Raw genomic sequence first — 922,746 nt, forward strand, 5'->3', positions numbered from 1 at the left:
GTGTCAGTGGAACTTTGGCAGCAGTGCGTGGAGCTTCTGCGTGATGAGCTGCCTGCCCAGCAATTCAACACTTGGATCCGTCCGCTACAGGTCGAAGCCGAAGGCGACGAGTTGCGTGTATACGCACCGAATCGTTTTGTTCTCGATTGGGTCAACGAAAAGTACCTGGGCCGCGTGCTCGAGCTGCTGGATGAGCATGGCAATGGCATGGCGCCGGCGCTTTCCTTATTAATAGGCAGCAAACGCAGTTCCGCTCCTCGTGCGGCACCCAATGCTCCGCTGGCCGCCGCGGTTGCTTCTCAGGTTCAGCAGGCAGCTGCCGCCCCGGTCGCTGCGCCGGCTCCGGCCGCACCGACCAAACCGGCGACCCAGAAAGCCGCCGAAGTCAGCGAAGAACCCTCTCGTGACAGCTTCGACCCGATGGCGGGGGCCAGCTCGCAGCAGGCTCCAGTACGCGCCGAACAGCGCACCGTTCAGGTGGAAGGTGCGCTCAAACACACCAGTTACCTGAACCGCACCTTTACCTTCGAAAACTTCGTGGAAGGCAAGTCCAACCAGCTGGCCCGCGCCGCGGCCTGGCAGGTAGCCGACAACCCCAAGCATGGTTACAACCCGCTCTTCCTTTATGGGGGCGTAGGTTTGGGTAAGACCCACTTGATGCACGCTGTGGGTAACCACCTATTAAAGAAGAACCCGAATGCCAAGGTCGTGTACCTGCATTCCGAGCGCTTCGTGGCGGACATGGTCAAGGCGTTGCAACTCAACGCGATCAACGAATTCAAGCGTTTCTACCGTTCGGTGGATGCGTTGCTGATCGACGATATCCAGTTCTTCGCCCGTAAGGAGCGTTCCCAGGAAGAGTTTTTCCACACCTTCAACGCCCTGCTCGAAGGCGGCCAACAGGTTATTCTCACCAGTGACCGCTATCCGAAGGAGATCGAAGGCCTGGAAGAACGCCTGAAATCGCGCTTCGGCTGGGGCCTGACGGTGGCGGTAGAGCCACCGGAACTGGAAACCCGCGTCGCGATCCTGATGAAGAAAGCCGACCAGGCCAAAGTCGAACTGCCTCACGATGCGGCGTTCTTCATTGCCCAGCGGATTCGCTCCAACGTGCGTGAGCTGGAGGGTGCGCTCAAGCGTGTCATCGCCCACTCGCACTTCATGGGGCGCGATATCACGATCGAGTTGATTCGCGAATCGCTGAAAGACTTGCTGGCCCTGCAGGACAAGCTGGTCTCTGTGGATAACATTCAGCGCACTGTCGCCGAGTACTACAAGATCAAGATCTCCGATCTGCTGTCCAAGCGTCGCTCGCGTTCTGTCGCGCGCCCGCGCCAGGTAGCCATGGCCTTGTCCAAGGAACTGACCAACCACAGCCTGCCGGAAATCGGCGATGTGTTTGGCGGCCGCGATCACACCACGGTCTTGCACGCATGCCGCAAGATCAATGAACTTAAGGAATCCGACGCGGACATCCGCGAGGACTACAAGAACCTGCTGCGTACTCTGACCACTTGATGACTCCAGCGCAGCTTATTAAGGCAAGGGACTAGACCATGCATTTCACCATTCAACGCGAAGCCCTGTTGAAACCCCTGCAACTGGTCGCCGGCGTCGTCGAACGTCGTCAGACCTTGCCGGTACTTTCCAACGTGCTGTTGGTTGTCGAAGGCCAGCAACTGTCGCTGACCGGTACCGACCTGGAAGTCGAGCTGGTCGGTCGCGTGCAGTTGGAAGAGCCGGCGGAGCCAGGCGAAATCACTGTCCCGGCGCGTAAGCTGATGGACATCTGCAAGAGCCTGCCGAACGATGCGCTGATCGACATCAAGGTCGACGAGCAGAAGCTGGTGGTCAAGGCTGGCCGTAGCCGCTTTACCCTGTCCACTTTGCCGGCCAACGACTTCCCGACCGTGGAAGAAGGCCCGGGCTCGCTGACCTGCCAGCTGGAGCAGAGCAAGCTGCGTCGCCTGATCGAGCGCACCAGCTTCGCCATGGCCCAGCAGGACGTGCGTTATTACCTCAACGGCATGTTGCTGGAGGTCTCCGCCGGCATCATCCGCGCCGTGGCCACCGACGGTCACCGCTTGGCCATGTGCTCGATGCAGGCCGATATCGGTCAGCCGGATCGCCACCAGGTGATCGTACCGCGCAAAGGTATCCTGGAACTGGCCCGCCTGCTCACCGAGCCGGATGGCATCGTCAGCATCGTGCTGGGTCAGCACCACATTCGTGCTACCACCGGCGAGTTCACCTTTACCTCCAAGCTGGTCGACGGCAAGTTCCCGGACTATGAGCGCGTGCTGCCGAAGGGCGGTGACAAGCTGGTACTGGGCGACCGTCAGGCGCTGCGTGAGGCCTTCAGCCGTACCGCGATTCTGTCCAACGAGAAGTACCGCGGTATCCGTCTGCAACTGGCCAACGGTCAGCTGAAAATCCAGGCGAACAACCCGGAGCAGGAAGAGGCGGAAGAAGAAGTAGGCGTGGAATACAACGGCGGCTCGCTGGAGATCGGCTTCAACGTGAGCTACCTGCTCGACGTGTTGGGCGTGATGACCACCGAACAGGTACGCCTGATCCTGTCCGATTCCAACAGCAGTGCGCTGGTGCAGGAATCCGACAACGATGACTCGGCCTACGTTGTCATGCCGATGCGCCTGTAATCATGCTCAGCAGAAGCTAGATGTCCCTCAGTCGCGTCTCGGTCACCGCGGTGCGCAATCTACACCCGGTGACCTTCTCCCCCTCCCCCCGCATCAACCTCCTCTACGGCGCCAACGGCAGTGGCAAAACCAGCGTGCTGGAAGCCATCCACTTGCTGGGGCTTGCTCGCTCGTTTCGCAGTGCCCGTTTATTGCCGGTGATCCAGTACGAACAACTCGCTTGTACGGTGTTCGGTCAGGTCGAGCTGGCAGAAGGCGGACATAGCAGCCTGGGGATATCTCGCGACCGGCAGGGCGAATTCCAGATCCGTATCGACGGGCAGAACGCCCGCAGCGCCGCGCAACTGGCGGAGATCCTACCCCTGCAGTTGATCAACCCGGACAGTTTCCGCCTGCTGGAAGGTGCTCCGAAAATCAGGCGCCAGTTCCTTGATTGGGGCGTGTTCCACGTGGAACCCCGCTTCATGTCAACCTGGCAGCGCTTGCAGAAGGCCCTGCGGCAGCGGAACTCATGGCTGCGGCATGGTACACTTGACGCCGCTTCGCAAGCAGCCTGGGACAGGGAGCTGTGTCAGGCCAGCGCTGAAATTGATGAATACCGCCGCGCTTATATCAAAGCCTTGAAACCAGTCTTTGAGCGGACCTTGAGCGAGCTGGTAGAGCTCGAGGGCTTAACGCTTAGCTATTACCGTGGTTGGGATAAAGAGCGAGAGCTCAGTGCAGTGCTCGCGACATCCCTCCATCGTGATCAGCAAATGGGTCATACCCAGGCCGGCCCCCAACGTGCTGATTTGCGTCTCAGATTGGGCGCACACAACGCTGCGGACATCTTGTCCCGCGGTCAGCAGAAGTTGGTAGTCTGTGCCTTGCGGATCGCCCAGGGGCATCTGGTCAGCCAGGCCCGGCGCGGTCAGTGTATTTATCTGGTGGATGACTTGCCGTCCGAACTGGATGAGCAGCATCGCCGCGCACTTTGTCGCTTGTTGGAAGACTTACGCTGCCAGGTGTTCATCACCTGTGTAGACCACGAATTATTGAGGGAAGGCTGGCAGACGGAAACGCCAGTTGCCCTGTTCCACGTGGAACAGGGCCGTATCACCCAGACCCACGACCATCGGGAGTGAAGGCATGAGCGAAGAAAACACGTACGACTCGAGCAGCATTAAAGTGCTGAAAGGTTTGGATGCCGTACGCAAACGTCCCGGTATGTACATTGGTGACACCGACGATGGCAGCGGTCTGCACCATATGGTGTTCGAGGTGGTCGATAACTCGATCGACGAAGCTCTGGCCGGCCATTGCGACGACATCAGCATCATCATCCACCCGGACGAATCCATTACCGTGCGCGACAACGGTCGCGGCATCCCGGTAGACGTGCATAAAGAAGAAGGCGTTTCCGCAGCCGAGGTCATCATGACCGTGCTGCACGCCGGCGGTAAGTTCGACGATAACTCCTACAAAGTATCCGGCGGTCTGCACGGTGTGGGTGTGTCGGTAGTGAACGCCCTGTCCGAAGAACTGGTCTTGACCGTTCGCCGCAGTGGCAAGATCTGGGAACAGACCTACGTTCACGGTGTGCCTCAGGCGCCTATGGCTATCGTCGGTGACAGCGAAACCACCGGTACCCAGATTCACTTCAAGGCTTCCAGCGAAACCTTCAAGAACATCCACTTCAGCTGGGACATCCTGGCCAAGCGGATTCGTGAACTGTCCTTCCTCAACTCCGGTGTTGGTATCGTTCTGAAGGACGAGCGCAGCGGCAAGGAAGAACTGTTCAAGTACGAAGGCGGCTTGCGTGCGTTCGTTGAATACCTGAATACCAACAAGACTGCGGTCAACCAGGTGTTCCACTTCAATGTGCAGCGTGAAGACGGCATTGGCGTGGAAATCGCACTGCAGTGGAACGACAGCTTCAACGAAAACCTGCAGTGCTTCACCAACAACATTCCGCAGCGCGACGGCGGCACCCACCTGGTGGGCTTCCGTTCGGCACTGACGCGTAACCTGAACAACTACATCGAACAGGAAGGCCTGGCGAAGAAGCACAAGGTCGCCACCACCGGTGACGATGCCCGCGAAGGCCTGACCGCGATCATTTCGGTCAAGGTGCCGGATCCGAAGTTCAGCTCCCAGACCAAAGACAAGCTGGTGTCTTCCGAAGTGAAGACCGCGGTCGAACAGGAAATGGGCAAGTACTTCTCCGACTTCCTGCTGGAAAACCCGAACGAAGCCAAGCTGGTGGTCGGCAAGATGCTCGACGCCGCCCGTGCCCGTGAAGCGGCGCGTAAAGCCCGTGAGATGACCCGTCGTAAAGGCGCGCTGGATATCGCCGGCCTGCCGGGCAAACTGGCGGACTGCCAGGAAAAAGACCCTGCTCTTTCCGAACTCTACCTGGTGGAAGGTGACTCTGCTGGCGGCTCCGCCAAGCAGGGACGCAACCGTAAGACCCAGGCGATCCTGCCGCTCAAGGGCAAGATCCTCAACGTCGAGAAAGCGCGCTTCGACAAGATGATTTCCTCGCAAGAGGTCGGCACCTTGATCACTGCACTCGGTTGCGGCATCGGCCGCGAAGAGTACAACATCGACAAGCTGCGTTATCACAACATCATCATCATGACCGACGCCGACGTCGACGGTTCGCACATCCGTACCCTCCTGCTGACCTTCTTTTTCCGTCAGTTGCCGGAGCTGATCGAGCGTGGCTACATCTACATCGCTCAACCGCCGCTGTACAAGGTCAAGAAAGGCAAGCAAGAGCAATACATCAAAGACGACGACGCCATGGAAGAGTACATGACGCAGTCGGCCCTGGAAGATGCGAGCCTGCACCTGAACGAAGAAGCACCGGGTATTTCCGGCGAGGCGCTGGAGCGCCTGGTGAACGACTTCCGCATGGTCATGAAGACCCTCAAGCGTCTGTCGCGCCTGTACCCTCAAGAGCTGACCGAGCACTTCATCTACCTGCCGGCCGTGAGCCTGGAGCAACTCTCCGATCACGCGGCGATGCAGGATTGGCTGGCCCAGTATGAAGTCCGCCTGCGCACCGTCGAGAAGTCCGGCCTGGTCTACAAGGCCAGTCTGCGTGAAGACCGTGAACGTAATGTCTGGCTGCCAGAGGTCGAACTGATCTCCCACGGCCTGTCGAACTACGTCACCTTCAACCGCGATTTCTTCGGCAGTAATGACTACAAGACCGTCGTCACCCTCGGGGCTCAACTGAGCTCCCTGCTGGACGAAGGCGCTTATATTCAGCGCGGCGAGCGCAAGAAGGCAGTGACCGAGTTCAAGGAAGCCCTGGACTGGCTGATGACCGAAAGCACCAAACGCCACACCATCCAGCGATATAAAGGTCTGGGTGAGATGAACCCGGACCAGCTGTGGGAAACCACCATGGACCCAAGCGTGCGCCGCATGCTCAAGGTCACCATCGAAGACGCCATCGGCGCCGACCAGATCTTCAACACCCTGATGGGTGATGCGGTCGAGCCTCGTCGCGACTTCATCGAAAGCAACGCCCTGGCGGTATCCAACCTGGACTTCTGACCCGGTGTCGATGGGCACATTAAGTGTCGCGAGTGGGCGGGTTATTGTCGCTCTCTAATGAAAGCCCCCGGCCTCGTGCCGGGGTTTTTCTATGTATTGATCTATAAATATGGCCCCATGGTCGATCAATTTATTGGTGGGCTGAATGGACAGTGCCGCGCTCAGTTTGCATATCTCTTCATCCGGCAGGTATCGACTAACTTCAAGGTTGCAATCGTCTGGCACAATCTCGCTAACGGCGATTTTGATCGCCATCGGATTGTTCACGGTGCTCAGTAACTGTGGAAGCTTGGTCAGTTCAGTGCGTTTTTCGGGGCCGCTAGCGGTGAACTCATCTGTCACCTTCACGAATCGAATGGAGTCGGATGGTTTCACCGTATTGAGAATCATCACTGAAGCAGCAGTCGAAGATCCGGAGAACAACCCGTCGGGTAGGCCGATGACGGTGTGGATCATCCGCTTGTGAAGCAAAACCTTGGTTTTTTGCCCCCGGCGCTGATACAGCTTGCTCAACTCGGAACTGTTGCATTTCACGCTCAGGCAATGGTGCTCATGCGTGGATTTTTTCGACCGTAATGTTTCTGCTTTTGATGCACGCCGCCTAGGTGCTTCGATCATCAGTCATGCCTCGGCGCGCGACCACGGCTGAGAGCGCGCATCTGGTACTTGATGCTGGCCATGTAGGCGCGGGCCGCCAGCAGCTTGTGCTTCCAGCGGATCATCGGCAGGCGGGCCTGCATGCCCTGATGGTCGCGCCAGACCTTGGGCAGTTGCGGATAGATGGCCAGGGCCGAGGCCATGCCCACCATGGCGACGCCGTCGGCAATCACACGCTGTGCCACCTCGCGCCGGCTGATTCCACCGGTGACCATCAGCGTCATTCGCGCGCAGGTCACCATATCGCGGGCGAATTCTAGGAAGTACGCCTCGCGGGCCAAGGTCCGGCCGTCGCGTGTGTCGCCCTGCATGGCCGGCGCCTCATAGCTGCCACCGGAGAGTTCCACCAGGTCCACCGGCCGCTCATTGAGCATCTCCAACATTCGTCGTGCGTCGTGGACATCGAAGCCGCCGCGCTGGAAATCCGCAGAGTTGAGCTTGACCGCCACGCAGAAGGTCGGCGCCACCTGCGCGCACACCGCGCGGATAATCTCCAGCAGCAGGCGGGCGCGGTTCTGCACCGAGCCGCCCCAGCGGTTGCTCAGCGGCGAGAGGAACTGGCTGAGCAGGTAGCCATGGGCGGCATGAATCTGCACGCCGGTAAAGCCGGCCTGCTCGGCGAGCACGGCGGTGTGGGTGAAGCGACGGACAACCTCAGCGATGTCCGCCTCGATCATCTCCCGCGGCACCTGGAACATCCGCGACAGGGCACCGAGCTTCAGCGCCACCGCCGACGGCGCCATGGTTGGCTGACCAAGGCTGGCGAGCATCTGCCGGCCGGGGTGGTTGATCTGCAACCAGAACTGCGCGCCCCGGCTGCGCCCAGCCTTGGCCCATTACGTGAAGTGCTGCAGTTGCCGGTCGCTTTCCAGCACCACGCCGCCCGGGCCGGTCAGCGCGTGGCGGTCGACTATGACGTTGCCGCTGAGGATCAACCCAGCGCCGCCGTCGGCCCAAGTCTGATACAGGCACAACAACGCTTCGGAGGGAGCATGTTCGGCATCGCTCATATTCTCCTCCATCGCCGCCTTGCACAGGCGGTTGGGAACAGTGGCACCGTTGGGCAGTTGCAGCGGGTCGAAGAGGTTCATGGGACAGAACTCGATCGGTGAAGTTCTCGCAAGCCTAGGTTTAAAGCCAGGTTTAAGATCAAGCGACATTTCGCCATCGGATCGGGTGGTATTCACGCGCTACGTCGGGGCTGTCGGCAGCCTATGCTGCACGCTCTCCATACGCGCCGAGGGCCTAGCATGAACCAAGAACGCCTTGAACACAGAACCCTGCCGACGGTGCTCGGGCAGTTGCGCGTGCGCGTCGGCGGGAACGGACCGGCGATCCTGTTTTGGCCCAGCCTGTTGATGGACGGTACGATGTGGCAGGGGGTGGCGGAGCGGTTGGCCGAGCGCTACCGGGTGGTGCTGATCGACCCACCCGGTCACGGCGGCAGCACGGCGCTCACACGCCATTTCGACTTTTCTACCTGCGCCGAATGCATCGTCCAGGTCATGGACGGGCTGGGCATCGATCGCGCCCATTACGTCGGCAATTCATGGGGCGCGATGATCGGCGGGACCTTCGCCGCGCGTTACCCGGGGCGGGTGGGCGTGGCCGTGCTGATGAACGGCACGGCCTCTCCTTGCGGCCCTGCCCAGCGCCTGCAATTCAGGCTGATGGTGTCGCTCGGACGCCTGCTGCGGGGCATCCGCGGGCCGCTGCGTACCAGCGCGACGGCGGCGTTCCTAGGACCCACCAGTCGCCGCGACCGGCCCCAGGTGGTGGCCCAGGTCCGCGCCGCGCTAGCGCGGGTCGACTTCCGCTCGGTGCGTTGGGCAGTGGAAAGTGTGGTGATCCGCCGCCCATCTCAGGACGCGCTGCTGCGCACGGTCCGCACGCCGGTGATGGTCGTGGCCGGCATTGAGGACGCGACCTTCCCCGTGGCCGAGACCCGTGCTATGGCGCAGGTGATTCCGGGGGCGTCATTCGTGCTAATGCAAGGCGCGGCGCACCTGGCGGGGCTCGAATGTCCTGGCGAGGTCAGCAAGTTGATCGAGGCATTTATTCGGCGGCAGGGATAAGGGGCTACTCGCCTGCTCTCTGTGTAGAAGCTATTGGAACCTGGGCAGTTTTCAGTCGGCAGAACAGCCTTTACTGGGTCAGTTTTCGGTCAGCGGCAACACTGGACACTTCCTGGTAATAAAAGGGTAGCTTTCAACGAACTTGTTACCGCATTGCAGCAGCATTGGCTGTTCCTCGCTCCCCGCTATCCCCACGTTGAGGATATACAGGTCATCGGTATTGACCTCACCAAGCGAGGAGCAGAAGTGCCCAAACCCAAGAAGGAAAGTTCGCCTCGCAAGAAGAAGGCGTCAACGGGGACGCTTTCGGAATGACGTAACTCTATCATCTGAATCGCCCCTGGTTTCTAGACATTCAAGCCATGGTTGGAGAGTGCCTTAATGCTAGCGAAGCCTGACCTGACGCTAGCTATTCAGGCTCTCTTGGGCACTAATCCCACGGTTTGGACAGGCAAAGCTCATGGTTTTTTTGATTGAAACCAAGCGGTGAGATAATTTGCACCAATAGCGCCGACAATCGCCGGAAACATAACGACCCAGAGGGCCAGATGCTTTTGGGCGTTCGATGCTACTTCTTCTGTCAGAGTGCCCTGGCTCTGCAAAGCTTTAAAAAGAGGCGCAAAATCCGTCATCATCCCTAGCATCAGTGTTGCGTTTGCGACCAAGGCAAGGCCGGCTATCAATGTCCAAATGCGCCAAGGCTGCATGCCTTTCACTGCACTTAGGATTATAAATGCTGGTGCCACGCCCAAAACGACGCCAAGCATGCTCGGTAGACTTTCCATTCTCACCTCATATCTATCGGATCGATTATCGCCCAAAGTACACACTGCCCTAAGCGGTGAAGCTCAGATAATGCTGGGCTTGCTCGTGAGCATACTACGCCTTAACTGTATATAAACACATACTGTATTAATATCCATTTGTGCAGACTGTCGTGCATGAAAGTAGGTATATCCGGGGCTGTCGTCATTTTCATTCCGGGAGCGAATCTCACATGATTTCCATCAATCACGATACCCCAAGGTTAAAGCCTCCAAGCCAAACAATGAGGCGCCTATAGGAGGTGCCACACGAACAGCTGCGCCAGCCCGAAGAACTAAAAAAGGCAGATGGTCAATAAGTGATCGAAAGTAGCTTCTGTCTCGGAGATGGCTGTGCAATCGGGTGTGTCCGTTCACAGCCTCTATGTCTGAATCAAGCGCTATCCATGCCCAAGGATCAGTACGTTCAGGAGGACGATTAGTGCGTTGAGCTTCGCTACTGCGTATTGAGCTAAAACGGGGGAACGGAGTTGTGTGACATCTTTAAAAAGCTGCCGCGTACCTTGCCTAGAGTGGCTGACATGAGCCTTTATTAAGCTACGGGGATTGGCCTATTGGCTGTAGCGTCTCCGCCCCCATGACGCGGTGTGCCCCATGTTCCACGTGGAACCAACTATTGTGTGAGACGAGTAGGCTGACTCACAAAAAAGGTGATTCTTCACCAGTGTTTGCTGGGGCTCCCGAACCATCTATTTTGTGAACCTACATCCGGGTTGCATCGCCGAAATAAAAAAGGCCAACGCTCAGCGTTGACCTTTTTTATTGCCTGGTTAAAAGGGGCGCCCTACTCGGCCGCCGAAACACTTTCCAGGCGATAGCCATAACCATAGATGGTCAGCAACTGCCAGCCACGATCCGCGGTCAACCCCAGCTTGTTGCGCAAGCGGTAGATGTGAGTGTCCAGGGGACGGGAGGAGACGATTTCCTCGTGGGTCCAGAAACGTTCGTAGAGGTATTCCCGGGATAACGGCCGACCCAGGTTGGCGAACAGGCAGCGGGCCAGGCGGTACTCGCGTTCGGTGAGGCTGATCGGGCTGCCGGCACGGGTTACGGTCAGCTCGGCGTCATCGAAGGCCAGGTCGTTGAAGGTTTGCACTTCGACGGCTGCCGATCGCTGCAAGCCGTGACGCCGCAGGACGGCGGTTACCCGTGCCTTGAGTTCGTTGGGGCGGAAAGGTTTGCTCACATAGTCGTCGGCACCGGTGTTCAGGGCCTGGACGATATCGCTCTCGGCATCGCGGCTGGTGAGCATGATGGCCGCCGGTGGCGCCTCCATGTGTTCACGGGTCCAGCGCAGCAACGACAGCCCGCTGAGGTCCGGCAGCTGCCAGTCGAGAATCAGCAGGTCGAAGGTTTCGCGCCGCAGCTGCCGCAGCAGATCCTCGCCACGCTCGAAGCTGTGCAGCGTCCATGGCTGTTCCCCGGGGCCGGGGATCTGTCGCAGTGTCTGTTCCACCCGCGCCAGTTCGGCGGGCTCGTCATCCAGTATTGCGACACGCATGCGGGGCAGTTCCTTTTATCGCGAGAGAATGCTGATTGCTTTATTTGAGGCCTTACCTGGCGCTGAGTTTAGGCTGATCAGACGAATCTGAACAATTGTGGCGAATTGCTCTGGTTCATACCTTTGCTCGGTACGCTGATGTCATATAGCCGGTAGCCGACAGGAGCACTGTCCATCCGGCCTGCATTCATTGCAGAACGATACCGGCTCGAACGTGCAAGGAAAAGGACTATGGGGAACATCCTGGGGAAGGGGCGGTTGCTCTACGCAGGCATTGCGCGGGCAGCGGACCTGGCTCGATTTATCGTACTGATGCTCGCGGCTTGCCTGAGCCTGGGTTCGACCGCGGAGCAGCCTGCGCTGCCGTCTTCGGACTACGCCTTGCCGGTGCAGCGCTATTTCAGCCCATCCGTAACCACTATCGGATTCAGCGATTCCCAGGGATTCGCCCCGATCAGCGCGCCACAGATGACCCAGCCTATGGTCTATCAGGAGCAGCAGCGTTGGGTGTTCTAGATCAGACAATTCTGAACAAATATTGCAAACCGGCCCGGCCTCCACACCATGCCGGTAAATTCGTAGTCGCTGAGTGGCACACAGGGGCATTCGGAAGTGCTCCGACACAGGGAGTGTCAACCGCCGGATTGGCGGGCGTCAGACCGAGGCTTGGCCTCGATTTGCAGTACAGGGGAATACAGGGAGTGCCTCCTCAGGACGTAATGCTTCGACACAGGGATGTGTCATCCCTCCTCTCCCGCGCGGCCCCACGGCGGCGCCAGCCAACAAACAACTCCTCATTTTTTATCTGTGAAGGCCTCTGATGAAGACATTCGGCGCTGAGTTTTTCGGTACGTTCTGGTTGGTCCTGGGCGGGTGCGGGAGCGCCGTTCTGGCGGCCGGCGTTCCGCAGTTCGGGATCGGTTATCTGGGGGTAGCCCTGGCCTTTGGCCTGAGCGTCCTGACCATGGCTTACGCACTGGGTCCGATTTCCGGGGCTCACCTCAACCCCGCGGTCTCGGTTGGCCTGTGGTTGAGTGGGCGTTTCCCGGGTAGCCGGCTGCTGCCTTATATCGTCGCCCAGGTTCTCGGTGGACTCGCCGCGGGTGGCGTGCTGTTCCTGATCGCTTCCGGCAAGGTCGGTTTCGACGCGTCGGCGGGCTTCGCGGCCAATGGCTATGGTGAGCACTCGCCTGGTGGTTACTCGATGTTTGCTGCGCTGTTGACCGAAGTTGTGCTCACGGCGATGTTCCTCCTGATCATCCTGGGTGCCACCGCCAAGCGTGCTCCAGCCGGTTTTGCTCCGATTGCCATTGGCTTGACGCTGACCCTGATCCACCTGATCAGCATTCCGGTCACCAATACCTCGGTCAACCCGGCCCGCAGCACTGCGGTAGCTTTCTTCGCCGGTGAGTGGGCAGTGTCCCAGCTGTGGCTGTTCTGGGTAGCACCTCTGTTGGGCGCAGGGCTGGGAGCCCTGGCCTATCGGTTGATCTCCATCGAGCGGGACTGACCTGTGCGGCCGGATGCGCCGATTCGCATCCGGCCGGCATGGAGCCAAACAGCGCAGCCGCTCTCCAGCGGTTGTGCTGTTTATCCCGTAAGGGAATGACCCTGGCCGGCCTTGGTTCGAGAGGTATGGTCAGAACGCTAACAATGCAGTTCTAATGGCACGGACTTCAGAAGAGCGCGACTACGGACCTATGAACCCATGACCTCCTTGCACATCCGCCACCGGGCCATGCTCGTGTCGTTTCTTCTCGGTAGCGCACTGGCCTTTTCCACGGTGCAGGCTGCCGTTGCAGCACCCAAGCGCCCTCCCTATATCGATGAAAACCAGCAATGCCGTGGCCAGCCGTTGCCGGCGACGGTCGAGCACCTCACGGGCGAAGCCTGGAAGCTGGATGCCAAGGGCAACCAGGTACCCCTGGAAGAAGGCATGAGCGTCGATGAACTCGAAGGGGTGAAGACCTCGCCTTCGGCATTCGTCAGCCTGTCCCTGGGCGATGGTTCGCTGGTGGTACTGCCCTCCAGTTCCCAAATCACCCTGCACCTGAACGAAGAACATGCGATCCCCCAGGTCGCGCTCGAGCAGGGGCAGATCGAATCCTATGTCATCAAGCGCCCGAGCGATTACGACCGTTTCCAGATCGTCACGCCGATCGGCGTGCTGGGCGTACGCGGCACGCACTTCCGGGTGCGTAACGACGATCAGCTGTCGCTGGTGGAAGTGCTCAACGGCCAGGTAGCGGTCAACCGCGAAGATGACGAAGCGCCGAAAAAGACCAAGGGCAAGAAACGCCCTGTGGATAAACCGGTCGGGCCGGTTCCCGGTGAAGTCCAGGTCATGGCTCGCCAAGGTTTGCGTATCCAGAAAGAAGGCCCGTTGAAACCAGTCGATCTGTTGCCTGCACCGCAACTGATGGGCCAGGCGGGCCAGACGGGCGATCTGCCGGTCTGGCAGCTGATCATGAAGCCCTTGCCGGGCGCCAAGCGTTACCGGGCCCAGGTGGCGACTGACAAAAGTTTCCTCAATATCAAGCAGGAACAGTTCTCCAGCACGCCGGAAGTCAACTTCAGCGGCCTGGAAGCGTTTTTTTATCATGTCCGCCTTTCTGCTTTCGATGAGCACGGACTCGAAGGAGAGACGGGCGTCTATGACATCTTCTATTACCCCAGGACCACGCGTGTTCAGTAAGTGCGCGGCGGTTTGTCGGTGAGGCGCTGGCGCCGACCCGAGGGCCGGGAGCCGACGCAAGCCCAGCGACTGTTTGGCGGTCTGGTGCGGGAATGGGCATGGGTCAGCCTGATCCTGCTGCCCTTGACCGCCCTGCTGTCGTTGAGCCACGGGCTGGCGCTGAATAACCTGCTGTATGACAACCTGCGGCGGCTCAGCCCGCTGCTGGTCGATTCGCGGCTGCTGCTGATCACCATCGACGACTACAGCCTGCAGCAGCTGGGCCAGTGGCCCTGGCCGCGCACCCTGCACGCCGACCTGCTGGATCGGCTGACGGCGGCCAAGGTCCAGGGTGTGTTGTTCGACGTGATCTTCAGCGAACCCGACAGCGTTCCCGAAAACGATCAACGACTGGCCCAGGCGGTCTGCCGCGAGGGCAAGGTATTCCTGCCCCTGCTGCGCGAGAGCGTGGCCCGCTACGGCCAGCCGCTGGGCGAGATCGAACCGGTGCCGCCGTTGAGTCAGTGCGCCAAGGCGGTCGGCCATATCAATGCCGAGGCCGACGCCGACGGCACGGTTCGCAGCGTCTATCTGCGCGAAGGCCCACCGCAGGCACCGAAGGCGCAACTGGCCTGGCTGCTTTATCAACAGGCATACCCGGGCACGGCCCTGTCGATGCCCGGTTCGGACACCGCGCAGATCGCCCAGGGCTGGCTGCGCAGCAACCCAGTACGCATCCCCTTCATCAGTCCCCATGCCGGTTTCCCCAGTGTTCCCTATGTCAGCGTATTGCGCGGCGAAGTCCCGCCGGAGCTGTTGCGCGACAAGCTGATCCTGATCGGCACCACCGCGCCCGGCCTGGGTGACCGCTATGTCACCCCGCAGTCGGCCAGTGTCGGCACCACCCCAGGTATCGAGATCCAGGCCAACCTGCTCAATGGCTTGTTGCAGCAGCGCACCATCGTCGCTCTCGGGCAATGGCCGGTCGCGGCGCTGTCGGTGCTGCTGGTGGCGGCCTTGCTGGGATTGCTGCTGGTGCGGCCGCGGCATGCGTTGTGGCTGACCCTGGCCTGCATGGCGGCTGCCCTGCTCGGTTCGGCCGGGCTGCTGCGTCTGGGGCTGTGGTGGCCACCGGTGGCCAGCCTGTTGGGGATGTTGCTGGCGTACCTGATCTGGAACTGGCGCCGCCTGAGCGTGATCCTGGCCTACTTCGGCTGGGAGCTGGCGCGCCTGGACAGCGAGCCTAAGGTGCTGCCCGAACGCCGACGCACCCAGGCTCCCGCAGGGGATGTGCTGCAGGGGCAGATCGTGGCGTTGGAACAGGCCTTGAGTCGCACCCGCGACACCCGCCGCTTCATTGCCGATGGCCTGGAATACCTGCCGGTGGCCACCCTGATCAGCGATCCGGACGGTCGCGTGCTGCTGGCCAACCGCAATGCTCGCGAAGTGTTCGGCAACGCGCTGATCGGCGAGGACCTGGTCCGGCAGTTGGCCGGCCTGGGTTATCCCGGTTTGCAGGACGAGCAACGCCCTGCCCTGTCGCAACTGCAGCCTGTGGAATTTCGCGATATCGAGCAGCGCAGCCTGCGCGTGGACCTGGCGCCCCTGCTGCCGATCGACAGCGATACGCCGATCGGCTGGCTGCTGAGCCTCACCGACCTGAGCCTGGAACGGGACGCCGAACAGCAGCGGGCAACCCTGTTGCGCTTCCTGTCCCATGACCTGCGCGCGCCTCATTCGGCGATCCTGGCCTTGCTCGATGTACAGCGGCACCAGGGCTCGGGCGACACGCGGATCTACAGTCAGATCGAACTCCAGGTGCGTCGCGCCCTGGGGCTCACCGAAGCCTTCGTGCAACTGGCGAAGGCCGAGTCCGAGGCCTATCAGTTCCAGCCGAGCATGTTCGCCATGCTGGTGCTGGACGCGTTCGACCAGGCCATGACCATCGCCCAGCTGAAAAACATCCAGCTGGTGCATGACCTCGACGATGATGCCGAAGGCATGGTGCTGGCCGATCAGTCCCTGCTGACCCGGGCCTTGTTCAACCTGCTGGAAAACGCCATCAAGTACAGCCCGTCGGGCTCGACTGTCCGGGTGCAAGTCGCGTGTACGGAAGGCTGGCTGACCTGCGATATCACCGACCAGGGCAAAGGCATTGCGGCCGATGAACTGCCGCAGCTGTTCGTGCAGTACCAGCGCTTCGCCTCGGCCCAAGGCAGCGAAGGCCTGGGGCTGGGGTTGTCGATGGTCAAGGCGGTGGTCGACCGGCATGAAGGGCGGATTGTCTGCCGTAGTGTGGTCGGCGAGGGGACGACCTTCAGCCTGCAATTACCTCTGCTCACGGACTGAATATCGACAGGCGAAAAAAAAACCGGCTCCAGGCCGGTTTTTTCGTATCCAGAAAACTTATGCACCTTTTCCGGTATTTTATGGGTTTATGAAATATGTATATAAATCATATAGTTATGGATTTTATATAGCGATTTCCAATAAAACGGTACACAGGTTATCCACAGAAACTCAAATGGCCATTTTGTCCGGCGCCGCGGCTACCGGAGGCAGCGAACCCATGTCCCGCTGCGCCTGCTCATTCCAGGCCGCGACCCGGTCGTTGAGCTCGGCGATGGCCCGTGGACCGGAGCCTTCGGCGTACATCGGCGCACCAATCACCACGGTGATAGTGCCGGGGTGCCTGAGCCAGCCGGTCTTCGGCCAGTATTTGCCGGCGTTGTGCGCTACCGGCAGCACCGGCAAGTCGGCATTGACCGCCAGGGCGCTGCCGCTGCGGGAGAACTTGCCCATCTGGCCGTAAGGCACCCGGGTGCCTTCCGGGAAGATCAGCACCCAGACATTGTCCTTGAGCAGCTCGTCGCCCTTGCTGGCGACCTGCTTGAGCGCGGCCTTGGGATTGTCGCGGTCGATGGCGATCGGACGCAGCATGGCCATGGCCCAACCGAAGAACGGCACATACAACAGTTCACGCTTGAGCACCTGGCTCAGCGGTTCGAAATAGGCCGAGAGAAAGAACGTCTCCCAGGTGCTCTGGTGGTTCGAGACAATCACGCAAGGACGCTCGGGGATATTTTCCGCGCCCTTCACTTCCACGTTGATCTTGAGAAACACCTTGGTCAGCCACAACGCGCAGCGGCACCAATAGACGTTGATAAAGCGATAGCGCGCCTTGAACGGCAGGAAGGGCGCGATAAAAAAGCTCAGGGAGCACCACAGCAACGAACTGGTGCCCAGCAGCAGGTAAAAGAAGAAGGTTCTGATTGCCTGCAGGATCGACATAGCGGCGTTTACCGTTGCGGGCATTGCCCGCCTCTAAAAAAGCGCACTCCCGAACAATCCTTGGTCAGGATCTCAGAAGGACTCTAATTGTGGATAAGTTCAGCGGCAACTGCCGCCAGGTCGTCAAAAATCAAGGTGCCTACCGGTAGGGTTTTCCCCAGGGTCTTTTCGCCTTTCCCGGTCTTTACCAAAACTGGCTGAGAGTCGACGGCTTTTGCGGCTTCCAGGTCACCGAGACTGTCGCCCACAAACCATAGACCAGCCAGATCCACTGCGTAGTGCCGGGCAATGGTCTGCAACATGCCGGGCTTGGGTTTGCGGCAGGCGCAACCTTCGTCCGGGCCATGGGGGCAGTACACGATGAGGCCGAGTTCGCCGCCCTGCTCGGCCACCAGAGCGCGCAGGCGCTCGTGCATGGCGTCGAGGGTGGCGACATCGTAGTAACCGCGAGCGATGCCCGACTGGTTGGTAGCGACTGCTACCGTCCAGCCGGCCTTGCTCAACTGCGCGATGGCTTCGACCGAGCCGGGGAGCGGAATCCACTCCTCCACCGATTTGATGTAAGCGTCGGAGTCGTAATTGATCACTCCGTCCCGATCGAGAATCAGCAGTTTCACGTACGCCTTACCCCAGCAACGAGATGTCGGCGACACCGAGGAACAGACCTCGCAGACGTGCCAGCAGCGCGTAGCGGTTGGCCCGCACGTTGGCGTCTTCGGCGTTGACCATCACCTTCTCGAAGAAGGCGTCGACCGGCTCGCGCAGGGCGGCCAGGCGGGCCAGGGTCTCGCTGTACTGACGCGCCGCGGCCATTGGTTGCACGGCCTGGTCCGCTTGCTGGATCGCCGAGTACAGGGAGAACTCGTTGGCGTTGTCGAAGTACTTGGCTTCCACGGTGGTCGGCACGCTGCCTTCGACCTTGCTCAGCAGGTTCGAGACGCGCTTGTTCACCGCAGCCAATGCGGCGGCTTCCGGCAGCTTGCGGAAGGCTTGCACGGCCTGCACGCGCTGGTCGAAGTCCAGGGCCGAACCCGGCTTCAGGGCACGGACCGACAGGTAGGTGGCGACATCCACGCCTTCGTCTTCGTAACGGGCACGCAGACGGTCGAAGATGAACTCCAGGACCTGATCGGCCAGGCCGGCGCTCTTGACCTTGCTGCCGAACGCGCTGACGGCGAACGCCACGGCTTCGGTCAGGTCCAGGTCGAGCTTCTTGTCGATCAGGATGCGCAGCACGCCCAGCGCGGCACGACGCAACGCGTACGGGTCCTTGCTGCCGGTTGGCAGCATGCCGATGCCGAAGATGCCGACCAGGGTGTCGAGCTTGTCGGCGATGGCCACGGCGGCACCGGTGACGGTGCTTGGCAGCTCGGCGCCGGCGCCACGCGGCATGTATTGCTCGTTCAGCGCCAGGGCGACGTCTTCCGGCTCGCCGTCATTGAGGGCGTAGTAGTAACCGGCGATGCCTTGCATTTCCGGGAACTCGCCGACCATTTCGGTGGCCAGGTCGCACTTCGACAGCAGGCCCGCACGCGCGGCACGCTGGGCGTCGCCGCCGATGCGCGGAGCGATGAACGCAGCCAGTTTCGAGACGCGCTCGGCCTTGTCGTAGACGCTGCCCAGCTTCTCCTGGAACACCACGTTCTGCAGGCGCTGGTTGAAGTCTTCGAGCTTCTGTTTCTTGTCCTGCTTGAAGAAGAACTCGGCGTCGGTCAGGCGTGGGCGAACGACTTTCTCGTTGCCCTCGATGATCTGGCGCGGGTCCTTGCTTTCGATGTTGGCCACGGTGATGAAACGCGGCAGCAGCTTGCCGTCGACGTCCAGCAGGCAGAAGTATTTCTGGTTGTCCTGCATGGTGGTGATCAGGGCTTCCTGCGGCACTTCGAGGAAACGCTCCTCGAACGAGCACACCAGCGGCACCGGCCATTCCACCAGGGCGGTCACTTCGTCCAGCAAATCGGCTGGAACGATGGCGGTGCCTTCCTGCAGGCGCGCCAGTTCTTCGGTGCGCTTGCTGATCAGCTCGCGACGCTCGTTGGCATCGGCCAGCACATAGGCGGCACGCAGGTCGTCCAGATAGTTGGCCGGCGAGGTGATGCGCACGCTTTGCGGATGATGGAAGCGGTGGCCACGGGAGTCGCGACCGGCTTTCTGGGCGAGGATGGTGCAGTCGATGACCTGGTCACCCAGCAGCATCACCAGCCATTGGGTCGGACGCACGAACTCTTCCTTGCGCGCGGCCCAACGCATGCGTTTCGGAATCGGCAGGTCGTTCAGCGAGTCTTCGACGATGGTCGGCAGCAGGCTGGCGGTCGGCTTGCCCTTGATGCTCTGGCTGTAGCGCAGCTTCGGCCCGCTCTGGTCGATTTCGCTCAGGTCCACGCCACATTTCTTGGCGAAGCCCAGGGCGGCCTGGGTCGGGTTGCCTTCGGCGTCGAAGGCGGCCTGGCGCGGCGGGCCGTCGAGGTTGATGCTGCGATCCGGCTGCTGGGTGGCCAGGCCGCTGATCAGCACTGCCAGGCGGCGTGGCGCGGCGTAGACATGTTTGGTTTCGAAGTTCAGGCCGGCGGCCTGCAGGCCTTTTTCGATACCGCCCAGGAAGGCTTCGGCCAGGGTGTTCAGGGCTTTGGGTGGCAGTTCTTCAGTGCCCAGTTCAACCAGAAAATCTTGCGCACTCATTGTGCCGCCTCCAACTTAGCCAACACTTCATCACGCAGGTCCGGGGTTGCCATCGGGAAGCCCAGCTTGGCGCGGGCCAGCAGGTAGGCTTGCGCGACGGAACGCGCCAGGGTGCGCACACGCAGGATGTACTGCTGGCGTGCGGTCACGGAGATCGCGCGACGGGCATCCAGCAGGTTGAAGGTGTGCGAGGCCTTGAGGACCATTTCATAGCTCGGCAACGGCAGCGGCTGATCCAGCTCGATCAGGCGCTTGGCTTCGCTTTCGTAGAAATCGAACAGTTCGAACAGCTTCTCGACGTTGGCGTGTTCGAAGTTGTAGGTCGACTGCTCCACTTCGTTCTGGTGGAACACGTCGCCGTAGGTCACCTTGCCGAACGGACCGTCGGCCCAGACCAGGTCGTAGACCGAATCCACGCCTTGCAGGTACATGGCCAGGCGTTCCAGGCCGTAGGTGATCTCGCCGGTCACCGGGTAGCACTCGATGCCACCGGCTTGCTGGAAGTAGGTGAATTGAGTCACTTCCATGCCGTTGAGCCAGACTTCCCAGCCTAGGCCCCAGGCGCCGAGGGTCGGCGATTCCCAGTTGTCTTCGACGAAACGGATGTCGTGCACCAGCGGGTCGAGGCCGACGTGCTTGAGCGAGCCCAGGTACAGCTCCTGGAAGTTTTCCGGGTTCGGCTTCAAGACCACCTGGAACTGGTAGTAGTGCTGCAGACGGTTCGGGTTCTCGCCGTAGCGGCCGTCAGTCGGGCGACGACTGGGCTGCACATAAGCGGCGTTCCAGGTTTCCGGGCCGATGGCGCGCAGGAACGTGGCGGTATGGAAAGTGCCGGCGCCTACTTCCATATCGTAGGGCTGAAGTACCACACAACCTTGCTCGGCCCAGTATTGCTGGAGGGCGAGGATCAAGTCTTGGAAGGTACGCACGGCTGGCGTAGGCTGGCTCACGAAATTCACCTGTTACTTGGGCTGCGATTTAAAGAGCGGGAGTATACCCGATTCAGTTGTGCGCACGCCCACTGGAGCCTTATGCCACGCTGCTTTTGGTGCAACGAAGATCCCCTGTACATGGCGTACCACGATCAGGAGTGGGGCGTGCCGCTACGCGACGCGCAGCGTTTGTTCGAGTTGTTATTGCTCGAAGGGTTCCAGGCCGGCCTGTCCTGGATCACCGTCCTGAAGAAGCGCGAGCGTTATCGCCAGGTGCTGTTCGGCTTCGATGTGCAGCGCGTGGCGCAGATGAGCGATGCACAAATCGATGAGTTGATGCTCGATCCCGGGATCATCCGCAACCGTCTCAAACTCGCTGCCGCCCGGCGCAACGCCCAGGCCTGGATGGCGCTGGAAGACCCGGTGGAATTCCTCTGGTCGTTCGTCGGCGGGGTGCCGAAAATCAATCATTTCAAGGATCGCAGCGAAGTCCCGGCGGTTACCCCAGAGGCCGAAGCGATGAGCCGCGGCTTGAAAAAGGCCGGCTTCACCTTTGTCGGGCCGACCATCTGTTATGCACTGATGCAGGCTTCGGGCATGGTCATGGACCACACCCGCGACTGCGATCGCTACGCCATCCTGACAAACGGCCGGTTAGAATAGCCCGCTTGCGACAAGGTTCATGACCCGGATATCAGGAGTCACCTGTGGATAAGTTTAAAGGCGCCCTGCTGGTAGGCGCTCTGCGATTGTTTGCCCTGCTGCCCTGGCGCGCGGTGCAGGCGGTCGGTTCGGCCATCGGCTGGATCATGTGGAAGACCCCCAACCGTTCCCGCGATGTGGTGCGGATCAACCTGGCCAAGTGCTTTCCGCAGATGGACGCCGCCGAACGCGAGCGTTTAGTGGGGCAGAGCCTGAAAGACATCGGCAAGTCCCTGACTGAAAGCGCCTGCGCCTGGATCTGGCCGGCCGAGCGCTCGATCGCCCTGGTGCGTGAAGTCGAGGGCCTCGAGGTGCTGCAAGAAGCGCTGGCGTCGGGCAAGGGCGTGGTCGGCATCACCAGCCACCTGGGCAACTGGGAAGTGCTCAACCACTTCTATTGCAGCCAGTGCAAACCGATCATTTTCTACCGCCCGCCGAAGCTCAAGGCGGTGGACGAACTGCTGCGCAAACAGCGGGTCCAGCTGGGCAACCGGGTGGCGGCTTCGACCAAGGAAGGCATCCTCAGCGTTATCAAGGAAGTGCGCAAAGGTGGTGCGGTGGGCATTCCCGCCGACCCGGAACCGGCCGAATCCGCCGGGATCTTCGTGCCCTTCTTCGCCACCCGGGCGCTGACCAGCAAGTTCGTGCCGAACATGCTCGCCGGCGGCAAGGCGGTCGGGGTGTTCCTGCACGCGCTGCGCCTGCCCGACGGTTCGGGTTACAAGGTGATCCTCGAAGCCGCGCCGGACGCGATGTACAGCACCGACACCGAAACCTCCTGCGCGGCGATGAGCCAGGTGGTCGAGCGCTATGTGCGGGCTTATCCGAGCCAGTACATGTGGAGCATGAAGCGTTTCAAGAAACGTCCGCCCGGCGAAGAACGCTGGTACTGACCGCCTGGCACGATCTGTGGATAACCTTTCGCCCAAGGTTATCCACAAAGGCTGAAGCAGAGCACAGCATATGCCCGATTCGCGCAAATCCCTGAGGATCAAGATCCAGCACGAAAGCTTCGGCGAGTGCCTGGGCCAGACGCGCAACCTGTCCGCCAGCGGGGTGTACGTCAAGCACCCGGCATTGGCGGCGCTGCCCAAGGGCGCGGTGGTCTACGGCCAGGTGCAAGGCCTGCCGATGAACGCGCCGCGGGTGAAGATGGAGGTGGTGCTGGTGGACGCCGAGGGCATCGGCCTGCGTTACCTGTGAAGCGTCCGGACATCGCCTCTGTAGCCGCTGCCGAGCTTGCGAGGCTGCGATCGGCCGCGAAGCGCTCGCAAGACCAGGCGCTGCGATTCTCCTGACAATCCCGGTGTTCAGGTTTAGCGAGGACTACGTCCTCGTATGCAGCCTTGCAAGCTCGGCAGCGGCTACAGTGCGCCTTTGCCCTGGCGCTCGAGCTTCTTGAGGAACACCGTCATTTCCTTTTCCGCCTGCTTGTCGCCATGCCCGCGGGCTGCTTCCAGGCCCTGCTCCCAGGCCTGGCGCGCCGCCGCATAGTCCTCCAGGCCTTGATAGGCCTTGCCCAGCAGCTTCCACGCCGCCGAATACTTGGGGTCGAAACCGACGCAGCGTTGCAGGTGCTCGGCGGCCTTGGCGTATTCGTGCAGATCCAGATAACCCTTGCCCAGGCCGAAGCGCAGCAGCGAGTTATCCATGCCCTTGGCGAGCATTTTTTCCAGGGATTCGAGCATCGTTGTCACTCCTGTGGACTCTTGTAGCCGCCGCAGGCTGCGATAGGTCCGGAGGACCTTCTGCGGGCCGGAGATCGCCGCGCCCCTGCGGGGCGTTCGCAACCTGCGGCAGCGGCTACAGGACGGCGTTGGATCAGAAAAAGCTCAAGCCCACGTGGAACAGCTTCTCCACATCGCGGATATGTTTTTTATCCACCAGGAACAGAATCACGTGGTCGCCGGCTTCGATCACCGTGTCGTCGTGGGCGATCAGCACTTCCTCGTCGCGGATGATCGCGCCGATGGTGGTGCCTGGCGGCAGCGCGATGTCCTCGATGGCGCGGCCGATCACCTTGCTCGACTTGGCATCGCCATGGGCGATCGCCTCGATGGCTTCTGCCGCGCCACGGCGCAGCGAGTGCACGCTGACGATATCGCCACGGCGCACGTGGGCCAGCAGGGTACCGATGGTGGCCAGCTGCGGGCTGATGGCGATGTCGATATCGCCGCCCTGGATCAGGTCGACATAGGCCGGGTTGTTGATGATGGTCATCACCTTCTTCGCCCCCAGGCGCTTGGCCAGGAGCGAGGACATGATGTTGGCCTCGTCATCGTTGGTCAGGGCCAGGAAGATATCGGCGTCGGCGATGTTCTCTTCCATCAGCAGGTCGCGGTCCGAGGCGCTGCCTTGCAGGACCACGGTGCTGTCGAGGTTGTCCGAGAGGTAGCGGCAACGCGCCGGATTCATCTCGATGATCTTCACCTGGTAACGGCTTTCGATGGCTTCGGCCAGGCGTTCGCCGATCTGCCCGCCGCCGGCGATGACGATGCGCTTGTAGGATTCGTCGAGGCGGCGCATCTCGCTCATCACCGCGCGGATGTTGGCCTTGGCGGCGATGAAGAACACTTCGTCGTCGGCCTCGATCACCGTATCGCCCTGGGGCAGGATCGGCCGGTCACGGCGGAAGATCGCCGCCACGCGGGTGTCGACGTTGGGCATGTGCTCGCGCAGCTGGCGCAGTTGCTGCCCCACCAGCGGCCCGCCGTAATAGGCCCTGACCGCCACCAGTTGGGCCTTGCCTTCGGCGAAGTCGATCACCTGCAGGGCGCCGGGGTGTTCGATCAGGCGCTTGATGTAGTTGGTCACCACCTGTTCCGGGCTGATCAGCACGTCGACCGGAATCGCCTCGTTGTCGAACAGGCCGGCGCGGGTCAGGTAGGCCGCTTCGCGGACCCGGGCGATCTTGGTCGGGGTGTGGAACAGGGTATGGGCGACCTGGCAGGCGACCATATTGGTTTCGTCGCTGTTGGTCACCGCGACCAGCATGTCGGCATCGTCGGCGCCGGCCTGGCGCAGTACCGTGGGGAACGAACCGCGGCCCTGTACGGTGCGGATGTCCAGGCGGTCGCCGAGATCGCGCAGGCGTTCGCCGTCGGTGTCGACCACCGTGATGTCGTTGGCTTCGCTGGCCAGATGCTCTGCCAGCGTGCCGCCCACCTGCCCTGCTCCGAGGATGATGATCTTCATCCAGTCACTCCCTTCGAACCTTTCTTAACCGCGCGCGGCGGCAATCTTGATCAGCTTGGCGTAGTAGAACCCGTCGTGGCCGCCCTCTTGCGCCAGCAGCTGGCGACCGTGGGGCTGCTTCAGGCCGGCCGGAGGCTGACCCAGTTGCCCGGCGATGTCCAGTTCGCGAGCACCCGGGGTACGGGCCAGGAAAGCCTCAATGACCTCGGTGTTTTCGGTCGGCAAGGTCGAGCAGGTGGCGTACAGCAGGATGCCGCCGACTTCCAGGGTCGACCACATGGCGTCCAGCAGTTCGCCTTGCAGACTGGCCAGGGCGGCGATGTCGTCGGCCTGACGGGTGAGCTTGATATCCGGGTGGCGGCGGATCACCCCGGTGGCCGAGCACGGCGCGTCCAGCAGGATGCGCTGGAACGGCTTGCCGTCCCACCAGGCGGCGGTATCGCGGCCGTCGGCGGCGATCAGCTCGGCGCGAAGGTTCAGGCGGTCGAGGTTCTCCTGGACACGCACCAGGCGCTTGGCTTCCAGGTCCACCGCGACCACGCCGGCCAGCGCGGGCTCGACTTCGAGGATGTGGCAGGTCTTGCCGCCGGGCGCGCAGCAGGCGTCCAGCACCCGCTGTCCCGGCGCCAGTTCCAGCAACTCGGCGGCCAGTTGCGCGGCTTCGTCCTGCACGCTGATCCAGCCTTCGGCGAAGCCCGGCAGGACGCGCACGTCGGCGGCTTCATCGAGCACGATGCCGTCCTGGCTATAGACGCAAGGCTTGGCGGCAACGCCGGCCTCGCTTAACAGCTGGAGATAGGCGGCGCGGGAATGATGGCGGCGGTTGACCCGCAGGATCATCGGCGGGTGGGCGTTGTTGGCGGCGCAGATCGCTTCCCACTGCTCGGGCCAGAATGCCTTGAGGGACTTTTGCAGCCAGCGCGGATGGGCGGTACGCACCACGGGGTCGCGTTCCAGCTCGGCGAACAGTGCTTCGCTCTCGCGTTGGGCGCGGCGCAGCACGGCATTGATCAGTGCCTTGGCCCAGGGCTTTTTCAGCTTGTCGGCGCAGCCCACGGTTTCGCCGATGGCGGCGTGCGCCGGGACGCGGGTGTAGAGCAATTGATAAAGGCCCACCAGCAGCAGCGCCTCGACGTCGGCATCGGCCGCCTTGAACGGCTTCTGCAACAGTTTGGCGGCCAGCGCCGCCAGCCGTGGCTGCCAGCGCGCGGTGCCGAAAGCCAGGTCCTGGGTGAAGCCGCGATCGCGCGCTTCGACCTTGTCCAGCAGGATTGGCAGCGAGCTGTTGAGCGAGGCTTTGCCGTTGAGGACCGAGGTCAGGGCCTTGGCGGCGGCCAGACGCGGGTTCATTGGGCGTCCGCCGCTTGTCCGAGCACGGTGCCGGTGGCGAATTTCTCGCGGCGGCTGTTGAACAGGTCGCTGAAGTTCAGCGCCTTGCCGCCGGGCAATTGCAGGCGGGTCAGGCACAGCGCCTGCTCACCGCAGGCGACGAGCAGGCCGTCCTTGCTGGCGCCGAGGATGGTGCCCGGCACGCCCTTGCCTTCGGCGAGGCTGGCGGCCAGCACCTTCAGCGCTTCGCCGTTCAGCGTGCTGTGGCAGATCGGCCAGGGGTTGAAGGCTCGCACCAGACGCTCCAGCTCCACCGCCGGGCGGCTCCAGTCGATCCGCGCTTCGTCCTTGTTCAGTTTGTGGGCGTAGGTGGCCAGGCTGTCGTCCTGCACTTCGCCTTGCAGGGTTGCGGCGGCGAGGCCGGCGATGGCCTGCACCACGGCGGGCGGGCCCATTTCGGCAAGACGGTCATGCAGGCTGCCGCCGGTGTCGGTGGCGCTGATCGGGGTGCTGACCTTGAGCAGCATCGGCCCGGTGTCCAGGCCGGCTTCCATGCGCATCACGGTCACGCCGCTCAGCGCGTCGCCGGCTTCCACGGCGCGCTGGATCGGCGCCGCCCCGCGCCAGCGTGGCAGCAGCGAAGCGTGGCTGTTGATGCAGCCCAGGCGCGGAATATCCAGCACCGCCTGCGGCAGGATCAGGCCGTAGGCGACCACCACCATCAGGTCCGGCGCGAGGGCCGCCAGTTCGGCCTGGGCCTGCGGGTCGCGCAGGGTCGGCGGTTGCAGCACGGGGATGTGGTGCTCCAGCGCCAGCTGCTTGACCGGGCTCGGCATCAGCTTTTGCCCGCGCCCGGCCGGGCGGTCCGGTTGGGTGTAGACCGCGACGATCTCGTAAGGGCTGTCGAGCAGGGCCTTGAGGTGTTCGGCGGCGAATTCCGGGGTGCCGGCAAAGACGATGCGCAGTGGCTCAGTCATGGGAGTTCTCGGTAATAAACACGCGGAAAAGAAAAAGGCTTGCCGCTGCAAGCCTTTGGAAGAAGGGAATCAAGCTTGCTGACGATGCTGCTTTTCCAGCTTCTTCTTGATCCGGTCGCGTTTGAGCGTGGACAGGTAATCGACGAACAATTTGCCGTTGAGGTGGTCGCATTCGTGCTGGATGCACACCGCGAGCAGGCCTTCGGCGATCAGTTCGTAAGGTTGGCCGTCACGGTCCAGGGCCTTGATTTTCACGCGTTGCGGACGATCGACGTTCTCGTAGAAGCCCGGTACCGACAGGCAGCCTTCCTGGTACTGGCCCATTTCGTCGGTGAGCGCTTCGAACTCGGGGTTGATGAACACCCGTGGCTCGCTGCGGTCTTCGGACAGGTCCATGACCACGATGCGCTTGTGCACGTTGACCTGGGTAGCGGCCAGGCCGATGCCGGGCGCCTCATACATTGTTTCAAACATGTCGTCGACCAACTGACGCACTTCGTCGTCCACTACGGCCACTGGTTTGGCGATAGTGCGCAGGCGCGAGTCGGGGAATTCGAGGATGTTTAAAATGGCCATAAGCGTAATTGCTACACGTGTGAAGTAAGTTCGGAGTCGGAGGCCTTGCGGGTTCTGGAAGGGCAACCGTTGTAAAACGTGCTCGGTCAGGAGCAGGGAGCGCACAGGCGCTGGCGTTTCACGCGAATACACATAATAAAGGGATTCACCGCATGAGGAAATCACTACTCGCCTTGCTGCTCGTGGGCTGGGCCGGTTTCGGCCAGGCGCAGGTGCCGCTCCGGGAGGGTTATCCACAGCGCTACACCGTAGTGGCGGGCGATACCTTGTGGAGCATCGCCAATCGCTTTCTGCGCGATCCCTGGCAATGGCCGGCGCTCTGGCAGGCCAATTCCAGCCTCGCCGACCCCGACCTGATCTACCCCGGCGACTCCCTGGCGCTGGTCCGGGTCGATGGCGAACCACGCCTGACCCTGGAGCGCGGCGTTTCTCGGGGCACCGTCAAGCTCTCGCCCCAGGTGCGTCGCACGCCACTGGTCGAGGCGATCCCGAGCATTCCACTGCAGGCCATCGACAGCTTTCTGCTGAGCAATCGCATCCTCGACCGGGCCGACGCCTTCGACAGCGCGCCCTACATAGTCGCCGGCGATGCCGAACGGGTACTCAGCGGCACCGGCGACCGGATCTTCGCGCGCGGCCGCTTCGACCCGGAGCAATCGGCCTACGGCATCTTCCGCCAGGGCAAGACCTACACCGATCCGCAGAGCGGCGAACTGCTGGGAATCAATGCCGACGAAATCGGCGGCGGCGAGGTGGTCGCGGTCGAGGGCGATATCGCCACCCTGCAATTGCAGCGCACCACCCAGGAAGTGCGCCTGGGCGACCGTTTGTTCAGCAGCGAGCCGCGGACCATCAACTCGACCTTTGTCCCCAGCGCGCCGAGCCGGGCGGTCGAGGGCCTGATCATCGACGTGCCACGGGGTGTCACCCAGATCGGTGCGCTGGATGTGGTGACGTTGGACAAGGGACGGCGCGATGGCCTGGCTGAAGGCAACGTGCTGGCGGTAATGAAAACCGGCGAAACCGTGCGCGACCGGGTGGCTGGTGGACAGGTGAAAATGCCGGATGAGCGGGCCGGTCTGCTGATGGTTTTCCGCACCTACGACAAGCTCAGTTACGGCCTGGTGCTCAACGCTTCCCGTTCCCTGTCGATCATGGACAAAGTCCGTAACCCGTAAAAACCCTCAACAAGTTACCAACAGAGTTATCCACAGCTTATTCCAGCTGCGACCGGGCTTATAACGATCAAGGATGATCCTATGTCACTGTCTGCCCAGGCTCCGGTTTCCCCCGCGGAACTGGAAGCCCGCCTACGTTTGCACCGCTTGCCGGACCTCGGCCCGAAGCGTTTTCAGCTGCTGCTCGAAGCCTTCGGTTCGGCCTCCAAGGCCATCAGCGCACCGGCCAGTGCCTGGCGCGCGCTGGGTCTGCCGGCGGGCGCGGCCGAGGCTCGGCGCAACGCCGAAGTGCGTGATAGCGCCAGCCATGCATTGGCCTGGCTGGAGCGTCCGGGCCAGCATTTACTGATGTGGGACCAGCCGGACTACCCGCCGCTGTTGAATGAAATCGCCGATGCGCCACCGCTGCTGTTTGTTGCCGGCGACCCACGCATCCTGGAAAAACCGCAGTTGGCGGTGGTCGGCAGCCGTCGCGCTTCGCGGCCCGGGATGGACACCGCCGCGGCCTTTTCCCGCAGCCTGGCCGCGGCCGGTTTTGTCATCACCAGCGGCCTGGCGCTGGGGATCGATGGCGCAGCGCACCAGGCCGCCCTGGAGGTCGGCGGGCAGACTGTCGGCGTGCTCGGCACCGGCCTGGAAAAATTTTATCCACAGCGCAACCGGCGCCTGGCCGACGCCATGATCGCCCAGGGCAGCGCGCTGGTTTCCGAGTTCCCTCTGGAGACCGGGCCCCACGCGAGCCACTTTCCCCGGCGCAACCGGATCATCAGCGGCCTGTCCCTTGGCGTGCTGGTGGTGGAGGCCAGCGTCGCCAGCGGTTCGCTGATCACCGCCCGGCTCGCCGCCGAGCAAGGCCGCGAGGTGTATGCGATACCCGGGTCGATCCATCACCCCGGGGCCCGGGGCTGTCATCAGCTGATTCGCGATGGCGCGGTGCTGGTGGAAACCATCGAACATATCCTCGAAGCCCTGCGTGGCTGGCAACGGCTGCCGTTATCCACGGCCCCGCCAACAGCTGCGCCCGCTCACCCGTTGCTGGCGCTGTTGCATGCCGCGCCGCAGACCAGCGAGGGCCTGGTGCAGGCCAGTGGCTGGAGCCTGCCCAGGGTGCTGGCGGCGCTCACCGAACTGGAGCTGGAGGGCCATGCGACGTGCGAAGGCGGCTGCTGGTTTGCCCGGGCAAAAGGCTAAGGCTCTGTACGAAAAGTGGCTGCGCTCGGCCATGCTGCGTTAAAAACAGGCTCGTGCGCGAGTCCGATCGGAATGCTCATTTAGGCCCCTAAAGTCGAACGCGACCCCGGCCGTTCCTCGCCTGTTTTGATTCGCTGCGCTCACCCTTCGGGCCAGCCCTTGGCTGTTACTCCCGCTGGTCGTTGCGCCTTGCCTGACCTTCGCTCGCCGACTTTTCGTACAGACCCTAGGCTTTATAGGCAGGATCGGTAAACTGCGCACAGCCTTAATCCGGAGAGTCAGCAATGGTCAGCAGTTGGCGTGTGCAACAAGCCGCACGAGAAATTCGCGCAGGGGCGGTGATTGCCTATCCAACCGAAGCAGTCTGGGGGTTGGGTTGCGACCCGTGGAACGAAGAGGCGGTGGACCGGTTGCTGGCCATCAAGTCGCGCTCCGTGGACAAGGGCCTGATCCTGATCGCCGACAACATCCGCCAGTTCGATTTTCTCTTCGAGGATTTTCCCCAGGAATGGCTCGATCGCATGGCCAGCACCTGGCCGGGCCCGAACACCTGGCTGGTCCCCCATCAGAATCTGTTGCCGGAATGGGTCACCGGGGTCCACGACACCGTGGCCCTGCGAGTCAGCGATCATCCACTGGTGCGTGAGTTGTGCGCCTTGGTGGGGCCGCTGATTTCCACCTCGGCCAACCCCCAGGGGCGCCCTGCGGCCCGCACGCGGATTCGCGTCGAGCAGTATTTCCGCGGGCAGCTGGACATGGTCCTGGGCGGCAGCCTGGGTGGGCGCAAGAACCCGAGCCTGATCCGCGACCTGGTGACTGGCAAGATCGTGCGTCCGGCCTGACACCGCATCGTCGTTTATCGCGGGCAAGCCTCGCTCCTACGACCCACATCCGTAGGAGCGAGGCTTGCCCGCGATGCATTTCAAGGCAACAGAATGGTCGAACCCGTGGTGCGTCGCGCCGACAGCTCGGTCTGCGCCTTCGCCGCTTCCGCCAGCGGATAACGCTGGCCGATCTCGATCTTCAGCTTGCCGCTGGCGATCATGGAGAACAGATCGTCGGCCATGGCCTGCAGGTTCTCGGCGTTGTTGGCGTAGGTGCCCAGGGTCGGACGGGTGACGTACAGCGAGCCCTTGGCCGCCAGGATGCCCAGGTTGACCCCCTCTACCGCGCCCGAGGCGTTGCCGAAGCTGACCATCAGGCCCCGTGGTTGCAGGCAGTCCAGCGAGGTCAGCCAGGTGTCCTTGCCCACGCCGTCGTAGACCACTGGGCATTTCTTGCCGTCGGTCAGCTCCAGCACGCGCTTGGCCACGTCTTCATGGCTGTAGTCGATGGTTTCCCAGGCACCGAGGGATTTGGCCAGCGCGGCTTTCTGCGGCGAACTGACGGTGCCGATCAGCTTCACGCCCAAGGCCTTGGCCCACTGGCAGGCGAGCAGCCCGACCCCGCCCGCGGCGGCGTGGAACAGCACGGTCTCGCCGCCTTTGAGCTCGTAAGTCTGGCGCAGCAGGTATTGCACGGTCAGGCCCTTGAGCATCACTCCGGCCGCCTGTTCGAAGCTGATGCTGTCCGGCAGGTGCACGAGATTGTCCGCGGGCAGCACATGCGCATAGCTGTAGGCGCCCAGCGGGCCGCTGCCATAGGCCACGCGATCGCCGACCTTGAAGCGGGTCACGGCGCTGCCCACGGCCTCGACCACCCCGGCCCCTTCGGCGCCCAGGCCCGATGGCAAGGCCGGTGGCGCGTAGAGACCGCTGCGGTAGTAGGTGTCGATGAAATTCAGGCCGATGGCCTTGTTGCTCACGCGGACCTGTTGCGGGCCCGGTTCGGCGGGTTGGTAATCCACATACTCGAGTACTTCCGGGCCGCCATGGGCGCGAAACTGGATACGTCTGGCCATCTGCAATGTTCTCCTCGGTCGTGTCGCGAAAGTGCCTTATCGGACTCCTACTGCTTGACCGCCGTCAACTGCGGCGGGCCCCTGTGCGGTGTTATGCTACGCGCCCATTTGCGCAGGCCCTCCGCTGTATCCCTGGCGCCGCGTAGCTTTGCCCGATTCAAGGTGATGCCATGACTACCCGCACCGAGGCCGTAAAAGCCTACCTGCTCGACCTGCAAGACCGTATTTGCGCCGCCCTGGAAGCCGAAGACGGCGGTACGCGCTTCGTCGAAGACGCCTGGACCCGACCGGCTGGCGGTGGCGGGCGCACCCGGGTGATTGCCGACGGCACAGTGATCGAGAAAGGCGGCGTCAACTTCTCTCACGTGTTTGGCAGCGGCTTGCCGCCGTCCGCCAGCGCCCACCGGCCGGAACTGGCCGGCCGTGGCTTCGAAGCGCTGGGCGTGTCGCTGGTGATCCACCCGCACAACCCGCATGTGCCGACTTCCCACGCCAACGTACGGTTCTTCATCGCCGAAAAAGCAGGCGAAGAGCCGGTCTGGTGGTTCGGCGGCGGTTTCGACCTGACCCCCTACTACGCCAACGAGGAAGACTGCGTGCACTGGCACCGCGTCGCACAAAAGGCCTGCGCGCCCTTCGGCCCGGACGTCTACCCGCGCTACAAGGCCTGGTGCGACAGCTACTTCCACATCAAGCATCGCAATGAACCGCGCGGCATCGGCGGCCTGTTCTTCGACGACCTCAACGAGTGGGACTTCGACACCAGCTTCGCCTTCATGCGCGCCATCGGCGACGCCTACCTCGAGGCCTACCTGCCGATCGTCCAGCGCCGCAAGGCCCTGGGCTATACCGAGAAGCAGCGCGAGTTCCAGGAATACCGTCGCGGTCGCTATGTCGAGTTCAACCTGGTCTATGACCGAGGCACCCTGTTCGGCCTGCAATCGGGCGGGCGTACCGAGTCGATCCTCATGTCCCTGCCGCCGCAGGTGCGCTGGGGCTACGACTGGAAAGCCGAGCCGGGCAGCGAAGAAGCGCGCCTGACCGAATATTTCCTGCAGGACCGCGACTGGCTGGCGGGCTCTGCGTAAAGCGTTGCAGCCGGCTGGCCGGCGCTGGACGATAATGCGATTGAACAGAACAGCGCAGCGTCCCTGTCGCCAGCAAGCTGGTTCCTTACAGGGATGTGCATGAGGGTTTTATTGGATGGATCAGTACGTCGTTTTTGGTAACCCGATCGGCCACAGCAAGTCGCCGCTGATTCATCGGCTGTTCGCCGAGCAGACGGCGCAGCGGCTGGTCTACACCACCCTGCTGGCGCCCCTCGACGATTTCGCCGGCTGTGCCCGCGGGTTCTTCGTGGACGGGCGTGGCGCCAATGTCACGGTGCCGTTCAAGGAGGATGCCTATCGCCTGGCCGACAGCCTGACCGCCCGCGCCCAGCGCGCCGGCGCGGTGAATACCTTGAGCAAGCTCGCCGATGGCAGCCTGTTGGGCGACAACACCGACGGCGCGGGCCTGGTGCGCGACCTGACGGTCAACGCCGGCTTCAGCCTCAAGGGCAAACGCATTCTGCTGCTGGGGGCCGGCGGCGCGGTGCGTGGCGCGCTGGAGCCGCTGCTGGCGGAGCAGCCGGCGTCGGTGATCATCGCCAACCGCACGGTGGAAAAGGCCGAGCTGCTGGCCGAGCTGTTCAGCGACCTGGGGCCGGTGTCGGCCAGTGGTTTCGACTGGTTGCGCGAGCCGGTGGACCTGATCATCAACGCCACCTCGGCCAGCCTCACCGGCGACGTGCCGCCGATTGCCGCCAGCCTGATCGAGCCGGGCCAGACGGTGTGCTACGACATGATGTATGGCAAGGAGCCGACCGCCTTCTGTCGCTGGGCCAGCCAATACGGCGCGGCGATTTCCATGGATGGCCTGGGCATGCTCGCCGAGCAGGCGGCGGAAGCCTTCTTCCTGTGGCGCGGCGTGCGCCCGGACACCGCGCCGGTGCTGGCGGAGCTGCGGCGCCAGCTGGCGCTCTGACAGATCGCGTCATTGTTGATCGCGGGCAAGCCTCGCTCCTACGGAAGCAAGCGTTTCTGTAGGAGCGAGGCTTGCCCGCGAACGCTTCGCCGCTATAACCGCGCTGCAACCGGCAATCAATCCTCAAACCGGATCGGGCATTTCTCCGCGCCTTCGAGCTTTCTCAACTCTTCGATCACCGAGGCCCGCGCGCGACGCAGGGTCAGGCTGCGGTTCTGCCGCAGCAGGCGGCGGGCTTCCTGGTGCAGCATGGCCACCCCGGAATAGTCGATGAAGTTGATCTGCCGGGCGTCGATCACCAGGCGCGGCGCATGGCAGCGTTGCATGCGCACTTGCAGGTAATGGCTGGCGCCGAAAAAGATCGAGCCGCCGACCCGCAGGATGTCCTCGTCGCCTTCGCGCCCATGCTGCACGCGCGGTTGTGAGGTGCGCTTGAGGTAGAAGAACAGCGACGCCAAGACCCCGGCGTAGATCGCCGTCTGCAACTCCAGGAGCAAGGTGGCGACACAGGTCAGGCCCATTACCACGAACTCGGCGCGGCTGACCCGGAACAGCGCGCGAATGCCGCGGTGGTCCACCAGGCCCCAGCAGATCAGCAGGATGCTCCCGGCCATGGCCGGGATCGGGATATGCGCGATCAGTGCCGCGCCGGCCACGGCGAACAGGGCCACCCACAATGCTGAGAACACTCCGGCCAGCGGCGAACAGGCGCCGGCCTCGTAGCTCAGGCCGGAGCGGGTAAAAGAGCCGGACGACAGATAGCCGGAGAAAAACGCGCCGACGATATTCGACAGGCCCTGGGCGCGGACTTCCTGGTTGGCATCGAGCAACTGTTCGGAGCGTGCCGACAGCGAGCGGGCGATCGACAGGCTGGTCACCAGCCCCAGCATGCCCACCGCCACGGCGCTGGGCAGCAGGCGCAGGATCATGTCCAGGTCCAGCGGCAGCGGGCTGAACGGCGGCAGCCGGCCGGTAAAGGCGCTGACCAGTTTTACCTGGCCGAACAGCGCCGGCCACAGCCACACCACCAGAGCGCTGAGGATCAGGCTGATCAGCAGTGAGGGCCAGCGCGGCACCAGCAGCTTCAGGGCCAGGCCGACGACCAGCGTGCCCAGGCCGAGGATCAGCGAGGGTTTATCCACGGCATCGAGATGGGCGAACAGCGAGGTCAGGCTGTTCAGCGCGGTGGCTTCGCTCGGCAAGTCCAGGCCCAGCAGGTTGGGCAATTGCCCCAGGGCGATCACCACCGCGGCGCCGAGGGTGAAGCCGAGCACCACCGAATGGGACACGAAGTTCACCAGCGCACCGAAGCGCAACAACCCCAGCAGCCACTGGAACAGGCCGGCGAGCAAGGTCAGCAGCAGGATCAGGGTGATGTAGTCCTGGGACGCCGGCACCGCCAGGGGGCTGACGCTGGCATAGAGGACGATGGAAATCGCCGCGGTCGGGCCACAGATCAGGTGCCAGGAAGAACCCCACAGGCAAGCGATCAGCACCGGGACGACGGCGGCATACAGGCCGTATTCCGGTGGCAGGCCGGCGATCAGCGCATAGGCGATCGATTGCGGCAGGGCGAGGATGGCGCCGCTCAGGCCCACCAGCAGGTCGCGCCCGACGCTGGCGCGGGTCTGCCGGGGCAGCCAGCTCAGGAAGGGCAAGAGTGAATGGCGATTGGGCCAGGCCATGGGTCCTCGCGGTCGGGATGGGGCGAAAGGCGTCAGGGTGGAGTGTCAGATCGGAGCGTGCAAGGCCCGTTAGTGACGGTTGTAGCCGCTGCCGCAGGCTGCGATAGGTCCACAGGACCTCAACGGGCTCGAAAACCCTGCGCCCCTTCGGGTCGATCGCAGCCTGCGGCAGCGGCTACAGGTGGATTACAGCTTGGCCTGCACCGCCGGCAGCGCATCCTTGCCGTCGAGGGTCTTCACCCCGTCCAGCCACTTGCCCAGCACTGCCGGGTTGGCCTTGATCCAGGCCTTGGCTGCGTCAAAGTTGCTGACCTTCTTGTTGGCCACCTCGGCCATGATGCTGTTCTCCATTTCCTGGGTGAAGCTCAGGTTGGCCAGCAGTTTGCCGACGTTCGGGCAGGCCTGTGCATACCCCTTGCGGGTCAGGGTGTAGACGCTGCCGGTGTCGCCGAAGTACTTCTCGCCGCCCTTGAGGTAATGCATTTTCAGCTGCACGTTCATCGGGTGCGGGGTCCAGCCGAGGAAGGTGACGAACTTCTGCCGTTTCACCGCCCGCGAGACTTCGGCGAGCATCGCCTGTTCGCTGGACTCGATCAGTTTCCACTGGCCGAGGTCGAAGTCGTTCTTCTTGATGATCTCCTGCAACGACAGGTTGGCCGGGGCCCCGGAGCCGATGCCGTAGAGCTTCTTGTCGAACTTGTCTGCGTACTTATTCAGGTCGTTGAAGTCATGCACGCCGGCGTCCCAGACGTAATCCGGCACCGCCAGGGTGAACTCGGTGCCGTCCAGGTTCTTCGCCAGCTGGGTGACATCGCCATTGGCCACGAACTTGTCGTAGAAGCCCTGCTGCGCCGGCATCCAGTTGCCCAGGAACACATCCACCTGGCCGTCCTTGAGCCCGCCGAAGGTGATCGGCACCGCCAGGGTGTCGATCTTGGCCTTGTAGCCCATGCCGTCCAGCAGGAAACCGGCGATGGCGTTGGTGGCGGCGATGTCGCTCCAGCCCGGGTCGGCCATCTTCACGGTCTCGCAACCTTGTTCGGCCCAGGCCAGGGCCGGGATCGAAACACTGCCCAGCGCCAGAAGCGCGGCCGTCACTGCTGTGGATAACCTTTGCATGCTCTTCCCCTTACGTTATTGGTTTTGGCAGGGTTGTGGATAACGAGCCTTGCGCTCCAGATCGTCGAGGTCGATGTGGTTGCGCATGTATTGCGCACTGGCGTCGACCAGTGGCTGGTGGTCCCAGCTCTTCAGCTTGCCCAGGCTCAAGGCGCCCGCGACGAAGCGACGGCGGCGCTGGCTGGCGAGTACCTGTTGATGGATGGCCGGGATATCCCACTTGGCCCGCGCCTCGCGGAGAAAATCCTCGAATAGCGGGCGATGTTGCGGCGATTGGCTGAGTTCTTCCTGCTCGCGCGGGTCGTTGGCCACATCGAACAGCAGGCACGGGTCGTCTTCGCTGTAGATGAACTTGTAGCGGCCGCGGCGAATCATCATCAGCGGGCTGATGGTGCCTTCGGCCATGTATTCGCCGAAGACTTCGTCATGCCCGCCCTGCCCTTGCAGGTGCGGCACCAGGGAGCGGCCATCCAGCGCCAGGCCCGGTTGCAACTGGCCTCCGGCCAGTTCCACCAGGGTCGGCAGCAGGTCGGCGGTCGAGACCGCCTGGCTTACCCGTCCGGCGTCGAACTGCCCCGGCGCGCTGACCAGCAGCGGCACCCGCGCGGCCATTTCGAACCAATGCATTTTGTACCAGAGGCCGCGCTCGCCGAGCATGTCGCCGTGGTCGCCGGAGAAGACAATGATGGTGTCGTCGCTCAGCCCGGTTTCCTCCAGGGTTTCCAGGAGTTTGCCGACGTTGCTGTCGATATAGCTGCACGCACCGAAATAGGCACGACGCGCATCGCGGATTTTATCCACAGGCAGCGGCTTGTCCCACAGGTCGTAGACCTTGAGCAGGCGCTGGGAATGCGGGTCGAGCGCGTCCTGGGCCGGGGTCTGTGGCAGCGGAATATCTTCGTCGCGGTACAGATCCCAGAAGGCCTTGGGAATGGTGTACGGGTCGTGCGGGTGGGTCATCGACACGGTCAGGCAGAACGGCTGGTCGCCGTCTTCGCGAACGTGATCGAACAGGTACTGGCGGGCCTTGAACACCACCTCTTCGTCGAAATCCAGCTGGTTGGTGCGCACGCATGGCCCGGCCTGCAGCACCGAGGACATGTTGTGGTACCAACTCGGGCGCACGTCCGGCTCGTCCCAGTTCACCGCCCAGCCATAGTCGGCCGGGTAGATATCGCTGGTCAGGCGTTCTTCGTAGCCGTGCAGTTGGTCCGGGCCGCAGAAATGCATCTTGCCTGACAGCGCCGTGCGGTAGCCCAGGCGGCGCAGGTAATGGGCGTAGGTCGGGACGTCGGCGGGGAAGTCGGCTGCGTTGTCATAGGCGCCGATCTTGCTCGGCAACTGGCCGCTGACCAGGGTGAAACGCGAGGGCGCGCACAACGGGCTGTTGCAGTAGGCGGCGTCGAATACCACGCCCTGGGCGGCGAGACGGCTCAGATGCGGCAGCTTGATGGGCGATTGACCGTAGAACGGCAACATTGGCGCGGCCATTTGATCGGCCATGATGAAAAGAATGTTCTTGCGCTTCATGTATTCGCGGCATTCCATAGTGGGCAGTTATGCGAAAGTGCTGCGATCGAGGATGTAACCCGTGGCTTTCGCGGTAAAGCCCCTGTACGGCAATGACTAGGATAAGCACAGCTTATGTATGAAGCGCTTGGCGATCTATCCCTGGACCTGTTCCGCGTCTTCGAGGCGGCGGCGCGCCAGCGCAGCTTTACCGCGGCGGCGGTGGAGTTGGGCACCACCCAACCGGCTATCAGCCAGCAGATCAAGCGGCTGGAGGAACAGCTCGGCACCCGGCTATTCGACCGCATCTACCGGGGCATCGAACTGACCGAGGCCGGCAGCCAGTTGTTCGAACAGGTGCAGGCTGGCTTGCAGAGCATCGACAGCGGCCTGAGCGCCATCACTGCCCAGCATCAGCACGAGGTGCTGCAGGTGGCCACCGATTTCGCCTTTGCCGCCTACTGGCTGATGCCGCGCCTGCATCGCTTCCACGCCGCCAATCCACAGGTGGATGTGAGCCTGGTCACCAGCGAGCGCAGCCACAACATGCTGCGCACCGATATCGACGTTGCCGTGCTGTTTGGCGATGGGCGTTTCAAGCAGGGTGAAAGCCACTGGCTGTTCAACGAGGAAGTGTTTCCGGTGTGCAGCCCGCTCTTGCTCAAGGAACGACCGTTGCCCCTCGGCGCCCATTCGCTGCTGGAGTTTCCGCTGCTGCATTTGAAGGGGGAAAACAGCAGCCACTGGTTCGACTGGAGCGGCGTGTTCCGCGAACTGGGGATCGCCACCCCGCCGGCGCCGGGGCAGCTGCGTTTCGACAACTACACCCTGCTGATCCAGGCGGCGATCGGTGGCCAGGGCGTGGGCATTGGCTGGCGCCACCTTGTGGATAACTTGCTGGCGCAAGGTCTGTTGTGCCGGCCGATCAGCGAAACGCTGATCTCCCGCTACGGCTATTACGTGGTCCTGCCCCAGCGCAAACGTCGCGGGGTGCTGATCCAGCGGTTTTTCGACTGGCTGATGGCCGAGCAGGCCGACAGTGCGCAATCCCTGGCCGGGCTGGCCTTGCCTTCGATTGCGGTCTGAGATCGAGGCTCAACACACGAAATTCACATGTTCGCCCACATGCAGGTTCAGTTGCTGTTCATCGGCGATGCCGGCAGCCACCCGCGCCAGTCGCTGCACCGGTTCGACCCGCTCGGGTGCAAGGCTGTCGGTGGAGTGGCTGAAGTGTTCCAAGGTCAGCCCGGGCGGGCTTTGTGGCGTATTCACCAGGGTCCAGCGCAAGGTGCTGCCTTGCAACGCATCGAGGATGGCTTCGGCCATCTGGCGGGGTGGGTAGCCTTCCATCTCCGGCTGCTCCAGCACCTCGAAATGCCCCACCAGGAACAGGCGCCGGACGCCCGCGGCCTGCATGCCAGCGATCAGCGCTTCGACCGCGCGAAGTTGCTCCCGGGGTTCGAGCAGCAGGTTTTCCTGCTGTTCAAGGCCCATGGGCAGCCCCGGAGCATCCAGCAGGCAGGCCACCACGTCGCCTCCGGCCACGCTTTGCCTGACCCGCTCGGCATCGAACAGGTCCCCGTATTTGGTGCGCAAACCGGGAAGGGGGGCTAGGGCCGTCAGGTCGTCGAGAATGGCGATGACTTCATGTTGGCGCCGCAGGAATTCCGCCATCAGCGCGCTACCCAGGCTGCTCATGGCACCGTAGAGCACCAGCTTGACCACCGGGGTTTCGGCATTTTTCATGGCGCGGCCCGTTTCTTTACACTGGTAAGGTTATGACCTGTGGGCTGTCGCCAGGGTTCGACTTTGTCATGAGAGGTTCCATGCAACGCATCAAGGGCTATCACGCCCATGTCTATTTTGACGCCAGCACCATCGACCAGGCGCGGGCCCTGTGCGAGCAGGCGGCGCAATTGTTTCCGTTGAAGATGGGGCGGGTGCATGAACGGCCGGTCGGCCCGCACCCGGACTGGAGCTGCCAGCTGGCGTTCGAGCCGCAATACCTGGGCGAGGTGTTGCCGTGGCTGGCGCTCAATCGCAACGGGCTGGTGGTATTCCTGCACCCCGATACCGGCGACGACCTGAAGGATCACACGGAGCATGCGGTCTGGATGGGGGCGATCCGGCCGTTGGACCTGTCAATTTTTTGAGGTTTTTCGCGAGCAAGTGCCATCAGCCCCCGGTCAATACAACACGCCATCGAGGATCTCGTAGACGATCCCCGTGCCTACCGCGATCAGCACGATATCGGCGCCCATGCGCCGCCATTCATAACCCGGGTAGTACGGCAGGTGCGCCAGGGCGCGGTTGTCCAGGCGTTCGCCGTAGTAGCCGCGGGGCAGCGGCTGGCCGCGCACCAGATGGATGCCGTGGGGCGGTGGCGCGCCGCGTACGAAGTAGGCGTGGTTGTCGCGAATGGTCTCGCGCACCGGGCCGAAATCCCGGGGCGGGCCACCACGGCGGTCGGCCTGCGGGCCGCGATGTTCATCGCCCCGATTATCCCCGCGATTGTCTCCTCGATTGTCGTAGCGACCCGGTTGCGGGCCGCCGCGGTCGTGGTCGTCACGTGGGTCCGCGACCGCGTGCAGCAGCGGGCTGGCGCTGAGCATCAGCACGCCGAGACCGGCAATCAGGCGTTTGGGCATTTTCATCGGGTCTTCCTCAGAGCACGAACAACAAAAAGGGGCTCAGAACCTGGTTCTGAACCCCTTGGTCTTGCTGGTTAGTCTGTGGACTCTGAGGCGAATTCCTCTGTATCAGGAACTTTACCCTTGGCTGACACGGGCTTGACGCACCCCTTCGGCGAGGGAGGCACACAGGCTCAGCACACCATCCACCGCCTGCTCGGAACTGCTGGCATTGGCGATCTGGTCGATCAGCGCCGACCCCACCACCACGCCGTCGGCGAGGCGGGCGATGGCCGCGGCCTGCTCCGGCGTACGGATGCCGAAACCGATGCTGATCGGCAGGTCGGTGTGGCGACGCAGGCGGGTCACCGCCTCTTCCACGTGCTCCAGGGTGGCGGAACCGGCACCGGTCACACCGGCCACGGAGACGTAGTAGACGAAGCCCGAGCTGCCGTTCAGCACCTTCGGCAGGCGCGCATCGTCGGTGGTCGGCGTGGTCAGGCGGATGAAGTCGATGCCGGCGGCCTGGGACGGGTCGCATAGCTCGGCGTTGTGCTCGGGCGGTATGTCGACCACGATCAGGCCGTCGACCCCGGCTTCCTTGGCTTCGGCGATGAAGCGCGGTACGCCGTAGTGGTGGATCGGGTTGAAGTACCCCATCAGCACCAGCGGCGTGTCGTTGTTGCCGGCGCGGAACTCGCGAACCATTTGCAGGGTTTTCGCCAGGTTCTGCTTGGCCTCCAGGGCGCGGATGTTGGCCAGCTGGATCGCCGGGCCGTCGGCCATCGGATCGGTGAAAGGCATGCCCAGTTCGATCACGTCGGCGCCGGCGGCCGGCAAGCCCTTGAGGATCGCCAGGGAAGCGTCGTAACCCGGGTCGCCGGCGGTGACGAAGGTCACCAGGGCGGCGCGGTTCTGTTGCTTAAGCTCGGCAAAGCGCGTTTGCAGGCGGCTCATCAGTGTTTCTCCTGCTGGGACTGTTGCATGTGGTGCATCACGGTTTGCATGTCTTTGTCGCCGCGGCCCGAGAGGTTGACCACCATCAGGTGATCCTTGGGCAGGTTCGGCGCGCGCTTGAACACTTCGGCCAGGGCGTGGGCGCTTTCCAGGGCCGGGATGATGCCTTCCAGGCGGCAGCACTGGTGGAACGCGGCCAGGGCTTCGTCGTCGGTCACCGAGGTGTATTCGACACGGCCGATATCGTGCAACCAGGCGTGTTCAGGGCCGATGCCCGGGTAGTCGAGGCCGGCGGAAATCGAGTGAGCGTCGATGATCTGGCCATCCTCGTCCTGCAGCAGGAAGGTCCGGTTGCCATGCAGCACGCCAGGCAGGCCGCCATTCAGACTGGCCGCGTGCTTGCCGGTCTCGATGCCGTAGCCGGCGGCTTCGACGCCGATGATCTGCACGCTCTTGTCGTCGAGGAACGGATGGAACAGGCCCATGGCGTTGGAACCGCCGCCGATGCACGCCACCAGGCTGTCCGGCAGGCGGCCTTCCTGGGCTTGCAGCTGTTCGCGGGTTTCCTTGCCGATCACCGCCTGGAAGTCGCGGACCATGGCGGGATAAGGGTGCGGACCGGCCACGGTGCCGATCAGGTAGAAGGTGCTGTCGACGTTGGTCACCCAGTCACGCAGGGCTTCGTTCATCGCGTCCTTCAGGGTGCCGGTGCCGGCGACCACCGGGATCACTTCGGCGCCCAGCAGCTTCATACGGAACACGTTGGCCTGTTGGCGCTCGATGTCGGTGGTGCCCATGTAGATCACGCAGTCCAGGCCGAAACGGGCCGCCACGGTGGCAGTGGCCACGCCGTGCATGCCGGCGCCGGTCTCGGCAATGATGCGTTTCTTGCCCATGCGCCGCGCCAGGAGGATCTGGCCGATGCAGTTGTTGATCTTATGCGCGCCGGTGTGGTTCAGCTCTTCGCGCTTGAGGTAGATCTTGGCGCCGCCGCAGTGCTCGGTCAGGCGCTCGGCGAAGTACAGCGGGCTGGGACGGCCGACGTAGTCGCGCTGGAAGTAGGCCAGTTCCTTGAGGAACTCCGGATCTTGCTTGGCCGCTTCGTATTCGCGGGCCAGGTCGAGGATCAGCGGCATCAGGGTTTCGGCGACGTAACGGCCGCCGAACGCGCCGAACAGGCCGTTGGCATCAGGACCGTTGCGCAGGTTGGTCTGGTTCATGGGGCGCTCCCGGTGATTGGTCAAAAGGGTGAATGCTGGAAAGACAATGGCGTTCACTCTACCCCTGACGTCCCAGGCTGAAAACCGATAAGATCGCCATAACCTGTCAGGAAAACTCACATATCCCATGAGCCACGACCTGCCTCCGCTGAACGCCCTCAGGGCCTTCGAAGCCACCGCCCGCTTGAACAGCGTCAGTCAGGCGGCCGAACAGCTGCACGTCACCCATGGTGCGGTCAGCCGCCAGTTGAAGGTGCTCGAAGAGCATCTTGGGGTGAGCCTGTTCGTCAAGGAAGGGCGCGGCCTTAAACTCACAGATGCCGGTGTGCGCCTGCGCGACGCCAGCAGCGATGCCTTCGAGCGCCTGCGCACGGTCTGCGCCGAGCTGAGCCAGAGCACCGCCGATGCGCCCTTCGTGCTCGGCTGTTCCGGCAGCCTGCTGGCGCGCTGGTTCATTCCGCGCCTGGGGCGGCTGAACGCCGACCTGCCGGACCTGCGCCTGCACCTGTCGGCCGGCGAAGGCGATCTCGACCCGCGCCGGCCGGGGCTGGACGCCTTGCTGGTATTCGCCGAGCCACCGTGGCCGGCGGACATGCAGGTCTTTGAGCTGGCCAGCGAGCGCATCGGCCCGGTGCTCAGCCCGCGCTACAGCCGTTACGAGCAACTGCGCGAGGCGCCGGCCAGTGCGCTACTCAACGAGACGTTGCTACAGACCACCTCGCGCCCGCAGGCCTGGCCCAGCTGGGCACGGCAGAACGGCATCGACGCCGGGGCGCTGAAGTTCGGCCAGGGTTTCGAGCATTTGTATTATTTGCTGGAGGCCGCGGTGGCCGGGCTGGGCGTGGCGATCGCGCCGCAGCCGCTGGTGGCCGAGGACCTGCGTGCCGGACGCCTGGTTGCCCCGTGGGGCTTCTGTGAAACCCCGGGGCAACTGGCGTTGTGGCTACCCAAGCGCGCCGCGGACGGGCGCGCCCGGCAACTGGCGCAGTGGCTCAGCAACGAACTGCGTCAGACGCCTTAATTGCCGCGCTTGCACAGCAGGTAAGCGGCCAGCAGGCCCAGCGCGCCCACAGCGACGCCGGCGGTGGTCCAGGGGTGCTGCTGGGCGTAGTCGCGGGTGGCGATCCCGGTTTCACGGGTTTTCACTTTGACTTCTTCATAGGCATCGCTGAGCAGGCTGCGCGAATGTCTCAGCGCGCTCTCGGCGTTGCTTTTCAGCGCCTTGAGGGTTTTGCGCGATTCGTCCGAAGCGTCGTCCTTGAGGCTCTCCAGGGACTTGAGCAGACTTTCGATCTCGGCTTCCATGCTTTCCAATGAGGCTTTGCGTAACGAAGTGTTGGCCATGGTGGCTCTCCTGCATTGTTGATTGAGGGTCTGTAGGGTCCGACTGCGCGGCCTGGCGAAAGTGCATTAAATCTGCATGACGATGGGCCGGGGCTTATTCCAGTGTTGCTGGTAATCGCTGCTAGGCTTTGATCTACCTCATAAGGAGAGCACGCCATGTCTGATCATCACACCTACAAGAAAGTCGAACTGGTCGGTTCGTCCCCTAGCAGCATCGAAGACGCCATCAACAATGCGCTGGCCGAAGCCAGCAAAAGCATCCAGCACCTGGAGTGGTTCGAGGTCACGGAAACCCGTGGGCATATCAAGGATGGCAAGGCCGCGCATTTCCAGGTCACGCTCAAAGTCGGTTTCCGCATTGCCAACAGCTGAACCTGGACTAGGCTGTTGAACTTGTGCGCTGGCCGATTGCCATAGGGAATGGCAAAGCGCTATATCTGCCTCGATGCCGAGCAGGCCGGGGCTTGACGCTTATTTGATTCGACCAGGGAATGTGACCGATGAAAAAACAGGTAATGGCTTTAGTGTTGTTGAGTGTCGCGGGAACAGCCCTTGCTGCCGGCAAGCCATGCGAAGAGCTGAAAAGCGAAATCGCCGCGAAGATCGACGCCAAAGGCGCGTCGGGTTATTCGCTGGAAATTGTCGAAAAAGGCAGCGCGACTGACGGCAAAGTGGTCGGTACCTGCGAAGGCGGTACCAAGGAAATCGTCTACAAGCGTGGCTGAGCCCTTGTAGCAATGAACAAAGCCGACGCGCTGCGTCGGCTTTTTTTTGCCCGGCGTTTAGCCAGGCCAGGCGTGCCCCTGTAGCCGCTGCCGCAGGCTGCGATCGCGACCGAAGGGCGCGCAAGGCCTCTGGATCACCCAGTCCTTCGGCCCGATTGCAGACTCAACCCTTCATCACTTGCGCCAGCAATTCATAGGAATGCAGGCGGTCGGCGTGCTCGTACAGGTCGCAGGTGAAGATCAGCTCGTCGGCGCCGGTCTGTTCGATCAGCACTTCGAGCTTGGCGCGGATCTTCGCCGGGCTGCCGATCATGGCCAGGCCGAGGAAGCTGCCCACCGCTTCCTTTTCATGGGGCAGCCACAGGCCGTCCATGCTCTTCACCGGTTTGCGCTGCACCAGGCTCTGGCCGCGCATCAACGCGAGGATCCGCTGGTACACCGAGGTCGCCAGATAGTCGGCCTGTTCGTCGGTGTCGGCCGCCACCAGCGGCACGCCGAGCATCACGTAAGGCTTGTCGAGCACGGCCGAAGGCTTGAAGTGATTGCGGTACACGCGAATCGCCTCGTGCATGTAGCGCGGTGCGAAATGCGAGGCGAAGGCGTAAGGCAAGCCGCGCTCGCCGGCCAGTTGCGCACTGAACAGGCTCGAGCCCAGCAACCACACCGGCACCTGGGTACCGGTTCCCGGCACCGCGATCACCCGTTGTTCCGGGGTGCGTGGGCCGAGGTAGGCCATCAGCTCGGCCACATCTTCAGGGAAGTCGTCGGCGCTGCCCGACCGTTCGCGGCGCAGGGCGCGGGCGGTCATCTGGTCCGAACCCGGCGCGCGGCCCAGGCCCAGGTCGATACGCCCCGGGTACAGGCTTTCCAGGGTGCCGAACTGCTCGGCGATCACCAGCGGCGCATGGTTGGGCAGCATCACGCCGCCGGAGCCGACGCGAATGCTCGAGGTGCCGCCGGCCAGGTAGCCCAGCAGCACCGAGGTCGCGGAGCTGGCGATACCGTCCATGTTGTGGTGTTCGGCGACCCAGAAGCGGGTGTAGCCGAATTTCTCTACATGGCGGGCCAGGTCCAGGGAATTACGCAGCGATTGCGCCGGGCTGCCGTCCTCGCGCACGGGGACCAGGTCGAGGGTGGAAAACTTAACGTCGGACAGTGGTTTCATGAACCTGCTTCTCCTTTGGTGTGCAGGCCTTTGTCATGAGCCAAAACCTGCCGAATGCTGTAAGCCTGTTTCATGCAATGTGGGCATATACCCGAGTTTCAATAGCCAGGCTGAATTTGCTGTCCGGACAAACGGCGGATTCAGACAGGATGAACTTCGCCGGGCCTTCTATCCTCTAGAACCCTGAGTAGCAGAAAACCACAAGGGCGCGGCCTTTCGCGCCCGTTCTCGAGGAGACAGACATGAGCATCATCAAGAAAGCATCGGCTCACTGGGAAGGCGACCTGAAAACTGGCATTGGCTCGATTTCCACGGAAACCGGGGTACTGCGCGATGCCCCTTACGGCTTCAAGGCGCGTTTCGAGGGCGGCAAGGGCACCAACCCGGAAGAACTGATCGGCGCCGCGCACGCGGGGTGTTTTTCCATGGCCTTCTCGATGATTCTCGGCGAGGCCGGGCTCAAGGCCGACAGTATCGACACTAATGCCGAAGTGACGCTGGACCAGGTCGATGGCGGTTTTGCGATCACCGCGGTGCACCTGATCCTCAAGGCGAAGATTCCCGGCGCCAGCCAGCAGCAGTTCGATGAGCTGAGCAAGAAGGCCAAGGAAGGTTGCCCGGTGTCCAAGGTGCTGAATGCCAGGATCAGCCTGGATGCGACGCTGCTCAGCTGACGGTGTTTTAACCTGCCCTATCGCTTCGCGAGCCAGCTCGCTCACGCCTTCGAACCCATAGGCGCGAACTGGCTCGCGATTGCACTCCTGCCGAAACTCCCGCACCCGATATGCGCGGCGTCAGAACTCGCTTCATGAAAATGTGGTCGAATGCACGACTGCAGGCTCAGCCCATGACCATGGGCGCTGCATCAAAGGGAGCTCCACATCATGAAACGTTTTGCCCTGGCAGTTGTTTGTTGCGCGCTGGCCACCTCGGCCCTGGCGGCTCCGAAGGATTGCGAAGAACTCAAGAAAGAGATTGAAATCAAGATCCAGGCCAACGCCGTGCCCTCCTACACCCTGGAGATTGTCAGCAAGGAGGAAGCCGAAAAGCACGACGTGGCCATGGTGGTCGGTACCTGTGAAAACGGCACCAAGGCGATCATCTATCAGCGCAACGACAGCTGATCGTTCAGATCACGCAGTTGACCCTATGGTCTTCGGCCAGCAGCTCACGCTTGGCGTTGTACAGCCGGGCACTGGGAGTGAAACCCAGCGAGCGGGCTTCCAGCAGGTAACGCTGGCCGGCTTCGAAATGGTCGTAGCGCACGCTCAGGTAGCACAGGCGCTCGGCCGGATCGTTCATCATGCCGAGGCGCCCGCTGAACACCTCGAAATCGAAACGCACCATCAACTCATGACTGCCCGGGGTGACCTGGAAATAGCGGCCGTCGGTCAGGCGCTGGTTGTCCAGGCGCTCGGCCATCAGCAGCTTGCCGCCCGGCGTCGGGGTGGCGAAATCGACCCAGGCCTGCTGCGGGTCCACCGCCGGCAGGGGGCTGGAGCAGGCAACGAGGCCGGTCAGGGCAAGCAGCAGCAAGGGTTGGCGCATGAGGTCGGGCCGTCCGGGGAAAGGCCTCAAGCATAGCGCCGATCAGGTGCGCTGGCAGCCCGCCGGTTGGCCGGTACCCACCAGATTGCGCTGCTGGTCATAGAGTTTGGCCCAGGGCCGGAAGCCGATATTGCCGGTCTGCAACTGATAGCGCTGGCCGGCGTTGAAGTCCTTGTATTTCACATTCAGCTGGCAGTCGCGCCACAGCGGTTCGCTGTCCGGGCCGATATTGGTGGGCTCCACGGCGAACTGGTAGCGCACCTTCAGCTCATGGTTGCCGGGCTGTACCTCGAAATATCGGCGGTCCACCCAGGCCTTTTCGTCGACCTCCAGCGCCTGCAGGGCGGTGTCCTGGTGGGTGTCGAGGTCGATCCAGGCTTGCGTCGGATCGGGGGCGGGCAATCCGGCACAGCCGCTCAAGGTCAAGAGTCCGGTGGTCAGCAGCAACACGCGCATAGCGAAACTCCAGGCAGGCGAGATAGTCTTGGGGGCAGACTCTCGAAGGATGATTCGATTTGATTAGGCCGCGTTCAAGCCATGGGTTACTTGATCATCTTTTGCGCTTTTTGTTTCCGGGCTTGCTGCTTTTGTCGCTCAACGGTTGTTCCAGCGTGGGTTACTACGGCCAGCTGGCCAGTGGCCAATGGCAGCTGTTGCAGGCCCGCACACCGGTCGAGCAGGTCATCGCCGACCCGACTCGCGACCCGTTATTGCGCGCCCATCTGGCGCAGTCGCAGAAAGCCCGGCTTTTTGCCAGCCAGCACCTGCACCTGCCGGACAACCAGAGCTATCGCCTCTACGCCGACATCGGCCGGCCCTACGTGGTGTGGAATGTATTCAGCACCCCTGAGTTTTCCCTGAGTCCCAAGACCCACTGCTTCCCGATTGCCGGCTGCGTGGCCTATCGCGGCTACTACAGCCAGGGCGCGGCCCGTGGCGAGGCGGCCTTGCAGAAACAGCAGGGCATGGATGTGGCCATCGGCGGGGTGGAGGCCTATTCGACCCTGGGCTGGTTCAACGACCCGATCCTCAGTTCGATGCTGCATTGGGGCGACGAGCGCCTGGCGACTCTGATCTTCCACGAGCTGGCCCATCAGCGCTTTTATGTGAAGGACGACACCGAGTTCAACGAATCCTTCGCCACCTTCGTCGAGCAGGAAGGCACCCGACAATGGCGCGTGGCCCGCGGCCTGGCGCCGGCCAGCGATGCCCTGGTGAAGCAGAAGGACCAGTTCATCCAGCTGATCCTCGATACCCGCCAGCGCCTGGAACGCCTGTATGCCCTGCCACTGCCAACCGAGCAGATGCGCCAGCGCAAGGCCGCCGAATTCGAACAGCTGCGCCGGGATTACCGGCAGCTGAAGGACAGCCAATGGCACGGCGACGCGCGCTACGACTTCTGGATCAACACCCCGCTGAACAATGCCAGGCTGCTGCCTTTTGGCCTGTACGACCAGTGGGTACCGGCATTCGCCGCCTTGTTCAGGCAGGTGAACGGGGATTGGCCGGCCTTTTACCAGGCCGTGGAGAAGCTCGGCGCGCTGCCGGCTGAAAAGCGCAAGGCGGCGTTGCAATCACTGATGAACGCCGCCTGAAAGGGACGCCATCGCGGGCAAGCGAGCGTCGATCAGGAGTCCGCGATGGCCGGTGGCTCAGCGCTGCAGGAACGCCTGATGCAGCTCATCCAGGGTCTGGAAGTGGTAGGCCGGCGCCTCGGCGCTCAGTTCTTCGTGGCTGCCGAAGCCATAACCCACCGCCGCCGCATCCAGCCCGTTACGGCGGGCGCCGATCAGGTCGTGCTTGCGGTCGCCGATCATCAGGGTATCGCTCGGGTCCAGGCCTTCCTCGCTGACCAGGTGGCGAATCAGCTCGACCTTGTCGGTGTGGGTGCCGTCCAGTTCGCTGCCGTAGATCACCTTGAAGTGCCGGGCGAAATCGAAGTGCCGGGCGATCTCGCGGGCGAACACCCATGGCTTGGACGTCGCGATGTACAGCTGGCGGCCTTGCCCACCGAGGGTTTCCAGCAGGGGCGTGACGCCGTCGAACACGCGGTTCTCATACAGGCCGGTAACCTTGAAACGCTCGCGGTAGAAATTCACCGCCTCCCAGGCCCTGGCTTCGTCGAAGCCGTAGAACTGCATGAACGCCTGCAACAGCGGCGGACCGATGAAGTGTTCCAGCTTGCTCAGGTCGGGTTCGTCGATGCCCAGCTTGCCGAGGGCGAACTGGATCGAGCGGGTGATGCCTTCGCGCGGGTCGGTCAGGGTGCCATCGAGGTCGAACAGAACGGTTTGGTAATGCATGGGGATTCCTGGGCAGTGGATCGGGGCTCAAGCCTGGTCGTAGCCTTCGGCCAGGTGCAGGTCCTTGAGCTTCACGTAGTTGGCGGCGCTGTAGGTGAAGAAGGCGCGTTCCTTGTCGGTCAGCGGGCGGGCCTGTTTCACCGGGCTGCCCACGTAGAGGAAGCCGCTTTCCAGGCGTTTGCCCGGCGGCACCAGGCTGCCGGCGCCGACGATCACATCGTCTTCCACCATCGCGCCGTCCATGACGATGCTGCCCATGCCGATCAGCACCCGGCTGCCGACGCTGCAACCGTGCAGCATCACCTTGTGGGCGATGGTCACGTCGTCGCCGATCAGCAGCGGGAAGCCGTCCGGGTTGAAGGGGCCGGCGTGGGTGATGTGCAGCACGCTGCCGTCCTGCACGCTGGTGCGGGCGCCGATGCGGATGCGGTGCATGTCGCCGCGGATCACCGTCAGTGGCCAGACCGAGCTGTCGGCGCCGATTTCGACGTCGCCGATCACCACCGCCGAGCGGTCGACGAAGGCCCGCGGGCCAAGGATGGGCGTGTGGTTCTGATAGTTGCGAATGGCCAAGTTGGATACCTGCTCTGACATTTATTAATGGGGTCGATAGCTGCGGTGGGCGTCGATTGTAATTAAGATGGCCCAATGTTTCTTCCAGCCAAGGTGCCAACCGTGAGTGTGAACAACCCTCTTCTGCAGCCCTACGACCTGCCGCCGTTTTCGGCGATCCGCGCCGAGCATGTACAGCCGGCCATCGAACAGATCCTGGCTGACAACCGCGCCGCCATCGCTGAAATCCTCAAGAACCAGGGCGCGCAACCGACCTGGGCCGGCCTGGTATTGGCCATGGACGAACTCAACGACCGCCTGGGCGCGGCCTGGAGTCCGGTCAGCCACCTCAATGCCGTGTGCAACAGCGCCGAACTGCGCGAGGCCTACGAGTCCTGCCTGCCGGCCCTGAGCGCCTATTCCACCGAGCTGGGGCAGAACCGTGAGCTGTTCCAGGCCTTCGAAGCCCTGGCGGGCAGCCCGCAAGCCGCCGGTTTCGACGTGGCGCAGAAAACCATCCTGGAACACTCCCTGCGTGACTTCCGCCTGTCGGGTATCGACCTGCCGCCAGAGCAGCAGAAGCGTTACGCCGAAGTGCAGAGCAAGCTTTCCGAGCTGGGCAGCCGCTTCTCCAACCAGCTGCTCGACGCCACCCAGGCCTGGACCAAGCACGTCACCGACGAAGCGGCCCTGGCCGGCTTGACCGCCTCGGCCAAGGCGCAGATGGCTGCCGCGGCCCAGGCCAAGGACCTGCAAGGCTGGCTGATCACCCTGGAATTCCCCAGCTACTACGCGGTAATGACCTACGCCGAAGACCGCGCGCTGCGCGAAGAAGTCTACGCTGCCTACTGCACCCGCGCCTCGGACCAGGGCCCGAACGCCGGCCAGAATGACAACGGCCCGGTCATGCAGGAAATCCTCGACCTGCGCCAGGAACTGGCCCAGCTGCTGGGCTACGCCAACTTCGCCGAGCTGAGCCTGGCTACCAAGATGGCCGAGTCCAGCGACCAGGTGCTGAGCTTCCTGCGGGACCTGGCCAAGCGCAGCAAACCGTTTGCTGCCCAGGACCTGCAACAGCTCAAGGCCTACGCCGCCGAGCAAGGCTGCCCGGACCTGCAAAGCTGGGACAGCGGTTTCTACGGCGAGAAGCTGCGCGAGCAGCGCTACAGCGTGGCCCAGGAAACCCTGCGCGCCTACTTCCCGATCGACAAGGTACTCGGCGGCCTGTTCGCCATCGTCCAGCGCCTGTACGGCATCGAGATCGCCGAACTGAAAGGCTTCGACAGCTGGCACCCGGACGTGCGCCTGTTCGAGATCAAGGAAAACGGCCAGCACGTGGGGCGTTTCTTCTTCGACCTGTATGCCCGCGCCAACAAGCGTGGCGGTGCCTGGATGGACGGCGCCCGCGACCGTCGCCGCACCATTGACGGTGTACTGCAAAGCCCGGTGGCTAACCTGGTGTGCAACTTCACCCCGGCCGACAGCGGCAAGCCTGCCCTGCTGACCCACGATGAAGTCACCACCCTGTTCCACGAATTCGGCCACGGCCTGCACCACCTGTTGACCCGCGTCGAACATGCCGGTGTTTCCGGCATCAACGGCGTGGCCTGGGACGCGGTGGAGCTGCCGAGCCAGTTCATGGAGAACTGGTGCTGGGAGCCGGAAGGCCTGGCGCTGATCTCCGGTCACTATGAGACCGGCGAGCCGCTGCCCCAGGACCTGCTGGAAAAAATGCTCGCGGCGAAGAACTTCCAGTCCGGCCTGATGATGGTGCGCCAGCTGGAGTTCTCGCTGTTCGACTTCGAACTGCATGCCACCCATGGCGACGGCCGTAGCGTGCTGCAGGTGCTCGAAAGCGTGCGCGACGAGGTCTCGGTGATGCGTCCGCCGGCCTACAACCGCTTCCCCAACAGCTTTGCGCACATCTTCGCCGGCGGTTACGCGGCGGGTTACTACAGCTACAAGTGGGCCGAAGTGCTGTCGGCCGATGCCTTCTCGAAGTTCGAGGAAGAAGGCGTGCTGAATGCCGAGACCGGTCGCGCGTTCCGCGAGGCGATCCTGGCCCGTGGCGGTTCCCAGGAGCCGATGGTGCTGTTCGTCGACTTCCGCGGACGCGCACCGTCGATTGACGCACTCTTGCGCCACAGCGGCCTGACCGAGGACGCAGCGGCATGAGCGAGGGGCCAGTGAAGACGAAAAAACGCTTTATCGCCGGGGCGGTCTGCCCGGCGTGCAGCGAGCAGGACAAGTTGATGATGTGGAGCGAAGACGACGTTCCCCATCGCGAGTGCGTGGCCTGCGGTTATTCCGACACCCTGAATGAACAGGGGCTGTCGGTGCCCAAGGAACTGGGCACGCGGGTCAACACCACGGCCCTCAAGGCGCCGGATGCCAAGGTCCAGTCGGTGCAGTTTTTCCCCAACCCCAAGTTGAAGAAAAAGACCGACGAGCCCAAGTAACTGCAAATCCCCTGTAGGAGCGCAGCTTGCGCGCGATAGCGGTGTATCAGATACACCGCGGTGCTTTGATCGCCAGCAAGCTTGGCTCCTACCGGGATGCGGTCGAAGCTCAATTCTGCAGCCCCACGCAGCCGGTCAATTCGCCGGCTTGCTGGCGCTCACCGTCTCGAACCAGCTTTTCACCGAACAGGTGGCGAACACGCTGGTGCTGCAATCGCCATTGGCCAGGGCAGTGCGCAATTTGTCGACATTGGCCTGCATCATGTAGCGAATGCCGTCCTTGAAGTGGGAACTGTCGCCAAACCCGCCTCCGGTCATTTCATTCAGCGCCTCCTCTTTGCTCCAGCCCTGAATCACCACCCGATACATCGCCGACATCAGGCCGGTGCGGTCCGAGCCGTGCTTGCAGTGCATCAGCACCGGGCCCTCGCTTTCCGCGTTCTGGATCGCGCGTAAGGCCGCTAGCACGTCGGCGTCGTCCACGTGATTGGTCCGGTAAGGCAATTGCACCTGCTTGATTGCCGGGGCCTGCAGCCAGCTGGCGTCGGACTCCGGCAGAAAGTTGATCACCGTGCCCACCTTGAGCTTTTCCAGCAAAGGCACGGCGCCGCCGTCCGGCAAGGCGCTGCGGTAGAGCGTCGGCGACATCTGGTACAGGTTGTATTGGGTTTCCACCGGCTGGGCCCACTGGGCCGGGCGGGTCGCGCCGGTTTCGGCGGCCTGGGCCTGGGGCCAGGCAAGCAGCGTCAGCAGGGACAGGCAGAGGGCGGGAAGGCTACGAAAGTTGTGCATGCGCAAGGCCGTGAGCGGAAATGGGGATGGAGGGAGCCTAGCTTCCATCCGGGCCGGTCAACGCCCTGTGAGGCGCTCGTCAAAGAAACGTGAAGCCGCTGCGATAGAGGTTTTTTCTCGGCAATCGCGACTTTTTTCCCGCGCAAACGATTTATTCGAATGCTTAGCCTGCTACCATTTGTAACCAAAGTTTGCTGAACTGTGTTTCCCGGCGCTCCCAATCGCCGCCAGAACGACAAGCCACGCCATGACGCGGCTGCCCAACCCGTGAATGCCTAGTGTGAGGTGCACCCCCCATGTCTGATCACGATCAAGACAACCCGCGGCGTGAGTTTCTGCGCAAATCCCTGACCTTGATCCCGGTGGTCACGGTCGCCAGTACCGGTCTTGGCAGCTCGATGCTGATGGCCGCCCCCGAAGCGCCCAAGCCAGTGGAGCCGGCCCGAACCCCGGCCAGCACCGAGGCTTACCAGCCGACCTATTTCACCGCCGAAGAGTGGGCCTTTGTCCAGGCCGCGGTAGAGCGCCTGATCCCGGCCGACGAACAAGGCCCGGGCGCCCTGGAAGCCGGCGTGCCGGAATACATCGACCGGCAGATGAACACCCCCTACGCCGCCGGCGCCCTGTGGTACATGCAAGGCCCGTTCAACGCCGACGCCGCGCCGGAGATGGGCTGGCAGAGCAAGCTGGTACCCAAGGAGATCTATCGCTTGGGCATTGCTGCGACGGATGCTTGGTCGAAAGCTTTCAACGGTAAAACATTTGCCGCGCAAGACAGCGCTACCCGAGACGATTTGCTCAAGCAGCTCGAAGCGGGAAAACCCCCATTCGACAGCGTTCCGCCGAAGATTTTCTTCAACCTTTTGCTGCAAAACACCAAGGAAGGGTTCTTCTGCGACCCGATCCACGGCGGCAATAAAGGCATGGTCGGCTGGACGTTGATCGGTTTCCCCGGCGCTCGCGCCGATTTCATGGACTGGGTGGAACGCAACGAGCAATACCCTTTCCCGGCAGTATCGATTCGCGGCGAGAGGGCTTGAGCATGGCAACGGTAATGAAGAAGGTCGACGCGGTGATCGTCGGGTTTGGCTGGACCGGCGCGATCATGGCCAAGGAGCTGACCGAGGCCGGGCTCAACGTGCTGGCGCTGGAGCGCGGGCCGATGCAGGACACCTACCCGGACGGCAACTACCCGCAGGTGATCGACGAACTCACCTACAGCGTGCGCAAGAAACTCTTCCAGGACATCTCCCGGGAGACGGTGACCATTCGCCACAGCGTCAACGACGTGGCCCTGCCGAACCGCCAGTTGGGCGCGTTCCTGCCGGGCAACGGCGTCGGCGGCGCTGGCCTGCACTGGTCCGGCGTGCATTTTCGCGCCGACCCGATCGAGCTGCGCATGCGCAGCCACTATGAAGAACGCTACGGCAAGAACTTCATCCCCAAGGACATGACCATCCAGGACTTCGGCGTCACCTACGAAGAACTGGAGCCGTTCTTCGACTACGCGGAAAAAGTCTTCGGCACCTCGGGCCAGGCCTGGACCGTGAAAGGCCAACTGGTCGGCGAAGGCAAGGGCGGCAACCCTTACGCGCCGGACCGTTCGGAGCATTTCCCGCTGGAGTCGCAGAAGAACACCTACTCCGCCCAGCTGTTCCAGAAAGCCGCCGGCGAAGTCGGCTACAAGCCGTACAACCTGCCGTCGGCCAACACCTCGGGGCCGTACACCAACCCCTATGGCGCGCAAATGGGGCCGTGCAACTTCTGCGGGTTCTGCAGCGGCTACGTCTGCTACATGTACTCCAAGGCTTCGCCGAACGTGAACATTCTGCCGGCCCTCAAGCCGCTGCCGAATTTCGAGCTGCGCCCCAACTCCCACGTGCTCAAGGTCAACCTCGACAGCACCAAGACCCGCGCGACCGGCGTCACTTACGTCGACGGCCAGGGCCGTGAGATCGAGCAGCCGGCGGACCTGGTGATCCTCGGTGCCTTCCAGTTCCATAACGTGCGCCTGATGCTGCTGTCCGGCATCGGCAAGCCCTACGACCCGATCACTGGCGAAGGCGTGGTGGGCAAGAACTTCGCCTACCAGAACATGGCCACCATCAAGGCCTACTTCGACAAGGACGTGCACACCAACAACTTCATCGGTGCCGGCGGCAATGGCGTGGCGGTGGACGACTTCAACGCCGACAACTTCGACCACGGCCCCCACGGCTTCGTTGGTGGTTCGCCGTTCTGGGTCAACCAGGCCGGCAGCCGGCCGATCGCCGGCACCTCCAACCCGCCGGGCACCCCGGCCTGGGGCAGCGCCTGGAAGAAGGCCACCGCCGACTACTACACCCACCAGGTGTCGATGGACGCCCACGGCGCTCACCAGTCCTATCGTGGCAACTACCTCGATCTTGACCCGGTGTACCGCGACGCCTACGGCCTGCCGCTGCTGCGCATGACCTTCGACTGGCAGGAAAACGACATCAAGATGAACCGCTTCATGGTCGAGAAGATGGGCAAGATCGCCGAGGCGATGAACCCCAAGGCCATCGCGGTGCTGGGCAAGAAGGTCGGCGAGCACTTCAACACCGCGTCCTACCAGACCACCCACCTCAACGGTGGCGCGATCATGGGCACCGATCCGAAAACCAGTGCCTTGAACCGTTACCTGCAGAGCTGGGACGTGCACAACGTGTTCGTCCCGGGCGCTTCGGCCTTCCCCCAGGGCCTGGGCTACAACCCAACCGGCCTGGTGGCCGCGTTGACCTACTGGTCGGCCCGCGCGATCCGCGAGCAGTACCTGAAGAACCCCGGCCCGCTGGTCCAGGCATAAGGAGCGATGACCATGAAAACCCTCGTTATCGCGACCCTGGCGCTGCTCGGCAGCGCTTCCCTCTGCGCCGCCGAAACCGATCGGCAAGCCTTGATCAAGCAGGGCGAATACCTGGCCCGTGCCGGTGACTGCGTGGCCTGCCATACCGCCAAGGACGGCAAGCCGTTCGCCGGCGGCCTGCCGATGGAAACCCCGATCGGCACGATCTATTCCACCAACATCACCCCGGACAAGACCGGCATCGGCGAGTACAGCTTCGACGACTTCGACAAGGCCGTGCGCCATGGCGTGGCCAAGAGCGGCAGCAGCCTGTACCCGGCCATGCCCTACCCGTCCTATGCGCGGGTCAGCGACGCCGACATGCAGGCGCTGTATGCCTACTTCATGCAAGGCGTGGCGCCGGTGGTCCAGGAGAACCGCGACAGTGACATCCCCTGGCCGCTGAGCATGCGCTGGCCGCTGGCCGGCTGGCGCTGGATGTTCGCGCCGAGCGTAGCGAGCGCGCAAGGCAGCGGCCAGGCGCAGGCTGCGCAAGACCCGGTGGTCAGCCGCGGTGCCTACCTGGTGGAAGGCCTCGGCCACTGTGGCGCCTGTCACACGCCGCGCGCCCTGACCATGCAGGAGAAAGCCCTGAGCGCCAGCGAAGGCAGCGACTTCCTGGCCGGCAGCGCGCCGCTGGAAGGCTGGATCGCCAAGAACCTGCGCGGTGACCACAAGGACGGCCTCGGCAGCTGGAGCGAAGAGCAGTTGGTGCAGTTCCTCAAGACCGGTCGCAGCGACCGCGGCGCGGTGTTCGGCGGCATGAGCGACGTGGTGGTGCACAGCATGCAGTACATGTCCGCGAACGACCTGACGGCCATCGCCCGTTACCTCAAGTCGCTGCCGGCGGTGGACGCCAACGACCAGCCGCACCAGTACGACAAGGCGGTGGCCGAGGCGTTGTGGAAAGGTGACGACAGCAAGCCGGGGGCGGCGGTGTACATCGACAACTGCGCGGCGTGCCACCGTACCGACGGCCATGGCTATACCCGGGTGTTCCCGGCGCTGGCGGGCAACCCGGTGCTGCAAAGCGCCGATGCCACGTCCTTGATCCACATCGTGCTCAAGGGCGGTACCTTGCCGGCGACCCATACCGCGCCATCGACCTTCACCATGCCGGCCTTCGCCTGGCGCCTGTCGGACCAGGAGGTGGCCGATGTGGTCAACTTCATCCGCACCAGTTGGGGCAACCAGGGTTCCGAGGTGAAGGCCGCGGATGTGGCGGGACTGCGCAAGGGCGACCTGCAAAGCACCTCGAACGATGACCTGGGGCAGGTGACCGCGCACAGCGGTGGCTGATATGCCGCTATCGCGGGCAAGCCTCGCTCCTACAGGGTTTCGCACCGCCTTGTAGAAGCGAGCAGGCGGCGATCCGACTTGCCCGCGATGCGCGCCGCCAGGCGCGTTTCCAAAAGCGTTTTCAGCCCAGTGGCGCTAGGCAGATACTTCATGCTCCATTACTGTATATAAATACAGTAATGGAGTGCCTCCCCATGTCCAGCCCCCTGCCCCCGCGCGGCCGTGGCACCGCGACCAACCCGCACAACCGTTTTGCGCCCCAGCGCTCAGTGGCCTTCGACGACGGCTGGTACCAGGAAGCCCCGCTGACCCAGGGCACCGAGGTGCGCCTTGAGACGGCGAAATCCATCATCACCCGCAACAGCTCGCCGGACCTGCCTTTCGACCGCTCCATCAACCCCTATCGCGGTTGTGAGCACGGCTGCATCTACTGTTATGCGCGGCCCAGCCACGCCTATTGGGACCTGTCGCCGGGGCTGGACTTCGAGACCAAGCTGATCGCCAAGACCAATGCCGCGGCGATGCTGGAACAGCAGCTGTCCAAGCCCGGTTATAAATGTGCGCCGATCAACCTGGGTTCCAACACCGACCCCTACCAGCCTATCGAGCGCGAACACCAACTGACCCGGCGGACCCTGGAGGTGCTGCTGCGCTACCGGCACCCGGTGACCATCGTCACCAAGGGCTCGCTGATCCTGCGCGACCTCGACCTGTTGGTCGAACTGGCCGAGCAGCGGCTGGTGGCGGTGATGATCAGCCTGACCACCCTGGACGACGAGCTCAAGCGCATCCTCGAACCCCGGGCGGCGGCGCCCAAGGCGCGGTTGCGGGCGATCCGGGTGATGCGCGAGGCGGGAATTCCCGTGGGCGTGCTGTGTTCGCCGATGATTCCGATGATCAACGACAGCGAGCTGGAAAGCCTGCTCGCCGAGGCCCATGCCGCGGGCGCGCAAAGCGCCGCCTACATGATGCTGCGTCTGCCTCTGGAAGTGGCGCCGCTGTTCGAGGAATGGCTCAACGCCCACTATCCGCAGCGGGCGGCCCATGTCCTGAGCCTGATCCGCCAGTGTCGCGGCGGCGAGCTGTACGACAGCCGTTTTGGTGCACGGATGCGCGGCGAAGGCCCCTTCGCGGCCCTGCTGGCGCAGCGTTTCGCCAAGGCCAGCAAACGCCTGGGGCTCGATCGGCGCGAAGGCTACAACCTCGATTGCACGGCGTTCTGTCCGCCGGGTGGGCAGATGTCGTTGCTCTAGGCTCTGTACGAAAAGTCGGCGAGCGAAGGTCAGGCAAGGCGCAACGACCAGCGGGAGTAACAGCCAAGGGCTGGCCCGAAGGGTGAGCGCAGCGAATCAAAACAGGCGAGGAACGGCCGGGGTCGCGTTCGACTTTAGGGACCTAAATGAGCATTCCGATCGGACTCGCGCACGAGCCTGTTTTTAACGCAGCATGGCCGAGCGCAGCCACTTTTCGTACAGAGCCTAGGAGGTATTGGCCTATGGTGGAGTAGAGCCGGTGCACCGTCGTCTATACGCTGGTCACCTTTTTGCATCGCCAATAGTGGCGTTTTAGAGCGGCCGGTTCAGTTTGAGTTAAGTTTGGAAGGCTACCTTGTTCACCAAGTGACCGATGGGTCGCTGTCAGCGGGTTGGTTGTTTTTTAATCAATCGCTGGCGTCGTGCCGGATAAAACTGGAAAATTCACCTAATCCGTCAAAAGAGGATGAATCATGAGTGACAAGGATAAACAGCCGTTGGCTGCGTCGGCTTCAGCGTCCCCGGAGGTCGCCGAAAGCGCCGATGCAGCGCTGCAGATAATCGTTGACGGCTTTTTGCATTTTCATCACGAGGTCTTCCCACAGCAGGAAGAACTGTTCAAGAAACTCGCCACGGCCCAGCGGCCGCGGGCGATGTTCATTGCCTGCGCGGATTCGCGCATCGTCCCCGAACTGATTACCCAGAGCGCCCCGGGCGACCTGTTCGTGACCCGCAACGTCGGTAATGTGGTACCGCCTTACGGGCAGATGAACGGCGGTGTGTCCACGGCCATCGAATACGCGGTCATGGCCCTGGGTGTGCACCACATCATCGTTTGCGGCCATTCCGACTGTGGCGCCATGCGCGCGGTGCTCAACCCGCAGAGCCTGGAAAAGATGCCGACGGTCAAAGCCTGGCTGCGCCACGCCGAAGTGGCCAAGACCATGGTCCAGGAGAACTGCGACTGCGCCGACGAGAACGCCAGCATGCATGTGCTGACCGAAGAGAACGTCATCGCCCAGTTGCAGCATTTGCGTACCCACCCTTCGGTGGCTTCGCGCATAGCCAACGGCCAGTTGTTCATCCATGGCTGGGTGTACAACATCGAAACCAGCGAAATCAAAGCCTACGACGCGGATCAAGGGTGTTTCCTGCCGTTGGACGGACGCCATCCGATCCCGGTTGCGACGCCTAAAGCGCGCTTCTAAATCCTCCTAAATCCCAGTGGGGTTCAGCCATGACTGCCGTCTGCGCGGTCAGGCTTTGCCACGCCTGAAGAAAGCTTCGGGAGAATCATCATGCGTGCAGCACAATTGAAAGCTGTTTTGCCACGGGAGCTGCTCGCTTCCGTGGTGGTGTTTCTGGTGGCCCTGCCCTTGTGCATGGGTATCGCCATCGCTTCCGGCATGCCGCCGGCCAAGGGGTTGATCACCGGAATCATCGGTGGCCTGGTGGTGGGCTGGCTGGCCGGTTCGCCCTTGCAGGTCAGCGGTCCGGCCGCGGGGCTGGCGGTCCTGGTGTTCGAGCTGGTACGCCAGCACGGTATCGCCATGCTCGGGCCGATCCTGCTGCTGGCGGGTTTCCTGCAACTGGTGGCCGGGCGCCTGCGCCTGGGTTGCTGGTTTCGGGTCACGGCGCCGGCGGTGGTCTACGGCATGCTTGCCGGGATCGGGGTGTTGATCGTGCTCTCCCAGGTGCACGTGATGCTCGACGCCCAGCCCCAGGCGTCCGGCCTGGATAACCTCGCGGGCTTCCCCGAGGCGGTGGCCCAGGCCTTGCCCAGCCTGGGCGGTGGCTTTGGCTGGCAGGCCGGGCTGCTCGGCCTGTCGACCATGGCGGTGATGTTCCTATGGGAAAAACTGCGCCCGCATTCGCTGCGTTTCATCCCCGGCGCCCTGCTGGGCGTCGGCCTGGCGACCTTTGCCAGCCTGGCCCTGGCGCTGCAGGTCAAGCGGGTCGAGGTGCCGGAAAACCTTGCCGAGGCGATCGACTGGCTGCGCCCGGCCGACCTGCTCAACCTGGCGGACCCGACGCTGCTGATCGCGGCCTTTGCCGTGGCCTTTATCGCCAGCGCCGAAACCCTGCTGTCCGCGGCCGCGGTGGATCGCATGCACAGCGGTACGCGCTCGGATTTCGACCGTGAACTGTCGGCGCAAGGGATCGGCAACATGCTCTGCGGGTTGCTCGGCGCCCTGCCGATGACCGGGGTGATCGTGCGCAGCTCGGCCAACGTCCAGGCGGGCGCGACCACGCGGTTGTCGGCGATCTTCCACGGCTTGTGGCTGCTGGCGTTCGTGCTATTGCTGTCCAGCGTGCTGCAAAGCATTCCGGTGGCCAGCCTGGCGGGTGTGCTGGTGTACACCGGATTCAAGCTGGTGGACCTCAAGTCGTTCCGCAAGCTGGGTCGTTATGGGCCGATGCCGATGCTGATCTACGGCGTGACCGCGCTGGCGATTGTCTTCACCGACCTGCTGACCGGTGTGCTGATCGGTTTCGGCCTGACCCTGGTGAAGCTGGCCTGGGGCGCTTCGCGGCTGAAGATCAGCCTGGTGGACCTGTCCGCCGAAGGCGAAATGGAACTACGCTTGGTGGGCGCCGCGACCTTCCTCAAGGTGCCGGCCCTGACCCAGGCGCTGGGCAGCATCCCACCGGGCACCACGGTGCATGTGCCGCTCAATAATCTGGGCTACATCGACCATGCCTGCCTGGAGCTGCTCGAGGAGTGGGGACGAGCCAATGCGGCCAAGGGCTCGAAGCTGGTGATCGAGTCGCGCGGGTTGAAGCGCCGGCTGGAGGGGCGCTTGCACACCAATGTGGGCGTGAGCCCGGCCTCGAAGCTGGGAGCCAAAGGCCTGAGCCGGGCGTAAGTCTGTAGCCCTGTAGCCGCCGCCGAAGGCTGCGATAAGGTCCGAAGGACCTTCAGCGTCGGTGATATCGCTGCGACCGTACCGGTCGATCGCAGCCTGCGGCAGCGGCTACAGGGCCGCTACCTGCAATCCTCAGGCAGCCGGCTGGTCGAGTTCCAGCTCCACGCCCAGTTGGCGCGACAGGCACGGCCAGCGTTTCCAGGCGGCATCGGTGTCGGGGCTGTTGAGCTTTTCCCGGTAGGCCTCGACCGACTCCAGGGCGAAGCTCTCTTCGTCGAGCATCGCGTCGACCGCATGGTGCACCGCTTGGTCCAGCTGGTTGGCGAAGGTTTCGCCGATCAACTGGTGGGCGATCAGGTTGGCCACCGTGGTGTCCAGGGGAATCAGCGGCTGGCCGAAGTGCGTGATGTACAGGTCGTTGACCTCTTCCACCAGGCGATGGGCCAGATAGGCTTCGTCCAGCAGGCTGTCCAGGCCTTCGTGGCCGGCCATGATGGCGGGCGGCTGGAGGAAGAACTGCTCGGCGATCTTCAGCACCGGCTTGATCTGCGACTCGATACCGGCTTCGCGCGCGACTTCGTTGGCGGCGTCCAGCAGGTCGGGAACCTGATCGATATAAGCGGCGACAAAACGGGTCATCACCCCCTGGGCGTCCACTTCGGGGAGCTGGATGGCGGGGTGCAGGTGTGGCAATTGGGTTTCCAGCTGGCGGCGCAATTGCCCGGTGCCGGACTCATGTTGATGGGCTCGTTGGATCTGCTCGCGCAATGCGGCGGTGTTCATGAATACTCCAGGAAACAAGGGCAATTAATTAGGGAAGACATAAGTTAGCCTGCTCACGAAATCGCTTAAGACGTATTTTTCATAATTATTTCATGGTTAGTCGTCTGGGTTATATCGCTTCGCCATCATTGATCCCCTATCCCTTTCCAACCGTGGCCTATAAGGCAGCGGCAAACTGTTTCAGTGGATTTACGGCACCGCATTGCGAGGTCGAAGTCGCTGTCTATACTCGGGTCTGAATGAAGTTAGCTGATGACGCCCGACTGCATGCGCAGCGAAGGCTCGGCGGTTTAAGTTCGTAGTCTAGGCAGCCGCTCCCTTGGCCGCAGGTGCAAGCCGGCGGGATAACAAGAACGATAAGGGGAACCCGCAATGATGCGACATCCACAAGTCTGGATGGGCCTCCTGTTGTGGTCGGTATTCAGCCAGGCGCATGGCGCCTGGACCGTGAATATGGCGCCTGGAGCGACTGATATAAGTCACGCGGTATTCGACCTGCACATGACCATCTTCTGGATCTGTGTGGTGATCGGCGTCATTGTCTTTGGCGCCATGTTCTGGTCGATGATCCTGCACCGCCGCTCCACCGGCCAGGTGGCCGCCAAGTTCCACGAAAGCACGACAGTGGAAATCCTCTGGACCGTGGTGCCGCTGCTGATCCTGGTGGCCATGGCCGTTCCCGCCACCGCGACCCTGATCAAGATGTACGACGCCAGCGAACCGGATGTGGACATCCAGATCACCGGTTATCAGTGGAAGTGGCATTACAAATACCTGGGTCAGGACGTCGAGTTCTTCAGCAACCTGACCACTCCCGCCGAACAGATTCATAACCAGAGCGCCAAGGGCGAGCATTATCTGCTGGAAGTCGATCAGCCGCTGGTGCTGCCGATCGGCGCCAAGGTGCGCTTTCTGGTGACCTCCGCCGACGTCATCCATTCCTGGTGGGTCCCGGCCTTCGCGGTCAAGCGCGATGCAATCCCCGGTTTCGTCAACGAAGCCTGGACCCGGGTCGACAAGCCCGGCCTGTATCGCGGCCAGTGCGCCGAACTGTGCGGCAAGGACCATGGCTTCATGCCGATCGTGGTCGACGTGAAGACCCAGGCCGACTACGACACCTGGCTGGGCGAACGCAAGGCCGAAGCCCTCAAGCTCAAGGAACTGACCAGCAAGGAATGGACCCTCGAAGAGCTGGTGGCCCGTGGCGACAAGGTCTACCACACCACCTGCGTGGCCTGTCACCAGGCCGAAGGCCAGGGCCTGCCGCCGATGTTCCCGGCGCTCAAGGGCTCGAAGATCGCCACCGGGCCGGTGGCGGATCACTTGAACATCGTCTTCCACGGCAAGCCCGGCACCGCCATGGCGGCCTTCGGCAAGCAGTTGTCGGAAGTCGACCTGGCAGCGGTGATCACCTACGAACGTAACGCCTGGGGCAACAACAAGGGCGACATGGTGACGCCCAAGGATGTCCTGGCTCTGAAACAGGCGCAAAGCAAATGACCCGGTCCATTGCGTGTTCCCGCAGCCGCTCGGGGCGTGTCGCCCTCGATCGTCCAGCCCAACCGTTTACAGGAGACAGGCCATGAACGCTGTGAGCGATGAGCACGGTCATGCAATCGTTGGCGATCATGACCACACCCACGGCCCCGCCAAGGGCCTGATGCGCTGGGTGCTGACCACCAACCACAAGGACATCGGCACCCTGTACCTGTGGTTCGCCTTCTCCATGTTCCTGCTCGGCGGCTCGTTCGCCATGGTGATCCGCGCCGAGCTGTTCCAGCCCGGCCTGCAGATCGTGCAGCCGGAATTCTTCAACCAGATGACCACCATGCATGGCCTGGTGATGGTCTTCGGCGCGGTGATGCCGGCCTTCGTCGGCCTGGCCAACTGGATGATCCCGCTGATGGTCGGCGCGCCGGACATGGCCCTGCCACGGATGAACAACTTCAGTTTCTGGTTGCTGCCGGCGGCGTTCCTGCTACTGGTCTCGACCCTGTTCATGCCCGGTGGCGGGCCCAACTTCGGCTGGACCTTCTACGCCCCGCTGTCCACCACCTACGCGCCGGAAAGCGTGACCTTCTTCATCTTCGCCATCCACCTGATGGGCATCAGCTCGATCATGGGCGCGATCAACGTGATTGCCACCATCCTCAACCTGCGTGCTCCCGGCATGACCCTGATGAAGATGCCGCTGTTCGTCTGGACCTGGCTGATCACCGCGTTCCTGCTGATCGCGGTGATGCCGGTGCTGGCTGGCTGCGTGACCATGATGCTGATGGACATCCACTTTGGCACCAGCTTCTTCAGCGCCGCCGGCGGCGGTGATCCGGTGCTGTTCCAGCATGTGTTCTGGTTCTTCGGCCACCCCGAGGTGTACATCATGATCCTGCCGGCCTTCGGTGCCGTCAGCGCGATCATCCCGGCCTTCTCGCGCAAGCCGTTGTTCGGCTACACCTCGATGGTCTACGCCACGGCGAGTATCGCCTTCCTGTCGTTCATCGTCTGGGCGCACCACATGTTCGTGGTCGGCATTCCGCTGGTGGGCGAGCTGTTCTTCATGTACGCCACGATGCTTATCGCGGTGCCGACCGGGGTCAAGGTCTTCAACTGGGTCAGCACCATGTGGCAGGGCTCGCTGACCTTCGAGACGCCGATGCTGTTCGCCGTGGCCTTCGTGATCCTGTTCACCATCGGCGGCTTCTCCGGGCTGATGCTGGCCATCGCCCCGGCGGACTTCCAGTACCAGGACACCTATTTCGTGGTCGCGCACTTTCACTATGTGCTGGTGCCGGGCGCGATCTTCGGCATCTTCGCCTCGGCCTATTACTGGCTGCCGAAGTGGACCGGGCACATGTACGACGAAACCCTGGGCAAGCTGCACTTCTGGCTGTCCTTCATCGGCATGAACCTGGCGTTCTTCCCGATGCATTTCGTTGGCCTGGCGGGGATGCCGCGGCGGATCCCGGACTACAACCTGCAGTTCGCCGATTTCAACATGGTGTCGTCCATCGGCGCGTTCACCTTCGGCGCGACGCAGATCTTCTTCCTGTTCATCGTCATCAAGTGCATCCGTGGCGGCCAACCCGCGGCGGCCAAGCCCTGGGACGGTGCCGAAGGGCTGGAGTGGAGCGTGCCGTCGCCGGCGCCTTACCACACCTTCACCACGCCGCCGGAAGTGAAATGAATAGCCTGCCGCGCTGCCCGCTCGCCTCTGAAACAGCAGGAGGTCGCTGATGGCCGAGGTTTCGATGAAGACGCTGGTCACCCGCCTGTTGCTGGTGGTGGCGGCGATGTTCGTCTTCGGTTTTGCCCTGGTGCCGATCTACGACGTGATGTGCAAGGCGCTGGGCATCAACGGCAAGACCGGCGGGCAGTACTCCGGCGAGCAGCAGGTGGATGTCTCGCGCCAGGTGCGGGTGCAGTTCCTGTCGACCAACGCGATCGACATGGTTTGGGACTTCTATCCCAAGGCCGACGACATCGTGGTTCATCCTGGCGCGGTGAACGAGATGATCTTCATCGCGCGCAACCCCAGCGACCGCCCGATGAGCGCCCAGGCGATCCCGAGCATTTCGCCGAGCAGCGCCGCGATGTATTTCCACAAGACCGAATGCTTCTGTTTCACCCAGCAAGTGCTGCAGCCCGGTCAGCAGATCGAGATGCCGGTACGTTTCATCGTTGACCGCGACATGCCCAAGGATGTGAAGCACCTGACGCTGGCTTACACGCTGTTCGATATCACCGCGCGTCATCCACCGGTGGCCGTGAGCACCAACACCGGCGGTTAAGACGGTGCCCGATAAGGAGAACAATAAATGGCAACTCATGAGCATTATTACGTTCCCGCCCAGAGCAAGTGGCCGATCATCGCCACGGTGGGCATGTTCGTTACGGTGTTCGGCCTGGCCACCTGGTTCAACGACCTCAAGGCCGCGCGCCCGGAATCCCATGGCCCGCTGATTTTCTTCGTCGGGAGCCTGCTGCTGGCCTACATGCTGTTCGGCTGGTTCGGCGCGGTGATCAAGGAAAGTCGCGCCGGCCTGTACAGCGCCCAGCTGGATCGCTCGTTCCGCTGGGGCATGAGCTGGTTTATCTTTTCCGAAGTGATGTTCTTCATCGCCTTCTTCGGTGCGCTGTTCTACGTGCGTCATATCGCCGGCCCGGCCCTGGGTGGCGAAGGCAGCAAGGGCATCGCGCACATGCTCTGGCCGAACTTCGAGTTCGTCTGGCCATTGCTCGAAAACCCCGATTCCAAGCTGTTCCCACCGCCCAAGGAAGTCATCAGCCCCTGGGGCCTGCCGCTGCTCAACACCGTGCTGCTGGTGAGTTCCAGCATCACCGTGACCATCGCCCACCACGCCCTGAAGAACGGCCACCGCGGCGCGCTGAAAATCTGGCTGGCGATCACCGTGCTGCTGGGCTGTGCGTTTCTCGGCTTCCAGGCCGAGGAATACCTGCACGCCTACCACGAGCTGGGGCTGACCCTGGGTTCGGGCATCTACGGCGCCACCTTCTTCATGCTCACCGGCTTTCACGGCGCCCACGTGACCATCGGCACGCTGATTTTGTTCGTGATGCTGATGCGCATCATGAAGGGGCACTTCGACGCCGAGCATCAGTTCGGTTTCGAGGCGGCCAGCTGGTATTGGCACTTCGTCGATGTGGTGTGGATCGGCTTGTTTGTCTTCGTCTACGTGCTCTGAGCGCGGCGTTACCAGGGCGCGTGGGACACCAGCTGGCCGCTGAAGAAACCCCAGGCGATCAAGCCGACGGTGAGCGCGGCCAGGCACACACGAACGGTCAGCGACCTGAGCAGGCGATGGGAGCTGCTGTCGTCCTTGACCAGAAAGAACAGGCCGCTGAACAGGCTGATGAGCGTGGCGATCAGCAACAGGACGATGGCCGCTTTAAGCATGGTGGGCTCCGGGAGAAACGCGATGCGCTTGAGTATAGCCAGTCGATCTCGCCACTTTCGGGCGCTGCCATGAACGGTTTTCGTCCGGGCGTGCTGCCGACCCTGGTGGTGTTGGCGTTGCTGCCGGTGCTGGTGACGCTCGGGTTCTGGCAACTGGGGCGGGGCGAACAGAAGCGCGAGCTGCTGGCCAGCTACGCCGAACGGCGGGTGGCCGAGCCTTTGACCGTGGATGAGCTGCTGGCTGCCCCTGATCCGGCTTTCCGCCGGGTGCAATTGCATGGCCGCTTCGATGCGGCCCACAGCCTGCTGCTGGATAACCGCATGCATGAAGGCAAGGTCGGGGTCGAGCTGCTGCAACCCTTTCTCGACCAGGCCAGCGGCCAATGGCTGCTGCTCAACCGTGGCTGGCTGCCCTGGCCGGACCGGCGCACGCCACCGGCGTTCAGCACCCCGGAACAGTCCCTGAGCCTCGATGCCTGGGTCTATGTCGCCCCCGGCGCGACCTTTCAACTGCATGCCGACCCACTGAATGCCCAGTGGCCGCGGCTGGTGACGACGATCGATCCGGCCAGGCTCTGGAGCGAACTGGGACGCAGCGGTTTTGCCTACGAGCTGCGCCAGGAGGCTGGTCCGGGCGCCTACATGACCGAATGGCCGGTGGTGGCCATGGGGCCGGAAAAACACCTGGGCTACGCCGTGCAGTGGTTCGCCATGGCGCTGGCCCTGTGCGCTTTGTACCTCTATCTCGGATGGCATAACGCAAGGGAGAAACACCATGGGAGCGGCCATGAATCCACCCAACATTTCTGAGGCCCAGGCGCCGCATAACCGGCGCCGCGGCCGCTGGCAGCTGCTGCTGATCGTGGCCATGGTGATCGGCCCGATGATCCTCGCCACGGGCATGTACAAGTTGCAGTTCTGGGTGCCGGAAAGCCGCAGCTACCACGGCGAGCTGATCGGCAATGGCCAGAGCCGCGCCGATATCGGGGTCCAGGCCGACGAGACGCGCTGGCAGATCCTGGTTACCGCGCCCAGGGACTGCGCCGTGGATTGCCAGCAACTGGTGTACCTGGCGCGGCAGATCCAGATCTCCCTCGGCCGCGACGCCTCCCGGGCCAGCCACGCCCTGGCCGCCGCCCAGCCGCTGGACGCCGACTACCAGGCCAAGCTGCAGCGCGAATACCCGCAATTGCAACGCTACCCACTGGACCTGCCGACCTTCACCAAGGGCGCCAGCGACCAGGGCGCGCCGCTGCTGTGGATCGTCGACCCGCACGGCAACCTGGTCCTGCGCTACGACGCCCGGGTCAAGGGCAAGGACCTGCTCAACGACCTGCGCCATCTGCTGAAACTGTCGAACATCGGATAAGGGCATCGTCATGGCCAAACCTGGATTTCGCCTCGCCTTGTTTGCCACCTTGCTGGCGCTGATCGTGGTGCTGCTCGGCGCCTACACCCGGCTGACCCACGCCGGCCTCGGCTGCCCGGACTGGCCGGGTTGCTACGGTTTCATCAGCGTGCCGAAAAGCGAAGCCCAGCTGGCCCATGCCGAACTGCATTTTCCCGACACCCCGGTGGAAGCCCACAAGGGCTGGAATGAGATGATCCACCGCTATTTCGCCGGCACCCTGGGCCTGTTGATCGTGCTGCTGGCGGCACGCTCCTGGACCCACCGGCATCATCCCGGGCAACCGCTGAAACTGCCGCTGTTCCTGCTCTCAGTGGTGTTCGCCCAGGCCTTGTTCGGTATGTGGACGGTGACCCTCAAGCTGTGGCCGCAAGTCGTCACCGCGCACCTGCTGGGCGGCTTCGCCACCCTGAGCCTGCTGTTTTTGCTGACGCTACGGCTGTCCGGGGTGCTGCCGGCGCTGATCGTGCCCAGGCGCCTGCAATACTGGGCCACGGCCGGGCTGGTGCTGGTGATCGGGCAGATCGCCCTGGGCGGCTGGGTCAGCTCCAACTACGCGGCGGTGGCCTGCATCGACTTGCCGACCTGTCACGGCCAGTGGTGGCCGGCGGCGGATTTCGCCAATGGCTTTCACCTGACCCAGCACATCGGCCCCAACTACCTGGGCGGGCAGCTCGACAGCGACGCGCGCACGGCCATCCACCTGACCCATCGCATCGGCGCGTTGCTGGTGACCCTGGTGTTGCTCGGCCTGGCCTGGCAACTCAAACATGTGGGCATGACCCGCCTCGCCGGGCTGGTGCTGGTGGCGCTGGCGGCGCAGATCGGCCTTGGCATCAGCAATGTGCTGTTCCACCTGCCGCTGCCGGTGGCCGTGGCGCATAACGCCGGCGGCGCGGCGCTGCTGCTGACCCTGGTGCTGGTCAATTATCACGCCCGCACCAGCCTGGTCCGCGCCCGCTCGCACCTGCCGCTGGGCTGGCGGCTGAGCCCGCGCAAACACGCTGCCGGGCCCATAACCATAAAAGGAGAGATGCCATGGCGACTCTGATCGGCGAGCGTCACAGCCAGGCGATCTGGCGTGACTACCTGGAGCTGACCAAGCCCAAGGTGGTGGTGCTGATGCTCATCACCTCGCTGGTGGGCATGTTCCTCGCCACTCGCGCTGGGGTGCCGTGGACGGTGCTGGTGTTCGGCAACCTGGGCATCGCCCTGTGCGCCGGCGCGGCGGCGGCGGTGAACCATGTGGTGGACCGGCGGATCGATGCAGTCATGGCGCGCACCCACAAACGGCCGCTGGCCGAAGGCCGGGTGTCGCCGGCGGCGGCGCTGGGTTTCGCCCTGCTGCTGGCCATCGCCGGGCAAGCCTTGCTGCTGGCGTTCACCAACCCGCTGACCGCCTGGCTGACCCTGGCGTCGTTGCTCGGTTATGCGGTGATCTACACCGGTTTCCTCAAGCGGGCGACCCCGCAGAACATCGTGATCGGCGGCCTGGCCGGGGCCGCGCCGCCGCTGTTGGGCTGGGTCGCGGCCACCGGCCATGTGACCGCCGAACCGCTGCTGCTGGTGCTGATCATCTTCGCCTGGACCCCGCCGCACTTCTGGGCGCTGGCCATTCACCGCAAGGAGGAATACGCCAAGGCCGATATCCCGATGCTGCCGGTGACCCACGGCGAGCACTACACCAAGGTGCATATCCTGCTCTACACCTGCGCCTTGCTGGCGGTCAGCCTGCTGCCTTATGCGATCCACATGAGCGGCATGCTTTACCTGATTTGTGCCCTGGGCCTGGGCGCGCGCTTTCTGCAATGGGCCTGGGTGCTGTACCGTGGCAGTCGGCCGCACGCGGCGATCAACACCTTCAAGTACTCTATTTATTACTTGTTCCTGCTGTTTATCGCCCTGCTCGTAGACCACTACCTATTGTTGAACCTATGACTCGAACTCAGAAAACCGTCTTTATTCTCGTGGCGCTGGTGGCCCTGGTGCTGGGGCTCACCGTCAACAAAGTGCTGACCGGCAAGAACCAGGGGGACCCGACCGCGTTGATCGACGCCGGGATCATCCTGCTGCCCCAGAGCCGCAACCTGCCGGATGTGAAGATGACCGACCAGGAAGGCCAGCCGGTGGTGCTCAATGAGCTCAAGGGCAAGTGGAGCCTGCTGTTCTTCGGCTACACCTTCTGCCCGGATATCTGCCCGACTACCCTGGCCCAACTGCGCCAGATCAAGAGCGAGCTGCCCAAGGAGGCGGTGGATAACCTGCAGGTGGTGCTGGTCAGCGTCGACCCGAACCGCGACACGCCGCAGCAGCTGAAACAGTACCTGGGCTACTTCGACAAGGACTTCAAGGGCCTGACCGCGACTTCGGTGGCGGACGTGCAGAAACTCGCCAACGCGGTGAGCATCCCGTTCATTCCGGCGGACACCAGCAAGCCCAACTACACCGTCGACCACAGCGGCAACCTGGCGGTGATCGGCCCGGACGGCACCCAGCGCGGCTTCATCCGCGCGCCGCTGAACAACCAGAAACTGGTGGCCCAGCTGCCGGTGATGTTGCAGCGCAAGTAACCCGGGGCGCCTGAATCCTGTAGCCGCTGCCGCAGGCTGCGATAAGGCGCGTAGCGCCTTCCGAGGGCCTCAAGAGCACGTCTCCTGCGGAGCCGATCGCAGCCTGCGGCAGCGGCTACAGGGAGCTCGGCAGGCAACTGAAACGAAACGGGGCGCCTCAAGGCGCCCCGTTTGTGTTTCTGCAACCGATCAGAACGCCGGTACCACGGCGCCTTTGTACTTCTCGAGAATGAATTGCTTCACCTCGGGGCTGTGCAGGGCGGCAACCAGTTTCTTCATGGCGTCCGAGTCCTTGTCGTCAGGACGGGCCACCAGGATGTTCACGTAAGGCGAGTCCTTGCCTTCGATCACCAGGGCGTCCTTGGACGGGTCCAGCTTGGCTTCCAGGGCGTAGTTGGTGTTGATCAGCGCCAGGTCGACCTGGGTCAGCACGCGCGGGATGGTCGCGGCTTCCAGCTCACGGAATTTCAGGTCCTTGCTGTTCTCGGTGATGTCTTTGACCGTGGACAGGATGTTGTTGGAATCCTTGAGCTTGATCAGGCCGGCCTTGGCCAGCAGCAGCAAGGCACGGCCGCCGTTGGTGGCGTCGTTGGGGATCACCACGTTGGCGCCGCCCGGCAGCTCTTCGAGCTTCTTGAACTTGTTGGAGTAGGCGCCCAGCGGCTCCAGGTGTACGCCGGCAACGCTTACCAGGTGGGTGCCCTTGGCCTTGTTGAACTCATCCAGGTACGGCTGGTGCTGGAAGAAGTTGGCGTCCAGGCGCTTTTCCGCGACCTGCACGTTCGGCTGGATGTAGTCGGTGAAGACCTTGACCTTCAGGTCCACGCCTTCCTTGGCCAGCGCCGGCTTCACGAATTCGAGGATCTCGGCGTGAGGCACCGGGGTGGCGGCCACGGTCAGGGTGTCAGCGGCGTGCGCGGAGAACGCGGCAACGGCGGCGAAAGCGACGAGTAGTTTTTTCATCCAGCTAGCTCCTTGTGAGGCGCCCGGTGCCGGACGCCTGCCGGCCAGGGCCGACTTATTTTCGGGAAAAGTGCACCACCAGCTTGTCGCCGACGGTTTGCAGAACTTGAACCAGCACCAGCAACAGCACCACGGTGACCACCATCACATCGGTCTGGAAGCGCTGGTAACCGAAGCGGATCGCCAGGTCGCCGAGACCGCCCGCGCCTACCACACCCGCCATGGCGGTGTAGGAAACAAGGGTAATCGCTGTCACGGTAATTGCCGCGAAAATACCCGGACGGGCTTCCGGCAGCAGGGCGTTGGTGATGATCTGCCGGGTGGTCGCGCCCATGGACTGGGTGGCTTCGATGATGCCGCGGTCCACTTCGCGCAGGGCGGTCTCCACCAGGCGAGCGAAGAACGGCGTGGCGCCGACCACCAGGGGCGGGATCGCGCCGGCGACACCCAGGGAAGTACCGGTGATCAGCACGGTGAACGGGATCATCACGATCAGCAGGATGATGAACGGCAGCGAGCGCAGGATGTTCACCAGCAGCGACAGCAGGGCGTAGAGGCTCTTCTGCTCCAGCAACTGGCGCGGGCTGCAGAGGAACAGCAGCACGCCCAGGGGCAGGCCCAGCAGCACGGTGAACAGCAGCGAGCCACCGAGCATCAGCAGGGTGTCGCCGGTGGCCAGCCAGATTTCGTACCAGTCGATATTGGCGAAGAAACTTGTCAGCAGTTCCATTAGCGCAGCACCTCCATATGGACATCCGCCGCGGTGAAGTGGGCGAAGGCCGCCTCCATGTCACCACCGGTGATAGCCAGGGTCAGTTGCCCGTAAGGGACGTCTTTGATGCGGTCGATGCGGCCGGCGAGGATGCTGTAGTCCACCCCGGTTTCGCGGGCCACGGTGCCCAGCAGCGGCGCGTAGGTGGCGTCGCCCTGGAAGGTCAGGCGCACGATGCGGCCCGGCACGTGGGCGAAGTCGTCGCGCTGTTCGCTTTCGTCGATCTGCTCGTCTTCCTGGACGAAACGCTTGGTGGTCGGGTGCTTGGGATGCAAGAACACCTCGGCCACCGAACCCTGCTCGACGATCACCCCGGCGTCCATTACCGCCACCTGGTCGCAGACGCGACGGATCACGTCCATTTCATGGGTGATCAGCACGATGGTTAGCTTCAGTTCACGGTTGATCTCGGCCAGCAGTTGCAGGACCGACGCGGTGGTCTGCGGGTCCAGGGCGCTGGTGGCTTCGTCGCACAGCAGGATCTTCGGCTTGGTCGCCAGGGCGCGGGCGATGCCGACACGCTGCTTCTGCCCGCCGGACAGCTGGGCTGGGTATTTCTTGGCGTGATCGGAAAGACCGACGCGGGCCAGCAACTCGGCCACGCGCTGGTCGATCGCGCTGCGCGACAGCTCGCCGGCCAGGGTCAGCGGCAGCGCGACGTTGTCGGCCACGGTCTTGGAGGCCAGCAGGTTGAAGTGCTGGAAGATCATCCCGACCTGCTGGCGGAAGCGGCGCAGGCCGTTGGCGTCCAGGGCGGTGACTTCCTCGTCGTCGACGACGATCTTGCCGCCGCTGGGGTTTTCCAGGCGGTTGATCAGGCGCAGCAGGGTACTTTTGCCCGCGCCGGAATGGCCGATCAGGCCGAATACCTGGCCGTTCTCGACCTTCAGGCTGGTCGGATGCAGGGCGGGAATATCCTTACCGGCGACCCGGTAGGTTTTATGGACGTTTTGAAACTCGATCACGTAGCGAACCTTGTGGGGCGCGTTAGAAAAGGATCAGCGGTTAGCCGGGCGCGCATTTTAGCCTGTCCGTATAGAGGTTCTTAGCATTTATTTTGTATTCATCCTTCGATTTGGCAATAACGCGATCAAAGGTCATAAAAAAGGAACGGCGCCAAACCTCATCAGTCACTCAATAAGCCACTCGAAAAAAGCCAGGTGCCGTGCCTGGCGATTTTGACCGATGAAGCCCCGCCCCGCTGGGACTTCGCCAACGAGGAGTTTTGCCTGATGAGCAGCAAGAAGCCAAGCGCACCGAAAAGCCAGCTGGCCGGGACCGATACCCTGGATCGCGGCAACACCAACAGCAAGCTGCACAGCCTGGAGACCTTCCGCTCCGACGCCACCGAACAGGCGTTGCGCACCAACCAGGGGGTCAAGGTCGCCGATAACCAGAACACCCTGAAGGCCGGCGCCCGCGGGCCCTCGCTGCTGGAAGACTTCATCATGCGGGAGAAGATCACGCACTTCGACCATGAGCGGATCCCGGAGCGTATCGTCCATGCCCGTGGTGTCGGCGCCCATGGTTACTTCCAGACCTACGAGAATCATTCGGCCCTGACCAAGGCCGGCTTCCTGCGCGATCCGGGGAAGAAGACCCCGGTGTTCGTGCGTTTCTCCACGGTGCAGGGGCCGCGCGGCTCTGGCGACACCATGCGCGACGTGCGCGGTTTTGCCGTGAAGTTCTTCACCGACGAAGGCAACTTCGACCTGGTGGGCAACAATATGCCGGTATTCTTCATCCAGGACGCGATCAAGTTTCCCGACTTCGTCCATGCGGTCAAACCCGAGCCGCACAATGAGATCCCTACCGGTGGCTCGGCTCACGACACCTTCTGGGACTTCGTGTCGTTGCAGCCGGAATCGGCGCATATGGTGATCTGGGCCATGTCCGACCGGGCGATTCCGAAAAGCCTGCGCAGCATGCAGGGCTTTGGCGTGCACACCTTTCGTTTCATCAATGCCGAAGGCACATCCAGCTTCGTCAAATTCCACTGGCGGCCGACAGTGGGCACCTGTTCCCTGGTCTGGGACGAGGCGCAAAAGCTGGCGGGCAAGGACACCGACTTCCATCGCCGCGATCTGTGGGAGTCGATCGAGAGCGGCGATTACCCGGAATGGGAACTGGGTGTGCAGGTGATAGTCGAGGAAAACGAGCACAAGTTCGATTTCGACATCCTCGACCCGACCAAGTTGATCCCCGAGGAGCTGGTGCCGATCACGCCCCTGGGCAAGATGGTGCTCAACCGCAACCCGGACAACTTCTTCGCCGAGACCGAGCAGGTTGCCTTCTGCCCGGGGCATATCGTGCCGGGCATCGACTTCTCCAACGACCCGCTGCTGCAGGGCCGGCTGTTCTCCTACACCGATACGCAGATCAGCCGCCTCGGCGGGCCGAACTTCCATGAACTGCCGATCAACCGCCCGCTGGCGCCCTTTCACAACGGCCAGCGCGATGCCATGCACCGCACCACCATCGATAAGGGGCGGGCCTCCTACGAGCCCAATTCCATCGATGGCGGCTGGCCGAAAGAGACGCCGCCCGCGGCCGAGGATGGCGGTTTCGAGAGCTACAGCGAACGCATCGACGCGCACAAGATCCGCCAGCGCAGCCCGTCCTTCAGCGACCACTTCTCCCAGGCGCGACTGTTCTTCAAGAGCATGAGCACGCATGAGCAGGAACACATCATCGCCGCCTATAGCTTCGAGCTGGGCAAGGTCGAGCGCGAGTGGATCCGCGCGCGGCAGGTCAACGAGATCCTGGCCAATATCGATCTCGAGCTGGCCAGGCGGGTCGCACAGAACCTGGGCTTGCCGGTGCCCAAGGCGGGCACTGTCGAGGTGCCTGAACTGACCCCCGATCACTCGCCGGCCCTGAGCCAGGCCAACCTGCTGTCGGGGGATATCAAGACCCGCAAAGTGGCGATCCTGGCGGCGAACGGGGTCGACGGCAAGGCGATCGACGCCTTGAAAAAGGCCCTGCAAGCCGAAGGCGCCCACGCCAGGTTGCTGGGCCCGACCTCGGCGCCCGTGACCACGGCGGATGGCAAGACCCTGCCGGTGGACGCTTCCATGGAAGGGCTGCCGTCAGTGGCGTTCGACGCGGTGTTCGTGCCGGGTGGCGCCAAGTCGATACAAGCCTTGAGCGGCGATGGCGTGGCCCTGCATTACCTGCTCGAAGCCTACAAGCACCTCAAGGCGATTGCCTTGCAGGGCGAGGCCAAGCAGTTGCTGGATGTACTCAAGCTGGAAGTGGATGCGGGGTTGATCGTCGGCGGGGATGCCAAGGCGTTGAAGGCGTTCTTCAACGCGATTGCCCATCACCGGGTCTGGGAGCGGGAGCCGAAGGCCAAGGCGATTCCCGCCTGATGCTGCTGACGCTTCTGTAGGAGCGCAGCTTGCGTGCGAAAGGGTTTGGCACCGCGTTAGCGTTGATCGCGGGCAAGTCGGATCGCCGCCCGCTCGCTCCTACAGAGGTGGCGTTATTGGGCTTTGCGTGGCGTCAGCACCATCTGTGCCGGGATGTGGCGCAGGATCTGCCGTTCGATCTGCAGGTCGAACTCGCCGTCGAGCTTTTTCACCCGCTTGCTCAGCAGGGTTTTCAGCCAGGGGTAATCTTCGGTGCGTGGCGCCTGGATGCTCACGTCGCACTGGTAATTCACCACATCGGCGGCGATCGCATCGAGTTGCCGACGCAGTTGTTTGATATCACTGAGGTTCAGTGCAATGGTGGTGCTCTCGGCGGCCGGGTCGATCAGCTTGGCTGGCGGCCGGGCTTCAGCTGCCTTGAGCGCGGCTTCGGCTTTTTCCAGCTCGGCTTTACGGGCCTGGGTGATGGCGCCATCGACGCCGCCGGTCAGGGCCGGTGCCTTGGGCATCAGCGCGCGGGCGCGGCTCAGGGCCGTAGCGGCGGCGTTGACATCACCCTTTTGCAACACGATCTGGCTGCGCTGCAGGTAGGCTTCGGCCAGCTGGCGCTGGTATTGCTCGAGCTGCGGGTCGTTGGGCGACTGGGCCTGCAAGGCGCTTAACTGGTCTTCGGCGGTGGCCAGTTCGCTGCTGGCGATATTTTGCTGCAGCTGTGCGATGGCCGTGGCGCGGGCGTCGGGCACTTCAGCCGGCGGCGTGCTCTGGCAGGCGCCCAGCAGCAGGGAAAATGCGACAAGGAGCAGATAACGGGAGGCGAACGGCTTCATTCCTGCGACTCTCTAATTGCGCAAAAAGCGAGCAAGTCTACACCCCTCGACGGGGCAGGACAAAACTCAGCAGAAACAATGCGGCCGCCGTGACCACGATCGATGGCCCCGCGGGGGTGTCCTTGAACCACGACAACGCCAGCCCGCCACAGACCGCGAGTATGCCCAGCAGGCTCGCGCCCAGCGCCATCTGCTCCGGGGAACGGGCGTGACGTTGGGCCGCAGCCGCCGGGATGATCAGCAGCGAAGTGATCAGCAGCACCCCGACTATCTTCATCGCTACCGCGATCACCACCGCGATCAACAGCATCAGCGCCAGGCGCAGCGACGCCACCGGCAAGCCTTCGACCCTGGCCAGCTCCTCGTGCACGGTGATCGCCAGCAACGGCCGCCACAGGGCTACCAATAGCAGCAGTACCGCGGCGCTGCCGCCAAGAATCCACGCCAGGTCGCCGGGGCTGATCGCCAGCAGATCGCCGAACAGATAGGCCATCAGGTCGATCCGCACGTCATGCATGAAGCTTAGTACCACCAGCCCGAGGGAGAGGGTGCTGGGGGCGAGAATCCCCAGCAACGTATCGGAAGCCAGCGGCTGGCGTTGTTGCAGGGTGACCAGCAGCACCGCCAGCAGCAGGCAGCCGACGGTCACCGCCACCGCCGGGCTGACATCCAGCAGAAAGCCCAGGGCCACGCCGAGCAAGGCGGCATGGGACAGGGTGTCGCCGAAATAGGCCATGCGCCGCCAGACCACGAACGATCCGAGGGGACCTGCCACCAGCGCCAGCGCCAGGCCTGCGAGCAGGGCGTACAACAGAAAATCAGCCATGCTTGCAGCTATCTCCGTGAACATGAACGTGGCCGGCCGCGGCCCCGGTGACCACCGAACCGTGCAGGTCGTGGGCGTGGTCGTGATGGTGGTGGTAGATCGCCAGGCTCGGCGCGTTCTGGCCGAACAGCTCGACGAAGGCCGGGTCGCCGCTGACCTGTTCCGGGTGGCCGGAGCAGCACACGTGGCGATTGAGGCAGACCACCTGGTCGGTGGTGCTCATCACCAGGTGCAGGTCGTGGGAGACCATCAGCACGCCGCAGCCGTGGCGGTCGCGCAAACGGGTGATCAGGCTGTACAGCTCGGCCTGGCCGGCGACATCCACGCCTTGTACCGGCTCGTCCAGTACCAGCAATTCCGGTTCGCGCAGCAGGGCGCGGGCCAGCAGCACACGCTGCATCTCGCCGCCGGAAATGCTCTGCACCGGGCTGTCGATCACCTGTTCGGCGCCAACTTCGTTCAGTGCGGCCAGGGCTGTCGCGCGGTCCACGCCGGGCACCAGGCGCAGGAAACGCAGCACCGACAGCGGCAATGTCGGGTCGACATGCAGCTTCTGCGGCATGTAGCCGACCCGCAGCTTCGGCTTGCGCCAGACGCTGCCGCTGTCGGGCTTGAGCAGGCCGAGCACGGCGCGCACCAGGGTGGTCTTGCCGGCGCCGTTGGGGCCGATCAGCGTGACGATCTGCCCAGGCTCGACACTGAGCTGGATGTTGTCCAGCACGGCCTGCCCGGCAAAGGTCACCGCGACCTGGTCGAGGCGAATCAAGGCATTGCTCATCAAGCCCCCTGGCAACCCGAGCAGAGGCCGACCACTTCGACGGTCTGGCCTTCGACGACGAAGCCGACATCGCGCGCGCTGCTGATGATCGCGTCGCTGATGGATTTCTGTTCAAGCTCGATGGCGGCGTGGCAGACGCGGCAGATCAGGAACTGGCCCTGGTGCGCGTGTTCCGGGTGATTGCAGCCGACGAAGGCGTTGAGCGAGGCGATGCGGTGCACCAAGCCGTTTTCCAGGAGGAAATCCAGGGCGCGGTACACGGTTGGCGGCGCGGCGCGGCGACCGTCCTGTTCGCTGAGCACGGCGAGGATGTCGTAGGCGCCCAGCGGCTTGTGGCTTTGCCAGACCAGCTCCAGCACCCGCCGACGCAGGGCGGTCAGGCGCAGGCCTTGGCGGGCGCACAGGGCATCGGCCTCGGACAGTGCGCTGTGTACGCAGTGAGAGTGGTCGTGGGGGCGACTGGCAAGGGGGGTTTTAGGCATGAGCGGCGACGATAATGGTGAGAGACGTTATTATGTTACCCGTTCTCGCCTCTTCGAGTGGTCATTGTGTCCCGACTTTTTGCCCTTTTTGTCGCTTTTACCGCCAGTTTGTTCGTGATCAGCTCGGCCCAGGCCGAAGTCCGGGTCCTGACCAGCATCAAACCCCTGCAATTGATCGCCGCCGCCGTCCAGGACGGCATCGCCGTGCCCGAGGTCCTGCTGCCGCCGGGGGCCTCGCCGCACAACTATGCGCTGCGTCCTTCCGATGTGCGCAAGGTGCAGTCGGTGGAGTTGCTGTACTGGATCGGCCCGGACATGGAGAGCTTTCTGCCGCGGGTCCTCAAGGGCCGCACGCTGCCAGCGTTGGCGGTGCAGGACCTGCCAGGCCTGAAACTCCGTCATTTCGCCGAAGATAACCACTCGCACGCTGAAGAAGCCGACGAACATGACCACGCTCATCGTCCAGGCAGCCTCGATGCGCACCTGTGGCTGTCGCCGGTCAACGCGCGGGTCATCGCCGACCGCATGGCGCTCGACCTGAGTGCCGCGGACCCGGCCAACGCCGCGCGTTACCAGAGCAACGCCAAGGCCTTCGACCAGCGCCTGGATGCCCTGGACGCCCGCTTGAAAGCCCGCCTGGCCCCGATCTCCGGCAAGCCTTATTTCGTCTTCCATGAAGCCTTCGATTACTTCGAAGACGCTTATGGGCTCAAGCATGCGGGTGTGTTCAGCGTGGCGGCCGAAGTGCAGCCGGGCGCGCAGCACGTAGCGGCAATGCGCGCGCGCTTGCAGCAGGTCGGCAAGACCTGTGTGTTCAGCGAGCCGCCATTGCGCCCGCGCTTGGCTGAAACCCTGGTGGCGGGTTTGCCGGTGAAGCTGGCGGAACTCGATGCGCTGGGCGGCTACACCCCGGCCACCGCGCGGGGTTATGAGCAGGTGCTGGAGAAGCTGGGCAACGATCTGGCGGGTTGCCTGGAATCGTTGTAAAGACGGCTGACGCTATCGCGGGCAAGCCTCGCTCCTACAAGAGAACGTAGGGGCGGGCTTGCCCGCGAGGCTTTCAGAGGGCGAACGGCAATGGCGCGCTGACCTGCTGACGCTGGGCCAGGCGCAGCTGGAACTCCATCGGATCGTGAATCAACACGTCCTGTCCGGCAAAGGACTCGGCGGCGATCAGGCGTGACAGCCAGAAGCGCACGCAGGCCACCCGCAGCATGGTTGGCCACAGCTCGGCCTCGGCGGCGGTGAACGGGCGCAGGGCCGCGTAGGCACCCAGCAGGGCCCGGGCGCGCGAGCCGTCGAGCAGGCCGTCGGCGTCGGAACACCAGTCGTTCAGGGCAATCGCCACGTCATACAGCATCGGCCCGGAGCAGGCGTTGTAGAAGTCGATCAGCCCGGTCAGGTGCGTGCCTTCGAACATCGCGTTGTCGCGGAACAGGTCGGCGTGGATGTTGGCCCGAGGCAGCGCGAGGATCTTCACCTTCTGCTCGTCGATTTCATCCAGGGCCCGCTGCAGCAAGTCCCGCGCCTGCGGGTCGAGATGGGACAGCATCTGCGAGCCTTCTTCCTGCATCCAGTCCAGGCCACGATCGGTCTTGCGCTTGATCATGTTGTCCTTGGTCGCCAGGTGCAGATGAGCCAGCAGCTCGCCGACCTGCGCGCAATGCTGGGCATTGGCTTCCTTGATGTGCTTGCCGGCCAGGCGCGGCTGCAGCAGCGCCGGCTTGCCGGCCAGCTCGCGCAGGGCCACGCCGTCGGTGGTGCGCAGGGCGTAAGGCACCGGCAGGTCGGCGTCGTGCAGCACGTCCAGCAGTTCGATGAAGAACGGCATTTCCTGGACCGGGCCGCGCTCGACCAGGGTCAGGACGAACTCGCCCTGTTCCAGGCTGATGAAGAAGTTGGTGTTTTCGCTACCAGCGGCAATCCCCTGGAAGTCAAGCAGGCGGCCGAGCCCGTAAGGGGCGAGAAAGGTTTCCAGCTCGGGCCGAGCCAGGGGAGTAAACACAGACATGGTTAAAAACTGCCAGTACGGGCGCCGCTGTCGAGCCAGCGCCGGTTGAAGTTAGGAGTGGTTTACCACTCGAAAATTTTCCACGCCGGAATCAGCATATCCGGCTGGTCAGAACGAATGAAATTGCCATCGGAACCGTCGGCGCGCACCAGAAAGTAGGGTTTGCCGACCTTCGGTGTGACCTTGATGGCGTACAGGAAACCGTTCTGGCGGTACTCCTGGATGGTCTTGTCGCCTTCCGTGCGAATGGTTACTTCCGGATCCGCCGATGGCGCATCCTCCGCCGCAATCACGGCCATCGGCGCGATTGCAATCAGGCTGGCCAGCAGCAAGCGATTTAGTGTGCGCATGATAACCTTGTCCCTTTGTCGTCAACGGTCCCGCTATTCTAGCGCCGGACCCGCCGAAAAGGTTGATCCTGCTCATGAGCCAAGCCCCCCTCGTCCTGGTGGACGGTTCGTCCTACCTGTACCGCGCCTTCCACGCGCTGCCCCCGCTGACCACTTCCAAAGGCATGCCGACCGGTGCGGTCAAGGGTGTGCTGAACATGCTCAAGAGTCTGCGCAAGCAGTACCCGGACAGCCCGTTCGCCGTGGTGTTCGACGCCAAGGGCGGGACCTTCCGCGATGACATGTACGCCGCCTACAAGGCCAATCGCCCGAGCATGCCCGACGACATGCGGGTGCAGATCGAACCGCTGCACGCCAGCGTGATCGCCCTGGGCTTTCCGCTGCTGTGCGTCGAGGGCGTCGAGGCGGACGACGTGATCGGCACCCTGGCCCGCAGCAGCGCGGCGGCCGACCGGCCGGTGGTGATCTCCACCGGCGACAAGGACATGGCGCAACTGGTGGACGGGCACATTACGCTGGTCAACACCATGTCCGGTAGCAGCATGGACGTGGAGGGCGTGAAGGAGAAATTCGGCGTCGCTCCCGAGCAGATCATCGATTACCTGGCGCTGATGGGCGACTCCTCCGACAACATCCCGGGTGTGCCGGGCATCGGCCCGAAGACTGCTTCCGGCCTGCTGGTGGGGGTCAACGGTGGCCTGAACGAGCTGTATGCCCAGCTCGATATCGTCCCGAGCCTGCCGATTCGCGGGGCCAAGACCCTGCCGGCCAAGCTCGAGGAGCACAAGGAGATGGCTTTCCTCTCCTATCAGCTGGCGACGATCAAGGTCGATGTGCCGCTGGATATCGGCCTGGACGACCTGCACCTGGGCGAACCGGATCGCGACAAACTGGTCGAGCTGTACAGCCTGCTGGAGTTCAAGAGCTGGCTCGACGAGCTGCAGCGCGATGCCAAGCGTCTGGAACTGAGTGTCGCCGCCTCTGAGCCGATGGCCGACTTGTTGACTCAGGCCGAGATCGAAGTGCCGGTGGTTGTCGAAGCCCAGTACGAAACCATCCTCGATCAGGCGCGTTTCGATGTCTGGCTGGAAAAACTGAAGAACGCCAAGCTGTTCGCCTTCGATACCGAAACCACCGGTATCGATGCCCAGCAGGCGCAGCTCGTGGGGCTGTCCTTCGCCGTGCAGGCCAACGAAGCGGCCTATATTCCGCTGACCCACTCTTACATCGATGTGCCGGAACAACTGGACCGCGACACCGTCCTGCGCGCCCTTAAGCCGATTCTCGAAGACCCGAACAAACTCAAGGTCGGCCAGCACGCCAAGTTCGACATGAATATCCTGGCCAACTGCGCCATCGGCGGCGATCAGGCCAACGGCATCACGGTGCGCGGGGTCGCCTTCGATACCATGCTCGAGTCCTACGTGCTCAACTCCACCGCCACCCGGCATGACATGGACAGCCTGGCGGAGAAATACCTGGGCCATACCACCGTGAGTTTCCAGGACATCGCCGGCAAGGGCGCCAAGCAGCTGACCTTCGACCAGATTGCTCTTGAGCAGGCCGGGCCTTACGCGGCGGAAGACGCCGATGTGACCCTGCGTCTGCATCAGGTCTTGCATGAAAAACTGGCCGCGATCCCGAGCCTGGCCAGCGTGCTCAGCGATATCGAAATGCCCGTGGTGCCGGTGCTGGCACGGATCGAGCGCCAGGGTGCCTTGGTGGACGCCGACCTGCTGGGCGTGCAGAGCATCGAACTGGGCGACAAGATGGTGGCGCTAGAGCGTGAAGCCTTCGAGATCGCTGGCGAAGAGTTCAACCTGGGTTCGCCCAAGCAACTGGGAGTCATCCTCTACGACAAGCTCGGCCTGCCGGTGCTGAAGAAGACTGCCAAAGGCCAGCCGTCCACCGCTGAAGAAGTGCTGGCCAAGCTGGCCGAGGATGACTACCCACTGCCCAAGGTGCTGATGCAGTATCGCTCCATGAGCAAGCTCAAGAGCACCTACACCGACCGTCTGCCGGAGCAGATCAACCCGCGTACCGGGCGGATCCACACCTCCTATCACCAGGCAGTCGCGTCTACCGGGCGTTTGTCTTCCAGCGATCCGAACCTGCAGAACATCCCGGTGCGTACCGCTGAAGGCCGGCGCATCCGCCAGGCCTTCATCGCGCCGCCTGGCTACAAGCTGCTGGCGGCGGACTATTCGCAGATCGAACTGCGGATCATGGCGCACCTGTCCCGCGACGAAGGGCTGCTGAATGCCTTCCGCAACAACCTCGACGTGCACGCGGCCACCGCGGCCGAAGTGTTCAAGGTCGAGCTCAAGGACGTCAGTTCCGATCAGCGCCGCAGCGCCAAGGCGATCAACTTCGGCCTGATCTATGGCATGGGCGCGCAGAAGCTCGGCAAGGACATCGGCGTCGATACCAAGACTGCCAAGGCCTATATCGACACCTACTTCGCCCGCTACCCCGGCGTGCGCGAATACATGGACCGCACCCGCGCCCAGGCCGCGGAACAGGGTTATGTGGAAACCCTGTTCGGCCGCCGCCTGTACCTGCCGGAGATCAACTCCAACAAGCCGCAGGAACGCGCCGGCGCCGAACGTACGGCGATCAACGCACCGATGCAGGGCACGGCGGCCGACATCATCAAGAAGGCCATGGTGGCGGTAGACAACTGGCTGACGGCCTCAGGCCTGGATGCCAAGGTCATCCTGCAAGTGCACGACGAACTGGTGCTGGAAGTGCGCGAAGACCTGGTGGACAAGGTGAGCGAGGAGATTCGCGGCTACATGAGCAATGCCGCGACCCTGGATGTGCCGCTGCTGGTCGAAGTCGGGGTGGGCAGTAACTGGGATGAGGCGCACTGAGGCGAGAAGGCAGTACTTTGGCCGCGGCATAGTGCCGCGGCGAAGGCTAGCGAAGAGCTATTAGTGCGGAAAATTTCATCGACTATTGCCAATAGTTTTTGAAACCTCCCGGAACTTAATCAGTGAAAGCCCACTCAGAGTAACTGAATGGCTGGTGAAGCCCTTCGATGCTCCTATGTTGTGTTAAGTGTTGGCAGATATCTGGACCCCGCCCTAGCGGTCCGGAACTTGGACCCCGAACTTCCCCTCCCCATACGAAGTCCGGGGTTTTTTTTGCCCCAAAACTGCCTGTGGCGCGATCATGCTGCGTTAAAAACTGGCGGGAAATGCTCATTTAGGCCCCTAAAGTCGAATGCGACCCCAGCCGTTTCCGCCAGTTTTTGCCTTGCCTGATCACACCACAGGCAGTTTTGCGTATGTCTTTCAGGTCTCGGTTTCGGCGCCTTTGTCCGCCAGTTCCATCCAGCCCGCCAGTACAGTGTAGGCCTCTTCCAGGCCCATGCGTTTTGGTGCCGAAAACAGCTGGATGGTGACGTTGTCGCCCCAGCCCTTACGGATTTGCGACTGCACCTTGAGCAGGGTGTTCTTGGCCGCGCCGTAGGTCAGTTTGTCGGCCTTGGTCAGCAGGATGTGCATCGGCATGCCGCTGGCGACGGCCCAGTCGAGCATCAGCAGGTCGAAGTCGGTCATCGGATGGCGGATGTCCATCATCAGAATCAACCCTTTCAGACTCTCGCGGCTGCCCAGGTAGGCTTCCAGGTGACGCTGCCAGTGTTGCTTGAGCGGGATCGGTACTTTCGCGTAACCGTAACCCGGCAGGTCGACCAGACGGCGATCGTCGTCTAGCTTGAAGAAGTTCAACAGCTGCGTACGGCCCGGAGTTTTCGAGGTGCGTGCCAGGCTGGCATGGGTCAGGGTATTCAGGGCGCTGGATTTGCCAGCGTTGGAACGCCCGGCGAAGGCCACTTCGAAGCCTTCGTCGTCGGGGCATTGATCGACTTTGGCGGCGCTGAGCATGAAAGTGGACTGTTGGCACAGACCAAGAATGGGATTTTTGAGTTGCATGGGATTTCCGATAGGGGCGGTGCCGAGAATGGACGCGGCGAGCGGTGTCGTTTCCGTTTCAGTAGCGCCAGTATATAATGCCGCAGATTTTGTGTGCGCTTTGTCCCAGCGTAGGATGAAGTTCACGAGAGCGATAGACCTTGATTGCGCATTAGAACGCAGCACGCTCTCAACCCTGAAAAGGTCGTTTTATGACGAAATGGCTGCTGGCTGCCGGCGTCCTGATACCGCTTTACAGCGCTCAGGCTACACAGGATCCGGAAGCTGTGTACAACCGTGTTTGTGGGGCTTGTCATTCCGGCCAACTACCAACGGCTCCCCGCAAGGGGGACCAGGGAGCTTGGGCGCCGAGGCTGGCGCAAGGTATGGAGACGCTGGTGCAACACGTGACCCAGGGTTTCAAGGCGATGCCGCCGCGTGGTTTGTGCATGGACTGCAGTGCCGAGGATTACCGAGCCATCATCCTTTGGATGAGCGAGTGATCCCGGTCCATAACTCTTAACCCTTAGCCGTAGTTGGATTAGCTGATGAACAAATTACTCGTGAGTCTGCTGTTGACCTTGGGCATCACAGGTGTCGCCCATGCTGCAGGCGACGCTGCTGCCGGTCAGGCGAAAGCCGCTGTATGTGGTGCTTGCCATGGTCCGGATGGGAACAGCATGGCGCCTAACTTTCCAAAGCTGGCGGGTCAGGGTGAGCGTTACCTGAACAAGCAGTTGCACGACATCAAGTCCGGCAAGCGCCAGGTGTTGGAAATGACCGGCCTGCTGACCAACCTGAGCGATCAGGACCTGGCCGACCTCTCCGCCTACTTCGCCAGCCAGAAAGGCAGCGTCGGCGCGGCAGACCCGAAAGTCGTGGCTCGCGGTGAAGAGTTGTTCCGTGGCGGCAAGCTGGATCAAGGCATGCCTTCCTGCACCGGTTGCCACTCGCCAAATGGCACGGGTAACGCCGCTGCCGGCTTCCCGCACCTGGGTGGCCAGCATGCTCAGTACGTAGCCAAGCAGTTGACCGACTTCCGCGAAGGCAACCGCACCAACGACGGCGACACCATGATCATGCGCAGCATCGCCGCCAAGCTGAGCAACAAGGACATCGAAGCGGTATCCAGCTACATTCAGGGCCTGCACTGAGGCCGGCGATCATGTTGCGAAAGGGTCTATCTTGCGCAACGTTAATGATCGATTAATCTGTCGATGAAAGCATAAAGGGTGGCTCAGGCCGCCCTTTTTTATGGCGTCTGCCGCTACACTAGCGAACTCAAGCCCTGCCATGACCTGTCTGCGAACAGGCCGCGCGAGGCGACCTTACTTGTTCAGGAGTAAAGCATGCGTAATCTGATTCTCAGCGCCGCTCTCGTCACCGCCAGCCTGTTTGGCATGACTGCTCAAGCCGCCGAGCCCCTTGAAGCCGGTAAACAATATGTAGAGCTGAGCAGCGCCGTTCCGGTTGCGGTGCCTGGCAAGATCGAAGTGGTCGAGCTGTTCTGGTATGGCTGCCCGCACTGCTACGCCTTCGAGCCGACCATCAACCCATGGGCTGAAAAACTGCCGGCCGACGTCAACTTCGTGCGCATCCCTGCCATGTTCGGCGGTATCTGGAACGTTCACGGTCAACTGTTCATCACCCTGGAAGCCATGGGTGTCGAGCACAAGGTCCACAAAGCGGTATTCGAAGCCATCCATGGCGGCAAGAAACTCGCATCCCCAGAGGAAATGGCCGAGTTCCTGGCTGGCGAAGGCGTCGACAAGGACAAGTTCCTGAGCACCTACAACTCGTTCGCCGTCAAAGGCAAGGTCGAGGATGCGAAGAAGAAGGCCCAGGCCTATCAGATCTCTGGCGTACCGACCATGGTCGTCAACGGCAAGTACCGCTTCGACCTGGGCACCGCCGGTGGTCCTGAAGGTGCCCTGAGCGTCGCCGACCAGCTGATCGCCAAAGAGCGGGCGGCCAAGTAAGCGAGCCCCTGCCATGCGACGTTGGGGTACGGAACGTATCGTTGGCCTGCATGATCCGCGGGTCAACGAGCACCATGTGGCGTCCTCCGGCCTGCCGGCAGACAGCCGTCTGCGGCTACTCAGTTTCAATATCCAGGTCGGTATCAGTACCGAACGTTATCGGCATTACCTGACCCGTGGCTGGCAGCACCTGCTGCCGCACAACGGGCGCGCCGACAACCTGCAAAAGATCGGCGATCTGCTGGGCGACTTCGATCTGGTCGCCCTGCAGGAAGCCGATGGCGGCAGCCTGCGTTCGGGCTACGTCAACCAGGTCGAGCACCTGGCCCAACTCGGCGCCTTCCCCTACTGGTACCAACAGCTCAATCGCAACCTTGGCCGCCTGGCCCAGCACAGCAATGGCGTGCTCAGCCGCCTGCGTCCCTGGGCGATCGAAGATCATCCGCTGCCCGGCCCCAAGGGGCGTGGTGCGATCCTCGTGCGCTTCGGCGATGGTCCCGAGGCGTTGGTGGTGGTGATGATGCACCTGGCCCTGGGCGCCCGTACGCGTACCCGGCAACTGGCCTATATCCGCGAGATGATCGGCGGCTACAAGCATCAGGTGCTGATGGGCGACATGAATACCCACGCCAGCGATCTGCTGGAACATTCGCCGTTGCGCGACCTCGGTCTGCTGGCGCCGCAACTGGAAGCGACGTTCCCCAGCTGGCGCCCACAACGCTGTCTTGATCATATTTTGCTCAGCCCCAGCCTGACGCTGGAGCGGGTCGAAGTCCTGGCCCAACCGATTTCCGATCACCTGCCGGTCGCGGTAGAGATTCGTCTGCCGGGTTCGCTCACGGCCGATGCATTGCCCGCGCTGAGTCCTGCCCCTCGCGGAACCCATGAATGAGCGACGACGCCCAGCGCTGGAAAGAGAAGTACCTCAAAAGTATCGAACAACAGGAAAAACTCGAGCGACGCTGGAATGCCCGCCTCGACCTGCTTCGCCGTGGCCTGGTGCGCAGCACGCTGGCGGCCGAAGGTACTGATCGCGCTGTCGATCAGTGCATGAAGGAAATGCGCGAGGTGGTGCGCACCGACGATATGGACGCGGCCTTGGCGGCCCTGTTGCCGCGCCTGGAAAAAGCCGTGCTGGACTCCGAGCAGCGCCGCGAGACCCGCATCGAGCAAATGAGCACGGCCCTGACCTCGCTGGTCAGCCAGTTGCAGAAGCTGCCGTTGCCTCGCGAGGTGAGTCGTCCGCTGAAAAACTTCGCCAAGCAACTGGATGGTCGTGTCGGCCAAGCCCGGGAAATTCCACTGTTGCTGGGTGAGCTGAGCGGCCTGCAAGGCAAGGCGCTGAGCCAGCTGGAGAACCCCGCGGAGCCGCCCCGCCCAGGTTTGCTGCAGCGTCTGTTTGGTGGCCGTGACGCTGACGAAGCGCCTGTCCTGTCCGCGGCCGAAATGCCTGCGGTGGTGGCGAGCCCGGTTGCGGTACAGCCACTGGCAACGGCTGAAAGCGCTGCGGTTGAAACGCCACCGTCTCGTGTCGAAGTCGCGCCCGCACGGCCGTCCGAAGCCCCTGCGCCTGTGGTCGAGGAGCTCGCTGCTGTCAGCCAGCCGCCCGAGCCACAACCGCAAGCACTGCCCGAGGTAACCACGGCTGCCCAGGTCGAAGCCTTTGTACCGCCGGTGCTGGAGTCGGAGAAACCCATCGCCGTCGAGTCGGCCCCGCCGATGCTGGATTCACAGGAATCGCCGTCGCCAGCCGCGCCTGAACCCATTGAAGTGCCGCCGGCCGTGCAGCCTTCGACTGTCGAAGCTGCGGTTGCTCCTTCCAACCCGGACGAGTTGATCGTTGCCGCACCCGCCGAGGCGGTCCCGGCGCCTGTGCTGCTCGATCGCTTGCCGTTGCCGGCGGCCATGGCCGAGGCGCTGGCGGCGATCGACCCGCAGCAGACCGAGCAGGATGTGCTGTATGCCCTGCCCGACACGCCGGAGCCCTCCTACAGTTCGGTGGCCAAGCACATCGAACATACCCTGCTTGGCCTTCTGGATGACCTGAGCTTGCCAGAACGTCATCAGCCGCAAGCCGAGTCCATGCGCGATCGCTTGCAACATGGGTTGAACTGGTACGAATTGCTGCCGATCCTCGACGATCTGGCAGTATTGATGCTGGCGATCACCGACAGCGGCCAGCATGAGTTCGAGGCGTATCTCAAGCGACTCAACGAGCGCTTGGAATCCTTCCAGAGCAACCTGCAGGCCGCCAGCGAGGGCCATGCCGACAGCAGTTCGGCGGCGCGGGAGATGGACACGCAGATTCGCGAGCAGGTCGATGGCCTGCAAAGCAGCGTTCAGGAAGCGGCGGATCTGGACGATCTCAAGCAGGTGCTGGAAAGCCATCTGGAAGGCCTGCTTGGCACCATGGACCATCACCAGAAGCAGCGTGACGAACGCGAAAAGGAAGTGGCTGCGCGCCTGCAAAGCCTGGCCGAGCGGGTGTCGAGCATGGAGCAGGAAGCCCAGGGCTACCGCGAGCACCTGGAAGAGCAGCGGCAGAAAGCGCTGATCGATCCCCTCACCGGCCTGCCCAATCGAGCGGCCTGGAGCGAGCGTCTGGAGCATGAAGTGGCGCAGTGGCAGCAGCACGGCAACACCTTGTTGCTGGCGATGCTCGACCTTGACCACTTCAAGCGGATCAACGACAACTACGGTCACCTGGCCGGCGACAAGGTGCTGAAGATCATCGCCGGCGTGCTGCGCAAGCGCCTGCGCGGCAATGATTTCATCGCCCGTTTCGGCGGTGAAGAGTTCGTCCTGCTGATACCCGATACCACCTGGCCGGTCGGGGCGCGTCTGGCGGAAACCTTGCGGGCGGCCATCGAAGCCTGTCCGTTTCACTTCAAGGGCGAGCGGGTGACCATCACCATGTCCATCGGTATGAGTGCCTTCAAGCCGGGAGAACGCAGCGATCTGGTGCTCAAGAGAGCCGATCAGGCGCTCTATCGGGCCAAGGAGGCGGGGCGCAACCGGGTGGAACTGGGCTGACGCATAATTTGTTCCATTTTGTATAAACCGGTGTTTTCGTCGGTTTTCCGCAAAGGCAGTACGTTACACTGTTGCATTATTTTCTCCAGCGTACTGCCTTCCGCCATGAAAGTTCTTGTCCTCGCTTTGTCCCTTCTGTTGCTGGCCGGTTGCGCCAGCGGTCCGCGTTTCGATACCAGCCACCCTTCGGTCAACTTCGATGAGCGGGTGCAATTCGTGGTGGTGCATTACACCTCGGCCTCGATGGAGCGTTCCCTGCAACTGCTGACCCATGGCCAGGTCAGCAGCCACTACCTGATCGGCGACGACAAGGCGGCGACCATCTACAAACTGGTGGACGAGCAATACCGCGCCTGGCACGCCGGCGAGAGCCAGTGGCAAGGCCGTACCTGGCTGAACTCCAGCTCCATCGGGATCGAGATCGTCAACCCGGGCTTTCGTGACCTGCCCACCGGGCGTGTCTGGTATCCCTACAGCGAAGCGCAGGTACAGAGCCTGATCGTGCTGCTCAAGGACATCAGCAAGCGCAACAACATCGCGCCACAGCACATCATTGGTCACAGTGATATCGCTCCCCTGCGCAAGCTCGACCCGGGTCCGCTGTTCCCCTGGAAGCGTCTGGCCGAAGCCGGGTTGGGCCGGTGGCCGAACGCCCAGGCGGTGGCGCGCCAGCAGGCGTTCTTTGCCGCGCAGTTGCCGAGCATCGCCTGGTTCCAGCAAGGCCTGGCGCGCCTGGGTTATGAGACGCCGCAGACTGGCGAGCTGGATGTGGCGACCCGTCACGTGCTGGCCGCGTTCCAGATGCATTACCGGCCGTCGCGTTTCGACGGCCAGCCGGATGCAGAAAGCGCTGCGATCCTGCAGGTGCTCAACCAGACAAAATAATGACGCCCGCCCGACGGTCAGGGTTTTTTCTCAATCAGTAGCTATAACTCATTGGTAACCCTCGGATATCCAATGATGCTGGCCGCTCGCGAACCCCTACGCAGTTGGTTCTATCGCCCCTGGCTGTTGGCGATGTGTGCGGCTGTGTTGAGTGCGGCCCTGCTGCTGGCGGCGAGCCTGGGCATTGCGATGCACGAGGCGCAACTGCGCGAAAGCGAGCAGATGAATGCCCAGGGCCAGCGTTTTCTCGAACGCCTGGAGCAACTGTTCGGTCAGTTGCGTGAAGGCCTGGACGTACTCGAGGCGCAGCCCCTGCGCGAATGCAGCCCCGAGATGGTCGTGACCCTGCAGCAGATCAGCTTCAGTTACCGCTTCATTTATGAAGCGGCCTATATCGATGCCGCCCAGGCCTGCACCAACTGGCCGCTTCAGGACAACCTGGCCGTGATGCGACCGCCGGATATCCGCGGCCCGACCTACAGCTATTGGCTGAACACTTCTACCGAACCCAATGAAAACCGCGCGGCGCTGATGCTCGGGCGCGGTAACTTTCGCGTGGCGACGTCTCGCGGGCACCTGACCGACATGGTCGACCTGCCCGCCAACAGCAGCCTGATGGTGGTTCTCGACCATGGCTCGCGGGCCATCCCGGTGCTGGGACCGGCGCTGGACTGGCCGCCGACCGAACCGTGGCCGCCCATTGGACGCAGCCCGTTGCTGGTGACCCAGGACCAGTTGATCTACCGGATGCCCACCAGCAATCCGGAGTATCAGATGGTGCTCGTCACCCCCCGCACCAACATGCAGCGAGAAATTTTCGAGGGGTGGTGGTGGCTGCTGCCCAGCAGCCTGGTGCTGGCGGTCTTTATTGGCGGCCTGGCCTTTCAACTGGCCGGGCAGCGCCAATCCCTGGGCGCCGAATTGCAGGGAGCGCTGCGCCGCGGCGAGCTGCAGGTGCTGTATCAACCTATCTTCGATCTGCGAACGCGGCAGTGTGTCGGCGCCGAGGCCCTGCTGCGCTGGCGTCGTCCGGACGGCACCCTGACCAGCCCGGACCTGTTCATTCCCATGGCGGAGAACACCGGGCAGATCCGCCCGATCACCGATTTTGTCCTGCAACGCCTGCTCGAACAGTTGGGGCATCTGTTGCGGGCCAACCCGCAGCTGTACATCTCGGTCAACCTGGCGGCCTGCGATGTCATGGTGCCGCGGATCGGCAAAGTGATGGCGCGTCTGTTGGCGCTGCATCGGGTGGCGGCGCGGCAGATCGCTTTCGAAGTCACCGAGCGCGGGCTGATCGATGTGGTGGTCGCCCGGCATAACCTGCAAGCCTTGCGGGACGTTGGTCATCAGGTGCTGATCGACGACTTCGGCACGGGTTATTGCAGCCTGGCATACCTGCAGACCCTGCCGGTGGATTACCTGAAGATCGACAAGGCATTCATCGATGCCCTGGGGCATGACGCCGCCAGCAGCGGCGTCGCCCCGCACATCATTCGCATGGCCCATGCCCTGCAGCTCAAGGTGATTGCCGAGGGCATCGAGTTCGAGGATCAGGCGTTGCTGCTGAGCAGCGAGGGCGTGCGTTTTGGCCAGGGCTGGCTGTTCGCCCATGCGCTGAGCGCGGTGCAGTTCATCGACCTGATTACCCGCGGGCGCCGCCTGGGGCCGCGGCGCCTGGATGACGGGGCCTAGCCCCTAGAGGGGTAAGGCCAGATAGAACTGGGTTCCCTGCCCTGGCCGTGAATAGACGCCCATGCGCCCGCCGTGCAGTTGCACGATTTCCTTGCACAGCGCCAGGCCCAGGCCGGCCCCGCCTTTCTTGCGTCCGACCTGGACGAAGGGTTCGAAAATCCGCCCCTGTTGCCCGTAGGCGATGCCTTCGCCGTTGTCTTCGACGCTGATGATGACCCGCTCGCCATGCCTACGGGCCTGCAAGCGGATCAAACCACCGTTGGCGGTATGCCGCAGGGCATTGTCGATCAGGTTGTCCAGCACCCGCTCCAGTTGCATGCGGTCAGCGTGCAGCCGCGGCAACGGCGCCTGGAGCTCCACCCGAAGCTCGATGCCCTGCGCCGTGGCTGCGCCGATGAAGCGGTTGCGCGCCTGCTCCAGCAGCTCTTCCAGGGTGCAAGGCGCCAGGGTGAGTTTCTGCAGGCCGTTTTGATAACGCGAGAAGTTCAGCAGATCGTTGATCAGTTGCATCAGGCGCTGCATTTCTTCGTTGACGGTGTTCAGCAGGTCGGCTTCGCGGGACTCTTCTGGGAAGCGCAGGCGTTCCTGCAACAGGCCGAACGCCATGTGCATACCGGTGACCGGGGTGCGCAATTCATGGGAGGCACGCAATACGAACTCGCTGCGCACACGCTCGAAGGCTCGCTGCTCGGTGACGTCGTGCAGCACCATCACCGCGCCGAGGATATGCCCCTGGGGATGGCTGACCGGGGTCAGGCTGTACGTCAGCAGGCGCGATTCGCCATCGACCTCGACGCTGAGGTCTTCCGGCGCCCGTTCCAGGGTGCCGCCGCGCAATACCAGTTGCAGTTGCTCGTCCAGTTCCGGTCGCTGCAGGGCACTGCCCAGCCCTTGTCCGAGGCGTTCCTCGTCCCAGCCCAGCTGACGTTGGGCTACCGGGTTGAGGTGTTCCAGGTGACCCTGGCGGTCGATCATCAGCAAACCGTCGTCGATGCTGTCGAGCACCGATTGCAGGCGCTGCTGGCCGGCGAGCAGTTCGTCGACATTGGTGGCCTGATGTTCGCGCAGGGCTTGGGCCATGATCCCGAAGCGCCGGGTCAGCAAGTTCATCTCGGCAGCCGCAGACAGGGGCAGGGTCACGTCGAAGTTGCCCTGGCCGATATTGTCGGCGGCCTTGGCCAGCGCTTCGATGGGGCCGCCAAAGCGCCGGGCGATGCCGTGGGCGGTGATGAAGCCGATGATCAGCACGGCCAGCCCGACCAGGCCAAGCAGGCCGGCGATCAGCAAGGCGCGATTGCGGGCCTGGTGTTCGATGTCATTGATGTTGTCCAGGGCCTGCTTGTGTTCGCCGATCAAGCCATTGCGCAGGGTATTGAAGCGGTGGGTCAGTTCGGTATTGCCATTGACCCCTGCCGAGCTCCCGTCGGCGCGCTCGAAGGCTTCGAAGAAACGCTGGTAGTCGTCGCGTGCCTGGGTGAAGCCGTTATGCACATTGTTTTGCCGTTCATGCTCGATGCCCTGCTCGAGCAGGGCCAGGTATTCCTGCCTGGAGTCGTCCAGCGCCGTCCGGTCAGGGTTGTGGTTGAGCATGATGAGCAGTTGGTCGCCCAGGGTCTGTCGCAGCTTGAGCCCCAGGTCCAGGGTAATGAAGTTGTCGCGGATCAGCGCTTCCTGCGTCTTGGCCATCTGCATCACGCTGACCAGCCCGAGCAGCAGGCCGAGCAGCGCCACGGTGATCAGCGCCGAGATGCTCAGAAACAGTCTCGTGCGCAGTTTCATCGCTAACTTCATGAGGGGCGGCTCACAGGTTGTACTGTTTGCGTTTGCGGTACAGCGTCGAGGCATCGATGCCGAGCGTCTTGGCGGCCTGGTCGAGGGTATCGCTGGTGGCCAGCACGGCGCCGATATGGGCTTTCTCCAGCTCGTCCAGGCTCAAGGCAGCGCCGATGCGCGGGGTGTTGTTGGTCGGTTGCTCGGCCATGCCCAGGTGGCTGATTTCCACCTTTTCCTGGGGACAGATGATGCTGGCGCGTTCCACCACGTTGCGCAGCTCGCGGATATTGCCCGGCCAGCGGTAGTTGAGCAGCGCTTCGCGGGCCTCGTCGCTGAAGCCGCGGGCGGGACGGGCGTATTCCTTGACGAAGCGCGCCAGGAATCGGTCGGCCAGGGTCAGGATGTCTTCGCTGCGTTCGCGCAGCGGCGGCAGGTGCAGGGTGATCACGTTCAGGCGGTACAGCAGGTCTTCACGGAAGCGTCCGTCGCGCACCATGTCCTCGAGGTTGAGGTTGGTCGCGGCGAGGATGCGCACGTCGGCGCGGCGGGTCACCGGGTCGCCGACCCGCTCATATTCCTTGTCCTGGATGAACCGCAGCAACTTGGGTTGCAGGGTCAGCGGGAAGTCGCCGATCTCGTCGAGGAACAGCGTGCCGCCGTCAGCCTGGTTGACCCGGCCAAGGGTGCTTTCGCTGGCGCCGGTGAAGGCTCCGCGGCTGTGACCGAACAGCTCGCTCTCCATCAGCTCGGCGTTCAGCGACGGGCAGTTGATGGTGACGCAGGATTTCCTGGCGCGCTTGCTCCAACCATGAATGGCCCGGGCCAGCTCGCCCTTGCCGGTACCGGACTCGCCGAGGATCAGGATGTTGGCGTCGGTGCCGGCGACCTGGCGGGCGGTTTCCAGCACCACTTTCATCGCCGGACTGTGCGAATCCAGGCCGTCCTTGGGTTTGCGCACTTCGCCTTCGAGGGCCTCCAGGCGCGCCGAGAGCTGGCGGACTTCCAGCTGCTTGGCGGTCGCCAGGCGCAGTTGATCGGGGCTGCAGGGTTTGACCAGATAGTCGGCGGCGCCGGCCTGGATGGCGTCCACCGCGGTGTCGACGGCCGAATGGGCGGTGACGATGACCACCCGCATCCAGGGGGCCTGGATGCGCATCTGGGCCAGTACGTCCAGGCCGTTGTCCTCGCCCAGGCGCAGGTCGAGGAAACACAGGTCGAACACCTGGCGTTGCAGCAAGGCATCGGCCTGAGCGGCGCTATTGGCCGTGGCGACGGTGTAGCCCTCGTCTTCCAGGCAGTAACGGAAGGTACGAAGGATCGCGGACTCATCATCTACCAGAAGAATGCGGCCTTGATTTTCCGGTGCTGATTCCATGTCCGAGGCTCCTGAAGTGAGTGATCTTATTTAGTCCCGGAAAAATCGGGCAAGTTGCATGGTTAATTCTGATCGATTCCCTGGCGTGCAGATTAGCTATCTCCGGGGTCTATTGCTAATTGCTTGAAAATAATAGGTTTTTTTGTTGATTTTAGGTCTTGCCCGCAGTCCTTTCCCGATTTCGCCACTGTACTCCATGCATTTTCAGCTGCGCTTTTTTCCTCAAGTACCGGGCCGATCGTGCAATTCGCACGGTATCCAGGGCGGCATCGTGCAGGATGGCGTATGGCAAACCTCCCAATATGATTGCAAGTAATTGTTTTTATTGAGTTTGTTCTAATCGTAAAAGCTGGCATGCAGGCTGCAACAACCTGATCAGGCTCGGTTGAACAAGCCGCAGGCACAGCAACAAGCGTTGAGAACAATGACCCCCATGGGAGGAGCTTCCGGATGAAACGCCAACGTCTCGCCCCATTGTCTGTTTCGTCCCTGCATTTGCAGCAGGGATTGTTCGCCAGCCTGGCATTGCTGGTGACCTTGATTGGCGGTCAGCAGTTTTCACGTTGGGAGCAAAGCCAGCAGCAAGAAGCTGTGAGGTTGCCGGTTTCTCATCCCACTCAAACCCACTTCAGTGCAGTCAGCACTCGGTTTGCCGATTCCGCCCCGATGCTTCTGATGGATGTCGACCAGGCTCAGCCTGCTACCGACACGGCTTATCAGGAGCGCTGGGTGTTCTAGGCAGGACAGTCGGTGCGCAACGGCGGGCCGGCTAGGCAGTACCTCTAAATAGAAGCGTAAGGAGAATGACCATGTTGAGCTGGGCAATCACATTCCTGATCATTGCCATCATCGCTGCGGTACTGGGCTTTGGTGGTATCGCGGGCACCGCCACGGGTATCGCCAAGATTCTCTTTGTCGTTTTCCTGGTGATGTTCATCGCTTCCTTCTTCTTTGGCCGTCGTGGTCGAGGTTGAACATGAGCGTTTCTTTGAAAACATTGGCCGCCGCCCTGTTGCTGGGCGGCGCGGCCATGGCGATGGCGGCCAACGACGGTCAGACCCGGGTCAACGAGTTGTTGAACAGTGACCCGCAATACCGTGAAACCTGGCAGGAAGTCGTCGAAAAGGAAGAGCGCCTGCCGGAATGGGTGATGAACCTGTCCGGTGACGCGCAGCAGATGAATGCGGTGGAAGAAGACGGCGACAAGTACCTGGTCGGTCCGCTTTGCGAAACCCGCGATACCTGTCGCAACCAGCGCCTGATCGTGGCGTTCAGTTTCGACAAGAAAGACGCCTACGCCATGTTGGTCGAAGTGCCGGCGGGCCTGCCCGCGGACAAGTCGCCGACCCGCCATGCCGAATACCGCTTTCTCGGCAAGCCGGATGCTGGCATGCAGGGCTTGCTCAAGGAACAGCTGAAAAAGGACCCGAACTGGTACTGAGTTGACTGTTCGAAGGTTCGACCATGGAAAGCAAGCGCCCACCCGGGCCTTGCTTTCTGTTGCACCGCCCCGAGGAGGGGCCGCGCATGACCAGGGGGCCGGGACGTTCTGATCGAAACCGGATCGGAGTGACCTAGGGGTACAGGGAGTACCTCCGCGAGGGCCGGGTCAGGAAAAACTGCGGCGCAAGTTCGCCAGCCGCTCAGGCTTGACGACTTGCGTCGTGTTTGAATGCCACAAACCTTTGTGGCAGAGCGGTGGCCTGCTTTTTCAGGCGGGGGACGCGGCAACCATTCCCAGATGTGTGGCCTAACCGTTTCACGGTGTTTCCTTGCGACCGTACATCGAGAAACTTTTGGCTTTTTCCAGATGAGATTTCTGGTTCTAACGTAAGAACTTTCCCTTCTTTCGAAGGTCATTTCGAACCCACTCAAAAACGCTGAATGCCGCCTGAAATGGCCGTTTCACGGCAGATGCTCAGGCCGAAATGTCGCATTCGAACCGGTTGGGACGCCCGTTTCGTTTAGAAAAACTCATGCCGATTCGGCATAGGGTAGGCGTTTACGGCATTAGACGCGCCCCCCTTGCGTCGGAATAGTTGCGCCTTTTTTCGCCTGCAGAGAGCCGTAAATGCTCGCTCGGGGTGACCTTATACGGGGGCCGATGCACAGACTTTTCCGCCATTGAGCGTTCCAGTTCGCGCATCAGCCCGAGTCCAACTGAAGTAAGGGTAATGATATGAAGAAGGCAAAACTAAGCCTCGCCTGGCAGATCCTCATCGGTCTGGTGCTGGGGATTGCAATTGGTGCGCTGCTCAACCATTTCAGTGCCGAAAAAGCCTGGTGGATCAGCAACGTCCTGCAACCTGCGGGCGATATCTTTATCCGCTTGATCAAGATGATCGTGATCCCGATCGTGATCTCCTCGCTGATCGTCGGTATCGCCGGCGTGGGTGACGCGAAGAAGCTCGGGCGTATCGGCCTGAAGACCATCATCTACTTCGAAATCGTCACCACCATCGCGATCCTGGTCGGCCTGGTGCTGGCCAACGTGTTCCACCCGGGCGCCGGCATCGACATGAGCACCCTGGGTACCGTGGATATTTCCAAGTACCAGGCGACCGCCGCCGAGGTACAGCATGAACACGCGTTCATCGAAACCATCCTCAACCTGATCCCATCGAACATCTTCGCGGCCATGGCCCGCGGCGAGATGCTGCCGATCATCTTCTTCTCGGTGCTGTTCGGCCTCGGTCTGTCGAGCCTGCAGGCCGACCTGCGCGAGCCGCTGGTGAAGATGTTCCAGGGCGTCTCGGAAAGCATGTTCAAAGTCACCCACATGATCATGAACTACGCGCCGATCGGCGTATTCGCCCTGATCGCGGTGACCGTGGCCAACTTCGGTTTCGCCTCCCTGCTGCCGCTGGCCAAGCTGGTGATCCTGGTTTATGTGGCCATCGCCTTCTTCGCTTTCGTGGTCCTGGGCCTGATCGCTCGCCTGTTCGGCTTCTCGGTGATCAAGCTGATGCGCATCTTCAAGGATGAGCTGGTGCTGGCCTACTCCACCGCCAGTTCGGAAACCGTGCTGCCGCGGGTGATCGAGAAGATGGAAGCCTACGGTGCGCCGAAAGCCATCTGCAGCTTCGTGGTACCGACCGGTTACTCGTTCAACCTCGACGGTTCGACCCTGTACCAGAGCATCGCGGCGATTTTCATTGCCCAGCTGTACGGCATCGACCTGTCGATCAGCCAGCAACTGCTGCTGGTCCTGACCCTGATGGTCACCTCCAAAGGTATCGCCGGCGTACCGGGCGTGTCCTTCGTGGTGCTGCTGGCGACCCTGGGCAGCGTGGGCATTCCGCTGGAAGGCCTGGCCTTCATCGCCGGTGTCGACCGCATCATGGACATGGCCCGTACCGCGCTGAACGTGATCGGCAACGCCCTGGCGGTCCTGGTCATCGCGCGTTGGGAAGGCATGTACGACGACGCCAAGGGCCAGCGCTACTGGAACTCCCTGCCGCACTGGCGCAGCAAGGAGCCGCTGCCGGCCGGTGAAGTCACCAAAGGCTGACAGCTGTAGCCGTCATCATCGACAAACCCCGGTCAATCCGGGGTTTGTCGTTTCTGTCTGCACCGCTATCATTCGCCGCATCTTCTGGGGGAATAACTGATGCTCAATGGCCTGTGGCTTGGCTTCTTCATCGTGGCGGCCGTTTCAGCGCTGGCGCAGTGGCTGGTCGGCGGTAACGCCGGGATCTTCGCGGCGATGGTGGAAAGCATCTTCGCCATGGCCAAGCTGTCGGTGGAAGTGATGGTGCTGCTGTTCGGCACCCTGACCTTGTGGCTGGGCTTTTTGCGGATCGCCGAAAAGGCCGGGATCGTCGACTGGCTGGCCAAGGCCCTGGGCCCGCTGTTCACCCGCCTGATGCCGGAAGTGCCTCCCGGGCACCCGGCCATCGGCCTGATCACCCTGAACTTCGCGGCCAATGGCCTGGGGCTGGACAACGCCGCCACGCCGATCGGCCTCAAGGCCATGCGCGCCTTGCAGGACCTCAACCCCAACGCGACCACGGCGAGCAACGCGCAGATCCTGTTCCTGGTGCTGAACGCCTCGTCCCTGACCCTGCTGCCAGTGACCATCTTCATGTACCGCGCCCAGCAAGGCGCCGCCGACCCGACCCTGGTGTTCCTGCCGATCCTGCTGGCCACCAGCGCCTCGACCCTGGTCGGCCTGCTGTCGGTCGCGGTGATGCAGCGCTTGCGCCTGTGGGACCCAGTGGTGCTGGCCTACCTGATTCCCGGCGCCCTGGCCCTGGGCGGCTTCATGGCCTTGCTCGCCACGCTGTCGGCCACCGCGCTGGCGTCGCTGTCGTCGATCCTGGGCAACCTGACCCTGTTCGGCCTGATCATGTTGTTCCTGGTGATTGGCGCGCTGCGCAAGGTCAAGGTCTACGAGGCCTTCGTCGAGGGCGCCAAGGAAGGTTTCGATGTCGCCAAGAACCTGCTGCCGTATCTGGTGGCCATGCTCTGCGCGGTGGGCGTGCTGCGCGCTTCCGGCGCCCTGGACTTCGGCCTGGACGGCATCCGGTATCTGGTGGAATGGGCTGGCTGGGACACACGCTTCGTCGATGCCCTGCCGACGGCCCTGGTCAAGCCCTTCTCCGGCAGCGCCGCGCGGGCCATGTTGATCGAAACCATGCAGACCCAGGGCGTGGACAGTTTCCCAGCGTTGGCCGCGGCGACGATCCAGGGCAGTACCGAGACCACTTTCTATGTGCTGGCGGTGTACTTCGGCTCGGTCGGCATCCAGCGGGCGCGCCATGCCGTCGGCTGCGCCTTGCTGGCCGAGCTGGCCGGCGTGGTGGCGGCGATTGCGGTGTGCTACTGGTTCTTCGGTTAAGGCTCGGAACGATTCGCGGATAAGCCTCGCGCCTACCAGGACCATCCTGTAGGCGCGAGGCTTGCCCGCGATGAGGCGATCAGCGCCTGACCAGCTGACTGCCCTGCTTCACCGTCCACTCCACCACCTGCCGGTTCAAGGCGTCCCCGGCCTGGCCAAACCCGGCGACCACCGCCGGCACCTTGGTATCGTTCAGCGGCTGGCGCACTTCGAAGCGCTGGCTGGCCAGGATCTTCTGGTCGTAGCCGCGCACCAGGCGCGCATCCAGGCGGATCACCACCGCCACCGCCTTGCCCTGGTATTCGCTCTGGAATGCCTGCAGGTTGCCGCCCAGTTCGAGATCGGTCTGCACATCGCTGTCGTCGGTGCCCAGCAACTGCACCCGGCCATCGGCGAGGAACCCATCCAGCAGCCGATTGCGCAGCAGCACCGGCGCCGGATCGCTCCAGCGCGCGTCCTTGTAGCTGCTGATCACATCGCCTTGGGGGATCACAGCGATTCTCGCGCTGTTCAAGGCGTCGCTCGCCAGGGGTTTGGTCAGGCGCAGGGACCAGGGCTGCGCGTGGCCCTGAGGCCGGGCTGTGGCGCTCTGGGCCGCGGGCAGGCGATAGATATCCACCGGGTCGGCCTGGGGCAGGATCGAGCAGGCGCCGCTCAAGGCGAATCCGGCGGCCAGGGCCAGCCGGCCGAATAGGCGATAGGCACGCTTCATGGCGTGAACTCCTTGTTCTTGTCACTGCCCAGCAAGTAGCCGCTGGGGTTGGCTTCCAGGCGCCGCGAAATGGCCCGCAGCGAGCTCAGGGTATCGCGCAGCTCGCGCACGGCCGGCGCCAGGCCATTGAGGCCCTGGATGCCGTTGTTCAGCGAGTCCTGATTGTCGGTCAGCAGTTTGTTGAGGGTGGCGCTGCTCTGTTCCAGCGATTGCATGGCCAGCTCGGCGCTGCCGAACATCTGCTTGCCCTGCTCGTTGAGCAGGCCGTTGGCGTTGCGCATCAGCGCGGTGGTCTGTTCCAGGGTGGCGCTGGCCTGCTTGCCGATGGACGCCAGTTGCTGCATGGCCAGGCGCACGTCGCCGCGCTGTTCGGCGATGGCTCCGGTGGTCTGCTCCAGGTGTTCGAGGGTGTTGCCGATGCGCTCGACGTTCTCTGGTGAGAACATGCTGTTGGCGTTGTGCAGCAGCAGGTTGACGCTGGTCATCAGGTCTTCGCTGTTGTTCAGCAGGCGGGCGATCGGCGATGGCGAAGCGACGATCACCGGCAGTTTGCCGTCCTTGCCCAGAAGCGGCTGGCTTTGTGGAGTACCGCCACTGAGCTGGATGATCGAGGTCCCGGTGATGCCGGTCAGGGTCAGCTTGGCCTGGGTGTCTTCCTTGATCGGGGTCTCGCCGCTCAGGCGGATCCGCGCCAGGACCCGGCGCGGGTCGTTCGGGTCCAGGCGCAGGCTGACCACATCGCCGACCTTGATCCCGCTGTACTGCACGGCGCTGCCTTTGGACAGGCCGCTGACGGCCTCGTTGAAGATGATCTCGTAGTCCTTGAACTCCGTGTCGACGCTGGACTTGGCCAGCCACAGGCCGAACAGCAGGGCGCCGACCACCACAATCACGGTGAACAGGCCGATCAGGACATGATGGGCTCGGGTTTCCATGTCATACCTCGTTGAGCTGTGTAGCGGCCTGATACGCCGCGCGGCCGCGAGGGCCATGGAAGTATTCGTGAATCCAGGCGTCGTCGGTCTCGGCGACCTGGTCGATGGCATCCGCCACCAGCACCTTTTTCTGTGCCAGCACCGCCACCCGGTCGGTGATGGTGTACAGCGTGTCCAGGTCGTGGGTGACCAGGAACACGCTCAGGCCCAGGGCGTCACGCAGGGTCAGGATCAATTGGTCGAAAGCCGCGGCGCCGATCGGGTCGAGGCCGGCGGTGGGTTCGTCGAGAAACAGGATGTCCGGGTCCAGGGCCAGCGCCCGGGCCAGGGCGGCACGCTTGATCATGCCGCCGGACAGCGAGGCCGGGTATTTGTCGGCCGCCGACAGCGGCAACCCGGCCAGCGCCAGTTTCACCGCCGCCAGGTGCTCGGCGTCGGCGCGGCTCAGGCCGGCATGCTCGATCAACGGCAGGGCGACGTTTTCGGTCACGGTCAGCGACGAGAACAGCGCGCCCTTCTGGAACAGCACGCCGAAGCGCCGTTCGATCAGCGAGCGCTCATGTTCCGCCAGGCTCGGCAGGTTCTGGCCGAATACCCGCACCGAACCTTCGCTGGGCTGGCGCAGGCCGATGATGCTGCGCAGCAGCACCGACTTGCCGCTGCCCGAACCGCCGACCACCGCGAGGATCTCGCCCTTGTACAGGTCCAGGTCGAGGTTTTCGTGCACACTCTGCGGGCCGAAGCGATTGCACAGGCCACGGACTTCGATCACCGCCTCGGCGGGCGGACGGGTTGAACGGTTCACCAGCCCATCTCCATGAAGAACAGCGCGGCGACGGCATCGAGGACGATCACCACGAAGATCGATTGCACCACGCTGGAGGTGGTGTGGGCGCCCACGGACTCGGCGCTGCCGCTGACCTTGAAGCCTTCCAGGCAGCCGATGGCGGCGATCAGGAAGGCGAAGATCGGCGCCTTGACCATGCCCACCAGGAAGTGCTGCACGCCGATGTCCGATTGCAGCAAGGCGAGGAACATCGCCGGCGAGATATCCAGCGACAGCGCACAGACCACCCCGCCACCGACAATCCCCGAGAGCATCGCCAGGAAGGTCAGCATCGGCAGCGCCACCAGCAGCGCCAGGACCCGGGGCAGCACCAGCAGCTCCATCGGGTCCAGGCCCAGGGTGCGGATGGCGTCGATTTCCTCGTTGGCCTTCATCGAGCCGATCTGCGCGGTGAAGGCGCTCGCGGTCCGGCCGGCCATGAGGATCGCGGTGAGCAGCACACCGAACTCACGCAGGAAGGAGAACGCCACCAGGTCCACGGTAAAGATGCTGGCGCCGAAACTCTGCAGCACCGTGGCGCCGAGGAAGGCCACCACGGCGCCCACCAGAAAGGTCAGCAAGGCGACGATGGGCGCGGCGTCGAGGCCGGTCTGCTCGATATGCGCGACCATCGGCGTGATGCGCCAGCGCTTGGGGCGCAGCAGGCCGCGGGCCAGGGTTTCGAGGATCAGGCCGACGAAACCCAGCAGTTTCAGGCTGTCCTGCCAGATGGCGTCGACCGCCTTGCCGATCCGGGTCAGCAACTGGATGCCGACCGATATTTCCGGCTCCTTGAGCGGTACGCAGAAGTCGGTCAGCGAGCAGTAGACGGTCTGCAGCAGTGCGCGGTCGGCCGAAGACAAGGTGCAATCGGGGTGTTCGGTGGACTGGCCGAGGCGCTCGGAGCCCAGCAGCTCGACCAACAGCGAGGCGCCCGCGGTATCCAGGGCGCCGAGGCCGTTGAGGTCGATGTGGGTGCTGGCGTCGTACTGTCCGGTGAGCTTTTCGCAGAGGTGCTTGAGCTCGGTGTAATGGACGAGCGTCCAGTCCCCCGCGACTCGCAACCGCGAGGGGGAACTCGACGTATCCAGTTGGGCACTGCCGGCCGTCGTGCTCTGAGTCATAAGCTCCGTGCTTGCATGGTTTTTACGCAGTGCTACGTAATACCACGATCGAGACGACTTTGCCTTGTACTAAGGTGCTGAGTCTTGCCCGTTGGTGCCGGTGATCTTGAAGCGCAGCACGCCGATCACCTGCCCGTCTTCGGTCAGCACCCGGACCTGCCAGCTGCCGGTCGGATCACCGGGGAAGTTCTGCTTGTGCGACCAGGCGCGGTAGCCCTCCTTGCGCCCGCCGTGGATGTCCAGGGCCACCCGGTCGACCTCTTTACCGTTGAATTGCCAGACGTGATAAATGCGCTCGTCCAGCCCGCGCGGCGCATTGATCGCGGTGTAGGCATACAGCCCGGTGCTGCGCACGTCGTTGGCGCTGACCTCCTTGAGGCTGGCGCCGGGGGTGCGGTCCTGCAACTGGGTGCTGATGGCTTCCTCGGCGATCCACAAGGTCGCCGGCGGAACCCAGGAGCGCAGCAGCCAGCCAGTGCCGCCGATGGCCAGGGTCATGCCCAGCAGCATCAGCGCGCCGCGCAGGTTGCGGATCGGGAAGATCGACGCAAGGCTGGGGAACGACAACAGCATGGCGATGCCCAGGGCCAGCTTGAAGCTCTGCGCGGTGGTCAGGTGCAGGATGATCGGCAGCGCGGTCAGCAATGCGGCGAACAGCGTCAGGGTATGCAGGGCGAGGAACAGCCAGCGCCGTGGGGCCAGCCATTTGTAGTACAGCGGGTCGATGATCGAGACCAGCGCCGAGGCGCCCAGCAGGCCGGTGAATACCAGCTGCCCGCTGTTCCAGGCGGTGGTGATGAAGAAGAACGGCAGGACGAAAAACAGGCTTTCCTGGTGAATCATCTGCGTTGCGTAACGCAGCAGCGGTTGGGGGATTTCCCGCTTGAATATCTTGGTGAACAGCTGGGTCAGGCTGTTTTCCAGCATCAGCCAGATCCAGCTCACCAGCATGATCACGGCGATCCAGGTGGCCAGGCCTTGTTGGCGGTCCACCAGGATGAAACTGCCGACACCGGAAATGAAACCGCCGAGCGCAATGACCCCTGGGTAGCGCTTCATCAGTTCCAGGATGCGCTGCATGTAATGAGTCAGGTTTGGCATTCGGCGATCACACTAGAAAAAATCCCCGACAGAATAACGGTTTAGCATGACAAAAGACGCATCAGGCACGGATTCGTTTGCGATAAGCCCGCCCGCCGAACAGCGCCAGAACAATCAATAGCAGTGCGCCGAGGATCAGCCCGCTCAAGGCCGCATAGCTCAGCAGCGGTTTTTCGATCCGCAGGTAGCCGGGCTGTTCCAGCAGTTGGCGCATGGCCTGGTTGGCCTGCTTCAGGCTGACGGCTTGCAGGCGCTTGGCCGGATCGCTGAAACGCCCGTCCGCATAGTCGCTCAAGGCGCCCCAGTAGTAGTCTGCCAGGGCGCTATTGCCCTGTACCGCCCAGGCCTGGCGAGCAATGGCGGCCTGTTGCAGACGGGCGAAGGTGGCCGGCTCCAGGCCGTCCTTGAGCAGCTGCGCCTTGAGCTCGTCGATCGCTTGCCGGGCCTCGGGGACGTCCGCGCGCTCCAGGTCGGCATTCAGGCTGAGAAAGCCGACGCCGCCGAACACCTCGCGTTCGCTGTTCGGCCCGTAGGACAGCTCATGCTGCAGGCGCAGCTTCTGGTACAGCGCCCAGTCCAGGTAATCCTTGAGCAGATCGAAGGTTTCATCGTGCTGCCGGTCGAGGATCGGCTCGGGGAACAGCCAGTGCAGCTTGGCGCTGTCGCCGACCCAGCCGTGGATCAGGCTGCGCTCGGCGGCGGCCGTTTGTTGAATGTCCGGCAGGCCCTGGTGCTCGCTGGGCTCCACCGGTTCCAGCGCCCCGTAGCTGCGTTCCAGGTAGGCCGGCAGCAGGCGGTCAAGGTCGCCGACGACGATCAGGGTCATATTGTTCGGCGCGTACCAGTTCTTGCGCAGCTGCTCCAGCTGTTCCAGGGTCAGTTGATCGACCTCGGCCCGTTCGGCGCACTTCAGGCCCAGCTCCACCGCCAGCTGGTTACTGGCGGTGTGGCCCAGGTCCTGGCGGTCCAGCCAGCGTTGCAAGTGCGAGTAGTGCCCGCCGTCCTCACGCTCGACCACCCGTTTCGCCGTTTGCAATGCGTTATCGTCGAGTTCGGTACGGGTCAAGAGGGCCAGCAGCAGGTCCAGCACCTTGCGCTGGTTTTTCGCCGGGGCCTCGATGACGAACGTGGTATCGGCATTGCTGGTGTAGGCGTTCCACTCGCCGCCCAGGGCTTGCATGCGTTCCTCCAGCCCGCCCTCGCCGCTGGCGTCGATGCCGCTGAACAGCAGGTGTTCGAGCACATGCGGCAGTTCCTTGTCGGCGCAGCCGAAGTCGTCCAGCCCTACCCCGACCACCAGGCGAATCGCCACGTGGCCGCGCACGTTGCCCGGCTTGAGCAGCAACTGCAGGCCGTTGGGCAGCATGTAGCCCTCGACCTGGAAGCGATCCAGGGCAAACGAGTGGGCTGATCCGAGCAGCAGACAGGCGAATAACAGGCAACGCATAACGGGCTTCCTTACGACGGGCGTAAGTTCTACAGACTTCGGGTAACTGTGGACGTTCAGGGTGAATGGGTGATGTCAGCCATATCGTCCACGGCGAGCGCGCCGGTTTCGGAGGAACCCAGCACCACATAGGCGCTGCCGCAGAACAGCGAATTCAGGCGCTTCATATCGGCGATCAGTTCCAGATGCAGCGAGCTGGTCTCGATGCTCTGGACGATTTTACGTTGCAGACGGCTGACATGGGCATGGGCCAGGCGACGTTCCTGAGCGCGAAAGCGGCGTTTTTCCCGCAGCAGCTGGCGCGCGCTTTCCGGATCGGCGCTGAGAAACACCGAGAGCCCCAGGCGCAGGTTGGCGATCAGCTGTTCATGCAGGCCGGCCAGTTCTTCCAGGCCGACTTCGGAAAAGGAGCGACGCTGCGCGGTCTTCTGCTGCTGGACCTTGCGCAACATGCGTTCGATCAGGTCGCTGGCCAGTTTCAGGTTGATCGCCAGTTCGATGATCTCGGCCCAGCGCCGGCTGTCCTGCTCGCCCAGGTCTTCCCGGGGCATCTGCGCCAGGTAGAGTTTGATCGCGTTATAGAGCACTTCGACATCGTCGTTGAGGTTGCGCATTTCCTGGGTGATCGCGGTCTGCTTGCCGTGCAGCACATCGCGCACGGCTTCGAGCATGGTTTCGACCAGGTCGCCGATGCGCAGGGTTTCCCGCGCCGCGTTGGCCAGGGCCAGGCTGGGGGTGGCCAGGGCGGTCGGATCGAGGTGGCGAGGCTTGGCCCGGCCATTGGTTTCCGGGCGTTCCGGCAGCAACCAGGTGCAGACCTTGGCCATCGGCCCGACCGTCGGCAGCAGTACCAGGCAACGCAGGGTGTTGTAGAGCAAGTGGAAACCAATCACCACTTCTTGCGGGCTGAAGTCCAGGCTGTCCATCCAGTGGGCGAGCGGGTCGAGCACCGGAATGATCAGCACCAGGCCGATCAGCTTGTACAGCAGGCTGCCCAGCGCCACCTGGCGGCCGGCGGCGTTCTGCATGTTGGTGCTGAGGAAAGCCAGCACCCCGCTGCCGATGTTGGCGCCGATCACCAGGCCGATGGCCACCGGCAGGCTGATCACGCCGGCGCCGGCCAGGGTCGCGGTGAGCAGCACGGCCGCGAGGCTGGAGTAGGAAATCATGGCGAACAGCGCGCCCATCAGGGCGTCGAGCAGGATGTCGCCGGTCAGCGAGGCGAACAGGACTTTCACGCCCTGGGCATGGGTGATGGGCGCGGCGGCTTCGACGATCAATTGCAGGGCCAGGATGATCAGCCCCAGGCCGATCCCTACCCGCCCGAGCTGGCCGGCGCGGGTCTGTTTGCGCGACAGGAAGAAGATCACCCCGAGAAAGATCAGCAGCGGCGACAGCCAGGACAGGTCGAAGGTCAGTACCCGGGCCATCAGCGCGGTGCCGACGTCGGCGCCGAGCATGGTCGCCAGGGCGGGTGTCAGGGCCATCAGCCCCTGGCCGACGAACGAGGTGACCAGCATCGCCGTGGCGTTGCTGCTCTGGACCATGGCGGTGACCAGGATCCCGGCGATGAAAGCCAACGGACGCTTGGCCATGTTCTGGCCGATCAGGTGGCGCAGGTTCGAGCCATAGACCCGCAGGATGCCGGTGCGGACGATATGCGTGCCCCAGATCAGCAAGGCCACGGCGGACAGCAAATTGAGCAGGGTGAGCATAACGGCCCCCTGTGGTGAATAGCGCCCCAGAGGGGCAAGTTAACGGTGCCGCGCGTTGTTCTACGTTCTGTACTTAAGCTGTAGTTGGCTAACGGTCTGTACGCCAGCATCGCATAGCTGATGCGGCGATTGAAACAAAACTGTCATGAAGAAAGCGGTTTTTCGCGGGCGTGAAAAAGGGGCTCGAAAGCCCCTTTTTCTGCTGCGCTCTCGGGTTATTGACCCGGGATGTCCTTGCGCAGTTTCACCGGGTCCTGCTGCTTTTTCTTTTTCGCGATGGCGGTGCGCATCTTGATGTTGATCGCCTCCACCGCCAGCGAGAAGGCCATGGCGAAGTAGACGTAGCCTTTTGGCACGTGCACTTCGAACGCCTCGGCGATCAGTACGGTACCGACCACCAGCAGGAACGACAGCGCCAGCATTTTCAGCGACGGGTGCTTGTCGATGAACTCGCTGATGGTGCCCGAAGCCAGCATCATCACCAGCACCGCGACGATGATCGCCGCGACCATGACCGGTACATGGGAGACCATGCCGACGGCAGTGATCACCGAGTCCAGGGAGAACACGATGTCGATGATTGCGATCTGGATGATGGTGTAGAGGAAGTTGCCGCCCTTGCCGCTTGGCTCTTCCGCGGTTTCGTCCTCGCCTTCCAGGGCGTGGTACATCTCCTGGGAGCTCTTCCAGAGCAGGAACAGGCCACCGAAGAACAGGATCAGGTCACGCCCGGAAATACCCTGGCCGAAGACCACGAACAGGTCGGCGGTCAGGCGCATGACCCAGGTGATCGACAGCAACAGGAGGATCCGCGTGATCATGGCCAGCGCCAGACCGAAAATCCGGGTCCGTGCCTGCATGTGCTTGGGCATGCGGCTGACCAGGATCGAGATCATGATGATGTTATCGATACCCAGGACGATTTCCAGGGCGGTCAGGGTAAAGAAGGCAACCCAGATTTCCGGGTTGGTCAGCCATTCCATGTGTATTCCTTTGAGCGAGTGTTGTACCGCGCCAGTCGAGATTTCCGAGAACGAAGTCTAGCGGCCGGCGCGGTGAGTCAATTGCTTTTTATAGAGTGCTGAACAGCGGAAAAATCCCCATCAGCAAGGCGGCGAACATTATGCACAGGCAAACCAGCACTGCCCACTTGAGGGTGAAGCGCTGGTGATCGCCGAACTCGATACCGGCCAGGGCTACCAGCAGGTAGGTGGATGGTACCAGCGGGCTCAGCAAGTGCACGGGTTGGCCGACGATCGAGGCACGTGCCATTTCCACCGCGGTGATGCCGTAGTGACTGGCGGCCTCGGCGAGGACTGGCAACACACCGTAATAGAAGGCGTCGTTGGACATGAAGAAGGTGAACGGCATGCTCACCAGCGCGGTGATCACCGCCAGGTACGGGCCCAGTGCATCCGGAATCACCGCCAGCAGGCTCTTGGACATGGCATCGACCATGCCGGTACCGGACAGGATGCCGGTGAAGATACCGGCGGCGAAGATCAGCCCGACCACCGCCAGCACGCTGCCGGCATGGGCCGCGACGCGATCCTTCTGCTGTTGCAGGCACGGGTAGTTGACGATCATCGCGATACTGAAGGCCACCATGAACAGCACAGGCAGCGGCAACAGGCCGGCGATCAGTGCGCACATCAGGGCGAAGGTCAGGGCGCCGTTGAACCAGATCAGCTTCGGACGACGAGCATCCGGAAACTGCGAAACGCTGATTTCGCTGTGGTCGATCTCGTCGCCCTGCAGGTGCAGTTCGCCCAGGCGCGCACGTTCGCGCTTACCGTACATGTAGGCGATCGCCAGGATTGCCACCACGCCGGCCAGCATCGCCGGGATCATCGGCACGAAGATGTCCGACGGGTCGACATGCAGCGCACTGGCGGCACGGGCGGTCGGGCCACCCCAGGGGGTCATGTTCATCACGCCGCCGGCCAGGATGATCAGGCCGGCCATGATCCGCGGGCTCATGCCGATGCGGCTGTACAGCGGCAGCATGGCCGCCACGCAGATCATGTAGGTGGTGGCGCCGTCGCCGTCCAGGGACACCACCAGCGCGAGCACGGCGGTACCGACCGAGACTTTGAGCGGGTCACCCTTGACCAGCTTGAGGATCTTGCGCACGGCCGGGTCGAACAGGCCGGAGTCGATCATCAAGGCGAAATACAGGATGGCGAACATCAGCATCACGCCGGTCGGTGCCAGCTTGGTGATGCCTTCGAGCATCATCGGGCCGATCTTCGGGGCGAAGCCGCCGAACAGCGCGAACAGGATAGGAACGATGATCAGGGCGATCAGCGCGGACAGGCGCTTGGTCATGATCAGGAACATGAAGGTGATGACCATGGCGAAGCCAAGGAAAGTCAGCATGGGAATACTCCAGGCGTAGCGCGGCTAGGGAATGGCGAACCGGATGGGGTCAGCGCAGAACGGGAAGCGCGGGACGGGCTGGAGGAAGCGGGACGAAAAGGCGGGTACGAACGGACATCAGAATCACCATTGTTGTTGTTAATTGGGCCTGGAGGCGCAAAAACGCCCATTGGCCAACCGGTCTGTTGCCGGCAGTGGAGGCGATCCTAATCGCGGAAGCTTTCAGCTACCTTTCGTTGTAGAAAGCAATGAGTGGATGCGTCGCGAGCCGACGTGCGGTCAAAAAACAACCAGATCGGCCCGTTGGCCGAGTTTTCCGGAACAGTCGCTGGGAGGTCTTTGTATGAGCCTGTTGCACACCGGCGGTTGCCACTGCGGCCAGCTGCGTTATCAGTTCAGCGGGCCATTGTGCGATATCGCCCATTGCCATTGTTCGATCTGCCGGCGGGTCAGCGGCGGCCTGGTGACTACCTGGATCACCCTGCCCCGCCAGGCTTTCCAGTGGCTGGCCGGGACGCCGGCCCGCTACGACTCTTCGCCCGGCTGTGCGCGGTATTTCTGCCCGAACTGCGGAGCGCATCTGGCGCTGGTCACCCAACTGAGCCCGGACAGCATCGATGTGACCATCGCCACCCTGGACCATCCGGAGCTGGCGCCGGCCGAGCGGCATATCTGGACCGACAGCCGCTTGCCCTGGTTGCACCTGGATGAGCAGTTGCCGGGAGAGGCCGAGGAGACGTTGTAAGGTTGTGGGATCGCTTCGCAGGCAAGCCTCGTTCCTGCGCATTCTCGTAGGAGCGAGGCTTGCCCGCGAAGCTTTTGACGTCAGGGCAGTTCCAGCCCGCCCGCGGCCTTGTGCAGGGTCCGCAGATGTTCGCCGACCTGTTTCAGGTTGGCCTCGTTGGCGGCGATTTCGGCAGCGCGGCTCGGCTCCAGCAACGCGCGCACTTCCTTGTCCAGATCGCCGGTCAGGGCTTGCAGCTGTCTCTGGCGCAGGCTGCTTTCCGCTTCCAGGCGTTGCCATTCGCTCGGCTGCGGCAAGCCATAACCGCTGCTACCGAGCAATTCGGCCGGGCGACTGAGGAAGCCACTGTTGGCGAGGATTTCCTGCAGGGTCTTGTTGGCCTTGTCCATGCCGCCGTTCTGCAGCTCGCGAGCCCCCAGATAACGCTGCTTGACCTCATCCTGGGCCAGCAGCAGCTGGCGCCGGAAGCTCGCCTGTTCGAGCAGCAGCAAGGCGGCGCTGGTGCGCAGGTCCGCCTGGTCGAACCACTGGCGACGCTGCGCGGCACTCAGGGACAGCCAGTCTTCCACGCTGTTCTGTTTGATCGGCAGGTGCTTTTTCAACACCTCGAACATCGCCTGGTAGCGGTCGCGGAAGGAGTCGAAGCGATACCCCAGGCGCAAGGCTTCGCGAGGATCGTCCAATACGCTGGTATCGGCCAGGCCGCGGCCCTTGAGCACTTCCAGCAGGCCGTTGGGCATGATGCTGTCGAGCCCGGTGAGCTGGGCATTGTTGCTGCCGCTGCGCAGCAGCTTCAGGCTTTCCACGGCGCAGTTGTTGGACAGGAAGTAATAGTTGCCGTCGTAGCTCCAGTGCATCTCGGCGGCACGCTCGACCACTTCTTCGATCTCGTTGCGCGACAGGTTCAGCGGCACCGAAGCCAGGCTGCGCAGCTCGGTCTTGGTGTATTCATCGATGACCTGGGCCAATGGCAGGATAAACAGGCGGGACGGGTATTTGCCGACCAGGCCGTCCCAGCTCGACAGCTGCACGTCACCGACAAAGGCGCGGTAGGACAGCACCAGGTGCTGCTCGAGGTCCAGTCGGCAATCCGGCCCGCGCGGCCGGCCAGGTGCGCAGATCACCAGGCGCAACATGCTGTGCCCCCAGCGGCTGACCCAGTTCTGGTTGGCTTCGGCCAGCAGGTAATCCACGGCATAGACCCGCTCCGGGTCGACCTTGCCTAGCGGCTGCTTGGCGAAGTCGTTGCCGGCGTTGAGGAAGGCGAAGGACTGGGCGCAGGTGTCCTTGGCCTTCGGCGCCCAGCCGAAGTGTTCCTGGTAATAACGGTACAGTGCCGGTCGGCGGCAGGCGTAGCTCGGGTCCAGGAGGAAGTACTCCATGTTCACCGCGACGAACTCTTTGGGGTTGGTCGTTTCGTAGATATCCGGGCTGCGAGCGACCTGGCGGTTGTACTGCTCGCGTTCGCCGCGGCGGCCGACGTATTGCGGCCAGCCGGCGAGGTCGAGCAGGCGCGGGTCGTCGCTGAGGGTGAAGCGGCGCGCGGTCTGGCCGCGGCACTGGTCCGGCAGCCCGATCAGGCCCGAGGCGCTGTTCTGGCGACTGCAGCGCTGGATCAGCGTGCGTTCGGCACCCGACCACAGGCGCGAACGGTCATAAATATGGGTGAGTTCATGCAGCACGGTGGCGAGCATTTCCCGGCGCACGGTGCCATGGGGACGATGGGTTTTCTGGGTGGCCGCGCTGCCGTCGGTGAGGCTGGCCAGCAGTTTGCGATTCAGGTCGAGTTCGTCGACCAACGATGCCTGGCCGTAGGCGTTGTGAGGCATGTCGTCGGTCCAGCCGACATCGATGCGACGGTCCAGTTGTTCGATGAAGCGCGGCGGCAGCGCTTGCATTGCTTCATCCAGCAGCGCCTGGCTGGCGTGCTGCTGCTCCGGGCTCAAGCCTTCGGTCTTGAGCCGCAGTTGCAGGCCGGCCTGAGCGCTGTTGCCCAAGAGTAACAGCGCTGCGCCCAGCAGCCAGGCGGCGAGCGGCCTCACAGTGCGAGGATGGCTTCGGCGAGTACCTGATCACTGGCGCCGCGGGCTTGCGGCACACGGTTACGCAAGGTATCGAAGGCGGCTTCCAGTTGGGCGCCACGAATATCGCCGTCGCTGGCGACGAAGCTGGCGGCGTCGTCATGGGCGGCACGTACGATTTTCGAGTCGCGGATGGAGGTGGTGGTGTCCGAGGTGAAATCGATGGTACGACCAAAGGCTCGAACGATGATGTTACTGGTGGCTACCAGGGTTTGTGCCTGGGCCACATCAGCCAACAGCAACAGGCCAAGGGTGGCAGCAATCAGCGGGCTACGCATGGAACGACTCCGGGATGACAGGGATAGTTATTGGACGAGAATTGCCTGCGCCAGTTCAAGGTCGCCGACATGAAGTTGTGGCTGGGTTTTACGCAGGTATTTCAGGGCTGATTCCAGCCGGGCTCCGCGCAGGTGGCCGTCAGTGGCAATGAACGCCGCGGCATCATCCTGGGCCGCCAGTACGCGTTTGTTGTCGAAAGGCGCGGAGGTCACTTTGCTGGTGGCGTAGCCCGTGATGACCAGGCCTTGCGTGCTCAGGTCGAAAGCAGCGGCCGAGCCAGTCCAACACAGGACAATCAACGAAGGGACGGTAAGCAAGGATCTGAAAAAACGCATGAGTCTCGACAGCTGAAAAACCAGCGGCAAGGCTAGCGCAATGCCCGGGCGAGAGCTAGCGCCCAGGGTTTCGGGTGCGTTGGCGCACCCGTCACCGGACCAGGGGTCAGATCGTCAGGATGGCCTGAGCGAGTTGGGCGTCAGTAGCGCTCAGTTGTGGCAACTGCTGGCGGATGTGGTCAAACGCGCTTTCCAGCTTCACACCGCGAATGGCGCCTTCGGTAGCGACAAAACTGGCGGCGTCGTCACGAGCGGCGCGCACGATTTTGTTGTCACGGAACGAGGATGTGACGTCGGAAGTCGCATCGGAAGTGGCCTTGAGTGCGCCAACTACCGCATCGGTGGTAACGATAAAGCTGGAGGCGTGGGCGTTGGAGGCCAAGGCCAGCAAGGCAGCAGCGCTGAGCAGGCGAAGACGGGACATAGGTAAAACTCCTTGATAACAGATAGGGTGGTGCTGAGTGGGCACCAGGTAGTCACTGTGGGGCAGATGAATCAGACACCCCTTCAGGAAAATCGCTACACGCTACTGGATATTAGGCCCACCCCATCTGTTCGAATAGCCCTCTTCTGCTGTCCTGGTGCGAACTAGCGCCAGAAGGGCTTATCCAGTTCGGCCATGCGATCGCTGTGGCTGATACCTACATCGGATAATTGCTGATCGTTGAGCCCCGCCAGCACCCGACGTGTTCGGGCGTTCTGCTGCATCTGGCACAAGGCGCGGTACAAGCGTTTCCACACGCTTATCTGAGGATGGGAAAAGCTGAGAGGTGCGATACGTCCTGGTATGTGGTTCATGGTGCGGTCCTTTCGGCAGGCCGAAGTCAGGGACTTGGGACACCATGTTGCTATTCATGCAGGCACGCATACAGATACACCGGTATGAAATTGTACTGGTTCAGTTTCATTTATATTTAAACTGTATCTGTCGGGCCATGCCCTTTCTGTACCGGCGGCTTCCGGCATTGTCAGGCCTTAAACGACAAAACCCGTCGCGGTTGCCCGCGACGGGTTTTGTTTTTTCAATTCGGGGTGCTGGCGGTGGACCCGATGGGTCAGAGCCAGCGACGCTAACTTAGCGCCAGAACGGCTTGCTCAGCTCTTCGTAGCGTTGAGCTTCGCTGATACCTGCGTCAGCCAGCAGACGCGAATCCAGGCGAGCCAGTTGGTGGCGGCTGGAGATGCGGCGCTGCCACAGCATCAGGTTGGCGAGAACGCGCAGAGGCATGGAAGCCTGGGTTTTTGCAGCTTTGTCTTCGAAGAACAGTTCGGAACTGAGTGTACGTTCCATGGTGTGCATCCTTCCGCTTGTGGCGGGATTAGGTAGTGGTTTAACTGGTGCCCATGATCCTCCTCTCGCGCCAGTCTCTCTAGATACAGTTCATCTGTATTGTGAGGGGCCAGTTAACTGTTTATAGGTGCTGTACTGTTCGGAAATGATGCAACTGTACCTGTCGGCACCATTTAGGTGCGTTTAAAGGTGTTTTCTCGAAAAATGCAGGGTTTTGAGGGGGTAAAGTACCGGTACAGCAGTACAGTTTTTGACAAGTGTTTAAGGGTTGTCGATGAGCTGACACAACTGTGCTTGCGTCAGCCATCGACTGTACCCATCACACAGCGAGCATGCGCCCGGTTTCTTCCAGGTTCATGTGCCAGCGCAGGGCATCGCGCAGGACGTGTGGTGTGTGACCGCCCAGGGCGCAGGCGGCGGTGAAGTAGTCATTCAGCGCCTGGCGATAGTCCGGGTGTACACAGTTGTCGATGATTACCCGTGCCCGCTCCCGTGGCGCCAGACCACGCAGGTCGGCCAGGCCGATCTCGGTCACCAGGATGTCGACGTCGTGCTCGGTGTGGTCGACGTGACTGACCATCGGTACCACGCTGGAAATCGCCCCGCCTTTGGCAATGGACTTGGTGACGAAGATCGCCAGGTGCGCGTTGCGCGCGAAGTCACCCGAACCACCGATGCCGTTCATCATCCGCGTGCCGCAGACGTGGGTGGAGTTGACGTTGCCGTAGATGTCGAACTCCAGGGCGGTGTTGATGCCGATGATGCCCAGGCGACGCACCACTTCCGGGTGGTTGGAGATCTCCTGCGGGCGCAGTACCAGCTTGTCCTTGTAGCGCTCCAGGTTGCCGAACACATCGGCGTTGCGGCGGCTCGACAGGGTGATCGAGCTGCCTGAGGCGAAGCTCAGCTTGCCGGCGTCGATCAGGTCGAAAGTCGAGTCCTGCAGCACTTCGGAGTACATGGTCAGATCTTCGAACGGCGACTCGATCAGGCCGCACATCACCGCGTTGGCGATATTGCCGATGCCTGCCTGCAGCGGGCCGAGCTTGTTGCTCATGCGGCCAGCGTCCACTTCCTGCTTGAAGAAGTTGATCAGGTGATTGGCGATGCCCTGGGTTTCGCTGTCAGGGGTCGAGACGGTGGATGGCGAGTCCGCCTGGTTGGTGATGACGATCGCGACGATCTTCTCCGCCGGGATCGGGATGGCGGTGCTGCCGATACGGTCGTCGACCTTCACCAGCGGGATGGGCGTGCGGGTCGGCCGGTAGGTCGGGATATAGATGTCGTGCAGGCCTTCCAGGTTCGGGTTGTGCGCCAGGTTGATCTCGACGATCACGTGCTTGGCGAAGATTGCGAAACTGGCGGAGTTGCCCACCGAGGTGGTCGGCACGATATGGCCCTGCTCGGTGATCGCCACGGCTTCGATGACGGCGATGTCCGGCAGCTTGAGTTGCTGGTTGCGCAACTGTTCCACGGTTTCCGACAGGTGCTGGTCGATGAACATCACCTCGCCGGCATTGATCGCCTTGCGCAGGGTGCTGTCGACCTGGAACGGCATGCGTCGGGCCAGGACACCGGCCTCGGTGAGTTGCTTGTCGAGGTCATTGCCCAGGCTGGCGCCGGTCATCAGGCTGATTTTCAGTGGGGTTACCTTGGCGCGCTCGGCCAACGCATGGGGCACGGCCTTGGCTTCGCCGGCGCGGGTGAAACCGCTCATGCCGACGGTCATGCCGTCCTGAATCAGAGCGGCGGCGTCGGCGGCGCTCATCACCTTATCCAACAACGAAGGCAAGCGGATACGATCACGGTACATGGATTGTTATCTCGGGCAGCGGAAGCAAGATGCGCAGTCTAGTGATTTCAAAAAAATTCGTCCCGCTACCAAGGTCGAATGAAAGGCCGCGATTTAGAGCCTTTTGTCGGGTTTGTGCGGGAAATAAAAAACCCCAGCCTACTAAAGGCTGAGGTCTTGGGTGTTGCGCTGGAGCAGGTTTTATTCGACGGCTTTGACCATGTCTTCGATGACTTTCTTGGCGTCGCCGAACACCATCATGGTCTTGTCCAGGTAGAACAGTTCGTTGTCCAGGCCGGCATAGCCGCTGGCCATCGAACGCTTGTTGACGATGACGGTCTTGGCCTTGAACGCTTCGAGAATCGGCATGCCGGCGATCGGCGATTTCGGATCGTTCTTCGCCGCCGGGTTGACCACGTCGTTGGCGCCGAGCACCAGCACCACGTCGGCCTGGCCGAACTCGGAGTTGATGTCTTCCATCTCGAACACCTGGTCGTACGGCACTTCGGCCTCGGCCAGCAGCACGTTCATGTGGCCGGGCATGCGCCCTGCTACCGGGTGGATCGCGTACTTCACGGTCACGCCGCGGTGTACCAGTTTCTCGGTCAGCTCCTTCAGTGCGTGCTGTGCCCGGGCGACTGCCAGGCCGTAACCCGGAACGATGATCACGGTGTCGGCGTTGGTCAGCAGGAAGGTGGCGTCGTCGGCCGAGCCGGACTTCACCGGGCGGGCCTCTTGCGCGCCCGCCGGGCCGCCGGCGTCGGCAGTGTTGCCGAAGCCGCCCAGCAGTACGTTGAAGAACGAACGGTTCATTGCCTTGCACATGATGTACGACAGGATCGCACCAGACGAACCCACCAGGGAGCCGGCGATGATCAGCATCGAGTTGTTCAGCGAGAAGCCGATCCCCGCCGCCGCCCAGCCCGAGTAGCTGTTGAGCATCGACACCACCACCGGCATGTCGGCACCGCCGATCGGGATGATGATCAGCACGCCCAGCACGAAGGCCAGGACCAGCATCAGGGCGAAGGCGCCGAGGTTGCCGGTGAGCATGAAGGTCACGCCCAGGCCCAGGGTCGCCAGGCCGAGAACCAGGTTCAGCTTGTGTTGGCCGCCGAACTGTACCGGTGCGCCCTGGAACAGGCGGAACTTGTACTTGCCCGACAGCTTGCCGAAGGCGATCACCGAACCGGAGAAGGTGATGGCACCGATGGCCGCACCGAGGAACAGCTCCAGGCGGTTACCGGCCGGAATCGCATCACCCAGTTGCTTGACGATGCCCAGGGACTGCGGCTCGACCACGGCGGCGATGGCAATGAATACCGCAGCCAGACCGATCATGCTGTGCATGAAGGCCACCAGCTCCGGCATCTTGGTCATTTCCACGCGCTTGGCCATGATCGAACCGGCGGTGCCGCCGATCAGCAGGCCGACGATCACGTAGCCGATGCCAACGGTCGCCAGCTCCGCGCCGAGCTTGAATACCAGGCCGACGGTGGTGACGATCGCCAGGGCCATGCCGAGCATGCCGAACAGGTTGCCGCGACGCGAGGAGGTCGGGTGCGACAGGCCTTTGAGGGCCTGGATAAAGCAGATCGACGCGATCAGGTAGAGCGTCGTTACCAGATTCATGCTCATTACTTGGGCGCCTCTTCTTTTACGGCTTTCGGGGCTTTTTTCTTGAACATCTCAAGCATGCGGCGGGTTACCAGGAAGCCGCCGAACACGTTGACCGCGGCCAGGGCCACGGCCAGCGTGCCCATGGTCTTGCCCAGCGGTGTCACGGTCAGGGCGGCGGCCAGCATGGCGCCGACGATCACGATCGCCGAAATGGCGTTGGTCACCGCCATCAGCGGCGTGTGCAGTGCGGGTGTAACGTTCCAGACCACGTGATAACCGACATAAATCGCCAGCACGAAGATGATCAGGTTGTAGATACCGGGGGAGATAAGCTCTTCCATCGTCTGAATCCCTGCTTAGGCGTTTTTACGGATGACTTGGCCGTCGCGGCACATCAGGCACGCGGCGACGATGTCGTCTTCTAGGTTGACCTCGAACTGACCTTCTTTGGTGAAGACGAGCTTCAGGAAGTCCAGCAGGTTGCGGGCGTACAGCGCCGAGGCGTCGGCAGCGACAGCGCCGGCCAGGTTGGTCGGGCCGACGATGGTCACGCCATTCTCGACCACCACCTGATCCGCCACGGTCAGCGGGCAGTTGCCGCCCTGGGCCGCGGCGAGGTCGACGACCACCGATCCCGGCTTCATCTGGGCCACGGTTTCGGCGCTCAGCAGTACTGGCGCCTTGCGGCCTGGAATCAGGGCGGTGGTGATCACGATGTCGGCCTGCTTGGCGCGTTCGTGCACGGCCTGGGCCTGGCGCTGCATCCAGCTGGCAGGCATCGGGCGTGCGTAGCCACCGACACCGACGGCGCATTCACGCTCCTCATCGGTCTCGTAAGGCACGTCGACGAACTTGGCCCCCAGGGATTCGATCTGTTCCTTGACCGCCGGACGGACGTCCGAGGCCTCGATCACGGCGCCCAGGCGCTTGGCGGTGGCGATGGCCTGCAGGCCGGCAACGCCGGCACCGAGAATCAGTACGCGAGCGGCTTTCACGGTGCCCGCGGCGGTCATCAGCATCGGCATGAAGCGCGGGTAATAGTGGGCAGCCAACAGCACCGCCTTGTAACCGGCGATGTTGGCTTGCGAGGACAGCACATCCAGGCTCTGAGCCCGCGAGGTACGCGGCGCTGCTTCCAGGGCGAAGGCGGTGATGCCGCGCTCGGCCATCTTGGCAATGGTTTCATTGCTGAACGGATTGAGCATGCCCACCAGGACGGTGCCACTCTTGATCAGGGCCAGTTCGCTGTCGCTGGGAGCCACGACCTTGAGAATCAGCTCCGCGCCGAATGCATCGTTGGCGCTGCCAATGGTTGCACCTGCCGCTTCATAGGCACTGTCGACAACACTGGCGTTGATGCCGGCGCCGCTCTGCACAGTGACTTTATGACCCTGGCCGATCAGTTTCTTGATGGTTTCCGGGGTTGCAGCAACCCGTGTTTCACCCGTTTGGGTCTCGAGAGGAACACCAATGTGCACGTCAAATCTCCTGCGTGATCTTATTGCTTTCGATCTTTTTTAGAAGGCCAGCGCACTACGGATGGTGCAGCTGGGGCGGCCGATCAGCACGATCCCGCCAGAATCAAGGCGGGGCGCGGCATTTTGCAGGCGAACATTACGCCCTTCAAGGGGTTATGAGGGGTGACGGAAAATTAACTACAAGTCACCCCGTGACCGAATGTCGCAAGGGTAGGGCTCAATCCCTTGTAAGCCGTGCCTTGTAAGGATTTCGACGGAAAATAAAACATTTTTCACATTGCTCATGTGAATGGGCGTTTATGGCCCTCAAAAAGCCCTACAAGCCGCGTGGTTAGGCACTTATAGGACGGTTGTTCCGCTTATCGATACAGTCTGCCTAAATGCGACATTTAGTTATATCTGTAGTGTTTTGTTTTTTCTGACTACGAAGTCAGCTTGTCGCCCTGCCCTGCTATTTCTCAAGGCTGTAGCCTTGTGCCTGTTCCACCAGCCAATCACGAAAAGCCCGTAAAGACGCTGATTCCACCTTGCGCTCGGGAATCATCAGGTAATACGCCTTGATGCTCGCCAGTGCTTCGGGGTTGGCGATCACCAGGCGCTTTTCCCTCAGCTCCCGTTGAATAAGGAATGGCGGGATCAGGGCGATACCCATGTCGTGCATGGCGGCTTGCGCCAGCATGGAGAATAGTTCGTAACGCGGGCCTGTCATGTCTCGCGGGATATTCAGGTGCTGTGAGTTGAACCATTGCCGCCAGGCATAGGGGCGCGTGGTCTGCTGCAGCAGCGGCAACTCGGCGATTTCTTCGGCGCTTAGCCGGGTGCGGTTGCCCAGGGTTGCGGGGCTGCATACCGGCATCGGGTTTTCTCCCATCAGGCGATGGGATTGGGTGCCCGACCAGTCGGCATCGCCAAAGTAAATCGCGGCGTCGAAGTCGGTATCGGCGAACAGGAAAGGCCGGGTGCGGTTGGTCAGGTTGACCGTGACTTCCGGGTGTCGCTGCTGAAAATCCTTGAGTCGGGGCAGCAGCCATTGGGTGCCAAAGGTCGGGACCACCGCCAGCTCGATGACGTTGGCGCCCTGCTGGCCCATGACGGACAGCGTGTCACGTTCCACTGCGTCCAGTTGAGTCGCCACGCGGCGGCTGTAGGAGAGCCCCGCCTCGGTCAGCTTGACGCCGCGTCGGGACCGGCGGAACAGTTCGACCCCGAGAAACTCTTCCAGGCTGGCGATCTGTCGGCAAATTGCACCTTGGGTCAGCGAAAGCTCCTGCGCCGCCTTGGTAAAGCTCTCGTGACGGGCGGCGGCTTCGAAGCTGATGAGGGCGGCAGTGCTGGGGATCTTTCTGCGCATGTACGGCAATCTCACTAATGGAATCGCTAAAAGCCGCTTTCGGCTGTTACGGAGTGAGAAATTAGCACAACAGTATGCGAAATCCTCGTTTGCCGCGCTCGCAAAGCCGGCCTAGGATCAGTCCACGAACGTTGACCTATTTCACGAGGACTCACTCATGGGCGGTAAAGCAAGCTTCAACTGGATCGATCCCCTTCTGCTGGATCAACAGCTCACTGAAGAGGAGCGCATGGTGCGTGACAGTGCCGAGCAATTCGCTCAAGGCAAGCTGGCGCCGCGTGTGCTCGAAGCTTTCCGTCATGAAAAGACCGACCCGGCGATCTTCCGTGAAATGGGCGAAGTTGGCCTGCTGGGTGCCACCATTCCCGAACAGTACGGCGGCAGCGGTCTGAATTATGTCTGCTACGGCCTGATTGCCCGCGAAGTGGAGCGTGTTGACTCCGGCTACCGCTCGATGATGAGCGTGCAGTCCTCCCTGGTGATGGTGCCGATCAATGAATTTGGTACCGAAGCCCAGAAGCAGAAGTATTTGCCGAAGCTGGCCTCTGGCGAGTGGATCGGCTGCTTTGGTCTGACCGAGCCTAACCATGGCTCCGACCCGGGCGCGATGATTTCCCGTGCCCGTAAGGTCGATGGCGGTTACAGCCTGACTGGTAGCAAGATGTGGATCACCAACAGCCCGATTGCTGATGTGTTCGTGGTCTGGGCCAAGGACGATGCTGGGGATATCCGCGGCTTCGTACTGGAGAAAGGTTGGAAAGGTCTGAGTGCTCCGGCGATTCACGGTAAGGTCGGCCTGCGCGCTTCCATCACCGGCGAAATCGTCATGGACAACGTCTTTGTGCCGGAAGAGAACATCTTCCCGGATGTACGGGGTCTGAAAGGTCCGTTCACCTGCCTGAACTCTGCCCGCTACGGTATTTCCTGGGGCGCCCTGGGTGCGGCTGAGTTCTGCTGGCACACCGCTCGCCAATACACGTTGGACCGTCAGCAATTCGGCCGCCCGCTGGCGGCTACTCAACTGATCCAGAAAAAACTGGCGGACATGCAGACCGAGATCACCCTCGCCCTTCAAGGCTGCCTGCGTCTGGGCCGGATGAAGGATGAAGGTACGGCAGCGGTGGAAATCACCTCGATCATGAAGCGCAACTCCTGCGGCAAGTCGCTGGACATCGCTCGCATGGCCCGTGACATGCTGGGCGGTAACGGCATCTCCGACGAGTTCGGCATCGCCCGTCACCTGGTCAACCTGGAGGTGGTGAACACCTACGAAGGGACTCATGACGTCCATGCGCTGATCCTGGGGCGCGCACAGACCGGCATCCAGGCGTTCTACTGATAGGAGAACGACCATGGGCGCGTTATCTCATTTGCGGGTGCTGGACTTGTCGCGAGTGCTGGCCGGGCCTTGGGCCGGTCAGATCCTGGCGGACCTGGGGGCCGAGGTGATCAAAGTCGAGCGTCCGGGTAATGGTGACGATACGCGCGCCTGGGGGCCGCCTTTCCTCAAGGACGCTTATGGCGAGAACACTACGGAGGCCGCCTATTACCTGTCGGCCAACCGCAACAAGCAATCGGTGACTATCGACTTCACTCGGCCGGAAGGTCAGCGCCTGGTGCGCGAGTTGGCGGCCAAGTCCGACATTCTGATCGAGAACTTCAAGGTTGGCGGTCTGGCGGCCTATGGGTTGGACTATCAGTCGCTGAAGGCGCTCAACCCTAATCTGATCTATTGCTCCATTACCGGCTTTGGCCAGACCGGGCCTTATGCCAAGCGTGCCGGCTACGACTTCATGATCCAGGGACTGGGCGGGCTGATGAGCCTGACCGGGCGTCCCGAGGGGGATGAGGGCGCCGGGCCGGTGAAGGTCGGCGTGGCATTGACGGATATCCTGACGGGGTTGTACTCGACTGTGGCGATTCTTGCCGCATTGGCGCACCGGCAGCATGACGGCGGTGGGCAGCACATTGATATGGCGTTGCTGGATGTACAGGTTGCGTGTCTGGCCAACCAGGCGATGAACTACCTGACCACCGGAGTTGCTCCCAAGCGCCTGGGTAATGCTCACCCGAATATCGTGCCTTATCAGGACTTTCCCTCGGCGGATGGCGATTTCATCCTTACCGTGGGGAATGACGGGCAGTTCCGCAAGTTTGCCGAGGTGGCGGGTCAGCCGCAGTGGGCGGACGATCCGCGCTTTGCGACTAATAAGCTGCGGGTTACCAATCGAGCTGTGCTGATTCCATTGATCCGTCAGGCCACGGTGTTCAAGACCACCGCTGAGTGGGTTGCCCAGTTGGAGCAGGCAGGAGTGCCTTGCGGCCCTATCAACGATCTGGCGCAGATGTTCGAGGACCCGCAGGTCAAAGCGCGCGGGTTGGCGATCGAGCTGCCTCATGCGTTGGCGGGGTTGGTGCCTCAGGTAGCGAGTCCGATCCGTCTCTCCGAGACGCCGGTCGAGTACCGTCATGCGCCTCCTCTATTAGGAGAGCATACCGCCCAGGTTCTGCAGCGAGTGCTGGGGCTTGAGCTTGAGTCTGTGGATGCCTTGCGAGTCTCGGGCGTGGTGTGAATGCGCTCTTCTATATAGAGAGCATCTGATCCCTTCTATATAAGAGGCCTGAAAACACCCCCTTTTGGGGTGTTTTCAGGTTTATTCATAGTAAAAGCAAATTAGGGGTTGACGGCAGATTCTGGAAGTCTATAATTCGCCCCACTTCCGGCGCAGTCGAAACGGAAAACTCCTTGAGATTCAACGAGTTACGCGGTTTTCGACAGCGGTTACGCTTCAGTTCATCGAAGCCCGAAGGAGTTGATTGGGCAGTCAGTTTTCGCCGAGTTAACGATTCGATCTTCTCGGTCGAAAGCGGAGAAAAAGAGGTGTTGACAGCAGCGTGTAACGCTGTAGAATTCGCCTCCCGCTGACGAGAGATCGGAAGCGCAAGTGGTTGAAGTTGCAAGGGAAACTTTGAAAACTTCTTAAAATAACCGCTTGACAGATACAGAGGCTGCTGTAGAATGCGCGCCTCGGTTGAGACGAAAGACTTAACCAACCGCTCTTTAACAACTGAATCAAGCAATTCGTGTGGGTGCTTGTGGAGTCAGACTGGTAGTCAGAAAGATTATCAGCATCACAAGTTACTCCGCGAGAAATCAAAGATGTAACCAACGATTGCTGAGCCAAGTTTAGGGTTTTCTCAAAACCCAAAGATGTTTGAACTGAAGAGTTTGATCATGGCTCAGATTGAACGCTGGCGGCAGGCCTAACACATGCAAGTCGAGCGGTAGAGAGGTGCTTGCACCTCTTGAGAGCGGCGGACGGGTGAGTAATGCCTAGGAATCTGCCTGGTAGTGGGGGATAACGTTCGGAAACGGACGCTAATACCGCATACGTCCTACGGGAGAAAGCAGGGGACCTTCGGGCCTTGCGCTATCAGATGAGCCTAGGTCGGATTAGCTAGTTGGTGAGGTAATGGCTCACCAAGGCGACGATCCGTAACTGGTCTGAGAGGATGATCAGTCACACTGGAACTGAGACACGGTCCAGACTCCTACGGGAGGCAGCAGTGGGGAATATTGGACAATGGGCGAAAGCCTGATCCAGCCATGCCGCGTGTGTGAAGAAGGTCTTCGGATTGTAAAGCACTTTAAGTTGGGAGGAAGGGTACTTACCTAATACGTGAGTATTTTGACGTTACCGACAGAATAAGCACCGGCTAACTCTGTGCCAGCAGCCGCGGTAATACAGAGGGTGCAAGCGTTAATCGGAATTACTGGGCGTAAAGCGCGCGTAGGTGGTTCGTTAAGTTGGATGTGAAATCCCCGGGCTCAACCTGGGAACTGCATCCAAAACTGGCGAGCTAGAGTATGGTAGAGGGTGGTGGAATTTCCTGTGTAGCGGTGAAATGCGTAGATATAGGAAGGAACACCAGTGGCGAAGGCGACCACCTGGACTGATACTGACACTGAGGTGCGAAAGCGTGGGGAGCAAACAGGATTAGATACCCTGGTAGTCCACGCCGTAAACGATGTCAACTAGCCGTTGGGAGCCTTGAGCTCTTAGTGGCGCAGCTAACGCATTAAGTTGACCGCCTGGGGAGTACGGCCGCAAGGTTAAAACTCAAATGAATTGACGGGGGCCCGCACAAGCGGTGGAGCATGTGGTTTAATTCGAAGCAACGCGAAGAACCTTACCAGGCCTTGACATCCAATGAACTTTCCAGAGATGGATTGGTGCCTTCGGGAACATTGAGACAGGTGCTGCATGGCTGTCGTCAGCTCGTGTCGTGAGATGTTGGGTTAAGTCCCGTAACGAGCGCAACCCTTGTCCTTAGTTACCAGCACGTAATGGTGGGCACTCTAAGGAGACTGCCGGTGACAAACCGGAGGAAGGTGGGGATGACGTCAAGTCATCATGGCCCTTACGGCCTGGGCTACACACGTGCTACAATGGTCGGTACAGAGGGTTGCCAAGCCGCGAGGTGGAGCTAATCCCACAAAACCGATCGTAGTCCGGATCGCAGTCTGCAACTCGACTGCGTGAAGTCGGAATCGCTAGTAATCGCGAATCAGAATGTCGCGGTGAATACGTTCCCGGGCCTTGTACACACCGCCCGTCACACCATGGGAGTGGGTTGCACCAGAAGTAGCTAGTCTAACCTTCGGGAGGACGGTTACCACGGTGTGATTCATGACTGGGGTGAAGTCGTAACAAGGTAGCCGTAGGGGAACCTGCGGCTGGATCACCTCCTTAATCGACGACATCAGCTGCTTCATAAGCTCCCACACGAATTGCTTGATTCATTGAAGAAGACGATTGGGTCTGTAGCTCAGTTGGTTAGAGCGCACCCCTGATAAGGGTGAGGTCGGCAGTTCGAATCTGCCCAGACCCACCAATTACTGGTGCACCCTGTAGCGATACGGGGCCATAGCTCAGCTGGGAGAGCGCCTGCCTTGCACGCAGGAGGTCAGCGGTTCGATCCCGCTTGGCTCCACCATTACAGATTGGTGTCCATCGTTTAAAGCTTAGAAATGAGCATTCCATCAAGTTGATGGTGAATGTTGATTTCTGATCTTTATCAGAATCGTTCTTTAAAAATTTGGGTATGTGATAGAAAGATAGACTGGATAGCACTTTCACTGGTGTTTATTCAGGCTAAGGTAAAATTTGTGAGTTTAATCGCGAATTTTCGGCGAATGTCGTCTTCACAGTATAACCAGATTGCTTGGGGTTATATGGTCAAGTGAAGAAGCGCATACGGTGGATGCCTTGGCAGTCAGAGGCGATGAAAGACGTGGTAGCCTGCGAAAAGCTTCGGGGAGTCGGCAAACAGACTTTGATCCGGAGATGTCTGAATGGGGGAACCCAGCCATCATAAGATGGTTATCTTGTACTGAATACATAGGTGCAAGAGGCGAACCAGGGGAACTGAAACATCTAAGTACCCTGAGGAAAAGAAATCAACCGAGATTCCCTTAGTAGTGGCGAGCGAACGGGGACTAGCCCTTAAGTGGCTTTGAGATTAGCGGAACGCTCTGGAAAGTGCGGCCATAGTGGGTGATAGCCCTGTACGCGAAAATCTCTTAGTCATGAAATCGAGTAGGACGGAGCACGAGAAACTTTGTCTGAATATGGGGGGACCATCCTCCAAGGCTAAATACTACTGACTGACCGATAGTGAACTAGTACCGTGAGGGAAAGGCGAAAAGAACCCCGGAGAGGGGAGTGAAATAGATCCTGAAACCGTATGCGTACAAGCAGTGGGAGCAGACTTTGTTCTGTGACTGCGTACCTTTTGTATAATGGGTCAGCGACTTATATTCAGTGGCGAGCTTAACCGAATAGGGGAGGCGTAGCGAAAGCGAGTCTTAATAGGGCGTTTAGTCGCTGGGTATAGACCCGAAACCGGGCGATCTATCCATGGGCAGGTTGAAGGTTAGGTAACACTGACTGGAGGACCGAACCGACTACCGTTGAAAAGTTAGCGGATGACCTGTGGATCGGAGTGAAAGGCTAATCAAGCTCGGAGATAGCTGGTTCTCCTCGAAAGCTATTTAGGTAGCGCCTCATGTATCACTGTAGGGGGTAGAGCACTGTTTCGGCTAGGGGGTCATCCCGACTTACCAAACCGATGCAAACTCCGAATACCTACAAGTGCCGAGCATGGGAGACACACGGCGGGTGCTAACGTCCGTCGTGAAAAGGGAAACAACCCAGACCGTCAGCTAAGGTCCCAAAGTTATGGTTAAGTGGGAAACGATGTGGGAAGGCTTAGACAGCTAGGAGGTTGGCTTAGAAGCAGCCACCCTTTAAAGAAAGCGTAATAGCTCACTAGTCGAGTCGGCCTGCGCGGAAGATGTAACGGGGCTCAAACCATACACCGAAGCTACGGGTATCACGTAAGTGATGCGGTAGAGGAGCGTTCTGTAAGCCTGTGAAGGTGAGTTGAGAAGCTTGCTGGAGGTATCAGAAGTGCGAATGCTGACATGAGTAACGACAATGGGTGTGAAAAACACCCACGCCGAAAGACCAAGGTTTCCTGCGCAACGTTAATCGACGCAGGGTTAGTCGGTCCCTAAGGCGAGGCTGAAAAGCGTAGTCGATGGAAAACAGGTTAATATTCCTGTACTTCTAGTTATTGCGATGGAGGGACGGAGAAGGCTAGGCCAGCTTGGCGTTGGTTGTCCAAGTTTAAGGTGGTAGGCTGGAATCTTAGGTAAATCCGGGATTCTAAGGCCGAGAGCTGATGACGAGTTACCTTTTAGGTGACGAAGTGGTTGATGCCATGCTTCCAAGAAAAGCTTCTAAGCTTCAGATAACTAGGAACCGTACCCCAAACCGACACAGGTGGTTGGGTAGAGAATACCAAGGCGCTTGAGAGAACTCGGGTGAAGGAACTAGGCAAAATGGCACCGTAACTTCGGGAGAAGGTGCGCCGGTGAGGGTGAAGGACTTGCTCCGTAAGCCCATGCCGGTCGAAGATACCAGGCCGCTGCGACTGTTTATTAAAAACACAGCACTCTGCAAACACGAAAGTGGACGTATAGGGTGTGACGCCTGCCCGGTGCCGGAAGGTTAATTGATGGGGTTAGCTAACGCGAAGCTCTTGATCGAAGCCCCGGTAAACGGCGGCCGTAACTATAACGGTCCTAAGGTAGCGAAATTCCTTGTCGGGTAAGTTCCGACCTGCACGAATGGCGTAACGATGGCGGCGCTGTCTCCACCCGAGACTCAGTGAAATTGAAATCGCTGTGAAGATGCAGTGTATCCGCGGCTAGACGGAAAGACCCCGTGAACCTTTACTATAGCTTTGCACTGGACTTTGAATTTGCTTGTGTAGGATAGGTGGGAGGCTTTGAAGCGTGGACGCCAGTTCGCGTGGAGCCATCCTTGAAATACCACCCTGGCAACTTTGAGGTTCTAACTCAGGTCCGTTATCCGGATCGAGGACAGTGTATGGTGGGTAGTTTGACTGGGGCGGTCTCCTCCTAAAGAGTAACGGAGGAGTACGAAGGTGCGCTCAGACCGGTCGGAAATCGGTCGTAGAGTATAAAGGCAAAAGCGCGCTTGACTGCGAGACAGACACGTCGAGCAGGTACGAAAGTAGGTCTTAGTGATCCGGTGGTTCTGTATGGAAGGGCCATCGCTCAACGGATAAAAGGTACTCCGGGGATAACAGGCTGATACCGCCCAAGAGTTCATATCGACGGCGGTGTTTGGCACCTCGATGTCGGCTCATCACATCCTGGGGCTGAAGCCGGTCCCAAGGGTATGGCTGTTCGCCATTTAAAGTGGTACGCGAGCTGGGTTTAGAACGTCGTGAGACAGTTCGGTCCCTATCTGCCGTGGACGTTTGAGATTTGAGAGGGGCTGCTCCTAGTACGAGAGGACCGGAGTGGACGAACCTCTGGTGTTCCGGTTGTCACGCCAGTGGCATTGCCGGGTAGCTATGTTCGGAAAAGATAACCGCTGAAAGCATCTAAGCGGGAAACTTGCCTCAAGATGAGATCTCACTGGAACCTTGAGTTCCCTAAAGGGCCGTCGAAGACTACGACGTTGATAGGTTGGGTGTGTAAGCGCTGTGAGGCGTTGAGCTAACCAATACTAATTGCCCGTGAGGCTTGACCATATAACACCCAAGCAATTTGCGCTTAACAGCCAGATTGCGGTGTGTGAAGACGAAACGAACCGAAAGTTCGAGAAAACACACAAACTATCGCATGCCCAATTTGCTGAAGCGTCGAAAGACGACTCGGCACACCGAATTTCTTGACGACCATAGAGCATTGGAACCACCTGATCCCATCCCGAACTCAGAAGTGAAACGATGCATCGCCGATGGTAGTGTGGGGTTTCCCCATGTGAGAGTAGGTCATCGTCAAGATTAAATTCCAAAACCCCAATTGCGAAAGCAATTGGGGTTTTGTTTTTGTAGAAGTTCCCGATTTTGCTGGTACGTTCGGCTATTGAGCCAACGGTCCGGCCACAGAATTTCTTGACGACCATAGAGCATTGGAACCACCTGATCCCATCCCGAACTCAGCAGTGAAACGATGCATCGCCGATGGTAGTGTGGGGTTTCCCCATGTGAGAGTAGGTCATCGTCAAGATTGAATTCCGAAACCCCTGTCTGCTGACGCAGACAGGGGTTTTGTTTTTATACGTCTGAAAGCCTTGTGGCTTACATCCGAGCCAGGTCACCTAGCAGGTGAGCTGAATCCCCCCTCCAGCCTCCAACCCATGCTCCACAGCATCAAAACAGAGCGAAGCACCTCCGCTCTATCCATCACCTCACCGCTGACGCATCTTGCTGCTTCTGCGGGCCAGCCATTTACGCCACCAGATATAGATCCCGGTGACGGACAACACCGCAATCACCAACCCCAACACTGCAATAAGCACTTGCCCGGTAAAGCCGATGATCCGGCCACCATGGATCGGCAGTTGCAGCCGATAAAAACGTTCGCCCAAGGTGCCTTGCCCGGCGATCTCCTGCCCCAGCAGGTGCCCATCGGTGCCATGAAAGAACAACCACGACTTACCATGGGCCTCGGTATCGTGCTGACCGAAACCGGCGCCATAGAAGTTGTATTCGAAGCTGTAATACAGCTCGCCGATCGCTGCTGTCAGGCCCAGCCGTTTGCCTTCTTCCTGGGCCCGTTCATAAGCCTGCTGATAGGTGAGCCGGGTAACCCCCAACTGATCGCTGGGCATGCGCCCACGAGCTTCATAGACACTCGGTTCGATCGGCGAGAGCAGGGAAACCACCGGCTTGAACACCTGGCTCGGCAGGTTCATCGCCACGCTGCTGATCGCTATCGGCAGCAGCAGTAACCACAGCCATAACCCGCCCGCCCGATGCAGATCCATGTTGAGACGATAGGCGTGCCCGCCCTTGATCTTCCAGGCGGTCGACCACTTCTTCCAGAACGGCCGGCCACGGGGCAGGGTGAGGAACAAGGCGATGAAGCAATCGACGACCCAGAAGATCGCCACCAGCCCCATCAACACCAGCCCCCAGTTACCCGGCAGCGTCAGGTTGTAGTGGAACTCGAGAATGAAGGGGATGAGGTTCTCCCGCTGAAAACAGCAGGCGCCCCAGAACCGCTTGCCGGTCTGCTCGCCACTGACCGGGTCCAGATAGAACACCTGGTTGGGGTCGTCGAAGGGTTTGCCCGTGGCCGGATCGTTCCGGGGAACCGCCGCGAGCAGCGCGGTATGTCCGGGCTCGTTGGGATACTCCATGTACCAGACCTGCAGGCGCGGATGCTGCGTCTGCACCCGGTCGACCAGGCTTCCAGGCGGCAGTGCCTGACCCTCGGCAGGGGCTTCGTAGAACCGCGGGTTGAGCCACTCGTCCAGCTCGTGATTGAAGGCCAGCAGGCTGCCGGTCAGCCCCGCCAGCAGCAGAAACACCGCGGTGGCCAGGCCGATATAACGATGCAGTAGAACCAGAATTGCGCGCATGGAATTTTCCCGTAGAGACGACAAAGCCAGCGCATGCGCTGGCTTCGGGGGAATGACAAATGATTAGAACTGGTAGCTGACCGTGGCCGCGACGTTTCGCTCCTCGCCCATGTAGCAGAAGCTCAGGCTGGCACAGGAGGCGATGTAGGATTCGTTGGTCAGGTTGTTGGCATTGAGCCGGACATCCACGCCCTTCAGGCCGACCTTGCCCAGGTCATAGCCGACGGAGGCATCGAACAGGGTGTAGGACGGCACCTTCATGGTGTTCTCCGCATCCGCCCAGCTGTAGCCCACATACCGCACGCCACCACCCAGGCGCAGGCCGTCGAGCGAGCCGCTGTCGAACTTGTAGTCGGCCCAGAGCGAAGCCATGTGTCGCGGCGCCTGGGTCGGTGAGTTGCCCTTGTTCTCGATGATGTCGGTGGCCGTGCTCAAGGTGCTGATCATCGACTTCGAGTACTCGATATCGGTGAAGGTGTAGCTGCCGAGCAGCTTGAGGTTGTCGTTCAACTGCAGGTGCGCTTCCAGTTCCAGGCCCTGGGAGCGTACGGCGCCGACCGCACGATAGAAGTTTTCCTGGGGCAGCTTGGTGGCCAGGTTTTCCTGGTCGATGCGGAACAGCGAGGCGGTGTACAGGTCATCCGTGCCCGGTGGCTGGTACTTCAGGCCCAGTTCCCATTGCGTGCCATCGGTAGGCGCCAGCGGGTTGCCGGCGCTGTCCGCGTAAGAGTTGGGGTTGAAGGATTCGGAATAGCTGATGTAAGGCGCCAACCCGTTATCGAACAGGTACAGCGCCCCAGCGCGGCCGGTCAGCTTGGTGCGCTTGTCATTGATCTCGGTGCCCACCGGGCGCGAGGCTTCGGCCAGGCGGTTCTCGTCCGAGGTCTCTACCCAGTCCTGGCGCAGGCCCAGGGAGAAGCGCCACTGGTCCATCTCGATCAGGTCTTGCAGGTAGACGCCAGTCTGCTCGAGGCGACGCAGATAGCTGACGGGGTCGTAGTAACTGATGGCCGAGTTGCCATAGACCGGATCGAACGCATTGATCGGTGCCACCGAGCCGCTGGTCCAGTCCACCACCGTCTTGCGCCGCTGGTAATCCGCGCCCATCAGCACGGTGTGCTTGGTCGCGCCGGTGAGAAATTCGGCCTGCAGCATGTTGTCGACAATGAACGCATGCAGCTTCTCGTCGCCGCCGGTGTAGTAGCGGTTCAGCTCGTTGCTGGTCGGTGTGGTCCAGCCGTAGCCGTAGACCTGGTCCAGCTTCACCTTGGAGTCCAGGTAGCGGAAATTCTGCCGCGCGGTGAAGACATCGTTGAAGCGATGTTCGAACTGATAGCCGAATGACTGCTGATCGCGCTCATAGCGATCGATGCCCGGTTCGCCTTCGAAGAAGTTCTCGGAAATCCGCCGGCCGTTGCGCGGGTGCAACGCGCCGTCGGCCGGCATGCCGCTGTGGTAGCCGCCGTCCGGATCGTGTTGCAGGTACGCCTGCAGGGTCAGCGAGGTGTCATCGGTGAAGTCGATGCTCAGGGTCGGTGCCAGGGCGTAGCGTTTTTCCTTGTTGTGGTCGAACTGGGTATCGGAGCGGTCCGCCAGCCCGGTCAGGCGATAGGCAATGCGCTTGTCGTCGTCCACCGGGCCGCTGAAGTCGAAGCCCATGCCGCGCTGGCCCTGGGTGCCGACCGTGGCCTGGATCTGATGGTAGGGCTCGAACAGCGGCTTCTTGCTGGTCAGTGCCACCAGGCCGCCCGGGGAGCTGCGGCCGTAAAGCACCGACGAAGGCCCCTTGAGGATGTCCACTCGCTCCAGGAAGTACGGATCGACCTGCATGGTGCTGTAGGTGCCGCTGTCGCCCATGGACTTGAGGCCGTCGAGGTAGATGTTGTCCACCGAGCCGTCGTTGAAGCCGCGCATGGCCACGTAGTCGTACCTGTGGGTCGCGCCGTAGGGGTTGGTCAGCACGCCGGGGGTGTAACGCATGGCCTGGGACACGGTTTGCGAACCCTGGTCGTCCATTTGTTCGCGGGTCACCACCGACACGCTTTGCGAGGTTTCCAGCAGCGCGGTACTGGTCTTGGTGGCGATCTGGCTATGGGTGGCGTTGTAGCCTTCCATGCTGCCCAAGGCATTGCCCAGGGCGAAACCCTTGATATCGGTGGTTGGCAACGCCAGGGCGCCGGTCTCGGGCAAGGCCCGCAGCACGTAGCTGCTGCCGTCCTGGCTCAGCGCTTCCAGGCCGGAGCCGTTGAGCAGTTGGCCCAGGGCCTGGTCGGTGGAGTACTCGCCCTTCAGGCCGGCGGACTGGCGCCCCTGGAGCTGCGCCGGGGTCATCGACAGGGTGATGCTGGCCTCGCGGGCGAAGCGGTTGAGTACCTCGCTCAGGGCGCCGCCGGGGATGTTGTAGCTGTGGCTGAGGCTGGCCGCGCCCGTCTCGGCCGCCTGTGCCAGGCAAGGCAAGGCGGCGATGCCCAGCGCCGAGGAAAGCAGGGCCACGCGCACGGCATGGCGCAGGCCGAGGGTGGGCCGTGCAGAAGAGGAGTGGTGGAAGTGCACAATCATGGAAGGGTTCCGTTGAGTCGCTGAAGGCAGATGGAAGTGCTTACTGTCTAAGCCGGACTCACGGGAAAAAGCCGCCAAAAAAATTTCAACGGGTTGAAGCGTCTCAGGCCAGACGTTCCAGGGTGACCCACCAGCGGGTGCGATAACGCAGGCGCACGGGCAGGGTTTGCGGGAGGATCGCCAGCAGTTTGTCGGTGTCCTCCAGGCGGAACACGCCGGACAGGCGCAGGTCGCCGATCTCGTCGGCACAGCCCAGGTAACCGTGGCGATAACGCCCGACCTCGTGGATGAAGTCCGCCAGCCGCATGTTGCGGGTGACAATCAGGCCATCGGCCCAGGCGCCCACGTCCATGTCCAGCGGCGGCACCGGCACTGCCTGGGACGCACTGACCCGATAGCTTTGCCCGGCCTGTACCCGGGCCGAGGTGCCATCGGTGGTGTGCGGCGAATGAATCGCAACGCTGCCGGCGGTCACGCTCAGGCGCGTGCAGTCGCCCTCCATGCGCACCACGAAACTGGCGTCGAACCCTTCGAACAGACCATGGCGGGTCCGTACCAGCAGCGGCCTGGAAGGGCTCGCCTGCGAGTCCAGGCCGCAGGTCAGCATGATTTCCCCACGGCTGAGCCGGATCAGCCGTTGCCGGGCATTGAAGTCCATGTCGGCGGCGCTGTCGGTGTTGAGCTCCAGGCGCGAGCCGTCCGGCAACTGGAAGCCGCGGCGTTCGCCGGTGGCGGTGGCGAAGTCGGCGTTCCATTGCTGCCAGGCCAGTTGCTCCTTGCCCAGCCACGCGGCGGAGCCCACCAGCATGACGCCGCCGAGCAGCTTCAGGGCCTGGCGTCGGCCGAGGCGCTGGGCGCTGTTTTCCAGGGTATCGAAGGCCACCTGGGCACCGGGTACCGCCCGCAGGTTGCTGTGCAGTTCCTGCTGCAGCGATTGCACCCGTTGCCAGGCCAGCTCGTGCTCGTGATGGGCCGCGCGCCAGGTATCGCATTGCTGCAGCAGCCGGGGATTACCGGCATTGTTGCGCAGGCGCAGCATCCAGTTGATGGCCTGCTTGACCACCAGGTGCCTGGGGTCCACGGGCCGGCGCAGATTGATCGAAGGGTTATCCACAGCGCTCATGCCTCATAGCGCAGCAGGTAGCAGTGGAACAGCGCGTCGGCCACGTAACGCTCCACCGAACGCAGGGACAGCCCCATCTGTTCGGCGATCTGCTTGTGGCTCAGGCCTTCGCACTGGGCCAGCAGGAACGCCTTGCGTACTTTCGGCTTCAGGCCTTCGAGCATGCGCGCGATGCTTTCCAGCAGCTCCAGCACCAGGGCGCGGGCTTCCTCGCTGGGGGCTTGGGCTTGCGGCAGATGGGCGATGGTTTCCAGGTAGGCGCGTTCGATTTCCTCGCGGCGCCAGTGGTCGATCACCAGGCCGCGGGCGATGGTACGCAGGAAGGCGCGCGGGGCCTTGAGTTCCAGGCGTTCGGTGCGCTGCAACAGGCGCACGAAGGTGTCCTGCGCTAGGTCGGCGGCATCGGCGGCGTTGCCCAGCCGGCTGCGCAACCATGTGTTGAGCCAGCCATGGTGATGGCTGTAAAGCGCCTGTACCGCGAACTCAGGTGATGACATGGATGCGACTGCCCAGGTGTCACAAATGATAATTAGTCGCATTGTCATCAAGGGTTTGGGATTTTGCAACAGCCGCAGGGCGACCGGCTACGGAAAAGTCCGACGCGACCGCTCTAGCCTGCCGTTCAGCGGGTTTTTGGCAGATAACAGGTACATTTCTGACAAATCGCTAAGATTTATCCGTCTCGTGCCGACAGACAGTGAGACCCATGCGTGCACCAAAGTAGAGCGGTCGTAGAACGCCGCCTGCGCTGTTACATGGAAAGTTGCATCCCGTACGCATCCCCACTTTCGGCATAAGAAGTCCCATGACATGAATCTCAAGTTCAGCCATAAAATCCTTTTGGCCGCCTCCGGTGTAGTGGTTCTGGCATTCGCGTTGTTCACTTTGTACAACGACTATCTGCAGCGAAACACCATTCGCCAGAACCTCGAATCGTCCATCGAGCAGGCGGGTGACCTCACTTCCAGCAGCGTCCAGAACTGGATGAGCGGACGCATCCTGGTGCTCGAGAACCTCTCGCAGAACGTCGCCCACCAGGGCGCCAACGCCGACTTCCCGGGGTTGGTGGACCAGCCGGCGTTCACCACGAACTTCCAGTTCACCTACGTGGGCCAGGCCAACGGTGTGTTCACCCAGCGGCCTGACGCGAAGATGCCCGACGGCTACGACCCGCGTCAGCGTCCCTGGTACAAGCAGGCCGTGGCGGCCGACAAGACCATGTTGACCCCGCCCTACATGGCGGCCGTTGGCGGGCTGGTGGTGACCATCGCCATGCCGGTGAAAAAGGACGGCCAGCTGCTGGGCGTGGTGGGGGGCGACCTGAGCCTGGAAACCCTGGTGAAGATCATCAACTCGGTGGACTTCGGCGGCCTGGGCCATGCCTTCCTGGTCAGCGCGGACGGGCAGGTGATCGTCAGCCCGGACAAGGACCAGGTGATGAAGAACCTCAAGGATGTCTACCCGGGCGCCAACGTGCGTATCCAGAAAGGCACCCAGGAAGTGTTGCTCAACGGCCAGGAACGCATCCTGTCGTTCACCCCGGTAACCGGCCTGCCGAATGCCGAGTGGTACATCGGCCTGTCCATCGACCGTGACAAGGCGTTCGCCCCGCTGAGCAAGTTCCGCACCTCGGCTCTGCTGGCGATGTTCATCGCCGTGGCCGCGATTGCCGTGCTGCTGAGCCTGCTGATCCAGGTGCTGATGCGTCCGCTGACCACCATGGGCCGCGCAATGCAGGACATTGCCCAGGGCGAGGGCGACCTGACCCGCCGCCTGGTGGTGGAGAGCAAGGACGAGTTCGGCGTACTGGGCGGCTCGTTCAACCAGTTCGTGGAACGTATCCATGCGTCGATTTCCGAAGTGTCCTCGGCCACCCGCCAGGTGCATGATCTGTCCCAGCGCGTGATGGCCTCGTCCAACGCCTCGATCATCGGTTCCGACGAGCAAAGCGCGCGCACCAACAGCGTGGCCGCGGCGATCAACCAGCTGGGCGCCGCCACCCAGGAAATCGCCCGCAACGCCGCCGATGCCTCGCAGCACGCCAGCGGCGCCAGCGAGCAGGCCGACGATGGTCGCCAGGTGGTGGAACAAACCATCCTGGCCATGACCGAGCTGTCGCAGAAGATCAGCCTGTCCTGCACCCAGATCGAAACCCTGAACGCCAGCACCGACAACATCGGCCACATCCTCGATGTGATCAAAGGCATCTCCCAGCAGACCAACCTGCTGGCGCTCAACGCGGCCATCGAAGCGGCGCGCGCCGGTGAAGCCGGTCGCGGTTTCGCGGTGGTGGCCGACGAGGTCCGCAACCTGGCCCATCGCACCCAGGAATCGGCCGAGGAGATCCACAAGATGATCACCTCGCTGCAGATCGGCTCCCGCGAAGCGGTATCGACCATGAACGCCAGCCAGGCGTCCAGCGAAGAGAGCGTCGAAGTGGCCAACCAGGCCGGTGCGCGGCTGGTCAGCGTGACCCAGCGCATCACCGAGATCGACGGCATGAACCAGTCGGTGGCCGCCGCCACCGAAGAGCAGACCGCCGTGGTGGAAACCCTCAACGTCGACATCAGTCAGATCAACCTGCTGAACCAGCAGGGCGTGGCCAACCTCAACGAAACCCTGAAGGATTGCGATGCCCTGTCGCTGCAGGCCAACCGCCTGAAGCAACTGGTGGACAGCTTCAAGATCTGACCCGCACTGCCCTGAAAAACGCGATGAGGCCGGTATGGCTCATCGCGTTTTTTTTCCTGCTCCACCGGCCCAGCGGCACCCCTTGCCGTTCTTCGGACTGCCTCCCTCTCCACCGGCCTCCGACCCCCTGTAGCCGCTGCCGCAGGCTGCGAAAAGGCCGAAGGCCTTCCAGCGATCCCCAAATCCTGCGCCGCCTTTGGCGTCGATCGCAGCCTGCGGCAGCGGCTACAGGGGCATTTTCAGCGTTACGCGAACATCCTTTGCACATTGCCCATTGCCTCATCGGCAAACCCTTGCAGGAACCCCTGGAAGGCCGCCACCTCGGCACCGCCTTCGGCCGGGTCGGCGACGATGCGCCAGGTGGCGCGTGCTCGTTCGCCGGGCAAGGCTTCGACGCTCATGGCCGCCCACAGGTTGCCGATGCCCAGGGTGTCGTAGATCAGGCTCCAGGTCATGTACCGCGCCTGGTCGTCCCGTGAGTTGAGTTGCTCGATCACGATGTTGCCGTCGTGGAAGAACTTCTTGCGCACCGAGCGCACGCCCTCGCCGGTCATTTCGATGTGCGACAACGCGGGAATGAAGGCTGGGAAGCCGGCGAAGTTACCGACGATATTCCAGACGCTTCGGGCATCGGCGCCGATGTCCACGGTGGACAGGACCTGGCAGGTGTTCGGGTTCTTGATCAGGGTGTCGGGTTGCAGGTTTTTCATGGTGTTCTCCAGCGTGGGTGGGTTCAGATAAAACGGATGTCTTTCAGGTACTGGCAGCCCTTGCGCAGCAGCGCCGGGTCCTTGGGCGGGTAGTCGGCGCCCATGCGCCGCACCCCGGCCTCGGCGTTGGCGTGGCCGATCAGCGAGATGTCGCCGATGTCTTCCTCGAAACCGTTGAGGTAGAAGCCGAGGACGCCGAACAGCGCGTTGTCGCGGTCGACCCGGCCCAGCTGGCGCTGCCAGTCGGCGACGCTGACCATGCGGAACTCGCGCCCGACCTCGCGGAACGAGGCGACATAGGCCTCCCAGCTCAAAGGCTGCGGGTTGTGCAGGTTGAACACCGCGTGGGCCGGCTGATAACGGCTGGCGTGGAAGGCGATGAAGCGGGCAAGGAAGTCCACCGGCATCAGGTCGAAGTTCATCGCCAACTGCGGCACCTGGCCCAGTTGCAGCGAGCCCTTGAGCATCAGCATCAGGCGGTTGCGGTGGGGCTGGCAGACTCCGGTCTGGCTGTTGAAACTGATGTTGCCCGGGCGATAGAGATTGACCCACACCCCCTGTTCGCGGGCCCGTTGCAGGATCCGCTCGCCGACCCACTTGGACAGGTTGTAGCCGTTGCGGATGTAGATCGGCGGGGTGGCCGCGGGCGGCTGTTCGAGCACCCGGCCCTGAGCGTCGATGCTGCTGGAGGCGGACAGGGTCGAGACGAAGTTGAAGACCTTCTTGCTGCGCCCTTCGCACAGGCGCAGGCACTCGAACAGCGGCTCGACGTTGTCGCGCGCCAGCGCCGGGTAATCGAGCACGTGATTGACGTTGGCGGCGTTGTGCACCAGCGCGCCGTATTCGCGGTCGATGCGTTCATACACATCCGCCGCCAGCCCTAGCCGCGGCTGGCTGATATCGGCGGCATGCACCCGCACCCGGCTCAGGTCCAGATGCTCCAGGCGGTTGTCGCGCAGGGCCTGGGCAAAACGTGCGGCGGCCGATTGCGTGGGCGTTTCCCGCACCAGGCAGGCCACCTCGCTGGCGCCCCATTCCAGCAGCGCCTGGACGATGTGCACGCCGAGGAAACTGTTGGCGCCGGTGACCAGCACCTTGTGCACATCGCCCAGTTGGCTGGTGGGCAGCACTTGCAGGTCGAGTTCGGCGTTGGCATCGGCGAACACCTGATCGAGGGACGCGTCCGGGCCGTCGTGGGCGGCGCCGTCGATCAGGGTCGCCAGGTTGCTCAGGGTCGGCGCCTCGATAAAGCGGTTGATCGACAGGCCGCGGCCGAACTGTTCGCGCATCGCCAGCAGCAGGCGCGATAGCAAAATCGAGTGGCCGCCGAGGTTGAAGAAGCTGTCATCGGTGCCGATGTCCTCGGCCGGCAGTTCCAGCAGTTCGGCCCACAGTTGCAGCAGGTGCTGTTCAGTGGCGTTCTGTGGCAGGCGTCGCTGGCGGTTGCTGCCGGATGTACGCGGCAGGGCCAGCAGGGCGCGGCGGTCGACCTTGCCGTTGGCGGTGCAGGGCATGCTCGGCAGCTCGATGTAGGCGCTGGGCTGCATGTAGTCCGGCAAGCGCTGGCGCACCTGCTCGCGCAGGGTTTGCAGCGCAGCGCCGGCGGCGTTCGGCTGGGCCAGGTAGGCGAGGATCCGCCGCTGTTCGTCGATCACCACCGCCACCTGGCGGAACAGCTGGCCGTCGCGCAGGCAATGCTCGATCTCCTCGGGTTCGACCCGGAACCCGCGGATCTTCACCTGGTTGTCCCGTCGCCCGCAGATCTCGATGCCGTTGTCGGTCCACTGGCCGATGTCCCCGGTGCGATAGACCCGCAGTCGGCGCCCGTCCGGCAGGTCCAGGGTCAGGTAGCGTTCGGCGCTCAGCGCCGGGTTGTTCAGGTAGCCGAGGCCGACACCCGGCCCGGCCAGGTACAGCTCGCCGGGGGTACGGTCGGGCAGCGGTTGCAGCTGTTCGTCGAGGATCAGCACCTGGCTGTTGGCGATCGGCAGGCCGAGGTTGCGCGGGTTGTCGTCGACGCGCAGGCGGCGGGTGGTGGCCAGCACCGTGGTTTCGGTCGGGCCGTAGATATTGTGCAGCGCGCACTGGTCGGCCAGGCGCTGGATGACGAAGGGTTCGCAGACGTCGCCGCCGGTCACCAGATGCCGCAGGCCCAGCGGCTGCTCCAGGGGCAGGATGCTCAGCAGCGCCGGCGGCAGGAAAGCGTGGCTGACCCGCTGGCGCTGGAGCAGGGCCAGCAGTTGCCGCGGGTCGCGCCGCTGGTCCTGGTCGGGGACCACCAGCAGCGCGCCACAGAGGAAGGTGGGCAGGATGTCCAGCAGCGAGGCGTCGAAGTTGATGGTGGAGAACTGCAGCACCCGGCTGTCTGGATCCAGCTCGACATGGCCGATGTACCAGGCGCAGAAGTGACTGAGATTGCCCTGGCTGAGCAACACGCCTTTGGGTTGGCCGGTGGTGCCCGAGGTGTAGATCGCCACGCAGGGCGCCTCTGGTGGCGGCGCCTGGCGCAGCAGCGGGAGGCAGTCCTCGGCGGCGTCGTGCAACAGGGGGCGTACATCGAGTTGCGCCATCTCGAGGTCGGCCAGGTCTTCGCAGCCGTCGTGCAACAGCAGGGCGGCGCCGGCGTTGTCGAGAATGTAGCGCCGCCGTTGCGCCGGGTGCTCCGGGTCCAGCGGCAGGTACACCGCGCCACAGTCGAAGGTCGCGAGAATCGCGGCATAGAGCACCGCCGACTTGGGCAGGCACAGGCCGATCACCGGTGGTCGGTCAGAGGCGGGAGGCAGGTGTCGCAGCATCTGCCGCTGCAAGTTGCGGCTCAGCCGATGCAGGGTCTGGTAGCTGTAGTCGACGCCCTGGATGTTCAAGGCCGGACGCTGGGCGAAGGCCAGCAGGCTCTGGTCGAGGCGCTGGGCGATCGGCACCTGCATCTCGCGCAGCAAGGTCGGTGCCGGCTGTGGATTGTGCCGGTGCTCGAAGGCCAGCGAGTCCAGGTGTTCCAGGCCCAGCAGCGGTTCGCTGGGTTCATCCAGGGCCGCGAGCTGCTGGAAAAACGCCGCGCCGCGGGAAAAACCACTGACCAGCCGCGTGGTGCTGGCGACCAGCCTGGCCACCGCGCTGCAGCGCAGGGCCTGGCCATTGCCGCTGGCCTCCGGCGGCAGGCTCGCCTGCTCGATCAGCCGGGTGCCGTGGTGGTGGAACAGGCGTACCTGCGGCAGCCCGGGCGCCGCTTGGGCGATCAGGGCGATGCGCAACTCCAGGCGCGTGGTGTCCGCCGCGAGGGGTGGTGAATCCCTCAGGCTGCCGTCGTCGATCAACAGATGGGGCCGCAGCCCCTCGGCGTTGGCGATGGCTTGCGGCGAGTCCAGCCACCGCACCAGATGGCCGTGGCGCTCCAGCTCCATGGCCAGTTCGTTCAGGGCCTGGCTGCGGCCTGTCAACACGATGTCGAGGCGTCTCATGCTCGGGTCCCTCCGTTAGGGCAGGTAGTCGGCCAGTGCGTCCTGGACGCAGGCCGAATCCAGCATCGAACTGCTGCGCAAGAAGCGCAGGATGTTGGCGATCAGTGGGTGATGGCGGTTGATCGGGTAGGCCAGGGCGGCGGCTTCCTCGCGCAGCGCCTGCTTGATCGGGGCGGCGACGGGCAGTTGCTCGATCAGCCGCAAGTCGAAGTCCTTCTGAATGTCGTTGGTCAGGTATTGCGTGATGAACACCGGCAGCACCTGGGCGATCTCCGCGCGGTCGGCATCGCTGGCGCCGTGCCAATAGATGCGCACCAGCCGCGACCAGAAACCCGAATGCCGGCCTTCGTCCTGCAGGTGGTCGGCCATCAGGCCCTTGATCGACTGCTTGACCGTGTCGTCCTTGGCGAAGGCGGCGACATCGTTGGTCACGGTGTTTTCGGCGATGGCCACGCAGACCAGCTCCATTGCGTCGCGCAGGTGTGCGGGGGCCAGCCGCAGGGCGGCGGGGATGGCCCGGCTGAGCTCGATTTCCCGGGGCAGCTCGATGGGCTCGATGCCGCTCATGACGATGGTCTGCTGCATGAAGTCCATCGCCACCAGCGCGTGGTAGTCCTCGTCCACCACCACGGTCATGGCGTCGTAGCGACAGGCGAAGGGGAAGGTAATGGCGAAGCGATTCTTGGCGATGTTGCGGGCAGTCTTGTCCACCAGCTCGGTCTCGAAGATCACCACGTCGTTGATGAACTTGTAGAGGCTTTGCACCAGCACGAAATCCCGCAGATGGGCACAGTGGTCGAGGAAGTGCTGGCTGTGCACCAGGGGCTGGCGACTCAGGGGATAGATCAGCTTGTCGTCGTCCTCGAGCATGCGCCGCGGCCGGGTGCGGATGGTCGCGCGCTCTTCCCAGGTGTCGGCGAAGGATTGGTAGTCGAGGGTGTTCATGCGCTCACCCCGATTGCCGATTCGGCCATGCTCAGGCGCAGCCCGTCCCACAGGGCGATGCGGCTGTCCACCGCGGCGATGGCCGCCGCGTACACCTCCTGCTGGCGTTGCGGGTCGCCAGCCACCAGCCGCTGCAGCAGCTGTTCCGCGGCCGGGCCGTGGTCGTCGGAGTCGACTTCGATATGGCGTTGCAGGTAGTAGCGAAAGGTCGGCGCCTGCTCGATACCGATGCCCCAGTCGTCGAGGATGCGCTGGAACATCCGCGGGATGACGCTTTCCCGGCCATGGAGAAAGGCCGCCGCCACGCAATGGGCCGGCGCCTGCACGGCGGTGTGCACGGTCTGGCGGACAAAGGCGCTGGCAGCCGGGTCGGCGTCGACGCTGTGCAGGGCGGTGTCGAAACTCACGCCCTCCTGTTGCAGCGCGACGAAGCGTTCCACGACCCCGGTGGTGGCGCCGACTTCACGCATGGCGTCCAGGTACAGCTCGAAATGGCTGTAATGGCCTTGCCCGGGGCGATCGTCGGACTCTTCGCCGAGCACGATCTCGTTGATCAGCCGCGCGGCGCGAGGATCCCGCGGCGGTAGCCAGGGCAGGCGCACGCAGGTCAGTTCCTGTTGCAGGCGCTTGGTCAGCGACATGAAGTCCCACACGGCGAAAACATGGGCCTGCATGAAGCGTTGAAGAACCGCGAGTGTGTTGATTTCGGCAAAAATGGGATGGGCGCTGAGTGTGGCCTTGCGGGCGTCGAGAAGTTCTTTGCTGGCGTTCATTTAGGCTACCTGTCTGAGATGTTCAAGTGTGTTTGATTGGCCGATTAGTTGCGGCTCGTATAGGTTTTTTAACCAGTGCTTATTTGTTGCGAGCGAACAGGGGCCTCAAACCTGAGTTGATAATCTTGAAAGTTTTATAGTGCTGGCCGGTCTATCCGTTAAAGAACCGTCGTCTTGGCGTTATGGGCTTGCGAGAGCCAATAAAGCCGAGGCTTGCCAGGTGCTCATGAACGGCTGCTCGACGTTGTTTAATGTCGGCGGAGAAAAAACTAATACAGGAGAAAGTGTCGGGCAAGTTGTTTTTATAATACTTTTCAAACTTGTATTTTTGTCGTGCGACAAGTTGCTGCAAAACTTCTGGTTGAAGTTTTGTTGAGGTGAAGTTGCCCCTTCCGACTTATATAAGTCAGAATTTTTAACGCTGAGTGAATGCCTCACTCGAAGCAAACTTCGAAGCGCTGAGTTGAAGTCGTTGAATATCTGGGAGAAGGCATGCGGGAGCCGATCCCGGTCATGCCCTCCAGTCGCTGGGCTCCTTGCGTGGGTCTGCAGATCGACGTGTGCGGGCAAGCCTGCGCGCCGCTCACGTCCCTTTTTCAGTCGGCGACAGCAAGAGTGGGCCCAAATCGCCGGCTGAGCCATCGTCGGCGGGCCTGTGAGGGCAGGAGCGGGGGAGGAAGACGGCGGATTATTCGCCGAGCAGGCCCAGGTGGATATTGATGATCTGCAGCAGGCGCTGGCGCTGGGACTTGATGAAGAAGTGATTGCCGGCCACCTCGATCAGCTCGAACTCACGGCGGGTGAACTCGCGCCAGTTGGCCATGTTGCTGGCGGGGGCCAGCGGGTCCTCGCTGCCATAGAAGGCGGTGAGGGGAATGTCGAGGTTGCCGCTCGACAGATCGCGCCAGGACTCGAACAGCTTCAGGTCGGCGCGCAGCAGCGTTTCGTACTGGTTCCGGCTGGCCTGGTCGCGGGGGATTTCGATCGGCGTGGCGCCCAGCGACAGCATGGCTTCCTGGAAGGGCGCCGCGGGCAGCATGTGCAGCAACGGCCGGGGCGATGGGTAGTCGGGGCTGCGGCAGGCGGAAATGAACAGGTGGCGGGTCTGGCCGGGGTAGTGCGCCTGGGCGTGCTTGGCGGTTTCGTAGGCCAGCATCCCGCCCAGGCCATGGCCGAACAGGGCGTGGGGCTTGGCCAGCAGAGGGCGCAGTGCAGGGAAAGTGTCGGCCAGCAGCCGCGGCCAGTCGTCGACCGGGGTTTCGGCCTGGCGGCTGCCGTGGCCGGGCAGTCGCACCAGCACCAGCTCGATGTGTCCGCCCAGCCCGGTGGACCAGTTGCGCAGCTGTTCCGGGTCCGCGCCGGTCTGCGGAAAGCAGATGAGCCGGGTTTTCGCCGGCTCGCCGGAGTTGAGCACCATCAGCCATTTGTCATTGCGCGCGTGCACTGCTTTTCCTTAAGCCGGTGTGCCGGTCATTGAGTGTTGCATCGTGGCTGCGTCATGCCGCCGTTATCGCTGTCAGCCCTCGGCGGTCCGTTCAAGGTAGTCGCGAATGGTCTTCGCGGCCTTTTCCAGATGGCCGCGCAGCACCTCCACCGCTCGCTCGACGTCCTTGGCCTCGGCGGCGTCGGTCATGGCGTTGTGGTCGTCCTGGGTCAACTTGCCCAGGCCCATGGAAGACAGATGGAAGCGCAGGAAGCGTTCTTCCTCGTTCAACTCGAGCTCGATCAGGCGCAGTAGCTTCTGGTTCGGCGCCCGGTGGTACAGCGACATGTGGAACAAGCGGTTGAGACGGCCGATTTCGGCGTGGTCGGTTTCGTTTTCCAGCTGCGCGATGTAGCCACGGGCCTGGGCGATATCCTCGGCGTCGAGCAGCGGGATCGACAGGCGCAGCGCCTCCAGTTCCAGCAGCAGGCGCAGGCCGTAGGTTTCCACCGCGTCATAGCCGATCAGTTCGGCGACCACCGCGCCTTTGTGCGGTACCACATGCAACAGCGATTGCGCTTCGAGCTGGCGCAAGGCCTCGCGCACCGGCATGCGGCTGACGCCGAAGAGGTCGGCCAGATCCTGCTGGCGCAGCGCCGTGCCGCTGGGCAGGCGGCCGTCGAGAATCGCCGCGCGCAGGGTTTCCTCGATCACCGAGCGCGCGAGGTGGGCGGGGATTGGCCCGCTGACTGCGATCTTGCTCAAGGGCCTCGGTTTTTCTGTCACGTTAACGCTATCCTGTTTTCTGAGGTTTGGATCCAATGGACGCTAGATAGCGCCCTGCAGCTTGTCAAACCAGCCGTCTGGGCCCTGTCGTGGATTTTGCCGGCGCTGATTCTCGTGGCAGCCCTCCTGAGGCTCAAGCACTGGCCGATAAACGAACAAGTCCCTGCTTTCAGCTTAGCGTCTCCAGAGGGGCTGTGATTGTAAGGTGCCATTGTCTTTTGGCGGACCAACCTGCACCATCCTTCGACCCACGACAGCTCCCATGGACTCTTCGCATTGGCGGCACGTTTAGCTCTTTCTCGGACCCTGCGCTGGCTGTTTTCGGCGCTGCTGCTGGCCGGCTTGCTGCTGGGTGGCCTGCAGGCCGATTGGGACTTTTCGCAGATCAGCCGCCGCGCCACCGCACTGTACGGGCCGCTGGGCGAAGGGCAGAAGCGCATCGACGCCTGGCAGCAGCTGCTGGCGACCCAGAACCAGGCCAGCGAGATGGAACAGCTCAAGGTGGTCAACCTGTTCTTCAACAAGAACATGCGCTACGTGGAAGACATCGACCTGTGGCATCAGGTGGATTATTGGGAAACCCCGGTCGAGGCCCTGTGGAAGGGCGCCGGCGATTGCGAGGACTATGCGATCGCCAAGTATTTCAGCCTGCGCCACCTCGGTGTTTCCAGTGACAAGCTGCGCATCACCTACGTCAAGGCCCTGCGCCAGAACCGCGCGCACATGGTGTTGACCTACTATTCAAGCCCGGAGGCCATGCCGTTGGTCCTCGACAGCCTGATCGACGCTATCCAGCCGGCCAGCCAGCGTACCGACCTGCTGCCGGTGTACGCCTTCAATGCCGAGGGCCTGTGGCTGCCCGGCAAGGGCAGCAAGAAAGTCGGTGACACCAAGCGCCTGTCCCGGTGGCAGGACGTGTTGAAGAAAATGCAGGCCGAAGGTTTTCCGGTCGAGACGACTCACTAGGAGCACGAGCTCAGATGTCTTTGTTCAAACAACTGTTGATCGCAATCTGTCTGTTCCTGGTGGTCGCCTTCAGCGGCAGCTTCATGGTCAGCCTGGAAAGTTCGCGCACCCAGTACGTCAACCAGCTGCGCTCCCATGCCCAGGACGCGGCCACGGCGCTGGCCTTGTCCCTGACCCCGAACATCGACGACCCGGCGATGGTCGAGCTGCTGGTCAGCTCGATTTTCGACAGCGGCTACTACTCAAGCATCCGCGTGATCAACCAGGTCACCGAAGAGGTCATGGTCGAGCGCAGCGGCACGCCCGAGGTCAGCGACGTACCGGACTGGTTCGTCAAGCTGATCGGCCTGGAGCCGGCCGGCGGCGACGCCCTGGTCAGCCGTGGCTGGCAACAGGCGGCGCGGGTCGAGGTGGTCAGCCATCCGATGTTCGCCGTCGCCAAGCTCTGGCAAAGCGCCCTGGGCAGCCTCGGCTGGCTGCTGCTGTGCGGTGCCGTGAGCGCGGTGCTGGGGGCCTTGCTGCTGCGCCGCCAGCTCAAGCCGCTGGACTACATGGTGCAGCAATCCCACGCCATTGCCCGCCGCGAATTCCTCAGCCTGCCCGAGTTGCCGCGCACGCCGGAACTGCGCCGCGTGGTGCAGGCGATGAACCAGATGGTCGAGAAACTCAAGGCGCTGTTCCAGGAACAGGCCGAGCGCAGCGAAAGGCTGCGGGTCGAGTCCTACCAGGACAACCTGACCGGCCTGGCCAACCGTCGTTACTTCGAGATGCAGCTCAATGCCCGGGTGAGCAACCCGGAACAGGCCAGCTCCGGCTACCTGCTGTTGCTGCGGGTCAAGGACCTGGCCGGCCTGAACCAGCGCCTGGGCGGGCAGCGCACCGACCAACTGCTGCAGGCGGTGGGCGAACAATTGCAGCGTGAGTGCGCGCGGTACCCGGAAACCCACAACCTGGTGACCCGCATCCGCGGTGGCGAATTTGCCGTGCTGGCGCCGGGGCTGGTGCGCGAAGAGGCGCTGCAGCTGGCGCAGAACCTGGAAAACGCCTTGGCCAGCCTGCACGCCACCGGCGCCACCGACGTGGTGTCCGTGGCCTCCATCGGCCTGGCGCCTTTCGTCCATGGCGACTCACCGCAGGCGGTGCTCGGCCTGGGCGACCAGGCCCTGGCCCAGGCCGAAGCCCAGGGCGATACGAGCTGGGCCTGCCTGGACCACGACGCGGCGGCCAGCGTCGGCGACGACCATCACGCCTGGCACACCCTGCTGGACGGGGCCTTGAGCCAGCAGCGGTTCGAGCTGTATTTCCAGCCGGTGGTCGCGACCCGCGATACCGCGCTGGTGCTGCATTACAAGGTGCTGTCGCGCTTGCTCGACGAGCAGGGCCAGACCATTGCCGCCGGGCGCTTCCTGCCGTGGCTGGAGCGCTTTGGCTGGACCTCGCGCCTGGACCTGCTGATGCTCGAACAGGTGCTCAAGCAGATGGCCGGGCATCAGGACTCGCTGGCATTGAACCTGTCGGCCGCGACCCTGGCCGACCCGCAGGCCTTGAACAAGGTGTTCGAGATCCTGCGCCAGCACTCCAGCCTGGGGCCGCGCCTGACCCTGGAGATCGGCGAAGAGCAGTTGCCTGAACAAGCGCTGCTGGAACAATTGACCCGCCGCCTGCGCGAGCTGGGTTTCTCCCTGAGCCTGCAGCGTTTCGGCGGGCGCTTCAGCATGATCGGCAACCTGGCGCGACTGGGCCTGGCCTACCTGAAGATCGACGGCAGCTACATCCGCGACATCGACCAGGAAAGCGACAAGCGCCTGTTTATCGAAGCCATCCAGCGCGCCGCCCACAGCATCGACCTGCCGCTGATCGCCGAGCGCGTGGAAACCGAAGGGGAGTTGCAGGTGATTCGCGAGATGGGCCTGTACGGCGTCCAGGGCCGCCTGGTCGGCGAGCCCGCGCCCTGGCGCTGAGGCGCTGAACGAAGATCGCCAGCCAGCGGCACCCGCGCAGGTGCGGGAACCGCTGGCCGGCGATTATCAGATCAGGCCGGTTTCATCGTCGTTGATCAGGTGGCTCAGGCCACCCAGCGCCTCACGCGCCTGGGTCCGGTCCATCAGCTTGGCCTGGGCCGCCGGTGGCAGGTCGGTGACGCGGATCACGCCCTTGCTGGTCAGCACTTGAATCAAGTCGTCGAGTACCCGGATCATTTCCAGGTCGCTCTGCTTGAGTTGTTTCAGGCTGACTTCCACCACCTCGTTGGCGAACCACTGCTGGATCTCATTGTGGTCGGCCGCCAGTGTTTCCGTGGCCTCGGCGTAAGGTGTGGCCTCCACGCGAACCAGTTGGCCCTGTGCATCGCGTTGCACGTAGAACATGGGGAATCCCTCTAGATATGGTCCGGCATCATGCTGTCAGCAGCATAGGCCAACGGCGCGCTTTGGTCGCGAGTATGCGACGTGGCGGCACAATCGTCACGGTGGGAAGAACCGGCCACCCAGGACGGGTGGCCGGTCGACCGTGGATCAGCTGTTGTTGTGATCGATCTTGATGGTCGGGTCGCTACCGGCGATCAGCGAGTTGATGTTGGTGTTGGACCAGTTGTTGCCCTCCAGCTTGATCGTCACGTCCGCGTTGGCAATGCCGCCGGCCGCGTTGAGCTTGCCTTCGGAACTGACCTGCAGGGTCGAGGTACCGTCCACCGTGGTGATCTTCAGGAAGTTGTCGATGGTGCTGGCGCTCTCGCCCTGCAACAGGTCCCGCAGGTCGATACGGTCGCCTTCGCTGGCCTTGAAGTCCTTGATCACATCATTGCCGGTGTCGCCGGCCTTCCAGACGAAGGTGTCGGCACCCGAGCCGCCGATCAGGATGTCATTGCCCGCGCCACCGATCAGCGTGTCGTTGCCGGTACCGCCCAACAGGATGTCGTTGCCTTTGCCACCGTCGAGCAGGTCGTTGCCGCCCTGGCCGAAGATGATGTCGTTGCCGGCACCGCCCAGCAGCGTGTCATTGCCGTCATGGGCCCCGGACACATCGAAATCGGTGTAGTGCTCGGTGATGTACTGGTGCACGTTGCTGGTGGTGACGCTGCTCGCGGCCACGCCGGTCTTCTGCGCCACGAAGGCCTGCATGGCCTGGTAGCCCTCGCCGGCGATGCCGTTGAAGCTCACCAGGTCGCCGAAGAGGATGTCGTTGCCGTTGCCGCCGCTGACCGTGTCGGCTCCCGGCATGGTCGCTTCGGTATGGCCGAGGATAGCGTCGGCCAGGTTCGACGGGTCGATATTGGTCTGTGGTGTGCTGTCGGTGTCGTACGGCCGCAGGTCGTTGAGGCTGACATCGTTGTTCAGGCCAATCGCTTCCACCTGCGACAGGTTGCTCAGCAGGGTGAAGCTGCTGCTGGAGTTGCTGGTGGTGGCGTTGTTGGTGTAGCTGCCCGCGCCGGCCAGGCTGGACAGCTCATAGGTGCCATCGCCCTGGGCATGCAGGGTGCCAGCGTTGTAACTGGACCAGCTGCCCCAGGCCTGCGTCCATACCGTGACGCTGCCGCTGCTGTTGATATCGATCAGGTGCGTGCTGTCCGGTTGCAGCCGGACGGTATCGCCCAGCTGATAGTTGCTGGTCGTGATCACGTTATCGAGCCTGACGCTGCCGTACAGGATCGGGTTGGTCTGCTCGCCGGACTGGTAGTACGTCGGTTTACCGTCGGTGATGAAGTACGTCAGGTTGGTGGCGTTGGTATTGCTGGTGGCTGCACTGCTCTGGAAGAAGTTGGCCGTGGTCTTGAACACGTCCTCGTAGTTGGTGCCGCCGCCGGACGCCATGCTGTCCAGAATCGCCTTGAGCTGGGTCAGGGCGTTCGGATCGTTGAGGTTTACCGAAACCTGCTTGTTGACCTGGGTATCGAAGTCCGCCAGGAAGATGTTCACGGTGCCTGAGGTGCTGCTGCCCAGGCTGTTCTTCAGGGTATTGAACACCGTAGTCAGCGAGTTCTTGGCGGCGGTGAGCGAGGCGTCGCTCATGCTGCCGGAGCTGTCGACCATGAACGCGATGTTGTAGTTCTTGCCTTGCACCACGTTCAGGCCGGCGACGTCGGCGACCATGATGTCGTTGCCCTCGGTGCCGACGAAGTTGTCGTCGCCCGCTGTGGCGACGCTGGCGCTGTAGGTCGCCGGGTACACCGTGACCGGGATCTGCGCGGTGCTGCTGGCCGAGCCGCCCAGGGACTCGGTGGAAGTCGAGGTCACGGTCAGGTTGAACGAGCCGTTGTAGTGCGACGGTGGGGTGATCGTCAGCGTACCCAGGTTCCAGCCGGTGACATTGACTTCGCTGACGCTGCCGCCCGCGGTGAAGGTATGACCGGCGCCATCGCTGAGCACCGAACCGGCCGGAATGCCGCCGATCTTCACGCTCAGGCTTTCCGAGCCGTCGGTATCGGTCAGGGCGGTGGTGATCTTCGACAGCTTGACGCTGCCACCTTCGGCACCCTCGTTGAGCTTGTAGCCGTCGTAGTAGCCCTCGCCGTTGCTGCCGTGCAGCTCGGAAAGGGTGACGCCGGCATTGTTCAGCGCGGTTTCGCTCGGGTACATCGGGATGTTGGCGTTGCTCAGGTCGACCGGTGTGCTGCCATTGACCGACAGGTTGACGTCATAGCTGCCCGGGCCGCTCTGGTTGGCGTGGTAGATGTCCAGGGTGTAGTAGCCGCTGGTGGTCGGGGTGAACGAACCGCTGATGCTGCCACCGGCCCCCCAGGTCGCGGTGGCCACGTTCTTGCCACCGATGGTGATCAGCAGGCTGTCGTCGCCGACACCGCTGAAGCTGTAGGTCTTGCCGGCTTCGAGGTAGATCAGGCCGGAGGTCTTCGAGCCGCTGCCGCCGGCCACGCTGGCGTCGGACTGGGCGTTGGTCACCGTCGTGCTGCTGGTCGGGTTGCCGGAGTTGTTGAACACGGTTTTCAGCGCATCGCCGGTGATGCCGCTGCCGTTGGTGCCCAGGCCGCTGAGGCTGGTCCAGGACTCCTTGAGCAGGCCGATGGAGTTCACGCTGTTGCTCGCCACGCCCAGGGTCGGCGCATCGGCCACCGGGGTGATGTCGATCTTCACGGTGCCGGTGGTACCCAGGGCCTGGCCGTCGGTTGGCTGGAACTTGATCTGCGCGTAGTCGGCCTGCTGGTTGCCCACGCCACTGCCGTTGTAGCCGTCGACACCCGACTCGTTGGCATCCGGGGTGAAGCGCAGCTTGCCGGCGTCGATATCGGCCTTGCTGAAGGTCTGGTTGCTGGCCACGTCCTTCCAGGTCGAGCCGTCGAGGTATTGCAGCTTGCCGTCGCCTGGCAGCTGGGTGATTTTCACCCCGAGGCTGGCCACAGGGCTGTCCACGTCGCTGACGCCGAAGGTGGCCCAGGTCAGGGTCAGGGCGGTGTCTTCGGTGCCGGTCACGGCGCCGCCGGTGGCCACTGGCGCGTCGTTCACCGCCACCACGTTGACCGTGGTGGTGGCGACGTTGGAGTAGTTGCTGCCATCGGTCACCGTCACGGTGATGGTCCGCGGCGTGGTGCTCGGGTCCTCACTGTTGTTGGTGAAGGTGATGTTCTTGATCTGCTGCATGTAGTCGGCCAGCGTCGCATTGCCGGACAGGGTCAGGGTGATGGTGCCCGCCTGGCTGTTGGCATTGATGGTGATGCCGTTGACGCTGTTGCCCAGGTTCAGCTCATCGCCCGGCTGACGGTTGGTCAGCACGATGGTGGCGCCGGTCAGCATCGTGCTGTCCGGGTCGGTGATCGACAGGTCGGTATCGCCAATGGACACGCCTGGGCCGCTGGTGCCTTCGGTGAAGGTCACCTTGTAGTCGGCCCCGGTGGCGCCGCTGGAGTTGTTGGCATCCAGGTCGAGGACCGGTGGCGCATCGTTGTCGATGATCGAAGTGGTGACGCTGCCATTGGTGTCGCTGACCACCAGGTTCTCGAAGTTGCCGCCGCTGGCCGAGTCGATCTTGACCACGAAGTTTTCCGTGCCCTCGGTGATCTTGTCGTCGATGGTGGCGACGTTGAAGCTGGCGCTGCTGGAGCCCGCCGGGATCTTCACGGTGTACACGCCGGTGAAGTCCGAGCCGTCGGCGGCGGTGCCGCTGTAGCTGATCTTCAGGGTGACCTCGGTTTGCGCCGGGCTGGTCAGGCTGACGGTGTAGGTCGCGGCCTGGCCTTCGGTGACCGAGGTGCTGCCGTTGATGCTCACAGTTGTGGTGTTGATGGTGTCGGTGACGCTGGTCACGGCCGGCGTGGTGCTTGGCACCAGGTTCTCGAAGTTGCCGCCGGTGGTGCTGGCGATACTGGCGCTGACGTTGCCGGCGTCGATGTACACATCGTCGCTCGGCGCGGCCACGGTCACGCTGCCGGTGGTGGCGCCGGCGGCGATGTTGATCACCGCGCCGTTGCTCAGGGTCACGGTCATGGCCGTGCCGGTGGCGTTGGTCAGGGTCGCGGTGTAGACGATCGAACCGCCTTCGGCCACGGTGCTGGTGGCGCTGAGCGACAGGTTGGTGGTGTCCGGAGTGTCGGTCACGGTGGTGCTGACCGGCGTCTTGTCGGCCACCAGGTTCTCGAAGTTGCCGCCGCTGACGGTGCTGATCGAGTTGCTCAGTGGCGTGTGGCCAACCAGGACATCGTTAGGCGCGGTGATGCTCACCGACCCGGTGGTCTGGCCGACCGCGATGGTGATCTTCTCGCCATTGGCCAGGGTCACCACGACCGGGCTGCCGGTGACCGGCGAGGTCACGGTGGCGGTGTAGGTCACGGCGCCGCCTTCGACCGCCGACGGCGTCGCCTTCAGGCTGACGGTCGAGGTGTCGATGGTGTCGGTGACGTTGGTCACAGCCGGTACAGTGCTGGGTACCAGATTCTCGAAGTTGCCGCCGGTGGCGGTCTGGATGGTGGCTTGCACGGTGCCGGCGTCCTTGTAGACGTCGTCACTCGGCGCGGCCACGGTCACGCTGCCGGTGGTGGCGCCGGCGGCGATGTTGATCACCGCGCCGTTGCTCAGGGTTACGGTCATGGCCGTGCCGGCGGCGTTGGTCAGGGTCGCGGTGTAGACGATCGAGCCACCCTCGGCCACGGTGTTGGTGGCGCTGAGGGTCAGGGACGTGGTGTCCGGCGTATCGGTGACTGTGGTGTTGGCCGGATTGCTGTCGACCGCCAGTTTTTCGTAGTTGCCGCCGGTGGCGTTGGTGATGGTGGTGCTCAGGGAGCTGCCACCCGCCAAGGCATCGTTAGGCGCCACGAAATTTACGGTACCGCTGCTGGCGCCGACCGGAATGGTGATGGTCTGGCCATTGGACAGAGTGACCACGACCGGCGAACCGGTTACTGGAGCGGTAACCGACGCGGTGTAAACCACGGTGCCGCCTTCGGCCACATTCGAAGTCGCGGTGAGACTGACGGTCGAGGTATCGATGGTGTCGGTGACGTTGGTGACCGCAGGCGTAGTGCTCGGTACCAGGTTCTCGAAGTTGCCACCGGTGGCGGTCTGGATCGTGGCTTGCACAGTGCCTGCGTCTTTGTAGACGTCATCGGTTGGAGCGGCCACGGTCACGGTGCCAGTGGTGGCGCCGGCGGCGATGTTGATCACCGCGCCGTTGCTCAGGGTCACGGTCACCGGAGTGCCGGCGGCGTTGGTCAGGGTGGCGGTGTAGACGATCGAGCCACCCTCGGCCACGGTGCTGGTGGCGCTGAGGGTCAGGGACGTGGTGTCCGGCGTATCGGTGACCGTGGTGTTGGCCGGATTGCTGTCGACCGCCAGTTTTTCGTAGTTGCCGCCCGTTGCGCCAGTGATGGCGGTGCTCAGGGAACTGCCGCCGACCAGTGCGTCGTTTGGCGCAGTGAAGTTCACGGTGCCGGACGACTCACCCACCGGGATGGTGATGGTCTGGCCGTTCGACAGGGTTACCACGACCGGCGAACCCGTCACTGGAGCGGTGACCGATGTGGTGTAGACCACGACGCCACCTTCGGCCACGGACGGCGTGGCCGTCAGCGAAACGGTGCTGGTGTCGATGGTGTCGGTCACATTGGTGACCGCAGGCGTGGTGTTTGGTACCAGGTTTTCGAAATTGCCACCGGTGGCGGTCTGGATGGTGGCTTGCACGGTGCCGGCGTCTTTGTAGACGTCATCGGCTGGAGCGGCCACGGTCACGGAACCCGTAGTTGCACCGGCGGCAATAGTAATCACTGCACCGTTCGACAAAGTCACGGTTACAGGCGTGCCCGCGGCATTGGTCAGGGTAGCGGTGTAAACGATCGATCCACCTTCAGCGACGGTGTCGGTCGCTGTCAGGCTGAGGGTAGTGGTATCCGGAGTATCGGTAACCGAGGTGTCCGCTGGCTTGCTATCAACATCCAGCTTCTCGTAGTTGCCGCCGGTAGCGTCGGTGATGGTGGTGCTCAGGGAGCTACCGCCCGCCAGGGCATCGTTTGGCGCGGTGAAGTTCACGGTGCCGGACGACTCACCCACCGGGATGGTGATGGTCTGGCCGTTGGACAGGGTCACTACAACCGGCGAACCGGTTACTGGAGCGGTCACGGACGCGGTGTAAACCACGGTGCCGCCTTCGGCCACAGATGGAGTGGCTGTCAGCGAAACAGTGCTGGTATCGATGGTGTCAGTGACATCGGTGACCGCTGGGATGGTGCTCGGAACCAGGTTCTCGAAGTTGCCGCCTGCAGCATCGTTGATGCTGACTTCGACTTTGCCGGCATCCTTGTACACATCATCAGCTGGAGCGGCCACGGTCACGGTGCCGGTGGTGGCGCCGGCGGCGATGGTGATTACCGCGCCATTGCTCAGAGTCACGGTCACAGGCGTGCCCGCGGCGTTGGTCAGGGTGGCGGTGTAAACGATCGATCCGCCTTCTGCCACGGTATCGGTCGCAGTCAGGCTGAGGGTAGTGGTATCCGGCGTATCGGTAACCGATGTGTCGGCAGGCTTGCTGTCGACATCGAGTTTTTCGTAGTTGCCGCCGGTGGCGCCAGTGATGGTGGTGCTCAGGGAGCTGCCACCCGCCAAGGCATCGTTTGGTGCGGTGAAGTTCACGGTGCCGGACGACTCACCCACCGGGATGGTGATGGTCTGACCGTTGGACAGAGTGACAACGACTGGCGAACCAGTCACTGGGGCTGTCACGGACGCGGTGTAAACCACGGTGCCGCCTTCTGCCACGGACGGCGTCGCGGTCAGCGAAACGGTGCTGGTGTCGATAGTGTCAGTGACATCAGTCACAGCCGGAGTGGTGCTTGGAACGAGATTCTCGAAATTACCGCCAGCGGTCTCTTTGATGCTGACTTCGACTTTGCCGGCATCTTTGTAAACGTCATCTGCGGGGGCTGCGACGGTCACGGAACCAGTAGTGGCACCTGCTGCGATAGTAATCACGGCGCCGTTGCTCAAGGTCACGGTCACTGGAGTGCCCGCGGCATTGGTCAGGGTAGCGGTGTAAACGATCGAACCGCCCTCGGCCACGGTTTCGGTGGCGCTCAAGGTCAGGTTGGTGGTGTCCGGGGTATCGGTCACCGAGGTGTCAGCAGGTTTGCTGTCGACATCGAGCTTCTCGTAGTTGCCACCCGTTGCAGCGGTGATCGTGGTGCTCAGGGAGCTACCACCCACCAAGGCATCATTCGGGGCTGTGAAATTCACAGTACCGGAGGACTCGCCCACTGGGATGGTGATGGTCTGGCCGTTCGACAGAGTGACGACTACCGGCGAACCGGTCACTGGAGCAGTGACGGACGCGGTGTAAACCACGGTACCGCCTTCAGCCACAGACGGAGTAGCGGTCAGCGACACAGTCGAAGTGTCGATGGTGTCGGTCACGTTGGTGACGGCTGGAGTCGTGCTCGGCACCAGATTCTCGAAGTTGCCGCCAGTAGCAGTTTTGATTGTGGCTTCTACGGTACTGGCATCTTTGTAGACGTCGTCGGCAGGAGCCGCCACGGTTACGGTGCCCGTGGTGGCGCCGGCGGCGATAGTGATGACCGCGCCGTTCGACAGAGTCACGGTGACCGGAGTCCCGGCTGCGTTGGTCAGAGTGGCGGTGTAAACAATCGAACCACCCTCAGCCACAGTATCGGTCGCGCTGAGGGTCAGGCTGGTGGTGTCCGGGGTATCGGTGACCGAGGTGTCGGCAGGTTTGCTGTCGACGTCGAGCTTCTCGTAGTTGCCGCCAGTCGCACCGGTAATGGTGGTGCTCAGGGAGCTACCACCCACCAAGGCATCATTCGGGGCTGTGAAGTTTACGGTGCCGGAGGATTCACCTACAGGGATGGTGATGGTCTGACCGTTGGACAGAGTGACGACTACCGGGGAGCCGGTTACTGGAGCGGTGACCGACGCGGTGTAAACCACGGTGCCACCCTCGGCGACGCTAGGAGTGGCGGTCAGGCTGACGGTCGAGGTGTCGATGGTATCGGTCACATCGGTGACGGCAGGCGTGGTGCTTGGCACCAGGTTTTCAAAGTTGCCGCCGGTAGCGTCCTTGATGGTCGCTTCGACCTTGCCGGCGTCCTTGTATACATCGTCAGCAGGCGCTGCGACGGTGACGGAGCCAGTGGTAGCGCCTGCTGCGATGGTAATCACTGCACCGTTCGACAACGTTACGGTTACAGGCGTGCCGGCCGCATTGGTCAGGGTGGCGGTGTAAACGATCGAGCCGCCCTCGGCGACAGTGTCAGTCGCCGTCAGGCTCAGAGTAGTAGTGTCCGGGGTGTCGGTAACCGAGGTTTCGGCCGGTTTGCTGTCGACGTCCAGCTTCTCGTAATTACCGCCGGTAGCTTCCTTGATGGTGGTGCTCAGAGAGCTGCCGCCCGCCAGTGCGTCGTTAGGCGCGACGAAATTCACGGTACCACTGCTGGCGCCGACTGGGATGGTAATGGTCTGGCCGTTGGACAGGGTCACCACAACTGGCGAGCCAGTCACTGGCGCAGTCACGGACGCGGTGTAAACGACAACACCACCTTCAGCAACACTAGGCGTCGCGGTTAGGCTGACGGTCGAAGTGTCGATGGTGTCGGTGACGTTGGTCACCGCCGGTGCAGTGTTTGGTACCAGGTTCTCGAAGTTGCCGCCGGTGGCGGTCTGGATGGTGGCTTGCACGGTGCCGGCGTCTTTGTAGACGTCGTCGGCAGGAGCCGCCACGGTTACGATGCCCGTGGTGGCGCCGGCGGCGATAGTGATGACCGCGCCGTTCGACAGAGTCACGGTGACCGGAGTCCCGGCTGCGTTGGTCAGGGTTGCGGTGTAAACGATCGAACCACCCTCAGCGACAGTATCGGTCGCGCTGAGGGTCAGGCTGGTGGTGTCCGGGGTATCGGTAACAGAGGTGTCAGCAGGCTTGCTGTCGACATCGAGTTTTTCGTAGTTGCCGCCAGTTGCACCGGTAATGGTGGTGCTCAGAGAACTGCCACCCGCCAATGCATCGTTCGGTGCGGTGAAGTTCACGGTGCCGGAGGATTCACCTACCGGAATGGTGATGGTCTGGCCGTTGGACAGAGTTACCACAACTGGCGAGCCAGTAACCGGCGCAGTCACGGAGGCGGTGTAAACGACAACGCCACCTTCAGCCACGGACGGAGTGGCCGTCAGCGAAACGGTACTGGTGTCGATGGTATCGGTGACATCAGTCACAGCCGGAATGGTGCTCGGAACGAGGTTCTCGAAGTTGCCGCCTGCAGCATCCTTGATGCTGACTTCGACTTTGCCGGCGTCCTTGTACACATCGTCAGCTGGCGCCGCGACGGTCACGGAACCCGCAGTTGCACCGGCTGCGATGGTGATGATCGCACCGTTCGACAGGGTCACGGTTACCGGAGTGCCAGCGGCATTGGTCAGGGTCGCGGTGTAAACGATCGAACCGCCTTCGGCGACAGTGTCAGTCGCTGTCAGGCTCAGAGTGGTGGTGTCCGGTGTATCGGTCACCGAGGTGTCGGCAGGCTTGCTGTCGACATCGAGTTTTTCGTAGTTGCCGCCGGTGGCACCGGTGATGGTGGTGCTCAGGGAGCTACCGCCCGCCAGGGCGTCGTTTGGTGCGGTGAAGTTCACGGTGCCCGATGACTCGCCGACCGGGATGGTGATGGTCTGGCCGTTGGACAGAGTTACCACAACTGGCGAGCCAGTAACCGGCGCAGTCACGGAGGCGGTGTAAACCACAACACCACCTTCAGCCACAGACGGAGTAGCGGTCAGCGAAACAGTCGAAGTGTCAATGGTATCGGTGACATCAGTAACAGCTGGTGTGGTGCTCGGCACCAGGTTTTCAAAGTTGCCGCCGGTAGCGTCCTTGATGGTCGCTTCGACCTTGCCGGCGTCCTTGTATACATCGTCAGCAGGCGCTGCGACGGTGACGGAGCCCGTGGTTGCGCCGGCGGCGATGGTAATCACCGCGCCGTTGCTCAAGGTCACGGTTACCGGAGTACCGGCCGCGTTGGTGAGGGTCGCGGTGTAAACAATTGACCCACCCTCGGCGACGGTATCGGTCGCAGTCAGGCTGAGGGTAGTGGTATCCGGAGTATCGGTAACCGAGGTCTCGGCAGGCTTACCGTCGACGTCCAGCTTCTCGTAGTTGCCCCCGGTGGCACCGGTGATGGTGGTGCTCAGGGAGCTACCGCCGGCCAGGGCGTCGTTTGGCGCGGTGAAGTTCACGGTAGCGGACGATTCACCCACCGGAATGGTGATGGTCTGGCCGTTGGACAGAGTGACAACGACAGGCGAACCAGTGACCGGAGCCGTTACGGAAGCGGTGTAAACGACAACTCCACCTTCAGCAACGCTAGGAGTCGCGGTCAGGCTGACGGTCGACGTATCGATGGTGTCGGTGACGTCAGTCACAGCCGGAGTAGTGCTTGGCACCAGGTTCTCGAAATTACCGCCAGCGGCGTCCTTGATGGTGACTTCAACCTTGCCAGCGTCTTTATAGACGTCATCGGCTGGGGCAGCCACGGTCACGGAGCCTGTGGTTGCACCCGCGGCGATGGTAATCACCGCGCCGTTCGACAATGTCACGGTTACCGGTGTGCCCGCGGCATTGGTCAGAGTGGCGGTGTAAACAATCGAACCACCCTCGGCCACGGTATCTGTGGCGCTGAGGGTCAGGTTGGTGGTGTCCGGGGTATCAGTAACCGATGTCTCGGCAGGCTTGCTATCAACATCCAGTTTTTCGTAGTTGCCGCCAGTCGCACCGGTGATGGTGGTGCTCAAGGAGTTGCCGCCCGCCAGGGCATCGTTTGGCGCCGTGAAGTTCACGGTGCCGGAAGACTCACCCACTGGAATAGTGATGGTTTGTCCGTTGGACAAGGTCACGACTACAGGCGAGCCAGTCACTGGAGCGGTGACCGACGCGGTGTAGATCACGGTTTCGCCTTCGGCGACGGTCGCGGTTGCGGTCAGGCTGACGGTCGAGGTGTCGATGGTATCGGTCACATCGGTGACGGCAGGCGTGGTGCTTGGCACCAGGTTTTCAAAGTTGCCGCCGGTAGCGTCCTTGATGGTCGCTTCGACCTTGCCGGCGTCCTTGTAGACGTCATCGGCCGGTGCGGCCACGGTCACGGAGCCCGTGTTTGAGCCGGCGGCGATGGTGATCACCGCGCCGTTGCTCAAGGTCACGGTTACAGGTGTGCCCGCAGCGTTGGTGAGGGTCGCGGTGTAAACAATGGACCCACCCTCGGCGACGGTATCGGTCGCAGTCAGGCTGAGGGTAGTGGTATCCGGAGTATCGGTAACCGAGGTCTCGGCAGGCTTACCGTCGACGTCCAGCTTCTCGTAGTTGCCACCGGTGGCACCGGTGATGGTAGTGCTCAGGGAGCTACCGCCCGCCAGGGCGTCGTTTGGTGCGGTGAAGTTCACGGTGCCCGACGATTCGCCGACCGGAATGGTGATGGTCTGGCCATTCGACAGGGTTACCACTACCGGCGAACCGGTCACTGGGGCGGTCACGGACGCGGTGTAAACCACGGTGCTGCCTTCTGCCACGGACGGAGTAGCAGTCAGCGAAACGGTACTGGTGTCGATGGTATCGGTGACATCAGTCACAGCTGGGGTAGTGCTTGGTACCAGGTTTTCGAAGTTACCGCCTGCAGCATCCTTGATGCTGACTTCGACTTTACCGGCATCTTTGTAGACGTCATCGGCTGGAGCCGCGACGGTCACAGAGCCCGTGGTCGCACCGGCTGCGATGGTGATGATCGCACCGTTCGACAGGGTCACGGTTACCGGAGTGCCAGCGGCATTGGCCAGGGTCGCGGTGTAAACGATCGAACCACCCTCGGCCACGGTGTCGGTGGCGCTGAGGGTCAGAGTGGTGGTGTCCGGTGTATCGGTCACCGATGTGTCGGCAGGCTTGCTGTCGACATCGAGTTTTTCGTAGTTGCCACCGGTAGCACCGGTAATGGTGGTGCTCAGAGAGCTGCCACCCGCCAGGGCATCGTTCGGTGCGGTGAAGTTCACAGTGCCGGAGGATTCACCTACAGGGATGGTGATGGTCTGACCGTTGGACAGAGTGACGACTACAGGCGAGCCAGTAACCGGCGCGGTTACGGAGGCGGTGTAAACCACAACACCACCTTCGGCAACGCTAGGCGTAGCAGTCAGGCTGACGGTCGAGGTGTCGATGGTGTCGGTCACGTCGGTAACGGCTGGCGTGGTGCTCGGCACCAGGTTCTCGAAGTTGCCGCCAGCGGTCTCTTTGATGCTGACTTCAACCTTACCAGCGTCTTTGTAGACGTCATCGGCTGGAGCCGCGACGGTCACGGAACCCGCAGTTGCGCCGGCGGCGATGGTGATCACCGCGCCATTGCTCAGGGTCACGGTTACCGGCGTGCCGGCGGCATTGGTCAGGGTCGCGGTGTAAACGATCGAACCACCCTCGGCCACGGTGTCGGTGGCGCTGAGGGTCAGGTTGGTAGTGTCCGGGGTATCGGTAACCGAGGTGTCGGCAGGCTTGCTATCAACATCCAGCTTCTCGTAGTTGCCGCCGGTAGCGCCGGTGATGGTGGTGCTCAGGGAGCTGCCGCCAGCCAGGGCATCGTTTGGTGCCGTGAAGTTCACGGTACCGGATGACTCGCCCACCGGAATGGTGATGGTTTGTCCGTTGGACAGGGTCACCACAACCGGCGAACCGGTCACTGGGGCGGTCACGGACGCGGTGTAAACCACGGTGCCGCCTTCGGCCACGGACGGAGTAGCGGTCAGCGAAACAGTGCTGGTGTCGATGGTGTCAGTGACATCGGTGACCGCTGGGGTAGTGCTCGGAATCAGGTTCTCGAAGTTGCCGCCCGTAGCATCCTTGATGCTGACTTCAACCTTGCCAGCGTCTTTGTAGACGTCATCGGCAGGGGCGGCGACGGTGACGGAGCCGGTGGTTGCGCCGGCGGCGATGGTGATCACCGCGCCGTTGCTCAAGGTGACCGTCACAGGCGTGCCGGCCGCATTGGTCAGGGTCGCGGTGTAAACGATCGAACCGCCTTCGGCCACGGTTTCGGTGGCGCTCAAGGTCAGGCTGGTGGTGTCTGGCGTATCAGTAACCGATGTCTCGGCAGGCTTGCCGTCAACGTCCAGCTTCTCGTAGTTACCGCCCGTTGCTCCGGTGATGGTCGCGCTCAGGGAGCTGCCGCCGGCCAGGGCATCGTTCGGTGCCGTGATATTGACGGTACCGGAGGATTCACCCACCGGAATGGTGATGGTCTGGCCGTTGGACAGGGTGACCACGACTGGTGAACCGGTCACCGGCGCGGTCACGGAGGCGGTGTAAACCACGGTGCCGCCTTCGGCTACAGACGGCGTCGCGGTCAGGCTGACGGTCGACGTATCGATGGTGTCAGTGACATCAGTCACGGCCGGGGTAGTGCTTGGTACCAGGTTCTCGAAGTTGCCGCCTGCAGCATCTTTGATGCTGACTTCGACTTTGCCGGCATCCTTGTACACATCGTCAGCCGGGGCTGCGACGGTCACAGAGCCGGTGGTCGCACCGGCAGCGATAGTGATCACCGCACCGTTGCTCAAGGTCACGGTCACAGGCGTGCCGGCCGCGTTGGTCAGAGTGGCGGTGTAAACAATCGAACCACCCTCGGCCACGGTATCTGTGGCGCTGAGGGTCAGGTTGGTGGTGTCCGGGGTATCGGTAACCGAGGTCTCGGCAGGCTTGCCGTCAACGTCCAGCTTCTCGTAGTTACCGCCCGTTGCACCGGTGATGGTCGCGCTCAGGGAGCTGCCGCCGGCCAGGGCATCGTTCGGTGCCGTGATATTGACGGTACCGGAGGATTCACCCACTGGAATGGTGATGGTCTGGCCGTTGGACAGGGTCACCACGACTGGCGAACCAGTCACTGGAGCGGTCACGGAGGCGGTGTAAACCACGGTGCCGCCTTCAGCCACGGACGGCGTCGCGGTCAGCGAAACAGTCGAGGTGTCGATGGTATCGGTGATGTCCGTCACCGCCGGGGTGGTGCTCGGCACCAGGTTTTCGAAGTTGCCGCCAGTGGCGTCCTGGATGGTGGCTTCGACCTTGCCGGCGTCCTTGTAGACGTCGTCGGCGGGCGCGGCAACGCTCACCGAACCGGTGGTCGCGCCAGCGGCAATGGTGATCACTGCGCCGTTGCTCAGGGTCACGGTGACCGGCGTGCCGGCCGGGTTGGTCAGGGTGGCGGTGTAGACGATCGAGCCGCCTTCGGCGACCGAACCACTGGCCGACAGGCTCAGGCCGGTGTCGTCCACGGAGTCGGTGATGGTGGTTTGCGCCGGCGTGGTGTCGGGCGTCAGTTGTTCGAAGTTGCCACCGGTGGCGCCGGTAATGCTGGTGCTGACCGTGCTGCCGTTGTTGTAGACGTCATTGGCGGGGGTATCGACCACGACGGTGCCGACGGTCTGGCCGGCGTCGATGGTGATGGTCGAGCCATTGGACAGGGTCACGGTGACCGGGGTCTGGGCCGGGTTGGTCAGGGTCGCGGTGTAGGTGATCTGGCCGCCTTCCACAACGCTGCCGGTAGCGGTCAGGCTCAGGCCGGTGTTGTCCACCGAATCGGTCACGGTGGTTTGTGCCGGCGTGGTGCTCGGCACCAGGTTCTCGAAGTTGCCGCCGGTGGCCCCGGTAATGCTGGTGCTGACCGTACTGCCGTTGTTGTAGACGTCGTTGGCCGGGGTATCGACCACCACGGTGCCGGTGGTTTTACCGGAGTCGATGGTGATGGTCGAACCGTTGGACAGGGTCACGGTGACCGGTGTCTGCGCCGGGTTGGTCAGGGTCGCGGTGTAGGTGATCTGGCCACCCTCCACCACGCTGCCGGTGGCCGACAGGGTCAGGCCGGTGGCATCCGGCGAGTCGGTGATGGTGGTCACCGCCGGCGTGGTGCTTGGCACCAGGTTCTCGAAGTTGCCGCCAGTGGTGCCGGTAATGCTGGTGCTGACCGTGCTGCCGTTGTTGTAGACGTCGTTGGCCGGGGTATCGACCACCACGGTGCCGACGGTCCGGCCGGCTTCGATGGTGATGATCGAGCCGTTGGACAGGGTCACGGTGACCGGCGTCTGGGCCGGGTTGGTCAGGGTTGCGGTGTAGGTGATTTGGCCGCCTTCGACGACGGTGCCGTTGGCGGTCAGGGTCAGGCCGGTAGTGTCCGGCGAGTCGGTGATGGTAGTCACCGCCGGCGTCGGGTTCGGCACCAGGTTCTCGAAGTTGCCGCCGGTGGCCCCGGTAATGCTGGTGCTGACGGTGCTGCCATTGTTGTAGACGTCGTTCGGCGGGGTGTCGACCACCACGGTGCCGACGGTCTGGCCGGCGTCGATGGTGATGGTCGAGCCATTGGACAGGGTCACGGTGACCGGGGTCTGGGCCGGGTTGGTCAGGGTCGCGGTGTAGGTGATCTGGCCACCCTCGGTCACGCTGGAGCCCGCGGTCAGGGTCACGGTGGTGGTGTCCACGGTGTCCGTGACCTGGGTGACGGCTGGCGTCGGGTCGACGGTCACGACCAGGCCACCGCCGCCGGTGATGCCAGTGACGCCCACGCTGATCTCTTTCGGGTCGTTGTAGACGGTGTCGTTCGGTGCCAGCGGCACATTGACGGTGCCGGTCAGTTGCCCGGCCGGAATCACGATCACCGAACCGTTGGACAGGGTGATGGTCAGGCCGGTCAGCGGCGCCTGGGTCAGCGTGGCGGTGTACACCAGTACGCCGCCGGCTTCGGTAATGGTCGGGGTTGCGCTCAGGCTCAGGGTTGAGTCGCGCAGGATCTCGGTGGTAGTGCTGTTGTCATTGGTAGTCAGCGCACCGGTGGTGTCTTGCGCCGCGGTGCCCGCCGCGCCGAGGCCCACGGTCGGGAAGCCGATGGTCGGGTCGACCCGGCCTGCCGTGGCGTCGAGCATCACGAAGCTGTGGCCGCCGCCCGCAGCGCCGCCGGTACCCGCGGCGGTCGGGCCGGCCGCGGTGGCTTCCAGCTCGGTAGTCGGGTCCGCACCGGCGACGATTGCCTGCTGCAGCTCAGCGACTGACGGCGCAGCTTGCTCGGCGGCTTCGGCCAGGTCGGTGCTGGAGTCCGGAGCACTGCCGCTCCATTGCGTTTCGCGACCCAGGTCCAGGGTCCGGCCATCGGCCAGTTCCAGGCTGACGGCGCCCGCCAGGCCGGTATCGACCTGGTCGCCTACATACAGGCGATCACCCTCAACGAGTACGCGGCGAACCCCTTCGGGGGATACGACGAAAACTTGGCCAACAATGCTTTTGACGGTAGCAACAACACTGCTCATTGAGGATTCTCCGGGGGGTACCGTTCAGTAGACTTCCATGTTCCTGACGGGCATACGCCGACGCAGTCTGGACGTTCTTCAGAGTGTAGAAACACGTGATTTTGACGCGAACACTTGTCAATAATTTGGCTATATTTTTTTGCTATTAACCATATGCCAAACTATTGACCTTCTGAGTGTCATCCTAAACAATCGTCAAGGTAATGTCACATTGATATTCATGCGGCGACCTGTCTAAAAGTGTGTGACCCAGTTCATGGTTTGAACTTTCCGATATACGGTCATTCCGGTTGCCATCATCCGATGCAGCGCCTCGTTTTGCTGTGATTTGGGACAAGAAGTCCTGGGAACCCCTCTATGCGTCCGCAGTTGTTCAAAGCCTTACCCTTCGTACTCGCCGCCAGTTTCGCCCAAGCACAAACCCTGCCCGAAGCCATGCAGAAAGCGCTGGATGTCCATCCGGAAATCCAGGCTGCGGTGAACAGCCGCCTGGCAGCCGATTACCAGCTCAAAGCGGCCAAGGGCGGCTATTTGCCGCGGGTCGATTTGCTGGGCGGTTATGGTCGTGAAGGCACCGACAGCCCGACCACCCGTGCAGGATCGAGCAATCACTGGGAGACGCTGAACCGCAGCGAGTCAAGTTTACGTCTCCAGCAAATGGTTTTTGACGGTTTTGCCACCTCCAGCGAGGTGGGGCGTCAACAAGCCACCGTCAATTCCCGGGCGTACTCGTTGCTGGGCACTTCCGAGCGCACCGCGCTGACCGTGGCCCAGGTGTACCTGGATGTGTTGACCCGGCGCGAGTTCGTGCGCCTGGCCGAAGACAACATGCGCAATCACGAGCGCATCTACGATCAGATCCAGCTGCGCACCCAGCGTGGCGTCGGCAGCCGCGCCGACCTCGACCAGGCGGAAGCGCGCATGGCCCAGGCGCGCAACAACCTGATCACCGAACAGACCAACCTGGCCGATGCCCAGACCAACTACCTCAGCGCCGTCGGCCAGATGCCGGACCAGCTGGAGCGCCCGGTCGGCTTCATGGCCCTGCTGCCGGCCAGCCTCGACGAAGCCCAGCGCCAGATGCTGGAAAACAGCCCGATCCTGCGTTCGGCCGAATCCGACATCGTCGCCGCCGAGAAGCAGTACGAAGCCGCCAAGTCGACCTTCTACCCGCGTTTCGATGCCGAGCTTGGGCGTACCGCCGACAACAACCTGGACGGCATCGACGGCCACAACAACGAATGGCAGGCCATGCTGCGCATGCGTTTCAACCTGTTCGCCGGTGGCAGCAACAAGGCCGACCTGGAATCCAAGGCCTATCAGTCCACCCAGGCGCTGGATATTCGTAACAACGCCCTGCGTGTTCTGAATGAAGAGCTAGGCTTGGCGTGGAACGCCTTGAACAACGCCAATGCGCAAGTGCCGATCGCCCAGCAATATGTCGATCGCAGCGCCAGCGTGCGTGAGGCGTATCAGAAGCAATTCAGTTTGGGCGAGCGCACTTTGCTCGACTTGCTCGATAGCGAGAATGAACTGTTCACCGCCTCGCGTCGTTTGGCGGAAATCAAGAACATTCAGTTATTTACTCAATATCGAATCAAGGCGACCATGGGCGAATTGCTCAAGAGCCAGGGAGTGGTCGCACCCATGGCTTCCGTCGTGCAGAACGATGTGAAGCCCAAGGTCCAACTGCCTGGGATGAATTGAGTACTTTTCATCCAATAGACAGTTAAAGAGTGCCGAGCGTGGAATCAGAAGTCAGTCGAGTGCAACTTAGCCATGATCCACGCGGCATGCATGACGACCCGCTGCTGGATGCCCTGCTAACCCTGTGCTCCTTGCACCAGAAGCCGGCCAGCGCGGCCATGCTGACCACCGGCCTGCCTTTACCCTCCCAGCGCCTGAGCGCCGAGCTGCTGCCGCGCGCCGCGGCTCGCGCCGGCCTGCAGGGGCGTTTGCTGCGGCGCAAGCTGGAGCAGATTCCTGCCATCGCCATGCCGGCCATGCTCTTGCTCAAGGACGGCCGCAGCGCCGTCCTGCTCGGCTGGCAGGGCGAAGACAAGGCCCGCCTGCTGCTCAGCGAGAGCGATGGCGGCGAGGTCAGCGTCAGCCGCCAGATGCTGGCCGACGATTACAGCGGGCAAGTGTTCTTCGCCCAGCCCCAACACAAATTCGACGTCAACCACGGCTCGCTGATTCCTCGCGCCCGCTCTTGGTTCCGCGACACCTTGAAGCGCTCGCGCTGGCTGTACGCCGACGCCATCGCCGCCAGCCTGCTGATCAACGTCATTGCCATGGCCGCGCCGCTGTTCGTGATGAACGTTTACGACCGCGTGGTCCCCAACCAGGCCGCCGCCACCCTGTGGGTGCTGGCCATCGGCATCACTGGCGCCTACCTGTTCGACCTGATTCTCAAGAGCCTGCGCAGCCTGTGCCTGGACCTGGCCGGCAAGAAGACCGACCTGATCATCTCGGCCACGCTGTTCGAGCGCATCGTCGGCATGGCCATGAAGTACCGGCCGGCGCGGGTCGGCAGCTTTGCCCAGAACATCCACGAGTTCCAGAGCCTGCGCGACTTCCTCGCCTCGCTGACCCTCACCAGCCTGATCGACCTGCCATTCACCCTGCTGATTTTCCTGGTGATCGCCATCCTCGGCGGGCACCTGGTGTGGATTCCGGTGCTGGCCTTCCCGATTGCCCTGGGCATCGGCTACGCCCTGCAGAAACCGCTGATCGCCACCATGGAAAAAACCATGGCCCTGGGCGCCGAGCGCCAGTCGAGCCTGATCGAGACCCTGGCCGGGCTGGACGCGGTGAAGGTCAACAACGCCGAAAGCGAACGCCAGTACCAGTGGGAACAGACCATCGGCACCCTGGGCCGCCTCGAGCTGCGGGTGAAGATGCTCTCCAGCCTGGCGATGAACATCACCCTGCTGATCCAGCAACTGGCCGGGGTGATCATGATCGTCTTCGGCGTGTACCAGATCATCGACGGCAACCTGAGCATGGGCGGGCTGATCGCCTGCTACATGCTCAGCGGCCGCGCCCTCAGCCCGCTGGCCTCGTTGTCCGGCCTGCTGACCCGCTACCAGCAGGCGCGGGTGACCATGACCTCGGTCGACCAGATGATGGAGCTGCCCCAGGAGCGCAACTTCGACGAGCGCCCCCTGAGCCGCAACGTGCTGCAGGGCGCCATCGAATGCCGGCAGCTGAATTTCACCTACCCGGGGCAGCAGAACCCGGCGCTGAAGAACATCAACCTGGTGGTCAAGCCGGGCGAGAAGATCGGCATCATCGGTCGCAGCGGCTCGGGCAAGAGCTCCCTGGCCAAGCTGCTGGTGGGCCTGTATGCCCCGGACTCCGGCGCCTTGCTGGTGGACGGCGTGGACATCCGGCAGATCGACGTCAGCGAATTGCGCCACAACATCGGTTATGTGGCCCAGGACATCCAGCTGCTGGCCGGCACCCTGCGTGACAACCTGACCTCCGGCGCCCGTTACGTCGAAGACGAGCTGGTGCTGCAGGCCGCCGAACTGGCCGGCGTCCACGAGTTCGCCCGCCTGCACCCGCAGGGCTACGAGCTGCAGGTCGGCGAGCGCGGGCAGAACCTCTCCGGCGGCCAGCGGCAGAACGTCGCCCTGGCCCGGGCCCTGCTGCTCAACCCGCCGATCCTGCTGCTCGACGAACCGACCAGCGCCATGGACAACACGGGTGAAGAACGCTTGAAACAACGCCTGCAAGCCGTGGTGGAAGCCAAGACCGTGGTGCTGGTCACCCACCGTGCCTCGCTGCTGTCGCTGGTGGATCGCCTGCTGGTGATCGACCGCGGGCAGATCCTCGCCGACGGGCCGAAAGCAGTCGTGATGGAAGCGTTGAAGAAGGGGCAGATCAGTGTTGCTTAAATCCGGTTTCAAAGACTCGATCCTGCGCTACTTCAAAGGCACCGAATCGCTGCACGACCAACCCCTGCCCGAGGTCAACAAGGCGCTGATCGAGGATGCGCCGCGGGTTATCCGCCTGACCATCTGGGGCATCATCGGCTTCTTCCTGTTCCTGCTGCTGTGGGCCAACTTCGCGGTGATCGACGAAGTGACCAAGGGCGAGGGCAAGGCGATCCCGTCGTCCAAGGTGCAGAAAATCCAGAACCTGGAAGGCGGCATCGTCTCCGAACTGTTCGTCAAGGAAGGGCAGATCGTCGAAGCCGGCGCCCCGCTGATCCGCCTGGACGACACGCGCTTCAAGTCCAACGTCGGCGAGACCGAGGCCGATCGCCTGTCGATGCTGCTGCGGGTCGAGCGCCTGAGCGCGGAGATCGACAACCGAGAACTGAATTTCCCGGCCGATGCCATGGCCGCCGTGCCTGGCCAGGCGGCCAGCGAAAAGTCGCTGTATGAAAGCCGTCGCCAGCAGTTGCACGACGAAGTCGGCGGCCTGCAGGAACAACTGATCCAGAAGCAGCAGGAACTGCGCGAGTTCACCTCCAAGCAGGCGCAGTACCGCCAGCAACTGAGCCTGCAGCGCCAGGAAATCGCCATGTCCGAGCCGCTGGTGGCCCAGGGCGCGGTGTCGCCGGTGGAAGTGCTGCGGCTCAAGCGCGCCGAAGTCGAGACCCGTGGGCAACTGGACGCCACCACCCTGGCGATTCCCCGTGCCGAATCGGCGATCAAGGAAGTCCAGCGCAAGGTCGACGAAACCCGCGGCAAGTTCCGCAGCGAAGCCCTGACCCAGCTCAACGAGGCGCGCACCGAACTGAACAAGGCCAGCGCCACCGGCAAGGCCCTGGAAGACCGGGTCAGCCGGACCCTGGTCACCTCGCCGGTGCGCGGCATCGTCAAGCAACTGATGGTCAACACCATCGGCGGCGTGATCCAGCCGGGCAGCGACATGGTGGAGATCGTGCCGCTGGACGACACCCTGCTGGTGGAAGCGAAGATCCGTCCGCAGGACATCGCCTTCCTGCACCCGGGGCAGGAAGCGGTGGTCAAGTTCACCGCCTATGACTACACCATCTACGGCGGCCTGAAGGCCAAGCTGGAACAGATCGGCGCCGACACCATCACCGACGAAGACAAGAAGACCACCTACTACGTGATCAAGCTGCGCACCGACCGCAGCCACCTGGGCACCGATGAAAAGCCGTTGCTGATCATCCCCGGCATGGTCGCCTCGGTGGACATCATCACCGGCAAGAAAAGCGTGCTCAGCTACCTGCTCAAGCCGATCATCCGCGCCCGTGCCGAGGCGCTGCACGAGCGTTAAGCCATCTGTAGCCGCTGCCGCCAAGCTGCGATAAGGCCCGAAGGGCCTTCAGCGATATTGAAATCGTCACGTCCCCTTTGGGGCCGATCGCAGCCTGGCGGCAGCGGCTACAGGCGCTCGTGCCGGCCTTGGGGGCTGCGGTCGAATCGCCATATCGTTATTCGTTAACGGTATTTAAAATTAAGTTCTTATATCTATAAAGTCGACTCCCTGCGTACCTGCCGACCAATCGGCGCGCCGCACGAAATGAACCCACACGGGACCTCCGTGAGTTTCTGATCGACGCGCGCGCCACCGGGCGTGCTCTGCGTGGGAGTGATTTATGTCCGTACCCTCTCCAAGTGCCGCGCCCATCGCCGCACAAGCTTTTGATATCCGCCCGTTCAGCGGCGCCGTCGGTGCCGAGATCGTCGGCCTGGACCTGGCCCGGCCGGTCAACGACCAGGACTTCGCGCGCATTCACCGCGCGCACCTGGATCATCACGTCGTGGTGTTCCGCGACCAGCGCATCACCCCCGAACAACAGATCGCCTTCAGCCGCCGTTTCGGCGTGCTGCAGATCCACGTGCTCAAACAGTTCCTGCTGGCCGGGCACCCGGAAATCCTCATCGTTTCCAACATCATCGAAAACGGCCAGTCCATCGGCCTGGGGGACGCCGGCAAGTTCTGGCATTCCGACCTCTCCTACAAGGAACTGCCGAGCCTGGGCTCGATGCTGCACGCCCAGGAGCTGCCAGCCGAGGGCGGCGACACCTTGTTCGCCGACATGCACAAAGCCTGGGACAGCCTGCCCGAAGCGTTGCGTAAGGCGGTCGATGGCCGCTCTGCCGCGCACTCCTACACCGCGCGCTACAGCGAGACCAAGTTCGAGGGCAACTGGCGCCCGACCCTGACCCCGGAGCAACTGGCCCAGGTCCGGGAAGTGGTGCACCCGGTCGTGCGCACCCATCCGGAAAACGGTCGCAAGGCGCTGTTCGTCAGCGAAGGCTTCACCACCCGCATCGTCGGCCTGCCGGAAGACGAGAGCCGCCAGCTGCTGGCCGAGCTCTACGCCCACAGCGTGCTGCCGGAAAACATCTACCGCCACCCATGGCAGCCCCATGACCTGGTGTTCTGGGACAACCGCTCGCTGATCCACCTGGCCGCCGGCTGCCCCAGCCATCTGCGCCGCAAGCTTTATCGCACCACCATCCAGGGCGACGCCCCTTACTGATCGACCACCCACGGCAGGAGAAACACCATGTCCCAACCTACTCAACGCCTCCCGCGCCTGGGCAAACTGGCGGCCGCCATCGGCCTGGGCTTCAGCCTGCTGGCCGCTGGCCTGGTCGCGCCGACGGCGGCCCATGCCGAAGGCGAGATCCGCATCGCCGAACAGTTCGGCATCGTCTATCTGCTGCTCAACGTGGTGCGCGACCAGAATCTGATCGAAAAACACGGCAAGGAAGAAGGCATCGACATCAAGGTCGACTGGACCCAGCTGTCCGGTGGCGCGGCGGTCAACGACGCCTTGCTCTCCGGCTCCATCGACATTGCCGGGGCCGGCGTCGGCCCGCTGCTGACCATCTGGGACCGCACCCACGGCAAGCAGAACGTCAAGGCGGTGGCGTCGCTGGGCAACTTCCCTTACTACCTGGTGAGCAACAATCCCAAGGTCAAGACCATCGCCGACTTCACCGAGAAGGACCGCATCGCGGTGCCGGCGGTGGGGGTTTCCGTGCAGTCGCGGTTCCTGCAGTACGCGGCGGCCAAGCAATGGGGCGACAAGGAATTCAATCGCCTGGACAAGTACACCATCGCCGTTCCGCACCCGGACGCCACGGCGGCACTGATCGCCGGCGGCACCGAGCTGACCGGGCACTTCTCCAACCCGCCGTTCCAGGACCAGGCGCTGGCCAACCCGAATGTGCACGTGGTGCTCAACACCTACGACCTGCTGGGCCCGAACTCACCGACCGTGCTGTTCGCCACCGAGAAATTTCGTACCGAAAACCCGAAAACCTACAAGGCCTTCGTCGAGGCGCTGGCCGAGGCCGCCGACTTCGCCCAGAAGGACAAGGGCGCGGCGGCGGATACCTACATCCGCGTGACCAAGGCCAAGATCGACCGCGAAGCCTTGCTGAAGATCATCGACAACCCGCAGTTCGAGTTCACCGTCACCCCGAAAAACACCTACCCGCTGGCTGAATTCCTCTACCGCGTGGGCGCGATCAAGAACAAGCCGCAATCGTGGAAGGACTACTTCTTCCAGGACACCACGCCGCTGCAAGGGAGCTGATCGCCATGAACGCCCCCTTGCAAGGCCACACGGCCAGCAACCCGACCACGGCAGCCCAGGCGCTGCTGGCGGTCGACCAGGTCAGCCTGGAATACCGCACCCCGCAGCGCGTGGTGCGGGCCACCCACCAGGTCAGTTTCGAAATTGATCCCGCCGACCGTTTCGTCCTGCTTGGGCCCTCGGGCTGCGGCAAGTCGACCCTGCTCAAGGCGGTCGCCGGCTTCATCCAGCCCTGCGAGGGCGAGATTCGCCTGCAAGGGCAACGGGTCAGCCAGCCGGGGCCGGACCGGATCGTGGTGTTCCAGGAGTTCGACCAACTGCCGCCGTGGAAAACCGTGAAGCAGAACGTGATGTTCCCGCTGCTGGCGTCGAACACCCTCAACCGTCGCGAGGCCGAGGAGCGGGCGCTGCACTACCTGGACAAGGTCGGCCTGGCGGCGTTTGCCGACGCTTACCCGCACACCCTGTCCGGCGGCATGAAGGCGCGGGTGGCCATCGCGCGCGCCCTGGCGATGCAGCCGAAGATCCTGCTGATGGACGAACCCTTCGCCGCCCTCGATGCCCTGACCCGGCGCAAGATGCAGGAGGAGTTGCTGCTGCTCTGGGAAGAGGTGCGCTTCACCCTGCTGTTCGTCACCCACTCCATCGAGGAGGCGCTGGTAGTGGGCAATCGCATCCTGCTGCTGTCGCCCCATCCGGGGCGGGTGCGGGCGGAAATCCACAGCCATCAGTACGACCTGCAAAGCCTCGGCGGCGTGGCATTCCAGCAGACGGCGCGGCGTATCCACCGGCTGCTGTTCGACGAAGGCCAGTCGCCGGAAACCGAGCGCGAGCTGGATTTCACCGATATCCGTATCGCTTATTGAGCCTTTAAGAGGAACGCCCGATGAGCCATTCATCACCTGTTCGCCAGGAATACAAAGTTGTCCTCGAACCCCTGCTGGCGGTGCCGCTGGAGCGTGAATTGCCGCTGGGTCAGCGCCTGTGGCAACAAGGCTGGCTGCGCAAGAGCCTGATCCTGATCGTGCTGGCGCTGCTCTGGGAGGCCGTGGCCCGCTACCAGAACAACGACCTGCTGCTACCGAGCTTTTTGCAGACCGCCAGCGCGCTGTACGACGGCCTGCTCAGCGGCGAGCTGCTGGGCAAGGTCGGCATCTCCCTGGTCGTGCTGCTCAAGGGCTACCTGATCGGCATCGTCCTGGCCTTTGCCCTGACCACCCTGGCGGTGTCGACCCAGGTGGGCCGCGACCTGCTGAGCACCCTGACCTCGATGTTCAACCCGCTGCCGGCCATCGCCCTGTTGCCGCTGGCCCTGCTGTGGTTCGGCCTGGGGGAGAACAGCTTGATCTTCGTGCTGGTGCATTCGGTGCTCTGGGCCCTGGCCCTGAATACCTACGCCGGCTTTCTCGGGGTCTCGGAAACCCTGCGCATGGCCGGGCGCAACTACGGGCTCAAGGGCATGCGCTTCGTGCTGTTCATCCTGATCCCGGCGGCGCTGCCGTCGATCCTCGCCGGCCTGAAAATCGGCTGGGCCTTCGCCTGGCGCACCCTGATCGCCGCCGAACTGGTGTTCGGCGCCACCAGCGGCAAGGGCGGCCTGGGCTGGTACATCTTCCAGAACCGCAACGAGCTGTACACCGACAAAGTCTTCGCCGGCCTGGCGGTGGTGATCCTGATCGGCCTGCTGGTGGAGAACCTGGTGTTCGACACCCTGGAGCGGGTCACCGTGAAACGCTGGGGCATGCAACGCTGAGCCCGTAGCGCCCGTAGCCGCTGCCGAGCCCGCGTGGCTGCGATCGACGGCGCAGCCGGCGCAAAACCTGACAGCGCGTTCTGCCTGGCACACCGCATGCGCAGGCCTGGCGAGGACTCTGTCCTCGATCGCAGCCTGCGGCAGCGGCTACACAGAGTGGTGTCCACGGTTGAACTGCCCTCCACGATCCTGTAGCCGCTGCCGAGCCTGTGAGGCTGCGATCGACGGCGCAGCCGGCGCAAAACCTGACAGCACATGTTGTCTGGCATACCGCGTGCGCAGATCTGGCGAGGACTTCGTCCTCGATCGCAGCCTGCGGCAGCGGCTACAGAAGAGTGGTGTCCATGACTGAAATGACCCTGCTAGCATTGCGCCTGACTCATTCCCGATCAGCCACGAGTGCTCGGCATGCAACTCCCGGACATGAACCTTTTGGTCGCCCTCGACGCCCTGCTCGACGAGGGCAGCGTGGTCGGCGCGGCGCGGCGCATGAACCTCAGCCCGGCGGCCATGAGCCGGACCCTCACGCGGATCCGCGAGGCACTGGGCGATCCGATCCTGGTGCGCGCCGGCCGCGGCCTGGTGCCCACGCCCAAGGCCCAAGAGCTGCGCGGCCAGGTACGTGACCTGGTGGAGCAGGCGGCGCTGGTGTTCCGTTCCGGCGATCAGGTCGACCTGAGCACCCTGCGTCGACGCTTCAATGTGCGCGCCAACGACTTTTTCGTCGGCGTCTATGGCGGCCGCCTGATCGACACCCTGGAGCGCCAGGCGCCCCATTGCGAACTGCGTTTCGTCCCGGAGGGCGATGGCGACGACGAGGCGCTGCGCGAAGGGCGGATCGACCTGCGCATCAGCAACACCCGGCCGCTGACCCCGGAAGTGAAGGTGCAGAACCTGTTCTCCACCACCTTTGTCGGCCTGGTGCGCGAGCATCATCCGTTGCTCGACGAGGAGATCACCGCCGAGCGTTTTGCCGCCTTCCCGCACATCAGCATGTCCCGGCGCGGCATCGCCCGCGGGCCGATCGATGTGGCGCTTGGCGACCTGGGCCTGCAGCGCCGGGTGCCGCTGATCGCGCCGAGCTTCCATGCCGCGATGTTCATGCTGCCGGACTCGGACCTGATCCTGCCGGTGCCCAAGGAAACCCTGCTCAGCGTGTCGCGCCTGGGCCTGCACCTGCGTTCCTTCGCCTTGCCGATTCCCCTGCCGACCCTGGTGCTGACCCAGGCCTGGCACCCGCGCTACGACAAGGACCCGGCGCACAAATGGTTCCGCGAAACCCTGCGCGCCTCCTGCAACGAAACCTGGCACGCCGCCCAGCCCTGAAAAACCATGTCTCTGTAGGAGCTAGGCTTGCCCGCGATCCGCGAAGCGGCCATTTATCGCGGTGCCAGGTCTGGCCCTATCGCGAGCAAGCTTCGCTCCTACAGGTTTCGGGAGGGCGCAATCATTGCGTTCGGTGCACTTATAAGCTGTCGATAAGTCAGTTTTCGTCAGCTGTCGGGCTTTTTACACTGCTTCGGTATTTCTATCGGAGTCGTTCCCTTCATGAGTTCCCTCGCCGTGGCTGTGCCGGCACCCGCTGAAGTGGCCAGCAAACCGGCAGCTGTCAGCCCCGCGGTCTTCGGCCCGCGAATCATCATCGGCCTGCTCGGCGTATTGCTGGCGGTGCTGGTGTCGGGCCTCAACGAAATGGTGACCAAGATCGCCCTGGCCGACATCCGTGGCGCCCTGGCCATCGGCTATGACGAAGGCACCTGGCTGGTGGCCAGTTACACCGCCACCTCGGTGGCGGCCATGGCCTTCGCGCCCTGGTGTTCGGTGACCTTTTCGCTGCGCCGTTTCACTCTTTGCGCCATCGCCCTGTTCACCGTGCTGGGCGTGCTCTGTCCGTTCGCCCCGAACTACCAGAGCCTGTTGCTGCTGCGCACCGTGCAGGGCCTGGCCGGCGGCGCGTTGCCGCCAATGCTGATGACCGTGGCGCTGCGGTTCCTGCCAGCCAACGTCAAGCTCTACGGCCTGGCCGGCTACGCCCTGACCGCCACCTTCGGCCCGAGCCTGGGCACGCCGCTGGCCGCCCTGTGGACCGAATACGTCGGCTGGCAATGGGCGTTCTGGCAGGTGGCGCCGCCGTGTCTGCTGGCGATGCTCGCGGTGGCCTACGGCCTGCCCCAGGACCCGCTGCGCCTGGAGCGCCTCAAGGCCTTCAACTGGCGCGGCCTGCTGCTGGGGTTCCCGGCGATCTGCATGCTGGTGATCGGCATCCTCCAGGGCAATCGCCTGGACTGGTTCGGCTCGCCGCTGATCTGCCTGCTGCTGGGCGGGGGCGCGTTGTTGCTGGTGCTGTTTCTGATCAACGAATGGTCGCAACCGATTCCGTTCTTCAAGTTGCAGATGCTCGGCATCCGCAACCTGTCGTTCGCCCTGCTGACCCTGGCCGGGGTGTTGGTGGTGCTGACCGCGGTGATCATCATTCCGTCCAGTTTCCTGGCCCAGGTCCAGGGCTACCGGCCGTTGCAGACCGCCCCGGTGATGCTGGTGATGGCCCTGCCGCAACTGATCGCGCTGCCCCTGGTGGCGGCCCTGTGCAACCTGCGCTGGGTCGATTGCCGCTGGGTGCTGGGCATCGGCCTGACGATGCTGGTGCTGTCGTGCCTGGGCGGCGCGCAGCTGACCTCGGCGTGGATTCGCGACGATTTCTACGTGCTGCAACTGCTGCAGATCTTCGGCCAGCCGATGGCGGTGCTGCCGTTGCTGATGCTTTCCACCGGCAGTATCCAGCCGATCGAGGGGCCGTTCGCGTCCTCCTGGTTCAACACCGTGAAAGGCCTGGCGGCGGTGATCGCCACCGGCGTGCTGGATGCTCTGACCACTCACCGCCTGCACTTTCACTCGACCATGCTGGTGGACAGCCTCGGCAACTCGCCGCTGAGCGCCGTCGACGCCAGCAACCTCGCCCAGCGCCTGCACCGACAGGCCGTGGTACTGACCTCCGCCGACCTCTACTACGTCATGGCTGGCGTGGCGGCGGCCTTGATCCTGCTGATTTTCTGGCTGCCGACGCGGATCTATCCGCCACGCGCGCCAACTTGAACGTTCACTGAGACAGAAGGTTTTTATGACGATCCATATCAAACACAAAATCGCCGTCAGCGTGGCGGCGGTCGCGGTCCTGGGCGTGCTGGTGTACCTGGTCACCGGCAAGGCCACCGAGCAAACCACCAACGACGCTTTCGTGAGCGCCGACTACACCCTGGTGGCGCCGCGCGTGGCGGGTTTCATCAAGGAAGTGCTGGTGGAAGACAACCAGCGGGTCAAGGCCGGTCAGTTGCTGGCGCTGATCGACGATCGCGACCTGCGCGCCGCGGCCCAGGCGGCGGACGCCGAAACCCTGGTGGCCAAGGCGCAGTTGCAGAACGCCCGCGCCACCCTCGACCGGCAAAGCTCGGTGATCGCCCAGGCCCAGGCCTCGGTGGTGGCCGCGCGGGCGGAAATGGCCTTCGCCGAACATGAACTGAACCGCTACAACCATCTGGCCGGGGTCGGCGCCGGCACGGTGCAGAATGCCCAGCAGGCCAGGACCCGCATCGACCAGGCCAGCGCGCGGCTGGCCACGGCCACCGCGGCGCTGGCGGCGGAACGCAAGCAGGTGGAGATCCTCACCGCCCAGCGTGACGCCGCCGAGGGCGGGCTGAAGCGCGCCCAGGCGTCCCTGGAAATGGCCAGCTATGAGCTGTCCTACACGCGCATCGTCGCGCCGGTGGACGGCATGGTCGGCGAACGCGCGGTGCGGGTCGGCGCCTACGTCACGCCGGGCAGCAAGATCCTCGCCGTGGTGCCGCTGGAGCAGGCCTATGTGGTGGCCAACTTCCAGGAAACCCAGCTGGCCCACATGCACCCCGGGCAACCAGTGCAGGTGCGGGTCGACAGCCTGGACGGCGAAACCCTGCGCGGCCGGGTCGAAAGCCTGGCGCCAGCCACCGGGGTGACCTTCGCCGCGGTCAAGCCGGACAACGCCACCGGCAACTTCACCAAGGTGGTGCAGCGCATTCCGGTGAAGATCCTGCTGGAGCCCGGCCAGCCGATGGCCGAGCGTCTGCGGGTCGGGATGTCGGTGGAAGCGAGCGTCGATACCCTGGGCAAGGCCAGCTCTGCACGTGAGGTGGTGAAGCGATGAGTCGTCTGCTCCAGCCGGTATTCGCCCTGAGCCTGTTGTCCCTGGCCGCCTGCAGTGTCGGCCCGGATTTCCAGCGCCCCGAAGGGCCGCGGGTCGAGGCCTGGGCTACCCCGCAAAAAGCCGCGCCGAGCCAGGTGGTGAGTAGTCCCCTGGACGAGCGCTGGTGGGAGGTCTTCAACGATCCGCAGCTGTCGGCGTTGAGCCGGCGCGTGCTGACCGACAACCTCGACCTGCAACTGGCCACCAGCCGCCTGCAACAGAGCCGCGCGGCGCGCCAGGTGATCACCGCCGAGCGTTATCCGACCAGCAGCGCCAGCGGCGGCTATGCGCGTAAACGCAACAGCGGCGAAGGCCTGAACGATCCGTCGGGTCATGAAGGTAAGTCCGCCTTCAACCTGTGGGACGCCGGCTTCTCGGCGTCCTGGGAGCTGGATTTCTGGGGCCGCGTGCGGCGCGAAACCGAGGCCGCCGACGCGACCCTGGAAGTCGCGGAGAACGACCGGCGCGGGGTGCTGTTGGCGGTGCTGGCCGAGACCGCCCAGGACTACATCCAGCTGCGCGGCGTGCAGAGTACCCGCGCGGTGACCGAGCAGAACCTTGACGTCGCCCGCCACAGCCTCAAGCTCTCGCAACTGCGCCTGGCCGACGGCGTGGCCACCGACCTGGACGTGGCCGAAGCCGCCGCGCAGGTGGCGACCATCGAGTCGCAACTGCCGGCCTTGCAGCAGCGCCAGGCGCAACTGATCAACGCCCTGAGCCTGCTGATGGGCGAGCCGCCCCAGGCCCTGCACGCCGAACTCGCGGCGGATGCGCCGGTGCCGCAAACCCCGCGCCAGGTCGCCATCGGCCTGCCGTCGCAACTGGCCGAACGCCGTCCGGACATCCGCCAGGCCGAAGCCCGCCTGCATGCCGCCACCGCCAGCATCGGCGTGGCCAAGGGCGACTTTTATCCGCGCATCACCCTGTCGGGCAACTTCGGCTCCCAGGCCATGCAGCTGTCGGACTTCGGCTCCTGGGGCTCGCGCCAGTTCGGCATCGGCCCGCAGTTCAGCCTGCCGCTGTTCGACGGCGGCCGCCTGCGCGGCATGCTGCATCTGCGCGAAGCCCAGCAGCAGGAAGCGGCCGTCGCCTACCAGCAGACCGTGCTGCGCGCCTGGCATGAAATCGACGACCAGCTGACCCGCTACAACAGCAGCCAGCTGCGCCGCGACAGCCTCGCCGAAGCCGTGCGGCAGAACCAGATCGCCCTGCGCACCGCGCAACAGCAGTACGTCGAAGGCGTGGTGGACTTCGTCAACGTCCTCACCGTCCAGGGCGCCTTGCTCGCCACCCAGGAACAACTGGTGGAAAGCTCGACTGGCGTTTCACTGGCCATGGTCGGCCTGTACAAGGCCCTGGGCGGAGGCTGGGAGTCGGTGTACCCGTTGGCGGCTGCACAGCCTTGAGCCGCCTCACCAGTACCCTGGCTTGATGGCCGGTTTTTTCACCCCAACGGCCAGCGAACTTAATCGCTGCGTACGGGGTCGAGTACGGCTGATCTATGCCGGGCTGATATCGACGTCAATGTCGGGCCGCAACAAAAGTGTTTCTGTGCCCTGGCTCGGCATTGCGCCATTTCCCGCACTGAACGTTTTGCACCGGCGTAGCGAAGGGGGCAAGGCGTGGCGGGGGGGAAGACTATGAGCGCTTGTTGCCGATTACGCTTGGGCGGGCACGATCCGCGCAAGTCCGCCGTCGCCCTCTGAAGATGCGCTTTGCCTGGAAGGCGGCAAAAGTGTAATGATAATTGCTCTCAATCACGTGCGGTTCCATTCATGGAAGCAACGACTGACGGCAAGGTGCAGCTTCATCGTCTCTATCGCGACCATCACGGCTGGCTGCAAGGCTGGTTGCGCAAGCGCCTGGGCGATCGCGAGCATGCGGCGGACGTGGCGCAGGATACGTTCCTGCGCTTGCTGGTATCGGGGCGTTTTCCAGGGCACCTGGAGAGCCGCAGTTACCTGGCGCAGATCGCCCGCAACCTGGTGATCGACCAGTGGCGGCGCCTGCGCATCGAGCGCGCTTACCTGGAAAGCATCGCCCATCTGCCCGAGCCGCAATCGCCTTCGCTGGAGACCCGGGCGTTGATTCTCGAAACCCTGATGCAGGTCGACGCCATGCTCGACCGCATGCCGGACAAGGTGCGCCAGGCCTTTGTGCTGTCGCAGTTCGAGGGCCTGACCTACGCGCAGATCGCCGAGCGCCTCGGGGTCACCGTCAGCTCGGTGCAGAAGTACATGATCCGCGCCATCCAGGCCTGTTATCAGGTGGTCTACGAAGAATGAGCCGGCACCGCGACGCACCCATCGCCCCGGCCATCGTCGAGCAGGCCAGCGAATGGCTGATGCTGCACTGGGGCGGTGAGCTGGATGCCGAACAGCGCCAGGCCTTTGCCCGCTGGCAAACCGCCGACCCTGAGCACCAGCGTGCCTGGCAGCGTTTGCAGCAGCTGCAACAGACCCTGGGCGGCGTGCCGGCCGACAGTGCGCGTGCGGTGTTGCGCGAGATCCCCGATCCACAACGACGTTCGGCGCTGAAGCTGCTGGGCCTGCTGCTGGTCGCCGGCGGCGGCGCCTACCTGGTGCAAGGCAGCCAGCCCTGGCGTAATGCGTGGGCCGGCCAGCGCACGGCAACCGGTGAGATCCGCCACCTGACCCTCAGCGATGGCACCCGGCTGGACCTCAACAGCGGCACGGCCGTCGATCTGCTGTACAGCGCCCGGGAGCGGCGCATCCGTCTGATCAGTGGGGAAATCCAGCTGAGCAGCGGCCGCGACCGCTCGCGGCCGTTGATCGTGGAAACCCCGGCCGGCGATATCCAGGCCCTGGGCACCCGTTTCACCGTGCGGGAAGTCGACGGCGGCACTCGGGTCAGCCTGTACGAGGGCGAGTTGCGGATCAGCCCGCGACAGGCACCGGCGCTGCACCTGCAGGCCGGCAACAGCCTGTGGTTCGACGCCGGCTCGGTGTCAGCGCTGCAGGTGGCTGAGCCAAATGCCAGCAGCTGGAGCCAGGGGCGATTGATCGCCGAGCGCCAGCCGCTGGGGCAGTTCATCAAAGAGCTGTCGCGCTATCGGACGGGCGTCCTGCGCTGTGACGCCGAGGTCGCCGACCTGCTGTTGACCGGGGTCTTCCCCCTCGATGACAGCGACGCGATTCTCGCCGCGCTGGAGCGCTCGCTGCCGGTACGGGCGCAGGCGGTCACCCGTTATTGGGTGACGCTCAAGCCAAGGGCCTGAAGGCTCGCGTTTGAAATAATCCGGATTTCCCCTTGTCGTTTTTTTCAGCCCGTTCGGGATACCTCTTGAAAGCCGATCAAGACGCATTCTCATGGGGAGTTCCGGAATGCCTTACCAACCGACACCAACCACTCAAACCCTGGCCAGCGCCGTGCGCCGTGGCCTGTTCGCCGGCCTGCTGGCCGTGGCACCGGTGCTGCCCGGCATGGCCCAGGCCGAAACCGCCAGCCAGAGCGAGTCGCGCCAGTACAACATCGCGGCCGGCAACCTCGACCAGGCCCTGAACCGCTTTGCCAGCGCGGCGGGCATTCTGTTGTCGGTGGATGCCCAGATGACCGCGGGCAAGCGCAGCCCTGGCTTGCAGGGACGTTATCCGGTAGCTGAAGGCTTGCAGCGCTTGCTGGCCGGCAGCGGGTTGCAGGCACAGCAGGCGGGTGGTGGCTGGCTGCTGGTGCCGGTGAGTCAGGACGGCCCGCTGCAACTGGGGGCGACCCAGGTCAGTGCCGCGCAGGTCGAGGAAAGTGCCTGGGGGCCGGTGCAGGGCATCGTCGCCAAGCGCAGCGCCACGGGGAGCAAGACTGACTCGGCGCTGGTGGAAATCCCCCAGACCATCAACGTGATCACCGCCGCGGAAGTCAGCGCTCGCGGGGCCCAGAGCGTCACCGAAGCCCTGCGCTACACGCCGGGCATGACCGGCGGCGGCTTCGCCGACCGGGTGAAGATTTTCGATGAGCCGACATCCCGTGGTTTCTCGCCCACCCCGCTGTACCTGGACGGCCTGCACCTGCCCTATGGCGGCGGCAGTACCGGCGGCGCCCTGCAGATCGAACCCTTTTCCCTGGAGCGCATCGAGGTGCTCAAGGGCCCGGCGTCGGTGTTGTACGGGCAGAATCAGCCGGGCGGCATCGTCAACATGGTCAGCAAGCGCCCGACCGAGACGCCGCTGCACAAAGTCGTCCTGCGGGCCGGCAACTACGACTACAAAAGCGCCGCCATCGACCTGGGCGGCCCGCTGGATGAGCAAGGCCAGTTTCTTTATCGCCTCACCGGGGTGGTCAACGACAGCCAGTCGGAGATCGACTATGTCGAGCAGAAGCGTCAGTTCATCGCCCCGAGCCTGACCTGGCGGCCCAGCGAAGACACCAGCCTGACGCTCTTCGCCCAATTCCAGAAAGACAACGATGTGCCCGAGGCCCAGGGCCTGCCGAGCGTGGGCACGGTGTTCGCCAACCCCAACGGCAAGATCGATCGCGACCTGTTCCTCGGCGAGCCGGGGGTCAACGCCTATGACCGTGAGCAGTTCGTGCTGGGCTATGAGTTTTCCCATCGCCTGAACGACACCTGGACCCTGAAGCAGAACACCCGCTACGCCGATGTCGACGACCGTTACCGCGCGCCGCTGCACGGCTATCGCTTCGTCACCAACCCCAAGACCGGGCTCAACGACCAGCGCTACAGCACCCGCTACGGCGTGGACTGGAAGCAGCACAACAAGGTGCTGGGCGTGGATAACATCGCCCAGGCCGAGTTCGACACCGGGGCCTTCAACCACACCCTGATCGTCGGGCTCGACTACTACCACTTCAACTCCAAGTTCGACGGCAAGTACGACTTCAACCCGCCGATCATCGACCTGTTCACCCCGACCTACGGCCAGTCGCTGAATTTCGGCAACCCTTATCGCTGGGACAACACCATCACCCAGACCGGCCTGTACCTGCAGGACCAGATCAAGCTCGATCAGTGGATCTTCGTGCTCGGCGGTCGCTACGACTGGGCCGAGGTCGACAACAAGACCCCGTTGAATGGCGGCCACACCAACAGCAAGGACCAGGCGTTCACCGGGCGCGCGGGCATCGTCTACCTGTTCGAAAACGGCCTGGCGCCTTTTGTCAGCTATTCGGAATCCTTCCTGCCGCAAAGCGGCACCAACGTCGGCGGCCAGCCCTTCGACCCTTCTACCGGCAAGCAATATGAAGTGGGGGTGAAATACCAGCCGCCGGGGCAGAGCAGTTTCGTGCAGATCTCGGCCTATGAGCTGGAGCAGGAAAACCTGCTGACGAGCGACCTGGGCAACCCGGGTTTCAGCACCCAGAGCGGCGCGCTGCGTTCCCGGGGCATCGAGCTGGAAGGCAAGGCCAGCCTCACTGAAGCGCTGGACGTGATTGCCTCGATGTCGCGCAACGACATCAAGTACACCAAGGACAACGATGGGCGCAAAGGCCGGCATCCGGCGGGCAACCCACCGCTGACCGCGGCGTTGTGGGTCAACTACAGGCTGCTGGGCGATACGCCTCTGGCCGGTCTTGGCGCGGGTGTGGGCGCGCGTTATGTGCGCGGCAGCTATGGCGACTATTACGCCGGGGCGTTCCAGATTCCTTCCTACACCGTGTACGACGCCGCTCTCACCTACGACTTGAGCATGTCGCCGCTGCAATGGAAGGGCGTGAAGCTGGCGCTCAACGTGAAGAACCTGGAGAACAAGACCTACGTCGACCGTTGCGCCGGCACATTCGACTGCTATTACGGCGAAGGCCGGACCATGGTTTCGAGCCTGAGCTACGACTGGTAAGGCGCCTCAGCGCGGATTCTGCAAAAACACCACATACCCCCTGAACCACGGGCTGTCTCGCAGATAGCCTGGTTCCTGCCATTCGCCGCCCTGGATCAACCCCACCTTGAACGGCAGGCCCATGCGGTCGAGGCGGGGCAGGTAGGCGGCGTAGTTGGGGATGCTGTGGCGGCCCTGGTAGGTCTGCACCACCACTTCGTCGATGACGCCCTTGAGCCCGGCGATGGCCTCGGGGTTGGCGTTGCTGCTCCAGTCCATCAGCCCGGTGATGCTCAGGCGGTACTGCGCAGGCAGGCGCTGGCGCAGGTCGCGCAGGAAGCTGGCGTACTCGTCGAGGTAGCGGGTGCGGGCGTCGAAATCGATCTGGATGCCGACCACCGGGTTGCCGGCCTGCTGCCAGCGCTGCACCTGGCCCAGCAGCTGGCGGTAGACCGGTTCCGGCCAGTGCAGGGTATGGGCGCGATAGACCACCCAGACCTCGCCCTGGCGCAGGCGCGGAACGGCCATGCCCTGGGCGATGAAGTGCACATTGCCGCTCGGGTCGCGACGCGAACGGCTGATCTGCCCTTGCAGGATGTACAGGGTCTTGGCCTGGTTCAGCACCGGCTGCGGAGCGACGCCGCTCCACAGCCAGAAGGCATCGTGATCGCGGGCGTCGACCGCCGCCTGGACACTGCCGGCCAGCAACAGCCAGACCGGCAGCAGGCATCGCCAGAAGCGGCTCATGCTTACCAGTAGTACTGCTGCGACTTGCCCCACTGGGTGTCGGCGAAGGTGCCTTTGAGCTGGCGGAACCAGGCCTTGCGCACCGCGGGCTCCACGTCTTTGCCGCCACAGCGGTTGTTGCCCGAGGATGCAAAGCAATTGATCGCGCGGTACAGGGCGTAGGCGCGGTCGTCGCGTGGCGCCTTGCTGTTGGCGATCACCTGTTTGTAGCCCTCGAGGCGGGAGAACGCTTCGCCCTTGAAGGCCGACGGCGTGCTGCCCAGGGACTGCTTGTCGGGCTGGCTGTCCAGCGGCATGCCGTCCAGGCCGTTGCGCAGGATGAACTCACCGAGGCAGTTCAGGCCTTGCGGGCTTTTCCCATCCTTCTCCAATGCCGCCGCGGTTTCTGCGATGCTCGGGCAGACGTAGCCGGACTCGGCCTCTTTGCCGTTCCACTGGAACAGCTTGAGCGACTGGCCGTTGCTGTAGACGTAACCCAGGCTGTAGCCAAGCTTGTCTTCAGGGGCGCTGGCGGGAAGCTGCCCAAGGTCGCTGGCAAAGGCCGCGTACTGGCCGCGCAGCAGGTCCTTGTAGAGCAGCACGAACTGCGCGGTATTACGTTCCACCGGGTCGGCGGCCTGGCTGATCTGCTGGCGCAGCAGCGTGGCATCGGCCACGTTGCGCAGCAGGGTGAAGCGCACCTGCGGGCTTTGGATCGGCGAGTCGGCGGCGAACACCTTGGCCAGTTGCTGGTTGCGCTCGTAGTTCATGGCCAGGGCCAGCTCCAGCTGTTCCCGTTGCAGCGGTTGCTTGGCCAGGGGCAGCAGTTGCAGCCACAGGGCTTGTGCGCCCGGGCCGTCGTTCTTCGCTTCCAGGGCCAGGCCGCGCAGGGTCTGCTGGCTGAAGGCGAGGTAGTCGAGGTTGGTCGCAGGCTCGGCGGGCAGAAGTTTCAGCGCGGCGTCCGGGTCGTTGTCGACGTACAGGGCGAAGGCCGCTTGCAGGTAGTCGTACAGCGCCGGTTGCCCGGCGAAGACCGCCTTCTGTTGCTGCAAGGCGGCGCGGGTCAGCCGGCCTTCGGCTTGCTCGCGCATCCACATCAGGTCGTTGACCGCCAGCAGCAGGGGCGTGCTGACCGGGTTGCGGTTGACCATCAGCAGCTTGGTGTCGACTTCTTCCACCAGATCGTCCAGCGACAGGTTGCGCTGCTCGTCCTTGGCCTGGGTCATTTGCCAGGCGTAGTCGGCGGCGAGTTTGTCGGGGTTGCCGTCCAGCCAGTGCACCCGGCGCAGCAGGCCCTTGGCCGACGCGACGTAGGCACCCTGTGGATAAGTTTGCAGGTAGGCGTCGAAGCCGGCTTCGGCCTGTTGCAGGGTGGACTTATCCACATGCTCGAGCGCCGGCATGCCGTATTCGTCGAAGGCGTTCTGCTGGGCGCCGTTGAGGAGCGTACGGGCGTTCATGTACAGCGCGGTTTCTTTCAGCCAGGTATTCGGACTGTCCTTGAGTGTGGCGAACGTCGTGCCGGCCTCGCTGAAGCGGCCGCTGTAGAAGTCGCCGGCAGCCTGTAGATAAGTGGCGAAACCCTTGCCCAGCGGTGTCTGCAGGTCGGCCGGCAACAGGCTGGCCAGTTGCGGGCTGTCCCAGTTGCAGGCGGCGAGCAGCTTGACCCGGCTCTGCGCCAGCGCCTGGCGTTCGCTGGCCGGCAGGTCGGCGGCGATCAGTTGGTCGACGAAGGCCTGGGCGCTGGCGTCCGAGTTGCTGCGGCAGCGGCTGCCTTCGCCGGACAGAAACGCATCGCCGGCCGCCTGAGGAGCTTCGCGCACCACCTGCAAGGCTTCCAGGCGGCCGTTGAGGTCAGTGTCGGCGCTGGCTGCCGGTGCATCCGCCGCTTCGGGGTCGGGCGCCGGGTTCAGGCGAGACACCGAAAACGGCACCGGCCCATACCCTTCGGCCAGGTCGTCGGCGTCCAGCGCTTTCGGCGCCAGGGGCAAGGCACCGCTGTCGGCCAGCAACAGGCGCAGGTTCACTCGGCTGTCGTTGCCCGGGTTGAGAAACGGCAGGCTGCTACAGCTTTCGAGGTTTTTTTTGACCAGGGTCCAGCGCGGGTAACAGGAATCGTCGGAGCTGGCCTGGGCCTGGTTGCAGAGGAGGGCGCCGAGCGCCAGTGTCAAAGACGACAAAAGACCGATACGCATGAATTGTCCTTAATCCGAAACGATGGGAGTCGAAGGTCCAAGTGTGGTGCAAATCATACAGAAGGCATTCGCTGGCATCTAAAATACCCACACGACCCGATACACGCCGCGCCGGACAAGGCATCTATGCTGTCAGGCGGGTGCTCGATGCCGTTGTCGGGATCGATAAAGATAGTGGCCACTTGCTTGACGCTTGCGCTTGCTGTCTTAGACTCCGCCCATCCGTCAGGGAGTTACGGTTATGCGGCGATTTCATGGATTGGGATTGGGATTCGGATTGACCTGTCTGGCGTGCCTTGCACAGGCGCAGACACCTGCGCCAGACGACCCGCTGCTCAGTGACAGCGCTGCCGGCGCCGCCGTGGCCAGCGGCAGCGAAGCGCGCGGCGTGCTGCGGGCCAAGGATCAGGCGGTACTGGCCGGCGAACTGTCCGGGCGCATCGTCGAGTTGCCCTACAGCGAAGGCGAGTCCTTCAAGAAAGGCGAGGTGCTGGCGCGCTTCGATTGCTCGGCCTACCAGGCCCAGCTCAATGCCGCCCAGGCCGCCAGCCGTGGCGCCAACGAAGAGCTGGCGCACAACCGCCAGCTGGCTTCGCTCAACTCGGTCGGCCGCTTCGAAGTGGCGCGAGCCGCAGCCAAGGTCTCCGAGACCCAGGCGCAATCCCAGGTCTACCAGGTGCAGGTCAAGCGTTGCAGCGTGATCGCGCCGTTCGACGGGCAGGTGGTGGCGCGCAAGGTACAGCGCTACGAAAGCGTGACGGCCGGCTCGCCCTTGCTGGAAATCGTCGACAACCGTTCCCTGGAAATCCACCTGCTGGTGCCGTCGAGCTGGATGGGCAAGCTCAAGGCCGGGCAGACCTTCAGCTTCGTCCCCGATGAAACCGGCAAGCCGCTGGCCGCCACGGTCAAGCGCCTCGGCGCGCGGATCGACGAAGGCAGCCAGACGCTGCTGCTGGTGGCGGCCGTACCCAACGCCGAGGGCCTGTTGGCGGGCATGAGCGGCACGGCGCGGTTCGCGGAGTTCAAATGAACGCGCCGGTAGCGGGCGCCGCCGAGCAGGTCTTCGCCCGGTTCCTCGACCTGGAGCGCCAGACCCGCGCCGCGCGCACGGTCGAGCAACTGGCCTACAGCCTGGTCAACGACAGCCAGGCACTGTTCGGCTATCGCCACGCGGCGCTGGTGATCGCCGGCAAGGTCCGCGCGGTGACTGGCGTCAGCGCGCTCGATCCGAATGCGCCCTTCGTGGCTTTCGTCGAACAGGCGGTGGCCCAACTGTTCAAGCTCGAACTCGCGCAGCAGGCGCGGGTGGTCGCGGCCGAGCAACTGAGCGCCCCGGTACGGGCCGACTGGCAGAGCCTGTCGGCGGCGCAAGTGTTCTGGTTGCCGCTGATCGATCGTCAGGGCGCGCTCTTTGGTGGCCTGTGGCTGGCCCGCGACAATCCGTGGAACCCTTCCGAACAAGTATTGCTGGCGCAACTGGGCGACACCTACAGCCACGCCTGGCTGGCGCTGCAACCGCGCAAGCCGTGGCGCCTGCGCTGGAACCGCAAACGCCGGCTGGCGCTGTTGGCGGTGGTGTTGCTGGGCTTGCTGATTCCGGTGCGGCAGTCGGTGCTGGCGCCGGCCGAAGTGGTGCCGCTGGGCGGGCGTGTGGTGGCGGCGCCGCTGGATGGGGTGATCGCCGAGTTTCTGGTCAAGCCCAACCAGACGGTGAAGACCGGCGACCTGCTGCTGCGTTTCGAAAACACCACCCTCAATGCCCAGGCCGATGTCGCCGCCCGCGCCTTGGGCGTGGCTGAGGCGGAACTGAAGGCCAATTCCCAGCGGGCCTTCGCCGATGCCGAATCCAGCTCGAAGATCGACCTGCTGGCGGCCCGGGTCGAACAGAAACGCGCCGAACGCGATTACGCCCGCGAATTGCTCAAGCGCAGCGAAGTACGGGCCGAACGCGACGGCATCGCGGTGTTCGCCGACGCCGAGCGCTGGACCGGCAAACCGGTTCAGACCGGCGAGCGCCTGATGGAAATCGCCGACCCCAACCAGGCCGAGTTGCGCATCGAACTGGCCGTGGGCGATGCCATTGCCCTGGAGCCCGGCGCGCAGGTGGCGCTGTTTCTCGACAGCGACCCGTTGCAGCGCCATCTGGCCAGCCTCGAACGGGCGGCCTACGAGGCGCAGCCGACGCCGGGCGGGCAATTGGCCTACCGCCTCGATGCGCGTTTTCGCGACGCGCCGCCGCGGATCGGCCTGCGCGGCACGGCCAAGCTCTTCGGTGAGCGCGCGCCGCTGGCGCTGTACCTGCTGCGCCGGCCGCTGGCCGGCCTGCGGCAGAGCGTGGGCCTGTAATGAACCTGCCGGGCCTGCGCGCGGACTTGCAGCTGTCGCCAGCGGCGCCGGCACTGGACGGTTCGCCGCGCTGGACCCTGGCCGACCCGGTGCGCGGCCGCTATTTCAAGCTCGGCGCGGCGGCGATGCGCTTGCTCAGGCATTGGTCCCTGGGGGATGCCGGGCAAGTGCTGCGCGCCGCCAATCGCGAGCCGGGGTTGCCCCTGGGCGGCGCGGAACTGGAAGAGCTGCTGGGTTTTTTGCGCAGCCATGACCTGATCACCGCCCTCGATCCGCAGCAGCGCGCCAGCTATGAGCTCAAGGCCGCCGCCCAGCACCAGAGCCTGTGGCAGGTGCTGCTGCACCAATACCTGTTCTTTCGTATCCCGCTGTGGCGCCCGGACTCCTTTCTCAATCGCGCCTGGCCGTGGCTGGCGCGGTTCGGCCCGGGGTTGCTGCGCTACGGCTTGCCCCTGACCCTGGGGCTGGGAGTGTTTCTGGTGTCGCGGGACTGGCAGCGCTTCCTGGCGACCTTTCCCCACCTGTTCAGCCTCGGCGGCGCCCTGGCGTTCGGCGTGGCGCTGTTCTTCGCCAAGCTGTGCCATGAGTTCGGCCACGCCTTCATGGCCAAGCGCGCCGGTTGCCGGGTGCAGAGCATGGGGGTGGCGTTCATGGTGCTGCTGCCGATGTTCTACACCGACGTCAGCGATGCCTGGCGGGTCAATGACCGCCGCGCGCGCTTGCTGATCGGCGCCGGCGGCGTGCTGGCCGAGCTGCTGCTGGCCAGCATCGCCCTGCTGGCCTGGTCGCTGCTGCCGGACGGCCCGGCGCGCACCGCGGCCTTCATGCTCGCCAGCGCCACCTGGATCACCACCCTGGTGATCAACCTGAACCCCTTCATGCGCTTCGACGGCTACTTTCTGCTGAGCGATTTCTGGGAGGTGGACAACCTGCAAGGGCGGGCCTTCGCCCTCTGTCGCTGGCGCCTGCGCGAGGCCTTGTTCGGCTACCGGGAGCCGGCGCCGGAGCCCTGGTCGCCGGCCATGCAGCGGCGTCTGCTGTGGTGGGGTTATGGCTCGTGGCTGTGGCGCGCGGTGCTGTTTTTCGGGATTGCGCTGGCGGTGTACCACCTGTTTTTCAAGCTGCTGGGCATCTTCCTGATGCTGGTGGAACTGGTCTGGTTCATCTTTTTGCCCATCGTGCGGGAATGGCGCGAATGGTGGACGCACCGCGAACAGGCCCACGCGCCACGGGTATTGCTCAGCGGCCTGGGGTTGTTGGCGGCGCTGCTGCTGGTGGCGGTGCCCTGGCGCGGCTCGGTGGAGGTGCCGGCGATGCTCGAAGCCGGGCGCGCCAGCGCCTTGCATGCGCCGGTGGCGGCGCGGGTCCGGCAGGTCAATGTCAGCGACGGCCAGGCGGTGAGCAAGGACCAGGTTTTGGTTGAGCTCGAATCCCCGGACCTGGCCTCGCGCCAGGCCATCGCCCGGCGGGAAATCGAGATCCAGCAATTGCAGATGCGCCGCCGGGCCGGGCGCAGCGAGACCGCCGCCGATGCCGGGATCGTCGAGCAGCGGCTGGCCGAGGCCGTGGCCGAATACCGCGGCCTGTCGGCGCAACGCGAGCGCCTGCTGCTGCGCGCGCCCGAGGCCGGCCAACTGCGCGACTTGCTGCCGCAACTGCAGGTGGGCCGCTGGGTTTCGCCCAAGGAGCCGCTGGCCCGGGTGGTCGAGCCGGGGGCGCGCTTGCGTGGTTTTCTCGCCGAGGCCGACCTGTGGCGGGTCGCGCCGGGCGCCACGGGCCGCTTTATCGCCGACGACCCGATGCACCCGGCGCTTGAGGTGCAATTGACCGAAGTCGATACCAACGGCGTGGCGTATATCGATCAGGAGGCGCTGACCTCCGATCACCATGGGCCGATTGCCGTGCGCCGCGATGAAAGCCGCCGCGCCGAACCGGTCCAGGCGCAGTACGGCGCGCGGCTCAAGGTGCTCGATGCCAGCGTCACGCCGAGCCAGCCGCTGCGCGGCGTGGTGGTGTTGCAGGGGCGTGGCGAGTCGCTGCTCGGTACGGCCTGGCGGCGCCTGGCGGCGCTGGGCGTGAGGGAAAGCGGGTTCTGAAACAAGGAATTTTCAGGGAGAACGCATATGTTGCATAAGGATTCGGCCATGTCCGATGGCCTGGTGGTACGTCCGTCGCGGCCCACCGACGGACCGTTCCTGCAGGGCCTTTACCGTTCGGCGCGCAGCGATCTGCAATGGATCGATGGCGAGCAGGAGCAGATCGAGCAGGTGATCGCCCAGCAATTCCAGGTCCAGGAGCAGGGGGCGGGGGAGAACTTCCCCGGCGCCATGCACTACGTGATCGAAAAGCTCGGCAGCGCCATCGGTGCCCTGACCACCGATTTCGGCGCCAATGAAATCCGTGTGCTGTACCTGGCGTTCATTCCCGCCGCCCGCGGTCGCGGTTATGGGCGCACGGTGCTGCAGGGCGTGCAGAAAGCCGCCGAGCAGGTGCGCTGCCCGGTGGCTACGGTGGTCTGGGCCAGCAACCCCCATGCGCGCCGGCATTACCTGGCGCTGGGGTTTCAGGTCGAGGAAGCCAACCCGGCGGCCGAGCGGCTGGTGTGGTACCCCGGCCCGCGCGGCTGAGCGACGCAATTCGGCGGGTTCGAGCCGGTGCCTGGGGCGCTGCCGTCAGGCACGCTCGGTTCAGTTGAAGGCGATATAGAAATAGCCCAGCGTCGGATCGCGGCCCAGGGCCGGCACCCGCGACACGAACATGCCCTGCAGGTGGCCGACGCCGGGCAGTTCCAGGTCGCACAGGCCGTCGACGAACGCTGTCGGCGCCAGGCTGTTGAGCTCGACGCAGAAGGGCATGCGCGGGCTGTTCGGCATGCGGGACTGGGGAGTGTCCTTGATGGACTCGATATGGACCGGCAACACGCTGCCGTCCGGTAGCAACAGATTGCAGGTTTGCCCCAGCAAAGGCTGGAAATGCTCACTTTGCAGCAGATGCAGCATGGCGCCACTCCTGGCCGGAAAAAGGGCCGGGGGAATGTCCCCCGGCGCGAACTTCAATTGCGCGATGGGAACAGGCCGTTCAAGGCCACGCTGAAGTTGATCACCAGGAACGGGTTCATGACTTCCAGCGGCAGGCCGTTGCCGGCGGGCGAGATGGTGCCGGAGATCGTGGTGCTGACCCCCTGGAGGGGCACCGGTGTGGCACCCAGCCCGTCGGAATAGATGGTCGCGGTGCCCGGCCCGCCGCCGGAGGTGCCGATGAACGAGTTGGTGGCCGTCGGCACGCTGACCGGGCTGCTGGCAGGGTTGGCCAATTGCAGTGTGGTGGCGGCGCTCACGCTGGCGAGGGTGTGGGTGTGGGACGGCAGGTTGTTGAGGGTCGGGGTGACGTTTTCGGTACCGGAAACCTCGCCGATCACCCGTGGCGTCAGGCCCAGCCCGTTACCCTGGCCGATGGGCAGCCGCCCTTGCAGGTTCGGCAGCTGGAAGTTGGTGGTGCCGTTGCCGCCGTAGTAGGTGCCCAGCAGCGAAAACAGCGCCTGGTATTGCGAGATTCCCAGGGTCTGGCCATAACACGAGGCCCAGCCGTTGGGAGGGAAGTTAAAGGAAAAAGCTTGAATGGTGCCCATGAACACTTCCATAGTTTTTTATCCTTCAGGTTAATCAGTGGAACTCCCTGAGCCGATCCCTGGTGTCTGGCCTGACAGCTTGACCGATACGGTCAGAACGCCAGGCGGGCTCGTTGACAGCAATGGTTAGCGTAGACGCTGTTCCGCCAGTCGCCTGGGGTGATGGGGTGCCTTATGTCTGGCCGGATAAACAGCGATGCTGTGGTGGTAAAACGTTGGTGCAGGGGACATTCATGGCGTTTCGCAGAGAGCCGCAATTGCTGGATACGGCCGGGCCGGGCATCGCCAATCGGCTGGCGAGCGACGCACAGCGCCTGGTCGCGGTGCTGCGGGCGTACTGGCTGCTGCCGATTTTGCTGCTGGCGGCGGCCAACCGTTTCTACGACCTGACCGCCGCGGCCATCTGGGGCGATGAAGGCTCCAGCCTGCTGCTCAGCCGCTACGGCCTGAGCGAACTCTGGGTGCATGCCGCCCACGATGTACATCCGCCGCTGTACTTCATGCTGCTGCGCGGCTGGATCGCGCTGTTTGGCGACGGCATCTTTGCCATTCGCAGTTTCAGCGCCTGGCCGGGGATCGTCTGTGTCGGCCTGGGGGTGTGGCTGGTGGCGCAGATCGCGAGCCGCCGCGCGGCGATCCTCGCCGGGTTCCTGCTGGCCCTGCTGCCCACCGCCGTGCGCTACAGCCAGGAAGTGCGCATGTATGCCTTGTTGGGGGTGTGGCTGCTCGGCGCCACCCTGGCCCTGGTGTACTGGCTCAGGCAGCCCGCACGCCAGCGCTATCTGGTGTATTACACGCTGCTGATGAGCGCGGCGTTCTACACCCACTATTTCACCGCGCTCTGTGTGCTTGCCCACTGGGCGTACCTGTTGCTGCTGCGCCTGCAAACGCCTGCGAGCCGGGCGATCAACCAGCCGGGCTGGTGGCTGGCCAATCTCGCCATCGTCATGCTGTTCGCCCCCTGGCTGCCGGGGCTGGTGGACCTGCTGCAGCATATCGACCAGCTGAAAGCCAGCGGCGACGTGGGCTGGGAGCCGTCGGTGGAGTTTCTTTCATTGCCCTCGATGGTCTGGCAATTGCTGACCCAGGACGATGGCGAAAGCCGTTCCCCGCTGCTGTTCGCGGGCCTGCCGCTGCTGGTGCTGAGCGTTGTCGCAATGCTCGCCTGGCGCGACCGCACGCCTTGGCGCTGGAGCTGGCTGCTGGCGATCTACAGCGTGCTGCCGCTGTTGCTGGTGTTTGCGGTGTCATTCGTTTCGCCGGTGTTCATCGAGCGCTACTTGACGGCCTATGCCCTGGGCCTGCCGCTGCTTTTCGCGATGGCGATCGACCGGCTGCTGGAGAATGCCCAGGTGCATGCTCGCGCGCTGGCGCTGGCGGTCCTGCTGTTGTTCGCCGGGGCCGAGGGGGTCGGCCTGAACAACAACGCCACGGTGGATAGCAACGATCAGATCAGCGTGCTGGTGGACTACGTGAACCAGCGCTACGTGGCCGGCGACCGGATCGTCACCAGCGACCTGCTGTGGTACCTGAGTTACGTCTACTACAACCGTACCGACACCCAGCCGCTGCTCTACACCCCGCCCACGCCCGCCGGCGTCTCCACTCGGCCCAACGCCTATGGTTTCGGCACCCTGGTCGAGCAGCAGGCTGACAGGCTTTACCTCGACCGGCTGTCGGCGTTGCCGGTGGGCAGTGGTCGCGTCTGGCTGATCGGCACGGCCGACCAACCCGACGAATTCGCCCCGCTGCCGGCGCAATGGCGAAAAGCCGGCGAATTCACCGCCGGCGGGGTCACGGCGCGGTTGCTGGTTATATGCGGCGTGGCGCAGGGCCAGGCGTCGGTGCAAGCACTGTGCGACCAGGCTGGGAAACCTGCTGGATAGCGGCCTTGGGCGGTTTTGCGCAAAAGATTGGCCTGTGAACCGGCCGATGGACGAAAGGCAGAGTTCAGGGCCAGCAGTGGCTTAATCGGTTCACGTTCGGTTCCAGAGCGGCGGGTGTTTTTAAAACACACGTTTTTATGGTTTTTGCTTCGAATTGATATCAAAGCACCACTAGTTGGTTTTCTGACCTTGCACTACGCTTTTTCCTACAAATGGACTTATGGCTAGGGTGAAGGGATTGCCGCAGTTCCACTTTATCTCCGGTTTACCGCGCTCAGGGTCGACCCTGCTGTCGGCCATCCTGCTGCAGAACCCGCGCTTTCACGCCGGCATGACCAGCCCGGTGGGGGCGCTGTTCAGCGGCATCCTCGAACAATGCAGCGCCGGCAGCGAATTCGGCGCGGTCATCGACATCGACATGCGCCGCCGCCTGCTGCGCGGGCTGTTCGACTCCTACTACGCCGACAAGGCCGATAAACCTGTTGTCTTCGACACCAATCGCCAATGGTGCGCGCGCCTGCCGGCCTTGAAGGACCTGTTTCCCAAGGCCAAGACCATCGCCTGTGTGCGCAATGTCGCCTGGGTCATGGACAGCCTGGAACGGCTGTACCGGGCCAACCCCTTCGAAAACACCAAGCTGTTCGGCGATGCGGTCGAGCGCAACTCGGTCTACAGCCGCTGCGAAACCCTGGCCCAGCACAACCGGCTGGTGGGGTATGCCTGGACCGCCTTGAAAGAGGCCTATTACGGCGAAAACGCCGATTCGTTGCTGATCGTCGACTACGACCTGCTGAGCCAGGCCCCGGAGCGGGTGATGCGGCTGATCTACGACTTTATCGACGAACCCTGGTTCGAACACGATTTCGACAGCCTGGCCTACGACGCGCCCGAGTTCGACCAGGCGCTGGGGGTCGCGGGCCTGCACAAGGTCAAGGCGCGGGTGGCGCTGCAGTCGCGGCGCACCATCCTGCCGCCGGACCTGTTCGAGAAGTATGCGGAGCTGTCCTTCTGGAAAGACGGGGCATCCAGCGCCGCCAATGTCATTCGCATGAAATCCGACGCCGCGGTCCGTTGACCGCGGTTTTCATTTGCACCTTTCAGCACGTTCGAGTCCGGGTGAGCATCATGTGGTGGAGCAAAGGCAAGTCGCGGGTCAATCAGCGGGCCACCGGGCGGGCGAATGCCCTGGCCTCTCCGATGATCATGCCGCTGGAGCCGCGCATGCTGTTCGACGGTGCGGTGGCGGCGACGGTGGCCGATGTCGCCCAGCCGGACAGCCACACCACCACGGACGTGGCCAAGACGCCGACCGCCGCCGATCAGCCGAGCGTCAGCCAGGACACCCATGGCCAGGCCGATGCCGCGCCTGCCGCGACCCCGACCGCGGTACCGGGGCTGACGGTGGTGTTCGTCGATTCGCGGGTCAAGGACGCCGACAGCCTGCTCCAGGGCCTGGCGCCCGGCACCCAGGTGGTGCAACTGGGGGCGAACCAGGATGGCCTGCAGCAGATCGCCGATTACCTGGACCAGCACCAGGGCGTCAGTTCGGTGCAGATCATCGCCCACGGCAATGCCGGCGACCTGTGGCTGGGCAACAGTTACCTCTCGGCTGACAACGTCCAGGCGCGCAGCGCGGTGCTGGCGGACATCGGCCAGGACATGAACGCCGGCGGCGATATCCTGATCTACGGCTGCTACACCGCCGAGGGTGAACGCGGCCTGAGTTTCGTCGACTCGCTGGCGCAACTCACCGGTCGCGACGTGGCCGCCTCCAGCGACCGCACCGGCCTGGGGGGCGACTGGGAACTGGAGATCGCCACCGGCACTATCGAAAGCGCCAACGTGCTGTCCACCCAGGCCATGCAGGATTATCAGTGGGGGCTGGCGACCTGGACCGCCACCAACAACGCCAACACCGGCGTGGGTTCGTTGCGGGCGGCGCTGGCGTCGGCGCAGAACGGCGACATCGTCACCTTCAGCAGCGGCATGACGGTGCAGCTGACCTCCGAACTGCTGGTCAACAAGAACGTGACCATCGACGGCGACCTGAACAACGACGGCGCGGCGGACGTGATCCTCGACGGCCAGTACCGCACTCGCGTCATCGAAGTGACCGCGGGCAGTACCGTGACCCTCGATGGCCTGGTAATCACCCGGGGCCTGGTCTCGGGCAACGGCGGCAACGGCGGGTATGGCGCGACCGGCGCCATGGCCGGGGGGATTTTCAACGCCGGCAACCTCACCCTCAACAACGTCACCGTGACCTCCAACGCGGCCTCGGGCGGCGGTGGCGGGGGCGGTGTCACCGGCGCGTTCTATGGCGGTGGCGGTGGTGGCGGCGGCGGGCTGGGCGGCCAGGGCGGTGGCCACGGCGGTTCCGCCGGCCCCGGCACCGGCACACTGGGCGGCCAGGCTGGCAGCGGTGGCGTGGGCGGTTATGGCGGTGGCTACGACGCCACCCACATGGGCGGTCGCGGTGGTACCAGCACCGGCGGCGCCGGCGGCGTGGGCGTGTCTTATTACAGCAACGGCGGCAACGGCGCCTCGGCCACCAACGGCACGATTTCCATCGGCGGCGGTGGTGGCGGCGCGGGTTGGGACAAGGTCGGCGGCGCGGGCGGCAATGCCGCCGGCGGGATCTACAACGCCTCCAGCGGCACCCTCACGGTGATCGGCACCTCGACCATCAGCAACAACATCGGCGCGGGCGGTGGCGGTGGCGGTGGTGGCGGCCAAGGCAGCAACGCCAGCAATGGCGGGATTGGCGGCCGCGGCGTCGGCGCGGTCTGGAACAAGGGCACCTTCCTGATCACCGCGGCCAACTTCGCCGCGCTGAGCGGCAACGCGGCGGCCAGTGGCGCCGGTGGCGTAGCGCTGGGCGGTGGCAGCACCGGTACTTCGCCGACGTCGGTGGCGACCATCTACAACGACGGCGGCATCCTCAATACCGCCTATGCACCACCGCCCACCGCGACCATCGTGGTTGCGGACAGCGCGCTGAAAATCGGCGAGACCTCGCTGGTGACCATCACCTTCAGCGAGGCGGTGACCGGCTTCACCAACGCCGACCTGACCATCGCCAACGGCACCCTCACCGCAGTGAGCAGCAGCGACGGCGGCATTACCTGGACCGCCACCTTCACCCCGACTTCGAGCATCACCGATACCAGCAACGTCATCACCCTGGATAACACTGGGGTCATCAATGGCCTGGGCACCGCCGGGGTCGGCACCACCGACTCCAATAACTATGCGATCGATACCGCCCGGCCGACCGCGACCATAGTGGTCGCGGACAACGCCTTGAGGGTCGGTGAAACCTCGCTGGTGACCATCACCTTCAGCGAGGCGGTCAGCGGCTTCACCAACGCCGACCTGAGCATCGCCAACGGCACCCTGAGCGCGGTGAGCAGCAGCGACGGCGGCATCACCTGGACCGGTACTTTCACCCCGAGCGCCAGCATCACCGATACGACCAACCTGATCACCCTGGACAACACCGGCATCGCCGACCTGGCCGGCAACGCCGGCAGCGGCACCACCGATTCCAACAACTATGCGATCGATACGGTGCGCCCGACCGCGACCATCGTGGTCGCCGACAGCACCCTCACGGCGGGCGAAACTTCCCTGGTGACCATCACCTTCAGTGAAGCGGTGAGCGGCTTCACCAACGCCGACCTGAGCATCGCCAACGGCACCTTGAGCACGGTGAGCAGCAGCGATGGCGGCATCACCTGGACCGCCACCTTTACCCCGACCGACGGCATCAGCGATAGCAGCAACCTGATCACCCTGAACAACACCGGCATCGCCGACCTGGCCGGCAACACCGGTAGCGGCACCACGGACTCGGGCAACTACGTGATCAACACCGCGCACCCGACGGCGACCATAGTGGTGGCCGACAATGCCCTGAGGATCGGTGAAACCTCACTGGTGACCATCACCTTCTCCGAGGCGGTGACCGGCTTCAGCAACGCCGACCTGACCGTCGCCAACGGCACCCTGAGCGCGGTGAGCAGCAGCGACGGCGGCATTACCTGGACCGCCACCTTCACCCCGAGCGCCAGCATCACCGATGCCACCAACCTGATCACCCTGGACAACACCGGCGTCCAGAACAGTGTGGGCAACCTGGGCCAGGGCAGCACCAACTCCAACAACTACGCGATCGACACGGTGCGGCCGACCGCGACCATCGTCGTTGCCGATACCGCACTGAGAATCGGCGAAACCTCGCTGGTGACCATCACCTTCAGCGAGGCGGTCAGCGGCTTCACCAACGCCGACCTGAGTATTGCCAACGGCACTTTGAGCGCGGTGAGCAGCAGCGATGGCGGCATCACCTGGACCGCGACCTTCACTCCGAGCGCCAGCATCAGCGACACCAGCAACCTGATCACCCTGGATAACACCGGCATCGCCGACCTGTCCGGCAACGCCGGCAGCGGCACCACCGATTCCAACAACTATGCGATCGATACGGTGCGGCCGACCGCGACCATCGTGGTCGCCGACAGTGCTCTCAGCGCCGGTGAAACCTCGCTGGTGACCATCACCTTCAGCGAAGCAGTCAGCGGCTTCACCAACGCCGACCTGAGCATCGCCAACGGCACCTTGAGCGCGGTGAGCAGTAGCGATGGCGGCATCACCTGGACCGCCACCTTCACCCCGACCGTTGGTATCAACGATGCCAGCAACCTGATCACCCTGAACAACACCGGTATCGCCGACCTGGCCGGCAACACCGGCAGCGGCACCACCAACTCCAACAACTACAGCATCGACACCGTCCTGCCGACCGCGACCATAGTGGTGGCGGACAACGCCCTGAAGATCGGTGAAACCTCACTGGTGACCATCACCTTCAGCGAGGCGGTGACCGGCTTCAGCAACGCCGACCTGACCGTCGCCAACGGCACCCTGAGCGCGGTGAGCAGCAGCGACGGCGGCATTACCTGGACCGCCACCTTCACTCCGAGCACCAGCATCACCGATGCCACCAACCTGATCACCCTGGACAACACCGGCGTCACCAACGCCTCCGGCAACGCCGGTAGCGGCACCACCGACTCCAACAACTACGCGATCGATACGGTGCGGCCGACCGCGACCATCGTGGTCGCCGATACCGCGCTGAGAATCGGTGAAACTTCGCTGGTGACCATCACCTTCAGCGAAGCGGTGAGCGGCTTCACCAACGCCGACCTGAGCATCGCCAACGGCACTTTGAGCGCGGTGAGCAGCAGCGATGGCGGCATCACCTGGACCGCGACCTTCACCCCGAGCGCCAGCATCAGCGACACCAGCAACCTGATCACCCTGGATAACACCGGCATCGCCGACCTGGCCGGCAACGCCGGCAGCGGCACCACCGATTCCAACAACTATGCGATCGATACGGTGCGGCCGACCGCGACGATCGTCCTTGCCGACCCAACCCTCAAGGCCGGCGAAACCTCGCTGGTGACCATCACTTTCAGTGAGGCCGTGAGCGGTTTCACCAACGCCGACCTGACCATCGCCAACGGCACCTTGAGCGCAGTCAGCAGCAGCGATGGCGGTCTCACCTGGACCGCGACTTTCACCCCAACGGCAGGCATCGCCGACGCGAGCAATGTCATCACCCTGAACAACACCGGCATCGCCGACCTGGCGGGCAACACCGGTAGCGGTACCACCAACTCCGGCAACTACAGCATCGACACCGTCCTGCCGACCGCGACCATCGTGGTGGCGGATAACAACCTGAAGATCGCTGAAACCTCGCTGGTGACCATCACCTTCAACGAGGCCGTGAGCGGCTTCAGCAACGCCGACCTGACCGTCGCCAACGGCACTTTGAGCGCGGTCAGCAGCAGCGATGGCGGCATCACCTGGACCGCCACCTTCACCCCGACGTCGAGCATCACTGACACCAGCAACGTCATCACCCTGGATAACAGCGGGGTGACCAACGCCTCGGGCAACGCCGGCAGCGGCACCACCGATTCCAACAACTACGCGATCGACACCGTCCGCCCGACGGCGACCATAGTGGTCGCCGACAGCGCCCTGGGCGTGGGCCAGACCAGTACCGTGACCATCACCTTCAGCGAGGCGGTGACCGGCTTCACCCTGGCTGACCTGACCGTGGCCAACGGTACGCTGAGCGGCTTGGGCACCAGCGACAACATCACCTACACGGCGACCCTCACCCCGACTGCCAGTATCAGCGACAGCAGCAACCTGATTACCCTGGATAACACCGGTATTACGGATGGGGCGGGCAACGCCGGCAGCGGCACCACCGACTCCAACAACTACGCCATCGACAGCCTGCGTCCGACCGCCACCATCGTCCTCTCCGACTCGACCCTCAAGGCCGGCGAAACCTCGCTGGTGACCATCACCTTCAGTGAAGCAGTGAGCGGTTTCGACAACAGCGACCTGACAGTGGCCAACGGTACCCTGAGCGCAGTGAGCAGCAGCAACGGCGGTATCACCTGGACTGCCACCTTCACCCCGACGGCGGGCATCACCGACCTGAGCAACCTGATCACCCTGAACAACACCGGTTTCACCGACGTGGCCGGCAACAGCGGTACCGGGACCACCAGCTCAGCCAACTACAGCATCGAAACCGTAGTGCCGACGGCCACCCTCGTGATCGCCGACACGGCCCTGAAGGCTGGCGAAACCTCGCTGGTGACCATCACCTTCAGTGAGGCGGTCAGTGGTTTCGACAACAGCGACCTGACGGTGGCCAACGGTACCTTGAGCGCGGTGAGCAGCAGTGATGGCGGGGTCACCTGGACCGCTACCTTCACGCCGACTGCGGGTGTCGGCGATACCAGCAACGTCATCACCCTGAACAACAGCGGCGTGATCAATGTCTCGGGTAATACGGGCAGCGGCACCACCGATTCGAACAACTATGTCATCGACACGGCTCGCCCAACCGCGACCATAGTGGTGGCCAACCCGATCCTGCCGATTGGCGAAACCAGCCTGGTGACCATCACCTTCAGCGAGGCGGTCAGCGGTTTTGACAACAGCGACCTGACGGTGAGCAACGGCACCCTGAGTGCGGTCAGCAGCAGCGACGGCGGCATCACCTGGACCGCGACCTTCACCCCGAACGTCAACGTCAGCGATGCGACCAACCTGATCAGCCTCAACAACAGCGGGGTCAGTGACGCGGCGGGCAACGCCGGCAGCGGCAGCACCGACTCGAACAATTTCATCATCGACACCGGGCGGCCGACCGCCACCATCGTGCTGGCCGACACGGCCCTGAAAGCGGGCGAAACCACCACGGTCACCATTACCTTCAGCGAGGCGATCAGCGGCTTCACCAACTCGGACCTGACAGTGGCCAACGGTACCCTGGGGGCCCTGAGCAGCAGCGATGGCGGGGTGACCTGGACCGCCACCTTTACCCCGGCCATCAACATCAGTGACAGCAGCAATCAGATCACCCTGAACAATGCCGGAGTGATAGACGCCGTCGGCAACACCGGCAGCGGTACCACCGACTCGGCCAACTACGTCATCGACACCGTGCGCCCCACCGCTACCGTGGTGGTCGCCAACCCGATGCTGGCCGTGGGCGACACGTCCCTGGTGACCATCACCTTCAGCAAGGCGGTGAGCGGCTTCGACAACAGCGACCTGATGGTGACCAACGGCACTTTGAGCGCGCTCAGCAGCAGCGATGGCGGCATCACCTGGACCGCGACCTTCACCCCGAACACCAACCTCAGCGATACGAGCAACCTGATCACCCTGAACAACAGCGGGGTCAGCGACGCCTCGGGCAATACCGGGCTGGGCAGCACGGATTCGAACAATTACCTGATCGATACCCAGCGGCCGACCGCGACCATCGTGGTCGCCAACAGCAGCCTCGGCGTGGGCCAGACCAGCAGCGTGACCATCACCTTCAGCGAAGCGGTGAGCGGCTTCACCAACTCGGACCTGACGGTGGCCAACGGCACCCTGAGCGCCCTGGGCAGCAGCGACGGCGGCCGGACCTGGACCGCGACCCTGACGCCAACCGCCAATATCAGCGACACCAGCAACCTGATCACCCTGAACAACAGCGGGGTGAGCGACTCCTTCGGCAATACCGGCGCTGGCAGCACCGACTCCAACAACTACGCGATCAACACCGTGCCGGCGGCCAACCCACCCACGGAGCTGCCGGTGGGCGATCCGGAATTCCGTTCGAGCGACCCGGTGGTTCCGCCGCTGCCGCCTTATGTGCCGTTGCAACCCACGGTCACCACGCCACCCGTTGGCGACCTGGGCTCGCCACTGGCCTTCGCGCCGTTGTTCGAGCAGCGGGTGCTGGGCGATGGCATCCGGCCGCTGGGGGATATTTTCATCAATCGCGGGGCCCTGGCGCCGAGTTTCATTGCCCAGGTGTTCGGCAGCAGCGATGCCGGGGGCGATGGCAATGGCCATGGCTTCCTCGGCTTCGGTGGCGGCGATGGCGGGGTGTTCAGCCAAAGCACGCTGTCGCTGCTGTTCGACCAGGACTCCGCCGAGGATGGCGGTTCGCTGAAGTCTTTCGGCGACAAGGCCAAGACTGGCGATCTTTCCCAGGGCGGGCGCGGGGTGTTCGGGGCACCGTCGCTGACCCAGCAATTGCAAGTGATGCAAGACACAGAACAACGGCCGATCCGCGATCTGGCCAAGGCGTTCGAACAGGCCGGCGTCAGCGCAATGCAGGCCTGAAAACAATACATAAATACGATGCGGCACCCAGGGGCGAGACAAGGATGAATAAAAGTCAGAAGTTGTTCGGGGTCAGCTTGTTGGCGCTGATGGTCAGCGGTTGTGCCGTCAGCAGTAAACCGATCGAACGCAGTGCCAGTGAGCAGCGCGCCAGGAGCGACCTGCAGAGCATGTACAAGGACCAGGAACCGCTGAGCGGCCCGCTGACCCTGCACCAGGCCATGGCCCGGGCGGTGAAGTACAACCTCGAGGGCCGCTTGAAAATCATGGAAGAGGCCCTGGCCAAGCGCCAGCTGGACCTCGCCAGTTTCGACATGCTGCCGCGCATGGCCCTCTCCGCCGGCTATGTGGGGCGCAACAACGTCAGCGCCTCCAGCAGCCAGAGCGTGGAGACCGGCACCCAGTCCCTGGAACCTTCGACCTCCCAGGACCGGGACCGCAGGGTGGCCGACCTGACCATGGTCTGGAATGTGCTGGACTTCGGCGTCAGCTACATCAACGCCAAGCAGCAGGGCGACCAGCGACTGATCGTCCAGGAGCGTCGGCGCAAGGTGATCAACACCATCGTCCAGGACGTGCGCTCGGCCTATTGGCGGGCGGTGGCGGCCGAACGCCTGCTCAAGCAGATCGACAGCCTGATGGGCCGGGTCGAGCAGGCCCGCAGCAACAGCCAGAGCATGAGCCAGCAACGCATCGGCGACCCGGTGCAGGCCCTGGCCTACCAGCGCTCGCTGATCGAGGCCACGCGCCAGCTGGAGGAGCAGCGCCGGGCGTTGTCCCTGGCCAAGACCGAGCTGGCGACCCTGATCAACCTGCCGATGACCACCCACCTGACCCTGGCGACCAGCGACGATTACCCGGTGCCGGAACTCAAGGTCGATATGGCCCGCCTCGAGCACGAGGCCCTGACCAGCCGCCCGGAACTGCGCGAGCAGGATTACCAGAGCCGCATCAGCGCCGCGGAAACCCGCAAGGCCATGCTGCGCCTGCTGCCGGGCCTGGAGTTCTCCGCCGGCGGGCATTACGACAGCAACTCGTTCCTGGTCAACGACAAGTGGGCCGACTACGGGGTGAAGGTCACCTGGAACCTGTTCAATGTGCTCTCCGCGCCGGCGGCCATCGACACCGCCAAGGCCGGTGAAGACGTCGCCGCGGCCCGTCGCCAGGCCATGTCGATTGCCGTGCTGGCCCAGGTCTACGTGGCCAACGCCAACTACCGCGACGCCTTGCGCCAGTTCAAGACCAGCCAGGAGCTGGCGGATATCGACGGGCAGATCGTCGGCCAGCTGCGCAACCGCTACCAGGCCAACGGCATCGGCGAACTGGACCTGATCCAGGGCGAGCTGAACACCTTGCAGGCGGACCTGCGGCGCGACCTGGCCTATGCCGACCTGCGCAACGCCTATGGGCAGATCTTCGCCAGCGCCGGCCTCGACCCGCTGCCCGACGAGGTGCAATCGACCCAGGTGCAGTCCATCGCCACGGCGCTGGCCAGCCGTGAGGCCGACTGGGCGGCGGGCAACATCAGTACGCCGGTGGCCCATGCCCAAAGACAATAACCTGCAGGCCCCCCAGGCCAGCGTCAGCCGCGCCCAGCGCGAGGCGCGAAACGGCCATCGCGGTGTGGCGATCCTGTTGACCGGCCTGCCGGCGGCGGGCAAGTCGACCCTGGCCCAGGCGCTGCAGGCCGGGCTGTTCCAGCACGGTCGGCAGAGCCTGGTGCTGGACGGCGATGCCTTGCGCGGCGGCCTGAACCGCGACCTGGGGTTCGCCGAGGCCGACCGCCGGGAAAATATCCGCCGCGCCAGCGAGCTGGCGGCCCTGCTGGTGGACAACGGGCAGATTGTGATCCTGGCGATGATTGCCCCGCTGATCGAGCAGCGTGAGCTGTTCGCCCGGCGCCTGGGCGAGGACTACCTGGAAGTCTGGTGCAGCGCCTCGCTGGCGGTCTGCGAGCAGCGCGATCCCAAGGGCCATTACGCCCGCGCCCGCAGCGGCGAGTTGCCGGGGTTCACCGGTATCTCGGCGCCCTACGAGCCGCCACGGGCGGCGTTGGAACTGGATACCGGGGCTCAGTCGGTCGAGGACTGCCTGGGGCAATTGCTCGGCTGGCTGGTCGAACGCCAGGTGCTGCCGGCCTCATGAGCCGTCCGGCGTTCGCCCGCCTGCCCGTCAGCGTGGACCTGCCACGGCTGTTGCGCGCCCTGGCGCGAATCGATGCGAGCGCCTGGCAGGGCCACTTCAACGGCGGCTATTACGAGGGCGACTGGAGCGGCGTGGCCTTGATCTCGGCGCTTGACGCGCCCTCCGAGCTGGCGCCGGGCAAGGGCCTGCCGGTGCAGCGCGAGCCCTGGCGGCAGGACCCGGACTGGCAACAGGCATTGCGGCACTTGCCGTTGCGGATCGTCTCGGCGCGCCTGCTGCGGCTGGGGCCGGGGGCGCGCATTCATGAACACCGCGACTACGACCTGGGCGGCCCGGACGCCGACCTGCGCCTGCATATCCCCCTGCTCAGCCCGCCGCGGGTGGATTTCCTGCTCGACGGGCAGCGCATGCCGATGCTGGCGGGAGAGTGCTGGTTTCTCGACCTGTCGCGCCCGCATCGGGTCGATAACTACGACACTCAGGCACGTATTCATCTGGTACTCGACTGTCGCCCCGACCCTTGGCTGGAACAGGCGATTGCCGAGGGCCTGCCGACCACCCCGGCGCCTGGCCTGGGCCGCGCGGCCTTGGACTTCGCGCGGTTTTGCCGGCTGCTTGAACAGGACACTGCGCTGTGCCAAGCCTTGCAGGTGCCGACCGACAGCGAAGTCTTTATCGAGCGCACCCTGGCCCTGGCGGCCGAGCGTGGCCTGGCGTTCACCCGTGAAGACCTGCGTTCGGCCATGCGCCAGGGGCGGTGTCTGTGGAATGAACAATGGATGGCCTGAACCTGCGCGGCTGGTTGCCGATCCGTCTCTGGCAGCCGGGTGACGAGTGGCGGGTCGACTGGTGCTGGTTCGGCGACAGGCCGCTGTCGCAGCCGTTTTTCCGCGAGGCGGTCGAAGAGGCCCTGCGCCTGCCGTTCAATCAGGCGTTCCGCCGCCAGACGCCTTTGTCTGCCCTGACCGAATGGCGTCAACGCAGCCCGGGCCTGGCTCCCAGCGCCTTTATCTTTCATGCCTCGCGCTGCGGCTCGACCCTGCTCAGCCAGATGCTGGCCTGCCTGGACGACCATATCGTGGTGTCCGAACCGCCGCCGCTGGATGCCCTGCTGCGCGGCTCGCTGGCGCCACAGGAGCGGGCTGCCGCGCTTGTGGGCCTGCTGTCGGCCTATGGGCAGGTACGCCGTGGTACTGAGCAGCGGCTGGTGATCAAGCTCGATGCCTGGAACATCGGCGAGCTGCCGCTGCTGCGCCAGTGCTTCGCCGATACGCCGTGGCTGTTTGTGTATCGCGACCCGCTGGAAATCGCCGTGTCGCATCTGCGCCGGGCTGGCATGCACATGACGCCGGGCCTGATCGGGCCCAGCGCGCTGGACGACGGCGAGCCTTTCCAGGACCGGGAAAGCTGGGTTGCCCGGCGCCTGGGGCGCTTGTTGCAGCTGGGGTTGGAACACTGCCGCGAACACCATGGCCTGGCGCTGAACTACAGCCAGCTGCCCGCCGCCATGGACGGCCACCTGGGCGATTTTCTCGGCCTGGGCGCCGAGCAACGCAGAGCGGCCTTCGCCCGTATCGGCCAGCATGCCAAGCAGCCGGCGCAGGCCTTTGTCGATGATCGCCAGGGCAAGCAGCAACAGGCTTCAGCGCGGCTGCGGGAACAGCTGGAGCAATGGGCGCAGGCGCCTTACGCGGCGCTGGAACAGTGGCGCAGCAGGGCGGCCAGCGCAGTCCCGCAAACGCGTCTCAGCTCTTCGGCGACAAGTCCGCCATGCCCTTGAGGAATTCGATGGGCAGCGGGAAAACGATGGTCGAGCTCTTGTCGCCGGCAATCGCGCCCAGGGTCTGCATGTAGCGCAGTTGCATGGCGCCGGGCTGGCGGCCGAGCATTTCGGCGGCCTGCATGAGTTTCTCCGAGGCCTGCAATTCGCCTTCGGCGTGGATCACCTTGGCCCGGCGTTCCCGCTCGGCTTCGGCCTGCTTGGCGATGGCGCGGATCATCGATTCGTTGAGGTCGACATGCTTGATCTCGACGTTCGCCACCTTGATGCCCCAGGCATCGGTCTGGGCGTCCAGCACCTGCTGGATGTCGGCGTTCAGGCGTTCGCGCTCGGCCAGCAGTTCGTCCAGCTCATGCTTGCCCAGCACCGCGCGCAGGGTGGTCTGGGCCAGTTGGCTGGTGGCCATGAGGAAATCCTCGACCTGGATGATCGCCTTCTGTGAGTCCAGCACGCGGAAATACAGCACGGCGTTGACCTTGACCGAGACGTTGTCGCGGGTGATCACATCCTGCGGCGGCACGTCGAGCACCACGGTGCGCAGGTCGACGCGGACCATCTGCTGGACGACCGGAATCAGCAGGACCAACCCCGGCCCCTTGACCCTCCAGAAGCGCCCGAGCTGGAACACCACCCCGCGCTCGTATTCGCGCAGGATGCGAAACGTCGAGACCGCCAGCGCCAACAGCAGCGCCAGCAGCGCGCCAAAACCCAATTCCAGACCCATTTCATCCTCCTCGCGGCGCGGCCTCGGCCGTCGTCACTTCCAGAAGCAGCCCCTTGCGCGCCACCACCCGTACCTGTTGTCCGGTTTGCAGCGGCGTTGCGCTCAGGACCTGCCAGTGTTCGCCCTGCAACAGCACCCAGCCGTTGTAAGGGTTGCCCGCTTGCACCGCGGTGATCGCCGTGACACTGCCCACCAGCCCCGCGTCGCCGGCCACCTGCTGGCGTTGTCGCGCGCGCAGCGCCATGCTCGCCAGCGTCGCCAGGAGCAGCGCGCTGACCACCGCCAGGCCGACGATGAGCGGCAGGGGAATGCCATAGCCCGGGACATCGGTGTCCATCAGGATCACCGCGCCGACGACAAAGGAAACGATTCCGCCGAAACCGATGACGCCGAAGGTCGGTAGAAAGGCTTCGGCGACCATGAAGGCGATGCCCAGCAGGATCAGGGCCACGCCGGCGTAGTTCACCGGCAGCAGTTGCAAGGCGTACAAACCGAGCAGCAGGCAGATGCCGCCGAGTACGCCGGGCACCGCGGTACCCGGGTTGACGAACTCGAAGAACAGCCCGTAGATGCCGATCATCATCAGGATCAGCGCCACGCTGGGGTGGGTAATGACCGACAGCAGCTGGGTGCGCCAGTCCGGGTCGTGATGGATCACCGCCGCCCCCAGGGTATGCAGCTGCACCGCCTGGCCGGCGGCGATGAGGAACTTGCCGTCGAGTTGCCTGAGCAGGCCGCTCAGGTCATCGGCGACATAGTCGACCACCTTCAGCTTCAAGGCTTCCTGGGCCGGCAGGCTGACGGCCTCGCGCACGGCCTGTTCCGCCCATTCGGCATTGCGTCCGCGCAATTGCGCCAGGCCACGGATATAGGCCGCGGCGTCGTTGATCTGTTTGTGGCTGAGGGTGTCGGTGTCCGGTTCCGGGTTCTTGTCCGAGCGTGGCGCGGCGGGTGGGTTGCCGCCCGGGTCGGGCTGCCCCGGCATGCCGACCCGCACCGGGGTGGCGGCCCCGAGGTTGGTGCCCGGGGCCATGGCGGCGATGTGGCTGGCATACAGGATGTAGGTGCCGGCGCTGGCGGCGCGGGCGCCGCTGGGGGCGACGTAGCTGGCCACCGGCACCGGGCTGGCGAGGATCGCCTTGATGATCGAGCGCATCGAGGTGTCGAGGCCGCCCGGGGTGTCGATGCCCAGCACCACCAGTTGGGCGTGCTCGTCGGCGGCCTTGTCCAGGCCGCGCACCACGTAGTCGGCGCTGGCGGGGCTGATCACATCGTTGACGGTGAGCACCACCACTGGCTTCACGGCCTGGGCGTGCCCGGTCGGCAGGCCGATCAGCACACCCAGCAGCAGCCCTTTCAGTGTCGCCCGCCACCCACGCTCGTTCATCCGACCCTCCTGGAGAGTCATGTGCCTCGGTTGCCAGCCGTTCGCTGGCCTTGTCCTTGAGTCTAGTAGAGCGTGGGATTGAGCAAATTTTGAGCAGCCTCTTGCTCGCGTGCCGTTCGGAAGTTCGTCAGTGGGCGAGGGCGGCGCGGCCTAGACTTTGTGAAGGGAGTGACAGTCGTTAACCCATAGTCCTGCAAAGCCGTTCAGGACACCGAGGTGCATCATGCGTATGGCAAGAACCGTGCAACGCAGCCTGGAACAGGCGCATTGCGATTTTGACGTGGTGGCTCATCCACATTCGTCGAGCAGCCTGGAGACCGCTCGGGTGGCGGGAGTTCCCGCCGAGCGCGTGGCCAAGTCGGTGATCCTCGACGACAGTCACGGCCACTACCTGATGGCCGTGCTGCCGGCCAGCCGCCACCTGGATCTGAGCAAGGTGCGCGGCAGCAACGAATGGCAGATCACCCGGGAAAGCACCCTGGCGCATCTGTTCAACGATTGCGAACGCGGCGCGGTACCGGCCCTGGGCGAATCCTATGGGCTGGACGTGGTGATCGATCCGATGCTGACCCGGCAGAAAGACATCTACCTGGAAGCCGGCAACCACAACAACCTGGTGCATCTGAGCATGGACGAGTACCTGAAAATGGTGCCTCATGCCGAGGTGTGCGAGGTCAGTTACTAGCGCCGTTGGCGTATGTACCCACTTTTCACGAACCAGCTCGCTCCTACAAAAATGCTTGTTTTCTGTAGGAGCGAGCTGGCTCGCGATCGACTGCGCAGCAGTGGTTCAACCAACACCCAACCCGTTCAGGAGCCCCCATGGAATCCCCATCCCACAGCCTGCCCGCCCTGTTCAAGCAACTCGGCCTGCCCGACGACCCCGAGGGCATCGACCGTTTCATCGCCACCCATTCGCCGCTCAAGCCAGAACTGCACCTGGCGGATGCCTTCTTCTGGACCAGCAGCCAGGCGGATTTCCTGCGCAACGAGATCCTCGACGACGCCGACTGGGCGGAAGTGGTGGATCAGCTGGATGTGTTGTTGAGGAAGGGGCGGGGTGTTTGAGGCGCGAATTGATGTTGCCATGGAAATAGACCAGAATTAAGACCAAATTAGAGGTCTTAATCATGCAAAGCGTATTGGCTGATAAAGCTGTCAGCGTGTCTGAACTGAAAAAAAATCCTTCGGCTGTCCTGAGCAGCGCACAGGGTGGTCCGGTTGCGGTGCTCAATCACAATCGGGTCATGGGCTATATGGTCCCGGCCGACGTGTTTGAAGCGATGATGGAGCGTCTTGACGATCTTGAACTGGCGGAGATTGTCCGTGCCCGTCGTCACGAGACCCCGGTCCCGGTAAATCTGGATGACTTATAAGCTCCAGTTTCTACCTTCGGCGCGCAAGGAATGGGACAAGCTCGGTCATACCCTACGCGAGCAATTCAAGAAGAAGCTGGCCGAGCGCCTGGAAATGCCACGGGTGCCCGCGGATGCCCTTCACGGCATGGCGGACTGCTACAAGATCAAGCTCAAAGCCTCTGGTTATCGCCTGGTTTACCAAGTGATCGAGGATCAGGTCGTGGTTTCGGTGGTGGCCGTGGGTAAACGTGAACGCAGTGCCGTGTATGAGCGGGCACGAAAGCGCTGAGCCGCTTTCAGTCGCTGGTCGCTAAATTGTTTCAAAACTTGACTGGGTTTAACCCCCTCATGCACCATTGATAGTTAGCAAACTAACAGTGTGCGAACCTTCTTTTGCCCGACTCTCTCGAATCACTCCAGATGAATATCAGCAGTGGCATGGTGGTCGCCGCCCGGCATTGGCGGCGGATCTGCCAGAGCACGCTGGTCAACTATGGAATCTCCGAAGCCTGCGCCGTGCCCCTGCTGATGATCGGGCGCCTGGGCGAGGGCGTGCGTCAGGTGACGGTGGCACAGGCGGCGGGGATGGAAAGCCCGTCCCTGGTGCGCCTGCTGGACCAGCTGTGCAGCGCCGGTTACGCATGCCGTACCGAGGACCCCCACGATCGCCGGGCCAAATGCCTGAGCCTGACCGACACCGGCCGCGAGCTGGTGCAGTCGGTGGAAGCCGAGCTGGTGCGCCTGCGTCGCGAGGTGCTGGAAGGCATCACACCCGCGGACCTTGAGGCGGCGCTGAAGGTGATCCGCGCCTTCGAGTCGGCTGCCCAGCCACCGGCGGTGCCTTCTTGAGCGGATTCTTTACCGGCGTGCCGCCGGCGCGCGACTGGTTCTACGGTGTGCGCACCTTTGCCGCGTCGATGATTGCGCTGTACATCGCCATGCTCATGCAGATGCCGCGTCCGTACTGGGCGATGGCCACGGTCTACATCGTCTCCAGCCCGTTCGTCGGGCCCACCAGTTCCAAGGCGCTGTACCGTGCGATCGGTACCTTGCTCGGTGCCTCGGCGGCGGTGCTGTTCGTGCCGATGTTCGTGCAGAGCCCCTACCTGTTGGTGGTGATCATCGCCCTGTGGACCGGGATCCTGCTGTTCCTCTCCCTGCACCTGCGCACCGCCAACAGCTACGCGCTGATGCTGGCCGGCTACAGCCTGCCGCTGATCGCCCTGCCGGTGGTGGATAACCCGCTGGGGGTGTGGGACGTGGCGGAGGCCCGCACCGAGGAGATCTTCCTCGGCATCGTCTGCGCGGCCGTGATCGGCAGTATGTTCTGGCCGCGGCGGCTGGCGCCGGTGTTCGTCGATTCGGCGGGCAAATGGTTCGCCGATGCCGCCACCTACAGCCAGCGCTTTCTCAGCCGCAACGTGCAGCCCGAAGAAGTCAGCGCCTTGCGCGCGTCCATGGTCGCCACCTTCAACAGCCTGGAGCTGATGATCGGCCAGTTGCCCCATGAGGGCGCGCGCCCGCAGACCGTGCGCAATACCAAGGAACTGCGCGGGCGCATGATCCACCTGCTGCCCGTGGTGGACGCCCTGGGCGATGCCCTGTACGCCCTGGAACGACGTACCCCGGAGCTGGTGGAGCAGTTCGCGCCGCTGCTGGCCCAGGCCGGGCAATGGCTGGAAAGCACCGCCCAGGGCGCCTCGGTCGAGCGCTGGCAGGCCCTGCGCGGCCAGCTCGAAGCGCTGCAACCGGACGCCGAAGCCCTCGACGACCGACGCCAGCTGCTGTTTTCCAACGCCCTGTACCGCCTCGGCGAATGGATCGATTTGTGGCAGGACTGCCGCAGCCTGCAACACGCCATTCAATGCGAAAGTCAGGACATCTGGCGCGCGGTCTATCGCCACTGGCGCCTGGGCCGCCTGACGCCGTTCCTCGACCGCGGGCTGATGCTGTATTCGGTGGCCTCCACTGTCCTGGCGATCATCGTCGCCTCGGTGCTGTGGATTCTCCTGGGCTGGACCGACGGCGGCAGCGCGGTGATCCTCGCGGCGGTGGCCTGCAGCTTCTTCGCCTCGATGGACGACCCGGCGCCGCAGATCTACCGGTTCTTCTTCTGGACCGCGATGTCGGTGCTGTTCGCCAGCCTCTACCTGTTCCTGATCCTGCCCAACCTGCACGATTTCCCGATGCTGGTGCTGGCCTTCGCCGTGCCGTTCATCTGCGTCGGCACCCTCACGGTGCAGCCGCGCTTTTACCTGGGCATGCTGCTGACCATCGTCAACACCTCGTCCTTCATCAGCATCCAGGGCGCCTACGACGCCGACTTCCTGAGCTTCGCCAACTCCAACCTGGCCGGGCCCATGGGTCTGCTGTTTGCCTTTGTCTGGACCCTGGTCGCCCGGCCGTTTGGCTCGGAACTGGCAGCCAAGCGCATGACCCGCTTCAGTTGGCAGGACATCGTCGGCATGACCGAGCCCGCCAACCTGGCCGAACACCGCCATCTGGGGGTGCAGATGCTCGACCGCCTGATGCAGCACCTGCCGCGGCTGGCCATGACCGGCCAGGACACCGGCGGCGCCCTGCGCGAAGTGCGCGTCGGCCTGAACCTGCTGGACCTGCTGGCCTATGCGCCGCGGGCCCAGGGCAACGCGCAGGTGCTGTTGCGCCAGGTGGTGGCCGAGGTCGGCACCTACTTCAAGGCTTGCCTCAAGGCCGGCGAACGCCTGCCGGCGCCGAGCGGCCTGCTGATGACCCTGGACCGCGCCCGTCGCACCCTGGATGCCCACAGCCAGGACGACCGTGAAACCCGTTTGCATCTGCTGCATGCCCTCAGCGGCCTGCGCCTGGCCCTGCTGCCCGGTGTGGAGTTCGTCGGCGGTGGCGAGCTTGAGGAACCGCTGCCCCATGGCATCGATGGAGCGCCTTTATGATCGGTGATCTGGATATCAGCGGGGTATTCCTGCCCACGCTGCTGGTGCTGATGGGCCTTACCTATGGCTTGTACCTGGTGGTCCACGGGCTGCTGACGCGCCTGCATTTTTATCGCCTGGTCTGGCACCGGGCTTTGTTCAACGTTGGTCTGTACGCTTTGCTGCTCGGCGCCGTGGACTCACTCAGTCGATACCTGATGACATGAAAAAACCTTTATTGACCATTGGCCGTGTGGTCCTGACGTTGCTGGTGGTGAGCTTCGCGGTCGTGGTGGTCTGGCGCATGGTGATGTACTACATGTTCGCGCCCTGGACCCGGGACGGGCATATCCGCGCCGACATCGTGCAGATCGCCCCGGACGTTTCCGGGCTGATCCAGCAGGTGCAGGTGCGCGACAACCAACTGGTCAAGCGCGGCCAGGTGCTGTTCAGCATCGACCAGGACCGCTTCAGCCTGGCCCTGCGCCAGGCCAAGGCGTCCCTGGCCGACCGCCAGGAAACCCTGGCCCAGGCCCAGCGCGAGGCCAGGCGCAACCTCGGCCTGGGCAACCTGGTGCCGCGCGAGCAGCTGGAAGAAAGCCAGTCCCGCGTGGCCCGTGCCCAGTCGGCCCTGGCCGAGGCCCAGGTGGCGGTGGACAGCGCCCAGCTGAACCTTGACCGTTCGGTGATCCGCAGCCCGGTGGACGGCTATGTCAACGACCGCGCGCCACGCACCCAGGAATTCGTCACCGCCGGGCGCCCGGTGTTGTCGGTGGTGGACAGCAATTCCTTCCATATCGACGGTTATTTCGAAGAAACCAAGCTCGACGGCATTCATATCGGCCAGAGCGTCGATATCCGCGTGGTCGGCGATCGCGCGCGGCTGCGCGGGCATGTCGAAAGCATCGTCGCCGGCATCGAGGACCGCGACCGCAGCAGCGGCTCCAACCTGCTGCCCAACGTCAACCCGGCCTTCAGCTGGGTGCGCCTGGCCCAGCGGATTCCGGTGCGCATTGCCTTCGATGAGGTGCCGGAAGACTTCCGCATGATCGCCGGGCGCACCGCTACCGTGTCGATCATCGACGATCAGGCGCAAAGCCGGTCGGAGCCGGGGCAATGAACAGCGGCCTGCGTTTAGCCACGGCCGGCCTGGGCCTGCTGCTATCGGCCTGCCAGATGGTCGGCCCGGACTACCACCTGCCGGACGACGCGGCGCTGCATCGCGGCGATTTACAGGGCGAGCTGGCCGGATCGAGCGACAAGGTGGTCTCGGCGCCGGTCCCGGCAGACTGGTGGCGCTTGTACCAGGACCCGCGCCTGGACCAGCTGGTGCAGCAGGCCATGGCCTCCAACACCGACCTGCGGGTCGCGGCGGCCAACCTGGCGCGGGCCCGCGCCCAGGTCGACGAGGCCCAGGCGGCCGGCGGCTGGAGCGGCGGGGTCAAGGCCGGGGTCGAGCGCTTGCAGGAGTCCGGCGAAGCCTTCCTGCTGCCGGAGAAAGTGCCGGTGGCCAACGTCGGTAACCTGTCCGTCAGCACCTCTTATCAGTTCGACCTGTTCGGCACCCTGCAGCGCGGCATTGAGGCCGCCCAGGCCAACGCCGATGCCACCCAGGCCGCGGCCGATACCGCGCGCATCACCCTGGTGGCCGACGTGGTGCGGGCTTACACCCAGGTTTGCGCGGCCAATGAAGAGCGCGAGATCGCCGAGCACTCCCTGGACCTGCAGGCCCAGAGCACCGCGCTGATCCAGCGCCTGCGCGACGCCGGGCGTGGCGACGAGACCCAGGTCACCCGGTCGCAGACCCAGTTCAAGTCCCTGCGCGCCGAACTGCCGCGCTATGAAGCGGCGCGCCAGGCCGGCCTGTTCCGCTTGTCGATGCTCCTGGCCAAGCCGCTGAACCAGTTGCCGGCCGGCACCGACAGCTGCGCCGAGCTGCCGCACATTGCGCAATTATTGCCGGTGGGTGACGGCGCGACCCTGCTCAAGCGCCGCCCCGACGTGCGCCAGGCCGAACGTCGCCTGGCCGCGGCCACCGCCGATATCGGCGTCGCCACCGGCGCGCTGTACCCGGACATCAGCATTGGTGCGACCGTCGGCACCGTGGGCATCGTCGACAACCTCGGCAAACCCTCCACCAACCGCTGGGGCTTCGGCCCGCTGATCAGCTGGACGGTACCGGCCAACGGCGCCCGCGAACGCATTCACCAGGCTGAAGCCGCCAGCCAGGGCGCCCTGGCGCATTTCGACGGGGTGGTGCTCAACGCCATCCGCGAAACCCAGACCGGCCTGGCCCAATACAGTGCCCAGTTGCAGCGTCGCGACGCCCTGGCCGAGGCCGAGCAGTCGGCGCGGCAGGCCGCCGACCAGACCCATCGCTTCTTCCAGGCTGGCCGCGAGTCGTTCCTCGCCGACCTGCAGGCGACCCGCACCTATACCGACGTACGGGCCCAGCTGGCCGCGGCCAACACCCAAGTGGCGATGAGTCAGATCGACCTGTTCCTGGCCCTGGGCGGTGGCTGGGAAAGCGGACGAACGCAAGCCTCGAACCCCGCCAAACCCTGAGGCCGTTGCTATGCTTTGAACAGTTGGCTGAGCACCTTGCGTCCAGTGCTCGGCCAGCGGTCAGGCACGTGATGGTCATGGGGATTCCAATAATGAAAAACCCTTATGCTCTCGGCTTCTGGTGCGCCATCGTCGCACTGGTGCTGCTTTCTGCGACTTATTTCTACGGTGTCATGCTGGCGCACCAGATCGACAAGGCCATGATCTTTCTCGACAGCGCCAGCGCGCTGATTGCGGTGAGCGCCATCGTCTTCGTGGCCTGGACGTCGTTCCAGACCCAGAAAATCAAGAAAAGGCAGCTGGAGCAGGGCAAGACCCTGGTCGCGATCTGGGACACCAAAGTCGCGCTGCGCCGGGTCGAGACGGTGTTCGACCGTTACTTCTGGGGCAGTTATTGGCAGCCGGGGCGGACCTTCCAGGAAGTCATGGGCGAGTTGACCGGCACCCCCCTGGAAAAAAGCCTCGAAGCCCTGAAAAAACAGTGCGTATTACTGGATAAACAGGCCGCCGACGGTCGCCACTGGCTGAACAATGCCCGCGAACTGTCCGATGTCGCCGCCGCCATGGCCCGCGAACGCTATCAACTGGACTTCTGCGACCCGCGTTCGGAAACCCCGGGCGGCGCGGTGATCAACCGCGATTTCGAAGTGCTGGTCTACACCTGGACCGCGCGCCTGAAAAGCTTCGATCACCAGCTCGACGCGCTGGAGGTCGAATACTCCGAACACGCCACGTAGCCATGTAGCCGCTGCCGAGCCCGCGAGGCTGCGACCGGTTGCGCAGCAATCGCAAAACCTGAATCCGCGATCTGCCTGGATAAACGCATTGGCTGGCTTGGCGACGGCTGCGCCGCCGATCGCAGGCTGCGCCAGCGGCTACAGGCTGTGTTTCCCGCTTCCCCTGTTCACGACTTTTCACATGGAAAGGTTGGGCCGCCTGGCTTGGCCGGTGCTAATCTTCGGCAGTTTTACGCACAGTCGAGCCACAACCCGTGCCGGGTTCAGGGAAGACGACCACACATTTCAACAACGGATCGATCGGGTCAAATAATGAATAAATCAGCAGGCGTACTGTTAGGAATCGTCGTCGCGGTGGGCGCTATCAGTGCCGGCGGCGCCTGGTATACCGGGACCAAGCTGGAAGGGGTGCTGCAAACCTCTATCGCCGACGCCAACAAGGAACTCCAGGCCGCCATGGTCGGTTCCAACGGTACCGCCAGCCTGGAGCTGGTATCGCTGGAGCGCAACCTGTTCAGCAGCACCGCGCGCTACCGCCTCAAGGGCCAGGGCGAGATGTTCGGCGACAGCGCCGAGGGCGTCGAGCTGGTGTTCGTCGACCGCATCGAACACGGCCCGCTGCCGTTCTCGCGCCTGATGACCCTGAAATGGCTGCCGGTCATGGCCACCAGTCACTACGAGCTGGAAAAGAACGCCCTGACCGAGAAATGGTTCGCCGCCACCAAGGATGTTTCCCCGCTCAAGGGCGTGGTCAACCTGGGTTACGACCGTTCCGCCACCGGCAACCTGGAGTTGCTGCCGCTGGAGACGGCCCTGGACGACAAGTCGACCCTCAAGTTCTCCGGCCTGAAGCTGGACCTCTCGACCAGCGCCCAAGCGCAGAAGGTCAAGGCTGAAGGCTACATGGACAGCCTCAAGCTCAACAGCGTCGCCGAAGACCAGACGCCGGTGCAGGTCGAGCTCAACGGCCTGACCCTGGCCAGCAACCTGACCAAGAGCAACTATGGCTTCTACGTCGGAGACAACACCCTGGAGCTGACCAGCACCAAGGCCACGTTCGGCGAGAAACAGTCGGTGCTCAGCTTCAAGAATTCGCAGATCAAGAGCGCCACCGACGAGAAGGGCGCCCACCTGGCCGGCCGTGCCGACTACAAGATTGGCGAAGTCGCCCTCAACGGCAAAGCCGTCGGTTCGGCGCAAATGGCCTGGAGCATGAAGAACCTCGACATCGCCTCTGGCATGTCGCTGATGCAGGTCTACCAGAACAAGCTGCAACCCTACGAAGACGCCGTCGCCGCGGCTGAAGCCGCCGGGGAGCCAGCGCCCGAGCTGAACCTGAGCGAAGCCGAGCAGGCCCAGGTCAAGGCTGACCTGGACAAGCTGCTGGCCGCCCAGCCGCATATCGCCCTGGAAAACCTCTCGTTCAAGACCACCAACGGCGAAAGCCGCCTGAGCCTGGTGGTGGACCTGAACAAGCCGCAATCCATGGAGCTGCCGCCGGCCGAACTGAGCAAGCAACTGCTCACCCAGCTGGACCTGAACCTGCTGCTGTCCAAGCCGATGATCGCCGACATGGCATCAGTGCAGGCGCAGCTGGACGGCGTGACCGACGCCAAGGCGATCGCCGACCAGGGCAGCATGGCCGCCGACATGGTCAGCGGCATGGCGCTGGGTACCCAGCTGGCCAAGCTGGAAGGCAACGACATCGTCTCCAAGGTGCGCTACGCCAATAACGAAGTGGACTTCAACGGCCAGAAAATGACGCCTGAGCAGTTCGTCGGTTTTGTCATGAGCAAACTGGGCCCTGTCACCATCCAGTAAGCCTCGAAAACCCCTCCACGGGGTTTTCAGCCAGAAACGCCCGGCCTCTGTACCACGGAGCTGCCGGGCGTTTTTTTGCCTGCATCCGGCTGGAGAATCCCCGCCCAGAGCCTCCTCGAACATGGCTACAGGCCACGTCGTTCGCGGATTCGCGCAGAAACGAATCTGAAGAAATATTGCATTTGCGCATCCGCATCAGCCTTGCGTGGAAGACTCCGCCCCAATCTGGCCGAGTCATCTGATTCGGCTTCCTGGCACGTATCAGGCGGGGGGACACAAGACCCCGGCTAGCCATGTAAGGATGCTGAAGAAATGCCGTTCATTGTTCATCCTGTTCGCCTTTATGGTTTGCGACCGCTGCTGCGCCTGACGTTATGCAGCCAATTGCTGTGGCCGACCCTGGCCCTCGCCGACCCGGCCTACGACCGCCTGATTCTCGACGCCCGCGCTGGCAGCTATGCACCAGCCCTGAGCCATTTGCGCCAGGTGCCGGCCGAACGGCTGAGCACCGGGCTGGTCAGCGATCACCTGCAGATCGCCAGCTGGGCCGGCCTCGACGCTGAAGTCGTGAATGTCTATGAAACCCAGGCCCATGGCCGGGTGCTGCCGATCCAGGCGCTGACGGCCACCGCCCGGGCCTACCGCAATCTGCAGCGCTGGGACTCGGCGATCCAGGTGTACCGCCTGGCCCTCGAACGCGACCCGCGTAACCCCGACCTGCAACTGGGACTGGCCCTGACCCAGGCCGACGCCGGCAAGCCGGAGGAGGCCGTGCGCCGTGCCCGCGAGCTGGTGGCGGCCAAGCCCGACGACGCCACCCGCCGCCTGGCCCTGGGCTACGCCCTGACCCGCGCCGGTTCGCCGTATGACGCGCTGTTCGAGTTCGACCAGGCGTTCGTCCGCGCCGGCACCCGGCCGGAAGTCGCCCGCGAATACGTGTTCGCCCTGCAACGGGCCCGCCTGCCGGAGCCGGCCCTGCGCCTGGCCCGCCAGCGCCCGGGGCTGATCGATCCCGTCATAGAACGTCGTCTGCAAGGCGACCTGGCCGCCGAGCGCGTGCGCCTGGCCGAACTGGCGACCCGCAGCGAGAAAGAGCGCTATGTCATCGCCGACCGTGCCCTGGCCGATTACGATCAACTGCTCGCCACCTGGACCCCGGACCCGGCGGCCAGGGACGACGTGACCCGCTGGCGCATCGACCGCATGGGCGCGCTCAAGGCCCGGGCGCGTACCGCCCAGGTGATTGACCAGTACCACACGCTGACCGCCGAAGACGTGGCCATCCCCACCTACGCCCGGCGTTGGGTGGCGGCCGCCTATCTGGACCAGCGCCAGCCGGAGATCGCCAGCGACCTCTATCGCCAGGTGCTGGCGGCGCCGGATGCCGATGTCAGCGACCGCGTCGAAGACAGCACCGCGCTGTATTACGCCTTGCTGGAAAGCGACCGCCCGCAGGAAGCGCAACAGGTCGCCGACGACCTGGCCAGGAACCAGAAGCCGCGGGTCGAGCTCAAGGGCTTGCCGGTGGGCAACCCCAACGATGAATGGATGGACGCCCAGCAGCTCGCCGCGCAGTCCGGCACCTACAGCGCCGACCTGCCGGGCAGCGAGCAGCGCCTGGCCAGCCTGGTGGACCAGGCGCCGGGCAATATCGGCCTGCGCGTGGCCCAGGCCAACCTGTACCAGGCCCGGGACTGGCCGCGGCGCGCCGAGGGCCTGCTCAAGGAAACCGAGAGCATGGCGCCGCGCGATGTCGGCCTCGAGGTTGCCCAGGGCCACACCGCCCAGGACCTGCAGGAATGGCGTCAGCTCGATGCCCTGACCGACGACGTGGTGCAGCGTTATCCCGACAACCGTCAGGTGCAGCGCCTGGCCCGCCAGCGCCAAGTGCACGACATGGCCGAGCTGCGGGTCGAGACCTATGGCGGCAAGAGCTACGGCGGTGGCAACAGCGGCGCCGGCGCGGTTTCCGGGAGCAAGGATTTCGGCATCGAGACGGTGCTCTACAGCCCGCCGATCAATGAAGACTGGCGCCTGTTCGGCGGCCTCGGCTATGCCACCGGCGACTTCCAGGAAGGCACCGGGCACCACCGCTGGCAGCGGATCGGCGTGGAGCGCCGGACCCGCGACATGACCCTGGAGGCGGAAGTCTCCAACCACTCCTACGGCTTCGACGACAAGCAGGGCGCGCGGCTGTCCCTGGCCCGCGACATCGACGATCACTGGCAGTACGGCGCCAGCCTGGAATACCTCTCGGCCAACACGCCGCTGCGGGCGCTCAACAGCAACATCTACGCCAATGGCGGCAGCGGCTTCGTGCGCTGGCGGGCCAACGAGAGCCGGGAATGGCGGCTGGCCCTGAGCCCCTCGCATTTCAGCGATGGCAACAACCGTTTCGAAGCGGTGCTCACCGGTCGCGAGGGCGTCTATGCCACGCCCCACGTACAGGTCGACCTGGGCCTGGAAGTCGGCGCCAGCCGCAACAGCAAGGAAGACACGCCCTACTTCAACCCCAAGTCGGACTTCACGGTCCTGCCGACGGTGAACGTCAACCACGTGCTCTATCACCGCTACGAAACCTCCTGGAGCCAGCAGTTCCAGGTGGGCGCCGGTACCTACAGCCAGCGCGATTACTCCACCGGGGCGATCGGCCTGCTCAGCTATGGCCAGCGCGTGACCTGGAACGACGTGTTCGAAGCCGGCGCCGCCCTGAGCGTGCTCAACCGGCCTTATGACGGCGACCGGGAAACCGACCTGCGCCTGCTCCTCGACCTTACCTACCGCTTCTAGAAGAGTCCGAAGATGCCTCCGATGACCCGTTGCATCCTCCTGCTGGGAGCCCTGATTCTCAGCGCCTGCGCCCAGCCCGCCGCGGATTTCCTGGCGCCGGCGCAACGCCCGGTGCCCGCCAGCGAAACCCCGTGGCCGAAAAACCACGTGCTGGGCATTGCCTACCACGACGTCGAAGACCGCGACCCCGACCAGGCGGTGGTGGCCGTGCGCACTGAACGCCTGATCGAACAGCTGGCCTGGCTGCGCGAGAACGGCTACCAGCCGGTCACCGTGGACCAGATCATGGCGGCGCGCAAAGGCGGCCCCGAGCTGCCGGCCAAGGCCGTGCTGCTGAGCTTCGACGACGGTTACGCGAGCTTCTACACCCGCGTGTTGCCGGTGCTGCGCAGCTACAACTGGCATGCCCTGCTGGCGCCGGTGGGGGCGTGGGTCGATACCCCGCTGAACCAGCCGGTGGATTTTGCCGGCACCCCGCGCAAGCGCTCGGACTTCCTGACCTGGGAGCAGGTCCGCGAGATCTCCCGTTCCGGCCTGGTGGAAATCGCCGCCCACACCGATGCCAACCACAAGGGCGTGCTGGCCAACCCCCAGGGCAACCTGCAACCGGCCGCCGCCACCCGGCGCTATGACGCCAACACCGGGCGCTATGAAAGCGAAGCCGAATTCGAGGCGCGCCTGCGCAGCGACGTGGCGGCGATCTCGAAAAAAATCCGCGCCGCCACCGGCTACAACCCACGGGTCTGGGTCTGGCCTTATGGCGCCGCCGATGGCACCGCGCTGCGGGTGGTGGGCGAGGAGGGCTACGACATGGCCCTGACCCTCGACGACGGCCTCGATGCCCTCGACAACCTGATGAGCAGCCCGCGCTTCCTGGTGTCCTCGGACCCGGACGCCATCCACTTCTCCAACAGCATCGTCGGCGTCGAGGCCAGCAACCCGATGCGCGTGGCCCATGTCGACCTGGACAACGTCTACGACCCGGACCCGCAGCAGCAGGAAATCAACCTCGGCAAGCTGGTCCAGCGCATGGCCGACCTGGGCGTCAACACCGTGTTCCTGCAAGCCTTCGCCGACCCCAAGGGCGATGGCCTGGTGCACTCGCTGTACTTCGCCAACCGCCACCTGCCGGTGCGCGCCGATATCTTCGACCGGGTCGCCTGGCAACTGCGCACCCGGGCCAACGTCAAGGTGTTCGCCTGGATGCCGGTGCTGAGTTTCGCCCTCGACCCGAGCCTGCCACGCGTGACCCGCTGGGACCCGGAAACCGGCCAGGTTGCGGTCGACCCCGACCAGTACCGGCGCCTGTCGCCGTTCGACCCGAAGGTGCGGCGCATCATCGGTGAGATCTACGAAGACGTGGCGCGCCTGACCTCGGTGGACGGCATCCTCTACCACGACGACGCGGTGTTCTCCGACTTCGAAGACGCCAGCCCCGCAGCCCTGCGCGCCTATGTCGCCAACGGCCTGCCCGGTTCGATCGCCGCCTTGCGCGCCGATCCGGCGACCCTGCAGCGCTGGACCCGCTTCAAGAGCCGCTACCTGATCGACTTCACCCATGAGCTGACCGCCAAGGTCAAGGCGATCCGCGGGCCGCAGGTGCTGACCGCGCGCAACCTGTTCGCCGAGCCGATGCTCAACCCGCAGAGCGAAGCCTGGTTCGCCCAGAACCTCGACGACTTCCTCGCCAATTACGACTGGACCGCGCCGATGGCCATGCCGTTGATGGAGGGCCAGCCGCGCAAGGCTTCCGGCGCCTGGCTGGAGCAACTGGTGGCCACGGTCAAGGCACGCCCCGGCGCGCTCAACCGTACCGTCTTCGAACTGCAGGCCCGGGACTGGGCGCAAAAACCGGCGAGCGATATCGACGCCGCGCAGATGGCCGACTGGATGGGCCGGCTCAAGCGCCAGGGCGCGACCAGCTTCGGCTACTACCCGGATAACTTTCTCGAGAACTCGCCGGACCTGAAGACCATCCGTCCCGCGCTCTCCACCAAGTGGAATCCCTAAATCATGTTGGATCGACTGCTAGCCCTGCTCGTCCTGGCGATTGTCCTCGGTGTGCCGCTGGGCCTGATCTTCCTGGTGACCGGCCAGTTCCTGATGGACTTCGTGTTCTTCTACCCGCTGTTCATGTCCGGCCTGTGGATCGCCGGCGGCCTGTACTTCTGGCTGCACTGGGAACGCCACTGGCCCTGGAAGGACGACACCCTGCCGCCGGCGCTGGCGGGCGAGCCGCTGATCAGCATCCTGATCCCTTGCTACAACGAGGGCGACAACGCGGCCGACACCATCCACGCGGCGCTGGCCCAGCACTACCCGAATATCGAAGTTATCGCGATCAACGACGGCTCCAAGGACAACACCGCGCAAGTGCTGGACGCCCTGGCGCTGGAGGATCCGCGGCTGCGGGTGGTGCACCTGGCACAAAACCAGGGCAAGGCCGTGGCCCTGCGCATGGGCGCCGTGGCGGCGCGCAGCGAATACCTGGTGTGTATCGACGGTGACGCGCTGCTGGCGCCGAACACCGCGGCCTACCTGGTGGCGCCGCTGCTGGAGAATGCGCGCCTGGGCGCGGTGACCGGCAACCCGCGCATTCGCACCCGCTCGACCCTGGTGGGCCGGGTCCAGGTAGGCGAGTTCTCCTCGATCATCGGCCTGATCAAGCGCACCCAGCGGGTGTTCGGGCGGATCTTCACGGTCTCCGGGGTGATTGTCGCCTTCCGCCGCTCGGCCCTGCACCGGGTCGGCTACTGGAGCCCGGACATGATCACCGAAGACATCGACATCAGCTGGAAGCTGCAGCTCGATCACTGGAGCATCTTCTACGAGCCACGGGCGCTGTGCTGGATCCTCATGCCGGAAACCCTGCGTGGCCTGTGGAAGCAGCGCCTGCGCTGGGCCCAGGGTGGCGCCGAGGTGCTGTTCAAGAACATCCGCGGGATCTGGCAATGGCGCCACCGCTACCTGTGGCCGCTGCTGTTCGAATACTGCCTGTCCACCGGCTGGGCCTTCACCTTCCTGCTGTCGGTGATCTTCTGGGGCGCCGGCCATTTCATCGTCATGCCCGAGGCCATCGCCGTCGACCGTCTGATGCCGCCGGCCTTCACCGGGCTGGTGCTGGCGATGGTCTGCCTGCTGCAGTTCGCGGTCAGCATCCTGATCGATCGCCGGTATGAAAAGGGTTTGGGCAAGACCATGTTCTGGGTGGTTTGGTACCCCCTGGTGTTCTGGCTCGTCAGCCTGTTCACCACGCTTGTCAGTTTCCCCAAGGTGCTGTTCAGCCAACACCGCAAGCGTGCGCGCTGGGTCAGCCCCGACCGTGGCATCAAGCCGATAGATGATGAAGAGGAGGCTCGCTGATGAAAATCATCAGAACCCGTCAACGCCCATTGCTGGTGATCGTCGATGCGGCGTTCACCGTGCTGGCCTGGATCGGCCTGCTGTACCTGCTGGTACGCGGCCTGTGGCCGCTGATCGACACCCACGACGGCCCCCGTATCGAGGTCGGCGTGCTGGAAGCGCTGGGCACCTTGCAGACCTACCTGTGGGTGGCCCTGCTCAACGCCGCCGTGCTGATCCTCTGGGCGCGCTACCAGCAGCGCAAGAGCAAGGGTTTTGCCCGGCGCCGCCTGCCGTCGCCGGCGCTGGACGACCAGCGCCTGAGCGAAAGCTTCAAGCTCAGTGCCGCCAACTTTGCGCGCATGCGCCAGCCCGGGACCATGACGGTGCACAACGACGAGGAGGGCGGCATCAGCCTTGTCACCACCGGCTTCTTGCGCCTGAGCCCCGAGCGCCAGCCACATCCGCCGTTGCTGGCGGATTCCGTGGAACGCTGATTCGGCTGCTGGTTGAAGGTGGCAGGGTCAGGGCGGCCGGGTAAAAATCCCGGCGGTCGTCGAAAAAAGCCCCGGAGCTGAAAAAAACCGGGGTTTTTTCGTTTACAAGCGGCGGCGGCTCAAGCTCAATCAGCGCCAATATTGCTCAAGCGCAACGCTGCGCCGCGCAGCTATAGTCTCCAGGCTCCTGTTTCCAGGCTCCGATAAACCCATTCGCAGAAGGTGCTCGCGTATGTCCCGTTTTGCCTCTCTCAATACCTGGCTGGCCGCCGGCGCCGTCCTGCTGTGCCTGCAGTTGCCGGCCCAGGCCCAGGAGCGTTTCACCCTGAACGTGCCCGGTGTCTCGGACAACCGCCTGTTCACCCCGGCCAGCGCCAGCGATGCCAAGGGCTGCGGCGGGCATAACCTGTCGCCGGCCCTGGCCTGGACCGCCGGCCCGGAAGGCACCCGCAGCTACGCCATCGTGATGCACGACCCGGACGGCGCCAAAGGCCAGGGTATCGACCACTGGGTGCATTACGGGATCAAGCCCACGACCCGGCAGATCGCCGCGGGCGCGGGGGCCAAGGGCACCCTGGAAGGGCTGGGCGGCACCAACAGCAAAGGCACCACCGGCTACGTCGGTCCTTGCCCGCCGGTGGGCGACAGTGCGCACCACTACATCATCCAGATCTACGCCCTGGAGCTGGCGCCCGACGCCTTGCCGGCCGGTCTGACCCGCGCCCAGCTGCTGGAAAAGATCAACGGCCACGTGCTGCGTAACAGCAGCGTGGTGCGGCGCTACCTGCGCTAAGAAAAAATTTTCCGGGGCTTAACCCGAATCGCCGAGGGGCTTCGTCTGAAGGGGGGAATGGATCAATTTCCCCCGAGGTCAGCCCCCATGTTCCTTCCTCCGTATTTCCTTCGCCCCGCCGTTCAGGGGTGCGCCGCCGGGTTGCTGTTGGCCATGGCCGGTTGCGGCCCGTCCTCGCCTGAGACCCGGGGCGCTGCCTTGCCCGCCCCGGAGGCGGTAGAGCCGCAGGCCGCCGTGCCCTCGCCGAGCGAGGCCCCGCGCGCCGATGTGATCCTGGCCGGATACAACAACGCCAAGGCGCTCGCCCCGGCACCCATGCACGCCTCGATGATGACGCGCGAATCGCTGCCCGCCGGTTATCGCGCCGAGCCGCGGGAGCAGTACCAGAACCTGCCGGACAACCCGATCCACAGCGTGGCGCAGGCTCCGGTCTCGACCTTCAGCGTCGACGTCGATACCGGTGCCTACGCCAATGTCCGACGCCTGCTCAACCAGGGCAGCCTGCCGCCGGAAGGCGCGGTGCGCCTGGAAGAACTGGTCAATTACTTCCCCTACGATTACGTCCTGCCCGACGACGGCTCGCCCTTTGGCGTGACCACCGAGATCGCGCCGTCGCCCTGGAACCCCCACACCCGCCTGTTGCGCATTGGCATCAAGGCTTCGGATCGCACCGTCGCCGAACTGGCGCCGGCCAACCTGGTGTTCCTGGTGGACGTATCCGGGTCCATGGATCGCCGCGAGGGCCTGCCGCTGGTGCAAAGCACCCTCAAGCTGCTGGTCGACCAGTTGCGCGAACAGGACCGGGTGTCGCTGGTGGTCTATGCCGGTGAATCGCGGGTGGTGCTGGAGCCCACTTCCGGGCGCGACAAGGCGAAGATCCGCAATGCCATCGAGCAACTGACGGCGGGCGGCTCCACTGCCGGTGCGTCGGGCATCCAGCTGGCGTATCAGATGGCCCGGCAAGGCTTCATCAAGGACGGCATCAACCGCATCCTGCTGGCCACCGATGGCGACTTCAACGTCGGCATCAGCGACTTCGACCGCCTCAAGCAGATGGCCGTCGAGCAGCGTAAAAGCGGTGTGTCGCTGACCACCCTCGGCTTTGGCGTGGACAACTACAACGAGCACCTGATGGAGCAACTGGCCGACGCCGGCGATGGCAACTATGCCTATATCGACAACCTGCGCGAGGCGCGCAAAGTCCTGGTGGACCAGCTCGGCTCGACCCTGGCGGTGGTGGCCAAGGACGTGAAGCTGCAGGTGGAATTCAACCCGGCCCAGGTCAGCGAATACCGCCTGCTGGGTTATGAGAACCGCGCGCTGAAACGCGAGGACTTCAGCAACGACAAGGTCGATGCCGGCGAGATCGGGGCCGGGCATACGGTCACCGCGCTGTATGAAATCGTGCCCAAGGGCGAGCAGGGCTGGCTGGAGCCGCTGCGTTATGGCCAGGCCCCCACGCAGCCGCAATCGAGCATCAAGAACGACGAACTGGCCATGCTGCGGGTACGCTACCAGGCACCGCAGGGCGGCGGCAGCCGGCTGATCGAGCGGCCGATCCTGGCGTCGCAACAGCACGGCAAACTCGTCCAGGCCAGCGATGATCTAAGATTTGCCGCAGCCGTGGCGGCGTTCGCTCAGCAGCTCAAGGACGCTCGTTACACCGGCGACTTCGGCCTCAAGGACACCGTCGCCCTGGCTCGCGGGGCCAAGGGCGAAGACCGTTTCGGCCTGCGTGGCGAGTTCGTGCAACTGGTGGAACTGGCGCAGAGCCTGCAGACTGCCGCTCCGGCGAATCAGCCGGGCCGTTCCGGGGAGGCGTTGAGCCGCCGTGAGTAACGTCATGACGAGCCACCAGAAGGAGTTCAGCACGACCATGCCTGCGGCGAATCGACCAGAGCCCGCCAGCAGCGACGAAACGCTGCTGGCGCGTTATCGCGCGGGCGACAGCGCTGCCTTCGAGGTCCTCTACCAGCGGCATCGCCAGGGGTTGTACCGGTTTCTGCTGAGCCTGTGCGACAAGGCCGAGCTGGCCGACGAGGTCTACCAGGACACCTGGCTCAGCCTGATCCGCACCACCAGTGCGCCACAGGGCCGGGCCAGCTTTCGTACCTGGCTGTACCAGATCGCCCGCAACCGCCTGATCGACCACTGGCGCAAGCACGGCATCCGCAACCCGCTGCACGACAGCTACGACGAGCAGTTGCACGACCTGGCCGATGACGCCAGCGGCCCGGAACAACACCTGAGCCTGAGCCGTGAACGGCAACGCATCGACGCCGCCTTGCAGGATCTGCCCGCCGACCAGCGCGAAGTGTTCCTGCTGCGTGCCCACGGCGAACTGGAGTTGCCGCAGATCGCCAGCCTTACCGATACGCCGCTGGAAACGGTGAAAAGCCGTTTCCGTTATGCGCTGAAAAAACTGCGTCGGCTCCTGGCCGAGGAGGTACTGACATGACTGACGCCCGACAGCTTCCCCCTACCGAAGAAGAGCGCATGCTCGAGCACATTCGCCAGCACAGCCATGGCGAGCCGCCGGCCAGCCTCGACGCCCTGATCATGGCCACGGCCCGCCGTGAAGCCCCGGCGCCCCGGCCTTCCCTGTGGCAACGCTGGTTCGATCTGTGCCGCCAGCCACGCTGGCAAGTGGCGTTCGCCGGTCTGTTCGGCGTGACCCTGCTGCTGGGCGTGTTGCAGCGCTCTCCAGAACCGACACCGAGCCAGGCATTCGCTCCCGCGCCGGCACCCATGGCAAAGGCCGCTGCCCCGCAGCTTGCACGGCGCCAGGCCGAGTCCGCGCCCGCCGGCGCTGCCCCTGCGGAATCCGCCCGTGCGGAATCAACCATGGAGGAGTCGAACCGCTTCGAACTGGCCGCGACGCCGGATGCGGCCGCTGGCGTCTTGTCGGCCCCCGCTCCCGCAGCACCCGGGGCGGGCCTGCCGCTGACCCATGACACGCAAGCTTTCACCGCCAAGCCTTATGAGTCCCTGGGGCACCTGGCGTCATTCCCGGGTAAGGAGCAGGGCAAGGAGCCGGTTGAACGCCATGCGTCGGAGTCGATCCTCGACGACGCCCTGCGCGAGGTATTGCGGTTGCGCAAGATCGGCCAGGACAAGGTCGCCGACCAGTACATCATCGCCCTGAAGCAGCGCTTCCCCGACGAGGAAATTGCCGAGCGGCTGGAGGCCTTGCAGCAACCCTGAGGGCAAAACGCGCGCAAGTAATGGCCTGGCACCACGAAAACGCGCACTATCGAGGCAGTTTCCTGAAAGTGAGAGGCTGGCCATGGCGCCACGCATCGACCGTATCGCTGCACTGCTGAATTGCCCGACCAAGGGCGCGGATATCCGCCAGGCCATCAAGGAGAGTCGCAAGGACTTTCTGCTCGAGGCCGGTGAAGAAGATGAAGACCCGCAACAGGCCCAATCTGCCGCGGATCAGGATGAAGCGGCGCCGCAGCGGCAGACGCCAGACTGAAACCCGGCGCGTTTACTTGCGGGCGGGCGCGCGTTTCACGTTCTGGCCCTTGGCCTCGATGGCCAGGGCAATCGCCTTGTAGCAGTCGTAGAACAGTTCCTGGTTCTTGAACATGTTCTCCACCAGTTCCATCTTGCCGTCGCTGTGCTGGACGCGGATGAAGCGCTGGTTGAAGACTTCCACCAGCTCGACGTCCGAGATATTGATCAGGCGAATCTCGCGGATCTTCGAACTGAAGTTACTGACCGGGGCCACCAGCTTCTTGTCCGTCAGCACCACATAACGATTGCCGGCACCGCGCAGGAAGATCAGCGCCCCCGCGGCGGCGACGGTCATGGCCACGCCCAGGACGCCGAGCAGTTGCATGACCAGATGACCATTGAGCCCCAGGGCCTCTATCAGCCGGATCACGCTGTTGTTCTCGCTGGGTGTGCCGAACACCGCGAACAGCGAAAGCCCGCCGAAGACCAGGCCCGCCAGGGTCATTTTCTTGTAGTTGGGCCCGTAGTAATAACGCGCCTGGTGAGAGGGCGCGGTGTTGCCGGAAAGGTTCGGGATATTCATCGTGTGGGGTCTTCCATGAGTCTGGCGAGAAACGGTATGCGCTCGGCAGTGGGCCGGGCGCGTGAATGGCATCAGGGGAGGCATCATCGCAAAAAAGATTGGAGACACCTAAAGGGCTTTCGGGGAGAAAAGGCTTCACCAAGAAGCGAAATACCTCACAACCAATGCAGCCAATCCGCCTTGTCCCTCCCAAACCTCCCTCCCTATAGTTCTTCCTGTCGCTGAAAAATCAGCGACCGGATTTGGCGATCCGTTTAAAGTTAGGCGCAGTCGTGTCATCGACTCCTTGCGTGTGCACTTTGTGTGCGGGCAATGGTGATCCATGGCGGCTGTGCGCGGGAGACCTCAGGGTCTGCCGGGTTTACTAACTTACCGGTTCGCCAACCCGCGTACGGCTGCCACCCACTCGTTTGGCGACGAGATCGGCAGTCTTCTTAACCAAGTTAGGGATGACATGTCATGTCGAAGTACATACCGCTGCAAACCAATTTTCCTGATTGTCCTGTTCTGCTGATCGATAGTGATGAGCCGATAGCGCATGTGTTGGATTGTGCTCATCAGCGGATCAAGGCCGGGACGGATCTTCTGGAAAGCCTCACTTCGGTGACGATCAAGGGCGTCGAGGATGCTGATCTTTATCGGCTGACCCACGCGGCTTATTTGCTGCTCAGGGAAGGGGTGGACTTATTGGAGGTTGCGCGGCGAGGGGTTGATTAGTTTAGGCGCGCCAATATCGACAAACTGCCCAAGGTTCTTTGACCCACTCAAATGCCAGAAACGAAAAAGCCCCAGGCTATGCGACCTGGGGCTTTTGCGTTTCTGGCTGGCGCACTCGGCGGGATTCGAACCCACGACCCCTGCCTTCGGAGGGCAGTACTCTATCCAGCTGAGCTACGAGTGCAGTGCGGGCGACATCATACCCATGTCGGCTTGGGGCGTCCATGCGGTTTTTTTTCGCGTGATGATTGGTCGTCGCCTCGCTGTTTATCTTGACCTTTGCGATACCCGCAAGCCCCCTCGCCCCATTCACAAGTCCTCCTCTCGGACGTCCCTTTGTTTGCTTTGCTCTATGGCTTCAAGCGCTCTAACCGCTGCGTGCTCGCGCAGCGATTTCCTACCAGTCAAGGCGAACGCATGCATTCAAAAGGCGCGGTAATGCTCGATTTTTCGTTGCGTCAGACTCTGCTGGCACGCTCCGACCTGTTCAGGGGGCTGCCGGACACATTGATCCGTTATGTGGCCACCCATGCCGTGGAGCGCTCGTTGAGTGACCGGGAGGTGCTCTACCTCAAGAGCGAGGCGCTGGACTTCATCGCGCTGGTCGCCGAAGGGCAGGTGTATTCGGTGATTCATGGCCCGGACGGGCGCGAGCAGATTGTCGGCAGCGCCGGCGTCGGCCAGGTGGTGGGCGAGTCGGCGCTGATCGAGGGCCACGCCCGGGAAACCTCGGCCTTCGCCTGCGGCCCGACCCGGGTGCTGCTGTTGGGGCGGCGGCATTTCCGGGCGCTGTATGACGAGCCGCTGTTCTGGCAGCGCGTGTTGATGCTGCTGATGACCCGCCTGATGAAGATCCTGGAGTTGCTCGAACTGGTTTGCCTGCATCGCCTGGAGTCGCGTTTGGCGCGGTTCCTGCTGGCCAATATCGATGACTTCGAGCTGGCCCCAGCGACCTGTGCGGCGGTGCCGCGCAACCAGGGCATCCTGGCTTCGATGCTCAATACCAGCCGGCCGAAGCTTAATGTGCAGTTGCAGCTGTGGCGGCGTTCGGGGGTGATCAGCTGCCAGAGCGGCCGCCTGGTGATCAACGATGTCGAGCATTTGCGGCGCAAGGCCTGCTCGCTGAATTAATTGTCCAACTGTTCCCCAGGTAACAGCGAACGCCTGCTGCGCGATCAGAGACTGTCGGCTCATCAAGGAATGCACAGGGAGTGCTGGCGATGGGATCTTCTCGTGAAGTGGCGGCGGTCGATCGGTTGTTCGAGGCAAGCTGGCGAGCGGTGTACCCCGAGCTGATGCGCCGGGCCAACCGGCGAGCCAGGGGCAACCTGGCCCTGGCCCAGGAGTGGCTGTCCAACACGGCCGTGAAAGCCCTGCTGTTCTTCAGGCGTTCCCCGGAACGCATACGAGAGCCGCAGGGTTTTCTGTTTCTGGTGCTGGACCATGTGTTTCTCGACAGCCTGCGGCGCAGTAAGCGTGAAGGGCAGCTGTTCGATCATTCGATCGACCTTGAGCACGATCACCAGGCCCTTCTCGCCGCGCCTTGCCTATCGGTGTTCGAGTACACCGAGCGGTTCGAACGACTGGTGCAGTTGGGCAATCGCGTGGAGCAACTGCCATTGCTCCAGCGGCGGTTGTTTGAAATGCGCTTTGTCGAGGAATTGCCGTACCCGCAGATCGCCGCCGAGCTGGGCATCGCCCAGCCCCTGGTGCGCAAGCGCGTGCAGTTGCTGCGGGCGGCGCTGCGTTGACAGCGCTTTTGCGTTCACAGCCGTGGATGCCGGGCGTTCTTGTGTCATGAGCACCTGAAACCGTCGACGAGTTCACCGTCAGCGCGCCTGCGCTGGCGCCTTCCATCAAGGAGAGATGTATGCCAGAGGTCAACAGCCAGATTACCGACGCTGTAACGCAAACCAACGTCAAGGTGGTGGCCGAGGCGCCGGCCCAGGCCATTGCCTCGCTGTACCAGGTGGCCAGTCATTCGGCGGGGCTGTCCCTGCAGAACGCGGTCAACAGCCAGCAGGCGTTGAATCAGATCTCCAATGCGGTGATCTCCAAGGCGGTGTCGCTGATCATGCAGATCGGCGAGAAGCCTTGACGCCTGGGGAGATGCCTCATGTTCTGGTTCAAGAAAAAACCCGCTGCCGCCGTCGAGCCGGAGACTGACGCCACGTCGGCGACCGACCCCGAGGCGGTCGATCCCAAGCCAAGCGATACCGAACCGCGCAATCCCAGGCCGAGCAATCCCGAAGCCGCCGAGCCTACGGCTGCGGGGCCCCAGGTTGCCGATCCCACCCCAGCGGGCGACTCCCCGCCACCGAGTACTCCCAGCAAGTCGCCGCGCACGGTGATGGACCGCATGAACGACTACATGATGGTCCAGGTCGCGGCGCCGCCGACCGGCAGCACCGATGCGCTGAACAGCCAGATCGTCGAGGCGGTGCAGTTCACCAACGCGCAGACCTTCAGCTATGCCCCGGCGCAGATCGCCATTGCCCCGGACATGATGATCAGCCAGGCCGCCGGCTTGGTCGCGCAATCGGCAGCGGGCTATTTCGACGGGGTCAGCAAGCTGGCGCTGGCGGCCCAGGCGGTATTGCTCGAGCAGATGACGAAAAACATCGTCGAAAACCATCCCGAAAAAGCCGCCGAGGACGCCTTGGGCGCCCTGGCCACCGACCTGCTGGTGGGGGCGGCCGCTGCCGTTGCCGCAGCGGCCGGCGCCCTGGAGGCGACAGCGGCGGGTGTTGCCATCGACAAGATCGACGAGAGCATCGCCAAGTACAGCAACACCCTGGCCAATCGCGGCGCGCCGCCGTCCTGATTCACGCCGTCCTGGCGTCATGAGCACCCGGTCCCGGAGCCCCACCGGGACTGGGCAGCAGCACGTTCTTTAATGAGCAAGGAGGAGGCCGAGATGCCCCAGGAAAATTCCGACTCGCTAGCGAGTCTTTATCAATTGGCCGATGCGCTCAACCTGAGCCTGTCCGCGGGCGAAAAGCAGATTCTCGAAGCCTGGATGCGCAGCGAGCCGCGCACGGGTGTCATGGATCGGGTGCTCAACCAGACCCAGCACCTGATCGAAAACGAGAGACAACGCACCCGCGACTTGATGGAGCAGGCCAGGGTCAGCGAAAGCAGCCTGCTGGGCAGTCCCCAGCAGCGCGAAGCGGTGATCCGCCAATGGCTGGCGGCCAAGCAACAGGCGACGGTTATCGATGCGCCGGAGGAGCCTGTGCGGATGCTCAGCAGCGCGCAGAACCAGCTGATCCGCCAGACCGTCGAGGAAGCCGTGCAAGCGCGGATGCTGGGGCTGGTGCAGCAGGTCGAGGCGGTGCTTTCCCGTATCGACCAGGCAGGCGACGCGCCGGAGGACCCTTGAGCATTTGCTCGTTCACAGCCTGTGTTTTGCCACGTTCATTGGTTAACACGGAACCCGCCGTGTACTAAACAAAGGAAGTTGAACCATGCCATTAGTCAACGAGCAAATTACCGACGCGGTCACCCAGACCAACGTCAAAGTGGTGGCCGAATCCCCAGCGATGGCGATGAGCACCATCTACCAGTCCATGGGCCAGGCGACGGCGATTCTGTTCCAGAACGCTGTTTCCGCCCAGCAGCAGCAAAATACCCTGGCCCAGGCCGCCACCAACCAGGGCGTGATGCAGATCTACAGCGTCGATACCACCGCCGGCGCGGCGGCGACCGAAAAAGTCGCCCAGGGCGGCGTGGCCGACAACCTGACCAGCCTGCTGACAGTCCTCAAATCGTTCAACCCTTGATCGGGCGAGCGCTAACGGAAGTTGTTCTTTCTTGAAATAAGGAGTTTCACCTATGAGTACAGTCAGTCCGCAAATCACCGACGCCGTGACCCAGACCAACGTCAAGGTCGTGGCCGAAGCGCCGGCCATGTCGATGGGCACCATCTACCAATCCCTGGGGCAATCCGTAGCGATCCTGTTCCAGAACTCGGTCTCGGCCCAGCAACAGCAAAACACCCTGGCCCAGGCGGCGACCAACCAGGGCGTGATGCAGATCTACAGCGTCAACACCACCGCAGGCGCGGCGGCCACCGAGAAAATGGCCCAGGGCGGTGTCGGCGACAACCTCGCCAGCCTGCTGACGATCCTCAAGTCGTTCACCTAAGGCCTGGCCCTGGAACAACCCCGCAGCCTTCCGGCTGCGGGGTTTTTTGCGTTTGGTACGCCCAACCCCCTGTAGGCGCGTCTGCTCCCAATCGCAGGGACGGTGTCGTTGATCCGAAAGATTCTGCCAAAGCGGCGTTTTCGTTCTTTTTTTCGAACAGCCTATTGCCCTGTCCCCTGGTTGACCCTAGGATTCGTTTGAGATTTCAAACGCTCTTGTCAAAGAGCCGATCCGCCCGTCTATTCTGACAGGCGCTATTTCTGTGCTTGAGCCCGGTAACAGTTTTTCCTGACGGCAGCCTGTCAAGGCGCCTTTCAACAATCACAATTCGCTCCGCCCCGCGCGGTGCTGTTAAGGAAACCGACATGCAGCTTAAAGACGCCCAGTTGTTCCGCCAGCAAGCCTTCATCGATGGGGCTTGGGTCGACGCGGATAACGGCCAGACCATCAAAGTGAACAACCCGGCCACGGGCGAAATCCTCGGCACCGTGCCGAAGATGGGCGCTGCCGAAACCCGTCGTGCCATCGAAGCCGCCGACAAGGCCCTGCCGGCCTGGCGCGCGCTGACCGCCAAGGAGCGGGCGACCAAGCTGCGTCGCTGGTATGAGCTGCTGATCGAAAACCAGGACGACCTCGGTCGCCTGATGACTCTGGAGCAGGGCAAGCCACTGGCCGAAGCCAAGGGCGAAATCGCCTACGCCGCCTCCTTCATCGAATGGTTCGCCGAAGAAGCCAAGCGCATCTACGGCGACGTGATTCCCGGCCACCAGCCGGACAAGCGCCTGATCGTGATCAAGCAGCCGATCGGCGTGACCGCGGCCATCACCCCGTGGAACTTCCCGGCGGCGATGATCACCCGTAAAGCCGGCCCGGCCCTGGCCGCTGGTTGCACCATGGTGATCAAGCCGGCCTCGCAGACCCCGTTCTCGGCCCTGGCCCTGGTCGAGCTGGCGCACCGCGCGGGCATTCCGAAAGGCGTGCTGAGCGTGGTCACCGGCAGCGCCGGCGACATCGGCGGTGAGCTGACCAGCAACCCGATCGTGCGCAAGCTGTCCTTCACCGGCTCGACCGAAATCGGTCGCCAGCTGATGGCCGAATGCGCCAAGGACATCAAGAAGGTTTCCCTGGAGCTGGGCGGTAACGCTCCGTTCATCGTGTTCGACGACGCGGACCTGGATAAGGCCGTCGAAGGCGCGATCATCTCCAAGTACCGCAACAACGGTCAGACCTGTGTCTGCGCCAACCGCCTGTACATCCAGGATTCGGTCTATGACGCCTTCGCCGAGAAGCTCAAGGCCGCGGTGGCCAAGCTGAAAATCGGCAACGGCCTGGAAGACGGCACCACCACAGGTCCTCTGATCGACGAAAAAGCCGTGGCCAAGGTCCAGGAACACATCGCCGACGCCCTGGGCAAAGGCGCGACCCTGCTGGCCGGCGGCAAGCCGATGGAAGGCAACTTCTTCGAGCCGACCATCCTGGTCAACGTGTCGAAAGACGCGGCCGTGGCCAAGGAAGAAACCTTCGGTCCGCTGGCGCCGTTGTTCCGTTTCAAGGACGAAGCCGAAGTGATCGCGATGTCCAACGACACCGAGTTCGGCCTGGCCTCGTACTTCTACGCTCGCGACCTGGGCCGTGTGTTCCGTGTGGCCGAAGCCCTGGAATACGGCATGGTCGGCGTCAACACCGGGTTGATCTCCAACGAAGTCGCGCCGTTCGGCGGTATCAAGGCCTCGGGCCTGGGCCGTGAAGGTTCCAAGTACGGTATCGAGGATTACCTGGAAATCAAATACCTCTGCCTGGGCATCTGATACCCGCGCCAAGGCATGGTTTTAAACGCCAGGGGCACGAGAGCGCTGTCCCCTGGCGTGCTGTAAACGATATTTCAGTAGTGGCCGGGATAGCCGGGGCAGTCGATCATCGCATGCTGCCGCGGTTGCCTCCCCGCCACGTCATCCTTGAACCACGCCGACCGATGAGCGGCGAATGAGGACACTATGAGCAAGACCAACGCATCCCTGATGAAACGCCGTGAAGCCGCCGTACCGCGCGGTGTTGGCCAGATTCACCCGATCTTCGCCGACTCCGCGAAGAACGCCACGGTAACCGACGTTGAAGGTCGCGAGTTCATCGACTTCGCCGGCGGTATCGCCGTACTCAACACCGGCCACCTGCACCCGAAAGTCGTCGCCGCGGTGACCGAGCAGCTGAACAAGCTGACCCACACCTGCTTCCAGGTCCTGGCCTACGAGCCTTACGTGGAACTGTGCGAAAAAGTGAACGCCAAGGTGCCGGGCGATTTCGCCAAGAAAACCCTGCTGGTGACCACCGGTTCCGAAGCCGTGGAAAACTCGGTGAAGATCGCCCGTGCCGCCACTGGCCGCGCCGGCGTGATCGCCTTCACCGGCGCCTACCACGGTCGCACCATGATGACCCTGGGCCTGACCGGCAAGGTCGTGCCTTACTCGGCCGGCATGGGCCTGATGCCAGGCGGCATCTTCCGCGCGCTGTACCCGAACGAGCTGCACGGTGTGAGCATCGACGATTCGATCGCCAGCATTGAGCGCATCTTCAAGAACGATGCCGAGCCACGTGACATCGCCGCGATCATCATCGAGCCGGTGCAGGGCGAAGGCGGTTTCTACGTCGCGCCTAAAGAGTTCATGAAGCGTCTGCGCGCCCTGTGCGACCAGCACGGCATCCTGCTGATCGCCGACGAAGTGCAGACCGGCGCTGGCCGTACCGGCACCTTCTTCGCCATGGAGCAGATGGGCGTTGCCGCCGACCTGACCACCTTCGCCAAGTCCATCGCTGGCGGCTTCCCGCTGGCCGGTGTCTGCGGCAAGGCCGAATACATGGACGCCATCGCGCCAGGCGGCCTGGGCGGCACCTACGCCGGTAGCCCGATCGCCTGCGCCGCGGCCCTGGCCGTGATGGAAGTGTTCGAGGAAGAGCACCTGCTGGACCGTTGCAAGGCGGTCGGCGAGCGTCTGGTGACCGGCCTCAAGGCCATCCAGGCCAAGTACCCGGTAATCGGCGACGTGCGTGCCCTGGGCGCGATGATCGCGGTCGAGCTGTTCGAGAACGGCGACAGCCACAAGCCGAACGCGGCCGCCGTGGCACAGGTTGTTGCCAAGGCGCGCGACAAGGGCCTGATCCTGCTGTCCTGCGGCACCTACGGCAACGTCCTGCGCGTGCTGGTTCCGCTGACCTCGCCGGACGAGCAGCTGGACAAGGGCCTGGCGATCATCGAAGAGTGCTTCTCCGAGCTCTGATCCCGCCTGTGACCCGATCGACAAAAAGACCCGCCTCGGCGGGTTTTTTTGTGCCGATCGAGGCTGCGCAGTGCATTTGCGTTGTATGCAAGCCTCGGCATTGACTAAGGTGCAAGGGATTGCCCAGGGAGCGTGCTGCATGACTGCTGTGGATTTACCCGCTGTACCGCGAGTGTTGATTGCCGAGGCGGACCCTTGGTCGCGCGATTTGCTCAAGCAGGTGTTGTTGAATGTACGTTGCGACGCGCGGCTGGACGTGTGCGCCGACGGTCAGGAAGCCCTGCAACTGCTGGCCGAAAACCCCTATGACCTGGTGATTGCCGACTGGGAGTTGCCCGGCATCGACGGCCTGGGCCTGCTGCGCAGCGTGCGCCAGCGCAAGCGCAACCCGGTGCTGCCGTTCATCCTCATGAGCAGCCGCAACGACAGCGCCAGCGTGCGCGAAGCCCTGCCGCTGGCGCCGACGGCCTACCTGACCAAGCCGCTGAACATGGAAGGCCTGACCCAGCGCCTGCAGGACCTGCTGCTGGACCCCGGCCAGGAAGTGTCGTGCGAGGTGCCGACCCTGGCGCCGGGCATGACCCTGTGGACCTTTCTCGAGCGCCGCCGCGAGCTGGCCGACGGCGCGCCGTTGCTCGCCGATGTGCAACTGGCGGTGAAGCGCAGCCTCAACCCCGACGGTCTCGACCTCAAGCTGCTGGAAGAAGAGGTACGCACCGACCCGCAGATCAACGCGGTGCTGATCGCCGCGGCCAATAGCGCCGCCCAGCACCATGGCAACGCGGTGCAGACCCTGGCCCAGGCCCTCCACCGGCTGGGTACCGGGCAGAGCATGAACTTGATTCTCGGCCTGGCGCTCAAGCGCAGCGCGCGCCTGAGCGACCCGGCCCTGGGCGATTACGCCGAGCGTTACTGGGAACTGTCGCTGCACACCGCGGAATACGGCCGGACCCTGGCCCGCTTGCTGGACCTGGACCAGGAGCGCTGCTATTGCGCCGGCATGCTGCATCGCCTGGGGGACCTGGCGCTGCTGCGTTGCCTGCAAGAGTGGAAGCAGGCCGGTGGCGCGCTGGACGATATGGAAGAGATCGGCGATGCCCTGGCACAGTTCGGCGCGGCCTATGGTTCGGCCTTGCGCACCCGCTGGCGCCTGCCGCTGGAGCTGCGCGAGCTGATTGCCTCGGCCTACCAGCTCGGTGGCGGGGTTTATTCCCGCGAGGCCCTGGTGATGAACCTCTCCGCCCAGCTCGCCCGCCTGCGGCCCTCCGAGGGCCTCGAAGAGCTGGCCGACAGCAAGACCGCGCGCCTGCTCAAGATCGGCCTGCCGGAGCTGGTTCGCCTGCGTAAAACCGATACGCGAGAAGCGTGAGGACGCCGCGCAATCCTGTAGCCGCTGCCGAGCCCGCGAGGCTGTGTTCGGCGGCGCAGCCGCCGCAAAACCAGCCCACGCGGTGTGCCTGATGCAACGCGGAGCCTGCTTTGCGATGGCTGCGCCATCGTTCGCAGCCTCGCGTTGCTCGGCAGCGGCTACAGGTGCGCAGCCGGCTGAGGTGCTGAGCTTTCGCAGTACCTCTTTTCGCAGCTCTTATTGCGTTTGGCCAATTCATGAACCCCCCGTACCTCGTAGCCGCTGCCGAGCCTGCGAGGCTGCGATCGGCGGCGCAGCCGCCGCAAAACTAGCGCACGCGGTGTACCTGATGTAACGCGGAGCCTGCTTGGCGATGGCTACGCCATCGATCGCAGCCTCGCGGGGCTCGGCAGCGGCTACGGTGGGTTGCAGTTGCGACCTACCCCGAAACGATCCGGTTCTTGCCTTGGCGCTTGGCTTCGTACATCGCCGCGTCGGCGCGGGCGAAGAGGCTGTCGAGGTTTTCGTCGTCGGCGGTGAGGCTGGTCAGGCCCTGGCTGACGGTGATGCTGAACTGCTCCTCGCCATGGCTGAAGGTCAGGCGCTGGATTTCCCGCTGCAGGCGTTCAGCAACCTGGCGCGCCATGTCCGGGGCGCAACCGGGGAATAGGGCGGCGAACTCCTCGCCACCGATACGCCCGAACAGGTCGCCACGGCGCAGGGTCGCGCGGCCGGTCTCGGCGATACGTTGCAGGACGTTATCGCCCTCGGGGTGGCCGTAGGTGTCGTTGACCACCTTGAAGTCATCGATATCCAGCAGCAGGAAGGCCAGCGGCGTGCCTTGCTGGCGCGCCTGCTCGAATTCGCGGTTGGCACATTCGAAGAAGTGCCGGCGGTTGCTGCTCTGGGTCAGCACGTCGGTGGTGGCCAGGCGTTGCAGCTCGGTTTCCAGGTGCTTTTTCTCGGTGATGTCCTCGGCCAGGCCGACGATGATCACCCGGTCCCCGGGGGCGGCATTGCGATTGATGAAGCACTTGTCGCTGAGCCAGCGGACCTGGCCCTGGGCATCGATGATGCGGTATTCGCGGTCTTCCACCGCGCCTTTTTCCAGCACCTGGGCCAGGGTCCGCTCGGCGTATTCGAGGTCGTCGGGGTAGACGCTGTCGCGCCATTCGTTGGCGTCGGCCAGCAGCAGGCCGGCGGAGCGGCCGAAGATGCGTTCATACGCCGGGCTGACATACAGCACTTGGCGGGCTTCCCAGTCGAAGGCCCAGAGCACGGCATTGACGCTGACCAGCAACGAGCTGAACAGCTGTTCTCGTTCTGTCAGCCGGGCGACCTCGCCCTGGGCATGCATCAGCGCCATCAGGGTTTGCGCGGCCTCGGGCCACTGGGGAAAAGCGGATGGGAGTTGTGGGTTCTTGTTGACCATCGGCACCGATCTCAAAGCGCTCGCCGCTCGGGAAACGAAGCGGCCACGGAAAGCCCGCCTGGATGGCGAAGTGTTGCTTGAGATAGGGGATTGGCGACGAAGTTCCCGTTTGCCGCGGTCTGGGAGCTGGCACCCGCTGGGCGGTCACGGTGGCGCGGAGGACGGGCTGGAGTTCATGGGGCGGGGAGGGCAGCGAAGCCCACCCGCCACGGCAGCCGGGCTCGCCATGGCAGGTGAACGGGCCAGCGTCAGAGGCTGGCGGGACGCAGCGAGTAGGTTTTCAACTGGCTGGCGAAGTCGCGCAGCGATTGGATCCCGCTGGCCTCGGCTTCGTGGACCCAGTCCTTGATCGCCGCCAGCATGTCGTGGCCGTTGGAGCTGGTCTTGGCCCAGATCTGCTGCAGCGCCAGGCGCTTTTCGTAGATCACTTTCAGGGCCTGGCTGTGCTCCAGCATGTTCTGGATACGCGCATGGTGGCGCTCTTCCAGCAGGCTGGTCTCCCGCGACAGCAGGCGCTTGGCGCGATGGAACTGGTGGCGCACCGAGTGATCGACCTTGTCCAGCTCCTGCTTGACCAGCGGCGCGATCACCAGCTTGCGGTACTGGGCCATGATCTGGAAACGGTTGTTGAGGATCGCCATCGCCGTGTCCATGTCCAGGTGGCCCTTGCCTTCGACCCGGTGGGCGATCGGCGCGACCCGCTGCACCTTGGCCAGGCGCAGGAAGCTGAACACCTTGATCCAGGCCCAGCCCAGGTCGAACTCCCACTTCTTCACCGACAGCTTGGCCGAGTTGGGGTAGGTGTGATGGTTGTTGTGCAGCTCTTCGCCGCCGACCAGGATGCCCCAGGGCACCAGGTTGGTGGCCGCGTCGCGGCATTCGAAGTTGCGATAGCCGACCGCATGGCCCAGGCCGTTGATCACCCCGGCGGCCCAGACTGGGATCCACATCATCTGGATCGCCCAGATGGTGATGCCGATGGTGCCGAACAGCAGCAGGTCGATCACCGCCATCAGCGCCACGCCGCCCAGCTTGTAGCGCGAGTAGAGGTTGCGCTCGATCCAGTCGTCCGGGCAGTTCTTGCCGTAGATGCGCAGGGTTTCCGGGTTTTTCGCCTCTTCGCGGTACAGCTCGGCGCCTTTGCGCAGCACCGTGGACAGGCCCTTGATCACCGGGCTGTGGGGGTCATCCTCGGTCTCGCATTTGGCGTGGTGCTTGCGGTGGATGGCGGTCCACTCGCGGGTGTTCTGCGCCGTGGTCAGCCACAGCCAGAAGCGGAAGAAATGTTTCAGGCCGGCATTGAGCTCCAGGGAGCGGTGGGCTGAATAGCGATGCAGGTAAACCGTGACGCCAACGATGGTCACGTGAGTCATTAACAGGGTGACTGCCACCAGTTGCCAGGCCGACAAGCCAAGAAAACCTTCGTACCACATAGGCTGTAGGGCCCTCGATAAAGAAAAAACAGCAGTCGCATTATCACCGAGCCCACAGAGAAAACCAGTCGCCCTTTCAGATAAGAGTGGCGAGATGTTTCTTCCTCTATAATCCCAAGCTTTCCGTAAGGACATTGACGACCTTATGTCGGTTTCTTCCCGCGACGCTTTGCGCGCAGCCTTGCTCTATCTCTTGTTGTCTGTGGTGTGGTTGCAGCTCAGTGGTCATTTATTGAGCAGTTTCTTCGATGAGTCGAACGATCTGGCGCGCTGGCAACTGATCAACGGGTATCTCTGGGCCCTGGTCAGCGCGGTCCTGATCTTCATCGCGCGGGGCCGCCTGCTGCGTTTGCTGGGTGCCGACTCCTGGCTGCATCACCAGCGCGAGGACCGCGAGCGTCTGCGCCAGGCGGCCGCCGTGTTCGATTGCACCCGCGAAGGGGTGCTGGTCAGCGACCGCCGGGGCCAGATCGTCCACGTGAACCGTGCGTTCATCGAGATCACCGGCTATCAGCGCGACGAGGTGCTGGGCCGCCAGCCGAGCCTGTTCAAGTCCGGGCATCACACGGCGGATTTCTACCAGGCCATGTTCGATTCGCTGAACGCCACGGGCGAGTGGAGCGGCGAGATCTGGAACCGGCGCAAGTGCGGCGAGATCTACCCGCAGTGGCAGACCATCCGCGCCATCCGCGATGACGACGGCCAGCTCAGCCACTATGTCGCGGTGTTTTCCGACATCAGCGCGATCAAGGATTCCGAGCACGAACTGGCCCACCTGGCGCACCACGATCCGCTGACCGACTTGCCCAATCGCCTGCTGTTCACCGACCGCGCCGAGCAGGCCCTGGCGTCGGCGCAGATCCACAAACGCGGCTGTGCGCTGCTGATGGTCGACCTGGATCACTTCAAGATGATCAACGACAGCCTCGGACACAATATCGGCGACCGCCTGCTCAAGGCCGTGGCCCAGCGCCTGCAAGGCATGTTCGGCCCGGGCATCACCCTGGCGCGGCTGGGCGGCGACGAGTTCGCGGTGCTGGTCGAGAGCTGCGCGCAGCCGGGGCAGGCCGCGGTGCTGGCGCAGCGCATCATCGACGGGGTGAAGCAGCCTTTCCTGATGGACGAGAACCAGCTGTTCATCAATGCCAGCATCGGCATCAGCCTGTTTCCCAGCGATGCCCTGAGCGCCGAGCAACTGTTGCGCAATGCCGATACGGCGCTGTTCAAGGCCAAGAGCGCCGGGCGCGACAGTTACGCGCTGTACACCGAGGAACTGACGGCCCACGCCCAGCAACGGGTGGAAATTGCCTTCGAATTGCGCCGCGCCCTGGAGCAGCAGGAGCTGCGGGTGTTCTACCAGCCGGTGCACGACCTTGCCAGCAGCCGCCTGGTCGGGGTCGAGGCGCTGGTGCGCTGGGAGCATCCGCAGCGTGGCCTGGTTCCGCCTGGGGAGTTCATTCCGATTGCCGAGCGCGCCGGGCTGATCGCCGAGATCGATGCCTGGGTCATGCAGCAGGCCTGCCGGCAGATGTGCCAATGGCAGGCGGAGGGCATGGCGTTGTCGTTCGTCGCGGTGAATGTCTCCAGCCGCCTGTTCGCCCGCCGCGAGCTGTACCAGCAGGTGGCCCAGGTGCTGCACGACACTGGCCTGGACCCGGCCTACCTGGAGCTGGAAGTCACCGAAAGCGCGGTGATGGAAGACCCGGAAGTCGCCCTGGAGCAGATGCACCGCCTGCGCGAACTGGGGCTGCGCCTGGCCATCGACGACTTCGGCACCGGTTATTCCTCGCTGCTGCGGCTCAAGCGCCTGCCGGTGCAGAAGCTGAAGATCGACCAGGGTTTTGTCGCCGGCCTGCCGGGGGACGAAGACGACGCGGCGATCTCCCGGGTGATCATCGCCCTGGCCCAGAGCATGGGCATGCAGGTGCACGCCGAAGGCATCGAACAGGTGGAACAGGCGCGCTTCCTCCTCGACCAGGGCTGCGACCTGGGCCAGGGCTACTGGTTCGGCCGCCCGGTGCCGGCGGCGCAACTGCAATGGAACCGGGCGCCGCAGATCCACTGATTGCCAGGCTTGCATCGATTCCACCCAATGTAGCCGCTGCCGCAGGCTGCGATCGGCCGGGACGGCCGTGGCGCGTGAGGACGTAGGAGGACCTGCGGTCCTATCGCAGCCTGCGGCAGCGGCTACAAGGTTTCCTGCCGCCTGAAGAGACGCAACCCCGCGTCAATTCAAATAATTTCTTCTGGTTATATAAACATTCTTAAATAGTATTTTTAAGAATATCTGCGCCTATCTACTATTGCCCTCACGCCGCAAGCAGTGCCGCCACTGCCAGGCACATCTCATTCAGGAGCAACACCATGAGCGCATCTCTTCGTAGCGTTGACGGCCAGGACGAACAAACCATCTTGCGCGAGATTCAAAGCGCATTGCGCGACCTGCGTTTCGGCGCGGTGGAAATCACCGTGCACAACGCCCAGGTCGTGCAGATCGAACGCAAGGAAAAGTTCCGCCTGCAACACCCTGGCAACAAACCAAGCTGAACGCCGCACCACCTCTCGCCACGAGAGGCCCGACTGGACAACCGGAGGGCGTCATTCATGACCCCCAATCTGAACCCCAGCGTTCGCCCACGAATGCGGGCCTGATTCGCCATAAGAAAAATGCCAGCACATTAAAAAATTTCGGGAGCTCCATCATGTCGTCGATTCGCCGTTATGCCCTGGCCGCCCTCGCCAGCGCCGTTTTTGCCGGTTCCGCCGTTGCCAAGGATTACGAGTTGCTCAACGTGTCGTACGACCCGACCCGCGAGCTGTACCAGGACTACAACAGCGAATTCACAAGCTTCTGGAAAAAGGAACACCCGGGCGACAACGTCAAGATCCAGCAATCCCACGGTGGCTCGGGCAAGCAGGGCCGCGCGGTGATCGACGGCCTGCGCGCCGACGTGGTGACCCTGGCCCTGGCCGGCGACATCGATGAAATCGCCAAGCTCGGCAAGACCCTGCCGGCCGACTGGCAAACACGCCTGCCGGATGCGAGCACGCCCTACACCTCGACCATCGTGTTCCTGGTGCGCAAGGGCAACCCCAAGGGCATCAAGGACTGGGGCGACCTGATCAAGAAAGATGTGTCGGTGATCACGCCGAACCCGAAAACCTCCGGCGGCGCCCGCTGGAACTTCCTCGCCGCCTGGGCCTATGGCCTGAAAGCCGGTGGCAGCGAAGCCCGTGCCCAGGAATACGTGAAGGAGCTGTTCAAGCACGTACCGGTGCTGGATACCGGCGCCCGCGGCTCGACCATCACCTTCGTCAACAACGGTCAGGGCGACGTGTTGCTGGCCTGGGAAAACGAAGCCTTCCTGGCATTGAAGGAAGACGGCGGCGCCGACAAGTTCGACATCGTGGTGCCTTCGCTGTCGATCCTCGCCGAGCCGCCCGTGGCGGTGGTGGACAAGAACGCCGAGAAAAAGGGCAACACCGAGATCGCCGAGGCCTACCTCAAGCACCTGTACAGCCCGGCTGGCCAGGAGATCGCGGCGAAGAACTTCTATCGCCCGCGGGACAAGGACGTCGCGGCCAAATACGCTCAGCAGTTCCCCAAACTGGACCTGGTGACCATCGACAAGGACTTCGGCGGCTGGAAAACTGCCCAACCGAAATTCTTCAACGATGGCGGGGTGTTCGACCAGATCTACCAGGCGCAGTAATCTTCAGTGGCGAGCCCCGGGCGGCAAGACATCCAGGGCTCGCCGAACCGCCAGAGCAATAGGCCCGGATTCGTTTCCGGGCTTTGCGTGTCAACCAAGGACTTTTATGTCGCGTCGTATCTCCCCCGTCATACCCGGCTTCGGGCTGACGCTGGGCTACACCTTGGTGTACCTCAGCCTGATTGTGCTCATACCCCTGGCGGCGATGTTCGTGCATGCCGCCCAACTCACCTGGGATCAGTTCTGGGCCATTGTCTCGGCGCCGCGGGTCCTCGCCGCGCTCAAACTGAGCTTCGGCACGGCGCTGTACGCGGCGATCATCAATGGCGTGATCGGCACGCTGCTGGCCTGGGTGCTGGTGCGCTACAGCTTTCCCGGACGCAAGATCATCGATGCGATGATCGACCTGCCGTTCGCCCTGCCCACTGCCGTGGCCGGTATCGCGCTGACCGCGCTGTACGCGCCGACCGGCCTGGTCGGCCAGTTCGCCACCGACCTGGGTTTCAAGATCGCCTACACCCCCCTGGGTATCACCCTGGCGCTGACCTTCGTCACCCTGCCGTTCGTGGTGCGCACCGTGCAGCCGGTGCTGGCCGACATTCCCCGTGAGGTCGAAGAAGCCGCCGCCTGTCTCGGCGCCAAGCCCTGGCAGGTGTTCCGCCACATCCTGGTACCGGCGCTGCTGCCGGCCTGGCTGACCGGTTTTGCCCTGGCCTTTGCCCGGGGTGTCGGCGAGTACGGCTCGGTGATCTTCATCGCCGGCAACATGCCGATGAAAACCGAAATCCTGCCGCTGCTGATCATGGTCAAGCTCGACCAGTACGATTACACCGGCGCGACCTCCATCGGCGTGTTGATGCTGGTGGTTTCCTTTGTCCTGTTGCTGCTGATCAACCTGTTGCAGCGGCGCATCGAACGACCTTAAGGAGGCGCGAACCATGTCCCAATCGTCTATTGCGGCCTCTTCCGTCAACGCTGCCCGTCGTGGCAGCGCCACCTCGCGGCGCATCCTGATCGGCCTTGGCTGGCTGATCTTCGCCCTGTTCCTGCTGCTGCCGCTGTTTATCGTGGTGTCCCAGGGGCTCAAGCTCGGCCTCGGCGCGTTCTTCGCCGCGATCTTCGAGCCGGACGCGCTGTCGGCCCTGAAGCTGACGGTGATCGCCGTGCTGATCTCGGTGCCGCTGAATCTGGTGTTCGGCGTCAGCGCCGCCTGGTGCGTGAGTAAATACACCTTCCGCGGCAAGAGCATCCTGGTGACCCTGATCGATTTGCCGTTCTCGGTCTCGCCGGTGATCGCCGGCCTGGTCTATGTGCTGATGTTCGGCGCCCAGGGCCTGTTCGGGCCGTGGCTGCAGGATCACGATATCCAGATCGTGTTCGCCCTGCCGGGCATCGTCCTGGCGACCATCTTCGTCACCGTGCCCTTCGTCGCCCGTGAGCTGATCCCGCTGATGCAGGAGCAGGGCACCCAGGAAGAGGAAGCCGCGCGGCTGCTGGGGGCCAACGGCTGGCAGATGTTCTGGCATGTGACCGTGCCGAACATCAAGTGGGGCCTGATCTACGGCGTGGTGCTCTGCACCGCGCGGGCCATGGGCGAGTTCGGCGCGGTGTCGGTGGTTTCCGGGCACATTCGCGGGGTGACCAACACCCTGCCGCTGCACGTCGAGATCCTCTACAACGAATACAACCACGTCGCCGCGTTCGCCGTCGCGAGCCTGTTGCTGATCCTGGCGCTCTTCATCCTGCTGCTCAAGCAGTGGAGCGAAAACCGAATCAACCGCCTGCGCGCCAGCGCCGCGGAGGAATGAATCATGTCGATCGAAGTCCGTAACGTCAGCAAGAACTTCAACGCCTTCAAGGCCCTGAACAGCATCAACCTGGACATCCAGAGCGGCGAGCTGGTGGCGCTGCTGGGCCCGTCCGGCTGCGGCAAGACCACCCTGCTGCGGATCATCGCCGGCCTGGAAACCCCGGACGCCGGCAGCATCGTGTTCCACGGCGAGGACGTCTCCGGCCACGACGTGCGCGATCGCAACGTCGGTTTCGTGTTCCAGCACTACGCGCTGTTCCGCCATATGAGCGTGTTCGACAACGTCGCCTTCGGCCTGCGCATGAAGCCGAAAAACCAGCGCCCGAGCGAAAGCAAGATCGCCGAGAAGGTCCATGAGCTGTTGAACATGGTGCAGCTGGACTGGCTCGCCGACCGCTACCCGGAGCAGCTGTCCGGTGGCCAGCGCCAGCGGATCGCCCTGGCCCGCGCCCTGGCGGTGGAGCCGAAAGTGCTGCTGCTGGACGAACCCTTCGGCGCCCTGGATGCCAAGGTGCGCAAGGAGCTGCGGCGCTGGTTGGCGCGGCTGCACGAAGACATCAACCTGACCTCGGTATTCGTCACCCACGACCAGGAAGAAGCCATGGAAGTGGCGGACCGTATCGTGGTGATGAACAAGGGCGTGATCGAGCAGATCGGCTCGCCGGGCGAGGTGTACGAGAACCCGGCCAGCGACTTCGTCTACCACTTCCTCGGCGACTCCAACCGCCTGCACCTGGGCGAGGATCACCATGTGCTGTTCCGCCCGCACGAAGTGTCGCTGTCACGCTCCGAACTGGCCGATCACCACGCCGCCGAAGTGCGCGATATCCGTCCGCTGGGCGCCACCACCCGGGTGACCTTGAAGGTCGAAGGGCAGAGCGAACTGATCGAGGCCGAAGTGGTGAAGGACCATGACAGCCTGGTCGGGCTGGCCAAGGGCGAGACGCTGTTCTTCAAGCCCAAGGTCTGGCAGAAGGTCGCCAATATCTAAAAGGCAAAGGCATCGCGGGCAAGCCTCGCTCCTACAGAAGAAACAGGAGCGAGGCTTGCCCGCGATTGCGATCTAAATCGGCGCACGCTTCGGATTGACCCGCACCCCTCCCGCCCGCGCCTCGACCTCATGCTTGAGCGCCTGGCGCAGCCCCAGCAGAAACGCCAGCTCCGCCACCACGAACAACGGCCCGACGATCAGCCCCGAGACGTCATCGACAAAGGCCGGCTTGCGCCCTTCGTAGTAATGGCCGACGAACTGGATCACCCAGCCGATCACGAACATGCCCACCCCGCTGGCCAGCCAGACCAGGGTGCTTTGCTGCGCCAGCCCATGGCCGGCCCACACCGACAGCCCCATCAGCAGCGTCATCAGCAGGCCCAGGCGCAGTTCCAGGCGCAGGTAGAACCCGCAGGACGCCAGCGCCAGCAGCAGCGCCGGCGACAGCCACAGCCCGGCGACCGGCCAGGCGGGGCGCGACAGCAGTACCGCGACGGCCAGCACAATCAGCGGAATGCCGATAAAGTGGCTGGCGATGTTGCGCGGATCACGGTGGTAGGCGGCGTATTGACTGAGATGGTCGACGAGGCTTTTCATTGTTGTTCCTCCTGTAGGGTGATCGAATCATGCCCTGCGCCGGTCGCCGGTTCTGTCGGCTAGGCGACAATCGGCTCGCTGCCCGTTTGGATAACGCTATCGATGAAGATGCAGGTCTGGCGTGAGCGCCTGATGAGTGGCCAGTGGTTCAGCCGCTTGCCCGTTCAATTACAGAATAGTCTGCTGGCCAATGCCCGTCTGCGCTCGCTGGCGCCGGGCCAACGGCTGTTCCAGCGCGGCGATCCGCCCTGCGGCCTGTACGCGGTACTGGAAGGCACGGTGCGCATCGGCGCGGTCAGCGAGGAGGGCAAGGAGGCGCTGCTGAGCCTGGTGGAGGCGCCGCACTGGTTCGGCGAGATCAGCCTGTTCGACGGCCAGCCGCGCACCCATGACGCCTATGCCGTGGGCCCGTGCAGCCTGCTCAATGTGCCCCAGGCGGCGCTGCTCGAACTGCTGGACGAACACCCGCAATACTGGCGGCAGCTGGCGCTGCTGATGAGCCACAAGCTGCGCCTGACCTTTATCAACCTCGAACAGCTGAGCCTGATGCCGGCCCCGGCGCGGGTGGCCAACCGCCTGTTGATGATCGCTCGCGGCTACGGCGAAACGGACACCCCGCGCCGGGTCCTGCACCTGCCCCAGGAGCAACTGGCGCTGCTGCTGTCGCTGTCGCGCCAGACCACCAACCAGATCCTCAAGGACTTGCAGGGCCAAGGCATTCTCAAGCTGGGTTACGGCGAGATCGAGATCCTCGACGAAGCGCGGTTGCGGGTATTGGCCGGAGTTTGACCTGCAGATCGCGATGAGGCCGGCCCTGCCACCGCTAATCCACGGCTAACGCAACCCATCGCGAAACTGCCCCGGGGTCATCCCGGTCCAGCGTTTGAACGCGCGGCTGAAGCTGCTGGCGTCGGCGAACCCCAGCAGGTAGCTGATCTCGCTCAGGGAGCACTGCGGGTCGCGCAGGTGCAGCAGGGCCAGGTTCTCCCGGCATTCGTTGAGCAGGGTGTCGAAGCGACAACCCTCGTCCGCCAGGTGGCGTTGCAGGCTGCGCAGGCTCAGGTGCAGGGCCTGGGCCACCCGTTCGGCCGAAGGTTCGCCCTCCGGCAGCTGGGCCTCGATCACCCCGCGCACCTTGCGCTCCCAGGTCAAGGGTTGCAGTTGCATCAGGGTACGCTTGAGCACCGCCTCGTTGTGTTCGGCCAGTTCCGGGTTGGCGTCGTCCAGGTGGCTGTCGAAATCGTGCAGGCCGAACTCCAGGCGATCCTCGTCGGCGCCGAAAAACACCGGCGCGCGAAACACCGTGTGCCATTGCCTGGAGTCCGCCGGCTCGGGGCGCCGCAGGTACACCGCCAGCGGCGCGTAGTCGCGGCCCAGGCGGTTGCGGCAGGTGCGCACGTAGATCGCGACAAAGGCGTCGATGGCCTCGACCGCCGGCTCCGGATTGCCCTCGGGCACCTTCAGGCGAAAGCGATAGCGGTCCTCGGTGCGGGTCAGCTCCAGCTCCAGGGCATCGCTGACCACCTGGTGATAACGCACGATGCGCTCGAACACTTCCCGCAGGCTGCCGCTGGCCACCAGCGCATAACCCAGGGCATGGAAGGTGGTCGGGCTGACGAAGCGCGAGACCCGCAAACCTATGGCCGGGTCGCCGCTGGCCTGCACCGCCAGCTGCCACAGGCGGGTGGTGGCCGACAGCGGGTAACGCGCGTTGGGATCGTCCATCAGTTGCGGGTCGAGGCCGGCCTGGTGGCACAAGGCGGTGCTGTCGAGGCCCAGGGCATCGAGCTGCTTGCGCAGGGCGCGGGTCCAGCTGGCGAGGGAAGTGGGTTCGGTCATGGCGGTTGGCGCGTCCGGTCAACAGGTTGGCGTCCGCGGCTAGCGCCCGGCGCGTGGGCGCAGGGCAGGATGCGAACATCAATAACCAGAGGATGGAAGCATGTACGGTACTTCTGCAAGTCCCGACCGGCTGAATGCACAGCAACGATCGGCGCGTATTCGCGAGGTGGTGCTGGCCAGGGGCGTCGAGTTGCGCGAGCGCTACCCGCTGCTCAAGCATCAGGACGCGCTGGGCGCAGGCATCCTGGCCTTGGCCCTGGCCGGGATGATCGGCACGGCGGCGCTCTATATCGGCGGGTACCTGGCCTGGTGGGCCTGCCTGCTGCTCAACGCGTTTTTCGCCTCCTTGACCCACGAGCTGGAGCACGACCTGATCCACAGCATGTATTTCCGCAAGCAGCGCGTCCCCCACAACCTGATGCTGGCGCTGGTCTGGCTAGCGCGGCCGAGCACCATCAACCCGTGGATCCGCCGCCATCTGCACCTCAATCACCACAAGGTGTCCGGCACCGAGGCCGACATGGAGGAGCGCGCCATCACCAACGGCGAGCCCTGGGGTATCGCCCGCCTGCTGATGGTTGGCGACAATGTCATGTCGTCATTGATCCGCACCCTGCGGGCCAGGACCTGGGCGCACAAGCTCAATATCCTCAAGCGCACCCTGAAGGTGTACGCACCGCTGGCGTTGCTGCATTGGGGGGCCTGGTATGTGTTCTTAGGCTTCCACGCCGCCAATGGCGTCGCCGCGCTGCTGGGTGCGCCGATCGACTGGTCGGCCAGCACCCTGGCGGTGATGCAGGTGCTCGATATCGCCGTGGTGGTGATCGTCGGCCCCAACGTGCTGCGCACCTTCTGCCTGCATTTTGTCAGCTCGAACATGCACTACTACGGCGACATCGAAGCGGGCAACGTGATCCAGCAGACCCAGGTGCTCAACCCCTGGTGGCTGTGGCCGTTGCAGGCGTTCTGCTGCAATTTCGGCAGCACCCACGGCATCCACCATTTCGTGGTCAAGGAACCCTTCTACATCCGCCAGCTGACCGCGCCGGTGGCGCACAAGGTAATGGCCGAGATGGGCGTGCGCTTCAACGATTTCGGCACCTTCGGCCGGGCCAACCGCTTTATCCGCAAGGAACAGGTGGCGGCGCAGGCGGTGCGGGGTGTCGGGGCGTGATGTATCGCATTTGAGGGCCAATCGCGGGCAAGCCTCGCTCCTACAAGTACAGGGCGTCTGTAGGAGCGAGGCTTGCCCGCGATAACGATTTTCCTGACGCTACAACCTTCGGCATCTTCCCCCTGTAGCCGCTGCCGCAGGCTGCGATCGGCCGGAACGGCCGCAGCGATCTCAAGGCCCTAGGAGGTCCTACGACCAGCGTGGCCCGGACCATCGCAGCCTGCGGCAGCGGCTACGGGGTCAATCCGGCTGGAACGGCGAGGCGCTGAGGATCACCCCGGTTTCGTCCACATACTGCTGCCAATGGCCGATCAGCGCGTCGAGCTTGCCCGGCTCGCTTTGGGCCAGGTCGTGGATCTCCCCCGGGTCCTGGCTCAGGTCGTACAGCTGCCAGGTCGCCGGGCCCACCGGGACGGGGATGTACACCGCTTTCCAGTGGCCCTGGCGAATCGCCCGGCGGCCGAACAGTTCCCAGCCGGTGACCGTGTGTTCGTCATGCACCTGCGCGGTCTCGCCGGACAGGAAACCCAGCCACGACTTGCCGCGCAATGGCGCCACCTCCTTGCCGCGCCAGCGTTTGCCGGGATGACGCACGCCGGCCAGGTCGAGAATGGTCGGGGTGATGTCCATCACCGTGCCGAAGCCATGGCTGATCCGCCCCTTGAGCGCCAACTGCGGGTAATGCACCAGCGCCGGCACGCGGATCCCGCCTTCGGTGGTGAAGGCCTTGAACAGGCGTGACGGCGCGGTGGCGACCTGGGCCCAGGCCGGGCCGTACCAGACGTAGGAGTTGGCGCGGCCGATGTTGTCCAGGCTGTTGTCGTAGTGCTGGTTGAGGTAGGTCAACAGCTGCGGGCCGAACTTGGGGAAGGCTTCCAGCAGCGCGCCTTCGGCACCGTTGTCGGACATGAACAGGATAAAGGTGTTGTCCAGCTGGCCCTGCTGGCGCAGGTAGTCCACCACCCGGCCGATGTTCCAGTCCATGCGTTCGACCATCGCCGCGTAGACCTCCATGGCCCGCGCGGAAACCTGCCGCTGCTGCTCGCTCAAGGCCGCCCATTCGGCGCTCAGGCCCAGCAGCGGGTGCGGCTCCACATCGGCCTCGATCAGCCCCAGTTGCTTGAGCTTTTCCAGGCGCTCCAGACGCAGCACCTCGGGGCCGGCGTCATAGCGGCCACGGTACTTGGCGACCACCTCCTCGGGCGCCTGCAACGGCCAGTGCGGCGCGGAAAACGGCAGGTAGGCGAAGAACGGCCGGGTCTGGTCGCGCTCCTTGAGGTACTGCAACAGCTTGTCGCCGAAGGCGTCGGAGGAATAGAAATCCTTGGGCAGTTGCTCGATGAAGCGGTCGTCCTCGATGTACAGCGCCGGGGTGGATTTGAGCAGGCCCGGGGTGTGTTCGTCGTAGGTCGGCTCGAAGCCGTAGTGGTTGGCGGCGCCGGGCAGCAGCGAGAACGAACGCTCGAAACCCCGGGCATGAGGCGCCAGCTCGGCGGTCAGGCCCAGGTGCCATTTGCCGCTCATCAGGGTCTGGTAGCCGGCGTCGCGCAGCAGCTCGGGCAGGGCCACCACGCGGTCGTTGAGGTGGCCTTCGTAGCCCGGCTTGCCGATCAGTTCCGGGGTCAGGGCCTCGGCCATGGTGCCGATGCCAGCGATATGGTGGTCGGTGCCGGTGAGCAGCATGGATCGGGTCGGCGAGCAGGTCGGCGCGGTGTGGAAGTCGGTCAGGCGCAGGCCGCCTTCGGCCAGGGCATCGAGGTTCGGCGTGGCGATTTCGCCGCCGAAGGCACCGAGATCGGAAAAGCCCAGGTCGTCGGCCAGGATCACCAAAAAGTTGGGACGTTGCGGCATCTGTTCACTCCTTATCAGCAAGCAATAAAGGCCAGTGGCAGGTCACGGATCTGGGCGGGCAAAGGCACCTGGTAGTGATAGTCACGGGTCAGTTCGTGGAGCAGTTCTTCGCGCAGCTGGTGGAAGTCGAAACTGCTGCGCTGGCGCGGATGGGGCAGGGCGATGTCCACCACCCGCTTGATTCGGCCCGGGCGCGGCTCCATCACCACCACGCGGTCGGCGAGGAAGATCGCCTCCTCGACGTCATGGGTGACCAGCACCGTGGTGATCCTGGCCCGCTCGCGGATCGCCAGCAGCTCGTCCTGCATCTGCTGGCGGGTCAGCGCGTCGAGGGCGCCGAAGGGTTCGTCCAGCAGCAGGATGCGCGGGCTGGCCACCAGGCCGCGGGCGATGGCCACCCGCTGGGCCATGCCGCCGGACAGCTGGTGCGGGTAGGCGCGGGTGAAGTCGGTGAGGCCCACCAGTTCGATGAAATCGGCGATGCGGGTTTGCCGTTCGCTGGCGCTCAGGGCTTCGTTGACCAGGCCCAGGCCGATGTTTTCCGCGACCGTCAGCCAGGGGAACAGGCGGTGTTCCTGGAACACGATGCCGCGTTCGCCGCCGATGCCGCTGACGGCCTTGCCGTCGACGCGGATCTCGCCGCGAAACTGCGTGTCCAGGCCGATTAGCAGGCGCAGCAGGGTGGATTTGCCGCAGCCGCTGGAGCCGACGATGGCGACGAATTCGCCCTCGGCGATCTCCAGGTTGAACTCGCGGATCGCTTCCAGCTCGCCGCCGGCGACCTCGAAGGTCTTGCCTACATGGCTGAAGCTGACGATGGGGGAAGGTACGAGTGCGTTCATGCGTGTCTCCAGCGTGTGGCGCGGGTTTCGAGCTGTTGGCCAATAAGGTTGAGCAGGGCGCCGGTGAGCCCCACCAGGAGCATGCCGGCCATGATCAGGTCCATGCGCAGCAGCTGCTGGGCGCCGATCATCTGGCTGCCGATGCCGCCGTTGGACGGCATGAAATATTCCGCGCCGATGGTCCCCAGCCAGGCGTAGATCAGGCTCAGGCGCAACCCGGCGAAAATCCCCGGCGCGGCGCCGGGCAGTACCAGGCGGCGCAGGCGTTGCCAGAGGTTCAGGCGCAGCACTTGCGCCGCCTCGGTCAGTTGCGGCGACAGGTTGGCGACGCTGCGCTGGGTGGCGATAAACAGCGGGAAGAACGCGGCCAGCGCGACAAATACCCATTTCGCCAGCTCCCCAAGGCCGAACCAGGCGGTGAGCAGCGGCACCCAGGCGAAAATGGCGATCTGCCGCAGCGCCGCCAGGGTCGGCCCCAGAAGACGTTCGCTCAGAGGCGACAGGCCCAGCAGCAGGCCCAGGGCAAACCCCAGACCGCCCCCCAGCAACAGGCCGCCAAGGGTGCGCCGCAGGCTCAGGCCCAGGCCGCCCGACAGGCTGCCATCGAGCAGGCCGTTCCAGGTGGTTTGCAGCACCGCCAGCGGGCTCACCAGGATATTGGCGTCGACCCATTCCAACTGGTTCGCCACTTGCCACAGCGCCAGCAGGAACAGCGGTAGCAGCCACGGCTGCAGGCGTTGCCAGCCCTGGTAGCGCGGGCCGCGGCGGATCTGCGCGATGGCCGGGTGCGGCCAGTGCACCAGGGCCTTGTCCAGCAGGCCGATGCCGCGGTCCATGGCCACGCCCATCACCCCGATCACCCCGATGCAGACGAAGACGATATCCAGCATGAACAGCTGGCGCGCCCAGACCATCAGGTAGCCGATGCCTTCGCTGGAGGCCAGCAGCTCCACCGCCAGCAGCGAGGTCCAGCCGGCGGCCAGGGCCAGGCGCACGCCGGCCATGAAGGCGGGCAGGGCGGCGGGCAGTACCAGCCGGCGGATCAGCAGGTGCGGCGGCAGGCGCAGCACGGCGGCGGCTTCGCGCAATCTGGGCTGGGCGTCGCGCACGCCGACCAGGGTATGCAGGGTCACCGGCACCACGATGGCCTTGACCAGCACCACCAGCTTGAGCAGTTCGCCGATGCCGAAAAACACCATGAACAGCGGAATCCAGGCCAGGGTCGGAACCTGGGACAGGGCGGCGAAGGTGGGGAACACCAGGCGTTCCAGGCGCCGGCTGGAACCCAGCGCCGCGCCCAGCAGGGCACCGGCGCCGATGCCCGCCAGCAGGCCCCAGGCCAGCCGTTGCAGGCTGATTGCCAGATGGCTCCACAGCTCGCCGCCGGCCAGCTCGAGCGCGCTGCTCCAGACCAATGCCGGTGCCGGCAGGATCTGCTCGCTCATCCAGGCATTACGGCTGGCCAGCCACCACAGGGCGAACAGGCCCAGGGGCAGCAGCCAGGGCAACAGCCGCCGGTGGATGCGCGGCCAGGACAGCGGCTTATCGGCGGGCGCGGCCAACGGCAAGCTGAGAAGGGAAACACGGGCCATGGATGACCTCCGTTGTCGGGTTTTTTGCTGATTTCAACCGTCTTCTTTTTGTAGGAGCGAGCTTGCTCGCGATAGCGGCATCGGGGCCAAAACCGGCCTGCGGCTTATTGCGAGCAAGCTCGCTCTTACAGTTTGTTTTTTGGAGTTTGTTTTTGGTTATATAAAAAGTTAAATCAATGCTATTGGGAGATAAGAGAGGCCATTTAAGGCCTCCAGGCACGCCGCATCCAATGCATTTGAAGAATATTTTCGATGCTGATCATGCATATGCCGCGCAGAGCCGCGTCCTGGCTGGTTTATTCGAACGAGTTATTAAAATGTGAATTTATAGTATTTAAAGCTTTGAACGCCTTGGGCCTACCTTCTGCTCCTCAATGCCCGTCGCAGCCAGGAGCCACACCTTATGAACCTTCCCTTCAAACGCGTCCTCAGTCTGTTCGCCGCGCCGGCCCTGGCGGGGCTCCTGGGGTACCTGCCGCTGCTGGCCCAGGCGGATGAACTCAAGCAGATCCGCATCGCCGTGCCGGACCTCAGCGCCGGCACCCAGCACAGCGGCGGCGGGGTGACGGACGTGCTGCGCCAGCAGCAGATCTTCGAAAAGGCCTTCGCCGACCAGGGCATCAGCATCCAGTGGAACTACTTCAAGGGCGCCGGCCCAGTGATCAACGAGGCCTTCGCCAACGGTCAGGTGGACCTGGCCTACCTGGGGGACCTGGCGGCAATCATCGGCAAGTCCAACGGCCTGGACACCCGCCTGCTTAGCGCCACCGCCCGTGGGGTCAAGCAGTACCTGGGAGTGGTGCCGGGCTCGGGGATCAAGACCTTGCAGGACCTCAAGGGCAAGCGGGTCGCGGTGTTCCGCGGCACGGCCACGCAGTTGTCGCTGGATGCCGCGCTGGCCAGCCAGGGTCTGAGCGAGAAGGACCTGAAGATCATCAACCTGGATTTCAGCGCGGCGGTCGCGGCGCTGGCGGCGAAGCAGATCGATGCTACCTGGGGCGGTTCCAACTTGAACGCCTTGCAGGCCAAGGGCCTGGCCGAGGTGCCGCTGAACACCAAGGACCTGGGCGGCGCCGGTAGCGTGCAGGCGGTGCTGGTGGGCAGCGGCGCCTTCGTCGACGCCCATCCCGAGGTGGTGGAGAAGCTGCTCAAGGCTCAGCAGCAGGCGGTGCAGTGGCTGACCCAGGACAGCAACAAGGACGCCTATATCGAGCTGGTGTCGGGGCTGGCCAGCTACCCGCCGGCGGTGCTGCAGCAGGACCTCAAGGATCAGCGCTTCAGCGAAATCTTCCCCTCGACCCTGGACCCGGTGTTCCTCGGTAAATTGCAGGACGCGGTGGACCTGGCCGCGCAGCAGCGGCTGATCCGCAAGCCGTTCAAGGTCAGCGAATGGGTGGCGCCGCAGTTGGCCGCCGCCGGTCTATAAGGCCACCTGGCAATCCACTCACGTCCCGTAGCCGCTGCCGAGCCCGCGAGGCTGCGATCGGTCCCGCAGGGGCCGCAAAACCCGACAACGCGGTCTGCCTGGACGAACCGGGTGGGCCTTGTTGCGACGACTGCGTCGTCGATCGCAGCCTCGCGGGCTCGGCAGCGGCTACAGGGGATTGGCGGGGATTTCCTACTGGCTCAAACCGCCATGCTGACCTGCTGCCGATCCACCGCCACCAGCACTTCGATCATCTTGCGGGCCGCCGGCGACAGGCGAAATCCCGTGCGGCTGACGATGCCGCAGCGGGCGTTCATGCTCTCGATGTTCTGCGGCAGGTTGCGCCAGTGCAGCAGCGCCAGGGAACCCTGTTCGATGTCCTCGACGAAGGCCTCTTCGGTGCCCACGCCAATCGCATTGGACTGGCGCACGATCTTCACCAGCGCCGGGAAATGCTCGGTCTGGATGGTCGGGGAAAAGTCGATGCGCCCGCTGAGGTTGGCCAGCAGCTTGCGGATTCCCGGCGGGATCAGCGTGGTGGCCAGCGGGTAGTCGAACATGTCGTTGGTCGACAGGCTTTCCTTGGCCAGCAGCGGGTGCCCCGGGCGGCAGAAAAACACCCCGCGCTTGGGCGTCAGGGGCTGGGTCTGGAAGTTCGGGTCGGCTTCGAAATGGCGGATGTCGGCGATAAAGAATTCGATTTCTTCGCGGCTCAGGCTGCGGCTGAGTTTTTCCCAGTTATCCACCTCCAGGCAGATGCGCACCTTGGGGTGGATACCGGTGAATTGCGCCACCGCGTCGGGCACCAGTTTCACCGCCGGCGCCGGGCCGCAACCGAAGCGCAGCTCGCCGGCGTCGAGCTTGGTCATCTGCGTCACTTCGCTGCTCAGCAAGGCCGCGCCCTGCACCAGGCTCAGGGCGTGCTGCAACACCACCTGGCCTTCCGGGGTGGGACGCAAATCCTTGTTGCCACGGTCCACCAGCACGCAGCCGAACTCCTGTTCCAGGCCCTGGATGCTGCGGCTGAAGGCCGGCTGGGTGATACCCATGGCGTCGGCCGCGCGGACAAAACTGCGGTGTTCGTTGAGGGCGATGAAGTAACGCAACTGGCGAAGATCCATATGCTTTCCCGGCATCCGAAAAATAGCCCGAAGGCATTTGCGACGAGTGAGGAATGAGGTTTTAAATGCAAGCTCTTATTCCGTCAACGAAGCATGTGAATATCTATTAGATCTAAAGTGAATATAGATAGAGCGTTGTTTCGCTGCCGCTCAACCGTAAGCAGTCAGACGAGGGTCTACCCGATGAGCAATGCCGCACTAGCCGTTAAACCCGCTGTTCATGCGCTTGAGATCCACCCGGTGGCCGGCCGTATCGGCGCCGAGATCCGTGGCGTGCAACTCTCCGGTGAGCTGGACGCCGCCACGGTCGGAGCCATCCAGCAGGCGCTGGTGGACTACAAGGTGATCTTCTTCCGTGGCCAGGCCCACCTCGACGACCAGAGCCAGGAAGCCTTCTCCCACCTGCTCGGCGAGCCGGTGGCGCACCCCACCGTACCGGTGCGCGACGGCACCCGTTACCTGCTCGAACTGGACGGCGCCGAGGGCCAGCGCGCCAACTCCTGGCACACCGATGTGACCTTCGTCGATGCCTACCCGAAGGCCTCGATCCTGCGTTCGGTGGTGGCGCCGGCCTCCGGTGGCGATACGGTCTGGGCCAACACCGCCACCGCCTACAACGAACTGCCGGCGGAGTTGCGCGAGCTGGCGGATAAGCTCTGGGCGGTGCACAGCAACGAATACGACTACGCCGGGGCCAAGCCGGACGTGTCGGTGGAGAAGCTGGAGCGCTACCGCAAGGTGTTCACCTCCACCGTCTACGAGACCGAGCACCCGCTGGTGCGCGTGCACCCGGTGAGCGGCGAGAAGAGCCTGGTGCTCGGGCATTTCGTCAAACGCATCAAGGGCTACACCCAGGCCGATTCGGCGCACCTGTTCAACCTGTTGCAAAGCCATGTCACGCGTTTGGAAAACACCGTGCGCTGGCGCTGGACCGCCGGTGACGTGGCGATCTGGGATAACCGTTCGACCCAGCATTACGCGGTCGACGACTACGGCACCCAGGACCGCGTGGTCCGCCGCGTGACCCTCAAGGGCGATGTGCCGGTGGGTGTGCACGGGCAGCGTAGCCAGACCATCAAGGGGCTGTGACGGAGGAGTCCACGGTTCTCTGTAGCCGCTGCCGCAGGCTGCGATCGACCCGAAGGGGCGCGGCGGTTTCAAGATCGCCAAAGGCCTTCGGCCTTATCGCAGCCTGCGGCAGCGGCTACAGGGGCGCGGTGGGTTTGAAATTTTTCGCGGGCAAGTCGGATCGCCGCCTTACCACACCCCGATCTGCACTACCTTCTCCGCCTCCGGTTCGCCATAACGAAAGCGTTGCCCGCGCAGGTCGATTTCTTCGTGGCTGATGGTGGTCCGCCGCTTCAGCCCGCGCAGCCAGTCGAACAGATACCCCAGATGCTCCTCGCGCACCGCCGCATAGGCCGGGTCGGCGCCGAGGTCGCGCAGTTCCTGGGGGTCGTTGTAGAGGTCGAACAGCTGCGGACGGAAGCCGTCGTAGGCCAGGTATTTCCAGCGCTCGCTGCGCACCATGGTCATGCGGCAGCGGTCGATGGGCTGGGCCAGGCGTTCGCGGGCCGGGGCCTGGAACGCGTAGTCGTATTCGCTGATGGCATAGCGGCGCCAGTCGCCCGCCGTGCCGTGCAACAGCGGGATCAGCGAGCGGCCTTCCAGACGGTGTTCGGCGCCGGGCAACCCCAGGGCGTCGAGAAAGGTCGGCAGGGCATCGATGGTTTCCACCAGGCGCTCGTCCAGCGTGCCGCGGCTGATATCCGCCGCCGCCCGTGGGTCGCGCACGATCAGTGGCACGCCCACGGCCGGCTCCAGTAAAAACTCCTTTTCCCCCAGCCAGTGATCGCCGAGAAAGTCGCCGTGGTCGCTGGTGAACACGATCAGGGTGTCGTCCCAGCGCCCGCTGCTTTGCAGGAAATCGAACAGGCGGCCGAGCTGATCGTCCACCTGCTTGATCAGGCCCATGTAGGTCGGCACCACGTTCAGGCGCACTTCGTCGCGGGAGAAGTTCTGGCTCTCCTGATGCTGGCGAAAGGCGGCATACACCGGGTGGTCGCTGGCCTCGTCGGCGGCGGCGCGCACCGGGGCGATCACCTGCTCGGCCGTGTACAGCGCGTGGTAGGGCGCCGGCGCGATATAGGGCCAGTGCGGCTTGATATAGGACAGGTGCAGGCACCAGGGCTGCTCGCCCTGCTCTTGGATGAAGTCGAGGGCGCGGTCGGTGGTGTAGACGGTCTCCGAATGCTGCTCGGGGACGCGGGCCGGCAGGTGGGCGTTGCGCATTTTCCAGCCGCTGAGGATTTCACCCTGTTCACCCGCGGCGGCGTTGGCCCAGTCGTGCCAGGGGTTGCGCCCCTGGTAGCCCTGTTCGCGCAGGTACTGGGTGTAGGGCGCCGACTCGCGTTTGTCGTCGAACAGCGGGCTGTCGGGGAAGATCCCGTCGTGGCGCAGATAGGGTTCGAAACCGACCTCGTTGAGGGCCTCGGCCTGCTGGCTCTCGGGGTCGATCGCCAGGCGCTGCAAGGCATCGAGATTGGGCGTGGCGTGGGTCTTGCCCACCAGCGCGGTGCGGATGCCGTGGGGGCTCAGGTAATCGCCGATGGTCAGCTCTTCCAGGGGCAGCGGCACGGCGTTCCACGCCACCTGGTGGCTGCTGACATAACGCCCGGTGTAGGCCGACATCCGCGACGGTCCGCAGATGGTGCCCTGGGTGTAGGCGCGGCTGAAGCGCACGCCGGCGGCGGCCAGGCGGTCGATGTTCGGCGTGTGCAGGTGGGGGTGGCCGTAGCACGACAGGTAATCGCGACGCAGCTGGTCGCACATGATGTACAGCACGTTGCGCACGGGTTGGACGGGGTTGGACATGGCGTTCACCGATCGAAAGACAGGTGAGGGTTTTCGCTGTCGCGGGGCGTTCCGACAAGCGCATTTGGCGCATGCTTTTCATGCGTGATATGCATGGGCGAAGGCGACCCCTGTAGCCGCTGCCGAAGGCTGCGATCGCACCGAAGGGGCGTGGCGATTTCAATATCGCTGAAGGCCTGCGGCCTTATCGCAGCCTGCGGCAGCGGCTACAGGTGCGGTGTTTCAGACCGCGAAATTCTCCAGCGGACACAGATCCTCATCCAGCGCGTCGGTGCGCTTGATCTCCTCGATCATCGCCTCGGCCAGCGGCGACAGCCGATAGCCTGCGCGGCTGACGATGCCGTAGCGGGTGTACAGCTCCTCCAGGTCGTCGGCCAGGCCTTCGATCTTCAGGCACACCAGCTCGCCCCGGGCATTGTGCAGCGCATCGCTGTAGGCGCCGATGATGCCGATCGCGTCCGAGCGCATCACCACGCCGAGCAGGCTGTAGCTGTTCTCGCATTCCACATTCGGGACGAAATCCGGCCGGCCGCTGAGATCGACCACGACCTTGCGCAGGTTAGGCGGGCGGATGGTCGCGGCCAGCGGGTAACTCATCAGCTCGGCGGCGGTGACGCTTTCCTGCTCGGCCAGCGGGTGCCCGGCGCGGCAGCAGAAATGCCATTTGCGCGGGCGCAGGCGCTGGGTCAGGTAATCCGGGTTGGCTTCGAACTGCCGGGTGTCGGCGACGAAAAATTCGAACTCTTCGCTGAGCAGGCGTTTGCCCAGGGTTTGCCAGTCATCCACCTGGAACTGCACCCGGGCCTTGGGATAACGCCCGATAAAGCTGCCGATGGCCCGCGGGATCAAACCCGCCGCCGGCGCCGGCCCGCAACCGAAGCGCAGCTCGCCGGCCTCCAGGCCGTTGAACTGGCTGATCTCGTTGGCCAGTTGCTGCGCGCCGCTGACCAGCCGCCGCGCATGTTCGAGCAGCACCTGCCCCTGTTTGGTCGGTGCCAGGTCCTTGCGCCCGCGGTCCACCAGCTGACAGCCGACGCTGTGCTCCAGGGCCTGGATGCTGCGGCTGAAGGCCGATTGCGACAGGTTCACCGCCAAGGCGGCCGCGACAAAGCTGCGCTGTTCGGCGAGGGCGATGAAGTGACGGAGCTGGCGCAGATCGATATGCATTTTTCACATTGAAAATATCGGGGAAATGCATTGGCTATGCATTAGGTCGACTCTTTATAAAGGCAATCTCTTATTCCGTAAATCTTATTAAAAACATAAATAAATAACTTAAAAGAATATACGGATCAGTCTGTTTTTTGCCCAGGAGCCGCCCATGAGTCCGTTGAACCTTGTGTCCCCCACTTCGCCCCGACGGCTCAAGCGCTTGCCGCTGGCCCTGCTGCTGGCCGGTAGCGCCGGCTGGTCCCACGGCTATGCCGCGCAAGCCGAAACGCCCGCCGAAGCCCCGGCCAAGGCCGATGCCGCCCGGACCGCCGCCAGCGGCCAGCTGGAAACCGTGACCGTGACCGCGCGGCGCCGCGAGGAGAGCGCCCAGGACGTACCGACGCCGATGAGCGTGATCGGTGGCCAGGCCCTGGAGAGCCAGCGGGTCTATCGCATCCAGGATCTGCAGCAGTTGGTGCCGAGCGTCAACGTCGCCTACATGCACGCGCGCCAGTCCAGCGTGTCGATCCGCGGCCTGGGCAACAACCCGGCCAGCGACGGCCTGGAAGGCAGCGTCGGGCTGTACATCGACAACGTCTACCTGGGGCGGCCGGGCATGGCGGTGTTCGACCTGATGGACATCGAGCAGCTGGAAGTACTGCGCGGTCCCCAGGGCACGCTGTTCGGCAAGAACACCACCGCCGGGGTGATCAACATCAGCACCCGCGCGCCGAGCTTCACTCCCGAGCGCAGCATCGAGACCTCGGTGGGCGAGGACGGCTACTTCCAGACCAAGGGCACTATTTCCGGGCCGCTGAACGACGAGCTGGCCGGGCGTTTCTCGGCTTATCGCACGCGCAGCAACGGCGATATCAAGAACCAACACGATGGCCATGACCTCAACGGCGGCTCGCGGCAGGGCTTCCGTGGCCAACTGCTGTTCAAGCCCAACGAGAACTTCAACCTGCGCTGGATCGGCGACTACAACGAAGAGGACTCCAGTGCCGGCACCCGGGTGCTGTACAGCACCGGGCCGACCATCAATGGCGTCAACCAGTATCAGTCGCGGGCCACTGCGGCCGGCGCCACCCTGGTCGATGGCACGCACCGCAAGGTCAACCTGGACAACGACCAGCACGTCACGGTGTTCCAGGGCGGCACCTCCCTGGAGGCCAACTGGACCCTGCCCAGCGACTTCACCCTGACTTCGGTCAGCTCTTACCGCTGGTGGGACTTCACCCCGCGCAACGACGACGGGCTCAACGTGCCGGCCAGCTATAACGCCGGGGTCTCGGTGGAGGATAAACAGTGGTCCCAGGAGTTCCGCCTGGCCTCGCCCACCGGTGGCTTCTTCGACTACGTGCTCGGCGCCTACTACTTCGGCTCCGACCTGGACAACAAATCCTTCAGCTATTACGGACCCAAGGCGGACATCTGGAACGGCACGCCCACCGGCGCCCTGAACAACGTCACCAGCATCGGCAACGGGCATATCCGCACCGACAGTTTCGCGTTGTTCGCCCAGGGCACCTGGCACCTCACCGAGCGCCTGGATTTCACCGCCGGCCTGCGCGGCACCTATGAAGAAAAAAGCGCCTGGGTGACCCGCAACGCGCCGGTGGGTGGCGCCGCGGTGACCGGTGCCGCGGCCACCGCGCGGCGCGGACGGGCCGGGGCCTACGACTCCGGCGACCTCAACCAGTACAGCACCAGCCCCTCGGGCTTGCTCAACCTCAGCTACCGCTTCACTGACGACCTGCTGGGCTACGCCACCCTGTCCCACGGCGAGAAATCCGGCGGGGTCAACCTCGCGGTCGGCTCGGCGCCCACCGCTGGCGCCGACTCGCTGCTGATCGGCACCGAGCGCGCCAACAACGCCGAACTGGGCTTCAAGAGCACCCTGTGGGACAAGCGCCTGCAACTCAACGCCAACCTGTTCTGGACCCAGGTCAACGGCTACCAGACCAACGCCTACGACGCCAACAACCGCGTGCAGTACCTGACCAACGCCGGCTCGGTGCGCTCACGGGGCGTGGAAATCGAAAGCACGCTGATCCCCATCCGTGGCCTGACCCTCAACCTCAACGGCTCCTACAACGACGTGCGCTACCTGTCCTACAAGGATGCGCCATGCCCGCCTGAAGTCAGCCTGCGCCCGGGCGCCCCGGCCTCCTGCGACCTCAGTGGCCACCAGGTGGTCGGCGCCTCGAAATGGATCGGCAACGCCAACGGCGAATACCAATGGAACCTGGACAACGGCCTCGAACCCTACGTCACCGGCAGCTACGCCTTCCGCTCCAAGGCCGTCGGCACCGTCGAGGATTCCGACTACGGCCAGATCCCCAGCTACGCGGTGGTCAACCTTTCCACCGGCCTGCGTGGCAACTATGAGCAGGGACAGTGGGACGTGTCGCTGTGGCTGAAAAACGCCTTCGACAAGACCTACTACACCACGCTGTGGTCGGGAGGGAATGGCGGCTACGAAGGTTTGCTCGGCACGCCGCGGACCCTTGGCGTGACCGGTCGCTACGACTTCTAACCGGATAACCTGTGCTTCTGCAGGAGCGAGGCTTGCCCGCGATAGCGCCTGTCCTGACACACCACGGCGCTTGCATCGCGAGCCATCGCGCTCCTACAGAAGAGGCTTATTTGCAGCTGTAGCCGTCAGGCATGGTCACCGTGTAATTACGCTGCACACGATCGCGGAAATCCAGGTTCTGCAAACCCTGTTCAACGACAAAGGCCTCGACCTTGGCGTCCTGGCAATCATCGTTCTGCGACGACACCCGCAGCAGATAGACCGCCCGCTTGCTGGCTTCGTCCCTGGCGGTCACGGTGAACGTGGTCAGCCTGGCGTAACCGGTCCGCTCCGAAGTGCCCACCGGCCCATAACTGGTGGTGGGCGTACTGGTGCAGACCAGGCTCTTGTCCTTCTTCTGCTTATCCTTGCAGACCGTAGTCGTGCTGGTCGGCACCTGCCCATACTCGGTGGCGGTATAGCGATACGTCACCTGCTTGCTGCCGATATCCAGCGTCACCGTCATCTTGATCGGCGCATGCTGCTTGGGCAGCGTCGCCTCGCTGAACACCTCCCGGAACCCTTGATCCTTCATCGCATTGACCATGTCGCGCAGGTAATAACGGGCATTGAGCCCATGCTCGTCATTACCCCGGGTAACCGTCACCAACACCGGCGCCTGCCGGTCGAAGGCATAGTCCGGATCCGGCGTGCCATTGAGCGCCACGTCGAGCTTGGTGGCGCAGCCGGTGAGCAGGAGGGAAAGGAGGAGGGGGTAGAGCGGGTATCGAGTCATGAGGGGCTTCGTTGTGTAGCGGGGGATTGGATAGGGATTAAACGGATGAATGCGGGAATAAACAAATGGAAGGTGGCTGGGGAGGGCAGATTTTACCCGGAGCTTCCCTATAACGATTGCTGGCAGTTGAGTTTACTAAAGAGGGCGGCTACCAATCCGCCCATTGGGTTTAGGCGTTCAGAGCCTGATGCTGCAATCTGCGGCCGATGACATCCATCAGGTCGCAGCCGTCACGGAGTGGGATGACGATCACTCGCGACAAATCTTGTAGCAGTAATGGATCGTTGTTGAAGTTTTCAGTTAAAGAAATCGTTTCGAGTAGCCGGGTTACGCATCGGATGCGATAAGCAGCAGTATCGTGTAACACATCTATAGGAGCCTGTGTGTCGATCAGCAACGAAGGAAAGTTATTGTCGATTCCTGTGATGGGCATATAGCGAGACATAGATGATCTCCTGGGTCAGCTTCAGAAACTGCCTGTGCATGCCTCGATCATATTCGGTCTGTCAAAACCGATCACTGTTTTTGCAGCGACTGGAAGATGCTATCTGGGTAGAGGAGGGGCTACAAGTTGGCAGAAGTCGACGCGTTCTGTAGGAAAAGTCTCTGCAGTCACCAAAAGCAGATTGTCTTTCTTTAACTAGTGGCAGATGGCTTGCTAGATGAATTTTTTGATTTGTGGTTTTGTTGTAGGCAGGATGTTTTAGGAGATTTTAATTACTCGTCCTCTCTTTCCAAAAAAAATATTTCTTGCTGTGTAGGGTCGTTATTGGTGATTAGCTTTTTTTCGCTTCTTAAAAATTGAAATCGGCACTAACTATCCCGTCATCGTCATCTTTTGAGTCGTTTTCATCATTGTCTGGTACAAGATGCTCGAAAAAATCAATAAAGGATGGGGCGATCAGAAACAGTGAAGAGGCATCATCTTTCGCTTCATGGTGCCAATAATAGACTTCTCCTGTTTTTTTGTTGACGCAAAACTGATCTCCATCACCAGACTCTCCAAATGTATAAAGTGCTCCATTTATTTGGTTTGAGTACATTTCATTTTTGTAGTAGATGTTGTTTGAGTCTGGAGCTAGGCCATAAATTATATCTAAATATACGAAGCCGTTATTGTCTCCGATAGGCATTCTCTTAGGGGTTTTAAATTTTGCTCCGTTTGAGAAGACTATAGCAGTTTGAAAGTTGCTTAAAAGTTTTTTCAGGTCTTCTGAAATTTCGCCACCATCCTGCAAGCTATTGCGGGGCTGTTTTGTCTCGAAGGACATTGATTCGGCGCCGAGCTCATTTAAAATCTTGTCGTATGACATATTTGATTCCTCATGTCCGAAGCAGAGTAAGTATGGCGATATCTCTATGTGGGTCTGATAGGTTTTAAATGTATGGCTTCAGCTTTCGTTAGGTGAAAATATTATCACTTGGTACTTTTAGTTCTGAGATATTTTAACTTCGATTACTATTTTTGAGTGGTCGATCTCTCCATCAGGTTTGGTTTTTTTAAAGGGTCAAAGGCATATTTTATTGTTATTTTTGCTCCTGGTTTGTAATGGTGTTTTTCGGAGTTTTTATTCGTATATGTACCTTCTGTGCAGATGTTGTTGTCGTCTGATTTTATATCGGCAGTGTTAAATTTTTCGGTGTTGTCTTGACCTGTTAAGTATACCTTTGTGATAACTCCAGAAATTTCTTTTTGAGGGATGAGGCCTTTGTTTAGGTTGCTCCACCATTCATCTGAGCCTAATGGTCCAAAAGTTCCTTTAAGGCCGGCTTTTGGCTTTGACTCATTTAGAGTCAATTCGTGGGCTTTTCGAATGTACTCGGGGTCTTCTTTGATACGTTCTTTGAAGTGATAGATGGTTTTCATAGAGGCCTTATGAGGGGCAGCTGTGCATGGTCTGGAAGACCGAGGATACAGGAACCCGGCGCACTCGAAAGTGCCCCGCGTACAACCGCCATAATTTAACAGCATGTAAAAAGCATGCTCAATGGCGGTTATTTTACTTGGATCTCAAAGGGCTTCCACACCCTTGTCACTGATTTTGCAGCGACTTGGAGATCCTATCTATTGGATTAGCTTCATACAAGCTGGCAAAAGTCGATTTTGCGTGTAGGAAAAATCTAGTCCGATAGCACTATGTGTTTCAGGGGGGGTGAAAAGAAATTTTTAGTGTGGAAAGTCTCGGGTTCTTGTACCTATGTTGCTGCGTAAGTTTGCGAAGCAACGTAGGTACGAAGGTCTTTATGCTCTCATTTCTATGTAGTCTTTAAAGAACTCATAAAAACTTTCAGCTAAAACCTTTTCAATCTTTTTGCTGAAAATGTTATAGCTGACAACTTTTCCTTTGCCTTGAGGGGAGCAGTCAATTGCCCAGCAAATCTCATCGTCCTTTAGGAAGATGACGGCTAGCTCCATAGGTAGGTCATAATCAGTCCTACAGTAGTTAGTGCTGTAATTGACAGTTCCCCCTCTAGCTAGGGTTGCATCGTTTTTCTCAATTCCACATATTTCTGATTCGACTACACCGCCGCCGCCACAAACTTCTAGAAATTCAGAAAAGTCATTGGGGAAGTTAAGCTGTAACAGGATTTCCAGCTTTTTTATTTGGTCTTCGCTTGCTGCGCCGAACCAGAATGTTTCTTCGTCCGAAGAGTCTATTTTTTGTATTAGTGACTGATAGTCGTACATAAACCACCTCATTCAAAATCTTTGGCCCGTTCTTTCCAGTAAGCCTTTCGAAAGCGCTCATACTGTAGCTCAAGTTTTCTATCGTTTCTGAAGCTATTGCCGTCCTCAATAAGTCCATGTAATGGCTTGTGATACTTTTTGTGAGTTGTACTTGTCAACTCAACCATTGGACCAGCTTCTTGTCCGATCACATGGTGCAAATTCATCTGTTTTCCATCTGGCCCAATTGGAGCATTGCCGTTTCGCATCAAGTCTAGGTTAGTCCAGCCGTCCTCTTCTACTTTTTTTCGTATGCTTGGGGATATGCTGCTATCTAAAGGAGCCGATGGCGCACCTGGAGCAATATCGGTGCCATTTTTATAAACTCGACGTCCTAGTACTTCTTCTGGTCTGTATTTAGCACTTTTGAATTTGTAGTCTGGTTGCTGTTTGGGAGACTGCCCCGGACATTCATCCAATCCCAGTGGGTCCACCCAACCTGTTGGGTTATGCACATATTTGTAGTTGTTCAACCCCCCCGCCAACTTGATCGGGTCCGGGGTCAAAAAACGTCCAGAGCTCGGATTGTAGTAGCGATGGCGGTTGTAGTGCAGCCCGGTTTCCGCATCGAAGTATTGGCCCTGGAAGCGTAGCGGGTTGTCGATTTCTGAAACGTCCAGCGCCGCTAGATTGCCATACGCCCGGTACTTCGCGGACCACATGATCTCGCCGCTGTAGGCGGTCAGTTCCTGCGGCGTGCCGAGGTGGTCGAGCTGGTAGTAGAACGGTGTGGCCTGGGCCGGGCCTTCGCCATCGAGCATGGCCAGCGGGCGGAAGGTGCCGGGTTCGTAGATATAGCTGCGATAGCGATTCTCGGCGCTCTCGGCGATCAGCCGTTCGCCTTGCCAGAGGAACTCGGTGGTGCGGCCATCGACGGTTTTGGCGATACGGCGGCCGAAGGCGTCGTACTTGTAGGTCGCGGTGCTGCCTCCGGGCAGGCTGACGCCAATCAGCCGGTGTTGGCAGTCGTACTGGTATTCGGTCACCAGCTTCTGGCCGGCGCCGCGGCGTTCGCGGCTGAGGTTGCCGAAGGCGTCGTAGTCGTAATGGCGGTCGCCCTGCATCAGCAGGCGGTTGCCTTTGATGTTGGCCAGGTTGGCGGCGGGTTGGTTGCCCTGGCCGAGCAGGTTACCGGCGGGGTCATGGGCGAAGCTTTCCGGGGTGGCGCCACGTACGTTGATCAGGCGGTCCAGCGGGTCGTAGTGATAACGCAGGTTGCCCTTGCGGCTGTCGTCGATGCCGGCGAGGTTGCCGTTGGCGTCGTAGGCATAGGCGCGGCGGTAGAGGTTCTGGTGCTGGCCGTGCCGTTGCTGGCTGACGCTGTGGGCCTGCAATCGACCTTGTTCGTCGTACTGGTACTGGCTGAGCAGCAGGCCCTGTTGGCGCTGCTGTTCGCGGCCGGCGTTGAACTGGTGGCTGGTCAGGCGCGAGCCGTTGAGGTCGATGCTGCTCAGTTGCCCGCCCAGGGCATGGCGGTAGTCGAGCTTGCTGCCATCGGGCAGGCGGCAATGACTGAGCTGGCCGAGTTTGTCGTACTCGTAGCGCAGGGTGCCCCAGCCTTGATGCTCGGTGATCAGGCGGTCTTGCAGATCGTATTCGTAGGCCAGCGGCCAGTGGCCGTCGTCGACGTTGACCAGGCGCCCGAGGGCGTCGTAGCTGTAGTGGATTTTTTCGCCATCGGCCAGGGTTTTCACCAGCAAACGGCCAGCGGCATCGCGCTGGTACTCGGTGACCAGCTCGCTGCCGTCGTCGCCGAATTCGGTTTTCTTCAGCAGGTTGCCGTTGAGGTCGTAGACATAAGCGGTGCTGCGCCCGTCGAAGCCGGTTTCCTGCTGGATCAGGCCGTTGGGGTAGTAATCGAGGTGGTACTGCTCGCCGCGCTCATTCTCGATATCGGTGAGCAGCAGGCGCGCGTTGTCGTAGCGATAGCGCAACTGGCTGCCGTCCGGGTTGATGCGGCGGCTGACCAGGTGCAGGTTGTCGGCGTATTCGTAGCGGGTGATGCGGCCCAGCTCGTCGCGCTCGGCGGTGACTTTGCCGTAGGCGTTGTAGCTGAAGGCGCGGGTCGCGCCGCCGGGCAGGGTGATCTGCGCCAGGCGGTTGGCGGCGTCCCACTGGTACTGGGTGATGGCGCCGCTTTCGTCCTGGCGGGTGATCTGTCGGCCGAGGGCGTCGTAGCGGTACTTGCGCTGGCCGCCGTCGGGCAGGCGTTCTTCCAGCAGTTGGCCGAGGCCGTTCCAGCCCAGTTGATGGCGGCTGCCGTCGGGATGGGTGATTTCCAGCAGGCGGCCTTGGCGGTCGTAGCGGTAGTGGGTTTCGTTGCCGTCGGGGTCGGTCTGTTGGGTAATGTCGCCTTGGTGGTTGCGCTGGTATTTCCAGGTTGTGTTGCCGCGACGGACTTCAGTGACACGACCGTTGTCGTACTCGTATCCAGTCGGCTCATCTTCCGGCGGAATTACCGCCACCATGTCCCCGGCTTCGTCGTAGTGATATTCGGTGACCGCACCAAGTGGATCTTTCTCAGCGATCAGCCGGCCTTTTTCGTCATAGGCCTTGAGGTGTTCGGCACCGTCCGGATCGACCTTGCTGACCAGTCTGGCCTGCTCGTCGTGGGTATAGATCTCTTCGCTGCCATCGGTGTTGATGGCTGTGACGCTGCCTTTGTCATCCCAGACGTAACGCTGATCCATCTGTGCGAAGTTCGCCCAGTGATGAATGCAACGTGAATCCTTACCCTGATTTTCCCATTCCCAGAAGAAGCTGGCGCCGCCAGCCAGTTGCCGTTCAAGAATGACGTTCTGTTTGTCATAGGCATAACGCTCTGCTTCGCCAGCAGCGTTTTTCGCTTCTATCAGGCGGTGCTGTGCGTCGTAGCTGTAGCTGACCAGGGTCTGAACGGTGCTCCAGGCGTCTTCCAGGTTATCCGCTGGAGTGAACTGCTGATAATCGACGGCGACTATCAGTGTGCGGTCGTAACGCAACAGCAGGGCGCGTCCGGCCCCGTTGTCGATACGTTTGATCCGGCCCTGAATGTCACGGGAGATGTGCAGACGATTGTCGTAATTGTCGCTGATCGCGATCAGGCTCGCGCCCTTGCTGTTGTAGCGGAAATGGTAGAACCGCGACGATTTGCCGGCCTGGGACAGGATCAGCTCGGACGGATCGTCTCCCAGGAAAATCGCTGCCCGGGACAGGGTGTTGGTAATGGCCGGGCGCTGTTCGCTGGGCAGCGGAAAGGTCGTCGAGCGGTTCTCATGGTCGGTCCAGATAACGCTTTCGCCATCGATCTCGACACGCTGGGCGAGGGCGTGGCTCCAGCCATAACCCAGCCCACAGTTGAGTTCAGCCGCGCTGGTGCGATACAGGCGCGTCCATTCGAACGGCAGCAGCCCGTCCAGCTCGCCGTCGGTCAGGGTCAGCAGTTCTTCGCCGGTGACCATCGATACCGGGCAGCCGCTGGTGCAGGTATTGCTGGCGGAGTCGGCATTGCGCCTGGCCGGAGTCGTTGCAGGACGGGAGGCGTCGGGTGCTGCTTGCCTTCCTCCAAGCGTGGAGTTTTTTCTACCATCGAAACGAACTTGCACCACGCCTTTCTTGGCGGCTGTCTGTATGCCACGCGCAGCCACTTCCGTGTACTTCTTGATGTAGCCCATGAAGCTGTTGATGATTTTGAAAACGGCCTCGACAAAGCGTGTCGCGGCTTTGACGATGACCTGGCCATACTTCTTCAGGCGCAGGGCCAGGTAGACGACTCCCATGCCTTCCAGAGCAATGGTCAAGACGATGCCCAGCACGATGTCGATCAGAATCGAAACGACGGCGGAAGAAATGTATTTGGCCGCATCGCCAGCGATTTGAGACGGCGGCAATGCGCTAAGCCAGATCGATGCGCTGCGTACCAGGAGAAACAGCGCCGCTTCATCACTGGCGAACAGCATCGCCTTACGCATGACATCCGGGGCTTCCTTGGCCAGCTTGGCCAGTTTTTCCGCACCTGCCCCCAACCGGTCGACGTACTTCATCGGGTTTTGCAGGATGTCGAGAATAAGCGTAATGCCATCCCACACGCCTTTGATCGCTTCCCAGCTACCGGCAAGGATGCCGTTGCCGACGGCTTTCAAGGAGGCTGCTGCCGACTGAGTCGACCATTGCGGCTTGAAGACGGCCCACTCCCTGCGCAGCCAGCCTTCCAGCTCGCCAGTCAGGCCGTCATAGGATTTGAACAGCGCATTGACTTGAGCCGGGGTGACTTCGTTCTGCACGCGGATCTTGTAGAGCTCCCCCGGCTTTCCTCTGAAGGTGGCCTTGCCCTTGGCGTCCAGCGTCAGTTTGGTCGCGGCACCACCCTTGACCGGAATGACCAAGACCTGAATACCACCCAAGGGGATGTCGTAGACCGACTCGAACTTGCTCTCGATCAGCAGCAGGCCATTGAGTGGGCATTTCGCAACGTTGGAGGTGAAGCTGCCGTCAGTCATGCTGACGGCCTTGCTGGTGCCGCCGACTTTGATGACCCGTTCCATGCCCAGCAAGGAAGGCATGTCCGTTTTCTCGCTCACGGCATCTGCGGCTTGCGCGTACCATTTTTCGGTCTGTGCGCGGTACAGCGTCAGACTGCTTTTGAACGAGTTCAGTTGTTTTTCGATATCGGCAACGCGACCCATCATCCTTGCTCCAGAGTCAGGTGGTTAAGCAATGCTTCATTAAGGGCTTTCGGGGCGTTCGGCCGACGAATGAAATGCGCGACCTTGTGGCGCAGCACAGCCTCCGGGAAAGCGTCGTACAGGTCTGGGCGTTCCTCGCTCAGCCATTGCATCAGGTTGTCGATCAGGGTGGTCGGGTCTTTCTTGGCCAGTTGATCGAGCAGGGGCTGCGGTACTTCCCACCACGGCCACTCTTTGACCCTCGGCACCGGGCGTACGCCGGTTTCCAGGGTTTGGCCATTGATCCAGTAGCGGTTGAAGACCGGCAGCACTTCACCGGCCGCGGCACCCAACCCCTCCAAAATCGGATAAATATGCCGCCCATCCCAAAACCTAAAAAACACCTCGGCACCGCCCGGCATCTTCACCTGGGTCAGGCTGCGCAGGTGTTCGAACACCACTCCCGGTTCGCAGTTGGAGACGGCGAGCCAGCCCCAGTCGTCGGCGTCGGTTTCGGCGATCCAGTCGAGGAAGGGGGAGGTCGGTTTGAGTTCGGCGAGGTAGGGCATCACCGGCTGCCAGTCGGCGTAGGGCGTGCCGCTCCAGAGGGCGGTCAGGCGGCTGGCGCCCTGGGTCTGGTAGAAGTCCTTGAGCGGGTTGGCGTCGCTGGCGTTGCTGATCACCAGGTACAGGCGCTCGTCGGGTTGCAGGGGCTGGCGGGCGAGCCAGGCCTGGGGTGTCAGGCGATCAGATGGCACAGGCACCGTCCTTGCACTTTTCGCACTCTTCGCAGAAAGGCGCGTTGCGTTTGAGGGTGTTGATTTGCGCCGGGGTCAACAGGGCGCCGGCTTTGTCGGCGTCGGCCTGCTTCAGCGCGCCGGGCATCAGTGGCGCGGCGCCGGAGCCGCTGCCCGGGCCGCCGCCGGAGTTGACCTTGACCTGCGGGCCGCTGATGGTCACGCCGCCGGCGTCGAGCTTGATAAAGCTGCCGCCGCCCTTGAGGGTCAGCTCGCTGCCGGCTTCCATGACGACCTTCACCCCGGCATTGAGGTGGATCTCCTGGCCGGCTTCGATGAACTGACCGGTGCCGATCTTGATGTGCTGGTTCACGCCGACGGTGAGGTGGTCGCTGGCGCGCGCTTCGACCTTGCGGTCGGCGTGCACGGTGTGGTGTTCCTCGGCCTTGAACTCGCTGTAGCTGTTGGCCTCGACCGTGTCGTGGCGTTCGTTGCCGACGCGGATCTTTTGGTCGTGTTCGACGTTCTCGTCCCAGTCGCGCTGGGCGTGCAGGAAGATCTGTTCCTGGCCCTTCTTGTCCTCGATGCGCAGCTCGTTATAGCCGCCGCCACCGGGGGAACTGAGGGTCTTGAAGGTGCTGCGGGTCTTGTTCGCCGGCAGCTCGTAGGGGACGACGTTTTCCTTGTGGTACAGGCAGCCGCTGATCAATGGCTGGTCGGGGTCGCCCTCGAGGAAGGTCACCAGCACTTCCATGCCGATCCGCGGGATGGCGATGCCGCCGTACTGGGCGCCGGCCCAGGCCGAGGACACGCGCAGCCAGCAGCTGGTCTTGTCGTCCGACTGGCCTTCGCGGTCCCAGTGGAATTGCACTTTGACCCGGCCGTACGAGTCGCAGTGGATCTCTTCGCCCTTGGGCCCGGTGACCACCGCGCTCTGGCTGCCGAGGATGCGCGGCTTGGGGTGCAGCAGCGGCGGCCGGTTGGGCACGTCCCAGGGGGTGGCCTGGAAGCGGTTGCGATAACCCTGGTGGAAGTCGTCCTTCAGTGCGGTGGTGTCGCTGGTCACCGACTCTTCCAGGACCTGCGGCTGCTTGCCTTCGTGGACGATCTCGGTCAGTAGCCAGAGGTCGTTCCATTGCGCTTTCGGGTGTTCGCTCAGGGCCAGGAAATGGCCGCTGACCAGCAGCGGCTGATCGCTCTTGCCCTCGGCCAGGCGGTAGTCGCTGCGGTGGCGTTCCAGGGCGCGCTTGGCCAGGTGCTTGCCGCGTTCGCGATCGACGAAACGACCGGGATAGTCGTAATCCTCGAGGTCCGGCTTGAGCTCGCTCTTGGCGTCGCTCTCCAGGGTCAGGCGCGGCTTCTCGAAGTCGTAGTCGCGGCGCGTGGTGCGGCTGGTGCGGGCTTCCAGGCGCAGGTCGAAACGCTTGATCACCGGGTCGTTGGCGACCATGCCGGAGTCTTGCTGGTAGGCCACTGGCGCCAGTTTCGGGAACACCGTCTGGTCATCGCCGAAGACGATGGTGTGGCTGTCGGCGCTGTGCTGGAAGTGGTAGTGGATACCTTCTTCCTCGCACAGGCGCTGGATGAAATGCAGGTCCGATTCGTCGTACTGCACGCAGTAGTTGCGCTCGGGGTAGATCGAACCCAGCTGGAACTGGTAGGCGTTGCTTTGGATGCCGTGCTCTTCGAGGACCTGGCCGATGATTTTCGGCACCGTGAGGTTCTGGAAGATGCGTTGGTTGATGCGGTGCGCGAGGTAGGCCAGGTGCGGGCGGATGGTCACCGAGTAGCGGGTCAGGCGCTTGCCGGAATCGCCCTGGGCGACGCGGTAGATCTGCCCGTGGATGCCGGTGCCGTTCTGCGCCAACTGCAGGAAGGCCGGTTTGTGCAGCAGGCTTTCCAGGTCCAGGGCGGCCTGGGCGCTGACCAGCTCGACCTCGAAGGCGAAGGGCTGGCTGATGGCTTCCCGTCCGGTGAAGGACAATACCTGGAGGTCGTTCTCCAGACCTTCGACGGTCAGGCTGAAGTGGGTCTGATTGGCCGGCGCGAACATCCCTTGTTCCTCGTGCAGTACTGCCGCGTGGGTCGACCCCGGGGCCGGGCGCCGACGAACGCAAGAAATCCCTTATGGCGTAAACAACATCGACCAGCAGAGCTGGCCGATGTTGGTGTAACGGTCGGCCGGACTTAGCCCGCGACCGGGGAACGCCAGTCGTCGGAACCGGAAGTACCGGAGACTTCGTGGGTCCAGGTGATTTTGCGGTAGGTGAAGTGCACGTCTTCCAGGTGGGTGAAGTGCGAGTTCGCCGGGTCCTGGCAGTTGTGCATGTAGTCTTTGATGTCGACGATGATCGCGTCTTCCAGGGTGGTGGTGTAGTAGTGCTCCTGGGTGCCGGCAGCGGAGGTGCGGTACCACTGGATTTCGATCTTGGTCAGACGCTCACCGGAGGTCAGGGCAGCCAGCAGCAGTGGCGAAGCCTTGTCGAAAACCTTGGTGATGACTACGGGTTTGTGCACGCGCTGGCCGGTTGGCTGGCCGGACTGCGGGTCACGCGGGATGATCACTTCGTGCTGGAAACCCTGAACCATGACCTGGTCTTCGTGGCCTTCCTGGTAGGTGTTGCCAACGGAGTCAGCGGTGAAGGCACCGGCGGTGATCAGGCCTTGTTTGGTGCCGGTGATGGACATATACGCTGGTGTAGCCATGGATGCTCTCCTTGCTAAAAAATAAAGGTGCCCGGTGGGACGGATCGCCCGGTTGGGTGCCAAGTTGATATCAAGGAGTATGCCAGGAGTTGAAAGTGCCTTATGGAACAAGGGCTTCCGGTGTTTTCTGGCATCGCTGACGGTGTTTCCAGCTCGAAAGCGCTTGAAAGTGCGCAACTTCTTGCGCAGTGCTGTGCAAGAAGTTGCGCACTTGGCTGCAGGTCCCGGTTTATCGAGGCTTTGGATAACTGTTCACAGAGTTATCCACAGAGGGGTGCGCAAGAAGTTGCGCATAGTGGCCATGGGCCTTGATCTTTAAGGCGTCACGGAGGCCGGCTGCGGTGCCGTGGTCGCTATCTGTGGCTCCCGGTAGCTGGAGGGGCTGAATACCCGGGTCAGCACCAGCATGGCCAGCACGCTCAGGACCAGTACCCACCAGGCGCTGATGAAGCTGCCGGTGAGCTGCCGCAGCCAGCCGGTCATCCATGGCGACACGGCGTTGATCAGGAACCCCACCCCTTGCACAAAGGCCGCCAGCTGTCCGGCTTCCCGGGGATCGCGACGGTGGTCGAGGGTGAGGATCAGGCTCAGGGCGAAACAGGCACCGAGGCCGAAGCCGATCAGTGCCACCCACAGGTGCGGGGCCTGCAGCGGCCACAACACCAGGCCGCTGAAACCCAGGGCCTGGGCGCTCAGGCTGATGGCGAGCAATGGCCGGCGTTCGCTCTGGCGCTGCGCCAGGGCGGGCATCAACAGCGCGGCGGTGACCTGGAAGAGGGTCATGAATGCCAGCAGCGAACCGCTCTGGGTCGCGCTCCAGCCCAGTTGCAGGTAATAGGCCGGCAGCCAGGCGACCATGCTCATGTAGCCGCAATTGACCAGGCCGAAGTACAGCGCCAGCAACCAGGCCCGACGGTTGCGCCACAGGTTGATGGAGGGGGCGTCGAGGCGCTGCCTCGGCCCGGCGAAAGGCAGCAGCCACCACAGCAGCAGCGCCGCCAGCGCCGGTAACAGCCAGACGCCGAGCCCGGCCTGCCAATGGGCGAAATGCGTGGCGACCTGCGGGCTGAGCAGCGCCGCGAGGCCGCCGCCGCCCATCAACGAAGCCGAATAAATGCCCATGGCCAAGGCCACCCGTTGCTGGAACTGGCGCTTGATCAGCGCCGGCACCAGTGCCTGGATCAAGGCCACGCCGGCACCGCCGAGCAGGGCCGTGGCGAGCAGGGCGCCGGCCTGGTCGCAGAGCAACCGCGCCAGGCAGGCGCAGAGGATCATCAACAGGCCGAGGGCGACGCCGCGCCGTTCTCCCAGGCGGGCTTCCAGGCGCACCCCGAGCAAGGCCACCAGGCCCATGCAGACCACCGGCAGGCTGGTGAGCCAGGCACTGCTCTGGAAGCTCATGCCGGTGGCGCCACGAATCTCCATCAGCAGCGGGCTGATGGAACTGATGATCGGCCGCAGATTGAGCCCCAGGGCGATCAGCAGGGCCCAGCCGCCGAGGCGGCGCAGGCGCGACTCAGCGAGCGGCATGGCGGGCCTGCCAGTCGCGGTAGATCTCGTGCATCGCCGCTTGCGGCACGTGCTGCACCGGCAAGCGCCGGGCCGCCAGGGGCTGGGCCAGTTGTTCGTAGATCGCCGCCGTGGACAGGCCGAAGGGCGCAGCGCTGGCGTTGTCCGCGGCGAACACCGCGCGCGCCACACCGCACAGGTACATGGCGCTCAAACACATGGGGCAGGGCTGGCCGCTGGCATAGATCACGCAGCCGTCCAGGCGTGGCCCGAGCTGCTGGCTGGCGACTCGGATGGCTAGCAGCTCGGCGTGGGCGGTGGGGTCCTGGGTCAGGTGGATCTGGTTGACCGTCTCGGCCAGCACCTGGCCGTCGCGCACCAGCACCGCACCGAACGGCCGGCCACCGGCCGCGACGTTTTGCCGGGCCAGTTCGACGGCGCGTTGCAGGTACTCCTGATCGTCTTTCATGGGGGGCTCCTTAAGGCACACATCAGGACGCGCCGGCGTCCTGCAGCAGTTTGGCGATGGCGCTCTGGCCGCGTTTTTCCGCCTGTTGCAGGGGGCTCAGGCCATCGTTGTCCGGCAGGTTCAGGTTGGCGCCGGCGGCGATCAACTGAGTGACTATCTGCTGGTGCGCCGGGCCGCCGTCGGCCAGCACAATGGCTTCCATCAGGCAGGTCCAGCCCAGGCGATTGACATGATCGAGGTCGACACCGGCCTCGATCAGCAGGCGCACGGTGTCGACATGTCCACGCTCGCAAGCCGGGATCAGTGCGGTGCCGCCGTAGCGGTTGGTGCTTTTCAGGTCGGCGCCGTGGGCCAGGGTCAGCTGCAGGATCGCATTGCGCCCGCTGGCGCCGGCCAGCAGGTAAGGGCTGTCGTGGATCAGGTTCTTCTGGTTGACGTCGGCGCCGGCCTCGATCAGCGCCCGGGCGATCTCGACCTGGTTGGCGGCGGTGGCCAGCAGCAACGGGCTGCTGCCGTCCAGGCCGCGCACGTTGACGTCCACGCCTTGGCGAAGCAGCGCCTGGACCTTGGGCAACTGCCCGTCGCGGACCGCTTCGAGCAGTTGGTTATCCTTTGCCATCACCCCCCCCACCACGAACAGACAGATTGCCAGGACCGCGTGTTTGCAAGACAGGTAACGCATGGCATCAGGCTCCCTGTGCGGTAAATGAGCGCTGAGTATGCTCAGACCCTGATGTATTCTGAAATTAAATATAACCATGCCAATCAGTGGCATTCAGAATGGTGTCGCCATGTTCGATCCTGTGCTGCTGCGCAGTTTTGTCGCCGTCGTCGACTGTGCCAACTTCACCCGCGCCGCCGAACGCCTGCACCTCACCCAGTCCACCGTCAGCCAGCAGGTGCGGCGGCTGGAGGAGAGCCTGGACTGCCAGTTGCTCGACCGCGACCAGCGCCGGGTGGTGGCCACCGCCGAGGGCGAGCGTCTGCTGGGGTACGCGCGACGGATCCTGGCCCTCAACGAAGAGGCCAGCGATGTGTTGCTGCATCAACAGAGCGAAGGCGTGTTGCGCCTCGGGGTGCCGGAAGACTTCGCCGCCGAGCGACTGATGCCGTTGTTGTCGCGCTTCGGCCAGGACCATCCTGGCGTGCGCCTGGAGGTCACCAGCGGGCTGGGCCCGGAATTGACCCGGCTCTATCGACGCGGCGAATTCGACCTGTTGCTGGTCAAGCAGATGGGCGCCAGCGACGACTGTCTGGCGTCGTGGCCGGAACCCCTGTGCTGGGTCGACAGCCGCGCCACCCCGGCCTTTGGCCGCGATCCGTTGCCGTTGGTGGCGTTCCCGGTGGGCGGTTTGTATCGCCATGAAATGTTGCACCACCTCGAGGTTGGTGGCTGGCGCTGGCGCATCGGTTACTCCAGCGCCAGCCTGGCCAGCGTCTGCTCGGCGGTGGCGGCGGGCCTGGGCATCAGCCTGTTGCCGGTGCGAGTGGTGGGCGCCGGGCATCGCGTGCTCGGCGCCGCCAGCGGCTTGCCGGACATCCAGGGCGTGCGCCTGGCATTGTACGGCAGCAGCGGCTTGAGCCGGGCCGGCAAGGCCCTGGAAAGCCAGTTGCTGGAGCTGTGCGAGAGCCAGGTACTGAACGTCTGAACACCCTGTTCAGGGGCGCTTGAGATCCGCTTTATCGGGTGCGCCATGGTTCCTTTGATCGACGCTCGGTCGGACTCCTTTATTTCGCCACTGCTGTCGCTTCGCTGCGGTTTTGCCGCGGCGATGCGATGCCTTTGGCGAATATTTTCAATGCTCGCAAAGCATGGCTTTTTGACTCCTTTCCCGCAGCCCTTGATCCGCGCGGCCTGGCGCGAGATGACGGGTTTAAATATGCGTTTTTGATCTATCCATAACTTCAAAGATTACTTTCGGAGATAAGTGTCTGGCGCCAATCATTCAGCCCTCGACGCTGCTCCAGGGGAGTTCGCAGGTGTGGGTCGGGTTATTCGCAAAAGACTGTAGGGAGTTAATCAATGGGCAATGTCCAGACCGCCGCCAGTGCACATGAGGTGCTGTGGCGTCAGGCACCGAGCGGCGATCTGGTCGATCTCGGCCGGCCGCATCGCTTGCCGTTGGGCCAATTGCGTTTGCAGAAGGCTCCCAAGGCCGGGCTGCGGCGGCGCGAGGCGATTGCGCTCGGGGTGATCGCCCTGCTGTTGCACGGTGTGGTGATCTATTGGATCAACCAGCAGCCGACGCCGGTATTGCCGATCGTGCCGCCGGAAATTCCGCCGATGACCATCGAGTTTTCCCGGCCGGCGCCGCCGGTGGTCGAACCGCCGCCACCGCAGCCGGTACAGCCGGTGGTGGAGCCGCCACCGCCGGTGGAGGACGAACTGGCGGTCAAGCCACCACCGCCCAAGCCGATTCCCAAGCCCAAGCCGCAGCCCAAGCCGAAACCGGTCCCCAAGCCTGAGCCCAAGCCGGTCCAGCAACAGCCCGCGCCGCCACAACCGGCCGCGCCTGTCGCCGCTCCGGCTCCGCCCGCGCCACCGGCCCCGGCGCCCGTGACCCCGGCTTCGGCGAATGCCGCGTACTTGAAGAACCCGGCGCCGGAATATCCGTCGCTGGCCCAGCGTCGCGGTTGGGAAGGCACGGTGCTGCTGCGGGTGCACGTACTGGCCAGCGGCAAGCCCGGCGAGATCCAGATCCAGAAAAGCAGCGGTCGCCAGCAGCTCGACGACGCGGCGTTATCGGCCGTCAAGCGCTGGAGCTTCGTGCCGGCCAAGCAGGGTGATGTCGCCCAGGACGGCTGGGTCAGCGTACCCATCGATTTCAAGATTCATTGAGCCTGCGCCAGGTGCTGTGCCTGGTCGGTCGCTATCGCGAGCACGCTCGCTCCTACAAGGTCATACAGAGGGAAAAGAACATGACGTTATTGGCATCTCCACTCGAATCCATCGAAAGCGCGGTGATCTGGCTGCTGGTGGTCTTTTCCGTGGCCACCTGGGGCCTGGCCCTGCTCAAGGGCGCGCAGTTCGCCCGCCTCAAGGCCCAGGATCGCAAGTTCCACAAACAGTTCTGGGCCGCCTCCAGCCTCGACTCGGCGGCCGAGCTCAGCGAAACCCAGCCTGGCGCCGCCGCTCGTGTGGCCCAGGCCGGCTACGCGGCGATCCAGGTCGGCGACACAGCGCACGCGGCGGACCTGAGCCAGGCCATCAATCATCAGGACCGCCTGGAGCGCGCCCTGCGCCAGCAGATCGTCCGTGAGCGGCGTTCCCTGGAAACCGGCCTGGCGGTGGTCGCCAGTATCGGCAGCACCTCGCCCTTCATCGGTCTGTTCGGCACCGTGTGGGGGATCATGGAAGCCCTGAAAGGCATCAGCGCGGCGGGCTCGGCGAGCCTGGAAACCGTGGCCGGGCCGATCGGCGCGGCGCTGGTCGCCACCGGCGTGGGGATCGCCGTCGCGGTGCCGGCGGTGCTGGTTTACAACTACTTCCTGCGGCGCCTGAAGCTGACCGCCGCCGACCTCGACGACTTCGCCCATGACTTCTACAGCCTGGCGCAGAAGAGTTCGTTCCGCGTGCTGATCCACCCGACCGCGCACAAGGCCGCGGCTCAGGGCAGCGCGCAGAAAGTGAAGGAGGCGTCCTGACATGGCCTTCTCGACCCAGGACAGCGATGAGGTACTGAGCGAGATCAACGTCACGCCGCTGGTGGACGTGATGCTGGTACTGCTGGTGGTGTTCATCGTCACCGCGCCACTGTTGACCAACGCGATTCCGATCAACCTGCCCAAGACCGAGGCCGTGGCCCCGGTGGAGCAGAAGGACCCGCTGGTGGTGAGCATCGACGGCGCCGGCAAACTTTTTATCAACAAGGACGAGATCCAGCCGGACCTTTTGGAAACCAATCTTCAGGCGGCCAAGGCCAAGGACCCGCAAGTGCGCGTGCAGCTGCAGGCGGACGACGGCGTCAACTACGGCGAAGTGGCCCGTGCCATGGCCTCCATCGAGCGTGCCGGTATCACCAAGCTTTCGGTGATCACCGCCCGCTGACCCAGTGTTGTAAGCCACGACTTTTCAGGCCGTCTCCTTGGCAGGGTGCGGCCTTTTTTTTGCCTGCGATTTGGCTCGGGGCGCTGGCCTGGACCGACGCCATCGCGAGCAAGCTCGCGCCTACAGGTTCGTGGCGCCCGCCGGCTTTTGTAGGAGCAGCCGGTCGACGCTCGATTGCTCGCGATGCAGGCACTGCGGTTTGCCGGCCTGAACGCCAGCGTTCGTACAGGATAGGTACAGGTGGTGTTTGATATTCTTTATGAATCTTAATAAATAGCTTCTTATTCCTTAACGAATATAACTCTCGTCCCTATACTCGATCGGGAACAGACACGCAGGAGAGCTCCCCATGCGCAACGAATCAATTCGCTACCTGATTGTGCCGGGCTGGCAAGGATCGCCAGAAGATCATTGGCAAAGCCACTGGCAGAACAGCCTGCCGAACAGTGCACGGGTGGAGCAGGCCGACTGGCTGACGCCGCGGCGCGAAGACTGGGTCGCGGCGCTGGCCGAGGCGATTGCCGCCGACAGCACCCCGGTGATCCTGATCGCCCACAGCCTGGGCTGCATCACTGTCGCGCACTGGGCCGCCCATGCGCCGGCCAGCGCCTTGCGCCAGGTGCGCGGTGCGTTGCTGGTGGCGCCGGCGGATGTCGAGCGTCCGGCCTGCGCGCCGGCGCTGCGCAATTTCGCGCCCATCCCCAGCGACCTGTTGCCGTTCCCGAGCCAGATAGTCAGCTCCGACAACGACAGCGCCATCAGTGCGCCGCGTGCCTTGGAGCTGGCTCGCAACTGGGGCGCCGAGGCGGGGATCCTGTCCGGTGCCGGGCATATCAACGTCAAGTCCGGGCACCAGCGCTGGGAGCAGGGTTTCGCGTATCTCTATCGCCTGCAAAACCGCATGGAACAGCATTCCCTGCGTCGCGCCTGATTTTTTCTTTTTGTTAAACGCCCCCGCCTGCCAGCGGATTTGGGCGGGAGTCTGCCATGAGTCTGCATGAGTCTTTCGGCCAGCCGTTGCTGACCTTTCCCGATGCTGAAAAAAGCCCGCTGAGCATCCGCGCCAAGGCGCTGGTGTTCGTCGATCCCCGTTCGCGGCAGTTGCGCCAGGAGCTGGAACAGCTGGCACCGCGGGCGATCTCGGTGTTGATCCGCGGTGAAACCGGCAGCGGCAAGGAGCTGCTGGCCCGGCACATCCACCGCGCCAGCGACCGCAGCGGCCTGTTCGTGTCGGTCAACTGCGGGGCCATCAGCCCTACCTACGCCGACGCCGAACTGTTCGGCTACGCCGCCGGCACCTTCAGCGGTTCGGCCAGCAGCCGCGCCGGCTGGTTCGGCTCGGCCAACGGCGGCACCCTGTACCTGGACGAGATCGGCGACTTGCCGTTGCCGATCCAGATCAAGCTGTTGTCAGCCCTGGAAAACCATGAGGTGACCCGGGTCGGCGCCCATCAGCCGAGCCCGGTGGACGTGCGCCTGGTGGCGGCCACCAGCATCGACCTGGCCCAGGCGGTGGCGGCGGGCAAGTTCCATGAGCGGCTGTATCACTACCTCGGCGAGGGCCACCTGGAACTGCCGGCGCTGCGCGAGAGGGTCGGCGACATCCTGTCGTTGGCCGAATACTTCCTCGGTATCTACAGCCAGCGCCTCGACCTGCCGGTGCCGCTGATCAGCGAAGCCGCCCAGCAGGTGCTGGAGCAGCACAGCTGGCCGGGCAACACCCGCGAGCTGGAGAACGTGATTCACTTTGCCCTGCTGGTCAGCAGTGGCGAGGAGATCCTGCCGGAGCACCTGAACCTGCCGCCGCAGCTGTCGCGGCTGGAGCTGGTGGATCAACAGTTGAAGGGCCTGATCGCGGACGGTTCCGCCGCCGAGTTGCAGGCGCTGAAACACCTGCTCAAGCAACATGGTGTGATCTGAAGTCCCCCTCCCATTCCTGATTCGTGCAGCGGGCTGCTTTCTGTAGCCGCTGCCGCAGGCTGCGATCGGCTGCGCAGCGGCCGCCCATACGACTGCGCAATCCCTTTGAAGGCAGCCTGAAAACCTGGCGAGCGCTGCGCGCTCGATCGCAGCCTGCGGCAGCGGCTACAGGAGCTTGCGGAGCGCCCCGGACGCGGGCTAGAGCGGTCCGATTGTGTATGAACAAAATGGAATATCAACGTGAATAAAAGATATTGTTAAGGCATAAAAAATCCCGGTATTGTCCGCTCCACGCCAGAGATAGCACTTCGCTGGCACCTTCATTACAAAAGCCGTCGTCACTGACGACTCATAAGGACACTGCATGAAAAAGGTTCTGTTGTTCACCGCACTGGCGGCTGCCCTGACTGCCGGTCTGGCCCAGGCTGGCGAGAAACTGGTAGTGGCGGCCACCCCTGTGCCGCACGCCGAGATCCTCGAGCTGATCAAGCCGACCCTGGCCAAGGAAGGCGTGGACCTGGAAATCAAGGTTTTCACCGATTACGTGCAGCCGAACGTGCAGGTCGATCAGAAGCGTCTGGACGCCAACTACTTCCAGACCCTGCCGTACCTGAAGAGCTTCAACGAAGGCAAGGGCACTAACCTGGTGACCGTGGTTGGCGTGCACGTCGAACCTTTCGGCGGCTACTCGAAGAAAGTCAAAACCCTGGCCGAGCTGAAAGATGGCGCGACCATCGCCATTCCGAACGAAGGCAGCAACAGCGGCCGGGCCCTGATCCTGCTGCAGAAGGCCGGCCTGATCGAACTCAAGGACCCGAAAAACGCCCTGGCGACCCCGAAAGACATCGCCAAGAACCCGCACAACTTCAAGTTCAAGGAACTGGAGTCGGCCCTGCTGCCGCGCGTGCTGGACCAGGTCGACCTGGACATGATCAACACCAACTACGCCCTGGAAGCCGGCCTGAACCCGGCCAAGGACGCGCTGGTGATCGAGGGTGCCGATTCGCCTTACGTGAACTTCCTGGTGGCCCGCCCGGACAACAAGGACAGCGCCGCCATCCAGAAACTGGCCAAGGCCCTGACCAGCCCGCAAGTGAAAGAATTCATCGAGAAGAAATACAGCGGCGCGGTATTGCCTGCCTTCTGATGGGCTACGCTTAAGTCGTACAAACCCCTTCAAGGTTTAAACGCCGATGGCTTCTACAGCGTCGGCGTTTTTTATTGCCCGCAAGAACGGCTTCACCTTGCTTCTGTAGGAGTCAAGCGTGCTCGCGATCCAGGTGCCGCGGTGTATCGGCAAGGACGCCATCGCGGGCAATCAACGATGAAGGGATTTTGCTCAGGAAGGCTTCATGGCCCGGCGCAGCGCCTTCAGCCATTTGACGATGTCCTGCGGATCGAGAGGTTGCGGGGTATTGAGGTCGGTCATTGTTCTTATCGTCCATGTACGTGTCTGGCCCGTTGAAGTCGGGGGCCGCTTGTCCGTTCCTTGGAATCAGAAAGATCCCTTACGGCGTCAGAAAAGTAGCCGGCTCAGGCGCGCATGGCAAACCCCGCAGGTTAGTTTTTTGAGTGATATCAATATGCTTTAACGGTATTTAAATTATTGTTTTTATAGCTTTAAAGTCGATGCCTGCCGGGTGGTTACCCACCGCCCAATGGACTGCACCACCGCCGCTGTACCCCAGCGGCGTCCAGGATTGCCATGACCCTCGACTACGCTTTTATCCTCAGTACGCTGCCGGCCTTCCTCAAGGCCGTGGGCGTGACCTTGCAGGTCGGCCTGATCGCCATCGCCACCTCCCTGCTGGTGGCCCTGATCAACGCCACCATCCTGGTGTTCCGCACCCCCTACCTGCAGCGCCTGATCGGGCTGTACGTGGAGCTGGCGCGCAACACCCCGCTGCTGATCCAGCTGTTCTTCGTCTACTTCGCCCTGCCGGCATTGGGGCTGAAGATTTCCGGGTTCGCCGCGGCGATCATCACCATGACCTTTCTCGGCGGCGCCTACCTCACCGAGGTGCTGCGCGCCGGCGTCGAAGCGGTGCCGACTGCCCAGCTGGAGTCGGGTCGCTCCATCGGCCTGTCGCACTGGCAGCTGCTGCGCTACGTGATCCTGCCGCAGGCCGGGATCCTCAGCCTGCCGTCGCTGTTCGCCAATTTCATTTTCCTGCTCAAGGAAACCACCGTGGTCTCGGCGGTGGCGGTGCCGGAGATTCTCTACACCACCAAGAGCTACATCGCCCTCTACTACAAGACCTACGAAATGCTCGCCGTGCTCACGCTGATCTGCGTGCTGTTGTTCTTGCCGCTGTCGCTGTTGCTCAGCCGTCTGGAAAGGAGGCTGCAACATGGCCAGTTCGGGTCTTGAACTGCTCTGGGTGTCCTTGCCGCAACTGGGCAAGGGCGCCGCGCAGACGTTATCGATCTCCTTGCTGAGCATCGTCTTCAGCACCGTCGGCGGCGTGCTCTATGGCGTGCTGCGGACCCTCGACCGCAAATGGCTGAACGCCGTGTTGCGCATCTACCTGGAGCTGTTCCGGGCGATCCCGGTGCTGGTCTGGCTGTACCTGCTGTTCTTCGGTTTCCCGATCTTCTTCGGCATCAGCATCCCGAGCTTCACCTGCGCGGTGCTGGTGCTGTCGCTGTGGGGCGCCAGCGAAGTCGGCGAGGTGGTGCGCGGCGCCCTGCATTCGCTGCCCCGTGGCCAGCGCGAGGCGGGGCTGTCGATCGGCCTGTCCGACCCGCAGCTGTACGGCTACGTGCTGCTGCCCCAGGCGCTGAAACGCATGACGCCGCCGACCATCAACGTCTACACGCGGATCATCAAGACCAGCTCGCTGGCGGTGCTGATCGGCGTGGTGGACGTGATCAAGGTCGGCCAGCAGATCATCGAGCGCACCTACGAATCGGTGCTGATCTACGGCGCCCTGTTCCTGTTTTTCTTCTTTATCTGCTACCCGCTGTCGGCCGCCTCGCGCGTGCTGGAGCGGCGCTGGACGCAAGCATGAGCGCACTGATCGAGTTCCAGGGTTTCAACAAGTTTTTCGGCGAGCAGCAGGTGCTCAAGGACATCGACCTCAAGGTCGCCCAGGGCGAAGTGGTGGTGATTCTCGGCCCCAGCGGCTGCGGCAAGTCCACCTTGCTGCGCTGCCTCAACGGCCTGGAAAAAGCCCACGGCGGCCACCTGAGATTCGCCGGCCAAGAGCTGCTGGACCCGGCCACCGACTGGCGCCAGGTGCGCCAGGACATCGGCATGGTGTTCCAGAGCTACCACCTGTTCCCGCACATGAGCGTGCTCGACAACATCCTGCTCGGCCCGCTCAAGGTGCAGAAACGCGACCGCCGCGAAGCCCGCGCCCAGGCCGAGGCGCTGCTGGAACGGGTGGGCCTCCTGGACAAGCGCGATGCCTTCCCGCGCCAGCTCTCCGGCGGCCAGCAGCAACGCATCGCCATCGTTCGTTCGCTGTGCATGAACCCGCAGGTGATGCTGTTCGACGAGGTCACCGCGGCGCTGGACCCGGAGATGGTCAAGGAGGTGCTGCAAGTGATCCAGGGCCTGGCCCGGGACGGCATGACCCTGTTGATCGTCACCCACGAAATGGCCTTCGCCCGCGCGGTGGCCGACCGCATCGTGTTCATGGATGCCGGGCGCATCCTCGAACAGCACCCTCCCGAGATCTTCTTTACGAACCCGCGGACCGCACGAGCGCAGCAGTTCCTGGAGAAATTCTCCTTCGTTGAAACACTGCCAAAAAAGATCCCTGCAAAGGAACTGGAGCTCTTATGAAAACTGCCAAGTCTTCGCTACTGCTACTCCCGCTGTTCGGCCTCGCCCTGCTGGCCGGCTGCGATAAATCCGCCGAAGCGCCCAAGCCCGCGGCCAGCGCCAGCGCTGCCCCGGTGGCCGGCTACCTGGACAAGATCAAGGCCCGCGACAAGCTGATCGTCGGTGTGTTCACCGACAAGCCGCCGTTCGGTTTCGTCGACGAGACCGGCCGCTACGTGGGCTTCGATACCGATATCGGGCGGCAATTCGCCAAGGACCTGCTGGGCGACGAGAACAAGGTGGAGTTCGTCGCGGTGGAGCCGGCCAGCCGCATTCCGTTCCTGCAGAGCGACAAGGTCGACCTGATCCTGGCCAACATGACCGTCACCCCGGAGCGCAAGGAAGCGGTGGAGTTCACCAACCCCAACCTCAAGGTCGCGGTGCAGGCCCTGGTGCCGGATGGCAGCGAAGTGAAGAGCCTGGATGACCTGGCGAGCCGCACCACCATCGTCACCACCGGCACCACCGCCGATATCTGGCTGACCAGGAACCACCCGGACTGGAAACTGCTGAAGTTCGAGAAGAACTCCGAGTCCCTGCAAGCCCTGGCCAACGGCCGCGGCGATGCCTATGCCCAGGACAACCTGATCCTGTTCAGCTGGTCCAAGCAGAACCCGGGTTACCGCGTACTGCCGCAGACCCTGGGGGAGCAGGCGCCAATCGCGCCGGCGGTGAAGAAGGGCAATATCGAACTGCGTGACTGGGTCAACGCCGAGCTGGCCAAGCTGGGCGAGGACAAGTACCTGCTCAAGCTCTACGACCAGTACGTGCGCAAGGAACTGAGCGACGACACCAAGCCTGAAAGCGTGATTGTCGAAGGCGGCAAGTGGCAGGGGTGACAGTCTGTGCCTGAGCCCCTGTAGCCGCTGCCGCAGGCTGCGATCGACCCGGGCCGCGTTCGGAGAACGGTCGCAGCGGTTTCAAGGTCGCCGAGGTCCTTCGGACCTATCGCAGCCTGCGGCAGCGGCTACAGGGATTGCATGCGACCAGGCCGGCAAGCATTGCACCCCGTAGGAGCAGGGGGGTGCTTAGCTCTTGCCCGCGATGCTTTTGGGGCCGCTCAATCCGGCCAATACCACGCCGGTTCATCGAGCATCCCCTGGCCGACGATTTCGGTCTGGCCGAAATTTTTCTCCAGCACGATGCAGTTGCACTCCGGGTGTTGCTGCAACGCTGCGATCAACCGGCTGGCATGGGACACCACCCACACCTGGCACTGCTGCGAGGCGCGAATGATCAGGCGCGCCAAGGCCGGCAGCAGGTCCGGGTGCAGGCTGGTTTCCGGTTCGTTGAGCACCATCAGCGTCGGTGGTCGTGGCGTCAGCAGGGCGGCGACCAGCAGCAGGTAGCGCAGGGTGCCGTCCGACAGCTCCGCCGCCGACAGCGGCCGCAGCAGACCGTCCTGATAGAACTGCACGCCGAACAGCCCGCCGGGCACGGCATCGATCTCCAGCCGCGAACCCGGGAAAGCGTCGCTGATGGTCTCGCGCAGCGCCTGCTGATCGCCCACTTCGATGATGGTCTGCAACGCCGCCGCCAAGTCGCGGCCGTCGTGGTGCAGCACCGGCGTGCGCGTGCCCAGCTGTGGCCGGCGCGCGGGGGCCTGGCTGTCGGTACGGAAGTGATCGTAAAAACGCCAGCCGCGAATCTGCTCGCGCAAATGCAAGACCTCGGGCGATGAACGCAGGTTGCCGACCTGGTCGAACAGGCTGTCGCCGCTGGAGGTGTGCTGCGCCAGGACTTCCCACTGCCGCCCCTGGCGTGCCCGCACCATCGGCCCCTGGCGATCCACCAGCACGCTGGCCGGGCGATACACCGGCCCGCTCCAGATACTCTCGCGCTTGATCCGCGGGTCGAGGGTGAAGCGCGAGGGAATCGGTGTGCTGTGCCCGGGCAGCATGAAATGGCCGCTGGAGTCCGGCAGCCCCAGGCCGATCGAGTAACCGAAGTCCTCGCCGGCAAAGCCCAGTTGCAGGCGCTTGACGGTTTTGCGTGGTCCGCCCTGGATCGCCACCTCGCCACGGCTCATGCGCCGGCTGATCTGTTCCGGCCCGGCCCAGAAGGTCGACTCCAGGCCGCCTTCGCTGGCCAGCGCGTTGACCACCCCGCCCTGGGCGGTTTCCGCCAGCAGGCGCAGGGCCTTGTACAGGTTGGACTTGCCGCTGCCGTTGGGGCCGGTGATCAGGTTCAGCCGCTGCAGCGGAATCACCAGTTTGTTGATCGAGCGGTAATTAGCCACTGCCAGGGTCTTGAGCATGCCGGGGCTCCTTGTGCATGGAGGCGCAGTGTGCCTGATTGGTGCCGATTGTGTAGCCGCCGCGACAGCTCCCCAGGGCTTCCTGCGTTCGCCAAAGCAGCGCCCGCGTTGCGCTCGATCGCAGCCTGCGGCAGCGGCTACAGGGTTTGTGATCCCCCCGCGTGCAGCAGTGGAACCCTGTTCTAAGCTCACAGTCGTATCGTCACCTGTACGATGGCGTCGCGCCAAGGAGCCTGCATGGCTGGTCTCGAATCGAAGTGGATAGTGGGTTTGATGCTGGCTGCTCTACTGAGCGGTTGTGGCGCGGAAAAGCCGAGCGAAAAGGAGCGGCCGCGGGTGCGCGTGCAGCCAGTGCAGACCCGCGATTTCGCCGCGCAGGTGACCCTTACCGGCGATGTGCAGGCGCGGGTGCAGACCGAGTTGTCGTTCCGCGTCGGCGGCAAGATCATCCAGCGCCTGGTCGACGTCGGCGACCGGGTCACGGCCAAGCAGGTCCTGGCCCGGCTCGACCCGAAAGACCTGCAGACCAATGTCGATTCCGCCGCCGCCTCGGTGTTCGCCGAACAGGCGCGGGTCAAGCAGACCAGCGCGGCCTTCGTCCGCCAGCAGAAACTCCTGCCCAAGGGCTACACCAGCCAGAGCGAATACGATGCCGCCCAGGCGGCGCTGCGCAGTAGCCAGAGCGCCCTGAGCGCGGCCCAGGCGCAATTGGCCAACGCCCGCGAGCAACTGAGCTACACCGCGTTGATCGCAGATGCTCCGGGGGTGATCACCGCGCGCCAGGCCGAAGTCGGCCAGGTGGTGCAGGCCACGGTGCCGATCTACAGCCTGGCCCGCGACGGCGAGCGCGACGCCGTGTTCAACGTCTACGAGTCGCTGCTGGTGGCTCCGCCGAAGGAAGGCACGATCACCGTCAGCCTGCTGGACAACCCGAACATCAAGACCACCGGCAAGGTGCGTGAAGTCACCCCGGTAGTGTCGGCGCAGAGCGGCACGGTGCAGGTCAAGGTGGCCCTCGACGGCCTGCCGGCGGGCATGGACCTGGGCTCGGTGGTCAGCGCCAGCGCCCACGCGGCCGGTCAGGCCAGTGTCGAACTGCCCTGGGCGGCGCTGACCAAGAACCTCAACGAGCCGGCCGTATGGCTGGTGGGCGAGGACGGCAAGACCACCCTGCACACCGTCACGGTGGGGCGTTACCAGACCGGCAAGGTGATCATCAGCGACGGCCTCAAGGGCGGCGAAAAAGTGGTGATCGCCGGCGGCCAGTTGCTGCATCCGGGGATGCTTGTCGAGGTCGTTTCCGAGACCGGCGCCCAAGGAGCCCAGCCATGAAGCGCCTGTCCCTGCTGTTGTGCGCCGGCCTGACGCTGGGCGCCTGCTCCAAGGAAGAACCGGCGCCCGAGCCGGTGCGCCCGGTGCTGTCGTTCGAGGTGCGCGCCGAGTCCGAGGAAAGCCTCGGGCGGTTCGCCGGGAGCATCCAGGCCCGCTATGAAACCAACCTCGGTTTCCGGGTGCCGGGGCGTATCGCCAATCGCAATGTCGACGTCGGCGCCGAGGTGGGCAAGGGCGCCTTGCTTGCCACCCTCGACCCCACCGACCAGCAGAACCAGTTGCGTTCGGCCCAGGGCGACCTGGCCCGGATCGAGGCGCAATGGATCAATGCCCAGGCCAACGCCCGGCGCCAGCAGCAATTGTTCGACCGTGGCGTCGGCGCCCAGGCGCAGCTGGATATCGCCCAGACCGACCTGAAGACCACCCGCGCTTCGTTGGACCAGGCCAGGGCCGCGGTCAGCCAGGCCCGCGACCAACTCGCCTACAGCGAGCTGCGCACCGATCACGGCGGCGTGGTCACCGCCTGGAATGCCGAGGCCGGCCAGGTGGTCAGCGCCGGCCAGCAGGTGGTGACCCTGGCCCGCCCGGACATCAAGGAAGCGGTGATCGACCTGCCGGCGACGCTGGTGGACCAGTTGCCGGCCGACGTGGTGTTCAAGGTCGCCTTGCAGCTGGACCCGAGCATCAACACCAGCGCCATCGTGCGTGAAATCGAACCCCAGGCGCAGAGCGCCACCCGTACCCGGCGCTCGCGCCTGACCCTGACCGAAACCCCCGAAGCATTCCGCCTCGGCACGGCCATCAGCGTGACCCTCAGCTCCGCCATCGTCCCGCGCACCGAGGTGCCGCTGTCGGCCCTGCAGGAAGTGGACGGCCAGACCCGGGTCTGGATCGTCGACCCGCAGACGCAGACCGTGGCGCCGCGCGAGGTCACGGTGCTCAGCCGCGACCATGATTCGGCATTGATCGGCAGCGGGATCAAAATCGGCGAGCGGGTGGTGAGCGCCGGTGTGAATAGCCTCAAACCGGGGCAGAAAGTCAAAATCGACGAGGACAGCCCACGATGACGCCGGCCACAAAAGGGAGCTTCAATTTATCCGAGTGGGCCATCAAGCATCAGTCCTTCATCTGGTACCTGATGTTCGTCGCCCTGCTGATGGGCGTGTTCTCCTACATGAACCTGGGGCGCGAGGAAGACCCGTCCTTCACCATCAAGACCATGGTCATCCAGACCCGCTGGCCGGGCGCGACCCAGGAGGAAACCCTCAAGCAGGTCACCGACCGCATCGAGAAAAAACTCGAAGAGCTGGACTCCCTCGACTACGTGAAAAGCTACACCCGCCCCGGCGAATCGACGGTGTTCGTCAACCTGCGTGACACCACCAGTGCCAAGGACATTCCAGAAATCTGGTACCAGGTGCGCAAGAAGATCAACGACATTCGCGGCGACTTCCCCCAGGGCCTGCAAGGGCCGGGGTTCAACGACGAATTCGGTGATGTGTTCGGTTCGGTCTACGCCTTTACCGCCGACGGCCTGAGCATGCGTCAGCTGCGCGACTACGTGGAGCAGGTGCGCGCCGAGATCCGCGAGGTGCCGAACCTGGGCAAGGTGGAGATGGTCGGCGAGCAGGACGAAGTCATCTACCTGAACTTCTCCACACGCAAGCTGGCGGCGCTGGGCATCGACCAGCGCCAGGTCCTGCAGAGCCTGCAATCGCAGAATGCGGTGACCCCGGCCGGGGTGATCGAGGCCGGGCCGGAGCGGATTTCCGTGCGCACCTCGGGGCAGTTCGCTTCCGAGAAAGACCTGGCCACGGTCAACCTGCGGCTCAACGAGCGCTTCTATCGCCTGGCAGATATCGCCGAGATCAGCCGCGGCTACGTCGACCCTTCGACGCCGCAGTTCCGCTTCAACGGCCAGCCGGCCATCGGCCTGGCGATCGCCATGAAGAAGGGCGGCAACATCCAGGACTTCGGCAAGGCCCTGCACCTCAAGATGGACCAGCTCACCGCCGAGCTGCCGGTGGGCGTAGGTGTACACACGGTGTCGGACCAGGCCGAGGTGGTGGAAAAAGCCGTCGGCGGCTTTACCAGCGCGCTGTTCGAGGCGGTGGTGATCGTGCTGGTGGTGAGTTTCGTCAGCCTGGGCGTGCGCGCCGGGCTGGTGGTGGCGTGCTCGATTCCGCTGGTGCTGGCGATGGTCTTCGTCTTCATGGAATACAGCGGCATCACCATGCAGCGGATTTCCCTCGGGGCGTTGATCATCGCTCTAGGCCTGTTGGTGGACGACGCGATGATCACCGTGGAGATGATGGTCACGCGCCTGGAGATGGGCGAGAGCAAGGAGCAGGCGGCGACCTTCGCCTACACCTCCACGGCCTTCCCGATGCTCACCGGGACCCTGGTGACGGTCGCCGGCTTCGTGCCCATCGGCCTCAACGCCAGTTCCGCCGGCGAGTACACCTTCACCCTGTTCGCGGTGATCGCCGTGGCCATGCTGGTGTCGTGGATAGTCGCCGTGCTGTTCGCCCCGGTGATCGGCGTGCATATTCTCAGCACCCATGTGAAGCCCCATTCCGAGGAGCCGGGCCGCATCGGCCGCGCCTTCAATGGCGGCCTGCTGTGGGCCATGCGCAACCGCTGGTGGGCCATCGGTATCACCGTCCTGGCGTTCGTGCTGTCGGTGGTCGGCATGCGCTTCGTGCAGAACCAGTTCTTCCCGTCCTCGGACCGGCCGGAGATTCTCGTCGACCTCAACCTGCCGCAGAACGCCTCGATCGCCGAGACCCGCATGGCGGTGGATCGCCTGGAGGCGACCCTCAAGGACGACCCGGACATCGTGCGCTGGAGCACTTACATCGGCGAAGGCGCGATCCGTTTCTACCTGCCGCTGGACCAGCAACTGCAAAACCCCTACTACGCGCAGCTGGTGATCGTCAGCAAGGGCCTGGAGTCGCGCACGGCGCTGACCGAACGCCTGAAAAAACGCCTGCGCGACGACTTCGTCGGCATCGGCAGCTACGTCCAGGCCCTGGAAATGGGCCCGCCGGTGGGGCGGCCGATCCAGTACCGGGTCAGCGGCAAGGACATCGACCAGGTGCGCAAGCACGCCATCGAGCTGGCCACCGAACTGGACAAGAACGCGCACATCGGCGAGATCATCTACGACTGGAACGAGCCGGGCAAAGTGCTGCGCATCGACATCGCCCAGGACAAGGCCCGTCAGTTGGGGCTGTCTTCGGAGGACGTGGCGCAGTTGATGAACAGCATCGTCAGCGGCTCCACCGTGACCCAGGTGCATGACGACATCTACCTGATCAACGTGGTCGGCCGGGCCGCCGACAGCGAGCGCGGTTCCCCGGAAACCCTGCAGAACCTGCAGATCGTCAACCCCAACGGCACCTCGATTCCGCTGCTGGCCTTCGCCACCGTGCGTTACGAACTGGAGCAGCCGCTGGTCTGGCGCCGTGACCGCAAGCCGACCATCACCATCAAGGCATCGGTGCGTGACGAAATCCAGCCGACCGACCTGGTCAGGTTGCTCAAGCCGGATATCGACAAATTCGCCGCCGGCCTGCCGGTGGGGTATTCGGTGGCCACCGGCGGCACGGTGGAGGAGAGCGGCAAGGCCCAGGGGCCGATCGCCAAGGTGGTGCCGTTGATGCTGTTCCTCATGGCGACCTTCCTGATGATCCAGCTGCACAGCGTGCAGAAGCTGTTCCTGGTGGCCAGCGTCGCGCCCCTGGGGCTGATCGGCGTGGTCCTGGCGCTGGTGCCGTCGGGCACGCCCATGGGCTTTGTGGCGATCCTCGGGATTCTCGCGCTGATCGGCATCATCATCCGCAACTCGGTGATCCTGGTGACCCAGATCGACGAATTCGAGCGCGCCGGTCATTCATCCTGGGACGCGGTGGTGCAAGCCACCGAGCACCGGCGCCGGCCGATCCTGCTGACTGCCGCGGCGGCCAGCCTGGGCATGATCCCCATCGCCCGGGAGGTGTTCTGGGGGCCGATGGCCTACGCCATGATCGGCGGCATCATCGTCGCCACCCTGCTGACGCTGCTGTTCCTGCCGGCGCTGTATGTGGCCTGGTACAAGATCAAGGAGCCGAAGAAAACCACGGCTTGAGATTGTGCTCGTTCGAGAGGACGCCATCGCGGGCAAGCCTCGCTCCTACGTAGGAGCGAGGCTTGCCCGCGAACCAGGCGCTACGGCCTATCTGGCAAACCGCTCAAACCTTGCGCCACACACTCGCCAGCCACGGCTGCTGCTCCCGCGGCAGGCCGGCGGGCCGGTAGTAATGCTCCAGCTCGACAAACCCCGCCGCGGTGAGCAATTGCTGCCAGGCCGCCAGGTCGTGGTAGGCGCCATAACGCGCGCCGTTCCAGCCTTCGCGGTTGTCGCCGCGCGGGTTGGAGCTGAACAGCACGCCGCCGGGTTTCAGCGTGGCGTGCAGTTGGCGCAGCACCCGCGGCAACTCCTGCGAGGGGATATGAAACAGCACGGCGTTGGCGAAGATGCCGTCGAAGCGCTCGGCGGGCAGGTCGAGCTTGAGGAAATCCTGCTGCCAGACCTCGCAGCCGCTGTCGTCACGGGCCATCTGGGCAAAACGCTCGGAGCCATCGAGGCCGACCGCGATATGACCCAGGCGGGTAAAGGCCTGCAAATCGCGCCCGGGGCCGCAGCCGAAGTCCAGCAGGGTGAAGGGCGCCGTGCCCTGGATATGTCGAAGCAGCGCGTCGATGTTCTGGCTGACATCGTGGTCGCGGGTGCCTTCGCGGAAATCTTCGGCCACCTGGTTGTAGTGACCCAGGGTGGTGGAGGTGATCTGGTCGAGGTCGTCGGGAGCGAGTTTCATGGCGGGCTGCGTTGGCTGGAGTGATGTGCCGAATATACTCCATGCCCGTCCCCCCGGCCCTCTGTAGCCGCTGCCGAAGGCTGCGATAAGGCCCGAAGGGCCTTCGGCGCTCTCAAGAGCACGGCCGCTTCGCACGGAATGCCGCCCAAACCGATCGCAGCCTTCGGCAGCGGCTACAGGTTATTCGTCACAACGAAGGTGGCGTTTCTCAACGCTTGTTGAGCACCCACGCCAGGCGGTCGCCGCCGAGCTGGATCGCTGCGACGAGGATCACCAGCAGCACAATTACCGTGAGCATGATCTGGCTGTCGAAACGCTGGTAACCGTAGCGATAGGCGATGTCCCCCAGGCCACCGGCGCCGATAGCCCCGGCCATGGCCGAGGAGTTGATCATGGTCACCAGGGTGATGGTGAAGCCGCCGACGATGCCCGGCAGCGCCTCCGGCAACAGCACGTGCCAGACAATGTGCCAGCGCCGGCAGCCCATGGCCTGGGCGGCTTCGATCAGGCCGTGGTCGACCTCGCGCAGGCTGACCTCGGCGATCCGCGCGAAGAACGGCGTGGCGGCGATGGTCAGTGGCACCACGGCGGCCCAGACGCCGTAGGTAGTGCCGACGATCAGCCGGGTGAAGGGGATCAGCGCCACCATCAGGATCAGGAACGGGATCGAGCGGAACAGGTTGACGAAAGCCCCCAGCACGCTGTTCAGCCTGGGCGCTTCATAGATCCCGCCCTTGCCGCTGGTGACCAGGATCACCGCCAGCGGAATGCCCGCCAGCAGAGCGATCAGCGACGACACGCCGACCATCAGGAAGGTATCGATAACGCCCTGGAGCAAGCGATCAAACCACATAACCCAGCACCTCTACCTGTTGTGTCCATTGCTTTTGCAAAAAGTGCTGCGCGCGTAAACGTTGCTCCTCGGCGCCCAGGGACGAGCCGCTGACCGCCAGCAGCAATTGCCCCAGGGCATGCCCCTGGATCCGTTCCACGCCGCCGTGCAGCAGCCGCACGCGCCCGCCCAGGGTGCTGAACAGCGCGGCCAGGTCCGGCTCGTCGCTGGTCCTGCCGGTGAACTGCACGCGTAACACCACCGCCGCGTCGGAAGACTTCGGTTGGGCTTGCAGGCGGTTTTGCAACTCTTCCGGCAAGCCGTGCTGCAAGGGCGCCAGCAGGGTCTTGCTGACCTCGTGCTGCGGGTTGCCGAACACTTCCCAGACCGGCCCCTGCTCGACGATATGCCCATGCTCCAACACCACCACCCGGTCGCAGATATCGCGGATCACCGCCATCTCGTGGGTGATCAGGACGATGGTCAGGCCCAGGCGCTGGTTGATCTGTTTGAGCAGGCCGAGGATCGACTGGGTGGTCTCCGGGTCCAGCGCCGAGGTGGCCTCGTCGCACAGCAGGATCGCCGGGTCGTGGACCAGAGCCCGGGCGATGCCCACCCGCTGTTTCTGCCCGCCCGAGAGCTGCGCCGGGTAGGCCTTGTGCTTGTCTTTCAGGCCCACCAGCTCCAGCAGTTCGCGGACCTTGCGCTCGCGCTGTTCCTTGGGCACGCCGGCCACCTTCAGCGGCAGCTCGACGTTCTGCCACACGGTCTTGGCCGACATCAGGTTGAAGTGCTGGAAGATCATGCCGATGCGCCGGCGCAGCTCCACCAGGCGGTCTTCGTCGAAGTCGCCGATGTCCACCTGATCGATCAGCACCCGGCCGCCCGAAGGCTGTTCCAGGCGGTTGATGGTGCGGATCAGCGACGACTTGCCGGCGCCGCTGCGGCCGATGATGCCGAACACCTCGCCGCGCTGGATCGCCAGGTCGATCCCGTGCAGGGCCTGCACCGGGCCTTGCTGGCCCTGGTAGGTCTTGGTCAGGCCGATGAAGCGCACGTGGGCCCGGTTCAGTTCTGGATGCAGCTCGGTCTGCTGCGCGTCCTGCCGCTGTTCGGGCGGCTGATTCGGCGACTTGTGCGCAAGGTAGGCGACGCTCATCTCAACCTTCCCAGCCGGCTTGGTAGAGCTTGCCGTGGGCTTTGTCCAGGGCGGCGCGCACCGCCGGCGAATGCTGGTAGATATCGACGAACTTGATCAGCCGCGGGTCGGTCTTGCTCTTGGGCTGGATCACGAACTGGATCACGTATTCCTTGTGGTCGAGGCCGTCGAACAGCAGCGCCGAACCGGAGTCGAAGGTCTTGGCCAGGCGGATATAGGCCGGGTAGCCCTGCACCAGGTCGGCGTCGTCATAGGCGCGTACCAGTTGCACGGCCTCGACCTGGAGGATCTTCAGTTTCTTTGGATTGGCGACTATGTCGTCCTCGGTGGCCTTATAGCCGACCCCCGGCTTGAGGCTGATCAGGCCGGCCTTGGCCAGCAGCTGCAAGCCGCGGCCGCTGTTGATCGGGTCGTTGGCGATGGCCACCGTGGCGCCTTCGGGCAGATCGTCGAAGCTTTTGTATCGCTTCGAGTACAGGCCGACGTTGTTGATGATCCCCGGGGCGAACGGCACCAGGTCGAAACCGGCGGCGGCCTTGGCGTTTTCCAGGAACGGGATGTGCTGGAAGTAGTTCACGTCGATATCGCCGGCGGCCAGGCTGACGTTCGGCGCGATCCAGTCGCTGAACTCCACCAGTTCGACTTTCAGGCCCTGTTTGCCGGCCTCTTCGACGGCGGCCTCCAGGGGGATGGCGAAGGCGGCGGTGGTGCCGACTTTCAGCGGCGCGTCGGCGGCGAATACCGCGCTGGCGAACAGTCCGAGGGCGAGGGCCAGTGCTTTGACTGGGTGGCTGAGGTGCTTGGTTTTCATAGTTTTGGTTCCAGTCAGTGCGTTAGATATTCAGGTGACCTGTAGCCGCTGCCGCAGGCTACGATGGTCCGGGCCACGCTGGTCGCAGGACCTTCCTGCGTCCTCAAGAGCACGACTGCTTCGCAGTCGATCGCAGCCTGCGGCAGCGGCTACAGGGTTAGTGTCGATAGGTGGCGCCGCTGTGTTGCTCGGGTAACTGCGCGTCCTGCCGGAACAGCTTTTCGCGCAGGGTGCCGTTGTCGTAGGCGGTCTTGTACGAGCCGCGGCGTTGCAGCTCGGGGATCACCAGGTCGATGAAGTCGGCATAACTTTCCGGGGTGACGATGCGGGTCAGGTTGAAGCCGTCCAGGCCAGTCTCGGCGATCCAGGATTCGAGGTCGTCGGCCACCTGCTGCGGCGAGCCGACCACGGTGATGTAGCGCCCGCCCAGGGCGTGCTGGTCGAGCAGCTTGCGCCGGGTCCAGTCGTTGTTCTGCAGGTTCTTGGTGGCCGACTGGATGGCGTTGCTCTTCACGTACTGGATCGGTTCGTCGATCTCGTACCGGGAAAAGTCGATGGCGGTGGACGCCGAGAAATGCGCCACCCCGGCCTCCGCGCTGGCATGGCTGCGGTACTCCGCGTGCTTCTTCCAGGCCAGCTCCTCGGTCGCAGCGACTATCACGTTGAGCCCCATGAACACCTTGATGTCTTCGGGATTGCGCCCGGCCGCCACGGCGCTGGCGCGGACCTTGTCCACCTGGGCGCGGGTTGTGGGCTTGTTCTGCCCGCTGATGAACACGCACTCGGCGTGGCGCCCGGCGAACAGCAGGCCGCGATCGGAACTGCCGGCCTGGAACAGCACCGGCGTGCGCTGTGGCGAGGGTTCGCACAGGTGATAGCCCTCGACCTGATAGAACTCGCCCTTGTGCTCGACCTTGTGCACCTTCTCCGGCCGGGCGTAGATCCGTTGTTCGCGGTCGTTGATCACCGCGTCGTTTTCCCAGCTGCCTTCCCAGAGCTTGTAGAGCACTTCCAGGTATTCATCGGCCTGGTCGTAGCGCCGGTCGTGCTCGGCCTGTTCGCTCAGGCCCATGGCCTTGGCGGCGCTGTCGAGGTAGCCGGTGACGATGTTCCAGCCGACCCGGCCACGGCTCAGGTGGTCCAGTGTCGACATGCGCCGGGCGAACAGGTACGGCGGCTCGTAGGTGAGGTTGGCGGTGAGGCCGAAGCCGAGGTTGCGGGTCACCGCGGCCATGGCCGAAACCAGCAGTAGCGGATCGTTGACCGGCAGCTGGATCGACTCCTTGAGCGTCACGTCCACCGAGCTCTGGTAGACGTCGTAGACCCCGACGATGTCGGCGATGAACAGCCCGTCGAACAGTCCGCGCTCCAGCAGCTGCGCCAGCTCGGTCCAGTACTCGATAGTCTTGTACTGGGTCGAGGTGTCCCGTGGGTGGGTCCACAGGCCGTGGTTGATGTGCCCGATGCAATTCATGTTGAAGGCATTGAGCAGGATCTTTTTTTTGCCTTTCTCCAGAGCGCTCATCAGATAGTCCCCCGCAATGGCGGGTTCGTCTGGTTGAGGTAGTAGTTGCCCACCGCGTGGTACTTCCAGCGCACCGGGTCGTGCAGGGTGTGCACCCGGGCGTTGCGCCAGTGACGGTCGAGGCCATGTTCGGCCAGGGTCGCCTGGCTGCCGGCCAGCTCGAACAGGGTGCTGCCGGCGGCCAGGGAGATTTCGGTGCTGATGGCGCGAGCCTCGGCGACCGCGATGGAAGCGGCGGCCACCGTCTCGGCGTTGGGCTCGGCCTGGGCCGCGTCGAGGAACTCCCCGGAGCGCTCCAGCAACGCCTCGGTGGCGTGCAGGCGAATGCTCAGGTGGCCGAAGCTCTTGAGGGTCAGCGGGTCTTCGCTGGCCTTGTCGCTGCCGGAATCGATCCACGGCCGGGTCTTGGTGCGCACGAAATGCAGGGCGTCCTCATAGGCGGCGCGGGCGATACCGGTGTCGATGGCGGCGTGGAGAATCTGCGCCAGCGGGCCGACGGTGGTCGGGCGCTCGAAGGCGCTCTGAAAGGGAATCACGTCCTCGGCGGCGACGAACACGTCCTCGAATACCACCGAGCCGCTGCCGGTGGTGCGCTGGCCGAAACCGCTCCAGTCGTCGATCACGTTCAGGCCCTGGCTGCCCGCCGGGACAAAGGCCAGTTGCTGCACGCCGTGTTCATCCACCACCGACGTGGGGATGCGCTGGGCGTAGATGGCGCCGGTGGAATAGAACTTGCGACCGTTGATGCGATAGCCGTCGCGTCCGTCCTGCGCATCCCGGGTCAGGCGAGTGGTGCGGTCGTGGGCGGTCTTGGTGCCCAGTTCGGCCAGGGCATTGCCAAAGCGCTGGCCGGCCAGGACCTCGGCGTACAGGCGTTTTTTCTGCGCCTCGCTGCCGTTCACCCGCAGCACTTCGAGGGCGTAGAAATGGTTCTGCGGGATCTGCCCCAGGGAGCCGTCGGCCTGGGCGATCAGGGCGATGACCTTGGCCAGGGTGACGTTGGACACACCGGCGCCGCCGTATTCCCTGGGCACGCTGATGCCCCACAGGCCGGAGCGGGAGAAGGCTTCGAGTTCGGGGTGGGGCAGGCGGCGTTCGCGGTCGCGCAGGGCGCTGTCGCGCTTGAAATCCTCGGCCAGGTCGCTGGCGACGATCAGGGCTTGCTCATCGCTGGTTATGACCGCGACGTGTTGAGAAAGAGTCATGTACTTCTCCAGAGATCTGGTCGCTTAAATCCAGGAATGGCGAGCTGGCAGGGTGCCGTTCAGGTGATAGGTGCCGACGGCGTGGTATTTCCAGCGCACCGGATCGTGCAGGGTGTGGACCCGGGCGTTGCGCCAGTGCCGGTCGAGGTTGAACTCGGCGAGGGTGGCGCGGCTGCCGGCCAGCTCGAAGAGTTTCTCGCTGGCCAGCAGGGAGATCTCGGTGGTCAGCACCTTGGCCTCGGCCACGGCGATCGAGGCGCGGGCGGCGGATTCGGCGCTGATCGGCGCGGCATTGACCTGGTCCAGCACCTGGCCGGCCTTGCGCAGCAGGGCCTCGGCGGCGTGCAGTTCGATTTTCAGCTTGCCGATGTCGGCGATTACATACAGGTCGTCGCTGGCCCGTTCGACGTTGGCGTCGACCCACGGCCGCGAGCGTTCACGCACGAAGCTGATGGCGTCGTCGATGGCGGCGCGGGCGATGCCGGCGTCGATGGCCGCCTGGATCAGCTGCGAGACCGCGCCCTGGATATTCGGCGACTCGTTGATTCGCCAGTTGTCCACCACCAGGTCGGCATCGACTCGCACGTTGTTGAGCAAAATGGTGCCGCTGGCAGTGGTGCGCTGGCCAAAGCCCGACCAGTCGTCGACGATGCGCAGCCCTGGGGTGCCGCGCCGGACGAAGGCCAATACTTGCTTGCCGTCGTCGTTCAGCGCCTTGACCGCCACCCAGTGGGCGAACAGGGCGCCGGTGGAATAGAACTTCTGGCCATTGAGCAGGTAACCGTCGCCGTCGGCGGTGATCCGCGCCTTGAGTTCCAGGGTGTTTTTGGTCCCGCGTTCCGGGCCGGCGTTTCCGATGCGCCAGCCTTCCAGCACGCTCTGGAACAGCTGCTTTTTCTGCCGTTCGGTGGCGCTGCCGAGGATCAGGTTGAGAATGCCGAACTGGTTCTGCGGGATCTGTCCCAGGGCCGGGTCGGCCGCGGAAATGATCGCGAAGACTTCGGCCAGGGTCACGAAAGACACCTGCGGGCCGCCGTACTCATGGGGGATGGCAATACTGCCCAGGCCACTGCGAGTGAAGTGTTCGATTTCCGCCCACGGCAGCTTGCGCTGCTGGTCGCGCCGGGCCGCCTGCTGGCGGGCGACGGTGGCCAGTTCATGGGCGGCTTGAAGGGCTTCTGCGTCGTTCAGCAGAACCCGTGCGGGCAACAACAGGGGGGCGACATCCAGATCGCTCTGGACATTTGCATCGGCCAGATTGGACATCAGTGCCACTCCTTGGCTGCACGCAATGCCCTGGCGATCTGCACTGGGGTGATTGTGTTCCGGACCATACCTACCTCACATCTTTGGAAGTGCCGCGCCGTGGCGGCGAAATCGGGTTCAAGAATGTCCGGTGGTCCGGTGCATATACCCTATGCGCGTATAAAAATTAAATAAACTAACTTTTAGGAATATGTATAGAAGGGGTTTACGTATACGGCAGGTAGGAAAAGGCGAAGGGGAATGGGAGATAGATCTGAGGCCTGTAGCCGCTGGCGCAGCCTGCGCGCGGCGACGCAGCCGTCGTAAACCGGCGTATGCGATGTGTCTGGCGGAATGGGATGGCGGGTTTGCGTTCGCTGCACAGCCCATCCTGGGCTCGGCAGCGAGGGCGCCGCTCAGGCCTGGGGATGGCCCGAGGTGAGGAACTTGCTGAGGAATTGCCGGGTGCGTTCTTCCCTGGGGTTGGCGAACAGCGCCTTGGCTTCGCCCTGTTCGACGATCACCCCCTTGTCGAAGAAGATCACCCGGTTGGCCACGTCGCGGGCGAAGCCCATTTCGTGGGTGACGATGACCATGGTGCGCTTTTCTTCGGCCAGGCCGCGGATGGTCGCCAGCACTTCGCCCACCAGCTCCGGGTCGAGGGCCGAGGTCGGTTCGTCGAACAGGATCACCTCCGGCTCCATCGCCAGCGCCCGGGCAATCGCCACGCGCTGTTGCTGGCCGCCGGAGAGGCGCCGCGGATAGGCGTCTTCCTTGCCCGCCAGGCCGACCTTGGCCAACAGCCCGCGACCCAGGGCCAGCGCCTGCTCGCGGGGCGTCTTCTTCACCACCAGCGGGCCTTCGATGACGTTTTCCAGCGCGGTGCGATGGGGGAACAGGTTGAAGTTCTGGAACACGAAACCCACCTGCTGGCGCAGTTGCCGCACCAGGCCCTGCTGCTGGGTCAGCGGGCGGCTGCCATCGATCTCGATGTTGCCGACCTTGATCCGGCCGCTGGTAGGTTCTTCGAGGAAATTCAGGCAGCGCAAAAAGGTGGTCTTGCCCGAGCCGCTGGGGCCGATGATGGCGACCACCTCGCCTTCCGCCACCGTCAGGTCGATGCCATTGAGGACGGTCTGACCCTTGAACTGCTTCGTCAGTTTTTCAACCACAATCATGGGTTCAGGACTCCTGGTCGTGCCGATTGACCCGCTCTTCCAGTCGGTTCTGCAGGTGCGCCAGCACGCTGGCCAGAACCCAGTAGATCAGCGCGGCGGCAAGATACATGGTGAAGACTTCGAAGGTCCGGGCGGTGATCAGCTGTGCCTGGCGGAACAGTTCCGGGACCTGGATGGTGGCGGCCAGGGCCGTGTCCTTGACCAGCGAGATAAAGCTGTTGCCCAGGGGCGGCAGGGCCGTGCGCATGGCTTGCGGCAGGATCGCCCGGCGCAGGGTCTGGGCCCGGGTCATGCCAATGCTGGCCGCCGCTTCCCATTGCCCGCGCTCGATGGAGCCGATGGCCGCGCGCAGGATCTCGCAGGCGTAGGCCGCCATGTTCAACGAGAAGCCGATCAGCGCCGCCGGCAGCGGGTCAAGCTCGATACCCAGCTGCGGCAGGCCGTAATAGATCACGAACAGTTGCACCAGCAACGGCGTGCCGCGAAAGAACGACACATAGACGCGGGCGATCCAGCTCAGCAGCTTGAAGCGCGACAGGCGCATCAGCGCCAGGGCGAACCCCAGCGCCAATCCGAAGAACATGCCGCCGAGGCTGAGGATGACCGTGAAATATGCGCCCTTGAGCAGGAAGGGCGCGGAGTTCAGCAACAGCTGCGTGGTTTCGGCGATTTGCTGGCTCAACTGCGGGAAAGACAGTTCGAACTGAAAACCTGCTTCCATTATTGAGTGACGTCAGCGTTGAAGTATTTTTCCGAGAGCTTTTTCAGCGTGCCGTCGGCGCGCAGTTCCTCGATTGCCTTGTTCACCGCGGCCAGCAGCTCGGGTTCGCCTTTGCGCAGGGCCACGCCGGCTTCCTGGCGGGAGAAGGGCTCGCCGGAAACGACCAGGGTGTCGTTGGTTTTCTTGATCAGCTCGAAGGCGGCCAGGCGGTCCACCAGGATCGCGTCGATACGGCCTACGCGCAGGTCCTGGTACTTGGTCGGATCGTCGTCATAGGTCTTGATGATGGCTTTGGGCACGTTGTCCTTGAGCCATTGTTCGTAGTTGGTGCCCAGGCCGACACCGACCTTGTGCCCGGCCAGATCGGCGGCGGTCTTGAACTTGCCTTCGTTCTTCTTCTGGGTCAGGGCCTGGATGCCGGAAACGGTGTAGGGGGTGGAGAAGTCGTATTTCTTCTTGCGCTCATCGGAGATGGTCACCTGGTTGATCACCGCGTCCAGGCGCTTGGACTCCAGGGCGGCGAGGATGCCGTCCCACTTGGTCGGCTGCAGTTTGACCTTCACGCCCAGCTTCTGCGCCAGGGCTTCGGAGAACTCGACTTCGAAGCCGGCCAGCTTGCCGCTTTCGTCGACGTAGCTGAACGGTGGATAAGTGCCTTCCAGGCCGACGTTGATGGTGCCGGCGTCCTTGATCTTCTGCAGTTGCTCACCGGCAACCGCTTGCCCCAGCAACCCGGCACCGAGGGCCAGACCCAGCGAGCCAACGAGGATATTTCGACGTAGTGCGGAAAAAATCATGACAAGCCCCTGTGTTTTCTTATGCAGATGCGGTTGGGAGATGCAGGTCAATCGGTGAGCGGGAACGAGCGCCTTATCCTGCACTAAATGCAGCGTATGCGTCTCGCGGCAAATTCGCCTGCGGCGCGACTATAAGTGGCTGCTTATAGATGTAAAAATAATATAAATTCACATTGTTATTCTTTTTATAAATATACATCCCTGTAGCCGCTGCCGCAGGCTGCGATCGATTGGACGGCATTCCGACGTAGCAGGCGCAAATCCGGCGAACGTGTCTCTTCCGATACGCCGCATATGCAGGTTTTACGACGGCTGCGCCGCCGAGCGCAGGCTGCGCCAGCGGCTACAGGCATTTGTTAGGCAAACGAGCTGGCATAAGCGAACAGCGCCGGCGCGCCGCCGGTGTGCAGGAAGATGATCGGGCCGTCGTCGAAGCGCTGGCGGCCGATGCCGTCGAGCAGGCCGGCCATGGCCTTGCCGGTGTAGACCGGGTCCAGCAGCAGGCCTTCCTGGCTCGCCAGCAGTTTCACCGCGGCCAGGGTGCCGGCATTCGGTTCGCCATAACGCGGGGCGAAATATTCGTCCCACAACTCCACCTTGAAGCTCTCCGGCAACGTCACCCCGAGCAATTCGGCGGTGCGTTCGGCCAGGCCCTGGACCTTCGGCCGTTGCGCTTCGTCGGTGCGCGACACGGTGACGCCGATCACCGGCAACTGCGGCAACACTTCGCTCAAGGCCAGGGCCAGGCCGCTGTGGGTGCCGGCGCTGCCCGAGGCCAGCACCACGGCGGCGAAGTCGAGCCCGCTGTTGTTGATCTGCTCCGCCAGCTCCAGGCCGGCGCGCACGTAACCCAGCGCGCCGAGGGCGTTGGAGCCGCCAATCGGCACCAGGTACGGCTGCTTGCCGCTGCTGCGCAGGCGCTCGGCCAGGGCCTGCAACTGCTCGTCGGCGTTGTCCAGGTTCTCCACCAGCTCGACCTTGGCGTCGAACAGGTCGAGCAGCAGGCGGTTGCCGTTGCCCAGGTAATTGCCGTCATCGGTACCGGTGGGGTTTTCCAGCAGGGCGACGCAGCCCAGGCCGAGCTTGGCGGCCAGGGCCGCGGTCTGGCGCACGTGGTTGGACTGGATGGCGCCCGCGGTGATCAGGGTGTCCGCGCCCTGGGACAGCGCATCGGCGGCCAGGTATTCGAGTTTGCGCAGCTTGTTGCCGCCCATGGCCAGCGGTGTGGTGTCGTCGCGCTTGACGTAGACATCGCGGCCCAGCCAGGTGGACAGGCGTTCGAGTTTTTCCAGGGCGGTGGCGCTGCCCAGCAGGTCGAGACGGTTAAAGCGGTCGAGCTGTCGTTTGATCATGAGGCCGCACAGGTTGTCAGAGGTGTCAGGGACTATAGGCAGCGATATTTACCGGGGCAACCGTCAATCGCTTATGCCAAAAGGTACTTAGGCCAGCACAATTAGTTCTTAATTTGGCCTGGGACGCATACCGTAAAGTGACGTCGTTTACGCGGCCAGACCGTCCGGCCGCCTGAGTGAGGAGTCTTATCGTGAGCGAGCGTTCCAGCCATTGGCAATTGCAGACCATAGTCGGTCAACTGCGTGATGCCCGCGACCAGTGGCGTACCCGCAACGGGCGGGTCAGTGGTGAGCAGGGCGGTCGGGAACTGCCGTCGCGCGCGGCCATGGCCGAGATTCTCGAGGCGCTGTGTGGGGCCCTGTTCCCGATGCGCCTGGGCCCGGTGGACCTGCGCGAGGAAAGCGAGGATTTCTACGTCGGTCACACCCTGGACGCGGCCCTCAATGCGCTGCTCGCCCAGGCTCGCCTGGAGCTGCGTTATGCCGCGCGCCAGAGCGGCGAGGCGGACGAAGACGTCAACGCCAGGGCCATCCGCATCATCCAGGATTTCGCCCTGGCCCTGCCGGGGCTGCGAGTGTTGCTCGATACCGATGTGCTGGCCGCCTACCATGGCGACCCGGCGGCGCGCAGCGTCGACGAAGTGCTGCTGTGCTACCCGGGCATCCTGGCGGTGATCCACCATCGCCTGGCCCACCATCTGTACCGCGCCGGCCTGCCGCTGCTGGCGCGGATCAGCGCGGAAATCGCCCACTCGGCCACCGGCATCGACATTCACCCGGGGGCGCAGATCGGCCGCAGCTTCTTCATCGACCACGGCACCGGTGTGGTGATCGGCGAGACCGCGATCATCGGCGAGCGTGTACGCATCTACCAGGCCGTGACCCTAGGTGCCAAGCGCTTCCCGGCGGACGAGGACGGCCAGTTGCAGAAGGGCCATCCGCGCCACCCGATCGTCGAGGACGACGTGGTGATCTACGCCGGCGCGACCATCCTCGGGCGCATCACCATCGGCAAGGGCTCGACCATCGGCGGCAATGTCTGGCTGACCCGCAGCGTGCCGGCCGGGTGCAACCTGACCCAGGCCAACCTGCAGCATGACGATGGGTCGCAAAAATAAGCCGAGGTGCTTGCATCATGTAGCCGCTGCCGCGGGCTGCGATCGCCCCGAGAGGGGCGCCGCCCTTGGGTCTTTTTAAGGCCCTGTGGGCCTTGGCGCAGCCTTCGGCAGCGGCTACAGAAATCGGCTTATTTAACGCTGAACGATTCCCTCCGCCACACATCAGACCTTTCTTAAAACCTGCGAAATCAGGCGACCGCCGAGCCCGGCGATTAGTCCTTGCGCGCCTATCCGTGTTTAACTTGAACGCTTGTTCAAGTTAAACCGGCAGCTTGCTGCCCGCTCACAACAGGAGGCTTACCTTTGCTGAGTCCGATCTTTTCAGCCGCGTTTTACCCCCTCGAGGTGCACGTTTCATGAGTGCATCGTCCATTCCCGCCAGCGGCCTGATCCGCATGAATCCGCCGGTGTTCTACTTCGCCGCGAGCTTTATCCTGGCCTTCGGCCTGGTGGTCATTGCCCTGCCGGAACAAGCCGGCGCCTGGCTGCTGGCCGCGCAAAACTGGGCGGCCAATACGGTCGGCTGGTACTACATGCTGGCCATGACCCTGTACCTGATCTTCGTGGTGGTCACCGCCTTGTCCGGCTACGGCAAGATCAAGCTCGGTGCCGACCACGACGAACCGGAATTCAGTTACCTGTCCTGGGCCGGCATGCTGTTCGCCGCCGGGATCAGCATCACGCTGTTTTTCTTCTGCGTGTCGGAACCCCTGACCCACATGCTGCAACCGCCCCAGGGCGAGGCCGGGACCGCGGATGCGGCGCGCCAGGCCATGCAGATTCTCTTCCTGCACTGGGGCCTGCATGGCTGGGGCGTGTTCGCCTTCGTCGGCATGGCCCTGGCGTATTTCGCCTACCGGCATAACCTGCCGCTGGCCCTGCGTTCGGCGCTGTACCCGCTGATCGGCAAGCGCATCAATGGCCCCATCGGCTACGCGGTGGATGGCTTCGGCATCATCGCCACGGTGTTCGGCCTCGGCGCCGACATGGGCTTTGGCGTGCTGCACCTCAACTCCGGCCTGGATTACCTGTTCGGCATCGCCCACACCCAGTGGGTCCAGGTGGGCCTGATCACCCTGATGATGGGTGCGGCGATCATTGTCGCGGTGTCCGGTGTCGACAAGGGCGTGCGGGTGATGTCCGACATCAACATGCTGCTGGCCTGTGCGCTGCTGCTGTTCGTGTTGTTCGCCGGCCCCACCCAGCACCTGCTCAACACCCTGATCCAGAACCTCGGCGATTACCTCGGCGCCTTGCCGACCAAGAGTTTCGACCTCTACGCCTATAACGAACCCAGCGACTGGCTGGGCGGCTGGACCGTCTTCTACTGGGCCTGGTGGATCGCATGGTCGCCGTTCGTGGGCCTGTTCATCGCGCGGATTTCCCGTGGCCGGACCATCCGTGAATTCGTGTTCGGCGTGCTGCTGATTCCCCTGGGCTTCACCCTGGCCTGGATGTCGATCTTCGGTAACAGTGCCATCGACCAGGTGCTCAACCACGGCATGAGCGCGCTGGGCATGTCGGCCATCGAGAACCCCTCGATGACCCTCTACCTGCTGCTGGAAACCTACCCCTGGAGCAAGACTGTCATCGCCGTGACGGTGTTCATCAGCTTCGTGTTCTTCGTCACCTCGGCCGACTCCGGCACCGTGGTGCTCTCGACCCTGTCGGCCAAAGGCGGCAGTGCCGATGAAGACGGGCCGAAATGGCTGCGGGTGTTCTGGGGCGCGATGACCGCGCTGGTCACCAGCGCGCTGCTGTTCGCCGGCAGCATCGACTCGCTGAAGTCGGCGGTGGTGCTGACCTCGCTGCCGTTCTCGATGATCCTGCTGCTGATGATGTGGGGGCTGCACAAGGCCTTCTACCTCGAGTCGCAGAAGCAGATCGCCCAGTTGCATTCGCTAGCGCCGGTGTCGTCGTCTTCGCGGCGCGGCAAGGGCGGCTGGCGCCAGCGCCTGAGCCAGGCGGTACATTTCCCGTCGCGCGACGAGGTCTATCGCTTCCTCGATCAGACGGTGCGCCCGGCCATCGAAGAAGTGACCGCGGTGTTCGTCGAGAAAGGCCTGAACGTGATCACCCAGCCGGACCCGGCCAACGACAACGTCAGCCTGGAAATCGGCCATGGCGACCAGCATCCGTTCGTTTATCAGGTGCAGATGCGCGGCTACTTCACCCCGTCCTTCGCCCGTGGCGGCATGGGGCCCAAGGAGATGCGCAACCGGCGTTACTACCGGGCCGAGGTGCACCTGGCCGAGGGTAGCCAGGACTATGACCTGATGGGCTACACCAAGGAGCAGATCATCAACGACATCCTCGACCAGTACGAACGCCATATGCAGTTCCTGCACCTGGTGCGTTGATCGCGGGGCGGTGGCGTTTGTGCCACCGTCATCGCGGGCCTCAGGCCCGGCCCAATACCGTGAACAACACCAGCGCCGCCACCGGCACGCCGAACACCACACTGCCGACCGCCAGCTCCGTGCTCAGGGGCTGGCCGGCGTGGACCATCCCCACCGCGCCGTTGATCACCGTCAGCGCCAGCCAGAGTACGACGAAACTGTAGGCCAGGGTCTGGCGGCCGAGGCCGAGCTTTTCGCCGATAAACAGCATCAGCGCCAGGAGAATCAGGCCGAAGCAAGTGATGATCGCGGTATGCATGACGAAGTCCTCGCGGGCGGAATTCAGGGGTGAGCCCAGGGTCGATGGCGGTTCAAAGCTCCCGACCTAGAGTGTGGTCCAGGGAGTGGCGTCCTGCTCCGCGAAAAGCGAAGGCCGGGAACAGCAGGGTGTTGGACGAAACGGGCGAGTCGGTGGTCGGGGGCATGAGTGTCTCCGCGAATAAGCCGGTGGAAAGCAGCGATGGCCCGGGGAGTGCCCGGGCCATCGGTGCCGTTGTTTCAGCGAACGGCAGGCTTGAGCAGGTCTTCCAGGCCGATGCGGCGAAACATCTCGGCGCGCACCCGGTCGGCCATGGCATTGACGATCTCGGCACCGTCCTGGGACGGGTCGATATGCCGGCGCAACGGCCGGGAGCCGAAGGGCAGGCCGACGATCTCGACGATGGCCTTCGCGACCTCGGTGACATCGGCGTCAGCCGGCTCCAGGGCGGCCAGGCCGTTGAGTGCCTGCTCCGGCACACCGGCATAGGGCCCCTGGTTGTACTCGGCGGCGCGGGCCTGGTCGGCCGGGGCGCCGGAGTGCGCGAAGTGGTTGGTGCCCTGGGTGAAGGCGCCCGGCACGATGATCGAGGTCTCCACGCCCCAGCGCGCCAGCTCCCCGGCATAGGACACCGCCAGGGAGTCCATTGCCGCCTTGGCCGCGAAGTACGGCGCCAGGTAGGGCGGGGTGCCACCACGGGCGCTGCTGGAGGATACCCACAGCACCAGTCCCCGGCCCTGCTTGCGCAGTTGCGGCAGGGCCGCGCGGTTGACCCGCTGGGTGCTCAGTACGTTGATGTCGTAGAGCTGGGCGAACTGTTCGGCGGTGAAGGCTTCGGCGGGGCCGAAGGCCATGTGCCCGGCGTTGTGGATGATCACGTCCAGCCGGCCGCAGTCGGCGACTATCCGGGCGACACCGGCCTCGACCGAGGCGCTGGAGGCGACGTCCAGTTCGACGCTGCGCAAATCGACCCGGTGCTCGTCGGCGTAGCGCCGCACCTCGGCCACCTGAGGCGCATTGCGGCCCAGGGTTTCACGCATGCTGGCGTAGACGATGTGGCCAGCGTCGGCGAGGGCGCGGGCGGTCAGGGCGCCAAAACCACTGGAGGCGCCGGTAATCAGGATGACGGATTGCATGGCATTGATCTCTTCAGGTGAGGGTGGTTTCAGGCACGCCGGGGCAGGCGTTGTTGTACGGCGTGGGACAGCCAGCCGGCGAAGGTGCCCAGGGTTCCGGCGCCGCTGAGTTCGGCGAAGCTTTCCAGGGAGGGTTCCAGGTGCGCGGCGAACCAGGCGATCAGGCCGAGGAAGTAGGCGACGATGTTATTCATCACCCGCAGGCTGCGCAGCGACACCACGAGCATCGCCACCACGAACACCACCAGCGGCAGGGCCCAGGGGCCGAGGCTTGGGCTCAGTGCGCCAATGCTCAGCGCCGCGCCCATGCCGACGGCGAGGCCCATCAGCACGCAGCCCAGGTTGACCAGGCCGTCGCGCAGGGTCAGGCCGCGGCTGAAGAACGCCACCCAGCCAACGAACATGGCCCAGACCGGCAGGCTCAGCAGCAGGCTGGAGCCCGCCGCCAGTGCGGCGGTGGCGGCGGCCACCGCGGTGAACAGGATGAACATCGGTTTCGTCTGCCCGCCACGGGCGGGTGTCGCAGTGGAGTGATTCATGAGCGTGGCTCCTTCGACCGTGGGTGAGGTGGCTCAGACGAGCCCGCCGTTGGCGCGCAGGATCTGCCCGTTGACCCAGGCCGAATCAGGGCTGACCAGGAAGGACACGACGCGGGAAATATCTTCGGGTTGAGCCAGGCGCTCCAGCGGGGCCATCTTGGCGAAGCCCTGGATCTGCTCTTCGCTCTTGCCGTGCAGGAACAGGTCGGTGGCCACCGGGCCCGGTGCCACTGCATTGACGGTGATATTGCGACCGCGCATTTCCTTGGCGAACACCTGGGTCAGGGATTCCACCGCCGCTTTGCTGGCGATGTACACCGCGTAACCCGGCAGGTTCATGCCGACGGTGCTGCTGGAGAAATTGACGATGCGCCCGCCGGCGTTCAGGCGAGTCGCGGCTTCACGCAGGGTGTTGAAGGTGCCGCGAGCGTGGATGTTGAAGTTCTGGTCGAACAGTTCGTCCGTGTGTTGCGCCAGCGGCAGGACCTTGAGGATGCCGGCGTTGTTGATCAGCACGTCGACCTTGCCCAGTTGGGTTTCTGTCTCGTCGAACAGGCGGCGCACGTCATCGGCGTTGGCCACGTCGGCCTTGACCGCTATGGCCCGGTGGCCGGCCTGGCGCAGCTCCACCACCAGGGCTGAGGCTTCGCTGGCGCTGTTGGCGTAGTTGATGGCGACGGCGAAGCCTTCGCTGGCCAGTTGCCGGGCGATCACCGCGCCGATGCCGCGGGAGGCGCCGGTCACGATGGCAACTTTCGAAGTCTGGGTAGTCATGGCGAATTTCCTTCTGGGTAACGAGTGATTGGCTGTGGTGTGGAAGCAGATTCACATGTTTACCCAGGGTGATAAATGCGCCAGAGTTGGCTTGACTGTTCAATAATCGCCAACAATCAATGAGCCCTGGAGCCCGTCGTGGATCAAGTCAAAGCGATGAAGGTGTTCGTGCGGATCTACGAGCGCAGCAGCTTCACCCTGGCCGCCGAGGACCTGAACCTGCCGCGCGCCACCCTGACCCATACCCTCAATCAGTTCGAGGCCTGGCTCGGTACCCGCCTGCTGGAACGCAGCACCCGCCGCGTGCGCCCGACCCTCGACGGCGAGGCCTATTACCAGCGCTGCGTACAGCTGCTGGCGGAGCTGGAAGAGGCCGAACTGGCGTTTCGCACGGTGGCGCCGAAGGGGCGTTTGCGGGTCGACTTGCATGGCACCCTGGCCAAGTACTTCGTGATTCCGGCCCTGCCCGAATTCATGGCGCGCTATCCGGAGATCGAACTGTCCATCAGCGAGGCCGATCGTTTTGTCGACCTGATCGCCGAAGGGGTGGACTGCGTGTTGCGCGCCGGCACCCTGGGCGATTCGTCGCTGATCGGCCGGCGCGTGGCCAACCTGCAGCAGATCACCTGCGCCAGCCCGGCCTACCTGCGCAAATACGGCGAGCCATCGAGCCTCGATGAACTGTCGCGGCACCGTGCGGTGAACTACGTCTCACGCACCACGGCCAAGCTGTTTCCGTTCGAATTCATGGTCGATGGTGAACTGCGGGAAGTCGCTATCGAGGGCGCGCTGTCGGTGTTCGGCGCGGAAATCTATGCCGCCTCGGCCGTGGCCGGGCTGGGCATCATCCAGTGCCCGCGCTACCGCATGGCACAGCAGATTTCCCAGGGGCTGGTGCAGGAGATCCTCACCGATACCCCGCCGCCGCCCATGCCGGTTTCCGTGCTGTACCCACACAACCGCCACATGTCGCCACGGGTGCGGGTGTTCGTCGACTGGCTGGCGGAGGTTTTTGCCAGGGCGCTCTGAAAAGGGCCAGGGTGGCGCCGGTCATCGCTGCTTTCTGTATTGATTATCTTAATGTGTATAGTGTGTATTCTTCGCCTTTGGCTGTGTAGGGTGGCTTTTCGGGACGTATCGAAAGGACACGGCAATGCGCAGTCGGGAACTGATCAGGATGATCGAGGAGGACGGGTGGTATCTGATCGCGGTCAAAGGCAGTCATCACCAGTACAAGTATCTGCACAAGCCGGGGCGGGTCACTATCCCTCACCCGGATGCGGATCTGCCCAGGGGCACGATCCACAGCATCTTGAAACAGGCGGGCCTGAAATGAGGCCGGTCTTGAACGAAGAGGTCAACGAGATGAAATTCCCGGTCGTGCTGCACAAGGATGCCGACTCCGGATATGGAGTGATCGTCCCCGATGTGCCGGGCTGTTTTTCCGCCGGCCATACCGCGGCAGAAGCCTTCGAGAATGTGAAAGAGGCCTTGTCGCTGCATTACGAAGGCCTGGTCGCCGATGGTGAACCGCTGCCCCAGGTGCATGAGGTCGACGTGCATATCGACAACCCCGATTACGCCGGTGGCGTGTGGGGCATGATCGAGTTCGACATCACGCCTTACTTCGGCAAGGCGGTGCGCTTCAACGCCACCCTGCCGGAGCAATTGCTGGAACGCATCGACCAGACGGTGAAGCGCGACCAGCGCTACCGCTCGCGTTCGGGCTTTCTCGCCGCGGCGGCATTGCGCGAGTTATCGGCGTAGCCGCGAATCGCCGCCATCGAACGTCGGCCACTCGCACCCGCCGGGGGCCACGGTAGCGGATAAGCACGAAGAGCCGTGAGGGTCGTTGCTACGCGCTCTCGCGCTCGATCAGCCGGCACTGCAGCAGGTTCAGGCGCTGGACCTCGTCTTCCACCGGCAACACGCCCAGGCTTTCCAGGACCCGGGTCGCCGCCAGGACGCCGATCTCCAGTGCCGGTGGCTTGATGGTGCTCAGGCTGGGCAACAGCATCTCGGCAAAGGGGTAATCGCCGAAGCCCAGCACCGCGCACTCCTCGGGGATTTTCAGCCCCGCCCGTTGCCCGGCCAGGGAGCCGCCGGCGGCCAGGTTGTCGTTGGCGAAGATGATCGCGTCCGGGGGTGGGCGGGTTTTCATCAGGGCTTCCATGGCCTGCTTGCCGGCCTCGAACGGCGCTCGATCGGCATCCGGGGCGAACACCCAGGGTGCCAGGCCCAGTTCGCTCACGGTGGCGGCGTAACCGTCGCGGCGCTCCAGGGCGCTGAGGTCGCCGGGAGCGCTGTTCTGCACGAAGGCGATGCGCCGATAACCCTTGTCGTACAGATAACGCGTCGCCGTCACCCCGACCTGGTAATGGGAAAAGCCGATCTGCAGCGGTTCCCGCTGTGGCTGGTAGTCCCAGGTCTCGATCACCGGGATATCCGCCTCGGCGATCATCTTTTCAGTGCCCGGGCTATGGAAATGACTGGTCAGCACCAGGGCGGCCGGTGACCAGCCGAGAAAGGCCCGCACGGCGTTTTCTTCCTGTTGTGCATCGAAGTAGCTCGACGCCAGCAACAGCTGGTAACCGTGGCGGCTGAGGGTGTCGCTGAAGCCCTGGATGGTGTTGGCGAAAATCGGCCCGGAGATGTTCGGGATCACCATGGCGACAATCTTGCCCCGGGTCGAGGCCAGGCCGCCGGCCACCAGGTTCGGCACGTAACCCAGTTCGGCCACTGCCCGGGCGATGCGCTCGCGACGTTCCGGCGAGACGCTGTCCGGCTGGTTGAAATAACGCGACACGGTGATCGCCGACACACCGGCCTGGCGGGCGACGGTGTTCAGGGTCACCCGTCCGGCACCGCGGCGCTTGCGGCCTGGGGATTTTTCAACGGTCAAAAGCGCGATCCTTTAAGTAACAAAAAGGCATATAAAAGTAATTTTTCAGTATTTGACGATCTATGTGCAGCTTACCGATACTGGCGATGTTAGCGCTAACAAAGCGCCTTGTCTGCTACTCGCTCGAGCGAATGTCCACGACAGATTTTTCGGCGCTGCCGGCGCAGATCGGCAGCGGTTAAGGGCAAATTCCGCGCAGGTGCAGCATGCAGAGCATTCATGGGGATCAGCAGAAACGGGTGCGGTCGATCCGCGCCGCCAGCGCTTCACTGGCGTATTTGGGCTGGTGGCTGGCGGGGCTCGCCGTGCTGCCGCTGCCGGGCGCTTTCGCCGCTGACAGCGACAGCGCGGCGCAGGGCCAGGAGCCGACGCTGAAGTCGGTGACAGTCACCGCCACCCGCCGCGAAGAGTCGCTGCAAAAAGTGCCGGTGGCGGTGTCGGTGGTCGATGGCGAGCAACTGGAGCGCGACAATCGCAACGGTGTCGCCAGCATCGTGCAACAGGTGCCGTCGCTGAACTTCCGCACCGGCGCTTCGAACAAGGACACCTCGCTGTTCATCCGCGGCGTGGGCACCATTTCCACCTCGCCCGGCGTGGAGCCGACCGTGGCCACGGTGATCGATGGCGTGGTCTACGGCCGCCCGGGCCAGGCTACCCTCGACCTGCTGGACCTGGAACGCATCGAAGTTTTGCGCGGTCCGCAAGGCACCTTGTTCGGCAAGAACGCTTCGGCCGGCGTGCTGAATATCGTGACCAGGGCGCCGACCGTCGAGACCCATGGCTACATCGACCAGAGCTACTACAGCGGCAACGAAAGCCGCACCCGGTTCGGCATCGGCGGCAGCCTGATTCCCGACACGCTCAAGGGTTCGATCACCACCCTGTTTGGCAGCTACGACGGCAACGTCGACAACCGGCGCAACGGGCATGAGGTCAACGGCTACAATCGCAAGGGCGTGCGCGGCAAGCTGGCGTTCACCCCCAGCGACGACCTCACCTTCACCCTGGCGGCCGACTACATGCAGTCCCATGACGACGCGCCCAATGGCGTTGTCGCCAAGGCCCTGGCTCCGGCCTTCGCCAATGCCCTGCGCCCGGTCCGGGCCAGCAGCGACAACCGCGATATCAACACCGATACCCGTACCCACGTCGAAGACATCAACAAAGGTTTGTCCGGCCAGCTGGACTGGAGTCTTGGCGATTACACCCTGACCTCGATCACCGCCTGGCGCGGCTGGAACAACACCCAGTATCAGGACGGCGACCGCCTGGGCGCCGTTACCGCCGCTTTCCCCGGTACCGCCGACAAAGGCGACCTGGACTACAACCAGTACTCTCAGGAGCTGCGCCTGGCCTCGCCCAAGGGGCAATTTCTCGAGTACGTCGGCGGGTTGTTCTACATGCACGGCAAGGATGAAGAAACCTACCGGCGCACCCTGACCACTACCACCGCGATCAACCGTGGCATCGCCGACTACAGCACCACCAGCGACAGCTACTCGGTGTTCGGCGAAACCACCCTGAACTTCACCTCGGACCTGCGCGGGATCGCCGGCCTGCGCTGGACCCACGACGACCTGGAATACGAGCACCGCCGCGTATCCACCTCGGCCACCACCGTCAGCGGCATTCAGCCCGGCACCAGCAGCTCGGGCTCGGTGGATGAGGACGGTTGGTCCGGGCGCCTGGGCCTGCAGTACGACCTGAGCGATGCGGTCACCACCTACCTGACCTATTCACGCGGCTACAAGGGGCCGGCCTACAACGTGTTCTTCAACATGCAGCCGCGGGACACCGAGGCGCTGAAGCCGGAAACCTCCAACACCTGGGAGGCCGGGATCAAGGCCACGGCCTGGAACAAGCGTCTGACCGCCAACCTGGCGATCTTCCACAGCGACTACGACAACTATCAGGCGAACTTCTTCGACACCGTCGCCGGGCAGGTGGTGACCCGCCTGATCAATGCCGGCAGCGTTAGCACCGAAGGCGTCGAGCTGGATTACGCCTTGCAGGCCACCCAGCAACTGAAGATCTCCGGCGCGCTGGCCTATACCCGTGCGCGGATCGACGAATTCGCCTGCCCGGCGGGCGCGGCGGCTTCTTGCAACGTCAACGGCAAGCCGCTGCCATTCAGCCCTGATTGGAAAAGCTATGTGCGGGCCGATTACAGCATCCCGCTGGATAACGGCCTGGATATCGAACTGGGCACCGATTACAGCTGGCAGAGCGAAGTGCAGTACGACATCAGCCAGAACGCCGACACCAGGCAGGGGGCCTACGGCATCTGGAACGCCAGCATCGCCCTGGCCGACTACAACCAGGGCTGGCGCGTGGCGCTGCTGGGCAAGAACCTCGCCGACAAGTCCTATTCGCCGCTGCTGGCCAGTGGCGGCAATTACATCTACCGCGCCGTGCCACGGGATGACGAACGTTATTTCGGGGTACAGGTGCGCAAGGATTTTTGAGCCGTTGCGTGCAACGACCCTCAATGACTGCTTCAAGGAAAAGACCATGACCCACCCAAGACAACTCAAGCTCGGCGCCTTTCTGATGGCCACCGGTCATCACGTTGCCGCCTGGCGGCATCCGTACGTACCGGCGGATGCCGGACTAGACTTTTCTGCGTACAGGCAGCTGGCCCGGATCGCCGAGGCAGCGAAGTTCGATGCCCTGTTTCTGGCTGACAGCGTGGCCGCCGCAACGGGCCCCGAGGCCCACAGAATGGCGCGTTCGGAGCAGTTTGAGCCCTTGACTTTGCTGGCTGCCCTCAGCGTCGTGACCGAGCATATTGGGCTAATTGCCACTAGCACTACGAGCTATAACGTACCGTACCATGTAGCACGTAAGTACGCTTCGCTGGATCACCTGTCGGGTGGAAGGGCAGGTTGGAATCTGGTGACTTCCGACAATGCGGCCGAAGCGCAGAATTTCGGTCGCGACGAGCATTTGGGCCATGCCGAGCGTTACAGCCGCGCCCGCGAGTTCCATGCAGTGGTCACCGGGCTTTGGGACAGTTGGCAGGACGACGCCTTTGTCCGCGACAAAAGCAGCGGCCAGTATTACGACCCGGCCAAGCTGCATGTGCTGGACCACCAGGGCGAACACTTCCGGGTCAAGGGCCCGCTGAATGTGGCGCGCCCGCCCCAGGGCTATCCGGTGATCGTCCAGGCCGGTTCCTCCGAAGCCGGACGCGAGCTGGCGGCGCAGACCGCCGAGGTGGTATTCACCGCCCAGACCTCACTGGCCAGCGCCCAGGCGTTTTATGCCGACCTCAAGGGGCGCCTGGCCCGCTACGGACGCGGCGCCGATTCATTGAAAGTCATGCCCGGGGTATTCGTGGTGGTGGGGCAGAGCGAAAGTGAGGCCCGGGAAAAATATGAATCGTTTCAGCAATGGGTCGAACCCGAGGTTGGCGTGGCCCTGCTTGGGCGTATGCTGGGCAACTTCGACCTGTCGCAGTACCCGTTGGACGGCCCGCTGCCCGCGCTGCCATTGACCGAAAGCGGCCAGCAAAGCCGGCAGAAGCTGCTGGTGGAACTGGCCGGCAAGGACAACCTGAGTCTGGCCGAGCTGGGCCGGAAAATCGCCGGGGGCCGGGGGCACTACAGCTTGATCGGCACGCCGGCGCAGATCGCCGACGAGCTGCAAGGCTGGTTCGAGGAAGGCGCGGCGGATGGCTTCAACGTGCTGGTGCCGCACCTGCCGGGCGGGCTCCAGGACTTTGCCGGCGCCGTGGTACCGGAACTGCAACGACGCGGGTTGTTCAGAACCGAATACGAGGGCAAGACGTTGCGCGAGAACCTGGGGCTGGCGCGACCGAAGAATCAATTTGCATAGAGAGGCAGACGACCGCGGCGCGGTCGATCGCGAAACCTGAAGGCTTCAAACCACAGCGTCCCGCCAATGAGAGAGGATTCGATGACTTACCTTGCTGCCGAAAACCGCTACGACTCCATCCCCTACCGCCGCGTCGGACGCAGCGGCCTGGTGCTGCCGGCGCTGTCCCTGGGCCTGTGGCACAACTTCGGCGACAGTACGCCGATCGACACCCAGCGTTCGTTGCTGCGCACCGCCTTCGACCTGGGCATCAACCACTTCGACCTGGCCAACAACTACGGCCCGCCCTATGGCAGCGCCGAGATCAATTTCGGTCGTCTGTTGCGTGAAGACTTCAAGCGGTATCGCGACGAGCTGATCATCTCCAGCAAGGCCGGTTGGGATATGTGGCCCGGTCCGTATGGCCAGGGCGGTGGCTCGCGCAAATACGTGCTGGCCAGCCTCGACCAGAGCCTGCAGCGCCTGGGCCTCGACTATGTGGATATCTTCTATTCCCACCGCTTCGACCCGGACACCCCGCTGGAAGAAACCGCCAGCGCCCTGGCCACCGCGGTGCAGCAGGGCAAGGCGCTGTACATCGGTATCTCGTCTTACTCGGGGGTGAAGACCCGTGAGATCGCAGCCTTGCTCAAGGAGTGGAAAGTGCCGCTGCTGATCCACCAGCCGGCCTATAACCTGCTCAACCGCTGGGTGGAAAAGGATCTGCTGGACACCACCGAAGAACTCGGCGCCGGGGTGATCGCCTTCACGCCGTTGGCCCAGGGCCTGCTGACCGACAAGTACCTCAATGGCATTCCCGAGGATGCGCGGGTCAACCGCCCGGGCGGTGGTTCGCTGCAAGCCTCGCACCTGTCCGAGGCCAACCTCGCCCATGTGCGCGCCCTCAACGAAATCGCCCAGCGTCGTGGCCAGAGCCTGGCGCAACTGGCCCTGGCCTGGACCCTGCGCGATCCGCGGGTGACCTCGGCCCTGATCGGCGCCAGCCGGCCGGAGCAGATTGTCGAGAACGTCGGTGCATTGCAGAACCTGAACTTCAGCGCCGAAGAACTGGCAGAGATCGATCGTTTTGCCCGCGAAGGCGGGATCAATCTGTGGGAGAAGCCTTCAACCGCGGAATAGAGCCTACCGTCATGTTGCAAGGCTGCCGCGGCTTCTGTAGGAGCCAGGCTTGCCGGCGATCCAGAGGGCATGTGCTGTCAGGCATGCCGCCATCGCGAGCAAGCTGCGCTCCTACAGGGGATCTGTGTCGGACTGGACTCTGTGGCCGTTCAGATTTCGAGTGGCAGCCAGGGGTTGATAACGATCAACCCGGTGTCGCTGAAGTCCTTGGCGTTACGGGTGGCGATCGCCGCGTCGTGGACGCGGCATATGGCCGCAATTTGCGCATCCACCAGGCTGATCGGACGCCCCAGGCTTTCCCGGTGCGAAATCAGATGGGCGTAGTAAAGAGCCGCCTGGGTCCCGAAGGGCACGATGCGGTCGATGAAATCTTCCTCGAACATCGCCAGGGCCGACGCATGGAGCATCTGTTTGCGCTTGCCGTGGGGCAGGCGCGCGATGCCGTGAAGAATCTCGGCCATGGTCATGGCGCTGATGTAGAGGTCTTCGACAGGTTGCGCTTCGATCCACAGCAATACCGATGCGTCCGGTTGGGGACGCATCAGTTCCGACAGCACATTAGTGTCGAGCACGATCATTCGCCCAGATCCACCACGCGTGCCGGCTCGGTACGTTCGGGCAGCTCAAGCTTCGCTCCGCCAGCCTCGGCAAAGCGTGCCCGGATACGACTGGCCAGGCCTTGGCTGTCGGCTGTTCTGTTCAGGGCGCGGCGCAAAATCAAGCGGGCTTCTTCTTCCATGGAGTGGCCGTTGTGGGCGGCTTCTATGCGCAGGCGCTCTTTGATGTGGTCGTCCAGGTTTCGGATTGTCAGGCTGGCCATGGGTTCCTCCGAATGAAATCAATGCAATCATTGATAGCATAGCCGTGCATCATCGAGGGTGGACAACCACTTGTCGTTTGGTGACGCCGCAATCACCCGCCAGTCCTGCTGCAGTCATGAGTATCGGTTATCGGAAAAACGGCACATCTCCGAGAATCGTCGCGCGGTGCATCACGCGGCGTTGCGGACGGTAGTCGTCGACCGCGTAGTGCTGGGTCACGCGGTTGTCCCAGAAGGCCACGTCGTTGATCTGCCAGCGCCAGCGGATGGTGAATTCCGGGCGGGTGGCGTGGGCGAACAGCAGTTTCAGGATGACTTCGCTTTCGCTGTCCGACAGCTCGTTGATCCTGGTGGTGAAGCCTTCGTTGACGAACAGCGACTTGCGCCCGCTGACCGGGTGGGTGCGGATCACCGGGTGCGACAGCGGCGGGTTTTTCCGCTTGGCTTCTTCCCAGCGCGCCAGGTCTTGCGGGGTATTGCCGAAGCGCTCCAGGGGAAAGGACTTGATGAATTCGTGAGTCGCGGTCAGGCCCTGCAGCAGGTTTTTCATCGGCTCCGAGAGCGCCTCATAGGCCGCGATGCCGCTGGCCCACAGGGTATCGCCACCGTAGGCCGGCAACAGCTTGGCGCTGAGCACCGCGCCCAGGGCCGGGGTCGGCAGGAAGGTGACGTCGGTGTGCCAGATGGCGTTGTCGCGTACGTCGGTTTGCGCGGTGTCGAGGATCAGCACTTGCGGCTGTTCCGGCACGTTGGGGTAGATCGGATGGATATGCAGGTCGCCAAAGTTCGCCGCGAAGCGCGCCTGTTGCTGCGGGTCGATCGGCTGGTCGCGGAAGAACAGCACCTGATGCTGGAGCAGCGCCTGCTCGATGATGTCGCGCTGTTCGCTGGCTAGCGGTTGGCTGATATCGACGCCGCTGATCTGGGCGCCCAGGGCGGAGCTTAAAGGGGTGATGGTCAGGCTCATGTCGTTCTCGAATGGAGCGCCGAATTGCCGGCGTGGTCAGTTCTGTCTGTAAGAAATCTTGCCCGCTACAGGGTTACCGGGGTCTCAATGGGCCTGGCCGTGCCAGGGCACCAGCTTGCGCTGCAGGGCGCGCAGGCCCATTTCCATGGCGAAGGCGATCAGGGCGATGACCAGGATCCCCAGTACCACCACATCGGTGACCAGGAACTGGGCGGCGGATTGCACCATGAACCCCAGGCCGCTGGTGGCGGCGATCAGTTCGGCGGCGACCAGGGTCGACCAGCCCACCCCGAGGCCGATGCGCACGCCGGTGAGGATGTCCGGCAGGGCGCTGGGCAGGATCACATGGCGAATCAGCTGGGCCCGGGTCGCGCCCAGGGACTGCGCGGCGCGCAGCCGGGTCGGGTCCACGGTGCGTACGCCGGTGGCGGTGGCGATGGCGATCGGGGCGAAGATCGCCAGGTAGATCAGCAGCACCTTGGACAGCTCGCCGATGCCGCACCAGATGACGATCAGCGGCAGATAGGCCAGGGGTGGAATCGGCCGGTAGAACTCGATCAGCGGGTCCAGCACGCCGCGGGCGATGCGGTTGTGGCCGATGGCGATGCCCACCGGGATCGCGGTCAGCACGGCAAAACCCAGGGCCAGACCGATGCGTCCGAGGCTTGCGCCCAGGTGCTGCCACAGGGTGGAGTCCATATAGCCGCTGGTCACCAGCAGCCAGCCCTTTTGCAGCACGGCGGAAGGTGGCGGTAGGAACAGCGGTTCGATCAGGCCGCTGGCCGTCACTGCCCACCACAGGGCGAGCAGCACGACCAGGGTCAGCACGCTGATCCAGCGAGTGCTCAGGCTGCGGCGCAGGGGCACCGTGGTGTGCGGGTTAGCGGCTTTGGTCGTGGTGGCCGGAAGGTCGTAGCTGTTCATGCGCGCTCCTGCCGCAAGACGGCACTGCGTTGGGAGAACACCCGGGCCAGCACGTGTTCGCGGGTTTCGATAAAGCGTGGATCGGACTTGATTGCCCGGGCCGATTCGCCGGCCGCGTAACGCCGGCCGAAGTCCAGGCTCAAGCGCTCGACGATTTGCCCCGGGTTGGGAGCCAGCAGGATCAGGTCGGTGGCGAGGAATACCGCTTCCTCGATGTCGTGGGTAATCAGGAACACCGGCTTGGCGGTGCGTTGCCAGACTTGCAGCAACAGCTCCTGCATCTGCTCGCGGGTGAAGGCATCGAGGGCGCCGAAGGGTTCGTCCATCAGCAGCAGCCGTGGGTCGGCGGCCAGGGCGCGGGCCAGGCCCACACGCTGGCGTTGTCCGCCGGAGAGCTGCCAGATGCGCCGTTTGTCGAAGCCGGCCAGGTCCACCAGCGCGAGCATTTCCCGGGCGCGGGCTTCGCGCGGGTCGCGGGCAATGCCGGCCAGTTCGAGGCCGAAGCCGACATTGGCCAGCACGTCCTGCCAGGGCAGCAGGGCATCGTCCTGGAACACCACGCCGCGTTCGGCGCTCGGGCCGGCGACTGGCACGCCGTCCAGGGTGATGCGCCCGGCGCTGGGCTCGACGAAACCGGCGATCAGGTTCAACAGCGAAGTCTTGCCACTGCCGGAAGGGCCGAGGGCGACCAGCAGCTGCTGGGGCCCGAGCGTCAGGGAAATATCCGCCAGCACCGGTTCGGCGGCGCCGGGGTACTGTGCGCTGATGCGCTCCAGTTGTAGCAAAGCCATGGCGGCGCGCTCCTTGTTCAAATGCAGCCTTTGTCGAGGTGAGACGCTGTACGAGAAGCGCCGGGCCTGGGCCCGGCGACCTCTGCGGCTGACCTTCAGTGGGTGATGTACTTGGCGCTGACGTATGGCGCGTAATCCGGCAGTACCGCCTCTACCTTGCCCTGTTCCTTGAGGAACACCGCGGTGTCGGTGATGGCCTTGGTGGTCGGCGCGCCAAGGCTGATGACCTGGTCGGCCGCCAGTGGGTAGACGTTGCCCTGCAACAGCAGCGGAATGTCGCTGGCCTTGGCGCCGGAGAGTTTCACCAGCTTGTCGACGTTGCTCTGCTCAGCCAGCCAGGCTTTTGGGTCCTTGCGGTAATCGGCGTAGGCGTCGAGGGTCACCTTGGCGAAGGCGGTAACGATTTGCGGGTGCTTCTCGGCGAAGTCCTTGCGCACGATCCAGGCATCGAAGGTCGGCGCGCCGAACCGGGCCAGCTCGCCGGAGGTGATCAGCACCTTGCCGTTTTCCTTGGCCACGCCCAGCGCCGGGTCCCAAACGTAGGTGGCGTCAATGTCGCCGCGCTTCCAGGCAGCGATGATCGCCGGTGGCGCGAGGTTGAGAATCTGTACTTTCGCTGGGTCGATTTTCCAGTGCTTGAGCGCGGCCAGCAGGCTGTAGTGACCGGTGGAAACGAAGGGCACGGCGACTTTCTTGCCGACCAGGTCCTGGGGCGTGTTGATCCCGGATCCGTCGCGGGCCACCAGGGCCTCGGCGGCGCCGATCTGGGTGGCGATGAGGAAGGTTTCCACCGGCACCTTGCGGGTGATCGCGGCGGTCAGCGGGCTGGAGCCGAGGTAGCCGATCTGCACGTCACCCGAGGCGATGGCGGCGATGATGTCGGCGCCGTTGTCGAACTTGCGCCAGTCGATCCTGGCCTGGGTGGCCTTTTCGTAGGTGCCGTCGGCCTGGGCGACTTTCGCCGGATCGACGGTGGTCTGGTAGGCGACGGTGACATCGGCTGCCTGGGCGAACAAGCTCGCGGTAGCCAGGGATACGGCCGCCAGAAGGCGAAGGGGAAAGTGCATTTTCATCATGAAGCTCCTCGACAGGCGGCCAAGTGTGGGCGTGGGAGGAGACTAAATGATCTAAGAATCTAAAAATAAATAACTTTTTAGAATTAGCTTAAAAGAGGAATCTTCTAAAGAGAGCACTTTTTTGAAGGGGAGCGCTTTGCGCTCCATCGCGGGCAAGCCTCGCTCCTACAGGACGGCACTGTGTAGGAGCGAGGCTTGCCCGCGAAAAGCGCCGCAGGCGCTTAGCTCAGTTACTGATCGCCAGGATACTCGCCTGGTACGAGCCGACAAACACGTCGAAATCACCGACTTCGTTGCGTTCCAGCTCGGTCTGTTGCAGCAGGGAGCTGCGCGCGGCTTCTTCAAAACGCGCCTGGTCTTCCTTGCTCAGGGGCTCGCTGCGGAAGAACTCGGCGTGGGCCAGGCTCTGGCGCAGGGAGAACTGGCTGAAGCTTTCCTTGTGCTCCTGCATGGCGGCCAGGACCTGGGCCGAAGGCGTCAGGGACGAATCCTTGACCTTGGCCAGCTGGGCGTCCAGTGCCTTGCTGTGGGCGTCGCTGCCGTGGCTGCGGTCGAGCAGGGCGGCCAGCGGCGCGATCTTTTCCAGCAGTTCGCCGGCCCACTCCTTGAGCTCCACCAGTTGTCCCTGGCGCAGCAGGTGCAGGCCCGGACGACGACCTTCCTTGACCACCTTGAGGAAGTTCGAGGTGGCATTGCCGCACTCGTTGTTTTCCAGCAGCGGACTCTCGTTGAGCGCGCAATACAGCAGGAAGGCGTCGAGGAAGCGGGCTTCCTGCACGTCGATGCCCATCGGCAGGAACGGGTTGATGTCCAGGCAGCGCACTTCGACGTACTGGATGCCGCGGGCCATCAGCGCCTGGATCGGCCGCTCGCCGGTGTAGGTCACGCGTTTCGGGCGGATGTTGGAGTAGTACTCGTTTTCGATCTGCAGGATGTTGGTGTTGAGCTGGACCCACTCGCCGTCCTGGTGGGTGCCGATCTCCACATAAGGCGCGTATGGCGTGGCGACGGCCTTGCGCAGGCTGTCGGTGTAGCTGTTCAGGTCGTTGTAGCAAGGGGTCAGGCCGGCCTGGGCGTTGCTCTGGTAGCCCAGGTCGCTCATGCGCAGGCTGGTGGCGTACGGCAGGTACAGGGTCTCGGCGTCCAGCTGTTCCAGCTGGTGCGAGCGACCGCGCAAGAAGCCCGCGTCCAGCGCCGGCGAGGCGCCGAACAGGTACATCAGCAGCCAGCTGTAGCGGCGGAAGTTACGGATCAGCGCGATGTACGCCGACGACTGATAGTCGCGGTCGCTGCCGACGAAACCTTCGGCCTGCTTGAGAAGCGGCCAGAGCTGCTCCGGCAGGGAGAAGTTGTAGTGGATCCCGGCGATGCACTGCATGGTCTTGCCGTAACGCAGGGCCAGGCCCTTGCGGTACACGTACTTGAGCTGGCCGATGTTGGAGGTGCCGTAATAGGCGATCGGGATGTCTTCCTCGGCCGGCAACGGGCACGGCATCGATGGACTCCACAGGTACTCGTTGCCGAGCTTGCTGTAGGCGAAACGGTGAATCTTGTCGAGGCTGGCCAGGGTGTCAGCCGGATCGGCCAGGGCCGGAGTGATGAACTCCAGCAGCGACTCGGAATAATCGGTGGTGATCTGTTCGTTGGTCAGCGCGGAACCCAGTTCTTCCGGGTGCGGGGTCTGTGCCAGGCGCGCTTCGCCGGTCACGCGCAGGCATTCGCGCTCGATACCGTGCAGGCACTGCTCGAGCAGAGAGAGGTTAGCGCGCTCGCCGAGCAGAGCCAGGCGGCGGTTGAGAAGTTCGCTCAAGTTGGATTCCTTCACGCGTCAGTCGCCCCAATATGGGGGTGGGCAGGACGGTCTACAAGGGTGAAGTTGAAACTGGCGTTTTCGCCTGGTCGTTGAGCCTTGCCGGCCCGCTTTGCAACGCCATTGCTTCATCCTTGATCTGGCTCTTGCACGCGCAAAAAAACTCCGGCGCCGTGTGTGCAGCGCCGAAATTAACTCAAATCGAGGTTGAGGGGCTATAGAACAGCGAACGTGCCTTGTGCTTTAGCGACCAGTTTGTCGCCTTGCATCACATCGGCCTCGACCACCAGGGTGCGGCGGCCCGGGTGGAGCACCCGGGCGTGGCAGATCACGTCGCCCTCGGCGACGGCGCGGATGTAGTTGATCTTGCACTCGATGGTCGCGCTCTGCTGGTCGAAGCCGTGGGAGCTGGAACAGGCCAGCCCCATGGCAATGTCGACCAGGCTGAAGATCGCCCCGCCGTGCAGCTTCTGGCCGCGATTGCGCAGCTGCGGCGTCAGCGTCAGGGCGACGTCGGCTTCCCCGACCTCCAGGCGCTGCAGACGACAGCCGAGCAGTTGGCTGAACGCGCTTTCGGTCAAGCCGGCCGGGATCTCCATCAGCGTTTCTTCAACTGCTTGGCATTGGCGAACAGCGACGCCATGGCGTTGTTGGTCGGGGCCGCGGTCACGGTTTCCTTGCGCGGGGCGCTATTGCCCGACGAGCGTGGCGCCGAGCCTGGGCGCGAACCACGAGCGCCGTCGATCTTCTCGCCCGGGGTGTCGCTCATGCGCATCGACAGGCCGACGCGTTTGCGCGGGATATCGACTTCCATGACCTTGACCTTGACCACGTCGCCGGCCTTCACCGCCTCACGCGGGTCCTTGATGAACTTCTCCGACAGCGCCGAGATGTGCACCAGGCCGTCCTGGTGCACGCCGATGTCGACGAAGGCACCGAAGTTGGTGACGTTGGTCACCACGCCTTCGAGGATCATCCCCAGTTGCAGGTCCTTGAGGTCTTCGACGCCTTCCTGGAACTCGGCGGTCTTGAACTCGGGACGCGGATCGCGGCCCGGCTTGTCCAGTTCCTGGAGGATGTCAGTGACGGTTGGCAGGCCGAAGGTCTCGTCGGTGAACTTCTTCGGATCCAGGCGCTTGAGGAAGCCGCTGTCGCCGATCAGCGAGCGGATGTCGCGGTCGGTCTCGGCGGCGATGCGCTGCACCAGCGGGTAGGCTTCCGGGTGCACCGCGGACGCGTCCAGAGGGTTGTCGCCGTTCATCACACGCAGGAAGCCGGCGGCCTGTTCGAAGGTCTTTTCACCCAGGCGGGCAACCTTCTTCAGCGCGGCGCGGGTCTTGAACGCACCGTTTTCATCGCGGTGGCTGACGATGTTCTGCGCCAGGGTGGTGTTGAGGCCGGAGATCCGCGCCAGCAGGGCCACGGACGCGGTGTTGACGTCCACGCCGACGGCGTTCACGCAGTCCTCGACCACCGCATCCAGGCCACGGGCCAGCTTCAGCTGCGACACGTCGTGCTGGTACTGGCCGACGCCGATGGATTTCGGATCGATCTTCACCAGCTCGGCCAGCGGGTCCTGCAGGCGGCGGGCGATGGACACCGCGCCACGGATCGACACGTCGAGGTCGGGGAATTCCTTGGCGGCCAGTTCCGACGCCGAATACACCGAAGCGCCGGCCTCGGAGACCATGACCTTGGTCATGCGCATGGCCGGGTATTTCTTGATCAGCTCGGCGGCCAGCTTGTCGGTTTCACGGCTGGCGGTGCCGTTGCCGATGGCGATCAGGTCCACCGAGTGCTTGGCGCACAGCGCGGCCAGCACGGCGATGGTCTGGTCCCACTTGTTGTGCGGTACGTGCGGGTAAACGGTGGCGTGGTCCAGCAGCTTGCCGGTGGCGTCCACCACCGCCACCTTGCAGCCGGTGCGCAGGCCCGGGTCGAGGCCCAGGGTCGCGCGCGGGCCGGCCGGAGCGGCCAGCAGCAGGTCGTGCAGGTTGTGGGCGAAGACGTTGATCGCCTCGGTTTCGGCGTTGTCGCGCAGCTCGCCCAGCAGGTCGGTTTCCAGGTGGGTGTAGAGCTTGACCTTCCAGGTCCAGCGCACCACTTCGCCGAGCCACTTGTCGGCCGGGCGGTTCTGGTTCTGGATGCCGACCTGCTGGCCGATCATGCCTTCGCACGGGTGCATGGTGCCCGGCAGTTCGTCGCCGACTTTCAGCGCGGAGCTGAGGATGCCTTCGTTGCGGCCACGGAAAATCGCCAGGGCGCGGTGCGACGGCATGCTCTTGAGCGGTTCGTCGTGTTCGAAGTAATCACGGAACTTGGCGCCTTCCTCTTCCTTGCCGGCGATCACGCGGGCACTGAGGGTGGCTTCCTGCTTGAGGTAGTTGCGCAGCTTGTCCAGCAGGCTGGCGTCTTCGGCGAAGCGCTCCATGAGGATGTACTTGGCGCCTTCGAGGGCGGCCTTCACATCGGCCACGCCTTTTTCCGCGTCGACGAAACGCGCGGCTTCGCTTTCCGGGGTCAGGTTCGGGTCGTTGAACAGGCCGTCCGCCAGTTCGCCGAGGCCGGCTTCCAGGGCGATCTGGCCCTTAGTGCGGCGCTTCTGCTTGTACGGCAGGTAGAGGTCTTCGAGGCGGGTCTTGGTGTCGGCGAGCTTGATGTCGCGGGCAAGTGTAGGGGTCAGTTTGCCTTGCTCCTCGATGCTGGCGAGGATGCTGATGCGCCGTTCGTCGAGTTCTCGCAGGTAGCGCAGGCGCTCTTCCAGATGACGCAACTGGGTGTCATCGAGGCTGCCGGTCACTTCCTTACGGTAGCGGGCGATGAAGGGCACGGTGGAGCCTTCATCCAATAGAGCGACGGCCGCTTCGACCTGTTGTGGGCGTACGCCGAGTTCCTCGGCAATGCGGCTGTTGATGCTGTCCATAAAACCACCTGACAAATTGTGAAGCAGGCTCGCCGGCACGGAAAATTGGCCTCGGCGAGTCTGGTTGAGCGGCCTGGCGTGCGCCGCTGCCTGGATCAAAAGGCTGCCTGTTGACCCGTGAAATCGAACAATTACTGCCTGGCCGGGAAAAATAAAAAGTGGCCACGGGCGGTAACGATCAGACGTTGCCTGACACAAAAGGCGGCGCATTATAACCAGCGTTCCAGTCTTCGGGGGTATCGGCCCACTGGCGGCCGACGGCGGGTTTTCTGGCGGTAGAGGAAAAATCTGCTAACAATGCACACGGTGCGTATAACGGCAGCTACGCCATAATGCGCACCGAGATAAAAGGAGCATCTGATGAGCAGCACTGCACAAACTGCCGAAGGCGAAAAAATTCTTATCGTTGACGACGACCCCGGGCTGAGCAGCCTGCTGGAGCGCTTCTTCGTCAGCAAGGGCTACCGTGCCCGCGCGGTTCCCAACACCGAGCAGATGGACCGTCTGCTGGGTCGCGAAGTCTTCAACCTGGTCGTCCTCGACCTGATGCTGCCTGGCGAAGACGGCCTGACCGCATGCCGCCGCCTACGCAGTGCGAACAACCAGATCCCGATCATCATGCTCACCGCCAAGGGCGACGAGCTGAGCCGCATCAAGGGCCTGGAACTGGGCGCCGACGATTACCTGGCCAAGCCGTTCAACCCCGACGAGCTGATGGCGCGGGTCAAGGCCGTGCTGCGTCGCCAGTCGGCTCCGGTGCCGGGTGCGCCGGGCAGCGAAGACGAAAACGTCACCTTCGGCGACTACGAACTGTCCCTGGCCACCCGCGAACTCAAGCGCGGCGCCGAAGTGCACATGCTCACCACCGGTGAGTTCGCGGTGCTCAAGGCCCTGGTGATGAACGCTCGCCAGCCGCTGACCCGCGACAAACTGATGAACCTGGCCCGTGGCCGCGAGTGGGATGCCCTGGAGCGTTCCATCGACGTGCAGATCTCCCGCCTGCGCCGGATGATCGAGCCCGATCCGTCCAAGCCGCGTTATATCCAGACGGTCTGGGGCGTGGGTTATGTGTTCGTGCCGGATGGCACCACCACCAAGTGACCGATGATTTGTAGGAGCGAGCGCCCGGGCCGGAAAACGACCCGGGCGCTCGCATTCCGCAACTCTGCGAGCGCGGCTCGCTCCTGCAAAGCGTGTAATGGCTGTTTATGAAAACCCCGCTGTGGTTCCCGCAAAGCTTCTTCTCCCGCACCCTCTGGCTGGTGCTGATCGTGGTGCTGTTCTCCAAGGCGCTGACCCTGGTTTATCTGCTGATGAACGAGGACGTGCTGGTGGACCGCCAGTACAGCCACGGCGTGGCCCTGACCCTGCGTGCCTATTGGGCCGCCGACGAATCCAACCGCGACCAGATCGCCGAGGCCGCCGGGTTGATCAAGGTGGTCGGCAGCGGTGTGCCGGCGGGCGAGCAGCATTGGCCCTACAGCGAGATCTATCAGCGGCAGATGCAGGCCGAGCTGGGCGCCGACACGGAAGTGCGCCTGCGCATGCATGCGCCGCCTGCGCTCTGGGTGCGCGCGCCGAGTCTGGGCGACGGCTGGCTGAAAGTGCCGCTGTATCCGCATCCGCTGCGGGGGCAGAAGATCTGGAGCGTGCTCGGCTGGTTCCTGGCGATCGGCCTGTTGTCCACGGCGTCGGCGTGGATCTTCGTCAGCCAGCTCAACCAGCCGCTCAAGCGCCTGGTCTATGCCGCCCGGCAATTGGGGCAGGGGCGCAGCGTGCGCCTGCCGATCAGCGATACGCCGAGCGAGATGACCGAGGTGTACCGCGCCTTCAACCAGATGGCCGAGGACGTGGAACAGGCCGGGCGCGAACGCGAGCTGATGCTGGCGGGGGTGTCCCACGACCTGCGCACGCCGCTGACCCGCCTGCGCCTGTCGCTGGAGTTGATGGGCAGCCACAACGACCTGACCGACGACATGGTCCGCGACATCGAAGACATGGACGCGATTCTCGATCAGTTCCTGGCCTTTATCCGCGACGGTCGCGACGAATCGGTGGAGGAGGTCGATCTCAGCGACCTGGTGCGCGAAGTGGCGGCGCCCTACAACCAGAACGATGAAAAGGTGCACCTGCGCCTGGAACCGATTCCACCGTTCCCGTTGCGTCGGGTGTCGATGAAGCGCCTGTTGAACAACCTGATCGGCAACGCGTTGAACCACGCAGGGACGGAAGTCGAAGTGGCGGCCTATGTGTCGGGCGACACCAGCGCGCCTTATGTGGTGCTGAGTGTGATGGACCGTGGCGCGGGTATCGACCCGTCGGAGCTGGAGGCGATCTTCAACCCCTTCACCCGCGGCGACCGTGCCCGGGGTGGCAAGGGCACCGGCCTGGGCCTGGCCATCGTCAAGCGGATCGCCTCGATGCACGGCGGCAATGTCGAATTGCGCAACCGCGCCGATGGCGGCCTGGAAGCGCGGGTGCGCTTGCCGTTGGGATTGTTGCTGCCCAGGGATGCGGTTTGAGCTGTAGCCGCTGCCGAAGGCTGCGATAAGGCCGGGCCACGCTGGTCGCAGGACCTTCGCTCGATTTGCGAATGCTGCGTCTGCTACGCAGCCGATCGCAGCCTGCGGCAGCGGCTACAGCTCAGCCTTTTCCTTTGGTCCGGGTCATGTTCGGGCCACCGTTTTTCTCGATGTGCTCGATGATGATCCCCGCCACGTTCTTGCCCGTGGTGGTCTCGATGCCTTCCAGGCCCGGTGAGGAATTCACTTCCATCACCAGCGGCCCGTGGTTCGAGCGCAGGATATCCACGCCCGCCACGCTCAGGCCCATGACCTTGGCCGCGCGCAGGGCGGTCATGCGTTCTTCCGGGGTGATCTTGATCAGGCTGGCGCTGCCGCCACGGTGCAGGTTGGAGCGGAACTCGCCGGGCTTGGCCTGGCGCTTCATCGCGGCAATCACCTTGTCGCCGACCACGAAGCAGCGGATGTCGGCGCCGCCGGCTTCCTTGATGTACTCCTGGACCATGATGTTCTGCTTCAGGCCCATGAAGGCCTCGATCACCGACTCGGCCGCGGTGGCGGTTTCGCACAGCACCACGCCTATGCCCTGGGTGCCTTCCAGCACCTTGATCACCAGGGGGGCGCCGTTGACCATCTCGATCAGGTCGGGAATGTCGTCCGGCGAGTGGGCGAAGCCGGTCACCGGCAGGCCGATACCGCGCCGGGACAGCAGTTGCAACGAGCGCAGCTTGTCCCGCGAGCGGGCGATGGCCACCGACTCGTTGAGCGGGAACACACCCATCATTTCAAACTGGCGCAGCACCGCGCAGCCGTAGAAGGTCACCGAGGCGCCGATCCGTGGAATCACCGCATCGAAACCTTCCAGCGGCTTGCCGCGGTAGTGGATCTGCGGTTTGTGACTGGCAATGTTCATATAGGCACGCAGGGTGTCGACCACCACCATTTCATGGCCACGCTCGGTGCCGGCTTCGACCAGGCGACGAGTGGAATACAGACGCGGGTTACGCGACAGCACAGCGATCTTCATGCAACACCTGTGGCAGAGGTAGTGGACACCGGGAACACCGGTTTGTCTTGAACGTATTTGATCCCTGGATTGACCACCAACTGGCCATCGATCAGGGCTTTGGAACCGAGCAACAGGCGATAGCGCATGGCCTTGCGGCAGGCGAGGGTGAACTCCACCCGCCAGACCCGATCGCCGAGCGCCAGGGTGGTGCTGATCACGTAGCGCACCTGTGCCTGGCCGTTGGAGCTTTTAATGGTTTTCATCGCCACCAGCGGTGCTTCGCAACGCCGGTGACGCAACTGCACCACGCTGCCCAGGTGCGCGTTGAAGCGCACCCATTGCTCACCGTCGCGCTCGAACGGCTCGATCTCGGTGGCATGCAGGCTGGAGGTGCTGGCGCCGGTGTCGATCTTGGCGCGCAGGCCGGCGACTCCCAAATCCGGAAGCGCCACCCACTCGCGCAGACCCACGACGGTCAAATGGTCAAATGTCTTCAAATGTGCTCAACCGCTGAGGAACCCGCTCGTACCGTCAAGCGGCCGAATTCGCGGTATTCACGCAGAATAATGGGTAAAAGGCGACAGATATCTAGGCCCGGATCCACAGCGCCCGGACGGGCTGCTGCGAAGCCTCGCATTCTAAACCGAGCCATCGCAATTCATGGCACGAGAGAAACGGTAGTACAGTTCGAAAATATTTCAGAATGAGGACATGCCATGGCACAAAAAGCCGAAGACGACGACAAGGTCCGTCTGGATAAATGGCTGTGGGCGGCGCGCTTCTACAAGACCCGTGCCCTGGCCAAGGCCGCCATCGAAAGCGGCAAGGTGCACCACCGTGGCGAGCGCTGCAAACCGGGCAAGGAGCCGAGGGTCGGCGACGAGTATGAGATACGCACCGGCTTCGACGAGCGCACCGTGGTGGTCCAGGCCCTGTCGATCGTGCGTCGTGGGGCGCCGCAAGCACAGGCTCTCTATACGGAAACCGCAGCCAGCATCGCCAAGCGGGAAAACGCCGCCGCCCTGCGCAAGGCCGGCGCCCTGGGTGTGAGCACCGATGGCAAGCCGACCAAGAAACAGCGGCGCGACCTGTTCAAGTTCCACAGCCACGAATAAACAAGACGCTTTGCTTCTGTAGGAGCGAGGCTGCCCGCGATCAGCTGCGAAGCAGCGGTTGCAGCCCTTTCATGATCTTCATGAAAGAGCGCAACCGCTCAGCCTCTTGAACATGAACCGGCGGCTACAGGCAACGGTAATCAGGCCGTAGCCCGCACCACGCTCAGGCGCGACAGCAGCGGTAGCTTGCCCAGCAGGTTGAACAGCGGGTTGGTCGCCCGCAGCAGGAAGTCCGAGGCCTTGGCCGCGTACGGGGTGTAGTAGCCCCAGCCGAGTGCCCAGACCGCTAGCAGTACGCCACCGATATAGTCGTCCTGGCCCCAGTGCGCGCCGGCCACCAAGCGCGGCATCATGAACAGCAGGGTCAGGCCCCAGATCACCAGGAATTGGCCGACGCCGCGGCTGAACACACTCATGAACAGCGCCCAGATCAGCAGCACCGAGGCGTGGTCACCGGGGAAGCTCTGGCTGGAACGGTCCTTGAGCTCCCAGGTTTTTTCCCAGTGCGGGAAATAGTCACTCATGTGCACGGCATCCTGGAGCATCATCGACGGGCTGTCGTGCTGCCAGCCCATGGCGTCGGCGAGCCTGGAGAACAACAAGCGGATAATCAGCATCAAGACCAGGATCGACAGGAAGCCGAAAAAGGCCCGGCGCACGTCCACGGCCTTGAACACCCAGTCACCGCGGATCAAAAGGGTCAGCAGGATCAGCCCGACTATCGCGTCGAAAGGCCGCAGGCTGGCCACGGCCCAGATATGCAGCCAGGTGGAGTTGCTCGCAAGGGGAGCATTCAGCAGGCGGAACAGCCATTCGTCGAACATCACACAAAGCATGTGCCCGCTTGGCCATAACCAGAAACCCAGCAGTGCCAGAGGGAGCAAATTGCACAACACCAGCTTGCCGAGGTTCCACCTTGCTTGGAACAAACCCGGATTGTTCATAAAATGCCTCCAATGGCAGAAAATCGCGCACCGTAACAGTGCAAAAAACGCAATTTTCATATCTTGTAACCATTTTGTCATCACTTCAGATACCCAAACCTATGACTCATTTGCCGGATACCGACTTCACCCAACGCTTCATCTTCGATGACAGCGACGCCCGCGGCGAGCTGGTGGCGTTGGAGCGCAGCTATGCCGAAGTGCTCGCCAAACACGCTTACCCGGAGCCGGTCGCGCAACTGCTCGGCGAGCTGATGGCGGCGGCCGCGCTGCTGGTCGGCACGCTGAAGTTCGATGGCTTGCTGATCCTCCAGGCCCGTTCCGAAGGCCCGGTGCCATTGCTGATGATCGAGTGCTCCAGCGAGCGCGAGATCCGTGGCCTAGCCCGCTACGACGCGGAGCAGATCGCCCCGGATGCGACCCTGGCCGACCTGATGCCCAATGGCGTGCTGGCCCTGACCGTCGACCCGACCCACGGCCAGCGCTACCAGGGCATCGTCGACCTGGATGGCGCCACCCTGTCGGAATGCTTCACCAACTATTTCGTCATGTCCCAGCAGGTCGGCACCCGTTTCTGGTTGCATGCCGACGGTCGTCGCGCCCGTGGCCTGTTGCTGCAGCAACTGCCGGCCGACCGCCTCAAGGATGAAGAAGAACGCGCCGCCAGCTGGCAGCACATCACCGCGCTGGGCAGCACCCTGACCGCCGACGAACTGCTGAGCCTGGACAACGAAACCGTGCTCCATCGCCTCTACCATGAAGAAGCCGTGCGCCTGTTCGATGTGCAGCCGTTGCGCTTCCGTTGCAGCTGCTCGCGGGAACGCTCGGGCAATGCGCTGGTCAGTCTGGGTCTGGAAGATGCGCAGAAGTTGGTGGTCGAACACGGCGGCAGCATCGAGATCGATTGCCAGTTCTGCAACGAGCGCTACCTGTTCGATGCGGCCGATATCAGCCAATTGTTCGCCGGAGCGGGTGTCGAGTCGCCGTCAGATACTCGTCACTAAAACGGTTCAGCGCAGGTAAATCACCTGGCAAGCGCCGGATTAACGCCGTTCTGACGGGAGGGCCCTACTCTTTTTGGGCTTTTCTGGCATAATCCGGCGCACTTTTTTCGCGGTAGTAGTGCACGACTTTCTACTACAAAACGTTTGGAGCACTCGGCCACTGGCCGACGGGGAACCTCATGACGCAAGCCAATAACGCCGTGTACACCGATCTGAGTGTTGATGATCTGGTCAAAGAAGCCCTGAAGCGCGGTGAAGGCGAGCTTGCCGATACCGGCGCGCTGGTTGTTCGTACCGGTCACCGTACCGGCCGTTCGCCAGTCGATCGTTTCATCGTTGAAGAGCCGAGCACCCAGGACGCTATCGCCTGGGGCCCGATCAACCGCAAGTTCCCGGCCGACAAGTTCGATGCCCTGTGGGCTCGCGTCGAGGCATTCAACAACGCGCAAGAGCATTTTGTTTCCTATGTGCATGTAGGTGCTTCCGACGAGCACTACCTGGCCGTGAAGATGACCACCCAGACTGCCTGGCAGAACCTGTTCGGTCGTTGCCTGTTCATCAACCCGGCCCAGTACAACCCGGCTGGCCGTGACGAGTGGCAGGTGCTCAACGTTGCCAACTTCGAATGCGTTCCAGAGCGTGACGGCACCAACTCCGACGGTTGCGTGATCCTCAACTTCGCTCAGAAAAAAGTGCTGATCGCCGGCATGCGCTACGCCGGTGAAATGAAGAAAGCCATGTTCTCGGTACAGAACTTCCTGCTGCCGGCCGCCGACGTGCTGCCGATGCACTGCGCTGCCAACATCGGCGAAGAGGGCGACGTGACCCTGTTCTTCGGTCTGTCCGGCACCGGCAAGACCACCCTGTCCGCCGATGAAAGCCGTTACCTGATCGGTGACGACGAGCACGGCTGGGGCGAGGGCGTGGTGTTCAACATCGAAGGCGGTTGCTATGCCAAGTGCATCGACCTGTCCGAGAAGAACGAGCCGGTCATCTGGAAAGCCATCAAGCATGGCGCGGTGCTGGAAAACGTTGTGCTGGACGACGCCAAGAAGGCTGACTACGCCGACGGCAGCCTGACCCAGAACAGCCGCGCCGCCTACCCGCTGGAGCACGTCGAGAAGCGTTCCGAGAAAAACCTCGGTGGCGAACCGAACGCCGTGATCTTCCTGACCTGCGACCTGACCGGCGTACTGCCGCCAGTCTCGATCCTCAGCGAAGAACAAGCTGCCTACCACTTCCTGTCCGGCTACACCGCTCTGGTGGGCTCGACTGAAATGGGCTCGGGCGCTGGCATCAAGTCGACCTTCTCCACCTGCTTCGGTGCACCGTTCTTCCCGCGTCCGGCAGGCGTTTACGCAGAGCTGCTGATCAAGCGCATCCGCGGCTTCGGCTCCAAGGTCTACCTGGTCAACACCGGCTGGACCGGCGGTGGCTACGGCGTTGGCAAGCGCTTCAACATCCCGACCACCCGTGGCGTGATCGCCGCCATCCAGAGCGGCGCTCTGGTCGGTGCCGAGACCGAACACCTGGACACCATCAACCTGGACGTGCCGCTGGCCGTTCCAGGCGTCGAAACCGGCCTGCTCAACCCACGCAACACCTGGGCTGACAAAGCCGCCTACGACGAGGCCGCCAAGGCCCTGGCCGGCCTGTTCATCGAGAACTTCAAGAAGTTCGACGTGAGCGACGCCATCAAGGCTGCTGGTCCGAAGCTGTAAGCATCGGGCAAGTGGTTCAAGAAGCCGCCCTTCGGGGCGGCTTTTTTGTGGGCGTCATTCAGTCCTGTTCAAACACTAGGCGGCTTGTCCGGGCGGTTCAATAAGCCAGATTCGACGCGATTTGTAAGGTAAATCCTTGTGTCCTGCCGTAGACCGTTTAGGGCCAATCGCAGGGCATGAACGAAAAAGAAAAGTCGCTCGACCAGCTCGGATTTGCCTGACAGCCAAGGTCCCCTCGCACTGGTTAACGTGAGATCCCCCGGTTGAAGGCCGGGGTTTCCCAGGCGACCGAGCAAAGGACTATGGCCCGCAACAAGGATGTGCCCCAGGTATGGCAGCACTACGACGCTGACGGCGGTGGTTATCGTCGCCTGCGCGATATGACTGCGAGCGAATTGGCCGAGCGTGATGAGGCGCAGCAGGGTTACGAGCAGATGCTCGCTCGTCAGCAGGTCTATGAAGAGCGGCTGCCGAGCACACAGGTGGAATCGCAACCAACGCCCGTCGGTTGTGTATTTGCCAAGTCTTGCAAGCTGCCGAACGCAATCATCGACTACGTCACCCCGACGGGCTTCATACCCACTGATTCGGTGGCGAATTACGGCGCGTTGACGCTGCTGGGGGGGCGCGAGGTCAAGGCGGGTGGGCGCGTGCCTCTCAGGCGTATCAGCGGTGCGCTGCCGGCCAATCTCGGTGCCTTGACCCTGGGTGGTGTCTCCGTGGGTTCTGGTACCACCGGCAGTGGCCTGGGGCTGATTTCCTCGGGCGTGGCGGCCGGTGCGTTGCTGGGGCTGGTGGCCTTGCTCGCTCCATCGAGTTTGGGTGACGGCGCGCTGTACAGCGAAGAGCAACTACGCAACCTCAAGCAGGCCCGCACCCGCTTACGACTGCGGGTCGAACAGCAGGCCGATGGCAGCCTCAAGGGCTACGGTTTCAACACCCAGGGGCGCCGCGAGTGGGAAATGATTCCGGTGGCTGAATTCGAGGTTCGTGATGAGCAGCAAGTGGCCGATCTGGGTGATGGCATCACCCTTATCTGGACTCCAGCGGTGGACCCCTCGAGCACCGCAGGGATACCACCGCTGGAAGCGGCGCCACAGACACCACCGATCTGGGTTTTCCCGCCGACGGAAGCGGCGGAACGGATCATCGTCAGCCCAATTTATCCGCCGGAGTATCGGGATTTTATTTTGGTGTTTCCGCCGGGGTCTGGAGTTCAGCCGCTGTACATTGTGCTGAGCACACCGGTATCAGGATATGTTCCTGCACCGAGCGCCTTGCCTGGCTTTCCTGATGCTATTAGGGCAAAGCGGAAAACTTCTGTCCAAGGAGGTGGTGGGCGGCGTAAGCGATGGAAAACGGCAAAAGGACTCATTTTAGAATGGGACTTTCAACATGGCGCAGTTGAAATGTATGACAAGCACGGCCGCCATCTTGGCGAATTTGATCCGCTTACTGGTGAGCAAACTAAAGCAGCCGACAAAGCAAGGAGCGTAGAACCATGAAGTTTCTCGTTGAGGCTTTTGACAAGAAAACCGAGATGTTGGTTTTTGACGTAGAGCTGCCGGCCGACTGTGACGAGCGGGTGAAAGAGATCATGGGCTGGACAGTGGACCCTCAAGGTTGGGAAGGCTATGACCTGAGTGCAGAGCAGTTGGTGGAGTTTGAAAAGATCACGGAGAAGAAATTTGATCTCTGCGCATACGATTTCCAACTGACAGCTAATGGCTGAGTATTTTCGGAGGGGCACTGAAAAAGAAGTGGATGCGCTTGTACCCCATTTCCAAAAGTTGAGAGAAGACCCAGCAGGCTCCGATCTGATTTTCTACCCAGAGGACGGTGCCGATGGCTCGTCCGAAGGCATCACACGGATAGTGAAGGAGTGGCGAGCGGCTAATGGTTTGCCCGGTTTCAAATCTGTCTGAAAAGGTTTTGCCATCCCGGCCCCTCAGCAAACTTCAGGGGTTCCCGCAGCCTCCATCTTTCCCAATGGATTAGCAAGCAAATCCCGAAAAAACTGTGTATCGTGCGCGCGAAATCTGCCGGGTACCTTTGGGTGCCGACTTCATACACTTAAAGGGAATTAGGTATGCGATTGTTTCGCGTGACTTCGATTTTTTCGTTGTGGGCATTGGCGTTTTCGGTGACGGCGCAGCAGTTGCCGGTCGAGGTGCTGAGTGCGGTGGTCAAGGACCAGAAGATCGCCGACGCCGAAGTGCTGGTGCAGCGCAATGGCGCACAGAGCGTGGTCGGTCGTACCAATGCTCAAGGCCAGGTGACCCTGACCACCGACTTCGCCGATGACCCCAGCAACCTGCTGATCATCAAGAAACCCGGCTATTCCAACCTGGTGGTCAAGTGCCCGTGCAGCGGCATGACCTATGCCATCAGCCCGGTGATGCAGAACCTCGACGGTCTGCGCGTGGTGCTGACCTGGGGCGCGAACCCTAGCGATCTCGATTCGCACATGATCTTCCCGGGCAACAACATCTACTTCCGCAACCAGCAAGGCGATGACGCCCACCTGGACGTCGACGATGTCGACAGCTACGGCCCGGAAACCATCACCCTGGAAAAGAAACACTACGGCGAAAGCTATGTGTACGCGGTGCATGACTACAGCAACCAGAGCCGCCCGGCGTCCCGCCAGCTCTCTGCCAGCCAGGCCAAGGTGTTCGTGTACATGGGCCAGTCGCTGGTGCGCACTTACTACGTGCCGCAGGACCGCAGCGGTAACCTGTGGACCGTGTTCCGCATGACCGGCAATGGCGACTTCCAGGACATCAACACCCTCAGCGGCGTGACCGTCGACGCGCAGGACGTGCTGAACGAAGTATCGCCGCTGCTCGACGACAAAGTGGAAGTGGCCGCTGTCGCCGTCAGCAGCAGCGCGCAAGTCGATGCGAAAACCCTGAACCGCAAGGGCGAAGAGGCTTACCACGCCGGTAACCTGCAGCAAGCCATCGACTTCTACCGTCAGGCCATCGAGCTGAACAACGGCTACGGTCAGGCCTACAGCAACCTCGGCCTGGCCTATCAGAAAGCCGGCAACACTGCCGAGTCGATCTGGGCCAACCGCAAGGCCATCGCCCTGGCCAGCGGCAACTCGGCGGCCACCGTGCGCGCCAGTTCCTACTACAACATCGCGCGGATCTACGAAGCGGCCGGCCAGTTTGCCGATGCCCTGCGTCACTATCAGTTGGCCAAGCAGCAGAAGGCCAACCCGGTGTACGACAAAGCCATCGAGCGTGTGCAAAACCGTTGATTCACGGGTGTTGATCTGACCCCCATAACGCGCCGTCCCACGGCGCGTTATGCATTTATGGAGGTTGTTATGCGGGTTCTGGTTGTTGCTTTGATGTTGTCCCTGTGGACGGCCGTTGCCCAGGCTGCCGGCCCGATGGTGTTCGCCACTATCGACCGCAGCACCTGGCCGGGTTCGCTGGCCACGCAAGTGGGTTTCGATACCGCCTCGCGCGCGGAAATCCTGATGTTCGGCAAGGCCCTGCTGGCCAGCGAGACGCTGGACGATATCAGCCTCAAGCAGCGCCTGGGCGTCAAGGCGCTGGACCATCATTCGGTCGAGCAAGTGCGCGATCGTTTCTGGATACGCCTGCTCAGCAGTTACCACAGCGCCAGCCAGGACTGTGAAGGTGCCGCCTTCTGCCCGCCGGTGCGTAACCTGGATGACTTGCGGCAACTGGCCCAGAGCTTCACCGGGACGGTCAGCCCGGCCTATGACGCCTGGGCCCAGGCAAGCCGCCAGTTTCATGAGCAGTATCTGAACGAACAGCTGCGCCTGGCGGCCTTGTTTCCGAAGATCAGCAGTGAGATCGAGCGTTTCGACAGCGCCGAGCTGATGGGCGACGAATTGGCGGATCGGCAGTTTCTGCTGACCTTCGACGACGGCCCGACAGCCGCGGGCGGCCACACCGATACGTTGGCCAACGTGCTGCGGGCTAACGATCTGCACGGATTGTTCTTCGTCCTGGGCGAACCGTTCCAGGCGCGTCTGCGCAAATCGTCGCCGGCGCAAATGCGCGAGTTGTACAGCGGCCAGTGCGTTGCCCTGCATGGCTGGGCGCACAAGTCCCACAGCGCCTGGAGCGAATGGCAGCAGTCCATCACCCGTTCCGCGACCCTGGTGCGCGGCACCTTGCCGGATGACTACCAGCCGCTGTTCCGTCCGCCTTATGGCCAGCGTTCGAGTGACAGCCCGGCGTTCTTCAAGGCCCAGGGCATCAAGGTGATGCTCTGGGGCGTCGACTCCCAGGACTGGAGCAAGAGCATCAGCGCCAGCGCGGCGAGCCAGCGGGTGCAGACGCTGATGCTGCTGTGGCGGCGAGGGATCATTCTGTTCCACGATATTCACAACAAGGCGCCTGCCGCAGTGCCGGCGCTGATCGCCGCGAACAAGAGCAATGGCGTGAAGTGGGTGGATTGCCGCGTGACGCGCTAAGAGCACGATTTTCATCGCGAGCCATTGCGCATCGACCGGTGCCCGATGGCTTGCGATACACCCTGAAAAACTCCGCGTCATCCCCAGCCGAACGCCGTTCTCCGTCCCCCTGTATCATCCCGTATCCTTTTCCTCCCGACCTTTTCTCGACCCGCTGACTGGCCGCGCTAGGCTTCAAGGCACGTCAGCGGTCAAAGGAGTGACAGCTCATGCACAACACCCTCGAACAGGTCTTCGGTTACCCACAGTTCCGTCCCGGCCAGGAGGCGGCGGTCAGTGCGGTGCTGGCCGGGCGCTCGGCGGCGGCGATCTTTCCCACGGGCTCCGGCAAGTCGCTGTGCTACCAGCTGCCGGCCTTGCTGCTGCCGCACCTGACCCTGGTGGTCTCGCCGTTGCTGGCGCTGATGCAGGACCAGCTGGCGTTCCTCCAGCGGCACGGCATCGCCGCGGCGAGCATCGATTCGGCGCAGAGCCGCGATGGCGCCAACGAGGTCATGGCGCGGGCGCGCTCCGGTGAGCTGAAGATCCTGATGATCTCGGTAGAGCGCCTGAAGAACGAGCGCTTTCGCAACTTCCTGCAGCAGGTGCGGATCTCCCTGCTGGTGGTGGACGAGGCGCACTGCATCTCCGAATGGGGCCATAACTTTCGCCCCGACTACCTCAAGCTGCCGGACTACCAGCGCCAGTTCAATATTCCCCAGGCACTGCTACTGACCGCTACCGCCACGCCCAAGGTGATCGCCGACATGCAGGCGAAATTCGCCATCGCCGGGCAGGATGTGGTGACCACCGGTTTCTACCGGCCCAACCTCAACCTGCTGGTAGCGCCGGTGCGCGGCCCGGACAAGCGCCGGCGCCTGGTGCAGTGGATGAGCGAGCGTCCCGGTCAGCCGAGCATCGTCTATGTCACCTTGCAGAAAACCGCCGAGCACATCGCCGAGCATCTGAGTCGTAACGGCATCCAGGCCCAGGCTTATCACGCCGGTCTGCCCCATGAGCAGCGCGAGGCCATCCAGCGGCAGTTCATGGCGGGCCAGTCCAACTGCATCGTCGCCACCATCGCTTTCGGCATGGGCATCGACAAGAGCGACATCCGCAATGTGGTGCATTTCGACCTGCCCAAATCCATCGAGAACTACAGCCAGGAAATTGGCCGCGCGGGGCGTGATGGCCAGCCTTCGGACTGCCTGGTGCTGGCCAACCGCGACAGCCTCAACGTGTTGGAAAACTTCGTCTACGGCGACACGCCGGAGCTGGAAGGCATTCGTTGTGTGCTGGACGAGTTGCAGGGTGCGGCGCCCGACGGGCAGTGGGAGTTCCTGTTGGGGCCGCTGGCGGACCAGAGCAATATCCGCCAGCTGCCGCTCAAGACCTTGCTGGTGCAGCTGGAGCTGCGCGGCCTGATCGCGCCGCGTTACGCCTACTTCGCCGAATACCGCTTCAAGTTCCTTGAGGAACCGCAGGCGCTGCTAGCGCGTTTCGAAGGTGAGCGCCGAGACTTCGTGGCGGCGATCATCGAGACCTCCAGCCGTGCCCGGACCTGGGCCACGGTGAATTTCGACGCGCTGTATCAGCAGCATCAGGCCGAGCGTAACCGGGTGGTGAAGGCCCTGGACTACTTCCAAGAAAAGGGCTGGGTCGAGCTGGAAAGCAAGCAAATGACCGAGGTCTACAACCTGCTGGAGACGGGCTTCGATGCCGCTACCCTGAGCCAGCAACTGCATGCCTACTTCAAACAGCACGAAAGCAGCGAGATCGCGCGGATCCACGCGATGCTCGCACTGTTCGCCACCGAGCAGTGCCTTGGGTATCGCCTGGCGCAGTATTTCGGCGACGACCAGGCACCGCGGCGGTGCGGGCATTGCTCGGTATGCCATGGCCAGGTGGCCCGCCTGCCGGAGCCGCCAGCCTTGCCCGCGCTTGTGGATAAAAACTTCGAAGCGCTGTGTGGCGAATTTATCCACAGGCACCACCAATACAGCGGTACGGTTCCAGGGGCGGAACGGCTGACGCGTTTCCTGTGTGGGATCAGCGTGCCGCTGTTCACCAAGCTCAAGGCGCGGTCGATCCCGGGTTTCGCGGTGCTCGAGGATTATCCCTACGCCGAAGTGCGCGATTGGGCCGAACATCATCTCCAGGATTGATACCTGCCCGATCCATCTGCTGAATGCCGCTCATCACAGGAATAAATTTCAAAAATGTCCTGGGCCTGATTATGGTGGTTTGCGTCTTTGAGCCACCTACAGGGGAGCCACTATGAGCCAGATCGATATTCAGCGCGCCGCGGTGATCGGTGCCGGGACCATGGGCCGCGGGATCGTGATGTGCCTGGCCAATGCCGGGGTCGTGGTGCAGTGGGTGGACAACAATCCGCAGATGCTCGAACAGGCGCTGACAGCGGTGACCGAGACTTATGCACACAATGTGCGTCAGGGGCGGATCGATCAGGCAGAGGCCGATGCGCGCCGGGCCCGGATAAGCGCGGCGGCGGATTATCCGGCGATCCGCGATGTGGATCTGGTGATCGAGGCGATCTACGAGAACCTCGAGCTGAAGCAGCAAATCTTCCGCGAACTCGATGGCCTGCTCCAGCCGCGGGCGATCCTCGCCAGCAATACCTCGGCGCTGGATATCGACGCCATCGCCGCAGTCACCCGGCGCCCAAGACAGGTGCTGGGCCTGCACTTCTTCAGCCCGGCCCACATCATGAAGCTGCTGGAAATCGTGCGGGGCGCCGCGACTGCGCCGCAGGTGCTCGAGGCCGCGCTGGTGCTGGGCGAGCGCATGGGCAAGGTCAGTGTGGTGTCCGGCAACTGCCCTGGATTCATCGGCAACCGCATGTTGCGCACCTATGTGCTGGAGGCGCGCAAGATGTTGCTGGAAGGGGCTTTCCCTTATCAGGTGGATGCCGCATTGCAGGGCTTCGGTTTTGCCATGGGCCCGTTCCGCATGTACGACGTGGTCGGCATCGACCTGGAATGGCGCGCCCGGCAGTTGGCCGGCAAAGGCCAGGAGGCGCACGAAGTGCAGGTGGATAATCGCCTGTGCGAGGCGGGTCGTTTTGGCCAGAAGAGTGGCAAGGGTTATTACCACTACGAGCCCGGCAGTCGTCAGGCCGAGCACGATGTGCAGGTCGATGCCCTGGTTCAGGAAGTCAGCGAAGGCCTGGGCTACCGTCGTCGCGACATCGGTCCCGAGGAAATCCTCGAGCGCTGCCTGCTGGCGCTGGTCAACGAAGGCGCGAAGATTCTCGAGGAAGGCATTGCCGGCTCGGCCCACGACATCGACCTGGTGTACCTCAACGGTTATGGCTTCCCGGCGGACAAGGGCGGGCCGATGAGCTGGGCGGACGGGCAGGGGCTGGTATCCATCCAGCAAGGGTTGCTGCGATTGCAAGCCGAGTCGGGCGTGCATTGGAAGCCGGCGCGGTTGATTGACGAGCTGGTGCGGGCAGGCAAAGGGTTTGCCGATCACCGGGCCATCGGTTGAAATAGGCGTCGCCGGATCGACCCCGTCATGGTCGCCTTCCAGACACCTCGCCTTCGAGAACCCGCCAATGACCGACCGCATGCCGCAACGCGCTGACTACCGCCACTTCCAGCCCATCATCACGCGCTGGCACGACAACGATGTGTACGGTCATGTGAATAACGTCACCTACTACAGCTTCTTCGACACGGCGGTGAACACCTACCTGATCGAGGAGGGTGGCCTGGATATCCATGACGGCGAGGTGGTGGGCTTCGTGGTGAGTTCGGCCTGCGATTACTTTGCCTCGATCGCTTTCCCCGAGCGCATCGAGATCGGCCTGCGTGTCGGCAAACTGGGTAACAGTTCGGTGCAGTACGAGCTGGCGGTGTTCAAGGCGGGGGAAACCGATGCCTGCGCGGCGGGGCGCTTCGTGCATGTGTTCGTCGATCGGGCATCGAATCAGCCGGTAGGGATTCCCGCCGGGCTGCGTGGAGCGCTGGAACGCTTGCTGGTGTAAGCACAAAAAAGACCGCAGCTCGGGCGGCTCCTTGGGGTTCATCCCGGGGGTGATGAACCCTGTCTGGCAGGAGCTGCCGTCAGGCTGCGGTCTTTGTGTCAGCGGGTTGCGACCGTTTCAGGTCTTAGTCGCGCCAGTGACGTTTGTGCTTGCGATGCCCGTAGGCATGGCCACGACCCGGATGGCCGTCGCGGTAGTAGCGACGGTCGTCGTCGTAGTCGCGGTAGCGGCGATCGTCACGATCGCTGGAGTTGCCCATATGGTTACCCAGTGCGCCACCCACACCACCGCCCGCGGCTGCGCCGATCAGGCTGCCAGTGGTGCCCCCCACGCTGCGACCGACCACGTTACCGCCGGCTGCGCCCAGCGCACCACCGATAGCGGCTTCGCCACGGCTGCGTCTGTCGGCACCCACGGCACTGCCGCCCGCGCCGCCCAGTGCGGCACCGATGGTGGAACCGGTGTTGCCACCAATCGACTGACCGACGACCGAGCCTAGAACCCCGCCCAATGCGCCGCCCACACCTGCTTCTGTGGTGCCGCCGGCAGAGGCGACGCCGCTGACCAGGCCAAGGGACAACAAGAGAATCGAGGAGAACTTCATAGAGGAGCCTCAAAGGGATGACGGCGCGATCCTGAGGCTGTGTTGAGGCGCTTACAATCGAAATCCGACGAATAGCACGAGTTGTACACAATCTCGTAACTTATTGTTTTTAGTAGGGAACTTATCCCGTTTTTGCGAGTCTGTAGCTACTTGGAAAAGGCCGCTTCTGGATGGAGGCGGCCTTTTTTGTGCCTGCGATTTCGCTTTCGCTGGAACACCTCGCCGATCGTAGCCGCTGCCGCAGGCTGCGATCGGCTCCGTAGGAGACGTTGCTCTTGAGGACCCAGGAAGGCGCTGCGCGCCTTATCGCAGCCTGCGGCAGCGGCTACAGGGTCAGCGATTTCGTCGATCAGGCCGACCGGGCCATGATCAAGCCGCTGTCGCTGGCCGCTTCCAGGCGGATCGCGACGAACTTCGAGGTCGGGGTGTAGCTGCCGTCCCCGATGCTTTCCAGCGGCACCAGCGGGTTCACCTCTGGGTAATAGGCCGCGGCCTGCCCAGCCGGAATATCGAAGGCCAGCAGGGTGAAACCCTTGACCCGACGCTCGCGGCCGTCATCCCACAACGACACGATGTCGGCTTTCTGCCCCGGCTTGAAGCCCAGGCGGATGATGTCGGCTTCGTTGACGAACAGCACATCGCGCTGGCCCTTCACGCCACGGTAGCGGTCGTCCAGGCCGTAGATGGTGGTGTTGTACTGATCGTGGGAACGCATCGACTGCATGATCAGGTCCGGCAACTGCCCGGTGGCGCGGGTGCGTTCGTGCACCAGATCCTTGGGCAGCAGGTTCGGGCGGAAATTGGCGCGGCCCGATGGAGTGTTCCAGCGCCGCGCGCCGGCCGAGTTGCCGAGGTAGAAGCCGCCAGGGTTTTTTACCCGCTGGTTGAAGTCCTTGAAGCCGGGAATGGTGTCGGCGATCAGGTCGCGGATACGGCTGTAGTCGGCCACCAGCCAGTTCCAGTCCACCGGATGGCTGCCCAGGGTGGCGGCGGCGATGCCGGCGAGGATCGACGGCTCCGAACGCATCTGTGGCGACAGCGGCTGCAACTGGCCGTTGGAGGCGTGGACCATGCTGAAGGAGTCTTCCACGGTCACCGCTTGCGCGCCTTCGCTCTGCAGGTCGATGTCGGTACGGCCCAGGCACGGCAGGATTAGTGCTTCCTTGCCATGGGCCAGGTGGCTGCGGTTGAGCTTGGTGCTGATCTGCACGGTCAGGTCGCAGTTGCGCAGGGCCTGGAAGGTCCGCGGGCTGTCGGGGGTGGCCTGGGCGAAGTTGCCGCCCAGGCCGATGAAGACTGTCGAACGGCCTTCGAGCATGGCGTGGATCGCCTCGACCACGTTATGGCCGTTCTCGCGCGGCACCTTGAACTGGAAGCGCCGCTCCAGGGCGTCGAGGAAGGCCACCGGCGGCTGTTCGTTGATGCCCATGGTGCGGTCGCCCTGCACGTTGCTGTGGCCGCGCACCGGGCACAGGCCGGCGCCCGGACGGCCGATATTGCCGCGCAGCAGCATCAGGTTGGCGATTTCCTGGATGGTCGGCACCGAGTGGCGATGCTGGGTGATACCCATGGCCCAGCACATGATCACGTTCTTGCCCTTGGCGTACATGCGCGCCGCGCGCTCGATCTCCACCAGGGTCAGGCCGGACTGCTCGACGATGTCGTCCCATGGGGTGTCGTCGATGACGCTCAGGTAATCCAGCACGGCGGCGGTGTGTTCGTTGAGGAAGTCGTGATCGAACACCGCCGGCGCACCAGTCTTCTGGGCGTCGCGTTCCCATTGCAGGAGGAACTTGGCCATGCCGCGCACCACCGCCATGTCGCCGCCCAGGGCCGGGCGGAAGTAGGCGGTGTTGGTCGGCTTGTTGCCGTTGGTGAGCATTTCGATCGGGTGCTGCGGATGCTGGAAGCGTTCCAGGCCGCGTTCTTTCAGCGGGTTGATGCACACCACCTGGGCCCCGCGTTTCACCGCTTCGCGCAGCGGCTCGAGCATCCGTGGGTGGTTGGTGCCGGGGTTCTGGCCCCAGACGAAAATCGCATCGGCATGCTCGAAGTCGTCGAAGGTCACGGTGCCTTTGCCGACGCCGACGCTTTGCGCCAGGGCCACGCCGCTGGCTTCGTGGCACATGTTCGAGCAGTCGGGGAAGTTGTTGGTGCCATAGGCACGCACGAACAGCTGGTACAGGTACGCCGCTTCGTTGCTGGCGCGGCCCGAGGTATAGAACTCGGCCATGTCCGGGCTAGGCAGTGCTCGCAGGTGCTTGCCGATCAGGGCGAAAGCTGCTTCCCAGCTGATGGGCTTGTAGCGATCGGTTTCGGCGTCGTAGCTCAGGGGCTCGGTCAGGCGGCCCTGGTATTCGAGCCAGTAGTCGCTCTGCTCCAGCAGCGAGCTGACGCTGTGTTTGGCGAAGAATTTGCCATCCACGCGGCGTTTGGTGGCCTCCCAGTTCACCGCCTTGGCGCCGTTCTCGCAGAACTTGACCATGCCGCTTTCCGGCGAGTCGCCCCAGGCGCAGCCCGGGCAGTCGAAACCGCCGTTCTGGTTGGTCTTGAGCATCATGCGCAGGTTTTTCAGGGCGTTGTCACTCGTCAGCCAGGCCTGGGCGACGCTGATGAGCGCGCCCCAGCCGCCGGCCGGGCCCTTGTAGGGCTTGTAGCGCGGGGTGGGTGTCTGGTCGGCTTGGTGATGAGTGGTCACGCTTGTTTCTCCATCGCAGGGCTATAGACCCGTGGCGCACTTTTTTGCGGCAGGTGAATGAGATTGAGGTTGTGCCGGCGTGCCCATTGCAGGGCCAGGCCGGTGGGCGCCGACAGACTGACCAGGGTCTGGATGCCGGCACGCAGGACTTTCTGGATCAGTTCCAGGCTGCAACGGCTGGTGACGATGGCCACGCCGCCGGCAGTAGGTATGTTCTGGCGGATCAACGCACCGATCAGCTTGTCCAGGGCGTTGTGCCGGCCGATATCTTCACGGCCCAGCAGCAGCTCGCCCTGGGCGTTCATGAACACCGCCGCATGCACCGCACCGGAGTGCTGGCCCAGGGGCTGGAAGGCGCTGATGCGCTGGCGCAGGCCATCGAGCCATTGGGCCGGCGGCAATGGCGCGCCGGGCAGCACCTTGAGGTCCGGCAGGGCCTGTTCCACGGCTTCCACGCCGCATAGGCCGCAACCGCTGGTGCCGGCCAGTTGCCGGCGTTGCTGCTTGAGGTTCCAGAAGGCGCGGCTGGAGATCTGCACCTGGGCGTACTGGGCCGAACCGCTGCCGCTCAGTTGCAGGTCGTAGATGTCCGAGGCGTCGCCGATGATGCCGCTGCCGAGGCTGAAGCCGACGATGAAGTCTTCCAGGTCGCTGGGGGTGACCAGCATCACGGCCTGGCTGATGCCGTTATAGGCGATCGCCAGCGCAACTTCCTCGGCGAGCGCGGTGCTGGCCGATTCCGTGTGGTCGAGGTTGCTGTAGCAATAGTTCTGACTGGCGGCGGGCGCGGGCGTTTTCGCAGTGGGCGTCGCGCAAGCCGGGCGCTGGGGTTTCATGGGGCATCACCGGCGGAATATCCAGCCCTAAGACTAAGCGCGTCAAAGTGTCGCGTCTAATTGCTAGTACTGATGTGCCGATAGATGCCGTCGATCAAGACTCGCTCGGTGATTTCTGCTGCAGGGCGAAGCACGCCTCGGCCAGGGCCGAGCGCGGTGCGCTGCGGCGCATGATCAGGCCCAGGTGCGCCAGGGTGTTGGCGTCTGCTATGGGTTGCAGGCGCAGGTGTTCGGTGAGGGCTTCCAGACCGCCGTCCAGCGGCATGATCGCGCAGCACAGGCCACCATGTACGGCTTGCAGCAATTGATGCACGGCATCGGTCTGCAGCAGCGGTTGAGGGGTGAGGCCGCGACTGTGGAAGTTATGGTCGATGGACTGGCGAAAATGCATGCCGCTGGTCAGCATGCCCAGCGGCAGTTCGATCACCGCCTCCCAACTCAGGGGCTGCTCGCCGAAGCTGAAGAAGCGTTGGTCGTAGAGCAGGCCCATGCGGGTTTCGCCCAGGGCCAGGGATTCGAAGCGTTCGCTGTCCAGGCGCTCCAGATAGGAAACGCCGATATCCAGGCGATTGCTCGCCAGCTGTTCGAGGATCTGCTCGGAACTGAGCGCCGACAACTCGAAGCGCACATTCGGGTGCGCCTGGTGCAGGCGCTGCATCAGTGGCAGCGGGTCGAAGCTCGACAGCGGTACCACCCCCAGGCGCAGGGTGCCGACCAGATTGCCGCGACAGGCGGCCGCCTCGGCCTGCAACCCGTCGTAGGCGGCCAGCACGCTGCGGGCCCAGGCCAGCACCCGTTCCCCCGGAGCGGTGAAGCCCTCGAAACGCTGGCCGCGGTTGACCAGCGGCAGCTCGAGTTCTTCCTCGAGGTTGCGCAGGCGCATGGACAGGGTCGGCTGGGTGATGTGGCAGCGCGCGGCGGCCTGGCCAAAGTGGCGGGTTTCGTCGAGAGCGATGAGGAATTTCAGCTGCTTGATGTCCATCTTCGCTTCCTGGGCGCGGGGGGAGGCGATTCTAGCGTGCTTGCCGTGCACAGCGTCATCGGTCGATTTTGAACCTCGTCTCTCAAGGCTGGTCTAGTCTTTCGCGTCTGGACCTATTAAACCCAAGGAGTGTGCACCATGAGTATTTTTAGCTTTGTGAAAGAAGCGGGCGAAAAGCTTATCGATTTGTTGACGCCGGGTAACGCCAATGCGAGCGAACAGCTGAAGGACCACATCGCCAAGGTCGGCCTGGGTAACCCCAACGTCCAGGCTACCGTGGAAGGCGACAAGGTCATCGTGACCGGTGAAGTGGCCAGCCAGGAAGAGAAGGAAAAGATTCTGCTGGCCGTGGGTAACATCGAAGGTGTCGGCAGCGTCGACGACCAGATCACCGTCACCGGCCCTGTGGCGGCTGCCGCGCGTTTCGTCACCGTGAAAAAAGGCGACACCCTCAGCGCCATTTCCAAGGCCGTGTACGGCGACGCCAACAAGTACAACAAGATCTTCGAGGCCAACAAGCCGCTGCTGTCGCACCCGGACAAGATCTATCCAGGCCAGGTACTGCGCATTCCCGAGTAATGCTCGGTCTGTAGCCGCTGCCGAAGGCTGCGATAAGGTCCGAAGGACCTTTGGCGATCAACATCGCTACGACCCTTTCACGGTCGATCGCAGCCTGGGGCAGCGGCTACAGGATTGCTCTACAACCCTTCGATCAATGCTCGATAATCCCCCAGCGCGGCAAACTCCGCCGTGTCCTTCGGCCCCTTGCGGCTGTCCGGTTCACTCACCGCCAATAGATGAGCCACGCCGAAATTCCGCGCGCTGCGCAGGATCGGCAGGGTGTCGTCGATAAACAGGCTGCGTGCCGGATCGAAGCCGATATCCGCTTGCAACGCATCCCAGAACTGCGGGTTCTCCTTGGCGAAGCCGTAATCGTGGGAACTGATCAAACGCTCGAAATAGGGCGCCAGCTCGACTTTTTCCAACTTCAATGACAACGAATCGCGGTGCGCATTGGTGATCAGCACCACGCGTTTGCCAGCCTGCTTGATCGCCGCGAGAAAGGTATCGGCGTCCGGGCGCAGGGCGATCAGGTGGGCGGTCTCCAGCTTCAGTTCGCGCACCGGCAATTTCAGTTCGGCGCTCCAGAAGTCCAGGCAATACCACTGCAACTGTCCGGCGTTACGCTCGAACAGCGGCTGCAGTTCCATTTCCGCCATGGCGCGGCTGACGCCATGCAGCTCGGCATAGCGCTGGGGCAGGTGCTCCATCCAGAAGTGGTTGTCGTAGTGCAGGTCCAGCAAGGTACCGTCCATATCCAGCAGAACGGTATCGATGTCGCGCCAGGGCAGTGAAGGCATGGAAAACGTCTCGAACGGGAGAAAGATATCCGACACAAACAATCGGGAAAGCCGCGTTATAGTAGCGCGTTCACGCCAAGGAGCCTTTTATGCGCCAGAAACCCACCGTACTCGCCCGCGAGATCGTCGCCACCAGCCGTCTGTTTTGCGTCGAAGCGGTGCAGTTGCGCTTTTCCAACGGTGTGGAGCGCACCTACGAGCGCCTGGTGGGCAAGGGCGCGGGCTATGGCGCGGTGATGATCGTGGCGATGCTCGATGCCGATCACGCGGTGTTGGTCGAAGAATATTGCGGCGGCACCGACGCCTACGAGCTGTCGCTGCCCAAGGGCCTGATCGAGCCTGGCGAGGATGTGCTGGCCGCCGCCGAGCGTGAGCTCAAGGAGGAGGCCGGTTTTGGCGCGCGGCAACTGGAACACCTGACCGAGCTGTCGTTGTCCCCCGGCTACATGAGCCAGAAGATCCAGGTGGTGCTGGCCACCGACCTCTACGAGGAGCGGCTGGAGGGCGACGAGCCCGAGCCGATGCGCGTGGACAAGATCAACCTGCGCGAGCTGTCGAGCCTGGCGCAGAACCCGCAATTCACCGAGGGCCGCGCCCTGGCCGCGCTGTATCTGGCCCGCGACCTGCTGACCCAGCGCGGCGCCTTCCAAGCATGAGTGAACCATCGATGAATTTTCCCCATCCGTTGCTGGCGCCGGTGATCGACCTGGCCTTGCAGGCAGGCGAAGCGATCCTGCCGTTCTGGCGCGCCAACGTTGCCGTCACCAGCAAGGCCGACGAGTCGCCGGTGACCACCGCCGACCTGGCGGCCCATCACCTGATCGTGCAAGGCCTGACCGCGCTGGACCCGAGCATCCCGGTGCTCTCCGAAGAAGACGCCGACATTCCCCAGGACGTGCGTGCCGGCTGGCAGCGCTGGTGGCTGGTGGACCCGCTGGACGGCACCAAGGAGTTCATCTCCGGCAGCGAAGAGTTCACCGTCAATATCGCCCTGATCGAAGACGGGCGGGTGGTGTTCGGCGTGGTGTCGATGCCGACCAGCGGTCGCTGCTATTTCGGCGGCGCCGGCCTCGGTGCCTGGCGCGCGGACAAGGGCCAGGCGCCGGTGGCGATCCACGTGCGTGACAGCCTGACGGCGGGCGAAGCCTTCACCGTGGTCGCCAGCCGTCGCCATACCAGCCCCGAGCAGGAGCGTCTGCTGGCCGGGTTGAGCGCGACCCTGGGCGAGTTACAGCTGGCGAACATCGGCAGCTCGTTGAAGTTCTGCCTGCTGGCCGAAGGCGCGGCGGATTGTTATCCGCGACTGGCGCCGACCTCGCAGTGGGACACCGCGGCGGCCCAAGGCGTGCTGGAGGGCGCTGGAGGTGAGGTGCTGGATCTGAGTGGCGCGCCGTTCTGCTACCCGGCGCGGGAGTCGCTGCTCAATGGCTTCTTCCTGGCACTACCGGCTAAGGCCGCATGGCGTGGGCGCTTGCTGGAGCTGGCGCGCGGCTGATCCTTGTAGCCGCTGGCGCAGCCTGCGATCGGCTGCGCAGCAGTCGTAAACGGCCAGCGCGGAGTGTCAGACAGAATATCGCCAGTCGATCCACGGCGGCTTCGCGTGCAGGCTGCGCCAGCGGCTACAGGCTCATCGGTGCAGCACGTATTGCCCGGTGAAACGCACCGCATCTTCATCGCTGCCGGCATTCACCACCCGGGTATGCAGGATCAGCCGCGCGCGGCCGTAGCGCTCATACATGGTCACGAACCTGTGCCACACCTCTTCGCTCGGCGCGGCGCAGATGGCCGTGGCGTCGCTGGTCACCGGTAGCGGGTAATTGATCTGCCCTTCCTGAATCACGATGTGCCCGTCGTCGATCCCCGCTTCTTTCAGCCGCAGGTGCAGCCAGCCCCAGCCGGCCAGCACCGCGCCGCAATACAGGCTGCCGCCGAACATGGTGCTCTTGTGATTGACGTTGGCTTCCAGCGGCAGTTGCAGGCGCAGCTCATGCGCGTGCCAGTCGAGCACTTTCAGGCCCATGTCCCGCGTCAGGGGAATGTCGTGATGGAGGATGGATTCCAGGTGACGACTGTCGCGGTTCATGCAGGGCCTCGGTGGTGAAATGGTGCATTAACAAGATTAGTCGGCATCGCTCACTCGATATCGTCGCCGCCCGAACTGGCGCCGCTGTCGCCGAAGCTCAGGCCGTGTTTGCGCAGTTTGTCATGCAGGGTCTTGCGCGGAATACCCAGGGCTTCGGCGAGGCTGCGCAGCGAGTTGTGGGAGCGGGCCAGCTCGGCGGCGATCAGGCTCTTTTCGAAGTTCTCCACCTGTTCGCTCAGGCCGCCCTCGATCACCGTCGGCGCCGGCTGCGAGGAGCCGCCATCCGCCGCGCTGTTGTCCAGGGCCAGTTCCAGGCCGAGGGCGAAGCGTTCGGCGGCGTTCTGCAGTTCGCGCACATTGCCCGGCCAGCTGTGGCGCAGCAGCAGGGCGCGCTGCCCGGGTTGCAGTTCGTGGGGCGGCAGGCCGTGGCGGGCGCTGGCCTCGTCGGCGAAATGCTGGAACAGCAGCAGGGCATCTTCGCCGCGCTCGCGCAACGGTGGAATACGCAGCGGCGCGACATTCAGGCGGTAATACAGGTCGGCGCGGAAGCGCCCCTGGTCGGCCGCCTGGCGCAGGTCTTCCTTGGTCGCGGCGATGATGCGGATGTCCAGCGGGATCAGTTGATTGCCGCCCAGGCGTTCCACCACACGCTCCTGCAGCATGCGCAGCAGCTTGACCTGCACGTCCAGGCTCATGCTTTCGATTTCATCGAGGAACAGCGTGCCGCCGTTGGCGAATTCGAACTTGCCGATGCGGCGTTTCTGCGCGCCGGTAAAGGCCCCCGGCTCGTGGCCGAACAGTTCGCTTTCGACCACCGATTCGGCCAGGGCGCCGGCGTTGATCGCCACGAACGGGCCGTTGCGCCGGCTCGACAGGTCGTGCAGCGCCCGCGCCACCACTTCCTTGCCGGCGCCGGTCTCGCCGAGGATCAGCACGTCGGCCTTGGTCGCCGCCAGGGCGCCGATCTGTTCACGTAAACGCAGGATCGGCGCCGACAGCCCGACCAGCCGCGCGCTGAGCTCCTGGCGATCGCTCAGGGCCAGGCGCAGGCTGCGGTTGTCCAGGACCAGGCGGCGCAGGGCCAGGGCGCGGCGCACGCTGTCGAGCAGGGCATCGCTGGCGAAGGGTTTCTCCAGGAAGTCATAGGCCCCGGCGCGCATCGCCTGCACCGCCAGCGGCACATCGCCGTGGCCGGTGATCAGCAGCACCGGCAGCTCAGGGTCCTGGCCGTGCAGTTCGCCGAGCAGTTCGAGGCCGTCCATGCCGGGCATGCGGATGTCGCTGACCACTACTCCCGGCCAGTCGCGCTCCAGGCGCGCGGCCAGGCCCTGGGCTTCGCCCAGCGGCAGGATCTTCAGCCCGGCCAGGTCCAGGGTCTGGCTCAGGGCCTGGCGCAGGTGCGGATCGTCGTCGATCAACACCACCTGCACGTCACTGGTGATCGGTGTACTCATACGCTGCGGTCCTCGGACGGTTGCAGGCTCACTCCCGGCGCGCCGGCGCGCAGCCGCAGGGTAATCAGGGCGCCGCCTTCGCGGTGGTTGGAGAACGACAGTTCACCGCCGAAGGCGCGCATCAGGGTGTCGCAGATCGCCAGGCCCAGGCCAAGGCCCTGGGTGCGGGTCTTGGTGGTGTAGAAAGGCTCGCCGGCGCGACCCAGGGCCTCCATGCAGAAGCCCGGGCCGTTGTCGCGAATGTACAGATTGACGCCCGTGGCGGTGGATTCGGCACTCAGCCAGAGTTTGCGCGGCGGGCCTTTTTCGGTCAGCGCGTCCAGGGCATTGGCCAGCAGGTTGCCGAGCACCTGGCGCAGCCGCGTCTCCCCGGCCTCGACCCACAGGGTGGCCGCCGGCAGGTCGCGGATCAGCTCCACTTCCATCGCCCGTCGACGTTTGGCCAGCAGTGCCAGGGCATCGTCCAGCGCCGGTTGCAGGGCGACGCTTTCCGGCGCGTGGCGGTCGCGGCGGGCAAAGGCGCGCAGGTGGGCGATGATCGAGGCCATGCGCCCGGTCAGTTCGCTGATCAGCTTGAGGTTGCCGCGGGCGTCCTCGGTGCGCTGGTGGTCCAGTAGCACCTCGGCGTTTTCCGCGTAGCTGCGGATCGCCGCCAGCGGCTGGTTGAGCTCATGGCTGATGCTCGCCGACATGGTGCCCAGGGCCGAGAGCTTGCCTGCCTGCACCAGATCGTCCTGGGCACGCACCAGTTCCTGCTGGGCGTGTTCGCGTTCCAGCACTTCCTGCTTGAGGCGACGGTTCAGGCCTTCCAGGTCGCTGGTGCGTTCGGCCACGCGCATTTCCAGCTCGCGCCGGGCCTTGGCTTCGAAGGCGATGCGTTCCAGGTAGTGGCGACGGCGCTGCATCATCAAGCCGAGCAGTAGCATCAAGACCAGCAGCGTGGCGCCGCCCACCGCCACCACGGTGCGCACCGGGCGATCGATCAGGGTACGCGGGGCGAGGATGCTCACGCTCCAGCCGGTTTCGTCGATCTGCCGGGTCTGGGTCAGCCAGGCATTGGAGTCGAGGTTCAACGGCCGTGGATCGCGGGTCGGGTAGGGCTGGATGGCGACGATGGCCTGGCTTTCGTCTTCAGTCAGCGGGCGGGTCGAGCGGAAACGCCATTCCGCGCGCGATGTGAGGATCACCACGCCATTGTGATCGGTGACCACCAGTTGCTCGGGGGTCTTGCCCCAGAGGCTTTCGGTGTGGTCCAGGTCGACCTTGACCACCAGCACGCCGATGATTTTCTCGCCGTTGCGCACGGCGGCGGCGAAGAAATAACCGCGCTTGGCCGAGGTAGTGCCCAGGCCGAAGAAACGCCCCAGGCGTCCGGCCATGGCTTCGCTGAAATAGGGGCGGAAGGAGAAGTTGCGGCCGACGAAACTGTCGTGCTTGTCCCAGTTGGACGCCGCCAGGGTATTGCCGGAGGTGTCCATCAGGTACATCACTTCGGCCCCGGTCTGGGCGCTGATGTTTTTCAGCAGGCGGTTGGCGTTGCCCTGGGTCACACCGTCGTCCGGCGCACCGAGGACCGCACGCAACGCCGGCAGCTCGCCGAGAATCTGCGGCAGCACCTCATAGCGGTGCAGGGTGCCCAGCAGGTTGGCGACGTAGAGGTCGAGGGTCTGGCGGTTCTGGCCCGCCAGTTCGCTGCGGTAATAACGCTCGGCCAGGTGCTCCAGCGGCCACAGCAGCGGCGCCAGGCACAGGGCCAGCAAAGCCAGGCTACGCCAGCGGGGGCGTCGGGGAAGGGGTGGAGTCATGGGGACGATGCGCCTGTGGGTACAAGCGCATTATGCCTAGGTTCTATACGTAAACTGCCTGCGCGACGATCATGCCGCGTTAAAAACAGGCTCGGAATGCTCATGTAGGCCCCTACAGTCGAGCGCGACCCCGGCCGTTCCTCGCCTGTTTTGATTCGCTGCGCTCACCCTTCGGGCCAGCCCTTGGCTGTTACTCCCGCTGGTCGTTGCGCCTTGCCTGATCGCCGCTCGGCGACTTTCCGTACAGAACCTAGCCCTGCTCGGCAAGACACTCGTGCAATGCGCTGCGCCACTCAGGCTGGCGCACGCCCCACTCGCACTCCAGGCGGCGGCAATCGAGGCGCGAGTTCAGCGGCCGTGGCGCGGGTGTCGGATAAGCGCTGGAGGGGATCGCCTCCAGGGTTGCGCAGGCTTTGCCTTGGGCCAGCAGGTGTTCGCCAATGGCCTGGGCGAAGCCGAACCAGGAGGTTTCGCCAGCAGCGGTCAGGTGGTAGGTCCCCCAGGCTCCTGGCTGGCCGGCCTGCCAGCGCTCGATCAGGGCGGCGGTGCTGGCGGCGATGGTGCCGGCCCAGGTAGGCGCGCCGATCTGGTCGGCGACCACGCGCAAGTGCGGTTTTTCCTGCAGCAGGCGTTGCATGGTCAGCAGGAAGTTCTTGCCGGTGTTGGAATACACCCAGCTGGTGCGCAGGATCAGGTGTTCACCACCTGCCGCGCCGATGGCCCGTTCGCCGGCGAGTTTGCTCTGGCCGTAGACGCTCAGCGGGTTGGGTTCATCGTCTTCGGTGTAGGGGGCCTGCTTGCTGCCGTCGAAGACATAATCGGTGGAGTAGTGAATCAGTGGGATACCCAGTTCCCGTGCTTCCTCGGCGAACACCCCGGGGGCGCTGGCATTGATTGCAAAGGCCAGGTCCGGCTCGCTCTGGGCCTGATCGACGGCGGTGTGGGCGGCCGCGTTGATGATCAGCTGCGGGCGCAGGCTGCGCACTTGCTGGCGAATGGCGTCCGGGTGTGTCAGGTCGAGCAGGCCGCGCCCGGGCACGATCAATTCATGCTGGTTTCCCAGGCGCTGTTGCAGGGCCTGGGAGACCTGGCCGTGCTGGCCGCTGATCAGGATCTTCAACCGGCCGCTCATGGGAAGAGCTCGGCTTCGCTGAGCAATTTGCCGGCCTGATCCTTGGCCGAGAGCTGCGCCGGGCCTGTGAGTTGCCAGTCGATGGCCAGGGTTGGATCGTCCCAGCGAATGCAGCGTTCGGACGCCGGGGTGTAGTAGTCGGTGGTCTTGTAGAGGAACTCGGCGTACTCGCTCAGCACCACGAAACCATGGGCGAAGCCTTCCGGGACCCACAGCTGGCGATGGTTGTCCGCGGACAGCCGCACCCCGACCCACTTACCGAAGTGCGGCGAGCTGCGACGGATGTCCACCGTCACGTCGAGCACTTCGCCGGCGACCACCCGCACCAGTTTTCCCTGGGTGTTTTCGATCTGGTAGTGCAGGCCGCGCAGCACGCCCTTTTGCGAGCGCGAATGGTTGTCCTGGACGAACTGGGTGCGCACGCCGGTTGCTTCTTCGAACGCCTTGGCATTGAAGCTTTCGTAGAAAAAACCGCGCTCGTCGCCAAACACCTTGGGCTCGATGATCAGCACGCCGGGCAGTTCAGTGGCCAGGACCTTCATTGGGTTTCCCCCGCCAGGCTATAGAGGTATTGGCCGTAACCGGTCTTGCCGAAGTACTTGGCGTGTTCGAGCAGATGCTCGCGGTCGATCCAGCCCTGGTTGTAGGCGATTTCCTCGAGGCAGGCGACTTTCAGGCCCTGGCGGTGCTCGATGGTCTGCACATACTGCGAGGCTTCCAGCAGGCTGTCGTGGGTGCCGGTGTCGAGCCAGGCGAAGCCACGGCCGAAACGTTCGACGCTGAGGTCGCCGCGTTGCAGGTAGGCATTGTTGACGTCGGTGATTTCCAGTTCACCGCGCGCCGAAGGCTTGACCGCCTTGGCGATCTCGACCACCGCGTTGTCGTAGAAGTACAGCCCGGTCACGGCATAGCTGGACTTGGGGTGCTGGGGCTTTTCCTCGATCGAAAGAGCGTTGCCCTGTGCGTCGAAGTCGATCACGCCAAAGCGCTGCGGGTCCTTGACCCAGTAGCCGAAGACCGTCGCTCCGGAGGGTTTCGCCGCGGCGTTCTGCAGCTTCTCGGTGAAGTGTTGGCCGTGGAAGATGTTGTCGCCGAGGATCAGGCACACAGGGTCGTCGCCAATGAATTCCTCGCCGATCAGGAACGCCTGCGCCAGGCCGTCCGGCGATGGTTGTTCGGCGTAGCTGAAGCGCACCCCGAACTGGCTGCCGTCGCCCAGCAGGTTGCGGTACTGCGGCAGGTCCTGGGGGGTGGAAATCAGCAGGATGTCCTTGATGCCGGCCAGCATCAGCACCGAGATCGGGTAATAGATCATCGGTTTGTCGTAGACCGGCAGCAGTTGCTTGGACACACCCAGGGTGATCGGGTGCAGGCGGGTGCCCGAGCCACCCGCCAGAACGATACCTTTCATCATGCGATCAGATCCTTGAAGTCAGTGAAACCGAGCCGTTGCCCTTGATAGCTGCCGTCCTGCACGTGCTGGCACCATTCCTGGTTGTCCAGGTACCACTGCACGGTCTTGCGCAGGCCGCTGGCGAAGGTTTCTTGCGGTACCCAGCCCAGTTCGCGCTCGATCTTGCCGGCGTCGATGGCGTAGCGCAGGTCGTGGCCGGGGCGGTCCTGGACGAAGGTGATCAGGTCGGCGTAGTGCTGCACGCCTTCGGGCTTGCGTGGCGCCAGCTCTTCCAGCAGTTGGCAGATGCCGCGTACCACGTCGATGTTTGTCTGTTCGTTGTGGCCGCCGATGTTGTAGGTCTCGCCGACCACGCCTTCGGTCACCACCTTGAGCAGGGCGCGGGCGTGGTCTTCGACGAACAGCCAGTCGCGCACTTGCAGGCCGTTGCCGTACACCGGCAGCGGTTTTCCGGCCAGGGCGTTGAGGATCACCAGCGGGATGAGTTTTTCCGGGAAGTGGAACGGCCCGTAGTTGTTCGAGCAGTTGGTGACCAGTACCGGTAGGCCGTAGGTGCGCTGCCAGGCGCGGACCAGGTGGTCGGACGCGGCCTTGCTGGCGGAGTAGGGCGAGCTGGGGGCGTAGGGCGTGGTTTCGGTGAACAGGTCGTCGACGCCGTGCAGGTCGCCGTACACCTCGTCGGTGGAAATGTGGTGGAAACGGAAGGCGCTTTTTTCCGTCGGCGGCAGGGCTTGCCAATAGGCGCGGGTGGCTTCCAGCAGGCTGTAGGTGCCGACGATGTTGGTCTGGATGAAGTCCGACGGGCCGTCGATGGAGCGGTCGACATGGGACTCGGCGGCCAGGTGCATGATCGCCTGGGGCTGGAAGCGCTCGAGCAGCGCGCTGACGGTGGCCTGGTCGACGATATCGGCCTGGACGAACTCGTAGCGGGTGTCGGCGGCGATACTCGACAGCGACTCCAGGTTGCCTGCGTAGGTCAGCTTGTCGAGGTTGAGCACCTCGTGTTCGGTGTTGCGGATCAGGTGGCGAATCAGCGCCGATCCAATAAAGCCGGCACCGCCGGTAACGAGAATGCGCATATGGGTAGGCCTTCTTCCCTAAGACATGGAGTCGCGAATGGAGCATAGCTTGTCGGCAGCCAGCGGCCGCTGCAAGGGCCGCCGATGTCTGGCCCGGGTATTGGCATCCTGTTTAGCTTCCCGGCGGCGGTGCAGCCCTTGTCGTCTGCCCGGGCCAGGGGGTTGCGTAACGCCTGGCGCAGTGGCGATATACGCATCTGACAATAATTCCAGGGGTCGTTCCATGTTGCTCGCCACGTTGATTCACCGCGCCAGTCTGCCCGGTCCGCAAGTCACCTCGCAGCAGGCGCTGGACCTGCTCGCAGTGCACTACGGCCTTGGCGGCACGCTGCAATCGTTGGGCAGCCAGCAGGATCTCAACTACCGGCTCGACAGTCCCCGGGGACGTTTTGTCCTGAAGATCTGCCGTGGCGACTACGCCGCCCTGGAACTGCAGGCGCAACATGCGGCGCTCAAGCACCTGGGCAGCCACCCCGAGCTGCACGTACCCCGGGTAATCCCGGCGAAGAACGGCGCCGACCTGCTGTCCCTGGAAGTCGACGGCCAGGCGCTGCATGTGCGCCTGCTCGACTACATCGAAGGCCAGCCGCTGACCCACCTCAAGCACCTGGGCCCCGAGCTGGCGGCCGGCTTCGGCCGGTTGTGCGGGCAGATGGACCTGGCCCTGGCGGACTTCCAGCACCCGGGCCTGGAACGCACCCTGCAATGGGACGCGCGCCACGCCCATAGCCTGATCAATCACCTGTTGCCGGTGATCGCCGACGAACAGCAACGCCGCCTGATCGCCGAAGTGGCCGAGCAGGCCGAGCGCCGTGTGCAGCGCCTGGCCGAGCAGTTGCCGGTGCAGGCGATCCACCTGGACATCACCGACGACAACGTGGTCTGGCAGCGTGACGCCCAGCGCCACTGGCAGGTACAGGGGGTGATCGATTTCGGCGACCTGATCCGCACCTGGCGCATCACTGACCTGTCGGTGACCTGCGCGGCGCTGCTGCACCATGCCGAGGGCGATCCGTTCTGCATCCTGCCGGCGGTCCGCGCTTATCACGCGGTCAATCCACTGCAGCAGGCCGAGCTGCTGGCGTTGTGGCCGCTGATCGTGGCCCGCGCCGCGGTGCTGGTGCTCAGTGGCGAACAGCAGGTGAGCATCGACCCGGGCAACCAGTACAGCCGCGACAACCTGAGCCACGAATGGGAGATCTTCCGCGTCGCCACCTCGGTGCCGTTCGAATTGATGGAAGCGGCGATCCTCGGAGCGGTAGGGCAGACGCTGCCGGCCATCGCCGGCGAAGGTTTTGCCCCCTTGCTGCCGGGCCTGGTGGGGCGCGAGTTCGCCCTGATCGACCTGGGCGTGCTCAGCCCGCACTTCGAGGCCGGCAACTGGGAGCAGCCCGAGATCGATACCCGGCTGTTGCAACAGGCCGCGGCGGCCCATGGATTGGCGGCCAGTCGCTACGGGCAGTACCGCCTGTCCCGGACCTGCCCGGACAGTGCCGTCGAGCCGGACACCTTCCCGTTGCACGTGCAGTTGCAGGTACCGTCGGGCACGGCGGTCGAAGCGCCTTTTGCCGGGGTGCTGCACCGCGCCACAGACGGTGCGTTGCGCCTCGATGGCCCGCAATTGAGTGTGCGGCTGTGGGGCGTCACGCCCTCGGTGCATGCCGGAGCGGCGCTGGTCAAAGGCCAGGTGCTGGGGGCGGTGGATGGCGGGCTCAAGGTCCAGCTGTGCCGTGGCGCGCAGCTCGATCCGCCGCTGTTCTGCACGCCCTCGCGGGCCGCGGCATGGCAGGCGCTGTGCCCGTCGCCGGCGGCGCTGCTGGGCCTGGCCTGCGACGCCGAGCCGGAGCTCGACTCGCACGCTTTGCTGGCGCGCCGCGATGCCAGTTTCGCCCGTTCGCAGAAACACTATTACGTCGACCCGCCACGCATCGAGCGCGGCTGGCGCAACCACCTGATCGACATGCAGGGCCGTTCCTACCTGGACATGCTCAACAACGTCGCGGTGCTCGGCCATGGCCATCCACGGATGGCCGCCGAGGCCGCGCGCCAATGGTCGCTGCTCAACACCAACTCGCGTTTCCACTACGCGGCGATTGCCGAGTTCTCCGAGCGCTTGCTGGAGCTGGCACCGGACTCCATGGACCGGGTGTTCCTGGTTAACAGCGGCAGCGAGGCCAACGACCTGGCGATCCGCCTGGCCTGGGCCTACAGCGGCGGGCGCGACCTGCTCAGCGTGCTGGAGGCCTATCACGGCTGGACGGTGGGCGCGGATGCGGTGTCCACGTCGATCGCCGACAACCCACAGGCCCTGAGCAGCCGCCCGGACTGGGTGCATCCGGTGACCGCGCCCAATACCTATCGCGGCGAGTTCCGCGGCCAGGACAGCACCGCGGACTACGTGCGCAGCGTCGAACACAACCTGGCCAAACTGGCGGAGCAGAATCGCCAATTGGCCGGTTTCATCTGCGAGCCGGTGTATGGCAACGCCGGCGGCATCGCCCTGCCGCCGGGTTACCTGAAGCAGGTCTATGCGCTGGTCCGCGCCCAGGGCGGGGTGTGCATCGCCGACGAGGTGCAGGTCGGCTACGGGCGCATGGGCACGTTCTTCTGGGGCTTCGAAGAGCAGGGCGTGGTGCCGGACATCATCACCATGGCCAAAGGCATGGGCAACGGCCAGCCGCTGGGGGCGGTGATCACCCGCCGGGAGATTGCCGAAGCGCTGGAGGCCGAAGGTTATTTCTTCTCCTCGGCCGGCGGCAGCCCGGTGAGTTGCCGGATCGGCATGGCTGTGCTGGACGTGATGCAGGAAGAAAAACTCTGGGAAAACGCCCAGGTGGTCGGTGGCCACTTCAAGCAGCGCCTCGAAGCCCTGATCGAGCGTTATCCGCTGGTGGGCGCGGTGCATGGCTCGGGGTTCTACCTGGGCCTGGAGCTGATCCGCGATCGCCAGACCCTGGAGCCGGCCACGCAGGAGACCGCCCTGCTGTGCGATCGCCTGCGCGAGCTGGGGATCTTCATGCAGCCCACTGGCGATGACCTGAACATTCTCAAGATCAAGCCGCCGATGGTCACCACGCGCCAGAGCGTCGATTTCTTTGTCGACATGTTGGCCAAGGTGCTGGAGGAGGGGCTCTAGGCCCCACTCGAATGCCCTGCATTCGGATCGCGAGCAAGCTCGCTCCTACCTAGAAAGGCATGCCCTGCAGGGGCGGGCTTGCTCGCGATAGCGTCCGCACTGACACCCCTGAACCCCTATAAATATCGATAATAATCGATGTTTATAGAGGTTAATTTTTGGATGCTTTGTTTTTAGGCTTTTAAAGTCGATTTTTATCGGATATAAAGTCGTCCCTATCAGGACAGGCTCAAGCCGCGCCTGAGCATTCCCTTTTCTGTCATCGACCGATGCCACCCTCGGTCCTTTGCTGCTGCCCAGGAGATGATCCATGAGCCGTATCGTTACCGTCGCCGCAACCCAGATGGCCTGTTCCTGGGACCTCGAAGCCAATATCGAGACCGCGGAAAAGCTGGTCCGCGAGGCCGCCGCCAAAGGCGCGCAGATCATCCTGATCCAGGAACTGTTCGAGGCCCCGTACTTCTGCCAGAAGCCGAACCCGGACTACCTGCAGCTGGCGACCCCGGTGGAAAGCAATGCGGCCATCGCGCACTTCCAGAAAGTCGCCAAGGAGCTGCAGGTGGTGCTGCCGATCAGCTTCTATGAACTGGCCGGGCGGGCGCGTTTCAACAGCATCGCGATCATCGACGCCGACGGCAGCAACCTCGGGATTTATCGTAAAAGCCACATCCCGGACGGCCCCGGCTATCACGAAAAGTACTACTTCAACCCGGGCGACACCGGCTTCAAGGTGTGGAACACCCGCTACGCGAAAATCGGCGTGGGCATCTGCTGGGACCAGTGGTTCCCGGAGTGCGCCCGCAGCATGGCCCTGCAAGGCGCACAGATTCTGTTTTACCCGACCGCCATCGGCAGCGAGCCCCACGACCAGAGCATCTCGTCCCGCGACCACTGGCAGCGCGTGCAACAAGGCCACGCCGGCGCCAACCTGATGCCGCTGATCGCCAGCAACCGCATCGGCAACGAAGAGCAGGACGGCTACGACATCACCTTCTACGGCTCGTCGTTCATCGCCAACCAGTTCGGCGAGAAGGTTGAAGAACTGAACGAGACTGAAGAAGGTATTCTTGTCCACAGTTTCGACCTCGACGAGCTGGAACACATTCGCAGCGCCTGGGGTTCGTTCCGCGACCGTCGGCCGAACCTGTACAGCGCGATCAAAACCCTCGACGGTTCCCTGGAGTCCTGAACCCATGACCACTTTGCACAGCACCCCTCGCGCCGACGGCTTCTACATGCCCGCCGAGTGGGCGACGCAGACCCAGACCTGGATGATCTGGCCCGAGCGCCCGGACAACTGGCGCCTGGGCGGCAAGCCGGCGCAAGCCGCGCACGTAGCGGTGGCCAAGGCCATCGCCCGCTTCGAACCGGTAACCGTGGCAGTGTCCGCGGGCCAGTATGAAAACGCCCGGGCCCGCCTGGACGTGCCGAATATCCGCCTGGTGGAGATGTCCAGCGACGACGCCTGGGTCCGCGATACCGGCCCGACCTTCGTCATCAACGACCAGGGCGAAGTCCGTGGCGTGAACTGGGATTTCAACGCCTGGGGCGGTTTCGACGGCGGCCTGTATTCGCCGTGGAACCGTGACTCGCAGGTCGGCGGCAAGATCCTCGAGATCGAGTGCAGCCCGCGTTACCGCACCGAGGGCTTCGTGCTCGAAGGCGGCTCGATTCACGTCGACGGCGAAGGCACGGTGATCACCACCGAGGAATGCCTGCTCAACCGCAATCGCAACCCGCACATGAACCGTGCCGAGATCGAAGCGGTGCTCAGCGCCAACCTGGCTGTGGATAAAGTCATCTGGCTGCCGGATGGCCTGTACAACGACGAAACCGATGGCCATGTGGATAACTTCTGCTGCTACGTGCGTCCGGGCGAAGTACTGCTGGCCTGGACCGACGACCCGCAGGACCCGAACTACCCGCGCTGCCAGGCGGCGCTGAAAGTGCTGCAAGACAGCACCGACGCCAAGGGTCGCCCGTTCACGGTGCACAAGATGCCGATTCCCGGACCGCTGTACGCCACCGAAGAAGAGTGCGCGGGCGTCGACCCGATGGATGGCACCCAGGAGCGTAATCCGTCGGTGCGCCTGGCCGGTTCCTATGTGAACTTCCTGATCGTCAATGGTGGCATCATTGCCCCGAGTTTCGACGATCCGCTGGATGCCCAGGCCAAGGAAATCCTGCAGAACCTGTTTCCGCAACACGAAGTGGTGATGGTGCCGGGTCGCGAGTTGTTACTGGGGGGCGGAAATATCCATTGCCTTACCCAACAGCAACCGGCGCCGCACAAGGTTTGAGTGTTGTTGTAACAGCCCGTGACGCCTGATTGACGGGCGGTTACATGGATCCAATCCGGCGTCGCCCGGCAAGCCCGCAGCCCTGATGGACTGCGGGTTTTTTTGGATCCGGAAGCTGGCAATTGCGGGACCTTGGCATAGCTCTTGTATCTCTCGCGAGGTCAATCCGAGGCCGGTGGAACTGCGATGTTCTGTCATAAACCTTGGATAAGTTAGCCGCTTACAAACCGGGAGAGAGCGCTGGAAATGAATAGGGTCAGCGAGCGGACTTCCGCAATAAATAGCGAGTCGCTTCAGGTTCTGGCGCAATGGTTGAAGTGCAATGGAACGCGACAGGTCCGGGAAACCGACCCGCGCCGGATGATCCTAGATCGTTACCCTGCTGGTTTGTTCAGCGAGGCCGAACTCGAAGCGTTGTGGGATGTGCTGGAAGGATAAGCAAACAACGGATTGGTAAAAGCGCTGCCCGGATGGCAGCGCTTTTTTTTGCGCGAATGTAGCCGCTGCCGAAGGCTGCGATCGGCCGCGCGGCGGACGCGAATCTGCCACCGCGGTCCATCAGCTGGAAGGGTGTACCCAGGTTTTGCGCCGGCTGCGCCGTCGATCGCAGGCTGCGCCAGCGGCTACAGGGAGCGCGCAGGGTGCAAGGTCGAGGGTTTTTGTAGCCGCTGCCGAAGGCTGCGATCGGCCGCGCAGCGGACGCAAGGCCGGCCACCGCGCTCAGGCGATGGCGGCCGTATCCATGGCTGCTTTTTAGAAGCTGTAGGTACCGGTTACCACCAGGCTGCGTGGATCGCCGAACTGGATCTGCCCGGCGCTGGTGGCCGAGGAGTAGTAAGTGCGGTCGCTGATGTTGTTCAGCGCGGCCCGCAGGTCCCAGTCCTTCTGCCGGAAGCCGGCCAGGGCGTCCCAGCGGCCGTAGCCCGGAAGCATCACGGTGTTGGCGTTATCGGCATAACGATCGCCCACCAGGGTCAGGCCGGTCTCGGCGTACCAGCCCATTTCCGGCTTCCAGGTCACGAACAGGCTGCCATTGCGCTTGGCCACGTTGTTCACCCGGTTGCCCTCGTCACCGTTGTTGCTCTTGACCACCGTCGCGTCCTGCAGGCCGATGCCGCCGCGGATCGACCAGTTGCCGACGATCTTGCCGGCCGCGGTCAGTTCCACGCCGCGTGAGCGCTGCAGGCCGGTCAGCAGGATCACGTTCGGGTCTTCCACGCTGCGGCTGCGACGGTTGTAGAGTTCCAGTTCATAGACCGCGAGCGTGGTGCTGAAGCGGTCGTCGAGCCAGTCGCTCTTGACCCCGATTTCCTTCTGCCGGGTGCGCTCGGGGCTCAGGTCGTTGCTGTTGCCGTTGGCATTGGGGGTGATGCCGATCAGGCCACCGCCGACCGGCGAGAAGCTCTTGCTCCAGGAGGCGTAGAAGGAGTGGTTCTCCAGCGGGGTCCAGACCACGCCCAGGCGCGGGCTGGTGCTGTGGCTGTCGCGGTCGTCCTTGATATCCCGCAGTTTGTTGTGGGTCTCGACGTTGAAGTTGTCGTAGCGCAGTCCCGCGAGCACTTGCCACTGATCGTTCAGGCGCAACTGGTCCTGGACATACACGGCGCGGCTTTCCACCTCGCTGTGGTTGTAGCTGGACGCCACCATTTTCCCGGTATGCCGCATGTTTTTATCCGGGTTCAACGGGTCCAGGGACGGCACGGCCTGGCCACCGGCGCTGACCGCCGCTGCGGTATAGAGCTTCGGATCGCGTCGCTGGCTGCCCAGCTCGACACCCGTCAGCACCCGGTGCTCGAGGCCGAAGGTATCGAAGGTGCCTTCGACTTCGAGGTTGTTGTAGAGGTTGCGGGTGTTCAGGTCCTGCTGCCAGCGCTGGCGGTTCACCCGCTTGGTGCGGCTGTCGTAGCCGGTCTGGTAGGTGTTGTCGAAATCGCTGTTGAGCTTGAACAGGCTCAGGGTATGACGCAGTTGCCAGTTGTCGTTCAGCTCGTAGCTGAGCTTGGAGCGCAGCGACTGGGACTTGTCGTCGATGTAGTCGCGCGGGTCGCCGTACGTGGTGTCGCGACTCACGTCCGCCGGGCGCCCGTCGATCCCCGGGATGCCGCGGTCCGGCGTGCGGTTGTAGCGGCTGTATTCGTACTGCACCAGCCAGTTCAGGTCCGGCGTCAGTTGCCAGCTCATGGACGGCGCGAACAGCTGGCGACTGCCACTGACGCCATCGCGGAAGCTGTTGTTGTCCTGGTTGCCCATGTTCAGGCGCAGGCTGATGTTTTCGCTGGGGTCGGCGCTGAGGTCGGCATACAGGCTGCGCAGGTCTTCGCTGCCGCCTTTGACTTCGACGCTGGAGTGGCGGCCGAACTGCGGCAGCTTGCTCACCCGGTTGACGATCCCGCCCTGGCTACCACGGCCATAAAGCACCGCCGCCGGGCCCTTGAGCACCTCGATGCGCTCGATGTTGTGCAGGTCGCGCACGTACTGGCTGTCGTCACGGACGCCGTCGAGGTAGAAGTCGTTGCTGGCGTCGAAACCGCGAATACGCAGGCTGTCGAAGCGGGTGTCGGCGCCGCTGCTGACGTTGGGAATGCCGCTCAAGGCCGTGCCCAGGTCGTTGATGCCGTAGTCCAGCAGGTTGCTGGTCTTCACCGAGTCGATGGCTTGCGGCACGTAGCGCACCGGCGTGGCGGTACGGGTCGCGGTGCTGACTTCCTTGACCCGTGGGTCGTCGGCATCGACTTGCGCGCTGATGGCGGTAGCCGGCAGGGTGGTCGGGGCGGCGCAGGTGAAACCGGCCGTCAGCGAGGCGCAAAAGCCAAGGGTGAGGGGAGTCAGGCGGAAGGGGGCAGGCATGGAAAAACGCATCCAGAAGGGGAAAGAAACAGTCGGCGCGAATGGTAATGCTTGCTATTTACTTTCGTTAATTATTCTTGAAAAGTTCCCTGGGCGGATTGTTTCAATTTGTGTCTTGATTGAGATGAAGTGGATACACGGCCGATTCGACCGATTCCCGAAACAGACTAAAAGCCATTCCAGCGTTTTTCGCCGTGGGCCACAGGCATAGTCTGCCGCCATCGAATTTATCGGCCTTTGTCCCGGAGCCTTGCATGTCGGCAGCGACCCTTCATTACATCTACGATCCTTTGTGCGGCTGGTGCTACGGCGCCAAACCGCTGGTGCAGGCGGCCCAGGCAGTGCTGCCGGTGGTGGCCCATGGCGGCGGCATGATGACCGGGCGCAACTGCCAGCAGGTTTCGCCGCAACTGCGCGACTACGTCATGCCCCATGACCGGCGTATTGCCGAATACACCGGGCAGCCGTTCGGCGAGGCTTACTTCGAAGGTTTGCTGCGCGACTATTCGGCACTGTTCGATTCGGCCCCGCCGATTGCCGCGGTACTGGCGGCGCAGGCGCTCGCCGGGCGCGGCCTGGAGTTGCTCGGGCGCTTGCAGACGGCCCACTACGTCGAAGGGCGCCGCATCGCCGATGTCGATGTTCTGTTGGAACTCGCCGAAGGCCTGGGCTTTGAGCGCGGCGAGTTCGAAGAAGCCTTCGAGTACGCCGCGGCGAACAGCTTGAACGAGCACATCAAGGCCAGCCGTGCCTTGTTGGCCCGGGTCGGTGGCCAGGGTTTTCCGACCCTGGTGCTGGAGCAGGACGGTCAGTTCAGGCTGCTCGATATCAGCCCCTGGCTGGGCAAGCCGCAGGCGTTCGCCGCCTGGCTGAGCGAAGCCTTCGGTTCGCCAGAGGTCGAGCTTTCACCTAGCCTGCAGGCCTGTGGCCTGAACGGTTGCGCCCTTTGAACCCCCACTTAATTTGCGGAGTCGCCCATGGATAACCTGGCACTGATCAAAAGCACTTACGAAGGCGCCAACTCCCAGGAGAACGCGAAAAACACCGCCGCCGCCCTGGCTGCGGATGCGCGCTGGACCGAAGCGGCAGGTTTTCCCTATGCCGGCACCTACGTCGGCTTCGATGCCGTGGTGGAGAATGTCTTCAAGCGCCTGGCCACCGAGTGGGAGGGGTTTGCCTTCACTGTCGAGAACTATGTGGCCCAGGGCGACAAGGTGTTCGCCTACGGCAACTACAGCGGCGTCTATAAAGCCACGGGCAGACCGCTGAATGCCCGCGTGGCCCATTTGTGGACGTTGAAAGATGGCAAGGTCACGCACTTCGAACAGTTCGTCGACAGCCATACCGTGCAACTGGCCATCAAGGATCGTTAAGTTCTTAGACGATTTTTGCCTATTTTCAGACGATTCTTGAAATTGACACACTGTTCAGGGCGCGGATAGGATTCGCGCCAACGCCTGTGGCCAACGGCCATGACCTTCCAATAATAAAAGGCCCACCGCGATTTTTCGTGGGTGGGTCTTTTTGTTCTGGCCTGAAAAAAGAGTGCTTAAGCGCCGTTTCCAAGGAGCACCACAGCGCGTCATCAACCCGTAATAAGGAAAATAAAATGTTGAACAAGCGGATCGGTCTGATCGCACTGGGGATTCTGAGCAGTACTCAAGTTATGGCTAACGACCAGGCTGAGTCCAAGGGTTTTGTCGAAGACAGCAGCCTGAAAATCCTGCTGCGCAACGCCTACATCAATCGCGACAAGAAAAACGGTAACGATGACCAGCGCGAGTGGGGTCAAGCGGCCATCGGTACCTTCTCGTCGGGCTTCACCCAAGGCACCGTCGGCGTGGGCGTCGATGCCTTCGGCCTGTACGGCCTGCGCCTGGATAAAGGCAGCCACAGCGGCGGCCAGGGCATTGACTTCTTCAAGCCAAGCGAAGGCGGCAACAAGAGCCCGGCAGGCGACCTGGCCAAAGCCGGCGCCGCGGTCAAATTCCGCCTGTCCAACACCGTCCTGACCTACGGTGACCAGATGCCGGCCCTGCCGGTGCTGAGCTACGACAATGGGCGTCTGCTGCCGGAAAGCTACACCGGTACCCTGATCACCTCCAAAGAGATCAAGGGCCTGGAGCTGAACGCCGGTCGTTTCACCGCCGAGTCGCGCAAGAGCGCCGAAGGCCGTGACAGCGGTGGCCTGAAGTCGATCAACGTATTGGGCGGCAGCTACCAGTTCACCGAACAGTTCAAGGGCTCGCTGTACGCTTCCGACGTCGAAGACGTGCTGAAGAAGCAGTACGTGAACTTGAACTACGTGTTCCCGCTGGCTACCGACCAGTCCCTGACTTTCGACTTCAACGGCTACCGTACCAAGCTGGACAAGTCCTACGCTGAGTTCAAAAAAGCAGGCGGCCAGGACAACAAGATCTGGAGCCTGGCAGCCACCTACGCCACCGGCCCGCACTCGTTCACCCTGGCGCACCAGCGCAGCACCGGCGACAGCAACCTGGGCTACGCCTACGGCGGCTACCAGAAAGAGCAGCACCGTGTGGGCGATGGCGGCAACACCATCTACCTGGCGAACTCCTACTGGTCCGACTTCAACGCCGAAGACGAACGCAGCTGGCAGCTGGGCTACGGCCTGGACTTCGGCGCCTTCGGCGTACCGGGCCTGACCTACAACCTGGCCTATGTGCGTGGTGACAACATCACCGCCACCAACAGTGAGGGCGCCACCACCACCGGCGGCACCGAGCGCGAAATCTTCAACCAGTTCAAGTACGTGGTCCAGAGCGGCCCGGCCAAGGACCTGAGCGTCAAGGTACGCAGCTCGATCCTGCGCGTATCGCAGAAATCCGCCGGCTACAACGACAGCGGTAACGAACTGCGTGTGTTCGTCGACTACCCGATCAACGTGTTCTGATAAACGCCTGATCGCGGCCTGATACTGGGCCGGCCATAGAAAAAGCCCCGACTGGTTCGGGGCTTTTTTGTGGGCGTTGCCCCGTCCAGCACCGCGGCTCCCTGTAGCCGCTGCCGCCGGGCTGCGATCGGGCGCGAAGCGCCCGTCGAGGATTTTGGGCCGCTTTGATTTGTCAGGTCACTCAGGGCTGTTGCGCCTGAAAGCTCTGCAGATAAGCCAGCAGATTATCGATCTTCTCCTGATCGCTCAGCCCCCAGAAGATCATCCGTGTACCGGGCACCACGGCCTTTGGATCTTCCAGATAAGCCACCAGCTTGTCGCGGGTCCAGACGATGCCGGAGGACTTCATCGCGTCGGAGTAGTGATAGTCCGCCACGCTCCCTGCAGTGCGCCCGAAAATGCCATTGAGCTGCGGCCCGAAAGAGCTGCGCACCGAAGGCCCGATATTGTGGCAGCCACCGCAGATGCGCTTGAACAGCTTGCCACCGGCCTCGGCATCGCCCACCGCTTCTGCCTGGGCATGGAGCGACAGCAGGCTAAGCATCAGGGCCAAGGTCAGGGCGGCGGTGTTTTTCATGTTCGGCTCCGGATCGGGTGTGGCGGGTAACAAATGCGGGGGGCTATTTGAGCATGCTTGGCAGGTGTTGGGGATGGCCATCAGGGGAAAGGGACGTGGTAATGCCACAACCTCCTGGCCTTGTGTCGTGTCGGGGCCCGGCGGCGCAGGTCCGGCGGGGCGCACTATACTTTTCAGAAGATTTGCCCCGGGGATAGAGGCAATGTTCCAGCAGGCTTGGGAGGAGGGTTAGGCATCGGTGTGGCGCTGCGGTTGGGCGACGTTGCGTTTGCATGGCCACAGAACAACCGGCACAGGAAGACGAGAAAATGGCGATAGCAATCATCCTGGTTCTAGTCGTTGTCGCTTCGGTGCTGTTTCACCTGCTTGCTCCCTGGCACATGACGCCGGCTGCCTCCAACTGGGGGTCGATAGACACCACGCTGCTGATCACCCTGGTTATCACCGGAATCTTTTTCATCGCCATCACGCTGTTCATGGCCATCGCCGTGATTCGCTTCCGTCATCGCGAAGGTGCCCGGGCGCACTACCAGCCGGAAAGCCGGAAGCTGGAAGGGTGGCTGGTCATCCTCACTTCATTGGGCATCATCGGCATGCTCGCGCCCGGCCTGGTGGTCTACAACGATTTCGTCCAGGTGCCGCAAGAGGCCACCCAGCTCGAAGTGATTGCCCAGCAGTGGCAGTGGGCGTTTCGCTTTCCCGGGCGTGACGGAAAACTCGGCAAGGCGGATGTCAAATGGATCGATCCCGGCAATCCCTTCGGTCTTGATCGCAATGACCCTGCTGGGCAGGACGATGTGCTGATCATGAACAATGAAGTGCGCCTGCCCATCGATCGACCGGTAAAAGTCCTGCTGCGGGCAAAAGATGTGCTGCACGATTTCTACATTCCGCAGATGCGCGCGAAGATGGATATGGTGCCGGGCATGGTGTCCCACTTCTGGTTCACCCCGACCCGGCTCGGCAAGTTCGAAGTGCTGTGCGCCGAATACTGTGGCGTGGGGCATTTCAACATGCGCGGCCATCTGGTCGTCGAGGAGCAGGGCGCTTTCGACCAATGGTTCGCCAGCCAGCCGACCTTTGCCCAGACGCTGACGAACGTCGCCACGCCGAGCAGGGACAGCCTGCTGGAAAAAGGCCGCCAACTGGTGGAAAGCCATGGCTGTCGCGCCTGCCATAGCCAGGACGGCAGCACCAGCCTGGGCCCGGGCTGGAAGGACCTGTACGGCCGCTCGGAACAGTTGGCCGATGGCAGCAGCGTCCAGGTCGACGAAGCCTACCTCAAGGAGTCGATTCTCGAGCCGCAGGCCAGGCTGGTCCAGGGCTATCCGCCGGTCATGGTGGCCTATACTTTCAGTCAGGATGAACTGGCCGCCGTGGTGGCTTTCATCAAGTCGCTGAGTGCCGTGGGGCAGAAAGAACAAGGCCCTGCAGACGCACAGAATGAGCTGGCGGCGCAGGGACAGCGGCTGGCCGAATCGCTGGGTTGCCTGGCTTGCCACAGTGTCGATGGCAGCCAGGGTATCGGCCCGGGCTGGCAGGGCTTGTACGGCAAGACGGAAACCCTGGCCGATGGTTCTCAGATCAAGGTCGATGAGGGCTACCTGAAGGATTCCGTGCGCCAACCCGGCGCTGCGATCGTCAAGGGTTACGCCGCGGTGATGCCGACCTTTACCCCCAATGACAAGGAACTGGACGCCCTGATCGCCTTCATCAAGTCGAAAGCTGCTGTCGACGCGGATGCCGGCAAGGTGGAATCGGGCAAGTCGCCGTAACTAGCCGGAAATGCTCCGAAACTTAGCGGAGGATGACCTGATGGCTTATGTCGAGCATGCAGAAACAGAAGTCCTGCACGAACCGAAGAGCTTCTTCACGCGCTATATCTGGAGCCAGGACCACAAGGTCATCGCCATCCAGTATTCCTTGACGGCAATCTCCGTGGGGCTCGTCGCCCTGGTACTGTCCGGCCTGATGCGCATGCAGATCGGCTTTCCCGGCAGTCTCGAGTTCATGGATGCCAGCACCTATTACCAGGCGATGACCCTGCACGGCATGATTATGGTCATCTACCTGCTGACGGCCCTGTTCCTGGGCGGCTTCGGCAACTATCTGATTCCGCTGATGATTGGCGCCCGGGACATGGTCTTCCCCTACGTCAACATGCTGAGCTTCTGGTTCTACCTGCTCTCGGTCCTGGTGCTGCTTTCCAGCTTCTTCGTCCCGGGCGGGCCCACCGGGGCGGGCTGGACACTCTATCCACCGCAATCCATCACCCAGGGCACCCCGGGGACCGAATGGGGCATCGTGTTGATGCTGGTATCGCTGGCGATCTTCATCGTCGCCGCCACCATGGGCGGGCTGAACTACGTGACCACGGTGCTGCAGGCACGTACGCGCGGCATGACGCTGTTTCGCATGCCGCTGTCCGTCTGGGGCATCTTCATGGCCTCGATCCTGGCCCTGCTGGCCTTTCCGGCCTTGTTCGTCAGCGCGGTGATGATGCTGTTCGACAGGCTGCTGGGCACAAGCTTCTTCATGCCGGCGGTGATCTCCATGGGGCAGCAGCTCGCGCATCAGGGGGGCAGCCCGATCCTGTTCCAGCATCTGTTCTGGTTCTTCGGCCATCCGGAGGTCTACATCGTCGCCCTGCCGGCGTTCGGCCTGGTCTCCGACCTGATCAGCACCCATGCGCGCAAGAACATCTTCGGTTACCGCATGATGGTCTGGGCCATCATTGCCATCGGCGTGTTGAGCTTCGTGGTCTGGGCGCACCACATGTACGTCAGCGGGATGAACCCGTACTTCGGCTTCTTTTTCGCCGCCACCACCTTGATCATCGCCGTGCCGACCGCGCTGAAAGTCTACAACTGGGTGCTGACCCTGTGGCATGGCGACATCCACCTGACGGTGCCGATGCTGTTCGCCCTGGCCTTTATCGTCACCTTCCTGGTCGGTGGCCTCACCGGGTTGTTTCTCGGCAACGTGATTGTGGATATCCCGCTGTCGGACACCTACTTCGTGGTGGCCCACTTCCATATGGTCATGGGGGTCGCGCCGATCCTGGTGATATTTGGCGCCATCTACCATTGGTTTCCGAAGATCACCGGGCGCCTGATGAACGACACCCTGGGCAAGCTGCATTTCTGGATAACTTTCCTGGGTACTTACTGCATCTACTTCCCCATGCACTACCTGGGGCTGTTGGGCATGCCTCGGCGCTATTACGCCTGGCAGAACTACGACTTCATCCCGCAATCGGCGCAGCAGTTGAATGCGTTCATCACCGTTGTCGCGCTGACGGTCGGGGTATGCCAGCTGCTGTTCCTTTTCAACCTGGCCTGGAGTGCCTTCAAAGGCAAGCCGGCGGGCCCGAACCCATGGGGGGCGGCCAGCCTGGAATGGCAGACGCCGGACACCCCGCCCGTACATGGCAACTGGGGGCCGGAGCTGCCGGTGGTGCACCGTTGGGCCTATGACTACAGCGTGCCCGGGATAGAGCAGGACTTCGTGCCACAGACGGTTTCGGCCCAGGAGCTGGAGCAGATGAGGCAGAACAGCGCAGAAGCCAGGATCGCGGGCGAAAGACCATGAACGGGCCGCTATTGAAAAACACCGAAAGCGCCGGCGCCGGTGGCCGTTGGAGCCAGCCCCCCGACCACTCTCGGGGACCGGCAGGCCTGGACAGGGAGAAAGCCGCAAAAGTGGGCCTGCGCATGTTCCTGGTGGTGGTGACCTCGCTGTTCCTGCTGTTCCTGCTGGCCTTCATCGCGCGTTCGCAAATGGCGGACTGGCAGCCTCTGACCGAGCCCCTGGCGCCGCTGGCCAGTGCCCGGCAACTCTGGCTGAACACGCTCCTGCTGGTGCTGGGCAGTGTCAGCCTGCAGTGGGCGCGAATGGCCGCCCGGCGGGATGCGTTGAACGGGGCCACCCTCGGCTTCGCCCTGGGCGGTGTCTTCGCGATCGCCTTTCTCGGGGGGCAACTCTGGGTCTGGAAGCAGTTCGTCGACTGGGGCTATTTCGTCTCCGCCAACCCGGCCAACAGCTTTTTCTATCTGCTGACCGGCGTACACGGGTTGCACCTGCTGGGAGGCCTGGTGGCCTGGGGCAGAGTCGGCGCCAGGTTCCTGCGCCGGGTTCCGCTGTCGCAACTGGCGCCCAGCGTGGAGCTCTGTGCCATCTACTGGCACTACCTGCTGGGGCTGTGGATCGTCCTCTTCTTCCTGCTGACCAGCACGTCGGAAACCTATCAAGCCATCGCCGCATTCTGCGGCCTGAGGTGAAGCCATGGCATTGCCCTCAGCAACAGCTCCGGAAGATCCCGTCCCGCCCCCACCCGATACGCTGGTAGCGGGGTGGAAGAGCATCGCCACCGACTGGGCCTCGGATCAGGATGTGTTCAAGCGGGTGCCCTGGGGCAAGGCGATGATGTGGATCTTCCTGCTCAGCGACACCTTCATCTTCACCTGCTTCCTGACCGGCTACATGTCGGTGCGCATCAGTGCCACCGTCCCCTGGCCGAACCCCAGCGAAGTGTTCGCCCTGACCATCGGCGGCGTTGAAATCCCCCTGATTCTGATCGCCATCATGACCTTCGTGCTGATCAGCAGCAGCGGCACCATGGCCATGGCCGTGAACTTCGCCTATCGCCGTGTACGCGGCAAATGCGCGGCCCTGATGCTGGCGACTGCGGCCTTCGGTGCGACCTTCGTCAGCATGCAGGCGTTCGAGTGGAGCAAGCTCATCGCCGAAGGCGTACGCCCCTGGTCGAACCCCATGGGCGCGGCGCAATTCGGCGCCAGCTTTTTCATGATTACCGGTTTCCACGGGCTGCATGTATCGGTTGGCGTCATCTACCTGTGCATCGTCGCCTTCAAGGTATTGCGCGGGGACTACGAGCGCTCCGGCAACTACCAGATCGTCGAGATCGCCGGGTTGTACTGGCACTTCGTGGATCTGGTGTGGGTATTTATCTTCGCTTTCTTCTACTTATGGTGAGCCCGCAGAGGAGTATCGGCGATGGCACATGCACAAGGTCAACAGCATCCACTGAGCCTGTACCTGAAGATCTGGGGGCTGTTGTTCGTACTCAGTACCCTGTCCTACCTGGTCGACTACTTTCACTTCCAGGGCTACTTCAGGTGGTCGCTGATCCTGGTCCTCATGTTGTTGAAGGCCGGCCTGATCGTTTCCATCTTCATGCACATGGCCTGGGAGCGCCTGGCGATGGTCTACGCGATCCTCGTCCCGCCGTTGTGCCTGCTGGTGCTGGTTGGCCTGATGGCCGCCGAGGCGGATTACGTGTTTTCCACCCGGGGGATTTTCCTCGGGCAATGACCGGCTTCCGCCTCCGGCGTTCAAGCGCCGCAGCGTCCTATATCGTGCGCTTGAACTGATGCCATTTCTGCAGCCAGGCCACTATCCAGTGAGGCGCTGCTGCGCCGGTCCCGGCGACCTGCAGTTGTGGGTGGTGGCTGATGACCTGATCCAGGATTGGCTCCTGAGCGGGTTCGACGTCCACGAAGAAAATGTGCTCGCCGTCCCTTACCGTCTTTTTCAAATTGCTGAAGTGGGCATTGGGCACCTGGATACCGAAGAAGCCGCCTTCCCAGATACAGAAGCCCAGGATCACGATCGCCAGGAAGATGAACGGCACCCAGCCTGCCGCGGACTCGGTCCAACCTGCCAGATAAGCTCCGAGCAGTACCAATGCCGCGAGTGGTATGCCAATGACCGCGCCAATCTCGCCGGAGTGAACGACATCCTGCTTCATGAGTGAGTTCACATCATGCAGGTGATGCTGTTCCACATCCGCATCCCGGTCGCTGAGCACATGAATCTGCTCGGTACTGATGCCGCTGGCTTCCAGCTCGCTTTCAACGGTTTCCAGCTCGTCGAGATTATCGCTGATGTAAAAGTGTCGGTTCATGAGTCACCTCCTACTTCATCGTCGCAGAGGCCCCCATTTTTTCTGCAGTCGTTATCTGAAACTCCAGAGCGTTTTCCTGCCGCCCTGGATAACAACGCACGCTTGTCGCTAGCTAAAAAAGTATAGCACCGCCCCTGTCAACGCCTTGCTGGCCGGGGGCTACGGGGATATACGGCAATCTGAGGGGGGGGTGAATCCTTCTGTTCGGATTCTGTATCTGCGTGGGTAATCGGGCGAGTGATGGCAGGCGACCGGGGGCTGATTGCACTTTTTAGATGCCGGCTTACTTGCACCGCAAGATCAGTTGTCCGCTCCCGGATAGTCGGACCGATGTGCGAGCGGAGCCACGATTATGTTTTGTATGAGAGGCAGGCGTGGATAACTCAATAGTCGCGAAAAACAATATATACCTGGCAGAAATAACAAAGCCCTCGCATTGCTGCGAGGGTTTTGTTTTGTATCCAGACCTGCTGATTGCGGATCGAGCACTATGCAGTTTCTGTCTCGGCGCAGACCTGGCGATTTAAGGCAGCCACTACTTACTCAGCTTGACCGCCAGCTGGGCCACGTACTGGCCTTGATGACGGGCGATCTCCAGTTCACGGGCATCAGGCTGGCGCGAGCCGTCACCACCGGCAATGGTGGATGCGCCATAAGGCGTGCCACCGCCGACACTGGACGTATCGAACAAGGCTGGCGAGCTGTAACCGATGGGCACAATGATCATGCCGTGGTGAGCCAGGGTGGTCCACGTGGAGGTAATGGTCATCTCCTGGCCGCCGCCGGTACCTGTCGAGGTGAATACACTGGCGAGCTTGCCAACCAGGCCGCCCTTGGCCCACAGCCCGCCGGTCTGGTCGAGGAAGTTGCGCATCTGGCCGGACATATTGCCGAAGCGGGTCGGAGTACCCAGGATGATTGCGTCGTAGTCGCCGAGCTCGTTTGGCGTGGCAACCGGAGCGCTCTGATCCACTTTGCCATGGGCGGCCTTGAAGGCTTCCGGGTCCATGGTCTCGGGTACGCGTTTGAGGGTGACTTCAACCCCGGGAACGCTCCGGGCACCTTCCGACACGCTCTGGGCCATTGTTTCAATATGACCGTACATCGAATGATAAAGAACCAATACCTTAGCCATGCGTACTTCCTCTTGAGGTGTGTCTTGAGCTGACTGACGGCCTGTTAAATAGGCAATCAGGTTAGTTATCCATCCCACTGTTGCACCTGCATCTGCGTGAGTCGTGGCGCATGATCGATCTAATTGGCTTCTGTGAATATGAGAAAATATCGAATGGGATGTTCGAAAAAATTGATCTTGGAAAGCAACGATAATGGATGAAGGCGACTGTTGTTTTTTCTGGAGTCGTTCCGATTTTGAAAACTGCGGTCTTCTCATGTTTTTCAGCTTTTCGCCCAGGCGGGTCGGGGCTTTCAGAATTGTCACCCCGTCCAGGACGCCACAGCACGCCTGGGCTGGGGCCTGGTTTGCACTACCCTGCCGGTTTGCACAAAAAATGGACGCAGAGCCCGTCGGCGGGAGGGGGATAAGTGTTTTTTTGGCAGGTTTTTTTCTCTGCGCTCGGATTTTTCAGGGCGGTGCCCGCATGCATGAAAAAGCCCCCACTGCCCGATAGAGCAGTGGGGGGCTGGTCGTTGCTTACCAGATGCTTATGCAGCCTCGACGGTGATAGAGATCCGCCGACCGCGTTCCTGCAGGGTGAAGTGGCTGCCCTTGCCGGGTTGGAACTCCTCGCCTTGGTCTTTCAACCATCGCCGAAACTCGCTGTACTTCATCTGCATCCCTCGCTGTTTCGGTGAAGCCATCGTGCAACATTTATGATGCTGCCCTTGTTGGAATTAACTCGTAATAAGTTCAGAAAAATCCCCGCCATCGTTTTGACATAATTGCCGCAACAGGCGCGGCTCAACTCCGCGCCTTCTTCGTTTTTGTGGGAGTGAGTTGGTGTCAGAAAGGATTGAGGGCTCGGGCGGGAAAATCATGTTCGACGTGGATGCGGTCTACTGCATTTCGTTGAAAGAGCGAACAGACCGGCGAGAGCTGTTCCGGGCCTCGGTAAAAAGCCTGATCCGAAACCCGGTGGTGTTCCATGTCGTGGAGCGGCACGCCGACCCTGTCCGTGGCTGCTATGAGTCGCACCAGGACCTGGCACGGATTGCGCTCGAGCGCGGGCTTGACCGGGTGTTGATCTTTGAAGACGACGTTGCACCGTATGAGCTGAAGGCGACCCCCATCCGCTGGATCAACAAATTCATCCGTACTCGGCAATTTGAAGTGCTGCACCTGGGGTACAGCATGGGCAGGACTTGGCTAACCTGGTTCCCCTTTATTGCCCGGGGCCGCGTCGTTGCGCTGCACGCCTATATCCTGTCTCGTGAGGGTTGTCAGATCCTGGCGAACACCCCGTACAACGGCACGCCCGTTGACGTGATTTTCAAGAAGCGCATAAAGCAGCACTGCGCCTTTCCGATGCTGTTCCGTCAGCAGCCAGCAACATTGGCGGGTAGCGACATCGAGACCGAAGTGAAAAACGAGGATGAATGGTGGCAGCGCAATTGGGACAAGCACTGTACCTCGCCGATTAAAAACCTCTGGCGGACAGTGCTCAGGCTCAATTTTTAAAGGGGAGGGGCTTTATCTTCCCCCCCCAGCACGTTGGCCTTGGCTGGCGCCGCAGTGAAGGCAGCGGCGTTGCCTGGCATGGGGGATGAACGGCCAGTTGGCTGTCCATGTCGGCCACCAGGCTCGCGGGTCGGCCCGACACCGCTTGAGCACGCCCAGCGCCTGGGACCGTTTTCGCCAGCCTGGGCACAATGTGGACAACTAAGGCGAACTAAGTGGCGTTTACAACAGCCAGAAACAACAAAGCCCCGCATTGCGGGGCTTTGTTTTGTATGGTGCCGGCACCAGGAGTCGAACCCGGGACCTACTGATTACAAGTCAGTTGCTCTACCAACTGAGCTATACCGGCGTGTGGGCGACGATTATAGCGATTGGCGGGGTTCTGTAAACCCCTGAAATCTGACTATTTTTGCTTTGTGCCGGGCTCTAGCCGCGGACCAGTACTTTCTTGAGTTTTTCGAGGGCGCGCCATGAGCGGCTGTTGCGCAGGGCGTGGAGTGCAGCTTCGGCGCGGTCGGCGCGTTGGCGTTCGGCGATCAGGGCCTGTTCCAGGTCGGTGGCGGGGGCGACGAAGCGGTGGCCGGGGTTGAACTGGAACTCGTCGAGGTTGCACGGCGGGATGTCGAAGGCGCCCTTGAGGTTCAGGTGTTCTTCGGCCAGGTAGAAGGTGTTGATGCCGTCGAACACCACCGGGTGGTAGCCCGCGCCAGTGACCAGGGTTTCCCAGGCCTGGTCGCGGTTCCATGGGGTTTCGATCAGCAGGATCCACGGCCGCCAGCGGTTGAAGTCCATGCTGCGCAGCACGGTTTCTTCGTGGCCTTCGACGTCGATCTTGAGGAAGTGGATGGGGCCGCCGACGTGGGCCTCGCAGATATCGCTCAGGGTGCGTGAGCTGACAATCTGGGTCTGCACCTGCATGCCGGCGTCCTTGTGTTGCTGGGCGATGGCGGGGTCGAGGGTGGACAGGCCGGTGTCGGCGATGGCGTAGAAGGTCAGGGCCTCGGCGTTATCGCCGGCAGCGCATTGCAGGTTGGTGTCCCTGGGCCGCTCCTGGCACAGGGCGTGGTAATAGCTCGGCACTGGTTCGACGTTGATGCCGCGCCAGCCGCGATCGTAGAAGGCGCGGGTCACCGAGTCGGCAGTGGGGTGGTTGGCGCCGACGTCGATGTAGAAGCCGTTTTCAACGTGTTTGAGCGCGCGCCACAGGCGGATGTCTTCGAAATTTTGTGCATAAGAAATGAACGTCACTGTCTTTTCCCGTTAATCACAAAGGTTCTGGATCGGACGCGCCCGCGAGCGCCTGCGTCTGTATAACAAGCGTCGCCGACCGGCGCAATTTGCCGCGCCTGTGGTGCCGGTTTTCGGCTGTTATGTCCTTTGGCATTGACGCTTATGCACAATCGATGGCTGTCGCGCGGCTGTTTTCGCTGATTTTGTGGATCCGTTCTCAACTCGCCGCAACTGGCTGTTTTTTCGCTGATTTATTTTTATGAACAAAAAATGACCAGCTCTGTATTGAGGCTGTAGCAGGCGCTTTCAGCGGCTTTGACGGGATTTCATCAACAGAGTTATCCACAGGCTGGATAGGATGATGGATCCAACTTATCCACGCTCCGCCAGCAGCATCAGGTTGCGTGGGGTGAGCGGTGCCGGGCAGAACAGGCCCAGTTGCACGCGGTAACCCTGTTCCTGCAAAAACAGCCCGCGATCGAGCACCAGCCACAGCTCCAAGGGCCGGCGAAACAGGCCGCGCAGCAGCTCCAGGTTGCGCACCTGGGCCAGGCGCTGCCAGCCGGCGGCTTCCAGCGCCGGCCAGTCCTGCGAACCGACTGTGGGTAAGTCCTTGAGGGCCGCCAGGTCGCGGCAGTAGTCGGCGAAGGGTTTGTCCAGCCAGCTGGCGGGCAGCGACGGGGTGGGCAGGTATTCGTCGATCCCGCGCAGCCGCCGTTGCAGCAGGTCGAAGGCCAGGCGGCGGGCCATGGAGCTGTCGCGTTGGCGGCGCACCCGGGCGCCGGCGGTGACGGTCTCGCTCAGGGGCAGGCCCAGGTCGTCGAGGGACAGTTGCAGCGCCGAGCCCTTGGCCGGGCCGGAGAGCGGCTGGTACTCGGCATGGCTGATGCGGTTGTAGCAGCAGGGCGCGATAGCCAGCTGGCGGCAGCCGCGTTCGCTGGCCAGTTGCATCAGGCGTACATGCAGGTCGCCACAGGCGTGCAGGGCCACCGGCGTGTGTTCGGCGCTCAGGCGGGTAGCGGCGTCGGCGGCGAGTACGTCCTGCTGCAGGTGGCTGACCGCTAGCCGATGATGTTCGCTCAGTTGCCGGCCGCTGGCGACCAGCGCCGGGTCGTATTCCAGGCAGGTCAGCCGTTGCCCGGGTTGCAGCAGGCGGCGGCCGAGGTGGCCCTTGCCCGAACACCAGTCCAGCCAGTGGCCGGGGGCCTGGGTGAACTCCAGGCAGGCGGCGAAGGCTTCGATCTGCTGCCATTTGCGCCCGGGCACATCGACGTTTAGGCGTTGGCGGGCGGCTGGCACCTCGTGCGTCGGCAGCTCGGCCACCGCGCCGAGCGCGGCGGCGATCCGCGCCAGATCGGGGAAGGGCGCGGGAGCATCGAGCCGTTCTGGGTGGTTATGGCTCGCCTCGGCATCGTCCAGGCTGCGCTGGCGCAGCCACTGGGCGAGTTCGCGGTGTCGGGCTTCCCAGGGCAGCTGCGGCTCGGTGAAGGGGCGTGGGCGCCAGAGCGGTTGATGCTCCAGCAGGAAGCGGTCCAGGGCCTGGAAGCGGCTGAGGAGTTCGGGGCCTTGGAGGATGGAGGGCATGCTGGGCTGCTCAGGATAGGGGCCGTAGGAGCGAGGCTTGCCCGCGATGAGAGCGTCGCGGGTTATCTGGTACACCGCGTTATCGTTTATCGCGGGCAAGCCTCGCTCCTACAGAAGCAGTTCAGCGGCCTTGGCACTGCTCGACGCGCAGCCAGCGTTCCAGCAGCTTGAAGCCTTGCACCAGCACATAGGACATCAGCAGGTAGAACACCCCGGCGGTGAAAAACATATCCACCGTCAAGTAGTTCCGGGCAATGATGGTGCGGGCCATGCCGGTCAGTTCCAGCAGGGTCACGGTGCTGGCCAGGGAACTGGCCTTGAGCATCAGGATCACTTCGTTGCTGTAGGCCGGCAGGCCGATGCGCGCCGCGCGCGGCAGGATGATATAGAACAGCGCCTTGGGCTTGGACATGCCCAGCGCCCGCGCCGCTTCGATCTCGCCCGGCGGGATGGCCTGGATCGCCCCGCGCAGGATCTCGGCGATATAGGCGGCGGTGTGCAAGGTCATGGTGGCGGTGGCGCACCAGAACGGATCGCGCAGGTAAGTCCACATGAAGCTGTTGCGTACGGTGTCGAACTGCGCCAGGCCGTAGTAGACCAGGAACAGTTGCACCAGTAGCGGGGTGCCACGAAAGAAGAAGATGTAGGCATAAGGCAGGGCGCGGACATACCAGAGCTTGGAAGAACGTGCGATGCCCAGGGGGATGGCCAGAAGCAGGCCGAGGGCTACCGCAATGCCCACCAGTTCCAGGGTCAGGGTGGCGCCCTGGATGAACTTCGGCAGCCACTTGTAGATGACTTCCCATTCCATTACGTCGTCCTCACAAAGCCGCGGGCGGCGCGTTTTTCCAGGAAGTGCATAACTGTCATGGCGAGTATCGTCAGGCCTAGGTAAATGATGGCCGCAACCATGAAGAAGGTGAACGGGTGCTTAGCGAAGTTCACGGCGTTCTGCGCTTGGCGCATGATTTCTTCCAGGCCGATCACCGACACCAGCGCGGTGTCCTTCATCAGGATCATGAACAGGTTGCCCAGGCCCGGCAGGGCGATGCGCCACATCTGCGGCATGATCAGCCTGGTGAAGATCCGCCATTTCGACAGGCCCAGGGCCACGCCGGCCTCACGATGACCCTTGGGGATGGCGAGGATCGCGCCACGGAACACTTCGGTGGCGTAGGCGCCGAAGCACAGGCCGAGGGCGACCACCCCTGCAACGAAAGGGCTCAGCGCCAGTTCGGGGTAACCGAAGTATTCACCTAGTGCTCTCATCATGTTGACGGTGCCGAAGTAGATCAGCAGCACCCAGAGCAGCTCGGGAACGCCGCGCACCAGGGTCGAATAGGTGCCGCCAAGCCATTGCAGCGGCTTGTACGGGGAAGTCTTGGCCAAGGCGCCGAGCAGGCCGAGCACCAGCCCCAGGCACAGCGCCGAAAGAGCCAGCTTGACGGTCATCAGCGCGCCAGCGGCGAGCGCCGGGCCGAATCCGTAGAGATCGATATTCATGGATGGTTATTCAAGTCGCGGCAGGCTTTGCTAAGGACCGGCGCCCTGGGGGAAGGGCGCCGGGCAGGCCAGTCAGTATCAGTAGATGCTGAACGGGAAGTACTTGTCGTTGATCTTCTTGTAGGTGCCGTCGGCCACGATTTCCTTCAAGGCGGCGTTGAGCTTCTCGCGGATCGGATCGTTCTTGCGCACGGCGATGCCGATCTTGTCGCTTTCTTCAACCGGGTCACCCTTGAACTCGTAAGGCTTGCCCGCTTCGCTTTTGAGCCACTCGTAGTTGACGTACTTGTCGGCCAGGATCGCGTCCAGGCGGCCGGACGTCAGGTCGAGGAAGGCGTTTTCCTGGGTGTCGTAGAGCTTGATGGTGATGTCGTCGCCCAGGTTGTCTTCCAGCCAGGTACCGGCCAGGGTGGCGCGCTGCGCACCGATGATCTTGCCCTTGAGGGAAGCCTTGTCGGTCTTGAAGTCGGTCTTGTCTTTAGGCGCGATGAACTGCAGCTTGTTGGAGTAGTACGGGTCGGTGAAGTCCACCGCCTGCTTGCGCTCGTCGGTGATCGACATCGAGGAGATCAGGAAGTCGAACTTCTTCGCGTTCAGGGCCGGGATGATGCCGTCCCAGTCGGAGGTGACCACTTCGCACTCGACTTTCATCTTGGCGCACAGGGCGTCGCCGACGTCTTTGTCGAAACCAACGACCTGGCCGCTGGCATCCTTGTTGTTGAACGGCGGGTAGGCCGCTTCGATGCCCATCTTCAGTTTGTCGGCGGCCATCGTATTGGCCGAGAACACCAGAGTGGCGGCAGCGGCCAGGAGGAATTTCTTATAGCTCTGCATGCGTGTTGCTCCGTTAGCGGTTGCTGGACATGAATTGTTTGCAGCGTGCCGAAAGCGGGTTCTCGAACACCTGCTGTGGCGATCCTTGCTCTTCCACCAGGCCCTGGTGCAGGAACACCACTTCACTGGAGACCTGACGGGCAAAGCCCATTTCGTGGGTGACCAGCAGCATGGTCCGGCCTTCTTCGGCCAGGGCGCGGATCACGTTGAGCACTTCCTGGACCATTTCCGGGTCCAGTGCCGAGGTCGGCTCGTCGAACAGGATGACTTTGGGCTGCATCGCCAGGGTGCGGGCGATGGCGGCGCGTTGCTGCTGGCCGCCGGAGAGCTGGGCCGGGTAGGCGTGGCGCTTGTCGGCGATGCCGACCTTGGCCAGCAGCGCTTCGGCCACTTCGATGGCTTCGGCCTTGCTCTGGCCGAGCACCCGGCGCGGCGCCTCGATGATGTTGTCGAGCACGCTCATGTGCGGCCAGAGGTTGAAGTTCTGGAACACGAAGCCGATTTCGCTGCGCAGGCGGTTGATCTGCTTGCCGTCGGCGGCAACCAGTTCGCCGTTCTTGGCGGCCTTGAGCTTGAGTTCTTCACCGGCCACCAGGATCTGGCCCTGGTGCGGGTTTTCCAGGAGGTTGATGCAACGCAGGAAGGTGGACTTGCCGGAACCGGAGGAACCCAGGATCGAGATCACATCGCCGTCGCGTGCGGTCAGCGAGACACCCTTGAGTACCTCCAGCGAGCCGTACCGTTTGTGCAAGTTGCGGATTTCAAGCGCGGGCGTGGCCTCAGCCATGTGCGGTCCTCATGAGTTCATTGCGCTCCTGCTGGTAGCGGCTTTTCTGGCGAGGCGCCAACCTAGCATAGCGTTCGAATGACAGCCAACAGCGCTTCAGGGTGTAAGCAGACGGCGTGTGACAGGTTGTCGCATCGGCACAGCAGACTGTCGCCCCGTCAACAACCGAACGCCCGTTTGAACCCTGTTCCCAGCGGGTGTCGCGTAAAAAAAGGCGCGATGGTGCCAGCTTTGGCCAGGTGTTGGAAGGGTAAAACGGCCAAAGGTTGCGTATCCGCCCTCTATTTGTGCGTCGCACACTTTTTGTGTGTGTTTCTGGTGCGCTGCTTCGTTCTACAAATGGGTGGTGCGGTAACGTTCTGGCGCAAGGCCATTAATCTCAAGGACTTGCGCTCATCCGCCGGTCGCCTTCGCAGGCCGCGCCGGCTGGGAGCCTGTAACATTTTGGCGCAAATCTTGCGTAAGAAATAAAGAACGCCCTGTTGGATTCTTTTTACGAGAAAGAATATCCAGACCGGGTGGACGCTTTCGCTTTCTTCGCAAAGGTAGTTTCAATGAGCAGTACGCAGACCTCCAATGACCTCGAACAGGGGCTCAAACCGCGGCATGTCACCATGCTGTCGATCGCCGGGGTAATCGGCGCCGGGCTGTTCGTCGGTTCCGGCCACGCCATCGCCGAAGCCGGCCCTGCCGTGCTGCTGGCCTATGCGGCCGCGGGCACCCTGGTGGTGCTGGTGATGCGCATGCTGGCCGAAATGGCCGTCGCCTCGCCGGACACGGGTTCCTTCTCGACTTATGCCGACCGTGCCATCGGCCACTGGGCCGGTTTCACCATCGGCTGGCTGTACTGGTGGTTCTGGGTGCTGGTGATTCCGCTGGAGGCCAACGCCGCCGCGACCATCCTGCATGCCTGGTTCCCTGATATAGCGATCTGGGCCTTTACCCTGGTCATTACCTTGCTGCTGACCGCGACCAACCTGTTCAGCGTGAAGAACTACGGTGAGTTCGAGTTCTGGTTCGCCCTGATCAAGGTCGTGGCGATCATCGGCTTCGTGGTGCTCGGCCTGCTGGCGATCTTCGGCCTGCTGCCGACCAGCAATGTCAGCGGCGTCTCGCACTTGTTCGATACCCAGGGCTTTTTGCCCAACGGCATGGGCGCGGTACTCGCCGCCATGCTGACCACCATGTTCTCGTTCATGGGTACCGAGATCGTCACCATCGCCGCCGCCGAATCGAAGAACCCGGGCCAGCAAATCAGCAAGGCCACCAACTCGGTGATCTGGCGGATCGGCCTGTTCTACCTGGTGTCGATCTTCATCGTCGTGGCCCTGGTGCCATGGAATGACCCGAGCCTGGCCCAGGTCGGTTCCTACCAGACCGTGCTCGACCGCATGGGCATCCCCAACGCCAAGCTGATCGTCGATCTGGTGGTGCTGGTGGCGGTGACCAGTTGCCTGAACTCGGCGCTCTACACCGCCTCGCGCATGCTGTTCTCCCTGGGCAAGCGCGGCGACGCCCCGGCTGCGGCCAAGCGCACCAACACTAGCGGCACGCCTTACTGGGCGGTGATCCTGTCCACCGCCGCCGCCTTCCTCGCGGTATTCGCCAACTACGTGGCACCCGCCGCGGTGTTCAATTTCCTGTTGGCCAGTTCCGGCGCCATTGCCTTGCTGGTGTACCTGGTGATCGCGGTATCGCAGCTGCGCATGCGCCAGAAACGCACGGCGGCCGGCGAGAAGATCGCCTTCCGCATGTGGCTGTTCCCGGGCCTGACCTACGCGGTGATCGTGTTCATCGTCGGGGTGCTGACCATCATGCTGTTCCAGGAAGGGCACCGTATGGAGATCGTCGCCACCGGCCTGCTGAGCATCGTCGTGATCGCGGTGGGCCTGCTGGTTGCGCGTCGGCGCAAGCTGGAGAAGCAGGCAGCCGGTGTATTGAGCCGCGCCTGAGTTTTTCCCGGTAACGAAAAAGGCCGCTGTCAGTGCAGACAGCGGCCTTTTTTTATGGCCTGTACCGACGCTTTCGCGGGCAAGCCTCGCTCCTACAGATGAAGGTGATCCGTAGGAGCGAGGCTTGCCCGCGATGACGATTGAACATTCGACGCAGCAGTGAGGGCCATGCAAGGCGCGCTGTAGCCGCAGGCTGCGCCAGCGGCTACAGATTGTGTTGAAGCTTATTTCTGCATCAGGGCTTCCGACGCGGCCAGGTAGGCGGCCTGGAACTCCGGGCTTTCGATCCAGGCCAGGGCGCCGGCCTCGTCGGTCTCGGTGGACCACTGGCGGTACTCGATCAGGGCGGCGAGGATGAAGTCCATGGCGCCTTCCTCGCCTTCCTGCTCGTAGACGATCTCCAGTAGCGGGTCTTCCAGGAACGCCGCGCACATCGCCTGCTGGCTGGTCTTCTCGGCGTCGATCATCTTCTTGAACAGCTCGGTCAGGTCCACCGATTCGAAGTCGATGCGGTCGTCGTTCGGGTCCAGTTCCACTGGCGCGGCGTTGCGCTGGGTGCGGTTCTGCTTGGCCTTGGTTTTCGCCCGCTGGGCTCTTTTGTGTTGCTTGTTCGCAGATGCCATGGGCGTCGTACCTTTTGCGCAAAGAGGGGGCCAGGGATGGATACAGTGTCCGGCCTGGCTTTCAGGCGGCAGAGGATGCCAGTAAATGCGCTGCCTGGCACGCTCAACGGCTACCGCTGATCAGGCGTCCCGGGGTGTCGCTGGGCAACGCGGCGTGTTGCAGCCAGGCCAGGGCGATCGGCCACAGGCGGTCCTGGTAATGGCTGCGGAAAAACGCGAAGTGCCCGACTTCCCGCTCGCTGATGTCCTCGGGTTCGATGCGCCAATGGCTGCGCTGGCTGGCGGTGAAGTAGCCCAGCAGGCGCTCGATGGCCGGCACGGTGCCGTAAGGGTCGTCGCTGATGCTGATGGCCAGCAGCTGCGCCTTGACCCGGGCGAAGGGCAGCGCCGGGTCCCGGCGCGCCAGGTGGCGCCCGCTGGGCCGCCGTTGATAGTGCGCGGTGGGCGTGGCCCAGTCGCGCACCACGCCGGCGGGGGTGTCCTCCAGCCAGCCCAGGCGCTTGCCGGGGAAGTAGCCGTAAATCGCCGTCAGCAGCGGCATCACAACATGCCATTTGCCCAGCATGCGCCAGCGGCTCGCCGGGGCGTAGTCGCGCCAGTAGGCGAACTGCGCGCCCACCGTCACCACGCGGCGGATCAACTGCCCGGATGCGCCCAGCCCCGCCGCGCAGCCGCCGAAGCTGTGTCCGACCACGTCGATGGGCTGGCCGGGGAATTCCCGCTGCGCGCGTTGCAGCATGGCTTCGAAGTCCAGGCTGCCCCAGTCCGACCAGGACGCCTTCAGCTTGCGCATCGAGGCCGGCCGCGACTCGCCGATGCCGCGGTAGTCGTAGGTGATGACGTCGAAGCCATGGCTGAACAGGTAATCGGCGAACCGCGAATAGTGCCGACAACGCACGGAGGTGGCGGCATTGATGATCACCGCCGCACGCGCGGGGTCCGGTTCGGCATGGCGCCAGGTGAAACCACCGAGGATAAAGCCATCGGCGGCGGGTTCGCGGAAGGCTGTGCCAGGGCTGCTGGTCACGGTGCTGGCCGGGTGCAGGGGCGAGGGCGGGGATTGCACGGTCATCGGCGCGTATTCCTTTGCGGGCGAAAAGGCGTGTCGGCTCCTTTTAAGTGCAAGCATTAATAACCGCCTTGTCCGCGCCCTGGCAACCGTCGGGATTGGCGCCGCTGCTAGGTACTTTTGGTTAAAAGCATCACACCGAATCGATCTAAACGGCCTGGCATCGGGGCGTACACTGAATATCAGGGCCTGGGGGCGATCACGGATGCATGACGCTTACGGGCTGTTCATTCGAGCATCGTTTGCCTGAGGCGTAGCTGGGCTATTCAAGATGAAAAGGGGAGACCCGGACGCTGCCGTTCTGGGGCTGGGCTCTTGGCGGTGGCGTTTCCCATTCAGTGGTTCGAGACGAACCCGGGAGTGCTCATCATGAAGTCCTTTTACTTGTGTGTCGTAACAGGCGTTCTCGCGGCGTTCCTGTCACTCGCGCCGTTCAGCGTACAGTCCGCCACCCCCAGCAACGAACCCATCGACCCGGCGGGCGTGCAGCTGGAACCTCAACAGCAGAACGGCATTACCTATCTGTCCGGCGGTATCGGCCTGGACGAATCGCGGACGCTCTTGCAGACCAAGGGGTACAACCTGCACATGACCTTTTCCGTCGGCCCGGAAAACAAGTACACCTCGGATGTCGACCTGGCGATCCAGAATCCGCAAGGGCAGCCGGTCCTGACCCTGAATCAGGTGGGCCCCATCGTCTTTGTGCAACTGCCGGCCGGCAAGTACCAGGTTGTCGCCACCCGTGGCGGGCGTACCGAGCGTAGCGCGGTGGATATGAAAGTGGCGGGCATTCGCGACCTCAACCTGCATTGGAATGAAGGTTATTGAGTGAAGGCTGCAATGCTGAAAACAGGCGCATCAAATCGCAGGCAATAAAAAACCCCTGAATCTTGCGATTCAGGGGTTTCGGTATTAGTGGTGCCCAGAGACGGAATCGAACCGCCGACACGGGGATTTTCAATCCCCTGCTCTACCGACTGAGCTATCTGGGCAACGGGGCGCATTAAACGGGTTTTTCGGGGGGGCGTCAAGCAAGTTTTGAAAAAAAGTTTAATTATTACCGCCGCTTACGTTCCCGCCCCGATTTGAGCGCAATTACTCGGACGGCGGCACGTAGCCGTCGGCCTTGGCGTATTCCTCGCCGGAGAAGAACTTGTCCATCTCGCCCTGCAGGTATTTGCGGTCTTCGGCGTTCATCATGTTCAGGCGTTTTTCGTTGATCAGCAGGGTCTGGTGTTTCTGCCAGTCGGCCCAGGCCTTGGCCGACACGTGCTCGAAAATCTCCTGGCCCTTGGCACCCGGGTACGGAGGACGCTCCAGGCCCGGCAATTGTTCTTTGTACTTGCGGCACATTACGGTGCGGGTCATTGCAACTCTCCTGCGTTCAATACGTCGGCCGCGCGTTTGAGCAGCTTTTTCACCGGGGCGGCAAGGCCCAGGCGCGGCGGGGTGGCGAGGTTATACCAGAGCCAGTCGGCCTCGGCCACGTGATGGGCGGATGCCTGGACCTGCACCAGCCAGGGCTCGATGGCCAGCTGGAAGTGACTGAAGGTGTGCACCAGCCCGGGCATTTCCTGTTGCTTGCCCAGCTCCAGCGAGTGCTGCGAAGCCAGGTGTTCCAGGTCCGCCAGGTCGTCCAGCTCCGGCAGGCTCCACAAACCGCCCCACAGGCCGCTGGGAGGCCGGCGGTACAGCAGGATGGCGCCTTCGTGGTTGGCCAGCATCGGCATCAGCGTGCGTTTCTGCGGGACCGTCTTGCGTGGCTTGGGAATCGGGTAGCGGGTTTCCAGGCCCAGCATGTGCGCTTCGCAGCCTCTTTCCAGGGGGCACAGCAGGCAGCTGGGTTTGCTCCGGGTGCAGAGGGTGGCACCCAGGTCCATCATCGCCTGGGTGTAATGGTTCACCCGGGTCTGCGGGGTGAAGCGCTCGGCCGCGGCCCACAGCTGCTTGGCCACCTTGGGTTCGCCCGGGTAGCCCTCCTGCGCGGTAAAGCGCGCCAGCACCCGCTTGACGTTACCGTCGAGGATCGGCGCGCGCAGGCCCATGCTGATGCTGGCGATGGCGCCGGCGGTGGACAGGCCGATGCCCGGCAACTCGGTGAGTTTTTCCACGTCGCGGGGGAACTCGCCGCCATGCTCGGCGACCACGATCTTCGCGGTCTTTTGCAGGTTGCGCGCGCGGGTGTAGTAACCCAGGCCGGTCCACAGGTGCAGCACTTCGTCTTCCGGCGCGGCGGCCAGGGCCTGGACCGTCGGCAGCGAGGCCATGAACCGGTCGAAGTAGTTGAGCACGGTGCTGACCTGGGTTTGCTGCAACATGATTTCCGAGACCCATACCCGGTACGGGTTGATCTCTTGCTGCCAGGGCAGGTCATGGCGGCCATGGCGGTCGTACCAGTCCAGTACCGCCGGTGCGAACTGCTCGGCCCTCATCGTTTGAACAGCCCTTTGAGCGCGTTTTTCAGTTCCGGGCTGACCTTGTCGCCCAGCTTCTCATCGAGTTTTTCGCTGAGGCGATCGCCGGCCAGCTTGGCCGCGACCTGGCCCAGGCCGTCACGGTCCAGGCGGCAGGCCTTGGCGCCCAGTTCCAGCGGGCCGCGGCAGCGCAGCGGCAGTTCGATGCCGACAAAACGCTCGCCGACCTGGCAGGCCGGGTCCGGCATGTCGCTCTTGTCGCCTTCGACGACGATGCCGACCCGGTAATCCATGCCCAGTACGCGCAGGTCGATGTCGCCATTGCCTTTGACGCTCATGCCCGGGATGCGCACTTTCAGGTCCGGGTTGCTGGCCACGCCGTTGCGCAGGGTCAGGTTGCCCTTGAGTTCCTGGAAGGGCGTGTCCTTGCCCCGCGGCTCGCTGCTCAAGGTCTTGCGGTTCAGCGTGGCGATGCCCTGGCACACTTGCTGTTCGAGGTTGGCATTGAGCAGCACGCCGTTGTTGACGACGAAGCTGGCGTTGCCGTTGAGGCCGTCGACCAGCGCCTTCTGGCTGTTGCCGCTGCTGGTCAGGTTGCTGTCGAGGGTCACCAGGCCCTTGACCGGCGGGTTCTGTCCCTGGCTTTCCAGGATGCGTTCCACCGGTACCCGGTTGATCCTGGTCTGCAGGCTCAACTGCGGCGTTGGCTGGCGCACGTCGAGGTTACCGTTGGCTTCGAAGCTGCCGTTGTACAGCTCGCCGCGCAGGCCCTCGAGTTTCAGCAGGCCGCCCTGGCCGTTGGCCTTGAGTGTGGCGTTCTGGATCGGCAGCTTGTCCAGGGTCAACTGGCCGAAGCTCAGGTCGGCGTCCACATCCAGCTTGCTCAGGCGTTCCACCGGCAGCAGGCGCTCGGTGCTCCAGGCGCCCTTGGTCGGCGCGTCCGGCAGCGGCGAGTTGCCGGCCCCGGCGACGGCGCTGGCTTCGCTGCTCTGCACTTCGGCCTTGCGTGCCACCGCGGCGCTATTGGCTTCGGCGGATTTCGGCGGCAGGTAGCGGTCGACGTCGAAGGTGTCGGCCTTGAGCTGGGCGCGCAGCGATTGCTTGGCCAGGTCTTCGACCGCCAGGCGGCCGCTGAAGCTGCTGTCGTCGAGTTTCAGGTTGATGTTTTCCAGGGCGATGCTGTTCGGCGTGGCGGACAGGCGGCTGACCAGCTCGACCTTGCTCAGGCTGCCTTCGGCCATGGCCGGCAGGGTCTGGCCGATGCTGTCGACAAACTTGGCCAGGTCGAACTGGGCGATGGAGATGCCGCCGTTGAGCTGCGGGGTCTTGTCCAGGTCGTTGACCTTGAGCTCGCCGATGGCGCGCAGCTGGTTGAGCGAGAGCTTCAGGCTGTTCCATTCGGCGACGTTGGCGGCCTTGTCCAGCAGCAGCTGGCCCTGGGCGGCGAAGGTCAGGGTCTTGCCTTGCAGCGGATCGCCGGCGGCTTCGCCGGACAGTTTCATGTCTTCGAACTGGTAGCGCTTGAGGACGCGGTCGAAGCGCAGCTCGCCCTTCAGCTCGGTGCGCACGCGCACGGCCGGCTGGGTGCTGGCGAGGAAGGCAGTGAGCTTGACCGGGGTATTGGTCGCTTCGTGGATCGGGCCGGTGCTCAGTTGGATGCTTTCGGCGGTGAACTGCTTGCCGCTCTGTTCGTCGTTGTATTCCACCCGGGCGTTGTTCACGGTCAGGCTGTCGATATCCAGGCGGATCGGCTGCGCCGGTTTTTCCGTGGTGGCCGGGGTCGTGGTCGTGGTTTCGCCGGTGCTGGTGGCCGGGGTTGCGGCTTGCTTGTCGGCGGGAGCGACCTTGCCGATGTCTTCCCAGTTGCCGTGGCCATCCTTGTTGCGGGTCAGGCGCAGGTTCAGGCCTTCGACACGCACATCGCTCATCTGCACTTCGCGGCGCAGCAGCGGCAGCACGCGGACCGACAAACCGAGCATCTGCAAATCGGCGAATGGCTGGGTCGGGTTGGCCAGGGTGGCGACCCCGGCCTCATGCAGTTCGAGGCCGAGCCAGGGGAACAGACTCCAGCCGATATCGCCATTGAGCGTCAGCTCGATGTGGGCCTTGTCGCGGGCTATCTGGCGAATTTCTTCTTTGTAGTCGTTGGGATCAAACAGGTGAGTCAGGGCGAAGCCGAGAGCCACGATGATCAGCAACAGCCCGAGAAGTACCAGACCCAGGATTTTGCCGAACGCTTTCATGGGCGAGTCCTTGTAGTGTCGAATTCGAATTTAGCCAGGGAGTATAACGCCCCGGGCCTGGCCACTGGTCACTGATCGCTTTGCAGCACATCCAGCGGTATCTGCAGCTTGGCCGCCAGCGCCTGGGCTTCGAGGTGCCCGGCGGGGGCCAGCAGGCGCAAGGTGGCGTCATGCCGGGCGGCCATTGTCCGGGCTTCGCTCACCAGTCGCTCGGCCACGCCGCGACGCCGGGTGATCTTGCGCACACACAATTGGGACAGGTGCCAGACGTCTTGGTGCCGTTGCAGGCGGGCGGCGCCCAGCAGGCGGTCGTTGAAGCGCCCGGCGATCAGGCTGCCGTCGCCCAGGGCGGTCTCGATCAGTTCCATATCGTCGCGCTGCGGGGCGAACAGCCAAGGCGGAGCGTCGCGGTAGATCTTCTGCAGGTCCTGCTGATCCTGATAGCTGATTTCTTTCAGCGACTCGACAACGATGGGCATGGGGAATCCTGTGCAGAGCGAAGGAATGGCTGGCCATTATCGACAGCAGCGCGCGGGCTGGCGAGGGGCAGGCTTCTGTAGGAGCCAGGCTTGCCCGCGAAGCGTTCTGCCTGACACACCGCATAACACCCATCGCCGGCAAACCTGGCTCCTACAGAAGCGTTATTGCCATCTTTCGGAGCAGATGACGCTGAAAAGGTGATGGCAGTTTGCTTTTTCTGTCACGAGCAAATGGTAATCTCTCGCAGTTCATCTGCCCTTCCGCGACCAAAAGTCGCACTCTATGGAGCTTCACTCGATAAAACGGCCACGTCTGCGTGCAAAGGTCGTGAGTGAAGAGTGGCCGGCGAATAATTCCAATAATTGGGGGAAACACTCATGAGCACTAGCACCGAGGCGGGCGCGATTGCCGCCCAGCCGGCGTTCTTGTCCAAAGAGCGCATCATTGCCAAGCCCGGTTTCAACCGTTGGCTGGTTCCACCGGCCGCTCTGGCCATCCACCTGTGCATCGGCATGGCCTACGGCTTCTCGGTGTTCTGGTTGCCGCTGTCCAAGGCCCTGGGCGTGACCGCCCCGGTGGCCTGCGCCCCGGACATGGGCTTTATCGCTCAGGTCTTTTCGTCCCAGTGCGACTGGCCGATCTCGATGCTCGGTTGGATCTACACCCTGTTCTTCATCTTCCTCGGCTGCTCCGCGGCGATCTGGGGCGGCTGGCTGGAGCACGCCGGCCCGCGCAAGGCCGGTGTGGTGTCGGCGCTGTGCTGGTGCGGCGGCCTGCTGATTTCGGCGCTGGGTATCTATACCCACCAGATCTGGCTGATGTGGCTCGGCTCCGGCGTGATCGGCGGTATCGGCCTGGGCCTGGGCTACATCTCGCCGGTGTCGACCCTGATCAAGTGGTTCCCGGACAAGCGCGGCATGGCCACCGGCATGGCGATCATGGGCTTCGGCGGTGGTGCGATGGTCGGTGCGCCATTGGCGGCGGCACTGATGAGCCACTTCGCTTCGCCAACCGGCGTCGGCGTCTGGCAGAGCTTCCTGGTGATGGCGGCGATCTACTTCGTGTTCATGATCGGTGGCGCGCTGTCGTACCGCGTACCGCCGACTGGCTGGAAGCCCGAGGGCTGGACCCCGCCGGCGAAAAAAGCCGCGAACGCGATGATCACCCACCGTCATGTGCATGTGAACGTGGCCTGGAAAACCCCGCAGTTCCGCCTGGTATGGCTGGTGCTGTGCCTGAACGTTTCCGCGGGTATCGGCATCCTCGGCATGGCTTCGCCGCTGTTGCAGGAAGTCCTCGCCGGCAAGCTGCTGGGCAATGAACTGGCCTTCGGTCAGCTGGATGCCTCGCAACTGGCGTCGATCGCCGCGATCGCCGCCGGCTTCACCGGTCTGCTGAGCCTGTTCAACATCGGTGGTCGCTTCTTCTGGGCGTCGTTCTCCGACTATCTGGGGCGCAAGAACACCTACTTCGTGTTCTTCGCCCTGGGTTTTGCCCTGTATGCGCTGATCCCGAACCTCGGGCACCTGGGCAACGTCGCGCTGTTCGTAGCGGCGTTCTGCATCATCCTGTCGATGTACGGCGGCGGTTTCGCCACGGTTCCGGCCTACCTGGCGGACCTGTTCGGCACCCAGATGGTGGGCGCGATCCACGGTCGCCTGCTGACCGCCTGGGCGGCGGCGGGCGTGCTTGGCCCGGTGCTGGTGAACTACCTGCGTGAATATCAGCTGAGCATCGGCGTCGAGCGCGCCGCGGCCTACGACATCACCCTGTACATCCTCGCCGGCCTGCTGGTGCTGGGTTTCCTGTGCAACCTGCTGGTGCGTCCGGTGGCCGACAAGTACTTCATGAGCGACGCCGAGCTGGCCGCCGAACAGGCGCTGGGTCATGACAAGGGCGCGGACAGCACCACCGTGCTGGAGTGGAAGGCCTCGTCCGGCAGCGTGCCGCTGGCGGTCGCCGCCTGGCTGGTGGTGGGTATTCCGCTGGCGTGGGGCGTGTGGGTCACCCTGCAGAAGACCGCGGTGTTGTTCCACTAAGTGATTGCGCCTGGTATTGCTGCCAGGCGCATCGACCTTTTTCTGTAGGAGCGGGGCTTTCCCGCGATGAGCGAACGATAGCGGGGGTATACCTGATGCACCGCGCGATCCTGTTCGCGGGCAAGCCTCGCTCCTACAGAAGATTTGCGATCGGCCGTGGGCTTTCGGGAGGCTTCGGTAGCGGCCAGCGATTTCATATTGCTTGTCATGACAGGTACAGCCCCGGCTTTATTGGCTTCAGCCCGTCAGGATCTTGTCCTGCGTGTTCCTGTTTAGCCGCCGTCCGGCCTATAATGTTCGCCTTTTTCGCCCAATGATTTTGCGGAGCTGGTGATGGCCGAACGTAAGGCGTCCGTCGAGCGCGACACTCTGGAAACCCAGATCAAAGCCTCGATCAACCTGGATGGCACCGGAAAGGCCCGATTCGATATCGGGGTTCCCTTCCTTGAGCACATGCTGGACCAGATCGCCCGTCACGGGCTGATCGACCTGGATATCGAAAGCAAAGGCGACTTGCATATCGACGACCACCACACCGTGGAGGATGTCGGTATCACCCTGGGTCAGGCCTTCACCAAAGCCATCGGCGACAAGAAGGGCATCCGTCGCTACGGCCACGCCTACGTGCCGCTCGATGAAGCACTGTCGCGCGTGGTGATCGACTTCTCCGGCCGCCCTGGCCTGCAGATGCACGTGCCTTACACCCGCGCCACCGTGGGCGGCTTCGATGTCGACCTGTTCCAGGAATTCTTCCAGGGCTTCGTCAACCACGCCAACGTCACCCTGCACATCGACAACCTGCGTGGGCACAACACCCACCACCAGATCGAAACCGTGTTCAAGGCTTTCGGCCGCGCGCTGCGCATGGCCGTGGAGCTGGATGACCGCATGGCCGGGCAGATGCCTTCGACCAAGGGCGTGCTGTAATGCAGACGGTCGCGGTTATCGATTACGGCATGGGCAACCTGCACTCGGTGGCCAAGGCCCTCGAGCACGTTGGCGCCGGCAAGGTGCTGATCACCAGCGATGCCAATGTGATTCGCGAAGCCGACCGGGTGGTCTTCCCCGGCGTCGGCGCGATTCGCGACTGCATGGCGGAGATCCGTCGCCTGGGCTTCGATGCGCTGGTGCGTGAAGTCAGCCAGGACCGTCCGTTCCTCGGCATCTGCGTGGGCATGCAAGCCTTGCTCGACCGCAGCGAAGAGAACGACGGCGTCGACTGCATCGGCCTGTTCCCCGGCCAGGTGAAGTTCTTCGGCAAGGGCCTGCATGAGGACGGCGAGCACCTGAAAGTCCCGCACATGGGCTGGAACGAAGTGAAACAGGCGGTGAGCCACCCGCTGTGGCACAACATCCCGGACCTGGCGCGCTTCTACTTCGTGCACAGCTACTACATCGCCGCCGGCAACGCGCGGCAGGTGGTCGGTAGCGGCCACTACGGCGTCGATTTCGCCGCGGCACTGGCCGAGGGCTCGCGCTTCGCCGTGCAGTTCCACCCGGAGAAAAGCCATACCCATGGCCTGCAATTGCTGCAGAACTTCGCGGCGTGGGACGGTCGCTGGTAAATGGCGGTCAAGAAGAAGGCGCCGATCCTGACCCTCACGCCCGAGCAGGAAAGTGAGGCCAATCACAAGATCCAGCGCTTCATGGAAGATCGCTTCGAGCTCGACCTGGGCTCGTTCGAGGCGGCCGAGATTCTTGAACTGTTTACCCGCGAAATTGCTCCGCACTATTACAACAGGGCGATTTTCGATGTGCAGGCCCAGCTCAAAGAGCGGTTCGAAAGCATTGAAAGCGACCTGTGGGCGCTCGAGAAAAACTGATTTCCGAGTGAAGCTGAACAATCGAATTTGAAGGTTTGCCAGATGCTGATTATCCCCGCTATCGATCTTAAAGACGGTGCCTGTGTACGTCTGCGCCAGGGCCGCATGGAAGATTCCACGGTGTTCTCCGATGACCCGGTGAGCATGGCTGCCAAGTGGGTGGAGGGCGGCTGCCGCCGTCTGCATCTGGTCGACCTGAACGGCGCCTTCGAAGGCCAGCCGGTCAACGGCGAAGTGGTCACCGCCATCGCCAAGCGCTACCCGAACCTGCCGATCCAGATCGGTGGCGGCATCCGCTCGCTGGAAACCATCGAGCACTACGTCAAGGCTGGCGTGAGCTACGTGATCATCGGCACCAAGGCGGTGAAAGAGCCGGAATTCGTCGCCGAAGCTTGCCGCGCCTTCCCGGGCAAAGTGATCGTCGGCCTGGACGCCAAGGACGGCTTCGTCGCCACCGACGGCTGGGCCGAGGTCAGCAGCGTGCAGGTCATCGACCTGGCCAAGCGCTTCGAAGCCGACGGCGTGTCCGCCATCGTTTATACCGACATCGCCAAAGACGGCATGATGCAGGGCTGCAACGTACCCTTCACCGCCGCCCTGGCCGCTGCCACCAAGATCCCGGTGATCGCTTCCGGCGGTATCCACAACCTGGGCGACATCAAGGCCCTGCTGGACGCCAAGGCTCCGGGGATCATTGGCGCCATTACCGGCCGCGCGATCTACGAAGGCACCCTCGACGTCGCCGAGGCGCAAGCCTTCTGCGATTCGTACCAAGGCTGAGGACTCACCATGGCGCTGGCTAAACGCATCATCCCTTGCCTGGACGTGGACAACGGCCGGGTGGTCAAGGGTGTCAAGTTCGAGAACATCCGCGATGCCGGCGACCCGGTGGAAATCGCCCGTCGCTACGACGAGCAGGGCGCGGACGAGATTACCTTTCTCGACATCACCGCCAGCGTCGATGGCCGCGACACCACGCTGCATACCGTCGAGCGCATGGCCAGCCAGGTGTTCATCCCGCTGACCGTGGGCGGTGGCGTGCGCACCGTGCAGGACATCCGCAACCTGCTCAACGCCGGGGCGGACAAGGTCTCGATCAACACCGCAGCGGTGTTCAACCCCGAGTTCGTCGGCGAAGCAGCGCAGCATTTCGGCTCGCAGTGCATCGTCGTCGCCATCGATGCGAAGAAGGTTTCCGGGCCGGGCGAAACCCCGCGCTGGGAGATCTTCACCCACGGCGGGCGCAAGCCCACCGGGCTGGACGCGGTGGAGTGGGCGAAGAAGATGGAAGGCCTGGGCGCCGGCGAAATCCTGCTGACCAGCATGGACCAGGACGGCATGAAGAACGGCTTCGACCTGGGTGTGACCCGCGCCATCAGCGATGCCCTGGGCATTCCGGTGATCGCCTCGGGCGGGGTCGGCAACCTGCAGCACCTGGCCGACGGCATCCTCGAAGGCCACGCCAGCGCGGTACTGGCGGCGAGCATCTTCCACTTCGGCGAGTACACGGTTCCGGAAGCCAAGGCTTATATGGCGCACCGCGGCATCGTCGTGCGGTAGCCACTGGACAGCATGGCGGGCTCGCGGCACTCTTGGGCACGCCATGGATTCCGGTAGCCCGTCATGTTCAAACGTCTTCTTCTTGTTCTTGCCAGCGCTTCGGTCCTCTTCGCCGCAGGCGCTCGCGCAGCGCAAACGCCAGGCACCTCCCTGGTGCTGCTGACGGAAAACTTCCCCCCCTACAACATGGCCAAGAACGGCAAGAACTTTGCCCAGGGCGAGAATATCAACGGTATCGCCGTGGATATCGTCCGCGAAATGTTCAAGCGTGCCGGGATCAATTACAGCCTGACCCTGCGTTTTCCCTGGGAGCGCATCTACAAGCTCGCCCTGGAGCAGCCGGGGTATGGCGTGTTTGTCACGGCGCGGCTGCCGGACCGGGAGCCGCTGTTCAAATGGGTCGGCCCCATCGGCCCGGATGACTGGATCATGCTGGCCCGGGACGACAGCAAGATCGCCCTGCAATCCCTGGAGCAGGCGCGCAAGTACCGGATCGGCGCCTACAAGGGTGACGCCATCGCCGAGACCCTGGCCAAGCAAGGACTCAAGCCGCTGGTGGTGCTGAGGGACCAGGACAATGCCAGGAAGCTGGTTGGCGGCCAGATCGACCTATGGGCCACTGGCGATCCCGCCGGGCGCTATCTGGCCAGGCAGGAAGGCGTGACCGGGCTCAAGACCGTGCTGCGCTTCCACAGCGCCCAGTTGTACCTGGCGCTGAACAAAGAAGTCTCGGACGAGACCGTCGCCCGGCTGCAGGCCGCGCTGGATCAACTGCGCGAGGAGGGCGTGGTGGAAGAAATCATGGGGCGCTACCTCTGACTGCTCCCCTGTAGCCGCTGCCGCAGGCTGCGATCGACGGCGCAGCCGTCGCCAACGATATTCCATGCCACCCAGGATTATGTGCTGGCCGCATTAGCGGCCGCTGCGCGCCCGATCGCAGCCTGCGGCAGCGGCTACAGGGTATGTTGGCCTCAGCGGTAAACCCCATCCTTGCCGTGCCCGGCCATGGCCTTGTTGCTGCGCACGCTGATCATCAACTTGATATCGATCCAGTCGATGCCCTGGGCCTTGAGCCTGGGCAGTTCGCGTTCGAGCACGGCCAGGGTCTGCGGGTAGGGATGGCCGATCACCACCGCCGAACCCTGCTTGCGCGCGAGGTTGATCGCGGTCTGCAACTGGGTGCCGATCGCCGCTTCGGTGCGTTCGTCGTCGAGGAACACATCGCGGGAGACGCTGGCCAGGCCGATCTTCTGCGCCTCGGCGGCGGCCACGGTCTTGGCGCTGGTGCGGCTGTCGACAAAGAACTTGTGGCGGCGCTGCAACTCGCCCATCAGCCAGGCCATGGCCTGGGGCTGGGAGGTCATGCGGCTGCCCATGTGGTTGTTGATGCCGCTGGTGTAGGGCACGGCCTTGAAGGCGGCGTTGAGGCGCTTTTCCAGCTCTTCGATGGGCAGCTCGGGGTGCCAGGCGAAGGGCCCGGTGGCCGGGTCCATGGGCATGTGCAGGATGACGATCTTGCCGGCGCGATGGGCTTCGCGGGCGAACTCGGCGGCGTGGGGCGTGTCGGGCATGATCGCCGTGGTCACCGGGCCGGGCAGGGCGAGTACGCGGCGATCGCGGGGCAGGTTCTGCCCGAGGTCGTCGATGATCAGGCTCAGGTAGGCCTTGCGCGGGGCGGGCTCGGCGGCCTGGGTCGAGGTGAAGGCGAGGAGGCACAGAAGCCCGATCATGAGCCTCCACGACAACCGTGGGAGGGGTTGGCGTTGGTTGATCATGGGGATTTGAAGCATAGGGTTCGGGTAAAGCCTTGGCGGGGTGTGGCGGTCATCAGGGCACTATCGCGAGCAAGCTTCGCTCCTGCAGAGGAGGCGGCGGGCTTGCTCGCGACGGGTTCCATCACTTGCTGCGGGTGATGCTCAGGCCCTTGAGCAGGCTGAGGGCCTGGGCCAGCTGGTAGTCGTCGTCCTGCGGCATCGGCTTGGGCTTGCTGCCGGAAGCGGTCGGCTTGTCGGCGCCGCCGTTGCCATTGCCCAGGTGACCTTGCAGGTCGGCTTCCTTGAAGTACTCGTTGTCCTGCGCTTCGCTGGTGATCTTGGCGCGGCGCACCTCGATGTCCGGCACGATGCCCTGGGCTTGGATCGAACGGCCGTTCGGCGTGAAGTACAGCGCGGTGGTGATCTTCAGCGCACGGTCGTTGTTCAGCGGCAGCACGGTTTGCACCGAGCCCTTGCCGAAGCTGGTGGTGCCCATCAGCACCGCGCGTTTCTGGTCCTGCAGGGCGCCGGCGACGATCTCCGAAGCCGAGGCGCTGCCACCGTTGATCAGCACCACCATCGGCACCGCTTCGCTTTCGTCCTTGCCGGTGGCGGAGAAGCGCAGCTCGGAGTTGGCGATGCGGCCCTTGGTGTAGACGATCAGGCCCTTGGTGATGAAGTGGTCGACCACTTCCACCGCCGATTGCAGCACACCGCCCGGGTTGTTGCGCAAATCGAGGATGATGCCGTTGAGCTTCTTGCCGTTGTCCTTGCGCAGCTTGGCCAGGGCCTTTGAGACTTCCTCGCCGGTCTTGACCTGGAACTGGGTGATGCGGATGTAGCCGTAGCCCGACTCCAGCAGTTGGCTCTTCACGCTCTTCACCTGGATGGTGGCGCGGGCCAGGGTCACGTCGAACGGCGCACCGCCGTCGCGTACCAGGGTCAGGGTGATCTTCTGGCCGATCTTGCCGCGCATCTTGTCCACGGCTTCGGTCATGCTCTGGCCGCGGGTCGGCTGGCCGTTGATCTTGACGATCAGGTCGCCGGCCTGGATGCCGGCCTTGGACGCCGGGGTGTCGTCGATCGGCGACACCACCTTGATGATGCCGTCCTCGGCGCCGACTTCGATGCCCAGGCCGCCGAACTCGCCGCTGGTGCTTTCCTGCAGCTCGGCGAAGTCTTCAGGGCCCAGGTAGGCCGAATGCGGGTCGAGGTTGCTGAGCATGCCCTTGATGGCGTTTTCCAGCAGGGTCTTGTCGTCGACGGGTTCGACATAGGCGGCCTTGATCCGGTCCATGACCTCGGCGAAGGTGCGCAGCTCTTCGAGCGGCAATGGCGCCTTGGTGGTCGTGGCGGCTGCCGACTGAGCGGTTTCGGCGGCGAACGCCAGGGGCGCACCGATCACCAGAGCGATCGTCAGGGCCAGCGAGGTGAGGCGGGACAAATGCAGCATGTCGAACGAACTCCTGAATGAGATGGCGCGCTTATCCTTGCGCGCGGCACCATTGTGCTGGGTCGCTTGGGCGACCCTGCTGGCGAATAGCGAAGTACAGTGCAGGCGCGCCCTGTCCGCCACTGCTACCGACAGTGGAGATGGACTCGCCGGCCTTGACGATATCGCCCGCTTCTTTAAGCAGCGTCTGGTTGTGTCCGTAGAGGCTCAAGTAGCCGTTGCCATGGTCGAGGATCACCAGCAGGCCGGCGCCGCGCAACCAGTCGGCGAACACTACACGGCCGCCATGGACGGCATGCACCTGGCTGCCGGCCGAGGCGCTGATCATCACCCCGTCCCACTTGGTCCGGGCATCGTCGCCGCGGCTTTCGCCGAAGCGCGCCAGCAGTCGACCATCAACCGGCCATGGAAGTTTTCCTCGGGATGAAGCAAAAGGGCCTCCATAGGAGGCGCCTGCGCTGGAAACCAAGGGGCCGGGTGTCGCTCGGGGCGGCTTGCTCGGGCTCTCGTCGGCACTGGCCTGGGCCTCACGCAAACGCTTTTTTTCGGCTTCCTGCTGGGCGATCAGCGCTTTCTGTCGCGCTTCCTCTGCCTCGCGGGCCTGGCGGGCCAGGGTTTCCTCGATGGTTTTCAGGACCTTGCCCAGATCGGCCTGGTCCTGTTCGCGGGCCTTGAGCTTGTCGCCACGGGCCTTCACGTCGTCATTGAGCTTGGCCAGGGCCACCTGGCGTTCCTTGCGGACCTTGTCGAGTTCTTCACGCTGGGTGTCGAGGCTGCTTTTCTGCACCAGCAGCTGGGCTTGCTGCAGGGAGATTTCCTTTTCGACATTGGCCAGCTGGCGCAGGGTCTCGTTGAAATTCTTCAGCTGCTCCAGGCGGGCCTGGCTCAGGTAGTCGTAATAAGTCAGGGTGCGGGCGAATTTTTCCGGGTTCTGCTGGTTGAGCAGCAACTTGAGGTACTCCTGACGGCCGTTCTGGTAGGCCGCACGGGCCTGGATGGCGATCAGTCGTTGTTGTTCAATGCGCGCGCTCTGGAGTTTTTTTTTCTCCTCATCGAGTCGCTGCAGCTCGGATTCGCTTTTCTTCAGCTCTTTCTGCAGGGCATCGACCTGCTTTTCCAGCTTGCCCATCTCGGTTTCGGTGCCGCGCAGGTCTTTCTGCACGCCGGATTTTTCTTCCTGCAGCTTGCCCAGCAGCTTTTTCAGCTCGGCAATATCCTGACGCGTGGCGTCCAACTGCTGTTGGGTTTGCGCGCGCTCGTCGGCGAAGGCCGGTTGGAGCAGGCAGATCAGAGCAAGGGTAATCAGGGCGCGAAGCATAGAGGCGGGCGACACCAGGGAAAGGGACGGCCTAGTATGCCCGCCCCTCGCTGCAAAAAAAACGCCTCAAAGCCAACTGCTTTGAGGCGTTCGTCATAAAAAGCCGTTTGCGGCCCATTATTCGGTCTTTTTGATATCAGACCAGTATCGAAGTGCCAGTCATTTCCGCGGGCTGCGGCAGGCCCAGCAGTTTCAGCATGGTCGGCGCCACGTCGGCCAGGACTCCGCCTTCACGGACTTTCAGGTCGCGCTTGCCCACATAGATGAAGGGTACCGGCTCGCTGGTGTGGGCGGTGTGGGCCTGGCCGGTGGAAGCGTCGGACATCTGCTCGACATTACCGTGGTCGGCGGTGATCAGGGCTTCGCCGCCGACCTTTTCCAGGGCATCGACGATGCGGCCGACGCACAGGTCCAGGCACTCGACGGCCTTGACCGCGGCGTCGAACACGCCGCTGTGGCCAACCATGTCGCCGTTGGCGTAGTTGACCACGATCACGTCGTAGCGCTGGTTTTCGATGGCGTCGACGATCCGGTCGGTGACTTCCGGCGCGCTCATCTCCGGCTGCAGGTCGTAGGTGGCGACTTTCGGCGACGGGATCAGGATGCGTTCTTCGCCCGGGAATGGCTCTTCACGGCCGCCGGAGAAGAAGAAGGTCACGTGGGCGTATTTTTCGGTTTCGGCGATGCGCAGCTGGGTCTTGCCGTTTTTCGCCAGGTAATCGCCCAGCACGTTTTCCAGGCTGCCCGGGGCAAAGGCCGAAGGGGCCGGAATGCTTGCCGCGTATTGGGTCAGCATGACGAAACCGGCCAGTTTCGGCTGGCGGGCGCGCTCGAATTCCTTGAAACCGTCCTCGACGAACACCCGGCTCAGCTCGCGGGCGCGGTCGGCGCGGAAGTTCATGAACACCACGGCGTCGCCGTCTTCGACTTTCACCGGCTCGCCGAGGGTGGTGGCCTTGACGAATTCGTCGCTCTCGCCACGCTCGTAGGCGGCCTGCAGGCCTTCCTGGGCGGTGGCGGCGTTGAATTCACCCTTGCCATCGACGATCAGGTTGTAGGCCTGGGCCACGCGGTCCCAGCGGTTGTCGCGGTCCATGGCGAAGTAGCGGCCGATCAGGCTGGCGATGCGGCCCTTGCCCAGGGTCTTGAAGGTTTCATCCAGCAGTTCGATCGACGAGGTGGCGCTTTTCGGCGGGGTGTCGCGGCCGTCGAGGAAGGCGTGCAGGTAGATCTTCTCGGCGCCACGCTTGAAGGCCAGTTCGGCCATGGCCACCAGATGGTCCTGGTGGCTGTGCACGCCGCCATCGGACAGCAGGCCGAGGATATGCACGGCCTTGTCGGCGGCCACGGCTTTATCCACGGCGGCGCAAATGGTCGGGTTCTCGAAGAACTCGCCATCGCGGATGGCTTTGGTGACACGGGTGAAATCCTGGTACACCACGCGGCCGGCGCCGAGGTTCATGTGGCCGACTTCGGAGTTGCCCATCTGGCCGTCCGGCAGGCCGACATCCATGCCCGAACCCGAGATCAGGCCGTTCGGCACGCTGGCGCACAGGCGGTCGAGGACCGGCTTCTTGGCTGCATAGATAGCGTTGGATTCGTGGCTCTCGCTGTGACCGAAGCCATCCAGAATCATCAGGACCAAAGGTTTAGGCGTGGTAGTCATAGATTCCACTCGTGGCTGGATTGGGAGAATGTTGGAAAAAGGGAGTGGCAGTTTAAAGCGAAGTTCCGGTGGCGTCACCGCCGGGCGGGGTTTGGCCGACCCGGAGGGCTGTGTATACTGGCCGACATTTTAACGCCCTGGAACCTCCTTGATGGTTGCTCACCTGATTCAATTCGCCACTGAACACTACTTGCTCGTCGGCGCCTTCGTCATCTTGCTGGCTCTGTTGATCGCTCACGAGTTGAGCCGCGGCGGCCGCAGCCTCAGCACCCGTGAACTGACCGCGCTGGTGAACAGCGAGCAGGGCGTGGTGATCGATATCCGTCCGACCAAGGACTTCGCCGCGGGCCATATCGTCGGCGCGTTGAACATCCCTCAAGACAAACTGGCCGCCCGCGTGGGCGAGCTGGAAAAGCACAAGGCCAAGACCATCATTCTGGTCGACGCCCTGGGTCAGCACGCGGGCACCCACGCTCGCGAGCTGATGAAGTCCGGCTTCACCGCCGCCAAGCTGTCCGGCGGCGTTGGCAGCTGGAAAGCCGACAACCTGCCGCTGGTGAAGTGATATGGCTGCCGTCGTCGTCTATTCCAGCGATTACTGCCCCTACTGCTCGCGGGCCAAGTACCTGCTCGAGAACAAAGGCGTAGCCTTCGAAGAGATCAAGGTCGACGGCAAGCCGCAGGTTCGCGCCGAAATGGCCCAGAAGGCCGGGCGCACGTCCGTGCCGCAGATCTGGATCGGCAGCACCCATGTGGGCGGTTGTGACGATCTGTTCGCCCTGGAGCGCGCCGGCAAGCTCGACGCGCTGCTCGCGGCCTGACTGACCACCCAAGTTCAGCAAACCCTACATGACCCCGAGATCAAGAAGGATCTGAGATGACTGACCAACAGAACACCGCTGCGACCGAAGACGAATCCGCACCGCAATTCTCGCTGCAGCGTATCTATGTGCGTGACCTGTCTTTCGAAGCTCCGAAAAGCCCGGCGATCTTCCGCCAGCAGTGGGAGCCGAGCGTCGGCCTGGACCTGAACACCCGTCAGAAGGCGCTGGAAGAGGGTTTCCACGAAGTCGTGCTGACCCTGTCGGTCACCGTGAAGAACGGCGACGAAGTGGCGTTCATCGCCGAAGTGCAACAGGCCGGTATCTTCCTGATCAAGAACCTGGACGACGCTTCGATGAGCCACACCCTGGGCGCGTTCTGTCCGAACATCCTGTTCCCGTACGCTCGCGAAGCGCTGGACAGCCTGGTGACCCGCGGTTCGTTCCCGGCCCTGATGCTGGCTCCGGTGAACTTCGACGCGCTGTACGCGCAAGAGCTGCAACGCCTGCAGGCGGCCGGTGAAGGCACCGTTCAGTAAGAGCTTTGCCCGAGCATGAAAAAAGCGCCGTTAAAGGCGCTTTTTTCATGCTCGGGCGAAACATTCGGGTAGGAGCGAGGCTTGCCCGCGATGGGGCCGACGCGAAACGTCTGAAGCACTGCGTTATCGTTCATCGCGAGCAAGCTTCGCTCCTACTTGAACCCCAGCTGGCGCCAGGCTTCGTAGACAGCCACCGCCACGGTGTTGGACAGGTTCAGGCTGCGGCAGCCTTCGCGCATGGGCAGGCGCAGGCGTTGTTCGGCGGGCAGGGCGTCCAGTACCTCGGCGGGTAGGCCACGGCTTTCCGGGCCGAACAGGAAGGCATCGCCCTCGGCGAAGCTGGCGTCGTGGAAAGGTCGCGAGCCCTTGGTGGTGAAGGCGAACAGGCGCGGATGGCCTAGGCTTTCAAGACAGCTGGCGAGGTCGGCATGGCGCTGCAGGGTGGCGTACTCGTGGTAGTCGAGGCCGGCCCGGCGCAGGCGCTTGTCGTCCATTTCGAAACCCAGCGGTTCGATCAAATGCAGGTGGCAGCCGCTATTGGCGCACAGCCTGATTACGTTGCCGGTATTCGGCGGAATTTCTGGTTGAAAAAGGATGACGTGAAACATGCACGGCTCCGAAGAAAAAGACAGGCCGCATTCTACGCCTGAAGCGGACGTCCGGCCGAAGCTAATGCTGCGGGTATTCGGCTCGCTGGCGATCTTTGGCGTGATGGTCGGGTTGATGATCGGTCGCCTCACCACCCCGGACCCCACCGAGTTGCAGGAAGTGCAGGTCCAGCCCAACGCCCTGGTGGTGTGGTTCAACAACGAGCCCAAGGTCCATGGCGAGCACATCGACGGGGCCGTGGTGCTGTTGTTCGAGGCCGAGGGGCGAGCGCAGAAGGGCCAGTTGAAGATCAACGACAAGGATGCCAACTGGCGGGTGCGGGCGGCTGAGGAAGGGTTGCTGTTGAACGTGGTCGCAGCAAGAGCGCTGCACGCCGAGTGGTCGGGCAGCGAGGTCGACGGGCGCTGGCGCCTGGAGATCCGGCTGCGCGAGGAATAAAAGAGGGGATTCCCGGCCTGCCTGTACCAAGGTCCCCAAAAGCGTGAGGGCTGGGCGCTGATTGCGCCGGGCCCGGTGTAAAGAGGGGAAGCCCCGGCCTGCCTGTACCAAGGTTCCCAAAAGCGTGAGGGCCGCGCTGATTGCGCTGGGCCCGGTGTAAAGAGGGAATCCCCGGCCTGCCTGTACCAAGGTTCCCGAAACGGGTGGGGCTCGTCGCTGTGAGCGTGATGAGCCCGGGTGTTAAAGAGGGAATCCCTGGCCTGCCTGTACCAGGGTTCCCCAAACCGGGTGGAACCCGTCGCTGCGAGCGGTATGGGTTCCGGGTGTAAAGAAGGGGATTCTCGGCCTGCCTGTACCAAGGTCCCCAAAACGGGTGAGTGACTGCACTCATGATCTTGTCTTTGCAGGGGGCGTGCCAATTTCGGCTTAAACGGTTAAGCGAATTTTCAAGAAAAGCTGAAAGCCCCGGTTTACGGGGCTTTCGCCGTTGTGCGGATATGTTTTTGCGAGAGAAATCGAGATCGCCCACGGGGGAAATCCCACGTCCAGCCGCGCATTCGGGCAGTGCAGGCTCACCATTGCGGTGCACAAAAAGCTTCGCGGGCAAGCCTCGCTCCTACAGAACACCTTCATCTGTAGGAGCGAGGCTTGCCCGCGATTGGATCTGTCATTCGGCACAACACGAATGTCTTGCCCTGTAGCCGCTGCCGAAGGCTGCGATCGCGACCGAAGGGCGCGCAGGATCTCAAGATCGCTGAAGGCCTTCGGCCTTATCGCAGCCTGCGGTAGCGGCTACAGGGGGTTACGCGGCTCAGCCCTCGTCGCTGTCGTCGTCATCCCCGCCGTCGACCTTCATCCCCAACTCCTTGATCTTGCGCGTCAGGGTGTTGCGGCCCCAGCCCAGCAGCACGGCGGCGTCGCGGCGGCGGCCGGCGGTGTGCTTGAGGGCGGTCTCGATCATGATCCGCTCGAAACTCGGCACCGCGCTGTCCAGCAGGCTCGACTGGCCGCGTGCCAGGGCCTGGTCGGCCCACTGGCGCAGGGCCTGCTCCCAGTTGGTCACTGGCGCCGAATCCTGCGGCAGGCTCAGCAGCTCCGGCGGCAGGTCGCTGATATGCACCTCGCGACCCGAAGCCATCACGGTGATCCAGCGGCAGGTGTTCTCCAGCTGGCGCACGTTGCCGGGCCACGGCAGGTTCTTCAGGTATTCCTCGGTCTCGCTTTTCAGCAGCTTGGGCTCGACGGCCAGCTCCTGGGCGGCGCGGCTGAGGAAGTGCTTGGCCAGGGTCGGAATGTCTTCGCGACGGTCCGACAGGCGCGGGATATGGATACGGATCACGTTCAGGCGATGGAACAGGTCCTCGCGGAACTTGCCGGCGTGCACCAGGGTTTCCAGGTTCTGGTGGGTCGCGGCGATGATGCGCACATCGACCTTGACCGGCGTATGCCCGCCGACCCGGTAGAACTCGCCGTCGGCCAGCACCCGCAGCAGGCGGGTCTGGGTGTCGGCCGGCATGTCGCCGATCTCGTCGAGGAACAGGGTGCCGCCGTCGGCCTGTTCGAAGCGCCCGCGCCGCAGGTTGGCCGCGCCGGTGAAGGCGCCTTTTTCATGGCCGAACAGCTCGGATTCCATCAGGTCCTTGGGGATCGCCGCCATGTTCAGCGCGATGAACGGCGAAGCCGCCCGTGGGCTGTGGCGGTGCAGGGCGTGGGCCACCAGCTCTTTACCGGTACCGGACTCACCGTTGATCAGCACGGTGATGTTGGAGTGGCTGAGGCGACCGATGGCGCGGAACACCTCCTGCATCGCCGGCGCTTCACCGATGATTTCCGGGGTGCGGGCCAGCGCCGGGATCACTTCCAGGCCCTGCTGCTCCTGGGCGTGCTGGTTGGCGCGCTTGACCAGGGACACCGCTTCGTCGACATCGAACGGCTTGGGCAGGTACTCGAAGGCGCCGCCCTGATAGGAGGCGACAGCGCTGTCCAGGTCCGAATGCGCGGTCATGATGATCACCGGCAGGCGCGGGTGCTGCTCGCGGATCCGCGCCAGCAGGTCCAGGCCACTGGCGCCGGGCATGCGGATGTCGGAGATGATCACGTCCGGCTGCTGGCGGGCCAGGCGACTCATCACACCATCGGCGCTATCGAAGCTCTGGGTGGTCATGCCTTCCTGTTGCAAGGCTTTCTCCAGAACCCAACGGATAGAACGGTCGTCATCGACGATCCACACGGTTTCACTACGGCTCATGTCGATGGGGCTCCTTGTTCCAGTGGCAGAAAGATCGAGAACGTGGTGTGGCCGGGATGGCTGTCACACTCGATCAGGCCCTGGTGCTGGCTGATGATGTTCTGGGTAATGGCCAGGCCCAGCCCGGTACCGTCCGGACGGCCGCTGACCATGGGGAAGAAGATGGTTTCCTGGAGTTCCGCGGGGATCCCCGGGCCGTTGTCGATGATCTCGATCTTGGTCACCAGGCGGTGGCGCACGTGGCCGATGGTGAACTGGCGCATGGTGCGGGTGCGCAGGCTGATGCGGCCCAGGCGCAGCTCGTTCTGGCTGCTGATGGCCTGCATCGCGTTGCGCACGATGTTGAGCACCGCCTGGATCATCTGTTCGCGGTCGATCAGTACATCGGGAATGCTCGGGTCGTAGTCGCGCACCAGGGTGATGCAGCCCTGGCTTTCGGCTTCCACCAGGCTGCTCACGCGCTCCAGCACTTCGTGCACGTTGCACAGGGCCAGCGATGGCAGCTTGTTGGAACCGAGCATGCGGTCCACCAGGTTCCGCAGGCGGTCGGCCTCTTCGATGATGACGTTGGTGTAGTCCTTGAGGTTCTCGTCCGGCAGTTCGCGGGCCAGCAACTGGGCGGCGCCGCGAATCCCGCCGAGGGGGTTCTTGATCTCGTGGGCCAGGCCGCGCACCAGCATCTTGCTGGTTTCCTGCTTGGACAACTGGGCCTCTTCCTTGGTGATCCGCAGCAGGCGGTCACGGGGGTGGACTTCCAGCAACAGCAGGGTGTCGCCATTGCTCAGGATTGGCGTCACCGCGTAGTCCACGGTCAGGGTCTGGCCGGTCAGCGCGGTGAGCATGGCTTCGCGCTTGGTGAACGGGTGCGCCTGTTCCACCGCCTGGCGCAAGGAGCTCAGGGCTTCGGCCGACTCGGTGAACAGTTCGCTGATGAATTGCCCATGGCTGCGCTGGCCACTGATGGCCAACAACATCTCCGCCGCTGGGTTCATGTACTCAAGGCGCAGGTCGGCGTTGAGCAGGATGGTCGCGGTGGTCAGGTTGTCGAGTAGCAAGCGGTGTAGTTGATCGCTGATGGTCATGGGTAAATGTTGACCTCTTTTGAAACAAGGCAATCCCGGGCCGGCCCAGGATTGCGCGCGCGAACAAGGCGCTGGTATCGAGAAAATGCAAAAACCAAACCAAGGCTCCGAAAAGAAGCGCTCGAGCCCTGAAACAGACGTTTAAAGTTCTGTTTCGCAGCGCTTTGCCGGCTGCGCTGGGTACTTTCGAACCAAAATGGGCTGCGGATGGGTGCAGGTGCAGCTTGATGCACCAATATAGTGCGATTTATCCGAGGCTGCGCTAAAGAATAGCCAGCCGTGCGCCGGTCAAGAATTCGCGGCGCACGCAAAAAGGCCCGCTTGCTGGCGGGCCTGGAAGTGTGCGGCGGATAGCGTCTCAGTGGGCGGGATGTGGGTTCTTGTCGATAGCCTGCTGCGTCGCGATCGGCTCCTCGTCCGGTAGTGTGGCGCGGGGTTCCCGAGCCAGTTCGTCGGCGTCCGCCTGCTCGGCGGTGGACAGGTCGGCGGCGTTGTGGCCGATGCGCTTGAGCAGCAGGAGCATGCACACCAGGGACACCAGGGCATAGCCAGCGGAGGCGATGGCCACGCCGACAATGCTTCCGGTGTTGTTGAGAATGCCCTGGGCCAGGACCGGCGTGGCGCCGCCCACCAGCAGGGAGCAGAGCTGGTAGGAAATCGACAGGCCGCTGTAGCGCACCCTGGTCGGGAAGGCGCGGGCCAGGATGCCGCCGACGGCGCCATAGAACATCGAGTGCGGCACGGTGGCCAGGCACATGCCGAGCACGGCGATCCAGTAGACGCCGGTTTCCACGGCGAAGAACATCGCCGGCATCAGGAAGAACTCCGGCAGCAGCATCAGCACCACGGCCTTGCGCATGTCCATCCTGGAAACCAGCACCGCGCCCAGGGGCTGGGTGATGAACTGCACCACCAGGGCGATGACGATCACGCTGAGAAAGGTGCTCTGGCTGTAGCCCAGCTCCTTGGTGGCCCAGGACAGGGCAAAGGTGCTCTTGAAGTAGGTGACATGGATGATCGGCAGCACGCCGGCCCCCAGCAGCACGATCTGCCAGTGTTTGCGCAGGACCTCCAGGATCGGCAGCTTGACGGTCTTTTTCTGCTGGATCAGGCGCTTCATGTCGTCCGATTCTTCGAGCTTGAGGCGAATCACCATGCCTACCAGGACCAGTGCCGCCGAGAGCAGGAACGGAATGCGCCAGCCCCACAGCAAAAAGTCCGGCGCGGGCAGGGCGCTGAGGCCGAAGAACACCAGGGTCGCCAGCAGGTTGCCAGCCGGCGAGCCCTGCTGGGCGAAGGCCGCATACAGAATGCCTTTGCCCTTGGGCGCGCTTTCGCTGGCGATGAGGATGGCGCCGCCCCATTCGCCGCCCACCGCGATGCCCTGGATGATGCGCAGCACCACCAGGGCAATCGGCGCCCAGATACCGATCTGCAGGTAGGTCGGCAGCAGGCCGATGCAGGTGGTGGCCACGCCCATCATGATCAGGGTGATCACCAGGGTGGTCTTGCGCCCGATCTTGTCGCCCAGGTGGCCGAAGATGATGCCGCCGATGGGGCGGGCGATGAAGCCGGCCCAGAGGGTCAAAAACGACAGCAGGGTGGCGGTGCCCGCAGGCAAGTCGGCGGGAAAGAACACCTTGCCGAAGACCAGCGCGGCGGCGATTCCGTAGGCGTAGAAGTCATACCATTCGATGGTGGTGCCGATGAACGAAGCGATTCCTGCCTTGCGGGCTTTCTTGTGCGCGGCAGCGTGCTGGGCGGCATTCATATTCAATTCCTGCATGTTGTTATTGTTATTTGCGCCGCGGGAGGTTCGTCTGACGACGGCTCCGGATACTCATTGCACGAATGGGCGCATCACGTACTTGCAAGGTCCGACGGCACGGAGCCTATACAGGCAGGAATGAAAAAAATAATGATTAAATCTTATTGTGTGATACGGGATTTCGTATGGTCGACAGCCCTCAAAGCCCCGGTGCCACGGGCTTTTGCAGGGCCTTGAGCACAGTCAGGAAACTCTCCGCGGCGGCCGACGGGTTGTCGGCATGACGGATGGCGTGGACCTCGGACAACGCCCCGTCGCCGCTGATTTCGCAGTAATGCACACCCTCTTTCCAGGTGCCCGCCAGGGTCTGCGGCACCAGGGCCACGCCCATTTCATACGCCACCATCGCCACCACCGTTTGCCAGAGCCGGGTTTCGTGGCGGATACGCGGGCTGAACCCGGCCGCCACGCAGCGCGCGATGATCAGGTCGTGGTAATGCGGTGAGACATTGCGTGGGAACAGGATGAAGTCATCGTTGGCCAGCTGCGCCAGGTCGATGCGCGCCTTGTCCGCCAGCCGGTGACCTTGGGGCAGGCAGCAGAGGAAGGGCTCGGCGAGAACCGGCTCGCCGCGGATGCTCTCGGGAAAGTGGCTCCAGTGCACGAAGCCGATATCGATCTGCCCGCGCTGCAGCGCCTGGGCTTGTTCGGCGCTGTTCATCTCCATCAGCACGATCTCGGTGTCCGGGTGATCCTGCTCGAAGGTCTTCACCGCTTGCGGCAGGCCACGGTGCAGGATCGAGTTGACGAAGCCAATGCTCAGCCGGCCGACGAAACCCTGGGCCGAACGCAGGGTCAGGCGCCGCGCCTGCTCGGCCCGCAGCAGCAGGTAGCGGGCTTCGTCGAGCAGCACCTGGCCGGCGTTGGTCAGGCTCACCGACTTGTTGTTGCGGCTCAGCAGCTGCACGTCCAGCTGGCTTTCGAGCTTCTTGATGTCGAAGCTCAGGGCCGGCTGGGAGATGAACAGGCGAGTGGCGGCCCGGCCGAAATGCAGTTCTTCGGCGACCGCGACGAAGTAACGAAGCTGTTTGAGATCCATGCTGGCGTCCTCGCTTTACGATCTGGTTTTCTTATCGTATTGGATTGATTTTGTATTAGATACTTATCGATGGCGACTCTAGTCTCGGGGCACAAGAGCCTGGAGAGACGCCATGACTGCCCTGCCTGAACCTATCCAAGACACCCTGAATATCCCCGATAGCCGGGGCCTGAACCTGTTCGACTGCGATGCCGGACTGGCGGCCCTGCTCAAGGTCTACCTGGCGCCGCAACTGTACGCCCAGTGGTTGCCGAGCCTGCGCCAGCTCGGTGCGCGGGCCGGTGGCGAGCTGGATGTGCTGGCACTCTCGGCGGACAAGAACCCGCCGCAACTGCGGCCGCGCACCCGCCGTGGCGAAGACCTGCAGAGCATTTACAAGCACCCGGATTTCATCGCCCTGGAGCGCGCCGCCTATGCCGAGCTGGGCCTGGCCTCCATGAGTCATTGCGCCGAGCCGGTGCTGCCGCTGGTCAAGTACGCCCTGACCTTCCTTTTCGTGCAGGCCGAGTTCGGCCTGTGCTGCCCGGTGAGCATGACCGACTCGTTGACCCGTACCTTGCGCAAGTTCGGCTCGCCGGAGCTGGTGGCGCGCTACCTGCCGTCCCTGGCTTCGCGGGATTTCGACCGCTTGTTCCAGGGCGCGATGTTCATGACCGAACAGGCGGCCGGCTCCGACGTGTCGCGCACTGAAACCCGCGCGCGCCTGGAGAACGGCGAGTGGCGGCTGTTCGGCGACAAGTGGTTCTGCTCCAACCCGGACGCCGACCTGGCCATGGTCCTGGCCCGTCCGGAAGACGCACCGGAAGGCATGAAGGGGGTCAGCCTGTTCCTGCTGCCGAAGGTCCGCCCCGATGGCTCGCGCAACGCCTACCGGATCCTGCGCCTGAAGGACAAGCTGGGTAGCCGCTCCATGGCCAGCGGTGAAATCAGCCTGGACGGCGCCACCGCCTACCTGATCGGTGAGGTCGGCCGCGGCTTCCAGCAGATGGCCGACATGATCAACATGTCGCGCCTGTCCAACGGGGTGCGGGCCGCCGGGCTGATGCGTCGCGGGGTCAACGAGGCGCTGTATGTCGCCCGCCAGCGCCGGGCCTTCGGCCGCCATCTGATCGAGATGCCGCTGATGCAGCGCCAGCTGCTGAAAATGATGCTGCCCGCCGAGCAGGCCCGTTCGATGTTCATGCAGATCGCCACGCTGCTGCCCAAGGCCGATGCCGGCGACGAGGCGGCGCGCAAGTGCGTGCGCATCCTCACCCCGCTGATCAAGTTCCGCGCCTGTCGCGATGCGCGCCGGGTCACCGGGGACGCCATGGAAGTACGCGGCGGGGTTGGCTACATCGAGGAGTGGAGCGATGCGCGGCTGGTGCGCGATGCCCACCTGGGCTCGATCTGGGAAGGCACCAGCAACATTGTCGCGCTGGACATCGCCCGCGCCGTGACCCGCGAGCAGGCCCTGGAGCCGCTGCGGCACTACCTCGCCGGCCTGCTCGCCGAGGCCGACCTGCCGGCGGCCAGCCAGCGCCTGTTCGAGACGGTCCTGCAACGTGCGGTCGCGGCCATCGAAAAGGTCGCGCAAGAGCGCCGCGATGACCAGGTGCGCCTGGCCGGCAGTGCCCTTTATCACACCGCCACGGCGATCTTCATGGCCTGGGAAGCGAGCCGCCAGGCCCCCGATTACCGGCGCCTGGCCCTGGCCCACCTGCTGCTCCAGCACAAGCTGCTGCCCCGCGATCCGCTGCGTCCGGAGGCTTCGATTGAGCCTGAGCTGCTGACGCTCCTGGCCAATGAAAGCGCGCTGTCGAAAGCCGATGCAATGCAGCTGTTGCCGGCCTGAACGGCCCTGCCCATTTTTGTCAGAGAACTGCCATGAACCATTCAAAAGGGGCCCTGGCCGGCCTGAAAGTCATCGACCTCAGCCGCGTGCTGGGTGGACCCTACTGCTCCCAGGCCTTGGCCGACCACGGCGCCGATGTGATCAAGCTGGAGCCTCTGAGCGGTGACGAGACCCGCGGCTGGGGCCCGCCTTTCGAGGGCGCCGACGCTTCGTATTTCAGGGGCGTGAACCGCAACAAACAGGGGGTCGCCGTGGACCTGTCCCGACCCGCGGGCATCCAGCTGCTGATGCGCCTGCTGGAAGACGCCGACGTGCTGATGGAGAACTTCAAGCCCGGCACCCTGGAGCGTTGGGGCATCGGTTATGCCGAGGTGCTGAGCCAGCGTTTCCCGACCCTGATCCACTGCGCGGTTTCCGGTTTTGGCAGTGACGGCCCGCTGGGCGGGTTGCCCGGCTACGACGCGGTGATCCAGGCGATGGCCGGGCTGATGAGCGTGAACGGCGAAGCAGACAGCGGCCCGCTGCGCATCGGCCTGCCGATCGTCGATATGGTCACCGGGCTGAATGCCCTGGCGGGGATTCTCCTGGCACTCAACGAACGCCACCGCAGCGGCCTGGGGCAGTCCCTCGACATCACCCTGTACGACTGCGGCGTGTCCCTGCTGCACCCGCATCTGGCCAACTATTTCGCCGCCGGCAAGACCCCGCAGCGCACCGGCAACGCCCATCCGAATATCGCCCCCTACGACAGTTACCGCACCGGCACCGAGCCGATCTTCCTGGCGGTCGGCAATGACCGACAGTTCGCCAAGTTGTGCGAACAGCTGGACGCCGGCGCCTTGCTGGACGACCCGCGTTTTGCCGACAACGGCTGTCGCTCGGTCAACCGCGAGGCGCTGAAGCAGGCGCTGGAGGCGCGCCTGGCCGAGCACGACGGCACGGCCCTGGCGCAACGGCTGATCCGCCTGGGCGTGCCCTGCGGCTCGATTGCCTCCATCGACAAGGTGGTCGAGCACCCGCATACCCGGCATCGCGGCCTGTTGGTGGAGATCGGCGACTACCGCGGCATCGGCTCGCCGGTGAAGCTGTCGCGGACCCCGGCCAGCTATCGCAGTGCTCCGCCGGCATTGGGCGCGAATACCCGCGAGGTTCTCGAAGGCCTGGGCCTCGACAACCAGACGATCGAAAACCTGTTCGAGCACGGCATCGTCCGCGAGTGAAGGGCTGCGCCCAGAGTCCCGGCCGGGCCTCTGGCGCGCTTCTCAGGTTCCTATCTGCATCAGGAGATTCCATGAATCCCGAGTCCGTTAGCCCTCAACCCCTGGTCCTGCTGAAACAACCCGCGCCGGGCGTGGCGCTGCTGCGGCTGAACCGCCCGCAGGCCCTCAACGCGCTGAATATGGCGCTGCGCGAGGAGCTGGCCGAGCACTTTCGCCGCCTGGATAGCTGCCCGGAGACCCGGGTCGTGGTGCTCACCGGCGGCGATACGGTGTTTGCCGCCGGCGCCGACCTCAGCGAGCTGGTGAACGCCAGCGCACTGCAACTCTATGCCCGGCATGCCGAGCGCCACTGGCAAGCCATCTCGGCGTGCCGCAAGCCGGTCATCGCCGCGGTGAATGGCTACGCCCTGGGCGGTGGCTGTGAGTTGGCGATGCATTGCGACCTGATCGTCGCCGGCCACTCGGCGCGTTTTGCCCAGCCGGAAATCAAGGTCGGGGTGATGCCCGGGGCGGGCGGCACCCAGCGCCTGCTGCGCGCCATCGGCAAGTTCCAGGCGCTGCGCCTGCTGCTTACCGGTTGCCAGGTCCCGGCCGACGAGGCGCTGCGCCTGGGCCTGGTCAGCGAGGTGGTGGCGGACAGCGAGACCCTGCCGCGGGCCCTGGCCCTGGCCGCCAGCATCGCCGGCATGCCGCCGCTGGCCGTGGCGCAGATCAAGGAGGTGGTGCTGGCCGGCATGGACCTGCCGTTGGAGCAGGCGTTGGTGCTGGAGCGCAAGGCTTTCCAGCTGCTGTTCGGCTCCCATGACCAACGCGAAGGCATGCAGGCCTTTCTTGAGAAACGCAAACCGGAGTACCAGGGGAAATGACCACACAACCATTGCAACGCATCGGCCTGGTTGGCACCGGCGCCATGGGCCGGGGCATCGCCCAGGTCATGGCCATGGCCGGGCTCAAGGTATTTTTGTTCGATGCGCGCCCGGGTGCCGCGGGCATGGCCCGGGAGCAACTGGCGACGATCTTTGCCCAGCAGATCGAGAAGGCCCGCATCACCCCGCAGGACGCCGCGGCGGCCATGCTCAATCTGGAAGTGGTCGACAGCCTGGACGCGCTGCGTGACTGCCAACTGGTGATCGAGGCGATAGTCGAGGACCTGGCGGCCAAGCAGCAGCTGTTTCGGCAACTGGAGGAGGTGCTGGCACCGGACGCGATCCTGGCGAGCAATACCTCGTCGCTGTCGATCACCGCGATTGCCTCGGTGTGCCGCTATCCGGAACGCGTCGCCGGGCTGCACTTCTTTAATCCGGTGCCGCGGATGCGCATTGTCGAGGTGGTCGACGGCCTCGCCACCCGCGTCGGCGCGCGCTTGCAGGAGCTGGTCCGCGTCATTGGCTACTACCCGGCGCGGGCCAAGGACTCTCCCGGCTTTATCGTCAATCATGCCGGACGGGCCTTTGGTACCGAGGCGCTGCGCATCCTCAGCGAGGGCGTGGCCCCTGCATGGCGGATCGATGCGCTGCTGCGCGACAGCGCCGGTTTCGCCATGGGGCCGTTCGAGCTGCTCGACCTGATCGGTCTGGATGTCAGCGTGCCGGTGATGGAGTCGGTCTACCGGCAGTTCTATGAGGAGCCGCGTTATCGGCCTCACCCCGTGCTGCGGCTGATGCTGGCGGGTGGGCACCTGGGGCGCAAGAGCGGGCAGGGCTTCTACCTCTATGACGAGCCAGGTGATACGCGGCTCCCGCCACAGGCCGTGCCCTCTTGCGCGGTGCTGCCGCCGGTGTGGATCGCCGCCGACGACGAGGTCGGCCGGCTGCGTCTGCTGGACCTGCTCGAACGCCTGGGGGCCCGGGTCGAGAACGGCCTGCGACCTTCCACCTCGGCCTTGTGCCTGGTGGCGCCACTGGGCGATGACGCCAGCGAAGCGGCCCTGCGTCATGCCATGGATCCGTCGCGCACGGTGGCGATCGACACCCTGACCGCGCTCGACAGCCAGCGCTGCCTGATGCTCAACCCGGCGACCCGCGAAGACATGCAGCACGCCGCCCACGCACTATTCAGCGCCGACGGCGGCACGGTGACGCTGATCCGCGACAGCTGCGGCTTCATCGTCCAGCGCACCCTGGCGTCCATCGTCAACCTGGCCTGCGACATCGCCCAGCAGGGCATCGCCTCGGTGGCCGATATCGACGCCGCGGTACGCCTGGGCCTCGGCTATCCGCTGGGGCCGCTGGAGTGGGGCGACCAACTGGGCCCCGAGCGCCTGCTGCAGATCCTCGAGCGCCTGCACGCCCTCACCGGCGACCCGCGTTATCGCCCCAGCGGCTGGTTGCGCCGTCGGGCCCTGCTGGGCCTGTCCCTGCGCCAGCCGGAAAACCCGCTGCCGGCCTGAGGCCTGCCGATCCCTACTGCTGCGAGAGTCCTTTCATGCTTGATGCCTATATCTACAGCGGCTTGCGAACCCCCTTCGGCCGGCATGGTGGCAGCCTCGCCAGCGTGCGCCCGGACGACCTGGTGGGGCCTTTGCTGGCGCGTTTGCTGGAAACCTCGGGGCTACCGGCCGAAGCGCTGGAAGAGGTGATCCTCGGGTGTACCAACCAGGCCGGCGAGGACAGCCGCAACCTGGCGCGCAATGCCTTGCTCAGCGCCGGGCTGCCTTGGCGCGTGCCCGGGCAGACGGTCAACCGCCTGTGCGCCAGCGGCCTGTCGGCGGTGATCGACGCGGCCCGGGCGATCACCTGCGGCGAAGGCCGGCTGTACCTGGCTGGCGGGGTCGAGAGCATGTCCCGGGCGCCCTTCATCATGGCCAAGGCCGAGAGTGCCTACAGCCGAAGCCTGGACGTGGCCGACAGCACCATTGGCGCACGCTTCGCCAACCCGCGGCTGGTCGAACGCTACGGCAACCACAGCATGCCCGAGACCGGCGATAACCTGGCCCGACTCTATGCCATCAGCCGCGAGGACGCCGATCGCTTCGCCGCCGCTTCCCAGGCGCGTTACCAGGCGGCCTTGCGGGGCGGAGTGCTGGACGACGAGATCATGGCCGTCGAGCTGGCGGCCGGGCGCAAGGGCCCGGCCTTGACCGTCTGCGATGACGAACACCCGCGCGCCCGCTCCGACCTGGCGGCCCTGTCGCGCTTGCCGACGCTGTTCGCGGAGGGCGTGGTGACCGCCGGCAACGCTTCGGGGATCAACGATGGCGCGGCGGTGTTGCTGCTCGGCAGTCGTGAGATCGGGAGGGAACATGGGGTCGTGCCCATGGCGCGAATCCTCTCATCGGCGTCGGTCGGCGTGGAGCCGCAGTTCATGGGTATCGGCCCGCACGGGGCGATTCTGCTGGCGCTGCAGCGGGCCCGCATCGGCCTGGAGCAGCTCGACCTGATCGAGATCAACGAGGCATTCGCGCCACAGGTGCTGGCTTGCCTCAAGGCCCTGGAGCTGGATTTCGACGATCCGCGGGTCAACCCCAATGGCGGCGCCATCGCCATCGGCCACCCACTGGGCGCGTCCGGGGCCCGGCTGGTGTTGAGCGCCTGCCGTACCCTGCAACGCAACCACCAGCGTTACGCCGTGGTCAGCCTGTGCGTGGGCGTGGGCCAGGGCGTGGCCATGGTGATCGAGCGCGCCTGAGCCTGATCTACCGCTTGGCGTTGTTTCACGCCGGGCGCAAGGCGGGGCATCGTTGGCGAATCAACGCCTGATTTGCGGCGGCATCCGCTGCGGCGCTGCTCTACAGTGCACAGACATTCCTTCTGGTGCTGGAGACGGCCATGGATAATGCCCCCTTGCTGTTCCAACTGCCCGATGACGACACCCTGTACCGCGCCTTGCTCGAACGCGACCCGGCCTATGACGGGTTCGCTTTCGTCGGGGTCAAGAGCACGGGCGTGTTCTGTCGGCTGACCTGCGCGGCGCGCAAGCCCAAGCGCGAAAACACGGTGTTCTTTAGCTCGATCAAGGCCTGTATCGAGGCCGGTTTTCGCGCCTGCCTGCGCTGCCGTCCGCTGGAGCAGGCAGGTACTCAGGAGCCGCTGGTCAAACAGCTGCTGGCCTTGCTGGAAAACAATGCCGACAGGCGCTGGTATGAAGGCGACCTGATCGAACTCGGCTTCGACTCTTCCACGGTGCGCCGGGCCTTCAAGCGTCACTTCGGCGTGACCTTCCTGGAAATGGCCCGGCTGCGGCGGATCGGCGAGGGCATGCAGCAACTGGCGGGCGGCGCCAGCGTGATCGATGCGCAGATCAGCGCCAGTTTCGATTCCGACAGCGGCTTTCGCAGTGCCTTCACCCGGTTGCTCGGCCAGCCACCGTCGAACCTGCGCGGCCGCGAACTGCTCAAGGCCGACTGGCTGCAAACCCCGATCGGCGTGATGCTGGCAGTGGCCGATGCGCAGGCCCTGCATCTGCTGGAGTTCTTCGACCGCCCGGCATTGGCCACTGAGCTGAAGCGCCTGCAAGAGCACACTGGCTCGACCATCGGTTTCGGGCGTTTTGCCCCCATCGACCAGATCGAGAGCGAATTGCGACGGTTTTTCGCTGGGGAGTCGGCGAGCTTTGCCACGCCGCTGGCGCTGAATGCTTCGGCCTTTACCCGCACGGTGTGGCAGGCCCTCAGGGCGATACCGCCAGGCACCACCCGCAGTTACGCCGAGGTGGCGAGTAGCATAGGTTCGGCCTCCGCCGTGCGGGCCGTGGCCCGGGCCAATGGCGCCAATCAGATCGCCATCGTGATTGCCTGTCACCGGGTGATAGGTTCCGACGGTTCGCTCACCGGTTATGGCGGCGGGCTCTGGCGCAAACGCTGGCTGCTTGAGCATGAGCGGCGCTTGTACCCGCAGATTTCGGCGCGCCAGAACCTCAGGGCCGATGAACCCGTTGCAGGGTGAAGGTCAGCGTCGGGCTTTGCTGCACCACCCGCTCGCCATCGAGCACCTGCACCGCCAGGCGGTGCTCGCCGCGATCGATGTTCACCAGTTGCAGGCTCGGCAGGTTGCCGGGCTGGCCATAGGGTTGGTCGTCCAGCAGCAGGCGCAGGCGATGCTCGTTGTGCAGGGGCGGTTGCAGGCTGACCTCGACATTGAAGGTGCCGTTGTTGGCGCGGATCACACCGCCGTTCGGTACGCCGCTCAGCTCCAGGGTGGTGTAGGCCGGCGCGTTGGAGGGTGGCTTCTGTTCAGGCTCGACGCCGGGCGGTGTGAGCGGCCTGGGCGCCTCTATGCGGTTCAGCGGCGCCAGCTCGACGGCCTGACCGGGCACGCCGGCCGGCGGCTGGTCGCTGTAGGCGGTATTGCCGTGGGCGTCGGTGTAGCGGTAGATCTGCGCGGCGGCCGGCAGGGCGGTCAGCAACAGCAGGTAGAGACAGTGCACACGCATGGCGGCTTTCCTGGGCGCTTGGGTCGGCGGCTGCAAAGATGAAACTGCCTCCAGCATAGAGCCGCGAACCGGGCCCAGGTTCGCTGCTTCAACCTTTGGACACACAAAGCTCGGCGGTGGCGCGGACCAGCGCCAGTTGGCGCAGCGCCGGGCGGTCGCCGCCGTGGGTGGCCTGGGCCAGCCATTGCGGGCACTGCGGGTCGTTGCGGTAGGGGCTGAAATCCGCCAGTTGCTGCAGCAGGCGTTTTTGTAACCGGTCGAGTTGCGGGCGGATCTGCCCCACCAGGTCCGGGCGCGGCGTGTCCGGCGCCTGGCCTTGCAAGGTCCATTCGGACAGATGGGCGTACTGCACCAGCTTGTTGGCCTCGATCTGCGCGGCAAAGAACTGTTCCACCGCCGCGCCGTCGAGTTTGTAGGCCGGCGCCTGCGCCACCGCGCCGGCAATCACCTCACGCTCGCGCGGGCGGTCTTCCACCGGTTTGTGGCTGTCCCATTTGCTCAGGGCCACTTGGTCGGCAATGGCCAGGCGTTCTTCGAGGGTGGCCAGCAGAGGGCCGAGGGTGGCGGGGGCGGCGCAGGCATTACCGGCCAGCAACAGGGTCAACAGGGCAAGGCAGAATCGCGAAGTCATGGGCAGTCTCGGTTTCCTGGGGACAAGTCGGCGGCCATGATGCACGCAAAACCGCAGTGCCTGGCAAGCGCCGGGTGCAAGATGGGTCACTGGCCGGCCGCGGCAGTCGCGGGCGCCCCGCAATTGGTTGGACTGGAAGACAGTCGCTGGCCGCTTTCGTCATAGACTATCCGGCAGGCGCTCAAGCCGTTGTCGATCAGCTCGCGGCTCTTGATCGCGCCGTTGCGGTGATAGCACAGCTGTTCGCCGACCAGTTGGCCGTTGGACTCATGACTTTTCACTTGTTGCTGGTTGATGGTCATCCAGGTGAAACCCACCGAGTTTTTCTGGCACTCGACCTGCCCATTGTCGTAGTAGGTGCGCTGAGTGATCTGGTCATTGTCGCCGATGATCTTCTCGCGGATCTTTTGGCCTGTTTCATAGTTGTACTCGATGGAGCCTTGGGGGCTGCCAAAGAGAAAGTCCGTTTCCCAGGACAGCTTTCCGTGGGTGAACCGCCGTTGTTTTCCACAGCGTTCGACGGTTGAGCCGAACTTGTCGAAGCGGCACCAGTTGGCTTCTTCATAAAGCACTTCGTCCTGATCGTATTGTTTCATCAGGCCGACAAAGCGCCCTCCCTCGAAGCGTCCGACCGTGGCCGGCGTACCGTCGCGCAGAAAGGTCAGGTGAGGGCCTTCGTACCGATCGTTGTGCCAGGAAATATCGCTGATCAGCTTGCCGTCTTCGCTGTAACCCAGTGAGCGGCCTTCCCGTTTGCCATTCTCATATTGCTGCGAGTACTGCAGGTTGCCGCTGGGGCTATAGCCTTCACGGGTGCCGGACAGCACATCTGCCTGGTAATGCTCGATCAGGACCAGCACGCCATTGGCGTCGGTTTCGCGCAACTCGCCCTCTTTTTTATCGGCGACGAAGTTCACGCTCTGGCTATGGCCCTTGTCCGTCTTGAGTATCCAGGGTCCGCTTTTCAGGTCGTTCTCGAAGTTGCCGCGACCTGCTTGGGTAACCCATGGCCCTTCGCGTTTGTCGTTGCGGTAGCTGCCGCTTTCTGTGAAACCGTCTACCTTCTCTTCGCTCGGACCGTTGAGCACGCCATGGATATAGGTCTGGAAGCCAGTGACAGCGGATTCGCCTCCTTCGTCGTAGGACAGCACCCAGCGTCCCTCACGCAGATCGTCCCGATACTCGCCCGTTGCGGATTGCCAGCGGTAGGTTTCGGTCCACTGCCCCTGGCGCTTGCCATCGACATAACGGCCATGGGTCCAGCCATCGTCCGGGTTGGAAAAACTCCATTCGCCGGTGCGTTGGCCGTGGGCATAGGCACCCTGGGCGGCAACGGCACCGCCGGAATCGGAGTATTCCACGCAGGCCCCGTCCTCGCTGCCAGTGAAGCGTCGCGGTTCGGTTTCCCAGGCAATGCGGCTGGCCCGGTAGTTGTACAGCAGGGGCTCGCCCTCCAGCGCAGGCGTTTCGCCGCGCCAGTAGGTGGCGGTGAGAAAGCGTCCGTCCTTTTCGGCGAAGGTCTTTTTGTAGCTGTACTGCTCAGCTCCGGGCGGATGGGCGGTGATGGGCTGCCCGTTCTGGTCGAAGTAACCCACCAGGGTGCCGGCCGAATGGTCGAGCCGGTCGAATTCCTCGATACCCGAGTCTTCGTAGAAGTAGCTGTAGTTCAGCGGTGTCAGTTGGCGCAGGGCCTGTTTCACCGTCGGGGCATCGAGTTTCTTGTGGTCTTTGGCGATGCGCTCCAGGGCGGGCTGCAGTTTTTCCAGGCGCTGGTAGAGGTGGTCGCTTTCGTTATAGCGATAGGCATGCACGCGGTATTGGCCGCGCTGTTTGAACAGCACCAGGCGGGTCAGGGACTCATCGTCCAGGGCGATGTTGAACACCGACTCGATGGTTGCATCGCCGAAGTCGTCCAGCAGCTGCGGCTGGCTCTCATCCGGGTCGACCGAGTAATAACCTTTGACGCCGCCACCCTGCTTGATAAAGGCCAGGGTCGCCGAGCTTTCCGCCAGGCCGGTGATCAGCGGGTGGGCCAGGGATTTGTCGGCATAGAAAGGCGCCGCCTGGGTGCTGCCGAATGCCAGGCAGGCGATCAGGCCGAGAGAACGAGTCCACTGCATACGAATCCCTTCGTCGAGGCGCCGGACAGAGGGCGCGAGAGGCGCGGATTATCCATGGATGAATAGCCCGGGGGAATGCTCCGCGGCTATGGCCGGGCAATAAAAAAGGCCTCCCGAGGGAGGCCTTTTTTCTTGTTACGTAGCATGTCACGCCGCGTGGGGCGGCGCTACCGGATCAGCAGCTGTAGTACAGCTCGTATTCCAGTGGGTGTACGAAGGTACGGACCTTGATTTCTTCTTCGCTTTTCAGGGCGATGTAAGCGTCGATGAAGTCGTCGCTGAAAACGCCGCCTTTGGTCAGGAACGCACGACCTTTGTCCAGCTCTTCCAGGGCTTCTTTCAGGCTGCCGCAAACTTGTGGGATCTCTTTCGCCTCTTCAGGCGGCAGGTCGTACAGGTTTTTGTCAGCCGCGTCGCCAGGATGGATCTTGTTCTGGATACCGTCCAGGCCGGCCATCAGCAGGGCAGCGAAGGCCAGGTATGGGTTGGCAGCCGGATCCGGGAAGCGTGCTTCGATACGGCGGGCTTTAGGGCTCGACACGTAAGGGATACGGATCGAAGCGGAACGGTTGCGAGCCGAGTAGGCCAGCATGACCGGAGCTTCGAAGCCTGGGACCAGACGCTTGTAGGAGTTGGTCGAAGGGTTGGTGAAACCGTTCAGGGCCTTACCGTGCTTGATGATGCCGCCGATGAAGTACAGGGCGGTGTCGGACAGGCCGGCATAACCTTCGCCAGCGAAGGTGTTCTTGCCATCTTTGGAGATGGACATGTGCACGTGCATACCCGAGCCGTTGTCGCCGTACAGAGGCTTAGGCATGAAGGTCGCGGTGCGGCCGTAGGCATCGGCCACGTTGTGCACGCAGTACTTCAGGGTCTGAACTTCGTCGCCCTTGTTGACCAGGGTGTTGAACTTCACGCCGATTTCGTTCTGGCCGGCAGTCGCCACTTCGTGGTGGTGAACTTCGATGACCAGGCCCATTTCTTCCATGGCATTACACATGGAGGTACGGATTTCGTGGTCGTGGTCGAACGGAGGAACCGGGAAGTAGCCGCCTTTCACGCCTGGACGGTGGCCTTTGTTGCCGCCTTCCACGTCCTGGTCGGACATCCACGAGCCTTGCTCGGAGAAGATCTTGAACATGGAGCCGGAGATGTCGGACTTGAACTTCACTTCGTCGAAGATGAAGAACTCAGGCTCAGGACCTACGAATACGGTGTCGCCGATACCGGTGGACTTCAGGTATTCCTCGGCACGCTTGGCGATGGCGCGTGGGTCGCGATCGTAGCCCTGCATGGTCGAAGGTTCGATGATGTCGCAGACCAGGATCAGGGTCGGCTCTTCGGTGAACGGGTCCAGGACGGCGGTTTCGTCAACCGGCATCAGGATCATGTCGGAGGCTTCGATGCCTTTCCAGCCAGCGATGGAGGAACCGTCGAACATTTTGCCGATTTCGAAGAAATCGTCATCCAGCGCATCACGGGCCGGCATGGTCACGTGGTGCTGAGTGCCTTTGGTGTCAGTGAAGCGCAGATCAATCCATTTGACGTCATGATCTTTGATGAGTTGAACCGACTTCGACATAGTGTCCTCCGGGTGGCTTCGGGCGAGTGTTGGTGTGCCCTTAGAATGTGGGTGATGCCGGCGCAGATACTCTGCCATGGCAACCTGCCTCACAAGGGAGCAAATTGCATGCCAGTGCCCTGAGTTGGGTTTTATGCCCCAAACTCACGCATTCCTGGCGCTATTTGCGCCAGATTGGCAAATCGACGCACCGCAATGTTGCGTTTTTATCTGGTTGTGACCTGTTTTGGTGCGCGAAAAACCGAGTGCACATTAATTGGTTAAACCTTGAGCAATTTCCGCTATAATCCGCGCCCCCCTTTTTCGGCTGGCCCAGCGCGCGCTGTTTTCATGAAACTAATCGTTAAAGTTTTCCCGGAAATCACCATCAAGAGCCGCCCGGTACGGACGCGTTTCATCCGTCAGCTGGCCAAGAACATCCGTGCCGTGCTCCGCGATCTGGACCCGGCTGTGGTGGTCAATGGTGTGTGGGACAACCTCGAGCTGGAAACCGCCGTCAGCGAGCCGAAAGCCTTGAAGGAGATGACCGAGCGCCTGAGTTGCATGCCGGGCATCGCGCATTTCCTGCAGGTCGATGAGTACCCGTTGGGCGACTTCGACGACATCGTCGCCAAGTGCAAGCAGCACTTTGGCGAGGCGCTGTCGGGGAAAGTTTTCGCCGTGCGCTGCAAGCGTGCCGGCAAGCATGAATTCAGCTCCATGGACGTGGAGAAATACGTTGGCAGCCAGCTGCGTCGGCAGTGCGGCGCCGCCGGGATTTCCCTGAAAGAACCGGAAATCGAAGTGCGGATGGAAATTCGCGACCAACGGTTGTTCGTGATTCACAGCCAGCACAACAGCATCGGCGGTTACCCGCTGGGCGCCCTGGAACAGACCCTGGTTTTGATGTCCGGCGGTTTCGATTCCACGGTGGCGGCCTACCAGATCATGCGTCGCGGCCTGATGAGCCACTTCTGCTTCTTCAACCTGGGCGGGCGTGCCCACGAATTGGGCGTGATGGAAGTCGCGCACTATATCTGGAAGAAGTACGGCAGTTCCCAGCGCGTGCTGTTTGTCAGCGTGCCGTTCGAGGAAGTGCTCGGCGAAATCCTCGGCAAAGTCGACAACAGTCATATGGGCGTCATTTTGAAGCGTATGATGTTGCGTGCCGCGTCGAGCATCGCCGACCGCCTGCACATCGACGCGCTGGTCACCGGCGAGGCGATTTCCCAGGTGTCGAGCCAGACCCTGCCGAACCTCTCGGTCATCGACTGCGTGACCGACAAGCTGGTGCTGCGCCCGCTGATCGCCAGCCACAAGCAGGACATCATCGACCTGGCCAACGAAATCGGCACCGCCGATTTCGCCAAGCACATGCCGGAGTACTGCGGGGTCATCTCGGTGAACCCCAAGACCCACGCCAAGCGCCATCGCGTGGAGCATGAAGAGAAAGAATTCGACATGGCGGTGCTCGAGCGTGCGATCGAGCGGGCCAAACTGGTGCCGATCGATCGGGTGATCGACGAACTGGGCCAGGATTTGCAGATCGAAGAAGTCAGCGAGGCGCTGGCGGGCCAGATCGTGATCGACATCCGTCATCCGGATGCTCAGGAAGACGACCCGCTGACACTTTCTGGCATCGAGATAAAAGCGCTGCCGTTCTATGCATTGAATGCACGCTTCAAGGAACTGGACCCTACTCGCCAGTACCTGCTGTATTGCGACAAAGGCGTCATGAGTCGCCTGCATGCTCACCATCTGCTCAGTGAGGGACATGCCAATGTGCGCGTTTATAGACCGAGCTAAGTGCCCGGGGCTGTTTGCCTGTGGCTTGCGTCACCGGCCCCCCGACGCCACCGTCAAGCTGTAACGGCCTTGCCGGACTCTATTGTTAATCGCTGCCAGCAGTTGTCAGCACACCGAATCCTCTGATCGAGATACACAAGTGATCGAAAATCTACGCAACATCGCCATCATTGCTCACGTTGACCACGGTAAAACCACCCTGGTAGACAAACTCCTGCGTCAATCCGGCACCCTGGAGCGCAACGAGCTCAACGACGAGCGCGTGATGGACTCCAACGACCAGGAAAAAGAGCGCGGTATTACCATCCTGGCGAAAAACACCGCCATCAACTGGAACGGCTACCACATCAACATCGTGGACACCCCGGGCCACGCCGACTTCGGCGGTGAAGTTGAACGCGTAATGTCGATGGTCGACTCCGTTCTGCTGCTGGTCGACGCTCAAGACGGCCCTATGCCGCAAACCCGTTTCGTGACCAAGAAGGCGTTCGAAGCCGGCCTGCGTCCGATCGTGGTCATCAACAAGGTCGACCGTCCAGGCGCGCGTCCTGACTGGGTTCTGGACCAGATCTTCGACCTGTTCGACAACCTGGGCGCCACCGAAGAACAGCTGGACTTCAAAGTCGTCTACGCCTCGGCCCTGAACGGTATTGCCGGTCTGGACCACACCGACATGGCTGAAGACATGACCCCGCTGTACCAGTCGATCGTCGACAACGTTCCGGCTCCGGCCGTTGACCGTGACGGTCCGTTCCAGATGCAGATTTCGGCTCTGGACTACAACAGCTTTCTGGGTGTTATCGGCGTTGGCCGTATCGCTCGCGGTCGCGTCAAGCCGAACACTCCGGTCGTCGCTATCGACACCGAAGGCAAGAAGCGCAACGGCCGTATCCTGAAGCTGATGGGTCACCACGGTCTGCACCGTGTGGACGTTGAAGAAGCCGCTGCCGGCGACATCGTCTGCATCAGCGGTTTCGACGAGCTGTTCATCTCCGACACCCTGTGCGATCCGACCGCTGTTGAAGCGATGAAGCCGCTGACCGTCGACGAGCCAACCGTTTCCATGACCTTCCAGGTCAACGACTCGCCATTCTGCGGTAAAGAAGGCAAGTTCGTGACCAGCCGTAACATCAAGGAACGTCTGGACAAAGAGCTGCTGTACAACGTTGCACTGCGCGTTGAAGAAGGCGACTCGGCTGACAAGTTCAAGGTTTCCGGCCGTGGTGAGCTGCACCTGTCGGTACTGATCGAAACCATGCGTCGCGAAGGTTTCGAAATGGGCGTTGGCCGTCCTGAAGTAATCATCCGTGAAGTCGACGGCGTGAAGCAGGAACCGTTCGAAAACGTCACCATCGACATCCCTGAAGAATCCCAGGGCAAGGTCATGGAAGAAATGGGCCTGCGTAAGGGCGACCTGAGCAACATGGTTCCGGATGGCAAGGGCCGTGTACGCCTGGAATACAACATCCCGGCCCGTGGCCTGATCGGTTTCCGTAACCAGTTCCTGACCCTGACCAACGGTGCAGGCATCCTGACCTCGATCTTCGATCGCTACGCTCCGATGAAGTCCGGCCACATGTCCGGTCGTCAGAACGGCGTACTGGTTTCGGTCGAAACCGGCAAGGCGCTGACCTACTCCCTGGAAACCCTGCAGGCGCGCGGCAAGCTGTTCGTCGAGCACGGCCAGGAAATCTACAACGGTCAGATCGTTGGTCTGAACAGCCGTGACAACGACCTGGGCGTGAACCCAACCAAAGGCAAGAAGCTCGACAACATGCGTGCTTCGGGCAAGGACGAAACCATCGCCCTGGTTCCGCCGGTTCGTTTCACCCTGGAACAGGCTCTGGAATTCATCCAGGACGACGAGCTGTGCGAAGTGACTCCTAAGTCCATCCGTCTTCGCAAGAAGATCCTGGACGAAGGCGAGCGTACCCGCGCTGCCAAGAAAGCCAAGAACTGATTCTTAGTTCCGGCTGAATGAAAACGCCCCCGGTCGAAAGGCCGGGGGCGTTTTTTTTGATCTGCGAAAAAACTCGGGTCCTGTAGCCGCTGCCGAGCCTGCGATCGGCCGCGTAGCGGTCGTCAAGCGGTAGATCTGAAACTCTGCGGTGGCCCGGATTGCGGCTGCTTTGCTGCCGATCGCAGCCTCGCCAAGGCTCGGCAGCGGCTACAGGGCGGCAGGGTTACGCGGGGAACGGGGTTGCAGGCGCAGGTCGAGGCTCAGAAGCGTTCCAGGGTCCGGCTGCTGGTGTTGGTCGGGCGCTCCACCGGCTTGGGCTTGTACGCGCAATAGCCCGGGCGCGGGCCGATCTTCGGGTGGTTGCGGCAGGTGTCCGGGCGCTTGTCATAAATGGTGCACAGGCGGCTCTTACGATCCAGATACAGGCAGTCGTTGTTACTCATGCGCTGCAGGGTGAAGATCTCGGACTTCTGGTTGTAGCGCTCGACGATGCCTTCCTTCTGCAGGCGCTTGGCGATGTTCTTCGCCGGCTCGCCGCGCTCGAATTCGTCGACGATGCCGATGCGGATCAGATCCTTGATCTTGACCTCCACCGGCAGGGTGCAGCAGCTGGACATGCAGGAGCCGCACATGGGCGCGGAATACTTGGCCCAGGTATCGAGTCGGTCGATTTCCGCGGCGGCGATCAGGTTGGACTTCATCAGGCTTGTTTCCAGCGTGTGTATCAGGGCGCGCGATCATACCGGTACTGGTGGATTTTTGAACAACCATTTAACGGAATTTACGCCTGCCCAAGGGGAGTGCAAGGGTCGGCACGGCATCTGCATCATTTTTGCCAGCTGCCGCGGGAGACGCCGCCTCTGCTCGGGCAATCGCACGACGCACCGAACCAGAGTCTTTGGCTCCTGTCAGACCGACTAGGCTCAGACAATTCCATGCTCACTGTCTATCTCGCTCGAGGTCGTATTCATGACTCAGGAACTGCAAGTTCGTGACGCTGAGGTGGCCGCTTTTCGCGACGCCGTCCTGACCAAACTCACCTACGCGGTGGGCAAAGACCCGGACCACGCCTTTGACCATGACTGGTTCGAAGCCATCGCCCTGGCGGCGCGCGATCACATGGTCGAGCACTGGATGGACCATACGCGGCAGATCTACCGCAAAGGCCAGAAACGCGTTTATTACCTGTCCCTGGAATTCCTCATCGGCCGCCTGCTCTACGACAGCCTGAGCAACCTCGGGCTGCTGGACGTGGCACGCGATGCGCTGAACGACCTGGGCGTCGACCTGGAGCGCATCCGCCTGCTGGAGCCGGATGCGGCGCTGGGCAACGGTGGCCTCGGCCGGCTGGCTGCGTGCTTCATGGAAAGCATGTCGACCCTGGGCATCGCCGGCCACGGCTACGGCATCCGTTATGAACACGGTTTGTTCCGCCAGGCCATCGTCGATGGCTGGCAGCAGGAGCAGACCGAGCACTGGCTGGACTTCGGCAACCCCTGGGAGTTCGAGCGCCCCGAAGTGATCTATTCGATCGGCTTCGGCGGCAGCGTCGAGACCGTCACCGACGAGGCCGGCCACGCCCGGCAGGTCTGGTGGCCGGCGGAAACCGTGCGCGCGGTGGCCTACGACACCCCGGTGGTCGGCTGGCGCGGTGCCAGCGTCAACACCTTGCGCCTGTGGCGGGCGCGGGCCATGGAAGACCTGCACCTGGAACGCTTCAACGCCGGCGACCACCTGGGCGCGGTGGCCGAGGTGGCCCGGGCCGAAAGCATTTCCCGGGTGCTCTACCCGGCGGACAGTACCGAAGCCGGGCAGGAACTGCGCCTGCGCCAGGAGTACTTCTTCGTCTCCGCGTCCCTGCAGGACCTGCTGCGCCGGCACAAGAACATGCACGATTCGGTGCTCAGCCTTGGCGAGCATGCGGCGATCCAGCTCAACGACACGCACCCGTCGATTGCCGTGGCCGAACTGATGCGCCAGCTGGTGGACCTGCATGGCATCGCCTGGGAAGCGGCCTGGCAGATCACCGTCGAGACCCTGGCCTACACCAACCACACGCTGCTGCCCGAGGCCCTGGAAACCTGGCCGGTGGGCCTGATGGAACGCATGCTGCCGCGGCACATGCAGATCATTTACCTGATCAACGCCCAGCACATCGATTCGCTGCGGGCCAAGGGCATCCACGACTTCGACGTGCTGCGCGCGGTGTCGCTGATCGAAGAAGACAACGGCCGCCGGGTGCGCATGGGCAACCTGGCGTTTCTCGGTTCCCACAGTGTCAACGGCGTGTCCGGCCTGCACACCCAGCTGATGCGCAGCACGGTGTTTTCCGAGCTGCACAAGCTGTATCCGGAGCGGATCAACAACAAGACCAACGGCATCACCTTCCGCCGCTGGCTGTACCAGGCCAACCCCAAGCTGACGGCGATGCTGGTCGAAGCCGTGGGCCCGGAGCTGCTGGACAACCCCGAGGAGCTGTTGCTCAAGCTCGAACCCTTCGCCGAGAAGCCGGCCTTTCGCAAGCAGTTCGCCGAACAGCGCCTGCACAGCAAGCGCGCGCTGGCGGCGATCATCCATGAACGCCTGGGCATCGCGGTCAATCCGGCGGCGCTGTTCGACGTCCAGGTCAAACGGATCCATGAGTACAAGCGCCAGTTGCTCAACCTGATGCACACGGTGGCGCTGTACCAGGCGATCCGCGCCGAGCCGGAAATCGACTGGGTGCCGCGGGTGAAGATCTTCGCCGGCAAGGCCGCGGCCAGTTATCACCAGGCCAAACTGATCATCAAGCTGAGCAACGACATCGCCCGCACGGTGAACAACGACCCGACCGTGCGCGGCCTGCTCAAGGTGGTGTTCCTGCCCAACTACAACGTTAGCCTGGCCGAAAGCATCATCCCGGCGGCGGACCTGTCGGAGCAGATTTCCACTGCCGGTTTCGAGGCCTCGGGCACCAGCAACATGAAGTTCGGCCTCAATGGCGCGCTGACCATCGGCACCCTGGACGGCGCTAACGTCGAGATGTGCGAGCGGGTCGGCGCCGAGCACATGTTCATCTTCGGCCTCAGCGCCCAGCAGGTGGAGGCACGCAAACGCAATGGCGAGTTCAGCGCGGTGCCGGACATCGCCGCCTCCCATCGTCTCAACGATGTGCTGCAGGCGATTCGTGGCGGGGTATTTTCGCCGGACGATCCGGCCCGTTACACCGGGCTGATCGATTCGCTGGTCGACTATGACCGCTTCCATGTGTGCGCCGATTTCGACTCCTACTGGAATGCCCAGCTGCATGTCGAAGAGCGCTGGCGCGACAGCAATCAATGGTGGCGTTCGGCGGTGCTCAACAGCGCGCGCATGGGCTGGTTCTCTTCGGATCGGACCATTCGCGAGTACGCCACAGAGATCTGGAAGGCTCTGGAATAGGCCGCTCGGCGGTCCCCGTAGCGTCTAAAGGGCGCAGGCTATCGCAGCCTGCGCCAACGTCTACGGATCGGATTTCGGGCTACGCTCAACCCCATGCATGAACTCTCTGTGGCGGATCTCGTCTCATAGGAGGAAATGCACCCCGACTCGCGTTAAACTGCGCGGGTTTTTAGCCCCCCATTCCTCCGGAGCCGTCCATGTCCCGCGTTACCCTGAGTCGCTATTTGATTGAGCAGACCCGCAGCAACAACACTCCTGCCGATCTGCGCTTCCTGATCGAAGTGGTGGCGCGTGCCTGCAAGGAGATCAGCCATGCCGTGTCCAAAGGCGCCCTGGGCGGTGTTCTGGGCAGCATGGGCACTGAAAACGTCCAAGGCGAAGTGCAGAAGAAGCTCGACGTGCTCTCCAACGAGATCCTGCTCGAAGCCAACGAATGGGGCGGCCACCTGGCCGGCATGGCGTCCGAGGAAATGGACAATGCCTACCAAATCCCGGGCAAATACCCGAAAGGCGCGTACCTGCTGGTATTCGACCCGCTGGACGGCTCGTCGAACATCGACATCAACGCCCCGGTCGGCACGATCTTCTCGGTATTGCGTTGCCCGAACGAATACCTGAGCCAGAACGAACCGCTCAATGAAAAGGCCTTCCTGCAGCCAGGCACCCAGCAGGTTGCCGCCGGTTACGCCATCTACGGCCCGCAGACCATGCTGGTGCTGACCCTGGGCGACGGCGTCAAGGGTTTCACCCTGGATCGCGAAATGGGCAGCTTCGTGCTGACCCACGAAGACATCACCATTCCTGAAAGCACCCAGGAATTCGCCATCAACATGTCCAACCAGCGTCACTGGGAAGCGCCGGTGCAGCGTTACGTGAGCGAATTGCTGGCAGGCGAAGAAGGCCCGCTGAACAAGAACTACAACATGCGCTGGGTGGCCGCGATGGTCGCCGACGTGCACCGCATCCTGACCCGCGGTGGCCTGTTCATGTACCCACGCGACAGCCGCGAGCCATCCAAGCCGGGCAAGCTGCGCCTGATGTACGAAGCCAACCCGATGTCGTTCCTGGTGGAACAGGCGGGCGGCGCTTCCACTGACGGTCACCAGCGCATTCTCGACATCCAGCCTGAAGGCCTGCACCAGCGCGTAGCGGTGTTCCTCGGCTCGAAGGAAGAAGTCGCCCGCGTCACCGCCTACCACAAGGAATAACCCATGGCCGCGCCCTGGCAGCCCTTGCTCGACTGGTGGTTCGGTTCGGCCGAGAAACCCGCGGATATCAAGGCTGAAAAGGGCAGGCTGTGGTTTGGCAAGCGCGACAGCCAGGACCTCGAGGCGCGCGAGCGTTTCGGGGATCTGGTGGAACAGGCCTTGGCCGGCGGATTGACCGAGTGGGCGCAACGCCCGCAAGGTTGGCTGGCCCTGGTGCTGCTGCTCGACCAACTGCCGCGTATGCTGTATCGCGAAACCCCCAAGAGCTTTGCCGGCGATCTACGTGCCCAGGCGCTGGTGGCCCAGGGTATTGCCGCGGATTTCGACCGCCAGTTGGCGCCGATGCAACGCAGCTTTGTCTACCTGGTGTTCGAGCATTGCGAGAACCTGGCGGTGCAGAACGAAGCGATCTCCAGGTTCGCCGCCTTGCACGACGAGCAGCCGCTGGCCGACCAACCGGTGTTCGCCGATCTGCTGGACTACGCCGAACGGCATCAGAAAATCATCGCCCGCTTCGGGCGTTTCCCCCATCGCAACCAGATTCTCGGGCGTGAATCGACGCCGGAGGAACTGGCGTTCCTGCGCGAGCCGGGTTCCAGCTTCTAGTTCTTCTGCATTCTGTAATCCCTATCGCGGGCAGCCTCGCTCCTACAGGCGCGTGTATGCATCCGTAGGAGCGGCCGGTCGACGCTCGATTGCCCGCGATAGGGCTTCAGGACCCATGAATACTTAGCGCCTGACTCGCAGCAGCCGCTTCATCAGCATGGTTTGCAGGTCTTGGCGGGTATCGGCGATGACATGGATGTAGATGGTAGCGTCTCGTACTTCATAGATGATTCGATTCATCCCCGAGAGTATCTGTCGGTAGTGGCCGACATGCAGTTGTTCGAGTTCTGCGGGAATCGCCCCGGCGTAGGGCAGGGTGGCCAGTTGGCGAATGGCTTGTTTTAGGCTGCTGTAGCTGTTGTGCCAGGTAGCGGTGGAGAACCGCTGGGTGAGGTAGGTACGCAACTCGATGAGGTCGGTTTCCGCCGAATGCAGAAGCACTACCTTGAATGTCACGGTTGGTCGGCCTGGTCCAGTTTGTCGAACACGTCCTGGGCATCGCGGAATTGGCCTTCATCGATCTCACGATTACCGAGGGCGAGGATCTTCAGCAGCGCCATGGTTTCTTCCTGCTGCTCGAAGCTTTTCACATCCATGACCACCAGTTTTGCCTCGCCGTTCTGGGTAATGACCATGGGCTCACGGCTTTCGGTGATGGTTTTGACGATCTCGGCGGTATGGCTTTTCAGGTAACTGATCGGTTTGATCTGAGAAGAAAGCTTCATGGGAGCATCTCGTCTGGGGAAGCAGGACTGAGTTTAGTCTTTATTCAGTCCTATGTGCGCCGCGCCAGACGAGTTGAGTGTTGCTGATCGTTAAATTCGGAAACTGCCCACCAACTGCTGCAACCGCGCCGCTTGCTGCTCCAGGTCGGCGCAGGCGCGCAGGGTCGCCTGCAGGTTTTCCACGCCTTCCTGGTTGAGGGTGTTGATCTCGGTGATGTCGACGTTGATCGACTCCACCACGGCGGTCTGCTCCTCGGTGGCGGTGGCCACGGACTGGTTCATGCCGTCGATCTCGCCGATGCGCTGGGTCACGCTGCCCAGGTGCTGGCCGGCCTGGTTGGCGATGCCGACGCTGCTTGCGCTCTCGCGCTGGCTTTCGGTCATGGTGTCCACCGCCTGGCGGGCGCCGACCTGCAGTTCCTCGATCATCTTCTGCACTTGCTGCGCCGAGTCCTGGGTGCGGTGGGCGAGGTTGCGCACCTCATCGGCGACCACCGCGAAACCACGGCCGGCCTCCCCGGCGCGGGCGGCTTCGATGGCGGCGTTGAGGGCCAGCAGGTTGGTCTGCTGGGAGATGCTGGTGATGACTTCGAGGATCTGCCCGATGTTCACCGTGTTGCTGTTCAAGGTTTCGATATGGCCGCAGGAGTCGCTGATCTTCGCCGACAGTTGCTGCATGGCGGCGATGGTCTGGTCGACCACGGCCTGGCCTTCGCCAGCCAGGTTGCGCGCATCGCTGGAGTGCTGCGACGCCAGGGCGGCGTTCTGGGCGATTTCCTGGGCGGCGGCGCCGAGCTGGTTAATGGCCGCGGCAACGCTGCTGGTGCGCGAGGCCTGCTGGCCGGAGTTGAACATCGACGAGTTCGAGGCGCTGACCACCCGCAGGGCGACTTCGTTGACCTGGCCGGTGGCCGAAGCGACTTCGCGGATCGAACCGTGAACCCGTTCGACGAAACGGTTGAACGACACGCCCAGGGTGCCGAACTCGTCGTGGCCATGGATGGTCAGGCGCTTGGTCAGGTCGCCTTCGCCCTCGGCGATGTCGTGCATGGCGCGGCCCATCAGGTGCAGCGGCTGCATCAGCACGCGGATCAGCATGCCCAGCAGGCTGATGATGATCACTACGGCAATCAGCATGGCGATGATCGCCGAGGTGCGGAACTCGCTGAGCATCGAGAACGCGGTGTCCTTGTCCAGCACCAGCGCCACGTACCAGTCCGCCGCCGGCACGCCGTTGACGCGGGTGAAGGAGATGAGCTGGGTCTTGCCGCCCAGCTCGACTTCCTTCAGGCCCGGGCCGACCTGCGGGGCGCCATTGGGGTAGGCGTCGCTGAGGTTCTTGAGCACCAGCTTGCTGTCCGGGTGGATCAGGATCTTGCCGCCGGCGCTGACGATGAACGCCTGGCCATGGCCGCCGAAATTCAGCGAGTTGATGATGGCGCTGACGTTGGACAGGTCGATATCGGCCCCGGCGACGCCGATGAAGCTGCCCTGGTGCTGCACCGGGGTGGCGACGGTGATCACCAGCTTGCCGGAAGAGGCGGCGATGTAGGGTTCGGTGACGATGGTCTGCTGGGCCGAGTTGGCCGCCTTGTACCAGCCACGGGCACGCGGGTCGTAGTCGGGCGCGCGGTTGCCCGCCGGGACCGAGAACATCGCGCCGTCCTGGCCGCCGAAGTAGCTGAGCTGGAAGTTGCTGGCATAGGCGGGGAGGCCGACGCTGCGTTTCAGGCCGTCGGCGCCGCTGCCGTCCACGGCGATCTGCTGGGCCAGGGTGTGCAGCAACTGGATGCGGCTTTCCAGCCAGGTCTGGATGTTGCTGCTGGTCAGGCTGCCGAGTTCCTGCATGGAGGACTCGTTGCTGCTGTGCAGGGCCTCGCGCTGTCGATAGTCGTTGAACAGGATAAAACAGGCGAACGCAACGGCGACCACAAGAGCGGCGGCAAGCAGGATCTTATGGCTGAATTTCATGTTTCTGGTCATTAGGTGAACTACCGCGAAAGGGTGGTCAGCGAGGGGGCGTCAATTTGCCATAACGGCAGCTTTTGCGCTGCTTTTATGTCGACTGGCCATCATGAAAAATGAGGCACGCCGACGTCTGCCCGACGAAATGCGTTTTGCCCCCGCAAAGTGGTTGATTCCGGAGGAAATGCTGGGCGCTGCGTCACAATAAATAGGCGTCTGGCTGGGGAACCAGATGGGGCTTTTCTCTTCTAAGCTTCTGGTTGGCAGCATGCCATCCCCCCGTTCGCCCAGGAGTTTCACCATGTCCCTGCGTTCTCTCGCTCTGTTGTCGTTCTGCGTGCTGTTGGCTGCATGCGGCAAGATCAATCAGGAAAACTATTCCAAGCTGTCGGCCGGCATGCCCAAGGCCGAAGTTGAAAAACTGCTGGGCAAACCAACCGATTGTTCCGGCGCGCTGGGCATGTCCAGCTGCACCTGGGGTGACAAGAACAGCTTTATCAGCGTGCAGTACGCCGGTGACAAAGTGCTGATGTTTTCCGGGCAAGGCCTGAAGTAAAAAAACCGGGGCCACGTGCCCACGGGAGAAAAATAATGATGCGTTTGCTAGTCACTCTTCTGGCCGGCCTGTTGTTGGCCGGCTGCGCCACTTCCCGGGACGATTCACTGGCGCCCAAGACCGCGAATCACGTCGATCTCAAGCGTTACCAAGGGACCTGGTACGAGTTGGCGCGTTTGCCGATGTATTTCCAACGTAACTGCGCGCAATCCGAAGCCCGCTACACCCTGTTGCCCGAAGGTAATATGGCGGTACTCAACCGCTGCCTGACCGCCAACTGGCAATGGGAAGAGGTGCGGGGCACGGCAACGCCGCAGGCGCCGGACAAAACCGACAAGCTGTGGGTCGAGTTCGATACCTGGTTTTCCCGGTTGATCCCGGGCCTGGCCAAGGGCGACTACTGGGTGCTGTATGTGAGCGACGACTACAAGACCGCCATTGTCGGCAACCCGGATCGTCGATACCTGTGGCTGTTGTCGCGCCGGCCGAATGTCAGCGAGGCGGTTCGCGAGGACCTGCTGAGCAGGGCGCGCCAGCAGGGTTATGACACCACCCGCCTGATCTGGCGAGTGTCGGACAAGGCGATGGCCAAGACCTCGAAGTGAATCCATGCGGGAGCCAGCGTGCTGGCTCCCGCGGTGACGGGCTTCAGCCGAGCAGGTCGCGCAGCACCTGGGTAAAGGCCCGATTACTTTCTTCTTCGCCTGCGTGACGTCCGTCGCGCACGACCCACTGACCGTTGACCAGCACATCGCGCACCTGGCGATCGCCGCCGGCGAACAGCCAGCGGTTGAGAATGCCGTCGCCCTCGGCGGTGGCCAGGTAAGGATCGCTGCCGTCGAGCACCAGCCAGTCGGCACGCTTGCCCACTTCCAGGGCGCCGATCGGCTGCCCCAGGGCCTGGGCGCCGCCGTCCAGCGCGGCGTCGTACAGGGTCCGGCCAACCATCGGCTGGTCGTTGCGATACAGGCGGTTGCGGCGTTGATCGCGCAAGCGCTGGCCGTATTCCGCCCAGCGCAATTCTTCCACCACGCTCAGCGACACATGGCTGTCGGAACCGATGCCCATGCGGCCGCCCTGGGCGAGAAAATCCACCGCCGGGAAAATCCCGTCGCCGAGGTTGGCTTCGGTGGTCAGGCACAGGCCGGCAATCGCTCGGCTTTGCGCCATGAGGCTGACTTCTTCGGCATTCGCGTGGGTGGCATGGACCAGGCACCAGCGCTGATCGACCGCGGTGTTTTCATACAGCCATTGCAGCGGCCGACGCCCGCTCCAGGTCAGGCAGTCGTCGACTTCCTTCTGCTGTTCGGCAATGTGAATATGCACCGGGCACTGCTTGTCGCTGGCGTCCAGCACCTCGCTGATCTGCTGCGGGGTGACCGCGCGCAACGAGTGGAAGCACAGCCCCAGCTGCTGGGCCGGTTGCCGGGCCAGCAGCGGTTGCAGGCGGCTTTGCAGCTTGAGGTAGTTTTCCGTGCTGTTGATGAAGCGGCGCTGGCCTTCGTTGGGCGCCTGGCCGCCGAAACCGGAGTGGCTGTACAGCACTGGCAGCAGGGTCAGGCCGATGCCGGCGGCGCTGGCGGCCTGGCTGATGCGCAGGGACAGCTCGGCCGGGTCGGCGTAGGGCTGGCCGTTGGTGTCGTGATGCACATAGTGGAATTCGGCGACCGAGGTGTAACCGGCCTTGAGCATTTCGATGTACAGCTGACGGGCGATGATGCCCAGCTGGTCCGGGCTGATCTTGCCCACCAGGCGATACATCAGGTCGCGCCAGGTCCAGAAGCTGTCGTTGGGGTTGCCGGCCACTTCCGCCAGCCCGGCCATCGCCCGCTGGAACGCATGGGAGTGCAGGTTGGGCATGCCCGGCAGCAGCGGGCCTTGTAGCCGCTCGGCGCCTTCTGCGCTGGCATCGGCCTGGATGTGGGTCAACAGGCCGTCGGCGCTGACCTCGAGACGTACGTTGTTGGCCCATCCGTTAGGCAGCAGTGCGCGTTCGGCAAAGAAGGCGGACATGGTTCAAGCACCCCGTCGTGTGTTATTTGTATATACATATACAGACGTTTGCCTGCTCGGTAAACTCCGGCAAGCTAGCCTCTTTCTTCAGCCAACAAGGATTTCCCGTGCCGACTCCGCCCGCCAACTCCCCGCTGGCCGCCCATCTGGGCGATAGTCCGGCGCCCCTGTACGCCCGCGTCAAGCAGATGATCACCCAGCAGATCGAGAGTGGAAACTGGCCGCCGCACTACCGCGTGCCCTCGGAAAGCGAGCTGGTCAGCCAGCTGGGTTTCAGTCGCATGACCATCAACCGCGCCCTGCGCGAGATGACCGCCGAAGGCCTGCTGGTACGCATGCAGGGCGTGGGGACTTTCGTCGCCGAACCCAAGAGTCAGTCGGCCTTGTTCGAGGTGCACAACATCGCCGACGAGATCGCCTCGCGCGGTCATCGCCACACTTGCAAAGTCATTACCCTGGGTGAAGAGGCGGCCGGTTCCGAGCGCGCCGTGGCCCTGGAAATGCGCGAAGGGCAGAGGGTCTTCCACTCGCTGATCGTGCACTTCGAGAACGATATCCCGGTGCAGATCGAGGACCGTTTCGTCAACGCGCTGGTGGCGCCGGATTACCTCAAGCAGGATTTCACCTTGCAGACCCCCTACGCCTACCTGAACCAGGTCGCGCCGCTGACCGAGGGCGAGCACGTGGTCGAGGCGATTCTGGCCGAGCCGGAAGAATGCAAGTTGCTGCAGATCGAGCGCGGCGAGCCGTGCCTGCTGATTCGTCGCCGGACCTGGTCCGGCCGCCAGCCGGTGACCGCCGCGCGCCTGATCCACCCGGGTTCTCGTCACAGCCTGGAAGGGCGGTTTCATAAGTAAGGGGCATAAATGACTCAGCTGAACGTTTTGCGCGCGGCCAACTACCCGCGCATGCCATGGAAGAACGCTGGCGGCAGTACCGAAGAGATCACCCGGGACGCCGGCGTCGGCCTGGAAGGTTTCGGCTGGCGGCTGTCGATCGCTGATATCGGCGAGTCCGGCGGCTTTTCCAGCTTCGCCGGCTACCAGCGGATCATCACCGTGCTGCAAGGCGCGGGCATGACCCTGACGGTGGACGGCGAGGACACCCGCGCACTGTTACCGCTGGACCCCTTTGCCTTCAGTGGCGCCAGCCAGGTCGCGTGCACCCTGATCGACGGGCCGATTCGCGACTTCAATCTGATCTACGCGCCGGACCGCTACAGCGCTCGCTTGCAATGGCTGCAGGGTGGCCAGCGCTTCTTCACCCAGGCCGGCACGGTGCTGGTATTCAGCGTGGCCGAGGAAATGCGCGCCGACCTGGGTGGCGGTGTCGCCGCCTTGCTTGAGCGCCATGACTGCCTGCAACTGCTCGGTAACCCCGGCCTGCGGGAAGTCACCGTCAGCGGCGCTTGCTGCGTGATCGAACTGACAGCCATCTGACCTGTAGCCGCTGCCGCAGGCTGCGATAGGCCGGGGTCGCGCTCGACTCGAAGAGCCTTCCGGCCTGCAAGAGCGCGTCTCCTTCGGAGTCGATCGCAGCCTTCGGCAGCGGCTACAAAGCCCCCTGTTTCTCTCCCTCCCTGATGTTGTTTCCCTCGCGCACCAATTTGTTACCGAACGCCCCAGTGTGGCGCAAAGCCCTGGCGAAGTAACAGCTCTCCCGCCTCTAGCCATAATCCCCGCGAAAAAATAATCGACGCTGAAACCCTTGATCCAAGGGCCTCTTCACCGGTTTCACGATTTTCTTGAGGGCTCATTCAACGAGTTGGCCGATCGATTGCATATGCTTGTATGTACAAGTAAAGACGTATGCGTATGAGTCACTGAAGACTCTTCGCAGCGTCCCCTGATTCGCTTGCTGCGCAGCGCCCTGCGCGCAGGCACGCTCGCCCACTGCCTGGGTTGGTTTGGATTGATCGCTGAGGAGTTTTTTCGTGACTGAGAATAAACCTACGAAATACCGGAACGTCGAAATTCGCGCTGCCCGCGGCAACAAGCTGACCGCCAAGAGCTGGCTGACAGAAGCGCCGCTGCGCATGTTGATGAACAACCTCGACCCGGAAGTCGCCGAGAACCCGAAAGAGCTGGTGGTTTACGGTGGCATCGGCCGCGCCGCGCGCAACTGGGAGTGCTACGACAAGATCGTCGAGAGCCTGACCAACCTGAATGACGACGAGACCCTGCTGGTGCAATCCGGCAAGCCGGTCGGCGTGTTCAAGACTCACAGCAACGCCCCGCGCGTGCTGATCGCTAACTCCAACCTGGTGCCGCACTGGGCCACCTGGGAACACTTCAACGAACTGGATGCCAAGGGCCTGGCCATGTACGGCCAGATGACCGCCGGCAGCTGGATCTACATCGGCAGCCAGGGCATCGTCCAGGGCACCTACGAAACCTTCGTCGAAGCCGGTCGCCAGCACTACAACGATGACCTCAAGGGCCGCTGGGTCCTGACCGCCGGCCTCGGCGGCATGGGTGGCGCCCAGCCTCTGGCCGCGACCCTGGCCGGCGCCTGCTCGCTGAACATCGAATGCCAGCAGACCAGCATCGATTTCCGCCTGAAGACTCGCTATGTCGACGAGCAGGCCAAAGACCTGGACGACGCCCTGGCGCGTATCGCCAAGTACACCGCCGAAGGCAAGGCGATCTCCATCGCCCTGTGCGGCAACGCGGCTGAAATCCTCCCGGAAATGGTCCGTCGCGGCGTGCGTCCGGACATGGTCACCGACCAGACCAGCGCCCACGACCCGCTCAACGGCTACCTGCCAGCCGGCTGGACCTGGGAGCAGTACCGCGAGCGCGCCAAGACCGAGCCGGCGGCGGTGGTCAAGGCGGCCAAGCAATCGATGGCCGTGCACGTCAAGGCCATGCTCGACTTCCAGAAGCAGGGCATCCCGACCTTCGACTACGGCAACAACATCCGTCAGATGGCCCAGGAAGAAGGCGTCGAGAACGCCTTCGACTTCCCAGGCTTCGTACCGGCCTATATCCGTCCGCTGTTCTGCCGCGGCATCGGTCCGTTCCGCTGGGCCGCGCTGTCGGGCGACCCGCAGGACATCTACAAGACCGACGCCAAGGTCAAGGAACTGATCCCGGACGACGCGCACCTGCACAACTGGCTGGACATGGCGCGCGAGCGCATCAGCTTCCAAGGCCTGCCGGCGCGTATCTGCTGGGTTGGCCTGGGCCTGCGCGCCAAGCTCGGCCTGGCGTTCAACGAAATGGTGCGCAGCGGCGAGCTGTCGGCGCCGATCGTGATCGGTCGCGACCACCTGGACTCCGGTTCGGTATCCAGCCCGAACCGCGAAACCGAATCGATGCAGGACGGTTCCGACGCCGTGTCCGACTGGCCGCTGCTCAACGCCCTGCTGAACACCGCCAGCGGCGCGACCTGGGTTTCCCTGCACCACGGCGGCGGCGTCGGCATGGGCTTCTCCCAGCACTCCGGGATGGTGATCGTCTGCGACGGTACCGACGAAGCGGCCGAGCGTATCGCCCGTGTGCTGCATAACGACCCGGGTACCGGTGTCATGCGTCACGCCGATGCCGGTTACCAGATCGCCATCGACTGCGCCAAGGAACAGGGTCTGAACCTGCCGATGATCACTGGCAAGTAAGCTCCCGGCGGATTGCCGCCAGGATTAGGGAAGAAGCCGTCGCACGCTGCAGTGCGGCGGCTCGGTCCATGTAGCAGTGCTTTGACATGACAAGAATCTCCCGGGAGAACAATAACGATGTCCACGGCCAGCGATAGCTCCAAACCCCTGATCGAACGGCGCTCGATCAACTACATCCCCGAGGCTGAACGCCACGGCAAGCTCTACAGCCAGTTCACCCTGTGGTTGGGGGCTAACCTGCAGATCACGGCCATTGTTACTGGCGCTCTGGCGGTGGTGCTGGGCGGTGATGTGTTCTGGTCGCTGATCGGCTTGCTCATCGGGCAACTGCTGGGCGGCGGTGTGATGGCGTTGCACGCGGCGCAAGGGCCCAAGCTCGGCCTGCCGCAGATGATCTCCAGTCGGGTTCAGTTCGGCGTCTATGGCGCGGCCATTCCGATCGTCCTGGTCTGCCTGATGTACCTGGGCTTCACCGCCACCGGCACGGTGCTTTCCGGCCAGGCGCTGGGCCAGCTGTTCGGGGTCAGCGACAGTGTCGGCATCCTGATCTTCGCCAGCGTCATCGTGCTGGTCACGGTGCTCGGCTACCGGGTGATCCATTTCATCGGTCGCGCCGCCAGCGTCATTGGCGTGATCGCTTTCGTTTATCTGTTCAGTCGCCTGATGAGTCAGACCGACATTGGCGCACTCCTGGAAATCCGCCACTTCAGCTGGAGCAGCTTCCTGCTCGCGGTGTCGCTCGCCGCGTCCTGGCAGATCGCCTTCGGCCCCTACGTGGCCGACTATTCGCGCTACCTGCCGAGCAAGACCTCTTCGGTGAAAACCTTCCTCGCCGCTGGCGCGGGCTCGGTGATCGGCGCGCAGGTGGCGATGATCCTCGGCGTGTTCGCCGCGGCCATGGCCGACGGGCAGTTCGCCGGTCACGAAGTGGCCTACATCGTCGGTCTGGGTGGCAGCGGTGCCACCGCCGCGCTGCTGTACTTCAGCATCGCCTTCGGCAAGGTCACCATCTCGACGCTGAACTCCTACGGCAGCTTCATGTGCATCGCCACCATCATCAGTGGCTTCCGTGGCCACCTGGAAGTGACGCGCTTGCAACGCCTGGTGTTCGTGCTGGTCATCGTCGGTACTGCGACCCTGATCGCCTTGCTCGGCCAGCACTCGTTCCTCGGTGCGTTCAAGTCTTTCATCCTCTTCCTGCTGGCCTTCTTCACCCCGTGGAGCGCGGTCAACCTGGTGGACTACTACTGCATCACCCGCGAGCACTATGACGTGCCGGCGCTGGCCGATCCGAACGGTCGCTACGGCCGCTGGAACATCCTCGGTATCAGCGTCTATGTGATCGGTGTGCTGGTGCAGCTGCCGTTCATCGCCACCAAGTTCTACACCGGCCCGCTGGTGGAAGCCCTGGGTGGCGTGGATATCTCCTGGATCGTCGGCCTGGTGGTTCCCGCGGCGCTGTATTACGTCTGCGCGAAGAAATGGCATGGCGCCGTACCCGATCGCCTGATCCTGCCGGTAGAGCAGGACTCGATCACAGAACAAAAGCTGAGTGGGGCAGGCCGCGCTACCGCGGTCTAGACCTGATTGGACGTGGACGGGCTGGATGCCTCTTGACTGCCGTAATCCATTTCAATGATTGGGAGCGTCACACAATGAAAATGAATAAGACCCTGCTGACCACTTTGCTTTCCATGGGCCTGCTGGCCAGCGCCGGCGCTACCCAGGCGGCCGGCTGGTGCGAGTCCGGCAAACCGGTGAAATTCGCCGGCCTGAACTGGGAAAGTGGCATGTTGCTGACCGACGTGCTGCAAGTGGTCCTGGAAAAAGGCTACGGCTGCAAGACCGACAGCCTGCCAGGCAACTCCATCACCATGGAGAACGCCCTGAGTAGCAATGACATCCAGGTTTTCGCCGAGGAATGGGTCGGTCGCAGCGAGGTCTGGAACAAGGCCGAGAAGGCCGGCAAGGTGGTCGGCGTCGGCGCCCCGGTGGTGGGCGCCATCGAAGGCTGGTACGTGCCGCGCTACGTGATCGAAGGCGATGCCAAGCGCAAGCTGGAAGCCAAGGCCCCGGACCTGAAGAGCATCGCCGATTTGGGCAAGTACGCCAGCGTATTCAAGGACCCGGAAGAGCCGAGCAAGGGCCGTTTCTATAACTGCCCGGCCGGCTGGACCTGCGAGCTGGACAACAGCGAGATGCTGAAAAGCTACGGCTTGGAAAGCAGCTACACCAACTTCCGCCCAGGCACCGGCCCGGCGCTGGATGCCGCGGTGCTGTCGAGCTACAAGCGTGGCGAACCGATCCTGTTCTACTACTGGTCGCCAACCCCGCTGATGGGCCAGGTCGACCTGGTGAAGCTGGAAGAAAAGCCGGGCGTGGACAAGAGCGTGACCATCAAGGTCGGCCTGTCCAAGACCTTCCACGAGGAAGCGCCTGAGCTGGTGGCCGTGCTGGAAAAGGTCAACCTGCCGATCGACCTGCTCAACCAGAATCTGGGCCGGATGGCGAAGGAACGTATCGAATCGCCGAAGCTGGCGAAAATTTTCCTCAAGGAACATCCTGAAGTCTGGCACGCATGGGTGAGCGACGACGCAGCCAAGAAAATCGACGCGGCCTTGTAGGTAGAGCCTTCCCGGCTGCCTGAGCGGTAGCCGGGAGCTTCACCACAACCCACTTGATCGAGAGTCTCTCTATGTTTCCTGAAAGCTTCACCTTTTCCATCGCCGACTGGGTCAACGGTTGGGTCGATTCGCTGGTGACCAACTACGGCGATGTATTCCGCCACATCTCCGATACCCTGCTGTGGGCCATCGTCAACCTCGAAGGCCTGCTGCGCCTGGCGCCCTGGTGGCTGATGCTGGCGATCGTCGGCGGCATCGCCTGGCATTCGACCCGCAAGCTGGTGACCACCGCGGTGATCGTCGGCCTGCTGTTCCTGGTGGGCGCGGTCGGCCTGTGGGACAAGCTGATGCAGACCCTGGCGCTGATGCTGGTGGCGACCTTCATTTCGGTGTTGATCGGCATTCCCCTGGGGATCCTCTCGGCGCGCAGCAATCGCCTGCGTTCGGTGCTGATGCCGCTCTTGGACATCATGCAGACCATGCCGAGCTTCGTGTACCTGATCCCGGTGCTGATGCTGTTCGGCCTGGGCAAGGTGCCGGCGATCTTCGCCACCGTGATCTACGCCGCGCCGCCGCTGATCCGCCTGACCGACCTGGGCATTCGCCAGGTCGACGGCGAAGTCATGGAGGCGATCAACGCCTTCGGCGCCAACCGCTGGCAGCAACTGTTCGGCGTGCAACTGCCGCTGGCCCTGCCGAGCATCATGGCCGGGATCAACCAGACCACCATGATGGCCCTGTCGATGGTGGTGATCGCCTCGATGATCGGTGCCCGTGGCCTGGGCGAAGACGTGCTGGTGGGCATCCAGACCCTCAACGTCGGCCGTGGCCTGGAAGCCGGCCTGGCGATCGTGATTCTGGCCGTGGTCATCGACCGTATTACCCAAGCCTATGGTCGTCCACGCCATGAGGTGAGCAAATGAACGATGCAATCGTGAGCAAGATCGAAGTCAAGAACGTCTTCAAGATTTTCGGCAACCGTTCGGCCGACGCGCTGAACATGATTCGCCAGAACAAGACCAAGGACCAGGTGCTGGCCGAGACCGGTTGCGTGGTCGGGGTCAACGACCTGTCGCTGAGCATCGGCACTGGCGAGATCTTCGTGATCATGGGCCTGTCCGGCTCCGGCAAGTCGACCCTGGTGCGCCACTTCAACCGCCTGATCGACCCGACCAGCGGCGCGATCCTGGTGGATGGCGTGGACATCCTGCAATACGACATGGAAGCCCTGCGCGAATTTCGCCGGCACAAGATCAGCATGGTGTTCCAGAGCTTCGGCCTGCTGCCACACAAGACCGTGCTGGAAAACACCGCCTACGGCCTCAAGGTGCGGGGCGAGAGCAAGGAAGTCTGCACCGAGCGCGCGCTGCACTGGATCAACACCGTGGGCCTCAAGGGCTACGAGAACAAGTACCCGCACCAGCTGTCCGGCGGCATGCGCCAGCGCGTCGGCCTGGCCCGCGCCCTGGCGGCGGACACCGACATCATCCTGATGGACGAGGCCTTCAGCGCCCTCGACCCGCTGATCCGCGCCGAGATGCAGGACCAGCTGCTGGAGCTGCAAAAGACCCTGCACAAGACCATCGTCTTCATTACCCACGACCTCGACGAGGCCGTGCGCATCGGCAACCGCATCGCGATCCTCAAGGATGGCCGGCTGATCCAGGTCGGCACGCCGAAAGAGATCCTGCATTCGCCGGCGGACGAGTATGTCGACCGTTTCGTGCAGCGACGCGCGGCGGTGGTTTAAAGGCTTGGGGCGGGCCTCTCCCCTGTAGGAGCGAGGCTTGCCCGCGAAGGCGGCGGTAAAGCTGCATCAATGTTCAGGTTGTACCCGTGAGGTCGAAGATGTCGCAGGCTGAAAAAATCGTTATCGCCGACGCCCCGCTGCGTTGGCAGGATGTGGTCGCCGTGGCCCGGCATGGCGCGCAGCTCGAGCTGTCGGCCCAGGCCTGGGCGCGTATCGAGAATGCCCAGGCCATTGTCCAGCGCATCGTCGTCAGCGGCGAACGCGCCTATGGCATCAACACCGGTCTTGGCGCGCTGTGCAACGTTTCGCTGCAGGACGAACAGCTCAGCCAGCTGTCGCGCAACACCCTGCTCAGCCATGCCTGTGGCGTGGGTGCGCCGCTGGCCGACGAGCAGACCCGGGCGATCATGTGCGCGGCTGTCGTCAACTACAGCCACGGCAAGTCCGGCCTGCATCGCCGCGTGGTCGAGGCGCTGCTGGCCCTGCTCAATCGCGGTATCACCCCGCAGGTACCGTCCCAGGGGTCGGTGGGTTACCTGACCCACATGGCCCATATCAGCATCGCCTTGCTCGGTGTCGGCCAGGTCAGCTACCGCGGGCAGGTCGTGTCGGCCGAGCAGGCGCTGGCGGCGGAAGGCCTGGAACCGGTGCAACTGGGGGCCAAGGACGGTCTGTGCCTGGTCAACGGTACGCCGTGCATGACCGGCCTGAGTTGCCTGGCCCTGGCCGATGCCACGCGCCTGCTGCAATGGGCCGACGTGATCGGCGCCATGAGCTTCGAGGCCCAGCGCGGGCAGATCGCCGCGTTCGACGTCGAGATCATCGCGCTCAAGCCGCACCCGGGCATGCAGCAGGTCGGCATCAACCTGCGCGCCTTGCTCGACGGCAGCGAAGTGATTGCCGCCAGCAAAGGCATCCGCACCCAGGATGCCCTGAGCATCCGTTCCATCCCGCAGGTTCACGGCGCCGCCCGCGATCAGCTGGCGCACGCGACGCAGCAGGTCGAAACCGAGCTCAACTCGGTCACCGATAACCCGATGGTGCTGGGCACTCCTGACAACTACCGGGTGATGTCCCAGGCCAACCCCCACGGCCAGTCGGTGGCTTTGGCGGCGGACCTGCTGGCGATCGCCATGGCCGAGATCGGCTCGATCGCCGAGCGCCGCCTGGACCGCCTGATCAACCCCCATGTCAGTGGTTTGCCGGCGTTCCTGGTGAGCAACCCCGGGGTCAACTCCGGGATGATGATCGTCCAGTACGTCGCTGCCTCGCTGTGCGCGGAAAACCGCCAGCTGGCGCAACCGGCGGTGCTCGACAACTACGTCACCTCCGGCCTGCAGGAAGACCACCTGAGCCTGGGCACCAACGCCGCGCTGAAGCTTTCCCGCGCGCTGGAAAACTGCACCCAGATCCTCGCCATCGAATACCTGCTGGCGGCCCAGGCCTTCGAATTTCTCAAGGAGCAGCGTTTCGGTGCCGGCACAGATGCGGCCTGGAAGCTCCTGCGCCAGCGGGTTCCGGCCTATGACCAGGACCGCTGGTTGGCCCCGGACATCGCCAGCGCGGCGGCGCTGCTCAAGGCTCCCGCCTTGCTGCAGGAGGTTTTACCGGGCGTGCGCTGAACCGCGCCCTGCAATAACAGGATTTTCCAAGACAACGGTTTCCACGAAAAACCAGCGTGCCAAGGCGCCACTCGCTCACAAACGGCGGGCTGCGACGGACAACGGAAGCTTCCGGAGCGACTGGTAGTTAATAACAAACTCTCAAAAGGAGCATAAATGTGACTGCGCTAAATCTGATTCCCGGCCAACTGACCCTGGCCCAACTGCGTGCCGTCTACCAACAGCCGGTAACCCTCAGCCTCGATAACAGCGCCTCGGCACAGATCGACGCCAGCGTCGCCTGTGTCGAGCAGATCCTTGTCGAGAACCGCACCGCCTACGGCATCAACACCGGTTTCGGCCTGCTGGCCTCGACCCGTATCGCCAGCGAAGACCTGGAAAACCTCCAGCGCTCCCTGGTGCTGTCCCATGCCGCCGGTGTCGGCGAGCCGATCAGCGACGCCTTGGTGCGCCTGGTTATGGTGCTCAAGGTCAACAGCCTGAGCCGTGGTTTCTCCGGTATCCGCCGCCAGGTGATCGACGCGCTGATCGCCCTGGTCAACGCCGAGGTCTACCCGCATATCCCGCTCAAGGGTTCGGTGGGCGCTTCCGGCGACCTCGCGCCGCTGGCCCATATGTCCCTGGTGCTGCTGGGTGAAGGCAAGGCCCGTTATAAAGGCCAATGGCTGGACGCCACCGAAGCCCTGAGCGTGGCCGGCCTCAAGCCGATGACCCTGGCGGCCAAGGAAGGCCTGGCGCTGCTCAACGGCACCCAGGTTTCCACCGCTTTTGCCCTGCGCGGCCTGTTCGAAGGCGAAGACCTGTTCGCCGGCGCCCTGGCCTGCGGCGGCCTGACCGTCGAGGCGGTGCTGGGCTCGCGTTCGCCGTTCGATGCGCGGATTCATGCCGCCCGTGGCCAGAAAGGCCAGATCGACGCCGCCGCGGCTTACCGCGACCTGCTGGGCGACAGCAGCGAAGTCTCCAAGTCGCACCAGAACTGCGACAAGGTGCAGGACCCGTACTCCCTGCGCTGCCAGCCACAGGTCATGGGCGCCTGCCTGACCCAGTTCCGCCAGGCCGCCGAGGTGCTGGTGGTCGAAGCCAACGCCGTGTCGGATAACCCACTGGTGTTCGCCGCCGAGGGCGATGTGATCTCCGGTGGCAACTTCCACGCCGAGCCGGTGGCCATGGCTGCCGACAACATGGCCCTGGCCATCGCCGAAATCGGCTCCCTGAGCGAGCGCCGCATCTCGCTGATGATGGACAAGCACATGTCCCAGCTGCCGCCGTTCCTGGTGGCCAATGGCGGGGTCAACTCCGGCTTCATGATCGCCCAGGTGACCGCCGCGGCCCTGGCCAGCGAAAACAAGGCGCTGGCCCATCCGCACTCGGTGGACAGCCTGCCTACTTCCGCCAACCAGGAAGACCATGTGTCCATGGCGCCCGCCGCTGGCAAGCGCCTGTGGGAAATGGCCGAAAACACCCGTGGCATCCTCGCCGTGGAATGGCTGGCGGCCTGCCAGGGCCTGGACCTGCGTGACGGCCTGAAGACCTCGACCAAGCTGGAAAAAGCCCGTGCCACCCTGCGTAGCAAAGTGCCGTTCTACGAGAAAGACCGCTTCTTCGCCCCGGACATCAATGCCGCGAGCGAACTGTTGGCGTCCCGTTGCCTGAACGAGCTGCTGCCGGCCAAGTTGCTGCCGAGCCTGTAACGACCATGCCCGTAGCCGCTGCTGAGGTACGAAGCTGCGAAGCGGTCCGCAGGACCGCCGTCGGGGGCTGCTGCGCAGCCCATAGCAGCCTCGTACCTCGGCAGCGGCTACAGGTGGTTCCGGTTTTCTCCGATAAAAATAATTAGGAACGAGAAATGCAACAGCAAGCTCAAGGATTGAAACGCGGGCTGTCCGCCCGACATATTCGCTTCATGGCGCTGGGGTCGGCGATCGGCACCGGGCTGTTCTATGGTTCTGCCTCGGCCATCCAGATGGCCGGTCCCGCGGTCCTCCTGGCCTACCTGATCGGTGGCGCCGCGGTGTTCATGGTGATGCGCGCGCTGGGCGAGATGGCCGTGCACAACCCGGTGTCCGGCTCGTTTGGCCACTACGCCAGCAATTACCTGGGACCACTGCCGGGCTTTATCCTCGGCTGGACCTATGCCTTTGAAATGATCATCGTCTGCCTGGCCGACGTCACGGCCTTCGGCATCTATATGGGCTTCTGGTTTCCGGAAGTGGCGCGCTGGGTCTGGGTGCTTGGCATCGTGTTCCTGATCGGCGGCCTCAACCTGTGCAACGTCAAGGTCTTCGGCGAAATGGAGTTCTGGCTGTCGCTGCTGAAAGTCGGCGCGATTGTCGCGATGATCCTCGCCGGCTTCGGCATCATGTTGTTCGGTATCGGTTCGGCCAGCAACGAGCAGGCCACCGGGGTGGCCAACCTCTGGGCCCACGGCGGCTTCATGCCCCACGGCATCGGCGGCCTGATCGCTTCGTTCGCGGTGGTGATGTTCGCTTTTGGCGGCATCGAGATCATCGGTATCACCGCCGGTGAAGCCAAGGACCCGCAGCGGGTCATCCCCAAGGCGATCAACGCGGTGCCGATGCGCATCCTGCTGTTCTATGTGCTGACCCTGTTCGTACTGATGGCCATCTATCCATGGCCGCAGATCGGCAGCCAGGGCAGCCCGTTCGTGCAGATCTTCGACAACCTGGGCATCGGCTCGGCGGCGACCATCCTCAATATCGTGGTGATCTCGGCGGCGGTGTCGGCGATCAACAGCGACATCTTCGGCGCCGGACGCATGATGTACGGCCTGGCCCAGCAAGGGCAGGCGCCAAAAGGCTTTGCCCAACTGTCGAAACACGGCGTGCCGTGGATGACCGTGGTGGTCATGGGCGCCGCGCTGCTGGGCGGTGTGCTGCTGAACTACCTGATTCCGGAAAACGTGTTCCTGCTGATTGCCTCGATCGCTACTTTCGCCACGGTCTGGGTCTGGCTGATGATCCTGGTCACCCAGGTGGCCATGCGTCGCTCGATGAGCGCCGAGCAGGTTGCCCAACTGAAATTCCCGGTGCCGTTCTGGCCCTGGGCGCCGGCAGCCGCCATCGTGTTCATGCTGTTCGTCTTCGGCGTGCTGGGTTATTTCCCGGAAACCCAGGCGGCGCTGGCGGTGGGGGCGGTGTGGATCGTGCTGCTGGTGATCGCTTATCTGTTGTGGGTCAAGCCGGCCGCCGGTCAGGCGGTCCAGGTGCATCGCGACCCTTCTTTGTCCCATCGATAACTAACGGAGTCCTCGGATGAAAACTCTCTGGCAACACTGTCACGTCGCAAGCATGGCGCAAGGTGCTTACTCGATCATCGAGGATGCCGCCATCGTGACGTCAGGAGCGCTCATAGAGTGGATCGGCCCGCGTGATCAGGTCCCGGCTGGTAACTATGCCGAGCTGCATGACCTGGCGGGGGCCTGGGTCACCCCGGGCCTGATCGACTGCCACACTCACACGGTATTCGGCGGCAACCGCAGCGGTGAATTCGAGCAACGCCTGCAAGGGGTGAGCTACGCCGAAATCGCCGCCGCCGGTGGCGGTATCGCCAGCACCGTGCGGGCCACCCGTGCGGCGAGCGAGGACGAACTGTTCGACAGCGCCCGCAAGCGCTTGAAAAGCCTGCTGCGCGACGGCGTGACCAGCGTCGAGATCAAGTCCGGCTACGGCCTGGACCTGGCCAGCGAACGCAAGATCCTGCGGGTGATCCGGCGCCTGGGCGCCGAGCTGCCGGTCAGTGTGCGCAGCACCTGCCTGGCGGCCCACGCCTTGCCGCCGGAATACGCCGAGCGTGCGGACGACTATATCGAGCACATCTGCGCCGAAATGCTCCCGGCCCTGGCGGCCGAGGGCCTGGTGGACGCGGTGGATGCGTTCTGCGAATACCTGGCGTTCTCGCCGGAGCAGGTGGAGCGGGTGTTCATCGCCGCGCACAAGCTTGGCCTGCCGGTGAAACTGCACGCCGAGCAGCTGTCGTCGTTGCATGGCTCCAGCCTGGCGGCGCGTTATCACGCGCTGTCGGCCGACCACCTGGAGTTCATGACCGAGGAGGACGCCATTGCCATGGCCGAGGCCGGCACCGTCGCCGTGCTGCTGCCGGGCGCGTTCTATTTCCTGCGCGAAACCCAGCTGCCGCCGATGGACGCGCTGCGCCAGCACGGGGTGAAGATCGCCGTGGCCAGCGACCTCAACCCCGGCACTTCGCCGGCGCTGTCCCTGCGCCTGATGCTGAACATGGCCTGCACCTGTTTCCGTATGACCCCGGAAGAAGCCCTGGCCGGTGTGACCCTGCATGCGGCCACCGCGCTGGGCATGGAGCAGACCCACGGTTCGCTGGAGGTCGGCAAGGTGGCAGACTTCGTCGCCTGGCAGATCGATCGTCCCGCCGACCTGGCCTACTGGCTGGGCGGTGACCTGGAAAAACGCGTCGTGCGCCACGGCGTTGAAGTGGATTTATAGGAGAAGGGTTGTGGATAAGGTTCTGAACTTCAAACAAGGCCGGGTGCCGCTGCTGATCAGCATGCCCCACGCTGGCCTGCGCCTGACACCGGCGGTCGAGGCCGGGCTGATCCCCGAGGCGCAAAGCCTGCCGGATACCGACTGGCACATTCCCCAGCTCTACGCGTTCGCCGAGGAACTGGGCGCCAGCACCCTGGCGGCCGAGTATTCGCGTTTCGTCATCGACCTCAATCGCCCATCCGACGACAAGCCTCTCTATGTCGGTGCCACCACCGGGTTGTACCCGGCCACGCTGTTCGATGGCGTGCCGCTGTTCCGTGAGGGGCTGGAGCCATCGAAGCAGGAACGGGCGACTTACCTGGAGAAGGTCTGGACGCCTTATCACGGCACTTTGCAGCAGGAGCTGGCACGGTTGAAGGCCGAGTTCGGCTATGCCCTGCTGTTCGATGCGCATTCGATCCGTTCGCTGATCCCGCATCTGTTCGAAGGCAAGCTGCCGGACTTCAACCTGGGCACCTTCAATGGCGCCAGCTGCGATGCCGAACTGGCCAGCCAGCTGGAAGCGATCTGCGCCCGCCATGCCGACTACAGCCATGTGCTCAACGGCCGTTTCAAGGGCGGCCATATCACCCGGCACTACGGCAACCCGGCCGAGAACATCCATGCCGTGCAGCTGGAGCTGGCGCAGAGCACCTACATGGAAGAGTTCGAGCCGTTCCGCTACCGCGACGATCTGGCGGCGCCGACCCAGGTGGTGCTCAAGCAGCTGCTGCAAGGGCTGCTGGCCTGGGGGCAGAAGCGTTACGGGCGCTGAAGCCGACAGGAAGCCCTGTAGCCGCTGCCGCAGGCTGCGATAAGACCGAAGGCCTTCGACGTCCTTCAGACCTTGCGCTCCCTTCGGGAGCGATCGCAGCCTGCGGCAGCGGCTACAGGAGCGAGTCTGTCCGCGGCAAGCCCTTCGACGACAACGCAAAACGCGCAAACAACCCTAATGTCTCCAAGGACATGCTCATTGCGTAATTCGGGTTTATGATGCCGGACGGCAGAATAATTGAAGTCCCCCCAGGGATGACCTCGACCCCTTACGGAGCGCGCAATGCAGACTTTGTACCCGCAGATCAAACCCTATGCCCGGCACGATCTGGCTGTCGACGAACCCCATGTACTGTATGTCGATGAGAGCGGATCCCCGGAAGGCTTGCCGGTGGTGTTCATCCACGGTGGCCCGGGAGCCGGGTGCGATGCCCAGAGTCGCCGTTACTTCGACCCGAACCTGTACCGCATCATCACCTTCGACCAGCGTGGTTGCGGGCGCTCCACCCCGCACGCCAGCCTGGAAAACAACACCACCTGGGACCTGGTCGCCGACCTCGAGCGGATCCGCCTGCACCTGGGCATCGAAAAATGGGTGGTGTTCGGCGGCTCCTGGGGTTCGACCCTGGCCCTGGCTTATGCGCAAACCCATCCTGAACGTGTTCATGGCCTGATTCTGCGTGGGATCTTCCTGTGCCGTCCGCAGGAAATCGAATGGTTCTACCAGGCCGGTGCCAGCCGTCTGTTCCCCGACTACTGGCAGGACTACGTGGCACCTATCCCGCTGGACGAGCGCGACGACCTGCTCAGCGCCTTCCACAAGCGTCTCGTCGGCAACGACCAGATCGCCCAGATGCATGCGGCCAAGGCCTGGTCGATCTGGGAAGGGCGGACCGCGACCCTGCGGCCGAACCCGCTGGTGGTCGATCGTTTCTCCGAGCCGCAGCGCGCGCTGTCGATTGCCCGGATCGAATGCCACTACTTCACCAACCATGCGTTCCTCGAGCCGAACCAGCTGATTCGCGACATGGGCAAGATCGCCCACCTGCCGGGCGTGATCGTGCATGGTCGCTACGACGTGATCTGCCCGCTGGACAATGCCTGGGAATTGCACCAGGCCTGGCCGAACAGCGAGCTGCAGGTGATCCGCGATGCCGGTCACGCTGCTTCCGAACCGGGCATCACCGATGCGCTGGTGCGTGCCGCTGATCAGATGGCCCGGCGCCTGCTCGACCTGCCGCCCGAAGAAGCATGAAGGGGCTGTTGCAGCGCGTGCGCGGCGCGCGGGTCGAAGTGGCGGGGGAAATCGTCGGGGCGGTGGACCAGGGTTTGCTGGTGCTGGTGGCGGTGGAGCCCGAGGACACTCGGGCCAGTGCCGACAAACTGCTGCACAAGCTGCTTAACTATCGGGTATTCAGTGATGCCGAGGGCAAGATGAACCTGTCCCTGGCCGATGTGGACGGCGGTTTGCTGCTGGTCTCGCAGTTCACCCTGGCCGCGGACACCAAGAACGGCCTGCGCCCGAGCTTTTCCACGGCGGCACCGCCGGCCCGCGGTGAAGAACTTTTTGATTATCTGTTATGCAAGGCGCAACAGTTGCATGGCAAAGTAGCATCAGGGCGCTTCGGGGCGGATATGCAGGTCCATCTGGTCAATGATGGCCCGGTAACCTTCCTGTTACAGACCTGAAAGTGCTTGAAACATCTTTTTCGGCCGGAACCGGCCGAAAATAGGCGTTTTTCGCGATAAATACTTGGTCGCCCCTGATGCGTTGTAACGCGGGCTACTAGATAATCGCGCGCTACGGGGATCAGCGTTCGTTGGTCCGTTTTTGACTTAGGTAGAGACTTGTTCGGGACCGTTTGGGGAATCATTTAGCCCCATCGGAGTCGGAACAATGCTCGCCAACCTGGCATATAGATAGCTGGCCGTTGGTTTTTTGATCTGTTTTCGGCGAGGGTTGCTCGTGATTGTTAGTCCCTGTAATGCACCAAAATTGTCTGCCAAACGGTTACGAAACGCACTGGTGACGGGCTCTGCACTGCTTTGCCTGCTTAGCGCCGGCCAACTCTGGGCATTCAATCTGGATGATGTATCGGCCAAGGCTAAGGATCTGGCCGGGCAGAAGTACGAGGCTCCGCGCAGTAACCTGCCGAACGAATTTCGTGAGATGAAGTTCGCGGACTATCAGAAAATCCGCTTCCTGCCTGAAAAGGCCGAGTGGGCCAAGCAGAAAACCCCATTCAAGCTGTCCTTCTATCATCAGGGCATGCATTTCGACACGCCGGTGAAAATCAACGAAATCACCACGAACACCGTCGAAGAGATCAAATACGACTCGACTCGCTTCGACTTCGGCGACCTCAAGTTCGATCCCAAGGCCACCGAGCAGCTCGGTTATGCGGGCTTTCGCGTGCTGTACCCGATCAACAAGGCGGACAAGCAGGACGAAATCATGACCATGCTCGGCGCGAGCTACTTCCGCGTCGTCGGCAAGGGGCACGTCTATGGTCTGTCGGCCCGTGGCCTGGCCATCGACACCGCGCTGCCGTCCGGTGAGGAATTCCCGCGCTTTACCGAATTCTGGATCCAGCAACCCAAGCCGACCGACAAGCACCTGGTGATCTTCGCCCTGCTGGACTCGCCGCGCGCCACCGGCGCCTATCGCCTGACCCTGCGTCCGGGCAGCGACACCATCGTCGACGTCAAGGCCCGGATGTTCCTGCGTGACAAGGTCGGCAAGCTGGGCATCGCCCCGCTGACCAGCATGTTCCTGTTCGGCGCCAACCAGCCGTCGAAAGTCCTCAACTACCGTCGCGAGCTGCACGATTCCAGCGGCCTGTCGATCCATGCCGGCAACGGCGAGTGGATCTGGCGTCCGCTGAACAACCCGAAACACCTGGCCGTGAGCAACTTCTCGGTGGAAAACCCGCGTGGTTTCGGTCTGCTGCAGCGTGGCCGCGACTTCAGCCACTACGAAGACCTCGACGACCGCTACGACAAGCGTCCAAGCGCCTGGATCGAGCCGAAGGGCGACTGGGGCAAAGGCACCGTCGACCTGGTAGAGATCCCGACCGCGGACGAAACCAACGACAACATCGTGGCGTTCTGGAGCCCGGAAAAGCAGCCTGAGCCAGGCCAGCCGTTCGATTTCGCCTATCGCCTGCACTGGACCATGGACGAAGCTTCCCTGCATTCGCCGGACAGCTCCTGGGTCGAGCAGACCCTGCGCTCCACCGGTGACGTCAAGCAATCCAACCTGATCCGCCAACCGGACGGCAGCGTGGCCTACCTGGTGGACTTCGAAGGTCCATCCCTGGCGGCATTGCCGGAAGACACCGAGGTGCGCAGCCAGGTCAGCGTCGGCGACAACGCCGAGCTGGTGGAAAACAGCGTGCGCTACAACCCTGAAACCAAGGGCTGGCGCCTGACCCTGCGGATGAAGATCAAGGACCCGAGCAAATCCACCGAGATGCGCGCGGCCCTGGTCAAGAACGCCACCCCTGTCGAGCCGGCCAAGGCCGTGTCGCCAGCCTCCAGCGCCTCCATTGCCAAGGCCGACAAAGTCGCCGCCAAGCAGCAGGAGAAGAAAGAGGCGGATGCCAAGCAAGCCGACGCCAAACCGGCCAAGGACGCCAAGAACCACAAAGACGCCAAGCAGCCTGCGGCTGCCGAGGCGGCCCCAGCCACACCGGAATCTGTCCCGACCGAGCAAGTCCTGACCGAGACCTGGAGCTACCAGTTGCCTGCCGATGAGTAACGCTCAAGTACAGCCAGAGACTCTTGCCGAGTATCTGGCGCACCTGCCAATGACCGATGAGCAGCGCGCGGAACTCGCGGGCTGCAAGTCCTTCAGTGAACTGCACGAACGCCTGTCGTCGTCGACGTTCGACGCGCCCGCCGATGCCGCCCAGGCCTCGGTGGGCCACCGGCTGACCCTGGGTTCCGCCGAGGAACTGATCGATGCCGAGATGCTGGCGCTCGACGCCAGCGGTCGCGTGTGCCTCAAGGCCACGCCGCCGATCCGTCGGACCAAGGTGGTTCCCGAGCCATGGCGCACCAATATCCTGGTGCGTGGCTGGCGGCGCCTGACCGGTCGGACCAATCCGCCGCAGCCACCGAAAGATCAGAACGTGCTGCCGGCCGCCCGCTGGCGCACCGTCGGTTCGATCCGTCGCTACATCCTGTTGCTGCTGATGCTTGGCCAGACCATCGTCGCCGGCTGGTACATGAAAGGCATCATGCCGTACCAGGGCTGGTCGTTCGTCGACCTGGAAGAAGTCATGCATCAGCCATTGATGCAGACCGCCACCCAGGTACTGCCGTATGCCCTGCAGACCAGCATCCTGATCATGTTCGGCATTCTGTTCTGCTGGGTCTCGGCCGGTTTCTGGACCGCGCTGATGGGCTTCCTCGAGCTGCTCACCGGGCATGACAAATACCGCATTTCCGGCAAAAGCGCCGGTAACGAGCCGATCCCCAAGGATGCCCGTACCGCGCTGGTCATGCCGATCTGCAACGAAGACGTGCCGCGGGTATTCGCCGGCTTGCGGGCGACCTTCGAGTCGGTCGCGGCCACTGGTGACCTGGACCGCTTCGACTTCTTCGTGCTCAGCGACAGTAACGAGACCGATATCTGCGTGGCCGAGCAACAGGCCTGGCTGGACGTCTGCCGCGAAACCAAGGGGTTCGGCAAGATCTTCTATCGCCGTCGCCGCCGTCGGGTGAAGCGCAAGAGCGGTAACCTCGACGACTTCTGCCGCCGTTGGGGTGGCGACTACAAGTACATGGTGGTGCTCGACGCCGACAGCGTGATGAGCGGCGAATGCCTGACCAGCCTGGTGCGCCTGATGGAAGCCACGCCGGACGCCGGGATCATCCAGACCGCGCCGAAAGCCTCGGGCATGGACACCCTGTATGCGCGCATGCAGCAGTTCGCCACCCGCGTCTACGGCCCGCTGTTCACCGCCGGCCTGCACTTCTGGCAGCTGGGCGAATCCCACTACTGGGGCCATAACGCGATCATCCGCATGAAGCCGTTCATCGAGCACTGCGCCCTGGCGCCGTTGCCCGGTAAAGGCGCCTTCGCCGGTGCGATCCTGTCCCACGACTTCGTCGAAGCGGCGCTGATGCGTCGCGCCGGCTGGGGCGTGTGGATTGCCTACGATCTGCCGGGCAGCTATGAAGAGCTGCCGCCGAACCTGCTGGACGAGCTCAAGCGCGACCGGCGCTGGTGCCACGGCAACCTGATGAACTTCCGCCTGTTCCTGGTCAAGGGCATGCACCCGGTGCACCGTGCGGTGTTCCTCACCGGGGTGATGTCCTACCTGTCGGCGCCGTTGTGGTTCTTCTTCCTGGTGCTGTCGACGGCGCTGCTGGCGGTCAACACGCTGATGGAACCGCAGTACTTCCTGGAGCCGCGCCAGCTGTATCCGCTGTGGCCGCAATGGCATCCGGACAAGGCGATCGCGCTGTTCTCGACCACTATCGTGCTGCTGTTCCTGCCGAAGCTGTTGAGCATCATCCTGATCTGGGCCAAGGGCGCGAAAGAGTTCGGCGGCAAGTTCAAGGTGACCCTGTCGATGCTGCTGGAGATGCTGTTCTCCATGCTGCTGGCGCCGGTGCGGATGATCTTCCACACCCGTTTCGTGCTGGCCGCGTTCCTGGGCTGGGCCGCGACCTGGAACTCGCCACAACGTGACGACGACTCTACGCCGTGGAGCGAAGCGGTGCGCCGCCATGGTCCGCAGACCCTGCTGGGCTTCTGCTGGGCGCTGCTGGTGATCTGGCTGAACCCGAGCTTCCTCTGGTGGCTGGTGCCGATCGTCGGTTCGCTGATGCTGTCGATCCCGGTGTCGGTGATTTCCAGCCGCGTCGGCCTGGGCCTGAAGTCCCGTGACGAAAGCCTGTTCCTGATCCCCGAGGAATACGCGCCGCCCCAGGAACTGCTGTCCACCGACCAGTACACCCATGAAAACCGTTGGCATGCGCTGAACGACGGTTTCATCCGGGCAGTGGTCGATCCGCAGCAGAACGCCCTGGCCTGTGCCCTGGCGACGTCTCGGCACGGCCTGGCCGAGCCGATCGAGTGGCTGCGTATCGAACGTGTCCGCCATGCCCTGAAAGCCGGGCCGGCGGCGCTGAACAACGGCGAGCGCCTGGCGCTGCTGAGCGATCCGGTGGCCCTGGCCCGCCTGCACGAGCAGGTCTGGAGCGAAGGCCACGCCGACTGGCTGAGCGCCTGGCGGCAATCGGTGGATGAAGATCCTCATGCACCGTTGTTGCCGTTGCGACCGCCAACGACAATCGCCCAACCGGCCTGATGACAACGCCCTTGAGAGTGCTCTCAAGGGCGTTGTTGTTTGTGGCGTCCGTTTTTTGTCGTCCGCTCTGTAACAACAAATCCTGGTCAAGCCCTTGTGCAAATAGGCGGGTGAGTTAGCATCGCACCCCGAATTGCCGCGAGCGGGCCCATGGTGTCCGTATCTGCCGGTTTTCCAAGGGAAAACCGGCCGCGGGTTCACCTCACAATAAAATGGGTTCAGGGGACTTGAAGATGAAGAAGTATCTCTCGATGCTGCTGCTCGGCGTCACGGCAATGCTGGCGGTCAATGCAGCCCAGGCTGGCGCCATCGATGATGCGGTCAAGCGCGGCACGCTGAAAGTCGGCATGGACCCGACCTACATGCCGTTCGAGATGACCAACAAGCGCGGCGAGATCATCGGTTTCGAGGTCGACATCCTCAAGGCCATGACCAAGGCCATGGGCGTCAAGCTGGAGCTGGTTTCCACCGGCTACGACGGCATCATCCCGGCCCTGCTGACCGACAAGTTCGACATGATCGGCAGCGGCATGACCCTGACCCAGGAACGCAACCTGCGCCTGAACTTCAGCGAACCCTTCATCGTGGTCGGCCAGACCCTGCTGATCCGCAAGGAGCTGGAAGGCACCATCAAGTCCTATAAAGACCTGAACAGCGCCGACTACCGCATCACCTCCAAGCTGGGCACCACCGGCGAAATGGTCGCCAAGAAGCTGATTGCCAAGGCCAAGTACCACGGCTACGACAACGAGCAGGAAGCCGTGCTCGACGTGGTCAACGGCAAGGCCGACGCCTTCATCTACGACGCCCCGTACAACGTGGTGGCGCTGAGCAAGGTCGGCAACGGCAAGCTTACGTTCCTCGACAAGCCGTTCACCTACGAGCCCCTGGCGTTCGGCCTGAAGAAGGGTGACTACGACAGCCTCAACTTCATCAACAACTTCCTGCACCAGATCCACGAAGACGGCACCTACGATCGCATCCATGACAAGTGGTTCAAGAGCACCGAGTGGCTCAAGGACATGGAGTAACACTCGGTCAGACAGACCGAGTCGCCCCCATTCGCGGGCAAGCCTCGCTCCTACGGATTCATGCAATCCCTGTAGGAGCGAGCCGGCTCGCGATGGCGTCCTGATCGGCAATACCGAACCTCCCCGCTGCAAACGGCTGGAACCTGCAAAGTGATCAAACATAAAAAAGCCCAATGGCCCTGGCACGTACTGACCGTGCTGGTGCTGGTCGGCCTGGCCGGCGCGTTGTACTACGCCACCTCGCTGATGTCCTACGAGTGGCGCTGGAACCGCGTACCACAGTACTTCGCCTACCAGGCCGAGGAATCGCAGCGGGCGGCGGACATCTCCACCGTCAGCGAGCTGGTGCGCAAAGGCGGCAAGGCCGAAGTCACGCTGCGCAACGACGCGGGCGACGAGCAACAGCTGACGGTCGACGAGAACAGCCTGCAAGTTGCCCGTGGCGACGATGTGGCCGAAGGCGATGTGATCGGCGTGACCCGTCACTGGGCGGCCGGACCGCTGCTGCTGGGCCTGTGGACCACCTTGTGGCTGTCGGTGGTGTCCGGGGTGCTGGGGCTGTTCATCGGCCTGGCGACCGGGCTTTGCCGACTGTCGAACAACCCGACCCTGCGCGATCTGTCGACCCTCTATGTCGAACTGGTACGCGGCACGCCGCTGCTGGTGCAGATCTTCATTTTCTATTTCTTCATCGGCACGGTGCTGAACCTGTCCCGCGAGTTCGCCGGGATCGCTGCGCTCTCGTTGTTCACCGGTGCCTATGTGGCGGAAATCGTCCGCGCCGGCGTGCAGTCGATCGCTCGCGGCCAGAATGAGGCGGCCCGCTCCCTGGGCCTGAACGCCAGCCAGTCGATGCGCCATGTGGTGCTGCCGCAGGCTTTCAAGCGCGTGCTGCCGCCGCTGGCCGGGCAGTTCATCAGCCTGGTGAAGGACACCTCGCTGGTATCGGTGATCGCCATCACCGAGCTGCTCAAGAGCGGACGTGAAGTCATCACCACCTCGTTCTCGCCGTTCGAGATCCTGTTCTGCGTGGCGGCCCTGTACCTGTTGATCAACCTGCCGCTGTCGAAGATGGCCAGCCGGCTTGAGCGGAGGCTCGCGCAAAGTGATTGAAGTTCGCGATCTGGTAAAAGTCTTCGACACCCGGGGCCAGGTGGTCCGCGCGGTGGATAACGTCACCACCCGCGTGGCCAAGGGCGAAGTGCTGGTGGTGATCGGTCCGTCCGGCTCCGGCAAATCGACCTTCCTGCGTTGCCTCAACGGCCTGGAGCAGTTCGATTCCGGCTCGGTGAGCATCGACGGCCTGCAACTGGCCGACCCGAAGACCGATGTGAATGCCTATCGCCGCGAAGTCGGCATGGTGTTCCAGCACTTCAACCTGTTCCCGCACATGACCGTGCTGGAAAACCTCTGCCTGGCGCAGAAGGTGGTGCGCAAGCGCGGCAAGCAGGAGCGCGAGGCCAAGGCCCTGGCGTTGCTGGAGAAGGTCGGTATCGCGCAGAAGGCTAACGAATTCCCATCGCGGCTCTCTGGCGGCCAGCAGCAGCGCGTGGCCATCGCCCGGGCGCTGGCCATGGAACCCAAGGTCATGCTGTTCGACGAGCCGACTTCGGCGCTGGACCCGGAAATGGTCGGCGAAGTGCTGGATGTGATGAAGACCCTGGCCCTGGAAGGCATGACCATGGTCTGCGTGACCCACGAAATGGGCTTCGCCCGGGAGGTGGCGGATCGGGTGCTGTTCTTCGATCACGGCAAACTGCTGGAAGACGCCTCGCCAACGGCGTTCTTCGATGCACCCAAAGACCCGCGGGCCCAGGCGTTTTTGCGTCAGGTCCTGTAACCCACCCCGATACCCTGCTTGGCAATACGCCCTGTAGCCGCTGCCGAAGGCTGCGATAAGGTCCGCAGGACCTTGGTTCCCGATCTCAGGCCGAACATCTGAGGGCCTTGAGATCGCTGCGCCCCTTCGGGGCGATCGCAGCCTCGCGGGCTCGGCAGCGGCTACAGGGATCGCCGTCGCCCTGGCTCAAACCCGGAAGCGCCCGACCAGGGTCTGCAGATGGGTCCCCAGGCGCGCCAGTTCGACGCTGGAGGCCGCTGTCTCTTCACTGGCTGCCGAGGTCTGCTCGGACACGTCGCGCACGTTCAGCACGCTTCTGTTGATTTCCTCGGCCACCGCGCTCTGCTGTTCGGCCGCGGCGGCGATCTGCTGGTTCATCGCCTGGATCGCCGAGACGGTACGGGTGATGTTTTCCAGCGAGCCACCGGCACGGCGGGTCAGTTCGACGCTGCTGTCGGTCAGGCTGCGGCTGTTGTCCATGATGTTGGCCACTTCCTGGGTGCCGTTCTGCAGGCCGACGATCAGCTCCTCGATCTCCTCGGTGGACTTCTGGGTGCGCTGCGCCAGGCTGCGTACCTCGTCGGCGACCACGGCGAAACCGCGACCGGCCTCGCCCGCGCGGGCGGCTTCGATGGCGGCGTTGAGGGCCAGCAGGTTGGTCTGCTGGGCGACCGACTTGATCACGTCGAGCACGCTGCCGATCTTGTCGCTTTCCTGCTTCAGGTGGCCCATGGCCGCGGTGGAGTTGCCGACCTCTGCGGCCAGGCGCTCGATCTGTGCGATGGCCTCGCCGACCACCTTGTCGCCCTCGCGGGCCTGCTGATCGGCGGCGACCGCGGCTTCCGAAGCTTCTTCGGCGTTGCGCGCGACTTCCTGGACCGTGGCGGCCATTTCATTCATGGCGGTGGCGACCTGGTCGGTCTCGACTTTCTGGCTGTTGACCCCGGCGCTGGTCTGTTCGGTCACCGCCGACAGCTGCTCGGCGGCGCTGGCAATCTGGGTGACGCCATCGCTGATGCCGCCGATCAGCTCGCGCAGGCTCAGGGTCATGCGTTGCATGGCCCGTTGCAGCTGGCCGAGCTCGTCGCGCCGCTCGACCTGCAGGTTCTCGCTGAGATCACCCGAGGCGACACGCTCGACCACTTTGAGGGTCTGGCGCAGCGGGATGACGATCTGCCGGGTGATGCTCCAGGCGGCGACCAGGCCGAACAGCAGGGCCAGCGCGGTGACGATGGCCAGGGTGCTTCTGGCCTTTGCGGCGTCGCTGTCGCGTTTGTGGGTTTGTGCGGCGGTCAGCTGCTTGCTGACTTCCATCAGGCGGTCGCCCTGGGCCGCCATGCGTTTGAGGGCGGCGGCGCTGGCCACCTGGGAATCGCGGAAGTCGCTGACCGCCGAGCGATAGCCTTTCAGGGCGTCGGTGGCCTGTTGCAGGTTGGCCAGGTGCTGTTCCGGCAGCTTGGCCGGCAGGCTGGCGAGGTTGTTCAGGGCGTTGTCGATGGCGTCCAGCGCCGGCTGTTCGGCCTCGGCCTTGCCGCTGTAGGTGTAGCCGCGGACCTGGAAACGCGCCTGCTGGATCAGCTTGCTCAGGTCGATGACGCTGTTGAATTGCGCCACGCTGTCGCCCTGCAGCATGGATTTCTCCACTTCGGCCACCCGGGCCACGGCGTTATCGGCGGTGGCGCCCAGTTTGGCGCGGGCGGCTTCACGGCTGGCGGTGGCGCGGGTCATGTCGGCGAAGGCCAGCTTGTACTCGCTGACGGCGGCGATCTGCTGGTCGATCATGGCGATGCTTTCAGGCATTTCCAGCATCTTGCGTGCGCGTTGCAAGCCGTCGTCGAGCTTGGTCAGCAGCTCGCTGACCGGCCCCGGGCCTTGTTCGCCACGGCGCATTTCATAGTCCAGGCGCGCGTTGCGCAGGTCCTTGGTCAGCTCGTTGAGGCTGGAGATGTAGCCCAGCTTGTCGCCGCGCTCGATCACATTGCCCAGGCCCAGCCAACCGGTCGCGGTGATCAACAGGGTCAGTAGCAGCACCAGGCCGAAGCCAACGCCGAGTTTGAGGTTGACGCTCACATTTCCCAGACTCTGGGCTAACCAACGGTACATGCCGCGAACTCCCTTGGGCTATTAATAGGTTTTGTACCAAGGCTATCGGCTGCGTCAGATTAATCTGAAGCATCCGTGCAACAGCAGCGAGGCTTGCCGGCGATGGTGCCGTGTCAGGCACAGCGCTATCGCGGGTAAGCCTCGCTCCTACGAGTAGTGGGGCTAATTTAGAAGAGGCGGGCGAGAAGGGCGGTGACGGCGGTTTCGACCCGCAGGATGCGCTCGCCGAGCTGCACCGGTTGCAGGCCGGACTTGCCCAGCAGGTCGATTTCGTAGGGGATCCAGCCGCCTTCCGGGCCAATGGCCAGGGTCACCGGCTCATCCAGGCCGCGGGGGCAGGCCGGGTACTGGCCGGGATGGCCGACCAGGCCGAGGGTGCCTTCGACCAGCGCTGGCAGACGGTCTTCGACGAAAGGTTTGAAGCGCTTTTCGATGACCACTTCCGGCAGCACGCTGTCGCGGGCCTGTTCCAGGCCAAGAATCAGTTGCTCGCGAATCGCCTCGGGTTCGAGGAAAGGGGTTTGCCAGAAGCTTTTCTCGACCCGATAGCTGTTCACCAGCACCAGCCGGGGCACACCCATGGCGGCGACGGTTTGCAGCACGCGGCGGAGCATTTTCGGACGGGGCAGGGCCAGCACCAGGGTCAGGGGCAGCTTGGTCGGCGGCGGCTGGTCGAGGCTGACTCGCAGCTCGGCCTCCCCGGGCTCCAGGCGCAGTAGTTCGGCCGAGCCCATCAGGCCACCGATACGGCCGACCCGCAGGCTGTCGCCCACCGCGGCACGATGGACTTCCTGCATGTGGGTCAGGCGGCGATCGCGCAGGATCACCCGGTCGGCCGCGATGAAGTCGGCCTCTTCAAGAAGCAGCAGGTTCACGCTTGGGTCGCTGGCGGCTGGTCGTTGTGGTCTTCAGCCGGCTGGTCGTCCGGATGGTCGCCGCGCTTGCTGATCAGGCTGCCGAACAGGATGCCGATCTCGAACAGTAGCCACATCGGTACTGCCAGCAAGGTCTGGGAGAAAATGTCCGGCGGGGTCAGGATCATGCCGACCACGAAGCAGCCGATGATCACGTACGGGCGGATCTTCTTCAGGTAGGCGACGTTGACCACGCCGATCCACACCAGCAGCACCACCGCTACCGGGATCTCGAACGCCACGCCGAAGGCGAAGAACAGGGTCATGACGAAATCGAGGTAGCTGGTGATGTCGGTCATCATTTCCACGCCGGCCGGGGTGGCCGCGGCGAAGAACTTGAAGATCAGCGGGAACACCAGGAAGTAGGCGAAGGCCATGCCGATGTAGAATAACAGGATGCTGGAGACCAGTAGCGGTACGGCGATGCGCTTTTCATGCTTGTACAGGCCGGGGGCGATGAAGCCCCAGATCTGGTGCAGGATCACCGGGATCGCCAGAAACAGCGAGACCATCATCGTCAGCTTGAGCGGCGTCAGGAACGGCGACGCCACGTCGGTGGCGATCATCGTTGCGCCCGCCGGCAGGTACTGACGCAGCGGCGTGGAGACGATGGTGTAGATCTGCTGGGTGAAGGCGAACAACCCGCCGAAGATCAGGAAGATCGCCGCCACGCAGCGCAGCAACCGGGTGCGCAACTCGGTGAGGTGCGACACCAGCGGCATATGTTGGTCGTTTTCCGGAATATCGCTCATGGGGCTCGCGGCGGCAAAGTAGGGTCGTGGGGGGCTGGCGTGACAGGCGTTGTCACGGGCGCAGCCGGTTCGGCCGGTGCAGTTGCGGCAGTGGGGCTCGCCGTGGTCGCGCTGGCTGGCGCTTCAGGCGCCGCGGCGGGCGCATGAATGCTCTGCTCGGCCACGGGCTCGACCGGTGTCGGCTGTTGCTGGGTCGGATTGAGGATCTTCCGCGCTTCCTGTTCCAGCGACAGAATGTGTTCGTTGTGCAGTTGCCGACGAATTTCATCGGCACCGATTTCCCGTTCAACTTCCTGCTTGATCGCATTGAAGCTGCGCTTCAAGCGGCCGATCCACAGGCCTGCCGTGCGCGCGGCACCCGGCAGACGCTCGGGGCCGAGCACCAGCAGGGCCACCAGGCCGACGAGCAGCAGTTCAGAGAAGCTGATACCAAACATTAGTCAGTGCTCACGAGTCTTTGCGGGTCGGCTCTTCGACTTTTTGCGCCTGCACGTCGATGGTGTGCGGCTGGTTCAACGGAGCGCTTTGCGGCTGGACCGGTGGAGCAGGCTGGGCGGTCGGTGGCACGCCGGGCTCGGCGGGTTTTTCGTCGTCGTTCATGGCCTTGCGAAAGCCCTTGATCGATTCGCCGACGTCGGTGCCGAGGTTTTTCAGTTTCTTGGTGCCGAACACCAGCACCACGACAACCAGGATGACGATCCAGTGTTTCCAGTCAAAAATGCCCATGCTTCGTTTCCTCTCTAAATGATGTTCAGGCGGACGGACGCGAGGCTTTCTCGGCGTGTCCGGACAAACCGAAGCGCCGGTCCAGTTCATCGAGAACGGCCTGCGGATGCTGCCCCAGCTGGGCGAGCATGACCATGGTGTGGAACCACAGGTCGGCGGTTTCGTAGATCACATCGCTGCAGTCGCCGCTGTGGGCGGCGTCCTTGGCGGCGATGATGGTTTCCACCGATTCCTCGCCGACTTTTTCCAGAATCTTGTTCAGGCCCTTGTGGTACAGGCTGGCGACATAGGAAGTGTCGGCGGCGGCGCCTTTGCGCTCTTCCAGCACCTGGGCCAGACGGGTCAGGGTATCGCTCATGTTCAGTGTCCTGCTTGATAGATCGCGTGCGGGTCTTTGAGTACCGGATCGACCGTTTTCCAGTCGCCGTTTTCATAAACGCGGTAGAAGCAGCTCTGGCGGCCTGTATGGCAGGCAATGTCGCCGATCTGTTCGACCATCAGGATGATGACGTCGGCATCGCAGTCCAGGCGTATTTCATGGAGCTTTTGCACATGCCCGGACTCTTCTCCCTTGCGCCATAGCTTGCCACGCGAACGTGACCAGTAGATGGCACGGTTTTCGGCAGCGGTCAGGCTCAGCGCCTCGCGGTTCATCCAGGCCATCATCAGCACGCGCCCGGTCTTGTGATCCTGGGCGATGGCTGGCACCAGGCCGTCAGCGTCCCATTTGATCTCGTCCAGCCAATCTTTCATCTTCGACTCCGACAACAGGGCTCGACGCGCTCGTCGAGCCTCGGCGATGGGAAACAGTGTGCCAGCCGCTAGCCTGGCTGGCTATCGGCGCACGACCAGATACAAGCCCACGGCAATCATGATTCCAGCCGGCCAGTGACCCAGCCCGTTCAGCGGTCCGCCGGCCGCGAGGATCGCGCCACCGCTCAGGTGCGCCGCGCCGAGAAGACGCAGGAACCAGTCGTCCTTGCGCCGTTTCCAGGGCGGCGAAGGGTCCTGGGCATGGGGCTGGGACATGCGTTCGAGCAGGTCGCGGGTCATGTTGGCCAGGTGCGGCAGTTGCTCGACCTGGCTGTGCAGGTTGCCCAGCAAGGCTTTCGGGCTGACGCGCTCGCGCATCCAGCGTTCGAGGAACGGCTGGGCGGTGTTCCACAGGTCCAGCTCCGGGTACAGCTGGCGGCCCAGGCCTTCGATGTTCAGCAGGGTCTTTTGCAGCAGCACCAGCTGCGGCTGCACTTCCATGTTGAAGCGGCGAGCGGTCTGGAACAGGCGCATCAGCACCTGGCCGAAGGAAATATCCTTTAACGGTTTTTCGAAGATCGGCTCGCACACAGTACGGATCGCCGCTTCGAATTCGTTGAGTTTGGTCTCTGCCGGCACCCAGCCCGAATCGATGTGCAACTGCGCAACGCGCCGGTAATCGCGCTTGAAGAACGCGAACAGGTTGCGGGCCAGGTAGTCCTGGTCTTCCGGGGTCAGGCTGCCGACGATGCCGCAGTCGATGGCGATGTACTGCGGGCTCCAGGGCTGCACGGTGCTGACGAAGATGTTGCCCGGGTGCATGTCGGCGTGGAAGAAACTGTCGCGGAACACCTGGGTGAAGAAGATCTCCACGCCGCGCTCGGCGAGCATTTTCATGTCGGTGCGCTGGTCGGCGAGGGTGGCCAGGTCGGTTACCTGGATCCCGTAGATGCGTTCCATGACCAGCACTTTCGGCCGGCACCAGTCCCAGTAGACCTGCGGCACGTAGAGCAGTGGCGAGCCTTCGAAGTTGCGCTTGAGCTGGCTGGCGTTGGCCGCTTCGCGCAACAGGTCGAGTTCGTCGTAGATGGTCTTTTCGTAGTCACTGACCACGTCCACGGGGTGCAGCAGGCGGGCGTCGGCCGAGACCTTCTCGGCGGCCCGGGCGAGGATGAACAGCCAGGCCAGATCCTGGGCGATGACCGGCTTGAGACCTGGGCGGATGACCTTGACCACCACTTCTTCGCCGCTCTTGAGCTGGGCGGCATGGACTTGCGCCACCGAGGCGGAGGCCAGGGGCTCGATATCGAAGCGGCTGAACACCTCGCTGATTTTCTTGCCCAATTGTTCCTCGATCAGCGCCACCGACTTCTTCGAGTCGAAGGGCGGTACGCGGTCCTGCAGCAGCATCAGCTCGTCGGCGATGTCTTCGGGCAGCAGGTCGCGGCGGGTCGAGAGAATCTGCCCGAACTTGATGAAGATCGGTCCCAGGTCCTGCAAGGCCAGGCGCAGGCGTGCGCCGCGGCTCAGTTCCAGTGGCTTGCGCGGGAACCAGCGCCAGGGCAAGGCGTAGCGCAGCGCCAGGAGGAACCAGGGCAGCGGCAGGGCGAACAGCAGGTCATCGAGGCGGTAGCGAATCACGACGCGCTGGATGCGCAACAAACGGCGGACGGCAAGCAGCTTCATGCGTTATCGCTTGGGTCAAGGGATCGGGAAAGGCGCTCGAAGCGCGCCTCGAGGCGTTCCAGGTCGAGCTTGACCCGGTCCAGTTCGCTGAAACGGGCTTCGGCTTCGCGCTGGCCCACCAGGGTGCGCGACTCTTCGGCCAGGTATTCGGCAAGGTTCTGGTTCAGGCTGGCGAAACCCTGGCGATACCAGCGCGCGCGGCTACGGATATGGCCGCTGAACAGCTGGGTGGCCACCGGGCCGAGCCAGCGCGAGAGTTCGTACTCCCAGTCCAGCTCCAGGTCCTGGAGGACGGCCGCCAGTTCCAGCAGCACGCCGCTGTCGCCTTCCAGCTCGACCTCGGGACCGTGCAGCACCGCGGTCTTGTCCTGGCTCAGGGCCAGGCGCACCAGGCTCGAGGCCGGCGCCCGCAGGGTGCAGTCGGCGTCGGCGGCCCAATGTGTGGCGAGGGTCAAGCCCTCATCGCCGGGAATGACGAACAACTGCACGCTCGGGCTGCGGCAATCGACGGCAATGACCTTGCCGTTCAAAGGCTGCAAGCGTGGCAAAGCCGTGCTGTCGAGACGCAGTACACGGTTGAGGCCGTGTTCGACGCTGGCGAGCAGGCCGCTGAACAACATCAGGGTTTGATGCCGCGGTGCAGGGCGACGATGCCCGCGGTCATGTTGTGGTAGGTCACGCGATCGAAACCGGCCTCGACCATCATCGACTTCAGGGTTTCCTGATTCGGGTGCATGCGGATCGATTCGGCCAGGTAGCGATAGCTTTCCGAGTCGTTGGTGATCAGCTTGCCGGCCAGTGGCATGAAGGCGAACGAGTAGGCGTCGTAGACCTTGGACATCAGGGCGTTGGTCGGCTTGGAGAATTCCAGCACCAGCAGGCGGCCACCGGGCTTGAGTACCCGCAGCATCGAGCGCAGGGCATCTTCCTTGTGGGTCACGTTGCGCAGGCCGAAGGCGATGGTCACGACGTCGAAATGGTTGTCCGGGAACGGCAGTTTTTCCGCGTCGGCCTGAACGAACTCGATGTTGCCGGCCACGCCCTTGTCGAGCAGGCGGTCGCGACCGACCTTGAGCATGGAGGCGTTGATGTCCGCTAGCACCACCTGGCCGGTAGGGCCCACCAGATGGGAAAACTTGCGGGTCAGGTCACCGGTGCCGCCGGCGATGTCCAGCACCCGATTACCGGGGCGGACGCCGGACAATTCGATCGTGAAGCGTTTCCACAGGCGATGCATGCCACCGGACAGTACGTCGTTCATCAGGTCGTACTTGGCGGCCACCGAGTGGAACACCTCAGCGACTTTTTCCGCCTTCTGGCTTTCCGGAACGTTTTTGAAGCCGAAGTGAGTGGTGGGTTCGGCATCGCTGCCTTTGCGCTGATCAGTCATATCGCTGTCACCAAAAGAGAATGCGGGACATTCTAATCCCGGTGGCGGTCTTTGTCTTGGCAAGGCTGAATGTAAGATAGTGAAGCGCCGGGGCGTTTTGACGCAGCGCAGCTCAAGACGCTCAAGGCAAGTCCCGATAAATCAGGAGTCATTCAATGGCCCGTATAAGTGTTGAGCGTGCCCACGGCCTGGGTAAGGAGGCAGCCCGCGAAAAGGCTGACCAGTTGGCGCAGAAACTGGCCGATCAGTATGGGCTGGAGCCGCAGTGGTCGGGCGATACCCTGAACCTCAAGCGTTCGGGGGTCAAAGGTGCGGTGCAGGTGAGCGACGATTCGATCAGGGTCGATGTCGAGCTGGGCCTGTTGATGTCCGCCATGAGCGGCATGATCAAGTCGGAAATCGAAAAGGCGCTGGATAAAGCCCTGGTCTGAGGCGCTTTCGCGGAAGTCGGCTTGCCGGCGATTTCGGGTGTTGTCATGACGCCTGGGAAAGCATCGTTGGCGAGTTGGTTTCTCCAATAACCGTCCACTCTTTTATGACATTGGTTAGGGTGCCGATTCTAATTTTTCTCACTACTTTGTGCCTGAGCCCACTTTCCTGCGGGCAGTTCCTCAAACCTTCTGCGCGTGAGGTGCACTATGGCCAAAGTAATTCTGAAGAAAAAAGTTGATGCCGCATCAACCACTCTGAGTGAAGTCAAATCCTATGCCCGCAAGATCTGGCTGGCAGGCCTGGGTGCCTACACCAAGGTTGGCCAAGAGGGCAGCGAGTACTTTCAAGAACTCGTTAAGGCTGGTCAAACTGTTGAAAAGAAAGGCAAAAAAGTTGTGACTGAACAACTTGAGGCCGCCAACAGTCAGATTGATAGTGTGAAGGGGGATGTCACCAGTCTCAGAGGCAAAGTCGAAGTGCAACTGGATAAAGTCGAGAAGGCTTTTGACACGCGCGTCGCAAGTGCCTTGAATCGCATCGGCATTCCGTCTAAACATGACGTTGAGACACTCTCTGCTAAGCTCGATGAGCTGACGGCATTGCTCGAACGTGTCGCGCGTAAACATTAAGGAGAACGGGATGGCTGGTAAAAAGAATACTGAAAAAGAAGGCAGCTCGTGGATCGGGAAGGTCGAAGACTACTCCCGTAAAATCTGGCTTGCTGGTTTAGGCGTGTACTCGAAAATCGACACTGACGGCAGCAAGCTTTTCGAGTCGCTGGTCAAGGATGGCGAGAAAGCCGAGAAGCTCACCAAAAGCGCTGTCGGCAAGAAAGTCGACGCCGCCAAGGACTCCGCGAGCTCGGCAAAATCGCGCATCAGTGGCGTCAAGGACCGCGCGCTGGGCAAGTGGGACGAGCTGGAAGGTGCATTCGACAAGCGCTTGAACAGTGCCATTTCGCGTCTGGGCGTGCCTAGCCGCAATGAAGTCAAGGCGCTGCACAGCAAGGTCGACACCCTGACCAAACAGATCGAAAAACTCACAGGCGCCAAGGTGGCTCCGATCGCGGCCAAGACTGCAGCGGCCAAACCGGCGGCCAAGCCTCTGGCTAAAGCAGCGGCCAAGCCGGCAGCCAAGGCTCCGGCCAAGGCAGCAGCCAAGCCTGCGGCGAAACCGGCAGCCAAAACTGCGGCGGCCAAGCCGGCTGCAAAACCTGCCGCCAAGCCGGTAGCCGCCAAGCCAGCGGCAAAACCAGCGGCCAAGCCCGCTGCGAAACCGGTGGCGAAGAAACCAGCAGTGAAGAAACCGGCAGCACCCAAGGCCGCTGCACCGAAGCCTGCGGTTGCCGCCAAGCCGGCAGCACCGGTCAGCCCTGCGAACTCCGCAGTGGCGCCAACCCCTGCCGTCACCCCGACTGCCGCGCCAGCACCCGCGACGCCAACCAGTCAGTCCTGAGTTTTTCGGGGCATACAAAAACGCCCGGCCTGCAAAGGTCGGGCGTTTTTGTTCGTGGGGCTCTTGCGACGCCGGTCAATCGTGCTCGTCGAGGTAACGCAGGGCCATCTGCTCGGTGGCCAGTTTCGCCGGTGGCAGCAGGTGCGGAGCCACCAGCATCATGATCTGGTAGACCACCACCCGTACCTCGCCCTCGCGATCGAGAATGCGCTGATAGTCCAGCGAGAACAGCAGGGTCATGGTGATCTGTTCCACCAGTTGCCCCAGTGCCTGGGTATCGCTGACCAGTTGACCTGAAGCCTTGAGCCTGGCCAGCAGCGAGGCCAGGGTGCGCTTCAGGGCGTTGAGCAGGTTGCGAATTCCCTTGGCCAGCTTCGGCAGTCGTCCGGCCAGGTTGGACAGGTCCTGGAACAGGAAGCGGTAGTGCGCCAGGCGCTCGACGATCAGGTGCAGGAACAGCCAGTAGTCTTCGGGAGCCAGGTGCACATCGGCGGGCGGATCGAGCAGGGGCGCCAGCTCATTCTGAAAGCGCTCGAACAACCCGAGGACCAGCGGCTCCTTGCCGTGGAAGTGGTAGTAGAGGTTGCCGGGGCTGATCCCCATTTCGTTGGCAACTTCCATGGTCGAGACATTGGGTTCGCCCTTGTGATTGAACAGCAGCAGGGCACATTCGAGTATCCGGTCGCGGGTTTTCATCCAGTCTTCTTGGTTGTTCAGTCAGGCCGCGACCCTAGGGCCGCGGCGCGGGGAAATTCAGCGGACGCGCACGTAGGTGCCAGGCGCCGCCTCCATCGGTGGGTAATTCTGGTTACCCAGGGTCATCAGGGTTTCGCGCTGGGCACCGGAACGCTGCTGGATCCACTCCAGCCATTGCGTCCACCAACTGCCGTCGACGTGCTTGGCGTCGTAGTACCAGGCTCGCGGGTCGCTGCTGAGCTTGCCGTTTTCGACGTAGTTGGCCTTGGGGTTGCTCGGCGGGTTGAGGATGCTCTGCACATGCCCGCTGTTGGACAGCACGAAGCGCTTGTCGCCGCCCAGCAGCAGGGTTGAGCGATACACCGCATCCCAGGGGGTGATGTGGTCGTTGATGCCGGCGACGCTGAAGCTGTCGACCGTGACCTTTTGCAGGTCGATTGGCGTGCCGCACACTTCCAGGCCCCCGGGATGACTCATCGGGTTGTGCTTGAAGAAATCCAGCAGATCGCCATGAAAGGCAGCCGGCAGCCGGGTGTTGTCGTTGTTCCAGTAGAGGATGTCGAACGCGGGCGGCTCTTTGCCCAGCAAGTAGTTGTTGACCCAGTAATTCCAGATCAGGTCGTTGGGCCGCATCCAGGCGAACACCTTGGCCATGTCGCGACCGTCCAGCACACCGCGTTGATAGGAGCGGCGCTTGGCTGCCTCCAGGGTCTGTTCGTCGGCGAACAGGGTCGCCGGGCTGTCCAGCTGGCTATCCAGCAGGCTGACCAGGTAGGTGGAGCTGGAGACCCGACGCAGTTGTCGCTTGGCTTGCAGGTGGCCTTGCAGGGCGGCAATGGTCAGGCCGCCGGCACAGGCACCCATCAGGTTCACGTCACGACTGCCGGTGATCGCCCGGCAGGCATTCATGGCTTCCTCCACGGCCTCGACATAGCTCGACAGGCCCCATTCACGATGCCGGACATCGGGGTTGCGCCAGCTGATGATGAAGGTCTGCAGGCCGTTTTTCAGGGCGAACTGCACGAAGCTGTTGGTGGGGCTGAGGTCGAAGATATAGAACTTGTTGATCTGCGGCGGCACTATCAGCAAGGGCCGAGCGTACTGTTTTTCGCTCATCGGCTTGTACTGGATCAGTTCCAGTAGCTCGTTGCGAAACACCACCGAACCGGGGGTGGTGGCCAGGCTCCTGCCGACCTCGAAGGCCTGTTTGGTGACCTGGCTGGGCAGGCCGTTGTTATGCAGCAGGTCGTCGACCAGATGACCGATGCCGCGGATCACGCTGTTGCCGCCGGAGTTGAAGATTTCCTTGATCGCCAGCGGATTGAGCAGGGTGTTGGACGGTGCCACGGCATCGTTGAGCAGGTTGAAGGCAAAGTGCGCGCGGGCCCGGTCGTCCGCGCTCATGCCGCTGTCGTCGATCCAGTTTTTGATTTGCTTCTGCCAACTGAGATAGGCCTGCAGGCCACGTCGGTAAAACGGGTTCAGGCTCCAGGTCGGATCGGAGAACCGGCTGTCCTGGGGGTTGGGTTTGTGCAGTGTTTCGCCCAGTAGTACACGGCCCAATTGGCCACCTAGCGCCAAGGCATGGCGGGCGCTGTGCACCGGGTTGCGCAGGCCATAAGTGGCCACGCTGCGCAGAGTCGACAACAAGTCACGGCCACGCAGGCCGGTGATGGCGCTCTGGGCAGTGATGTAGGTGGCGGGCGTGGGCAGCGAGCCCGCCGTTGGTTTGTCTCGCATGCTTCAACACTCCTTCGTCAAGCCATCAACAAGCACACCAAGACAAACACCATAGTCGGTCCTGAACCATCCTGCGCGCGACGATCCTGTCGGCAGACGCTTTTTGCTACGTACCGCTGAACGGCGTCGGATGCGGGTGCATCACTGCCCGTTGTCGTTCCTCCTCGAGGAATTTCATGATGATCGGCGCCACGGCTTCGGCCCGGGTAATCAGGAACAGATGCCCGTCGTCGATGATGTGTAGCTGGGCATTGGGAATGCGCCACGCCAGCATGCGCATGTTGATCAGTGGGATCAGCGGGTCGTCGTCGCCGGCCAGCACCAGGGTCGGCTGGTGGATCTTGTGCAGCCAGTGGATGCTGGTCCAGCCGAGGCCGGCGAACAATTGCCAGTAGTAGCCCAGCTTGCCCGCCGAGCGGACCTTGCTGGCATGTTCGGCGGCGAGGTTGGGATCACGGCGGAACGAGCCACCGTAGATCAGGGGGGCGATGCGGATCACATGGGAGGGCTGGATGTAGCGCCGCGGGCTGGCCATCATCCACAGCACCTTGGGTTTGCCCGGCACCATGAAGGCGCCTGCGGCGGTGGCGGCCAGCACCAGTTTCTTGCAACGTTCGGGGTAGTCGTAGGCGAACTGCTGGGCCAGTGCCCCGCCCCAGGACACCCCGACCACATTGACCTGCCCATAGTCGAGGTAATCGAGCATGCGCGCGGTCAGCTTGGCCAGGCCGGGAAACCGGTAGGGGCGGCTCGGCGTCGAGGAGCCACCCACGCCCGGTACGTCGAAGGCGATGACTTCCAGGTCCGGGTCCAGAGCCTGGACGAATGGAAACACCAGCTCCAGGTTGGCGCCGATACCATTGAAGATCAGCAAGGGTGTCAAGTGAGGCTTGCCTGGGCGTACCGCGGTGCGGATGGTCTGGCCATCCAGGTCGACGGTGCGAAAGATGAACGGTTGAGGCATGCCTTGGCCCTGTTGGTGGAATCGTTGCCTGTAGGAGAGAGGCGCTTGCGCAGCCGCATGTTCGCAAGCGGCTCGATCCTACAGGCTTGCTATCGGCTAACGTTCATGAACATAAGTACCCGGCGCCGCCTCGGCCGCTGGATACGCCTTGTTGCCGAGAATGCTCGGCGTCTTTTTCAGTTTGCCCGAACGCTCCGCCTGCCAGGCCTGCCAGTGCAGCCACCAGGAGTCGGTATGCTTGGTCGAGTTTTCCTGCCAGGCGTCGGCGCTGACCGGCATCTCTTCGCTGGTCATGTAGCGCGACTTGGGGTTGCCCGGCGGGTTGAGGATGCTCTGGATATGCCCGCTGCTGGAGAGGACGAATTCGACCTTGCCGCCGAACAGCTGGGCCGACTTGTAGCAGGACTTCCACGGGGTGATGTGGTCGTTGGTGCCGGCCAGGGAGAAGATGTCGGCGGTGACCTGCTTCAGGTCGATCGGTGTGCCGCACACTTCCAGTGCGTTGGGGCGGATCAGCGGATTGTTTTTGAACATTTCGATCAGGTCGCCGTGGAAGGCCGCGGGCAACCGGGTGGTGTCGTTGTTCCAGAACAGGATGTCGAACACCGGCGGCTCGTTGCCCAGCAGGTAGTTGTTCACCCAGTAGTTCCAGATCAAGTCGTTGGGCCGCATCCAGGCGAAGACCTTGGCCATGTCGCGGCCTTCCAGCACGCCGGCCTGATAGGAGTGACGCTTGGCGGCCTCCAGGGTCTGTTCGTCGACGAACAGCGCCACCTGGGTATCGAGGGTGGTATCGAGCACGCTGACCAGCAGGGTCAGGGCATTGACCTTCTTCTCGCCCAGGGCTGCGTAGTGCCCCAGCAGTGCGGTGCAGGTGATGCCGCCGGAGCAGGCACCGAGCATGTTCACGTCCTTGCTGCCGGTGATGGCGGTGACCACGTCGACCGCTTCTTTCAGCGCTTCGATGTAGGTCGACAGGCCCCACTCGCGCTGCGCCTTGGTCGGGTTGCGCCAACTGACGATAAAGGTCTGCAAGCCGTTGCGCAGGCAGAAGCGCGCCAGGCTCTTGTCCGGGCTGAGGTCGAAGACATAGAACTTGTTGATCTGTGGCGGCACCACCAGCAGCGGGCGCTCGTGCACCTGTTCGGTCACCGGGCGGTACTGGATCAGTTCCAGCACGTCGTTGCGAAACACCACTGCGCCTTCACTGGTGCCCAGGTTCTTGCCGATCTCGAAGGCGTCCATGTTGACCTGGCTCGGCATGCCGCCGTTGTGCACCAGGTCCTTGGCCAGATGGGAGAGGCCATCGAGCAGGCTTTTACCGCCGGTTTCGAAGAAGCGTTTGACCGCCGCGGGGTTGGCGGCGGTGTTGGTCGGCGCCATGGCTTCGGTCATCAGGTTGATGACGAAGTGGCCGCGACTGATGTCCTGTTCGGAAAGGTTGCTCTGGCCGATCCAGTCGTGAAGCTCCTTGCGCCACGCCAGGTAGGTTTGCAGATAACGCTTGTACAGTGGGTTCTGGCTCCAGGCCGGATCGTTGAAGCGACGGTCATCGCTCTCCGGTTGCAGCGTCGATTTTCCGAACATCACGTTCTTCAATTCGACGCCGAAATGGGCCACATGTTTAGCGCTGTGCAGCGGTTGTCTGATGGCCTGGGTCAGCACCATACGAGCAGAGGTAAGCAGATCTTTCCGACGTAAACCGATGACAGGATTCAGGCCCAGAGTGTTTTCCGAGGCTTGGCGTTTCAGGTCATCGTTATTCTTGTTACTCATCTACGACGCTCCATTGTCCTGAGACGAGTACCGGACCTGCTGTGTAGTCACACAGCAAAAATGCCAGGTACTACTGCTCGGGTGACCGTTGATTCTGCATTACTGCTTTTTTGTTCAGAGAACACTGCAGGGAACTTGCCAGCTCCATTGGTTACCCGAGTTTAATTTTTTTCGCAAGCAGGCCAATCGTTGGCCATGCAGCCCAGCATTCAAACAGATGAATCTAGAAAATGCCCTCTAAAGCTTCAGAGGTCTGATCTAGAGCATCAGCTTGACGATAGACTCATTTGGATCGCGGGACTTTCCGGCTGCTTGAAGTTCGGCAAGATAATCCTTCCACAGATCGTCCTGACGCACCGCCAACTGGTACAGGTAGTCCCAGGTGAACAGGCCGCTGTCATGCCCGTCGTCGAAGGTCAATTTCAGTGCGTACTGACCGGCCGGTTCGACCTTGGTCAGGCCGACGCCGATCTTGCCAAATTGCAGGATGGGTTTGCCGTGGCCCTGGACCTCGGCGGAGGGGGAGTGCACCCGCAGGAATTCGGCGGGCAGGTGATAGACCTCGTCTGGCGCGTAGGTCAGCGTCAGGGTCTTCGAGGCTTTGTGCAGGTTGATGGCGGTGGGAAGTCTGGTCATGGAGGCAGCTTAAAGCTGCAAGCCGCAAGCTACAAGATGACGGCGGTCAACTTGCAGCTTGAAGCTTATGGCTTGCCGCTTAGAGGATGTAACGGGACAGGTCTTCGTTCTGCGCCAATTCGCCCAGGTGGCTGTTGACGTAGGCGGCGTCGATGCGGATCGGCTCTTCGTTGTGGGCGCTGGCCAGGTCGCCGGCGCTGAACGACACCTCTTCGAGCAAGCGCTCGAGCAGGGTGTGCAGGCGACGGGCACCGATGTTCTCGGTCTTCTCGTTGACCTGCCAGGCGATCTCCGCCAGGCGCTTGATACCGTCCGCCTGGAACTCGATGACCAAGCCTTCGGTTTTCAGCAGCTCGCGGTATTGCTCGGTCAGGGAGGCGTGAGGCTCGCTGAGAATCCGCTCGAAGTCTTCCGGCGACAGTGCCTTGAGCTCGACGCGGATCGGCAGGCGGCCTTGCAGCTCGGGCACCAGGTCGCTTGGCTTGCTCAGGTGGAACGCGCCGGAAGCGATGAACAGGATGTGGTCGGTCTTGACCATGCCCAGCTTGGTGTTGACGGTGCAGCCTTCGATCAGTGGCAGCAGGTCGCGCTGGACGCCTTCGCGGGATACGTCGACGCCACCGGAGTTACCGCGCTTGGCAACCTTGTCGATTTCGTCGATGAACACGATGCCGTGCTGCTCGACCGCTTCCAGGGCCTTGGCCTTGAGTTCTTCATCGTTGACCAGGCGGCTGGCTTCTTCGTCGCGGATCAGCTTGAGCGCGTCCTTGATCTTGAGCTTGCGGTTCTTGCGCTGGCCCTTGCCCATGTTGGCGAAGAGGCTCTGCAACTGGTTGGTCATCTCTTCCATGCCCGGTGGCGCGGAAATGTCGACGCCGCTGACTTCAGCCACTTCGATCTCGATTTCCTTGTCGTCCAGCTGGCCTTCGCGCAGGCGCTTGCGGAACAGCTGGCGGGTGTTGGAGTCCTGGGCCGGGGCGGCGTCCTCGTTGCTGAAGCCCATGCGTGCCGGCGGCAGCAGGGCATCGAGGATGCGTTCTTCGGCGGCGTCTTCGGCGCGGTGGCGCACGCGGGTCATTTCCTGTTCGCGGAACAGTTTGATCGCGGCATCGGCCAGGTCGCGGATGATCGATTCAACGTCGCGGCCGACATAACCGACTTCGGTGAACTTGGTCGCTTCGACCTTGATGAACGGAGCGTTGGCCAGCTTGGCCAGGCGCCGGGCGATCTCGGTCTTGCCGACGCCGGTCGGGCCGATCATCAGGATGTTCTTCGGGGTCACTTCGACACGCAGCTCTTCAGGCAGCTGCATGCGGCGCCAGCGGTTACGCAGCGCGATGGCGACGGCGCGCTTGGCATCGTCCTGGCCGATGATATGGCGGTTGAGTTCGTGGACGATTTCGCGGGGAGTCATGGGCATAGTAATTGGCGGTCCTCAAGCAAGAATGAATGCCGTGGCGCGATGGCCGAAACAGGCTTATTCCGCGAGATCCTGCTCCTCAATGGTCTGGGTGTGGTTGGTGAATACGCAGATGTCGCCGGCGATGCCCAAGGCGGTTTCGACGATTTCGCGGGCCGACAGGTCGGTTTTCTTCAGCAGGGCGCTGGCCGCGGCCTGGGCATAGGCGCCGCCGGAGCCCATGGCGATCAGGCCGTCTTCCGGCTCGACCACGTCACCGTTGCCGGTGATGATCAAGGAGGCGTCCTTGTTGGCGACCGCGAGCATGGCTTCGAGGCGGCTGAGGGAGCGATCGGTACGCCATTCCTTGGCCAGTTCGACGGCGGCGCGTACCAGATGTCCCTGATGCTTCTCAAGCTGGCCTTCGAAGCGTTCGAACAGGGTGAAGGCGTCAGCGGTGGCCCCGGCAAAGCCGGCGATGACCTGGCCGTGATACAGGCGGCGAACTTTTTTCGCGTTGCCTTTCATCACGGTGTTGCCGAGGGAAACCTGGCCGTCGCCGCCCATGACGACTTTGCCGTGGCGGCGGACTGAAACGATGGTGGTCAAGGGGAGAGTCTCCACGCTGCGGGGCGAAAATGCCCTGATGGGAACTCATATGGGGGTGACGCGGGGTTTTTCAACTGCGGCGGGGGTTGTGGGACGAGCGGTATTTCTTGGCGGGAGAGTGGAAGCCGGGGGAGGACGCCATCGCGGGCAAGTCCGCTCCTGCAGGGGATGCGGAGCGGACTTGCTCGCGATCAGCCGCTTTAGCGGCTCTGGCGCTGTTGTAACAGCAGGTTGCTGAAGCCGGCGCCGGCCAATTGCTTCTGCGCGGTGGTCAGCTGTTCGCGGTTGCTGAACGGGCCGACCAGTACGCGGTACCAGGTCTCGTCCTTGACGGTGCCGGACTCGACGGACACCGATTGCCCCAGCAGGATGATCTGCGCGCGGACCTTGTCGGCATCGGTCTGCTTGCGGAACGATCCGGCCTGCAGGAAGAACCTGGTCACCGGCGCGGCCTTCGCCACCTGCGCCACCGGTGGTGCGGGCGGCGGGGTGATGCCGGCCAGGGCCGCCTGGGCCCGCGCGGTATCGATCTTCGCCGCTTCCGCCGGGGTCACAGGCGTGGTTGGAACCACCGGCGCGGTCTGCGGTGTTGGCAGGGTTTTTTCCGGCACGGCTTCCGGCGGCACTATCACTTCCGATTCCGGCAGCAGGGTGTAGAAGTCGTATTTCGGCTTCACCGGTTGCTGCGGGCTCGGCGGGGTCTTGTTGGCCTCGGCGATCTTGGTGGTTTTCTGTTGCTCCAGCCGCTCGCGCTTGACGCTGTCACCGCCCTTGCCTGGCTCCAGCTTCATCAGGAACACGATGAAGGCGCCCACGGCCAGGCCGATGGCCATCCACAACCAACCCGGAATCGGTTGCTTCGCAGGAGCTTGGTAACGGCTGGCGCCACGCTTGGGTGCAGGTTTTTTCTTGGCAGCCAACTTACATTTGCTCCAGAACTTTCAGGCCCAGCAATTCCAGACCTTGCTTGAGGGTACGACGGGTCAGCTCGGTGAGGCGCAAGCGGCTCTGCATCTGCGTCGGCGATTCGGCACTGAGGATCGGGCAGTTTTCGTAGAAGCTGGAGAACAGCCCGGCCACGTCGTACAGGTAAGTGCACAGGATGTGCGGCGTACCCTTGTCGGCCACGCCGTTCAGCACTTCGCCGAACTGCGCCAGCTTGGCCGCCAGTTCCAGCTCATGGACGGCTTCGAGGGTGATCTGCCCCTGTACTTCGCTGAAGTCCTTGCCCAGCTTGCGGAACACACCGGCGGCGCGGGTGTAGGCGTACAGCAGGTAAGGCGCGGTGTTGCCTTCGAAGTTCAGCATCAGGTCGAAGTTGAAGCTGTAGTCGCTGGTGCGGTGCTTGGACAGGTCGGCGTATTTCACCGAGTCGATGCCCACCACCTTGGCGATGTTGCGCAGATCGGCCTCGGCCAGCTCCGGGTTCTTTTCCTTGACCAGGCTGTAGGCGCGCTCTTCGGCTTCGGTCAGCAGGTCGATCAGCTTCACGGTGCCGCCGTCGCGGGTCTTGAACGGACGGCCGTCGGCGCCGTTCATGGTGCCGAAGCCCATGTGCTCCATGTCCATCGGGTGGGTCACGAAGCCGGCCTTGCGGGCCACCGCGAACACTTGCTGGAAGTGCAGGGCCTGGCGCTGGTCGACGAAGTACAGCGCGCGGTCGGCCTTGAGCTTGCCGCTGCGGTAGCGCACGGCGGCCAGGTCGGTGGTGGCGTATAGGTAGCCGCCGTCGGCCTTGACGATGATCACCGGCAGCGGCTCGCCTTCGGCGTTCTTGAACTCGTCGAGGAACACGCACTGGGCGCCGTTGCTCTCGACCAGCATACCCTTGGCCTTGAGATCGTTGACCACGTTGATCAGGTCGTCGTTGTAGGCGCTTTCGCCCATCACGTCGGCCATGGTCAGCTTGACGTTCAGCAGTTCGTAGATCTTCTGGCAGTGGGACAGGGAGATGTCCTTGAACTTGGTCCACAGTTCCAGGCAGTCCGCGTCACCGGCCTGCAGCTTGACCACCAGGCCGCGGGCACGGTCGGCGAACTCTTCGGATTCGTCGAAGCGCTGCTTGGCGGCGCGATAGAAGTTCTCCAGGTCCGACAGCTCGTCGCTAGTGATCGGGTTTTCCTGCAGGTAGGCCATCAGCATGCCGAACTGGGTACCCCAGTCGCCCACATGGTTCTGGCGGATCACGGTATCGCCGAGAAACTCCAGGACCCGCGCCACGCCGTCGCCAATGATGGTCGAGCGCAGGTGGCCGACGTGCATCTCTTTGGCCAGGTTCGGTGCCGACAGGTCGACCACGGTGCGTTGCAACGCGCCGGCCTTGCGCACGCCGAGGTGGGCGTCGGCGAGGGCGGCATCCAGGCGGGTGGCCAGGGCCTGGGTGTTCTGGAAGAAGTTGATGAAGCCGGGGCCAGCGATCTCGGCCTTGCTGACCTGTTCGTCGGTGGGCAGGGCGGCGATGATCTTTTCCGCCAGGTCGCGTGGTTTCATGCCGGCCGGCTTGGCCAGCATCATGGCGATGTTGCTGGCGAAGTCGCCGTGGGTCTTGTCGCGGGAGTTTTCTACCTGGATCGCCGGCGTCAGGCCTTCTGGCAACACACCTTCGGTGACGAGTTGGGTGATGGCTTGCTGGATGAGCTGGCGAATGGTGTCTTTCATGGTCTTCTCTTTCAACCGCTGGCGCGGCGGCGCTTCGATGCGCAGGTGGAAAAACTGGGCATTATCCGTTGCGAAGACGGGCTTGCCAACTATAGCCGGCTGTGCGGTGGCTATTCGGGCCTTATCGCGGGCAAGTCGGATCGCCGCTCGCTCCTACAGAGGTGTGCTTGCCCAAGATGGCGGTTTTTCTATCAATACAGGTCCACAGGGTCAACATCCAGCGACCAGCGTACCTGGCGCCCGCTGGGCATCTGTTCCAGCACCAGCAGCCAGTGACTCAACAGCTTGTGCAGCGGCGCCCGGGCATTGGCCTGTAACAGCAGTTGCGCGCGATAACGCCCGGCGCGGCGCTCCATGGGCGCCGGTACCGGCCCCAGCAATTCGATACCGCCCAGGTTCATCTCGGCCAGCAAGCGCTCGGCCTCGCCGCAGGCTTCGTCGAGGAAGCCTTCGGCCTGTCCCGGCTTGTGCGCCTCGGCGCGCAGCAGCGCCAGATGGGCGAACGGCGGCAGGCCGGCGGCGCGACGTTCGCTCAAGGCCTGTTCGGCAAAGGCGAAGTAACCCTGCTCGGTCAGTTGCACCAGCAGCGGATGGTCGGCCAGGTGGGTCTGGATGATCACCTTGCCCGGCTCTTCGGCCCGTCCGGCCCGCCCGGCGACCTGGACGATCAGCTGCGCCATGCGTTCACTGGCGCGGAAGTCGCCGGAGAACAGGCCGCCGTCGGCATCGAGGATCGAGACCAGGGTTACCCGCGGGAAGTGGTGTCCCTTGGCGAGCATCTGGGTGCCAACGAGGATGCAGGGCTGGCCCTTCTGGATGGTGGCGAACAACTGGTTCATCGCGTCCTTGCGCGAGGTGCTGTCGCGATCGACCCGCAGCACCGGGTAGTCCGGGAACAGGATTGCCAGCCGCTCCTCGGCGCGCTCGGTGCCGGCGCCGACCGGGCGCAGGTCGACCTTGCCGCATTTCGGGCAATGCCGCGGCACGCGCTCGGAGTGACCGCAGTGGTGGCAGCGCAGTTCGCCGTAGCGCTGGTGCACGGTCATCCGCGCGTCGCAGCGTTCGCACTCGGACATCCAGCCGCAGTCGTGGCACAGCAGGGTCGGCGCAAAACCACGGCGATTGAGGAACACCAGCACCTGCTGGCCTGCTGCCAGGGTCTGGCCGATGGCTTGTTGCATGGGGCCGGAAATGCCGCTGTCCAGCGGCCGGCTCTTCACATCCAGGCGCAGGAAGCGCGGCTGCTTGGCGCCGCCGGCTCGCTCGTTCAGCCGCAACAGGCCATAACGGCCGGTGTAGGCGTTGTGCAGGCTTTCCATCGACGGGGTGGCGGAGCCCAGCACGATGGGGATGTTTTCCTGGCGGGCGCGGACCAGGGCCAGGTCGCGGGCGTGGTAGCGCAGGCCTTCCTGCTGTTTATAGGAGCCGTCGTGTTCTTCATCGATGATGATCAGCCCGGGGTTCTTCATCGGCGTGAACAGCGCCGAGCGGGTGCCGATAATAATGTCGGCCTCGCCGTCGCGGGCCGCCAGCCAGGCATCCAGGCGCTCGCGGTCGTTGACCGCCGAGTGCAGCAGGGCGATGCGGGCGTTGAAACGTTGTTCGAAGCGCGCCAGGGTCTGCGGGCCGAGGTTGATTTCCGGGATCAGCACCAGCGCCTGCTTGCCGGCTTCCAGGGTTTCGCGGATCAGCTGCAGATAGACTTCGGTCTTGCCGCTGCCGGTGACCCCGGCCAGCAGGAAGGCGTGATAGCTGTCGAAGCCGGAGCGGATGGCCTCATAGGCGGCGCGCTGTTCGCTGTTGAACGGCAGTTCCGGCTGGGCCAGCCAATGTTCATGGCGTTCGCCCGGGGCGTGCCGGCGGACTTCCACCTGCACCAGCTCCTTGGCCAGCAACAGGTCCAGGCTGTCCTTGCTCAGCATCAGCTTGCTCAGTAACTGGTGGGCGACGCCGTGAGGGTGCTGGGCCAGGGTCGCCAGGGCTTCGCGCTGGCGTGGGGCGCGGGCGATGCGTGGGTCGTCGAGACTGGCGCCGGGGCTGACCGACCAGAAGCGTTCCTGCCGGGCCTCGGCCGGCTCGCCCTGGCGCAGCAGGACCGGCAGCGCCCAGCTCAGGGTGTCGCCGAGGCTGTGCTGGTAGTACTGCGCGGTCCACAGGCACAGCTTGAACAGCGCGGGCGGCAGCGGCGGGGTGGCGTCCAGCAGGGCCAGTGCCGGTTTGAGTTTCTCGGCCGGGACTTCGCTGCTGTCCGTGACCTCGACCAGGATGCCGATCATTTCCCGGCGACCGAACGGCACTCGCAGGCGCATGCCCGGATGCAGCTGGGTGCGCAGTACGCCGGCAGGGGCCCGGTAATCGAACAGGCGGCGCAGGGGGGAGGGCAGGGCGAGGCGCAAAATGGCGTCGGGCACGCGGGGAAATCTCATTGAACGGGCGGTGAAGAAGGCCCGGAGCCTAGCAGACGGTCGGTGCAAGGGACAGCTTGCGTGATCGCAAAGGTCTGGTAGAATCCGCGGCCTAATTACGTGCGGTATTCAACAATAGTGTTGGGTGGCGGCACGCTAGCCTGAGGAAGACACCATGAAAGCCGATATCCATCCAGAATACCCAGCAGTTGCCGTAACCTGCAGCTGCGGCAACAAGTTCGAAACTCGTTCGACCTTCGCTAAGCCGCTGGCGATCGACGTTTGCAACGAATGCCACCCGTTCTACACCGGTAAGCAGAAGACTCTGGATACCGGCGGCCGCGTTCAGAAGTTCGCCGACCGTTTCGGCGCTTTCGGCGCGAAAAAGGCCTAAGGCTGATCGGTCTGGAAAGCTGTTTCAGCTTCTCCTCGCTGATGAAAAAGGCGTCCCTTGCGGGCGCCTTTTTTGTGTCCGCGATTTGGCTCTCCAGCGCCCAGGCGTTCTGCCCGGCGCCGGTCGGGCTGGCCTCTGTGCAGGTCCAGCGGGTGGTCGATGGCGACACCTTGCGTCTCGTCGATGGCCGCAGCGTGCGCATGATCGGCCTCAATGCGCCGGAATTGGGCAAGAAAGGCCGCACCGACGAGCCCTTCGCGGTTGCCGCCCGCCAGCGCCTGCAGGCGTTGGTGAAGGCCAGCAACGGTCGGGTCGGCCTGCTTCCCGGTCGGGAAAGCAGGGATCACTATGGGCGGACCCTGGCCCATGTCTATGGTGCCGATGGCGCCAACCTTGAGGCGCAATTGCTTGCCGAAGGCCTGGGCTACCAGGTGGCGGTCGCGCCGAACGTCGATTTGTTCAGCTGCCAGCAAGCCGCCGAGCGTAGCGCCCGGCAGTCCCGGCTGGGGCTGTGGCGGCAATCCTCTGTACTGAAAGCGGATCAGATAAAGGCCTCCGGATTTGCGCTGCTCAGTGGTCGGGTGAGCAAGGTGCAACGCAATCGGGGCGGTGTCTGGATCGAATTGCAGGATTCGGTTGTATTGCGCATTGCACCCAATCTGCTTGGCCAATTCGCTGGCGTGCAGCTGGACCGCCTGCCGGGGCGGCAGATCGAGGCGCGCGGCTGGGTGCTCGACCGTTCACGCAAGGGTGGTTTGAAATCGGGTCAGGCGCGCTGGATGTTGCCGTTGACCCATCCCGGAATGTTCCAGCTGGTTCAATAAATAAAAAATTGTAGACATTTTTTATTTCGATTGTGAACAGTCTATCCCTTGTGTTCCGTGGCTCTTGGCCCAAAGTCGTAGCCTGCGGGCCTTGACAGGGGTGACTGACCAGTCTTGTAGGGACTTTGCGACACGCGTATCCTCGGCGGTCCGTCTGTCCAACAGTAAAAAGCGGAATGCCCACATGTCTGATCTGAAAACTGCCGCTCTCGAATATCACGCCAATCCCCGTCCAGGGAAACTGAGTGTCGAGCTCACCAAGGCCACCGCTACCGCCCGCGACCTGTCGCTGGCCTACAGCCCCGGCGTAGCCGAACCAGTACGCGAAATCGCCCGCGACCCTGAACTGGCCTACAAATACACCGGCAAGGGCAACCTGGTTGCAGTCATTTCCGATGGCACCGCGATTCTCGGCCTGGGTAACCTCGGCCCGCTGGCTTCCAAACCAGTGATGGAAGGCAAGGGCGTGCTGTTCAAGCGCTTCGCCGGCATCGACGTATTCGACATTGAAGTCGACTCCGAAAGCCCGCAAGCCTTCATCGACACCGTCAAGCGCATCTCCATCACCTTCGGTGGCATCAACCTGGAAGACATCAAGGCGCCAGAGTGCTTCGAGATCGAGCGCGCGCTGATCGAGCAGTGCGACATTCCGGTATTCCACGATGACCAGCACGGCACCGCTATCGTGACCGCGGCCGGCATGATCAACGCCCTGGAAATCGCTGGCAAAACCCTGTCGGACGCGAAGATCGTCTGCCTGGGCGCTGGTGCCGCCGCCATCTCCTGCATGAAGCTGCTGGTGAGCATGGGCGCCCAGATCGAAAACATCTTCATGGTCGACCGTACCGGCGTGATCCACTCCGAGCGCGACGACCTGAACCAGTACAAGGCGGTCTTCGCCCACACAACCGACAAGCGCACCCTGGCTGACGCCCTCAAAGGTGCCGACGTGTTCGTTGGCTTGTCCGGCCCGAACCTGTTGAGCGCCGAAGGCCTGAGCTCCATGGCTGCCAACCCGATCGTGTTCGCCTGCTCGAACCCTGATCCGGAAATCGCCCCGGAACTGGCGCACGCCACCCGTAGCGACGTGATCATGGCCACCGGCCGTTCGGACTACCCGAACCAGGTCAACAACGTGCTGGGCTTCCCGTTCATCTTCCGTGGTGCTCTGGACGTTCGCGCCAAGCGCATCAACGAAGAAATGAAAGTAGCCGCGGCCAACGCCCTGCGCGAACTGGCCAAGCTGCCGGTGCCTCAGGAAGTGTGCGACGCCTACGGCGGCATCAAGCTGGAATTCGGTCGTGAGTACATCATTCCGAAGCCTATGGATGCCCGTCTGATTACCGTGATCTCCGATGCCGTGGCCAAGGCTGCGATCGAGACTGGCGTGGCGACCCTGCCATATCCGAAGAACTACCCGCTCAAAAGCGTGGATGACGTGTTCAACGGCTAATAGCAGCCCATAAAAAAACCCGGCCTTCGAGCCGGGTTTTTTTATGGGGAAGTTTCAAGCCTCAAGCTGCAAGAGAAAGGCGGTGCCGCTCTGCTCTTTCTTGCTGCTTGAAGCTTGCAGCTGCTCTCTAGAACAGATCGATCGGCGCCGACTCGTCCGCCGGCAGCGGGCTGCCAGGGGCGTAGCCATTGCCCAGTTCGTTGACCGAAGGCGGCGTGTCTTCGCTCTTGAACAGTTCGAAGTAGGCGTTCGGTGTGCCCGGTGTCGCGGCGCGGCCGCTGACCGGGTCGACCCGCAGGCTGAGAATGCCTTCCGGCTCGGCCTGGGTATGGGCCGGCTTGTCTTTGAGGGCGGCGCCCATGTAGTTCATCCAGATCGGCAGGGCCACGGTGCCGCCGTACTCGCGGCGTCCCAGGCTTTCCGGCTGGTCGAAACCGGTCCAGACCGTGGTCACGTAGTCGGCGTTGTAGCCGGAGAACCAGGCATCCTTGGATTCGTTGGTGGTCCCGGTCTTGCCGGCCAGGTCGGTGCGGCCCAGGGCCAGGGCGCGCCGCCCGGTGCCGAGCTTGATCACGTCTTCCAGCATGCTGTTGAGGATGTAGGTGGTGCGGCCATCGATGATGCGTTCGGCCACCGCGGGTGCCTGTACAGGGGTCTGGCTCGGGGTTTCGCCAGGGACGTTGTCCACCGTGAAGCCCTGCTGCGCCGGTGCCGCTATCCCGCTGCTGGCCGTGTCGCCAGCCGGTACGCTCGGCGGGTTGGCGGTGAACAGGGTTTCGCCGTTGCGGCTTTCGATCTTGTCGATGATGTACGGCGTGACCTTGTAGCCGCCGTTGGCGAACACGCTCCAGCCGGTGGCGATCTCCATCGGGGTCAGGGTCGCTGTGCCCAGGGCCAGCGACAGGTTGCGCGGCAGGTCCTGTTTGTTGAAGCCGAACTTGCTGATGTAGTCGATGGTGCGGTCCACGCCCAGGCTCTGCAGGAGGCGGATCGAAACCAGGTTGCGCGACTTGTACAGCGCTTCGCGCATGCGGATCGGGCCGAGGAAGGTGTTGGTGTCGTTTTTCGGACGCCAGACCTTGTCCAGGTACTCGTCGACGAACACGATCGGCGCATCGTTCACCAGGCTGGCGGCGGTGTAGCCATTGTCCAGCGCGGCGCTATAGACGAACGGCTTGAAGCTGGAACCGGGTTGGCGCTTGGCCTGCAGCGCCCGGTTGTAGTTGCTCTGCTCGAAGGCGAAGCCGCCCACCAGCGAGCGAATGGCGCCGTTTTGCGGATCGAGGGACACCAGTGCGCCCTGAACGACCGGGATCTGGCGGAACTTGAGCGAGTTGTCTGCCTGGCGCTGCACGCGAATCAGGTCGCCGACCTGGGCGACATCGCTCGGCTGCTTGGGAGCGGCGCCCATGCTGTTGGTGTTCAGGAACGGGCGCGCCCATTTCATGCTGTCCCAACCTACGTGCTCTTCGCCGGTGCGGGTCAGTACCTGCAGGCCGTTCTTGTCGACCTGGGTGACGATCGCCGGTTCCAGGCCGCTGATGCTGCGTTGCTTGGTCAGTTCCTGGGCCCAGGCGGCGTGGGTCTTGCCGGGCAGGCGCGACTCGGGGCCGCGATAGCCATGGCGCTGGTCGTAGGTGATCAGGCCTTCATGGACGGCGGTGTTGGCCAGTTCCTGCAGGTCGCTCGGTACCGTGGTGGTGACGCGGAAACCTTCGGTATAGGCGTCGCTGCCGTAACGACCGACCATCTCGGCGCGGGCCATCTCGGCGATGTACGGTGCGTTCACTTCCGGCGTCGGCACGTGATAGCTGGCGTTCAGCGGCTCGTTGATCGCCGCGGTGTAGTCCGCCTCGCTGATCTTGCCGAGCTTGTACATCCGCCCGAGGATCCAGTCGCGGCGCTCTTTACTGCGCGCCGGGTTGGCCAGCGGGTTGAAGCGCGACGGTGCCTTGGGCAGGCCGGCGATCATCGCCATCTGCGCCAGGCTGACATCGCGAATCGACTTGCCGTAATACACCTGGGCCGCGGCCTCGATGCCATAGGCGCGGTTACCCAGGTAGATCTTGTTGACGTACAGCTCGAGGATCTCGTCCTTGGTCAGTTGGCGCTCGATTTGCAGGGCCAGGAGGATCTCGGTGGTCTTGCGCGAGAAGCTGCGTTCGCTGCTCAGGAAGAAGTTCTTCGCCACCTGCATGGTGATGGTGCTGCCGCCGGACTGGATGTGCCCGCTCTTGACCAGCTGGGTCGCGGCACGCATCAGGCTGCTGGGATCGACGCCGTAGTGGTTGGCGAAATTATCGTCTTCAGCACTTAGTAACGCATTAATGAAGTTGGGGGGAATGTCGGCGAAACGGATTGGAGTGCGGCGCATTTCGCCGAATTCTGCAATCAACTTGCCGTCGCTGCTGTACACCCGCAGGGGAATCTGCAACTGGATACTTCTGAGCGCCTCTACCGACGGTAACCCAGGACTAAGATAGAGAAACGCGCCGGAGAGAGCGAGGAGCAGCCCGCAGAACACAGCGACGATGGACCACCCGAAAAACTTCAGCAGACGAATCAAGGCTTTTGGATTTCCAGAGAAAGGAATGAATTGGGCGTCAGGTATTCACAGTCAGGAATCGGCTCACGCAGCAGATAAATCGCGGAAAAATCGCTGGGCATTATAAGCATTTTTCCGCCAAGGGCGTCATTTGCCCGTCTGTCAAGACGTGGTGATTGAACGCAATGGACATTCCAGAGTCCGTAAGTCACGGATAGTCATAGGGAATTGGTAGTGCTAGGACTCTTCAGTAAAAAGGCGAGTTCCCTTCTGGGGATCGATATCAGCTCCACCTCGGTCAAGCTTCTTGAATTGAGCCGTGTCGGTGGCCGTTTTCGGGTCGAGGCCTATGGCGTGGAGCCGTTGCCGGCCAACGCCGTGGTCGAAAAAAACATAGTCGAGCCTGAAGGGGTCGGGCATGCCCTGTCTCGCCTGCTGGCCAGGGCCCGGCCGGGTGCGAAGCACGCGGCGCTGGCGATGGCCGGCTCGGCGGTGATCAGCAAGGTCATCGAGATGGAGGCCGGGCTGTCCGACGACGATCGGGAAAGCCAGCTCAAGGTCGACGCCGACCAGTACATTCCCTATCCGCTGGACGAGGCCGCCATCGATTTCGACGTCCTCGGCTATTCGGCTCGCAATCCCGAACGCGTCGATGTGCTGTTGGCGGCCTGCCGCAAGGAGCACATCGAAGTTCGCGAGGCGGCGCTCGAGCTCGCCGGGCTGACGGCCCGAGTGGTGGACCTGGAAGTCTGCGCGCTGGAGCGGTCGTTCGCCCTGGCGGCCGGCTCGCCGGCTGCCCGGACCGTGGCGCTGGTCGATATCGGCGCCACCCTGACCACCCTGAGCGTCGTGCATGAAGGGCAGATCGTCTATTCCCGTGAGCAGTTGTTCGGCGGGCACCAACTGACCGAACACATCCAGCGTCGCTACGGGCTGTCGAAAGAAGAGGCCGGCCTGGCGAAAAAGCAGGGTGGCCTGCCGGACGATTACGCCAGTGAGGTGCTGCAACCTTTTCAGGAGGCGGTTGTGCAACAGGTTTTGCGCTCGTTGCAGTTTTTCCAGGCCTCCGCCCCGCAACACCAGGTCGATTCCATCCTGTTAGCGGGTGGCAGCGCCTCGGTTCCGGGGCTTGTCCCGTTGATCGATCAGCGCCTGGGCTTGCCTGCGCTGATCGCCAACCCCTTCGCTGACATGAGCATCGGCGCCAAGGTCGACGCCGCAGCCCTGGCCAGCGAAGCCCCGTCCTTGATGATCGCCTGCGGGCTGGCCTTGCGGAGTTTCGACTGATGGCGCGGATCAATCTTCTTCCCTGGCGCGAGGCGCGGCGCGAACAGCGGCGTCGCCACTTTTTCCTGGCCCTGGCGGCGGCTGTGGCGGTGGCCCTGGGTGTGTTGCTCGCGGGCGACAGGATCATCGACCGGGCGATCGACAGGCAACTGGCGCGCAACAATCACGTAGGCGCTCAAATCACCTTGCTCGATCAACGGATCGCCAAGATCGGCGAGCTGAAGCTGCATCGCGAGCAACTGGTGGAACGGATGAAGATCATCCAGGACCTGCAAGGCAATCGCTCCACCAGTGCGCGGGTGTTCGACCAATTGGCCCGCACCCTGCCGGACGGGGTGTATTTCACCGATGTCAGGATGAGCGGGCAGACTCTTTCCATCACCGGGGCGGCCGAATCGAACCATCGTGTTTCGGACCTGATGCGCAACCTGGACGCCTCCGACTGGTTCGACGCGCCGAGCCTGACAGAGGTCAAGGCCGCCGGGGCGGACAACGCCGACCAGGTCAATGTGTTTCAGCTGACCGTCCATCAGACCCGGCCCGCCCTGGGCGAGGACGGGCAATGAACCTGTCCGGCGGGTGGGCGCAGATGCGCCGGATCGATCTCGGCGAGCTGGAAATGAGCAACATGGGGGCGTGGCCGGCGCTGGTCAAAGGCGTGGTCGTGGCGCTGGTCATGCTGCTGGTACTGGCCCTCGGCTACAACCTGTACCTCAAGGACCTGTTGCTGCAACTCGACCAGCGCCGGGCGGACGAGGCCGTGCTGAAACAGCAGTTCGCCAGCAAGGCGCGCCTGGTGGCCAACCTCGGGCCTTACACCGAACAGATGAAGGCCATGGAAACCGCCTTTGACCTCATGCTGCGCCAGTTGCCCAGCGATACCGAGGTGCCGGGCCTGCTTGAGGATATCAGCCGCACCGGGCTTGGCAGCGGGCTGGAGTTCGAAGAGATCAAGCTGTTGCCGGAGGTGGTCCAGCCGTTTTACGTCGAATTGCCAATCCAGATCAGGGTTACCGGCGGCTATCACGCACTGGCGACTTTCGTCAGCGGCGTGGCCGGTTTGCCGCGAATCGTCACCCTGCATGATTTCGAGATCAAACCGGTCACGCCGCAGGTCGGTTCGAACCTGCGCATGAACATTCTGGCCAGGACTTACCGCTACAAGGTGCCACGCTCATGAAGCGCGCTCACGGCTTGTTGCTGGTGCTGGCATTTGTCGGGCTGGCTGGTTGTGGCAACGATGACGACTTCAGTGATCTGGATGCCTACATGAACGAGGCGCGGTTGCAGTCGCCCAGCGAGATTGAACCAATGCCGGCATTCGGGTCTTACCCAACGTTCATCTATAACGCCGCACCCTTGCGCAGCCCGTTTCAGCCTGCGGTCAGGGTGGACCTGGCGGCACGTCGGGCAGGCTCGCCTGCGGTCAAGCCGGATCCGAACCGTAGCAAGCAGTATCTCGAGGGCTTCAGCATCGAACAGTTCGAGATGGTGGGCACTCTTTCCAATGCTTCCGGCTTCTTTGCGCTGTTGCGTGGCGCCGGTGGCGTGCATCGGCTGAAGGTCGGCGATTACCTGGGGCGTAACGACGGGCGGATTGTCGCGATCAGCGATTCACAGGTCGAGGTGGTCGAGATTGTTCCCGATGGAGCGGGAGCGTGGCTGGAGCGACCACGGACCATTCCATTAAAAGAACACTCATAGTGGAACTCGCATCATGAACAGGATCTTTTCAGCCTTCGGTATTGCGCTATGGATGGCGCTGCTTTCACCGATGGCCATGGCGGCCAGCCTCAAGGCCCTGGATGTCGCGGCACTGCCGGGGGATCGCCTGGAGTTGAAACTCACCTTCGATGGGCCGGTGCCCGAGCCGCGGGGGTATACCACCGACCAGCCGGCGCGGATCGCCCTCGATCTGCCCGGTGTTGTCAGCCAGCTGGCAGACAAGAGCCGTGACCTGGGCAATGGCAATGCGCGCAGCGTGACGGTGGTCGAATCGGGGCAGCGTACCCGGGTCGTCGTCAATCTGGTCGCGCTGGCGCCCTACAGCACTCGGGTCGCTGGCAATCAGCTGTTTGTGGTGATCGGCCAGGGGGCGACGGCGGCGCTGAGTGCGCCAGGGCAGCCGGTTGTCGCGTCCGGGCGGGCCAAGGCCGTGGCTTCCGTGGGGCGGTCGATTCGCAGCGTGGATTTCCAGCGCGGCGAGCAAGGCGAAGGTAATGTGCTGATCGATCTCTCCGACTCGGGAATGAGCCCGGATATACAGGAGCGCGGCGGCAAGCTCGTCCTCACCTTCGCCAAAGCCCGCCTGCCCGAGCCCCTGCGGGTCAGGCTGGACGTCAAGGATTTCGCCACCCCCGTGCAGTTCGTCAGCGCCCGGGCGGAGTCCGGCAAGGCCATCGTCACCATCGAGCCCGGCGGCACTTTCGATTACTCGACCTACCAGACGGACAACAAACTCACGGTGAGCGTCAGGCCGATGACCTCGGGCGACCTGCAGAAACGCAACGCCGAGCGCTCGGCCTACAACGGCGAAAAACTCTCGCTGAACTTCCAGGACATCGAGGTCCGCTCGGTGCTGCAATTGATCGCCGATTTCACCAACCTCAACCTGGTGGCCAGCGATACGGTGCAGGGCGGCATTACCTTGCGCCTGCAGAATGTGCCGTGGGACCAGGCCCTCGATCTGGTGCTCAAGACCAAGGGGCTGGACAAGCGCAAGGTGGGCAACGTGTTGCTGGTGGCGCCGGCCGATGAAATCGCTGCCCGCGAACGCCAGGAACTGGAGTCGCAGAAGCAGATCGCCGACCTGGAACCATTGCGGCGCGAACTGCTGCAGGTCAACTACGCCAAGGCCGCGGAGATCGCCAAGCTGTTCCAGTCGGTCACCCGCGCCGAGGACAAGTCCGACGAACGCGGGTCGATCACTGTCGATGAGCGGACCAACAACATCATCGCCTACCAGACCCGGGAGCGCCTGGACGAGCTGCGGCGGATCGTCAGCCAACTGGATATCCCGGTGCGCCAGGTGATGATCGAAGCGCGGATCGTCGAGGCCAACGTCGACTACGACAAAAGCCTGGGCGTGCGCTGGGGCGGCTCGATCCAGAACCAGGGCAACTGGAATGCCTCGGGGGTCAGCAACGGCACCAACGGTTCCTCCACCATAGGCACGCCGGGCAGCACCAGCAGCAACTCACCGTTCGTCGACCTGGGCACTACCGCCAATACCTCCGGCCTGGGTATCGCCTTCATCACCGACAATGTGTTGCTGGACCTTGAGCTGACAGCCATGGAAAAGACCGGTAACGGGGAAATCGTCTCCCAGCCCAAGGTCGTCACGTCCGACAAGGAGACGGCGAAGATCCTCAAGGGCACGGAAATCCCCTATCAGGAAGCCGCCTCCAGCGGGGCGACCTCGGTGTCGTTCAAGGAGGCCTCGCTGTCCCTGGAGGTGACGCCACAGATCACCCCGGATAACCGCATCATCATGGAGGTCAAGGTCACCAAGGACGAGCCGGACTACCTGAACAAAGTCCAGGACGTGCCGCCGATCAAGAAGAACGAGGTCAACGCCAAGGTCCTGATCAACGATGGAGAGACCATCGTCATCGGTGGAGTTTTCTCCAATACGCAAAGCAAGGTTGTAGATAAAGTGCCATTTCTCGGTGATGTGCCGTATCTTGGCCGCCTTTTCCGGCGTGACGTGGTGTCGGAGAAAAAATCCGAGCTGCTGGTATTTCTCACTCCGCGTATCATGAACAACCAGGCGATTGCTGTGAGTCGTTGATTCTGTGCGAAATTTGATTCTTGTTGGGCCAATGGGGGCTGGAAAAAGCACCATTGGTCGCTTGCTGGCCAAAGAGCTGCGCCTGCCATTCAAAGATTCCGATAAGGAAATTGAGTTGCGCACGGGTGCCAATATCCCGTGGATCTTCGATAAAGAAGGTGAGCCGGGCTTTCGTGATCGGGAACAGGCCATGATCGCCGAGCTGTGCTCCGCCGATGGCGTGGTCCTGGCGACCGGCGGCGGCGCGGTGATGCGCGAAGCCAACCGTCTGGCGCTGCATGCCGGGGGGCGTGTGGTCTATCTGCATGCTTCGGTGGAGCAGCAGGTCGGTCGCACCGCACGGGATCGCAATCGACCGCTGCTGCGTACGGCCGATCCGGCGAAGACCCTGCGGGATCTGTTGGCGATTCGCGATCCGCTTTATCGGGAAATCGCCGACCTGGTGGTTGAAACCGATGAACGGCCACCGCGCATGGTAGTGCTGGACATACTGGACCGCCTGCAGCAACTGCCTCCCCGTTAATGCGCAGCGTGAAATGCGCTATCCTCGGCGCCTTGCCATGATCGCTCGCGGTTGTGGCGCATGGCTATTGCGCGGCGTCAGAAAGCCAGGCGATGCCAGTCGTTAATGCAAGGCAGGACACCAGCTTCCATCTTCACTGTGGGGACACATGCAGACACTTAAGGTCGATCTAGGCGAGCGCAGCTACCCGATTCATATTGGCGAAGGTTTGTTGGACCGGCCCGAGTTGCTGGCTCCGCACATCGCCGGGCGACAAGTGGCGATCGTTTCCAATGAAACCGTAGCGCCGCTGTACCTTGAGCGTCTGAAACGCAGCCTCGCCCAGTTCTCGGTGATCTCGGTGGTTCTTCCCGACGGCGAAGCGTTCAAGAACTGGGAAACCCTGCAACTGATTTTCGATGGCCTGCTGACCGCACGCCACGATCGCCGCACCACGATCATCGCCCTCGGCGGCGGGGTGATCGGCGACATGGCCGGCTTTGCCGCCGCCTGCTACCAGCGTGGCGTCGATTTCATCCAGATTCCTACCACCTTGCTGTCCCAGGTCGACTCGTCGGTGGGGGGCAAGACCGGTATCAACCATCCGCTGGGCAAGAACATGGTCGGCGCCTTCTATCAGCCGAACGTGGTGCTGATCGACACTGCCTCGCTCAATACCCTGCCGCCTCGGGAGTTATCGGCCGGCCTGGCGGAAGTCATCAAATACGGTCTGATCTGCGACGAGCCGTTCCTTACCTGGCTCGAAGACAACGTCGACCGCTTGCGAGCCCTGGACCAGCAGGCGCTGACCTATGCCATCGAACGCTCCTGCGCGGCCAAGGCGGCCGTGGTGGGCGCCGACGAGCGTGAGTCCGGTGTGCGCGCCACGCTGAACCTGGGGCATACCTTTGGCCACGCCATCGAAACCCACATGGGCTATGGTGTCTGGCTGCATGGTGAAGCGGTCGCCGCTGGCACCGTAATGGCACTGGAGATGTCCGCACGCCTTGGCTGGATCGCCGCCGAGGAGCGTGACCGCGGCATTCGCCTGTTCCAGCGCGCAGGCTTGCCGGTCATTCCGCCCGAGGAAATGACCGAGGCGGATTTTCTCGAACACATGGCAATTGACAAGAAAGTGATCGATGGTCGTTTGCGTCTGGTGCTGTTGCGCCGCATGGGCGAAGCCGTAGTGACCGACGATTATCCGAAAGAGGTTTTACAGGCCACGCTGGGAGCGGATTACCGCGCCCTGGCTCAGCTTAAAGGTTAATAAGATCCCCATGACTAGTTTGCATGCCGACGAGGCTTTCCTCGGCCACTATCAATTGAGCCATGACCCTTTCGCTCCACGGGTGCCTGGCTTCAAGTTTTTCCCCGCCCAGCGCAAGCCGGTGCTGGGGCAACTGCATCACCTGGCGCGCTACAGCCAGCTGCTGCTGGTCGTGACCGGCCCGCAGGGCAGCGGCAAGACGCTGCTGCGTCAGGCGCTGGTAGCCAGCACCAACAAGCAGTCGGTACAGAGCGTGGTGGTTTCCGCCCGCGGTGCCGGCGACGCGGCGGGCGTGCTGCGGCAGGTGGCCCAGGCGCTGAATGTCGAGCAGGCCGAAATCGGCCCGATCCTGGCGCAGGTGGTGCAACTGGCCCTGACCGGCCAGGAAGTCTATCTACTGGTGGATGACGCCGAGCAGCTCGACGAGTCGGCGCTCGAGGCGCTGCTGGCGCTTGCCGCCGGTGCTCCGGAAGGTCGCCCGCATGTGTTCCTGTTCGGCGAGTCGTCGCTGATTGCCGGCCTGGAGCAACTGAGCGCGGAAGAAGAGCGCTTCCATGTCATCGAACTGCAGCCTTATACCGAAGAAGAAACCCGCGAATACCTGGCGCAGCGTCTCGAAGGCGCAGGGCGGGGTATCGAACTTTTCTCCGCGGATCAGATCAGTGATATTCACGAAGGCTCCGATGGCTGGCCTGGCAACATCAACCAGGTCGCCCGGGATGCAATGATCGAAGCCATGATTGCCAGCCGCTCAGCGGTCAAGCGTCCAAGTATGGGGTTCAACATGCCGAAGAAACACGTATTGGCGATATCCGCAGTCGTAGTGGTGGCCGTTGCCGCTGCCTGGCTGATGCCAGGTCGCAGCAAGGCACCAAGTACCGGTGCGCCAGCCAACGAACAGGCGCAGCTGCCGCTGGGCCAGACACCGCAACCGAACAGCAATGGCAGCCCGGCTGTCGAGTTCGCCGGTTCTTCCCAGCCAATGCCGCTGCCATTGGTCGGCCAGTCGCAACCGGTGATGCGCGGCCCTCTGGCCGAAGCCGCCGGCGGGATCACCGAGGGGGACGATGGCGTGCCGGTGGAAGGCTCCAGCGCCACGCCGCCGACCGTGACCACCATTGCACCGCCAGCCGGCGTGCCGGCCGGTCCGGCGCCGACGCCTGAAGCCCGTCCGACCCCGGCACCGACCCAGGTCGCTGCCGCCAAGCCGGCTCCAGTGGTCAAGCCTGCGCCTGCTCCGGTCAGCAAGCCGGCTGCACCGGCCGCCAAGCCAGCCGAGAAACCTGTCACCGTAGCCAAGGCCGCCACCGGCGGTAGCTGGTACGCCGGTCAGGCGCCAGGCAACTACGTCGTGCAGATCCTGGGCACCAGTTCCGAAGCCGCGGCGCAGAGCTTCGTCAAGGAGCAGGGCGCTCAGTACCGTTATTTCAAGAAAGTCCTCAACGGCAAACCGCTGTATGTGATCACTTACGGCAGCTTCAGCAGCCGTGATGCAGCCGTTACCGCTATCAAGGCCTTGCCAGCGAAGGTTCAGGCTGGTAAACCTTGGCCTCGCACTGTCGCCAGCGTCCAACAGGAACTGGCAGCAACTCGCTGAAGATTCGGCGGCCTTACCCAGGCCGCCTCTCCCAGCACCTCAAAAAAATCCGCATGCGCATGCTGCCTTCAAGGCCGCGTGCCTTGTGGTGTCTGCGTCACAGTAGCTTTTGAGTCGTCGCGGTCCGAACTAAAAAAGTTTTGACTAGCACGGCGTATCGCTTTAAACCTTTCATAAATGCGACATAGATTTGCGACATTTCGTCGCCAAATTTGTGAGCGTCTGTGTCGGTGTGTACAATGACCTCCCTTTTGCCCCCGCAAAGCCGGCGTACGTTCGGCGTGGATGGTAACTGGTTGAATTGAAAAGAAATTTGTCTCGACAAGAGGCAGCCTGGTGAGAAAGTGTCTATGAAAGCAGGTCTGTACCAACCAGATGAATTCAAGGATAACTGCGGTTTCGGTCTGATAGCCCATATGCAGGGCGAACCCAGTCATACCCTTTTGCAAACGGCCATCGAGGCCCTGACCTGCATGACCCACCGCGGTGGGATCAACGCGGACGGCAAGACCGGCGACGGTTGCGGTCTGCTGATTCAGAAGCCTGACGCGTTCCTGCGAGCCATTGCCCAGGAAACCTTCAGTGTCCAATTGCCCAAGCAATATGCCGTGGGCATGGTCTTCTTCAACCAGGATCCGGCCAAGGCCGAAGCCGCTCGCGAGAACATGAACCGCGAGATCCTGGCCGAAGGCCTGCAACTGATCGGCTGGCGCAAAGTGCCGATCGATACCAGCGTTCTCGGCCGCCTGGCCCTGGAGCGCCTGCCGCAGATCGAACAGGTCTACATCGGCGGCGAAGGCCTGAGCGACCAGGACATGGCAGTCAAGCTGTTCAGCGCCCGTCGTCGTTCGTCGGTAGCCAACGCCGCCGATACCGACCACTACATCTGCAGCTTTTCCCACAAGACCATCATCTATAAAGGCCTGATGATGCCGGCGGACCTCGCCGCCTTCTATCCGGACCTGGGTGACCCGCGCCTGCAAACCGCGATCTGCGTGTTCCACCAGCGCTTCTCCACCAACACCCTGCCGAAATGGCCGCTGGCGCAGCCGTTCCGCTTCCTCGCCCACAACGGCGAGATCAACACCATCACCGGCAACCGCAACTGGGCCCAGGCCCGGCGCACCAAGTTCACCAACGACCTGATGGATCTGGAAGAACTCGGCCCGCTGGTCAACCGCGTGGGTTCCGACTCCTCGAGCATGGACAACATGCTGGAGCTGATGGTCACCGGCGGCATCGACCTGTTCCGTGGCGTGCGAATGATCATTCCGCCAGCGTGGCAGAACGTCGAGACCATGGACGCCGACCTGCGTGCGTTCTACGAATACAACTCCATGCACATGGAACCGTGGGACGGCCCCGCGGGCGTGGTCATGACCGACGGCCGCTACGCCGTCTGCCTGCTCGACCGTAACGGCCTGCGCCCGGCGCGCTGGGTCACCACCAAGAACGGTTTCATCACCCTGGCATCGGAAATCGGCGTCTGGAACTACCAGCCCGAAGACGTGATCGCCAAGGGCCGTGTCGGCCCGGGCCAGATCTTCGCCGTGGACACCGAAACCGGGCAGATCCTCGACACCGACGCCATCGACAACCGCCTGAAGTCCCGTCATCCGTACAAGCAATGGCTGCGCAAGAACGCCCTGCGTATCCAGGCGACCATGGAAGACAACGACCACGGTTCGGCGTTCTACGATGTCGACCAGCTCAAGCAGTACATGAAGATGTACCAGGTCACCTTCGAGGAGCGTGATCAGGTGCTGCGTCCCTTGGGCGAGCAAGGCTACGAGGCGGTCGGCTCCATGGGCGACGACACGCCGATGGCCGTGCTGTCCCAGCGTGTGCGCACGCCGTACGACTACTTCCGCCAGCAGTTCGCCCAGGTCACCAACCCGCCGATCGACCCGCTGCGCGAAGCCATCGTCATGTCCCTGGAGATCTGCCTCGGTGCCGAGCGCAACATCTTCCAGGAATCGCCTGAGCACGCTTCCCGCGTGATTCTCAGCTCGCCGGTGATCTCGCCCGCCAAGTGGCGCTCGCTGATGAACCTCGACCGTCCGGGCTTCGAGCGTCAGGTCATCGACCTGAACTACGAGGAAAGCCTCGGCCTGGAAGCGGCGATCCGCAACGTCGCCGACCAGGCCGAAGAAGCCGTGCGCGCCGGTCGTACCCAGATCGTCCTCAGCGACCGCCATATCGCTCCGGGCAAGTTGCCGATCCACGCGTCCCTGGCCACCGGCGCGGTGCACCACCGCCTGACCGAGAAGGGCCTGCGCTGCGACTCCAACATCCTGGTGGAAACCGCCACCGCGCGCGATCCGCACCATTTCGCGGTGCTGATCGGTTTCGGTGCCTCGGCGGTCTATCCGTTCCTGGCCTATGAAGTGCTGGGCGACCTGATCCGTACCGGTGAAGTGCTGGGCGACCTCTACGAGGTGTTCAAGAACTACCGCAAGGGCATCACCAAGGGCCTGCTGAAGATCCTGTCGAAGATGGGTATCTCGACCATCGCGTCCTACCGCGGTGCGCAGTTGTTCGAGGCCATCGGCCTGTCCGAGGAAGTCTGCGAGCTGAGCTTCCGTGGCGTGCCGAGCCGCATCAAGGGCGCGCGTTTCGTCGACATCGAAGCCGAGCAGAAAGCCCTGGCTGCCGAAGCCTGGAGCCCGCGCAAGCCGATCCAGCAAGGCGGCCTGCTGAAGTTCGTCCATGGTGGCGAATACCACGCCTACAACCCGGACGTGGTCAACACCCTGCAAGCCGCCGTGCAGCAGGGCGATTACGCCAAGTTCAAGGAATACACCGCGCTGGTGGACAACCGCCCGGTGTCGATGATCCGCGACCTGTTCAAGGTGAAGACCCTGGACACGCCGATGGACATCAGCGAAGTCGAGCCGCTGGAATCGATCCTCAAGCGTTTCGACTCCGCCGGCATCTCCCTGGGCGCGCTGTCGCCGGAGGCCCACGAAGCCCTGGCCGAAGCCATGAACCGCCTGGGTGCGCGTTCCAACTCCGGTGAAGGCGGCGAAGACCCGGCGCGCTACGGCACCATCAAGAGCTCGAAGATCAAGCAGGTGGCCACCGGCCGTTTCGGCGTGACCCCGGAATACCTGGTCAACGCCGAAGTGCTGCAGATCAAGGTGGCCCAGGGCGCCAAGCCCGGCGAAGGCGGCCAGCTGCCGGGCGGCAAGGTCAACGGCCTGATCGCCAAGCTGCGTTACGCGGTACCGGGCGTGACCCTGATTTCGCCACCGCCGCACCACGACATCTATTCCATCGAAGACTTGTCGCAGTTGATCTTCGACTTGAAGCAGGTCAACCCGCAGGCGCTGGTCTCGGTGAAGCTGGTGGCGGAAGCCGGCGTCGGCACCATCGCCGCTGGCGTGGCCAAGGCCTACGCCGACCTGATCACCATCTCCGGCTACGACGGTGGCACCGGCGCCTCGCCGCTGACCTCGATCAAGTACGCCGGTGCGCCGTGGGAACTGGGCCTGGCGGAAACCCACCAGACCCTGCGCGGCAACGACCTGCGCGGCAAGGTCCGGGTGCAAACCGACGGTGGCCTGAAAACCGGCCTCGACGTGATCAAGGCGGCGATCCTCGGCGCCGAAAGCTTCGGCTTCGGCACCGCGCCGATGATCGCCCTGGGTTGCAAGTACCTGCGTATCTGCCACCTGAACAACTGCGCCACCGGCGTGGCGACTCAGAATGAGAAGCTGCGCAAGGACCACTACATCGGTACCGTGGAGATGGTGGTGAACTTCTTCACCTACGTCGCCGAGGAAACCCGTGAGTGGCTGGCCAAGCTGGGCGTGCGTTCGTTGGAAGAGCTGATCGGTCGCACCGATCTGCTGGAAATCCTCGAAGGCCAGACCGCCAAGCAGCATCACCTGGACCTGACCCCGCTGCTGGGCAGTGACCATATCCCGGCGGACAAGCCGCAGTTCTGCCAGGTCGATCGCAACCCGCCGTTCGACCAGGGCCTGCTGGCCGAAAAAATGGTCGCCATGGCCAAGCCTGCGATCGCCGATCTCAGCGGTGCCGAGTTCGCGCTCGACATCTGCAACTGCGACCGTTCCATCGGTGCGCGGATTTCCGGTGAAATCGCCAAGGTCCACGGCAACCAGGGCATGGCCAAGGCGCCGATCACCTTCCGCTTCAAGGGCACTGCCGGTCAGAGCTTCGGCGTGTGGAACGCCGGCGGCTTGAACCTCTACCTCGAAGGCGACGCCAACGACTATGTCGGCAAGGGCATGACCGGCGGCAAGCTGGTGATCGTTCCGCCCAAAGGCAGCGCCTACAAGACTCAGGACAGCGCGATTATCGGCAACACCTGCCTGTACGGCGCTACCGGCGGCAAGCTGTTCGCCGCCGGCACCGCGGGCGAGCGTTTCGCCGTGCGCAACTCCGGTGCCCACACCGTGGTGGAAGGCACTGGCGATCACTGCTGCGAATACATGACCGGTGGTTTTGTCTGCGTGCTGGGCAAGACCGGTTACAACTTCGGCTCAGGCATGACCGGCGGTTTCGCCTACGTGCTCGACCAGGACAACACCTTCGTTGACCGGGTCAACCACGAGCTGGTGGAAATCCAGCGGATCAGCGGCGAAGCGATGGAAGCCTATCGCAGCCACCTGCAGCGCGTGCTGGACGAATACGTCGAGGAAACCGGTAGCGAGTGGGGCCGTAACCTGGCCGAGAACCTCGATGACTACCTGCGTCGCTTCTGGTTGGTCAAGCCGAAGGCTGCCAGCTTGAAATCGTTGCTTTCCAGCACCCGTGCCAACCCGCAGTGATATGCGCCTGAAGAGTTTGATGAGGTTTTAACTATGGCTGAACGTCTGAATAATGACTTCCAGTTCATCGAGGTCGGGCGCAAGGATCCGAAGAAGAAACTGTTGCGTCAACGCAAGAAAGAGTTCGTGGAGATCTACGAGCCCTTCAAACCCCAGCAGTCGGCCGACCAGGCCCACCGCTGCCTGGGTTGCGGTAACCCGTACTGCGAATGGAAGTGCCCGGTGCACAACTTCATTCCCAACTGGCTCAAGCTGGTGGCCGAGGGCAACATCCTCGCCGCCGCCGAGCTGTCGCACCAGACCAACACCCTGCCGGAAGTCTGCGGCCGGGTGTGCCCGCAGGATCGTCTGTGCGAGGGTGCCTGCACCCTCAACGACGGCTTCGGCGCGGTGACCATCGGTTCGGTGGAGAAGTACATCACCGACACCGCCTTCGCCATGGGCTGGCGCCCGGACATGTCCAAGGTCAAGCCGACCGGCAAGCGGGTCGCGGTGATCGGCGCGGGCCCGGCGGGCCTGGGCTGCGCCGACGTGCTGGTACGCGGTGGCGTGACCCCGGTGGTGTTCGACAAGAACCCGGAAATCGGCGGCCTGCTGACCTTCGGCATCCCCGAGTTCAAGCTGGAAAAGACCGTGCTGAGCAATCGTCGCGAAGTCTTCAGCGGCATGGGCATCGAGTTCCGCCTCAACACCGAGGTGGGCAAGGACGTGACCATGGAGCAACTGCTCGAAGAATACGATGCGGTATTCATGGGCATGGGCACCTACACCTATATGAAGGGCGGCTTTGCCGGTGAGGACCTGCCGGGCGTGCACGACGCGCTGGACTTCCTGATCGCCAACGTCAACCGCAACCTGGGCTTTGAAAAGTCGCCGGAAGACTTCGTCGACATGAAGGGCAAGAAGGTCGTGGTCCTCGGTGGCGGCGACACGGCAATGGACTGCAACCGCACGTCGATCCGCCAGGGCGCCAAGGCGGTGACCTGTGCCTATCGTCGTGACGAGGCGAACATGCCGGGCTCGCGCAAAGAGGTGAAGAACGCCAAGGAAGAAGGTGTGAAGTTCCTCTACAACCGCCAGCCGATCGCCATCGTCGGCGAAGACAAGGTCGAAGGCGTGAAGGTGGTCGAGACCCGTCTCGGCGAGCCGGACGCCCGTGGCCGTCGCAGCCCCGAGCCGATCCCGGGTTCCGAAGAGGTCATCCCGGCCGACGCCGTGGTCATCGCCTTCGGTTTCCGCCCGAGCCCGGCGCCGTGGTTCGAGCAGTTCAGCATCCAGACTGACAGCCAGGGCCGCGTCGTGGCGCCGGAACAGGGCCAGTACAAGCACCAGACCAGCAACCCGAAGATCTTCGCCGGTGGCGACATGGTGCGCGGTTCCGACCTGGTGGTGACGGCGATCTTCGAAGGCCGCAACGCCGCCGAAGGGATCCTCGACTACCTGGGCGTGTAAATCTGCTTGATCGGCGTCGCTCCATTCGCGGGCAAGCCTCGCTCCTACAGGAATGCCACCGGACCTGTAGGAGCGAGGCTTACCCGCGAAGAGGCCGGCCGAATCAACGCAGAATTAGCCGATGTAGTCCGCGACAAATTGACCCGATAGATAAAAGGCACGGCTCTCGCCGTGCCTTTTGCGTCGCGCTCTGAGAAAATGCCCGCACTTTTTTTCCGGATGCCGACATGACTGCCCTGAAGAACGACCGTTTCCTTCGTGCCCTGCTCAAGCAACCCGTAGACGTCACCCCGGTGTGGATGATGCGTCAGGCTGGGCGCTACCTGCCTGAATACCGCGCCAGCCGTGCCAACGCCGGTGACTTCATGAGCCTGTGCATGAACCCGGAGTTCGCCTGCGAAGTCACGCTGCAACCGCTGGACCGTTATCCACAACTGGATGCGGCCATCCTCTTCTCCGACATCCTGACCATCCCCGACGCCATGGGCCAGGGCCTGTACTTCGAAACCGGCGAAGGCCCGCGTTTCAAGAAGGTCGTCAGCACCCTGGCCGATATCGAGGCCCTGTCGATCCCGGATCCGCACAAGGACCTGGGCTACGTGATGGACGCGGTCAGCACCATCCGCCGCGAGCTCAACGGCCGCGTGCCATTGATCGGCTTCTCCGGCAGCCCCTGGACCCTGGCCACCTACATGGTCGAAGGCGGCTCGTCGAAGGACTTCCGCAAGACCAAGGCGATGCTCTATGACAACCCGCAAGCCATGCACCTGCTGCTGGACAAGCTGGCGCAGTCGGTCACCAGCTACCTCAACGGCCAGATCAAGGCCGGCGCGCAAGCGGTGCAGATCTTCGACACCTGGGGCGGCAACCTGTCGGCGGCGGCCTACCAGGAGTTCTCCCTGGCCTACATGCGCAAGATCGTCAGCGGCCTGATCCGCGAGCACGAAGGGCGCAAGGTGCCGGTGATCCTGTTCACCAAGAACGGCGGCCTGTGGCTGGAAAGCATTGCCGACGCCGGTGCCGACGCCCTGGGCCTGGACTGGACCTGCGACCTCGGCGAAGCGCGCCGACGGGTCGGCAACAAAGTCGCCCTGCAAGGCAACATGGACCCGACCGTGCTCTACGCCAAGCCGGAAGCGATCCGTGCCGAAGTCGGGCGGATCCTCGCCAGCTACGGCAAGGGCAGCGGCCATGTGTTCAACCTTGGCCACGGCATCACCCCGGAAGTCGACCCGGAGCACGCCGGCGCTTTCCTGCGCGCGGTGCACGAACTGTCGGCGCAGTATCACCAGTGATCGCGACCCGATAACCAGGCCCGGCTTTTGCCGGGCTTTTTTTTGCGCCCGGGAAACGGCCTGGCGGATTAAGTTTCAATTCAGCCTGACTGGTTAATCTGGCGCTATCGAAACCCACATTGGATCACTGCCATGAAAACCCGTTACCTCGTTCTGTTGCTCGCTCCGCTGTTCAGCACCGCCGCCCTGGCTGTCGGCTACACCGGTCCTGGCGCCCAGGCCGTCACCAGCGTCGCGGCGGCCAACGATGCCGCGGACGATACGCCGGTGGTGTTGCAGGGCCATGTGGTCAAGAAGCTGAACAATGACGACAAGTACGAATTCAAGGATGCCAGCGGCACCATCACCGTCGAGATCGACGACGAAGACCTGCCGCCAGTGGCGTTCAACGAGAAGACCCAGGTCAGGCTGACCGGTGAGGTCGAGAAGGGGTTGATGAAGCGTGAGATCGACGTCGACCTGGTGGAGATCGTCAAGTAAGCCGATCGACAGTCTTCAGCTATCGCCATGCCGGCGACCGGCCCCTGCGTATGGATCGCGGGGGTTGGTCGCCGGCATGTTGGTTTGTGACTACCGAGTGGCCAATGGCGGCAGTTTGGCCAGCTTCAACGCCACCAGCAGCGCCACCACCAGCAGGGCGCTGATAAACAGGCCGATGCCGTTCCACCCGGCCATGTGCCAGAACACCCCGCCCGCCGTCCCGGCGATGCTCGACCCGGCGTAATAGCTGAACAGGTACAGCGATGAGGCCTGGCCCTTGGCCTTGAGGGCGCGCCGGCCGATCCAGCTGCTGGCGACCGAGTGGGCGCCGAAGAAGCCGAACGTGAAGATCAGCATGCCGATGATCACCACCGGCAACGCGCTGAGCATGGTCAGGGCGAGGCCGGCGAGCATCAGCGAGATGGTGGCCCAGAGCATTTTGCGCCGCCCCAGGCGGTCGGCCAGGGCACCGATTTTCGCCGAGCTGTAGATCCCCGACAGGTACACCACCGACAGCAGGCCGACGAAGGCCTGATCCATGTGATACGGCGCGGCCAGCAGGCGATAGCCGATGTAGTTGAACAGCGTGACGAACGCGCCCATCAGCACGAAGGCTTCGAGGAACAGCAGCGGCAGGCCGGCGTCGCGAAAGTGCATGACGAAGCCTTCCAGCAGGCTGCGCGGGTGCAGCGAGCGGGCGCGGAAGTTGCGCGATTCGGGGAGGATTTTCCAAAACACCGCCGCCGCGATCAGCGCCAGGCCACCGATCACCAGCATCGCCGTGTGCCAGCTGACGAAGTCGATCAGTACCCCGGTGATCAGGCGTCCGCTCATGCCGCCGATGGCGTTGCCGCCGATGTACAGGCCCATGGCCAGGCCGATGTGCTGCGGGTGGATCTCCTCGCTCAGGTAGGTCATCGCCACCGCCGCCAGGCCGCTCAGGGACAGCCCCACCAGCGCGCGCATCAGCAACACGCCGTGCCAGCTCGGCATCAGGGCGCTGGCAATGGTGCACAGCGCGGCGGCGAACAGGGCGGCCACCATCACTGGTTTGCGGCCGATGCGGTCGGAAATCGGTCCGGTGACCAGCAGACCGACAGCCAGCAGGCCGGTAGCGACCGAGAGGATCAGGCTGCTCTGCGCGGCGTTGATGGAAAATTCCCGGGACAGCAGCGGCATCATCGGTTGCACGCAGTAGAGCAGGGCGAAGGTGGCGAAACCGCCGGAGAACAGCGCCAGCACCGTGCGCATGAACATCGGCGTGCCTTTTTCGATGTAGACCTCGTTCAGTTGCGCGACGACCCCATCGAGGGCGGTGGGAGGGAGTTCGTGGGCGAGTGGAGCGACAGCGGTTTTCACGGGGGACCTCGGGGGGAGCGCAGCCGGTCAGGCAATGGAAAAAAGCATATAGCTGGCTAATGTTTCTTTCCAATATATTGTTCGACCTGATTGATATGTTTTACGACCTAATGAGGCGATCATGGAATTGCGTCACCTGCGTTACTTCATCGCGGTGGCCGAAGAGCTGCATTTCGGCCGCGCCGCCCAGGTCCTGGGCATCTCCCAGCCGCCCTTGAGCCAGCAGATCCAGGTGCTGGAGCAGGAGGTCGGCGCGCGTTTGTTCGAGCGTACCAATCGTCGGGTCGAGCTCAGCGAGGCCGGCAGGCTGTTCCTCGATGAGGCACGACAGGTGCTGGCCCAGGTCGACAAGGCCGCGGATGTGGCCCGCCGGACGCAGTTGGGTGAGCTGGGTGAACTGAAGATCGGCTTCACCTCGTCGGCACCCTTCAACTCGAGCATCCCCCAGGCGATCTTCGCCTTTCGCCAGCGTTTTCCCGACGTGCACCTGAAGCTGCGCGAGATGAGCAGCACCCAGGTGGCCGAGGCGCTGCTGGACGAGTCGATCCAGGTCGGCATCATGCGGCCGTTGCCGCTGCCGGATTCCCTGAGCGTGGTGGAGTTGCTGCGCGAGCCGCTGGTGGCGGTGCTGAGTTCCAAGCACTCGCTGGTGGCCGGCAGCGAAGCCGGCCTGGCGCTGTCGGCCCTGGCCCACGAGCCCTTCGTGTTCTTCCCGCGCAGCTACGGCAGCGGCCTGTACGCGCAGTTGCTGACCCTGGCCCGGGATGTCGGCTTCACCCCGCACTTTGCCCAGGAAGCGGGCGAGGCCATGACCATCATCGGCCTGGTGGCGGCGGGGCTGGGTGTCTCGGTGTTGCCGGCGTCCTACCAGCGCATGCGCATCGACGGCGTGGTCTACCGACCGCTGCTCGACCCCGAGGCGGTCTCGGCGGTGTGGCTGGCGCAGCGCACCGACCAGCGCTCGCCAATGGCCAAGGCCTTTGTCGAACTGCTGACCCGCAAGGCGGAGTTGTAAGTGAAAGGGCGCCGAAAGGCGCCCTTTGTCGTTTCCGGGGGATGGAAACTGTGGATCAGGTCATGCCGATTTCACCGGCAGGCGCCTTACTCCACCTTCGCCAGGTCGCCGCGCAGCGCGACGCCTGCCATCAGGGCGCCCGCGTGGCATTCGTAGGTTTTCGCGTCCTTGCGCTCGTTGCTCTTGTAGAAGCTGGCGATGTCGGTCACGGCATTGGCGCCGACTTTCTTGGCTGCCTGGTGCAGGGTGATCAGCGCCGATTGCAGGACCCATTCGCAGGCCACTTCGTCGCTCTTGTTGAAGGCATTGGTCTTCTTGTTGGTGACCGCGCCGGCGCTGACCACCGTGACCTTGCCGGCTGGCTTGTTGCCGGCCAGGTAGAACTTCACGCTGCCGTCGATCTTGCCGGTGCTGATGGCTTCGGCGACGACCTTGTCGAACGGCAGGTACAGCGCGGTATCACGGGCCTGGCTGACGCCGGGCAGGGTGCAGAGCAGCAGGGTGGCGGCAGCGGCCAGGGTCTTCAGTTGCATGGTGGTCTCCTTGACATAGAAAGGGGGGCGGCGGTTGGCGCTCAATTAGGCGCGGCAATCGCCTGGGCCGAGCTGGACAGCTGTTGCGCGGTCCGTTCGTTCTGGTTGTCCTTCAGCTCGCGCAGGATGCCCTTGTCCAGCAGGCGCACCCAGCGGATGTAGTTCTTGTGGATCTTGCCGTCCGCGTAGTTCATGCCACGGCTGTCGCGGTAGAGGATCTTGTAGTGAGTCGGTGTGTACTGGATGTCGATTTCCACGTGGTACTGCTCGCGCACGGTGATCTCGGCCTGGATCAGCTCCGGGCTGATGCGCTGCACCGTCCACTTGCGGGCGACCAGGTTTTTCAGGATCGCCTGTTTCATTTCCTCGTGGTCGGCCTTGAGGGTGGCGGGCAGGACCCGGTCCGGGGTGTACATGCGCTTGCTGGTGCACGAGACACAGGTCAGCAGGGCCAGCACGATCAGGCATGCGCGAAGCAGGGAAGACATTCCATTTTCTCCGAGGGGTAACGTCATTGAGGCCAGCGGCGGAAAATCAGCGAAGTGTTGACGCCGCCAAAGGCAAAGTTGTTGTTCATCACGTACTCGCAGCTCATCTGCCGGAATTCGCCGCGCAGGTAATCCAGCTCGCCGCAACGCGGGTCCACCGTGTCGAGGTTGAGGGTGTGCACGTAGAGGTCGCGGTTGAGCATCTCGATGCTGAACCAGGACTCCAGCGCGCCACAGGCTCCCAGGGTGTGGCCGAGGAAACTCTTCTGCGAACTGATGGGCATCCGGCTGCCGAACAGGCTGCTGGTGGCCAGTGTTTCGGCAATGTCGCCCTGTTCTGTAGCGGTGCCGTGGCCGTTGACGTAACCGATGGCCGAAGGCTCGAGGCTGGCGTCTTCCAGGGCCAGCTCCATGGCGCGGCGCATGGTGGCCTGCTCCGGACGGGTGGTGTGCTGGCCGTCGGCGTTGCTGCCGAAGCCGACGATCTCGGCATGGATATGCGCGCCACGGGCCAGGGCGTGCTCCAGCTCTTCGAGCACCAGCATGCCGCCGCCCTCGCCGATCACCAGGCCGTCGCGGTCGCTGTCGTAGGGTCGCGGGCTGGTGTGCGGGGCATCGTTTTTCAGGCTGGTGGCGTAGAGCGCGTCGAACACCATGGCTTCGGTCGGGCACAGTTCTTCGGCGCCGCCGGCGAGCATCAGCGGCAGGCGGCCGAACTTGATCGCCTCATAGGCGTAGCCGATGCCCTGGCTGCCGCTGGTGCAGGCGCTGGACGTCGGGATCAGCCGGCCGGTGAGGCCGAAGAAGATGCTGATATTGGCCGCGGTGGTGTGCGGCATCATGCGCACGTAGGAGTTGGCGTTGAGGCCTTCGGCCACCGAGTTCAGCAACATGTTGCCGAATGCCTTGATCTCGTCGGTGCTGCCGGTGGACGAGCCACAGGCCACGCCCATGCGCCCATCCTTGATCGACTCGTCGCCCAGCAGGCCGGCATCGGCCAGGGCTTGCTCGGCGGCACCCACCGCGAGCCGCGACACCCGGCCCATGCTGCGCAGCTGTTTGCGGGTCCAGTGCGCCGGTACCTTGAAGTCGTCCACGGGGCCGGCCAGGCGGGTATTGAGCTCGCTGAAGCGATCCCATTCGTCCATCCGGCGAATGCCGCTGCGGTTGGCGCCGAAGTTGGCGACGATGGTGTCCCAGTCGCTGCCCAGCGAAGTGATGCCGGCCATGCCGGTGACGACCACACGTTTCATCAGACCAGGCCTCCGTTGACCGCCAGCACCTGGCGGGTGATGTAGGCGGCCTCGGCGGACATCAGGAAGTTCACCGCGCCGGCGACTTCCTCCGGGGTGCCCATGCGCTGGGCCGGGATCATCTTCAGCAGCTCGTCCACCGGCACGTTCTCGTCGAGCATGGCGGTGTCGATCAAGCCTGGCGCCACGCAGTTGACGGTGATCTTGCGTTTGCCCAGCTCGATGGCCAGGGCCTTGGCCGCGCCGATCAGGCCGGCCTTGGAAGCGCTGTAGTTGACCTGGCCACGGTTGCCGACCTGCCCGGACACCGAGGCGATGCAGACGATGCGCCCGGCCGCGCGGCGCCGGATCATCGGCATGATCAGCGGGTGCAGCACGTTATAGAAACCGTCGAGGTTGGTACGCAGCACGGTGTCCCAGTCGTCTTCGCTCAGGGCCGGGAACGCGCCGTCGCGGGTCAGGCCGGCGTTGAGCACCACGCCGTAGTAGGCGCCATGGGCTTCCACGTCGGCTTCGAGAGCGGCCTTGCAGCTGGCGCGGTCGGTCACATCGAATTGCAGGATGCGCGCCTGGCGCCCCAGGGCCTCGACTTCGGCCTGCACGGCCTCGGCTTCGCCGCGGCCACTGCGGCAATGCAGGATCAGGTCATAGCCGGCCTGGGCCAGGCGCAGGGCGATGGCACGGCCGATACCACGGCTGGAGCCGGTGACCAATATGGATTCAGTCATGGCTGGACTCCTGTTGATAAAGCGGATGATTCGTTCAGGTAGCTGTCCGCCTGTGGCGGACAGAACACGTTGAGGCGGGCGACGGCCTGAATGCCAGGGGCACTCAGGTGGCATTCGAATACGCCCATGCCGTTGTCGTCTTGCAGGGAGCGCAAGGCGTGAATCTGCAGTTCGCTGCCGGCGGGGAAGTGTTCCACATTGCATTCGAACTTGCGCGTGCCGAGCAGGAACCCCAGCTCGACAGCCTGGCCTTTCTGGCGCGCATGGCAACCGGCGTAGGCGGCGACGCTCTGGGCCATCAGCTCGATGCCGACCCAGGCCGGCAGGCTGCCGTCGGCACGGTTGAACAGGCCATCGGGCTTGACGGTGAGGCGGGTGCGGATCTGCTCTTCATCGAACCCCAGGACCTGATCGATCAGGATCATGTCGCCCGCGTGGGGCAGCAGTTCGGCGAGCGGCCAGTCAATCATGGGGCGTCTCCGATAATCAGGCTGACGTTGTTGCCGCCGAAGGCAAAGGAGTTGCTCATCAGGCAGCGCGGAGCGTTCTGCTCCAGACGTGTGGTGGCGGTGACCCAATGCAGCTGCGGCAGTTGCGGGTCGGCCTGGGCGTCCCAGACATGGGGCGGCAGGGCATGTGCGGCGTTGTCGCTGGACAGGCTCAGCCAGCAGAACGCCGCTTCCAGGGCCCCGGCGGCGCCCAGGGTATGGCCGCTCATGGGTTTGGTCGACGAGCAAGGCACACCGGCCGGGAACAACTGGTCGACCGCCAGGCTTTCCATGGCGTCGTTGTGCTGGGTGGCCGTGCCATGCAGGTTCAGGTAGCCGATCTGTGCGGCGTGCAGGCCGGCGTTGTGCAAGGCCTTCTGCATGGCTTGCAGGGCGCCGCGGCCACTGGGTTCGGGGGCGGAAATATGGTGCGCGTCGGAGCTGGCGCCGCCGCCGAGCAAGGCGATCGGTTGCGCGCCGAGGGTTTCCTTGCTCATCAGGAACAGCACGGCGGCTTCGCCGATATTGATGCCGTCGCGGTTGACCGAGAACGGATTGCAGCGCTGCGCGGACACCGCCTCCAGGGCCGAGAATCCGTTGAGGGTCAGCTTGCACAGGCTGTCGACGCCACCGCACAGCACCGCGTCGCACAGGCCCAGGTCGAGCAGGCGGCGGGCGCTCATAAGCGCCCGGGCGCTGGAGGTGCAGGCGGTGGAGATCACATAGGCCGGGCCGCTGAGGTCGAGCCAGTCGGCGAGAAAATTCGCCGGCGCGCCGAGTTCCTGCTGGTGGTAGTCGTAGTCGGCCGGGAAGTGCCGGTCGCGCAGGTAATGGGCAATGCCGCGGCTGGCTTCGTCGATGCCCGAGGTGCTGGTGCCGAGGACGATACCGATGCGGCTGTGGCCGTAGCGGGCGATGGCCCGGTCGATGTCGCCACGGATCTGCTGGGCGGCCTCCAGCAGCAGCTGGTTGTTGCGGCTGCCCTGCTGCCTCAGCGGCGGCGGAATGCTCGCCAGCGGCCCCTGGACGGCGGCGACGGGCACGCTGCGCTCCGGCACCCAGCCGGCTTCGGCGCGCATGCCGGAGCAGTCGCCGGCAAACAGGCTGCGGGCCACTTGCTGCTTGTCGCGCCCAAGGGCACAGATCACCCCGAGGGCATTCAGGTAGGCCGTCATGAGGCGTTCTCGGCGGTCAGCGGGCTGATGTGGTAGTGCAAGCCACGAGGCAACTCCAGACGGAAATCCAGAGCCTGGCGATAGCGGACCTGCCAGTGCGGGACGAGGTCACGCTGCGCGCCGTGCTGCCGGGCGGCTGGATAATTATCTCGCAGTTCGCCCGCGGGCGTCAGGGCGAACAGCAATGCGGCGAACAGTTCGCGGGCCTCCGGGTTCGGCGGCAACAGGCCGTCGGCCTGCCAGCGACCGGCGATCAGTTGCTGGCGCGCCAGGGGAATGCCCAGCGGGTCGATCAGCGACCAACGGATGCCCGACCCTTCGGCCTGGATCACCAGCAGCCAGTCCTGGCGCTGCCCGGCCTGTTGCCGCTCGACGTGCAGTTGCAGCGGCAGGGCCAGGCTCGGGGTTTTCTCGGGCAGCGGCGGCTGGCTGGCGCAGGCGCTCAGCAACAGCAGGCAGCCGACGAGCAGGGCACGGATCATCCAGCGGCACCTTCGTGCAGGGGTTTGCGGGCAACCACATTGACCAGGGTTTCTTCCCGTTGGCCAAAGGGCTTCGGGCGACGCAGGCCGAAGCGTTCGAGCAGCCCGAAATCCTTGGCACGGCTCCACCACAGATAGGGATAAGACACATTGCGCGGGGTGAATTCAAAACCCTGTCGACGGATCATTTCCAGGTACTGCGCGGCGCTTTTCTGCACGTGCATCGGGTGGCGGAACAGCCAGCGGATCACCCAGGTGTCGATGTAGGCCTCGGTGGATTCGGCGAACAGCAGGTAACCGCCCGGCTTGAGCACGCGATAGAACTCGGCCAGGGCCTTTTCCTGTTCCACCAGGTGGTGAAAGGTCTGGTGGCAGAACAGCAGATCGACGCTGGCATCGGCCACGTCCAGGGTCGCGCAGTCGCTGCCGATCAGCTCGACCTGCAAGCCCTGGCGCTCCGCTTCTTCGCTGCTGAGCCTGAGGCTGTGCGGGTCGGCGTCCAGGCCGATCAGGCGCCGCGGGGCGAACACCTGGCGCAGGTACTGGAACGACTTGCCCTGGCCGCAGCCGGCATCCAGCAGTACCGGGTTGCTCGGCGGCTGGTTGTCGAACAGGCGGCGCAGGTCGTTGATCGCCACCCGCAGCACATGGTGCTGCCAGGTATGGCTGCGCAGGAACCAGAAGCCGAAGCGGGTTTCCTCGACGTAGCTGGCGCTCAGGTACTGCGGCTGGGCGTCGCTCATGGAGCCTCCATGGCGCAGATTTCCGAGAGCATGCGCAGCCGGCGCTTGGGTTCGCTGACGAACGGGTTGCGTTCGTCCCAGGCATAACCGGCGAGGATCGAACTGATCATCCGGCGAATTTCCGGCGAGCTGCCCGGGTGGTAGATCACGTCCTGGAAGGTGCCGGCGTACCAGCCTTCGACGTAGCAGCGGAAGGTGTCGACGCCGCGCTTGAGGGGGGTGGCGAATTCGCTTTCCCAATCCACGCTTTCGCCCTGCAACTGCCGATGCAGCACGGCGGCGGCCATGCTCGCCGAACGCATGGCGATGGTCACGCCGGAGGAGAACACCGGGTCGAGGAATTCCGCGGCGTTGCCCAGCAGTGCGAAGCCCGGGCCGTGCAGGGTCTTGACGTTGGCCGAGTAGCCGCCGATGGCCCGCGCCGGGGTGTCCCAGACGGCGTTGTGCAGGACCTTGGCCAGGCTCGGGGTTTCCTCGATGAAACCGCGCAGGCACTGGTCCAGGTCGTCGCCACGGCCGTCGAAATGCTCCTTGGCCGCCACCACGCCGACCGAGCAGCGGCCGTTGCTGAACGGGATGGTCCAGAACCACACATCGCGTTTGCTGGGGTGAGTGGTGATGAGGATCTTTTCCCGCTCAAAGGCCGGGCTGTCGATACGGTCTTCAATGTGGGTGAACACCGCCTGGCGGACCGGGAAGTTCGAGGGCGCCTCCAGGTCCAGCAGGCGTGGCAGTACGCGGCCGTAGCCACTGGCGTCGAGGACGAAGTCCGCTTCCACGCGGTACTCGCTGCCGTCTTCGCGCAGCACCTGCAGCTGCGGCCTGGCCAAGTTGAAGTCGGCGCTGACGATGGCCTCGCCATAACGCACTTCAACGCCTTGCAGGGCGGCCTGATCGGCCAGCAGCTTGTCGAAGTCGGCGCGTTGCACCTGAAAGGTGGTGGGCTTGCCCTCGCTGAAGGTGTCGCCGAAATCAAAAGCGCTGTAGCGCTCGCCCCAGGCGAACGCGGCGCCGTTCTTGCGCTGGAAGCCCGCGGCGTTGACCGCCTCGAGCATGCCGGCCTCTTCGACGAAATCCAGGCAGTGGGACAGCAGGCTTTCACCGATCGAAAACCGTGGGAAATGCTGGCGCTCGACGATCAGCACGTCGTGGCCTTTGCCCTTGAGCAGCGCGGCGGCGATGGCGCCCGATGGGCCAGCGCCGATCACCACAATCTGGCGGCGTTCCATTTCAACTGTTGGCACTGGGGCTCCTTGCCGGTTCGGCGATGTTCTGATTCAAAGGGACCAAAGGTGTTCGGTGCAGCCCGGCCAGGGCCGGCATCAGGGTGGCGATCAGGCCCATGAGCATCAGCGCGAAGTACAGCGCCGGGCTGATCAGCTGTTGTTGCAGCAGCAGGTTGAGAAAGACGATCTCGCTCAGCCCGCGAATGTTCAGCAGCAGGCTTTCCCGCCAGCGGCTGGCGCCCTTGAAGGAGGCGCCGGCCCAGCCCAGGCCGAGCCAGTTGCCGAGCAGCTTGCTGGCAATCGGCAACAGCAGCAAGGCCCCCAGCTGTACCCAGCCGAGGCTGTCCATGGCGCTGTGCACGTTGATCTGCACGATGCCGAACGTAAGGATCAGCGGGATGGCGATAAAGGTCTGCAAACGGCTCATCCAGGCTGCCTTTAACGGCAGCACCAGCGGCACCTTGAGGGCGGCCATGCACAGCAGGTAGCCGATGCCGAAAATCAGCGCGTTGAGCTTGTAGTGCTCGGCCACCACCAGCAGGCCGAAGAAACCCAGGCTGTGCAGCAGCGGTTGGCGCAGACCGAGGCCGCGCAGGAGCAGCGGCAGGCAGGCTCCGGCCAGCGGTAGCAGCAGGCTGCTCAGGTGCAGGCTGCCCTGGGCGATGCCGAACAGGGTCCAGCAACTGAGGTCGATGAGGATCGCGGTCTGTACCAGGCGCCGGGTGGCCAGCGGCGGGTAGTCGATGTGCCGCAGGTACAGGTACAGCACCGGAATCGCGGTAATGGCGAACAGCAGGCCGACCGCCAGGGAGCTCAGCCAGGGTTGCGTCGGCAACAGCCAGACCGCCGTGGCCAGGCCACAGGCGAAGGGAATGGCGAAGCTCGGCAGGGCGATCTTCAGGCTCTGGCGGTCCAGGCGCAGGTCGATCACGTCGCTGAGGATATGTCCCAGCAGCAGGGCGAAACTCAAGCCGTAGAGGTTCTTCAGCCAGACCGGCGAGACCAGTTGGGCGCCACTCAGCTGCCAGTGCGGCTCGATCCAGAGCAGCATCAGCAGCGGCAGGCCGAAGGTCGCCAGCAGCAACTGGCTGACGATCGGGATCAGGCCAAAACGGCTGCCGATACGGGTGGCGAGCGCGAACAGCAGCAGCGCCATGAGCCAGAACAGGGCGGTCATCACAGGACGGGCTCCGTAACGGGCTGGCGATGGCGCTGGCGACCGGCCCAGGGCGCCAGGATAAAACTGAAGGCCAGGCCCAGGCTCACCGACAAGCCGAAGTTGCTGACCGCCGGGGTGCTGGAAATCGCCAGCAGGCCGAACGACAGCCAGGTGGTCAGCGCTGCAAGTAAGGTGCCGAGCAGGCTCACGGCGGCCCCGCCGACCTGTTCACGCATGAGGATGGCGTAGTCGACGCTGATGGCGGTCACCAGCAACAGGCCGAACAGGCTGAACAGGGTCAGCGGTTGCCCCAGCCAGCCCAGGCTGGCGAGGCTGCACAGGGCCGCCAGCAGCGGCAGGGCGACCAGGCGCAGGGCGCCGCCGAGGCCGAACGGCAGGATCAGCAGCAAGACGATCAGCCCGCAGGAGGCGAGCTTGAGCTCGGCGGCGCTGACCTGGGTGGCGGCGAACACTTGGTTCAGGTCGCCCAGGCGGTCCACCAGTTGTACCCCCGGCAGATCCTGCGCCTGTATCCGCAGCAACTGCGGGTTGTTCAGCCCCTGCAGGCTGACCATGGCCGCCACACCGTTATCGGTGGGGCCCAGCCACAGGGTGCGGTAAGGCTCGGCCAGCGGGCCTTGCAGGGCCGCGTCGATGTCTTCGCTGGGCAGCGCGCGCAATTGCGCGAGTTCCGCGTTCAGGGCCGCCACCGGTACTCCGAGATCCAGCAGCGGCTGCCAGTGCCGCGGCAGCTCGTCCAGGGCCTGGCGCAGGCGCTGTTGCTCGCTGGGCAGGCTCACCAGCTGGTTGAGCGACAGGTAGCCCTGGAGTTTCTCCAGGTTGACCAGTTGCTCCAGGCGCTCGCTCAGGGCGCCGAGGCGTTCGAGCAGCTGTGGCTGATCGGCGCCGCGCACCAGGAAGAACTGGCTGGTGGGCTGGTAGCCGGTGATCCGCGCGATGGCCTGGGCTTCGTTGAGCAGTTGTGGCGGCGCGCCGATCCACTGGCGGATATCGTTTTTGCTCTCCAGCTGCCACAGGCCACCGGCGCAGAAGGCGATCACCAGCGCCATCAGCCAGGGGCTGGACACGCGCTTGAGCAACTGGGTGCGCAGGTTCAGCAGCCACTCGGCCACGCGCAGCGGCCATTGCGCCGGTTGCAGCTCGACGCCGCGCAGCAGCGCCGGCAACAGGCACACCGCGCTCAGGTAAGCACCCAGCAGCCCGGCGGCGGAGAACACGGCGATCTGGGTCAGGGCCGGGAACGGTGTCCAGGCCAATGCCAGGTAGCCGATGCAACTGGTGGCCAGGCTCAGGCTCAGCCCTGGCAGGGTCAGGCGCAGCGCCGGCCAGCTGTGCCAGGGACGCAGGCTCCAGCTCTTGGACAAGTAGTGCAGCGGGTAGTCGACGGCGACGCCGATCAGGCTCGAACCCAGCACCAGGGTCATCACGTGCATATGGCCGAAGAGGGCGACGCAGGCCACCGCGCCGAACAGCATGCCCACCAGCACCGGCACGAACGCCAGCAACACCCGCCAGCGCCGGAAAGCCAGCAACAGCAGCAGGAGGATGCCGACGGTGGCGCCGCCGCCGACCCAGGTGATCTCGCGGGAGGCCTGTTGCTGGCCGTTGGCGGCGTAGAGCAGGCCGCTGGCGGCCAGCAACTGGACGTCGGCCTCGGCGGCCTGTTCGCGGCTGTGCTGGAGCAGGGCCGCCACCTGCAGCGGCAGCTGCATGTCGAACGCGTTGCCGGTGGTGCGCGCCCGCAGCAGCACCCAGCTCTTGCCGTCGGCATCGGCGACCAGGGTGCCGCTGCCGATGTCCAGTTGCACCGCGCCACGTTGCGGCTGGCTGTTCTGGATGCGTCCGGTCAGGCCCAGCCAGTCGTCCTGGCTCGGGACCAGGCTGAAACTGCTGAAGGGGTCGAACAGCGCCTGGACGCGTTGCTGGATAAAAGCGTCGGGGTGCTCGATCAACTGCTGGCGGTCGGCGGCGCCAAGCATCGCCAGGCGCCCTTGCAGCAATTGCGTGCGCAGCGTCGGCAGGTCGGCCTGCAGGTTCCACTGGACCTTCTCGAACAGCCCGCTGGCCTGCCATTGCTCACCCAGGCGCTGGGCCATGGCGATGGCCTGCTGGCGTTCGGCGTGACCCACCAGCACCAGCATTTCGCGGTTCAGCGGCTCCTGCATGCGTTGCTCGGCCTTGAGCTCCAGGGCATCGGGGTCGGTGCCCGGCACCAGCTCCATGAGGTTGGCCGACAGCGGCGCGCCATGACGCCATTGCCAGCCGGCCAGGGCCAGCACGGCCACCAGCAGGAGCAGGAACAGCCGCGGCCACCAGCGTTCACTCGGCAAAGTCATGTTGCTCCGCGTCGCTCAAAGGCTGGTTGCTGATGCTGTCGTGCATCTTCAGCACGGTGCTGTCGCCCTGGGTTTCCAGCAGCTCGATGCGCTGCACCAGTTCGCCACCGTCGATGTTGATCTGGTTGAACACCTGCTTGAGCAGTAGCGAACGTGGGGTCAGGGTCAGTTTCCAGGCCTTGGCGTCGCCGGCCAGGGCCAGCTCGAAGTCCCGTTGCAGGCCGCTGCTGTCGCCTTGCAGCACGGCGAGGAACAGGCGGTTCTGTTCGGCCCCGGCGCTCTTGTTCGGCAGCATTTGCCAGCCGCTGCCCTCCCGGCGGGCGATGCCTTGGCCGGTGATGCGGTAGTCCTGTTGCAGCGGTGTTTTCAGCAGCCACAGCAGGCCATGGTTTTTCGCCAGGACGAAGCTGCCCTTGCTGGTCAGCGGCTGGGGCAGGGCGCGCAGGTGTTTCTCCTGGACGAAGCTGCCGTGGATCACCTCGGGCTTGGCCAACTGGTCGCTGAGCTGTTGCAGGTCGAAGGCATTGGCCAACGAGCTGAAGCCGAGCGCCAACAACAAGCCCAACAACCTGTAGCCGCTGCCGCCTGGCTGCGATCGATTGTGTAGCGGGCGCCCGGCGTTATCGGCCTGGCATCGTGGGCTCAGGTTTTGCGGCTGCTGCGCAGCCGATCGCAGGCTGCGCCAGCGGCTACAGAGGTTACGAAGGCACAAGATCGGGCTCATGACAGAGCCTTCGTAACGGCGTCCACAAACACCTTGGGCGAGGCCAGTTGCATCTCGCGGCTGGCGATCTCCACCGCCACCTGCACCGAGCTGGCGCGGGTCAGGCGTTCGCCGGTTTCCAGGTCGCTGATCAGGTAGTTGATCTTCAGGCGGTTTTCCCACTCCACCAGGCTGGCGCGGACCCTGAGCTTCTGGCCGAACACCGCGCCGCGCACATAACGCAGTTGCAGGTCGATCACCGGCCAGGCGTAGCCGGAATCGCGCATCTGCTGGTAGTTGTGGCCGAGCTTGTCGAGCAGGGCGCAGCGCGCCACTTCCAGGTACTTCACGTAATGCCCGTGCCAGACCACATGCATGGTGTCGACGTCGAAAAACGGCACCTGGATCTCGGTGTCCGCGTGCAACACGCCCCGACTACGCATGCAGCCTCCAGTGTTGCTCGGCAATGCGTTGCAGGCACAGGCGCAGTTCGCCTTCCAGGGCGCGGTCCTCGATCACCGGCGGGAAGTCCTTGGCCAGCTCTTGGTGCATGGCGGCCAGGGCCGGCGGCAACGGCCGCGCGTCCTCGGCCCGGCCGCGCAGCCAGACGCCCTGGTTGGCGGCCAGCAGGGTAGCGGCGGCGACCTGTTCGGTCAGCTCCAGCACGCGGATTGCATCGCGGGCGGCGATGGTGCCCATGCTCACCTTGTCCTGGTTGTGGCATTCGGTGGAGCGCGAGAATACGCTGGCCGGCATAGTGTTTTTCAGCGCCTCGGCGGTCCAGGCGCTGGTGCCGATCTGCACCGCCTTGAAGCCGTGGTTGATCATGGCGCGGTCCGCCGGGGCGCCGGACAGGTTGCTCGGCAGACCGTGGTTGTAGCGCTCGTCCACCAGCAGCGCGAGCTGGCGGTCCAGCAGGTCGGCGACGTTGGCCACCAGGTTCTTCAGGCTGTCCATGGCGAAGGCGATATGCCCGCCGTAGAAGTGCCCGCCGTGCAGCACACGCTCGGCTTCGGCGTCGATGATCGGGTTGTCGTTGGCGCTGTTCAGCTCGGTCTCGATAAAACCGCGCAGCCAGCCCAGGCTGTCGGCCAGCACGCCCAGCACATGGGGCGCGCAACGCAGCGAGTAGCGGTCCTGCAGGCGGTGCAACGGCGCGGTCGGCGCGTCGATGGCCAGGTCCTGGCGCAGCCAGGCGGCGACTTGCATCTGCCCCGGGTGTGGCTTGGCGGCGAACAGGCGCTCGTCGAAGTGCTCCGGGTTGCCCTGCAAGGCGACCACGTTCAGCGCGGTGATGCGCGTGGCCAGTTGCAGCAGGTAGTCGGCGCGGGCGAAGGCCAGGCAGGCCAGGCCGGTCATCACCGCGGTGCCGTTCATCAGTGCCAGGGCTTCTTTCGGGCGCAGCACCAGCGGCTCCCAGCCCAGCTCGCGGTGCACCTCGGCCGAGGTCCGGCGCTCGCCGCGGAACATCACCTCACGCTCGCCGGACAGGGTCGCGGCCACGTAGGACAACGGCGTCAGGTCGCCACTGGCGCCCACCGAGCCTTCTTCGGGGATCAGCGGCAGGATGTCGTGTTCGAGGAACGCCTGCAGGCGCTCCAGCAGTTCCACGCGCACCCCGGACACACCATGGCACAGCGACTGCAAGCGCGCCGCCAGTACCGCGCGGGTGGCTTGCGCGTCCAGCAGCTTGCCCAGGCCACAGCCGTGGAAGGTGTACAGATGACGGGGCAGCGCCTCGACGTGCTGCAGCGGCACCGCGACCACGCAGGAGTCGCCATAGCCGGTGGTCACGCCGTAGATCACGCCTTCCTTGTCCAGCAGCGAATCGAGGAATTGCGCGCCCTTGGCGATGCGCTGGCGGAATGCGCTGTCGCCTTGCAGTCGGGTCGGCGCCTGACGGTTGGCCAGGGCCAGCACGTCTTCGATGCGCAAAGGGAGTTCGCCGAAGGTTACCGGCTCAAGCGGATGCGTCATCATCGGTCTTCCAGAAAGGGTAAAAGTTGAACCATTGTTGGGGCGCTTCGAGGCAGTACTGGCCCAGGCGCTCGGCGTAGCGGGCAGTCCACTGGGCGATGACCTGTTCGCGGTCGCTGCGCTTCCACGCCACGGCCTCGGTGAAGGGTTCGAGGAACACTCGATAGCGGCCATTGTTTTTCAGGCACAGCAGCAGGTTGACCGGGCATTTCAGCAGGCCCGCCAGCAGCCACGGCCCTTGTGGGAAAGGGGCCGGATGGCCGAGGAAATCCACCCGTACGTTGCGTCCGCCATGCAGCGGTACACGGTCGCCGGCAATCGCCAGCCATTCGCCGCGATCCAGGCGCTGGCTCAGTTGCAACATGACCGCCGGATCCAGCTCGCTGACCTGGATCAGCCGCAGGTTGGTGGCCCCGGCCTCGCCCAGCAGGCGATTGAAACGCTCGGCGTGCTTGGTGTGCACCAGCACGTTCATGGTGACCTTTTCGCCCAGCTCGGCCAGGGCGCGGCAGACTTCCAGGTTGCCCAGGTGCGCGCCCACCAGCATCTGTCCGCGGGTGCCGCGCAACTGGTCGCGCAGCCGGGCCGGGTCGACGATCTCGATCTGTTCCAGGCGCAGCTTGCCGTTCCACACGTCGAGCTTGTCCAGCAGGGAATCGGCGAATGCCATGAACTGGCCGAATACCCGCCAGTGGCTGGGACGCAGTTCGGCCTTGCCGCTCCAGTCGGCCAGGCGCTGCTGGTACAACCAGGCGCTGCGACGGGCACCGCGGCCGAACAGGAAGAAATAGAACACGATGATGTACAGCACCGGGCTCAACACCCGGCGGCCGAGCACGCGCACGCCGAAGGCGGTGAGCTTCATCAGCCAGAAGCTGCCGCGCTCTTTGTGCTCGGCCCAATGTTGCTTGTCCTGCTTGTCGTGTAGCACCGTCATGCTTGCCACCGTCGCCAGAGGATCAGCGGCGCGCGCAGCAACATACCGAAGAACAGCCGGGCGTGCATGCTGGAAATCAGCAGGTTGTCGTGGAACAGGCGAAAGTGCGAAAGGCCATCCGCCGGGTAACGGACCTGGGTCGGCAACCAGCGCATCGGCTGGTTGCGCCAGGACAGGCGCACCAGGATATCGGTGTCGAAATCCATGCGCTGGCCGATCTTCACCGAGTCGATCAGCGCCAGGATGGGCGGCAGGGGGTAGACCCGGAAGCCGCACATGGAGTCGGGGATCTGCAACGACAGGGTATTGATCCAGACCCAGACGTGGGTCAGGTAGCGCGCGTAAAAACGGCCCTTGGGCACGCTGGCGTCGTACTGTGGATAACCGCAGACCAGCGCTTCGGGGTGGGTGCGGGAGGTGGCGATAAAGTTATCCACATCGCGCAGATCGTGCTGGCCGTCGGCGTCCACTTGCAGGGCGTGGCTGAAACCCAGGCGCGAGGCTTCGCGCAGCCCGGCCATGACCGCGCCGCCCTTGCCCTGGTTGACCGCAAGCTTGACCAGGAATACCTGTTCGCGCTCGGCCAGCTGTTCCAGCACGGCGGCGCAGGCCGGGCTGCTGGCGTCGTCCACCAGCACACAGGGCAGGCCGCTGGCGAGCAGGGCATCGACCACCGCCGGCACGGCGGCTTCATGGTTGTAGACCGGGATCACGGCGCAAGGGTTATGCATGGGAGTTGCCTCCCGGGCGTCCGCTGCGCGGCCGACCGCAGCCTTCGGCAGCGGCTACAAAAAGCCGCTGGGGGCTGCGCTCGCCTGGCGCCCATAACTTATCCACAGGCGTTCTCCAGCAGGATGCGGCCGCTGGAGCAGGCGGCGGTGTCATTGCGATAGGCGAAGTAGAGTTTGCCGCGCTCATGATCGAAGCGCAGGTGCAATTGCACCTGGTCGCCGGGGCGCACCAGTTGCTGGAACTTCAGCACTTCCATGCCGGCAAAGCGCCCCGGCAGATCGAGCAACTGCTGGCCCAGCGCCAATGCCCAGTCCACCTGGACCACGCCCGGCAGCACCGGGGTCTGGGGGAAGTGGCCGCTGAAGTAGGCCAGGTCCGGCGGGATCGCCAGTTGCAGGCTCCATTCGCCGTCGGCCTCGAGCTGTTCCAGCACTTCCGGCGCCCGCGGGCGTGGGGCCAGCAGCAGGGCTTCGACATCGGCCTGGGGCAGTTTGCCCTGGCTGTTCAGGGGCAACTGGCGCAGCAGGCGCCAGCGGCGTGGTAGCGCCAGTGCCTCGCAATGCTGGCTCAGGTGCTGGCGCAGCGCTTGCGTGAGGGCCCGACGACCCTGATTGCGCAAGGCGTGCAGGCCTTGTTCGCTGAGGACCAGCAACGCGCCGAGGGAAGCGCGGTTTTCCCGGACCACCCCAAGGCGTGCTTCGGCGACCCAGGTATGCTCGGCCAGGGCCTGTTCCAGCATCGGCAGGGAAATGCGTTTTTCTTCCAGCTTGACGATCCGGTCCAGGCGCCCAAGCAGCTCGAAACGCCCATCGGCGGCGATGCGCGCGGCATCGGCGGTGTGTTCGATATGCCCGGTCGGCAGGTAGGGCGAGGCGATCAACAGGGCGCCGTCGCTGTCCTGGCTCAGTTCGACCCCGGCGAAGGCTTGCCACAGGCTGTCGGCCTGGCGCCAGGCGATGCCGCCGGTTTCCGAGCTACCGAGGATTTCCGTTGGCCATTGTCCAAGACGCTGGTGCAGGCCTTGCGCAGCGTCGGCAGGCAGCGCGCCGCCAGAGGAAAACACCCGGCGCACCGGGCTCAGGGCAGGCCAGTCGAGGTTGTCGCCCATGCGCTTGAGCAAGGCCGGGCTGGCGACCCAGGCAAAGGCCGGGTGTTCGCGGCTGGCGCGCTGCAGGTCTTCCGGGAACGGCAGTTGCCGACGCACGAAGGTGCGCCCGGCGCAGAGCGGCCAGAGCACACGGAACAGCAGGCCGTAGATATGTTGGGTGGCGACGCTGCCGATGATGCAGGCCTGGCCCAATCCCTCGCCCCACAGTTGTTCCAGGGCCTCGACTTCGTTGGCCAGCTGGCGCAGGGATTTGTCGATGCGCTTGGGTTCGCCGCTGGAGCCGGAGGTGCACAGGCTCAGGCGGCAGCCGTCGAGATCCAGTTCGGCGGCGGGCAATGGCGGCTGGTCGAAGTCGACCAAGTGGGCATCGCCCGGCTGGTCGGTCAGCCACAGATCGACCTGGGTCGCCCAGCGTTGCCGGGTCTGCGGTTGCAGGTCGGCGGGCAGCAGTACGCTGACCCCGGCGCGCCAGGCACCGAGCAGGGCAATGGCTAGTTCGGCGGCATCTTCCAGGTGCAGGGCCAGGCGCTGTACGCCCCTGGCCTGCAAACCCGCGGCCAGGCTCAGGGCCTGGTGCCGCAGGTGGCTGTGATCGAGTGCCGGTTCGAGCGTGACGGCCCGTTCCGGCAACGACTTGAGCAGCAACTGCTCAAGTTTTATCCAATTCATGCGCGGCCTCGTACGCGTTGTCGTAACAGCCATTCAATGGCAAACAGCAAACCCATCAACCCGTAGGAGATCAGGCCGTTGTACAACGTCCACCAGCTCAGCGGCGCCCATAGGGTCAGGGCCGCGGCGAGCAATCCGTTACAGAGGAAAAACACACTCCAGGCGACAGTCACCTGGCGGGTATAGCGAATCGCCTTTTCCGGCAGCGCAGGCTCGCTGAGGCGGGCCAGGCGTTCAGCCACCGGCGGGCCGTATTTCAGGCTCAGGCCGAACAGCGTGAGCATGAAGCCGCTGATCAGCACCGGGTACCAGCGCAGTAACAACGGGTTATCGAACAGCGCCAGCAGCAGGCAGAAGGCCAGGGCGGCGCCCGCCATCCACAGGCTGCCGGGACGCCGTTCGCCGGTCAGGGCCCGGGCCAGCCACAGGCCGCCGAGCAACAGGCCGAACTGCCAGGGAGCGAAATGCTCCATGCCGAAATACACCGCAAAGGGATACAACAGGCCTGCCAGCAGCAGGCCAAGGCCGATCAGCCGGCTCATGCGGCCGGCTGGACCAGACGGTATACCGCCTCGACCACGTCATTGACGGTACGCACCGACTTGAATTCCTCGGCGGCGATTTTCTTGCCGGTCTTGCGCTTGATGTGATCGATCAGGTCGACGGCGTCGATGCTGTCGATTTCCAGGTCCTGATACAGATTGGATTCCAGGCTTACGCGTTCCGGTTCCAGTTCGAAGAGTTCCACCAGGGCATCACGCAGGGTGTTGAAGATGTCGTCACGAGTTTGCATGGTCCGGTCTCAAGCTGCCTGTTTTGCAGTGACGAACGCCGCAAGGCTCGCCACGTTGGTGAAGTGATTGCGGGTGTCCTTGGCATCGGCGTCGATCTTGATGCCGTAGCGTTTTTGGATCGCCAGGCCCAGCTCCAGGGCGTCGACCGAGTCCAGGCCCAGGCCTTCACCGAAGAGCGTCTGCTCGTTGCCGATGTCTTGCACGCTGATGTCTTCGAGGCCCAGGGCATCGATGATCAGCATTTTAATTTCCTGGTGCAGATCGCTCATCTTCGGCGAGCTCCTTAATGAAGTAGTGATGCAAATAATCGTTGAGCTTGCGCGAGGCCTGCGGTGCGGGGCCTTGGGCGGCAAAGGCATACGGGTCTATATCGGCTCCGACGCGAAAACTGAAGTGCACGCGGCGCATCGGGATGCGATACCAGGGTTCGGCCTTGGTCAGGGTGGTCGGGCTGACCTTGATGACCACCGGGGTGATGATTCTCGCACCCCGCAAGGCGATTGCCGCGCCCCCCCGATGAAAGGCCGGCGCCTGGCCCGGCTGGGTGCGGGTGCCCTCGGGGAAGATCACCAGGGTCTGGCCGTTGCGCAGGGCTTCGCCGGCGGCGTCGAGCATGTCCATGCTGCCGTCGTTGCTGATGTATTCGGCTTCGCGTATCGGGCCGCGAGTAAAGGGGTTCTGCCACAGGCTCTGCTTGACCACGCAGTTGGCGTTGCGCACCAGGCCGATGAGGAACACCACGTCGATCAGCGACGGGTGGTTGGCAATGATCATTTGCCCGGGGCGGCCGAGATTTTGTGCGCCTTCGACTTCATAGGTCAGCACGCCGCTGCGGGCCATGAACCGGATGAACAGCCAGAACAGCCTGCCAATGGTGCGACGCGCGCGCTGGCGATGCGCTTCGGCGTCGCCGGGCAGGCAGGCGAGCAGCGGGAAAATCACCAGGCGCAGGCACAGGCCACCCAGGCCGAACAAGGCGAAGCTCGCTGCCGTGGCGACCAGGCGCCAGTAGTAGGCGTCGCGGGGTTTTGTGTTTACAGGTTGCGTTGCCAGTTCCATACACGGTTCTTCCAGGCATGTTGGCAGGAGGTCTGCTCGCCGAGCAGGGTACGCAAGAGATTCAGGGCATGGGGCCACTCGGCGCGTGGCGCTTCCTCGGTGGCGGTATCGAGCGTCAGTTGCCACTCTTTACCGGGGGTCAGCAACAGGCCCACCGCATAGGGGAACGGCACGTCGTCGATCCAGGTGGCATAGGCGGCGGGCGGCTGCTCTTCGGTGACCACCAGCAGCACCGCCGGGGCGCCTTCCCCAAGCAGCGCCGCGGCCTCTAGCATGCCATGTTCGAGGCCGTCGCCGGCAGCGGCGAGGGCGGTCATTTCGCTGGTTTCGCCACGCATGATCGACCACAGGCCGATCACCGCGTTGTGCACCGAGAGGCTGAACTGGGTCGGGGACAACGGCTGGTCGGCCGCCAGGTCGCTGAGGATGTCGAAGGTGCGCGGCGTTTCGCCATGCCGGGAAATAAAGACCAACGGTAGCTGTTCCAGGCCTTCGGCCAGCGGCCAGCCCACGCTGAAGGCCATGCGGGCCAGACGGCTGAGGCGCCGGCGCTGCATGGCCGGTAGAAACGACACGTCCGGGGCCGCATCACTGCTCTGGAGCACGACCGGTTGTCGGCTCCAGGCCTGCCAATCGTCCACGCTTTCGAGCCCAGGGGCCCACGCGCGCCATTGAGCGATGTTGAAGTTGATCACTTGAAAATTCATCCCGCCCCTGCGGGCTTACTTGACGTGGTCAGGCGTTTCGATCGCAGACTCACCTGCCACGGAGCTACAGCCGAGTGGCGCGCATTATCCCGGTGTGACTGGCTGGTAGCAAACATTGGTTATGTTTCGCTCAGTGAAAATGACCCGCTCGACAGCACAAAAGTGTCATTTGGCCATTATCGAATGGTACAGGTCGGGAGTGCGGGGACTTTACAAGAAAGTCTAGGCTGATTCTGGCCACTGGAACTGGTTTGGCGGTCTGCCGTCAGCGAGGTAGCGAAGCGGCGGCACTGGCTACTACACTCGGTGATCTTTGATGCAGGGAGGTTCTGACATGCGGCGCGTGGTGTTCAATCAGAAAGGGGGAGTCGGCAAGTCGAGCATTGCCTGCAATCTGGCGGCCGTTAGTGCCAGTGAGGGGTATCGCACACTGCTGGTGGACCTGGATGCCCAGGCCAACTCCACTCAATACCTCACCGGCCTGACCGGCGACGACATCCCCATGGGGATCGCCGACTTCTTCAAGCAGACCCTGTCTTCCGGACCGTTCTCGAAGAAGAACCAGGTCGATATCTACGAAACGCCGTTCGATAACCTGCATGTGGTGACGGCCACCGCCGAGCTGGCGGATCTGCAGCCCAAGCTTGAGGCGAAGCACAAGATCAACAAGCTGCGCAAACTGCTGGACGAGTTGGCCGAGGACTACGACCGGATCTACCTGGACACCCCGCCGGCCTTGAACTTCTATGCGGTTTCGGCGCTGATTGCCGCCGATCGCGTATTGATTCCTTTCGACTGCGACAGCTTTTCCCGCCAGGCGCTGTACGGCCTGCTGGCGGAAATCGAAGAACTCAAGGACGACCACAACGAGGATTTGCAGGTCGAAGGCATCGTGGTCAACCAGTTCCAGGCCCGCGCCAGCCTGCCCCAGCAAATGCTCGATGAACTGATCGCCGAGGGCCTGCCGGTATTGCCGGTGTACCTGGCCAGTTCGGTGCGCATGCGCGAATCCCACCAGGCCAGCCTGCCGCTGATCCACCTCGACCCCCGGCACAAGCTGACCCAGCAGTTCGTCGACCTGCACAACCTGCTGGAAAGCGCCTGACCTTCTTCCGTAGGAGCGGGGCCTGCCCGCGATGAGTATCTGACATTCAACATCGTCGTCGGCTGTCAGACCGTTATCGCGGGCAAGCCTCGCTCCTACAGTTCAAGGCGATTTCGATAGCGGTCAGATGCCCTGGCTGCGCAGCCAGCTCATCAGCTGCGGTAACGGGAAGGCGCCACTCTGGCGTGCCACTTCCCGTCCGTTCTTGAACAGAATCAGGCTCGGAATCGAGCGAATTCCCAACTGCGCCGACAATTGCTGGTTGGCCTCGCTGTCGAGCTTGGCCAGCCGGCACTTGCCTGCCAATTGCGCCGCCGCCTGCTCGAACACCGGCGCGAAGGATTTGCACGGCCCGCACCAATCCGCCCAGACATCCACCAGCAACGGCAGGTCGCCCTTGATCTGGCTGGCGTAGTCGCCTTGTTTCAGTTCGAAAGGCTGGTTCAGCAACACTTGGCCTTTGCAGCGTCCGCATTTGGGCTGATCGCCCAGGCGCTCGGCGGGGATGCGGTTCAACCCATTGCAATGGGGGCAGGGGATCAGCAGTGGATCGGACATGAGGGGGGCTCCGGGATAAGTGGCCAATAGCTCCGATCTGGAGGCTGTGGGCCGGTTTATCAAGCTGTTGCATGCGCTCATACATCTTTGCGCGGCAACCGTCGGCTCGGTTCTAGGCTGGAGAGAGACGATGCTCCGTGCCATTGGTCCGAGAGCATTTATAGCAACTTGCGATAAGTTGTCTCACCCTCTAGGCTGCCATAGCAGTATGCGATAAGGACTTTGCATGCGTGTAATCACGGCTAAACGAATTTGGGATGCCAAGGAAAAATGGCCACACTCGGCCAAGGCGTTGGATGATTGGTATCGCGCGCTTAAACGCAATCGGCTTGCGGATTTTGCCGCGATGAAGGCGATGTTCCCGGCGGTGGACAAGGTCGGGCCGCTGCATGTGTTCGATATCGGTGGCAACAAGATACGGCTGATTGCATTGGTCCGTTACACGACGCAAAAGCTCTATATCCGCCATGTGTTGGACCACCGTGAATATGACCGGGGTAAGTGGAAGGAGGATCGAGGATGAGTGCATTGATCGAGCAAGTGGCCGAACACTGGCAGTTCGTTGCGCCGTTGCTGCGCAAGCCGAAAACCGAGGCGGATTACGACAGGCTGGTTCAGGCCCTTGACGAGTTGCTGGACCTGACAGGGGAAGACGAGGCCCATCCTCTCAACAGCCTGGTGGACATCATCGGGGACTGGATCGAAGCCTACGATCTTGAACATCGCCCGATGCCTGTCGCCAGCGGAGTAGATGTGTTGCGCTACATGATGCGCGAACACGGCTTGACCCAGAGCGACCTGCCCGGTGTCGGCGCGCAGTCGGTAGTCTCGGAGATCCTGAGCGGCAAGCGTCAGCTCAACCTGCGGCAGATCCGCTGGCTGGCCGAACGTTTCAAGGTCTCGATGGAAACCTTTATCTGACCCCTCAGGACGAGCAACTGATTTCCAGGTGCTTGCCCCATTCGGGCGGTCGTTCGGCGTAGCTGTCCATGCCGGCCTGTTGTTCGAACGGCTTGCTCAGCACCGCGTGCAGGCGGCGCACCTCGGAGTAGTCTCCTTGTTCGGCGGCGTCGATAGCCTTTTGTGCCAGGTAATTGCGCAGGATGTACAGCGGGTTGACCGCATGCATGCGTTCCCGGCGCAGCTCCTCACCTTGGACGGGATCACGGGCGACCCGGGCCTTGTACAGATCGGCCCAGGCATCGAAGCCCTGGCGGTCGACGAAGTCGTCGCGCAGCCGGGCCACGGCCAGTTCCGCCGGCTCATTCCCCAGGCGACGGAAGAACAGGCTGTAGTCCACGCCGCTGCCCTGCATCAGTTGCAGCAGCCGTTCCACCAGCTTCTGATCCTCCTCTTCGGCGCTGGTCAGGCCGAGGCGGCGGCGCATCAGGTCCAGGTAATGGGCCTGGAACAGCGGCAGGAACAGGCCGAGGGTTTCCCGCAGGGCCTCGACACTGATGAAGGGCGTCAGCGCCTGGGCCAGGGCGCTGAGGTTCCACTGGCCGATCGGCACCTGGTTGCTGAACGAGTAGCGCCCCTGGTCATCGGAATGGTTGCAGATGAAATGCGCATCGAAATCGTCGAGGAAGGCGAACGGCCCGAAGTCGAAGGTCACGCCGAGGATCGACATGTTGTCGGTGTTCATCACCCCGTGGCAGAAACCGTAGGCCTGCCACTTGGCGATCAGTTCGGCATTGCGCTCGACCACTTCGCGGAACATCGCCAGGTAGGGTTCGGGCTGCTCCAGGCACTCGGGGAAGTGCATGGCCAGCACGTGCTCGCCCAGCTGTTTCTGCTGCTCGGGGCGTTTTGTGTAATAGAAGTATTCGAAGTGGCCGAAGCGGACATGGCTGGGCGACATGCGCAGCAGCATCGCCGCGCGCTCCTGCTTCTCGCGCCAGACCGGGGTGTCGGAGCCGATCACGCACAGCGCCCGGGTGGTCGGAATACCCAGGGCGTGCAGCGCCTCGGAAGCCAGGAACTCGCGGATCGACGAACGCAGTACGGCGCGGCCATCGCCCATGCGCGAGTAGGGGGTCTGGCCGGCGCCCTTGAGGTGCAGGTCCCAGTGCTCGCCGGCGGCGTTGTACACCTCGCCCAGCAGCAAGCCGCGACCATCGCCCAACTGAGGGTTGTAGGAGCCGAACTGATGCCCGGAATAGACCATCGCCCGGGGCTCTGCTTCGGCCCACAGCTTGTGCCCGCCAAACAGTTCGGCGAACACCGGGCTTTGCGCGGCCTCGGGGTCCAGGTCCAGCAGCGCCATGGCCGCCGGGCTGGCCACCACCAGGCGTGGGCGGTCGATCGGCTCGGGCAGCACATGGGTTGAGAACGCATCGCCCAGGCGGGCGAAGCGATTGTCGAAGGTCAGTTCGTCGAGGGCTTTCAACGGCCATCTCCAGCAGAATGTCCGAGCATTCTGCTAGGGATAGCGTCCTTAGTCGAGCCTGCTGGGAGGCGGTTCCTGCAGCGGTTTGCCGTCGGGCAGCGGGACAATGGTCTTGGTCTCCGGCTCGATGGGCACCATCTTGTATTCCTGGCCATGGAGGTTCTTCAGGTAGACCTCCATCTGGCGGAACGAGATGTTGATGTGCTGTTTCTTGAACTCGCGGTTGATGAAGCGGTTGACCTCGTCGAGTACCGGGTTGCGGTCCCCCAGCTCGCGCACGTGCATGCGCAGTTCGTGGTCCAGGGTGCTTTCGCCGAAGTTGAGGAAGTACACATGGGGCTCGGGTTCTTTCAGTACCCGCGGGTTATCGCGGGCCGCCTTGAGCAGCAGTTCCTTGACCAGGTCCAGGTCCGAGCCATAGTCGACGCCGAGCTTGAGGGTCACCCGGGTGACGGTGTCGGTCAGCGACCAGTTGATCAGTTGCCCGGTGATGAAGGTCTGGTTCGGGACGATGATGTCCTTGCGATCGAAGTCGGTGATGGTGGTGGCGCGGATGCGGATCTTGCTCACCGTGCCCGACAGGTTGCCGATGGTGATGGTGTCGCCGATGCGTACCGGCCGCTCGAACAGGATGATGATGCCGGAGATGAAGTTGGCGAAGATCGCCTGCATGCCGAAGCCCAGGCCCACCGACAGCGCAGCCACCAGCCACTGCAACTTGTCCCAGCTGACGCCGAGGGTCGACAGGGTCGAGACGAAGCCGACGCCGGCAATCACATAGGACAGCAGCGTGGTGGTCGCGTAGGCGCTGCCCTGGGCCAGGTTCAGCCTGGACAACACCAGCACCTCCAGCAGCCCCGGCAGGTTGCGCGCCAGGGCGAAGGTGATGCCGACGATGATCAGCGCGCCGAGCATGTCGCCGATGCTGATGGGCACCATGCTCATGTTGGCGCCGGTGCCGCTGGTGTATTCGTAGAGGGTGATGTTGTCCAGGTAGGAGAACACGCTGATCAGGTCCGACCAGACCCAGTACAGCCCGGCCATGAAACCACCGAGCAGGGCCAGGCGGATCAGGCGCAGGGACTGTTCGTTGACCTTCTCGATGTCCAGGGTCGGCTCTTCGACCACCGCTTCGCCGTCGCCGCTTTCCTTGGCGGCCTGGCGTTTGGCCAGGGCCCGCTGGTAGGCCAGGCGCCGGGCGGCGACGCCCAGTCCACGGACAAAAGTGGCTTCGATCACCAGCCAGAACATCAGCAGGTACAGGGTATTGATCAGGCGGTCGCTGAGCTTCAGCGCGGTGTAGTAGTAGCCGAAGCACACGGCGATGAACAAGGCGATCGGCAGCGCGGTGAACAGCACCGCCACCGCCTTGCGGAACAGCGAGGCGTTCTGGTGCGTCGGGCTGCTCAGCAGCAGGCGGCTGAGCAGCCAGGCCATCAGGGCGTAGCAGGTCAGGACCACGGCGATGCCGAGTACGTCATCGGCCAGTGCCGCTGGTTGATGTTCGGCCACGGCGACCACGGCCACCAGGGCCATGACCACCAGCCCGAGGCGGCGGATCCAGCCCTGGAGGAATTCGACCTGGGGCTTTTCCCAGCGAAAGTGCAGTTCCGCCACGCCGCCGGGGGCGAGGATCCGGTAGGCGGTATAGAACACCAGCCAGGCCTGGGCCATCTGCAACAGCGCCGCGCCGAGGTTGGCGTTCTGTCCGCGGGCGTCGATCTGCAAGGCCAGGCCGCACAGCGCCAGGCCGAGAGCGACCGGCATCGCCAGCAGGATGTTGACCAGGATCGCCTGCGGCGTGTGCCATTGGCTGTCGCGCTTGAAGTGACCGATGTCCTTGTGAACCTTGGTCAGGCGCTGGTACAGGTTCTTGCGCCGCCACAGCAGGGCCGCGATCAGGAGCAGCAATGGCAGGAACAGCAGCGGCCGTTGCGCCAGGCCGTCGGCCAGCTCGCTCAGGCTGGACGACCAGGGCAGGGTGGTGACCTGTTTTTCCAGGCGCAGCGGCACAGCTTGCAGCCATTCGCCGTCCAGCGGCTTGTTGCTGGGAATCCAGAACATCTGTTCGTCGAGGGTCGCGCGCAGGCTTTGCGAGGTGCTCAGCAGCTGCTTCTGATTGAGCTGCAGGGTGATGGATTCGTTGAGCAGGGCGCTCAGCTCGCGGCTCAGGCGTTCCAGCAGGTCGGCACGGGTGATGGCCAGGTCCAGCAGGGTTTTGCGCAGCTGCGGGGTGATTTGCTCGGACGGCTGGGTCGCCAGCAGGTTGTCGACATAGCTGCTGGGGCTGCTGATCAGCTCGCGTTGCTGGTTGACCTCGAACTGATACAGGCGGATGTCGGCGATCTGGTCCGCCAGGTCGCGGTCGAGCCGCAGGTGCGGCAGCGCCTGCTTCTGTTTATAGAGGATCTTCGACAGCAGCAGGCTGCCCTTGAGCACGCTGATCTGCTCGTCCAGCGCGGCATCGCTCTGGGTCACGCTGTCGAGTTGCTGCTTGGTCTGCAGGTTCTGCTGGGTCAGCTCATTGAGGCGGTCGGTGCTTTTGAGCAGATAGTCGGAGAGCTTCAGGTTGGCCGCGCTTTCGGTGGCCAGGAGGCTGCTGCTGCCGGCCTTTTGCGCTTCGATCGATTGCTGGGTGACGGTTTCCTGGGACTGGGCCAGGCGCTTCTGGTTGATCAGGGTCTGCAGGTCCTGGATTTCCTGCTCCAGGCGCGCGGTCTTTTCCATCAGCAGGTCATGCTGGCTGTTGCCCAGGTCCTGCAGCTGGCTGTTGCCGGCCAGCTCCTGGCGGCGCAACGGGATCAGCGCGTTGATCGCCGCCAGTTCGGCATTGAGCTGATTGCGCTGGTCGGCGTTGATCGGCTTGCCGGAGTCCTTGCCGTTCTTGAGGATCGTATTGATCTGCTGGGTACGGGTCTGGCTGCTGCTGATCTCGGCCTGGGCGCGTTCGGGGCGGGTCTGCGCGGTAATGGCCAGGCTGTTGGCCTCGGCCAGGGCTTTCTGCATGTCGCCCTGCTGGGTGGTGCGTTCGGTCAGCAGTTGTTCGAGCTGCGACACCGGCAGGTTGGCGTAGCGCTGGGCCACGGGCACCACCTTGGTGGCTTTCAGGCGGGTCAGCTCGCGCTGGTTTTCGCTGGTCTGGCGCGGTGCATTGCTCAACTGCTGCTTGAGGTCGTTCAGGCGCTGCTCGTAATCCTGCTTGTTCGACAGCTGGGTCAGCGTCTGTTGCAGCACCGCTTGCAGGGCCTTTTGATCGGCTTCCGGCAATTTGCGCTCGGCGATTTTATCCAGGCTCTGCTGGACGGACTCGGCACTGGGCGGCTCGGCCGCTTGCAGTGGGCCGACAGAAAGGCTCAGGCCCAGCAGGGCAATGGCGAAAAGGGTACGCAGGGTTGGCATAGAGACCGGTCAAGCTGGATGAGAAGTTAGGCAGTTTAGAGGAAGAGTCCGGGGCCCGGGCGACTTCCTTCGGGGAATCTGACGCCCACTTTGCTGATCTTGTTCCCCTCCATCACGGCAACCGTCCAGATGGTGTTGTTCCATTCCACCTGGTCGCCGACCACGGGAGCGCCGCCCACTTTCTGGGTGATGAAGCGGCTCAGCGGCATGTCCGGATCGAGCCCTTCGAGCTTGAGCCCGTACAGCGCCGAAACCGCGCCCAGCTGGGCGTCGCCTTCGAGAACGAAGTCGCCGAAGAAGCGCAGATCGAGGCCCCGTTGCGGCGCCTGGCTGAAGAGTTTTCCAAGGGCCGGCAGGTTGTGCTCATGGCCGATGACGCAGAGCAAATCATCGGCTTCCAGCACCGTACTACCCGACGGATGGAGCAGTTGCTGGTGGCGAAACAGGGCGGCGATACGGGTGCCTTCGGGCATTTTCAGCTCGCGCAACGCTGCGCCGATGCACCATTTTTCCGCGCCGAGGCGGTAGACGAACAGCTCCCATTCGCTGGTGACATGCACCTCCAGGGCGGCGCGGGAGATCGGCGCCGGCTCCGGTGGCACCGTGACTTTCAGCAGCTTGGCGACCCACGGCAGGCTGGTGCCTTGCACCAGCAGGGACACCAGCACGATAAAGAAGGCCAGGTTGAAGTACAGCTGGGCCTCGGGCAGCCCGGCCATCAACGGGAACACTGCGAGAATGATCGGTACCGCGCCGCGCAGGCCGACCCAGGAAATAAAGGCTTTCTCGCGACCGTGGAAGGCCTTGAACGGCAGCAGGCCGACCATCACCGACAGCGGACGGGCGAACAGGATCATCCACAGCGCCAGGCCCAGCGCCGGCAGGGCGATGGGCAGCAGGTCGTGGGGCGTGACCAGCAGGCCGAGCACCAGGAACATGCCGATCTGCGACAGCCAGGCCATGCCGTCGAGCATATGCAGGATGCCGTGGCGGCTGCGCACCGGGCGGTTGCCGATCACCAGGCCGCACAGGTACACCGCGAGGAACCCGCTGCCGTGCAGGGCGTTGGTCAGGGCGAAGACCACCAGGCCGCCGGCGATCACCAGGATCGGGTACAGGCCGGTGGCCAGGTTGATGCGGTTCACCAGTTGCAGCATCAGCCAGCCGCCACTCAGGCCGATCAGGCCGCCGATGCCGAACTCGCGCAGCAGATGCCCCAGCAGGCTCCAGTGCAGGCCGGTCTGGCCGCTGGCGAGCATGTCGATCAGGGTCACGGTGAGGAACACCGCCATCGGATCGTTACTGCCCGACTCGATCTCCAGGCTGGCGGTGACCCGTTCGTTCAGGCCCTTGCCGCCCAGCAGCGAGAACACCGCCGCGGCGTCGGTGGAGCCGACGATGGCGCCGATCAGCAGGCCCTGGATCAGGTTCAGGTCGAACAGCCAGGCAGCCGCCATGCCGGTCAGGCCGGTGGTGATCATCACGCCGACGGTGGCCAGCGACAAGGCGGGCCACAAGGCCACGCGAAAGCTCGAGACCCGGGTGCGCAGGCCGCCGTCGAGGAGGATCACCGCGAGTGCGAGGTTACCCACCAGGTAGGCCGTCGGATAGTTGTTGAAGATGATGCCGCCACCGTCGACGCCGGCGGCCATGCCCACGGCCAGGATGATCACCAGGATCGGGATGCCGAGGCGGGACGAAAGGGAACTCACCAGAATGCTCGCACCTACCAGCAACGCGCCGATCAAGAACAGGCTGTTGATGGTCGTCGCATTCAAAGGCAGTACTCCAGAAGCAGAAAGGCGGGCACAAACTGACCATGCAGTCCGCGTGCCAGCGATTCTAACCTGTTGAAATACGATGCTGTCAAAAAGCTTTTGCGCCTGTTTACAGGCGGCGGAAAAGCGTCGCCTGGCGCCGGCCACCGACGGACTTCATGGCGTTCCGCAGTGGCTGGCGCAGGTGGCGATCAGCGCTATTGGCCGGGTATTACAGGGTGAATCGCGCCACCATGCCGTTCAGGTCCACGGCCAGGCGTGACAGCTCGTGGCTGGCATCGCTGGTCTGGTTGGCGCCGGTGGCCGATTGCACCGACAGGTCGCGGATGTTCACTAGGTTGCGGTCCACTTCGCGGGCCACCAGGGCCTGTTCCTCGGCGGCGCTGGCGATGACCAGGTTGCGCTCGTTGATTTCGTTGACCGCGGTGTTGATGGTGTCCAGGGCACCGCCGGCGCCGCGGGCGATGCTCAGGGTCGAGTCGGCGCGCTCGGTGCTGGTGCGCATCGACTCGACGGCATGCTCGGTGCCGCTCTGGATGCTGCCGATCATGCGTTCGATTTCGCTGGTGGACTGCTGGGTACGGTGGGCCAGGGCACGTACTTCATCGGCGACCACGGCGAACCCGCGTCCGGCATCGCCGGCCCGGGCGGCTTCTATCGCGGCGTTCAAGGCCAGCAGGTTGGTCTGGTCGGCCAGGCCGCGGATCACATCCAACACCTTGCCGATGTCGCGCGACTCCTCGGCCAGTTCGCTGATCCTGTTGGCCGAACTCTGCACTTCGCTGCTCATCAGCTCTATGGCGCTGACGGTTTCGCGTACCAGGTCGCGGCCTTCGCTGGCCGACTGGGTGGCGTCGTTCGAGGCCTCGGCGGTGCTCACGGCGTTGCGCGCGACTTCTTCGACGGCGCAGGTCATCTCGTTCACGGCGGTGGCGGCCTGTTCGATTTCGTTGTTCTGCTGGGTCAGGCCGCGGGCACTTTCGTCGGTGACGCTGTTCAGCTCTTCCGCGGCGGAAGCCAACTGGCTGGCGGAGCCGGAAATATGCAACAGGGTCTGGCGCAGTTTTTCCTGCATGCTCGCCATGGCCTGCAGCAGGCGTCCGGGTTCGTCGCGCCCGTTGATCCGGATGCTTTGGGTGAGGTCGCCTTCGGCGATGTGTTCCGCGGCATGCAAGGCGCTGGCGATGGGTTGGGTAATGCTGCGGGTCAGCAACCAGGCAAACACCACGGTCAGGGTGGTGGACAGGATCAGCAGGGCGACTACCAGATTGAATGCCGAAGCGTATTCCTCGGCGGCCTGCTCGTTGGCGGCCTTGGAGCGCTGGCTGTTGATCTGGACCAGCAGGTTCAAAACCTTGTTGATCTGCTGCGAGTTCTTCATCAACTCGTTGTTCAGCATCTCTTGCAGCTCACCCAGCTGGTTATTGCGCGACAGCTCTTTGATGCGCTCTTCGAGCTTGCGGTATTCGGCCAGCAGCTTGAGGTAGTGGTCGTAGGCCTCGCTTTCCTCCGGGCTGCTGACCAGTTTTTCATAGGTGGTGCGGATTTTTTCGATCTGTTGGTTGCCGAGTTCGAGCGACTCGCGGGTCTTGGCCTGCACCTCGGGACCGCGGTTGATCACCAGGCGATAGGACAGCACCTGCAGGCGCAGCATCTGCTGGGTGAACTCATCGATGCTCTGGATGCTGGGCATGTTGTCGGTGGAAATGGTGACGGTCGCCGCGCGAATCTTGCTCATCTGGTTCAGGGCGAAGATGCCCAGGAACAGCATCAGGCAGCCAATGAATGCAAAGCCGAGAAATGCCCTCGGTGCAATGTTCATGTTGCGAAGAGACATGGGGATCTACCTCGAGAATGCGCAATCCATGCCGCGGTGGTTGATAGGGCTCTCCTGACCTATCGCGCGGAAAAATGGATTCTTGAAGCAGGAGCGAGAGTTTCAGAAAGATCTGATGAGCGACGAAGTGTCAGGAACCAGATGGGGGAATGACAGTCTTTAAAGTTCGCAGGCAAGGTCACCCGCCAGGCAAATCAAGGCGTTGCGCCGGGAAAATCTGGCATCCAGGGTGACTTTTCTTTATCGTACGCGCCCTTTGAAAAATGCTCGGAAAATCAAAATGTTGGAAGCATCCCTAAGCCAATTGGAACAGCTTGTCAGTGATCTGGTGCAACAGAACCAGGAGCTGTCGGGCACGAACGAAACCCTCAAGGCAGAACTGGCCCAAGCCAAGGATGAGAACGAAAGCCTGCAACTGAGCCTGATGGAACAGGAAGAGAAACAAGGCGCCACCGCGGCCCGCATCCAGGCCCTGGTCGAGCGCGTCAGCGCCGGTCCTGTCAGCGCATGAGGCAGGGTGCCGACGGGGTAAAAGTCGTCTCGATTCTCGGCGAGGACTACTCGATCAAGGCGCCGGCCGGGGAAGAGCAGACCCTGCTGGATGCCGCGTTGATGTTGAAGGCCACCCTGGCCGAGACCAAGAAGAAATACCCGACGCTGATCGGTGACCGCTTGCTGGTGCTGGCGGCGATGAACCTGTGCTCCCAGCAGCTCGAGATGCAAAAGCGTCATCAGCAGGAGCTCGACCGTTACCAAGAGCAAGTCAGCGCCACGGTCGAAGTGATCTCCAAGACCATCAGCCAGAACTGATGGGTTTACCCACAACCTGCAACGCCGTTGCGGTTGTGTCGGACTGATTGTTTTCGCGAGCAGCCGGGCGGCGCTCGATTGCTCGCGATGCTTTTAGCGCTTCAGAACCACTCGTCCTGCATGCCCAGGCAGGTATCGTCCCGCGCCTCCAGCAATGCCAGCTCGTGATGACAGGCCGGCACTTCCCAGGTCAGGAAGTAACGCGCCGCCTGCAGCTTGCCCTTGTAGAAACCCACATCCGCCGGGCTGCCCTTGGCCAGGCCTTCCTGCGCGCGGATCGCCTGTTCCAGCCAGCGCCAGCCGATCACCGCATGACCGAAGGCTTTCAGGTACAGCGCCGAGTTGGCCAGGCTGCTGTTGACCTTGCCCTGGGCCAGGTCGCTGAGCAGGTCCAGGGTCACGCTTTGCAGGCGCGCCACCAGTTTTTCCAGCGGTTGGCGCAGCGCCGTCAGGGCGTCGTGGGCCTGGGCCCGCTCGCTGGTGTCGGCGATCAGGCGGATCAGTTGTTTCAGGCCCGCACCGCCGTTCTGCGCCAGCTTGCGCCCCAGGAGGTCCAGTGACTGGATGCCGTGGGTGCCTTCATGGATCGGGTTCAGGCGGTTATCGCGGTAATACTGTTCCACCGGGTATTCGCGGGTGTAGCCATGGCCACCGAGGATCTGGATCGCCAGTTCGTTGGCCTTCAGGCAGAACTCCGAGGGCCAGGATTTGACGATGGGCGTCAGCAGGTCCAGCAGTTCGTGGGCCTGCTTGCGTTGGTCTTCGCTGGCCAGGGTGGTGGTGTCGTCGAACAGCCGCGCGGCGTACAGGCCGAGGTCGAAAGCGCCTTCGACATAGGCCTTCTGGGTCAGCAGCATGCGCTTGACGTCGGCGTGCTGGACAATCGACACCGGCGCAGTAGTCGGGTCCTTGCTGTCCGGCAGGCGACCTTGCGGGCGTTCGCGGGCGTATTCCAGGGAGTACAGATAGCCGGCGTAGCCGAGCATCACCGCGCCCATGCCGACGCCGATCCGCGCCTCGTTCATCATCTGGAACATGTAGCTCAGGCCGTGGTGCGGCTTGCCCACCAGATAGCCGACACACTCCCCGTTATCGCCGAAGTTCAGCGCCGTGGAGGTGGTGCCGCGCCAGCCCATCTTGTGGAACAGCCCGGCCAGCAACACGTCGTTGCGCGGGCCCAGGCTGCCGTCGTCGTTGACCAGGAACTTGGGCACGATGAACAGTGAGATGCCTTTCACCCCGGCCGGTGCGTCCGGCAGCTTGGCCAGCACCATGTGCACGATGTTTTCCGACAGCGGGTGATCGCCGCCGGAGATGAAGATCTTGTTGCCCTTGAGCCGGTAGGTGCCGTCCGCCGCCGGTTCGGCGCGGGTGCGGATGTCCGACAGCGACGAGCCGGCATGGGGCTCGGTCAGGGCCATGGTGCCGAAGAAGCGCCCGTCGATCATCGGCTGCAGGAAACGCTGCTTTTGCTCGTCGGTACCGAAGCTTTCGATCAGGTTGGCCGCGCCCATGGTCAGGAAGGGGTAGGACGTGGAAGCCGCGTTGGCCGCCTGGAAGTGCGCGAAGCAGGCCTGGGACAACAGCGTCGGCAACTGCATGCCGCCGGCCTCGAAGCTGCGCGCGGCGTTGAGGAAGCCGGCTTCGAGAAAGGCATCGACCGCGGGTTTGACTTCCGGAATCAGGATCGCCTTGCCGTCTTCATAACGCGGCTCGTTTTCGTCGCCCTTGCGGTTGTGCGGGGCAAAGAATTTCTCGGCGATGCTGCGCGCGGTGCCGAGGGCGGCGTCGAAGGTTTCCCGGTTGTGCTCGGCGAATCGCTCGCGCTGGGTCAGGCCCTCGGCATCGAGGACTTCATACAGCTCGAAAGCCAGATTGCGGGAACTGAGCAACGTCTCGGACATGGCGGCCTACCTGTGATTGGACTCAGCCGAGTCTAGGTGGGTGAATAAACTCTGGATAGCAAGATTGATGAAGGTGATAAAGGTGCCAAACACAGGGGATGGGGACGGCAGGTGTAGCCGCTGTCGAGCGCCAGCGAGGCTGCGATCGCCTGCGCAGCAGGCGGACCCCATCCATCAGGCATACCGCGTCGCCTGGTTTTACGGGGCTGCGCCCCGATCGCAGCCTCGCGGGCTCGGCAGCGGCTACAGGGGATTTGCGTCGGGCATAAAAAAGGGCGCCGGTGAGGGCGCCCTTTTTCATGCCGCTGACTATCGGCTTCAGCCGATGGTCATCAGGCTGGCGTTACCGCCGGCCGCCGCGGTGTTGACGCTCAAGGCGCGCTCGATCACCAGGCGTTCCAGGGCAATCGAGGTTTCGCCTTGCGACAGGCCGTGAACCCCGACGATGGCGCCGGCACGCTTGGCCACTTGCTGGCAGACCGCGCGCAGCTGGTCGGAGTCGCCGTGATGCAGGACCGCATCGAACACCACGTCGTCCTTGGTCCAGTCGGCCACGCGCTGGATGCGCGCTTGCACCTCCGCAGGCAGGCGGGCGTAGAGCGCCTTGCCCGGTTCGCCTTCCGGCCAGATCGCCGAACCACCCACGGCCAGGACCGCAGCCAGTTGAGTCAGCAGGTCGCCTTCGACTTCCGCCAGGCACAGCACGTGTTCGCGCGGCAGGATGGCGTAGCTGTTGCGTTCGCCGGTCGGGCCCGCCAGCACGCGGGTGACACCGCTCTGCGACTGCGCCGCGAACTGTACGCACAGGGCGCTGAGGTCCGCCAGCTTGTTGCTGTCGGCCCAGGCTTGCAGGGCGTTCAGCGGCTTGCTCATGGCATCACGCAGGCGCACGTCCGGGGCGTTCAGGGCATCGCCACGGGCGAACGACTGCTCGATGGCGTCGGTCGGACGGGTCGACAGCAGGCGGTACAGGTACAGCGGGCCGCCGGCTTTCGGGCCAGTGCCCGACAGGCCTTCGCCGCCGAATGGCTGCACGCCGACCACGGCACCGACGATGTTGCGGTTGACGTAGACGTTACCGGCGTTGACGTTGTCGATCACCTTGGCGATGGTCTCGTCGATGCGGGTGTGCACGCCCAGGGTCAGGCCGTAGCCGGAAGCGTTGATCTGCGCGATCAACTGGTCGATGTCCTTGCGCTTGTAGCGCACCACGTGCAGCACCGGGCCGAAGATCTCCCGTTGTAGCTCGTCGAAGCTTTCCAGCTCGATCAAAGTCGGCATCACGAAGGTGCCGCGCTTGACCTCTTCGCCATCGGCGATTGCCACCTGATACACGCTGCGGCCTTTGTCGCGCATGGCCTGGATGTGTTTCTCGATGCCAGCCTTGGCTTCGGCGTCGATCACCGGGCCGATGTCCACGGACAGGCGCTCCGGGTTGCCCAGGCGACTTTCCGCCATGGCGCCCTTGAGCATTTCGATCACGCGGTCGGCGGAGTCTTCCTGCAGGCACAGCACGCGCAGGGCCGAGCAACGCTGGCCGGCGCTGTCGAAGGCCGAGGAGACGACGTCGATCACCACTTGTTCGGTCAGGGCCGAGGAGTCGACGATCATCGCGTTCTGGCCACCGGTTTCGGCGATCAGCGGGATCGGCCGGCCCTGGGCGTCCAGGCGGCCGGCGACGTTGCGTTGCAGCAGGCGCGCGACTTCGGTGGAGCCAGTGAACATCACACCCTTGACCCGATCGTCGCCGACCAGACGGGCACCGACGGTTTCGCCACGGCCCGGCAGCAGTTGCAGCACGCCTTCCGGAATGCCGGCTTCGAGCATCAGGCGCACGGCCTGCGCAGCGACCAGTGGCGTCTGTTCGGCCGGCTTGGCCAGTACCGGGTTACCGGCGGCCAGGGCGGCGGCGACCTGGCCGCTGAAGATCGCCAGCGGGAAGTTCCACGGGCTGATGCAGACCACCGGGCCCAGTGGGCGGTGCGCGTCGTTGCTGAAATCGTTGCGAGCCTGTACCGCGTAGTAGCGCAGGAAGTCCACGGCTTCACGCACTTCGGCGATGGCGTTGGCGAAAGTCTTGCCGGCTTCGCGGGCCAGCAGGCCCATCAGCGGCTGGATCTCGCCTTCCATCAGGTCGGCGGCGCGTTCGAGGATCGCGGCGCGCTCGGCCGGTGGCGTGGCCTGCCAGATCGGCGCGGCGTTCAGCGCGCACTGGATGGCGTTGTCGACGTCTTCGACCGTGGCTTCCTGTACGTGGCCGACCACATCGCGGTGATCGGACGGGTTCAAGACCGGCGCCGGGGTTTCGCTGCTGGAAGCGCAACCGAGCATCGGCGCGGCTTTCCAGTGGTTGTGGGCGGTGGCCAGCAGGGCGCAGGACAACGACGCCAGGCGGTGTTCGTTGGCCATGTCGATGCCGGCGGAGTTGGCGCGCTCGCTGCCGTACAGGTCGCGCGGCAATGGAATGCGCGGATGCGGCAGGCCGAAGCCGCCTTCCAGGGTCGCCATCTGCTCGATCTGGCTGACCGGATCGGCCACCAGTTCCTGGATGGAGATCGACTGGTCGGCGATGCGGTTGACGAACGAGGTGTTGGCGCCGTTTTCCAGCAGGCGGCGGACCAGGTAGGCCAGCAGGGTTTCGTGGGTGCCGACCGGGGCGTACACGCGGCACGGACGGTTCAGCTTGCCATCGGCAACCTTGCCTACCACCTGTTCGTACAGCGGTTCGCCCATGCCGTGCAGGCACTGGAACTCGTACTGGCCCGGGTAATAGTTCTGACCGGCGATGTGGTAGATGGCCGACAGGGTGTGGGCGTTGTGGGTGGCGAACTGCGGGTAGATGACTTCCGGTACCGACAGCAGCTTGCGGGCGCAGGCGATATAGGACACGTCGGTGTACACCTTGCGGGTGTAGACGGGATAGCCTTCCAGGCCTTCGACCTGGGCGCGCTTGATCTCGCTGTCCCAGTAGGCGCCTTTCACCAGGCGGATCATCAGGCGGTGACGGCTGCGGCGCGCCAGGTCGATCACATAGTCGATCACGTACGGGCAGCGCTTCTGGTAGGCCTGGATCACGAAGCCGATGCCGTTCCAGCCGGTCAGCTGCGGTTCGAAGCACAGGCGCTCGAGCAGATCCAGCGACAGCTCCAGGCGATCGGCTTCTTCGGCGTCGATGTTCAGGCCGATGTCGTATTGCTTGGCCAGCAGGGTCAGCGACAGCAGGCGCGGGTACAGCTCGTCCATCACGCGCTCGTACTGGGCGCGGCTGTAGCGCGGGTGCAGGGCCGAGAGCTTGATCGAGATGCCCGGGCCTTCATAGATGCCACGACCGTGGGACGCCTTGCCGATCGAATGGATGGCCTGCTCGTAGGACGCCAGGTATTTCTGCGCGTCGTGCTCGGTCAGTGCCGCTTCGCCGAGCATGTCGTAGGAGTAGCGGAAGCCCTTGGCTTCGAACTTGCTCGCGTTGGCCAGGGCTTCGGCGATGGTTTCGCCGGTGACGAACTGCTCGCCCATCAGGCGCATGGCCATGTCGACGCCCTTGCGGATCATCGGCTCGCCGCTCTTGCCGATGATGCGGCTCAGGGACGAGGTCAGGCCGGCTTCGTTATGGGTGGCGACCAGCTTGCCGGTCAGCAGCAGGCCCCAGGTGGCGGCGTTGACGAACAGCGACGGGCTGTTGCCCAGGTGCGGCTGCCAGTTACCGGTGCTGATCTTGTCGCGGATCAGCGCGTCACGGGTGCCTTTGTCCGGAATCCGCAGCAGGGCTTCGGCCAGGCACATCAGGGCCACGCCTTCCTGGGACGACAGGGAGAATTCCTGCAGCAGGCCCTGGACGATACCGGCACGGCCGCCGGCGCTCTTCTGGTTGCGCAGTTTTTCGGCGATGGTCGCGGCCAGCTTGTTAGTGGCTTCGGCCATGGTGGCCGGCAGGCGCGCCTGCTCCAGCAGCATCGGCACCACTTCCGGTTCCGGGCGGCGGTAGGCGGCGGTGATCGAGGCGCGCAGCACCGATTGCGGCAGGATGCTTTCGGCGAATTCGAGGAAGCACTGGTGAGCGTGGTCGGTCTGCACTTCGCCAGCGTCATCGCCGTCGGTGCGGGTCGAACCGCTCAGCTCGGTCAGGGTTGCACCACCCTCGAGTTTTTCCAGGTAATTGAAAATTGCCTGCTTGATCAGCCAGTGCGGCGTGCGATCGATCGAGGTTGCGGCAGCCTTCAGGCGTTCGCGGGTCGGGTCGTCGAGTTTGACCCCAAGGGTGGTGGTAGCCATATTTTTATCCTCATGTTTACCACGGTTGCGTGGCATCAGCTGGCGGCAAGATTAGCCGTGAGCTGAGAGAGGTGCAACCGGGTGCAACCTGTTTTTTATCGGAATAATAGGCAGCTCATCAGGAATTAATTTCCGGTCCCTGGGCGGCGCTTCCGCTTGGTGCTTTTAATTCTGTCGCGATGTGTTTTTGCTCCAAAAAGGAGCAAAAACGGGGCGTTCGCCGGAAAAATCGCTTGGGTGCAACTTATTCTCGCGAAACAGGTTGCACCTTCTTTGAATTGTTGAATAGCATTCGCGCCCAAGGTGCAACCGGTCCTCGAGGCCGGTTCATCGGCTGGTGGCTTTCCTGGGGAAACATCAGTCATAAATGCGCGGAGTACCCAACCGTCTCTCAGACGTAGTCGTTTGAGAGCGGTGGTGCTGACCGCCGCTACATAAAAACAAAGCCAGGGCGTAACTCAATGAGTGCAAGCAATCCAACCTTGATCACGTTCGTGATCTACATCGCAGCTATGGTGCTGATCGGCTTCATGGCCTATCGCTCTACCAACAACCTTTCTGACTACATCCTCGGTGGCCGCAGCCTGGGTAGCGTGGTGACCGCGCTTTCCGCCGGTGCTTCCGACATGAGCGGCTGGTTGCTGATGGGCCTGCCGGGCGCCATCTACATGTCCGGCCTGTCCGAGAGCTGGATCGCCATCGGCCTGATCGTCGGTGCCTACCTGAACTGGCTGTTCGTCGCCGGTCGTCTGCGAGTACAAACCGAACACAACGGCGATGCATTGACGCTGCCGGACTATTTCTCCAGCCGCTTCGAGGACAAGAGCGGGCTGCTGCGGATCATCTCCGCGATCGTGATCCTGGTGTTCTTCACCATTTACTGCGCTTCCGGCATCGTCGCCGGTGCCCGTCTGTTCGAAAGCACCTTCGGCATGCCTTACGAGACCGCCCTGTGGGCCGGTGCCGCGGCGACCATCGCCTACACCTTCGTCGGTGGTTTCCTGGCGGTGAGCTGGACCGACACCGTACAAGCCACCCTGATGATCTTCGCCCTGCTGCTGACGCCGATCATCGTGCTGCTGGCCACCGGTGGCGTCGACACCACCTTCCTGGCGATCGAAGCCCAGGACCCAAGCAACTTCGACATGCTGAAAAACACCACCTTCATCGGCATCATCTCGCTGATGGGCTGGGGGCTGGGCTACTTCGGCCAGCCGCACATCCTGGCACGCTTCATGGCCGCGGATTCGGTCAAGTCGATCGCCAATGCCCGTCGTATCTCCATGACCTGGATGATCCTGTGCCTGGGCGGCACCGTGGCCGTGGGCTTCTTCGGTATCGCCTACTTCTCGGCGCACCCGGAAGTGGCCGGTCCCGTGACCGAGAACCACGAGCGGGTGTTCATTGAGCTGGCCAAGATCCTGTTCAACCCATGGATCGCCGGTGTGCTGCTGTCGGCCATCCTGGCGGCGGTGATGAGCACCCTGAGCTGCCAGCTGCTGGTGTGCTCCAGTGCCCTGACCGAAGACTTCTACAAAGCCTTCCTGCGCAAGCACGCTTCCCAGCTGGAGCTGGTGTGGGTCGGTCGTGCAATGGTGCTGCTGGTTGCCCTGGTCGCCATCGCCATGGCCGCCAATCCGGAAAACCGCGTACTGGGCCTGGTTAGCTACGCCTGGGCCGGTTTCGGCGCAGCCTTCGGTCCTGTGGTGCTGATCTCGGTACTGTGGAAAGGCATGACCCGCGACGGCGCGCTGGCCGGCATCATCGTCGGCGCCGTGACTGTGATCCTGTGGAAGCACTTCAATGTGCTGGGCCTGTACGAAATCATCCCGGGCTTCATCTTCGCCAGCCTGGCCATCCTGCTGGTGAGCAAGATGAGCGCACCGAGCGCCGGCATGGTCCAGCGTTTCGAGGCCGCCGAGAAAGACTACAAGCTCAACCACTGATCGGGAGCCGCTGAGGCGCTAACCCTGCAGTGATTCGAAAAGCCCGCATTCCCTGGGATGCGGGCTTTTTTATGGGCGTGCCTGCGCCGTGGAAGCTCCCGACACGACCTGACGCCGGCCGTGGCACAGGGTAAACTTCGCCCCCTGCGCAGGAGCAACCATGAACTATCGTCACGCCTTCCACGCCGGCAACCACGCCGACGTCTTCAAACACCTGACCCTGACCCGCCTCATCGCCCTGATGTCGCGCAAGGAGCAGCCGTTCGCCTACCTCGACAGTCATGCCGGCATCGGCCTGTACGACCTCCAGGGCGATCAGGCCAACCGCACCGGCGAGTACCTGGAAGGCATCGCGCGCCTGTGGGGCGAGCAGGACCTGCCAGCGCTGACCGCCGATTACATGGCGGTGCTGCACAAGATGAACCCCGATGGCGAACTGCGTTATTACCCGGGCTCGCCCGAGCTGGCGCGGCGTTTGACCCGTTCCCAGGACCGGGTGCTGCTCAACGAGAAGCATCCGGAAGACGGGTTGTTGCTCAAGGAAAACATGAAGGGCGATCGCCGGGTGGCGGTCCACCTGGGCGAGGGCTGGCATGTGGCGCGGGCGCTGCTGCCGGTGGCCGAGAAGCGCGCGGTGATGCTGATCGACCCGCCGTTCGAACAGCTCGACGAGATGCAGCGTTGTGCCGCGTCGTTGAAAGAAGCCATCGGCCGGATGCGCCAGACCGTGGCGGCCATCTGGTACCCGGTCAAGGATCAACGGGCGCTGCGCCGCTTCTACCAGGACCTGGCCGGTACCGGCGCGCCGAAGCTGCTGCGTGTGGAACTGCTGGTGCATCCGCTGGATACGCCCAACAGCCTGAACGGCTCGGGCCTGGCGATTGCCAACCCGCCATGGGGGCTGGAAGAGGAGTTGCGCGAGCTGCTGCCATGGCTGGCACAGAAACTGGGCCAGACCCAGGGTGGCTGGCAGATGGATTGGCTGATCGCCGAATAATGTGAGGTTGTAGCCGCTGCCGAGGTACGAGGCTGCGATGGGCAGCGAAGCGGCCCCCGAGGGCGCTCCTGCGGACCGCATCGCAGCCTCGTGCCTCGTCAGCGGCTACGGGTCAGATCGGGCAGGTCACGCCTGTGCCGCCGATCCCGCAGTAGCCTTCCGGGTTCTTCGCCAGGTATTGCTGGTGGTAGGCCTCGGCGTAGTAGAAGGTCGGGGCTTCTTCGATTTCCGTGGTGATGGCGCCCAGCCCGGCCTTGGTCAGCTCGGCCTGGAACACTTTTTCGCTGGCCTTGGCCTGCTCCAGCTGGGTCGGGTTGGTGGCATAGATCACCGAGCGGTACTGGGTGCCGATGTCGTTGCCCTGGCGCATGCCCTGGGTCGGGTTGTGCAGTTCCCAGAACATCGCCAGCAGTTCCTGATAGCTGACTTTCTCCGGCTCGTAGACCACCAGCACCACTTCGCTGTGGCCGGTCAAGCCCGAGCAGACTTCTTCGTAGGTCGGGTTCGGGGTAAAGCCGCCGGCGTAGCCCACCGACGTGCTGAACACGCCCTCGCGCTGCCAGAACTTGCGTTCCGCGCCCCAGAAGCAACCCAGGCCGAAGATGGCGAATTCCACGTTGCCCGGGAACGGGCCCAGCAGCGGGTTGCCGTTGACGAAGTGTTCGGCTGGCACGGTCATCGGGGTTTCGCGGCCAGGCAGGGCTTGTTCTTTGGTAGGTAGCACGTTTTTGTTCACCAGAATTTCCGAGCGCAGAACCATGATCAGTCCTCTCAGTCAGGGTGGGATTGAGTAATTAACCAGACACGCAGTTTGCCCGAGTGTTACAGCGCTGTCAGGCGATTGGGCCGCGCGGATAACGTTTGAGCTTGTCGATCAGCTCCGAGCCGGGGATCGGCCGGTCGAACAGGTAGCCCTGGCCGACATCGCAGCGGTGGCGACGCAGGAAGGACAGCTGCTCCGCGGTTTCGATGCCCTCGGCCACCACCTGGATCTTCAGGTTGTGGGCCATGGCGATCACCGCCGAGGTGATTTCCATGTCGTCCTGGTTGGCGGGGATTTCATGGATGAAGCTGCGATCGATCTTGATGATGTCGATCGGGAATTTTTTCAAGTAGCTCAGCGACGAATAACCGGTGCCGAAGTCGTCCATGGCCAGGGTCAGACCGAGCTTTTTCAGCTGGTCGAGTTGCTGGTGGGTGTCTTCGGTGGCTTCCAGCAGCAGGCCTTCGGTCAGTTCCAGCTCCAGCAGCGAGGCGGGCAGCTGTTCTTCCTTGAGGATGCTGGCGATGGAGGCCACCAGGTCCGGGTCGGAAAACTGCTTGGGCGACAGGTTGATCGCCACCTGCAGATTGCCCAGGCCGGCGGCGGTGAGCTGCTTGCTCATGCGGCAGGCCTGGCGCGCGATCCATTTGCCGATCGGGATGATCAGGCCGGTCTCTTCGGCGACGCTGATGAACTGGTCCGGGCGGATCATGCCCTTTTCCGGATGGTTCCAGCGCAGCAGCGCCTCCAGGCCCAGCAGGCGTCCGCTGCGCAGGCACAGCTTGGGCTGGTAGAACACGTCCAGCTCGTTCTGGGTCAGGGCGCGGCGCAGGTTGTTTTCCACGAACAGCTTGTAGCTGGCTTCGGCGTTCAGGGCCTCGGTAAACACCTGCACCTGATGTTTGCCGTTGGCCTTGGCCTTGTGCAGCGCCAGGCCGGCGTTGCGCATCAGGGTCTGTGGGTCGCGGCCGTGCAGCGGTGCGCAGGCCAGGCCCACGGAGCCGGTGACGCTGATGAGTTGGTTGTCGACGAACATCGGCTTGTCGAGGGTCATCAGCAATTGGCTGGCGATCTGTTGGCCGGCCTCCAGGTCGGTGTCGTCCAGCAGCACGGCGAACTCGTTACTGGCGAAGCGCGCCAGGCTGCCGCTCGGGCTCAGGCTGTTGCGCAGGCGCCGGGCCAGGCTGATCAGCAGCTTGTCGCCGGTCTGGTGGCCGAGGCTGTCGTTGATCCGCTTGAAGTTGTCGATGTCCACCAGCAGCAGGCTGATGGGGCTGTCGCTGTCGCGGGCGAAGCGTTCGTCGAGGTTGCGGATGAAGGCGGGGCGGTTGCCCAGGTTGGTCAGGTTGTCGGTGTAGGCCAGGCGCTCGATGCGTTGCTGGGCCAGCTTGGTCTGGGTGATATCTTCATAGATGCCGATGTAGTGGGTCAGTTCGCGGTTGTCGCCATAGACCTTGGAGATCGACAGCTGGCCCCAGTACGGCTCCAGGTTCTTGCGCCGGCTCTTGAACTCGCCCTGCCAGCTGTTGCTCTTGGCCAGGCTGGAGGGCGCGTCGAACAGCAGTTCGCTGAGGTTCTCCAGCGCCGGCAGTTCCGCCAGCCGATGGCCGTGGACTTCCTCGGTGCTGTACTGGGTGATCGCGGTGAAGCTCGGGTTGACGTACTCCACCACGCCGTCGCAATTGACCAGCAGAAAGGCATTGGCGCTTTGCTCGACTGCACGTTGGAACAGGTGCAGGGCGCTGGTGGCGGTACGGCGGTTGTGGTTGTTGATGACCTGGGCGAACTGGTCGGCCAGCTCGCCGGCAAAGGCGATTTCATCGGATTGCCAGGCGCGGGTGTTGCCCACTTGTTCCAGGCACAGCACGCCGACCACCTGGCCGTCGATGCGGATACTGGCGTCGAGCATGGCGTTGATATTGCGCGGGCGCAGGCTCTCGGCCATTTCCCGGGTGCGCGGGTCGCGCATGGCATTGTGCGCATCGATGGCCCGGCTGGTGTGCAGGGCTTCGAGGTAGTCGGGGAAGTCGCTGGCGTCGATCGTCTCCGGCAGGATGTATTCCTGCAGGTCACGGTGATACACGCAGATGGGCACCAGCATCTGGCCTTCGAGGTTCCAGATGCTGGCGTAGTCGATCTCGTAGATGTCGCAGGCGCTGCGGGTGATCAGCTCGGCGGCTTCCAGCAGGGAGTTGTTGGCGCTATAGCGCTGGCGGGCCAGGAGCAGGATCAGGTCTTGCTGGGCGCGCACCCGTTCGAGGTGCTGGAGTTGTTCCTGCTGGGCGCGCTGATTGAGTTCCAGGGCGATTTGCAGGCGACTGTTCTGGGTTTCCAGGTCGGGCGCGGAGAGCGGCTGATCGTTGTCGAGCAGGCCATCGACCACCAGAAAATAGCCACGCAGCAGGTGTCGATTGTGCTGTTTGTAGGCTTCGCCGAGTTCCAGCAGGCTGAGTGAGCCCTTGGCGGTGTGCAGGGTGTAGCGAATCAGATAATGCGGGCTGTGGGTCAGTTGCTGCTGGATCGCATCGTGCAACTGATAACGGGCTTCCGGCTCCATCAGGCTGGCATAGGGCGAGCCGACCAGGGCGCAGAGCTCGACGGCGGGCAGGCCGAATTGGCGTTCACAGTTCGGGTCGAGAAACAGCAGGGCCCAGCTCGCTTCATTCAGCCGTTCGAAACGCAGCATGCCGAGCCGCGAGGGCACGGGCAACTGCGTCACTACCTCGGCCACCATACGGCTGGCGGCATCGGGTTGGCTTTTCATGGGGAAACTCGCTTGGTAAATGCTGATCGCGCCGGGCTCGCGCCCTCTTTACTGTTGCCTGCGGCAAGGTTGCATCATGCGGCACTGACTGACAAGTGAGATGAAGGCTAAGTGCTATAAGAATCTATCGGCAGAACGGAAGATTTCTGAAAGCTAATCTTTCCTGGTGTTTTACCGGGCTTTGGCGGCTGGTTACAGCGATTTTTCGGCAAAAAAAAGCCCCGCCAAATCGACGGGGTTGAGGTACGAGCGTGGCGCTCGAAAAGGGTGCAACGGCCGGCTTCCCCATGACAGGGAAACCGGCCGAGTCTTACAGCAGGATGGTGCGGATATCCGCCAGCAGATCGCTCAGACGCTTGGTGAAGCGTGCGGCAGCGGCGCCGTTGATCACGCGGTGATCGTAGGACAGCGACAGCGGCAGCATCAGCTTCGGCTGGAAGGCTTTGCCGTCCCAGACTGGCTGGATGGTGGCCTTGGAAACGCCGAGGATCGCCACTTCCGGTGCGTTGACGATCGGCGTGAAGCCGGTGCCGCCAATGTGACCGAGGCTGGAGATGGTGAAGCAGGCGCCCTGCATGTCGTCCGCCGAGAGCTTCTTGGTCCGGGCTTTTTCAGCCAGGGAAGCGGCTTCGGCAGCCAGTTGCAGCAGGCTCTTCTGATCGACGTTCTTGATCACCGGTACCAGCAGGCCATCCGGAGTGTCGACCGCGAAGCCGATGTTCACGTACTTCTTGCGGATGATCGCTTTGCCGCTAGGCGCCAGCGAACTGTTGAAGTCCGGCAGTTCCTTGAGCAGGTGCGCGCAGGATTTCAGCAGCAGCGGCAGGATGGTCAGCTTGACGCCGGCCTTCTCTGCAACGGCTTTCTGGGCGATCCGGAAGGCTTCCAGCTCGGTGATATCGGCCGAGTCGAACTGGGTGACGTGAGGCACGTTCAGCCAGCTGCGATGCAGGTTCGATGCGCCAGCCTGCATCAGGCGGGTCATCGGCACTTCTTCGATCTCGCCGAAGCGGCTGAAGTCCACCACCGGAATCGGCGGGATGCCCGCGCCACCGGTTGCGCCGCCAGCAGCTGGCGCTTCCTTGGCCTTTTGCATCATCGCTTTGACGTAAACCTGCACGTCTTCCTTGAGGATGCGACCGTGCGGACCGCTGGCGCCAACAGCGCTCAGCTCGACGCCGAACTCACGGGCCAGTTGACGCACTGCAGGACCTGCGTGAACTTTGGCGCCAGGCTTGGCAGGTGCAGCGGCCGGGGCGGCAGCAGGTGCAGCGGCAGCCGGAGCAGCAGGTGCCGGAGCGCTTGGCGCAGCCGCGGCAGCTGGAGCCGGGGCAGCAGCAGGTGCCGCGCCTTTGACTTTCAGCTTGAGGATCAGGTCGCCAGTACCGACTTCGTCGTCCAGCTTGATCGCAACGCTTTCCACGATGCCGGCGGCAGGCGATGGAATTTCCATGCTGGCCTTGTCGGATTCGAGGGTGATCAGCGACTGGTCGGCTTCAACGCTGTCGCCAGCCTTGACCAGCACTTCGATGATCTTGGCCTTGCCGGCCGAACCGATATCCGGGACGTGGATGTCCTGGACGCTGTCGGCTACCGGGGCAGCAGGGGCAGCGGCAGCTGGCGCCGGAGCAGCAGCGGCCGGAGCGGTAGCCTGGGCAGGCGCGGCGGCGGCAGGGGCCGCAGCACCTGCCACTTCCAGATCCAGGATCAGGTCGCCGGTGCCGACTTCGTCGTTGAGCTTGACGCTGATGGCCTTGACCACGCCAGCGGCAGGCGATGGGATTTCCATGCTCGCCTTGTCGGATTCCAGGGTGATCAACGATTGATCAGCCTCGACCTTGTCGCCGACCTTGACCTGGATCTCGATGATCTGGGCCTTGCCCGACGAACCGATATCCGGCACGTGCACTTGCTGAACCGAAGCGGCAGCAGGAGCAGCTGGCGCGGCAGCAGGAGCGGCAGCCGGTTTGGCCTCGGCTTTGGCAGCCGGTGCAGCGGCAGGCGCAGGAGCCGCTTGCGCGGCACCCTCGACTTCCAGTTCCAGCAGCTCGTCGCCTTCTTTCAGGCGATCGCCCAGCTTCACTTTCAGGCTTTTGATGACGCCGGCTTTGGGCGCCGGAACTTCCATGCTCGCCTTGTCCGATTCCAGCGTCAGGATGCTCTGGTCGGCTTCGATACGGTCGCCGACCTTCACAAACAGTTCGATTACTTCACCTTCACCGCTGCCGATGTCAGGTACGCGAATGAGTTCGCTCACAAAAAATCTCCTCAGCAGTCCAGTGGGTTGCGTTTTTCCGGGTTGATACCGAACTTGGTGATGGCCTCGGCCACGACCTTAGGTTCGATGTCACCACGGTCAGCCAAGGCTTCCAGGGCTGCCAACACCACGAAATGACGGTCGACTTCGAAGAAGTGACGCAGCTTCTTGCGGCTGTCACTACGGCCGAAACCGTCGGTGCCCAGGACTTTGAATTCCTTGGACGGGACCCACTGACGAATCTGTTCGGCGAACAGCTTCATGTAGTCGGTAGAGGCGATGACCGGGCCCTTGCGGCCGCTCAGGCACTCTTCGACATAGCTCAGCTTAGGCTTCTGGCCCGGGTGCAGACGGTTGCTGCGCTCGACTGCCAGGCCATCGCGACGCAGTTCGTTGAAGCTGGTAACGCTCCAGACGTCCGCGCCCACGTTGAATTCTTCACGCAGGATCTTCGCCGCTTCACGGACTTCGCGCAGGATGGTGCCGGAGCCCATCAGCTGTACGTGGTGCGCCGCTTCGCGGGTGTCTTCCTCGAGCAGGTACATGCCCTTGATGATGCCTTCCTCTACACCGGCCGGCATGGCTGGCTGCTGGTAGGACTCGTTCATCACGGTGATGTAGTAGAAGACGTCCTGTTGCTCTTCGGTCATCTTCTTCATGCCGTCCTGGATGATCACCGCCAGCTCGTAGCCATAGGTCGGATCGAAGGTGCGGCAGTTCGGGATGGTGCCCGCCAGCATGTGGCTGTGACCGTCTTCGTGCTGCAGGCCTTCACCGTTGAGGGTGGTACGGCCGGCAGTACCGCCGATCAGGAAGCCACGGGTACGGCTGTCGCCAGCGGCCCAGGCCAGGTCGCCGATACGCTGGAAGCCGAACATCGAATAGAAGATGTAGAACGGCAGCATCGGCTGGTTGTGGCTGGAGTACGAAGTACCGGCTGCAATGAAGGAGCTCATGGCGCCCGCTTCGTTGATGCCTTCCTCGAGGATCTGGCCCTTCTTGTCTTCGCGGTAGAACATCACTTGGTCTTTATCGACTGGCTCGTAGAGCTGGCCGACGGACGAGTAGATGCCCAACTGACGGAACATGCCTTCCATACCGAAGGTACGGGCTTCGTCCGGGATGATCGGCACGATGCGCTGGCCGATTTCCTTGTCCTTGACCAGTTGCGCGAGGATCCGCACGAAGGCCATGGTGGTGGAGATTTCGCGGTCGCCCGAACCGTCGAGGATGGCCTTGAGGGTATCCAGTGGCGGAGTCGGGATGTTGAAGCTCTTGGCGCGACGCTGAGGCACGAAACCGCCCAGTGCGGCACGACGCTCGCTCAGGTAGCGGGCTTCGGCACTGCCTTCTTCCGGCTTGAAGAACGGCAGGTTTTCGATCTCTTCGTCCTTGACCGGAATGTCGAAGCGGTCGCGGAACAACTTCAGGCTGTCGACATCGACTTTCTTGGTGTTGTGCGCGGTGTTCTTCGCTTCGCCGGCGCCGGTGCCATAACCCTTGATGGTCTTGGCCAGGATGACGGTCGGTTGCTCTTTGTGGTTGACCGCTTCGTGGTAGGCCGCATAGACCTTGTACGGGTCGTGGCCGCCACGGTTGAGTTTCCAGATTTCGTCGTCGGACAGGTCTTCGACCATCGCCTTGAGTTCTGGCGTGTTGAAGAAGTGCTCACGTACGAAGGCGCCGTCTTTGGCCTTGTAGTTCTGGTACTCGCCGTCGATGACTTCGTCCATGCGGCGTTGCAGGATGCCGTCGGTGTCCTTGGCCAGCAGTGGGTCCCAGAAACGGCCCCAGATGACCTTGTTCACATTCCACTGGGCGCCACGGAACACGCCTTCGAGTTCCTGGATGATCTTGCCGTTGCCGCGAACCGGGCCGTCGAGGCGCTGCAGGTTGCAGTTGATGACGAAGATCAGGTTGTCCAGCTTCTCGCGGCCGGCCAGGGAGATCGCGCCCAGGGATTCCGGCTCGTCGCACTCGCCGTCGCCCATGAAGCACCAGACTTTCTGCTTGCCCGGCTGGATGAAACCGCGGGCTTCCAGGTACTTCATGAAGCGTGCCTGGTAGATCGCCTGGATCGGACCCAGACCCATGGAGACGGTCGGGAACTGCCAGAAATCAGGCATCAGCCATGGGTGCGGGTAGGAGGACAGGCCGTTGCCGTCCACTTCCTGACGGAAGTTGTTCATCTGGTCTTCGCTGATGCGGCCTTCCATGAAAGCGCGAGCGTAGACGCCAGGGGAGGCGTGGCCCTGGAAGTAGATCAGGTCGCCGCCATGTTCTTCGGTTGGCGCCTGGAAGAAGTAGTTGAAGCCGATGTCATACAGCGTCGCACTGGAAGCGAAGCTGGAGATGTGACCGCCCAGGTCAGAATCTTTCAGGTTCGTACGCATGACCATGGCCAACGCGTTCCAACGTACCAGCGAGCGAATGCGGCGTTCCATGAACAGGTCGCCAGGCATGCGTGCTTCGTGGGTAACGGGAATCGTGTTGCGGTACGGCGTGGTGATGGCGTAGGGCAGTTGCGAGCCGCTGCGGGTCGCGAGTTCGCCCATACGGGTCATCAGGTAGTGAGCACGGTCTTCGCCTTCTTTGTCGAGAACCGATTCCAGGGCGTCCAGCCATTCCTGGGTTTCGACGGGATCGAGGTCTTGCATGGCTTGCTCCAGGGCGGAAAGGCTTCCAGAATCGGTTGCCTGAGTTTGCGACTGGCCTTGTGGGCAGACGATAAAATTCTTGGATTGCCGGAGGTTGATACGGCGGCGTGTAGTTTTACTACAAATCGTCGGCCATTTCAGCCTTTCGAATGTATAGACGAGTAGTAAAACTACAGAAGATTGGCTTGTGGCCTCCTGCTGCGTTGTGAGAATAATCGTTACTGTTGGTCGATTTCCAACACCAATGGGTAAGAATTTGATGCTAGCTGCCAAAATAATAAAAAATTCAGCTATTTCTAACTTTTGTTCGACAGTCCTTCAAGGGCCGCGCCCGCAGAATTTGCCCCGACCGCCCCTTTCTACGCCGATCAAGGATAGCCCATGAGCCTGCCCGCGCTTGCCGAACTCCCAGCGACTCTCCTGCCTTTTGTCAGCCGTGCGGAGCAGTCGTTCCGTAGTGCCGTGTCGACCCTGGACGACGATCACGGGCTCGCCGCCTGGACCCCCGAGCGCTGGGCCGAGTTCGCCCGGGTGAGCGCCGCCAGCGACTTTTTCATTGAACAGAGCCTTCGTGACCCTTTGATGTTGCTGGAGCTGGTGCGCGGCGGCGAACTCGACCGCGGCTTTGGCCCGGGCGAGCTGTGCGCGCAGATCGCCGCGGCGGTGCAGCAGGCCACCAGCGAAGACGAGCTGGGGCGGGTGCTGCGGCGTCAGCGCAATCGTCATCAGGTGCGGATCATCTGGCGCGACCTGACACGCCAGGCGGATCTGGTGCAGACCTGTCGCGACCTCTCGGACATGGCCGACGCCTGCATCGACCAGGCCTATCAATGGTTGTACCAGCGCCACTGCGAGCAGTTCGGTGTTCCCACCGGCCGGCGCAGCGGCGAGCCGCAGCAGATGGTCATCCTCGGCATGGGCAAGCTGGGTGCCGTCGAACTGAACCTGTCGTCCGACATCGACCTGATCTTCGCCTACCCCGAAGGCGGGGAGACCGTGGGCGTGAAGCGTGCGCTGGATAACCAGGAGTTTTTCATCCGCCTGGGGCAGCGTCTGATCAAGGCGCTGGACCCGATGACCGTCGACGGTTTCGTGTTCCGCGTCGACATGCGCCTGCGGCCCTACGGTTCGGCGGGCGCCCTGGTGCTGAGCTTCAATGCGCTGGAGCAGTACTACCAGGATCAGGGCCGCGACTGGGAGCGCTACGCGATGATCAAGGCGCGGGTGGTGGCGGGTGACCAGATCGCCGGCGCGCAGTTGCTCGACATGCTGCGGCCCTTTGTCTATCGGCGTTACCTGGACTTCTCGGCGATCGAAGCGCTGCGCACCATGAAGCAGCTGATCCAGCAGGAAGTGCGGCGCAAGGGCATGGCCGACAATATCAAGCTGGGCTCCGGCGGGATTCGTGAAGTCGAGTTCATCGCCCAGGCTTTCCAGCTGATCCACGGCGGGCGCGACCTGAGCCTGCAGCAGCGTCCTCTATTAAAGGTGCTGACCACCCTGGAGGGGCAGGGTTACCTGCCGCCCGCGGTGATCGCCGAGCTGCGTGAAGGTTACGAATTCCTGCGTTACACCGAACATGCGATCCAGGCGATCGCCGACCGGCAGACGCAGATGCTGCCGGACAATCCACAGGACCAGGCGCGTATTGCCTTCATGCTGGGTTTTGCCGACTGGGCGGCGTTCCATGAGCGGCTGATGTATTGGCGCGGTCGGGTGGAATGGCACTTCCGTCAGGTGATCGCCGATCCGGATGAAGACGAAGGCCACGAGTGCGAAGTGGTGGTCGGTGGTGAATGGCTGCCGTTGTGGGAAGAAGCCCAGGACGAAGAGGCTGCCTGCCGGCAGTTGCAGGAAGGCGGTTTCAATGACGCGCCCAAGGCGCTCAGGGCGCTGGCCGGCCTGCGTGGCAGCCCGCAATTGCGAGCCATGCAGCGTTTGGGGCGCGAACGCCTAGATGCCTTTATTCCCCGCCTGCTGGCCCAGGCGGTGGAACATGCTAATCCGGACCTGGTGCTGGAGCGCGTGTTGCCGCTGGTCGAGGCGGTGGCGCGACGTTCTGCCTATCTGGTACTGCTCACCGAGAACCCTGGGGCCTTGCGCCGCTTGTTGACCCTGTGTGCTGCCAGCCCGTGGATCGCCGAACAGATCACCCGTTTCCCGCTGCTGCTCGATGAGTTGCTCAACGAAGGCCGGCTGTTCAAGCCGCCACTGGCGCCGGAGCTGGCCGCCGAGTTGCGCGAACGCCTGACGCGTATTCCCGAGGACGACCTGGAGCAGCAGATGGAGGCGCTGCGCCACTTCAAGCTGGCTCACCGCCTGCGGGTGGCGGCCTCGGAAATCGCCGGCAGCCTGCCGTTGATGAAGGTCAGCGATTACCTGACCTGGCTGGCCGAGGCGATCCTCGAACAGGTGCTGGCCCTGGCCTGGCGCCAGACCGTGGCCAAATACGGCGCTCCGCAGCGCACCGATGGCAGCTTGTGCGATCCCGGCTTCATTATTGTCGGTTACGGGAAAGTCGGCGGCCTGGAACTCGGGCATGGTTCCGACCTGGACCTGGTGTTCATCCATGACGGCGATCCGCAGGCGGAAACCGATGGCCCGAAACCGATCGACGGCGCGCAGTTCTTCACCCGCCTGGGCCAGCGGATCATTCACCTGCTGACCACCCAGACCAACTCCGGCCAGCTGTACGAAGTGGACATGCGTTTGCGGCCGTCCGGGGCGTCGGGCTTGCTGGTGAGTTCGTTGGGGGCTTTCGCCCGTTACCAGGAGAACGAAGCCTGGACCTGGGAGCATCAGGCGCTGGTGCGTGCCCGGGTGCTGGTGGGTAGCCAGGATGTCGGCCAGGCCTTCGAGAAAGTGCGGGCGGCGGTGCTGGGGCGGGCCCGTGATCTGCCCAAGTTGCAGCAGGAGGTCAGCGAGATGCGGGCCAAGATGCGCGACAACCTGGGGACCAGGGCGACGGCTGCCGGAACCGCGGCAAATGCCTTCGAGGCCACGGCGCCGTTCGACCTCAAGCAGGACGCCGGAGGTATCGTCGACATCGAATTTATGGTGCAATACGCGGCCCTGGCGTGGTCGCAAGAGCACCCGTCATTGCTGCGCTACACCGACAATATCCGCATTCTGGAAGGTCTGGAGGAAGTCGGGCTGATGCCCGCGACCGACGCCAGTCTGTTGCGCGAGGTCTATAAGGCCTACCGCTCCGCGGCTCACCGCCAGGCCTTGCAGAACGAGGCCGGGGTCATCGCCGGCGACCAGTTCGCCAGCGAGCGACGGGAGGTATTGCGGATTTGGCGCGAGCTGGGGCTAAGCTAGGCAGCGTGCGCTGCGTTGCCACAAATGTATCCGGCGAGCCAGGTTGCGGCTCGTCCACAATGAGCTGGCGGTGAATGCCGCAGGGCTGGATTCTCGAGGCGGGGAGGCGTAAGCCTCCCCGGTTCGTTTTTGGAAACCACATGAATATTCTGATCGTTGGGCCCAGTTGGGTCGGTGACATGGTGATGGCGCAGACACTCTTCCAGTGTCTGAAACAGCGCCATCCTCAATGCGAGATCGACGTGCTGGCCCCCGAGTGGAGCCGGCCGATCCTGGAGCGCATGCCGCAAGTGCGGCGGGCCTTGAGCTTCCCGCTCGGCCACGGCGTGCTGGAACTGGCGACTCGTCGGCGCATCGGCAAATCTCTGGTCGGCCAGTACGACCAGGCCATCCTGCTGCCCAACTCGCTGAAGTCGGCGCTGGTGCCATTTTTTGCCGGCATCGCGCAACGCACCGGCTGGCGTGGCGAGTTCCGCTACGGCCTGCTCAACGACGTGCGCACGCTGGACAAAGAACGTTATCCGCTGATGATCGAGCGCTTCATGGCCCTGGCTTACGAGCCGGGCGCCGAGCTGCCCAAGCCGTATCCGCGTCCCGACCTGCAGATCGATCCGGCCAGCCGTGAAGCGGCGCTGGCCAAGTTCGGCCTGACCCTGGACCGCCCGGTGCTGGCGCTGTGTCCGGGAGCCGAGTTCGGTGAAGCCAAGCGTTGGCCGTCCGAGCATTACGCCAAGGTTGCCGAGCTGAAGATCCGCGAGGGCTGGCAGGTCTGGCTGTTCGGTTCGAAGAACGATCACGTGGTCGGCGAAGACATTCGCGCCCGGCTGATTCCTGGGCTGCGCGAAGAGTCGGTCAACCTCTGCGGCGGCACCTCCCTGGCCGAGGCCATCGACCTGCTGTCCTGCGCCGATTCCGTGGTGTCCAACGACTCCGGGCTAATGCACGTGGCAGCGGCGCTGAATCGCCCGCTGGTGGCGGTGTACGGTTCGACGTCTCCGGGGTTCACCCCGCCGCTGGCCGACCAGGTCGAGGTCGTGCGCCTGGGCATCGAGTGCAGCCCGTGCTTCGATCGCACCTGCCGCTTTGGCCATTACAACTGCCTGCGCCAGCTGCTTCCAGACTCGGTAGACCAGGCCTTGCAGCGGTTGCAAGGCACCGCGGTCGAGGTTCGGTAAGTGCGGGTACTGTTGATCAAGACCTCTTCTCTGGGCGACGTGATTCATGCGCTGCCGGCGCTGACCGATGCAGCGCGGGCGATCCCGGGGATCAAGTTCGACTGGGTGGTGGAAGAGGGGTTCGCGGAAATCCCGACCTGGCACCCGGCTGTGGATAAAGTGATCCCGGTGGCGATTCGCCGCTGGCGCAAGAACATCTGGCAGACGATCAAGAGTGGCGAGTGGCGGCGCTTCAAGCAAAGCGTGCGTGCCACCAAGTACGATCTGGTGATCGACGCCCAGGGCTTGCTGAAAAGCGCCTGGCTGACGCGCTACGTCAAGGCGCCGGTGGCCGGCCTGGACAAGCAGTCGGCACGCGAACCCCTGGCGGCGCGTTTCTATTCGCGGCGCCTGGCCGTCGCCCGCGGCCAGCATGCCGTGGAGCGCGTGCGCCAGCTGTTCGCCGTGGCGCTGGGGTATGACTTGCCCCAGGGCCTGGGCGATTACGGCCTGAACGTCGAGAAACTGGTGGAGTTGCCACGGCCCAAGCCGTTCGTGGTGTTCCTGCACGGCACCACCTGGGACACCAAGCACTGGCCGCAAGCCTATTGGCGCGAGCTGGCCGAACGCATGGGCCAGTTGGGCGTCGAGGTCAAGTTGCCGTGGGGCAACCCGGCGGAGAAGGCCCGGGCCGAGCGTATTGCCCAGGGCCTGAGCAACGCCACGGTGCTGCCGAAGCTGAATCTGGCGGGCGTCGCCAAGGTGCTGGCGCAAGCCCGGGCTTGTGTCGCGGTGGATACCGGGCTTGGCCATCTCGCGGCAGCGCTGGATGTGCCGACCATTTCCCTGTTCGGCCCGACCAACCCAGGCCTGACCGGTGCCTATGGCAAGGCGCAGATCCATATGGCCAGCGACTTCCCCTGCGCGCCGTGCCTGCAGAAAAAATGCACCTATCAACCGACGGCTGAAGATCAGCGGCGGTTCGACCTGAAGCGCGAGTGGCCGCTGTGCTTCACGCGTCTGAATCCTGAGCGTGTCGCCAGCCGGCTGAGCAGGTTGTTACTGGCTGAGGAGCTGCGCTGATGCAATTGGCTTTTGTCCTTTATAAATACTTCCCGTTCGGTGGCCTGCAACGGGACTTCATGCGCATCGCCCTGGAGTGCCAGAAACGCGGGCACCAGATTCGCGTCTATACGCTGATCTGGGAAGGCGATGTGCCGCCGGGTTTCGAGGTGCTGGTGGCGCCGGTCAAGGCGTTCTTCAACCATCGTCGTAACGAGAAGCTCAGCGCCTGGATGGAGGCCGACCTGGCCAAGCGCCCGGTGGACCGCTTGATCGGCTTCAACAAGATGCCCGGCCTGGACGTGTACTACGCCGCCGACGGCTGCTTCGAAGACAAGGCGCAGAACCTGCGCCATTCGCTGTACCGCCGCTGGGGCCGCTACCGGCACTTCGCCGAATACGAACGCGCGGTGTTCGCCCGGGATGCCAAGACCGAAGTGCTGATGATTTCCGAGGTCCAGCAGCCGCTGTTCATCAAGCATTACGACACCCCGGTGGAGCGTTTCCACCTGCTGCCGCCAGGCATCGCCCAGGACCGTCGCGCGCCGGCCAACGCGGTCGAGATCCGCGCCGAATTCCGTCGCGAGTTCGCCCTGAAAGACGATGATTTGCTGCTGGTGCAGATCGGCTCCGGGTTCAAGACCAAGGGCGTGGATCGTAGTCTCAAGGCCGTGGCCGCCTTGCCGCCGGAGCTGAAGAAACGCACCCGGCTATTTGTAATTGGCCAGGACGACCCCAAAGTATTCCAATTGCAGAGCGCGGCATTGGGCCTGGGCGAGCATGTGCAGTTCCTCAAGGGGCGCAGTGATATCCCGCGTTTCCTGCTGGGCGCCGACCTGTTGATCCACCCGGCGTACAACGAAAACACCGGCACCGTGTTGCTGGAAGCGCTGGTGGCCGGCTTGCCGGTGCTGGTCAGCGCGGTCTGCGGTTATGCCCATTACATCGCCGAGGCCGACAGCGGCCTGGTACTGGACGAGCCATTGGAGCAGGGACAGCTCAATCAATACCTGAACACCATGTTGACCGACGACGCTGCACGCGCGACCTGGAGCCGTAACGGCCTGGCGTTCGCCGAGACGGCCGACCTCTATAGCATGCCGCAGCACGCTGCGGATGTGATTCTGGCGGAGCAACACTGATGAAGTTGATTCTTGCCGAACCGTTCAAGACCCTTTGGGCCGGACGCGATGCGTTCGCCGAAGTCGAGCGTCTGGACGGCCAGGTCTACCGTGAACTGGAAGCCCGCCGTACCTTGCGTACCGAGGTGGCCGGCGAAGGGTTCTTCGTAAAGATTCACCGCGGTATCGGTTGGGGCGAGATCTTCAAGAACCTGCTCACCGTCAAGCTGCCGGTACTCGGCGCGGGCCAGGAATGGCAGGCCATCCAACGCCTGCAGGAAGCCGGCGTGCCGACCATGACCGCCGTGGCCTATGGCGAGCGCGGCAGCAACCCGGCCAACCAGCATTCGTTCATCGTCACCGAGGAGCTGGCGCCGACCATCAGCCTCGAAGACTTCAGCATCGACTGGGTCAAGCAGCCGCCGCAGCCCAGGCTCAAGCGCGCGCTGATCGCCGAAGTGGCACGCATGACCGGCATGATGCACCGCGCCGGGGTCAACCATCGCGACTGCTACATCTGCCACTTCCTGTTGCACACCGATAAGCCGGTGACACCCGATGACTTCAAGCTCTCGGTGATCGACCTGCACCGCGCCCAGACCCGTCCGGCCATCACCCGGCGCTGGCGCGACAAGGACCTGGCGGCGCTGTATTTCTCGGCACTGGATATCGGCCTGACCCGGCGCGACAAGCTGCGCTTCCTCAAGGGTTATTTCCAGCAGCCGTTGCGCCAGATCCTGAGCGATGAAGCGCCTCTGCTGGCCTGGCTGGAGGGCAAGGCCAACAAGCTCTACGCACGCAAGCAGCGGTACGGAGATGCGCTCTGATGGCGGGTTGGAACCTTGAACCTGGATATCGGGAGCTGGCGCAGGACTTCGGCAGTCTGGATGCGGTCTTTGCCCTCGAGGGCGAACACCTGACCCGCGACCCGTTGTCGGAGGTCATCCGGGTCGAGCGCAACGGCATCAACTATTACGTCAAGCGCTACACCGGCGCCGGCAAGAACCTGCGGCGCTATCTGGGCAAGCCGCGGGTCAAGTCCGAGTGGCAGAACCTCAAGCGTTTCGCCAAGTGGGGCATTCCCACGGCGGAGGTGGTGGCCTGGGGCCTGGAGCGCCGTGGCCTGGCTTACGACCGGGGGGCGATGATCACCCGCGAGCTGCCACGCACCGAAGACCTGTCGGTCCTGGCCGAGCGCAACGACCCGCTGCTGGCCGATCGGGCCTGGGTGGACCGGGTCAGCCAGCAGCTGGCGCGCTACACGCGGATCATGCATGAGCATCGCTTCACCCATAACGACTTGAAGTGGCGCAACCTGCTGATCGACGATGAGGTCCGGCTGTACCTGATCGATTGCCCCAATGGCGATTTCTGGCGCGGTTTCTGGCTCAAGTACCGGATCACCAAGGACCTGGCGTGCCTGGACAAGGTGGCCAAGTATCATTTGTCCGCCACCCAGCGCCTGCGCTTCTATTTGCAGTACCGCCAGCGCACCCGGCTGAATGCCGCGGACAAGTGCCGCATCCGGCATGTGCTGAGATTTTTCGAGGGACGCGAATGACCGATTTCCTGGCGGCTCAGGACCGTGCGTTGCTGGAGCGCCACGGCCTCGACAGCTTCGACGCGTTGTGGGCCAAGCAACTTGAAGCGGTGGACGAGCCCAACACCGATGGTGGGGGCTGGAGCAGCGTGTATCGCCTTGACCTGGAAGGCCACGGCTACTACCTCAAGCGCCAGAGCAACTACCTGACGCGGACCCTGCACCGGCCGTTCGGCGAGCCGAGTTTCGCCCGCGAGTTTCGCAATATCAGCCGCTACCAGCAGCTGGGTATTCCGGCGCTGCAGGCGGCCTTCTTTGGCGAGCGCAAGGTGGCAGGCGAAACCCGGGCGATTCTGCTGACCCGGGCGCTGGATGGCTGGAACGACCTGGATTCGCTACTGCAACAATGGGCGCAGCTGAGCCCGGACCAGCACGCGGCGATCCTGCGGGCCTGCGGCCTGCTGGCGCGCCAGTTGCACGCGGTGCGCCAGGTGCACGGCTGCTTTTATCCCAAGCATATTTTCCTGCGGGCCACCGGCGACGGTTACCAGGCGCAATTGATCGACCTGGAAAAGACTCGTCCGCTGTTGTTCGGCCAGCGTGACCGGGTCAAGGACCTGGAGCCGCTGTTGCGTCGCGCCCCGGTCTGGAGTGAGAGCGATGTGCGCGCCTTGCTTGCGACCTATCTGGATCAGCCGCGGGACAGCTCGCTGGTCGATGCCTGGCTGAATCGCCTGAGTGCACGCCGCAGCCACAAGGAGACTCGTTGATGCGTCTGTCCGAACTTGAACGGGCCGGCCGCGGGCCAAGCCTGCCGTTGAGCCTGGAGCTGGCCGACGCTGCCGGGCCGGCCACGCTGCAGTTGCTCAGCCTGCTGCGGGTGCTTCCGGGGCAGCGCTACGTCGGCGCCGGTGTATGGCGCGGGCGTCCGGTGCTGGCCAAGTTACTGGTGGGCGCCAAGGCGGCGCGGCATTTCCAGCGTGAGCTGCAAGGCGTGCGCTTGCTTGAAGAGCAGGGCATGACCACGCCGTTGCTGCTGGCAGACGGCCTGAAGGAAGGCGAGGGCGGCTGGCTGCTGTTCGAGTTCCTGGAAGGTTCCGAGAGCCTGGGCGATGCCTGGAAACAAGTGGAGTCGTTGCCGGTGTTGGCCGATGAGCAGCAGGCGGTACTCGCCGAGGCCCTGACCGCTATCGCCGAATTGCACGGCAAGGGCCTGTGGCAGGAAGACCTGCATCTGGACAATCTGCTGCGTCATCAGGGCAAGCTGTACCTGATCGACGGCGCCGGGATCTGCGTGGAGCAGGCGGGCAAACCGCTGTCCCGGCAGAAAGTCCTGGAAAACCTCGGGGTGTTTTTCGCCCAGTTGCCCAAGAGCCTGGAGCCCTTCACCGAAGAGCTGCTGGTGCATTACCTGCTGAACAATGCCGAGCATGCCTTGCCGCTGGAAGCCTTGCAGAAGCAGGTGGACAAGGTGCGCAGCTGGCGCTTGAAGGACTTCCTCAACAAGGTCGGTCGCGAGTGCACCCTGTTCAGCGTGCTGCGCGGGCCCTTCGCCTTGCGGGCGATTCGACGCGAGGAAGAGGCGGTAATGCTGCCGGTGCTGGAGCAGGCCGACGCGCTGCTGGACCAGGGGCACCTGTACAAGACCGGTGGCGCCGCCAGCGTCGGCCGGGTCGAAGTGGCGGGCCGCACCCTGGTGGTCAAGCGCTACAACATCAAGGGTTTTGCCCATTGGCTCAAGCGCTTCTGGCGTCCCAGCCGGGCCTGGCATTCGTGGCAGGAGGGCAATCGCCTGGCATTCCTCGGCATTGCCACACCCAAGCCGCTGGCGTTGCTGGAGAAGCGTTTTCTCTGGCTGCGCAGCCGGGCCTATCTGGTGACCGAATACCTAGCGGGGCCGGACATCATCGAACGCTTCGCGCCCTATATCGACAGCGGCGCGGCTCCGGAAGCGGAGTTGCAGGCGCTGGACCGGCTGTTTGCCGAGTTGATCCGCGAACGCATCAGTCATGGCGACTTCAAGGGGCACAACCTGTTCTGGCAAGAGGACCGCTGGGCGCTGATCGACCTGGACTCGATGTGCCAGCATCACAGCTTCGGCAGCTTCGCCCCGGCCTACGCCCGCGACCGTGCGCGCTTCATGCGTAACTGGCCAGAAAGCAGCGCGCTGTATCAGGTCATCGACCAGCGCCTGCCTAAAACCGCCGAACCTTTCGCCGGCTGACACCTGTAGCCGCTGCCGCAGGCTGCGATCGAGCGCGAAGCGGTCGCGCTCTTGAGATCGCAGAAAGGCTCTTCGAGCCTTGTCGCAGCCTGCGGCAGCGGCTACAGATCCCTCGCAGGCCATATTGGGCGCCAGTGCCCGGTGCTGAAACGTCAAGGATCATCCCGCGGCAGGTTTACGCTATAATCCCGCCCTTTAGCTGTTTCTCGCCCGTGGCGGGGAGCACATTAATTCCAGGCGCACGTCGCCTGCATGCAGACTTAAGAGGCTAGACCCCTGTGGCATTGACGATTCTTGGCCTGTCCGGCGCCCTTAGCCATGATCCTTCCGCAGCGCTGTACATCGACGGCAAGCTGGTGGCGGCGGCTGAAGAAGAGCGCTTCGTACGCGATAAACATGCAAAGAACCGCATGCCCTACGAATCGGCGAAGTTCTGTCTGGAACAGGCCGGCATCAAGCCTTCCGACGTTGACGTGGTGGCGATTCCGTTCGCCCCGATCAGCCTGTTCGGCAAGGCCCGCTGGCACTACGCCAAGCGTTACTGGTACGCCCCGGACCGCGCCCTCGACGCGATTCTGATGGGCAACCGCCGCTACAAGCGTTATCGCAACAAGATCGTCTGGTGCCTCGAGCAACTGGGCTTCGATCCGAAGAAGATCAAGATCGAGCCGGTCGAGCACCACCTGGCCCATGCTTCCAGCGCCTACCACTGCTCCGGCTTCAAGGAGAAAACCGCGATCCTCGGGATCGACGGCAAGGGCGAGTACGCCACGACTTTCTTCGGCTACGGCGAAAACGGCAAGATCCACAAGATCAAGGAATTTTTCGATCCGGACTCCCTCGGCGGCCTGTATGGCGCGATCACCGAGTTCCTCGGCTTCGAAATGCTCGATGGCGAGTTCAAGGTCATGGGCATGGCGCCGTACGGCGATGCCAGCAAGTACGACTTCTCCCGCCTGGCCAGCTTTGAAAACGGCGAACTGGTGATCAACACCGATTACGCCAACGTCATCGGCCTGCGCCGTTATAAAGAGAAGGGCAAGGGTTTCTACTTCTCGCCGAAACTGATCGAGTGGCTGGGTCCGAAGCGCGAAGGCGACATCGCCGACGAGCCGTACATCCACTACGCGGCCAGCATGCAGGCGCTGTTCGAGAAGCTGGCGCTGCAGATGATCGACCACTACCTGGGCGACATCCTCAAGGAAACCGGCAAGCTGGCCTTTGCCGGCGGCTGTGCACTGAACGTCAAGCTGAACCAGAAGATCATCGCCCGTCCGGAAGTCAAAGAGTTGTTCGTGCAGCCGGCGTCCGGCGATGCCGGTACCGCGGTCGGGGCCGCGGCCTATGTTTCCCATGCTCGCGGCGTGCCGGTGGAGAAGATGGAACACGTCTATCTCGGCCCGTCCTACAGCAATGAAGACGTGATCGCCGCCTGTGCCCGCCACCCGAACAAGCCGGCCTGGCGCCAGATCGACAACACCCCTGAGCGTATCGCCAAGATCATGGTCGACGGCAACCCGGTGGCCTGGTTCCAGGGCCGCATGGAGTTCGGTCCGCGCGCCCTGGGCGGTCGTTCGATTATCGGTTGCCCGAGCGCCACCGGCGTGGCCGACCGCATCAATGAGCAGATCAAGTTCCGCGAGCGCTGGAGGCCTTTCTGCCCGTCGATGCTCGACACCGTCGGTCCGCAGATGATCAAGGTCGATCACCCGGCGCCATTCATGACCTTCACCTTCGAAGTGGCGGAAGAGTGGAAGACCCGTGTGCCGGAAGTGGTCCACGAAGACGGCACTTCCCGGGCCCAGGTGCTCAAGCGCGAATACAACCCGCGCTACTACGACATGATGAAGGCCCTGGAAGTCCTGACCGGCAACGGCGTGTCGCTGAACACCTCGCTCAACCGCCGTGGCGAGCCGATGATCTGCTCGCCGACCGACGCCCTGAACATGTTCTTCGGCTCCGATCTGCAGTACCTGATCATGGAAGACATCCTGGTAGTCAAAGACGGCGTGGATCCTTATGACACGCTCGGCTGAGCGCCACGTCCTGCAGTTCTGCCACGGCTATGACGGGCCGTTCCTGGACTGTGCCCGGCAATACGCCAGCCTGTTCGCGGGCAGCGGCTATCGCGTGACTACGGTGTTCCTCACCGGGGTCGCCGACGCCGAGGTGGCCGATGCCTGTGCCAGCGATGAAGTGCTGTTCATGGAATACAGCTCCAAGGCCATTCGTGGCCTGAAGCTGGGGGCGATACGCGACATGCGCAAGATCGCCGCGTCGCGCAACTTCAGCTTCTGCATCGCCCACCGTTTCAAGCCGATCTACATCGCGTTGCTGGGCACCGCGTTGCCGGTGATCGGCGTGCATCACGCGTTTGGCGATTACCAGCGCGGCAGTCGCCGCCTGTTCGCCAACCTGTTCCGCAAGCGCCTGAGCTTGCTCGGCGTGTCCGACGCGGTGCGCGATGACATGCGCAGTTGCCTGCCACAATGGCCTGCGGCGCGGATCCAGACGCTGTACAACCGGATCGACGTCGAAGCCTTGCAGGCGACCCAACTGCCCAAGGCCGAAGCGCGCCAGGAGCTGGGGTTGTCGCCTTCCGCCTGGATCGTCGGCAATGTCGGGCGTCTGCACCCGGACAAGGACCAGGCCACCCTGCTGCGCGGGTTTGCCGCGGCGTTGCCGGGGCTGCCTCGGGAAAGCCAGCTGGCGATTCTCGGTAGCGGGCGTCTGGAGCAGAACCTCAAGGACCTTTCCCGCGAGCTGGGCATTGCCGACCGCGTGCTGTTCCTCGGCCAGGTCACAGAAGCCCGGCGTTATTTCCGTGCTTTCGATGCCTTTGCCCTGAGTTCCGACCACGAGCCATTCGGCATGGTGCTGCTGGAGGCCATGGCCGCTGGCGTGCCTTTGCTGGCGACAGCCTGTGGCGGTGCCAGGGAAGTGGTCGAAGGCGTCGGCATCCTGTTCCCGCTGGGCGATGCCGAGCATATGGCCCAGGGCCTGCAACACCTGGCCGGAATGGATGAGAACCAGCGCTTGCTGTGCGCCGAGCTGATGTTCGAGCGCCTGCGCGAGCGCTTCTCCGACCGTGCTGTACGCGACGCCTTCTGGCGTCTGCCGCAAGTTACCGATCTGACCGCGAGGCCCTGATGCTCAATCGATTCCAAGGCTGGCGCGAGCGTGGCTGGTCGGTCGTCGACGCCTCGACTTATGCCGCCGCCTGGCAGCGTTTTGGCGGCAGCGTCGCCACCCATCCGCTGGTGGTGGAGCGGCTGGCGAACCTGGCGGGCATCCCGGTCCGCTACCTGGCCTGGGAACACGCCGGCGAACTGCGGGCGGCGATCCCGACCTGGGGGCGCGACCTGGCGCTGTCCAAGGACGTGCTCAAGCGCCGTGGCAAGAAAGGCCTGTTCGACCTGGGCAACGCCGAGTTGATCCTGCCGGCGGCGCCTGAGACCCAGGCCCCGCTGCGTCATCGCGGTCGTTATCTGTCGGCCTTGAACCAGGGCCGGTTCAGCACCCTTAAGCTCCAGGCCGAGCAATTGGCCATGGCTCGCACGCCTGAAGAGCTGTCGAAGAAGTTCCGCTACAACCAGCGCCGCGAACTGCGCCTGCTGGAAGAGGCGGGCGGCGTGGTGCGCCCGGTCAGCGAGTTCTCCAGCCAGGAGCTGGCGGCCATCTACTGCGATCTGTTCCAGCGGCGCTGGGGGTTCCCGGCCACCGGTGCCGAGCGCATGGCCGACGTCATCGAGTTGCTGCGCGAGTTACTGATCGGTTCGGTGATTTTCCTCAACGATGCGCCGATCGCCATTCAGCTGGTGTACCGGGTCGAAGCGCCGGAGTGGATCAGCGTCGAATACATCAACGGTGGCGTCGATCCTGAAACCCGCGAGTTCAGCCCCGGCAGCGTGTTGAGTTTCCTCAATACGCAAAGCGCCTGGGAGCAGGCGCGGGCCATCGACAAGCCGCTGCGTTTCTCCTTCGGTCGCGCCGATCGCGAATACAAGGATCGCTGGTGCAACCCCGTTCCGGTGTTCACGGTATGAATCAGCCGCCGAGTCGCAAGCAACAGTTGCTTAAACGCCATCGCCGGCAGAAGCGCCTGGGCCTGCTGATCGGCCTGCTGGTACTGGTGGCTATCGGTGTGCTGGTGGCCTGGTGGCTGCCGCTGCTGCTCGCGGTGCTGGCCTGGGTGGCCCATGAGGCCTGGTTCGCCGACCACCTGTTTTATTCGCCCCGGGACGATTATCAGTACAGCTTTCCGTTCGGCACCGAGCAGCCCAAGGTCCACCTGGACAAGCAGCGCTTGGTGCTGGACCAGGCGATCGACCTGGCGGGGGACGAAACCCTGATCCTCGCGGTAAAGGTCAGCAGCAGCTGGCTGGGGCGCTTTTTCGATCCTTCTGTCTCCTTGGCGGGGCAGGATCGGCAGACGTTCGAGCGTGGCGTGAACGGCCTGCGTTATCTCAATCTCAGTGGGCTGGCCCGACCTCTGGCCAGCGGCGAGCTGCAATTGCGCGGACGTTTCTGTCGGGTGCATGGCGAACCGCTGTTGTCGGTGTTCCGCGAGCCGGACTATCGCCACCAGCGGGTGATGGTCATCGCCCCCCACGCCGACGATGCCGAACTGGCTGCCTTCGGCCTGTACAGCCAGGCTGACGAAGCCTGGATCGTCACGTTGACCGCGGGCGAGATCGAAGCCGAGCATTACCGGCGGATGGGCATGAACGCTGCGGATGCGGCGCGGATCAAGGGCCGGCTGCGGGCCTGGGACAGCATTGCGGTGCCGCGTTGGGCCGGGGTCGCCGAGGAACGTTGTGTGCAGCTGGGGTATTTCTGCCTGCAGCTGCCGGCCATGCAGGCGGCGCCGAACCGGCCTGTGGCGTCCCGCGAGGCCGAACTGTCGGATATCCGCCTGTTCCGCCAGTTCAACCCGTTCCCGCTGCCGGCGGATGCCGATGGCGCGCCGACCTGGAACAATCTCCTGGCCGACCTGCGGGCGCTGCTGCTCAAGGCGCGTCCCGAGGTGATCGTGCTGCCGCATCCGACCCTCGATCCGCACCCGGACCACATCTGCGCCCAGCAGGCGGTACTGGAAACGTTGCAGGGGCTGGAGTGGCAGCCGACCACCTTGCTCGGTTATGCCAACCATTTGCATGACAACGACCGCTGGCCGATGGGCGATTCAGGGGCGGGCATTGCCCTGCCGCCGGTGTTCGACTCGGCCCAGGTGCTCAGGCCCTGCTGCTTGCAGCTATCGATCGAGCAGCAACGGGACAAGGCGATGGCCCTGGGCATGATGCATGACCTGCAGCCGCGGGCGCCGTTCAAGCGCCGCCTGCGCCGGGTCCTGCAGCGTGTGCTGGCTGGCCGCGCCGCTTCGCCTTATGGCGAGAACGAGTTTTTCCGCAAGGCGGTACGCCGGCATGAGCTGTTCTGGCGTTTGTAAATTGATATTGCATGACACCCTTTTGCCTGTCGGCCAGGGTAGTTTCGCTCTTTTGTCCGGTTGCTCACGGCTGCAAGGAAGATGATGAAGGTTCTATTTCTGGTGCAGAAAGAACAGCGGGCCATTCTGGACCGCCTGTACGAAGGCGTTGCCGCCCATTGCGAATGCGACCTGCGGTGGTTGAGCAGCGACGAGCAGCGCAACCTGCGTGGCTATTTCCGCCGTGAGGTGGATGTATCGCGCTACGACCGCATCGTGTTCTTCCTGCGTTTCAAGCAGGAAATCCGCCAGGCGAGCTTCATCCGCAGCATTCCCAACCTGGTGATCCTCGAGCACGACGCCTACCAGAACTACATCCCCTGCAAGTACACCGGCAAGTTCAGCGCGCACTACCGCCGCCTGCCGTGGGCACGGGTGATCAGTTCGGGGTTCATGGTCAGCGAGCGCCTGCGCGAGGAGGGTTTCGACGCGGTATTCGTGCCCAAGGGCTACGACCAGACCCTGCTGCAGGATCAGGGCCGCGAGCGGGATATCGAACTGGCATTCGTCGGCAGCACCAACAGCGTGGCCTACAGCGGGCGCAAGGCGCTGCTCGATGAGCTCGGCCAGGTCGAACCCTTGGTGGTGACGCGGACCAAATCGGGGGAAGAGTATTGCGACACGCTCAACCGTATCCGCTTTTTCGTCAGTGCCGACGTCGGCATGGGCGAATACATGATCAAGAATTTCGAGGCCATGGCCTGTGGCTGTGTGTTGCTGGCATTCGACCAGGGTGAGGCGGAAAACCGCGCGCTGGGTTTGCAGGACCTGCACAACGTGGTCTTTTATCAGAACATCCCGCAATTGCAGGAAAAGCTCGCCATGTTGCGCGCCGACCCGGCCCTGGCGCAGAGCATCGCGCGCAACGGACGCGATCTGGCGGTCTCTCGGTTCAGCTTCGCCCGTATCGGTCAGCGTATCGTCGAGGAACTCCAGCCCGCATTGCGGCCTCGTGCACCCTTGAGCTTTATCGAGCGTGTACGCTCGAAACTGGGTGTTTGACAGCGGTCACCTAGCCCTTAATAGTGATCGCACTTTGTCGTAGGTGAGAATCAAGTGCAGTTTAGTCAAGAGAGTGACATCACGTTGGTGGTCACCAGTTGCGGTCGCCTGGACCTGCTCAAGCTCACGCTGGAGAGTTTCGATCGCTTCAACAGTGCGCCGATCCGCGAAGTCTTCATCACCGAAGATGCTGGCGACGAGCGGGTGCGCACGGCGGTGCCCGCCCACTGGAAAGATCACTGTACCTTCTTCGTCAACCGGCCGAAGCTCGGGCAGTTGGCGTCGATCGACCTGGCCTACGAGCAGGTCAAGACTCCCTACATCTTCCATTGCGAAGACGACTGGGAGTTCTACCGCCCGGGTTTTGTCGAGGATTCGAAAGCGATTCTCGAGCAACGCCAGGACATCCTGCAGGTCTGGTTGCGCAGTTATGCCCACGACCTGCGAGTCCATAGCCCTTACATCCACTTGGGCGCTCGCGAGGTGATCGGCGGTGTGCCCTGTTATCCGCTGATCTCCGACAAACCCGAGTGGCAGAGCTTTTCCCTGAACCCGGGCCTGCGCCGGATGGCGCAATATCGGCTGTGTGCGCCTTTCGCCGGGCACGGCGGCGAGAAAGCGCTGTCCAAGCGCTATGCTGAGCTGAACCTGACGGCTGTCAGCCTGGAAGGCGATGCGGTGTTGCATACAGGTTTCGGTCTGCATGTGGAGACTGCCGCCGAGCGGCAGCGTAAGGCTCGGCGCAGTCGTCGCGAGCAAATCAAGCTTGTTTTAGTCCTGTTGGCTGGAGTCGGTATTGGCTGGTTTATCCATTAGTTCTACCGGTTTCACTTTCCCGAATACCGCGAAAGGGCTGTGCGCCCAATGAGCATTCTCAACGTCATGTGGGCAGGCGGCAGTGCGTTTGCCTCCGTTCACAAGGTTCACCAGCAAATCCTCTCTCAGGCCGAGCCAGGTACTGTGGTCAAGACCTGGCTGCTGCAAGGCTCGTCCACCGGATGCGTTGCCGAAGTGGGGGAGTGCCGGGAGTGGAACCTGTCGTCGGCGAGGCTGAAGGGCAAGCATTTCTGGCGCTTGCTCAAACCCTGGTTGCGGGCCAGTTTTCGCAAGGCGTTGCGAGAAAGCGACGCCCAAGTGCTGTTGCTCGATGGCCTGGGAGTGGCGCGTACCTTGTTGCCGGTCCTCAAGTCATTGCCGCACATGCGTGCGGTGGTGGTGATCCACGGCTCCACGCGCTTGCACCGCGAGGATCAACAGCTGTTCCGGCAGTTCCCCGCCTCGCAGCTGACCCTCGCGGCTGTTTCGCAGACCCTGGCTTCATCCCTCGAAGACGATTTGCAAATGCCGGTGACGGCCTTGCGTAGCGCGTTCAATCCGCACGAGTTCAACGCAAGGCTGCTGCCGCGTGCCGAGGCCCGGGCCACCCTCGGCCTGCCCGCGGACGATGTTCCGGTATTCGGCGCGGTCGGGCGTCTGGTGGACGATAAGGGTTTTGCTTGCCTGTTGGAGGCCTTCGCCAAGGCCCTGGCGAGCCGGCCGGAGATGCGTCTGGTGATTATCGGCGAGGGTTCGAATCGCGCAGCGCTCGAGGCCCGCATCAACCGGCTGGGCCTGCAAGACAAGGTTTCGCTGCCTGGGCATCTGAAGCATGCGGCGATGCTTTACAAGGCATTCGACTGGGCGGCCATCCCGTCGCTGGACGAGGGCCTGGGGCTGATCCTGCAGGAAGCGGTGATGTCCGGTGTACCGGTGCTGACCAGCGATTTGCCCGTCTTTCGTGAGCAGTTGGCTGCAACCGGGCGTTATGCGCCGGTGAATGACATCGACGCCTGGCAGGAGGCCATTCTTCAGGCCCTCGGCCTGCCCGCCCGGGGCATCGCGGCGGATCAGTACGCTGCTCTGGCCCCCGATCTGGCCTGGCAGCGCTTCAGCCAGGCGGCCACCAGCCTGCTGTCATGCCGAAAGTAGGGCCTGTTCCAATGCTTGTATCGGAAAGCTCCCATTCAGCTTCTCCCGGGCAATATAGCGGGCGAAGTGTTGCAGGTTGCGTTTGATCAAATGGCGCGGCAATGGCCCGCGGAAGAAGCGCATGTCGGCCACATCGATCAGGCCGAAGCGGTTATCCGGGGTGATGACGATGTTGCCCAGGTGCAGCGAGCGAAAGTAGATCCCCGAGGTGTGCAGGCTACGAATCAGCTCGACCAGGGCCGGCAAGGTCTGCTGCCAGTCGAAGCCTTCCTTGCTGGCGACCTGGCGCAGGGTTTCGCCTGGCAGCGGTCGGTAAAGCACCGCGGTCATGCCGGGTTGTTCCAGGCGGTAGAAGTCCAGAACCTGCAGCGTGGGAACGCCGAGTTGTTCCAGGCGTGCGGCGTTGTCGATGAAACGCTTCGAATAGGGCCGAAACAGGGCGGATGAAAAAAGACGCTTGCGCCGGAACAGTTTCAGAATATTCCCATCCTGCAACAGGTAGACTTTCGGGCCGTAACTGTCGGCCTCCAGAATTCTGGCGCCTTCAATCATCTGATTCAAAGTGGCTTGGGGAAGCCGGGAGCATTGCATCGTAGGAAGCCTTGTCGAAGTGGCGGGCACAGTGACGGGCAATGATGCCGAAAAGTTGTTGTTTTAACCATGCCGGGTTGGCTGGGTGATCCATTTAGGAGCGAGTAGATGCAGGCCACACGCTGGGCGCAAGTATGGATGACAGTCGGGTTGCTATGGTTTTTGCTGGCCATCGCACTGGCACCCACCAACAAGCTCTACCAACAGGGGCTGGTGGCCTTCCTGTGGTTGCCGGCAATGATTCTGGCCTGGTCCGTACGTGAGCGCCTGATCGAGTGGTGGCGTGCCCAGCGCTGGCTTGGCCTGGCATTGCTGGGGCTGGCGATATGGGGGCTGATCAGCCTGACATGGACGCAAGCGGCGGACCCGTCGCGCGAGGCCAAGCGCTTGCTGTACATCGCAGTGTTCCTGCTGTTCTTCCCGGTTTTCGCCAATGCCCGGACTGAGCGGGTGATCCGCACCATGCAGTGGGGCGGGTTGGGGTTGGCGGTGACAGCACTGATGGCCATCATCCAGTTCTACTGGATCAACGGAAATGTCTGGTGGGCACGCCTTGTAGGGTTGGGAGAGCTGGCTCATCCGATCCTGGGTGGTTATGTCATCGGCCTGGCCGCGATCTGGCTGCTGCACTGGGTGCCGCGTACTCGCGGTCTTCAAGCCGTATGGCTGGTGGCTTTGGCGCTGCTTGGTGGGTTTGTCGTGCTGTGCCAGAGTCGCGGTGCTGCCCTGGCGCTATTCCTGACCGTGCTGGCGATGCCGATCTGGTGCCGTGACCGACTCAGCCGTATGTTCGCCGCGGCGGCATTGTTGCTGGCAATGTCGGCATTCTGGTTTCTCGAACCTTTGGTCCTGGCGCGTGGTGTTTCCTTTCGTCCGCAGATCCTGATGGCCAGTCTGCAGATGATCGCCGAACATCCATGGACAGGTCTCGGCCTGGGATCAGGTTATAGCGTGCATGCCGAAGGGCAGGTCTTCGATCACGCCCACAACCTGTTCAGCCACATTGCTATTGAATTGGGCATCCCCGGGCTGCTGCTCTGGATCGTGGCCTGGTTTGCCGTCTTGCGCGAAGCCTGGCGCGCCCGTGAAACGCTGTATGGCCGGGGCGTCATCGGGATCTGGCTGTTCTCTTTCCTGGCCATGCAGTTCGATGCCGCGAGCCTGACGGGGACCCCTCGCGCCGAATGGTTCATCAGTTGGCTGCCGATCGGTCTGGCCACTGTTTTGGTCTGGGCACGGGGCGGTCACACAGGCTGTGATAAAATCCCGCGTTCCTCCTAAACAGTGAGCTCGACGATGAGTGATGCACCGCTCAAAGCGGAACAGGATTCCAGCCTGAAAATCTATTTTCGGCTGTTGGGGTATGTAAAACCCTATATAGGCATTTTCCTGCTGAGTATCGTGGGCTTCGTGATATTTGCATCCACCCAGCCGATGCTGGCGGGCATTCTCAAATATTTCGTCGACGGCTTGAGCAATCCCGAAGCGGTGCTCTTCCCCAACGTTCCCTATCTGCGCGACTTGCAGCTATTGATGGCGGTGCCGCTGCTGATCATCCTGATCGCGGCGTGGCAGGGGCTCGGCTCTTTCCTCGGCAACTACTACCTGGCGAAGGTTTCCCTGGGGCTGGTGCATGACCTGCGGGTCGAGCTGTTCAACAAGCTGCTGGTCCTGCCGAACCGCTATTTCGATACCCATAACTCCGGGCATCTGATTTCCCGCATCACCTTCAACGTCACCATGGTCACCGGTGCCGCCACCGACGCCATCAAGGTGGTGATTCGCGAAGGCCTGACGGTAGTGTTCCTGTTCGTCTACCTGTTGTGGATGAACTGGAAGCTGACCCTGGTGATGCTGGCGATCCTGCCGTTGATTGCGATCATGGTTGGCAGCACCAGCAAGAAATTCCGCAAGCAGAGCAAGAAGATCCAGGTGGCGATGGGCGATGTGACCCATGTGGCCTCCGAGACCATTCAAGGTTATCGCGTGGTTCGCAGCTTCGGTGGCGAAAGCTACGAGCAGCAGCGTTTCGTCGATGCCAGCCAGAGCAACACCGATAAACAGCTGCGTATGACCAAGACCGGTGCGGTCTACACGCCGATGCTGCAGTTGGTGATCTACTCCGCCATGGCGGTGCTGATGTTCCTGGTGCTGTTCCTGCGTGGCGATGCCACCGCGGGCGACCTGGTGGCCTACATCACCGCGGCGGGCCTGCTGCCCAAGCCGATTCGCCAGCTCTCGGAAGTCAGTTCGACCATCCAGAAAGGCGTGGCGGGCGCGGAAAGCATCTTTGAACAGCTGGACGTCGAGCCTGAAGTCGATCGGGGACAGATCGAGCGTGAGCGCATCGAGGGTCGCCTGGACGTGCGCAACCTGAGCTTCACCTATCCGGGCACCGACCGGGAAGTGCTGAAGGACATCAGCTTCTGCGCGGCTCCCGGGCAGATGATCGCGTTGGTCGGCCGCTCCGGCAGCGGCAAGTCGACCCTGGCCAGCCTGATTCCGCGCTTCTATCACCACGAAACGGGGCAGATTCTCCTCGATGACGTGGAGATCGAGGATTACCGCCTGCGCAACCTGCGCCGGCATGTGGCCCAGGTGACCCAGCATGTGACCCTGTTCAACGACAGCGTGGCCGCCAACATTGCCTATGGCGACCTGGCCGGGGCGCCGCGGGAAGACATCGAGAAGGCGGCGACGGATGCCTATGCCATGGACTTCATTTCGCAGTTGCCCGAAGGCCTGGACACCCAGGTCGGCGAGAACGGCGTGCTGCTCTCCGGCGGTCAGCGTCAGCGTCTGGCGATTGCCCGGGCCCTGTTGAAGAATGCGCCGTTGCTGATTCTCGACGAAGCCACCTCGGCCCTGGATACCGAGTCCGAGCGGCATATCCAGGCGGCCCTGGACAAGGTGATGAAGGGACGCACCACCCTGGTGATCGCACACCGCCTGTCGACCATCGAGAAGGCCGACCTGATTCTGGTCATGGACCAGGGGCGGATCGTCGAGCGCGGTACTCATGTCGACCTGCTGGCGCAGAACGGCTACTACTCGCGTCTGCATGCCATGGGCCTGGACGAGCCTGCTTCCGAAGGCATTGCCTGAGCCAACGCCAGGGTGGGCACTGCCCACCCTGGAACGGCCCCTGCGTGCAATGCGCCGGCGGTCTTTGTATCCCGCCCCTTACAGTCTTGACCAAGCCTAAATAATCCAGCGCCTCGTGCTTGTTATGGTTCCAGCCTCAATCGTCGACTGAATCGAGGGGGCCAACCCCGTCGCGCGGGTACTGGAATGTTGCAACGTTATCTGTGGAAGTTATTGCCCAAGTCGCAACGGGCGTTTTTGCTTGGGCGCCTGTCGGTGGTGGACCGGCAGGTGGTGAACAAGGCCATGTCCGCCAACGTCCGTTTTCCGGCACCATTCCGTCAGCGCGGTTGTGTGTTCATCCATGTGCCCAAGTGCGCGGGGAGCAGCCTGTGCTCGGCATTGTTCGACGGCTGGACGCCGGGCCATCTACCCCTGTACTGGTACGAGCAACAGTTTCCCCAGCAGTTCGCCAGCAGTTTCAAGTTCGCCGTGGTCCGCGATCCCCTGGAGCGGGCCTATTCGGCCTATGCCTTCCTGCGCGGCAACGAGCTCAGTCGTCGCGACCAGGCCGCTCAGCGGCTGGTCAGCCACTATCGCGATTTCGATGATTTTGTCGGTCGCTGGCTGCACCCGGAAAATATCCACAAGCAGCTGCACTTCGCCCCGCAGACCGATTTTCTGGTGGACTCCATGGGGCGCCTGGACATGGACTTCATCGGCTATCAGGAGCACCTGCAGCGCGACTATCAATTGCTCAGCGAGTATCTGGGCGTGAGCAGGGCTCTGCCGCATCTCAATGAATCGCGGCAACGGAGCGAGGCGCCCGCCCGGGACTTCTGCACGGTGCGCACTCGACGGTTGGTGCGTCGGGCCTACCAGCGCGACTACGAGATGCTCGGCTATGAATGAGCCCCTGCCACCGCGTTGCCCACAACCGGACATCCGCCCCTGCAGTCTGTCCCTGACCGCGATCGAGCGGGCGGCGCTCAAGCAGCAACGTCCGCGCTGTATCTGGCTGACCGGTTTGTCCGGCGCCGGCAAATCGACCCTGGCCAACCTGCTGGAGTTGCGGTTGAACGGGCAGGGTCTGCATACCTTTGTCCTCGATGGCGACAACGTGCGCGGCGGCCTGTGTCGTGACCTGGGCATGGGCGCCGAGGCGCGCAAGGAAAATATCCGGCGCCTGGCCGAGGTGGCGAGGTTGATGGTGGAGGCGGGGTTGATCGTGATCGTTTCGGCAATATCACCGTTTCGCGCGGAGCGCGCCGCTGCCCGGGCCTTGTTCGCGGCGGACGAATTTCTCGAGGTGTACGTGAGCACTGTGTTCGCTGTCTGTGCCCGACGCGATCCCAAAGGCCTCTATCAGGCGGCGAGCGAAGGGCGTATCCGGGACTTCACCGGGCTCGACAGCCCCTATGAAGCGCCACTGGATCCTGACTGCGAGATCGATACCGAAACGGTTGGATTGGCCTGCGCGACAGACCGGCTCATGGCGCTTTTGCTCAATAAATGAACAGTTTGGGGCGATCGCGAATACTCGTGCAGCGGTAGAACTAGGCAGCGTTCACCCTGTGTTAATATCGCGCCCCTGTTCATTTTGTATGTGGGTTGCTCCATGAAGTTGTCCATGCCGCGATTCGATCAAGCCCCTGTCTTGGTGGTCGGCGATGTCATGCTCGACCGTTACTGGCATGGTGGTACCTCACGGATTTCCCCTGAGGCGCCGGTACCGGTAGTCAAGGTCGAGCAAATCGAGGACCGCCCGGGCGGTGCCGCGAACGTTGCCTTGAACATTGCCGCGCTCGGCGCACCGGCCTCGCTGGTTGGCGTCACCGGCGACGACGAGGCTGCCGACAGTCTCTCCAACAGTCTTGAGGGGGCGGGCGTCCGCGCCTTGTTCCAACGCATTGCCCACCAGCCGACCATCGTCAAGCTGCGGGTCATGAGCCGGCACCAGCAACTGCTGCGTATCGATTTCGAAGAACCTTTCGCCACCGACGCCCTGGCGTTGGGCGCTGAAGTCGACCGGTTGCTGGACGGCATCAAGGTGCTGGTGTTGTCCGACTACGGCAAGGGAGCCCTGAGGAATCATCAGGCGCTGATCCAGGCCGCGCGTGCCCGTGGCATCCCGGTGCTGGCGGACCCGAAAGGCAAGGACTTTTCGATTTACCGCGGCGCCAGCCTGATCACCCCGAACCTCAGCGAGTTCGAAACCATAGTCGGCGGTTGTGTCGACGAGCACGACCTGGTCAGCAAAGGCGCCAAGCTGATGCACGACCTGGAGCTGGGCGCCTTGCTGGTGACCCGTGGCGAACACGGCATGACCCTGCTGCGTCCCGACCACCCGGCGCTGCACTTGCCGGCCCGGGCCCGTGAAGTGTTCGACGTCACTGGTGCCGGCGATACCGTGATTTCCACCCTGGCGGCGGCAATCGCGGCGGGTGAAGAGCTGCCGCACGCGGTGGCCCTGGCCAACCTGGCCGCCGGCATCGTGGTCGGCAAGCTGGGTACCGCGGCCATCAGCGCACCGGAGCTGCGTCGCGCGATCCAGCGTGAAGAAGGTTCCGAGCGCGGTGTGCTGAGCCTCGACCAGCTGCTGCTGGCGATCGACGATGCGCGTGCGCACAAAGAGAAGATCGTCTTCACCAACGGCTGTTTCGACATCCTCCATGCCGGCCACGTGACCTACCTCGAGCAGGCGCGGGCCCAAGGCGATCGCCTGATCGTGGCGATCAACGACGATGCCTCGGTCAGCCGCCTGAAAGGGCCCGGACGTCCGATCAACAGCGTCGACCGGCGCATGGCAGTACTGGCCGGTCTGGGCGCGGTGGATTGGGTCATCAGTTTCCCCGAGGGTACGCCGGAAAACCTGCTGGCCCAGGTCAAGCCGGACGTGCTGGTCAAAGGCGGGGATTACTCGGTCGACCAGGTGGTCGGCGCCGATATCGTCAAGGCTTATGGCGGTGTGGTGAAGGTGCTGGGCCTGGTGGAGAACAGTTCCACCACGGCCATAGTCGAGAAGATCCGCAAGACCGAATAAGGCTTGCCGCCAATCCGCCCACTCTCGCGAAAGCTGGAGTGGGCGGTGAAGCGCTCAACGTTGCCGGCTGGTCTTGGTCGGTACCATCTTGCGCAATATCTGCCGTGCCTTGCCGGTAAGACGCTGGAGTTTGGAGTCCTTCTCCGGCGCACTCAATCCCTGCTGCTTCAGCCAGTCCTTCCAGCGAATCCGCTCGTCACGCACCAGCCAGCCTTGCTGCCGGGCGAAGCTTTCGGCCAGATACAGGCCGCGGGTGCTCGCCGGGTGCAACTGATCCTTCTTCAACGTATAGAGCTCGGCGCAGGGCTGACCGTCCTTGAGTGGCATCAGGTACAGGTCCGGGCGCTTGCGATCCAGGCGCGCTACCAGCTGGTCGCCCTCCAGGCGTTCGTCGACATGGAACAGGCTCAGGGACTTGGCCTCTTTCGGCACGTCCAGGCGCAGGTCATAGATCAGCTGCAGTGAAGCGGTGGGCAGGTGCACATAGGCCCGCGGCCGTTCCAGCAACTGCAGGTTGGCGCAGCGTACCGGGCGTGCCGCGCCTGATAGCGGCGTCAGGCGAAAGGGCAGGGCCTCGCGATAATGCAGGGCCGCCGAGTAGGGGGCGGGCAGCCAGGTGTCGTTGAAGCGCCCGCCGAGCCAGCCTTCCGGGGTTTCCAGCAGGCATTCTTCGGCGATTTCCTGGATGGCGGTATGCAGCGGCAGGTTCAGCTCGTGGGCCGGGACGTAGCCGGAAATCAGCTTGAGCACCACGTCGCCGCGATCCTGCCGGCGCTGGCGCACCAACACCCAATAGTCGCGGTTCTGCCAATGCAGGGTCAGGCGTACCGAGACGCCGAGGTTGGCCAGCTCCAGGGCGAAGCGCTCGGCGTCGGCCACCGCAACCGGGCGCCGGCGCTGCAGGGTCTGCGCAAAGTTCAGCGGCATGCCGACGCTCTGATAGCTGAGGCCTTCGGGCGTCGCTTCGACGAACAGCGGCAGGGTCTTGAAGTTGCTGGGGTTCTTTCTTATGAGCGTACGCGGCATGTCGGCTCCTTCTTGCGTCGGGGTCGGCCGCGTGGGCGGCATCAGTTCTTGCGCAACACCTGCGCGACAGTGGCGACATTATGGGCCAGGTGCAACGGATTGATGGTCCCGACAATAGCACTGGCGACGCCCGGTTGATCGAACAGCAGTTCGAAGCTGGCGCGTACCGGGTCGACACCGGGGCTCAGGCACACATGGCCGCTGGCCAGGGCTTTTTTCACCAGAATGCCCTTACCGTGGGCTGCGGCGTAATCGATGACGGCTCGCTCGTTCTGTTCGTTCAGATTGTAGGTGACCATGGCACAGTCACCTTGTTCCAGGGCCTTGAGGCCGCCCTCGACGGTTTTCCCGGAGAGGCCGAAGCCACGGATCTTGCCTTCCTGCTTGAGCTCGGCCAGCGTCTGGTACACCTCGCACTGCTCAAGGATGTGCAGGTCATTGCCGTCGGAATGCACCAGCACCAGGTCGATGAAGTCGGTTTCCAGGCGCTGCAGGCTGCGCTCTACCGACAAGCGGGTATGCGCGGCGCTGAAATCATGGCGCGACAGGCCGTTTTCGAACTCTTCGCCGACCTTGCTGACAATCACCCAGTCCTGGCGTTGCCCGCGCAGCAGCGGGCCCAGGCGCTCCTCGCTGCGGCCATAGGCTGGCGCGGTGTCGATCAGGTTGATGCCCAGGTCGCGGGTCAGCTTGAGCAGCATGCGGGCTTCGGCGTCATCTGGAATCTGGAAGCCGTTGGGGTACTTCACCCCTTGGTCGCGCCCGAGCTTCACGGTGCCCAGGCCCAGTGGGGAGACCAGCAGCCCGGTGCTGCCGAAGGGGCGATGCAGGTCGTGCAGGGTCGCTTGGCTCATGGCAGCAGTTGCTCCCACGCCGGTTGGGCGATGGCGGGTTTGGGCAGCGTCGGCAACGCAGTCGCGGGGCCCGGCTTGATGCCGTCGCGCTCGAGGGCGGCGAACACCCGGTCGGCGAAGTCCGGGGCCAGGGCCAGCTTGGTCGGCCAGCCGACCAGCAGGCGGTCCTGTTCGGCGAGAAAGGCATTGTCCGGACGGGTCAGGCCCGACTGCGCGGGCTCGGCGCGGTCCACCCGCAGGGTGGCCCATTGCGCCTGGCTGAGATCGACCCATGGCAACAGGTTGCCGAGTTCTTTCTGGGCGGCGGCGATCTGCGCCGCCGGCTCGCGCGCCACGCCTTCGGCTTCGGCGATGTCGCCGCCGAGGTACCAGACCCATTGGCCGTCGGCTGCCGGGTGGGTGGTCACGGTGATCCGCGGCTTCGGCCCGCCGCCCAGGCAGTGGGCGTACAGCGGTTTCAGGCTCGGGCCCTTGACGATCACCATGTGCAACGGCCGGCGTTGCATGGCCGGCTGGCTCAGGCCGAGGCTGCTCAGCAGCTCGGCATTGCCGGCGCCGGCGCTGAGCACGATGCGCTGCGCGCGGATTTCCCGCTCATCGACCCGCAGGCCCAGCAATTGCCCGTTCTCCAGCAGGGGTTCGATCTTCTGCCCGGCCAACAGGCTATCGCCGCCCAGTTCGGCCAGGCGCCCGATCAGGCTCGGCACGTCCACCACCAATTCGGCCAGGCGATACACCTTGCCCTTGAAACGACGGTCCTGCAGGGCTGGCGGCAACTGGTCGCCCTTGACCTGATCGACACGCCCGCGCACGGCCTTGCTGGCGAAAAAACTGGTGAGGTTGCCGGCCAGGGTGCCGGGGGACCACAGGTAATGGGCCTCGGACAGCAGGCGCACACCGGACAGGTCCAGCTCGCCGTTGCCGGCCAGGGCCTCGCGCCAGCGGCGCGGCATGTCGGCGATGGCTTCCGAGGCGCCGGTCAGGGCGCCGTGCAGGGCGTACTTGGCGCCGCCGTGAATGATTCCCTGAGACTTGACGCTTTGTCCGCCGCCGAGGCTGGCGCTCTCCACCAGCACGGTGGAAAAGCCCTGGCGACGCAGGCGGGCGTTCAGCCAGAGGCCGGCGACTCCGGCGCCGACAATCAGCACGTCGGTGGAAATAACGGATGGCATGCAGCGACCTCAGTGTTCAAGACTAGGGGCGCAGTATACAGGCTCGAGCCGCGCAGGCTTTGTTGGCGATCAAACTGGCAGGGGCGCGCTTGGCGGAGCGCTTTGTGTAGCCGCTGCCGAAGGCTGCGATCGAGCGCGAAGCGGTCGCGCTCCTGAAGGGCCTGCGGCAGCGGTCATGGATCAGTGCCCGGCAGTCTTGGAAAACAGTTGGATCACCACCACGCCCAGGACGATCAGGGCCATGCCGAGCATTGCCGGGATATCCAGCTTCTGCCCGTAGAGGAACAGCGCGGCCACGCTGACCATGACAATGCCCATGCCGGCCCAGACCGCGTAAGCCACGCCCACTGGCACGGTGCGCACCACCAGGGTCAGCATCCAGAAGGCCACGCCGTAACCGACGATGATCAGCAGCAGCGGCAGTGGAGTGCTGAGGCCTTTGACCGCTTTCATCGAAACAGTGGCGATCACTTCGGCGCAGATGGCGATGGCCAGGTAGGTGTAAGCGTTCATGGGAGAGTCCTCGTGTTTGGGCTTGCTTGATGAGGTCGGCATTCTAGAGATTGTGCAGATGGGGTAAAGTCATTACCTATCTGTTTTGAAGATGGGTTGCCTTATGAATGTGCAGTGGAATCTGGAGCAGATGCGGCTGTTCGTCAGCGTCGCCGAGCAACGTTCGTTTTCCGCGGTGGCCCGTGACCAGCACAAGGCGCAATCGGCGGTCAGCAGCGCGATTGCGCTGCTCGAGGCCGATCTCGGCGTGCTCTTGTTCGAGCGCAGCAGCGGTCGCCAGCCGAAACTCACCGAGGCGGGTCGTGCCTTGCTTGCGGAGGCGCGAGAAGTGCTGCGCCAATGCGAGCGCTTGAACGGGCGGGCGCTGGCGTTGATGCGGGGTGAGGAGGCGCGCTTGCGGCTGGCCCTGGACGAGGCCATGCCTTTCCAGCCGGTGCTCGATAGCCTTGAGGCGTTGTCCGAGCGTTTCCCCAGTCTTGAGGTCCAACTGGCCAGCAGCGCCCAGGGTGATGTGGCGCGCAAGCTGCTGGAGCGTCGGGCCGACCTCGGTTTGCTGTTTCACCATGAACAGATGTCCGAGGCCCTTGAGCGACGGGCCCTGGGCAGCGTCGAGATGGTCACGGTGTGCGCGGTCGGGCACCCGTTGGCCGGCGAGAAACAGGTGGACCGCCAGCAACTGGGGCGGCATCGACAGTTGTTGATTTCCCCGCAGTTGAGCACTTACCCCAGTGGCGAGCAGGTCAGCCCGCAAGTCTGGCGCGCCGACAGCTTCTACGCGATGGCCGAGCTGCTGATGCGCGGCCTGGGCTGGGCCTGGCTGCCGCGGCATGTGGTGCAATACCCGGCCTATCAGAACCAGATGGTCGAGTTGGCCAGCGAATGGACCCCGCCGGCGCTGGTGGTGGAATTGGTCTGGCGTCGCGATGAACCCCTGGGGCCGGCGGCGCATTGGCTGGCGGAGCGTTTTGCCGTGCACTTGCGGGCGATTGGCTGAAAAAGCCGATAAACTCCGCCGCCATGAATAGAACTCTCTACACCGCGCTGTTTTACTTGGGGCTGCCATTGGTGGCGATTCGTCTGTGGCTGCGGGCGCGCAAGGCGCCGGCCTATGCCCGGCGGATTGGCGAACGTTTTTCCTGGGGGCTGCCGGCGATGCAGTCGGGCGGGATCTGGGTGCACGCGGTATCGGTAGGCGAGAGCATCGCCGCCGCGCCGATGATCCGTGCCTTGCTGGCGCGTTATCCACAGATGCCGATCACGGTCACCTGCATGACCCCCACGGGCTCGGAACGTATCCAGGCGCTGTTCGCCAACGAGCCGCGCATTCAGCACTGCTACTTGCCTTATGACCTGCCTTGCGCCGCCGCGCGTTTTCTCGATCGGGTCCGGCCGAAGCTGGCGGTGATCATGGAAACCGAGCTGTGGCCCAATCACATTCACCAGTGCGTCAAGCGCGGGATTCCGGTGGCGCTGGCCAATGGGCGGCTGTCGGAGCGGTCGGCCCGGGGTTATGGGCGCTTTGCCAAGCTGACCGCACCGATGCTCGCTGAAATGAGCCTGTTCGCGGTGCAGACCGAGGCCGAGGCCGAGCGTTTTCGCCAGCTGGGCGCGCGCTCGGAAACAGTCGAGGTGACGGGCTCGATCAAGTTCGACCTGAGCATCGACCCGCAACTGCTGGTGCGCGCCAGCGAGCTGCGCGAGCAATGGCAAGCCGGCGAACGCCCGGTGTGGATCGCCGCCAGTACCCATGAAGGCGAAGACGCCGTGGTGCTGGCTGCTCATCGCCAACTGCTGGCCAGCCACCCGGATGCCTTGCTGATCCTGGTGCCGCGTCATCCGGAGCGTTTCAATCCGGTGTTCGAGCTGTGCCGGCAGCAGGGCTTTGAGACTATTCGCCGCTCGAGCGCCGAGCCGGTCAGCGCCAGCACCTCGGTGCTGCTGGGCGACACCATGGGCGAGCTGCTGTTTCTCTATGCCCTGGCGGACAGCGCCTTTGTCGGCGGTAGCCTGGTACCCAATGGCGGGCACAATCTGCTGGAGCCGGCGGCCCTTTCCAAGCCGGTGCTGAGCGGGCCGCACCTGTTCAACTTCCTGGAGATCGCGACAATGCTGCGCGAGGCAGGCGCCCTGCAGGAAGTGGACGATGCCCATGGCCTGGCGGTGGCGGTGCAGCGCCTGTTCGAGTTGCCCCGGGATGCGCAGAAGATGGCCGATGCCGGACTGCGGGTGATGCGCAGCAACCAGGGCGCCCTACAGCGTCTGCTCGACGGGTTGGATCGCTTGCTGTAGCCGCTGCCGCAGGCTGCGATCGATCGGAACAGTCGTAAAAAAGGCCACCGCCATTCAATTGAATCGCGGTGGCCTTTTTGCGTGTCCTGCGGACAGGATCACAGCCTGCGGCAGCGGCTACAGGTTACTGCCCCGGCCGGGCCTTGAGCTGTTCCGCCGCGGCCTTGGCCAGGTCCGGCGGCAGGAAGTCGCGGTCCGGGTTGTAGTCGGCTTTCAGGTAGCGCGACAGGTCCTGCAAGTCGCCCGGATTGAGGGTGCCGGCGGCTTGCTTGAGGCGCAGGTTGTCGAGGATGTAGTCGTAGCGGCTGTTGTTGTAGTTGCGCACCGAGGTGTACAGCTGGCGCTGGGCGTCGAGCACGTCGACGATATTGCGCGTACCGACCTGGTAGCCGATTTCCGTGGCTTCCACGGCGCTCTGGTTGGAGATGATCGACTGGCGCCGGGCCTGGACCTGCTCGACATCGGTGTTCACCGCGCGGTGCAGGTTGCGGGTGTTTTCCACCACCTGGCGCCGCAGGGCTTCACGGCGCTGCTCGCTCTGGGTCAGGCGCGAGTAGGACTCGCGGACCTGGGAGCTGGTCAGGCCGCCGCTGTAGATCGGAATGCTCAGTTGCAGGCCGATGCTGCGTTGTTCAACGTCACTGCCGTAACGCTGGCCCAGCGGGGCCGGGTTGCTGAAGCCGAGGGCGTCGTTGTCGCCTTTCTTGTATTGCGCCACCGCATCGAGGGTCGGAGCGTGGCCGGCCTTGCGCTGCTTGAGGGTTTCCTCGGCGGCGCTGACCGCGTAGTTGCTGGCCAGCAGGTTGAGGTTCTGCTTGGCCGCGGTATCGACCCAGGCTTTGGCGTCATTCGGGGCCGGCGCCAGCACCGGCAGGCTGTGGACGATGCCCTGGATCGCGTTGTACTGACGGTTGGTCAGGGTGATCAGGGCTTCGAAGGCGTCATCCACCTGGCGCTGGGCGAGGATCCGGTTGGCCCGCGCAGTGTCGTAGCTGGCCTGGGATTGCAGGACGTCGGTCTTGTCCGACAGGCCGACGTCGAAGCGTTCGTTGGACTGGTCGAGCTGACGCTTGAAGGCGGCCTCTTCGGCCTTGGTCGAGGCCAGGTTGTCCTGGGCGCGCAGCACTGAGAAATAGCTCTCGGCGCTTTGCAGGATCAGGTTCTGCTCGGTGGCCGAGAGTTCCAGCGCGGCTTGTTCGTTGACGTCCTTGGCCGCCTGCAGCTGGAACCAGCGGTCGGCGCGGAAAATCGGCTGGGCCAGGGTCGCCTGGTACACGGTGCCGCTGCGGGTGGCGGTCATCGACGGTTCGTCGAACTTGGTCCGGGTGTTGTTCAGGTCGGCACCGGCCGAGAGGTTGGGCAGCAAACCGGCGCGCGCCTGCGGCACCACTTCCTTGCGTGCGTCGTAATCGGCGCGGGCGGCGGCGAGGTCGGCGTTGTTGTCCACCGCCTCCTGGTAGACGCTGACCAGGTCGGTTTTGGTGGTCAGGGGCGCTTCTGCTGCCCAGGCCATTCCATTGGACGCACAAGACACGGCGATGGCCAGTGAGAGTTTGCGCAGCATTCGGCGATCCCTAGAGTTGATATTACGAGGATAATTCTGGCGCCAAGGCTAAGTCTCGGCCTGTGCAGCGTCAAGGTTCGACGCAACCCATCGAGTGTAGATGCGCCTGCGAAGGGCAACAATCCTGCATTTACGCCATTCATCATGCTGTTTGCCGTGGGGTTGGCGTTCTGCACCGGCTTTGTCTAGACTGGCCGGGTTCTTGTCGGGGTGCCTTGCTATGAGGCTGAGATCGGATAATCCGGATCCCGTTGAACCTGATCAGGTTAGCGCCTGCGTAGGGAACAAGATTTCTCGTCACCCGGCGAGTCCTCTTGTGCTTCGTCCGGGATGTTGTTCGACAATCGAACACCCCTCGAGCACCAAGCACTGCACCAGCTGGTTTTCGCCTCTGGCTCCAGCCATGGTTGCGTCCGTTCGTTACAGGTTCGCTCCGACAAAAATCCACTGCCTGGATGCTGTCTGGAGAGCCCGTGATGACTACAAAATTAAAAAACGCTACCCACCTTAGCGAATCGGCCAAGGTCGATGAGCAGTCGGTTCAGCCCTTTACCCGCTCGCAAAAAATCTATGTCCAGGGTTCGCGCCCGGACATTCGCGTGCCGATGCGCGAAATCAGCCTCGACGTGACCCCCACCGACTTCGGCGGCGAGATCAACGCGCCGGTCACCGTCTATGACACCTCCGGCCCATACACCGACCCCAACGTGGTGATCGACGTGCGCAAAGGCCTGGGCGATGTACGCTCGGCCTGGATCGACGACCGTGGCGACACCGAGCGCCTGCCCGGCCTGAGCTCCAACTTTGGCCAGGAACGCCTCGCCGATCCCGAACTGACCAAGCTGCGCTTCGCCCACGTCAATAACCCGCGCCGGGCCAAGGCCGGGGCCAACGTCAGCCAGATGCATTACGCGCGCAAGGGCATCATCACCGCCGAGATGGAATACGTCGCCATCCGCGAAAACATGAAGCTGCAAGAGGCTCGCGCCGCGGGTCTGCTCGATCAGCAGCATGCCGGCCACAGCTTCGGCGCCAGCATCCCGAAAGAAATCACCCCCGAGTTCGTCCGTGAGGAAATCGCCCGCGGTCGCGCGATCATTCCGGCCAACATCAACCACGTCGAACTGGAACCGATGATCATCGGCCGCAACTTCCTGGTGAAGATCAACGGCAACATCGGCAACAGCGCCCTGGGTTCGTCCATCGAAGAAGAAGTGGCGAAGCTCACCTGGGGCATCCGCTGGGGTTCGGACACCGTCATGGACCTGTCCACCGGCAAGCACATCCACGAAACCCGCGAGTGGATCATCCGCAACTCGCCGGTGCCGATCGGTACCGTGCCGATCTACCAGGCGCTGGAGAAGGTCAACGGCGTGGCCGAAGACCTGACCTGGGAGCTGTTTCGCGACACCCTGATCGAGCAGGCGGAGCAGGGCGTCGACTACTTCACCATCCACGCCGGTGTGCTGCTGCGCTATGTGCCGCTGACCGCCAAGCGCGTGACCGGTATCGTCTCCCGCGGCGGTTCGATCATGGCCAAGTGGTGCCTGGCGCATCACAAGGAAAACTTCCTCTACACCCACTTCGACGAAATCTGCGAAATCATGAAGGCCTACGACGTCAGCTTCTCGCTGGGCGACGGCCTGCGTCCGGGCTCGATCGCCGACGCCAACGACGAAGCGCAGTTCGGCGAGCTGGAAACCCTCGGCGAGCTGACCAAGATCGCCTGGAAGCATGACGTGCAGTGCATGATCGAAGGCCCCGGCCACGTGCCGATGCAACTGATCAAAGAGAACATGGACAAGCAGCTGGAGTGCTGCGACGAGGCGCCGTTCTACACCCTCGGCCCGCTGACCACCGACATCGCCCCGGGCTACGACCACATCACCTCCGGTATCGGCGCGGCGATGATCGGCTGGTTCGGCTGCGCCATGCTCTGCTACGTGACGCCGAAGGAGCATCTGGGCCTGCCGAACAAGGATGACGTGAAGACCGGGATCATCACCTACAAGATCGCCGCGCACGCTGCGGATCTCGCGAAAGGTCACCCGGGTGCGCAGATCCGTGACAACGCGCTGTCCAAGGCGCGCTTCGAGTTCCGTTGGGAAGACCAGTTCAACCTCGGCCTCGACCCGGACACCGCGCGCTCCTACCACGACGAGACCCTGCCCAAGGATTCGGCCAAGGTCGCGCACTTCTGCTCCATGTGCGGGCCGAAGTTCTGCTCGATGAAAATCACCCAGGAGGTCCGTGAGTACGCGGCCAACCAGCGCATCGAAGCGGTGGACGTGGATGTCGCCAAGGGACTGGCAGAGCAGGCCGAGCGCTTCAAGCAGGAAGGCAGCCAGTTGTACAAGAAGATTTGATCCTGCGTTGATGATCGCTTCGCCAGAAGCGATCACTCATCACCCGTAGGAGCGAGCGGGCGGTGATCCGACTTGCCCGCGATTGCGTTGTGACTGACACGACGCTATCGCGGGCAAGCCTCGCTCCTACAGGGTGTGGATAGTTTCCCAACCCTGTCCCTTCGAGATGCACCCTTGAATACATCCAGAAGCACCTACTCTCCCGATCTCGCGGTCCCCGCCGACAGGCGCGTATTCGGCGCGCGCGATCTGTTTTCCCTGTGGTTCTCCCTCGGCATTGGCCTGATGGTGTTGCAGACTGGCGCGCTGCTGGCGCCAGGCCTGGGCCTGTCCGGTGCCTTGCTGGCGATCTTTCTCGGTACGGCGGTCGGCGTCTTGCTGCTCGCGGCAGTCGGGGTGATCGGCAGCGATACCGGCCTGTCGTCCATGGCGGCGCTCAAGCTCAGCCTCGGTACTTACGGCGCGAGCCTGCCGGCGTTGCTCAACCTGTTGCAACTGGTGGGCTGGGGCTCGTTCGAGATCATCGTCATGCGCGATGCCGCCAGCCTGTTGGGTACTCGTGCGTTCAGCGAAGGCAGCCTGCTGGCCAGTCCTTTGCTCTGGACCCTGTTTTTCGGCGCGCTGGCGACTTTGCTCGCGGTCAGCGGGCCGCTGACCTTCGTACGCAAGATCCTGCGCAAGTGGGGCATCTGGCTGCTGTTGGCGGCCTGCCTGTGGCTGACCTGGAACCTGTTCGCCAAGGCCGATCTGGCCGCGCTCTGGGCCCAGGCCGGCGACGGCTCCATGCCGCTCGGCGTGGGCTTCGATATCGCGATCGCCATGCCGCTGTCGTGGTTGCCGCTGATTGCCGACTACTCAAGGTTCGGCAAGCGTGCGCGCAATGTCTTTGGCGGTACGGCGCTGGGCTTCTTTATCGGCAATCTGTGGTTGATGAGCCTGGGCGTGGCCTACACCCTGGCCTTTGCGCCGAGTGGCGAAGTCAATGCTCTGTTGTTGGCCCTGGCCGGCGCGGGCTTGGGGATTTCGCTGTTGCTGATCCTGCTGGACGAGTCGGAAAACGCCTTTGTCGATATCCATTCGGCCGCGGTCTCTAGCGGCATTCTGCTGCGCCTGAAAGTCGAGTACCTGGCTTTGGCCATTGGTGTGCTCTGTACCCTGATCGCCTGCCTGGCGCCATTGGCCCAGTATCAGAACTTCCTGCTGCTGATCGGCTCGGTGTTCGCGCCGCTGTTCGGCGTGGTGCTGGTGGATCACTTCATCCTGCGCAAGCGCAGTGCACAGGTGCCGTCTGTGGGCTTGCGCTGGCCGGCGTTGCTGGCCTGGCTGGGCGGGGTCAGCACCTATCACCTGCTGGCCAACTTCTATCCGGATGTTGGCGCAACCCTGCCGTCACTGGTGCTGGCAGGGCTGCTGCAGGGGCTGCTGGGATGGGCCTTCAGCCACGGCCAGGAAACAGCTCGGGCTTGAGAATGCCGTTCAGGCGGTTGTAAGGGATCTTCAGTTCAATGTGGCCCAGCGCGTAAGGCGCGATCACCGACACGTTGTACTTGAGGATCACGCCGCCGTAGGTCAGCGCCACGTTTGGGGTTTTCTGGAACGGCCAGCTCTTGATGAACTCCGGCTCCTGGTCCAGCTTGGTGCTGATCAGCCAGCTGTTGTGAGCCACTTGGGCGGCTTTCCAGAACGCGGCTTCCTGGCCCGGGCGCAGCATGTCGGACAGGGTCAGTTCCTTGTGCAGCTCGCGCGAGTAGTTGATGAAACCACGACCGGGCGTGCCGTGGGCGCCGCCGGTGTCCAGGTAGCTGGCCAGTTCGATGATCACCAGGCCGTCATGCTGTTCGCGTACCTTGGCTTGCAGGTACATGCTGTTGCGGCTGTCGGCCTCGCGCAGGAACTTCTCCCGATAGGCGTTCAGCGTCGCTGGCACAGCCTGATCCGCGGTGGTGCGGGTCATCTGCAGCAGGCGCTTTTCAATCAGCGCGTCCAGCTGCGGCTCGTCGGCGAAGTGCACGGTGTCGATGTTCACCAGCGGGCAATCCTGATTGCTGCAGCCGGGCTTGATCTGTTCCGACTTGTCGCTGGTGCTTTGCAGGGGCTTTTGATAGCTGGGTTGGAACAGGCTTTGGCAGGCGCCCAGAGTCAGGGCCAGGCAAGCCACGGAGGCGATTTTAAGAAGCGACATGTGCGTCCTTGATAAACCAGAGGTAGGCAAAAGTTACCGGCTTCGACTGCCTGCGGGGCAATCAGTTCGCCACTAAGCTCAATAGAGGCAATTAGATTAGGTTTGCCCCCTTGCCGTCTATCCCGCTGATGGCAAAGGGGCTGCATCATCGGTCAGCGGCGCGTTAGGATGGCGCGAAGTCGAGGGGGAGCCTCGGATCGAATTGCAGGAAACGAGGATTGCTATGACGGACTTTGCCAACACCACGCCGACCACTGTCGATATCGTTCGGCGCGAGAAATGCTTCCAGGGTTTTTATCAGCTCGACCGTGTGCACCTGCGCCACGAGCTGTTTGCCGGTGGCATGGGGCGCGAAATCAGTCGTGAAATCTTTGTCCGTCACGATGCTGTCTGCGTCCTGCCATACGATCCGCAACGCGATGAAGTGGTGTTGATCGAGCAGTTTCGTGTCGGCGCCATGGGGAAAACCGCGACCCCTTGGTTGATCGAGCTGGTCGCCGGTCTGATCGACAAGGACGAGCAGCCGGAAGAAGTTGCTCACCGCGAGGCGCAGGAGGAAGCTGGACTGACATTCTCCGCGCTGTGGCCGATGATCCAGTATTTCCCGTCGCCGGGGGGCAGTACCGAGTTCGTGCATCTGTACCTGGGGCGCTGCGACAGCAGCGGTGCCGGTGGCCTGCACGGATTGGAGGAAGAGGCGGAGGATATCCGTGTGTCGGTCTGGGCTTTCGAAGACGCACTGCAGGCGGTAAGGGATGGGCGGATTTCCAACGCGGCGAGCATTATTGCCTTGCAATGGCTGGCTTTGAACCGCGTTGAAGTGAGGGGGTTATGGTCGTAAACAAAGTGCGCGATCGCTATCGGGTCGATCTCGTGGGGCTGCAAGCGTCCTGCGAGGCCAACTATGCCCGGCTGATGCGCCTGTTGCCCGACATGCGCAACCAGCCGGTGGCGCGGCGGATCGCGGTGACCCAGGGCGACCAGATGCTGGGCGTGCTGGCGCTGGAGGTGCTGCTGGCCTGTCCCTACACCACCACCCTGCAGGTGCGTCAGGAGCACAGCCTGCCCTGGCTGCCGGTGCCGCAGCTGGAGGTCCAGGTCTACCACGACGCACGCATGGCCGAGGTCATCAGTGCCGAGCATGCTCGGCGCTTTCGTGGCATCTATCCGTATCCGAATGCCTTCATGCACCAGCCGGACGAGAAGGCCCAGCTCAATGTGTTTCTCGGTGAATGGCTGAGCCACTGCCTGGCTTGCGGTCATGAGTTCGAGGCCGTGCGGTAGATGTGAACTGCGTCCGGTTCGCCGGTTTCCTCTTTTGAATTTCCCCCAGCATAATTGCCCCCATTCCTCACTTCCCGTGACACGCCCTGGGAGGCCGCCTTGCCGAGCGTATCCACTCTGACCACCGACGATCCCGTGTTGCTGGTGCAGTTGTCCGACAGCCATCTGTTCGCCGAAGCGGACGGCACGCTGTTGGGCATGAATACCCGCGACAGCCTGCAGCGGGTGATCGACCTGGTGCTGGAACAGCAACCGCGGATCGACCTGATGCTGGCCACGGGCGATTTGTCCCAGGACGGTACGCTGCAGTCCTATCAGCTGTTTCGTGACATGACCCGGCAGATTCCGGCGCCGGCGCGCTGGATTCCCGGTAACCACGACGAGCCGCAAATCATGGCGCAGGCGGCGACCCAGAGTTCGTTGCTGGCGCCGGTGGTGGACATCGGCAACTGGCGGATCACCCTGCTCGATTCGGCCGTACCCGGTTCGGTGCCGGGCTATCTGCAGGACGATCAATTGCAGCTGCTCGCCAGTGCCCTGAGCGAAGCCCCCGAACGCCATCACCTGGTATGCCTGCACCATCATCCGGTCTCCATCGGGTGCGCCTGGATGGAGCCCATCGGGCTGCGCAATCCGCATGCGCTGTTCGCCGTGCTGGAGCGCTTTCCACAGGCGCGCGCGGTGCTCTGGGGCCATGTGCATCAGGAAATCGACCGCCAGCAAGGGCCTTTGCGCCTGCTGGCGTCGCCCTCGACCTGCATCCAGTTCGAACCGGGCAGCGAGGATTTCAAGGTCGGCGAGACCGCGCCGGGTTATCGCTGGCTGCGCCTGCTGCCCGACGGGCGCCTGGAAACCGGTGTCGAGCGGGTCACCGGCTTCGATTTTGAGGTCGATTACGGCAGCGACGGCTACTGATTCCGGCCCGGAGCCGCAGTCTGCGGCGGCAGGACAAAGGGATACACCTGAACACAAGTCAAGCGGCGATACACCCTGTAAACTGCGCCTTTTTGCACGATGCAAAGGGAGTGCGCATGTCCGGTTCGATCCTGTATATCCACGGCTTCAACAGCGCACCGGCGTCGAAGAAAGCCAGCCAGCTGATCGCTGTCATGGAGGCGATCGGCCGCGGTGAACAGCTGCGGGTGCCGGCCTTGCATCATCATCCACGCGAGGCCATTGGCCAGTTGGAACAGGCGATTGCCGAGCTCGGACGGCCGCTGCTGGTCGGCAGCTCTCTCGGCGGCTACTATGCGACTCACCTTGCCGAGCGTCACGGCCTGAAAGCCCTGCTGATCAACCCCGCGGTCAGTCCGCACCGGATGTTCGATGGCTTTCTGGGCACGCAGACCAACCTCTATACCGGGGAAACCTGGGAATTGACCCACGACCACGTGACGGCCCTGGCCGAGCTGGAAGTGCCGGCGCCCCAGGACCCGCAGCGGTTCCAGGTCTGGCTGCAGACAGGTGACGAGACGCTGGACTATCGCAGCGCCCAGCTGTATTACCGAGCCTGTGCCTTGCGCATCCAGGCCGGCGGCGACCATAGTTTCCAGGGTTTTGCCGGACAATTGCCGGCGTTATTGAATTTTGCCGGCATTGGCCCGGATCAGTACCAGGCGATCGATTTCACCTCGCTGTGAACCCTCGCTTCTATTTCATTGAACGACTAACGACGAGACCCCATGGCCACTCCCAGCGCTAGCTCTTATAACGCAGACGCCATCGAAGTCCTCTCGGGCCTCGACCCGGTGCGCAAACGCCCGGGCATGTATACCGACACCACCCGGCCGAACCACCTCGCCCAGGAAGTCATCGACAACAGTGTCGACGAAGCCCTGGCGGGGCACGCGAAGTCGATCCAGGTCATCCTGCATGCCGACCATTCCCTGGAAGTGTCCGATGACGGCCGCGGCATGCCAGTGGACATTCACCCCGAAGAGGGCGTGTCCGGTGTCGAGCTGATCCTCACCAAGCTCCATGCGGGCGGCAAGTTTTCCAACAAGAACTACCAGTTCTCCGGCGGTCTGCACGGGGTGGGTATTTCCGTGGTCAACGCCTTGTCGAACCAGGTGCGGGTGCGGGTCAAGCGTGATGGCAACGAATACCAGATGACCTTCGCCGACGGCTTCAAGGCCACCGAGCTGGAAGTGGTCGGCAGCGTCGGCAAGCGCAATACCGGGACCAGCGTGTACTTCGCCCCGGATCCGAAATACTTCGATTCGCCGAAATTCTCCGTCAGCCGCCTCAAGCATGTGCTCAAGGCCAAGGCCGTGTTGTGCCCGGGGCTGCTGGTCAGCTTCGAAGACAAAGGCACTGGCGAGAAGGTCGAGTGGCATTACGAAGACGGCCTGCGCTCCTATCTGGTGGACGCGGTCAGCGAATTCGAACGCCTGCCGGCCGAGCCTTTCTGCGGCAGCCTGGCCGGTAACAAGGAAGCGGTGGACTGGGCCCTGCTGTGGTTGCCGGAAGGCGGCGACAGCGTGCAAGAAAGCTACGTCAACCTGATTCCGACCGCCCAGGGCGGTACCCACGTCAACGGTTTGCGCCAGGGCCTGCTGGACGCCATGCGCGAGTTCTGCGAATTCCGCAACCTGCTGCCGCGTGGCCTGAAGCTGGCACCGGAAGACGTCTGGGAGCGCATCGCCTTCGTTCTGTCGATGAAGATGCAGGACGCGCAGTTCTCCGGCCAGACCAAGGAACGCCTGTCATCCCGCGAGGCGGCCGCCTTCGTTTCGGGCGTGGTCAAGGACGCGTTCAGCCTGTGGCTCAACGCCAACCCGGAACTGGGCATGCAACTGGCGGAGCTGGCCATCAGCAACGCCGGCCGTCGCCTCAAGGCCAGCAAGAAGGTCGAGCGCAAGCGCATCACCCAGGGCCCGGCATTGCCAGGCAAGCTGGCGGATTGCGCCGGCCAGGACCCGATGCGTTCCGAGCTGTTCCTGGTGGAAGGTGATTCCGCCGGTGGTTCGGCCAAGCAGGCGCGGGACAAGGAATTCCAGGCGATCCTGCCGCTGCGCGGCAAGATCCTCAACACCTGGGAAGTCGACGGCAGCGAAGTCCTGGCCAGCCAGGAAGTGCACAACATCGCCGTGGCCATCGGGGTCGACCCGGGCGCCGAGGACATGAGCCAGCTGCGCTACGGCAAGATCTGCATCCTCGCCGACGCCGACTCCGACGGCTTGCACATCGCGACGCTGCTCTGCGCGCTGTTCGTCCAGCATTTCCGTCCGCTGGTGGACGCCGGTCACGTCTACGTGGCGATGCCGCCGCTGTACCGCATCGACCTGGGCAAGGAGATCTACTACGCCCTCGACGAAGCCGAGCGCGACGGCATTCTCGATCGCCTGGTGGCCGAGAAGAAGCGTGGCAAGCCGCAGGTCACCCGATTCAAAGGCCTGGGTGAAATGAACCCGCCGCAACTGCGCGAAACCACTATGGACCCGAACACCCGGCGCCTGGTGCAGTTGACCCTCGGTGAAGACTTCGCCGCGACCTCGGAAATGATGGACATGCTGCTGGCGAAGAAACGCGCCGGCGATCGCAAGAGCTGGCTGGAGTCCAAGGGCAACCTGGCCGAGGTTCTGGCCTGATGCGCAGAGGCTTTGCCCTGGCGTTACTGCTATTGGCAACCTCGGCGATGGCCGACCCCTTGCCCGAGTTGAGGCTGCTGGCCGAGCATCCGGTGGACGGCATGCGTGGCGGCAACCTGTCGGGGCTGGCGTTGTGCGGCAAGGAGCTGTGGACGGTCTCTGACCGCGACGACGATCAGATCTATCGGCTCGATACCAGCGACCGCGTCTGGCAGGCCGAAACCGTGCGCATCGACGTGCCGCCGGTGCCGGACAGCGGTTTGCCCTGGGGCTTGAACTCTCGCACCTGGGTCGCGTCGTTCGTGCGCGGCGGCGACCTGGATTTCGAGGGCATTACCTGCGACAGCGCCGGCAACAAGTATGTGGTCAGTGAGTCCCACGCGGCAGTGTTGCAGCTGCCGCCGACGGGTTCGGCCGCCTGGCTGAAGATTTCGCCGATCATGGTGCGCGAAGCGCGGGCCAGCGGTATGTTGCTGCACTTCAATGCCTTGTTCGAAGGCCTGGCGGTCAACCCGGCCGGCGACCGGATCTGGCTGGCCGCCGAGCGCGAGCGCCGCGGGCTGCTGTTGATCAAGCGCCAGCAGAGCGTCTGGGATTGCGACGGCGGCTGTGTGCTGCTCAGCGAGGCCGGGTTGGAAATGCAGCCACCACAGATGCCCAAGGCCAAGGCGGTGTCCCGGGATTTCGCCGACCTGTCGCTGTTCGAGGGCAAGTTGTTCACCCTCGAGCGCAATGCGTTCCAGGTCTGTCGTCGTGATGCGTCGACGGCCAAGGTCGAGCGTTGCTGGTCGTTTGCCGCCGAGGCGTTGCAGGAAAACCGGCGTTATCCACAGGCCTATGGCCTGACCGAGGCCCTGGTGGTGGATGCCGACGGCGCCTGGATCGGTGTGGATAACAACACCGGAGCCCGTGCCGACGGTGAAAAACGCCCGATCGTCTGGCGCTTCGCCGCGCCCGAGGGCGGTTGGAGTGCCAAGCCGTGAGCCAGCAGCCACCGGGCAAACGGGCCGGGCGCGTGCTGCTGGTGCTGGCCTGGGGCGCCGGCTTGTTTCTGGCGACACGGTTTTTTGGCGAGTGGGAACAGCGTCAGGAGAACCCCAATGCTGTCGTCACTTCGCAACAACATGAGGGTTACATCGAAGTGAAACTGGTTGGCAACGGCCAGGGGCATTTCGTCGCCAGCGGCCAGATCAACGGCCAGCCGGTGAGTTTCATGCTCGATACCGGAGCGACCGATGTGTCGATCCCGTCCGGGCTGGCCGAGCGTCTTGGCCTGGAGAAGGGCGCACCGGTGACCCTGAGTACCGCCAACGGTCGTAGCGAGGGTTATCGAACCCGCCTCGACCGCCTGCAACTGGGCGATATCGTCCTGCGCGATGTCCGTGCGCTGGTGGCGCCGGGCCTGGGTGGCGAGCAGGTGTTGCTGGGCATGAGCGCTTTGAAAAAACTTGAATTTACCCAGCGCGGCGGCACTTTGCTGCTGCGCCAGACAACGAACTGATGAGGCCCGCATGAGCGACTCCCTGGATCTCAGCCTGGATGGCGTAGAACGCCGATCGCTGGCTGACTTCACCGAAAATGCCTACCTCAACTACTCCATGTACGTGATCATGGACCGTGCTTTGCCGCATATCGGCGACGGCCTGAAACCGGTACAGCGGCGTATCGTCTACGCCATGAGTGAGCTGGGGCTGGATGCCGATTCCAAGCACAAGAAGTCCGCCCGTACGGTGGGTGACGTGCTGGGTAAGTTCCACCCCCACGGCGACTCGGCCTGCTACGAAGCCATGGTGCTGATGGCGCAGCCTTTCAGCTATCGCTACACGCTGGTGGACGGCCAGGGTAACTGGGGTGCGCCGGACGATCCCAAGTCCTTCGCCGCCATGCGTTACACCGAAGCGCGCCTGTCGCGTTACTCCGAAGTGCTGCTCAGCGAGCTGGGCCAGGGCACTGCGGACTGGGGGCCGAACTTCGACGGTACCCTGCAGGAACCCCTGGTATTGCCGGCACGTTTGCCGAATATCCTGCTCAACGGCACCACTGGCATCGCCGTGGGCATGGCCACTGACGTGCCGCCGCACAACTTGCGTGAAGTCGCCACCGCTTGCGTGCGCCTGCTGGATGAGCCCAAGGCCACGGTCGAACAGCTCTGCGAGCACATTCAGGGCCCGGACTATCCGACCGAGGCGGAAATCATTACGCCGCGCGCCGACCTGCTGAAAATCTACGAAACCGGTCGCGGTTCGGTGCGCATGCGTGCCGTCTATCGCATCGAGGATGGCGACATCATCGTCACCGCCCTGCCGCACCAGGTGTCCGGCGCCAAGGTGCTGGAACAGATTGCCGCGCAGATGCAGGCCAAGAAGCTGCCGATGGTCGCCGACCTGCGTGACGAGTCGGACCACGAGCACCCATGCCGGATCGTGATCATTCCGCGTTCCAACCGGGTCGATCCTGACGAGCTGATGCAGCATCTGTTCGCCACCACCGAGCTGGAATCCAGCTACCGGGTCAACGTCAACATCATCGGCCTGGACGGCAAGCCGCAACTGAAGAACCTGCGTGCCTTGCTGGTGGAGTGGCTGGAGTTCCGCGTACTGACGGTGCGCCGCCGCCTGCAGTTCCGCCTGGACAAGGTCGAGCGCCGCCTGCACCTGTTGGACGGCTTGCTGATCGCCTACCTCAACCTGGATGAAGTGATCCACATCATTCGTACCGAGGACCAGCCGCGAGCCAAGCTGATCGAGCGTTTCGCCCTGAGCGAAGTGCAGGCCGACTACATCCTCGATACCCGCCTGCGTCAGTTGGCGCGGCTGGAAGAGATGAAGCTGCGCGCCGAGCAGGACGAACTGCTCAAGGAGCAAGCCAAGCTGCAAGCCCTGCTCAACAGCGAAGCCAAGCTGAAGAAGCTGGTGCGCACCGAATTGCTGCAGGACGCCGAAACCTACGGCGACGACCGTCGTTCGCCGATCGTCGAGCGCGCCGAGGCCAAGGCCCTGTCGGAAAACGAGCTGATGCCGACCGAGCCGGTCACCATCGTTCTGTCGGAAAAAGGTTGGGTACGCTGCGCCAAAGGGCATGATATCGACGCCACGGGGCTGTCCTACAAGGCCGGCGACGGCTTCAAGACCTCGGCCATCGGGCGCTCCAACCAGTTCGCGGTGTTTATCGACTCCACCGGGCGCAGTTATTCGGTGGCGGCGCATACGTTGCCATCGGCCCGTGGCCAGGGTGAACCGCTGACCGGACGCCTGACACCTCCGCCTGGGGCCAGTTTCGAATGCGTGCTGCTGCCGGACGACGAGGCGCTGTACGTGATCGCCTCCGACGCGGGTTACGGCTTCGTGGTCAAGGGCGAGGATCTGCAAGCCAAGAACAAGGCCGGCAAGGCGTTGTTGAGTCTGCCGAACAACGCCAAGGTGCTGTTGCCGCGGCCGGTGAGCGATCGTGAACAGAACTGGCTGGCTTCGGTGACCACTGAAGGGCGTTTGCTGGTGTTCAAGATCAGCGACCTGCCGCAGCTGGGCAAGGGCAAGGGCAACAAGATCATCGGGATTCCGGGTGAGCGAGTGGCCAGCCGCGAGGAGTACGTGACCGATATCGCGGTACTGCCGGAAGGCGCGACACTGGTGCTGCAGGCCGGAAAACGTACTCTGTCGCTCAAGGCCGATGACCTCGAACATTACAAGGGCGAGCGCGGTCGCCGGGGTAACAAGTTGCCACGAGGCTTCCAGCGAGTGGATGCGTTGTTGGTAGAAACTCTCAATTGATGCGGGTTAGAGCGTCCGATCTGCGATTTAACCGGTAGATCGGCGCTACAACACTGGAGTCATGGCGCATATTCACGGATGATATGCGCTTTCAAGCGCCGGCGTGGCTGAGCGTTATTCAGGGTTATTTTGAGTATTTACACTGTGGCTAGCCTTGTGGCCGCCACCTGGATGGGATGATGACTGCTCTGCGCCTTCCTCTTGTTTTCTTGCTCGCTGGCGTTCTTGGCCTGGCGGGTTGCAGCGTACACCAGCCGGTGTCGCTGTATCAGCTGGACAGCGGAAGTCCAGCTCAACCGGCACAAAGCGCCGGTATGGCCGTATTGCTGGGGCCGGTACTGGTTGCCGACTACCTGCAACGTGAAACCTTGCTGCAACGTCAGAACGACGGCAGCCTGCAGGCTTCGACCGACGGTCGCTGGGCCGGCAGCCTGTCTTCCGATATCGATCAGTTGCTGTTGCGTCAGGTCGCCGGCCAGCTGGACAGCCAGCGTGTAGTGCTGGCGCCGGCGAGCACCGGTTTCACTCCGGATGTTCAGGTGTTGCTGTCGATCACTCGCCTGGATTCGGGCGCCTCGCAACCGGCGGTTCTCGATGCGCAATGGCGCCTGATCGATCGCCGTGGGCAGGTTCGCGACAATCGTATCGTTCATCTGCAGGAGCAGCATGCGGGTACCACCGCGTCCCAGGTCCAGGCCCAGGGCGTATTGCTGCAACGCTTGGCCGAGCAGCTGTCGGGTGCCCTCAAGCCGCTGGCCAACCAGCCTACGGTAGCCGAGGTACCCCGCAAGGCGGCGCCTGCGCCGGCGGCAAAGCCGGCCGAGCAGGAGAAGCAGCCGAAGATTCCAATGGCCACGCCTATCCGCACGGATATGGAAGTGTTCCGCTTCTGAGTGTTGCGGTTCCAGGACAAAGCCCGCTGATCAGCGGGCTTTGTCGTTTCTGGGGAGTTGTTCGGTGGCTCGGGCGCTCTGCGGTGTTCTGCAGATTGCTATCGCGGGCAATCGAGCGTCGACCGGCCGCTCCTACAGAAGCAGATAGGTGCGAGGCTTGCCCGCGATGGCGTCAGCCCGATCAACGCCCAACAAAAAGCCCGCAGCGATGCGGGCTTTTTGTTGGGCGGCTGGCTTAGAGCTTGGCGCGGGTCTCGTGCATCCGCGCCAGTTGCCGTTCCAGCATCGATGGGTAGGGCTCCATCAGGCGTTCGACGCAGCAGGCGCCTTCCGGGCTGGCGATCGGACGGATGCGTGCGCGCTGACGAATCAGGGCGTCATCGTTGATCTTGCGCTCGACCAGCAGCAGGTTGCGGCTGTGCTGGGACAGCGCCAGGGCGTCCTGGGCGGTCTCGGTCAGCAGCAGGTCTATCTGGCTCAGGCCGAACAGCTCTTCGCCAAGGGTCAGGCCCAGTTGCAGCTGCAGGGTGATGCCGCTATCGGCCACTTCGATTTGCAGGGCGTGGCCCAGGGCGCGCAGCAACTCGCCGCAGCAGATGGCGTTGGTCAGGTAGTCGTCGCCGCTGTCTTCGCTGTGGAACAGCATCAGCGTGCTGCCGTCGTTCAGGGTGTGCAGTTCGCTCTGGTACAGCGAGGCGGCCTGGTCGAGGCAGTCGCGATAACGTTCCAGCAATTCCGTCAGGCGGGCGCGGGGCAGGCGGCGCAGTTGCTCCTGGGCGCCCAGTTGCACGGCCAGGACCGCACTGTGCTGCGGCTGTGCCGGTACCGTGGGTTTCACGATCGGCTTGGCAGCGGTCGCGGTGGACGAGCTGTCGCGAAGGTCGGCGAACGGGTCTTCATCGTCGGCCAGGTCCTCTTCGGCATTGATCACGTGCCGCGGCGCGGGCTTGAGCCCGGCTACGGGAGCGCTTTCATCGAAGCTCGGGTCACGCAGGTTGCGCACCTCGAAGGTCGGTTCCGCGTCTTCGTTGTCGTCGTAGTCGGTGTCGTCGATCTCGGCTTGCGGTTCGGGTTCCGGCTCGACCTTCTCGGGGGCGAAGCTGGCGTGCAGCTGGCGCGCCAGATCGCCAATCTCGTCCTGGCGCTGGGTGGCCGGGGTGTTTTCGTCGATATCCCGCAGCCAGACCCGCAGTTGCATCAGCGGTGTGGAGATGTGCCGTCCCAGGCGCAGGCTCAAGGCCAGGGCCAAAGCCAGCAGGATCGCGCTGAGAATGCCCATGCTCTGCAGGCTGATGGTCATCGGCTGCTGGAATTGTTCCATGTCCAGGCTGATGCGCAGGTTGCCCGCGGTCACGTCCTGGAAGGTGATCTTGGTCTGGTAGACGCCTTCGGTTTCACCCAGCAGGCTGCTTTTCGGGCGCTGACCGGCTTCGGCGAGGATGCGGTTGTCCACGCTGTAGATCGCCGCATGGGCAACCAGCGGGTTCTTGGTCAGGTTATTCAGCAGCACGTTGAGGCTGAGGATGTCGTTGGACACCAACAGCTCGGTGGCCGAGGTCGCGGTCTGGGTAGTCAGGCTCTGACCCAGGGCGTCGGCTTGTTCGTGCATGGCCTGCTTGAATTGCAGGCCCATCACGCAGGCATAGATCACCAGGGCCAGGGCGACCAGGATCACGTTATGGCTGGCAATGCGCAATGCAATCGGTACACGGCGGTGACGCAGTGCACGGAAGATCAGCAGGAAGAAGTTATCGGTTTTAACTGGCGTGGGCCGGTTCACTGAGCTCGGCTCTTTTGTCCGTGAAGTTGAGGCGCAGTATAGCGACAGGCCCTAGACCGGCAAAGCGCTGGCTGTGCCCGATGGTCACTGAAAGTGGGTAGAATGCGGTTTTTTTCCACCTGCGGGGGTGCGCCTTGCGCGAAATCGTCCTGATAAACATCACTGGTGAAGACCGTCCGGGTCTCACTGCGGCCATTACCGGCGTTCTGGCCCAAGGTGGTGTGAACATTCTCGACATCGGTCAGGCGGTGATTCACGACACTCTGTCGTTCGGTATCCTGGTTGAAATTCCGGACAACGAGCAGAGCTCGTCGGTGCTCAAGGACATTCTGTTCACTGCCTATGAGCTGGACCAGCAGGTCCGTTTCACGCCGGTTTCCGAAGAGGATTACCAGCAGTGGGTCGGTGGCCAGGGCAAGAAGCGCCATATCGTCACCTTGCTGACCCGCAAGGTCACGGCCGAGCAGTTGCAGCGCGTCAGTTCGATCACCGCCAAGTACGGCTTGAACATCGACCACATCGATCGCCTCTCCGGGCGCATGCCGCTGGACACCCCGGCCGACAAGGGCAAGGGTTGCATCGAGTTCTCCGTGCGTGGCGAAGCGGCCGATCCGCAGGCATTGCGTGCCGAGTTCCTCAGCGTCGCCCAGGAGCTGAACGTCGATATCGCCTTCCAGGAAGACTCGCTGTTCCGTCGCAACCGCCGCCTGGCGGTGTTCGACATGGACTCGACGCTGATCGAGGCGGAAGTCATCGATGAACTGGCCAAGGCGGCCGGCGTGGGGGACCGGGTGGCGGAAATCACCGAGCGGGCCATGGCCGGCGAGCTGGACTTCCGTGCCAGCTTCAAGGAGCGCCTGGCCTTGCTCCAGGGCCTGGACATCAAGGTGCTGGACTCCATCGGCGCATCGCTGCGCCTGACAGAAGGGGCCGAGACCCTGTTCGCCGAACTCAAGCGCTTGGGCTACAAGACCGCGATCCTCTCGGGTGGCTTCACCTACTTCGCCAAGCAGCTGCAGGCCAAGCTGGGGATCGACTACGTATTCGCCAACGAGCTGGAAGTGGCCGACGGCAAGGTGACCGGTGTTGCGGTCGAGCCGATTGTCGACGCCCAGCGCAAGGCCGATCTGCTGCGCGAGCTGGCCGCCAAGGAAGGTTTGCGCCTGGAGCAGACCATCGCGGTCGGCGACGGCGCCAACGACCTGCCGATGCTGGCGATTGCCGGCCTGGGCGTGGCCTTCCGCGCCAAGCCGCTGGTCAAGCAGTCGGCCAAGCAGGCGATTTCCACCCTGGGCCTGGATGGCGTGCTTTATCTGCTGGGCTTCCGCGATCGCGACGGCCAGCTCTGAGCCAAATCCAAGGCAAAAAAAACGCCGCGATCTGCGGCGTTTTTTTATGTCCGGCTTTTTATGCCCAAGGCTCAGGCCTTGGCCAGGCCGATGCCCTGGCCCATCTGCACCGGCGAGCCGGCCGCCAGTTCTTCGGCCCACTGCACTTGCTCCGGCCCGAACAGCACGATCGCGGTGGAACCCAGCTTGAAACGGCCCAATTCGGCGCCCTTTTCCAGGTGGATCGGCGCGCGGGCGGCTTCGTCGTAGCGCACGGTTTTCAGTTCGCGCTTGGGCGGAGTCACCAGGCCGGCCCAGACGGTTTCGATCGATGCCACGATCATCGCGCCGACCAGGACCACGGCCATCGGCCCGCGCTCGGTATCGAAAACGCATACCACGCGCTCGTTGCGGGCGAACAGCTCCGGCACGTTTTCCGCGGTGGTCTGGTTGACCGAGAAGATCCGTCCCGGCACGTAGACCATTTCCCGCAGGGTGCCGGCCAGCGGCATGTGCACGCGGTGGTAGTCCTTCGGCGACAGGTAGATGGTGGCGAAATCGCCGCCCATGAACGGGGCTGCCAGGGCCGAGTCGCCACCCAGCAGTTCCAGCACGCTGAAGCTGTGGCCCTTGGCCTGGAATACCCGACCGTGCTCGATCGGGCCAAGCTGGCTGACCGCGCCGTCGGCCGGGCTGAGGATCGCGCCCGGGGTCTGGTCCAGCGGGCGGGCACCGTCTTTCAACGCGCGGGTGAAGAAGGCGTTGAAGTGCTCATAGGCGGTCAGGTCTTCCACCAGCGCTTGGGACATGTCCACCTGATAACGCTTGGCGAACCAGGCGGTGAAGGCATTCTTGAACCAGCGCACGCGGCACTCGGCAATGCAGCCGGCCAGGCGCGACAGCAGGTGGTGAGGCAGCAGGTACTGGCTGAGGATAAACAAACGCTTTTTCATTAACTGTCCTTAAAACCTTAAATCTCTACGGGCGTGTCAGGGTGGTTGCCCCATTCGCCCCAGGAACCGGCATAGCCTTTGACTCGCGGATAACCGAGCGCCTTGGCCACCAGATAGGTGAAGCCAGAGCGATGGTGAGTCTGGCAGTGGGTGATCACTTCTTTGTCTTTGCTGATGCCGAGCTGTTCGAGGATCTGCGGCATGTCGCTGCGGATCCGCAGGTTGCGCGCCTGGTCCATGCCCGCCGTCCACTCGAAGTTGATCGCACCGGGAATGTGCCCACCCTTGGCGGCGAGGACTTTCTCCCCCGAGTATTCCAGGGGGCCGCGTGCATCCCAGATCGCCAGGTCGGCCGCGCCAAGACGGCTTTGCAAGTATTCGCGGGTGGCGGTCGGTTCGTCGTGCAGGGTCAGGGCGACAGGGCCGCCGACGGCCGCCGGGACTTCATTCGAGACCGGCAGGCCGTCTGCCAGCCAGGCCAGCAGCCCGCCGTCCAGGTAGTGGTAACGGGAGTGGCCGATGACATCCAGCAGCCAGATGAAGCGCCCGGCCCAGCCGCCGCCTTCATCGTCATAGACCACGTAGACCGCGTCCGGGTTATGCCCCAGTTCGCCGAACAGGGCTTCAAGGGCCGCCTGTGGCGGCATCAGCCCTGGCGCCGGTGCCTGACCGAGCTGGGTACGCTTGGGATCGACGAAGTGCGCGCCGGGGATATGGCCCGCGGCATAGCGGGCGGCGCTGGTCAGGTCCACCAGAATCAGTTTGCGGGCGTCGAGGCGAGGGAGCAGGTCGCTCGGCTCGATCACCAGCGGCAAGCCAGAGAAGTCAGGCATGTGAGGTCTCCAGGGCACAAAGGGAGGGATTGTAGCGCAAGCGTCAGCGGCTGCGGTTGGTAAAGCTGTGCAGGGCCTTTTCGATGCACTGCGCGGTCTTGCCGAACGCCTGTACGGAGATTTCCGAGAAGGGTTGGCCGCCCTGGTCGGCGACGATCAGCATGATTACCCGGCCATTGCTGGGCACCGAGCGCATCAGCAGGTGCTCGCCACGAAACAGCGTGCGCAGGCTGGCGGGCAGACGGGCGGAGAACTGGGCGTTGTTGGTCGGCGTCAGGCGCACTTGCGCCGGAGCGTCCAGCAGCCTTTGCAATACGCTGCTCTGGTTGATCGTCAATGCCAGGTTCATGGCGGGCGCAGGCAGCCCGGCGATCTGATGCACGCGTAACTGGGTCCGCGTGCGGTCGACCATCAGCAGCATCACCCGGCGCATGCCGCACGCCACCAGGGCGTCGCGGGCAAAGGTGGTCAGGTGCATGGCATTGCTGAAGCGGCTGGGTTCCACCAGCAATTCGCTGCATTGCTTGCGCCACTTGGCCAGATCTTCTGCGGTCGGTGCGGGAACCGGGAGCTCGCCGCGATGCACGCGCCGGGCCTCCCAGGGCCAGAGCAGCGCCTCGGCCGGGTGCCACAGATCGGGCATGCGGTGATGTCGGGCACTCTGCGCGGCTTGCTGGTGCAACTGTTGTTGCAGTTCGTCCATCGGCATTTGCAGGTACAGGCTGGTCAGGTATTGCCAGCGCATGCAGTGCGGGCCGGTCCAGGACTCTTGCGCCGACAGGGCCAGGGCGTTGGCCAGCAGCACGCTGTTGGCCGGTTGGTTCAGCCAGCGCTGCAGGGCCGGATCGGCATCCAGGCATTGTCGCTGGTGCAGCGGATGGGCATTGTCCCGGGCGATATGCAGGGCCTTGACCAACTGGTCCTGCTCGTCGATCAGCAGGCGGTAGCCTTGCTGTACCCAGATCGGCAAGTGCCAGACCTCCACCAGGGCCTGGCCCAACTGAAGCAGGCCGACGCCGAACAGTTCCTGCTCGACCTCCTGGGCCGGTTCGGCTTTATGGACGACACGCAGCTCCCACTCTTCGAGCAGTTTTGGATAGGCCAGCGCCAAGGGCCACAGCGGCGAGAGAAACAGCAGGCTGCCCCAGTGAATGTCCTGCCAGAGCCTGGCCAGGCGCCCGGCGAAAAAACCGTTGGCCTGTTGGGTCGCGTGCTGGCTGATCAGTTGCAACTGGCGCAGCCCGACCGGGATCTCCTGCTCGGGCTGGGCGGGCAGGCGGGCGAGCAACTCTTCGGTACGCGCCAGGCCCAGGCGGTTGAGGGCGACCTCGAGGTTCTCGGCCGGCTCGCTCATGCTGCCGTGGGTGTGGCGATTGGCTTCGCGAATCACGCTCAAGGCCAGCGCGGGGCTGTCCTGCATCAGGTCGGCAATGTCGCGCAATGAGCTGCGATTGTCCCTGATGGCTTTGCAGACTCGGTCATGGCTGGCCTGCGGCACCGGCAGGCGGACCGCGTCAAGCAGCTTTATCCAGGATTCGAGGGAGTGGGGGGCGGTAGTTGGGACTGTCGTTTCATTAGACATGGCTGGGCGCAATCATCGTCTGCTGTAAACACGCCCAGAGCGGGCCAAACTGGCTTTTCGCCTTAACGGCCTATAGTCTGGCGCAGTTTTGCCGATAAGTAGAAGAAGAGTTTTAAGAACTTCCGAATATGACCTTGAACCCGACTCAGTAAGTACCTTCCTACCTATGGCTAAAATTATCGGCATCATCGTCGTGTTCGCGAGCGTGCTCGGCGGATACGTGCTTTCTCACGGCAAGATTGCCGCCCTGATCCAGCCTTTCGAGGTCTTGATTATCGGCGGCGCCGCGCTGGGGGCGTTCCTGCAGGCGAACCCCGGCTACATGACCATGCACGTGCTCAAGAAGTCCTTGGGGATGTTCGGTTCGCGTTTTTCCCAGACTTTCTACTTGGAAGTGCTGGGCCTGATCTACGAGATCCTCAACAAGAGCCGCCGCGAAGGCATGATGGCGATCGAGGGCGATATTGAAGACGCCGCCGCCAGCCCGATTTTCGCCAAGTACCCATCCGTGCTCAAAGACGAACGCATGACCGCGTTCATCTGTGACTACCTGCGCATCATGTCCTCCGGCAACATGGCTCCCCACGAGCTGGAAGGCCTGTTCGACATGGAGCTGTTCAGCCTCAAGGAAGACCTCGAACATCCGTCCCATGCGGTCAACGGCATCGCCGACGGCATGCCGGGTTTCGGTATCGTCGCGGCGGTACTGGGTATCGTGGTGACCATGGCATCCCTGGGCGATGGCGACCAGAAGTCCATCGGCCTGCACGTAGGTGCGGCGTTGGTCGGTACCTTCTTCGGTATTCTCGCGGCCTACGGCTTCTTCGGCCCGCTGGCTCATTCCCTGGCCCACGACGCCAAGGAAGAGCTGAACGTCTACGAAGCCATCAAGGCCTCCCTGGTGGCCTCGGCTTCCGGCATGCCGCCCTCGCTGGCCGTGGAGTTCGGGCGCAAGGTCCTGTATCCGGCGCACCGTCCGAGCTTCGCCGAGCTGGAACAAGCGGTTCGCGGTCGCTAAGCCATGGAAAACAATCAGCCGATTATCATCAAGCGCGTCAAGCGCTTTGCCGGCGGGCATCACGGCGGGGCATGGAAGATCGCCTTCGCCGACTTCGCCACGGCGATGATGGCGTTCTTCCTGGTGCTGTGGCTGCTGTCCACTGCCACCCCGGAACAGAAGATCGCCATTGCCGGTTACTTCAAGGACCCGATCGGCTTCTCGGAAAGCGGCACGCCCTACATCATCGACCTGGGCGGTTCTCCCGAGCTGGCGCCGGAAAACACCCTCAACCCGGAGATCAAGTCGCAGCCGCAACCGGACAAGGTCACGGTCGACACCGATCAGGTCGAGAGCATGGCCGAGCAGGTGGAAAGAGAGCGTCTGGAGCTGTTGCTTCAAGAGCTGCAGAACAAGGTCGAAGAAAACCCGCAATTGCAGAAGTTCAAGGACCAGATCCTGTTCGAGATCACTCCGGACGGCCTGCGTATCCAGATCATCGATTCGGAAAACCGGCCGATGTTCGACTCCGGCAGTGCGCGCCTGAAGCCGTACTTCGAGGACATCCTGCTGGCCATGGCCGACACCATCAAGGCGGTGCCGAACAAGATCAGCATCAGCGGTCACACCGATGCCAAGCCTTACTCGGGCACCGGCGATTTCGGCAACTGGGAGCTTTCGGCCAACCGTGCCAACGCCGCGCGTCGGGCGCTGGTGGCGGGCAGCTATCCGGACGGCCAGGTGGCTCGCGTGGTGGGGTATGCCTCGTCATCGCTGTTCGATCGCAAGGACCCGTTCAACCCGATCAACCGGCGTATCGACATCGTGGTGCTGACCAAAAAGGCCCAGCGCGCGATCGAAGGCGAAGTCGCTCCCGAGGCCCCGGCACCGACCCAGGGCCAGGGCGCCCCGGGCGAAGTGCCGGTCGACCCGAACGCCTTGCCGCCGGAGCAGGAGCCTTTGCCGGCCCATGAGTTGCGCGAGCGATTGAATATCTTCGACGACGCAGCGCCGAAGACCGAAGGCCCGGCTGCACCCGCCGCTACGCCTCCAGCCGCGCAGTAACCGCTGGCAACAGGCCCTATAAAAGAGGGCCCATGAAAAAGGCCGCGATCATCGCGGCCTTTTTTGTTTCTGCGTGGGGGCTACCTATTAATAGCTGCTGTCCGGCAGGCTGGCGATGATCGAGCGATAGCTGTTCATCCGCTGCTGCTGGATCCGGCCGTCTTCCAGGGCCTTGAGCAGGGCGCAGCCCGGTTCGCGGTCATGCTTGCAGTCGCGGAAACGGCAGGTGCCCAGCAGGTCGTTGAACTCGATGAAACCCGCTTCGACATCGGCGCGACTGACGTGGCCCAGGCCGAATTCGCGAATCCCCGGGGAGTCGATCAGTTCGCCACCGCCCGGGAAGTGGAACAGGCGCGCGGTGGTGGTGGTGTGGGTGCCCTGGCCGGACAGCTCCGACAAAGGCCCGACGCGGGTTTCGACTTCCGGCAGCAGGCTGTTCACCAGCGACGACTTGCCCACGCCCGACTGGCCGACGAACACGCTGATCCGTCCGTCCAGCTGTGCTTGCAACTGTTCCATGCCATTGCCGTGGTGCGCCGAGACTTCCAGCACCGGATAGCCCAGTTGCCGGTAGACCGCCAGCAAGGCGTTCAGGGCGGGGGCATTCTGCTCGTCGATCAGGTCGAACTTGTTGAGCAACAGCAGCGGGCGGATGCCGGCATGTTCGGCCGCCACCAGGTAACGGTCGATCAGGTTGGCATGGGGCTCGGGCAGCGGGGCGAAGACGATCACGATCATGTCGACGTTGGCGGCGACCGGCTTGAGCTGGCCGCGGCTGTCAGGGCGGCAGAGTTCGGTGTGGCGCGGCAGTTGCGCGACGATCACCCCGATGCCCTGGTTGCCCGGACGCCAGACCACCTGATCGCCGGTCACCAGCGCCGGCAGGTTGGCGCGCAAGTGGCAGCGGAACACCTGGCCGGCCAGTTCGCCCTCGCGCGCCTCGACCTCGACCTGCACACCGAAGTGGGCGATCACCAGGCCGGTCTGTTCGGGGCCGAGATCGCCGCCTTCCAGTGCTTCCACGGCAGAGGATTCACGTTTGGCGGCGCGGGCGGCGCGTTCGCCTTGAATCTTTTCGATGCGCCAGTTTTGGCGACGATTGAGCTGGCGTTTGGCCATTGGTGTTCCGTGTCGATAATGCGGCGGTTAGGTAAAACGGCCGCGAGTTTAGCACGCCGGCAGGTCCCTCTAGGCTAAACTGCGCAACTACGCCGAGGAGCCCACACATGCAAAACCCGCAGAATCTGATCTGGATCGATCTGGAAATGACCGGTCTGAACCCTGATACCGACGTCATCATCGAGATGGCGACCATCGTCACCGATAGCAATCTCAATACCTTGGCTGAAGGTCCGGTCATCGCCATCCACCAGAGCGATGAAATTCTCGCCGGCATGGATGAGTGGAACACCCGCCAGCATGGCGGTTCGGGGCTGACCCAGCGCGTGCGTGAAAGCCGCATCAGCATGGCTGAAGCGGAAGCGCAGACCATCGCCTTCCTGGAGCAGTGGGTGCCCAAGGGCAAGTCGCCGATCTGTGGCAACAGCATCTGCCAGGATCGCCGCTTCCTGTACCGCCATATGAAGGCGCTGGAAAGCTACTTCCACTATCGTAACCTTGATGTTTCCACCCTCAAGGAACTGGCCGCCCGCTGGGCGCCGGACGTGCGCGACAGCTTCAAGAAAGGCAGCACCCACCTGGCCCTGGACGACATCCGCGAGTCGATCGCCGAGCTGCAGCATTACCGCAAGCACTTCATCAAGCTTTGATGATCCGGGGGGCGTCGGTTCTGACGCCACCGCGGGCAAGCCTCGCTCCTACGGGGTCCAAGGCTTGCTCGCGATAGAACGCTCCGGGGGCTCCAGCAATTCCAGCCGGCGCCCCCTTTTGGTGCCGGCAGCAACTGAGTAGACTGCGCGCCTTCCTGTAAGGACCGCTATCATGCTGCTGATGCTTTACCTGATTGCCATTACCGCCGAAGCCATGACTGGCGCCTTGTCTGCCGGTCGTCGCGGCATGGACTGGTTCGGGGTGGTGTTGATCGCCTGCGTCACGGCCCTGGGTGGCGGTTCGGTGCGTGACGTGCTGCTGGGGCATTACCCGCTGACCTGGGTCAAGCACCCGGAGTACCTGGTGTTGACCTCGGTCGCGGCCCTGGTGACGATCTTCATCGCGCCCTTGATGCGCCACTTGCGTTCGCTGTTCCTGGTGCTCGACGCCGTGGGGCTGGTGGCGTTCACCCTGATCGGTTGCATGACCGCCCTGGAAATGGGCCACGGCATGGTGGTGGCTTCGGTCAGCGGGGTGATTACCGGGGTGTTCGGCGGCATCCTGCGGGACATTTTCTGCAACGATATTCCGCTGATCTTCCGGCGTGAGTTGTATGCCAGCGTCTCGTTCGCCGCGGCCTGGTGCTACATGCTCTGCATCTATCTGCAATTGCCCGGCGAGCAGTCGATCCTCATCACCCTGTTCGGCGGCTTCCTACTGCGCCTGCTGGCGATCCGTTTTCACTGGGAAATGCCCAAGTTCGTCTACAACGACGAGCAATGACGGCTGGCGTGCTGCTTCAGCGCCCATTCCACGTGTTCGCGCACCAGTTCTGACGGGTAATCCCGCCGGGCTTTCAGGGCTTCCAGCACCGGAATGCTCGACGGCGCGTTACCCAGCCCCACCGCCAGGTTGCGCAGCCAGCGCTCATAGCCGGCGCGGCGCAGCGGCGAGCCTTCGGTGCTGCTGAGAAACTTGTCCTCGTCCCACATGAACAATTCGGCCAGCTCGGCATTGTCGAGGTTGTGGCGTGGCTTGAAGTCGCCTTCGCCGGAAGGGCGGGCGAAGCGGTTCCACGGGCAGACGATCTGGCAATCGTCGCAGCCGAACACCCGGTTGCCGATCAGCGGGCGCAGGTCTTCGGGAATGGCGTTTTTCAGTTCGATGGTCAGGTACGAAATGCAGCGCCGGGCGTCCAGTACATAAGGGCCGACGAAGGCCTTGGTCGGGCAGATGTCCAGGCATGCCGTGCAGCGGCCGCAATGCTCGGTGGCGTGTGGCTCGTCCACCGGCAAGGGCAGGTCGACGAACAGTTCGCTGAGGAAGAAATAGCTGCCGGCCTTGCGGTTGAGTACCAGGGTGTTCTTGCCGATCCAGCCGAGCCCGGCTTGTTCGGCGATGGCTTTTTCCAGCACCGGGGCGCTGTCGACGAAGGCGCGATAGCCGAACGGGCCGATTTCCTTCTGGATGCGCTCGGCCAGTTGTTGCACGCGCTTGCGGATCAGCTTGTGATAGTCGCGGCCCAGGGCGTAGCGCGAGACATAGGCCTTTTCCGGCTGGGCCAGGCGCTGCGCCATCTGGGTGTCGCCGGGCAGGTAATCCATGCGCAGGGACACCACGCGCAGGGTGCCGGGCACCAGTTCGTCCGGATGGGAGCGTTTGCTGCCGTGGGCGCCCATGTAGTCCATTTCGCCGTGGTAGCCGGCCTCGAGCCAGCGTTCCAGGTGCTGCTCATGCTCGGCCAGGTCCAGGCCGCTGATGCCGACTTGCTGAAAGCCCAGCTCGCGGCCCCAATCCTTGATCGATTGGGCGAGGGCAGGCAGATCGGTGGTAATGGCAGGCATGAGGCGAGAGAAACCGGGGCTGAGGTGCGTATAATTCTGCCAGACATCGGAGCCCGAAGACGCATGCCGCAGACAAAACACCCTTTACCCGACATTCAGCCGTTGACGCTCGACACGCTGCCGCGGCTGGCTGCCCGTTCGCCAAGCGCCCATAAAGGCCAGTTCGGGCACCTGTTGCTGATCGGCGGTGATCGCGGTTTTGGCGGCGCGGCGCTGCTCTGCGCCGAGAGCGCCCTGCGCAGCGGTGCCGGGATGGTTTCTCTGGCGACTCGCAGCGAGCACGTTGCGGCCGCTCTGGCGCGGGTCCCGGAGGTCATGGCCCTGGGCACCGACTCGGCCAACCAGTTGATGGGCTTGCTGGAGCAGGCGTCGGTCATCGTGGCGGGCCCCGGGCTGGGGCAGGCGGCCTGGGGGCGCAGCCTTTTATCTGCCGCCGCCAATGCGCCGCGGCCCCAGGTCTGGGATGCCGATGCGCTCAATCTGCTGGCCAAGGGCGGTTTGACCTTGCCGTCGGGCAGCGTGATCACCCCGCACCCGGGGGAGGCCGCACGGCTGCTGGGGATTTCCACCGCGCAGGTGCAGGCGGATCGCCCGGCCGCCGCGCGGGCGCTGAGCAAAAAATACACAGCTGTCGCCATCCTGAAGGGCGCTGGAAGCCTGATTGCCAGCCCTGATGGCCGCCTGGCCCGTTGCGACCGGGGGCATCCGGCCATGGCCACGGCGGGGCTGGGGGATGTGCTGGCCGGTCTGGTCGGGGCGCTGCTGGCCCAGGGGATGCCGGCGTTCGATAGCGCTTGCCTGGCGGTCTGGCTGCATGCCGTCGCGGGCGAGCATCAAGGTAAATTGGGCCGGGGGCTGGCGGCCAGCGATCTGATCCCGGTCATTCGTCAGTTGCTGGAGGAGCAATCATCGTGTCTGAAATAACCCTGTATCTGGCAGACGAAGACGCCATGATCGCCTTTGGCGCGCGCCTGGCGCAGGTCACTCAAGGGGTGGGTGTGATCTTTCTGGAAGGCGATCTGGGGGCGGGGAAAACCACATTGTCCCGGGGGCTCATCCGCGGCCTGGGACATGCCGGCGCGGTGAAAAGCCCGACCTTTACCCTGGTCGAGCCTTACGAGATCGGCGATGTGCGGGCCTTCCACTTCGATCTTTATCGCCTGGTCGATCCGGAAGAGCTGGAGTTTCTCGGCATCCGCGATTATCTCGAGGGCGATGCACTGTGTCTGATCGAGTGGCCCCAGCGTGGTGCGGGCTTTTTGCCAAAGCCGGACCTGACCATTACCATTAGCCCGCATAACAGCGGGCGCTCCCTGCATTTGTTGTCGCAAGGCTCGCGTGGCGAGGCCTGGTGTGCCGTTTTGGCGTTGGAATTCAAATAATTGATGGGGTTAGGTATGCGCATTCGCGCGTTGGTTGCTGTCGTAGGACTGTTGCTTACGGCATTGGCCGTCGACGCTCTGGCCGCTACACAGGTCCGCAGCGTTCGCCTGTGGCGGGCACCGGATAACACTCGACTGGTATTTGACCTGTCCGGGCCGGTCCAGCACAGCGTCTTCACCCTGACGGCCCCTGATCGTCTGGTGATCGATATCAACGGTGCGACCCTCGGCGGGCCGCTGAATGTCTCCACGGCGAATACGCCGATTACGGCCATGCGTTCGGCCCAGCGCACGCCTACCGACCTGCGGGTGGTCATCGACCTGAAAAAGGCCGTCACCCCCAAGAGTTTTACCCTGACGCCCAATGCCCAGTACGGCAATCGCCTGGTGGTCGATCTGTTCGACAACCCGGCCGACGCCGCGCCGACTCCGCCACCTGCGCCGAATGTCGCGACCGTGCCGGCGGTCCCGGTAACGCCGACCAAGCCTGAGATCAAGCTGCCACCGGCCCCCGCCGGCAAGCGCGATATCGTCGTGGTCATCGATGCCGGTCACGGTGGCGAGGACCCGGGTGCCTCCGGCTCGCGCGGCCAGCATGAGAAAGACGTGGTGCTGGCCATCGCCCGCGAACTGCAGCGCCAGATCAACGGCCTCAAGGGCTTCCGCGCCGAGCTGACCCGTACTGGCGACTACTTCATCCCGCTGCGCGGCCGCACCGAGATCGCCCGCAAGAAAGGCGCCGACCTGTTCGTCTCGATCCACGCCGATGCGGCACCGTCCCGCGCGGCCTTCGGGGCCTCGGTGTTCGCGCTCTCCGACCGTGGCGCCACGTCCGAGACGGCCCGCTGGCTGGCGGACAGCGAAAACCGTTCCGACCTGATCGGCGGGGCCGGCAACGTCAGCCTCGATGACAAGGACCGGATGCTCGCCGGCGTACTGCTGGACTTGTCCATGACGGCCTCGCTGACTTCCAGTCTCAACGTCGGCCAGAAAGTGCTCAGCAACATCGGCCGGGTCACCCCGCTGCACAAGCAGCGCGTCGAACAGGCCGGGTTCATGGTGCTCAAGTCTCCGGACATTCCGTCGATCCTGGTGGAAACCGGCTTTATCTCCAATGCCAACGAAGCGTCCAAGCTGGCCACTGTCAGCCACCAGCAGGCATTGGCGCGCTCCATCAGCAGCGGTGTGCGGCAGTTTTTCCAGCAGAATCCACCGCCGGGCACCTACATCGCCTGGCTGCGGGATTCCGGGAAGATTGCCCAGGGACCTCGCGACCACCGCGTGAGCCCGGGGGAAACCCTGGCGATGATCGCCGTGCGTTATCAGGTTTCCGCCGCCACCCTGCGCAGCGCCAACAACCTGAGCAGCGATGAGCTGAAAATCGGTCAGACCCTCACCATCCCGGGTACAGAACTGGCGGCCAAGGAATGAATGACGCAGTCATCAGCAGCGCCCGCATCGAGCTAATCAGCCCGCGACTGGCGAACCAGATTGCCGCCGGTGAGGTGGTCGAACGTCCGGCCTCGGTGATCAAGGAGTTGCTGGAGAACAGCCTCGACTCCGGGGCCAAGCGTATCGATGTGGATGTCGAGCAGGCGGGTGTCAAGCTGCTGCGGGTACGCGACGACGGCAGCGGCATCTCCGCGGACGATCTGCCGCTGGCCCTGGCGCGCCACGCTACCAGCAAGATTCGCAACCTTGAGGACCTGGAGCAGGTCATGAGCCTGGGCTTCCGTGGAGAGGCACTGGCTTCCATCAGCTCGGTCGCGCGCTTAACCCTGACTTCCCGTACCCGCGACGCCGATCAGGCCTGGCAGGTGGAAACCGAAGGTCGCGACATGGCCCCGCGCGTGCAGCCGGCGGCCCATCCGGTCGGTACATCGGTGGAAGTCCGCGACCTGTTCTTCAATACCCCGGCCCGGCGCAAGTTCCTCAAGGCCGAGAAAACCGAGTTCGATCACCTGCAGGAAGTGATCAAGCGCCTGGCCCTGGCGCGTTTCGACGTGGCCTTTCACCTGCGCCACAACGGCAAAAGCGTCCTCAGCCTGCATGAAGCCAACGATGATGTGGCGCGTGCACGGCGGGTTGCCGCGGTGTGCGGTTCGGGCTTTCTCGAGCAGGCGCTGCCGATCGAAGTCGAACGTAATGGCCTGCATCTGTGGGGCTGGGTAGGCTTGCCGACCTTTTCCCGCAGCCAGGCGGACCTGCAGTATTTCTACGTCAACGGCCGCGCGGTGCGCGACAAGCTGGTGGCCCATGCGGTGCGCCAGGCTTACCGCGACGTGCTGTTCAACGGTCGGCATCCGACCTTTGTGCTGTTCTTCGAAGTCGACCCGGCGGTGGTCGACGTCAACGTGCACCCGACCAAGCACGAAGTGCGCTTCCGCGACGGACGCATGGTCCACGACTTCCTGTATGGCACCCTGCATCGCGCCTTGGGCGATGTCCGGCCGGAAGACCATCTGGCGGCGCCGGCCGCGGTCGCCGGCATTGTGCGGCCGAGCGGGATCGAGGCCGGCGAGTTCGGCCCCCAGGGCGAAATGCGCCTGGCGGCGAACATGACGCTGGAGCAGCCGCAGGCCCAGCCAGCGTTCAATCCGGCAGGGACTGGCTCGGGCGCGGGTTATCAGTATCAGTACACGCCGCGTCCGCAGCCAGTGTTGCCGGCGGCCGAGGCGCAAAGCGCCTATCGTGAGTTCTTCGCGCCACTGCCGGAATCCGGCGCAGCGTCCTTGCCGGATGCCCAGGGCGATATCCCGCCGCTGGGTTATGCGCTGGCGCAGCTCAAAGGCATCTATATCCTCGCGGAAAACGCCCAGGGCCTGGTGCTGGTGGACATGCACGCGGCCCACGAGCGGATCATGTACGAGCGCCTGAAGGTGGCGATGGCCAGCGAAGGCCTGAGTGGCCAGCCGCTGCTGGTGCCGGAGTCGATCGCTGTCAGCCAGCGCGAAGCGGATTGTGCCGAGGAGCATGTCAGCTGGTTCCAGCGCCTGGGCTTCGAGTTGCAGCGCCTGGGCCCGGAATCGCTGGCGATCCGGCAGATTCCGGCCTTGCTCAAGCAGGCGGAAGCCAACCGCCTGGTGCATGACGTCCTGACCGACTTGATGGAGTACGGCACCAGCGACCGTATCCAGGCGCACCTCAACGAGTTGCTGGGTACCATGGCCTGCCACGGTGCGATCCGTGCCAATCGCCGCCTGGCCCTGCCGGAAATGAACGGCTTGTTGCGCGACATGGAAAACACCGAGCGCAGCGGTCAATGCAACCATGGCCGACCGACCTGGACCCAGTTGGGCCTGGACGATCTGGACAAACTCTTCTTGCGCGGTCGTTGATGAGCCAGCTTCCTCCAGCGATCTTCCTGATGGGCCCGACTGCCGCTGGCAAGACCGACCTGGCCATCGAGCTCACCAAGGTTCTGCCTTGCGAACTGATCAGCGTCGATTCGGCGCTGGTCTACCGTGGCATGGACATAGGCACCGCCAAGCCGTCCAAGGAAATCCTGGCCGAGTTTCCACACCGTCTGATCGATATCCTCGACCCGGCCGAGAGCTATTCGGCGGCGGATTTCCGCACCGATGCGCTGGCCGCCATGGCCGATATCACCGCGCGCGGCAAGATTCCGCTGCTGGTGGGCGGCACGATGCTCTATTACAAGGCTTTGCTCGAAGGCCTGGCAGACATGCCGCCGGCCGACCCACAGGTTCGCGCGGAGCTGGAAGAAGAGGCCGCACGCCTTGGCTGGCAAGCCTTGCATGACCAACTGGCGATAATCGACCCCGAATCGGCGGCGCGGATTCATCCCAATGATCCGCAGCGCCTGACCCGGGCCCTGGAGGTCTATCGGGTCAGCGGCCTGAGCATGACCGCCCACAGACTGCGACAATCTGCGCAAAGTACTGAAGCAGCCGCTTCGGGACGGGGACAATTGCCCTATACTGTCGCGAACTTGGCCATTGCCCCGGCAAACCGTCAGGTACTGCATGAGCGTATTGCACAAAGATTCACAATTATGTTGGAACAGGGATTCGTCGACGAGGTCGTAGCTCTGCGTTCTAGAAGTGACCTGCATGCCGGGTTGCCGTCTATACGTGCTGTAGGCTACCGACAGGTCTGGGATCATCTGGATGGCAAGCTGACATTCGCCGAGATGCAGGAGCGCGGCATCATTGCCACGCGCCAATTGGCGAAGCGCCAGTTCACCTGGTTACGCAGCTGGGCTGATTTACACTGGCTGGACAGCCTGGATTGCGACAATCTGCCACGCGCCTTGAAATACCTGGGAACGGTCTCCATATTGAGCTGAGTCCTTGCAATTGCCGTCTATCCTTGGGGGTGGGGCGGTTTTAGCCATCTGTTTTCCGATTTTTTATTATTGATCCTTAAAGGAGTGCGGCACATGTCAAAAGGGCATTCGCTACAAGACCCTTACTTGAATACTTTACGTAAAGAGAAAGTTGGGGTTTCCATCTATCTGGTCAACGGGATCAAGCTGCAAGGTACGATCGAGTCTTTCGACCAGTTCGTCATCCTGCTGAAGAACACCGTCAGCCAAATGGTTTACAAGCACGCTATCTCGACAGTGGTGCCGGTTCGTCCAATTCGCCTGCCTAGCGCATCCGAATCCGAACAGGGTGACGCTGAGCCAGGTAACGCCTGATAGGAGTCTCCTTTGTTCTTTGAGCGCCACGGTGGTGGTGAACGTGCAATTCTCGTTCACTTGGATGGTCAGGACCCTGAGGCGCGCGAAGATCCGCAGGAGTTTCAGGAGTTGGCAATATCGGCCGGCGCCGAGACCGTCGCGTTTGTTAACGTGCCGCGTCATCGGCCAACCGCCAAGTACCTGGTTGGCAGCGGCAAGGTCGAAGAATTACGCGACCTGGTCAAAGCCGAACAGGTCGACCTGGTGATTTTCAATCACATCCTCACACCCAGTCAGGAACGTAACCTCGAACGTGCTTTCGAGTGTCGCGTGATTGACCGCACGGGTCTGATTCTCGATATTTTCGCCCAGCGCGCCCGCACTCACGAAGGCAAGCTCCAGGTAGAGCTGGCCCAGCTTGAATATATGAGTACCCGTCTGGTTCGTGGCTGGACTCACCTTGAGCGGCAGAAGGGCGGTATCGGCCTGCGTGGTCCGGGTGAAACCCAGCTCGAGACCGACCGGCGTCTTCTGCGGGTTCGCCTGCGGCAGATCAAGGCCCGGCTGGAGAAGGTTCGCAGCCAGCGTGAGCAGGCTCGTCGCGGGCGCAAGCGTGCCGACATTCCTTCGGTATCGTTGGTGGGCTACACCAACGCCGGCAAGTCCACCTTGTTCAACTCCGTGACCGAGTCCGATGTGTTTGCGGCCAACCAACTGTTCGCCACCCTCGATCCGACCTTGCGCCGGCTCGAACTGGACGATCTTGGTCCGGTCGTGTTGGCCGATACCGTAGGGTTCATTCGTCATCTGCCGCACAAACTGGTCGAGGCGTTTCGGGCTACGCTCGAAGAGTCGAGCAACTCCGACCTGCTGCTGCATGTGATCGATGCTCATGAGCCGGAGCGCATGGCCCAGATCGAACAGGTCATGGTGGTGCTCGGCGAGATCGGGGCCCAGGACTTGCCGATACTGGAGGTCTATAACAAACTCGATTTGCTCGAGGGGGTAGACCCGCAGATCCAGCGCGATGCCGATGGCAAGCCGCAGCGGGTCTGGTTGTCGGCTCGTGAAGGGCAAGGGCTGGACCTGCTCAAGCAGGCCATTGCCGAGTTGCTCGGCGAGGATTTGTTTGTAGGCACCTTGCGCTTGCCGCAGCGTTTTGCTCGACTGCGAGCGCAGTTCTTCGAGTTGGGCGCAGTGCAGAAAGAAGATCACGACGAGGAAGGTGTCAGCCTGCTGGCTGTCCGCTTGCCGCGAGTCGAGTTGAATCGACTGGTAAGCCGCGAAGGCATGAAGCCGCTGGAGTTCATCGAGCAACACACTTTGCAATAAAAGCCTGAGAAAGCGGTTGTGCCGCTGTAGCAGGCATTCTGTAGCATTGGTCGGCGCGCCGTGGGTGCGTCTTTGCTTTATCAGATGGAGAGCGCTATGGCTTGGAATGAGCCGGGTGGCAACTCGAATAATCAGGATCCTTGGGGTGGTAAGCGCCGCAACAATGGCGACCGCAAGGGGCCACCGGATCTCGACGAGGCCTTCCGCAAGCTGCAGGAAAGCCTGAATGGGTTGTTCGGTGGTGGCAAGAAACGTGGTGACGATGGTGGCAGTTCCGGCAAGGGCGGCGGTCTCGGCCTGCTCGGTATCGGTCTGGTCGTGCTGGCGGCCGTGTGGCTGTACAGCGCGGTGTATGTCGTGGACGAGCAGGAGCAGGCCGTGGTGCTGCGCTTCGGCAAGTACTACGAAACCGTCGGCCCGGGCCTGAACATCTACTTCCCGCCGATCGATCGCAAGTACATGGAAAACGTCACGCGCGAGCGTGCCTATACCAAGCAGGGTCAAATGCTGACTGAAGACGAGAACATCGTCGAAGTGCCGCTGACCGTGCAGTACAAGATCAGCAACCTGCAGGACTTCGTGCTGAACGTCGATCAGCCGGAAATCAGCCTGCAGCACGCCACCGACAGTGCGCTGCGCCACGTAGTGGGTTCCACCGCGATGGACCAGGTGCTGACCGAAGGTCGTGAGTTGATGGCCAGCGAAATCAAGGAGCGTCTGCAACGCTTCCTCGATACCTATCGCACCGGTATCACCGTTACCCAGGTGAACGTACAGAGCGCAGCGGCACCGCGTGAAGTGCAGGAAGCCTTCGATGACGTGATCCGTGCCCGTGAAGACGAGCAGCGTTCGCGCAACCAGGCTGAAACCTACGCCAACGGTGTCGTGCCGGAAGCCCGTGGTCAGGCCCAGCGCATCATCGAGGATGCCAACGGTTACCGTGGCGAAGTGGTTTCCCGCGCCAAGGGTGAGGCCGATCGCTTCACCAAGCTGGTGGCCGAATACCGCAAGGCACCTGAAGTGACCCGTGAGCGTCTGTACCTGGACACCATGCAGGAAGTCTTCAGCAATACCAGCAAGGTTCTCGTGACCGGCAACAAGAACGGCCAGAGCAATCTGCTGTACCTGCCGCTGGACAAAATGGTCGAAAGTGGCCGCAGCACCAGTGCTCCGGTGACCGGCGCAGCAGCCAGCAGCAACGAAGCGAATGCGCGTGCGGCAGCTGATCTGCAGCAACAGCAAGCGCGTACCAGGGAGAGTCGCTGATGAGCAATAAATCGCTGATCGCCCTTATCGTTGGCGTCGTCGTGGCGATCGCTGCCTGGAACTGCTTCTACATCGTCGCTCAGACCGAGCGCGCGGTGTTGCTGCAGTTCGGTCGTGTGGTCCAGGCTGACGTTCAGCCGGGCCTGCATGTGAAAGTGCCCTATGTGAACCAGGTGCGTAAGTTCGACGCTCGCCTGATGACCCTAGATGCACCGACCCAGCGTTTCCTGACGCTGGAAAAGAAAGCCGTGATGGTCGATGCCTATGCCAAATGGCGCGTGAAGGATGCGGAGCGTTTCTATACCGCGACTTCCGGCCTCAAGCAGATCGCCGACGAGCGTCTTTCCCGTCGTCTGGAGTCGGGCCTGCGTGACCAGTTCGGCAAGCGCACCCTGCACGAAGTGGTTTCCGGTGAGCGTGATGCGCTGATGGCGGACATCACGGCTTCGCTCAACAAGATGGCCGAGAAAGAGCTGGGCATCGAAGTGGTCGATGTCCGGGTCAAGACCATCGACTTGCCGAAGGAAGTGAACCGCAGCGTCTTCGAGCGTATGAGCACCGAACGTGAGCGTGAAGCGCGTGAGCATCGCGCCAAGGGTAACGAACTGGCGGAAGGTATTCGTGCCGACGCCGATCGTCAGCGCCGCGTACTGTTGGCCGAAGCCTATCGTGAGTCGGAAGAGATTCGCGGTGATGGCGACGCCCAGGCCGCAGCCATCTACTCCAAGGCCTACGGTCAGGATCAGGAGTTCTACGGTTTCTACCGTAGCCTGCGTGCCTATCGTGAAAGCTTCGCGAACAAATCCGACGTCATGGTCCTGGACCCAAGCAGCGACTTTTTCCGTTACCTGGAAAAGGCCAAGCCTTGATGCGACGTTGACCTGAATCGCCCCGCCCGGCGGCTAAAGTGTCTGGCGGGGTGATCCTTTGGGAAAACGAGTGTATGATGCGGCAGCCGGGAAATTCCCGGCTTTTTTGCGTCTGCACGTTTGATTGTGGTTGTTGGTGCAAGACGGCGAGTTGAACGACTCGACAGTTTTTTTCGAGGAAAGTGAGTGGCGAAGCCGGTTTCAGGCTTTTCGCCCCGTCGCCCATGCGCGTGGTTTGCACATGGGCCGATCATTTTCTGCTTCACTCAAGGCCCGCCCATAGGCTGGCCGCCTGGATCACAGGGGAATGGCGTAATGGCAACGGTAGACCGCTGGCTGCTGCCAGATGGCATCGAAGAAGTACTGCCACCTGAGGCGGCGCGCATTGAAGTTGCGCGTCGCCAGGTGTTGGATCTGTTCCAGAGCTGGGGTTACGAGTTCGTCGTGACCCCTCATATCGAGTACCTGGAATCCTTGCTGACTGGCGCGGGCCAGGACCTCGATCTGCGTACCTTCAAGGTCATCGACCCGCAATCGGGCCGGCAGATGGGTTTCCGCGCCGACATTACGCCGCAGGTGGCCCGTATCGATGCGCATACCCTGCGTCGCGAAGGCCCGAGCCGCCTGTGTTACGCCGGTAGCGTGCTGCATGCGCAGCCGCGTGCCTTGTCGTCCTCGCGCAGCCCGATCCAGCTGGGTGCCGAGTTGTATGGCGATGCGAGCCCGAGCAGCGACGTGGAAGTCATCAGCCTGATGCTGGCGATGCTGCAACTGGCCGATGTGCCGGATGTGCACATGGATCTGGGGCATGTCGGTATCTACCGTGGCCTGGCCCGCGCGGCGGGTCTCTCCGGCGAAGTGGAACAGCAGCTGTTCGATGCCCTGCAACGCAAGGCCATCGACGAAGTCATTACCTTGACCGAAGGCCTGCCGGCCGACCTGTCCGGCATGCTGCGGGCGCTGGTCGACCTGTGCGGCGGCCGTGAAGTGCTGGCTGCAGCCCGCGAGCGCCTGGCCAATGCGCCGGCGCCGGTACTGGCGGCCCTGGACGATCTGTTGGCGATTGCCGAGCGTCTTTCCGTGCGTTTCCCTGAATTGCCGCTGTACTTCGACCTGGGCGAGTTGCGTGGCTACCACTACCACACCGGTGTGGTGTTCGCGGTGTTCGTGCCGGGCGTTGGCCAGTCCATTGCCCAGGGCGGTCGTTATGACGACATCGGCGCCGACTTCGGTCGCGCCCGTCCGGCAACCGGCTTTTCTACCGATTTGAAAACCCTGGTGACCCTGGGGCGTGCTGAGATCGAGCTACCGTCTGGCGGTATCTGGATGCCGGACAGTACGGATGCAGCCCTCTGGCAGCAGGTTTGCCAGTTGCGCAGTGAGGGTCAGCGCGTGGTTCAGGCCTTGCCTGGACAACCATTGGCCGCCGCCCGTGAAGCGGACTGCGACCGGCAATTGATTCAGCAGAACGGGCTTTGGCAAGTATTGCCGCTGGCTTCTTGAGTTTTCCCGCCGGCCGTTGCCGGCACCAAGTTTGCGCGAATGAGGACAAGTGTTATGGGTAAGAATGTCGTAGTCCTGGGCACCCAGTGGGGTGATGAGGGCAAAGGCAAGATCGTTGATCTGCTGACCGAACATGCTGCCGCCGTAGTGCGCTACCAAGGTGGCCACAACGCTGGCCACACCCTGGTGATCGACGGCGAGAAAACCGTCTTGCACCTGATCCCTTCGGGTGTGCTGCGCGAAGGCGTCCAGTGCCTGATCGGCAACGGCGTGGTGGTTGCGCCGGACGCCTTGCTGCGTGAAATCGTCAAGCTGGAAGAGAAAGGCGTACCGGTGCGTGAGCGCCTGCGTATCAGCCCATCCTGCCCACTGATCCTGTCCTACCACGTGGCACTGGATCAGGCGCGTGAAAAGGCCCGCGGCGAGCAGAAGATCGGTACCACCGGTCGCGGCATCGGCCCGGCTTACGAAGACAAGGTCGCTCGTCGCGGCCTGCGTATCGGCGACCTGTTCCACCGCGAGCGTTTCGCCGCGAAGCTGGGCGAGTTGTTGGACTACCACAACTTCGTACTGGTCAATTACTACAAAGAGCCGGCCATCGACTTCCAGAAGACGCTCGACGAGTGCATGGAATACGCCGAGCTGCTCAAGCCGATGATGCTGGACGTGACCGCCGAGCTGCACCAGCTGCGTCGCGCAGGCAAGGACATCATGTTCGAAGGCGCCCAGGGCTCGCTGCTGGACATCGACCACGGTACCTATCCGTACGTCACCAGCTCCAACACCACTGCCGGCGGCATTGCCACCGGTTCGGGCGTTGGCCCGATGTACCTGGACTACATCCTCGGTATCACCAAGGCTTACACCACTCGGGTAGGTTCGGGTCCGTTCCCGACCGAACTGTTTGATGACGTGGGTGCTTTCCTGGCCAAGCGTGGCCATGAGTTCGGTGCAACCACCGGCCGTGCCCGCCGTTGCGGCTGGTTCGATGCCGTCATCCTGCGTCGCGCCATCGACGTCAACAGCATCTCGGGCCTGTGCCTGACCAAGCTGGACGTGCTGGACGGTCTGGAAACCATCAATATCTGCGTGGGCTACAAAAACCAGGATGGCGCAGTCATCGACGCGCCAACCGACGCTGACAGCTATATCGGCCTGGAGCCGGTTTACGAGCAGATGCCAGGCTGGAGCGAGTCGACCCTGGGGGCCAAGACCCTGGAAGAGCTGCCGGCCGCTGCCCGTGCCTACATCAAGCGTATTGAAGAGCTGGTCGGCGCGCCGATCGACATTATTTCGACAGGCCCGGACCGCAACGAGACCATCGTTCTGCGTCACCCGTTTGCTTGATAAGCTGTTGATGTAAAAAACAAAGGCCCCTTCATAGGGGCCTTTGTCGTTTCTGCCTGCCGGGCGGCACGACCCTTGCTGTGATTTGCTCTTCCAGAGTGCCATCAGTTTGATGGCGTTGAAGTAGAGGGATTTCCTGTGTCGGCCGTTCTCTCACTGTTACAAAGCCGTTTGTTGCGGCCTGTGTTCGTTACCCTTGGTATCGCTCTTTTGGTGCAGGTGTTGGTTGCCGTTGCCCTGACCCGGAGCACGGTAACGGCCCTGGAGGCGGATCTGGCCGCTCGTCTGGGCGTCGATAGCCAGAAGCTGTCCGGCGAACTGGAACAGGCGGCTCGTGAGGTCACCTCGAGCCTGGAAAGCCTTTCCAGCAACACCCGGCAACGCTTGACCGCCGGGCTCTCCTCGCGCCTGGAAGAGGAGCAGGCGCAATTGCGCGCGACGCTGGAGAAGGATCTCAAGGATTCAGCCAACGATATGGCCCAGTTGCTCGCTTCGGTGGCCCCGCGCGCCATGTGGGACAGCGACGTTCCGACCCTCTCCGAGTTCGCCCGGCGCGCCCAGCGCAATCCCAACGTGCTGTTCGTGGTGTACGACGATGCCAATGGCGAGCACCTGACCCGCTATCTGAACCGGGAAAACCCGATCAACAAGGCGCTGCTGGAAAAGGGCAAGGGCGAGCGTGCCCTGGACAAGGTGCTGGACGCGGCCAAGAACGATCCATCGGTCTACTACCTGGAAGCCTCCATCAGTCCTAACGGCGTGGAGATCGGCAAGGTGCTGATGGGGGTTTCCACGGCGTCGGTCGAGGCGGATGTGGCGGCGCTGGACAAGCGTTTCGAGGCCTTGATCGCCAGCAGCGACCAACTGGTTGGCGATAGCCTCAAGGGCGCTTCGGCGGACAGTTCGGCGGCCATGCGTGCGCGCCTGCAGTCGGCGCAGACCACCGCTTCGGACATGCAGGCCAACACCGCGGGTACGGTGCAGGACGCGGCGGCCACCCTGCGCTGGCGCATCGGCATGGGCCTGGCGCTGGTCGGCTGCGGGGTCTTGCTGTTGCTGGCGGTGGTGCTGGGGCGGCGAGTGGTCAGCAAGCTGCATCTGCTGATCGCCGCGTTAAACGATCTGGCCGCCGGTGAGGGTGATTTGACCAAGCGGGTCCAGCTCAACAGCAATGACGAGATCGGCGACATGGCCTCGGCGGTCAATCGTTTTGTCGACAAGTTGCAGCCGATCGTGCGTGAGGCCGGCGATGTGGCGCAGCGTACTGGCGTCGAAATCGGCGCGATGAGCCTGCGTAATGCTGGGGCGGACGCCGCGGCCGAGGCCCAGCGTGACGAGGTGGCGGAGAGTTTGCGGGCGCTGTCGCAGATGGCTGACGAAGCCCAGGCGGAAAGCCAGGCGATGCAGGCGGCCTTGCAGCAGGTGGTGGAGATCCGTCAGGCGACCGACGAAAACACTCGCACCTCGGCCCAGGTGGGCGGTCTTATCGAGGCGCTGGCGGGGCAGGTCGACACGGGGGCCAAGGTCATCGAACGTCTGGCGCAGCAGAGCGAACAGATCGAGGTGGTGTTGACGGTGATTCATGGGATTGCCGAGCAGACCAACCTGCTGGCCTTGAATGCGGCCATTGAAGCGGCGCGGGCCGGGGAAACCGGGCGCGGCTTTGCGGTGGTGGCCGATGAGGTCAGGGCGCTGGCGAGCAAGACGCAAAGCTCTACCGGCGATATCCAGGCGCATATCGGTGCGCTGCAGCAGGGCGCGCGCGAGGCGGTGGCGGCGATCGGCCAGGCTGGAAGGCAGGCCAGCGAAGGGTTGCTGGTGTTGCGCGACAGTGCGCGGTTGCAACAATCGGTGCAGTCGTCGGTGGAGCAGGTGCACGCGGCGATTGGCCTGGCGACCCAGGCGGCTGCCCATCAGGCTCAGGGCGCGCAAGCAGTGCGCGGCCGGGTCGAGACCATCCATGCCCAGGCCGAGCGGGCAGCTCAGGCTGTGGTGGAGACCACGGCCAGCGGCAAGGTACTGGATAGCCTGGCAGCCCAACTGAAGGCCAGCCTGGGGCAGTTCCGGGCTTGAGTGTTCACGAGGCTTGAATGCTCGGGGCGGGGCTCCTACAGAAGGCTTTCTGTAGGAGTGGGCTCAGCGGCTCAGATACATCCGTGTCGTCAGCAGATAGACCGGTAGCCCCGATACCAGGATCAACAGCGCCGCATAAGGCGCTGCGGCGGCAAACTCCACATTCGCCGTGTGTGCCCAGACTTCCGTTGCCAGCGTATTCAGCCCAGTCGGGCTGAGCAGCAGGGTGGCCGTCAGTTCCTTCATGGCATCCAGGAATACCAGGGCAAAGGCGGCGCCCAAAGCTGGGAAAATGATCGGCAGAGTCACGCGGCAGAAGGCTGTGAATGAGGAGGCGCCCAGGGTGCGGGCGGCTTCCTCGAGTTGCGGTGCCGCCTTGTTCAGGGCGGTGCGGATCGGTGCCTGCGCCAGGGGCAGGAACAGCAGGGCGTAGGCGATCAGCAACAGGGCTGAGGTCTGATACAGCGCCGGTACGTAGTGCAGGGCAAAGAACACCAGCGTCAGCGCGATCACCAGGCCTGGCAGGGCGTGCAGCAGGTAAGGCAGGCGTTCGGCCCAGAGTGCCAGGCGACCCTTGTGGCGCACCACCAGCAGTCCGACCGGTACTGCCAGCACCAGGCACAGCGCCGCGCCACCCAGCGATAGCGCCAGGGAGGAGAGCAGGGCTTCGCTGATGGCGGCCACCGGGAAAGCGGCCGATGAGCCGACGGCCAGCCAGTACGCCAGCATGCCCAGCGGAATGCCGCTGCCGATCAGGGTCAGCAGCGCGCAGTACAGTTGTCCGCCAATCGCCCATTTGCCGAGGCGCACTTGCTCGGCATGTCGTGCCGCGCCCTGGCCGGTTCGTACATGGCGGCCTTTGCCGCGAACCCGCAATTCCAGCCACAGCAGGGCCAGGCACAGCGCTAGCAGCACGGCGGAAAGCATCGCCGCGTTGGCATTGCTGAACTCCAGTTCGAACTGCTGATAGATCGCGGTGGTGAAGGTTTGCAGGCCGATAATCGACAGTGCACCGAACTCCACCAGCATGTGCAGGGCGATCAGTAGCGAGCCGGCCAGCAATGAGGGCCAGAGCAGGGGTAGGGTGATCCGGAAGAATACGCCCCAGCGATTCTGCCCGAGGGTGCGGGCCGATTCCTCCAGGGAGGGATCGAGATTGCGCAAGGTGGCCGCGACAGGCAGGAATACCAGCGGGTACTTGGACAGGCTCATGACCAGGATGGCCCCGCCCAGGCCTTCGAAGCTGGCGCTGAGGGAGACCCAGGTGAAGCTGCTGACGAAAGCTGGTACGGCAAAGGGCAGGCACAGGATCACGCCCCAGAGGCGTCGCCCCGGCAAGTCGCTGCGTTCCAGTAGCCAGGCCAGGGACAGGCCGACGATAGCGCAGGTAACGGTCACGCCAATGAGCAGTAGCAGGGTGTTGCGCAGCAGGCCGAATACATAGGGTCGCCACAGCAGGTGCAGGGCTTCGGCCCAGCCGGCCTGCCAGGCCTTGAGCCCGACATAGAGCAATGGCAGCAGGCTGAGCCCGACCAGCAACAGGACCGGTAGCAGCAGCCAGATTGATGGTCCCCTGCGCCTCGGTATGTAGTTCGTGCGTGAGGCGGGGGTGGGCAGCGATGGGCTCATCAGTTCAGGCCGACTTCGCGTTCCAGTTCCAGGGCTTCTTCGGCGTTGCCGAGGTCGGCCGGGGTGACTTTCGGCGCTTGCAGTTCACTGAACGGCTTGAGGCCTCGATCCGATTCCAGGCCTTTGCGCAGCGGATATTCTGCGGTGGTCTGGGTGATTACGCGCTGGCCTTCTTCGCTGGCCATATAAGCGAGGAATTGCTGGGCTTCTTTGGGGTGTTTGCTGGACTTGAGTACCGCGGCGCTGGATACGGTGATCAATCCGCCGGCATCGCCGCCGGTGAAATAGTGCAGCTTCGAGTCAAGCTGGCCTTTTTCACGTTGCAGGGCGAACCAGTAGTAGTTGTTCACCAGCACGGTGGCGACTTCGCCGTTTTCCACGGCCTTCAAGGCCACCATATTATTGCTGTAGGTCTTGCCGAAAGCGCGCAGGCCGGTCAGCCATTCTTCGGCGGCGTCCATCCCGTGCAGCTTGATGATTGCCACGGCCTGTTCCTGGAATGCGCCGCTGGTGGGAACGAAGCCTACCTTGCCTTGCCATTGTGGCTGGGAGAACTCCATCACCGATGCAGGCAGGTCTTTTTCGTCGATCAGCTTCGGGTTGAACGCTACCACACGAACTCGGGCGGTAATGCCGATCCAGGTGCCGTTACCGGCGACGTAGTCCTTGGGCAGGACTTCAAGGGTCGCAGCATCGGTCTTGGCCAGCAGGCCTTGCTCGCCGAGTTTGTTCAGGGGCGGCGATTCTTCGGTGTAGATCACGTCGGCGGGGGAGCGCTCGCCTTCTTCCACGATCTGGCTGGCGAGCTGGTTGCTGCTGCCCTTGCGCACATTGACGTGAATGCCGGTCTTGGCCTCGAAAGCCTTGGCGATGGCGTCGCCGACTTCCTTGTGCTGGCCGTTGTACAGCGTCAGGGAAACCGGATCGGCTGCTTGAGTGAGTGGAGATGCCAGGGCCAGGCCCAGCAAAGTGATGGTCAAGCCGCGCAGAAGGGATGTTGGAAGGGAGGTGTTTCTAAACATCATTCGCAGGGTTCCTCACTGTGGTGCCGCAAAAACTTGTAACAATCATAAACGATATTGTTTCTCATGTGCGGCTTGGCGGGCTGGAGAGTCCTGGAGGAGGGGCGCTTGGGCGGGGGAAATGATTGTTGTGGGCCAGAAACGCAAAAACCCGCTTTCGCGGGTTTTTGTGAGGCTTCACAGCTATGCTGTGAAACTTGAATGTGGTGCCCAGAAGAAGACTCGAACTTCCACGGCCTTGCGGCCACCAGCACCTGAAGCTGGCGTGTCTACCAATTTCACCATCTGGGCAGTATCAGCAGCGTTGCCGCTGTTGATGGGGCGAACTATACGGAGCGCCTTTGAATCTGTAAAGCCCTGTTTTGACTTAGATTCAATAAATCAAACACTTAGAATGCAAAAACCCGCTTTCGCGGGTTTTTGGAGGAGTCTGAAGATTCAAACGATCTACAGCTCTGAATTGGTGCCCAGAAGAAGACTCGAACTTCCACGGCCTTGCGGCCACCAGCACCTGAAGCTGGCGTGTCTACCAATTTCACCATCTGGGCAGTATCGGCAACGTCTCCGTCGTCGATGGCGCGCACTATACGGACCACCTTTTGAGCTGTAAACCCCTGATCTTGAAAATATTGAAAAAAATTCGCCGACGGCTTTTGCAGGATGATTCTGAAGCCTCTAAAGGACTTTTCGGAGCCTGTCTTAGCCTGAAATTTCCCGTTTCAATACGCGTATGCCAAACTAACCCGCATATAGACAAGGTGAAATTTATCTAATGGCCGATTGGCAGTCCCTCGATCCCGAGGCCGCTCGTGAAGCGGAAAAATATGAAAACCCTATCCCTAGCCGCGAACTGATCCTTCAGCACCTTGCTGATCGGGGTTCGCCTGCTAACCGCGAACAGTTGGTCGAAGAGTTTGGTCTGACCACAGAAGACCAGATCGAAGCCCTGCGTCGCCGCCTGCGCGCCATGGAGCGCGATGCCCAACTGATCTACACACGCCGCGGCACGTATGCGCCGGTGGACAAGCTCGACCTGATCCTCGGCCGTATCAGCGGTCACCGTGACGGCTTCGGCTTCCTGGTTCCGGATGACGGCAGCGACGACCTGTTCATGAGCCCGGCGCAGATGCGCCTGGTGTTCGATGGCGACCGTGCGCTGGCCCGGGTTTCCGGTCTGGATCGCCGCGGTCGCCGCGAAGGCATGATCGTCGAAGTAGTGTCCCGTGCCCACGAGAGCATCGTCGGCCGTTATTTCGAAGAAGGCGGAATCGGTTTTGTGGTGGCGGACAACCCGAAGATCCAGCAGGAAGTGCTGGTGACCCCGGGCCGCAATGCCGGCGCCAAGATCGGCCAGTTCGTCGAGGTGAAGATCACCCACTGGCCGACTCCGCGCTTCCAGCCGCAAGGCGACGTGGTCGAGGTCGTGGGCAACTACATGGCCCCGGGCATGGAAATCGATGTTGCCTTGCGCACCTACGATATTCCTCACGTCTGGCCCGAGGCGGTGCTGAAGGAAGCCGGCAAGCTCAAGCCGGAAGTCGAAGAGAAGGACAAAGAGAAGCGCATCGACCTGCGTGATCTGCCGTTCGTCACCATCGACGGCGAAGATGCTCGCGACTTCGACGATGCAGTCTATTGCGAAGCCAAGCCCGGCAAGCTGCGCCTGTTCGGCGGTGGCTGGAAGCTGTACGTGGCGATTGCCGACGTTTCCAGTTACGTGAAGATCGGTTCGGCGCTGGATAACGAGGCTCAGGTGCGCGGCAACTCGGTGTATTTCCCCGAGCGCGTGGTGCCGATGCTGCCGGAACAGCTGTCCAACGGCCTGTGCTCGCTGAACCCGAAAGTCGATCGTCTGGCCATGGTGTGCGAGATGACCATCTCCAAATCCGGCGAGATGACCGACTACCAATTCTACGAAGCGGTGATCCACTCCAAGGCGCGCCTGACCTACAACAAGGTCAGCACTATCCTTGAGCAGCCGAAAACCAGCGAGGCTAAGCAACTGCGTGGCGAGTACGCCGATGTCGTGCCGCACCTCAAGCAGCTTTATGCGCTGTACAAGGTGTTGCTCGGTGCCCGTCATACCCGTGGCGCCATCGACTTCGAGACCCAGGAAACCCGGATCATCTTCGGTTCCGAGCGCAAGATCGCGGAAATTCGTCCGACTACCCGTAATGATGCGCACAAGCTGATCGAGGAATGCATGCTGGCGGCCAACGTGGCCACCGCCGAATTCCTCAAGAAGCACGAAATCCCCGCGCTCTATCGCGTTCACGACGGCCCGCCGCCAGAGCGCCTGGAAAAGCTGCGCGCCTTCCTCGGCGAGCTCGGCCTGTCCCTGCATAAAGGCAAGGACGGCCCGACGCCGAAGGACTACCAGGCCCTGCTGGAAAGCATCAAGGATCGTCCGGACTTCCATCTGATCCAGACCGTGATGCTGCGCTCCTTGAGCCAGGCGGTGTACAGCGCTGACAATCAGGGCCACTTCGGCCTGAACTACGAAGCCTATACCCACTTCACCTCGCCGATTCGCCGTTACCCGGACCTGCTGACTCACCGGGCGATTCGCAGTGTCATCCACTCCAAGCAGAACACGCCTCACGTGCGTCGTGCCGGTGCGATGAGCATTCCGAAGGCGCGCATCTATCCCTACGACGAGGCGATTCTCGAGCAGCTTGGCGAGCAGTGCTCGATGAGCGAGCGGCGTGCCGACGAAGCGACCCGCGACGTGGTGAACTGGCTCAAGTGCGAATACATGAAAGACCGCGTGGGCGAGGCGTTCCCGGGCGTGATCACTGCGGTGACCGGTTTTGGCCTGTTCGTCGAATTGACCGATATCTATGTCGAAGGTCTGGTGCATGTCACGGCGCTGCCGGGCGACTACTACCACTTCGATCCTGTGCATCACCGCCTCGCCGGTGAGCGCACCGGCCGCAGCTTCCGCCTGGGTGACAGCGTGGAAGTGCGGGTCATGCGCGTCGATCTGGACGAGCGCAAGATCGACTTCGAGATGGCGGAAAAAACCATCAGTGCGCCGATCGGTCGCAAAAAGCGTGGCGCTGTCGATGTGCCTCCGGCCAAGACGGCCGCCGAGCCTGCCCCAGCCAAGGCCGGGCGTCGTGGTCCGGCCAAGGAGAAGCCGGTCGAGGCCTACCGCTCCAGCGATGCGGCGGCGAAAAACGCCGAAGTGCGCAAGAGTCGTGAGATGAAGCAGGCGCTGCTGGCCGAAGCCAAGAGCGGCGGTAAAGCGGCGTCTGGGGGAAAGTCCGGAAAGCCGGCGTCCAGCAAACCGAGCAAACATCGTAAAGGTCCGCCGAAAGCGGGCGCAGGTCCTGCGGCGAAAAGCGGCGGGGCACGTAAACCCAAGGCCAAGTCATGAGTCAGTTGGAAAAGATCTACGGCGTGCACGCTGTAGAAGCATTGCTGCGTCACCACCCCAAGCGCGTCAAGCAGATCTGGCTGGCCGAAGGCCGTAGCGATCCGCGTGTACAGGTGCTGGTGGACCTGGCCGGGCAGAATCGCGTGGCGGTCGGTCAGGCCGAGCGTCGCGAAATGGACGCCTGGGTCGAAGGCGTTCACCAGGGCGTCGTGGCTGAAGTGAGTCCAAGCCAGGTCTGGGGCGAAGCGATGCTCGATGAGTTGCTCGACCGTACCGAGGGCGCGCCGCTGCTTCTCGTGCTGGACGGCGTGACCGACCCGCATAACCTTGGCGCCTGCCTGCGCACTGCCGATGCGGCCGGAGCACTGGCGGTGCTGGTGCCGAAAGACAAATCGGCGACCCTGACCCCGACCGTACGTAAGGTGGCGTGCGGCGCCGCGGAAGTGATTCCGCTGGTGGCCGTGACCAACCTCGCGCGCACCCTGGAAAAGCTCCAGCAGCGCGGCCTGTGGGTCGTTGGCACGGCTGGCGAAGCCGAGCAGGAACTGTATGACCAGGACCTGACCGGGCCGACCATCCTGATCATGGGCGCCGAAGGCAAGGGTATGCGTCGCCTCACCCGCGAGCATTGCGATTTCCTGGTGCGCCTGCCGATGGCCGGTAGCGTCAGCAGTCTCAACGTTTCGGTGGCTACCGGCGTGTGCCTGTTCGAAGCCACGCGCCAGCGTGCGGCCAAAGCCAAGAGCGCAGCCAGGAAGGCCTGAGTTTCCTCCCTCTATGTAGGTGCGAGCTTGCTCGCGATAGCGGCCCGACCGAGGTGCTGCAATCGTGAGCAGGCCTGTCTGGCAGGTTTGGCGCGCCCTGGCGCCCAGTTGTTCAAATAATCACCAATTGCCTTGCGCCGCTGTTCCCCCTTCTCTACAATTGCGCCCCTTGCCGTTGCGGCAGGCGCATATGTGCCTATCTCTGAGGCAAGACACACAAGTGTCATTCACTCCTTGTCTGACCGCTTTTGAGCGGCAGGCTACAACCCGTAAGGAGCATTCATGCGTCATTACGAAATCATCTTTCTGGTCCACCCTGACCAGAGCGAGCAAGTCGGCGGCATGGTTGAGCGTTACACCAAGCTGATCGAAGAAGACGGCGGCAAAATCCACCGTCTGGAAGACTGGGGCCGTCGTCAACTGGCCTACGCAATCAACAATGTTCACAAGGCTCACTACGTGATGCTGAACGTTGAGTGCACCGGTAAAGCCCTGGCTGAGCTGGAAGACAACTTCCGTTACAACGATGCTGTGATCCGTAACCTGGTCATCCGTCGCGAAGAAGCCATCACTGGCCAATCCGAGATGCTCAAGGCTGAAGAGAACCGCAGTGAGCGCCGTGAGCGTCGTGACCGTCCTGAGCATTCTGACAGCGCCGATGGCGATGACAGCGATAACAGCGACGCCAGCGATAACGCTGACGAGTAATCCACGGACCTTTTGAGGAGCCAATTACATGGCACGTTTCTTCCGTCGTCGTAAATTCTGCCGCTTCACCGCTGAAGACGTGAAAGAGATCGATTACAAAGATCTCAACACTCTGAAAGCCTACGTATCCGAGACCGGCAAAATCGTTCCAAGCCGTATCACCGGTACCAAAGCTCGTTATCAGCGTCAGCTGGCCACCGCTATCAAGCGCGCCCGCTTCCTGGCCCTGCTGGCCTACACCGACAGCCACGGCCGCTGAGACCGGGCAGTCGACAAGTAGTAAGGGATTGAATGCATGCGCGCCTTAGCTGAGTTCATCATGCGCGGCCGTATGCAGGCCACTCTGGTAGTGGCCGGATGTGCGGCATTGCCGTTGTTGTATTGGTTGGGTGCTGCTGCGGGAAGCCTGGTGCTCCTGCGGCGCGGCTTGAGCGACGCCCTTGGTGTCCTCGCCCTGGGATTGCTGCCGGCATTGTTCTGGTGGCTGTATTCCGATGATCCACGCGCACTCATGGTGTTGCTCGGGTCTTCGGGCCTTGCGTTGGTTTTGCGCGCAAGCGAATCCTGGAACCGTGTGCTGCTGGTCAGCATAGCGCTGGGCCTGGTGTTTGCTGGAGTGCTGGGTGTGGCTTACCGCCCTCAGATCGAGATGCTCTCGCAGGAGTTGGTAAAAATCCTGCCGCTGGCCCTCGGTGATCTCTACCAGCAACTGTCGGTTGAAGAGCGGGCTCGTCTCGCCTCACTGATTGCACCGGTCCTGACCGGCCTGATTGCGGCTTTGTTGCAGGTCGTCAGTGTGCTGAGCCTGATTGTCGGGCGCTACTGGCAGGCGTTGTTGTACAACCCGGGTGGTTTTGGGCGCGAGTTTCGCGCTATCAAGCTCCCGCTGGGACTGGCGATGTTGCTGCTGGCCTGCATGCTGCTGGGACCGAACCTCGGTCCACAGATGGCGATGCTGACGCCGTTGTGCAGCGTACCGCTGGTGTTCGCCGGGCTGGCCCTGATTCACGGGCTGGTGGCGCAAGGGCGACTGGCCAGGTTCTGGCTGGTGGGGTTGTACGTAACGCTGTTGCTGTTTATGCAGCTGATCTATCCGTTGCTCGTGGTGTTGGCCATAGTCGACAGCCTGATTGATTTTCGCGGTCGTTCGGCGCCGAAAGACGCCGATAACGGTCCTGCGAACGGTGAAGGTTAAAAGTTAAGAGGTTATTACCAAATGGAACTGATCCTGCTGGAAAAAATCGCCAACCTGGGCAACCTGGGCGATAAGGTAAACGTTAAGGCCGGTTACGGCCGTAACTACCTGCTGCCTTTCGGCAAAGCCACCGCTGCTACCGCTGCCAACCTGGCTGCGTTCGAAGCGCGTCGTGCCGAGCTGGAAAAACTGGCTGCAGAGAAAAAGGCTTCTGCCGAAACTCGCGCTGCCCAACTGGCTGAGCTGGAAGTGACTATCACTGCCACCGCTGGTGACGAAGGCAAGCTGTTCGGTTCGATCGGCACCCACGACATCGCTGATGCACTGACCGCCTCCGGCGTTGAAGTTGCAAAAAGCGAAGTTCGTCTGCCGAACGGCACCATCCGCAACGTAGGTGAATTCGACGTAGCCGTGCACCTGCACGCTGAAGTTGAAGCCACCGTACGCGTTGTCGTGGTAGCAGCTTAAGCAGTACTTGTCGGCTGGCACCCTCGGGAGCTAGCCGGTAACATCGGGCACGATCCTGTTTACAGGTCGTGCCCTTTGTCTTTCTGTACCCTCAGTTTTTCAAACCCCTGCTTTTCCTAAAAAACCAAGTGGCCATGAACGATATCTCCGCTCCCGAGCAATACGATCTGCAAACCGCTGCCCTGAAGGTGCCGCCACATTCCATCGAGGCCGAACAGGCCGTGCTCGGTGGTCTGATGCTGGACAACAACGCCTGGGAGCGGGTGCTCGATCAAGTCTCCGACGGCGATTTCTATCGACATGACCATCGCCTGATCTTCCGTGCGATCGCCAAGCTGGCCGATCAGAACATGCCAATCGACGTCGTGACCCTGTCCGAACAGCTGGACAAGGAAGGTCAGACGTCCCAGGTCGGTGGCCTGGGCTACCTGGGTGAACTGGCGAAGAACACGCCGTCGGTGGCCAACATCAAGGCTTATGCGCAGATCGTTCGCCAGCGCGCCACCCTGCGCCAGCTGATCGGCATCAGCACCGAGATCGCCGACAGCGCCTTCAACCCCGAAGGCCGCACCGCCGAAGAGATTCTCGACGAAGCCGAACGGCAGATCTTCCAGATCGCCGAAGCGCGTCCGAAGACCGGCGGGCCAGTGGGCGTCAACGAGTTGCTGACCAAGGCCATCGACCGCATCGACACCCTGTTCAACACCGACAACGCCATCACCGGCCTTTCCACCGGCTACACCGACCTCGACGAGAAGACCAGCGGCCTGCAGCCTGCCGACCTGATCATCGTCGCCGGTCGTCCGTCCATGGGTAAGACCACCTTTGCCATGAACCTGGTGGAAAACGCCGTACTGCGCAGCGACAAGGCGGTGCTGGTGTACTCCCTCGAGATGCCAGGCGAATCGCTGATCATGCGTATGTTGTCGTCCCTCGGCCGTATCGACCAGACCAAGGTGCGTTCCGGCCAGCTGGAAGACGACGACTGGCCGCGCCTGACCTCGGCGGTCAACCTGCTCAACGACCGCAAGCTGTTCATCGACGACACCGCCGGTATCAGCCCTTCGGAAATGCGCGCGCGGACCCGCCGCCTGGTGCGTGAGCACGGCGACATCGCCCTGATCATGATCGACTACCTGCAGTTGATGCAGATCCCGGGTTCCAGCGGCGACAACCGGACCAACGAGATTTCCGAGATCTCCCGTTCCCTCAAGGCCCTGGCCAAGGAATTCAACTGCCCGGTAGTGGCCCTGTCCCAGCTCAACCGCTCCCTCGAGCAGCGCCCGAACAAGCGCCCGGTAAACTCCGACTTGCGCGAATCCGGAGCGATCGAGCAGGACGCCGACGTCATCATGTTCGTGTACCGGGACGAGGTGTATCACCCCGAGACCGAGCACAAGGGCATTGCCGAGATCATCATCGGCAAGCAGCGGAACGGCCCCATCGGCTTTATCCGCCTGGCGTTCATCGGCAAGTACACCCGCTTCGAGAACCTCGCGCCGGGCAGCTACAACTTCGACGACGACGAATAAACAGCCGTAGCCGCTGCCGCAGGCTGCGACAAGGGCCGCAGGACCTTCGTTCGATTGGTGAGCGTTGCGTCTGCCGCGCAGCCGATCGCAGTCTGCGACAGCGGCCACAGGCCACCGATTTCCGACCATAGTCGTCGGAATTGGTTATTTTTTGTGCTATATTCCGCGCCCGCGAATTTCTCTGTAAATAAACGCGCCCTCATCTACACCTATACCGGTCATCGACATGCAAGCAGCCAAGCCGTTATTTGACTATCCCAAGTACTGGGCCGAATGTTTCGGACCGGCGCCGTTCCTGCCGATGAGCAGGGCGGAGATGGATCAGCTCGGCTGGGATTCCTGCGACATCATCATCGTCACCGGCGATGCCTACGTCGATCACCCGTCGTTCGGCATGGCGATCATCGGCCGGCTGCTGGAGTCCCAGGGCTTCCGCGTCGGGATCATCGCCCAGCCGAACTGGCAGTCCAAAGACGACTTCATGAAGCTCGGCGAGCCGAACCTGTTCTTCGGCGTCGCGGCCGGCAACATGGACTCGATGATCAACCGCTACACCGCGGACAAGAAAATCCGCTCCGACGACGCCTACACCCCGGGTGGCCTGGCGGGCAAGCGTCCGGACCGCGCCAGCCTGGTCTACAGCCAGCGCTGCAAGGAAGCCTACAAGCACGTGCCGATCGTCCTGGGCGGCATCGAAGCCTCCCTGCGCCGCATCGCCCACTACGACTACTGGCAGGACCGGGTGCGCAACTCGATCCTGATCGACGCCAGCGCCGACATCCTGCTCTACGGCAACGCCGAGCGGGCGATTGTCGAAGTCGCCCAGCGCCTGTCCTACGGGCACAAGATCGAAGACATCACCGACGTGCGCGGCACCGCGTTCATCCGCCGTGACACGCCGCAGGGCTGGTACGAAGTGGACTCCACGCGTATCGACCGTCCGGGCAAGATCGACAAGATCATCAACCCCTACGTCAACACCCAGGACACCCAGGCCTGTGCCATCGAGCAGGAAAAAGGCCCGGTCGAGGATCCTCAGGAAGCCAAGGTCGTGCAGATCCTGGCCAGCCCGAAGATGACCCGGGACAAGACGGTGATCCGCCTGCCGTCCATGGAAAAGGTGCGTAACGATCCGGTGCTCTACGCCCACGCCAACCGCGTGCTGCACCTGGAAACCAACCCGGGCAACGCCCGTGCGCTGGTGCAGAAACATGGCGAGATCGATGTCTGGTTCAACCCGCCGCCCATCCCGATGACCACCGAAGAGATGGACTACGTGTTTGGCATGCCGTATCAGCGCATCCCGCACCCGGCGTACGGCAAGGAGAAGATCCCGGCCTACGACATGATCCGTTTCTCGGTGAACATCATGCGTGGCTGCTTCGGTGGTTGCACCTTCTGCTCGATCACCGAGCACGAAGGGCGGATCATCCAGAACCGTTCCGAAGAGTCGATCATTCGCGAGATCGAAGAGATTCGCGACAAGGTTCCAGGTTTTACCGGGGTCATCTCCGACCTCGGCGGCCCGACCGCGAACATGTACCGCATCGCCTGCAAGAGCCCGGAAATCGAATCCGCGTGCCGCAAGCCGTCCTGCGTGTTCCCTGGCATCTGTCCGAACCTGAACACCGACCACTCATCGCTGATCCAGCTGTATCGCAGCGCCCGCGCCTTGCCGGGGGTGAAGAAGATCCTGATCGCTTCCGGCCTGCGTTACGACCTCGCGGTCGAGTCGCCGGAGTACGTCAAGGAGCTGGTGACCCACCACGTCGGTGGCTACCTGAAGATTGCCCCGGAACACACCGAGGAAGGTCCGCTCAACCAGATGATGAAGCCGGGCATCGGTAGCTACGACCGGTTCAAGCGGATGTTCGAGAAATACTCCAAGGAAGCGGGCAAGGAGCAGTACCTGATTCCGTACTTCATCGCCGCGCACCCGGGCACCACCGACGAAGACATGATGAACCTGGCCCTGTGGCTCAAGGGCAATGGTTTCCGCGCCGACCAGGTGCAGGCGTTCTACCCGTCGCCGATGGCCACCGCCACCGCGATGTACCACTCGGGCAAGAACCCGCTGCGCAAGGTCACCTACAAGAGTGACGGGGTGACCATCGTCAAGAGCGAGGAGCAGCGTCGCCTGCACAAGGCGTTCCTGCGTTACCACGACCCGAAAGGCTGGCCGATGCTGCGTGAAGCGCTGACCCGCATGGGCCGCGCCGACCTGATCGGGCCGGGCAAGAACCAGTTGATTCCTTTGCATCAGCCGTCGACCGACAGCTACCAGAGCGCTCGTCGCAAGAACTCGACGCCGGCTGGCAGCCACAAAGTGGCCAAGGAAACCACCAAAATTCTCACCCAGCACACCGGTCTGCCTCCACGCGGCAGCGACGGTAGCAACCCGTGGGACAAGCGCGAACAGGCCAAGGCCGCCGCGATGGCCCGCAACAAGCAGGCCGCCAAGGAACGCACGGATGCGGCCAAGGGCAAAGGCAAGAAGCCAGCCCGCAAACCGGTCGTGCCCCGCTAAGGCCACTGCTGTCCGGACACAACGGCACAGACACAACGCCAACCCCAGGGTTGGCGTTGTGCATTTCGCCGTTCGGGTTTGTTAAGGTGCGCCCCCAGGATTGGCATCAACTCAAGGAAGCGCCGCGTGTTACGTCGCCGGAAAACCCCGCAACAACGGCAGGTCGAAGACCGGCTGCTACGCCTCAAGACCGCCGAATGGCTCGCCTGGCAGCCCTATGTGCGGCGTTTCGGGGTGATTCATATCGCGGTGATGATGACGACGGTCTTCAGCATCTCGCTGACCGCCGCGCAGGTGCCCCATCTGTATTTCCCCCGTGACTTCCAGGTCGCCAACTACGCCGCGATGGCCATGCTGGGCGCTGGGCTGCTGATGAGCCTGTGTTTCCTGCTGGTGATCCGCGGCTACCCGCGCGGCGTCTGGGCCTTGTTCGGCGCGTTGGTGTTCTGCCTGGCATGCGCGCTGCTGGTCCTGCTGGACTCCCGCCAGCGACTGTTCCCGGCCTTTGTCCTGTGCATTCCCCTGGCCGGGCTGTACCTGATGAGCACCCGGCGCTACCAGCGCGGGCTCAAGGTGCTGCAAGTGGCGGCACGCAAACGCCGGCGCCTGCAGCGACTGGAAGCCGGCCTGAAGCGGGTGCGCTGACCGCCGGTTACATCCTGTCGCCACATTTATGTGCAACCCTGCGCACGCCGAAGCACGCGCCGCTCGCTTTTGGTGCTGTACTGCCCACAGCCGTTGGGGAAAGCCCCGGGACTGGTGCTCTGGCATAAGTCTTGCGCGCTTTCGTGTACGTTCAGGCCCGCAGGAGGCACGCCGTGTCGATCCATGTCGCATTGCACCATGTCACGCATTACCGCTACGACCGCGCGGTCGAACTCGGCCCACAGATCGTTCGCCTGCGTCCGGCGGCCCATAGCCGTACGCGGATTCTCTCCTATACGCTGAAAGTTCAGCCCGAGCAGCATTTCATCAACTGGCAGCAGGACCCCCAGGGCAACTACCTGGCGCGCCTGGTCTTCCCGGAGAAGACCGACGAGCTGCGGATCGAAGTCGATCTGCTGGCGGAGATGGCGGTGTTCAATCCGTTCGATTTCTTCCTCGAGCCCTACGCCGAGAAAATCCCCTTCGCCTATGCCGCCGACGAGCAGCGCGAGCTGGCGCCTTACCTGGAAACCCTGCCACTGACGCCGAAGTTCAAGGCGTACCTCGAGGGCATCGACCGCACGCCGATACCGGCGGTGGATTTCCTGGTGGCCCTGAACCAGCGCCTGAGCGAAGACATCGGCTACCTGATCCGCATGGAGCCCGGCGTGCAGACGCCGGAGCAGACCCTGGACAAGGCTTCCGGCTCCTGCCGCGACTCCGCCTGGCTGCTGGTGCAGCTGCTGCGCAACCTGGGGCTGGCCGCGCGCTTTGTTTCCGGCTACCTGATCCAGCTGACCGCCGACGTCAAATCCCTCGACGGCCCGTCCGGCACCGAGGTCGATTTCACCGACCTGCACGCCTGGTGCGAGGTGTACTTGCCCGGCGCCGGCTGGATCGGCCTGGACGCCACTTCCGGGCTGTTTGCCGGGGAAGGCCATATCCCGTTGGCCTGCAGCCCCGATCCGTCCTCGGCGGCGCCGATCAGCGGCCTGGTGGAGCCTTGTGAATGCGAGTTCGGCCACGAGATGTCGGTGGAGCGGGTCTGGGAAGCGCCGCGGGTCACCAAGCCCTACACCGAGGAGCAATGGCTGGCGATCCAGGCCCTGGGCCGGCAGATCGATGCCGACCTGCTGGCGGGCGACGTGCGCCTGACCATGGGCGGCGAGCCGACCTTCGTCTCGATCGACGACCCGGATGGCGCCGAATGGAACACCGCGGCTCTCGGGCCGAACAAGCGCCGGTTGTCCGCCGAGCTGTTCCAGCGCATGCGCAACCACTACGCGCCCAAGGGCCTGGTGCACTTTGGCCAGGGCAAGTGGTACCCGGGCGAGCAATTGCCGCGCTGGTCGCTGAACTGCTACTGGCGCCGCGACGGCGTGCCGATCTGGCACAACGCCGCGCTGATTGCCGACGAGCATGAAGACTATGGCGCCGACAGCGAGCTGGCCGGGCGTTTCCTCGCCAGCGTCGCCGAACGCTTGAAGCTGCCCGCGCGCTTTGTATTCCCGGCCTACGAAGACAATTTCTACTACCTGTGGCGTGAAGGCACCTTGCCGCAGAACGTCAGCGCCGAGGATTCGCGGCTGGCGGACGAGCTGGAGCGGGCGCGCCTGCGCAAGGTGTTCAGCCAGGGCCTGGACAAGGTCATCGGCCAGGTCCTGCCGCTGGCCCGTACCGCCAGGGGCGACCAGTGGCAGAGCGGCCGCTGGTACCTGCGCGATACCCATTGCCGGTTGATCCCGGGGGATTCGCCCCTGGGCTATCGCCTGCCGCTGGCGTCCCAGCCCTGGGTGACGGCGGCGGAGTATCCCTATGTGCACCCCACCGACCCGAACCAGGAGCTGCCCGAGCTGCCGGACAGCGCGCAACTGCGCGAACACGGCGAAGCGGCCGCAGCCGATGAGCGGGTGCCGCAGATCGACCAGTCCGCCGACTGGCTGACCCGCACCGCCTTCTGCGCCGAGGCGCGGGGCGGGCGCTTGTACCTGTTCATGCCGCCCCTGGAGCGCCTGGAGGATTACCTGGAACTGGTCAGCGCCATCGAGGCCACCGCCGAGGAGCTGCATTGCCCGGTGCTGCTGGAGGGCTACGAGCCGCCGAGCGATCCGCGCCTGAGCAACTTCCGCGTCACCCCCGATCCGGGTGTGATCGAGGTCAACGTGCAGCCGTCCGCCAGTTGGGACGAGCTGGTGGAGCGCACCGAATTCCTCTACGAGGAGGCCCGGCAGACCCGCCTCACCACCGAGAAATTCATGATCGACGGGCGCCATACCGGCACCGGCGGCGGCAACCACTTCGTATTGGGTGGCGCGACGCCGGCGGATTCGCCGTTCCTGCGCCGGCCGGACCTGTTGCGCAGCCTGATCAGCTACTGGCACAACCATCCATCGTTGTCCTATCTGTTCTCCGGGCTGTTCATCGGCCCCACCTCCCAGGCGCCGCGGGTCGACGAGGCGCGCAACGATGCGTTGTACGAGCTGGAAATCGCCTTCGCGCAGATGCCCGAACCGGGCGAGGAGTGCCCGCCATGGCTGGTCGACCGGCTGCTGCGCAACCTGTTGATCGACGTCACCGGCAACACTCACCGTGCCGAGTTCTGTATCGACAAGCTGTACTCGCCGGATGGCGCTACAGGCCGCCTGGGCCTGCTGGAACTGCGCGCCTTTGAAATGCCGCCCCATGCGCGCATGAGCCTGGCCCAGCAACTGTTGCTGCGGGCCTTGGTGGCGCGCTTCTGGCGCGAGCCCTACGCACCGGCCAAGCTGGCGCGCTGGGGCACCGAGCTGCACGACCGCTTTCTGTTGCCGCACTTCATCGAGCAGGACTTCGCCGATGTCATTGTCGAGCTCAACGCCGCCGGCTACCCGTTGCGGGCCGAGTGGTTCGCCGCGCACCTGGAGTTCCGTTTCCCCAAGGTCGGCGATTATGCGGTCGGCGGTGTCGAGCTAGAGTTGCGCCAGGCCCTGGAGCCTTGGCACGTGTTGGGGGAGGAGGGCTCCGCTGGCGGCACGGTGCGTTATGTCGACTCGTCGCTGGAGCGCTTGCAGGTCAAGCTCACCGGGCTGGCGCCGCAGCGCTACCTGTTGACCTGCAACGGTGTTGCGGTGCCGCTGCAGCCCACTGGGCGAGTCGGGGAGTTCGTCGCCGGGGTGCGCTACCGGGCCTGGCAGCCGTTCAACTGCCTGCAACCGACCATCCCGGTGCACGCACCGCTGGTGTTCGACCTGCTCGACACCTGGATGCAGCGTTCCCTGGGCGGTTGCCAATACCATGTGGCCCACCCGGGCGGGCGCAACTACGACAGCCTGCCGGTGAATGCCAACGAAGCCGAAAGCCGGCGCATGGCGCGCTTCTTCCGCCTGGGGCATAGCCCCGGCACCTTGTCGGTGCCGGGCCTGACGATCAACGACGAGTTGCCGATGACACTCGATTTGCGACGTTTCTAAAGCAGACGCGACGTCCGGATGTTTCGCATATCCGGGCGTCATGTGTCTGCGTTAATCTGACTTACCTTGCCGTCTGCCGAGCTTTCCATGCCTGACCTGCTTGACCACTACCCGCTGACGGCGGGTACCTACCACGAACTGCTCGACGCCAGCGGCGCGGTGCGCCCGCACTGGCGCCGATTGTTCGACCAGTTGCAGCGCAGCACACCGGCGCAGTTGATGCAGCGCCAGGCGCTGCTGACCCGGCAGATCCAGGAAAACGGCGTCACCTACAACGTCTATGCCGACCCCAAGGGCGCCGACCGGCCGTGGGAACTGGACCTGTTGCCCCATGTGATCGCCGCCGATGAATGGCAGCAGCTGTCCGCCGGGATCGCGCAACGGGCGCGTTTGCTCAATGCGGTACTGGCCGATCTGTACGGCCCCCAGCGGCTGATCAGCGAGGGCCTGCTGCCGGCCGAGCTGGTCTTCGGCCATAACAACTTTCTCTGGCCGTGCCAGGGCATCCAGCCGCCGGAAGGCGCCTTCCTGCACCTGTACGCGGTCGACCTGGCGCGTACCCCGGACGGGCGCTGGTGGGTCACCGCCGACCGCACCCAGGCGCCGTCCGGTGCCGGCTACGCCCTGGAAAACCGCATGATCGTGTCCCGGGCCTTTCCGGACCTGTACCGCGATCTGCAGGTGCAGCACCTGGCCGGGTTCTTCCGCACCCTGCAGGAAACCCTGGCCCGCCAGGCGCCCCGGGACGACGAAGCGCCACTGATCGTGCTGCTGACCCCGGGACGTTTCAACGAGAGCTATTTCGAACACCTGTACCTGGCGCGCCAGCTCGGTTATCCGCTGGTGGAGGGCGGCGACCTGACGGTGCGCGATGCCACGGTCTACCTCAAGACCCTGAGCGGCCTGCGGCGGGTGCACGCGATCATGCGCCGGCTCGACGACGACTTCTGCGACCCGCTGGAACTGCGCACCGACTCGGCCCTCGGCGTGCCGGGGCTGCTGGAGGCGGTGCGGCGGGGGCGGGTGCTGGTGGCCAATGCCCTGGGCAGCGGCGTGCTGGAGTCGCCAGGCCTGCTGGGTTTCCTGCCGAAGATCAGCGAGCACTTGTTCGGCGAAAAACTGATTCTGCCGTCTGTCGCCACCTGGTGGTGCGGCGAGGCACCGGTGCTGGCCCAGGCCCTGGAGAAACTCCCGGAACTGCTGATCAAGCCGGCGTTCCCGTCCCAGAGCTTTGCCCCATTGTTCGGTCGCGACCTCTGCGAGAAAGAGCGCCAGGCCCTGGCCGAACGCATGCGGGCGCGACCTTATGCCTATGTCGCCCAGGAACTGGCGCAACTGTCCCAGGCGCCGGTCTGGCAGGCCGAGGACGGCCAGCTGCAACCGCGGGCCATCGGCATGCGGGTGTATGCCGTGGCCAGCCGCGATGGTTACCGGGTACTGCCGGGCGGCTTGACCCGGGTGGCCGCCGAGGCCGATGCCGAGGTGGTATCGATGCAGCGCGGCGGCGCCAGCAAGGACACCTGGGTGCTGGGCGAACGTGCGCCCAGCGGCGAACAGTGGAAAGGCCAGCGGACCATCGGCGTGCATGAGCTGGTGCGGCGCGATCCGTACCTGCCGTCGCGGGTGGTGGAAAACCTGTTCTGGTTCGGCCGTTACTGCGAGCGTTGCGATGGCAGTGCGCGGCTGTTGCGGATCATGCTGGCGCGCTATGTCGACGGCGATGACCCGCAGGCCTTGCAGGCGGCGGTCGAGCTGGGCGAAAGCCTGATGCTGCTGCCGGACGAAGGCGAACTGCCCGAGCGTTTGTTGGCGGCCCTGCAGGGGGACGATTGGTCCTTCAGCCTGCGCTCCAACCTGCAGCGCCTGCAGTGGGCGGCGTCCCAGGTGCGCGGCAAGCTTTCGCGGGAAAACTGGCAGGCGCTGGTGGAATTGCAGCGCGAAGCCTTGGCACTGGAAGCCCGCGAGCCGGACTTCGGCGAGCTGCTGGACTTCCTCAACCGCCTGGTGATGTCCCTGGCGGCGCTGTCGGGTTTCGCCCTGGACGACATGACCCGCGACGAAGGCTGGCGCTTTTTGATGATTGGCCGGCGCATCGAGCGCCTGCAGTTTCTCAGCAGCAGCCTGGCGGCCTTCCTGCGCAGCGCCACCGCGTTCGACCAGGCCGGGCTGGAGTGGCTGCTGGAACTGGGCAACAGCAGCATCACCTACCGTTCCCGCTACCTGGCGGTGGCGCAGTTGATCCCGGTGCTCGACCTGTTGCTGCTCGACGAACAGAACCCCCATGCGGTGCTGTTCCAGCTGAAGCTGGTGACCCGGACCCTCAATCGCTTGAACGACGAGTTCGGCGTACCGCGCGAGGCCGGTTTGCCCAAGCTGGTGGGGCGTCTGGGGCGCTTCGACCTGGGCTGCCTGGAAAACCCGCTGTTCGGCGAGGCCAGCGTGCGGGCGGCGCTCGAAGGCCTGGCCGACCTGTTGCAGGAAATCGCCGATGCCAGCGGGCAGGTCTCCGACCGCCTGGCGCTGCGGCATTTCGCCCATGTCGACGATGTCAGCCAACGAACGGTATCCGTCTGATGAGCGCTCATTACCAGGTCTTCCACGATACCCATTACCACTACGACAGCCCGGTTTCCCTGGCCCAGCAGCTGGCGCACCTGTGGCCGCGCGCCTGCGCCTGGCAGCATTGCAGCCAGCAGGAACTGCTGATCAGCCCCGACCCCACCAGCCGTCGCGACGAGCTGGACGTGTTCGGCAACCCACTGACCCGGCTGGCGTTCGAGCGGCCCCATGACGAGCTGCTGGTTAATGCGCAGCTGACGGTGGAGGTGCTGGCTAGGCCCACGCCGGATTTCACCCGTTCATTGCCCTGGGACGCCACCCGCAGTGCGCTGACCTACAGCAGCCGGCCGTTATCCGCAGCCTTGATGGAGGCGTGCCGTTACCGCTTCGAGTCGCCTTATGTGCACTTGAAGAAAAGCTTCGTCGAGTTCTCCGAAAGCTGTTTCCCCGCCGGGCGTCCGTTATTGCTGGGGGTGCAAGCGTTGATGGAAAAGATCTTCAGCGAGTTCACCTTCGATGCCGAAGCCACCCAGGTGGCGACGCCGCTGGTGGAAGTGCTGGAGCGGCGGCGCGGGGTCTGCCAGGACTTCGCCCACCTGATGCTGGCGTGTTTGCGTTCCCGCGGTTTGGCGGCGCGTTATGTCAGCGGCTACCTGCTGACCCAGCCGCCACCGGGGCAGCCACGCCTGATCGGCGCAGATGCCTCCCATGCCTGGGTTTCGGTGTTCTGCCCGGTGCTCGGCTGGGTGGATTTCGACCCGACCAACAACGTGCAGCCGGCGCTGGAGCACATCACCCTGGCCTGGGGCCGGGATTTTTCCGATGTCTCGCCGTTGCGCGGGGTGATTCTCGGCGGCGGCAGCCACGACCCGGAAGTGCGGGTGACAGTGATGCCGCTGAATGAACGGATCTCTCTGTAGCCGCTGCCGCAGGCTGCGCTCGGGCGCGTAGCGGCCGTGCTTTGGTGGCCACAGGAAGGTTCTTCGAACCTTATCGCAGCCTTCGGCAGCGGCTACAGGCTTTACAGGAGTTACTTATGTTCCCGGTATCGATCAAGGGCGTGCTGCAATCCCCCGAGGGGCTGGTGGTGCTGATGCTCAACGAGCGTGACGAGTGGGAGCTGCCCGGCGGGCGGATCGAGCTGTGGGAGACGGCGCCCCAATGCCTGGCGCGGGAGATCGAGGAGGAGCTGGACGTGCGGGTGGCGGTGGGCGAGCCGCTGGATTCGTACCTGTTCGAAGTCATCCCTGGCAAGCAGGTCTTTATCTCGACCTATCGCTGCCGGCTCCTGGGCGGTTTTGTGCCAACCGTCAGCCACGAGCACAAGGAAATCGGCCTGTTCGCGTCGGACCGGCTACCGGCCAACTTGCCACAGGGTTATCGCGATTCGATTGTCAAAGCGTTGGGTATCCGAGGGTCGGCAACGGATGGCCGACCCCAGATCCCGAGGGCCTGATAGAGGTATCGGGCCTGGCGGGTCTCAGGCCTTGGGAGCCTGATCGTCTACTGCATCGGCGTCGTCGACGGCCACGTCGTCTTCTGTCTCCGGGCTTGGTGCGCCGGCTTCTTCAGCGGCCGCTTTCTTGCGTTGCAGCTTTTCCTCTTTCTTCTGCTCCTTTGCCAGGTCTCGCTGACGTTTGGCGAAGGAGTAATTGGGTTTAGCCATGGGCGATCCTCTGGGGTCGAAGGTGAGGTTTGAGCGGCGCGTATTCTGCCCTGTATCGGAGCCCGGCGGTTAATCGGGTTTCTGCTCGGCCCATTTGGGGACTACCGTGGGTTGCCAGGCTTCCAGCGCCTCCAGCAGTTTGCGCGGCGATTCGCTCACTTGCAGCATGTCACGGTGCGGGGTGCGAACGAAGCCTTCGCCGACGATATGATCGAGAAAACCCGTGAGCTTCTCGTAGAAACCATTCACTTCCAGCAACCCCAGGGGCTTGGCGTGGTAACCCAACTGGCCCCAGGTCCAGACCTCGAACAACTCTTCCAGGGTGCCCAGGCCACCCGGCAGCGCGATAAAAGCGTCGCTCAACTCGGCCATGCGTGCCTTGCGGGCGTGCATGCCGTCGACCACCTCCAGGCGCGTCAGGCCCGGATGGCCGATTTCCTTGTCCTTGAGGCTCTGGGGAATGATGCCGATGACTTCGCCGCCAGCCGCCAGGGCCGCGTCGGCGACTATGCCCATCAGGCCGACGGCGCCACCGCCATAGACCAGGGTCAGCTTGCGCTCGGCCAGCTGGCGCCCGAGGGCTTCGGCGGCCTCGCGGTAGGCCGGGTTGGTGCCGGTGCTGGCACCGCAGAACACGCATACAGACGCTAAAGACATGCCTTACTCCATGGTCAGTGAGGGCCACAGAGTAATGGCTGGCCGGCCGCGCTCCAAGGGTCAATCCTCGCCGCGGGGGCTTTCATAGGTGCCGCTGGCGCCACAGGCATAGGCGGCGAGCAGGCTGCGGAACAGACTGTTGAGGTGCATGGCAGACACTCCGATAGTGATGTGCGCCGAGCATAGGTCCGCGGCCGATGGCTGGCTGTTTGATTCTCTCGATCAGGCCGATAGCGCAAAGTTGTATACAATTTCTTGATGTAAATCATAGGAACTTGTGAAAAATTCAGGCAGTCTTCACCTTCATGGATTCAGATGGATTTTGTTAACCCTGCCTTGGAGATTCACCATGTTTGCCAAACTCGTTGCGGTATCCCTGCTGACACTGGCCAGCAGCCAGCTGATGGCCGCCGAATGTAAGGTCGATGTCGACTCCACCGACCAGATGTCCTTCAACACGAAGGAAATCACCATCGACAAGAGCTGCAAGACCTTCACCGTGAACCTGACCCACTCCGGCAGCCTGCCGAAGAACGTCATGGGCCATAACTGGGTATTGAGCAAAAGCGCGGACATGGCCGGTATCGCTACCGACGGCATGGCCGCCGGCATCGACAAGAACTACCTGAAAGAAGGCGACAGCCGCGTCATCGCCCACACCAAGATCATCGGCTCCGGCGAAAAAGATTCGGTGACCTTCGACGTGTCGAAGCTGACCGCTGGCGAAAGCTACGAGTTCTTCTGCTCGTTCCCGGGCCACAACTCGATGATGAAAGGCGCTGTGGTGCTGAAGTGATCGGTTGATTCCGTGTGATGAAAAAGCGCCCTGCGGGGCGCTTTTTTTGTGCCTGGAACTGCGTATACAGACTTGTGCCGCTGCCGAGCCTGCGAGGCTGCGTACGAGGACGCAGTCCTCGCAAAACCTGCCCACGCGGTCCATCGAACATAACGTGGCGCCTGGTTTGGCGACCGCTCTGCGACCGTGCGCAGCCTCGCAGCCTCGGCAGCGGCTACGGGCTGTTTATGGCGCGAACGGCATCACGCGTTTGTGATGGGTCTTGTTGTAGGTGTTGCAGATGATCTTGAACGCCTCCTCGCGCACCGGCTGGCCGTGGAGGAAGGCGTCGATCTCGGCGTAGGTCACGCCGTGGGACGCTTCGTCCGGCTTGCCGGGAGACAGGTCTTCCAGGTCGGCGGTAGGGATCTTCTCCACCAGCGACTCCGGCGCGCCGAAATGCCGGGCAATGGCCCGCACCTGGTTCTTCACCAGCCCGCTCAGCGGGGCCAGGTCGCAGGCGCCGTCACCGAACTTGGTGAAGAAACCCATCACCGCTTCGGCGGCGTGGTCGGTGCCGATCACCAGGCCGTGGGCAGCGCCGGCGATGGTGTACTGCGCGACCATGCGCATGCGTGCCTTGGTGTTGCCAAGGACGAAGTCCCGGCTTACCGCCTGATGGCCTTCGAAGGCCGCCACTTCATTGGCCAGGGACTTGACCGCCGGCCCGATGTTCACGGTGTGGCGCTCGTCGGGTTCGATGAAATCCACCGAGGCCTGGGCATCGTGTTCGTCGAACTGCACGTCGTACGGCAGGCGCACGGCGATGAAACGATAGCCCTGGTCGCCACTGCTGGCGCGCAGTTCGCGCATCGCCCGCTGGGCCAGCAGGCCCGCGGTCAGGGAGTCGACGCCACCGCTGATGCCCAGCACCAGGGCCTTGAGCCCGGAATTGAGCAGGCATTGCTGGATGAACGCGACCCGCCGGGCGACTTCTGCCTCGAGATCGGCCTGGTCCTTGAAAGGGGGTTGGACCTTGAGCTGTTCAGCAATCTCACGCTGTACGGCTTGCATGATTCACTCCTTGCTTGATGTGCCAGAAAGGGCGGCAGGTACTTGGAAAACGTGGCGCAAATAAGCGACGAAGTTGGGATCCTTGCAGTGGGTCTTGCCCGCTTCGTCGGAGATCTTGGCGACGGGCTGGCCATTGCAGGCGGCCATTTTAAGCACGATGCTCATCGGCTCGACACCGGGAATATCGCACGTCAGGTTGGTGCCGATACCGAAGCTGACATTGATCCGACCGCGCAACGCACGAAAAATCTCCAGGGACTTGGGCAGTGTCAGGCTGTCGGAGAACACCAGGGTCTTGCTCATCGGCTCGATGCCCAGTTTCAGGTAATGGGCGATGGCCTTTTCCGCCCAGATGATCGGGTCGCCCGAGTCATGGCGCAAACCGTCGAACAGCTTGGCGAAGTACAGATCAAAATCGTTGAGGAAGGCGTCCGTGGTGATGCAGTCGGTCAGGGCGATCCCCAGCAGGCCGCGGTACTCGCGGACCCAGCAGTCGAGGGCGGCGATCTGGCTGTCGATCAGCCGCGGCCCCAGTTGCTGGTGGGCCATGATCCATTCGTGGGCCATGGTGCCCAGGGGTTTCATGTCCAGCTCGCGGGACAGGTGCACGTTGCTGGTGCCGACGAAACGCCCGGGGAAGTCGTGCTTGAGCACGTTCACCACTTCTTCCTGGACCCGGTACGAGAAACGCCGGCGGGTGCCGAAGTCGGCCACCTGCAGGTGCGACAGTTCATCGGCGCTGGCGTTGGCGCTCAGCCAGTCGAACTTGCGATACAGCTGTTCGCGCGCCTGTTCCAGGACGACTTCGCGGTAGCGATAGCGGTTACGCACCTCGCTGACGATCGCCAGCATCGGCACTTCGAACAGGATCACGTGCAGCCAGGGCCCGCGCAGGCGGATGAACAGCTCGCCGTTCTCGATACCGGTATGCACATACCGCAGGTTGAAGCGGAACAGCCCGAGAAAACGCAGGAAGTCCGGTTTCAGGAAGCTGATGCGCTCGAGAAAACTCAACTGGTCGGCGCTCAGGCTCAGGTCGGCCAGGCGCTCGAACTGATAACGGATCTCCGCCAGATAGGGGCGCAGGTCCTCGCTGTTGCGGCAGCGGAATTCCCATTCGACTTCCACATTGGGGTAGTTGTGCAGCACCGCCTGCATCATGGTCAGTTTGTAGAAGTCGGTGTCGAGCAGGTTCTGCACGATGCGATCGGCAAACACACTCTCGCTCATAACGGGAATCTCCATGCTGGCCGCGATCAAGGGCGCGGCTTTCCAGCTTGTTCAATGAAGGCAGTAGTGGCGCATATCCGCCGTGGGTTTTGCCAGTGTTTTTTGCTTGAGGACGATGTCGAGGCTGATGGCCTCATCGCGGGCAAGCCTCGCTTCTACAAGAGCGGTGCCGTACCTGTAGGAGCGAGGCTTGCCCGCGATAGCTCCCGTGCGGCCTGCACTCATCCCGGATCAGGCCGGCGTCGGGCTGTCGATCTGTTCCAGCATCCAGCGTACGAAGTCCCGCACCTTGGGCACTTCGGCCGCATGTTCGGGGTAGGCCAGGTAATAGGCATCGTGGCTGGGCATGGCGTAGTCCCAGGCCAGCACCAGCTTGCCCTCGGCCAGTTCTTCTTCCACCAGGAACCGCGGCAGCAGGGCCACGCCGCAGCCGACCTGGGCGGCCCTGATGCACATGTAGAAGGTTTCGAAGCGCGGGCCGTGATAGCTGTGCTCGGTGTGGTAACCCTGGCTGTCGAACCAGTCATGCCAGGCCTGCGGCCGCGAGGCCAGTTGCAGCAGCACCAGCTCGGCCAGCTGCGTCGGGTCGGTGAACGGCTTGTCCGGCAGGCTGCCGGGGGCGCAGACCGCCACCAGCTCTTCGCCGAACAGCTTCAGGCACTCGGTGCCGGGACGCGAACCCTGGCCGAAGTAGAACGCCATGTCGCTGCGGCCCTGCAGCAGGTCGTCGGCTTCCTGCTCGTTGCACAGGTCCAGGTGGATCTGCGGGTGGCGCAGGCGCCAGCCCTTGAGGCGCGGCACCAGCCAGCGCGCGCCGAAGGTCGATGGGGTGGACACCCGCAGGACTTCGGTTTCGCCGCCGTAGGAGCGCAGGTAATGGGTCGACATCTCGATCTGCGAGAGGATCTTGCGCACCTCCACCAGATACAGGTCGCCGGCCGGGGTCAGTTGCAGGCGCCGGCGTACCCGGCGAAACAGCAGGTGTTGCAGGAGCTCTTCCAACTGCGCGACCTGCTTGCTGACCGCGCTCTGGGTCAGGTTCAGCTCCTCGGCGGCGCGGGTGAAGCTCAGGTGCCGGGTGACGGCCTCGAAACACTGCAGGGCGGTGATCGAGGGCAGGTAGCGTTTGTTCAGCATCGAGGGTTCCTTGTTCTTGTCCCGGCTGCGCAGCATGAATAAACGGAATGATATCTCGCCTAATCGTCGTTTGTTGGCAAGTCTCGGGCCGGCTACAACTACAGTCCTGAATGGCTGTGTCAACGGCTACGACTTTTTGCTTTCCATTTGTAAGGAGTGACCCATGGTTGCCGCATTGCTTGATCGTCTTGGTGTGAACCCGGCCCTGTATCAATCGGGCAAGCAGCCCGTGCATTCGCCGATCGACGGCAGCCGCATCGCTTCGGTGAACTGGCAGGGCGCAGCTGAGGTGGAGCAGCAGGTCAGTCGCGCGGAGCATGCGTTCGAGTTGTGGCGCAAGGTGCCGGCGCCGCGGCGTGGCGAGCTGGTGCGCCAGTTCGGCGAAGTGCTGCGCGAATACAAGGCCGACCTCGGTGAGCTGGTGTCCTGGGAAGCCGGCAAGATCACCCAGGAAGGCCTGGGCGAAGTGCAGGAAATGATCGACATCTGCGACTTCGCGGTCGGCCTGTCACGCCAGCTGTACGGGCTGACCATCGCCTCCGAGCGCCCGGGCCACCACATGCGCGAAACCTGGCACCCGCTGGGCATCGTCGGGGTGATCAGCGCGTTCAACTTCCCGGTCGCGGTCTGGGCCTGGAACACCACCCTGGCGCTGGTCTGCGGCAACCCGGTGATCTGGAAACCCTCGGAAAAGACCCCGTTGACCGCCCTGGCCTGCCAGGCGCTGTTCGAGCGCGTGCTGAAGAACTTCAGCGATGCCCCCGAGTACTTGAGCCAGGTGATCATCGGCGGGCGCGACGCCGGCGAAGCGCTGGTGGACGACCCGCGCGTGGCCCTGATCAGCGCCACCGGCAGCACCCGCATGGGCCGCGAAGTGGCCCCGAAAGTCGCCGCGCGTTTCGCCCGCAGCATCCTCGAGCTGGGCGGCAACAACGCGATGATCCTGGGGCCGAGCGCCGATCTGGACATGGCCGTGCGCGCCATCCTGTTCAGCGCCGTCGGTACCGCTGGCCAGCGCTGCACGACGTTGCGCCGGCTGATTGCCCATGAATCGGTGAAGGATGAAATCGTCACCCGCCTCAAGGCCGCCTATTCCAAGGTGCGCATCGGCCATCCGCTACAAGGCAACCTGGTCGGTCCGCTGATCGACAAGCACAGCTTTGACAACATGCAGGATGCGCTGGAGCAGGCCCTGAGCGAGGGAGGCCGGGTGTTCGGCGGCAAGCGCCAGCTGGAAGACCAGTTCCCCAACGCCTATTACGTGTCGCCGGCGATTGTCGAAATGCCGGAGCAGAGCGACGTGGTGTGCAGCGAGACCTTCGCACCGATTCTCTACGTGGTGGGCTACAGCGATTTCACCGAAGCGCTGCGCCTGAACAACGCCGTGCCGCAAGGCCTGTCGTCCTGCATCTTCACCACTGATGTGCGTGAGGCCGAGCAGTTCATGTCGGCGGTGGGCAGCGACTGCGGCATCGCCAACGTCAACATCGGCCCGAGCGGAGCGGAGATCGGCGGCGCCTTCGGTGGCGAGAAAGAAACCGGCGGCGGCCGCGAATCCGGCTCCGATGCCTGGCGCGCCTATATGCGCCGGCAGACCAACACCGTGAACTACTCACTGGAGTTGCCATTGGCGCAGGGTATTACCTTCGACTGATCGACCCCGATCGCGCCCGCCTGCCGGGCGCTGTAGCCGCTGCCGAAGGCTGCGATAAGCTCCGAAGGAGCTTGGTTCCCGATCTCCTGTCGGGCCTATGGCGGTCTTCAGGTCGCCGCGACCGTGCCGGTCGATCGCAGCCTGCGGCAGCGGCTACCGGGAGGTGCTGGTTCATGGTCTGTGGTTCGTTGATTTCGGAGTCTGGCAATGCCGTTACGCGAAGAATGCCTGTGGGAAAAACTGACGCCGCAAAGGCCTGACAATGCCGCGCTCAAGGGCGAGGTCACGGTGGATGTCTGCGTGATCGGTGCGGGTTTTACCGGCCTGTCGGCCGCCGTGCACCTGCTGGAGCAGGGCAAAAGGGTTTGTGTACTGGAAGCCCACCGCACCGGTCACGGCGGTTCGGGACGCAACGTGGGGCTGGTGAACGCCGGGATGTGGATCCCGCCGGACGAGATCGAGGCCGGTTTCGGCGAGGCGGTCGGCAGCCAGCTCAACCGCATGCTGGGGGCGGCGCCGGCCCTGGTGTTCAGCCTGATCGACAAATACCGCATCGATTGCCAATTGCGCCGCGAGGGCACCCTGCACATGGCGCACAACGCCCGGGGCGAAGCCGACCTGCGCAGCCGGGAAGCCCAGTGGAAACGTCGGGGCGCGCCGGTCGAGCTGTTGACCGGCACGGCCTGTGAAACCGCCACCGGCACCAGGAAGATCGCCGCGGCCTTGCTCGATCGCCGGGCCGGCACGGTCAATCCGATGGCCTATGTCAGTGGCCTGGCCAAGGCCGCGGTCGACCTGGGTGGCCAGCTGTTCGACCATTCGCCGGTGACCCGTCTCGAACGCCAGGGCCAGCGCTGGTCGGTGCAGACTGCCCAGGGCTCGGTGCTGGCCGAGCAGGTGGTGATTGCCTCCAATGCTTACACCGAGGGCGACTGGACCGAATTGCGGCGTAATTTTTTCCCCGGTTACTACTATCAGGTTGCCTCCAGGCCGCTGGCCGAGGAAGCCGCGCAGCGGATCCTGCCGGGTGGCCAGGGTTCCTGGGATACCCGCCAGGTGCTCAGCAGCATTCGCCGGGACGCCGACGGCCGCCTGTTGCTGGGCAGCCTGGGCAATGGCAACCAGAAGCCGGCCTGGTTCCTCAAGGCCTGGGCCGACCGGGTACAGCAGCACTATTTCCCCTACCTGAAAACGGTGGAATGGGAGTGCACCTGGACCGGTTGCATCGCCTTTACCCCCGATCACCTGATGCGCCTGTTCGAGCCGGCGCCCGGTCTGGTGGCGGTCACCGGCTACAACGGCCGGGGTGTGACCACCGGCACCGTGGTCGGCAAGGCGTTCGCCGATTACCTGTGTAACGGAAATCCTCAGGCCTTGCCGATTCCCTTCGCTCCCATGCAGCCCCTGGCGGGCGTGGGCTTGCGCAGTTGCCTATACGAGGCCGGGTTCTCCCTGTATCACGCGGGCCAGTGCCTGCGCATCGTTATCTGACAGAGGAAATATGTTGCCGGGTGCGGCGCTTTTCGGCGCAGCGACTAGCCTGTAGTGGTGCGGGGCGTAGCAGTCCTGCACCAGTAGTGTGCAGTTCGGTTACGCAGGCTGTTACAGGCTGGTTGCACGTTGATTTGCGCCGCGGTTGCAATGATGGCGCAGGCGGGTTGCGCCTGATGTTTTGTAGGGTTTTACCTTCCGCGGTTTAGACGGTTGCACGCCCAATAAAAAAGGGCTCGAAACAGTCGAAATAACAATAAAAGAGCGACTTTTTTCAGAATAAAAAACCAATGGCACGGCCCTTGCTCTGAGCATTCGGTGAAGTCGCAGTGCCAACTAAAAAAACCTTGGAGCACCACCTCATGTCCCAGACGTTTTACAAGAAAGGCTTTCTGGCCCTCGCAGTGGCAGCTGCGTTGGGTGTTTCTGCGTTTGCTCAGGCCGACCTCAAGATCGGCGTAGCGGGTCCCATGACAGGCGCCAACGCGGCATTTGGCGAGCAGTACATGAAGGGTGCACAGGCAGCGGCTGACGAAATCAACGCCAAGGGCGGCGTCAACGGCGAGAAGATCGTCCTGGTCAAGGGCGACGACGCCTGCGAACCGAAACAGGCTGTGGCCGTAGCCAACCGCCTGGTCGACCAGGACAAGGTGATCGGCGTGGTCGGGCACTTCTGCTCCTCCAACACCATCCCCGCTTCCGAGGTGTACGACGAAGCTGGCGTGATCGCCATCACCCCGGGCTCCACCAACCCGCAGGTCACCGAACGTGGCCTCTCCGCCATGTTCCGCATGTGCGGGCGTGACGACCAGCAGGGCATCGTCGCCGGCGACTACATCGTCGACGTGCTCAAGGGCAAGAAAGTCGTGGTCCTGCACGACAAGGACACCTACGGCCAGGGCCTGGCGGACGCCACCAAGGCACAGCTGAGCAAGCGCGGCGTGACGCCGGTGCTGTACGAAGGCCTGACCCGTGGCGAAAAAGACTTCAGCGCCGTGGTCACCAAGATCCGCGCCGCCGGTGCCGATGTCGTCTACTTCGGCGGCCTGCACCCGGAAGCCGGCCCGCTGGTCCGCCAGCTGCGTGAACAGGGCCTGAAAGACGTCAAGTTCATGTCCGACGACGGTATCGTCACCGACGAACTGGTGACCACCGCTGGCGGCCCGCAGTACGTCGACGGTGTGTACATGACCTTCGGCGCCGACCCACGCCTGCTGCCGGACAGCAAGACCGTGGTTGACGCTTTCCGCAAGGCCGGCACCGAGCCAGAAGGCTACACACTGTATGCCTACGCGTCGGTCCAGGCCCTGGCTGCCGGCTTCAACGGCGCCAAATCCAACAAGGGCGAAGACGCCGCCAAGTGGCTCAAGGCCAACCCGGTGAAAACCGTGATGGGCGAGAAGACCTGGGACGCCAAGGGCGACCTGAAAGTCTCCGACTACGTGGTTTACCAGTGGGACAAGGACGGCAAATACCACCAGCTGGAAAAACAGAAGTGACATGAGCGTCTGGGCAGGCCGGCCCATCCTCCAGGGGAGGGCGAAGGCCTGCCGCATGCGTGTCCGTGCAGTACCTGTCTTTTCTCGTAGAGCTGCACAACTGTCGTGTTGCGCGGGTGGTTGAACCCCAGGCCGTCGTATCCGCTGTGTGCAGTCTCTCAAATGCGTGAGATTGCGTTATGGATGGTATTTTCCTGCAGCAACTGATCAATGGACTGACCCTCGGGTCTGTCTATGGTCTGATCGCCATCGGCTACACAATGGTCTATGGCATCATTGGCATGATCAACTTCGCCCACGGCGAGGTTTACATGATTTCCGCTTACCTCGCGGCAATCAGTCTGGCTCTGCTGGCCTACTTCGGCATCGAATCCTTCCCGCTACTCATTCTCGGAACCCTGGTCTTCACCGTCGTCGTGACGGGGATCTATGGCTGGGTCATCGAGCGCGTCGCCTACAAACCCCTGCGTAACTCCACCCGCCTGGCGCCGCTGATCAGTGCCATCGGGATCTCGCTGATCCTGCAGAACTACGCGCAGATCAGCCAGGGCGCCAAGCAACAAGGTGTACCGACGCTGCTGGCCGGCGCCTGGAAGGTCGATATCGGCACCGGTTTCGTCCAGCTCACCTACACCAAGATCTTCATCCTGGTGGCGGCATTCGCCGGCATGGCGTTGCTCACCTACATCATCAAGTACACCAAGCTCGGCCGCATGTGCCGTGCCACCCAGCAAGACCGCAAGATGGCCTCGATCCTCGGGATCAACACCGATCGGGTGATTTCCTACGTGTTCATCATCGGCGCCGCCATGGCTGCGCTGGCGGGCGTACTGATCACCATGAACTACGGCACGTTCGACTTCTATGCCGGCTTCGTCATCGGCATCAAGGCGTTCACCGCGGCGGTACTCGGCGGTATCGGTTCGCTGCCGGGCGCGATGCTCGGCGGGATCATCCTCGGGATCTCCGAGTCGCTGTTCTCCGGTCTGATCAACTCCGACTACAAAGACGTGTTCAGTTTCTCGCTGCTGGTGCTGATTCTGATCTTCCGTCCCCAAGGCCTGCTGGGTCGCCCACTCGTGGCGAAGGTATAAGTATGTCTGCTGCCAATAAACCGATTGATATCAAAAAGAGCGTCATCGACGCCGTGCTCGCCGGGCTGATCTCGCTGATCGTGTTCGGTCCTATCGTGGGTGTGGTACTCGAGGGCTACAGCTTCAACCTGCAACCGGCCCGCGTCGGCTGGCTGGTGGCGATCGTGATGATCGGCCGCTTCGCCTTGAGCCTGTTCCTGCAGACGCCCAAGGGGCTGAAGATCCTCCAGGGTTTCGAGAGCACCGGCTCCGGCGTGCATGTGCGGGCGCCGGACTACAAGTCGCGGCTGCGCTGGATCATCCCGGCGCTGATCGTGATCGCCATCGTCTTCCCGTTCTTTGCCAACAAGTACCTGCTGACCGTGGTCATCCTCGGCCTGATCTACGTGCTGCTCGGCCTCGGGCTGAACATCGTGGTCGGCCTGGCCGGGCTGCTCGACCTGGGGTACGTGGCGTTCTACGCCATCGGTGCCTACGGCCTGGCGCTGGGTTACCAGTACCTGGGCCTGGGCTTCTGGACCGTGCTGCCCCTGGCGGCCCTCGCCGCAGCGCTGGCGGGGTGCATACTCGGCTTCCCGGTGTTGCGCATGCACGGTGACTACCTGGCCATCGTGACCCTGGGCTTCGGCGAGATCATCCGCCTGATCCTCAACAACTGGCTGTCCTTCACCGGCGGCCCGAACGGCATGCCAGTGCCGTCGCCGACCATCTTCGGCCTGGAGTTCGGACGGCGGGCGAAGGATGGCGGGGTGCCGTTCCATGAGTTCTTCGGCCTGGAATACAACCCCAACCTGAAGTTCCTGTTCATCTACATCGTGCTGTTCATCGTGGTGCTGCTGGTGCTCTACATTAAGCACCGGCTGACCCGCATGCCGGTTGGCCGGGCCTGGGAAGCCTTGCGCGAAGACGAGATCGCCTGCCGCGCCATGGGCCTGAACCATGTGCTGGTGAAACTCTCGGCCTTCACCATCGGTGCTTCCACCGCCGGCTTGGCCGGGGTGTTCTTCGCCAGCTACCAGGGCTTCGTGAATCCCTCGTCCTTCACCTTCTTCGAGTCGGCGCTGATCCTGGCCATCGTGGTCCTGGGCGGCATGGGTTCGACCGTGGGAGTGGTGATCGCGGCGTTCGTGCTCACCGTGGCGCCGGAGCTGCTGCGCAGCTTCTCCGAGTACCGGGTGCTGCTGTTCGGCATTCTCATGGTGTTAATGATGATCTGGCGGCCACGAGGCCTGATTCGTATCAGCCGCACCGGCGTGACCCCGCGCAAGGGTGCCCTGACCGAGAGGAGCGCATCATGAGCGATGAAGTGATCCTGAAGGTCGAGAACCTGATGATGCACTTCGGTGGCATCAAGGCCCTGAGCGACGTCAGCCTGGAGGTCAAGCGCAACTCCATCTTCGCCCTGATCGGCCCCAACGGCGCCGGCAAGACCACGGTGTTCAACTGCCTGACCGGTTTCTACAAGGCCACGGGCGGGCATATCGCCCTCAATACCCGGGGTACGCCGACCAATGTCATCAAGCTGCTGGGCGAGCCGTTTCGTGCGACCGACTTCGTGTCGCCCAAGCGCTTTGCCAGCCGGCTGTTCTACAAGATGTTCGGCGGTACCCACCTGGTGAACCGGGCGGGCCTGGCGCGGACCTTCCAGAACATTCGCCTGTTCAGGGAAATGTCGGTGCTGGAGAACCTGCTGGTGGCCCAGCACATGTGGGTCAACCGCAACCTGCTGTCCGGCATCCTCAATACCAAGGGTTACCAGAAGGCTGAAAGCGACGCCCTGGACCACGCCTTCTACTGGCTGGAGGTGGTGGACCTGGTGGACTGCGCCAACCGCCTGGCCGGCGAGTTGTCCTACGGCCAGCAACGCCGCCTGGAAATCGCCCGCGCCATGTGCACCCGGCCGCAGATCATCTGCCTCGACGAACCGGCCGCCGGCCTCAACCCCCAGGAAACCGAAGCGCTCAGCGCGATGATCCGGCTGCTGCGCGACGAGCACGACCTGACCGTGGTGCTGATCGAACATGACATGGGCATGGTGATGAGTATTTCCGACCATATCGTGGTGCTCGACCACGGCAACGTGATCGCCGAGGGCGGGCCCGAAGCGATCCGCAACGACCCGAAAGTGATTGCCGCCTACCTGGGTGCGGACGAAGAGGAACTGGTATGACGACTGTGCCTATCCTTGAACTCAAGGACCTGGACGTGTACTACGGGCCGATCCAGGCCCTGAAGAAAGTTTCGCTGCACATCAACGAAGGTGAAACCGTGAGCCTGATCGGCTCCAACGGTGCCGGCAAGTCCACGCTGCTGATGTCGATTTTCGGCCAACCGCGGGCCGAGTCCGGGCAGATCATCTACCGCGGTGTGGACATCACCCACAAGTCCTCGCACTACATCGCCTCCAACGGCATCGCCCAGTCGCCGGAGGGGCGCCGGGTGTTTCCGGACATGACGGTGGAAGAGAACCTGCTGATGGGCACCATCCCCATCGGCGACAAGTACGCCAGCGAAGACATGCAGCGCATGTTCGAACTGTTCCCGCGGCTCAAGGAGCGTCGGACCCAGCGGGCCATGACCATGTCCGGCGGCGAGCAGCAGATGCTCGCCATCGCCCGCGCGCTGATGAGCCGTCCCAAGCTGCTGTTGCTGGACGAACCGAGCCTGGGGCTGGCGCCGATCGTGGTGAAGCAGATCTTCGCCACCCTGCGCGACCTGGCCTCCACCGGCATGACCATCTTCCTGGTCGAGCAGAACGCCAACCACGCGTTGAAGCTGTCGGACCGCGCCTATGTGATGGTCAACGGCGAGATCCGCCTGAGCGGCACCGGCCAGGAACTGCTGGTCAACGAGGAGGTGCGTAACGCGTATCTGGGCGGTCACTGAGCCTGAGTGCCGTGGATAAGACATGCCCCGCCGGTTCGCGCCGCCGGGGCATTTTTTATCCACATCCCGATGGTGCCTCGCTCCCGTAGGAGCAGCCGGTCGATGCTCGATTGCTTGCGATCAGCTCATCGCGGGCAAGCCTCGCTCCTACAGGAGCAAGCGGCGGTGGATGACCTTGTCCACAGCAGAAAACGTAAATTGTGGAAAACATTCTGCGCAAGCTGGCAAAGCGCGGCATAAAGACGCTGCAAATAGTTGTTTTGCCACGGTTTTGACTTGTCCCCGTTTGCTGTGGAACTGGCTGTGGGTAACGTGGGAGTAGCTGGCTGGACGCCTTGAATGGCGTGGCCTGCAGGCTGGTGGTCGTTTTTTGATCAGGCGTTTTTGCCTGACCATTAGCGGCCGTTGTCAACCTTTTTATTGTCGCAGGCAAAGGGCGAAAATACCCTGGACAAGCCTGTGGGTAAGTCTGTGACTAAACTCTGGAAAGACTCGCCGAGGCAGCGTCGTTACTGGCTTGAAGCCATCCCTTGCCTGACCGTTCGGTCGCCTGTATCGGCCGGGGCTGCATGGAGGCCATGCCCAGGTCAAGCAAAAAACTTTCTAAAACCGCCTGCAGCCCCTGTGGATAGCGGCTTGCGGACTTTTGCACTTGCCCCCAAAGACTGTGGAGCGTCCTGTGGATAAGGTGCGTGCATGTGGCTGCGGGCCACGATTTGCCTGGCTTGGCGGTGGTTGGTTGTTTTTTGTACAGTTGCGTCTCTGTAGCCGCTGCCGAAGGCTGCGATAAGGCCCGGAGGGCCTTTCAACGATCTTGAAGAGCACGCCCTCTTCGAACGGAATGCCGCCCAGACCGATCGCAGCCTTCGGCAGCGGCTACAGGGGAGGCTGATAGCCTGGCTCGCACAACCTCCGGTTGCCGCTGCGATTCAGGCCGGGCATGCTGCGAAACGATTTTTCATTTCCACGGCGGTTCGACGCCCAGCAAGGAGAACACCATGACTTCCACCCTGTTTATTACCGGCGCGACCTCCGGTTTTGGCGAAGCCTGTGCCCGTCGTTTTGCCGAGGCCGGCTGGTCGCTGGTGCTGACCGGTCGCCGCGAAGAGCGTCTCAACGCCCTGTGCGCCGAGCTGTCGAAGCAGACCGAGGTACATGGCCTGGTGCTCGATGTGCGGGACCGCAAGGCCATGGAAGAAGCGATCGCCAACCTGCCGCCGTCCTTCGCCAAGCTGCGCGGGCTGATCAACAACGCCGGCCTGGCCCTGGGGGTCGATCCGGCGCCCAAGTGCGACCTGGACGACTGGGACACTATGGTCGACACCAACATCAAGGGGCTGATGTACAGCACCCGCCTGCTGCTGCCACGGCTGATCGCCCATGGCCGCGGCGCCGGCATCGTCAACCTCGGCTCCATCGCCGGTAACTACCCGTATCCGGGCAGCCACGTGTATGGCGCGAGCAAGGCGTTCGTCAAACAGTTCTCCCTGAACCTGCGTTGCGACCTGCAAGGCACCGGTGTGCGGGTGACCAACATCGAGCCGGGCCTGTGCGAAAGCGAGTTCTCCCTGGTGCGCTTCAAAGGCGACCAGGAGCGCTACGACGCCACCTACGCCGGTGCCGAGCCGATCCAGCCGCAGGACATCGCCGACACCATCTTCTGGGTGCTCAACACCCCGGCCCACGTCAATATCAACAGCCTGGAACTGATGCCGGTGAGCCAGACCTGGGCCGGCTTCGCCATTGAGCGCAATGCCAAGGGCTGAATGCTCCGCCTGTAGCCGCTGCCGTAGGCTGCGATGGTCCGGGCCACGTTGGCCGCAGGACCTTCAGCGATCTTGAGTCCTGCGACCGGTTCCCGGTCGATCGCAGCCCGCGGCAGCGGCTACACTCCGCGTGCCGATGCGTTTGGCAACACAGCCGTTCAGGCCTGAATCAGCCCGCACAAGGTAGACTCCCGCTCCGCAACCCACCGCAGCCTTGCATCAAGGCCGCGAATTCAAAGGTTCTCGAGGAGGAAATGTGAGTAACCGAGGTGAGCAGGTACTGCTCAAACAATCGACCATCCTGATGTTCGCCGTGGCGATCGCCGCTATCGTCACGGGTTTTTTTTCCGGTTCCCAATCGATTCTGTTCGATGGTTTTTTTTCGCTGATCGCGACCGTCATCAAGGTCCTGATGCTGATCACCGCCAAGCTGATCGCCAAGGAAAGTAACCAGCGCTTTCAGTTCGGCTTCTGGCACCTGGAACCGATGGTGCTGCTGATCGAAGGCAGCTTTTTGTTGCTGATTGCGATCTACGCCTTTCTCAGCGGTATGTTCGGCATCATCAACGGTGGCCGCGAGATCGAACTGGGCCTGGTGATCCCTTTTGCGATGGTGCTTAGCGTCGTCTGCTTCGCCTATTTCTTCTACGTCCGTTATCGCAATCGCACGTTGAAATCCTCGTTGATCCAGTTCGACAACGTCAGCTGGCTGGTGGACGCGATGCTCTCGGTCGGCTTGCTGGTGAGCTTTCTCATCGCGTTGCTGCTCAAGACCCAGGGTTATGGCCAGTGGGCCGCTTACGTCGACCCGTCAATCCTGATCCTGCTGGCCCTGAGCATGCTCGCGCCGGCCTTCAATATTCTCAAGCCAGCGTTACGCGATGTACTGGGAATTGTCCCGGACCAACTGGATGACAAGGTTCGCCAAGTGATGGACGAGGCGAAAGTCGAGCACGGCTTTGCCGACTACGTCTCGTATGTGCAGAAGCACGGACGGGCGCGGTTCATCGAGATTCACATCGTGCTGCCGCAGGACTATCCATTGCAGGGCGTGGCGACGCTGGACAAGCTGCGCGAGGAGATATCCACACAGCTCGGCAAGGCGGATGCGGCGCGCTGGCTGACCATCAGCTTTACCGGCGATCGCAAGTGGATTGCCTGAGGCCTTGCTGAGCGCAGGCGCGCAATCGCGAGCAAGCTTCGCTCCTACACAGGCATGCCCGTTTTTCTGTAGGAGCGAAGCTTGCTCGCGATAGCGATGTAAAGATCAGCCGAAGTATTCAGTCAGGCCGAGATAACAGGTCGCCAGGTGATAAGGCGTGGTCGACGGCATGTCCCGGCGGCTGAGTACGCCATGGGCGTCCAGGCATTCGTTCCAGCCCTTGGCATGCAGGAAGTGTTGTTGCAGCGCCAGCAATTGGTGTTGCAGGCGTTCGGCGCTGTCCTGGCGCAAGGTCAGGGCGCGCAGGTATTCAGCCTGGGCCCAGATGCGTTGGGTGGGGTCGAGCACATCGCCATCGATGCTCAGCATCCCGCTCACCGCGCCGCTGGAGTTATCCACACCAACCTGCTCGGCATAGGCGAAGGCCCGCTCCAGCGAGGCGTGCAGCGGGCAGCCACGCAGCAAGGCCGAGGATTGCAGCAGGAAGAACCATTCGAACTGGTGCCCCGGCTCGAACCAGTTATCCACAGCCCCCAGCGGTTTCTCCATCATCAGCCCATGCCGTGGCTCGATGAAGCGCTGCTGCATGGCTGTGCACAGGGCTTGCAGCGCGCTTTGCACGGCGGCGTCGTCACGCACGGCCAGGGTGGCGAGGAAGGCCTCGGCCAGGTGCATCAGCGGGTTCTGCAAGGGACCGGAGGCCAGGGACGACCAGTCCTCGGCGAGGACCGCTTCGTACAAGCCATCGCCGCTGGCAAAACGTTCGGCCACCACTTTCAGCGCGGCATTGAGCACCGATTCCACCAGCGGCTCGCGGACCTTGGCCCAGTAATGGGCGCAGGCAAAGACGATGAAGGCGTGGGTGTAGAGGTCCTTGCGCCTGTCCAGCGGCGCGCCCTGGGCATCGATGCTGTAGAACCAGCCACCGTGTTCGGCGTCGTGGAAGTGCCGTTGCAGGGAACGGAACAGCGCCGCGGCGCGCTCTTCGGCAAGCGGCGTACGGCCATCGCCGATCAGGCTGGAAAACAGGTACAGCTGCCGGGCGCAGGCCATGGCCCGATAACGCTGAGGTGGCAGCGGGGCATGCTCGGCGTCCAGCGCCTCGAAGGGCAGCGCCAGTTCCGGATTCCAGCCCGGCCCCTGCCAGAGCGGCACGATCACGCTGTGGAAATGCTGTTGCACGGCCGTAAACAGGGCGGTCGATTCAGACGGGGAAGTGGGGCTGGAAACATCGGGCATTGGCTGGCGTCGTCACGGCAGGGTGGAATGCGCGACATGGTAGCAGAGAAGGCCCTGGGGATCGTGGTTGGGCCGGAGCCCTTAATCGCGAGCAAGCTCGTTCCTACAGTGGCGGCGTTGTTCCTGTAGGAGCGAGCTTGCTCGCGAAAAAAAGCCTCAAACGACGCGCATCAGCCGGCCAGCAACCACACGCCAGTCGCAGCGGACGCCGCGCCCGCCAGGCGCACCAGCGGCGCAGCGGCCTGTGGCAGGAGCCGGACCACGGCATAACCGGCCGCGTGCAGTGCCGCGGTGGCGGCGACAAAGCCTGCGGCATAGGTCCAGGGGCTGGACATGTCCGGCAGTTCCAGGCCGTGGGCCACGCCGTGGAACAGGGCGAACAGCGCGGTGGCGGCCACCGCCAGGCTCAACGGCGGACGCACCGCCAGGGCCACGGCCAGGCCGAGGGCCAGGACCGAGGCGGCGATCCCGCTTTCCAGGGCCGGCAGGTTCAGCCCTGCAAAACCCAGCACACCGCCGATCAGCATGGTGCCGACGAAGGTGCAGGGCAGTGCCCAGCGCGCCGCGCCTTGCTGCTGCGCGGCCCACAGGCCGACCGCAACCATCGCCAGCAAGTGGTCCAGGCCACCGATCGGGTGGCTGATACCGGCCATCAGGCCGTTGTCGCCGTGGCCCGGGTGGGCGAAGGCCAAAGCTGGAGTCAGCAGCAGGGCGAGGGTGCCGAGAATGCGTTTGAGTGTCATGGACAGGCTTCCTTGTTGAGCTTTTTGAAAAGAGCGATCAGGCCGCGATCAGCAGTCCCTGGCGTTCGATAAAGGCGATGATTTCCTCCAGGCCCTGGCCGGTCTTCTGATTGCTGAAGACGAACGGCTTGCCACCGCGCATGCGCTGGGTATCGCCGTCCATCATCTCCAGCGAAGCGCCGACCAGGGGCGCCAGGTCGATCTTGTTGATCACCAGCAGGTCGGACTTGCAGATGCCCGGGCCGCCCTTGCGCGGCAGCTTGTCGCCCGCCGACACGTCGATCACGTAGATGGTCAGGTCGGACAGCTCGGGGCTGAAGGTCGCCGACAGGTTGTCGCCGCCGGACTCCACCAGAATCAGGTCGAGGCCGGGAAAACGCCGGTTCAGCTGATCCACCGCTTCGAGGTTGATCGAGGCGTCTTCGCGAATCGCCGTGTGCGGGCAGCCGCCGGTTTCCACGCCGATGATGCGCTCGGGCGCCAGGGCCTGGTTGCGCACCAGGAAGTCGGCGTCTTCGCGGGTGTAGATATCGTTGGTCACCACCGCCAGGTTGTAGCGTTCGCGCAGGGCCAGGCACAGGGCCAGGGTCAGGGCGGTCTTGCCGGAGCCCACCGGGCCGCCGATGCCGACGCGCAGAGGTTGTGCGTTCATGTGACTCTCCACAATAAAAGGCACCCAAGTAAAAGGCGCCAAACTAAAAGGACCTAGGCTCTGTACGAAAAGTGGCTGCGCTCGGCCATGCTGCGTTAAAAACAGGCTCGGAATGCTCATTTAGGCCCCTAAACTCCGCTTCCTCGCCTGTTTTTGCCTTGCCTGACCTTCGCTCGCCGACTTTTCGTACAGACCCTAGGAACGGAACAGGCGGCTGTACTGGCGCTCATGGGCCATGCACGCCAGGGACAGGCCGAAGGCGGCGCTGCCGTAATGTTCGGGGTCGAGGTTCGAGGCATTGCGCTGGGCCTCTTGCAGCAACGGCAACAGTTCGCTGGTCAGGCGCTGAGCAGCCTGCTGGCCCAGGGGCAGGGTTTTCATCAGCACCGCCAGCTGGTTTTCCAGCCAGCTCCACAGCCAGGCGGCCAGGGCGTCCTGCGGGCTGATCCGCCAGGCCCGCGCGGCCAGGGCCCAGCCCAGGGCCAGGTGCGGCTCGGCGATCTGCGCGAGAAAGTTGCGGGCCGGCGGATCCAGCTCCGGCAGGCCGTTCAGCAGCTGTTGCAGGGAATAGCCCATTTGCCGGCTTTCCTGGTGCAGCTCGCGGGTTTCGCGGCTGGCGCGATGTTCCTGGCACAGCTGCAGCAATTGCGCCCAGTCCTCGTCCGCGGCCGCCTGACAATGGGCCAGCAACAGCGGTGCTTCGAAGCGCGCCAGGTTGAGCAGCAACTGGTCGCCGATCCAGCGTCGGGCGCTGTGCGGGTCGTTGACCGCGGCCTGTTCCACGGCCATTTCCAGGCCCTGGGAATAGCTGTAGCCGCCAATCGGCAGTTGTGGGCTGGCCAGGCGCAGCAGGGCCCAGGCCGGGTTCATGGGCGCATGCCAAACTGGTGCAGCCGCGGCGCGTAGTTGAAGTCCTCGTCGCCGTGGCGGGAATGATGATGGCCGCCGCCGTAGGCGCCGTGTTCCGGCTGGAACGGCGCCTCGATGGTTTCGGTATTGGCGCCGAGCTGTTCGAGCATGGCCTTGAGCACATAGTCGTCGAGCAGGCGCAGCCAGCCATCGCCGACTTGCAGGGCGACGTGGCGGTTGCCCAGGTGGTAGGCGGCGCGGGTCAGTTCGAAGGCATTGCGGCAGGTGACATGCAACAGGGTTTCCGGGCGCGCACAGACCCGCACGATCCGGCCATCTTCGGCTTGCAGGCATTCGCCGTCGTGCAGCGGGGGCTGGCCACGCTCCAGAAACAGCCCGGCGTCTTCGCCGTCGGCACTAAAACAGCGCAAGCGGCTTTTGCTGCGGGCTTCGAAGGTCAGGTGCAACTCGGCGGACCAGTCGGGTTGCGGCGCGATTCTGCGATGAATCACCAGCATTGGAAGGCTTCCAGCTATGAGCGATGCAGGGTGTAGAGCAAGTGCCTTGCCAATCGCCCGGTCTGATCGGAAACGGGTGGAAAGCGCCTGAAAATGGGGCAGGCTTCTGTTTTATTTTGTTACAAATTCAGGGTGTGCGCTGATTTATAGCACTGACTTGGTGCGTTGTGCTGTTTTTTGATGCGCGGCGAAGCGCCGCTCTGGCGCGAGCCATGGCGGGCAGATGAGGCGGTGGAGGAGGGTGTGCGGTTGAGCGCAGCGGCGGGGGTTATTCGGTGCTGCCCAGCCCTTGCCAATGCTTGAGGCCGATAAAGATGAAACGCAGCTGCTGGGTGATTTTCGCCTGGGGCGTGAGGTGCTCGGGCAGGGCTTGCGCAGGCGGATCGATGATATCCGGCAAGGTGGCGAACACGCTTTTGACGATCAGGTCGGCCATCACCGTCAGGTCGGCGATGTTCAGGTGTTGCAGCTTGGGCATCAGGGTCAGGTCGGCCGCCAGGTCGGCGCTGATGTTTTCCCGCAGGCTGGCGATCGCCTGGCGCACCGGCAGCGAACCGCCGTACTGCTCGCGGGCGAGGAACAGGAACTGCGAGCGGTTGGCTGCCACTACATCGAGGAAGATCCGCACCGAGGCATCGATGATGCCGCCCATGACAAATTCGTTATGGCGCACCAGGCGGATGGTTTCGCGGAAGGTCTGGCCGACTTCGCTGACCAGTACCAGGCCGAGTTGGTCCATATCGTCGAAATGCCGGTAGAAACCGGTCGGCACTATGCCGGCGGTTTTCGCCACTTCGCGCAGGCTCAGGCTGCCGAATCCGCGGCCGCATTCCATCAGGTGGCGGGCAGCGTCCATCAAAGCGTTGCGAGTCTGTTGTTTCTGTTCGGCGCGGGGCAGCATCGGCGGGCTGGTTTTCTGATCAAGAGAACGGCGCACTCTAGCAAATCAACTTTGCCGGCGTCGAACCTGGTGGGGGCGGTAGGCTGAAGGCGGGACCTGGATCGGAGCGGTGGACGCAGAAAAAAAACGGCGCGGCTCAGGAAAAAACAAAGCCCGATCCAGGGACCGGGCTTTTCTGTAGAGGCATCATAGGCTTGACTCACAGCTGGGTTGCGTTAGGCCAAACGGTCGTTGCCGTCTTAAACCAGACCTTTCTCTTCCAGGCGATCACGGCCGCCTTCGGCTACAGCCTGGCCCAGGGGAGTGCGATCGAAGCCGTCTTCAGCCAGGGTCTGGCCTTGTGGGGTACGGTCGCCGCCATCGGAAGCCAGGGTTTGGCCTTGTGGAGTGCGGTCGCTGCCGTCAGAGGCCAGGGTCTGACCTTGTGGGGTACGGTCGCTACCGTCGGACGCCAGGGTCTGACCTTGTGGGGTGCGGTCGCTGCCATCGGAAGCCAGGGTCTGGGTGAATACCGAGGTGCTGGCCTTGACTTGTGGGGTAGCCTGTTCAGCGGCTGGCAGGGCGAAAGCGTTGGCTGCCAGGATCGAGAGGGTCAGGCTAAGCAGTAATTGGCGTTTCATGATGGGTTGCTCCTTGGGAGGGCGATAAAGTGGGTACGGAGCCAATGTTACGCGCGCAAAATCGATATAAAAGTTCATAAAGACAATGGTAATAATCAACAGAATTGATTGTTCTGCCCGAGGGCTCTAGAACGGGCGTTTCCGAAGAAGGGTTTTGCACCGGGGTGGGTATTTTCGACCCATCTGCGCCTCGCAAAAGTGCGGCGGCGGTAACGCCAAGCTGGCGCTTCGGTCAGGAAAATCCGTGCTTTTGTGTCTGATTCGCGGCTTTGGGTTAAACCTGCGGGCCGTTTGTCAGTCCTAGTTTTCATGACCGGTGGATTTCAACCCCGGCAGTTCACAGGGGCGTCGTTATCCCGGCGTCCTTCAGTAGTCAGGAGCCCTGTGCATGACGCGCACTCGTAAAATTCTCGCCTGGACAGTCGGTAGCCTTTTCCTGCTGCTGGTCGTGCTGGTACTGATCATCGCGTTCTTCGATTGGAACCGGATCAAGCCGCCACTCAATGCCAAAGTCTCCGAAGAACTGCATCGCCCCTTCGCCATCAACGGCAACCTGGCGGTGATCTGGCAGCGCGAGCCCGACGAAGGCGGCTGGCGGGCCTGGGTGCCGTGGCCGCACGTGGTGGCCGAGGACCTGACCCTGGGCAACCCCGACTGGTCCAAGGCGCCGCAGATGGTCAGCCTCAAGCGCGTCGAGTTGCGTATTTCGCCCCTGGCATTGCTGGCGCAGCGCGTGCGCATTCCGCGTATCGACCTCACCGAGCCGAACGCCGCCCTCGAGCGCCTGGCCGACGGCCGCGCCAACTGGACTTTCCAGTTCGACCCGAAAGACCCGAATGCCGAGCCCTCCAACTGGGTGATGGACATCGGCGCCATCGGCTTCGACAAAGGCCATGTCACCCTCAACGACCAAAGCCTGAAAACCCGCCTCGACCTGCTGGTCGACCCGTTGGGCAAGCCGATTCCGTTCAGTGACATCGTCGGCGACAAGGCGGCGAAGAAAGCCGAAGAGAAAGGCGCAGCTCCCCAGTCCTATGCCTTTGCCTTCAAGGCCAAGGGGCAATATCACGGCCAGGCCCTGGCCGGTTCCGGCAAGATCGGCGGCTTGCTGGCGCTGCAGGACGCGAGCAAGCCGTTCCCGCTGCAGGTCCAGGCAACGATCGGCGATACCCGCGTCGAACTGGCCGGCACCCTGACCGACCCGCTCAACCTCGGCGCCCTGGATCTGCGCATGAAGCTCGCCGGCACCAGCCTGGGCAACCTGTACCCGCTGACTGGCGTGACCCTGCCGGACTCGCCGGCCTATGCCACCGATGGCCACCTGAGCGCGCAGTTGCGCGACCCGGCCGGGGCGAAGTTCCAGTACCAGGATTTCAACGGCAAGATCGGCGACAGCGACATCCACGGCAACCTGACTTACGTCGCCAGCCAGCCTCGGCCCAAACTGACCGGCGCGCTGGTGTCCAATCAGTTGCTGTTCAGCGACCTGGCGCCGCTGATCGGCGCCGACTCCAACGCCGAGCAGAAGGCCCGGGGCGGCGACAGCAAGCAGCCGGCGGACAAGGTGTTGCCGGTGGAAGAGTTCCGCACCGAGCGCTGGCGCGACATGGACGCCGATGTCGAGTTCACCGGCAAGCGCATCGTCCATAGCGCCGACTTGCCCTTCACCGACCTGTACACCCACCTGGTGCTCGACGACGGGCGCCTGAGCCTGGAGCCGCTGCGTTTCGGCGTGGCCGGCGGCAAGCTGGATGCGCAGATTCGCCTCAACGGCCAGGCCACGCCGCTGGAAGGCCGGGCCAAGCTGACCGCGCGCAACTTCAAGCTCAAGCAGCTGTTCCCGACCTTCGAGCCGATGAAAACCAGCTTCGGCGAACTCAATGGCGATGCCGATATCGCCGGGCGCGGCAATTCGGTGGCGGCCTTGCTCGGCAGTGCCAATGGCGAGCTGAAGATGCTGATCAACGACGGCGCCATCAGCCGCAGCCTGATGGAGATCGCCGGGCTCAACGTCGGCAACTATGTGATCGGCAAGATGTTTGGCGACAAGGAAGTGAAGATCAATTGCGCCGCCGCCGACTTCGGCATCAAGACCGGCCTGGCCACCAGCCGCCTGTTCGTGTTCGACACCGAGAACGCGATCGTCTACATCGACGGCACCGCGAACATGGCCAGCGAGCAACTGGACTTGACCATCACTCCGGAATCCAAGGGCCTGCGCCTGTTCTCCCTGCGCTCGCCGCTCTATGTGCAAGGCAAGTTCATCAAGCCGGAGGCCGGGGTCAAGGCCGTGCCGCTGATGTTGCGCGGCGCCGGCATGGTGGCGCTGGGGGTGATCGCCGGGCCGGCGGCCGGGTTGCTGGCGCTGGTGGCACCGAGCGGCGGCGAGCCGAACCAGTGCGCGCCGCTACTCGAGCAGATGCGTTCGGGCAAGGCGCCGGTGGCGGTCAAGCCGACGCGTTAAGTTCACGCGCCTTTCGCGTCTGTAGGAGCGAAGCTTGCTCGCGAAGAATCCGACGCGGTGTATCTGCATAACCGCGGCGCGTCTTTCGCGGGCAAGCCTCGCGCCTACCCGTTCAAGGGCATTAGCCGGCGGCGAGCATCGGATGCCCGGCTGCCTGGGCCTCTTCGCGCAACCATTGGAAAAACGCCCGCACCGGCGGATGCCGTTCGCGCCCGGGTACGCACAAGGCGCTGTAGCCCGCGCCGTCGACATGGATCTCCGGGCGATACGGCAGCAACAGGCCGCTGGCCACGCTTTCCGACACCAGGATATTGCTGGCCAGCACCAGGCCCTGGCCGGCAATGGCCGCCTGCAGGGCGTAGTGTTCCTCGTCGTATTCGCGAATCACCGGGCGGCCCTGCATCCAGCTTTCCTGTGCCTTGTCGCACCAGGCCTCCCAGCCGTGGGCGTAGAGCTTGGAGTTGTGCCAGCGCACGCTGATCAGCGTCGGCGTCTGTTGGCGAGCCAGGGTTACCTGCTCCGGCGAGCCGTAGACCGCGAAGCACTCGTCGAACAGGCACAGCCCATAGAGATTCGGGTAGTCGTCCAGGCTGTAGCGGATCACCAGGTCGACACTCGCATCCTGTTGCAGGTCGATGACCTCGCAATTGGTGTCCAGGCGCAGGTTGATGTTCGGGTGCCGGGCATAAAAACGCCCCAGGCGCGGCACCAGCCACAGCGCGGCGAAGGCCGGCGTGGTGGAGATCATCAGGTTTGCGCCGCTGCGTTGCGGGCGCAGGCTGTCGACGCTCTGCGCCACTTCCAGCAAGGCGCCGTGCAGGCTGTGGAACAGCCGTTCGCCGCATTCGGTCAGGCGCACCTGGCGCGGCAGGCGCTGGAACAGCGGCACGCCCAGCCAGCTTTCCAGGGAGCGGATCTGGTGGGAAATCGCCGTGGGCGTAACCGACAGTTCCTCGGCGGCGGCCTTGAAACTCAGGAGCCGGGACGCCGATTCGAAGGCGCGCAGGGCGGTCAGCGGCAGGTTGGCAAACATACTGGGTCACCTTATGGATGAAATGGATTCATCCTGATCAACTATTGCTCATTTGTTCCATAGGGCCTGCATCAATAGCTTTATTCCTCGCCCAGGAAGGCTTTTACGGTCTTCCAGAATGATCCAGGATGAGGAATGACAGATGAGCAGAATTCTAGCAGTACATGGCAGCCCCCGTGGTGAACGTTCCCATTCACGGCGGCTGACGGAGCGCTTTCTCCAGGCCTGGCTCAAGGCCCATCCCCAGGGCCGGTTGACCCGCCGGGAAGTCGGTCGCGCTTCGCTGCCCCACGTCAGCGAAGCCTTCGTCGCCGCGGCGTTTTATCCCGAACCCCAGGCGCGGCCCTTGTCGATGCAGGCCGACCTGGCCCTGAGTGACGAGTTGGTGACGGAGTTGCTGGAACATGAACTGCTGGTGATCTCGGCGCCGATGTACAACTTCAGCGTGCCCAGCGGCCTCAAGGCCTGGGTCGACCAGATCGTGCGCCTGGGCCTGACCTTCAATACCGTCCAGGACAACGGTGTCGCCCAGTACGAGCCGCTGGTGCGGGGCAAGAAAGCGCTGATCGTCACCAGCCGCGGCGGCTTCGGCTTCGGCCCGGGCGGCGAACTGGAGGCCATGAACCATGCCGATCCATGGTTGCGCACCGCGCTGGGCTTTATCGGTATCGACGACGTCACGGTGGTCGCGGCCGAAGGCGAGGAATCGGCCGAGCGCACGTTCCAGGTGTCCTGCGCCGAAGCCGAGCAGCGCCTGCTGGCACTGGCGCGAACCTTCTGAGGAGGCGACATGGCCTGGCTGTTCTTGCTGATCGCCGCCGCCTTCGAGGTCACCTTCGCCATGGGCATGAAGTACGCCGAGGGGTTCACCCGGTTGTGGCCGTCGCTGCTGACGGTGGTGGCCGCGCTGGGCGGCATCTACTTCCTGACCCTGGCGATGCGTGAACTGCCGGTGAGCATCGCCTACCCGATCTGGACCGCCATCGGCTCCCTGGGCACGGTGTTCCTCGGTTTCGCCTTGCTGGGGGAGAGCCTGACGCTGGTCAAGCTGCTGTCGGTGGGGCTGATCGTGGCCGGGGTGGTGGGGCTGAAGTAGAAGGGGATGGATCCCGGGGAATGTCATACAGTGGTCGTGAAGCTGTCATCTTGGCTGTCGATGCTCTTGGCTGCTGTCCTGCATCCAGCCTTGGGCGCCGCGGTCCCTGATACAAGTCCGATCACAAGGATGTTCCCATGTCCCAAGAGCTTGCCACGCGTTACCCGCTGGTCCTGGTCCCCGGCATGCTGGGGTTTATCCGGCTGGTGCTGTACTCCTACTGGTTCGGCATCGAGTCGGCGTTGCGCCGCGGCGGGGCCACGGTGATTGCCGTGCAGGTCTCGCCGCTGCACTCCACTGAGGTGCGCGGCGAGCAACTGCTGGCACGGATCGAGGAGATCCGCCGCGAAACCGGCGCGGACAAGGTCAACCTGATCGGTCACAGCCAGGGCTCGCTCACCGCCCGCTATGCCGCGGCCAAACGGCCGGACTGGGTGGCCTCGGTGACCTCGGTGGCCGGGCCCAATCATGGCTCCGAACTGGCCGACTACATCGAGCGCCACCATTCCATCGACACCCTGCGCGGGCGTGTGCTGAGTTTTATCCTGCGGGTGATTGCCGTGCTGATGAGCTGGCTCGACACCGGCTATCGCGGGCCGAAGCTGCCGGCGGATATCCATGCCTCGCACCGCTCGCTGACCAGCGAGGGCGTGGCGCTGTTCAACCGCCAGTATCCCCAGGGCCTGCCGGACACCTGGGGCGGGCAGGGGCCGGAAGAAGTCAACGGGGTGCGCTACTACTCCTGGTCCGGCACCTTGCAGCCGGGCAAGACCAATCGCGGGCGCAACCTGTTCGACGGCACCAACCGCACCTGCCGGCTGTTCGCCAGGACCTTTGTCCGCGAGGCCGGGCAGTGCGATGGCATGGTCGGCCGCTACAGCTCGCACCTGGGCACGGTGATTGGCGACGATTACCCCCTGGACCACTTCGATATCGTCAACCAGTCGCTGGGGCTGGTGGGCAAGGGCGCCGAGCCGATCCGGCTGTTCGTCGAGCATGCGCAGCGGTTGAAGGCAGCGGGGGTGTAGCCAGAGAGGGATGTGGCGGTCTTGAGATGACGATCTGTCAGGCGACGCTGGCCTTGCGCCCCAGCGCGGTGGTCCAGCGTTCCGACAGAATCACCCCGCCCAGGGTCAGCACCCCACCCACCAGGTGATACAGCGCCAGCTGTTCATGCAGCACCACGGCGGCAATCAGCGCGGTGATCAGCGGCAGCAGGTTGAAGAACAGCGTGGTGCGGCTCGGTCCCAGGCGTACCACCGCCTGCATCCACGCCAGCGGCGCGAGCATCGAGGCCAGCAGGCAGGCATAGAGCACCAGGGGAATGTTGTGCAGGGTCAGGCCGGTTTTCGGCGAGGCCAAAAACAGCGGAAACAGCACCACCACGGCCACCAGCACCTGCAGGTACAGCAGCACCAGCGGCGGCAGGCGCAGCTGCCATTTTTTCAGCAGGGTGCTGTAGATCGCGTAGGCCAGGGTGGCGATCAGCATCATCGCGTCGCCCAGGTTCACCCCCTGTTCCAGCAGCACGTCGAGGCTGCCGGACGACACCACCACCAGCACCCCGGCAAACGACAACACGGCACCGGCCAGGGCGCCGGCCGTCAGGCGCTGGCCGAGGCTGGCGATGGCCATGGCCAGCGACATCAGCGGCATCAGCGAGAGGATGATGCCCATGTTGGTGGCCGAGGTCAGGGTCGCGGCGAAGTAGGCCAGGCTCTGATACACCGCCATGCCCAGCACGCCGAGGATGAAGATCTTGCCCAGGTTCGGGCGGATCACCGCCCAATGGGCGACCACTGCCTTGAGCATGAAGGGCGTGAACAACAGGCCGGCCAGCAGCCAGCGATAGAAACCGATCTCCGCGGGGAAGATCGCCCCGACCGCCAGTTTGTTGATGACGGTATTGCCGGCCCAGATAAAGACGGCCAGTAACGGATAAGCGTATTGCATGAGGAAAACCAGAACGTTGATGAAGGGTGATTATCCCTCTGTCTGGATCCAGGCCTATACTTCGATCCAGACAACCCGCCCCTGAATCCGGACAGCATGAGCAAAAAACACATCGACCTGCTGCCCTTCAGCGGTCTGCCGGCGCCGGTGTACTTCCGCTATGCCGATTTCGACGCCCACAGCCATGCGCTGGAACATCGCCACCCCTGGGGTTGCCTGGAGTATTCGGCCCATGGCGTGATGCACATGGAAATCGCCGGCCAGCGCTTTATGTCGCCGCCACAGTACGCCATCTGGATTCCGCCGGGCACCGAGCATAGTTTCTACAGCCCGCAGCCGATCGTGTACCGCGCCGTGTGCCTGGCCCCGCAGTTGTGCCAGGCGCTGCCGCAGCAGGCCTGTACCCTGGCCATCAGCGATATTCTCAAGGCGATCCTCAAGGACTTCGCCGCGCGCGACGTGCAGATTCCCGAGCAGGAAGCGGACGGCCGCCTGGCCCAGGTGATGCTCGACCAGTTGCAACAGGCGCCGGTGCATGACGGTTACCTGCCGTATGCCAGCAGCCCGGCCTTGTTCGGTGTGCTGGAAGCGTTGCAGGCCGCCCCGGGGGATAACCGCGCGCTGGCCGATTGGGCGCGGCAGATCCACGTCAGCGAACGCACCCTGGCCCGGCAATTCGTGCGCGAGCTGGGCATGAGTTTCGGCGAGTGGCGCCAGCGCCTGCGCTTCCTGGCGTCCATCGAGGCGCTGGACAGCGCGCGCAGTGTCCAGGAGGTGGCGTTCGACATGGGCTACAGCAGCGCCTCGGCATTTATCGCGATGTTCCAGCGCCAGGCCGGTTGCACCCCCGAGCAGTACCGGCGCACCAGCCTACAGAACAGGTGAACCTGTAACAGGGTTTGTCTACACTGCGCTGGAGGCCGCGCCCGTCGGTGCGGTAACAAGGAGAAAACTCCATGAAGATGCTGCGTATCCCTTTGTTGATGGTCGGTCTGCTGCTCTGTTCCCAAGGCTTTGCCGCCACCGCCCAGCAGAACAAGATGACCACTTGCAACGCCGACGCCACCGCCAAAGCCCTCAAGGGCGATGAACGCAAAGCCTTTATGAGCACCTGCCTGAAAGCCACCCCGGCTGCCGCGGCAACCCCGCAGGAACGGATGAAGACCTGCAATGCCGACGCCACTGCCAAAGCCCTCAAGGGCGATGAGCGCAAGACCTTCATGAGCACGTGCCTGAAGAAGCAATAACCTTCTCCCTCGCAGGCGCGAGCTTGTTCACGATCCGGTCGCGGCGGTTTGCCTGACACACCCTGTATCGTTGATCGCCAGCAAACCCGCGCCTGTCGGCCTCGCATCGCCAGTGCAACGCTGGCAGACTGCCAATCCTTTCACGCTGTTTGTTTGAGGCTGTATGCCAACGTTTTCTCAGCGTCATCTGTTGTTGTTCAGTTGGGTGATCATCTTCGGCGGCCTGTTGCTGGTAATCCCGTTGCGGCTATTACCGAGCCTGCTGGCGGGCCTGCTGGTGTTCGAACTGGTCAACATGCTCACCCCGCAACTGCAACGGCTGATCGAAGGTCGGCGGGCGCGCTGGTTGGCGGTGGCCCTGCTCGGCACCCTGGTGGTCAGCGTGCTGACGCTGCTGTTCGCCGGCGCCATCAGCTTCCTGCTGCACGAAGCGGAGAACCCGGGGGCTTCCCTGGACAAATTCATGACGGTGGTGGACAAGGCGCGCGGCCAGTTGCCGCCGTTCCTCGACTCCTACCTGCCGGCCAGCGCGGCGGAGTTCCAGGTGGCCATCGGCGCCTGGGCCAGCAAGCACCTGAGCGAGCTGCAACTGGTGGGCAAGGACGCGGCGCACATGTTCGTGACCTTGCTGATCGGCATGGTGCTGGGGGCGATCATCGCCTTGCAGCGCGTGCCCGACCTGACCAAGCGCAAGCCACTGGCGGCCGCGCTGTTCGACCGCCTGCACCTGCTGGTCCAGGCCTTTCGCAACATCGTGTTCGCGCAGATCAAGATTTCCCTGCTCAACACCTTCTTCACCGGGATCTTCCTCGCGCTGATCCTGCCGATGTTCGGGGTCAAGCTGCCGCTGACCAAGACCCTGATCGTGCTGACCTTCCTGCTGGGGCTGTTGCCGGTGATCGGCAACCTGATCTCCAACACCCTGATCACCATCGTCGGCATGTCGCTGTCGATCTGGGTGGCCGCGGCGGCGCTGGGCTACCTGATCTTTATCCACAAGCTGGAATACTTCCTCAACGCGCGGATCGTCGGTGGGCAGATCAGTGCCAAGTCCTGGGAATTGCTGTTGGCGATGCTGGTGTTCGAGGCGGCGTTCGGCCTGCCGGGGGTGGTGGCCGGGCCGATCTACTACGCGTACCTGAAGAGTGAATTGAAGCAGGCGGGGTTGGTTTGACCTGACGCTATCCCTGTAGCCGCTGCCGAAGGCTGCGATCGGCCGAAGGCCGTAGCGATCTCAACATCGCTGAAGGTCCTGCGGACCTTATCGCAGCCTGCGGCAGCGGCTACAGGCGAGGCTTTTTTAGCCGTAACGTTTCTTCGCTTCGATCGCCAGGCCGCTGCCGATACTGCCGAAGATATTGCCTTCGACGTGGCGGGCGTTGGGCAGCATGTCCGCGACGCTCTGGCGCAGGGCCGGGATGCCGCTGGAACCGCCGGTGAAGAACACCGTATCGACCTGGCCGACGCCGACATTGGCATCGCCCAGCAGTTGCGTGACGCTGCCGCGGATGCGCTCCAGCAGGCTGTCGATCGACGACTCGAACAGCGCCCGGCTCAGGTCCACGCTCAGGCCGGCCTCGATACGGTCCAGGGGCACCACGCGGTTGTCGGCGTGGGTCAGCTGGATCTTGGTCTCTTCCACCTCCATGGCCAGCCAGTGCCCGGCGCGCTGTTCGATCAGCTTGAACAGGCGGTCGATGCCGCCGGTGTCTTCGATGTCGTAGCGCATGCTGCCCAGGGCCAGCTGGGACTTCTGCGAGTACACCGAGTTGATGGTGTGCCAGGTCGCCAGGTTCATGTGGGTGCTGGTGGGCATGTAGGCGCCGCTCTTCATCCGGCTGCCGTAGCCGAACAGCGGCATCAGGCCCTGCAAGCTCAACTGTTTGTCGAAGTCGGTGCCGCCGATGTGCACGCCGCCGGTGGCGAGGATGTCCTCGTGGCGGTTGTCCAGGCCACGGCGCTCGGGCGACAGGCGCACCAGGGAGAAGTCGGAAGTACCACCGCCGATGTCGACGATCAGCACCAGCTCTTCGCGCTCGATGGTCGACTCGTAGTCGAAGGCCGCGGCGATCGGCTCGTACTGGAAGGAGACTTCCTTGAAGCCCAGCTTGCGCGCCACTTCCACCAGGGTGTCCTGGGCCTCCTGGTCGGCGGCGGCGTCGTCATCGACGAAAAACACCGGACGACCCAGCACCACTTCCTCGAACTCCCGACCGGCGGCGGCTTCGGCGCGGCTCTTGAGCTGGCCGATGAACAGGCCCAGCAGGTCCTTGAACGGCATCGCCGTGCCCAGCACGCTGGTGTCGTGCTTGATCAGCTTGGAACCCAGCAGGCTCTTCAGCGAGCGCATCAGCCGGCCTTCGTAGCCTTCCAGGTATTCGTGCAGCGCCAGGCGGCCATACACCGGACGGCGTTCTTCGATGTTGAAGAAGACCACCGACGGCAGGGTGATCTTGTCGTCCTCCAGCGCAATCAGCGTTTCCATGCCGGGGCGCAGCCAGCCGACCGTGGAGTTGGACGTGCCGAAGTCGATACCGCAGGCACGGGCCGCAGATGCGTTTTTCATGTCTTTCGAGTTCCGGTTGGAAAAAACGGCCGCGCAGTGTATGCCAGTCGTTCGCAGAATCGAAGGCCGACTATCCGCTAAATCGAAACCCGCAAGCCTTGAAAGACTATTCTTCACCCCAAACTTGCAGGCATGGGCCGGGCAGCCATCGGGCGGTCGCAAGAACCGCCGCCAGCTGCCGATAAACTTCTGCTGCGCCGCGTGAGTCACAGTATTGAGATCGATCAGCCTTGACGCTGTTCAAGAGTGCATGCTGTACGTCCCGCCGCGCCACATTGATAACGGATGGTGATCCTTAGATGGACTTCAAAGACTATTACAAGATTCTCGGGGTGGAGCCGACGGCGGACGACAAGGCGATCAAGGCCGCCTACCGCAAGCTGGCGCGCAAATACCACCCGGATGTCAGCAAGGAAAAAGACGCCGAAGCCAAGTTCAAGGATGCGTCGGAAGCCTATGAAGCGCTGAAAAGCGCGGACAAGCGCGCCGAATACGACGATCTGCGGCGTTACGGCCAGCACGGCCAGCCGTTCCAGGGCCCACCGGGCTGGAAGGGTCGCGCGGATGCCGGCGGTTTCGGCGATGGCGGGGATTTTTCGGACTTCTTCAGTTCGATCTTCGGCAACCGCGGGCCGGGTTTCGGCGGTGGACAATCGCGCAGCGCCGGGCGCAGGGGGCAAGACGTGGAAATGGAATTACCGATCTTCCTGGAAGAGACCCTGTCGGCCGAGTCGAAGAAGGTCAGCTTCAAGGTGCCGCAGTACAACGCTGCCGGCCAGCACGTCAGCAACACCAGCAAGAGCCTGAACGTGAAGATCCCGGCCGGCGTCACCGACGGCGAGCGCATCCGCCTCAAGGGCCAGGGCGCGCCGGGTGTCGGCGGCGGGGCCAATGGCGACCTGTACCTGACCATTCGTTTCGCGCCCCATCCGAAGTTCGATATCGAGGGCGAGAACCTGATCATCACCTTGCCGCTGGCCCCTTGGGAGCTGGCGCTGGGGACCGAGGTCGCGGTGCCGACCCTGACCGGCAAGATCAACCTCAAGGTGCCGGCCGGCAGCCAGAACGGCCAACGCATGCGCGCCAAGGGCCATGGCCTGCTGAACAAGGCCGGGCATCGCGGTTATCTGTTCGTGCAGCTCAAGGCCGTGATGCCCAAGGCCTCCGGCGACGACGTCAAGGCGCTGTGGCAGGAGCTGGCGAAAAAGGCCGCCTTCAATCCGCGGGAGCATTTCTGATCTGCAACCCATTCTGATCTGAAACAAGGAGTCGCTAACCATGAGCACCCTGATCGTTCAGCTGGATATGGAAGAGTTCTGCGAGGTGGCCGATCTACCGGCTGCCTATGTGATGGAAATCGTCGAGCACGGGATCCTCGATCCCCATGGCTCGGCGCCACGGGATTGGCGTTTCACCGATTACGAACTGGCGGTCGCCAAGCGCGCCGCCAAGTTGCGGCGTGATCTGGAGCTGGAGTGGGAAGGCGTCGCCCTGGCGCTGGAACTGCTCGATGAAGTCCGCGAATTGCGCACGGAAAACCAGATGCTCAAGCAGCGCCTGGGGCGTCTGCTCAGCGAGTGACGAGCGTCTGTAGGCGCTGCCGAGCTCGCGAGGCTGCGTTCGAGGACGGAGTCCTCGCAAAACCTGTATTAGCGGTTTACCTGAAGGAAAGCAGTGCCTGGTTCACGACCGCTTCGCGGTCGAGCGCAGCCTTGCGGGCTCGGCAGCGGCTACAGGGATGTCGGCAGTTTGCTCTCTACGACTATTCGGCGTGGGACACCCGCGGCAGGGTCACGGTGAAGGTGGTGCCATCGGCCTCGCTGGAGCTGACCTCGATGCTGCCCTGGTGGGCGGTGACCACTTCCTTGACGATGAACAGGCCCAGGCCGAGGCTGGTGGAGGAGCTGCCGAGTTCTTCGTTGGCGCTGCGTACCAGCGGATCGAAGAGGGTACTCAAGGCTTCCTTGGGGATCGGCGGGCCGTAGTTGTGGATGGTCAGCAGCACCTGCTCGGCGGCGCCGGTGAGGGTGACGGTCACGGTGTGGTTATTGCTGCCATGCTGCAGGGCGTTGCCGATCAGGTTCTGCAGCATCTGCTCGATGCGCCCGCGATCCCAGATGCCATGGCTGTCGCCATGGAAGTTCAGCGCCGGCGTGCAGTCCGGCCAGCCGGCGCAGGCTTCGTCCATGGCCGCCTTGGCGGCACTGGCCATGTCCATGGGCGCCGGCTCGATGGGCAGGCTGCTGCCCAGGCGGCTGCGGACAAACTCCAGCAGGTCGCCGACCATCGTCGCCATGTGCCGGGAGCTGCTCTTGATCCGCGACACGTAGGCCAGCGCATCGGCGTCCAGCGCGACTTTGCGCGCCAGCATCTCGGTGGACATGCTCACCGCCTGCAAGGGGGTACGCAGGTCGTGGCCGAGAATCGCCAGGAAGATATCCCGCGAACGGTTGACCTGTTCGGCATAGGCTGCGGTGGACTCGGCCAATGCTTCGTCTATGGCCTCGTTGAAACGGATCATGTCCTGGAAATAGGCCAGTTCCGGTGACTCCAGGCTGGCGACCCAGAGGCGGATCACGCAGGCGCGCAGGTGGCGGAATTCCGAGGTCATCTGCACCAGGTCGAAGCCCACGTTGTGGCGCAATTCGCCATGGCTGGCGGCGGCTTCGTCGAGGCTCGGGGTCTTTTCCGGGCCTTCGCCCCGCGCCTTGGCGGCCTGTTCGCTGGCGGTCTGGGCAGTGCGCATGTCGCGAGCGGCGGCCAGCAGGATGGACTTGGCGTGGTCGCGCAATTGCAGGCGGGTCAGGGAGTCGGTATCGGGGGCAATGGATCGGGCGAACCGCTCCCACTCATCAACGATGCGATCAACCTGTTGCACGATGAAATCGGGTAGACGCATGGCCGGGAACCTTGTCAGGCAGCAAGAGTGAGGACGGCGTGTCGAATTCTAGTCGCGATTGAGCCGTTCAACACGGTAAGACGTCCGGCTTTGCTGACCGTTGGGCGGCCCGGATGGGCGCCCGTTGGATCCAGGTTTCTAGAACAGCCAGCTTTCTAGAACAGGAAGTAGCGCTGCGCCATCGGCAACACGTCCGCCGGTTCGCACCAGAGCAGCACGCCGTCGGCCTTGACCTGATAGGTCTGCGGGTCGACCTCGATATCCGGCAGGTAGTCGTTGTGGATCAGGTCGCTCTTTTGCACGTCGCGGCAGCCCTTGACCACCGCGATCTGCTTTTTCAGCCCCAATTGTTGCGGCACCCCGGCCGCCAGCGCGGCCTGGCTGATAAAGGTCAGGCTGGTGGCGTGCCGGCTGCCGCCGTAGCTTGCGAACATCGGCCGGTAATGCACGGGTTGCGGGGTCGGGATCGAGGCGTTGGCATCGCCCATCAGGCTGGCGGCGATGGCCCCGCCCTTGAGGATCAATGTCGGCTTGACCCCGAAGAACGCCGGGCGCCAGAGCACCAGGTCGGCCCATTTGCCGATTTCGATGGAGCCCACTTCGTGGCTGATGCCGTGGGTGATCGCCGGGTTGATCGTGTATTTGGCGATGTAGCGCTTGACCCGGAAGTTGCTGTTGCCGGCACCGTCGCCCGGCAGCGGGCCGCGCTGGCGGTGCATCTTGTCGGCGGTCTGCCAGGTGCGGGTGATGACCTCGCCGACCCGGCCCATGGCCTGGCTGTCGGAGCTGATCATCGAGAAGGCGCCCAGGTCGTGGAGGATGTCTTCGGCGGCGATGGTCTCGCGGCGGATGCGGCTTTCGGCGAAGGCCACGTCCTCGGCGATGCTCGGGTCGAGGTGGTGGCAGACCATCAACATGTCCAGGTGTTCGTCGATGGTGTTGCGGGTGAACGGCCGGGTCGGGTTGGTCGAGCTCGGCAGCACGTTGGGCAAACCGCAGGCCTTGATGATGTCCGGGGCATGGCCGCCGCCGGCGCCTTCGGTGTGATAGGTGTGGATGGTGCGGCCCTTGAACGCGCCGAGGGTGGTTTCGACGAAGCCCGATTCGTTGAGGGTGTCGGTGTGGATTGCCACCTGCACGTCGTACTGGTCGGCGACGCTCAGGCAGTTGTCGATGCTGGCCGGGGTGGTGCCCCAGTCCTCATGGAGCTTGAGGCCGATGGCCCCGGCCTTGACCTGCTCGATCAAGGGTTCCGGCAGGCTGGCGTTGCCCTTGCCGGTGAAGCCGATGTTCATCGGGAACGCGTCCGCCGCCTGGAGCATGCGCGCCATGTGCCATGGCCCCGAGGTGCAGGTGGTGGCGTTGGTGCCGGTAGCCGGCCCGGTGCCGCCGCCGATCATGGTGGTGACGCCGCTCATCAGCGCCTCTTCGATCTGCTGCGGGCAGATGAAGTGGATATGGGTGTCGATGCCGCCGGCGGTGAGGATCATGCCCTCGCCGGCGATCACTTCTGTGCTGGCGCCGACAGCGATGGTCACGTCGGGCTGGATGTCCGGGTTGCCGGCCTTGCCGATGGCGGCGATGCGCCCGTCCTTGAGGCCGACGTCGGCCTTGACGATGCCCCAGTGATCGATGATCAGCGCGTTGGTGATCAGGGTGTCGACCACCTCGGCCGCCAGCAGTTGGCCCTGGCCCATGCCGTCACGGATCACCTTGCCGCCGCCGAACTTCACTTCTTCGCCGTAGGTGGTGAAGTCCTTCTCGACTTCGATCCACAGCTCGGTGTCGGCCAGGCGCACCTTGTCACCGACGGTGGGGCCGAACATGTCGGCGTAGGCTTGGCGGGAAATCTTCATTGCACCTTCCTAAGAATTGAGTCGGGCACCTGTAGCCGCTGCCGAAGGCTGCGCTAAGGGCCGAAGGACCTTCGTTCGCTTTGAAATGCTGGGGCCGCTGCGCAGCCATCGCAGCCTGCGGCAGCGGCTACCGGGATTGCATTAGTCCAGGTCGCCCATGACCCGCCCGGCAAACCCGAACACCCGGCGATGCCCGGCCAGGTCCACCAGTTCCACCTCGCGGGTCTGCCCCGGCTCGAAGCGCACGGCGGTGCCGGCCGGGATGTTCAGGCGCATGCCACGGCTGGCGGCGCGGTCGAAGGTCAGGGCGTCGTTGGTTTCGAAAAAGTGATAGTGCGAGCCCACCTGGATCGGCCGGTCGCCGCTGTTGGCGACGCTCAGGCTGAGGGTGCGGCGGCCGGCGTTGAGTTCGATGTCGCCGGGCTGGATCTGGTATTGGCCTGGAATCATACGGGTTGCCCCAGAGTCTTGAAGTAAATGGCGGTCGGGCTGTAGGTGCCGTCCGGGCTTTGGCAGTAGTTCGGCAGTTCGCCGACGCGGGTGTAGCCCAGGGCGCTGTAGAAGGCTTCGGCGTCCGAACCGGCCTGGGTGTCCAGGTACAGCAGGCCGCGCTTGTGCTGGCGCGCCGCCTGCTCCACGGCGTGCATCAACTGCTGGCCCATGCCACGGCGGCGGGCGTCGTGGCGCACCTGCAGCTTCTGTACCTCGGCGCGATTGAGGCCGTTGGGCTTCTGGCACAGCGCCAGTTGCACGCTGGCCAGGACCCGCTCGTCCTGCACCACCACCCACAGCAGCAGGCTGCCGTCGGTCACACTGGCCTGGACGCTGTTGACGTAGGCGCGGGCCTGTTCCTCGTCGAGGTCAGCCATGAAACCGACCGAGGCGCCGTGGCCCACGGCGTCGAACAACAGATCAATCAACCCCTGGCGATAGTGGGCAAAGCTCTCCGCATGGACTCGACGCAGTTGGGCGGCGTTCATCGGGTATCACTCCTTGTGGATGGTGGGCGGTGGCGCCCCCGGATCGAGGGTCAGCTGCATGAACGTCAGGTCCAGCCAGCGCCCGAACTTGGTGCCCACTTGCGGCATCTGGCCGGTGGCGACGAAGCCCAGGCGTTCGTGCAGGCGGATCGAGGCGGCATTGCCGCTTTCGATGGCCGCGACCATCACGTGTTTGTCGCAGGCCCCGGCGCGTTCGATCAGCGCGTGCATCAGGCGCGGGCCGAGGCCGTTGCCGCGCTGGTCGTTGCGCACATAGACCGAGTGCTCGACGGTATGGCGGAAGCCGTCGAAGGGCCGCCAGTCGCCGAACGAGGCATAACCGAGCACGCTTTCGTCGGCGTCGACCGCCACCAGGATCGGATAACCCTGGGCCTGGCGGGCGCTGAACCAAGCCTGGCGATTGCCCAGGTCCACGGCCTGTTCGTTCCAGATCGCCGTGGTGTTGAGTACGGCGTCGTTATAGATATCGCGGATCGCCGGCAGGTCGGCATGCACCGCATCGCGGATGGAATACGTCATGGGCGGCCTCAGGCGATCGGTTGGTGGACGGTGACCAGCTTGGTGCCGTCGGGGAAAGTCGCTTCCACCTGGATTTCCGGAATCATCTCCGGGATGCCTTCCATCACTTGTTCGCGGGTCAGCAGGGTGGTGCCGTAGTGCATCAGCTCGGCCACGGTCTGGCCGTCGCGGGCGCCTTCGAGCAGCGCCGCGGAGATGTAGGCCATGGCTTCCGGGTAATTGAGCTTCACGCCACGGGCCAGGCGCCGTTCGGCCACCAGGCCGGCGGTGAAGATCAGCAGTTTGTCTTTTTCGCGTGGGGTCAGGTCCATCGTTCAAAATCCGTTGTTGAGCCGTTGAAAGAGGGCATGGCGCGATGCATCCGTAGCCGCTGCCGCAGGCTGCGATCGGCTCCGCAGGAGACGCACCCTGGTTGACGCGATCTGCCTGATACACCGCAGCGTCTGGTTTGGCGCCCGCTACGCGGACGATCGCAGCCTGCGGCAGCGGCTACAGGAAAGTCGTGTCGCTGTGTCATGTGTTCCAGATCCTCGGCGGCAGCGCCTCGCGCCCTAACAGGGCCGGGCGCAACAGGCGCCACAGGTCGATCAGCCAGGCGCGGGCCAGCAGCGTTTCGCTGGCCAGGCAGCGAGCCACCAGCAGGCCGGGCAGTTGCGTCAGGTCGCCGCGTACTGACCGATGTTCGGAGTGGTGCAGCGAACGGCAACGCTCCAGCAGCTGGCTGTCGATCTCGCCGGTGGCCAGCAGGGTGGCGAAGACCGGCTGGCCGTCCAGGCCGATCGGTGAGTCGAGCAAACCGTCGCCGCCGCCGATGCGCTGGCGTTCGTGCCAGAGCAACTGGCCGTCGCGGCGGATGTCCAGGTGCGACTGGAAATGCCCGAGGTCGAAGCGCTCGTCGCTGGCCGGGCGGCCCAGCGCCACCACATCCCAATAGAACAGCCGGGCGTCGCCGTGCAGCTCGATACGGGTGCTCAGTTCGGCCTGAGCGGCGCTGAACACGATGGTTTCCTGGGGCAGCCATTCCAGGGTGGCGCCGGCGGCGACGTTCAATTCCAGGGTCTGATAGGCGGGCCCGTTGGCGCGATACCACTTGGCGGCGCCGGGGCTGGTCAGTTGCGCCCAGGCATCGCGCTCGACGCTGGCGCGGATTTGCAGGCGGTCGCCGCCGGCAATCCCGCCGGGCGGATGCACGATGATGTGCTGGCAGACCTCGGGGCCCTCGGCGTACAGGTGCTTCTGCACCCGCAGCGGGCCCTTGTGTCGGCGCTGCACCGGGCGCGTGCTGTCGCCAAAGCGGGCGTAGCCGAGTTCCAGCTCGGCATGCCAGCTGGGGGTGAACAGGGCGGTGTGGGCTGGCAGGTTCATGGTTCGTGCTTATTGTCTGGACGTTACAGGCTAGATCGTAACTTAGATGGTAACCAGGCCGCGTACACCCTCGGCTTGCATATTTTCACCGCGGCCCTGCTGGACGATTTCGCCCCGGGACATCACCAGATACTGGTCGGCCAGTTCGGCGGCGAAGTCGTAGAACTGCTCCACCAACAGGATCGCCATGTCGCCGCGGGCCGCGAGTTTCTTGATCACCGCGCCGATTTCCTTGATCACCGACGGCTGGATGCCCTCGGTGGGCTCGTCGAGGATCAACAGCCGCGGCCGGCTGGCCAGGGCCCGGCCGATGGCCAGTTGCTGTTGCTGGCCGCCGGACAGGTCGCCGCCGCGCCGCTGTTTCATTTGCAGCAGCACCGGGAACAGCTCGTAGATGAAGGCCGGCACTTCCTTGGCTTCGGAACCGGGGAAACGCGACAGCCCCATCAACAGGTTTTCTTCCACGGTCAGGCGGCCGAAGATTTCCCGGCCCTGGGGCACGTAGGCGATGCCGGCATGCACCCGTTGATGGGGCTTGTAGGCGGTGATGGCCTGGCCTTCCCAGTTCACCGTGCCTTCCTTGGCCGGCAGCAGGCCCATCAGGCACTTGAGCAGGGTGGTCTTGCCCACCCCGTTACGTCCGAGCAGGCAGGTGACTTCACCGACCTTCGCCTCGAAGCTCAGGCCGCGCAGGATGTGGCTACCGCCGTAGTACTGGTGCAACTTGTCGACTTGCAGCATTTCCGGTTCCTTCTGGCTTGCGCCGATCGCTGTAGCCGCTGCCGAAGGCTGCGATCGGCCTCGAAGAGGACGTGCTCTTGGGGGCCTCGGAAGGCCCTGCGGGTCGAGCGCGACCCCGGCCTATCGCAGCCTGCGGCAGCGGCTACAGGATCATGTGGTGTTCGAGGGATCAGCGGCCGAGATAGACCTCGATCACCCGTTCGTTTTCCTGCACCTGTTCCAGCGACCCTTCGGCCAGCACGCTGCCCTGGTGCAGCACGGTGACGTGGTCGGCGATCGAGCCGACGAAGCCCATGTCGTGCTCCACCACCATCAGCGAATGCTTGCCCGCCAGGCGCTTGAACAGCTCGGCGGTGAACTCGGTCTCGGCATCGGTCATGCCCGCCACCGGCTCGTCGAGCAGCAGCAACTGTGGGTCCTGCATCAGTAGCATGCCGATTTCCAGGAACTGCTTCTGGCCGTGGGACAGCAGGCCGGCCTGGCGTTCCACCGAGGCGGTCAGGCGAATGGTTTCCAGCACTTCGTCGATGCGGTCTTTCTGCTCGCCGGAGAGTTTCGCCCGCAGGCTGGCCCATACCGACTTGTCGGTGTTCTGCGCCAGCTCCAGGTTTTCGAACACGCTCAGGGCTTCGAACACCGTGGGTTTCTGGAACTTGCGGCCGATGCCGGCCTGGGCGATCTGCACCTCGCTCATCTGCGTCAGGTCCAGGGTTTCGCCGAACCAGGCCTTGCCGTGGGTGGGCCGGGTCTTGCCGGTGATCACGTCCATCAGGGTGGTCTTGCCCGCGCCGTTGGGGCCGATGATGCAACGCAGCTCGCCGACGCCGATGTACAGGTTCAGGTCGTTGAGCGCCTTGAAGCCATCGAAGCTGACGCTGATGTCTTCCAGGGTCAGGATGGTGCCGTGGCGGGTGTTCAGGCCCTTGCCGGCGGCCTGGCCGAGGCCGATGGCGTCGCGGCTGGCGCCTGCATCCTTGTTGGCATCGAGGATAGGTTCGAGCATGAATTCGGCCGTCGGTGTGATTCTCATGATTCGCCCCTTTTCTTCAGCAAGCCGATGATGCCTTTGGGCAAATACAGGGTGACGATGATGAAGAGCGCCCCAAGGAAGAACAGCCAGTACTCCGGGAAGGCCACGGTGAACCAGCTCTTCATGCCGTTGACCACGCCGGCGCCGAGCAATGGGCCGATCAGCGTGCCGCGACCGCCCAGGGCGACCCACACGGCGGCCTCGATGGAGTTGGTCGGCGACATTTCGCTGGGGTTGATGATGCCCACTTGCGGTACATACAACGCCCCCGCCAGGCCGCACAGCACCGCGCTCAGCACCCAGACGAACAGCTTGAAGCCGCGTGGGTCGTAGCCGCAGAACATCAGGCGGTTTTCCGCGTCCCGCAGCGCGGTCAGCACCCGGCCGAACTTGCTCCGGGCCAGGCGCCAGCCGATATACAGGCTGGCCACCAGCAACAGCACGGTGGCCAGGAACAGCACTGCGCGGGTCCCAGGCTCGGTGATGCCGAAGCCGAGGATGGTGCGGAAGTTGGTGAAGCCGTTGTTGCCGCCAAACCCGGTCTCGTTGCGAAAGAACAGGAGCATGCCGGCGAAGGTCAGGGCCTGGGTCATGATCGAGAAATACACGCCCTTGATCCGCGAGCGGAAGGCGAAGAAACCGAACACCAGCGCCAGCAAGCCCGGCGCCAGCACCACCAGGCACAGGGCCCAGAGGAAGCTGCCGGTGCCGCTCCAGTACCACGGCAGCTCGGTCCACGAGAGGAAGGTCATGAACGCCGGCAGGCTGTCCCCCGCGGCCTGGCGCATCAGGTACATGCCCATGGCGTAGCCGCCGAGGGCGAAGAACAGGCCATGGCCCAGGGACAGCAGCCCGGCATACCCCCAGACCAGGTCCAGGGCCAGGGCGACGATGGCGTAGCAGAGGATCTTGCCCACCAGAGTCAAGGTGTAGGCCGAAACGTGCAGCGGGTTGTCCGGCGTCAGCAGCGAGAGCAGCGGCAGGGCCAGCAGCACCACCAGGATCAGCGCGCCGACGGCGCCGGAAACCTTGGGCCCGGCCTTCTGGCTGGCGGTAATGAGCAATGGTTGATTCATCAGTCGATCACCCGTCCTTTCAATGCGAAGAGGCCTTGCGGACGTTTCTGGATAAACAGAATGATCAGCGCGAGGATCAGGATCTTGCCGAGCACGGCGCCGATCTGGGGTTCGAGAATCTTGTTGGCTACCCCCAGGCCGAACGCGGCGAACACGCTACCGGCCAGTTGGCCGACGCCGCCGAGCACCACCACCAGGAACGAGTCGATGATGTAGCTCTGGCCCAGGTCCGGGCCGACGTTGCCGATCTGGCTCAGGGCCACGCCACCGAGACCGGCGATGCCGGAACCGAGGCCGAAGGCAAGCATGTCGACCCGTCCGGTGGGCACGCCGCAGCAGGCGGCCATGTTGCGGTTCTGGGTGACCGCACGCACGTTCAAGCCCAGGCGGGTCTTGTTCAGCAGCAGCCAAGTGAGTACGACGACAAACAGCGCGAAGGCAATGATCACGATGCGGTTGTAGGGCAGCACCAGGTTGGGCAGCACCTGGATCCCGCCGGACAGCCAGGCCGGGTTCGACACCTCGACGTTCTGCGCGCCGAACACCAGGCGCACCAGCTGGATCAGCATCAGGCTGATGCCCCAGGTGGCGAGCAGGGTTTCCAGCGGCCGGCCGTAGAGATGGCGGATCACCGTGCGTTCCAGGGCCATGCCGATGCCGGCGGTGACGAAGAACGCCACCGGCAGGGCGATCAGCGGATAGAACTCGATGGCCTGCGGGGCGTAGCGCTGGAACAGCAGCTGCACCATGTAGGTGGAGTAGGCGCCGAGCATCAGCATCTCGCCGTGGGCCATGTTGATCACCCCGAGCAGGCCGAAGGTGATCGCCAGGCCCAGGGCCGCCAGCAGCAGGATCGAGCCCAGGGACATGCCGCTGAAGGCCTGTCCGAGCACCTCGCCCACCAGCAGCTTGCGCTTGACCTGGGCCAGGCTGGTTTCGGCGGCGGTGCGCACCCCGGCATCGGCTTCCACGCCGGGTTCGAGCAGGCCTTCGAGGCGGGTGCGGGCCAGCGGGTCGCCGGTTTCACCCAGCAGGCGCACCGCAGCCAGGCGCACGGCCGGGTCGCTGTCCACCAGTTGCAGGTTGGCCAGGGCCAGGCTCAGGGCGTCGTGTACGGCCTGGTCCTGTTCGGCGGCCAGGCTGGCATCGAGGAATTTCAGCTGCGCCGGCTTGGCGCTTTTCTGCAACTGCTGCGCGGCGGCCAGGCGGATCTTTGCGTCGGCGGCGAGCAGTTGATGGCTGGCCATGGCGGTGTCGATCAGACCCCGCAGGCGATTGTTCAGGCGCAAGGTCTTGGCTTGGCCATCGACGGTCAGCTGGCCTTGCTGCAAGGCGCCAAGCAGTTCGAGGCGCGCCGGGTCGGGCTGCGCGGCCCAGCTTTCCAGCAGCCTGGCCTGTTGCGTGGCGTTGGCCGCGACGAAGTCTTCGGCGTCGCCGGCGCTGGCGGCCAATGGCAGCAACAGCAGGCAGGCGAGGATGAAACGGTAGAGGGCAGTGGGCATATCAATGGCCTTGCGCGGAGCGTGGGTCTGTAGCCGCTGCCGCAGGCTGCGATCGGCCTCGCAGAGGACGTGCTCTCGAGGGCCTCAAGGTCCTGCGGACCTGTCGCAGCCTGCGGCAGCGGCTACAGAGGTTGTGCCGGACGCGGGAGCGGCGGCCGGCATCCATCCGTTGCTTAGTTGCTCTTCACCGCGTAGTCCGGCTTCTTGTCGTTGCCCGGGATGAACGGGCTCCACGGTTGGGCGCGGATCGGGCCTTCGGTCTGCCAGACCACGTTGAACTGACCGTCCGGCTGGATCTCGCCGATCATCACCGGCTTGTGCAGGTGGTGGTTGGTCTTGTCCATGGTCAGGGTGTAGCCCGACGGCGCGGCGAAGGTCTGGCCGGCCAGGGCTTCGCGGACCTTGTCGACGTCGGTGGACTTGGCTTTCTCCACCGCCTGGGCCCACATGTGGATGCCGACGTAGGTGGCCTCCATCGGGTCGTTGGTCACGGCTTTATCCGCGCCCGGCAGCTTCTTGGCCTTGGCGTAGGCTTTCCAGTCGGCGACGAACTTCTGGTTCACCGGGTTCTCCACGGACTCGAAGTAGTTCCAGGCCGCGAGGTTGCCCACCAGCGGCTTGGTGTCGATGCCGCGCAGTTCTTCCTCGCCCACGGAGAAGGCCACCACCGGTACGTCGGTGGCTTTCAGGCCCTGGTTGGCCAGCTCTTTGTAGAACGGCACGTTGGAGTCGCCGTTGACCGTGGAGATGACCGCGGTCTTGCCGCCGGCGGAGAACTTCTTGATGTTGGCGACGATGGTCTGGTAGTCGCTGTGGCCGAATGGGGTGTAGACCTCTTCGATGTCCTTGTCGGCCACGCCCTTGGAATGCAGGAACGAGCGCAGGATCTTGTTGGTGGTGCGCGGGTAGACATAGTCGGTGCCGAGCAGGAAGAAGCGCTTGGCGCTGCCGCCGTCTTCACTCATCAGGTATTCCACCGCCGGGATCGCCTGCTGGTTAGGCGCCGCGCCGGTGTAGAACACGTTCGGCGACATCTCTTCGCCTTCGTATTGCACCGGGTAGAACAGCAGGCCGTTGAGTTCCTCGAACACCGGCAGCACCGACTTGCGCGACACCGAGGTCCAGCAGCCGAACACCACGGCGACCTTGTCCTGGGTCAGCAGCTGGCGGCCCTTCTCGGCGAACAGCGGCCAGTTCGACGCCGGGTCGACCACCACCGCCTCGAGCTGCTTGCCGTTGACGCCGCCCTTGGCGTTGATCTCGTCAATGGTCATCAGCGCCATGTCCTTGAGCGAGGTTTCGGAGATCGCCATGGTCCCCGACAGCGAATGCAGGATGCCGACCTTGATGGTCTCGGCGGCCTGGACGGTCCAGGTCATGCCCATCGCGGCAATGCTTGCCGTGAGTGTGAAAGCCTTGATCAAGCTGCGACGCTTCATTGTGCGATCTCCATGAACTTATGAGTTTTCTTGGTTGGCAGATGCGGACTACTGAAGGGCTGTTTTGCAAGGGGTGTGCCTAGTCGGCACAGGGCATGAAAACGTCGCTTTTACGGAGTGGGGGAGAAAGCTGGCGCACCAATGCGGGGCCATCAGGCGTCTTTGGTGCGCACGAATGCGCCGCACTGGTGCCGGTGATGACCTGTAGCCGCTGCCGCAGGCTGCGATCGCGACCGAAGGGCGCGCACGGCTTCAAGATCGCCAAAGGCCTTCGGCCTTATCGCAGCCTGCGGCAGCGGCTACAGGGCTGCGTCGGACATTGTTCTTCTGTAGGACGCCTTTCAGCGGCGGCGCATCAGGCCGATAAAGAACAGCCCGCCAATGGCCGCCGTGGCCACGCCTATGGGCAGGTCTTCGGGGGCGATCAGGGTGCGGGCGGCGACATCGACCCAGACCAGGAACACGCTGCCCAGCAGCACGCACACCGGCAACAGCCGCCGATGCTCGGCGCCCACCAGACGCCGGGCGATGTGCGGCACCATCAGCCCGACGAAGCCGATGGAGCCGCTGATGGACACCAGCACCCCGGTCATCAAGGACGCGATCAGGAACACCCGCAGCCGCACGTTGCGGGCATTCAAACCGAGGGTCACCGCGGTCTGCTCGCCGGCCATCAGCGCGTTCAATGGCCGTGCCATGCCCAGCAGCAGGACTAGCCCGAGCAGCACGCTGGCCGCCGGCACCGCGAGCAGCTCCCAGCGCGCCAGGCCCAGCCCGCCGAGCATCCAGAACATCACCGCCGAGCTGGCGCGGTGGTCGCCCATGAACAGCAGCAGGTTGGCCACCGCCATCATCACGAAGGACACCGCCACCCCGCACAGCAGCAGGCGGTCGCTGTCGAGCCGGCCGTGGCGCGCGGCGATGCCGAGCACCAGCAGCATGCTCGCCAATGCGCCGATAAAGGCGGCGATGGGCAGGGTCAGCAGGCCGACGATTTCACCCACATGCAGCACCACGATCACCGCGCCCAGGGTGGCGCCGGAGGTCACGCCGAGCAGGTGCGGGTCGGCCAGTGGATTGCGCGTCACGGCTTGCAGCACCGCGCCGATCAAGGCCAGCCCGGCGCCGACCAGGGCCCCGAGCAGCATGCGCGGCACGCGGATCAGCCAGACGATATGTTCCTGCCCGGCGCTCCAGTCCGCCTCGCCCAGGCCGAGAGTCTTGTGCAGCAGGATGCGCCAGACCACATCCACCGGTACCCGCGCCGAACCGAAACCCAGGGACAGCACGCAGGACGCCAGCAGTAACGCGCCGAGGGCAGTCAGCAACAAGGCATAACGACGATCGATCATGCGCCGTGGAAACCCTTGGCCAGGGTTTGCACCGCTTCGACGTTATCGATGCCCGGCGTCGCCTGCACGTAGGGGATCACGATGAAGCGCTGGTTACGGATCGCATCCACCGATTGCAGCGCCTTGTTGTTGAGCAGGAACTGCTGTTTCTGCTCGGCAGTGACTTCGCTGTAGTCGACGATCACGATCACCTGCGGGTTGCGTTCGACCACGGTTTCCCAGTTGACCCGGGTCCAGCTGGCCTCGATGTCGTCGAGGATGTTGCGTCCGCCGGCGGCGTCGATCAGCGCCTGGGGCATGCCCAGGCGGCCGGAGGTCATGGCGCGGTCTTCGCCGCTGTCGTAGAGGAACACCCGCGGTTTTTCCGTGGGCAGGTCCTGCTGGATCGCGGCGACCTGTTGCTGCATCTCGGCGATCAACTGGTTGGCACGGTCCTGCACATCGAAGATCCGCCCGAGGTTGCGCAGGTCGTTGTAGGTGTCGTCGAGGCTGGCGGCGGGGCGCTTCATCACGAAGGCGCAGGACTCGGTCAGCTCCAGCACATTGATGCCCAGCGGCGTCAGGGTCTGTGGGGTCAGGTCGCCGCCGACGCGCATGCCGTAGTCCCAGCCGGCGAAGAAGAAATCGACATTGGCGTCGAGCAGGGTTTCCACCGACGGGTACTTGGCCGCCAGCTCCGGCAGGCCGTCGAGGATGGCCTGCATCTCGGGCGTCACCGCCTTCCAGCCGCTGATGCCGCTGTAGCCGACCATGCGCGACTTGAGGCCCAGGGCGAGCATCATCTGGGTCATGTTGATGTCGTGGCTCAGGGCGTGCTTCGGTGCTTCCTTGAAGGTCACCTCGCGGTTGCAACTGTGGACGGTCAGCGGGTAACGGGTGGCTTCGGCGCAGGCCTGGCCGGCGAGCAGCGACAGGGCCAGGCCGGCAGGGATCAGGCAGTTGAGGGAGACGCGCGGGGTCATGGTTGGGTTATCCAAGTGATTCGTGGGTAGCCGGACAGCGGGTGTTGGTCGACCAGGGCGTCGACGCCGAACACCTCGCGCAGCAGCGTGACCGTCAGCACTTGCTCGGGCGTGCCGCTGGCGACGATGCGTCCGTGATCGATCACGTACAGGCGATCGCAGAAGGCGGCGGCCAGGTTCAGGTCATGGATGCTGGCGAGGGTGCCGATGCCCAGGCGCTTGACCCGTTGCAGCAGCTCCAGCTGGTAGCGCGGGTCGAGGTGGTTGGTCGGCTCGTCGAGGATCAGCAGTTGCGGTTGCTGGGCCAGGGCGCGGGCCAGGATCACCCGCTGCTTTTCCCCGCCGGACAAGGTGGCGAAGGCATGCGCCTCGAAACCCAGCAGGCCCACCGACTCCAGCGCCTGGCGGGCGATGGCGCGGTCTGCGGTGCTGTCGCCGTCGAACAGGCCCTTGTGCGGGGTGCGGCCCATGGCGACCACTTCTGCGACGGTCAGGCCGAAGGCATCGGGGAACTCCTGCAACACCACGGCGATGCGTTGCGCGCACCAGCGCGGTGTCTGCTTCCAGACGTTGTAGTGATCGAGCCGGACTTCGCCCTGGTCCGGCCGGCTGAAGCGATAGCTGCAGCGCAGCAGGCTGGTCTTGCCGCTGCCGTTGGGCCCGATCAGCCCGACGAACTCCCCCGGCGCCACGCGCAGGCTGGCCTCACGCAGCTGGAACTGGTGATGACAGTGGCCCTGGCCCAGGGGTGTCCAGGCCAGGTTGGTGAGGTTCAGCGAGGTCATGCGGTGTCCGTGTGATGCCCTGTAGCCGCTGCCGAAGGCTGCGAAGAGGTCCGCAGGACCTTCCGAGGACCTCAAGAGCGCGTGTGCTGCGTCGGAATGCCGCGCAGACCGATCGCAGCCTTCGGCGGCGGCTACAGGTATTGGTTAAAAGGTGTAGTCGGCGGTCACGAAAAACGACCGTGGTTCGCCGAGGATCCATTGCTGGCCCTCATTGTATTGGCTTTGCGCGTACTGCCGGTCGAACAGATTGTTCAGCTGCAAACCGAAGGTGGTGTCGCGCAGGGCTTTCCACGACAACACCGCGTCGACCACGGTGTAGCTGGGCAGCTCGTTGCGGTTGGCCAGGTCGGCGTAGCGGGCATCGACATAACGCACCCCGGCACCGGCCCGCAGGTTATCGGTCACCGCCTTGTTCAGCCACAGGTTGGCGGTGCGCCGTGGCACGTCCACCGGGCGATTGCCGCTGCGCGAGACGAACTGGTTGCCGACCTGTTCTTGGAAGTCGTCGTACTCGGCCTTGACGATGGCGGCATTGGCTTGCAGTTGCCAGGCGTGGGGCAGTTGCAGGTCGAGGCTGGCTTCCAGGCCGCGGGACGACTGCTGGCCGACCTGCTGCTTGAGCGTCGGGTTGCCCGGGTCGTCGGTCAGCAGCTTCTTCTTGACGATGTGATAGGCCGCCAGGGTCCACTCGCCGCGCTGGTCCCAGAACATCTGCTTGAGGCCGATCTCGCTCTGCCGGGCGCGGGCCAGGTCGTATTGCTGCTGGCTCGGGCTCAGGGAAATCAGGCCGCCGACGCCGTCGGTGCTGGTGGCGTACTGGCCGTAGAACGAGGTGTCCGGCGTCAGCGCGAATACCAGCCCGGCCTTCCAGTTGTTGCCGGTCAGGGTCTTGTCGCTCTGGCTGCCGTCCACCAGGTTGTCGCGATCCACCTGCACGTAGTCGCGGCGCACGCCGGTCACCAGCGACCAGCGCTCGCTCAGTTGGGTACGGTTTTCGGCGAAGGCCGACATCTGCTTGGTGGTGCTCTGGAATTGCGGGCGATAGGCCGAGGCACTGTCGAAGCGGCCCTTGTCCGGGTGTTGCAGATCCAGCGGCTGGCCATCCGGCAGCGCATCCTTGAACGGCGAGTTGCTGTTGAGCTGGAAGCGGATGCGGTTGTAATCGACCCCGGCCAGGGTCTGGCTGTCGAGGCCGAACAGGCCGTGCTTGAAGGTGAAGGTCTGGCGATCGCCGACCTGCTCCTGCTGGTGCTTGATGGCGAAGTTGCCGCTGCGCAGAAGCTGCTGGCCGGCGGTGTCCCAGCTGTAGTTTTCGGCGTTCTGCCAGCGCCGTTGGGCCTTGAGGTAATACAGCTCGTTGCTGGCGCTGAGGGTGTCGGAGAGCTGCCACTCGCTGGTCAGGCGCGTCCACTGATCGTTGTAGTGCTGCTTGTCGTTGCCGATGTTGTAGTTCTTGTCCCGCAGGCCCTCATGGAAGCGGCCATTGACCAGCGGGGTGCCGAAATCATTCATCGGCTGCTGGTCGCCGTAGTCGTGGGCGAGGGTGAACGCCAGGTCGTCCGTGGCCTGCCAGCGCAGCGCCGCGCTGATGAAGTCGCTGGCGCTGTCACCGCGATCGATCCAGCCGTTGCTGCGCAGGCGGTTGAGGTTCAGGCGATAGCTCAGGGTGTCGCTCAGCGAGCCGCCGCTGTCGAGGGCCTGCTGCTGGCTGTCGTAGGAACCGTAGCCGAGGCGCAGGTGGTTTTCGATCTCGCCGGCGAAGGGTTTCTTCGGGATCACATTGACCACCGCGCCGGTGGCGCCTTCGCCATACAGCACCGAGGCCGGGCCGCGCAGCACATCCACCCGCTCCACCGACCAGGTGTCCACCGGGAAGGTCACGGTGCCCATGCCGCTGTACAGGCGATTGCCGTCATACAACTGCATCACCGAACCCTGGCCGGTAAAGCCGCGCGCCGACAACGAAGTGCCGCCGTCGCCGGGCGTGCCGGTGCGGCTGATCCCGGTGCCGCGCGACACCGCGTCCTGCACGCTGCGGTCGCCACGCTGGCGAATGCGCTCGCCGCTCAGGCTCTCGGTGCTGGCCGGGGTTTGCAGGGCGCTCAGGCCCAGGCGCGAACCGGCGGTGGTCGGAGTGTGCAGGCTGATGTCCTGCGCGTCGATGGCGGGCGCGCTGATGGTGCCGGTGGGCAGTATCAGGGGTGCGTCGTCGGCCTGGGCGGGGTGATTCAGGGCCAGCAGGCAGAGGCTGGACGCCAGGAGCTTATTTGTCGGGCGGTTCATCGGGGCGGCTGAGTCGCTTCTTCGAGAGGGTTACCCGCAGCATGGGCGGCTGCGGGTAGGGGATCTTACACTTTAATGTTACAAGGTAACATTGTGCGTGTCGTAAATTGAACCGACAGCAGTCTACAGATCCCTCTAAACCGCGCATCTCGCCTGGTTCATGATGAAGATGAGGCCGATTCAGTCGAGCGGTTCCAGCGCGACAACAGCACGCGATCCAGCAGCCACACGGCCACCAGCGAGGCCCCGACCAGGGGAAAGGCCACGGCCAGCGCGAGCATGATCGCCATCGCGGTTTTCCATTTCGGCAGGTCATGGCGCAGCGGCGGTACACCGAGGCGCCCCTGGGGGCGACGCTTCCACCAGATCACCAGGCCGCTGACGGCGCTCAGCAGAATCATCAGGCAGATCAGCAGCACCACGATCTGGTTGAACGGGCCGAACATCTTGCCTTCGTGCAGCATCACCCCGACTTCGGTGGCGCGGGCGACGTTGCTGTACTGCTGCCAGCGCACATCGGCCAGGACCTTGCCGGTGTACTGGTCGACATGCAGGGTGGCGTCGTTGCGCGGGTCGTCGGCGAACACGGCGATGGTGAACACGCCGCTGGCGCTGGTCGGCAGGGTGATGCTGTAGCCGGCTTCGACCTGGCGCTGGGTGGCGATGTCCTGCACCTGCTGCAGGCTGACCGTGGGCGCCGCCGGGCCTTCGTGCGCGGCGCCGTGGGCCATGTGTTCGGCATGGTCGCCGGACATCGGCAGCGGTGTGTTCTCCATGGCCCAGGGTACGGTCTGACGGCTGGCGGTGTTGAGCTCGCCGGCCTGCTGGTCGGACTTGGGCACATCGTTCCACATCGCCGCCGGGAAGCGATTCCACAGCTCGGCGTATTGCTTGCCCCAGAAGCCGGTCCAGGTCATGCCGCTGAGCAGCATCACCAGCAGGAACGCCGCGCCCCAGAAGCCGACCACGGCGTGCAGGTCGCGCCACAGCACACGGCCGCGGCTGCTGAACCGCGGCCACAACACCCCGGCCGAAGACTTGCCGCGCGGCCACCACAGGTACAGCCCGGACACCACCAGGACGATGCCCCAGCCCGCCGCCAGCTCTACCAGGCGGTCGCCGAGGGTGCCGATCATCAGCTCGCCATGGATGGCCCGGGCGATGGCTTGCAGATTGTTCTTGGCGTCCTGCTCGCCAAGGATATTGCCGTGGTAAGGGTCGACGAACACATTGAGTTCGCCACCTTCCTTCTGCACCACGAACTGCGCGCTGCGCCCGGCTTCGAGCGGCGGCAGGTACTGTTTGACATGGCCCTGGGGATACGCGGCCCGGACCCGCTGGAGTTGTTCATCGGCGCTGAGCATATGGTGCCCCGCCGGCACCTGCAGCAGGTGGCCGTACATCAGCGGGTCGAGCTGGGGTTTGAACAGGTAGATGATCCCGGTCAGGGACAGCATCACCATGAAAGGGGCCACGAACAGCCCGGCGTAGAAATGCCAGCGCCAGGCCAGGTTATAGAAAGACACTTTCGGTTGGCTCATCAGGGAATGCTCCGCATGGGCAATTACTCTCTGTAGCCGCTGCCGATAGGCTGCGATCGGCCGGAACGGCCGCAACGTACTCAATAGCGCTGAAGGCCTTCGGCCTTATCGCAGCCCTTCGGCAGCGGTTCCATTTGTTGTTGTGTTTAGAAGCTCAGGTCCACCTTGGTCCAGAGCGTGCGCCCCGGTTCGTTGATGGCTTGCGGGTCATTGGCCGGGTAGCCGAACCCGGCGTTGCCGGCCAGGTTCAGGTGCTCGGCGTAGGCCTTGCCGAACAGGTTGTCGACGCCGGTGCTGACCTTCAGGTTCTTGTTGATCCGATAGGCGCCGTTGAGCGAGAACACGCCGAAGCCGCCGCTCTTGCCGAAGTCCTTGCCGACCACGTTGCCCTTGTTTTCGTCGATGCGGTTCTGCGCCGCCACCACTCGCCACAGGGCGCCTGCGCTCCAGTTGTCCGCGCTGTAGGTCAGGCCGAAACGCGCGTCCAGCGGCGGCATCTGCGGTAGCGGCGAGCCGTCGCTGCTGTTCTTGCCCCAGGCGTAGGCGAGGGTGGCGTCGGCCTTCCAGTTGTCGGTCAGCTTGTAGGCCGCGCCGAGTTCGCCACCCATGATGCGGGCGTCGATGTTCTCGGCTTGCGAGGTCATGCCCATCATCCCGGGGCGGTAGTTGAACAGGATGTAGTCGCGTACCTGGCCGATGTAACCCGAGGCCCAGGCTTCCAGTTCCGCGGTCTTGTATTGCAGGCCGAAGTCGAGCTGGGTGGTCTTTTCCGGCTTGATCGAATCGAAGGCGTTGACCGATCCGGCCGGGCCCATTTTCGGCGAGAACAGCTCCCAGTAATCCGGGAAGCGTTGCGCGTGGCCGATGCCGGCGTAGACCGTGGTCGGGCTGTCGGCCAGGTCATGCTCGTAGCGGATGAAACCGCTGGGCAGGGTGTCGGCGCGGGTATCGCCGGCGGTCGGGTTGGGCCGGGCCATCATTCCGGAACCGATGCTCTGGCGGTAGTCCTTGGCCGAGGCGCGGTCCACTCGGGCGCCGCTGATCAGCCGGTCGCGGTCGGCGGCGTACCAGGTCAGCTCGCCGAACGCGCCGTAGTTATGGAAGTCGGCGTCCTTGGTGCGCGGCTGGTCCTTATAGGTGTCGATACCCATGCCTTTGCGCTGACGGTGCTCGTTGGTCTGCGCATCGATACCGCTGATCAACTGCACATCGGCCCAGCGCCAGGTGGCCTTGATCCGCGCGCCGAGGGTGCGGCGGTCGACGTTGCTGGCCATGGGGCCGGCCATCATCCCGGTGCCGGACGGCGTGCGCAGGCTGTAGTTGTCCATCACATGGTCGGCGTAGTTGTAGTAGACCTGCGCCTCGACCTTATCCAGCACCTCGCCGATATTGGAACGCTCGAAACGCAGGCCCAGGCTTTCCCGCTTGAACTGCGAACCGTCCATGCCGCGCCCGGCGTAACGCGCTTCGCCGTCGCCCTTGCCGGCGGTGAGCTCCAGCAGGGTGTCGGCGTCCGGGGTCCAGCCCAGGGCCACGTCACCATTCCACTTGTCGTAGCGCGACGGCACGGTGTCGTTGTTGCCGTCCTTGTAGTCGTCGGAATGGGCCTGGTTGCCGATCACCCGCACGTAACCCAGCGGTCCGCCGGCGGCGGCATCCACTACCTTGTCGAAGCGGCCGTTGGAGCCGGCCAGGACGCTGGCGTTGACCCGGGTACCCAGCTCGCCGAAGTTTTCCGGCTCGCGGTCGAAGAGGATGGTCCCGGCCGAAGCGCCCGGCCCCCAGAGCACGGTTTGCGGACCCTTGATCACCGTCAGCTTGTCGTAGGTTTCCGGCGAGATATAGGAGGTCGGCGCGTCCATGCGGCCAGGGCAGGCGCCGAGCATCATGCCGCCGTTGGTGAGGATGTTCAGGCGCGAGCCGAACATGCCGCGCAGCACCGGGTCGCCGTTGGTGCCGCCGTTGCGCACCAGGGCGAAGCCGGGGATGGTCTTGAGGTAGTCGCCGCCATCGCTGGCCGGGACCGGCTGGCGCGGATCCTTGGGGTTGGTGACCACGGTCAACGGTGAGCTGGGGGCGATGGCGGTGATTACCGTCGGGCTCAGTTCTTCGCCGTGCTGGCTGTGATCCACCGGCTGTTCGGCCGCCAGGGCCAGCGGCGTGAGCAGGGCGCCGCAGAGCAGGGCGATGGCGTGGCTGAAACGTACGCGAGGTTCGTTCAGGGCAAAGGTAGCGGGGGCCTGGGCGGAGCACAGGCGAGTGTCAGCAGAAAACCTGGACATAAAGGTTCCATCAATCATTTCGTAAACAACACGGCCAGCAGCCTGCGGCTGTCTTTTCTACAGTCGGCCGGGTGAAGTGCGGTTGAGGGGTTTACGCAATGACAGGTGGCGCGCGGGTCCGGGCGCCGGGGAACACCGTCTGCCGGGCATGGCCCAGGCGCGGCGAGGGGGTGAGGAAGTGGCTGGACGGCGAACTGTCGAGCGCCGTGAACGACAAGCTGCCAGGCAGCGCCGGGCAGTTGAACAGCAGGCTGCAATAACCGCATTTTTCCCAGAGCGCATGGTGTTCGCCCTGGACCTTGCCGTGCTCCGCGCCGTGAGGGTTTTCACCGTGGCAGCCGGGCTCGCCCATGTTCATGTCCATCGACATGGACATGGACAGGTTCATCGGCACAGCCTGATCCATCGGCATCGACTGGGAAATCAGCGGACCGATAAAGATCATCAGCATGGCGAACAGGCTGATCCAGCTGCCACGCCGTACTTTCAGGGGCGTGCGCACGGATCGCCGGGTGCCAGGCGAGCGCAAGGCGTTCACGGTAATGACGGCCGGGGCTTATTGGGCGTGCATGTGTTCCTGGCTGCCCGCGGGCGCCTGCTTCTGCACCGCCACCTCGACCGTGACGTCGCCGGATTTCTCGAAGTGCAGGGTCAGGGGGAAGCGCTTGCCGTCGCTGAGCAGGCTGCGATCTTTGAGCTCCAGCAGCATCACGTGATAGGCCATGGGCGCGAAGGTGACGGTCGCACCTGGGGCGATCGCCACGTTGGGCACCTGCTGCATTTTCATCAGGTCGCCCTGCTGCACGTGTTCATGCAGCTCGGCCTTGCCCGAGATCGGCGAGTCGACGCCGAGCAGGCGGTCGGCATTCTTGCCGGTGTTGTGAATAACGAAATAGGCCGCCACCGTCGGTGCGTTGGGCGGCAGCTCCTGTGACCAAGGGTGGGCAATCTGCAACTCGCCAGCCTGGTATTCATGGGCGGCGGCAAAACCAGCGGGCAACAGCAGGGCGGCCAGCAGCAGGGCTTGCAAGGCCTGTACGGATTTCAACATGGCAGTTCTCCAGAACGATTCGACACGCAGATCAATTGCGAGGTGGAATCAGACCAGAGGTGAAGCGCGGGGATTGAGGCTCGGCCATTGCTGGCGTGGCGTGGGCATGACCAGCGCGGGTGGCGCGACGCTGCGGTTGGACTCGAAACGGGCGAAATACAACTGCGGCGCATGGCCTGGCAGGGCGACCAGGGGCGCCGAGCCGGAACAGCACCAGCAGTGCTGCATGGTGGAGTGATCGTCGTTCTGCGGGGCTTGCTGTTCCAGCTTGCCCAGGGAGATCGCCACCAGTTTGGTGCCGCTGGAGGAACAGAAGCTGCCCCACAACAGTTGCTCGGCAGGTGCTCGATCGGTCTGCTGCATGGCTCCCGAAAGCGGCATGGCAAGCATGTTGAACAGCACTGCGAAGCAGGCGATCCAGGCAAATGCGAGCCGTTGTCGGGACATGGTGACGATCCGTCAGGTTGAGCGAACAGGGGGGTATTTAGCCTGATCGCTGTGGATAAGTAAAAAGGCGCCGTGCGGTGTGGTGTCGCAGAGCCACCTGGATTGGCCGTTCCTCAGTGAGCCGGTACCGCGCGGACCTCGATGGCCACGCCGAGCTTGGCGCGGATGGCGGCGAAGATCGCAGCCAGGTTGTCCATGCTCGGGTTGCCGCTGGCGGACAGCATGCGATGCAGGCTCTTGCTGGGCTTGGCGGTCTCGCGGGCCAGGGCTTCGAAGCCGACGGTGGCGTTGACCAGGTCGCGCAGAATGATCCGCGACATCTCCGGTTCGCCGTTGAGAAACAGCGTAGCAGCCTCGTCCAGCAGCGCCTGGGAAAACGCCGGGTCGCGCTCGGCGCGTTCGGCAATGCTGTGCTTGAAGCTTCGAGTCAGTGCCATGGGTGTCACCTCGTTTTCAGTTCGGCCTTCTTGCGGTGATGGAATTCGGCGATCAGTTTTTTTGCCTGCCTGATGTCTGCCTGCTGGCTGGACTTGTCGCCACCGCCAAACAGGATCACCAGGTGCCAGCCTTCCTGGATCAGGTAGATCCTGTAGCCCGGGCCCCAATCGATGCGGTATTCGCCAAGCCCGTCGAACCACTTGATGTTGGATGTGTTGCCCATTTCCAGGCGCAGCAGCGCGGTGGAAACCTTGACGGCTGCCTGGGTATCCAGCGTTTCGAACCAGCGACCGAAGGGGCTGCGCTGGTTCTCTTGCTGGTATTCCTCGACTGTGATCATCGTCGGCCTTAAAGGTAACAAATAAGTTACTATATGGGTAGGCCTTTGATCGTGCCGCAAAGCCTGTCCGTGGCCAACGCCGCAAGTGTTTCCTCTGTCTTCAATACGCGAAGGTCCCGTGGCGCGGCGGCCAGGGCTGCGTCCTACCGTTCAGCGGGGGACTTGGTAACTCGATATATCGGCCGGGTTTTGTGCGGCCAGGCGGTCAGCGCAGGGCCTGGAGCAACTCGCCCAGGTCATGGAATTCCCGATCGACGGCTGGCAACGACGGCCGTTGCAGGATCAGCACCGGCACCCCACGCTCGCGCGCCACTTCCAGCTTGGGTTCGGTGGCGCTGCTGCCGCTGTTCTTGCTGATCAGCACGTCGATACGGCGGCGTTCGAACAGCTCGCGTTCGCTGTCGATCAGGAAGGGGCCGCGTGCGCCTATCACTTCGCACCGGTCATTGCCGGGGTACGGGTCGAGGGCGCGCAGGGTCCAGAACTGCCCGGCGGGGATCTCATGCAGATGCTGCAAGGGTTCGCGGCCCAGGGTGAACAGCGGGCGCTTGAAGGGTTCGAGTGCCTGGACCAGTTCGGCCCAGTCGCGGACTTCGCGCCAGTCGTCACCGGCCTGTGCTTGCCAGGCCGGTCGGCGCAGGGCCCAGCAGGGGATGCCACACAGTTGCGCGGCCGTGGCGGCGTTCTGGCTGATTTGGGCGGCATAGGGGTGAGTGGCGTCCAGCAGCAGCTCGATGCCTTGCTCGCGGATGAACCGGGCCAGGCCCTCGGCGCCGCCGTAGCCGCCGACCCGCACCTGGCAGTCCAGGTCTGCGGGCACGCGCCCGATGCCCGCCAGGCTATAGATGTGCTCCGGCCCCAGGGTCCGGGCGATGGCCAGGGCCTCGGTCACGCCGCCCAGCAGCAGTATGGGTTTCATCGAAAAGCTCCGGCATGGCCGACAATGCCGCCCTGGCGATCGATGGCGAAGACTTCGACCTGGACCTGTGGCGGCACCACGCTGCGGGCGAAGTCCAGGGCGTGCTGGCACACCGCGTCGCCCAGGGCGATGCCGGCGGCGCTGGCCATGGCCAGCGCTTGCTGGCTGGTGTTGGCGCCACGGATGGCGCTTTGCAGCGCCGGGTCGGCGCCGACCGCCGCGGCCCACTCGGCCAGTTGCGGCAGGTCGATGCTGGAGTGGCGGCTGTGCAGGTCCATGTGCCCGGCCGCAAGCTTGCTGATCTTGCCGAAGCCGCCACACACGCTGAGTTTGTCCACCGGTACTTTGCGCAGGTGCTTGAGCACGGCGCCGACAAAGTCGCCCATTTCGATCAGGGCGATTTCCGGCAGGTCGTAGACGCGGCGCATGGTGTCTTCGCTGGCATTGCCGGTACAGGCGGCGATGTGCAGGTAGCCGTTGGTCTTGGCGACATCGATGCCCTGGTGGATCGAGGCGATATAGGCCGCGCAGGAAAACGGCCGCACGATGCCGCTGGTGCCGAGGATCGACAGGCCGCCGAGAATGCCCAGGCGCGGGTTCATGGTTTTCAGCGCCAGGGCTTCGCCATCCTCGACGTTGACCGTGACCTCGAAGCCGCCCTGGTAACCCTGTTCCCGGGCCAGGGTTGCCAGGTGCTCGCTGATCATCCGGCGCGGCACCGGATTGATCGCCGGTTCGCCCACACCCAGCACCAGCCCCGGCCGGGTCACGGTGCCCACGCCTTGGCCGGCGATGAAACGAATGCCGCTGTCCGGGCTCAGGCGCACCTGGGAATAGAGCAGGGCGCCGTGGGTCACGTCGGGGTCGTCGCCGGCATCCTTGATCGTGCCGGCCTCGGCGCCGGTGTCGGTGAGGCGGCAGAACTCCAGGCGCATCTGCACCTGCTTGCCCTTGGGCAGGACGATCTCCACGGCGTCGCTGCTGGCACCGCCGAGCAACAGGCGCGCCGCCGCCAGGCTGGTGGCGGTGGCGCAGCTGCCGGTGGTCAGGCCGCTGCGCAGCGGGGCCGGTTGTTCCGCCGTTTCTTCACGCATGCCGCGCGGCCTTGTGCAGGCGCGAGCTTGCTCGCGATAGCGTTCGCCAGACGGACCGCGTGGTCTGGATCGCGAGCAAGCTCGCTCCTACAGGGGAGGGTAGGGTGCTCATAGCGGTTTGACGAGGTCGAGCAAGGTAATGGGCAGGGCCTGGCGCCAGGTGTCGAAGTCCCCCAGCGGCAGGGCCTGGGCGACATGGATGCGGGTCAGCTCGCCGCCATGCCGTTCGCGCCAGGCCATCAGGGTCGTTTCGCTTTGCAGGGTCACGGCGTTGGCCACCAGCCGGCCACCGGGCTTGAGCCGGGCCCAGCAGGCATCGAGCACACCGGGGCGGGTCACGCCGCCGCCGATGAAGATCGCGTCCGGGGCTTCCAGGCCATCCAGCGCCTGGGGCGCGCTGCCGCGAACCAGTTGCAGGCCGGGCACGCCGAGGGCGTCGCGGTTGTGTTCGATCAGTTGCTGGCGGCCTGGGTCGGCTTCGATGGCCAGGGCCCGGCAGCTGGGGTGCGCGCGCATCCACTCGATGCCGATCGAGCCGCTGCCGGCGCCGACATCCCACAACAGTTCGCCGGGCACCGGGGCCAGACGGGCTAGGGTAATGGCGCGGACGTCGCGCTTGGTCAGCTGGCCGTCATGTTGGAAGGCCGAGTCGGGCAAGCCGGCCAGGCGCGACAGGCGCGGCGTATCGGGCTCGGCCAGGCATTCGATGGCCACCAGGTTGAGGTCGGCGATGGCCGGGTCGCTCCAGTCGTTGGCGGTACTGTCGGTCCGTCGTTCGGCCTCGCCGCCCAGGTGCTCGAGCACGCTGAGACGGCTCGGGCCGAAGCCGCGTTCGCGCAGCAGCGCGGCGATGGCCGAGGGGCTGAGGCCGTCATTGCTCAGGACCAGCAGGCGCACGCCGCTGAACAGCTGGGCGCTGAGGGCGGCCACGGGGCGGGCGACCACCGAGAGCGTCACCACCTCTTGCAGCGGCCAGCCCAGGCGCGCGGCCGCCAGTGAATAAGAGGAAGGCGAGGGCAGGACGTGCATTTCTTCATGAGCCACCTGCCGCGCCAGGCTGGCGCCGACGCCGAACAACATCGGGTCGCCGCTGGCCAGCACGCACACCGGCTCGCCGCGCTTGGCCAGCACCGGCTCCAGTGAGAATGGGCTCGGCCACAGTTGCCGTTCGCCGCGGATGCACACCGGCAACAGGTCCAGTTGCCGCTGGCCGCCGACGATCCGCGAAGCGCCCATCAGGGCCCGCCGGGCGTTCTTGCCCAGGCCCTTGAAGCCGTCTTCACCGATTCCCACTACTGTCAGCCAGGGCGACATCGCTATTCCTCGAGGGTAAAACCTGTTCTTCCGACAGGCAGGCTTTTCATGCCTTCGGACAAAGCAGGCATAATACCGCGCCTTCGCCCGCGAAGCGCCTTTCCCACACAGCCGGTCACCCCCTTGAACGAACGCCCGATGTCCACCGCCTTACGCCCCTCGGCCTGTCCGGGGTTGCTGCGTATCGTCCCGGCACTGGACGGCGGTATCTGCCGGATCAAGCTGGCCGGCGGGGCGATCAGCACCGCCCAGGCCCGCGCGGTGGCCGCTGCGGCCGAGCGTTATGCCGGCGGGGTGATCGAGGCGACTAACCGCGCCAACCTGCAGATTCGCGGGATCGGCGCCGAGCATCAGGCGCTGATTGCCGACCTGCTGGCCGCCGGCCTGGGGCCGACCACCGCGGCCGGCGATGACGTGCGCAACCTGATGCTCAGCCCCACGGCCGGGATCGACCGCACGATGATCCTCGACACCCGTCCCCTGGCCGGGCAGATTCTCGCCACTGTGCAAAGCCATCCGCGCTTTCATGAGTTGTCGCCCAAGTTCGCCGTGCAACTCGACGGCGGCGAGGCCCTGGCCATGCTGGAACATCCCCATGACCTGTGGCTTTCGGCGTTCGAAGGCGCGGGCGAGCCCTGGCTGGCCTTCGGTCTGGCCGGCTGCCCTGGGGACCGGCCCCTGGCCAGCGTGGCGCTGGAGGATGGGCTGGCCCTGGTGGTGGCGGTGCTGGAGCTGTTCCTCGACCTGGCCCGCCCCGAACAGACCCGCATGCGCCAGCTGTTGGCGGAACACTCGGCGGACGCGCTGCTGGCGCAGGTGTCCGCGCGCTTGCCGGGGCCGGTGATCAGAATTGGCGATTGGCAGCGCGTGGCCCCTTCCGAGCCGCTGCATATCGGCACTTATCCACAGCGGCAACCGGACCAGGTCTATGTCGGTGCCGTCACGCCCCTGGGGCGGCTGGACCCGTCGATGCTGCGCGGCGCGGCGCAGCTGGCCGAGCAATGGGGCGACGGCAGCCTGAGGTTCACGCCCTGGCAGAGCCTGTTGCTGCCAAATCTGCGGGCCGAAGATGCGCCTGAAGTCACGCGCTGCCTGCAACAGCTGGGGTTTCTCTGCTCGCCAGAGCAGCCCCTGGCCCACCTGATTGCCTGCACCGGTTCCAGCGGCTGCGGCAAGGCCCTGGCTGACACCAAGGGCGACGCGCTGAAGCTGGCTGCCTTGCTCCAGCGTCACGGACATCAGCTGGACGTGCACCTGTCCGGCTGCTCGCGTTCCTGCGCCGCCGCCCATGTGGCACCGGCTACCTTGCTGGCCGTCGCCCCCGGTCGTTACGACCTCTATTTTCGCGATGCCGCGCAGCCGGGTTTCGGCACGCTGCACGCACGCAACCTTTCCCTTGAAGCGGCCGGCGCATTGCTCGATGCCCGCCCACGGAGCAACACCCATGATTGATTACATCCGCGACGGTCAGGAGATCTATCGCAACTCCTTCGCGATCATTCGCGAGGAGGCCAGGCTCGATCGCATCCCCGCGGACCTGGAAAAGCTCGCGGTGCGGGTGATCCACGCCTGCGGCATGGTCGATGCCATCGACGGCCTGCAGTTCTCCGAAGGCGCGGGTAAGGCCGGGCGCGCTGCCCTGGCCGCTGGCGCGCCGATTCTCTGCGATGCGCGCATGGTCTCCGAAGGCATTACCCGCGCCCGTCTGCCGGCGAACAATCAGGTGATCTGCACCCTGCGCGACGAAAGCGTGCCGGAGCTGGCCCGCGAGCTGGGCAACACCCGCTCGGCGGTGGCCCTGGAACTGTGGCGGCCGTACCTGGAAGGCAGCGTGGTGGTGATCGGCAACGCCCCGACCGCGCTGTTCTACCTGCTGGAAATGCTCGACGCCGGCGCGTCGAAACCGGCGCTGATCCTCGGTTTCCCGGTAGGTTTCGTCGGCGCGGCCGAGTCCAAGGCGATGCTCGCCGCCGACAGCCGCGGCGTGCCTTTTGTGATCATGCAAGGCCGCCTGGGCGGCAGCGCCATGGCCGCCGCCGCCGTCAACGCCCTGGCCACGGAGATCGAATGATGCAGCAACCTGGACGTTTGATCGGCCTGGGCGTCGGCCCCGGTGATCCGGAACTGATTACCGTCAAGGCCCTGCGCCTGCTGCGCGAATCGCCGGTGGTGGCGTACTTCGTCGCCAAGGGTAAAAAGGGCAATGCCTTCGGCATCATCGAAGCACACCTGCAAGGCGCGCAGACCCTGGTGCCGCTGGTCTACCCGGTGACCACCGAAGTGCTGCCGGCGCCGCTGTCCTATGAGCAAGTGATCAGCGACTTCTATGACAGCGCCGCCGAAGACTTGGCCAAGCATCTGGACGCCGGCCGCGACGTGGCGGTGATCTGCGAAGGCGACCCGTTCTTCTACGGTTCCTACATGTACCTGCACGACCGCCTGGCCGAGCGTTACCCGGCCGAAGTGGTGCCGGGGGTGTGCTCGATGCTCGGTGGCGCCTCGGTGCTGGGCGCGCCGCTGGTGTATCGCAACCAGAGCCTGTCGGTGCTCTCCGGCGTGTTGCCCCATGACGAACTCAAGCGCCGCCTGGCCGATGCCGACGCGGCGGTGGTGATGAAGCTGGGGCGCAACTTCCCCAAGGTGCGCCAGGTGCTCGAAGAGCTGGGCCTGGCCGAGCGCGCGCTGTACGTCGAGCGCGCGACCATGGCCAACCAGAAGATCGTGCCGCTGGATGAAGTGCAGCCGATGTCCTCGCCGTATTTCTCGTTGATCATCGTGCCCGGTGAAAGGTGGCAAGGTTGATGGCCCGTTCCGCACCGGCCATCGTCATCCTTGGCCAAGGCAGCCTGGCGACTGCGCGCAAGCTTCAGCAGCTGTACCCGGATGCGCTGATCCACGGCCTGGCCGAACGGGTCGAGGGCGCCGACCGCCCGTACCAGGAGTTCGGCGCGACCTTGCGTCAGCTGTATCAACAGGACACGCCGATCATCGCCCTGTGCGCTGCAGGCATCGTCATCCGCACCCTGGCGCCGCTGCTGCTGGAGAAGGGCGCGGAGCCGCCGGTGCTGGCCGTGGCCGAAGACGGCAGCGCCGTGGTGCCGTTGCTCGGTGGCCTGGGCGGAGTGAACGTCATGGCCCGGGAAATCGCCGCCGGCCTGGGTGTGGCGGCGGCCATCACCACCAGCGGCGAGCTGCGCTTCGGCACCTGCCTGCTCAACCCACCGAGCGGCTATGCCCTGGGTGATCTGGAGCTGGGCAAGCGTTTCGTCTCCGATCTGCTGGGCGGTGAAAGCGTGCGCATCGAAGGCGCCGCGCCCTGGCTGGCCGAGGCCCGGTTGCCGGAAGACCGGCATGCCCGGCTGACCATCCGCGTCGGTTCGGCCGAGCGCGAGCCCGCCGCCAACGAACTGCTGATCTATCCGCGCAGTGTGCTGATCGCCTGCAACGGCAATATCGCTGGTGCCGATGCGCTGCGTGAGGCCTTGCACCAGAAGCAGATCGCCGTGCAATCCGTCGCCTGCCTGCTGGCCGCTGACAGCGACATGGCCAGCCCGGCCTTGCGCGAAGCCGCTGCCGAGCTGGGCGTGCCCCTGCGTTTCGCCCCGGCGACGGGCAGCGTCGCCGAGCTGGCGCAACAGGCTGTGCCGCAACTGCTGCCGCCGCTCAGCGTGGGTGAAGACATCGCCATTGCCGTGGCCAGCCAGCCGCTGGACCCGCAGCAGATCGGCCGCCCCCGTGGCCGCCTGGCGGTGATCGGCCTGGGCCCTGGCGCCGCCGAGCTGATGGTGCCGGCGGTGAAAGCCGAACTGGCGCGGGCCAACGATATCCTCGGCTACGAAACCTATGTGCGCATGGCCGGCCCGTTCCGCGCCGACCAGGTCATGCACTGCACCGACAACCGCGAAGAAATGCAGCGTGCCCGCCACGCCTTCGAGCTCGCGGCCCAAGGCCGTTCGGTAGTGGTGGTGTCCTCCGGCGACCCGGGGGTGTTCGCCATGGCCGCGGCGGTGCTGGAAGCGCTGCACGAATCCAGCGAGCCGGGCTGGCATCGGGTCGAGCTGGAAATCCTTCCCGGAGTTTCCGCTTCCCTGGCTACCGCCGCACAGGCTGGCGCGCCCCTGGGCCACGACTTCTGCGTGCTGTCCCTGTCGGACAACCTCAAGCCCTGGGCAATCATCGAGAAGCGCCTGGACCTGGCGTCCCAGGCCGACCTGGCCTTGGCGTTCTATAACCCGATCTCGCGCTCGCGCCCTTGGCAACTGGGGCGCGCGTTGGAGATCGTGCGCCAGCACCGCACCGCGGATACGCCGGTGGTGCTGGGGCGGGATATCGGGCGTCCGGGGCAGACGTTGCGCGTTATCACCTTGGGCGAGCTGACACCGGAGCAGGTGGATATGCGCACTATGGTGTTGGTGGGGTCATCCACGACCTGTGTGTTTCCCAAGGCTGGAGGGGGGGAGTGGGTGTATACGCCGAGGTGGTACGGGCAGAAACCTTAGGCAACTTCGAACCGCTGTAGGGGCGAGGCTTGCCTGCGATTTCGATGGTGGCCTCGCTGGGGGTGTTGGGCGGTGTACATATCCGTTTCTGCGGTAACGGCCACTTAGGGTTCCGCCCTTACGGCGGGTCACTTTTGGCAAACGCCCCAAAAGTAACCAAAAGGTCTCGCCCCTGGCGTACGGCCTTCGCTGCGCTCAGGTTCCCTCGCTCCGGCGTCCATCAGGGGGGCATCGACTCCGGTCGGCTTCGCTTCGACCTCCATACGATGTCCTCGACTGCGTCGAGGGGCGCTGCGCGCCATCCCCCTGATGAACACCTCCACTCGGCCTCCCGATGGGGCGGGTGGATCAAGATCAAAAGCCAAAGCTGCGTCATGCGCGACCTACCGGTCGGCGCTAACCCTGTAGCCGCTGCCGAGCCTGCGAGGCTGCGATCGACCGCGAAGCGGACGCAGGGTCTTGAGACCGCTGGAGGACCTTCGGTCCTATCGCAGCCTCGCGGGCTCGGCAGCGGCTACAGGAAGCGTGGGGGCCGTCAGAGGGAAAGAATGGCAACACATTGAGGGTTGTCGCTGGTTTTTGGCGAAGCCATAGTTGCCCGGTCGCCGACGCATCGGCGGTCGATCTTAGCCGGTCGAAATGTGGGGCTATGAACGCTTAAGCGCCATCCATTACCATGCTGGCGCTTTTGGTTGCGCGGCATCCTTTATGGTGGCTGTGCGCGGGACACCTTTGGGTGTGCCGGGGAATGTTCATAGCTCCATCCCTGGTCGGCTAACCCTCGCACAGCTGCCTCCCATTTGTTTAGCCGCAAAGAGTGGCAGCTCTTTATGCAACTAAGGAGCTATGACCATGACGGACTTCATCCCACTACAAAGCAATCTCACCCCTACCCCGGTGTTCCACCTCGACCGCAACGCACCCGCAGCCGATCTGCATGGCGGGGCGGTGCAGCGCATCAAGGCTTCGCGGGATCTGATGCACAGCCTCAATTGCCTGAGTGTCAAAGGCGTGGGCGACCAGGATCTGATTCACTTCGTCAACGCCGCCCACCTGTTGCTACAAGACGGCTGCGACGCGCTGGATGCCTTGCAGTGGCAACTGCAGGCGTAAAAAATCCCACCCCGGAAAAAGCCCAGGCTCACTGCCCCCAGTGAGCCTGCTTGTTCTTGCCGCTTGCCGCTTGAAGCTTGCAGCTGCCTCTACCCCAGATACCCCTTGACCCCGGTAAAGATGATCTGCGCCGCCAGGGCGCAGACGAACAGGCCCATCAGTCGGCTGACGATCTGCAAGCCTTGCTCGCCCAGGATGCGTTCGATGCGGTTGGACAGGTAGAGCACCACGCCGACCGTGAAGCTGGCCAAGGCGATGCTGAGGATCGCGGTGAGTTTGTCGTCCCAGTGCGGCTGGCCGACGCCCATCACCAGCAGGGCGCCGATGGTGCCGGGGCCGACGGTCAGGGGGATGGTCAGCGGCACTATGGTCACGTCCTGCTGCACGTTGTCGGTCTGGATCGCCGACTTGCCCTGGGCCATGCCCAGGGCCGAGATGAACAGCACGCTGCCGGCGCCGATGCGGAAGGCGTCCACGGTGATGCCGAACACATTGAAGATCACCCGTCCGAACAGATACAGCAGCACGCTGGAGGCCAGGGTCGCCAGGGCGACGTTCCACGCCAGGCGCCGACGCTCCTTGCTGGAGTAGCCGCGGGTCAGGCTGATGAAGCAGGACAGGACGAAGAAGGGGCTGTAGAGCACCAGCATCTTCAGGTACACGCTGAACAGCACATGGAGCATGGCGCAAACTCACAGCGAAGGAGGGCGAGCGGAGTTTAACAGGCGTTTGCCGGACTGTCGGCTCAGGACGGTTGCGCCGTGGTGCGGTCCTGCAGGTCGCGCTGCGCCACCCAGTGTTCGATCAGTTCGCGCAGTTGCGACAGTTCCACCGGCTTGGCCATGTGCCCATCCATGCCGGCCTGCCGCGCGCGCTCCTTGTGCTCGGTGAGGATGTGCGCGGTCAGCGCCACCACCGGCGTGCGCACGCGCTGGTTGCCGACTTCCCAGGCCCGCAGTTGCTGGGTGGCGGAGAAACCGTCGAGGATCGGCATTTCGCAGTCCATCAGCACCAGGTCGTAGCGCTGGGCCTTCATCGCTTGCAAGGCTTCTTCGCCGTTGCTCGCGGTATCGGGCTGCAGGTTGAGCTTGCCGAGCATGCCGCGAATCACCTTGGTGGAGATGCTGTTGTCCTCGGCGACCAGGATGCGGAAGTCGCTCGGCACCTTGACCGGCACCGCAACCCCGCTCAGCGAATGGGGCTGATGGGGGACCAGTTGGCCCTTGTTGCGCTGGGTCAGCTCGTCGGCCAGGGTGGTCTTGAGGGTGTAGCCGGCCACCGGTTTGGCGAGGATGCGCTTGACCCCGGCGTTGCGCGCGATGACCTTGCTCGGCGCGTTGCTGATGCCGGTGAGCATGATCAGCAGGATGTCGTGGTTCAGGCTCGGGTCTTCCTTGATCTTGGCCGCCAGTTGCATGCCGGTCATGCCGGGCATGTTCTGGTCGAGCAGCACCACATCGAAGTAGTCGCGCAGGTGCGCCTTGGTGCGCAGCAGGGCCAGGGCTTCCTTGCCCGAAGGCACGGCGCTGACGTTCAGGCCCCAGGCGCTGCATTGCTGCACCAGGACCTTGCGGCAGGTGTCGTTGTCGTCCACCACCAGCACCCGGGCGCCTTGCAGCGGGCCATCCAGGTCGGACGTCGGGTGCTCCAGGCGCTCAGGGTCCAGCGGCAGGGTCAGCCACAGGGTGCTGCCCTGGTTGGCGCTGGTCTTGACCCCGAACTCGCCATGCATCAGCAGGATCAGCTGACGGGCGATGACCAGGCCGAGATTGCCGCCCAGGCGGGTGCTGGCGAGGAAGTTCTTGCTGTGCAGTTCCGAATGCAGCAGGGCATCGCGTTCTTCGGCTTCCATCGGCTGGCCGCTGTCCTGCACGGCAATGCGCAGGCGCGGTTTGCTGGTGCGCTCGTCCAGCGCGACCACCACCAGGACCTCGCCTTCGTCGGTCTTCTTCAGGGCGTTTTCCAACAGGCTGAGCATGGCCTGGCGCAAGCGCGTCGGGTCGCCGCTGATCACGCGTGGCACCTGCGGCTGGATGAAGCTGATCAGCTCGACGTTCTGCTGCTCGGCCTTGGCGCGGAAAATACTCAGGCAGTCTTCGATCAGTGCATTGAGGTCGAACTGCACGTCGTCCAGCTCGATCTGCCCGGACTCGAGCTTGGAGATGTCGAGGATCTCGTTGATCAGGGTCAGCAGCTCGTTGCCGGCACTGTGGATGGTCTGCACGTAGTCGCGTTGCTTGACCGACAGTGGCGTGCCCAGCAGCAGCTCGGTCATGCCCAGCACGCCGTTCATCGGTGTGCGGATCTCGTGGCTGATCTTGGCCAGGAACTCGGCCTTGGCATTGACCTCGGCGTTGCTGGCGGCGAGGTCGCGGCTGACGCTGAACTCGTTCTCGGTGATGCTGCGCTGGCGCTCGCCCAGGGCGATGCTCATCGCCCACCCGCTCAGGCACATGGTTACCAGCAAGGTAATGATCAGGCCCTGGGGCGCGACCATGGTCAGCCCCAGCAGCGCCGGCAGCACGATCAGCGCGCCGATGTTGAAGATGCCCATGCCGGCCACGAAGTAGCGCGCCGGGCGGTAACCTTTGTGCCAGTGATAACCGGCGATGAACAGCATGCTCAGGCCGACCAGGGCCACCAGGCCGTAGGTGATGAGGTTCAGCGGGAGTGAATCGACGAACAGCAGCAACAGGCTGCACAGACCGACCATCAGGATGTCGACCAGCAGCAGCTTGTTCAGTGGGTGCGGGCCCAGCGGGGCAAAAAAGCGATAGACGAACATCAGCCCGCAAGGGGTAGTCAGCAACAGCGCCAGGTAGGCGCCAGGGGTCTGTATCGCGTGCCAGTCCGGCAGCCAGGGGCCGAACAGGTTGAGCATCAGCGCCAGGCTGAGCATCACCAGGGCTTCGCAGGACGCCAGCCACAGGCTGCTGCGCGAACGGGTGTAGGCGTAGCGCACCAGGTTGTGCAGCATCAGCATGCCCATGCAGCCGAACAGCAGGCCGTACAGCACGCTCTGGCCTTGATTGGCTGCGGTCATGACCGCCGGTTGCAGGGTGATGTAAGGGCGCAACTGATGGTCGGAGACCAGGCGCAGGTAGACATCGAGGGTCTTCTGGTTCTGCGGCAGCGGCAGCATGAAGTCGCTGCTGGGCAAAGGCCGTTCGGCCTGGGGCTGCTGGGTGCCGGAGGTCAGTTGCTCAACCAGGTTGTCGCCGTCCAGCACATACATGTCCAGGCGTGACAGGTCGGGCGCGAAGATCCGCAGCAGTTGTTCGTGCTTGCCCGGTTGCAGTTTGAAACGCAGCCATAACGCGCCTCCGGGTTCGGCGGCGGTGATGCGTTCCAGTTCGATCGGGCTGAATTGATTGGTGTAGCGCGGGGAGCGGATATCGCTCAGTTGCAGGTCGGCCTGTTCATCGAGCAAAACGGCCCAGTTACTGCCTTGTGCGGCCTGGGCCGGGATCAAGCAGAGCAGGGTCAGCAGAGTGACGGTGAAACCTATGGCAGTCCTGAGCCAGCGCACGGCGAAATCCCTTCGTAGGTTGATGCCAGATTATAACTATGCGCGGCGCTGGAGCCGTCCGGCAAGGGCCTGGGGCCCCTGCCGGACAGGAAGACAGGATTACTCCTGACTTTCGCCACGCTCGCGGGCAATGGCCCGGTAACCGATGTCTTTGCGGTAGAAGCAGCCTTGCCAATCGATCTTAGCTGCCAGTTGGTAGGCCTGCTGCTGCGCGGCACCCACGCTTTCGCCCAGGGCGGTGGCGCAGAGCACGCGGCCGCCGGAGGTTACCACCTGACCGTCCTTGAGCGCGGTGCCGGCGTGGAAGACTTTGCCTTCCAGTTTGGCGGCCGCGTCCAGGCCTTCGATCACCGCGCCTTTGGCGTAGTCACCAGGATAGCCGCCGGCGGCCAGGACGATGCCCAGGCTCGGACGTGGATCCCATTGCGCTTCGACCTTGTCCAGCGCCTGGGCCAGGGCGGCCTCGACCAGCAGCACCAGGCTCGATTGCAGGCGCAGCATCACCGGTTGGGTTTCCGGATCGCCGAAGCGGCAGTTGAACTCGATGACTTTCGGGTTGCCGGCCTTGTCGATCATCAGGCCGGCGTACAGGAAACCGGTGTAGACGTTGCCTTCGTCGGCCATGCCGCGCACGGTCGGCCAGATCACCTGGTCCATCACGCGCTGGTGCACGTCGGCGGTGACCACCGGGGCAGGGGAGTAGGCCCCCATGCCGCCGGTGTTCGGGCCGCTGTCGCCGTCGCCGACGCGTTTGTGGTCCTGGCTGGTGGCCATGGGCAGCACGTTCTTGCCGTCGACCATGACGATGAAGCTGGCTTCCTCGCCGTCGAGGAACTCTTCGATCACCACGCGCGAACCGGCGTCGCCGAAGGCATTGCCGGCCAGCATGTCGCGCACGGCGTCTTCGGCCTCGCTCAGGGTCATGGCGACGATCACGCCTTTACCGGCGGCCAGGCCGTCGGCCTTGATCACGATCGGCGCGCCTTTTTCCCGCAGATAGGCCAGGGCCGGCTCGATCTCGGTGAAGTTCTGGTAGTCGGCGGTCGGGATCTTGTGGCGCGCCAGGAAATCCTTGGTGAAGGCTTTCGAGCCTTCCAGCTGGGCCGCGCCAGCGGTCGGACCGAAGCAATCCAGGCCACGGGAGCGGAACAGGTCGACCACACCAGCCACCAGCGGTACTTCCGGACCGACGATGGTCAGGGACACGTTCTTCTCGGCAAAGTCGGCCAGCTGCTCGAGGGCCAATACGTCGATGGCCACGTTCTCGCACTTGGCTTCGATGGCGGTGCCGGCGTTGCCCGGGGCAACGAAGACTTTCTCGACCCGTGGGTCTTGAGCGACTTTCCAGGCCAGGGCGTGTTCACGACCGCCGCTACCAATGATCAGTACATTCATTTCAAAAACCTCGGATGACGCAAATTCTGTTAGGAGCCTAAAGCTCTTCACGCTTCAGGAGGTCGCAATGAAGTAGGTAGATGCAAGGCGCAGTCGCTTGCGATGAGCGGAGTTGCCTTCTGGCAATGAGCATCATCGCAAGCGGCTGCAACGCAGCAGATGCCTGCTTCAGTGCGGCCGCTGCCGTATTAGTGGCGGAAGTGGCGCATTCCGGTGAATACCATTGCGATTCCGGCTTCGTCGGCGGCGGCGATCACTTCGTTGTCGCGCATCGAGCCGCCTGGCTGGATCACTGCGGTGATGCCGACCTTGGCCGCGTTGTCGATGCCGTCGCGGAACGGGAAGAACGCATCGGACGCCATGACTGCGCCCTGCACTTGCAGGCCGGCGTGTTCAGCCTTGATCGCGGCGATACGGGCGGAGTTCACGCGGCTCATCTGGCCGGCGCCGACGCCGATGGTCTGACGGTTCTTGGCGTAGACGATGGCGTTGGATTTGACGAACTTGGCCACTTTCCAGGCGAAGATCAGGTCGTGGATTTCCTGTTCGGTCGGGGCGCGCTTGGTCACCACTTTCAGGTCGTCGGCGCCGATCATGCCGATATCGCGGCTCTGCACCAGCAGGCCACCGTTGACGCGCTTGTAGTCCCAGGCCGGAACGCGGTCCGCCGACCACTCGCCGCAGGCCAGCAGGCGCACGTTGGCTTTGGCTGCCACCACGGCGCGAGCTTCTTCGCTGACGCTTGGGGCAATGATCACTTCAACGAACTGACGCTCGACGATGGCCTTGGCGGTCTCGGCGTCCAGTTCGCGGTTGAAGGCGATGATGCCGCCGAAGGCCGATTCGGTGTCGGTGGCGTAGGCCAGTTCGTAGGCCTGGCGGATACCGCCTTCGGCGTCCGGGCTCACGGCCACGCCGCACGGGTTGGCGTGCTTGACGATCACACAGGCGGGCTTGACGAAGCTCTTCACGCATTCCAGCGCGGCGTCGGTGTCGGCCACGTTGTTGTACGACAGTTCCTTGCCTTGCAGCTGGGTGGCGGTGGCGATGCCGACTTCGGCAGGCTTGGCTTCCACGTAGAACGCCGCGCTCTGGTGCGGGTTCTCGCCGTAGCGCATTTCCTGGGCCTTGATGAACTGGCTGTTGAAGGTGCGCGGGAATTCGCTGCGGCCTTCGGTGGTCAGGGTTTCGGCTGCCTGGTTCACGGTGCCCATGTAGTTGGCGATCATGCCGTCATAGGCCGCGGTGTGTTCGAAGGCCTTGAGCATCAGGTCGAAACGCTGGGCGTAGGTCAGGCCGCCGGCCTTGAGGCTTTCCAGCACCTGGCCGTAGTCGCTGGCGTTGACCACGATGGCCACGTCTTTGTGGTTCTTGGCCGCCGAGCGGACCATGGTCGGGCCGCCGATGTCGATGTTCTCGATGGCGGTCGGCAGGTCACAGCCCGGCTTGGAGATGGTGGCTTCGAACGGGTAGAGGTTGACCGCTACCAGGTCGATCGGCTTGATGCCGTGCTCGTTCATGATGGCGTCGTCGATACCGCGACGACCGAGGATACCGCCGTGGATTTTCGGGTGCAGGGTCTTCACCCGGCCGTCCATCATTTCCGCGAAACCGGTGTAATCCGCGACTTCCACTGCGGCCACGCCGTTGTCCTGCAGCAGTTTGAAGGTCCCGCCGGTGGAGAGGATCTCCACGCCCAGGGCTTCCAGCTCCTTGGCGAATTCGAGGATCCCGGTCTTGTCGGAAACACTGATCAAGGCGCGGCGGATCGGCAGGCGGGTAGTCTGGTCGGTCATCTCAATTTCCATCAAAAGCAAAGGAGTCAGCAAAAAAGGCGACCGGTTTTACGCGGGCGCCTTTCTGGTTTGATTGAATGCTTACAGCAAATCGTACTGCTTGAGTTTCTTGCGCAGGGTGCCGCGGTTCAGACCGAGCAGCTCGCTGGCCTTGGTCTGGTTGCCCTTGACGTAGTTCATCACGCTTTCGAGCAAAGGAGCCTCGACTTCGGAGAGCACCAGGTTGTACACGTCCGTGACGGCCGCGCCCTCAAGGTGGGCGAAATAATTGTGCAGCGCCTTCTCGACACTCCCGCGAAGGGTCTGGCCTTCTTCGCTCGGCGTATTGAGGTGCTGTTTCAAATTCACGTTGTCGCTCACGGGTGCTGTTCCACTCACTAAAGTCTCGGTCATCATCGTCATGCGGCCACCCCTTCTCCGTCCCCTGTCACCAGGCTCTTGTAACGCTCGGCAAAGAACTCACGAACGTTGGCGCACTGTGCTTCCGTATCTTCCAAACGATTGAAGTGGGCGCGAAACTCCCTGGCGCCCGGCAGAGTTGCGAGATACCAGCCCACATGCTTGCGAGCAATGCGTACGCCCATGACATCGCCATAGAAGGCATGCAGCGCGGCCAGATGCTCAAGCAGAATACGTTCCACCTCGAACAGTTCAGGTGCCGGCAGGGTTTGACCGGTACGCAGAAAATGTTCGATCTCACGAAAAATCCATGGCCGCCCCTGAGCGGCCCGGCCAATCAACAGTCCGTCGGCACCGGTAGCGTCGAGGACGTAGCGGGCCTTCTCGGGCGAGTCGATATCGCCGTTGGCGAAGACCGGGATCGACACCGCCTGCTTGATCGCAGCGATGGTGTCGTACTCGGCAACGCCCGTGTACAGGTCGGCCCGGGTCCGGCCATGGACCGCCAATGCCGTGATGCCTGCCTGTTCGGCGATCTTCGCCACCGTCAGGCCGTTCTTGTTCGCCCGGTCCCAGCCGGTACGGATCTTCAGGGTGACCGGCACATCGACTGCGGCCACCACGGCCTGCAGGATCTCGTTCACCAGATCTTCATCTTTCAGTAACGCGGAGCCGGCGGCCTTGTTGCAGACCTTCTTCGCCGGGCAACCCATGTTGATATCAATAATCTGTGCGCCCAACTCGACGTTGGCGCGGGCGGCATCCGCCAGCATCTGTGCATCGCCACCGGCAATCTGTACCGAGCGCGGCTCGGGATCGCCCTCGTGGATCATGCGCAGGCGCGATTTGCGACTGTTCCACAAACTCATGTCGCTGGTGACCATTTCCGAGACTACAAGGCCTGCACCCAGCCGCTTGCAAAGCTGACGAAAGGGCTGGTCGGTGACGCCCGCCATGGGGGCGAGAATCAAGCCGTTGTGCAATGTATATGGGCCGATGCGTACCGCCGACATAGGACTTCCCTGTTGTGGGGCCGGATCATGAGAGTTCGAAAAAGGGTTGGCATGATACCCGCTCTCGATGACTGGATAAAGGCTGAATTGGATAAAATCTGAACAGTTATTCTGTTATTGCCAACGGTTTGGTCCGCTGGGCAGCAGTCAGAAAACCGCCGTCAATCCCGGGCGGCCTTTGCTCGGATGGCGCGCCTTACTCGGGCGAGTGAAAGCTTAGGCTGTAGTTGACGGCCTTGGGGCCCGGATCGAGGATGTCCAGCGCGATATGGATCGGTGTCTGCGGCGGCATCTCCGACACCCCTTCGAGCTCACCCTTGACGTATTCGCCGGGTTTGAAGCGACGACTGGCGATCAGATGGCCGTTGAGGTCGGCGAAACGCAGTTCCAGTAGCGGGAAGGGCTGGGAGAACGGCGCGCGGTTGTAGATGATCGCATCCACCACCAGGGCGCCGCTGAAGTCCGGGTGGCTGCGCACCACCAGGTTGCTGCTTTTGATGCGGCCGATATCGACCTTCGAGGGCACCGTGCAGCCCAGTTCCGGGCAAAACTGCTGGAACCAGGGGCGGTACTGGTCCTGGCGCGCCAGTTCGTCGAAGTGATAGGCGATGTACTGGCCCGCCAGGCCGGCGGCGGCCAGCAGGATCAACAGGCTCCAGAGCAGGCGGCGGCCCCAGGGCGAGCGGCGTTTTTGCCAGTCCAGCTGGATCGGGTCGTCTTCCAGGTCCAGCAGCACGGCGTCCGGCGCCTCGGGCTCGGCGCGCCCACGCTTGTTGCGTGGCGCCGGGCTGGCTGGCGGCTCGATCTCATCGGGCTCGTCGGCCTTCAGGGAGCCGTGCGCTGGCGTGGGCTCCAGGTCGTCGTCCAGGAGCAGGGAGGGCGCCTTGGGTTCGTCTTCCAGATCGTCCAGGTTGAAGGATAGCGACGGTTCGGTACGCCCGGAGCGGCCGGCGTCGACGGGCGGCTGCTCAGGTTTTTCGTCCAGGTCGCCGCTGGTGCCGGGTGGCTGGCTGAACAGGCTGTCGGGCCAGTGTTCCTCTTCGGCATCCGGCTGGTCGCGGCGGGCGCTGAGGGCGTCTTCCCTGGAGGCGCGTTCCTGGCCGAAGGCCTTGGTCGGCTGGATTTCCCGTTGTTCGAGTTTGGCCAGTTCCTCGTCCAGGTCGAGGCTGTCCAGGTCGAGCTCGGTGGCGCTCCACTGCTTCTGGCTGATGGCGCGCGGTGGTGGCGGGGTCAGCGGTTCAGCAGGGGCAGCCGGTGCGGGAGGTGTGACGACAGCGTCCTTGCCAGCGCGTTGCTCAAGCAACTGCCGTGCGGCGTTGAACACCTGCAGGCACGAGCCGCAGCGCACCACGCCCCGGGCCACGCTCAACTGGGCGTGGCTGACGCGGAAGCTGGTTTGGCAATGCGGACACTGGGTGACGAAACTGTCGGTCATGCGGCGATCCGGTTTATACAGGCGGCCATTCTAGCGCCGACGGCCGGTGATGCGTACCCAGCCATCGAGGTTGGCGATCGGGTCCAGGTCGAAGTCCCGGGCGTAGGCGGCAGCGACTTCCTCACCCTGTTCGGCGAGGATGCCCGACAACGCCAGGCGTCCGCCGCTCTTGACCAGGCTGGACAGTTGCGGCGCCAGGGCGACCAGCGGGCCGGCGAGAATGTTGGCGACCAGTACGTCCGCCTGGACCTGCGGCAGGTCTTGCGGCAGATAGAGCGGGAACAGCGCTTCGGCGATGTTGTTGCGCCCGGCGTTGTCGCGGGAGGCTTCCAGGGCCTGCACGTCGATGTCGGTGCCCACCGCCTGTTTTGCGCCCAGCAGCAGGGCGGCGATCGCCAGGATCCCGGAGCCGCAACCGAAGTCCAGCACGTTGCAGTCTTTCAGGTCCTGACCGTCGAGCCATTCCAGGCACAGGGCGGTGGTCGGGTGCGTGCCGGTGCCGAAGGCCAGGCCCGGATCGAGCAACAGGTTGACCGCATCCGGCTCGGGAGCGGCGTGCCAGCTCGGGACGATCCACAGGCGCTGGCCGAAACGCATCGGCTGGAAGTTGTCCATCCAGCTGCGTTCCCAGTCCTGGTCTTCGATCACTTCGCTGTGATGTTCGGGCAGCGGGCTGCCGGTCAGCAGCTCAAGGTGGGCCAGCACGCTGGCGGCCTCGGTGCCGTCTTCGAACAGGGCCAGCAGGTGAGTGTGGTTCCACAGCGGGGTGGTGTTGAGTTCCGGTTCGAAGATCGGTTGATCCTCGGCGTCCATGAAGGTCACCGAAACGGCGCCAACTTCGAGAAAAGCGTCTTCGTAGGTTTCGGCTTGTTCTGGGCTGATGGCGAGACGGACTTGCAGCCAAGGCATGGCGGGCACCTTTGAAATATGTAATGTGCAGCCTAGCGGGCTGCGAGAAGCGCGCAAGTTTACGCGAGCGAGGCGCAGAAAACGACACGCCAGGCGCCATTTCCACTTGTCCGCACCGCCTCTCTGTAGGAGCGAGCTTGCTCGCGATGCCTGCAAGGGCGCCGCATAACACCAGGAAAATGCGCGCTGTCGCTGATGGCCCTATCGCGAGCAAGCTCGCTCCTGCAAGGGGGGGGGGCAGAAACGACAAGGCCGCTCGAAAGCGGCCTTGTCGTTCTGGTGCGGTGTCGATCAGTGTTGACCGGCCAGCTTGTGCTCCAGGTAGTGAATGTTCACCCCCCCTTTGCAGAAGCCTTCGTCACGGGTCAGGTCGCGGTGCAGCGGGATGTTGGTCTTGATCCCGTCGACCACGATTTCGTCCAGCGCATTGCGCATGCGCGCCATGGCTTCTTCACGGGTTGCCCCGTAAGTGATCAGCTTGCCGATCAACGAGTCGTAGTTCGGTGGAACCGCGTAACCGCTGTACAGGTGCGAGTCGACGCGCACGCCATTGCCGCCCGGAGCATGGAAATGCTTGACCGTGCCTGGGCTTGGCATGAAGGTTTTCGGGTCTTCGGCGTTGATCCGGCATTCCAGGGCATGGCCACGAATGACCACGTCCTTCTGGGAGATCGACAGCTTGTTGCCAGCGGCGATGCTCAGCATCTCCTTGACGATGTCGACGCCAGTGACCATTTCCGATACCGGGTGCTCTACCTGCACGCGAGTGTTCATCTCGATGAAGTAGAAACGGCCGTTCTCGTACAGGAACTCGAAGGTGCCGGCGCCGCGGTAGCCGATGTCGATGCACGCCTTGACGCAGCGGGCGAAGACTTCCTGGCGCGCGGTTTCGTCGATGCCCGGAGCCGGCGCTTCTTCAAGCACCTTCTGGTGACGACGCTGCAGGGAGCAGTCGCGGTCGCCCAGGTGGATCGCGTTGCCCTGGCCGTCGGACAGCACCTGGACTTCCACGTGACGTGGGTTGGTCAGGAACTTCTCCAGGTAGACCATCGGGTTGCCGAACGCCGCGCCCGCTTCGGAGCGGGTCAGCTTGGCCGAGGAGATCAGGTCTTCTTCTTTATGCACCACGCGCATGCCGCGACCACCGCCGCCGCCAGCGGCCTTGATGATCACCGGGTAGCCGACTTCACGGCCGATGCGCAACGCGGTTTCTTCGTCTTCCGGCAGCGGGCCGTCGGAACCGGGCACCGTAGGTACGCCGGCAGCGATCATCGCGTGCTTGGCCGATACCTTGTCGCCCATCAGGCGAATGGTCTCGGCTTTCGGGCCGATGAAGGCGAAGCCGGAGTTCTCGACCTGCTCGGCGAAGTCGGCGTTTTCCGCGAGGAAGCCGTAGCCTGGGTGAATGGCGGTGGCGCCGGTCACTTCGGCGGCCGCGATGATCGCCGGAATGTGCAGGTAGGAGTGCGCGGCGGAGGCCGGGCCGATGCAGACGGATTCGTCCGCCAGACCCAGGTGCATCAGTTCCTTGTCGGCCTTGGAGTAAACGGCGACGGTCTTGATACCCATCTCTTTGCAGGCACGCAGAATCCGCAGGGCGATTTCACCGCGGTTGGCGATCAGAACTTTTTCCAACTTCGCAGACATCGTTGGCTCTCCGCGGTTCAAACGATGGTGAACAGCGGTTGGTCGTACTCAACCGGCTGGCCGTCTTCGACGAGGATGGATTCGATCACACCGCTGGTTTCAGCTTCGATGTGGTTCATCATCTTCATGGCTTCGACGATGCACAGGGTGTCGCCTTTCTTCACGCTCTGGCCGACTTCAACGAAGGCTGGCGAGGTTGGCGAGGATTTGCGGTAGAAGGTGCCGACCATCGGCGAACGGGCAACGGTGCCGTTCAGCGCTGGGGCAGCTGGAGCTGCTGGTGCAGCAGCGGCGGCCGGAGCGGCAGCGGCAGGCGCGGCAACTGGAGCAGCCATCGGTGCCGGTGCGTAGTACTGCTGGGCTGGAGTCTTGCTGTGGCGGCTGATGCGTACGGACTCTTCGCCTTCCTTGATCTCGAGCTCGTCGATGCCGGACTCTTCCAGCAGTTCGATCAGTTTCTTAACTTTACGGATATCCATGAATCATCAACTCCCAAGGGTCGGTCAGGGGCGTTTAGCTTGTTGTTCAAGCTGCTCTAGTGCGGCCTCCAGGGCCAGTCGGTAACCGCTGGCGCCAAGGCCGCAGATCACTCCCACCGCAACGTCGGAGAAGTAGGAGTGATGGCGGAAAGGTTCGCGTTTGTGCACGTTAGACAAATGCACTTCGATGAATGGGATGCTCACCGCCAGCAGCGCGTCACGTAATGCGACGCTTGTATGCGTAAAAGCTGCTGGATTGATCAGAATGAAGTCCACGCCTTCATCGCGGGCGGCGTGGATACGGTCGATCAATTCGTACTCGGCGTTGCTTTGCAGGTAGAGCAAATGGTGGCCGGCCTCGCGGGCCCGGCGTTCCAGGTCCTGGTTGATCTCAGCCAGGGTGACTGCACCGTAGACCCCCGGTTCACGGGTGCCGAGCAGGTTCAGGTTGGGTCCGTGAAGAACCAGTAGGGTCGCCATCTGCCGTTCCTTGTTATTGCGCAGTGATTGGAATGTGCGGTTATCAGAACCCGGCGACTATGCCGCAAAGCCTTTGTGACTGTCCAGTTCTCTGCAATAGGCAGCACGATGACCGATGTTTACCTAAAATATGTGACCAACTGACTAAATCCGGTCATTTGCTGCAGCAATGCGTTCAGCGAAGTCTGCGGCGCTGATTTCGCCGACCACACGCACATCGGCACGTTCGACGCCATCTTTGCCGAAGAACATCAGCGCCGGTGGGCCGAACAGTTGGTAGCGGTCCAGCAGGGCGCGCTGTTCGCGGTTGCTGGCGGTGATATCGAAGCGCACCAGGCGGTAGCCCCGCAGGCGTTCGACGACCTGGCGGTCGTTGAGCACCTCGCGTTCGATGACTTTGCAACTGATGCACCAGTCGGCGTACCAATCGAGGAGCAGCGGGGTACCGGCATTCCGGGCATCGGCCAGGGCCTGCTCCAGCTCACCGGGGGTGGTGACGGTCTGCCACTGGCCGGCGCTGGTTTGCTCGGGGCTGTTGCCGATGACCGCGACCGGTGGGCGGGCGAGCGGGCTGAACGGATCGGTCTGGCCACTGAATGCGCCGTACCAGCAGGCCAGGGCATAAAACAGCAGGAACAGCCCGCACAGCTGCGCCAGGCGCGCGCGTGGCGCCTTGTAGACAAACTCCAGGGCACCGAGAAACAGGCCGACGCCGGCCGCCAGCGCGCCAATCAGCAACAGGCTGACCTGGCCCGGCAAGACCCGGCTCAGCAGGCCGATCGCCAGGCCGAGCAACAGCACGCCAATGGCGTTTTTCACATAGACCAGCCATGGCCCGCTTTTCGGCAGCCAGGCCGCGCCGCCGGTGGCCACCAGCAACAGCGGCGCGCCCATACCCAGGCCCAGGGCGAACAGTTTCAGGGCACCGCCCAGGGCGTCGCCGCTGGCACTGATATACAGCAGGGCGCCTGCCAGCGGCGCCGAAACGCAGGGCGATACCAGCAGGCTGGACACCACCCCGAGAATCGCCGCGCCCCACAGCGAGCCACCTTCGGTGCGCCCGGCGATGCGTTCCAGGCGCTGGCTGATAAAGCGCGGAAGCTTGAGTTCGAAGACATCGAACATCGCCAGGGCGAACACGACGAAGAACAATGCAAAGGGCACCAGCACCCAGGCCGATTGCAGGCGTGCCTGCAAATTGAGCTGGGCGCCGAACAGCCCCATCAAGGCGCCGAGCAGGGCGAAACAGGCGGCCATCGGCAACACGTAGGCGAGCGACAGATTGAAGCCGCGCCAGCCGCCGACCTGGCCCTTGAGGACCACGCCGGACAGGATCGGCAGCATCGGCAGGACGCAGGGGGTGAAGGTCAGGCCGATGCCGGCCAGGAAGAACAGCGCCAGTTCGCGCCAGCTCCAGGCGGTTTTCCCATTGTCGGTAGCGGGGCCGCCGGCACTTGAGGCATTGGCCGAGGAGGCCGCGCCATCGATCTGCAAACGCTCGGTTTCCGGTGGATAACACAGGCCCTTGTCGGCGCAGCCCTGGTAGGTCACGGCCAGGGTGAAGCCTCGTTGGTCCGTGGCGCTGCGCGGCAGTTCGACATCGACAATGCCGTGGTAGACCTCGACGTCGCCGAAAAACTCATCGTGTTTCTGTTCGCCCTTGGGCAGTTGGGCGGCACCCAGGGTGATATCGGCGGGCTCGGCGCGGAACTGGAAGCGGTGGCGATAGAGGTAGTAACCCTCGGTGGCGACGAAACGCAGCTTGATCGACTGCGGCGTGCTTTGCAGCAGGCTCAGTTGGAACGCTTCGCGCACCGGCAGGAAGTCGGCGCTGTTATTGATCGAGCCCAGGGTCGAACTGGGGCGGCTGTCCAGCAACCCGGCGGCGGTCGCCGGCAGGGCAAGCACAAACAGCATCAGGCAAAGCAGGCGACGCATGGCAATCTCGCGAATCGAAGGTGTGCGCATGATAGCGGAGAGCGGTGGGGTATGCGTATGCGCCCCGTAGCCGCTGCCGAGCCTGCGACCGCGTTCTTTCAGGCAACCTGCATAGGCCGGTTTTGCGAGGACTGCGTCCTCGATCGCAGCCTCGCAGGCTCGGCAGCGGCTACAGGGCTACAGGGCTAGACGCGGAATGCCTGCACCGCCGTGTGCAACTGGCCACCCAGGGCCAGCAGGTTCTCGCCTTGTTCGCGGCCTTCGCCGATGCGTTGCAGGTTATCCCCGCCCAATTGATGGATGCGCTCGCTGTGGTCGCGGATTTCGCTGACGGCGCCGCTTTGCTGGGCCGTGACATCGGCGATGCGGATGGCGGTGTCGGAAATGGTCTGGATCGCCCCGACGATTTCATCCAGCGCGCCGTCCGCGGCCTGGGCCTGGCTGGCCGTGGCTTCGGCATGTTCGACCTGGGCGCGCATGCCTTCCACCGATTGCCGGGCCGCAGCCTGCAGGCCGGCGATCAGGGTCTGGATCTCGGCGGTGGCACCCGCCGTGCGTTGGGCCAGGGAGCGCACTTCTTCGGCGACCACGGCAAAACCGCGGCCCATTTCCCCGGCTCGCGCGGCTTCGATGGCGGCGTTCAGGGCCAACAGGTTGGTCTGGTCGGCAATGGAACGGATCACCGTGAGCACGCCGCCGATGGTTGCCGACTCCTCGGCCAGCTGTTCGATCATCTGCGCGTTGCCTTGCACTTCGCCGACCAGGGCATGTAACCCGGTCAGGCTCAGGCCGATCACTTTCTGCCCCTGTTCCACCGCCATTCCGGCACTGCGGCTGGCATCGGCGGCCTGGCTGGCATCGCCGGCGACTTGCTGGATGGTCGCTTCCAGCTCGCCGAGGGCGTCGCGGATCTGCGCGGTGTCGCCGGCCTGGCGCTCGGCCCCGCCGTGCAGGCCACTGCTCAGTTCCGCCAGGGCGCGGCTGCTGCCGGCGACCTGTTCGGCGTTCTGCCGGATGGTGCCCACCAGGTCCACCAGGTAGGCGCGCAGGCGGTTCAGGGATTCTTCGATGTCGTGCAGTTCGCGATTGGTCCGGCCCAGCTGGATGTCGCGGCTGAAGTCGCCTTCGGCCCAGGTCGACAGGGCCGGCGCCAGATTGGTCAGGACCCGTGCCAGCCGACGCTGCAAGGTGTCGATCAGCAGGGCGATCAGCAGGATCAGGCCGATCATCAAACCCTGCATCAGCCGCACTTCGCCCTGGATCTGCCCGTGCTGGGCGCGCACGACCGGTTCCAGTTCGGCGATGGCCTGCTGCACGGCGGTGATTTTCAGGTGGGTAGCGGCGCTGAGGTCGGCGCGTTTATGGATCTGCTCGCGGGTGCGGTTCAGCTCGGCGGGGTAGCGGCCGAGCAGGCTGTTGAGTTCGCGCTTGAGGCCGATGCCGGCGTCTTCGACGGCGGCCTTCTCGGTGTTCTCCAGGCCCATCATGGCCGCGAAGTCATCGGTGTTCGACGCATTGCTGGCCGCGACACCCAGCAACGGCAGGGTTTCCAGCTGCTCGGCCTGGGCGCGCATGTTGCTCACTTCGCGCTCGACATCGGCGGCCAGTTCGCTGCGGCCGCTGCTCACCAGTTTGTCGCGGGCCAGGGACAGCTTGCCCAGGTGCTGGGAGGCGGTCAGCAGCAACGGCAGGTAGGTCGCGGCGCTGGGATTGCTGGCCGCCCCGGTCGCGTACTGGCTCAGTTGTTCGAGGCTGGCCCCCAGCTCGCGCTCGGCCTGCAGCAGCAGCGCTTGCGGATCGCCGGCCAGTTTGCCGGCGGCCAGCAGGTCGGTCTTGCTGAACTCGGCCAGGCCCGACAGGCTCGGGCGCAGGCTCTGCGCCAGTTCCGCGGGCAGTTCGTCGAGCTGGGCCTGCTGGGTTTCGATGGCCTGGCTGGCGCTGCTCAGGCGCAGGGCGTCGCCGCTGGCCAGGTAGTCCTCGATGTTGCGCGCCACCTGGTTCTGGAACTGCTGGGACAGCCCCAGGTAGCGCTCCATCAATAGGTAGGGGCGCTCGAGGGCGCGTTGCGACCACCAGAGCGTTGCGCCCAGGGCCAGGCAAACGGCAACTAATAGCAGGGTATTGAGATTGGTCAGCAGCTTCAGGCGCATCGCGTCCTACCAACGACTTGAATGGTAAGCGCCTGAACTTATTGCGTTTGTATTACAAGGTTATGACCGAATCGGTGGATTCCGGTGAAAAAGTGGCGCTTTGATGGCGCGCTGCCTGGACCCGGTTGCGCCCGCTGTCCTTGGCGCGGTAGAGCGCTTCGTCGGCCTGGCTGGCCATCATCAGGCTGTCGGAGTCTTCCCGCAGTTCGACCACTCCGGCGCTGAAGGTGCACCACAGGTCTTGGGGCTGGGCTGGGTAATGGATCTCGGCAAAGCGCTGGCGGATTTCATCCAGCACCTTGCAGGCCGCTTCCAGGTCGGTGTCGGGCATGACGATGGCGAATTCTTCGCCACCGTAGCGGCCGATGAAGTCGGTCTTGCGCAGGCGTTGCTTGAGAAACAGCGCCAGGCTCTTGATCACCCGGTCGCCCATGGGGTGACCGTGGCTGTCGTTGACCCGCTTGAAGTGGTCGATGTCGAGCATGGCGAAGCTCAGCGGCTTGTTTTCGCGGCGCGCGCGGAAGCTGCAGTCTTCGAGCAGTTGCAGGATATGGGTGTGATTGTACAGCCCGGTCAGGCTGTCGCGGACCATGCGCGCCTTGAGGTTGCGCGCGCGGGCGGCGCGGTTGCGCACGGTGGTGATCAGGTGGCGCGGCTTGATCGGCTTGGTCAGGAAGTCGTCGCCGCCTTCGCTCATGGCGTCCAGCTGCTTGTCCAGGTCGTCTTCGGCCGACAGGTAGATGATCGGCACGCTGACATAACGGTCGTTATGGCGGATTACCTTGGCCAGCTCGGTGCCGGTACAGGCCGGCATGTACATGTCGAGGATGATCAGGTCCGGCTGGAAGTCGGCCAGTTCGGCCATGGCCTGGATCGGTTCGATCAGGGTCCGGGTGATGATCCCGGCGCTGTTGAGCAGGCGCTCGGTGTGCAGGGCCTGGGCGCGGGAGTCGTCGATGATCAGCACTTTATAAGGTTCGTACTGGGCGACGCAGGTGAGGATCTCGATCTTCTCCAGCAGGCTCGAGGCTTCCAGGGTGCCGGTGAGGAACTCCTGGCCGCCGGCGCGCACGGCGGCCAGGCGGGTCGGGGTGTCGGTTTCGTGGAGGCTGAAGAACAGCAGGGGCAGCTTCTGCTCCAGGCCTTCCTGGGCTTCGGCGGCCAGTTGCAGGCCCATGCCGTTGCCGCAGAAGTCGACGTCGATGACGATCGCCGCCGGCAAGCGCTCGACCATCGAGGAGCGAAACGCGGCGATGCTGTCCAGGGACTGGGCGCTGAGGCCGAAGAATTCCAGCTGCTTGGCCAGGCGCTCGCCGCGATCGTGGTCTTGCAGCATCACGTAGATCGGCTTGCGCAGGGGCGGCAGGAAGGTCTGCTCCAACTGGTCGCCATGGCGCAGGCCGGTGCGCGACAGGCGTTGCATCAGGCGGTTGAGGTCGGTGATCAGGCCACTGCTCAGGCGCCCACGGTTGGCGTCCACCGCTTCCAGAGAGTCGCTGATGCTGCGCGCCAGCTGGGTATGTTCGGGTTGTTCGAAACGTTCGGCGAAACGCAGCAGGCGCAGGTTGGCCTCGCTGAGTTCGGACATGTCGGCGGTCGACCATTCGCTGCGCTGCAGGCGCTGCCATATCTCGAGGATCTGACGAGCCTGGTGAATTACCCGCTGGGCAAAGTGGTGCTTGAGGCGCTCACGGCTGGGGTCTTCTGGCTCGGTCATATCCTGACTACTAGTTAGGGTGCATGCTGAGATCGACTGGTGGCTCTATGCTAGCACCTCTTATGGATTGTACGAGTGTCGTACGTCAACAATCTGCAAAGCGACCTTATTCAGTTCCCGACCGACTGGTCGCATAGGTTCTGAACTGTGCTTCATTTATAGTGGCCGCTCGATGTACACCCGGCATGTGGCGCCTTGCGCGGCGGATGATTTTTAATCCGTTCGGTTCGAGGCACGATGGAGTAGGGTTGTGGTCGAACCGATGAACCCAAGTGATTGAAAGGATATAGCCATGCTGGACTGGAAGAACCGCGCGGGCAGCGCGCCGGATCGTGCTGCCGAACCCAAGTCGGCGACACGCAGCTACTTTGGTGGCCTGCTGTTCAGCCGCGCCCTGGGCACCCTGGTGGCCTTGTACCTGCTGGTGGCCGGTGCCCTGGGCTGGTACTGGAGCCAGGAACCGTCGCTGTTCCCCGTCCAGCAAGGCGCGCAAATTGCCGCCGAGAAGGAAGGCAAGCAGATGGTCGTGGGCTACACCACTGTGGAAACCCTCAAGACCGTGGCCGGCACCCTGCTGAACAAGCCGGGTGGCTATATCTCCAACGACCGTTTCCCGCCGGGCCTGTGGATGGACAACATGCCGAGCTGGGAATACGGCGTGCTGGTGCAGGTCCGCGACCTGACCCGGGCCTTGCGCAAGGACTTCGCCCGTTCCCAGTCGCAGTCCGCCGAGGACGCCGACCTGGCCAAGGCCGAGCCGCGCTTCAACTTCGACAACAAGAGCTGGGTGCTGCCGTCCAGCGAGTCCGAGTACCAGGAAGGCATCAACTCCCTGAGCCGCTACCAGGCACGCCTGTCCGATCCGAACCAGAAGAGCGCGCTGTTCTACGCCCGTGCCGACAACCTGAACAACTGGCTGGGTGATGTCGGGACCCGCCTGGGTTCGTTGTCCCAGCGCCTGTCGGCCAGCGTCGGCCGGGTCAAGCTCAACACCGCGCTGAAAACCGAAACCCCGGCGCCGGGCCAGTCGCCGCAGGTCGACGAAGAGGTGGTGGAAACTCCTTGGATGCAGATCGACAACGTGTTCTATGAAGCACGCGGCCAGGCCTGGGCCCTGTCGCACCTGCTGCGTGCCATCGAGGTCGACTTCGCCGACGTGCTGGCCAAGAAGAACGCCACCGTCAGCGTGCGCCAGATCATCCGTGAACTGGAAGCGTCCCAGGAGCCGATCTGGAGCCCGATGATTCTCAACGGCAGCGGCTTCGGCGTGCTGGCCAACCACTCGCTGGTCATGGCCAACTATATTTCCCGCGCCAACGCGGCTGTCATCGACTTGCGTCAATTGCTCAATCAGGGTTGATTCATGGTGGTTACCTCCAATGAGGCCGCGCATCGCGCGGCCTCCGATGCCGAACAAGTCGCCTGGGTCGATGGCGAAGACCAGTTGCTGGGCACGCTGGCCCGCTCGGAGTTGCGCGAGCGCGGCCTGATTGGGCGCGGTACCTATATCCTGCTGTTCAATTCCGCCGGTGAGCTGTGCGTGCATCGGCGCACCCTGAGCAAGGCCATTTATCCCGGTTATTGGGACGTGGCCGCGGGCGGCATGGTGCTGGCCGTCGAAAGCTACGCCGAGTCGGCGGCCCGGGAGCTGGAGGAAGAATTGGGCGTGAGCGGGGTGGAATTGACCGCCCATGACCATTTCTTTTTCGAAGACACCGACAATCGCCTCTGGTGTTCGGCCTTTTCGGCGGTCTGGGACGGGCCCCTGCGCCTGCAGCCGGAAGAGGTTCTGGAAGCGCGCTTCATTGCGATCGACGAAGTGATGCGGGAAATCACCGAAAAGCCCTATTGCCCGGACTCCCTGGCGGCCTTGCAGCGCTATCTGGCGCGGCGTCGTTAAAGTTGTATAAATTGGCGCGGTTAGGCTCTTAGCAAGTCGGCTTTTTGCCGTTACACTGCGCGACCTTTTTCAAGCTGGGCCGGCGCTGCTTTTATAAGCACGGTCGGTCCAGTAGCGCTGCCCCTGCCTGAGTGGGGCTTCGCGGTCGATGGCACAGGCCATGTGCTTCGACCAGTCTTTGTCCTCCCAAGAGGATTGCCGGTGGCCAAAAAAGCCGCATCCTTCGCCGCCCTTGGTGGCCTGGTATTTTCCACCGACGCAGGTCGACATTGCCCGGACTGTAGCCAGCCGGTGGCAGCCTGCATCTGCAAACAAACCGTTATCCCTGCCGGCGACGGCATCGCTCGCGTGCGTCGCGAAAGCAAGGGCCGTGGCGGCAAGACGGTGACCACCATCACCGGCGTGCCGTTGGCCGAAGACGCGCTCAAGGAACTGGCGACCACGTTGAAGAAACGTTGTGGCACCGGTGGCGCGCTGAAAGACGGCGTCATCGAGATCCAGGGCGATCATGTCGAGCTACTCTTGGCAGAGCTGATCAAGCACGGTTTCAAGGCGAAGAAGTCCGGCGGCTAGCAGCCTCTGTGAAAACCACCCCCGACTTGATGCAGCCCAGATCCGATTCAGGCTTGCCGTCGTCTTCATGGTTTTCACAGAGCCTGTTCATGACCGGTTTCTAAACTCAGCGCTGTAACCGAGGTCTATGTCCTCGTTGCAGGCTAATCGTCATTTTCATTCTTTAGACTGCGCCAGCCCCGGACCGGGGTGGCGCTCTATGACTTCTTTATAGGGGACTTCGATGTCCGTACGACGCACACGCAAAGACGATGGCAGCCAATGGACAGTTGCGGACAGCCGCAGTGTTTATGGGATTCGCCATTGGGGGGCCGGGTATTTCGCGATCAATGACGCCGGTCGCGTCGAAGTTCGTCCGAACGGCCCGAACAGCTCGCCCATCGACCTGTTCGAACAAGTCGAGGAGCTGCGCAAGAGCGGCTTGTCCCTGCCGCTGCTGGTGCGCTTCCCGGATATCCTGCAGGACCGGGTGCGCCAGCTGACCGGTGCCTTCGACGCCAACATCGAGCGCCTGGAATACCAGAGCAAGTACACCGCGCTGTACCCGATCAAGGTCAACCAGCAGGAAGCGGTGATCGAAAACATCATCGCCACCCAGAATGTCTCCATCGGCCTGGAAGCCGGCTCCAAGCCCGAGCTGCTGGCGGTGCTGGCGCTGGCGCCGAAAGGCGGCACCATCGTCTGCAACGGTTACAAGGACCGTGAGTTCATCCGCCTGGCGCTGATGGGCCAGAAGCTGGGCCACAACGTATTCATCGTGATCGAGAAAGAATCCGAAGTGGGCCTGGTGATCGAAGAGGCCGCCTCGCTCAAGGTCAAGCCGCAGGTCGGCCTGCGCGTGCGCCTGTCGTCCCTGGCGTCGAGCAAGTGGGCCGACACCGGTGGCGAGAAATCCAAGTTCGGCTTGTCGGCGGCGCAGCTGCTGTCGGTGGTCGAGCGTTTCCGTGGCGCCGGCCTGGACCAGGGCATCCGCCTGCTGCACTTCCACATGGGTTCGCAGATCGCCAACCTGGCGGACTACCAGCACGGCTTCAAGGAAGCCATCCGTTACTACGGCGAGCTGCGCAACCTCGGCCTGCCGGTGGATCACATCGACGTCGGCGGCGGCCTGGGCGTGGACTACGACGGTACCCACTCGCGCAACGCCAGTTCGATCAACTACGACATGGACGACTACGCCGGTGTCGTGGTCGGCATGCTCAAGGAGTTCTGCGACGCGCAGAGCCTGCCGCATCCGCACATCTTCTCCGAAAGCGGTCGTTCGCTGACCGCGCACCACGCCATGCTGGTGGTGCAGGTGACCGACGTCGAGAAACACAACGACGACGTGCCGCTGATCGAGAACAAGGAAAGCCTGCCGGAAACCGTGCAATGGCTGGTGGACCTGCTGGGCCCGACCGATATCGAGATGGTCACCGAAACCTACTGGCGCGCCACCCACTACATGAGCGACGTGGCCGCCCAGTACGCCGACGGCAAGCTGACCCTGGCCGAGAAAGCCCTGGCCGAGCAGTGCTACTTCGCCGTGTGCCGGCGCCTGCACAACTCGCTGAAGGCGCGCCAGCGCTCGCACCGCCAGGTACTGGACGAACTCAACGACAAGCTGGCCGACAAGTACATCTGCAACTTCTCGGTGTTCCAGAGCCTGCCGGACACCTGGGCCATCGACCAGGTCCTGCCGATCATCCCGTTGCATCGCCTGGACGAAGAGCCGCTGCGCCGTGCGGTGCTGCAAGACCTGACCTGCGATTCCGACGGCAAGATCAACCAGTACGTCGACGAGCAGAGCATCGAGACCAGCCTGCCGGTGCATGGCCTGAAAGAGGGTGAGGACTATCTGCTGGGCGTGTTCCTGGTCGGTGCCTACCAGGAGATCCTCGGCGACATGCACAACCTGTTCGGCGATACCGACTCGGTGAACATCTACCAGAACCCGAACGGCACCGTGTACCACGCCGGGATCGAGACCCATGACACCATCGAAGACATGCTGCGTTATGTGCACTTGTCGCCGGAGGAGTTGATGACTCATTACCGGGACAAGGTGGCCAGCGCGAAGATCAGCGCCAGCGAGCGTACCCAGTTCCTCGACGCCCTGCGTCTGGGCCTGACCCGCTCGTCGTACCTGTCTTCCTGAGGTTTCGACGGCTCAAGAAAAACCACCGCTTGCGGTGGTTTTTTTATGCGCGCCGCAAAGCTCAGCGGGCCGGGCTGAACCAGCCGTCGTGCCGGCGCAGCCCGAGGGCGAAGGCCAGCAGGGTCAGGCTGCGCACCAGCATGAACAGCAGGAAGGTCAGCCACAGGCCGTGGTTGCCCAGGCCCTGCAAGGTCCAGGCGCAGGGCAGGGTGATGAGCACGCTGAGCAGCATGCCGTTGCGCATTTCCCGGGCTCGGGTGGCGCCGATGAACAGGCCGTCCAGCAGGTAGCTCCAGACTGCGATCAGCGGCAGGGCGGCGAGGTAGGGCAGGTAGGTGAAGGCGGTCTGCCGCACTTCGGCGATATCGGTCTGCATCTCGATGAACAGGTGCCCGGCGCACAGGAACAGCACGGCAAAACCGATGCTGGCCAGCAGCGACCAGCCGCCGGCCACCACCAGCGAACGGCGCAGCGCCAGGCGATCGCGGGCGCCGATGGCGTGGCCGCACAGGGCTTCCACCGCATGGGCCAGGCCGTCCAGGGCGTGGGCGGTCAGCAGCAGGCCGTTGAGCAGCAGCGCGTTGGCGGCCACGGTCGCGTCCCCCAGGCGCGCGCCTTGCACGGTGATCAGGAAGAACACCGATTGCAGCGCCAGGCTGCGGATGAAGATGTCGCGGTTGACCGCCAGCAACGGTCGCCAGCTGGCCCAGCGCTGCAACGCCGCCCAGGCAATCCGCCCTGGATAGGCGCGCAGGGCTGGACGGGTCATGGCCAGGCCGATCAGCGCACCGGTCCATTCGGCGATCACCGAGGCCCTGGCCGAGCCGGCCACGCCCCAGTCCAGGCCCAGCACGAACCACAGGTTGAGGGCGATGTTGATCAGGTTGGTGCTCAGCAGGATCGCCAGCGGCGCCCGGGCGTTCTGGGTGCCGAGGAACCAGCCGACCAGGGCCATGCTGGCCAGCGCCGCCGGCAGCCCGAGCAAGCGGGTATGGAAGAAGGTGCGGGTCATTTCGTCCAGCTCGGCCGAAGGCTGCATCAGCTGCAAGGCCGCGCCGCTCAGCGGTACGCCTATGGCGCCCAGCAGCAGGGCCAGACCCATGGCCAGCAGCAGGCCTTGCACCAGGATCTGCCGCAGCGCCGCACCGTCGGCGCGCCCGGCGGCCTGGGCGGCAAAGCCGGTGGCGCCCATGCGCAGAAAGCCCATGGCCCAGGCCAGGAAGGTATAGAGGCTGGCGCCGACCGCCACCGCGCCGAGCTGGTGGGCATGGGGCAAATGGCCGATGACGGTGCTGTCGACCAGCGCCACCAGTGGCACGGAAATATTGGAAAGAATCATCGGCGCGGCCAGCGCCCACACCCGAGCATGGGTCGGACGGTGGCGCCAGGCAGAAATCAGGCTGGACATGCAGGCTCCTTGAGAGCGGGCATTGTAGCCGCTTGCCCGCCCGGCCATGCCATCCCGATCACGGCCCGAATCCTACAAAGACGCCGCGGGTGATAGGCCCTCTGTCGATCAATGTGCGCTGCGCCACAGCCAGCCGGACGGCGGTGAGATATAGTTCAACCCTTCGATACTCCTGCCAATGAGTGCCCCATGTTTAACAAAGGATTGTTCCTGGCCTGTGCGCTGGCCTTGCTGAGCGCTTGCGATTCCTCGACCTCCGACAAGGCGGCGAGCCCTTCGGCTCCGACAGCGGCAGTGCCCGCGGCCAAGGCCCGGCCCGTGCAGGATGTCGCAGTGCTCAAGCAACGCTACGCCGGTCGCGAGTTGAACGTGGTGGACGTGTCCGAGGTGCAACTCGACGGGGCCAGCACCCTGTCGGTGAGTTTCTCGGTGCCCCTGGACCCGCAGCAGAAGTTCGCCGACAAGCTGCACCTGGTGGACAGCAAGAGCGGCAAGGTCGACGGTGCCTGGGAGCTGTCGGACAACTTCATGGAACTGCGCCTGCGTCATCTCGAGCCGCAGCGCAAACTGGTGCTGACCGTCGACGCCGGGCTGCGCGCAGTGAACGACGCGACCCTGGCCGCCGAATACGTCAGTCGCCTGGAAACCCGTGACTTGCAGGCCACGGTCGGGTTCGCCAGCCGCGGCACCCTGTTGCCGACCCGCCTCGCCGAAGGCCTGCCGGTGATTGCGCTGAACGTCGACAAGGTCGATGTCGAGTTCTTCCGCATCAAGCCCGAATCGCTGCCGATGTTCCTCGCCCAATGGGGGCGCAATAACAGCCTGCACAGTTACGAGTCCCGTGAACTGCTGCCGATGGCCGACCTGGTGTATGGCGGCCGCTTTGACCTCAATCCGGCGCGTAATACCCGGGAAACCCTGCTGCTGCCGATCGCCGGGCTCAAGCCGCTGCAACAGCCGGGCGTGTACCTGGCGGTGATGCGTGCCTCGGGCACCTACAACTATTCGCAACCGGCAACCCTGTTCACCCTCAGCGACATCGGCCTGTCGGTGCACCGTTACCAGAACCGCCTGGATGTCTTCACCCAGGCCCTGGAAGGCGGCAAGGCGCTGGACGGCGTCAGCCTGGAGCTGCTGGACGGCGAAGGCCGCGTGCTCGGCCAGGGCAAGACCGAGAAGGGCGGCCATGCCGAGTTGCCGCTGCCGAAGAAAACCGAAGTGCTGCTGGCCCACCAGGGCGAGCAGACCAGCCTGCTGCGCTTGAACGGCGCCGCCCTGGACCTGGCCGAGTTCAATATCGGCGGCCCCCAGCCTCATCCGTTGCAGTTCTTCGTGTTCGGCCCCCGCGACCTGTATCGCCCGGGCGAAACCGTGCTGCTCAACGCGCTGCTGCGGGACAAGGACGGCAATGCGGTCAAGCCGCAGCCGGTGAGCGTCGAAGTGCGCCGGCCGGATGAGCAGGTCAGCCGCAAGTTCGTCTGGGACGCCGATGCCTCGGGGCTCTATCAGTACCAGTTGCAACTGGCCGGCGAAGCGCCGACCGGGCGCTGGCAACTGGTGTTCGACCTCGGCGACGGCAAGCCGCAACTGTACGAATTCCTCGTGGAAGACTTCCTGCCCGAGCGCCTGGCGCTGGAACTCAAGGGCAGCGACACACCGCTCAAACCGGACGAGACCGTCGAGATCAGCGTCAATGGCCGGTACCTGTATGGCGCCCCGGCCGCCGGCAATCGCCTGAGCGGCCAGATCTACGTGCGGCCGCTGCGCGAGGCGGTCAAGGCCTTGCCGGGCTACCAGTTCGGCTCGGTCACCGAAGAAGAGCTGAGCCAGGACCTGGAGATAGAGGAGTCGACGCTGGATGAAAACGGCGAAGAACTGATCGCCCTGGAAAGCAAATGGGCCGAGGCCCGTTCGCCGCTGCAACTGATCGTCCAGGGCAGCCTACAGGAGTCGGGCGGTCGCCCGATCACCCGGCGGGTGGTGCTGCCGGTATGGCCGGCGGACAGGTTGCCGGGGCTGCGAGCGCTGTTCGACGGCGCGGAAACCGACGGCGACGGCCCGGCCGAGTTCGAGCTGCTGGTGGCCAACAATGAAGGCCAGAAGCTGGCGGCGGACAACCTCAAGGTGCGCCTGGTGCGCGAGCGCCGCGACTACTACTGGAACTACTCGGAAAGCGACGGCTGGAGTTATCACTTCAACGAGAAATTCCTCACCCAGGACGAACAGGTCCTGAGCATCAAGGCCGGCGATACCGCGAAGGTCAGCTTCCCGGTGGAGTGGGGCCCTTATCGCGTCGAGGTCGAAGACCCGCAGACCGGGCTGGTCAGCAGCCTGCGTTTCTGGGCCGGCTACCGTTCCCAGGACAACGCCGAAGGCGGCGCGGTGCGGCCCGACCAGGTCAAGCTGGCGCTGGACAAACCGCTGTATGGCGACGACGACACCGCCAATGTCACGGTGACCCCGCCGGCCGCCGGCAAGGGCTACCTGCTGGTGGAGTCCAGCGACGGTCCGTTGTGGTGGCAGGAAATCGACGTACCGGCCGAAGGCAAGAGCTATGCGATCAAGCTCGATCCGAAATGGGCGCGCCACGACCTGTACGTCAGTGCACTGGTGATCCGCCCCGGCGAGCGCAAGGCCAACATCACCCCGAAACGCGCGGTGGGCGTGTTGCACCTGCCCCTGGATCGCACCCAGCGCAAGCTCGGCCTGACCCTGAGCGCGCCGGAAAAAATGCGCCCCAAACAGCCGCTCAAGGTGAAGATCCAGGCCAGGAACGCCGATGGCAGCGTGCCGAAACAGGCCCATGTGCTGCTGGCGGCGGTGGACGTGGGCATCCTCAACATCACCGAATACCCGACCCCGGACCCGTACTCCAGCCTGTTCGGGCGCAAGGCCTATGGCGCCGACCAGCTGGATATCTACGGCCAGTTGATCGAAGCCGGCCAGGGCCGCCTGGCCAGCCTGGCCTTCGGTGGCGACGCGGCGCTGGCCAAGGGCGGCAAGCGTCCGGACACCAGCGTCACCATAGTCGCCCTGCAAAGCGCGCCGGTGACCCTGAACGAGCAGGGTGAAGGCGAAGTCAGCGTCGACATCCCCGACTTCAACGGTGAACTGCGCCTGATGGCCCAGGCCTGGACCGACGAACGCTACGGCATGGCCGAAGGCAAGACGGTGATCGCCGCGCCGCTGATCGCCGAACTGTCGGCGCCGCGTTTCCTCGCCGGCGGCGACCAGACCACCCTGGCGCTGGACCTGTCCAACCTGTCGGGCAAGGCGCAGAAACTCGATGTGCAACTGAGCGCCGAAGGCCAGCTGGCGCTGGTCAACGAAACCCGTCAGAGCGTGCAACTGACCCAGGGCCAGCGCACCACGTTGCGGATTCCGGTGCGGGCGCTGGGCGGCTTCGGCCAGGGCAAGGTCAAGGTGCTGGTCAATGGCCTGGACCTTCCGGGCGAGAGCCTGCCGCCGTTCAGCCGCGAATGGACCCTGGGGGTGCGACCGGCTTACCCGGCGTTGCTCAGGCATTACCGCGCGGTACTCAAGGATCAGCCCTGGAGCCTGCCGGAAGGCGAGCTGGCGGCGTTCGAGCCGGCCGGGCGTGAAGCACTGCTAAGCCTGTCGAGCCGGCCGCCGCTGAACCTCGGCGAGCAGATTCGCGCGCTCAAGGCCTACCCTTACGGCTGCCTGGAGCAGACCACCAGCGGCCTGTACCCGGCGCTGTACGCCGATGCCGTCAGCCTGAAACGCCTGGGCCTGGAAGGCGAGCCGGATGCCGAGCGCAAGCGCAAGATCGAGCTGGGCATCGAACGCCTGCTGGGCATGCAGCGCTACAACGGCAGCTTCGGCCTGTGGGGTGCGGACGGCGAGGAGGAATACTGGCTGACCGCCTACGTCACCGATTTCCTGCTGCGGGCCCGCGACCAGGGCTTCGCGGTGCCGGCCGAGGCGCTGAAGAAGGCCAATGAACGCCTGCTGCGTTACCTGCAGGAGCGCAACCTGATCGAGGTCAACTACAGCGAAAACGCCGAGCACACGCGCTTTGCCGTACAGGCCTACACCGGGCTGGTATTGGCACGCAGCCAACAGGCGCCGCTGGGCGCGCTGCGCAGCCTGTTCGAACGGCGTACCGATGCGCGCTCCGGCCTGCCATTGGTGCAGCTGGCCATCGCCTTGCAGAAAATGGGCGACCAGCCACGGGCCGAGCAGGCCTTGACCGCGGGTCTTGCGGCTTCGCGCAACAGCAAGGACTGGCTGGCCGACTACGGCAGCCCGCTACGGGATCAGGCGCTGATCCTGGCGCTGCTGGAAGAGCACGACCTGGCCAAGGGCAAGCGCGAGGAGCGACTGTTCGAGCTGTCCGACCAACTGGCGGCCAGCCCGTACCTGTCGACCCAGGAGCGCAACTCGCTGTTCCTCGCCGGTCGCGGCCTGCTGGGTAAGCCGGAAGCCAACTGGACCGCGCAACTGAGCAGTGGCGCCGAAAGCCGCGAGCTGAACAACAGCCAGCCGGGGCTGAAGCTGGAAGGTGCGTTGCTGGCTTCGCCGTTGTCGATCAGCAATCAGGGCAGCGAGCCTGTGTACCAGCAACTGACCATTTCCGGTTATCCACAGCAGGCGCCGCTGGCCGGTGGCGAGAACCTGAGCATTCGGCGCGAATACCTGGGGATGAACGGCCAGCCACTGAACCTGCGGGCCCTGGGCAGCGGCGACCTGGTGCTGGTGCACCTGGCGGTCAGTGCCAAGCAACGGGTACCGGATGCCCTGGTAGTGGACCTGCTGCCGGCCGGCCTGGAACTGGAAAACCAGAACCTGGCGCAGAGCGCCGCCAGCCTGGAAAACGCCAGCAGCCAGGTCAAGGAATGGCGCGAGTCGATGCAGAACGCCAGCCTCAAGCACCAGGAGTTCCGCGATGACCGCTACGTGGCGGCGCTGAACCTGGACGGCTACGACAGCGTCACGCACCTGCTGTACCTGGCACGCGCCGTCACGCCCGGCACTTACCGTGTGCCGCCGCCGCAAGTGGAGTCGATGTACCGGCCGAACTGGCAGGCCGTGGGTGAAACCCTGCCGGAGATGGTGATCAAGGGGCGTTGAGAAGGGCGATCGCGGCAAGCGCGTTCCTTATGTAGGAGCGAGCTTGCTCGCGATACGACCGCGCAGCGGTCGTCTATCGGTCAGTGCACCACCCAGCTCAGCAGCCACAACCCCAGCAGCAGCCAGATGATGCCCATGACGATCGAGGCGCGCATGAAGGCGCGGACCGCCGAGTACAGCAGCATCAGCCCGACGATCAGGGTGATGATGCTGATGATCGAGGTGTCCATGCCCAGCGCCCGCGACAAGCCGTCGATAAAGTTGCCGCCGGCGTTGGTCAGGGCGTTGAACAGACCGCTGAGGCCATCGACGATAAACCGTATGACCGAGCCCAGCGCCTGGCCGAGCCATTCAAAAAAGCTTTCTACCTGCATGCGTGCATCCTGATGAAAAAGTTGGCGTGCTTGCCAGACCTGAGCCTTTGGCCATCAATCGCGCTGGCGAGTTCCGTTCCAAGCATAGAGGTTCGCGGGTTTGATTTTTCGATTAGTTGCATCGCGCCTGCGCAGTTTTTGGTGGCGAATATTTGGCCAGGCACAGTCGCCCGGCTTGCCATCGCCGCAACCAAGCGGTCGCCGAGGCTGGCGCATCCTGCGGACCGTGCTGGGCGGCCTGTTGCTGCTGTGGGCCGGGCTTTGGCTGGCCGACCGCATCTGGCCGCTGCCGCTGCCCAAGGATGACCTGGCGCGGGTGGTGCTGGCCGAGGATGGCACGCCACTGTGGCGCTTTGCCGATGCCAATGGCGTCTGGCGCTATCCGGTGCGCACCGACGAAGTCTCGCCCTATTACCTGGACGCGCTGCTGACCTACGAAGACCGCTGGTTCTACAGCCATCCCGGGGTCAACCCGATGGCGCTGGCGCGTGCCGCCTGGCAGAACCTCACGGGCGGGCGGGTGTTGTCCGGCGGCAGCACCCTGTCGATGCAGGTGGCGCGCCTGCTCGATCCTCACTCGCGAACCTGGCACGGCAAGCTGCGCCAGCTGTGGCGCACCGCGCAGCTGGAATGGCACCTGAGCAAGCAGCAGATTCTCACGCTCTACCTCAACCGCGCGCCGTTCGGCGGAACCTTGCAAGGGGTGGCCGCGGCCAGTTGGGCTTACCTGGGCAAGTCGCCGCAGCACCTGACCCACGCCGAAGCGGCGCTGCTGGCGGTACTGCCCCAGGCGCCGAGCCGGCTGCGCCCGGACCGGCATGCCACGCGGGCACAGGCGGCCCGGGACAAGGTGTTGCAGCGCCTGGCGCAGTTCCAGGTCTGGCCGCAATCGGCGGTGGACGAAGCCTTGCAGGAACCCCTGTTGCTGGCGCCGCGGCTGGAGCCGAGCCTGGCGCCCCTGCTGGCGCGCCGGCTGAATCGCCCGGACAGCCCGCCGTTGATCCGCACCACCCTGGACGCCAACCTGCAACGGCGCCTGGAAGACCTGCTTTTGGGCTGGCGCGCGCGCCTGCCGGAACACACCTCGGCGGCGATCCTGGTGGTCGAGGAGCAGACCATGGCGGTGCGCGCCTACCTGGGCTCGGTGGATATCAACGATGCGCGGCGCTTCGGCCATGTGGACATGATCAGCGCCATGCGTTCGCCGGGTTCGACCCTCAAGCCCTTCCTTTATGGCATGGCGCTGGATGCCGGGCTGATCCATTCCGAATCGCTGCTGCAGGACGTGCCCCGGCGGTATGGCGACTACCGGCCGGGCAACTTTTCCATGGGCTTCAGCGGCGCGGTGTCGGCCAGCACCGCCCTGGCCACCTCGCTGAACCTGCCGGCGGTGCAACTGCTGGAAGCCTACGGGCCGAAACGCTTTGCCGCCGAGATGCGCATCGGCGGCATGCCGCTGACCCTGCCGGCGCTGGCGGAACCGAACCTGGCGCTGATTCTCGGTGGCGCCGGCAGCCGCCTGGAGGATCTGGTCAGCGGCTACAGCGCCTTCGCCCGTGGCGGCAAGAGCGCGAGCCTGCGCCTGCAACCGGATGATGAGTTGCGCGAGCGGCCCTTGCTGTCCCCCGGTTCGGCGTGGATCGTGCGGCGCATTCTCAGCGGCCAGGCGCGCCCGGACCGCAACCCGCGAGCCGAGCTGGTACAGCGTCCGGTGCTGGCCTGGAAGACCGGCACCAGTTACGGCTTTCGCGACGCCTGGGCGATTGGCGTCGGGCCGCGCTACCTGATCGGCATCTGGATCGGCCGCCCGGACGGCACCCCGGTGCCGGGGCAGTTCGGCCTGGCTTCGGCAGCGCCCTTGATGCTGCAAGTGCACGATGTGCTGATCAACCGTGACAGCCAGCGCGGCATCAGCGCGCCGGTGCAGCCGGTGCCGATGAATGTCGGGGTGGCGGCGATCTGTTGGCCCCTGGGCCAGCCCATGAGCCGCAGCGATCCGAACTGCCGCCGCCAACGTTTCGCCTGGACCCTGGACGGCACCACGCCGCCGACCTTGCAGGCGGCGGATCAACCCTTGGGCGTCGGCCTGCTGGAAAAAGTCTGGGTCAATGCCAAGGGCCTGCGGGTCGACGCCAAGTGCCCGGGGGCACAGGCGCGGGATATCGCGCTGTGGCCGGCGCCGCTGGAGCCCTGGTTGCCGCGCATCGAACGGCGTGAAGCGCGCCTGCCGGCCAACGACCCGGAGTGCCCGGGGCCGGCCCTGGCGGCAGCGGCGCCGTTGTCCATCGTCGGCGTGCGCGAGGGCGATCGCTTGCGCCGCCCGGCGGCCAGCCAGGACCTGCTGCGGCTCAAGCTGTCGGCCCTGGGCGGCAGCGGCAGGCGCTGGTGGTTCGTCAACGGCGAGCCGCTGGGCGAGAGTGCCAACCAGGACAGCATCAACGCCAGTTTCGAACGGTTGGGGCCATATCAACTCAGCGTGCTGGACGAAGGCGGGCAGACGGCGCGGGTCGAGTTCAGCGTTATCGATTGAGGGGGCGGTGCGGGCCTTGCCTTCATCCGCCATCCCCCCGAAGCTATACGCCTTCAGGAGACCCCGATGAACCTAGACGAACTGACCCAACGCCTGCACGCCATTCGCGACCGCAATGACTGGCGGCAATTTCACAGCCCGAAGAACCTCGCCATGGCCGCCAGCGTGGAGATGGCCGAGCTGGTGGAAATCTTCCAGTGGCTGAGCGAAGACCAGTCGCGGCAACTGCCGGCCGACAAGCTGGCCCATGCCGGCCAGGAAGTCGGTGACATCGTGCTCTACCTGTTGCTGCTGTGCAGCGAACTGGGCCTGGACCTGGAGCAGGTGGTGCGCAGCAAGCTGGCCGACAGCGAACGGCGGTTCGGCTGATGAGCGACCGTCATTTCGACCAGTTGGCGACCCGTTTCGCGGAAAAGATCTACGGCGGCGCCAAGGGCGCGATCCGCCTGGCGGTGCTCCAGGCCGACCTGGCCGAAGCCTTGCCGGACCGCCCGCTGCGGGTACTGGATATCGGCGCCGGGCTGGGGCATATGTCGCTGTGGCTGGCCCAGCGTGGCCATCAGGTGACCCTGGCCGAACCGGCCGAACCGATGCTCGAAGGCGCCCGCCAGCGCTTCGCCGAGGCCGGCCAACAGGCGACCTTTATCCAGGCGCCCTGGCAGGACCTGCTGGGCCAGCTCACCGAACCCTATGACCTGGTGCTGTGCCATGCGGTGCTGGAGTGGCTGGCCGAGCCCCATGCGATCCTGCCGGTGCTGCATCAACTGACCACCCAGGACGGCTGGCTGTCGCTGGCCTTCTATAACCGCGATGCGCTGATCTATCGCAACCTGCTCAAGGGCCACTTTCGCAAGATGCGCAAGAACGACATGGCCGGCGAGAAGCAGAGCCTGACCCCGCAACAGCCCCTCGATCCGCGGGAACTGGCGGCGCAACTCGACGGCTTGTGGCGAGTCGAAACCCAGAGCGGGGTACGGGTTTTCCATGACTACATGCCGGTGGAATTCCAGGCCCGTGCCGAGTTGCTGGACCTGTTGGAAATGGAATTGGCCCATCGTCGTCACCCAAGCTTTGCCGGGCTTGGGCGTTACCTGCACTGGATTTGTCGTCCGGTCTGAGCGGAGCTCGAAATGAAACGCCACGCTGGTTTGCTTGTGCTGTGCCTGGGGCTGGCGGCCTGCCAGAGCCCCAACCCCTATGTCGCCAGTTCCAATCCACTGCCGCCGGCGCCCCCGCAGGCGGCCGGGACCTTCGACCGCAGCGCCTACCCCGCGCCCCAGCGCGACTATGGGCGCTATCGCAGCTGGGCCTGGCGCAACGGGCGCCTGCCCAATGGCTCGGCCTGGGCCGATTCGGCGCAGGTCGCCGAGGCGATCAGCAACGCCCTCGACCAGCGCGGCCTGCGCCCGCTGCACGACAACCGTCCGGCGGACCTGTGGGTCAGCGCCGACCTGCACCTGGAAAAGCGCCTGCGCCAGGTGCAGGACGACTATGGCTATGGTTACGGCGGTTATGGCTACAACCGCTACGGCCCCGGCTACGGCATGTACAACACAGTGCCGGTGGTGCGTACCTACGAGGTGGAAGTCGTGGTGGTACGGGTCAACCTGTTCGACGGTCGCAGTGGCCAGCCGGTGTGGAGCGCCAGCGCGGAAACCTCGAGCCAGGGCAGCCTGAGCGAGCGCGCCGATGCGCTGCGCGAGGCTGTGGAAAAGGCCATGGCGGCGTATCCTCCTAGTTAGGCTCCGTACGAAGCTGCACGCTGGGCTGGGTTAAAACAGGCTTGCCTGACCTTCGCTCGCCGACTTTCGTACAGACCCTAGCGACATCCCTTCAGGTGCATTTGCTCTTCTGGAGAAACATCATGTTCCGCCCTCTTGCTTTACTGGCCCTGGCCGCGCTGCTCAGCGCCTGCGCCGCCAACCAGGTCAACCATGACTTCGACGCCAGCCGCGACTTCGCGGCCTATCGCAGCTGGAGCTTCAAGGAACCCGCTCTGCAATACCGCCCCGACGATCCGCGGATCAAGAGCGACCTCACCGAGCAGCGCATCCGCCAGGCCGTCAGCGATCAGCTCGACCAGCGCGGCCTGCGTCCGGCCGCGGCGGGCAAAAAGGCCGATCTCAACGTCCAGACCTACCTGATCGTCGAGAACCGCCAGCAACAGGTCACCACCAATTACGGCGGCGGCTGGGGTGGCCCGTGGAACGGCTACTGGGGCGCGCCGATGTACAACGAAACCCGCAACATCACCTACAAGGTCGCCACCATCCAGATCGACCTGCTCGATGGCAAGGACGGCAAGCTGGTGTGGCGCGGCAGCGACGAGCAGATACTCAGCAGCACGCCAAACCCCGCCGATCGCAGCACGGCGATCAGGGAGACCGTCGGCCGGATCCTGGCGAACTACCCGCCCAGGTAAGTCGCGGTATTCCACCACGGGCGAGGGCTGCACGGGCCCTTGCCCAAACACAGCGCTGGCAAGTCGCCAGCGTTGTATTCCAGCCTTGACTACACTCCTTTCACCCAGCGGAGGTTGCGCCCGGCGGTGCGCCGGCAAAGGAGTGCTCCATGTTTTCCCGCACGCAGTTTTCCGGACCGGCTCGGCAGCGTGGCGCTATTGGTCTGATAGGGGCGCTGGCGCTGGGCACGGCGGTGTTGTGCACCTTGGTGGTGGTCGACAGCGGGCGCCTGTACCTGGATCAGCGTGAGTTGCAACGGGTGGCCGATAACGCCGCGCTGGAGGCGGTGGCGCGGGGTGGTAATTGCCTGGCGGGGGGCAGCGCGGATAGGTATGCGAAAGAAAGCGCGGCGCGCAACGGCTTTGTGGTGGGAGACGACAGACCGCTGACAGCCACCTGTGGCTCACTGCAGACCGGTGCCGACAACCTGCGCACCTTCAGCCCCAACGCCAGCCAGGCCAGCGCCATCCGAGTGGTGGTCAGTGAAGCGGTGCCCACCAGCATCGCCCTCGGCGTAACCAATCTGTTTTCCGACAATCCCGTCAGCACCACGACCTCGTTGAGTGCCACGGCGGTAGCGGCCCAACCCAAGCCACCGCTGGCGCAATTGACGATTCGCAGCACGCTGGTCGACCTCAATCTGTTGAATGGCGCCCTCAGCGGTCTCGCGGGTAGCGCGATCAATGTCAGCCTGCTCGGTTGGCAGGGCCTGGTCGATACCGACATCAGCCTGCTCGGTTACCTGAAGCAGCTGGCCATTGATCTGAATGTGAGCGCCGGAAACTACAGCGAACTGCTCGACGTCGATACCGACATTACCCAACTGCTCCAGACCGCCATCAGCGTGGCCCAGAGAAATGGCGCTACCCTCGAGGTGCTGACAGCCCTGGGCAGCATCAAGGCCGCAGCCATCAATACGGTTCCGGTGAAACTGGGTGACCTGTTGAAGTTGCAGACCGGCACCGCGGACGCCGGGCTGGATGCCAGCGTCCAACTGCTGAGCCTGGTCGAGGCGTTCCTGCAACTGGCCAGCAGTCAGAGCGCCGCGGCGGTCGAGTTGCCGGTGAGTGTGTTGGGGCTGGCGGGCGTCACCACCCGGGTCAAGATTGTTTCACCTCCGGAGTTTGCCATCGGCAACCCGGAACTGGCCGCCGCCGACCCGCTGGGGCCCAATCGCATCTATGTGCGTACCGCTCAGGTGCGGGCGTTGCTGACGTTGGATCTCTCGCTGATCAACAGCGTGCTGCAGGCGGTGAATGCCCTGCTGTCGCCGGTGGTGGTCACGCTCAATACGGTGCTCAGCGCCAATCTCAGCTGTGTGCTCGGTGGCCCCTGTGTAAAGACCGACCTGCTGATCCTGCCGGACGGCGCGAATCTGGATGTCAGCCTTGAAGTGGCGGCCGGCGACAGTCATGTCACCGGCTATACCTGCGTCAGCGACAGCGACAACAGCCTTTCCGTCGACACCACCACCTCCGCGGTCAAGCTCAAGGTCGGTCGGGTGGACGCCAGCAACTGGGCGTCTTCGACCGCTCAGGTCAGCGTGAGCCCGTTGCCGCTGGTGGATATCGGCGCGAGGACCTGCCAGGGGCTGCTTGGTCCTTGCGATCCGCGTGTCCCTTTTGCCGGCGGCGGTAGCGAGTTGATGATCGACACGTCGGTCGCCGGTACCCACGAGCCGAATTTCACCTTCGTCAATCCGCCGAAAATGAAGCAGGAACTGGCGGACGACGATTGGCACAGCGTGACCGCCTCCAATGTGGTCAGCAGCCTGCGCGCGTCGTTGACCGGCATCACTCTGATTCAGCACCCGCCCAGCATCGGCAGCCTGCTCGGGGTGGTGCTCAATACCTTGCTGTCGGCGTTGAACACCGTAGTCGGCCTGCTGGCCACGGCTATCGGCGCCTTGCTCGGCCCGTTGCTGGACCCATTGCTGAACAATGTCCTGGCGGTGTTGGGCATCGATCTGGGCAAGGTCGAGGTGGGCGCCAACCTCACCTGCGGCCAAACCGGCCGGGCCTATCTGGTGATCTGATCGCTCTGTACCAACGGCAGTTCGATGCAGAAGCAGGCGCCTTCGCCGGTGTTGCTCACGCTCAGGCGCCCGCCCATGTTCTCGACTATGCCGTAGCTCACCGAAAGCCCCAGGCCAGTGCCCACGCCGACCGGCTTGGTGGTAAAGAACGGTTCGAAGATGCGCCCCAGCAGGCGCGGGTCGATGCCGCCGGCATTGTCTTCGACCAGCAGCCGCACCCGCTGCGCGTCATGTTCGGCGCGTATGGCGATCCAGGGCCGCAAGTCCGGATCCTGCTCGCGCCGGCCGAGCAGCGCATCCCGGGCATTGACCAGCAGGTTGATCAAGACTTGCTCAAGCTGATCGACATAGCCCCGCACCTGCACGTTGAAGTCGATTGGCGCGACACGCAACTCAACGCCTTTGCCGCGCATGCCATCGGCCAGCAGCGACAGGCAGCCTTCCACCGCCTGGGCCGGATCGAAAGGTTGTTGCTCGATCTCCGAGCTGCGGCCAAACACCCGCATATGGTCCACCACCCGGCCGGCCCGCTGGACCTGGGCATCGATGCGCTTGAGCTTGTCCTGCAGGTAGTCGAGTTGCACGTCGCCGTTGTTCAGGCGCTTGAGCACGTTGACGATGGCCATGCGCATCACATTCAGCGGCTGGTTGATTTCATGGGCCAGCCCGGTGGCCATTTCGCCCAGGGTGGCCATCTTCGCGCTTTGCATGAGTTGCAGCTGGGAGCGCCGGACTTCGGTGTTGTCGCGGCCGACGGCCTGGATCTCCCGCAGGCGTCCTTGCTCGTCGAACACCCCGCGGTCGGACCAGACCCACCAGGCATGTTCGCGCCCCGGCAGTTGCAGGTTGATTTCCGCGGTGCTGACCGGAAATTCCGGGGTCAGCTGGCGGATGCGTTGCACGAAGGCGGCGTGTTGTTCGGCGGACAGCCAGTCACCGAGGTTGGCTCCGGCCAGTTGTTCGGGCGGGCATTCCAGGTAGGTCGCCAGGGGCCGGTTGCCGAAGGTCAGGGTCAGGTCGGGCAGGTAGCGGCAGATCATCGCCGGGGAGTCTTCCACCAGGATCCGGTAACGCTCCTCGCTGAGTCGTATCTGCTCGGTGGCCAGGGTGGCGTCGGTGACGTCCAGCCACAGGCCGACAGCTTCGACCGGCATGCCCAGGTCGTCGCGCAGCAGCCTGGCCTCGTCGAGCACCCAGTGGTATTCGCCACGGCTGTCGAGCAGGCGATAGCGGCTGCGCACCGCGCCTTCGCGCAGCAATTGCCGGTTGCGCTCGAAGTAGCGGTCGCGGTCGTCGGCATGCACCCGTTCCGCCAGGGCGCCGTCGTTGCAGTCGTTCAGGGTCCAGCCGAGCAACGGCTGCAGGCTGTCGCTGAAAAACGTCGGCTGCAGCGCACCCTCGACATAGCGCTGGACATAGATCACCGCCGGCGAATGGGCGATCAGGTTGTCCAGCCGGGCGTGGGCCGCGGCCGCCTGCTGCTCCTGGTTCTTGATGTCGCTGATGTCCAGCATGAAACCGACGAAGCGCTGGTTCTGGCCAATGCCCAGGGCTTGCCCCTGCAGGCGGTACCAGATGGCCGGCAACTGCGGGTCGGCCCGCTGCAACCGTACGCAGAGCAGCAGCGGTTTGCCTTGTCGCAACTCTTGCAGGCGGCTGCTCAGTTCCTGGCGATCGGCGGGGTGGATCAGGGCCAGCCAGGCCTGCAGCGACAAGCGTCGGGTCTGGGGTTCCAGCAGCAGGTTGAGGGCCAGCTGCGGCGCCAGCTGGATCTCGTTGTCCTGCGCGAACAACTCCCACCAACCGGTGCCGAGCAAACCTTGCAAGGCCTCCAGGCGCTCCAGCTGGTGATGGTGCTGCTGTTCGCGCAAACGTCCGAGCAAGGGGCCGGCCAGGGCGGCACTCAATTGCAGCCAGTCCCGTTCGCTCAATTGCGGTGCCTGCTGGCGTACCGGGTAGAAGCCGCAGAGCAGCCAGGCCGCGACACCGTGATCGTCGCGAAAGGGCACGACAAAGCCCTCGCTGCTGCCGAACGCACGTTGCAGGCGCGGATGCTCGCCAAGGCCTTGAGTGAAGATCAGCGACTGCGGGGCATTGCCGTTCAGGCTGTCCAGCCCGGTGCCCAGGACCTGGCCCTTGTGCCACAGCTGCGGTGCATCGGCGGCCTGATACAGGCCATGGATGTACCAGCCCTGTTCCAGGTCGTCGAGCAGCGCCAGGGCGAGGCAGGGGATATGCCAGTGCTGGGCCAGGGCATGGAGTTGCTCATGCAGCACCTCGGGCAGGCGAAAGAGGCTGCACAGGCGCAGCTGTTCGCTGATCTGCACGGCGAACTGCTGGCAGTCCTGGCGTTGCTGCGCCTGCTGGCGTTCCAGCAACAGGTCGCCGATGTCCAGCAGGTGCAGGAGCCAGCCTTGGGTAGACGGTTGCACCCAGCCGCGCAGGTGCAGGGTTTGCCCGCCGGCACCATGGAAGTCCAGGTCGAGCATGTGCCCCTGCCAGTCGCCAGGGCTGCCTTCGACACTCAGCGCGCTGTGCGCCAGCAGGTAGTCCAGCAACGGCGCCGGCCCTTCGGCGGCCGGCGGCTGGGCCAGGGCGTGGCGCAGCGGGCCGGTCATTTGCAGCACCTGGGCGTTGTGGTCCAGGTGCACCAGCAGGCCGACTCCGGGCGTGGCCAGGGGCGGCGCGGGAGGAAGCGCCTGGGGCGTCGTCCGGCCGAGAAAGCGCCCGAGGAGTTTGTCGCCCGAGCTCAAAATTGCAGACTCGACTGGGCGCTGAGGTTCGCGGGCAGGGCGGGCACGCTGCCCAGGCCCGGCAGCACCAGGAAGGGGATGACCTGTCTGAGCTTGTCGGTGGAGTAGTGGACACGGACCGTGAGCAGGCCACCCGCGTAAGTCACGGTGGCATCGCTGGCGTTGTTGGCATTGAAGTTGAAGGCCTGTGGAATCCAGGTCAGTTGCTCGCGCAAGGTGTTCTTCGCGCGCGCTATCAGGGCAGCGTCATAGCCGGGCGTGGCGGGGTCCAGGGCGACGCTGCGCCGCACCGCTTCGGCAGTGGCCTTATTGAAGGACTGCACCATCAAAAGCGGCACGCTGTAGCTGACCAGGGCATAAAACACGGCGAAAAAAATGATGAAGACCATGGCGAACTCGATGGCCACGGCACCTTTTTGTTTTTCTGGCAGGTCGACTTTCACGGCGGCGTCTACCCTGACTGCTAGTAGGTCATGTCAGCATAGAATCATTCAGCCAGAAGGGATGTTTTTTAACCGATGCAGCATTGGATTCTATTGGCTTGGCTGGGGCTGTGTGCGGTGCAGGATATCCGCCAGCGTCATCTCGCCAACGGCTTGACCCTGGGTGTCGCGCTGCTGGCGCTGGGGTACTTGCTGTGGGCTGGCAACACCTGGCTGGGCGCCGACGCGGTGCAGGGGGGCAGGGCGCTGTTGCTGGCCTTGCTGCTGACCGTGCCGGGCTATGTGCTGGGCCGGATGGGCGGCGGCGACGTGAAGCTCCTGGCGGCCCTGGGGCTGGCGTCTGACCCCCTGCACCTGCTGGGTACCTTCATCGGTGCCGCGTTGGCCAGCGGCCTGTGGTGGTTGCTCGCGCCCAGGCTGTTGCCCGCTGCCGACCAACCGCTGGCAAGGTCCTTGCAATACCTCGATCCGCGGCAGGGGCAAAAGTTTGCCTTCGCCCCTTTCGTCCTGGTCGGCATGGCCCTGACCCTGCTTTGGGCCCGCTATTCATGCCGCCTATCTCTATGTACATAGTCGGAAAGTAGTCTACGTTTATTTTGTACCTGCCCGAAGTGGACGCGGCAGGGCAGGAACATTCGTCTTGGGCTTGCCAGGCATGGAGTTGCGCGTGAACAAGCTTATATCCCGCATCAAAGTACTCGTGGTCGACGACCAGCCGTTGATAGTCGAAGAGCTTTGCGAGTTTCTTGAAAGCAGCGGTTATCGCTGCGTCCCTTGTGAGTCCAGCCGCCAGGCGATCCAGCAGTTCAATGAAGATGCCGAAATCGGCCTGGTACTGTGCGACCTGCACATGCCCGATCTCGATGGCATCCAATTGGTGCAGGAACTGCAGCGTATCGCCGGCAAGCATCGGGTTTTCGAGGCCATCATGCTCACCGGCCAGGCCGACAAGCAGGATGTGATCAAGGCCTTGCGCGCCGGCATCGCCGATTACTACCAGAAACCGATCGACCTCGATGAGCTGCTGGCCGGTCTGCAACGCCAGGAGGAAACGTTGCAGGAGCGGCAGAAAAACCTGCAGCTGGGGCACCTGAACCAGAAGCTGCAGTTCCTTTCCGAATCCATTGACGATCTTTACCAGGATCTGGACAAAGTACGTCGCGCGCCACTCGTACCACCGACGACGCAGGCGTCGGACCAGGGCGGCGGCGAGGCGGAGCAGATCGAAATCCCGGCGATCTTCAATCAGCTGTCGCCCCGGCAACTGGATGTGGCCCGCCTGGTAGGCAAGGGGCAGACCAACTACCAGATCGCCTGTGAACTGGGGATCACGGAAAACACCGTGAAGCTCTACGTGTCCCAGGTGCTGCGCCTGACCCATATGCACAACCGCACCCAGCTGGCGTTGGCGCTGGCACCGAGCAACTCGGGGTTGCGCCAGCGCGTGACCGCCCACTGATTATTCCCCATGTGCAGCACCCTCCGATGGTCACGAGGGTGTGCTGCGCATGCAGGCCGCTGCATCCTTCTATTGGTGGGCGAAAGCCCGGGCAATGGCGCTGACGCCAGGTCCGGCCAGGACGATCAGTAACGCCGGGAAGAGAAACAGCATCATCACGACGGACATTTTCGCCGACATCTTCGAGATGTATTCCTGCAGGCGCGTCAGGCGCCGGTCATCGAGCAGCAGCTTGAGCGACTGCAACGACTTCATCGCCCCGCCGCCCTGGTAAATCAGCTGTTGCAGGATCACGCAGGTGTCGGTGAACTCATCGACGGCCAGCAGCCGCGCGGACTTGTTCAGTTCGTCCCCCAGTTCCAGGCCGGAATCCACCCGGGCCAGCACCATGCGCAATTCCTGGGTCAGGGCCGGCAGCAGTTTCTGCGCGTCCTTGCTCAACACCCGCAGGGCCTGTTCCACCGCCATGCCCGACTCGAACAGGATGCGCAACAGGGGAATGAAGGTGGAGATATCGACCGCCAGTTGTTTCTGCCGCCTGCCGGCGGCCATGGCCAACAGGCGCTTGGGCAACAGGTAGCCGAGGCTCAGAGCGAACACCGGAGCGACCCAGTGGTTTTTCGCCGCCGGGAAAAACACCCCCTGGATCACCAGGGTCAGGCCCAGGGCGAGAATCGGTGCGCCGATCTGGCAGGCGGCGAACAGCGAGCGTTGCCGTGCGCTGCGCCAGCCCAGGCGGTTGAGCAGCAATTGGGTTTCATTGTCGAGCCGGACCGCGTACTGGCCGACCTTGCTGTCGCCCAGCACGTGCAGCCAGTTGCCGAGTGTGTTGTCGCGCGCCAGGTGCCCCTGCAGGCGCTCGGTCACCTGGCGCGTTCGCCGGCGCTGTTCCAGCAAGCTGCCCAGTACCAGCAGCATGGCTGCGAGAAACAACAGTGCACTGATCAGCAAGGCTGTCATGTCAAACACTCCGCAGCATGCGCCACAGCAGCGCGCAGCCGATGACCTGCAAGCCGAAGGCGGCCAGCAGCATCATCCGGCCGCCGCTCTGGTTCCACATGCTCATCAGGTAGGTCGGGTTGGCTATCAGGAAATAGCCGGCCAATGACACCGGCAGGGCCGCGAGGACCATCGCCGTGATACGGGTTTCGCCGGTCATCGCGCGCAGTTGCCGGGCGGCCTGGTCGCGTTCGCGGATCAGCTTGATCAGGTTTTCCAGCAGCTCGCTGGCATTGCCGCCATAGCGGTGGTTGACCTTGAGCCCCAGGGCGAACAGGCGCAGTTCATCGCGCTCGTACAATTCGGCGAAGTCCGCCACCGCATCCGGCAGGTTGACCCCCAGCAGCACGTTGCGCTGGACCCGGCCCATGGCGTGCTTCAAGGGATTGTCGGCGGCCTCGATGCCGCCCAGCACCGCGTCGGCCAGAGTGCGTCCCGACTTGAGGCTGCGCACGGCATGGTCGAGCAAGGGCGGCAGCTGTTCGATCATGCGCTTGAGGCGCCGCCGGTACAGCCAGCTGATATACAGGCGCAGCAGCACAGGCGGTGCGACGAGCAGGGCGAGCAGCCCCGGCCACTTGCCCAGCCCATACCCGAGCATGCAGCCCAGGGCCCAGACCACCAGCCATAGCCCCAGGCGTTCGGTGGGACGACCGAGGCCCGCGCGCAGAAAGGCCCTTTCGAGCCGATTCCACGAGGTCTTTTCCTCGCTTGGTTGCGGTTGTCCCTGGGCCAGGCGGTCGAGCACCCGGGCGGTGCGGGCCTGGCGCAGGCCGCTGTAGAACATCCAGCCCGACAGCCCCAGCAGGGTCAGGCACAGGAGGGCAAGCAGCACGGGACCTAACATGCGGTGGCGCTCCCTGGCTCAGTTGACGGGTAGGTCGGCGTCGCGTCGCAGCTTGTCGCCAGCGGGGTTGGCCGCTTCGCGCAGAAAGCCGAAACCGCTACGTCGGTTCAGACGGAACAGGGTGTTGGTGACGTAAATGTTTTCGCGTACGCCGACCACTTCCACCACCTCGCTGACACAGCGCCGGCCATCGGGCAGGCGCGTCAGCTGAATCACCACGTCCAGGGCCGCGCAGATCATCTGCCGCAGGGTGCGTTCGGCCACCTGGCGCCCGGTCAGGCCCACCAGGGTTTCCAGGCGCAGCAGGGCATCCTGGGCATTGTTGGCGTGCACGGTGCTCATGGAACCGTCGTGGCCGGTGTTCATCGCCGTCAGTACATCGAGCACTTCGACGCCACGGATCTCGCCGAGGATGATCCGGTCCGGGCGCATGCGCAGAGCGTTGCGGATCAGGTCGCTGGCCTTGACCTCGCCATGGCCTTCGGCGTTCGGCGGACGGGTTTCCAGGCGCACCACATGGGGATGGCCCAGTTGCAGTTCGGCCACGTCTTCGATGGTCACCAGCCGTTCGTGAGGGTTGATCAACTGGCTGAGGATATTCAGCAGGGTGGTCTTGCCGGTGCCGGTGCCACCGCTGATCAGGATGTTGCAACGCTTGCCCACGGCCTCCTGGACGAATTCGAAGATCGCCTGGTCGATGGTCTGCATGGCCATCAGGTCGCTGCTCTTGAGCATGTCCTTGCGGAATTTGCGGATCGACAGGCAAGGGCCGTCGAGGGCGATCGGTGGGATGATCGCGTTGACCCGGCTGCCGTCGGGCATCCGTGCATCGACCATGGGCGAGGACTCGTCGAGGCGTCGGCCCAGGGGCGCGAGGATGCGTTGCATGACCCGCTCCACATGGTGCGCGTCGATGAAACGCAGGTCGCTCTGGTGCAGCACGCCATCGCGCTCGACGAACACCCGGTGCGGGCCGTTGACCAGGATCTCGGTCACCGCCGGATCGCGCAGCAAGACTTCCAGTGGGCCGAAACCGGTGAGCTCGTCCACCAGTTCTTCGGCCAGGCGCTCCATTTCATAGCGGGAGATCGCCAGGTGCAGGCGCGAGATGTACTCGGCCACCTTGTCGGTAATGAAGCGGGCCAGTGCCTGGCGCGAACCTTCCAGCAGGTTTTTCCCCGACTCTTCGATGGCGTCGATGACGTAGCGATGCAACACCAGCTTCAGGCCCTCGTGATCGGTGTTGCCGATGGGGCTGTGGGACTGGGCGCCGAAAAGTTTTTCTCTGCTCATCGACTTCCCCTGAGGCGCTCGAACCAGCCGGGCTTCGCCGTGGGCAGCCCTTGGGAGCGTCTGGCCAGGCGCTCGCCGAGGGTCTTCAGGGATTGGGTCAGGCCTTCGCGGGGGGCCAGTTCGAACAGCGTGACGCCCTGGTTTTTCGCGTTGAGACGCACCTCGGGGCTATAGGCCAGGACCGCGATCACTTCCAGGGCAAAGGTCTTGCCCAGGGTTTGCGCATCCGGAGCGACCCCGCGCAGGTAGCGGTCGACCAGCAGGCGGGCGTGTTCCAGCTTCATGCCTTTTTCGCGCCAGAGGTTGAGTACCGCCAGGTTGCGACGGCAGTCGAGCACGCTCTGGTCGGTGTACCAGAGCAACTTGTCGCAATGGCCGACGAAGGTGCGCAGGGCTTCGCTGTCCGGTTGTCCGGTGAGGTTCACCACGATGTGCTGGAAGTGCTGGCGCAGGGCACTGAGCAGCATGTACAACTCGGCGGCGCTGGTGCGTTCCAGCGGCTCGTCATGGCCGGCATAGGCCAGGATCCGCAGCCCGGCTTCGGTGCTGGTGAAGGCACTGTCGATCAGGGTCGCATCCAGGCGCCGCAGATGGCGCAAGGCATCGCCGAAGTGGAACGAGCTTTCCAGCCCCAGCAGCGCCAGGCTGTCGCCGCGCGGCAGGCCGAGGTCGAGCAACAGCGTCTGCTGGCCGCTCTTCTGCACCACCAGCGCCAGATGGCTGGCGAGCAGGGCGCCATCGGCATCGCTCTGGGTGCCGTAGAGCACGGTCAGGCCGCCGAGCTGGGTGCTCGGCGTGACCTGGGGCAGGCGTTTGCTCAGGCGCCGTACCAGGCCGGCCACTTCGCTGGAGCGCGAGCCGTAGGCCACGAAGTCGCGGGCCCCGGCGCGCATGGCGTTGAGTACCAGTTGGTTGTCCATGCCGTCGCCCAGGGCGACGATGGCCAGCATCGGCTTGGCCTCCAGCGCGCCCTCGATCAACGCCGACTGGGTGACCACATGCTCGCGATCGAGACCGACGAAGACCAGGCTGGCGAATGTCACATCCACCAGCGCCAGCAATTCGTCGAGGCTGCCGCTGCCAGCGCTGACCACCTGCCCGAGTGGCGCCAGGGCGCCTTGCAGCCATTCCAGGTCGGTGCCGTTGCGGGTGATCGCGAGGAAGGTCTGGCTCAGGTTCTGGCTCATTGCGATAGCCCACTGCGTTGATTGAAGTTGCGGTTTTCCAGGGAGTACCCGTTCGGGTCGTGCTTACACAGCGGGGCGTCGCCCTCGGCAGGTACACCGCTCGACATCAGGGCCCGGATCAGGCCTTTGAACAGGGGCTGGGAATCATTGGACATGAAGAGGTGTCCTTGCATGATCAGGGTGTTTGTTGGCTCGCTTCGATGCCGCGTATGACTTCTATCTGGGCGCGACGCGATGTGGCGTCGAACGTTCTGGTGGTGGAGGGAGAGGGGGTGGACAGGGCCAACTGGTTGAACTGGATCAAGGATCTGTCGGCGTTTTGCAGATGCTTCGACGCGCTTTTTTCGCCGGCCCAGTAATGCGCCAGGCGTTTCTCGTCGGCGCTGCGTACCGCCAGGCGCAGCACGCCGGCTTGAGCCGCGAGCATCAAGCGGCTCAGCAAGGGTTCCGGGACAGCCAGCAACACGCTGCGCGCGTTCAGGCGACGCTGATCCTGTTTGAGTTTTTCCTCGGCACTGGCGGGCGGCGAGCCCGGCTTGCCATCGTTGGTCAGGCCCAGTTGCTCGCCAATGCCCAGCACCCGCAGGGCCGGCACCACGACCTGGGCCGAGGGCAGCAGGTTGTTGCTGTCCTGACGCAGGAACAGCAGCACATCGACGTAGTCGCCAGGGCTCAGTTGCCCGCTGGCGCCGATGACTTCGTCTACCGCGACGGCCAGGGCGCGCTCGTCGGCACGGATCATGCGGGCCACACTGCCCCCGGCTTCGAAGCTTTCCTCGCTCAGCCAGGTCCCCGCGGGCAACGCCCGCCATGGCGTGCGTCCGATGACTTGATCGAGGCTTTTGAGGCTGCCGGCGGGCGCGGTGCGCAGCCGCTCCAGCGTGACATCGCCGGCCTTGATGGGAACGAACGGAGGTATGTCGCGTACCAGCACCGCGACGGGCTGGCGTGTCGCATCTTCGGCGGAAGCGGTGACGGTTTGCACGGTGGCGGGGGAAGGCTGCGCTACAGGTTGCGCTGCGGGCCTGCGACTCAATGCCAGGCCCCAGTAACCGGCAATGAGAGCCCCCACCAGAAACACCCCAGCCAACCCCATAGTGATACGACTGTTCATGACGGCTCTCCCTTTCCCGCTGCATTACCGACTCGCACATCCAATGAGTCAATTTCGCAATCAGGCAGCTATGAACAAGCAACTATTTCGCTATTTGAAGGTAGAACAGCTGCAACAAAACGCCATTACTGTCGAGAAAATAACTTGGCTCATCCGTGTCCTGTCTGATGTCGCGTTTTTTTTGACGTCAAAGGGACGAGCTAATACTTAATGATTAATTCGTTCTTACAGTTGTTGGCTGGAATTTTGTTGACAATGCTGTGGTGGCACAGGGGAATCATGTTGCAACGCTGCAACACTCAGTGCGTTGAGGAGAAACTAGATGTTCTTCATTCTCGCTACCCAATGGATCACCCTTCTGGCCTCCCGGCTCCTGCGTTTCCTCAAGAATAACGAGGGGGCCTCAGGGATCGAGTATGCGCTTATCGCCGGTATGGTGGCCGTGGCCATCGCGGCATTTGTACCTGACATATCAGAGGCTATCACCGGCACCTTCACGGTCTTGCGAGATACTTTGGAGGACGCCGTTCCGGCTGATGAGTAGTACATAGCAACGGTCCTCAAGGCTTTATCGAGGCGTCGATACCCATCGGTATTCAGTCACTTTCAGGTATTGCCCATGAGCGCCTCTTCGTTTCCACGCCAGCAGCTTCTTCTCGTGGACGATGAAGAGGACGCGCTGCTCGAGCTCGCCGAATTGCTGGAGGGTGAAGGCTTTTGCTGCTTCACCGCGACCTCGGTCAAGCTCGCCCTGGCCCATCTCACTCAACACCCGGACATCGCGCTGGTCATCACCGACCTGCGCATGCCGGAGGAGAGTGGCCTGTCGCTGATCAGGCGCCTGCGCGACCACACCTCCCGTCAGCACCTGCCGGTGATCGTCACCTCGGGGCATGCCGACATGGATGACGTCAGCGACCTGCTGCGCCTGCAAGTGCTGGACCTGTTCCGCAAACCCATCTACCACGTGCGCTTGCTGGAAACCCTGAACACGCTGTTCCCGCAGCCACGCATCCATCTGGTCAATCCCTGAACCTGCGTGATGATCGATTCGTATCGCTGACAGGGCCAACACCACCTCGACCTTTGTCCTGGGGGGCACGCCATTCACCACCAGCGGCGTATCGCCGGTACGCGACAGTTATGAAACGAGCCTGGGCGCGACCTATCGCGTCGGTGCCTGGAGCCTGGGCGGTTCGTACAACTACCTGACCAAGACCGACTTCTTTGCTGACACCTTCACCGCCAAGGTGCGCTACGACTTTTGATGCTTGCCTGAACAAGACGACCCGCCTTGGAGCAGGTCGTTTTCGTTTGGCTTGAGGGGCTTTTTACAGCTGGTAGCTGAAACTCAGGGTGTAGCGCGGGCGCCGGTTGTGGGTGTCCAGGGCTTCATCGGACATCGGCTTGGCCGCTTCGAGGGAGATGTTGTAGTACTTGGCGTCGCCAAAGCGCAGGCCGACGGCGGCCGATGACAGGTCGTTGCCCTGGACCGGCAGTTCGTTGAACCAGGTCCGCGAGCGATCCAGCACCACGTACGGCTGGAGGATTCGCAGCCAGCGGTCTTCGCGATTGAAGCTGTAGTTCACCTCGTAGGCCGCGCCCCAACCCTTGTCGCCGGACGCCTGGTCGTCGGGGTAGCCTCGGCCGAAGTTCTGCCCGCCGAACACCGCGCGCTCGCTGTCGGGCAGGTTGTCGCGGCTCCAGTACAGGGCCGCCGACAGCACCCCTTGCCAGTTGTCGAAGAACTTGTCGCTCTGCACGCCGGACAGGCGCACGCGGAAGAAGTCCAGGTCGTACAGGTTGTCGTTGGTCTTCGCGCCCAGGGCGTCCAGCCCCTGGTACACCCCTGCACTGAGAATCCTTAGTTGGCGTGCATTGGCCTTGCGCCAGTCACCCTCGAAGGCCAGGGCGCGAATGTCGGTTTTCAGTTCGACGCTCTGCGGATAACCCACCACTTGATAGCGGGTCTTGTCGTTGACCGCATACAGGCGCGAACCCAGGATCAGCAGCTCGTTGGGGGCGGCGATGACCGGGTGGCTCAAGCCTATGGAGTAGCGGTCGTTCTCCCGGTGGGGTTTGAGTTCGAGGCCGTTGTCGAGCCGCACATTGGTCCCCGGGTCGGCGCGGTAGCGCGTGCCGTACAGGCTCAGCTGGGTGCCTTCGTCATTGAGAAACTGGTTGTAGTCCAGGCGGTAGTAGCGCTCGTGATCGTCCCCCGGCGGGAACAGGCCGCTGAGGGTTACCTGCTCGCCCATGGAGGTCTGCGAGTTGCTGCTGACCGCCAGCAGCGCTTGCAGGCCATTGCGGTTGTCGTCGGTGGCGCTGAGGTTGCTGGTGAAGGGTTTGCGGCTGGCCTGGGCAATCAGGTAGGCCGCGCCGTCGGTGGTTCCCGGTGGCGGCACCTGGGCTTGCAGGGTGACCCCGGGAATGCGGCTCATCAGGGTGGTGTAGTGCTCGAAGGTCTTGCGGGTCAGCGGCCGTTCGGCTTTGAGTTTTGCCACCAGTTTGTCGAGGTAGGCCGAGACCGGGCCGATATCGCCCTGCAACTGATAGTCCTTGATGTAGCCCTCCACCAGGACCACGCGCACGGTGCCCTGGTCGAAGCTCTGTTGCGGCAGGAACGCATAGGACAACAGGTAGCCGTCCTGCTGGTAGCGGCGGGTGATTTCCCGGGTGGCTTCGATCAGTTGCCCCAGGGTGCTTGCATGGCCAATCAGCGGCTTGTAGATCTCTGCCAGCTCGCTCAGCGGATAGAGGGTGCCGCCCTCGATCTGCACGGTGCTGACGTTGACTGTGGTGCCCATCATCAGGGGCTGGGCCTGGGGTTCCTTGGGGGGCGCCAGTTTGGGCGCCGGGGTCGTGGGGCGGTAGGCGTCGGCCGGCAGGTTGGGTACCGGCAGGTTGCGGATGGTTTCGTTGCTATTGAGAAAGCTGGGAAGGTTTTCGGCGTGGACGTATGAGCAAAGCGAGACTAACAGCAAGGGAGCCAAAGCGCGCATAGGACACTCCATGGTCAAGTCGCAGCAACGCGAGAGGTACTTCAGTCGGCGGCGCTTGTCAGGGTCTTGGCCTTGATCAAGGACTGCAACCGTCATGCTCCAGGCAAGAAAAAGACGAGAGACTCAATCGAATCCCTCGTCTCCAACCAAGCGTAGGCGCTGTAGGTAGGGCCGTCGAATCGGCCAGGTGCAAAACGCTTATTGGGTGCCGCTCAGGGTTCCGGTCAGCCCGCCGAGCACACCACCGAGGCTGCCCGTAGTGCCGCCAGTGGTGCCACCGTCGACCAGGGTCCCGACCGAGGTGACCGTGGTCCCCAGGGTGTTCACGGTCTGGCCGACGGTGCTCACCACAGGGTTGGGGGCGCTGGCGGTGAGGGTGGTGCCTACCGTGCTGACGGCGCCGCCTACCTGGGTGAGCAGGCCGGCGATGGGGGTGCCGGTGCCGGTCGTGGCGCCCACTTGCTGGGTCAGGCCGGTGACGGTGGTGGTGACCGGGTTCAACGCTGCGCCGACGGTGGCGCCGACACCGGCCAGTGGCGCAGTGGCGCCGACATTGGCCACACCCGTGCCGCCCAGGGCTCCGCCCACCGAGGCTACGACGTTGCCGACCGAGGCTGTGCTTACCCCTGTGGCGCTGACCAGGGTGTTGGTGTTGCCGGCATTCAAGCCGGTACCCAGGTTGACCACCGCACCGCCGACGGTTTCCAGCAGGCCGGTGCCGCCGATGGTTCCCCCGCCGGTGCTCGGGGCGGTCGTCAGGTTGCTGGTATTGCCGATGGTGGTGGCGACATTGTTCAGGGTGCCGCCCATGGTATTGGTCAGCGTGTTGCCACCGCCCGTGGCGGTGACTTTGTCGCCCAGGCCGTCGACGGTCGTTGCCACCTTGTCGATCAGGCCGCCGACCGGAGCGCTCAGGCCCGTGGAACTGACCACCTTGCCGGTCAGGCCTTCTGCCAGGGTGACGACCGGCACCAGCAGGTTGTTGCCCACCTTGTCTGTCACTGTCCCCAGGGGGCCGCTACTGGTCACGGTGGTGAGGGTGTCGCCGAGCATGCTGACCTTGTCGCCGACGCCGTCGAGTACCGGCGCCACCCGGGTGACCACGCCGCCCACCAGGGGAATGCTGCTGGTGCTGGTGGCCAGCTTGCCGCTGATGTCCGAGACGCCATCGCCGACGTCCGACACCACGTTGCCGACTATGGCCGTGGTCTTGCTCAAGGCCTGTGGATCGCTACCCAGTTGGCCGAGGCCATTGGTCAGGCCATCGCCTACGGTGTCGACCACATTGCCGGAAGTGTTCACCGCGCTTTGCAGGACCCCGCCGACTACCGGAAGCGGAGCCAGCGCGCTGCTGAGGGTGCTGACACCGTCGCCGACGCCGCTGATGGTGCTGCCGAGGTCGGACACCAGGGTCGAGGTGACCAACGGGGTAGTGGTGGGGGGTGTCGGGTCGGTCGGATCCGTTGGGTTGGTCGGGTCGGTGCCGCCACCCGTTCCTCCGGTCCCGCCAGTGCCACCCGTCCCTGCAGTGCCGCCGCCGGTTCCACCTGTACCACCCGTACCGCCGCCGATCCCGCCTGTACCATCAGTTCCGCCATCGATTCCGCCGGTCCCGCCTGTGCCCGCGGTGCCGCCACCGGTGCCGCCGGCACCGCCCGAACCATCGCCGGAGCCGCCAGAGCCACTGTCGGTACCTGCCGCGCTGTCGGGCGAGGAGCTGCCGGAACTGCTCTTGTGGCCGCCACCGCCGCTGCTGCAACCGGTCAGGCCGAGGGCCAGGATCAGGGCCAGCGCTGTGCTTGTTTTCAACCAGACTTGAGTTTTCATGAGTGAGATTCCTTGCACCTGTTACAACGTTTTGTTGTCTTCGATAACTCTCCAGTTCTGTTGCTGGAGATGTTTTCGTCCGTAGCCGCTATAAAAGGTCCAAGTACTTTTTTTCACCATTCTCAAGTTGGTATTAACAACTTATATATTGACTGTTTTTGCTCCTGCGGAGGGACTAATACCAAAGGTGTGATAAGCGAATATGTTTTTTAAAAGGTGTTGTTAATCAGTATGTTGTGTTTTTTCAAGTGAGAACTATTAGGGGGCGTCAACGAAAGTTATATATATACAATTAATTGCCTGGCGACCCCGTCACGAATTTGGCGTCAACTTGCCTTATAATCCGCGGCCTGGCTTTTTTTCTGGAGAAACTTTATGCCTGCCCCTGTCTGGTGGCTGCTTTGCCTGCCGGTGATTGCCGGTGCTTTTTTACCCCTGCAAGCGGGAATCAACGGCCAATTGGCCAAGCAGGTTTCCAGCGTGCTGGCGGCGGCGCTGATCTCGTTTTTTGTCGGCACCGTGGCCTTGCTGGTCCTGGCCATGGCCCAGCGCGAAGTGCCCGGCCTGACGGCCTTGAAAAGCCTGACCTGGTGGCACTGGTGCGGCGGTCTGCTGGGAGCATTTTTCATTGCCACCGCGGCCTTCGCCGGGCCACGGATCGGCGCGATGCTATTCATGGCCCTGGTACTCGCCGGGCAGTTGGGCATGGCCCTGGCGCTGGACCATTTCGGCTGGGCGGGGTTTCGCGAGGCGCCCATCAGCCTCGGCAAGATTGCCGGGCTGGTGCTGATCCTGGCGGGCGTGTTCCTGATTCGTCGCGGTTGAGGCGGGCTCAGGCCAGCGGCTGCCAGTGCCCGCTCATATGTTCCAGGTCGCCCGCGCCGGTCAGGCGCAGGTCACCGCTCGAGCCCGCGGCGCTTGCCAGCAGGCACACCTCGCTGGGCAGGCGCACTGGCTTTCGAAAGTCCACGGCAATCTCGATAGGGGCCGCCGGCAAATGCTCGCTCAACGCCGCCAGGGTCCGCGCCTTGTTCCACAGGCCGTGGGCGATGGCCTGGGGGAAACCGAACATTCGGGCGCTGATGGCGCTCAGGTGAATCGGGTTGTAGTCGCCGGACACCCGGGCGTAACGCCGGCCGATGTCGGCGGGGGCTTGCCAGCGCGTCAGCTCGCTGAGACTGGCCTCGGCCGACGGTTCTTCGGCCGATGCTTCGCCCGGCAGTTGCACACCCCGACAGAGCATCCGGCTTTGTGCTTCCCACAGCGGTCCCAGGGCGTCGTCGACGTAGGTCAACAGATCGAAAACCGCGCCTTTGGCATGGGGCTGCACGTTGTCCGCACGCACCCCGATGCTCAAGTTGCCGACCCCACCCATGGGCCGTAGCACGCGAATGCGGTTGGCCAGATGGATCAGCCCCAGCAGCGGAAAGGGGAAGTCCCTGGCGGTCAGTAATTGCATCTGCAGGGCGAACGCCAGCACATGGGGGTAGGTTGGCGGCAGCAGGCCGTTCTCGGTAAAACCGCAGACCTGGCGATAGGCCGCAAGCTTCGCCGGTTGCACGCTCACCTGGCGGCGCAGGCCATATTCAGGCAACTCGGTGCCGGTGATCTTGCGGCGGATCGCGGCCTTCCAGTACAGCTCGGGCAGGTTCGGCGGAGTATCCAGCTCATGCCATTGCAGGCTCATGTTCACGCTCCCAATACGCTTTGCCCACAGACTCGCAGCGCTTGCCCGCTGACCGCGCCACTGCCCGGCTGGGCGAGCCAGGCCACGGCTTCGGCGACGTCCTGCGGCAGGCCGCCTTGCCCCAGCGAACTCATGCGCCGCCCGGCCTCGCGCAGGGCGAACGGAATGTGCGCGGTCATCTGGGTTTCGATAAAGCCCGGGGCCACGGCGTTGATGCTGATGCCGCGCTCTTGCAACAGCGGGGCCCAGGACTGGGCCAGGCCGATCAGCCCGGCCTTGCTCGCCGCATAGTTGGTCTGCCCGCGATTGCCGGCGATACCGCTGATGGACGCCAGCAGGATCAGCCGGCCGTTGTCATGCAGGCAGCCGCTGTCCAGCAGCGCCTTGGTCAGTACCTGCGGCGCGTTGAGGTTGACCGCCAGCACCGCGTCCCAGAATTCCGGGGTCATGTTGGCCAGGGTCTTGTCGCGGGTGATGCCGGCGTTGTGCACCACGATGTCGATGCCGTCCGGCAACTGTTCCACCAGCCGGGTCGCGGCGTCCTCGGCGCAGATATCCAGGGTGATCGCATGGCCGCCCAGGCGCGCGGCCAGGGCTTCGAGGTCGGTCTTGGCGGCGGGCACGTCCAGCAGCACCACCTGGGCACCATCCCGGGCCAGGGTCTCGGCGATCGAGGCGCCGATGCCGCGCGCCGCGCCAGTGACCAGTGCCCGCGCGCCGGCCAGGGGCCGGGTCCAGTCCTGGACCTGGGTCGCGCAGGGGGTCAGGCGGATCGCCTGGCCGGAGATGTAAGCGCTTTTTGGCGAGAGGAAGAAGCGCAGCGCGCCTTCCAGCTGGCTTTCGGCACCCTCGCCGACATAGAGCAATTGCAGGGTGGCACCACCGCGCAGCTCCTTGGCCAGCGAGCGGCTGAAACCCTCCAGGGCACGTTGGGCGCTGGCGGCGAACGGATCGCCGAGGGTTTCGGGGGCGCGGCCGAGAATCACCAGGTGCGCGCTGGGCTCAAGGTTCTTCATCAGCGGCTGGAAAAATTCGCGCAACTGCTTGAGCTGGTCGGTCTGCAGGAGGTCGCTGGCGTCGAACACCACGGCCTTGAGCTTGGGGCCGTGGCCGGGAATCCAGGCGGTGGCGAGGGTCGGATCGGTGCCGTAGCTGTAGATGCTCTCGGTCAGCCGCGGGGCGATGGCGCCGACCTGCTGGGTCAGCGGGCCGCCGCCGATCAGCAGCGCCCCCTCGACCGGACGCATGCGGCCGGCCTGCCAGCGCTCCAGACGTACCGGCGACGGCAGGCCAAGGGCCCCGACCAGGCGGTGGCCGATGGACGAGTTGGCGAAGTCGATGTAACGATCTGACATGGAACACGCTCCAGGAACTGAGGTTCAAAGTGTGGACCACGAGGGGCCTTTGGTCGTTCGGTCCATGAGATACAAGCTGGGTTCTGCATATGAACGGCCTGATCGCCGCTCGGCGACTTTTCTTACAGAACCTACGCTTGTCGGTTGTGCCACTCACAGAATAGGGAGCTTTCCATGACTCAGCTGCGTCGTGTTGCGATTATCGGCGGCAACCGTATCCCCTTTGCCCGTTCCAACGGGCCTTACGCCACCGCGAGCAACCAGGCCATGCTTACCGCGGCCCTGGAAGGCCTGATCGAGCGCTACCGCCTGCACGGCCTGCGCCTGGGCGAAGTGGCCGCTGGCGCGGTGCTCAAGCATTCCCGGGATTTCAACCTGACCCGCGAATGCGTGCTCGGCTCGCGGCTGTCGCCGACCACCCCGGCCTACGATATCCAGCAAGCCTGCGGCACCGGCCTGGAAGCGGCGTTGCTGGTGGCCAACAAGATCGCCCTGGGGCAGATTGAATGCGGCATCGCCGGCGGCGTCGATACCACCTCGGACGCGCCGATCGGGGTCAACGAGGGGCTGCGCAAGATCCTGCTGCAAGCCAACCGCGGCAAGACCCTGGGTGACAAGCTCCTGACCTTCCTGCAACTGCGCCCCCGGCACCTCAAGCCGGAACTGCCGCGCAATGGAGAACCGCGGACCGGCTTGTCCATGGGCCAGCACTGCGAGCGGATGGCGCAAACCTGGAACATTCCCCGCGATGAGCAGGATCAGTTGGCGCTGGAGAGCCATCAGAAAATGGCCGCCGCCTATGCCGAGGGTTGGCACGACGACCTGATGACCCCCTTCCTCGGCCTGACCCGCGACAACAACCTGCGCCCGGACCTGACCCTGGAAAAGCTGGCGTCGTTGAAGCCGGTGTTCGAACGCGGCGACAAAGGCACCCTGACCGCGGGCAACTCCACGCCGCTGACTGATGGCGCGTCCCTGGTGCTGCTGGGCAGTGAGGAGTGGGCGAAGGAACGTGGCTTGCCGATCCTCGCCTATCTGCGCGACGGCGAAGCGGCGGCGGTGGATTTCGTCCACGGCGCGGAAGGGCTGCTGATGGCGCCGGTCTACGCGGTGCCGCGCTTGCTGGCCCGCAATGGCCTGAGGCTGCAGGACTTCGATTACTACGAAATCCATGAGGCCTTCGCCGCGCAGGTGCTGTGCACGCTCAAGGCCTGGGAGGACGCGGACTACTGCAAGACCCGCCTGGGGCTGGACGCGCCCTTGGGTTCCATTGACCGCAGCCGGCTGAATGTCAAAGGCAGCTCGCTGGCCGCCGGGCATCCGTTCGCCGCCACCGGCGGGCGCATTGTCGCCAACCTGGCGAAGCTGCTGGAGGTGGCGGGGCAGGGGCGTGGCCTGATTTCGATCTGCGCCGCCGGAGGCCAGGGCGTGACGGCGATTGTCGAGCGCTGAGGGGCCAGGTGTTTGTAGGAGCGAAGCTTGCTCGCGATCGAGCGCGAAGCGCTCGCCAGCTTCTTGTTTGGCAACGGGCAGCCGCCGAGCACTGGGCTATGATCCTGGTCGGTCGAGCGTGTCGACATGACGGGTTGACCTGGCACATTGAGTGCATCGGCACTGTCGTAGGTCGGTAACCTCTCCCCGTGGTGCGAGGATTGCCGTATAACGAGTGACATTCGCGTGTTTGGTAATAAAGGACCCCTGATAAAAGCTGATGAAGACTCCAAAACGCATTGAACCCCTGATCGAGGACGGTCTGGTCGACGAGGTGCTGCGCCCACTCATGAGTGGTAAAGAAGCAGCTGTTTATGTGGTGCGCTGCGGCAACGAATTACGTTGCGCCAAGGTTTACAAGGAGGCGAACAAACGAAGTTTTCGTCAGGCGGCCGAGTATCAGGAAGGCCGCAAGGTGCGCAACAGCCGTCAGGCTCGCGCGATGGCCAAGGGGTCCAAGTTCGGGCGCAAGGAGACCGAGGACGCCTGGCAGAACGCCGAAGTGGCGGCCCTGTTCCGCCTGGCCAACGCCGGCGTGCGGGTGCCCAAGCCGTTCGACTTCCTCGAAGGCGTGCTGCTGATGGAGCTGGTGGCGGACGAATACGGCGATGCCGCGCCGCGCCTGAATGACGTGGTGCTGGAGCCGGATCAGGCCCGCGAATATCACGCCTTCCTGATTTCCCAGATCGTGCTGATGCTGTGTACCGGCCTGGTGCACGGTGACCTGTCCGAGTTCAACGTGCTGCTGACCCCCGACGGCCCGGTGATCATCGACCTGCCCCAGGCGGTGGATGCGGCGGGTAACAACCACGCCTTCAGCATGCTGGAGCGGGATGTCGGCAACATGGCGTCCTACTTCGGGCGTTTCGCCCCGGAGCTCAAACGCACCCGCTACGCCAAGGAGATGTGGGCCCTGTACGAAGCCGGCACCCTGCACCCGGCCAGCGTCCTGACCGGCGAGTTCGACGATCCGCAAGAACTGGCGGATGTCGGCGGCGTGCTGCGGGAGATCGAGGCGGCGCGCCTGGACGAGGAGCGGCGCCAGGCCATGCGCATGGCCGACGACGCGCCACCGGCCAAGTCCGAGGAACCACCGCCTCCGCCCTGGATGCAGTGATTCCCGAATACAAAAATCCGGCAATAGCCGGATTTTTTGTACCCGTGAATCACGTAGCCGCTGCCGATAGGCTGCGATCGACTGCGAAGCAGGCGCTGCTCTTGAAACCGCCAGAAGGGCCTTCGGCCCTTGTCGCAGCCTGCGGCAGCGGCTACAGGTCATGGGGGCGTGCAGCATCCGCCGGAGGCCAGGTCCTTGAGAATCGGGCAGTCCGGGCGATGGTCGCCGTGGCAGTGCTGCACCAGGTCCTGCAGGGTGTCGCGCAGCCCGGCCAGCTCGGCGATTTTCCGGTTGAGCTCGTCGATGTGCTGGCGGGCCAGGGCTTTGACATCGGCGCTGGCGCGCTGGCGGTCCTGCCACAGGGTCAGCAGCTTGCCCACTTCCTCCAGGGAAAACCCCAGGTCCCGCGAGCGCTTGATAAAGGCCAGGCTGTGCAGGTCGTCGTCACCGTACAGGCGGTAGCCGCTGTCGCTGCGATGGGCCGGCCGGAGCAGGCCGATGGACTCGTAGTAGCGGATCATCTTGGCGCTCAGGCCGCTCTTGCGGGCTGCTTGGCCGATGTTCATCGGGCGTCCTCCTGGTCTTTGGGTTTCCAGGTTTTCAACAGTAGCGCATTGCTCACCACGCTGACGCTGGACAGCGCCATCGCCGCCCCGGCCAATACCGGGTTGAGCAGGCCGAACGCCGCCAGCGGAATGCCGATCAGGTTGTAGACGAAGGCCCAGAACAGGTTCTGGCGGATCTTCGCGTAGGTCTTGCGGCTGATCTCCAGGGCCGCCGGCACCAGGCGCGGGTCGCCGCGCATCAGGGTGATCCCCGCCGCGTGCATCGCCACATCGGTCCCTCCGCCCATGGCGATGCCGATATCGGCGGCGGCCAGGGCCGGGGCGTCGTTGATGCCGTCGCCGACCATCGCCACCACCGCGGTCTTTTTCAGTTCGGCGACTGTGGCGGCCTTGTCGGCGGGCAGCACTTCGGCGTGCACGTCGGCAATGCCCAGGGCCTCGGCGACCACCTTGGCGCTGCCGCGGTTGTCGCCGGTCAGCAGGTGGCTGCCGATATGGCGCGCACTCAGTTGCTGCACCGCTTGCAGGGCGCCTGGCTTGAGGGTGTCGCCAAAGGCGAACAGGCCCAGCACCCGCGATTGCGGCTGTTGTTCGATCAGCCAGGACAGGGTGCGGCCTTCGGTTTCCCAGGCCTGGGCCGAGGCCGCCAGGTCGCCGGCCTGCAGGCCGCTTTCTTCCAGCAGGCGCCGGTTGCCCAGGGCCAGTTGGCGGCCGTCCAGGGTGCCGGCGATGCCGCGGCCGGTCAGGGACTGGCTGGCGCTGACGTCGGCCACCGCCAGCTGGCGTTCGGCGCACAGGTCGAGAACCGCCTTGGCCAGCGGGTGTTCGCTGCCGCGTTGCAGGGCGCCGGCCAGTTGCAGCAGGCGGTCTTCGTCGCCGTCGACCGCATCCAGGTGAGCGATGCGTGGCGTGCCGGAGGTCAGGGTGCCGGTCTTGTCGAAGACCACCGTGCTGACTTCATGGGCACGCTCCAGGGCTTCGGCGTCCTTGATCAGGATTCCGTGGCGGGCGGCGACGCCAGTGCCGGCCATGATCGCGGTTGGCGTGGCCAGCCCCAGCGCGCAGGGACAGGCGATGACCAGCACCGCGACCGCATTGATCAGCGCGGTTTCCAGCGGCGCGCCATACAGCCACCAACCGATCAGCGTCGCCAGGGCCAGCACCAGCACCGCCGGCACGAACACCTGGCTGACCCGGTCCACCAGTTTCTGGATCGGTGCCTTGCCGGCCTGGGCGTCCTCCACCAGGCGGATGATGCGCGCCAGCACGGTTTCCGCGCCGAGGGCCAGGGTCCGCACCAGCAGCCGGCCTTCGCCGTTGATGGCGCCGCCGGTGACCGGGTCGCCGGGTTGTTTCGGCACCGGCAGGCTCTCGCCGCTGATCAGGGCTTCGTCGGCATGGCTCTGGCCTTCGACCACTTCGCCGTCCACCGGGAAGCGCTCGCCGGGCTTGACCAGCACCAGGTCGTTCAGGCGCAGGGCGCTGATCGCCACTTCCTGCTCACGGCCATCGACGACCTGGATCGCCCGTTCCGGGCGCAAGGCTTCGAGGGCGCGGATGGCGCTGGCGGTCTGGCGTTTGGCGCGGCTTTCCAGGTACTTGCCCAGCAGCACCAGGGCGATGACCACGGCCGAGGCCTCGAAGTACAGGTGCGGCATGCCGCCGACGGGGGTGATGGCCCATTGGTAGAGGCTCAAGCCGTAACCGGCGCTGGTGCCCAGGGCCACCAGCAGGTCCATGTTGCCGGCGCCGGCGCGCACGGCTTTCCAGGCGGCGACATAAAAACGCGCACCGAAGATGAATTGCACCGGCGTGGCCAGGACGAACTGCGCCCAGGCCGGGAGCATCCAGTGCAGGCCAAAGGGTTGCACCACCATGGGCAGCACCAGCGGCAGGGCCAGCAGGATCGCCAGCACCAGGGACCAGCGTTCGCGCCGCAGGCGTTGTTCCTGATCGTCGCGCTCGGGATGTTCGGCCTGCCACAGGGTGGCGGAGTAGCCAGCCTTGCTGACGGCGGCGATCAAGTCGGCGCTATCGACCTGGCCCAGCAGATCGATGTGCGCGCGTTCGTTGGCCAGGTTGACGCTGACCCGGGTGACCCCGGCCACCTTGCTCAGTGCGCGTTCCACGCGACCGACGCAGGAGGCGCAGGTCATGCCGCCGATGTTCAGCTCCAGGCTGTGGGCCGGCACGCTGTAGCCGGCATCCTGCACCGCGGCCATCAGCGCCGGCAGGCTGTCGCTGGGCGCCTGGACGCGGGCCTGTTCGGTGGCGAGGTTGACGCTGACGGCCGCGGCGCCCGCGACCTTGCCCAAGGCGCGTTCCACGCGCCCGGCGCAGCTGGCGCAGGTCATGCCGGCAATCGGCAGGTCAAAAGTGGTTGATTCGGACATCACTGACACTCCCTGTAAACGGTGGTCTACAGGATCAACCTTGCCATGCTGGCAAGGTCAAGCGCCATGGTGCGGGGTGCTTCAATCTGTCTCGGGGGTAGCGCCCGGATCGTCGCCCGTGCCGGTTCCGGGGAGGGACAGGGCGCAGGCGACGACCCGCGGCCTCAGTATCCCAGGCCGGTGCGCTGGAGGAGCAGGCCCGACGGGCTCATGGCGATGCGGAACTTCAGTACGTCGCCGGCCTTGAGGCTGATGTCCTGGGAGCCTGGCGCGAGCATGCCCGGGTTGCAGCCCGGCATCTGCCCCGGCAGCAGTTTCAGGCGCAGCGAGACTTTGCCCGGCGGCAGGTTGAAGGACGTGGCTTGTTCCTGGAACAGCCGGCCCGCCAACTGGTCCTCGATGTACAGGCCGATTTCGCAGGACGTGGCGACTTCCAGGCGTTCCCGGGAAATGATCAGGACGCCGTAGTCCTCGCCGGCGGCGTTGACTGAAGGGGATGCCGCGATCAGGCCGAGGAGGCTGAACAGGCTGATAACCGACCAGCGCATGGCTGAATCTCCTAGTGTCGTGTCGTTGAGGGGTGAAGCTTGGCCGAGCGCGTCGCCGATTGCCAGCCCGGCAGATGCATCCGGAACTTGACCTTGCCATGATGGCAAGGTCGAGACTGGCGACAACCCTCACTACAGGAGAAGCGTCATGCAAGTGTTCAATGTCGAAGGGATGTCCTGCGGTCACTGCGTCCGGGCCATCACCCAGGCGGTGCAGAGCAAGGATCCGGCAGCCAGCGTCAAGGTCGATCTCGGGGCCAGGGAAGTGGGTGTGGAAAGCCGCTTGTCCGCCGACGAGGTGATCAGCCTGATCAGCGAAGAAGGCTATGCGGTCAAGCTGGCCTGAGCGGATTTAGCCGGTCTTTTTAATAGTTAGCGACCTATCGGAATGTTCAAGGCCTCCAAGCGCGGATAAACTGTCGGGCTGCCGACCGACCCGCACCTGGATGCCTGATGAACCTTCGCACAATCTTGATCCTCGGCGCCCTGAGCGCCTTCGGTCCTCTGGCCATCGACTTCTATCTGCCGGCGTTCCCGGCGATGGCGCTGGCCTTTGGCACCGATGAAAAACACGTTCAGCTGACCCTGGCGGCCTACTTCCTTGGTCTGTCCATCGGCCAGCTGGCCTACGGCCCGGTGGCCGACCGCTTTGGACGGCGCATCCCGTTGCTGGCCGGGGTGGGGTTGTTCACCCTGGCGTCCCTGGCCTGTGCCTACGCACCGAACCTGGAATGGCTGATCGGCGCGCGGTTCGTCCAGGCCCTGGGCGGCTGCGCGGGCATGGTGATTTCCCGGGCGGTGGTCAGCGACAAGTGCGATGCGGTGGGTTCGGCCAAGGTGTTTTCCCAGCTGATGCTGGTCATGGGCCTGGCGCCGATCCTGGCGCCGATGCTCGGCGGCCTGCTGGTGAATCTCTACGGCTGGCAGTCGATCTTCATCATGCTGACCCTGTTCAGCGCCCTGGCCGGCCTGGCGGTAGCCCTGGGCTTGCCGGAAAGCCTGCCGGCCCATGTGCCGCGCCAGCCGTTGTCCGGGGCCTTGCGCCAGTACGGTCGGTTGCTGGCTGACCGGGTGTTCCTCGGCCATGCCTTGACCGGGGGCATCGCCATCGCCGGGATGTTCGCCTACATCGCCGGTTCGCCTTTTGTCTTCATCAAGCTCTATGGTGTGCCGGCCGAGCATTTCGGCTGGTTCTTCGGGATCAACGCCGGCGGCTTCATCCTGGTGGCGCAGATCAATGCGCGGTTGCTGGCCAAGCGTGGCCCGGCGTTCCTGCTGGCACGCACAGTGTGGATCTACCTGCTGGGTGGCCTGGCCTTGCTCGCCGTCAGTTCGCTGCACCCGGCACAACTCTGGCCACTGCTGGCGCCGCTGTTCATTTGTATCGCCAGCCTGGGCTGCATCCTTCCCAATGCCTCGGCCTGCGCCATGAACGGTCAGGGTGCGCGGGCCGGCAGTGCCTCGGCGATGCTCGGCTGCCTGCAGTTCAGCGTGGCGGCCGGCGCCGCGGCGTTGGTGGGCGTGCTGCACGATGGCAGCGCCGTGCCGATGGCAACGGTCATCAGCCTGTGTGGGATTCTGGTGGTGACGCTGGCGATGGTCACCCGCAAATTGCAGAACGCCAGGGCGCTGCAAGCCGCCCAGCTGTAATCAGCCGGCGGCGCGTTGTTGGCTTTCGGGGAATCGGTGGGGGGCTTGCAGACGCGTTTCCAGCGTATTGGCGAAGGCTCGGGCTTCGGCCTCGCTGCGGAAAGTCACCACATGCTGGTCGAGTTGAACCTGCCATTGGGCGCCTTTGGATTTTGCCAATTCTTTTATCAGGATCTTCATTGCTGACCTCCTAGCGTAAAAGACTGCATTGCAAAGGCCCCCAGTGTAGACCCGGATACGGTCACAAGTATGACAAGGATCAACTCTCGGACTGACGGCATCCTGCCCCTTTTTAGCGCAGGCAGGATGCCGTCCGCTCCCCGCTTCAGAAGCCTTCCAGCACGATCTTGCCCTTGGCTTTGCCGCTTTCCAGCAACGCGTGAGCGCGCCGCAGGTTGGCCGCGTTGATCGTGCCGAAGTGCTCGCCCAGGGTGGTCTTCAAGGTGCCGGCGTCGATCAGCTCGGCGACGCGATTGAGCAGCTTGTGCTGCTCCTGCATGTCCGCGGTTTCGAACAGCGAGCGGGTGTACATGAACTCCCAGTGCAGCGACAGGCTCTTGCGCTTGAGCTTGGTCACGTCAAGGGTTTTCGGATCGTCGATCAGCGCCAGCCGGCCCTGGGGCGCGAGGGCCTCGACCAACTCGTCCAGGTGCGTATCGGTCTGGGTCAGGCTGGCGACATGGGTGACGCTGGCCTGGCCGGCTTTTTTCAGTTCCTGGCTCAACGGCTGGCTATGGTCGATCACCAGGTCGGCGCCCAGCTCGCGTACCCAACCCTGGGTTTCGGCGCGCGAGGCGCTGCCGATGACCTTGAGCCCGGTGAGCTGGCTGGCCAGTTGGGTGAGGATCGAACCGACGCCGCCGGCCGCGCCGACGATCAACAGGCTCTGCTGCCGATCGGCCTGGCCTTCGGCGATCTGCAGGCGTTCGAACAATAGTTCCCAGGCGGTGATCGCGGTCAGCGGCAGGGCGGCGGCTTCGGCGAAGCCCAGGCTCTTGGGCATATGGCCGACGATGCGTTCGTCGACCACGTGCAATTCGCTGTTGCCACCGGCGCGGGCGATCGAGCCGGCGTAGAACACCTTGTCGCCGGCCTTGAACAGGCTGACGTCGCTGCCCACCGCCTTGACCACCCCGGCCACGTCCCAGCCCAGCACCTTGGCGGCGCCACCTTCAGGCTGGACGTTCTGGCGGACCTTGGTGTCCACCGGGTTGACCGAGATGGCTTTGACTTCCACCAGCAGGTCCCGGGGGCCGGCGAGCGGTTCCGGCAGTTCGATGTCTTGCAGGGACAGCGGATCGTCGATCGGCAGGGAGGTGTAGTAGGCGATGGCTTTCATGGTGGGTTTTCCTGATGAAGATGAAGGTTGGGTCAGAGGAGCAACAGGCGCTTGAGCTCGAAGTGCTCGATCGCCTCGCGGGTCTGGCTGAGAAAATGCTGGAAGTGCGGCGTGGCGTTGTGAAATTCCAGGGCCGCCTCGTCGTCCCAGCGCTCCAGTACATAAAAGGTGCCTGGGGCCTCGGCGTCCTGATGCAGGTTGTAAAACTGGCAGCCGGCTTCTTCACGGCTCGGTTGCACCAGGGCGCTGAGTTCGCGCTTGAGCACGGCCTGCTGGCCGCTCTTGGCGACCAGGGTGGCAATGGCGGTAAAAGCTTGCGACATAGGGAGTTCCTTCAAAGGCTGGCGTGACGAGCTGATATGACGGTAGGCCGATCATTGGCCATTTCCCCGGAAGATAAAACCGGCTAAAACAGCAGTCTCTTTCAATATTTTTTTGATAATGCCCGGTGAGCCAGATGCTGCGTTTCGATGACCTGCAATTGTTCGTGCGCGCCGCCGACCTCGGCAGCCTGTCCGCCGCGGCGCGGGTCATGGACCTGTCGGCGGCGGTGGCCAGCGCTGGGCTCAAGCGTATCGAGCAGCAGCTCGGCGCCCGGCTGCTGGCGCGTTCGACCCGCAGCCTGCGCCTGACCGCCGAGGGCGAAGGGTTTCTCGAATACGCCCGCGCGGCCCTGAGCAACCTGGAGGAGGGGCGGCGCCTGCTGGCCAGCGGGCAGGATCAGGTCAGCGGCGTTCTCCAGCTGTCCGCGCCCTCGGATTTCGGCCGCAATCTGTTGCTGCCCTGGCTCGACCAGTTCCAGCTGGAGCACCCCAAGCTCACGCTGCGCCTGCTGCTGGGCGACCGTATCGCCGACCTGTTTCGCCAGCCGGTGGACATCGCCCTGCGTTACGGCGAACCGGAAGATTCCAGCCTGGTGGCCTTGCCTGTCGCGCCGCAGAACCGCCGCGTACTGGTGGCCGCCCCCGAGTACCTGGCCCGCCACGGCGAGCCGCGTCAGCTGGAGCAATTGGCCCAGCACAATTGCCTGCTCTACATGCTTGGCAGCCGGGTGCATGACCATTGGAGTTTCCATGACGGCAAGCGCGAGGTCGGCCTGACGGTCAGCGGCGATCGCTTCAGCGACGACGCCGATGTGGTGCGCCTGTGGGCGGTGGCGGGGCGGGGCATCGCCTACAAGTCCTGGCTCGACGTGGCGGCCGATGTGCTGGCCGGGCGGCTCAAGGTGCTGCTGCCGGAGCTGCGCTGCGAACTGGCACCGCTGAACCTGTTGTGCGCGCATCGGGCGCAACTGAGCAAACCGGTGAAGCTGCTGCGGGACATGTTGCAGGTGCGCTGCGCTGAAGTTTCCGCGCATTACCCCAAGCCAACCCATGCCGATCACTGACCCAGGCCGGCGGCGTCGTTGCCGGGTGCGGGCAGGTCGCATCCAGCACTGAGCGGCGGCGTCGATCTTGCACACTCGATTGCAGACCATTCAATCGGGGGGACGGGGCATGGCAAGTCAGGGATACAGTGCGGCAGAGCGTCTGGAACGCTTGCCCATCAGCGGTTATCACCGGGTCATTTTCATCATCATCGCCCTGGCGTTTTTCTTCGACTCCATGGACCTGGCGATGATGACGTTCCTGCTCGGCTCGATCAAAGCCGAGTTCGGCCTGAGCACCGCCCAGGCCGGCCTGCTGGCCAGTTCGAGTTTCTTCGGCATGGTGGTCGGCGCGTCGCTGTCGGGCATGCTCGCCGACCGCTTCGGGCGCAAGCCGGTGTTCCAGTGGAGCATCGTGCTCTGGGGCATCGCCAGTTACCTGTGCTCCACGGCGCAGACGGTGGACAGCCTGACCCTGTTCCGGGTGCTGCTGGGGATCGGCATGGGCATGGAGTTTCCCATCGCCCAGTCGATGCTCTCGGAGATGATCCCGGCCAAGCGGCGCGGGCGCTATATCGCCTTGATGGACGGCTTCTGGCCGCTGGGTTTCGTCGCGGCGGGCGTGCTCTCGTACTTCCTGCTGCCGCTGATTGGCTGGCGCGACATCTTCCTGGTCCTGGCGATCCCGGCGGTGTTCGTGCTGGCGATCCGTTTCTTCATCCCCGAGTCGCCGCGTTGGCTGGAGCAGGCCGGGCGGCACGCCGATGCCGACCAGGTGCTGCGGCGGATCGAGGATAAGGTCCGCGCCTCGCTGCAGCGCGCGGACCTGCCCGAGCCGGTGCGCCTGCCGCGGGTGGAGAGCGTGCCGGGGCACTTCTTTTCGGCCTTGCGCGAGATCTGGTCGCCGCTCTATCGCCAGCGCACGATGATGATCTGGAGTGTGTGGTTCTTTGCCCTGCTGGGTTTTTATGGCCTGACCTCGTGGCTCAGTGCCTTGTTGCAGCAATCGGGTTTCGCCGTGACTCAGTCGGTGTATTACACGGTGCTGATTTCCCTCGGCGGGATTCCCGGCTTCCTCATGGCCGCCTGGCTGGTGGAACGCTGGGGGCGCAAGCCGGTGTGCGTGATCACCTTGCTGGGCGGTGGGGTCATGGCGTTCTTCTACGGGCAGAGCGCGGTGTTCGGCGGCAACGTGGCGCTGCTGATCAGCTCCGGCCTGTTGATGCAGTTCTTCCTGTTCGGCATGTGGGCGGTGCTCTACACCTACACGCCCGAGTTGTATCCCACCTCGGCGCGGGCTACCGGCTCCGGGTTCGCCTCGGCGGTGGGGCGCATCGGGTCGCTGCTCGGGCCGTTGGTGACCGGCGTGGTATTCCCGATGACCGGGCAGGGTGGGGTGTTCGCCCTGGGCGCGCTGTGTTTCGCGGTCGCCGCGGCGGTGGTCTGGCTGTTCGGGATGGAGACCCGGGGCAAGACGCTGGAAGAGTTGAGCGAAGTCAGCGCCTGACTCATAGCCGCTGCCGCAGGCTGCGATAAGGTTCGAAGAACCTTTCGAAACCCTCAAGAGCGGCGCCCGCTTCGCGGTCGAGCGCAGCCTTCGGCAGCGGCTACATAGTGCGGTCGCGGCATGGTCTGGCTGTTCGGGATGGAGACCCGGGGCAAGACGCTGGAAGAGTTGAGCGAAGTCGGCGCCTGACCTGTAGCCGCTGCCGCAGGCTGCGATAAGGTTCGAAGAACCTTTCGAGGCCCTCAAGAGCGGCGCCCGCTTCGCGGTCGAGCGCAGCCTGCGGCAGCGGCTACAGGGTTATCGCGGGCAGGTTACCCGCGATGGTGGTTTACGGCTTGACCAGCCGCGCATCCAGGCTGTTCTGCGCCAGGCGTTTGGCCTGGTCCTGGGTCATGCCCAGGTGGGTGTACAGGGCGTGGAAGTTCTCGGTGACGTAGCCGCCGAAGTAGGCCGGGTCATCGGAGTTCACCGTGACCTTCACCCCACGCTCGAGCATCTCGAGGATGTTGTGCTGCGACATGTGATCGAACACGCAGAGCTTGGTGTTCGACAGCGGGCAGACGGTCAGCGGGATCTGCTCGTCGATGATGCGCTGCATCAGTCGCTCGTCCTCGAAGGCGCGCACGCCGTGGTCGATGCGCTGGATCTTCAGCAGGTCGAGGGCTTCCCAGATGTACTCGGGCGGGCCTTCTTCACCGGCGTGGGCGACAGTGAGGAAACCTTCGTTGCGGGCCCGGTCGAACACCCGCTGGAACTTGCTCGGCGGGTGACCCATTTCCGAACTGTCCAGGCCGACCGCGACAAAGGCTTCGCGGAACGGCAGCGCCTGGTCGAGGGTTTTCTGCGCTTCGTCTTCGCTCAGATGCCGCAGGAAGCTCAGGATCAGGCCGCTGGTGATGCCCAGTTGCTGCTCGCCATCCTTGAGCGCGCTGGCGATGCCGTTGAGCACCACTTCGAAAGGAATGCCGCGATCGGTGTGGGTCTGCGGATCGAAGAAGGGTTCGGTGTGGATGACGTTCTGCTCTTTGCAGCGCAGCAGGTAGGCCCAGGTCAGGTCATAGAAATCCTGGGAGGTGCGCAGTACGTCCGCGCCCTGGTAGTACAGGTCGAGGAACTCTTGCAGGTTGTTGAAGGCATAAGCCTTGCGCAGGGTTTCCACATCGCTCCAGGGCAGGGCGATCTTGTTGCGTTCGGCCAGGGCGAACAGCAGCTCGGGCTCCAGGGATCCTTCGAGGTGCAGGTGCAGTTCGGCCTTGGGCAAGGCGTTCAGCCAGTCGTACATGGGTGTGATCTCATCAGGTGCAGTCGAGCGCTGCGTGAACGTATTGCGCTCCATCATCCTGCGGCGAAAAGCCCACCGCAAGGTTCGATGACAGGCGCCGGCCCCGGGTTTCCCCAGGGCTGCGCGGGCGCGTCAGGTTCCAATCGCGCCCATAAGGGCAGGCATTCTACAGGCGCACGCGGACTATTCGGTAAAACCTGACCCGCCGGGCGATCAGGACGCTTGCGGTTCCCGGCGATAGGCATAGGTATCGGCGAACCGCGACAAGAGGAATTCGGCGCAGGTGGTGACCGGGTACTTCGGCGGACGCCCGGCATCCTGGCAGCCGGGCAGGCATTCGATGCGGGTATCCGGATGGGGTTCGGCGAAGAACGGCATCGAGTAGCGGTCCACCCCCAGCGGGCTGATCACCCGGTGCGGCGTCGACCGGTAACGGTCGTTGCTCCAGCGCGCCATCATGTCGCCGAGGTTGACCACGAAGGTGCCCTCGATGGGCGGGGCGTCGATCCACTGGCCCTGGACATTGCGCACCTGCAGGCCGCCGGCGCTGTCCTGGTAGAGCAGGGTGATGCAGCCGTAGTCGGTGTGGGCGCCGGCGCCTTGCTGTTCGTCGCTGCTGGCAGTGTGCCGCGGCGGGTAATGGATCAGGCGCAAGACGCTGACCGGCTCCTTGAAGCGGCGGTCGAAAAAATCGCGCTCGATGCCCAGGGCCAGGGTCATGGCCCGCAGCAGGGTCTGGGCCAGGGCCTGCATGTCCAGGTAATGCTGCTCCATCAGGGTTTCCCAGCCGGCGATATCCGGGTGCCGATTGCTGCCGCGCAACGGTTTTTCCGCGAGCACCTCGGGATGGTCGGCCGGCAGGTGCAGGCCCATGTCGAAGGTTTCCTTGAGGTCGCTGGGTTTGTCCGGGTCCAGTTGCTCGGTGGCGATCGCGCCATAGCCGCGATGGTGGCGGGTCTGGGTGATATCGATCTTGAGTTTCTCGGCGGCCGGCAGGGCGAAGAAATACCGGGCGGCGTCGAGCAACTGGTCGATGCGCCCGGAGGTGATCGGGTGGCCCTTGATATAGAAGAACCCCCACTCGCGGCAGGCACGGTCGATCTGCTGGGCGACGCTGTTCCAGCCTTGGGCGTCGTCGCCGTAGAGCGGGCTGATGTCGATGATTGGCAGCTGGTTCATATAAATGCTCTCAAGGTACTCACTGCCCTGTAGCCGCTGCCGCAGGCTGCGTTCGATCTGGGCGGCACTCCGACGAAGGGGGCGTGCTCTGGATATCGAGCAAAGGACCTTCGGGACTTGGTGCAACCCGCGGCAGCGGCTACAGGCGAGTCATTTCGGAATGTCGGCCTTCATGCCTTCCACGTAATAGTTCATCGACGCCAGTTCCGCGTTGCTGGCGCTGACCCCGGCGGCGAGTTTTTCCACGCCGGCCTGGTCCTTGATCGGCCCGGTGAATGGGTGGAAGGCGCCGCTCTTGATGTCGGCGATGATCTGCTCGGCTTCGCTTTTGACATTGGCCGGCACCAGATCGCTGATCGGCAGTTCGACCGTGCCTTCCTTCAAGCCACCCCAGTAGTCCTGGGATTTCCAGCTGTGGTCGAGCACGCCCTGGGTGGCCTGGATGTAGTGCGGGCCCCAGTTGTTGACGATGGAGGTCAGCACCGCTTTCGGGCCGAAGTGGGCCATGTCCGAGGCGTAGCCCACGGCGTACACGCCACGGCGCTCGGCGGCCTGGATCGGCGCCGGGCTGTCGGTGTGCTGGAAGATCACGTCGGCGCCCTGGTCGATCAGGGCATTGGCGGCGTCGGCTTCCTTGCCCGGGTCGAACCAGGAGTTGACCCACACCACCTTGATCTCGGTGCCCGGGTTGTATTTGTTCAGGGCCAGCTGGATGGCGTTGATGTCGCGGATCACTTCCGGGATCGGGAAGGAGGCGATGTAGCCGACCTTCTTGCTCTTGGTCATCTTCGCCGCGAGGAAACCGCCGACGTAGCGACCTTCATAGGTGCGGGCCAGGTAGGTGCCGAGGTTCTTGTCCTGCTTGTAGCCGGTGGCGTGTTCGAAGGTGGTCTTGGGAAACTGCCTGGCGACTTTCAGGGTCGGGTTCATGTAGCCGAAGGAGGTGGTGAAAATCAGGTCGTACTTATCCTTGGCCATGTTGCGGATCACCCGCTCGGCGTCGGCGCCTTCGGCAACGTTCTCCACATAGTTGGTCTTGATCTGCTCGCCGAACTTCTCCACCAGCACCAGGCGCCCCTGTTCATGCTGATAGGTCCAGCCGTGGTCGCCGATCGGGCCGATATAGACGAAGCCGACCTTCAACGGATCGGCGGCGCTGGCGCCCAGCGAGACGCTCAGGCCGATGGCCGCGGTGAGGGCGCACAGCAGTTTTTGCAACGGACGTTTATGCATGAATCCGGACTCCATTTTGTTGTGGGGCGTGGCTGGGCTCTAAGGCTTGAATGGCTCAATGCAAATAGCTGACCAACAGGACAACAAAATCTTCGAGGACCAGGGTGAAGCCTTCGCGGGCAAGCCTCGCGCCTACAGAGTCGCGGCGATCCTGGGATCCGGCATGGCGTAAAACCTGTAGGAGCGAGGCTTGCCCGCGATCAATCTCAAGGCCGCCCAAGAGCTAACCCGGTGCGCTACGCCCACTCCATGCCAACCCCTGGTGCACTAAGGTGTAACGAAACGTTAGTGACTCCATGCAGTCTTTAGCTCATCTCTTTCTGCTCGATTTATCCGGTCAAAGGACTGCAATGTTCACTTCACTCAAGCAAGAAAGTTTTCTGTTGCTGGCGCTGCTCGCGGCGCTGGTTGCCTATCCGTTGGAGCATGCGCTGCTCAACAGCGGCCAGGGCGTGGCGCTGATCTCGGGGTTGGTGCTGATCGGTTTTATCGTCGCGGCCTCGATGCGCGTCGCCCATCATGCCGAGCTGCTGGCGGAGAAGGTCGGCGACCCCTACGGCACCATGATCCTGAGCCTCGCCGCGGTCCTGGTGGAGGTGGTGATCCTGGCGATCATGATGAGCAACGAGGCCTCGCCGACCCTGGTGCGCGACACCATCTATTCGGCGGTGATGCTCGACATCAACGGCATCCTCGGCCTGGCCGCGCTGATGGGCGGGATCAAGCATGGCGAGCAGGCCTACAACGACGACTCGGCCCGCTCCTACAGTGTGATGATCCTCACCGCCATGGGCGTGTCGATGGTGGTGCCGGAGTTCATTCCCGAGTCGAAGTGGAAGCTCTACTCGGCCTTCACCATTGGCGCCATGGTGCTGTTGTACACCCTGTTCCTGCGCATGCAGGTCGGCGCCCACAGCTACTTCTTCAGCTACAGCTACCCGGAAAAACGCCGCAAGAAAGAACCGACGGAAGATCAGTCGGCGCCTGTCAGCCTGGCGTTTTCCATCGCCACCCTGGTGTTTGGCGTGGTACTGATCGGCGCCTTGGCGGAGGTGATGTCCAAGACCCTCGACCTGGGGCTGGAAGGCACGGGCGCGCCGCCGGTGATCACGGCGATCCTGGTGGCGGCGATTTCCGCGGCGCCGGAAATCCTCACGGCCCTGCGCGCGGCGTTAGCCAATCGCATGCAGTCGGTGGTCAACATTGCGTTGGGCGCGTCGTTGTCGACGGTGATCCTGACGGTGCCGGTGATGGAGGCGATGGCGCTCTACACCGGCCAGCCGTTCCAGATGGCGATGACCCCGGTGCAGACGGTGATGATCTTCATCACCTTGATCGTCAGCGCGATCAACCTCAATGACGGTGAGACCAATGCCATCGAAGGCATGACTCACTTCGTGCTGTTCGCGACCTTCATCATGTTGTCGCTGTTGGGGCTGTAAAAGCTTCGCGGGCAAGCCTCGCTCCTACATCCGGCGTGATTCATTCTGGAAATGATCGGAACCGGTTCCCTGTAGGAGCGAGCTTGCTCGCGATAACGCCGGATCAGGCGCCGGCGATCAGCTGCCGGGCCGCCTGGCTGTGATCGGCAATCAGGCCCCTCAGATCCAGGCCCTCGACCTGCCCGTCGATCACCCGCCACTGGCCGCCGACCATCACCCGGTCCGCCCGGTCCGCGCCGCACAGCAGCAACGCCGACAACGGATCATGGCTGCCGGAGAAGCGCAGCTCATCGAGCTTGAACAGCGCCAGGTCGGCCTGCTTGCCCACGGCCAGCTCGCCGATATCGCTGCGCCCCAGCAGCCGTGCCGAACCCTGGGTGGCCCAGCCCAGCACCAACTCCGGGGTGATCTTTTCGGCGCCGTAGCGCAGGCGTTGCAGGTACAGGGCCTGACGGGTTTCGAGAATCATGTTCGAGGCGTCGTTCGAGGCCGAGCCATCCACGCCCAGGCCGACGGGCGCGCCGGCGTCGGTCAGTTCCAGGGTCGGGCAGATGCCCGAGGCCAGGCGCATGTTGGAGCTCGGGCAATGGCAGATGCCGGTCCCGGCGGCGCCGAGGCGGGCGATTTCATCGGGGTTGAAATGGATACCGTGGGCCAGCCAGGTCCGTGGGCCGAGCCAGCCGACGCTGTCCAGGTAGTCCACGGTGCGCAGGCCGAAACGTTGCAGGCAGAAGTCTTCCTCGTCGAGGGTTTCCGCCAGGTGGGTGTGCAGGCGCACGTCGAGTTTCTCCGCCAGCTCGGCGCTGGCCGCCATGATCTCTGGGGTTACCGAGAACGGCGAGCAGGGCGCCAGGGCGATCTGGATCTGCGCGCCGGCGCCGCGTTCGTGGTACTCGGCGATCAGCCGCTGGCTGTCGGCGAGAATCACCTCGCCCTGTTGCACGGTCTGCTGCGGCGGCAGGCCGCCATCCGCTTCGCCTAGGCTCATGGAGCCGCGGGTGAGCATGGCGCGCATGCCCAGTTCGCGCACGCTGGCCACCTGCACGTCGATGGCGTTTTCCAGGCCTTCGGGGAACAGGTAGTGGTGGTCGGCGGCGGTGGTGCAGCCCGACAGCAGCAGTTCGGCCAGCGCCACTTTACTGGCCAGGGCGAGTTGCTCCGGGGTCAGCCGGGCCCAGACCGGGTACAGGGTTTTCAGCCAGGGGAACAGCGGCTGGTTGACCACCGGCGCCCAGGCGCGGGTCAGGGTCTGATAGAAGTGGTGATGGGTGTTGATCAGCCCCGGCAGCAGCACATGCTCGCGGGCATCGAAGACCTGCCCACAGGGCTGGGCGGGTTGCTGGCCGGCGCCGAGCACTTCGACGATCAGGTCGTCTTGCAGCACCAGGCCGCCACGGGCGTCGAGGGCATTGCCAGTGAAAATGGCGAGGGGATTCTTTAACCAGGTACGGGTCGCAGGCATGGTGGCCGGCTCCTCTGAAAGTGGGTTCAGGTTAGCCAGCTCAGTGTTGCCCTGTCTGCTGATCCAGGGGCGTCAGGATCGACGCGGGGTGCAGTTTACGGCGAGACCGCGTTGCGGTCTATCGCTGGCCAGCACGCCCTCCGTAGGCGCAAGGCTAGCCCGCGATGACGTCCTGTAGCCGCTGCCGAAGGCTGCGTTCGGCCACGCAGTGGGCGCTGCGATGTCAGCCGCGGGAAGGCTCTTCGCGCCTTATCGCAGCCTCTGGCCGCGGCTACAGGTACTGGCTTACCAGGGAATGGTCTCGCCCTTGTAGTTGACAAAATGGTGCCCGCCCTTGCCGGTATAGGCATTGATCTGCTCGATCAGGCCGCGGGTGCTGGTCTCGACGTCGATGTCCGCGCCTTCGCCGCCCATGTCGGTCTTCACCCAGCCCGGGTGCAGCGACAGCACGGTGAGCTTCTGCTCGAGCTGGGTGACGAAGCTGTTGGTCATGGAGTTCAGCGCTGCCTTGCTGGCCTTGTACAGCGCCAGCTCCGGTGCGTCGGGCATGGTCACGCTGCCCAGTACCGAACTCATGAACGCCAGCACGCCGCTGTCCGGACGGATTTGTGGGAGGAAACGCTGGGCCAGGTTGATCGGCGCCACGGCGTTGGTGAAGAACAGCTGGCCGACTTCCGCGAGGGTCGCCTTGCCTGGCGTCTGGTCGTCCGGCCCCTTGACCCCGGCGTTGACGAACAGCAGGTCGAACACTTCGCCTTTGAGCTTCTGGTTCAGGGCGATCACCGCCTGCTGGTCGTCCATGTCCAGTTGCTCGATACGGACCGGGCCCAGGGCCTTGAGCGCCTCGGCTTTTTGCGGGTTGCGCACGGTGGCGGTGACCTGCCAGCCAGCGTCCAGCAGACGTTGCACCAGGCCCAGGCCCAGGCCTCTGGAGGCGCCGATGATCAGTGCGGTTTTTGGCGTAGACATGCGGGGATTCCTTGATGAGTGAAGATCATGGATTTAATGGGCAACGCTGGCCGAGCCGCTGTCGCAGCTCCTGGCGCAACTCGCCCAGTTCGCTGATGCGGGTCTCGATCAGGGTCAGTTTGTCTTGCAGCAGCTGCGTCACGGCGCTGTCCGGATCGCTGGCATGCCAGATCGCGGCAACGCTGCTGCCGATCTCGCCGAGGCTGAAGCCCAGGCGCTGCGCGGTCTTGATGTAGAGCACCAGCTGCACCATGTCGCTGGGGTATTCACGATAGCCGTTGGCGCTGCGTTGCGCCGCGATCAACCCGCGCTGCTCGTAGAAACGCAGGGTATCGCGGCTGACGGCGCAGGCCTGGGCAAGTTCACCGATGCGCATGCTGGAGTCTCGGAAGGGCTTGACCCTGGAGCATACTCCAGGCTTTAGCTTGTGTGCTCCTTGAATATCCGGAGCGATCCTTTATGTGGAGCACAGCGCAATACCGTCAATTGGTGCGGGCCAGCGGTTGGTACGACCTGATCGTCACCGCCGCCTTTGTCACCCCCTGGAGCTTTCTCGCCCTGCACGGCCTGATGCAGCAGTGGAGCCGGGCCCTCGACCTGCCCGGCGCACTGCCGCCGTTCGAGCCCATGCACATGCTGATGGTCAACCTGATGGGCTCGATCGTCTGCGTGTGGTCGGTGCTGCGCATCCGCGATCCGCAGTTGGCCTTCGGACGTTACGACGCCGCCGGCCGGCTGCTGTTCGCTACCTGGCAGATCTACGCCCTGGCCCAGGGCGGCATGGCCTTGATCGGCGTGATCCTGTTTTTCGAGCTGGCCTGGGCGGTGGCGCAGTTGTGGCCGGTCCGTGGTGAACCGCGTGCGATTCCTGGCGTGGCCTGAAGCATCGTCGCACGGCTGGCTCCTACAGAGGCAGGAGCCGGCAGCTCGACGATGGCGTCGCAGCGAATGCAGGGGATGAGCAAGGCCGCCCAGAATCCGATCCACTGGACGTCTGCCGCAGTCAGTCCTTTCCGGCGCGGGCTAATCGAACTGCAGCGCATTGGTCAGGTCGCCCATGGGTGTCTGGTCCCGGGCGGCCATGGCCTCGTCACGCAGTTTCAGGCCATCGAGCTTTTCCAGGTCGAAGACCCGGGTCACCAGGCGCAGGATCGATGCCGTGTCATACACCGTGTGATCCACCGTTCCCTTGCGGGCGAAGGGTGACACCACCAGGGCCGGAATGCGGCTGCCCGGGCCCCAGCGATCACCCTTGGGCGGGGCCACGTGGTCCCACCAGCCGCCGTTCTCGTCGACCGTGACAATCAGCACCATGTTGTTCCACTGCGGACTGTCCTGCAGGGTCTTGATCGCGTGGACCAGATGGCGGTCGCCCGCGGCGACATCTGCGTACCCGGCATGCATGTTGAGGTTGCCCTGGGGCTTGTAGAAGCTCACGCTCGGCAGCTTGCCGGCCAGGGCGTCGGCGAAGAACCGGTTCGTCGACGGGTCGTCGCCCAGGCCGCCGTCGCGCAGGCGCCTGGCGCGTTCGCCGGGGTGTTCCGGGCCTTGCTGGCGGAAGTAGTTGAAGGGTTGGTGGTGGTACTGGAAGTTGGGGATTTTCGGGATCGCGCTCGAGCCGCTGAACTCATCCAGGGTGGCCTGCCAGCCACCGGCGTACCAGGCCCAGTCGATGTTCCTTTGCGACAGCTTGTCGCCGATGTGCTCGTGGTGTTGCGCAACCAGCACGAAGGGCAGGTCCGGTTTGGAATAGTCCGGCCGTTGTGGGTCGCGTTGCCAGGTTGGCCAGTAGGGCGGGGCGAAGGTGTTGACCGCGTAACCGTCCGGGGTGAGCGCGCAGGGGCCGAACTGGGCGGGGCCGTCCATGGCGCTGGCGGGCGAGTCGGCCAGGGGTTTGAGCCGCGGGTCGCTGGGGTCGTCGCTGTGCAGGCTGGCGATCTGCGCCTTGGCCACTGAGTTGCGGGCGTTCGGATAGTGCGGCACCGCCGCCGAGATCAGGTATTGGTGGTTCAGGTATGAACCGCCAAAGGCGCCCTGGAAGAAGTTGTCGCAGAGCACGAACTGCCGCGCGATATCCCACAGGCGAAGGGTATAGCGGCTTTGCCTGTAGTGCCCCATGGTCAGGCCGCCGGAGTCGGACCAGGCGGCGAACCGGTCATTCATGCCACCGTTGATCTGCATCTGGTTCTGGAAGAACTCGTGGGACAAATCGCGGGTCACCAGGCTCAGCGGCAGGTCCTCGGCATTCGGGCCTTTGAGGGCGAACGGCGCGTTCGGCAGGTCCTGCTGAAATGGCACGCCAGCCGGGTAGGTCACGCCATCCACGGTCTGTGGTCCCAGATGCAGGGTGCCGCCCCAGACCGGGGGCAGGATTCGCAGCAGGCTGCCGTCGCGGTCGCGCTGCTGGTAAGCGGCGGGCTCGAGGCTGGAAAGAGGCTGTTCGAGGCCGGGGAAATCGGCGAACAGGTTGTTGAAGCTACGGTTCTCGGCATAGATCACCACCACCGTCTTGACGTGGTTGCGCAGTGCCCTGTCCAGCTCGGCAGCGGACAGGGGGCGCTTGACCGGTGCCTGGGGCGCATCGCTGTTGGGCGTGCAGCCGCTGAGCGCGGCGCCGGCACCCAGTACCGCGGCACCGGCGAGAAAGTGGCGACGGCGGGGATCGATCGGGGTTTCAGGGTCGTTGTGGTTCATTACAGGTCTTCCACCTAAGTTGCAGGGCATCCGTTCATGGCGCGTTGGAACTCATGCCGCCAGGCGGCTGGCGCATTTGTCATGAATGCCGCGCCAGCTATTGAGCGGACGCGAAGGGGGAGCGCGGCGCTGAGGTCGGCCATGGGCGAGTCGCCGAATGCTTGAAATCCATCTGCTATGAGGAGGCCCCGGGCGGGGCCTCCCTGGTTAGCCAGCGAGATCAGAACTTGTAAACGAAGCTGGCGGTGTAGGTACGCGGAGCGGAAGGGAACACCAGGGTCGAGTCGAACAGGTTGGCGGAAGTGAAGTACTTCTCGTTGAACAGGTTGTTGACGGTAAACAGCGCTTCCCAGGACTTTTCGGAGTAGCCCACCGAGCCGTTCCACACGGTGTAGTCAGGCAGCTTGATCTGCTTCTGGTTGTCCGCCCATTGCTCGTCTACCCAGGTGAAGCCCAGGCTGGCGTTCACACGGCCACCCCAAGGGGTCGGCTGGGTGTAATTGCCATACAGGCTGGTTACCCATTCCGGTACGCCGCCACGATCGTATTCGCCGCCCAGCACCTGGCCGGTTGGGTCGAAGAAGCGGAAGCCGTAGAGTTGCGACGGATCCAGGCCATAGGCTTGGGCGACAGCGGCGGTATTGAGCACGGTGAAAGGCTGCCCTTTCTCGCGCACCTTCTGTTTGGTCGCCGAGGCGGTCATGGAGAAGTTCTGGTTGAGCATCCAGCGCAACTCACCTTCGTACCCCTTGCCGTTGACCAGCACGGTGCTGCCGTTTTGCGAGTCGCGGTAGGTCTTCTCCTGGTCGTAGTAGGCCAGCGCGGCGTAGACGTTGCCGTTCTCGCTGTTGTACTTGATGCCGTACTCGCGCAGTTTCGAGTCCTGCAGGTAGTTGCCGCTGGAGACGTCCGACGCCGTTACGCCACCCGCCTGGTTGGCCGACAGCGCGGTCGACTCGGCGTAGGTGAAGTAAGGGATGAACCCCCACGGTGTCTTGTACGAGAGGCTGGCGCTGAACGAGTCAGTGGTGTTGTGGTTGGTGGCTTTGTCCGGGCGCCCGTCGCCATTGGCATCGCCGACCAGATCGCCATTGGTGGCCTGGGCCTTCTCTTTGGCCTTGGCGTCGTAGTAGTCGAAGCGATAGCCCAGCAGCAGGTTCCAGTTCTGCCAGTTCATGTCGGACAGCATGAACGCGCCGGTGTTTTTGGTGATGGATGCGCTCTGGGTATTGAAGTTGCGTCGGTACATGCCGGGGGCAATCTCGACGTTGCCGGTATGGCCGATGTCGAAGCTGTCGTCCGGTGTCGGCCCGACATTCAGGTCGCGGCGGTCGAGGATCTCATCGAGGTAGGACTCTCGGTCGATGGCGCTGTAGTAGCGATAGTTGACGCCGACGACGTTGGACGTGCTGACCTCTCCGATCTGCAGCGGGAAGCTCAGGCTGACCTTGTCTTCCCAGGTGTAGGCGTCGTAGTCGGCGGTGAAGCCATAGCTGGTGTATTTGTTGTGGTCCAGGGAGTCGTAGAAGAACTGGTTCTTGAGCTCCATGTCATTGTCCAGCGACCAGATAAGGTCGAAGTACGCCGTGGCGGCCTTGCTTTCGCCCTTGTCCTTCTTGTCGGTGAACACCTTGTTGCGGTCGAGCTTGGTGGTCCCGGGGTTGCTCAATGCCGCGTTCGGGTCTTTCGGGTCGAAGAAGCAGTTGCTGTAGTTCAGGCAGAAAACGTCCAGCTTGGAGTTGCCGCTGCCTGGTGGAAAACCGACGCCCGGGCTGATGTTGTTGCGTACATCGTCAGGGAACAGCACATCGCCCCTTGAGCTCATCTTGGACGGCGCGCCGGTGATGTAGGTGTCGTGGTCGATCAGGTCCTGGGTGACCCGGTTCCATCCAGGGTTCTGGATGCGTTTGGCTTTCAGGTACTGGCCGCCGAACTCGGTCCGCAGGTTGTCGGTGAGGTCCATGTCGAAGGCGATCTGGCCGATGGTCGACTTGGGTTCGACGTTGTCGAAGTAGCTTTTCGAGTCCTCCTGCTCGAAGAAGCCATAGACGCCACCCTGGCGGCCACCCAGCTCAAAGGGCGAGCCGCCTTCGGCGGTGGTGATGTACTGGTCATAGGAGCCCACGGTCACACCGAATTGCCCGGTAGGTTTTTCGATGAACTTGGAGGTTCCCGACTTCGAGGATTTCGGGTTGAAGTTCATGTAGCCGCCGACCTTGCCGGCGCCGTAGATGGGCGAAACCGGGCCACGCACGATATCGACCGAACTGGCGGCGCGGATCGGCGTTGCATAGTTGCCAGGGTTCTCTACCCGCTTGAAACCCCGGAAGTAGTTATCCGCGGCATCGCCACGCAGGCTCAGCGCTCCCGGCACTCCGAAGAAGGAGCTGGTGTAGGCTCCCGGGGCAAGGCGAACCAGGTCGTTGATATCGCGCAAGCCGTAGTTTTCGATCAGGTCGGACGACACATCCGACACCGAGCGCGGGGTTTCGGCGATGGACTTGCCCAGGCCGAAAACGCTCTTCACCGGCTGGCTGGGCATGATGCCCATGGTGTCTTCGACACTCTCCTTGAGAATGTAGTCCTCAAGTTCGACTGTCTCTTTCTGATCCTCGGCCATGGCCTGTCCGCCGAGAATCTGCACAGCAGCCGCAACTGCCAGGGCCAGTTTTTGCGGGTGACGCCAGTTATATGTACCCATGGAACACTCCCCTACTACATTTGCTTTTATGTAAAAGTTGTTGAACGACAGGCGAGTGCGTACAGGCAGAAACACAAGGTGTTCCTGCCGTACTTGCACAGCCTTCTAGAGCAAGTTGAAGTTCGCTTACTTCTTCTCTGAGGTCATTTCCGGGTGAATACGCAAACTGTCGCCGACCCGCGGCTTATTGCCGATGGCGGCAATCTTCGGCAAGGACTCCAGAACGATTTCCAGGCAAACCGGATTAAGCCGTGGGTAAACTTCGCGAATGGTGTCCCATGTCCAGTTACCCAGGCCTTCGGCTGGATTGGAGATGGCGATCAGCGAGGCATAGTTGATCCCGGCCATTCGCGCATAGATCACTTCCGAACCCACGCTCATGGTCACCAGGTCGCCGCCCATCTTGGCCAGCATGCGCACTTCCGCGGCCGTTTCGAAACGCCCGCCGCGGGTTTGCATGATCACCCCGCTCTTGTGCAGGTTGATCCCGGCGACGGGAGCGTCTCCACGGTTCAGGCGTTTCTGCGTCTCATCGATCAGGATGTCGCGAAGAATGGGATCCATGGCCGGCGTATAGCGCGGAACCGGATGGTCGCCCTTGCGGTAGATGGCATCCGGCAGAGCCAGTGGCCGGTCGATGTTGAAGTCGATGACGTCATCGGCCACTACCAGATCGTGGAGTTTCATTGCCGGATTGATACCGCCGGCTGTTGCCCCGCCAATCGCATCACGAACCCGTAGCTGGTAAAGGGCGGCCCAGGTTTCGACGATCTTTCCGTCGCCATGCATGTTGATGTAATAGAACGGAACGTTTTTATAGTTGCCGCAATAAATAGTTGGCGAAGTTCCGGCTGGAGTTTCAAGGGTGAAGGACTCCTTGAGTTTTCCGGACTTCAACATGGCATCGTTGATGAAGGTACCGCCGATCACCGCAATATCGGCCTTGCACGGAACCGCGGGGGTAGCGGCCCAGGCCGTTACCGATAAGCATCCCAGTAATAAACCCACGAGGATTTTCATAAAACACCTCTTCACTTAGTTGTAAGTCCTGCCGTTTTCCAGGCAAGGCGTGGCCGTCATGCGGGTTAGTTGAACGTCAGCTAACGGGCATGGGTGTTAAGCGTCAGCGCCGGCAACGCGCTGGCTGGTTATTGTCCGAACCGGTAAACAGCGGCTTCAGTCGCCAGGAAGTGTGTTCAAACAACGAGTGCGGTTATCAAGTACATCCGCCTGTCAGTGCTCGATCGTGCTTCTCGGGTCATGGCCTGGATTGTTTTATGGCGTTCACCAGGCCGGGTCATGAGTTCAGTGTCCCGGCAGGGTCTGGGAATACAGCTCCCAGTTTCCCGTCAGCACGTTGATCACCGTGCTGCCCACTCGATAGGCGGCTTCGAGCGAGGGCCGCATGCCGACGAAACCCGCCTGGTCATGAGCCATGCTTTGCGCGGCGCTCATGCCGGTCGGCTGCATGGTGTAGTTACTGGCGGTACGCAATACCAGCACGCGGTCCAGGTCCACCTTCGCTGCCTTGCTCAGGAAACTGAGGGACTGCAGGGTTCCGCTGTCCTCCATGGCGGAGGTCACGAATTGCCCTTTGCCGTCGGTCCAGTACTTGACCCAGTCACCGGCCCAGTCGTTGAGCCGCGCGCCGTGCCAGAATGTCGAGGAGGCGAGGTTATCGCCTTTCATGACCTTGGCCGGCAGGACGGCCTGGGGGAAACCCTTGAACTGTTGGCGAAACGCTGCCAGGTCCTGGTTTTCTACCAGCGGCACGTCTTTCGTCAGGTTGTAGGCCCAGTCCACCAGTCGACCATTGAGCTTGTAGACTTCGCCGATGCTGTCCGAACGTGGCTGGGCATAAGGCGTTGCGCGAAAGAACGGGGTGTAGCCGGTTTTCCAGTCCTTGGGGATTTCCCGCGCATCGATCTCGTGCGCCAGGTCACCGTCCACCACATAGTTGGCCCAGGCCGCCGAGCCGATGGAGCCTTTGTGCGGATTGATGCCGGCAATGCCTGCAACCAGCCAGTACGCCTTGCTCAAGTCAAAGCGCGGATCCATGCCCAGGGCCATTACCGACGCCGCCGCACGGGCAGTGCCCATGCCGGTCACCGTTGCCAGGACGCCGGTTTCAGGGTTCAGGCATACGTCATGAAAGCCCTGGGCGAGTGGCATGCACTGATTCAGGCCGGCGCGCTCACGCCAGAACTGAAACTCGCCAGGGTTGTCTCCCTGATCCTGGCCGACCTCGAACATGCTCAGGACCACGGCCTTGATCTGAATCGGCTGCCCGGCGGCCTGGGTTGCTCCGCCTGCGCCCAGGCAGCACAGCGCGGCAGCGAGTGCGCCACTGGTTTTACGTGTCGTCATCATCTTGATTCCTTGGCAGAGGGCATGCGCTCCGCGCGCACCCTCCACGGGCTTATTTCAGGTCGAACCTGACCGTCTGTTTAGCGCGCTGCTCCACGGCCGCGCCATTGACCATTCGCGGCTGGAACTTCCAGCGTTTCACCGCGTTGATCGCGGCCTCGTCGAACAGTTTGCGTGGTTTCGACTCGAGTACCTTGGCGCTGGCAACCGTGCCGTCCGGGCGGATCGCAAGTTCCAGCACCACATAGCCCTCGATCTTGGCCTGCCGGGCATCACGCGGATAAACCGGTGCCTGCTGATCCAGGGCGACCGCGTCGGTGCTGCTCGACGGCGTGGGCGGTGGTGGCGGCGGTGGCGGAGTAACCGGTGGTGGCGGTGTCGGCGCAGGGGGCGGCGGCACGGGCTGTTGCGGTTTGGGCTCCGGTTTGGGTTTCGGTTTCTCCGGCGTGACCTTCTTCGCAGGCGCAGGCTTTTTCACCGGCGCAGGCGGCGGTGGAGGCGGAGGTGGAGGTGGAGGTGGCGGTGGCGGTGCAGGCGGTGGTGGAGGAGGCACTTGCACCATGGTCACCTTGGTCACCTTCGGCGGCTCTTCAACTACCGGCTGCCTGGCCTCGATCAGGCTCAGCAACGTGATACCCAATGCAACCGCCAGCACAGCCAGGCCGATAGCCGCCGGCATCGACAGGTGATGGTCGACATGATGGTCGTCGGAGGCCCACAAGGCCCCTCGCCGTACGTTGGGGGTCAGGTCGTTCATCAGTTTTGCGTCGCCAGGCCAATAGCACTGATACCGGCAGCGCGTACCAGATCCATTGTGTGCACGATGCTTTCATATTGGGTGCCACGATCGCCGGCGATCACCACATCCAGTTTTCCGCTGTTCTGCATCTCGGTGAGCCGGCTCGTCAGCTGTTCGTCGCTGATGGGCTGGCCATCGACAAACAAGCCACCGTCGTTGGAGACGCCGATATTGAGCGTGACCGACTCGATCGCTTCTTGCGAAGAGGACTGCGGCAACTCCAGGGTGATACCGGTGCCCTGGATCATCTCGATCATGATGAGTACGAAGAACACCAACAGAAACATCATCACGTCGATCATCGGAATGATTTCGATGCGGGCTTTCTCTTCATGTCCGAGATAGTTTGATCTCTTGCTAGCCATGACTATTTCTCCGAGTGGCGTAGGTATTAATCAACCCTTGGCCAAGCGCCCAACCAGCATGGACTTGATCAGTTCCATCTGATTGACGACCAGGCGGATACGCTTGTTGAAGTGATTGAGAAAAATCACGCAGACGATGGCGATGCATAAACCGACAGCGGTGGCGACCAGCGCATGGGCAATAGGCCCGGTTACCGAACTGACTTTCTGCGATGTATTGGCCGCCAATACACTGAACACCTGGATCATATGAATGATGGTGCCGAGCAGTCCAAGCAGCGGGCCTAAAGTTACACAGGTATCCAGTACCCAGAGATTGCGGTCCAGTCGCGGAATCTGAATCATGATGGTTTCATCGATATCCCGTTCTAGTGCCTCTTCGGACTTTCCGTGAGACTCCACTGCGGCCAATACCAACTTGCCTTGGGCACTTTTACTGTAGTGATCTGCAACTTTCTTGACATCGGCCAGGTTGTCCTGGTTTACCCGCTTCAAGTCCAGATCAAGACTTTGTCCCAGTTTGATGCTGGTACTGAAGAAGAAGTAGCGTTCGATGATCACGGCGATCCCGATGATGAATACCACCACCATCAGTGGAATGAGCCCCCAAGAGTCTTTGGAGTACTGAATGACATCTTCTAACATGTGAAATCCTTCATTAACGTTGAAATACATACTCGGTAGCAGGTACTGGACCGGCGTTGCGAGGCCTTGGCACAGGTGCTCGGCACGCCTCTGTGGAGGGTCAGGTGGAGCGAGCGAATGGGTCTTTGCAAAAACCTGACCAACAGTTCAGCTTAAACCTTTCAGCATGTTAAAAATCTTCGAAAACAGCTCTAAATAGGCAGTCTTGGTCGATAAAGATTGGCTTCTTCCTGACGAGTGGTTTTGGCCGGGGAAAATGGCTTGAGATCGATTTTCAATACGCCGCCGCAGAGCCTTTGTATCCGCCCCAACATGAAACGCCTCGCACCGTTTTGTGTCCGTTACTCGGCGCCAGGATTCGGATACAAAGGGTGGCCGGTCGCTGGAAGTGCTTGAAAACAGGCTCTATATCTCGAACCGAAGCTATCCTCGTCAGCCTGGATGACGGGGTATTCGGCAGGCTGCAAGGTCGTACCGGTATGAAGGGCCCAACCTGTCTGAAACGGGATTCGCGTTTTTTCGATAGGTCGTGCAGGGGCAAATCCGGAAAGACTTGATCGGGCCGTGGCCGGAGATTCAATAAGCCGTGGCAGGGCCCTTTCGCTTGTCCGGCTGTCCTGAGTAAAGGTCAATCTTGTTGATTGCATGCATACCCCTGGCTTTTGTTCTGATAAATAAAAAACCGGCGATGAATGACTTCGCCGGAAAAGACATCCTTGTCTGTGGAGGAGAACTCTTCACTTCTTTGAGCAAGAAGTGAAATCGAATAAAAAAGTCGACAACAGTTACCCGTGCCGACATAAAGCAAAACCTGCTACTTCATCAGTAGCCTGTATTGCTAGGAGTCCGGCCACTTGGGAGATAAGCCGGAAATCGGTGGAGCCGATACTGGAATAAATGGGTAGGACTCAGATCTTTCTATACGGTCAATTGAGATAGACGCTCCGGTCTTTCCTCGGTCCCTCGCACGAGAGTAATAGGCTGGTGTCATGCACTTCTTCAACGGTGGAAAATCAAATAGTCCTGCCTGTGAATATCGTGCGCGGTTACTTCAGTTGAACGCCAAGCCTGCCTGTTCAAAGTGTTTGTCAGTTGTTGAAAGTAAAAGTGGAACTCACGTCCAAAAAAGTTAACCATTGGGTCAGCTTAATCGTTTAAGCAGAAAGCGGGCCAATTTCCTGGGATGTGCCGGATAGAGGGTTTGCGGGCGAAAAGTAAATGACCTTGGCTGCGGATCCAGGGATAAGCGGTCGCTATTCGGCAATCGGGTGGCTGTTTTCATTTATGGTTGCGCACCCAAGCGGCGCCTGGTGCGCGGGTATGGGGCGCCATTCATCCGTCCTTGTCAGGCGGAAGTCATGGACGTTGGGTGATAGGGACTGCTAGCCCTTTCTGCAGTTGCCTGGGCTAGGGCCGGGGGCTGAGGGGAGGTGTTGCGAGGTGGGGGCATGGGCTGTCAGGCAGCCCATGCCGATAGTGAAAAGTCTTCGATCAGTGACCTGCCTGCCACGGCTGCCCCAGCGACACCGGCGCATACAGGCGGGTGCGCAGCGCATCCCGGGACAGCAGCACCAGCACCAGGATGGTCGCGGCATACGGCAGCATCGCCAGCAAGTTCGAAGGGATCGCCAGGCCCAGGCCTTGCGCCACCAGGTGCAGGATGCTGGCGAGGCCGAAAAGGTAGGCGCCGAGCAGCAGGCGCCACACTCGCCAGCTGGCGAACACCACCAGCGCCAGGGCGATCCAGCCGCGCCCGGCGCTCATGTTTTCCGCCCACATCGGTGTGTAGGCCAGGGACAGGTAAGCCCCGGCCAGGCCAGCCATGGCGCCGCCGAACAGTACCGCCAGGGTGCGTACCCGCAGCACCGGCAGGCCCATGGCGCTGGCCGCGTCGGGGTTTTCGCCGACCGCCTGGATGATCAGGCCGACCCGGCTTTTCAGGATCACCCAGGCCACCAGGGCGAACAGGGCGAAGGACAGGTAGACCAGCAGGTCCTGGGCAAACAGCATGCGCCCGATCAAGGGGATTTCGCTCAGCAGCGGAATCGCCATCGGCTCGAATCCGGCCAGGGGTTTACCGACCCAACTGGCGCCGACGAAGCTCGACAGCCCGACCCCAAAGATGGTCAGCGCCAGGCCGGTGGCCACCTGATTGGCGTTGAACACCAGCGCCACCAGGGCGAACAGCGATGACAGCAGCATCCCGGCGAGCATCGCCAGCAGTACGCCGAGCCACAGGTTGCCGCTGTTCAGGGCGACGATAAAACCGATCACCGCGCCAAACAGCATCATGCCTTCCTGGCCGAGGTTGAGGACGCCGCTCTTCTCGCAGATCAGTTCGCCCAGGGCCACCAGCAGCAGCGGCGTACCGCAGCGGATCATGGCGTAGAAAATATTGCTCAACAGATCGATATCCATCACAGCGCTCCTGCCTGCACGGAAGGGTTGGTGGCGCGACGTGCCCAACGCAGGTTCAGGCGCGGCCGATAGAGAATCAGCACGTCACTGGCCAGCAGGAAGAACAGCATCATGCCCTGGAACAACTGGGTGATGGCTTGCGGCAGGTTGAGGCTCATCTGCGCGTTCTCGCCGCCGATGTACAGCAGCGCCATCAGCAGGCTGGAGAACAGAATGCCGATCGGGTGCAGGCGGCCGAGAAAGGCCACGGTGATCGCCGCATAGCCATAGCCGGGCGATACCTGGGGCACCAGCTGGCCGATGGGGCCGGTGACTTCGCACACCCCGGCTAGGCCGGCCAGCCCACCGCTGATCAGCAGCGCCAGCCAGATCAGGCGCTTCTCGCGAAAACCGACGAAGCCGGCGGCGCGCTTGTCCAGCCCCAGCACCTTGATCTGGAACCCGACGAAGCTTTTTTGCAGCAGCACCCACACCGCCACCAGGGCCAGCAGGGCGAAATACACCCCGGCATGCACCCGGCCGTCTTCCAGGAGCAGCGGCAGGCGGCTGGCATCGCCGAACATCGCCGACTCGGGGAAGTTGAACCCGGCCGGGTCTTTCAGCGGCCCATGCACGCAGTACAGCAGCAGGTTCAGGGCGATGTAGTTGAGCATGATGCTGGTGAGGATTTCATTGGCGTTGAAGTGCGTGCGCAACCAGGCGGTGAGGCCGGCCCAGGCGGCGCCGGCCAGGGTGCCGGTGAGCAGGATCAGCACCAGCGCCCAGCGGCTTTGCAGGTCGATGATGTTCACCGCCAGGGCGCTGCCGGCCAGGGCGCCGAGTAGAAGTTGGCCTTCGGCGCCGATGTTCCAGATCCGCGCCTGATACGCCACGGCCAGGCCGAGGGCGCAGAGCAGGATCGGCAGGGCCTTGACCAGCAGTTCGGAGACGCCATACAGGTCGCTGATCGGGGCGATCAGCAAGGTGTGCAGGGTTTCCAGCGGGTCGTGGCCCAGGGTGATGAACAGCAGCGAGCCACAGCCCAGGGTCAGGGCCGCGGCCAACAGCGGCGAGCACCAGAGCATCAGGCGCGATTGCTGGCCGCGGGGTTCGAGAGAAAGCAGCATAAATAAACAGCTCCGTTACGCTGGCTGAGCGGATAAGTGGACGGGGGTATCGAACTGGCCGGCCATCCAGCCGCCGACTTCGACCAGGCTGGTGTCCGCGGTGGCCTTGAGGGCCGACAGGCGACCGCTGCACAGGGCCGCCAGGCGATCGCTGATCTGGAACAGTTCATCGAGGTCTTCGGAGATCACCAGGATCGCCGCGCCCGCATCGCGCAGGGCCACCAGGGCCCGGTGGATAGTCGCGGCGGCGCCGACGTCGACGCCCCAGGTCGGGTGCGCGGCGATCAGCAGCCTGGGGTGCTGGAGGATTTCCCGGCCGAGGATGAATTTCTGCAGATTGCCGCCGGACAGGCTGCGGGCGGCGGTCTGGCTGTCCGGCGTTTTCACCGCGAAGCGGCGAATGATGTCTTCGGCCAGGGCCAGCACTTTGCCGCGCTGGATCAGGCCTTTGCTCACCAGCCCTTGCTGGAAGGCGGTCAGCAGGGCGTTGTCCGCCAGGCTCAGTTCCGGCACGGCGCCGTGGCCCAGGCGCTCGGCCGGGACGAACGCCAGGCCCAGCCCGCGACGGGCGTCGGGGCGCAGGTGGGCGATGGCTTGCCCGGCGAAGCGCAGGGTGGAAGCGGTGGCACGGCCAAGACGCTGTTCGCCGCTGAGCAGGGCCAGCAGTTCGTCCTGGCCATTGCCGGCGACCCCGGCGATGCCGACGATTTCACCGCTGCGCACGTCCAGGTCGATGTCCTGGAGTGAGCAGCCGAACGGGTCCGGATTGGGCCAGGACAGTTTCTGTACCTGCAGGAAGGCCTCGCCGCCCTTGGCCTTCGGGTAATCGGTGATCAGGCCCGCGGCTTCGCCGACCATCAGCCGCGCCAGTTCCTGGTCCGAGCATTCGGCGGGTATGCAGTGCCCGGCCACCCGTCCACCGCGCAGCACCGTGGCGCTGTGGCACAGGGCGCGGACTTCGCCGAGCTTGTGGCTGATGAACAGAATGCTGCAGCCCTCGCTGGCCAGACGGCGCAGGGTGACGAACAGTTCGTCGGCCTCCTGGGGCGTCAGCACCGAGGTCGGTTCGTCGAGGATCAGCAGGCGGATGTCCTGCATCAGGCAGCGAATGATCTCCACCCGCTGGCGTTCGCCGATGGACAGGCTGTGCACCAGGCGTTCCGGCTCCAGGGCCATGCCGTAGCGCTGCGAGACCTGGCGGATCTTCGGTTCCAGCTGCTTCGGCGTACCGGCCGCGGCGCCCATGGCCAGGGCGATGTTCTGCGCCACGGTCAGGGTCTCGAACAGCGAGAAATGCTGGAACACCATGCCGATCCCCAGGCTGCGCGCCTGGGCCGGATTGCGCATGAGCTGATGCTGCCCCTGCCAGATCACCTCGCCCGAGTCAGCCTGGGTCACCCCGTAGATGATTTTCATCAGGGTGCTTTTGCCGGCGCCGTTTTCACCGAGCAGGGCGTGGATTTCCCCCGGCTGGATACTCAGGTCGATCCCGTCGTTGGCCAGGCAACCGGGATAATGCTTGGTGATTCCGCGCAGTTGCAGGCGGGGTGTTGTAGCGGGGATGGGAACAGGGTTTGGCATGACGGACTCGGGTTGCTGAACGTTATGCCGGTGGATAAAGCAATTTCCTGGCCAGCGAGTCAGGAAATTGCCGAGACCCCGATGAACTGCGGCCTCGTGCCCCCTTTGCTCGTTACCTGCACCGCTGTTCGGCACCAGTTCAGGGCAAGGTGCTTGAAACGGCGGCGGTTTTGCCCGAACGGTCTGGTCGAAAAATGATCAGGTGCCTGCAAGCCTTGCGCTCTATGCGGCTGGCGCAGCCTTGCACGGGTTATCCACAGCTTGTTCCACAGTATTTGTGTGCAAGCCCGAAGGCCGGGCATAAGCACTGTGTGGCTTTCTTCTAAAAGCGATAAACAAAGCTAACTTACTGTTTTAGTTTGAAAAATATGTTTTTGGCGGGTGATTGGCTGAAAAGTGAGCAATCGCTGCAAAGCCACGTGACAGAAGGGTTACAGGCAAGTGTGCTCAGGTTATCCACAGTCGGGTGCACAGCAGGTGTGGGCAAGTCGGCTATCCACCGGGCCGTTGTGCACAGGATGATTTCGAGGCGTTGGTGCGTATTGGTGCGCTCAGCGCTGCAAGAGGATGCGCCCGCGACTCAGGTCGGCCAGCTGGCTTTGCAAGGTGGCGATCTGGCTTTCGCCCAGGGCCAGTTGCAGTTCTACGCCGTTGGCCGTGAAGTGTTCCTCGACCAGCAGCCCGCCGAGTTCGGCGACCCGCAGCTTGACCAGTGCCAGCTCGCTGAAGCTGCAGGCGCAACGCAGGGCTACGCGGCTGATCAGTTCGATGCGTTCGGCGCCTTGCAGGCATTTGTTGGCGCTACCACCATAGGCGCGGGCCAGGCCGCCGGTGCCCAGCTGAATGCCGCCGTACCAGCGAATCACCAGCACCGCGACCTGATCGCAGTCCTGGGCTTCGATGGCCGCGAGGATCGGGCGGCCGGCGGTGCCGCCGGGCTCGCCGTCATCACTGCTGCGGTATTGCTCGGCGAGTTTCCAGGCCCAGCAGTTGTGGGAGGCATTGGGATCGCTGTGCCGTTCGATAAAGGCTTGGGCCTCGGTCGCGCTGCTGATTGGCGCGGCGAGGGCGATAAAGCGGCTTTTGCGAATCTCTTCGCGGTATTCGCAAAGGCCGGCGAGGGTAAAGGGCATGCGTTGTGTTCTTTATAAGGCAGGCTTGAGGCCGCAACCCTTGAGGATGATGCGGATCAGGTTGTTGCCGGCGTCTTCCATGTCCTGCTTGGTCAGCTTGCTGCGACCGGTGACGCGGCAGATCTGGGTGGCGAAGTCGGCGTAATGCTGGGTGCTGCCCCACAGCAGGAAGATCAGGTGCACCGGGTCCACGGGGTCCATCTTGCCGGCGTCGATCCAGGCCTGGAACACCGCGGCGCGCCCCTGGAACCAGGCGCGGTAGTCCTGGCTGAAGTATTCGCTGAGGCATTCGCCGCCGCTGATGATCTCCATGGCGAAGATCCGCGAGGCCTGCGGTTGGCGCCGGGAGAACTCCATCTTGGCGCGGATATAGCGGGTCAGCGCTTCGGCCGGGTCGTCCTCGGCGGTCAGGGTGTTGAAGGTGCTGTCCCACAACTCGAGGATGTTGCTCAGCACCGCGACATACAAACCAAGCTTGTTGGTGAAGTAGTAATGCAGGTTGGCCTTGGGCAGGCCGGCATTCTGCGCGATGGTGTTCATGCTGGTGCCTTTGAAACCGTGACGGGCGAACTCGTCTTCGGCGGCCTTGATGATCGCTTCTTCGTTTTTCTGACGAATACGGCTGGCGGGCTTGGCGGTTTGAGGGCCGGCGTGGGCTGGGACTTCAAGGGTCATAGGCATTTCCGAGCTGTTCTGTGGGTGCAACCAGTGCGTTGATAGCGCACCCACAGGCCTCAGACAAGTCTTAATGGGCAGAAAACCCTCAAAGCGGTTCCAGGGTGTCGCTTTCGCGAGCCGGATTTGCGCTACGCAGCGCGGCTCGATCTTCCGGCAGCAACAGGCACATGAGGATTGCGGTCAGGCCGCCGCTGGTGATCGCCGAATCGAACAGGTTCTGCACCACTTTGGGCAACAGGTGCAGCAGGTTCGGTTGTGCCGCGATCCCCAGGCCAACGCCTAAGGAGGTGGCGATGATCAGCATGCTGCGCCGGTCCAGCGGTGCCTGGGCGAGGATGCGCACGCCGGCCGCGGCGACGCTGCCGAACATCACCAGGGTGGCGCCGCCGAGCACTGGCTTGGGGATTTGCTGCAGCACCGCGCCGATCAGTGGAAACAGGCCCAGGCAAAACAGCAACAGGCCGATGTACAGCCCGACATGGCGGCTGGCCACGCCGGTCAGCTGAATCACCCCGTTGTTCTGGGCGAAGGTGGTGTTGGGGAAGGCGCTGAAGGTCGCGGCGATCATGCAGCTGACGCCGTCGCCGAGAATGCCGCCCTTGAGCCGGCTTATATAAGAAGGGCCGCTGATGGGCTGGCGGGCGAGCATGCAGTTGGCGGTCAGGTCGCCGACGGTTTCGAGGGTGCTGATCAGGTAGATCAGCGCCACGGGCAGGAACGCCGTCCAGTCGAAGCTGAAACCGAAGCGGAAGGGCGTTGGCAGGCTGATCAGCGGCAGGTCGGGCAACGCCTGGGGCACCAGCTTGCCGCTGAACCAGGCGGCGAGGCTGCCCAGGGCCAGGCCGATGATGATCGCCGACAGTCGTACCCAGGGCGTGTTCGAGCGGTTCAGCAGGATGATGGTCAATAGCACCAACAGGCCCAGCGCCAGGTTGCCCGGCGCGCCGAAATCCGCGGCATTGAAGCCGCCGCCCAGGTCGGTGATGCCGACCTTGATCAGGCTGACACCGATCAGGGTAATCACGATGCCGGTGACCAGCGGCGTGATGACCCGGCGCAATTGGCCGATGAAGCGGCTCAGGACGATCTGCACCGCCGCGCCGAAAAAGCACACGCCGAAAATCATCGCCAGGATGTCTTCCGGGCTGCCGCCCCGTTGCTTGACCAGAAAACCCGCGGACAGCACCGCGCCGAGGAAGGCAAAGCTGGTGCCTTGCAGGCAGATCATCCCCGCGCCGATTCCGAACGGCCGACGCGCCTGAATGAAGGTGCCGACGCCGGAAACCATCAGCGCCATGCTGATCAGGTAGGGCAGGTGGGCGCCCAGGCCCAGGGTCGAGCCGATCACCAGCGGCGGGGTGATGATGCCGACGAAACTCGCCAGCACATGCTGCAGGGCGGCGAGGATCGCGGCGAGTGGTTTCGGGCGATCGTCGAGACCGTAGATCAGGTCGCTTTGGCGCAAGGTGTCTGGCTGCATGGACGGGGAACTCAGGGCTGATGGTTCAAGGTCATCGTGCCCTGCAAAAAGCTGTCCAAGTGCTCAGGTTATTGCCTGTGTTTGCCGTTGTGGGGCAATGGGGGCGGGGCTTTTATAGTGTCGTAGGTTTTTTCAGCGGGTGGCCGCCAGGCTGTCCAGGAAGCTTTCCAGCACCAAATGGGGGCGACGGCCCTTGCGTGTGACCGATGCCAGGCTCAGGTCATAAAAACGTGAGCCGGGCTTGAGCGCGCGCAGTCGTCCCTGCTGGACCCAGAGGCTGGCGTAGTGGTCCGGCAGGTAGCCAATGTAGCGTCCGGTGAGGATCAGGAACGCCATGCCTTCGCGGTCCGAAGCGCTGGCGGTGCAATTGAGCGCCTGGTAATGGGCCTGGATCTCGGCGGGCAGGCGGAAGGTCGGGGCGATGGCGTCCTGCTCGTTGAGGCGCCGGTCGTCCAGTTGCTTGTCGTCGACATAAAACAGCGGGTGGCCGACGGCGCAATAAAGCAGCGAGCGTTCGCTGTACAGCGGTTGGTATTCCAGCCCGGACAAGGCACTGGCCTGGGGCACTACGCCGACATGCAGGCGCCCGTCGAGCACGCCTTGTTCGACTTCGTTGGGGGCGATCATGCGGATCTGGATCTGCACGTCTGGCCCGCGCTCCTTCAGTTGCGCCAGTGCATGGGTGATGCGCATGTGGGGCAGGGTGACCAGGTTGTCGGTCAGGCCGATGATCAGTTCGCCACGCAGGTGCCGGTGCAGGCCGTTGACCTCGGTACGAAAGCTTTCCAGGGCGCTCAACAACTGCAGGGCCGATTGATACACCTCGCGACCCTCTTCGGTCAGCGAGAAGCCGGCGCGTCCGCGTTGGCACAGGCGCAGGCCGAGACGCTGCTCGAGGTCGCTCATCTGCTGGCTGATGGCCGAGCGACCGATGCCAAGCACGGTTTCCGCGGCGGAGAAGCCACCGCACTCGACCACGCTGCGAAAGATCCGCAGCAGGCGGATATCAAAGTCGCTGACTTGCGCCAGCGGGTCGGCGCGACGGCTGCTCATAGTTTAGTGGGCCACTGACTGAAGGTTATAAAAGTTGGATTTCACCGACTTTATAGCCGTGGCAACTTAGCTGCAACAACGCTTTCCGATCCCTGCGCCGCTTATTGCCCTGCGAGGTTTTGCCCCATGAACATGCATGAAAACGCTCCAGCTTCCCTGGCCAGCCAGCTCAAGCTCGATGCTCACTGGATGCCCTACACCGCCAACCGCAACTTCCAGCGCGATCCGCGCCTGATCGTCGCCGCCGAAGGCAGCTGGCTGGTCGACGACAAGGGGCGCAAGGTCTATGACTCGCTGTCTGGCCTGTGGACCTGTGGCGCCGGCCACACCCGCAAGGAAATCCAGGAGGCGGTGGCCAAGCAACTGGGCACCCTCGATTACTCGCCAGGCTTCCAGTACGGTCACCCGCTGTCGTTCCAGCTGGCAGAGAAAATCACCGCGCTGACCCCGGGCAATCTGAACCATGTGTTCTTCACCGACTCCGGTTCCGAATGCGCCGATACCGCGGTGAAAATGGTGCGCGCCTACTGGCGCCTGAAAGGCCAGTCGACCAAGACCAAGATGATCGGCCGTGCCCGTGGCTATCACGGCGTGAACATTGCCGGCACCAGCCTCGGCGGGGTCAACGGCAACCGTAAACTGTTCGGCCAGGCGATGATGGATGTCGACCACCTGCCGCACACCCTGCTGGCAAGCAACGCGTTCTCCCGTGGCATTCCGGAGCAGGGCGGTATCGCGCTGGCCGACGAACTGCTCAAGCTGATCGAACTGCATGACGCCTCCAACATCGCCGCGGTGTTCGTCGAGCCTCTGGCCGGTTCCGCTGGCGTGCTGGTGCCGCCACAGGGTTACCTCAAGCGCCTGCGGGAAATCTGCGACCAGCACAATATCCTGCTGGTGTTCGACGAAGTGATCACCGGTTTCGGCCGTACCGGCAAGATGTTCGGTGCCGACAGCTTTGGCGTGACCCCGGACCTGATGTGCATCGCCAAGCAAGTCACCAATGGCGCGATTCCGATGGGCGCGGTGATTGCCAGCTCCGAGATCTACCAGACCTTCATGAACCAGCCGACCCCCGAGTACGCGGTGGAATTCCCCCACGGCTATACCTACTCGGCGCACCCAGTGGCTTGCGCGGCCGGTCTGGCGGCACTGGATCTGTTGCAGAAAGAAAACCTGGTGCAGAGCGTCGCTGACGTGGCGCCGCATTTCGAGAAGGCACTGCACGGCATCAAGGGTACGAAGAATGTCATCGACATCCGTAACTACGGCCTGGCCGGTGCCATCCAGATTGCCCCGCGCGATGGCGATGCCATCGTGCGTCCGTTCGAGGCGGGCATGGCGCTGTGGAAAGCCGGTTTCTACGTACGCTTCGGCGGCGACACCCTGCAGTTTGGCCCGACCTTCAACAGCAAGCCGCAGGATCTGGATCGTCTGTTCGATGCCGTCGGCGAAGTGCTGAACAAGCTCGACTGATTCCCCAAAACTGTAGGAGATGAGCTTGCTCGCGATGGCGTACTTGTAGGCGCCATCGTGGTTTGGCTCATATTCAAAGTCATCTATATAGAGCAGGCGCCCCTTGGTGGGCGCCTGTGGACAACTTCAGGAGTTCCCCGATGAGCGTTATCCCGCATTTGATCAATGGTGAACTGGTGACCGAGAGCGGTCGCGCGGTCGATGTGTTCAATCCGTCCACTGGTCAGGCGATCCACAAGCTGCCGCTGGCCAGCCGCGAAACCATCCAGAGCGCCATCGATGCCGCCAAGGCTGCCTTCCCGGCCTGGCGCAACACGCCGCCGGCCAAGCGTGCCCAGGTGATGTTCCGCTTCAAGCAATTGCTGGAGCAGAACGAATCGCGCATCGCCCAGCTGATCAGCGAAGAACACGGCAAGACCCTGGAAGACGCCGCTGGTGAGCTCAAGCGTGGTATCGAAAACGTCGAGTTCGCCTGTGCCGCTCCGGAAATCCTCAAGGGCGAGTACAGCCGCAACGTCGGCCCGAACATCGATGCCTGGTCCGACTTCCAGCCGCTGGGCGTGGTTGCCGGCATCACCCCGTTCAACTTCCCGGCGATGGTGCCACTGTGGATGTATCCGCTGGCGATCGTCTGCGGCAACTGCTTCATCCTCAAACCATCCGAGCGTGACCCGAGTTCGACCCTGCTGATTGCCCAGCTGTTGCTGGAAGCCGGCCTGCCGAAAGGTGTGCTGAGTGTGGTGCACGGCGACAAGGCCGCGGTGGACGCGCTGATCGAAGCGCCGGAAGTCAAGGCACTGAGCTTCGTTGGTTCGACGCCGATTGCCGAATACATCTACGCCGAAGGCACCAAGCGCGGCAAACGCGTGCAGGCACTGGGCGGCGCGAAGAACCACGCCGTGCTGATGCCGGATGCCGACCTGGACAACGCGGTCAGTGCCTTGATGGGCGCGGCCTATGGTTCCTGCGGCGAGCGTTGCATGGCGATCTCGGTTGCCGTGTGTGTCGGCGACCAGGTGGCCGATGCGTTGGTGGCCAAGCTGGTACCGCAGATCAAGGCGCTGAAAATCGGTGCCGGCACGTCCTGTGGTCTGGACATGGGGCCGCTGGTCACAGGGCAGGCGCGGGACAAGGTCAGCGGTTATGTCGAGGATGGCGTGAAGGCGGGCGCGAAGCTAGTGATCGACGGTCGTGGCCTGAGCGTGCCGGGCCATGAAGAAGGCTTCTTCCTCGGTGGTTGCCTGTTCGACAACGTCACCCCGGAAATGCGCATCTATAAAGAAGAGATCTTCGGGCCGGTGCTGTGCGTCGTGCGGGTGAACAGCCTGGAAGAGGCCATGCAACTGATCAACGATCACGAGTATGGCAACGGTACCTGCATCTTTACCCGTGACGGTGAAGCGGCGCGTCTGTTCTGTGACGAGATTGAAGTCGGGATGGTAGGCGTCAACGTACCGCTGCCGGTACCGGTGGCATACCACAGCTTCGGCGGCTGGAAGCGTTCGCTGTTTGGCGACCTGCATGCCTACGGTCCGGACGGTGTGCGTTTCTATACCCGTCGCAAGGCGATCACTCAGCGTTGGCCACAGCGTGCCAGCCATGAAGCCTCGCAGTTCGCCTTTCCTAGCTTGTAATAAGTAGAAGGGTATTAAAGGCCGCCCCTTGGGGGGCGGCCTTTGCTTTTAGGGGCGGTTTTGACCGATATGACAGATTTGTGAAAATAAGTGTTGACGGCAGATTCTGGAAGTCTATAATTCGCCCCACTTCCGGCGCAGTCGAAACGAAAAACTCCTTGAGATTCAACGAGTTACGCGGTTTTCGACAGCGGTTACGCTTCAGTTCATCGAAGCCTGAAGGAGTTGATTGGGCAGTAAGTTTTCGCCGAGTTAACGATTCGATCTTCTCGGTCGAAAGCGGAGAAAAAGAGGTGTTGACAGCAGCGTGTAACGCTGTAGAATTCGCCTCCCGCTGACGAGAGATCGGAAGCGCAAGTGGTTGAAGTTGCAAAGGAAACCTTGAAAACTTCTTAAAATAACCGCTTGACAGATACAGAGGCTGCTGTAGAATGCGCGCCTCGGTTGAGACGAAAGACTTAACCAACCGCTCTTTAACAACTGAATCAAGCAATTCGTGTGGGTGCTTGTGGAGTCAGACTGATAGTCAGAAAGATTATCAGCATCACAAGTTACTCCGCGAGAAATCAAAGATGTAACCAACGATTGCTGAGCCAAGTTTAGGGTTTTCTCAAAACCCAAAGATGTTTGAACTGAAGAGTTTGATCATGGCTCAGATTGAACGCTGGCGGCAGGCCTAACACATGCAAGTCGAGCGGTAGAGAGGTGCTTGCACCTCTTGAGAGCGGCGGACGGGTGAGTAATGCCTAGGAATCTGCCTGGTAGTGGGGGATAACGTTCGGAAACGGACGCTAATACCGCATACGTCCTACGGGAGAAAGCAGGGGACCTTCGGGCCTTGCGCTATCAGATGAGCCTAGGTCGGATTAGCTAGTTGGTGAGGTAATGGCTCACCAAGGCGACGATCCGTAACTGGTCTGAGAGGATGATCAGTCACACTGGAACTGAGACACGGTCCAGACTCCTACGGGAGGCAGCAGTGGGGAATATTGGACAATGGGCGAAAGCCTGATCCAGCCATGCCGCGTGTGTGAAGAAGGTCTTCGGATTGTAAAGCACTTTAAGTTGGGAGGAAGGGTACTTACCTAATACGTGAGTATTTTGACGTTACCGACAGAATAAGCACCGGCTAACTCTGTGCCAGCAGCCGCGGTAATACAGAGGGTGCAAGCGTTAATCGGAATTACTGGGCGTAAAGCGCGCGTAGGTGGTTCGTTAAGTTGGATGTGAAATCCCCGGGCTCAACCTGGGAACTGCATCCAAAACTGGCGAGCTAGAGTATGGTAGAGGGTGGTGGAATTTCCTGTGTAGCGGTGAAATGCGTAGATATAGGAAGGAACACCAGTGGCGAAGGCGACCACCTGGACTGATACTGACACTGAGGTGCGAAAGCGTGGGGAGCAAACAGGATTAGATACCCTGGTAGTCCACGCCGTAAACGATGTCAACTAGCCGTTGGGAGCCTTGAGCTCTTAGTGGCGCAGCTAACGCATTAAGTTGACCGCCTGGGGAGTACGGCCGCAAGGTTAAAACTCAAATGAATTGACGGGGGCCCGCACAAGCGGTGGAGCATGTGGTTTAATTCGAAGCAACGCGAAGAACCTTACCAGGCCTTGACATCCAATGAACTTTCCAGAGATGGATTGGTGCCTTCGGGAACATTGAGACAGGTGCTGCATGGCTGTCGTCAGCTCGTGTCGTGAGATGTTGGGTTAAGTCCCGTAACGAGCGCAACCCTTGTCCTTAGTTACCAGCACGTAATGGTGGGCACTCTAAGGAGGCTGCCGGTGACAAACCGGAGGAAGGTGGGGATGACGTCAAGTCATCATGGCCCTTACGGCCTGGGCTACACACGTGCTACAATGGTCGGTACAGAGGGTTGCCAAGCCGCGAGGTGGAGCTAATCCCACAAAACCGATCGTAGTCCGGATCGCAGTCTGCAACTCGACTGCGTGAAGTCGGAATCGCTAGTAATCGCGAATCAGAATGTCGCGGTGAATACGTTCCCGGGCCTTGTACACACCGCCCGTCACACCATGGGAGTGGGTTGCACCAGAAGTAGCTAGTCTAACCTTCGGGAGGACGGTTACCACGGTGTGATTCATGACTGGGGTGAAGTCGTAACAAGGTAGCCGTAGGGGAACCTGCGGCTGGATCACCTCCTTAATCGACGACATCAGCTGCTTCATAAGCTCCCACACGAATTGCTTGATTCATTGAAGAAGACGATTGGGTCTGTAGCTCAGTTGGTTAGAGCGCACCCCTGATAAGGGTGAGGTCGGCAGTTCGAATCTGCCCAGACCCACCAATTACTGGTGCACCCTGTAGCGATACGGGGCCATAGCTCAGCTGGGAGAGCGCCTGCCTTGCACGCAGGAGGTCAGCGGTTCGATCCCGCTTGGCTCCACCATTACAGATTGGTGTCCATCGTTTAAAGCTTAGAAATGAGCATTCCATCAAGTTGATGGTGAATGTTGATTTCTGATCTTTATCAGAATCGTTCTTTAAAAATTTGGGTATGTGATAGAAAGATAGACTGGATAGCACTTTCACTGGTGTTTATTCAGGCTAAGGTAAAATTTGTGAGTTTAATCGCGAATTTTCGGCGAATGTCGTCTTCACAGTATAACCAGATTGCTTGGGGTTATATGGTCAAGTGAAGAAGCGCATACGGTGGATGCCTTGGCAGTCAGAGGCGATGAAAGACGTGGTAGCCTGCGAAAAGCTTCGGGGAGTCGGCAAACAGACTTTGATCCGGAGATGTCTGAATGGGGGAACCCAGCCATCATAAGATGGTTATCTTGTACTGAATACATAGGTGCAAGAGGCGAACCAGGGGAACTGAAACATCTAAGTACCCTGAGGAAAAGAAATCAACCGAGATTCCCTTAGTAGTGGCGAGCGAACGGGGACTAGCCCTTAAGTGGCTTTGAGATTAGCGGAACGCTCTGGAAAGTGCGGCCATAGTGGGTGATAGCCCTGTACGCGAAAATCTCTTAGTCATGAAATCGAGTAGGACGGAGCACGAGAAACTTTGTCTGAATATGGGGGGACCATCCTCCAAGGCTAAATACTACTGACTGACCGATAGTGAACTAGTACCGTGAGGGAAAGGCGAAAAGAACCCCGGAGAGGGGAGTGAAATAGATCCTGAAACCGTATGCGTACAAGCAGTGGGAGCAGACTTTGTTCTGTGACTGCGTACCTTTTGTATAATGGGTCAGCGACTTATATTCAGTGGCGAGCTTAACCGAATAGGGGAGGCGTAGCGAAAGCGAGTCTTAATAGGGCGTTTAGTCGCTGGGTATAGACCCGAAACCGGGCGATCTATCCATGGGCAGGTTGAAGGTTAGGTAACACTGACTGGAGGACCGAACCGACTACCGTTGAAAAGTTAGCGGATGACCTGTGGATCGGAGTGAAAGGCTAATCAAGCTCGGAGATAGCTGGTTCTCCTCGAAAGCTATTTAGGTAGCGCCTCATGTATCACTGTAGGGGGTAGAGCACTGTTTCGGCTAGGGGGTCATCCCGACTTACCAAACCGATGCAAACTCCGAATACCTACAAGTGCCGAGCATGGGAGACACACGGCGGGTGCTAACGTCCGTCGTGAAAAGGGAAACAACCCAGACCGTCAGCTAAGGTCCCAAAGTTATGGTTAAGTGGGAAACGATGTGGGAAGGCTTAGACAGCTAGGAGGTTGGCTTAGAAGCAGCCACCCTTTAAAGAAAGCGTAATAGCTCACTAGTCGAGTCGGCCTGCGCGGAAGATGTAACGGGGCTCAAACCATACACCGAAGCTACGGGTATCACGTAAGTGATGCGGTAGAGGAGCGTTCTGTAAGCCTGTGAAGGTGAGTTGAGAAGCTTGCTGGAGGTATCAGAAGTGCGAATGCTGACATGAGTAACGACAATGGGTGTGAAAAACACCCACGCCGAAAGACCAAGGTTTCCTGCGCAACGTTAATCGACGCAGGGTTAGTCGGTCCCTAAGGCGAGGCTGAAAAGCGTAGTCGATGGAAAACAGGTTAATATTCCTGTACTTCTAGTTATTGCGATGGAGGGACGGAGAAGGCTAGGCCAGCTTGGCGTTGGTTGTCCAAGTTTAAGGTGGTAGGCTGGAATCTTAGGTAAATCCGGGATTCTAAGGCCGAGAGCTGATGACGAGTTACCTTTTAGGTGACGAAGTGGTTGATGCCATGCTTCCAAGAAAAGCTTCTAAGCTTCAGATAACTAGGAACCGTACCCCAAACCGACACAGGTGGTTGGGTAGAGAATACCAAGGCGCTTGAGAGAACTCGGGTGAAGGAACTAGGCAAAATGGCACCGTAACTTCGGGAGAAGGTGCGCCGGTGAGGGTGAAGGACTTGCTCCGTAAGCCCATGCCGGTCGAAGATACCAGGCCGCTGCGACTGTTTATTAAAAACACAGCACTCTGCAAACACGAAAGTGGACGTATAGGGTGTGACGCCTGCCCGGTGCCGGAAGGTTAATTGATGGGGTTAGCTAACGCGAAGCTCTTGATCGAAGCCCCGGTAAACGGCGGCCGTAACTATAACGGTCCTAAGGTAGCGAAATTCCTTGTCGGGTAAGTTCCGACCTGCACGAATGGCGTAACGATGGCGGCGCTGTCTCCACCCGAGACTCAGTGAAATTGAAATCGCTGTGAAGATGCAGTGTATCCGCGGCTAGACGGAAAGACCCCGTGAACCTTTACTATAGCTTTGCACTGGACTTTGAATTTGCTTGTGTAGGATAGGTGGGAGGCTTTGAAGCGTGGACGCCAGTTCGCGTGGAGCCATCCTTGAAATACCACCCTGGCAACTTTGAGGTTCTAACTCAGGTCCGTTATCCGGATCGAGGACAGTGTATGGTGGGTAGTTTGACTGGGGCGGTCTCCTCCTAAAGAGTAACGGAGGAGTACGAAGGTGCGCTCAGACCGGTCGGAAATCGGTCGTAGAGTATAAAGGCAAAAGCGCGCTTGACTGCGAGACAGACACGTCGAGCAGGTACGAAAGTAGGTCTTAGTGATCCGGTGGTTCTGTATGGAAGGGCCATCGCTCAACGGATAAAAGGTACTCCGGGGATAACAGGCTGATACCGCCCAAGAGTTCATATCGACGGCGGTGTTTGGCACCTCGATGTCGGCTCATCACATCCTGGGGCTGAAGCCGGTCCCAAGGGTATGGCTGTTCGCCATTTAAAGTGGTACGCGAGCTGGGTTTAGAACGTCGTGAGACAGTTCGGTCCCTATCTGCCGTGGACGTTTGAGATTTGAGAGGGGCTGCTCCTAGTACGAGAGGACCGGAGTGGACGAACCTCTGGTGTTCCGGTTGTCACGCCAGTGGCATTGCCGGGTAGCTATGTTCGGAAAAGATAACCGCTGAAAGCATCTAAGCGGGAAACTTGCCTCAAGATGAGATCTCACTGGAACCTTGAGTTCCCTAAAGGGCCGTCGAAGACTACGACGTTGATAGGTTGGGTGTGTAAGCGCTGTGAGGCGTTGAGCTAACCAATACTAATTGCCCGTGAGGCTTGACCATATAACACCCAAGCAATTTGCGCTTAACAGCCAGATTGCGGTGTGTGAAGACGAAACGAACCGAAAGTTCGAGAAAACACACAAACTATCGCATGCCCAATTTGCTGAAGCGTCGAAAGACGACTCGGCACACCGAATTTCTTGACGACCATAGAGCATTGGAACCACCTGATCCCATCCCGAACTCAGAAGTGAAACGATGCATCGCCGATGGTAGTGTGGGGTTTCCCCATGTGAGAGTAGGTCATCGTCAAGATTAAATTCCGAAACCCCAATTGCGAAAGCAATTGGGGTTTTGTTTTTGTGCGACAAAAAATGCCTCATTCCTCGCAACACTCACGTTGGTCCTCTCAGCTGTCACCGCTGCGTGACAGTGCTAAGGTTCGGCCCTAGCTTTTGCATTTTCCAAGGAAGCCCTTATGCCGGACGCCACGTCCCTCAGCGCTGGTTTTATGGTGGTTCACGGTAACCGCCTGGACGAGTTGCGCAGCCTGGTGGTCAGCTGGATGCGGCGTTACCCCTTGGCGCCGCTGGAGAATGAGATCGCCCTGGTCCAGAGCAACGGCATTGCCCAATGGCTGAAGCTGGCCCTGGCTGAGGACTCCGAGGATGACGACATGGGCGGCTGTGGCATCGCTGCTGCCATCGATGTGCAGCTCCCTGGCAGTTTCATGTGGCAGCTTTATCGCATGGTGCTGGGACGCGATGAAATCCCGCCCAAATCACTACTGGATAAAGCGCCGCTGACCTGGCGCCTGATGCGGCTTTTGCCCGAACTGATCGATCAGCCGCACTTCGAGCCCCTACGCCGTTTCCTTACTCACGACACGGATCTGCGCAAGCGCTATCAATTGGCCGAGCGCCTGGCTGACCTGTTCGACCAATATCAGGTCTATCGCGCCGACTGGTTGGAAGACTGGGCCGCAGGCAGGCATCAACTACGCAGCGCTCGAGGTGAGCCCAAGGCCCTGACCCCCGCCAACTGCTGGCAGGCCGAACTGTGGCGGGCGTTGTTGCTGGATGTGGGGGAGGAGGGCATGGCGCAAAGTCGCGCCGGTGTTCATCAACGTTTCATCGAACGAATCCTCAACCTGGAAACGGCGCCACAAGGGTTGCCCTCGCGAGTGATCGTTTTCGGGATTTCCTCCCTACCCGCACAAGCCCTGGAAGCCCTGGCTGGACTGGCCCGCTTCAGCCAGGTCCTGCTGTGTGTACACAACCCTTGTCGTCACCATTGGGCGGATATCGTCGCCGACAAGGACCTGCTGCGCCATCAATACAAACGTCAGGCGCGCAAGGCGGGAATGCCCGCGGTGCTCGACCCGCAGACCCTGCATCAACATGCCCACCCGCTGCTTGCCGCCTGGGGTAAGCAGGGCCGTGACTACATCAACCTGCTCGACAGCTACGACGATCCCAACAGCTATCGCTCGGCCTTTCGCGACGGCCGTATCGACCTGTTCAGCGAGAGTCAGCCGCAGACCCTGCTGAATCAGCTGCAGGACGATATCCTCGAATTGCGCCCGCTGGAGGAGACCCGGCAGTTGTGGCCGGCGGTCGATCTGCACCAGGACAAGTCGATCCGTTTTCACATTGCCCACAGTGCCCAGCGCGAAGTGGAAATTCTCCATGACCAGCTGCTTGCGCGTTTCAGTGAGGACCCCGAATTACGTCCGCGGGATGTGATCGTGATGGTCCCGGATATCGACAGTTACGCACCGCATATTCGCGCGGTCTTCGGCCAGTTGGAGCGTGACGATCGACGTTTCATTCCGTTCACCCTGACGGACCAGGGCCAACGTGGCCGCGACCCATTGCTGATTGCCGTGGAGCATCTGCTCAAGCTGCCGGACAGCCGGTTCCCCGTCAGCGAAATCCTCGACCTGCTGGATGTTCCGGCATTACGCGCACGTTTTGGCGTTGATGAGGCCGATCTGTCGACCTTGCATCGCTGGATCGAAGGTGCCGGCATCCGCTGGGGTATGAACGCCGAACAACGGGCCGACCTGGGATTGCCGGAGGAACTGGAGCAGAACAGCTGGCGTTTCGGCCTGCGCCGCATGTTGCTGGGTTACGCCGTGGGACGTTCCGATGCTTGCGAGGGGATTGAGCCTTACGATGAGATCGGCGGCCTGGATGCGGCATTGATCGGACCGTTGGTGGCCTTGCTCGATGCCCTGGAGATGGCGTATCAGAACCTCACTTTGCCGGCTTCGCCGCCGCAGTGGGGCGAGCGCCTGCAAGCACTCACGCAGCAGTTCTTCCTGGCCAGTACCGAACATGACGACTACCTGCTGAGCCAACTCGAAGACTTGCGCGAAACCTGGCTGGAAACCTGCGAGTCGGTTGGCCTGCATGATGAGCTACCGCTGACCGTGGTCCGCGAAGCCTGGCTGGCTGGCCTGGACCAGGGCCGCTTGTCCCAGCGTTTCCTGGCCGGTGCGGTGAACTTCTGCACACTGATGCCGATGCGCGCGATTCCCTTCAAGCTGGTATGCCTGCTGGGGATGAACGACGGCGACTACCCGCGGGCGCAGCCGCCGCTGGATTTCGACCTGATGGGCAGCGACTACCGGCCCGGCGACCGCTCGCGGCGCGAAGACGACCGTTACCTGCTGCTGGAGGCGCTGCTTTCGGCGCGGGATCAGCTGTACGTCAGTTGGGTCGGTCGCAGCATTCGCGACAACAGCGAGCGCCCGGCCTCGGTGCTGATCGGCCAGTTGCGCGATCACCTGGCCAGTGGCTGGAAGCTGGCGAATGACCAGGACAATCTGCTCGACGCCATGACCCAGGAACATCCACTGCAACCGTTCAGTGCCCGCTACTTCCATGAAGGCCATGGGCTGTTCAGCTATGCCCGAGAGTGGCAGCTGTTGCACCAGACCCAAGCGGCTCCTCAAGCGCTCGAACTTCTGGCGCCCTATGTCCAGGAAGAGCCTTTGAGCCTGGGACAGTTGCAGGACTTCCTGCGTAACCCGGTACGGCATTTCTTCAGTCAGCGCCTCAAGGTGTTCTTCGAGGCGGCCGACGCGCCATTGGCCGACGAGGAACCCTTTGTACTTGACGCGCTGCAACGCTACAGCCTGAGCGACAGCCTGCTGGAGGCGGCGTTGAACTGCGCCGATGATCCGGAGCAGGCCCTGCAGGCCCAGGCGCAACGGCTACAGGCCAGCGGCTTGTTGCCCATGGCCGGTTTTGGCGAGAGCCTGCAACGAGAGCTGATCGAGCCCTTGCCGGATCTGTTGATGCGCTATCGGCAGTTGCTGGAGTTATGGCCAACGCCGGTCACCAGCGCCTTGCCGATTACCCTTGAACTCAAGGAAGTGAAACTCGAAGGCTGGCTGAGCGGCCTGCACCAACGCAGCGACGGCGGTTTGCTGTCGGTCACCACCATCCCCAACAGCATCGGCTCACCCAAGACCCGCAAATGGCACCGCCTGACCCGGCCCTGGGTCAATCATCTGGTGGCCTGTGCCAGCGGCTACACCTTGACCACCGCGCTGGTGGCCAGCGACGACACCTTGTTGCTGCCGCCTCTGGACCGCGATGCGGCGCTGCAAAGCCTGGGCGATCTGCTGCTGGCCTGGCAGGCGGGCATGTGCCAGCCGCTGCCGGTAGCCGTGAAAACCGCCTTTGCCTGGCTGGGCCAGAGCGATCCGGGCAAGGCCGAAGCGGCGGCGCGCAAAGCTTATGAAGGCGACGGCCAGACCAGCGATGGCGAACGTCGGGAAAGCCCGGCCCTGGCGCGCCAGTACCCGGACTACAACGCGTTGATCGCCGACGAAACCTTCAGCGGCTGGGTTGATGCGCTGTACCGCCCACTCTTACAGGCGCCCTGGCGCTCCGCGGCCAATGGGGAGGCTGACGTATGACCCGGCAAGCACCTTTGGCCCTGGCGTTCCCGCTGCGGGGCAGCCAACTGATCGAAGCCAGCGCCGGCACGGGCAAGACCTTTACCATCTCGGCGCTTTACCTGCGCCTGGTGCTGGGGCACGGCGGCGAGCCGGCCGGGTTCGGTCGCGAGTTGCTGCCACCGCAGATTCTGGTGGTGACCTTCACTGATGCGGCGACCAAGGAACTGCGCGAGCGGATCCGCACCCGCCTGGCTGAAGCCGCACGCTTCTTCCGCGATGAAACCGCCGCGCCCGACGCGCTGATCGCCGAGTTGCGCGATCAGTTCGCCGCCGAACAATGGCCGGGTTGCGCCAGCCGCCTGGACATCGCCGCGCAATGGATGGACGAGGCCGCGGTCTCGACCATCCACAGTTGGTGCCAGCGCATGCTGCGCGAGCATGCGTTCGACAGTGGCAGCCTGTTTACCCAGACCCTGGAAACCGACCACAGCGATCTGCTGGGCGAAGTGCTGCGCGACTACTGGCGGCTGTTTTGCTACCCGATGCAGGGTGATGCGCTGAACTGGGTGCGGGCCAACTGGGGTGGGCCCGCGGCCTTGCTGCCCAGGGTACGTGCGCTGTTTGGCAGCGAACGTGAAGTGGACCAGGAACAGACACCGGCGCAGTTGATCGAGTCCTGCTTGCTGGAGCGTCGCGCGGCGTTGGTGCAGCTCAAGGCGCCTTGGCGGCAATGGGCTGAGCAACTGCGGGAGATCTGCTTGCAAGGCGTCGCCAGCAAGGCCGTCGATGGCCGCAAGATGCAGGCGCGCTACTTCGAGGCCTGGTTCGAAAAGATCACCGCCTGGGCCGAAGACGAGTCCATAGAACAACTGGATATCGGTACCGGCTTCAGCCGCCTGACCCCCGAAGGCATGGCCGAGGCCTGGAAAGGCGATGCGCCGGATCATCCCGCGCTGGACGCCATGGCCGGGCTCAAGGCCGCGCTCGATGCCTTGCCGAGCCCCGACGCCGCGGTGTTGCAACACGCTGCGCGTTGGGTCGGCGCGCGCTTCGAGGAGGAGAAGCGCCGCCGTGCCGAGATGGGCTTCGACGACATGCTGCTGCGCCTCGACGCCGCGTTGCAGGCCGAGGGTGGCGAGCGCCTGGCGACGCTGATTCGCGAGCAGTTCCCGGTGGCCCTGATCGACGAATTCCAGGACACCGACCCGGTGCAGTACCGGATCTTCGAAAGCATCTACCGCATCGAGGACAACAACCCCGAGACCGGGCTGTTCCTGATCGGCGACCCCAAGCAGGCGATCTACGCCTTCCGTGGGGCGGACATTTACACCTATCTGCGCGCTCGCCAGGCCACCAGCGGCCGCTTGCATACCCTGGGCACCAACTTCCGTTCCAGCCACGCCATGGTCAAGGCGGTGAACCACGTATTCGAGCGTGCCGAGTCCCGTGAACAGGGGCGCGGCGCGTTCCTGTTCCGGGAAAAGAACGGAGAGAACCCGGTGCCGTTCCTGTCGGTGGCCTCCCAGGGGCGCAAGGAGCAGCTACACAGAGAAGGGCAGGTGGTGCCGGCGCTGAATATCTGGCATCTGTCCTCGGAGCAAGCCATTTCCGGGGCGCTGTACCGGCAGCAACTGGCGGCGGCCTGCGCCAGCGAAATCGTCGCCTTGCTCAACGGCGGGCAGCAGGCCAGCGCCGGCTTCGCCCGTGATGGTCAGCCCTTCAAGGGCCTGCTGCCGGCGGACATCGCCATCCTGGTGCGCGATGGCAAAGAGGCCCAGGCCGTGCGCGGCGAACTGGCCGCGCGCGGGGTGCGCAGCGTGTACCTGTCGGACAAGGACTCGGTGTTCGCCGCCCAGGAGGCCCACGACCTGCTGGCCTGGCTCAAGGCCTGTGCCGAACCGGATATCGAGCGCCCGCTGCGCGCCGCGCTGGCCTCCATCACCCTGAACCTGCCGCTGGTTGAGCTGGAGCGCCTGAACCAGGACGAGCTGGCCTGGGAGAGCCGGGTCATGCAGTTCCGCGGTTATCGCCTGATCTGGCGTACCCAGGGTGTGCTGCCGATGTTGCGACGCCTGCTGCATGACTTCCAGTTGCCCCAGGCCCTGATCGCCCGCAGCGATGGCGAGCGGGTGCTGACCAACCTGCTGCACCTGTCCGAACTGTTGCAGCAGGCGGCTGCCGAACTGGATGGCGAACAAGCGCTGATCCGCCACCTGGCCGAGCACCTGGCCTTGTCCGGGCAGGCTGGCGAAGAACAGATCCTGCGTCTGGAAAGCGACGAACAACTGGTCAAGGTGGTGACCATCCACAAATCCAAGGGCCTGGAGTACCCGCTGGTGTTCCTGCCGTTCATCTGTTCGGCCAAGCCGGTGGATGGCAGTCGCCTGCCGCTGCACTACCACGACGAGTCGGGCAAGGCCCAGGTGACGCTACGGCCAACCCCGGAGCTGATTGCCCAGGCCGACGACGAACGCCTGGCCGAAGACCTGCGCTTGCTCTATGTGGCGCTGACCCGTGCCCAGCATGCCTGCTGGCTGGGTGTCGCCGACCTCAAGCGCGGCAACCACAACAGCTCGGTGCTGCACCTCTCGGCCTTGGGTTATCTGTTGGGCGGCGGTGCGTTGTTGAACGAGTCCAGTGGCCTGGCGCGCTGGCTGCAAGACCTGCAGCAAGGCTGCGAGGCCATGAGTGTCAGCGAAATGCCCAGCGTCTCCGACAGCCGCTTCCATCCGCCGCGCAACGACGCCACCCTGCTGGCACCCCTGGCTCCCAAGCGGCGAGCCGCGGAGAACTGGTGGATCGCGTCCTATAGCGCCCTGCGCATCAGCGACAGCCTGGGCGCCGGCAGTACCGAGGCGCCGGAAAGCCCGCAGGCGCAGAAACTCTTCGACGATGAACGCCTCGACCCCGATGCCCCGCGTGAAGTCGTGGCCAGCGGCGCGGACATCCATCGCTTCCCCCGTGGGCCGAATCCGGGGACCTTCCTCCACGGCCTGCTGGAGTGGGCCGGTGACGAGGGGTTCGCCGCCGACCCCGTCGCTATCGAGGACGCCATCGCTCGGCGCTGTAATCGCCGCGGTTGGCAAGGCTGGATCAAGACCCTGAGCGACTGGTTGCGGCACCTGTTGCAACTGCCTTTGCCAGCCGGGGCGGGGCGATCGCCGGTGGTGCTCGCGCAGTTGAGCCAATACCGGGTCGAGATGGAATTCTGGTTCGCCAGCCACAAGGTCGATGTGCTCAAGCTCGACGAGCTGGTGCGCCAGTACACCCATCAAGGCGTGCCTCGGGTGACCGCCGAACCAGTACTGCTCAATGGCATGTTCAAGGGCTTCATCGACCTGACCTTCGAGCATCAAGGGCGCTATTACGTGGCCGACTACAAATCCAACTGGCTGGGCGTGGATGACGCCGCCTATACCGAGCAGGCCATGGAACAATCGATTCTCGACAACCGTTACGACCTGCAATACGTGCTGTACCTGCTGGCCCTGCATCGCCAGTTGCGGGCGCGCCTGGCGGACTACGATTACGACCGGCATATGGGCGGTGCCCTGTACCTGTTCTTGCGTGGTACGGGCTCGGCCAGCCGCGGCGTGTTTTTCACCCGGCCACCCCGTGAGCTGATCGAACGCCTGGACCGTTTGTTCCAGGGCAAACCCGAGCAGCCCAGGGCCGAGCCGGCGTGGGAACAGGGAGTATTGCTGTGATCGAGGATCTGCTGACGCCGCTGGAACCCCAGCCCGACCTGGCGCCCCTGGTTCGGGCCGGCGATTTGCTGCTGTTGCTCGATCGTTGGGTCGAGCTCGGATGGTTGCGCGCCCTGGACAAGGCTTTCGTAGGCTTCCTCCATGAACTGGAGCCACAAGGCGATCCACTGGTGCTGATGGCCGCGGCGTTGACCAGCCATCAACTGGGCCACGGGCATGTTTGCCTGGACCTGTTCGAAACCCTCAAGGAGCCGGACTTCGCCCTGTCCCTGCCGCCGGAAGGCGACCTGCAAAGCACGGCGGCGGTACTGCCGTCGCAGGTGCTGGCGACGCTGGACGGCGCGCACTGGTGCAAGGCCCTGGCGGCCAGTCGCCTGGTGGCGCTGGCGGCCGACCAGAGCGAGCAGGCCCGCCAGCGGCCGCTGGTGTTGTCGGGCAAGCGCCTGTATCTGCGCCGTTACTGGGCCTATGAGCGGCGCATCGACAATGCCTTGCGCCAGCGCCTGGCGGTGCAGGAGGAAACCCCCGCGGATTTGGCCGAGCGCCTCGGCGGCCTGTTCGGCGCGGCCAAGGCGGCGGGGCCGGTGGACTGGCAGAAGCTTGCCTGTGCGCTGGCCACCCGAGGCGCCTTCAGCATCATTACCGGCGGGCCGGGAACCGGTAAAACCACCACCGTGGTGCGCCTGCTGGCCTTGCTCCAGGCCCCGGCTGTCGAAGCCGGCAAGCCTTTGCGCATCCGCCTCGCGGCTCCCACCGGCAAGGCGGCGGCGCGCCTCACCGAATCCATCAGCTTGCAAGTGCGCTCCCTGTCGGTCGACGACAGTGTGCGCGAGAAGATCCCCAGCGACGTGACCACGGTGCACCGCCTGCTGGGCAATCGTCCGGGAACCCGGCACTTTCGCCATCACGCCGGCAACCGCTTGCCCCTGGATGTGCTGGTGGTCGACGAAGCCTCGATGATCGACCTGGAGATGATGGCCAATCTGCTCGATGCGCTGCCGGTACACGCGCGCCTGGTGTTGCTCGGGGACAAGGATCAACTGGCCTCGGTGGAAGCCGGCGCGGTGCTTGGCGATCTGTGCCGCGATGCCGAGGCCGGCTGGTACAGCCCGCAGACCCGCAGCTGGCTGGAGGCCGTCAGCGGCGAGCAACTGGCGGACAGCGGTCTGCAGGAAGACAGCGCCGGCGCTCATCCGCTGGCCCAACAGGTGGTGATGCTGCGCCACTCCCGGCGCTTCGGCGAAGGCAGCGGTATCGGCCAGCTGGCGCGCTGGGTCAACCAGCAGCAGGCCGAGGAAGCGCGCCGCCTGCTGGCCGCCCGCAGCCACGCCGACCTGTATGGCCTGAGCCTCAAGGGCGAGCAGGACCGCGCCCTGGAGCGCTTGCTGCTGGAAGGCCACGGCGACGGGCCGCAGGGTTACCGGCATTACCTGAGCCTGTTGCGCGGCCAGCGCCCGCCTGCCGATACAGCGCTGGAAGATCCGAGCTGGACCGCCTGGGCCCGCGATGTGCTGCTGGCCTTCGACCAGTTCCAGTTGCTCTGCGCGGTGCGCAAGGGGCCTTGGGGTGTCGAGGGGTTGAACCAGCGGATCACCGCCGCGCTGTTCAAGGCGCGGCTGATCGAAAGCGATCAGCAGTGGTACGAAGGTCGTCCGGTGCTGATGACCCGCAACGATTACGGCCTGGGCCTGATGAACGGCGATATCGGCATTGCCTTGAAGTTGCCCGAGCACGAAGGCACGCAAGACGGGCGCCTGGTACTGCGGGTGGCCTTCCCGCGCAACGACGGCCAAGGTGGCGTGCGTTTCGTGCTGCCGAGCCGGCTCAACGATGTGGAAACCGTGTACGCCATGACCGTGCACAAATCCCAGGGCTCGGAGTTCGCCCACACCGCGCTGATCCTGCCCGAGGCGCTGAACCCGGTGCTGACCAAGGAACTGATCTACACCGGTATCACCCGGGCCAAGGACTGGTTCAGCCTGATCGAGCCGCGGGCCGGGGTGTTCGAAGAGGCGGTGCGGCGCAAGGTCAAGCGCCTGAGCGGGTTGATGCTCGACCTGGGTTGAACGCCGAGGCACTGGCGTTCGGCACTCGATCAGAGCGCCGCTGCCAGTGCCGTCGCGCTTGGCTGCTCCAGCCCCATGAAGCGTCTGACCCGTTCCCCCGCCGCTTCTTCGCGGATCGCTTGCGGGCTGGCGTCCAGCTGGATATTGCCGCCCTCCATGAAGATCACCCGATCGGAAATCGACAGGGCGAAGTCCATCTCGTGGGTGACGATCAACATGGTCATGCCCTCTCGGGCCAGGTCGCGGATCACATTCAACACATCGCCCACCAGCTCGGGATCGAGGGCCGAGGTCGGCTCGTCGAAAAGCATGATCTGCGGCTCCATCGCCAGGGCCCGGGCAATCGCCACGCGCTGCTGCTGGCCGCCGGACAACTGGTGCGGGTACTTGTGGGCGTGGGCCAGCAGGCCGACCTTGTCCAGCAAGGCGTAGGCCTGCTGCTCGCTCAAGACTTTGCTGCTGCCGTGGTAACGCGGCGCCAGGCAGATGTTGTCGAGGATGCTGCGATGGGGGAACAGGTTGAAGTTCTGGAAGACCATGCCGATGTGCCGCACGCCCTCGCGCACCTGCGGGCTGTTGAGGTTGTCGCCGGCGCTGATGAAGCTGTTGCCGAACAGCACGATCTCGCCCTGGTCGATGCGCTCCAGGCCGTTGATGGTGCGGATCAGCGAGGTCTTGCCCGAGCCGGACGGACCGATGATGGAAATCACCTGGCCACTGGCGACGTTCAGGTCGACGCCCTTGAGCACCTGGTGATCGCCGTAGCGCTTGTGAATGTTTTGCAGTTGCAGGGCCGGGGCGCTGCCGGCTACCGGTCGTGGGCGAGTGCGGCTGTGCTGCGGTTGTGCCTGTTGCCGGAGCCGCTCGGTGCCGGCTTCATCCAGGGTTTGCGGGGTGCGCAGGTTCAGGTCCAGGTGGCGCTCCAGGCGCTGCAGCAGCCAGGCGAACAGGGTGACGATCAGCACGTAGTACACCGCCACCGCGGCCAGGGTCTCCATCACCAGGAAGTTCTGCGCATACAGGCGCTGGCCGACGGTGAGCAGTTCGGTCAGGGAGATTACCGAGATCAGCGAAGTCAGCTTGACCACGGTGATGTACTCGTTGATCAGGGTCGGCAGGGAAATGCGGAAGGCCTGGGGGATGACAATCAGCCGTTGCAGACCGATCAGGCCGATGCCCAGCGCGCGGCCGGCTTCCTTCTGCCCCTTGGCCACCGAGATCAGCCCGCCGCGATGGATTTCCGCCATGTACGCCGCTTCGGTCACCACCAGGGCGAGCAGCCCCGAGTAGAAGGGGTTGGACAGCACCGAACCGGTGGCCGGAAACAGCTGGGGCAGGTTGTAGACGAAGACCACCAGCACCAGCAGCGGAATGCTGCGAAAGAACCAGATGTACAGCGCTGCCGGGGTTCTGATCCAGGCGGCCGTGGAGAGTTTGGCCGAGGCCAGGAGAAAGCCCAGCAGCATGCCGATGAACCAGGCCAGGGCGCTGAGCTGGACCACGGTGACGCAGGCGTGCCAGAAGCTGGGCAGGGAGAACAGGGAGATGAAGTAGGACCAGTCGAATTGCATAAACACCTCGGGCGGCTTCGGATCGCAGGCATCAGGACGGGCGCTGCGCGCTCGATCGGGGGCCGGTCACGGGCGCATCCCTGCGCCGCAGTGGCTTGTCAGTCAGTCACCGGTTCCAGGTTGTATTTGCCGAGGATCGCGGCGTACTCGCCGTTCTTGCGGCTCTCGGCGAAGGCTTCCTGCAGCGCCTTGTAGGTGGCGTCGTTGCCTTTCTTGACGAAGATGCCGAGGGTTTGCTGATAGATCAGGTGCTGGCTGGTGACCACCACCCGACCCTGGGTGCGTTCGGCGATCATCTTCGCCGCGCCGGCGATTTCCACCTGGGCCTGGATGTTCTTCGACAGCAGGGCCTGGGTCACCTCAGGTGCCGAGGGGTATTCGCTGACACTGATCGCGCCCTTGTTGTTCGGCACGCAGTAGTCGCTGGAGAGCTTCTGCAACTGGCTGACCCAGGTGGTGCCCTGCTCTAGCCCGACCTTCAGGCCGCACAGGTCTTCAGGGGTTTGCGGATTCAGGCCGCTGTCCTTGGACGTCATGATCGCCGCGCCGGTTTTCGCATAGGCGATGGTCATGGCCTGGGTCTGCCGTTCCGGGGTGATGTACATGCCGGAAATGATCGCGTCGTAGCGACCGGCGTTGAGGCCGAGGATCAGGCTGGGAAACTTGGTGTCGACGAACTCGGCCTTGGCGTTCATGTGCCTGGCCAGGGCGTGGGCCAGTTCCGGATCGGAGCCGACCACGTTCTTCTCGCTGTCATAGGACTCGAACGGCGGGTAGGTGATTTCCATGCCGATCTTCAGCTGTCCGGGTGTCGCGGTCGAGGCCAGGCCGGCGGTGGCGCACAACAGGCCGGCGGTGAGCAGGGTCAGGCGAGCAACGTTGTTTTTGTTAAGCATCGTGGGTCTCTCCAGGGGATGGAAGCAAAGGGCAAAAGGGTGGTCAGGACGCTTGCGACTGGTGTTTCAGGTGGCCGAAGCTCGAAGGCTTGCGGGCTTTTTCCGGCAGGCGGATCTCGCCGTTCTCCACGCGCTTGCGCAGGTACTGGTAGGTCTGCAGGGCCTGGCCATACATGTGCTCGCCGATGGTGATCTGCTCGTAGTCGTCCGAGGCCTTGGCGAACTGCGGCAAAGGCTTGATCTGGGTATGGAAGTCGCAGGCGTAGAACAGCGGGAACGAGTAGCGCTCCTCGCTGACGCTGCGTACCCGGTGGGCGGTGGCGACAAAGGCGCCGGCGGTCATCACCTCCAGCATGTCGCCGATGTTCACCACGAAGGCGTCGGCAATGGGCGGGGCGTCGATCCACTGGCCCAGGTTGTTCATCACCTCCAGGCCCGGCTTGTCGGCCAGCAGGATGGTGAAGCACTCGTAGTCGGTGTGGGCGCCGATGCCTGGCGCATCCTGGGCCGCGTCGTCGAACGGGTAGTGGATCAGGCGCAGCTTGGAAGGCGGGCGGGTGACCAGGGCGTCGAAATAGTTTTCCTCCAGGCCCAGGGCCAGGGCGAACCCGCCGAACAGGCGCCTGCCGAGGGCGAAGACGGCCGCGTAATAGGCTTGCACCGCCTCCTTGAATCCGGGTAGTTCTGGCCACTCGTTCGGCCCCAGCAGCGGCGTGTTGGCCAGGACCAGGGGATCGTCGGCCGCGACTTCGAAGCCGATGTCGAAGGCTTCCTTGTGATCCGGCTTGCCCTTGGAATACACCTCCTCGCCCTCGGGGACGAAACCCTTGTGGCTTTTCGAGGTGCCGATGTAGTGCTGCATCTTGCTGTCCAGGGGCTGGGCGAAATAGTCCCTGGCGGCCTGGCGCAGGCCGGCGATCAACTGCGGGTCGATGCCGTGGCTGGTGATGTAGAGAAAGCCCACTTCGCTGGCGGCCGTTCCCAGCTGCTCGGCGACGGCCAGCCGGTGCTCCAGCTCGATGCTGAACAGGCCGGCGATGTCCACCACCGGAATGTGCTTGAAGTTGGCCTTGGCCGGGGTTTTATCGATTTTATCGGGCATGACACAAGAACCTCACGGACGGGTTGAGTGGGTGAAGCGGTCGAAGTGTTCGCGCTCGGTCCTGGCCATCCACTGGTTCAGCGACCAGAGGTCGGCCACCGGCATGTTGGTGAAGGGCAGGTGATGCAGGTAGCCGTCGGCGCCGAACTCCGGGGTCAGGGTGCTGACCTGATAGCCACGGGCCTTTTGCGAATGCCAGATGGCTTCCCAGTGCTGCTGGTGGAACGCCAGTTCACGGGCATATTCCGGGGCGGCGGGGTGCGGGACTTGTGGCCCCTGGTCATAGCCGACCCGGGCCTGGATATGGTGAACGCGCTCGACGAAGGCGCTCAGGTCATCGAAGGGGGCATCCAGCAGGCGTTCGCAGGTGACGACCCAGTGGCTGATATCGCTGGTGAAACGCAGGTCGGGCAATTGCCGGATCAGCTCCAGGGTGACCCAGGGATTGAACAGCGAACGGGCGCGGTGGGTCTCGAAGCTGCAGAACTGGCCATGCTTGCGCGCCAGCTCCATGGCCTGGCCGAAGAACTCGACTTGCTGGGCCAGGGGCCAGCGGTCGTTGCCGGCCAGCACATTGACGAAGCGCGGCGCCAGTTCGGCGGCCCAGGCGAGCTTGCGCTCCAGGTCCAGCAGGTGTTCCTGGAACGCGGCCGACTGTTTTGGCAGGACGTCGTAGGCGGTGAAAACCGTGCAGATGTAGGCGAGGCGATTGTCCCGCAGGAAAGTGCCGAATTCGCCGCGTTCGCGGGCTTGCAAAGGAAGGCGGGCTTCCATACCGTCGAAGCCGGCGGCCAGCAGCTCGTCGAGGGCCTGGGCCGGGCTGGCGGTATAGCCCCAGAGTGTGCGGAATATTTCCAGCTGCATCGGCTAACCTCAAAGATGTCTTGGGCTACTCATGGCACCGCAAAGGCACTGGGCCGAAGCGGCGATACTGGGCAGTAGCAAAAGACATTCCTTGAGCCGGGTCTCTGCGGATCCGGTCTCACCGAGGGCGGTCTGGACGGCTCGCTCTCTGGCGCCGATCTTAAGCAGGCGATGCAGGCATGAAGAATAGGAAGGCTCAAATCGTTACTTCATTTTTTTCTAAACCAATAGCCTGCTACCCATACCTGGTAACCTCGCGGCGGTTTCACCGGCTGTGCTATCGTTGCGGCATCATTGTATGAAGATCAAAGAGAATCCCTGCATGAACGTGGCTGTCTCGGCGACAGAGCGCTTTTCGGGCTGGAGGCAGATACTGCTGTCCGCCCTGGTCTGTCTGCTGAGCACTTTTGCCGTCGCGCAACCCGAGCCTGCCACCACCAGCCTGGCAGACCAGCGCGCCAAGGCGGTGACTCAAGTGGTACTGGGGATTCTCAGTTATGCGCGCTGGCCGGTGGAGCCGGCGCAATTGCGTCTGTGCGTGGTGGGGCCGACCGAATACACCGACGACCTGGTCAAGGGCACGACCCAGGCCACGGGCCGCCCGGTTCTGGTGCGGCGCTTGCTGGCCGACAACCCGGCCATCGTCAACGAGTGCGATGCGGTGTACATCGGCAAGCTGACCGACGACCAGCGCGCCCGCCTGTTCACTTCCCTGGTCGGTCATCCGGTATTGAGCATCAGCGAGGGCGGCGACCAGTGCACGGTCGGCAGCCTGTTCTGCCTGCGCGTCAGTGACAATCAGGTGTCATTCGAGGTCAACCTGGATTCGGTGGCCCGCAGTGGCGTGCGGATTCATCCAAGCGTGCTGCAACTCTCCCGTCGTCGACCGGCGGCGCCATGAGCTTCTTCAAATCTCCTGCTCGCCCTACATTGCGTTCGGTCATTGGCCGCGGGCATCTGATTGTCGCCCTGCTGGCCATTTCCATGGCCAGCCTGTCCCTGACATTGCTCGGGGTGCTGGCGTTGCGGGTGTATGCCGATCACAACCTGCATCTGATCGCGCGTTCGATCAATTACACGGTCGAAGCGGCGGTGGTGTTCAACGACAGCGCCGCGGCGACCGAAGCCCTGGCCCTGATTGCCTCCACCGAAGAGGTGGCCGATGCCCAGGTACTCGATGCACGGGGGCGCGTGCTGGCCCATTGGGAGCGGCCGGAAATCGGTTTGCTGACCGATCTGGAAATGCAGATCGCCCGGGCCTTTCTCGAAAAACCCATCACCGTGCCGATCATGCATCAGGGCCAGGAAATCGGCAGCATCGCCCTGACCGGGCACGGCGGCAGCCTGCTGCGCTTCCTGCTCAGTGGGCTGGTGGGGATTGTCCTGTGTATCGCGGTGAGCGCCTGGGTGGCGCTGTACCTGGCGCGCCGGCAGTTGCGCGGCATTACCGGGCCGCTGCGCAGCCTGGCCGATGTGGCCCATGCCGCGCGCCGCGAGCGGGCATTCGACGTCCGGGTGCCGCCGGCGGAAATTGCCGAGCTGGACAACCTGGGCAACGACTTCAATGCCCTGCTCGATGAGCTGGAAGCCTGGCAAACCCACTTGCAGAGCGAAAACGAAACCCTGGCCCACCAGGCCAGCCATGACAGCCTGACCGGGTTGCCGAACCGGGCGTTTTTCGAGGGCCGGCTGATCCGCGCGCTGCGCAGCGCCAGCAAGCTCAACGAACGGGTGGCGGTGCTGTTTCTCGACAGTGACCGTTTCAAGGGCATCAACGACAACTTCGGTCACGCCGCCGGCGACGCGGTGCTGATGGCGGTGGCGTCGCGAGTGCGCGCGCAGTTGCGCGAGGAAGACCTGGTGGCGCGCCTGGGGGGCGACGAGTTCGCCATTCTGCTGACCCCGCTGCACCGCATCGAGGATGCCGAGCGTATCGCCGAAAAAATCATCGCCAGCATGGAGATGCCGATTGCCTTGCCGGGCAGTACTTCGGTACTGACTTCACTCAGCATCGGTATTGCCGTCTACCCTGATCATGGCACCACCCCGGGAGCTCTGCTCAATGCCGCCGATGCGGCGATGTATCAGGCCAAGCGTGTCTCTCGAGGCGGGCAACACACCGCGGGGTCGGAGCCCCCCGTCGTTCACGTTCAATCCAGGAGCTAATTCTTTGTTTTCACTGACTCGACCTTTCTTGCGACTTTTCACCACCGGCCTGTTGCTGGCGCTGCTTTCATTGACCGGTTGCCAGAGCGTGCCGCCCAAGGGACTGACCCCGCAGCAAGTGTCGGTGCTCAAGCAGGAGGGCTTTGAGCTGACGGACGAGGGCTGGGCCTTCGGCCTGTCCGGCAAGGTGCTGTTCGGCAGCGACATCGATAGGTTGAATGCCGCTAGCACCGGCATCGTTGAGCATATAGGCAAGGCGCTGGTCAGCGTGCACATCGACAAGGTCCGGGTCGATGGCCACACCGATGGCTCCGGCAGGGAAAGCTACAACCAGCAACTGTCCCTGCGCCGAGCGAAAAGCGTGAGCAAAGTACTGGTGGCCACGGGCATGCGCGAAGAAAACATCCAGCTGCGCGGCCTGGGCAGCAGCGAGCCGGTGGCCTCCAACAGCACAGTAGCCGGACGCACCGAAAACCGTCGCGTCTCGATCGTGGTCATCGCCGACTAATCGGCGAAGACCATCATGCCAGCAGGCCCTGATTCTTCCTTTACACTGCGGTTCCCACAGCGGGGTGATCCGCTAGGTCTTCGCGATAGCAGGACCAGGCTGTGCCGAGTGGATTTTGCAGCGGTGCTGGCAGGGTGACCTCATAGTGGTGATGCTTGGAGTTCTTAAGGATCAGCAGGGTCCGTAGTGCACTTCTTCAAGCGATCCGTATCCGTGCCGCTCTCTGGGCTGGTATCAATATTGCCATTTAGGTCGAGGTAAATATCCGTTCTTCGCCATTTAGGGGTGATATTGACGCAATGATTACGGCCCGTATCACTCCACCAATAGAACTCCATGAAGAACCCGGCATCTGGAAAAATGTGGCCAAAGTCAGATGTCGCCTCGCCTGGAAATAGGCCCCCGCGTCCACTCCGATAAATTCGGTGTTCGGTATTCCAGGTCACAGAAAGCTTCTCTTTTCCCTCCTTGGTGTAGTGAACCGTGACCACTGGGGTCGCTACCCTCCAAAACACAAAGGGGGACAGCAGTAGCAGAAAGAGAATGCCCAAAATGTACCTGTATTTAATGGGCCTTACATTTGTGGACACGGATACCTTCCCCCCATTCCTTCGGTTGTACTGCAAGAACTTCGTCCATGATCATCTTTGCTGTTATGCCTCCGTTGGGGCGTTGTCGATAGAGTTTCACGCCGATACTAATGGATATTCGGTCAGGTGCATCATCCCAGGCCCTCATGCCCTCGATATCAGCAGAGCGATGCGGGCCGGGCCGTTCCCATTCTGCTTTAGGTTTTTCAAAAATCTCTTCAACCTTCCGAGCAGCGTCCGACCCTATCTGCTCTATACCTGCGCCGTCCAAGAGGACACTTTCAGAGAGTCCACCAGCCAGTCCAACATAGCCATAGTGGATGTTCGACCAGATGTCATAGAAGTAGTCGTAGCCCCCTTGTTTGTTCCAAACATCCTTGAACATCGCTTGTAGCTTCGGCTTGTGGTCCCAGGGTCGGCCCTGACCGACTCGCTCAGTCCAGATAGCCAAAGCTTTCGCTTTCTTTCCCAGCGCTAAGCTATAGAAGTCAGGGCTTTGGCCAAGACGAAGATAGAAAGGAAGCTCCTTATACTTCTTTGTTTCAGCTGTTGGACTAAAGCTGTTGAGGTCTTTCATTTGTCGCACAGACGGGCTGTTGATATTGGTATTCATCTCGTCGGCAATGTAGCTCGCCAGTTCTTCCATCTGGTCTGGGTCATTACAGACCTTTTCTTCCGGCTTCTCTTCAGGCGTCTTAGAGGCCACATTGGGATCGACTAAAGCATTTGCAGCGGTGGCCTTCTCGGTTAGCCTCGGGTCGGCCAGCAAGGTCGCCATCTTTTCATCGTCTACCGAGCCATCTGAGCGGAACACTCCGAGCGCCGCGAAGTTAATGATTGCCGCGCCAGGAGTGGGCCCCATGACAAAGCCACCGAAGGTGTCGCCTGACCCCGTGATGATCGTCCCGCCGTGACTGGTAGGGCTCCCTAAGTGGGCCATGGGACGACCATTCAGGATGATCGATGGAAACCCCGTGGTGATGACCGCACCACAACCGCAAATGTCACCGACTCGGGCTGCTCCCATGAAGTTGATGTTGATGTCACCAGAAGCGCAAGCAATAGGTGTCGTGCCGTGACCGGGAAGCGGGCAGAGGTGTTTGTCGCCCAGGCGAGCAGAAGAAAGCATTGATCGTCCTTGTGTGTTGGCGGGTCCGTGAGGCTCTTTGTCGAGCTTCGCGAACCTAACAAGTGACGATGGGCAAGGCTTTAGGACGATTCTGAACTTGGATGAAGCCCGCTCTCATTGCGATCGGCTTTCGCGACTCCGTACAGGCTATGAGTCGGCAAACACCATCTCCCGGCTCTGCCCCATCAGCAGGCCCTGATTCTGTTCGGTCACGCTGCGGATGTAATCCCACAACAGGGTGATCCGCTTGAGCTTGCGCAGGTCCTCGCGGCAGTACATCCAGAACTGCCGGGTGATGTCTATTTCCTCCGGCAGCACTGGCAGCAGGCGCGGGTCCTGGGCGGCCAGGAAGCATGGCAGGATCGCCAGCGAGCGTCCTTGCTGGGCCGCCACGTATTGGGCGATGACGCTGGTGCTGCGCAGGTTGGCGCTGGCGCCGGGCAGCACGTTGGCCAGGTACAGCAGCTCCGAGCTGAACGCCAGGTCGTCCACGTAGCTGATGAATTGATGCTCGCTCAAGTCCGCCGGGCGGCGGATCGGTGGGTGCTGGTCGAGGTATTCCTGGGTCGCATAGAGCTGCAGGCGGTAGTCGCAGAGCTTGCAGCAGACGTAGGGGCCATGCTCGGGGCGTTCCAGGGCGATGACGATATCGGCCTCGCGCTTGGACAGGCTGATGAAGTGCGGCAGCGGCAGGATATCCACCGAGATCGCCGGGTAGGCGTCGACGAAATGGCTCAGCTGCGGGGTGATGAAAAAGCTGCCGAAACCTTCGGTACAGCCCATGCGCACATGCCCGGACAGGGCCACGCCCGAGCCCGAGACCTGTTCGCAGGCCATGTGCAGAGTGCTTTCGATCGACTCGGCATAACCCAGCAGGCGCTGGCCCTCGGCGGTCAGGACAAAGCCATTGGTCCGGGACTTTTCGAACAGCAGGGTACCCAGCGCGCCCTCCAGCGAACCGATGCGCCGCGACACCGTGGTGTAGTCCACCGCCAGGCGCTTGGCCGCGCTGCTGGCCTTGCGGGTGCGCGCCACTTCGAGGAAAAACTTCAGGTCGTCCCAGTTCAGCGAGCCGAGGGAGGTGATGTTTTTTTGCATGATGGACCGGCTTTTATGTGCGTTCTTATTAGAAGTTTGCACATCTATACTCCAAAAACAGTCCGACAACCAACTCGCGACGCACGCCTCATTTCAAGGCGGTCCCACGCCTTGGCTCCCTGCATAAGAACCTCAAGAAGTCAGGAGACCCGTATGAACGCATCCCTCAAGTCCGACGGCACTACCTTGCAGCAGGTCAAGCTGCTGATCGACGGCCAGTGGGTCGAATCCCAGACCCGCGAATGGCACGACATCACCAACCCGGCCACCCAGCAGGTGCTGGCCAAGGTACCTTTCGCCACGGCGGATGAAGTCGACGCCGCCATCGAAGCCGCGCAGCGCGCCTTCCAGACCTGGAAGCTGACCCCGATCGGCGCGCGGATGCGTATCATGCTCAAGCTGCAGGCGCTGATCCGCGAACACTCCAAGCGTATTGCCCAGGTGCTCAGCGCCGAACAGGGCAAGACCATCGCCGATGCCGAAGGCGACATTTTCCGCGGCCTGGAAGTGGTCGAGCATGCCTGCTCGATCGGCAGCCTGCAGATGGGCGAGTTCGCCGAGAACGTCGCCGGTGGCGTCGATACCTACACCCTGCGCCAGCCGATCGGTGTCTGCGCCGGGATCACCCCGTTCAACTTCCCGGCGATGATTCCGCTGTGGATGTTCCCAATGGCCATCGCCTGCGGCAACACCTTCGTCCTCAAGCCTTCGGAACAGGACCCGCTGTCGACCATGCTGCTGGTGGAGCTGGCACTGGAAGCCGGCGTTCCGCCTGGCGTGCTCAACGTGGTGCATGGCGGCAAGGACGTGGTGGACAAGCTGTGCACCCACCCACACATCAAGGCGGTGTCGTTCGTCGGCTCCACCGCGGTGGGCACCCACGTCTATGACCTGGCGGGCAAACACGGCAAGCGTGTGCAGTCGATGATGGGCGCGAAGAACCATGCCGTGGTGCTGCCCGACGCCAACCGCGAACAGGCGCTCAATGCCCTGGTCGGTGCCGGGTTCGGCGCGGCCGGCCAGCGTTGCATGGCCACCTCGGTGGTGGTCCTGGTGGGCGCGGCGAAACAATGGCTGCCGGACCTCAAGGCGCTGGCGCAGAAACTCAAGGTGAATGCCGGCAGCGAGCCGGGCACCGATGTCGGGCCGCTGATTTCCAAGCGCGCCAAGGAGCGTGTGCTGAGCCTGATCGAAAGCGGCATCAAGGAAGGCGCCAAGCTGGAGCTGGACGGTCGCGACGTCAAGGTGCCGGGGTTCGAGCAGGGCAACTTCGTCGGCCCGACCCTGTTCTCCGGGGTGACCACCGACATGCAGATCTACACCCAGGAAATCTTCGGCCCGGTGCTGGTGGTGCTGGAAGTGGACACCCTCGACCAGGCCATCGCCCTGGTCAATAGCAACCCCTTCGGCAACGGCACCGGCCTGTTCACCCAGAGCGGCGCGGCCGCCCGCAAGTTCCAGACCGAAATCGATGTCGGTCAGGTCGGGATCAACATCCCGATTCCGGTGCCTGTACCGTTCTTCAGCTTCACCGGTTCCCGTGGTTCCAAACTGGGCGATCTGGGGCCCTATGGCAAACAAGTGGTGCAGTTCTATACCCAGACCAAGACCGTCACCAGTCGCTGGTTCGACGATGACAGCGTCAACGATGGCGTGAACACCACCATCCATTTGCGTTGAGGAGTCCGCTCATGAAAATCGCATTCATCGGTCTGGGCAACATGGGCGCACCCATGGCGCGCAACCTGCTCAAGGCCGGGCATCAGTTGAACCTGTTCGACCTGAACCAGGCCGTGCTCAAGGAACTGGCCGAACTGGGTGGCAGCATCAGTACCTCGCCGCGCGCCGCCGCCGCAGACAGCGAGCTGGTGATCACCATGCTGCCGGCCGCGCCCCATGTGCGCAGCGTCTGGCTGGGTGACGACGGGGTGCTGGCCGGCATCGCCCGTGGCACGCCGGCGGTGGATTGCAGCACCATCGACCCGCAGACCGCCCGCGACGTGGCCGCGGCGGCCGCCAAGCAAGGCGTGGCCGTGGCCGATGCGCCGGTATCCGGCGGTACCGGCGGCGCGGCGGCGGGCACCCTGACCTTCATGGTCGGCGCCAGCGCCGAACTGTTCGCCACCCTGCAGCCGGTGCTGGCGCAGATGGGCCGCAATATCGTGCACTGCGGTGAAGTGGGTACCGGGCAGATCGCCAAGATCTGCAACAACCTGCTGCTGGGCATTTCGATGATCGGTGTCAGCGAGGCCATGGCCCTGGGCGATGCCCTGGGGATCGACACCAAGGTGCTGGCGGGCATCATCAACAGCTCCACCGGGCGTTGCTGGAGTTCCGACACCTACAACCCCTGGCCCGGCGTGATCGAAACCGCGCCGGCCGCCCGCGGCTACACCGGCGGCTTCGGCGCCGAGCTGATGCTCAAGGACCTGGGCCTGGCCACCGAGGCCGCCCGCCAGGCGCACCAGCCGGTGGTGCTGGGCGCCGTGGCGCAGCAGCTGTACCAGGCCATGAGCCAGCGCGGGGAAGGGGGCATGGACTTCTCGGCTATCGTCAACAGCTATCGCAAGCCCCAATAGGGGATTTTTCCGGGAGCCCGCGTCGGGCGGGCTCCCGGTTTTTTGCCATCTCTCTTACCTCAATGGACCTCGCTCCCCTGTAGCCGCTGGCACGGGCCAGGATCGAGTGCGCCGTCCTCGGCAATCGCGCTTGTGCAGAAAAATCACATCTGTTTATGACCGTTCTTTACGGTCGAATATCGTCCGTAATATTTGCAAAGCAGGCGATGAAGATTCGCAAGTAGCTTTATCGCGACAATGTATAAGGCATGCTCTGGCAGTATCGGGATTGATAGCTAAGGTGACTTGTGTCGACAGCGTCTCTGTCGAATGACGACATGTCATGGATATGGCATGTATATGAGGTTTTATCAGGGAGATAGACCATGGCAGATGTCCTGAGATACGGAGACAAAGTTCATATCAAGAATGGTTACAATAATTGGGATGGCGGTTATCTCGATACTTGTAACCATGCCACCGCCCCGAACAGCCTTTACGGCGTAGTCACCGCAACCACTCCTCATCGCGGCCCGGGTACTGGCACCTGGATCATCGAGTCCGCGACAGGCAAGGCAGTAGGAACCGAGGTTGAAAGTTGCGATGTGATTCTGCTGTGGAACCTCTACAACAACGAGGGTGGCTATCTGGACACCAATGGCCACGCGACAAAACCGTCGATCTACAACGTGGTCACAGCCCTCAAGGAATCGCGGCCGGCGGATACCCTGCACTGGCGAATTTTCGCCGATACCTCAGATCCCAAGGATTTCAAGGTGAGAGAGGGGGATGTCGTGCACTTCCTGAATGGCTACAACGATGTGCGCGGCGGGTTCCTGGATACCTGTGGGCATGCCAGTGGCGAGGGTGTCAAATATGCGGTATCGACGACCCCCTATCTGAATCGGGACGGCAATACCGGCTCATGGAAAATCTCAAAAGCCAACGATTAAGTGTCAGGTGCATCACCATCAAGCACTTTAATGTGCAAAAGGGGACGTTGAAATCGTCCCCTTTTTAGTCGTTGTATTAATAGACTTTCTAAAGTTTTAAATGCGGGTTGTCTGCTTGGTTTTTTTTGTTTAAGCAAGCTTGCTGGAAGTTTAAATGGGCTGTCTGTATTCGCTGGGCTGAGATGGGTGAACTTCTAGTTGGCCAATATCATTAGGCCGGGAAGTGTATGGCGGGGTGTCTGCCTTATTGCTGTGACTTTATAAAAAGAGGCGCTCCTCAATGATATGAGCGCCTCTTGATGTTTCGCGGAAAGTTCTTCGCCGGGCCGATCAGACAGTTTGCAAAACTGCGGCCCGCATTTTCGGGTGTCAGGCGAAAACGAAATACTTGCGCACGGTCTCGACCACTTCCCAGGTGCCTTTCATCCCCGGCTCGACCACGAAGATATCGCCGGCGCGCAGGTGGATCGGGTCCATGCCGTCCGGGGTGATCACGCAGTAGCCTTCCTGGAAATGACAGTACTCCCATTTCACATAGTCCACGCGCCATTTGCCGGGCGTGCAGATCCAGGTACCCATGATCTTGCTGCCGTCTTCGCTGGTGTAGGCGTTGAGGTTGACGGTGTGCGGGTCGCCTTCGAGCTTTTCCCATTTGCAGGCATCGAGAACCGGCAGCGGGTGGGTGTCGCGCAGAACGGTGATGGGGGCAGTCGCGGTCATGAGGACTCCGGGGCGTTGGCTGAGAACTGAAGTCGCACCCTATAGCGCCCGGCACCCGGCCAGTTGTCTGTACTCGACATCGGGGTGCCCAGAAACGCAGTACCCGCCCGTGAAGTGTTGCCGCGGTTTGCATTGAAATTTCCGAGCGTGAATCAGTGATTTCCTGGCAGTTCATGCGAAAGATTTCGCGGTCGCCGGAGCATTTCGCAAGAATCTTCACGGGCATCGCTCGTATGATTCAGGTCGAAATGGCCGAGAGCAGCGCTATGAGCACAACCCCAAGCTGGTGGGACATCAGCCCGCCCCTGAGTACCGCGACCCCGACCTGGCCCGGCGATACGCCGTTCCAGGAAGAGCGGGTCTGGCAATACGGGCCCGAATGCCCGGTGAACGTCGGGCGCATCACCCTGTCGCCGCACACCGGTGCCCATGTCGATGCGCCGCTGCACTACAGCGCCGATGGCGCGCCGATCGGCGAGGTGCCGCTGGATGTCTACCTCGGCCCGTGCCGGGTCGTGCATTGCCTGGGTTGCGGGCCGCTGGTATTGCCCCGGCACCTGGAGGGGCACCTGGACAACCTGCCCGAGCGGGTGCTGCTGCGTACCTATCGACAGGCGCCGTTGAGCAGCTGGGACCCGGATTTCAGCGCCGTGGCCAAGGAGACCGTCGAGCTGCTGGCCAGCCACGGCGTGCGCCTGATCGGCATCGACACCCCGTCCCTCGACCCGCAGCAATCGAAAACCATGGAGGCCCATAACGCCGTGGCCCGCCATGGCCTGGCGATTCTCGAAGGCATCGTGCTCGACGAGGTGGCCGAAGGCGACTACGAACTGATCGCGCTCCCCCTGCGTTTCGCTCATCTGGATGCGAGCCCGGTGCGCGCCATCCTGCGGCCTTTGCCGCGATAATTCCTACAATAGTATTTACAACAACGAAGCTTCGACCCCGCGCGCCCTCGATCAAGGCCCGCGCCGGGTGATCGACCGGCCGCGACCTGACATGAGGAGCCCACGCGATGAGTCAATGTCCCTATTCGAACAACCCGCCGCCCGACAACTGGCATAACGCCGAGCTGAATTTTTCCGACTCCATGAGCTACGGCGACTACCTGGACCTGGGGCGCATCCTCAATGCCCAGCACCCCTTGTCGCCGGACCACAACGAAATGCTCTTCATCATCCAGCACCAGACTTCGGAGCTGTGGATGAAACTGATGCTGCACGAGCTCAAGGCGGCTCGCGAGCACGTGCATCAGGGGCAGCTGCCACCGGCGTTCAAGATGCTGGCGCGGGTGTCGCGGATCTTCGACCAGCTGGTGCATGCCTGGGCGGTGCTGGCGACCATGACCCCGTCCGAGTACAAGTCGATCCGCCCGTACCTGGGGCACTCGTCGGGTTTCCAGTCGTTCCAGTACCGCGAGATCGAGTTCATCCTTGGCAACAAGAGCGCGACCCTGCTGCGCCCCCATGCCCATCGGCCGGAACTGCTCAAGGAGCTGGAGCTGGCGATCGCCACGCCGTCGCTGTACGACGAAGCCATCGGCCTGATGGCCAAGGCCGGGCTGGCCATCGACCCCGAGCGACTGGCCCTGAACAGCCAGGCGCCGACCCAGCATGACCCGTCGGTGGAAGCCGCCTGGCGCGAGGTCTACACCGACCCGTCGCGCTACTGGGACCTGTACCAGTTGGCGGAGAAGTTTATCGACCTGGAAGACTCCTTCCGCCAGTGGCGCTTCCGCCATGTGACCACGGTGGAACGCATCATCGGCTTCCAGCCCGGCACCGGCGGCACCGAAGGCGTCGGTTACCTGCGCAAGATGCTCGACACCGTACTGTTCCCCGAGCTGTGGCGCGTACGTTCGACGCTGTAAGCGGCAGGCCAACAAAAAGGCCCGGCATTCATCGAATGCCGGGCCTTTTTGTTTATGCCAATCCCTGTAGCCGCTGCCGCAGGCTGCGATAGGTCCGCAGGACCTCCGGCGTCCTCAAGATCGCTGCGACCGTACCGATCGATCGCAGCCTGCGGCAGCGGCTACAGGGTCATGTGCCGCCGTTGTCAGGCCACCGCGCGAGCGCCGGACCTGGCTACCCGCAGACGGTAGAACACCCAGATCAGCGCAACCCACACCGGGATCGCGTAGACCGACACCCGTATGCCGGGAATCATCAGCATCACGCTGACGATCATCAGCATGAAGGCCAGGCACAGATAGTTGCTGAACGGAAACCAGAAGGTCTTGAACGACGGCACTATGCCTTGCTGGCCCATGGACTTGCGGAACTTCAGGTGGGTCAGGCTGATCAGCGCCCAGTTGATCATCAGCGAGGCAACGACCAGTGCCATCAGCAGTTCCAGCGCTTCCTGCGGCGCCAGGTAGTTGACCACCACGCAGAGCAGGGTGATCAGCGCCGAAACGCCCAGGGCCAGCAGCGGCACGCCCTGTTTGTTCAGCTTCATCATCGCCTTGGGCGCGTCGCCCTGTTCGGCCAGGCCGTAGAGCATGCGGCTGTTGCAGTACACGCCGCTGTTGTACACCGAGAGCGCCGCGGTCAGGACCACGAAGTTGAGGATGTGCGCCGCGGTGTCGCTGCCGATCAGGGCAAAAATCTGCACGAATGGGCTGCCGCTGTAGGAGTCACCGGAAGCGTTGAGGGTCTGCAGCAACTGGTCCCAGGGGTACAGCGACAGCAGCACGGTGAGGGCGCCGACGTAGAAGATCAGCACCCGGTACACCACCTGGTTGATCGCCTTGGGGATCACCTTGCGTGGCTCGCTGGCCTCGGCGGCGGTGATACCCACCAGTTCCAGGCCGCCGAAGGAAAACATGATGAAGGCCATGGCCATCAGCAGGCCGGTGCCGCCATTGGGGAAGAACCCGCCGTGGCTCCACAGGTTGCTCACCGCCGCCTGCGGGCCGCCGCTGCCGCTGGCCAGCATGTAGCAGCCCAGGGCGATCATGCCGATGATGGCCACCACCTTGATGATGGCGAACCAGAACTCGGCTTCGCCGAAGAACTTCACGTTCATCATATTGATCAGGTTGACCAGCACGAAGAACACCGCCGCGCTGACCCAGGACGGGATTTCCGGCCACCAGAACTGCACGTACTTGCCCACGGCCGTGAGTTCGGCCATGCCCACCAGCACGTACAGCACCCAATAGTTCCAGCCGGCGAGAAAGCCGAAGTAACCGCCCCAGTATTTGTGCGCGAAGTGGCTGAAGGACCCGGCCACCGGTTCCTCGACGATCATTTCGCCGAGCTGGCGCATGATCAGGAAGGCGATGAACCCGGCTATCGCATAACCGAGGATCATCGAAGGGCCGGCGGACTTGAGCACGCCGGCGGAGCCCAGGAACAGTCCGGTGCCGATCGCCCCGCCCAGGGCAATCAGCTGAATATGGCGGTTCTTCAAGCCACGCTTGAGTTCGCCGGGTTTCAGGATTTCATCCACTAATCACGCTCTCTTCTCATTGTTATCGGATCTGTCCGTATTCGCGGCCAGATCGCGGCTGACGGCGGACGGATCAGATATTACTCTCGGTGAACTTCTCGTAATACAGCTGAACGCTCTCAAGTTGCTGATCTTGCAACCAGTTCTTGATCGACTCGACCATCGGTGGCGGTCCGCAGACGTACATGTCCACCGGAGCATCGCGCAGTTCGCTGCAATCGAAATGCTCGGCGATATAACCGCGCTTGCCCGGCCAGTCCGCCGTCGGCTCGCTGATCACCGGAGTGTAGCGAAAGCCCGGCAGTTGGCCGGCATAAGCCTCGATACGCGCGGTTTCGCACAGGTCGGCGACGTTGCGCACCCCGTAGTACAGGTGCACCGGCTGGGTGCAGCCGTCGGCGACCAGTTGTTCGAGCATCGCCAGCAGCGCCGACAACCCGGTGCCGCCGGCTACCAGCACCAGCGGCCGGACGATATGGCGCAGGTAGAAGGCGCCCAGCGGCGCCTCCAGCTCGATACGGTCGCCGACCTGGCAGCGTTCGCGGATGTAATTGCTCATCGCCCCGTCGGGCAGTAGGCGCAGGAGGAATTGCAACTGCTGGCTGCCCGAGCGGTTGGCGAACGAGTAAGAGCGCTTGCTCGACGTGCCGGGGACCGACAGCCGGGCATATTGCCCCGGCAGGAAGTCCAGCGCCGCTTGACCCTCGTCGAGCTGCAGTTGCAGGATCGCCGTGCTGTCGGAGACCTGGCGCACTGCGCTGACTGTGGCACCCAGTAGCGCGGGCCCCGCGGCGCTGCACAGGCTGGAGTCGAAGTCGAAGTAGAAGGTGGCATCGGACTGCACCCGGGTCTGGCAACTGAGCATCTTGCGCTGCTCCAAGTCGGCGCTGGAGAGGGCTTCCTCGTCCACGTAGTCCTGGCTGTAGTTGCCCGATTCGCAGCGGCCCTGGCAGGTGCCGCAGACGCCTTCGCGGCAGTCGAGGGGGATCTTGATGCCGTTGCGCAGGGCGGCGTCGAGCAGTATTTCGTTGGCGTTTACAGGGAAGAACAGCGTCTTGCCATCGGCAAAGCTGAACGCGACCTTGTGGTTCATGCCCGGTCTCCGTCAGAGGTGGTAGAAATCGAGCACCGAGTTGATGGTGTCGTTGAGCAGCAGCACATGCTTGCGAGTGATCAGCCAGCTGTCGCCGTGGGCCTTGAGGCTGTAGGTGGCATGGCCGAAGAACTGCTCGGCGGTGGCCAGGCGATAGAACAGCGTGTGCCAGTTCAGCCGCACTTGCAGGCTGCCATCGGCCTGCTCGGCGATCCGCACGTTGCTGATGTTGTGCAGGGTGCGCGGCATCGGAATGGTCGAGGCGGCCTTGCCGGTGCGGATACGGAACACCCGATCTTCCAGGCCCGAGCGGTTGGCGTAGTAGATCAGCGACATGCCGCGTTTCGGGTCGATGGTATAGACATGCTCGGAGTCCCACTGCGGCAGGTGGAACTCGCTCTGCGGGTCGAAGAGTTCGAGGTAGGCATCCCAGTCCTGGGCGTCGCACAGCTCGGACTTGCGGTAGAAAAACTGCTCGATACGGTATTGCAGTTGCGCACTCATGTTCACACCTCACGCAGTTTCAGGGATTGCCGGGCCAGCCCGTCGAGGAGGAATCTCTGCCAGTTGCGGTGCTGGTTGACGTACAGCCCTTCGTGGGTGAATTCGGTGCCGGTCATGGCTGGCTGGATGCCGATGGCTTCGCTGTTGCGGGTCGGCCCGGTTGCCCAGCGGTGGCTGCCGCGGGAGATATCGCTCCAGCGTTCCAGGCGGCCCTGGAAACCGCGCTGGGCTTCGCGGAATTCCACCAGGTCGTCGGGGGTGCCCATGCCCGAGACGTTGAAGAAGTCCTCGAACTGGCGGATGCGGTTTTCCCGGTCGGCGTCGGACTCGCCCTTGACCCCGATGCACTGGCTGATGATCTCGGTCTTGTTCCAGGCCAGCGGGCGGATGATCCGCAGCTGCGAGCTGATCTGGTCGAGGAAGAACAGGCTCGGGTAGACGTTGAGGTTGCGCAGGCGGTGCATCATCCATTCGGCCTTTTCCTGGCCGTACTCCTCCACCAGCCGCGGCATGATGGTGGCGTAGCCGGAGCGCACCGCAGGGTTGGGCATGTCGCTGAACAGCACGCTGTGGCCGTTGTTGAAGGCGAACCAGCCGTCGTCGGTGTTGGCGTCGCCGGCGCCGAGCTTGCTGTAGTCGAGGGTGGCGCTGGCGCCGCCGTTCTCGCTGTTGACCTGCTGGCGGTGCTGTACCGTGGCCACGTAGTTGTAGTGCACGGTGCTCACGTGATAACCGTCGAGGCCGTTCTCGTTCTGCAGTTTCCAGTTGCCGTCATAGGTGTAGGCGGACTTGCCGGGCAGGACTTCCAGTTCACCGGTGGGCGACTGGGCGACCATCATGTCGAAGAACACCTTGGCGTCGCCGAGAAAGTCCTCCAGGGAGTTGTCGGCATGGACGTCGAGGCTGATGAAGACGAAGCCCTTGTAGCTGTCGATGCGGGCTTTCTTCAGGCCGCGGGTGGCCTTGTCGAAGCCTTCGGGGTATTCCCCCGGCGCCTTGACCTTCACCAGGCGTCCGTCGCTCTTGTAGCACCAGGCGTGGAACGGGCAGGTGAAGGTGGACTGGTTGCCCTTGCCGACCCGGGTCAGGGTGGTGCCGCGGTGCTGGCAGGCGTTGATCAGCGCGTTGAGCCGGCCTTCGCCGTCGCGGGTGATGATCATCGGCTGGCGCCCGGCGCGCATGGTGACGAAGTCGTGGTTGTTGGCCAGCTCGCTTTCGTGGCAGGCGTAGATCCAGTTCTTCTCGAAGATCAGTTCCATCTCCAGGTCGAACAGCTCGGGCTCGGTGAACATGTCCCGGGCGATGCGGAATACGCCGTCGTCCGGACGAAAATCCAGGCAGCCGTCGATGAAGCTTTTCCATTGTTCTGTGTTTCTTGCACCACTCATGAGTGAGTACCTTTCTTGTTCAGGCCAATCGGTGCATGCATTAGAGAGAGTGCGGGGCAGAGGTGGCTATCCGCTTAGTCGGCCAAGGCCATCCATAAAATTGCCCGGCCACCTGTAGCCGCTGCCGCAGGCTGCGATCGGCGACGCAGTCGCCGCAAAATCTGAACACACGATCTGACAGGAACACCGCGATAGGCGGTTTTACGCCTGCTGCGCCCGAACGCGGACCGAGCCGATCGCAGCCTGCGGCAGCGGCTACGGGGGCGGCGTTCGGGTGTGGTGGAAATACCCAGGGCCTGCGTCCCAGGCGATCAACGGCTGCACCGCGATGTCGCGATGAGCTACTGTTTGGCGCAGTCTTGCGTGGGTTTTGCGCACCGGGTGGACGGGTTCTATCCACTTAGTCGGCGATTGCTATCCAGTCGGTTGGCAGTGCCGGGCGGTGGCGCAAAACTTGCTGTCGGCTGTTGCAAGCAAGCCAGTACTTCAAGCCAGACGCGCCGTCAGAGCGCGCAAAAAAAATATTGCCGTGGGTGCGCCGTGATGAATAGCAAGGCTGATTCGCAGTTTCGCGATATTCGTATCGATCGCTACGACCTCGAGGGGGCGAGAAGCTGGATGTCCGGCATTTGCGGGCCGCATCGGCTCGAGACCGCGACCCCCGAGCGCATCCGCTTTCACCACAGCGCCAACGTGTTCAAGTCGCGGGCCACGACCCTGGGCACCATCGAATACGGCACCGACGTCACCATCGATATCGAAGACGCCGAGCGCTTCAGCAGCTACAGCCTGAGCTTGCCGCTGAGCGGCGATCAGGAACTGAGCAAGGACGGCCGGCTGCTGCGTTCCAACCGCGACCAGGGGGTGATCATCGCGCCCAATGAAAGCCAGATGCTGGCGATCTCCGGCGACTGCCGCAAAGTCCAGGTGGTGATTACCCGGGCGGCCATGAGCGAGGCCCTCGAAGCCTTGCTGCAACGCCCGCCGCAAGCGCCGCTGCGCTTCGAGGCGGTGATGGATGCGGTGGAGGGGGCGTCGGCGTCCTGGTGGCGCATGGCGCGGTATTTCATCGCCGAGCTGGAGCGCAGCAGCGAGCTGTACGAACAGCTGGCCTTCACCCGGGACCTGGAAAGCTCCTTGATCAAGGGCCTGATCCTGGCCCAGCCGAACAACTACTCGGCGGAGCTGCGCGAGGTGCTGGAGGTCAAGTTGCCCCACTACCTGGTCCGCGCCCGCCAGTACATTCACGCCAACGCCCGCGAACCGCTGGGCCTGGAAGACCTGGAAGCCGCCGCCGGGGTTTCGCGCTTCAAGCTGTTTGAGGCCTTCAAGAAGTACTTCGCCCTGTCGCCGATGGTCTACCTGAAGAAGTACCGGCTCAACGCGGTGCGCCAGGAGATCCTCGAACACGGCTCGGCGCGGACCATTTCCGAGATCGCCCTGGGCTGGGGCTTCAGCCATCTGGGGCGGTTCTCCGCCGAATACCGCAAGCTGTTCGGCGAGTCGCCCAGCGTCACCCTGCAGCGCCACGATGCGCGGCGCCTGGGTGGTTTCTAGCAGTTACTTGCGCAATACCAGGTCCAGCAGGCCGTCCTGCTCCTTGATTTTCTGCAGGACGATTTCCGAGCGGATGTCGGTGACCCCGGACGTGCGGTTCAGGTGATTGACGATGAAATCCGAGAAGTGCTTGAGGTTGCGCGCCTGGACCCGCAGCACATAGTTGCTGGCGCCGGTGACCACATAGGCGGTCACCACTTCCGGCCACTGCTGGACCTTCTTGATAAAGGTCTCGTGCCAGTCCGCCACGTCCTGGCGCAGCGACACATGAACGATGGCCTCCAACTCGATCCCCAAACGCTCGGCATTCAGCACCGCGCGATAGCCGCTGATGATGCCTTCGCCCTCCAGCAGGCGCAGGCGACGCAGGCAGGCCGAGGGCGAGAGGGCGACTTTCTCCGCCAGCTCCTGGTTGCTGATACGGCCGTCCTGTTGCAGGAAGTGCAGGATTCGCAGGTCTGTAGAGTCGAGAATCATGGTTGGCATTTATCCGCGTTTTTTTAAGTTGTAGTCGAATAATCTTCGAGACTATGCCGCTCTCATAGCGCATTTTGCACGAAAATTCTCCGGGGCTTCGTTCATTATTTCTTCACCGCGCAGCCGCCGATGCCGCCCCTGGCATGGCGTGTGCCGCCGCATGCCTTAGTGAAAACAGGACTTCCCATGACAACAAGAAACCACTGCCTGGCCCTCGACGCACAGGACCCGCTGGCACCGCTGCGCAACCAGTTCGCGCTGCCCGACGGGGTGATCTATCTCGACGGCAACTCCCTCGGCGCCCGCCCGGTCGCGGCCCTGCAACGGGCGCAACAGGTGATTGCCGAGGAATGGGGCAATGGCCTGATCCGCAGCTGGAACACTGCCGGCTGGCGCGACCTGTCGCAGCGCCTGGGCGACCGCCTGGCCAAGCTGATTGGCGCCGATGCCAACGAAGTGGTGATCACCGACACCACCTCGATCAACCTGTTCAAGGTGCTCAGCGCCGCCTTGCGGGTGCAGGCGCTCAAGGCCCCGCAGCGGCGGGTGATCGTCAGCGAGAGCAGCAACTTTCCCAGCGACCTGTACATCGCCGAAGGCCTGACCGAGATGTTGCAGCAGGGCTATTCCCTGCGCCTGGTGGACAGCCCCGAGGCGCTGCCCCAGGCCATTGGCGAAGACACCGCGGTGGTCATGCTGACCCACGTCAACTACAAGACCGGCTACATGCACGACATGCAGGCGGTGACCGCGCTGACCCACGAATGCGGCGCGCTGAGCCTGTGGGACCTGGCCCACTCCGCCGGCGCGGTGCCGGTGGACCTGAAGCAGGCCGGCGCCGACTACGCCATCGGCTGCACCTACAAATACCTCAACGGCGGCCCGGGCTCGCAAGCCTTCGCCTGGGTCTCGCCGGCCGTCTGCGATCTGGTCAGGCAGCCGTTGGCCGGCTGGTTCGGCCATGCGCGGCAGTTCGACATGGACGTGCAGTATCAGCCGAGCAGCGGCATCGCCCGCTACCTGTGCGGCACCCAGCCGATCACGTCGCTGGCCATGGTCGAGTGCGGCCTGGAGATCTTCGAGCAGACCGACATGGCCAGCCTGCGGCGCAAGTCCCTGGCCCTGACCGACCTGTTCATCGAACTGGTGGAACAGCGCTGTGCGGCCCATGGCCTGAAGCTGGTCACCCCGCGCGAACACGACAAGCGCGGCAGTCATGTCAGCTTCGAACACCCCGAAGGTTATGCGGTGATCCAGGCCCTGATCGCCCGGGGCGTGATCGGCGACTACCGCGAACCGCGGATCATGCGCTTCGGCTTCACGCCGCTGTACACCCGCTTCAGCGAAGTCTGGGACGCGGTGCAGATCCTCGGTGAAATCCTCGACCAGAAAACCTGGTCCCAAGCGCAGTTCCAGGTGCGCCACAGCGTCACCTGATACCCCTGGCCTCGTTGTCCTGCCGTTGCGATTTTTTCGGCGGCGGGGCTTCGGTCGCCTCCAATAAAGCGTTCTGAGAAAACATAATAATAAGGAACATGCAGAATGAAACCGCCCCTCTGGTCAGTCTTGCCGCTTGCCATCAGTACTTGTCTCGGCCAACTGGCGTATGCCGCCTCCGACCATGGATTCGTCGAAGACAGCCGCCTGACCCTGACTAACCGCAACTTCTATTTCTATCGCAACAACCTCAACAACCCCGGCGCCCAGAACTATCGGAACGAGTGGGCTCATGGGGTCCTGCTGGATTACCGATCCGGCTATACCCAGGGAACCGTGGGTTTCGGCATCGACGCCTTCGCGCAGGTGGGGATTAAACTCGACAGCGGCAAGGGGCGTAGCGGTACGGGTTTGTTGCCACTCGACTCCGACGGTCGCGCCGAGGATGAATACTCCGAAGCGGGCGGTGCGCTCAAGATGCGGATCTCGAAAACCGAACTCAAATACGGCAACCTGACACCGCTCAACCCGGTGTTCGGCACGGGCAACGCGCGACTGTTCACTCAACAGGCTAACGGCTTTCAGCTGACCAGCAGCGAATTGAACGGTCTGCTGCTCGACGCCGGGCATTTCACTTCAGGCAACGACAGTGCATCGACCAATGACAATGGCGCTCTCAAAGCCTTGTATGCCGGCGTGGAAACCCGCAGCGTCGATTACCTGGGTGGCGTCTATAGCCTGAACGACCAGTTAAGCGTCAGCCTGTACGGCTCGCAGTTCACCGATATCTGGCGGCAGTACTATGCCAATGCCAGCTACACCTACCCAGTAAGCGCAAGCCAGTCGCTGAACCTTGACTTCAATATCTATCGCACCAACGACACCGGCCAGAGCCTGGCCGGGAAGATCGACAATACCACCTGGTCGCTGGCCGGTTCCTACAAGGTCGGCGCACATCGCTTGACCCTGGCCTATCAACGCGTCGATGGCGATGAACCGTTCGATTATCTGGGTTTCGATCAGCAGCCGGGCACCTCGATTTTTCTCGCCAACTCAATACAGATCGTTGATTTCAATGCACCCAACGAACGTTCCTGGCAATTGCGATATGACTTGGACATGGCGCCTTTCGGTGTGCCGGGGCTGAGTTTCATGTCGCGGTATGTCAGCGGCGATCATATCGACGACAGCCACTATGACGGTGGCGTCAATGGCGCCTATGGACGTTACGGTAGCGACGGAAAGCGCTGGGAACGGGACATTGAAGCGCGCTACATCGTGCAGTCCGGCAAGGCCAAGGACCTGTCGGTGCGAGTGCGCCAGGGCTCGCTGCGTTCAACCAGCCAGGTGGCTCGAGCGGATACCACCGACAACAATGAAGTTCGACTCATTATCGAATATCCGCTGAGTATTTTCTGATCCATTCGCTGCCGTATATGACGGCCCCAGGCATCACCCCCAACGATGTGCTCTCTTCAAGAAAGACAATATTCAGAGGACAGAAACATGAACGATAACACCGGCTTTGAAGCCATATCCAAGCGTGAGCATGGCCTCAGGCGCCAGCTCACAGCCGGGCAGATGAGCATGATCGCCATCGGCGGGGCGATTGGCACCGGCCTGTTCATGGGCAGCGCCTACGCCATCGGTTACGCCGGGCCCAGCGTGCTGCTCAGCTACGCCATCGGCGCGCTGATCACTCTGCTGCTGATGGGCTGCCTGGCGGAAATGACCGTGGCCCATTCCACCTCCGGCTCCTTCGGCGCCTACGCCGAGTTCTACATCAGCCCGCTGGCCGGGTTCCTGGTGCGCTATGCCTATTGGGCGGCCATCGTGCTGGCGGTCGGCGCCGAGGTCACGGCCATCGCCATGTACATGAAGTACTGGTTCGCCCACGTGCCGGAATGGGTGTGGATCGTCTCGTTCTCCAGCGTGCTGATCCTGCTCAACGCCATCAGCGTGAAAACCTTCGGCAACTTCGAGTACTGGTTCTCCACCATCAAGATCGCCGCCATCGTCGGCTTCATCATCCTCGCGGTGTACGTGGTGTTCGGCTCCGGCAATGCTGACTACGGCCTGCACAATTACACCGCCCACGGCGGCTTTTTCCCCCACGGTGTGCAGGGCATGTGGATCGCGGTGATTGTCTCGATCTTCAGCTACCTGAGCGTGGAGATGATCGCGGTGGCCGCCGGCGAAGCCGAGGATCCGCAGCGGGCGGTGAAAAAGGCCTTTCGCGCGACCATGGTGCGGCTGGTGGTGTTCTACCTGCTGACCCTGGCGCTGATGCTGGCCATCGTGCCCTGGGTCCAGGCCGGCAAGGCGCAGAGCCCGTTCGTCACGGTGATGCAGACCATCGGCATTCCCGGCGCCACCGGAGTGATGAACTTCGTGATCCTGATCGCCGCGCTGTCGGCGATGAACAGCCAGCTGTACATCACCACGCGCATGATGTTCAGCCTGTCCCGCGGCGGTTATGCACCCAAGTCCATGGGCGCCCTGAGCAAGAGCGGCATCCCGTTGAACGCCTTGCTGCTGTCCAGCTCGGGCATCGGCCTGGCGACCCTGATCAACGTGCTGTACCCGGAAAGCTCGTTCACCCTGATGATGGCGATCTCGATGTTCGGCGCGATCTTCACCTGGTTCATGATCTTCCTCACGCACTACTGCTTCCGCCGTTACCACCAGCGCCATGGCGAGCAGCAGCTGTCGTTCCGCATGCGCCTGTTCCCCTGGAGCACGTTGCTGGGCCTGGTGCTGATGGGCGCGGTGATGATCACCACCTACTTCACCGAGGCCTTCAAGATGACCCTGGTGTTCGGCGTGCCGTTCCTGCTGATCCTGACGGCGGTCTACTTCGCCTGCTTCAGAAAAACCCGGGCCGCCGCCGAGCTGAACCCGTCCAAGGTCTGACCCCAAACCTGTAGGAGCGAAGCTTGCTCGCGATCCGCGCAGCGACCATTCACCGCAGCGTCGCGACGAACACTATTCGCGAGCAATCGAGCGTCGACCGGCTGCTCCTACAGTTGGCCCAGGGTTTCCAGGAGGGCCTTGGCGTAGGGCGGCAGAGCGTTGAAGTCGCGGGCGCAGAGCAGCAACTTGCGTTGCGCCCAGGCCTCCACCAGCGGCAGCACGTTGAGCGATGCATCCGGCCCCCGGCGTTCGACGGCGGCCCGGGGCACCACGGCCAATCCGGCGCCCCGGGCGACCATGCGCATGACTCCGTCGAAGCCGTCGGCGCGGATGCGGATCGGCATCCGCAGCCCCAGGTGCAAGGCCTGTTCTTCCAGGTATACGGCCAGGGCGCTGTGGGCGGCGAGGCCGACATAGTCGTGGTGCAGGCTGTCGCTGAAACTCACCGCCCGACCGTCCGCCAGCGGGTGGTGGGCGGGCAGGACCAGCACCAGCGGGTCGTCGCGAAACGCCAGGGTCTGCAGGTCCTGGGTATCCACCGCGTCGGAGACTATCCCCAGGTCCGCCGCGCCCTGGCGCAAGGCGTGGGTGATGCGCAGGCTGGGCAGTTCCTGCAGGTCGATGTCGAGGTTGGGGTGGGCGCAGAGAAAGTCCGCCAGCGGCTCTGGCAGGTATTCGGTGATCGCCGTGGTGTTGCACAACAGGCGCACCTGGCCTTTGACGCCCCGGGCATATTCGGCCAGGTCCTGGCGCAGGTGCTCGGCTTGTTGCAGCAGGCCGCGCGCGTGCTGGGCCAGGGCCTTGCCGGCGGGCGTCGGGCTCACGCCTCGGCGGCCGCGCTGCAGGAACTCGGTGCCCAGGGACGCTTCCATGGCGCGGATTCGTGCACTGGCCGCGGCCAGGGACAAATGGCTGCGGCTGGCGCCGGCGGTGATATTGCCGGCGTCGAGGATGTTCAAGTACAGGCGCAGGTCGGTCAGGTCGAAGTGCATGGGGTGTCCTTGATAACGCCGCTTTGCGGCTATCGCGGGCAAGCCTCGCTCCTACAGATGATGGTCTTCTGTAGGAGCGAGGCTTGCCCGCGATAGAGCCATCACAGCCACTGAAAATCTACAGCCTCTCGCCAAACAAGAGGCTGCCTCAGTATATGGCAGATTTTCAGCCCACCGCCGAGGGCGCAGGATAGCGCCATGAACACTTCTCTCGCGTTTTACCAGAACCTCGGTTTGCTCCTGTCCCTGCTGGTGATCGGCACCTTTGTCCTGGCCGGCATGATCAAGGGTGTGATCGGTCTTGGTCTGCCGACCATCGCCATGGGCCTGCTTGGCCTGGCTATGGCGCCAACGCAGGCTGCGGCCCTGTTGATCATCCCGGCGACCTTGACCAATGTCTGGCAGCTGGCATTCGGTGGGTATCTGTGGACGTTGCTCAAGCGCTTGTGGCCGCTGCTGCTGGCGATATTCATCGGCACCGGCCTGGGCAGCCTGTGGCTGGGGATCGACGGTGGGCATTGGGTGGTGCGGGCGCTGGGGGCGGCGTTATTGCTCTATGCCCTGAGCGGGTTGCTGCTGCCGACCCTGCGGCTGCGGCCGCGAATGGAAACCTGGCTGGGCCCGGCCTGTGGCCTGGTGACGGGCGTCATCACCTCGGCCACCGGGGTGTTCGTGATTCCGGCGGTGCCTTATCTACAGGCGTTGGGGCTGCACAAGGACGAACTGGTGCAGGCCCTGGGGCTGTCGTTCACCGTCTCGACCCTGGCCCTGGCGGCCGGCCTGTACTGGCGCGGCGCCCTGGGCGGCGGCGAACTCAGCGCTTCGCTGCTGGCGCTGATCCCGGCCCTGCTCGGCATGTGGCTGGGCCAGGCACTGCGCCAGCGCATCAGCGCCGTGCTGTTCAAGCGGGTGTTTTTCAGCGGCCTGGCCCTGCTGGGTGCCCATCTACTAATCAGCGGCTAGCGGACGACGGGCTGAGCATGTCGATGCGGCGGATATCGAAGTCGCGCTCCAGGTAATCCATGCGCTTGTCGAAGAACGCCTTCATGTGCGGCAGGTTGGAGTGCACGTCCAGGTGCGCCTGGGATTCCCAGATCTCATAGAAGATGAACAGGCTCGGGTCCTGCTGGTCGCGCAGCATGTGGTATTCGATGCAGCCGGGTTCGGCGCGGCTCGGCTCGACATAGGCGCGAAACAGCGCCTCGAAGGCCTCGGCCATTTCCGGGCGGGTTTTGGCGTGAAGGATAAAACCGTGCTGTTCGGACATGCTGCGTTCCTGGGTAAAGGGAGTTTTAAAAATTCTACGACACGAATCCGCCGCCTATTCGTGCGTATTGGTCAAATACTTTTTGCCTGGATCGCGCTTATTCATATCGTCTTTCAACGATATTCTCCGCCCCATCGTTTTTTAATTTTCTCGACCCGGCCCTGCAGCGCAGCGCCAAAGGGTTGTTCCTGATGAGGCTGGATCATGAAAAAAGTACTGTTGCTCAACGGTGGCAAGAAGTTCGCCCACTCCGACGGCCGCTATAACGCGACCCTGCATGAAGCTGCGGTGGCGGTGCTGGACCGTGGCGGCGTGGACGTCAAAGTCACCCACATCGACGAGGGCTACGACATCCAGGAAGAAGTGGCCAAGTTCCTCTGGGCCGACGTGATCGTCTACCAGATGCCGGGTTGGTGGATGGGCGCGCCGTGGATCGTGAAAAAGTACATCGACGAAGTCTTCACCGAGGGCCACGGCAGCCTCTACGCCAGCGATGGCCGCACCCGTTCCGATGCCTCGCAGAAGTACGGCAGCGGCGGCCTGATCCACGACAAGCAGTACATGCTGTCGCTGACCTGGAACGCTCCGCAGCAAGCCTTCGACGACCCGACCGACTTCTTCGAAGCCAAGGGCGTGGACGCGGTGTACTTCCCGTTCCACAAGGCCAACCAGTTCCTCGGCATGCGCGGCCTGCCGACCTTCCTCTGCGTCGACGTGATGAAGCGCCCGAACATCGAGGCCGACGTGCAGCGCTACGAAGAACACCTCAAGGCGGTGTTCAACCTCCCCGCGTAAATCCGGCTACTATCGGTGGCGTGCCACAAGCCTGACACAGGATGTAGCCGCTGCCGCAGGCTGCGATCGCCACCGAAGGGGGCGCAAGGGCGTGAGATCGCTGAAGGCCTTCGGCCTTATCGCAGCCTGCGGCAGCGGCTACAGGCGCTCAACCGAGATAGAGGACTTACGTGAAAGCCAGATCCGACGAACTCCAGATCTTCGTCTGCGTCATCGAGTGCGGTTCGATTTCCGCGGCGGCCGAGCAGGTCGGGCAGACGCCGTCGGCGGTCAGCCGCACCCTGTCGCGCCTGGAAGCCAAGCTCGACACCACGCTGATCAACCGCACCACGCGGCGCATGGACCTGACCGAGGAGGGCAAGTATTTCTTCGAGCAGGCCAAGCTGATCCTCGACCAGATGGACGAGCTCGAAGAGCGCCTGTCGTCCCGCCAGCAGACGCCGTCCGGGCGCCTGCGCATCAACGCCGCCTCGCCGTTCATGCTGCATGCCATCGTGCCCTACATCGCCGAATTCCGTAGCCTGTACCCGGACATCCAGCTGGAGCTCAACAGCAACGACCTGATCATCGACCTGCTGGAACAGAGCACCGATATCGCGATCCGCATCGGCACCCTGGCGGACTCGACCCTGCACGCGCGTTCGCTCGGTTGCAGCCCGCTGCACATCCTCGCCAGCCCCGACTACCTGAAGCGGCACGGCACACCCGCCAGCGTGGCCGAGCTGAGCGACCATACCCTGCTGGGTTTCACCCAGACCGAAACCCTCAACGACTGGCCGCTGCGCCATGTGCACGGCGACCGCTGGCCGATCCAGCCGGGCATCAGCGCCTCCAGCGGCGAGACGGTGCGCCACCTGGCGCTGGCAGGGCAGGGCATCGCCTGCCTGTCGCACTTCATGACCATCGACGACATCCGCGCCGGGCGCCTCACGCCGCTCCTCGCCCAGTTCAACAGCGGTTATCGCCAGCCGATCAACGCCGTGTACTACCGCAACTCGCAGCTGGCCCTGCGCATCCAGTGCTTCCTCGACTTTATCCAGGGCAAGCTGGCCGAGTACGCTAACCCGCAGTTCGAAGGCTGAGGCCTTTCTGCTGGAGGAACCGGCTCGCCTTGCACCGCCCGGGCAGGCGCCATCGCTGGCAAGCCGGCTCCTGTGGCGGTCAATCCCCGTGGGAAGACCGATCCCTGATTCGTGATCCCTGCGCAAGAGTGATTTGGGCCAACCTGCCTGTTTCGGCAGGAGTCGCCCGCCGATACTGGCGCCATCACTTATCCACCCAGGGAGTTTCTCCATGAATGTATTCGTCACCGGCGCCGCAGGTTTTATCGGCGGCTCCATCGCCACCGGCCTGGTTAAGGCCGGCCATCAAGTCACCGGCCTGGTGCGCAGCGCCGAACAGGCCGCCGAACTCAGCGCCCTGGGCATCCAGCCGGTACTCGGCAGCCTGGACGACAGCACGGTGCTGACCGAACAGGCCCGCGCCGCCGACGCGGTGATCAACGCGGCCAGCAGCGACCATCGTGGCGCGGTGGAAGTCCTGCTCGCGGCCCTCAAGGGCTCCAATAAAGTCTTCTTGCACACCAGCGGTTCGAGCATCGTCGGCGACGCTTCGGGCGGCAAGGTCAGCGACGTCGTCTATCAGGAAAACAACCTGCCAGAGCCCACCGTCGACAAGGCCGCGCGCGTGGCCATCGACAATCTGGTGCTGGCCGCTGCCAAGGACGGGGTGAACTCGGCGGTGCTCTGCAACACCCTGATCTACGGCCACAGCCTCGGCGTGAAACGCGACAGCGTGCAGCTGCCGCGGCTACTCAAGCAGGCGCGCAACAGTGGCGTGGTGCGGCATGTCGGGCCGGGGCAGAACATCTGGTCCAACGTGCATATCGAAGACGTGGTGGCGCTGTACCTGCTGGCGCTGACCCGCAACATCCCGGGCACCTTCTACTTCGTCGAAAGCGGTGAAGCCTCCTTCATCGACATGACCACCGCCATGGCCCAGGCCCTGCACCTCGGCGCGCCGCAGGACTGGCCGCTGGCCCAGGCCGAAGCCGAATGGGGCTATGAAATGGCCAACTACGGCCTGGGTTCCAACAGCCGCGTGCGGGGCAAGAACGCCCGCGAATTGCTGGGCTGGGTACCGCGGCGCACCTCGGTGCTGGAGTGGATTCGCCACGAGATGGTCTGAGCCGCGATCCCTGTAGCCGCTGCTGCAGGCCGGGTCGCGTTCGGACGATCGACCGGTACGGTCGTGACGGCCTCAAGCGCGGCACCGTAGCCACCGTCACTCGTCCCCTCGCCAGACGGCCGCTTCAAGCGGCCGTTTTTATTTGCCGATTGCTCCGCCCCCGATCTTGCCCCTATCGTTCGACCTGCCAAAAAACAATAAAAGGACGGACCTTATGCGCATTGTTCTATTTAAGACCTTGGCTCTGACAGCGGCCATCGCCGCCAGCTCGCCGACCTTCGCCGCGTTGCTGGAAGGTGGCGCGGTCGCCGCGCCGAACCAGTATGGCGCCGATGTCGCGGCGCAGGTTCTGAAGAAGGGCGGCAACGCGGTGGACGCCGCGGTCGCCACCGCGTTCACCCTGGCAGTGACCTACCCCGAGGCCGGCAACATTGGCGGCGGCGGTTTCATGACCCTGTTCATCGACGGCAAACCTTATTTCCTCGACTACCGCGAAACCGCGCCCAAGGCCGCGACCCGCGACATGTACCTGAATGACAAAGGCGAGGTGATCGAGAACCTCAGCCTGGTCGGCGCGCGCGCCGCCGGGGTGCCGGGCACGGTGATGGGCCTGTGGGAGGTGCACAAGAAGTTCGGCAAGTTGCCCTGGAGCGAACTGATCACCCCGGCGGTGGGCTATGCGAAAAACGGTTTCAAGGTCGCCGACAAGCAGTACCAGTACCGCGAGGACGCGCTGAAGCTGTTCAAGGACAGCACCAATTTCGGCGACTATTTCGGCAGCATGAAAGTCGGCGAAACCTTCCGCCAGCCGGAGCTGGCCGCGACCCTGGAACGCATCGCCGACCAGGGCGTCAAGGAGTTCTACGAGGGCAAGACTGCCGACCTGCTGGTGGCGCAGATGCAGGCCGACAAAGGCCTGATCACCAAGCAGGACCTGCAGGACTACAAGGTCGCCTGGCGTGAGCCGCTGCAGGTCAACTGGCGCGGCAACACCCTGTACACCGCGCCGCCGCCCAGCTCCGGCGGCGTCGCCCTGGCGCAACTGATGACCATCAAGGAAGAACGCACGGCGGACTTCAAGGGCGTCGCGCTGAACTCGGCCAAGTACATCCACCTGCTGGCGGAAATCGAAAAACGCGTGTTCGCCGACCGCGCCGATTACCTCGGCGACCCGGCGTTCTCCGAGGTGCCGGTCAAGCAACTGACCGATCCGGCCTACCTGAAAAAACGCGCCGCCGAGATCAACCCGACGGCCATCTCGCCCACCGAAAAAGTCCGCCCGGGCCTGGAGCGGCACCAGACCACCCACTTCTCCATCGTCGATGCCGACGGCAACGCGGTGAGCAATACCTACACCCTCAACTGGGACTACGGCAGCGGCGTGGTGGTCAAGGGCGCGGGCTTCCTGCTCAACGATGAAATGGATGATTTCAGCGCCAAGCCCGGGGTGGCCAACGCCTTTGGCGTGGTCGGCGGCGACGCCAACGCCATCGCGCCGGGCAAGCGCATGCTGTCGTCCATGAGCCCGAGCCTGGTGACCCGCGACGACAAGGTCACCCTGGTGCTGGGCACGCCGGGCGGGTCGCGGATCTTCACCTCGATCTTCCAGGTGCTGAACAACCTCTACGACTTCGACCTGCCGCTGGAAAAAGCCGTGGCCGCGCAGCGCGTGCATCACCAGTTGCTGCCCAAGGACACCATCTACTACGACGCCTATGCACCACTCAACGGCAAGGTCGCCGACGAGCTGAAAGCCCTGGGCTACACCCTGGAAGACCAGGGCTGGGAGATGGGCGATATCCAGGCGATCCGGGTCACCGGCAGCCAGCTGGAAACGGCCTCCGACCCACGCGGACGTGGCGTGGGCAAAGTCGTCAAATAACCCGTCGATCACGAGCAAGCTTCTGTAGGAGCGAAGCTTGCTCGCGATCGAGGCCCCGCGGTGTGTCAGAAACGACGCCATCGCGGGCAAGCCTCGCTCCTACAGAAAGAAACAGACATCCGCTACAGCGGATGAAAATACCCCTCGCCGATTTTCATTATTCGCGACACGACTTGTCTGTCCGCGACAAAGCGTGTCTCTGTGCGAAAGTTACTTTCATGTGGTTTGAAAATCAGGTCACGAAATGATTTATGAGTTTCACAAGCATTCGACGTGACCCTTTTCGAGGAGTACCGCATGACACCTGCATCGGGCTACTGGCTGCTGGGCTATGCCGCCATCGCCATCATCGCGCTGATCGTTCTGATCGCGCGTTACCGGATCAATCCGTTCATTGTCATCACCCTGGTCTCGGTGGGCCTGGCGCTGATGGCCGGGATGCCGCCGTCCGGCGTGGTCGGGGCCTACGAGGCGGGTGTCGGCAAGACCCTCGGGCATATCGCCCTGGTGGTGGCGCTGGGCACCATGCTCGGCAAGATGATGGCCGAGTCCGGTGGCGCGGAGCAGGTGGCGCGGACCCTGATCGACCGTTTCGGCGAGCGCAACGCGCACTGGGCGATGGTCTGCATCGCCTTCCTGGTGGGCCTGCCGCTGTTCTTCGAGGTCGGTTTCGTGTTGCTGGTGCCGATCGCCTTTACCGTGGCGAAGCGTGTCGGCGTGTCGATCCTGATGGTCGGCCTGCCGATGGTCGCCGGCCTGTCGGTGGTGCATGCCCTGGTGCCGCCGCACCCGGCGGCGATGCTGGCGGTGCAGGCCTACCAGGCGTCGGTGGGGCAGACCTTGCTGTACGCGATCCTGATCGGCATTCCCACGGCGATCATCGCCGGCCCCCTGTACGCCAAGTTCATCGTGCCGCGCATCCAGCTGCCGGCGGAAAACCCGCTGGCACGCCAGTTCATCGAGCGTGAGCCGCGTACCCGGCTGCCCAGTTTTTCGATCACCATGGCCACCATTCTGTTGCCGGTGGTGCTGATGCTGATCGGCGGCTGGGCCAACCTGATTTCCACCCCGGGCAGCGGCCTCAACCAGTTCCTGCTGTTTATCGGCAACTCGGTGATCGCCCTGTTACTGGCGACCCTGCTGAGCTTCTGGACCCTCGGCCTGGCCCAGGGCTTCAACCGCGAATCGATCCTCAGGTTCACCAACGAATGCCTGGCGCCGACCGCCAGCATCACCCTGCTGGTGGGCGCCGGCGGTGGCCTCAACCGGATCCTGGTGGATGCCGGGGTCACCGACCAGATCGTCGGCCTGGCACATGAATTCCAGCTGTCGCCGCTGCTGATGGGCTGGCTGTTCGCCGCGCTGATGCGCATCGCCACCGGCTCGGCCACCGTGGCCATGACCACCGCCTCGGGCGTGGTGGCGCCGGTGGCCATCGGCCTGGGCTATCCGCACCCGGAACTGCTGGTGCTGGCCACCGGCGCCGGCTCGGTGATCTTCTCCCACGTCAACGACGGCGGCTTTTGGCTGATCAAGGAATACTTCAATATGACCGTCACCCAGACCTTCAAGACCTGGACGGTGCTGGAGACCCTGATCTCGGTGGTCGCCTTCGCCCTGACCGTCGGTCTTGCCCAACTGCTTTGAGCCCAGGTACCGTCCATGGACATCCTCTACCAGATCCGTTCCCGCCAGGACTCCTTCAGCGCCGGCGAAGGCCGCATCGCCCGCTTGATGCTCGATGACGTCGGTTTCGCCGCCTCGGCCAGCCTGGAACAGCTGGCGCAGCAGGCGGAAGTCAGCGCCGCCACCCTGTCGCGGTTTGCCCGCAGCGTGGGTTGTCGCGACCTGCGCGACCTGCGCCTGCAACTGGCCCAGGCCAGCGGCGTCGGCAGCCGCTTTCTCGACCCGGCGGGCACCCCGGAGCAGTCGGGTTTCTACCGACAGATCGTCGGCGACATCGAGTCGACCCTGCACCAGCACCTGGCGGGGTTCGATGAGTCGCGCTTTCGCGATGCGGTGCGCTTGCTGGGCAAGGCGCAGATGATTCACGCCTTCGGCATGGGCGGCTGTTCCACCTTGTGCAGCGACGAATTGCAGGTGCGCCTGGTGCGCCTCGGTTACCCCATCGCCGCCTGTCACGACCCGGTGATGATGCGGGTGACCGCCGCGGCCCTGGGCCCGCAACACGCGCTGATCGCCTGCTCCCTGACCGGCATCACCCCCGAATTGCTGGAGACCGTCGAACTGGCCCGCAGCTACGGCGCCAGCGTGCTCGCCATCACCCTGGCCGACTCGCCGCTGGCGGAACTGGCAGACGTGCTGCTGCCGCTGCAGAGCGCCGAGACCTCCTTCATCTACAAACCCACGGCCGCGCGCTACGGCATGCTGCTGGCCATCGATGTGCTGGCCACCGAGCTGGCGCTGGCCCTGCCCGAAGACAACCAGGAACGCCTGCGCCGAATCAAGCTGGCCCTGGACGATTACCGCGGCGGCGACGATTGCCTGCCGCTGGGAGACTGACATGCTTTACGACACCCTGATCCGCAATGCCCTGGTGATCGACGGCAGCGACCGCCCGGCTTACCCCGCCGATGTCGCCCTGTTCGAGGGCCGCATCGCCCGTATCGGCGACCTGCAAGGCGCCCGCGCCAGCGAAGAAGTCGACGCCGCCGGGCGGGTGCTGGCCCCCGGTTTTATCGACGTGCACACCCACGACGACACCGTGGTGATCCGCCAGCCGCAGATGCTGCCCAAGCTCAGCCAGGGCGTGACCACGGTGATCGTCGGCAACTGCGGTATCAGTGCCTCGCCGGTGAGTCTGCGCGGCGAGCCACCGGACCCGATGAACCTGCTGGGCAGCCAGGCGGCCTTCGTCTACCCGTGTTTTCGCGACTACCGCGACGCCGTGGACGCCGCGCAGCCAGCGGTCAATGTGGCGGCGCTGATCGGCCACACGGCGCTGCGCAGCAACCATCTGGACGATCTGTATCGCACCGCCACGGCCGAGGAAATCGCCGCCATGCGCGAGCAGTTGCGGGCCAGCCTGGAAGACGGTGCCCTCGGCTTATCCACAGGCCTGGCCTACGCCAGCGCCTTCTCGGCCGAAACCGACGAGGTGCTGCAACTGGCCGCGGAACTGAGCGCCTTCGGCGCGGTGTACACCACCCACCTGCGCAGCGAATTCGAGCCGGTGCTGGAGGCCATGGATGAGGCGTTCCTGATCGGCCGCCAGGCCAAGGCGCCGGTGATCATTTCCCACCTCAAATGCGCGGGGGCGGGCAACTGGGGCCGCAGCCCACAGTTGCTGGCGTCCCTGGAGCAGGCAGCGAAAGATCATCCGGTGGGCTGCGACTGTTACCCCTACGCGGCCAGTTCCTCGACCCTTGACCTCAAGCAGGTCACCGATGCCTTTCGCATCACCATCACCTGGTCCACCCCGCACCCGGAACTGGGCGGCCGCGACCTGATGGACATCGCCGCCGAGTGGGGCACGACTCTGCTGGAGGCCGCGCGGCGCCTGCAACCGGCCGGCGCGGTGTACTACGGCATGGACGAAGCCGATGTGCGGCGCATTCTTGCCCATCCGCTGTCGATGATCGGTTCCGACGGCCTGCCGGAAGACCCGTTTCCCCATCCACGGCTGTGGGGCGCCTTTCCACGGGTACTCGGGCACTTCAGCCGCGACCTCGGCCTGTTCCCGCTGCACACCGCGGTGCACAAGATGACCGGGCTGTCGGCGGCGCGTTTCGGCCTCAAGCAGCGTGGCGAAATCCGCGAAGGGCACTGGGCCGACCTGGTGCTGTTCGATCCGGCGCGGGTCCGCGATGTGGCCGACTTCAAAAGCCCGCAACAGGCGGCCGAGGGGATCGACGGCGTGTGGGTCAACGGCGTGCGCAGCTATGCCGAAGGCCAGGCCAATGGCTGCCGGCATGGGCGCTTCCTGGCGCGGCAAGGGGATTTGCGTGAAGGGTTCAACGGCTGAAGGTGTGCGGCGTCGAATAGGTGAATGCCGTCACAATGATGGCCTGATGATATTAAAGAAAGCCTTGGCCTAGCCGAAGTGCTGACATCCACCTGCTATACCGTGGACATCTTTCATCAGGGAGTCGTGCAATGAGCTTTGGCAAAACCACCCCCATCCTGCGGATCTTCGACGAGGCCAAGGCGCGGGAGTTTTATATCGACTTCCTGGGCTTCACGCTCGACTGGCAGCACCGCTTCGAAGACAACTTCCCGCTGTATATGCAGGTGTCGCGCGGGGAGTGCGTGCTGCACTTGTCGGAGCACCATGGCGACAGCACGCCGGGCTCTGCGTTGCGCATCGAGACCGACGAGCTGGAAGCCTTCCAGCAGCAGTTGCTGGCCAAGGATTACCGCTTCGCCCACCCACAGATCCAGGCCATGCCCTGGGGCAGCCAGGACCTGACGGTGCTCGATCCGTTCGGCAATCGGCTGGTGTTTACCAACGCCATCAGCGTCTGAGCCAGCGCTTCGCATCTTGCGCCTGGACCTTGTAGCCGCTGCCGAGCGCAGCGAGGCTGCGACAGGACCGCAGGTCCTCCAGCGGTCTCAAGAACCTTGCGCCCCCTGCGGGGACGATCGCAGCCTCGCGGGCTCGGCAGCGGCTACAGGGAAGGGCGATACACCTGGCATGCCTGGACCTTGTAGCCGCTGCCGAGCGCAGCGAGGCTGCGATAGGACCGCAGGTCCTCCAGCGGCCCCAAGAACCTTGCGCCCCCTGCGGGGACGATCGCAGCCTCGCGGGCTCGGCAGCGGCTACAGGGAATGGGGCGATGCACCTCGCCTTGCGCCTGGCACCTTGTAGCCGCTGCCGAGCGCAGCGAGGCTGCGACAGGACCGCAGGTCCTCCAGCGGTCCCAGAAGCTTGCGCCCCCTGCGGGGACGATCGCAGCCTCGCGGGTTCGGCAGCGGCTACAGGGTTAGAGGGTTCGCTGGGTGTGGCGGAATTCTCCCGGGGTCATGCCGGTGCGGCTTTTGAAGGTGCGGTGAAAGGAGCGCTGTTCGGTAAAGCCCAGGTATTGGGAAATATCGTGAATCGCCAGATCGCTGTGCAGCAGGTAATGCTCGGCGAGCTCCTGGCGCAGGTCATCGAGAATCTGCTGGTAGCCGGTGCCGGCCTGTTGCAGCTGGCGCTGCAGGGTGCGCACGGAGGTGGCCAGTTGTTTCGCCACCTGCTCCTTGCGTGGCAGGCCTTCCTTGAGCAACTGGCGCAGAACGTTTTTCACCTGCTGCGGCAGCGGCGCATCGCTTAGCGAGGCCATCAGGCCCAGGGCATGTTCCTCCAGGGTACGCAGCAACTGGGCGTCGGCCTGGCGCAGGGGCAACTGCATGTATTGCGCAGGCGCGATCAGCGCCGAATAGGCTTGGTCGAACAGCACCGGGCTGCCGAAAAATGCCTCGTACTGGGCCAGCTCGGCCCCCGCCGGCAGCGAATGCTCGAACCACACGGCGATGGGGCTCAACCGGGTATCGGCGATCCACTGTGCGTACAGCAGCCACGACGCCAGCACGTTCTCCACCATGTGCCGGCGCGAGGTGGGGCGCTGGTGGCGGCAGCTCCAGGTCAAGTGGATTTGCCCGTCGACCTGCTCGGCACGGCTGACGCCCATGTCGCCCACCAGCTTCTCGAACGGCATGATCCGGTTCATCGCGTCGCCCAGGGTCGCGCAGTTCATGGTGATGTAGCCCAGCACGTTCCACGAGTTGGGCAGTACGAACCGCGCCGAGTTGAGCCCGAACAGCGGGTCTGCCGAATGCTCGCAGAAATAGTCCAGCAAACGCTCATGGGCCTCGCCGGGCAGGCGCAGGCTGTTGTCGCTCAATTGCCCGGCCTGCAAGCCCGCGGCCGCCAGCGCAGGTTCAATGGCGATACCCAGCTGCTCGGCATAGCGCAGGTACTTGAGCAGCGGTGGGACCGAGGTGTAGCCGAGGCTGTGCATGGTGGGTTTCCTGGCGCCGGGACGTGGATGGACGCGCGCGGGAACCGAGTGGGAGGCTGTTCCAGCAGGCGTCGGCGCCCTGAAAGGTAATTTGAAAGCGGGACTAAAGTAAATGCTTCGGGCCCCTTGTCCCCGGCTGACCCAATTGGCTACTCGAACTGGCCTGATGCGACCGTGACACCCGTGCGCCGCGAACTAGTATGGGGGCCTTGCAAACCAACACTTACAAGCACGACACAAGGGGCACAGGCATGCGACGCTGGAACGGCTGGGGCGAACAGAGCACGGTGGTCGAATTGCCCGCCCAGGGCGCGGGGTTTCTTGCGCAGCGTATCGGCGCGGGGAGCCGGCTGGCGGATGCTTCGCTGGAAACCGCGTTGGCCCGGGTGCCGCCGTCGCGCCTGATGCCCCATGCGCTGTACAGCATCGAGGCCCATGACCGGCTGCTGCATGCCCGCGGCCAGAGCCTGCCGGACTGGCTGGCCCTGCGCGAAGGCACGCTGGAGCGCTACCCGGACGGCGTGGCCTTTCCCGATAGCGCCGAGCAGGTTCGCCAGTTGCTGGCCCTGGCCGAACAGCAGGACCTGTGCCTGATCCCCTACGGCGGCGGCACCTCGGTGGCCGGCCACATCAACCCACCCGTTTCGACGCGGCCGGTACTGACCGTGTCCATGGCGCGGATGAATCGCCTGCTGGAGCTGGACGAAAGCAGCCTGATCGCCACCTTCGGCCCCGGCGCCAGCGGCCCGCAGGTGGAAAGCCAGTTGCGCGCCCGCGGCTATACCCTGGGGCACTTCCCACAGTCCTGGGAGCTGTCGACCCTGGGCGGCTGGGTCGCCAGCCGCTCCAGTGGCCAGCAGTCCCTGCGCTACGGGCGCATCGAGCAGTTGTTCGCCGGCGGCACCCTGGAAACCTTCGCCGGCCCCTTGCAGATTCCCGCGTTCCCGGCGTCGGCCGCGGGGCCGGACCTGCGCGAGGTGGTGCTGGGCTGCGAGGGGCGCTTCGGGATCATTTCCTCGGTCAAGGTACGGGTCAGCGCGCTGGTCGAGGACGAGCGCTTCTATGGCGTGTTCCTGCCGGACTGGCCCAAGGCGCTGCAGGCCATCCGCCAACTGGCCCAGGCCCGAGTGCCGCTGTCCATGCTGCGGCTGTCGAACGCGGTGGAAACCGAGACCCAGCTGGCCCTGGCCGGCCATCCGCGGCAGATCGCCTGGCTGGAGAAATACCTGAAGCTGCGCGGGGCGGGGCAGGGCAAGTGCCTGCTGACCTTCGGCGTGACCGGCAACCGCCAGCAGAACGCCCTGTCCCTGCGCCAGGCCAGGCAGCACCTGAAGGCCTTCGGCGGGGTGTTCACCGGCACCTTGCTGGGCAACAAGTGGGCGCATAACCGCTTTCGTTTTCCCTACCTGCGCGAGAGCCTCTGGCATGCCGGCTATGTGGTCGACACCCTGGAGACCGCCACCGACTGGAGCAATGTCGACAACCTGTTGCAGCGCATCGAGGCCAGCCTGCGCGATTGCCTGGCGGCCGAAGGCGAACAGGTCCATGTCTTCACCCACCTGTCGCATGTCTACGGCGAAGGCTCGAGCATCTACACCAGCTACGTGTTCCGTCCGGCCGCGGATTACCCGGCCACCCTGGCCCGCTGGAAGGCGCTCAAGCATGCGGCCAGCCAGACCATCGTCGAGCACGGCGGCACCATCAGCCACCAGCACGGCGTGGGCAAGGACCACGCGCCCTACCTGCCGCACGAAAAAGGCGAATTGGCGATCGCCGCCCTGCGCAGCCTCAGCCGGCACTTCGACCCTGCCGGGCGCCTCAACCCCGGCACCCTGCTGGAGGAATAAGGCCCATGAGCACGGATTGGAATGCGCAATGGCGCCAGGCTCAGCTGCCGACCCTGGCAGGCCAGAGCTGGGACCTGATCGTGATCGGCGGCGGCATCAGCGGGGCCGGGATCCTGCGTGAGGCGGCGCGGCATGGCTGGCGCTGCCTGCTGCTGGAACAGCGCGATTTTGCCTGGGGCACTTCCAGCCGTTCCTCGAAAATGGTCCATGGCGGCCTGCGCTACATCGCCAAGGGCCAATGGCGCCTGACCCGCGATTCGGTGCGCGAACGCCAGCGCCTGCTCGACGAAGCGCCCGGGCTGGTGGAGCCCATGAGCTTTCTGATGCCGCACTATCGCGGTGTGTTTCCCGGGCCGCGGGTGTTCGGTGGCCTGCTGGCGGTGTACGACGCCCTGGCCGGGCGGCGCAACCATCGTTTCCACGACGTCGAGCAGATGCGTTACCTGGCGCCCGGCATCAAGGCCGAAGGCTTGCTGGGCGGCTCGTGTTTTCTCGATGCCCTGACCGACGATGCCCGGCTGGTGATGCGGGTGCTGGCCGAGGCGCGGGCCGATGGCGCCCAGGCGTTCAATGGCCTGCGTGTGCAGCAGGTGCTGCGCGAACGGGGGCGAGTGTGCGGAGTGTCGGTCGAGGACGTGGAAAGCGGCCAGTCGCTGACCCTGCGTTGCTCGGTGCTGGCGGTGGCGAGTGGGGCCTGGGCCGGGCGTTTCGCGCCGCCTGGCGAGAACCGCCACTTGCGGCCCCTGCGCGGCAGCCACCTGTTGCTGCCCGGCTGGCGCTTGCCGGTGGCCCAGGCATTCAGCTTCCTGCATGACAGCGATCGGCGCCCGGTGTTCGTGTTTCCCTGGGAAGGCGCCACCGTGGTCGGCACCACCGACCTCGATCACCGCGAAGACCTCGACCAGAGCGCGCGCATCAGTGCCGAGGAGCTGGCCTATCTGCTGGCGGCCTGCGAGCAGCAATTTCCCGAGGCGCGCATCGGCGCCGCCGATGTGCTGTCGACCTGGTCCGGTGTGCGCCCGGTGGTGGGCAGCGCCGACGCGGCGGGCAAGCCTTCCAGTGAAACCCGCGAGCATGCGCTGTGGTGTGAGCCGGGCTGCGTGACCCTCGCCGGCGGCAAGCTGACCACCTTTCGTACCCAGGCCATCGAGGTGTTGCAGGCCTGTGCGGCGATGCTCGGGCGGACCCTGGACGCTGCCGACGCGGTGGTGTTCGCGGCCGTGCCGGCGGTAGAGGTCGCGGGCCTGAGCAGTGGCCAGCTGCGCCGCCTGGCCGGGCGCCATGGGCGCGACCTGCCGCGACTGGCGCAATGGCTGGCGCAGCTGGGATGCGGCTGCGTCGCCAGCAGCGACACCTTGTGGGCCGAGCTGGCGTTTGCCGCCCAAAGCGAGATGGTCCTGCACCTGGACGACCTGCTGCTGCGCCGCACCCGCCTGGGCCTGTTGCTGGCCAACGGCGCGGCGGCCGAGCTGCCGGCGATCCGCGCCCTGTGCCAGCCCCTGCTCGGTTGGGACGACGCGCGCTGGGAACAGGAACAACAGCGTTATCACGACCTGTGGCTGCGTTATCACAGCCTGCCCGAGGTTGCCTATAGAAGCCTACCCAAGAGCCATCCATGAACAACGACAAGCCCTATCTGCTGGCGATCGACAATGGCACCCAGAGCGTGCGGGCCCTGTTGTTCGACCTGCAAGGCAACCTGCTGGGCAAGGGCAAGGTCGAGTTGCAGGCCTACTATTCCAGCCAGCCCGGCTGGGCCGAACAGGACCCCGATTACTACTGGCGCAAACTCGGCGAGGCCTGCCAGCAGTTGTGGCAGCAGACCGGCATCGATCGCCGGCAGATCCGCGGCGTGTCACTGACGACCCAGCGCGGCACCCTGATCAACGTCGATGCCGACGGCAAGCCCTTGCGTCCGGCGATCCTCTGGCTCGACCAGCGCCAGACCGAAGTCGAGGGCGACATCAAGGGCCCCTGGAGTTGGCTGTTCAAGCTGATCGGGGCCCAGGCCACGGTGGATTACTTTCGCGCCCAGGCCGAGGTCAACTGGATCGCCCGGCACCAGCCCGACGTCTGGGCGGCCACCGACAAGCTGTTGCTGCTGTCGGGCTTTCTCACCCATCGGCTGACCGGGAACTTTGTCGACTCGGTCGGCTGTTGCGTGGCCTTTTTGCCCTTCGACTACAAGCACCTGCGCTGGGCCGCGCCCCGTGACTGGAAATGGCAGGCCCTGGCGGTGCGCCCCGAGCAGCTGCCGAGCCTGCGCAAGCCGGGCGAGGTCCTGGGGCATATCAGCGCCGCGGCCAGCCAGCTGACCGGGATTCCCGAAGGCCTGCCGCTGATTGCCGCGGGGGCCGACAAGGCCTGTGAAGTGCTGGGTTCCGGGGTGCAGGACAGCGGCACCGCCTGCCTGTCCTACGGCACCACGGCGACCATCACCACCACCCGGTCCCGCTACCGGGAAATCATCCCGCTGATCCCGCCTTACCCCTCGGCGATGCCCGACCATTACAACTGCGAAGTGATGATCTATCGCGGCTACTGGATGGTCAGCTGGTTCAAGCAGGAGTTCGGCCTGCGGGAAATGCAGCAGGCCCGCGAGCAGGGGCTGGAGCCGGAGGTGTTGTTCGATGCGCTGGTCAACGCGGTGCCGCCCGGCTCCATGGGGCTGATGCTGCAACCTTACTGGTCGCCCGGAATCCGCGAGCCGGGCGTCGAGGCCAAGGGCGCGATGATCGGCTTTGGCGATGTGCACACCCGGGCGCATATCTACCGGGCGATTCTCGAGGGCCTGGCCTACGCCCTGCGCCAGGGCAAGGAACGCATCGAGCAGCGCACCCGCAACCCGATTACCTGCTTGCGGGTGGCCGGCGGCGGTTCCCAGAGCGACGCGGCCATGCAATTGACGGCGGACATTTTCGGCCTGCCCGCCGAGCGTCCGCATGTGTACGAAGCCTCCGGGCTCGGCGCGGCGATTGCCTGTGCGGTCGGGCTGGGCCTGTACCCGGATTTCCCCACGGCCATCGCCGGCATGACCCGCGTCGCCGAGGTCTTCCAGCCGCAACCCCAGGCGCAGCAGCTCTATCAACGGCTGTACCGCGAGGTGTATGTGCGCATGTACCGCCAGCTCAGCCCGCTGTACCGCAGTATTCGCGAGATCACCGGTTACCCGGCCTGAACCCGGCCGCACGCCAGCGGTTGTCGCGCCCGGGTTTGCCGGCGCGCGGCGTTGGCGGCTGCGTGGGTTCGCGGGCAACGGCGTGGCGCTATCGGAGAGTTTTTTTGGCCAGATTGGACAGTGTCAGGCCCGGGGTCGGTTGTTAGGCTCGATCCCCACTGCCGATTGATCCAATAAGAGCGAAAAGCCGATGAAGTTGTCTGTAGCGCTGTGGTGGGGGCTGACGTGGGGAACCTGCGCGATGGCGCCCGATGCCCAGGCCTGGTCCAACCACACCGTGGGCAGCTACCTGGCCTTGCAGGCGTTGCCGCAACTGCGTGACGCGCCCGAAGTCGAGGTCGAAGCCCTGGAGTCGTTCCTCGTGCAGGAGCATGTGGGGCTGGTGGTCCTGCTCGAGCGGCAGGAGCAGTTTGCCCGTGAGCACTTCGCGCACTATCCGCCGCGCCCGGACGAGCTGAAGCTGGGCGAGCAGCCGGGGGACAATCCGCGCCAGGCATTTCTCCAGGCGCTGCGGCTCAACCCGAAGATCCACCTGGCGCTGGCGATCCAGCCGATGGTCGGGCAAGACCAGCCCCGGCGCCAGCACCTGGCGGCGGACCAGGTGATGGTCAAGCAGACCCTTTCGCCCTGGAACATCCAGCGCTTCATTGCCCTGGCTCCCGCCGAGCGCGTCGCGCCGCTGGCGGTGCTGGCCAGTGCCGCCGACGAGCCGGACTACGGCCACGACATCAACCTGTTCAGCGACAACCCCGGCGATGTCGGCGCGCGCTATGGCTTCGGCCCGCAACCCTTTGGCGATGCGCGGTTCCAGTACAGCTCCCAGGCGCCGTTCCACATGGGTTTCTTCCACGAAAACCCGGTGGTGTATGCCGCCGCGCCGTTCCTGCAACGCAACTGGCCGCACTGGCGGGCCTATCAGTTTCTCGACCTGGCGCGCTTCGCCTTCGCCAAGGGGCATCCCTATTGGGGTTACCGCTTTCTCGGCTGGGGCCTGCATTACATCCAGGACCTGACCCAGCCCTATCACGCCACGGCGCTGCCGGGTGTCGACCTGGCCGACATGCTGCTGATGGAGAGCAAGGCCCTGGCCGGCTACGACGCGGACAAGAAGGCCGCGATCGAACGCGCGGCCACCCGCCACACGGAGGTGGAGAAATACCAGTTCAACTGGCTGCACGGCCTGCTGCTGGCCGGGCAGCCGCACCCGATGCTGGCGGCCTATGCCGACACCGAGCGGGACGCGAGCTACCCGCCCTATTCGGTGGACTACCCGCGCGAGGTGATCAGCGCCGAATCCAGCGCCCAGGCTGCGGCCTTCGACGAGGCCATCGGCCAGTGGCTGCAGACCCCGGCAGCCAACCAGAGCTTCAGCGCCGGCAACGCGCTGGCCCGGGAACGTTATGAGCATGCGGCGCTGAACGGGCAACTGTTGCAACTGATCCGGAACCTGGGCGCCCACAGCCGCAATTTTGTGCGCGCCGGTATCGAGGCAGATGCCGGGCCAGGCGCCGAGTAGTGCAGCGCAAGCGGACAGAAAAATAACAAGAGTCAGTCAGGGGGATGCAAGCGATGGCGATCAGCGTGTGGAGTCGGCACCCGGGAGCACCGGGCAAATGGTACGCGGCACCCAGCTATGCCGGGGTCGGGCTGCTGGGCCTGTTGCAATGGTGCGCGGTCGATGCGGTGCAGGCCATGGAGTTCAGCGTGCTGGACAATCAGGTCACCGGCTCGTTCGACAGCACCTTGTCCTACGGCCGCCTGTGGCGGGTGCAGGGGCGGGACAAGAGCAACGATGACGTCAACACCAACGACGGCAATCGCAATTTCGACACCGGGCTGGCTTCGGAGGTCTACAAGATCACTTCGGAGCTGGAGGCCAACTACCAGAACTACGGCATGTTCGTGCGCGGCACGGCGTTCTATGACACCCAGATCATGGACAAGCGCAACGACTACTACAAAAACAACCAGCCCTCGCAGCCGAGCCAGAGCAACCCCCGGGACGATCACTTCAGCAGCCAGACCCGCGACATCGCCGGCAGCCGCGTGGAGATGCTCGACGCCTATGTCTACGGCAACTGGGATGTGGCGCAGATGCCGCTGTCGGTGCGGCTCGGGCGCCAGGTGTTCAACTGGGGCGAGGGGATTTTCTATCGCGGCGGGGTCAACACCACCAACCCGGTGGACGCCGCCAAGTACCGTCTGCCCGGCGCCGAGGTCAAGGAAGTGCTGATGCCGGTGGAGGCCATCAGTTTCAACATCGGCCTGAGCGACAACCTGACCCTGGAAAGCTTCTACCAGTGGAACTGGAAGGAGACGCGCATCGACCCGGTCGGCACCTTCTACTCGCAGACCGATCTGTTCGCCGACGGCGGCCGCACGGCTTACAACAACTTCAGCGGCACCGCGCTGGACACCCCGGTGCCGGGCTTCGGCAACGTCATCGGGCTGTATGAGTCCCTGGGCAACAACCCGGTGCTGGGCAACGTGCTGCGCAGCACCGGCCTGTATGCCAATGGCATCACCCCGGCATTCGGCAACACCCTCAAGGTGGCCTCGGTGGGCAAGGACATCAACGCGCGCAACGACGGCCAATACGGCTTCGCCTTTCGCTACATGGCCGAGTCGCTCAACAGCACCGAGTTCGGCCTGTACCTGGTCAACTATCACGCCAAGGAGCCCACCATCGCCGCCGACCTGGGCGGGTATCAGGGCGTCGACATGGACGCCCTGGCCAATCTGCTGCGCCCGGTGGCGGGCAGCCAGGCCGAGGCGCTGGCCAACGGCCTGGCCACGGCCGACGTCATGGGCAACATCCAGGCCCACCGCCGGTACGCCGAAGACATCCGCATGTATGGCTTCAGCTTCAACACCACCCTGGGGCCGGCGTCGGTGTTCGGCGAACTGGCTTACCGGCCGAACCTGCCGATCGGCATCGCGGCCACCAACGACCTGGTCGGCGACCTGGCCAACGGCGCGGCGGCCGCGGCGGCTGGCCGGACCGTGAATGTCGGTGGGCAAATGGTCCGGCTCGACAGCGAGATCAACAACGCCGAACGGATCGAAGCCTTCAACGCCTCCCTGGGCAGCATCTACAACTTCGGCCCAAGCCTGTCGTTCGACTCGTTGTTCGGGGTGTTCGAACTGGCCTCCGAGCACCTGCGCGGCAGCAGCCTGAAGTACAGGGCCCATGACGGCAGCACCCGCTATTACGCCGGCACCGGCAACTTTTCCTACGTCTCCGGGGGCGAGCGCGACGATCAGGTCAACCGCAACGCCTACAGCTACACGGTGATGTTCAACGGCACCTGGAACGACGTGTACGCCGGGGTCAACGTGTCGCCCTACGTGGTCTACAAGGACGACTTCGAGGGCAACTCCTACCAGGCCGGCAACTTCATCGAGGGACGCAAGGCCTACACCCTGGGGGTCAAGGCCAACTACCAGAACAAGCTGGAAGCCGAGTTGCAGTACACCGAGTTTTTCGGCGGTGGCCAGAACAACGGCGTGCGTGACCGCGACAACATCGGTTTCAACCTCAAGTACTTCCTGTGAGCCATCAGCCTGCGGCACCTGTCGAGCCGCTTCGGAGAGCATCCATGTTGCACAAGCACCGATTGATCCACGCCGGCCTGGCGCTGGCCCTGGGCGTGGCCGCCGCCAGCGCCCTGGCAGCGAACGGCGATGAGGCGCAAGCACTCAAGGGCAGCCTGACACCGCTGGGCGCCGAGCGTGCCGGCAACGCGGCCGGCACCATTCCGGCCTGGGACGGTGGCATCACCCAGGCGCCCCAGGGCTATCAATCCGGCAAGCACCATGTCGACCCGTTCGCCGGCGACACGCCGTTGTTCACCATCACCAAGGCCAACCTGGAGCAGTACAAGGCCAACCTCACCGCCGGTGAAATCGCCCTGTTCAACAACTACCCGGACACCTTCCAGATGCCGGTGTACAAGAGCCGCCGCTCCGGCTCGGCGCCGCAATGGGTGTATGACAACACCTACAGGAACGCCACCAGCGCCAAGCTGCTCGACGGTGGCAACGGCTTTGCCGACGCCTACGGCGGGGTGCCGTTCCCGATCCCGAAAAGCGGGGTCGAGGCGTTGTGGAACCACATCACACGCTACCGCGGCACCTATGTGGTACGCCGCGCTTCCGAGGCGCCGGTGCAGCGCAATGGCAGCTTCGCGCTGGTGACCTCGCAGCAGGAAGGGCTGTTCAACTACTACCGCAAGGACGGGCAGTTCGCCGGTTTGAAGAACGTCCTGTTCTATTACCTGGCCTTCGTGAAAAGCCCGGCGCGCCTGGCCGGTGGCGCCGCCCTGGTGCATGAGACCCTGGACCAGATCAAGGAGGCCCGCCAGGCCTGGATCTACGACGCCGGCCAGCGGAGGGTGCGGCGCGCGCCGAACCTGGCGTACGACACGCCGATCGCGGCGTCCGACGGTTTGCGCACGGCCGACGACACCGACATGTTCAACGGCTCGCCCGACCGCTACGACTGGAAGCTGCTGGGCAAGAAGGAGATCTACATTCCGTACAACAACTACAAGGTGTCCAGCCCGGCGGTGAAGTACGCCGATTTGCTCAAGGCCGGGCATCTCAACCCGCAGTACAGCCGTTATGAGTTGCATCGGGTGTGGGTGGTGGAAGGCACCTTGAAGCCCAATGCCCGGCACATCTATTCCAAGCGAGTGCTGTTTCTCGACGAGGACAGCTGGGGCGCGGCGGTGGTGGACCAATACGATGGCCGCGGGGATCTGTGGCGGGTGTCGATGGCCTATCTGAAGAACTTCTACGACCTGCCGACGACCTGGAGCGCGCTGGACGTGTTCCACGATCTGCAGGCGCGTCGTTACTACGTGCAGAACCTGGATAACGAGGAAGCGCAGACCGTGGACTTTGCCCAGCCCGTGCCGGAAGACGCTTACTTCATGCCGTCGGCGTTGCGCTTGCGCGGGACCCGGTAAGGGGCGGCTTTGTCTTGCCTCGGGCTGGCTGGCGCGGCGGTGCAGGGTTCAAGACGCTGCCGTGGGTGCCGATACGCAAGAGGCAGGCACACTTTGGGGAGCGCGAAAGCTCCCCCTGACCCTTTCAGGAACGGAGTCCAAAAAAATGAACACAGCCATTGCATGGCCGGAGGTTTTTCTCGGGGCGTTTGATGCGATCAGCGAGCGCATGGCGCAGGTGCTGGAGCTGAGCGATTGCCGGGAGCACTGGATTCAGGCCGAGCTCAGCCTGTATGCCTGGCAGCAGGGTCATACCGATGTCTGGACTGGCGGTAATGCTGGAGGACGCACGAAAGTCGACCTGTATACGGAAGATCTCGATATGGCGGCCGAGGTGAAGTGCCTGGGGGATGTGTCGTTTCCCAAGTGCCTGATGGGCAAGGGGATGGCCGAGACCCGGTCCGTGCTGCGAGAGGATGGGGATGGGCGGCTCTGGTTTCCGCAGGTTGACCGGGGTGAGTCTGTGGTCTGGTCGGTGTTTGCCGATCTGCGTCGGCTGCAACGGATGGAGGGGGTTCGGAACAAGTTTCTGATTCTGGTGATTGCCAAGGACTATGTGGCAGAGACACAGATGGGGGAGACGCTGCGGCGGCTTCGTTTGTCGCAAGAGGAGTGGTCGTTGGAGTTGAAGAACGCCACGGTGCGGATTTGGCGGATCGAGTAGCGCGTAGGAGCGAGGCTTGCCTGCGATGGCGTCTGCTCTGGCGCTGCATTTTTTGGACGGGGTACATATCCGTTTCTGCGGTCATGGCCTCTGGCGGTATGGGAAAAGCCTCTGTAGGAGCGAGGCTTGCCCGCGATGGCGTTCGTTCTGGCGCTGTATTTCTTGGATGGGGTGCATATCCATTTCTGCGGTCACGGCTACTTATGGTTCCGCCCTTACGGCGGGTCACTTTTGGCAAACGCCCGGAATGCCGGCCCAGCCAAAAGTAACCAAAAAGTCTTGCCCCTGCGTACGGCCTTCGCTGCGCTCAGGTTTCCTCGCTCCGGCGTCCATCAGGGGGCATCGACTCCGGTCGGCTTCGCTTCGACCTCCATACGATGTCCTCGACTGCGTCGAGGGGCGCTACGCGCCATCCCCCTGATGAACACCGGAACGAAGCCTTCCGATGGGGCGGGCAGATCAAGATCAAAAGCTGCGCCATGCGCGACCTACCGGTCGGCGCTAACTCCTGTAGCCGCTGCCGAGCCCGCGAGGCTGCGATCGACTGCGCAGCAGGCGCAGGGATTTTGAAACCGCTGGAGGACCTTCGGTCCTATCGCAGCCTCGCGGGCTCGGCAGCGGCTACAGACCGGTTATATCGGCGCTTTTTGTAGGAGCGAGCTTGCTCGCGATCAGGTCCTGCGGATGACGTGTTTTGTCGTGTAGGACGCTGTCTGAAAGTGAGGCTCTTCGCTTTATCTTGTAAGGCTTTTCCGAGAAACTCCGGGGCGCTTGCGTCTGGGAAGGGGGCTGTCTAGCCTCGGGTTCGTCACCGGTTTTTCGGTGATCGGGTTTAGCAGCTCGAGGAAAATCCAGACGTACAAGCTCCCTATCTAACTCGTTGGCATTTCTTGTCGACTTGTTTGTTATGGCAGCTGTGCGCGGGGCACCCTTGGGTGCGCTGGGTCTCTGGAGTCCTGGTCTGCTAACCCGCGTATAGCTGCCACCCTATTTTCGTTTAGCAGCGACGGGTGATGGCTCCACTACTCCGGAGTTACGCCATGAAAAAGCTCGTCCCCGATCCACCCGTTTCCCTTCCGTGCTCGCGTAGAAATCCTGAGCATGATCGTGCCAACGAAAGCATTCTTCAGGCGCTGTGCCTGCATCGTGGTGATGGTTCGCCGATGGATGCGCTCAAGCCAACCGTGGGCACTGTCGTTGGCCAGGATTCGTTGTTTTGTGTGCGTGAAGGCATCAGCGCCGAGGAGGCGTTGCTTCACGTTTCGATCCTGCTCAAGGCGGCCGAAGAGGTGTCCGATGAGATCACCGAGCGGGCCAGTGGCGTGGAGCGTGGCCTGATCTGGTCGCTGATCCATAACGTGGAGATGGCGCGGGGTGTGGTGGATGCGCTGCTAGACGGCAGCCGCCCGCCCACGCAGGCCTGAACCCGAACTCCGAACTCCGAACTCCGAACTCTGAACTCTGAACTCTGAACTCCGAACCCCGAACCCCGAACCCCGAACCTTGGGACTTGGAACCCTGTAGCCGCTGCCGAGCCCGCGAGGCTGCGATCGACTGCGCAGCAGGCGCAAGGTCTTGAGACCGCCGAAGGCCTTCGGCCTTATTGCAGCCTGCGGCAGCGGCTACAGGGATTGGGGAGGGTGGGCGGCCTATCGCGAGCGAGGTTGCTCGCGATAGGGCCTTGAGGGTCAGACGCGGAAGTGGCTGACCATCATTTGCAGCTGGTTGCCCAGGCGCGCCAGTTCGACGCTGGAGGCGGCGGTTTCATCGCTGGCGGCGGCGGTCTGTTCCGAGACGTCGCGCACGTTGATGATGCTGCGGCTGATTTCCTCGGCCACGGCGCTCTGCTGTTCGGCAGCGGCGGCGATCTGCTGGTTCATCGACTGGATGTTCGACACCGTGCGGGTGATGTTCTCCAGGGAGACGCCGGCCTTGCGGGTCAGGTCGACGCTGCTGTCGGTCAGGCTGCGGCTGTTGTTCATCACGTTGGCCACTTGCTGGGTGCCGTTCTGCAGGCCGGCCACCAGGCCTTCGATTTCCTCGGTGGATTTCTGCGTGCGTTGCGCCAGGGCGCGGACTTCGTCGGCGACCACGGCGAAACCGCGACCGGCTTCACCGGCGCGGGCGGCTTCGATGGCGGCGTTCAGCGCCAGCAGGTTGGTCTGTTCGGCCACGGCCTTGATCACGTCCATGACGCTGCCGATCTTCTGGCTTTCCTGTTGCAGCACGCTCATGGCGTCGGTGGAACGCACCACTTCGCTGGCCAGGCGTTCGATCTGGGCGATGGCTTCGGCCACCACCTTGTCGCCTTCGCGGGCTTCGCCGTCGGCGGCGGCCGCGGCTTGCGAGGCTTCTTCGGCGTTGCGCGCGACTTCCTGCACGGTGGCGGTCATCTCGTGCATGGCGGTGGCCACCTGGTCGGTCTCGACCTTCTGGCTGTTGACCCCGGCGCTGGTTTCCTCGGTCACCGCCGACAGCTCCTCGGCGGCGCTGGCGATCTGGGTCACGCCGTCGCGGATGCCACCGATCAGTTCGCGCAGGGTCACGCCCATGCGGCCGATGCCTTGTTGCAGCACGCCGAGTTCGTCGCGGCGGGTGACGCGCACGTCCTGGGTCAGGTCGCCGGACGCGATGCGCTCGACCACGGTCATGGTTTCACGCAGTGGACGGGTGATCTGGCGGGTGATGATCACCGCGGCCAGGATGCCCACCAGCAGCGCCAGCAGGGTGCTGATCAGTTGCAGGCTGCGGGCCTGGACGCTTTCTTCGTCGCGGCGGTCGAGCTGGAACTGGTACAGCTCTTCGCTCTGGCTGACGATCAGGGCGCCCTGTTCGGTCATTTCCTTGCGCGCCTGGCCGGCTTCGCTGACCGCGGCCTTGAAGGTCAGCAGGGAGGTGCGGTAGTCATCCAGCGCGGTTTTCAACTGGCGCAGGGCATCGCCCTGGGTGCTGCTGAAATGGCTGTCCAGGCCACCCAGCGCGGCAATCGCCGCGTTCATCTGGGCGGCGGCATTGCGTTCGGCGTCCGCGGTGCTGTTGTAGATGTATTCACGGACTTCGAAGCGCGCCAGCAGGAACTCCTCACGGGCCTTGGTGATGGCCTGGAACTGTTCGAAGCGCTGGTCGCTCAGGGGCATTTGCTGAACGCGCGTGGTGATGCTGTTGATCAGGTTGCGCGCCGTTTCCGAGTTGCCGTTCATCACCGCGCGGGCGGCATTGGCGTTGCGGTAGGCGTTGCGCATCTTGTTCAGGGACGCCTGGTAGGCGCTGATGGTGGTGCCCTGTTCCTTGAGCAGCTTGATGTTGGCCGGGTTCTTGAAGCTGTTCTGCAGCTTCTGTTGCTGGGCCGAGAAGTCGTCCAGGGAGGCCTGCACATTCTGCGCGGCGGTTTCGTCGCCGTTGGTCAGCATGTATTGCAGGCGGGTCACGCGCAGCTTGGTCAGCCCGGCGTTCAGTTGGGTGATGTCGCTCATCCAGTTGCTGCGGTCGATCAGACCGCCCAGGCTGGTCCAGCCCGTGATGGCGAGGATGGTAGTCAGGGCCAGGACCAGGCCGAAGCCCAGGCCTAACTTGAGATTGACGCTGATGTTGCCGAACCAGCTATTCATGCAATTCCTCCAGGAACGTTGTGCTGCTTGATCGTGTATCGCTGGAAGATTGTTGTTATTGGTGGCCAGCAAGGATTTGTTCGCAGGTGTGTATCGGCGGCAAGGGCAATAGCTGAAACGATTTCGTCGCATTAGTTTTTTGCACCATTTTGGGGCTTTCCAAGGGCCTGATTTCGCTCCAGAAACCGCCTGGCCGATTGAGCTTTTTTTCACATCCGTTTCACTGGGCGGCCACGCCTCGCTGCCTAAAGTCCGACCTTCGATCGGGTACCACGCACTCGATTTGTCATGAGCGGCGGTTAGCGTCTGCTGCGCTGCTCAACTCAATGTCTGGTGGTCATATAGGGGCGGCTCGCACGTGGCGTCAGGACTCAGTCTTCCGGTGGCAAAGCCCGCGCTCGTCGCGAGCCGTTTTGCCCGTTATCGCAATAGCCTGGTGATCGCCCTGGTGGCCTTGCTGGTGCTGCCGCTGGTGTTCTTTGTGCTCAAGCCCGCGGCGGTGCCGGACCTGGCCCACGGCAACCTGGCCGGCGCCAGGGCCTTGAGCGCCGGCTGGGCCAAGGGCCAGATGATTGTGCTGATTCGTCATGTGGAGCGTTGCGACCATTCCAGGGCCGCCTGCCTGAACGTGCCCGACGGCATCACCGACCGTGCCCGTGACGTGGCGGTGGGGGTTGGCGCGCAGTTCGAGCACCTGGGGCTGGACAAGGCCGACATCTACCACAGCCCGCTGACCCGCGCGGTACAGACCTCGGGTTATATGTTCAGCAAGGCCGGCAGTGGCGAAGACTGGCTGTTCGACTGCAAACGCAGCCTGTTGCGCGATGCCCTGGCGCACAAGGTGGCCGGGCGCAACCTGGTGCTGGTGACCCACAGCGAATGCATGGCCGCGCTGGAGAAGGCGCTGAAGCTGCCGTCTTCGAGCCTGGGCTACGGCGCCTCGTTGTTCGTCTCCACCGATACCCTCGATGGGCGTCCGCACATGCTCGGCTTCATCGAAGCCAGCGACTGGCGTTCCGTCGCCTTCAATCGCCCCTGACCGTCCCTTGCCCGAGACTCTGAATATGCCGGCGTTTTCCCGTTCCCGCTTTACGGCCTGGAGCTTTTATAAATGGAACCTCGGCCTGCCGCTGCTGTGCGCGGCGCTGGTGTTCCTGATGTTCGACATGACCCGGATCGACATCGCCTTCAGCGACCTGTTCTTCGATCCGCTGAGCCAGACCTTCCCGCTGGATCACTCCCATCTGTTCGAGAAGATCACCCACAAGTGGGCGCGGATCATCCCCAACTGGACCGGCGAGCTGGCGCTGATCGGGCTGCTGCTGTCGTTTGTCTGGCCGCTGTTCAAGAGCGCAAGGTTTGGCCGCGGCAAGACCTTGCTGGAGAAGCTCCGCGTGGCGCCGGTATTGCGTTTTACCGCGCGCCATCGCCGGGACCTGCTGTTCGTGGTGGTGGCCTTTGCCCTCTGCACCGGGGCGATTCACTACCTCAAGGGCCACACCAGCGTGTACTGCCCGGTGGAAACCACCCAGTACGCCGGCAAGATCGAGCACAAGGAGTGGTATGAGAACTTCGAGCTGTTGAAGACTGCCGGTGACGGCCGCTGCTGGCCGGGCGGCCATGCCTCGGGCGGTTTCACCATGCTGGCGCTGTACTTCGTGGCCCGGCGTTATCGCTGGCGCCACGCCAAGGCGCTGCTGTATGGCTCGCTGCTGCTGGGTTTCGTCTATGGCACCACCCGGGTGCTGCAGGGCTGGCATTACATGTCCCATACCTTCTGGGCGGGGATCGTAGTGTGGCTCACCTGCCTGCTGACGGCGCTGCTGTTTTATGGCCGCGCGCGCCTGGAACAGCCAGTGCTGGCGCACACCGAACCGGGGCCCGAGCAGTCCGCGGCGCTGATCGATAACGGTGCTTCAGTAGCTGACTGAATCGTCAGTGCGAGGCGACTGGCGGGAGAGGGCCCCGGCGCAATTTTTGGTGCTTGCCGATGTTTTTTGGGTGACCAGAACTGTTAGGGTGCGCGCCCCGGAGAAAAGAGTTCCCGGGTTCCTGGTTTATGGAGTCATGCATGAAACACTTGAGCAAAATCGCCGCCTCTGCGCTGGTTGTCCTGGCCCTGGCTGGCTGCACCGGCACCGCGATGAAAACTCAGCAACTTGATAGTAGCCAGTACACCGTGGTCGGTCACAGCGAAGCAACGGCTACCGGCATCATGCTGTTCGGGGTCATCCCAATCCGGCAGAACAACCGCTTCGTCCGCGCCCAGACCGCGGCCATCCAGGCCAAGGGCGGTGACGCGATGATCAACACCCAGATCCAGGAAAACTGGTTCTGGGCCTGGGTATTGAGCGGTTACACCACCAAGGTCTCCGGCGATGTGGTCAAGCTGAAAACCGTTCAGTGAGCCATGCCGGCGCCGGTGCGAAAGCCTGGCGACGAGATAAAAAAGGGCACCCCATGAGGGTGCCTTTTTTATGGGCGCTCACTGTGCCGGTCAGTGGCCGACAAAGTAGTAGGCCTGGCGACTGACCGTGACCTTCTTCAGTACCTTGAGTGGTGGCTTGGGGTCTTCCTCCAGGGCCATGACCGCTACGTTGTTCGGCGAGGTGCCGAGAAACTCATTCAGCTGGGCCTCGGTCTGCACGTCCTTGAGCAGGCTCTGGGTGTAGAACACGCTGGCGCCGGCCGCGCGTTCGTTGGCCTGATACAGCGCCACCTGCTGCCCGGCGGCCTGTAGCGTCTGGATCTCGCTGATCAGCGGCACAAAGGACAGCTTGCGATCGGCGCGTGGCGCGGCCCACTGCGCGGCCACCAGGTAACTGCACACCACCAGCGTCAGCACGCCTGTGGCCAGGCCGCGGCGCCGACGCCCCACGACGCTCCAGAACCCATCGCCCACGGCGCGCAGGCGCAGGCGTTCGTACAGCACTGCCGCGTATTCGGCCGCCAGCACCGCCGCGGCCGGGGTCAGCGACATCAGGTACACGGTGCGCTTGCTCGACGCCAGGCACAGCAGGGTGAACTGGGCTACGAGCCACAGGCTGAAAAACAGCAGGTAGCGGTTTTTCACCAGGCTTTTGCGAAAGTGCCACAGGCCCAGGTAGACCAGGATGTTCCACGGCAGGAAGGCTTGCGGCAGTTTGGCCAGGTAGTAATAGAAGGGCTCGTAGTGCCCGGCCTCGACAAAGGAGCCATCGAAGCGCCCGACGCTGTTGGTCCACAGCACTTCGCCCAGGGCTTGCAGGCCCCCGCGCTGGTACAGGAAGTACAGCCAGATCAGCAGCGGCACCAGGCCGAGCAGGGTCAGCAGGGCGGGTTTGAGCCAGTGGCCGAGGGCGAAGCGCTTTTCGATCAGGCTGTCGGCCAGCAGCCAGGCGAAGATCACCACGCCCGGCATCGCCAGGCCCAGCACGCCCTTGCTCAGGGTGGCGATGGCGATGCCGAGGGCGAACAGCAGCCAGCCCAGGGTGGCCGGCTGGCGTTCGGCCTGGCGCCGTTGGGTGTGGAAAAACGCCAGCAGCGCCAGGGTCACGCCGAGGCTGAGCAGGGCGTCTTCACCGACCCCGCGCACATTGCCCCAGTAACTGGCCATGGTCGCCAGCATGGCGCCGGCCACCCAGGCCACTACCTTCGGGCGGCCGAAGCGGCGCAGCATGGCGTACAGCAGCATCACGCTGAACAGCCCGGCGAAGGCCGAGGCCAGGCGCACCGCCCACGGCGTGCCTCCGAATACGCGGATGGCGCTGGCATCGAGCCACAGGCTCAGCGGCGGTTTTTCCAGGAAGGGTTGGCCGAACAGGCGCGGCGTCACCCAGTCATCGTCCAGGTGCATCTGCATGGCGATCCCGGCGACCCGGGCTTCGGTGGAGCCCTGCAACTGGTGGTTGCCCAGGGCGAAGAAGAACAGCAGGGCGGCAAGCAGAAACAACAGCGGTGCGGGTCGCGACATGAGGGGACTGCCGAAGAGGTTGCGCCGGGGAGGATCAGGCGCTCCGAGTATACGGAGGCGATTCTTAACAAATCGTGAACGAGGGAGGATTGGGTAACAGCAGGCTCCTGCCTGTTTTCCTTGTTGAACGGGGTGCACCGCATGGGGTTGAACGACCGCAAGCAGGTTGTGGCAATCGTCACTACGCTGGGAGGTGCGCCCGGCGGATGATTCATCTTTGAAAACGCCCTGGGCGTCTTTCTTTCCTGCGGCTGAACAGGTGCCTTGAACATGCGCAAACTGTGGCGAAAGTATCTGGACCTGCTGGACGGCGACCTGAACACGCGGGTCTTCGACAACGTCAAGAACCTGCTGGTCTGCGCCTTGCTGTTCGCCGCCGGGACCAATGCGCTGCACAGCGACCACCACCTGTTCCTGGGCCTGTTCGGCTCCGGCCTGACCGGCTGGGGGCTGATCGGGGTGTCGGCGCTGCTGATGCTGCTCAATGTCAGCGACGGCCTGCGCCGGCTGGCCAGGCTGCCTTATCACCGGCTGCTGCAGGTCGCGCTGTTCCTGGTGTACCTGGTATTGGCGGTGCGGGTGGTGGAGATCGTCTGGAACTTCCGGGCCGAGTAGCGAAGGCTTTTCTGGTTGGCGGCATTGGCCCCTGTGGCGGCGAACAGACAAAAACTCTACAAAAAAACGCGTGTCGACCACCCCGGAAATACCCTATACAGAGAGCGGCCCGCAATCGCCCATGGCGTTCGCGGGCGCCCGTACCACCCACCACGCAGGAGATGGACATGTTCAGGTTCCTCACGGTCACTGAATTAGAGCAAACCCCTCGGCATCGTCATGGCGGCTCCGTCAGCGGAGCCATTGCTGCCTGGGAGCTGAAAAATCTGGCTCTCAATACCAAGGGGTTTGTCATATGTCCAAAGAATTACTCGGAGTTTCTGCTGTAGGGCTGATGGTGCTGGGCGAGTTCTGCGCGATCTACAGCGAAGTGGTCGCCGCCCGCCTGGCGCATACGGGCAACACGTCATGGCCGGACCTGGCGTTGCCCGTACTGATCATGTGTTTCGCCGGTATCTGCCTGATTGGCGCCTATTGGCTGGGCTATTTGGCGGTTGGCGATATCTGGATGATCACGGTGGTGTCGGTGACCTCGCTGTTGCTGCTCGAACCGCTGGTGATCTGGTCGGTGTTCCGTGAGGTGCCGGGGCGCGGCACGCTGATCGGCTGTTGCCTGGGCGCGCTGGGCATGCTCTCGGCGGTCTTTCTGTAACTCGCGCAATGACTCGAATACGGCCTGGCGGCGATCCCGCCGGGCCGTTTTTTTGTCCGCGATTGGCTGCTCGCAAGTGTTAAGTGGCCGCTTCGGTTTGCGCATCGAAAGCCGCCATGGCCATGGGAATCATCGCCAATAGGCGCGGCTTGCCGATGCCATCACGGGCCTGCACCGACAGCCCATGCAGCACCGTGGCATAGCAGTCCCCGAGGGACATCACGTCGGTGCGCTTGGGCAGCTCGCCAGAGCGCACGGCCTGCTCCAGGCGCTCGATGATGGAGCGGGTCCTGTCGCGACGGTGCTCGGCCAGCCATTCTCTGATGCCGTCGTTGTCCGCCGAGCAATTGGTGGCGGAGGACACCACCATGCAGCCCAGTGGCCGGTCGGGCTGGGTATAGAGTTCGACGGCTTCCCTGAGCATGCGCTCGATGGCATCGCGGGCACTGATGTCGTCGCCCAGGGCCGCGTCGGCAAAGGCGCCGTCGCCTGATTCGTAGACTTCGATGGCTTCGCGAAACAACGCTTCCTTGGAGCCAAAGGCCGCATAGATGCGCGCCGAGGCAATGCCCAGCGCGTCCACCAGGTCGGACATGGACGTGGCCTCGAAGCCGCGCTGCCAGAACACATCACGCGCCTTGTACAGGGCCTGCTTTCGGTCGAATTCGCGGGGTCTGCCAGCCATGTCCAGTTCTCGATACAAAGGGAGTGCTGCCAATTATTGGTCGATCGACAAAAAAATCAAGCCATCGTATTGACGGGGTGTCGAGGGCAGCCCTATTGTTTGTCGAACGGCAAACAATAGGGCGTGAACCATGAAAACCCTCAAGGGACCGAGCCTGCACCTGGCTCAATTCAGTGATGCGGCACCGCCATTCGATACCCTGCCCGCCATTGCCGCCTGGGCGGCGGGGCTGGGCTTCAAGGCGCTGCAAGTACCGGCCTGGGATGAGCGGCTGTTCGATGTCTGCCTGGCGGCCAGCAGCCAGGATTATTGCGATGAGGTCAGCGGCACCCTGGCCGAACACGGGCTGGTGATCAGCGAACTGACCACCCACCTGTTCGGCCAGTTGGTGGCCGTGCATCCCGCCTACGACAGCCTGTGCGACGGCTTCGCCCCGGCGGCCCTACGGGGCGACAGTGGCGCCAGGACCCAGTGGGCCCTCGAACAGCTGAAACTGTCCGCCAAGGCGTCACGCCGATTGGGCCTCAGCGATATGGGGACCTTTTCCGGCTCGTTCGCCTGGCCCTATTTCTTTCCCTTTCCACAGCGCCCGGAAGGCCTGGTCGACTCGGCGTTCAATGAGCTGGCCAAGCGCTGGCTGCCGATTCTCGACGCCTGTGACGAGCAGGGGGTGAACCTGTGCTACGAGATCCACCCGGGCGAGGACCTGCATGACGGCGTGAGCTTCGAGATGTTCCTGGAGCGGGTCGGCAACCACCCGCGCTGCAAGATGCTCTTCGACCCCAGCCACTTCGTTCTGCAGCAACTCAATTACCTGGACTACCTGGATATCTACCACGAGTTCATTCGCATGTTTCATGTGAAGGACGCCGAGTTCAATCCCACCGGCCGCCAGGGCATTTACGGCGGTTATCAGCCCTGGGCCGAGCGGGCCGGGCGGTTCCGTTCGCTGGGCGACGGGCAGGTGGATTTCAAGGGGATCTTTTCCAAGCTGGCGCTTTATGACTATGCCGGCTGGGCGACCCTGGAATGGGAGTGCTGCCTGAAAGACCAGGAGCAGGGCGCGCGCGAAGGCGTGGCCTTTATCAATGAGCACATCATCCAAGTGACGGACAAAGTCTTCGACGACTTCGCCGGCGCGCCGCTGGACCAGGCCCAGATCAACCGACTGCTGGGCATTGCCCAGCCCTCCCATCAAGGACGCTGAGTATGGATCTTTTCGAGCAGCAGGCTTTTGCCGGGCGTGATTACCGCCATGGCTACGTACAGGTGGACGGCGGGCGCATTCACTATGTCAGTGAGGGCCAGGGCAAGCCTGTGCTGTTGATCCCCGGGTGGCCGCAGACCTGGTTCACCTGGCGCCATGTCATGCAGGCGCTGGCCGGGCAGGGTTACCGGGCGATCGCGGTCGACCTGCCCGGCATGGGCTTGTCCGATCGCCCCGAGCAGGGCTATGACACCGGCACCACGGCGTCTCGCCTGCAGGCCTTGATGCTGGCGCTGGGTTACAGCCAATACTCGGTGGTGGGGCACGATGTCGGCATGTGGGTGGCCTATGCCCTGGCCTACGACTATCCGCAGGCGGTGGAGAAACTGGCCCTGACGGAGGCGGTGATTCCCGGCCTGGCCGAGGCGCCGTCGATCTTCGCGCCTGCGGGGCAGAACATCTTTCTCTGGCACTTCATGTTCAACCAGTTGCAGGACCTGCCGGAGATGCTGATCGCCGGGCGTGAGGCGCAGTACCTGGCTTACATGTTCGAAAAGTGGTCGGTGCATCAGGAGCGGGTCGCGGTCCAGACCTATGTCAAAGCCTACTCGGTGCCCGGTGGGCTGCGGGGCGGGTTCGCCTATTACCGGGCCATCCCCGAGAGCATCCGGCAGAACCGCGAGCGTGCCAGCCGCCCACTGGAAATGCCGGTCCTGGCGATTGGCGCCGAACACGCCACCAACGATGCGCCGCTGCTGACGATGAAGGGCAATGCCCTGAGACTTCAGGGGGCGATAGTGCCGGGGTGTGGTCACTTCATTACCGAGGAGGCGCCCGAGGCCTTTATTGCTCATCTGCTGCCGTTTCTGCGGCAGGAGGACTGAGTACGTCAGGCTGAGCAATCAGGAGGGAGTGGGACGCCAGCCTGTCTTTGCGAGTAGGGCTGATGGAAGGGCCGGGATTTTTTGCGGCCTGTTCAGGGATGGTTCAGGGCCTGCGGCTGCAACATGGCAGCCGGCATGCCCAAGCCTTCGGGCAACGCACCCTCTGACGGATAATCCATGGACCACCACCGCATTCGCATCGAGATGTTGGGCGTCTTTCTGCTCGCTTTGTTCCTGTTCACTTTCGGCATCTGGGACCAGCCAGCGCAAGGCTTCGACGGGCGCTGGTGGTTGTTCCTGCAGGAGATGTTCCGCCACGGCGCGAGCCTGTTCCCCACCACCTACGGCGAGCCTTACCCGGACTATCCGGGCACCGCCACCTTGTTCAGCTATGGCTTTGCCCAGCTGTTCGGCGCCCCTAACGGATTGGCCAATATCCTGCCCACGGCGCTGGCCTCGGCCGGGGTGCTGGCGTTGCTGTATCGCCTGCTGGCGCCGCTCGATCGCACCTGTGCATTGCTGGCGGTGCTGCTCACGGCGCTGACCACCCAGTGGCTGGAGAAGTCGCGCTCGGTATGCCTGGACCAGATGGTCTCGCTGCTGTGCCTGGGCTGTTTTTACCTGCTGCACAGCGGCGAGCAGCTGGGTTCCAAATGGCGCCAGTACGCGATTTTTCCGCTGTTCGTCATCGCCTTCGCCATCCGCGGCCCCCTGGGGCTGATCGAGGTCTGCGGCGTGGCCTGTACCTACTGGGCATTGAGTATTTGCCGGGCACCGGGCGACGGCTGGCGACTGTTGAGCAAGGTACTCGCCCATGGGCTGATCGGCCTGATCCTGCTGGCCGCCTGCTGGTGGGCGTTGATGCAACTGGCGCAGTTCAGTGGCGGCGAAGCCTTCGCCCGACAGGTCTACCAGATGCAGGTCGGCGGGCGCCTCGATGAAAGCGGCGAGCCGCTGTATTTCTACTTTCAGCTCAGCCTCTACCGGTACTTCCCGGTGGTGCCGCTGGCGCTGGCGACGCTGTTCGTCCTGCGTCGGCAATGGTCCACTCGGCACTCCGACGACAAGCTGCAACTGCTGGCGCGCCTGGGCGCCTGTGGATTGATGATCCTGCTCGGCTTGTCGGTGCCGCACTTCAAGCGTGCGTATTACATCCTGCCCATGGTGCCGATGTTCGCGGCGGTCGCGGCTTACGGCCTGCTCCATCCGCAGCGCTGGCTGCTCAGGGTGCGCTGGTTTTATCTCGGCCTGGTGGTGCTGTTGCCGGGCTTGTGCGCCGTGGTGCTGCTGGTCTGCCGGCACAGTTGGCAGAAGCACGGTTATTGGCCGGCGCTGTCATTGCCGCTGATGATGGCGGTGTTTTTCGGCCTGCAGGTGCTGGCGCTGCATGCCTGGCAAACCACTCGTAATGCGCCCGGGCGGCGCCTGGTGCTGCTCAGCCTGTTGGCCCTGGCGGCGCAGTGGTGGCTGCTGGTGAAGGTGATCGAGCCGGCCAAGGACCTGCAATTCGCCACCCGGGGTTTTGTCGGGCAGGTCGAGCAACTGCGTGGGGAAGACCGCGGCACCCTGGTGTTTCTCAACCTGGGCAAAGACACCTGGGCGGTGCGCTACATGATGAACCTGGACCACGACGAGCAACCGCGGTTTATCGGCAAGGACGATCTGTCGCCGCTGGCGTCGTTGCCGCGTCCGGCCTGGGTGATCCTGGCGCGCAAGGATCGGGCATTGTTGACGGGAACTGCGCTGGAACAGGCGACCCCGGTGTTCGAGGGGCGCTTGAATGACAATCCCTGCCTGGTGTTCGAGCTGAAGTGAAGGCCAGGCAGCCCCAGGGCGGGGCTGCCTGAGGGCGGATTATTTATCCGACTTGATGCTGGTCCAGACCCGGGTCCGCACGCGCTCCAGCTTTTGCGGCAGCGGCTGCACCACATAGAGCTTCTTCAGGGCTTCGGGGGTTGGCGTCAGGTCGGTATTGCCGGTGATCTCCTTGTTGATCAGCGCAATCGAATCCTTGTTGGCGTTGGGGTAACCGAGGAAATCACTGATGGGCGCGATGACTTTCGGGTCCAGCAGGGTGTTGAGGAACTCATGGGCCTCGGCGACATTCTTCGCGCTCTTGGGAATAGCGAAGGTGTCGAACCAGATCGGCGCGCCTTCCTTGGGCAGGCGCCAGTCCACCACCACCCCGTTGCCGGCCTCTTTGGCGCGATTGCCGAACTGGTAGAAGCTGCCGGAGTAGCCGATGGCCACGCAGATGTCGCCGTTGGCGATATCGGTCATGTATTTGGCCGAGTTGAAGTAGGTGACGTAGGGGCGGATTTTCAGCATCAGCTCTTTGGCTTTTTCATAGTCCTGCGGGTTCTGGCTGTTGGGGTCCAGGCCCAGGTAGTGCAGGGCCAGCGGCAGGATTTCCTGCGGCGAGTCGAGCATGGCCACGCCGCAGGACTTGAGTTTCTCCATGTTCTCCGGCTTGAACACCAGATCCCAGCTGTCCACCGGCGCGTTATCGCCCAGCGCCGCCTTGACCTTGGCCGGGTTGAAGCCGATCAGCACCGTGCCGTACATGTAGGGCACGCCGTACTGGTTGCCCGGGTCGTTGCGGTCCAGCAGTTTGAGCAGCTCGGGGTCCAGGTGCTTCCAGTTGGGCAGCTTGGACTTGTCGAGCTTCTGGAACACGCCGGCCTTGATCTGGGTGTCGAGGAACTGGTTCGACGGCACCACCAGGTCGTAGCCCGAGTTGCCGGTCAGCAGCTTGGCTTCGAGGGATTCGTTGGTGTCGAAGGTGTCCCAGGTCACCTTGATGCCGCTGTTCTTGGCGAAGTCCTTGGGCACCGACGGCAGGATGTAGTCGGCCCAGTTGTACACCCGCAGCTCGCGCTGCTCGGCCTGTGCCGCGCCGGCCAGCAGCGACAGCCCACAAACGGTGGCACTCAGTATGCGTTTCATAGTGGCCATGAATGGTTTCCCCAGCGTGGCGATGGTTTTTATGTTCTGTACGCGGCAGGCGGTCCTTGAAAGGGCAAAGGACAAAGAGGGTCAAGGTTCACAAGGGCGGTTCTGATGACAGCCTGGGCCACCGAGTCAGTGGTCCGGGTTCGATTCTTGCCGACGGCCCCTGGGATTCACAGCACGGGGTTGGCCAAAAGGGGATCGTAATGGCCATTGATCGTGTCCGGGGCAGGCAACGCGCTGGCCCTGGGTTCAGGGAATGAAGCCCGGCAACCGCGCCACTCGCTCGGCCAGGTACTCCATGAGCAAACGCACGCGCAGGGGCCGATAGCGGCGCTCGGGGTAGATCAGGAACGCCTCGTTGGCTGGCCCGCTCCAGTCGGGCAGGACCCGCACCAGCTGCCCGCTGTCCAGCAGGTCGCTGACCAGCCAGGCCGGGGTGACGCAGAGCCCGGCGCCTTGCAACACGCCGTCGCGGATGGCCAACGAGCTGTTGCTCCGGTAGCGCCCTTTGGGGGTGACGCTGACCTTCTCGCCGCTCGGGCCGCTCAGCTCTAGGCGGTCGCCCGCCGCCAGCCAGGCGAAGCGCAGGAAGTTGTGTTCGCCCAGGTCGGCCGGGCTGTTCAAGGGCGCATGCTGGCGCAGGTACTCGGGTGCCGCCACCAGGTAGCGCGGCGACGTGGCGATGCGCCGGGTGATGGCGTTGGGCGGCAAGTCCCCGCCCAGGCGCAGGGCCAGGTCGACGTTTTCCTCGGTGAGGTCGACGAAGCGATCATTGAAGATCAGCTCCACCTCGATGTCCGGGTATTGCGCCATGAACGCCAGCAGCAACGCGTTCAGATGCAACACCCCCAGGCTCACTGGCACGTTAACCCGCAGCACGCCCTCGGGGCGCTCGGTCAGGCCACGCACCTCGGCCACCGCTTCGCTGTATTCCTCCAGCACGGCTTTCGCCCGTTCGTAGAAGCGCTTGCCCTGTTCGGTAGGCGTCAGCCCGCTGGTGCCGCGGGTGAGCAGGCGGGTGCCCAACTGCTGTTCCAGGGCCGCCACCAGCTTGCTGACGGTGGGTTGAGTACTGCCCAGCTCCCGGGCGGCCGACGACAGGCTGCCCAGCTCGACGGCGCGGACGAAGCAATGCATCGCTTTGAGGCTGTCCATGGGTATTCGATATCGGAATGGGCTGTATGAAGTTATGCCTTCTATCACGGTTATTTCGAATGGAGCAATCTGGCTCGCCTCAGCCTTACGGCCTCAAGGAGCTACCCGGATGAAAGCCCTGCACTCAAGATTTTCCCTGCCGCTGATAGTCACGGCCCTGCTCGCCACAGGCCCTGCCCTGGCCCAGGACAACTGGCTCACCACCTGGATGGCCAGCCCGCAACCGACCTGGGGCAACGAGCTGCCGCTGCCCACGCGGATTCCCGCAACCCTGGCCGACAGCACCGTCCAGCAGAAGCTGCGCGTCAGCGTCGGTGGCAGCCGGGTACGGGTGGTGGTGTCCAACGAATACGGCCAGCAGCCGCTGCTGATCGGCGCGGCGCGGGTCGCGGCCGTGGAGGAGGGTGAGTCCGTTCGCGCCAGCTCCGGACAAGCCCTGAAGTTTGGCGGCGAGGAGCAGATCAGCATCGCGCCGGGCGAAACCCGCACCAGCGACCCGGTGGCGCTGGCGGTGCCGGCCCTTGGTGAGCTGGTTGTCTCGCTGTACCTGCCGCAGTCCACGCCGCTGACCACCTTCCATTGGGACGGCAAGCAAACCGCGTTTATCGCCCCGGGCAACCAGGTCAATGCACAGCAGTTGGAAGGCAAGGAGCAGGTGGAAGCACGGCTGTTCCTCAGCGACATCCTGGTGGACGCCGCACCCGACAGCCGCGCCCTGGTGGTGCTCGGCGACTCCATTACCGACGGCAACGGCTCGACCCTGGACCGCAACCGACGCTGGCCCGACTTCCTCGCCCAGCGCCTGGCCGCCAAAAACATCGCCGTGCTCAACGGCGGTATATCCGGCGCGCGCCTGCTCGAGGATGGCATGGGCGCCAGCGCACGGGCACGTTTCGAGCGCGACGTGCTGAGCAAACCCGGGGTGAAAAGCGTGGTCGTCATGCTGGGAATCAACGACATCAGCTGGCCCGGCACCGCCTTTGCGCCCAACGCACCCTTGCCTGCACTGGACGAGCTGATCGCCGGCTATCAACAACTGATCGACCAGGCGCACCGCCACAACCTGCGCATCATCGGCACCACGCTGTTGCCCTTCGAAGGCGCGCTGGAAGGCAGCATCATCGAGCACTACCACAGCCCGCAAAAGGAACAACTGCGCCAGGCGCTCAACCAATGGATTCGCACCGGCCAGGCATTCGATGCGGTGATCGACTTCGACCAGCTGACCCGCGATCCGCGGCATCCAACGCGTTTGTTGCCGCTTATGGATTCGGGCGATCACCTGCATCCGGGGGATGAGGGGAATAGGGCGATGGCGGAGGGGGTGGAGTTGGAGGTGCTTTTTTGAGTGTTTAGCAGATGCCTTAAGGAACAGCGCGACAGGTCATGCTGCCGCGCCGTGCTTTCGTGGGGCGTTCTACTTCAGCGATGGCGTGTGGCGACTGCCATCGAGCAAGGCATCCACCACGGCCCGCGCCATCTCCACCGAGTGCACCAGTGACCAGATCAAACCGCGCTCAATGCCACTGCCACGCTCGGTGATTTCATCGGAAACCTCCTCGGCGCTTTTCAGCAGCAGGGAGACATGGAGCAGGGCTTCTTCGGCGTTGATGCCTTCCCGAACCGAGAACAAAGAATCGCGGCTCACCGGGATACTGACGGTTTTTTTGAGCGACTGAATCAGAGACGCATCAGCAGGCTGAACTGACAGTTTCTGCCGGATGTGCTTATTGGCCAGATCGTGTTCGAGGTTTCTGCCGCGATGGGTAGCAGTGAGGGGCGGATCGGGGACGAGCTTTTTCATGGCGTAACTCCTAGTACAGAGATAGGAGCCATCACCGTCGCTGCTAAACGATAGGGTGGCGGCCGTTCGCAGGTTAGCAGACCGGTGTACTAGGAACCCGGCGCACCCGAAGGTGCCCTGCGCACGGCCGCCATAAAGCGGAGCCAAAAAAAGCGCCACGTAATGGGAGCGCCATGCACCTAGTTACACGTCGAGCTGCTAAACCCGGTCACTGAATTTGCAGTGACGAATCGAGGCTAGCCAGTGCGGGGCGGTAGGCGCAAGCGGCTGGGAGTTTCTAGGAAAATTCGCACAATAGAAAGAGACTTGACGCTGCTCCGAGGGCGCGAATGCTAGGTCTGCTATTGCGAGGAGGGAGGCGTGGCAATGACGAGTTGGAGTGCTGAGGGTCAAAAACAATACATGGCACTTTCTACTGGGTGATTTTTCACCGCCGAGTAATACGCAAAATATCCGAGTTCAGTCCTCGACGGGTGGTGAGTCTGTCTCCTCGAAATCGTAGTCGACGCAACAGGATGCTCATCACCGCTCCGGATTAGGGTAGTGGTCATTCATGGGGGTCACAAACTCGCTATTTGAGGCTCGTTCGTGGGGGAGAGTTCGTGCAATGTAGCTCGACGCAAAGGTGGTCGCCAGGATGATCTGACCTCCGATATCGGTAAGGCAAGTGTCACGACACGTTTTACTATTTTCCAAAACGTGTCGCGTACTGAGCATCGGACTTGGATGATCCCCGCCGGGGAAATCCTCTTGATCGGTGGTATTTAGATACCTGAGATCCTTGGGGCTAAAGCCACCGTGGCCGGGGCGAAGTGATGGAATCTCACTGTGGCCTAGATGACTCAAATATAAGCCTGAATCACAATTAAGCGGCACCTGCTCCGACCTGCTGTCAGGTCGGCGGACGCTCCGTTAAATACTTGACGAGTACCAAGGGCTAGCACGCTGCCTCTCATGCTGGAAACGGCACAGGGCGTGGGCTGCAGAGGAACTGACCGGCGTCTGCTGGCGAAAATCCGTCAAGGCCCTGTCAAGAATTGTTTGGTGCGCTAAGGACTTAACTGCCACGGTAGTCAGCCCCCCCATCCGCCGAGGCAGGTCTGTGTTTTGTTTAGCGGTTCTCGACGGTTTCCTCAGGTGGTTCTTTATATGACTAGCGCCAGCTTATATCGGCGAATTCCGCAAATGAGATGAAGCCGGCTTGTTTTTCGATACATCATCGCAAAGAAAATTTAGCTATACCTTTGATTATTAATATTTTTTTCATGAGAAAAAATGAGATTTTTTTCCTCGACGACTGGAACCTTAATCAAATAAGCTGCTGGCATCCTAGAGAAACCTGCATAAAACTACTTTGATAACGTTTGCTGACCTAGCACGGAGGCCAGATGAGTAAAGCATTCCTGTCTCACAGCAGTAGAGATAAAGAGTTTGTGAGACCAGTAGCTGATGAACTGGGAAGCGCTCTTTCGCACTACGACGAAAGGACGTTTGAGCCCACAGGAGAGTCTGCAGGGGAAATTCTTGAGGCACTGAGCAACTCATCGGTGTTTGTTTTGTTTCTTTCAAAAAACGCTCTTGCTTCGCCTTGGGTTAAGCAAGAAATTCGATATGCGCAGCATATGTATTTTGAAGGAAAAATACAGCAGGTCGCGATATTTCCATTAGATGAAACGACAAGAGATTCTCTTGATGTATGGTTGAGGCCATTCGTCATTCAAATCCTGAAAAAACCGAAATTGGTTGCCCTCCGGCTTCGCTCAATATTAGCAATGAATGATACCCCGGCGAGCAGAAGATTTATCGGGCGTGACAAGCAAGTCAGCGATCTTAAAGATAGCCTTCGAGACAAGTCGTCAAGTCGCCCCTCAACAGTCTTGGTTTCAGGTATACAGGGCATCGGAAAGAGAAGGCTTTTAAGTCGAGCTTACCAAGATCTTTATCCTTTTTTGCCTAACTATTGGATCGAAATATATTTGGGCGCTTACGAGGGAGAGTCAGCTCTTTATGAACGGCTGCTTGACTACTTTGAACCAAACTCAACTTGGGCTAGCGCGAAAGAAAAGGCTGACGAATTTATAACGCTGACCCCCGTTGAGCGAACAGTGAAGCTTGCCGAAATATTGAACTTGGTTGAGGCTTCTAAGCAAGTGGTGCTGCTAAATTTTGTAGAGGACGCGTTTAATACTGATGGAAATATGGAGCCTTGGCTGCTGAGTGCTATTAGGGCAACAAAATCCAGTTATCCAGTGCTCGCAGTTGTTACATCGCGCGGCCCTAGTCCTAGGGCATTGGCAAACCTCAGCGATATCCCTTATCTGAAGCTTCACAGCATCGAGGAAAAGTATGCGAAGCAGTTATTGGAACTCCTGTGTGAAGACTCAATTGTTCAGGCGCCTGATGCTTTGGTGGAACATGTTACATCTCTCGTTGGTGGTCACCCAGGGCTCCTCGAACTTTCTGCGAAGCTTATAAAGGCAGCTGGTATAACGCGGTTTAAAATCGAACTGACGTCAAGTGATGAAAAATCAGCTCTGGAGGAATATGTTGAAAAGGCTATTCAAAATATCTCGCTTTCTGTAGTTGAAAGATCCGCAATGCTGTTGTTAGAAGAACTGGGAGGTGCGACTCGTGAGGATATCTTGCATGGCTTCTCTGAACAGGCCACTGGGAATGAGTTCTCTGCTAGTCTTGCCAAGCTTCTTGACTTCGGATTGATTGAAGATGCAGGGGGCGAGCTCCGATCTGCATCGCATTTAAGGCTCATAATGCGTCGTTGGAAAAACGACAAGAAACTTCAAGATATTCTGATACCAGTTCGTCAGAAACTTGTTGAGATTCTTGATGAGGCATTGTCATTAGAGGGTGGGACCTATCTCTCAATTCGAGCACCGATTGCTGCGGCTATTCGAGCAGATGGTGACTTTAGTAACGTTCTCGTTAGCAAACCGCTGCTTGCGGCTCAGCAACTGCGTGTGGCAAGGCGTCTTTATGATGAACGCTCACTAGTGACAGCAGCAGAGAAAGCAAAAAAAGCGTTCGAAAATCAACTGGCTCTTAGTGATGATGGAGTAATTGAGGCGCTAAGGATTTTAGGGCTGGTCGGTGCAAGAACGAAAAATATTGATCTTAAAGACTTCGCTTGTCGCCAATTGAATATGTTGCATAGTGATAAAGCGAAGCGAATATCAGCGTTCATAAACGGTTTCGAAAGGCGCCTGTCAGGCGAGTTCAAGGAAGCAGAACAACAGCTTCGTGTTGCACTTGGAATCGGAGGCAGTGGAGATTTTCATTTGCTTCGTGAATTGGCGGCCTCTTTACTAGAACAAGGAAAGACTCAAGAGGCAGAAAAATTCGCTCGAGGAGCTTTGCGTATTGCTCCGACTAATCCTTATGTACTGGATATCCTAGCAGCTTGCCTTATCGACAGATTTCGTGAATCCCCGAATGATGTGGGGCTTGAAAAAGAAGTGAAAGAGCTATTGGATAGATTGGTCACGTCGGACGAAAGGGAGCATCAGTCGTTTAGCAAACGTCGGAAAATTGCTTTTCTGATAGTAAAACGTGACTATTCGAAAGCTTGGATAATGCTCAACAGGGAATCCTCTAGCGAAAGTAAAACCTGGTACAAATTGTTAGCAGCTGAATGTTTTTTTAAAGAGGGCAACCCACGTGAAGCTCTTGAACAACTCGAAGGTTTGTACCGGCCGCCCTCCGTTCTAGATGATGAATCTGTTGTGCAATTCTATCAAATTAGACGACTTCGTGTTCTTTCCTTGGCTGATGCTGGGAGGCTAGATGAGGCAGTTGGTGAGTTTGAAAAAGTAGGCCGATTTCTTGATTCAAAGCATCGTGATTCGTTACGAAAGGAGTTGGTTTTTGAAATTGCGAAATCAAAAATTTCAAAATCCGATATTGTAATTAATTTTGCGAAACACGACTAATTAATTGGTCTTCAGGTCATTTAGTTGGTCTGAAGGCCATTTGTGACTTCGCTTTAAAGTGGTTTTTCAATATATCTTGCATTAATTATCAAGATTGCTCCGTCGCACGGTGAGTTCAGTGATGTCTTGGCGAACGAACTCCAGATCTTCGTCGAGCGTTTCTAGCGCGCCGTGCACATTATCCGCTACGTCGGCTTGTTGCATGCTGGAGCCAACGGAGTGTTTATTGTCCTTTGCCTCGATCACAGCAATAGGCAGGTTGGCCTGATGGTAGAGGATAAAGTCCGCGCGGCATGCTTCGCTACGGCTGTGAAGTTTGCCTCGGACGATAATACGGCCTTTGGTAAAGCTGACTTCCTCGCGCACTTGCTTGTGCATGTACCACCAGCCTGCTGAATGGCTGGGGCAATGTACTTGCTGCAGATATCCCGTTTGGAAAGCGACTTTTTGTCCATACCCCCCAATTCCCTTTCAAATTGGCCTGGTCGCTCCATTCCGGCACAGATGATCGTGCTCGATGGGCGCAAATGTACCTTGTTTGATGCGGGCACGGGAGGAGATCAGATTTTGGTGACTGACACTGTAGGGAAAGTCGAGGCCATACCAGCGAGAGTACTTCGTGTTGTTCCGACAGTTCTTTTATCTTGGATCGTTGCCCGGGGTGACGCATCGACTTCCGGCGCGGTCGGTCCTGCTAGTAAGCAAAGCGATTGAATAAGCAAGATTTTAAGAGTGTGATGGGAGCCTGGAATACCAGAACGAGCGGAGTTCAAAATTCTCCTACAGAAGCCAATGGCGCTGAACCCCCTGATTTCTCTGGATTCCAGGCACAAAAAAAGACGTCCGTGGACGTCTTTTTTTGTTCAGTTGGTGGAGCCGGGGGGATTTGAACCCCCGTCCGCCAGTACTCCGCTGTCGGTACTACATGCGTAGCCGTGTCTATTGAGTTAACCCTCAGCGACCCGACGGGCAGGGTGCTTTGGGCGAGTTGTGTAAGTTTTAGCCGCTTCGTCCACAACGTACTGCACGGCGATTCTGTTCTGTATGACAATCATTTCGGGTTTACAGACATCCCCTGATGATTGCTGGACCCGAAGGTACCAGAAGGAAGGCTAGCGCCGCTTACGCAGCGAGAGCGTATTCCCCGTAGGTTTCGTCATTGGCAACTATAGGAAGTTGCAACAGTGGATTTACGAGTTCTGTTACCAACTCGGCATGCACCTAAAGTTTCGCAACCGGCGTCGAATCCTAAACGGCCCCGAACCTGCTGTGCATTACCAGCAGGTTTGTACAGTCTACGCCAAAATGGCCCGCAAGGCCATCCCGAAGGCGGGGCCCGTTAGCCGCCGCCTTCACCCTTGGCGCTGTTCTGGATGCTCTGGATCGCGCGGGTGGTCAGGGCGATGCATTCCTTGGTGCCTTCCTCGGTGTTTTTCGCCTGGGCCGCCTGGGCTTGTTGCACAGTGGCGTCGATGTTGGCCTGCAGGTCCGCGGCCTGGATGGTGGTCCGTGCATCACGGATGGTTTGCAGGTTCACCTGACACAGGTCTTCCTGGTTCCCGGCGAAGCTGGGGGAAGCCAGGACCGAAGCGGTGACGAACAGGCCTAACAGTACAGAGCGTTTCATGGGCGTCTCCTTGAACTGAAGGGCCAGGCGCTGCTGGCCATCAGTACGAACTGCCGAGATTTCAGGAAGCTCCCGTTTTCGGGAGCTTGATCGGTGGACTGCGGTGGTTCGCCAGGGTTCTATTTTTCTGCCCAGGGTCGCGACCACTGAGCCTGCGGGTGCAAGAAACCTGTAGGAGCTCGTCATGGTCGTTAACGGTATCGCCCACTCACTGGCTAACCGCGGTGCTCTCCAGTTCATCGCGAGCAAGCTTCGCTCCTACAGTGGGCGCATACCGATCAGCTTTGCCTGGCCTGGGTCACCCGGTCCACCAGATAGACCAGCCCGTGGTAGTCGATCCCGCCATGCTGGCTCAGGCCGATTTCACAGGTGCGGCTGGTGGAAATGCCTTCGCTGCAGTACTGCACCGCGTCCTTGAGACTACGCAGGGAGTGGGCGTTGAGCTCTGGTGTGGTGAACCCTTTATCGCCGGCGAAGCCGCAGCAATGGATGCCTTCCGGGATCACCACATTGTTGCTGCAACGCCGCGCCAGGTCGATCAGCGCCTGGCTTTCGCCCAGGTGCTGGGTGCTGCAGGTGACATGCACGGCGACCGGCGCTTCCTGGGGAGTGAACTCGAGCTTGTCCATCAGGTGGGTGCGGATGAAGCGCACCGGGTCGTACAGGTCCAGGCGCACGTCGCCCAGGTCCTGCACCAGACGCAGGGTGCAGGGGCTGGTGTCGCAGTAGATCGGGTCGAGGCCGCCGCGGCTGGCGTGGAGCAGGGCGCCGATCAGTTCCTGGCGCTTGTGCTCGGCCTGTTCCGCGTAGCCCTTGGAGGCGAACGGCTGGCCGCAGCACAGGTTTTCGACGTTGTCCGGGATCACCACCTGGTAACCGGCTTTTTCCAGCAGGCCGCGGGTCTTGTCGTAGAGCGAGCTTTGCTCTTTGTCCCCGGCCGCCGGGCCCATGACCCGCGACACACAGGCCGCCAGGTAGACCACCCGTGGCCGCTGGTCGCTGACCGCCGGGCTGAAGCGAATGGCCCGTTCCGGCTGCGGCATGGCGCTGGTCCATTGCGGCACCTGGCCCTTGGACAGTTTGCTCAGCGCCGCCGAAACCCTGGCCAGGCGTGGTGCCCCCAGCAGCATCCGCGCGCCGTTGGCCACGTGCAGGGTGAACCGCGCGCCCCGCAGGGTGGTGGCGAAGTGCGAGCCAAGCCAATCGGCCGCCTTGGCGTGAGTGGCGTGCTGGCTGCGCAGCTTCTTCACCAGCTCGCCGGTGTTGATGCCCACCGGGCAGCGCTGGGCGCACAGGCCGGTGGCGGCGCAGGTGTCGATGCCCTGGTACTGATAGGCCGCTTCCAGTTCCGTGGTGTCGACGCCGGCGCGCTTGCGGGCCTGGATATCGCGCCAGATCACGATGCGCTGGCGCGGGCTCAGGGTCAGCCCCTTGGACGGGCACACCGGTTCGCAGAAACCACACTCGATGCACTTATCCACAATCTCGTCGGCCGCCGGCAGCGGCTTGAGGTGCTTGAGGTGGATCTGCGGGTCTTCGCTGAGCACCACGTCCGGGTTGAGGATGCCGTTGGGGTCGAGCAGGCGCTTGAGTTGCCACATCAACTGGTAGGCATCGCTGCCCCATTCCAGCTCGACGAAGGGCGCCATATTGCGCCCGGTGCCGTGTTCGGCCTTGAGCGAGCCGCCGAACTCCACCGCCACCAGTTGCGCCACGTCATCCATGAAGGCCTGGTAACGCGCGACTTCCTCGGCGCTGTTGAAGCCCTGGGTGAAGACGAAATGCAGGTTGCCCTCCAGCGCATGGCCGAACAGGATCGCTTCGTCGTAGCGGTGTTTGTCGAACAGCGCGATCAGGCGGTTGACGCCGATGGCCAGCTGTTCCACCGGAAAGGTGACGTCTTCGATGATCACCGTGGTGCCGGTCTTGCGCACCGCGCCGACGGCGGGAAAGGTGTCCTTGCGGATCGCCCAGAGCTTGGCGTTTTCCTTCGGGTCTTCGGTGAAGTCGACCTGCTTCTCCACTGGGAAGGAGGCGAGGGACGCCATGATCTGCGCCAGTTGTTCCCGCAGCAGCGCGGAAGATGCCGCGCGGGACTCGATCAGCAGCGCACAGGCATTGGCGGACAGTTGCTGGACGAAGGCCGGCATCCCGGGTTTGTCCTGCACCGAGCGCAGGCTGCGGCGGTCCAGCAGTTCCACGGCGGACACCGGTTGGTTTTTCAGCACGGTTACCGCGTTGCAGCAGGTTTCCACATCCGGGAAGACGGTCAGCGCCGAGGCTTTGTGCGGGTGGTCGATCACCGTGTCGTAGGTCACCGCGCTGATAAAACCCAGGGTGCCTTCGGAGCCCACCAGCAGGTGGCTGAGGATGTCCAGCGGCTCATCGAAATCCACCAGGGCATTGAGCGACAGGCCGGTGGTGTTTTTCAGCCGGTACTTGTGGCGGATCTTCGCCGCCAGCTCACTGTTGGCGCGGGTCTCGCGGCCGAGGCTGGCCAGGCGTTCCAGCAGCTCGCCGTGGCTGCTGCGAAAGGCCGCGACGCTGGCGGCGTCTTCGGTGTCCAGGCGAGTTCCGTCGGCCAACACCAGGCGCAGTCCGGCCAGGGTGTGGTAAGTGTTTTGCGCGGTGCCGCAGCACATGCCGCTGGCATTGTTGGCGACGATGCCGCCGATCTTGCAGGCGTTGATCGAGGCTGGGTCAGGACCGATCTTGCGTCCGAACGGCGCCAGCCAGGCGTTGGCCTGGGCGCCGATCACCCCCGGTTGCAGGCGGATCTGCTGGCCCTGGTCGCGGATCTCGCGGGCATTCCAGTTATCGCCGAGCACCAGCAGCACCGAATCGCTGATGGCCTGCCCCGACAGGCTGGTACCGGCGGCGCGGAAGGTCACCGGTACGCGGTCGCGCTGGGCCAGCTTGAGCAGGGCCACCACTTCGTCTTCGGACTCGACGCGGATCACCAGTTGCGGAATCAGCCGATAAAAACTCGCATCGGTGCCGAAGGCCAGGGTGGAGAGCGGGTCGTCGAAACGCCGTTCCTGGGGGATCAGTTGTTGGGCATCACGCAGAAAAGCCGTCGGTAGACTCATTGGTCCTCCAGGATCAGCACCACCAGGTCTTTCGGGCCGTGGGCGCCGTAGGCCAGGACCTGCTCGATATCGGCGGTCTTCGACGGCCCGGATACCAGCAGCGCGTTGGTCGGCATGCCCTGGGCCCAGGCGTATTCCTGCTGGACCTGATAGAAGTTGTCGCGGATCTCGCTGGCCTTGAGCAGGGCGAAATGCACCGGCGGCACCAGGCTCATCAGCCGCGGTTCTTCGCGGGTCGGCCAGAGGATCAGGCTGCCGGTGGCGGCGATGGCGCCGAGGGTGGTGGTGAGGCTGGCCGGGGTGTCGTTGAACAGCTCGGCTTTCCATTCCTCGACGGGCCGATCGTAGGCCTTCAACGTCGGCAGCCCGGGATGCTCGGCCCAGTATTGGCTGACGCGCTGGCCGTGGGGCGTGGACGGTGCGATCAGCAGGCTCGGCAACTGGCGTTCGCCCAGCAGGCGGGCGAGCAGCGCCGGCCAGTCCTGGGCGGTGGTCTGATGAATCTCGGTGTGCACCGCTTCCATCTGCTTGCGCAGTTGCGGGATGCGTTGTTCCGGTGTGTAGGTGTAAGGCTCGGTGACCAGGGCCTCATCGAAGTTATCCACAATCGGCGTGGTGCCGCTCAGGCTGCTGCGCAGCTTGCCGAGGATGTTCTGTTTGGCGCTCATCGACGTTCTCCCTGTTTGGCCAGATGCTCGCGGGCCAGGTCGTGCAAGGACCGGGCGGCGGGTTTCGGTGCGCTGTGGTTTTGCGTCCAGGGGCCGACGTTGCTCGGGGTCAGCGCGCGCAGGCGGGTGGCCGCCAGGCTGAACAGGCGATACAGCATGGGTGAGCTGTTGAGCCTGGCCCAGGCGTTCCAGATAAAACGCTCCTTGCGCGAGTACTTGCTGCCCTGGCCGCGCATCACCTGATGGGGGCTGTCCGGAGCCTTGACGTTCTCTTCGCGCAGGCGGCGCAGCAGGCTCGGGATCGGGATCTTCACCGGACACACTTCGCCGCAGGCGCCACACAACGAAGACGCGCTCGGGTGGTCCGGCACCTTGGCCAGGCCGACCATGTGCGGGGTGATGATCTTGCCGATGGGGCCGGGGTAGACCTCGCCGTAGGCGTGGCCGCCGATGCGGGTGTAGACCGGGCAATGGTTCATGCAGGCGCCGCAGCGGATGCAGTTCAGGGTCTGGCGCAATTCGCTGTCGGCGAAGGCCTGGCTGCGACCGTTGTCGAGCAGCACCAGGTGCACTTGCTGCGGGCCGTCCAGCTCATGCTCCTTGCGCGGGCCGGAGATCATGTTGACGTAGGTGGTGATCGGCTGGCCCAGCGCCGAGCGGGTCAGCAGCGACAGCAGCGGCACCACGTCACGCAGGTTCTCGACGACTTTCTCGATGCCGGTGACGGCGATGTGCACGGGCGGCACCGTGGTGGACATGCGGCCGTTGCCTTCGTTTTCCACCAGCAGCAGGGTGCCGGTCTCGGCCACGGCGAAGTTGACGCCGGAGACGCCGATGTCCGCTTCGAAGAATTTCTGCCGCAGGACCCTGCGACCGATCTGAATGAGTTGGTCAACGTCCTTGGTGTACTCCACGCCAAGTTTGTCGTGGAACAAGGACGCGACCTGACCGGCGTTCTTGTGGATCGCCGGCATGATTATGTGTGAAGGCTTCTCGTGGTCGAGCTGGACGATGAACTCGCCCATGTCCGACTCAAGGCATTCAATGCCTTGTTCAGCGAGGACATGGTTCATCTCCATCTCTTCGCTGACCATCGATTTGCCCTTGATCACTTGCCGCGCCTCGTGAGCCCGGATGATCGAGAGGACGATGCCATTGGCCTCGTCCACCGTTTCCGCCCAGTGCACTGTCACACCGTTGCGGGTCAGGTTCTGTTCAAGCTGCTCGAGCAGGTCGGGCAGCTTGGATAACGCACGGGCCTTGATCGCATTGCCCAGGGCCCGCAGGTGTTCGCGCTCGTGGGCATCGCTGAACGACGCCGCACGTTTGGCCATGAGGGAATCCATGGCGCTGCGAAAGTTGTTTCGCAGTTGTCGGTCGCCCAGGGCCTGGTGGGCCCGGGTGCGAAAATCGTCCGACACGGTCAGGGTCGGAATAAGCTCCGGGGCGCTCATGCGGCACCTCCGGTACGCTGCCAGAGGAAGCTGGCCAAGTGTTGACCGCGCAGCGCTTCCCGTTGTTTCTCCAGCGAACCGTTGATGTTCATCAAACAGCCGCAGTCGGCGCTCAGCACCTGGTGGGCGCCAGATTCCTTCAGCGCGCGGGTCTTGTCCGCGACCATCGCGCCGGAGATGTCCGGCATTCGGACGCTGAAAGTCCCGCCAAAGCCACAGCATTCGCTTTCGTGGTCGTGCTCTACCCGTTCCACGTTGCCCAGTTGTGCCAGCAGCTCACGACCGTGCAGGTGGGTGTTCATCTCGCGCCGTGCCGAGCAGGAGGTGTGCAGCGCCACCTTGATCGGCTCGCCACTGTCCTTGAGCTGCACCTTGCATACGTGCAACAGGAACTCCGCCAGCTCGTAGGTGCGTTCGGCCAGGGCCTGCACCTGCTTCAAGGTTTGCGGCTCGTCCTTGAACAAGTCCGCGTAGTGCTCGCGCAGCATGCCCGCGCAGGAACCCGACGGCACCACCACCGGATAGTCGCCGGCGAACAGCGCCAGTTGCGAGCGGGCCACGGTGCGCGCCTGTTCGGTGTAACCCGAGGTGTAGGCCGGTTGTCCGCAGCAGCTTTGCCCTTGCGGGTACTCCACGCGAATGCCTTCGCGTTCGAGCAAGTGAATCGCATCCATCCCGGCTTCGGGATAGAACAGGTCGACCACACAGGTGCCGAACAGGTAGACCCGCGACGGTTTCTCGCTGGGGTACTGGCGCGGTTCGGCCAAAGGCGGTGCGACACGGGTCGCGTTAGGCACGGCGTTGTAAAAAAGCTCGCTCATCAGGCGTGTCTCCGGGTGGTCCCGGTTATCCGTCTGCGGCGGCTGCTGAATATAGAGAGACAAGCTTTCAGCAGCCTTGCAGACCGGGTTGTGA

Annotated in this window: 776 protein-coding genes, 9 tRNA genes, 7 rRNA genes, 1 other RNA gene, 8 pseudogenes and 1 riboswitch; of the genes and pseudogenes, 421 read left to right on the forward strand and 380 right to left on the reverse strand. The window is 63.3% G+C overall.

Annotation, left to right across the window (positions count from 1 at the left end; translation table 11 throughout):
- From dnaA to gyrB, 4 genes are read left to right on the forward strand one after another with little or no spacing between them, the layout of a single operon-like run.
- A complete protein-coding gene (gene dnaA / locus C4K27_RS00005; RefSeq protein WP_009041466.1) occupies positions 1–1,518 on the forward strand; it encodes a chromosomal replication initiator protein DnaA in 1,518 nt (505 codons plus the stop codon).
- Positions 1,519–1,556: 38 nt separating this feature from the next.
- On the forward strand, positions 1,557–2,660 hold the full coding sequence (dnaN, locus tag C4K27_RS00010) for a DNA polymerase III subunit beta (RefSeq protein WP_007924473.1): 1,104 nt from the start codon (positions 1,557–1,559) through the stop codon (positions 2,658–2,660).
- Between the two features lie 20 nt (positions 2,661–2,680).
- Positions 2,681–3,784 (forward strand): DNA replication/repair protein RecF, encoded by a 1,104-nt coding sequence (gene recF / locus C4K27_RS00015; RefSeq protein WP_007924472.1) that lies wholly within the window; start codon positions 2,681–2,683, stop codon positions 3,782–3,784.
- Between the two features lie 4 nt (positions 3,785–3,788).
- Positions 3,789–6,206: a DNA topoisomerase (ATP-hydrolyzing) subunit B gene (gene gyrB, locus C4K27_RS00020; RefSeq protein WP_007924471.1), complete on the forward strand. Its 2,418-nt coding sequence runs from the start codon at positions 3,789–3,791 to the stop codon at positions 6,204–6,206.
- A 54-nt stretch (positions 6,207–6,260) separates the two neighbouring features.
- Here gyrB and C4K27_RS00025 read toward each other — a convergent pair whose 3' ends face one another.
- Positions 6,261–6,824: an N-6 DNA methylase gene (locus C4K27_RS00025; protein WP_081002352.1), complete on the reverse strand. Its 564-nt coding sequence runs from the start codon at positions 6,822–6,824 to the stop codon at positions 6,261–6,263.
- 11 nt (positions 6,825–6,835) lie between these two features.
- A pseudogene (locus C4K27_RS00030) lies at positions 6,836–7,954 on the reverse strand (NADH:flavin oxidoreductase/NADH oxidase family protein); the annotation flags it as partial.
- A 159-nt stretch (positions 7,955–8,113) separates the two neighbouring features.
- Here C4K27_RS00030 and C4K27_RS00035 point away from each other — a divergent pair.
- Positions 8,114–8,938 (forward strand): alpha/beta fold hydrolase, encoded by an 825-nt coding sequence (locus C4K27_RS00035; RefSeq protein ID WP_053263213.1) that lies wholly within the window; start codon positions 8,114–8,116, stop codon positions 8,936–8,938.
- Positions 8,939–9,396: 458 nt separating this feature from the next.
- Here the strand turns inward: C4K27_RS00035 and C4K27_RS00045 are convergent, their stop codons facing one another.
- Together C4K27_RS00045 and C4K27_RS00050 are read right to left on the reverse strand one after the other, a co-directional pair.
- Positions 9,397–9,723 (reverse strand): hypothetical protein, encoded by a 327-nt coding sequence (locus C4K27_RS00045; protein ID WP_125737953.1) that lies wholly within the window; start codon positions 9,721–9,723, stop codon positions 9,397–9,399.
- Between the two features lie 823 nt (positions 9,724–10,546).
- Entirely contained in the window at positions 10,547–11,263 is a 717-nt protein-coding gene (locus C4K27_RS00050) for a response regulator transcription factor (RefSeq protein WP_007921041.1), read from the reverse strand.
- A gap of 231 nt (positions 11,264–11,494) precedes the next feature.
- Here C4K27_RS00050 and C4K27_RS00055 point away from each other — a divergent pair, with 231 nt between their 5' ends.
- The 4 genes from C4K27_RS00055 to C4K27_RS00070 all read left to right on the forward strand — a co-directional run bounded on the left by C4K27_RS00055 (position 11,495) and on the right by C4K27_RS00070 (position 16,286).
- The gene (locus C4K27_RS00055; RefSeq protein ID WP_053263215.1) at positions 11,495–11,779 is read left to right on the forward strand and encodes a hypothetical protein; all 285 of its coding nucleotides are present in this window, start codon (positions 11,495–11,497) and stop codon (positions 11,777–11,779) included.
- Between the two features lie 304 nt (positions 11,780–12,083).
- Complete coding sequence (gene aqpZ, locus C4K27_RS00060) at positions 12,084–12,773, forward strand: aquaporin Z (protein WP_007921032.1); 690 nt, start codon at positions 12,084–12,086, stop codon at positions 12,771–12,773.
- A gap of 198 nt (positions 12,774–12,971) precedes the next feature.
- Positions 12,972–13,958, forward strand: coding sequence for a FecR family protein (locus C4K27_RS00065; protein WP_053263216.1), 987 nt, complete (start codon positions 12,972–12,974; stop codon positions 13,956–13,958).
- Between the two features lie 12 nt (positions 13,959–13,970).
- Positions 13,971–16,286, forward strand: a complete 2,316-nt coding sequence (locus C4K27_RS00070; RefSeq protein WP_053263279.1) for a CHASE2 domain-containing protein — start codon at positions 13,971–13,973, stop codon at positions 16,284–16,286.
- Between the two features lie 171 nt (positions 16,287–16,457).
- Here the strand turns inward: C4K27_RS00070 and C4K27_RS00075 are convergent, their stop codons facing one another.
- The 4 genes from C4K27_RS00075 to glyQ all read right to left on the reverse strand — a co-directional run bounded on the left by C4K27_RS00075 (position 16,458) and on the right by glyQ (position 20,857).
- Positions 16,458–17,228, reverse strand: coding sequence for a lysophospholipid acyltransferase family protein (locus C4K27_RS00075; RefSeq protein WP_053263217.1), 771 nt, complete (start codon positions 17,226–17,228; stop codon positions 16,458–16,460).
- Positions 17,229–17,311: 83 nt separating this feature from the next.
- Positions 17,312–17,845: a D-glycero-beta-D-manno-heptose 1,7-bisphosphate 7-phosphatase gene (gene gmhB / locus C4K27_RS00080; RefSeq protein WP_009041473.1), complete on the reverse strand. Its 534-nt coding sequence runs from the start codon at positions 17,843–17,845 to the stop codon at positions 17,312–17,314.
- A 7-nt stretch (positions 17,846–17,852) separates the two neighbouring features.
- Positions 17,853–19,907, reverse strand: a complete 2,055-nt coding sequence (glyS, locus tag C4K27_RS00085) for a glycine--tRNA ligase subunit beta (RefSeq protein WP_007921024.1) — start codon at positions 19,905–19,907, stop codon at positions 17,853–17,855.
- Entirely contained in the window at positions 19,904–20,857 is a 954-nt protein-coding gene (gene glyQ, locus C4K27_RS00090) for a glycine--tRNA ligase subunit alpha (protein ID WP_003177094.1), read from the reverse strand. Before glyQ ends, glyS begins: the two co-directional genes overlap by 4 nt.
- An 81-nt stretch (positions 20,858–20,938) precedes the next feature.
- Here glyQ and tag point away from each other — a divergent pair, with 81 nt between their 5' ends.
- The 3 genes from tag (at position 20,939) to C4K27_RS00105 (ending at position 22,744) form a co-directional block, all read left to right on the forward strand.
- Positions 20,939–21,502, forward strand: coding sequence for a DNA-3-methyladenine glycosylase I (gene tag, locus C4K27_RS00095; protein ID WP_053263218.1), 564 nt, complete (start codon positions 20,939–20,941; stop codon positions 21,500–21,502).
- 44 nt (positions 21,503–21,546) lie between these two features.
- Positions 21,547–22,434: a lysophospholipid acyltransferase gene (locus C4K27_RS00100; RefSeq protein WP_007921020.1), complete on the forward strand. Its 888-nt coding sequence runs from the start codon at positions 21,547–21,549 to the stop codon at positions 22,432–22,434.
- Between the two features lie 70 nt (positions 22,435–22,504).
- The gene (locus C4K27_RS00105) at positions 22,505–22,744 is read left to right on the forward strand and encodes a pilus protein PilZ (RefSeq protein WP_009041477.1); all 240 of its coding nucleotides are present in this window, start codon (positions 22,505–22,507) and stop codon (positions 22,742–22,744) included.
- A gap of 161 nt (positions 22,745–22,905) precedes the next feature.
- On the opposite strand, the gene C4K27_RS00110 is transcribed toward C4K27_RS00105, so the two are convergent.
- From C4K27_RS00110 to def, 5 genes are all read right to left on the reverse strand, one after another.
- Positions 22,906–23,229 carry a tetratricopeptide repeat protein gene (locus C4K27_RS00110; RefSeq protein ID WP_007921017.1) on the reverse strand — a complete coding sequence of 108 codons (324 nt, stop codon included), beginning with the start codon at positions 23,227–23,229 and terminating at the stop codon, positions 22,906–22,908.
- Positions 23,230–23,362: 133 nt separating this feature from the next.
- Complete coding sequence (gene trkA / locus C4K27_RS00115; protein WP_007932603.1) at positions 23,363–24,736, reverse strand: Trk system potassium transporter TrkA; 1,374 nt, start codon at positions 24,734–24,736, stop codon at positions 23,363–23,365.
- A gap of 24 nt (positions 24,737–24,760) precedes the next feature.
- On the reverse strand, positions 24,761–26,086 hold the full coding sequence (gene rsmB, locus C4K27_RS00120; RefSeq protein ID WP_053263219.1) for a 16S rRNA (cytosine(967)-C(5))-methyltransferase RsmB: 1,326 nt from the start codon (positions 26,084–26,086) through the stop codon (positions 24,761–24,763).
- Entirely contained in the window at positions 26,083–27,042 is a 960-nt protein-coding gene (fmt, locus tag C4K27_RS00125) for a methionyl-tRNA formyltransferase (RefSeq protein WP_053263220.1), read from the reverse strand. Before fmt ends, rsmB begins: the two co-directional genes overlap by 4 nt.
- Before the next feature lie 69 nt (positions 27,043–27,111).
- Positions 27,112–27,618, reverse strand: a complete 507-nt coding sequence (gene def / locus C4K27_RS00130; RefSeq protein WP_009041482.1) for a peptide deformylase — start codon at positions 27,616–27,618, stop codon at positions 27,112–27,114.
- 152 nt (positions 27,619–27,770) lie between these two features.
- Here def and C4K27_RS00135 point away from each other — a divergent pair, with 152 nt between their 5' ends.
- From C4K27_RS00135 to C4K27_RS00145, 3 genes are all read left to right on the forward strand, one after another.
- On the forward strand, positions 27,771–28,796 hold the full coding sequence (locus C4K27_RS00135; protein WP_053263221.1) for a LysM peptidoglycan-binding domain-containing protein: 1,026 nt from the start codon (positions 27,771–27,773) through the stop codon (positions 28,794–28,796).
- 81 nt (positions 28,797–28,877) lie between these two features.
- Entirely contained in the window at positions 28,878–29,987 is a 1,110-nt protein-coding gene (dprA, locus tag C4K27_RS00140; protein WP_053263222.1) for a DNA-processing protein DprA, read from the forward strand.
- A gap of 284 nt (positions 29,988–30,271) precedes the next feature.
- Positions 30,272–30,829, forward strand: coding sequence for an L-threonylcarbamoyladenylate synthase type 1 TsaC (locus tag C4K27_RS00145; protein WP_007926207.1), 558 nt, complete (start codon positions 30,272–30,274; stop codon positions 30,827–30,829).
- Between the two features lie 80 nt (positions 30,830–30,909).
- On the opposite strand, the gene C4K27_RS00150 is transcribed toward C4K27_RS00145, so the two are convergent.
- The gene (locus C4K27_RS00150; protein ID WP_053263223.1) at positions 30,910–31,887 is read right to left on the reverse strand and encodes an NADPH:quinone reductase; all 978 of its coding nucleotides are present in this window, start codon (positions 31,885–31,887) and stop codon (positions 30,910–30,912) included.
- 170 nt (positions 31,888–32,057) lie between these two features.
- Here C4K27_RS00150 and hemF point away from each other — a divergent pair, with 170 nt between their 5' ends.
- Positions 32,058–32,975, forward strand: coding sequence for an oxygen-dependent coproporphyrinogen oxidase (hemF, locus tag C4K27_RS00155; protein ID WP_009041486.1), 918 nt, complete (start codon positions 32,058–32,060; stop codon positions 32,973–32,975).
- Positions 32,976–33,090: 115 nt separating this feature from the next.
- Positions 33,091–33,912: a shikimate dehydrogenase gene (gene aroE / locus C4K27_RS00160; protein WP_053263224.1), complete on the forward strand. Its 822-nt coding sequence runs from the start codon at positions 33,091–33,093 to the stop codon at positions 33,910–33,912.
- A gap of 116 nt (positions 33,913–34,028) precedes the next feature.
- Here aroE and C4K27_RS00165 read toward each other — a convergent pair whose 3' ends face one another.
- The 3 genes from C4K27_RS00165 to betC form a co-directional block, all read right to left on the reverse strand.
- Entirely contained in the window at positions 34,029–35,597 is a 1,569-nt protein-coding gene (locus C4K27_RS00165; protein ID WP_007926201.1) for a SulP family inorganic anion transporter, read from the reverse strand.
- 186 nt (positions 35,598–35,783) lie between these two features.
- The gene (gene choX, locus C4K27_RS00170) at positions 35,784–36,716 is read right to left on the reverse strand and encodes a choline ABC transporter substrate-binding protein (RefSeq protein WP_053263225.1); all 933 of its coding nucleotides are present in this window, start codon (positions 36,714–36,716) and stop codon (positions 35,784–35,786) included.
- Between the two features lie 15 nt (positions 36,717–36,731).
- Positions 36,732–38,246, reverse strand: a complete 1,515-nt coding sequence (gene betC / locus C4K27_RS00175; protein WP_053263226.1) for a choline-sulfatase — start codon at positions 38,244–38,246, stop codon at positions 36,732–36,734.
- Between the two features lie 114 nt (positions 38,247–38,360).
- Here betC and C4K27_RS00180 point away from each other — a divergent pair, with 114 nt between their 5' ends.
- Positions 38,361–39,311, forward strand: a complete 951-nt coding sequence (locus tag C4K27_RS00180) for a choline sulfate utilization transcriptional regulator (RefSeq protein ID WP_053263227.1) — start codon at positions 38,361–38,363, stop codon at positions 39,309–39,311.
- Between the two features lie 9 nt (positions 39,312–39,320).
- Here the strand turns inward: C4K27_RS00180 and C4K27_RS00185 are convergent, their stop codons facing one another.
- Complete coding sequence (locus tag C4K27_RS00185; RefSeq protein WP_053263228.1) at positions 39,321–39,971, reverse strand: NAD(P)-dependent oxidoreductase; 651 nt, start codon at positions 39,969–39,971, stop codon at positions 39,321–39,323.
- A gap of 80 nt (positions 39,972–40,051) precedes the next feature.
- Between C4K27_RS00185 and C4K27_RS00190 the strand changes: the two genes are divergently transcribed.
- Positions 40,052–40,378, forward strand: coding sequence for a DOPA 4,5-dioxygenase family protein (locus C4K27_RS00190; protein WP_009046239.1), 327 nt, complete (start codon positions 40,052–40,054; stop codon positions 40,376–40,378).
- Positions 40,379–40,411: 33 nt separating this feature from the next.
- On the opposite strand, the gene C4K27_RS00195 is transcribed toward C4K27_RS00190, so the two are convergent.
- The 3 genes from C4K27_RS00195 to trpB form a co-directional block, all read right to left on the reverse strand.
- On the reverse strand, positions 40,412–40,879 hold the full coding sequence (locus C4K27_RS00195) for an anti-virulence regulator CigR family protein (protein ID WP_053263229.1): 468 nt from the start codon (positions 40,877–40,879) through the stop codon (positions 40,412–40,414).
- Between the two features lie 114 nt (positions 40,880–40,993).
- Positions 40,994–41,812 carry a tryptophan synthase subunit alpha gene (gene trpA / locus C4K27_RS00200; protein WP_053263230.1) on the reverse strand — a complete coding sequence of 273 codons (819 nt, stop codon included), beginning with the start codon at positions 41,810–41,812 and terminating at the stop codon, positions 40,994–40,996.
- Positions 41,812–43,032: a tryptophan synthase subunit beta gene (gene trpB / locus C4K27_RS00205; protein ID WP_053263231.1), complete on the reverse strand. Its 1,221-nt coding sequence runs from the start codon at positions 43,030–43,032 to the stop codon at positions 41,812–41,814. The genes trpA and trpB overlap by 1 nt, the downstream gene beginning before the upstream one ends.
- 127 nt (positions 43,033–43,159) lie before the next feature.
- On the opposite strand from trpB, the gene C4K27_RS00210 reads away from it, so the two are divergent.
- The gene (locus tag C4K27_RS00210; protein ID WP_038583318.1) at positions 43,160–44,053 is read left to right on the forward strand and encodes a LysR family transcriptional regulator; all 894 of its coding nucleotides are present in this window, start codon (positions 43,160–43,162) and stop codon (positions 44,051–44,053) included.
- Here the strand turns inward: C4K27_RS00210 and C4K27_RS00215 are convergent.
- Positions 44,050–44,376, reverse strand: coding sequence for an ElaB/YgaM/YqjD family protein (locus C4K27_RS00215; RefSeq protein ID WP_007926179.1), 327 nt, complete (start codon positions 44,374–44,376; stop codon positions 44,050–44,052). The two genes, C4K27_RS00210 and C4K27_RS00215, sit on opposite strands and share 4 nt — an antisense overlap.
- A 156-nt stretch (positions 44,377–44,532) precedes the next feature.
- On the opposite strand from C4K27_RS00215, the gene C4K27_RS00220 reads away from it, so the two are divergent.
- Both C4K27_RS00220 and C4K27_RS00225 read left to right on the forward strand, forming a co-directional pair.
- Positions 44,533–44,748, forward strand: a complete 216-nt coding sequence (locus C4K27_RS00220; RefSeq protein WP_009041497.1) for a dodecin — start codon at positions 44,533–44,535, stop codon at positions 44,746–44,748.
- A gap of 128 nt (positions 44,749–44,876) precedes the next feature.
- Entirely contained in the window at positions 44,877–45,101 is a 225-nt protein-coding gene (locus tag C4K27_RS00225) for a DUF1161 domain-containing protein (RefSeq protein WP_053263232.1), read from the forward strand.
- 163 nt (positions 45,102–45,264) lie between these two features.
- Here the strand turns inward: C4K27_RS00225 and C4K27_RS00230 are convergent, their stop codons facing one another.
- On the reverse strand, positions 45,265–46,266 hold the full coding sequence (locus C4K27_RS00230) for an LLM class flavin-dependent oxidoreductase (RefSeq protein ID WP_009041499.1): 1,002 nt from the start codon (positions 46,264–46,266) through the stop codon (positions 45,265–45,267).
- 242 nt (positions 46,267–46,508) lie between these two features.
- Here C4K27_RS00230 and C4K27_RS00235 point away from each other — a divergent pair, with 242 nt between their 5' ends.
- Positions 46,509–46,940: an OsmC family protein gene (locus tag C4K27_RS00235; RefSeq protein ID WP_007926175.1), complete on the forward strand. Its 432-nt coding sequence runs from the start codon at positions 46,509–46,511 to the stop codon at positions 46,938–46,940.
- A gap of 210 nt (positions 46,941–47,150) precedes the next feature.
- Positions 47,151–47,390 carry a DUF1161 domain-containing protein gene (locus tag C4K27_RS00240; protein WP_009041501.1) on the forward strand — a complete coding sequence of 80 codons (240 nt, stop codon included), beginning with the start codon at positions 47,151–47,153 and terminating at the stop codon, positions 47,388–47,390.
- Between the two features lie 4 nt (positions 47,391–47,394).
- Here the strand turns inward: C4K27_RS00240 and C4K27_RS00245 are convergent, their stop codons facing one another.
- The gene (locus tag C4K27_RS00245) at positions 47,395–47,814 is read right to left on the reverse strand and encodes a PA0061/PA0062 family lipoprotein (RefSeq protein WP_007926173.1); all 420 of its coding nucleotides are present in this window, start codon (positions 47,812–47,814) and stop codon (positions 47,395–47,397) included.
- A 42-nt stretch (positions 47,815–47,856) separates the two neighbouring features.
- Complete coding sequence (locus tag C4K27_RS00250) at positions 47,857–48,270, reverse strand: PA0061/PA0062 family lipoprotein (protein ID WP_007926170.1); 414 nt, start codon at positions 48,268–48,270, stop codon at positions 47,857–47,859.
- 59 nt (positions 48,271–48,329) lie between these two features.
- On the opposite strand from C4K27_RS00250, the gene C4K27_RS00255 reads away from it, so the two are divergent.
- Positions 48,330–49,409 carry an aminopeptidase gene (locus C4K27_RS00255; RefSeq protein WP_053263233.1) on the forward strand — a complete coding sequence of 360 codons (1,080 nt, stop codon included), beginning with the start codon at positions 48,330–48,332 and terminating at the stop codon, positions 49,407–49,409.
- Positions 49,410–49,466: 57 nt separating this feature from the next.
- On the opposite strand, the gene C4K27_RS00260 is transcribed toward C4K27_RS00255, so the two are convergent.
- Entirely contained in the window at positions 49,467–50,117 is a 651-nt protein-coding gene (locus C4K27_RS00260) for an HAD family hydrolase (protein WP_053263234.1), read from the reverse strand.
- 27 nt (positions 50,118–50,144) lie between these two features.
- Positions 50,145–50,690, reverse strand: a complete 546-nt coding sequence (locus tag C4K27_RS00265; RefSeq protein ID WP_053263235.1) for a gamma carbonic anhydrase family protein — start codon at positions 50,688–50,690, stop codon at positions 50,145–50,147.
- A 75-nt stretch (positions 50,691–50,765) separates the two neighbouring features.
- Here C4K27_RS00265 and prlC point away from each other — a divergent pair, with 75 nt between their 5' ends.
- Both prlC and C4K27_RS00275 read left to right on the forward strand, forming a co-directional pair.
- Complete coding sequence (prlC, locus tag C4K27_RS00270) at positions 50,766–52,844, forward strand: oligopeptidase A (RefSeq protein WP_164523759.1); 2,079 nt, start codon at positions 50,766–50,768, stop codon at positions 52,842–52,844.
- Positions 52,841–53,128: a YheV family putative zinc ribbon protein gene (locus C4K27_RS00275; protein ID WP_007926162.1), complete on the forward strand. Its 288-nt coding sequence runs from the start codon at positions 52,841–52,843 to the stop codon at positions 53,126–53,128. Before prlC ends, C4K27_RS00275 begins: the two co-directional genes overlap by 4 nt.
- A gap of 135 nt (positions 53,129–53,263) precedes the next feature.
- Here the strand turns inward: C4K27_RS00275 and C4K27_RS00280 are convergent, their stop codons facing one another.
- A complete protein-coding gene (locus C4K27_RS00280; RefSeq protein WP_053263236.1) occupies positions 53,264–53,920 on the reverse strand; it encodes a phosphatase domain-containing protein in 657 nt (218 codons plus the stop codon).
- A gap of 296 nt (positions 53,921–54,216) precedes the next feature.
- Between C4K27_RS00280 and C4K27_RS00285 the strand changes: the two genes are divergently transcribed.
- The 6 genes from C4K27_RS00285 to C4K27_RS00310 all read left to right on the forward strand — a co-directional run bounded on the left by C4K27_RS00285 (position 54,217) and on the right by C4K27_RS00310 (position 62,205).
- Positions 54,217–54,960: a gluconate 2-dehydrogenase subunit 3 family protein gene (locus C4K27_RS00285; RefSeq protein WP_053263237.1), complete on the forward strand. Its 744-nt coding sequence runs from the start codon at positions 54,217–54,219 to the stop codon at positions 54,958–54,960.
- Between the two features lie 2 nt (positions 54,961–54,962).
- Positions 54,963–56,747: a GMC family oxidoreductase gene (locus C4K27_RS00290; RefSeq protein ID WP_007924329.1), complete on the forward strand. Its 1,785-nt coding sequence runs from the start codon at positions 54,963–54,965 to the stop codon at positions 56,745–56,747.
- 12 nt (positions 56,748–56,759) lie between these two features.
- Positions 56,760–58,085 (forward strand): cytochrome c, encoded by a 1,326-nt coding sequence (locus C4K27_RS00295; protein ID WP_053263238.1) that lies wholly within the window; start codon positions 56,760–56,762, stop codon positions 58,083–58,085.
- Between the two features lie 194 nt (positions 58,086–58,279).
- Positions 58,280–59,338, forward strand: a complete 1,059-nt coding sequence (locus C4K27_RS00300) for a PA0069 family radical SAM protein (protein ID WP_053263239.1) — start codon at positions 58,280–58,282, stop codon at positions 59,336–59,338.
- Positions 59,339–59,811: 473 nt separating this feature from the next.
- Complete coding sequence (locus tag C4K27_RS00305; RefSeq protein WP_053263240.1) at positions 59,812–60,546, forward strand: carbonic anhydrase; 735 nt, start codon at positions 59,812–59,814, stop codon at positions 60,544–60,546.
- A gap of 90 nt (positions 60,547–60,636) precedes the next feature.
- Entirely contained in the window at positions 60,637–62,205 is a 1,569-nt protein-coding gene (locus tag C4K27_RS00310) for a SulP family inorganic anion transporter (protein WP_053263241.1), read from the forward strand.
- Between the two features lie 132 nt (positions 62,206–62,337).
- Here the strand turns inward: C4K27_RS00310 and C4K27_RS00315 are convergent, their stop codons facing one another.
- Positions 62,338–62,988: a hypothetical protein gene (locus C4K27_RS00315; RefSeq protein WP_053263242.1), complete on the reverse strand. Its 651-nt coding sequence runs from the start codon at positions 62,986–62,988 to the stop codon at positions 62,338–62,340.
- A 372-nt stretch (positions 62,989–63,360) separates the two neighbouring features.
- Between C4K27_RS00315 and coxB the strand changes: the two genes are divergently transcribed.
- The 4 genes from coxB to C4K27_RS00335 all read left to right on the forward strand — a co-directional run bounded on the left by coxB (position 63,361) and on the right by C4K27_RS00335 (position 67,691).
- Positions 63,361–64,488, forward strand: a complete 1,128-nt coding sequence (coxB, locus tag C4K27_RS00320) for a cytochrome c oxidase subunit II (RefSeq protein ID WP_053263243.1) — start codon at positions 63,361–63,363, stop codon at positions 64,486–64,488.
- Between the two features lie 82 nt (positions 64,489–64,570).
- Positions 64,571–66,172: a cytochrome c oxidase subunit I gene (ctaD, locus tag C4K27_RS00325; protein WP_053263244.1), complete on the forward strand. Its 1,602-nt coding sequence runs from the start codon at positions 64,571–64,573 to the stop codon at positions 66,170–66,172.
- A gap of 49 nt (positions 66,173–66,221) precedes the next feature.
- Positions 66,222–66,776 carry a cytochrome c oxidase assembly protein gene (locus C4K27_RS00330; RefSeq protein ID WP_053263245.1) on the forward strand — a complete coding sequence of 185 codons (555 nt, stop codon included), beginning with the start codon at positions 66,222–66,224 and terminating at the stop codon, positions 66,774–66,776.
- Between the two features lie 27 nt (positions 66,777–66,803).
- Positions 66,804–67,691: a cytochrome c oxidase subunit 3 gene (locus tag C4K27_RS00335; protein ID WP_053263246.1), complete on the forward strand. Its 888-nt coding sequence runs from the start codon at positions 66,804–66,806 to the stop codon at positions 67,689–67,691.
- Between the two features lie 8 nt (positions 67,692–67,699).
- On the opposite strand, the gene C4K27_RS00340 is transcribed toward C4K27_RS00335, so the two are convergent.
- On the reverse strand, positions 67,700–67,903 hold the full coding sequence (locus C4K27_RS00340; protein ID WP_007924318.1) for a twin transmembrane helix small protein: 204 nt from the start codon (positions 67,901–67,903) through the stop codon (positions 67,700–67,702).
- Between the two features lie 69 nt (positions 67,904–67,972).
- Between C4K27_RS00340 and C4K27_RS00345 the strand changes: the two genes are divergently transcribed.
- The 5 genes from C4K27_RS00345 to C4K27_RS00365 are packed head-to-tail and all read left to right on the forward strand — an operon-like array spanning position 67,973 to position 71,881.
- Positions 67,973–68,713, forward strand: coding sequence for an SURF1 family protein (locus tag C4K27_RS00345; protein ID WP_053263247.1), 741 nt, complete (start codon positions 67,973–67,975; stop codon positions 68,711–68,713).
- Entirely contained in the window at positions 68,679–69,272 is a 594-nt protein-coding gene (locus tag C4K27_RS00350) for a PA_0111/PP_0108 family redox-active disulfide protein (protein WP_053263248.1), read from the forward strand. Before C4K27_RS00345 ends, C4K27_RS00350 begins: the two co-directional genes overlap by 35 nt.
- Positions 69,273–69,282: 10 nt before the next feature.
- A complete protein-coding gene (locus tag C4K27_RS00355) occupies positions 69,283–70,362 on the forward strand; it encodes a COX15/CtaA family protein (RefSeq protein WP_007924313.1) in 1,080 nt (359 codons plus the stop codon).
- Complete coding sequence (gene cyoE / locus C4K27_RS00360; protein ID WP_053263249.1) at positions 70,350–71,249, forward strand: heme o synthase; 900 nt, start codon at positions 70,350–70,352, stop codon at positions 71,247–71,249. The genes C4K27_RS00355 and cyoE overlap by 13 nt, the downstream gene beginning before the upstream one ends.
- The gene (locus C4K27_RS00365; protein ID WP_009041520.1) at positions 71,246–71,881 is read left to right on the forward strand and encodes an SCO family protein; all 636 of its coding nucleotides are present in this window, start codon (positions 71,246–71,248) and stop codon (positions 71,879–71,881) included. The genes cyoE and C4K27_RS00365 overlap by 4 nt, the downstream gene beginning before the upstream one ends.
- 189 nt (positions 71,882–72,070) lie before the next feature.
- Here the strand turns inward: C4K27_RS00365 and C4K27_RS00370 are convergent, their stop codons facing one another.
- From C4K27_RS00370 to C4K27_RS00380, 3 genes are read right to left on the reverse strand one after another with little or no spacing between them, the layout of a single operon-like run.
- Positions 72,071–72,844: a MetQ/NlpA family ABC transporter substrate-binding protein gene (locus C4K27_RS00370; protein ID WP_007924308.1), complete on the reverse strand. Its 774-nt coding sequence runs from the start codon at positions 72,842–72,844 to the stop codon at positions 72,071–72,073.
- 55 nt (positions 72,845–72,899) lie between these two features.
- On the reverse strand, positions 72,900–73,574 hold the full coding sequence (locus C4K27_RS00375) for a methionine ABC transporter permease (RefSeq protein WP_007924307.1): 675 nt from the start codon (positions 73,572–73,574) through the stop codon (positions 72,900–72,902).
- Positions 73,574–74,581 carry a methionine ABC transporter ATP-binding protein gene (locus C4K27_RS00380; RefSeq protein WP_007924306.1) on the reverse strand — a complete coding sequence of 336 codons (1,008 nt, stop codon included), beginning with the start codon at positions 74,579–74,581 and terminating at the stop codon, positions 73,574–73,576. Before C4K27_RS00380 ends, C4K27_RS00375 begins: the two co-directional genes overlap by 1 nt.
- A 213-nt stretch (positions 74,582–74,794) precedes the next feature.
- On the opposite strand from C4K27_RS00380, the gene katE reads away from it, so the two are divergent.
- A complete protein-coding gene (gene katE, locus C4K27_RS00385) occupies positions 74,795–76,987 on the forward strand; it encodes a catalase HPII (protein WP_255313571.1) in 2,193 nt (730 codons plus the stop codon).
- 113 nt (positions 76,988–77,100) lie between these two features.
- Here katE and C4K27_RS00390 read toward each other — a convergent pair whose 3' ends face one another.
- The 4 genes from C4K27_RS00390 to zur are packed head-to-tail and all read right to left on the reverse strand — an operon-like array spanning position 77,101 to position 79,900.
- Complete coding sequence (locus tag C4K27_RS00390) at positions 77,101–77,814, reverse strand: PA5502 family lipoprotein (RefSeq protein WP_053263250.1); 714 nt, start codon at positions 77,812–77,814, stop codon at positions 77,101–77,103.
- 37 nt (positions 77,815–77,851) lie between these two features.
- Positions 77,852–78,640, reverse strand: coding sequence for a zinc ABC transporter permease subunit ZnuB (gene znuB, locus C4K27_RS00395; RefSeq protein WP_007924303.1), 789 nt, complete (start codon positions 78,638–78,640; stop codon positions 77,852–77,854).
- Positions 78,633–79,418, reverse strand: a complete 786-nt coding sequence (znuC, locus tag C4K27_RS00400; RefSeq protein WP_053263251.1) for a zinc ABC transporter ATP-binding protein ZnuC — start codon at positions 79,416–79,418, stop codon at positions 78,633–78,635. The genes znuB and znuC overlap by 8 nt, the downstream gene beginning before the upstream one ends.
- On the reverse strand, positions 79,418–79,900 hold the full coding sequence (zur, locus tag C4K27_RS00405; RefSeq protein ID WP_007924301.1) for a zinc uptake transcriptional repressor Zur: 483 nt from the start codon (positions 79,898–79,900) through the stop codon (positions 79,418–79,420). Before zur ends, znuC begins: the two co-directional genes overlap by 1 nt.
- A gap of 57 nt (positions 79,901–79,957) precedes the next feature.
- Here zur and C4K27_RS00410 point away from each other — a divergent pair, with 57 nt between their 5' ends.
- Complete coding sequence (locus C4K27_RS00410) at positions 79,958–80,887, forward strand: zinc ABC transporter substrate-binding protein (RefSeq protein WP_053263252.1); 930 nt, start codon at positions 79,958–79,960, stop codon at positions 80,885–80,887.
- A gap of 73 nt (positions 80,888–80,960) precedes the next feature.
- Here the strand turns inward: C4K27_RS00410 and C4K27_RS00415 are convergent, their stop codons facing one another.
- A complete protein-coding gene (locus tag C4K27_RS00415; protein WP_053263253.1) occupies positions 80,961–81,911 on the reverse strand; it encodes a homoserine kinase in 951 nt (316 codons plus the stop codon).
- 62 nt (positions 81,912–81,973) lie between these two features.
- On the reverse strand, positions 81,974–82,261 hold the full coding sequence (locus C4K27_RS00420) for a DUF2782 domain-containing protein (protein WP_007924295.1): 288 nt from the start codon (positions 82,259–82,261) through the stop codon (positions 81,974–81,976).
- Between the two features lie 74 nt (positions 82,262–82,335).
- Between C4K27_RS00420 and polA the strand changes: the two genes are divergently transcribed.
- A complete protein-coding gene (gene polA / locus C4K27_RS00425; protein WP_053263254.1) occupies positions 82,336–85,134 on the forward strand; it encodes a DNA polymerase I in 2,799 nt (932 codons plus the stop codon).
- Between the two features lie 423 nt (positions 85,135–85,557).
- Here polA and yihA read toward each other — a convergent pair whose 3' ends face one another.
- Positions 85,558–86,199 carry a ribosome biogenesis GTP-binding protein YihA/YsxC gene (yihA, locus tag C4K27_RS00430; protein WP_053263255.1) on the reverse strand — a complete coding sequence of 214 codons (642 nt, stop codon included), beginning with the start codon at positions 86,197–86,199 and terminating at the stop codon, positions 85,558–85,560.
- Positions 86,200–86,390: 191 nt separating this feature from the next.
- Between yihA and C4K27_RS00435 the strand changes: the two genes are divergently transcribed.
- The 7 genes from C4K27_RS00435 to C4K27_RS00465 all read left to right on the forward strand — a co-directional run bounded on the left by C4K27_RS00435 (position 86,391) and on the right by C4K27_RS00465 (position 93,770).
- The gene (locus tag C4K27_RS00435) at positions 86,391–86,681 is read left to right on the forward strand and encodes a c-type cytochrome (protein ID WP_009041528.1); all 291 of its coding nucleotides are present in this window, start codon (positions 86,391–86,393) and stop codon (positions 86,679–86,681) included.
- A 45-nt stretch (positions 86,682–86,726) separates the two neighbouring features.
- On the forward strand, positions 86,727–87,332 hold the full coding sequence (locus C4K27_RS00440) for a c-type cytochrome (protein ID WP_009041529.1): 606 nt from the start codon (positions 86,727–86,729) through the stop codon (positions 87,330–87,332).
- Positions 87,333–87,527: 195 nt separating this feature from the next.
- Positions 87,528–88,157 (forward strand): thiol:disulfide interchange protein DsbA/DsbL, encoded by a 630-nt coding sequence (locus C4K27_RS00445; RefSeq protein WP_009041530.1) that lies wholly within the window; start codon positions 87,528–87,530, stop codon positions 88,155–88,157.
- 13 nt (positions 88,158–88,170) lie between these two features.
- Positions 88,171–89,049, forward strand: a complete 879-nt coding sequence (locus C4K27_RS00450; RefSeq protein WP_007924290.1) for an endonuclease/exonuclease/phosphatase family protein — start codon at positions 88,171–88,173, stop codon at positions 89,047–89,049.
- The gene (locus tag C4K27_RS00455; protein WP_053263256.1) at positions 89,046–91,190 is read left to right on the forward strand and encodes a GGDEF domain-containing protein; all 2,145 of its coding nucleotides are present in this window, start codon (positions 89,046–89,048) and stop codon (positions 91,188–91,190) included. The genes C4K27_RS00450 and C4K27_RS00455 overlap by 4 nt, the downstream gene beginning before the upstream one ends.
- A 105-nt stretch (positions 91,191–91,295) precedes the next feature.
- Positions 91,296–92,075 (forward strand): N-acetylmuramoyl-L-alanine amidase, encoded by a 780-nt coding sequence (locus C4K27_RS00460; protein ID WP_007924286.1) that lies wholly within the window; start codon positions 91,296–91,298, stop codon positions 92,073–92,075.
- 72 nt (positions 92,076–92,147) lie between these two features.
- Entirely contained in the window at positions 92,148–93,770 is a 1,623-nt protein-coding gene (locus tag C4K27_RS00465; RefSeq protein WP_053263257.1) for an EAL domain-containing protein, read from the forward strand.
- Positions 93,771–93,773: 3 nt separating this feature from the next.
- Here the strand turns inward: C4K27_RS00465 and C4K27_RS00470 are convergent, their stop codons facing one another.
- Both C4K27_RS00470 and algB read right to left on the reverse strand, forming a co-directional pair.
- The gene (locus tag C4K27_RS00470) at positions 93,774–95,561 is read right to left on the reverse strand and encodes a KinB sensor domain-containing domain (protein ID WP_053263258.1); all 1,788 of its coding nucleotides are present in this window, start codon (positions 95,559–95,561) and stop codon (positions 93,774–93,776) included.
- A 10-nt stretch (positions 95,562–95,571) separates the two neighbouring features.
- Positions 95,572–96,918, reverse strand: a complete 1,347-nt coding sequence (gene algB / locus C4K27_RS00475) for a sigma-54-dependent response regulator transcription factor AlgB (protein WP_007924280.1) — start codon at positions 96,916–96,918, stop codon at positions 95,572–95,574.
- Between the two features lie 450 nt (positions 96,919–97,368).
- On the opposite strand from algB, the gene C4K27_RS00480 reads away from it, so the two are divergent.
- The 5 genes from C4K27_RS00480 (at position 97,369) to C4K27_RS00500 (ending at position 101,758) form a co-directional block, all read left to right on the forward strand.
- Complete coding sequence (locus C4K27_RS00480) at positions 97,369–97,656, forward strand: hypothetical protein (protein WP_009041537.1); 288 nt, start codon at positions 97,369–97,371, stop codon at positions 97,654–97,656.
- 71 nt (positions 97,657–97,727) lie between these two features.
- Positions 97,728–97,892, forward strand: coding sequence for a DUF1328 domain-containing protein (locus C4K27_RS00485; RefSeq protein ID WP_003177151.1), 165 nt, complete (start codon positions 97,728–97,730; stop codon positions 97,890–97,892).
- Between the two features lie 2 nt (positions 97,893–97,894).
- Positions 97,895–98,359, forward strand: coding sequence for an inhibitor of vertebrate lysozyme family protein (locus tag C4K27_RS00490; protein ID WP_053263259.1), 465 nt, complete (start codon positions 97,895–97,897; stop codon positions 98,357–98,359).
- A gap of 738 nt (positions 98,360–99,097) precedes the next feature.
- Entirely contained in the window at positions 99,098–100,429 is a 1,332-nt protein-coding gene (gene gltP, locus C4K27_RS00495) for a glutamate/aspartate:proton symporter GltP (protein ID WP_007924276.1), read from the forward strand.
- 99 nt (positions 100,430–100,528) lie between these two features.
- Entirely contained in the window at positions 100,529–101,758 is a 1,230-nt protein-coding gene (locus C4K27_RS00500) for a nucleoside recognition domain-containing protein (protein WP_053263260.1), read from the forward strand.
- A gap of 79 nt (positions 101,759–101,837) precedes the next feature.
- Here the strand turns inward: C4K27_RS00500 and C4K27_RS00505 are convergent, their stop codons facing one another.
- The 9 genes from C4K27_RS00505 to C4K27_RS00545 form a co-directional block, all read right to left on the reverse strand.
- Positions 101,838–102,470 (reverse strand): ABC-type transport auxiliary lipoprotein family protein, encoded by a 633-nt coding sequence (locus tag C4K27_RS00505; RefSeq protein ID WP_053263261.1) that lies wholly within the window; start codon positions 102,468–102,470, stop codon positions 101,838–101,840.
- Entirely contained in the window at positions 102,467–103,405 is a 939-nt protein-coding gene (locus C4K27_RS00510) for an MlaD family protein (RefSeq protein WP_053263262.1), read from the reverse strand. Before C4K27_RS00510 ends, C4K27_RS00505 begins: the two co-directional genes overlap by 4 nt.
- A gap of 1 nt (position 103,406) precedes the next feature.
- Positions 103,407–104,210, reverse strand: a complete 804-nt coding sequence (locus C4K27_RS00515) for an ABC transporter ATP-binding protein (RefSeq protein ID WP_007924271.1) — start codon at positions 104,208–104,210, stop codon at positions 103,407–103,409.
- Positions 104,207–105,355, reverse strand: coding sequence for an ABC transporter permease (locus C4K27_RS00520; RefSeq protein ID WP_053263263.1), 1,149 nt, complete (start codon positions 105,353–105,355; stop codon positions 104,207–104,209). The genes C4K27_RS00515 and C4K27_RS00520 overlap by 4 nt, the downstream gene beginning before the upstream one ends.
- 69 nt (positions 105,356–105,424) lie before the next feature.
- Positions 105,425–106,456 (reverse strand): DUF5924 family protein, encoded by a 1,032-nt coding sequence (locus tag C4K27_RS00525; protein WP_053263264.1) that lies wholly within the window; start codon positions 106,454–106,456, stop codon positions 105,425–105,427.
- A 61-nt stretch (positions 106,457–106,517) separates the two neighbouring features.
- The gene (locus tag C4K27_RS00530) at positions 106,518–107,903 is read right to left on the reverse strand and encodes a M16 family metallopeptidase (RefSeq protein WP_053263265.1); all 1,386 of its coding nucleotides are present in this window, start codon (positions 107,901–107,903) and stop codon (positions 106,518–106,520) included.
- Positions 107,904–107,959: 56 nt separating this feature from the next.
- Positions 107,960–109,618 (reverse strand): Na/Pi cotransporter family protein, encoded by a 1,659-nt coding sequence (locus tag C4K27_RS00535; RefSeq protein WP_009041545.1) that lies wholly within the window; start codon positions 109,616–109,618, stop codon positions 107,960–107,962.
- A gap of 215 nt (positions 109,619–109,833) precedes the next feature.
- On the reverse strand, positions 109,834–110,601 hold the full coding sequence (locus C4K27_RS00540) for a TerC family protein (protein WP_009046297.1): 768 nt from the start codon (positions 110,599–110,601) through the stop codon (positions 109,834–109,836).
- Between the two features lie 88 nt (positions 110,602–110,689).
- Positions 110,690–111,997: a CitMHS family transporter gene (locus C4K27_RS00545; RefSeq protein ID WP_007924260.1), complete on the reverse strand. Its 1,308-nt coding sequence runs from the start codon at positions 111,995–111,997 to the stop codon at positions 110,690–110,692.
- Between the two features lie 343 nt (positions 111,998–112,340).
- Here C4K27_RS00545 and C4K27_RS00550 point away from each other — a divergent pair, with 343 nt between their 5' ends.
- The gene (locus C4K27_RS00550) at positions 112,341–112,742 is read left to right on the forward strand and encodes a GFA family protein (protein ID WP_053263266.1); all 402 of its coding nucleotides are present in this window, start codon (positions 112,341–112,343) and stop codon (positions 112,740–112,742) included.
- Positions 112,743–112,822: 80 nt separating this feature from the next.
- On the opposite strand, the gene C4K27_RS00555 is transcribed toward C4K27_RS00550, so the two are convergent.
- The 11 genes from C4K27_RS00555 to C4K27_RS00605 all read right to left on the reverse strand — a co-directional run bounded on the left by C4K27_RS00555 (position 112,823) and on the right by C4K27_RS00605 (position 122,969).
- On the reverse strand, positions 112,823–114,784 hold the full coding sequence (locus C4K27_RS00555; protein WP_053263267.1) for a DUF7844 domain-containing protein: 1,962 nt from the start codon (positions 114,782–114,784) through the stop codon (positions 112,823–112,825).
- Positions 114,781–115,101 (reverse strand): DUF2388 domain-containing protein, encoded by a 321-nt coding sequence (locus C4K27_RS00560; RefSeq protein WP_007924254.1) that lies wholly within the window; start codon positions 115,099–115,101, stop codon positions 114,781–114,783. Before C4K27_RS00560 ends, C4K27_RS00555 begins: the two co-directional genes overlap by 4 nt.
- A gap of 27 nt (positions 115,102–115,128) precedes the next feature.
- Positions 115,129–115,437 (reverse strand): DUF2388 domain-containing protein, encoded by a 309-nt coding sequence (locus C4K27_RS00565; protein ID WP_053263282.1) that lies wholly within the window; start codon positions 115,435–115,437, stop codon positions 115,129–115,131.
- A 106-nt stretch (positions 115,438–115,543) separates the two neighbouring features.
- The gene (locus C4K27_RS00570) at positions 115,544–115,861 is read right to left on the reverse strand and encodes a DUF2388 domain-containing protein (protein ID WP_007924251.1); all 318 of its coding nucleotides are present in this window, start codon (positions 115,859–115,861) and stop codon (positions 115,544–115,546) included.
- A 164-nt stretch (positions 115,862–116,025) separates the two neighbouring features.
- Complete coding sequence (locus C4K27_RS00575) at positions 116,026–116,235, reverse strand: DUF1127 domain-containing protein (RefSeq protein WP_007924249.1); 210 nt, start codon at positions 116,233–116,235, stop codon at positions 116,026–116,028.
- 277 nt (positions 116,236–116,512) lie between these two features.
- Complete coding sequence (locus C4K27_RS00580; protein WP_009041553.1) at positions 116,513–116,728, reverse strand: DUF1127 domain-containing protein; 216 nt, start codon at positions 116,726–116,728, stop codon at positions 116,513–116,515.
- Positions 116,729–117,047: 319 nt separating this feature from the next.
- Entirely contained in the window at positions 117,048–118,541 is a 1,494-nt protein-coding gene (locus C4K27_RS00585) for a succinyl-CoA:acetate CoA-transferase ScpC (RefSeq protein ID WP_009041554.1), read from the reverse strand.
- Between the two features lie 180 nt (positions 118,542–118,721).
- The gene (locus C4K27_RS00590; protein ID WP_053263268.1) at positions 118,722–120,158 is read right to left on the reverse strand and encodes an NAD(P)(+) transhydrogenase (Re/Si-specific) subunit beta; all 1,437 of its coding nucleotides are present in this window, start codon (positions 120,156–120,158) and stop codon (positions 118,722–118,724) included.
- Positions 120,158–120,481, reverse strand: a complete 324-nt coding sequence (locus C4K27_RS00595; RefSeq protein ID WP_003187010.1) for an NAD(P) transhydrogenase subunit alpha part 2 — start codon at positions 120,479–120,481, stop codon at positions 120,158–120,160. Before C4K27_RS00595 ends, C4K27_RS00590 begins: the two co-directional genes overlap by 1 nt.
- Before the next feature lie 15 nt (positions 120,482–120,496).
- The gene (locus C4K27_RS00600; RefSeq protein WP_007924238.1) at positions 120,497–121,618 is read right to left on the reverse strand and encodes a Re/Si-specific NAD(P)(+) transhydrogenase subunit alpha; all 1,122 of its coding nucleotides are present in this window, start codon (positions 121,616–121,618) and stop codon (positions 120,497–120,499) included.
- Positions 121,619–122,069: 451 nt separating this feature from the next.
- Positions 122,070–122,969, reverse strand: a complete 900-nt coding sequence (locus tag C4K27_RS00605) for a LysR family transcriptional regulator (RefSeq protein ID WP_053263269.1) — start codon at positions 122,967–122,969, stop codon at positions 122,070–122,072.
- A gap of 157 nt (positions 122,970–123,126) precedes the next feature.
- On the opposite strand from C4K27_RS00605, the gene C4K27_RS00610 reads away from it, so the two are divergent.
- The 8 genes from C4K27_RS00610 to rrf (C4K27_RS00650) all read left to right on the forward strand — a co-directional run bounded on the left by C4K27_RS00610 (position 123,127) and on the right by rrf (C4K27_RS00650) (position 131,580).
- Complete coding sequence (locus C4K27_RS00610) at positions 123,127–124,308, forward strand: acyl-CoA dehydrogenase (RefSeq protein ID WP_007924234.1); 1,182 nt, start codon at positions 123,127–123,129, stop codon at positions 124,306–124,308.
- 13 nt (positions 124,309–124,321) lie between these two features.
- Positions 124,322–125,542, forward strand: coding sequence for a CaiB/BaiF CoA transferase family protein (locus C4K27_RS00615; protein WP_053263270.1), 1,221 nt, complete (start codon positions 124,322–124,324; stop codon positions 125,540–125,542).
- 644 nt (positions 125,543–126,186) lie between these two features.
- Positions 126,187–127,723, forward strand: a 16S ribosomal RNA gene (locus C4K27_RS00625).
- A gap of 65 nt (positions 127,724–127,788) precedes the next feature.
- Positions 127,789–127,865 (forward strand) — tRNA-Ile (locus C4K27_RS00630).
- A 26-nt stretch (positions 127,866–127,891) separates the two neighbouring features.
- Positions 127,892–127,967: transfer RNA gene (locus C4K27_RS00635), tRNA-Ala, on the forward strand.
- 240 nt (positions 127,968–128,207) lie between these two features.
- Positions 128,208–131,099, forward strand: a 23S ribosomal RNA gene (locus C4K27_RS00640).
- Positions 131,100–131,238: 139 nt separating this feature from the next.
- Positions 131,239–131,354 (forward strand): 5S ribosomal RNA (gene rrf, locus C4K27_RS00645).
- Positions 131,355–131,464: 110 nt separating this feature from the next.
- A 5S ribosomal RNA gene (rrf, locus tag C4K27_RS00650) occupies positions 131,465–131,580 on the forward strand.
- The 16S, 23S and 5S rRNA genes sit together here with 2 tRNA genes alongside, the layout of an rRNA operon.
- 181 nt (positions 131,581–131,761) lie before the next feature.
- On the opposite strand, the gene C4K27_RS00655 is transcribed toward rrf (C4K27_RS00650), so the two are convergent.
- The 4 genes from C4K27_RS00655 to C4K27_RS00670 form a co-directional block, all read right to left on the reverse strand.
- Complete coding sequence (locus C4K27_RS00655; RefSeq protein ID WP_053259159.1) at positions 131,762–132,937, reverse strand: PepSY-associated TM helix domain-containing protein; 1,176 nt, start codon at positions 132,935–132,937, stop codon at positions 131,762–131,764.
- Positions 132,938–133,000: 63 nt separating this feature from the next.
- Positions 133,001–135,496 carry a TonB-dependent siderophore receptor gene (locus C4K27_RS00660; protein WP_053259160.1) on the reverse strand — a complete coding sequence of 832 codons (2,496 nt, stop codon included), beginning with the start codon at positions 135,494–135,496 and terminating at the stop codon, positions 133,001–133,003.
- A gap of 103 nt (positions 135,497–135,599) precedes the next feature.
- Entirely contained in the window at positions 135,600–136,619 is a 1,020-nt protein-coding gene (locus tag C4K27_RS00665; RefSeq protein WP_173613326.1) for a FecR domain-containing protein, read from the reverse strand.
- A complete protein-coding gene (locus C4K27_RS00670) occupies positions 136,616–137,116 on the reverse strand; it encodes a sigma-70 family RNA polymerase sigma factor (protein ID WP_053259161.1) in 501 nt (166 codons plus the stop codon). The genes C4K27_RS00665 and C4K27_RS00670 overlap by 4 nt, the downstream gene beginning before the upstream one ends.
- 313 nt (positions 137,117–137,429) lie before the next feature.
- On the opposite strand from C4K27_RS00670, the pseudogene C4K27_RS31655 reads away from it, so the two are divergent.
- Positions 137,430–138,455, forward strand: a pseudogene (locus C4K27_RS31655) (HAMP domain-containing protein); the annotation flags it as partial.
- A 69-nt stretch (positions 138,456–138,524) separates the two neighbouring features.
- Positions 138,525–139,310, forward strand: a complete 786-nt coding sequence (locus C4K27_RS31660; RefSeq protein WP_370686837.1) for a methyl-accepting chemotaxis protein — start codon at positions 138,525–138,527, stop codon at positions 139,308–139,310.
- A gap of 245 nt (positions 139,311–139,555) precedes the next feature.
- Here the strand turns inward: C4K27_RS31660 and C4K27_RS00680 are convergent, their stop codons facing one another.
- The 6 genes from C4K27_RS00680 to C4K27_RS00705 form a co-directional block, all read right to left on the reverse strand.
- Positions 139,556–140,020 carry an SRPBCC family protein gene (locus C4K27_RS00680; protein WP_053259162.1) on the reverse strand — a complete coding sequence of 155 codons (465 nt, stop codon included), beginning with the start codon at positions 140,018–140,020 and terminating at the stop codon, positions 139,556–139,558.
- Positions 140,021–140,043: 23 nt separating this feature from the next.
- Positions 140,044–143,478: a non-ribosomal peptide synthetase gene (locus C4K27_RS00685; protein WP_053259163.1), complete on the reverse strand. Its 3,435-nt coding sequence runs from the start codon at positions 143,476–143,478 to the stop codon at positions 140,044–140,046.
- Positions 143,479–143,493: 15 nt separating this feature from the next.
- Complete coding sequence (locus C4K27_RS00690) at positions 143,494–144,423, reverse strand: diiron oxygenase (RefSeq protein WP_053259164.1); 930 nt, start codon at positions 144,421–144,423, stop codon at positions 143,494–143,496.
- Positions 144,420–145,196, reverse strand: coding sequence for a DUF3050 domain-containing protein (locus C4K27_RS00695; protein WP_053259165.1), 777 nt, complete (start codon positions 145,194–145,196; stop codon positions 144,420–144,422). Before C4K27_RS00695 ends, C4K27_RS00690 begins: the two co-directional genes overlap by 4 nt.
- Before the next feature lie 688 nt (positions 145,197–145,884).
- Entirely contained in the window at positions 145,885–146,640 is a 756-nt protein-coding gene (locus C4K27_RS00700; RefSeq protein ID WP_053259166.1) for a thioesterase II family protein, read from the reverse strand.
- Between the two features lie 72 nt (positions 146,641–146,712).
- Positions 146,713–147,405 carry a GntR family transcriptional regulator gene (locus C4K27_RS00705; protein ID WP_007927320.1) on the reverse strand — a complete coding sequence of 231 codons (693 nt, stop codon included), beginning with the start codon at positions 147,403–147,405 and terminating at the stop codon, positions 146,713–146,715.
- 276 nt (positions 147,406–147,681) lie between these two features.
- Here C4K27_RS00705 and lapG point away from each other — a divergent pair, with 276 nt between their 5' ends.
- Positions 147,682–148,371, forward strand: a complete 690-nt coding sequence (lapG, locus tag C4K27_RS00710) for a cysteine protease LapG (RefSeq protein ID WP_007927321.1) — start codon at positions 147,682–147,684, stop codon at positions 148,369–148,371.
- A 14-nt stretch (positions 148,372–148,385) separates the two neighbouring features.
- Entirely contained in the window at positions 148,386–150,332 is a 1,947-nt protein-coding gene (gene lapD / locus C4K27_RS00715; RefSeq protein ID WP_053259167.1) for a cyclic di-GMP receptor LapD, read from the forward strand.
- A 66-nt stretch (positions 150,333–150,398) separates the two neighbouring features.
- Here the strand turns inward: lapD and C4K27_RS00720 are convergent, their stop codons facing one another.
- Positions 150,399–150,737, reverse strand: coding sequence for a hypothetical protein (locus C4K27_RS00720; protein WP_007927325.1), 339 nt, complete (start codon positions 150,735–150,737; stop codon positions 150,399–150,401).
- 147 nt (positions 150,738–150,884) lie between these two features.
- Positions 150,885–167,126, reverse strand: a complete 16,242-nt coding sequence (locus C4K27_RS00725; protein WP_053259168.1) for a LapA family giant adhesin — start codon at positions 167,124–167,126, stop codon at positions 150,885–150,887.
- A gap of 357 nt (positions 167,127–167,483) precedes the next feature.
- Here C4K27_RS00725 and C4K27_RS00730 point away from each other — a divergent pair, with 357 nt between their 5' ends.
- From C4K27_RS00730 to C4K27_RS00795, 14 genes are all read left to right on the forward strand, one after another.
- Positions 167,484–168,833: a TolC family outer membrane protein gene (locus tag C4K27_RS00730; protein ID WP_007928660.1), complete on the forward strand. Its 1,350-nt coding sequence runs from the start codon at positions 167,484–167,486 to the stop codon at positions 168,831–168,833.
- Between the two features lie 38 nt (positions 168,834–168,871).
- Positions 168,872–171,028 carry a type I secretion system permease/ATPase gene (locus C4K27_RS00735; RefSeq protein ID WP_037035296.1) on the forward strand — a complete coding sequence of 719 codons (2,157 nt, stop codon included), beginning with the start codon at positions 168,872–168,874 and terminating at the stop codon, positions 171,026–171,028.
- Positions 171,018–172,385, forward strand: a complete 1,368-nt coding sequence (locus C4K27_RS00740) for an HlyD family type I secretion periplasmic adaptor subunit (RefSeq protein ID WP_007928658.1) — start codon at positions 171,018–171,020, stop codon at positions 172,383–172,385. Before C4K27_RS00735 ends, C4K27_RS00740 begins: the two co-directional genes overlap by 11 nt.
- 322 nt (positions 172,386–172,707) lie before the next feature.
- Positions 172,708–173,598 (forward strand): TauD/TfdA dioxygenase family protein, encoded by an 891-nt coding sequence (locus tag C4K27_RS00745; RefSeq protein WP_053259169.1) that lies wholly within the window; start codon positions 172,708–172,710, stop codon positions 173,596–173,598.
- A 27-nt stretch (positions 173,599–173,625) separates the two neighbouring features.
- Positions 173,626–174,663, forward strand: a complete 1,038-nt coding sequence (locus C4K27_RS00750; RefSeq protein WP_053259170.1) for an ABC transporter substrate-binding protein — start codon at positions 173,626–173,628, stop codon at positions 174,661–174,663.
- 5 nt (positions 174,664–174,668) lie between these two features.
- Positions 174,669–175,529, forward strand: coding sequence for an ABC transporter ATP-binding protein (locus C4K27_RS00755; RefSeq protein ID WP_007928654.1), 861 nt, complete (start codon positions 174,669–174,671; stop codon positions 175,527–175,529).
- A 20-nt stretch (positions 175,530–175,549) separates the two neighbouring features.
- Entirely contained in the window at positions 175,550–176,416 is an 867-nt protein-coding gene (locus C4K27_RS00760; protein ID WP_053259171.1) for an ABC transporter permease, read from the forward strand.
- A gap of 408 nt (positions 176,417–176,824) precedes the next feature.
- Positions 176,825–177,742, forward strand: a complete 918-nt coding sequence (locus tag C4K27_RS00765; protein WP_053259172.1) for a LysR family transcriptional regulator — start codon at positions 176,825–176,827, stop codon at positions 177,740–177,742.
- Positions 177,743–177,964: 222 nt separating this feature from the next.
- A complete protein-coding gene (locus C4K27_RS00770; protein ID WP_053259173.1) occupies positions 177,965–179,509 on the forward strand; it encodes an MFS transporter in 1,545 nt (514 codons plus the stop codon).
- Positions 179,510–179,534: 25 nt separating this feature from the next.
- The gene (locus C4K27_RS00775) at positions 179,535–180,593 is read left to right on the forward strand and encodes an HlyD family secretion protein (RefSeq protein ID WP_053259174.1); all 1,059 of its coding nucleotides are present in this window, start codon (positions 179,535–179,537) and stop codon (positions 180,591–180,593) included.
- Complete coding sequence (locus tag C4K27_RS00780; RefSeq protein WP_053259175.1) at positions 180,590–182,038, forward strand: efflux transporter outer membrane subunit; 1,449 nt, start codon at positions 180,590–180,592, stop codon at positions 182,036–182,038. The genes C4K27_RS00775 and C4K27_RS00780 overlap by 4 nt, the downstream gene beginning before the upstream one ends.
- Before the next feature lie 369 nt (positions 182,039–182,407).
- Positions 182,408–182,917 (forward strand): sigma-70 family RNA polymerase sigma factor, encoded by a 510-nt coding sequence (locus tag C4K27_RS00785; RefSeq protein WP_053259176.1) that lies wholly within the window; start codon positions 182,408–182,410, stop codon positions 182,915–182,917.
- Positions 182,914–183,870, forward strand: a complete 957-nt coding sequence (locus C4K27_RS00790; protein WP_053259177.1) for a FecR domain-containing protein — start codon at positions 182,914–182,916, stop codon at positions 183,868–183,870. Before C4K27_RS00785 ends, C4K27_RS00790 begins: the two co-directional genes overlap by 4 nt.
- 106 nt (positions 183,871–183,976) lie before the next feature.
- Positions 183,977–186,442 (forward strand): TonB-dependent siderophore receptor, encoded by a 2,466-nt coding sequence (locus tag C4K27_RS00795; RefSeq protein WP_053259178.1) that lies wholly within the window; start codon positions 183,977–183,979, stop codon positions 186,440–186,442.
- Positions 186,443–186,448: 6 nt separating this feature from the next.
- Here the strand turns inward: C4K27_RS00795 and C4K27_RS00800 are convergent, their stop codons facing one another.
- Positions 186,449–187,168 (reverse strand): DUF3142 domain-containing protein, encoded by a 720-nt coding sequence (locus C4K27_RS00800; RefSeq protein ID WP_053259179.1) that lies wholly within the window; start codon positions 187,166–187,168, stop codon positions 186,449–186,451.
- Positions 187,169–187,170: 2 nt separating this feature from the next.
- Positions 187,171–189,342 (reverse strand): PA5441 family protein, encoded by a 2,172-nt coding sequence (locus C4K27_RS00805; protein ID WP_053259180.1) that lies wholly within the window; start codon positions 189,340–189,342, stop codon positions 187,171–187,173.
- 241 nt (positions 189,343–189,583) lie between these two features.
- Between C4K27_RS00805 and C4K27_RS00810 the strand changes: the two genes are divergently transcribed.
- The 4 genes from C4K27_RS00810 to C4K27_RS00825 are packed head-to-tail and all read left to right on the forward strand — an operon-like array spanning position 189,584 to position 194,315.
- Positions 189,584–190,372 carry an efflux RND transporter periplasmic adaptor subunit gene (locus C4K27_RS00810; protein WP_053259181.1) on the forward strand — a complete coding sequence of 263 codons (789 nt, stop codon included), beginning with the start codon at positions 189,584–189,586 and terminating at the stop codon, positions 190,370–190,372.
- On the forward strand, positions 190,369–191,688 hold the full coding sequence (locus tag C4K27_RS00815) for an efflux RND transporter periplasmic adaptor subunit (protein WP_007928633.1): 1,320 nt from the start codon (positions 190,369–190,371) through the stop codon (positions 191,686–191,688). The genes C4K27_RS00810 and C4K27_RS00815 overlap by 4 nt, the downstream gene beginning before the upstream one ends.
- The gene (locus C4K27_RS00820) at positions 191,688–193,784 is read left to right on the forward strand and encodes an efflux RND transporter periplasmic adaptor subunit (protein ID WP_053259182.1); all 2,097 of its coding nucleotides are present in this window, start codon (positions 191,688–191,690) and stop codon (positions 193,782–193,784) included. The genes C4K27_RS00815 and C4K27_RS00820 overlap by 1 nt, the downstream gene beginning before the upstream one ends.
- A gap of 27 nt (positions 193,785–193,811) precedes the next feature.
- A complete protein-coding gene (locus C4K27_RS00825) occupies positions 193,812–194,315 on the forward strand; it encodes a GNAT family N-acetyltransferase (protein WP_053259183.1) in 504 nt (167 codons plus the stop codon).
- A 60-nt stretch (positions 194,316–194,375) separates the two neighbouring features.
- Here the strand turns inward: C4K27_RS00825 and C4K27_RS00830 are convergent, their stop codons facing one another.
- Together C4K27_RS00830 and C4K27_RS00835 are read right to left on the reverse strand one after the other, a co-directional pair.
- Entirely contained in the window at positions 194,376–194,687 is a 312-nt protein-coding gene (locus tag C4K27_RS00830; RefSeq protein ID WP_007928630.1) for a DUF6916 family protein, read from the reverse strand.
- 53 nt (positions 194,688–194,740) lie between these two features.
- The gene (locus tag C4K27_RS00835) at positions 194,741–195,328 is read right to left on the reverse strand and encodes a phage tail protein (protein WP_009041589.1); all 588 of its coding nucleotides are present in this window, start codon (positions 195,326–195,328) and stop codon (positions 194,741–194,743) included.
- A 221-nt stretch (positions 195,329–195,549) separates the two neighbouring features.
- Here C4K27_RS00835 and C4K27_RS00840 point away from each other — a divergent pair, with 221 nt between their 5' ends.
- The 7 genes from C4K27_RS00840 (at position 195,550) to C4K27_RS00870 (ending at position 209,851) form a co-directional block, all read left to right on the forward strand.
- The gene (locus C4K27_RS00840; protein ID WP_053259184.1) at positions 195,550–197,202 is read left to right on the forward strand and encodes a glycosyltransferase family 39 protein; all 1,653 of its coding nucleotides are present in this window, start codon (positions 195,550–195,552) and stop codon (positions 197,200–197,202) included.
- A 220-nt stretch (positions 197,203–197,422) separates the two neighbouring features.
- The gene (locus C4K27_RS00845; RefSeq protein ID WP_053259185.1) at positions 197,423–198,277 is read left to right on the forward strand and encodes a sulfotransferase family protein; all 855 of its coding nucleotides are present in this window, start codon (positions 197,423–197,425) and stop codon (positions 198,275–198,277) included.
- 50 nt (positions 198,278–198,327) lie between these two features.
- Entirely contained in the window at positions 198,328–205,926 is a 7,599-nt protein-coding gene (locus tag C4K27_RS00850) for an Ig-like domain-containing protein (protein ID WP_081002202.1), read from the forward strand.
- A 44-nt stretch (positions 205,927–205,970) separates the two neighbouring features.
- The gene (locus tag C4K27_RS00855; RefSeq protein ID WP_053259186.1) at positions 205,971–207,485 is read left to right on the forward strand and encodes a TolC family protein; all 1,515 of its coding nucleotides are present in this window, start codon (positions 205,971–205,973) and stop codon (positions 207,483–207,485) included.
- Complete coding sequence (cysC, locus tag C4K27_RS00860) at positions 207,469–208,071, forward strand: adenylyl-sulfate kinase (RefSeq protein WP_053259187.1); 603 nt, start codon at positions 207,469–207,471, stop codon at positions 208,069–208,071. Before C4K27_RS00855 ends, cysC (C4K27_RS00860) begins: the two co-directional genes overlap by 17 nt.
- Positions 208,068–208,859 carry an aspartyl/asparaginyl beta-hydroxylase domain-containing protein gene (locus tag C4K27_RS00865; RefSeq protein WP_053259188.1) on the forward strand — a complete coding sequence of 264 codons (792 nt, stop codon included), beginning with the start codon at positions 208,068–208,070 and terminating at the stop codon, positions 208,857–208,859. Before cysC (C4K27_RS00860) ends, C4K27_RS00865 begins: the two co-directional genes overlap by 4 nt.
- Positions 208,847–209,851 carry a sulfotransferase family protein gene (locus C4K27_RS00870; protein WP_053259189.1) on the forward strand — a complete coding sequence of 335 codons (1,005 nt, stop codon included), beginning with the start codon at positions 208,847–208,849 and terminating at the stop codon, positions 209,849–209,851. The genes C4K27_RS00865 and C4K27_RS00870 overlap by 13 nt, the downstream gene beginning before the upstream one ends.
- Here the strand turns inward: C4K27_RS00870 and C4K27_RS00875 are convergent.
- Together C4K27_RS00875 and C4K27_RS00880 are read right to left on the reverse strand one after the other, a co-directional pair.
- A complete protein-coding gene (locus tag C4K27_RS00875; protein WP_007932057.1) occupies positions 209,817–210,575 on the reverse strand; it encodes a slipin family protein in 759 nt (252 codons plus the stop codon). The genes C4K27_RS00870 and C4K27_RS00875 overlap by 35 nt on opposite strands.
- A 1-nt stretch (position 210,576) precedes the next feature.
- Complete coding sequence (locus C4K27_RS00880; protein WP_053259190.1) at positions 210,577–211,962, reverse strand: NfeD family protein; 1,386 nt, start codon at positions 211,960–211,962, stop codon at positions 210,577–210,579.
- A 223-nt stretch (positions 211,963–212,185) separates the two neighbouring features.
- Here C4K27_RS00880 and C4K27_RS00885 point away from each other — a divergent pair, with 223 nt between their 5' ends.
- From C4K27_RS00885 to C4K27_RS00980, 20 genes are all read left to right on the forward strand, one after another.
- Positions 212,186–212,647 carry an aminoacyl-tRNA deacylase gene (locus C4K27_RS00885; RefSeq protein WP_053259191.1) on the forward strand — a complete coding sequence of 154 codons (462 nt, stop codon included), beginning with the start codon at positions 212,186–212,188 and terminating at the stop codon, positions 212,645–212,647.
- A gap of 137 nt (positions 212,648–212,784) precedes the next feature.
- Complete coding sequence (locus C4K27_RS00890) at positions 212,785–213,030, forward strand: DUF2789 domain-containing protein (protein WP_009041599.1); 246 nt, start codon at positions 212,785–212,787, stop codon at positions 213,028–213,030.
- Between the two features lie 62 nt (positions 213,031–213,092).
- Positions 213,093–213,338 carry a type II toxin-antitoxin system prevent-host-death family antitoxin gene (locus C4K27_RS00895; protein WP_081002203.1) on the forward strand — a complete coding sequence of 82 codons (246 nt, stop codon included), beginning with the start codon at positions 213,093–213,095 and terminating at the stop codon, positions 213,336–213,338.
- A complete protein-coding gene (locus C4K27_RS00900) occupies positions 213,328–213,609 on the forward strand; it encodes a type II toxin-antitoxin system RelE family toxin (protein WP_009041601.1) in 282 nt (93 codons plus the stop codon). Before C4K27_RS00895 ends, C4K27_RS00900 begins: the two co-directional genes overlap by 11 nt.
- A gap of 131 nt (positions 213,610–213,740) precedes the next feature.
- The gene (locus C4K27_RS00905) at positions 213,741–214,169 is read left to right on the forward strand and encodes a MarR family winged helix-turn-helix transcriptional regulator (protein ID WP_053259193.1); all 429 of its coding nucleotides are present in this window, start codon (positions 213,741–213,743) and stop codon (positions 214,167–214,169) included.
- Complete coding sequence (locus tag C4K27_RS00910; protein WP_053259194.1) at positions 214,166–216,250, forward strand: FUSC family protein; 2,085 nt, start codon at positions 214,166–214,168, stop codon at positions 216,248–216,250. The genes C4K27_RS00905 and C4K27_RS00910 overlap by 4 nt, the downstream gene beginning before the upstream one ends.
- The gene (locus tag C4K27_RS00915; protein WP_007932080.1) at positions 216,247–216,456 is read left to right on the forward strand and encodes a DUF1656 domain-containing protein; all 210 of its coding nucleotides are present in this window, start codon (positions 216,247–216,249) and stop codon (positions 216,454–216,456) included. The genes C4K27_RS00910 and C4K27_RS00915 overlap by 4 nt, the downstream gene beginning before the upstream one ends.
- Positions 216,453–217,349 carry an efflux RND transporter periplasmic adaptor subunit gene (locus C4K27_RS00920; protein ID WP_053259195.1) on the forward strand — a complete coding sequence of 299 codons (897 nt, stop codon included), beginning with the start codon at positions 216,453–216,455 and terminating at the stop codon, positions 217,347–217,349. The genes C4K27_RS00915 and C4K27_RS00920 overlap by 4 nt, the downstream gene beginning before the upstream one ends.
- Positions 217,346–218,794 carry an efflux transporter outer membrane subunit gene (locus C4K27_RS00925; protein ID WP_053259196.1) on the forward strand — a complete coding sequence of 483 codons (1,449 nt, stop codon included), beginning with the start codon at positions 217,346–217,348 and terminating at the stop codon, positions 218,792–218,794. The genes C4K27_RS00920 and C4K27_RS00925 overlap by 4 nt, the downstream gene beginning before the upstream one ends.
- Before the next feature lie 92 nt (positions 218,795–218,886).
- Positions 218,887–219,531, forward strand: a complete 645-nt coding sequence (locus C4K27_RS00930; protein WP_037004411.1) for an NADH:ubiquinone oxidoreductase subunit N — start codon at positions 218,887–218,889, stop codon at positions 219,529–219,531.
- A 312-nt stretch (positions 219,532–219,843) separates the two neighbouring features.
- Complete coding sequence (locus C4K27_RS00935; RefSeq protein ID WP_053259198.1) at positions 219,844–221,352, forward strand: YdgA family protein; 1,509 nt, start codon at positions 219,844–219,846, stop codon at positions 221,350–221,352.
- A 312-nt stretch (positions 221,353–221,664) separates the two neighbouring features.
- A complete protein-coding gene (pgaA, locus tag C4K27_RS00940) occupies positions 221,665–224,142 on the forward strand; it encodes a poly-beta-1,6 N-acetyl-D-glucosamine export porin PgaA (protein ID WP_053259199.1) in 2,478 nt (825 codons plus the stop codon).
- A 12-nt stretch (positions 224,143–224,154) separates the two neighbouring features.
- The gene (gene pgaB, locus C4K27_RS00945) at positions 224,155–226,152 is read left to right on the forward strand and encodes a poly-beta-1,6-N-acetyl-D-glucosamine N-deacetylase PgaB (protein WP_053259200.1); all 1,998 of its coding nucleotides are present in this window, start codon (positions 224,155–224,157) and stop codon (positions 226,150–226,152) included.
- Between the two features lie 3 nt (positions 226,153–226,155).
- On the forward strand, positions 226,156–227,505 hold the full coding sequence (pgaC, locus tag C4K27_RS00950) for a poly-beta-1,6-N-acetyl-D-glucosamine synthase (RefSeq protein WP_053259201.1): 1,350 nt from the start codon (positions 226,156–226,158) through the stop codon (positions 227,503–227,505).
- The gene (gene pgaD / locus C4K27_RS00955; protein WP_053259202.1) at positions 227,505–227,981 is read left to right on the forward strand and encodes a poly-beta-1,6-N-acetyl-D-glucosamine biosynthesis protein PgaD; all 477 of its coding nucleotides are present in this window, start codon (positions 227,505–227,507) and stop codon (positions 227,979–227,981) included. Before pgaC ends, pgaD begins: the two co-directional genes overlap by 1 nt.
- 232 nt (positions 227,982–228,213) lie before the next feature.
- On the forward strand, positions 228,214–228,774 hold the full coding sequence (locus C4K27_RS00960) for a YbhB/YbcL family Raf kinase inhibitor-like protein (RefSeq protein ID WP_007930309.1): 561 nt from the start codon (positions 228,214–228,216) through the stop codon (positions 228,772–228,774).
- Positions 228,775–228,861: 87 nt separating this feature from the next.
- A complete protein-coding gene (locus C4K27_RS00965) occupies positions 228,862–230,613 on the forward strand; it encodes a vWA domain-containing protein (RefSeq protein ID WP_053259203.1) in 1,752 nt (583 codons plus the stop codon).
- Between the two features lie 37 nt (positions 230,614–230,650).
- Entirely contained in the window at positions 230,651–231,232 is a 582-nt protein-coding gene (locus C4K27_RS00970) for an RNA polymerase sigma factor (protein WP_053259535.1), read from the forward strand.
- The gene (locus tag C4K27_RS00975) at positions 231,229–231,978 is read left to right on the forward strand and encodes a hypothetical protein (protein ID WP_053259204.1); all 750 of its coding nucleotides are present in this window, start codon (positions 231,229–231,231) and stop codon (positions 231,976–231,978) included. Before C4K27_RS00970 ends, C4K27_RS00975 begins: the two co-directional genes overlap by 4 nt.
- Before the next feature lie 82 nt (positions 231,979–232,060).
- Positions 232,061–232,252, forward strand: coding sequence for a hypothetical protein (locus tag C4K27_RS00980; protein WP_053259205.1), 192 nt, complete (start codon positions 232,061–232,063; stop codon positions 232,250–232,252).
- Positions 232,253–232,264: 12 nt separating this feature from the next.
- Here the strand turns inward: C4K27_RS00980 and C4K27_RS00985 are convergent, their stop codons facing one another.
- Positions 232,265–232,816: a hypothetical protein gene (locus C4K27_RS00985; protein ID WP_053259206.1), complete on the reverse strand. Its 552-nt coding sequence runs from the start codon at positions 232,814–232,816 to the stop codon at positions 232,265–232,267.
- A gap of 459 nt (positions 232,817–233,275) precedes the next feature.
- Between C4K27_RS00985 and C4K27_RS00990 the strand changes: the two genes are divergently transcribed.
- Entirely contained in the window at positions 233,276–233,533 is a 258-nt protein-coding gene (locus C4K27_RS00990; RefSeq protein ID WP_053259207.1) for a hypothetical protein, read from the forward strand.
- Positions 233,534–233,640: 107 nt separating this feature from the next.
- Here C4K27_RS00990 and C4K27_RS00995 read toward each other — a convergent pair.
- Positions 233,641–233,717, reverse strand: a tRNA-Arg gene (locus C4K27_RS00995).
- 233 nt (positions 233,718–233,950) lie between these two features.
- Here C4K27_RS00995 and C4K27_RS01000 point away from each other — a divergent pair.
- The 10 genes from C4K27_RS01000 (at position 233,951) to C4K27_RS01045 (ending at position 242,320) form a co-directional block, all read left to right on the forward strand.
- Positions 233,951–234,664, forward strand: a complete 714-nt coding sequence (locus C4K27_RS01000; RefSeq protein ID WP_053259208.1) for a Crp/Fnr family transcriptional regulator — start codon at positions 233,951–233,953, stop codon at positions 234,662–234,664.
- 89 nt (positions 234,665–234,753) lie between these two features.
- Positions 234,754–235,284, forward strand: coding sequence for an RNA polymerase sigma factor (locus C4K27_RS01005; RefSeq protein ID WP_173613327.1), 531 nt, complete (start codon positions 234,754–234,756; stop codon positions 235,282–235,284).
- A 119-nt stretch (positions 235,285–235,403) separates the two neighbouring features.
- Positions 235,404–235,631: a RebB family R body protein gene (locus tag C4K27_RS01010; protein ID WP_007930328.1), complete on the forward strand. Its 228-nt coding sequence runs from the start codon at positions 235,404–235,406 to the stop codon at positions 235,629–235,631.
- Positions 235,632–235,649: 18 nt separating this feature from the next.
- On the forward strand, positions 235,650–236,357 hold the full coding sequence (locus tag C4K27_RS01015) for a hypothetical protein (RefSeq protein ID WP_053259210.1): 708 nt from the start codon (positions 235,650–235,652) through the stop codon (positions 236,355–236,357).
- Positions 236,358–236,450: 93 nt separating this feature from the next.
- A complete protein-coding gene (locus C4K27_RS01020; RefSeq protein ID WP_053259536.1) occupies positions 236,451–236,915 on the forward strand; it encodes a hypothetical protein in 465 nt (154 codons plus the stop codon).
- Positions 236,916–237,000: 85 nt separating this feature from the next.
- Positions 237,001–237,315 (forward strand): RebB family R body protein, encoded by a 315-nt coding sequence (locus tag C4K27_RS01025; protein WP_009041621.1) that lies wholly within the window; start codon positions 237,001–237,003, stop codon positions 237,313–237,315.
- 52 nt (positions 237,316–237,367) lie between these two features.
- Positions 237,368–237,679: a RebB family R body protein gene (locus tag C4K27_RS01030; RefSeq protein ID WP_025808521.1), complete on the forward strand. Its 312-nt coding sequence runs from the start codon at positions 237,368–237,370 to the stop codon at positions 237,677–237,679.
- 365 nt (positions 237,680–238,044) lie between these two features.
- The gene (gabD, locus tag C4K27_RS01035; RefSeq protein WP_007930336.1) at positions 238,045–239,487 is read left to right on the forward strand and encodes an NADP-dependent succinate-semialdehyde dehydrogenase; all 1,443 of its coding nucleotides are present in this window, start codon (positions 238,045–238,047) and stop codon (positions 239,485–239,487) included.
- Between the two features lie 186 nt (positions 239,488–239,673).
- The gene (gabT, locus tag C4K27_RS01040; protein ID WP_009041624.1) at positions 239,674–240,951 is read left to right on the forward strand and encodes a 4-aminobutyrate--2-oxoglutarate transaminase; all 1,278 of its coding nucleotides are present in this window, start codon (positions 239,674–239,676) and stop codon (positions 240,949–240,951) included.
- A gap of 139 nt (positions 240,952–241,090) precedes the next feature.
- The gene (locus C4K27_RS01045; RefSeq protein WP_053259211.1) at positions 241,091–242,320 is read left to right on the forward strand and encodes an HDOD domain-containing protein; all 1,230 of its coding nucleotides are present in this window, start codon (positions 241,091–241,093) and stop codon (positions 242,318–242,320) included.
- 418 nt (positions 242,321–242,738) lie between these two features.
- Here C4K27_RS01045 and C4K27_RS01050 read toward each other — a convergent pair whose 3' ends face one another.
- The gene (locus C4K27_RS01050; RefSeq protein WP_053259212.1) at positions 242,739–243,731 is read right to left on the reverse strand and encodes a GGDEF domain-containing protein; all 993 of its coding nucleotides are present in this window, start codon (positions 243,729–243,731) and stop codon (positions 242,739–242,741) included.
- Positions 243,732–243,979: 248 nt separating this feature from the next.
- Entirely contained in the window at positions 243,980–245,164 is a 1,185-nt protein-coding gene (gene desA / locus C4K27_RS01055) for a delta-9 fatty acid desaturase DesA (RefSeq protein ID WP_007921512.1), read from the reverse strand.
- A gap of 145 nt (positions 245,165–245,309) precedes the next feature.
- On the opposite strand from desA, the gene dibA reads away from it, so the two are divergent.
- From dibA to C4K27_RS01085, 6 genes are all read left to right on the forward strand, one after another.
- Entirely contained in the window at positions 245,310–247,229 is a 1,920-nt protein-coding gene (gene dibA / locus C4K27_RS01060) for a phosphodiesterase DibA (RefSeq protein WP_053259213.1), read from the forward strand.
- 299 nt (positions 247,230–247,528) lie between these two features.
- Positions 247,529–247,711 (forward strand): sulfur starvation response protein OscA, encoded by a 183-nt coding sequence (gene oscA, locus C4K27_RS01065; RefSeq protein WP_007921516.1) that lies wholly within the window; start codon positions 247,529–247,531, stop codon positions 247,709–247,711.
- A 155-nt stretch (positions 247,712–247,866) separates the two neighbouring features.
- Positions 247,867–248,877, forward strand: coding sequence for a sulfate ABC transporter substrate-binding protein (locus C4K27_RS01070; protein WP_007921518.1), 1,011 nt, complete (start codon positions 247,867–247,869; stop codon positions 248,875–248,877).
- Positions 248,878–248,983: 106 nt separating this feature from the next.
- Complete coding sequence (gene cysT / locus C4K27_RS01075; protein WP_007921521.1) at positions 248,984–249,802, forward strand: sulfate ABC transporter permease subunit CysT; 819 nt, start codon at positions 248,984–248,986, stop codon at positions 249,800–249,802.
- Between the two features lie 13 nt (positions 249,803–249,815).
- A complete protein-coding gene (gene cysW, locus C4K27_RS01080) occupies positions 249,816–250,685 on the forward strand; it encodes a sulfate ABC transporter permease subunit CysW (RefSeq protein ID WP_053259214.1) in 870 nt (289 codons plus the stop codon).
- A gap of 3 nt (positions 250,686–250,688) precedes the next feature.
- Positions 250,689–251,678, forward strand: a complete 990-nt coding sequence (locus C4K27_RS01085; protein ID WP_007921524.1) for a sulfate/molybdate ABC transporter ATP-binding protein — start codon at positions 250,689–250,691, stop codon at positions 251,676–251,678.
- A gap of 72 nt (positions 251,679–251,750) precedes the next feature.
- Here C4K27_RS01085 and C4K27_RS01090 read toward each other — a convergent pair whose 3' ends face one another.
- Positions 251,751–252,275 carry an Mpo1 family 2-hydroxy fatty acid dioxygenase gene (locus C4K27_RS01090; RefSeq protein WP_053259215.1) on the reverse strand — a complete coding sequence of 175 codons (525 nt, stop codon included), beginning with the start codon at positions 252,273–252,275 and terminating at the stop codon, positions 251,751–251,753.
- Between the two features lie 102 nt (positions 252,276–252,377).
- On the opposite strand from C4K27_RS01090, the gene C4K27_RS01095 reads away from it, so the two are divergent.
- Complete coding sequence (locus tag C4K27_RS01095; protein WP_053259216.1) at positions 252,378–253,064, forward strand: Crp/Fnr family transcriptional regulator; 687 nt, start codon at positions 252,378–252,380, stop codon at positions 253,062–253,064.
- Positions 253,065–253,109: 45 nt separating this feature from the next.
- Here C4K27_RS01095 and C4K27_RS01100 read toward each other — a convergent pair whose 3' ends face one another.
- Entirely contained in the window at positions 253,110–254,114 is a 1,005-nt protein-coding gene (locus C4K27_RS01100; protein WP_053259217.1) for an AraC family transcriptional regulator, read from the reverse strand.
- Positions 254,115–254,214: 100 nt separating this feature from the next.
- Between C4K27_RS01100 and C4K27_RS01105 the strand changes: the two genes are divergently transcribed.
- Complete coding sequence (locus C4K27_RS01105) at positions 254,215–255,288, forward strand: fatty acid desaturase (RefSeq protein WP_053259218.1); 1,074 nt, start codon at positions 254,215–254,217, stop codon at positions 255,286–255,288.
- Between the two features lie 240 nt (positions 255,289–255,528).
- Here C4K27_RS01105 and C4K27_RS01110 read toward each other — a convergent pair whose 3' ends face one another.
- From C4K27_RS01110 to C4K27_RS01120, 3 genes are read right to left on the reverse strand one after another with little or no spacing between them, the layout of a single operon-like run.
- The gene (locus C4K27_RS01110) at positions 255,529–257,139 is read right to left on the reverse strand and encodes an arylsulfatase (RefSeq protein ID WP_053259219.1); all 1,611 of its coding nucleotides are present in this window, start codon (positions 257,137–257,139) and stop codon (positions 255,529–255,531) included.
- Between the two features lie 14 nt (positions 257,140–257,153).
- On the reverse strand, positions 257,154–257,981 hold the full coding sequence (locus C4K27_RS01115; protein WP_053259220.1) for an ABC transporter ATP-binding protein: 828 nt from the start codon (positions 257,979–257,981) through the stop codon (positions 257,154–257,156).
- Positions 257,978–259,573: an ABC transporter permease gene (locus tag C4K27_RS01120; protein ID WP_053259221.1), complete on the reverse strand. Its 1,596-nt coding sequence runs from the start codon at positions 259,571–259,573 to the stop codon at positions 257,978–257,980. The genes C4K27_RS01115 and C4K27_RS01120 overlap by 4 nt, the downstream gene beginning before the upstream one ends.
- Before the next feature lie 403 nt (positions 259,574–259,976).
- Between C4K27_RS01120 and C4K27_RS01125 the strand changes: the two genes are divergently transcribed.
- Entirely contained in the window at positions 259,977–260,999 is a 1,023-nt protein-coding gene (locus tag C4K27_RS01125; RefSeq protein ID WP_053259222.1) for an ABC transporter substrate-binding protein, read from the forward strand.
- Positions 261,000–261,199: 200 nt separating this feature from the next.
- Here the strand turns inward: C4K27_RS01125 and C4K27_RS01130 are convergent, their stop codons facing one another.
- Entirely contained in the window at positions 261,200–262,120 is a 921-nt protein-coding gene (locus C4K27_RS01130) for a LysR family transcriptional regulator (protein ID WP_009041640.1), read from the reverse strand.
- Positions 262,121–262,303: 183 nt separating this feature from the next.
- On the opposite strand from C4K27_RS01130, the gene C4K27_RS01135 reads away from it, so the two are divergent.
- Positions 262,304–263,209 carry a TauD/TfdA dioxygenase family protein gene (locus tag C4K27_RS01135; protein WP_053259223.1) on the forward strand — a complete coding sequence of 302 codons (906 nt, stop codon included), beginning with the start codon at positions 262,304–262,306 and terminating at the stop codon, positions 263,207–263,209.
- Positions 263,210–263,377: 168 nt separating this feature from the next.
- On the opposite strand, the gene C4K27_RS01140 is transcribed toward C4K27_RS01135, so the two are convergent.
- Together C4K27_RS01140 and C4K27_RS01145 are read right to left on the reverse strand one after the other, a co-directional pair.
- Positions 263,378–264,994: an alkaline phosphatase family protein gene (locus tag C4K27_RS01140; protein WP_053259224.1), complete on the reverse strand. Its 1,617-nt coding sequence runs from the start codon at positions 264,992–264,994 to the stop codon at positions 263,378–263,380.
- Between the two features lie 222 nt (positions 264,995–265,216).
- Complete coding sequence (locus C4K27_RS01145) at positions 265,217–266,161, reverse strand: LysR family transcriptional regulator (protein ID WP_053259225.1); 945 nt, start codon at positions 266,159–266,161, stop codon at positions 265,217–265,219.
- Positions 266,162–266,315: 154 nt separating this feature from the next.
- On the opposite strand from C4K27_RS01145, the gene C4K27_RS01150 reads away from it, so the two are divergent.
- On the forward strand, positions 266,316–268,685 hold the full coding sequence (locus tag C4K27_RS01150) for a TonB-dependent receptor (protein WP_053259226.1): 2,370 nt from the start codon (positions 266,316–266,318) through the stop codon (positions 268,683–268,685).
- A gap of 106 nt (positions 268,686–268,791) precedes the next feature.
- Here C4K27_RS01150 and C4K27_RS01155 read toward each other — a convergent pair whose 3' ends face one another.
- From C4K27_RS01155 to C4K27_RS01210, 12 genes are all read right to left on the reverse strand, one after another.
- On the reverse strand, positions 268,792–269,460 hold the full coding sequence (locus C4K27_RS01155; protein ID WP_053259227.1) for a hypothetical protein: 669 nt from the start codon (positions 269,458–269,460) through the stop codon (positions 268,792–268,794).
- 169 nt (positions 269,461–269,629) lie between these two features.
- Positions 269,630–269,905: a hypothetical protein gene (locus C4K27_RS01160; RefSeq protein WP_053259228.1), complete on the reverse strand. Its 276-nt coding sequence runs from the start codon at positions 269,903–269,905 to the stop codon at positions 269,630–269,632.
- A 349-nt stretch (positions 269,906–270,254) separates the two neighbouring features.
- Positions 270,255–270,773 (reverse strand): SMI1/KNR4 family protein, encoded by a 519-nt coding sequence (locus C4K27_RS01165; RefSeq protein ID WP_081002204.1) that lies wholly within the window; start codon positions 270,771–270,773, stop codon positions 270,255–270,257.
- 146 nt (positions 270,774–270,919) lie between these two features.
- Complete coding sequence (locus tag C4K27_RS01170) at positions 270,920–271,327, reverse strand: immunity protein RhsI2 family protein (protein WP_169834591.1); 408 nt, start codon at positions 271,325–271,327, stop codon at positions 270,920–270,922.
- A 375-nt stretch (positions 271,328–271,702) separates the two neighbouring features.
- Positions 271,703–272,149: an SMI1/KNR4 family protein gene (locus tag C4K27_RS01175; protein WP_053259229.1), complete on the reverse strand. Its 447-nt coding sequence runs from the start codon at positions 272,147–272,149 to the stop codon at positions 271,703–271,705.
- Between the two features lie 8 nt (positions 272,150–272,157).
- Positions 272,158–276,852 (reverse strand): HNH/ENDO VII family nuclease, encoded by a 4,695-nt coding sequence (locus tag C4K27_RS01180; RefSeq protein WP_081002205.1) that lies wholly within the window; start codon positions 276,850–276,852, stop codon positions 272,158–272,160.
- Positions 276,852–277,589, reverse strand: a complete 738-nt coding sequence (locus C4K27_RS01185) for a DUF4123 domain-containing protein (protein WP_053259230.1) — start codon at positions 277,587–277,589, stop codon at positions 276,852–276,854. The genes C4K27_RS01180 and C4K27_RS01185 overlap by 1 nt, the downstream gene beginning before the upstream one ends.
- On the reverse strand, positions 277,579–279,621 hold the full coding sequence (tssI, locus tag C4K27_RS01190; protein ID WP_053259231.1) for a type VI secretion system Vgr family protein: 2,043 nt from the start codon (positions 279,619–279,621) through the stop codon (positions 277,579–277,581). The genes C4K27_RS01185 and tssI overlap by 11 nt, the downstream gene beginning before the upstream one ends.
- Positions 279,622–279,755: 134 nt before the next feature.
- A complete protein-coding gene (locus C4K27_RS01195; protein WP_009041653.1) occupies positions 279,756–280,274 on the reverse strand; it encodes an Hcp family type VI secretion system effector in 519 nt (172 codons plus the stop codon).
- Between the two features lie 315 nt (positions 280,275–280,589).
- Entirely contained in the window at positions 280,590–281,804 is a 1,215-nt protein-coding gene (locus C4K27_RS01200; RefSeq protein WP_053259232.1) for a CynX/NimT family MFS transporter, read from the reverse strand.
- Positions 281,791–282,252: a nucleoside deaminase gene (locus C4K27_RS01205; RefSeq protein WP_053259233.1), complete on the reverse strand. Its 462-nt coding sequence runs from the start codon at positions 282,250–282,252 to the stop codon at positions 281,791–281,793. Before C4K27_RS01205 ends, C4K27_RS01200 begins: the two co-directional genes overlap by 14 nt.
- A 22-nt stretch (positions 282,253–282,274) precedes the next feature.
- Positions 282,275–282,934: an ankyrin repeat domain-containing protein gene (locus C4K27_RS01210; RefSeq protein ID WP_053259234.1), complete on the reverse strand. Its 660-nt coding sequence runs from the start codon at positions 282,932–282,934 to the stop codon at positions 282,275–282,277.
- Positions 282,935–283,043: 109 nt separating this feature from the next.
- On the opposite strand from C4K27_RS01210, the gene C4K27_RS01215 reads away from it, so the two are divergent.
- From C4K27_RS01215 to C4K27_RS01265, 11 genes are all read left to right on the forward strand, one after another.
- Complete coding sequence (locus tag C4K27_RS01215) at positions 283,044–283,901, forward strand: LysR family transcriptional regulator (RefSeq protein ID WP_053259235.1); 858 nt, start codon at positions 283,044–283,046, stop codon at positions 283,899–283,901.
- A 374-nt stretch (positions 283,902–284,275) separates the two neighbouring features.
- Entirely contained in the window at positions 284,276–285,091 is an 816-nt protein-coding gene (locus C4K27_RS01220) for an energy transducer TonB (protein WP_053259236.1), read from the forward strand.
- A gap of 80 nt (positions 285,092–285,171) precedes the next feature.
- The gene (locus tag C4K27_RS01225; RefSeq protein ID WP_037034110.1) at positions 285,172–285,897 is read left to right on the forward strand and encodes a MotA/TolQ/ExbB proton channel family protein; all 726 of its coding nucleotides are present in this window, start codon (positions 285,172–285,174) and stop codon (positions 285,895–285,897) included.
- Between the two features lies 1 nt (position 285,898).
- Positions 285,899–286,300: an ExbD/TolR family protein gene (locus tag C4K27_RS01230; RefSeq protein ID WP_011058607.1), complete on the forward strand. Its 402-nt coding sequence runs from the start codon at positions 285,899–285,901 to the stop codon at positions 286,298–286,300.
- A gap of 349 nt (positions 286,301–286,649) precedes the next feature.
- Complete coding sequence (locus tag C4K27_RS01235; RefSeq protein ID WP_009041660.1) at positions 286,650–287,231, forward strand: alpha/beta hydrolase; 582 nt, start codon at positions 286,650–286,652, stop codon at positions 287,229–287,231.
- Between the two features lie 56 nt (positions 287,232–287,287).
- Entirely contained in the window at positions 287,288–288,220 is a 933-nt protein-coding gene (locus C4K27_RS01240) for a sigma 54-interacting transcriptional regulator (protein WP_009041661.1), read from the forward strand.
- A gap of 364 nt (positions 288,221–288,584) precedes the next feature.
- Positions 288,585–289,367 carry a MetQ/NlpA family ABC transporter substrate-binding protein gene (locus tag C4K27_RS01245; protein WP_053259237.1) on the forward strand — a complete coding sequence of 261 codons (783 nt, stop codon included), beginning with the start codon at positions 288,585–288,587 and terminating at the stop codon, positions 289,365–289,367.
- A 558-nt stretch (positions 289,368–289,925) separates the two neighbouring features.
- The gene (locus C4K27_RS01250; RefSeq protein WP_007925334.1) at positions 289,926–290,591 is read left to right on the forward strand and encodes an amino acid ABC transporter permease; all 666 of its coding nucleotides are present in this window, start codon (positions 289,926–289,928) and stop codon (positions 290,589–290,591) included.
- The gene (locus C4K27_RS01255) at positions 290,572–291,231 is read left to right on the forward strand and encodes an amino acid ABC transporter permease (RefSeq protein WP_053259238.1); all 660 of its coding nucleotides are present in this window, start codon (positions 290,572–290,574) and stop codon (positions 291,229–291,231) included. The genes C4K27_RS01250 and C4K27_RS01255 overlap by 20 nt, the downstream gene beginning before the upstream one ends.
- Entirely contained in the window at positions 291,228–292,010 is a 783-nt protein-coding gene (locus C4K27_RS01260) for an amino acid ABC transporter ATP-binding protein (RefSeq protein ID WP_053259239.1), read from the forward strand. The genes C4K27_RS01255 and C4K27_RS01260 overlap by 4 nt, the downstream gene beginning before the upstream one ends.
- Entirely contained in the window at positions 292,007–292,888 is an 882-nt protein-coding gene (locus C4K27_RS01265) for a transporter substrate-binding domain-containing protein (protein ID WP_053259240.1), read from the forward strand. The genes C4K27_RS01260 and C4K27_RS01265 overlap by 4 nt, the downstream gene beginning before the upstream one ends.
- Before the next feature lie 221 nt (positions 292,889–293,109).
- Here the strand turns inward: C4K27_RS01265 and C4K27_RS01270 are convergent, their stop codons facing one another.
- Positions 293,110–294,306, reverse strand: a complete 1,197-nt coding sequence (locus tag C4K27_RS01270) for an AAA family ATPase (protein WP_053259241.1) — start codon at positions 294,304–294,306, stop codon at positions 293,110–293,112.
- A 237-nt stretch (positions 294,307–294,543) separates the two neighbouring features.
- Here C4K27_RS01270 and C4K27_RS01275 point away from each other — a divergent pair, with 237 nt between their 5' ends.
- From C4K27_RS01275 to C4K27_RS01285, 3 genes are read left to right on the forward strand one after another with little or no spacing between them, the layout of a single operon-like run.
- A complete protein-coding gene (locus C4K27_RS01275; protein WP_053259242.1) occupies positions 294,544–295,638 on the forward strand; it encodes an efflux RND transporter periplasmic adaptor subunit in 1,095 nt (364 codons plus the stop codon).
- The gene (locus C4K27_RS01280) at positions 295,635–296,705 is read left to right on the forward strand and encodes an efflux RND transporter periplasmic adaptor subunit (protein WP_053259243.1); all 1,071 of its coding nucleotides are present in this window, start codon (positions 295,635–295,637) and stop codon (positions 296,703–296,705) included. Before C4K27_RS01275 ends, C4K27_RS01280 begins: the two co-directional genes overlap by 4 nt.
- Complete coding sequence (locus C4K27_RS01285) at positions 296,702–299,767, forward strand: efflux RND transporter permease subunit (protein WP_053259244.1); 3,066 nt, start codon at positions 296,702–296,704, stop codon at positions 299,765–299,767. Before C4K27_RS01280 ends, C4K27_RS01285 begins: the two co-directional genes overlap by 4 nt.
- 103 nt (positions 299,768–299,870) lie before the next feature.
- Here the strand turns inward: C4K27_RS01285 and C4K27_RS01290 are convergent, their stop codons facing one another.
- The 11 genes from C4K27_RS01290 to C4K27_RS01340 all read right to left on the reverse strand — a co-directional run bounded on the left by C4K27_RS01290 (position 299,871) and on the right by C4K27_RS01340 (position 311,322).
- Positions 299,871–300,497 carry a class I SAM-dependent methyltransferase gene (locus C4K27_RS01290; protein WP_053259245.1) on the reverse strand — a complete coding sequence of 209 codons (627 nt, stop codon included), beginning with the start codon at positions 300,495–300,497 and terminating at the stop codon, positions 299,871–299,873.
- Positions 300,498–300,705: 208 nt separating this feature from the next.
- Positions 300,706–301,350, reverse strand: coding sequence for a methionine ABC transporter permease (locus C4K27_RS01295; RefSeq protein ID WP_053259246.1), 645 nt, complete (start codon positions 301,348–301,350; stop codon positions 300,706–300,708).
- Positions 301,340–302,488, reverse strand: a complete 1,149-nt coding sequence (locus C4K27_RS01300; protein ID WP_053259247.1) for a methionine ABC transporter ATP-binding protein — start codon at positions 302,486–302,488, stop codon at positions 301,340–301,342. Before C4K27_RS01300 ends, C4K27_RS01295 begins: the two co-directional genes overlap by 11 nt.
- Position 302,489: 1 nt before the next feature.
- Entirely contained in the window at positions 302,490–303,299 is an 810-nt protein-coding gene (locus C4K27_RS01305) for a MetQ/NlpA family ABC transporter substrate-binding protein (protein WP_053259248.1), read from the reverse strand.
- A gap of 157 nt (positions 303,300–303,456) precedes the next feature.
- Positions 303,457–304,824, reverse strand: coding sequence for an LLM class flavin-dependent oxidoreductase (locus C4K27_RS01310; protein WP_053259249.1), 1,368 nt, complete (start codon positions 304,822–304,824; stop codon positions 303,457–303,459).
- Entirely contained in the window at positions 304,824–306,029 is a 1,206-nt protein-coding gene (locus C4K27_RS01315) for an SfnB family sulfur acquisition oxidoreductase (protein ID WP_053259250.1), read from the reverse strand. Before C4K27_RS01315 ends, C4K27_RS01310 begins: the two co-directional genes overlap by 1 nt.
- Before the next feature lie 24 nt (positions 306,030–306,053).
- A complete protein-coding gene (locus C4K27_RS01320; protein WP_053259251.1) occupies positions 306,054–307,295 on the reverse strand; it encodes an SfnB family sulfur acquisition oxidoreductase in 1,242 nt (413 codons plus the stop codon).
- A 395-nt stretch (positions 307,296–307,690) separates the two neighbouring features.
- A complete protein-coding gene (tcyN, locus tag C4K27_RS01325; protein WP_007925310.1) occupies positions 307,691–308,452 on the reverse strand; it encodes an L-cystine ABC transporter ATP-binding protein TcyN in 762 nt (253 codons plus the stop codon).
- 4 nt (positions 308,453–308,456) lie between these two features.
- A complete protein-coding gene (gene tcyL / locus C4K27_RS01330) occupies positions 308,457–309,122 on the reverse strand; it encodes a cystine ABC transporter permease (protein WP_037005081.1) in 666 nt (221 codons plus the stop codon).
- 50 nt (positions 309,123–309,172) lie between these two features.
- Positions 309,173–309,970, reverse strand: coding sequence for a cystine ABC transporter substrate-binding protein (gene tcyJ / locus C4K27_RS01335; protein WP_023969999.1), 798 nt, complete (start codon positions 309,968–309,970; stop codon positions 309,173–309,175).
- A 356-nt stretch (positions 309,971–310,326) separates the two neighbouring features.
- Positions 310,327–311,322, reverse strand: a complete 996-nt coding sequence (locus tag C4K27_RS01340) for a D-cysteine desulfhydrase (RefSeq protein ID WP_053259252.1) — start codon at positions 311,320–311,322, stop codon at positions 310,327–310,329.
- A gap of 191 nt (positions 311,323–311,513) precedes the next feature.
- Here C4K27_RS01340 and epsC point away from each other — a divergent pair, with 191 nt between their 5' ends.
- Both epsC and betT read left to right on the forward strand, forming a co-directional pair.
- Positions 311,514–312,440, forward strand: coding sequence for a serine O-acetyltransferase EpsC (gene epsC / locus C4K27_RS01345; protein ID WP_053259253.1), 927 nt, complete (start codon positions 311,514–311,516; stop codon positions 312,438–312,440).
- Between the two features lie 395 nt (positions 312,441–312,835).
- On the forward strand, positions 312,836–314,800 hold the full coding sequence (gene betT, locus C4K27_RS01350; protein WP_164523774.1) for a choline transporter BetT: 1,965 nt from the start codon (positions 312,836–312,838) through the stop codon (positions 314,798–314,800).
- A gap of 40 nt (positions 314,801–314,840) precedes the next feature.
- Here betT and C4K27_RS01355 read toward each other — a convergent pair whose 3' ends face one another.
- From C4K27_RS01355 to C4K27_RS01370, 4 genes are all read right to left on the reverse strand, one after another.
- Positions 314,841–315,098, reverse strand: a complete 258-nt coding sequence (locus C4K27_RS01355; RefSeq protein ID WP_053259255.1) for a hypothetical protein — start codon at positions 315,096–315,098, stop codon at positions 314,841–314,843.
- 239 nt (positions 315,099–315,337) lie between these two features.
- On the reverse strand, positions 315,338–316,234 hold the full coding sequence (locus tag C4K27_RS01360; protein WP_007925288.1) for an SDR family oxidoreductase: 897 nt from the start codon (positions 316,232–316,234) through the stop codon (positions 315,338–315,340).
- Positions 316,235–316,263: 29 nt separating this feature from the next.
- Positions 316,264–316,773: a DUF1097 domain-containing protein gene (locus tag C4K27_RS01365; RefSeq protein WP_053259256.1), complete on the reverse strand. Its 510-nt coding sequence runs from the start codon at positions 316,771–316,773 to the stop codon at positions 316,264–316,266.
- Between the two features lie 33 nt (positions 316,774–316,806).
- Positions 316,807–317,547 (reverse strand): SDR family oxidoreductase, encoded by a 741-nt coding sequence (locus C4K27_RS01370; protein ID WP_053259257.1) that lies wholly within the window; start codon positions 317,545–317,547, stop codon positions 316,807–316,809.
- A 138-nt stretch (positions 317,548–317,685) separates the two neighbouring features.
- On the opposite strand from C4K27_RS01370, the gene C4K27_RS01375 reads away from it, so the two are divergent.
- The 3 genes from C4K27_RS01375 to C4K27_RS01385 all read left to right on the forward strand — a co-directional run bounded on the left by C4K27_RS01375 (position 317,686) and on the right by C4K27_RS01385 (position 319,314).
- On the forward strand, positions 317,686–318,576 hold the full coding sequence (locus C4K27_RS01375; protein ID WP_053259258.1) for a LysR family transcriptional regulator: 891 nt from the start codon (positions 317,686–317,688) through the stop codon (positions 318,574–318,576).
- Positions 318,577–318,700: 124 nt separating this feature from the next.
- Positions 318,701–318,883 carry a type II toxin-antitoxin system HicA family toxin gene (locus C4K27_RS01380; protein ID WP_053259259.1) on the forward strand — a complete coding sequence of 61 codons (183 nt, stop codon included), beginning with the start codon at positions 318,701–318,703 and terminating at the stop codon, positions 318,881–318,883.
- A 29-nt stretch (positions 318,884–318,912) separates the two neighbouring features.
- On the forward strand, positions 318,913–319,314 hold the full coding sequence (locus C4K27_RS01385; protein WP_009041686.1) for a type II toxin-antitoxin system HicB family antitoxin: 402 nt from the start codon (positions 318,913–318,915) through the stop codon (positions 319,312–319,314).
- A gap of 88 nt (positions 319,315–319,402) precedes the next feature.
- Here the strand turns inward: C4K27_RS01385 and C4K27_RS01390 are convergent, their stop codons facing one another.
- Positions 319,403–320,449 carry a LacI family DNA-binding transcriptional regulator gene (locus tag C4K27_RS01390; protein ID WP_053259260.1) on the reverse strand — a complete coding sequence of 349 codons (1,047 nt, stop codon included), beginning with the start codon at positions 320,447–320,449 and terminating at the stop codon, positions 319,403–319,405.
- Positions 320,450–320,655: 206 nt separating this feature from the next.
- Between C4K27_RS01390 and C4K27_RS01395 the strand changes: the two genes are divergently transcribed.
- The 3 genes from C4K27_RS01395 (at position 320,656) to mgrA (ending at position 325,405) form a co-directional block, all read left to right on the forward strand.
- The gene (locus tag C4K27_RS01395; RefSeq protein WP_053259261.1) at positions 320,656–322,914 is read left to right on the forward strand and encodes a TonB-dependent receptor; all 2,259 of its coding nucleotides are present in this window, start codon (positions 320,656–320,658) and stop codon (positions 322,912–322,914) included.
- Between the two features lie 46 nt (positions 322,915–322,960).
- Complete coding sequence (locus C4K27_RS01400) at positions 322,961–324,286, forward strand: LLM class flavin-dependent oxidoreductase (protein WP_009041689.1); 1,326 nt, start codon at positions 322,961–322,963, stop codon at positions 324,284–324,286.
- A gap of 81 nt (positions 324,287–324,367) precedes the next feature.
- Entirely contained in the window at positions 324,368–325,405 is a 1,038-nt protein-coding gene (gene mgrA, locus C4K27_RS01405; protein ID WP_053259262.1) for an L-glyceraldehyde 3-phosphate reductase, read from the forward strand.
- Positions 325,406–325,554: 149 nt separating this feature from the next.
- Here the strand turns inward: mgrA and C4K27_RS01410 are convergent, their stop codons facing one another.
- The 9 genes from C4K27_RS01410 to C4K27_RS01450 form a co-directional block, all read right to left on the reverse strand.
- Positions 325,555–325,983, reverse strand: coding sequence for a type II toxin-antitoxin system VapC family toxin (locus C4K27_RS01410; protein ID WP_007925281.1), 429 nt, complete (start codon positions 325,981–325,983; stop codon positions 325,555–325,557).
- Positions 325,980–326,225 carry a FitA-like ribbon-helix-helix domain-containing protein gene (locus tag C4K27_RS01415; RefSeq protein ID WP_053259263.1) on the reverse strand — a complete coding sequence of 82 codons (246 nt, stop codon included), beginning with the start codon at positions 326,223–326,225 and terminating at the stop codon, positions 325,980–325,982. Before C4K27_RS01415 ends, C4K27_RS01410 begins: the two co-directional genes overlap by 4 nt.
- 127 nt (positions 326,226–326,352) lie before the next feature.
- A complete protein-coding gene (tauD, locus tag C4K27_RS01420) occupies positions 326,353–327,192 on the reverse strand; it encodes a taurine dioxygenase (protein WP_007925276.1) in 840 nt (279 codons plus the stop codon).
- 84 nt (positions 327,193–327,276) lie between these two features.
- Entirely contained in the window at positions 327,277–328,116 is an 840-nt protein-coding gene (gene tauC, locus C4K27_RS01425; RefSeq protein WP_053259264.1) for a taurine ABC transporter permease TauC, read from the reverse strand.
- Entirely contained in the window at positions 328,113–328,907 is a 795-nt protein-coding gene (gene tauB / locus C4K27_RS01430) for a taurine ABC transporter ATP-binding subunit (protein WP_053259265.1), read from the reverse strand. The genes tauC and tauB overlap by 4 nt, the downstream gene beginning before the upstream one ends.
- Before the next feature lie 95 nt (positions 328,908–329,002).
- A complete protein-coding gene (gene tauA, locus C4K27_RS01435; protein ID WP_007925265.1) occupies positions 329,003–329,980 on the reverse strand; it encodes a taurine ABC transporter substrate-binding protein in 978 nt (325 codons plus the stop codon).
- A 229-nt stretch (positions 329,981–330,209) separates the two neighbouring features.
- Positions 330,210–331,793 (reverse strand): glutamate--cysteine ligase, encoded by a 1,584-nt coding sequence (gene gshA, locus C4K27_RS01440; protein ID WP_053259266.1) that lies wholly within the window; start codon positions 331,791–331,793, stop codon positions 330,210–330,212.
- A 215-nt stretch (positions 331,794–332,008) separates the two neighbouring features.
- Positions 332,009–332,392, reverse strand: a complete 384-nt coding sequence (locus tag C4K27_RS01445) for a PaaI family thioesterase (protein WP_009046459.1) — start codon at positions 332,390–332,392, stop codon at positions 332,009–332,011.
- Positions 332,392–334,716, reverse strand: coding sequence for a Tex family protein (locus C4K27_RS01450; protein ID WP_053259267.1), 2,325 nt, complete (start codon positions 334,714–334,716; stop codon positions 332,392–332,394). Before C4K27_RS01450 ends, C4K27_RS01445 begins: the two co-directional genes overlap by 1 nt.
- 360 nt (positions 334,717–335,076) lie before the next feature.
- On the opposite strand from C4K27_RS01450, the gene ompR reads away from it, so the two are divergent.
- Together ompR and C4K27_RS01460 are read left to right on the forward strand one after the other, a co-directional pair.
- Complete coding sequence (gene ompR / locus C4K27_RS01455) at positions 335,077–335,817, forward strand: osmolarity response regulator transcription factor OmpR (RefSeq protein WP_007925257.1); 741 nt, start codon at positions 335,077–335,079, stop codon at positions 335,815–335,817.
- Between the two features lie 107 nt (positions 335,818–335,924).
- Positions 335,925–337,238: an ATP-binding protein gene (locus C4K27_RS01460; protein WP_007925244.1), complete on the forward strand. Its 1,314-nt coding sequence runs from the start codon at positions 335,925–335,927 to the stop codon at positions 337,236–337,238.
- 121 nt (positions 337,239–337,359) lie between these two features.
- Here C4K27_RS01460 and rimK read toward each other — a convergent pair whose 3' ends face one another.
- Both rimK and rimB read right to left on the reverse strand, forming a co-directional pair.
- The gene (rimK, locus tag C4K27_RS01465) at positions 337,360–338,265 is read right to left on the reverse strand and encodes a 30S ribosomal protein S6--L-glutamate ligase (protein ID WP_007931744.1); all 906 of its coding nucleotides are present in this window, start codon (positions 338,263–338,265) and stop codon (positions 337,360–337,362) included.
- A complete protein-coding gene (gene rimB, locus C4K27_RS01470; RefSeq protein WP_007931742.1) occupies positions 338,262–338,744 on the reverse strand; it encodes a retropepsin-like aspartic endopeptidase RimB in 483 nt (160 codons plus the stop codon). The genes rimK and rimB overlap by 4 nt, the downstream gene beginning before the upstream one ends.
- Before the next feature lie 219 nt (positions 338,745–338,963).
- On the opposite strand from rimB, the gene C4K27_RS01475 reads away from it, so the two are divergent.
- Complete coding sequence (locus C4K27_RS01475; RefSeq protein WP_053259268.1) at positions 338,964–339,362, forward strand: RNA-binding S4 domain-containing protein; 399 nt, start codon at positions 338,964–338,966, stop codon at positions 339,360–339,362.
- Positions 339,363–339,502: 140 nt separating this feature from the next.
- Here the strand turns inward: C4K27_RS01475 and C4K27_RS01480 are convergent, their stop codons facing one another.
- Positions 339,503–340,306, reverse strand: coding sequence for a phosphatase PAP2 family protein (locus C4K27_RS01480; RefSeq protein WP_053259269.1), 804 nt, complete (start codon positions 340,304–340,306; stop codon positions 339,503–339,505).
- Between the two features lie 101 nt (positions 340,307–340,407).
- On the opposite strand from C4K27_RS01480, the gene hslO reads away from it, so the two are divergent.
- From hslO to C4K27_RS01530, 10 genes are all read left to right on the forward strand, one after another.
- Complete coding sequence (gene hslO, locus C4K27_RS01485; protein ID WP_007931739.1) at positions 340,408–341,310, forward strand: Hsp33 family molecular chaperone HslO; 903 nt, start codon at positions 340,408–340,410, stop codon at positions 341,308–341,310.
- A 179-nt stretch (positions 341,311–341,489) separates the two neighbouring features.
- Positions 341,490–343,031, forward strand: coding sequence for a phosphoenolpyruvate carboxykinase (locus C4K27_RS01490; protein WP_053259270.1), 1,542 nt, complete (start codon positions 341,490–341,492; stop codon positions 343,029–343,031).
- 302 nt (positions 343,032–343,333) lie between these two features.
- A complete protein-coding gene (locus tag C4K27_RS01495; RefSeq protein WP_053259537.1) occupies positions 343,334–344,536 on the forward strand; it encodes a colicin E3/pyocin S6 family cytotoxin in 1,203 nt (400 codons plus the stop codon).
- A complete protein-coding gene (locus C4K27_RS01500) occupies positions 344,533–344,763 on the forward strand; it encodes a DUF7683 domain-containing protein (RefSeq protein ID WP_009041706.1) in 231 nt (76 codons plus the stop codon). The genes C4K27_RS01495 and C4K27_RS01500 overlap by 4 nt, the downstream gene beginning before the upstream one ends.
- Positions 344,756–344,956 (forward strand): bacteriocin immunity protein, encoded by a 201-nt coding sequence (locus C4K27_RS01505; protein WP_081002206.1) that lies wholly within the window; start codon positions 344,756–344,758, stop codon positions 344,954–344,956. The genes C4K27_RS01500 and C4K27_RS01505 overlap by 8 nt, the downstream gene beginning before the upstream one ends.
- Before the next feature lie 164 nt (positions 344,957–345,120).
- Positions 345,121–346,296: a tetratricopeptide repeat protein gene (locus C4K27_RS01510; RefSeq protein WP_053259271.1), complete on the forward strand. Its 1,176-nt coding sequence runs from the start codon at positions 345,121–345,123 to the stop codon at positions 346,294–346,296.
- A gap of 69 nt (positions 346,297–346,365) precedes the next feature.
- A complete protein-coding gene (locus C4K27_RS01515) occupies positions 346,366–347,490 on the forward strand; it encodes a polysaccharide deacetylase family protein (RefSeq protein WP_053259272.1) in 1,125 nt (374 codons plus the stop codon).
- A 209-nt stretch (positions 347,491–347,699) separates the two neighbouring features.
- Positions 347,700–349,634, forward strand: a complete 1,935-nt coding sequence (locus C4K27_RS01520) for a RecQ family ATP-dependent DNA helicase (RefSeq protein WP_053259273.1) — start codon at positions 347,700–347,702, stop codon at positions 349,632–349,634.
- A 112-nt stretch (positions 349,635–349,746) separates the two neighbouring features.
- Positions 349,747–350,979 (forward strand): 3-hydroxyacyl-CoA dehydrogenase, encoded by a 1,233-nt coding sequence (locus tag C4K27_RS01525; RefSeq protein ID WP_053259274.1) that lies wholly within the window; start codon positions 349,747–349,749, stop codon positions 350,977–350,979.
- Positions 350,980–351,046: 67 nt separating this feature from the next.
- Positions 351,047–351,478 (forward strand): acyl-CoA thioesterase, encoded by a 432-nt coding sequence (locus C4K27_RS01530; protein ID WP_053259275.1) that lies wholly within the window; start codon positions 351,047–351,049, stop codon positions 351,476–351,478.
- A gap of 124 nt (positions 351,479–351,602) precedes the next feature.
- On the opposite strand, the gene C4K27_RS01535 is transcribed toward C4K27_RS01530, so the two are convergent.
- The 4 genes from C4K27_RS01535 to C4K27_RS01550 all read right to left on the reverse strand — a co-directional run bounded on the left by C4K27_RS01535 (position 351,603) and on the right by C4K27_RS01550 (position 356,598).
- On the reverse strand, positions 351,603–352,082 hold the full coding sequence (locus tag C4K27_RS01535) for a glycine zipper domain-containing protein (RefSeq protein ID WP_009041712.1): 480 nt from the start codon (positions 352,080–352,082) through the stop codon (positions 351,603–351,605).
- 349 nt (positions 352,083–352,431) lie between these two features.
- The gene (locus tag C4K27_RS01540) at positions 352,432–354,780 is read right to left on the reverse strand and encodes an FdhF/YdeP family oxidoreductase (protein ID WP_009041713.1); all 2,349 of its coding nucleotides are present in this window, start codon (positions 354,778–354,780) and stop codon (positions 352,432–352,434) included.
- Positions 354,777–355,616, reverse strand: coding sequence for a formate dehydrogenase accessory sulfurtransferase FdhD (gene fdhD, locus C4K27_RS01545; protein WP_038582969.1), 840 nt, complete (start codon positions 355,614–355,616; stop codon positions 354,777–354,779). Before fdhD ends, C4K27_RS01540 begins: the two co-directional genes overlap by 4 nt.
- A 94-nt stretch (positions 355,617–355,710) precedes the next feature.
- The gene (locus tag C4K27_RS01550) at positions 355,711–356,598 is read right to left on the reverse strand and encodes a LysR family transcriptional regulator (RefSeq protein WP_007931721.1); all 888 of its coding nucleotides are present in this window, start codon (positions 356,596–356,598) and stop codon (positions 355,711–355,713) included.
- A 138-nt stretch (positions 356,599–356,736) separates the two neighbouring features.
- Here C4K27_RS01550 and lysM point away from each other — a divergent pair, with 138 nt between their 5' ends.
- On the forward strand, positions 356,737–357,177 hold the full coding sequence (gene lysM, locus C4K27_RS01555; protein ID WP_007931719.1) for a peptidoglycan-binding protein LysM: 441 nt from the start codon (positions 356,737–356,739) through the stop codon (positions 357,175–357,177).
- A 119-nt stretch (positions 357,178–357,296) separates the two neighbouring features.
- Here lysM and yrfG read toward each other — a convergent pair whose 3' ends face one another.
- Positions 357,297–357,959, reverse strand: coding sequence for a GMP/IMP nucleotidase (yrfG, locus tag C4K27_RS01560; protein ID WP_053259276.1), 663 nt, complete (start codon positions 357,957–357,959; stop codon positions 357,297–357,299).
- A gap of 89 nt (positions 357,960–358,048) precedes the next feature.
- Between yrfG and nudE the strand changes: the two genes are divergently transcribed.
- Entirely contained in the window at positions 358,049–358,615 is a 567-nt protein-coding gene (gene nudE / locus C4K27_RS01565; protein WP_007931715.1) for an ADP compounds hydrolase NudE, read from the forward strand.
- Positions 358,616–358,626: 11 nt separating this feature from the next.
- A complete protein-coding gene (cysQ, locus tag C4K27_RS01570) occupies positions 358,627–359,454 on the forward strand; it encodes a 3'(2'),5'-bisphosphate nucleotidase CysQ (RefSeq protein ID WP_053259277.1) in 828 nt (275 codons plus the stop codon).
- A 132-nt stretch (positions 359,455–359,586) separates the two neighbouring features.
- On the opposite strand, the gene C4K27_RS01575 is transcribed toward cysQ, so the two are convergent.
- The 7 genes from C4K27_RS01575 to rfbB form a co-directional block, all read right to left on the reverse strand.
- Positions 359,587–360,042, reverse strand: coding sequence for a YiiD C-terminal domain-containing protein (locus tag C4K27_RS01575; protein ID WP_007931705.1), 456 nt, complete (start codon positions 360,040–360,042; stop codon positions 359,587–359,589).
- A 50-nt stretch (positions 360,043–360,092) separates the two neighbouring features.
- Positions 360,093–361,496 carry a sigma-54-dependent transcriptional regulator gene (locus tag C4K27_RS01580; protein WP_053259278.1) on the reverse strand — a complete coding sequence of 468 codons (1,404 nt, stop codon included), beginning with the start codon at positions 361,494–361,496 and terminating at the stop codon, positions 360,093–360,095.
- Positions 361,493–363,301 (reverse strand): sensor histidine kinase, encoded by a 1,809-nt coding sequence (locus tag C4K27_RS01585; RefSeq protein ID WP_007931700.1) that lies wholly within the window; start codon positions 363,299–363,301, stop codon positions 361,493–361,495. Before C4K27_RS01585 ends, C4K27_RS01580 begins: the two co-directional genes overlap by 4 nt.
- A 250-nt stretch (positions 363,302–363,551) precedes the next feature.
- Entirely contained in the window at positions 363,552–364,433 is an 882-nt protein-coding gene (gene rfbD / locus C4K27_RS01595; protein WP_053259279.1) for a dTDP-4-dehydrorhamnose reductase, read from the reverse strand.
- Positions 364,430–364,975 carry a dTDP-4-dehydrorhamnose 3,5-epimerase gene (gene rfbC / locus C4K27_RS01600; RefSeq protein WP_009041723.1) on the reverse strand — a complete coding sequence of 182 codons (546 nt, stop codon included), beginning with the start codon at positions 364,973–364,975 and terminating at the stop codon, positions 364,430–364,432. The genes rfbD and rfbC overlap by 4 nt, the downstream gene beginning before the upstream one ends.
- Positions 364,972–365,847 carry a glucose-1-phosphate thymidylyltransferase RfbA gene (gene rfbA, locus C4K27_RS01605; protein WP_053259280.1) on the reverse strand — a complete coding sequence of 292 codons (876 nt, stop codon included), beginning with the start codon at positions 365,845–365,847 and terminating at the stop codon, positions 364,972–364,974. Before rfbA ends, rfbC begins: the two co-directional genes overlap by 4 nt.
- The gene (rfbB, locus tag C4K27_RS01610) at positions 365,844–366,926 is read right to left on the reverse strand and encodes a dTDP-glucose 4,6-dehydratase (protein WP_053259281.1); all 1,083 of its coding nucleotides are present in this window, start codon (positions 366,924–366,926) and stop codon (positions 365,844–365,846) included. The genes rfbA and rfbB overlap by 4 nt, the downstream gene beginning before the upstream one ends.
- A 223-nt stretch (positions 366,927–367,149) precedes the next feature.
- On the opposite strand from rfbB, the gene C4K27_RS01615 reads away from it, so the two are divergent.
- The 4 genes from C4K27_RS01615 to C4K27_RS01630 all read left to right on the forward strand — a co-directional run bounded on the left by C4K27_RS01615 (position 367,150) and on the right by C4K27_RS01630 (position 372,800).
- Entirely contained in the window at positions 367,150–370,062 is a 2,913-nt protein-coding gene (locus C4K27_RS01615; RefSeq protein WP_053259282.1) for an aminotransferase, read from the forward strand.
- Positions 370,063–370,372: 310 nt separating this feature from the next.
- Complete coding sequence (aguB, locus tag C4K27_RS01620) at positions 370,373–371,251, forward strand: N-carbamoylputrescine amidase (RefSeq protein WP_053259283.1); 879 nt, start codon at positions 370,373–370,375, stop codon at positions 371,249–371,251.
- Between the two features lie 4 nt (positions 371,252–371,255).
- A complete protein-coding gene (aguA, locus tag C4K27_RS01625; RefSeq protein ID WP_053259284.1) occupies positions 371,256–372,362 on the forward strand; it encodes an agmatine deiminase in 1,107 nt (368 codons plus the stop codon).
- A 246-nt stretch (positions 372,363–372,608) separates the two neighbouring features.
- The gene (locus tag C4K27_RS01630) at positions 372,609–372,800 is read left to right on the forward strand and encodes a hypothetical protein (protein ID WP_009041729.1); all 192 of its coding nucleotides are present in this window, start codon (positions 372,609–372,611) and stop codon (positions 372,798–372,800) included.
- Between the two features lie 315 nt (positions 372,801–373,115).
- On the opposite strand, the gene C4K27_RS01635 is transcribed toward C4K27_RS01630, so the two are convergent.
- Positions 373,116–375,209 carry a TonB-dependent receptor gene (locus C4K27_RS01635; protein WP_053259285.1) on the reverse strand — a complete coding sequence of 698 codons (2,094 nt, stop codon included), beginning with the start codon at positions 375,207–375,209 and terminating at the stop codon, positions 373,116–373,118.
- On the opposite strand from C4K27_RS01635, the gene C4K27_RS01640 reads away from it, so the two are divergent.
- The 4 genes from C4K27_RS01640 (at position 375,208) to C4K27_RS01655 (ending at position 378,123) form a co-directional block, all read left to right on the forward strand.
- A complete protein-coding gene (locus tag C4K27_RS01640; RefSeq protein ID WP_125737956.1) occupies positions 375,208–375,420 on the forward strand; it encodes a hypothetical protein in 213 nt (70 codons plus the stop codon). The genes C4K27_RS01635 and C4K27_RS01640 overlap by 2 nt on opposite strands.
- A 43-nt stretch (positions 375,421–375,463) precedes the next feature.
- On the forward strand, positions 375,464–376,159 hold the full coding sequence (locus tag C4K27_RS01645) for a DsbA family protein (protein WP_053259286.1): 696 nt from the start codon (positions 375,464–375,466) through the stop codon (positions 376,157–376,159).
- A 27-nt stretch (positions 376,160–376,186) separates the two neighbouring features.
- The gene (locus tag C4K27_RS01650) at positions 376,187–376,582 is read left to right on the forward strand and encodes a nuclear transport factor 2 family protein (protein ID WP_053259287.1); all 396 of its coding nucleotides are present in this window, start codon (positions 376,187–376,189) and stop codon (positions 376,580–376,582) included.
- Positions 376,583–376,818: 236 nt separating this feature from the next.
- Positions 376,819–378,123 (forward strand): OprD family porin, encoded by a 1,305-nt coding sequence (locus C4K27_RS01655; RefSeq protein WP_053259288.1) that lies wholly within the window; start codon positions 376,819–376,821, stop codon positions 378,121–378,123.
- A gap of 181 nt (positions 378,124–378,304) precedes the next feature.
- Here C4K27_RS01655 and C4K27_RS01660 read toward each other — a convergent pair whose 3' ends face one another.
- Positions 378,305–378,700 (reverse strand): c-type cytochrome, encoded by a 396-nt coding sequence (locus C4K27_RS01660; protein WP_053259289.1) that lies wholly within the window; start codon positions 378,698–378,700, stop codon positions 378,305–378,307.
- A gap of 308 nt (positions 378,701–379,008) precedes the next feature.
- Here C4K27_RS01660 and C4K27_RS01665 point away from each other — a divergent pair, with 308 nt between their 5' ends.
- Genes C4K27_RS01665 through C4K27_RS01685 form a run of 5 tightly spaced genes read left to right on the forward strand, consistent with a single transcriptional unit; the run spans position 379,009 to position 384,034 of the window.
- A complete protein-coding gene (locus C4K27_RS01665; protein WP_053259290.1) occupies positions 379,009–380,475 on the forward strand; it encodes a cytochrome c oxidase subunit II in 1,467 nt (488 codons plus the stop codon).
- A gap of 40 nt (positions 380,476–380,515) precedes the next feature.
- Positions 380,516–382,291 (forward strand): cytochrome c oxidase subunit I, encoded by a 1,776-nt coding sequence (ctaD, locus tag C4K27_RS01670; RefSeq protein WP_053259291.1) that lies wholly within the window; start codon positions 380,516–380,518, stop codon positions 382,289–382,291.
- A complete protein-coding gene (locus C4K27_RS01675) occupies positions 382,288–382,980 on the forward strand; it encodes a cytochrome c oxidase subunit 3 (protein ID WP_053259292.1) in 693 nt (230 codons plus the stop codon). Before ctaD (C4K27_RS01670) ends, C4K27_RS01675 begins: the two co-directional genes overlap by 4 nt.
- A 4-nt stretch (positions 382,981–382,984) precedes the next feature.
- The gene (locus C4K27_RS01680; protein ID WP_053259293.1) at positions 382,985–383,695 is read left to right on the forward strand and encodes a heme-copper oxidase subunit III family protein; all 711 of its coding nucleotides are present in this window, start codon (positions 382,985–382,987) and stop codon (positions 383,693–383,695) included.
- 21 nt (positions 383,696–383,716) lie between these two features.
- Positions 383,717–384,034 carry a cytochrome C oxidase subunit IV family protein gene (locus tag C4K27_RS01685; RefSeq protein ID WP_007922565.1) on the forward strand — a complete coding sequence of 106 codons (318 nt, stop codon included), beginning with the start codon at positions 383,717–383,719 and terminating at the stop codon, positions 384,032–384,034.
- Positions 384,035–384,071: 37 nt separating this feature from the next.
- Here C4K27_RS01685 and C4K27_RS01690 read toward each other — a convergent pair whose 3' ends face one another.
- Complete coding sequence (locus C4K27_RS01690; protein WP_053259294.1) at positions 384,072–384,626, reverse strand: hypothetical protein; 555 nt, start codon at positions 384,624–384,626, stop codon at positions 384,072–384,074.
- Between the two features lie 535 nt (positions 384,627–385,161).
- Positions 385,162–385,761, reverse strand: coding sequence for an NAD(P)H:quinone oxidoreductase (gene wrbA, locus C4K27_RS01695; protein WP_053259295.1), 600 nt, complete (start codon positions 385,759–385,761; stop codon positions 385,162–385,164).
- An 861-nt stretch (positions 385,762–386,622) separates the two neighbouring features.
- On the opposite strand from wrbA, the gene C4K27_RS01700 reads away from it, so the two are divergent.
- Positions 386,623–387,264 carry a glycosyltransferase family 25 protein gene (locus C4K27_RS01700; RefSeq protein WP_053259296.1) on the forward strand — a complete coding sequence of 214 codons (642 nt, stop codon included), beginning with the start codon at positions 386,623–386,625 and terminating at the stop codon, positions 387,262–387,264.
- A gap of 273 nt (positions 387,265–387,537) precedes the next feature.
- On the opposite strand, the gene C4K27_RS01705 is transcribed toward C4K27_RS01700, so the two are convergent.
- The 7 genes from C4K27_RS01705 to C4K27_RS01735 all read right to left on the reverse strand — a co-directional run bounded on the left by C4K27_RS01705 (position 387,538) and on the right by C4K27_RS01735 (position 393,202).
- A tRNA-Thr gene (locus C4K27_RS01705) sits at positions 387,538–387,613 on the reverse strand.
- Positions 387,614–387,690: 77 nt separating this feature from the next.
- Positions 387,691–388,512, reverse strand: a complete 822-nt coding sequence (locus C4K27_RS01710) for an FkbM family methyltransferase (protein ID WP_053259297.1) — start codon at positions 388,510–388,512, stop codon at positions 387,691–387,693.
- A 354-nt stretch (positions 388,513–388,866) separates the two neighbouring features.
- Positions 388,867–390,078, reverse strand: a complete 1,212-nt coding sequence (locus C4K27_RS01715) for a methyltransferase (RefSeq protein WP_053259298.1) — start codon at positions 390,076–390,078, stop codon at positions 388,867–388,869.
- A gap of 121 nt (positions 390,079–390,199) precedes the next feature.
- Positions 390,200–390,889 (reverse strand): ABC transporter permease, encoded by a 690-nt coding sequence (locus C4K27_RS01720; protein WP_053259299.1) that lies wholly within the window; start codon positions 390,887–390,889, stop codon positions 390,200–390,202.
- Positions 390,889–391,581, reverse strand: a complete 693-nt coding sequence (locus C4K27_RS01725) for an ABC transporter permease (protein WP_053259300.1) — start codon at positions 391,579–391,581, stop codon at positions 390,889–390,891. The genes C4K27_RS01720 and C4K27_RS01725 overlap by 1 nt, the downstream gene beginning before the upstream one ends.
- A 78-nt stretch (positions 391,582–391,659) precedes the next feature.
- A complete protein-coding gene (locus C4K27_RS01730) occupies positions 391,660–392,415 on the reverse strand; it encodes an ABC transporter substrate-binding protein (RefSeq protein ID WP_053259301.1) in 756 nt (251 codons plus the stop codon).
- A gap of 13 nt (positions 392,416–392,428) precedes the next feature.
- Positions 392,429–393,202, reverse strand: coding sequence for an ABC transporter ATP-binding protein (locus C4K27_RS01735; RefSeq protein WP_007922616.1), 774 nt, complete (start codon positions 393,200–393,202; stop codon positions 392,429–392,431).
- A 554-nt stretch (positions 393,203–393,756) separates the two neighbouring features.
- Between C4K27_RS01735 and gabP the strand changes: the two genes are divergently transcribed.
- Complete coding sequence (gene gabP, locus C4K27_RS01740) at positions 393,757–395,154, forward strand: GABA permease (RefSeq protein ID WP_053259302.1); 1,398 nt, start codon at positions 393,757–393,759, stop codon at positions 395,152–395,154.
- A 224-nt stretch (positions 395,155–395,378) separates the two neighbouring features.
- Here the strand turns inward: gabP and C4K27_RS01745 are convergent, their stop codons facing one another.
- Entirely contained in the window at positions 395,379–395,777 is a 399-nt protein-coding gene (locus C4K27_RS01745) for a hypothetical protein (protein ID WP_009046516.1), read from the reverse strand.
- Between the two features lie 103 nt (positions 395,778–395,880).
- A complete protein-coding gene (locus tag C4K27_RS01750) occupies positions 395,881–396,849 on the reverse strand; it encodes an alpha/beta hydrolase family protein (RefSeq protein ID WP_053259303.1) in 969 nt (322 codons plus the stop codon).
- A 366-nt stretch (positions 396,850–397,215) separates the two neighbouring features.
- On the opposite strand from C4K27_RS01750, the gene C4K27_RS01755 reads away from it, so the two are divergent.
- Positions 397,216–397,674, forward strand: coding sequence for a hypothetical protein (locus C4K27_RS01755; RefSeq protein ID WP_007921797.1), 459 nt, complete (start codon positions 397,216–397,218; stop codon positions 397,672–397,674).
- 88 nt (positions 397,675–397,762) lie between these two features.
- Here the strand turns inward: C4K27_RS01755 and C4K27_RS01760 are convergent.
- The 5 genes from C4K27_RS01760 to C4K27_RS01780 all read right to left on the reverse strand — a co-directional run bounded on the left by C4K27_RS01760 (position 397,763) and on the right by C4K27_RS01780 (position 401,982).
- A tRNA-Phe gene (locus tag C4K27_RS01760) sits at positions 397,763–397,838 on the reverse strand.
- Between the two features lie 103 nt (positions 397,839–397,941).
- Positions 397,942–398,214, reverse strand: coding sequence for an oxidative damage protection protein (locus C4K27_RS01765; protein ID WP_007921798.1), 273 nt, complete (start codon positions 398,212–398,214; stop codon positions 397,942–397,944).
- Entirely contained in the window at positions 398,211–399,278 is a 1,068-nt protein-coding gene (mutY, locus tag C4K27_RS01770; RefSeq protein WP_053259304.1) for an A/G-specific adenine glycosylase, read from the reverse strand. Before mutY ends, C4K27_RS01765 begins: the two co-directional genes overlap by 4 nt.
- Complete coding sequence (locus C4K27_RS01775) at positions 399,275–401,503, reverse strand: AsmA family protein (protein WP_053259305.1); 2,229 nt, start codon at positions 401,501–401,503, stop codon at positions 399,275–399,277. The genes mutY and C4K27_RS01775 overlap by 4 nt, the downstream gene beginning before the upstream one ends.
- 68 nt (positions 401,504–401,571) lie before the next feature.
- Positions 401,572–401,982: an acetyl-CoA sensor PanZ family protein gene (locus C4K27_RS01780; protein ID WP_053259306.1), complete on the reverse strand. Its 411-nt coding sequence runs from the start codon at positions 401,980–401,982 to the stop codon at positions 401,572–401,574.
- A gap of 378 nt (positions 401,983–402,360) precedes the next feature.
- On the opposite strand from C4K27_RS01780, the gene C4K27_RS01785 reads away from it, so the two are divergent.
- The 7 genes from C4K27_RS01785 (at position 402,361) to C4K27_RS01815 (ending at position 408,224) form a co-directional block, all read left to right on the forward strand.
- Entirely contained in the window at positions 402,361–404,022 is a 1,662-nt protein-coding gene (locus C4K27_RS01785) for an OFA family MFS transporter (RefSeq protein WP_053259307.1), read from the forward strand.
- Between the two features lie 333 nt (positions 404,023–404,355).
- A complete protein-coding gene (hisB, locus tag C4K27_RS01790) occupies positions 404,356–404,949 on the forward strand; it encodes an imidazoleglycerol-phosphate dehydratase HisB (RefSeq protein WP_007921806.1) in 594 nt (197 codons plus the stop codon).
- Complete coding sequence (hisH, locus tag C4K27_RS01795) at positions 404,949–405,587, forward strand: imidazole glycerol phosphate synthase subunit HisH (protein ID WP_053259308.1); 639 nt, start codon at positions 404,949–404,951, stop codon at positions 405,585–405,587. Before hisB ends, hisH begins: the two co-directional genes overlap by 1 nt.
- Positions 405,588–405,845, forward strand: coding sequence for a DUF2164 domain-containing protein (locus C4K27_RS01800; RefSeq protein ID WP_007921810.1), 258 nt, complete (start codon positions 405,588–405,590; stop codon positions 405,843–405,845). It abuts the gene before it with no gap.
- A gap of 42 nt (positions 405,846–405,887) precedes the next feature.
- Positions 405,888–406,625: a 1-(5-phosphoribosyl)-5-[(5-phosphoribosylamino)methylideneamino]imidazole-4-carboxamide isomerase gene (hisA, locus tag C4K27_RS01805; RefSeq protein WP_007921811.1), complete on the forward strand. Its 738-nt coding sequence runs from the start codon at positions 405,888–405,890 to the stop codon at positions 406,623–406,625.
- Positions 406,626–406,634: 9 nt separating this feature from the next.
- Entirely contained in the window at positions 406,635–407,405 is a 771-nt protein-coding gene (gene hisF, locus C4K27_RS01810; protein WP_007921812.1) for an imidazole glycerol phosphate synthase subunit HisF, read from the forward strand.
- Positions 407,406–407,468: 63 nt separating this feature from the next.
- A complete protein-coding gene (locus tag C4K27_RS01815) occupies positions 407,469–408,224 on the forward strand; it encodes a substrate-binding periplasmic protein (protein WP_053259309.1) in 756 nt (251 codons plus the stop codon).
- Between the two features lie 152 nt (positions 408,225–408,376).
- Here C4K27_RS01815 and C4K27_RS01820 read toward each other — a convergent pair whose 3' ends face one another.
- The 4 genes from C4K27_RS01820 to gpmI form a co-directional block, all read right to left on the reverse strand.
- Positions 408,377–409,135 carry a divergent polysaccharide deacetylase family protein gene (locus tag C4K27_RS01820; RefSeq protein WP_097134207.1) on the reverse strand — a complete coding sequence of 253 codons (759 nt, stop codon included), beginning with the start codon at positions 409,133–409,135 and terminating at the stop codon, positions 408,377–408,379.
- A 166-nt stretch (positions 409,136–409,301) separates the two neighbouring features.
- Positions 409,302–410,612, reverse strand: a complete 1,311-nt coding sequence (locus C4K27_RS01825) for a S41 family peptidase (RefSeq protein ID WP_009041761.1) — start codon at positions 410,610–410,612, stop codon at positions 409,302–409,304.
- A 31-nt stretch (positions 410,613–410,643) separates the two neighbouring features.
- Complete coding sequence (locus C4K27_RS01830; protein WP_053259311.1) at positions 410,644–411,930, reverse strand: murein hydrolase activator EnvC family protein; 1,287 nt, start codon at positions 411,928–411,930, stop codon at positions 410,644–410,646.
- A gap of 136 nt (positions 411,931–412,066) precedes the next feature.
- The gene (gene gpmI, locus C4K27_RS01835) at positions 412,067–413,596 is read right to left on the reverse strand and encodes a 2,3-bisphosphoglycerate-independent phosphoglycerate mutase (RefSeq protein ID WP_053259312.1); all 1,530 of its coding nucleotides are present in this window, start codon (positions 413,594–413,596) and stop codon (positions 412,067–412,069) included.
- A gap of 151 nt (positions 413,597–413,747) precedes the next feature.
- Between gpmI and C4K27_RS01840 the strand changes: the two genes are divergently transcribed.
- Genes C4K27_RS01840 through secB form a run of 3 tightly spaced genes read left to right on the forward strand, consistent with a single transcriptional unit; the run spans position 413,748 to position 414,956 of the window.
- Entirely contained in the window at positions 413,748–414,161 is a 414-nt protein-coding gene (locus C4K27_RS01840) for a rhodanese-like domain-containing protein (RefSeq protein ID WP_007930821.1), read from the forward strand.
- A 1-nt stretch (position 414,162) separates the two neighbouring features.
- Complete coding sequence (grxC, locus tag C4K27_RS01845) at positions 414,163–414,417, forward strand: glutaredoxin 3 (RefSeq protein ID WP_007930824.1); 255 nt, start codon at positions 414,163–414,165, stop codon at positions 414,415–414,417.
- A 56-nt stretch (positions 414,418–414,473) separates the two neighbouring features.
- Entirely contained in the window at positions 414,474–414,956 is a 483-nt protein-coding gene (secB, locus tag C4K27_RS01850) for a protein-export chaperone SecB (protein ID WP_007930826.1), read from the forward strand.
- Here the strand turns inward: secB and C4K27_RS31140 are convergent.
- Positions 414,950–415,099 (reverse strand): hypothetical protein, encoded by a 150-nt coding sequence (locus tag C4K27_RS31140; RefSeq protein ID WP_155500330.1) that lies wholly within the window; start codon positions 415,097–415,099, stop codon positions 414,950–414,952. The genes secB and C4K27_RS31140 overlap by 7 nt on opposite strands.
- A gap of 9 nt (positions 415,100–415,108) precedes the next feature.
- Positions 415,109–415,564, reverse strand: coding sequence for a tRNA (uridine(34)/cytosine(34)/5-carboxymethylaminomethyluridine(34)-2'-O)-methyltransferase TrmL (trmL, locus tag C4K27_RS01855; RefSeq protein WP_007930832.1), 456 nt, complete (start codon positions 415,562–415,564; stop codon positions 415,109–415,111).
- On the opposite strand from trmL, the gene C4K27_RS01860 reads away from it, so the two are divergent.
- On the forward strand, positions 415,563–416,003 hold the full coding sequence (locus C4K27_RS01860) for a hypothetical protein (RefSeq protein ID WP_053259313.1): 441 nt from the start codon (positions 415,563–415,565) through the stop codon (positions 416,001–416,003). The genes trmL and C4K27_RS01860 overlap by 2 nt on opposite strands.
- Before the next feature lie 811 nt (positions 416,004–416,814).
- Here C4K27_RS01860 and ntrC read toward each other — a convergent pair.
- The 4 genes from ntrC to C4K27_RS01880 form a co-directional block, all read right to left on the reverse strand.
- Complete coding sequence (ntrC, locus tag C4K27_RS01865; protein ID WP_007929941.1) at positions 416,815–418,251, reverse strand: nitrogen regulation protein NR(I); 1,437 nt, start codon at positions 418,249–418,251, stop codon at positions 416,815–416,817.
- Positions 418,248–419,333 (reverse strand): nitrogen regulation protein NR(II), encoded by a 1,086-nt coding sequence (glnL, locus tag C4K27_RS01870; RefSeq protein WP_007929942.1) that lies wholly within the window; start codon positions 419,331–419,333, stop codon positions 418,248–418,250. Before glnL ends, ntrC begins: the two co-directional genes overlap by 4 nt.
- Positions 419,334–419,691: 358 nt before the next feature.
- Positions 419,692–421,104: an MFS transporter gene (locus C4K27_RS01875; RefSeq protein WP_053259314.1), complete on the reverse strand. Its 1,413-nt coding sequence runs from the start codon at positions 421,102–421,104 to the stop codon at positions 419,692–419,694.
- A gap of 196 nt (positions 421,105–421,300) precedes the next feature.
- Positions 421,301–422,200: a LysR substrate-binding domain-containing protein gene (locus C4K27_RS01880; RefSeq protein ID WP_053259315.1), complete on the reverse strand. Its 900-nt coding sequence runs from the start codon at positions 422,198–422,200 to the stop codon at positions 421,301–421,303.
- Positions 422,201–422,312: 112 nt separating this feature from the next.
- Here C4K27_RS01880 and C4K27_RS01885 point away from each other — a divergent pair, with 112 nt between their 5' ends.
- From C4K27_RS01885 to C4K27_RS01910, 6 genes are all read left to right on the forward strand, one after another.
- Positions 422,313–424,034 (forward strand): acyl-CoA dehydrogenase family protein, encoded by a 1,722-nt coding sequence (locus C4K27_RS01885; protein ID WP_053259316.1) that lies wholly within the window; start codon positions 422,313–422,315, stop codon positions 424,032–424,034.
- Between the two features lie 32 nt (positions 424,035–424,066).
- On the forward strand, positions 424,067–425,254 hold the full coding sequence (locus C4K27_RS01890) for a CaiB/BaiF CoA transferase family protein (RefSeq protein ID WP_053259317.1): 1,188 nt from the start codon (positions 424,067–424,069) through the stop codon (positions 425,252–425,254).
- A gap of 71 nt (positions 425,255–425,325) precedes the next feature.
- On the forward strand, positions 425,326–426,120 hold the full coding sequence (locus C4K27_RS01895; RefSeq protein WP_053259318.1) for an enoyl-CoA hydratase: 795 nt from the start codon (positions 425,326–425,328) through the stop codon (positions 426,118–426,120).
- Positions 426,117–427,643, forward strand: a complete 1,527-nt coding sequence (locus tag C4K27_RS01900; RefSeq protein ID WP_053259319.1) for a 3-hydroxyacyl-CoA dehydrogenase — start codon at positions 426,117–426,119, stop codon at positions 427,641–427,643. The genes C4K27_RS01895 and C4K27_RS01900 overlap by 4 nt, the downstream gene beginning before the upstream one ends.
- 35 nt (positions 427,644–427,678) lie before the next feature.
- Positions 427,679–428,881 carry a 3-oxoadipyl-CoA thiolase gene (locus C4K27_RS01905; RefSeq protein ID WP_053259320.1) on the forward strand — a complete coding sequence of 401 codons (1,203 nt, stop codon included), beginning with the start codon at positions 427,679–427,681 and terminating at the stop codon, positions 428,879–428,881.
- Between the two features lie 140 nt (positions 428,882–429,021).
- Positions 429,022–430,137, forward strand: coding sequence for a bifunctional transcriptional activator/DNA repair enzyme AdaA (locus C4K27_RS01910; protein ID WP_053259321.1), 1,116 nt, complete (start codon positions 429,022–429,024; stop codon positions 430,135–430,137).
- On the opposite strand, the gene C4K27_RS01915 is transcribed toward C4K27_RS01910, so the two are convergent.
- The 4 genes from C4K27_RS01915 to glnA all read right to left on the reverse strand — a co-directional run bounded on the left by C4K27_RS01915 (position 430,109) and on the right by glnA (position 434,957).
- Positions 430,109–430,624 carry a DUF4124 domain-containing protein gene (locus tag C4K27_RS01915; protein ID WP_053259322.1) on the reverse strand — a complete coding sequence of 172 codons (516 nt, stop codon included), beginning with the start codon at positions 430,622–430,624 and terminating at the stop codon, positions 430,109–430,111. The genes C4K27_RS01910 and C4K27_RS01915 overlap by 29 nt on opposite strands.
- Positions 430,625–430,712: 88 nt before the next feature.
- Complete coding sequence (locus C4K27_RS01920; protein WP_053259323.1) at positions 430,713–431,255, reverse strand: chorismate mutase; 543 nt, start codon at positions 431,253–431,255, stop codon at positions 430,713–430,715.
- 86 nt (positions 431,256–431,341) lie between these two features.
- Entirely contained in the window at positions 431,342–433,375 is a 2,034-nt protein-coding gene (locus C4K27_RS01925) for a toxin-antitoxin system YwqK family antitoxin (RefSeq protein ID WP_053259324.1), read from the reverse strand.
- Between the two features lie 175 nt (positions 433,376–433,550).
- Positions 433,551–434,957 (reverse strand): glutamate--ammonia ligase, encoded by a 1,407-nt coding sequence (glnA, locus tag C4K27_RS01930; protein WP_007929953.1) that lies wholly within the window; start codon positions 434,955–434,957, stop codon positions 433,551–433,553.
- Between the two features lie 330 nt (positions 434,958–435,287).
- On the opposite strand from glnA, the gene thiI reads away from it, so the two are divergent.
- Both thiI and typA read left to right on the forward strand, forming a co-directional pair.
- Positions 435,288–436,742: a tRNA uracil 4-sulfurtransferase ThiI gene (thiI, locus tag C4K27_RS01940; protein ID WP_007929954.1), complete on the forward strand. Its 1,455-nt coding sequence runs from the start codon at positions 435,288–435,290 to the stop codon at positions 436,740–436,742.
- A gap of 139 nt (positions 436,743–436,881) precedes the next feature.
- Positions 436,882–438,702: a translational GTPase TypA gene (typA, locus tag C4K27_RS01945; RefSeq protein WP_009046549.1), complete on the forward strand. Its 1,821-nt coding sequence runs from the start codon at positions 436,882–436,884 to the stop codon at positions 438,700–438,702.
- A 260-nt stretch (positions 438,703–438,962) separates the two neighbouring features.
- Here the strand turns inward: typA and C4K27_RS01950 are convergent, their stop codons facing one another.
- Positions 438,963–439,406 carry a YkgJ family cysteine cluster protein gene (locus C4K27_RS01950; RefSeq protein ID WP_023970087.1) on the reverse strand — a complete coding sequence of 148 codons (444 nt, stop codon included), beginning with the start codon at positions 439,404–439,406 and terminating at the stop codon, positions 438,963–438,965.
- Between the two features lie 265 nt (positions 439,407–439,671).
- Between C4K27_RS01950 and C4K27_RS01955 the strand changes: the two genes are divergently transcribed.
- The 3 genes from C4K27_RS01955 (at position 439,672) to C4K27_RS01965 (ending at position 443,936) form a co-directional block, all read left to right on the forward strand.
- The gene (locus C4K27_RS01955) at positions 439,672–442,122 is read left to right on the forward strand and encodes a glycogen/starch/alpha-glucan phosphorylase (protein WP_053259325.1); all 2,451 of its coding nucleotides are present in this window, start codon (positions 439,672–439,674) and stop codon (positions 442,120–442,122) included.
- A 197-nt stretch (positions 442,123–442,319) separates the two neighbouring features.
- The gene (locus tag C4K27_RS01960) at positions 442,320–443,330 is read left to right on the forward strand and encodes a class 1 fructose-bisphosphatase (protein WP_007925933.1); all 1,011 of its coding nucleotides are present in this window, start codon (positions 442,320–442,322) and stop codon (positions 443,328–443,330) included.
- A gap of 3 nt (positions 443,331–443,333) precedes the next feature.
- Complete coding sequence (locus C4K27_RS01965; protein ID WP_053259326.1) at positions 443,334–443,936, forward strand: DUF924 family protein; 603 nt, start codon at positions 443,334–443,336, stop codon at positions 443,934–443,936.
- A gap of 123 nt (positions 443,937–444,059) precedes the next feature.
- Here the strand turns inward: C4K27_RS01965 and C4K27_RS01970 are convergent, their stop codons facing one another.
- From C4K27_RS01970 to C4K27_RS01980, 3 genes are all read right to left on the reverse strand, one after another.
- Positions 444,060–444,392: a type II toxin-antitoxin system RelE/ParE family toxin gene (locus tag C4K27_RS01970; protein WP_053259327.1), complete on the reverse strand. Its 333-nt coding sequence runs from the start codon at positions 444,390–444,392 to the stop codon at positions 444,060–444,062.
- Positions 444,389–444,661: a type II toxin-antitoxin system Phd/YefM family antitoxin gene (locus C4K27_RS01975; RefSeq protein ID WP_053259328.1), complete on the reverse strand. Its 273-nt coding sequence runs from the start codon at positions 444,659–444,661 to the stop codon at positions 444,389–444,391. The genes C4K27_RS01970 and C4K27_RS01975 overlap by 4 nt, the downstream gene beginning before the upstream one ends.
- A gap of 90 nt (positions 444,662–444,751) precedes the next feature.
- Positions 444,752–446,644, reverse strand: coding sequence for a methyl-accepting chemotaxis protein (locus C4K27_RS01980; protein WP_203031547.1), 1,893 nt, complete (start codon positions 446,642–446,644; stop codon positions 444,752–444,754).
- Positions 446,645–446,927: 283 nt separating this feature from the next.
- Here C4K27_RS01980 and C4K27_RS01985 point away from each other — a divergent pair, with 283 nt between their 5' ends.
- Together C4K27_RS01985 and C4K27_RS01990 are read left to right on the forward strand one after the other, a co-directional pair.
- Positions 446,928–447,182, forward strand: a complete 255-nt coding sequence (locus C4K27_RS01985; protein ID WP_007925924.1) for a hypothetical protein — start codon at positions 446,928–446,930, stop codon at positions 447,180–447,182.
- 35 nt (positions 447,183–447,217) lie between these two features.
- Complete coding sequence (locus C4K27_RS01990) at positions 447,218–447,787, forward strand: lipocalin family protein (protein ID WP_007925922.1); 570 nt, start codon at positions 447,218–447,220, stop codon at positions 447,785–447,787.
- A gap of 43 nt (positions 447,788–447,830) precedes the next feature.
- On the opposite strand, the gene C4K27_RS01995 is transcribed toward C4K27_RS01990, so the two are convergent.
- Complete coding sequence (locus C4K27_RS01995; RefSeq protein ID WP_053259330.1) at positions 447,831–449,195, reverse strand: formimidoylglutamate deiminase; 1,365 nt, start codon at positions 449,193–449,195, stop codon at positions 447,831–447,833.
- A 188-nt stretch (positions 449,196–449,383) separates the two neighbouring features.
- Here C4K27_RS01995 and hutC point away from each other — a divergent pair, with 188 nt between their 5' ends.
- The 19 genes from hutC (at position 449,384) to C4K27_RS02090 (ending at position 473,292) form a co-directional block, all read left to right on the forward strand.
- Entirely contained in the window at positions 449,384–450,052 is a 669-nt protein-coding gene (hutC, locus tag C4K27_RS02000; protein WP_238437480.1) for a histidine utilization transcriptional repressor HutC, read from the forward strand.
- Positions 450,053–450,061: 9 nt separating this feature from the next.
- Entirely contained in the window at positions 450,062–450,634 is a 573-nt protein-coding gene (locus C4K27_RS02005) for a HutD/Ves family protein (RefSeq protein WP_053259331.1), read from the forward strand.
- A gap of 494 nt (positions 450,635–451,128) precedes the next feature.
- On the forward strand, positions 451,129–452,811 hold the full coding sequence (gene hutU / locus C4K27_RS02010; RefSeq protein ID WP_007925917.1) for a urocanate hydratase: 1,683 nt from the start codon (positions 451,129–451,131) through the stop codon (positions 452,809–452,811).
- A gap of 117 nt (positions 452,812–452,928) precedes the next feature.
- A complete protein-coding gene (locus C4K27_RS02015) occupies positions 452,929–454,392 on the forward strand; it encodes a purine-cytosine permease family protein (RefSeq protein WP_053259332.1) in 1,464 nt (487 codons plus the stop codon).
- Between the two features lie 74 nt (positions 454,393–454,466).
- A complete protein-coding gene (locus C4K27_RS02020) occupies positions 454,467–455,435 on the forward strand; it encodes an ABC transporter substrate-binding protein (RefSeq protein ID WP_053259333.1) in 969 nt (322 codons plus the stop codon).
- Positions 455,436–455,506: 71 nt separating this feature from the next.
- Positions 455,507–456,358 (forward strand): ABC transporter permease, encoded by an 852-nt coding sequence (locus tag C4K27_RS02025; protein WP_009046564.1) that lies wholly within the window; start codon positions 455,507–455,509, stop codon positions 456,356–456,358.
- Positions 456,355–457,185, forward strand: a complete 831-nt coding sequence (locus C4K27_RS02030; protein WP_007925912.1) for a quaternary amine ABC transporter ATP-binding protein — start codon at positions 456,355–456,357, stop codon at positions 457,183–457,185. Before C4K27_RS02025 ends, C4K27_RS02030 begins: the two co-directional genes overlap by 4 nt.
- 98 nt (positions 457,186–457,283) lie before the next feature.
- Positions 457,284–458,807, forward strand: coding sequence for a histidine ammonia-lyase (gene hutH / locus C4K27_RS02035; RefSeq protein WP_053259334.1), 1,524 nt, complete (start codon positions 457,284–457,286; stop codon positions 458,805–458,807).
- A 158-nt stretch (positions 458,808–458,965) separates the two neighbouring features.
- The gene (gene hutH / locus C4K27_RS02040; RefSeq protein ID WP_053259335.1) at positions 458,966–460,498 is read left to right on the forward strand and encodes a histidine ammonia-lyase; all 1,533 of its coding nucleotides are present in this window, start codon (positions 458,966–458,968) and stop codon (positions 460,496–460,498) included.
- Between the two features lie 155 nt (positions 460,499–460,653).
- On the forward strand, positions 460,654–462,063 hold the full coding sequence (locus tag C4K27_RS02045; protein ID WP_053259336.1) for an amino acid permease: 1,410 nt from the start codon (positions 460,654–460,656) through the stop codon (positions 462,061–462,063).
- A gap of 16 nt (positions 462,064–462,079) precedes the next feature.
- Positions 462,080–463,285 carry an imidazolonepropionase gene (gene hutI, locus C4K27_RS02050; protein WP_053259337.1) on the forward strand — a complete coding sequence of 402 codons (1,206 nt, stop codon included), beginning with the start codon at positions 462,080–462,082 and terminating at the stop codon, positions 463,283–463,285.
- Positions 463,286–463,295: 10 nt separating this feature from the next.
- Entirely contained in the window at positions 463,296–464,099 is an 804-nt protein-coding gene (gene hutG / locus C4K27_RS02055; RefSeq protein WP_007925902.1) for an N-formylglutamate deformylase, read from the forward strand.
- Between the two features lie 282 nt (positions 464,100–464,381).
- Positions 464,382–465,353, forward strand: a complete 972-nt coding sequence (gene pip / locus C4K27_RS02060) for a prolyl aminopeptidase (protein ID WP_007925901.1) — start codon at positions 464,382–464,384, stop codon at positions 465,351–465,353.
- Entirely contained in the window at positions 465,350–465,787 is a 438-nt protein-coding gene (gene dtd / locus C4K27_RS02065) for a D-aminoacyl-tRNA deacylase (protein WP_053259338.1), read from the forward strand. Before pip ends, dtd begins: the two co-directional genes overlap by 4 nt.
- A gap of 277 nt (positions 465,788–466,064) precedes the next feature.
- Entirely contained in the window at positions 466,065–467,858 is a 1,794-nt protein-coding gene (locus C4K27_RS02070) for a glucan biosynthesis protein G (RefSeq protein WP_007925899.1), read from the forward strand.
- Positions 467,851–470,421, forward strand: a complete 2,571-nt coding sequence (gene mdoH / locus C4K27_RS02075) for a glucans biosynthesis glucosyltransferase MdoH (protein WP_053259339.1) — start codon at positions 467,851–467,853, stop codon at positions 470,419–470,421. Before C4K27_RS02070 ends, mdoH begins: the two co-directional genes overlap by 8 nt.
- Positions 470,422–470,654: 233 nt before the next feature.
- The gene (locus C4K27_RS02080) at positions 470,655–471,452 is read left to right on the forward strand and encodes a transporter substrate-binding domain-containing protein (RefSeq protein WP_053259340.1); all 798 of its coding nucleotides are present in this window, start codon (positions 470,655–470,657) and stop codon (positions 471,450–471,452) included.
- Between the two features lie 153 nt (positions 471,453–471,605).
- Complete coding sequence (locus C4K27_RS02085) at positions 471,606–472,565, forward strand: amino acid ABC transporter permease (RefSeq protein WP_394325632.1); 960 nt, start codon at positions 471,606–471,608, stop codon at positions 472,563–472,565.
- Entirely contained in the window at positions 472,558–473,292 is a 735-nt protein-coding gene (locus tag C4K27_RS02090) for an amino acid ABC transporter ATP-binding protein (protein WP_053259342.1), read from the forward strand. The genes C4K27_RS02085 and C4K27_RS02090 overlap by 8 nt, the downstream gene beginning before the upstream one ends.
- A gap of 186 nt (positions 473,293–473,478) precedes the next feature.
- Here the strand turns inward: C4K27_RS02090 and C4K27_RS31665 are convergent, their stop codons facing one another.
- The 11 genes and pseudogenes from C4K27_RS31665 to ubiE form a co-directional block, all read right to left on the reverse strand.
- Positions 473,479–474,351, reverse strand: a complete 873-nt coding sequence (locus C4K27_RS31665) for a methyl-accepting chemotaxis protein (protein WP_370686808.1) — start codon at positions 474,349–474,351, stop codon at positions 473,479–473,481.
- A pseudogene (locus C4K27_RS31670) lies at positions 474,334–475,395 on the reverse strand (methyl-accepting chemotaxis protein); the annotation flags it as partial. The pseudogene C4K27_RS31670 and the gene C4K27_RS31665, both read right to left, overlap by 18 nt.
- Positions 475,396–475,562: 167 nt before the next feature.
- Positions 475,563–476,270, reverse strand: coding sequence for a 16S rRNA (uracil(1498)-N(3))-methyltransferase (locus tag C4K27_RS02100; RefSeq protein WP_009041803.1), 708 nt, complete (start codon positions 476,268–476,270; stop codon positions 475,563–475,565).
- On the reverse strand, positions 476,267–477,061 hold the full coding sequence (gene tatC, locus C4K27_RS02105; RefSeq protein ID WP_053259344.1) for a twin-arginine translocase subunit TatC: 795 nt from the start codon (positions 477,059–477,061) through the stop codon (positions 476,267–476,269). The genes C4K27_RS02100 and tatC overlap by 4 nt, the downstream gene beginning before the upstream one ends.
- Positions 477,058–477,498, reverse strand: a complete 441-nt coding sequence (gene tatB, locus C4K27_RS02110) for a Sec-independent protein translocase protein TatB (RefSeq protein ID WP_009041805.1) — start codon at positions 477,496–477,498, stop codon at positions 477,058–477,060. Before tatB ends, tatC begins: the two co-directional genes overlap by 4 nt.
- 10 nt (positions 477,499–477,508) lie before the next feature.
- Positions 477,509–477,787 (reverse strand): twin-arginine translocase TatA/TatE family subunit, encoded by a 279-nt coding sequence (locus tag C4K27_RS02115; protein ID WP_007925884.1) that lies wholly within the window; start codon positions 477,785–477,787, stop codon positions 477,509–477,511.
- A gap of 25 nt (positions 477,788–477,812) precedes the next feature.
- Entirely contained in the window at positions 477,813–478,145 is a 333-nt protein-coding gene (locus C4K27_RS02120) for a phosphoribosyl-ATP diphosphatase (RefSeq protein WP_007925883.1), read from the reverse strand.
- Between the two features lie 2 nt (positions 478,146–478,147).
- Positions 478,148–478,540, reverse strand: coding sequence for a phosphoribosyl-AMP cyclohydrolase (gene hisI / locus C4K27_RS02125; protein WP_053259345.1), 393 nt, complete (start codon positions 478,538–478,540; stop codon positions 478,148–478,150).
- A gap of 81 nt (positions 478,541–478,621) precedes the next feature.
- Positions 478,622–480,226, reverse strand: a complete 1,605-nt coding sequence (gene ubiB, locus C4K27_RS02130; RefSeq protein ID WP_053259346.1) for a ubiquinone biosynthesis regulatory protein kinase UbiB — start codon at positions 480,224–480,226, stop codon at positions 478,622–478,624.
- Positions 480,223–480,846 (reverse strand): ubiquinone biosynthesis accessory factor UbiJ, encoded by a 624-nt coding sequence (locus C4K27_RS02135; protein WP_007925880.1) that lies wholly within the window; start codon positions 480,844–480,846, stop codon positions 480,223–480,225. The genes ubiB and C4K27_RS02135 overlap by 4 nt, the downstream gene beginning before the upstream one ends.
- Entirely contained in the window at positions 480,846–481,616 is a 771-nt protein-coding gene (gene ubiE / locus C4K27_RS02140) for a bifunctional demethylmenaquinone methyltransferase/2-methoxy-6-polyprenyl-1,4-benzoquinol methylase UbiE (RefSeq protein WP_007925879.1), read from the reverse strand. The genes C4K27_RS02135 and ubiE overlap by 1 nt, the downstream gene beginning before the upstream one ends.
- Positions 481,617–481,771: 155 nt before the next feature.
- On the opposite strand from ubiE, the gene C4K27_RS02145 reads away from it, so the two are divergent.
- From C4K27_RS02145 to C4K27_RS02155, 3 genes are all read left to right on the forward strand, one after another.
- Positions 481,772–482,047: a polyhydroxyalkanoic acid system family protein gene (locus C4K27_RS02145; protein ID WP_053259347.1), complete on the forward strand. Its 276-nt coding sequence runs from the start codon at positions 481,772–481,774 to the stop codon at positions 482,045–482,047.
- Between the two features lie 207 nt (positions 482,048–482,254).
- Complete coding sequence (locus C4K27_RS02150; RefSeq protein WP_007925877.1) at positions 482,255–482,677, forward strand: phasin family protein; 423 nt, start codon at positions 482,255–482,257, stop codon at positions 482,675–482,677.
- Between the two features lie 10 nt (positions 482,678–482,687).
- Positions 482,688–483,503: a phasin family protein gene (locus tag C4K27_RS02155; protein WP_053259348.1), complete on the forward strand. Its 816-nt coding sequence runs from the start codon at positions 482,688–482,690 to the stop codon at positions 483,501–483,503.
- Between the two features lie 75 nt (positions 483,504–483,578).
- Here C4K27_RS02155 and C4K27_RS02160 read toward each other — a convergent pair whose 3' ends face one another.
- The 10 genes from C4K27_RS02160 to C4K27_RS02205 all read right to left on the reverse strand — a co-directional run bounded on the left by C4K27_RS02160 (position 483,579) and on the right by C4K27_RS02205 (position 496,392).
- The gene (locus tag C4K27_RS02160; protein WP_053259349.1) at positions 483,579–484,199 is read right to left on the reverse strand and encodes a TetR/AcrR family transcriptional regulator; all 621 of its coding nucleotides are present in this window, start codon (positions 484,197–484,199) and stop codon (positions 483,579–483,581) included.
- A 57-nt stretch (positions 484,200–484,256) separates the two neighbouring features.
- Positions 484,257–485,939: a class II poly(R)-hydroxyalkanoic acid synthase gene (gene phaC, locus C4K27_RS02165; RefSeq protein ID WP_053259350.1), complete on the reverse strand. Its 1,683-nt coding sequence runs from the start codon at positions 485,937–485,939 to the stop codon at positions 484,257–484,259.
- 106 nt (positions 485,940–486,045) lie between these two features.
- Positions 486,046–486,903 (reverse strand): poly(3-hydroxyalkanoate) depolymerase, encoded by an 858-nt coding sequence (phaZ, locus tag C4K27_RS02170; RefSeq protein ID WP_007925872.1) that lies wholly within the window; start codon positions 486,901–486,903, stop codon positions 486,046–486,048.
- A gap of 96 nt (positions 486,904–486,999) precedes the next feature.
- Positions 487,000–488,679, reverse strand: a complete 1,680-nt coding sequence (gene phaC, locus C4K27_RS02175; protein ID WP_053259351.1) for a class II poly(R)-hydroxyalkanoic acid synthase — start codon at positions 488,677–488,679, stop codon at positions 487,000–487,002.
- Positions 488,680–488,937: 258 nt separating this feature from the next.
- Positions 488,938–489,315 (reverse strand): gamma-butyrobetaine hydroxylase family protein, encoded by a 378-nt coding sequence (locus C4K27_RS02180; protein WP_007925870.1) that lies wholly within the window; start codon positions 489,313–489,315, stop codon positions 488,938–488,940.
- Between the two features lie 79 nt (positions 489,316–489,394).
- Positions 489,395–490,735 (reverse strand): ATP-dependent protease ATPase subunit HslU, encoded by a 1,341-nt coding sequence (gene hslU, locus C4K27_RS02185; RefSeq protein ID WP_007925868.1) that lies wholly within the window; start codon positions 490,733–490,735, stop codon positions 489,395–489,397.
- Positions 490,736–490,792: 57 nt separating this feature from the next.
- Positions 490,793–491,323, reverse strand: coding sequence for an ATP-dependent protease subunit HslV (gene hslV / locus C4K27_RS02190; RefSeq protein ID WP_003186641.1), 531 nt, complete (start codon positions 491,321–491,323; stop codon positions 490,793–490,795).
- A 200-nt stretch (positions 491,324–491,523) separates the two neighbouring features.
- Entirely contained in the window at positions 491,524–492,243 is a 720-nt protein-coding gene (locus C4K27_RS02195; RefSeq protein WP_007925864.1) for an SPOR domain-containing protein, read from the reverse strand.
- A gap of 1 nt (position 492,244) precedes the next feature.
- Entirely contained in the window at positions 492,245–493,981 is a 1,737-nt protein-coding gene (gene argS / locus C4K27_RS02200) for an arginine--tRNA ligase (RefSeq protein ID WP_053259352.1), read from the reverse strand.
- A 191-nt stretch (positions 493,982–494,172) separates the two neighbouring features.
- Positions 494,173–496,392, reverse strand: coding sequence for a primosomal protein N' (locus C4K27_RS02205; RefSeq protein ID WP_053259353.1), 2,220 nt, complete (start codon positions 496,390–496,392; stop codon positions 494,173–494,175).
- A 169-nt stretch (positions 496,393–496,561) separates the two neighbouring features.
- Between C4K27_RS02205 and rpmE the strand changes: the two genes are divergently transcribed.
- The 3 genes from rpmE (at position 496,562) to C4K27_RS02220 (ending at position 499,057) form a co-directional block, all read left to right on the forward strand.
- Positions 496,562–496,780, forward strand: coding sequence for a 50S ribosomal protein L31 (gene rpmE, locus C4K27_RS02210; RefSeq protein WP_007925855.1), 219 nt, complete (start codon positions 496,562–496,564; stop codon positions 496,778–496,780).
- Positions 496,781–496,821: 41 nt separating this feature from the next.
- The gene (locus tag C4K27_RS02215) at positions 496,822–497,604 is read left to right on the forward strand and encodes a thermonuclease family protein (RefSeq protein ID WP_053259354.1); all 783 of its coding nucleotides are present in this window, start codon (positions 496,822–496,824) and stop codon (positions 497,602–497,604) included.
- Positions 497,605–497,788: 184 nt separating this feature from the next.
- The gene (locus tag C4K27_RS02220) at positions 497,789–499,057 is read left to right on the forward strand and encodes a malic enzyme-like NAD(P)-binding protein (RefSeq protein WP_007925851.1); all 1,269 of its coding nucleotides are present in this window, start codon (positions 497,789–497,791) and stop codon (positions 499,055–499,057) included.
- A 127-nt stretch (positions 499,058–499,184) separates the two neighbouring features.
- Here C4K27_RS02220 and C4K27_RS02225 read toward each other — a convergent pair whose 3' ends face one another.
- Positions 499,185–501,620, reverse strand: coding sequence for a penicillin-binding protein 1A (locus C4K27_RS02225; protein WP_164523775.1), 2,436 nt, complete (start codon positions 501,618–501,620; stop codon positions 499,185–499,187).
- A 216-nt stretch (positions 501,621–501,836) separates the two neighbouring features.
- On the opposite strand from C4K27_RS02225, the gene C4K27_RS02230 reads away from it, so the two are divergent.
- The 12 genes from C4K27_RS02230 (at position 501,837) to C4K27_RS02290 (ending at position 518,071) form a co-directional block, all read left to right on the forward strand.
- Positions 501,837–502,889, forward strand: coding sequence for a pilus assembly protein PilM (locus C4K27_RS02230; protein WP_053259356.1), 1,053 nt, complete (start codon positions 501,837–501,839; stop codon positions 502,887–502,889).
- Positions 502,889–503,455, forward strand: coding sequence for a PilN domain-containing protein (locus C4K27_RS02235; protein ID WP_053259357.1), 567 nt, complete (start codon positions 502,889–502,891; stop codon positions 503,453–503,455). The genes C4K27_RS02230 and C4K27_RS02235 overlap by 1 nt, the downstream gene beginning before the upstream one ends.
- Positions 503,452–504,069 (forward strand): type IV pilus inner membrane component PilO, encoded by a 618-nt coding sequence (locus C4K27_RS02240; RefSeq protein WP_053259358.1) that lies wholly within the window; start codon positions 503,452–503,454, stop codon positions 504,067–504,069. The genes C4K27_RS02235 and C4K27_RS02240 overlap by 4 nt, the downstream gene beginning before the upstream one ends.
- A complete protein-coding gene (locus C4K27_RS02245) occupies positions 504,066–504,593 on the forward strand; it encodes a pilus assembly protein PilP (RefSeq protein ID WP_053259359.1) in 528 nt (175 codons plus the stop codon). The genes C4K27_RS02240 and C4K27_RS02245 overlap by 4 nt, the downstream gene beginning before the upstream one ends.
- A 13-nt stretch (positions 504,594–504,606) precedes the next feature.
- Entirely contained in the window at positions 504,607–506,679 is a 2,073-nt protein-coding gene (gene pilQ, locus C4K27_RS02250; protein ID WP_053259360.1) for a type IV pilus secretin PilQ, read from the forward strand.
- A gap of 4 nt (positions 506,680–506,683) precedes the next feature.
- Positions 506,684–507,202 (forward strand): shikimate kinase AroK, encoded by a 519-nt coding sequence (aroK, locus tag C4K27_RS02255; RefSeq protein WP_009041824.1) that lies wholly within the window; start codon positions 506,684–506,686, stop codon positions 507,200–507,202.
- 148 nt (positions 507,203–507,350) lie between these two features.
- On the forward strand, positions 507,351–508,451 hold the full coding sequence (gene aroB, locus C4K27_RS02260; RefSeq protein ID WP_053259361.1) for a 3-dehydroquinate synthase: 1,101 nt from the start codon (positions 507,351–507,353) through the stop codon (positions 508,449–508,451).
- 10 nt (positions 508,452–508,461) lie between these two features.
- A complete protein-coding gene (locus tag C4K27_RS02265; RefSeq protein ID WP_053259362.1) occupies positions 508,462–510,048 on the forward strand; it encodes an SPOR domain-containing protein in 1,587 nt (528 codons plus the stop codon).
- 350 nt (positions 510,049–510,398) lie between these two features.
- A complete protein-coding gene (gene gltB / locus C4K27_RS02275; protein ID WP_053259363.1) occupies positions 510,399–514,844 on the forward strand; it encodes a glutamate synthase large subunit in 4,446 nt (1,481 codons plus the stop codon).
- A gap of 33 nt (positions 514,845–514,877) precedes the next feature.
- Entirely contained in the window at positions 514,878–516,296 is a 1,419-nt protein-coding gene (locus tag C4K27_RS02280; protein WP_007925837.1) for an FAD-dependent oxidoreductase, read from the forward strand.
- A 227-nt stretch (positions 516,297–516,523) separates the two neighbouring features.
- Positions 516,524–517,591: a uroporphyrinogen decarboxylase gene (gene hemE / locus C4K27_RS02285; protein ID WP_053259364.1), complete on the forward strand. Its 1,068-nt coding sequence runs from the start codon at positions 516,524–516,526 to the stop codon at positions 517,589–517,591.
- A 132-nt stretch (positions 517,592–517,723) separates the two neighbouring features.
- Positions 517,724–518,071 (forward strand): YgiW/YdeI family stress tolerance OB fold protein, encoded by a 348-nt coding sequence (locus C4K27_RS02290; protein ID WP_007925834.1) that lies wholly within the window; start codon positions 517,724–517,726, stop codon positions 518,069–518,071.
- A gap of 90 nt (positions 518,072–518,161) precedes the next feature.
- On the opposite strand, the gene C4K27_RS02295 is transcribed toward C4K27_RS02290, so the two are convergent.
- Positions 518,162–519,430: an MFS transporter gene (locus tag C4K27_RS02295; protein WP_053259365.1), complete on the reverse strand. Its 1,269-nt coding sequence runs from the start codon at positions 519,428–519,430 to the stop codon at positions 518,162–518,164.
- Positions 519,431–519,551: 121 nt separating this feature from the next.
- On the opposite strand from C4K27_RS02295, the gene C4K27_RS02300 reads away from it, so the two are divergent.
- Positions 519,552–520,445: a LysR family transcriptional regulator gene (locus C4K27_RS02300; protein WP_053259366.1), complete on the forward strand. Its 894-nt coding sequence runs from the start codon at positions 519,552–519,554 to the stop codon at positions 520,443–520,445.
- A gap of 86 nt (positions 520,446–520,531) precedes the next feature.
- Here C4K27_RS02300 and C4K27_RS02305 read toward each other — a convergent pair whose 3' ends face one another.
- The 22 genes from C4K27_RS02305 to C4K27_RS02410 all read right to left on the reverse strand — a co-directional run bounded on the left by C4K27_RS02305 (position 520,532) and on the right by C4K27_RS02410 (position 539,763).
- A complete protein-coding gene (locus C4K27_RS02305) occupies positions 520,532–520,978 on the reverse strand; it encodes a hypothetical protein (protein ID WP_007925830.1) in 447 nt (148 codons plus the stop codon).
- A 41-nt stretch (positions 520,979–521,019) separates the two neighbouring features.
- A complete protein-coding gene (locus C4K27_RS02310) occupies positions 521,020–521,466 on the reverse strand; it encodes a hypothetical protein (protein ID WP_009041832.1) in 447 nt (148 codons plus the stop codon).
- Between the two features lie 23 nt (positions 521,467–521,489).
- On the reverse strand, positions 521,490–522,719 hold the full coding sequence (locus tag C4K27_RS02315; protein ID WP_009041833.1) for a beta-ketoacyl-ACP synthase: 1,230 nt from the start codon (positions 522,717–522,719) through the stop codon (positions 521,490–521,492).
- On the reverse strand, positions 522,719–523,447 hold the full coding sequence (gene fabG / locus C4K27_RS02320) for a 3-oxoacyl-ACP reductase FabG (protein ID WP_007925825.1): 729 nt from the start codon (positions 523,445–523,447) through the stop codon (positions 522,719–522,721). The genes C4K27_RS02315 and fabG overlap by 1 nt, the downstream gene beginning before the upstream one ends.
- Positions 523,444–523,917 (reverse strand): hotdog family protein, encoded by a 474-nt coding sequence (locus C4K27_RS02325; RefSeq protein WP_053259367.1) that lies wholly within the window; start codon positions 523,915–523,917, stop codon positions 523,444–523,446. The genes fabG and C4K27_RS02325 overlap by 4 nt, the downstream gene beginning before the upstream one ends.
- On the reverse strand, positions 523,914–525,110 hold the full coding sequence (locus C4K27_RS02330) for a beta-ketoacyl-[acyl-carrier-protein] synthase family protein (RefSeq protein WP_053259368.1): 1,197 nt from the start codon (positions 525,108–525,110) through the stop codon (positions 523,914–523,916). Before C4K27_RS02330 ends, C4K27_RS02325 begins: the two co-directional genes overlap by 4 nt.
- Positions 525,107–525,592, reverse strand: coding sequence for a DUF3261 domain-containing protein (locus tag C4K27_RS02335; protein WP_053259369.1), 486 nt, complete (start codon positions 525,590–525,592; stop codon positions 525,107–525,109). Before C4K27_RS02335 ends, C4K27_RS02330 begins: the two co-directional genes overlap by 4 nt.
- Positions 525,589–526,335: a class I SAM-dependent methyltransferase gene (locus C4K27_RS02340; protein ID WP_053259370.1), complete on the reverse strand. Its 747-nt coding sequence runs from the start codon at positions 526,333–526,335 to the stop codon at positions 525,589–525,591. Before C4K27_RS02340 ends, C4K27_RS02335 begins: the two co-directional genes overlap by 4 nt.
- Positions 526,332–527,579, reverse strand: coding sequence for an NAD(P)/FAD-dependent oxidoreductase (locus C4K27_RS02345; protein WP_007925815.1), 1,248 nt, complete (start codon positions 527,577–527,579; stop codon positions 526,332–526,334). The genes C4K27_RS02340 and C4K27_RS02345 overlap by 4 nt, the downstream gene beginning before the upstream one ends.
- Entirely contained in the window at positions 527,566–528,741 is a 1,176-nt protein-coding gene (locus C4K27_RS02350) for a cation:proton antiporter (protein WP_053259371.1), read from the reverse strand. The genes C4K27_RS02345 and C4K27_RS02350 overlap by 14 nt, the downstream gene beginning before the upstream one ends.
- Positions 528,738–531,077, reverse strand: a complete 2,340-nt coding sequence (locus tag C4K27_RS02355) for an MMPL family transporter (protein ID WP_053259372.1) — start codon at positions 531,075–531,077, stop codon at positions 528,738–528,740. The genes C4K27_RS02350 and C4K27_RS02355 overlap by 4 nt, the downstream gene beginning before the upstream one ends.
- Positions 531,061–531,801, reverse strand: a complete 741-nt coding sequence (locus C4K27_RS02360; RefSeq protein ID WP_238437464.1) for an outer membrane lipoprotein carrier protein LolA — start codon at positions 531,799–531,801, stop codon at positions 531,061–531,063. The genes C4K27_RS02355 and C4K27_RS02360 overlap by 17 nt, the downstream gene beginning before the upstream one ends.
- Positions 531,798–532,223, reverse strand: a complete 426-nt coding sequence (locus C4K27_RS02365) for an acyl-CoA thioesterase (protein WP_053259374.1) — start codon at positions 532,221–532,223, stop codon at positions 531,798–531,800. The genes C4K27_RS02360 and C4K27_RS02365 overlap by 4 nt, the downstream gene beginning before the upstream one ends.
- Entirely contained in the window at positions 532,216–533,760 is a 1,545-nt protein-coding gene (locus tag C4K27_RS02370) for an HAL/PAL/TAL family ammonia-lyase (RefSeq protein ID WP_053259375.1), read from the reverse strand. Before C4K27_RS02370 ends, C4K27_RS02365 begins: the two co-directional genes overlap by 8 nt.
- Positions 533,741–534,694 (reverse strand): lysophospholipid acyltransferase family protein, encoded by a 954-nt coding sequence (locus tag C4K27_RS02375; RefSeq protein ID WP_053259376.1) that lies wholly within the window; start codon positions 534,692–534,694, stop codon positions 533,741–533,743. Before C4K27_RS02375 ends, C4K27_RS02370 begins: the two co-directional genes overlap by 20 nt.
- Positions 534,691–535,425 (reverse strand): glycosyltransferase family 2 protein, encoded by a 735-nt coding sequence (locus tag C4K27_RS02380; protein ID WP_053259377.1) that lies wholly within the window; start codon positions 535,423–535,425, stop codon positions 534,691–534,693. The genes C4K27_RS02375 and C4K27_RS02380 overlap by 4 nt, the downstream gene beginning before the upstream one ends.
- A 98-nt stretch (positions 535,426–535,523) precedes the next feature.
- Positions 535,524–537,203, reverse strand: coding sequence for an acyl-CoA synthetase family protein (locus tag C4K27_RS02385; RefSeq protein WP_053259378.1), 1,680 nt, complete (start codon positions 537,201–537,203; stop codon positions 535,524–535,526).
- Positions 537,200–537,745 (reverse strand): COG4648 family protein, encoded by a 546-nt coding sequence (locus C4K27_RS02390; protein ID WP_007926837.1) that lies wholly within the window; start codon positions 537,743–537,745, stop codon positions 537,200–537,202. The genes C4K27_RS02385 and C4K27_RS02390 overlap by 4 nt, the downstream gene beginning before the upstream one ends.
- Positions 537,742–537,996 (reverse strand): acyl carrier protein, encoded by a 255-nt coding sequence (locus tag C4K27_RS02395; RefSeq protein WP_007926835.1) that lies wholly within the window; start codon positions 537,994–537,996, stop codon positions 537,742–537,744. The genes C4K27_RS02390 and C4K27_RS02395 overlap by 4 nt, the downstream gene beginning before the upstream one ends.
- Before the next feature lie 9 nt (positions 537,997–538,005).
- Positions 538,006–538,266 carry a phosphopantetheine-binding protein gene (locus tag C4K27_RS02400; protein WP_007926834.1) on the reverse strand — a complete coding sequence of 87 codons (261 nt, stop codon included), beginning with the start codon at positions 538,264–538,266 and terminating at the stop codon, positions 538,006–538,008.
- Positions 538,241–539,056 (reverse strand): lysophospholipid acyltransferase family protein, encoded by an 816-nt coding sequence (locus tag C4K27_RS02405; RefSeq protein ID WP_053259379.1) that lies wholly within the window; start codon positions 539,054–539,056, stop codon positions 538,241–538,243. The genes C4K27_RS02400 and C4K27_RS02405 overlap by 26 nt, the downstream gene beginning before the upstream one ends.
- Entirely contained in the window at positions 539,032–539,763 is a 732-nt protein-coding gene (locus C4K27_RS02410) for a beta-ketoacyl synthase chain length factor (protein ID WP_053259380.1), read from the reverse strand. Before C4K27_RS02410 ends, C4K27_RS02405 begins: the two co-directional genes overlap by 25 nt.
- A gap of 334 nt (positions 539,764–540,097) precedes the next feature.
- On the opposite strand from C4K27_RS02410, the gene C4K27_RS02415 reads away from it, so the two are divergent.
- Entirely contained in the window at positions 540,098–540,868 is a 771-nt protein-coding gene (locus C4K27_RS02415; RefSeq protein ID WP_007926828.1) for a ParA family protein, read from the forward strand.
- Positions 540,869–540,991: 123 nt separating this feature from the next.
- On the opposite strand, the gene trxC is transcribed toward C4K27_RS02415, so the two are convergent.
- A complete protein-coding gene (gene trxC, locus C4K27_RS02420) occupies positions 540,992–541,426 on the reverse strand; it encodes a thioredoxin TrxC (RefSeq protein ID WP_007926827.1) in 435 nt (144 codons plus the stop codon).
- Positions 541,427–541,652: 226 nt separating this feature from the next.
- Here trxC and C4K27_RS02425 point away from each other — a divergent pair, with 226 nt between their 5' ends.
- Positions 541,653–541,949: a type II toxin-antitoxin system HigB family toxin gene (locus C4K27_RS02425; protein ID WP_023970158.1), complete on the forward strand. Its 297-nt coding sequence runs from the start codon at positions 541,653–541,655 to the stop codon at positions 541,947–541,949.
- A complete protein-coding gene (locus C4K27_RS02430) occupies positions 541,946–542,347 on the forward strand; it encodes a helix-turn-helix domain-containing protein (RefSeq protein ID WP_007926825.1) in 402 nt (133 codons plus the stop codon). Before C4K27_RS02425 ends, C4K27_RS02430 begins: the two co-directional genes overlap by 4 nt.
- A 4-nt stretch (positions 542,348–542,351) precedes the next feature.
- On the opposite strand, the gene selO is transcribed toward C4K27_RS02430, so the two are convergent.
- The 5 genes and pseudogenes from selO to C4K27_RS31680 all read right to left on the reverse strand — a co-directional run.
- Complete coding sequence (selO, locus tag C4K27_RS02435; protein ID WP_053259381.1) at positions 542,352–543,815, reverse strand: protein adenylyltransferase SelO; 1,464 nt, start codon at positions 543,813–543,815, stop codon at positions 542,352–542,354.
- A 48-nt stretch (positions 543,816–543,863) separates the two neighbouring features.
- A complete protein-coding gene (gene mscK / locus C4K27_RS02440) occupies positions 543,864–547,214 on the reverse strand; it encodes a mechanosensitive channel MscK (protein ID WP_053259382.1) in 3,351 nt (1,116 codons plus the stop codon).
- 35 nt (positions 547,215–547,249) lie between these two features.
- Positions 547,250–548,992, reverse strand: a complete 1,743-nt coding sequence (locus tag C4K27_RS02445) for a potassium/proton antiporter (protein WP_007926822.1) — start codon at positions 548,990–548,992, stop codon at positions 547,250–547,252.
- Between the two features lie 211 nt (positions 548,993–549,203).
- Positions 549,204–550,076 carry a methyl-accepting chemotaxis protein gene (locus tag C4K27_RS31675; RefSeq protein ID WP_394325633.1) on the reverse strand — a complete coding sequence of 291 codons (873 nt, stop codon included), beginning with the start codon at positions 550,074–550,076 and terminating at the stop codon, positions 549,204–549,206.
- Positions 550,059–550,829: pseudogene (locus C4K27_RS31680) on the reverse strand (MCP four helix bundle domain-containing protein); the annotation flags it as partial. The pseudogene C4K27_RS31680 and the gene C4K27_RS31675, both read right to left, overlap by 18 nt.
- Before the next feature lie 280 nt (positions 550,830–551,109).
- On the opposite strand from C4K27_RS31680, the gene C4K27_RS02455 reads away from it, so the two are divergent.
- Together C4K27_RS02455 and C4K27_RS02460 are read left to right on the forward strand one after the other, a co-directional pair.
- Complete coding sequence (locus C4K27_RS02455; RefSeq protein ID WP_007926810.1) at positions 551,110–551,340, forward strand: hypothetical protein; 231 nt, start codon at positions 551,110–551,112, stop codon at positions 551,338–551,340.
- Positions 551,337–551,639, forward strand: a complete 303-nt coding sequence (locus C4K27_RS02460; RefSeq protein WP_009041856.1) for a cell division protein ZapA — start codon at positions 551,337–551,339, stop codon at positions 551,637–551,639. Before C4K27_RS02455 ends, C4K27_RS02460 begins: the two co-directional genes overlap by 4 nt.
- Positions 551,640–551,740: 101 nt before the next feature.
- Here the strand turns inward: C4K27_RS02460 and C4K27_RS02465 are convergent, their stop codons facing one another.
- Both C4K27_RS02465 and putA read right to left on the reverse strand, forming a co-directional pair.
- The gene (locus C4K27_RS02465; RefSeq protein ID WP_053259384.1) at positions 551,741–553,543 is read right to left on the reverse strand and encodes an acyl-CoA dehydrogenase; all 1,803 of its coding nucleotides are present in this window, start codon (positions 553,541–553,543) and stop codon (positions 551,741–551,743) included.
- Positions 553,544–553,861: 318 nt separating this feature from the next.
- Positions 553,862–557,815: a trifunctional transcriptional regulator/proline dehydrogenase/L-glutamate gamma-semialdehyde dehydrogenase gene (gene putA / locus C4K27_RS02470; protein WP_053259385.1), complete on the reverse strand. Its 3,954-nt coding sequence runs from the start codon at positions 557,813–557,815 to the stop codon at positions 553,862–553,864.
- A 461-nt stretch (positions 557,816–558,276) separates the two neighbouring features.
- Here putA and putP point away from each other — a divergent pair, with 461 nt between their 5' ends.
- Positions 558,277–559,761: a sodium/proline symporter PutP gene (gene putP, locus C4K27_RS02475; RefSeq protein WP_007926806.1), complete on the forward strand. Its 1,485-nt coding sequence runs from the start codon at positions 558,277–558,279 to the stop codon at positions 559,759–559,761.
- Between the two features lie 160 nt (positions 559,762–559,921).
- Positions 559,922–560,758, forward strand: a complete 837-nt coding sequence (locus C4K27_RS02480; RefSeq protein ID WP_007926805.1) for a 23S rRNA (adenine(2030)-N(6))-methyltransferase RlmJ — start codon at positions 559,922–559,924, stop codon at positions 560,756–560,758.
- A 112-nt stretch (positions 560,759–560,870) separates the two neighbouring features.
- Here the strand turns inward: C4K27_RS02480 and msrA are convergent, their stop codons facing one another.
- The 4 genes from msrA to aceE form a co-directional block, all read right to left on the reverse strand.
- Positions 560,871–561,518 (reverse strand): peptide-methionine (S)-S-oxide reductase MsrA, encoded by a 648-nt coding sequence (gene msrA / locus C4K27_RS02485; RefSeq protein ID WP_007926804.1) that lies wholly within the window; start codon positions 561,516–561,518, stop codon positions 560,871–560,873.
- Positions 561,519–561,591: 73 nt separating this feature from the next.
- Positions 561,592–564,285 carry a putative bifunctional diguanylate cyclase/phosphodiesterase gene (locus C4K27_RS02490; RefSeq protein ID WP_053259386.1) on the reverse strand — a complete coding sequence of 898 codons (2,694 nt, stop codon included), beginning with the start codon at positions 564,283–564,285 and terminating at the stop codon, positions 561,592–561,594.
- A 310-nt stretch (positions 564,286–564,595) separates the two neighbouring features.
- Positions 564,596–566,542, reverse strand: coding sequence for a dihydrolipoyllysine-residue acetyltransferase (gene aceF / locus C4K27_RS02495; RefSeq protein WP_053259387.1), 1,947 nt, complete (start codon positions 566,540–566,542; stop codon positions 564,596–564,598).
- Between the two features lie 11 nt (positions 566,543–566,553).
- Positions 566,554–569,199, reverse strand: a complete 2,646-nt coding sequence (aceE, locus tag C4K27_RS02500; protein ID WP_007926801.1) for a pyruvate dehydrogenase (acetyl-transferring), homodimeric type — start codon at positions 569,197–569,199, stop codon at positions 566,554–566,556.
- Positions 569,200–569,580: 381 nt separating this feature from the next.
- On the opposite strand from aceE, the gene glnE reads away from it, so the two are divergent.
- The 15 genes from glnE to C4K27_RS02575 all read left to right on the forward strand — a co-directional run bounded on the left by glnE (position 569,581) and on the right by C4K27_RS02575 (position 588,079).
- Positions 569,581–572,520: a bifunctional [glutamate--ammonia ligase]-adenylyl-L-tyrosine phosphorylase/[glutamate--ammonia-ligase] adenylyltransferase gene (gene glnE / locus C4K27_RS02505; RefSeq protein ID WP_053259388.1), complete on the forward strand. Its 2,940-nt coding sequence runs from the start codon at positions 569,581–569,583 to the stop codon at positions 572,518–572,520.
- A 140-nt stretch (positions 572,521–572,660) separates the two neighbouring features.
- The gene (gene waaF, locus C4K27_RS02510; protein ID WP_007926799.1) at positions 572,661–573,695 is read left to right on the forward strand and encodes a lipopolysaccharide heptosyltransferase II; all 1,035 of its coding nucleotides are present in this window, start codon (positions 572,661–572,663) and stop codon (positions 573,693–573,695) included.
- Positions 573,696–574,757 (forward strand): lipopolysaccharide heptosyltransferase I, encoded by a 1,062-nt coding sequence (gene waaC, locus C4K27_RS02515; protein ID WP_053259389.1) that lies wholly within the window; start codon positions 573,696–573,698, stop codon positions 574,755–574,757.
- A complete protein-coding gene (locus C4K27_RS02520; protein WP_053259390.1) occupies positions 574,757–575,878 on the forward strand; it encodes a glycosyltransferase family 4 protein in 1,122 nt (373 codons plus the stop codon). The genes waaC and C4K27_RS02520 overlap by 1 nt, the downstream gene beginning before the upstream one ends.
- Positions 575,878–576,684 (forward strand): lipopolysaccharide core heptose(I) kinase RfaP, encoded by an 807-nt coding sequence (rfaP, locus tag C4K27_RS02525; protein ID WP_053259391.1) that lies wholly within the window; start codon positions 575,878–575,880, stop codon positions 576,682–576,684. The genes C4K27_RS02520 and rfaP overlap by 1 nt, the downstream gene beginning before the upstream one ends.
- Positions 576,684–577,418, forward strand: coding sequence for a lipopolysaccharide kinase InaA family protein (locus C4K27_RS02530; protein WP_007926795.1), 735 nt, complete (start codon positions 576,684–576,686; stop codon positions 577,416–577,418). The genes rfaP and C4K27_RS02530 overlap by 1 nt, the downstream gene beginning before the upstream one ends.
- Positions 577,415–578,167, forward strand: a complete 753-nt coding sequence (locus C4K27_RS02535) for a lipopolysaccharide kinase InaA family protein (protein WP_007926794.1) — start codon at positions 577,415–577,417, stop codon at positions 578,165–578,167. The genes C4K27_RS02530 and C4K27_RS02535 overlap by 4 nt, the downstream gene beginning before the upstream one ends.
- The gene (locus C4K27_RS02540) at positions 578,167–579,621 is read left to right on the forward strand and encodes a lipopolysaccharide kinase InaA family protein (RefSeq protein WP_053259392.1); all 1,455 of its coding nucleotides are present in this window, start codon (positions 578,167–578,169) and stop codon (positions 579,619–579,621) included. The genes C4K27_RS02535 and C4K27_RS02540 overlap by 1 nt, the downstream gene beginning before the upstream one ends.
- A 278-nt stretch (positions 579,622–579,899) precedes the next feature.
- On the forward strand, positions 579,900–581,657 hold the full coding sequence (locus C4K27_RS02545; RefSeq protein WP_007922192.1) for a carbamoyltransferase family protein: 1,758 nt from the start codon (positions 579,900–579,902) through the stop codon (positions 581,655–581,657).
- A complete protein-coding gene (locus tag C4K27_RS02550; RefSeq protein ID WP_053259393.1) occupies positions 581,641–582,771 on the forward strand; it encodes a glycosyltransferase in 1,131 nt (376 codons plus the stop codon). Before C4K27_RS02545 ends, C4K27_RS02550 begins: the two co-directional genes overlap by 17 nt.
- Positions 582,771–583,667 carry an antimicrobial resistance protein Mig-14 gene (locus C4K27_RS02555; RefSeq protein WP_053259394.1) on the forward strand — a complete coding sequence of 299 codons (897 nt, stop codon included), beginning with the start codon at positions 582,771–582,773 and terminating at the stop codon, positions 583,665–583,667. Before C4K27_RS02550 ends, C4K27_RS02555 begins: the two co-directional genes overlap by 1 nt.
- On the forward strand, positions 583,664–585,070 hold the full coding sequence (locus C4K27_RS02560) for a PIG-L deacetylase family protein (protein WP_053259395.1): 1,407 nt from the start codon (positions 583,664–583,666) through the stop codon (positions 585,068–585,070). The genes C4K27_RS02555 and C4K27_RS02560 overlap by 4 nt, the downstream gene beginning before the upstream one ends.
- An 84-nt stretch (positions 585,071–585,154) precedes the next feature.
- On the forward strand, positions 585,155–586,111 hold the full coding sequence (locus C4K27_RS02565) for a glycosyltransferase family protein (protein ID WP_053259396.1): 957 nt from the start codon (positions 585,155–585,157) through the stop codon (positions 586,109–586,111).
- 54 nt (positions 586,112–586,165) lie between these two features.
- The gene (locus C4K27_RS02570; RefSeq protein WP_009041874.1) at positions 586,166–586,927 is read left to right on the forward strand and encodes a glycosyltransferase family protein; all 762 of its coding nucleotides are present in this window, start codon (positions 586,166–586,168) and stop codon (positions 586,925–586,927) included.
- Positions 586,928–586,975: 48 nt separating this feature from the next.
- Positions 586,976–588,079, forward strand: a complete 1,104-nt coding sequence (locus C4K27_RS02575) for a glycosyltransferase (protein WP_053259397.1) — start codon at positions 586,976–586,978, stop codon at positions 588,077–588,079.
- On the opposite strand, the gene C4K27_RS02580 is transcribed toward C4K27_RS02575, so the two are convergent.
- Positions 588,065–588,670, reverse strand: coding sequence for a BUD32 family EKC/KEOPS complex subunit (locus C4K27_RS02580; RefSeq protein ID WP_053259398.1), 606 nt, complete (start codon positions 588,668–588,670; stop codon positions 588,065–588,067). The genes C4K27_RS02575 and C4K27_RS02580 overlap by 15 nt on opposite strands.
- A 108-nt stretch (positions 588,671–588,778) precedes the next feature.
- Here C4K27_RS02580 and C4K27_RS02585 point away from each other — a divergent pair, with 108 nt between their 5' ends.
- The 5 genes from C4K27_RS02585 to hldE all read left to right on the forward strand — a co-directional run bounded on the left by C4K27_RS02585 (position 588,779) and on the right by hldE (position 594,797).
- Positions 588,779–589,951: an O-antigen ligase family protein gene (locus C4K27_RS02585; RefSeq protein ID WP_053259399.1), complete on the forward strand. Its 1,173-nt coding sequence runs from the start codon at positions 588,779–588,781 to the stop codon at positions 589,949–589,951.
- Between the two features lie 15 nt (positions 589,952–589,966).
- A complete protein-coding gene (gene msbA, locus C4K27_RS02590; RefSeq protein WP_007922170.1) occupies positions 589,967–591,775 on the forward strand; it encodes a lipid A export permease/ATP-binding protein MsbA in 1,809 nt (602 codons plus the stop codon).
- A gap of 186 nt (positions 591,776–591,961) precedes the next feature.
- Positions 591,962–592,666, forward strand: a complete 705-nt coding sequence (locus tag C4K27_RS02595; RefSeq protein ID WP_053259400.1) for a sulfotransferase family 2 domain-containing protein — start codon at positions 591,962–591,964, stop codon at positions 592,664–592,666.
- Positions 592,659–593,270 (forward strand): adenylyl-sulfate kinase, encoded by a 612-nt coding sequence (gene cysC, locus C4K27_RS02600; RefSeq protein ID WP_053259401.1) that lies wholly within the window; start codon positions 592,659–592,661, stop codon positions 593,268–593,270. The genes C4K27_RS02595 and cysC (C4K27_RS02600) overlap by 8 nt, the downstream gene beginning before the upstream one ends.
- 102 nt (positions 593,271–593,372) lie before the next feature.
- Positions 593,373–594,797, forward strand: coding sequence for a bifunctional D-glycero-beta-D-manno-heptose-7-phosphate kinase/D-glycero-beta-D-manno-heptose 1-phosphate adenylyltransferase HldE (gene hldE, locus C4K27_RS02610; RefSeq protein WP_053259402.1), 1,425 nt, complete (start codon positions 593,373–593,375; stop codon positions 594,795–594,797).
- A 54-nt stretch (positions 594,798–594,851) separates the two neighbouring features.
- Here hldE and C4K27_RS02615 read toward each other — a convergent pair whose 3' ends face one another.
- From C4K27_RS02615 to C4K27_RS02630, 4 genes are all read right to left on the reverse strand, one after another.
- The gene (locus C4K27_RS02615) at positions 594,852–595,823 is read right to left on the reverse strand and encodes a hypothetical protein (RefSeq protein WP_007921453.1); all 972 of its coding nucleotides are present in this window, start codon (positions 595,821–595,823) and stop codon (positions 594,852–594,854) included.
- Positions 595,824–595,864: 41 nt separating this feature from the next.
- Entirely contained in the window at positions 595,865–596,677 is an 813-nt protein-coding gene (locus C4K27_RS02620; protein ID WP_053259403.1) for an aldo/keto reductase, read from the reverse strand.
- Positions 596,674–597,849, reverse strand: coding sequence for an NAD(P)/FAD-dependent oxidoreductase (locus C4K27_RS02625; RefSeq protein ID WP_053259404.1), 1,176 nt, complete (start codon positions 597,847–597,849; stop codon positions 596,674–596,676). The genes C4K27_RS02620 and C4K27_RS02625 overlap by 4 nt, the downstream gene beginning before the upstream one ends.
- A gap of 180 nt (positions 597,850–598,029) precedes the next feature.
- Positions 598,030–598,362 (reverse strand): DMT family transporter, encoded by a 333-nt coding sequence (locus C4K27_RS02630; protein ID WP_007921448.1) that lies wholly within the window; start codon positions 598,360–598,362, stop codon positions 598,030–598,032.
- Positions 598,363–598,471: 109 nt separating this feature from the next.
- Between C4K27_RS02630 and C4K27_RS02635 the strand changes: the two genes are divergently transcribed.
- Positions 598,472–599,356 (forward strand): LysR family transcriptional regulator, encoded by an 885-nt coding sequence (locus tag C4K27_RS02635; protein ID WP_162235116.1) that lies wholly within the window; start codon positions 598,472–598,474, stop codon positions 599,354–599,356.
- Positions 599,357–599,379: 23 nt separating this feature from the next.
- Positions 599,380–600,651, forward strand: a complete 1,272-nt coding sequence (gene waaA / locus C4K27_RS02640) for a lipid IV(A) 3-deoxy-D-manno-octulosonic acid transferase (RefSeq protein ID WP_053259406.1) — start codon at positions 599,380–599,382, stop codon at positions 600,649–600,651.
- 124 nt (positions 600,652–600,775) lie between these two features.
- Here waaA and C4K27_RS02645 read toward each other — a convergent pair whose 3' ends face one another.
- Positions 600,776–602,215 (reverse strand): TolC family outer membrane protein, encoded by a 1,440-nt coding sequence (locus tag C4K27_RS02645; RefSeq protein ID WP_009041884.1) that lies wholly within the window; start codon positions 602,213–602,215, stop codon positions 600,776–600,778.
- A gap of 196 nt (positions 602,216–602,411) precedes the next feature.
- Positions 602,412–602,516: riboswitch (TPP riboswitch) on the forward strand.
- Positions 602,517–602,691: 175 nt separating this feature from the next.
- On the opposite strand from C4K27_RS02645, the gene thiC reads away from it, so the two are divergent.
- The gene (gene thiC, locus C4K27_RS02650) at positions 602,692–604,581 is read left to right on the forward strand and encodes a phosphomethylpyrimidine synthase ThiC (protein WP_053259407.1); all 1,890 of its coding nucleotides are present in this window, start codon (positions 602,692–602,694) and stop codon (positions 604,579–604,581) included.
- Between the two features lie 174 nt (positions 604,582–604,755).
- Positions 604,756–606,048, forward strand: coding sequence for a putative hydroxymethylpyrimidine transporter CytX (cytX, locus tag C4K27_RS02655; RefSeq protein WP_053259408.1), 1,293 nt, complete (start codon positions 604,756–604,758; stop codon positions 606,046–606,048).
- On the opposite strand, the gene C4K27_RS02660 is transcribed toward cytX, so the two are convergent.
- Positions 606,017–606,763: an RsiV family protein gene (locus tag C4K27_RS02660; protein ID WP_053259409.1), complete on the reverse strand. Its 747-nt coding sequence runs from the start codon at positions 606,761–606,763 to the stop codon at positions 606,017–606,019. The genes cytX and C4K27_RS02660 overlap by 32 nt on opposite strands.
- A 223-nt stretch (positions 606,764–606,986) precedes the next feature.
- Between C4K27_RS02660 and C4K27_RS02665 the strand changes: the two genes are divergently transcribed.
- From C4K27_RS02665 to C4K27_RS02705, 9 genes are all read left to right on the forward strand, one after another.
- Positions 606,987–607,604, forward strand: coding sequence for an NUDIX domain-containing protein (locus tag C4K27_RS02665; RefSeq protein ID WP_007921427.1), 618 nt, complete (start codon positions 606,987–606,989; stop codon positions 607,602–607,604).
- Positions 607,595–608,047 carry a DUF1249 domain-containing protein gene (locus C4K27_RS02670; protein ID WP_007921426.1) on the forward strand — a complete coding sequence of 151 codons (453 nt, stop codon included), beginning with the start codon at positions 607,595–607,597 and terminating at the stop codon, positions 608,045–608,047. Before C4K27_RS02665 ends, C4K27_RS02670 begins: the two co-directional genes overlap by 10 nt.
- A 99-nt stretch (positions 608,048–608,146) precedes the next feature.
- Complete coding sequence (cpdA, locus tag C4K27_RS02675) at positions 608,147–608,962, forward strand: 3',5'-cyclic-AMP phosphodiesterase (protein ID WP_053259410.1); 816 nt, start codon at positions 608,147–608,149, stop codon at positions 608,960–608,962.
- A gap of 116 nt (positions 608,963–609,078) precedes the next feature.
- Positions 609,079–609,687: a YqiA/YcfP family alpha/beta fold hydrolase gene (locus C4K27_RS02680; protein ID WP_007921424.1), complete on the forward strand. Its 609-nt coding sequence runs from the start codon at positions 609,079–609,081 to the stop codon at positions 609,685–609,687.
- A 42-nt stretch (positions 609,688–609,729) separates the two neighbouring features.
- The gene (parE, locus tag C4K27_RS02685; protein WP_007921422.1) at positions 609,730–611,637 is read left to right on the forward strand and encodes a DNA topoisomerase IV subunit B; all 1,908 of its coding nucleotides are present in this window, start codon (positions 609,730–609,732) and stop codon (positions 611,635–611,637) included.
- Entirely contained in the window at positions 611,637–612,620 is a 984-nt protein-coding gene (locus tag C4K27_RS02690) for an esterase-like activity of phytase family protein (RefSeq protein ID WP_053259411.1), read from the forward strand. Before parE ends, C4K27_RS02690 begins: the two co-directional genes overlap by 1 nt.
- Positions 612,617–613,138 carry a retropepsin-like aspartic protease family protein gene (locus C4K27_RS02695; RefSeq protein ID WP_053259412.1) on the forward strand — a complete coding sequence of 174 codons (522 nt, stop codon included), beginning with the start codon at positions 612,617–612,619 and terminating at the stop codon, positions 613,136–613,138. Before C4K27_RS02690 ends, C4K27_RS02695 begins: the two co-directional genes overlap by 4 nt.
- Positions 613,139–613,148: 10 nt before the next feature.
- Complete coding sequence (gene parC / locus C4K27_RS02700) at positions 613,149–615,407, forward strand: DNA topoisomerase IV subunit A (protein ID WP_009041892.1); 2,259 nt, start codon at positions 613,149–613,151, stop codon at positions 615,405–615,407.
- 179 nt (positions 615,408–615,586) lie between these two features.
- On the forward strand, positions 615,587–616,300 hold the full coding sequence (locus C4K27_RS02705) for a PqiC family protein (protein WP_007921414.1): 714 nt from the start codon (positions 615,587–615,589) through the stop codon (positions 616,298–616,300).
- Positions 616,301–616,535: 235 nt separating this feature from the next.
- On the opposite strand, the gene C4K27_RS02710 is transcribed toward C4K27_RS02705, so the two are convergent.
- The gene (locus C4K27_RS02710; RefSeq protein ID WP_053259413.1) at positions 616,536–618,080 is read right to left on the reverse strand and encodes an AhpA/YtjB family protein; all 1,545 of its coding nucleotides are present in this window, start codon (positions 618,078–618,080) and stop codon (positions 616,536–616,538) included.
- 134 nt (positions 618,081–618,214) lie between these two features.
- On the opposite strand from C4K27_RS02710, the gene serB reads away from it, so the two are divergent.
- Positions 618,215–619,429 carry a phosphoserine phosphatase SerB gene (gene serB / locus C4K27_RS02715; RefSeq protein WP_053259414.1) on the forward strand — a complete coding sequence of 405 codons (1,215 nt, stop codon included), beginning with the start codon at positions 618,215–618,217 and terminating at the stop codon, positions 619,427–619,429.
- 71 nt (positions 619,430–619,500) lie between these two features.
- On the opposite strand, the gene asd is transcribed toward serB, so the two are convergent.
- From asd to C4K27_RS02730, 3 genes are read right to left on the reverse strand one after another with little or no spacing between them, the layout of a single operon-like run.
- The gene (gene asd, locus C4K27_RS02720) at positions 619,501–620,361 is read right to left on the reverse strand and encodes an archaetidylserine decarboxylase (protein ID WP_053259415.1); all 861 of its coding nucleotides are present in this window, start codon (positions 620,359–620,361) and stop codon (positions 619,501–619,503) included.
- Between the two features lie 17 nt (positions 620,362–620,378).
- A complete protein-coding gene (gene rhdA, locus C4K27_RS02725; RefSeq protein ID WP_053259416.1) occupies positions 620,379–621,194 on the reverse strand; it encodes a thiosulfate sulfurtransferase in 816 nt (271 codons plus the stop codon).
- Positions 621,195–621,237: 43 nt separating this feature from the next.
- On the reverse strand, positions 621,238–622,776 hold the full coding sequence (locus C4K27_RS02730) for an HDOD domain-containing protein (RefSeq protein ID WP_053259417.1): 1,539 nt from the start codon (positions 622,774–622,776) through the stop codon (positions 621,238–621,240).
- A 166-nt stretch (positions 622,777–622,942) separates the two neighbouring features.
- Between C4K27_RS02730 and motA the strand changes: the two genes are divergently transcribed.
- Together motA and motB are read left to right on the forward strand one after the other, a co-directional pair.
- Complete coding sequence (gene motA, locus C4K27_RS02735) at positions 622,943–623,794, forward strand: flagellar motor stator protein MotA (protein ID WP_007921402.1); 852 nt, start codon at positions 622,943–622,945, stop codon at positions 623,792–623,794.
- A 3-nt stretch (positions 623,795–623,797) separates the two neighbouring features.
- Positions 623,798–624,838, forward strand: coding sequence for a flagellar motor protein MotB (gene motB / locus C4K27_RS02740; RefSeq protein WP_053259418.1), 1,041 nt, complete (start codon positions 623,798–623,800; stop codon positions 624,836–624,838).
- Positions 624,839–624,925: 87 nt separating this feature from the next.
- On the opposite strand, the gene rsgA is transcribed toward motB, so the two are convergent.
- Positions 624,926–625,957, reverse strand: a complete 1,032-nt coding sequence (gene rsgA / locus C4K27_RS02745) for a small ribosomal subunit biogenesis GTPase RsgA (protein ID WP_053259419.1) — start codon at positions 625,955–625,957, stop codon at positions 624,926–624,928.
- Between the two features lie 107 nt (positions 625,958–626,064).
- Here rsgA and orn point away from each other — a divergent pair, with 107 nt between their 5' ends.
- Positions 626,065–626,607 (forward strand): oligoribonuclease, encoded by a 543-nt coding sequence (gene orn / locus C4K27_RS02750; RefSeq protein WP_007921399.1) that lies wholly within the window; start codon positions 626,065–626,067, stop codon positions 626,605–626,607.
- A 169-nt stretch (positions 626,608–626,776) separates the two neighbouring features.
- Positions 626,777–627,391 (forward strand): trimeric intracellular cation channel family protein, encoded by a 615-nt coding sequence (locus C4K27_RS02755; protein WP_169915460.1) that lies wholly within the window; start codon positions 626,777–626,779, stop codon positions 627,389–627,391.
- On the opposite strand, the gene queG is transcribed toward C4K27_RS02755, so the two are convergent.
- On the reverse strand, positions 627,373–628,452 hold the full coding sequence (gene queG / locus C4K27_RS02760) for a tRNA epoxyqueuosine(34) reductase QueG (RefSeq protein ID WP_007921396.1): 1,080 nt from the start codon (positions 628,450–628,452) through the stop codon (positions 627,373–627,375). The genes C4K27_RS02755 and queG overlap by 19 nt on opposite strands.
- 63 nt (positions 628,453–628,515) lie before the next feature.
- Between queG and C4K27_RS02765 the strand changes: the two genes are divergently transcribed.
- The 12 genes from C4K27_RS02765 (at position 628,516) to C4K27_RS02820 (ending at position 642,869) form a co-directional block, all read left to right on the forward strand.
- The gene (locus C4K27_RS02765) at positions 628,516–629,376 is read left to right on the forward strand and encodes an NAD(P)H-hydrate dehydratase (protein ID WP_053259420.1); all 861 of its coding nucleotides are present in this window, start codon (positions 628,516–628,518) and stop codon (positions 629,374–629,376) included.
- Complete coding sequence (gene tsaE, locus C4K27_RS02770; RefSeq protein WP_053259421.1) at positions 629,364–629,834, forward strand: tRNA (adenosine(37)-N6)-threonylcarbamoyltransferase complex ATPase subunit type 1 TsaE; 471 nt, start codon at positions 629,364–629,366, stop codon at positions 629,832–629,834. The genes C4K27_RS02765 and tsaE overlap by 13 nt, the downstream gene beginning before the upstream one ends.
- A gap of 3 nt (positions 629,835–629,837) precedes the next feature.
- Positions 629,838–631,265, forward strand: a complete 1,428-nt coding sequence (locus C4K27_RS02775; protein ID WP_202949036.1) for an N-acetylmuramoyl-L-alanine amidase — start codon at positions 629,838–629,840, stop codon at positions 631,263–631,265.
- Positions 631,262–633,172: a DNA mismatch repair endonuclease MutL gene (gene mutL / locus C4K27_RS02780; RefSeq protein ID WP_053259422.1), complete on the forward strand. Its 1,911-nt coding sequence runs from the start codon at positions 631,262–631,264 to the stop codon at positions 633,170–633,172. The genes C4K27_RS02775 and mutL overlap by 4 nt, the downstream gene beginning before the upstream one ends.
- On the forward strand, positions 633,172–634,143 hold the full coding sequence (gene miaA, locus C4K27_RS02785; RefSeq protein WP_053259423.1) for a tRNA (adenosine(37)-N6)-dimethylallyltransferase MiaA: 972 nt from the start codon (positions 633,172–633,174) through the stop codon (positions 634,141–634,143). Before mutL ends, miaA begins: the two co-directional genes overlap by 1 nt.
- Positions 634,144–634,236: 93 nt before the next feature.
- Complete coding sequence (hfq, locus tag C4K27_RS02790) at positions 634,237–634,497, forward strand: RNA chaperone Hfq (protein WP_007921378.1); 261 nt, start codon at positions 634,237–634,239, stop codon at positions 634,495–634,497.
- A 12-nt stretch (positions 634,498–634,509) separates the two neighbouring features.
- Entirely contained in the window at positions 634,510–635,811 is a 1,302-nt protein-coding gene (hflX, locus tag C4K27_RS02795; protein WP_053259424.1) for a ribosome rescue GTPase HflX, read from the forward strand.
- Positions 635,812–635,907: 96 nt separating this feature from the next.
- Positions 635,908–637,077, forward strand: coding sequence for an FtsH protease activity modulator HflK (gene hflK / locus C4K27_RS02800; protein ID WP_007921369.1), 1,170 nt, complete (start codon positions 635,908–635,910; stop codon positions 637,075–637,077).
- The gene (gene hflC, locus C4K27_RS02805) at positions 637,077–637,946 is read left to right on the forward strand and encodes a protease modulator HflC (RefSeq protein WP_007921367.1); all 870 of its coding nucleotides are present in this window, start codon (positions 637,077–637,079) and stop codon (positions 637,944–637,946) included. The genes hflK and hflC overlap by 1 nt, the downstream gene beginning before the upstream one ends.
- 315 nt (positions 637,947–638,261) lie before the next feature.
- On the forward strand, positions 638,262–639,449 hold the full coding sequence (locus C4K27_RS02810; RefSeq protein WP_009046692.1) for an ATP phosphoribosyltransferase regulatory subunit: 1,188 nt from the start codon (positions 638,262–638,264) through the stop codon (positions 639,447–639,449).
- A gap of 54 nt (positions 639,450–639,503) precedes the next feature.
- Positions 639,504–640,796, forward strand: a complete 1,293-nt coding sequence (locus tag C4K27_RS02815; protein WP_009041907.1) for an adenylosuccinate synthase — start codon at positions 639,504–639,506, stop codon at positions 640,794–640,796.
- Positions 640,797–640,934: 138 nt separating this feature from the next.
- On the forward strand, positions 640,935–642,869 hold the full coding sequence (locus tag C4K27_RS02820; RefSeq protein WP_053259425.1) for a methyl-accepting chemotaxis protein: 1,935 nt from the start codon (positions 640,935–640,937) through the stop codon (positions 642,867–642,869).
- A gap of 63 nt (positions 642,870–642,932) precedes the next feature.
- Here the strand turns inward: C4K27_RS02820 and C4K27_RS02825 are convergent, their stop codons facing one another.
- From C4K27_RS02825 to C4K27_RS02840, 4 genes are all read right to left on the reverse strand, one after another.
- Positions 642,933–644,498 (reverse strand): ABC transporter permease, encoded by a 1,566-nt coding sequence (locus tag C4K27_RS02825; RefSeq protein WP_053259426.1) that lies wholly within the window; start codon positions 644,496–644,498, stop codon positions 642,933–642,935.
- The gene (locus C4K27_RS02830; protein ID WP_053259427.1) at positions 644,498–645,523 is read right to left on the reverse strand and encodes an extracellular solute-binding protein; all 1,026 of its coding nucleotides are present in this window, start codon (positions 645,521–645,523) and stop codon (positions 644,498–644,500) included. The genes C4K27_RS02825 and C4K27_RS02830 overlap by 1 nt, the downstream gene beginning before the upstream one ends.
- A 201-nt stretch (positions 645,524–645,724) precedes the next feature.
- A tRNA-Leu gene (locus C4K27_RS02835) sits at positions 645,725–645,811 on the reverse strand.
- 170 nt (positions 645,812–645,981) lie between these two features.
- Positions 645,982–646,068: transfer RNA gene (locus C4K27_RS02840), tRNA-Leu, on the reverse strand.
- Between the two features lie 224 nt (positions 646,069–646,292).
- Here C4K27_RS02840 and rnr point away from each other — a divergent pair.
- The 13 genes from rnr (at position 646,293) to C4K27_RS02905 (ending at position 664,202) form a co-directional block, all read left to right on the forward strand.
- Positions 646,293–648,899: a ribonuclease R gene (rnr, locus tag C4K27_RS02845; protein WP_053259428.1), complete on the forward strand. Its 2,607-nt coding sequence runs from the start codon at positions 646,293–646,295 to the stop codon at positions 648,897–648,899.
- A complete protein-coding gene (gene rlmB / locus C4K27_RS02850; RefSeq protein ID WP_053259429.1) occupies positions 648,896–649,663 on the forward strand; it encodes a 23S rRNA (guanosine(2251)-2'-O)-methyltransferase RlmB in 768 nt (255 codons plus the stop codon). The genes rnr and rlmB overlap by 4 nt, the downstream gene beginning before the upstream one ends.
- 282 nt (positions 649,664–649,945) lie before the next feature.
- The gene (rpsF, locus tag C4K27_RS02855; protein ID WP_007921481.1) at positions 649,946–650,371 is read left to right on the forward strand and encodes a 30S ribosomal protein S6; all 426 of its coding nucleotides are present in this window, start codon (positions 649,946–649,948) and stop codon (positions 650,369–650,371) included.
- 28 nt (positions 650,372–650,399) lie between these two features.
- Positions 650,400–650,630, forward strand: coding sequence for a 30S ribosomal protein S18 (rpsR, locus tag C4K27_RS02860; RefSeq protein WP_002551829.1), 231 nt, complete (start codon positions 650,400–650,402; stop codon positions 650,628–650,630).
- 36 nt (positions 650,631–650,666) lie between these two features.
- The gene (locus tag C4K27_RS02865) at positions 650,667–651,566 is read left to right on the forward strand and encodes a hypothetical protein (protein WP_009041913.1); all 900 of its coding nucleotides are present in this window, start codon (positions 650,667–650,669) and stop codon (positions 651,564–651,566) included.
- Positions 651,567–651,587: 21 nt separating this feature from the next.
- Positions 651,588–652,034 carry a 50S ribosomal protein L9 gene (rplI, locus tag C4K27_RS02870; RefSeq protein WP_007921484.1) on the forward strand — a complete coding sequence of 149 codons (447 nt, stop codon included), beginning with the start codon at positions 651,588–651,590 and terminating at the stop codon, positions 652,032–652,034.
- Positions 652,035–652,168: 134 nt separating this feature from the next.
- A complete protein-coding gene (dnaB, locus tag C4K27_RS02875; RefSeq protein ID WP_007921486.1) occupies positions 652,169–653,566 on the forward strand; it encodes a replicative DNA helicase in 1,398 nt (465 codons plus the stop codon).
- A 226-nt stretch (positions 653,567–653,792) separates the two neighbouring features.
- Positions 653,793–656,093, forward strand: coding sequence for a YgiQ family radical SAM protein (locus tag C4K27_RS02880; RefSeq protein ID WP_007921487.1), 2,301 nt, complete (start codon positions 653,793–653,795; stop codon positions 656,091–656,093).
- 126 nt (positions 656,094–656,219) lie between these two features.
- A complete protein-coding gene (locus C4K27_RS02885) occupies positions 656,220–656,738 on the forward strand; it encodes a hypothetical protein (RefSeq protein ID WP_053259430.1) in 519 nt (172 codons plus the stop codon).
- A 173-nt stretch (positions 656,739–656,911) separates the two neighbouring features.
- Complete coding sequence (locus C4K27_RS02890) at positions 656,912–660,187, forward strand: transglutaminase family protein (RefSeq protein WP_053259431.1); 3,276 nt, start codon at positions 656,912–656,914, stop codon at positions 660,185–660,187.
- 87 nt (positions 660,188–660,274) lie between these two features.
- On the forward strand, positions 660,275–662,761 hold the full coding sequence (locus C4K27_RS02895; protein WP_053259432.1) for a circularly permuted type 2 ATP-grasp protein: 2,487 nt from the start codon (positions 660,275–660,277) through the stop codon (positions 662,759–662,761).
- Positions 662,761–663,666 (forward strand): transglutaminase family protein, encoded by a 906-nt coding sequence (locus tag C4K27_RS02900; protein ID WP_053259433.1) that lies wholly within the window; start codon positions 662,761–662,763, stop codon positions 663,664–663,666. The genes C4K27_RS02895 and C4K27_RS02900 overlap by 1 nt, the downstream gene beginning before the upstream one ends.
- 116 nt (positions 663,667–663,782) lie before the next feature.
- Positions 663,783–664,202, forward strand: coding sequence for an NUDIX hydrolase (locus tag C4K27_RS02905; RefSeq protein ID WP_053259434.1), 420 nt, complete (start codon positions 663,783–663,785; stop codon positions 664,200–664,202).
- 24 nt (positions 664,203–664,226) lie between these two features.
- Here C4K27_RS02905 and C4K27_RS02910 read toward each other — a convergent pair whose 3' ends face one another.
- Both C4K27_RS02910 and C4K27_RS02915 read right to left on the reverse strand, forming a co-directional pair.
- On the reverse strand, positions 664,227–664,412 hold the full coding sequence (locus C4K27_RS02910) for a hypothetical protein (RefSeq protein WP_053259435.1): 186 nt from the start codon (positions 664,410–664,412) through the stop codon (positions 664,227–664,229).
- Positions 664,413–664,481: 69 nt separating this feature from the next.
- Entirely contained in the window at positions 664,482–665,069 is a 588-nt protein-coding gene (locus tag C4K27_RS02915) for a cytokinin riboside 5'-monophosphate phosphoribohydrolase (protein ID WP_053259436.1), read from the reverse strand.
- Positions 665,070–665,418: 349 nt separating this feature from the next.
- Between C4K27_RS02915 and azu the strand changes: the two genes are divergently transcribed.
- Positions 665,419–665,865, forward strand: a complete 447-nt coding sequence (azu, locus tag C4K27_RS02920; protein ID WP_007921507.1) for an azurin — start codon at positions 665,419–665,421, stop codon at positions 665,863–665,865.
- Positions 665,866–666,090: 225 nt separating this feature from the next.
- Here azu and nadE read toward each other — a convergent pair whose 3' ends face one another.
- The 3 genes from nadE to C4K27_RS02935 all read right to left on the reverse strand — a co-directional run bounded on the left by nadE (position 666,091) and on the right by C4K27_RS02935 (position 669,285).
- A complete protein-coding gene (gene nadE / locus C4K27_RS02925) occupies positions 666,091–666,918 on the reverse strand; it encodes an NAD(+) synthase (protein ID WP_053259437.1) in 828 nt (275 codons plus the stop codon).
- Between the two features lie 3 nt (positions 666,919–666,921).
- Positions 666,922–668,148, reverse strand: a complete 1,227-nt coding sequence (pncB, locus tag C4K27_RS02930; protein ID WP_053259438.1) for a nicotinate phosphoribosyltransferase — start codon at positions 668,146–668,148, stop codon at positions 666,922–666,924.
- Positions 668,149–668,379: 231 nt separating this feature from the next.
- Positions 668,380–669,285, reverse strand: coding sequence for a LysR family transcriptional regulator (locus C4K27_RS02935; protein ID WP_025808040.1), 906 nt, complete (start codon positions 669,283–669,285; stop codon positions 668,380–668,382).
- A gap of 163 nt (positions 669,286–669,448) precedes the next feature.
- On the opposite strand from C4K27_RS02935, the gene amaB reads away from it, so the two are divergent.
- From amaB to C4K27_RS02985, 9 genes are all read left to right on the forward strand, one after another.
- Positions 669,449–670,939, forward strand: a complete 1,491-nt coding sequence (gene amaB, locus C4K27_RS02940) for an L-piperidine-6-carboxylate dehydrogenase (protein ID WP_053259439.1) — start codon at positions 669,449–669,451, stop codon at positions 670,937–670,939.
- Positions 670,940–671,146: 207 nt separating this feature from the next.
- Positions 671,147–672,430, forward strand: coding sequence for an L-pipecolate oxidase (gene amaA, locus C4K27_RS02945; protein WP_053259440.1), 1,284 nt, complete (start codon positions 671,147–671,149; stop codon positions 672,428–672,430).
- Positions 672,431–672,792: 362 nt separating this feature from the next.
- The gene (locus C4K27_RS02950; protein ID WP_009046713.1) at positions 672,793–673,929 is read left to right on the forward strand and encodes a branched-chain amino acid ABC transporter substrate-binding protein; all 1,137 of its coding nucleotides are present in this window, start codon (positions 672,793–672,795) and stop codon (positions 673,927–673,929) included.
- A 179-nt stretch (positions 673,930–674,108) separates the two neighbouring features.
- A complete protein-coding gene (locus tag C4K27_RS02955; protein WP_053259441.1) occupies positions 674,109–675,023 on the forward strand; it encodes an ABC transporter permease subunit in 915 nt (304 codons plus the stop codon).
- A gap of 2 nt (positions 675,024–675,025) precedes the next feature.
- Entirely contained in the window at positions 675,026–676,321 is a 1,296-nt protein-coding gene (gene livM / locus C4K27_RS02960) for a high-affinity branched-chain amino acid ABC transporter permease LivM (RefSeq protein ID WP_053259442.1), read from the forward strand.
- Positions 676,318–677,193, forward strand: coding sequence for an ATP-binding cassette domain-containing protein (locus C4K27_RS02965; RefSeq protein ID WP_053259443.1), 876 nt, complete (start codon positions 676,318–676,320; stop codon positions 677,191–677,193). Before livM ends, C4K27_RS02965 begins: the two co-directional genes overlap by 4 nt.
- Positions 677,190–677,909 (forward strand): ABC transporter ATP-binding protein, encoded by a 720-nt coding sequence (locus tag C4K27_RS02970; protein WP_053259444.1) that lies wholly within the window; start codon positions 677,190–677,192, stop codon positions 677,907–677,909. The genes C4K27_RS02965 and C4K27_RS02970 overlap by 4 nt, the downstream gene beginning before the upstream one ends.
- A 998-nt stretch (positions 677,910–678,907) precedes the next feature.
- Entirely contained in the window at positions 678,908–679,675 is a 768-nt protein-coding gene (locus tag C4K27_RS02980) for an SDR family oxidoreductase (RefSeq protein WP_016704113.1), read from the forward strand.
- A gap of 256 nt (positions 679,676–679,931) precedes the next feature.
- Complete coding sequence (locus C4K27_RS02985) at positions 679,932–680,837, forward strand: cation diffusion facilitator family transporter (RefSeq protein ID WP_053259445.1); 906 nt, start codon at positions 679,932–679,934, stop codon at positions 680,835–680,837.
- Between the two features lie 105 nt (positions 680,838–680,942).
- On the opposite strand, the gene C4K27_RS02990 is transcribed toward C4K27_RS02985, so the two are convergent.
- The 7 genes from C4K27_RS02990 to C4K27_RS03020 form a co-directional block, all read right to left on the reverse strand.
- Positions 680,943–682,076 carry an AGE family epimerase/isomerase gene (locus C4K27_RS02990; protein WP_053259446.1) on the reverse strand — a complete coding sequence of 378 codons (1,134 nt, stop codon included), beginning with the start codon at positions 682,074–682,076 and terminating at the stop codon, positions 680,943–680,945.
- A gap of 170 nt (positions 682,077–682,246) precedes the next feature.
- Positions 682,247–682,819 (reverse strand): HupE/UreJ family protein, encoded by a 573-nt coding sequence (locus C4K27_RS02995; RefSeq protein ID WP_053259447.1) that lies wholly within the window; start codon positions 682,817–682,819, stop codon positions 682,247–682,249.
- A 37-nt stretch (positions 682,820–682,856) separates the two neighbouring features.
- On the reverse strand, positions 682,857–683,471 hold the full coding sequence (ureG, locus tag C4K27_RS03000; protein WP_007925234.1) for an urease accessory protein UreG: 615 nt from the start codon (positions 683,469–683,471) through the stop codon (positions 682,857–682,859).
- A 195-nt stretch (positions 683,472–683,666) separates the two neighbouring features.
- On the reverse strand, positions 683,667–684,341 hold the full coding sequence (locus C4K27_RS03005; protein ID WP_053259448.1) for an urease accessory protein UreF: 675 nt from the start codon (positions 684,339–684,341) through the stop codon (positions 683,667–683,669).
- Positions 684,338–684,838, reverse strand: coding sequence for an urease accessory protein UreE (gene ureE / locus C4K27_RS03010; RefSeq protein ID WP_053259449.1), 501 nt, complete (start codon positions 684,836–684,838; stop codon positions 684,338–684,340). Before ureE ends, C4K27_RS03005 begins: the two co-directional genes overlap by 4 nt.
- Positions 684,839–685,106: 268 nt before the next feature.
- Entirely contained in the window at positions 685,107–685,739 is a 633-nt protein-coding gene (locus C4K27_RS03015; protein WP_009041936.1) for a TetR family transcriptional regulator, read from the reverse strand.
- A 239-nt stretch (positions 685,740–685,978) separates the two neighbouring features.
- The gene (locus tag C4K27_RS03020; protein ID WP_053259450.1) at positions 685,979–686,359 is read right to left on the reverse strand and encodes a hypothetical protein; all 381 of its coding nucleotides are present in this window, start codon (positions 686,357–686,359) and stop codon (positions 685,979–685,981) included.
- A gap of 388 nt (positions 686,360–686,747) precedes the next feature.
- Between C4K27_RS03020 and C4K27_RS03025 the strand changes: the two genes are divergently transcribed.
- The gene (locus C4K27_RS03025) at positions 686,748–688,823 is read left to right on the forward strand and encodes an AsmA family protein (protein WP_053259451.1); all 2,076 of its coding nucleotides are present in this window, start codon (positions 686,748–686,750) and stop codon (positions 688,821–688,823) included.
- A gap of 121 nt (positions 688,824–688,944) precedes the next feature.
- On the opposite strand, the gene C4K27_RS03030 is transcribed toward C4K27_RS03025, so the two are convergent.
- A complete protein-coding gene (locus C4K27_RS03030) occupies positions 688,945–689,856 on the reverse strand; it encodes a LysR substrate-binding domain-containing protein (protein ID WP_053259452.1) in 912 nt (303 codons plus the stop codon).
- A gap of 142 nt (positions 689,857–689,998) precedes the next feature.
- On the opposite strand from C4K27_RS03030, the gene C4K27_RS03035 reads away from it, so the two are divergent.
- The 3 genes from C4K27_RS03035 (at position 689,999) to C4K27_RS03045 (ending at position 691,980) form a co-directional block, all read left to right on the forward strand.
- A complete protein-coding gene (locus tag C4K27_RS03035) occupies positions 689,999–690,637 on the forward strand; it encodes an FMN-dependent NADH-azoreductase (RefSeq protein ID WP_053259453.1) in 639 nt (212 codons plus the stop codon).
- A 9-nt stretch (positions 690,638–690,646) separates the two neighbouring features.
- Positions 690,647–690,952, forward strand: a complete 306-nt coding sequence (locus C4K27_RS03040; protein WP_007932767.1) for a DMT family transporter — start codon at positions 690,647–690,649, stop codon at positions 690,950–690,952.
- Between the two features lie 137 nt (positions 690,953–691,089).
- The gene (locus C4K27_RS03045) at positions 691,090–691,980 is read left to right on the forward strand and encodes an esterase/lipase family protein (RefSeq protein WP_053259454.1); all 891 of its coding nucleotides are present in this window, start codon (positions 691,090–691,092) and stop codon (positions 691,978–691,980) included.
- 37 nt (positions 691,981–692,017) lie between these two features.
- Here the strand turns inward: C4K27_RS03045 and C4K27_RS03050 are convergent, their stop codons facing one another.
- Positions 692,018–692,905: a DMT family transporter gene (locus tag C4K27_RS03050; protein WP_009041942.1), complete on the reverse strand. Its 888-nt coding sequence runs from the start codon at positions 692,903–692,905 to the stop codon at positions 692,018–692,020.
- Between the two features lie 96 nt (positions 692,906–693,001).
- Between C4K27_RS03050 and C4K27_RS03055 the strand changes: the two genes are divergently transcribed.
- The 3 genes from C4K27_RS03055 to C4K27_RS03065 all read left to right on the forward strand — a co-directional run bounded on the left by C4K27_RS03055 (position 693,002) and on the right by C4K27_RS03065 (position 695,326).
- The gene (locus C4K27_RS03055; RefSeq protein WP_053259455.1) at positions 693,002–693,790 is read left to right on the forward strand and encodes an AraC family transcriptional regulator; all 789 of its coding nucleotides are present in this window, start codon (positions 693,002–693,004) and stop codon (positions 693,788–693,790) included.
- A gap of 71 nt (positions 693,791–693,861) precedes the next feature.
- The gene (locus C4K27_RS03060) at positions 693,862–694,152 is read left to right on the forward strand and encodes a PsiF family protein (protein WP_007932771.1); all 291 of its coding nucleotides are present in this window, start codon (positions 693,862–693,864) and stop codon (positions 694,150–694,152) included.
- 163 nt (positions 694,153–694,315) lie between these two features.
- Positions 694,316–695,326, forward strand: coding sequence for an AI-2E family transporter (locus C4K27_RS03065; RefSeq protein WP_009041944.1), 1,011 nt, complete (start codon positions 694,316–694,318; stop codon positions 695,324–695,326).
- Between the two features lie 126 nt (positions 695,327–695,452).
- On the opposite strand, the gene C4K27_RS03070 is transcribed toward C4K27_RS03065, so the two are convergent.
- On the reverse strand, positions 695,453–696,718 hold the full coding sequence (locus tag C4K27_RS03070) for an Hsp70 family protein (RefSeq protein ID WP_009041945.1): 1,266 nt from the start codon (positions 696,716–696,718) through the stop codon (positions 695,453–695,455).
- A 299-nt stretch (positions 696,719–697,017) separates the two neighbouring features.
- Here C4K27_RS03070 and C4K27_RS03075 point away from each other — a divergent pair, with 299 nt between their 5' ends.
- Together C4K27_RS03075 and C4K27_RS03080 are read left to right on the forward strand one after the other, a co-directional pair.
- Positions 697,018–697,956, forward strand: a complete 939-nt coding sequence (locus C4K27_RS03075) for a DnaJ C-terminal domain-containing protein (protein ID WP_053259456.1) — start codon at positions 697,018–697,020, stop codon at positions 697,954–697,956.
- 40 nt (positions 697,957–697,996) lie between these two features.
- On the forward strand, positions 697,997–698,299 hold the full coding sequence (locus C4K27_RS03080; RefSeq protein ID WP_007923674.1) for a chaperone modulator CbpM: 303 nt from the start codon (positions 697,997–697,999) through the stop codon (positions 698,297–698,299).
- A gap of 181 nt (positions 698,300–698,480) precedes the next feature.
- Here the strand turns inward: C4K27_RS03080 and C4K27_RS03085 are convergent, their stop codons facing one another.
- From C4K27_RS03085 to C4K27_RS03210, 26 genes are all read right to left on the reverse strand, one after another.
- Complete coding sequence (locus C4K27_RS03085) at positions 698,481–699,617, reverse strand: sensor histidine kinase (RefSeq protein ID WP_007930998.1); 1,137 nt, start codon at positions 699,615–699,617, stop codon at positions 698,481–698,483.
- A gap of 155 nt (positions 699,618–699,772) precedes the next feature.
- Entirely contained in the window at positions 699,773–701,473 is a 1,701-nt protein-coding gene (ureC, locus tag C4K27_RS03090) for an urease subunit alpha (RefSeq protein ID WP_053259457.1), read from the reverse strand.
- Between the two features lie 141 nt (positions 701,474–701,614).
- Positions 701,615–701,923 (reverse strand): urease subunit beta, encoded by a 309-nt coding sequence (locus C4K27_RS03095; RefSeq protein ID WP_009041950.1) that lies wholly within the window; start codon positions 701,921–701,923, stop codon positions 701,615–701,617.
- On the reverse strand, positions 701,920–702,453 hold the full coding sequence (locus tag C4K27_RS03100) for a GNAT family N-acetyltransferase (RefSeq protein WP_053259458.1): 534 nt from the start codon (positions 702,451–702,453) through the stop codon (positions 701,920–701,922). The genes C4K27_RS03095 and C4K27_RS03100 overlap by 4 nt, the downstream gene beginning before the upstream one ends.
- 6 nt (positions 702,454–702,459) lie before the next feature.
- Positions 702,460–702,993: a GNAT family N-acetyltransferase gene (locus tag C4K27_RS03105; protein WP_053259459.1), complete on the reverse strand. Its 534-nt coding sequence runs from the start codon at positions 702,991–702,993 to the stop codon at positions 702,460–702,462.
- Positions 702,994–703,001: 8 nt separating this feature from the next.
- Positions 703,002–703,304 carry an urease subunit gamma gene (gene ureA / locus C4K27_RS03110; protein ID WP_007927275.1) on the reverse strand — a complete coding sequence of 101 codons (303 nt, stop codon included), beginning with the start codon at positions 703,302–703,304 and terminating at the stop codon, positions 703,002–703,004.
- Between the two features lie 202 nt (positions 703,305–703,506).
- Complete coding sequence (locus C4K27_RS03115; protein WP_053259460.1) at positions 703,507–704,358, reverse strand: urease accessory protein UreD; 852 nt, start codon at positions 704,356–704,358, stop codon at positions 703,507–703,509.
- A gap of 42 nt (positions 704,359–704,400) precedes the next feature.
- On the reverse strand, positions 704,401–705,099 hold the full coding sequence (gene urtE / locus C4K27_RS03120; RefSeq protein WP_053259461.1) for an urea ABC transporter ATP-binding subunit UrtE: 699 nt from the start codon (positions 705,097–705,099) through the stop codon (positions 704,401–704,403).
- Between the two features lie 169 nt (positions 705,100–705,268).
- Positions 705,269–706,129, reverse strand: coding sequence for an urea ABC transporter ATP-binding protein UrtD (gene urtD, locus C4K27_RS03125; protein WP_007932912.1), 861 nt, complete (start codon positions 706,127–706,129; stop codon positions 705,269–705,271).
- Complete coding sequence (urtC, locus tag C4K27_RS03130) at positions 706,126–707,205, reverse strand: urea ABC transporter permease subunit UrtC (RefSeq protein ID WP_053259462.1); 1,080 nt, start codon at positions 707,203–707,205, stop codon at positions 706,126–706,128. Before urtC ends, urtD begins: the two co-directional genes overlap by 4 nt.
- Positions 707,205–708,707 carry an urea ABC transporter permease subunit UrtB gene (gene urtB / locus C4K27_RS03135; protein ID WP_053259463.1) on the reverse strand — a complete coding sequence of 501 codons (1,503 nt, stop codon included), beginning with the start codon at positions 708,705–708,707 and terminating at the stop codon, positions 707,205–707,207. Before urtB ends, urtC begins: the two co-directional genes overlap by 1 nt.
- A 173-nt stretch (positions 708,708–708,880) precedes the next feature.
- Positions 708,881–710,146: an urea ABC transporter substrate-binding protein gene (gene urtA, locus C4K27_RS03140; RefSeq protein WP_007930955.1), complete on the reverse strand. Its 1,266-nt coding sequence runs from the start codon at positions 710,144–710,146 to the stop codon at positions 708,881–708,883.
- Positions 710,147–710,487: 341 nt separating this feature from the next.
- Positions 710,488–711,498: a FecCD family ABC transporter permease gene (locus C4K27_RS03145; protein WP_053259464.1), complete on the reverse strand. Its 1,011-nt coding sequence runs from the start codon at positions 711,496–711,498 to the stop codon at positions 710,488–710,490.
- A complete protein-coding gene (locus C4K27_RS03150) occupies positions 711,495–712,460 on the reverse strand; it encodes an ABC transporter substrate-binding protein (protein ID WP_053259465.1) in 966 nt (321 codons plus the stop codon). The genes C4K27_RS03145 and C4K27_RS03150 overlap by 4 nt, the downstream gene beginning before the upstream one ends.
- A complete protein-coding gene (locus tag C4K27_RS03155; protein ID WP_053259466.1) occupies positions 712,457–713,245 on the reverse strand; it encodes an ABC transporter ATP-binding protein in 789 nt (262 codons plus the stop codon). Before C4K27_RS03155 ends, C4K27_RS03150 begins: the two co-directional genes overlap by 4 nt.
- 144 nt (positions 713,246–713,389) lie before the next feature.
- Positions 713,390–715,528: a TonB-dependent receptor gene (locus tag C4K27_RS03160; RefSeq protein WP_053259467.1), complete on the reverse strand. Its 2,139-nt coding sequence runs from the start codon at positions 715,526–715,528 to the stop codon at positions 713,390–713,392.
- Positions 715,529–715,686: 158 nt separating this feature from the next.
- Positions 715,687–717,069, reverse strand: a complete 1,383-nt coding sequence (locus C4K27_RS03165) for a PepSY-associated TM helix domain-containing protein (RefSeq protein ID WP_053259468.1) — start codon at positions 717,067–717,069, stop codon at positions 715,687–715,689.
- 146 nt (positions 717,070–717,215) lie between these two features.
- Positions 717,216–719,351, reverse strand: a complete 2,136-nt coding sequence (locus C4K27_RS03170; RefSeq protein ID WP_053259469.1) for a TonB-dependent copper receptor — start codon at positions 719,349–719,351, stop codon at positions 717,216–717,218.
- Between the two features lie 91 nt (positions 719,352–719,442).
- The gene (locus tag C4K27_RS03175) at positions 719,443–719,853 is read right to left on the reverse strand and encodes a DUF2946 domain-containing protein (RefSeq protein WP_053259470.1); all 411 of its coding nucleotides are present in this window, start codon (positions 719,851–719,853) and stop codon (positions 719,443–719,445) included.
- Between the two features lie 54 nt (positions 719,854–719,907).
- Positions 719,908–720,402: a copper chaperone PCu(A)C gene (locus tag C4K27_RS03180; protein ID WP_053259471.1), complete on the reverse strand. Its 495-nt coding sequence runs from the start codon at positions 720,400–720,402 to the stop codon at positions 719,908–719,910.
- Positions 720,403–720,450: 48 nt separating this feature from the next.
- On the reverse strand, positions 720,451–720,849 hold the full coding sequence (locus C4K27_RS03185) for a DUF2946 domain-containing protein (RefSeq protein ID WP_007932873.1): 399 nt from the start codon (positions 720,847–720,849) through the stop codon (positions 720,451–720,453).
- Positions 720,850–720,962: 113 nt separating this feature from the next.
- Positions 720,963–721,286, reverse strand: a complete 324-nt coding sequence (locus C4K27_RS03190) for a helix-turn-helix domain-containing transcriptional regulator (RefSeq protein ID WP_007932872.1) — start codon at positions 721,284–721,286, stop codon at positions 720,963–720,965.
- A gap of 5 nt (positions 721,287–721,291) precedes the next feature.
- Positions 721,292–721,627, reverse strand: a complete 336-nt coding sequence (locus tag C4K27_RS03195) for a type II toxin-antitoxin system RelE/ParE family toxin (protein ID WP_053259472.1) — start codon at positions 721,625–721,627, stop codon at positions 721,292–721,294.
- A 205-nt stretch (positions 721,628–721,832) separates the two neighbouring features.
- A complete protein-coding gene (locus C4K27_RS03200) occupies positions 721,833–722,546 on the reverse strand; it encodes a cobalt-precorrin-6A reductase (protein ID WP_053259473.1) in 714 nt (237 codons plus the stop codon).
- Positions 722,543–723,640: a cobalt-precorrin-5B (C(1))-methyltransferase gene (locus tag C4K27_RS03205; RefSeq protein WP_053259474.1), complete on the reverse strand. Its 1,098-nt coding sequence runs from the start codon at positions 723,638–723,640 to the stop codon at positions 722,543–722,545. The genes C4K27_RS03200 and C4K27_RS03205 overlap by 4 nt, the downstream gene beginning before the upstream one ends.
- A gap of 108 nt (positions 723,641–723,748) precedes the next feature.
- Complete coding sequence (locus C4K27_RS03210) at positions 723,749–724,954, reverse strand: bifunctional cobalt-precorrin-7 (C(5))-methyltransferase/cobalt-precorrin-6B (C(15))-methyltransferase (protein ID WP_053259475.1); 1,206 nt, start codon at positions 724,952–724,954, stop codon at positions 723,749–723,751.
- A 138-nt stretch (positions 724,955–725,092) separates the two neighbouring features.
- On the opposite strand from C4K27_RS03210, the gene cobG reads away from it, so the two are divergent.
- The 5 genes from cobG to C4K27_RS03235 all read left to right on the forward strand — a co-directional run bounded on the left by cobG (position 725,093) and on the right by C4K27_RS03235 (position 730,566).
- Positions 725,093–726,406 (forward strand): precorrin-3B synthase, encoded by a 1,314-nt coding sequence (gene cobG, locus C4K27_RS03215; RefSeq protein WP_053259476.1) that lies wholly within the window; start codon positions 725,093–725,095, stop codon positions 726,404–726,406.
- Positions 726,399–727,025 (forward strand): precorrin-8X methylmutase, encoded by a 627-nt coding sequence (locus tag C4K27_RS03220; protein ID WP_053259477.1) that lies wholly within the window; start codon positions 726,399–726,401, stop codon positions 727,023–727,025. Before cobG ends, C4K27_RS03220 begins: the two co-directional genes overlap by 8 nt.
- Positions 727,025–727,756, forward strand: coding sequence for a precorrin-2 C(20)-methyltransferase (locus C4K27_RS03225; protein ID WP_053259478.1), 732 nt, complete (start codon positions 727,025–727,027; stop codon positions 727,754–727,756). Before C4K27_RS03220 ends, C4K27_RS03225 begins: the two co-directional genes overlap by 1 nt.
- Positions 727,756–729,453 (forward strand): precorrin-3B C(17)-methyltransferase, encoded by a 1,698-nt coding sequence (gene cobJ / locus C4K27_RS03230; RefSeq protein ID WP_053259479.1) that lies wholly within the window; start codon positions 727,756–727,758, stop codon positions 729,451–729,453. The genes C4K27_RS03225 and cobJ overlap by 1 nt, the downstream gene beginning before the upstream one ends.
- Before the next feature lie 852 nt (positions 729,454–730,305).
- Entirely contained in the window at positions 730,306–730,566 is a 261-nt protein-coding gene (locus C4K27_RS03235; RefSeq protein ID WP_053259480.1) for a hypothetical protein, read from the forward strand.
- An 89-nt stretch (positions 730,567–730,655) separates the two neighbouring features.
- Here the strand turns inward: C4K27_RS03235 and C4K27_RS03240 are convergent, their stop codons facing one another.
- The 14 genes from C4K27_RS03240 to C4K27_RS03305 all read right to left on the reverse strand — a co-directional run bounded on the left by C4K27_RS03240 (position 730,656) and on the right by C4K27_RS03305 (position 749,453).
- Entirely contained in the window at positions 730,656–731,249 is a 594-nt protein-coding gene (locus tag C4K27_RS03240; protein ID WP_053259481.1) for a MarC family protein, read from the reverse strand.
- Positions 731,250–731,311: 62 nt separating this feature from the next.
- Entirely contained in the window at positions 731,312–734,095 is a 2,784-nt protein-coding gene (locus C4K27_RS03245; RefSeq protein ID WP_053259482.1) for a hybrid sensor histidine kinase/response regulator, read from the reverse strand.
- Positions 734,096–734,194: 99 nt separating this feature from the next.
- Positions 734,195–735,490 carry a phosphoribosylamine--glycine ligase gene (gene purD, locus C4K27_RS03250; protein ID WP_007921652.1) on the reverse strand — a complete coding sequence of 432 codons (1,296 nt, stop codon included), beginning with the start codon at positions 735,488–735,490 and terminating at the stop codon, positions 734,195–734,197.
- 188 nt (positions 735,491–735,678) lie between these two features.
- A complete protein-coding gene (gene purH / locus C4K27_RS03255) occupies positions 735,679–737,286 on the reverse strand; it encodes a bifunctional phosphoribosylaminoimidazolecarboxamide formyltransferase/IMP cyclohydrolase (RefSeq protein WP_053259483.1) in 1,608 nt (535 codons plus the stop codon).
- Between the two features lie 81 nt (positions 737,287–737,367).
- Positions 737,368–737,688 (reverse strand): DNA-binding transcriptional regulator Fis, encoded by a 321-nt coding sequence (fis, locus tag C4K27_RS03260; protein ID WP_007921650.1) that lies wholly within the window; start codon positions 737,686–737,688, stop codon positions 737,368–737,370.
- Positions 737,685–738,698: a tRNA dihydrouridine synthase DusB gene (gene dusB, locus C4K27_RS03265; RefSeq protein ID WP_007921649.1), complete on the reverse strand. Its 1,014-nt coding sequence runs from the start codon at positions 738,696–738,698 to the stop codon at positions 737,685–737,687. Before dusB ends, fis begins: the two co-directional genes overlap by 4 nt.
- A gap of 196 nt (positions 738,699–738,894) precedes the next feature.
- Positions 738,895–740,133: a DUF3426 domain-containing protein gene (locus C4K27_RS03270; protein WP_053259484.1), complete on the reverse strand. Its 1,239-nt coding sequence runs from the start codon at positions 740,131–740,133 to the stop codon at positions 738,895–738,897.
- Positions 740,134–740,163: 30 nt separating this feature from the next.
- Positions 740,164–741,042 carry a 50S ribosomal protein L11 methyltransferase gene (prmA, locus tag C4K27_RS03275; protein ID WP_053259485.1) on the reverse strand — a complete coding sequence of 293 codons (879 nt, stop codon included), beginning with the start codon at positions 741,040–741,042 and terminating at the stop codon, positions 740,164–740,166.
- Between the two features lie 291 nt (positions 741,043–741,333).
- Positions 741,334–742,689, reverse strand: a complete 1,356-nt coding sequence (gene accC, locus C4K27_RS03280) for an acetyl-CoA carboxylase biotin carboxylase subunit (protein WP_007921646.1) — start codon at positions 742,687–742,689, stop codon at positions 741,334–741,336.
- A gap of 17 nt (positions 742,690–742,706) precedes the next feature.
- Entirely contained in the window at positions 742,707–743,168 is a 462-nt protein-coding gene (gene accB, locus C4K27_RS03285) for an acetyl-CoA carboxylase biotin carboxyl carrier protein (RefSeq protein WP_007921645.1), read from the reverse strand.
- A gap of 24 nt (positions 743,169–743,192) precedes the next feature.
- Positions 743,193–743,648: a type II 3-dehydroquinate dehydratase gene (gene aroQ, locus C4K27_RS03290; protein WP_007921644.1), complete on the reverse strand. Its 456-nt coding sequence runs from the start codon at positions 743,646–743,648 to the stop codon at positions 743,193–743,195.
- A gap of 144 nt (positions 743,649–743,792) precedes the next feature.
- Entirely contained in the window at positions 743,793–745,586 is a 1,794-nt protein-coding gene (locus tag C4K27_RS03295) for a protein-disulfide reductase DsbD (RefSeq protein ID WP_053259486.1), read from the reverse strand.
- Positions 745,587–745,771: 185 nt separating this feature from the next.
- Positions 745,772–747,736, reverse strand: a complete 1,965-nt coding sequence (locus C4K27_RS31835) for a methyl-accepting chemotaxis protein (protein ID WP_053259487.1) — start codon at positions 747,734–747,736, stop codon at positions 745,772–745,774.
- A gap of 52 nt (positions 747,737–747,788) precedes the next feature.
- Positions 747,789–749,453, reverse strand: coding sequence for a response regulator (locus C4K27_RS03305; protein ID WP_007921641.1), 1,665 nt, complete (start codon positions 749,451–749,453; stop codon positions 747,789–747,791).
- 292 nt (positions 749,454–749,745) lie between these two features.
- Between C4K27_RS03305 and C4K27_RS03310 the strand changes: the two genes are divergently transcribed.
- The 4 genes from C4K27_RS03310 (at position 749,746) to speA (ending at position 754,063) form a co-directional block, all read left to right on the forward strand.
- The gene (locus C4K27_RS03310; RefSeq protein ID WP_053259488.1) at positions 749,746–750,813 is read left to right on the forward strand and encodes a DUF2333 family protein; all 1,068 of its coding nucleotides are present in this window, start codon (positions 749,746–749,748) and stop codon (positions 750,811–750,813) included.
- Positions 750,814–750,816: 3 nt separating this feature from the next.
- A complete protein-coding gene (locus tag C4K27_RS03315; protein ID WP_007921639.1) occupies positions 750,817–751,353 on the forward strand; it encodes an NUDIX hydrolase in 537 nt (178 codons plus the stop codon).
- Between the two features lie 201 nt (positions 751,354–751,554).
- Entirely contained in the window at positions 751,555–751,926 is a 372-nt protein-coding gene (locus tag C4K27_RS03320) for a translation initiation factor Sui1 (protein WP_007921638.1), read from the forward strand.
- Between the two features lie 223 nt (positions 751,927–752,149).
- Positions 752,150–754,063, forward strand: a complete 1,914-nt coding sequence (gene speA / locus C4K27_RS03325) for an arginine decarboxylase (protein ID WP_053259489.1) — start codon at positions 752,150–752,152, stop codon at positions 754,061–754,063.
- Between the two features lie 61 nt (positions 754,064–754,124).
- On the opposite strand, the gene C4K27_RS03330 is transcribed toward speA, so the two are convergent.
- Complete coding sequence (locus tag C4K27_RS03330) at positions 754,125–755,471, reverse strand: MATE family efflux transporter (protein ID WP_053259490.1); 1,347 nt, start codon at positions 755,469–755,471, stop codon at positions 754,125–754,127.
- A 189-nt stretch (positions 755,472–755,660) separates the two neighbouring features.
- Here C4K27_RS03330 and C4K27_RS03335 point away from each other — a divergent pair, with 189 nt between their 5' ends.
- Positions 755,661–760,565 carry an alpha-2-macroglobulin family protein gene (locus tag C4K27_RS03335; protein ID WP_053259491.1) on the forward strand — a complete coding sequence of 1,635 codons (4,905 nt, stop codon included), beginning with the start codon at positions 755,661–755,663 and terminating at the stop codon, positions 760,563–760,565.
- A gap of 80 nt (positions 760,566–760,645) precedes the next feature.
- Here C4K27_RS03335 and C4K27_RS03340 read toward each other — a convergent pair whose 3' ends face one another.
- The gene (locus C4K27_RS03340; protein WP_007921634.1) at positions 760,646–760,939 is read right to left on the reverse strand and encodes a hypothetical protein; all 294 of its coding nucleotides are present in this window, start codon (positions 760,937–760,939) and stop codon (positions 760,646–760,648) included.
- A 217-nt stretch (positions 760,940–761,156) separates the two neighbouring features.
- Here C4K27_RS03340 and pbpC point away from each other — a divergent pair, with 217 nt between their 5' ends.
- The 6 genes from pbpC to C4K27_RS03370 all read left to right on the forward strand — a co-directional run bounded on the left by pbpC (position 761,157) and on the right by C4K27_RS03370 (position 767,966).
- A complete protein-coding gene (gene pbpC / locus C4K27_RS03345; RefSeq protein WP_255313565.1) occupies positions 761,157–763,469 on the forward strand; it encodes a peptidoglycan glycosyltransferase PbpC in 2,313 nt (770 codons plus the stop codon).
- Positions 763,470–763,535: 66 nt separating this feature from the next.
- The gene (locus C4K27_RS03350; RefSeq protein WP_053259493.1) at positions 763,536–763,838 is read left to right on the forward strand and encodes a MazG-like family protein; all 303 of its coding nucleotides are present in this window, start codon (positions 763,536–763,538) and stop codon (positions 763,836–763,838) included.
- Positions 763,838–764,587, forward strand: a complete 750-nt coding sequence (locus C4K27_RS03355) for a methyltransferase (RefSeq protein WP_007928683.1) — start codon at positions 763,838–763,840, stop codon at positions 764,585–764,587. The genes C4K27_RS03350 and C4K27_RS03355 overlap by 1 nt, the downstream gene beginning before the upstream one ends.
- A gap of 12 nt (positions 764,588–764,599) precedes the next feature.
- Positions 764,600–765,211: a DUF4136 domain-containing protein gene (locus C4K27_RS03360; protein ID WP_053259494.1), complete on the forward strand. Its 612-nt coding sequence runs from the start codon at positions 764,600–764,602 to the stop codon at positions 765,209–765,211.
- Positions 765,212–765,333: 122 nt separating this feature from the next.
- The gene (locus tag C4K27_RS03365) at positions 765,334–765,891 is read left to right on the forward strand and encodes a DUF4136 domain-containing protein (RefSeq protein WP_007928685.1); all 558 of its coding nucleotides are present in this window, start codon (positions 765,334–765,336) and stop codon (positions 765,889–765,891) included.
- A 149-nt stretch (positions 765,892–766,040) separates the two neighbouring features.
- On the forward strand, positions 766,041–767,966 hold the full coding sequence (locus C4K27_RS03370) for a TadG family pilus assembly protein (protein WP_053259495.1): 1,926 nt from the start codon (positions 766,041–766,043) through the stop codon (positions 767,964–767,966).
- Here C4K27_RS03370 and C4K27_RS03375 read toward each other — a convergent pair.
- Together C4K27_RS03375 and C4K27_RS03380 are read right to left on the reverse strand one after the other, a co-directional pair.
- Complete coding sequence (locus tag C4K27_RS03375) at positions 767,951–770,719, reverse strand: PAS domain-containing sensor histidine kinase (RefSeq protein ID WP_053259496.1); 2,769 nt, start codon at positions 770,717–770,719, stop codon at positions 767,951–767,953. The genes C4K27_RS03370 and C4K27_RS03375 overlap by 16 nt on opposite strands.
- Positions 770,716–771,162: a TadE/TadG family type IV pilus assembly protein gene (locus C4K27_RS03380; protein WP_007928690.1), complete on the reverse strand. Its 447-nt coding sequence runs from the start codon at positions 771,160–771,162 to the stop codon at positions 770,716–770,718. Before C4K27_RS03380 ends, C4K27_RS03375 begins: the two co-directional genes overlap by 4 nt.
- Positions 771,163–771,237: 75 nt before the next feature.
- Between C4K27_RS03380 and C4K27_RS03385 the strand changes: the two genes are divergently transcribed.
- Positions 771,238–771,735 (forward strand): prepilin peptidase, encoded by a 498-nt coding sequence (locus C4K27_RS03385; protein WP_053259497.1) that lies wholly within the window; start codon positions 771,238–771,240, stop codon positions 771,733–771,735.
- 94 nt (positions 771,736–771,829) lie between these two features.
- The gene (locus tag C4K27_RS03390) at positions 771,830–772,621 is read left to right on the forward strand and encodes a response regulator transcription factor (RefSeq protein WP_053259538.1); all 792 of its coding nucleotides are present in this window, start codon (positions 771,830–771,832) and stop codon (positions 772,619–772,621) included.
- Positions 772,622–772,690: 69 nt separating this feature from the next.
- Here the strand turns inward: C4K27_RS03390 and C4K27_RS03395 are convergent, their stop codons facing one another.
- Genes C4K27_RS03395 through cpaB form a run of 6 tightly spaced genes read right to left on the reverse strand, consistent with a single transcriptional unit; the run spans position 772,691 to position 778,061 of the window.
- On the reverse strand, positions 772,691–773,581 hold the full coding sequence (locus tag C4K27_RS03395) for a type II secretion system F family protein (protein WP_053259498.1): 891 nt from the start codon (positions 773,579–773,581) through the stop codon (positions 772,691–772,693).
- Between the two features lies 1 nt (position 773,582).
- Entirely contained in the window at positions 773,583–774,467 is an 885-nt protein-coding gene (locus tag C4K27_RS03400; protein ID WP_053259499.1) for a type II secretion system F family protein, read from the reverse strand.
- Positions 774,468–774,485: 18 nt separating this feature from the next.
- Positions 774,486–775,760 carry a TadA family conjugal transfer-associated ATPase gene (locus C4K27_RS03405; RefSeq protein ID WP_053259500.1) on the reverse strand — a complete coding sequence of 425 codons (1,275 nt, stop codon included), beginning with the start codon at positions 775,758–775,760 and terminating at the stop codon, positions 774,486–774,488.
- Positions 775,757–776,947 (reverse strand): CpaE/TadZ family protein, encoded by a 1,191-nt coding sequence (locus tag C4K27_RS03410; RefSeq protein WP_053259501.1) that lies wholly within the window; start codon positions 776,945–776,947, stop codon positions 775,757–775,759. Before C4K27_RS03410 ends, C4K27_RS03405 begins: the two co-directional genes overlap by 4 nt.
- Positions 776,944–777,102 carry a hypothetical protein gene (locus C4K27_RS31145; RefSeq protein ID WP_164523760.1) on the reverse strand — a complete coding sequence of 53 codons (159 nt, stop codon included), beginning with the start codon at positions 777,100–777,102 and terminating at the stop codon, positions 776,944–776,946. The genes C4K27_RS03410 and C4K27_RS31145 overlap by 4 nt, the downstream gene beginning before the upstream one ends.
- Positions 777,103–777,122: 20 nt before the next feature.
- Positions 777,123–778,061 carry a Flp pilus assembly protein CpaB gene (gene cpaB, locus C4K27_RS03415; protein WP_053259502.1) on the reverse strand — a complete coding sequence of 313 codons (939 nt, stop codon included), beginning with the start codon at positions 778,059–778,061 and terminating at the stop codon, positions 777,123–777,125.
- Between the two features lie 322 nt (positions 778,062–778,383).
- Here cpaB and C4K27_RS03425 point away from each other — a divergent pair, with 322 nt between their 5' ends.
- The 3 genes and pseudogenes from C4K27_RS03425 to C4K27_RS31390 form a co-directional block, all read left to right on the forward strand.
- On the forward strand, positions 778,384–778,605 hold the full coding sequence (locus C4K27_RS03425; RefSeq protein WP_053259503.1) for a Flp family type IVb pilin: 222 nt from the start codon (positions 778,384–778,386) through the stop codon (positions 778,603–778,605).
- Between the two features lie 75 nt (positions 778,606–778,680).
- Positions 778,681–779,094, forward strand: coding sequence for a response regulator (locus C4K27_RS03430; protein ID WP_053259504.1), 414 nt, complete (start codon positions 778,681–778,683; stop codon positions 779,092–779,094).
- 22 nt (positions 779,095–779,116) lie between these two features.
- A pseudogene (locus C4K27_RS31390) lies at positions 779,117–779,329 on the forward strand (hypothetical protein); the annotation flags it as partial.
- A 63-nt stretch (positions 779,330–779,392) separates the two neighbouring features.
- Here the strand turns inward: C4K27_RS31390 and C4K27_RS03440 are convergent.
- Both C4K27_RS03440 and C4K27_RS03445 read right to left on the reverse strand, forming a co-directional pair.
- Positions 779,393–781,063 carry a ShlB/FhaC/HecB family hemolysin secretion/activation protein gene (locus C4K27_RS03440; RefSeq protein ID WP_053259505.1) on the reverse strand — a complete coding sequence of 557 codons (1,671 nt, stop codon included), beginning with the start codon at positions 781,061–781,063 and terminating at the stop codon, positions 779,393–779,395.
- A gap of 198 nt (positions 781,064–781,261) precedes the next feature.
- Entirely contained in the window at positions 781,262–782,890 is a 1,629-nt protein-coding gene (locus tag C4K27_RS03445; protein WP_053259506.1) for a collagen-like triple helix repeat-containing protein, read from the reverse strand.
- Between the two features lie 375 nt (positions 782,891–783,265).
- On the opposite strand from C4K27_RS03445, the gene C4K27_RS03450 reads away from it, so the two are divergent.
- Complete coding sequence (locus C4K27_RS03450) at positions 783,266–783,715, forward strand: DMT family transporter (protein WP_007928728.1); 450 nt, start codon at positions 783,266–783,268, stop codon at positions 783,713–783,715.
- Between the two features lie 7 nt (positions 783,716–783,722).
- On the opposite strand, the gene C4K27_RS03455 is transcribed toward C4K27_RS03450, so the two are convergent.
- Positions 783,723–784,577, reverse strand: coding sequence for a MaoC family dehydratase (locus tag C4K27_RS03455; RefSeq protein WP_053259507.1), 855 nt, complete (start codon positions 784,575–784,577; stop codon positions 783,723–783,725).
- Between the two features lie 2 nt (positions 784,578–784,579).
- A complete protein-coding gene (locus C4K27_RS03460; RefSeq protein ID WP_053259508.1) occupies positions 784,580–785,932 on the reverse strand; it encodes a 3-oxoacyl-ACP reductase in 1,353 nt (450 codons plus the stop codon).
- 174 nt (positions 785,933–786,106) lie between these two features.
- On the opposite strand from C4K27_RS03460, the gene C4K27_RS03465 reads away from it, so the two are divergent.
- A complete protein-coding gene (locus tag C4K27_RS03465; RefSeq protein ID WP_053259509.1) occupies positions 786,107–787,384 on the forward strand; it encodes an acetyl-CoA C-acetyltransferase in 1,278 nt (425 codons plus the stop codon).
- A gap of 259 nt (positions 787,385–787,643) precedes the next feature.
- Entirely contained in the window at positions 787,644–788,540 is an 897-nt protein-coding gene (locus C4K27_RS03470; protein ID WP_053259510.1) for a PA4780 family RIO1-like protein kinase, read from the forward strand.
- A 158-nt stretch (positions 788,541–788,698) separates the two neighbouring features.
- Here the strand turns inward: C4K27_RS03470 and cueR are convergent, their stop codons facing one another.
- The 3 genes from cueR to C4K27_RS03485 all read right to left on the reverse strand — a co-directional run bounded on the left by cueR (position 788,699) and on the right by C4K27_RS03485 (position 792,047).
- A complete protein-coding gene (gene cueR / locus C4K27_RS03475) occupies positions 788,699–789,106 on the reverse strand; it encodes a Cu(I)-responsive transcriptional regulator (RefSeq protein ID WP_053259511.1) in 408 nt (135 codons plus the stop codon).
- Positions 789,103–791,499, reverse strand: a complete 2,397-nt coding sequence (locus C4K27_RS03480) for a heavy metal translocating P-type ATPase (protein ID WP_053259512.1) — start codon at positions 791,497–791,499, stop codon at positions 789,103–789,105. The genes cueR and C4K27_RS03480 overlap by 4 nt, the downstream gene beginning before the upstream one ends.
- A 164-nt stretch (positions 791,500–791,663) precedes the next feature.
- Positions 791,664–792,047: a hypothetical protein gene (locus tag C4K27_RS03485; protein ID WP_007923289.1), complete on the reverse strand. Its 384-nt coding sequence runs from the start codon at positions 792,045–792,047 to the stop codon at positions 791,664–791,666.
- Positions 792,048–792,195: 148 nt separating this feature from the next.
- On the opposite strand from C4K27_RS03485, the gene C4K27_RS03490 reads away from it, so the two are divergent.
- Both C4K27_RS03490 and C4K27_RS03495 read left to right on the forward strand, forming a co-directional pair.
- Entirely contained in the window at positions 792,196–792,393 is a 198-nt protein-coding gene (locus C4K27_RS03490; RefSeq protein WP_007923288.1) for a heavy-metal-associated domain-containing protein, read from the forward strand.
- A 107-nt stretch (positions 792,394–792,500) separates the two neighbouring features.
- A complete protein-coding gene (locus C4K27_RS03495) occupies positions 792,501–793,697 on the forward strand; it encodes a multidrug effflux MFS transporter (protein WP_009042015.1) in 1,197 nt (398 codons plus the stop codon).
- Here C4K27_RS03495 and C4K27_RS03500 read toward each other — a convergent pair whose 3' ends face one another.
- From C4K27_RS03500 to C4K27_RS03510, 3 genes are all read right to left on the reverse strand, one after another.
- Complete coding sequence (locus C4K27_RS03500) at positions 793,698–793,877, reverse strand: hypothetical protein (RefSeq protein ID WP_053259513.1); 180 nt, start codon at positions 793,875–793,877, stop codon at positions 793,698–793,700.
- Between the two features lie 145 nt (positions 793,878–794,022).
- Complete coding sequence (locus tag C4K27_RS03505) at positions 794,023–795,036, reverse strand: zinc-binding alcohol dehydrogenase family protein (RefSeq protein WP_053259514.1); 1,014 nt, start codon at positions 795,034–795,036, stop codon at positions 794,023–794,025.
- 32 nt (positions 795,037–795,068) lie between these two features.
- Positions 795,069–795,359: a putative quinol monooxygenase gene (locus tag C4K27_RS03510; protein ID WP_053259515.1), complete on the reverse strand. Its 291-nt coding sequence runs from the start codon at positions 795,357–795,359 to the stop codon at positions 795,069–795,071.
- Positions 795,360–795,493: 134 nt separating this feature from the next.
- On the opposite strand from C4K27_RS03510, the gene C4K27_RS03515 reads away from it, so the two are divergent.
- Together C4K27_RS03515 and C4K27_RS03520 are read left to right on the forward strand one after the other, a co-directional pair.
- Complete coding sequence (locus C4K27_RS03515; RefSeq protein WP_053259539.1) at positions 795,494–796,423, forward strand: transcription regulator VimR; 930 nt, start codon at positions 795,494–795,496, stop codon at positions 796,421–796,423.
- A gap of 109 nt (positions 796,424–796,532) precedes the next feature.
- Positions 796,533–797,909: an MFS transporter gene (locus C4K27_RS03520; RefSeq protein WP_053259516.1), complete on the forward strand. Its 1,377-nt coding sequence runs from the start codon at positions 796,533–796,535 to the stop codon at positions 797,907–797,909.
- 328 nt (positions 797,910–798,237) lie between these two features.
- On the opposite strand, the gene C4K27_RS03525 is transcribed toward C4K27_RS03520, so the two are convergent.
- The 3 genes from C4K27_RS03525 to C4K27_RS03535 all read right to left on the reverse strand — a co-directional run bounded on the left by C4K27_RS03525 (position 798,238) and on the right by C4K27_RS03535 (position 801,603).
- Entirely contained in the window at positions 798,238–799,191 is a 954-nt protein-coding gene (locus C4K27_RS03525; protein ID WP_053259517.1) for an adenosine deaminase, read from the reverse strand.
- Positions 799,192–799,404: 213 nt separating this feature from the next.
- A complete protein-coding gene (locus C4K27_RS03530) occupies positions 799,405–800,370 on the reverse strand; it encodes a 2-oxoglutarate and iron-dependent oxygenase domain-containing protein (protein WP_053259518.1) in 966 nt (321 codons plus the stop codon).
- A gap of 150 nt (positions 800,371–800,520) precedes the next feature.
- On the reverse strand, positions 800,521–801,603 hold the full coding sequence (locus tag C4K27_RS03535; RefSeq protein WP_053259519.1) for a BMP family ABC transporter substrate-binding protein: 1,083 nt from the start codon (positions 801,601–801,603) through the stop codon (positions 800,521–800,523).
- 350 nt (positions 801,604–801,953) lie between these two features.
- On the opposite strand from C4K27_RS03535, the gene C4K27_RS03540 reads away from it, so the two are divergent.
- The gene (locus tag C4K27_RS03540; protein WP_053259520.1) at positions 801,954–803,045 is read left to right on the forward strand and encodes a calcium:cation antiporter; all 1,092 of its coding nucleotides are present in this window, start codon (positions 801,954–801,956) and stop codon (positions 803,043–803,045) included.
- Positions 803,046–803,148: 103 nt separating this feature from the next.
- Here C4K27_RS03540 and C4K27_RS03545 read toward each other — a convergent pair whose 3' ends face one another.
- From C4K27_RS03545 to C4K27_RS03555, 3 genes are all read right to left on the reverse strand, one after another.
- A complete protein-coding gene (locus C4K27_RS03545; protein ID WP_053259521.1) occupies positions 803,149–804,507 on the reverse strand; it encodes an 8-oxoguanine deaminase in 1,359 nt (452 codons plus the stop codon).
- Between the two features lie 285 nt (positions 804,508–804,792).
- Complete coding sequence (locus C4K27_RS03550) at positions 804,793–805,476, reverse strand: SDR family oxidoreductase (protein WP_053259522.1); 684 nt, start codon at positions 805,474–805,476, stop codon at positions 804,793–804,795.
- A gap of 25 nt (positions 805,477–805,501) precedes the next feature.
- A complete protein-coding gene (locus C4K27_RS03555; RefSeq protein WP_053259523.1) occupies positions 805,502–805,852 on the reverse strand; it encodes a MerR family transcriptional regulator in 351 nt (116 codons plus the stop codon).
- An 83-nt stretch (positions 805,853–805,935) separates the two neighbouring features.
- Between C4K27_RS03555 and C4K27_RS03560 the strand changes: the two genes are divergently transcribed.
- Positions 805,936–806,358 (forward strand): hypothetical protein, encoded by a 423-nt coding sequence (locus tag C4K27_RS03560; protein ID WP_053259524.1) that lies wholly within the window; start codon positions 805,936–805,938, stop codon positions 806,356–806,358.
- Between the two features lie 141 nt (positions 806,359–806,499).
- Here the strand turns inward: C4K27_RS03560 and acpA are convergent, their stop codons facing one another.
- From acpA to C4K27_RS03630, 14 genes are all read right to left on the reverse strand, one after another.
- Entirely contained in the window at positions 806,500–808,170 is a 1,671-nt protein-coding gene (gene acpA, locus C4K27_RS03565) for an acid phosphatase (protein ID WP_053259525.1), read from the reverse strand.
- Positions 808,171–808,390: 220 nt separating this feature from the next.
- Positions 808,391–810,871: a TonB-dependent siderophore receptor gene (locus C4K27_RS03570; RefSeq protein ID WP_169834590.1), complete on the reverse strand. Its 2,481-nt coding sequence runs from the start codon at positions 810,869–810,871 to the stop codon at positions 808,391–808,393.
- Between the two features lie 126 nt (positions 810,872–810,997).
- Positions 810,998–811,891, reverse strand: a complete 894-nt coding sequence (locus tag C4K27_RS03575; protein WP_053259526.1) for a phosphorylase family protein — start codon at positions 811,889–811,891, stop codon at positions 810,998–811,000.
- A 285-nt stretch (positions 811,892–812,176) separates the two neighbouring features.
- Positions 812,177–813,238, reverse strand: coding sequence for a purine nucleoside permease (locus C4K27_RS03580; RefSeq protein WP_053259540.1), 1,062 nt, complete (start codon positions 813,236–813,238; stop codon positions 812,177–812,179).
- 52 nt (positions 813,239–813,290) lie between these two features.
- Positions 813,291–813,995 carry an energy transducer TonB gene (locus C4K27_RS03585; protein WP_053259527.1) on the reverse strand — a complete coding sequence of 235 codons (705 nt, stop codon included), beginning with the start codon at positions 813,993–813,995 and terminating at the stop codon, positions 813,291–813,293.
- Positions 813,995–814,402 (reverse strand): ExbD/TolR family protein, encoded by a 408-nt coding sequence (locus C4K27_RS03590; protein ID WP_009042032.1) that lies wholly within the window; start codon positions 814,400–814,402, stop codon positions 813,995–813,997. The genes C4K27_RS03585 and C4K27_RS03590 overlap by 1 nt, the downstream gene beginning before the upstream one ends.
- Before the next feature lie 30 nt (positions 814,403–814,432).
- Positions 814,433–815,047, reverse strand: coding sequence for a MotA/TolQ/ExbB proton channel family protein (locus C4K27_RS03595; RefSeq protein ID WP_009042033.1), 615 nt, complete (start codon positions 815,045–815,047; stop codon positions 814,433–814,435).
- Positions 815,048–816,538: 1,491 nt separating this feature from the next.
- The gene (locus C4K27_RS03600; RefSeq protein WP_009042034.1) at positions 816,539–817,465 is read right to left on the reverse strand and encodes an ABC transporter permease; all 927 of its coding nucleotides are present in this window, start codon (positions 817,463–817,465) and stop codon (positions 816,539–816,541) included.
- Entirely contained in the window at positions 817,465–818,571 is a 1,107-nt protein-coding gene (locus C4K27_RS03605) for an ABC transporter permease (RefSeq protein ID WP_053259528.1), read from the reverse strand. The genes C4K27_RS03600 and C4K27_RS03605 overlap by 1 nt, the downstream gene beginning before the upstream one ends.
- A gap of 15 nt (positions 818,572–818,586) precedes the next feature.
- Positions 818,587–820,152, reverse strand: coding sequence for an ABC transporter ATP-binding protein (locus C4K27_RS03610; protein ID WP_053259529.1), 1,566 nt, complete (start codon positions 820,150–820,152; stop codon positions 818,587–818,589).
- A gap of 551 nt (positions 820,153–820,703) precedes the next feature.
- Positions 820,704–821,285, reverse strand: a complete 582-nt coding sequence (locus C4K27_RS03615; protein WP_007930693.1) for an IMPACT family protein — start codon at positions 821,283–821,285, stop codon at positions 820,704–820,706.
- Positions 821,286–821,297: 12 nt separating this feature from the next.
- Complete coding sequence (locus C4K27_RS03620) at positions 821,298–821,960, reverse strand: TetR/AcrR family transcriptional regulator (RefSeq protein WP_007930696.1); 663 nt, start codon at positions 821,958–821,960, stop codon at positions 821,298–821,300.
- 88 nt (positions 821,961–822,048) lie between these two features.
- A complete protein-coding gene (locus C4K27_RS03625; protein ID WP_053259530.1) occupies positions 822,049–823,443 on the reverse strand; it encodes a uracil-xanthine permease family protein in 1,395 nt (464 codons plus the stop codon).
- Between the two features lie 132 nt (positions 823,444–823,575).
- Complete coding sequence (locus C4K27_RS03630) at positions 823,576–824,496, reverse strand: LysR family transcriptional regulator (protein WP_007930700.1); 921 nt, start codon at positions 824,494–824,496, stop codon at positions 823,576–823,578.
- 126 nt (positions 824,497–824,622) lie between these two features.
- Here C4K27_RS03630 and C4K27_RS03635 point away from each other — a divergent pair, with 126 nt between their 5' ends.
- From C4K27_RS03635 to recD, 10 genes are all read left to right on the forward strand, one after another.
- Positions 824,623–825,972 (forward strand): omega-aminotransferase AptA, encoded by a 1,350-nt coding sequence (locus C4K27_RS03635; protein WP_053259531.1) that lies wholly within the window; start codon positions 824,623–824,625, stop codon positions 825,970–825,972.
- Between the two features lie 140 nt (positions 825,973–826,112).
- Positions 826,113–827,606, forward strand: coding sequence for a CoA-acylating methylmalonate-semialdehyde dehydrogenase (locus C4K27_RS03640; RefSeq protein WP_053259532.1), 1,494 nt, complete (start codon positions 826,113–826,115; stop codon positions 827,604–827,606).
- Between the two features lie 629 nt (positions 827,607–828,235).
- Positions 828,236–829,772 (forward strand): 16S ribosomal RNA (locus C4K27_RS03650).
- Positions 829,773–829,837: 65 nt separating this feature from the next.
- A tRNA-Ile gene (locus C4K27_RS03655) sits at positions 829,838–829,914 on the forward strand.
- Between the two features lie 26 nt (positions 829,915–829,940).
- Positions 829,941–830,016, forward strand: a tRNA-Ala gene (locus tag C4K27_RS03660).
- A gap of 240 nt (positions 830,017–830,256) precedes the next feature.
- Positions 830,257–833,148: ribosomal RNA gene (locus C4K27_RS03665) — 23S ribosomal RNA — on the forward strand.
- 139 nt (positions 833,149–833,287) lie between these two features.
- Positions 833,288–833,403, forward strand: a 5S ribosomal RNA gene (gene rrf / locus C4K27_RS03670).
- Positions 833,404–833,566: 163 nt separating this feature from the next.
- On the forward strand, positions 833,567–837,019 hold the full coding sequence (gene recC / locus C4K27_RS03675; RefSeq protein WP_053259541.1) for an exodeoxyribonuclease V subunit gamma: 3,453 nt from the start codon (positions 833,567–833,569) through the stop codon (positions 837,017–837,019).
- Positions 837,016–840,708, forward strand: coding sequence for an exodeoxyribonuclease V subunit beta (recB, locus tag C4K27_RS03680; protein WP_053259542.1), 3,693 nt, complete (start codon positions 837,016–837,018; stop codon positions 840,706–840,708). Before recC ends, recB begins: the two co-directional genes overlap by 4 nt.
- Positions 840,705–842,774, forward strand: a complete 2,070-nt coding sequence (gene recD, locus C4K27_RS03685) for an exodeoxyribonuclease V subunit alpha (RefSeq protein ID WP_053259543.1) — start codon at positions 840,705–840,707, stop codon at positions 842,772–842,774. Before recB ends, recD begins: the two co-directional genes overlap by 4 nt.
- A 29-nt stretch (positions 842,775–842,803) precedes the next feature.
- Here the strand turns inward: recD and C4K27_RS03690 are convergent, their stop codons facing one another.
- The 4 genes from C4K27_RS03690 to C4K27_RS03705 all read right to left on the reverse strand — a co-directional run bounded on the left by C4K27_RS03690 (position 842,804) and on the right by C4K27_RS03705 (position 847,207).
- Positions 842,804–844,345, reverse strand: a complete 1,542-nt coding sequence (locus C4K27_RS03690) for an amino acid ABC transporter permease/ATP-binding protein (protein ID WP_053259544.1) — start codon at positions 844,343–844,345, stop codon at positions 842,804–842,806.
- A gap of 98 nt (positions 844,346–844,443) precedes the next feature.
- Complete coding sequence (locus C4K27_RS03695; protein WP_053259545.1) at positions 844,444–845,241, reverse strand: ABC transporter substrate-binding protein; 798 nt, start codon at positions 845,239–845,241, stop codon at positions 844,444–844,446.
- Between the two features lie 43 nt (positions 845,242–845,284).
- A complete protein-coding gene (locus tag C4K27_RS03700; RefSeq protein WP_053259546.1) occupies positions 845,285–846,343 on the reverse strand; it encodes an isopenicillin N synthase family dioxygenase in 1,059 nt (352 codons plus the stop codon).
- Between the two features lie 12 nt (positions 846,344–846,355).
- Positions 846,356–847,207, reverse strand: a complete 852-nt coding sequence (locus C4K27_RS03705) for a sugar phosphate isomerase/epimerase family protein (protein ID WP_053259547.1) — start codon at positions 847,205–847,207, stop codon at positions 846,356–846,358.
- A gap of 322 nt (positions 847,208–847,529) precedes the next feature.
- On the opposite strand from C4K27_RS03705, the gene C4K27_RS03710 reads away from it, so the two are divergent.
- The 3 genes from C4K27_RS03710 to C4K27_RS03720 are packed head-to-tail and all read left to right on the forward strand — an operon-like array spanning position 847,530 to position 849,881.
- Entirely contained in the window at positions 847,530–848,108 is a 579-nt protein-coding gene (locus C4K27_RS03710) for a regulatory sequestration protein YfiR (protein WP_053259548.1), read from the forward strand.
- A complete protein-coding gene (locus C4K27_RS03715) occupies positions 848,105–849,373 on the forward strand; it encodes a diguanylate cyclase DgcN/YfiN (RefSeq protein ID WP_053259549.1) in 1,269 nt (422 codons plus the stop codon). Before C4K27_RS03710 ends, C4K27_RS03715 begins: the two co-directional genes overlap by 4 nt.
- Before the next feature lie 4 nt (positions 849,374–849,377).
- Positions 849,378–849,881 (forward strand): outer membrane lipoprotein YfiB, encoded by a 504-nt coding sequence (locus tag C4K27_RS03720; RefSeq protein ID WP_053259550.1) that lies wholly within the window; start codon positions 849,378–849,380, stop codon positions 849,879–849,881.
- 564 nt (positions 849,882–850,445) lie between these two features.
- Here C4K27_RS03720 and C4K27_RS03730 read toward each other — a convergent pair.
- A complete protein-coding gene (locus C4K27_RS03730; RefSeq protein ID WP_053259551.1) occupies positions 850,446–851,600 on the reverse strand; it encodes a polymorphic toxin type 44 domain-containing protein in 1,155 nt (384 codons plus the stop codon).
- 147 nt (positions 851,601–851,747) lie between these two features.
- Positions 851,748–852,698 (reverse strand): LysR family transcriptional regulator, encoded by a 951-nt coding sequence (locus C4K27_RS03735; RefSeq protein WP_009042050.1) that lies wholly within the window; start codon positions 852,696–852,698, stop codon positions 851,748–851,750.
- 153 nt (positions 852,699–852,851) lie between these two features.
- On the opposite strand from C4K27_RS03735, the gene C4K27_RS03740 reads away from it, so the two are divergent.
- The 3 genes from C4K27_RS03740 (at position 852,852) to C4K27_RS31400 (ending at position 856,209) form a co-directional block, all read left to right on the forward strand.
- Positions 852,852–854,378: a CoA-acylating methylmalonate-semialdehyde dehydrogenase gene (locus C4K27_RS03740; RefSeq protein WP_053259552.1), complete on the forward strand. Its 1,527-nt coding sequence runs from the start codon at positions 852,852–852,854 to the stop codon at positions 854,376–854,378.
- Positions 854,379–854,389: 11 nt separating this feature from the next.
- Positions 854,390–855,277: a 3-hydroxyisobutyrate dehydrogenase gene (gene mmsB, locus C4K27_RS03745; protein WP_053259553.1), complete on the forward strand. Its 888-nt coding sequence runs from the start codon at positions 854,390–854,392 to the stop codon at positions 855,275–855,277.
- Between the two features lie 365 nt (positions 855,278–855,642).
- Positions 855,643–856,209 (forward strand): hypothetical protein, encoded by a 567-nt coding sequence (locus C4K27_RS31400; protein WP_223815825.1) that lies wholly within the window; start codon positions 855,643–855,645, stop codon positions 856,207–856,209.
- Positions 856,210–856,578: 369 nt separating this feature from the next.
- Here C4K27_RS31400 and C4K27_RS03755 read toward each other — a convergent pair whose 3' ends face one another.
- Positions 856,579–856,929, reverse strand: a complete 351-nt coding sequence (locus tag C4K27_RS03755) for a cupin domain-containing protein (RefSeq protein WP_007922165.1) — start codon at positions 856,927–856,929, stop codon at positions 856,579–856,581.
- Positions 856,930–857,195: 266 nt separating this feature from the next.
- On the opposite strand from C4K27_RS03755, the gene kynB reads away from it, so the two are divergent.
- Together kynB and kynA are read left to right on the forward strand one after the other, a co-directional pair.
- Positions 857,196–857,837 (forward strand): arylformamidase, encoded by a 642-nt coding sequence (kynB, locus tag C4K27_RS03760; RefSeq protein WP_053260039.1) that lies wholly within the window; start codon positions 857,196–857,198, stop codon positions 857,835–857,837.
- Positions 857,838–857,944: 107 nt separating this feature from the next.
- A complete protein-coding gene (gene kynA, locus C4K27_RS03765) occupies positions 857,945–858,799 on the forward strand; it encodes a tryptophan 2,3-dioxygenase (protein ID WP_053259555.1) in 855 nt (284 codons plus the stop codon).
- 185 nt (positions 858,800–858,984) lie between these two features.
- Here the strand turns inward: kynA and C4K27_RS03770 are convergent, their stop codons facing one another.
- The 4 genes from C4K27_RS03770 to antA form a co-directional block, all read right to left on the reverse strand.
- The gene (locus tag C4K27_RS03770; RefSeq protein WP_007927390.1) at positions 858,985–860,382 is read right to left on the reverse strand and encodes an amino acid permease; all 1,398 of its coding nucleotides are present in this window, start codon (positions 860,380–860,382) and stop codon (positions 858,985–858,987) included.
- Positions 860,383–860,455: 73 nt separating this feature from the next.
- Positions 860,456–861,475, reverse strand: a complete 1,020-nt coding sequence (gene antC / locus C4K27_RS03775; protein WP_053259556.1) for an anthranilate 1,2-dioxygenase electron transfer component AntC — start codon at positions 861,473–861,475, stop codon at positions 860,456–860,458.
- 12 nt (positions 861,476–861,487) lie between these two features.
- Positions 861,488–861,979, reverse strand: a complete 492-nt coding sequence (antB, locus tag C4K27_RS03780) for an anthranilate 1,2-dioxygenase small subunit (protein ID WP_053259557.1) — start codon at positions 861,977–861,979, stop codon at positions 861,488–861,490.
- Between the two features lie 2 nt (positions 861,980–861,981).
- Complete coding sequence (antA, locus tag C4K27_RS03785; protein ID WP_053259558.1) at positions 861,982–863,367, reverse strand: anthranilate 1,2-dioxygenase large subunit; 1,386 nt, start codon at positions 863,365–863,367, stop codon at positions 861,982–861,984.
- Positions 863,368–863,910: 543 nt separating this feature from the next.
- On the opposite strand from antA, the gene C4K27_RS03790 reads away from it, so the two are divergent.
- Positions 863,911–864,924 carry an AraC family transcriptional regulator gene (locus tag C4K27_RS03790; protein WP_053259559.1) on the forward strand — a complete coding sequence of 338 codons (1,014 nt, stop codon included), beginning with the start codon at positions 863,911–863,913 and terminating at the stop codon, positions 864,922–864,924.
- A 3-nt stretch (positions 864,925–864,927) separates the two neighbouring features.
- Here the strand turns inward: C4K27_RS03790 and C4K27_RS03795 are convergent, their stop codons facing one another.
- A complete protein-coding gene (locus C4K27_RS03795) occupies positions 864,928–865,401 on the reverse strand; it encodes an Lrp/AsnC family transcriptional regulator (RefSeq protein WP_007927404.1) in 474 nt (157 codons plus the stop codon).
- A 186-nt stretch (positions 865,402–865,587) separates the two neighbouring features.
- On the opposite strand from C4K27_RS03795, the gene kynU reads away from it, so the two are divergent.
- The 3 genes and pseudogenes from kynU (at position 865,588) to C4K27_RS03810 (ending at position 869,765) form a co-directional block, all read left to right on the forward strand.
- Positions 865,588–866,838 carry a kynureninase gene (gene kynU, locus C4K27_RS03800; protein ID WP_053259560.1) on the forward strand — a complete coding sequence of 417 codons (1,251 nt, stop codon included), beginning with the start codon at positions 865,588–865,590 and terminating at the stop codon, positions 866,836–866,838.
- Between the two features lie 105 nt (positions 866,839–866,943).
- A complete protein-coding gene (locus C4K27_RS03805) occupies positions 866,944–868,257 on the forward strand; it encodes an OprD family porin (protein WP_053259561.1) in 1,314 nt (437 codons plus the stop codon).
- 87 nt (positions 868,258–868,344) lie between these two features.
- Positions 868,345–869,765 (forward strand): annotated as a pseudogene (locus C4K27_RS03810) (amino acid permease).
- 93 nt (positions 869,766–869,858) lie between these two features.
- On the opposite strand, the gene C4K27_RS03815 reads toward C4K27_RS03810, so the two are convergent.
- Entirely contained in the window at positions 869,859–870,743 is an 885-nt protein-coding gene (locus C4K27_RS03815) for a LysR family transcriptional regulator (RefSeq protein WP_053259563.1), read from the reverse strand.
- Positions 870,744–870,941: 198 nt separating this feature from the next.
- Between C4K27_RS03815 and C4K27_RS03820 the strand changes: the two genes are divergently transcribed.
- Positions 870,942–871,706: a sulfite exporter TauE/SafE family protein gene (locus C4K27_RS03820; protein WP_053259564.1), complete on the forward strand. Its 765-nt coding sequence runs from the start codon at positions 870,942–870,944 to the stop codon at positions 871,704–871,706.
- Here C4K27_RS03820 and C4K27_RS03825 read toward each other — a convergent pair.
- Entirely contained in the window at positions 871,696–872,010 is a 315-nt protein-coding gene (locus C4K27_RS03825; protein ID WP_053259565.1) for a putative quinol monooxygenase, read from the reverse strand. The genes C4K27_RS03820 and C4K27_RS03825 overlap by 11 nt on opposite strands.
- A gap of 204 nt (positions 872,011–872,214) precedes the next feature.
- Here C4K27_RS03825 and C4K27_RS03830 point away from each other — a divergent pair, with 204 nt between their 5' ends.
- The 8 genes from C4K27_RS03830 to C4K27_RS03865 all read left to right on the forward strand — a co-directional run bounded on the left by C4K27_RS03830 (position 872,215) and on the right by C4K27_RS03865 (position 881,359).
- The gene (locus tag C4K27_RS03830) at positions 872,215–872,805 is read left to right on the forward strand and encodes an NADPH:quinone oxidoreductase MdaB (RefSeq protein WP_007927414.1); all 591 of its coding nucleotides are present in this window, start codon (positions 872,215–872,217) and stop codon (positions 872,803–872,805) included.
- A gap of 170 nt (positions 872,806–872,975) precedes the next feature.
- Positions 872,976–873,887: a LysR family transcriptional regulator gene (locus C4K27_RS03835; RefSeq protein WP_053259566.1), complete on the forward strand. Its 912-nt coding sequence runs from the start codon at positions 872,976–872,978 to the stop codon at positions 873,885–873,887.
- A gap of 211 nt (positions 873,888–874,098) precedes the next feature.
- Complete coding sequence (locus tag C4K27_RS03840) at positions 874,099–874,992, forward strand: NAD-dependent epimerase/dehydratase family protein (RefSeq protein ID WP_053259567.1); 894 nt, start codon at positions 874,099–874,101, stop codon at positions 874,990–874,992.
- 214 nt (positions 874,993–875,206) lie between these two features.
- A complete protein-coding gene (gene ggt, locus C4K27_RS03845; RefSeq protein ID WP_053259568.1) occupies positions 875,207–876,874 on the forward strand; it encodes a gamma-glutamyltransferase in 1,668 nt (555 codons plus the stop codon).
- 297 nt (positions 876,875–877,171) lie between these two features.
- Complete coding sequence (locus C4K27_RS03850; RefSeq protein ID WP_053259569.1) at positions 877,172–878,521, forward strand: GntT/GntP/DsdX family permease; 1,350 nt, start codon at positions 877,172–877,174, stop codon at positions 878,519–878,521.
- 15 nt (positions 878,522–878,536) lie between these two features.
- Positions 878,537–879,397 carry a MurR/RpiR family transcriptional regulator gene (locus C4K27_RS03855; RefSeq protein WP_007932463.1) on the forward strand — a complete coding sequence of 287 codons (861 nt, stop codon included), beginning with the start codon at positions 878,537–878,539 and terminating at the stop codon, positions 879,395–879,397.
- A 1-nt stretch (position 879,398) separates the two neighbouring features.
- A complete protein-coding gene (locus tag C4K27_RS03860; RefSeq protein ID WP_053259570.1) occupies positions 879,399–880,859 on the forward strand; it encodes an N-acyl-D-amino-acid deacylase family protein in 1,461 nt (486 codons plus the stop codon).
- Positions 880,860–880,990: 131 nt separating this feature from the next.
- On the forward strand, positions 880,991–881,359 hold the full coding sequence (locus C4K27_RS03865) for a glyoxalase superfamily protein (protein WP_053259571.1): 369 nt from the start codon (positions 880,991–880,993) through the stop codon (positions 881,357–881,359).
- A 458-nt stretch (positions 881,360–881,817) separates the two neighbouring features.
- Here C4K27_RS03865 and gliR read toward each other — a convergent pair whose 3' ends face one another.
- The gene (gliR, locus tag C4K27_RS03870) at positions 881,818–882,837 is read right to left on the reverse strand and encodes an AraC family transcriptional regulator GliR (RefSeq protein ID WP_053259572.1); all 1,020 of its coding nucleotides are present in this window, start codon (positions 882,835–882,837) and stop codon (positions 881,818–881,820) included.
- Positions 882,838–883,088: 251 nt separating this feature from the next.
- On the opposite strand from gliR, the gene C4K27_RS03875 reads away from it, so the two are divergent.
- From C4K27_RS03875 to C4K27_RS03910, 8 genes are all read left to right on the forward strand, one after another.
- On the forward strand, positions 883,089–884,684 hold the full coding sequence (locus C4K27_RS03875) for an FAD-binding oxidoreductase (protein WP_053259573.1): 1,596 nt from the start codon (positions 883,089–883,091) through the stop codon (positions 884,682–884,684).
- A 5-nt stretch (positions 884,685–884,689) separates the two neighbouring features.
- Positions 884,690–886,303, forward strand: coding sequence for a glycerol-3-phosphate dehydrogenase/oxidase (locus C4K27_RS03880; protein WP_053259574.1), 1,614 nt, complete (start codon positions 884,690–884,692; stop codon positions 886,301–886,303).
- Positions 886,300–887,862 carry an FGGY-family carbohydrate kinase gene (locus C4K27_RS03885; RefSeq protein WP_053259575.1) on the forward strand — a complete coding sequence of 521 codons (1,563 nt, stop codon included), beginning with the start codon at positions 886,300–886,302 and terminating at the stop codon, positions 887,860–887,862. The genes C4K27_RS03880 and C4K27_RS03885 overlap by 4 nt, the downstream gene beginning before the upstream one ends.
- A gap of 190 nt (positions 887,863–888,052) precedes the next feature.
- A complete protein-coding gene (locus C4K27_RS03890; protein WP_053259576.1) occupies positions 888,053–889,378 on the forward strand; it encodes a phospholipase C/P1 nuclease family protein in 1,326 nt (441 codons plus the stop codon).
- A gap of 53 nt (positions 889,379–889,431) precedes the next feature.
- Positions 889,432–891,417: a DUF1302 domain-containing protein gene (locus C4K27_RS03895; RefSeq protein ID WP_255313555.1), complete on the forward strand. Its 1,986-nt coding sequence runs from the start codon at positions 889,432–889,434 to the stop codon at positions 891,415–891,417.
- A gap of 44 nt (positions 891,418–891,461) precedes the next feature.
- Complete coding sequence (locus C4K27_RS03900) at positions 891,462–892,832, forward strand: DUF1329 domain-containing protein (RefSeq protein ID WP_053259577.1); 1,371 nt, start codon at positions 891,462–891,464, stop codon at positions 892,830–892,832.
- Positions 892,833–892,977: 145 nt separating this feature from the next.
- Positions 892,978–893,535: a hypothetical protein gene (locus C4K27_RS03905; protein WP_053259578.1), complete on the forward strand. Its 558-nt coding sequence runs from the start codon at positions 892,978–892,980 to the stop codon at positions 893,533–893,535.
- Positions 893,536–894,575: 1,040 nt separating this feature from the next.
- Positions 894,576–894,959 carry a hypothetical protein gene (locus C4K27_RS03910; RefSeq protein ID WP_053259579.1) on the forward strand — a complete coding sequence of 128 codons (384 nt, stop codon included), beginning with the start codon at positions 894,576–894,578 and terminating at the stop codon, positions 894,957–894,959.
- A gap of 264 nt (positions 894,960–895,223) precedes the next feature.
- Here C4K27_RS03910 and C4K27_RS31690 read toward each other — a convergent pair whose 3' ends face one another.
- Positions 895,224–896,087: a methyl-accepting chemotaxis protein gene (locus C4K27_RS31690; protein ID WP_370686826.1), complete on the reverse strand. Its 864-nt coding sequence runs from the start codon at positions 896,085–896,087 to the stop codon at positions 895,224–895,226.
- Positions 896,088–896,129: 42 nt separating this feature from the next.
- Positions 896,130–897,275: pseudogene (locus C4K27_RS31695) on the reverse strand (methyl-accepting chemotaxis protein); the annotation flags it as partial.
- Positions 897,276–897,525: 250 nt separating this feature from the next.
- Here C4K27_RS31695 and pmrG point away from each other — a divergent pair.
- The 3 genes from pmrG (at position 897,526) to C4K27_RS03930 (ending at position 899,550) form a co-directional block, all read left to right on the forward strand.
- On the forward strand, positions 897,526–898,182 hold the full coding sequence (pmrG, locus tag C4K27_RS03920; RefSeq protein ID WP_053259581.1) for a lipopolysaccharide core heptose(II)-phosphate phosphatase PmrG: 657 nt from the start codon (positions 897,526–897,528) through the stop codon (positions 898,180–898,182).
- Positions 898,183–898,207: 25 nt separating this feature from the next.
- Positions 898,208–899,074: a phosphatase PAP2 family protein gene (locus tag C4K27_RS03925; protein ID WP_053259582.1), complete on the forward strand. Its 867-nt coding sequence runs from the start codon at positions 898,208–898,210 to the stop codon at positions 899,072–899,074.
- A 140-nt stretch (positions 899,075–899,214) separates the two neighbouring features.
- A complete protein-coding gene (locus C4K27_RS03930) occupies positions 899,215–899,550 on the forward strand; it encodes a hypothetical protein (RefSeq protein ID WP_028681622.1) in 336 nt (111 codons plus the stop codon).
- 90 nt (positions 899,551–899,640) lie between these two features.
- Here C4K27_RS03930 and C4K27_RS03935 read toward each other — a convergent pair whose 3' ends face one another.
- Positions 899,641–901,095 (reverse strand): ArnT family glycosyltransferase, encoded by a 1,455-nt coding sequence (locus C4K27_RS03935; protein ID WP_053259583.1) that lies wholly within the window; start codon positions 901,093–901,095, stop codon positions 899,641–899,643.
- 270 nt (positions 901,096–901,365) lie between these two features.
- On the opposite strand from C4K27_RS03935, the gene C4K27_RS03940 reads away from it, so the two are divergent.
- Together C4K27_RS03940 and C4K27_RS03945 are read left to right on the forward strand one after the other, a co-directional pair.
- On the forward strand, positions 901,366–901,710 hold the full coding sequence (locus tag C4K27_RS03940; RefSeq protein ID WP_007920795.1) for a hypothetical protein: 345 nt from the start codon (positions 901,366–901,368) through the stop codon (positions 901,708–901,710).
- Between the two features lie 334 nt (positions 901,711–902,044).
- On the forward strand, positions 902,045–902,362 hold the full coding sequence (locus C4K27_RS03945; protein ID WP_053259584.1) for a hypothetical protein: 318 nt from the start codon (positions 902,045–902,047) through the stop codon (positions 902,360–902,362).
- A 79-nt stretch (positions 902,363–902,441) separates the two neighbouring features.
- Here C4K27_RS03945 and C4K27_RS03950 read toward each other — a convergent pair whose 3' ends face one another.
- Positions 902,442–903,047: a TetR/AcrR family transcriptional regulator gene (locus tag C4K27_RS03950; RefSeq protein WP_053259585.1), complete on the reverse strand. Its 606-nt coding sequence runs from the start codon at positions 903,045–903,047 to the stop codon at positions 902,442–902,444.
- A gap of 130 nt (positions 903,048–903,177) precedes the next feature.
- Here C4K27_RS03950 and C4K27_RS03955 point away from each other — a divergent pair, with 130 nt between their 5' ends.
- The 3 genes from C4K27_RS03955 to C4K27_RS03965 all read left to right on the forward strand — a co-directional run bounded on the left by C4K27_RS03955 (position 903,178) and on the right by C4K27_RS03965 (position 906,953).
- Entirely contained in the window at positions 903,178–904,254 is a 1,077-nt protein-coding gene (locus tag C4K27_RS03955) for a sugar phosphate isomerase/epimerase family protein (RefSeq protein WP_053259586.1), read from the forward strand.
- 2 nt (positions 904,255–904,256) lie between these two features.
- A complete protein-coding gene (locus tag C4K27_RS03960) occupies positions 904,257–905,138 on the forward strand; it encodes an alpha/beta fold hydrolase (protein ID WP_053259587.1) in 882 nt (293 codons plus the stop codon).
- Positions 905,139–905,315: 177 nt separating this feature from the next.
- Positions 905,316–906,953 (forward strand): ArnT family glycosyltransferase, encoded by a 1,638-nt coding sequence (locus C4K27_RS03965; RefSeq protein WP_053259588.1) that lies wholly within the window; start codon positions 905,316–905,318, stop codon positions 906,951–906,953.
- Positions 906,954–906,992: 39 nt separating this feature from the next.
- On the opposite strand, the gene C4K27_RS03970 is transcribed toward C4K27_RS03965, so the two are convergent.
- Both C4K27_RS03970 and C4K27_RS03975 read right to left on the reverse strand, forming a co-directional pair.
- Complete coding sequence (locus C4K27_RS03970; RefSeq protein ID WP_053259589.1) at positions 906,993–908,093, reverse strand: polyamine ABC transporter substrate-binding protein; 1,101 nt, start codon at positions 908,091–908,093, stop codon at positions 906,993–906,995.
- Positions 908,094–908,339: 246 nt separating this feature from the next.
- Positions 908,340–909,245, reverse strand: coding sequence for a LysR family transcriptional regulator (locus tag C4K27_RS03975; RefSeq protein WP_053259590.1), 906 nt, complete (start codon positions 909,243–909,245; stop codon positions 908,340–908,342).
- A gap of 109 nt (positions 909,246–909,354) precedes the next feature.
- On the opposite strand from C4K27_RS03975, the gene C4K27_RS03980 reads away from it, so the two are divergent.
- Positions 909,355–910,593 (forward strand): SGNH/GDSL hydrolase family protein, encoded by a 1,239-nt coding sequence (locus C4K27_RS03980; protein WP_053259591.1) that lies wholly within the window; start codon positions 909,355–909,357, stop codon positions 910,591–910,593.
- Positions 910,594–910,662: 69 nt separating this feature from the next.
- Here C4K27_RS03980 and C4K27_RS03985 read toward each other — a convergent pair whose 3' ends face one another.
- A complete protein-coding gene (locus C4K27_RS03985; protein WP_053259592.1) occupies positions 910,663–911,049 on the reverse strand; it encodes a DUF6124 family protein in 387 nt (128 codons plus the stop codon).
- A gap of 1,388 nt (positions 911,050–912,437) precedes the next feature.
- Between C4K27_RS03985 and C4K27_RS03990 the strand changes: the two genes are divergently transcribed.
- Complete coding sequence (locus C4K27_RS03990) at positions 912,438–914,993, forward strand: TIR domain-containing protein (protein ID WP_081002209.1); 2,556 nt, start codon at positions 912,438–912,440, stop codon at positions 914,991–914,993.
- Between the two features lie 192 nt (positions 914,994–915,185).
- On the opposite strand, the pseudogene C4K27_RS03995 reads toward C4K27_RS03990, so the two are convergent.
- From C4K27_RS03995 to C4K27_RS04025, 7 genes and pseudogenes are all read right to left on the reverse strand, one after another.
- A pseudogene (locus C4K27_RS03995) lies at positions 915,186–915,448 on the reverse strand (EcoAI/FtnUII family type I restriction enzme subunit R); the annotation flags it as partial.
- Positions 915,449–915,861: 413 nt separating this feature from the next.
- Positions 915,862–916,253: a transfer-messenger RNA gene (ssrA, locus tag C4K27_RS04000) on the reverse strand.
- A 79-nt stretch (positions 916,254–916,332) separates the two neighbouring features.
- The gene (locus C4K27_RS04005) at positions 916,333–916,620 is read right to left on the reverse strand and encodes a PA2433 domain-containing protein (RefSeq protein ID WP_007920821.1); all 288 of its coding nucleotides are present in this window, start codon (positions 916,618–916,620) and stop codon (positions 916,333–916,335) included.
- A gap of 278 nt (positions 916,621–916,898) precedes the next feature.
- A complete protein-coding gene (locus C4K27_RS04010; protein ID WP_053259594.1) occupies positions 916,899–919,709 on the reverse strand; it encodes an FAD-binding and (Fe-S)-binding domain-containing protein in 2,811 nt (936 codons plus the stop codon).
- Positions 919,706–920,377: a LutC/YkgG family protein gene (locus tag C4K27_RS04015; RefSeq protein ID WP_053259595.1), complete on the reverse strand. Its 672-nt coding sequence runs from the start codon at positions 920,375–920,377 to the stop codon at positions 919,706–919,708. Before C4K27_RS04015 ends, C4K27_RS04010 begins: the two co-directional genes overlap by 4 nt.
- Positions 920,374–921,831: a LutB/LldF family L-lactate oxidation iron-sulfur protein gene (locus C4K27_RS04020; protein ID WP_053259596.1), complete on the reverse strand. Its 1,458-nt coding sequence runs from the start codon at positions 921,829–921,831 to the stop codon at positions 920,374–920,376. The genes C4K27_RS04015 and C4K27_RS04020 overlap by 4 nt, the downstream gene beginning before the upstream one ends.
- The gene (locus C4K27_RS04025) at positions 921,828–922,652 is read right to left on the reverse strand and encodes a (Fe-S)-binding protein (protein WP_053259597.1); all 825 of its coding nucleotides are present in this window, start codon (positions 922,650–922,652) and stop codon (positions 921,828–921,830) included. Before C4K27_RS04025 ends, C4K27_RS04020 begins: the two co-directional genes overlap by 4 nt.
- Between the last annotated feature and the right edge of the window lie 94 nt (positions 922,653–922,746).

It is taken from the genome of Pseudomonas chlororaphis subsp. chlororaphis (assembly GCF_003945765.1).
GTDB classification, from domain to species: Bacteria; Pseudomonadota; Gammaproteobacteria; order Pseudomonadales; family Pseudomonadaceae; genus Aquipseudomonas; species Aquipseudomonas chlororaphis.

Bases quoted from the DNA above. Each gene is read 5' to 3' on its own strand.
- C4K27_RS01280 (WP_053259243.1), top strand. From the start codon at position 295,635: ATGAAGCGCCTGTCCCTGCTGTTGTGCGCCGGCCTGACGCTGGGCGCC.
- C4K27_RS02540 (WP_053259392.1), top strand. From the start codon at position 578,167: ATGCGTCTGTCCGAACTTGAACGGGCCGGCCGCGGGCCAAGCCTGCCG.
- C4K27_RS02705 (WP_007921414.1), top strand. From the start codon at position 615,587: ATGACTGCTCTGCGCCTTCCTCTTGTTTTCTTGCTCGCTGGCGTTCTT.
- C4K27_RS02630 (WP_007921448.1), bottom strand. From the start codon at position 598,362: ATGAACGCTTACACCTACCTGGCCATCGCCATCTGCGCCGAAGTGATC.
- C4K27_RS03480 (WP_053259512.1), bottom strand. From the start codon at position 791,499: ATGTCCGAATCAACCACTTTTGACCTGCCGATTGCCGGCATGACCTGC.
- C4K27_RS03990 (WP_081002209.1), top strand. From the start codon at position 912,438: ATGAGTAAAGCATTCCTGTCTCACAGCAGTAGAGATAAAGAGTTTGTG.
- C4K27_RS03025 (WP_053259451.1), top strand. From the start codon at position 686,748: ATGACGCGCACTCGTAAAATTCTCGCCTGGACAGTCGGTAGCCTTTTC.
- C4K27_RS01370 (WP_053259257.1), bottom strand. From the start codon at position 317,547: ATGACTACCCAGACTTCGAAAGTTGCCATCGTGACCGGCGCCTCCCGC.
- purD (WP_007921652.1), bottom strand. From the start codon at position 735,490: ATGAATGTACTGATCATTGGTAGCGGCGGTCGTGAACACGCCCTGGCC.
- C4K27_RS03030 (WP_053259452.1), bottom strand. From the start codon at position 689,856: ATGTTTGCCAACCTGCCGCTGACCGCCCTGCGCGCCTTCGAATCGGCG.
- C4K27_RS03950 (WP_053259585.1), bottom strand. From the start codon at position 903,047: ATGGCTGGCAGACCCCGCGAATTCGACCGAAAGCAGGCCCTGTACAAG.
- choX (WP_053263225.1), bottom strand. From the start codon at position 36,716: ATGCAAAGGTTATCCACAGCAGTGACGGCCGCGCTTCTGGCGCTGGGC.
- hslU (WP_007925868.1), bottom strand. From the start codon at position 490,735: ATGCCCATGACTCCCCGCGAAATCGTCCACGAACTCAACCGCCATATC.
- C4K27_RS00260 (WP_053263234.1), bottom strand. From the start codon at position 50,117: ATGCATTACCAAACCGTTCTGTTCGACCTCGATGGCACCCTGACCGAC.
- C4K27_RS01730 (WP_053259301.1), bottom strand. From the start codon at position 392,415: ATGCAGAGCTATAAGAAATTCCTCCTGGCCGCTGCCGCCACTCTGGTG.
- C4K27_RS01150 (WP_053259226.1), top strand. From the start codon at position 266,316: ATGAGTCCGTTGAACCTTGTGTCCCCCACTTCGCCCCGACGGCTCAAG.
- C4K27_RS03400 (WP_053259499.1), bottom strand. From the start codon at position 774,467: ATGTTAGGTCCCGTGCTGCTTGCCCTCCTGTGCCTGACCCTGCTGGGG.
- C4K27_RS00720 (WP_007927325.1), bottom strand. From the start codon at position 150,737: ATGTTCTACGTGCAACGCGATGCACAGGGCCAACTGGTTCGCGTGGAG.
- C4K27_RS01365 (WP_053259256.1), bottom strand. From the start codon at position 316,773: ATGAATCACTCCACTGCGACACCCGCCCGTGGCGGGCAGACGAAACCG.
- C4K27_RS00780 (WP_053259175.1), top strand. From the start codon at position 180,590: ATGAGTCGTCTGCTCCAGCCGGTATTCGCCCTGAGCCTGTTGTCCCTG.
- C4K27_RS01320 (WP_053259251.1), bottom strand. From the start codon at position 307,295: ATGTCCAATCTGGCCGATGCAAATGTCCAGAGCGATCTGGATGTCGCC.
- rfbB (WP_053259281.1), bottom strand. From the start codon at position 366,926: ATGCGCATTCTCGTTACCGGCGGTGCCGGCTTTATTGGATCGGCGCTG.
- C4K27_RS02150 (WP_007925877.1), top strand. From the start codon at position 482,255: ATGGCCAAAGTAATTCTGAAGAAAAAAGTTGATGCCGCATCAACCACT.
- C4K27_RS03545 (WP_053259521.1), bottom strand. From the start codon at position 804,507: ATGCCTGCGACCCGTACCTGGTTAAAGAATCCCCTCGCCATTTTCACT.
- C4K27_RS02660 (WP_053259409.1), bottom strand. From the start codon at position 606,763: ATGTCGCTTCTTAAAATCGCCTCCGTGGCTTGCCTGGCCCTGACTCTG.
- C4K27_RS00440 (WP_009041529.1), top strand. From the start codon at position 86,727: ATGAACAAATTACTCGTGAGTCTGCTGTTGACCTTGGGCATCACAGGT.
- C4K27_RS01140 (WP_053259224.1), bottom strand. From the start codon at position 264,994: ATGTCCAACCCCGTCCAACCCGTGCGCAACGTGCTGTACATCATGTGC.
- phaC (WP_053259351.1), bottom strand. From the start codon at position 488,679: ATGAGTAACAAGAATAACGATGACCTGAAACGCCAAGCCTCGGAAAAC.
- C4K27_RS02395 (WP_007926835.1), bottom strand. From the start codon at position 537,996: ATGCAAACTCGTGACGACATCTTCAACACCCTGCGTGATGCCCTGGTG.
- pgaD (WP_053259202.1), top strand. From the start codon at position 227,505: ATGAAAATCATCAGAACCCGTCAACGCCCATTGCTGGTGATCGTCGAT.
- C4K27_RS02290 (WP_007925834.1), top strand. From the start codon at position 517,724: ATGAAAACCCGTTACCTCGTTCTGTTGCTCGCTCCGCTGTTCAGCACC.
- C4K27_RS00750 (WP_053259170.1), top strand. From the start codon at position 173,626: ATGTCCCAACCTACTCAACGCCTCCCGCGCCTGGGCAAACTGGCGGCC.
- hslO (WP_007931739.1), top strand. From the start codon at position 340,408: ATGACTCATTTGCCGGATACCGACTTCACCCAACGCTTCATCTTCGAT.
- C4K27_RS02830 (WP_053259427.1), bottom strand. From the start codon at position 645,523: ATGATGTTTAGAAACACCTCCCTTCCAACATCCCTTCTGCGCGGCTTG.
- C4K27_RS04005 (WP_007920821.1), bottom strand. From the start codon at position 916,620: ATGAAACGCTCTGTACTGTTAGGCCTGTTCGTCACCGCTTCGGTCCTG.
- C4K27_RS01500 (WP_009041706.1), top strand. From the start codon at position 344,533: ATGAAGTTTCTCGTTGAGGCTTTTGACAAGAAAACCGAGATGTTGGTT.
- C4K27_RS03205 (WP_053259474.1), bottom strand. From the start codon at position 723,640: ATGCGTGAAGAAACGGCGGAACAACCGGCCCCGCTGCGCAGCGGCCTG.
- C4K27_RS01785 (WP_053259307.1), top strand. From the start codon at position 402,361: ATGAGCACTAGCACCGAGGCGGGCGCGATTGCCGCCCAGCCGGCGTTC.
- C4K27_RS01885 (WP_053259316.1), top strand. From the start codon at position 422,313: ATGACTGCCCTGCCTGAACCTATCCAAGACACCCTGAATATCCCCGAT.
- pgaC (WP_053259201.1), top strand. From the start codon at position 226,156: ATGTTGGATCGACTGCTAGCCCTGCTCGTCCTGGCGATTGTCCTCGGT.
- C4K27_RS03395 (WP_053259498.1), bottom strand. From the start codon at position 773,581: ATGACAGCCTTGCTGATCAGTGCACTGTTGTTTCTCGCAGCCATGCTG.
- trxC (WP_007926827.1), bottom strand. From the start codon at position 541,426: ATGTCCGATCCACTGCTGATCCCCTGCCCCCATTGCAATGGGTTGAAC.
- C4K27_RS03105 (WP_053259459.1), bottom strand. From the start codon at position 702,993: ATGACGTATTCCATCCGCGATGCGGTGCATGCCGACCTGCCGGCGATC.
- hutI (WP_053259337.1), top strand. From the start codon at position 462,080: ATGAAAACTCTCTGGCAACACTGTCACGTCGCAAGCATGGCGCAAGGT.
- azu (WP_007921507.1), top strand. From the start codon at position 665,419: ATGTTTGCCAAACTCGTTGCGGTATCCCTGCTGACACTGGCCAGCAGC.
- C4K27_RS02575 (WP_053259397.1), top strand. From the start codon at position 586,976: ATGAGCATTCTCAACGTCATGTGGGCAGGCGGCAGTGCGTTTGCCTCC.
- C4K27_RS00280 (WP_053263236.1), bottom strand. From the start codon at position 53,920: ATGCACAACTTTCGTAGCCTTCCCGCCCTCTGCCTGTCCCTGCTGACG.
- C4K27_RS02555 (WP_053259394.1), top strand. From the start codon at position 582,771: ATGCTCAATCGATTCCAAGGCTGGCGCGAGCGTGGCTGGTCGGTCGTC.
- C4K27_RS02480 (WP_007926805.1), top strand. From the start codon at position 559,922: ATGAACTATCGTCACGCCTTCCACGCCGGCAACCACGCCGACGTCTTC.
- C4K27_RS03020 (WP_053259450.1), bottom strand. From the start codon at position 686,359: ATGAAACGCCAATTACTGCTTAGCCTGACCCTCTCGATCCTGGCAGCC.
- urtB (WP_053259463.1), bottom strand. From the start codon at position 708,707: ATGCCCACTGCCCTCTACCGTTTCATCCTCGCCTGCCTGCTGTTGCTG.
- C4K27_RS01400 (WP_009041689.1), top strand. From the start codon at position 322,961: ATGACCCACCCAAGACAACTCAAGCTCGGCGCCTTTCTGATGGCCACC.
- C4K27_RS01105 (WP_053259218.1), top strand. From the start codon at position 254,215: ATGTACGGTACTTCTGCAAGTCCCGACCGGCTGAATGCACAGCAACGA.
- C4K27_RS00870 (WP_053259189.1), top strand. From the start codon at position 208,847: ATGGATGGCCTGAACCTGCGCGGCTGGTTGCCGATCCGTCTCTGGCAG.
- C4K27_RS03055 (WP_053259455.1), top strand. From the start codon at position 693,002: ATGAGCAAAAAACACATCGACCTGCTGCCCTTCAGCGGTCTGCCGGCG.
- msbA (WP_007922170.1), top strand. From the start codon at position 589,967: ATGAGTGATGCACCGCTCAAAGCGGAACAGGATTCCAGCCTGAAAATC.
- C4K27_RS02245 (WP_053259359.1), top strand. From the start codon at position 504,066: ATGAAGCGCGCTCACGGCTTGTTGCTGGTGCTGGCATTTGTCGGGCTG.
- C4K27_RS03930 (WP_028681622.1), top strand. From the start codon at position 899,215: ATGAAACACTTGAGCAAAATCGCCGCCTCTGCGCTGGTTGTCCTGGCC.
- gliR (WP_053259572.1), bottom strand. From the start codon at position 882,837: ATGCACAGCCTCGGCTACACCTCGGTCCCACCGCTGCTCAAGTACCTG.
- C4K27_RS00135 (WP_053263221.1), top strand. From the start codon at position 27,771: ATGAGGAAATCACTACTCGCCTTGCTGCTCGTGGGCTGGGCCGGTTTC.
- C4K27_RS03540 (WP_053259520.1), top strand. From the start codon at position 801,954: ATGTTCACTTCACTCAAGCAAGAAAGTTTTCTGTTGCTGGCGCTGCTC.
- C4K27_RS00045 (WP_125737953.1), bottom strand. From the start codon at position 9,723: ATGGAAAGTCTACCGAGCATGCTTGGCGTCGTTTTGGGCGTGGCACCA.
- C4K27_RS00830 (WP_007928630.1), bottom strand. From the start codon at position 194,687: ATGCTGCATCTGCTGCAAAGTGAGCATTTCCAGCCTTTGCTGGGGCAA.
- C4K27_RS03790 (WP_053259559.1), top strand. From the start codon at position 863,911: ATGAATAGCAAGGCTGATTCGCAGTTTCGCGATATTCGTATCGATCGC.
- motB (WP_053259418.1), top strand. From the start codon at position 623,798: ATGGAAAACAATCAGCCGATTATCATCAAGCGCGTCAAGCGCTTTGCC.
- C4K27_RS01415 (WP_053259263.1), bottom strand. From the start codon at position 326,225: ATGGCCAGCCTGACAATCCGAAACCTGGACGACCACATCAAAGAGCGC.
- C4K27_RS02080 (WP_053259340.1), top strand. From the start codon at position 470,655: ATGAAGAAGTATCTCTCGATGCTGCTGCTCGGCGTCACGGCAATGCTG.
- C4K27_RS01690 (WP_053259294.1), bottom strand. From the start codon at position 384,626: ATGAACCGACACTTTTACATCAGCGATAATCTCGACGAGCTGGAAACC.
- ctaD (WP_053263244.1), top strand. From the start codon at position 64,571: ATGAACGCTGTGAGCGATGAGCACGGTCATGCAATCGTTGGCGATCAT.
- C4K27_RS01285 (WP_053259244.1), top strand. From the start codon at position 296,702: ATGACGCCGGCCACAAAAGGGAGCTTCAATTTATCCGAGTGGGCCATC.
- prlC (WP_164523759.1), top strand. From the start codon at position 50,766: ATGTTTCTTCCAGCCAAGGTGCCAACCGTGAGTGTGAACAACCCTCTT.
- C4K27_RS02950 (WP_009046713.1), top strand. From the start codon at position 672,793: ATGTCCCAGACGTTTTACAAGAAAGGCTTTCTGGCCCTCGCAGTGGCA.
- C4K27_RS01995 (WP_053259330.1), bottom strand. From the start codon at position 449,195: ATGTCCGCCTTCTTTGCCGAACGCGCACTGCTGCCTAACGGATGGGCC.
- C4K27_RS01265 (WP_053259240.1), top strand. From the start codon at position 292,007: ATGAAAACTGCCAAGTCTTCGCTACTGCTACTCCCGCTGTTCGGCCTC.
- trkA (WP_007932603.1), bottom strand. From the start codon at position 24,736: ATGAAGATCATCATCCTCGGAGCAGGGCAGGTGGGCGGCACGCTGGCA.
- C4K27_RS02665 (WP_007921427.1), top strand. From the start codon at position 606,987: ATGACGGACTTTGCCAACACCACGCCGACCACTGTCGATATCGTTCGG.
- C4K27_RS00185 (WP_053263228.1), bottom strand. From the start codon at position 39,971: ATGAAAAATGCCGAAACCCCGGTGGTCAAGCTGGTGCTCTACGGTGCC.
- C4K27_RS03170 (WP_053259469.1), bottom strand. From the start codon at position 719,351: ATGTCCAGGTTTTCTGCTGACACTCGCCTGTGCTCCGCCCAGGCCCCC.
- rfaP (WP_053259391.1), top strand. From the start codon at position 575,878: ATGAAGTTGATTCTTGCCGAACCGTTCAAGACCCTTTGGGCCGGACGC.
- C4K27_RS00895 (WP_081002203.1), top strand. From the start codon at position 213,093: ATGCAAAGCGTATTGGCTGATAAAGCTGTCAGCGTGTCTGAACTGAAA.
- C4K27_RS03095 (WP_009041950.1), bottom strand. From the start codon at position 701,923: ATGATTCCAGGCCAATACCAGATCCAGCCCGGCGACATCGAACTCAAC.
- C4K27_RS03555 (WP_053259523.1), bottom strand. From the start codon at position 805,852: ATGCGCATCGGTGAACTTGCCCAGGCCTGCGCCGTCAGCCGCGATACC.
- lysM (WP_007931719.1), top strand. From the start codon at position 356,737: ATGAGTATTTTTAGCTTTGTGAAAGAAGCGGGCGAAAAGCTTATCGAT.
- C4K27_RS01580 (WP_053259278.1), bottom strand. From the start codon at position 361,496: ATGAGTACACCGATCACCAGTGACGTGCAGGTGGTGTTGATCGACGAC.
- C4K27_RS03340 (WP_007921634.1), bottom strand. From the start codon at position 760,939: ATGCAGGTAGAAAGCTTTTTTGAATGGCTCGGCCAGGCGCTGGGCTCG.
- C4K27_RS00755 (WP_007928654.1), top strand. From the start codon at position 174,669: ATGAACGCCCCCTTGCAAGGCCACACGGCCAGCAACCCGACCACGGCA.
- C4K27_RS02900 (WP_053259433.1), top strand. From the start codon at position 662,761: ATGAGCGCTCATTACCAGGTCTTCCACGATACCCATTACCACTACGAC.
- betT (WP_164523774.1), top strand. From the start codon at position 312,836: ATGAATCCGCCGGTGTTCTACTTCGCCGCGAGCTTTATCCTGGCCTTC.
- C4K27_RS01875 (WP_053259314.1), bottom strand. From the start codon at position 421,104: ATGAATGCCGCCCAGCACGCTGCCGCGCACAAGAAAGCCCGCAAGGCA.
- C4K27_RS01475 (WP_053259268.1), top strand. From the start codon at position 338,964: ATGGCACAAAAAGCCGAAGACGACGACAAGGTCCGTCTGGATAAATGG.
- C4K27_RS00760 (WP_053259171.1), top strand. From the start codon at position 175,550: ATGAGCCATTCATCACCTGTTCGCCAGGAATACAAAGTTGTCCTCGAA.
- kynB (WP_053260039.1), top strand. From the start codon at position 857,196: ATGAGCACAACCCCAAGCTGGTGGGACATCAGCCCGCCCCTGAGTACC.
- cysW (WP_053259214.1), top strand. From the start codon at position 249,816: ATGTCCCAATCGTCTATTGCGGCCTCTTCCGTCAACGCTGCCCGTCGT.
- C4K27_RS00305 (WP_053263240.1), top strand. From the start codon at position 59,812: ATGAGTGACAAGGATAAACAGCCGTTGGCTGCGTCGGCTTCAGCGTCC.
- C4K27_RS00075 (WP_053263217.1), bottom strand. From the start codon at position 17,228: ATGTCGATCCTGCAGGCAATCAGAACCTTCTTCTTTTACCTGCTGCTG.
- pilQ (WP_053259360.1), top strand. From the start codon at position 504,607: ATGAACAGGATCTTTTCAGCCTTCGGTATTGCGCTATGGATGGCGCTG.
- C4K27_RS00525 (WP_053263264.1), bottom strand. From the start codon at position 106,456: ATGCCAAACCTGACTCATTACATGCAGCGCATCCTGGAACTGATGAAG.
- cysQ (WP_053259277.1), top strand. From the start codon at position 358,627: ATGAATTTTCCCCATCCGTTGCTGGCGCCGGTGATCGACCTGGCCTTG.
- C4K27_RS01155 (WP_053259227.1), bottom strand. From the start codon at position 269,460: ATGACTCGATACCCGCTCTACCCCCTCCTCCTTTCCCTCCTGCTCACC.
- C4K27_RS00855 (WP_053259186.1), top strand. From the start codon at position 205,971: ATGAATAAAAGTCAGAAGTTGTTCGGGGTCAGCTTGTTGGCGCTGATG.
- C4K27_RS01235 (WP_009041660.1), top strand. From the start codon at position 286,650: ATGCGCAACGAATCAATTCGCTACCTGATTGTGCCGGGCTGGCAAGGA.
- C4K27_RS02865 (WP_009041913.1), top strand. From the start codon at position 650,667: ATGCGCGCCTTAGCTGAGTTCATCATGCGCGGCCGTATGCAGGCCACT.
- C4K27_RS00490 (WP_053263259.1), top strand. From the start codon at position 97,895: ATGAGCGTTTCTTTGAAAACATTGGCCGCCGCCCTGTTGCTGGGCGGC.
- C4K27_RS01090 (WP_053259215.1), bottom strand. From the start codon at position 252,275: ATGAAAAGCCTCGTCGACCATCTCAGTCAATACGCCGCCTACCACCGT.
- C4K27_RS31665 (WP_370686808.1), bottom strand. From the start codon at position 474,351: ATGCAACGCATGACCCTGAGCCTGCGCGAGCTGATCGGCGGCATCAGC.
- amaB (WP_053259439.1), top strand. From the start codon at position 669,449: ATGGTTGCCGCATTGCTTGATCGTCTTGGTGTGAACCCGGCCCTGTAT.
- C4K27_RS03895 (WP_255313555.1), top strand. From the start codon at position 889,432: ATGGCGATCAGCGTGTGGAGTCGGCACCCGGGAGCACCGGGCAAATGG.
- C4K27_RS00105 (WP_009041477.1), top strand. From the start codon at position 22,505: ATGCCCGATTCGCGCAAATCCCTGAGGATCAAGATCCAGCACGAAAGC.
- C4K27_RS01665 (WP_053259290.1), top strand. From the start codon at position 379,009: ATGGCGATAGCAATCATCCTGGTTCTAGTCGTTGTCGCTTCGGTGCTG.
- C4K27_RS03100 (WP_053259458.1), bottom strand. From the start codon at position 702,453: ATGAACGCCGCCCAACTGCGTCGAGTCCATGCGGAGAGCTTTGCCCAC.
- C4K27_RS01755 (WP_007921797.1), top strand. From the start codon at position 397,216: ATGAAGTCCTTTTACTTGTGTGTCGTAACAGGCGTTCTCGCGGCGTTC.
- C4K27_RS02390 (WP_007926837.1), bottom strand. From the start codon at position 537,745: ATGAGCCGGCTGATCGGCCTTGGCCTGCTGCTGGCAGGCCTGTTGTAT.
- C4K27_RS01675 (WP_053259292.1), top strand. From the start codon at position 382,288: ATGAACGGGCCGCTATTGAAAAACACCGAAAGCGCCGGCGCCGGTGGC.
- C4K27_RS31400 (WP_223815825.1), top strand. From the start codon at position 855,643: ATGGCAGATGTCCTGAGATACGGAGACAAAGTTCATATCAAGAATGGT.
- hisA (WP_007921811.1), top strand. From the start codon at position 405,888: ATGCTGATTATCCCCGCTATCGATCTTAAAGACGGTGCCTGTGTACGT.
- C4K27_RS03945 (WP_053259584.1), top strand. From the start codon at position 902,045: ATGGTGCTGGGCGAGTTCTGCGCGATCTACAGCGAAGTGGTCGCCGCC.
- C4K27_RS01170 (WP_169834591.1), bottom strand. From the start codon at position 271,327: ATGAAAACCATCTATCACTTCAAAGAACGTATCAAAGAAGACCCCGAG.
- C4K27_RS03405 (WP_053259500.1), bottom strand. From the start codon at position 775,760: ATGAGCAGAGAAAAACTTTTCGGCGCCCAGTCCCACAGCCCCATCGGC.
- C4K27_RS02280 (WP_007925837.1), top strand. From the start codon at position 514,878: ATGGCTGAACGTCTGAATAATGACTTCCAGTTCATCGAGGTCGGGCGC.
- C4K27_RS02135 (WP_007925880.1), bottom strand. From the start codon at position 480,846: ATGTTGTTCAGCGGCCTGCTCGCCAGCGTCGAACACGGCCTCAACCGT.
- C4K27_RS00190 (WP_009046239.1), top strand. From the start codon at position 40,052: ATGCAACGCATCAAGGGCTATCACGCCCATGTCTATTTTGACGCCAGC.
- C4K27_RS00355 (WP_007924313.1), top strand. From the start codon at position 69,283: ATGGCCAAACCTGGATTTCGCCTCGCCTTGTTTGCCACCTTGCTGGCG.
- putP (WP_007926806.1), top strand. From the start codon at position 558,277: ATGAGTGCAAGCAATCCAACCTTGATCACGTTCGTGATCTACATCGCA.
- gabP (WP_053259302.1), top strand. From the start codon at position 393,757: ATGAGCAGTACGCAGACCTCCAATGACCTCGAACAGGGGCTCAAACCG.
- C4K27_RS00985 (WP_053259206.1), bottom strand. From the start codon at position 232,816: ATGAATATCCCGAACCTTTCCGGCAACACCGCGCCCTCTCACCAGGCG.
- C4K27_RS00340 (WP_007924318.1), bottom strand. From the start codon at position 67,903: ATGCTTAAAGCGGCCATCGTCCTGTTGCTGATCGCCACGCTCATCAGC.
- C4K27_RS02235 (WP_053259357.1), top strand. From the start codon at position 502,889: ATGGCGCGGATCAATCTTCTTCCCTGGCGCGAGGCGCGGCGCGAACAG.
- C4K27_RS01615 (WP_053259282.1), top strand. From the start codon at position 367,150: ATGTTGCTCGCCACGTTGATTCACCGCGCCAGTCTGCCCGGTCCGCAA.
- C4K27_RS02360 (WP_238437464.1), bottom strand. From the start codon at position 531,801: ATGAGCCCGATCTTGTGCCTTCGTAACCTCTGTAGCCGCTGGCGCAGC.
- C4K27_RS00225 (WP_053263232.1), top strand. From the start codon at position 44,877: ATGAAAAAACAGGTAATGGCTTTAGTGTTGTTGAGTGTCGCGGGAACA.
- glnA (WP_007929953.1), bottom strand. From the start codon at position 434,957: ATGTCGAAGTCGGTTCAACTCATCAAAGATCATGACGTCAAATGGATT.
- C4K27_RS00800 (WP_053259179.1), bottom strand. From the start codon at position 187,168: ATGAGCCGCTTCTGGCGATGCCTGCTGCCGGTCTGGCTGTTGCTGGCC.
- C4K27_RS02355 (WP_053259372.1), bottom strand. From the start codon at position 531,077: ATGACTTTGCCGAGTGAACGCTGGTGGCCGCGGCTGTTCCTGCTCCTG.
- C4K27_RS00530 (WP_053263265.1), bottom strand. From the start codon at position 107,903: ATGCGTTGCCTGTTATTCGCCTGTCTGCTGCTCGGATCAGCCCACTCG.
- C4K27_RS00230 (WP_009041499.1), bottom strand. From the start codon at position 46,266: ATGAAACCACTGTCCGACGTTAAGTTTTCCACCCTCGACCTGGTCCCC.
- oscA (WP_007921516.1), top strand. From the start codon at position 247,529: ATGAGCGCATCTCTTCGTAGCGTTGACGGCCAGGACGAACAAACCATC.
- C4K27_RS01180 (WP_081002205.1), bottom strand. From the start codon at position 276,852: ATGGGTCGCGTTGCCGATATCGAAAAACAACTGAACTCGTTCAAAAGC.
- aguA (WP_053259284.1), top strand. From the start codon at position 371,256: ATGACCACTTTGCACAGCACCCCTCGCGCCGACGGCTTCTACATGCCC.
- C4K27_RS00050 (WP_007921041.1), bottom strand. From the start codon at position 11,263: ATGCGTGTCGCAATACTGGATGACGAGCCCGCCGAACTGGCGCGGGTG.
- C4K27_RS01840 (WP_007930821.1), top strand. From the start codon at position 413,748: ATGGTTGCTCACCTGATTCAATTCGCCACTGAACACTACTTGCTCGTC.
- C4K27_RS02020 (WP_053259333.1), top strand. From the start codon at position 454,467: ATGAAAATGAATAAGACCCTGCTGACCACTTTGCTTTCCATGGGCCTG.
- urtE (WP_053259461.1), bottom strand. From the start codon at position 705,099: ATGCTGCAAGTCGACAAGTTGCACCAGTACTACGGCGGTAGCCACATC.
- C4K27_RS01820 (WP_097134207.1), bottom strand. From the start codon at position 409,135: ATGATCGGGCTTCTGTGCCTCCTCGCCTTCACCTCGACCCAGGCCGCC.
- aqpZ (WP_007921032.1), top strand. From the start codon at position 12,084: ATGAAGACATTCGGCGCTGAGTTTTTCGGTACGTTCTGGTTGGTCCTG.
- C4K27_RS02215 (WP_053259354.1), top strand. From the start codon at position 496,822: ATGAAAAAGGCGTCCCTTGCGGGCGCCTTTTTTGTGTCCGCGATTTGG.
- C4K27_RS03735 (WP_009042050.1), bottom strand. From the start codon at position 852,698: ATGCAAAAAAACATCACCTCCCTCGGCTCGCTGAACTGGGACGACCTG.
- C4K27_RS01480 (WP_053259269.1), bottom strand. From the start codon at position 340,306: ATGAACAATCCGGGTTTGTTCCAAGCAAGGTGGAACCTCGGCAAGCTG.
- C4K27_RS00240 (WP_009041501.1), top strand. From the start codon at position 47,151: ATGAAACGTTTTGCCCTGGCAGTTGTTTGTTGCGCGCTGGCCACCTCG.
- cobJ (WP_053259479.1), top strand. From the start codon at position 727,756: ATGGCCCGTTCCGCACCGGCCATCGTCATCCTTGGCCAAGGCAGCCTG.
- C4K27_RS01915 (WP_053259322.1), bottom strand. From the start codon at position 430,624: ATGCGTGTGCACTGTCTCTACCTGCTGTTGCTGACCGCCCTGCCGGCC.
- aroB (WP_053259361.1), top strand. From the start codon at position 507,351: ATGCAGACACTTAAGGTCGATCTAGGCGAGCGCAGCTACCCGATTCAT.
- C4K27_RS03335 (WP_053259491.1), top strand. From the start codon at position 755,661: ATGTTTAACAAAGGATTGTTCCTGGCCTGTGCGCTGGCCTTGCTGAGC.
- C4K27_RS01635 (WP_053259285.1), bottom strand. From the start codon at position 375,209: ATGCCTGCCCCCTTCCGCCTGACTCCCCTCACCCTTGGCTTTTGCGCC.
- C4K27_RS00815 (WP_007928633.1), top strand. From the start codon at position 190,369: ATGAACGCGCCGGTAGCGGGCGCCGCCGAGCAGGTCTTCGCCCGGTTC.
- C4K27_RS03700 (WP_053259546.1), bottom strand. From the start codon at position 846,343: ATGCCCGATAAAATCGATAAAACCCCGGCCAAGGCCAACTTCAAGCAC.
- acpA (WP_053259525.1), bottom strand. From the start codon at position 808,170: ATGAACCACAACGACCCTGAAACCCCGATCGATCCCCGCCGTCGCCAC.
- C4K27_RS00460 (WP_007924286.1), top strand. From the start codon at position 91,296: ATGAAAGTTCTTGTCCTCGCTTTGTCCCTTCTGTTGCTGGCCGGTTGC.
- C4K27_RS01510 (WP_053259271.1), top strand. From the start codon at position 345,121: ATGCGATTGTTTCGCGTGACTTCGATTTTTTCGTTGTGGGCATTGGCG.
- tatB (WP_009041805.1), bottom strand. From the start codon at position 477,498: ATGTTTGGTATCAGCTTCTCTGAACTGCTGCTCGTCGGCCTGGTGGCC.
- C4K27_RS01525 (WP_053259274.1), top strand. From the start codon at position 349,747: ATGAGCCAGATCGATATTCAGCGCGCCGCGGTGATCGGTGCCGGGACC.
- C4K27_RS01780 (WP_053259306.1), bottom strand. From the start codon at position 401,982: ATGCCCATCGTTGTCGAGTCGCTGAAAGAAATCAGCTATCAGGATCAG.
- C4K27_RS01900 (WP_053259319.1), top strand. From the start codon at position 426,117: ATGACCACACAACCATTGCAACGCATCGGCCTGGTTGGCACCGGCGCC.
- C4K27_RS01860 (WP_053259313.1), top strand. From the start codon at position 415,563: ATGCACGGCTCCGAAGAAAAAGACAGGCCGCATTCTACGCCTGAAGCG.
- C4K27_RS02895 (WP_053259432.1), top strand. From the start codon at position 660,275: ATGCCTGACCTGCTTGACCACTACCCGCTGACGGCGGGTACCTACCAC.
- C4K27_RS02585 (WP_053259399.1), top strand. From the start codon at position 588,779: ATGCAGGCCACACGCTGGGCGCAAGTATGGATGACAGTCGGGTTGCTA.
- C4K27_RS03940 (WP_007920795.1), top strand. From the start codon at position 901,366: ATGCGCAAACTGTGGCGAAAGTATCTGGACCTGCTGGACGGCGACCTG.
- C4K27_RS00925 (WP_053259196.1), top strand. From the start codon at position 217,346: ATGAACAGCGGCCTGCGTTTAGCCACGGCCGGCCTGGGCCTGCTGCTA.
- C4K27_RS03640 (WP_053259532.1), top strand. From the start codon at position 826,113: ATGAGCGTTATCCCGCATTTGATCAATGGTGAACTGGTGACCGAGAGC.
- rhdA (WP_053259416.1), bottom strand. From the start codon at position 621,194: ATGCCTGACTTCTCTGGCTTGCCGCTGGTGATCGAGCCGAGCGACCTG.
- kynU (WP_053259560.1), top strand. From the start codon at position 865,588: ATGACAACAAGAAACCACTGCCTGGCCCTCGACGCACAGGACCCGCTG.
- hfq (WP_007921378.1), top strand. From the start codon at position 634,237: ATGTCAAAAGGGCATTCGCTACAAGACCCTTACTTGAATACTTTACGT.
- C4K27_RS03460 (WP_053259508.1), bottom strand. From the start codon at position 785,932: ATGTCAGATCGTTACATCGACTTCGCCAACTCGTCCATCGGCCACCGC.
- C4K27_RS02180 (WP_007925870.1), bottom strand. From the start codon at position 489,315: ATGACCAGACTTCCCACCGCCATCAACCTGCACAAAGCCTCGAAGACC.
- C4K27_RS31145 (WP_164523760.1), bottom strand. From the start codon at position 777,102: ATGTCCAATGATTCCCAGCCCCTGTTCAAAGGCCTGATCCGGGCCCTG.
- C4K27_RS00865 (WP_053259188.1), top strand. From the start codon at position 208,068: ATGAGCCGTCCGGCGTTCGCCCGCCTGCCCGTCAGCGTGGACCTGCCA.
- C4K27_RS00035 (WP_053263213.1), top strand. From the start codon at position 8,114: ATGAACCAAGAACGCCTTGAACACAGAACCCTGCCGACGGTGCTCGGG.
- C4K27_RS00805 (WP_053259180.1), bottom strand. From the start codon at position 189,342: ATGCGTATCGGTCTTTTGTCGTCTTTGACACTGGCGCTCGGCGCCCTC.
- C4K27_RS00145 (WP_007926207.1), top strand. From the start codon at position 30,272: ATGGTCAGCAGTTGGCGTGTGCAACAAGCCGCACGAGAAATTCGCGCA.
- C4K27_RS03955 (WP_053259586.1), top strand. From the start codon at position 903,178: ATGAAAACCCTCAAGGGACCGAGCCTGCACCTGGCTCAATTCAGTGAT.
- C4K27_RS01100 (WP_053259217.1), bottom strand. From the start codon at position 254,114: ATGACCGAACCCACTTCCCTCGCCAGCTGGACCCGCGCCCTGCGCAAG.
- C4K27_RS01450 (WP_053259267.1), bottom strand. From the start codon at position 334,716: ATGGACAGCATCAACAGCCGCATTGCCGAGGAACTCGGCGTACGCCCA.
- C4K27_RS03045 (WP_053259454.1), top strand. From the start codon at position 691,090: ATGTCCCAAGAGCTTGCCACGCGTTACCCGCTGGTCCTGGTCCCCGGC.
- C4K27_RS00350 (WP_053263248.1), top strand. From the start codon at position 68,679: ATGGGAGCGGCCATGAATCCACCCAACATTTCTGAGGCCCAGGCGCCG.
- hutC (WP_238437480.1), top strand. From the start codon at position 449,384: ATGATCACCCAGCAGATCGAGAGTGGAAACTGGCCGCCGCACTACCGC.
- C4K27_RS02155 (WP_053259348.1), top strand. From the start codon at position 482,688: ATGGCTGGTAAAAAGAATACTGAAAAAGAAGGCAGCTCGTGGATCGGG.
- C4K27_RS00370 (WP_007924308.1), bottom strand. From the start codon at position 72,844: ATGAAAAAACTACTCGTCGCTTTCGCCGCCGTTGCCGCGTTCTCCGCG.
- C4K27_RS01135 (WP_053259223.1), top strand. From the start codon at position 262,304: ATGAGCAATGCCGCACTAGCCGTTAAACCCGCTGTTCATGCGCTTGAG.
- pncB (WP_053259438.1), bottom strand. From the start codon at position 668,148: ATGAGCGAGAGTGTGTTTGCCGATCGCATCGTGCAGAACCTGCTCGAC.
- C4K27_RS00655 (WP_053259159.1), bottom strand. From the start codon at position 132,937: ATGCGCGCAATTCTGGTTCTACTGCATCGTTATATCGGCCTGGCCACC.
- C4K27_RS01020 (WP_053259536.1), top strand. From the start codon at position 236,451: ATGCCCCAGGAAAATTCCGACTCGCTAGCGAGTCTTTATCAATTGGCC.
- C4K27_RS03210 (WP_053259475.1), bottom strand. From the start codon at position 724,954: ATGTCGCCCTGGCTGACAGTAGTGGGAATCGGTGAAGACGGCTTCAAG.
- C4K27_RS03855 (WP_007932463.1), top strand. From the start codon at position 878,537: ATGGACATCCTCTACCAGATCCGTTCCCGCCAGGACTCCTTCAGCGCC.
- C4K27_RS03330 (WP_053259490.1), bottom strand. From the start codon at position 755,471: ATGTCCAGCCTGATTTCTGCCTGGCGCCACCGTCCGACCCATGCTCGG.
- C4K27_RS03905 (WP_053259578.1), top strand. From the start codon at position 892,978: ATGAACACAGCCATTGCATGGCCGGAGGTTTTTCTCGGGGCGTTTGAT.
- C4K27_RS02765 (WP_053259420.1), top strand. From the start codon at position 628,516: ATGCCGCAGACAAAACACCCTTTACCCGACATTCAGCCGTTGACGCTC.
- C4K27_RS02595 (WP_053259400.1), top strand. From the start codon at position 591,962: ATGTTGCAACGTTATCTGTGGAAGTTATTGCCCAAGTCGCAACGGGCG.
- C4K27_RS00905 (WP_053259193.1), top strand. From the start codon at position 213,741: ATGAATATCAGCAGTGGCATGGTGGTCGCCGCCCGGCATTGGCGGCGG.
- C4K27_RS00585 (WP_009041554.1), bottom strand. From the start codon at position 118,541: ATGTACCGTGATCGTATCCGCTTGCCTTCGTTGTTGGATAAGGTGATG.
- C4K27_RS03005 (WP_053259448.1), bottom strand. From the start codon at position 684,341: ATGAACCCGGCCTGGGCCCTGCTGCGCCTGGCCAGCCCACAACTGCCG.
- C4K27_RS03510 (WP_053259515.1), bottom strand. From the start codon at position 795,359: ATGTCGCAAGCTTTTACCGCCATTGCCACCCTGGTCGCCAAGAGCGGC.
- C4K27_RS01715 (WP_053259298.1), bottom strand. From the start codon at position 390,078: ATGCCCTCCATCCTCCAAGGCCCCGAACTCCTCAGCCGCTTCCAGGCC.
- accC (WP_007921646.1), bottom strand. From the start codon at position 742,689: ATGTCTGCGAAGTTGGAAAAAGTTCTGATCGCCAACCGCGGTGAAATC.
- C4K27_RS03355 (WP_007928683.1), top strand. From the start codon at position 763,838: ATGAGCGACCGTCATTTCGACCAGTTGGCGACCCGTTTCGCGGAAAAG.
- C4K27_RS00990 (WP_053259207.1), top strand. From the start codon at position 233,276: ATGTCGAAGTACATACCGCTGCAAACCAATTTTCCTGATTGTCCTGTT.
- C4K27_RS02045 (WP_053259336.1), top strand. From the start codon at position 460,654: ATGCAACAGCAAGCTCAAGGATTGAAACGCGGGCTGTCCGCCCGACAT.
- fabG (WP_007925825.1), bottom strand. From the start codon at position 523,447: ATGACTGAATCCATATTGGTCACCGGCTCCAGCCGTGGTATCGGCCGT.
- C4K27_RS02380 (WP_053259377.1), bottom strand. From the start codon at position 535,425: ATGCATAACCCTTGCGCCGTGATCCCGGTCTACAACCATGAAGCCGCC.
- C4K27_RS01975 (WP_053259328.1), bottom strand. From the start codon at position 444,661: ATGAAGCTTTCTTCTCAGATCAAACCGATCAGTTACCTGAAAAGCCAT.
- C4K27_RS02025 (WP_009046564.1), top strand. From the start codon at position 455,507: ATGTTTCCTGAAAGCTTCACCTTTTCCATCGCCGACTGGGTCAACGGT.
- C4K27_RS00610 (WP_007924234.1), top strand. From the start codon at position 123,127: ATGGGCGGTAAAGCAAGCTTCAACTGGATCGATCCCCTTCTGCTGGAT.
- C4K27_RS02120 (WP_007925883.1), bottom strand. From the start codon at position 478,145: ATGAGCGATACCCTGACCCGTCTGGCCCAGGTGCTGGAAGAGCGCAAA.
- C4K27_RS03225 (WP_053259478.1), top strand. From the start codon at position 727,025: ATGCAGCAACCTGGACGTTTGATCGGCCTGGGCGTCGGCCCCGGTGAT.
- C4K27_RS02565 (WP_053259396.1), top strand. From the start codon at position 585,155: ATGAAGGTTCTATTTCTGGTGCAGAAAGAACAGCGGGCCATTCTGGAC.
- C4K27_RS00110 (WP_007921017.1), bottom strand. From the start codon at position 23,229: ATGCTCGAATCCCTGGAAAAAATGCTCGCCAAGGGCATGGATAACTCG.
- C4K27_RS00520 (WP_053263263.1), bottom strand. From the start codon at position 105,355: ATGACTCAGAGCACGACGGCCGGCAGTGCCCAACTGGATACGTCGAGT.
- C4K27_RS00615 (WP_053263270.1), top strand. From the start codon at position 124,322: ATGGGCGCGTTATCTCATTTGCGGGTGCTGGACTTGTCGCGAGTGCTG.
- rfbC (WP_009041723.1), bottom strand. From the start codon at position 364,975: ATGAAGGTCCTGGCCACTGAACTGCCCGGCGTGCTGATCATCGAGCCC.
- speA (WP_053259489.1), top strand. From the start codon at position 752,150: ATGTCCGTACGACGCACACGCAAAGACGATGGCAGCCAATGGACAGTT.
- C4K27_RS00670 (WP_053259161.1), bottom strand. From the start codon at position 137,116: ATGTCATCACCTGAGTTCGCGGTACAGGCGCTTTACAGCCATCACCAT.
- C4K27_RS31675 (WP_394325633.1), bottom strand. From the start codon at position 550,076: ATGGCGAGCATGCAGGAAAAACTGCGCCAGACCCTGTTGCATATTTCC.
- C4K27_RS03425 (WP_053259503.1), top strand. From the start codon at position 778,384: ATGTTCTTCATTCTCGCTACCCAATGGATCACCCTTCTGGCCTCCCGG.
- C4K27_RS03500 (WP_053259513.1), bottom strand. From the start codon at position 793,877: ATGAAGATCCTGATAAAAGAATTGGCAAAATCCAAAGGCGCCCAATGG.
- C4K27_RS02305 (WP_007925830.1), bottom strand. From the start codon at position 520,978: ATGCAACTGAAGACCCTGGCCGCTGCCGCCACCCTGCTGCTCTGCACC.
- cysT (WP_007921521.1), top strand. From the start codon at position 248,984: ATGTCGCGTCGTATCTCCCCCGTCATACCCGGCTTCGGGCTGACGCTG.
- ureE (WP_053259449.1), bottom strand. From the start codon at position 684,838: ATGCTGGTGATTCATCGCAGAATCGCGCCGCAACCCGACTGGTCCGCC.
- dtd (WP_053259338.1), top strand. From the start codon at position 465,350: ATGAAGGGGCTGTTGCAGCGCGTGCGCGGCGCGCGGGTCGAAGTGGCG.
- C4K27_RS02410 (WP_053259380.1), bottom strand. From the start codon at position 539,763: ATGAATTTTCAAGTGATCAACTTCAACATCGCTCAATGGCGCGCGTGG.
- C4K27_RS00330 (WP_053263245.1), top strand. From the start codon at position 66,222: ATGGCCGAGGTTTCGATGAAGACGCTGGTCACCCGCCTGTTGCTGGTG.
- C4K27_RS00565 (WP_053263282.1), bottom strand. From the start codon at position 115,437: ATGCGTTTTTTCAGATCCTTGCTTACCGTCCCTTCGTTGATTGTCCTG.
- C4K27_RS03295 (WP_053259486.1), bottom strand. From the start codon at position 745,586: ATGCGTCGCCTGCTTTGCCTGATGCTGTTTGTGCTTGCCCTGCCGGCG.
- C4K27_RS01735 (WP_007922616.1), bottom strand. From the start codon at position 393,202: ATGGCTGAGGCCACGCCCGCGCTTGAAATCCGCAACTTGCACAAACGG.
- C4K27_RS01515 (WP_053259272.1), top strand. From the start codon at position 346,366: ATGCGGGTTCTGGTTGTTGCTTTGATGTTGTCCCTGTGGACGGCCGTT.
- C4K27_RS00465 (WP_053263257.1), top strand. From the start codon at position 92,148: ATGATGCTGGCCGCTCGCGAACCCCTACGCAGTTGGTTCTATCGCCCC.
- putA (WP_053259385.1), bottom strand. From the start codon at position 557,815: ATGGCTACCACCACCCTTGGGGTCAAACTCGACGACCCGACCCGCGAA.
- C4K27_RS00970 (WP_053259535.1), top strand. From the start codon at position 230,651: ATGCCTGCGGCGAATCGACCAGAGCCCGCCAGCAGCGACGAAACGCTG.
- C4K27_RS03525 (WP_053259517.1), bottom strand. From the start codon at position 799,191: ATGTACGACTGGCTGAACGCCTTGCCCAAGGCCGAACTGCACCTGCAC.
- C4K27_RS00315 (WP_053263242.1), bottom strand. From the start codon at position 62,988: ATGAACACCGCCGCATTGCGCGAGCAGATCCAACGAGCCCATCAACAT.
- C4K27_RS01745 (WP_009046516.1), bottom strand. From the start codon at position 395,777: ATGGCATCTGCGAACAAGCAACACAAAAGAGCCCAGCGGGCGAAAACC.
- C4K27_RS01290 (WP_053259245.1), bottom strand. From the start codon at position 300,497: ATGAAACTCGCTCCCGACGACCTCGACCAGATCACCTCCACCACCCTG.
- C4K27_RS02965 (WP_053259443.1), top strand. From the start codon at position 676,318: ATGAGCGATGAAGTGATCCTGAAGGTCGAGAACCTGATGATGCACTTC.
- ntrC (WP_007929941.1), bottom strand. From the start codon at position 418,251: ATGAGCCGTAGTGAAACCGTGTGGATCGTCGATGACGACCGTTCTATC.
- C4K27_RS03315 (WP_007921639.1), top strand. From the start codon at position 750,817: ATGGTGGTTACCTCCAATGAGGCCGCGCATCGCGCGGCCTCCGATGCC.
- C4K27_RS00775 (WP_053259174.1), top strand. From the start codon at position 179,535: ATGACGATCCATATCAAACACAAAATCGCCGTCAGCGTGGCGGCGGTC.
- C4K27_RS03145 (WP_053259464.1), bottom strand. From the start codon at position 711,498: ATGATCGATCGTCGTTATGCCTTGTTGCTGACTGCCCTCGGCGCGTTA.
- C4K27_RS02115 (WP_007925884.1), bottom strand. From the start codon at position 477,787: ATGGGCATTTTTGACTGGAAACACTGGATCGTCATCCTGGTTGTCGTG.
- tauB (WP_053259265.1), bottom strand. From the start codon at position 328,907: ATGGCTTTGCTACAACTGGAGCGCATCAGCGCACAGTACCCCGGCGCC.
- purH (WP_053259483.1), bottom strand. From the start codon at position 737,286: ATGACCGACCAGACTACCCGCCTGCCGATCCGCCGCGCCTTGATCAGT.
- C4K27_RS01200 (WP_053259232.1), bottom strand. From the start codon at position 281,804: ATGCCGCTCGCTGAGTCGCGCCTGCGCCGCCTCGGCGGCTGGGCCCTG.
- C4K27_RS02430 (WP_007926825.1), top strand. From the start codon at position 541,946: ATGAGTGCATTGATCGAGCAAGTGGCCGAACACTGGCAGTTCGTTGCG.
- rpsF (WP_007921481.1), top strand. From the start codon at position 649,946: ATGCGTCATTACGAAATCATCTTTCTGGTCCACCCTGACCAGAGCGAG.
- C4K27_RS03535 (WP_053259519.1), bottom strand. From the start codon at position 801,603: ATGCATAAACGTCCGTTGCAAAAACTGCTGTGCGCCCTCACCGCGGCC.
- C4K27_RS02955 (WP_053259441.1), top strand. From the start codon at position 674,109: ATGGATGGTATTTTCCTGCAGCAACTGATCAATGGACTGACCCTCGGG.
- ureA (WP_007927275.1), bottom strand. From the start codon at position 703,304: ATGGACCTGACCCCACGCGAAAAAGACAAACTGCTGATCTTCACCGCC.
- C4K27_RS01225 (WP_037034110.1), top strand. From the start codon at position 285,172: ATGACGTTATTGGCATCTCCACTCGAATCCATCGAAAGCGCGGTGATC.
- C4K27_RS02530 (WP_007926795.1), top strand. From the start codon at position 576,684: ATGGCGGGTTGGAACCTTGAACCTGGATATCGGGAGCTGGCGCAGGAC.
- C4K27_RS00770 (WP_053259173.1), top strand. From the start codon at position 177,965: ATGAGTTCCCTCGCCGTGGCTGTGCCGGCACCCGCTGAAGTGGCCAGC.
- C4K27_RS02730 (WP_053259417.1), bottom strand. From the start codon at position 622,776: ATGTCTAATGAAACGACAGTCCCAACTACCGCCCCCCACTCCCTCGAA.
- C4K27_RS00665 (WP_173613326.1), bottom strand. From the start codon at position 136,619: ATGAGCGCTGTGGATAACCCTTCGATCAATCTGCGCCGGCCCGTGGAC.
- C4K27_RS01990 (WP_007925922.1), top strand. From the start codon at position 447,218: ATGATGCGTTTGCTAGTCACTCTTCTGGCCGGCCTGTTGTTGGCCGGC.
- C4K27_RS01495 (WP_053259537.1), top strand. From the start codon at position 343,334: ATGGCCCGCAACAAGGATGTGCCCCAGGTATGGCAGCACTACGACGCT.
- C4K27_RS03875 (WP_053259573.1), top strand. From the start codon at position 883,089: ATGCGACGCTGGAACGGCTGGGGCGAACAGAGCACGGTGGTCGAATTG.
- pgaA (WP_053259199.1), top strand. From the start codon at position 221,665: ATGCCGTTCATTGTTCATCCTGTTCGCCTTTATGGTTTGCGACCGCTG.
- C4K27_RS00575 (WP_007924249.1), bottom strand. From the start codon at position 116,235: ATGAACCACATACCAGGACGTATCGCACCTCTCAGCTTTTCCCATCCT.
- C4K27_RS00850 (WP_081002202.1), top strand. From the start codon at position 198,328: ATGTGGTGGAGCAAAGGCAAGTCGCGGGTCAATCAGCGGGCCACCGGG.
- C4K27_RS01260 (WP_053259239.1), top strand. From the start codon at position 291,228: ATGAGCGCACTGATCGAGTTCCAGGGTTTCAACAAGTTTTTCGGCGAG.
- C4K27_RS00835 (WP_009041589.1), bottom strand. From the start codon at position 195,328: ATGGAAGTGTTCATGGGCACCATTCAAGCTTTTTCCTTTAACTTCCCT.
- C4K27_RS02990 (WP_053259446.1), bottom strand. From the start codon at position 682,076: ATGCCCGATGTTTCCAGCCCCACTTCCCCGTCTGAATCGACCGCCCTG.
- C4K27_RS03970 (WP_053259589.1), bottom strand. From the start codon at position 908,093: ATGGCCACTATGAAACGCATACTGAGTGCCACCGTTTGTGGGCTGTCG.
- C4K27_RS02455 (WP_007926810.1), top strand. From the start codon at position 551,110: ATGTTGGAAGCATCCCTAAGCCAATTGGAACAGCTTGTCAGTGATCTG.
- C4K27_RS01240 (WP_009041661.1), top strand. From the start codon at position 287,288: ATGAGTCTGCATGAGTCTTTCGGCCAGCCGTTGCTGACCTTTCCCGAT.
- C4K27_RS03595 (WP_009042033.1), bottom strand. From the start codon at position 815,047: ATGTTAGAAGATGTCATTCAGTACTCCAAAGACTCTTGGGGGCTCATT.
- C4K27_RS31835 (WP_053259487.1), bottom strand. From the start codon at position 747,736: ATGCGCCTGAAGCTGCTGACCAATCTCAATACCCTGCTATTAGTTGCC.
- znuC (WP_053263251.1), bottom strand. From the start codon at position 79,418: ATGAGCAATGCCTTGATTCGCCTCGACCAGGTCGCGGTGACCTTTGCC.
- dusB (WP_007921649.1), bottom strand. From the start codon at position 738,698: ATGTCGGCGGTACGCATCGGCCCATATACATTGCACAACGGCTTGATT.
- C4K27_RS03625 (WP_053259530.1), bottom strand. From the start codon at position 823,443: ATGCAGCCAGACACCTTGCGCCAAAGCGACCTGATCTACGGTCTCGAC.
- C4K27_RS00180 (WP_053263227.1), top strand. From the start codon at position 38,361: ATGTATGAAGCGCTTGGCGATCTATCCCTGGACCTGTTCCGCGTCTTC.
- C4K27_RS00790 (WP_053259177.1), top strand. From the start codon at position 182,914: ATGAGCCGGCACCGCGACGCACCCATCGCCCCGGCCATCGTCGAGCAG.
- C4K27_RS00510 (WP_053263262.1), bottom strand. From the start codon at position 103,405: ATGGAAACCCGAGCCCATCATGTCCTGATCGGCCTGTTCACCGTGATT.
- C4K27_RS03445 (WP_053259506.1), bottom strand. From the start codon at position 782,890: ATGAAAACTCAAGTCTGGTTGAAAACAAGCACAGCGCTGGCCCTGATC.
- C4K27_RS03710 (WP_053259548.1), top strand. From the start codon at position 847,530: ATGAACGTGGCTGTCTCGGCGACAGAGCGCTTTTCGGGCTGGAGGCAG.
- C4K27_RS03980 (WP_053259591.1), top strand. From the start codon at position 909,355: ATGAAAGCCCTGCACTCAAGATTTTCCCTGCCGCTGATAGTCACGGCC.
- C4K27_RS02815 (WP_009041907.1), top strand. From the start codon at position 639,504: ATGGGTAAGAATGTCGTAGTCCTGGGCACCCAGTGGGGTGATGAGGGC.
- ubiB (WP_053259346.1), bottom strand. From the start codon at position 480,226: ATGAAGCTGCTTGCCGTCCGCCGTTTGTTGCGCATCCAGCGCGTCGTG.
- livM (WP_053259442.1), top strand. From the start codon at position 675,026: ATGTCTGCTGCCAATAAACCGATTGATATCAAAAAGAGCGTCATCGAC.
- C4K27_RS03570 (WP_169834590.1), bottom strand. From the start codon at position 810,871: ATGGGTACATATAACTGGCGTCACCCGCAAAAACTGGCCCTGGCAGTT.
- cyoE (WP_053263249.1), top strand. From the start codon at position 70,350: ATGGCGACTCTGATCGGCGAGCGTCACAGCCAGGCGATCTGGCGTGAC.
- C4K27_RS00965 (WP_053259203.1), top strand. From the start codon at position 228,862: ATGTTCCTTCCTCCGTATTTCCTTCGCCCCGCCGTTCAGGGGTGCGCC.
- C4K27_RS02265 (WP_053259362.1), top strand. From the start codon at position 508,462: ATGACTAGTTTGCATGCCGACGAGGCTTTCCTCGGCCACTATCAATTG.
- C4K27_RS03305 (WP_007921641.1), bottom strand. From the start codon at position 749,453: ATGACCGAGCCAGAAGACCCCAGCCGTGAGCGCCTCAAGCACCACTTT.
- C4K27_RS00680 (WP_053259162.1), bottom strand. From the start codon at position 140,020: ATGAAAAACCTGCAACCCGACACCCTGATCAAGAACCCGAACACCTGC.
- C4K27_RS01360 (WP_007925288.1), bottom strand. From the start codon at position 316,234: ATGCAATCCGTCATCCTGATTACCGGCGCCTCCAGTGGTTTTGGCGCC.
- C4K27_RS03615 (WP_007930693.1), bottom strand. From the start codon at position 821,285: ATGCCCTTTACCCTCGCCGGCCTTTGCGAATACCGCGAAGAGATTCGC.
- C4K27_RS03755 (WP_007922165.1), bottom strand. From the start codon at position 856,929: ATGACCGCGACTGCCCCCATCACCGTTCTGCGCGACACCCACCCGCTG.
- C4K27_RS03350 (WP_053259493.1), top strand. From the start codon at position 763,536: ATGAACCTAGACGAACTGACCCAACGCCTGCACGCCATTCGCGACCGC.
- recB (WP_053259542.1), top strand. From the start codon at position 837,016: ATGACCCGGCAAGCACCTTTGGCCCTGGCGTTCCCGCTGCGGGGCAGC.
- tcyJ (WP_023969999.1), bottom strand. From the start codon at position 309,970: ATGATTTTTTCCGCACTACGTCGAAATATCCTCGTTGGCTCGCTGGGT.
- C4K27_RS01410 (WP_007925281.1), bottom strand. From the start codon at position 325,983: ATGATCGTGCTCGACACTAATGTGCTGTCGGAACTGATGCGTCCCCAA.
- C4K27_RS03890 (WP_053259576.1), top strand. From the start codon at position 888,053: ATGAAGTTGTCTGTAGCGCTGTGGTGGGGGCTGACGTGGGGAACCTGC.
- fmt (WP_053263220.1), bottom strand. From the start codon at position 27,042: ATGACTGAGCCACTGCGCATCGTCTTTGCCGGCACCCCGGAATTCGCC.
- motA (WP_007921402.1), top strand. From the start codon at position 622,943: ATGGCTAAAATTATCGGCATCATCGTCGTGTTCGCGAGCGTGCTCGGC.
- dnaN (WP_007924473.1), top strand. From the start codon at position 1,557: ATGCATTTCACCATTCAACGCGAAGCCCTGTTGAAACCCCTGCAACTG.
- C4K27_RS03310 (WP_053259488.1), top strand. From the start codon at position 749,746: ATGCTGGACTGGAAGAACCGCGCGGGCAGCGCGCCGGATCGTGCTGCC.
- C4K27_RS03690 (WP_053259544.1), bottom strand. From the start codon at position 844,345: ATGCAATTCGACTGGTCCTACTTCATCTCCCTGTTCTCCCTGCCCAGC.
- rpsR (WP_002551829.1), top strand. From the start codon at position 650,400: ATGGCACGTTTCTTCCGTCGTCGTAAATTCTGCCGCTTCACCGCTGAA.
- C4K27_RS03160 (WP_053259467.1), bottom strand. From the start codon at position 715,528: ATGAACCGCCCGACAAATAAGCTCCTGGCGTCCAGCCTCTGCCTGCTG.
- C4K27_RS03965 (WP_053259588.1), top strand. From the start codon at position 905,316: ATGGACCACCACCGCATTCGCATCGAGATGTTGGGCGTCTTTCTGCTC.
- C4K27_RS03015 (WP_009041936.1), bottom strand. From the start codon at position 685,739: ATGCTGCCCCGCGCCGAACAGAAACAACAGACTCGCAACGCTTTGATG.
- C4K27_RS01115 (WP_053259220.1), bottom strand. From the start codon at position 257,981: ATGAACGCACTCGTACCTTCCCCCATCGTCAGCTTCAGCCATGTAGGC.
- C4K27_RS00890 (WP_009041599.1), top strand. From the start codon at position 212,785: ATGGAATCCCCATCCCACAGCCTGCCCGCCCTGTTCAAGCAACTCGGC.
- C4K27_RS01880 (WP_053259315.1), bottom strand. From the start codon at position 422,200: ATGGATCTCAAACAGCTTCGTTACTTCGTCGCGGTCGCCGAAGAACTG.
- C4K27_RS00540 (WP_009046297.1), bottom strand. From the start codon at position 110,601: ATGGAATGGCTGACCAACCCGGAAATCTGGGTTGCCTTCTTTACCCTG.
- C4K27_RS03450 (WP_007928728.1), top strand. From the start codon at position 783,266: ATGCCTGCCCCTGTCTGGTGGCTGCTTTGCCTGCCGGTGATTGCCGGT.
- C4K27_RS03495 (WP_009042015.1), top strand. From the start codon at position 792,501: ATGAACCTTCGCACAATCTTGATCCTCGGCGCCCTGAGCGCCTTCGGT.
- C4K27_RS03880 (WP_053259574.1), top strand. From the start codon at position 884,690: ATGAGCACGGATTGGAATGCGCAATGGCGCCAGGCTCAGCTGCCGACC.
- C4K27_RS00390 (WP_053263250.1), bottom strand. From the start codon at position 77,814: ATGAAGCCGTTCGCCTCCCGTTATCTGCTCCTTGTCGCATTTTCCCTG.
- C4K27_RS01130 (WP_009041640.1), bottom strand. From the start codon at position 262,120: ATGGATCTTCGCCAGTTGCGTTACTTCATCGCCCTCAACGAACACCGC.
- def (WP_009041482.1), bottom strand. From the start codon at position 27,618: ATGGCCATTTTAAACATCCTCGAATTCCCCGACTCGCGCCTGCGCACT.
- C4K27_RS02980 (WP_016704113.1), top strand. From the start codon at position 678,908: ATGACTTCCACCCTGTTTATTACCGGCGCGACCTCCGGTTTTGGCGAA.
- C4K27_RS01165 (WP_081002204.1), bottom strand. From the start codon at position 270,773: ATGTCATACGACAAGATTTTAAATGAGCTCGGCGCCGAATCAATGTCC.
- C4K27_RS00660 (WP_053259160.1), bottom strand. From the start codon at position 135,496: ATGATTGTGCACTTCCACCACTCCTCTTCTGCACGGCCCACCCTCGGC.
- C4K27_RS00300 (WP_053263239.1), top strand. From the start codon at position 58,280: ATGTCCAGCCCCCTGCCCCCGCGCGGCCGTGGCACCGCGACCAACCCG.
- C4K27_RS01050 (WP_053259212.1), bottom strand. From the start codon at position 243,731: ATGGTCAACAAGAACCCACAACTCCCATCCGCTTTTCCCCAGTGGCCC.
- C4K27_RS03430 (WP_053259504.1), top strand. From the start codon at position 778,681: ATGAGCGCCTCTTCGTTTCCACGCCAGCAGCTTCTTCTCGTGGACGAT.
- C4K27_RS01910 (WP_053259321.1), top strand. From the start codon at position 429,022: ATGGATAATGCCCCCTTGCTGTTCCAACTGCCCGATGACGACACCCTG.
- C4K27_RS01490 (WP_053259270.1), top strand. From the start codon at position 341,490: ATGACGCAAGCCAATAACGCCGTGTACACCGATCTGAGTGTTGATGAT.
- rnr (WP_053259428.1), top strand. From the start codon at position 646,293: ATGGCCGATTGGCAGTCCCTCGATCCCGAGGCCGCTCGTGAAGCGGAA.
- C4K27_RS02520 (WP_053259390.1), top strand. From the start codon at position 574,757: ATGCAATTGGCTTTTGTCCTTTATAAATACTTCCCGTTCGGTGGCCTG.
- C4K27_RS01085 (WP_007921524.1), top strand. From the start codon at position 250,689: ATGTCGATCGAAGTCCGTAACGTCAGCAAGAACTTCAACGCCTTCAAG.
- C4K27_RS01305 (WP_053259248.1), bottom strand. From the start codon at position 303,299: ATGAAAACCAAGCACCTCAGCCACCCAGTCAAAGCACTGGCCCTCGCC.
- C4K27_RS02995 (WP_053259447.1), bottom strand. From the start codon at position 682,819: ATGACACTCAAACGCATTCTCGGCACCCTCGCCCTGCTGCTGACTCCA.
- C4K27_RS00450 (WP_007924290.1), top strand. From the start codon at position 88,171: ATGCGACGTTGGGGTACGGAACGTATCGTTGGCCTGCATGATCCGCGG.
- C4K27_RS02550 (WP_053259393.1), top strand. From the start codon at position 581,641: ATGACACGCTCGGCTGAGCGCCACGTCCTGCAGTTCTGCCACGGCTAT.
- C4K27_RS01655 (WP_053259288.1), top strand. From the start codon at position 376,819: ATGTTGAACAAGCGGATCGGTCTGATCGCACTGGGGATTCTGAGCAGT.
- C4K27_RS00810 (WP_053259181.1), top strand. From the start codon at position 189,584: ATGCGGCGATTTCATGGATTGGGATTGGGATTCGGATTGACCTGTCTG.
- C4K27_RS03740 (WP_053259552.1), top strand. From the start codon at position 852,852: ATGAACGCATCCCTCAAGTCCGACGGCACTACCTTGCAGCAGGTCAAG.
- C4K27_RS03520 (WP_053259516.1), top strand. From the start codon at position 796,533: ATGGCAAGTCAGGGATACAGTGCGGCAGAGCGTCTGGAACGCTTGCCC.
- antC (WP_053259556.1), bottom strand. From the start codon at position 861,475: ATGAACCACAAGGTCGCGTTCAGCTTTGCCGATGGCAAGACGCTGTTC.
- tcyN (WP_007925310.1), bottom strand. From the start codon at position 308,452: ATGATTGTGGTTGAAAAACTGACGAAGCAGTTCAAGGGTCAGACCGTC.
- trmL (WP_007930832.1), bottom strand. From the start codon at position 415,564: ATGTTTCACGTCATCCTTTTTCAACCAGAAATTCCGCCGAATACCGGC.
- asd (WP_053259415.1), bottom strand. From the start codon at position 620,361: ATGAAAAAGCGTTTGTTTATCCTCAGCCAGTACCTGCTGCCTCACCAC.
- nadE (WP_053259437.1), bottom strand. From the start codon at position 666,918: ATGCAAGCCGTACAGCGTGAGATTGCTGAACAGCTCAAGGTCCAACCC.
- msrA (WP_007926804.1), bottom strand. From the start codon at position 561,518: ATGGTTCTGCGCTCGGAAATTCTGGTGAACAAAAACGTGCTACCTACC.
- C4K27_RS01175 (WP_053259229.1), bottom strand. From the start codon at position 272,149: ATGTACGACTATCAGTCACTAATACAAAAAATAGACTCTTCGGACGAA.
- C4K27_RS00210 (WP_038583318.1), top strand. From the start codon at position 43,160: ATGAGCCACGACCTGCCTCCGCTGAACGCCCTCAGGGCCTTCGAAGCC.
- C4K27_RS01585 (WP_007931700.1), bottom strand. From the start codon at position 363,301: ATGACTCCACCCCTTCCCCGACGCCCCCGCTGGCGTAGCCTGGCTTTG.
- C4K27_RS00920 (WP_053259195.1), top strand. From the start codon at position 216,453: ATGAAAAAACCTTTATTGACCATTGGCCGTGTGGTCCTGACGTTGCTG.
- aroE (WP_053263224.1), top strand. From the start codon at position 33,091: ATGGATCAGTACGTCGTTTTTGGTAACCCGATCGGCCACAGCAAGTCG.
- hutH (WP_053259334.1), top strand. From the start codon at position 457,284: ATGTCGCAGGCTGAAAAAATCGTTATCGCCGACGCCCCGCTGCGTTGG.
- C4K27_RS03820 (WP_053259564.1), top strand. From the start codon at position 870,942: ATGAACACTTCTCTCGCGTTTTACCAGAACCTCGGTTTGCTCCTGTCC.
- cueR (WP_053259511.1), bottom strand. From the start codon at position 789,106: ATGAACATCGGCCAAGCAGCCCGCAAGAGCGGCCTGAGCGCCAAGATG.
- rsmB (WP_053263219.1), bottom strand. From the start codon at position 26,086: ATGAACCCGCGTCTGGCCGCCGCCAAGGCCCTGACCTCGGTCCTCAAC.
- C4K27_RS01300 (WP_053259247.1), bottom strand. From the start codon at position 302,488: ATGAGCGTCGCCTACCTTGCGCACAAGTCGCCGAATCAGCCGCCCGAA.
- C4K27_RS01720 (WP_053259299.1), bottom strand. From the start codon at position 390,889: ATGGAATGGGAAGTCATCTACAAGTGGCTGCCGAAGTTCATCCAGGGC.
- dnaB (WP_007921486.1), top strand. From the start codon at position 652,169: ATGAACGATATCTCCGCTCCCGAGCAATACGATCTGCAAACCGCTGCC.
- rlmB (WP_053259429.1), top strand. From the start codon at position 648,896: ATGAGTCAGTTGGAAAAGATCTACGGCGTGCACGCTGTAGAAGCATTG.
- C4K27_RS02365 (WP_053259374.1), bottom strand. From the start codon at position 532,223: ATGCGTAGTCGGGGCGTGTTGCACGCGGACACCGAGATCCAGGTGCCG.
- C4K27_RS00415 (WP_053263253.1), bottom strand. From the start codon at position 81,911: ATGTCTGTGTTTACTCCCCTGGCTCGGCCCGAGCTGGAAACCTTTCTC.
- C4K27_RS01505 (WP_081002206.1), top strand. From the start codon at position 344,756: ATGGCTGAGTATTTTCGGAGGGGCACTGAAAAAGAAGTGGATGCGCTT.
- C4K27_RS02300 (WP_053259366.1), top strand. From the start codon at position 519,552: ATGGAATTGCGTCACCTGCGTTACTTCATCGCGGTGGCCGAAGAGCTG.
- yihA (WP_053263255.1), bottom strand. From the start codon at position 86,199: ATGCAACTCAAAAATCCCATTCTTGGTCTGTGCCAACAGTCCACTTTC.
- C4K27_RS00795 (WP_053259178.1), top strand. From the start codon at position 183,977: ATGCCTTACCAACCGACACCAACCACTCAAACCCTGGCCAGCGCCGTG.
- C4K27_RS03825 (WP_053259565.1), bottom strand. From the start codon at position 872,010: ATGTCCGAACAGCACGGTTTTATCCTTCACGCCAAAACCCGCCCGGAA.
- C4K27_RS03470 (WP_053259510.1), top strand. From the start codon at position 787,644: ATGAAGACTCCAAAACGCATTGAACCCCTGATCGAGGACGGTCTGGTC.
- C4K27_RS03150 (WP_053259465.1), bottom strand. From the start codon at position 712,460: ATGACCCCGCGCGTCTCCCTCAACTGCCTGATCCCTGCCGGCCTGGCC.
- hisB (WP_007921806.1), top strand. From the start codon at position 404,356: ATGGCCGAACGTAAGGCGTCCGTCGAGCGCGACACTCTGGAAACCCAG.
- znuB (WP_007924303.1), bottom strand. From the start codon at position 78,640: ATGGCTGATTTTCTGTTGTACGCCCTGCTCGCAGGCCTGGCGCTGGCG.
- C4K27_RS03910 (WP_053259579.1), top strand. From the start codon at position 894,576: ATGAAAAAGCTCGTCCCCGATCCACCCGTTTCCCTTCCGTGCTCGCGT.
- C4K27_RS01640 (WP_125737956.1), top strand. From the start codon at position 375,208: ATGGAAAAACGCATCCAGAAGGGGAAAGAAACAGTCGGCGCGAATGGT.
- C4K27_RS02775 (WP_202949036.1), top strand. From the start codon at position 629,838: ATGGGGTTAGGTATGCGCATTCGCGCGTTGGTTGCTGTCGTAGGACTG.
- dprA (WP_053263222.1), top strand. From the start codon at position 28,878: ATGTCACTGTCTGCCCAGGCTCCGGTTTCCCCCGCGGAACTGGAAGCC.
- C4K27_RS01315 (WP_053259250.1), bottom strand. From the start codon at position 306,029: ATGACTCTTTCTCAACACGTCGCGGTCATAACCAGCGATGAGCAAGCC.
- hisH (WP_053259308.1), top strand. From the start codon at position 404,949: ATGCAGACGGTCGCGGTTATCGATTACGGCATGGGCAACCTGCACTCG.
- ggt (WP_053259568.1), top strand. From the start codon at position 875,207: ATGCGCATTGTTCTATTTAAGACCTTGGCTCTGACAGCGGCCATCGCC.
- C4K27_RS00580 (WP_009041553.1), bottom strand. From the start codon at position 116,728: ATGGAACGTACACTCAGTTCCGAACTGTTCTTCGAAGACAAAGCTGCA.
- rfbD (WP_053259279.1), bottom strand. From the start codon at position 364,433: ATGAGCGGCCGGTTGAAGATCCTGATCAGCGGCCAGCACGGCCAGGTC.
- C4K27_RS03705 (WP_053259547.1), bottom strand. From the start codon at position 847,207: ATGCAGCTGGAAATATTCCGCACACTCTGGGGCTATACCGCCAGCCCG.
- C4K27_RS01700 (WP_053259296.1), top strand. From the start codon at position 386,623: ATGTTCGACGTGGATGCGGTCTACTGCATTTCGTTGAAAGAGCGAACA.
- C4K27_RS00055 (WP_053263215.1), top strand. From the start codon at position 11,495: ATGGGGAACATCCTGGGGAAGGGGCGGTTGCTCTACGCAGGCATTGCG.
- C4K27_RS00455 (WP_053263256.1), top strand. From the start codon at position 89,046: ATGAGCGACGACGCCCAGCGCTGGAAAGAGAAGTACCTCAAAAGTATC.
- C4K27_RS01125 (WP_053259222.1), top strand. From the start codon at position 259,977: ATGAACCTTCCCTTCAAACGCGTCCTCAGTCTGTTCGCCGCGCCGGCC.
- C4K27_RS02145 (WP_053259347.1), top strand. From the start codon at position 481,772: ATGGCCCGTATAAGTGTTGAGCGTGCCCACGGCCTGGGTAAGGAGGCA.
- C4K27_RS02625 (WP_053259404.1), bottom strand. From the start codon at position 597,849: ATGCCATCCGTTATTTCCACCGACGTGCTGATTGTCGGCGCCGGAGTC.
- C4K27_RS00285 (WP_053263237.1), top strand. From the start codon at position 54,217: ATGTCTGATCACGATCAAGACAACCCGCGGCGTGAGTTTCTGCGCAAA.
- dibA (WP_053259213.1), top strand. From the start codon at position 245,310: ATGTCGGTTTCTTCCCGCGACGCTTTGCGCGCAGCCTTGCTCTATCTC.
- C4K27_RS00295 (WP_053263238.1), top strand. From the start codon at position 56,760: ATGAAAACCCTCGTTATCGCGACCCTGGCGCTGCTCGGCAGCGCTTCC.
- C4K27_RS02460 (WP_009041856.1), top strand. From the start codon at position 551,337: ATGAGGCAGGGTGCCGACGGGGTAAAAGTCGTCTCGATTCTCGGCGAG.
- tssI (WP_053259231.1), bottom strand. From the start codon at position 279,621: ATGTTCGCGCCGGCCAATCAGACCCACTTCAGCCTGACCGTCGAAGGT.
- C4K27_RS02240 (WP_053259358.1), top strand. From the start codon at position 503,452: ATGAACCTGTCCGGCGGGTGGGCGCAGATGCGCCGGATCGATCTCGGC.
- C4K27_RS00165 (WP_007926201.1), bottom strand. From the start codon at position 35,597: ATGGCCTGGCCCAATCGCCATTCACTCTTGCCCTTCCTGAGCTGGCTG.
- C4K27_RS01800 (WP_007921810.1), top strand. From the start codon at position 405,588: ATGGCGGTCAAGAAGAAGGCGCCGATCCTGACCCTCACGCCCGAGCAG.
- C4K27_RS02405 (WP_053259379.1), bottom strand. From the start codon at position 539,056: ATGGAACTGGCAACGCAACCTGTAAACACAAAACCCCGCGACGCCTAC.
- C4K27_RS03935 (WP_053259583.1), bottom strand. From the start codon at position 901,095: ATGTCGCGACCCGCACCGCTGTTGTTTCTGCTTGCCGCCCTGCTGTTC.
- C4K27_RS01145 (WP_053259225.1), bottom strand. From the start codon at position 266,161: ATGCATATCGATCTGCGCCAGCTCCGTCACTTCATCGCCCTCGCCGAA.
- rplI (WP_007921484.1), top strand. From the start codon at position 651,588: ATGGAACTGATCCTGCTGGAAAAAATCGCCAACCTGGGCAACCTGGGC.
- C4K27_RS02220 (WP_007925851.1), top strand. From the start codon at position 497,789: ATGTCTGATCTGAAAACTGCCGCTCTCGAATATCACGCCAATCCCCGT.
- hldE (WP_053259402.1), top strand. From the start codon at position 593,373: ATGAAGTTGTCCATGCCGCGATTCGATCAAGCCCCTGTCTTGGTGGTC.
- C4K27_RS03465 (WP_053259509.1), top strand. From the start codon at position 786,107: ATGACTCAGCTGCGTCGTGTTGCGATTATCGGCGGCAACCGTATCCCC.
- recF (WP_007924472.1), top strand. From the start codon at position 2,681: ATGTCCCTCAGTCGCGTCTCGGTCACCGCGGTGCGCAATCTACACCCG.
- C4K27_RS03580 (WP_053259540.1), bottom strand. From the start codon at position 813,238: ATGACGACACGTAAAACCAGTGGCGCACTCGCTGCCGCGCTGTGCTGC.
- C4K27_RS01890 (WP_053259317.1), top strand. From the start codon at position 424,067: ATGAACCATTCAAAAGGGGCCCTGGCCGGCCTGAAAGTCATCGACCTC.
- amaA (WP_053259440.1), top strand. From the start codon at position 671,147: ATGCCGTTACGCGAAGAATGCCTGTGGGAAAAACTGACGCCGCAAAGG.
- C4K27_RS00220 (WP_009041497.1), top strand. From the start codon at position 44,533: ATGTCTGATCATCACACCTACAAGAAAGTCGAACTGGTCGGTTCGTCC.
- grxC (WP_007930824.1), top strand. From the start codon at position 414,163: ATGGCTGCCGTCGTCGTCTATTCCAGCGATTACTGCCCCTACTGCTCG.
- C4K27_RS01980 (WP_203031547.1), bottom strand. From the start codon at position 446,644: ATGACCAGAAACATGAAATTCAGCCATAAGATCCTGCTTGCCGCCGCT.
- C4K27_RS03190 (WP_007932872.1), bottom strand. From the start codon at position 721,286: ATGGCACTGACTCGAAGCTTCAAGCACAGCATTGCCGAACGCGCCGAG.
- C4K27_RS02335 (WP_053259369.1), bottom strand. From the start codon at position 525,592: ATGATCCGTGCCCTGCTCGTCGGCTGCCTGCTGTTGCTGAGCGCCTGC.
- C4K27_RS00365 (WP_009041520.1), top strand. From the start codon at position 71,246: ATGACTCGAACTCAGAAAACCGTCTTTATTCTCGTGGCGCTGGTGGCC.
- hisI (WP_053259345.1), bottom strand. From the start codon at position 478,540: ATGAAAGATTGGCTGGACGAGATCAAATGGGACGCTGACGGCCTGGTG.
- C4K27_RS00975 (WP_053259204.1), top strand. From the start codon at position 231,229: ATGACTGACGCCCGACAGCTTCCCCCTACCGAAGAAGAGCGCATGCTC.
- aroQ (WP_007921644.1), bottom strand. From the start codon at position 743,648: ATGGCGACCCTACTGGTTCTTCACGGACCCAACCTGAACCTGCTCGGC.
- C4K27_RS01680 (WP_053259293.1), top strand. From the start codon at position 382,985: ATGGCATTGCCCTCAGCAACAGCTCCGGAAGATCCCGTCCCGCCCCCA.
- C4K27_RS01575 (WP_007931705.1), bottom strand. From the start codon at position 360,042: ATGAACCGCGACAGTCGTCACCTGGAATCCATCCTCCATCACGACATT.
- C4K27_RS01205 (WP_053259233.1), bottom strand. From the start codon at position 282,252: ATGAAAGACGATCAGGAGTACCTGCAACGCGCCGTCGAACTGGCCCGG.
- C4K27_RS03960 (WP_053259587.1), top strand. From the start codon at position 904,257: ATGGATCTTTTCGAGCAGCAGGCTTTTGCCGGGCGTGATTACCGCCAT.
- C4K27_RS02030 (WP_007925912.1), top strand. From the start codon at position 456,355: ATGAACGATGCAATCGTGAGCAAGATCGAAGTCAAGAACGTCTTCAAG.
- C4K27_RS01960 (WP_007925933.1), top strand. From the start codon at position 442,320: ATGTCCCGCGTTACCCTGAGTCGCTATTTGATTGAGCAGACCCGCAGC.
- C4K27_RS02810 (WP_009046692.1), top strand. From the start codon at position 638,262: ATGGCAACGGTAGACCGCTGGCTGCTGCCAGATGGCATCGAAGAAGTA.
- ctaD (WP_053259291.1), top strand. From the start codon at position 380,516: ATGGCTTATGTCGAGCATGCAGAAACAGAAGTCCTGCACGAACCGAAG.
- C4K27_RS02415 (WP_007926828.1), top strand. From the start codon at position 540,098: ATGCGGCGCGTGGTGTTCAATCAGAAAGGGGGAGTCGGCAAGTCGAGC.
- tauA (WP_007925265.1), bottom strand. From the start codon at position 329,980: ATGAAAATGCACTTTCCCCTTCGCCTTCTGGCGGCCGTATCCCTGGCT.
- C4K27_RS01630 (WP_009041729.1), top strand. From the start codon at position 372,609: ATGAATAGGGTCAGCGAGCGGACTTCCGCAATAAATAGCGAGTCGCTT.
- C4K27_RS01095 (WP_053259216.1), top strand. From the start codon at position 252,378: ATGAAGATGCAGGTCTGGCGTGAGCGCCTGATGAGTGGCCAGTGGTTC.
- C4K27_RS00480 (WP_009041537.1), top strand. From the start codon at position 97,369: ATGAAACGCCAACGTCTCGCCCCATTGTCTGTTTCGTCCCTGCATTTG.
- C4K27_RS00215 (WP_007926179.1), bottom strand. From the start codon at position 44,376: ATGGCCAACACTTCGTTACGCAAAGCCTCATTGGAAAGCATGGAAGCC.
- C4K27_RS02680 (WP_007921424.1), top strand. From the start codon at position 609,079: ATGTCCGGTTCGATCCTGTATATCCACGGCTTCAACAGCGCACCGGCG.
- rimK (WP_007931744.1), bottom strand. From the start codon at position 338,265: ATGAAGATCGCTGTGCTGTCGCGTAACCCGCGTCTGTATTCCACTCGT.
- gyrB (WP_007924471.1), top strand. From the start codon at position 3,789: ATGAGCGAAGAAAACACGTACGACTCGAGCAGCATTAAAGTGCTGAAA.
- C4K27_RS03195 (WP_053259472.1), bottom strand. From the start codon at position 721,627: ATGATCACAGTCGAGGAATACCAGCAAGAGAACCAGCGCAGCCCCTTC.
- C4K27_RS01925 (WP_053259324.1), bottom strand. From the start codon at position 433,375: ATGCAGTGGACTCGTTCTCTCGGCCTGATCGCCTGCCTGGCATTCGGC.
- C4K27_RS01010 (WP_007930328.1), top strand. From the start codon at position 235,404: ATGCCAGAGGTCAACAGCCAGATTACCGACGCTGTAACGCAAACCAAC.
- C4K27_RS03850 (WP_053259569.1), top strand. From the start codon at position 877,172: ATGACACCTGCATCGGGCTACTGGCTGCTGGGCTATGCCGCCATCGCC.
- accB (WP_007921645.1), bottom strand. From the start codon at position 743,168: ATGGATATCCGTAAAGTTAAGAAACTGATCGAACTGCTGGAAGAGTCC.
- C4K27_RS02535 (WP_007926794.1), top strand. From the start codon at position 577,415: ATGACCGATTTCCTGGCGGCTCAGGACCGTGCGTTGCTGGAGCGCCAC.
- C4K27_RS02880 (WP_007921487.1), top strand. From the start codon at position 653,793: ATGCAAGCAGCCAAGCCGTTATTTGACTATCCCAAGTACTGGGCCGAA.
- C4K27_RS02425 (WP_023970158.1), top strand. From the start codon at position 541,653: ATGCGTGTAATCACGGCTAAACGAATTTGGGATGCCAAGGAAAAATGG.
- tauC (WP_053259264.1), bottom strand. From the start codon at position 328,116: ATGAACAGCTACGACCTTCCGGCCACCACGACCAAAGCCGCTAACCCG.
- C4K27_RS02560 (WP_053259395.1), top strand. From the start codon at position 583,664: ATGAATCAGCCGCCGAGTCGCAAGCAACAGTTGCTTAAACGCCATCGC.
- C4K27_RS01385 (WP_009041686.1), top strand. From the start codon at position 318,913: ATGAAATTCCCGGTCGTGCTGCACAAGGATGCCGACTCCGGATATGGA.
- C4K27_RS03365 (WP_007928685.1), top strand. From the start codon at position 765,334: ATGTTCCGCCCTCTTGCTTTACTGGCCCTGGCCGCGCTGCTCAGCGCC.
- C4K27_RS01445 (WP_009046459.1), bottom strand. From the start codon at position 332,392: ATGGAGATCCCGGCCGGCTTGACCGAAAGCGCGTTCAGCCAACTGCTC.
- trpA (WP_053263230.1), bottom strand. From the start codon at position 41,812: ATGAGCCGCCTGCAAACGCGCTTTGCCGAGCTTAAGCAACAGAACCGC.
- C4K27_RS00900 (WP_009041601.1), top strand. From the start codon at position 213,328: ATGACTTATAAGCTCCAGTTTCTACCTTCGGCGCGCAAGGAATGGGAC.
- C4K27_RS01905 (WP_053259320.1), top strand. From the start codon at position 427,679: ATGCTTGATGCCTATATCTACAGCGGCTTGCGAACCCCCTTCGGCCGG.
- C4K27_RS00875 (WP_007932057.1), bottom strand. From the start codon at position 210,575: ATGGGTCTGGAATTGGGTTTTGGCGCGCTGCTGGCGCTGCTGTTGGCG.
- parC (WP_009041892.1), top strand. From the start codon at position 613,149: ATGAGCGACTCCCTGGATCTCAGCCTGGATGGCGTAGAACGCCGATCG.
- C4K27_RS00825 (WP_053259183.1), top strand. From the start codon at position 193,812: ATGTTGCATAAGGATTCGGCCATGTCCGATGGCCTGGTGGTACGTCCG.
- C4K27_RS03900 (WP_053259577.1), top strand. From the start codon at position 891,462: ATGTTGCACAAGCACCGATTGATCCACGCCGGCCTGGCGCTGGCCCTG.
- coxB (WP_053263243.1), top strand. From the start codon at position 63,361: ATGATGCGACATCCACAAGTCTGGATGGGCCTCCTGTTGTGGTCGGTA.
- C4K27_RS03715 (WP_053259549.1), top strand. From the start codon at position 848,105: ATGAGCTTCTTCAAATCTCCTGCTCGCCCTACATTGCGTTCGGTCATT.
- desA (WP_007921512.1), bottom strand. From the start codon at position 245,164: ATGTGGTACGAAGGTTTTCTTGGCTTGTCGGCCTGGCAACTGGTGGCA.
- C4K27_RS00730 (WP_007928660.1), top strand. From the start codon at position 167,484: ATGCGTCCGCAGTTGTTCAAAGCCTTACCCTTCGTACTCGCCGCCAGT.
- C4K27_RS01985 (WP_007925924.1), top strand. From the start codon at position 446,928: ATGTCCCTGCGTTCTCTCGCTCTGTTGTCGTTCTGCGTGCTGTTGGCT.
- C4K27_RS01045 (WP_053259211.1), top strand. From the start codon at position 241,091: ATGACTGCTGTGGATTTACCCGCTGTACCGCGAGTGTTGATTGCCGAG.
- tatC (WP_053259344.1), bottom strand. From the start codon at position 477,061: ATGAGCGATATTCCGGAAAACGACCAACATATGCCGCTGGTGTCGCAC.
- parE (WP_007921422.1), top strand. From the start codon at position 609,730: ATGGCCACTCCCAGCGCTAGCTCTTATAACGCAGACGCCATCGAAGTC.
- C4K27_RS02905 (WP_053259434.1), top strand. From the start codon at position 663,783: ATGTTCCCGGTATCGATCAAGGGCGTGCTGCAATCCCCCGAGGGGCTG.
- gabD (WP_007930336.1), top strand. From the start codon at position 238,045: ATGCAGCTTAAAGACGCCCAGTTGTTCCGCCAGCAAGCCTTCATCGAT.
- C4K27_RS01015 (WP_053259210.1), top strand. From the start codon at position 235,650: ATGTTCTGGTTCAAGAAAAAACCCGCTGCCGCCGTCGAGCCGGAGACT.
- C4K27_RS03035 (WP_053259453.1), top strand. From the start codon at position 689,999: ATGAGCAGAATTCTAGCAGTACATGGCAGCCCCCGTGGTGAACGTTCC.
- C4K27_RS00605 (WP_053263269.1), bottom strand. From the start codon at position 122,969: ATGCGCAGAAAGATCCCCAGCACTGCCGCCCTCATCAGCTTCGAAGCC.
- C4K27_RS01775 (WP_053259305.1), bottom strand. From the start codon at position 401,503: ATGAAAGCGTTCGGCAAAATCCTGGGTCTGGTACTTCTCGGGCTGTTG.
- C4K27_RS02330 (WP_053259368.1), bottom strand. From the start codon at position 525,110: ATGACGGCCTACCTGAATGCCCTCGGGGTGATCTGTGCCCTTGGGCGC.
- antB (WP_053259557.1), bottom strand. From the start codon at position 861,979: ATGAGTGCGCAACTGCAATACCGTATCGAGCAGTTTTTCTACCGCAAG.
- C4K27_RS03075 (WP_053259456.1), top strand. From the start codon at position 697,018: ATGGACTTCAAAGACTATTACAAGATTCTCGGGGTGGAGCCGACGGCG.
- C4K27_RS01830 (WP_053259311.1), bottom strand. From the start codon at position 411,930: ATGCTTCGCGCCCTGATTACCCTTGCTCTGATCTGCCTGCTCCAACCG.
- C4K27_RS01380 (WP_053259259.1), top strand. From the start codon at position 318,701: ATGCGCAGTCGGGAACTGATCAGGATGATCGAGGAGGACGGGTGGTAT.
- C4K27_RS03925 (WP_053259582.1), top strand. From the start codon at position 898,208: ATGCCGGCGTTTTCCCGTTCCCGCTTTACGGCCTGGAGCTTTTATAAA.
- mscK (WP_053259382.1), bottom strand. From the start codon at position 547,214: ATGCCAACCCTGCGTACCCTTTTCGCCATTGCCCTGCTGGGCCTGAGC.
- mutY (WP_053259304.1), bottom strand. From the start codon at position 399,278: ATGAGGGCCGAGCAGTTCGCACCGGCGGTACTGGACTGGTACGACCGC.
- C4K27_RS00250 (WP_007926170.1), bottom strand. From the start codon at position 48,270: ATGCGCGTGTTGCTGCTGACCACCGGACTCTTGACCTTGAGCGGCTGT.
- hflK (WP_007921369.1), top strand. From the start codon at position 635,908: ATGGCTTGGAATGAGCCGGGTGGCAACTCGAATAATCAGGATCCTTGG.
- waaA (WP_053259406.1), top strand. From the start codon at position 599,380: ATGAATAGAACTCTCTACACCGCGCTGTTTTACTTGGGGCTGCCATTG.
- C4K27_RS03975 (WP_053259590.1), bottom strand. From the start codon at position 909,245: ATGGACAGCCTCAAAGCGATGCATTGCTTCGTCCGCGCCGTCGAGCTG.
- C4K27_RS03040 (WP_007932767.1), top strand. From the start codon at position 690,647: ATGGCCTGGCTGTTCTTGCTGATCGCCGCCGCCTTCGAGGTCACCTTC.
- C4K27_RS03220 (WP_053259477.1), top strand. From the start codon at position 726,399: ATGATTGATTACATCCGCGACGGTCAGGAGATCTATCGCAACTCCTTC.
- C4K27_RS01310 (WP_053259249.1), bottom strand. From the start codon at position 304,824: ATGAGCGCTCTGGAGAAAGGCAAAAAAAAGATCCTGCTCAATGCCTTC.
- C4K27_RS00930 (WP_037004411.1), top strand. From the start codon at position 218,887: ATGAAAAACCCTTATGCTCTCGGCTTCTGGTGCGCCATCGTCGCACTG.
- prmA (WP_053259485.1), bottom strand. From the start codon at position 741,042: ATGCCTTGGCTGCAAGTCCGTCTCGCCATCAGCCCAGAACAAGCCGAA.
- C4K27_RS01160 (WP_053259228.1), bottom strand. From the start codon at position 269,905: ATGTCTCGCTATATGCCCATCACAGGAATCGACAATAACTTTCCTTCG.
- C4K27_RS03240 (WP_053259481.1), bottom strand. From the start codon at position 731,249: ATGCTCCATGTGCTGTTCAGCGTGTACCTGAAGATGCTGGTGCTCTAC.
- C4K27_RS00840 (WP_053259184.1), top strand. From the start codon at position 195,550: ATGGCGTTTCGCAGAGAGCCGCAATTGCTGGATACGGCCGGGCCGGGC.
- C4K27_RS03605 (WP_053259528.1), bottom strand. From the start codon at position 818,571: ATGCTGCTTTCTCTCGAACCCCGCGGCCAGCAATCGCGCCTGATGCTC.
- C4K27_RS03560 (WP_053259524.1), top strand. From the start codon at position 805,936: ATGTGGAGCACAGCGCAATACCGTCAATTGGTGCGGGCCAGCGGTTGG.
- C4K27_RS03505 (WP_053259514.1), bottom strand. From the start codon at position 795,036: ATGAAAGCCATCGCCTACTACACCTCCCTGCCGATCGACGATCCGCTG.
- C4K27_RS01965 (WP_053259326.1), top strand. From the start codon at position 443,334: ATGGCCGCGCCCTGGCAGCCCTTGCTCGACTGGTGGTTCGGTTCGGCC.
- C4K27_RS00310 (WP_053263241.1), top strand. From the start codon at position 60,637: ATGCGTGCAGCACAATTGAAAGCTGTTTTGCCACGGGAGCTGCTCGCT.
- C4K27_RS03060 (WP_007932771.1), top strand. From the start codon at position 693,862: ATGAAGATGCTGCGTATCCCTTTGTTGATGGTCGGTCTGCTGCTCTGT.
- C4K27_RS01340 (WP_053259252.1), bottom strand. From the start codon at position 311,322: ATGATCAAACGACAGCTCGACCGCTTTAACCGTCTCGACCTGCTGGGC.
- C4K27_RS01025 (WP_009041621.1), top strand. From the start codon at position 237,001: ATGCCATTAGTCAACGAGCAAATTACCGACGCGGTCACCCAGACCAAC.
- C4K27_RS02015 (WP_053259332.1), top strand. From the start codon at position 452,929: ATGTCCACGGCCAGCGATAGCTCCAAACCCCTGATCGAACGGCGCTCG.
- hemE (WP_053259364.1), top strand. From the start codon at position 516,524: ATGACTGCCCTGAAGAACGACCGTTTCCTTCGTGCCCTGCTCAAGCAA.
- C4K27_RS00785 (WP_053259176.1), top strand. From the start codon at position 182,408: ATGGAAGCAACGACTGACGGCAAGGTGCAGCTTCATCGTCTCTATCGC.
- thiI (WP_007929954.1), top strand. From the start codon at position 435,288: ATGAAACTAATCGTTAAAGTTTTCCCGGAAATCACCATCAAGAGCCGC.
- gpmI (WP_053259312.1), bottom strand. From the start codon at position 413,596: ATGACTACCACGCCTAAACCTTTGGTCCTGATGATTCTGGATGGCTTC.
- C4K27_RS01245 (WP_053259237.1), top strand. From the start codon at position 288,585: ATGAAAAAGGTTCTGTTGTTCACCGCACTGGCGGCTGCCCTGACTGCC.
- C4K27_RS03600 (WP_009042034.1), bottom strand. From the start codon at position 817,465: ATGGATATCGATCTGTTGAGCAATATTTTCTACGCCATGATCCGCTGC.
- C4K27_RS01120 (WP_053259221.1), bottom strand. From the start codon at position 259,573: ATGGCCCGTGTTTCCCTTCTCAGCTTGCCGTTGGCCGCGCCCGCCGAT.
- phaZ (WP_007925872.1), bottom strand. From the start codon at position 486,903: ATGCCTCAACCGTTCATCTTTCGCACCGTCGACCTGGATGGCCAGACC.
- fis (WP_007921650.1), bottom strand. From the start codon at position 737,688: ATGACGATGATGACCGAGACTTTAGTGAGTGGAACAGCACCCGTGAGC.
- C4K27_RS00500 (WP_053263260.1), top strand. From the start codon at position 100,529: ATGCTCAATGGCCTGTGGCTTGGCTTCTTCATCGTGGCGGCCGTTTCA.
- C4K27_RS03235 (WP_053259480.1), top strand. From the start codon at position 730,306: ATGACGGACTTCATCCCACTACAAAGCAATCTCACCCCTACCCCGGTG.
- C4K27_RS00470 (WP_053263258.1), bottom strand. From the start codon at position 95,561: ATGAAGTTAGCGATGAAACTGCGCACGAGACTGTTTCTGAGCATCTCG.
- C4K27_RS01000 (WP_053259208.1), top strand. From the start codon at position 233,951: ATGCATTCAAAAGGCGCGGTAATGCTCGATTTTTCGTTGCGTCAGACT.
- C4K27_RS00765 (WP_053259172.1), top strand. From the start codon at position 176,825: ATGCAACTCCCGGACATGAACCTTTTGGTCGCCCTCGACGCCCTGCTC.
- C4K27_RS03860 (WP_053259570.1), top strand. From the start codon at position 879,399: ATGCTTTACGACACCCTGATCCGCAATGCCCTGGTGATCGACGGCAGC.
- hemF (WP_009041486.1), top strand. From the start codon at position 32,058: ATGACTACCCGCACCGAGGCCGTAAAAGCCTACCTGCTCGACCTGCAA.
- C4K27_RS00845 (WP_053259185.1), top strand. From the start codon at position 197,423: ATGGCTAGGGTGAAGGGATTGCCGCAGTTCCACTTTATCTCCGGTTTA.
- C4K27_RS00745 (WP_053259169.1), top strand. From the start codon at position 172,708: ATGTCCGTACCCTCTCCAAGTGCCGCGCCCATCGCCGCACAAGCTTTT.
- mgrA (WP_053259262.1), top strand. From the start codon at position 324,368: ATGACTTACCTTGCTGCCGAAAACCGCTACGACTCCATCCCCTACCGC.
- C4K27_RS00345 (WP_053263247.1), top strand. From the start codon at position 67,973: ATGAACGGTTTTCGTCCGGGCGTGCTGCCGACCCTGGTGGTGTTGGCG.
- C4K27_RS00595 (WP_003187010.1), bottom strand. From the start codon at position 120,481: ATGGAAGAGCTTATCTCCCCCGGTATCTACAACCTGATCATCTTCGTG.
- glnL (WP_007929942.1), bottom strand. From the start codon at position 419,333: ATGACCATCAGCGATCAACTACACCGCTTGCTACTCGACAACCTGACC.
- C4K27_RS00485 (WP_003177151.1), top strand. From the start codon at position 97,728: ATGTTGAGCTGGGCAATCACATTCCTGATCATTGCCATCATCGCTGCG.
- C4K27_RS02910 (WP_053259435.1), bottom strand. From the start codon at position 664,412: ATGGCTAAACCCAATTACTCCTTCGCCAAACGTCAGCGAGACCTGGCA.
- C4K27_RS31690 (WP_370686826.1), bottom strand. From the start codon at position 896,087: ATGGGCGTGACCCTGCGCGAACTGATCGGTGGCATCCGCGACGGCGTG.
- aceE (WP_007926801.1), bottom strand. From the start codon at position 569,199: ATGCAAGACCTCGATCCCGTCGAAACCCAGGAATGGCTGGACGCCCTG.
- C4K27_RS02370 (WP_053259375.1), bottom strand. From the start codon at position 533,760: ATGATGACGCATCCGCTTGAGCCGGTAACCTTCGGCGAACTCCCTTTG.
- C4K27_RS00445 (WP_009041530.1), top strand. From the start codon at position 87,528: ATGCGTAATCTGATTCTCAGCGCCGCTCTCGTCACCGCCAGCCTGTTT.
- ubiE (WP_007925879.1), bottom strand. From the start codon at position 481,616: ATGACTGATCAGCGCAAAGGCAGCGATGCCGAACCCACCACTCACTTC.
- C4K27_RS00235 (WP_007926175.1), top strand. From the start codon at position 46,509: ATGAGCATCATCAAGAAAGCATCGGCTCACTGGGAAGGCGACCTGAAA.
- C4K27_RS03985 (WP_053259592.1), bottom strand. From the start codon at position 911,049: ATGAAAAAGCTCGTCCCCGATCCGCCCCTCACTGCTACCCATCGCGGC.
- C4K27_RS00590 (WP_053263268.1), bottom strand. From the start codon at position 120,158: ATGAGCATGAATCTGGTAACGACGCTCTACCTGATCGCGTCGATCTGC.
- C4K27_RS01650 (WP_053259287.1), top strand. From the start codon at position 376,187: ATGGATAACCTGGCACTGATCAAAAGCACTTACGAAGGCGCCAACTCC.
- C4K27_RS01110 (WP_053259219.1), bottom strand. From the start codon at position 257,139: ATGCCGCAACGTCCCAACTTTTTGGTGATCCTGGCCGACGACCTGGGC.
- C4K27_RS01250 (WP_007925334.1), top strand. From the start codon at position 289,926: ATGACCCTCGACTACGCTTTTATCCTCAGTACGCTGCCGGCCTTCCTC.
- C4K27_RS03270 (WP_053259484.1), bottom strand. From the start codon at position 740,133: ATGACCGACAGTTTCGTCACCCAGTGTCCGCATTGCCAAACCAGCTTC.
- C4K27_RS03085 (WP_007930998.1), bottom strand. From the start codon at position 699,617: ATGCGTCTACCCGATTTCATCGTGCAACAGGTTGATCGCATCGTTGAT.
- C4K27_RS03440 (WP_053259505.1), bottom strand. From the start codon at position 781,063: ATGCGCGCTTTGGCTCCCTTGCTGTTAGTCTCGCTTTGCTCATACGTC.
- C4K27_RS03610 (WP_053259529.1), bottom strand. From the start codon at position 820,152: ATGCCAAACCCTGTTCCCATCCCCGCTACAACACCCCGCCTGCAACTG.
- C4K27_RS04020 (WP_053259596.1), bottom strand. From the start codon at position 921,831: ATGAGCGCCCCGGAGCTTATTCCGACCCTGACCGTGTCGGACGATTTT.
- C4K27_RS00980 (WP_053259205.1), top strand. From the start codon at position 232,061: ATGGCGCCACGCATCGACCGTATCGCTGCACTGCTGAATTGCCCGACC.
- C4K27_RS03815 (WP_053259563.1), bottom strand. From the start codon at position 870,743: ATGCACTTCGACCTGACCGACCTGCGCCTGTACTTGAACATCCTCGAC.
- C4K27_RS00435 (WP_009041528.1), top strand. From the start codon at position 86,391: ATGACGAAATGGCTGCTGGCTGCCGGCGTCCTGATACCGCTTTACAGC.
- C4K27_RS01070 (WP_007921518.1), top strand. From the start codon at position 247,867: ATGTCGTCGATTCGCCGTTATGCCCTGGCCGCCCTCGCCAGCGCCGTT.
- C4K27_RS00245 (WP_007926173.1), bottom strand. From the start codon at position 47,814: ATGCGCCAACCCTTGCTGCTGCTTGCCCTGACCGGCCTCGTTGCCTGC.
- C4K27_RS03485 (WP_007923289.1), bottom strand. From the start codon at position 792,047: ATGCGCTGGTCGGTTATCAGCCTGTTCAGCCTCCTCGGCCTGATCGCG.
- C4K27_RS03620 (WP_007930696.1), bottom strand. From the start codon at position 821,960: ATGACCCTTGAAGTCCCAGCCCACGCCGGCCCTCAAACCGCCAAGCCC.
- C4K27_RS02580 (WP_053259398.1), bottom strand. From the start codon at position 588,670: ATGCAATGCTCCCGGCTTCCCCAAGCCACTTTGAATCAGATGATTGAA.
- C4K27_RS00725 (WP_053259168.1), bottom strand. From the start codon at position 167,126: ATGAGCAGTGTTGTTGCTACCGTCAAAAGCATTGTTGGCCAAGTTTTC.
- C4K27_RS03385 (WP_053259497.1), top strand. From the start codon at position 771,238: ATGCAGCATTGGATTCTATTGGCTTGGCTGGGGCTGTGTGCGGTGCAG.
- algB (WP_007924280.1), bottom strand. From the start codon at position 96,918: ATGGAATCAGCACCGGAAAATCAAGGCCGCATTCTTCTGGTAGATGAT.
- pip (WP_007925901.1), top strand. From the start codon at position 464,382: ATGCAGACTTTGTACCCGCAGATCAAACCCTATGCCCGGCACGATCTG.
- betC (WP_053263226.1), bottom strand. From the start codon at position 38,246: ATGAAGCGCAAGAACATTCTTTTCATCATGGCCGATCAAATGGCCGCG.
- C4K27_RS01030 (WP_025808521.1), top strand. From the start codon at position 237,368: ATGAGTACAGTCAGTCCGCAAATCACCGACGCCGTGACCCAGACCAAC.
- rfbA (WP_053259280.1), bottom strand. From the start codon at position 365,847: ATGATGAAAGGTATCGTTCTGGCGGGTGGCTCGGGCACCCGCCTGCAC.
- C4K27_RS03530 (WP_053259518.1), bottom strand. From the start codon at position 800,370: ATGAACCAGCTGCCAATCATCGACATCAGCCCGCTCTACGGCGACGAC.
- C4K27_RS03830 (WP_007927414.1), top strand. From the start codon at position 872,215: ATGAAAAAAGTACTGTTGCTCAACGGTGGCAAGAAGTTCGCCCACTCC.
- C4K27_RS02465 (WP_053259384.1), bottom strand. From the start codon at position 553,543: ATGTCCGAGACGTTGCTCAGTTCCCGCAATCTGGCTTTCGAGCTGTAT.
- gltP (WP_007924276.1), top strand. From the start codon at position 99,098: ATGAAGAAGGCAAAACTAAGCCTCGCCTGGCAGATCCTCATCGGTCTG.
- hflC (WP_007921367.1), top strand. From the start codon at position 637,077: ATGAGCAATAAATCGCTGATCGCCCTTATCGTTGGCGTCGTCGTGGCG.
- waaF (WP_007926799.1), top strand. From the start codon at position 572,661: ATGAATATTCTGATCGTTGGGCCCAGTTGGGTCGGTGACATGGTGATG.
- C4K27_RS01530 (WP_053259275.1), top strand. From the start codon at position 351,047: ATGACCGACCGCATGCCGCAACGCGCTGACTACCGCCACTTCCAGCCC.
- C4K27_RS03515 (WP_053259539.1), top strand. From the start codon at position 795,494: ATGCTGCGTTTCGATGACCTGCAATTGTTCGTGCGCGCCGCCGACCTC.
- C4K27_RS02160 (WP_053259349.1), bottom strand. From the start codon at position 484,199: ATGAAAACCCGCGACCGGATACTCGAATGTGCCCTGCTGCTGTTCAAT.
- C4K27_RS01660 (WP_053259289.1), bottom strand. From the start codon at position 378,700: ATGAAAAACACCGCCGCCCTGACCTTGGCCCTGATGCTTAGCCTGCTG.
- C4K27_RS00545 (WP_007924260.1), bottom strand. From the start codon at position 111,997: ATGCTGACTTTCCTTGGCTTCGCCATGGTCATCACCTTCATGTTCCTG.
- hisF (WP_007921812.1), top strand. From the start codon at position 406,635: ATGGCGCTGGCTAAACGCATCATCCCTTGCCTGGACGTGGACAACGGC.
- glyS (WP_007921024.1), bottom strand. From the start codon at position 19,907: ATGAGTGCGCAAGATTTTCTGGTTGAACTGGGCACTGAAGAACTGCCA.
- C4K27_RS00275 (WP_007926162.1), top strand. From the start codon at position 52,841: ATGAGCGAGGGGCCAGTGAAGACGAAAAAACGCTTTATCGCCGGGGCG.
- C4K27_RS03200 (WP_053259473.1), bottom strand. From the start codon at position 722,546: ATGAAACCCATACTGCTGCTGGGCGGCGTGACCGAGGCCCTGGCCATC.
- antA (WP_053259558.1), bottom strand. From the start codon at position 863,367: ATGAGTGGTGCAAGAAACACAGAACAATGGAAAAGCTTCATCGACGGC.
- C4K27_RS00915 (WP_007932080.1), top strand. From the start codon at position 216,247: ATGATCGGTGATCTGGATATCAGCGGGGTATTCCTGCCCACGCTGCTG.
- C4K27_RS00935 (WP_053259198.1), top strand. From the start codon at position 219,844: ATGAATAAATCAGCAGGCGTACTGTTAGGAATCGTCGTCGCGGTGGGC.
- C4K27_RS00150 (WP_053263223.1), bottom strand. From the start codon at position 31,887: ATGGCCAGACGTATCCAGTTTCGCGCCCATGGCGGCCCGGAAGTACTC.
- C4K27_RS03370 (WP_053259495.1), top strand. From the start codon at position 766,041: ATGTTTTCCCGCACGCAGTTTTCCGGACCGGCTCGGCAGCGTGGCGCT.
- C4K27_RS01685 (WP_007922565.1), top strand. From the start codon at position 383,717: ATGGCACATGCACAAGGTCAACAGCATCCACTGAGCCTGTACCTGAAG.
- C4K27_RS03360 (WP_053259494.1), top strand. From the start codon at position 764,600: ATGAAACGCCACGCTGGTTTGCTTGTGCTGTGCCTGGGGCTGGCGGCC.
- C4K27_RS02970 (WP_053259444.1), top strand. From the start codon at position 677,190: ATGACGACTGTGCCTATCCTTGAACTCAAGGACCTGGACGTGTACTAC.
- glnE (WP_053259388.1), top strand. From the start codon at position 569,581: ATGAGCCTGCCCGCGCTTGCCGAACTCCCAGCGACTCTCCTGCCTTTT.
- C4K27_RS00065 (WP_053263216.1), top strand. From the start codon at position 12,972: ATGACCTCCTTGCACATCCGCCACCGGGCCATGCTCGTGTCGTTTCTT.
- C4K27_RS02340 (WP_053259370.1), bottom strand. From the start codon at position 526,335: ATGAGCGACGCCCAGCCGCAGTACCTGAGCGCCAGCTACGTCGAGGAA.
- C4K27_RS00885 (WP_053259191.1), top strand. From the start codon at position 212,186: ATGCGTATGGCAAGAACCGTGCAACGCAGCCTGGAACAGGCGCATTGC.
- C4K27_RS00690 (WP_053259164.1), bottom strand. From the start codon at position 144,423: ATGAACACCCTCGACTACCAATCCTTCGCCGACACCTGGGAAGAGCGC.
- C4K27_RS03550 (WP_053259522.1), bottom strand. From the start codon at position 805,476: ATGTCTACGCCAAAAACCGCACTGATCATCGGCGCCTCCAGAGGCCTG.
- C4K27_RS00960 (WP_007930309.1), top strand. From the start codon at position 228,214: ATGTCCCGTTTTGCCTCTCTCAATACCTGGCTGGCCGCCGGCGCCGTC.
- C4K27_RS00820 (WP_053259182.1), top strand. From the start codon at position 191,688: ATGAACCTGCCGGGCCTGCGCGCGGACTTGCAGCTGTCGCCAGCGGCG.
- C4K27_RS04010 (WP_053259594.1), bottom strand. From the start codon at position 919,709: ATGAGTCTACCGACGGCTTTTCTGCGTGATGCCCAACAACTGATCCCC.
- C4K27_RS00195 (WP_053263229.1), bottom strand. From the start codon at position 40,879: ATGAAAATGCCCAAACGCCTGATTGCCGGTCTCGGCGTGCTGATGCTC.
- C4K27_RS00505 (WP_053263261.1), bottom strand. From the start codon at position 102,470: ATGAAGCGTGCCTATCGCCTATTCGGCCGGCTGGCCCTGGCCGCCGGA.
- orn (WP_007921399.1), top strand. From the start codon at position 626,065: ATGCAAAACCCGCAGAATCTGATCTGGATCGATCTGGAAATGACCGGT.
- wrbA (WP_053259295.1), bottom strand. From the start codon at position 385,761: ATGGCTAAGGTATTGGTTCTTTATCATTCGATGTACGGTCATATTGAA.
- C4K27_RS00570 (WP_007924251.1), bottom strand. From the start codon at position 115,861: ATGTCCCGTCTTCGCCTGCTCAGCGCTGCTGCCTTGCTGGCCTTGGCC.
- C4K27_RS03795 (WP_007927404.1), bottom strand. From the start codon at position 865,401: ATGATTCTCGACTCTACAGACCTGCGAATCCTGCACTTCCTGCAACAG.
- recC (WP_053259541.1), top strand. From the start codon at position 833,567: ATGCCGGACGCCACGTCCCTCAGCGCTGGTTTTATGGTGGTTCACGGT.
- C4K27_RS03490 (WP_007923288.1), top strand. From the start codon at position 792,196: ATGCAAGTGTTCAATGTCGAAGGGATGTCCTGCGGTCACTGCGTCCGG.
- yrfG (WP_053259276.1), bottom strand. From the start codon at position 357,959: ATGCCTTCACTGCCCTGGCGCGACATCGATACCGTTCTGCTGGATATG.
- C4K27_RS00695 (WP_053259165.1), bottom strand. From the start codon at position 145,196: ATGAACGCCAGCAAAGAACTTCTCGACGCCCGCAAGGCCACACTCAGC.
- C4K27_RS03885 (WP_053259575.1), top strand. From the start codon at position 886,300: ATGAACAACGACAAGCCCTATCTGCTGGCGATCGACAATGGCACCCAG.
- C4K27_RS03585 (WP_053259527.1), bottom strand. From the start codon at position 813,995: ATGAACGACCTGACCCCCAACGTACGGCGAGGGGCCTTGTGGGCCTCC.
- C4K27_RS01825 (WP_009041761.1), bottom strand. From the start codon at position 410,612: ATGCTGCATTTGTCCCGCCTCACCTCGCTGGCCCTGACGATCGCTCTG.
- C4K27_RS01275 (WP_053259242.1), top strand. From the start codon at position 294,544: ATGGCTGGTCTCGAATCGAAGTGGATAGTGGGTTTGATGCTGGCTGCT.
- C4K27_RS01355 (WP_053259255.1), bottom strand. From the start codon at position 315,098: ATGCATACCGCGATCATCACTTGCTTCGGCCTGATTCTCCTGGCGCTG.
- C4K27_RS01295 (WP_053259246.1), bottom strand. From the start codon at position 301,350: ATGTGGTTTGATCGCTTGCTCCAGGGCGTTATCGATACCTTCCTGATG.
- C4K27_RS01460 (WP_007925244.1), top strand. From the start codon at position 335,925: ATGAAAACCCCGCTGTGGTTCCCGCAAAGCTTCTTCTCCCGCACCCTC.
- urtA (WP_007930955.1), bottom strand. From the start codon at position 710,146: ATGAAGCGTCGCAGCTTGATCAAGGCTTTCACACTCACGGCAAGCATT.
- mmsB (WP_053259553.1), top strand. From the start codon at position 854,390: ATGAAAATCGCATTCATCGGTCTGGGCAACATGGGCGCACCCATGGCG.
- C4K27_RS31660 (WP_370686837.1), top strand. From the start codon at position 138,525: ATGGCCTCGTCCAACGCCTCGATCATCGGTTCCGACGAGCAAAGCGCG.
- C4K27_RS01395 (WP_053259261.1), top strand. From the start codon at position 320,656: ATGCAGAGCATTCATGGGGATCAGCAGAAACGGGTGCGGTCGATCCGC.
- C4K27_RS01895 (WP_053259318.1), top strand. From the start codon at position 425,326: ATGAATCCCGAGTCCGTTAGCCCTCAACCCCTGGTCCTGCTGAAACAA.
- C4K27_RS03590 (WP_009042032.1), bottom strand. From the start codon at position 814,402: ATGGCTAGCAAGAGATCAAACTATCTCGGACATGAAGAGAAAGCCCGC.
- C4K27_RS00535 (WP_009041545.1), bottom strand. From the start codon at position 109,618: ATGCTCACCCTGCTCAATTTGCTGTCCGCCGTGGCCTTGCTGATCTGG.
- C4K27_RS03155 (WP_053259466.1), bottom strand. From the start codon at position 713,245: ATGACCTCGCTGAACCTCACCAACCTGGCCTGGACACCCCTGGGCCAG.
- ureG (WP_007925234.1), bottom strand. From the start codon at position 683,471: ATGAACGCACAACCTCTGCGCGTCGGCATCGGCGGCCCGGTGGGCTCC.
- C4K27_RS02935 (WP_025808040.1), bottom strand. From the start codon at position 669,285: ATGCTGAACAAACGCTACCTGCCCTCGATCACCGCCCTGCAGTGTTTC.
- C4K27_RS02385 (WP_053259378.1), bottom strand. From the start codon at position 537,203: ATGAATTGGATAAAACTTGAGCAGTTGCTGCTCAAGTCGTTGCCGGAA.
- trpB (WP_053263231.1), bottom strand. From the start codon at position 43,032: ATGAACCAGACCAACCTGCGCAACGGTCCTGATGCCAACGGCCTGTTC.
- secB (WP_007930826.1), top strand. From the start codon at position 414,474: ATGACTGACCAACAGAACACCGCTGCGACCGAAGACGAATCCGCACCG.
- C4K27_RS01550 (WP_007931721.1), bottom strand. From the start codon at position 356,598: ATGGACATCAAGCAGCTGAAATTCCTCATCGCTCTCGACGAAACCCGC.
- C4K27_RS02825 (WP_053259426.1), bottom strand. From the start codon at position 644,498: ATGAGCCCATCGCTGCCCACCCCCGCCTCACGCACGAACTACATACCG.
- C4K27_RS03635 (WP_053259531.1), top strand. From the start codon at position 824,623: ATGAACATGCATGAAAACGCTCCAGCTTCCCTGGCCAGCCAGCTCAAG.
- C4K27_RS00685 (WP_053259163.1), bottom strand. From the start codon at position 143,478: ATGAGACGCCTCGACATCGTGTTGACAGGCCGCAGCCAGGCCCTGAAC.
- C4K27_RS03730 (WP_053259551.1), bottom strand. From the start codon at position 851,600: ATGCTTTCTTCTGCTCGCCTGGGCGACAAACACCTCTGCCCGCTTCCC.
- tag (WP_053263218.1), top strand. From the start codon at position 20,939: ATGCCACGCTGCTTTTGGTGCAACGAAGATCCCCTGTACATGGCGTAC.
- ompR (WP_007925257.1), top strand. From the start codon at position 335,077: ATGAGCAGCACTGCACAAACTGCCGAAGGCGAAAAAATTCTTATCGTT.
- C4K27_RS02620 (WP_053259403.1), bottom strand. From the start codon at position 596,677: ATGAGCCAAGCGACCCTGCACGACCTGCATCGCCCCTTCGGCAGCACC.
- C4K27_RS00025 (WP_081002352.1), bottom strand. From the start codon at position 6,824: ATGATCGAAGCACCTAGGCGGCGTGCATCAAAAGCAGAAACATTACGG.
- C4K27_RS03630 (WP_007930700.1), bottom strand. From the start codon at position 824,496: ATGAGCAGCCGTCGCGCCGACCCGCTGGCGCAAGTCAGCGACTTTGAT.
- C4K27_RS03065 (WP_009041944.1), top strand. From the start codon at position 694,316: ATGCCAACGTTTTCTCAGCGTCATCTGTTGTTGTTCAGTTGGGTGATC.
- urtC (WP_053259462.1), bottom strand. From the start codon at position 707,205: ATGAATCAACCATTGCTCATTACCGCCAGCCAGAAGGCCGGGCCCAAG.
- C4K27_RS01005 (WP_173613327.1), top strand. From the start codon at position 234,754: ATGGGATCTTCTCGTGAAGTGGCGGCGGTCGATCGGTTGTTCGAGGCA.
- C4K27_RS00550 (WP_053263266.1), top strand. From the start codon at position 112,341: ATGAGCCTGTTGCACACCGGCGGTTGCCACTGCGGCCAGCTGCGTTAT.
- aguB (WP_053259283.1), top strand. From the start codon at position 370,373: ATGAGCCGTATCGTTACCGTCGCCGCAACCCAGATGGCCTGTTCCTGG.
- rsgA (WP_053259419.1), bottom strand. From the start codon at position 625,957: ATGGCCAAACGCCAGCTCAATCGTCGCCAAAACTGGCGCATCGAAAAG.
- C4K27_RS03180 (WP_053259471.1), bottom strand. From the start codon at position 720,402: ATGTTGAAATCCGTACAGGCCTTGCAAGCCCTGCTGCTGGCCGCCCTG.
- C4K27_RS03865 (WP_053259571.1), top strand. From the start codon at position 880,991: ATGAGCTTTGGCAAAACCACCCCCATCCTGCGGATCTTCGACGAGGCC.
- gltB (WP_053259363.1), top strand. From the start codon at position 510,399: ATGAAAGCAGGTCTGTACCAACCAGATGAATTCAAGGATAACTGCGGT.
- C4K27_RS02690 (WP_053259411.1), top strand. From the start codon at position 611,637: ATGCGCAGAGGCTTTGCCCTGGCGTTACTGCTATTGGCAACCTCGGCG.
- C4K27_RS01215 (WP_053259235.1), top strand. From the start codon at position 283,044: ATGTTCGATCCTGTGCTGCTGCGCAGTTTTGTCGCCGTCGTCGACTGT.
- C4K27_RS02005 (WP_053259331.1), top strand. From the start codon at position 450,062: ATGACTCAGCTGAACGTTTTGCGCGCGGCCAACTACCCGCGCATGCCA.
- C4K27_RS03070 (WP_009041945.1), bottom strand. From the start codon at position 696,718: ATGAAAAACGCATCTGCGGCCCGTGCCTGCGGTATCGACTTCGGCACG.
- C4K27_RS01220 (WP_053259236.1), top strand. From the start codon at position 284,276: ATGGGCAATGTCCAGACCGCCGCCAGTGCACATGAGGTGCTGTGGCGT.
- C4K27_RS01765 (WP_007921798.1), bottom strand. From the start codon at position 398,214: ATGACCCGCACCGTAATGTGCCGCAAGTACAAAGAACAATTGCCGGGC.
- C4K27_RS04025 (WP_053259597.1), bottom strand. From the start codon at position 922,652: ATGAGCGAGCTTTTTTACAACGCCGTGCCTAACGCGACCCGTGTCGCA.
- phaC (WP_053259350.1), bottom strand. From the start codon at position 485,939: ATGCGAGACAAACCAACGGCGGGCTCGCTGCCCACGCCCGCCACCTAC.
- C4K27_RS02490 (WP_053259386.1), bottom strand. From the start codon at position 564,285: ATGAAAAGCCAACCCGATGCCGCCAGCCGTATGGTGGCCGAGGTAGTG.
- C4K27_RS01725 (WP_053259300.1), bottom strand. From the start codon at position 391,581: ATGAATATCGATCTCTACGGATTCGGCCCGGCGCTCGCCGCTGGCGCG.
- C4K27_RS02310 (WP_009041832.1), bottom strand. From the start codon at position 521,466: ATGTCTTCCCTGCTTCGCGCATGCCTGATCGTGCTGGCCCTGCTGACC.
- C4K27_RS01955 (WP_053259325.1), top strand. From the start codon at position 439,672: ATGACTCAGGAACTGCAAGTTCGTGACGCTGAGGTGGCCGCTTTTCGC.
- C4K27_RS02615 (WP_007921453.1), bottom strand. From the start codon at position 595,823: ATGCCGCGTACGCTCATAAGAAAGAACCCCAGCAACTTCAAGACCCTG.
- C4K27_RS01920 (WP_053259323.1), bottom strand. From the start codon at position 431,255: ATGACTTCGCGATTCTGCCTTGCCCTGTTGACCCTGTTGCTGGCCGGT.
- C4K27_RS02375 (WP_053259376.1), bottom strand. From the start codon at position 534,694: ATGACGGTGCTACACGACAAGCAGGACAAGCAACATTGGGCCGAGCAC.
- C4K27_RS01270 (WP_053259241.1), bottom strand. From the start codon at position 294,306: ATGCTCAAGACCCTGGCAGTGGCTAATTACCGCTCGATCAACAAACTG.
- C4K27_RS03165 (WP_053259468.1), bottom strand. From the start codon at position 717,069: ATGAGCCAACCGAAAGTGTCTTTCTATAACCTGGCCTGGCGCTGGCAT.
- C4K27_RS00420 (WP_007924295.1), bottom strand. From the start codon at position 82,261: ATGCGCACACTAAATCGCTTGCTGCTGGCCAGCCTGATTGCAATCGCG.
- C4K27_RS02315 (WP_009041833.1), bottom strand. From the start codon at position 522,719: ATGAAACGTGTGGTCGTCACCGGCATGGCCGGCATCACTTCGCTGGGC.
- fdhD (WP_038582969.1), bottom strand. From the start codon at position 355,616: ATGAAACCCCAGCGCCCGGCTTGCGCGACGCCCACTGCGAAAACGCCC.
- cysC (WP_053259187.1), top strand. From the start codon at position 207,469: ATGCCCAAAGACAATAACCTGCAGGCCCCCCAGGCCAGCGTCAGCCGC.
- gabT (WP_009041624.1), top strand. From the start codon at position 239,674: ATGAGCAAGACCAACGCATCCCTGATGAAACGCCGTGAAGCCGCCGTA.
- C4K27_RS03115 (WP_053259460.1), bottom strand. From the start codon at position 704,358: ATGAACCTGCCAGCCCACACCGCCCTGTTCACCCCCAGCTGGCATGCC.
- rpmE (WP_007925855.1), top strand. From the start codon at position 496,562: ATGAAAGCCGATATCCATCCAGAATACCCAGCAGTTGCCGTAACCTGC.
- cobG (WP_053259476.1), top strand. From the start codon at position 725,093: ATGTCCACCGCCTTACGCCCCTCGGCCTGTCCGGGGTTGCTGCGTATC.
- C4K27_RS02915 (WP_053259436.1), bottom strand. From the start codon at position 665,069: ATGTCTTTAGCGTCTGTATGCGTGTTCTGCGGTGCCAGCACCGGCACC.
- C4K27_RS03805 (WP_053259561.1), top strand. From the start codon at position 866,944: ATGAAACCGCCCCTCTGGTCAGTCTTGCCGCTTGCCATCAGTACTTGT.
- C4K27_RS01210 (WP_053259234.1), bottom strand. From the start codon at position 282,934: ATGCGTTACCTGTCTTGCAAACACGCGGTCCTGGCAATCTGTCTGTTC.
- mdoH (WP_053259339.1), top strand. From the start codon at position 467,851: ATGAGTAACGCTCAAGTACAGCCAGAGACTCTTGCCGAGTATCTGGCG.
- C4K27_RS00560 (WP_007924254.1), bottom strand. From the start codon at position 115,101: ATGCGTAGCCCGCTGATTGCTGCCACCCTTGGCCTGTTGCTGTTGGCT.
- zur (WP_007924301.1), bottom strand. From the start codon at position 79,900: ATGCCTAAAACCCCCCTTGCCAGTCGCCCCCACGACCACTCTCACTGC.
- C4K27_RS03185 (WP_007932873.1), bottom strand. From the start codon at position 720,849: ATGTCCCGACAACGGCTCGCATTTGCCTGGATCGCCTGCTTCGCAGTG.
- C4K27_RS00335 (WP_053263246.1), top strand. From the start codon at position 66,804: ATGGCAACTCATGAGCATTATTACGTTCCCGCCCAGAGCAAGTGGCCG.
- C4K27_RS00290 (WP_007924329.1), top strand. From the start codon at position 54,963: ATGGCAACGGTAATGAAGAAGGTCGACGCGGTGATCGTCGGGTTTGGC.
- miaA (WP_053259423.1), top strand. From the start codon at position 633,172: ATGAGCCAGCTTCCTCCAGCGATCTTCCTGATGGGCCCGACTGCCGCT.
- polA (WP_053263254.1), top strand. From the start codon at position 82,336: ATGAGCCAAGCCCCCCTCGTCCTGGTGGACGGTTCGTCCTACCTGTAC.
- lapD (WP_053259167.1), top strand. From the start codon at position 148,386: ATGTCTTTGTTCAAACAACTGTTGATCGCAATCTGTCTGTTCCTGGTG.
- C4K27_RS02325 (WP_053259367.1), bottom strand. From the start codon at position 523,917: ATGATTGACTGGCCGCTCGCCGAACTGCTGCCCCACGCGGGCGACATG.
- C4K27_RS04015 (WP_053259595.1), bottom strand. From the start codon at position 920,377: ATGAGCGCCAAACAGAACATCCTCGGCAAGCTGCGCAGCAGCCTGAGC.
- cpaB (WP_053259502.1), bottom strand. From the start codon at position 778,061: ATGAACAGTCGTATCACTATGGGGTTGGCTGGGGTGTTTCTGGTGGGG.
- C4K27_RS03455 (WP_053259507.1), bottom strand. From the start codon at position 784,577: ATGAGCCTGCAATGGCATGAGCTGGATACTCCGCCGAACCTGCCCGAG.
- C4K27_RS00375 (WP_007924307.1), bottom strand. From the start codon at position 73,574: ATGGAACTGCTGACAAGTTTCTTCGCCAATATCGACTGGTACGAAATC.
- C4K27_RS03080 (WP_007923674.1), top strand. From the start codon at position 697,997: ATGAGCACCCTGATCGTTCAGCTGGATATGGAAGAGTTCTGCGAGGTG.
- C4K27_RS00880 (WP_053259190.1), bottom strand. From the start codon at position 211,962: ATGAACGAGCGTGGGTGGCGGGCGACACTGAAAGGGCTGCTGCTGGGT.
- C4K27_RS01645 (WP_053259286.1), top strand. From the start codon at position 375,464: ATGTCGGCAGCGACCCTTCATTACATCTACGATCCTTTGTGCGGCTGG.
- C4K27_RS02400 (WP_007926834.1), bottom strand. From the start codon at position 538,266: ATGAGCGATCTGCACCAGGAAATTAAAATGCTGATCATCGATGCCCTG.
- C4K27_RS01535 (WP_009041712.1), bottom strand. From the start codon at position 352,082: ATGAAGTTCTCCTCGATTCTCTTGTTGTCCCTTGGCCTGGTCAGCGGC.
- C4K27_RS02670 (WP_007921426.1), top strand. From the start codon at position 607,595: ATGGTCGTAAACAAAGTGCGCGATCGCTATCGGGTCGATCTCGTGGGG.
- cysC (WP_053259401.1), top strand. From the start codon at position 592,659: ATGAATGAGCCCCTGCCACCGCGTTGCCCACAACCGGACATCCGCCCC.
- C4K27_RS03840 (WP_053259567.1), top strand. From the start codon at position 874,099: ATGAATGTATTCGTCACCGGCGCCGCAGGTTTTATCGGCGGCTCCATC.
- pgaB (WP_053259200.1), top strand. From the start codon at position 224,155: ATGCCTCCGATGACCCGTTGCATCCTCCTGCTGGGAGCCCTGATTCTC.
- C4K27_RS01255 (WP_053259238.1), top strand. From the start codon at position 290,572: ATGGCCAGTTCGGGTCTTGAACTGCTCTGGGTGTCCTTGCCGCAACTG.
- queG (WP_007921396.1), bottom strand. From the start codon at position 628,452: ATGCCTGCCATTACCACCGATCTGCCTGCCCTCGCCCAATCGATCAAG.
- urtD (WP_007932912.1), bottom strand. From the start codon at position 706,129: ATGAGAATCACACCGACGGCCGAATTCATGCTCGAACCTATCCTCGAT.
- C4K27_RS02645 (WP_009041884.1), bottom strand. From the start codon at position 602,215: ATGCTGCGCAAACTCTCACTGGCCATCGCCGTGTCTTGTGCGTCCAAT.
- C4K27_RS01195 (WP_009041653.1), bottom strand. From the start codon at position 280,274: ATGGCTACACCAGCGTATATGTCCATCACCGGCACCAAACAAGGCCTG.
- ureC (WP_053259457.1), bottom strand. From the start codon at position 701,473: ATGAAGATTTCCCGCCAAGCCTACGCCGACATGTTCGGCCCCACCGTC.
- thiC (WP_053259407.1), top strand. From the start codon at position 602,692: ATGACTACAAAATTAAAAAACGCTACCCACCTTAGCGAATCGGCCAAG.
- C4K27_RS03575 (WP_053259526.1), bottom strand. From the start codon at position 811,891: ATGAAAATCCTCGTGGGTTTATTACTGGGATGCTTATCGGTAACGGCC.
- tauD (WP_007925276.1), bottom strand. From the start codon at position 327,192: ATGAGCCTGACCATCACCCCTTTAAGCTCCGCCCTGGGCGCCCAGATC.
- C4K27_RS03410 (WP_053259501.1), bottom strand. From the start codon at position 776,947: ATGAGCCAGAACCTGAGCCAGACCTTCCTCGCGATCACCCGCAACGGC.
- nudE (WP_007931715.1), top strand. From the start codon at position 358,049: ATGCGCCAGAAACCCACCGTACTCGCCCGCGAGATCGTCGCCACCAGC.
- argS (WP_053259352.1), bottom strand. From the start codon at position 493,981: ATGAAAGACACCATTCGCCAGCTCATCCAGCAAGCCATCACCCAACTC.
- C4K27_RS01230 (WP_011058607.1), top strand. From the start codon at position 285,899: ATGGCCTTCTCGACCCAGGACAGCGATGAGGTACTGAGCGAGATCAAC.
- kynA (WP_053259555.1), top strand. From the start codon at position 857,945: ATGAGTCAATGTCCCTATTCGAACAACCCGCCGCCCGACAACTGGCAT.
- C4K27_RS01750 (WP_053259303.1), bottom strand. From the start codon at position 396,849: ATGACCGTGCAATCCCCGCCCTCGCCCCTGCACCCGGCCAGCACCGTG.
- C4K27_RS03695 (WP_053259545.1), bottom strand. From the start codon at position 845,241: ATGCTTAACAAAAACAACGTTGCTCGCCTGACCCTGCTCACCGCCGGC.
- mutL (WP_053259422.1), top strand. From the start codon at position 631,262: ATGAATGACGCAGTCATCAGCAGCGCCCGCATCGAGCTAATCAGCCCG.
- C4K27_RS01815 (WP_053259309.1), top strand. From the start codon at position 407,469: ATGTTCAAACGTCTTCTTCTTGTTCTTGCCAGCGCTTCGGTCCTCTTC.
- C4K27_RS01520 (WP_053259273.1), top strand. From the start codon at position 347,700: ATGCACAACACCCTCGAACAGGTCTTCGGTTACCCACAGTTCCGTCCC.
- C4K27_RS03050 (WP_009041942.1), bottom strand. From the start codon at position 692,905: ATGCAATACGCTTATCCGTTACTGGCCGTCTTTATCTGGGCCGGCAAT.